The organism is Pseudoxanthomonas sp. F37 (assembly GCF_022965755.1).
GTDB lineage: Bacteria > Pseudomonadota > Gammaproteobacteria > Xanthomonadales > Xanthomonadaceae > Pseudoxanthomonas_A.
Genome location: NZ_CP095187.1, coordinates 1760868 through 2669143, shown reverse-complemented (window position 1 = coordinate 2669143; position 908276 = coordinate 1760868). Strand labels below are relative to the sequence as shown.

Genomic DNA, 908276 nt, shown 5'->3' with positions numbered 1-908276 from the left:
CGCCGATGCCCAGCAGCACGGCCGCGGCGGCGGCGATGCGCGGCAGCCGTCGCGGCGGCGTACGCGTGGCGGTGGCGCGCAGCGGCAGCGCGACGATGTTGTCGCGTGGCTCGCTGCCGGCGGGTTCTGGCGGCAGTCCGCGCACGGCGTCGCCGATCTCGGCGGCGACGCGGGCGATGGCCAGGTATTCGCGCAGGTGCACGGGCGAGGCCACCAGCCAGTCCATGAAGCGCTGCTGGTCGGCGGGCCCCAGCGCGCCTTCGCGTTGCAGCACGTGCCAGTACGCGGCTTCGCGGGTGGCGCTGGCGGCGGCGCCGGGCGGGAACATCGGCGAGGCCATCACGCCGCCCCCATCGCGCGCCGGCAGACGGCCAGGCCACGCACCACGTGTTTCTTCACCATGTGCGGCGACACGCCCAGGCGTTCGCCGATCTGCCGGTAGGTCAGGCCGTCGCGGTACTGCATGACGAGCACGGCGCGGGTGCGGGCCGGCAGGCTCGCCAGCAGGGCCTGCATGTGCTGGCGGCGCTGCGCGCGCTCGGTGGCGTCTTCCACGCCGTCGGCATGGGTGACCAGCGCGGCCAGCTGCTCCACGTCCTCCATCGGCACGGGGGTGCGCTGCCGCCGCGCGGCCTGTTCGCGCGCCAGGTTGAGTGCGACGGTGAACAGGTACGCCTCGGGATTGGCGATGCGTTCGCCCTGGCCCTGGTGCGCGCGCAGCAGGCGCAGGTAGGTTTCCTGCACCAGGTCCTCGGCTTCGTCGTTGGCGCCGCGGCGGGCGAAGAAGCCGCGCAGCGCCGGGGCCTGGTCGGTGAACACGCGGGTGAGCGCGCGGATCGCGTGTTCGGCCAAGGTCCTGTTCCGCCCCGTCGGAAAGGGCGGCAAGGTACGCGCTGGGGATGACGGCTGGGTGACACGCGTGCCTGCCCCGGTGATCGGCGCGGCGCGCGGGCGACGCGTCAGGACAGGGCGATCATCACCGCGCCGGTCGCCGCCAGCGCGAGCGAACATGCTGCGTCCACGACGCGCGCGCCGCCGCCGCGCACGCCACGGCAGATGCCGGCGGCCACGACCTGTGTGGTCGCCAGCATCGCCAGCAGGTGCACGACGACGGCGGTCAGCATCAACGCGAGCGATCCGGTGGCGCTGATGGCGCGGGCGGGTCCATCCGTCATGCACAGCGGCAGCAGCGCCGGCACCAGCATCAGGCCGCTGCCGTGTGCGGTGCCCATCAGGCAGGACCAGGCCGCGAGGCCCGCATGCGGTCGATGCGTGGCCTGGCGCCTGGCGGCGCGCGGATGCGCCACGAATCTGCATGCCGCCAGGGCCAGCAGGCCGCCGCCCGCCACGGCAAGCAGGTGCTGCTGCGGCAGTCTGATGCCCTGCATCACCACCACCACGACCAGCACCACCGACAGGGCGTGCCCGAGGGCGATCGGCAGCAGGGCGCGCCGCACGTCGCGTGCGTCGCCGGAGTGCGTGGCCCGGGCCGCGGCGAACAGCCAGCCGTTGGCCGGGTTCAGGCCATGCAGCGCGCCCGAGCCGATCACGGCGAGCCACGGCCACCAGGCCTCGGGCATCGGCATGACGGCCTGGCCTCAGGGCGTGCTCGCGCAGCATCCGCCGCACGCGACGGGCGCTGCCGCGTGGTAGCGGTCGTGATGGCGCACCCAGGCCATCGGGTAGTCCTGGGCGTCTTCGTTGCGGCCGTAGGGCGTCAGGTCGAGCAGCGCATAGGTGTGCATCATCGTCTCCACGCCGCGGCCGTAGCGCGAGTAGGTATGGAAGACCTGGCCGGCATCGTCGCGCACGAACACGCTGATGCCGGGGGCTTCCTCGTGCGGGAACGGCTGCCGCGTGTAGTTGTAGTCCACCGCGCCGCGCGACATCTCCTCCTGGCTGAAGTTGACGCCGAAGTCGTGGTTGAACGAGGTGCCATGCGAGGACACCCACGGGAAGGTCCAGCCCATGCGTTGGCGGAAGGCTTCGATGTCGGCCAGCGGCGCGCGCGAGACGGCGACCAGGGTGAGGTCGCGCTGGGCGAGGTGGACCCGCGCGCCGGCATGGTGGTCGGCCATGAAGGAGCAGCTCTTGCAGCCCTGCTCCCAGCCGGGCGCGAACATGAAGTGCTGCACCATCAGCTGGCGGCGGCCCTCGAACAGCTCCGCCAGCGTGCGCGTGCCCTGCGGCGTGTCGAAGGTGTAGGGCGTGTCCACCCGCACCCACGGCAGGGCGCGGCGCTCACGGGCGATCTGGTCGTGCAGGCGGGTGAGTTCCTTTTCGCGCGCGAGCAGGGCCAGGCGGGCGGCGCGCCATGCATCGCGGGAAACGAGGGTGGGGGCGTGGTGTGCATGCGTGTTCATGACAGGCTCCTGGTCGGGGGGATGGGGCGAACGCAGGCATGCGTCGCCCGTGCCGATGCCGTCGGGCACCGGAATGCAAGGATTCGGATGACGCGCGAAGCGGCGGGCGATCAGGCCGCGCGCGCGGGACGGCGCACGGCGCGCAGCAGACCGCTGCGGCCGCCGCCGCAATAGAACAGGTCGCCGCCGTCGGATTCCAGGCCGCTGACGTGCACGCCCGCCGGCAGTTCCAGCCGTTCGAGCACGCGACCATCGTCCGGGTCGATGCGGCGCAGGTCGCTGTCGTCGCCTTCCCACGTGCCATGCCACAGCTCACCGTCGGCCCAGCTGACGCCGGTGACGAAACGGTCGGATTCGATCGTGCGCAGCACCGCGCCGGTGGCCGGGTCGATCTGCACGATGCGGCGTTCGCGGTATTGGCCCACCCACAGGCTGCCGTCGGCCCAGGCCATGCCCGAATCGCAGCCCTGGCCCGGCGCGGGGATCGAGGCCAGCACGGCGCCGGTGGCGGGATCGATCTTGTCGATGCGCGCTTCGGCCAGCTGGTAGAGGTGGGTGCCGTCGAAGGCGGTGCCGGCGTCGGCCGGGCGCGACAGGCTGCGCGCGATCCGGCCGCTGTCCGGATCGACGGCGATCAGGCGCTCACCGGTGGCGGCCCAGACATGGTGGCCGTCGTAGGTGACACCGGCCACGCCTTCGCTGGTTTCGAAGGGGCCGTATTCGCGTGCGATCTCGGCACGGCTGACGGTGGGGGCGTTCGGCTGGCGGTCGTTCATGGCGGGCTCCGGGTGCGAGGGGACAGGAACCAATCTACGCACCCGGCGACGTGGCGGGGAGTAACAAGATGGTCGTGAATCCGCCCAGCGGTGGCGCGACCCACCGCTGCGCGCGGGCGCGGCCGATCGCGCGCACCTGGCCCGCCGCTTCCATCGCGGCGAGCGCGCGCTGCACCGAGCGCTGGCTGTCGCCGGTGGCCAATGCCAGCGCCGAGGTGGACCAGGCCATGCCATCGGCCAGCAGCCCGTGCAGTGCGCCCTGTTCGCCATCGACAGGCGGTGCGAGCACCACCACGCCGCGCGCGCCGTGCGGCGACAGCAGGAATCCGTGCGCGCTGGCGGTGAGGTCGGCGAACGGCGCGAGCAGGCGGCGCAGGCGTCCGATCTCCACGCGCAGGCGCGCGCGGTGCGTCTGGTCCGGCTGGCGTATGCGGAACACGCGCGCGATCAGGGTGTCGCGGTCGACATCGCCGGGCCAGTGGCTTGCCAGCGCGCGCAGCAGGGCGAACAGCACGGGGCGCCGGGCGAACGAGGCCATGCCCGTGGCATCGCGCACCGCATGGCGCACGGCATCGACCACCAGCGTGCCGGAAGCGAGCAGGGCTTCGACTTCGTCCAGCGTCACCGGCTGTTCGTGGCCGGCGTGCAGGATGCGCGCGGCAGGTCGTTGCAGGCTGGCTTCGACCTGTGCGATCTCGGCGGACAGGGCGGAAATGCCCGCCTGCGCGGCGGCGACCCGTGCGCGCTGCAGCGCCAGGCGCGCATCGCGCGTGCGCAGCGAGCGCAGCGCGATCTCGGCGGCGGCGAGCGCAGCCAGCGCATGGTGCGCGGCGGGGGCGTCGGTCAGATCGAGCGCACCCACGGCCGCGCGCGCGGCATCCAGACGACCGAGCAGCAGGTGCCGGCGCAGCGCGATCAACTGCGCGTGCCGGGCGTTGGCGCGGTCGCCGCGCGCTGCCAGCGCCTGTGCGGCGTCTTCCAGCCGCTGCGGCGCGGTGCCGAAGTCGCGCAGGGCCAGCGCCACTTCCGCTTCGGCCACCACGCAGCGGGCGCGCGCCAGCGGCTCGCGCGGACCGAAGCCGCGTGTGGCCCGGCGCAGCAGCTCGCGTGCGCGCGGATAGTCGCCGAGCTGGGCCATGGCGATGCCGCGCAGGGCCAGTGCGGGCGGGTCGTCCCGCCATCCCACGTGCTTGAGTGCGCCCAGTACGTCGCCCGCGGTCAGGGCGCGTCCGGCGGCGGCGATCAGGGAATCCATGCGCGCAGCGTAGCGCGTCGCCGAGGCGGCGGGGCCCGACCGTCCTCGTCACGCCCTGTCCAAGCCGCGTTAACGGCGCATCGCGGACACTCGCTGTCCACAATGCGCGCGGATACTGCCGCCACCATCACCGGAGCTCCTGCCATGGAAACCCACGAACTGCACCGCGGCCGCCTGATCGACCACATCCAGCTGGTCGTGCGCGACCTGCAGGCCAGCCGCACGTTCTACGCCGCGGTGTTCGATGTGCTCGGCATCCCCATGGCGGGCGAAGGCGACGATTACTTCTGGGCCGACGAACTGTTCGTCTCCACCGCCGACAGCGAAGCGGCGGACGGCAAGCTCACCGGGCGCCATCACATCGCCTTCCAGGCGCAGGACCGCGCCATGGTCGACCGCTTCCACGAAGTGGCCCTCGCGCACGGCGGCAAGGACAACGGCGCGCCGGGCCTGCGCCCTTACCACCCCGGGTACTACGGCGCGTTCGTGCTGGACCCGGACGGCAACAACATCGAGGCGGTGTACCACGGCGAGGCCAAGCGCAGTGCGGCGTCGGTGAAGGTGGAGTTCTGATGCTTGCCGATGCCTTCTCCCCGCGAGGCGGGGAGAAGGTGCCCGGAGGGCGGATGAGGGGCAAGCGCCGAACGCGGAAACACCATGGCGATGTTTCGTTCGCGCGGGTTCCGTTCGCCCCTCGCCCGCCTTCGGCGCGCGCTCCCCGCTGGCGCAGGGAGAGGGGAAGGACGCGCGCACTGCTTACAGGAACATCCCGCCCGATGCCTCGATGCGTTGCGCATTGACCCAGCGGTTGGCCGGCGACAGCAGCGAAGCGACCACGCCGCCGATGTCGTCCGGCACACCCACGCGGCCGAGGGCGGTCTGCGAGGCGATGAAGGCGTTGAGCGGGGCGTTGTCGCGCACGGCGCCGCCGCCGAAGTCGGTTTCGATGGCGCCGGGCGCGACGATGTTCACCGCGATGCCGCGCGCACCCAGCTCCTTGGCCTGGTAGCGCGTCAGCACTTCCATCGCGCCCTTCATCGCCGCATAGGCCGCGTAACCGGGCAGGGCGAAGCGGGCCAGGCCGGAGGAGATGTTGATGATGCGTCCGCCGTCGGCGATCAGCGGCAGCAGGGTCTGGCTCAGGAAGAACGGTCCCTTGAAGTGCACCTCGACCAGCGCATCGAACTGTTCGCGCGTGGTCTCGGCGAAACCGGCGTGCACGCCCATGCCGGCGTTGTTGACCAGATGGTCGAAGTGCTCGCGCTCCCACGCCGTGAGTTGCGCGCGCACGGCGCCGGCGAAGGCGTCGAAGGTGCCGCTGCGGGCGACATCCAGCGGCAGCGCCGCGGCCCGCCGGCCGAGGGCTTCGACCTCGGCGACGACGGCCGCGGCTTCGGCCTGCTGGCTGCGGTAGGTGATCAGCACGTCGTGGCCCTGGCGGGCGACGGCCAGCGCCATGTTGCGGCCCAGGCCGCGGCTGCCGCCGGTGATCAGGGTGAGGGGGGAAGGGGTCGGGGGCATGGCAGGTCTCCAGTCGGGGAAGGCGGTGGATTCACCGTGGAGGCACTGTATTGGCTGGGATTGGTGGGATAAATCGGCTTAGAATGATTGGATCGTTCGCAGATGACGAACAATAGCGGGAGCCGCCGTGAATCGTCTCGACGCCATGCAGGCCTTTGTCCGGGTGGCCGAGATGGCAAGCTTCACCCGCGCCGCCGACAGCCTGGGCCTGCCCAAGGCCAGCGTCTCCACCGCCGTGCAGCAGTTGGAAGCCTGGCTGGGCACGCAGCTGCTGCACCGGACCACGCGGCGCGTGCACCTGACCCAGGACGGGCAGGTCTTCTACGAGCGCAGCCTGGACCTGCTGGCGGACATGGACGAGGTGCAGCACCTGTTCGCGCGCTCGCCGCAGGCGTTGCGCGGGCGCCTGCGCGTGGACATGCCGGCGCGCTTCGCACGGCACTTCGTGCTGCCGCGTCTGCCGGCGTTCCTGCACGACCATCCGCAACTGGCGCTGGAACTGAGCTGCACCGACCGTCGCGTGGAGGTGGTGCGCGAAGGCTTCGACTGCGTGCTGCGCGTAGGCGCGCTGGCCGACACCGGCCTGATCGCGCGGCCGTTGGGGCACCTGCGCGTGGTGACCTGCGCCAGCCCGGACTACCTGCAGCGGCATGGCGTGCCGCGGTCGCCGGAGGACCTGCGCACGCATCGGCTGATCCACTACGCCAGCCAGTTCGGCGGCAAGCCCGACGGCTGGGAATACTGGGACGGCGCCGGCTACGCCAGCGTGCCGATGGAAGGCGCGCTGACGGTGAACAGTTCCGATGCGTACGAAGCGGCCTGCATCGCCGGACTGGGGCTGATCCAGGCGCCGGTCGCGGGCCTGCGCGCACTGGTGGAGCAGGGCCTGCTGGTGGAAGTGCTCCCGCAGTACTCCGCCGAACCGATGCCGGTGACGCTGCTGTATGCGCACCGCCGCCACGTGCCGCAGCGTGTGCAGGCGTTCATGGCGTGGCTGGCGGAGACGGTGCGTCCGTACCTGGACGCATGAGCTGGATACCAGGCGCGATCACACGGTCTGGCCGCCGTGCGCGTCGAATGGAGCGCTGCAACACGCGCCACGCCGTCCAGGCCAGACCGACGAAGATCAGGCCATCCAGGGCGAGCGCGGTGAGGTCGTTCATGGCGGCGATGTCAGCCGCGCATCGCGGGGTGTGGCATCGTGCTGGCGGGCGTAGCGCCGCGGGGGCAGGCCGGTATGGCGGTGGAAGGCCATGCTGAAGGTGCTCACCGAGCGGTAGCCCACGTGTTGGGCGGCTTCGGCCACGCTGGCGCGACCCTCGCGCAGCAGCTCGCGGGCGAGCGCCATCCGCCACGCGAGCAGATAGGCCATCGGGGCCACGCCCAGCGCGCGGCTGAAACGTTCGAAGTAGGCCGAGCGGGAGAGCGCGGCACGCGCGGCCAACTGGTCGACGGTCCATGCGTGCGCGGGCCGTGCATGCAGTTCGCGCAGCGAGGGCGCCAGGCGCGCATCGGCCAGCCCGCGCAGCAGGCCGGGCGGCGCGGACGCACCCGGCGTGGCGCGCAGGGACTCCACCAGCAGCAGATCCACCAGCCGCGACAGCACCACGGCGCGGCCCGGCCGGTCGTGGTCGGCTTCATCGCTCAACAGGGTCACCAGCTGCGACAGCCTGGGCACGCCGCGCACGTGCACCAGCGTGGGCAGCAGCGAGGCGAGCAGCGCGGGTTCCTGCGTCTCGAAGCGGAACCAGCCGCCCAGCAGCCGCACCTCGGGCGGACCTTCCTGCCGGCCGTGGCGGACCTCGCGGTCGGGCAACGGGTCGCGGACGGGATCGATGTGGGTGGGCAGGCGGGTCTGGCCATCCGAGAGCAGGAAGCCCGGGGTGGCCGGCAGCAGCACGAAATCGCCGGCCTCGAGGGTGATCGCCTCCTCGCCGTCAACCGCCAGCACGCACCGGCCTTGCTGGACGATGCAGAAGCTGGGCTCGCCGAACGTGGCATAGCGCACGGCCCAGCGGCCCGCGGCACTGATGCCCTTGGAAAACGCGGCGTGCGGCCGGAGCAGGCGGACGATGTCGGAGAGGGGGTCGGACATCCGGACGATCCGAGAAGAAGTATGGACATATCGCAATGGAGCGTCCGGTGATGCTCGCCTATCGTGGCCTCCCGATCAACAACCCTGAACCCCTGCCCATGAAGACCGTCCTCATCACCGGTTGCTCCTCCGGCTACGGCCTGGCGACCGCCCGCCACTTCCACGCCCAGGGCTGGCGCGTCATCGCCACGATGCGCACGCCGCGCGCCGACCTGCTGCCCAACGACGAACGCCTCAGCGTGCTGGCGCTGGACGTGACCCGCCCGGACAGCATCGCCGCCGCGCTCGATGCCGCCGGTCCGTTGGACGTGCTGGTCAACAACGCCGGGCTTGGCCTGTTCGGCGCGTTCGAGGCCACCCCGATGGCGACGGTGCGCGAGATCTTCGACACCAACACCTTCGGCACGATGGCGATGACGCAGGCGGTGATCCCGCAGTTCCGCGCACGCCGCGCCGGTACCGTGGTCAACGTCACCTCCAGCGCGACGCTGGCGCCGATGCCGCTGGTGGCGGCGTACACCGCCAGCAAGGCGGCGGTCGAAGGGTTCACGGCCTCGCTTGCGCACGAGCTGGGCGCCTTCGGCGTGGCGGTGCGCCTGGTCGAGCCCGGCTACGCGCCGACCACGCGGTTCGCGGCCAATGGCGAGCAGCGCATGCGCGGCCTGGTGCCCGAGGCGTATGCGCGCTATGCGCAGCAGGTGTTCGCCGGGTTCGCCGATGCCAGCGCCTTCACCCTGGAAACCGATGTCGCGCAGGCGGTCTGGGATGCGGTCCACGAAGCCGGCGGACAGCTGCGTTTCCCCGCCGGCGCGGATGCGGTGGCATTGGCCGCGTTGCGCTGAAAGAAGCCCCGCATCGGCGGGGCTTCTTCGTCATGCGTGGTGCCGCACTCAGGCGTCCACTTCGTCCTTGTACGCATCCACCGGGATGCAGGCGCACATGACGTTCTTGTCGCCGTAGACGTTGTCCACGCGCGCGACCGGCGGCCAGTACTTCTGCAGCTTCAGCGTGGCCAGCGGGAAAGCGGCCAGCTCGCGCGGGTAGGCGTGGGTCCACTCGCTGGCCATCACCATCGTGGCGGTGTGCGGCGCGTTCTTCAGCGGGTTGTCCTCGCGGTCCAGGCGGCCGTCCTCGACCGCGCGGATCTCCTCGCGGATCTCGATCATGGCGTCGATGAAGCGGTCCAGCTCGTGCAGCGATTCGCTTTCGGTCGGCTCGACCATCAGCGTGCCGGCCACCGGGAAGCTCAGCGTGGGCGCATGGAAGCCGAAGTCGATCAGGCGCTTGGCCACGTCCTCGGCGCTGATGCCGGTACGGTCCTTGAGCGGGCGCAGGTCGAGGATGCACTCGTGCGCCACCAGCCCGTTGCGGCCGGTGTAGAGCGTCTCGTAGTGCGGTTCCAGCCGCTTGGCGATGTAGTTGGCATTGAGCAGCGCCACCTGGGTGGCCCGGCGCAGGCCGCTGGCGCCCATCAGGGTGATGTACATCCAGCTGATCGGCAGGATGCTGGCGCTGCCGAAGCTGGCGGCGCTGACCATGCCCACGCCGCCCTCGCCACCGAAGGTCTTGGGCAGGTACGGGGCCAGGTGCGCCTTCACCGCGCACGGACCCACGCCGGGGCCGCCGCCGCCGTGCGGGATGCAGAAGGTCTTGTGCAGGTTGAGGTGGGAGACGTCCGAGCCCCACTTGCCCGGCTTGGCCACGCCGACCAGCGCGTTCATGTTGGCGCCGTCGGTGTACACCTGGCCGCCGTGCTGGTGGACGATGTCGCAGATGGCCACCACGTCTTCCTCGAACACGCCGTGCGTGGACGGGTAGGTGATCATGATCGCGGCCAGGCGCTCGCTGTACTTCTCGGCGGCGCGGCGGATATCCTCGACATCGACGTTGCCGTTGGCATCGCACTTGGTGACCACCACGGTCATGCCGCACATCTGCGCGCTGGCCGGGTTGGTGCCGTGCGCGGATTCGGGGATCAGGCAGATGTCGCGGTGGCCTTCGCCGCGCGCACGATGGTAGGCACGGATCGCCAGCAGGCCGGCGTATTCGCCCTGCGCGCCGGAGTTGGGCTGCAGGCTGACCGCGTCGTAGCCGGTGCACTCCACCAGCATGGCTTCCAGCTCGTCGATGAGCTGCCGGTAACCCTGGGCCTGGTCGGCCGGCGCCAGCGGATGCAGGTTGCCGAACTCCGGCCACGTCACCGGGATCATCTCGGCGGTGGCGTTGAGCTTCATGGTGCAGCTGCCCAGCGGGATCATGGTGCGATCCATCGCCAGGTCCTTGTCGGCCAGCGCGCGCATGTAGCGCAGCAGTTCGTGCTCGCTGTGGTGCGTATTGAACACCGGGTGGGTCAGGAAGCCGCTGGTGCGGCGCAGGGCCTGCGGGATCAGCGACGGCGCGCTGGCGTCCAGCGCGTCGACCGACGGCAGCGTGGCGCCTTCACCGGCGAACACGCCCCACAGCGTTTCGATGTCGGCGCGGGTGGTGGTTTCGTCCAGCGAGATGCACAGCGAGCCGTTGCCGCGCACGCGCAGGTTGAGGCGGGCGGCGTGGGCGCGGGCCAGGATGGCCTGGCGCGCTTCGCCCGGCTCGATGCACAGGGTGTCGAACGCGCTGGCATGCACGGCGGGGTAGCCCAGCGTGCGCAGGCCCTCGGCCAGGATGGCGGTCAGGCGGGCGACGCGGCCGGCGATGCGCTTCAGCCCGTCGGGGCCGTGGTAGACGGCGTACATGCTGGCCATCACCGCCAGCAGCACCTGCGCGGTGCAGATGTTGGAGGTGGCCTTCTCGCGGCGGATGTGCTGTTCGCGCGTCTGCAGCGTCAGGCGGTAGGCGGCCTTGCCTTCGGCATCGACCGACACGCCGATCAGGCGGCCGGGCATGCTGCGCTTGTAGGCGTCGCGGCAGGCCATGAAGGCCGCGTGCGGGCCGCCGAAACCGAACGGCACGCCGAAGCGCTGCGAATTGCCGATCACGATGTCGGCGCCCATCTCGCCCGGTGGCTTCAGCAGGGTCAGCGCCAGCAGGTCGGTGGCGACGACGAACAGCGCGTTGTGCGCGTGGACGGTCTGGGCATCCTTCGACCATTCCTCGACCCAGCCGCTGGAGGCGGGGTACTGCACCAGCACGCCGAAGTAGTCGCCGGCGGCGAGCTTCTGGTGGAAGGCCTCGGTGGAGCGCACCACATCGACGGTGATGCCCAGCGGTTCGGCGCGGGTGGCCAGCACTTCCAGGGTCTGCGGATGGGTGTCGCCGGCCACCAGGAAGGTGCTGGACTTCGACCTGGCCGAGCGCTTGGCCAGCGTCATCGCCTCGGCGGCGGCGGTGCCCTCGTCCAGCAGCGAGGCGTTGGCGATCTCCATGCCGGTCAGGTCGGCGACCATGGTCTGGAAGTTGATCAGCGCTTCCATGCGGCCCTGCGAGATCTCCGCCTGGTAGGGCGTGTAGGCCGTGTACCAGGCCGGGTTTTCCAGGATGTTGCGCAGGATGACCTTCGGCGTATGGGTGCCGTAGTAGCCCTGGCCTATGAAGCTGCGGAAGACCTGGTTGCGCGCGGCGACGGCGCGGATCTTCGCCAGCGCTTCTTCCTCGTTGATCGGGGCGGGCAGGGCCAGCGGCTGCGCGGACTTGATGCTGGCCGGCACGATGGCGTCGGTCATCGCGTCCAGCGAGTCGTGGCCGACGACGCGCAGCATGTGCGCGATCTCGGCGTCGTTGGGGCCGATGTGGCGTTCGAGGAACGCGCCGTGGTGCTCGAGCTCGCGCAGGGAGGGGGTGTTCGACATGGGAGGCATCCGGGAAGGGCAATGGAACCGGGCGCGCGGAAACCGCGCGTGGGATGCCCCTCTGTCCTTTTGCCTGAGAGTTTGGAAGCGCGCCGACGAGGAGGTCGCGTGCTTCGTGCCCCTTCGGCGCCGGCGCTGCCGCGAGGCGGCCGGTCTCTCCAGAGTGTCGTTGCAGTGGTGGTATCGGGCCTGAGCGATTACGGGCGTTTGCGCCTTCGGCAGCCGGTCGCGGGCGACGGGCTTCTCCCACCGGTGTTGCCGGCCCAGTATAGCTCGGGACAGCCCGGGGAGGGCCCGATGGCGGGGCCGTCGGCGGTTTCGGCGTACCATGTGCCGCCCGGCGCGGCCCGTTCATGGCAGGCCCGCCGCGCCCGTCCGGAGCGTCCCCCGCAATGAGTGCCCCCCACGCCATCTCCAACCGCCGCCTGGCCCTGCTGCTGGGCGGGCTGGCGATGTTCGGCCCGTTCTCCATCGACACCATCTTCCCGGCCTTCCCGGCCATGGGCGCGCAGCTGGGCGCGGACAAGGTGGCGATGCAGCAGACCATCAGCGCCTACCTGCTGACCTACGCACTGATGAGCCTGGTGCACGGGCCGCTGTCGGACACGTTCGGCCGCAGGCGGGTGATCCTGGGCGGGCTGTCGGTGTTCCTGCTGGCCTCGGTGGGCTGCGCGCTGGCCACCGACATGGGCACGCTGCTGCTGTTCCGTGCCCTGCAGGGCCTCTCCGCGGGCGTGGGCTTCATCGTCGGCCGCGCGGTGATCCGCGATGCGCGCCATGGCGACGATGCGCAGCGGCTGATGAGCCAGGTGTCGATGATCTTCGGCATCGCGCCGGCCATCGCACCCATCGTGGGCGGCTGGATCCTGGGCTGGAGCGCCTGGCCGACGATCTTCTGGTTCCTGGCCGCGTTCTCGCTGCTGTTGCTGGTCGCGGTGGCCGTATGGCTGCCGGAGACGCATCCGGCAGAGGCGCGCTTGAAGGTGTCGCCGCGGCACCTGCTGCGCGACTACGTGGGCATCGTGCGCAACCGGCGCTTCCTGCGCCTGGCGCTGGCCGGTTCGCTGAGCTTCGGCGGGCTGTTCCTGTACATCGCCTCGGCGCCCGCGTTCGTGATGGACCTGCTGCACCTGAACGAACAGCAGTTCGCCTGGCTGTTCCTGCCGACCATCGGCGGCATGGTGCTGGGCGCGTTCCTTTCGGGGCGCGCGGCGGGACGGGTGGAAGGGGCGCGCCTGGTGAAGATCGGCTATGCCTGCATGGCGCTGGCGATGGCGGCGAACGTGGGCTACACCGCCTGGGCGGGCGCAGACATCCGCGTGCCGTGGGCGGTGCTGCCGATGATGCTGGCCGCGCTGGGCGTGGCGCTGGTGTTCCCGATCCTGACCCTGGCCATCCTGGACATGTATCCGCGCCAGCGCGGCGCGGCGTCGTCGCTGCAGGCCTTCAGCAACCTGATGGTGAACGCGCTCATCGCCGGCCTGCTGTCGCCGCTGCTGAGCCACCACGGCCTGCATCTGGCGCTGGGCATGGCCGGCTTCGTGGCGGCCGGCTGGGCGATGTGGCAATGGGAGGCGCACGCCAGCCGCCGCCAGCCCGTCTGCCCCCGCGAACCCGCGGCGCTGCAACCCACCGATCAACTCTGACGTCCAGCGAGATTCCCATGTCCATCCAGTCCAAGGCCCGGCGCGAAGCGAAGAAGCGCAAGGCGACGAAGGAACGCAACCAGGCGCGCGCCAACGCACCGGCGATCGAGCCGCACGCCGAGCTGCGCAATCCGCAGGGCGACCTGCTGGCCGGCATCGTGCGCCAAGCGGGCGTGTGGGTGCTGGGCATGGACGGCCGCATCGCCGGCAGTTCCGACAGCGCGGCGGAAGTGCTGGCGATGATCAAGCAGGCCGCGGCCCTGCACGAGGCGCAGGGCAACCCGGTGCGCCTGGTGTACTCGGACGAACTGCGCGACACCGCCGTCATCGAGGCGGCGGCGCAGGGGCTGACGCTGGAGCAGTTCGAGCAGCAGATGGCCGAGCAGATGAAGGCGAACAAGCCGGAGCCTGCGCCGGACGTGAATTGACGCCGTACGCCTCTCTGTAGGAGCGACGTCAGTCGCGACCGCAGCCTGTCCGGGCTGGGAACAGGGGCGACTTGCAGCATGGCGGTCGTCCTGCGTGCTTCAGCCCTTCTCGATCACTCCCGCCGTGCGGTCGCGACTCACGCCGCTCCTACAACGGCGCCACGCCGCCATAGCTGCCAGCGAGAGTGTGGGCATCCACACCCAGCGCAGTTCCGACAGCAGCACCTCCACGCCGCGCGCGCTGAAGAAGCGGTTCGCGAACGGCGACACGTCGATCACCCGCCAGGGCGCGAAATGGCGGTTGTCGGACCAGGGCCAGAACAGCGCGACACCCAGGCCCCCGTCGGTCAGCATGTCCAGCAGCGGGTGGGAGGCGGCAGACAGGGCGACGAACGGTAGCGCGGTGAAGGGCGGTGATTTCAGTATCCGCGCGGAACACGCGGCCAGCAGACCGCACGCCAGCGCGAAGACCAGCGAATGGCTCGCTCCCCGGTGACCGAAGGCGTGCGCGTAGTCGATGCCCAGCTTGAACATGGCCACGTCCGCGTCCGGCAGCATCGCCGCCGCCATGCCGGCCAGCACCAGGCGCGGCGCGATGCGTGTCCGACCGAGGGCGACGCCGGCAGCGACGGGGATCAGGGCATGGGTGAAGATCGTGGGCATGGGCGAGGGCGGTGCGTGGATGGCGCACAGGGTCGGCCCGTCGCGTGTGGCCTCGATGAAGCCGGCATGGGGGCAAGAGAAAGGCCGGCGGGTGCCGGCCTTTCGCAGCCACCACCCAGGCGGTCTCAGCGTTCGCGCTGCGTCGTGCGCATCGGTGCCGTCGGGCGGTGCTCGCCGGTCGCTGGGCGAGTGGGTCGGGTGGATGCGGCCGCGTTTCCGGCGGCACGCGCGCCCTGGCCCTGGGCGATGGCGCCGGCCGTCCGCACCAAGGGCTGCGAGCCGTGCTCGCGGACCGGATCGGCGGCGATCCATTGCTTGATCCGGGGGAAGACCAGGTCGAGGCGGGAATAGTGGTCGCGGTTCTCGGCATTGGCGATGTTGCCCGTGTTGGCGCACGAGGCATCGCCGCCGTACAGGCCGCCGCGCAGCCGGTAGCTGCTGTCGGCATGGCGGGTGAACAGCCCGGAGCCGCTGCTGCCGCCTTCGGTGGTGCCCTCCAGCCAGCCGACCGTGAACTGTTCCGCGTAGCTGTCGGCGACGTGCTGCCCACGTGAGTACTTCTTCGCGTCGCCCGAAGGATGATGGATGGCGATCACGTCCGCATTCGGCGCCAGCGTGCTGGCGTCCCAGCCCGCGAACGTCGCACCGGCGGGCGCGGGGTTCTTCAGGCGCAGCAGGATGGCGTCGACATTGGCGTCGTAGAACATGATGTCCGCACCGCCGGCCAGCGCATTGTTCTTGCTGCCATTGGTCGACGAACAGGAGGTGCTCTCATAGCCCCAATAGGTGGTCAGGCTGGCGGCCACCTTGCTGCGGTCCTGCACGGGTACGTCGCCGCCGCCGCGGAAGCAGTGATCTGCCGTGTAGAACCAGGGAACTTGGGTGGCCGGGGTCGTATCGTTCAGCAGCGTACCCGTGCACATGTAGCTTCCCAGCACGTTGCCGTCGGTGTTGTAGATGTTGAACATCATGTGGGCCACGGCGTTCTTGGCCTCGACGTAGGCCGGCCCCAGCTGATTGACGCGGCAGACGGCGTTGATGTTGCAGCTGGCGGATTCGCCGACCTTTTCAACAATCTTGAAATTGTTGGCGCTGTTGGCGAGCAGGTGCGACACCTGGGGAGCCCGCACGCGCGCCTGCGCCGCAGTTACGTGGCCCGGGCGATAGATCTCGATGATCTGCGTGCCGCCATCGGTCGCCGGCGTCCAGTACATCCCGTCAGCGTCGGCGAACGCTTTCGCCTTGGCGGCAGTGAGCATGGCGACAATCCATTGCGGATCGTCACTGCCCGCGATGCGCAGCTCCACATGCGGATGCAGATCGCTCACCTGAAGACCCACGCGCAAGCCCAGTGCATCGGGCGAGCCGACCTGCAGGCGCGCGACAGCCCCACCGGACTTCAGCGCCACCCAGCGCAGCGCGGGCGTGGCGCGTTCAATGCCTTCGTGGGCGAGGGTGCGCCCGACGCCGATCTGCGTCGCCTTGATGCGCTGGCTGGCATTGTGGTTCTCCAGTTCCACCAGGCGCCGGATCGCCAGTTCCCGATAGCCCTGCCGAGTGACGTAGCGGGCCGGGAAAGAGGCCAGCTTCCACGTGGGGGCCACCTGGGCTGGTGTCCGGCTGGCCTCGCCGGCCACCTGGGTCGTCGCCGCGGTGGCGGCGACCGGCAAGGCCGCCAGCATCAAGAAAACCAGGCATACCGCGGGGTGAGTGGACTTCATGGACAAGACCTCCGTGTCGGGATGGCAACGGGCGGGCCGTCATCGGCCCGCCCGTGGGGGCTCAGGGCTTGGCGGGGGCCGCCGCAGCGACCGGCGCGGCCGCCGGCCAGCCGCAGGTCTGGCCTTCGTTCTGCTGCTTCAGCCAGTCCTGCAGCGGCGCGAAGTACTCCAGCACGGGGCCGGCATCCATCTTCTCGCCGCCGGTGAGTTCCTTCAGCGTGGCCTGCCACGGCTGGCTGGCACCCTTCTCGAGCATCGACCAGAACTTCTGGCCCGCCGCCTTGTTGCCGTAGAAGCTGCAGTTGTACAGCGGCCCCTTGTAGCCGGCCGCGTCGCACAGGCCCTTGTAGAACTGGAACTGCAGCACGTGCGAAAGGAAGTAGCGCGTGTACGGCGTATTGCCCGGCACGTGGTACTTCGCGCCCGGATCGAAGAAGTCCTCGCCGCGCGCGGTCGCCGGGGCCACGCCCTGGTACTTGGCCTTCAGCTCCCACCAGGCCTTGTTGTAGTCGGCGGGCTTGATCGAACCGTCGAACACGCCCCAGCGCCAGCGGTCGATCATCAGGCCGAACGGCATGAACGAGACCTTGGCCAGCGCCATGCGCATCTGCGCGTTGATCAGCGCCTCGTTGCTCTGCTGCTGTTCGCCGACCATGCCGATCGACTTCAGGTAGTCCGGCGTCATCGCCAGCACCATCGTGTCGCCGATGGCCTCGTGGAATCCATCGTGCGCGCCGGCCTGGAACAGCGGCGGCAGCTTGTTGTAGGCCAGGTAGTAATAGACGTGGCCCAGCTCGTGGTAGATGGTGGTGAAGTCTTCCTCGTTGGGCTTGATGCACATCTTGGTGCGCACGTCGCCGGCCATGTTCATGTCCCACGCACTCGCGTGGCAGACCACGTCGCGGTCCATCGGCTTGATGAACTGGGTCTTGGTCCAGTAGCTCTCCGGCAGCTTGGGCATGCCCAGGCTGGTGTAGAAGTCCTGGGCGCGCTCGGTCATCTGCTTGGCGACCTGCAGCTGCGCCTCGCGTTCGGCCTGGAACAGCGCGTCCGTGCCCGGGCCGGGGCCGGCCTTGGCCAGCGCCGCCTGATAGTCGGCCTGGTATTGCTTTTCCAGCGCGCCGGTGATGTCCAGGCTGCCGGCACCCTTGTACGGCTCCAGCATGTCCCACAGGTTGCCCCAGTCCTGCTGCCACATGTTGCCCATCAGGTGCGCGGGCAGCAGGCCGTTGACCTGGCCCTTCTCCACGCCGTAGGTGGCCTGCAGCTTGGTGCGCGTGTAGCAGTGCAGCTGTTCGTACAGCGGCTTGACCTGGCCCCACAGCCGGTCGGTCTCGGCGGCGATCTCGGCCGGCGTCATGTCGTAGCCGCTGCGCCACATCTCGCCGGCGTCGGCGAAGCCCATTTCCTTGGAGCCTTCGTTCACCAGCTCGACGAAGCGCGTGTAGTCCTTGCGCATCGGCTGGGCGATGGTGTGCCAGCCCTGCCACGCGTCCAGCTGCGCGTCGTAGTCGCGGCTGCTGCGCAGCACGTCTTCCAGCTCGCCCAGCTGGCGGCACTTCTTCGCCTCGCCTTCGCCGGTGCAGTAGGTGCCGGCACCGTAGGTGCCTTCCATCCGGGTGGCGATCTGGGTCAGCTCGGCCAGCTTGGCCGGGTCCTTCGGGGCCGGCATCGCCGTGGCCAGCTTCAGCAACTGGATGGCGCGTGCGGTCTCGGGCGACATCTGCTGGCCCTCGAACTTCTTGGCCTGTTCGATCCAGCTGTTGAGCTGGGTCAGGTAGCGCTCGTTGCCCTTGGCGGCCAGCAGCTGGCTGTCGTCGTTGATGTAGGTGCTGGACAGCCACTGCGCGGCGGTCATCTCCGGATACATCTTCTTGAACTCGTCGTTGACGCGCGCGACGAACTGGTCCGCCGTCTCGCCCTTCGGTGCGGCGGGAGCGGCGGCCGGATCGGTGGCCGGTTCGTCCTTCTTGCAGGCGGCAAGGGTGGCGAGGCCGGCGCCGATGGCGAGGGCGAGCAGGAGATGGCGATGCTTCACGGGACGTCCTTCGGGATGGCGGGCACGGGAACCCGAAGGGTAGTGAGACGGGAGAAAGGCGGCAAGTGCGGGGGCTTTTCCCCGTAGGAGCGCCCTTGGGCGCGATGCTTTTTCTACAGAGCCATCAACACGCCAGGAGCATCGCGCCCAAGGGCGCTCCTACAGGGAGCAGCTTCAGCGATGAGGCAGTCCGCGTTCCCTGAGAAACGCGCGGGCGTCGTCCGCGTCCTGTTCGAACCACGCCCGGGTGGAGCCCAGCCGGTAGGTGTACCCCCAGGCATCCATGTCGGCCATCAGGCGTGCACGTCCCACGCCCGGCAGCGCATCGGCCAGGATGATCTGCAGGCAGCAGGTGGCATCCTCTTCGATCACCGAGTCGGTGGCGTCGGTATGCACCTGCGCGCGCCGTTCGGCCGGCAGCACGATCAGGTGGCAGGCTTCGTGCAGCATCGAATGCACCGGCGTATCGCCGCGCACGTAGACGTTGTGGGCGATCACGCCGGCTTCCGGTTCGCCCCAGAAGCTGCCGGGGATCGGGGCGCCATCGTCGACGCGGTGCAGCTGCAGTCCATGGGACGCAAGCAGCGCATCGGCAGCGCCGGGCGGCAGGTCGCCTACCCGCAGCACGTCGGGCAGGGCGGCGTCGGCGTCGGCAGAGTCAGCCATCATGGGAAAACACCGGCAGGAGCGCCCCAAGGGCGCGATGCTTGTGCTTTCCACCCCGCATCGAAAAGCACCGCGCCCACGGGGCGCTCCCGCGAGCGGCCCGGTCCTGTCAGGGGTTGCCTTCCGGCAACGCGACGGAGATGTCCAGCACGTCGTGGTCGCCGTCCTTGATCAGGTCCACCTTGACCGCATCGACGTCGACGTTGACGTACTTCCTGATCACTTCCAGCAGTTCGCGGCGCAGCAGCGGCAGGTAGTCGGGGGCGCCGCGCGAACTGCGCTCCTGCGCGATGATGATCTGCAGGCGGTTCTTGGCGGTCTCGGCGGTGTTCTTCTTCGCCTTCAGGAAATCGAACAGGCCCATGCTCAACCTCCGAACAACTTGCTGAAGAAGCCCTTCTTCTCCAGGGTGGTGAAGCGCAGCGGGCGGTCCTCGCCCAGCAGGCGCGCGACGGTGTCGTCGTAGGCCTGGCCGGCCGGCGATTCCAGGTCGAGGATGACCGGCTCGCCCTTGTTGGAGGCGTTGAGCACGTCGCCGGATTCGGGGATCACGCCCAGGGTCTTCAGGCCCAGCACTTCTTCCACGTCCTTGATGCTGAGCATCTCGCCGCCTTCCACGCGCGCCGGGTTGTAGCGGGTGAGCAGCAGGTTGGCCTTCAGCGGCTCGCCGTTCTCGGCGCGGCGGGTCTTGGAATCCAGCAGGCCCAGGATGCGGTCGGAATCGCGCACCGAGGAGACTTCCGGATTGACCACCACGATGGCCTGGTCGGCGAAGTACATCGCCAGGAACGCGCCCTTCTCGATGCCGGCCGGCGAGTCGCAGACGACGAAGTCGAAGCCATCGTCGGAGAGGTCCTTCAGCACCTTCTCCACGCCTTCCTTCGTCAGCGCGTCCTTGTCGCGCGTCTGCGAGGCGGCCAGCACGTACAGCGTCTCGAAGCGCTTGTCCTTGATCAGGGCCTGCTTCAGCGTGGCCTCGCCCTGGGTGACGTTGACGAAGTCGTACACCACGCGGCGCTCGCAGCCCATGATGAGGTCGAGGTTGCGCAGGCCGACGTCGAAGTCGATGACCGCGACCTTCTTGCCGCGGCGGGCCAGGCCGCACGCGATGCTGGCGCTGGTGGTGGTCTTGCCCACGCCGCCCTTGCCGGACGTGACTACGATGATTTCAGCCAACGGTGTTCTCCTTGGTCGTTCTTATGTTCGGTCTGGCGCCGCGCGTCAGTCCTGCGCGGCGATCTTGAGTTGGTCCTGGTCCAGCCAGATCTGCACGGCCTTGCCGCGCAGTTCCTTGGGTACTTCCTCCATCACCTTGTAGTGGCCGGCGACGGCGACCAGTTCGGCGTGGAATTCACGGCAGAAGATGCGCGCGTCGGCATTGCCGCGCGCACCGGCGAGGGCGCGGCCGCGCAACGCGCCGTAAACGTGGATGGAACCGTCGGAAATGACCTCGGCGCCCGCGCCGACGGTGCTGAGCACGGTCAGGTCGCGGTTTTCGGCGTAGAGCTGCTGGCCGGAGCGCACGGGTGTCTTCTGGACGAGGCCGGGCCTGCTGTCTGTCGCCTTCGGCGCGGCGGGTGCCGGCGCCGCTTTTGCGGGAGCGGCTTCAGCCGCGACCGGGCGTGGCGCGGAAGCGGCCGGGGCCGACGCCCCCGCGACCGGTTCGTACTGGGCGCGGAACTTGGCCAGCAGCGGCAGGCCAAGCTGTTCGGAGAGGGTTTCGGTGTCGCGGGTGCCGTAGGCCAGTGCCACCGGGATGACCCCGGCGCCGCGCAGGCCGTCGATCAGCGCGCGCGCGGTGTCGGCATCGGGCAGGCGGCTCAGGCCGCCGAAATCCACGATCACGGCGGCACGACCGAACAGCTTGGGCGCGCGCTCGACCCGCTCGCGCATTTCGCGGATCAGCTGGTCGACGTCGAGGGTGCGGATGCGGAGGTTGGCGATGCCGACCTGGCCGATCTTCAGTTCGCCGGCCTGTTCGTAATCCATGGGGGCTCGCGTCACGCTCATGTACCGGTCGGCCGCTGGACGGTGTCGGCCTGCAGGCGGGTACGGGCCCAGGCGACGTCGGGCAGGGCGTCGCCGTAGGTGTCGCGCACCCAGGGGTAGCTGCACAGTTCCTTCATCAGCATGCTGGCGCGGACGTTCGCCTCGGCCATCACGTGCTGGCCCACTTCGCGGAAGCCGAAGCTGCCATGGAACAGCAGCGCCGGATCGGCGCCGTGGTCGAGGAACACCTCGCACGCCAGCTGCGGGTAGCGCAGTTCGGCATAGCTCTGCACGTCGGCGTAGAAGGCGCGGCCCACGCCACCGCCGCGACGGCGGCTGGCCACCACGATGCGGTCGATGTAGAAGAACTGCGGATAGCGCTCGCCGAACCAGGCGAAGTTGCTGCTGTCGTGGCCGGCCCCGGAGCCGAAGCCGACCAGGAAGCCGGCCAGGTTGCCGTCGCGCTCGGCGACGCGGAAGTATTCGGCGGTCTCGTAGAAGCGGCGGACCTTGGCCGAATCCAGCGGCAGGATCGCCAGTCCGGCATTGTTGTTGAGGGCTAGGACGGAATCCAGCTCGTGCTCGCGCACGTCGCGGATGACAATCGACATTACCTGACTCCGAACGGGTCTTGCAGGGCGGCACACGGCCAAGGCCGGATTATCGCATGCTGCCGCAGCAGCGGCGAGGCGCCGGGTGAGCCGGGGATGAACCCGGCCGCCGTGCGCGCCGGGCCCGGCATGACTTTAGTTGGGACATGGGCGTGGGCGATTCCGCCTAAGATGCCCGGATGTTGGGACGACTCAGCCACACCCGCCTGCTGCGTGCCGCCGGCCTCTATACCTGGGCCCTGGTGGGGATTCCCATCATCCTGAACGTGTGGGTACTGCCGCCTTCGAGCGGCACCGACGGGCAGGGCGTGAACCTGCCGATGACCGCGCTGAGCTACTTCACGTTCGGGTGCGTCTACTGGTTGGCGACCCGCGCGCTGGACGGCCGCCGGGACAGCCTGCCGGCCGCCTGGAACGTGCCGCTCGCCATGGTGCTGACCGCCACGGCCATCGGCGTGGGCTTCTACACCCAGACCGGCCTGGGCGCGGTGCTGCTGCTGATCATGGCCGGTGTGCTGCCCTGGCTGCTCGAACTGCGGTTCGCCGTGGCCTGGCTGCTGGCCGCCCATGTGCTGCTGGTGCCGTCGTTCATGGCGCGCGACGACTTCAACTTCTGGGAGGCCCTGTTCCAGTCGATGTTCTACGTGGGGTTTTCGGCCTTCGTGCTGATCACCACCTACGTTGCCCGCCAGCAGGCCCAGGCCCGCGAGGAGCAGCGCCGCCTCAATGCCGAGCTGCGGGCCACGCGCGTGCTGCTGGCCGAGAGCGCGCGCGTGAACGAACGCACGCGCATCTCCCGCGAGCTCCACGACCTGCTGGGCCACCACCTGACCGCGCTCAGCCTGAACCTGGAAGTGGCCGGCCACATGACCGAGGGCCGGGCGCAGGAACACGTGCGCCAGGCGCATACGCTGGCCCGGCTGCTGCTGATCGACGTGCGCGAAGCCGTCAGCCAGTTGCGCGACAGTGGTGCGATCGACCTGGGTGCGGCCCTGGTGCCGCTGGCCGAGAAGGTCCCCTCGCTCGCGATCCACATGGACATCGAGGAGCCGCTGACGCTGGAGGACCCGCACCGCGCCCACGTCCTGCTGCGCTGCACGCAGGAGATCATCACCAATACCGTGCGCCATGCCGGCGCGCGCAACCTGTGGCTGCACTGCCGCCGCGACGGTGCCGCGATACTCATCGATGCCCGCGACGACGGCGCCGGCAGCCCGCAGGTGGTGGCCGGCAACGGCCTGACCGGCATGCGCGAGCGCCTGGCCCAGTACGGTGGCGTGTTGCGCATCGAAACGCGGCCCGGCCAAGGCTTCTGCCTGCATGTCGTCCTGCCCGTCAGCGAGGCCCCGCCGGCCCTGGCCCCCCTTCCCGTGTCCCCCCCGCACCCACACCCGAGCTCAGCTCCGGAGGAACCCCGTGATCCGTGTCTGTCTGGTCGACGATCAAACCCTGGTGCGCCAGGGCATCCGCTCCCTGTTGGCGCTGGACGACGGCATCGAGGTGGTGGCCGAGGCCGCCGACGGCAAGCAGGCCGTCGACCTGGTGCCGCAGGTGAAGCCGGATGTCGTGCTGATGGACATGCGCATGCCGGTGATGTCCGGCCTGGAAGCCCTGCAGGCCCTGGCCCGGGCGGGGCAGCTGCCGCCGACCATCATCCTGACCACCTTCGACGACGACCAGCTGGTGCTGGCCGGCCTGAAGGCCGGCGCCAAGGGCTACCTGCTGAAGGATGTCTCGCTGGAGCTGCTGGTCGGCGCGATCCGCACCGTGGCCGATGGCGGCTCGCTGGTGCAGCCCGCCGTCACCCAGCGCCTGCTGTCGGGCCTGGAACACATGCGCAACGAATTCGTCAGCCTGGACCGTCCAGATCCGCTGACCGACCGCGAGACCGAGATCCTCCGGCTGATGGCCAGCGGCTTCTCCAACAAGGAGATCGCCAATTCGCTGGGGGTGGCCGAGGGCACCATCAAGAACCACGTGTCCAACATCCTCTCGAAGCTGGGCGTGCGCGACCGGACCCGGGCGGTGCTGAAGGCCTTCGAACTGCAGCTGGTCTGACGCCGGGAGGGTGGCCGGCCCCCGCGCGCCGTGCGCGACGCGGCCCGGGGGGGGGCATGCGGCGCAGCATGGGGCTTCGCGCACGCGCCTTCGGGCCGGGTTCCGCAACGGCATGCCGGCCGTGGCCCGAAAAGGGGCTCCATACGCCGCGGAATAGGGCGGCCAACCGGTGTCAGGTGGGCTGCGCGAAGCCCGGCAACCCTGCTAGGATGCGCGGTGCATTTTTTTCACGGCCGAGGCACCGGCCCCCGGAGACTCCTGAATGACCCGTTTGATCGAGTTCGTGATTGCGTTGGCGCTGGTCCTGGCGCTGTTTCTGGTGATCGGCCTGATCCTGCCGTCCTCGCGCGAATTGCAGGAAAGCGTCGAGACCAACCGCCGCATGACCATCGTGTTCGACACGCTGAACAACGTGCGCCGACTGAAGGACTGGAACCCGCTGGTCCCGAGCGCGGCCAACGAACTCAGCTACTCCGGCGGCGAAGACAATACCGGCGTCGGCGCCAAGGTCGACTTCAATTCGGCCAACCCGGCCTGGGGCCAGGGCAGCTGGGAGATCGTCGAGAGCGAGCGTCCCGCCCCGACCGGCGGCCCGGGCAAGATCGTCTACGCGATCACCGACAAGCGCATGGGCACCGACAAGCGCAGCACCTTCGCGCTGGAGCCCACGGGCAAGAACAACCGCAACGTGAAGGTCACCCAGACCTACCAGGTCACCTATGGCTGGAACCTGATCGGACGCTACGCCGGCATGTACGTCAGCCGCCACGTCGGCGACGCGGTCAAGGCGGGCCTGTCCAAGCTGACCAACATGCTGGCCACGGTGCCGAACTTCGACTACCGCACCGAAGGCAGCCCGCTGACCGACCTGAAGCTGGTCGAACTGCCCGCCGAAGACCTGCTGGTGGTGAACGCCGGCAACATCGACCGCACCAACGATGCCATCAAGGCCTCGATCAAGCAGAACCAGGAGTGGATCAAGCGCGTGATGGAGGCCAATGGCCTGGTGGCCGCCGGTCCGGTGCGCATCATCACCACCGACTACGGCACCGAGAAGTACGCCTTCGACGTCGCCCAGCCGGTCCGCAAGGGCACGGCCGCGCCCAAGGCCGACGCCGCCGCCGAGGGCGAAGCCGCCCCGGCCGCCGCACCGGCCCCGGTCGCCTCCACCGGCGAACTGAAGGTCACCATCCCGTCGGGCGCCCCGGTGGAGTACGTGCGCACCGAGCCGCGCAAGCTCGCCTTCGCCAGCTACACCGGCTACATGGCCGAACTGGACAACCAGCGCAACGCGCTGCGCGCCTGGGCGGTCACCGCCGGCCACGAAGTGGTCGACCGTCCGTTCGAGTCCTGGAAGTCCGGCGTCGACGGCGCCTTCGAGGGCGACGGCAAGTTCGACATCTACTGGGCGGTCAAGCAGTAACACCACCCGGGCCTGCATCTGCGATGACAGGTAGGCTTCCAACGCGCCGCTTCATGCGGCGCGTTGCGTTTACGGGCATCGGTTTTTCCGCGATGCCTTCCGCCCCTGGCAGGATGCCGGTCTCCCCGCGAGGTCCGCTGAATCCATGAACTACGACCGGCGTCAACGCAAACCCTCCTTCCTGGCCCTGTCCGGTGGCCTGCTGGCCGCCGCCGCGGTCGGGCTGTCGGCCTATGCGTCGCATGGCGTCGGCGATGGGCCGGCGCAGTCGAACCTGCAGACGGCGGCGTTGTTCGGCTTCGGGCATGGCCTGGCGCTGGCGGCGCTGGGCGCGGGCACCACACGCCGGATGGGCAAGGCCGCGCTGTCGCTGCTGTTGCTGGGCACGCTGCTGTTCGCAGGCAGCCTGGTCGCCGGGGCCATGGTGGGAACCAGCACGCGCCTGGCGCCGGCCGGCGGCATCATGCTGATGCTGGGCTGGGTGCTGTGGGCCGTGGACGCCATCCGCCGCTGACATGCCCCGGCACGCACGCGGCTTCGATACCGAACAGGCCTGGGACCATCTGAGCCGGCGCGACCGCAGGCTCGGCACGTGGATGAAGCGGATCGGCTACATCGAACCGCAACCGGGCTGGCGCAAGCCGTTCGACCCGGTGGATGCGCTGGCGCGTGCGATCCTCTACCAGCAACTCAGCGGCAAGGCGGCCGCGACCATCGTCGGGCGCGTGGAAGCGGCCGTGGGCAGCACGCGGCTGCACTTCGACACCCTGGGGCGCATCGATGATGCGGCCTTGCGGGCCTGCGGCGTTTCGGGCAACAAGACGCTTGCGTTGCGGGACCTGGCGGCGCGTGAGCAGCGGGGGGAGATCCCGACCCTCCGGCAGATGTCGCTGATGGGCGAGGACGACATCGTCGCCGCACTGGTGCCCATCCGCGGCATCGGCCGCTGGACGGTGGAAATGATGCTGATGTTCCGCCTGGGGCGCCCGGACGTGCTGCCGGTCGACGACCTGGGCGTGCGCAAGGGCGCGCAGTTCGTCGACCGGCAGGAGGTCATGCCCACGCCGAAGGAACTGCTGGCGCGCGGCGAGAAGTGGGGCCCTTACCGCACCTATGCGGCGCAGTACCTGTGGCGCATCGCCGACTTCGGCAGCGAAGCGAAGACGGCGACGAAGCGGTCGCAGGATTGAGGTGGCGTCAGGCGTCGCTGGACTTGGGCGCGAACAGCGGGTCATCGCTCAGCGAGCGCTTCGGCGCCGGTGGGTTGCGCTTCCACTCGCGAAGGAAACGGTGGTAGCGGAATGTCGCCGTCATCGCGCGGAAGTAGAAGATCGCGAACACCAAGCCCAGCACCAGTCCAGAGGGCATGCCTGTGTCAATCATGACCAGCACCTTCGACAGTACGAAGTACGCGAGCATGATGGTGGCGGCTGTGCGGCTGCGCTTGTAGATGCCGAAGGCGAGGCCGGCGATCAGGGCGACGTCGATGAAGTTCCAGGCGGCATCGGTGTTTCCCGCTGAATCGCCCGAGAGTGCGATCAGGGTGACGATCAGTGTCATGACGCAAGAGACGCATGCCGCCACCCAGCCATGCTTGATGGGATGCGAAATCTCCTCGGGGACGTCACGCTCCAACGGCAGGCGCGTTTCGGTGATCGCGGTCGCCGGGCTTTCGTAAGGGTTGGATGGGTTCATCAAGGTCCTTCCTGGCCATGGAGATGGAGCCAGTCACACGCCCCCGCGGTCGACGACAGTGCAGTGCAGAAAGCCCCAGGGCGAGCGTGTCCGCTCCACCCCTTCCCGTCAAGCGAGCGATGGCCGAGCGAAGCACCAATGCCACGGCTCGTACACGATGCCGTGCGGGTTGTCGCGCGGGTAGCTCATGACGAAGCCGAAATCGCCGGCGTGCCGGGTGAGCCAGGCGAAGGCGGTGGTGTGCTCGAAAGATGCCTCGGCCGGCGGCTCTCCCGGCGTGCCGATATCGAGGGCACGGCCGCCATGGTGCTCGCTGTAGCCGGGAGCGGCGTTGACCTTGAGGATCTCCTCCACACGCTGTCCGCGCGCGCGCTTGCGTTCGAAGATGCCGAGTTGGTAGTCGTGGCTGCGATAGCCGGAGATGGCTTCCAGCACCACGCCATCGCGTGCGGCGGCGGCGCGCATCGCCCACCATCCGCGCGCCGCGGAGCACGTCAGCCAGAGCGGGCGGCGGTAGCGGTCGCGTCCTGCGAAGGCGAGGGCGGCCGGTTCGGCCACCAGGGCCAGGCCGGTGCGTTCGGCGTAGGCGTAGGCATCCAGTCCCAGTGCGTGCAGGCGTTCCTGCAGGGCGTGCAGCGGCAGCGCACCCTGGGCATCGGCGTGGAACCCGCGGGTGGCCGATTCGAAACGGTCCAGGGCATCCCACGCTTCGTCCAGGCCGGGTTGGCGCGGCAGGCCGGTCACCAGCGGATGCACGCCGCGCGCGGACACCGCCGCCAGGTAGCGGCCATCGTGCTTGCGGCGCAGCACCGCGTACGCGCCTGCCAGCGCGCGGGCATCCGCGTTGCTGCGTGCGCGCAGCAGGTCGGCCGGCCACAGTTCGATACGCGACGTGTTGAGCAGGACCGACTTCAGGGGCAGGGCAGGCAGGCGGCGCATGTCCGCAGCTTAGCGGCGGGTCACCGGCGCCGCCAGTTCGCGCAGCCGGGCCAGCAGCTCGGCCGGGCGCTCGGGGCTGACCAGCACCAGGCTGCCGTCGCGCAGTGGCAGGGTCAGCACGCGCGTGCGATCGGTGACCAGGCAGAACGCCTTGCCGAGGTTGCGCAGGCGGAAATGCCCGGCCTTCAATCCGGGCAGGCTGAAGCCGTTGGTCTTCAGCGTGGGCGAAAGCTCCGTGTGCTCTTCCAGGCTCACCACGCGGGCCTTGTCCAGGTCGACCGCTTCGATGGCGAACCGCTTCGTGTAGAACGTGGCGCGGACCTGCAGCTCGCGGTTGTCCAGGACGATCGCGCGCCGTCGCATCGCCACGGCCAGCACCCCGCCGACCAGCAGGATGAAGGGCAGGGTCAGCCAGGCCGCAAGCGGCGGCGGGGTGTCCGATGGCAGTGTCAGCGCGGCGGTGGTGGCGCCGATGGCGAGCACCAGCGGCAACCACAGCCACCCGTTCGCGTGCGTCGGCAGCGGTGCGACCGGAAAGTCCTGCGGCTGCTGCATGGGAAGACTCCTTGCGGGGAGATCAGGCGGGCTTCTTGAAGAACAGCCGCACCGAGACCTCGTGTTCGATGAAGAGCGTGCTGACCAGTTCCCAGCCCTGTGCGCTCATCTTGTCCAGCTCCTGCTGGATGCGGTCGGTCAGCTTGCCCGCGAACATCCTGTAGGGGATTTCGACGACCTTGTGGTTCCATCGGTGGTTCATGGCGATTCCTTCTTGGGGTGGTCCGGCGCGGCGCCGGTCCTGGGAAGCCGTCCCGCCTTGCGCAGCGCATCGCGCAACACGTATTCGATCTGCGCATTGAGCGAGCGCAGTTCGTCGTCGGCCCAGCGCTGCGCCGCGGTCAGCACGTCGGCGCTGATGCGCAGCGGATAGGCCTTCCTGTCCTGCTTCTCGCTCACTGGCGCTTACCCCTGCGGCGCAACTGCAGCACCATCGAGACGATCAGCGCGTTGACCAGCACCACCATCGCGATCACGACGCCCTGCGCCAGGCGGTCGTCGCCCCCCGCCCAGTACACGGCCACGGCGCCGGCCTGGATGGCCAGGCCGATCAGCACCCAGTGCAGGGCCATGCCGCGCGAACGCGGGTCGCCTGCCCGGCTCACCCACGCGCCGATGAGCAGCGCGGGCAGGCCGGAGAGCGCGAGGACGAGCGGTGCGAGCGCGTGCATGGCCTGGCGCCTGTCAGTAGATCGAGCCGGTGTTGACGATCGGCTGGGTGCCGCGTTCGCCGCACAGCACCACCAGCAGGTTGCTGACCATCTGCGCCTTGCGCTCCTCGTCCAGCTTCACCACGTCGTTCTTCTGCAGCTCGGCCAGGGCCATCTCCACCATGCCCACCGCACCGGCGACGATGCGCGTGCGCGCGGCGATCACGGCATTGGCCTGCTGGCGCTGCAGCATGGCCTGGGCGATCTCGGGCGCATAGGCCAGGTGGCTGATGCGCGCTTCGATCACGTCCACGCCGGCCTTGCCCAGCCGCTCCGCGATCTGCTCCTGCAGATGCTGGGAAATTTCCTGCGGATGGCTGCGCAGCGCGATCTGGCCTTCCTCGTGCTGGTCGTACGGATAGCTGGAGGCCATCGCACGCAGTGCGGCTTCGGACTGGATGTGCACGAAGCTCTCGTAGTCGTCCACGTTGAACACGGCTTCGGCCGAATCCACCACCTGCCACACGATCACCGCGGCGATCTCGATGGGGCTGCCGTCCAGTTCGTTGACTTTCAACCGGCTGCTTTCGAAGTTGCGGATGCGCAGGGAGACCTTGCGCTTGCTGAAGAAGGGGTTGTTCCAGCGCAGGCCGTTGTCCTTCACCGTGCCCACGTACTTGCCGAACAGGCTGAGCACGGCGGACTGGTTGGGCTCCAGCTTGTACAGCCCGGCCATCAGGAACATGACAGCGAAGCCGAGCAGGGCGGCCCCTCCCATGGACAGGGGCTGCTTGTGGACGGCGCCATGGATGAACAGGGCGGCGATTCCCAGTGCCAGCACCAGCAGGCCCAGCAGGGCGGGAATTCCGGGCAGCGACGACTTGGCGTTCTCTTTCATGGTCTTGGTCTCGGGACGGGGTTACCGCAGCGACAGGCCGCTGCCCAGCGCGAGCAGGGCCACGGAGAGAAGAAGCAGGCCGCAGGTGATCCGGTGCGCGTGGGCGGGCCAGCGGCGCTGGATCTGCTTGATCACATGGAGCATGGTCGGTCCCCTTGGTTGGCTTGCATGTATCAGATATCAATTTGATATCAAATGTCAACGGCCCGTGCCACCTTCCGTCGGGCCGGCCGCTACACTGGCGCCCCCTTTCCTGGAAGTCGCCCATGGTCACGCTCGGTACGCCGCTGTCTCCCCACGCCTTCCGTGTCCTGCTGCTCGGGTCGGGCGAGCTGGGCAAGGAGGTGGCCATCGAGCTGCAGCGGCTGGGGGTGGAAGTGATCGCCGCCGACCGCTACGCCGACGCGCCGGCCATGCAGGTGGCGCATCGTGCGCACGTCCTGGACATGCTGGACCCGGCCGCGATCCGCGCGCTCATCGCGCAGGAACAGCCGCATCTGGTCGTGCCCGAGATCGAGGCGATCCATACCGAGACGCTGGTCGCGCTGGAAGCGGAGGGCGCGGCCCGGGTGATTCCGACGGCACGTGCCGCGCGCCTGACGATGGACCGTGAAGGCATCCGCCGGCTGGCCGCCGAAACGCTGGGCCTGCCCACCTCGCCGTACCGCTTCGTCGACACGCAAGCCGAATACCGCGAGGCGGTGCGTGCCATCGGCCTGCCGTGCGTGGTGAAACCGGTGATGTCCTCCTCCGGCAAGGGCCAGAGCACGCTGCGCAGCGAGTCCGACATCGATCCGGCGTGGGAGTACGCGCAGACCGGCGGCCGCGCCGGCGCCGGCCGCTGCATCGTGGAAGGCTTCATCGACTTCGATTACGAGATCACCCTGCTGACCGTGCGCCACGCCGGTGGCACCGCGTTCTGCGAACCCATCGGCCACTGGCAGAAGGACGGGGACTACCGCGAAAGCTGGCAGCCGCAGCCGATGTCGCCGCGCGCGCTGGAGCGGGCGCAGCGGATCGCCCGGGCGGTGACCGACGACCTGGGCGGCTGGGGGCTGTTTGGGGTGGAGCTGTTCGTGAAGGGCGACGAGGTGTGGTTCAGCGAGGTCTCGCCGCGTCCGCACGATACCGGCCTGGTCACGCTCGCCTCGCAGGAGCTGTCCGAGTTCGCGCTGCACGCGCGCGCCATCCTCGGCCTGCCTGTCCCGGTGATCCGCCAGAACGGCCCGTCGGCCTCATGCGCGATGCTGGCGCACGGCCATGGCGTGCCGGTGTTCGGCAACGTGGAAGGCGCGCTGGAGGAACCCGACACCGGCCTGCGCCTGTTCGGCAAGCCGCGCGTGGACGGCCACCGCCGTGTCGGCGTGACCCTGGCGCGGGGCGAGGACGTCGACATCGCCCGCTCCAAGGCCCGCGCCGCCGCCGCGGCGATCACCATCGAACTGAAGTGAGGCGCGCGCGATGAATGGCCATGGAGGTTATGCCGTGTTCTTCTTCCCGCAGGCACTGGAGGCGCTGGGCGAAGCGGTCAAGCCCTACCTTACCAGCCAGCCCGACGGGCCGCACATCTTCTGCCGGGAGATCGACACCGGCGGCGCCTTCACCGAAATGACCCTGGTGGGCAAGGACGCCGAAGGCCACGACGTGCAGGTGGAGCTGATGGTGCCCGGCAGCATGATCCGGATGATCGTCTCGGCGCAGAGCGAAGCCGTGTTCGGTTTCGGGCCGCGGGTCGTTCCCGCGCCCGCGTCGGCGCCTACAGCGTAAGGTCCACCCACACCAGGTGGTGGTCGCTGCCATCGGCGATGGCGGCGTCCGGATGGCTCTTCTTCGGCCAGAACACGCCGCTGCCCACGGGCGTCAGGCCCGTGGACGGCAGCACGTAGTCCAGCCGCAGGGCGCCGTTGCGGCGGCCGAAATCCCCGGTGACGTGTGCGGGTGCACCGCGGCGCTGCATGCCCTTGGCGGCGTAGGCGAGCGCGGTTTCCTCGCCGCCCTCGCTGCGTGGGGTGGCCAGGCGCAGCACGCGCGGATGTTCGAGCAGTTCGACGATGGCCTCGTGCTGGCCGTCGCCATCGGCGGGATCGTTGTTGAGGTCGCCGGCGATGACGAAGCGCGCATCGGCGGGCAGGCCCCCGCAGCGGCCCTGGTCGTCGCACAGCCAGGGCGCGTCGCCGGACGCGAGGTATTCGCGCCACAGCCGGATCTCGTCCGCATTGCGCAGTCCGTTGCGGTTTTCCGGGCCGTCGAACACCGGTGGCGTGGGATGGGAAACCAGGAAGTGCAGCGTGCCGCCGGGCGTGCGCACCGGTACGTCCCAGTGCGATTTGGACGACAGCCGCAGTTGCGTCCAGACGTGGTCGGCGTAGAACGGCTGTCCGGTGGTGGGGTCGACCGGATTGGTGGCGCCGGGCAGCGCGCTCCAGCGCAATAGCTGGAAGGTGCGTACGCCGGCCTCGTCTATCGGGAAGCGCGACAGCACCAGCATGCCGTACTGGCCCGGGTGCAGGCCGTAGCCCCAGGCGTCGTTGCCGCGCTCGCGGCCCTGGGCGCCGACGCTGCCGTTGCGGTCCAGGTCCAGCCCGCTGGGCACGCCGGTGTTCACCGGCGCCAGATAGCGGTACGGGTAGTGCAGCGGCTCGCCGCCACCGGGTTGGGCGACACCCAGGTAGCGCTCCTGGAACAGGTCGGCCGCGCGATGCGCCGGGTCGTAGTCGAATTCGTTCAGCAGCACCAGATCGGGCCGCACCTTCTGCAGCACGGCCGCAATCTTGCGCGCATGCGCATCCTCGCCCTGCAGCTGGCGGATCACGCCGCCGGCCTCGTCCGAATACAGTGATGTGTTGTAGGTGGCGACGCGCATCGGGGTCGCGAGCGCGGGCGCATCTCCACGCTGCGGGGACGTGCCGCTGCAGGCGGCCAGGGCGAGGATCATCGGGAACAGGGCGGCAGGGATTCGCATGCCGCCATGATGCCACGCGCGGATGACATCCCCGCGTTGGCGCCGCTTACCCGGCGCGGCGCCACTGGCGGCCGTCGAAGTGCTCGAGCGGCCGGAAGCGCCGCTTGTAGTCCATCTTGCGATGACCCTCGATCCAGTAGCCCAGATACAGGTGCGCGTAGCCGTCGCGTCGCGCCCATTCGATCTGGCGCAGGATGGCCAGCGTGCCCAGGCTGCGCGCCTCCTGTGCGGGATCGTAGAAGGTGTACACGGCCGACAGCGCGCCGGCGATCACGTCGGTCACGGCCACCGCCAGCAGCTCGCCGTCCTCGCGCAGTTCCACGAAGCGGCCACGCGACCAGCTGCCCACCAGGAACTGGTCGAACTCGATGGCGCCATGCTCGTCCATGCCGCCCAGCGGATGCCGCGCGGCCAGATAGCGCTGGTACAGCGCCAGGTGCTCCTCGTTCCGCAGCGCCGCGACGATGCGCGTTTCGACACGGGCGTTGCGCGCGGCGCAGCGCCGCTGGCTGCGGTCGGGCGCGAAGTCCGCCACCGGGATGCGCACCGCCACGCATGCGCGGCACTGCCGGCAGTGCGGGCGGTAGACGATGTCGCCCGAGCGGCGGAAGCCCCACGACAGCGCGTCGGGGTACAGCTGCGGCAGGCGGGGGTCGCGAGGATCCAGCACCAGGTCGCGCGCCACCCGGTCCGGCCAGTAGCCGCATGGATGCTCGCCGGTGTGGAACAGGCGCAGGTCGTCGATCGGCTGGGTGTTCTCGCCCATGGTCATGGCATCCAGCGTGCGGCGAGCGGCCAGAACGCGGCGCCCGCCAGCGTCCCCGCGATCGCGCCGGCCACGAGGTCGCGCGGCTCGTGCCGGTGCAGCGCCAGGCGCGACCACGCCACCGCGACGGCGAACAGCAGGGCCGCCAGCGTCCAGGCCGTACCGAGTTCGCCCAGCATCCACGCGGCGAACACCGCGAACGCCATGTGCAGCGACAGCTTGCACCAGCGTGCGGTGGCCATCGCCGCCAGGATCATCGCCGCCGACATCGCCAGGCCCAGCGCGAACACCGGCTGCGTGCCGCGCCATGCCAGCAGCGCCGCGCCGGCCGCCAGCGCCGCGAACAGGAAACGGTTCAGATGCCCGCGTTCGTGGCGTGCGCTGGCGTCCACGTGGGCCCAGCGGCCACGACGCACCTGCCAGGCCGAATAGCCCATGACGAGGACGGCGAACACCCCGAATCCCGCCGCCGACCACGCCGCGGCGGCGCGGTCCCCGCGCGCCAGGGCGATCGCCACCACCGCCAGCGGCAGCACCAGCATCGGATGGCCGAAGGTCGAAACGGCGCGGGCGAGGGCGTGGGACATGCCCGCAGCATACTGCGGCGCCCGCGTCGCGTGGGCCGCGACCGTCCGCCGGCTGAACGCGCACGCCCACGCGTCAACCCGGACCGCACGCGGGCGTTTTCCCTGCCAGTGGCGCAGTTGGCGCCGCGTCTCCAGGAGAACACGATGAACCGCAAGACCCTGCTTTTCGTGGCCGTGCTGGCCGCCCTCGGCGCCGGCTCCACGCTGGCCGCCACGCAGGCCGCAGATGCGCAGAAGCCGGCGCGCGCGAGCCTGGACAAGAACAATGACGGCGCGATCGACAAGGCCGAAGCCGCCGCGCATCCGCGCCTGGCCGAACGCTTCGCCGACCTGGACAGCAACGGCGACGGCAAGCTCAGCGCCGAGGAACGTCCGCACCGCCAGGGCATGCGCGGCCCCGGCCGGCATGGCGGCGGAGAACGCGGTGCGATGGCCTTCAGGAAGCTCGATGCCGACGGCGACGGCAAGGTCAGCCGTGCAGAGGCGGCAGCCGATCCGTCGTTCGCCGGGCGCTTCGACAGGCTGGACGCCAACAAGGACGGCGCGATCGACCGCCTCGACCGCGAATTGCGCGGCCAGCAGCGCCGCGACGCATGGTTCGCCAAGGCCGATGCCGACAAGGACGGCAAGCTGACCCGCGCCGAGATCGACCAGGCCCACGCCGCGCGCCGTGCCGAGGCCGGCCAGCGCATGCAGGCCCGCATGGACCAACGTTTCGCGACGGCGGATGCGAACAAGGATGGGCGCCTGTCGCGCGAGGAAGTGAAGGACGGCCGCCTGGCCAGCCGCTTCGACGCGCTCGACACCGACAAGGACGGTTCGCTGTCGAAGGATGAGCTGGCCGCGGGCAGGCCCGCCCGCCGCTGAGCGGAACGGCGTGCACCCGGCCATCCGGGTGCACGCGCCATCGGGCTTCAGAACGAAAGGCGGCCGGACATCACCAACCCGGCGATCACGCCCGCACTTGCGAGTCCGATCGCGATCACCAGCCCCCACACGCGCCAGAAGCGCTGGCGTTCGATTTGCCGCCGCGTGCCTTCCGGGTCGCGTTGGAGGTCACGGGCCTGACGCCGCCGCAGGATGCGCGGCAGCCAGATCGCACTGGCCCAGCAGATGCCGCCCATGTAGACCAGGGTCAGTCCCAGGTGAGGCATCCAGCCGCGCACCTGCGTCAGTGCCAGGATGCCGACGATGAAGCCGAGAATCAGCAGGGTGCAGAACGCGCCATAGAACACCAGGTCGCGCCGCTCGCGCGCGTCCAGCGGATCCTTCAACGGCTTGCGGATGCCGAACCACACCGCGCCGATGCCGACCAGCGTGCCGAACGCGGCCGCGCCCAGCGCGCCTCCCACCAGTTTGAGCAGGCCCTTGCCGGCTGCTGCGCCACCGGCGCCCAGTACCACCGCGCCCGCCGACGGTGGCGCCGCGATCGCGATCACGCCCAGGACGCCGCTGGCGAATGCCGCAGACGGCGCCGAAGCGCGCGCGAACTCGCCGAAGCGCACCATCAGTTCCTCGCGCACATACTGGCGTGCGCGCGAGAGCCGTTTGCGCACGGCGGCATCGGTGATGCCGAGCAGCGCGGCGACCTGCTGCGAGCGCTGGCCCTCGCGGTAGTACAGCAGCAGCACTTCGCGGCTGTCTTCCGGCAGGGCGGCGATCACTTCGCGCGCCGCGGCTTCCTGTTCGGTCTGCAGCAGCGTTTCCGCGGGCGTGGGCGCGGTGTCGGCGGCCAGCGTCAATACGATCTCGGCGGCCTCGCCGGTCATGGGGCGCCGCCGCTGGGCGCGCAGGTGGTCGCGGGCCAGGTTGCGGGTGATCTCGCGCAGCCACGGCAGGAAACTGTCGGGATTCTTCAGCGTCGCCAGTTGGCGCCAGCCTTTCAGGAAGGCCTCCTGGGCGATGTCTTCGCTGGCGTGTACGTCGCGGGTGATCGCCAGGGCGATGCCGGTGACGGCGTTCTGGCACAGCGCGACCACGCGGCCGTAGGCGGCCTGGTCGCCGCGCGCAGCGGCCGGCAATGCATCACGCAGGGAAAGTTCGATCGTCAAGGTATCCATCGGGTCTCCGCTCGTCCGGTTCGTGCAGGCACGACGACCGGCGGCGCCGAGTGTGACCCGGGCGGCGCGATGCGGGAACTAGAAGGCCAGGCGTCCGCTGCCCACCAGCGCGTACAGGATCGCCGCCAGGGCCAACACGCTGGTCAGCGCCACCGCCTTGCGGCCGATGATGTAGTCGTAGCCCCGCCGGCGCCGGGCGTTGGCGGGATGGGCCAGGATCGGGTCCATGATGCGGGGCAGGGTGACCAGGTACTGGTAGTTGATCACGCACATCCCCGCCACGGTGACGGCGAGGATCACCTGCCACCCCGGGGCCAGCACGGTCGCCAGCATCAGGCCGACCATCCAGGCCGCCCCCGTGCCGGCATTGAGCGCCATGAAGCGGCGTACCTGAAGGCGTTGCTGGGCGGTCTGGCAGAAGCGGGCCAGATACCACCAGGTGAAGGCATACCCGACCAGGCCGCCGATCACGCCGCCCACCGCACCGCCGAGAGCGGCGGGATGGTGGGTGACGTGTTCGAGGATGACGCCCAGCGAGCCGCCGGCCACCCCGCCGGTAACGCCGCCGGTGGTCAGGCCGCCCGTGCCCAGCTTGCCCAACAGCCCCGTGCCCAGCACGCCGGAGCCGATGACCGTCGCCGCGCTGGCCGCCGGCATGGCGCCGACCAGTCCACCCAGCACGACCATGGTGAAGGCCGCGGTCGGTGCCGAGGAACGCGCGAATCCGCCGAACCGCTGCAGCAACTCGTCGCGCACCAGGGCGCGCGCGCGCGACAGCCGCTTGCGCACGGCGGCATCGCTGAGGCCCAGCAGGTCGGCGACCTGCTGCGAACTCTGACCTTCGCGATAGAACAGCAGCAGCGCCTCGCGGCTGTCTTCCGGCAGGGACGAAATGATGTCGGCCGCCACCCCTTCCTCTTCCGTCCGCAGCAGGCGTTCGGCCGGCGTGGGGTCGGGATCGGCCGCCATGCCGATGGCGATCTCGGCCACTTCGCCCGACATCGGGCGCCCATGCTGCGCGCGCAGCCAGTCGCGGGCGAGGTTGCGGGTGATCTGGCGCAGCCACGGCAGGAAGCTGGCGGTGTTCTTCAGCCGGTCCAACTGCTGCCATGCCTTGAGGAAGGCCTCCTGCGCGATGTCTTCGCTGGCCTGCACATCGCGGGTGATCGCCAGCGCGATGGCGGTGACGGTGTTCTGGCAGGCCTGGACGATGCGGCCGTAGGCCTCCTGGCTGCCGCGCGTGGCGGCGGGCAGTTCGGTCTGCAGCATCAGGTCCAGGGCGAGGGCGTTCATGGCGTCAGGATCATCGGGTGGGCTGATGACCCTGACGGGCCGGGGCGACGGATGTGACCGGACACCGCGGCCAGGCGGTCAGCCGCCGGTGGCAGGCTGGATGCGGATGCGCTCTTCCTCCGGCGCTTCGTCGGCCGGCGCCGCCGGCGCCGGCTGCGTCTGCGGCGGCGAGGGGAGCGGAGCGGCAGGGGCAGGGGCAGGCACCGGGCGCCGCATCCACATGATGGCGGCGGCCAGCGCGATGAGCGCCAGCAGGACCAGGCGGATACGCCAGGCCCAGGAACGTTGCGGCACGGCGGGCGTGTCCTGTGCGCTGCGGAAGGTCAGCGTGGGTCCCTGGCCCGGGCGCGTGGTTTCCAGCAGGCCGGCCTGTCGCAGCAGTTCGCGCGCGCGCGGCTGGTCCTCGGCATGGCGCACCCAGACGGCGGGCTGCTGCTGTGCCTTCACCGGCTCGGTATAGCTGAACTGTCCGCTGCGCTTGCTCTGGTAGGAGCGCCCGTTGCTGATGTGCACGGGAATGCCCGCATCGGTCAGCAGCCTGGCCACGCCCTCGACGGTTTCGATGCGCTGGCTGGAGAAGACTTGCCGCATGCGGGAGGCCTCAGTCCTTCGCCGGCACGGCCGAGGCCGCTTCGGCGTCCGGCACCACCCGGATCAGGCCTTCCTGCGCCGAGCTGGCCACCAGCCGGCCCTGGCGGTCGAAGATCTGCCCGCGCGCCAGGCCGCGCGAACCGCTCGCGCTGGGGCTGTCGATCGAATACAGCAGCCAGTCGTCCGCACGGAACGGGCGGTGGAACCACAGCGCGTGGTCCAGCGAGGCCATCTGCACGTTGGGCTGGTAGTAGCTGATGCCGTGCGGATACGTGGCGGTGCCCAGCAGCTGGAAATCGGAGGCGTAGGCGAGCAGGGCACGGTGCAGCTCCGGCGAATCGCCCACCGGTTCGCTGAGGCGGAACCAGACCTGCTGGAACGGTGGGCGCTTGGGCGGGTTCAGTTCGTCGCGCGGATAGACGTGGCGGAACTCGAAGGGCCCGCGCCGCGACAGCCAGCGCTGCACTTTCGGCGGCAGCGTGCCCATGACCTCGGCGGGCACCGCCGGCGCCGGCGCGATGTCCTCGGGCTGGGGTACCTCCGGCATGGACAGCTGGTGCTCAGCGCCGCCTTCTTCGGCCTGGAAGGACGCGGCGCAGAAGAAGATCACCCGGCCGTGCTGGATGGCGGTGACGCGGCGCACGGAGAAGCTGCCGCCATCGCGCGTGCGGTCCACTTCGTAGACGATCGGCGCCTCGATGTTGCCGGCGCGCAGGAAGTAGGCGTGCAGCGAATGCGCGCGGCGTTCGCCGCTGCTGCCGTCCACCGTCGCCTGCGCCGCCGACAGCGCCTGGCCCAGCACCTGGCCGCCGAACACGTACTTGGTGCCGATGTCGCGGCTCTGGCCACGGAACAGGTTGTCTTCCAGCCGCTCCAGCGACAGCAGTTCGATCAGCTCGGAGACGACGGGTTCGGGTGCGGGCACGGCAGGGCCTGGGGTCTTGGCGGACGGCGATTATACCGGCCGCCCGTGCGTGGCCTGTCAGGGCATCAGCCTTTCCAGCGGGGTCGCACGCAGCACGGCCTCCCAGGGGAACAGCGGGCCCGGGTCCATCTTGCGCGGCACGCTGACGGTGGGGTCGTCGCTGGCGGGCTCGCGCGCGGTGTCCAGGTCCTCGTGGCCGGCGATGTGGCGCAATGCGGGCAACTCGCGCCGCAGCTGGTCCAGCAACGCGATCAGCGCACGGATCTGCGCATCGGTGTAGGGCTCTTCCATCTTCTGGCTGCCGCTGGCGAGCCAGTCGGGATAACGGCCGGTGTTCACCAGTTCGATCCCCACCGAACGCGGGTTGTAGCCGCGCACGTGGTGGGCCACGCGCTCCGGCCGCACGTAGACATGCACGCTGCCGTCCCGGTCGATGTAGTAGTGGCCACTGTTGCCGGTGCCGGACGCATGCAGGATGCGTTCGCCGTAGTGACGTGCCATCGCCAGGTCGGGCAGTTCGGTGCAGTGGATGACCACCAGGTCGATCTGCCCCAGGGGCCGCGCGTCCAGCCTGTCCTCGTAGGGCAGCGGATCGACGACAGGGGCGCGCGTGGGCGGTTCGGTGCTCATGCGCCGATGCTAGCAGGCGGGGGCGGCCCCCGGCCCGGTCCGGTAAACTGACGGTCTTCCTTTCCGTCCGGTTCCGCATGCCGCTCAACCCCGACTCCCCGCTGGCCAGGCTGATGGCCACCCTGCCGCGTGCCGGCAAGGTGGAATGGATCGGCCTGCGGCCGGCCCGCGACCAGGCCATGGTCGCCACCCGGACCGTCCAGGCCATCGCCGGCGCGGGCCTGGTCGGCGACCGCTACCAGGGCGGCAGCGGCAAGCGCGGCATCACCCTGATCCAGGCCGAGCACCTGCCGGCCATCGCCGCACTCGCGCAACGTCCCGACCTGGCACCGGCGCTGCTGCGCAGGAACGTGGTGGTCTCCGGCATTCCGCTGGTCGCGCTGAAGCAGCGACGCTTCCGTATCGGCACGGCGGTCTTCGAGGGTACCGAGGAGTGCGACCCCTGCTCGCGCATGGAAGACGCGCTGGGCCCGGGCGGCTACAACGCCATGCGCGGCCACGGCGGCCTGTGCGCCCGCATCGTCGAAGGCGGCACCTTCGGTCTGGGCGATGCGCTGGAGGCGTTGTGATGCGCGGCCACTGCATCCTGTCGCACGGTTTCGAGAGCGGTCCCGACGCCACCAAGGTCACCGCGCTGGCCGACGTGGCCGAACGCCTGGGCTGGACCCACGAACGGCCCGACTACACCGATCTCGACGCCCGCCGCGAGGTCAGTTCGCTGGGTGATGTGGTCGCCCGGCTCGATCGCCTGCGCACGCTGGCGCAGGCGGCCGCCGCGCGCGGCCCGGTGGTGCTGGCCGGTTCCAGCCTGGGTGCCTACATCGCCGGCCGCATCTCGCTGGAGGTGCCGGTGCGCGGCCTGTTCCTGATGGCGCCGCCGATCACGATGGGCCCGTTGCCGGAACTGGACGCCGCCACGGTGCCGGTTTCCATCATCCATGGATGGGATGACGAACTGATACCCGCGCAGGCCGTGACCGACTGGGCGCACGCGCGCCGTGCACGCTTGCTGCTGGTCGATGACGGGCATCGCCTCTCCAGCCACGTCGAGGCGTCGGCGGAGGCGTTCGGGCAGTTGCTCGCCGCACTCTGATTCCCCCTGCCGTCATTCCGGCGCAAGCCGGGCTTTCGACCGCCGAAGGGCGGGCCATCCGTGTCGATTCCGGTTCTGCCCCGGAATGTTGGCGCAGGGCAAGCTGGGTCCCAGCATCCGCTGGGACGACGATCCTGTTTATCGAGGTTCCACCGTGAAATTCTTCGTCTCCTGCGCCAAGGGCCTGGAATACCTGCTCGCCGACGAACTGCTCGCCCTCGGCGTGCCCAAGGCCACCGCCACCATCGCCGGCGTGAATGCCGATGGCGAGCGGGTGGACGCACAGCGGGCCGTGCTGTGGTCGCGCCTGGCCAGCCGCGTGCTGTGGCCGATCGCCGAGTTCGAGTGCCCCGACGAACAGGCCCTGTACGACGGCGTGATGGCGATCGCCTGGGAGCAGCACACCCGTCCCGAACTGACGCTGGCGGTGGATGCGCATGTCTCCGGCGAAGCGATCACCCATGCGCGCTTCGCCGCGCAGCGCGTGAAGGACGCCGTGGTCGACCGCCTGCGCCAGCAGGGGCTGGAGCGCCCGTCCGTGGACGTGGATCAGCCGGATGTGCGCATCAACCTGTCGCTGCGCAAGGGACGCGCGACGATCTCCATCGACCTGGGCGGTGGGCCGATGCATCGTCGCGGCTGGCGGCAGGCCCAGAACGAAGCGCCGTTGAAGGAAAACCTGGCAGCGGCCGTGCTGATGCGCGGGGGCTGGCCGGCGCTGTACCACGAGGGCGGTGCGCTGCTCGACCCGATGTGCGGCAGCGGCACGCTGCTGATCGAAGGCGCGCTGATGGCGGCCGACGTGGCGCCCGGCCTGCAGCGGCATGGCAATGCGCTGCCCACGCGCTGGCTCGGCTTCGACGTGGCGGCCTGGCGCACGCTGTTCGCCGATGCCGTGCAGCGCGAAGCGGAAGGGCGCAAGGCGCTGCGTCCGGTGTTCTTCGGCAGCGACGTCGACATCGGCGCGATCCGCGCCGCGCGCGACAACGCGGTGCTGGCGGGTCTGGCCGGCCAGGTGCAGTTCGAGACCCGCGATGTGGCGCAGTTGCCGCTGCGCGAAGAGGCGCGCGGGCTGGTGGTCTGCAATCCGCCCTACGACGAGCGCCTGGCCGCCGACGCCGACCTGTACCGTGCGCTCGGCGATGCGCTGCAACGTGCCGTGCCGCAATGGCGGGCGAGCCTGCTGTGCGGCAATGCCGAGCTCGGCCATGCCACGGGCCTGCGCGCCGCGAAGAAATACCAGCTGTTCAACGGCGCCATCGAGTGCGCGCTGATCGTCTGCGATCCGGTCGCCGTGCCCGCCCGCGAACCGCGCGAGGCCAGGCCGCTGTCCGACGGCGCGCAGATGGTCGCCAACCGCCTGCGCAAGAACCTGAAGAAGTTCAAGAACTGGCGCGCGCGCGAGGGCGTGACCTGCTACCGCGCCTACGATGCCGACCTGCCCGAGTACGCGGCGGCCATCGATGTCTACCAGGAGGAAGACGGGCAGGGCCGCCTCTTCCTCCATGTGCAGGAATACGCCGCCCCGGCGAGCATCCCCGAGCACGATGTGCGTCGCCGCTTCAGCGAACTGCTGGCCGCCACCCGCGAGGTGTTCGGCGTGCCGCAGGAACAGATCGCGGTGAAGGCGCGCGAGCGCGGCAAGGGCGGGTCCAAGTACGGGCGCATGCAGCAGCGGGACGAGTTCATCGTGGTGCGCGAGTCGGGCGCGCGGCTGCGGGTGAATCTGTTCGATTACCTGGACACCGGCCTGTTCCTCGACCACCGCCCGTTGCGCAGGCGCATGGCGCAGGAAGCGCGCGGCAAGCGCTTCCTCAACCTGTTCTGCTACACCGGCGTGGCCAGCGTGCAGGCGGCGGTGGCGGGCGCGGCCAGCACCACCAGCGTGGACCTGTCGGCGACCTACCTGCAGTGGTGCGCGGACAACCTGGCCGAGAACGGCCTGGGCGGCGCGAAGCACCGGCTGGTGCAGGCCGATGCGGTGCGCTGGCTGGAGGCCGAACAGGCCGAGTACGACCTGGTCTTCTGCGACCCGCCCACGTTCTCCAATTCCGCGCGCGCCGACGACTTCGATGTGCAGAAGGAACACGTCCGCCTGCTGCGTGCCGCCGTCGCCCGCCTGGCGCCGGGGGGCGTGCTGTATTTCAGCAACAACTTCCGCCGTTTCAAGCTGGACGAGGACGCCGTGGCCGGATTCGCGCGCTGCGAGGACATCAGCGCGGGCACCATCCCGCCGGATTTCGAACGCAACGCCCGCATCCACCGCGCGTGGCGGCTGATGCGGGCCTGAGTCGATCGATCAGCCCACGATCAGGACGAAGTCGCCGCGCTGGGACGCCATCGCCAGCGCCAGGGTGCGGCCGGTGGCGGCCAGATCGGCTGCGGACAACCGGGTCGAGGGCGGCTGGGCGCGGTACGCCGCGTCGTCGGGCAGGGTGTCGCGCACCACATAGCCCATCAGCACGTTGACCAGCTCGCCGAGGGCGTCCACCGCCAGTTCGTCGTCGCACTGTTCCGGCGGGAGCGAAAGCAGGGCGCAGGCCATGGCGTGCATGGTGGCGCGGCTGCATCCCACGCCGACCAGCAGCGCGTCCGACCCGGACGCGATGCGTACGTGCGCGGTGACTTCGCAGGCTTCGAGCGCGGCATCGTGGGCGATACCGGCGGCCTGGCACTGGCTGCCGACCAGACGCGGGAACAGGCGGTTGCACACGCGGATGGCGCTGGTCGCCACGTCGGCCAGGGGGTGGCCCGCGATGCCCAACGCCAGGGCGTGGTTGGCCTCGTCCAGGTCGCGGCGATGCGCGGCCAGCTCGGTTTCCAGCTGCCCGGCGGTCAGGATGCCCTGTTCGACCAGGATCTGGCCGAACAGCTTGCGGCCCTTCTTCTGCGCCGTGAGCAGCACGTCCAGCTGGCCTTCGCTCAGCCAGCCCATCTCCAGCGCGATGTCGCCGAAGCGCCGGTCTTCGGCGCGCTGGCGTTCGTTGATGCGGCGGGCCTGCGAGGCGTCGAGCATGCCGTGGTGGATGGCCAGCTCGCCGAGCAGGGGATTCGATGCGCGCTGCGCGTCGAGGGCGGCCAGGAGCTGCGCGGGGGTGATGGTGCCGCGTTCCAGCAGGAACTGGCCCAGGAATTTCGCTGCCATGTGGGATCGTCTCGTACGGAAGGTGGAGGGACGTGCGCGCCGGTCAGGCGACCGCTTCGTGCAGCACGCGGTCCATCACCTCAGGATCGATGGGCTTCTGCAGGTACGACCTGGCGCCCAGCTTCAGGCACTCCTCGATGTCGCTCTGGGCCCCCAGCGAGCTGAGGATCACCACGCGCGCACCGGGGTCCTGCGCCAGGATCCGGCCCAGCGCCTGCTTGCCGTCGCATTCGGGCATCACCAGGTCCATCAGCACCACGTCGGGCTTCAGCGCCTGGTACTGGCTGACGGCCTCGTGGCCGTTGCCGGCCTCGCCCACCACGTGGAAGCCGCAATCGTCGAGCTGGCGGGCCGCCAGCATGCGCAGGGCGCGCGAGTCATCGCAAAGCAGAACCGTCGGACGTGACGTCATTTCAAGGATCCCCCTGTGGATCATGTTGGCCGCGCGGCGGATGCGGCGCGGGGCGACATGTAGGCCGTATCGGCCGATCCGGGGAGTTCTTGAGCGGGCGGGCCTCAGTGCGCCGTGCCGGCCGCCAGCGCTTCCTCGACACGACTGAATGCCGAATGCGCACCGCCGCGCGAACCGCCCACGTCGGTGGCGAAGTAGACCACGCCCGTGCCCGCCTCGCGGTCGATCCACAGGCCAGAGCGCAGGCCGTAGGCATCGCCGGAATGACCGACGCGCGCGATGCGGTCGCCGAACGGGTCGTCGCCGCAGCCCGCCACAGGCGTGGCCAGGGTCTGCACGGCCAGGCCGTAACGGCAGAAGAAGGCCTGGTTCCTCCCGTCCCCGCTGTCTTCTTCATGCGTCACGCCGTTGCCGCCGTCGAAGGTCCACTGCGGCACCACCATGGCATCGACGCTGGCGGGCTGGAGCAGGCGCACACCGTCGACCTCGCCGTGGTTCAGCAGCAGGCGGCCGATCTTCGCCAGTCCGTTCGCGGAGATGCGCAGGCCACCCTGCGGCGAGAACAGCGCGCCGTTCTCCCCGGCCTTCCAGCGGGCGAGGTCGCAGTCGGCGCCCTCCTCGACGACCACGGCGCAGGCCGGCTTGCCGGCCCGGTTGTCGTCGCGCACCGGTGCGCGGTCGCGGTACAGCACCACGGCACGCGCCGCCGTGGCGGCATCGCAGCTCGCCCAGTTGTAGCAGGCATCCAGCTTCAGCGGTTCCAGCACCAGCCTGCGCATCAGCAGGTCGAAGCGTTCGCCGGTGGCGTTCTCCATCGCCATCGCCACCAGCGGGAAGTTGAGGTTGGTGTAGCGGAAGTGCGTGCCGGGTGCGTGCGCGTCGTCCCAGGCCTTGGGGTCGTCGAGTATCGTCTTCAGCGGCTCGCCCAACGGCGTGGCGTAGTAGCCGGCGGCATCGGTCAGGCTGGAGCGGTGCGACAGCAGCAGGCGCAGCGTGATCGGCGTGTCGGGGTGCCGGGGATGTCGCAAGGTCCAGCCCAGGTACGTGGAGACGTCGGCATCCAGGTCCAGCTGGCCGGCTTCGACCAGCCGCATCACGCCGATCGTGGTGACCAGCTTGGAGATGGAGGCGACCCGCACGGGATCGTCCGGGGTGACCTCGCGGCCGGTGGCGAGGTCCGCCATGCCTTCGGCACGGGTACTGACCACGCCGTTGCGGTCGAAGGCCACGCGCACCTGCGCGACGGGCCCGGCGGCGGGCGCCGTCGTGGACGCGATCAGGCAGGCGAGGAAAACCAGGATGCGGATGGAGCGCAGGGACATCGGCCACCACCTCGAGGGAACCGGCCCCGACTTTACTTCATCGTCGGCATCACGAACTCGGCGGCGTGCGTGTCCGGCCAGCGGGCGGTGACGGTCTTCAGACGCGTATAGAAGCGCACGCCGTCCGGGCCATGCACGTGCAGGGGGCCGAAGATCGAGCGCTTCCAGCCGCCGAAGCTGTGGAAGGCCATCGGCACCGGGATGGGCACGTTGATGCCCACCATGCCGGCCTGCACCCGATGCGCGAACTCGCGCGCCGCGCCGCCGTCGCGGGTGAACACGGCGGTGCCGTTGCCGTATTCGTGTTCGTTGACCAGGCGCAGCGCGCTGTCCAGGTCCGGCACGCGGACCACGCAGAGCACCGGGCCGAAGATCTCCTCGCGGTAGATCGTCATGTCGGGCGTTACCCGGTCGAACAGGCAACCGCCCAGGAAGAAGCCGTCGGGGTGACCCTCGACCACGTGGCCGCGGCCATCGACGACCAGGGCCGCGCCCTCGGCCACGCCGGCGTCGACGTAGCCGCGTACCTTGTCGCGGTGGGCGCCGGTGACCAGCGGGCCCATCTCCGGATCCTGGCAGCCGGGCCCGATCTTCAGCGCGGCGACTTTCGGCGCCAGCTTCGCCACCAGCGCATCGGCGGTGGCATCGCCCACGCAGACCGCCACGGAAATGGCCATGCACCGTTCGCCGGCCGACCCATAGCCGGCGCCCAGCAGCGCCGAGACCGCGCCGTCCAGATCGGCATCGGGCAGCACCACCATGTGGTTCTTCGCCCCGCCCAGCGCCTGCACGCGCTTGCCGTTGGCGCTGCCGCGCGCATAGATGTACTCGGCGATCGGGGTGGAGCCGACGAAGCTCAGCGCCTGCACGCGTGGCTCATCGAGCAAGGCGTCCACCGCCACCTTGTCGCCGTGGACGACGTTGAACACGCCATCCGGCAACCCGGCCTTTTTCAGCAGGCCGGCCATGAACAACGATGCGGACGGGTCGCGCTCGGACGGCTTCAATACGAAGGTGTTGCCGCAGGCCAGGGCCACCGGGAACATCCACAGCGGCACCATGGCGGGGAAGTTGAACGGGGTGATGCCGGCCACCACGCCCAGTGGCGCGTATTCGCTCCACGAATCGACATCGCGGCCGACGTTCATCGAATGCTCGCCCTTGAGCAGGTGCGGGATGCCGCAGGCGAACTCCACCACTTCCAGCCCGCGCGTGACTTCGCCGCGCGCGTCGGACAGCACCTTGCCGTGTTCGGCCGTGATGATCTTCGCCAGGTCGCCGGCGTGGGCCTCCAGCAGTTCCTTGAAGCGGAACATCACCCGTGCGCGATTCAGCGGCGTGGTCGCCGCCCACGCGGGAAAGGCGGCGGACGCGGCGTCCACCGCCTGCTTCACGTCATCGACCGAGGCCAACGGCACGCGGGTGGTGACGCGGCCGGTGGCGGGGTCGTAGACATCGCCGAAGCGGCCGCTGCCGCCTTCCACCCACTGTCCGTCGAAGAAATGGTGCAGCGGCTGGCTCATGCGATGTCTCCGATAGGGGCGTCCTGTAGGAGCGGGCCATGCCCGCGATGCTGTTGCTCGTGCCTCGAGACCCGAAGCATCGCGCCCATGGGGCGCTCCTACAGGGATTCTGGGGCGGCTTACGCCAGCGCTTCGCGCGCAGGCACGTAGGCGTAGCCCAGGTCGTCGGCGACGGCCTTGTAGGTCACCTTGCCGGCGTGCACGTTCAGGCCATTGAGCAGGTGTTCGTCGTCCAGCAGCGCCTGTTTCGCGCCCTTGTTCGCCAGTTGCACCGCGAAGGGCAGGGTGGCGTTGGTCAGGGCGAAGGTGGACGTGCGGGCGACGCCGCCGGGCATGTTCGCCACGCAGTAGTGGATGATGCCGTCGACTTCGTAGGTGGGGTTCTGGTGGGTGGTGGCCTTGGAGGTCTCGAAGCAGCCGCCCTGGTCGATCGCCACGTCCACCAGCACCGAGCCCGGGCGCATCAGCTTCAGCTGCTCGCGGGACACCAGCTTGGGAGCGGCCGCGCCCGGGATCAGCACCGCGCCGATCACCAGGTCGGTGTCGGGCAGGCGTTCCTCGATGGCGTCGCGCGTGGAGTAGATGGTGGTCAGCTGGTGGCCGTACAGCTCGTCCAGGTACTTCAGGCGGTCGAGCGAACGGTCCAGGATGGTGACGTGCGCGTTCATGCCCATGGCCATGCGCGCGGCGTTGATGCCCACCACGCCGCCGCCGATCACCAGCACTTCGGCCGGCTTCACGCCCGGCACGCCGCCCAGCAGCACGCCGGAACCGCCCTGCGCCTTCTCCAGCGCGTGCGCGCCGGCCTGGATCGACATGCGGCCGGCCACTTCCGACATCGGCGCGAGCAGCGGCAGGCCGCCCTTGCGGTCGGTGACGGTTTCGTAGGCGATGCAGGTGGCGCCGGAGGCGACCAGCGCCTTGGTCTGTTCCGGATCGGGCGCCAGGTGCAGGTAGGTGTAGAGCACCTGGCCGGGGCGCAGCATGGCGCACTCGTTCGGCTGCGGCTCCTTGACCTTGATGATCATGTCGGCGCGGGCAAAGATCTCCTCGGCCGTCTCGACGATCTGCGCGCCGGCCTTGATGTACTGCTCGTCGGTCAGGCCGATGGCCTTGCCGCCGTCGCGCTGGACGATGACCTGGTGGCCGTTCGAGACCAGCTCGCGCGCACCGGACGGCGTTAGGCCGATGCGGTATTCGTGGTTCTTTATTTCCTTGGGGACGCCAATCAGCATGTTGCTCTCCAGTAGCGGGAAGTGGCTTCGCGCGTGGGGAGCGCTGGGGCCGTTGGTCCGTAATTTTACGCGGTTGCCCGTATGGTGTCCGCCAGGACATCCACGATCCGGTCGATGTGGCCCTTTTCCACGATCAGCGGGGGCGACAGGGCGATGACGTCGCCGGTCACCCGGGTCAGCAGGTGGCCCTCGTGGAAGGCACGGGCGAACACGTCGTAGCCCCGGGTGCCGGGCGCGCCCGCGCGCGGCGCCATTTCGATGGCGCCGACCAGGCCGAAGTTGCGGATGTCGATCACGTTCGGCAGGCCCTTCAGCGCGTGCAGCGCCTCCTGCCAGTAGTCGCCCAGGCTGAGCGCCTTGTCGAAGAGGTTCTCCTCCTCGTAGGTATCCAGCGTGGCGAGCGCCGCGGCGCAGGCCAGCGGATGGCCGGAGTAGGTGTAGCCATGGAACATGTCGATGGCATTGTCCGGTCCGCCCATGAAGGCGTCGAACAGGCGGTCCGACACGAAGGTGGCCCCCATCGGCACGCAGCCGTTGGTGATGCCCTTGGCGGCGGTGATCATGTCGGGGGTGACGCCGAAGCGCTGCGCGCCGAAGGCGTGGCCGATGCGGCCGAAGCCGGTGATCACTTCGTCGAAGATCAGCAGGATGCCATGCCTGTCGCAGATCTCGCGCAGCCGCTGCAGGTAGCCCTGCGGCGGGATGACCACGCCGGCCGAACCGGAAATCGGCTCGACGATGACCGCGGCGATGGTGGAAGCGTCGTACAGCGCGATCTGCCGTTCCAGGTCCTCGGCCAGCTCGATGCCGTGCGCCGGCAGGCCCTTGGAGAACGCATTGCGCGCCACGTCCAGCGTGTGGCGGATGTGCGACACCGCCGGCAGGCCCGGGCCGAACCACTTGCGGTTGTTCGGCAGGCCGCCCACCGACATGCCGCCGAAGCCGACCCCGTGGTAGCCCTTCTCACGGCCGATGAAGCGCGTGCGCTGGCCTTCGCCGCGCACGCGGTGGTAGGCCAGCGCGATCTTCAGGGCGCTGTCCACCGCTTCCGAGCCGGAGTTGCTGAAGAACACCTTGTTGAGGTCGCCCGGCGCCAGCGCGGCCAGGCGCTCGGCCAGCTTGAACGGCAGCGGCGAGCTCATCGAGAAATTGGGGGCGAAATCCAGCGTGCCGACCTGCTGCCTCACCGCCTCGACGATGCGCGGCCGGGCGTGGCCGGCGTTGCAGCACCAGAGCCCGGCGGTGGCATCCAGCACCTGGTTGCCATCGACGTCGCGGTAGTACATGCCGGACGCGCTGGCCAGCAGGCGGGGCTTGGCCTTGAATTGCCTGTTGGCGGTGAACGGCATCCAGAAGTGGTCGAGCGAGGCCGGCGCCTCGAGGTTCTGGCGAGCGTAGTGGTCGGCCAGGGCGCGGGAAGAGGTGTCGTCGGCGCTCATCGCGGTTCCGGGGCAGGGGCGGATGGCCGCAGCTTAGCGCGTTGAAAAAACTTTACAACCGTGCCGAAGGTCGGATCTGCTGGCCTGCCCCCGCCTTCGCCCGTCTTCGTTCATCGGGTCGCTGGATTGTCGCGGAACGCCGGATTGACCGGCCGGTCCCGGGGTGTAAAGTATCCCGCAACACTTTCCGCTTTCCTGTCAGGGTGGTGATGGACATCGGCGCACGCCTGCAACTGGTCCGCAAATCCAAAGGCCTCAGCCAGCGCGAGCTGGCCAAGCGCGTGGGCGTCACCAACAGCACCATCTCGCTGATCGAGCAGAACAAGGTCAGCCCTTCGGTCAGTTCGCTGAAGAAGGTGCTGGACGGCATTCCCATCTCGCTGGCCGACTTCTTCACCCTGGACCTGGAAAAGGGCCTGCCCGACAGTCCCTTCTATGTCGCCGACGAGTTGCCGGACGTGGGCAGCAATGGCATCCACTATTTCCTGGTCGGCCAGCATCGTCCGCAGCGCCAGATGTGCATCCTGCGCGAGGTGATGCCGCCGGGCAGCGATACCGGCGACAGCATGCTGGCGCACGACGGCGAGGAGGGGGGCGTGGTGATCGCCGGCGAAGTGGAGGTCACGGTCGGCGAACAGGTGCGCGTGCTGAAGGCCGGCGAGGGCTACTACTTCGAAAGCCGCACGCCGCACCGCTTCCGCAACATGGGCGATGTGGACGCGGTGATCGTCAGCGCCAATACGCCGGCGACGTTCTGATCGTTTCGGCGCCTCTCCCGCAGGCAGGCGCCACCTTCTCCCGAGGGGGAAGGGAACACAACCTGGAGTTTCCATGAGCAATACCCGCACACAACAGGACTGGCAGGCGATGGCCGCCACGCTGTCGATCCGCACCCAGGCCTTCATCGACGGCAGGTACGTCGATGCCGCCTCGGGCAAGACCTTCGACTGTGTCAGCCCGATCGACGGCCGCGTGCTCGGGCGGGTGGCCGATGGGCAGGAAGAGGACATCAACCGCGCCGTGGCCGCGGCGCGCCGCAGTTTCGACGCCGGCGCCTGGTCCAACGCGCGGCCGACCCACCGCAAGAAAGTGATGCTGAAGCTCACCCAATTGATCGAGCAGCATGCAGACGAACTGGCGCTGCTGGAGTCGCTGGACATGGGCAAACCGGTCGGCGATGCGCGCAGCGTCGATCTGGCCGCGACCATCCGCTGCATGGGCTGGACCGCCGAGGCGCTGGACAAGGTCTACGGCGAGGTCGCCGCCACCGGGCAGGACGAACTGGGCCTGGTGACGCGCGAACCGCTGGGTGTCATCGGCGCCATCGTGCCGTGGAACTTCCCGCTGCTGATGGCCACGTGGAAGCTGGCCCCGGCGCTGGCGATGGGCAATTCCATCGTGCTGAAGCCGTCGGAAAAGTCGCCGCTGACCGCGATCCGCCTGGCCGAACTGGCGATCGAGGCCGGCATCCCGGCCGGCGTGCTGAACGTGGTGCCCGGCTTCGGCAAGACCGCGGGCGAGCCGCTGGCGCTGCACATGGACGTGGACGGCCTGGTGTTCACCGGTTCCACCGCGGTCGGCAAGCGCCTGCTGCAGTGCGCGGGCCTGTCGAACATGAAGCGCGCGTACATGGAATGCGGCGGCAAGAGTCCGAACATCGTGTTCGCCGATGCGCACGACCTGGAGGTGGCGGCGAAGGCCGCGGCCGGCGGCATCTTCTACAACCAGGGCGAAGTCTGCACCGCGGCTTCCCGCCTGCTGGTGGAGCGCTCGATCAAGGAGGAATTCGTCGCCCGCGTGGTCCAGGCCGGCAAGGCCATGCGCCCGCGCCACCCGCTGGACCCCGGCGCGCCGATGGGCGCGATGGTGGACGAAGGGCAGACGCGGCGGGTGCTGGACTACATCGAGAAGGGCAAGGCCGAGGGCGCGCGGCTGGCGCTGGGCGGGCAGCGCGCCGAGGTGGTCAGCGGCGGGTGCTACCTCGAGCCGACCGTGTTCGACGACGTCGCGCACGAACACACGATCAGCCGCGAGGAGATCTTCGGCCCGGTGCTGTCGGTGATCGCCTTCGACAGTGAAGAAGAAGCGCTGCGGATGGCCAACGACAGCGAGTACGGGCTGGCCGCTGGCGTGTGGACGCGCGACATCAGCCGCGCCCATCGCGTGGCGCGCAGGCTGCGTGCGGGCAGCGTGTGGGTGAACTACTGGGACGGCGGCGACATGACCGCGCCGTTCGGAGGCTACAAGCAGTCCGGCAACGGCCGGGACAAGTCGCTGCATGCCTTCGACAAGTACACCGAGATCAAGGCGACCTGGATCAACCTGGGGAGCTGATCGCCGTCTCTCCCTCCTGTCGCAGGTCCGCGCTGTTCCTTCTCCCCGCGAGGCGGGGAGAAGGTGCCCAACGGGCGGATGAGGGGCAGGCGCGGCAACGGGCCGGGCGCGCAGCGCTCGCATCTCCGTTCGCCCCTCACCCGCCCTCCGGCCCCCTCTCCCCGCAGGCGGGGAGAGGGAAGACCCACTGAGCACCGCCGCTTGTGGTTCTGCCAGAATCGCCCACGTCCCACCGACCGGCCCGTCCATGACCGCCACCGCCGTTGCCTCTTCGCCCGCCAATTCCCCCGGCCGCGTGCTGTTCGCCAGCCTGATCGGCACCACCATCGAGTTCTTCGATTTCTACATCTACGCCACGGCGGCGGTGATCGTCTTCCCCAAGCTGTTCTTCCCGCAGAGCGATCCCGCCACGGCCACGCTGCAGTCCTTCGCCACCTTCGCGCTGGCGTTCATCGCGCGGCCGGTCGGCTCGGCGCTGTTCGGCCATTTCGGCGACCGCATCGGCCGCAAGGCGACGCTGGTGGCGGCCCTGCTGACGATGGGCATTTCGACGGTCGTCATCGGCCTGCTGCCCACCTATGCGCAGGTCGGCGTGGCGGCGCCGGCGCTGCTGGCCCTGTGCCGCCTGGGGCAGGGCATCGGCCTGGGCGGGGAATGGGGCGGGGCCGTGCTGCTGGCCACCGAGAACGCACCGCCCGGCAGGCGCGCGTGGTACGGCATGTTCCCGCAACTGGGCGCGCCCCTGGGGTTCCTGTGCTCGACCGGCATCTTCCTGCTGCTGACCGGAATGATGACGGATGCGCAGTTCCTCGCGTGGGGCTGGCGCATCCCGTTCCTCGCCAGCGCGGCGCTGGTATTCGTCGGCCTGTGGGTGCGCCTGCGGATCACCGAGACACCGGACTTCCAGAAGGCGCTGGACCGGGACGAACGGGTCAGGCTGCCGATGCTGACCGCGGTGCGCGAGCACCCGTTCGCCCTGGTCACCGGCACCTTCGCCCTGGTGGCGACCTTCGTGCTGTTCTACCTGATGACGGTATTCGCGCTGAGCTGGGGCACCTCCAAGCTCGGCTACCCGCGCGAACACTTCCTGATGCTGCAGATGGTGGGCGTGCTGTTCTTCGCGCTGACCATCCCGCTGTCGGCGCTGTATGCCGACCGTTTCGGCCGTCGCAACGCGATGATCGTGGCGACGGTGCTGATCATCGGCTTCGGCTTCGTGTTCGCGCCGTTGCTGGAATCGGGCAGCGACCTGGGCGTGCTCGCCTTCCTGGCGCTGGGGCTGGGCGCGATGGGGCTGACCTACGGGCCGTGCGGCACGATCCTGGCGGAGATGTTCCCCACGGCGGTGCGCTACACCGGCGCGTCGCTGGCGTTCAACCTGGCGGGCATCCTGGGGGCGTCGCCGGCTCCTTACATCGCCACGCGCCTGGGAGAGCGTTACGGGCTGGCGTCGGTGGGCGGGTACCTGGCCGGTATGGCCACGCTCACCCTGCTCGCGCTGCTGGCGATGCCGCGCCGCAGGTAGCGGCGCTATCCGAACAGGCGCTTCACGGTACGGCTCAGCCAGCCGCCCTGCTGGTGTTCCCTGACGAAGTGGTTGAGGTGCCGCTTCACCGAATCGGCGTAGGCCTTGTCGTCGTTGCGGATGTGATTGAACAGCCAGCGCGACAGCATGCTGCGCAGGTCGTCCACGATATCCTCGCCCGCTTCGAAACGCAGCCGGTACTCCGATACGCGCTTGGTGAAGACCTCGTGCACGCGCTTGTGGGCGGCACTGAACGGGTAGCCCGCCTCCTCCATCAGTTCTTCCTCGAAGGCGAAGTGCGAGAGGGTGTAGTCGACCAGCTCGTCGATCACTTCGCCCACGGCGAAGCGTTCCATCGATTTCTGGGTGATGTGCAGATGGTTGATCATCTCCACGATGCGGCGGTGTTGGCCGTCGATGATGTCGATGCCCGTGTCCATGTCGTCCTGCCAGATCAGCAGTGTCATGTGCGTATCCCCTGCCGGCGGATGCCGGTATGCAGCGGGAATCTAGGTGCGCGCGGGCGTCGCGGCATTGATCGGAATCAATGCTGCGACATCCGGTCGCAGGGAGCGATGGGCCCTTGTAGGAGTCAACTGTGTCTAGGCCGTCGACGTAGCAGGCGCCCATGGCGCTTGATCGCGCGCCATGGCGTTGAGCATGGTCAGGTACTTGCGCATGCAGGCGGTCACTGCGAGCTTCTTGGGTTTACCTGCGGCTACCAGCCGCTGGTAGGTCTGCGCCAGGGGTGAGCGTGCCCGGATGGCGGCCCAGGTCGCCATGTAGAGCACGCGTCGCACATCGGCCCTTCCGCCTCCGATGCAGCGCTGACCACGCCAGCGTCCACTGTCGCGGTTGTAGGGCGCCAGACCGACCAGGGAGGCGATCTGCCGCCGGTCCAGCTGGCCCAGTTCCGGCAGGCGGGCGGCCAGGGTGGCACGCAGGATCGGGCCCAGTCCCGGCGCGGCGCCGATCTGGACGGGACAGCGTTCAAGGGCGCAGCGTAGTTGCTGCTCGACCTGGGCAATTCGCTGTTGCAGGCTGTCGATGACCGAGCGCAGGAAGGTCTGCACAGAGGCTTGGCGCACCTGCTGGATCCGTCGGCGATGATTGTCGCGCTCCTGCACCAGGGCCGTGCGCAGTTGCAACCACTCGCGCAGGTTCTGCATCGGAGCGGTCGCAGGGGGCGTGGTAGTGGCCGGCAGCATCTGCGCGGCCAGGGCCAGCACGCGGGCATCCAGGGCATCGGTCTTGGCCTTCAAGCCCAACGCTCTGGCCAGATCGCGTGGACGCCGGGCCGGCAAACGCACGGCCGCCACACCGGCCTGGTGCAGTCCATCCAACAGATCGCGTTCATAGCCGCCGCTGGCCTCGAAGGCAACCCGGCAGCCTTCCAGTTCCAGCAGCCAGCCGACCAGTCCGACTAGACCCTGAGCGGTGTTGGGAAACACGCGGTCCTGCTGGGCGGGCAGGACATGGACGACCAGTTCGTCCTTGGAGACATCGATGCCGACGTACGAATTCATGCGCACTCCGTAGTAGCCTAGGGGCGAGAGCACTCCCATCGATCCCTGGCTTGTACTGCGGACTGCCATCCGTGCAACTGTTCGGGCTTGAGATGGGAGTACGGAGTGCGGCGCCCCGGACTCCTACACGTGCTAACGCACAGCGACATATCGGGCTGCCGCACTCCGCTCTCACAACGCAATCTACCCAATCGATAGACACAAGCGACGTAAGTCGCGACCGGAGGCCTAGCGCGATCAGTACCCTTGGGGCGAGAGGGCCCCTGCCAGTGCCGGGTCGATGCTCGCCAGCATCGCGCTTCTCCCGGGCGCTTCATTTTTCCGGTCGCGACTCACGTCGCTCCTACGCAGAGCGGTTAGCCGCCCGACACCACCCGGTTCCGCCCACCGGCCTTGGCCAGATACAGGCGCCGGTCGGCTTCGCTCAACAGGTGGTTGAGCGTCTGTCCCGGGAAGCGCGTGCGGAACACGCCGATGCTGACGGTCATCCGCAGCTTCGGTCCGCCGACGTCGACCTCCAGCGCTTCGATCTGCGCGCGCAGCGATTCGAAGTAGTCCACCGACTCGCTTTCGCCCAGGTAGGGCACCAGCGCGCAGAACTCCTCGCCGCCGAAGCGCGCCACCAGGTCCTGCGTGCCCGCATGGCGGGCGATGGCCTGGGCGACGGCCTTCAGCGCCACGTCGCCGGCTTCGTGGCCGTAGGTGTCGTTGATGTGCTTGAAGTGGTCGATGTCGATGATGGCCGCCGTCACCGACTGCTGGCGTCCCAGGGTGTTGGGCAGCAGCGCGTGGCATTCGGCCAGGAAGTGCCGGCGGTTGGGCAGGCCGGTCAGGAAGTCGCGCGTGGCCAGGTCCTGCAGCGTGCCGATCAGTTCCAGCTGGTCGATGTTCTGCGAGACGCGGCAGAAGAATTCTTCGCGCGAGAACGGCTTGTGCAGGAAATCGTTGGCGCCGCTCTTCAGGAAGCGCGGCACCAGGCTGCCGTCGCTGGTGCCCGAGATGCCGATGATGGCCAGGTGGTCGCGGGCGTGGCGCGCGCGCAGGCGGCGGGTGAACTCGTGCCCCTTCATGCCGGGCATCTCCTGGTCGACGATGGCCAGGCGGATGTCGGGGTTGGCGTCCAGCATCGCCAGGCCCGCCTCGCCATCGGCCGCCTCGATCACCCGGAAGCCGTACATCGCCAGCAGCGCCGCCGCGTGCTGGCGGGCCGAGCGCGAATCGTCGACCACCAGCGCCGCGATGCGCCGGTTGCGCTCCAGCCGCTGCACCAGCCACACCAGGTAATCGATGCTGCCGGGCGTGTTCTTCAGCACATAGTCCACCACCTGCCGGCGCAGCACCTGTTCGCGCAGGCCGTCGTCGTAGACCCCGCTGACCACCACCGTCGGCAACTGGCGCGACAGGAAGAACTCCACCACCTCGTCGTGGCTGCCATCGGCCAGCACCAGGCTGGTGACCACCATGAACCAGTCCGGATGCCGTTCCAGCGCCGCGCGGGCCTCCGCCAGCGTCGCCGCGTAGACGACGGGCAGATTGAGCTTCTGCTCGATCGCCTCGCCGATCAGGCGTGCATGCGTGCGCGAGTTCTCCACCACCAGGATGCGCTGGGGCAGCGGGGATGGAGCGGCGGAAGCGGGCGAGGCGCGCAGGGGTGTCGGCATCGTCGTCGGTGTTACGGAGGTTCCATACGCCTCCTATCGGCCGGCCCGGGACGGACTTGAGAGCGCCGTCACGAAAACGACGGGTGCGGCCCCGGCGCCTACCAGAGCGCGTCGCGCAGCTTGTACCAGGCCATCGCGGCCACCAGCAGCGGCGTGCGCAGGGCGCGTCCACCGGGGAACGGGCGGTGGTCGATCCTGGCGAACAGGTCCAGCCGCTCGGACTGGCCGCGGATGGCCTGGGCCAGCGTGGTGCCCGCCAGGCCCGCGGCGATCAGGCCGTGGCCGGAGAAGCCCTGGGCGAAGTACAGGTTGGGCGCCAGCCGGCCCCAGTGGGGCGCCCGGTTGAGCGAGATGTCGATCATCCCGCCCCACAGGTATTCGATGCCGACATCGCGCAGCTGCGGGAACACGCGGTGCATACGCCGGGTCATCACCCCGCGCAGGTTGGGTGGGGGCAGGGTGGAATAGCTGGCACGGCCGCCGAACAGCAGGCGGTGGTCGCGGCCCAGGCGGAAGTAGTCCAGCGCCCAGTTGGTGTCGGCCACCGCCATGTCGTTGCGGATCAGGGCGCGTGCGCGTTCCCGGCCCAGCGGCGACGTGGCGGCGATGTAGGTGCCCACCGGCATCATCCGCGATTCCAGTTCCGGCGCGATGCCGCGCAACAGCGCGTTGCCGGCGAGGACGACGCTGTCGCAGACCACCTCGCCGCACGCGGTTTTCAGCACGGGGCGCGCGCCGCGCACCAGCCGGGTGACGCGCGAGCCCTCGAAGATGCGCGCGCCGGCCTCCAGCGCCGCGCGCCCCAGGCCCAGCGCGTAGGCCAGCGGATGCAGGTGGCCGCTGACCGGGTCGTACATCGCGCCGAGGTAGCGGTCGCTGGTCAGCTCGCCGCGCAGGCGGTCGCGGTCCCACCACTGCACGGGGTGGCCGTAACGGGTGTTGAACGCCTCGACCGCCTGTTCCACCTCGCGTTGCTGGCGCGGCTTGATCGGTACCGTGGCATGCCCGTCGCGCCAGTCGCAGTCGATCCCGTGCCGCCGGATGCGGCCGCGCATCCAGCGCAGGCCCTCCAGCGACAGGTCGAACATCTTCTTCGCGTCGTCGAAGCCGACCAGCGCCTCCAGCGTGGCCTCGCCGCAGCTGAAGCCCGCGATGGCCTGGCCCCCGTTGCGGCCCGACGCGCCCCAGCCGATGCGCTCGGCCTCCAGCACGACCACCCTGTAGCCGGCTTCGGCCAGTTCCAGCGCCGCCGACAGGCCGGTGTAGCCGGCGCCCAGGATGCACACGTCGGCCTCGATGCGGCCTTCCAGCACCGGCTGCGCCGGCAGCGGCGCGGTGCTGGCGGCGTACCAGCTGTCGGGGTAAACAGCGCCGGAAGACGAGGTCATGGGATTTTCCGACCGTCATTCCGGCGCACGCCGGAATCCATCGTGCTCTCGCCCTTGCGAGCATGCGGCAAATCAACATGGATGACCCGCCGTTCGGCGGTTGAAAGCGCGGCTTGCGCCGGAATGACGATGGAAGATGCGCGCGTCATCCCCATCACACCGACCGCAGGTACCACGCGTACTCCAGGTCGGTCACTTCGGTGTAGAAGCTGTGCATCTCCTTGAGCTTCTGCTGGCCGTAGATATGCTGGAACGGGGTGCCGAACTGCTCGCGGATGAACTCGCTGCCCATGAAGGCGGCGATGGCTTCGCGCCAGAACGGGGTACGGATCTCGGTCTGGTCGTAGGCGTTGCCGGTGATCGGCGGGCCGGGGTCGAAGCCCTGCTCGATGCCATGCAGCATGCCGGCCAGTACCGCCGCGGTGACCAGGTAGATGTTGGCGTCGGCACCGGCGATGCGGTGCTCGATGCGCGTATTGGCCTGGTCGCTGTGCGGAATGCGCATGGCGACGGTGCGGTTGTTGTAGCCCCACACGTCGTTGAGCGGCACGAAGGCGTTGAGCACGAAGCGCCGGTAACTGTTGGCATGCGGCGCGAACAGCAGCAGGCAGTCCTGGTCGCTGCGCTGCAGGCCGCCGATGGCGTGCTTCAGGGCATCGGCGGGTGCCGAGGGCGGCGAGGCGAAGATGTTGCGGCCATGGGCATCCAGCACGCTGGCATGGATGTGCATGCCGCTGCCGGCCTGCTGTGCGAACGGCTTGGCCATGAAGCTGGCCATCAGGCCCTGCTGTTGCGCCGCGGCCTTGATCGCGCGCTTCAGGTAGATGGCGTCGTCGCAGGCGAGCAGGGCGTCGTCGCGGTGCTTGAGGTTGATCTCGAACTGGCCCGGCGCGTACTCGGCCACCGCGGTATCGGCCGGGATGCGCTGGGCGCGGCATGCGGCGGCCACGGCGTCGGTGAAGCCGCGATAGTCGTTCAGGTCTTCCATGTAATAGACCTGCGTGCTGGTGTTGCGCTGCCCGGTCGCCGGATTGATCGACGTGCGCGGGCGGCCGGCATCGTCCATGCGCTGGTCGAACAGGTAGAACTCCAGTTCCACCGCCACCACCGGCTTCAGGCCGCGGGCGGCGTAGCGCCCCAGCACCCGCTTGAGCACTTCGCGCGGGTTGGCTTCGAACATGCCGCCCTGCGCGTCTTCCATGCTCAACAGCAGTTGCGCGGCGGGGCGCGGCGACCACGGCACCGGCCGCAGCGAGCCCGGCACGGGCCGGCAGATCCGGTCCTCGTCGCCGATGTCGTAGCCCAGTCCGGTTTCCTCCACGGTGTTGCCGGTGATGTCGGTGGCGATCAGCGACATCGGCAGGCACACGCCGTCGCGGTATACCTTGTCCAGCGCGTCGCGGGTGACGCGCTTGCCGCGCAGCAGCCCGTTCATGTCGGGCAGCAGCAGGTCGATCTGCTCGCAGTCGGGGAGCGACGCCAGCGTGGCGGCATCATCGGCGGGCAGGTGCGGGGCGGCGTCGTGATCGGGGCGCATGAGGGCGTTCCTGGAGGCTGCGGCGCAGCTTAGCAGAGCGGGCACGGCGTCAAGAATACTCAACGGCCGGCATCGCGGGGTGCGCGAAAACGCCCATAAACGGTGCTGCCTTGCACCATTTTCGCGCCAGGAATGTCATCTGGCGGCGTCGTGTTGTAAAAATAAAACGGCCGGGTTAACGTGCCGACAAGCCACTCCGGGCTGCCTGCATGACCCCGCTGCCGCGGGTCGGTCTGCCGACCGACCACAAGCAAATCGGTGCCCATCCCTTCCTCGCCGTCGGCGAGAAATACGTGCGCGCGGTGGTCGATGGGGCGGGCTGCCTGCCGCTGCTGGTGCCCACGCTGGACCCGGTGCTGCCGCTGCGCGAGGTGCTCGCCGGCCTGGATGGGCTGCTGCTGACCGGTGCCGTCAGCAACATCGAACCGCACCACTACAGCGACGAGTCCAGCTACGAGGGCAACCTGCTGGACCCGCGCCGCGATGCGACCAACCTGCCGCTGATCCCGCTCGCCATCGGGATGGGCGTGCCGGTGCTGGCGATCTGCCGCGGCTTCCAGGAGGTCAATGTCGCTTTCGGTGGCACGCTGCACCAGAAGGTGCACGAACAACCGGGTTTCATGGACCATCGCGAGAACCGGGACGATCCGCTCGACGTGCAGTACGGCCCCGCCCACGACATCGCGCTGGTGCCGGGCGGCCTGCTGGCCGGGCTGGCCGGCGACACGCGCGCCACCGTCAATTCGCTGCACGGCCAGGGCGTGCGACGCCTGGGCGAAGGACTGGTGGTGGAAGCGCAGGCGCCGGATGGACTGATCGAGGCGTACCGCCACGACGGCCCGGCCTTCATGCTCGCCTTGCAATGGCATCCGGAATGGAAGGTACGGGAGAACCCGTTCTACCTGGCGATCTTCCGTGCCTTCGGCGATGCCTGCCGGGCGCGTGCGGCGGGGAGGACATCATGAAGCGGCGGCATCCGCCGCCATGGGAGGGCGGACGCTGAGGCGTCCGTGCGGCCTCCTGCCCGGCGACGACACGCCGGCCTTCCCTTCCGAGAATCGTGTTCCCCATGAGCCAGAAACAAGCGCAACGAAAGAAGAAGGTCGACGCCGCCGAGCTTTCCGAAAGCTCCCTGCGGCGCTGGCTGAAGGAGCGCCGCATCACCGAGGTCGAGTGCCTGGTGCCGGACATCACCGGCAACGCGCGCGGCAAGATCATCCCGGCCGACAAGTTCAGCCACGACTACGGCACGCGCCTGCCGGAGGGCATCTTCGCCACCACGGTCACCGGCGATTACCCCGACGACTACTACGAACTGACCTCGCCCTCGGATTCGGACATGTTCCTGCGTCCCGACCCGGATACGGTGCGCATGGTGCCGTGGGCGGCCGACCCGACGGCGCAGGTGATCCACGACTGCTATACCAAGGACGGCAAGCCGCACGAGCTGGCGCCGCGCAACGTGCTGCGCCGCGTGCTGGCCGAGTACGAGAAGGAAGGCCTGCGGCCGGTGGTGGCGCCGGAACTGGAATTCTTCCTGGTGCAGAAGAACACCGACCCCGATTTCCCGCTGCTGCCGCCCGCCGGACGATCGGGCCGTCCGGAGACCGCGCGGCAGTCGTACTCGATCGATGCGGTCAACGAGTTCGACCCCATCCTCGACCTGATGTACGACTACTGCGAGGCGATGGAACTGGACGTGGACACGCTGATCCACGAGTCCGGCGCCGCGCAGCTGGAAGTCAATTTCACCCACGACGACGCCCTGTCGCGCGCCGACCAGGTGTTCCTGTTCAAGCGCACGATGCGCGAGGCGGCCATGCGGCATGGCGTCTACGCCACCTTCCTGGCCAAGCCGATGGAGAACGAGCCCGGCAGCGCCATGCACATCCACCAGAGCCTGCTGGACATGAAGTCGGGCCGCAACGTGTTCACCGGCAAGACCGAAGGCAGGGGCAGCAAGCTGTTCGGCCATTACCTGGCCGGCCTGCAGAAGTACGTGCCCATGGCCATGGCGTTCTTCGGCCCCAACGTCAACTCCTACCGCCGGCTCGCGCTGGGTCAGGTGGCCCCCATCAACGTGCAGTGGGGTTACGACAACCGCACCTGCGGCCTGCGCGTGCCGATGGATACGCCGGAGAACATGCGCGTGGAAAGCCGCTTCGCCGGGTCCGACGCCAATCCCTACCTGGCCATGGCCGGCACCTTGGCCTGCGGCCTGATGGGCATCCGCGAGCAGCTCAAGCCGACCGAGCCGCTGGCCAGCAGCGCCCAGGACATCGGTTTCGAGCTGCCGCGTTCGCTGGGCGAGGCGCTGGACGAACTGGAAGGCTGCAGGCCGCTGCACGACTTGATGGGGGCGCGCTTCGTGCGTGCGTACGTCTCGGTCAAGCGCAAGGAATACGAGACCTTCTTCCGCGTGATCAGTTCGTGGGAGCGGGAATTCCTGTTGTTGAACGTCTGACCTGGTTTCTGGCTGTAGGAGCGACGTGAGTCGCGACCGCACGCTCAACAGGTGCACCCCGGTCGCGACTCACGTCGCTCCTACAGAAAGCATTGCATTGGAGTTCACATGACCCGACTCGACACCCGCACCCTGCAGCAGCTCGACGCCGAGCACCACCTGCATCCGTTCAACGACAATGCCGCGCTGGCCAAGCGGGGCACGCGCATCCTGACCAGGGGCGAGGGTTGCTATGTCTGGGATGCCGACGGCAACCGGCTGCTCGATGCCTTCGCCGGCCTGTGGTGCGTCAACATCGGCTACGGCCGCAGGGAGCTGGGCGAGGTGGCGTCCAGGCAGATGACGCAGCTGGCCTACTACAACAGCTTTTTCCAGTGCACCACCGAGCCGACCATCGAACTGGCGGCCAAACTGGCCGAACTGGCGCCGGGCGACCTCAACCACTCCTTCTTCGTCAATTCCGGCTCCGAGGCCAACGACACCATCCTGCGCCTGGTGCGCCATTTCTGGGCGGTGCAGGACCAGCCGCAGAAGAACATCTTCATCGGCCGGCACGATGGCTACCACGGCACCACCATGGCCGGCGCCAGCCTGGGCGGCATGAAGGGCATGCACAAGCAGGGCGGCCTGCCGATCCCCGACATCCACCACATCGATCCGCCGTTCTGGTTCGCCGACGGCGGCGACCTGTCCGAGGACGAATACGGCCGGGTCGCGGCGCGCCGGCTGGAACAGAAGATCCTGGAACTGGGCCCGGAGCGCGTGGCCGCCTTCATCGGCGAGCCCATCATGGGCGCCATCGGCGTGTACATCCCGCCGATGACCTACTGGCCGGAGATCCAGCGCATCTGCCGCCAGTACGACGTGCTGCTGATCGCCGACGAGGTGATCTGCGGCTTCGGCCGTACCGGCGAATGGTTCGGGTCGCAGTATTTCGGTTTCCAGCCGGACGTCATGCCGGTGGCCAAGGGCATCACCTCCGGCTACATCCCGCTGGGTGCGGCCATGTTCAACGACCGCGTCTCGAAGGTGCTGAAGGAGCAGGGGGGCGAACTGGCGCACGGCGCCACGTACTCCGGGCACCCGGTGTGTGCGGCGGTCGCGCTGGAGAACATCCGCATCCTGCAGGAGGAGAAGATCGTCGAGCGCGCGAAGACCGAGGTCGCTCCCTACCTGGCCCAGCGCTGGGCCGAACTGGGCGAGCACCGGCTGGTGGGCCAGGCCCGCATCGCCGGCATGGTGGGCGCGCTGGAACTGGTGCCCGACAAGCGCAAGCGGGCGTTCTTCCCCGAGCGCGGCACGGTCGGTCCCCGTTGCCGCGACCACGCGCTGAAACACGGGCTGATCCTGCGCGCGACCTGGGATGCCATGCTGCTGTCGCCGCCGCTGATCATCAGCCGCGAACAGGTGGACGAGCTGTTCGACAAGACGTGGAAGGCGCTCGAAGACACAGCAGCGGACCTGGGGATGTAGGCGCGCGGAGAAGCGTGCGCTGCGTCACGTCGCCGCAGCCCGGGCGTATGATGTCCGCATCCCCCGATCCTGTTCCATGGAGACCCCGATGAAGCTCAAGACCCTCACCGTCATGCTGGCCGCCGCCGCCCTGGGCGCCTGTGGCGGCAAGGACGAAAAGGCCGCCGACAGCGCGCCGTCCAAGGCGCTCAACGTCTACAACTGGTCCGACTACATCGCCGAGGACACCATCCCCAACTTCGAGTCGGCCACCGGCGTGAAGGTGACCTACGACGTGTTCGACAGCGACGAGATGGTCGAGACCAAGCTGCTGGCCGGCAGCAGCGGCTACGACGTGGTGGTGCCGTCGCTGAGCTTCCTGGGACGGCAGATCCAGGCGGGCGTGTTCCTGCCGCTGGACAAGAGCAAGATCCCGAACCTGAAGAACCTCGACCCGGCCATGCTCAAGCGCATCGAGCAGCAGGACCCGGGCAACCGGTACGCGGTGCCGTACCTGTGGGGCACCAGCGGCATCGGCTACAACGTGGACAAGGTCAAGGCGGTCTTCGGCGACACCGCCGTCACCGGCAGCTGGGACGTGGTGTTCAAGCCGGAAAACGCGGCCAAGCTGAAGGACTGCGGCATCACCGTGCTGGACACGCCCTCGGAGCTCATCCCGATCGCGCTGAACTACCTGGGCGAGGACCCGCACAGTTTCGACCCGGCCGTGATCGACAAGGCCGCGGCGCTGCTGAAGTCGATCCGTCCCTACATCCGCAACTTCCATTCGTCCTCGTACATCAACGACCTGGCCAACGGCGATGTCTGCCTGGTGGTGGGCTGGTCCGGCGACATCATCCAGGCGCGCGACCGCGCCGCGGAGGCCGGCAACGGCGTCAACGTGGCGTATTCCATCCCGAAGGAAGGCGCGCCGCAGTGGTTCGACATGCTGGCCATCCCGAAGGACGCGAAGAACGTCGACAACGCCTACGCCTTCATCAACTACCTGCTCGACCCGGAGGTGGCGGCGGCCAACACCAACTACGTGACGTATCCCAACCCGGTGCCGGCATCCAAGCCGATGGTGGACAAGGCGATCGCCGAGGACCCGACGATCTACCCGCCGGCCGACGTCGACGCGAAGCTCTTCACCTTCGCGGTGCTGCCACCGGAAGTGGACAGGCAGTACACCCGGATCTGGACCGAGCTGAAGACCGGACGCTGAAAACCACGAGGGCGCGTGCCATGACGGACGCGCCCTCTGTCATCGTGCCGCCCCAGCGTGACGGGGCGGCACCGGGGAGAGGGGAGACGGGGAGCACGACGGCACGGAACCTGCCATTGCAACGACAGCACACCCGCGCCGGCCTGGTGGCGATGCGGGAACCACATCAAGCCGCCCTCGCGGGCCCAATGGAGAGAGATTGATGAAACTGCGCGTACTGGCAACCACCCTGGCCCTGTGTACCCTTGCGGCGTGCGGGAAATCGGGCAGCGAAGGCGATACCGGGGCACCTGCCGCGGGCGCTGCAAAGCAGGTCAACGTCTACAACTGGTCCGATTACATCGCCGAAGACACCATCCCCAACTTCGAGAAGCAGTCCGGCATCAAGGTCACCTACGACGTGTTCGACAGCAACGAGGTGCTGGAGACCAAGCTGCTGGCCGGCAGCAGCGGCTACGACGTGGTCGTGCCCACGATGAACTTCCTGGGCCGGCAGATCCAGGCGGGGGTGTTCCTGCCGCTGGACAAGAGCAAGATCCCCAATTACGCCAACCTGGACCCGGCCATCATGAAGCGCCTGGAGAACCAGGACCCGGGCAACCAGCATGCGATCCCCTACATGTGGGGCACCACCGGCATCGGCTACAACGTGGACAAGGTGAAGGCCGCATTCGGCAACACCGACATCGCCAGCAGCCTGGACATCGTGTTCAAGCCCGAGAACATCAGCAAGCTGAAGGATTGCGGCGTGACCTTCCTCGACACGCCGTCGGAGATCATCCCGATCGCCCTGAACTACCTGGGCGAGGATCCCAACAGCCAGGATCCGGCGGTGATCGACAAGGCGGCCGCGCTGCTGAAGACCATCCGTCCCTACATCACCAACTTCCATTCCTCGCAGTACATCGACGCCATGGCCAACGGCGACACCTGCCTGGTGGTGGGCTGGTCGGGCGACATCATCCAGGCGCGCGATCGCGCCGTGGAAGCCAAGAATGGCGTCAACATCGCCTATGCCATCCCGAAGGAGGGCGCGCCGCAATGGTTCGACATGCTGGCCATCCCGAAGGACGCCAAGCACGTGGACGAGGCCTACGCCTTCATCAACTACCTGCTGGATCCGCAGGTGATGGCCAACAACTCCAACTTCATCAGCTACCCCAACGCCATCCCCAGGGCGAAGGAACTGATGGACAAGTCCATCACCGAGGACCCGACCATCTACCCGACGCCCGAGGTGGAGGCCAAGCTGTTCACCTTCGCCATCATCCCGCCGGAAGTGGATCGCCAGTACACGCGCATCTGGACGGAGCTGAAGACGGGCAAGTAAGCGCCGCCGCCGGGGCCGATGGCCTCCGCCCCGGGTCCGGCGGATCCACGCGATACAACACGGCCGGCGCCCGCAGGGCGCCGGCGACCAGGGGAGTCCCATGGCGGCAGAACAGGGCAATGGCGCGGCACCGAACGGCAAGGCGAACGCGCAGGAGTACCTGCGCATCGTCGACGTGCGCAAGGAGTTCGACGGCTTCGTCGCCGTGGACGACACCAATCTGACCATCCGCAAGGGCGAGATCTTCGCCCTGCTGGGCGGCTCGGGCAGCGGCAAATCCACGTTGCTGCGCTGCCTGGCGGGTTTCGAGAAGCCGACGTCCGGCAAGATCTATCTGGATGGCCAGCTGCTCAACGACCTGCCGCCGTACGAGCGGCCGCTCAACATGATGTTCCAGTCGTATGCGCTGTTCCCGCACATGACGGTCGAGCAGAACATCGCCTTCGGCCTGAAGCAGGACGGGCTGTCGAAAGACGCCATCCGCAAGCGCGTGGAGGACATGCTGGCGCTGGTGCAACTGGGCAAGCTGGCCAAGCGCAAGCCGCACCAGCTGTCCGGCGGCCAGCAGCAGCGCGTGGCGCTGGCGCGGTCGCTGGCCAAGGGGCCCAAGCTGCTGCTGCTGGACGAGCCGATGGGGGCGCTGGACAAGAAACTGCGCTCGCAGATGCAGCTGGAGCTCGTCAGCATCATCGAGAAGTCCGGCGTGACCTGCGTGATGGTCACCCACGACCAGGAAGAGGCCATGACCATGGCCACCCGCATCGCGCTGATGGACCAGGGCTGGATCCGCCAGGTCGGCACGCCCGACGAGATCTACGAGCAACCCACCAGCCGCTTCGCCGCCGAGTTCATCGGCTCGGTCAACCTGATCGAGGGCGTGGTGGAGGAGGACGAGGCCGACTACGTCACCATCCGCTCGCCGCAGCTGCCGGACCCCATCTACATCGGCCATGGCATCTCCGGCTTCGAGGGACAGGAGGTGGGCTTCGCGGTGCGCCCGGAGAAGCTGGGCATCGGCAAGCAGGAGCCACCGCAGCCGCACAACAAGGCCAGGGGCGTGATCGAGGACATCGCCTACTTCGGCAGCCATTCGGTCTACCACGTGCGCCTGCCCAGCGGGTACAAGTTCATGGCCAACTTCGCCAACGTGCAGCGCTGGGCCAGCGAAGGCATGACGTGGAACGACGAGGTGTGGGTGTGGTGGGGCGACAACGACGGCGTGGTGCTCACCTCATGAACATCCTGCGCTCCCTCCGCAAACGCCTGCCCGGGCCCCGCTGGGGCGTGATCTCGGTGCCGTACGTGTGGCTGCTGCTGTTCTTCGCCATTCCGTTCCTGATCGTGCTGAAGATCTCCTTCGCCAAGCTGGCGATCGCGATGCCGCCGTATACCCCTATCCTGGAGTACATCGACGAGGCGCTGACGCTCAAGCTCAACCTGGGCAACTACGCGGCGCTGTTCACCGATTCGCAGTACATCCAGGCCTACCTCAGTTCCATCAAGATCGCGGCCATCTCGACCTTCCTCGCCCTGCTGGTCGCCTACCCGATCGCCTACGTCATCGCGCGGCTGCCGCCCTCCACGCGGAACATCGCGATGATGCTGGTGGTGCTGCCGTCGTGGACCTCGTTCCTGATCCGCGTCTACGCCTGGATCGGCATCCTCAAGAACAACGGCCTGCTCAACAACCTGCTGATGAAGATCGGCATCATCGACGAGCCGCTGCAGATCCTGTACACGCCCATGGCGGCGTATATCGGCATCGTCTACTGCTACCTGCCGTTCATGGTGCTGCCGCTGTACACCAACCTGGTGAAGCACGACCACCGCCTGCTGGAGGCCGCCTACGACCTGGGCGCCAAGCCGTGGAAGGCGTTCTTCACCATCACGCTGCCGCTGTCCAAGGCCGGCATCATCGCCGGCTGCATGCTGGTGATGATACCGGCGGTGGGCGAGTTCGTCATTCCCGAGCTGCTCGGCGGCCCGGACACGCTGATGATCGGGCGCGTGCTGTGGGGCGAGTTCTTCAACAACCGCGACTGGCCCGCGGCATCCGCGGTGGCCATCGTGATGCTGATCCTGCTGCTGATCCCGATCCTGATCTTCAACCGCGTGCAGCAGCGCGAGATGGAAGGGAGGCTGACATGAGCCGGATCGGACAGCGCGCCGTCAACTGGACGGTGCTGGGACTGGGATTCGCGTTCCTGTACGTGCCGGTCTTCATCCTGATGGTGTACTCCTTCAACGAGTCGCGCCTGGCCACGGTGTGGTCCGGCTTCTCGTTCAAGTGGTACGGCGAGCTGTTCCGCGACAAGCAGATGCTGGATGCGGCCTGGGTCAGCATCAAGGTCGCATTCTGGACCGCGACGGCCGCCGTGGTACTGGGCACGATGGCGGCCCTGGTGATGACGCGCATGCACAGGTTTCCGGGAAAGACGCTGTTCGGCGCGTTGATCACCGCCCCGCTGGTCATGCCGGAGGTGATCATCGGCCTGTCCATCCTGCTGATGTTCGTCTCGCTGGGGCAGCTGGTCGGTCTGCAGCCGCGCGGCATCCTGTCGATCTGGATCGCGCACGTGACCTTCACCCTCGCGTTCGTCACCGTGGTGGTCTCCTCGCGCCTGTCCGAGCTGGACAAGTCGCTGGAAGAGGCCGCGATGGACCTGGGGGCCAACCGGATCAAGGTGTTCTTCCTGATCACGCTGCCGATCATCGCGCCGGCGCTGGTGTCGGGCTGGCTGCTGGCGTTCACGCTGTCCCTGGACGATGTGGTGATTGCCAGCTTCGTCGCCGGGCCGAGTTCGACCACGTTGCCGATGAAGGTGTTCTCGTCGGTACGCCTGGGCCTGAGTCCGAAGATCAATGCGCTGGCCACGCTGATGATCCTGGTGGTGAGCGTGGCCGCCTTCATCGGCTGGTGGTTCATGGCCCGCGAGGAGAAGCGTCGCCAGCGCGACATGCAGCTGGCGCTGCAGGACAACGGGTGATGCGGCGGCGGCCTCGCACGCGCCGCCTCCCGATCCCCTTGTAGGAGCGCCCCATGGGCGCGATGCTCTTCGGTCGGGTGCGGGAAAAGCATCGCGCCCATGGGGCGCTCCTACAGAGCAACGACCCTCCGCTAACACCCGCCGTCCGAAGATGTCGGCCAGGCAAGAGAATCTCCCATGACCGTCGAAACCATCAATCCCGCGACCGGGCGGGTCGAATACCGCCACGAACTGATGACGGCCGCGCAGGTCGACGCCACGCTCGCCGCTTCGCAACGCGCGTTCCCCGCGTGGGCGGGCCTGGCGTTGGCCGAGCGCGGCAGGGTGCTGCGCGCCATCGGTGCCGAGCTGCGTCGTCGCCGGGACGACATCCAGCGCACCATGACCAGCGAAATGGGCAAGCTCCGGAAGGAGGCCCTGGCCGAGGTCGACAAGTGCGCGGGCGCCTGCGACTACTACGCCGACCATGCGGCGGACTACCTGCAGGACCGGCCCGTATCCACGGACGGCCAGCGCAGCTACGTGCGCTACGAGCCCATCGGCTGCGTGCTGGCGGTGATGCCGTGGAATTTCCCCATCTGGCAGGTCTTCCGCTTCCTGGCGCCGGCGTTCATGGCCGGCAACGTCGCCGTGCTCAAGCACGCGAGCAATGTGCCGCGCTGTGCCGACGCGATTGCGCAGGTGCTGGCGGCGGCAGGTCTGCCGGATGGCGTGTTCGGCGTGCTGCATGTCGACAACGAGCAGGCGGCGGAGGTGATCCGCGACCGGCGCGTGGCGGCGGTGACGCTGACCGGCAGCGAGCGGGCGGGCAAGTCCGTCGCGGCGAATGCCGGCGGCCAGCTGAAGAAGAGCGTGATGGAGCTGGGGGGCAGCGACGCCTTCATCGTGCTGGACGATGCCGACCTGGAGAAGACCGTCGCCGGTGCGGTGGCATCGCGCTTCGGCAATGCGGGCCAGACCTGCATCGCGGCCAAGCGTTTCATCGTGCAGGACGCCATCGCGGATGAATTCGTGAAGCGCTTCGTCCAGGCGGCTTCGAAGCTGCAGCTTGGCGATCCCCAGGACGAGGCCACCACGCTTGCGCCGATGGCACGACAGGACCTGCGCGACGAACTGCACCGGCAGGTGCAGGCCAGCGTGGCCAAGGGGGCCCGGGTGCTGCTGGGCGGCACGCCGGATGCGTCGTATGCGGGATATCCGGCCACGATCCTGGGCGAGGTCGCGCCCGGCATGCCGGCCTACGAGGAGGAACTGTTCGGGCCGGTCGCCAGCATCCTGCGCGTCGGCGACGATGCCGAAGCCGTCCGTGTCGCCAACGACACCTGCTTCGGCCTGGGCGGCAGCGTATGGACGCGGGACGCGGACCGCGGCGACCGGATCGCACGCCAGCTGCAGGTGGGGGCGGCCTTCGTCAACGCCATCGTGCGCAGCGACGTGCGGCTGCCGTTCGGCGGCACCAAGCGTTCCGGCTTCGGCCGCGAGTTGGCCGAGCACGGCATCCATGAGTTCATGAACATCAAGTCGGTCTATATCGCCTGATCGATACAACGATTGTCCGCTTCGATGGAACGGATGGTTACGTGCGCCGCCGTTCCTAAGCCGCCATGCCGGTGCCATCTTGTCGGCAGTTGAACTGGAGGCGCCATGAGCACCCTGACCGATACCACCCCCGCCCGCGTGATCCGTACCGTCCGCGGCCGGCCCACGTCCGACGGCGCGGGCGTCAAGCTGACGCGCGTGATCGGCGGCCCCGACCTGCCGGACCTGGACCCGTTCCTGCTGCTGGACGAGTTCGGCACGGACAAGGCGGAGGACTACATCGCCGGCTTTCCGGAACATCCCCACCGCGGCTTCGAGACCGTCACCTACATGCTCGACGGCCGCATGCGCCATCGCGACAACCACGGCAATGAAGGCCTGCTGACGCCGGGCGCCGTGCAGTGGATGACGGCCGGGCGCGGGCTGGTGCACTCGGAAATGCCGGAGCAGGAGTCCGGGCGCATGCGCGGGTTCCAGCTGTGGGTGAACCTGCCCGCGCGCGAGAAGATGACGGCGCCGAAATATCAGGAGTTCGCTCCGGATCGCATTCCTGTCGCCAGGCCGGCGGCAGGCGTGGAGGTGAAGGTGATCGCAGGCCGTGTCGGCGACGTGCAGGGGCCGATTTCGCAGCCTGCCACCGATCCGGTGTATCTCGACATCGCGCTCGATGCGGGCAAGGTGTGGGAGTACGCATTGCCGGCCGGGCACAACGCGTTCGCCTACGTGTTCGAAGGCGCGCTCACGGTGGGTGAGGGTGACCAAGCGCGACCGCTGGATACGCACGAAATGGGCGTGCTCGGTGGCGGCGAAGTGCTGCAGGTGCGTGCAGGCAGTCGTCCTGCGCGTGTGATCGTGGTGGCTGGCCGTCCGCTGCGCGAACCGGTGATGCGCCACGGCCCGTTCGTCATGAACACCCGGCAGGAACTGATGCAGGCCTTCGTGGATTTCCAGGAAGGCCGCTTCTGAAAGAGGTAACGGGCCGGGATGCCTTCCCGGCCCGCGCCATCAGTTGCCCGCGGAAAGCTGCGCGCTGGTGGCGCGCACGTCCAGCTGCTCGGTCAGTGCGATCAGCGTGCGCAGTTCTTCGGCCGATGCGGCATTGATCCAGACCTGCGCATAGCGATCGTTGTCGAGTTCGACCACGGTGATGCGGCGGGACTGCATGCCGGGCATGTCGCGCCCGCCCAGGTCCAGCCGGTACCAGTACACCTCCTCGCCGGAGAAGGTGCCTTCCTCTTCGCGCAGGTCGCGCGCCAGGCTGATCCTGGGATCGCGCGAGGTCAGCATCACGTTGAGCACCTGCCGCCCGTCGGCGGCGACCGCCTTGCAGGCGATGAAGGTGGTGTCCACGCGCTGTTCCCACTGCAGGCCCGCACTGGCGGGCAGGGTGGGGCAGGGCGGCGCCTCCTGCGACCACACGGAGGTGGAAGCCAGCAGGAGGCCGGCGGCGATCAAGGTCTTCATGCGGTGTCCCCTTGGTTGGTCGCCCGGAAGGCGTTCTGCGAGTCCTCCCAACACCGCGACGGGCCTGCGGCCCCGTTCCGTCCCTTGCTGCCCCCGGTGTCGGTTGCCGTTTTCCCCCGGCAATGGCCCGACCATAGCCCATGCTGCGCCGCAGAACAACGCTGCCCGGTCACGGAAAGGGCCGCGCGCGACGGGAAAAATGCGTTGCCCGGCAGGGCCGGGCAACGTGGGGGGCTTCAGGCGCGTTCCCGGCCCAGCCAGCCGTACAGCATGCCGCCGATCAGGCCGCCCAGCACCGGCGCCAGCCAGAACAGCCACAGCTGGCCGATGGCGGCGGGCCCGGCGAACAGCGCCACGGCGGTGGAGCGTGCCGGGTTCACGGACGTGTTGGTGACCGGGATGCTGATCAGGTGGATCAGGGTCAGGGCCAGGCCGATGGCGATGGGAGCGAAGCCCGCCGGCGCGCGCCCGTGGGTGGAACCCATGATGACGATCAGGAAGAACGCGGTGAGCACGACTTCGGTCAGGAAGGCGGCGGCGACCGAATAGCCGCCGGGCGACATCGCCCCGTACCCGTTGCTGGCGAACGCGCCGGCCGCGTTGGGATCCACCGCGAATGCCGGTTGCCCACTGGCGATCTGCCACAGGATGAAGCCGGCCGCGATGCCGCCGGCGACCTGCGCCACCACGTAGGGCAGCAGTTCTTTGGCGGAAAAACGGCCGCCGGCCCACAGGCCCACGCTGACCGCCGGGTTGAAGTGTCCGCCCGAAATGTGGCCGAACGCATAGGCGCCGGTCAGCACGGTCAGGCCGAACGCCAGCGCCACGCCCAGGAAGCCGATGCCCAGCGGATTGCCGTCACCGCCGAAATGCGCGGCCAGTACCGCGCTGCCGCAGCCGCCCAGGACCAGCCAGAACGTGCCCAGGAATTCCGCGGCGAGTTTCTTCGTCAGACTCATGCCAGCCCCCAATGCGTGCGTGCCCCGTCACATGACGGTGGGCGCACGATAGCGGAACGGGTACGGCACAGGTGTTTGCTTTGCGTTAGCGGCCCATGCTTCAAACGCCACTGAAGTAAAACTCACATTTCACTCGCCGGCACGGCTCAGCGCTCCGGCAACGGGATGAACTCGGTCTCGCCGGGCACCTGGCCGAAGCGGCCCTCCCGCCAGTCCTGCTTGGCCTGGTCGATCCGCTCCTGCGAACTGGACACGAAGTTCCACCACATGTGGCGCGGCGCATCCAAGGGCTCGCCGCCCATCAGCAGGCCCTTCACCGGCGTCTTCGCCCGCAGCACCGGCCGGCTGCCGCGGTCGAACACCACCAGATGCTTCTCAGGGACGTCGGCGCCATCGACCTGCGCGTCGCCTTCGAGCACGTACAACGCGCGTTCGGCATGGCCTGCATCGATCTCCAGTTCGGCATCGGGCTGCAGGTCCACCGCCACGTTGAAGGTGCCGCTGAAAACCTTCACCGGCGATTCCTCGCCGTAGGCGCGGCCGGCGATGATGCGCAGGCGCGCACCGGCGCGTTCGATCACCGGCAGCGTGGAAGCCGCGTGGTGGTGGAACTCGGGCGCGACCTCCTCGTACGACTTCGGCAGTGCCACCCAGGTCTGCATGCCATGCACGTCGTGCCGGCCGGTGCGCACGTCGGCCGGCGTGCGTTCGGAATGGGCGATGCCGCGGCCTGCGGTCATCCAGTTGACGTCGCCGGGCGCGATCACCTGTTCCGAGCCCAGCGTGTCCCGATGATGGATGGCGCCGCTCCACAGGAAGGTCACCGTCGCCAGGCCGATGTGCGGATGCGGACGCACATCGATGCCGCGCCCCGGCTCGAACACGGCCGGCCCCATGTGGTCGACGAACACGAACGGGCCCACGCTGCGGGCCTGCAGGCTGGGAACGGCACGGCGGACGTTGAAGCCGCCGCCCAGGTCGTGCACGCGCGGCGCGATGATCGTGGTCATGTCATGTCCTCGTTGGGTGGCCCGCAGCATGGCATGGGCCCATGCCCGGCCCGACGACGATACGGAAACGGTCCGTTGCGCGTCATCCCCCATCCGGGCAGGCAGGCCGGTCAGTCGCGACGCGAGGCCAGGCGGTCCGCCAGACGGGTGGGTTCGGGCAGGCGGTAGCCACGCAGCGTGCGCAGGACGGCGTCCAGCGCGCCCTGCATGGACACGCGATGGCCGGGCGAGACGAACAGTGGGTTGCAGCGCAGCTTGCTGCGCAGGGCCCAGCCGATCTGTTCGCCGCGGTGGAGCAGCGGGACATGCCCGCCGGCCTGGGCACCCAGCGGATCGTGCCGTCCGCACAGCACGCTCTTGGCCACGCCGATGCTGGGCAGGCCGGTGGCCACGCCGAAATGCGCGGCAATGCCCAGTCGTCGCGGATGTGCGATGCCATGGCCATCCACGAATACCAGGTCCGGCGCATGCGGCAGGCGCTGGAGCGCGGCGACCAGGGCCGGCAACTCGCGGAAGCTCAGCAGGCCCGGGACGTAGGGCATCGAGGTGGGCAGGCGCACTACCTCGGCCGCGACCGGTTGCAGCGTATCGGCGGCCAACAGCACCGCGGCGGCACGGGTGATGGCACCGGCGTCCTCGAAACCGACATCGAATCCGCCCAGCCAGCGGAGGGGTTGCGGCGCACCGTCGCGCAGCACCACCTCCGCCGCCAGGCGTTCCTGCACCCGGCGTGCATCGGCGGCACTGCCGTCCCAATCGCCGAACAGGCCACTCATGGCCGCGCTATGGCCCCGTACCGTTGCACGTCCAGCGACGCGCGGCCGTCGGCGGCGAAGCGGACGATGGAGATGCGGTCGTACTCGGTTTCGTCCATCGGCGCGGCGGTGCAGGCACACAGCGCCGCGACCAGGTCCGGCACGGTGTTGCTGTGGCCGACGACCAGCACCGTGCCCGACCGGTGCGCCTGTCGCCACTGGGCGGCGATCTCGGCCGCCGGACCGCGCGCGAAGTAGCCCTTGACCCCCAGGCCATGAAGCGCTGCCGACGGCTGCGCGGTCTGCTGGGTACGGCGGAACTCGGTGGCGTAGGCGGCCACCAGGGGCGCGTGGCGCAGGCGTTCGGCCAGCGCGGTGGCGCGCGCCCGTCCTGCGGCGGTCAGTCCCGGATCCTCCGGATCGTCGGTGGCCTTCTCGGCGTGGCGCACCACCACGAAGGTCAACGGCGGCGTTTCCGGCGGCAGCGCGGTGGCGCACGCGGCCAACAGCGGTACCAGCAGCAGGGCGAGGAGAAGATGGAACCGTCGCGGCATGCGCAGCAATCCTGGGGCAGGAGTGGGTGTCGAGCGTGCAATGCCGGTGGGGCCGGTGCAAGCGGCGTCGTCACGGGCGGGCCGCTACGATAGGGCCAGGTCCGTGAAGAAGGGGAGACCATGCGCAAGTGGCTGCGCCGGCTGGGCATTGCCGTGGTGCTGGTGGGAGTGGCGTCGGCGACGGCGTTGTACAGCTACGGACGCTTTGCCGAGGCCGCACGGGGGCCGGCCTCGCATGCGCTGCCGACCGCGGCCGATGCCACCGCGCTCGACCGGGCCGTGGAGCCCCTGTTGCGCGCGCATCCCGGGCGCAGCGGCATGGCGCTGCTGGCCGACAACCTGGATGCCTTCACCGTGCGCGCCGCCAGCGCACGCGCCGCGGGCCGCAGCCTGGACCTGCAGTACTACATCTGGAACCACGACTTCACCGGCAACCTGCTGGGCTACGAAGTGCTGCGCGCGGCCGACCGCGGCGTGCGTGTGCGACTGCTGCTGGACGACATGACCGCGCATGGCAAGGATTCGCACCTGGCGGCGCTGGATGCCCACCCCAACATCGAAGTGCGCCTGTTCAATCCCTCGCGCAGCCGCGCCGGCGTGCTGGGGCGGGCCAGCGAAATGCTGCTGCGCCCGGTGGCGATGAACCGCCGCATGCACAACAAGGCCTGGATCGCCGACGGACGGGTGGCGGTGGTGGGAGGGCGCAACGTGGGCGACGAGTATTTCGATGCCGCCGCGCAGACCAACTTCCTGGACCTCGACGCCGTGCTGGTGGGGCCGGCGGTGGCCCAGACCGCGACGATCTTCGACGATTTCTGGAACAGCGCATCGGTCATCCCGCTGGCGGCACTCACCACCGCCGGCAAGGAGGCGCTGCCGCGCCTGCGCAGGAACGGCGATGCCGGCTACCGGTCCACGCGCGCGGCGGACTACATCGCGCGCCTGCGGGCCTCGCCCGGCATCCGCGCGCTGGCCGGCGGCAATCGGCTGCACTGGCTCGACGAGGTCGGCGTGTATTCCGATCCCGCCTCCAAAGGCCAGGGTGATGGCCAGGGCCAGTGGCTCGTGCACCGGCTGGGACGGGCGATGGGCACGGCCCGCCGCGAACTGCGCATCATCTCGCCGTACTTCGTACCCGGGGAGGAGGGCACGCGCTGGCTGGTCCGCAAGCGCGCCGAAGGCGTGCGGGTCGGCGTGCTGACCAATTCGCTGGCCGCCAACGACGTGATGGCCGTGCACGGCGGCTATGCGCCGTACCGCGTGCCGTTGCTGGAGGGCGGGGTGGAACTGTTCGAACTGATGCCGCATGGCGACCGCGACAGCAGCCTGTTCGGGTCCAGCGGTGCCAGCCTGCACACCAAGGCGTTCGCGGTGGATGGCGAGCAGGGCTTCATCGGTTCGTTCAACCTGGACCCGCGTTCGGTCAACCTCAACACCGAGATGGGCATCCTGTTCCGCGATCCCGATGCCGCCGCCGCACTCGTGCGCAGCTACCGGGCGAAGATCGCGCCCGACAAGAGCTATCGCGTGCGCCTGCTCGACGGCGAACTGCGCTGGGACGACGCGTCCGTCGCGCCGCCGCGTACCTGGGACCGCGAGCCGGAGGCCAGCGCATGGCGCCGCTGGACCGCCCGCGCCGTGGGCTGGCTGCCGATCGAATCGCAGCTGTAGCGCTCAGGCCTCGCGAAGGTCGACGTTGCGCATCAGCTGCTCGAACACGCGGAAGACCTCGGGATCGATCTTCTGGTGCTGCTCGGCATGCAGGATGCGCATGGCCGTTTCGTGGCTGCGGGCTTCGGCATAGGTGCGGCGCGTGGTCATCGCATCGTAGCTGTCGGCCACGCGCAGCAGGCGCGCGCCCAGCGGGATGGCCTCGCCGGCCAGTCCGTCGGGATAGCCGCTGCCGTCCATGGCTTCGTGATGGTGGCGGATCAGCGTGGCGACTTCCGCGGCATGCGCGTGGCCGCTGGCCAGGAAGATGCGCTCGCCCAGTTCGCTGTGCGCGCGGATGGCCGGCCAGTCGTCGTCGGGCACCGTGCCCGGATGCAGCAGCACGCGGTCGGGCACGCCGATCTTGCCCACGTCGTGGAAGTGCGCCGCCAGCTCCAGCTGTTCCAGCTGGGCCGGCTCCAGGTCGAAGCACTGGCCCAGTGCCCGCGCGATGCGCCCGGTACGGTCGCAGTGCCCGCGCGTATAGGCGTCGCGCACCTCGATCGCCAAGGCCAGCGACTCCATCGAGCAGGCGATGTCGCCGAAGTCGGGGGAAGGATCGAAGCTCACGGCGCAGCGACCTGGGACGGGACGTGGGACAGGGTGGCGTAAAGACGGAAGGCGGGCAAGGCGGTCGTGGTCATGGGGACAGCGTCGCCAGCAGCGCCTTGGCGGCATTGAAGCGGTCCGGTGCGTCGGGCAGCGGCACCTTGATGCGCAGCTTGTCCGGCCCGTCCATGGCATACAGCCTGGGCTGCTTCTGGATCAGCTGGATCACCGCCATCGGGTCGATGTTGGGCTTGTTCTCGAACACGATGCGGCCGCCGTGTTCGCCCAGCTCGAGCTTGCGGATGCCCAGCGCGTTGGCCGCCAGCTTCAGTTCGGCCGTGGCGAACAGGTACTTCGCCGGATCCGGCAGCAGGCCGAAGCGGTCGATCATCTCCACCTGCAGGTCGCGCAGGTCTTCCTTTTCCGGCGCGCTGCTGATGCGCTTGTACAGCGTCAGGCGCGTGTGCACGTCGGGCAGGTAGTCCTCGGGGATCAGCGCGGGCACGTTGAGTTCGACTTCGGCGCCGCGCCGCTCCTGGCCCACGTCCACGTCGGGCAGGTGGCCGGCCCTGATCGAGCGCACCGCGCGCTCCAGCAGCTCGGTGTACAGGCTGAAGCCGACCTCGGCCATCTGCCCGCTCTGGTCCTCGCCCAGCAGTTCGCCGGCGCCGCGGATCTCCAGGTCGTGCGTGGCCAGGGTGAAGCCCGCGCCCAGTTCGTCCATCGAGGCGATCGCCTCCAGCCGGCGTTGCGCGTCGGTGGTGATGCTGCGCTTGTCCGGTACCACCAGGTAGGCGTAGCTGCGGTGGTGCGAACGACCCACGCGGCCGCGCAGCTGGTGCAGCTGCGCCAGGCCGAACTTGTCGGCGCGGTTCATGATGATGGTGTTGGCGTTGGGGATGTCGATGCCCGACTCGATGATGGTGGTGCACAGCAGCACGTTGAAACGCTGCTTCTGGAAATCCAGCATCACCTGTTCCAGCTCGCGTTCGGGCATCTGCCCGTGGGCCACGCCGATGCGCGCCTCCGGCACCAGTTCCTGCAGCTCGCGCTGCATGCGGCCGATGCTTTCGACGTCGTTGTGCAGGAAGTACACCTGGCCGCCACGCGCGAGTTCGCGCTGGAAGGCCTCCTTCAGCAACGCATCGTCCCAGGGCGTGACGAAGGTCTGCACGGCCATGCGGTTGGCCGGCGGCGTGGCGATGATGGACAGGTCGCGCAGGCCGGCCATGGCCATGTTGAGCGTGCGCGGAATGGGCGTGGCGGTCAGCGTCAGCAGGTGGACGTTGGCGCGCAGCGCCTTCAGCGCCTCCTTCTGGCGCACGCCGAAGCGTTGCTCCTCGTCCACGATCACCAGTCCCAGGTCCTTGAACTTCACGTCCGACTGCAGCAGGCGGTGGGTGCCGACGATGACGTCCAGCTTGCCCTCGGCCAGCTTCTCCAGTTCGGCCTTGATCTCCTTGGCGGTCTTGAAGCGGGACAGCACCTCGACCTTCAGCGGCCAGTCGGCGAAGCGGTCGCGGAAGTTGCGGTAGTGCTGTTCGGCCAGCAGCGTGGTCGGCACCAGCACGGCGACCTGCTTGCCGGCGCTGGCGGCGGCGAAGGCCGCGCGCACGGCGACTTCGGTCTTGCCGAAGCCCACGTCGCCGCAGACCACCCGGTCCATCGGCTGGCTGGACTGCAGGTCGCGCAGCACCGCCTCGATGGCCGCGCGCTGGTCGGGCGTCTCCTCGAACGGGAAACCGGCGGCGAACGGCTCGTACATCGGCCGGTCCACGTGCAGCGCCAGGCCCGCGCGCGCCTGGCGGCGCGCCTGGATCTCCAGCAGTTCCGCCGCCACGTCGCGGACCTTCTCGGCGGCCTTCTTCTTCGCCTTCGCCCAGGCCTCACCGCCGAGGGAATGCAGCGGGGCGGTTTCCGGCGAGGCGCCGGAATAGCGGCTGATCAGGTGCAGCTGTGCGACCGGCACGTACAGGCGGTCGCCCTTGGCGTACTCGATTTCCAGAAACTCGCCCGGCATGCCGCCCACGTCCATCGCGATCAGGCCGCGGTAACGGCCCACGCCATGGTCTTCGTGGACGATGGGCGCGCCCTCGGTCAGTTCGCCCAGGTCGCGGATGATCGCTTCCGGCTCGCGCCCCGTCCGCCTGCGCCGGTGCGCCTGGGTAGCGCGCTCGGGAAACAGCTGCCGCTCGGTGAGCACGGCGATGCGCGGGTCGTCGAGGGCGAAGCCGTCTTCCAGCGGCGCCACGGCGATGGCGAAGCGCTCGCGTCCGGTACGGAACGCGGTGAAGTCCGCCAGGACGTCGGGGACGAGCGCGGCGGCCTGCAGCACCTCCAGCAGCGCCTCGCGCCGGCCCGGCGAATCCGACGCGATCAGGACGCGCCCGGGGTAGTGGCCGAGGAACGACTTCAGCGCTTCGCCGGCGGGCGCATCCTTCGCCGCCACCGGCAGCGGCGGCAAGGGTTGGTCGCCCAGGGGCAGCGCATCGGCGTGGCGGCTGTGCTGCGGGCCGCATACCTCCACGCGCTGGCGCTGGTTGAGGCGCTCGCGCAGGCTGTCCGGCGACAGGTAGATCTCGTCCGGCGGCAGCAGCGGACGCTCGATGTCGTGGCGGCGCTGTTCGTAGCGGTTGCGCGTCTGCGCCCAGAACGCCTCCGCCGCTTCACCGAAGCCATCGCCCAGTACCGGCAGTGCGTCGGCGTGCAGGTAGTCGAACAGCGTGGAGGTGGTATCGAAGAACAGCGGCAGGTAGTACTCCACGCCCGCCGGCGCCAGGCCCGATTTCAGGTCCTGGTACAGCGCGCTGCGGCGCGTGTCCACGTCGAAGCGGTCGCGCAGCAGCGTCATCGCGCGTTCGACCGAGCGCTCGTCCAGCGGCACCTCGCGGCCCGGCAGCAGTTGCACCGCCTCCACCCGGTCCAGCGAACGCTGGCTGTCCGGGTCGAAGTGGCGGATCGAATCGATGGTGTCGTCCAGCAGTTCGATGCGCAAGGGCGCCTCGGCACCCATCGGGTAGACATCCAGCAGCCCGCCGCGCACGGCGAAGTCGCCCGGGTCCAGCACCTGCGGCACGTGCCGGTAGCTGGCGGCCTCCAGCCGGCGCTTCTCGGCGTCGAAGTCCAGCCGCTGTCCCATGCGGTAGTCGAAACTGCCGCCGGCGATGTGCCGCAGCGGCGAGAGGCGCTGCATCAGCGTCTGCACCGGCACCACCACGATGCCGCGCGCCAGCGTCGGCAGGCGGTGCAGGGCCGCAAGGCGCTGCGAGACGATGTCCGGATGGGGGCTGAACTGGTCGTAGGGCAAGGTTTCCCAATCCGGGAACGCCACCACGGGCAGGTCGCCGGCAGCGCCGAGCAGCGTGTGCAGGTCGGCTTCCAGCTGGTGCGCCTCGTGGTTGTCGCGGGCGACCACCAGCAGCGGGCCTTCGTGCACGCGGGCAGCCGAGGCGATCGACCACGCCAGCGCCGTGGGCGAGGCGGGTGCGCGCCACCAGGCGCGGGACTGGCTGCCGCGGGGCAGCGGGGGAACGGGAAGGGCGGGATTCTTCGAGTCGGCCATGGGTACACGGAACAACGGCAGCGCCGGACACCGTGGGGTGCCCAGCGCGAGGGGGTGCGCAGTGTACCAAGCGGGCCCGTACGGGCCGCTCACGCGCCGGAACGGATCATTCCGCTGTCAGCGGGTCGATCACCTGGGCGACCACGGAAATGCGGTCGACGGGAAAGCCGCCACGGCGCGCGTGTTCCAGCACGAGGTCCTCGTTCGGTGCGCGGTAGACGCAATAGATCCTGTCGTCGGTCACGTAGCTGTGCTCCCACTGGATCTTCGGCCCCAGATCGTCCAGCACGCGGCAGGAGGTCTGCGAGACGGATCTGAGCTCGGCGGGGGTCATCAGGCCGGCGCCCTGGATGTCGCGTTCGATCAGGTAACGGGGCATGGCGATCTCCCGGCACGGTGGCGGGGGCCACGTCCTCACCCGATGACACGCGGTGAGCGGCCGGCGCGGGCCGACCGCCGGTCGGCGGCGTCAGGGCTCTTCGTTGAGGTCCAGCACCACGCGGACCAGGCCCGAGCCGTCGCCCTCGCGCACGCGCTTGAAGCCCAGCGACTGCGCCAGCGCCAGCATCGGCAGGTTGGTGTCCAGCACGTCGCCGTACAGGCGGTCCAGCTTCTTCGAGCGGGCCCACTTGGCCAGCTTGCGCATCAGGTGGCGGCCCAGGCCCTGGCCGGCGATGAAGTGGCTCACCAGGATGGCGAACTCGGCATCGCGCGTGCGCGATACCAGCGCCGCGCGCGCCACCGCACCCACCAGCGCTTCGCCCGGGGGCAGCGGCTCGGCGGCGACCAGGGCGAACTCCGTATTGGGGTCCGGATGGGTCAGGCGCTGCGCCATCTCCGGCGACAGTTCCTTCAGCGCGTAGAGGAACCGGTGACGGATCTCTTCCGGCCCCAGCAGGCCGAAGGCGCCCTGGATGGGGCCGGCATCTTCCGGACGGATCGGGCGGATCAGCAGTTCGCGCCCACTGGGCAGGCGGAAATGTTCATGCCAGGGCGGCAGGCGTTTCGGCGCGGTCATGGGGTGATGCTCGCATGAAATCCGGAAGCGCGGCGAGGGCCGGGCCGTCGCCGGTTCAGCCGGCGTGGCGTTTGCCGCGCAGGCGCGAGAAGGCGGTGACGACGGCCACGATCACGGCGCCGGCCACGATGCCCACGCCGGCGTTGAACAGGTTGCCCCACAGCCAGCCGAGGTCGCCCTCGGCGTGGGGCTGGATGAGGTGGTGCAGCGCGGGGATGCTGTGGACCAGGATGCCGCCGCCCACCAGGAACATCGCCGCGGTGCCGGCGATGGAGAGGAATTTCATCAGGTAGGGCGCGCTGTACAGGATGCCCCGCCCGAAGGCCCGCTTGAAGCGCGCCCAGCCGTTCTCGCGCGCGTCGGCGGTCAGCGCCAGGCCGGCGTCGTCCAGCTTCACGATGCCGCCCACCAGGCCATACACGCCCACGGTCATGATGGCCGCGATGGCGACCAGGGTCATGACCTGCTCGATGAAGGTGCGCCCGCCCAGGGTGCCCAGCGAGATGACGATGATCTCCGCCGACAGGATGAAGTCGGTGCGGATGGCGCCGCGGATCTTGTCCTTCTCGAACGCCACCATGTCGACCTTGGCGTCCTGCACCGCGGCCAGCCGCTTGGCATGCTCCTGCTCGTCCTCGCCCTTGTGCAGGAACTTGTGGGCCAGCTTCTCCACGCCCTCGAAGCAGAGGAAAGCGCCGCCCAGCATCATCAGCGGGGTGACCAGCGGGACGCTGTAGCCGCGCCCGTGCAGCCAGGTCTCCAGCGCGCTGATGGCCAGTGCGGCCGGCACCAGGATGGCCTTGTTGACCATCGAGCCCTTGGCCACCGCCCACACCACCGGCAGTTCGCGGTCGGCCTTCACGCCGGTCACCTGCTGCGCGTTGAGCGCCAGGTCGTCGCCCAGTACGCCCGCGGTCTTCTTCGCGGCCACCTTGGTCATCACGGACACGTCGTCCAGCAGGGTGGCGATGTCGTCGATCAGGGCGAACAGGCTGGATCCGGCCATGGAAGAAAGGTCGTCGGCAAGGGGAAGGGAAATTCTCGCACAGCACCCCGGCGGCACCGTGTGACGCGGGGACCCGTCAGGCGGGTGGGCGCAGCCACTCCAGCCGGTGGCTGGCGCCTGCTTCGCCCAGGGCGGTGGCCAGCACCGGCAATACCGGCGCCAGGGCCTGGTCCAACTGCCAGGGAGGATTGAGCACCAGCATGCCGCTGCCGGTCAGGCGCAGGGGCGAGTCGTCGGGGCGCACCTGCAACTCCGCCACGAACGCCCCCCGGGACGGCAGCGCCGCCGCCTTGCGGAAGAAAGGCTGCAGGCTGCGCCGCTGCTTGATCGGATACCAGACCGCATAGGTCGCGGCCGGCCAGCGCTCGAGCGCATCCCGCAGCGCGGCAATGACCTGCGGGTATTCGGCGTCCTGTGCTTCGTAGGGCGGATCGATCAGCACCAGCCCGCGCGCGATGCGCTGCGTGCCGGCGCGCGGCGGCAGCAACGCCTTCATCGCACCGTAGCCGTCGCGGGCATGTACGGCCACGCGCGGGTCGTGGGCGAACAGGTCCTTCAACGCGGCGGCTTCCTCCGGCTGCAGCTCGCAGGCGGCCAGCCGGTCCTGTGCCCGCATCGCCTGCGCGACCAGCAACGGCGAGCCGGGGTAGGCCACCAGCGCGCCGACCGGGTTGTTCGCCTGCACCGCGCGCAGGTAGGACTCGGCCAGTTCCGGCAGGTGGGGCGCATCGAGCAGCCGGAAGACCCCTTCGTCCGCCTCGGAGGTCTTGCGGCTCTCCGCCCCGCCCAGCAGGTAGCGGCCGCGGCCGGCATGCGTGTCCAGCACGAAGAACGGCGCGTCCTTGCGCTTCAGCGCATCGACCAGGGCCAGCAGCACGATGTGCTTGAGGACGTCGGCGTGGTTGCCTGCATGGAAGGCGTGGCGGTAATTCATGGCGCGCAGCATATATGCTTGCGCCATGCCCCGCGTACTGATTGCCGAAGACGAAGCCGCCATCGCCGACGCCGTGCTGTACGCGCTGCGCAGCGAAGGCATCGAGGCGGACCACTGCCTGCTCGCACGCGACGTGGCGCCGCGCGTGCGCGCCGGCGGCGTGGACGTGGTGGTGCTGGACGTGGGCCTGCCCGACGGCAGCGGGTTCGACGTGTGCCGCCAGTTGCGCGGCTTCAGCGACGTGCCGGTGATCTTCCTCACCGCCCGCAACGACGAGATAGACCGCGTGCTGGGGCTGGAACTGGGCGCCGACGACTACGTCACCAAGCCCTTTTCCCCCCGCGAGCTGGTGGCCCGGGTGCGTGCGCGCCTGCGCCGTGCCGGGGCTGGCCCCGCGGCGTCCACCGACCCGTGGGTGGTACGCGGCGCCTTCGCCATCGACCGCGAAGGCCACCGCATCCGCTACCGGCAGCAGCTGCTGGACCTGACCCGCTACGAATACGCCGTGCTGGACGCGCTGCTGCAGCGCCCGGGCGCCATCCTCAGCCGCGCGCAGCTGATGGACCGCGGCTGGGACAGCGATGCCGACAGCGCCGACCGCACCGTCGACACCCACGTGAAGACCCTGCGCGCCAAGCTGCGCGCGGCCGGGGCCGACCCCGACCCGATCCGCACGCATCGCGGACTGGGCTACGCCGTCGAGGCCTGACGCATGCGCCTGGGGTTGAAGCTCGTGCTCGGCTTCTTCCTGATCGTCGGCATCGCCGCGTTCTTCGTCATGCGCGTGTTCGTCAACGAAGTGAAGCCAGGCGTGCGCCAGGCGATGGAATCCACCCTGGTGGACGCCGCCAACCTGCTGGCCGAACTGGCCGCCGACGATCTGAAGGACGGGCGCATCGCCGGGGGGGCGTTCGCCCGCCACGTCGCGCTGGCCCAGCAGCGCGACCCGAAGGCCTGGGTATGGCGCTTCCAGAAGCGCTCGGTGGATTACCGGGTGACGGTCACCGACGCGCGCGGCACGGTGGTGTTCGACTCGCAGGGGCGCGATGTCGGGCGCGACAATTCGCGCTGGAACGACGTCTACCGCACCCTGCGCGGCGAGTACGGCGCACGCTCCAGCCCGGAAACCCCCGGCGACAACGCGCATACCGTCATGCACGTGGCCGCGCCCATCTACGACCCGGGCGATCGGGGCACGCTGCTGGGCGTGCTGACGCTGTCGCAGCCCAACCGCAGCATCGAGCCCTTCATCGTCGCCAGCCAGCGCAGCATCCTGCTGCGCGGCGCCTGGCTGATCGGCATCTCGGCGCTGATCGGCGTGCTGATGACGTGGTGGCTGGTGCGCGGCATCGGCGGCCTGAACCGTTACGCCCAGGCGGTCAGCGCCGGCGAGCCGGTGCCGCCGCCGCGGCTGCGCGCCGACGAGATCGGCGACCTCGGGCGCGCGCTGGAGACCATGCGCCGCAAGCTGGCCGGCAAGGCCTACGTGGAGCAGTACGTGCAATCGCTGACCCACGAGATGAAATCGCCGCTGGCCGCGATCCGCGGGGCGGCCGAACTGCTGCAGGAGCCGCTGCCGGAGGCCGAGCGGCAGCGTTTCGCGCGGCACATCCAGGCGCAGGAGCAGCGCCTGACCGAAACCATCGACAAGTTGCTCGCGCTGGCGGAAGTGGAGCAGCACGGCTGGCTGCAGCGGCGCGAGCGCATCGATGCCGGCGCGCTGGTGGAGCAGGTGGTGCAGGCCGTCGACGCCGGGCTGACCCCGCATGGGGTGCGGATCCAGCGCGCGCCGCCCGCGGGTACGTGGGCCGTGGAGGGCGACGCCTTCCTGCTGCGCCGAGCCCTGGGCAATCTGCTGGACAACGCGCTCGCGTTCTCGCCGCCTGGCGGTACGGTGGAGCTGGGTGTCGAACACGCGGACGGGCAGGTGCGCTTCATCGTGCGCGACCGCGGTCCCGGGATTCCGGACTATGCGTACGAACGCGTATTCGAACGCTTCTATTCGCTGCCGCGCCCGCACAGCGGCCAGCGCAGCTCCGGCCTGGGGCTGCCGTTCGTGCGCGAGGTCATGCGCCTGCACGGCGGCGAGGCGACGCTGCGCAACCGGCCCGAGGGCGGTGCCGAAGCCGTGCTGTCCCTGCCGGCGGTGTAATGGCGGTGTGCTCTGCCTTCGGCACCCGCGCTTACGTGCTTCCGGGCGGTGTCCACGCAGGTGACGTCACCCCATCCGCATGACGGGACCCTGCTGTTCGCGTTGCGATTCCGCCGTCTCCCGTTGCTGGGCCAGTGATTGATCGAGCCTGTCGTTCTGCTCAAGACTCTCGCGCAGGGCGGGCGCGGGCGCCGACAGGTCGATGGTGGCGCGGAAGCGGGCCGCGGAGCTGTCGACCAGCGACAGGCGGTCGCCATGGATCTCCACACCGCCCAGACGATCCGGGCCATCGATCCACGCCTGCCTGCGGCCCTCCACCATGGCCTGAAGCACACGCTCGTCGCCGATATGCGCGGGCACCCGGTCGCGGATGCGGTCGAAGAGCGCGCGATCCTGGGCCGGCAGTTGCGCCAGCGCCTGCAGATGCTCGCCGGTGCGTTCGGCAGCCGGAGCCCGGCTGACGTAATGCGGCGATCGCGCGGCCGACCAATCGTGGCTGTGCATCTCGACGGAGCGGGCCAGCGCCTCCCGGCTGTCGATCGGTACATGTCGCTCGGGCACGTCGTAACCGGCGCGCTCGATGATGTCGATGCGGCCTTGGGCGCCCAGCCGCAGTTTCACGGCGTCCAGCCGCAGGCCTTCCTGTTCGGCTTTGCATGCCAGCGCGGCGGCAAGCTGGTCGCTGTGCGGACCGGGCGGGATGTCGTGGTCGAATTCCATCCGCTGGACCGCATCCCGGGCCAGCAGGAACTGGCGATGGCCGGGGTGCGAGGCATCCTGGAGACTGGCCGGGACTTGCAGGCCGGGCGCCGGCAAGGCGTCTTCACGCAACGACTGCCGCTCCGGACGCTCCGCCTTGGGCAACCAGGGTTCGATCTCCGGCTCGCCCCTGATCAGGCCGGTGGCGCGATCCTGCTCGAGGTTGATGCGGGACCAGTAGGTGTCGACTTTCAACTGATCGGTCTCTGTGTCGAAAGCATCCTTGCGGATTCGCATCGCCGTCGACTTGGCCGTCACCTCCCACACGTTTTGTGGCGTCCAGTGGCCCTCCTGACGGATCGCCAAGTCGATACGCCGATCCACCAACGGCTGCGGATCTGATCCTTGCCCTTTCGCAATTCCGTGGGCCGAGGTCTTGACCTCGAAGATCTCCCACCTGTCGGTACGCGGATTGATCGCGACCACGTCGTTGCCGTGTCCGGAGTTGTTCTGGATCGGGACGATGTCGCGATAGCCCTTCTGCGCCAGGTCGTGGACCATGATCGCTTCGCCGATCTCACCGACTTCATGGCGCTTGAGTTCGCCGAGTGCCCGGCCGCCGACCGAGGCGGTCAGCGCCTGGTCGAAGGACACGTTCCGGAAATCGTCGAGGTTCTGGCGCGCCAGGTAGCCCAGTTCGCGCGGACGCAGCGCGCCGCTTTGCAGCAGTTCGTCCAGGTGTCCGGTCTGGCGCAGGCCATCGACCAGATCGCTCAGCTGACCCTGGCTGCGGCGCACGCCGGCCAGGCCATCGAGCATCAGGTCGGCGCTGTCGGCCGCAAGGCCGCCCTTGGCCTGCGCGCGGCGGATATCGTCGCCGACCTCGGTGAGTGCCTGGATTCCTTCCCTGCTCAACCTGCGAGCCGGACCGGCCGTGTGCAGCGGCACGCCATCGTCCAGCACGTCCGCCACCTTGGCGACCTTGGCCAGCTTCGGCAGTTTGCTGACCGGCACCAGTGCGGCAAGGATCTCCACGCCGGCCGCGCCCTCGGCCTGGCCGATGTACTCGGGCGCCTTGCCCTCGCGCGTGGCACGCTCCAGGCCCTGCTTCCATTCGTCCCACGCCTGCTTCGCGGCGCGGCTGGCGTCGTCCACCGGTTTGCCGGGGTCGTCCCAGACCTCGGCCGCGTACATCCCGGCCGCGCCGACGATCATGTTGCGGAAATCGCGATCGCGCGAGAAGCGCAGGGTGAAGCTGGCCAGATCGACCGTGTCGCCCAGCACCTGCAGACCCTGGCCGGTCGCCCCCTTCAGTGCGCCGTAGTTTTCCTGTGCCTCCCCGGCGACCTCGCCGGCGACATGCCCTGCGGCCCGCTGCAGGTAGCGATTGTCCGGGTTGTCACGGACCTGTTCGGCCCAGCGCCGGGCCTGCGCCAGGCCGTCGCTGATCGAGACGTCGGTGCGTTCCAGCGCCCGCGAGCCCATGTTCCAGGCCTCGCTCGCCGCTTCGGTCAAACGTTCCCAGTTCCGCTCCAGCCGGGAATCGGTCAGGTGGTTGGCGTCCAGCGCCTGCGCCAGACGCTCGGCGTCCCGCAGCCCCAACTGCCGGCCGAGTGCCTGCAACATCGGCTCCAGCTGTTCGCGCCCGTCCGGTCGCGCCATCGCAGGCGAGCCGGCGAGGGTCCGCGCCAGCGACGGCGCATCCAGGCCATCGATGCTCTGGTGCTGCTGGATCAGCAACTGCGCCTGGAACGCCGTCAGGTCGACATGCCCCTGGGCATCCGTTGCGACCGCCAGGGCGGCCAGTCGGGTGGCGCGCGACGGGTTCGGGTTTGTCATGGCTGCGCTCCTTGCAGAATGGCGTACTGCGTTATCGGAAGTCCGGGTAGTCCCTGTGCAACTGGGCCTCGACCCGCACCGTCAACGGATGGGGCTCGGCGTCGGGCAAGTCCTTGATCACGGCCCAGGGGCCGTCGACCAGCAGGTGGCCGGCCTCGAAGGCCGGCAGGCCATCGCGCCGACGCAGGGCCTGCACGGCCAGCAGCTCGGCCGGAAACAGGCGGTCGATGTCGTAGTTGAACTCGTAGAACGTCCTGCCCGTGCTGGCCTTGGCGCGGCTGATGTGGAAGTCGGCCGCCGCCTGCATCGCAGACCGGAAGATGGACTCGTCTTCCGTGTGCCAGGCGTCCAGAAGCTGTTGGTAGGGCTCGATCAACGGTCTGCAGGGTCGGAAACTCGTGGTGAGATCGAAAGCTTGAGCGAACAGGTCGATCAGGAAAACATCATGAGTACTGTGGTTGATGCGACGAGTGGCCGGCGGCTGGTTGACGCGTTGATCCTTCTCAGCCATCTGTATGAAGCGTTCGACGCAGATTCGGCCCAGAGCCCACTCGGACAGCGTCAAAACACTTGCCGCCTTCATGCTGTCAGAAAACTCGCTGGGCCAATCTCCATCGCCCGGATATTGCTCACTGAACATGCCGCTTCGACGTAGATCCAAAGCGCGGAAAGCTACCGCCCAGCGAAGGAGTCGGGCCAGATCGGCCGTGCACTTCCGCTTGTAGGCATCACAAGCGGCTATGCCGTAATAGTGTCCCAGGTCGTCCACAGGGTTGCCTCGCATCCTGGCGGGGCGTTCTTCGGCCGCCATCCACTCCTGCAAATGACTGGAGTACCGTTCGGGCATGGCTTGGCTGGAAGGATAGGTCAGCCATTCCTGACATTCCTTGAGCGTCTTCTTCAGCGAGGGGTGGTAGGCAAAGTCCATTGCGTTGTCACATTCCTAGCAGTGGGCGGCAGCCCGCCGCAGTATGCCGAAGTCGTGCTGATGTTCAATCGACCACGCGGCGCTCCACAGGCGCAGGCACTACCGGAAATCCGGATAGTCCCTGTGCAGCTGGGCCTCGACGCGCACCGTCAACGGATGGGGCTCGGCGTCGGGCAAGTCCTTGATCACGGCCCAGGGACCGTCGACCAGCAGGTGGCCGGCCTCGAAGGCGGCCAGGCCATCGCGCCGACGCAGGGCCTGTACGGCCAGCAGTTCTGCAGGGAAAAGGCGGTCCAATGCCGTGTCGAACTCATAGAACGTCTTGCCCGTGCTGGGCTTGGCGCGGCTGACATGGAAGTCGGCCGCTGCCTGCATTGCAGACTGGAAGATCGACTCATCTTGAGTGCGCCATGCGTCCAGAAGCTGTTGATAGGGCGCGATCAGCGGCTTGCGGGGCTGGAAACTGGTGGCGATATCGAACGCCTGCGAGAAAAGTCCGACCAGGAACACGTCGTTGGTGTCGTGGTTGATCCGACGGGTGGCTGGGGGCTGGTTCACCCGCTCGTCCTTCTCGGCCATCTCGATGAAGCGCTGCGCGCAAATCCGGCTCAGGTTCCACTTGGAGAGCATCGTGGGGCCGGCTGCCTTCATGCTGTCCCAAAACTCGCTCGGCCAGTTTCCCAGATCGGGGCGGCGTTCACTGAACATGCCACGATGTCTCAGATCGAGAGCACGTAGCGCCACGGCCCAGTGCAGGAATTGCACCAGATCCTGGAGATCTTTTCGCCCATAGGCGGCGCAAGCGGCCATGCCGTAGTAATGAGCGAGATCGGCTACGGGGTTGCCCTGCATCCTGGCCGGACGCGTCGGTGCATCCAACCACGTTTGCAGATCAGCCGAATACTCGACCGGCCTCTCAGGGTTGCCCGGATAAGCCAGCCATTCCTGACATTCCTCAAGCGTCTTCTTCAGCGAGGGGTGGTAGGCAAAGTCCATTGCGGGGTGACGCTCCAGTCGGTGGGTCGCGTGGCAGCGGCGATCAGCCGAAGTATGCCAAGGTCGGGGCGGGGTTCAACCCAACGGGCGGAGCTCCGGGCGCGGGCGATGTCATCTGCGGTAGGGCGCGATCACAGGGGTGGCCACTTCACACAGCCTTCAAACAGGCCACCTGCCCGTTGCACACGGGCACTGGACGATGCACGGCGTATCCAACCGGGGCATCGACATGAAGTCATTGAAACTGCTGTTGCGTTTCCTCACCGTGGGCGGGCTGGTCCTGCTGCTGCTCATTCCGCTGCTGATGATCCGCGGCGTCATCCAGGACCGCGAACGCTACCGCGCGGTGGCGGAAGCACGCGTTTCCCAAAGCATGGCCGGGGCGCAGCAGGTCGTGGGGCCGCTGCGCGTCGTGCCCTGGCGCGAGGAGCGCCTGGTCAATGCGCTGAACGAGGACGGCAAGCCCGAAGTGCGTCGGGACGTGAAGGAGGGCTATCTGCTGCAGACCCCGGCGACCCTGACGGTGGACGGGCAGCTGCAGCCCGGGGAACGGCGCATCGGCCTGTACTCGGTGAACGTGTACGAGTGGAAGGCCGCGATGAAGGCGGGCTTCGCGCCGCTGCAGGTGCCGCAGGCCGACGGGCGCATCTACGGCCAGCCCTACGTGGTGGTCGGCATGGCGGACGTGCGCGGACTGGTCGGCACCCCTTCGCTGAAGGTCGATGGCGTGCCACGCACGCTGGCCGCCGGCACGGGCGCGATGGCCTCGCGGATGGAGGGCGTCCACGCGCTGCTGGACGCCCCGGGCGGCTCCTTGCCCGCCAGCAACCTGCGCCTGGAGATGGCGCTGGCGGGCACGCAGACCCTCGGCATCGCGCCCATCGCCGACAGCAACGACATCGCGGTCCGTTCGCCGTGGCGGCAGCCGCTGTTCGGTGGCCGGTTCCTGCCCAATGCGAAGACGCTGGACGAGCGCGGCTTCACCGCGCGCTGGCAGGTGTCGTCGCTGGCCAGCGCGGCGCAGAGCCAGCTGGAGTCGGCGTCCGGCAAGCTGACCCAGGCGCCTTCGCTGCGCGTCTCGCCGGAGGGCTTGGGTGAGGGGGCGGGCGGCGACACCGCCATCGACAGCGCAGTGGTCAGCCTGGCCGATACGGTCGACGTCTACACCCAGGTGGACCGGGCCAGCAAGTACGGCATCCTGTTCGTGGTGCTGACCTTCGTGGGGTTTGCCCTGTTCGAACTGATCAAGCGCCTGCCGATCCATCCGCTGCAGTACCTGCTGGTCGGCCTGGCGCTGGCGATCTTCTTCCTGCTGCTGCTCAGCCTGTCCGAGCACATCGCTTTCTGGCAGGCCTATCTGGTGTCCGCCGCCGCGTGCATCGGGCTGCAGTTCTTCTACCTGTCCGGCGTGCTGAAGAGCTGGCTGCGCGCGGCCGGCTTCGCGACCATGCTGACGGCCCTGTACGGCGTGCTGTACATCCTGCTGAAATCGGAGAACAACGCGCTGCTGATGGGCTCGCTGCTGCTGTTCGGTATCCTGGCGGCGATCATGTGGGTGACCCGCAAGGTGGACTGGTACGCGCTGGGCACCGAGTTGCGTTGAGGCGGCCATGAATCGGGTGCGCGTCTATCGTCGGGCGCAGCAGTTGCTGCCTGCCGCCATCCACACCGTCGGCCTGCACGGTGTGGCGATATCGACCGGGCAGCTGCGGTGCATGCTGTTCGGCCCGCTGTCGGGACGCGAGGCGCATGGCGCGGTGGCGCTGGAGCTGGCACGCCGTGCGGCCGACGCGATCCGGTACCAGGGCCTGGCCTATTTCGATGGGGCGACATGCTCGCGCGGCGCACTGTCCGGTGGCGCACCGTCGCACTACGAAGCCTGGCGGCGCCTGTCGTCGGACGGGCAGTGCGGAAACCCTGTCGACTGCGGCGAATGGATCGGCGTGGCGCGCGAGGGCGTCGCGCCGGGACGGTGGTGCACGGTGGAGGCGTCCTGGAGCGAGGGCGCCTACCTCACCCGGGAAGTGGGCCGGGATGCCTGGCTCGCGGTATTGCCGAGCGCACGCCTGGTCGTCTACGGCTGGCAGGATCGCGGATGACGCTCCTGCTGGCCGCCATGGTGGCGTTCGCTTTTCCGCTGGGCCTCATCGCGCGGGTGGCGGCCGTTGCCGGCTGCTTCTTGCGGCCGCCGCAGCCGCTCGTGCTGCCGGCAACGGCCCAGGGGCGTCGGGTGTCTCTGCAAGCGGCTTGCCGCGGGCGAGAGCGTGGCTCCCGCGATGATCCTGCCGCGGCTCCTGGCGCTTCTGGCCGCGGTCTGGGCGAGCATCGCGGTACGCGAGGGGATGCAACGGGTATCGGCTCGGAGCTGGGGACGCAGGCCGGTGGGACTAGCGCGCAACCGACGGAACCGGGCACGGACGCTGCCTCGCCGTGGCCGATGGCGTGCGCTAGAGTTCGCCGATGACCTCTGCGCACACCATCGGCCTCTTCCGCGGGCCGGAGATCACCCCTTGGCTGGAGGATGTCGCACGCCTGCGCGCCGCGGTGTTTCGCGATTGGCCCTACCTGTACGAGGGCGACCCAGGGTATGAGCGCGACTACCTCGCCGCCTATGCCGCTTCGTCCGAAAGCGTGTTCGTGCTGGCGATGGAGGACGGGCAGGTGATCGGCGCCTCCACCGGCCTGCCGCTGATGGACGATGCCGAAGCCTTCCGCCAGCCGTTCGTCGACGGCGCCATCGATCCGGAGGACGTCTTCTATTTCGGCGAATCGGTGCTGTTGCCGGCGTACCGCGGCTTCGGGATAGGCCATGCCTTCTTCGATCATCGCGAGGCGCATGCGCGCGCATTGGGACGCTTTGCGTGCGCGGCGTTCTGCGCCGTTGATCGCGCCGACGACGATCCACGCAGGCCGGCCGATCATCGTGGCAACGAGATGTTCTGGCGCAAGCGCGGCTACGAGCGGCGCCCCGGCATGACGATGCGTTTGTCGTGGCGCGAGGTCGGCCAGGGCGAAGTCGACCATGCGCTGACGTTCTGGCTGCGCCCGCTGGAGGTCGCGCGATGAAGGTCGCCGTGGCCAAGTATCCGATCCAGGCGCCCGTGGATTTCACTGCGTTCGCCCAGCGCCAGGCAGCCGTGCTGGGCCAGGCCGCCGCGCAGGGCGCGCGCATCGCCGTACTGCCCGAATACCTGTCGCTGGAACTGGCCGCCAGCTTCGACGACGCCACCCGGGCCGACCTGCACGCCTCCCTGGCCGCGCTCCAGCGTTATCGCGACGACTGGCTGGCGTTGTATGCGCGGCTGGCAGCGTCGCTGGACATGTACGTGGTGGCCGGTACCTTCCTGCTGGGGCAGGGTGATGGCCGCTATCGCAACCGCTGCGACGTGTTCACCCCGCATGGCAGCCACCTCTGGCAGGACAAGCTGCAGCTCACCGGATTCGAAAAGGACCTCGGCGTGATCGAGGGCGGCGATGCGCTGAAGGTGTTCGAGCTGGAGGGCGTGCGCGCCGGCGTGGCCGTCTGTTACGACAGCGAATTCCCGCTGCCCGTGCATGCGCAGGCCGAAGCCGGCGCGCGCCTGCTGCTGGTGCCCAGCTGCACCGACACCCAGGCCGGCGCGACCCGCGTGCGCGTGGGGTGCCTGGCGCGCGCGCTGGAGAACCGCATGTTCGTGGCGCAGTCGGTGACGGCGGGCGAAGCGCCGTGGAACCCGGCGCTCGACGTCAACACGGGCGAGGCCGCGATCTTCGCGCCGATGGACCGCGGCCTGCCCGCGGACGGGGTGGTGGCGCAAACGGTGGGCAACCAGGCCTGGGCGATCGCCGACCTGGACCTCGATGCGCTCGACCGCAGCCGGGCCGAGGCCCAGGTGGCCAATGATCGCGACTGGATGGGCCAGCTGAAGCCCGCCCTCGCACGCGCCAAGCTTCAGGCGTTGTAGCGGCGCCCTCGCGCGCGGCGATTTCCGGACACCCCCGCGCCCCGGTATTGCTCGTGCGCTGCCTGCGCGGTTTCCGGACGGCCTTGCCGCGCCGCTCGCCTTATCCCAGCAGGCTGACGCCGGGCACCAGCCAGATCGACAGCCCGGCCAGGGCCGAGCCGATGGCGGTCGCCGCCAGCACATCGCTGGGGTAGTGCAGGCCCAGCACCACCCGCGAGGCGGCCACGCACCCTGCGAACGGGATCAGCAGGGGCGCCAGCATGGGGTAGTGCGCCAGCGCCACCAGGGTGAAGGCCACCGCATGCAGCGTGTGTCCGGAGGGGAAGCTGAATTCGTCCAGTGGTGCGATCCAGGCGCGGATGCGCACGTCGGAGGCGAACGGGCGCGGCCGGCGCGTCCAGCGCTTCAGCGCCTTGTACAGCGTCAGTGCGATCACGCCGGTGGCGGCCAGGTGCGCGGACGCGGCCAGGCCCTCCAGCCCGTCCGCCACGATCAGCGCCGCCATCAGCACGTACCAGAACACGCCGTCGCCCAGCCGGCTGACGATGGCGAAGAAGTGGCGCACCCCGCGCCATTCGCCCCAGCGGTTGGCGCGCAGGCACCAGCCGGCGTCCCGGCCGATCAAGGCATTACGCGGCGGCGATGGACGCATGGTGGCTTCTCCGGGTCAGGGCGAGATCGGTCAGCAGGGCATCGAAATCGGCGGCCACCTGCTCGGGGCGCAGGGCGCCCATCGCGGCGACGGCGGCTGTCCCCATCGTGCGGCGCACGGCCGGGTCGGCGGCCAGTCGCAGGGCAGCGGCGATGAACGCCTCGTCGTCGTCCACCGCCGCGCCATGCACGCCATCGCGCAGATGCTCGCGTGCGGCGCCGTAGTTGAAGGCCACCGTCGGCACGCCGCTGGCCATCGCCTCCAGGGTGACGTTGCCGAAGGTTTCGCTGTGGCTGGAAAACAGGAACAGGTCGCCGCTGGCGAAGTGGCGCGCCAGCGCTTCGCCGCGCTGCACGCCGCAGAAGACGAAGTCCGGATGCGCCTGCGCCAGCCGTTCGCGCAGCGGGCCATCGCCCACCCACACGAACCTTGCCGTCGGCTGCTGCCGCCGGATCGCGTCGAAGGCCCGGATCGACAGGTCCAGGTTCTTCTCCGCCGCGATGCGGCCCACGTAGATCACCGCCAGGTCGTCCGGCCCCAGGCCCCACTGCGCGCGCAGCGCCTGGTCGCGGCGCGCCGGGCTGAAGTGCTGCGCGTCCACCGCGCGCGCCAGGCGCACCGCGTGATGGAAGCCCTGTGCCTGCAGGAAGTCCGCCAGTTCGCGCGTCGGCACCAGCGTGGCCTGCGCGCCATTGTGGAAGCGCCGCATCCAGCGCAGCGCGGTGTGCTGCAGGAAGCGCACGCCGTAGTCGCGCATGTACTCGTCGAAGCGCGTATGGAAGCCGGTGGCCACCGGGATGCCCAGGCGACGCGCCGCGCGCACGGCCGACCAACCCAAAGGGCCTTCCGTGGCCACGTAGACCGCATCCGGTGGGGATTCCTTCCACAGCGCGAGCAGGCGCCGGGTGGCCGGCAAGCCGAATTTCAGGCCGGGATAGCGCGGCAGGCTGGCCCCGCGCACCAGCAGCGTGTCATCGGCCGCCTCTGCGTCGACCGCCTGACGGGGCCGTACCAGCGAGACGGCGTGCCCGCGCTGGCGCAGGCCGGTTTCCAGCCCCTGCACGGTGAGGGCCACGCCGTTGACTTCCGGCGGGTACGTCTCGGTGACGATGGCAAAGCGCATGCGCAGCTCCACGTTTTGCGCATGCTGGGGGCGGCAGATGTAGTGGATGTGTCGGATCGGTGACCGTGCGATGACGGTGTGCGCCGGCACCGAATCCGGGCCGACGTTCGACGTATCGCGACGCGCTCAGGCGGGTGTGGCCGGACGATGGGCAGCCTTGCGCGTCGGCCGGCGGGGTCCGCCTGCCTTGCCTCGGGGTGATTGGGCAGTGGCCTGGCCCAGCAGGGCGCGGAACCGGGGGCATTCGAAATGGCTGGGGGCAGAGCAGGCGGCGGCGTGTTTGAGCCCGTCGCGCATGGCCGTCAGGCGAAGGATCATCGCGTCCAGTTCGCGCGCCTTGGTGCGCAGGGCGCGGCGATCGATGTCGGGCCGGCCATCGGCACCGAACATGGCCGCGATCTCGTCCAGCGAGAACCCCGCCGTCTGCCCCAACGCGATCAGCGCCAGGCGCTCCAGCACGCCAGGGTGGAAGGTGCGGCGCAGGCCGCGCCGACCGTCCGATGCGATCAGGCCCCTCTGCTCGTAGTAGCGCAGGGCCGACGCCGGCACGCCGGACCGCTTTGCGACCTCGCCTATGTCCATCGCGTCCCCGCTTGACTTGAAGTTGACTTGAAGTGGCATGGTGCGCGCAACGGTCGAACGGCGCAAGCCGGCGCCGGACCGATTCACGAGGACATCGACATGCATGCCTGGACTTCGACCCTGCTCATCGGCATTGGCGCCACGTTCACGATGGATGCGTGGGGCGTGCTGCGTCGACGCTTTTTCGGCGTGCCGGCCCCCGACTATGCCCTGGTCGGGCGTTGGCTGGGCCATATGCCGATGGGCCGGTTCCGCCACGACGCCATCGCCCGAAGTCCTGCCGTCCGTGGGGAGCGCGCGCTGGGGTGGTGCATGCACTACCTCACCGGCGTGCTTTTTGCCGCGGTACTCCCCATGGTCTGGGGCATCGCGTGGCTGCGTCATCCCACGCCGGGGCCTGCGCTGCTCGTCGGTGTGATCACCGTTGCCGCGCCCTTCCTGCTGATGCAGCCGGGCATGGGGGCCGGCATTGCGGCGTCCAGGACCGCGCGCCCGTCCATGGCGCGCGCCCACAGCCTGCTGAATCACCTCGTGTTCGGAGCGGGGCTCTACGTGTCGGCCCTGCTACTGCATTCGGTCCCTTCCTTCTGATCCACCCATCCCAAAGGAGTCTTCCATGCGCATTCCCGCCCGTTTCGCGCCGTTGCTGTTCGGTGCGCTGCTGTCCGCCATCATGGTGTCGCTGGTGTCGGCGTTCGTGCTGCTGGTGAACCAAGGTTTCCATGCCGGGTTCCTGGCGACCTGGGCGCGCAGTTGCGCCACCACCTGGCCGGTGGCGTTCGCCGCGGTCACCTTGCTGGCGCCCTGGGTCCGCCGGATCGTCGCCAGGCTGACAGCCTGACCCGCGCACGCCTGGGCGCGCTGCTCACGCCACGCGAGGTCCGCATGCGGCCCGCCATGGCCGCTTCCTCACCACGCAAACCCCTCTTTCCAATCCTCCGGCGGTAACCAGGTGGTCTGGTCCGGCGAAGGGGCATCGATCCGGCCCGCCGCGACGCTGCGCGCCACCTGCGGTTCGATGTCCGAGAAGCGGGCGGCGCGCGAGCCGATGCCGGCGCCGATCAGGTTGCTGTGGACGTCCATGGCGTTGGAGCGTCTGCCCTGCCGCTCCATCACGCCGTTGACCAGGTCAATCGCGCGAGCGTCGAGCGTATGGGCCACGACCGCACTGGCGAGCGTATGCCGGTAGGCATCCAGCGGTCCGTGCCGCCCACCCGGCAGCGGGCTCCGCAGGACATGGGTCCACGTGTACGTCAGGACGAACGTGGGATACGCCGCCAGGATCAGGCCGGCCAGCACGAGCCTGCGCAGCCACGCGCGCTTGCACGTCCCTGGCGTCGTGGGTGCCATCGGAGTCAGCCGTCCTGCGGTTCGACCACCACCGCCGTGCCATAGCACAGCACCTCGGTCAGGCCGGCCATCACGTCGGTGGCGTCGTAGCGCACGGCGATGATCGCATTGGCGCCCAGCTGGCGGGCATGATGGAGCATGTCCCGATAGGTCTGGTCGCGCGCCTGTTCGCACAGTTCGGTGTAGATGGTGATGTTGCCGCCGAAAAGCGCCTGCAGGCCGCCCAGGAAGTTGCCCACGATCGATCGCGACCGCACGGTGATGCCGCGCACCACGCCCAGGTTGCGGCGGATGCGGTAGCCGGGAAGTTCCAGCGCGGTCGTCACCATCGCCTCGTCCAGGGGGCGCATCCGGGCGCCGGACGATGCCGGGATGGCTGCGTGAGCGGGAGACGAGTTGTAGGGATCGGTCATGGTGCATCCGGCAGGTGGCGGGGGACAGCGACAGGAGAATCAGATCCAGACATCGTTGGGCGCGGTGTAGGCGCCGCCGGCGTCGCCGGTATTGATCACGCCGCGGGGCTCGACCAGCCTGATGCTGCATTCTTCGCGGGCGACCGGCCGGTGCTCGACGCCCCGCGGTACCACGTACATCTCGCCGGCGGCCAGCGGCACGGCGCCGTCCCGGAACTCGAGCGTCATTTCGCCCGACAGCACGATGAAGACTTCGTCGGTCTGCTCATGCGCATGCCACACGAACTCGCCCAGGATCTTGGCCAGTTTGAACTGGTAGTCGTTCATTTCGGCCACGACCCGGGGCGACCAGTGTTCCGAGAAGCCGCCCAGCTTGGCCTGCAGGTTGATGGCGGTATGCGGCATGGAGACTCCTGCGAAGAGGGGGACGGCCATGATGGCCGGCGGACGCGATGCCGCGCCCGTGCCGACGGTCATCGCCCTTTACGGCACGCGCCCGCCGCGCGCCGCGGAGAACAGCGCGTACCAGGCCTCGCGCGAGAGCTGCACCTCGTCCGCGGCGCAGCAGGCCGCCAGGCGCACCGGGTCGGTGGTGCCGACGATGGGTTGCAGGCCGGCGGGATGGCGCAGCAGCCAGGCCAGCTGGATCGCTTCGGGGGCCACGCCATGCGCTGCGGCCAGTTGCCGCAGCAAGGCCGAGGTCTGGCGGACCACCGGGTCGGCGAACTCGGACAGGGTGCCCAGCCTGCCGCCGGCCAATGGCGCCCAGGCCTGCAGGCGGATGTCGTGCAGGCGTGCATGGTCCAGCGTGCCGGCTGCGGAGGCGTAGGCATGGCCGGTGGTGTTGGCGACCACGCCGTCATCGATCAGCGGCAGGTGCAGCAGGCTTATTTCCACCTGGTTCGCCACCAGCGGCTGGCGCAGGTGGCGGCGCAGCAGGTCGATCTGGCCGGGCGTGTGGTTGCTGACGCCGAAGTGTCGCACCTTGCCGCTGGCATGCAGGGCGTCGAAGGCCCGTGCGACCTCTTCCGGTTCCACCAGCGCATCGGGACGATGCAGCAGCAGGACGTCCAGATGGTCCACGCCCAGGCGCGCCAGGCTGCCTTCGACCGAGGCCACGATATGCGCGTAACTGAAGTCGTAGCGCTGGGGGGCGCCGGGCGGATCGTCGGCGAAGCGGATGCCGCACTTCGACTGCAGGACCATCTTCGCGCGGAGCCCGGGCGAGGCGCGCAGCACCTGGCCGAACACCTGCTCGGATTTGCCGCGCGCATAGATGTCGGCGTGGTCGAACAGGGTGATGCCGTGGGCCAGCGCCGTTTCGATCAGCCGCTGCGCGTTGCGGCGTTCTTCCAGGGTGATCGGCGAGGCGTCCCAGGCCCGGCTCAGGTGCATGCAGCCATAGCCGATGCGGGACGTGCTGAGGCCATCGGCCAGGGGATACGTCTTCATCGGCGGCACGCGCAGGACGGAGCAGGCATCATGCCAGAGCGCTGCGGTGCATCAGGCCAGCGGCCGTTCGGCAGCGAGCATCTGCGCAAGGGCGTCGGCTTCCAACGGACGTGCGAGGTGGTAACCCTGCACGTCGTCCACCCCGAGCGCCTGCAACGCCGCCAGCTCGGAGGCCGTCTCCACGCCTTCGGCGACCACGCGCGACTGCGTCTGCCGTGCGAACTCGATCAGCGCCGCCGCCAGTGCGCGCCGCGGCGAATCCGTGTCGATATCGCGGGTCAGGCTGAGGTCGAGCTTGATGATGTCCGGGTGGATGGCCAGCACGTGGCGCATGCTGGCGTAGCCCGCGCCCGCATCGTCCACGGCCACGCGCACCCCGGCCTCGCGCAGCGGTACCAGGCGCTTGTTGAGCAGGCCGTAATCCTCCACCAGCGAGTGCTCGGTGATCTCCAGGACCACGCGGTGCGGGTCGAGGTCGTCGATATAGCCGTCGATACCGCCGCTGATGACCGTCTGCGGCGACACGTTGAGGGCCACGTAGAAGTCGCCCGGCATCCGGCGAAGGCCATCGAGCGCGGACAGGATGGCGTTGAGTTCCAGACGCACGCCCAGGCCGATCTCGCGCGCCTCCGCGAACCACACATCGGGCGTCCGCTGCGGTTCCAGCCCGAAGCGCGACAGGCATTCCACGCCGACGATGCGGCGTTGGCTGCTGCGGAGAATCGGCTGGTACACCATGTGTGGCTGGCCCAGCTCCAGCACCGAGGTGATACGGGCGACCTTCTTTTCGTGTTCGTGCACCGCATCGAGGTCGCCATCGATCTGGTAGGCCAGCAGATCGGCGAAGGCACGCATCATGTGCAGGTCGCGCTGGCCGAGCGACAGGTTGGAGGCCAGGCTGAAACAGCAGAAGGTGCCGTACACGCGGCCGTCGCGCAGTTGGATGGGCACGCTCAGGTGCGCGCCGATGGGCAGCGCCCGCGTCTCGGGAATGTCGTCCAGCACGGGGATCGCGCCGGTGTCGGGAATCAGCTGCGGGATCTGCCCCTCGACCACGCGCATGCAGTAACCCTCATCCAGCGGGCTCGAATCGCCGGGGCGGATGGGGGCGGGGTCCAGCCGGCTGGCGACGTGGCGGAACACCCGGTCGCGGCCGTTGAATTCGGAAACGAAGGCCACGTCCATGTCGAGGTGGCGGCGCACCGCATCCAGCATGCGGTCCACGTTGCGGCCGATGGCCGCGGCGCCGGGGCCGCCGTCCAGCCAGGCGTCGGACAGCAGCTCGTCGTGGATTCTTCGATCGATCACGGCTTCCTCCTGAAGGCATGCGTACGACGAAGTGCAACCGCCGTCGGGTCTGCCCCCGCCGCACCGGCGGACGGAGAGAATGGCGTGGGGCACAGGATGCAGGCCACGCCGCGGACCTCTTGGCAGGTCCGAGTGTACCGGCATGTCACATAAGTGGAAGTGCCGGTGGATCAGGCCACGAACGGCTTGAACGCCACGCCCAGCCCCTGCATGTCCTCCGGTTCGCCCACCAGGTCCGAGCGCAGCAGAGGGCGCGCGTCGATCCATTTCTTGCTGACCACCAGGTCCAGGCGGTCGCCGTTGGCGGTCAGGTCCAGGCGGGGAATGGCCTCGTTGTCGTGCGAGCGGTGCAGCAGCACGGCCAGGCGCAGCAGGGCGGCCTTGCGCCGGGCGCTGAGCAGCAGGCGGTCGGGCAGGGCGTCGAACGCGTTCTTGGGGACGCCGCGGCGATGCGTGCGCACCAGCGCCGACAGCACCTGCTGTTCCTGGCGGGAGAAGCCTTCGATGTCGGAGTGCTCCAGCAGATAGGCGCCGTGCACGTGGTACTGGCTGTGGGCGATGACCAGGCCGATCTCGTGCAGGCGCGCGGCCCAGCCGAGCATGCGCGCATCGTCGTCGTCCAGGCCCCAGTCCTGCTCCACCTGTTCGAACAGGCGCATCGCGGTGGCTTCCACCCGCGCGGCCTGGAACTCGTCGATGCCGTAGCGCTGCATCAGCGCCGCGGTGGACAGGTCGCGCGGATCGTTGTCGCTGCCGCGGCCCAGCATGTCGAACAGGATGCCTTCGCGCATCGCCGCCTTGCTGACCATCAGTCGCTGCAGCTCCAGCGCTTCGAACGCGGCCTCCAGCACCAGCACGCCGCCGGCGATGATCGGGCGGCGGTCGCTGGACAGGCCGGGCAGGTCGATGTCCTCGATGCGGTCGGCCTGCAGCAGCTTTTCGCGCACCTGCGGCAGGGCTTCGGCGGTGACCGCGCCCTTGGTGAGCTTCATGGCCGCGCAGATCTCGCCGATGGCCTTGTTGGTGCCCGACGAGCCGATGGCTTCCTGCCAGCCCAGGCTGCGGTACAGGCCGGCGAACTGCTGGAACTCGGCGCCGATCTCGGTGAGCGCTTCCTTCCAGCGCTTGCGCGAGAGCTTGCCGCCGGGGAAGAAGCGGCGCGTGCTGGCGATGCAGCCGGCCTGCAGGCTTTCGCGCTCCAGCGTCTCGAAGCCGCGGCCGATGATGAACTCGGTCGAGCCGCCGCCGATGTCGATGACCAGGCGGCGCTGGTTGGATTTCGGCGGCTGCGCGTGCGCCACGCCCAGGTAGATCAGGCGCGCCTCCTCGCGGCCGGATACCACTTCGATCGGCTTGCCCAGCGCGGCTTCGGCCGCGGCCAGGAAGTCCTGCGGCTCGCGCAGCTGGCGTACCGTATTGGTGGCCAGGGCGCGCACGCGGGCGGCGGGGATGTCGCGGATGCGCTGGCCGAAGCGGGACAGGCAGTCCAGCGCGCGTTGGCGGGCGGCGGCGGACAGGCCGCCCTTGCCGTCCAGGCCGTCGGCCATGCGCACGGTTTCGCGCAGGCGGTCGACCACGCGCAACTGTCCCAGCAGCGACCGCGCCACCACCATGTGGAAGCTGTTGGAGCCCAGATCGATCGCGGCCAGCAGGTCCCCGTCCTGGAGTGGAGGGGAGGTGGGGGAGGTCAGGGGCGCCATGCGCTCAGTTTAGCCAATGGCGTGGCGCAATGCTGCAGCGCGATGCGCGTCCGCGATGCATGCCTCGACAGGCCGCATCAGACTTTGGCCAGCAGCGTGCCCTGCGCCGAATGCGGCGGGTCGTCGCCGGGCACGAGCTTGACGTAGTGACCGTCGGCGTGCAGTTCCCAGGCGTTGCAGTTGTCGTCCAGGTAGTTCTGCAGGCCTTCCTTGAACACGCGCGCCGACAGGTCCTTGTCCAGGATGGGGAAGCAGGTCTCCACGCGGTGCAGCAGGTTGCGTTCCAGCCAGTCGGCGCTGGCGCAGTACAGTTCCGGCGCGCCGTCGTTGCCGAACCAGTAGAGCCGGCTGTGCTCGAGGAAGCGGCCCACGATGGAGCGCACCCGGATGTTGTCGGAGATGCCGGGCACGCCGGGGCGCAATGCACAGGCCCCGCGGACGATCAGGTCGATCTTCACCCCTGCCTGCGAGGCGGCGTACAGCGCGCGGATGATGCGCGGTTCGTTGATCGCGTTGATCTTGGCGATGATGCGCGCCGGCTTGCCCGCCTTCGCCAGTCTGGCCTCGCGTTCGATCTTCTTGATCAGGCCCGGATGCAGGGTGAAAGGCGACTGCAGCAGGCGCTTGAGCTTGGTGGTGGGCGCCAGTCCCGACAGCTGCTGGAACAGCAGGTGCACGTCGTTGCCGATGTCCGGGTCGGCGGTGATCAGGCCGATGTCGGTGTACGCGCGCGCGGTGCCGCTGTGGTAGTTGCCGGTGCCCAGGTGCACGTAGCGGCGCAGCTTGCGGCCTTCGCGGCGCACGATCAGCAGCATCTTGGCATGGGTCTTGTAGCCCACCACGCCGTAGACCACCTGCGCGCCGGCCTCCTGCAGGCGGTCGGCCACGCCCAGGTTGGCGTCCTCGTCGAAGCGCGCGCGCAGTTCCACCACCACGGTGACGTCCTTGCCGTTGCGCGCGGCCTGCACCAGCGCGTCGACGATGGCCGAATCCTTGCCGGTGCGGTAGAGGGTCTGCTTGATCGCCAGCACCTCCGGATCGACCGCGGCCTGCTTGATCAGCTCGTGCACCGGTGCGAACGAATCGAACGGGTGGTGCAGCAGCACGTCGCCGTCGGCGACCTTCTCGAAGATCGCGTCGCTGTCGCGCAGCGCGCGCGGGGTGAAGGCGGGGTACTTCAGTTCCGGGCGCTGCACCAGGTCGTACACCTGGATGACGCGGTTGAGGTTGACCGGTCCGTTGATCGGGTACACCGCGTTGTCGGGCAGGGCGAAGTTCTGCAGCAGCGTGCGCACGATGGGCTTGGGGCAGTCGTGCGCGATCTCCAGCCGCACGGCGGGCCGGTAGCCGCGCCCGACCAGCTCGTCGCGCAGCGCCAGCGCCAGGTTCTCCACCTCTTCCTCGTCGACCACGACCTCGGAGTTGCGGGTCACGCGGAACTGGTAGGAGCCCTTGACCTCCATGCCCGGGAACAGTTCGTCCACGAACACCGACAGCACCGAGGACAGCAGCACGAAATCGTTCTCGCCGCCGGACACGCGCTGGGGCAGGTGGATGATGCGCGGCAGCGAGCGCGGCGCGCGCACGATGGCCAGGTGGCCGGCGCGGCCGAACGCGTCCTTGCCCTTCAACACCACCACGATGTTGAGCGACTTGTTGAGGATCTTCGGGAACGGATGCGCCGGGTCCAGGCCCAGCGGCGAGAGCACCGGCATGATCTCGTTGCGGAAGTACGCGCGCAGCCAGCGGGTCTGGCGTGCGTTCCAGCTGTCGCGGCCGAACACCCGCACGCCGGCCTCGGCCAGCCCGGGGCGCAGCACCTCGTTCCAGCACTTGTACTGGGCGTCGACCAGCTCGGCGGCGCGGTCGTGGATCCTGTTGAGCACGGTGGCCGGGCTCATCCCGTCCGCGCCGGGCGGCAGGCCGAAATCCAGGGCGTGGCGCACCGTGGCCGCGCGGATCTCGAAGAACTCGTCCAGGTTGGTGCATGAGATGCACAGGAAGCGCAGCCGTTCCAGCAGCGGCACGGATGGATCCTGCGCCTGCGCCAGCACGCGGAAGTTGAAATCCAGCTGCGAGAGTTCGCGGTTGAGGTAGAGCGCCGGGTCCCGCAGCGCGTCGTCGGCGGCGGGGGCGGCGGGCGGCAGGTTGGGGGCGGCGTTCATGCGGTCTGATCCGTCAGGACGGGTAGGGAGGCATCCAGGCGCGGTTCCACGCGCTCGGGACCGAAATGCACGGAGAAGGTACTGCCCTGGCCCACTTCGCTTTCGATCTCCAGCCGGGCCTGGTGCAGGTTCAACACATGCTTGACGATGGACAGGCCCAGGCCAGTGCCACCGCTCTCGCGCGAGCGGCTGGTGGAGACGCGGTAGAAGCGCTCGGTGATGCGCGGCAGGTGCGAGGAAGGAATCCCGTAGCCGGTGTCGCGCACGCTGAGCACCGCGCCGTCGCCCTCGCGCGCGAAACGCACGGTGATGGTGCCGCCCACGGGCGTATAGCGCACGGCATTGCTCACCAGGTTGGAGAAGGCGCTGTGCAGCTCCTTGTTGGAGCCGGCCAGGTCCACGCCGGCCTCGTCCTGCACGACGATGGTGTGGCGGCGCTGGCTCAGCGCCTCGGCCTCGCGGCGCAGGGTGGCCAGCATCGGGGCCATGGCGACGTTCTCGTCGGGCAGGCTTTCCTGCGCCTCCAGGCGCGAGAGCGTCAGCAGGTCTTCGACCAGCTGGGTCATGCGCTGGGACTGCTTCTGCATTTCCGCCAGCATGGGCGCCCAGTCGGGATGCTCGCTGGGCTCCAGCATGTCCAGGTAACCGTGCACCACGGTCAGCGGTGTGCGCAGTTCGTGCGAGACGTTGGCGACGAAGTCGCGACGCATCTGTTCCAGCCGCAGCATCTTGCTGACGTCGCGGGCCACCAGCAGCCAGTACTGGTCCGAATAGGGGATCAGGCGCAGGTTCAGGCGCAGGTCGGGGTCCACCGGCGACGCCGCATCCAGCATCGGTTCGGCGTTGCGGCCCGCGGCCAGCCAGTGCGACATCGGCAGCGGCTGCAGGCGGTCGCCCACCGGTGCGCCGATGTCGGCGGGGTACTGCAGGCCCAGCAGGCTGCTGGCGGCCTTGTTGAACCACTGCACGCGCTGGCTGTTGCGTTCCACCACCACCACCGCGTCGGGCAGGGCGGCCGCCGCGGCGCGGTAGGCACGCAGCATGTCCAACAGGCGGCGCTTGCGCGTGCGCATTTCGGCCTGGCCGCGGAACAGCAGGCGGTCGAGTTCGTTCCAGACGCCCCGGCCCTGCGCCGGCTCCAGGCGCTGGCGTGCGGTCAGCCGCAGCAGCACCTTGCGCAGGCGCCAGTAGTGCCACGCCACCACGCCCAGCGCCGCCAGGGTCACGATGGGCCACACCTGGCCGACCAGCAAGCCCGCGACCACGGCCAGCGCCAGGATCAGCGCCAGCTGGCCGAGCGTCTTGAACCAGGCGGAACGGATGTCATGGGGCATGGGGGGATTGTAGGCAGATGTGTATGACAGCAGGGATGGGAACGCAGGCGCGCGCGACGGGCTTGGGGGTTCCAGATGGTCAGCCGGGCCGCCACGCCGCTGGCGCCGTCTTCCCCGTCGTCATCCCGGCGAAGGCCGGGGTCCCTGGGGCGCCTGGTTCGGCCTGCGGTCTTCCAGGGCAGGAGCAATGGCGCATGCAGAACGGGTCCCAGCCTTCGCCGGGACGATGGAAGCGAGGCGGCGGGTCTTCCTCACCTTCCCGCATCGATGTGAGAAGGTGCGCTCGCACCGGGTGCCCGGACGTGCCGGAACCTCACATCGAGGCCGAGAAGCGGTAGCCCGAGCCGCGCACGGTCTGCACCATGTTCTCCAGTCCGTGCGGTTCCAGCGTCTTGCGCAGGCGGCGGATGTGCACGTCCACGGTGCGCTCCTCCACGTACACGCTGCCGCCCCACACATGGTCCAGCAACTGGGTGCGCGAGTAGACGCGCTCGGGGTGGGTCATGAAGAAGTGCAGCAGGCGGTATTCGGTGGGGCCGATCGGCACCGGCGTGTCGCCGGCGAACACCCGGTGGGCGGCGCCGTCGATGCGCAGGCTGCCCACCGCCACGCTGCCGTCCTCGTCGTCGTCGCGCGAGCGGCGCATCACGGCACGGATGCGGGCCAGCAGTTCGCGGGCCGAGAAAGGCTTGACCACGTAGTCGTCTACGCCGGCCTCCAGCCCGCCGACCCGGTCGTTCTCTTCGCCGCGGGCGGTCAGCATGATGATGGGCACGTCCCGGGTCATGGCGTCCTTGCGCCAGCGCCGGGCCAGTTCCAGCCCACTGGTGCCGGGCAGCATCCAGTCCAGCAGGATCAGGTCCGGCACGCGGTCGGCGATGGCGTTCTGGGCCTCGCGGGCGTCGCCGGCATGGATCGGTTCGTATTCGCCCTTGCGCAGGGCGAACGCCACCATGTCGCGGATGGCGGGCTCGTCGTCGACGATCAGGATGTGCTTCTGCACGCAGGATCCGGGAGGCGAGGGGGACCGTGCCAGTAGACGACAATTTTATGACGTTTACATGACGGGCCGCCGGGCTGTCACACGGCAGGCCGGCAGGTGCTCAGCGCCGCTCCACGTCGGGGTCGCGGATGCCCTGGCGCCGCAACTCCAGCACCTCCGGCGTGATGGCGGCGATGCGGGCGTCGATCCGGGCGCGGGCGTAGAAGTCCAGGTCGTCCCGCTTCTTGAGGTTCTGCAGCTGGATCAGGGCCTGCTCGGGCCTTCCGTTCAGGTAGGCGGCCTCGGCGTAGGCCTCGCCGGCGCGGGCGATGTCGCCGGCCAGCTCGTTGGCGCGGGCGAACTGCTGCTGGAACACCGGATCGTCGCCTGCGCGCCCCATCAGCGGGCGCAGGACGGCCTGCGCCCGCTGGCCGGCCTGACGGCCGCCCTGCTCGTTCAGGACCCGGGCGTAGGTCAGGCTGACGGCCCGGTTTTCGGGGTGGCGCCGCATCAGTGCGTCGAAGCGGCGGTTGGCCGCCTGCGGGTCGCCCGTGCGCGACTCGGCTTCGCCCAGCGCCAGCCCTACCCACAGGTTGTCGGGGGTTTCATCGGCCAGGGCCCGCAGTTCCGCCAGTGCCGTGCGGGTGTCGCCTCCCTGGAGATGCGCGACGGCCACGCCGTAGCGCTGGGGGCCGGTCAATGGCCTGCCGGCCTGACGCCGCAGCGTTTCGTACTCGCGCACCGCGGCCGAGGGCGTGCTGGCGCTGAGTGCGCGCAGGCGCTCGCGGGCCCAGTCGAACTGTCCGGTCTCGCCGCGCTGGAAGACCTGCACGGGCAACGTCACCGGCACGGGCAGCAGCGGGTTGTCGCTGCGCGTCTCCGGCAGGGTGATGCCGGAGCGGTCGAAGCGCTCGACGCGCTCCCCGCCGGGCACGCTGGTGACGGTGGTGACCTGGGTGCCCCGCAGCTGGTCCGCGCGCTGGCGTGCCTCGCTGATGCGGGTGGTGGTCACCGGGTGGGTCTGCAGGTAATCGGGGACGGCCTCGCGCCCGCTGCCGCGCGCGACCCGGGTGGCCTGCTGCAGCTTGGCGAAGAAGCCGGCCATGGCGTCGATGTCGTAACCGGCGCGGGAAAGGGTACGGATGCCCACGCGGTCGGCCTCGGATTCGTTGGAGCGGGTGTAGTCGATCTGCCGCTGCTGCATCAGGCCCATCGCCGAGGCGATGGCCGCCTGCGAGGCATCGCCGCTGGAACTGCCGCCGGCGGCCTGGGCCAGGACGATGGCGCCCAGCATGCCCAGCAGGATCGGCACCTGGTCGCGCTGCGCGCGTTCCACGCCGCGCAGCACGTGTTGCTGGGTGACGTGCGCGATCTCGTGCGACAGGACGGCGGCCACTTCATCCTCGCGGTCGGCGGTCAGCACCAGGCCGGCATTCATGCCGATGTAGCCGCCCAGCGTGGCGAAGGCATTGATCTGCCGGTCGCGCATCATGAAGAAGGTGTACGCCTGCTGCGGGTTGTCGCTGTCGGCGCCCAGGCGGTTGCCCACGGTCTGCAGCCAATCGGTGACCAGCGGGTCTTCCAGCAGATAGCCGTAGTTGCGCAGCTCGCGCAGCATCATGCCGCCGTACTCGGCCTGGCGTGCCGGCGTGAGCAGCTCGCCGGCGGACGAGCCGATGTCGGGCAGCCGGCTGTCCTGCGACGCGGCCAGCGGGGCGGCAAGGGCCAGGGTCAGGGCGGTGGCGAGCAACAATGGGCGCAAATGGAGGCTCCGTGGCGGATAATGACGCCGTCATCAGGATGACCGGTCACCGATCCGGGCGAGTGAATACGTGGTTAACCGGGCCAGTACCGGTCCGCACTGTTTCATGTCGCCGGCTGGAAGCGGGCCCGGCCGGCCCGATATCGGTTGCGACCCCCCCACGTTCCTTTGGTTCCGGAGAACTCCCTTGAGCGACACCCCGCAAGGCGCCACCGCGCCGGAAGTCATCCTCTACAGCACGGCGATCTGTCCTTACTGCGTGGCCGCGAAGAACTTCCTGAAGAGCAAGGGCCGCGATTGGACCGAGGTGCGCATCGACCTGGACCCGGCCGAGCGCGAGAAGATGATCGCCAGGGCCAAGCGCACCAGCGTGCCGCAGATCTTCGTCGGCGATGTCCACGTGGGCGGCTACGACGACATGATCGCGCTGCACCGCGCCGGCAAGCTCGATGCGTTGCTGGCGGGAGAGGCCGCATGAGCGCCGGCGACGACAGCAACGACCGCGTCAAGGCGTTCACCGAGTTCCGCCAGCGCATGAACAAGCGCATCCTGGACGAACCCAACCAGGTCGTGCGCCGCTTCTTCGCCCTGGATACGCAGACCTACCAGGCAGGCGCGCTGGACGTGAAGACCAAGGAACTGCTGGGCCTGGTGGCATCGATGGTGCTTCGCTGCGACGACTGCATCAGCTACCACGTCGCCCAGTGCAAGGAGGCCGGCGTGACCCGCGAGGAGTTCTTCGAGACTTTCTCGGTGGGCCTGGTGGTGGGAGGTTCCATCGTCATCCCGCACCTTCGCAGGGCCGTGGATTTCCTCGACCAGCTGGAAGGCGGCGCCGCTGCCGCGCCCGTGGCCCACGACCACGGCTGAGCCGCTGGGCCCGGCGCCCGCGCCGGGCCCCCGACCATCGTCGATTTGGGGCGCCGACGGGCCCTCGGGCATAATGTCGGGTACAGACCTTCCCCTTCGCGCCCGCTCCGGCCCAGGCCCGCGCGCGCCCCTGTTCGGAAACCCCACTCAATGACCCAGACGATTACGGTCATCCGCGGCGACGGTATTGGCCCGGAGATCATGGATGCCACCCTGTACGTGCTCGACGCCCTCAAGGCCGGCCTGACCTATGAGGAGGCCGACGCCGGCATGGTCGCGCTGGAGAAGCACGGCGACCTGCTGCCGCAGGCCACGCTGGACTCCATCCGCAAGAACGGCGTGGCCCTGAAGAGTCCGCTGACCACGCCGGTGGGCGAGGGCTTCAGTTCGATCAACGTGGCCCTGCGCCGCCACTTCGACCTGTACGCCAACGTGCGTCCGGCCAAGTCGTTCCCGAACACCAAGTCGCGCTTCCCGACGGGCGTGGACCTGATCACCGTGCGCGAGAACACCGAGGGCGCCTACATCGGCGAAGGCCAGTCGGTTTCGGAAGACGGCGAGACCGCGCTGCTGACGCAGAAGATCACCCGCAAGGGTTCCGAGCGCATCGTGCGCTACGCCTTCGACCTGGCCCGCAAGACCGGCCGCAAGAAGGTCACCGTGGTGCACAAGGCCAACATCCTGAAGAGCACCTCCGGCCTGTTCCTGAAGGTGGCGCGCGAAGTGGCCGCACAGTACCCGGACATCCAGTGCAACGAGATGATCGTGGACAACACCTGCATGCAGCTGGTGATGCGTCCGGAGCAGTTCGACATCATCGTCACCACCAACCTGTTCGGCGACATCATCTCGGACCTGTGCGCGGGCCTGGTGGGCGGCCTGGGCCTGGCGCCGGGCGCCAACATCGGCACCGATGCGGCGATCTTCGAAGCCGTGCACGGTTCGGCTCCCGACATCGCGGGCAAGGGCGTCGCCAATCCGTGCGCGCTGCTGCTGGGCGCGGCCCAGATGCTGGACCACCTGGGCCAGCCCGAGAAGGCCGAGCGCCTGCGCGCGGCCATCATCGCCACGCTGGAAGCCAAGGATTCGCTGACCCCGGACCTGGGCGGCGAGGGCACCACCATGTCGTTCGCCAAGGCGATCGCCAGCCGCGTGTGATCGTGTTGCACGCGCACCTGCGCGCGTCGATGCGCGCAGGCGCGGTTTTGAGCCTCGGGCCGCCTGGGGTATCCTCGGTCGCATGTTCCTCATGACGCTTGCCGTCGCGCCCGATGGGATCGCTGGCGGTCATTGACTGGACCATCGTCGCCGCCTACCTGGCGGCGACACTGCTGGTAGGCGCCTGGGTGTCCCGCACGGCGGGACGTTCGCTGGACTCCTACTTCGTCGCCGACCGGTCGTTGCCCTGGTGGTGGCTGGGCACCTCGATGGCGGCCACCACGTTCGCCGCGGATACGCCGCTGGTCGTATCGGGCCTGGTGGCCAGGCATGGCGTCGCCGGCAACTGGTTGTGGTGGTCCTGGGCCATCTCCCACATCTCGGTCGCGGTCGTGTTCGCGGCGTTGTGGCGCCGTTCGCGCGTGCTGACGGATGCCGAACTGATCGAACTGCGCTACTGCGGACGCTCCGCGGCGTGGCTGCGCGGATTCAAGGCCGCATTCTTCGCCATCCTGATCAACGCCATCATCCTGGGATGGGTGGTCAGGGCGATGGTGAAGATCGCCGCGCCCTTCGTGGACTGGCGCGCTTGGCTGGGACCTGCGGCCATGGAGGCGTTCACCGCGTTCTGGCCCGACGCGCTGCTGGTCGGTTCGCCGGGCGATACGATCACGGTGCTGGTGCTTTTCTGCGTGATCGGTGCCTACTCCAGCCTGGGCGGCATCCGTGGCGTCATCCTGACCGACCTGTTGCAGTTCGCCATGGCCCTGGTCGGGGGCGTGGCCTTTGCGTTGATCGCTGTCGACCACGTGGGAGGGCTGCAGGGCCTGCAGGCGGGCCTTGCGCGGCACTACGACGTGGCAAGCCTGCTGGCCTTCGTGCCGGGACGCGATGCCGCCTGGCTGCCGGTGCAGGTGTTCCTCACCTACATCGCCGTGCAATGGTGGGCGCAGTACTACAGCGATGGCAGCGGCTATCTCGCCCAACGCGTGTTCACGGCACGCGACGAGCGCCACGCCACTGCGGGAACCTTGTGGTTCGCCGTCCTGAACTATGCGGTACGCACCTGGCCCTGGGTGCTGGTGGCGCTGGTCGCGCTGGTGGTGTTCCCCCTTGGCGTGAGTGGGGGTGGCGCGGATGCCGAGCTCGTGGCGGCAGACCGCGAGATGGCGTATCCGGTGCTGATGGCGCGTCTGCTTCCGGCCGGCCTGCTGGGCCTGCTGTTCGCATCGTTGCTGGCCGCGTTCATGAGCACCGTCGACACCCATCTCAACTGGGGAGCGAGCTATCTCACCCATGACCTCTATCGGCGCTTCGTCGCGCCCGATGCCAGCCAGTCGCGGCTGGTCTGGGTCAGCCGACTCTCGGTGATGCTGCTCACGGCGATGGGGGTCGTGGTGGCGTCGCGGATCGACAGCATCGAGCAGGCGTGGCGCCTTTTCATCGCACTGGGCGCAGGACTCGGTCTTCCCTCGATGCTGCGATGGTTCTGGTGGCGGGCGAATGCATGGACCGAGATCGCCGGCATCGTGGCGGCGGTGTCGTCCGCGCTGGTGCTGTACCCCTTGTTTCCCGATGCGCGCGACGAATACCTGTTGCTGGCCATCGTGGCGATCGCCACGGCCAGTGCCCTGCTGGCCACCTGGCTGACGCCGCCGGTCCCCGACGCGCATCTGGAAGCGTTCACGCGCCGCGTGCGTCCGCCGGGCTGGTGGCGCGACCTGCCGGGTGCGGCCCCCAGGCGAGCGATGGGCTGGCTGGGGATCGCCTGGTTGTCGGGCAATGCCGGGGTGTACGCGCTGTTGTTCGGCATCGGTGGTTTGCTGCTGGGGTCGCCTGTGCCGGGTGCGCTCCTGGTCCTCGGTGGTCTGGTCGGGCTGTGGGGCGCGTTCCGGGGCAGTGAAGCGTTCCGCATGGCGAGTGCGCCACGCTAGCCGGGCAGATCAGGGTTCCGGCGTCCCGTTTTTGTCGGCCTGTGTCCCACCCATGGGCTTTGACGCTAGGCTGGCGGCACGCACAATCCGCGGCCCCACGCAGAAGGCCCTGCCATGTCCGTACGTCCCAGTGCGCTTGCGCTGACTCCGCTGCTGCTGTTCCTGGCGCTGTTCTTCGGCGCCGGGCTGTACTACACGGCACAGGGCGAGGCGATGGGGTTCTACCAGTTGCGCGCGCCGGTGGCCATCCTGCCGGCCCTGGCGCTGGGGGTCTGGCTGGCGCGCAGGCGCGGCGTTCCCGCGCAGCAGACCCTGCTGCAGGGCATGGGCGACGGCAACGTCATGCTGATGTGCCTGATCTTCCTGCTGGCGGGGGCGTTCGCCACGGTGTCCAAGGCCATCGGTGCCGTCGATGCGGTGGTCGCGCTGGGCCTGGGCGCATTGCCGGCCGGCCTGATCCTGCCGGGCCTGTTCCTGGCGGCCGCGTTCGTGTCGCTGTCCATCGGTACGTCGATGGGGACGCTGGCGGCGGTGGTGCCGATCGCGCTGGGGGTGGCCGATGCCGCGGGCCTGGACCGCGTGCTGGTGACGTCGGCCGTGCTGGGCGGCGCGATGTTCGGCGATAACCTGTCCATCATTTCCGACACCACCATTGCGGCCACGCGCAGCCAGGGCGCGGAGATGCGCGACAAGTTCCGCGAGAACTTCCGGATCGCGCTGCCCGCCGCCATCGCCACGATCGTCCTGCTCGCCACCCTGGGCGACGCTGCGCCGGTGGAAGCCCCCGACGCCGCTTCGCCCTGGCTGGTGCTGCCCTACGTGGTGGTGCTGGGCCTGGCGCTGGCCGGCCTGGACGTGGTGCTGGTGCTGGGCATCGGCCTGGTCGTGTCCGGCGTGTTCGGCTTCGTGCTGGCGCAGGAGTACGACGTGGTCGCGTTCGCCGGCGACATCTACCTGGGGTTCGAAAGCATGGTGGAGATCACCCTGCTGTCCATCCTCATCGGCGGCCTGGCGGCGCTGATCAAGGCAACCGGCGGCCTGGCCTGGCTGGCGCAGGTCATCGCGGCGTTCGCGCGCGGCCATACCGGGCGCAGGTCGGGCGAGATCAGTATCGCGGCGCTGGCCGCGGGTTCGGATGCGCTCACCGCCAACAATACGGTCGCCATCCTGGTGACCGGCAGCCTGGCGAAGGACATCGCGCAGCGCCATGGCATCAGTCCGCGCCGTGCGGCCAGCGTGCTCGACATCTTCGCGTGCGTGGTGCAGGGCGTCCTGCCGTACGGCGCCCAGATCCTGCTGGCGGCGTCCCTGGCGGCCGTGTCGCCGCTCGCGTTGGCGGGCAGCGTGTACTACTGCTGGTTGCTGGCGCTGTCCGCGCTGGTCTTCATGGTGTGGCCCCGTCGCGCAGCCGCACCGCACTAGTGCCTGCCGATGGCCAGAAATGGAACGGGGCGCCATGGGCGCCCCGTCCTGTTGCGGCAATCCGCGCGCGCTCAGTCGCGCGATTGCAGCTTGGCCAGCAGGCGCAGGAACTCGATGTACAGCCACACCAGCGTGACCATCAGGCCGAACGCGCCGTACCACTCCATGTACTTCGGTGCGCCGGCTTCCACGCCAGACTCGATGAAATCGAAATCCAGCACCAGGTTCAGCGCCGCGATCACCACCACGAACAGGCTGAAGCCGATGCCGACCAGGCCGGATTCGTGGATCAGCGGGATGTCCTTGCCGAACAGGCGCAGGCCCATCGACACCAAGTAGACCAGGGCGATGCCGCCGGTCGCCGCCACCACGCCCAGCTTGAAGTTCTCGGTGGCGCGGATCAGGCCGCTGCGGTAGGCCGCCAGCAGGGCGCCCAGCGTGCCGAAGGTCAGCAGCACGGCCTGGAACACGATGCCGGGGTACTTCAGCTCGAACACGGCCGAGATCGCGCCCAGGAAGAAGCCTTCCACCAGTGCGTACAGCGGCGCGGTGATGGGCGACCAGGTTTTCTTGAACACCGTGACCAGGGCGAGGATGAAGCCGCCGATGGCGCCGCCCAGGGCGTAGACCGTGACCCCCGGCGCCACCATGGCGGTGCCGTCCGGGCCGGTGACCACCGACTGCGTCCAGGCGAAGGCGGCCGTCAGCACCGACAGCAGCAACAGGATGCCGGTCTTGTTCACGGTGCCGTTCAGCGTCATCGCCCCGGCGTCGCGCGAGACCACCGTCCCGCTGCCCAGATCGAGGAAGGTCGATTCCTTCAGTGCCGGATTGCCGCTGCGTATCATGGTGCCCTCATGTGGTTGCCGGACGTCTGTCCCCAGTGGATGAGCATAGCGTACGCCGTGGCCGGTCACGTTTCGTTTGACAGCCGGGCCGCAGGTTCCGACAATGTGCGGCCTCGTTGGCGTCCAGACGCCACGCCGGGACCCTCGTCGGGGTATAGCGCAGTCTGGTAGCGCATCTGCTTTGGGAGCAGAGGGTCGGGGGTTCGAATCCCTCTACCCCGACCAGTCTGATGTACTGCCCGGGTGTGTGTCGGCAGGGCGGGGATGCGACAATCCGGTCCGGGCGCCCGTAGCTCAACCGGATAGAGCACCGGCCTTCTAAGCCGGCGGTTACAGGTTCGAGTCCTGTCGGGCGCGCCACTTCCGGCGCAACCGGGAGGAAGCAGGTTTCAGTGGTGGCTGTAGCTCAGTTGGTTAGAGTACTGGATTGTGATTCCAGTTGTCGGGGGTTCGAGTCCCCTCAGCCACCCCACTGATGAACGGATCTCCGCGTCGCGGGGGTTCACAGAAAAAAGCGATGCGGTTACACTACGCGTCTGATGTTTCGGGGCCGTTAGCTCAGTTGGTAGAGCAGTTGACTCTTAATCAATAGGTCCAAGGTTCGAATCCTTGACGGCCCACCAATCCCGAAAACGCCTGGCTCGCGCCGGGCGTTTTTCTTTTCCGCCGGAACTCAGGCATGCGGGCGCGCTGCGGCGCGTTCGCGGGTCATGCCGGCTGTGGGGTATACGGTGGCGCGGTTCGAATCCTTGACGGCCCACCCATCCCGAAAACGCCCGGCTCGCGCCGGGCGTTTTTCTTTTCCGCCGGAACTCAGGGGTGCAGGCGCGCTGCGGCGCGTTCGCGGGTCATGCCGGCTGTGGGGTATACGGTGGCGCGGTTCGAATCCTTGACGGCCCACCCATCCCGAAAACGCCTGGCTCGCGCCGGGCGTTTTCTTTTCCGCCGGAACCCAGGGGTGCAGCCGCGCTGCGGCGCGTTCCGGGTCCTGGTGTCCGGGGGTAGGTCGGGGCGCGGTACAATCGCCGGGCCCTGCGAAAGTGGCGGAATTGGTAGACGCACTGGATTTAGGTTCCAGCGGGTAACCCCCGTGAGGGTTCGAGTCCCTCCTTTCGCACCACGCCCCCCTCCCGAACGCCGGATGGCATGGCCACGGCGCGCCTTGGCCGGCCGCCCCAGATCGCGGAGCGCCCGGATGTCCGCAAAGGGGCAGGGAGTGCCTGCATCGCGGTCCCAGCCGCCCTTGGGGGTGGTGGATACGGCCTGTGGCGAGGTCGGCAGCCGGTGCCCAGGCCCCTGAGGCCGCCCCATGCCCGTCCTGCTGGCAGCCCGCCGCGGAATCGGCGAAACTAGCAAGTTCCGTCGGGAGGGGCGCTGCGCCCTGGTCCCGGACGTCCCGGATTATCAACAGTGCCCCGGCCATGCCGTGGCCGCAGGAGTCAGTGAGTATGCAAGTTTCGGTCGAATCGGTCGGCAACCTCGAGCGCCGCATGAGCTTCAGCCTGCCGGCTGAGCGCCTGGACACCCATATCGGCGGCCGCCTGCGCGAACTGTCGCGCACCGCGCGCATCAAGGGGTTCCGCCCCGGCAAGGTGCCGGCCAAGGTCATCGAGCAGCGCTACGGCGACCAGGTGCGCGCCGAGGCCCTGGACGGCCTGCTGCGCGAGACCTTCAACAACGCCGTGCGCGAACAGGACCTGCAGCTGGCCGGCAACCCGCGCATCGAGAAGCAGGGCGAAGGCGAGCTGGATTTCGTGGCCACGTTCGAGGTGGTGCCGGACTTCGGCGATATCGATGTCGCCAAGCTCAATGTCGTCCGCCACACCGCGGAAGTGACCGACGCGGACATCGACCAGATGGTCGACAACCTGCGCATGCAGCGCCGCACCTTCCAGGTGGTCGAGCGCGGCGCCCAGGCGGGCGATCGGGTGGCGCTGGAGACCTGGTCGCAGGCGGGCGAAGAACGCATGCCGGCCGAGGGCATCGAGAAGGGCGCCACCCTGATCGGGTCGGGCGTGATGTTCGGCGAGATCGAGCAGGCGCTGGTGGGCCTGGCCAAGGGCGACGAGAAGACCGTGTCGGTGACGTTCCCGGCCGACTGGCGCGTGCCGCAGCTGGCGGGCAGGCAGGTCGAGGTGCACGTGAAGGTCACCGAGGTGGCCGAGTCGGTGGTGCCCGAGGTCGACCGCGACTTCATCCGCAGCTTCGGCGTGAAGAGCGGCGATGCCGAGCAGTTCCGTGCGGATATCCGCAGCAACCTGGAGCGCGAGCTCAAGGGCGCACTGATGACCCGCCTGCGCCGCGAAGTGGGCGAACAGCTGATCGCCGCCTACGCCCATGTCGAGATGCCGCCGCGCCTGGTCGAGAACGAGGCCCGCGTGATGGTCCAGCAGGCGGCCGAGCAGGCCCGCCGCCAGGGCCAGCAGGTGCAGATCCCCGACAACGCCCACGAAGGCTTCATGGACGCGGCCCGCAAGCGCGTCCTGGTGGGGCTGCTGGTGGGCGAGGTGGCCCGCCGCAACCAGCTGCGCCTGGACCCCAAGCGCCTGAACGAGACCCTGCGCCTGATCGCCTCGACCTACGAAGAGCCCGAGCAGGTCATTGAGTTGTACCGCAACGACCCCCAGTTGATGAACAGTCTGCAGGGCCGCGTGATGGAAGAGCAGGTGATCGACTGGATCGCCGAGCGCGCCCAGCACACCGAGCAGACGCTTTCCTTCCAGGAAGCCATCCGCAACTGAGCCGGGCGCCCGCCCGGGCAGGAGGTCCGGCTATCCTAGGCCGGACCTTTCCACGAACGACAGGCGCGAAAACCCATGAGTATTGAAACCAAAGCCCTCAACCTGGTGCCGATGGTGGTCGAGCAGACCAGCCGCGGCGAGCGCGCCTACGACATCTATTCCCGCCTGCTGAAGGAGCGCGTGATCTTCCTGGTCGGCGGCGTGGACGACCATGTGGCCAACGTCATCGTGGCGCAGATGCTGTTCCTCGAGGCGGAGAACCCGGAGAAGGACATCAGCCTGTACATCAACTCGCCCGGTGGCGTGGTGACGGCGGGCATGGCCATCTACGACACCATGCAGTACATCAAGCCGGACGTGAGCACCATCTGCGTCGGCCAGGCGGCCAGCATGGGCGCGCTGCTGCTGGCGGCAGGCGCCAAGGGCAAGCGTTATGCGCTGCCGAACTCGCGCGTGATGATCCATCAGCCGCTGGGTGGCTTCCAGGGCCAGGCCACGGACATCGACATCCATGCCCGCGAGATCCTGACGCTGCGCGCCAAGCTGAACGCCATCCTGTCCCACCACACCGGCCAGTCGCTGGAAACCATCGAGCGTGATACCGAGCGCGACAACTTCAAGAGCGCGGCCGATTCGCAGGCCTACGGCCTGGTCGACCAGGTGCTGGAGCGGCGCCCGGACGAGTCGATCCAGCCGGCCTGATCGCCCCGCATTGCCCGGTTTTCCGGCCCCAATCCCCCTGTTCACGGACCCGGCTGACAGGCCGGGGCCGTGTGCTATTCTCCGACCGAAAGCCCTCCAGGGCAGGTTGAGCGACCGAGTAATACCAGCATGAGCGAAGATCGTCAGGGCCGTTCCGGCGACAGCACCAAAATCCTGTACTGCTCGTTCTGCGGGAAGAGCCAGCACGAAGTCCGCAAGCTGATCGCGGGCCCCAGCGTGTTCATCTGCGATGAATGCGTGGAACTGTGCAACGACATCATCCGCGAAGAGCTGGAGGAGAAGGCGCAGTCGGCCCGCAGCCACCTGCCCAAGCCGCGCGAGATCCTCGAGGTCCTGGACCAGTACGTGATCGGCCAGAACCGCGCCAAGCGCACGCTGGCGGTCGCGGTGTACAACCACTACAAGCGCATCGAGAGCCGCAGCAAGAACGACGAGGTCGAACTGGCCAAGTCCAACATCCTGCTGGCCGGCCCTACCGGCTCGGGCAAGACGCTGCTGGCGGAGACGCTGGCGCGCCTGCTCAACGTGCCGTTCACCATCGCCGACGCCACCACGCTGACCGAAGCCGGCTACGTGGGCGAGGACGTGGAGAACATCATCCAGAAGCTGCTGCAGAAGTGCGACTACGACGTCGACAAGGCGCAGCAGGGCATCGTGTACATCGACGAGATCGACAAGATCTCGCGCAAGAGCGAGAACCCCTCGATCACCCGCGACGTATCCGGCGAAGGCGTCCAGCAGGCCCTGCTGAAGCTGATCGAAGGCACGGTGGCCAGCGTGCCCCCGCAGGGCGGCCGCAAGCACCCGCAGCAGGAATTCCTGCAGGTGGACACGAAGAACATCCTGTTCATCTGCGGTGGCGCGTTCGCCGGCCTGGACAAGATCATCCAGCAGCGCAGCACCGAGGCCAGTGGCATCGGCTTCGGCGCCAAGGTGAAGAGCGCCGAGCGCAAGACCGAAACCGGCAAGCTGCTGACCGACGTCGAGCCCGAAGACCTCATCAAGTTCGGCCTGATCCCCGAGTTCGTCGGCCGCCTGCCGGTGGTCGCCACGCTGGAGGAACTGGACGAGGCGGCCCTGGTGAAGATCCTCACCGAGCCCAAGAATGCCATCACCAAGCAGTTCAAGAAGCTGTTCGAGATGGAAGGCGTGGAGCTGGAGTTCCGTCCGGATGCGCTGTCGGCGATCGCCCGCAAGGCGCTGAAGCGCAAGACCGGCGCGCGCGGACTGCGCACCATCGTCGAGTCCGTCCTGCTGGATACCATGTACGAACTGCCGTCGCTGGAAAACGTCAGCAAGGTGGTGGTGGACGAGTCGGTGATCGAACACAAGTCCGAGCCCTACCTGATCTACCAGAACCCGCCCGCCCCGAAGGTGGCCGCGGCCGAGTGACCGGCCCCGCAGGCGGTTCTCCGACAGGCGCCCTCGTGGCGCCTGTTCATTTTCCGGGGCACGCCTGTAACAGGCTGGTTTTGCTGGGGTTTCCGTCGCGCTATTGCATCCCCGCGCCGATGGCCCCATAACGGCCCCATCGGCGCCCCGGCGCCCCTTGATTCCGCACTCTGCTGGAGCCCCCCATGCCCCGCCGTCCCCAGACTGAAATCCTCGACCTGCCGGTCCTGCCGCTACGCGATGTGGTGGTGTTCCCGCACATGGTCATCCCGCTGTTCGTCGGCCGGGACAAATCCATGCGCGCGCTGGAGCAGGCCATGGAAGCCGACAAGCGCATCATCCTGCTGGCGCAGAAATCCGCCGAGACCGACGACCCGGCTGCCGCCGACCTGTACACGGTCGGCACGTTGGCGCAGGTGCTGCAACTGCTCAAACTGCCCGACGGCACCATCAAGGTGCTGGTGGAGGGCACGGCGCGCATCGGCGTGTCCAACGTGGTCGAGCGCGATGGTTCGCTGTATGGACAGGGCGAGGAGATCGACTCCACCGACGCCCGCGAGCCGCGCGAGATCGAAGCCGTGGCGCGCTCGCTGATGGGCCTGTTCGAACAGTACGTCAAGACCAACCGCAAGCTGCCGCCGGAACTGCTGCAGACGCTGGCCGGCATCGACGAACCCAGCCGGCTGGCCGACACCATCGCCGCGCACCTCGGCGTGCGCCTGAGCGACAAGCAGCGCCTGCTGGAGACCGTCGAGGTCGGCGAGCGGCTGGAACTGCTGGTCGGCTTCGTAGACGGCGAGATCGACGTGCAGCAGCTGGAGAAGCGCATCCGCGGCCGGGTGAAGTCGCAGATGGAGAAGAGCCAGCGCGAGTACTACCTCAACGAACAGATGAAGGCCATCCAGAAGGAACTGGGCGAGCTGGACGAGGCGCCCAACGAACTGGAGGAACTCGCGCGCAAGATCGCCGCCGCCGGCATGCCCAAGCCCGTGGAAACGAAGGCGCGCAACGAACTGAACAAGCTCAAGCAGATGTCGCCGATGTCGGCCGAGGCGGCCGTGGTGCGCAACTACCTGGACTGGCTGCTGGGCGTGCCGTGGAACAAGCGCACCAAGGTGCGCAAGGACCTGAAGGTCGCGCAGGACACCCTGGACGCCGACCATTACGGGCTGGACAAGGTGAAGGAGCGCATCCTCGAATACCTGGCGGTGCAGTCGCGGGTGAAAAAGCTGCGCGGCCCCATCCTGTGCCTGGTCGGTCCGCCGGGCGTGGGCAAGACCTCGCTGGGACAGAGCATCGCCAAGGCCACCAACCGCAAGTTCGTGCGCATGTCGTTGGGCGGCGTGCGCGACGAGGCCGAAATCCGCGGCCACCGCCGCACCTACGTCGGCTCCATGCCGGGCCGCATCGTGCAGAACCTCAACAAGACCGGCAGCAGGAACCCGCTGTTCGTGCTGGACGAGATCGACAAGATGTCGATGGACTTCCGCGGCGATCCTTCCTCGGCATTGCTGGAAGTGCTGGATCCCGAGCAGAACAGCGCCTTCAACGACCACTACCTGGAAGTGGACCTGGACCTGTCCGAGGTGATGTTCGTGGCCACCTCGAACTCGCTGAACATCCCCGGTCCGCTGCTGGATCGCATGGAGGTCATCCGCATTCCGGGTTACACCGAGGACGAGAAGGTCAACATCGCGCAACGCTATCTGGTGCCCAAGCAGCTGAAGGCCAACGGCCTGAAATCCGACGAGCTGAAGATCGCCGAAGGCGCGATCCGCGATCTGGTCCGGTACTACACGCGCGAATCCGGCGTGCGCAACCTGGAGCGCGAGGTCGCCAAGATCTGCCGCAAGGTGGTGAAGGAAATCGCACTGGGCGGGGCCAAGGCGCTGGCCAGGAAGAAGGCGGCCAAAGCCGCCGCCATGCAGGTCACGTCCAAGAACCTGGAGAAGTACGCCGGCGTGCGCCGCTACGACTTCGGTCGTGCGGAGGAACAGAACGAGGTCGGCCTGGTCACCGGCCTGGCATGGACCGAGGTCGGCGGCGACCTGTTGCAGATCGAGGTGGCGCTGGTCCCCGGCAAGGGCGGCATGCTGCTGACCGGCCAGCTGGGCGATGTGATGAAGGAATCGGGTTCGGCCGCGCTGTCGGTGGTGCGCGCCCGCGCCACCAGCCTGGGCGTGGACGCCGAGTTCCTGCAGAAGCACGACGTGCACCTGCACGTGCCTGACGGCGCCACGCCCAAGGACGGCCCCAGCGCCGGCATCGCCATGGCGACCGCGCTGGTGTCCGCACTGACGAAGAACCCGGTGCGTGCCGATGTCGCCATGACCGGCGAGATCACCTTGCGCGGCCGCGTCACCGCGATCGGCGGCCTGAAGGAGAAGCTGCTGGCCGCGCTGCGCGGCGGCATCACCACCGTGATCATTCCGGACGAGAACAAGAAGGACCTGGCCGACATTCCCGCCAACGTCACCGAAGGAATGAAGATCGTGCCGGTGAAGTGGATCGACGAGGTGTTGGACCTCGCGCTCGAGCGGCCCCTGGCCCCCGTGCCGGCCGATGGCGGCGGTGGTGGACAGCGTGCCGTGCCGACCGCCGAAAAGGAAGGCGACAAGACCACGCAACCGCTTGGCGTGAAGCACTGACACGGGAACGGATGGATGCCGCAATCGCCCGGAAACCCGCGCCATTACTGGGTTTTCGGGTTGCGTGGCTTTTTTCGCACTGGTATAACGAACCACCTGCGCGCGCGGGGCGAGTCCACGTCGCGCGCGGAGACAAACGGTCGGACCCGCGAGGCAAGCCTTGCCCGAGGTGCCGGCCACTCATTCCGCGGGTGTACCGCAAAGGGAGTTACTCAATGAACAAAACCGAATTGATCGATGCCGTCGCCGACGAAGCCGAAGTGTCCAAGGCCGAAGCCGGCCGTGCCGTCGACGCCGTCATCTCCAGCATCACCAAGGCCCTCAAGAAGGGCGACAGCGTGACGCTGGTCGGCTTCGGCACCTTCCAGGTCCGCAAGCGCGCTGCGCGTACCGGCCGCAACCCGAAGACCGGCGACACCATCAAGATCAAGGCGTCCAAGAACCCCGCGTTCAAGGCTGGCAAAGCCCTGAAGGATGCCGTAAACTAATCGACTCGCTGCCGATGGCAGGGTGCTTGCACCCGGGTGCTTAGCTCAGCGGTAGAGCGTCTCCCTTACACGGAGAGGGTCGGGGGTTCGAAACCCTCAGCACCCACCACATCGGGGCGATGCAAGATCAAAAAAATTGTCGGATGGGCTGGCGCAAAGCGCTCGAATCGTCTTACAATGTTCGTCTCAACGCGGAGTGGTAGTTCAGTCGGTTAGAATGCTGGCCTGTCACGCCGGAGGTCGCGGGTTCGAGTCCCGTCCACTCCGCCACTTGGTCCCAAAAAGCCCGCGAAAGCGGGCTTTTTGCTGTCTGCCTGCGGGTTGGCAGGCAGCCCTGCGCGCCGGCCCCGTGCACGGAAAGCGCCCGCCGGGCGGCGAGACGCCGCCGCCCCGGCACGCTAAACTGCGCGGCTGAACGAATCCGGGTCCCGTGCTCACATGCTGCAGAAACTCCGCGACAAAACTTCCGGCTGGATCGCCAGCCTGATCCTGGGTCTGCTGATCATTCCGTTCGCCTTCGTCGGCGTGAACGAATACATGACCGGCGGCACGGCAAGCGACGTGGCCCTGGTCGAGGCGCCGCCCACCTGGTGGGAGTCCGCTCCGCAGTGGTGGCCGGTGTCCACGCTGTGGCAGCGCGAGGAAGTCACGCTGGACGAGTTCCGCACGGCATTCGAGCAGGCGCGGCAGCAGCAACGCCAGGCGCTGGGCGAGGCGTTCGATCCGCGCGAGTTCGAAAGCGTCGACAACAAGCGCAAGGTGCTGGAACAGCTGATCGACCAGAAGGTGCTGGCGCTGGGCGCCCAGCGCGCAGGCGTCGTGGTGGGCGATGCGGCCGTGCAGAAGATGATCATGAGCGAACCCGCCTTCCAGGTGGACGGCAAGTTCAGCCCCGAGCAGTACCACATGCTGCTGTCCTCGCAGGTGCCGGCGATCTCGCCGCTGCAGTTCCAGGAACAGCAGCGCGACCGCCTGCGCATGATGCTGGTGCCGCAGGCCATCGGCGAATCTGACTTCGTCACCGAAGGCGAGCAGGCGCGCATGTGGAAGGTGCTGGGCGAAACCCGCGATATCGGCATCGCCCTGCTGCCGCCGGTCGCCGAAGACGCCGCGCCGGTCACCGATGCCGAGATCAAGGCCTGGTACGACGGCCACAAGGACGACTTCAAGCAGGCCGAGCAGGTGTCGCTGGAATACCTGGAGATCAACGGCGCCACCTTGCCCGTTGCCGCGACCGCCGACGATGCCGCGCTGCGCAAGCGCTACGAGGCCGAGAAGTCGCGCTTCGTCTCGCCGGAACAGCGCGTGGTGGCCCACATCCTGATCGCCGCGGATGCGGGCGCCGATGCGGCCACGCTGAAGAAGGCGGAGGACAAGGCGGCGGCGCTGGCCAAGCAGGCGCGTGAAGGCGCCGACTTCGCCGCGCTGGCGCGCGCCAATTCCGAGGATCCGGGCTCCAAGGACCAGGGCGGCGAGCTGCCTCCGTTCGCGAAGGACGGGTCGATGGTCAAGCCGTTCGAGGACGCCGCCTTCGCCATGCAGGTGGGCGAGATCCGCGGGCCGGTGAAGAGCGATTTCGGCTACCACGTCCTGCAGCTGAAGCAGGTCACCGGTGGCACCGGCCGCAGTTTCGAGGAAGTGCGCGACGAACTGGCGGCCGAGGAGGCCAACGCCGAGCGTGAGCGCGCGTTCAACGACCTCGCTGGCCGCGTGGTCAACGAGACGCTGAAGAATCCGACCGCACTGGCGCCGGCCGCGCAGGCCACCGGCCTGCCGCTGCAGAAGGTCGGCCCGTTCTCGCGCAACGATCCGCAGGGCATCGCCACCGTGCCGGCGGTGCTGCGTGCCGCGTTCTCCGACACCCTGGTGCAGGACGGCACCGTCAGCGATCCGATCGAGATCGCGCCCAACCACAGCGTGGTCATCCGCGTGGCCCAGCACACGCCGGAACAGGCCCTGCCATTGGACAAGGCGCGCGACGCGGTGGTGCTGGCCATCCGCGCGGACCGGCGCGAGAAGGCGGCCCAGGCCGCGGCGGACGCCCTGGTCGCGCGCCTGCAGAAGGGCGAGTCGCTGGCGACCATCGCCGCCGCCGAAGGCCTGCGCTACAACGCATTGCCGGGGCTGCGCCGTGGCATGCCCATGCCGACCGCCGAAGCCAACGAGGCGATCTTCGCCGCCGGGCGCCCGGCGCAGGGCAAGATCGTCGCCGGCAAGGTCGCGCTGGGCAACGGTGCCTATGCCGTGTTCACCGTCGACAAGGTGGCCGAGGGCGACATCGCGCAGATGCCGGCCGAAGAACGCGAGAACATGCGGCAGCAGATGACCCAGCTCAACGGTGGCATTGCGACGCAGGCCTACGTCGATGCGTTGCGCAAGCGTTTCAAGGTGAAGGTGTTCGAAGAGCGCCTCTGAGTCGCCCCCTTCGTCACCGACCGGAATCCCGCCGCACGGCGGGATTTCCGTATCTGCGGGGAACTGCCGGTGGGCGGCGCTCAGCCCGCCCCGTCGTCCAGCTTGAGCACCATGCCCGGGCGGAGCACGGCGTCGGCCTTCAGGCCATTGAGGCGCAGCAGCTGCGCCGGAGGGATGCCGTAGCGGCGGCCGATGCTCCAGGCCGATTCGCCACGCTGGACCTCGTGCGTGCGCGCCGCCGCGGCAGGGGCCGGGGCGGGCGGCGAGGACGGCGCGGCGGCGGCATCGGGTGCGGCGACGCCTCCGGCCAGGGCCGGCTCCGTGCCGGCGCCTGTCGGCGCCAGCAGGCGTACCGGCTTGCCGCCGCGGCTGAAGCGGCCGGTCAGCGCCGGATTGAGTCGTGCGAGCAGCGCGGGGGACTGCTGCCGTTCGCGCGCCCAGGACGCGAGGGTGGCATCACCGGGCAGGTCGTGCGGTGCCAGTCGCGGCACGGGACGATCGAGCTGTCTGAGCCAGGCGTCGCGGTCGTCGGCCTGCTGGAAGATGCAGGCGAGCGCGTGCAGCTTCTCCACGTACGCATAGGTGACGCCGGACAGCCCCGGCAGTTCCGCCGGCCGGGCGTTGCGCGCATTCATGCCGGCGCGGCGCATCGACTGCAGCACGCGGTATTCGCCTGCGTTGTAGGCCATCACCGCCAGCCGCCAGTCGCCGCCGAACATGCCGTGCAGCGTTTTCAGGTAGCGCACCGCGGCCTGGGTGGAATCGACCGGCGACAGCCGCCCGTCGTACCCCTCGCGCATCGGCACCCCGTGGTTGCGTGCGGTGATGGCGATGAACTGCCACAGGCCCGCCGGTCCATTGGGATTGCGTGCGCCCGGCTTGTAGCCGCTCTCCACGAACGGGATCAACGCGAACTCCGTGGGCAGCTGCGCATCGCGCAGGGCATCGACCACGTAACCGAACAGGGGCAGCAGGTCGTCCTCGGCCCGTGCCAGCTGCCCGGGGGCATGGCCGAAGTGCTGCTTCCAGCGGCCGTTCGTCGCCTGGCTGTCGCATTCGGGATCGGCCAGGCCATCGCGGAAGCGCTGGTAGATGTCCAGCCCGCTGCGCTGGTGACCGACGGGAATGCCGGCGGCATCGGGCGCGGCAGCCGGTCCCGCCGGTGGCGCCTCCACCGTCTCCGGGGGTTCCGCCAGGGCCGCGGGCACCGACATGCCCCAGATCGATGCCAGCAGGGCCAGGCGCAGCACGTTGCGGCCGTTCATGCGCGGAAATCGTTCTTCCACTGCCGCAGCGTGGCGAACGTCTCCACCCGGTCGACCGGGGCCCGTCCCAGGCGATGGCCGACCGCGGTGACCAGGGCGTCCTCGTCCACCCGCAGGAAGGGGTTGGTCGCCGTTTCGCTGGCCAGCGTCACCGGCAGGGTGGGGCGCCCGGCGTGGCGCATGGTGCGGGCGTCCTCGATGCGCCGGCGCAGGGCCGGGTTGTGCGGATCCACGGTCGCGGCAAAGGCGGCGTTGGACAGGGTGTATTCGTGGCCGCAACAGACCAGCGACGTGGCCGGCAGGGCCGCCAGCCGGTCGAGCGAAGCGAGCATCTGTGCCGGCGTGCCTTCGAACAGGCGGCCACAGCCGAGGCTGAACAGGGTGTCCCCACAGAACAGATGGGGCGCGGCGTCCGGGCTGCCCCCGTGGAAGGCGATATGGCTGCGCGTATGCCCCGGCACCTCAAGCACGGACAGGCGCCAGTGCTTCACCTGCACCACATCGCCTTCGCCAACGCGGTCGGAGGCCTCGGGAATGCGGTCGTCGCGCGGGGCGAATACCGGCAGCGCGGGCCAGCGCGCACGCAGGGCGGCGATGCCGCCAGCGTGGTCGGCATGGTGGTGCGTCACCAAGACGGCGGCGGGCCACAGGCCGTTGCCGGTGGCGGCGAGCACGGGCGCGGCGTCGCCGGGATCGATCACCAGCGCGTCGCCTTCGTCGTCGACCAGCGCCCAGATGTAATTGTCCTCGAAGGCGGGCAGGGCGAGCAGGCGCATCGGCGGGCGGACTCCGGTCGGACGGACGCCCGGGGGCGGCGTCCTCTACAATCCGAACATGCCTGCCTTCGCGTTTGCCCGTCAACCCGATGCCCTGGCGTGGTTCGGGACGGGCCGCGGCGGACCGGTCCTGGCCTCCGAGCGGGCCCGGGTCAGCCAGGCGCTCACCAGCAGGACGCCGGGGCCGTGGCTGTGGGTCTGCCCGGACGGTGGGCAGCACGTGCCCGCCGAGGACATCCCCACCATGCGCGGCCTGTGGCTGCGCGCGAAGGCGGGGACACCGCGCCTGGCCGGGCAGGTACGTTGCGGCCTGCCGTTGCCGCTGCCGACCGAGGCGGTGGCCGTGATCGTGCTGCAGCACGTGCTGGATGCGGGCGACCCGCAGCCGCTGCTGCAGGAATGCGCCCGCGTGCTCGAGCCCGGTGGACGGCTGTGGCTGTTCGTACTGAACCCGTGGAGCCCGTATCGACTGCGCTGGCGGGGGACCGGCCTGACAGCCCGCGCGTTGAGCCAGTGGCACCTGCAACTGGCCGCAGCCGGCCTCACGGCGGCCGAACACGTCCTCCACTATGGCCCCGTCTGGCGTGGCGTCCCGCAGGCCCCGGGCCACGGCCCCGCGCCCCTGCGTGCGGCCCGCCTGCTCGGCGCGGAAAAGCGTGTGGCAGGTGTGATTCCCCCGGCCCCGGTGGCGCGCGCCTGGCGCGCCGCCCCGGCGGCCTGACCTTCTTCCACGAGGACACATGAAACACGTCAGCATCCATACCGATGGCTCCTGCCTGGGCAATCCCGGCCCCGGCGGCTGGGCCGCGCTGCTGCGCTACGGCGACAAGGAGCGTGAACTGGTCGGCGGCGAGGCGCAGACCACCAACAACCGCATGGAGCTGATGGCGGCCATCGCCGCACTGGAAGTGCTGACGGAGGGTTGCCGGGTGACGCTGCACATCGATTCGCAGTATGTGCGCCAGGGCATCACCGAATGGATGCCGGGCTGGGTGCGGCGCGGCTGGAGGACGGCGGGCGGCGATCCGGTGAAGAACCGCGACCTGTGGGAGCGCCTGCATGCCGCCACCGGCCGGCACAGGATCGAATGGAAGTGGGTCAAGGGCCATAACGGCGACCCGGACAACGAACGCGTCGATGTGCTGGCGCGCAACGCGGCCGTGCGTTTCCGCAACGGGGCGGTGGCATGACGGTCGCGGTGATGCCCGGCCAGATCGTCGCCGAGACGCCGCGCCTGAGCCTGCATGCCATGTCCGATCGCAACGACGAGGACGCGGCACTGATGCTTGCGCTGCTCAACGATCCGGCCTTCATCCGCCATATCGCCGACCGCGGCGTGCGCACGCTCGGGCAGGCGCGTGCCTATCTGCGCGAGGGCGCGCTGCGGAGCTATGCGGACCATGGCTTCGGCATGTACGCGGTACGTCGCAAGGACACCGGCGCACTGATAGGCAATTGCGGGCTGGTCCGGCGCGAGGGGCTGGACGGCCCCGACCTGGGCTACGCACTGTTGCCCATGCACACGGGCGAGGGCTTCGCCCACGAGGCCGCGCAGGCGGTCATCGCCGACGCCGCCACGCGGCTGCGGCTCACCTGCCTGCGCGCCATCGTCAATCCCGACAACGCCGCATCGATCGGGCTGTTGCAGAAGCTGGGATTCGAATTCGACAGAATGATCGTGTTGCCGCACGTCGAGCACGCGCTCGACCTGTTCCACCTGCCCCTGCCCAAGGAAGCCTCAGCCTGATGCGCCAGATCGTCCTCGACACCGAAACCACCGGCCTGGAATGGAAGAAGGGCAACCGCGTGGTCGAAATCGGCTGCGTGGAGCTGGTCGAGCGGCGGCCGACCGGTCGGACCTATCACCAGTACATCAATCCCCAGCGGGAATTCGAGCAGGGGGCGGCCGAAGTCACCGGCCTCAGCCTGGAGTTCCTGTCGGACAAGCCCGTGTTCGCGGCGATCGCCGACGAGTTCCTGGCCTTCATCGACGGCGCCGAGCTGGTGATCCACAACGCCGCCTTCGACGTGGGGTTCCTGGACTACGAACTTTCGCTGCTGGGCGAGGCCTACGGTCGCCTGGGCGACCGCGTGACGGTCGAGGATTCGCTGCTGCTGGCCAGGCAACGGTTCCCGGGGCAGCGCAACTCGCTGGACGCGCTGTGCAAGCGGTTGGGCGTGGACAACACCCACCGGCAACTGCACGGCGCGCTGCTCGACGCCCAACTGCTGTGCGATGTCTACCTGAACCTGACGGCCGGGCAGCGCGAGATCGGGTTCGGTGGCGCGGAGGAGGCGGCGCCGGGCGTCGCGGCGACGGTGGTTCGCCATTTCGACCCCGCGGTCGCGGGCGCCCGTCCGCGCGTGACCGTGTCGGCGGATGAGCTGGCCGCGCACGAGGCGCGTCTGGCGACCCTGCGCAAGAAGGCGGGGGGCCGCTGCCTGTGGGATGCGCCGGCGTTCGAGGCCGGCTGAACGGGGTCAGTGGCAGCGCACCAGGATGGCGGTGACGTTGTCCGAGCCGCCGCCGTCCAGCGCGGCGGCGATCAGGGTATCGACGCATTCCTGCGCGCTGCAGTCGTCGTGCTTCAGGGTGGCGGCGATGCTGGGGTCGTCGACTTCCTCGGTCAGGCCGTCGCTGCACAGCAGCAACTGCATGCCGGGGCGGAGTTCCCCGGTCATCGTCTCCACGTTGAGGTGGTTGGGATCGGTGACGCCCAGGGCCTGGGTGACGACGTTGCGGTGTGGGTGGGTGCGCGCCTGCTCGCTGGTCAGGGCGCCCTGGGCGATCAGTTCCTGCACATAGCTGTGGTCCTGGCTCAACTGCGCCAGTTGGCCCTCGCGCCACAGGTAGGCGCGGCTGTCGCCCACCCAGGCCACTTCGAAGCGGTTGCCCTGGATGCGCGCGGCCACCACGGTGGTGCCCATGGGCAGGGTGTCGTTGCGGCGGCGTGAGGTGCGGATGATCTCCTCGTCGGCTATCCGGATGGCCTGCGCCAGCGGCGTGCCGTCGCGGATCTCGCGCACGATGGTCTCGCGCGCCAGCGCGCTGGCCACTTCGCCGCAGGCGTGCCCGCCCATGCCGTCGGCCACCAGCCACAGGCCCAGCTCGCTGTCGCCGTAGTAGGTGTCCTCGTTCAGCTCGCGCCGGAGCCCCACGTGGGAGATGTGGCCGAATTCGATCATGGTGCCCTGTCTGTGCGGACGGCATTCGCCTATCCCGTGATACGCAATGATCCGGGCGGACAGGACATCGGGCAAGGCGCGCATGCCTATCGGCGCAGGCGGGAGTTCATCCATGTGCAGGGGAGGTGAGGCACGCGGGCGCGACAGGAGGCGCGGCTTGTCCGGACGCGGCCCGCCACGTATCATTCACGCCCCGGCAAGCGCCGGGCCACCGGAGAGGTGGCAGAGTGGTTGAATGTACCTGACTCGAAATCAGGCATACGTTAATAGCGTATCGAGGGTTCGAATCCCTCCCTCTCCGCCAGTTCAAGAAAGCCCCCGCAAGGGGGCTTTTGCGTTCCCGGCGCGCGGCGGCGCCTAGAATGTCCTCCCCAGCCGCGGAAGTCCCCCATGTCCGAGATCCTCGTCCCCGTCTCCTTCGGCGAACTGCTGGACAAGATCGCCATCCTGCAGATCAAGTCCGAGCGCATGAGCGACCCGGCCAAGCTGGCCCACGTCCGCGACGAGCTGGCCGCGCTGGAAAAGACCTGGCTGGCGCACCCGGTCGCCGGACACGACATCGCCGAGCTTCGCGCCAGGCTGAAGGCGGTCAACGAGCGGCTGTGGGCGATCGAGGACGAGGTGCGGCTGAAGGAGAAGGCGCAGGCCTTCGACGACGACTTCGTCCGCCTGGCACGCAGCGTCTACATCGAGAACGATGAGCGCGCACGCATCAAGAAGGCCATCAACCTGGCCCTGGGGTCTACCTACGTGGAAGAGAAGTCCTACCAGGACTACCAGGGCGCCGGCGCGTCCTGATCGCGGTGCCGCTCACCCCGCCAGATCCGCGCGGCGGCGCTCGAACGCGGCGATGGCGTCGTCCACGGTGATCAGCGCCATCACGCCGTCGTGCTCGATCTTGGTGCCCCACTTCAGCGCCGACGCCGGCCTGCCCTTGTAGCGGCGCGCGGCGTCGTCGTAGCGGTCCACGCAGTAGCGCACGGAAGAGTAGGGGCCGCTGCGGAGCGGGTTGCTGGCGGCATGCAGGCCCAGCACGGCGCTGCCCATGGCATTGGCGATGTGCATGGGCCCCGAGTCGGGCGTCATCACCAGGTCCGCGCGCGCCAGCAGGGCCGGCAGTTGCTTCAAGGTGTCCTTGCCCACCAGGTCAAGCACCGGCGCCTGCATGGCGCCGATGATCGCATCGGCGGTCTGGCGCTCCAGCTCGCTGCGTCCACCGCACAGCACGATGCGCCACCCGTGGGCGGCGGCATGGTCGGCCACCGCCGCATAGCGGTCGGCGTACCAGTTGCGGCGTTCGTGGCTGGAGCAGGGCGAGATGACCAGCGTGCGCATCGCGTCCGCCGGCCACTGCGCGCGGGCCCACGCATGCGCGTCGGCGGGAACGGGCAGGTCCCAGGTGACGCTGGTCTGCTTCAGGCCCAGTGGTTCGCAGAAGCTGCCGATCGCATCCAGTACGTGGATGCCGGGGCGGTCGGGGATGCGTTCGTTGATGACCAGGCCGTGCAGGTCCTTGGAGCGGCCGCGGTCGTAGCCGATGCGCCTGCGCGCACGGATGAAGGCCGACAGCAGGTTGGCGCGCAGGGCCACCTGCATCTGCAGCAGCGCATCGAAGCCGGCAGCGGGCAGCTCCGCCCGCAACGCCCGCATGCCCGCCAGGCCGGTCTTCTTGTCGTAGGTGTGGAAGGTGACGCCCTGCAGGCCCTCCAGCAGCTTGGAGCCGCCATTGTCGATCACCCAGTGCAGGCGCGCCTGGGGCCAGTGGCGCTGCAGCGTGCGCACCAGCGGTACCACGTGGGTGACGTCGCCCAGGGCGGACAGGCGGAGCAGGCAGAGCGATTGGGGAATCGTGGACAAGTGTTGTTAGACTCGCTGGATGGTCGGTTTTGACGCCTCGGAATCCCTGACGCCGTTCCGCGAAGGCAGCGGATACGGTGCGATTCTGTTCGACCGCAAACACCTGCGGCAAGCCGACCCCGACTGGTTCTCGCCGGAAAAGTGGGGCGAGCGCGCCCGGCCGGTCGACAGCGGGGGGCGCGGCGGCGCCTGGTTCATCGACGCGCCATCCAGCCAGTGCGTGCTGCGGCACTACCGGCGGGGCGGGCTGGCGGCCCGCTTCAGCCGCGACCGCTACCTGTGGCACGGCCCGGACAAGACCCGCAGTTTCGCCGAATTCCGGCTCACCCGCGCCCTGTTGGCGCGGGGATTGCCCGTGCCGCGCCCGGTCGCCGCGAGCTACGTGCGCGATGGCATGTTCTACCGTGCATCCATCCTGCTGGAACGGCTGATGGGGGTGCGCACGCTCGCCGACCTCGCCGTGAAAGCGCAGGCGCCGTGGGAAACCACCGGCCGCCTGGTGGCGCGCTTCCACCGCGCCGGCCTGGACCACGCGGACCTCAATGCCCACAACATCCTCTTCGACGGGAACGGCCAGGGCTGGCTGATCGACTTCGACCGGGGGCGCCTGCGCATTCCCGCCACGGCCTGGCGCGAACAGAACCTCGCCCGCCTGCGACGCTCGTTGCTCAAGCTGCGGGGCGATCGCAGCGCGGACGAGGTGGGTACGGATTTCGCCCACCTGCGCCGCGCCTACGACCATGCCTGGTCGCGGGGGTATTGAGGTGGGGTGGACGCTGCACTTCCATGGCGTGGGCAACGCCAGCGCGGTCGAGTTGGGCTCGGCGATGGCCACGCTCGAGCGCGGGGGCGCGCCCTGGTTGACGATCGACTGTGGTGGCGAAGGCCTGACCGCCTTCCAGGCCCGCTATGGCGACATGCCCATGGCGGTCTTCATCACCCATGTCCACCTTGACCATGTGGCGGGCATGGAGCGCCTGTTCGTGGCCAGCTATTTCGACCCCGCGCGCCGCGGCCAGGTGCGCCTGTACGTGCCGGCGCCGCTGGTGCCGCTGCTGCACCAGCGCATCGCCAGCTATCCCAACGTATTGGCCGAGGGCGGCGCGAACTTCTGGGATGCGTTCCAGCTGGTGCCGGTCGGCGAGGCCTTCTGGCACGACGGCCAGCGGGTGGAGGTCTTCCCGGTGCGGCATCACTGGCCCGACACGGCGTTCGGCCTGCGCCTGCACGGCAGCGTGGTATGGACGGGCGATACGCGGCCCATTCCGGAAATGCTGGCGCGCCATGCCGACGCCGGCGAGCTGATCGCGCACGACTGCGGCCTGCACGGCAATCCTTCGCACAGCGGCATCGACGACCTGGAACGTGAGTACCCGCCTGCGCTGCTGGCTCGCTGCGTGCTTTACCACTACGCCAGCGTCGAAGACGGCGAAGCCCTGCGGGCGCGCGGGCATCGGGTCGCGACACCCGGCGAGGGCATTGCGCTGCCGCCGCCGCGGCGGGTCGAGCTGCCGTGAACGGCACGCCTGCGCCGCACGACCTGCTGGGGCGTCCGCTGCACGACCTGCGCCTGTCGGTCATCGACGCCTGCAATTTCCGCTGCGGCTACTGCATGCCGGCGGACCGCGTGCCCGAAGACTACGGCACGGACGCCTCGCAACGTCTGTCCTTCGACGAGATCGAGACCCTGGTGCGCGCGTTCGTGCGACTGGGCGTGCGCAAACTCAGGCTTACGGGCGGTGAGCCCCTGCTGCGCAAGCGCCTGCCCGAACTGGTGCGCCGGCTGGCCGTCATTCCGGGCCTGGAGGACATCGCGCTGACCACCAACGGCGTGCTGCTCGCCCAGCAGGCGCAGGCCCTGCACGAGGCCGGCCTGCGGCGCATCACCGTCAGCCTGGATGCGCTGGATCCGGAGGTGTTCGCCGAGATGTCCGGAAGACGCGGCCGGGTCGGCGAGGTGCTGGCCGGCATCGACGCCGCGGTGGCGGCCGGCTTCAAGCGGTTGAAGATCAATGCCGTCGTCCAGCGCGGCGTCAACGAGAGCCAGGTGGTCCCGCTGGTGGAGCGCTTCCGTGGCACCGGGCATGTCGTGCGTTTCATCGAGTTCATGGACGTGGGCGACAGCAACGACTGGCGGCGGGAGCGCATGGTCCCTTCGGCCGTGCTGCGCGACCGCATCGCCGCGCGCTGGCCGCTGCATCCGGTGCAGGCGGACTACCGGGGCGAGGTGGCCGAACGCTACGGATTCGACGATGGCGGTGGCGAAGTCGGTTTCGTCAGTTCGGTCAGCACGCCGTTCTGCGGCGACTGCCATCGGGCGCGGGTGTCGGCGGATGGCCGCTTGTTCACCTGCCTGTTCGCCTCCGGCGGCACCGACCTGCGCGCGGTCCTGGCGCAGGGCGAAGAGGCCCTGGCCGCGCACGTGGCCGGCCTGTGGTCGGCGCGCGGCGACCGTTACAGCGAACTGCGCGGCCGACCGGAAGTGCGGGACCGGCGCCGTGTCGAGATGTATCTTATCGGCGGCTGATTCCCCCAAGGACCTGCATGCCCCGCACTGCACTGACCCATCTGGATGCCGCCGGCCGACCGGCGATGGTCGACGTTTCCGGCAAGGACGCCACTGCGCGCGAGGCGCGGGCGAGCTGCCGGGTACGCTTTCCCGACGAGGTGGCGCGGCAGTTGAAGCGCAGCGGCCTGCGCAGCGCCAAGGGCGGCATCGTCGACACGGCGATCATCGCCGGCACGATGGCGGTGAAGCGGACGCACGAACTGATCCCGTTCTGCCATCCGCTTCCCATCGACGGTTGCCGGCTGTCCATCGATTGGGACGGAGAGCGCGCGCTGCTGATCCAATGCCAGGTCCGCACCGTGCACCGCACCGGTGTGGAGATGGAAGCACTGACCGGCGCCACCGTGGCCGCGTTGACGGTGTACGACATGTGCAAGGCGCTGTCGCACGCCATCGTGCTGGGGCCGGCGAAGCTGGTGGGCAAGCGCGGCGGCAAGCGCGACGTGGGGGCGCCATGAGCGTCACCCTGACCCTGCTGTATTTCGCCAGCCTGCGCGAGCGCGCGGGGGTGCCCAGCGAATCGGTCAGCACCGAGGCGGTTGATCTGGCGGGACTCTATGACCAGATCCAGGCCCGTCACGGCATTGCCTGGCCGCGCGAACACCTGCGCGTGGCCGTCGATGGCGAGTTCGCGCGCTGGCAGGATCCGCTGCGGGCGGGCAGCGAAGTCGCCTTCATTCCCCCGGTGAGCGGAGGCTGAGCCGTGCAGCGCTTCTTCCTGTCGGCGGAACCGCTGGACGTCGCAAGGCTCGGCGCCGACCTGCGCGACCCGCGCGCGGGCGGCCATGCGACGTTCGAGGGCTGGGTCCGCGACCACCACGCCGGTCGCGCGGTCGATGGCCTGGACTATGAAGCCTATGGCGCGCTCGCCGCACGCGAAGGCGAACGGATCGTGACCGAGGCGATGGAGCGTTTCGATGTGCTGGCGGCCTGCTGTGCACACCGTGTCGGCGCCCTCGCGATCGGCGATCTGGCCGTGTGGGTGGGGGTGAGCGCAGCGCATCGTGGCGCCGCCTTCGATGCCTGCCGCTACATCATCGATGAAGTGAAGCAGCGCGTGCCTATCTGGAAGCGCGAGCACTACCGCGAAGGCGATGCGGACTGGCTGCATCCCGTGGCGGAAGGATCGTGAGCGTGGTGCGGGCGGTCGCGCCTGGCGTCGGCATCGTCCTTGCGTGCCTCGGCGCGTCCGCGACGCAGGCGGCCGAACTGATGGTGGGCAACAAGTCCGCGGACACAGTGTGGCGGCTGTCGCTGCGCGACGGACGCAAGACAGGCGAATACAGGACAGGCGAGGCGCCGCACGAAATTGCGGTGGCGCCCGACGGTCGCACGGCCGTGGTGACGAACTACGGAGGCTCGCAGTCTGGCAACACGGTATCGGTCCTGGACCTGGTAGGAGGCAAGCCGACACGCACTATCGACTTGGGGCAGCACAGCGCCCCGCATGGCATCCGCTTTCTCCCCGATGGTCGCCGGGTGCTGGTCACCACGGAAGCCACCGCCAGCCTTGTGGTGGTGGATGTCGCGTCGGGCGAAGTCGAGCGGACGCTCGATGTGGGCGCCGGCACCGGCCACATGGTGGCATTGTCGCCGGACGGACAGGTGGCCTACCTGACCAAGATCCAGACCGGCACGGTCAGCCGGATCGATCTGGCGACCGGTGCGCGCGTGGAGCGTCCCGCAGGCAAGGGCGCCGAAGGCGTCGCGGTGCGGCCGGACGGGGCCGAAGTCTGGGTAACCAACCGTGAGGACGGCACCCTGACTGTGCACGATCCACGCACGCTGGCCATCAAGCGCCGCATGAGCAGCAAGGGCTTTCCGATCCGCGTGACCTTCGCTGCCGACGGCGCGCTCGCCTTCGTCACCAATGCGCGGGCCGCGACGCTGGCCGTCTTCAATGCCCGCACCAAGGTGCCGATCGCCACCGTGCCGCTTTCGCGCGAGGACATGCGTTATCAGCCCACGATGCTCGGCAATGCGGCGCTTCCTATCGGGGTGGTGGTGGCGTCGGATCGCCCGCGCGCCTATGTGGCGATCAGTGGGGGCGATCGCATCGCCGTGGTCGACACACAGCGCTGGCAGGTCGTCGACTACTGGGTAACCGGCCGTGAACCCGACGCCTTGGCTATCATCCCCGACTGATCGTGTGCGCAGACGCGATGACAAGGCCGTGCTGGCGACAGGTACATCGCGCGGTGAAAGGCGCCGTCGCAACGGCAGGCATCAATGAACGGCCTGCGCCTGAAAAGGCGGTGGCCCCGCCGGCTGGCCTCGGCGCCCGCGTCGATCGATACCGTTGCTGCCTTCCGGCCCTGGCGGGGTTTTCGACCTAGCGTCGCGAGGGGCCGACGGGGCCACCATAGAAACGAAACCGCGCCGTAGCGCGGTTCGCCGTCATCCCGGCAGGCCGGGATGCTTCGAATCTGGCGGAGAGAGGGGGATCGAGTCAACCCGACCCTAAGTCCTTGATTCTCCTACAGGACGCAAACAAGGAATGTGTCCTGTTTTGTGTCCTGTAAGATTAACGGATCAAGCACGCGAGCGCTAGCTTGACTAGCGTGTATGTGGACTCATTGAGTCTCGCCGTGGGGAACGGCGACGAAAGCTCACTTCTTTGTCGAGACAAAGCTCGAAAGAGGCCTTGTTGGCTTTGCGGTGGAGGTAAAACCAGAGACTCTGGCTTTGCGTGCCGTGTCGAGCGCTTTCGTAGTAGCCAAACGCTGCGAAAAAGTTTCGTCTTTGGGCGTCAGGTTGAGCTTAAGTTTCTTCGGCAGCGTCTTGGTGATGACCTCGTTCACTTCAGAGCCGTCGCCGCTCACAAAGGTAATAGTAAAGCTTTCAATTTTCACGTCGGTTCCCATTGATCAGCTTCCCCTACGAGGTTGAGTTCTGGGATACTTCCTTTGCGATTCAGCGGCCTGGCTACTCTGTTCATCTTCAGAACGGTAAAGACACGTCGATTCGCGTAGCGGGGACTGCGAAATTCGCGGGCGCATGGTTGCGAAGAGTGTTTCAAGTTCGGAAGTTCACTGAGGGGACCGGGGATTCTGATAGAGACTACATCCGCGGGGAAAGCTCCCGATACGTCGATAACGTTCTTGAGCGAATGGCGGATAGTGGCACGCGATGGCTCAACGGAAAGCCCGCGGCTATTCGTGGTGAATACAAGCTGGAGCAGCTCGAAGCTTGCAAAAGGCTGGGAATCAGGTTTCCAGAAACGCTTGTCAGCAACGACCCCAATGAGGTGCGTGAGTTTGTCAAGAAGCAAGGTTGCGTCGTCGTCAAACCGTTGGATGTTTACACATGGAGGCATGAGGACGGCTCCCAACTGATGACATATGCCAACACCTTGTCTTCGGATCAATTTGAAGAAATGAGTGATGCTCAGATCCTTGCATGTCCGGCCATCTATCAACAGGCCATTGACAAGGTTGCGGATGTTCGCGCGGTGATTGTAGGAAAGCAAGTCTTCGCGTGTAAGATTGAGAGTCCTCATGAAGAGTGCATTGACTTTCGGCCCTTCCAAACCGACGGCACGCTCAAGTTCGAGTCGTTTTTTGATCCGCAGATGAATCGTGAATTGGAAAGGCTAGCGGAGCACTTCGAAATAACGATGGCGAGCAGCGACTTCTGCATTGATGCCAAAGGGGATCGGTATTTTCTTGATCTCAATCCTGGCGGTGCGTTTCTGTTTGTGGAGTTTCATGGGGGCGGCCCTATAGTTTCGCATGTAGCAGCCGCCCTAGCTGGAGAGGAAGATGCTGGAAGGTTCCCGGGTTTGGCCGAATACAATGCGTGGGCAACGCAAGAAAACAGGATATCGGGTGTATGAGTATGTTCGGTAGATCGGTGCAGATCTTCTTTTCTATAGGTCTTTTGTTGTTCTGTTCAGCGGCTTTCGGTGCTTCGGAGGATTACCGGGTTTCCAAGGCAAAGAGTCATGATGAAGCTGAGGCTTCCGCGTATGCTGAGCTTCTGAAAGAAGATCGACCGCTGTCATCTGAGAGTATTGAAAAATTCAAGCTTGCGTTGAGGACATACGGTTGGCCGACGGTGGCCAGTGTTGGTTTGGATACCGTGGATGCTATAGGTCGACTATTGCTAGATGCGGGCCTGGATCCTCTGTTTCAGGAAGACGTTCTGCGCGCGATGGATCCGCAAGTTAGCGTTGATATAGATCCCTACGCTTATGCGCGATTAGTTGACGAAATCCAGATTAAGAACCGAGAGAGTCAACGGTATGGGACGGTGATTCATCAAGATGTCGACGGCAAGGCGATTGTTCCTAGCATGCCCAAGAGCCTAAGCGGATTGAGGTTCTATCGAGACTTTTACGGGCTGGAGGACGCCAGTTCGCAGCTGCAGCGAGTTCAGCGCAGATTGGATGAGGGTCTATCTCTCGACGAGGCCAATCCTTTCCCGCGACTGTCAGTTGAGTTCGCAGGGTATCAGCTGGCAGAGCTTCGGCAGGAACTGGGGAGAATGATTGAGTCGGATCAGCGCACGCGGCACGCACTGATCGGTGCAAAAACCGATGCCGAGAAGGAGCAGCTCCGAGCTGCAGTAGAAAGGGCTGACGCCGACAACCTTTCCCGTCTCCACGAGATACTTGAGCAACACGGGTTCCCTGGCGTGGCTCAAGTCGGACGTGACGGTGTGTCAACCTTTTTCTTGCTGGTGCAGCACGCGAGTGACGTTGAGCTTCAGAGAAGGGCTCTGGATCTGGCCAAGCCGCTCATGGAAACTCGGCAACTCTCGCGCCAGCAGTTTGCGTTGCTGACCGATCGCGTGCTGCTCGCCGAGGGAAAGAAGCAACTGTATGGCACTCAGACAGACCGAGTGGATGGGAAGATCGTCTTGAAGCCGGTCGAGGACATTGCCCATCTGGATGCCAGACGCATGCAGATGGCGATGGGTCCGTCCGAGGAGTATCTCGATCTGATCCGTGCACGTTATCAGGACAAATAGCAGTAGCAAGACTTAGTTTGAATCGAAACGAGAGCGAAGTATCTGAGAAAGGGCGGCAGCGTGGGCACGCTTCTCGAGCTCGGCGCGAGCTGCCGTAACACGCTCCTCGACATTGAATATGGCCGGGCTTGACGCGGTGTCGGCCCGGATTTTATTGGCGTAGCTCAGAAGCGCGTCATAGCAATGTGCATACGCAGCCGAGGCAATGTCGGCGGGTGCGGCATTCGTCGCGCTATAGCGTTTGGCATATTCCTCGTAACACTTGAGGACCGGGCTTTCTAGGGAACCGTCATAAGACCCCTTCTCGGCCTGGCTAGCAAGGCACGGAGCGGTGCTCAGAAGCAGGCTCACGAGTCCCGCCACTCGAACGACTGAGAAATAGCGCTTCTTCATCAATGGAACTCCTGTGCTCATTGCCCACGAGCCTAAGCTAAAGGACGACTACATGCAGATAGTTATTTCTGAGCTAAGGCGCTGTTAGTTGCTGGCGGTTGGTCAGCCGAACATGCCAAGAATCACGAAGGGAACCGTAGGCAGCATGACGAGCGCTCCGACCAGCCCCATGAGGCCGCACGCCGTGATAGCCCAGATCTGGCAGATGTTGAAGTGGCCGGCACTCCGTTGTTGGGCTTGAGCCGCAGCGAAGGGATGGAGGCGCTCCGCGCGCTTCCGGAGGAGCCGTGAGAGCACGGGGCCGATGACGAGGCCGAACGGCCCCGTCAGAAGAACCGCAACGCAGAAGCACAGTGTGAAACGTGCCTGTGGGGTCATCACCGAAACGATGGGTGTAGGGGCGTAGTAGGTCATGGGCGGATCAGGGCCTGTGTGCCGTCCAGGTGCCCGACGCCTTCGAGAACCGGACGGGCTCGGTGAACGGCCGAACCTGGGACGTTCCGGCGATGTCCAGCACGATGGATCCGCCCACGTCGCAGACGACGCCGTCCGCCGTCTCTGATTGGCGGCAGCCGCTCAAGGCGAAGTCACGGTATTCCTGCACACGGACGGCGCTGCCCATCGCCCCTTCGAACTTTGCATTAATGGCTTGCTGGGCGTCGCTTTCAGAGGGCTGGTTGCTACCGCAGGCGGTCAAGCCGCAGGTCCTCGTCCGTGTCGATCTGCCAGCGCTCGCTGACCGTCCCGTCAGGAGCCCGTGTCCGATGTAGCGTGAGGTCCTTGAGGCCCTCGGTCTGCGTCAGTCTGGCGATCAGCTCATCGGCCTCTTTCTTCCCCAGTTTGTCCATCCGCCGATCCCTCAGCGTTGAGAAGGCTTGAGCATAGCGGGACGCCAACACCAGCGCGCGCAGCCGGGCCTCGGACAGGTCATTCGTGCGCAGGGTGCGCTTGAGCAGGCGACGGCCAATGAGGTGCTGGAGGTCGGCGGGAACCCGCTGACGAAACGACCAGAGCCCTGAAGAGGAACGAACCAGATGATGTGGAATGCGCATCGGGAGATGTGTCCCGATTTGTGTCCTGCACCCGGTCGGGACCAGAAACGAAAAACCCCTGACGAGTCAGGGGTTTGCGTAAACTGGCGGAGAGAGGGGGATTCGAACCCCCGAAGCGCGGTTTAGACGCTTACACACTTTCCAGGCGTGCTCCTTCAACCACTCGGACACCTCTCCGGGACCTGAACGCGGCTTGCGGCCGCTTTCAGGGGCGTGAATTCTAGCGCCCGCAGGGGGGCGCCACAAGCGAGACCGGCAAGCGGTCCCGGCGGGAGGACGGGCTTGCGCAGCGTGGCACAATGGCGGCATGTCCTATCTCGTCCTCGCCCGCAAGTGGCGTCCCAAGCGATTCGCCGAGCTGGTCGGCCAGGAACACGTGGTCCGCGCGCTCACCAATGCGCTGGACAGCGGCCGCGTCCACCATGCCTTCCTGTTCACGGGTACGCGTGGCGTGGGCAAGACCACCATCGCGCGCATCTTCGCCAAGTCGCTGAACTGCGAGAAGGGCACCAGCGCCGATCCCTGCGGCCAGTGCGCCGCCTGCCTGGACATCGATGCCGGCCGCTACATCGACCTGCTGGAGATCGACGCCGCCTCGAACACCGGCGTGGACGACGTGCGCGAGGTCATCGAGAACGCGCAGTACATGCCCTCGCGCGGCAAGTACAAGGTCTACCTGATCGACGAAGTGCACATGCTGTCGAAGGCGGCGTTCAACGCGCTGCTGAAGACCCTGGAAGAACCGCCGGAACACGTCAAGTTCCTGCTCGCCACCACCGACCCGCAGAAGCTGCCGGTCACCGTGCTGTCGCGCTGCCTGCAGTTCAACCTCAAGCGCCTGGACGAGGAGCAGATCCGCGGCCAGATGACGAAGATCCTGGGCGCGGAAGCCATCGAGGCCGATGCGACCGCCATCGCCCAGCTCGCCCGCGCCGCCGACGGCTCGCTGCGCGACGGCCTGTCGCTGCTCGACCAGGCCATCGCCTACGCCGGCGGTGCGCTGCGCGAGGAGGGCGTGCGCACCATGCTGGGCACGGTGGACCGTACCCAGGTCAGCGCCATGCTGGCGGCCCTGGTGCAGGGCGATGGCGAGGCCCTGCTGCAGGTGGTGGCGCGGCTGGCGGAGTTCTCGCCCGACTGGGCCGGCGTACTCGATGCGGTGGCCGAAGCGCTGCACCGCATCCAGGTGCGCCAGCTGGTGCCGTCGGCCAGCGTGGAGGCCGAAGGCGTCGACGTGGATGCCTTCGCCGGCCAACTGCGGCCCGAGGTGGTCCAGCTCTGGTACCAGATGGCGATCAACGGGCGTCGCGACCTGCACCTGGCGCCGAGTGGACGCGCCGGTTTCGAGATGAGCGTGCTGCGGATGCTCGCGTTCCGTCCGGCCCAGGCCGGCGAGATGCGTGGCGAAGCGCGCACGGCTTCCGCCAGCCCCGTGCCGGCATCCGCGCCAGTGGCGCCGGCGCCCAGCGCTTCGGCGCCCGTGCAGGCCAGGGTGGCCGTCGCGGCAGAGCCGGTCATGCCGCCGCAGCAGATGGCGCGCGAAGAGAGTCCCGTGCCTGCGCACGTCGCCGTCGATGACATGCCACCGTGGCCGCCCGCCGAGCCGGCGAGGGTTGGGCCCCCCACACCTGCGCCCGCACCCGCACCCGCAGCGTCGACCACGATGCCGGCCGGCATCGGCATCACCGACGCCGAAACCTGGCTGCATTTCGCCGGGACCTGCGGCCTGAAGGGCGTGGGCAAGCAACTGGTCGACAATGTGGCCTTCGCCGGTTACGCGGACGGGACGCTGACCCTGGCGCTGGACAGCGGCTTCGACTATCTCCGCTCCGAGCGCACCCTGGGCGAACTGCGCGATGCGATCGCCAGCCGCTATGGCGTGGCGCCGCGGCTGGCCTTCGCCGCCGCGGCCGAAGGCGAGACGCTCAAGCAGCGCAGCCACCGCCAGCGCGACGAGCAGCAGAACGTCGCCGAGGAAACCTTCATGAACCATCCGGACGTGCGGCAGCTGATGCAGCAGCATGGCGCCCGGCTCGTCCCGGATTCCATCCGACCTTACGAAGAGTGATCACGACATGCGTGGAAACATCGCCCAACTGATGCAGCAGGCGCAGAAGATGCAGGAGAACCTGCAGCGCGCCCAGGAAGAACTGGCCAAGCTGGAGGTCACCGGCAACGCCGGCGGCGGCATGGTCAGCGTGACGCTGACCGGCGCCAAGGAATGCCGCAAGGTCCGCCTCGACCCCTCGCTGCTGTCCGACGCCGAGATGCTGGAAGACCTGATTGCGGCGGCCTTCAACGATGCGTCCAACAAGGTCGACGCCGAATCCAAGGCGCGCATGGGCGCGGCCACGGCCGGCATGCCGATGCCGCCGGGCATGAAGCTGCCGTTCTGAGTGCGGTGACGGGCGGGCGAATGGCAGACCGCTGTGGCGGTTGCCCCGTTCGCCCCCTCGCATGGCCGCCCAGAATCACGCCCGTGTCCACACTCCTCGAACAATTGATCGAGTCGCTGCGCGTCCTGCCCGGTGTCGGGCAGAAGACCGCACAGCGCATGGCCTACCACCTGCTCGACCGCGAGCGGGAGGGCGGCAAGCGCCTGGCCGGCGTGCTGGCGGAGGCGCTGGACCATATCGGCCATTGCGCGCATTGCCGCGACTTCACCGAGAGCGAGGTCTGCGCGCTGTGCGCCAGCGGCAGCCGGGACCGCCATCAGCTGTGCGTGGTGGAGTCGCCATCGGACCGGCTGGCGATCGAACAGGCGACCGGTTACCGCGGCCTCTACTTCGTCCTGCACGGGCGGCTGTCGCCGCTGGACGGCATAGGTCCGCGCGAACTGGGGCTGGACGCACTGTCCGCACGCCTGGCCCAGGGCGAGGTGACCGAACTGATCATCGCCACCAATCCGACCGTCGAAGGCGAAGCGACCGCGCACTATCTGGCGCAACTCGCGCGCCAGCAGGGTGTGCGGCCGAGCAGGCTCGCCCACGGCGTGCCGTTGGGAGGCGAGCTGGAATACGTGGACCGCGGCACGCTGGCGCATGCGTTCGGCGGCCGCAGCGAAATGAACTGACCGCACCCGCACGAGGAAGCACCCCATGACCGACGACACCCTCTTCGCCCGGATCATCCGCCGCGAGATCCCCGCCACCATCGTCTACGAGGACGAGGAGGTGCTGGGCTTCAAGGACATCGCGCCGCAGGCGCCGGTGCACGTGCTCTTCATCCCCAAGAACGAGGCCATCCCCACCCTGGACGACCTGCGCCAGGACCAGGCGCACCTGATCGGCAAGCTGGCGCTGGCGGCGGCCGAGTACGCGCGCCGCGAAGGCTTCGCGCAGGACGGTTACCGCATCGTCATGAACTGCCGCGAGCATGCGGGCCAGACCGTGTTCCACATCCACCTGCACCTGCTGGCCGGCGCACCGCTGGGGCGCTTCGGGACGTCCGCCTGAGCGATGCGGGCCCATGAAAAAAGCCGCTCATCGAGCGGCTTTTCTCCATCTGCGCGGCTGCCCCGTCACCACCAGCCCCAGTAACCCCAGCGCGGTCCCCAGAACGGGTCGTAATACGGGTAGGGGCGCACTTCCACTTCACGCACTTCCGGCCACAGGTACACCACGTCGGCGGCGACGCGCGGCAACTGGTAGTCGTATTCGCCGATGCGTGCCGTTTCGTAGCCCTCGATCTTGCCGATGAAGGTCACCTCGCGGCCTTCGGCGAACACGGCCGGGTCGTAGAAGCCGGCCCGGCATGCGATGAAACGGCCGTCGGTGGCATCCGGTGCGGACGAAAGCGGCCGGCCCGTGGCGCCCAGCGGACGCGACACCAGTTGGAAGCAGGTCGCGTTCGGCCCCGGCGTGGTGCTGATGATCCGGCCGCCCCAGCGGACCGGCGCGCCCACCTGGGGCGTGGCCACCGCGTCGCGCGGATTGACCTGGGTGAAGCTGCCCTGCAGCGGCTTGGGGGCCGTTGCGCAGGCGGAAAGCAGCGCGGCGGCTGCGGCAAGGACAGCGAAGCGAAGGTTCATGGCCAGTCTCCAGCGGTTATGGGCGGTGCCGGCGCAGGTCTTCGATAAGAGCCCGCTGGTCCCCCTTGCTCGGAGCGTAGCGCGCAGCGGCGAAACGGCGGCTGAGCGAAAACAGCAGATTGGCGCCTTGTGGACGGCGCGCCGCCACGCGTCGCGCCCAGTCGCCGGCGGTTTCATGCGGTTCGCGGCCCAGACCCAGGCGGGCATAGCGGGCATCCAGGCGATGCCAGGCCCGCAGCAGCGGATCGCGCTCGCGTTCGCCCCGTGCCAGGAACCACGCCATCCAGGCCAGGGTCGCCACTGCGAACAGGCCGAACAGCAGCGCCAGTCCGCGGGACCCCAGCCCGTTGCCGCCCAACCGCTCCAGCAGGCGCGCCTGCCGCTGCGCATCGAAGCCCAGCACCAGGTCGTTCCAGCCGCGGCGCAGCCAGTCGCTGACGCTGCCGAAACCTTCCAGCGTCAGGCGGCCCGCGTCCACTCCCTCGCCGATGCGGTCGTCCAGCGTGTCGTAGATGCGCTCGGGTGCGACCGCCGCGGTCGGGTCCACGCGCACCCAGCCGCGTCCGGACAACCACACCTCGGCCCAGGCATGGGCGTCCATCTGCCGGACCACCCAGTAGCCGCCCAGGCGGTTGTACACCCCGCCCGTGTAGCCGGTGACCACGCGTGCCGGCACGCCCGCCCCGCGCATCAGCACGACGAAGGCGGAACTGAAATGTTCGCAATAGCCCTGCTTGCGGTCGAACAGGAACTCGTCGACCGCGTTGCGGCCGGGCAGCGGGGATTCCAGGGTGTAGGCGAACTCGGCGCGGATCCAGTCCAGGGCGCGCCGGACCAGCGCCGCATCGTCCGCGCCGGCTTCGCGCCGCCACTGGGCGGCCATGGCGCGCGTGCGCGGGTCGAATCCGTTGGGCAACTGCAGGGCCTGCTGGCGCAGCAGGTGCGGCAACGTGGCTTCGAAGCTTGCCGGCGTGGACGCGCGCATGCGCCACCGGGTCAGCGCGCTGAGCGGCGTGCGCACCGTCATGCCGTAGTCGTTGGCCAGGTGCGCGCCCTCCGGCGCTTCGACCGCCAGGTCGAGCGCGACCAACTGGCGGCGGTCGGTGGGCTCGACTTCGAGCTGGTAGTCCCATTGCCGCTGGCCGTGCTGCACGCGCGCAGGCGGCAGGCCGCGCAGCCACGGGGCCTGGGTCCAGGTGCGGCCGTCGTAGTTCCACATGACCGGGCCGCGCCAGTACATCTGCTCGGGTGGCGGTGTGGCGCCGAAGAACTGCGCGCGCAGGGCCGGATCTTCGTCCGCCATCAGGTCCAGCCAACCGCCGGGCGACATGTCCTCGCCCAGGCCCGGTTTGGACAGCGCCCGTTCGGGCACGCCCCACAGCGGGGTGGCGAAACGCGGGAACAACCAGAACGCCGCCAGCACCAGCGGCAAGCCGATCAGCACCAGCCGCCCCACCAGCGCCATGCGGGGCACCACGTCCGGTCCCGTGGCCACGCTGTGCGCCTCCACGTCGGCCAGCCGGTGCAGGGCGACCAGGGCGCTGCCGATGCCCAGTGCCCCCAGCGCCATGGTCAGGGGCCCCTGGTCGAGCAGGAATGCCGCGAAGGGCGCGAACAGGGCAAAGCCCACCAGGCTGCGGTGGTCGCGCAGGCTGCGGGTCTCGCCGGGCTTGATGGCCAGCATCGCGGCCAGCAGCGCACAGCCGGTGTCGCGACCGAAGCGGAACCCGGTGACCGACAGCACCGCCGCCAGCATCGCCAGCGCCAGCAGGATGCGCACGAATGCCGGAAGCGGCCGCCGCCAGGATGCAGCGGTCAGCACCAGTCCCGTCGCACCCAGGCCGAGGGCGAGCGTGGTCGGCAGTTGCACCAGCAGCGCCAGCAGGCACAGCGCGGCACTGGCCAGCGTCCACAGGCGGCTGTCGCGATCAGGAAGGATGGCGGCGTCAGCGTGCGGCATCGGCATGCGGCATCAGCGCGAGCGCGCGCAGGCAGAGATGACGGTGGGCAGGGCCCTGGGAGGGCCCCAGGGCCGGCTGGCCGGGCAGGGCGAGGCGGTAGCGGCGATCTGCCCGCTCGGCCTGTTCCACCCAGTGCGCGAGGCGCCGGATGCGCTGTTCGTAGGGCAGCGCGCCCAGCGCATCCCATGCGAGCAGCACCTCGATGCCTACCGGCTGCTCGTATTCGCGCACCAGCAGGGTGTCCCGGCGGGCCGATGGTTTCCACGCGATCGTGCGCGGCGCATCGCCGGGTCGATAGCCGCGCAGGTGGTGGACATCGTCGCCGGCCGGATCCAGGCGGGCATGCTGGCCGGTGCGCCCGCCTTCGGGCAGCGGCGGTCCCTGGACTTCGGGCGCCGGATACACCAGCAACGGCGACGGCCAGACCCAGGACCACGCGCGCGCCAGTCCCAGCGGCTGTGTGGTCGATACCCGCATCCGGCCGATGTCGTGCCAGCCGCGCTGGTGCGTATCCAGATACAACTCGGCCACCGCACTCCCTTCGGGCGGCAGCGGCGGCACGAACGTGCCGGCGCCCAGCGCATCCAGCCGCAGACCGTTCCGTCGGCGCGCATCGCGCGCGGACAGCGCCACGTGCACCCGCAGCCGCTCACCCGCGAACACCGGATCGGCCGACACGGCGTCCACGCGCAGACCGGACAGCTGCAGGTGGGCGAAGATCAGGCTGGCCATCGCCGTGGCGCCCAGCAGCAGGGCCAGCAGCAGGGCCGGATTGTTGTTGTAGTTCAGCGCGCCCAGCGCCATGGTGAAAACGAGGGCAGCGTAGAACAGCCCGAACCGCGTGGGCAGCACGTAGACCCGGCGACGGTCCAGGCGGACCGGCAGCACCTCCACCGCGCGTGGCCGCGCCCACTGGGCCAGCCACCGGGCCGCCGATGCCTGCATCGCCACCCTCAGTCCACCGGTACCGCGTGCAGGATGGCCTTGGCCAGCGTGGCGGCCGACGCCGCTTCCGCTTCCGGCACCAGGCGATGCGCGGCCACGGCCGCGAACAGGGCCTGCACATCGTCGGGCAGCACATGGCTGCGTCCCAGCAACAACGCATAGGCGCGCGCCGCGCGCAGCAGGGCGATGCCGGCGCGCGGCGACAGGCCGACCCGCACGCCCGGGTGCTGCCGGCTGCGCGACAGCAGGGCCTGCACGTAGTCGATCAGCGCATCGCTGGCGTGGACATCGTTCACCGCAGCGCGCAGCGCAAGCACGTCGTCGGCGGACAACAGCGGCAGGGCCTGTGCGATCAGCACGCGCCGATCGCTGCCCGCCAGCAGTTCGCGTTCGGATGCCGGGCTGGGGTAGCCCAGCGCCAGCCGCAGCAGGAAACGGTCCAGCTGCGAGTCGGGCAGGGGGTAGGTGCCCGACAGGTCCACCGGATTCTGCGTGGCGATCACGAAGAACGGCGCCGGCAGCGCATGGGTGGCGCCATCCAGGGTGACCTGGTGCTCGGCCATCGCTTCCAGCAGGGCGCTCTGGGTGCGGGGCGGGGCACGATTGATCTCATCCGCCAGCAGCACGTTGGTGAAGACCGGCCCGGGATGGAAAGTGAAGGCGCGCGCCTGCGCGTCGTACACCGACACGCCCAGCACGTCGGCCGGCAGCAGGTCCGAGGTGAACTGCACGCGCTGGAAGCCCAGGCCCAACGTGGCCGCCAGCGCGTGCGCCAGCGTGGTCTTGCCCAGTCCGGGCAGATCCTCGATCAGCAGATGGCCATCGGACAGCAGCGCGACGAACGCCAGACGCACTTCATGCGTCTTGCCCAGCACCAGCGCATTGACCTGGGCCTGCGCCCGCTTGAGGGCCTCGGCGAGACCTTCGGATAGCATAGGGCGGGTACTGGGAATGGCGGACATCGCGCTCTCGGTTCCGATCGTGGTCGGGAGAAGTGTAGCGAGATGGACGAAGAACAACGCGCGCGCCGAGGGTTCCTTGCCGTGTGGACAATCGTGACGGTGGTCAAGGTCGCGATCGCCGCGCGCCTGCCGTTGTTCGTCGACGAGGCGTTCTACTGGCAGGAGGGCCAGCACCTGGCGGCGGCGTATTCCGACCTGCCGGGGATGACCGCGTGGTTGACGCGGCTGGGCGTGGAGCTGGGCGGACATCATGTGCTCGCGGTGCGCGCGCCGTTCCTGCTGATCGCGGCGGTACTGCCCTGGCTGGTGGCGCGCAGCGCCGCGCACTGGTTCGGCGCCACCGTGGGCTGGCAGGCGGCGCTGCTGACCGTGTTGATGCCGTTGTCGGGCACGCTGGGCCTGCTGGCGCTGCCCGACGTGCCGATGGCGCTGGCGACCGTGCTGTGCGCCGATGCCGGTGCACGCATGTTGCGCGGCGTCGATGCGATGTCGGCCACCGAACTGGCGCTGGGCCTGGTGCTGGGTGCGCTGAGCCACTACCGTTTCGTCGGCGTGATCGGCGTGGGCCTGATCGCACTGCTGTGCCTGCCGCAGGGGCGCGGTGCGTTGCGCGATGCGCGGGTCTGGGTGGCCTTGGCGGCGGGCCTGCTGGCTTGGGCGCCCCTGCTGGCCTGGAACCTGGAATACGCCGATGCGGGCCTGCGCTTCCAGTTGCTCGACCGGCATCCGTGGCGCTTCCATGGCGATGGCGCGCGCTTCCTGCTGGTGCAGGCGGCGCTGGCCACGCCCCTGCTGTTCTGGGCGATGCTGGTGGTCAGCGTGCGCGGTATCCGCGGGGCGGGCGGCGGCGGGGGCGCCGGGCCGGAATGGCGCTATTTCGCGCTGCTGGGCGCGGTGTCCACCTTGGGTTTCTTCCTGCTGGGCTTTTTCGCCGACAACGAGCGCGTCAGTTTCCACTGGACGCTGCCGGGCTACCTGGCGTTGCTGCTCGTCGTGCCGCTGCAGTTGCGCGAATGGCCCCGCAAGTGGCGGCTGGCGACCTGGGGCCTGGCTGCCGCCGGCACGGTGCTGATGCTGGGCTATTACGTGGTGGTGTCGGTGCCGGGCCTGCGCCTGCAGGCGGCCGGCAGCAAGTACTACCCCGAGAATTTCGCCGGCTGGGACCGGCTGGCGGTGGAAGTGGAACGGGCGCGGGCGCGCATGCCGGAAGGAACCGCGCTGCTTGCCGACAGTTTCAAGACCGGCGCCGAGCTCGGTTTCGCGCTTGCGGATGCGCGCATCCCCGTGCTCGACCACCCGCTCAACCGCAAGCACGGCCGTGCCCCGCAACTGCAGCTGTGGGGCCTGCAGCACGAGGGCCGGGTGAATGCCCCCACCCTGCTGGTGGTAGGCGCGACGGACGTGAAGTTCAGCGCGCTGCTCGCCCGGTACCAGCAACTGTGTTCCGTGGTCGGCCCCTTGCCGCCGCCGCAGGCAGTGAACATCGACCATGGCGCGCGCCGCTTCCTGTTGTTCGCGCTGCCCGCTGCTCCCCAGGGCGATGCCTGCATTTCGCCGGTGGTGGCCCACATCGATGTGCCACAGGCCGGCGCCGGCGTGGCGCGCCGCTTCAGGGTGGGCGGCTGGGCGGTGAAGGACGGCGTGGGCGTGACCCGGGTGGAGGTACTGCTGGATGGCCGGGTGGTCGCCACTGCGACGGACTTCACCGACAACGCCTGGTTGCAGCGGTTCCTCAAGGACCGATCGCGCGACCCGCGCATGCCGCGCGTGCAGTTCGATGCGCAGGTGGACGCCAGCGGCCTGCCGGCCGGCCGCCACTGGCTGGGCCTGCGGGTGACCGGCGGCGACGGCAGCGTGGAGACGTGGGCCGAGCAGCCGGTGGTGCTGCGCTAGCGGATCAGGGCAGGTCGAAGCCTGCTTCGCGCAGCATCTTCGCCACCGCGATCAGGGGCAGGCCCACCAGGGCCGTCGGGTCGGAGGACTCGATGGCATCGAACAGCGCGATCCCCAGCCCCTCGGACTTGAAGCTGCCGGCGCAGTCGAACGGCTGCTCGGCATCCACGTAGCGTTCGATCTCGGCCGGGGCCAGCGTGCGGAAGCGCACGGTGGTGACGTCGGCCGCTTCCAGGGCGCGTCCGTCCCGAAGCATGCACACGGCGGTGTGGAAGCGGACCTGGCGACCGGACATGGCGCCCAACTGGGTGAGTGCGGCCTCGCGGTGGCCGGGTTTGCCCAGCGGCACGCCGTCCAGTTCGGCGGCCTGGTCCGAGCCGATGATCCACGTGCCGGGGTGCTGCGCGGCGATCGCCTCCGCCTTGGCGCGGGCCAGGCGTGCCGCCATGGCCGGGACGGCCTCACCGGGCAGGGGCGACTCGTCCACCTCGGGCCGCGCGATATGGAACGGCAGGCGCAGCCGTTCCAGCAGTTCGCGCCGGTAGCGGGAGGTGGAGGCGAGCATCAACGGCATGGGGGGGCACCGGCAGGACGGGCGGGGGAGTCTGCCCGCGGGCGCGGCGGGCGGCAAGCCAATCCTCCGCTGCCGGGGTGGTTTGACAGTTCCGGGTTTGATCCTTAACATTCAGCGGCTTATGTCCGCGAATACGCCCGAGCTGCTGGATGCGTGGCGCATGGTCGCGAACCGGCGCAGCTTCGAAGGCCGCCTGCCGTTGTCTGCCATGACGCGCCTGCAGGGCCTTCTGGCCGATACCGAAGGCGACGTGCGCTACACGGTGGAATTCGACCACGATGGGTTGCGGGTCCCGTACCTGGAACTGCACATCGAGGCCGGCCTGCCGTTGGTGTGCCAGCGCAGCCTGCAGCGTTTCGTGCTGCCGGTGGTGTTGACGCAGCGGTTGGGTCTGGTGCGCAGCGAGGACGAAGAGGCCGCGCTGCCGCCCGACTACGAGGCATTGCTGGTGCCGGAAGACGGCATGCTGCGCCCCGCCGACCTGGTGGAGGACGAACTGGTCCTCGCCGTGCCGGTGGTGGCGGTGGACCCGGCGTCCGACGCGGTGGAACGCGAGTGGGCGGCGGACGAAGAAGAGGTGGCGAAGACCAGCCCGTTCGCGGCGCTGGCTTCGCTGAAGAAGAACTAGCCGCTACGGCGGTCTGGCAACACGAACCGCAAGGTTCACCAACAGATACGAGAGCTGGAGCAATCCCATGGCTGTGCAGAAATCCCGCGTCACCCCGTCCCGTCGTGGCCAGCGTCGTTCGCACGACGCGCTGACCGCCAAGCAGCTGTCCACCGACCCGACCACGGGCGAGACGCACCTGCGTCACCACGTGACCGCCGACGGCTACTACCGTGGCAAGAAGGTCATCGCCACCAAGACCTCGGTGGTCGAGGAAGATTGATCCATGCGGCGCGTCCTCCCGTGGGCTGGGCGCGCTTTCCGCATGATCGATGACAACCTGGGCCCGCAGTCGGGCCGGCAATGGGAGCGTGCATGAGCGAGCCGGGCAACAAGGGGCGCATTTACGCGCGCATCGCCGGAACGGGCAGCTATCTGCCTGAAAAGGTGTTGACCAACGAGGACCTGTCCAAGCTGGTCGACACCAGCGACGAGTGGATACAGTCCCGTACCGGCATCCGCGAACGCCACATCGCCGCCGAAGGCGAAACCGCCGGCGATCTGGGCTACCAGGCCGCGCTGCGCGCGCTCGAAGCCGCGGGCGTGGACGCCTCCGAGATCGACCTGATCGTCGTCGGCACCACCACGCCCGACCTGATCTTCCCGTCCACCGCCTGCCTCATCCAGGCGCGCCTGGGTGCGGCCGGCTGTGCCGCCATGGACGTCAACGCCGCCTGCTCCGGCTTCATCTACGCGCTGAGCGTGGCGGAGAAGTTCATCCGTTGCGGCGATGCGAAGACCGCGCTGGTGATCGGCACCGAGACCCTCAGCCGCATCGTCGACTGGACCGAGCGCACCACCTGCGTGCTGTTCGGCGACGGCGCCGGCGCCGCGGTGCTCAAGGCCGACACGGAAACGGGCGTGCTCAGCACGCACCTGCACGCCGACGGCAGCAAGAAGGAACTGCTGTGGAACCCGGTGGGCGTGTCGGCCGGCTTCAACAAGGACGAGCCGAACAACGGCATCCGCATCCACATGAAGGGCAACGACGTCTTCAAGTACGCGGTGAAGGCGCTGGATGGCGTCGTCGACGAGACGCTCGAAGCCAACGGCCTGGACAAGCACGACCTGGACTGGCTGATCCCGCACCAGGCCAACCTGCGCATCATCGAAGCCACGGCCAGGCGCCTGGACATGTCGATGGACCAGGTGATCGTGACCGTCGACAAGCACGGCAACACGTCGTCCGGTTCGGTGCCGCTGGCGCTGGACACGGCCATCCGCTCCGGTCGCGTCGAACGCGGCCAGTTGCTGCTGCTGGAGGCCTTCGGCGGCGGCTTCACCTGGGGCTCGGTGCTGTTGCGCTACTGAGCCGCACGCACGCAGCCACGCCCGTTGGAAGGCGACGCTTCGCAGCGTCGCCTTTCGCGTTTCCAGCACCCGCATCGCGCGTCCGCATGGCGCCCGTCATGGCGTGCGACAGCGTGTCGCAGGCATGAACGCATACGCCCCGGTACAGACAATCCGGCAGGTTCGCCCGTATCATCGCGGCCTGTTTTCACGCAGGGTGTCCGAGTGACTTCCACGCATCTCGCTTTCGTGTTCCCGGGCCAGGGCTCGCAGTCCGTCGGCATGCTGGCCGAACTGTCCGAGCTGCATCCGATCGTGCGCGAGACGTTCGCCGAAGCCTCCGACGGTGCCGGCGTGGACCTGTGGGCGCTCTCGCAGGGCGGCCCCGAGGAAATGCTCAACCGCACCGAATACACCCAGCCTGCGCTGCTGGCCGCGGGCATCGCCGTGTGGCGTGCATGGCAGCAGCAGGGCGGCCCCGCGCCGGCGCTGCTGGCCGGGCACAGCCTGGGCGAGTACACCGCGCTGGTCGCCGCGGGTGCGCTGTCGCTGAAAGAGGGTGCGCATCTGGTGCGCCTGCGCGGCCAGTTGATGCAGGATGCCGCACCAACCGGCGTGGGCGCCATGGCGGCCGTGCTGGGTGCCGACGATGCGCTGGTGGCCGAGGTCTGTGCGCTGGCATCGGACAGCAAGGTGGTGGTGCCGGCCAACTACAACTCGCCCGGCCAGATCGTGATCGGTGGCGACAGCGAAGCGGTCGAGCGCGCCATCGCACTGCTCACCGAGCGCGGCATCCGCAAGGTGGTGAAACTGGCCGTCAGCGTGCCGTCGCATACGCCCCTGATGCGGGAAGCGGCGAACCGGCTGGCCGAAGTGATGGCGGGCCTGTCCTGGCAGGCGCCGTCGCTGCCGGTGGTGCAGAACGTCGATGCGAAGACGCATGCGGGCGTGGATGCGATCCGTGAGGCGCTGGTGCGCCAGCTGTACCTGCCGGTACGCTGGACCGAATGCGTGCAGGTGCTGGCGTCCCACGGTGCCACGCGTATCGCCGAATGCGGTCCCGGCAAGGTGCTCGCGGGGCTGGTCAAGCGCATCGACAAGGGCCTGGATGCGCGTGCCATCGGCGCCGTGGGCGACTTCGAGGGCGCGCTGGCCGAGTGGCGCGCCTGACCTTCGCCGTACCCGATCCCTTATCCTGATACGTCGCGTCCGCGCGGACCGTTCCGAGGACATCACATGAGCAAGCCCCTGCAGGGTGAAATCGCGCTGGTCACCGGCGCCAGCCGCGGCATCGGCGCCGCCATCGCCGACGAACTGGCGGCACAGGGCGCAACCGTCATCGGTACCGCGACCACGGCGTCGGGCGCGCAGGCCATCGGCGAACGCATGGCGGGCGTGGGCGGCCATGGCCGCCAGCTCGACGTGACCGACGCCGCCGCGGTGGATGCGCTGATCGACGCCATCGCCAAGGAGTTCGGCGCCATCTCCATCCTGGTCAACAACGCCGGCATCACCCGCGACAACCTGCTGATGCGCATGAAGGACGAGGACTGGCAGGCCATCCTCGACACCAACCTCACCAGCGTCTACCGCACGTCCAAGGCGGTGATGCGCGGCATGATGAAGGCGCGCAAGGGCCGCATCATCAACATCGCCTCGGTGATCGGCGTGACCGGCAACGCGGGCCAGGCGAACTACGCCGCGGCCAAGGCCGGCATCATCGCCTTCTCCAAGTCGCTGGCCAAGGAAATCGGCAGCCGCGGCGTGACCGTCAACGTGGTCGCCCCGGGCTTCATCGCCACCGACATGACCAAGGACCTGCCGGAAGAGACCAAGAAGGCGCTCGGCGAGCAGATCGCACTGGGCCGCCTGGGCGAACCTGCCGACATCGCCCACGCGGTGGCCTTCCTCGCGGGTCCGGCGGCCGGCTACATCACCGGCGAGACCCTGCACGTCAACGGCGGCATGTACATGCCGTAAGAATTAGCTGTAAGTGGTTGATTCGGGGGCGTTTGGCGATACCTGCCCGGCGTCCCCGGTTTCCACTACACTATCCCCGGTTTGCCTTCGCCCGGCGTCGGCAGAATCCAACAAGTCACCCATCTCCGTCTGGAGCGAATCCATGAGCAGCATCGAAGAACGCGTCAAGAAAATCGTCGTCGAACAACTCGGCGTGAAGGAAGAGGAAGTCACCACCAGCGCATCGTTCGTCGATGACCTCGGCGCCGACTCGCTGGACACCGTTGAACTGGTGATGGCGCTGGAAGAAGAGTTCGAGTGCGAGATTCCGGACGAGGAAGCCGAGAAGATCACTTCGGTGCAGCAGGCCATCGACTACGTCAAGGCGCACGTCAAGGCGTAAGTCCCGCGTCTGCAGCAAACCGTGTCGGGGCCGCGCATGCGGCCCCGCGCGTATCCGGCCCCCATGCGCCCGCGTAGGGCGCGGCCCAAGATCTACGAGGAATCCGATATGAGCCAGCGTCGTCGCGTCGTCATCACCGGCATGGGCCTGGTGTCCCCCCTGGGCAATGACATGGCCACCAGCTGGGACGGCATCGTCAACGGGCGATCCGGCCTGGGCCCCATCACCACCTTCGACACCGAGGGCTACAGCACGAAGATCGCGGGCGAGATCCGCGGTTTCGACCCGACCGCCTTCGTGCCGCCGAAGGACGTGAAGAAGATGGACTCCTTCATCCACTACGGCCTGGCCGCGTCGCTGATGGCGATGGAAGACGCCGGGCTGGAAGTGACCGAAGCCAATGCCGAGCGCGTCGGCGCCATCATCGGTGCCGGCATCGGCGGCATCCTCGGCATCGAGGAGACGGCGGTGAAGCTGCATGAGGGCGGCCCCCGCAAGATCTCCCCGTTCTACATTCCCAGCACCATCATCAACATGCTGCCCGGCCACCTGAGCATCATGAAGGGGCTGAAAGGCCCGGGTTATTCGGCGGTCTCGGCCTGCGCCACCTCCAATCACTCCATCGGCATCGCCATGCGCACCATCCAGTACGGCGACGCCGACGTGATGATCGCCGGCGGCGCCGAACGCGGCTCGTCGCCGACCTCGGTGGGCGGCTTCTGCGCGATGAAGGCCATGTCCACCCGCAACGACGATCCGGCCCGGGCCTCGCGCCCGTGGGACAAGGATCGCGACGGCTTCGTGCTGGGCGACGGCGCCGGCATTCTGGTGCTGGAGGAATACGAGTATGCGAAGGCGCGCGGCGCCCGCATCTACTGCGAGCTGGCGGGCTTCGGCGCCTCGCAGGACGCCTTCCACATGACCGCGCCCAGCGAGAACGGCGAAGGGCCGTCGCGCTGCATGCTGTCGGCGCTGAAGGACGCCGGCCTGAACGTCGACCAGGTGGAATATCTCAACGCGCACGGCACCTCCACGCCGCTGGGCGACCTGGCCGAAACGCTGGCCATGAAGCGCGCGCTGGGCGACCACGCGTACAGGATCATGGTCAGTTCCACCAAGTCGATGACCGGCCACCTGCTGGGCGCGGCGGGCGGCGCGGAAGCCATCTTCTCCGTGCTGGCCATCCACCACGGCATCATCCCGCCGACCATCAACCTGGACGAGCCGGGCGAAGGCTGCGACCTGGACTACGTGCCGCATACGGCGCGCGAGAAGAAGATCGATGTGGCGATGTCGAACGGCTTCGGCTTCGGCGGCACCAACGGCACGCTGGTGTTCAAGCGGATCTGATTCCACGGCGGACAAGAGATCGTCATCCCGGCGCAGGCCGGGATCCATCCTGATTTCGCTTCCTGTTCCCTGGACAAGCAAAGCAACCTGGGTTCCGGCTTTGGCCGGAACGACGATGGCATGATCGAAACCCGCGCACTTCCCGCCACCACCGACCTGCTGGCCCTGCATCGGCAGGACCCGCGGCGCTATCCCGTGCTGCTGGAATCGGTGGCGTCGGGCACCGCGCAGGGGCGCTGGGATTTCCTGCTGGTGGCCGATGGCACGGGGCTGCGGCTGGATGCCGACGGCATCACCCGCGATCTGGCGGGCGGGGTGGAGGCCGGTGATTTCCTCGCCGCGCTCGACCGTCACTGGCAGGCCCAGCGCACGCCGCGCGAGGAGCCGCGCTGGCCGTTCCGGGGCGGCTGGGCGTTGCTGCTGGCCTACGAACTGGCGCAGCAGGTCGAACCGGTCCTGCACCTGCCGCAGACCCCCGCCACCCAGCCGGTCGCGCTCGCCCTGCGCTGTCCCGCCGCCGTCCTGCGCGACCGGAGCACCGGCGATTGCGTGGTGGTGGCCGAGGCCGGGCAGGGCGACCTGATCGCACGCACGCTCGCCGACGTGGCGGCGTCGACGCAACAGCCGGACCTGCCCGCTTGGCAGCCGCCGGCCCGCATCGACGAAGACGCCCCCGACGCCTTCACCGGGGGCGTGCGGCGCATTCTCGATTACCTGTGCGCGGGCGACATCTTCCAGGTCAACCTGTCGCGCGCCTGGCAGGCGCGCTTCGACGCGCCGCTGGATCCGGCGGCGTTGTACGCGCGCCTGCGCACCGCCAATCCGGCGCCGTTCGCCGGCCTGTTCGCCACGCCGGACTGGACGGTGGTGAGCTCATCGCCCGAAAGGCTGGTCTCCGTGCGCGGCGAGGTGGTCGAAACCCGGCCCATCGCCGGCACGCGACCGCGTTTCGAAGGCGACGACGATGCCGCACGCATCCGCGAACTGGTCGGGCACCCCAAGGAACGCGCCGAACACGTCATGTTGATCGATCTGGAACGCAACGACCTGGGACGCGTGTGCGTGCCCGGCAGCGTGCAGGTGGACGAGTTGATGACGGTGGAGAGCTATGCGCACGTGCACCACATCGTCAGCAACGTGCGTGGCCACCTGCGTGCGGATGCCACGCCCGGCGAGGTGATCCGCGCCACCTTCCCCGGGGGGACCATCACCGGCTGCCCCAAGGTGCGCTGCATGCAGATCATCGCGGAACTGGAGCAGGTCCCGCGCGGCGCGTACACCGGCGCCTTCGGCTGGCTCAACCGCGACGGCGACCTGGACCTGAACATCCTGATCCGCAGCGCCGAGGTCGTGGCCGATGGTGCCGGCAGTGTGGCCCGTTTCCGTACCGGCGCCGGCATCGTCGCCGATTCGGTCCCGGACCGGGAACTGGACGAGACCCGTGCCAAGGCCCGCGGCTTGCTGAAGGCCCTGGACGCCTGATCGCTGATGCCTTCTCCCTGCGGGAGCGGGGAGAAAGTGCCGAAGGGCGGATGAGGGGCGACGGCGACGACGTGAGGCCCGTCCTCCGTGTCTTGCCGGGTGCACCTCTCGCCAAGATGCCTGCGGAGCTTTCCCGCACCGCGGCATCGCCCGACGTCGTCCCGTCCCCGCATCGATCTTCGGCTGCTGCAGGGGCGGGGGAGCGAACCGCTTTGGCGACCGCGCCTACAGCCTGAGACGGCGACCGGGTATCCTGCACGGCCTGCTTCAAGCACCGAGGACTACGTGGCGTCAGCTCTCAAGCGCGGTTGCCGCTTCATCGTCATCCTGTTCGCCCTGCTGCTGGCCGTGGCGGTGGGGGCCGGCCTGTGGTTGTGGCAGGGGCACCGCGGTTTCGCGGATGCGCCCATCGGCGGCGCGACGGCCGGTGCGACGGTGGAAGTGGCCTCCGGCGACGCCTTCCCCACCGTCCTGCGCAAGCTGCGCGAGAACGGGGTGTCGCATGGCACCGACCTGCAGTGGCGCCTGCTGGCGCGCCAGACCCATACCGCCAGCCAGCTGAAGGTCGGCGAGTACGCCCTGGAACCCACGCTGACCCCGCGCGAACTGCTGCAGCGCATGCGGGAAGGCCGCACGCTGCAGTACCGCTTCACCCTGGTGGAAGGCTGGAACATCCGCCAGGTCCGCGCAGCGCTGCGCAATGCCTCGCCGCTGCAGCAGAAGACCGCCGACCTGAGCGATGCCGAGCTGATGGCGGCGCTCGGCCATCCCGGCCAGCATCCGGAGGGGCGCTTTCTGCCGGAGACCTACGTCTATACACGCAGCGAGTCCGACCTGGACGTGCTCAAGCGCGCTTACGCCGCCATGGAAAAGGCCCTGGCCGCCGCCTGGGAAGCGCGTGCGCCCGGCATTCCGCTGCAGTCGGCCGAGGAGGCGCTGATCCTGGCCTCCATCATCGAAAAGGAAACCGGCATCGCCGAGGAACGTCCGGCCATCGCCGGGGTGTTCGCGCGCCGGCTGAAGATCGGCATGCCGCTGCAGACCGATCCCACCGTCATCTACGGCATCGGCAGCGGCTACGACGGCAATATCCGCCGCCGCGACCTGACCACCGACACGCCCTACAACACGTATACCCGCAAGGGCCTGACACCCACGCCCATCGCCATGCCGGGCGCGGACGCGCTGCGGGCGGCCGTGGATCCGGCCGACGGCGACGCGCTGTACTTCGTCGCGGTCGGCGATGGCAGTGGCCGGCACGTCTTTTCGGCCACGCTCGCCGAGCACAACGCCGCGGTCGCGCGCTACCTGGTCACCCGCCGCGAGACCCTGCGCAAGGCGGAAGCGCCATGAGCGAGGCCGTGCTGACCCAGCCGCGCCTGATCACGCTGGAAGGCGGCGAGGGGGCCGGCAAGACCAGCGCCATCGCGGCCATCCGCGACCGCCTGCAGGCGGCCGGCCACGAGGTGGTGCTGACGCGCGAACCCGGCGGCACGCCGCTGGCCGAGCGCATCCGCGAGCTGCTGCTCAATCCGCAGGACGAAGCGCTGGCGCCGGAGACCGAACTGCTGCTGATGTTCGCCTCGCGTGCGCAGCATGTGCGCGAAGTGGTGCGCCCTGCGCTGCGCCGCGGCGCGTTCGTCGTCAGCGACCGCTTCACCGACTCCAGCTATGCCTACCAGGGCGCCGGCCGCGGCCTGGACCCGGAGTGGATCGCCGCACTCGAGCGCCGCGCAGTGGGCGTGAAGCCGGGGCTGACCCTGCTGCTCGACCTGGACGTGCGTGAAGGCCGCGCGCGCACCGCCGGCCGCGACCTGTGGCCGGACCGCATCGAAAGCGAGCAGGACGATTTCTTCGAGCGGGTGCGCGCCGGGTTCCGCGCGCGCGCCGCTGCCGAGCCGCAACGGTTCCGCGTGATCGATGCCGCGCAACCGCCGGCCGGCGTTGCGGCCGCGGTGGAGGCGGCCATCGGCGCCTACCTGCGCACCCTCACCGACAGCGACCTGGCATGAGCGCCCGCGCCGCCACCTTCTCGCCCTGGCAGCAGCGTGCCTACGACCATGCGGTCGCGGCGCTGGAGGCCGGCCGCCTCGGCCACGGCCTGCTGGTCTGCGGCCCTGCGGGCCTGGGCAAGCGCGCGGTGGTGGACCGGCTGGCGCGCCGCGTGCTGGCGCAGCAGCGCGATGCGCGGGGCGAACCCGCGCCGAACGACCGCAGCGCGCACCTGATCGACGCCGGCACCCATCCCGACCTGCAGGTGGTGTCGTTCGCGCCCACCAAGGACGGCAGCAAGCTGCGCACCGAGATCGTCATCGACCAGGTGCGCGAGGTCGCCCAGAAACTGGCGTTGACGCCGCAGTACGGCCAGGCGCAGGTGGCGATCCTCGACCCCGCCGACGCCATCAACCGCGCGGCCTGCAACGCGTTGCTGAAGACCCTGGAAGAGCCGGCCCCGGGCCGCTACCTGTGGCTGATCAGCGCACAGCCCGCGCGCCTGCCGGCGACGATCCGCAGCCGCTGCCAGCGCATCGAGTTCCGGCTGCCGCCACAGGACGAGGCGCTGGCCTGGCTGCAGGCGCAGGGACATGCCGAGCGCGACGCGGCCCGGGCACTGGACGCCGCGCGCGGCCACCCCGGCCTGGCGGACGACTGGCTGCGCCACGACGGCCTGGCCCTGCGCGAAGCCGTCGCGCGCGACCTCAAGCGGCTGGAGCAGGGCGAGATCGGCGTGGTGGAGACCGCGCAGCGCTGGGCCAACGACGAACTGGCCGATGCGCGCCTGCGCCATGCCGCCGATCTTGCGCTGGAGCAGGCCGGCCGCGTCGGCTTGACCGATCCGGCGCGATTGAACAAGCTGGCCACCTGGTTCGACGCCGCCAATCGCACCCGCGACCTGTTGCGGACCACGGTGCGCGCCGACCTGGCCATGGTGGAACTGCTGCTGGCATGGGCCGGCAGCGACCGCGAACGCGCTGTCGGCGCGCGGCGCGGCTGACCGACACGCACGGAGACGGGGAATGAACGCAGCAGGTGGACGGCAGGGCATCCTGTCACTGGCAGTGAAGGACAAGGCCGCGCTGTACAACGCCTACATGCCGTTCGTGAAGGGCGGCGGCATCTTCGTGCCCACGCCCAAGCGCTACTTCCTCGGCGACGAAGTCTTCCTGCTGCTCACGCTGCCCGAGTCCAGCGACCGGCTGCCGGTGGCCGGCAAGGTGGTGTGGGTGACGCCTGCCGGCGCCCAGGGCAACCGCGCGGCCGGCATCGGCGTGCAGTTCGCCGAGACCAGCGAAGGCGAAGCCATCAAGAACCGCATCGAGACCATGCTGGCGGGCAGCCTCAGCGGCGAGAAGCCCACGCACACCATGTAAGGCGCGGCCGCGTCGCGCGCGGCCACTGGCTTTCACGCGGGCTTTCGTCCCGGCTGGCCAGCATGCAGGCCTCCTTCCCCGTGGCAGGCACTCCATGGCGCGCCCCATCTGGACCGGTACCCTCTCCTTCGGTCTGCTGAACATTCCCGTGTCGCTGATGTCCGGCGAGCGCAAGGTCGATATCAGCTTCCGCATGCTGGACTCGCGCGACAGGAAGCCCATCCGCTTCGAACGCGTGAACGCCGAGACCGGCGAGGAAGTCCCGTGGAAGGACATCGTCAAGGCGTTCGAGTACGACAAGGGCAGTTACGTGGTGGTGGAGAAGGAGGACATCGCTTCGGCCGCGCCGCAGACGCACGAATCGGTGGACGTGGAGGCCTTCGTCGACCGCGACGAAATAGGCATCCGTTTCTACGAGAAACCCTACATCCTGGTACCCGGCAAGAAGGCCGAGAAGGGCTATGTGCTGCTGCGCGACACCCTGGCCGGCACCGGCAAGGTGGGCGTGGCGCGGGTAGTGATCCGCACCCGCGAATACCTGTGCGCCGTGGTCCCGGAGGGCGATGCGCTGGTCCTGATGATGCTGCGCTATCCGCAGGAACTGGTGGAACCGGACGAGTACAAGCTGCCCACCGGCAAGGCATCGGATTACCGCATCACCGCCAAGGAGCGCGAGATGGCCGAGAGCCTGATCGGTTCCATGTCCGCCGCCTGGACCCCCGGGGACTACCACGACGAGTTCCGCAAGCGGCTGGAAGCCATCATCAAGAAGCGGATCAAGGCGCGCGGCGCCACCACGAAGATCGTCCCGGACGAGGCGGCCGAGCACGAGGACGCGGCCACCAACGTGGTCGACTTCATGGCGCTGCTGCAGAAAAGCCTGGACACCAAGAAACGCACGCCGGCCAGGAAGACCGCCGCGAAGAAGGCACCGGCGAAGAAGGCGGCACGCAAGGCGACGAAGGCGGCGAAGAAGGCCCCGGCCACGCGCGCGCGCAAGGCGGCGTCGCGCTGAGCGCATGGCGGGCGGGCGGCGCATCGTGCCGGTGGACGGCATCGGCACCGGCGCCGACGGCGCCGCGTGGCTCTACGTGCTGCCCTGCGCCTACGAGGACCACGCCAAGCTCGGCATTGCCGCCGACCCCATGGTGCGCATGCGCGCGTTCTCGCCGCGCTACTACGCCTTCTTCGACCTGGAGCGCGGCTGGCTGGCCCGATCCGGCAGCACGCGCGAGGCGCGCAGTTGGGAGACGCGGCTCAAGCGTGCCCTGCGCGCGCATGCCGCGCCCCCGCCGCTGACCGTGCCCGCGCGCGCTGCGGGGCGCACGGAATGGTTCCGTGGTGCGCAGGCACGACTGCAGGAGGCGCGCATGGCGTTGCACGACGAGGGCATCGCCGTCCATCCGTTGCGCGAATGGGTGGCGCAGCGCCTGCATGCCCAGCGCGACCTGCTGCAGTCGGGCGAATCGGCCGCCGTGGCGCAGTTCGGCCCGGTGGATGCCTGGCCGCCCGCGCATGCCGGTGCGCCGTGGCGCACGCTGCGCGATGCCCTGGATGCCTACGCGGCCCTGGAACTGCCGCTCGACGGTGCGGTATCGCCGGCATTGCAGGCCTGGCACGCGCGCAACAGCCTGTCGCCCCGCTGAAACGGCTCGCATGCGAACCTGGCCCTGCACGTCGTGTTGACGCCGCGCGCGCCATAACACCGGTGAGGAGCATGCATGAGCCTGCAGGAATACCGCCGCAAGCGCCGCTTCGACCGCACGCCCGAGCCGTCGGCCGAGGGGCACCGTGCGCGCAGCCAACGCCCCATTTTCGTGGTCCAGCTGCACCATGCCAGCCATCGCCACTACGACTTCCGCCTGCAGGTGGGCGACACGTTGAAGAGCTGGGCGGTGCCGAAGGGGCCCAGCTTCGATCCCGAGGTGAAACGGCTGGCCGCCGAAGTGGAGGACCACCCCCTGGACTACGCCGGCTTCGAGGGCGAGATACCGAAGGGCCAGTACGGCGGCGGCCATGTCGCCACGTTCGATCGCGGCCTGTGGACCACCGACGGCGACGCCGAGGCGCAGCTGGCCAAGGGACACCTGCGCTTCCGCATGTTCGGCCAGAAGCTCAAGGGGGGCTGGCACCTGGTGCGCACGCCCACGCCGGCGCGACAGCCGCAGTGGCTGTTGTTCAAGGAGCGCGATGCGTTCGCCGGTCCGCGCGAAGCCGACGACCTGCTGGACGACGTCACTCCGCCCCCCGGTGCGTCGGCTCCGCGCAGGCCCGGGCGGCCCGCGCGCAAGGCGGCGCGACCTGCGGCTGCGTCCGTCAGCTGGGCGCGTCGCGCGGCGCGGCTGGATCGTGCGCGCGCCACCTCGCACCGCCCGGCGTTCCGTGCGCCCCAGTTGGCGAAGCTGCAGCAGCAGGTCCCCACCGGTGACGACTGGCTGCACGAGGCCAAGTGGGACGGCTACCGCCTGATCGCCGAGATCCGGCGCGGGCGCGTCCGCCTGTGGTCGCGCAACGAGCGCGAGTGGACCGACAAGGCACCGGAGATCGTCGCCGCACTCGAAGCGCTCGGTCTGGGCGAGGCGGTGCTCGACGGCGAACTGGTCGCCGGCGCCGGCCGGCAGGAGGACTTCGGCCTGCTGCAGGCCACGCTGTCGGGCGAGAAGAACGCCACCCTGTCCTACGTCCTGTTCGACATCCTGCAGGTGGACGGCGTGGACCTGGCCGCCAGTCCGCAGTACCAGCGCAAGGCGCTGCTGGCCGAGATCATGAAGTCGCCGCCGGACCGCCTGGTGTACAGCTCGCACATCGTCGGGCGTGGCGAAGAGGCCCTGCAGATGGCGCTGGAGCGCGGGCTGGAGGGCATCATCTCCAAGCGCGCCGACGCGCCCTACCATGGGGGGCGCGGCGATGCCTGGCGCAAGATCAAGCAACGCGATGCCGAAGAGTTCGCCGTGGTCGGCTTCACCGCGCCGAAGGGTCGGCGCGCCGGGCTGGGCGCACTGCTGCTGGCCGCACCCGACGGCGCCCGCGGCTGGCGCTATGCCGGGCGCGTCGGCACCGGCATGAGCGATGCGCTGCTCGATTCCTTGTCCACGCAGCTGGCCAAGGGCGCGCGCGCGACGCCCACCGCCCGGGTGGACGTGGACGATCCCGAACTGCGCCGCGCGCGCTGGGTCGTGCCGCGCCTGGTCGCCGAGGTGTTCCATCATGGCCGCGGCAATCAGGGCCTGCTGCGCCAGCCCGCGCTGAAGACCATCCGCCGCGACAAGCGGCCGGCGGACCTGCGTGAAGCACGTCCCGCCGCCGGAGATGCCACCATGCCCGCCAAACGCACCCGCGCCGCCGACGCCAGGATCGAACTGACGCATCCCGAGCGCGTGGTCTTTCCGGACAGCGGCATCACCAAGCGGCAGGTGTTCGACTACTACCGTGCGATGGCGCGCTGGCTGCTGCCGGAGCTGGAAGGGCGCCCGCTGTCGGTGGTGCGATGCCCGCAGGGCGCAGGGCGGCCGTGCTTCTTCCAGAAGCACCACACGCCCGGCATGGATCGCGTGGAGGCGGTGCCGCTGGAAGAGGAGGGCGGCACGCGCGCGGATTACCTGGTGGTGCGCGATGAAGCCGGCCTGCTCGAACTGGTGCAGTTCAATGCGCTGGAATTCCATCCCTGGGGTGCGCGGGCCGACGCTCCGGACCTGGCCGACCGCATCGTGTTCGATCTCGACCCGGGCCCCGACGTGGCGTGGCAGCGCGTGGTGGAGGCCGCGCGCCTGGTGCGCAAGCGCCTGCGTGGCCTGGGGATGACCTCGTTCGTGCGCACGTCCGGCGGCAAGGGCCTGCATGTGGTGGTGCCGCTGAAGCCGGCCTGCCCCTGGCTGCAGGTGAAGGCGTTCGCGCACGCCTTCGCCGACGCGATGGCCGGCTCCGATCCGCTCGCCTACGTGGCCACCGCCACCAAGAAGTTCCGCAAGGGCAGGATCTTCATCGACTACCTGCGCAATGGACGCGGTGCCACCAGCGTGGCGTCGTTCTCGCTGCGGGCGCGCGAAGGCGCGCCGGTCGCCATGCCGCTGCGCTGGGAGGAACTGGGCCGCATCAAGGGCGGCGATGCCTATACGCTGACCAGCGCGCCGCGCCGCATGGGCCGGTTGCGCGCGCATCCGTGGGGCGACTATGGCCGGCGCAAGCAGGACCTGGCCTCGGTCAGCAAGGCGCTTTCCGCACTGGAGGAATCACCCGTGCCGGAAAAGCGGCGCCGCAAACCATCATGACCCGCGGCGCGCGCGCCTGAGGAAGCGGCTCGCCGCCTGTTCCCATTGCCGGGGGCCGCGCGCGTTCGCCGCCACGCGCTGCAGGCGGCCGTCTTCCCAGCCTTCGAACACGCGCGGGTCCACGTAGCAGCGCTCGCAGATGCGCGGGGTGTTGCCGAGGATGGCGGCGGTGGCGCGCAGGACCTCCATGCAGGCCTGCCGGCGGGCGCCTTCCGCCTCCGGCACGTCCATCGTCGCCAGTGTGCGGAAGGCGAACAGCGTGGCGCCCCAGGTACGGAAATCCTTCGCGGTGAACGGGCCGCCCAGCACGTCCTGCAGGTAGGCGTTGACGTCGCCGGAACCGATGCGCTGCACGGTGTCGCCATCGCGGTACTGGAACAGCGCCTGCCCGGGCAGTTGCCGGCAGCGGCGCACGAGCCGTACCAGGCGGGCATCGTCGACGCGCGCTTCCATCACCTTGCCACCCTTGCCGCGGAAGGCGAAGCGCACTTCGCTGTCCGCGATGAAGCGCGCATGCACGTTGCGCAGCGTGGTGATGCCATAGGAGCCGTTGGTCTTCTGGTAGCTGGCGTTGCCCACGCGCAACAGGGTCTGGCCCAGCAGGGCCACCACCAGCGCCACGACTTTCCCGCGCGGAAACCCCGGCAGCGCCAGGTCGGCGCGGACCCGGCGGCGCAGGCGGGGCAGGGCATCGGCGAAGGCGAGCAGGCGGTCGTACTTGCGTGCGCCGCGCTCGGCATGCCAGTGGCGATGGTAGCGGTACTGCTTGCGGCCGCGCGCATCGCGGCCGGTGGCCTGCAGATGGCCGTTGGCCTGCGCGCAGATCCACACATCGGTATAGGCCGGCGGGATGGCCAGGCGACGGATGCGCGCCAGCGTGGCCGGTGCGCGCACGCGGCGCCCGCGCGCATCCAGGTACACGAAGCCGCGCCCGCGCCGTTGCCGTCGCAGGCCCGGCATCGCGTCCGTGGTGTGCAGCAGGCCCGCCATCGCGCCTCAGAATTCGTCCACGTATTCCAGCACCAGGCCGTACTGGCCTGCGATGTCGGCGGCGGCCTCGCGTACTCGGTCGGCGTGCGGCGACAGCACTTCGATCTCCAGGGCGCGCACATCGCCGCCGCGGTCGTCCATCAGGCCGGCGGAACTGGAATCCTCATCGTCCATGTGCGGCATCAGGTCGGCCAGTTCCTCCGCCCGTTCCACGCCCTCCATGCCGTGCAGGTCGGCCAGAAGGGCATCGAATCCGGTGCGCGGCCCGGTGGCCCGCAGTCTGATCATGGTCATGGCGTTCCTCTGCGCGCGGCGCGTCTGTGTCCGCTGCGAACTTAGGCGTGGCGGGGTCACGCTTCCGTGAAACCGCCGCCGACGCGCCGGACGGTGTTCAGGCTGTGCGTACCGCCCGCCACCGCCACGTGGCCGCCGCGCATCGCGCTACCATCGGCGCCGGATTTCCATTCCTGCGGGGAACCAGGATGAAGAGGAGGCAAGGAATCGCAGCCGGCTGCAGCGGCGCCCTGCTGTGGCTGGCGTTGCTGTGCGTGCCGCTGTGGGCACAGGCGCAGGCGCTGCACAGCCTGCGCGTGTTGCCGCATGCGGGGGGCGACAGCTCGTTTTCGGGATGGCGGCACGAAGGGCCGGTGCCGCCCCAGCTGACCATCCCGCTGGAGCTAGGCGATGAGGTGTACGGCACGACCCTGCAATTGCAGCCCGCCAAGCCGGGTGCAACCTGGCGCGTACGCGTGCAGTACGAAACCAGTCTGGGCCTGAGCGCGGAAGGGCCGCACCTGGACCTGACCGGCTGGAAGCATTGCGTCTCCGACTGGGTAGCGGCGGAGGCGCGGGATGAGGTGTCGTTCGTGTTGCCCACGCCCCCGGCCGAGCAGCACGCGTGCTTCCCGCCCTACACGCAGGGTGAATTGGCGCAGGCGGTGCGCGCGCACACCGCGGCGCAGGGCGACCCGTCGCAGGCGGACGACTGGATTGCGCGCATCGGCCAGGGCGACGCGCTGGGCACGGTGGTGCCGTTCGTGGCGATCAGCACGGTGCGGGTGCGGGTGGAAGTGCTGCGGAAGGGTGGATGGGTGGTGGTATCGACGCTGGCGTTCCTGCCGCCGATGGGGTGTTGAGGCGTCATCCGGCGCGTTTTCCTTCGACCCCTGCTTCCGCACGAGGCGTCCGGCGGGGCGTGCAGCGCGGCCCGGGAACGCAGTTGGACATCGCGGACGCACGCAAGGACTGTGCGGCTATCCCGGGCGCGACTGCGAACGGGGTCAACAAACCGGTGGATTTTCCGTATTCCAGGCCATCAGGCCCGCGGATTCCATCTTCACGACTTGTCCACGTACTCCAACATAAGCTGAAGTGGACTTGCGGCTACCGCTGAAAAGGTCGCTATATTCCGGGGCCCCAAGACGAAGGAGGATTGGAAATGTTTACGACCACCAAGAAGAAACACCTGGCCATGGCGCGTGTGCTCGGCGTGGCGATCGTCGCTGGCGTGGGCCTTGCCGGCTGCGCCACTTACGACGACGAGTTCGCCACCATCAACTCGCGCCTGGACCAGCTCGACACCCGGGTGCAGGGCGCGGCGCAGAGTGCCGAGTCCGCCAACCAGTCCGCGCAGCAGGCCAACCAGCGCCTGGATCAGATGGAAAGCCGCGTCCGGCAGCTCGAAGAGGCGCCGCGCCGCGTGCCGCGCGGTTAATCGTTCCCGCACGCGTTGTGACGAACGGTTTGAACCCGGAACCCGGTGGCCCTTGCTGGCCACCGGATTCTTCTCTTTTTCCGCTTTTCGTTTCAAGGAACCGTCCCATCCGCACGTTCATGCATTCCTCGATCCGCAGCGCCTGTGGCGCACTGGTATTGGCGTTGGCGTTCACCAGCCCCGATGCGGCACGTGCCGAAGAAACCGGCGCAGGAACCGTAGCGTCCGTCGACCTGCTTCCGCCTGACCAGGAAGTGTCCGAGACGGTGATCGAGCTCGCCGGTTGGGTGGTCGCCAGCAAGGACAGCGAAGGTTATCCGTTCGCGGTCATGGACAAGGCGTCTGCGCAGATCCTGGTGTTCGGCGGCGATGGACGCCTTCGCGGAGCAGCACCCGGCCTCTTCGGCTCGGCCATCGGCGATCACACGGCCCCCGGCATCAGCGGCCTTGCGCTTCGCGAGATTCCGGGCCGCGACCGCACCACCCCTGCCGGCCGCTTCGTGGGCGGCTATGGCCCGTCCATCGACGCCGGTCGCGTGCTGTGGGTGGATTACGATTCCGCGGTCTCGATCCATCCGACGGCGACCGGCGTCCCGGCCGAGAGGCGCGTCGAGCGCCTTGCCTCGCCTTCGCCGGACGACAACCGCGTCACGCACGGCTGCATCAACGTCGCACCCGAGTTCTACGAGCAGGTCATCCGCCCGACGTTCGAGCGGGGCGGGGTGTTCTACATCCTGCCGGACAAGGACTCATTGGCGGAGACCTTCCCCGAGTTCGTGCGCAGTCGCGCCACTGCGCAAAGCAGCAAGGGACGACGCGCACGCTCCGCGCGCCGGTGAACGGCGCGTCGCCGCATCGCGTCTGGCCAGCGACGCGCCCGGGCGGCTGACACGCTCGCGGCTCAAGCCACCCGCCCCGGGTCGTCCGTGCGTCCGCCCACCTGATCCTGCCGTCGGGGCGCACAATGCGCTCCCTTCATTCGATCTGGATCACCCATGAACACCCAAGCCATCCTCAGCGCCGCCCTGCGGGAAGCGGGTTACGGGCCTGACGCCATCGGCTCGGCCTTGCCCAGGATCCTGCGCATTCTGGAAGCCGAGGACGTGCGCATCGAAATGGGGCGCCCGCTGTCGCGCAAGGAGCGCGAGTACGTGCGCCTGCAGCTCGAACTCGGACTGGGGGTATCCGAGATCGTCGCTGCCATGAAGAAATGAACCGCGGCGCGGCCTCGCGACCGCATCGCACTGAAGTGCCCGCAGGCTCGCTGGATGTCATCGACGCCGCACTCGGCGTGCGCGATACCGGGTTCGCCAACCCGGTCGGCCTGTCCCTGACGAACGCCGCCCACTGAGCAAGATGGGCGACAGGTCCGCGGCCTGCTGCCGCCAGGCCGTGGTCGTCTTCACGGGGCACCGCGACTGCAGTGGCTCCTGTGGACGGGCCGGGTCACGCAATCTGCGCGATGCCCGGCCAGTCCGGGTGGCGGTTCGAGGCATACCATTGCTGCGCGCGCGACAGCGCCTCGGGTTTGCTCAGGTCGGCCTGGGCGAAGACGAACCAGCGCACGTTCCCCGCGCGGCTCTGCTGCTCGTGCACCAGACGGTAGGCGTTCAGGCGCGAATCCATGTCGGGGTCCAGGCGGCCCCCGACGTATTCCACGCCTTGCGGTGAAATGACCAGCGAAATGCTGCTCATGGCCGCGCGGCCTGCACGCCCCCCTGCCACTGCATCACTACCACGCGCCGCGCCGGTGGCGCCGCACGCTTGTGCTGGACGGGGTGCCCGGACCAGAAATGGACCTCGTTGCGGACGTGCAGGCTCACCCGTGCGGTGACACGCTGCACGAAGGTGGCCTGGGCCACCACCCGCGACGGCTCCGTGGGCTCGCCGGGAATGGGCCAGCCTTCGTTCTCGGCGCATTGCACAGCGTGGTCCTGCAGCGCGTGGGTGGCGCCCGGGAACGGGGATTCGTTCGAGACGACGCGATGTCGCTTGATGTTCATGAGGCGGCTCCGGCAAATGTGCGGGCCGGCACAGGGCGGGCGCGGGAGGTAACCGGCATCGGAATCCCGCGTGCAGCCACGCTAGCACGTCGGCGCGCAGCGCTGGACACATTCGGACGGACGGGCCTCACACCGTGATAACACCGGAAGGCGCAGGTTGGTGGCGTTACGGTGCAATACCGTATCGGCTGCTCAGCCGCGCAACACCTCCTCCTACTCTCCGCATTGAGTTTGTGCCTGGCATCTTGCCCGGCCACGGCCTTGGCCGTCCGCTCGACCCGTAACGGGTCCACTCCGCAGGAAATTCCCATGCAAATGCAACAGAAAGAAGGCCTCGCCCAACAGAACCTGGTGGGCACGCTGAAGAACAACAAGTCCTTCTCCACTTTCGTCAACGCCATCGACAAGGCGGGCCTGACGGCCTCGCTGGACGGCACCGAGCAGTACACCCTGTTCGCGCCGACGGATGAAGCGTTCTCGGCCCTGCCGGCCGGCGCGCTGGATCGCCTGCTGCAACCCGCCAACAAGGACGAACTGGCGTCACTGGTCAACTATCACCTGGTCAGCGGCCGCAAGACCACGGCCGATGTCGGCAAATGGCAGTCGGCGCGTACGGTGCAAGGACAGGCCGCACCCGTGCAGGTGGCCGAAGGCAGGCTGAGCATCGGCGGCGCGCACGTCACCCGTCCGGACATCATGGCCCGCAATGGCGTGATCCACGGCATCGACAAGGTGAACATTCCGGAAGCCAAACCTCACTGAGGGGTGGTTGCAACGGAATGCCGGCGGCGGGGAGAAATCCCCGCCTTTTTGTTTTGCGCGCTGCGCCGTCGGCGGAGGAACAGGATCCTGGCCCGGCCTGCGCGGCCTGTCAGTGCGCCGCGCCGTCGGCATGCCGGCGCTGCAGGTAGGGCAGGGCGAACAGATGCAGCCCGGTGAACAACTGCAGGAACAACGGTGGCAGCGGCGCGTACGTCACCCAGGGCGGCGGCTCGCCCTGGGCGGCCGCGCGCCAGGCGAAGTTCAGCGCCACCGTCAGCGTGAACACGATGGAGAGCCCGCGGTGGCTCTGCCGGGACACGCGCGCCAGGCTCATGCCGTCTCCTTGCGCTGGCGTTCGATCATCTTCCAGCCGTTGCCGGACGGATCGCGGAAGCCGGCATCGACCTGGCCGTAGCGGCTGATGGGTTCCTGGATGAATTCCACGCCCTTCGCGCTCAGCGCCTGGTAAGCGGCACGACAGTCCTGCACCTGCAGCACCAGCGGCGGCATGGCGCCCTTGGCCACCAGCCCGTGCAGGGCCTCGGCGGTGGCGGCGTCGTGCACCGGTGGGCCGGGCCGGAACAGGCCCAGCTGCAGCGTCGGTTGTTGCGGGTGCTGCACCGTCAGCCAGCGATAGTCGCCGTTGCGCACATCCGCCTGGACGCGGAAGCCCAGCCGGTCCACGTAGAACGCCAGCGCCTCGTCCTGGTCGCGCACATAGATGCCTACTACTTCGATGCCTTCGCTCATGGAGCCTCCTCGGTCGGGGCAGCCACCTTAGTCGCGCCCGCCCGCCGGCGCTTCTCCAGAACTGCGCTCTTCAGGTCCGGACGCTCCACGGCGCGCACCACGCACTCGGGCATGCCGCCGCGAGCGTGCACGGCCTTGCGCGCGCGCAGGCGGCACTGGCCCGGGCTTTCGCCGGTGATGTCGCGGAAGATCCGGCCGAAGGTGCCGATGCTGCGCCAGCCGGTCTGCAGCGCGATGTCGATGACGGGCGCATCGGTGTCGCGCAGCAGCGCCGCGGCGCGTTCGATGCGCCGCGTCAGCAGGTAGCGGTGCGGCGGCAATCCGAAGGCCTGTCTGAAGGCGCGGGCGAAGTATGCCGGCGAAACCGCGCTGAGCTCGGCCAGCCGCGGGATGGGCCAGTCCTGGTCGGGAGCGGCATCCATGCGGTCCTTCGCGCGCAGCAGCCGGCGCAGCAGCTCGGGACGTGGGTTCACCGGGGAGGATGCTTTGCTTGTACGGGGCGGCCATTGTGCCGCGTCCGCGCCGCCGGCCGACGGGGCGATAATGGCGGAGCCCGCCGGCCGGGCATCGAGGGAGGTACTGCGCATGATCCGCCGCATGAGGTTTCTGCTGCTGTGGCTGCTGGCCGCCGCGATGCCGGCGGCCTGGGCGGCGCCGCCCGTGCCTGCCGCCCCGGACGGTGCGGGCGTGCGGGGGCCGCTGGCGCACCTGCCGGCGCTGAAGGGCGACTATTTCCCGCTGACGGACCGCGGCTCGGGGCGCGCGCACCACATCTTCGTGCGTTACCCCGAGGGCTATGACGCCGCCGCGCCGACGCGCTACCCGGTGGTGTACGTCCTGGACGGCGACAGCCTGTTTCCGCTGCTGGCGCCGACCCACCTGTTCCTCCACTACGACGAGCAATTGCCCGAGGCGATCATCGTGGGCATCGCCTATGGCGGCTTCGACCCGGCCATCAACCGGCGCAATACCGACTTCACCGCGCCGGGGCCGGACGCCACCCCGGAGCAGGGCGGGGCGCCGGGTTTCCTGGCCTTCCTGCGCGAGCAGCTGGTGCCCGAGGTGGAGCGCCGCTACGCCGCCGACCCTGCACGGCGCATCCTGCTGGGACAGTCGCGTGGCGGCTACTTCGTTTTGTGGTCGGCGCGCGAGGCGCCGGACCTGTTCTGGGGACGCATCGCCAGCAATCCGGCGCAGGGCCCGGCGCGGGGGCAGCTTTTCGCGCCGGCCCTGGCGCATGCGCGGCGGGACCTGCGGGTGGCGGTGGTCAGCGGCACCCGCGACACCGATGCGCGCCGGCAGGTCGCGCGCGAGTGGGCCAGTGCCTGGTCCGCGCGGCCCCAGGCGCCCTGGCAGGTGGCACTGATCGAGCTGGAAGGCGGCACGCACGCGGCCACCATCGGCGAGGCCTACCGGCGTGCGATGCGGTGGCTGTTCGAACCGGCCGGCCCGACACCGCACTGAAATCGGGGACCGTAACCGCGTTCACGCTTTGGCGCCGATCGTCGGACGGCCGGGTCTGGTGTAACACAACCGGCATGCACGGCCCTTACCCTGCGGTCATGGACACGTTGGCCGACATCCGGGCCGTACTGGCCGCCGCCGGGGAACGCATCGAACGCGGTGCGCTGCGCGAGGAGCCGCGCGTGTTCATGGACCGGCTGTGGCGACAGGTGTACGACACCGCCCCCGACGACCTGCAGCCCTACGTGTGGGCGCGGCTGGCGGATTTCTCCGCGCAACTGGGGCTGGTGGGCGAGCTGCCCGCGCATCGCAGCCCGGTACGCGCGCCGCCGGACGTGTTCGCGCGGCGCTGACCCGCGCCTAGCGTGCCGGCGGATCCCACAGGCGCTCGTCCACCGGGGTTTCGGAAAGGCCGCGCAGCAGCGTCATCACCATCTCGTTCTCGCTGACCCCGTTCTGCCGCGCCAGCTGCTTGAACACGTCTTCGCTCATGGTGGTCAACGGGATTAGATTGAAGCGCCAGCCGCCCGGCTCGCGCTCGAACTCGAAATCGATGGGCAGCTCGGTGGCGCCGATCTTCAGCCGCGCCGCCGCATGGTCGCCGCCCACCTGCACGGTGCCCAGTTCGCTGCGCTCCACGCCCTCGCGACCGATCCAGCCGCGGTCCACCGCGTGGGTGAACACCCGCCGTCCGTCCATCGCGCGCAGATCGGCGGCGGGCACGCGGGCGCGGATGATCAGCACCTGCAGGCGCTCGGTCATGGGCAGCGCTTCCAGCGCGGTGCGTGGCGCGGCCAGCGCCAGTTCGCGGTAGCGCGCGTACTCGCGCAGCGTGCCGGCGGTGACGTGGTCGGCGGCGCGCTCGCCCTGCCGGGCCAGCACGGCCGCCTTGTACGCCGCGAACGTGGCGCGCACGGCGGCTTCGTCGTCGGCCGCGCGCGCGAAAAGCGGGATGAGCAGCAGGCTCAGGATCAGCCAGCGGAGCATGGGAACATCCGGAACAGGGGGCGCCATGGTAGGCGATGTGCGACCGCAGGGCTCACCTTGGCCTCATCCGCACGGTCTCCGCGTTTTTTCGTGGCATGGAAGCACGTACCATGCACGGTGCATGAAAACCGAAATCCGACCCGCGCGGCTGTCCGAAGCCGCTGAACTGTCCGCGATGATGCGGCGCACCTTCCTGGCCGCCAACGGCCATTGCAGCACACCCGAGAACGTCGCGGCCTTCGTCGCGCAGGCCTATACGCCCGAACGGCAGGCGCAGGAGATCCGCGACCCGGACACGCTTACGCTGCTCGTCGAGCAGGACGGCGTATGGGCGGGCTTCGCGCAACTGCGCTGGGGCACGCTGCCGCCCACCGACGTGGGCCTGCAACCCACGGTGGAGCTGGCGCGCATCTACCTGGACGATGCCTTCCACGGACGCGGCATCGCAGCGGTGCTGGTCTCGCACCTGCTGGCCGCCGCGCGCCTGCGGGGCTCGCGCTCGGTGTGGCTGACGGTGTGGCAGGAATCGCCGCAGGCGATCCGTTTCTGGCGCAAGCACGGCTTCCAGATCGTCGGCCGGTCGATCTTCCACGTGGGCGACGACCCGAAGGAAGACTGGGTGATGGCGCAGGTGCTGCCGGAGGGCTGATCCGCGGCGCGGGGGTCGTCAGGACTCCGCGCGCCTGAGCTGCAGGGTGTAGTCGCCGGGCGGCAGGCCTTCGATGTGCAGGCGCAGGCTGACCGGACGAATGCAGGCGGGAACGGGGCGGCCGGGTTCGGTTTCCGCGACGTGTACGTTCACCGTCGCACTGAGCGTGGTGCCCTCGCGCGCGACCTGGAGGACGTCGATCGGGTCGAGGGACTCGCGCGAGGACAGCCAGATGTCCTGCTCAAAGGTCGTGCGCGAGCCTTCCACATGCGTGCGCAGGGCGGTGTCGGCCTCGCCGCCGCAGCCGCCCGTACGCTCATGGACTTCCAGCACGCCGGACAGCACGGCGGCATCCGGCGCGGTCGCGGCGGGCGCCGCCCCGAGTGCCAGGGCCAGCAGCAGGTCGGCGAAGGCCATGGTGCTCGCTTCCGGTCAGATCGTGGGCGTGCGCAACACGGGGTTGTCCCAGCCCGGGCGCGGCGCGAAGCGGTCGCCGTGGCGCGCCTGCAGCGCCTTGAGCTTTTCCAGCAGCGCGTCGGGACCGACCGCCTTGACGTGTTCGATCGGGCCGCCGCGGAACGGGGCGAAGCCGGTGCCGAAGATCACCCCGGCATCGAGCAGGTCGGCATCGGCGACCACGCCGTCGTGCAGGCAGGCGACCGCTTCGTTGAGCAGCGGCAGGATCAGCCGGTCTTCCAGGTCGTCCGGCGCCTTGTAGTCCGACGGCACCTGCGGTTTCACGGGCCTGCTGCCCTTGTCGGTTTGTTCCCACTTGTACAGGCCCTGGCCGTCCTTCTTGCCGCGCTTGCCGGGTTCCACCGTCGCCAGCGCCGCCGGCACCGTCAGGCCGAGGAAGGGCGACAGCTCCGCACCCACGCCCTGGGCCACGTCCAGGCCGACGGTATCGATCAGCTCGATCGGGCCCATCGGCATGCCGAACTTCACCGCGGCCTTGTCGATGACCGGGCCGGGGATGCCTTCGGCGTAGGCGGTGGCGGCTTCCAGCATGTACGGGAACAGCACGCGGTTGACCAGGAAGCCGGGCGTACCGGCGACCGGCACCGGGAACCTGTCCAGCGCCTTGCAGAACGCGGCCAGGCGCCTGACGTTGGCCTCGTCCAGTGCGTCGTGCTGCACGATCTCCACCAGCGGCATCAGGGCGACGGGATTGAAGTAGTGCAGGCCGGCGAACTGCGCCGGGCGCTGGATGTGCTCGCGCAGTTCGGTCAGCGGGATCGACGAGGTGTTGGTGGTCAGCAGCGCGTCGGCCTTCAGGCGCGGCTCGACGGTCTGGTAGAGCGCGCGCTTGGCTTCGGGGTTCTCGATGATCGCCTCGATCACCAGGTCGGCCTGCGGCACGCCATCGCCGCCCAGATCGCCCTTCAGGCGCGCGGCCACGGCCGGGCGCTTGCTCTCGTCCTTCACCTTCTTGGCGAACAGTTCCTGCGCCCGCGACAGGGCCCCGTCGATGAAGCGCTGCTCACGATCCTGCAGGGTGACGTTGAAGCCCTTGTAGGCCGACCACGCCGCGATGTCGCCGCCCATCACGCCGGCGCCGACGACGTGCACGTGGGCGATGCCGTGATCCTTCCCGCCCAGGCCCTTCAGGCGTTCGGTGAGGAAGAAGATGCGGATCAGGTTGCGCGCGGTCGGCGTGCCGGCCAGCTTCACCACCGCCCTGCGCTCGGCGTCCAGGCGGCCCTGGATGCCCTTGCCGCCGGCCGTCTTCCAGGCGTTGATCAGCGCATAGGGCGCGGGGTAGTGCGCCTTCGGCGCCTTGCGCGCGACCTGCTTGGTCATCTGCGGCGCGAGGATCTGGCGGGCGAGCCAGCTGTTGCTGATCCAGCCGGTGAAGCGCTGCTTGAACGGGCGCTGCGGGCGCGAGCCGATCAGCGCCACCGCGGCATCCACCAGCACCGCCGCTTCGGCGATCTTGTCGACCAGGCCCATGGCCTTGGCCGAACCGGCCGACAGCGTGCGGCCGGTGAGCATCATGTCCATCGCCTTCGGTGCGCCCACCAGGCGCGGCAGGCGGGCGCTGCCGCCCCAGCCGGGGAAGATGCCCAGCTTCACTTCGGGCAGGCCGATGCGGGTGGACGGGTCACTGCTGGCCACGCGGTAATCGCAGGCCAGCGAGATCTCGGTGCCGCCCCCCATGCAGAAGCCGTGGATCGCGGCCACGGTGGGGCAGGGCAGCTCGGCCAGCTTCTGGAACACGGCCTGGCCGCGGCGGATCGCGTCGTTGACGGTGCCCTTGCGGTCGAACGCCTGGAATTCCTTCAGGTCCGCGCCGGCGATGAAGCCGCTGGCCTTGGCCGAACGCAGCACCACGCCCTTGGGCGGATCGATGGACAGGCGTTCCAGGATGTCGGCCAGTTCGATCAGCACGTCCTGCGAGAACGCGTTGACGCTGGCGCCCTGGCGGTCGAAGGCCAGCACGACGATGCCGTCGGCACGCAGCTCGGTCTGCCAGTGACTGAATCGCAGCCCATCGAAGTTCGCGGCCATGCAGGGACCATCCGTTCACGTATGGATAAGGCCGCTATCATCCCGAGGTTGTTTCATCCCCGTCAAATCCACATATCAACGAGAACGTCGTCACGGGCGTGACCGGCGGCAGGGGGATGTTCCCGCTGCTCCGGTTAAATTCTTGATAGGGCAACGGTTTGGACAAGGCGTTGAACTTTCCCCGCTAGCGCGGTCACAGGGCACGGCCACCGCCGAGCCGACAGGAGTGCGGCCCGGCATGGCCGAAACAGATCCAACCCAGGAGCTGGACCTCGAGCTGGTCAGGCGCGTGCAACGCGGCGACAGCGCGGCCTTCGACCTGCTGGTGCGCAAGTACCAGCATCGCGTGGTGGCGCTGATCGGGCGTTACATCCATGACTGGAGCGAGTGCCAGGACGTGGCCCAGGAGACGTTCCTGCGCGCTTACCGCGCGCTGGGCAATTTCCGGGGCGATTCCCAGTTCTATACGTGGCTGCACCGCATCGCCGTGAACACCGCCAAGAACCACCTGGTCGCGCACAACCGCCGTCCGCCCACCGCGGACGTGGATGCCGCCGACGCCGAGCAGTACGACATCGGCGCCCGGCTGCGCGACACCGACACCCCCGAGCGCGAACTCATGCGCCAGGAGATGGAGGCCACGGTGATGAGGGCGGTGGACGGGCTGCCGGAAGAACTGCGCACCGCGATCACCCTGCGCGAAGTGGAAGGCCTCAGTTACGAGGAGATCGCGCAGAAGATGGATTGCCCGATCGGCACGGTGCGCTCGCGCATCTTCCGGGCGCGCGAGGCCATCGACGAACAACTGCGTCCCCTGCTGGACACCGACAGTGCAACCCGGGAGCGTGCCCGCTCATGACTGCCCGCAACGAGACACCCACCATCGACAAGCTCGACACCCACCATCGCCAGCAGCTGTCCGCCCTGATGGACGGCGAGTTGCTGGCCGACCAGGCCCGCTTCCTGCTGCGCCGCCTGCAGCACGACCACGACCTGGCCGGCTGCTGGGAGCGTTGGCAGCTGTGCGGCGACGTGCTGCGTGGCCACGCCCAGGCGCCGGCGCCGGCCGGATTCGCCGAGCGCGTGGCGCTGGCGATCGCCGGCGATGCGGCCGCGTCGAACGCAGCGCAGGCCGCACTGGCGGCCCCGGCCGCGCGTCCGCGCAACCTGCTGGCCCGCTGGGGCGGGGGAGCGCTGGCGGCTTCGGTGGCGCTGGTCGCCTTGTTCATGGCCCGCCAGCAATCGCCGCAGGACGTGCCGGTCAGCGACGGCGCCCAGGTCGCTTCCACGCAGGCCAGCGCGCCTGCGACGGCGCCCGCATCGCCGGCCGGTCCCGCGCCCGATGCCGAAGCCTACGCGGCGGCTGCAGTGGCCGTGGCCGCCGCAGCACCGCGCCGCCAGGACGCCACGCGCCGCAGTGCCACGCGCAGCCAGCAGGCAGCGCGCAGCGCCCAGCGCGTGGCACGTGCGGATGCGCCGGTGCGCGCGAACGGCAGCGTCGGCGCACAGGGCGCGCCGTCGGATGCGGTGGCGGCGCTGGCCGCAACCGCGATGCCAACGGCCAGCGATCCGTTCTCGCACCGCGCGCACGACGCCGTCGTCGCCCCGCGTCCCTGGCCGCGCTCCGCACTGCCGGGCTATCCGTCGGCCACGGGTGCGCTGACCACCGGATACAGCGCCGATGCGGCCGCGCGGACGTTCTATCCGTTCGAGCCGCGTCCCCAGTCCGTCCCGCCGGTGGCCGTGCCCGCCGACGCGCCACGCGAATGACATTCCGGCACCCGGCCGCACGCCGGGTGCCCCCACAAACCCCGTTTCCCTTTCTATCGAGGCATGCATTCGATGACTCCTCACGCCCGTAACGGCCTGCTGGCCGTGTTGATGCTGACCACGCCACTGGCCGCCTGTGCGCAGCAGGCCGAGGCGCCCGCGCCGGTGGCGGCCGCCGCGCCCGCGGTGGCGCAATCGGCCGCACCGCAACTGGTGACCGGCCTGCCGGACTTCACCCAGTTGGTGGAACAGGTGGGGCCGGGCGTCGTGAACGTGGAGGCCACCGTCGGGTCGCGCCGCAGCGCGCAGGCCAGCGATGAGGAAGCGGATATCCCCGAGATATTCCGGCGCATGCTGCCGCCCGGCTTCCAGATGCCCGGCCCGGGCCAGCAGGGGCCCCAGCGGCGCGGGACCTCGATGGGCTCGGGCTTCATCATTTCCGCCGATGGCTATGTGCTGACCAACCACCACGTGGTCGACGGTGCGGATGAGGTGAAGGTGACGCTGCCCGATCGCCGCGAGCTGACCGCCAAGGTGGTCGGCAGCGACCAGCAGTACGACGTGGCGCTGCTGAAAGTGGAGGCCAAGGGCCTGCCTACGGTGCGCATCGGCAATTCCGCCGCGCTCAAGCCCGGCCAGTGGGTGGTCGCCATCGGCTCGCCGCTGGGACTGGACCATTCGGTGACCGCGGGCATCGTCAGCGCCGTGGGCCGCAGTGCGTCGCCCGAGCAGCGCTACGTGCCCTTCATCCAGACCGACGTGGCGATCAACCAGGGCAATTCCGGCGGCCCGCTGCTCAATACCCGCGGTGAAGTGGTCGGCATCAACTCGCAGATCTTCTCGGTGTCCGGCGGCTACATGGGCATCAGCTTCGCCATCCCGATCGACCTGGCGATGGGCGCGGTGGAGCAGCTCAAGTCCACCGGTCGCGTGAGCCGCGGCCAGTTGGGCGTGCAGGTGGGCGCGGTCACGTCGGACGCGGTGAAGGGCTTCGGCCTTCCCGACAACCGCGGCGCGCTGGTCAACGACGTGGTCAGCGGCAGTCCGGCGGAGAAGGCCGGCATTGGCCCGGGCGATGTCATCCGGTCCGTGAACGGCCGGCCGATCAACGATTCAAGCGAACTTCCGCCCGTCATCGGCGCCATGGCGCCCGGCACCAAGGTGACGCTGGGGCTGCTGAGGGACGGGAAGTCGCGCGATGTCGCCGTCACCCTGAGCGAACTGGACGAAGGCGAGACCGCCGCGCGCGCCCTGCCGACCGCGCCCGATGCCCCCGCCGCGCCCACCGGGCGCAACGTGCTGGGCATCCAGACGCAGCCGCTGGACGCCGACAGCCGCAAGCGCCTGGGCCTGGAGTCCGGCGACGGCGTGCTGGTCAGCCGGGTGGAAAGTGCCGCCGCGCGCGAGGCCGGCCTGTCGCCGGGCATGGTCATCCTGCAGGTGGGGCGCAACAAGGTGAACAGCCCGGCGGCACTGGACCGCGAGCTGGCGGCCGCCAAGCCCGGCGACACCGTCATGTTGCTGGTGCGCAGCCGCGGGGTGACCCGCTTCGTGGCGGTGACGGTCGAAAAGGACTGACCCGCCCCGGCATCGGCGCATTGCCCCGCGCCAGCGAGGCGATGCCGCTGCGGCCCGGGCCCATCCCATCCACGGGTGAGACAGGCCGCGGCCCGGCCGTGCGATAATGTCGCGTTCTCCTGACGACGGCACAGGCCGCCGCCCCCATGTCCTCCGATTCCATGCGGAACATCCGCAACTTTTCCATCATCGCGCACGTCGACCACGGCAAGTCGACCCTGGCCGACCGCATCATCCAGCTCTGTGGCGGCCTCGAGGCCCGCGAGATGGAAGCGCAGGTGCTCGACTCCAATCCCATCGAGCGCGAGCGCGGCATCACCATCAAGGCCCAGTCCGTGTCCCTGCCTTACAAGGCCAAGGACGGGCAGGTGTACCAGCTCAACTTCATCGACACCCCCGGCCACGTCGACTTCAGCTACGAAGTCAGCCGCTCGCTGGCCGCCTGCGAAGGCGCGCTGCTGGTGGTCGATGCCGCCCAGGGCGTCGAAGCGCAGTCCGTCGCCAACTGCTATACCGCGGTGGAGCAGGGCCTGGAAGTGGTGCCGGTGCTCAACAAGATCGACCTGCCGACGGCCGACATCGAGCGCGCCAAGGCCGAGATCGAGGCCGTCATCGGCATCGACGCAGACGACGCCGTCGCCGTCAGCGCCAAGACCGGCCTCAATGTCGACCTGGTGCTGGAAGCGATCGTCCAGCGCATCCCGCCGCCGCAGCCGCGCGACACCGACAAGCTGCAGGCGCTGATCATCGACTCGTGGTTCGACAACTACCTGGGCGTGGTCTCGCTGGTGCGCGTGATGCAGGGCGAGATCGGCCCGAAGAGCAAGATCCTGGTGATGTCCACCGGCCGCACCCACGAGGTGGACAAGGTGGGCGTGTTCACCCCCAAGCGCAAGGAGCTGAAGAAGCTCGGCGCGGGCGAGGTGGGCTGGATCACCGCCTCGATCAAGGACGTGCACGGCGCGCCGGTCGGCGACACGCTGACCCTGGCCGGCGACCCGGCACCGGGCCCGCTGCCCGGCTTCCAGGAGATGCAGCCGCGCGTGTTCGCCGGCCTGTTCCCGGTCAACGCCGAGGACTACCCGGCGCTGCGCGAGGCCCTGGAGAAGCTGCGCCTGAACGACGCCGCGCTGCGGTTCGAACCTGAAAGCTCGGAAGCCATGGGCTTCGGCTTCCGCTGCGGCTTCCTGGGCATGCTGCACATGGAGATCGTGCAGGAGCGCCTGGAACGCGAGTACGACCTGGACCTGATCACCACGGCGCCGACCGTCGTGTATGAAGTCCTCAAGACCGATGGCACGGTACTTTCGCTGGACAACCCGGCCAAACTGCCGCAGTCCAACCTGATCGACGAGGTGCGCGAGCCCATCATCCGCGCGAACATCCTGACGCCGGAGGCCTACATCGGCGCCATCATCAAGCTGTGCGAGGAAAAGCGCGGCGTGCAGATCGGCATCCAGTACCTGGCCAGCCAGGTGCAGATCAGCTACGAGCTGCCGATGGCCGAGGTGGTGCTGGACTTCTTCGACAAGCTGAAGTCGGTCAGCCGCGGCTACGCGTCGCTGGACTATTCGTTCCTGCGCTTCCAGCCCGGTCCGTTCGTGCGCCTGGACACGCTGATCAATGGCGACAAGGTCGACGCGCTCAGCCTGATCGTGCACCGCAGCCACGCCGACCGGCGCGGCCGCGAGTTGTGCGAGAAGATGAAGGACCTCATCCCGCGGCAGATGTTCGACGTGGCCATCCAGGCCGCGGTGGGCTCGCAGATCATCGCGCGCAGCACCGTCAAGGCCATGCGCAAGAACGTGCTGGCCAAGTGCTATGGTGGCGACATCACCCGCAAGAAGAAGCTCCTCGAGAAGCAGAAAGAGGGCAAGAAGCGGATGAAGCAGGTGGGCCGCGTGGAGATTCCGCAGGAAGCCTTCCTGGCGGTGCTGCAGGTGGACAGCAAGTAATCCGGTGCAGGGACCGGCGGCGGCAGGGCCGTCGCCGGCCGGCACGTGCAATCCAAAGGACGCTCGATGAGTTTGATGACCTGGTTCGAAACGTTGCTGGTGGTGGCCACGCTGGGCAGCGGCGCGGTATGGCTGCTGGATGCCCTGTTCTTCGCCAAGCGCCGCAAGGCCAAAGGCGGGCTGCTGGACGAGGAACCGGTGCTGGTGGACTACTCGCGCGCCTTCTTCCCGGTGCTGGCGGTGGTGCTGGTGCTGCGCAGCTTCATCGCCGAGCCGTACAAGATCCCGTCCAGCTCGATGATGCCCAACCTGCTGATCGGCGACTTCATCCTGGTCAACAAGTTCTCCTACGGCCTGCGCCTGCCGATCACCAACCAGAAGTTCCTGGCCATCGGCGAGCCGGCGCGCGGCGACGTGGTGGTGTTCAAGCCGCCGCACGACCCCGAGAACAACTGGATCAAGCGGGTCATCGGCCTGCCCGGCGACAAGGTGGGCTTCCATGGCGACACCGTCTACCTGAACGGCCAGCCGCTGAAGTACGAGACCCTGGGCGAGTACGGCGGCCCCGACGGGCGGGCCGAAGCCTTCGGTGCCACCCTGCTGCGCGAGGACCTTCCCGGCCGCCCGCACACCATCCTGGAAAGCGTGGGCCTGCCCCCGCCCGGTGGCGGCGAGGGCGACTGGGTGGTCCCGCCGGGCCACTATTTCGTGATGGGCGACAACCGGGACAACAGCCTGGACGGGCGCTTCTGGGACTACCATTTCCTGCCGGAGCAGAACCTGCGGGGCAAGGCGTTCCTGGTCTGGCTGAACTGCCAGGGCTGGTTCTGCAAGAATGGCTTCGATGCCTCGCGCATCGGCAACGGCATCGAGTAAGCGGTCCGACATCCACGGGGCAAGCACGGGGGAAGCACGATGAAGCGAAACCAGAGTGGCATGACGTTGTTGGGATTCCTGCTGGTACTGGTGGTGGTGGGCTTTGCCGCCTTCATCGCCATGCGGCTGTTCCCGATGTACCAGGAGTTCTACGCGGTCAAATCCTCGCTCAAGGGCGTGGCGGCCGAACCCGGCGTGTCCGACATGGACCCGGCCAAGATCCAGGACCTGTTCTTCCGCCGGCTCTACATCAACTACTCCGAGAGCGTGAAGCCTTCCCACGTGAAGATCGAGCGCATGGACGGTGGCTGGAGGATGAGCGTCAGCTACGAAGTGCGTCGCCCCCTGGTGGGCAACCTGGACGTGGTCGGCAAGTTCGATGCGTCCGAGCCGCTGACGCGGCGCGCGCCGGAATAAGGAGTTGGCGGTTGACCGCATCGGCCATGCCTTCGTCGACCAGGGCCTGCTTGCGCAGGCCCTGACGCATCGCAGCGCGGGTGCGCCGCACAACGAGCGGTTGGAGTTCCTGGGCGACGGCGTGGTCAACCTGCTGATCGCCGAGGCCTTGTTCCAGCGCTGGCCCAAGGCGGACGAAGGTGCCCTGACCCGGGCGCGCGCCGAACTGGTCCGCGAGGCGTCGCTGGCCACCATCGCGCGCGCGCTGCAGTTGGGCGAGCGCCTGACCATGGGTCCGGGCGAAATGAAGTCCGGCGGCCACCGCCGCGATTCGATCCTGGCCGATGCGCTGGAAGCGGTGGTCGCGGCCATCTACCTGGACAGTGGCTATGAGGCCTGCCGGGCCGTGGTGCTGCCCTGGTTCGAGGCCTCGCTGGCGGCGCTGCCGGTGGGGCGGCCCGAGAAGGACGCCAAGACGCGGCTGCAGGAATGGCTGCAGGGGCGCCAGCGTCCCTTGCCCCTCTACGAACTGGTGCTGGAGAGCGGCGACGACCATGCCAAGCAGTTCCTGGCCCGGTGCACCACGCTGGATCCGCCGCTGACGGCGGATGGCGAAGGCACCTCCCGTCGCAACGCCGAGCAGGCCGCCGCGGCGGCCTTGCTCGAGAAACTCGACATTTCGAAATGAGTACCCCCCGGTGAGCGATTCCTCTTCCCACCGCAGCGGCAGCGTTGCCGTGATCGGCCGCCCCAACGTGGGCAAGTCCACCCTGACCAACGCCCTGGTGGGCGCCAAGGTCAGCATCACTTCCAACCGCCCGCAGACCACCCGCCACCGGCTGCTCGGCATCGCCACGTTCGCGGCCGGCAAGGACCGGCCGGCCGGGCAGATCGTGCTGGTGGACACGCCCGGGTTGCACAAGCAGCAGGGCAAGTTCTCGGCATCGGCGATGAGCCGGGTGATGAACCGGGCCGCGCGCGGTGCGCTGGAGGAGGTCGACGCCGCGCTGATGGTGGTCGAAGCCGGCCGTTGGGACGAAGAAGACACCCTGGCCTACAACGTATTGCGCGATGCCGGCATCCCGGTGGTGCTGGTGGTCAACAAGGTCGACCGGCTGAAGGACAAGGCCGCGCTGCTGCCGTTCCTGGCCCAGGTGGGCCAGGAGCGGGAATTCGCCGCGGTGCATCCGGTCTCCGCGCTCAAGCGCAATGGCCTGGAGGCCCTGGTCAAGGACGTGCTGGGCCTGCTGCCGGAAGCGCCGCCCGCGTTCGGCGAGGACGAGATCACCGACCGCAGCGAGCGCTTCCTCGCCGCCGAACTGGTGCGCGAGCAGTTGATGCGCCAGTTGGGGGCCGAGCTGCCTTACGCCACCACGGTCGAGATCGAACGCTTCACCACCGAGGATTCGCCGAAGGGCGAACTGGCCCGCATCGGCGCGGTGATCTGGGTGGAACGCGAAAGCCAGAAGGCCATCGTGATCGGCAAGGGCGGAGCGCGCCTGAAGGAGATCGGCAGCAAGTCGCGCCAGCAGATGGAGCACCTGTTCGGCCGCAAGGTCTTCCTGGAGACCTGGGTGCGGGTGCGCGAGGGCTGGTCGGACGACGAGACCGCGTTGAAGGCCTTCGGCTACGAATAGGGTGGCGCACCCCTGATGCGCATCACGGGCGAGACCGCCTTCGTCCTGCACGCGCGTCCCTGGCGCGAGACCAGCCTGCTGGTGGAAGTGCTGGGCAACGACCACGGGCGCATCGGCCTGGTCGCACGCGGGGTGCAGGGCCCGAAGCGGCATGTGCTGCGCGCCGCGCTGCAGCCGCTGCAGTGCATCCGGCTGGACGTCGACCTGCGCGGCGAGCTCGGCCGCCTGGTCGCGGCCGAGGCGCTGGATGCGGCGCCGCAGCCGGCCGGCGACGCCATGCTGGCGGCGTTCTACCTCAACGAACTGGTGCTGCGCCTGGCGCCACGGCACGATCCGCTTCCCGCACTGTTCGAGGCCTATGCGGACGCGCGCGAGGGCCTGCGGCAGCGCGAGGGCCTGGCGTGGACGCTGCGACGCTTCGAGCGCGACCTGCTGGAGGCGCTGGGCGTGGGCTTTGCGCTGGACCAGGACGCCGAAGGCTTTCCCATCGATCCCGCGGCACGCTACCGGCTGGATCCCGAGCAGGGGCCGCGCCGCCTGCTCAGCGACCGCGGACACGAAGAGCGCAGCCGGGCCGCGACCGGCCGGGCGTTGCTTGCGCTGGCCGGCGATGCACGACCGTCGGCGGAGGACCTGGCCAGCCTGCGCCTGCCGCTGCGCTCCGTGCTGGCGCACCACCTGGGCCCGCGCGGGCTGAAGTCGTGGGAGATGATCGGCGACCTGGGCCGGCTGAAGCGCGCGGGTCCGCCGGACGGGTAGGGCTCAGCGCACGGCTGTGAGCAGGCGCGCGCAGGCCATGGCGAACGCCTCGCGCAGGGCCGCATCCGCCGGCGCGGCATGCCAGCGCGAGGCGATGACCGCCAGGGCTGCCGCACCCGCGAAGCCGCAGCTGGCCTGCAGCCGGTGCAACTGGGCGCGCAGCGCGGCAGGGTCGCCGCGGTCGAAGGCCGCCAGGCAGGCGCTACGGGTGGTGGGCAGTTCGGACAGGAACAACTGCCGCACGCTGGCCACGTGCTCCGCATTCCCGGCCAGCGCCTTCAGCGCCGCCCGGTCATCCCAATCGGCAACGTCGTCGGGCCCACCGTCCGCGCCGCCGAGGGCAGCGCGCAGGGCGCGCACCAGCGCCTGCGCCGACAGGGGTTTGACCAGGACCTGCGCGAAACCCGCCTGCAGCAGCGCCTCGCGCATGGCGTCCGTGGCGTCGGCGGTATGCGCCAGCGCACATGCGGCGGCATCGGTCGCACGCAGGCGCTGCAGCAGCCAGGTGCCGCTGCCATCGGGCAGGTTGGCGTCGATCAGCCAAGCGTCGAAGGGGCCGCTCGCCGCCAGCGCCTGTGCGCAATCCTCCGCCACCTGGACCCGGGCCGGCAGTGCCGCCAGCGCCGCCGACAGGAAGGCCGCGCTGATGCGGTCGTCTTCCACCAGGAGGAGGGAGGGCATCGTGCCGGGGGCGGGGGACATGGGGGTTCATCCTGCGGATGGGGCCATTCTAGCGTCCGGGTGGCGTTGGACCGCCGTGCGACAATACCGCCCCTTTCGACTCACGCAGCCTGACGCCACGTGGCACGCACCCGCTCTCCCCGCATCGACAAGACCCCCTTCGAAGCCCTCATCACCGACCTAACCCATGACGGCCGCGGCGTCGCCCGCCGCGATGGCAAGGCGGTGTTCGTGTCGGGGGCGCTGCCGGGCGAGCGCGTGATGGCCGAGCAGACGGCGAAGAACCGCCATTTCGACGAGGCCAGGACGCTGGACGTGCTGGAGGCCTCGCCCGACCGCGTGGCGCCGCGCTGCCCGCATTTCGGCACCTGCGGCGGCTGCGTCCTGCAGCACATGGACGAGGCGCGGCAGATCGAAGCCAAGCAGCGCGTGCTGATGGAAAACCTGGAGCGCATCGGCCATGTGTCGCCGAAGGGCGTACTGCCGCCGCTGACCGGCGCCAGCTGGGGCTACCGCCGGAAGGGGCGTTTCTCGGTGCGTCGGGTCAACAAGAAGGACCGGACACTGGTGGGTTTCCGCGAGCAGGATCCGCGTTTCGTCGCCGACCTGTCCGAATGCCACACGGTCATTCCCCAGATCGGCGGCAAGGTGGCGCAGTTGGCCGCCCTGGTCGAAAGCCTGGACGCGCGCGAGCACATCCCGCAGATCGAATTCATCGCCGGCGACGCAGGTGCCGACTTCAGCGGCGTCGCCCTGGTGTTCCGCCACCTGCAGCCATTGAGCGAGGGCGACCGCGCCAGGCTGGTCGCCTTCGGCCAGGCCAGCGCCTTCGCCATCTTCCTGCAGCCGGGCGGCGTGGAAAGCGTCCACCCGCTGTGGCCCGAGGCGCCAGAGCTGGCGTTCGCGCTGGCGCCCTGGGACGTGTCCTTGGCGTTCCGGCCGCTGGATTTCATCCAGGTCAATGCCGCGCTGAACGAGAAGATGATCGCGCGCACGTTCGAGCTGCTGGATCCACGGCCGCAGGACCGCGTGCTGGACCTGTTCTGCGGCCTGGGCAACTTCACCCTGCCGATGGCGCGCCGGGTGGGCGAGGTCGTGGGCGTGGAAGGCGACGCCGGGCTGGTGGCACGCGCCCGCGAGAACGCGCAGCGCAACGGCCTGTCGAACGCGCAGTTCCATGCCGCCGACCTGACCCAGGACCAGCGCGGCACGCCGTGGATGCGTCAGGGCTTCGACAAGCTGCTGCTGGATCCGCCGCGCTCGGGCGCCATCGAGGTGCTGCAGCAGCTGCCGTTGAAACAGTTCGACCGCATCGTGTACGTCAGCTGCCACCCCGGCTCGCTGGCCCGCGATGCCGGGTATCTGGTCAACGAGCAGGGGTACGCGCTGGTGTCGGCGGGGGTGATGGACATGTTCCCGCATACGGCGCATGTGGAATCGATCGCTCTGTTTGAAAGGCCGTGATGTGTGAATGGTGATGGGTGATTCGCAAGCGCGGATCCTGCACTGTTCCAGGTCACGAAGTTCGTATTCCGTTCGCACCCATCACGAATCACATGGCACTCGAGATCGAACGCAAATTCCTCGTCGCCGGCGACGGCTGGCGCGCGGCCGCGCATGCGGTCGTACCCATGGCGCAGGGCTACATCAACGACATGGGCGCGATGGATCGCGGCGAGCAGAAGGCCTCGGTGCGGGTACGCATCCAGGGCGACGAAGCGTTCCTCAACCTGAAATCGCGCGAGCTGGGCCATACCCGCCAGGAATTCGACTACCGCATTCCGGTGGACGATGCGCGTGCGTTGCTGGCGCTGTGCGTGGGCGGGTTGGTGGACAAGCGCAGGCACTTGGTCCGGCACGCTGGCCACCTGTGGGAAGTGGATGAGTTCCTGGGCGACAACGCCGGCCTGGTGGTCGCCGAGATCGAACTGGACCATGCCGACGAACCCTTCGAACGTCCCGACTGGCTGGGCAGCGAAGTGACCGACGATCCGCGCTATTACAACCTGGCGCTGGCCAGCCACCCGTACACGCGGTGGGCGAGCGGCTGATCGCCCACCGCGGGGCCGCATCCGCGCGCGGGGCCGGCGCGTAGGAAGCGGCAAATCACTGCCACCCCGACCATGCGCCGCAAGTCCGACCTGCCCAGCAAGCCCTGCCGCACCTGCGGGCGCCCCTTCGTTTGGCGCCGCAAGTGGCACCGGGTCTGGGATGAGGTGGCGCATTGCTCGGAACGCTGTCGGCGCCAGCGGAGCCGCCGCAAGTGACGACACCCGAAGACCGGCGCAGGGCGCAGCCGGCCCATACGCTGCGCCTGATCCTCGGCGACCAGCTGGACCCGCAGCATCCCTGGTTCGCGCGGGTGGATCCCGGCGTCCTGCACGTGATGATGGAGATGCGGCAGGAAACCGACTACGTGCTGCACCACGCACAGAAGATCCTGGCGATCTTCGCGGCCATGCGTGCGTTCGCCGCCCGCCTGCGCGCGCAGGGTCACCGGGTCCGTTACCTCGCCATCGACCACCCCGGCAACCGCCAGCGGCTGACGGAGAACCTGGACGCGCTGCTGACGCTGCATGGCGCATCGAGGTTCGCCTACCAGCCGGCCGACGAGTGGCGACTGGACACGCAGCTGCGCGACTGGACGGCAACCCTCGCCATCGCGGTGGAACGCTCGGCGGACGCGCATTTCCTGGCCGCACGCGATGAAGCCGGCCGGCTGTTCGGCTTGCGCCGGCAGTGGCGCATGGAGACCTTCTACCGCCACATGCGGCGCCGGCATGGCGTGCTGCTCCAGCCCGACGGCACGCCGGCCGGCGGGCGCTGGAACTTCGACCACGACAACCGGGCCGCCTGGGCCGGCGCGCCACCCGCGCCGACGGACTGGCGCAGACCACACGATCACCGCGCCCTGTGGCGCACCATCGAAGCCGCAGGCGTGGCCAGCTTCGGTGCGCCGCAGACCGATGCGCTGCGCTGGCCGCTGGACCGCGACGAGGCGCTGGCCTGTCTGGACGCCTTCGTCGAACAGGCATTGCCCTGGTTCGGCCAGTACCAGGATGCGATGAGTACCCGGGCGCCGCGCCTGTTCCATTCGCTGCTCTCGTTCGCGCTGAATACGAAGATGCTGCGCCCGGCCGAGGTGATCGCACGCGCCGAAGCGGCATGGCGCGCGGGGCAGGCGCCGCTGCCGGCGGTGGAGGGCTTCATCCGCCAGATCCTGGGGTGGCGCGAATACGTCCGCGGCGTGTATTGGGCGAAGATGCCCGGCTATGCGGCGCTCAATCATTTCGGCCACGACACACCCTTGCCGGACTGGTTCTGGACCGGCCGCGTGCGCATGCGCTGCCTGGCCGATGCCGTCGGGCAGTCCTTGGCGCAGGCGCATGCGCACCACATCCAGCGGCTGATGGTGATCGGCAATTTCTCGTTGCTGGCCGGACTGGACCCGCAGGCGCTGCATCGCTGGTACCTGGGGGTGTACATCGATGCGCTGGAATGGGTGGAACTGCCCAACACGCTGGGAATGAGCCAGTTCGCCGATGGCGGACTGCTGGCCAGCAAGCCCTACGTCAGCGGCAGCGCCTACCTGCATCGCATGAGCGACTACTGCAGCGGTTGCCCGTACGACCGCCGTCTGCGCACCGGCACGAGCGCCTGTCCGTTCAATGCCCTGTACTGGGACTTCCTGGACCGGCATCGGGCCACCCTGCGCCGCAATCCCCGCATGGCGCTGGCCTACCGCCAGCTGGAGCGGATGGACGACGCCACGCGCCAGGCGCTGTCGATGCGGGCCCGGCAGGTCCGCGGCATGCTGGAGGAGCTCTGATGCCCGAGGCTGGGCCAGGCGCGTGAACGCCCGCGTCTGACGGCCGCACGGGCTTCTGCGACAATGCCGGCTCCGCGCCCTCCGGGCGCAGCCCACGAGACCCCCATCGCAATGCTCGTCATCGGCATCGCCGGCACCGAACTCACCCCGCAGGAACGCGACTGGCTGCAGCACGACGCCGTGGCCGGCGTCATCCTGTTCACCCGCAACTTCGCCTCGCGCAGCCAGGTGGCCGAGCTGTCGCAGGCCATCCGCGCCGCGGCACCGCGGCCGCAGCTGGTCTGCGTGGACCAGGAAGGCGGGCGCGTGCAGCGCTTCCGCGAAGGCTACAGCGACCTGCCGGCCCTGGAGGGGTTCGGCAAGCTGTATGCGCAGGACCCGACGCTGGCCCTGCAGCGCGCCGAAGAACACGCCTGGCTGATGGCCAGTGAAATCATCGCCAGCGGCGTGGACCTGAGCTTCGCCCCGGTCGTGGACCTGGCCCGCGGCAACCGCGCCATCGGCAACCGCGCGTTCGACGCCGATCCGCAGGTGGTCGCCGAATTCACCCGCGCCTACGTGCGCGGCATGCACAGCGCCGGCATGGCGGCCACGCTGAAGCATTTCCCGGGCCACGGCACGGTGCTGGAAGACACCCATTTCGACGATGCCGTCGACCCGCGCCCGCTCGAGGTGCTGCGTGCCGAGGACCTGGTGCCGTTCGTGGCGGGCATCGAGGCCAAGGCCGACGCGGTGATGATGGGGCACGTGAAATACCCCGCCGTCGCCCCGGAGCCGGCCGGCTATTCGCCGTTCTGGATCCAGAAGATCCTGCGCGAGGAGATGGGTTTCCGGGGCGTGGTGTTCTCCGACGACATCGGCATGGCCGCGGCGTTCTCCGCCGGCGGCGTGAAACAGCGCATCCACGACCACCTGGACGCCGGCTGCGATGTGGTGCTGGTCTGCTCGCCGAAGCTGGTCGAGGAGTCGCTGAGGGCGGTGGAAGGCCGCGCGTTGAACACCGCCGCCGTGCTGGGTGTGCTGGGGCGGGGCGCGCTGGGATGGGATGGGTTGATCGCCGACGCACGCTACGGCGCCACGCAGTCGCGCGTAATCGAAAGTCTGAAAGGAGTGGCTTGATGGAATCGCTGGGCAATCCGCGGCCTAAGCTGGCCGATGCGCTGGCCAACGCCGACCTGCTGGTCGACCGCGCGACGATCGACCGTACCATCGCGCAGATGGCCGCGCCCATCGCGCGCGACTACGCCGGCGAGGTGCCGGTCTATCTGACCATCATGCATGGTGCGCTGCCGTTCGCGGGCCAGCTGGCGCTGGAACTGGGCGCGCGCGGCCTGGACCTGGAGTTCGACTACCTGCACGCCACCCGCTACCGCGGCCAGACCAGCGGCGGCGAACTGGTGTGGAAGCACCGCCCGGCCACCGCGCTGTACGGCCGCCGCGTGCTGCTGGTGGACGACATCCTGGATGAAGGCCACACCCTGCTGGCGGTGAAGCAGTGGTGCCTGGAGCAGGGCGCCACCGACGTGCGGATCGCCGCGCTGACCACCAAGCAGCACCACCGCTGCGTGGAGGGCATCAGTGCCGATTACGTGGGCATGCAGGTCCCGGACCGCTATGTGTTCGGGTTCGGCATGGACTACCACGAGCAGGGCCGCAACCTGCCGGGCATCTATGCGCTGAAGGACTGAGCCATGGCCGACATCGCGCTTGCCGTCATCGGCGGCACCGGCGTCTACAGGCTCGCCGACCTGCAGGACGTGGAGACCCGGGTGCTGGACACGCGCTTCGGCGCACCCTCCGGACCGGTCCGCATCGGCACCATCGAAGGCCGGCGGGTGGCTTTCCTGGCCCGTCACGGCGAGGGGCATTCGGTGCCGCCGCACCAGGTCAACTACCGCGCCAACCTGCAGGTGCTGAAGGACATCGGTGCCACCCGGGTGCTGGCGCTCAACACCGTGGGCGGCATCACCGATGCCTACGGTCCGCGCGTACTGGCCTGTCCGGACCAGCTGATCGACTACACCTGGGGCCGCATCTCGACGATCTGCGAAGAACCGGGCAGTGAGGTCGTGCATGTCGACTTCGGCGATCCATACACGCATTTACTTCGCCGGCAGGTGCTGGCGGCGGCGCGCGCATGCGGCGTGGAACTGGTCGATGGCGGCTGTTATGGCGCCACCCAGGGACCACGGCTGGAGACGCGTGCGGAGATCCGCCGGATGCGGCGCGACGGCTGCGATCTGGTCGGCATGACCGGCATGCCGGAAGCGGGCCTGGCCCGCGAAATGGGCCTGGAATACGCATGTCTGGCCATCGTCGCCAACTGGGCGGCGGGCTGCGGGACGGACGAGGAGATCACCATGGAGGACGTGCTGGCGAACGTCGCGGCCGCCTCGGCCGGAATCCCCGCCCTGATCGCGGCGGTGGCGCACGGGTGATTGTCAACGCGCGCCAGCCTTTGCATACTCGGCCGGCGTGACCTCCGGTCACGTATTCCACCCGCATCCAGAAAAGGAAATACAAGCGCTATGCCGTACGGTACCGTGAAATGGTTCAACGATGCCAAGGGCTTCGGATTCATCGCGCCAGAAGATGGCAGCGCCGATGTCTTTGCGCACCACACCGCCATCAATGCCAAGGGCTTCCGCAGCCTGCAGGAAGGCCAGCGCGTCAGCTACGAGTTGACCCAGGGGCCCAAGGGCGCACAGGCGTCCAACATCACGCCCGCCGCCTGATCCTCGACGATTTTCTTGAACCCCGCTCCGGCGGGGTTTTTTATCGCCCGCACGTTCGGCGTCTGCAGTCCGCACGCGCGCCACGCAACCACCGGTCCCCTCCACGATGAAGCCCCTGCACATCGCCATCGTCGGCTACGGCACCGCCGGCCAGGCCGCCGCGTTGTTGCTGGCGCGCGACGGGCACCGGGTGGAGGTCTTCGAACGTGCGCCGGAACCGGGTCCGGTCGGTGCGGGATTCCTGCTGCAGCCGACCGGCCTGCAGGTCCTGTGGGAACTGGGCCTGTTGCCCGAGGTGCTGGCGCATGGCCGGCGGGTCAATCGCCTGTATGGCGAAACGCCGTGCGGTCGCGCGGTGATGGACATGCGGTACAGCGGCCTGGATGCGCGCCTGTTCGGCCTGGGCATGCAGCGCGGCGCCTTGTTCACGCTGCTGGCCGATGCGTGGGCGGGGCAGGGCGTGCTCCACCCCGGCCACGCGATCGACGCCATCAGCGACGACACGCGTCGCATCCGCGACCGGCATGGCCGCTGGTCCGGTCCGTTCGACCTGGTGGTCGCGGCGGACGGCTCGGCCTCGCGCCTGCGGGGCGCCACCGGCGCGGTGAAGCGCGAGGCGGTGTATCCCTGGGGCGCCTTGTGGCGGCTGGTGCCGCAAGGCGAGTGGGCATGGGGCGACGAGCTGCGGCAGCGCTACGTCGCCGCCCGCAAGATGATCGGCCTGTTGCCGGTGGGCACGCGGCCCGGCGACGACACGCCGCGCCTGAGCTTCTTCTGGAGCCTGCCCGTCGCCGACTTCGAGGGCTGGCGTGCGCGTGGAGTGCCGGCATGGCGCGACGAGATCGCCCGCTTGTGGCCCGAGGCGGACGCCCGCCTGGCCGATACGGTCGCCCCCGAGCAGTTGGCGCGCGCCAGCTACCGGGATGTCACCCTGCGCCGCTGGCATCGCGATCGTCTGGTCGTGCTGGGCGACGCCGCGCACGGCATGAGTCCGCAGCTGGGGCAGGGCGTCAACATGGCGCTGATGGATGCGATGGCCCTGCGCGACGCGTTGCGCCTGCAGGCCGATGTCGCGCCGGCCCTGCAGGCCTACCAGCGGCAGCGGCAGGCCCATGTCGGCGTCTACCAGTTCTGGAGCCGCTGGCTGACACCGATCTTCCAGTCCGATCTGGACTGGGTCGCACGTGCGCGCGACCTCGCTTTCCTGCCTGCGGGCCGCCTGCCCGGTGGGCGCGGCCACATGCTGCGGGTGCTCAGCGGCACCCAGCATGGTTTCCTCGGCACGCTGGCGTTGAAGCCGGAATTCATGCGCGCGCTCGACGGCCTCCGTGCTCCCGCCGCGGGAGCGAGGTGAGGCGCGCAGCGGGAAGCGCGCACCGTCGCCAGGTGGATCGGCGCGCGGGTGCCCGCCGCAGGGGCCGCAGAATTGCGCGAGAATCGGCCGGACGCGCAGCGGGAGCCGGTGATGGACGACCTACCTTCTTTCGAAACCCATCGGGTCGACAACCAGCCGCCTGCGTTCGAGCCGCGCGACCTGTGGGCGGACGACCTGGCGCTGCGCGAGGCGGTCGCGCGCGAGGGCGCTGCCGCCTTCACGCCACGACTGGCCGCGTACGGCGCGCTGGCCGGCGATGAACTCTATCGGCTCGGCTTCGATGCCAATCGCGACCGGCCGCGCCTGCGTACCCACGACCGCCATGGCCGGCGCATCGACACGGTCGAATTCCATCCCGCCTACCACCGCCTGATGGAGGCCGCCAAGGCGCACGGGGTGGCCGGCCTGTCCTGGCACGAACCCGGACCTGGCGCGCACATCGCGCGCGCTGCGCTGAGCTACCTGCATCACCAGGCCGAAGCCGGCACCAGTTGCCCCCTGACGATGACGCATGCCGCGGTGCCGGTGCTGCAGCGCGAGCCCTGCGTGGCGCGCTGGGCCGCGCAGGCCGCCGCACCGCACTACGACCCGCGCGACATCCCCATCGCCGGCAAGGCCGGCATCACCCTGGGCATGGGCATGACCGAGAAGCAGGGCGGGTCCGACGTGCGCGCCAACACCACCACGGCCACGCCACGCGGCGATGCCTACGCACTGGTCGGGCACAAATGGTTCTTCTCCGCGCCGATGTGCGACGGTTTCCTGGTGCTGGCGCAGGCGCCGGGCGGGCTGAGCTGCTTCCTGATGCCCAGGCGCCTGGACGATGGGGCCCTGAACGGGTTCCGGCTGATGCGGCTGAAGGACAAGCTGGGCGACTGGTCGAACGCCTCCAGCGAAGTCGAGTTCACCGGCGCGCATGCCTGGCGCATCGGCGAGGAAGGCCGCGGCGTGGCGACCATCATCGAGATGGTCATGCTGACGCGCCTGGACTGCATGCTGGGCTCGGCGGCGGAGATGCGCATGGCGCTGGCGCAGGCGCTGCATCACGCGCGCCATCGCTGCGCGTTCGGCAAGCCCTTGGCCGGGCATGTCCTGATGCGCAACGTGCTGGCCGACCTGGCGCTGGAGGCGGAGGCGGCGCTGGCGTTCTCGCTGCGCGTGGCGCGCGCGGTGGACGCGGCCGCGCATGATGCGGGCGAAGCGGCATTCGCCCGCATCGCCACCGCCGCCGGCAAGTACTGGATCTGCAAGCGTGCGCCGGCCTTCGTCAACGAGGCACAGGAATGCCTGGGCGGCGCGGGTTACGTGGAGGAGTCCGTCCTGCCGCGGCTGTACCGGCAGGCGCCGCTCAATTCGATCTGGGAAGGCAGTGGCAACATCCAGTGCCTGGATGTGCTGCGCGCGCTGGCGCGCGAGCCCGGCGTGCTCGAAGCGGTCGGCCGCGAACTGGCGTCCGCCGCGGGAACGGACGCGGCTTACGACGCCTTTGTCGAAGGCCTGCGCACGGAGTTGGCGTCCACCGGGGAGGCCGGTGCGCGCCGGCTGGTCGAGCGCCTGGCATTGGCACTGCAGGCCGCGGTGCTGCTGCGCGCGGGCAGCCCCGTGGCAAGGCTGTTCGCCCGCAGCCGGCTGGGCGGCGGGCATGGCCTGGCGTTCGGGACGCTGCCGGAAGACGCCGACGTGGAGCCCGTGCTCGCCCGGGCATGGTCCGCTTGAGGCGTTGGCTGCCCGCCCTGCTGGCCTGCATGGGCGTCACGGCGCAGGCGCAGGCGCCCGGCGCGCCGCCGCCTCCCTTGCTGCCCGCCGCCCGGCAAGCGGATGCGATCCATGTGTACAAGGCGCAGCGGCGCATGGATCTGCTGCGCGGCGGTCGGGTGATCGCCACGTACCGCATCGTGCTGGGCGGTACGCCGGTGGGGCACAAGCGCGAGCAGGGCGACGGACGTACGCCGGAGGGCGACTACCGCATCACCTACCGCAATGCGCGCAGCCGGTTCCACCTGTCGCTGCGCATTTCCTACCCCGACGAAGCCGACCGCAGGCAGGCGCTGGCTCGGGGCGTCGATCCCGGCGGCGACATCATGATCCACGGCGCCACGCCGCCCGGTTCGTGCGTCGACTGGACCGAAGGCTGCATCGCCGTGAGCAATGACCAGATGGAGGCGATCTGGCAACGCGTTCCGGTCGGAACGCCGATCCGCATCGCGCCCTGAGGCCGTTCAGCGCGGTGCGGAGCGGGAGGCGAGGGCGCGCGAGCCGGTGATGATCAGGCGGACCATTTCCGACAGCTGGTCGATCAGCTCGGGATCTTTCGCCCGCGGCAGGTCCATGGCGGTGGCGCCCATCGCGAACACCAGCCGGGTGATGGCCTTGGAGACGATCGCGGGCTCATGCAGCGGGGCGTTGTCGCGCGCGGCCAGCCGCACCAGGTCCAGGCACAGCTCCTCCTCGAAGAACTGCAGTTCGCGTTCCACCGCGTGCTTGAACGCGTCCGAGCCCACGTTGCCTTCCCGCAGCAGCACGTGGAGCAGCTTGTCGTCGGCGCGCAGCTGCTCGATGAAGGCCTCCACCGAACCGCGCACCACGCTGCGGTCGGTGCTGGCCGCGCGATGGCGGGCCTCGCCGATGATCTTGCGCAGCGAACGGCCCGCCAGGTCGATCAGGGCCACCGCCAGTTCGTCCATGTCGCGGAACTGGCGATAGAAGCTGTTCGGCGCGATGCCGGCTTCGCGGGCGACCTCGCGCAGGCTGAGCGTGGAAACGCTGCGATGGGGGCCGACCAGTTTCAGGGCGGCCGCCAGCAGGTCCTCGCGCGAGATCGAGGCCTTGCGGCCGGGGCCGTGGTCGTCGGGGGGCAGCGGTTGCAGGGATGAGGTCACGCGTGCGGGCCCGACATACGGAGTGGTAGGGCCATCATAGCCCCGTAAATTAATATACAAGTGTATACACATGCGTCTTCCCGCGGGTATAGTGGGGCCATGAATGCCCAGATCCGACCGCCGGCCCGCCGGCCCGGCCCCCTGAAACGCCTGATCCGGCCGCTGGTCAAGCCGGATGTGTTCGACTTCTGGGCCTCGCGCCTGCATCGCACCTGGACCTGGGAGCGCCCGCTGGCCCGGCTGGTGGCGCGCGAAGCCGCCTCGGCCGACGCCGTGACCCTGCTGTTCAAGCCCAACCGCCACTGGGCCGGCCACCGTGCCGGCCAGCATGTGAACCTGGGCGTCGAGATCGACGGCGTCCGCCTGATCCGCAGCTACAGCCTGACCGCGCCGCCGCGTGCGGACGGGTTGCTGCCGATCACCGTCAAGGCGATCGAAGGCGGCAGGGTGAGCCGTCACCTGTGCCATCACGCCCGCATGGGCGACATCGTCGACCTGGGCCAGGCGTTCGGTGAAATGACGCTGCCCGCGTCGCCGCGTGGCGGCTTCCTCCTACTGGCCGCCGGCAGCGGGATCACCCCGTTGATGGCGCTGGTGCGCGAACTGGCCGGTCAGGGCATGCCGGCCGACACGACGCTGCTGTACTGGGTGCGCCGGCGCGCGGAAGCCTGCTTCCTGGACGAACTGCGCGCGCTCGCCGCCGCCCATCCCGGCTTCCGGTTCCGCCTGCTGCTCACGCGCGAGGCCGCGCAGGCCGCGGACGAGGCCGAAGGCCGCATCGGCGACGCGCTGCTGGGTGCGCATGCCGGCGACCTGTCCGCACGGCAGGTGATGGCCTGCGGGCCGGGCGGGTTCGTCGAAACTGCGCGCAGCCTGTTGGCGCCGCGCGTGGCGGCGTTTCAGGCCGAAGCCTTTACCGCGCCGCCGGTGCGGGTGGTGGATGAAGGCGAAGTCGACATCCGCCTGCAACGCAGCGGACGCACCCTGCGCGTGCCGCGCGGCGAATCCCTGCTGGTGGCGCTGGAACAGCAGGGCCTGAAGCCGCCGTCCGGCTGCCGCATGGGCATCTGCAACACCTGCGCCTGCGGCAAGTCGTCCGGCAGCACGCGCCACCTGCCCAGCGGCGAACTCCTCCACGAACCCACCCAGGCGCTGAAGCTGTGCATCCACAGCGCCGCCACCGACCTCGAGCTGGATCTGTAATGGCCACCCCCGCGACTTCCCCCCGCAACCGCGCACTGAGCGCGGAAGAACTGGACCGCTTCGGCGCGGAACTGGACGCATTGCGCGCGCGCACGCTGGCGACCCTCGGCGCACGCGATGCGCGCTACATCCGCAATGTGGTGAAGGCGGTGCGCTACAGCAACCTGATCGGGCGCGCGCTGCTGTTCGCGGCGGCGATCGCCGGCGGCCTGTGGCTGGCCGACAGCGCGGTGGGCTGGCTGTTCTGGGTGCTGTGGGCGCTGGGCGCGCTGTCGCTGGGCCTGGGCAAGATCCTGGAGAACATGGAGCTGGGCCACAACGTCATCCACGGCCAGTACGACTGGCTGGGCGATCCGCAGCTCAACGGCAAGAGCTACGACTGGGACATCGTCGGCACCGCCGACAACTGGCGGTACACGCACAACTTCCGCCACCACACCTACACCAACGTGCGCGGGCTGGACGACGACATCGGCTACGGCCTGCTGCGCATCTTCCCCGAGCAGAAGTGGAAGCCCTTCTACCTGGCGCAGCCCGTCGTCGCGGTGGTGTTCGCGCTGCTGTTCCAGTGGGGCATCGCCATCCAGAACCTCAAGCTGGGCCGCTGGTGGCACGGCAAGATGTCCAGCCGCCAGTTGCGCGTCGCATCGGCGCCGGTGGTGCGCAAGATGGGCAGGCAGCTGGCCAAGGACTACGTGATCTACCCCGCGCTGGCCGGCCCGTTCTTCCTGCCCGTGCTGCTGGGCAACCTGGTGGCCAACGGCCTGCGCAACGTGTGGACGTACGTGATCATCTTCTGCGGGCACTTCACCGCCAACGCCGAGACGTTCCCGAAGGAATGCATCAAGAACGAATCGCGCGGGCACTGGTACCTGCGCCAGCTGCGCGGCTCGTCCAACCTGCGTGGCGGCTTCCTGATGAACGTGATGTCGGGCAACCTGAGCCACCAGATCGAACACCACTTCTTCCCGGACGTGCCGGCCAACCGCTACGCGGAAATGGCCAAGGAAGTGCGCGCCATCTGCGCGCGCTACGGCCAGCACTACAACACCGGCACGCTGCTCACCCAGTTCGGCCAGGTGTGCTGGCGGATCGTGCGGCACGCGTTCCCCAGCCGGCCGCCGAAGTTCGCCCCGCTGCGGCAGGCCGACGCCACCGCGTAAGGCGCGCGGGCGGGCGCGCCTAGCCGCCCGGCGACACCGCCCGTGCCGCGCGGGCGATGCTGCGCTTGAGCTGCCATTCGGCGAAGAACGAGGCCGCGATCAGGCCGGTGCCCAGCAGGCCCAGCCACTGGAACCACGGGTTTTCGAAGACCTCGTCGGCCAGGTCGTTGTCCTGCAGCTGCAGGCGCAGCAGCCTGAGTTCGGCGGCGAGCGCCTGCATGTCCGCGCGGTCCTGCCGAAGCGACCGTTCCGCCGTCAGCGCGATCCGGGCGATATGGGCCTGCCCGGCGCGTTCGGCGTTGTCTCGACGCTCCACGGTCACCACCAGGGCGCTGGTCAGCAGGATCAGCAGCGTGCCCAGGCCGCGCAGCAGCGGCGGCAACGGTTCGGGGATCATGCGCGGTCTCCGGCGGCCACACGGCATCCTAGACCAGGGCGCCAGCGGCCGTCACCGCCGCCGGCGGATCAGTCTAGGAACTGCAGGCGCGCCAGTTCCGCGTACAGGCCATCCTGGGCGAGCAGTTCCGCATGAGTGCCCCGGGCGACGATACGGCCGCGGTCCATCACCACGATGCGGTCCGCCTTCAGCACCGTGGCCAGACGGTGCGCGATGACCAGCGTCGTGCGCCCGGCCATCAGCCGTTCCAGGGCATGCTGCACGGCGCGCTCGCTCTGCGCATCCAGCGCGCTGGTCGCTTCGTCCAGCAGCAGGATGGGCGCGTCCTTCAGCAGGGCGCGGGCGATGGCGATGCGCTGCTGCTGGCCGCCGGACAGGCGCGCGCCGTGTTCGCCCAGTTGGCTTTCGAAGCCCCCGGGCAGTTCGCGGATGAAGTCGTCCGCTTCGGCCGCCTCGGCGGCCGCCTGCAGCTCGGCATCGGTGGCATCGAGCTTGCCGTAGCGGATGTTCTCGGCGGCGCTGGCGGCGAAGATGGTGGGCTGCTGCGGCACCAGTGCGATGTGCTCGCGCAGGTGGGCCGGATCGAGTTCGCGCAGGTCCACGCCGTCGACACGCACGCTGCCGGACTGCGCATCGTGGAAGCGCAGCAGCATGGAGAACACCGTGCTCTTGCCGGCGCCGGAAGGGCCGACCAGGGCCACCGTTTCGCCGGGGCGCACGCTCAGGTCGAAATCGTCCAGCGCGGGCAGGTCCGGACGCGAGGGGTAGTGGAACGAGACGTGGTCGAAGCGGATCTCGCCCTTGACCGGCGCCGGCAGCGCACGCGGCGTGGCCGGGGCGCGGATGGCCGGCGTCTCGTCCAGCAGCTCGGCGATGCGGCCCATGCCGCCGGCCGCGCGCTGCAGTTCGTTCCAGACCTCGGCCAGGGCACCGACCGAGCCGCCGCCGATCAGGGCGTACAGCACGAACTGGCCCAGCGTGCCCGCGCTCATGGTGCCGTCGATGACGTCGTGCGCGCCCGACCACAGCACCAGGGTGATGGCGCCGAAGATCAGGGTGATGGCGGCCGCCGTCACCCAGGCCTGGGCGCGGATGCGGCGGCGCGCGGTGTCCACGGCCGTGGCGATGGCGGCGCCGAAGCGGCTGCGCTCGTACGGTTCGCGCGCGTGCGCCTGCACGGTGCGGACGGCCCCCAGCGTTTCGCTGGCCAGCGTATTGGCATCGGCCACGCGATCCTGGCTGGCGCGCGAGGCCTTTTCCAGCCGGCGCGCACCCAGCACGATCGGCAGCACGGCCAGCGGAATGCCGACCAGCGCGAAGGCGGCCAGCCGCGGGCTGGTGACGAAGAGCATCGCCAGGCTGCCGATCACGGTGACGCTGCTGCGCAGCGCGACCGACATGCTGGTGGCCACCACGGTCCGCAGCAGTTCGCTGTCGGCGGACAGCCGCGACACCAGTTCGCCACTGCGGGTACGGTCATGGAACTCCGCGTCCAGCCCGATCAGGTGGCCATAGAGCCGGCCGCGCAGGTCGGCGACCACTTTTTCGCCCAGCAGCGATACGAAGTAGAAGCGCGCGGCGCTGGCCAGCGCCAGCACGACCGCCACCACGAACAGGAACAGGAACGCGCGGTTGATGTTGGCGCCGTCGGTGAACCCGTTGTCGATCATCTGCCGGAACGCGACGGGCAGGCTCAGGGTGGCCGCCGAGGCCAGCGCCAGGGCCAGCAGCCACGCGGTGAACAGTCCGCCATGCCGGCGCACGAACGGCCACAGCGCGCGCAGGGTGCCCAGCCTGGCCTTGGGCTTGGGGTCGGCAGCAGGGTCGGGGGGCGTGGCGTCGTCGTTCATCGGCATCCGCAATCGAAGGGGTTGTCGCAGCCGCCGCCGGATTCACGCCGTTGCGGATACCACGTGCACCCGGTTACGGGTGGCGTCACGCAGATGGCTTTTCAAGGCGTCCACGCGATCGGCCGGAAGTTCCAGTGCCAGCAGCGCGCCGTTCTCGTCGAACGATTCCTGCAGTTTGGTCGCCAGATGCGGCGCGAGGGCGGCATGCACCACCCCCAGGTCGTCGAACACACAGGCCAGCACCAGGCGCGTGGTGACCACGAGCGGCTGCCGTGGAGCGGTGCGCAGGCATTCGGCGGCAGCGCCGCCGTAGGCCCTCACCAGGCCGCCGGCGCCGAGCTTGATGCCGCCATACCAGCGGGTCACCACCACCATCACCCGGTCGTAGCCCTGGCCGTCGATCGCGGCCAGGATCGGACGCCCGGCCGTGCCGGCGGGCTCGCCGTCGTCGCTGGAACGGTACTCGCCACCGATCCGGTACGCCCAGCAGTTGTGGGTGGCATCGGGTACGGCGACCTCGCGCAGGAACGCCAGCGCATCGTCCGGCGTGGCAACCGGCGCGGCCTGGGCCAGGAAACGGCTGTGCTTCACCTCCAGCAGATGGGAGGTGCGCCCGGCAAGCGTGTCGGTCACGGCGTGCCCAGCAGGGGGCGCAGATCGTCCGGGACGCGCTGGAACGGGTGCGCCTGGACGAACAGCTGCAGGCTGCGCAGCGCATTGGCGCTGTCGCCCAGGTCGCGCCGCAGGCGGATGCGTTCCAGCCATTCGTCCGGCGGCAGCCGTGTGTCCTCGTCCACGGGCACCTGCAGGTCGGTGCGGCGCAGGGCGGTGCGGGCGGCACTGGGCTGGCTGCTGCCGGCGCTGGCGGCCGGCGGCGGCGGGGCGGGAGGCGAGGGCGGCGTTGCGGGGGCGGGCGCCGATGCGGCGTCCTGGGCGCGGGAGGGCGTCCCCCGGGTCTGGATGCGGCTGCCGGTCACGGTGATCGATTCCAGCGCGCGTGCGTCGGTGGCCCGGGTTTTTTCCTGCCGCGCCTCTTCGTAGCGGACCCGTTGTTCCTGCTGCTGTGCGGCCGTGCGTTCGCGCGACTGTGTCGCGGCGGCGGCCTCCTGCACCTGCGCGGCGTCGTCGGCGACGGCCGCGGCGGCGGCGGGTGCCGGCGAAGAAGGGGGCGACGGTGCGCCGGCGGCCTCGGCCGGGAAGGCCTGGGGTGCGGTGCGCGTCGTCCGCGGCGCTTCAGGTGCGGAAAGGCCGGGCACCGCGGGAATCAGCCCCAGCGGACCCCGCTTCGGTGCCGCCTCCTGGCGTGCGGCCGCTTCGGCATTCTTGCGTGCCGGGCCTGACGCCAAGGCGTCGGCCGGGGCCGGGGCGGCCGGCCGCAGCGCCGGGGCAGGTGCTTCCTGGGCGACGACGGGGGCGGCGCTGGCGGAGGCCGCATCAGTGTCGATCTGGGCCCGGTCCATCACCACGGCAGGCGCGCGGACGGGCGCCGCGGCCGGGACCTCGCTGGCCACCGGCACCTCATAGGCCGGGCGCAGTTGCCAGGCGACGCCGGCCGCAAGCAATACCGAGGCGGCCACGCCCAGGCCCAGGGGCCAGCGGCGACGCGGCGGCGGCACCTGCCCGCCCGAGGCGGGCGCCTCCTGCACGGCCGCACGGGCAGCCGCCAGGATGCGCGCGTCCAGCTCCGGCGATGGACCGCCATGCGGACCCAACCGGGACAAGGACTGCGCCAGCGCACGTTCTTCAGGCGTCAGGGGCGGGTGGGGCGTCTTCATTCGTTCAATCTCGTCCGCAACCGGTCCATCGCATAGCGCAACCGCGATTTCACGGTTTCCCGGCCCACGCCGGTGATTTCGCCGATCTCCTCCAGGGTCAGTTCCTGCTCCAGCCGCAGCAGCAGCACCTCGCGTTGCTCCGGCGGCAATTCGTCCATGGCCAGCTGCAGGTGCCGTCGCTGTTCGAACTGCGAAAGCTGGCGCTCCGGCGTATCCGGGTCCGGGACGCGTTCGGTGCGGGCCTCGGCGTCCTCGGGCGCCGGTGGCCGGTGCTTGAGTGCACGCCAATGGTCGTTGAGCCGATTGTGCGCGATCCGGTACAGCCAGGTCGCGAACGCGGCTTCCGGTTTCCAGCCCTGGCGCGCAGCGATGACGCGCTGCCAGGTGTCCTGGAAGAACTCGTCCGCCAGCGCGGCGTCGCGCAGGTGCCGCAGCAGGAACCGGTACAGCGGTCGACGGTGGCGTGCATAGAGCTGTTCGAAGGCCGACGCGTCGCCGGCGGCATAGGCCAGCATCAGGGTTTCGTCGGCGGGTTCGGCAAGGTCGTTCACCGACACCAGCGTAAGCGGTCCGCGCGTGCGCGTGAAGCTGGGGCACGCGGGAGCGGCGGGCCGGAGCCCCACCAGGGGCGGGCCGCAGGCCGGCCGTGCGGCAGACCGGGCGGGAGCAGGCGAGGGGCGCATGCGCTCTGGAACGGCCGGGAGGGGGCGCAGGGGTTGCTGTGGCCGTTTCCGTTCAGGACCCGGCTGGCGGTATGCTCGCCACGGGGGATATCCAGGAACACGTACCGTCTCTGTCGGGACACGGCCATGCCTACGCCATCGGTGAGCGCAGACAATCCGGTCAGCACGCCCGCGTCGCCCGCAGAGCGGATCGCGGCGATCCTGTGCGGCCTGCTGCCGCCGGGTGCGGAGCTGGCGGTGTGCTGGCGCGACTGGGCACTGGGCGGTGGCAGCGCCGCCTCGCCGGGCGCATCGGCCGCGCTGCGCCGACGTGCGGACCAGGCCCTGGCCGACGCGGCCGAGCATGACGATCCGGATCTGCGCGTGCACGCCTGGGACAACGCCGACGGCAACGCCCGCATGGCCCTGGCGATGGCCGGGTCCCGGACCGGACCGGCCGACCAGGAAGCGGCATGGCTCGCGCTGGCGTGCACCCTGCTCGAAACCACCCTGGACGCCTCGCGCGCGCAGGCGCGCATCGTGTCCCTGGAGAAGTCCAAGCGGCTGCAGCAGGCCCTCTACGAGATCGCCGACCTGGCCGGTGCCGACCTGGAGATGCCCGAGATGCTCCGCCGCATCCATGCGGTGGTGAACTCGCTGATGTACGCGGAGAACTGCTACATCGTCCTCTACGACGACCAGCGCCGGACGGTCCGGTTCCTGTACTTCGCCGACCAGCGCGATCCGTACGTCGCCGAGCCGGAACGCGAGTTCGGCGAAGAGGAAATGGCCAACAGCATGACGTTCGCGCTGCTGCGCCACGGTCAGCCCCTGCGTGGACCGTCGGCGGTGATCCGGCAGAAGCTGGGCGTGATTCGCGACCCCTCGCACGGGCCGGACAGCCTGGACTGGCTGGGCGTGCCCATGCGCCGCGACGACCGCGTCTGCGGCGCCATCGTCGTGCAGAGCTACGACGCGCCCGCCAGCTACGCCGACGAGGACCGCGCGCTGCTGGGCTACGTGGCCCAGCACATCCTGACCGCGCTGGACCGCAAGCATGCGCACGTGGAGCTGGAGCATCGCGTGGCGGTGCGCACGCACGAGCTGCAGCGCGCCAACCGCGAGCTGCAGGCCGAGATCATGGAGCGCAAGCGTGCCGAGAAGCTGCAGCGCGCGCTGTTCCGCATCACCGAGCTCGCCATCACCTCCGAGACCCTCGAACGCTTCTATGCCGACGTCCACACGGTGGTGGACGAACTGATCAATGCGCGGAACTTCTACATCGCCCTGGTCTCGGACGATGGCGAACAGCTCAACTTTCCGTACTCGATCGACGAGCGCGACCCGATGCGCAAGTCGCGGCGCATGACCAACGGCCTGACCGAGTACGTGATCGCCACGGGCCGGCCGCTGCTGGCCGACCGCCCGGTGATCGCCCAGCTGGCCGGGGAGGGCAAGCTGCAACAGCACGGCCCGCCCGCATACAGCTGGCTGGGCGTGCCGCTGTTCCGCGGCGAGGACGTGGTCGGCACGGTGGTGGTGCAGAGCTACACCGAAGAGGTGAAGTTCACCTCGCACGACCAGAACCTGCTGACCTTCGTGGCCCACCACATCGGCAACGGACTGGACCGGCAGCGCACCCATGAGCGCCTGCGCAGCGCGCATGCCGAGTTGGAACGCAGGGTGGACGAGCGCACCCGCGAACTGGCCGAAGCCAACCACCAGCTGCGCGCACAGATCGGCGAGCGCCTGCGCGCCGAGCAGCAGCTCACCTACCAGGCGACCCACGATGCGCTGACGGGGCTGCCGAACCGTCCGCACCTGCTGGACCGGCTGTCGGCCGCCATCGAGCGAGCGCGGCATGGCGACGGCCAGGCCTTCGCCGTGCTGTTCCTCGACCTGGACCGCTTCAAGCTGGTCAACGACAGCATGGGCCACGCCGCCGGCGACGAACTGCTGGTGGAGGTGGCGCGGCGCATCATCATGAGCGTGCGCGAGGACGATGTGGTCTCGCGGCTGGGCGGCGACGAATTCGCCCTGCTGGTGGAATACACCGAGGGCGTGGAGAACGTGCGCGAGTTCGCGCAGCGCCTGCTGAGCGTGCTGGGGCGGCCGATGTGGGTGGCCGGCCGCGAGCTGTTTCCCTCCGCCAGCCTGGGCATCGCCGTGTGGCACCCGCGCTATCGCAACGGCGAAGAGCTGCTGCGCGACGCCGATGCCGCGATGTACCGCGCCAAGGAACAGGGGCGCGACCGCTGCGCCCTGTTCGACGAAGCCATGCGCGAAGCGGCGATGCAGAGCCTGGACCTGGAAGCCGACCTGCGCCGCGCGATCAACCATCGCGATTTCCTGCCGTTCTACCAGCCCATCCGCCGCATGGACGACGGCCGGGTGATCGGCCACGAGGCGCTGCTGCGTTGGCAGCACGAGCGCCGCGGCCTGCTGCTGCCGGCCGAGTTCATCGGCCTGGGCGAGGACAGCGGCCTGATCGAACAGGTCGACTGGCTGCTGTACGAGCAGGTGGTGCGGCAGATCGCGCGGGGCGTGGACGGCTACATCTCGGTGAACGTGTCGCCGCGGCATTTCCGTTCGCCCGACTTCGGCGATCGCCTGCTGGCGATGTTCGAGGCCCATGGCGCCGATCCGGCCAGGTTGCGGCTGGAGATCACCGAAGTCGCGCTGCTGGACGACGCCCCGCGCACGCTGCGCATCCTGCGCACGCTGCGCCAGCACGGCATCCTGGCGCAGCTGGACGACTTCGGCACCGGCTTCTCGGCGCTGTCGTATCTGCACCGTTTCCCGATTTCCGTGCTGAAGATCGACCGCAGCTTCGTGTCGGGACTGGGGGCCGAAGCGCGGCCGGAGAGCCTGGCGCTGGTGCGCGCGATCCTGGCGCTGGCCGGCACGCTGGGCATCGAGACCATCGCCGAAGGCGTGGAAACCGAGGAGCAGCGCAGCGCGTTGATCGAGCTGGGCTGCCATCTGGGCCAGGGCTATCTGCTGGGACGGCCGACGGCGAACCTGGAGCAGGTCGGCGTGGTCGACACGGTGTAGGCCGGGCGGTGCGGGAGGGGCGGCGTCCGTGCCGCCCCCGGCGCGCGACTCATTCGCCCGCGATGGCGGGCGCATCGTCCGGCACCGCGACCAGCCGCCGTGCCTGGTCGACCAGGTCGACGAACTCCGCCTTCAGGCCGTGCGGGTCGCGGCCACGGGCCTGCCGTGCCGCGCGGGCCACGTCGCGCCAGTCCCAACCGTCGATGCGCCGGCCGCCCCGCAGCAGGTCGGCGTAGGCCGCCACCGCGCTGGCGAACCGGAAGGCGTCGCTGGGCTGCGTGGTCAGCGAGGTGCGTGCAATCGGGGTTTCGATCAGGCGGCTGCTGTCCTGCCCCGGCAGCTTGTAGCGCAGGCGCACGTGCGCGACTTCGTCGGTCGGGGTGCCGGCGGCCACCTGCCTGTCGCCATAGCGCAGCGCGGGCAGGCGGTCGGCGCCGCTGCCGGCCGGCGTGATTTCGTACAGCGCGGTGACTTCGTGGCCCGCGCCGATGTCGCCGGCATCGACCTTGTCGTTGGCGAAATCCTCGTTGGCCAGCACGCGGTTCTCGTAGCCGATCAGGCGATACTCGGACACCACCGCCGGGTTGAACTCCACCTGGATCTTCACGTCGCGGGCGATGGTCAGCAAGGTGGACTGCATCTCGTCCACCAGCACCTTGCGGCCTTCCTGCAGGGTGTCGATGTAGGCATGGTTGCCATCGCCGACATCGGCCAGCTTCTCGGCCAACGCGTCGTTGTAGTTGCCGGTGCCGAAGCCGAGCGTGGTCAGTGCGATGCCCGACCTGCGCTGGTCGGCCACCATCGTTTCCAGCGCATCCTGGCTGACGGTGCCGACGTTGAAGTCGCCATCGGTGGCCAGGATCACGCGGTTCACGCCGTCCTTGACGAAGGCCTGCTTCGCCATGGCATAGGCCAGCCGGATACCGTCGCCGCCGTTGGTGCTGCCGCCGGCCTGCAGGCGGTCCAGGGCGCCGAGGATCTCCCCGTGCCGGTCGCCCGGCGTGGGCGGCAGCACCAGTCCGGCCGAGCCGGCGTACACCACGATGCTCACGCGGTCCTGGCGGCGCAGCTGCGGCACCAGCTGGGCGAAGGACTGCTTCAGCAGCGGCAGCTTGTCCGGCGATTCCATCGAACCGGAGGTGTCCAGCAGGAACACCAGGTTGGCCGGCGGCAGCGTGGCCTTGGGCACGTCGTAGCCCTTGATGCCGACCATCAGCAGCTGGCGCCTGGCGTTCCAGGGCGCGGGTGCGAGTTCGGTGGTGACGTTGAACGGACGGCCGCGCTCGGTCGGCGCGGCATGGCCGTAGCGGAAGTAGTTGATGAATTCCTCCGCGCGCACCGCGTCCGACGGAGGACGCTGCCCTTCGCGCAGCATGCGCCGCACGTTGCTGTAGCTGCCGGTGTCCACATCGATGGAGAACGTGGAGACGGGTTGGTCCAGCGTGCGCCTGACCGGGTTGTCGTCGCGTTCGGCGTACTTCTCGGTGTTGGCCGGCGCGGCGGGCAGGGCCACGGGCGCGTGTGCGCTGCGGTATTCCATCGCCATCACCGGAGCCGGCGGTGCAGGCGGCGCATAGGCGTGCCGGGTGGGCAGGGCGGCCTTGGCCTGCTCGCGGTGCAGGCTGGTTCCGGTCACCACGATGCTGTCCAGCGTGGCCTGCTCGCTGCGTGCGGCCGCCGCGGCCTGTTGGGTGAGAGCGGCGTCGGCAGCGGCGGCCGTCGCCTCCGTTTCGGCCGGGTGCTGTGCGGTGGGGCTGGACTGGCAGGCGGCCAGCAGGGCGGCGGCCAGCAGGGTAACGGTCAGACGGTGCGACATGGCATGACTCCGTGTGTGGGACAGGGAGTCGAACGCACGGGGTCGGAGAACGGGGTTGAGCGGGTGGGCTTCGGGTCCGGCCCGCGCTCACGGGCGGGGGGCGCGTCAGTCGATGGCGCCCACATCCATGCCGTCGTAGGCATCCAGGCCGTGTTCCTCGGCGAAGCGGTACAGGGCCTGGTTGCGCTCGTGGAGGCTGTCCGGCGTGTGCACTTCGGTCTTTTCGACATGCAGCCACCACAGGTCCGGGTCCTTGCGGTCGTCCTTGTCCTCCAGGTACAGCGCGATGACGCGGTAGCCCTGCGCCTGCAGCAGCGGTACCACCGCCTCCAGCGCAGGCCGCGCGTGGTGGGTGAAGAAGTACCCCCAGACCAGCGGCTTGCGCAGGTCCCAGGAGGTTTCCCGGGCCATGTTGTCGAACATCTCGACCAGTTGTTCGCGGGTGATCATGTGGTGCTCCTGGTGTGGCGCGGACGTCCGGGCGGCCGCGCATTGAAGTGGGGTGCCGTGGACCGGCCCTAGGATTCGGCGCGCAGCTTCAGGCGGCCATCGCCCACCTGTGCGTCCACGCGCTCGCCGGGCTGCACCTGCGCCACTGAGCGCACCAGTGTTCCGTCTTCCTTGGTGATCAAGGCATAGCCGCGGGCCACGGTCGCCAGCGGGCTGACGGCTTCCAGTGAACGTGCCAGCGCGCGCAGGCGCAGGGCATCCCGTTGCAGCGTGCGCGCGACGGCGGCCTGGGGGCGGGGGGCGAGGGCCAACAGTCGCGCACGCAGTTGTTCCAGTCGACGCCGGGGTGCGTGGGCGCGAAGAACGGCCTCGGCATGGCGGAGCGCGGCCTGACGACGCGCCTGCTGGTCGCGCCACAGCGCATGCAGGCGACGCGCGGCGTCTGCCTGGCGACGCCGCAGCATCTCCAGGCGCGCCTGTGGCCGCAGCGCATTGAGGCGCAGCGCAGCGCGGTCGGCGCGTTGCATGGCGCTGCGCAGTCGGTGCGCCTGGGTGGTCGCGAGCCGGCGCTGCAGCACCCGCACGCGCGCCAGCAGGTCGCGCCGGTCCGGCACCAGCAGTTCGGCCGCCACGGAGGGCGTGGGTGCGCGCAGGTCGGCGGCGAAATCGGCCAGGGTGAAGTCGGTCTCATGGCCGACAGCGGAAACGACCGGCACGGGGGACGCGGCGATGGCGCGCGCCAGACGCTCGTCGTTGAACGCCCACAGGTCCTCCAGCGAGCCCCCGCCGCGTGCCACCAGCAGCACGTCGTAACGGCCACTGCGTGCCGCGCGCTGCAGCATGTCCACGATCTGCGCCGCCGCGGTGTCGCCCTGCACCTGCACGGGCAGCACGTCGACCTCCAGCAGCGGGAAGCGGCGCTGCAGCACGCTCAGCACGTCGCGCACGGCCGCGCCGGTGGGCGAGGTCAGCACGCCCAGACGCCGCACATGGGCGGGCAGGGCGCGCTTGCGCGCGTCGTCGAACAGGCCTTCGGCGGTGAGCCTGGCCCTCAATTCCTCGAACGCCCTGCGCAGCGCGCCTTCGCCGGCTTCTTCCAGGCTGTCGATCACCAGCTGGTAGTCGCCGCGTGCCTCATAGAGCGTCAACCGGCCGCGCGCGAGCACGCGCAGGCCCTCGCGCGGAGCGAACTTCAGCCACTGGCTCTTGGGCTTGAACATGGCGCAGCGCACCTGCGCGCGCGCGTCCTTCAGGGTGAAGTACAGGTGGCCCGAAGCGGGGCGGGTGACGTTGCCCAGTTCGCCCTCCACCCACACCAGCGGGAACGCGCCTTCCAGCAGGTCGCGGGCGAGCGTGTTCAGCTGGGTGGGCGTCAGGATGTCGCGGGCGGTGTCGGTCATACGGGAAGGATAAACGGTGGGGCCGGCGGGCGATGCGAAAGCCTGCGACACGCGGTCGCAGTCGGGTGGCCGCATTCCGTGATGGAATGCCGGGGTCCCGATGGCCGGAAACCTCCCCATGCCCTTGTCCCGCTGGTCGCGTGCCGTGTTGCCGATGCTGACCCTCGCGCTGTCGGCCTGTTCGCCCGCCGACGCGCCGGCCCCCGCTGTCGGCGCCACTCCACCCAAGGTGGAAGTCCTGCGCCTGCCGTCGCCCGCCCATGCCGCGCAGCCCGACCTGGTCGCCGCGCCGGACGGCGCGCTGCTGATGAGCTGGGTGGAGCCGATGGACGAAGGGGGGCATCGGCTGCGATTCAGCCGTCGTCCCGCGCAGTCCGGGGACTGGCAAGCGCCGCGAACGATCGCCCAGGGCACGAAGTGGTTCGTCAACTGGGCCGACACGCCGCATGTCCAGGCCTTGCCGGACGGCTCGCTGTGGGCGCACTGGCTGCGCAGCACCGGGCCCTCGCGCATGGACTACGGCATCGACCTGGTGCGTTCCGGCGACGGCGGGGCGACATGGAGCGCGCCGCAACTGGTGCATCCCGCCGGCACGCCGGGCGACCATGGTTTCGTCACCTTCTGGCCGCAGGCGCGCGACCGGTTGGGCATCGCCTGGCTGGACAGCCGGCAGAAGGCGGCCGGGGGCACCCATGCGCATCACGATGACGGCCATCACGGCGGTGGCGCCCCCATGATGCTGCGTGCCGCGATCTACGGCGCGGGGGAGAGGCAGGAATCCGAGTGGCCCCTGGACACCTCCACCTGCGACTGCTGCACCACCTCGTCCGCCGTGACCGAGCGCGGCGTCGTGGTGGTCTACCGGGGACGCAGCACCGACGAGATCCGCGATACGCGCATCGTCCGCTTCGATGGCGAACGCTGGACGGCTCCGCGCGACGTGCATGCGGACGGCTGGCGGATCGCGGGATGCCCGGTGAACGGGCCCGTGGTGGTCGCCGACGGCGCAACGGTCTGGGTCGCGTGGTACACGGAAGCCGAGGGCGCGCCGGAGCTGCGGGCAGCGCGCTCCACGGACGCCGGCGATACGTTCGCCGCGCCGGTGACGCTGGCGAAGGGCCCGCAGGTACTCGGTCGCCTGGGCCTGGCACGCGGCGGCGGCCAGCAGCTGGTGAGCTGGCTGGAACAGACGCCCGACGGGCGCCAGGCGCTGGTGCTGGGCCGTTACGACGACGCATGGCGGCAGACGCAGCACGTGCGCGTGGCCACCCTGTCCGCGCGTGGACGGGCCAGTGGAATCCCGCGGCTGCAATGGCACGACGAGGCCGCATGGCTGGTGTGGACCGATGTGTCCAGCGATGCGCCGGACCTGCACGGCGCACGCGTCCGGTGGCCGTGACGAGCCGGGTGCGACATTCCGTCGCATCTGACCTCGAGGGGCCTTAGTGCTTAGAATCCCGCGGTGATGCGTTCGCATGCCTTCCTCCGACCGATGCTGCAGCTGGCCCTGCTGGCCGCGCTGCTGATGGCGTTTGCGCCGTCCATCACGCGCTGGATGGCGAGCGAGGGGCCGCAGGTGCTGGCCGGCTGGACCGAGCTTTGCACCACCGAGGGCATCCAATGGGTCGACACGCGCGCCGAGTCGCCGGTCGGCAAGTCGCCATCGCCCGACGGCATGCCGATGGGCGCCGATTGCGCGTACTGCACGCTGGCGGCAGCGCTGCCCTTGCTGCTGCTGGCCCTCGCGTTGCTGTTCCCCCGTCCCGCCGCGGACGTCATCGCGAGCGTCGTGACGCTTCCACGCGCCAGGCGGCTGCGCCTGCGTGGTCTGGGCGGACAAGGGCCGCCCGTCCTGCTCTGAACCACAAGACCCCTGGTTGACCGTGCGGCCCGTGCGCCGCGTCCTTGTGCTTTGGAGTTTCCATGTCCCTGATGTCCCGGGCGACGCCGCGCGCGTCGTGCCTGTCCGTGGCCGTTGCCGCGGCCCTCTCGCTGGCGCTGTCCGCGCATGCCGCCGAACCCGTCGTGTTGCCTGATGGCGCGCGCGCCACCGAGCTCGACACCGTTGAAGTCAAAGGCCACAAGGCCGGCCCGGGACAGGCGGCCGGCACCGGCACCCGCCTGTCGCTGAGCGTCCTGCAGACGCCGGCGTCGGTCACCGTGATCGATCGCGACACATTGGATGCGCGCGGCGTGCGCACCACGCAGGAGGCGCTGGCAGGCATTCCGGGGCTGACCGTGGCATCGCCGCCCGGCAACGGCAATGCGGTGACCTACCGTGGCTTCTCCGGCAGCCAGATCACCCAACTGTTCAACGGCATCGACGTGCAGTACGCCAGCATCGCCGCGCGTCCGGTGGACGCGTGGCAGTACGAGCGGGTGGAAGCGATCGGCGGGCCCTCGAGTTTCCTGTATGGCGCCGGCGCGGTCGGCGGCACGATCAACTACCTCACCCGGCTGGCACGGCTGGATCGCGACGAAGCGGGCTTGCAGACCTCGTGGGGCTCGTTCCGCGACGGCACGCTGGCGATGGGAGCCAACGTGCGCGCGGGGGGCGACGACGCGCGCCAAGCGATCCGCGTGGATGCGAGCACGCGCGACGCCGAAAGCTGGGTCGATGGGCAGGCACGCGAAGCCTCGACGCTGGCGGCTTCGTGGCTGCAGCAGTGGGCGCCCACGCTGCGCCACACGCTGGCGGTCGAGTTCCAGCAGGAGGACAGTCATCGTCCCTACTGGGGCACGCCGGTGCGCCAGCCGGCGACCGGTCGCCTGTCGGTGCTGCCGCAGACGGTGGGGCGCAACTACAACGTCGCCGACGGCTACTACGGGCAGGACGTACGCTGGGTACGCTCGCTGCTGGAGTGGACGCCGGGCCAGCGCGACACCGTGCGCAACACGGTCTACCACTACGACGCGCTGCGCGACTACCGCAACGTCGAGAGCTATCGCCTGACGGCCGACAACCACGGCGTCATCCGCTCCGGCACGCTGTTGCAGCGGCACGACCAGCAGGTCTACGGCAACCGGCTGGAGTGGAGCCACGACGGAAAGCTGTTCGGGTTGCCGACGCAATGGGCGACCGGCCTGGATGTCAGCTACAACCGGCAGACGCGCTTCCCCTTGTCGCTGTCGGCCACGGTGGACACCGTGCCGCTCGATGCGGTGACGCCGGGCCGCTTCCTCGACGTGCCCGGCACCTCGATCGTCTACACGCCCGACCGCACCAACCGGTTGCACACGCAGGCGGTGTACCTGGAGAACCTGACCGAACTGACGCCGTCGCTGTCGCTGCTGAGCGGGCTGCGCCGCGACCGCATCGTGCTGGACGTGCTGAACCACCGCGCGGTCACGGCCACCAATCCCGCGCGCTTCGAACGCGAGTACACGCCCACCACGGGACGTGTCGCACTGAACTGGGCCATCACGCCGCAGGCGAGCGTGTATGCGCAGTACAGCACCGCGGCCGATCCGCCGGCGGGCATCCTCAGTACCGCCAACTTCGCCACGCTGCGCGACTTCGACCTGACCACGGGGCGGCAGGGCGAGATCGGCGCCAAGATCCAGTCACCGGATGCGCGCCACTTCGCCACGCTGGCCGCGTACCGCATCGTGCGCCGGAACCTCGCCATCGCCGATCCCGCCCATCCGGGGCAGACGCTGCCGGTGGGCCAGCAGTCCTCGCGGGGCGTCGAAGCGACGTTCGGCTGGCGCCCGCTGGACGCGCTGAAGGTGGAGGGCAACCTGGCCTGGGTGGATGCCACGCTCGATGATTTCTACGAGAACGTGGGCGGCGTGCCGGTGTCGCGTGCCGGCAATCGCCCCACCAACACGCCCTCGCGCGTGGGCAACCTGTGGGTGGACTACGCCTTCGGGCCGCGCTGGTCGGCGGGCCTGGATGTCCGCGGCGTCTCATCGCGCTACGCCAACGCCGCCAACACGCTGTCGACGGCCGGTTATGCCACGTGGGGTGCGCACCTGGGCTTCCAGTGGAACGGCAGCACCGAGCTGAGCGTGCGGGGCCGCAACCTGGGCGACCGCACCCACGTGGTGTACGCGCTGGGCAGCACGATGGTCTATCTCGGCGATCCGCGCAGCTGGGAAGTCGTGCTGCACAAGACCTTCTGACCGCATCGCCCGGGATTCCCATGGACACGGTCTTCTTCCTCTGCGTCGCCGGCTGGCTGATCGCGTGGGCCTGCGCGCTTGGCCTGTGCGCCCTGGGTGGCGCGGCCGCGCATGCACGTCCGCTGACGCTGTTCGACACCTTCTCATCCTCACCCGATACGGAAACCACGACATGAAACGTTCCCTCGCCAGCCTGATGTTCCTGCTGCTGTCGGCATGCCAGCCGTCTCCCCATGAAGCCCAGCAGCCGGCCCCGCCATCCGCCGCCGTGACCGTGGCCGGGCCGTGGCTGCGCGCAACGCCGCCGGGCGCACCGGTGGCGGGCGGCTTCCTCACTCTCCACAACGGCGCGTCGGCCGATGACCGCCTGCTGGCGGTCGAGAGCCATGCGGCACAGCGCGTGGAGATCCACGAGATGCGCGACGAGGGGGGCGTGGCCCGGATGCGCGAGCTGGTCGATGGCCTGCCGTTGCCCGCGGGCACCACCGCCGAACTGAAGCCGGGTGGCCACCACCTGATGTTCATCCAGCCCACGCGCGCGCTGCCGGCGGGCGGGCAGGTGGACGCGACGCTCGTGTTCGAGCGCGCGGGCCGCATGCCGGTCGTGTTCGAGGTCAGGCCGCTCGGTGCGGCCGGTGCCAGGCCGCATTACTGATGCCGGCGGCGGCTTCCAGCGGGATCGTCCTGCGAGCGAGCGCATGCGGCGATGACCACGACATGCGTGCAGGACGCGGCGCGCTATGGCGGGGGCGGCGATGCATCGATGCGGCTGGAAGAGGTGGGTCCGCGATCCTTCGGGCCGCCGCTATTCGTCGACCCAGCGACGCTCCGGCCCGGGACGCTTGGCCAGCTTGCGCTGCAGCGAGCGCCGGTGCATGCCCAGCAGGCGTGCGGCGGCGGAGATGTTGCCTTCGGTTTCGGCCAGCGCCTGCTGGATGTGCTCCCACTCCAGCCGGCTGAGCGGCGTCATGGTGTCGTCGGTGGCGCTGCCGTCTTCTCCGGCGGCGGGCGCTTCCAGGCCCAGCGCGCGCAGGATGGTCGGCACGGTGGCCGGCTTGGGCAGATAGTCGTCGGCGCCGCGCTTGATCGATTCCACGGCGGTGGCGACGCTGGCGTAGCCGGTGACCAGCAGGATCTGCATGTCCGCGCGCAGCGCGCGCAGCGGCTCGATCAGGGCCAGGCCCGAATCGCTGCCCAGCTTCAGGTCGACCAGGGCGAAGTCGGGCTGATATTCGCGCGCCCGCGCCAGCGCGCTGGCCGCATCCAGTGCGATTTCCGTCTCGATGCCCTTGCGCGCCAGGCTGCGCTGCAGCGTGCGCGCGTAGAGTTCGTCGTCGTCGACCAGCAGGCCTTTCATCGGATGCCTCGCATCAGGGAGATTCGTCGTTGCCCGCCACCGGCAGGCGGAACTGCACCTGCACGCCCTTCGGCGGCACGGCGCGCATGGTCATGCGTCCGCCCAGCCGCTCGATGGTGGCGTGCGACAGGGCCAGGCCCACGCCCATGCCCTCGGGCTTGCTGGTGCGGAAGAGTTGCTCGGACTGGAACGGCACCGATTCGTGGAAGCCGTTGCCGTAGTCGCGCACGGTGCCCACCAGTTCGTCGCCCTCGCAGCGCAGGTCCAGGTCCACCCGTTGCGATCCGGCCTGGCGGCTGGCATCGGCCGCGTTGTTCAGCAGGGCCTGCAGCAGGTGGCCGGTGGAAGCGTCGGTGGCCAGCCAGGGGGGCAATGCGCCGGTGCGCTGCAGTTCCACCGTCGGCCGGATCAGCTGCCAGCGCTGCACCACGTCGTCCAGGTCCACGCGCTGGTGCACGCCCATGTCGGCCGAGGCGGCCAGCGCGCGTACGCGGTCGCGGCACACGTCGATCAGCTGGCGCATCGTGCCGGCGTCGTCGCGGACGTCGGCGTCGCTTGCGTGCTCGCGGATGTCCTCGGTCAGCAGCGTCAGGGTGGCCAGGGGGGTGTTCAGTTCGTGCGCCACGGCGGCCGCGTGGGTGGCCAGCGCGACGATGCCCTCGTTGCGCGCGAAGCGCTCGCGCAGGCGCGCAAGTTCCCGTTCGCGCATCCGCAACGCGGCCACCAGGCGGGTGGAGAAGTACAGCACCACGCCGGCCGAGAGCACGAAGTTCACCGCCATGCCCCACAGGTGCACGTTGAACTGGCCGCCATGCAGGTGCGGCAGCGGACGACCGAACACGGCGGTCATGACGTAGCCCAGCAGGCAGGCCACGCCGGTGGCCAGCACCCAGCGCAGCGGCAGGGCCAGCGCCGAGACGGCGATCAGCAGCAGGAACATGGAGCTGAACGGATTGCCGATGCCGCCGCTCCAGGCCACCAGCCACGACAGCACCGCCACGTCCACCAGCATGTGGGCGAAGGCTTCCCCCGGGCGCTCCCCGCCGGGCCGGCGGCTGCGCCAGGTGGCGTACACGTTGAACGCCGCCAGCGCGCCGATGCCGGCCCACAGCGGCCAGCGGGGCAGGGCGATGCCCAGCGGCCCCAGCGCGACCAGCACCGTCACCGCCTGGCCCACGATCGCCACCCAGCGCAGGTTGCACAGCGTGCGCAGGAACGACGGCGTGGTGGTCAGCAGGGTATTGGGCATCGGTACATGCTAGTGCAAGCGCGCCCGCGCGGCCTGCGGCAGGGCGTCGCAGGCGGGCGGGGCGCCCACGGTACAATGCCGGCATGCACGACGCCGTCACCCGCCCCACGCCTCCCACCGACGCCGCGCCCTGGCCGCGCCGCATCACCCAGGCCGTCCAGATCGGCAATGCCACCGTCGGCGGCGGCCGCCCGGTGGTGGTGCAGTCGATGACCAACACCGACACCGCCGATATCGCCGGCAGCGTCAAGCAGGTGGCCGAACTCTGGCGCGCCGGCTCGGAAATGGTCCGCCTGACCGTCAACAACCCCGAATCGGCCGCCGCCATTCCGCGCATCCGCGAGAAGCTGGAGATGATGGGCATCTCGGTGCCCCTGATCGGCGACTTCCACTACAACGGCCATCAGCTGCTGGCGGGCGAGCCGGCCTGCGCGGAGGCGCTGGCCAAGTACCGCATCAATCCGGGCAATGTCGGCTTCGGCAAGAAGAAGGACACCCAGTTCGCCCAGTTGATCGAATTCGCCATCCGCTACGGCAAGCCGGTGCGGATCGGCGCCAACTGGGGCTCGCTGGACCAGGCCCTGGCCGCCCAGCTGATGGACGAGAACCATGCGCGCGAGGTGCCGTGGGACGCGGGCCGCGTGCTGCGCGAAGCGTTGATCCGCTCGGCGGTGGATTCGGCCGAACGCGCCGTCGAGATCGGCCTGCCGCGCGACCGCATCGTGCTGTCGGCCAAGGTCAGCGGCGTGCAGGAACTGATCGCCGTCTACCGCGACATGGCGTCGCGCACGGATTTCGCCCTGCACCTGGGCCTGACCGAGGCCGGCATCGGCAGCAAGGGCATCGTGGCCTCCAGCGCCGCGCTGGCGGTGCTGCTGCAGGAAGGCATCGGCGACACCATCCGCATCTCGCTGACGCCGGAGCCGGGCCAGTCGCGCACCCAGGAAGTCATCGTGGCGCAGGAACTGCTGCAGACCACCGGCCTGCGCGCGTTCACGCCCATGGTCACGGCCTGCCCCGGCTGCGGCCGCACCACCTCCGAGTTCTTCCAGGAACTGGCCAAGGTCGTGCAGGAGCACGTGCGCGGCCGCATGCCGGAGTGGAAGCTCACCCATCCCGGCGCCGAGAACATGACGCTGGCGGTGATGGGCTGCGTGGTGAACGGGCCGGGCGAATCGCGCCACGCCAACATCGGCATCTCGCTGCCGGGCACGGGCGAGGCGCCGGCGGCGCCGGTGTTCGTCGATGGCGAGAAGAAGGTCACCCTGCGCGGCGAGAACATCGCGCAGGAGTTCATCGCCCTGATCGACGGCTACGTCGAGGCCAAGTACGCGCGTGCTGCCGGCTGACACGCTGGCGAACGGGCGGCGCTTCATCGCCGGCCTGTTCCGCGAACACGGCCGGCGCCTGGTCCTGCTGTTCCTGTGCCTGTTGGCGCCGCTGTGGCTGTTCGTCGAGCTGGCCGACGAAATCCACGAGCTGGAAGACTTCTACTTCGACGATGCGTTGCTCTGGCAGGCGCATGCGCTTTCCGGCCCGACCCTGGACCGCTTCTTCGTGGTGGTGTCGGCGCTCGGTTACCAGTGGGGCGTGGTTCCGGCCGACATCGCACTGACGCTGGGCCTGCTGGCCGCGCGCCGCTGGCGCGAAGCGACGTTCGCCGGCGTCTCGCTGGGCGGGTCCGCCCTGCTGAACATGGCGGCCAAGCAGTTCTTCCAGCGCGACAGGCCGGCGCTCTGGGAGTCCATCGCGCCCGAGCACACCTTCAGTTTTCCCAGCGGCCACGCGATGGGCTCGGCGACGCTGGCGATGGTGGTGGTGCTGCTGTGCTGGCACACGCGCCTGCGCTGGCCGGCCGTCGTGCTGGCCGCGCTGTTCGCGCTGAGCGTCGGGGCCTCGCGCATCTACCTGGGCGTGCACTATCCCTCCGACATCCTCGGCGGCTGGGCGGCGGGCATCGCGTGGGTGTCCGGCGTCTACCTGGTGCTGTACCGCATCCGCGAACGGCCATGGCAGGTGCGGTGAGGCGTTCTGCTCTTCTGTCGGAGCGACGTAAGTCGCGACCGCATGAATTGAATATCGCGGATGCGTAGCTGATAGCGTCCTGTCCGCGTCGCCATGTTGCGTGAGCGAGGGGAGGTGGCGGCGGAGAGCGTGCGGTCGCGACTTACGTCGCTCCTGCAACGAGCCGGTTCTACGGCGCATACGCCCGCTCGCGTTCTTCCTGCAGGCGCTGGCGCAGGTACTGGTCGCGGGTGAGGCCGGCGGGAATCTTGGTGGCGGCCATCACCTCGGCGACCACCTGCGCTTCGCGCGCCTTGTAGGCCTGGAAGCGCGGGTCGTTGCGCTGTTGTTCGAGGAAGGCGGCCATGCGCCGGTCGGCATGGGCGCGATAGCGGTCGGCGATGGCCGCCACTTCCTCCGCCTGCCGCGCGGGGTCGTCCACGGTGGCCTTGACCAGCGCGGTGCGCAACAGTACGGCTTCGCCCGCGGACAGACCGCCCGCTGCTTCGTACTTGTCGATCTGGCGCGCCAGCGCATCGGCGCGTTCGCTCCGTTCCATCGCACCCAAGGTGGAAGCGCGCGCGAAGAAGTCTCTTGCATCGGCCTCGAAGCGCTGGCGCTCGAGGTGCTCCTGCGCCTGTGGCGTGGCTTGCAGGGAGGCCAGGGGCGAGGACACGGCGTCGGCCGCTTCAACCGATGATCGCGGCGCGACCGGCCTGCCCGGGTCGTCGCGCTTCCACCAGACGATGGCGGCGACGAGAACCACGCAGGGCACCAGCAGCGTCAGCCATTTCTTCATGCAGGACCTCCTCTGTGCCGGGACCGTCGAAGCACGACGGTCCCGGACCTGGACATCACCCCAGCAACTGGTCCACCAGCCAGTACAGCAGGTTGAACGGCTTGGCCTTGTCGGCCTTGTCGTCCTGCTCGCTGGCGTCCAGCACCTTGCCCTGGCCGTCGAGCACGCTGTCGATGAAGTGCTTCAGCTCCAGGTTCTGCGCCTGCACGTCGGCGTTCTTGAAGTCGACGATGGTGGTGCAGTGGCTTTCGTTGAGCGCACGATACTGCGGGAAGTAGCCGCCGACGTTGTCCAGCGCGTTCAGGCGCTCGCGCAGGCGTGCGGTGTCGATGTCCCAGCGCGCATGGATGCGGGCTTGCCTGGTCGCCTGGTCGGGTGCGTTGGCGATGTCGGGGTAGAAGCGCTCGTACGAATACGAGGAATAGTTGAGGTCCTTCCAGAAGTGCGTATGACCCAGGCGGTCGTTGGCGTACTTGCCGGACAGCGCGGGATACAGGCTGCCGAGTTCGTCCAGGTCGAACTGCGGCAGGCCGCTGGCGAGATAGGGCAGCGGGCCGTTCGGCTGGTCCAGCCCCCAGGCGCCGCGGATCAGGGCCATCAGCGGTTGCGAGGGATAGTCGACCGGGTTGCCGTTCTTCGGCGTGGGGAAGATCGGGCCCGAATCGTCGATCAGGAAACCGCGCGTGGGCGCCATGTCCCGGCGCAGCGGGTGGTAGCTGGTCAGGCTGCCGGCGCCGCCGGCGCTGCAGCCGGTGGACAGCATCTGGGTGGGCCGTGGCAGGTTGTCCTTCAGCCAGCTCACCACCGCGCGCACGTTGCGCACGCCGTTGTGGTGCCACACCAGCGGCGCGTTCTGACCGCTCGGGTCGTCGTAGACGGCCACGCGGTCGCCGCTGTAGATGTCGCCGGTGCAGTAGGGGATGTAGACCATGTTCCAGCCCTGCGTCTTCACCGCATCGAACGGACTGACGCGGGTGACGAAGGGGCTGACCAGGCTCGCGCCCGGGTTCAGCAGGCTCATGTAGTCGTCGGGAATGCCGTTGGGATTGCGGGCGCCGCGTACGCCGGTCTGGCCGGTGCAACTGGCATAGTCCCAGCAGGCGCCGCCGCCCTCCATGTAGACGATGGTGTTGCGCGTATCGGCCACCCGGTTGACGAAGAACTTGAACGGCGAGCCGTCGCCGCAGACCGCGCCGGTCGAGGGCGCCAGCTGGATGGTCTGCCAGGCGTCGTAACGGCCCGGCTGGAAGCCGTCGCTGAAGCCGGCCGGGTTGGACAGCAGCGGATAACTGCCGGTGCGCTGCGCGGCGGTGACCTTGTTGTCGGCCTTGGGCGGCGAGACCAGGTTCACCAGGGTCTGCCAGAAGCTGTAGTCGCCTTCCTCGGCCTTGAGGGGCGCGGCGATGGCGATGGCGAGCGCTGCGGTGGAGAGGGCATGCGGCAGGCGTGCGGGTCGTACGGGTGCAACCATGATCGGATCCTCCGGCGAGAGTCTGTGGACGTTCAACGGGATGGACTGCCTTGGCGTGCGGCACGCGTGGGGGCGGCGACCGTACAGCGGCGCATGGTGGTGCGTTCTTCGCGCCTGGGGATTAAGTCCGCGTGATGGCACCGGCTTTGGCTGCCCATGCCCCCGGAATTGGCCGCCATGCCCCCCTCGGAGCCACGCAAGGGCGGTCAGGTAAACGCGGCGATCCCGCGTCGCAGCACGCAGGGGGTGGTACAGGCGTGCGGTATCGCGCTCGGCAACGGATCGTTGCGGGCGCATGCCTTGCCGCCGGCCGGCCGCGGATCGAACATGCCCACGCCCGGCGTCGAAGGCGCCGTGGACTCCACGGGGAAGCAATGCAGGAACTGGTCGACCGTTACGGCGCGCTGCTGGTGTTCGCCAATGTGCTGGCGTTGTCGCTGGGCCTGCCCGTGCCCGCGATGCCCACCCTCATCCTGGTCGGTGCGGGGCTGGCCCTGCAACCGGAGGCGATGGGGCTGCCACTGCTGGGCGTGCTGGCGGTCTCGGTGGCCGCCAGCCTGATCGGCGACAGCGTCTGGTTCTACGCCGGCCGCCGCTATGGCAACCGCACGCTGCAGTCGCTGTGCCGGCTTTCGCTGTCGCGCGACACCTGCATGAAGCGCACCGAACGCTTCTACGGCCGCTTCGGCATCCGCGTCCTGTCGGTGGCGAAGTTCATTCCCGGCCTGTCCATGGTGTCCGTGCCGCTGGCCGGCGCCATGCAGGCGAGGCTGCCCCTGTTCCTGCGTTACGACGGCCTGGGCGCGGCCCTGTGGGCCGCGCTGGGGCTCGGATTGGGAGTCGTGTTCGCCCGCCAGGTGGAAACCGTCATCGACGCGCTGTCGCAGCTGGGCACCGGCGCGGGGGTGGTCATCGGGGTGCTGCTCACGGCTTACGTGGGCTGGCGCTGGTGGCGCCGGCGCACGCTGCTGAGGTCGCTGGAGGGGGCGCGGATCGATCCGCCCGAACTCGAAGCCCTGGTCCGGGCGGGCCGGCCGCCGGTGGTGTTCGACATCCGCGCCCCGGGTTTGCGCGACGTGGACCCGTACGTCATCCCGGGCGCGGTGTTCGCCGACGAGCGCCAGCTGGACGGGATCGTGGCCACGTATCCGCGCGAGGGCAAGATCGTCATCTACTGCGCCTGCCCGGACGAAGTATCGGCCGCCTGGATGGCGGCCAGGCTGCGCGAGGCCGGCTTCCGCGACGTGCTGCCGCTGCGGGGCGGCATCGATGCGTGGCGGGGCGCCGGCTACGGGGTGGAACGGATCGGCGGCTGAACCTTGCGCGGCGATCAGTGCTCGATGCACACCCGGTTGCGGCCTTCGCTCTTGGCGCGGTACAGGGCGGCGTCCGCCGCGGCCATCATCCGGCTGACGGTGTCGCGCTCGGGGGTCAGTGCGGCGATGCCGATGCTGACCGTGATCCGCTGGGGCTCGCCGCCGGGCCGGAACACCACCGTCTCCACCGCCTCGCGCAGGCGCTCGGCGAAGCCGTAGGCGGCCTCGGGCCCGCATTCGGGCAGCAGCACGGCGAATTCCTCGCCGCCGATGCGCGCCGCGGCGTCGTCGTTGCGCACGTGCCGGCGCACCAGCCCGGCGATCTGCTTCAGCACGTGGTCGCCGGAGATATGGCCGTAGCGGTCGTTGATGGGCTTGAACAGGTCCACGTCGATGATGCACATGGTCAGCGCGCGCTGGTGGCGCATGGCGCGCGCGATCTCCTTCTCCACCGTCTCGATGAAATGGCGGCGGTTGTACATCTCGGTCAGCGCGTCGTGGGTGGCGAGCTGGTAGATCTCTTCGTGGTACCGGGCTTCCACGCTGCTGTGGCTGATGAACTTCAGGATGCTCTCGCCCAGCGTCAGATGGTCGCCGTCGGCCAGCGCCGACTGCGCCACCGGCACGTCGTTCAGGCGGGTGGTGTTGGTGGCGCCGAGGTCGCGCACCCAGTAGGTGTCGCCATCGCGCCAGAGTTCGCAGTGCAGGCGCGAGACGCTGTTGTGCGGAATGTGCAGGTCGGCTTCCTGCGAACGGCCCACGCGCACCCGGGCGGTGTCGATGTCCGCGCGCCGGCCCAGGCCTTCGCCGTGGATCACCACCACGCAGGCCGAGCGCGGCGAGGCCGGACGCGGGCCGTCGCTCAGGATGGTCCGTTGCGTGGTGGGTGGATCGTGGGGGTCCCGGGACATGCGCGTGCGGCTGGCAGGTGCGGGCCCGAGTGTACCGGATCGGCCGGTCAACTCACGCTTCCGCTACCATGACCGGGCGCACCGGGGAACGTGGCATGACATCGCAGCCTTACGACGAACTCGCACCCACCGAGAGCCTGGCCACGCGCCTGCAGGATGCGCCGACGGCGGCCGACGGCACGCTGGCGCCCGGTGCGTGCCTGGGGCGCTACCGCATCGAGGGCCTGCTGGGCCGCGGTGGCATGGGCGAGGTGTACCGTGCCACGCAACTGGAACCGGTGCGCCGGGAGGTGGCCCTGAAGCTGATGCGCGCGCAGCGCCTGCAGGCCCGCCACCTGGCCTGGTTCGAAGTGGAACGGCAGGTGCTGGCGCAGATGCGCCATCCGGCCATCGCCCAGATCTACGATGCCGGCACCACCGCCGAAGGGTATCCGTTCTTCGCGATGGAGCTGATCGAGGGCAGCCCGATCACGCACTATTGCCGGGAGCAACGGCTGTCGCTGGACGAACGCGTGGCGTTGTTCATCCGCGTGTGCGAGGGCGTGCAGCACGCGCACCACAAGGGCGTGGTCCACCGCGACCTCAAGCCCGGCAACCTGCTGGTGGACACGCTCGATGGCCGGCCCGCGCCGAAGATCATCGATTTCGGCATCGCGATGGCCGCATCGCTGGCCGGCGACGCCGCACTGGAGCGTGCCGGCACGCCCGAGTACATGAGCCCCGAGCAGGCGCTCGGCGACGCCCGCCAGGTGGACACGCGCAGCGACGTGTACTCGCTGGGCGTGGTGTTGTGCGAACTGGTCAGCGGCGTGCGCCCCGAAGCCGTGGGCGAGACCTGGTCGGCGGAGACGCCGACCGCCGTCGCACCGTCCTCGCGGCTGGCGGCGCTGCCGGCCGAGCAGGCGCGCCAGGTGGCGCAGGAGCGCGGCCTGTCGCTGCCGCGCATGCGCGAGCGCCTGCGCGGCGATCTGGACTGGATCGTGCTGAAGGCCATGCAGCACGACCGCGACGCCCGCTACGGGTCCGTCGCGGCGCTGGCCGACGACCTGCAGCGCCATCTCGATGGCCGCGCGGTGGCCGCTGTTCCGCCGAGCCGTGCCTACGTGTGGCGCAAGTTCCTGCGCCGCCACCGCGCCGCGGCCGTCGCCGCGGGCGTTGCGCTGGCGGCGTTGCTGGGCGGTCTGGGCCTGTCCCTGTACGGCCTGCAGCAGGCGCGCACGCAACGCGCCCTGGCCGAGGCGCGCAGCGCGGAACTGGAGAAGGTGGCCGCCTTCCAGCAGTCGATGCTGGAGGGGATCGACATCGAGACCATGGGCGTGGGCCTGGCCGAGGGCCTGACGGCGCAGGTGGCCGAACGCGACCCGGCCGCCGCCGACGCGTTCGGCGCCACCCTGGCCAAGGCCAGCACCGGCGACCTGGCGCGCGACCTGGTGGACCGCCAACTGCTCGCCAACGCGGAAGCGGCCATCGCCCGCGATTTCGCCGACCAGCCCGACGTGGCCGTGGGCCTGCGCGAGTCGGTGGCGCGTGTCTACACCGCGATCGGTCTGTACGACAAGGCCGCAGAACAGTTCGGCCGGGTGGCCGAGTACCGCGCCGCGCACCTCGGCGACGGCGCACCGGAGACGCTGCGCGCGCGCAACGAGCAGGTGCAGGCGCTGCTGGAGGGGGCGCACATCGACCAGGCGGAGGCCGTGCTGGAGAAGGCGCTGCCGCGCGCATTCGCCCTGCCTGCCAACGACCGCGTGCGGGTGAAGCTGGAGCTCGCGCAGGCCCAGATGATCTCCGCCCGCGGTGACCGGCCACGTGCGAAAGGCGTCGTCGAGGCGGTCCGTGCCCGACTGCTCGAGGTCGCCGGCGCGCGGGACCCGGCCACCCTGGAGGCCACCAACAACCTGGCCGCCGTACAGCGCAACCTGGGCGAACTGCCGGAGGCACGCGCGAACATGGAGCAGGTGGTCGCCGGCCGCACCGCGGTGCTCGGCCCCGACCACGAGGAGACGCTGTCGGCGATGGGCAACCTGGCCGTGCTGCGCATCATGAACCGCGAGAAGGACGCCGCCATCGCCATGCAGCGCGACCTGACCGCGCGCTACGTGCGCAAGCTGGGCAGCGAGCATCCGGTCACGCTGCAGGCACGCAGCACGCTGGCGACCATGATGGTGGACGCGGGCGACGCAGGCGCCGCGCTGCCGCTGCTCAAGGAAGCGCTGGCCGCGCGCGAGCGCGTCCTGGGCCGCGACCATCCGCAGACCGTGCGCACGCGCCTGAACCTGGCCACGGCCTACGCCCGCCTGGAGGACTACGCGGCCGCGCTGCCGCTGGAGGAGCAGGTCATCACCGTGCGCAGCCGGCTGCAGGGCCCGTCGCATCCGGACACGCTGTCGATCCTGGTCAATCATGCCGGCACGCTGCTCAATGCGAAGCAGCCGGAGGCCGCGCTGCGCCTGCTTGCGGACGTGCAGCCGCTGGCGTTGAAGGTGTTGGGGGAAAGGCACCCGCAGGCGCAGATGACCATGGTGATCCGTGCCGAGGCCCTGCGCGTATCGGGACGCACGCGCGAGGCGCTGGACGAGTACCGCCGCCTGTTCGAACTGCGGCGCGGCGTGCTGGGCGAGACGCACGTGGAAACGCGTACCGCGGCATGGAACCTGATCGACACCAGCCGCGAACTGGGCCTGACCGCGCAGGCCGACGCGCTGCAGCGGCAGTACATCGCCCCCCTGCTGACGGCCGATCCGTCCACGCTGGCCGATGCGGACGCCGAATTCGTCAGGCGCTATCGGGAGGGCAGGCGGCCGGGCAAACAGGGCTGAGCGCCCGCCGCCTCATTCACCGGGCTTGGCCGCCGCGCTGGGCGCCTCGGACGCGGCACGGCGGGACAGCACCGCCTCGCGGTGCGCGATGTAGGCGTTCGCCCCGAAGATGATGCCGGCGCCGGCCAGCGTCCACGCGTCCAGCGTTTCGTCGAACAGCAGCCAGCCGAACAGCGCCACCACCGGCAGCTGCATGAAGCTGATCGGCGTCAGCGCCGAGACCTCGCCCAGCTTCAGCGCGCGCGTCCACAGCATGTGGCCGCCGGTGCCCAGCACGCCGGCGGCCACCCCCCACACCCAGGTGATGCCCTGCGGCCATTCCCACACGGCCAGCGCCGGCGACAGCGACATCGGTACCCACAGCAGGGTGGTGTAGATGACGATGCGGTCGGCCGGTTCGGTCTGCGAGAGCTGCTTGATCTGGATGGCCACCAGCGCGCTCATCACCGCCGCCAGCACGGCGATCATCGCGTCGGCGGTGAATTCCGCGGTGCCGGGCCGCACGATCACCAGCACGCCCACGAAACCCAGCACCACCGCGGTCCAGCGGCGCGCACGCACGCGTTCGTTGAGCATCGCGGCCGCGGCCAGGGTGACGAACAGCGGCGTGGAGTACGACAACGACACCGCCTGCGCCAGCGGCAGGTGGCCGATGGCCCAGAAGCCGGCCAGCATCGAGCAGATGCCGATCACGCAACGGAACAGGTAGCGCGGGAACTGGGTGGTCTTCAGGAACCCGGGGCCGTGCCGCAGGATGAGCGGCGCCGCGGCCAGCAGGCCGAAGAAGTTGCGGAAAAAGGCGATCTCGAACGTGTGCAGGGTGGCCGAGGCCAACCGGATCGCCACCACCATCAGGGCGAACAGCACCGTGCTGCCCAGCATCAGCACGGCGGCGCGGAAGTGGGCGGGAATGGCGGGCATGGCGTGGCGCTCGCGCTACCAGCGGGCGCCGATGATCTTCGGTTCCGGCTCGATGCCCACGCCGAAGCGCGCGTGCACGGAGTCGGCGATGCGCCGCGCCAACGCCAGCAGCGCGGCGCCGGAGGCCTGCCCGTGGTTGACCAGCACCAGCGCATGCGCGGCCGACACGCCGGCATCGCCGTCGCGGTGGCCTTTCCAGCCGCAGGCTTCGATCATCCACGCGGCGGACAGTTTGCGGTTGTGCGGGGCGTCGCCGCGGAATACCGGCAGCGTGGGATAGTCGACCAGCAACGCGTCGGCCTGCGCCTGCGAGACGATGGGGTTCTTGAAGAAGCTGCCGGCATTGCCCACCACGGCCGGATCCGGCAGCTTGCGCCGGCGGATCCGGATGACCGCCTCGGCCACCTCGCGCGCGGTCGGCGAGGCGATGCCCATCGCGCCGAGTTCCTCGCCGATGCCGGCGTAATCCAGGCGCAGGTGCGGCGTGCGCGGCAGCACGAACTCCACCGCCGTCACCAGGTAGCGGTCGGCCTGCTGCTTGAACACGCTGTCGCGGTAGGCGAACGCGCAGGCGCCGCGGTCCAGCCGCACCATCGCGCCCGTGGTGCGGTCCAGCGCTTCCACCACGGCGATGAACTCGCCCACTTCGGTGCCGTAGGCGCCGATGTTCTGGATGGGCGAGGCACCGGCGGTCCCGGGGATGAGGGCCAGGTTCTCCAGCCCGCACAGGCCCTGCTCCAGCGTCCACATCACCAGCGGGTGCCAGGCCACGCCGGCATCGGCGCGCACGCGCGCCTGCCCGCCATCGTCGGACAGCAGGCGCAGTCCGCGCGTGGCCATGGCGATCACCGCGCCCGGCGCATCGCCGGCGAACAGCAGGTTGCTGCCGCCGCCGATCACCAGGCTCTCGGCATCGGCGACCTGCGGCAGCGCCAGCACCTCGGCCAGCGCCGAGGCGTCGTCCACTTCGATCAGCCAGGGCGCCAGCGCCTGCACGCCGAAGGTGTTGCGGTCCCGCAGTGGCGCGTTGGCGGTGAGGCGGTAACCTGGGGTCATGCGGGCGCCACCGGCCCGCGGCTCGGCGCTTCGCGACGGCGGCGGATGGCCTCCACGCATTCGCGGATCAGCTCCGGCCCGCGGTACACCAGCCCGGTGTAGCACTGCACCAGCGACGCGCCGGCGGACATCTTCGCCACCGCGTCCGCGCCGGACAGGATGCCGCCCACGCCGATCAGCGGGATGCTGTCGGGCAGGCGCGTGCGCAGGCGGCGCAGGACCAGCGTGGCCTGGCCCATCAGGGGCGCGCCGGACAGGCCGCCGGTCTCCCGCGCCAGCGGATGGTCCTGCACGCTGAGGCGGGACACGGTGGTGTTGGTGGCGATGACGCCGTCCACCTGCATGTCGCCCAGCACGCGCGCGACGGCGTCGATGTCGCTGTCGGACAGGTCCGGCGCGATCTTCACCAGCATCGGCACGCGCTTGCCGTGCTGCGCCGCCAGGTCCTCCTGCGCATCGCGCAGGGTGCCGATCAGCTGGCGCAATGCCTGTTCTTCCTGCAGTTCGCGCAGGCCGGCGGTGTTGGGCGAGGAGATGTTGACGGTGACGTAGTCCGCCAGCGGGTAGACGCGTTCCAGGCAGTACAGGTAATCGGACGCGGCGCGCTCGTTGGCGGTGTCCTTGTTCTTGCCGATGTTGATGCCCAGCAGGCCGCGGTCGCGGCGCGCGGCTCCGACGTTGCGCACCAGCGCGTCGACGCCCTCGTTGTTGAAGCCGAGGCGGTTGATGACCGCCTGGTACTGCGGCAGGCGGAACATGCGCGGCTTCGGATTGCCCGGCTGCGGCCTGGGCGTGACCGTGCCGATCTCGACGAAACCGAAACCCAGCGCGAACAGCGCGTCGATGTGCGCGCCGTTCTTGTCCAGGCCGGCGGCCAGACCGACCGGGTTGGGGAAGGTCAGCCCCATCACCTTGGTGGGCATCGGCGTGATGGGGCGGGCCACCAGCGGCGTGGTGCCGGTGCGGTAAGCCAGGTCGAGGGCTTTCAGGCCCAGGCCGTGGGCGGTTTCGGCATCCAGGCCGAAGAGGAAGGGTCGGGCGAGGGGATACATGGCGGCGGGCGGGATCAGTTCAGCGTCGCCAGCCAGGCCAGGCCGCCCAGGAACATGAAGAGCACCACGATGCCCACGACCCACAGCAGCGCCGACAGCCAGCCCAGGATCAGCCCGCCGATGGCCAGTCCGTCGCCTTCCAGCGCGCCGCCGCTGCGGCGGATCTCCGCGCGCGCCATGTGCCCGGTGACGATCGCCACCAGCGTGCCCAGGACCGGCAACAGGGTCCAACCGAGGATGCCGGACACCAGGCTGGCGATGGCGAGACTGCTGGTGGTGCGTGCTGGGTTCATCAGGAGCTCCGTGCAGGGGTCAGGGAGGCGATGGCACTGGATCGGGCAGGCAAAAAAAACGCGCCTCCCGGTGAGGGAGGCGCGATTATCCCAGATGCTGGCCCGTTCAGGGCAGCCGGCATGCGGGCACGCCGGCCGCCGTGCGGGTCAGAGGTCGAACTTGATGCCCTGCGCCAGCGGCAGCGAGTCGGAGTAGTTGATGGTGTTGGTCTGCCGGCGCATGTAGACCTTCCATGCGTCCGAGCCGGATTCGCGGCCGCCGCCGGTTTCCTTCTCGCCGCCGAAGGCACCGCCGATCTCGGCGCCGCTGGTGCCGATGTTGACGTTGGCGATGCCGCAGTCGCTGCCGGCCGCCGACAGGAACTGCTCGGCCGCCTTCAGGTTCTGGGTGAAGATCGACGAGGACAGGCCCTGCGGCACGGCGTTCTGCATGTCGATGGCTTCGTCCAGTGTCGTGTACTTCATCACGTACAGGATGGGGGCGAAGGTCTCGTGCTGCACCACTTCGTCGGAGTTCTTCAGGCCGGTGACGATGGCCGGCAGGACGAAGTTGCCGGGGCGGTCGATCGCGGTGCCGCCGGTCTCGACGGTGCCCCCGCTGGCCTTGGCCTTGGCGATGGAGTCCAGGAACTGCTGCACGGCGGCCTGGCTGTTGAGCGGGCCCATCAGGTTGGCCGGGTCCAGCGGGTCGCCGATCTTGCCTTCCACCTGCTTGTACGCCTTGACCAGCGTGGACAGCACGGTGTCGTAGATGGATGCGTGCACGATCAGGCGGCGCGTGGTGGTGCAGCGCTGGCCGGCGGTGCCGACGGCGCCGAACACGATGCCGGGAATGGCCAGCTTCAGGTCGGCGGTTTCGTCCAGGATGATGGCGTTGTTGCCGCCCAGCTCCAGCAGGCTGCGGCCCATGCGGCGCGCGACGCGCTCGCCGACGGTGCGGCCGACCTGGGTGGAGCCGGTGAAGCTGATCAGCGGGATGCGCTTGTCGTCGACGAACTGCTGCGCCAGTTCCACGCCTGCGTCGTTGATCAGGAAGAAGATGTCCGGGAAGCCGCCGGCCTTCAGCGCGTCGTTGCAGATCTTCATGCTGGCGATCGCGGTGAGCGGCGTCTTGTTGGACGGTTTCCAGATGCAGATGTCGCCGCAGATCGCGGCCAGGAACGAGTTCCACGCCCACACCGCGACCGGGAAATTGAACGCGCTGATGATGCCGACCAGGCCCAGCGGGTGGTACTGCTCGTACATGCGGTGGCCGGGGCGCTCGGAATGCATGGTGTAGCCGTACAGCATGCGGCTCTGGCCCACGGCGAAGTCGGCGATGTCGATCATCTCCTGCACTTCGCCATCGCCCTCGGGCTTGCTCTTGCCCATCTCCAGCGCGACCAGCGAGCCCAGCGCGTCCTTGTGCCTGCGCAGCGCTTCGCCGCACAGGCGCACGGCCTCGCCCCGGCGCGGGGCCGGGGTGGTACGCCACACCTTGAAGGCGGCCTGGGCGCGGGCGACGACCTTCTCGTAGTCGGCCTGGCTGCTGGCATGGACCTCGGCGATCACCTCGTTGGTGGTGGGGTTGATCGACTGCAACAGGCCGGCGTCGGTGGTCGTGGACCACTCGCCGCTGCCGAGGTAGGTGCCGGAATTGGTGCTGGCAAGGCCGAGGGCCTTGAGAAGGTCTGCGGGCATGAAGTGCTCCAGGGATCGAATGCGGAGATGCGGCCGGGGCCGCATCGCGGGGGCATGATTCTACCAGAGCACGCGGGCCCGAACGCCTGGAAACCCTGTGTATTTCAATTGCTTACGTCGGCGTTGATTCGCTGTCGGCGTCTGTTCGGATTGCCGAGCCGGAGGTGGTGCTGTCGGCGATCTGCCGATGCGCGGCGCTGCCCGCAGGGCAGGGGATGGCGGCCCCGACACGATTCGAACGTGCGACCTGTCCCTTAGGAGGGGACCGCTCTATCCAGCTGAGCTACGGGGCCGAGCGGGTGCGATTCTCGCACGATCCACGCACGCGTTGAACGCCATGGCACTGTAATGCGACCCGCATCGGCCACCCACCGCATGGACCTGCAACGCGACGACCTGACCCATCCCGCCGTGATCGCCCTGCTGCGCGAGCATCTGCAATGGATGCACCGCACCTCGCCCCCGGAAAGCGTGCACGCGCTGGACGTGGATGCATTGCGCGGGCCCGGCCTGCGCTTCTGGACGTTGTGGGACGGCGCGGTGCTTGCGGGCTGCGGGGCGCTGCGCCTTCTGGAGGCCGGTCATGGCGAGGTCAAGTCGATGCGCACGGCGCAGACCCACCAGCGCCGGGGCGTGGCCTCCTGCATGCTGGACCACATCATGGACGACGCGCGCCGGCAGGGCTGTACGCGACTCAGCCTGGAGACCGGTTCGATGGCGTATTTCGCGCCGGCGCGTGCCCTGTATGCCCGCGCGGGCTTCACCGTGTGCGGGCCCTTCGGCGATTACGTGGACGATCCCAACAGCGTCTTCATGACCCGGACGCTGTAGGCGCGGGGCATTGGTTTCAGTTGTATCCATCTGAAATCATTGGCTTTGTTGCGTCGCAGCGCTTGACAGACCCCGGGGGTGCCGTGGTCTTCTTCGTGCATGCGCTCCCACGCCCACGCCACTGCGGATACGACGACGGCCCCGATGCCGGCGATGCCGCGTGCGCACGGCGGACGCAGCACCCCGATTACGACCATTACCACCCTGACTCGTCAGGTGCGGCTGGTCGTGTTCGCGTAATCCGCAACCCACGGCCCCGCACCCGGATCAGGATGCAGGGCCACCCCGATTCCTGATGCGTGCCGGGCCTCCTTACCGAGGTTCCTGACCCATGTCGTCCCGCAGCGCCGAAGTCGAACAGCCCAAACCCCGCACCGTCGTCCACAAGTTCGGCGGCACCTCCGTCGCCGACGCCGAACGCTACCGCCACGTGGCCAAGCTGCTGCTGGCGCGCGAGGAGGAGGTGCAGGTCACCGTCGTGTCGGCCATGAAGGGCGTCACCGACGCGCTGATCGAACTGTGCGAGCTGGCCGCCGCCAACCGTCCGGAATGGCACGAAAGCTGGCATGCGCTGCGCGCCCGTCATCGCGGTGCGGCGGTGGCGCTGCTGGGCGAGGCCGCCGGGCCGGTGATCGAGTGGGTGGACGAACGCTTCGGCAAGCTGGAGGAGATCCTCAATGCGCTGATCGTCATCGGCGGCCTGCCGGAACTGGTCCTGCAGCGCGTGCAGGGGCTGGGCGAGGTGTGCTCGGCGCGCCTGCTGGGCGAGTACCTGACGCTGCAGGGCGAGGACTGCGCCGTGCTGGATGCGCGCGAGGTGCTGCGCGTGGATCACGGCGAACTGGGCGTGGTGGTGGACTGGGAAGACAGCGCCCGGCGGCTGGCGGCGTGGCGGGAGGCGCACCCGCAGCGGCGCGTGGTGGCCACCGGCTTCGTCGCGCGCGACCGCGAGGGGCGCTTCACCACCCTGGGCCGCAACGGCAGCGACTATTCCGGCGCGATCTTCGCGGCGCTGTACGACGCGGCCGAACTGCACATCTGGACCGACGTCGACGGCGTGCTGTCCGCCGACCCGCGCGTGGTCCCCGAGGCGGTACAGCTGGGTGCGCTGAGCTACGACGAAGCCTGCGAGCTGGCGTACTTCGGCGCCAAGGTCGTGCACCCGCAGACCATGTCGCCGGCCATGGAGCGCGGATTGCCCATCATCATCCGCAACACCTTCCATCCGGAGCATCCGGGCACCCGCATCACCGCCGAGCGCGACGCGGTGGGCCCGGTGAAGGGCCTCACGCTCAGCGCCGACCTGGCCCTGCTCAACCTGGAGGGCACCGGCCTGATCGGCGTGCCCGGCACGGCCGAACGCGTGTTCGCGGCGCTGCGCAATGCCCATGTGTCGGTGGTGATGATCTCGCAGGGCTCGTCCGAGCATTCGATCTGCTGCGTGGTCAGGGCCAGCGAGGCCGGCAAGGGACAGGCGGCGTTGCTGGATGCCTTCGCCCACGAGCTGGACACGCGCCAGATCCAGCGCGTGCAGCGCCGCGACGGCGTCAGCGTGCTGGCCGCCGTCGGCGACGGCATGGCCGGCACGCCGGGCGTGTCGGCGCGCCTGTTCGGCGCGCTGGGGCGCGCGCAGGTGAACATCCTGGCGATCGCACAGGGCTCGTCCGAGCGCAACATCTCCGTGGCCATCGACAGCGCCGATGCCACCAAGGCGCTGCGCGCGGCGCATGCCGGCTTCTGGCTGTCGCCGCAGACCTTCGCCATCGGCGTGATCGGGCCGGGCAACGTCGGCGCTGCGCTGATCGAGCAACTGCGGGCCGCACAGCCGCAGCTGCTGGCCAAGGCCAACCTGGACCTGCGCCTGCGCGCCATCGCCTCCAGCACGCGCATGCTGCTGGAAGAGCGCAGCCTGGGCGACGACTGGCGCGCGCGTTTCGACGCCAGCGCGCAGGCCGCGGACCTGGACCGCTTCACCGAGCACCTGCTGTCGGCGCACATGCCGCACGCAGTGATCGTGGACTGCAGCGCCAGTCCGCTGGTGGCCGACCGTTACGCGGGATGGCTGGCCGCCGGCATCCACGTGGTGACGCCCAACAAGCAGGCCGGGGCCGGCCCGCTGGCGCGCTACCACGCCATCCGCGATGCTGCCTCCGGCAGCGGCGCGCGCTTCCGCTATGAAGCCACCGTCGGCGCCGGCCTGCCGGTGATCTCCACGCTGCGCGACCTGCTGGATACGGGCGATGCGGTGGTGTCGGTGGAGGGCATCTTCTCCGGCACGTTGGCGTGGCTGTTCAACAAGTTCGACGGCAGCGCGCCGTTCTCGCGGCTGGTCGCCGAGGCCCGTGGCCTGGGCTACACCGAACCGGACCCGCGCGACGACCTGTCCGGCACCGACGTGGCGCGCAAGCTGGTGATCCTGGCCCGCGAAGCCGGACGCGAACTGGCGCTGGAGGACGTGGACGTGGAGAGCCTGGTGCCCGCATCCCTGCGCCAGGCCAGCGTGGACGATTTCATGGCCCGGCTGCACGAGGTGGATGCCGGCTTCACCGACCGGCTGGCGAAGGCGCGCGCCGCCGGCAACGTGCTGCGCTACGTCGCCCGGCTCGATGCCGAAGGCCATGCCAGCGTGGGCCTGGTGGAACTGCCGGCCGCGCACCCGTTCGCCAACCTGCGCCTGACCGACAACATCGTGCAGTTCACCACGCGCCGATACTGCGACAATCCGCTGATCGTGCAGGGCCCGGGCGCCGGCCCGGAAGTCACCGCGGCCGGCGTGTTCGCCGACGTGCTGCGCGTGGCCGCGGGGCAGGGCGCGAAGCTGTGACGCATCCGGGAACTAACGACATGGAGTGGGCATGAGGCAGCAGGCAAGTGCGTTTTCGCCGGCATCGGTGGGCAACGTGGGCGTGGGGTTCGACATCCTGGGCCATGTGATCGAAGGCGTCGGCGACACCGTGACGGTGCGTCGCATCGATGCGCCGGAGGTGCGCATCACGGGCATCCACGGCGCCACCGTCGACCTGCCGCTGGATGCGCCGGGCAATACCGCCGGTGCGGCGCTGATCTCGCTGCGCGAAGCGCTGGCGTTGCCGTTCGGCTTCGCGGTGGAGATCGACAAGGGCATTCCCCTGGGCTCCGGCATGGGCGGCTCCGCCGCATCGTGCGTGGCGGCGCTGGTGGCCGCCAATGCCTTGCTGGACGCGCCCCTGACGCGCGAGCAGCTGTATCCGCACGCCCTGGTCGGCGAGGCCGTCGCCAGCGGCGGCAGGCATGGCGACAACCTGGGGCCGATGCTGCTGGGCGGCCTGGTGCTGTCCACGGCGGAGCGGCTGGTGCGCGTGCCCGTGCCGGAGCACTGGCACAGCGTGCTGGTGCACCCGGAGGCGATCCTGGAGACACGCCGTGCGCGCGCCGCATTGCAGGGCGCCTACGAACTGAAGGACTTCGTGGCGCAGAGCGCGAACCTAGCGCTGGTGCTTGCCGGCTGCCATGCCGGCGACGCCGGACTGGTGCGCGAAGGTCTGCGCGATGTGCTGGTCGAACCCCGACGCGCGCCGCTGATCGTCGGCTTCGGCGCGGCGAAACAGGCGGCACTGGACGCCGCTGCGATGGGGGCCAGCATCTCCGGCGCCGGTCCCAGCGTGTTCGCCTGGTTCGAATCGCGCAGCCAGGCCGAAGCGGCCGCGCCTGCCGTGCAGGCGGCGTTCGCGACGGCCGGTTTCGACAGCCAGGCCTGGGTGTCGCCGATCAACGCGACGGGCGCCGAACTGCTGTCGGCGACCTGATCTCCCAACCCGCGGCCGCTGCGCGCGCCGCCTTGCCACGACAGACCATGAACTTCATCTCGACCCGCAACACCGCGCCCGCCGCCACGCTCAGCCAGGCCATCGCCGCCGGACTGGCCCCCGATGGCGGGCTGTACGTGCCGGACGTGCTGCCCGCGCCGCGCGAGCTCGCCGCCGGGGCCGATATCGCCACCACCGCCGCCACGCTGCTGGCGCCGTTCTTCGCCGGCGATGCGCTGGAAGGCGAGCTGGCGGCGATCTGCCGCGAGGCATTCGATTTCCCGGCGCCGTTGCGCCCGCTGGGCACGCCGGACGATCACGTGCTGGAGTTGTTCCACGGGCCCACCGCCGCGTTCAAGGATTTCGGTGCGCGCTTCCTGGCCGCGAGCATGGCGCGCGTACGCCGACACGAGACCACGCCGCTGACGATCCTGGTGGCGACCTCCGGCGATACCGGCGCGGCCGTCGCCGCGGCATTCCACCGTCAGCCCGGCCTGCGCGTGATCGTGCTGTATCCGGATGGGCGCGTATCGCCGCGCCAGGCCCACCAGCTGGGCTGCTTCGGGGACAACATAACGGCGCTGCGCGTGGCGGGTTCGTTCGACGACTGCCAGGCGCTGGTGAAGCGCGCGCTGAACGACGCCGCGCTGCAGGCGCAGGCCCCGCTCAGTTCCGCCAACAGCATCAGCCTGGGCCGCCTGCTGCCGCAGATGAGCTACTACGCGCATGCGGCAGCGAGCCACCGCGCCGCCACCGGCCGGGCGCTGAATCTGGTCGTGCCCACGGGCAACCTGGGCAATGCGCTGGCCGCCATCCTCGCGCGCGCGCTGGGGGTGCCGCTGGGACGCATTGCGTTGGCCACCAACGCCAACCGGGTGCTGCCCGACTTCTTCGCCGGCGGCGCCTATGCGCCGGCGGCGAGCGTGGCGACGCTGGCCAATGCGATGGACGTGGGGGCGCCCAGCAACTTCGAACGCCTGCGCTGGCTGTACGCCGGCGATGACGTCGCGTTGCGCGCGGCCTTCACCGCGACCGAGGTCGACGATGCCGCCATCGGCGAGGTGATCGCGCGCCGCTACCGCGACCATGGCGAAGTGCACTGCCCGCATACCGCCACGGCGGTGAAGGTGCTGGAAGCGCTGCGTGCGCAGGGCGGGCAGGGCGACTGGGCGGTGGTCGCCACGGCGCACCCGGCCAAGTTCGAGGGCGTGGTGGAACCGCTGATCGGGCGCGCGGTGGAGGTGCCGCCCGCGCTGGCCGAGCTGCTGTCGCGTCCGGCGCATGCCGACCCGATCCCGGCCGATTACGACGCCTTGCGCGAGCGCGTGCTGCGGTAGTCGGGATCCATCTGGCACAAGGTCGGATGCTCCTGCGCTAAGCTCATCGGATGACGCGCCATTTCTTGCCCGCCCTCTTGCTGGCCACGCTGCTGTATGGGATCGCCCCGCCTGCCGCGCAGGCCCAGTCCGTGGTCTCGCCGCCCGATGTCCGCGCACTGAAGCCCGGCGAGTTCCTGTGGTACCCGCAGATCGCGCCGGAAGGTCCGGTGGTGCTGGTGGTCAGCCTGGACGAACAGCGCGCCTATGTGTACCGCAACGGCATCGCCATCGGCGTGTCGACGATCAGCTCGGGCAAAGCGGGCAAGGAAACCCCCACGGGCGTGTTCACCATCCTGCAGAAGAACAAGGACCACCGGTCCAACCTCTACAACGACGCCCCCATGCCGTACATGCAGCGGCTGACCTGGGACGGCATCGCCCTGCATGGCGGCCACCTGCCGGGATACCCGGCATCGCATGGCTGCGTGCGCCTGCCGCAGGCGTTCGCCGAGAAGCTGTTCGGCATCACCCGCTTCGGCGATTCGGTGGTGGTGGCCAATGCGAAGGCCTCGCCGGCCAGCGTCGTGCATCCGGCCGTGCTGGCGCCGGTCATCGCGGGCGGGCAGGCCGCCCACCCGTCATTGTCGGCCTACGAGGTGTACTGGAACGAGGCCGCCTCGCCGGCAGGCCCGGTCAGCATCCTGGTCAGCCTGTACGACCAGCGCGTGTCGGTCTTGCGCAACGGCGTGCTGATCGGCTCGGCGCCCCTGCAGAAGGTCCACGACTTCGCCCTCAACGGCACCGTGCTGCTGGTGATGACCACGGAAATGGAAGACATCCCCAGCCTGCTGGACCCGCGGCAGAAGGAGCACCGCTGGGTCGCCCACCGCGTACTGGGCGAGGCGGACACGCCCATGCCGTCCCTGCGCTCGCTGGCCGGTGCGTTCTGGATTCCGCAGGACTTCGCCCGCCGGCTGTACGCCATCCTGACCCCCGGCACCACCGTCCTGCTGTCGGACCTGCCGGGCGTGCGCGCAACGCCGGCCGAACAGCCGACGGTGCCGGTCTTGGAATCGGATGAAGCGGGCCCCACGTCGGCTTCACGCTGAGCGGTGTGGAGGGAACCCGGGCACGGCGCATCCATTCCCCCCGTTCCCGAGCCCCACTATGAAGCGTTGCCTGTCCGTCCTCCTGTTGAGCTGCACCCCGGCCGCCGTGGCCCTGGCGGCCGACGCGCCCGCGCGTGTCGGCCCCGGGCGCCTGGCCGAGGCCCTTCACCGGGCGGCACCGGGCGTGGATCGCGAGGTGCTGGCCATGGCCACGCACGCGATGGCCTGTACCCTGCGGCGCGGCGACGCCGACGTGCCCATGCGCCGGCTCAGCGTGATCGACTACAGCCGGCCTTCCACCCAGCCGCGGTTGTGGGTGTTCGACCTGGAAAAGGCCCGTCTGCTGTTCGAGGAGCGCGTCGCCCACGGCCGCAATACCGGCGAAAACCTGGCCACCCGGTTCTCCAATGCCACCGGCAGCTACATGTCCAGCCTGGGCGCCTTCGTCACCCAGGAGGCCTACCGCGGTTCCAACGGGTACTCGCTGCGCCTGCAGGGACTGGAGCCCGGCTTCAACGACAAGGCGCGCGAGCGCGCCATCGTCATCCACGGCGCCCCCTATGTCAGCGACGCGCTGGTGCGTTCGCAGGGCCGGCTGGGCCGCAGCCTGGGTTGCCCGGCCGTCAGCACGGCGGTGGCGCGGCCGCTGATCGACAGCATCCGCGGCGGTTCCTTCGTGTTCGCGTACTACCCCGACCCCGCCTGGCTGAAGCAGTCGCGCCTGTTGAGCGCCGATTGCGGCGGCGGCGTGGCCGCTCGCCCCGCATCGGCGGCGGCGGGCAGCTGAGGCGGATCAGGGCTTCAGCGGGATCCTGAGGTAGCGGCGTCCGTCCCGGTCCGGATCGGGCAGGCGGCCGGCGCGGATGTTCACCTGCAACGACGGCAGCAGCAGCACGGGTGCGGCCAGGGTGGCGTCGCGGGCCTCGCGCATGGCCACGAAGCTGGCTTCGTCCACGCCGCCGCCCACGTGGATGTTGCGCGTCTTCTCTTCGCCCACCGTGGTTTCCCACGCGAAATGGTCGCGGCCCGGCGCCTTGTAGTCGTGGCACAGGTACAGGCGCGTGGCGTCCGGCAGCGCCAGCAGCCTCTGGATCGAACGGTAGAGCGTGCGTGCGTCGCCGCCGGGGAAGTCCGCGCGTGCGGTGCCATAGTCGGGCATGAACAGCGTGTCGCCGACGAAGACCGCCTCGCCCATGCGGTACGACACGCAGGCCGGCGTGTGGCCGGGCGTGTGCATCACCTCCACCTGCAGCCCGCCCAGCGGGAGGGTGTCCCCGTCGCGGAAAAGGCGGTCGAACTCGCGGCCGTCGCCGCTGACATCGTCCAGCCCGAACACCGGCGCGAACGTGCGCTGCACCTCGGTGATGCGCGCGCCGATGCCGATCGGGGCACCGGTCTTTTCCTGCAGGTAGGGCGCTGCGCTGAGATGGTCGGCGTGCGCGTGCGTCTCCAGCACCCAGTCCACGGACAGTCCCTGCTCGGCGACGAAGCCGAGCAGGTCGTCCGCCGAGCGGTGCCACACGCGGCCGGCGCGGTGGTCGTAGTCCAGCACCGGGTCGATGATCGCGGCACGGCGCGTGGCCGGATCCCAGGCCACGTAACTGACCGTGTGGGTGGCCTGGTCGAACTGCGCATGCACCCGGGGCTGTGTCATGGCAGGGCTCCTGGCGGGTTGCGGCGGGCCATCATGGCAGCCCGCACGCATCCGGCCAAGCGTTCTCAGGACGCCCTGGCGGAGAACTCCTCGAACGCTTCCAGTGCATGCGCCGCATACATCAGCGACGGACCACCGCCCATGTAGACGGCGACGCCCAGCATGTCCTGGAATTCCTCGGGCGTGGCGCCCAGGCGCACCAGCGCCTTGGCATGGAAGCCCAGGCAGCCGTCGCAGCGCGCGGCCACGCCGATCGCCATGGCGATCAGCTCCTTGGTCTTCTCGTCGAGCGCGCCGGCGGCCATCGCGCCGCGCGCCATGGCGCCGAAGCCCTGCATCACCTCCGGCGCCGCCGTGCGGAAGGGGCCGAGGTGACGGTTGATGCGGGTGGTCAGTTCCTGATAGCGGTCTGCACTGGACATGGGAATACCTTGTGGTTGTCGGATCAGTCGTGTCGCACGATGGGCAGGCCGTGGCTCTGCCACGCACTCATGCCACCGGCCAGATTGAGGTAGGTGCGCGCGGAGTCGCCGGACAGGAGGGCCTGGGCCACGCGCGAGCGCAGGCCGCTCTGGCAGGCCAGGACCACCTCGCGCGTACCGGCGGGGAGGCGCGCATCCAGCAGCGCAGCGCCGCCGGCGCGCAGCTCGCCCAGCGGGATGTGGCAGGCGCCGTGCGCATGGCCGCGTGCGAACTCGCCCCGTTCGCGCACGTCGACCAGGGCGGCTCCGCGGTTGATGCACGCGACCGCCTCCTGCGGAGAAACCTGTGCCCCGCGGCGGCCGAACAGGGCCTTCAGCACGTCCAGCATCACGATCTCCGCGCGCGCTGCCGGGGCGCGGGCGCCGCCGCCGGTGCGCAGTAGATGCCGTGCAGCGTCAGCATGACCTGCGCGGCCGGCCCCGGCATCAGCGCGTAGAACACGTTCTGGGCCTCGCGGCGCGTCTGCACCAGGCCTTCTTCGCGCAGCACGGCCAGGTGCTGCGACAGCGCGGACTGGCTGAGGTCGAGCAGGGCATTGATGTCGCCCACCGAGCGCTCGCCCGCGGTCAGCAGGCAGAGTATCTGCAGCCGCTTTTCGTTGGCCAGGGCCTTGAGCAGTTGCGCCGCCTCGCCCGCATGCGCCTGCATGGCGGCGATGTCGAACGTGGACGTGGAGGGGCTGCGGGTCATGCGGGTTCCGGGGTCAGGGGATGGCCGGCATTGCGCCACGCCGTGAGCCCGCCGGCAAGCGAGCGCACGCGGGTAAAGCCCAGCGCCTGCAGGCTGTCGGCCGCCAACGCCGAGCGTCCGCCGGTGAGGCAGTAGAGCACCAGCGCGCGGTCGGGTACGGCCAGCGCTTGGCTGGCGGTGCAGGCCATCGCCGGATGCGCATGGATCTGGAATTCCAGCACGCCGCGCGGCAGGTTGACCGCGCCCGGCAGGTGGCCCTGCGCGTACTCGGCCGGTTCGCGCACATCGATCAGGATGCAGTCGCCCTGCGCGGCGAGCTGTCCGGGCGCGATCTCTTCGATGCGGCCGCGTGCCTCGGCCACCAGATCCTGGACGGTGCGTGCCATGGATGCCTCCAATACATTAGTTGACGCTAATATTAGTAGATGCTAATTTGTATTGCAAGCCGACCGGCACTCCCGCCGGGGGCGGCCATCGAACCTGGAGGGGAAGACATGGCACGCATCGTCGTACTGGGTGCAGGCATCGGTGGCATGAGCGCCGCCTACGAACTGCGCGGCACGCTCGGCCCGGGGCCGGACATCACCGTGATCGGGGAGGGCGACCGCTTCTCGTTCACGCCGTCCAACCCCTGGGTCGCCGTCGGCTGGCGCAAGCCATCGGATGTCGAAATGCCGGTCGCCCGCTACCTGGCGAAGAAGAACATCGCCTTCGAAGGCGCCGGGGCCGAGCGGGTCGAGCCCGCACACAACCGGGTGCGGCTGCGCGACGGGCGCAGCCTCGACTACGACTATCTGGTGATCGCGACGGGTCCGCGACTGGCGTTCGATGAAGTGCCGGGCCTGGGGCCCGAAGGCGGCTTTACCCAGTCCATCTGCACCACGCCGCACGCGACCACCGCGTGGCAGGCCTACCAGGCCTTCCTCGACAACCCGGGGCCGGTGGTCGTGGGTGCCGCGCCCATGGCCAGCTGTTTCGGCCCGGCGTACGAGTTCGCCATGATCCTGGACAGCGACCTGCGCAAGCGCCGGCTGCGCGACAGGGTGCCGATCACCTACGTAAGCCCGGAACCGTACGTCGGACACATGGGCCTGGGCGGTGTCGGCGATTCCAAGGGAATGATGGAATCGGAGTTCCGCCAGCGCCACATCCAGTGGATCGCCAACGCGAAGATCACCGCGGTGCGCGACGGCGAAATGGACGTGTCCGAAATGGACGAAGCCGGCCAGCCGAAGAAGATGCACACCCTGCCGTTCCGGTATTCGATGGTGCTGCCGGCCTTCACCGGCGTGCCGGCCGTGCGCCAGGGAGAAGGGCTGTGCAATCCGCGCGGCTTCATCCTGATCGACAAGCACCAGCGCAACCCGGCCTATCCCAACATCTTCTCGCTGGGCGTGTGCGTGGCCATTCCGCCGGTGGAAGCTACGCCGGTGCCGACGGGCGCGCCCAAGACCGGCTTCATGATCGAGTCCATGGTCACCGCCGTGGCGCACAACATCCAGGCCGAGCTGGAAGGCCGGCCCGCCACCGCCGAGGCGACCTGGAACGCGATCTGCCTGGCCGACATGGGCGACACCGGCGCCGCCTTCGTGGCGCTGCCGCAGATCCCGCCGCGCAACGTCACCTGGGCCAAGGTCGGCAAATGGGTGCACGTGGCCAAGATCGCGTTCGAGAAGTATTTCCTGATGAAGATGAAGTCCGGCAACACCGAACCGATCTACGAGAAATACGTGCTCAAGCTGCTCGGCATCATGCGCACCCGCTGATTCCTCCACCCAACTTCGCGGAGAACACCCTCATGAACATCGACCGTGCCGTCCTGGCCTTCGCCGGCGTGATGACCCTCGCCAGCCTGGCGCTGGCCCACTTCGTTTCGCCGCTGTGGCTGTGGTTCACCGTCTTCATCGGCGTGAACATGCTGCAGGCCAGCGTTACCGGCTTCTGTCCCGCCGCCATCATCTTCCGCAAGCTGGGCGTACGCGCCGGCTGCGCATTCAAGTAAGCGCGAGGCCTGCCGTGAGCCGCATCGTGATGTCGTCGCGCCCGCTGTTGCCGCTGTTGCTGATGGCCGCGCTTGCCGCCTGCGGGCGTGAACAGCCCGCCACGCCCCCCGAGCGCATCGAGGGACTGCAGACGTTTCAGGTGCAGGCCGCCGATGCGGCGGGCGGCCGTGCCTGGGAGGGCGTGGTGGAAGCCGTGCGACAGGCCACGCTGTCGGCGCAGACGAACGGGCGCGTGGTCGCCGTGGCGCGCGACGTCAACGACCGCGTGGCGGCAGGCGAGGTGCTGGTGCGGCTCAGTGCGGTGGAACAGCAATCCGGCGTGGACGCCGCGCGCGCCCAGTTGCGCGCGGCCGAAGCGTCCGCGACCGAGGCGGACGCCAACTACCGGCGCTACGCCAACCTGGCGAAGGACCAGTTCGTCTCCAGGGCCCAGCTGGACCAGGCGCGGATGGCGCGCGATTCGGCGGCCGCCGCGCGCGATGCTGCCCGCGCCCAACTGGCCAATGCCGGCCAGCAGACCGACTACACCACGGTGCGCGCGCCCTACGCGGGCATCGTGGCCACCCGCGATGTCGAGCCGGGCGAAAGCGTCGGCATCGGCCAGACCCTGATGACCGTGTTCGCGCCGGGCGCCCTGCGCATCGAAGTGGCGGTGCCGCAGTCGGAAGCCGATGCGATCCGGGCCAACCCCGCGGCCGTGGTCACGTTCGACGACGGCCGCCGGATCGACGCCGCCGACGTCACCGTGTTTCCGGCCGCGGACGCGTCCACCCATGCGGTGCGGGTCCGCGTGCAGCTGCCGGCGCTCGACGTGCCGCCGCAACCCGGGCTGACCGCGAAAGTGGCGTTCCCGGCCGTGAAGGGCGCGGCGTTCCCGCGCGTTCCCGCCAGCGCGCTGGTGCGCCGCGGCGAGGTGACGGCCGTGTACGTGCTCAGCGACGGGCGGCTGTCCTTGCGCCAGGTCAGGCTGGGTGATGCGGCGGGCGAGCAGGTGGACGTGATCTCGGGGCTGAAGCCCGGCGACAGGGTGGCCACCGATCCGGTCGCCGCGCAGCAGGCGCTGGTGGCGGCGCGCAAGGACGGCTGACATGGCATCGCTCCCGACTCCTCCGCGACTGGGCATCTCCGGCCGCCTGGCGCGCACGTTCCAGGCCAACCCGCTGACGCCGATCCTCGCGCTGCTCGGCCTGCTGCTGGGACTGGTGGCGGTGATGATCACCCCGCGCGAGGAAGAGCCGCAGATCGACGTCACCATGGCCAACGTCATCGTGCCGTTCCCGGGCGCGGACGCGCGCCAGGTCGAGCAGATGGTGACCTATCCGCTGGAACAGAAACTGTCCGAGATCGAGCAGATCAAGCACACCTACTCCATCAGCCGGCCAGGCATGGCGGTGCTGACGGTGGAGTTCGACGTGGGCGTCAAGCGCCAGCCCGCGCTGGTGCGGCTGTACGACAAGGTGTTCTCCAACCAGGACTGGATGCCGGCCAACCTGGGCGTGGGCCAGCCCATCATCAAGCCCAAGGGCATCGACGACGTGCCGGTGATGGCGCTGACCCTGTGGACGGACGATCCGCAGCGCGGCGCGCGCGACCTGGCCGAAGTGGCCCACACGCTGGAAACCGAGCTCAAGCGCATCCCCGGCACGCGCGACGTGTTCACCCTCGGCGCGCCGGAGCGTGCCGTCATGGTGCAACTGGATGCGGCGCGGCTGGCCAGCCATGGCCTGGCGGTGAACGATCTGTCTGCGGCCCTGCAGGCCGCCAACCTGGCGCGCCAGGCGGGCGAGCGCGTCGGTGCGGACGGCGTGGTACAGGTGACCTCCGGCCAGTTCCTGGCCGACCGCGCGGACGTGGCCGGCCTGGTGCTGGGCGTGGCCGGCGGACAGCCGGTGCGGCTGGAGGACGTGGCGACGGTCACCGATGCGACCGACGCGCCGTCGAGTTATGCGTGGCACGGGGCGCCCGCCAAACGCCCAGGGCCCTCCAGTGGCGTGGCGCCCGCGGTGACGCTGGCCATCGCCAAGAAGCCGGGCAGCAATGCGGCCGACATCACCTCCGCCGCCCTGGCGCGGGTGGAAGCCCTGCGTGGCAGCGTGATTCCCGACGGCATCCAGGTGGAGACCACGCGCGACTACGGCCTGACGGCCAGCGACAAGGCGCAGACGCTGATCAAGAAGCTGGTCTTCGCCACCGGATCGGTGGTGCTGCTGGTGCTGTTCGCGCTGGGCCGGCGCGAGGCCATCGTCATCGGCAGCGCCGTGGTGCTGACCCTGGCGGTGACGCTGTTCGCTTCGTGGGCCATGGGATTCACCCTCAACCGCGTCTCGCTGTTCGCGCTGATCTTCTCCATCGGCATCCTGGTGGACGATGCCATCGTGGTGGTCGAGAACATCCACCGGCACATGGCGCAGGGCGGCATGTCGCTGGCGCAGGCCATTCCGCCCGCGGTGGACGAAGTGGGCGGTCCGACCATCCTGGCCACCTTCACCGTGATCGCGGCGCTGATGCCCATGGCCTTCGTCACCGGCCTGATGGGGCCCTACATGCGGCCCATCCCCATTAACGCCTCGGTCGGCATGCTGCTGTCGCTGATGATCGCACTGGTGGTCACGCCGTGGCTGTCGCTGAAGCTGCTCAAGCGGCATGCGCCCGCGCATGCGGGCGGGGGCGCTGCCCACGGGCACGCGGAAGGCACCATGGCCGCGCGCCTGCATCGCCTGTTCGAACGGGTGATGACGCCGTTCCTGGATGCCGGCGCGGGAGCGCGGCGCCGGCGCCTGCTGTTCGTCGCCATGGCCGCGCTGGTGGCGCTGGCGGCCAGCCTGGCGGTGTTCAAGCTGGTGGTGCTGAAGATGCTGCCGTTCGACAACAAGTCCGAACTGCAGATCGTGGTCGACCTGCCCGAGGGCCGCACGCTGGAGGACACCAACGCGCTGCTGGCCGAACTGGCCGGCGTGCTGGACCGCACGCCGGAAGTCCTGCACTACCAGGGCTATGCCGGTACCGCGGCGCCGATCAACTTCAACGGGCTGGTGCGGCAGTACTACCTGCGCGAAGGCGCCAACGTGGGCGACCTGCAGGTGAACCTGGTGGACCGCCACGACCGCGACCGCAAGAGCCACGAGATCGCCGTCGCGTTGCGCCCGCAGGTGGACGCGATCGGCCGTCGCCACGGCGCGTCGGTCAAGGTGGTGGAAGTGCCGCCCGGGCCGCCCGTCCTGTCGCCGATCGTCGCCGAAGTGTACGGGCCCGACTACGCCCGTCAGCGGCAGGTGGCGCGGGCGCTCGAACAGCGCTTCCTGGCCACCGAGGGCATCGTCGACGTGGACACCAGCGTGGAAGCCGACGCACGCCGCGACCTGCTGGTGATCGACCGCGTGCGCGCGGCGCGCCTGGGGGTGCCGCAGTCGGCGATCGCCGAGACGATCGCCGCGGGCCTGTCGGGGCTGGACGCGACCCACGTGATCGATGGCGGCTCGAAGTACCCGCGTCCGATCCGCCTGCGCCTGCCGGTGGCCGACCAGGCCTCGCTCGACGGTCTGCTCGCGCTGCGGGTACGCGGCGGCAGCGGCCAGCTGGTGCCGTTGTCGGAACTGGTGCAGGTGCGGTCCACGTGGTGGGATGGCGCCATCCACCACAAGGACCTGCTGCCGGTGGTGTACGTGATGGGCGACGAGAGCGGCACGGTCGACAGCCCGCTGTACGGCATGTTCGACCTGGTCGGACAGGTGGCGGACAACGCCATCGACGGACAGCAGGTGGGACAGTCCTACATCCGCCAACCGCCCGAGACCACCGGCTTCGGCATCAAGTGGGACGGCGAGTGGCAGATCACCTACGAGACCTTCCGCGACATGGGCATCGCCTACGCGGCCGGCATGGTGCTGATCTACCTGCTGGTGGTGGCCTACTTCCGCAACTACGCGGTGCCGCTGGTGATCATGGCGCCCATTCCGTTGACCGTGATCGGCGTGATGCCGGGCCACGCCCTGCTGGGCGCGCAGTTCACCGCCACCAGCATGATCGGCATGATCGCGCTGGCGGGCATCATCGTGCGCAATTCGATCCTGCTGGTGGACTTCATCAACCATCTGGTCCAGCGCGGGCAGTCGCTGGAGTCGGCGGTCGTCGACGCCTGCGCGGTGCGCGCGCAGCCGATCGCGCTGACCGCACTGGCGGCCATGGCCGGTGCGTTCTTCATCCTCGACGACCCCATCTTCAACGGCCTGGCGATCTCGCTGATCTTCGGCATCCTGGTGTCCACGGTGTTGACGCTGGTGGTGATCCCATTGCTGTACTACGGCCTGAAGCATCGCGCCCACAAGGAATCCGACGCATGAGTCCATCCCATCTCCATCGCCTGCTGTGGGCGGCCTGCCTGGCGTGGGCCGTCACCGCATGTACCCCGGGCGCCGCCGGTGACGCGGGCCGGAACGTGGCGCAAGCCGGTCCGGGGCAGGGCGCCCGGGGGACAACACCGGTCGATCCCGACCTGGATCGCGCGAAGGCGGCCGCACAGGCCTTCAGCGGTCGCCTGCGTGGCCGCCTGCAGGCGGCGATGCAGGCCGGCGGCCCCACCGCGGCCGTCGAGGTCTGCCACGCCGAAGCGCCGGCCATCGCGGACGCGGTGATGGCCGAGCACGGCGTGCGCCTGGGCCGCGTCGCGCTGCCCGGGCGCAACCGCAACCCGGGCCAGGCCGCCGACGGCTGGCAACGGGCCACGCTGGAGGCCTTCCAGCAGGCCGTGCGGGCGGGTGCGCCTGCCGCGGAGCAGGTGTCGGTGGTCCGCCAGCGCCTGCCCGAGGGCGTCGCGCTGCGCCTGATGCGCGGCATCGCCACCGAGCCCGGCTGCCTGGCCTGCCATGGCACGCGGGTCGCCCCGGCCGTTCGCGCTGCCATCGCCGCGCATTATCCTGAGGATGCGGCCACCGGTTTCGCGGTGGGCGACCTGCGCGGCGGGCTGTGGGTCGAAGTGCCCGCCACCGCCGCCCACATCCCCCACGAGGCCACGCCATGAGCACCGACGCGCCGATCCGCATCACCCTTGAACAGGAAGAGGACTACAGCTTCCGCATCCGCTTCGACGACACCACCATCGCCGATCTGATGACCGACGAGCCCGAACCGCTGGGCAAGGGCGAGGGACCGAACCCGACGCGGCTGCTGGTGTCGGCCGTGGCCAACTGCCTGTCGGCCAGCCTGTTGTTCGCGCTGCGCAAGTTCAGGAACACACCCGGCAAGCTGGTGACCCACGCCACAGCGGAGCTGGTGCGCAACGAGCAGGGCAGGCTGCGCGTAGGCCACATCCACGCCGACATCCGGCTGGCCGAGGCCGGCACGGCGCATGCCTCGCTGGAACGCATCCTGGCCCAGTTCGAGAACTTCTGCGTGGTGACCGAGAGCGTGCGCCACGGCATCGACGTCTCCGTCAGCATCACCGACGCCGACGGCGTGCAGTTGCACGGCAAGGCGCGGACGGAGCAGGCCGAGTCCTGAGTTGCGGGTGGGGGTGGCTGCTCATGTGGGAGCGACGTGAGTCGCGAAGGGCCAGCGGGAACGCTTCATCGCGACTCACCTCGCTCCCACAGGGGCGCCGCAAGGCCGTGCAAGCCACGTGCCCCCGGATCGCCGCCGGCCATCGGGCGTGGCATCATCCGTTCTTCCGCAGTCGGTATCCGCACCCGTCCGTGATCGCGCCCATCAAGGGGAAGGCCACCTCGCTGGACATCGCCCACCTGGCGGGCGTGTCCCAGCCCACCGTCTCGCGCGCGCTGCGGGGCAGCCCCATGGTCAACGAGGAAACGCGCAAGCGCATCCTGGCCATCGCCGAGCAGCTGAACTACAAGGTCGACAAGAACGCCTCCAACCTGCGCCGCCAGCATTCGGGCACGCTGGCCCTGCTGTTCTTCGAGGACCCCACGCCGGACGAATCGGCCATCAATCCCTTCTTCCTGTCGATGCTGGGCAGCATCACCCGCGCCTGCGCGCTGCGCGGCTACGACCTGCTGATCTCGTTCCAGCAGCTGTCCAACGACTGGCAGGCCGACTACGAGGACAGCAAGAAGGCCGATGGCATCATCCTGCTGGGGTATGGCGACTACCTGGAATCGCGCGGCCGGCTGGAGAAACTGGTCGAGCAGGGCACCCACTTCGTGCGCTGGGGCGCCGTCCAGGCGGGCACGCCCGGGGTGTCGATCGGCTGCGACAACACCCAGGGCGGCCACGACATCACCGCCCACCTGGTCGCGCAGGGACGGCGGCGCATCGCTTTCCTGGGACATGCATCCAACCATTACCCCGAGTTCTTCGAGCGCTACCTGGGCCATCGCCAGGCGCTGGAAAACGCGGGCCTGGCCGCCGATCCCGCCCTGCAGGTCGATGCCATCACCACCGAGCAGTCCGGCCACGACGCGGCCACGGAACTGCTGGCCCGCGGTGCACCGTTCGATGCGATTTTCGCCGCCAGCGACCTGATCGCCGTCGGCGCCATGAAGGCGCTGCTGGAGCGAGGCCTGCGCGTGCCCGAGGATGTCGCCGTGGCCGGCTTCGACGACATCCCGCTGGCCAGCTTCGTCAACCCCGGCCTGTCCACCGTGCAGCAGGACACCAAGCGCGCGGGCGCGTTGCTGGTGGAAACATTGCTGGCGCTGATCAATGGCGAACCCGCCGAGAGCCAGACCATCCCGGTGAAACTGGCGCTGCGTGGGTCTACCGCCGTGAAGTGAGTGCGCCGTTGTAGGAGCGACGTCAGTCGCGACCGCGGCCCACACGCGTCAGGAAATCCAGATAACGCCAGCTTTCGGCACCTGCAGGTTATCGCGCGACCCTGCGCCGATGCGGACCCAAGGTGGGCGGTCGCGACTGACGTCGCTCCTGCAGTACAGAAGGCATTGACCTCAATCCGCCTTGGGTGCCTTGCGCGCCATCAGCTCGGCCAGGCGCGCGCGCGTGTCGGTGCGGGTGATCGGCGCGTCCAGCAGGAACACGCGCACGCCGTGCGCCGGCACCTCGGCCTGCAGGCGGTTGCGCACCCGTTGGGTCTTGCCGGTGAACGCATCGCGCCATGGGCCGGATTGCAGGTGCTCCGAAACCGACAGCTTCGCCGGGGCATCGGCCTTGTTCAGCAGCACCAGCGCGGTCTGGTTGACGACCCCGTGCTGCAGCACGCGGTAGAAGATCGCCTGGTCGCCCTTCAGCCGCACGTTGAGCTGCAGGCCGCGCTGCAGGGCCGGGGTTTCCCGGCGCAGCTGGGCGATGCGCCTGAGCGGGGCGAAGATCGGGCTCTGCGGCGCGGCGTCGATGCGGTCCTGCCCGAAGTAGTTGCGGTTGCCGGCATGCTCGGCACGGCCGCGCTCGAAGCCGATCTCCGAGCCGTAATAGATCACCGGGATGCCGCGCGCCGTGAACAGCCAGTTGTGCGCGTCGATGAAGCCCGCATCGCTGGCCTTCATGCGCGCCATGTCGTGGTTGTCGTAGAAGGTCATCAGCTCGTACGGATTGGCGTACGGGCCGTCTTCCAGGTAGAGCGCCTTGCCGATCTCCTCGTAGCCGGTGCCGGGCTTCTCGAACACCTCCGTCAGCTTTCCCTTCAACGGAAAGTCCAGCACGCTGTAGCTGCCGTTGCGGGCCCAGGTGTGGCTGGCGATGCTGGCGGCGTCGTAGTTGAAGTTTTCGCCGAACATGAAGAAGCCGGGTTTCTTCGCGCGGATGCGGTCGGCGAATTCCTTCCAGAACGCGTGCGGCATCCAGGCGATGGTATCCACGCGGAACGCGGCCGCGCCCTGGTCGATCCACTGCTCGTAGGCGCCGACCAGGTACTCCATCACCGCGGGATTGCGCTCGTTGAAGTCGGACAGCTGCGCCAGTCCGCCGCCGGTGTTGTAGAAGGCATGCATGGGCTCGCGGCGCGGGTCCAGGCGGTCGGGATCCAGGTTCTGGTGGTCGGCGATCAGCCGGCCGTCCTTGTCCCAGACCTTGCCGTACTGCGGCTGCATCTTCGGCATGGAATAGGCCGGCGAGCCGTGGTTGCCGACGATGTCCAGCACCACGTCGAGGCGCTGTTCCTTCATGGCGCGGGTGAAGCCGGCGAAATCCAGTCCCTCGCTGGGCAGGTGTTCGTCCAGCGTGTAGAAGTTGATGCCCCAGTAGCCGTGGTAGCCGGTCTTGCCGCGGTCGGTGAACATGCCTTCCCATTTCACCTCCTCGCCGCCGGTGAATGCTTCGTCGGGATTGTCGACGATCGGCGTGATCCATACCGAGGTGAAGCCGAGGTCGCGGATGTAGCCGGCGTTGTCCAGCACGCCCTTGAAGTCGCCGCCCAGGTAGCCGACGTTGTCGGTCTGGCCCGCCGGCGCGCCGGGGGTGGGGCGGTCGAAGGTGCGGTTCGCGCCGCCCTGTTCGCGATGGTCGTTGGATGGGTCGCCGTTGACGAAGCGGTCGGTCAGCACGAAGTACACGGCTTCCCGCGCGAAGGGCTCGGTGGTGCCGTAGAAGTCGTCCGCGGCCAGCGCGGCGAGCGGTGCGTAGAGCAGGGCGGCCAGGCTGGCGGCGAGCGGTCGGCGTGGGTGCTTCATCAATGGGCCTGCGAGGCGAGGGAGACGGGGGCGTGCGCAGGTTCGCGCACGCGGACCAGTGCCAGCGCCGCCAGCAGCAGGCTGGCGCCGCTGATGACCAGCGCGAAGACCGCCTGGTTGGCGAAGAACGCGCGCAGGGCCGGACCCAGCAGGGTGGCGGCGACGATCTGCGGTATCACGATGAACATGTTGAAGATGCCCATGTGGATGCCCATCTTCTCCGCCGGTACATGGCTGGACAGCAGGGCGTAAGGCATCGACAGGATGCTGGCCCACGCCACGCCCACCAGCGCGAACGAGCCGATCAGCCACGCCGGGTGCGGCACGAACCACATGGAAAGGAAGCCGACGCCGCCCAGCACCAGCGAGCCGGCATGCACCGCCTTGCGGTTGAGCGGGAAGCGCGCCGCATAGAAGCTCAGCAGCAGGGCGACCAGCATCGACGACAGCCCGTAGTAGCCCATGTAGGAGCCGACCAGGTCGGCCGCGTTCTGGAAGGCGGCATTGGCCGACTGGAAGGCCGCGGCCTGTGCGGGCACCGTCACGTCGAAGGCCGCGGGGTCCGGCGCGGGCGCCTTGAACACATGCTCGGTCAGGCCGGGCGTGGCCATGCTCCACATGGCGAAGAAGGCCAGCCAGCTGAAGAACTGCACCAGCCCCAGGCGGCGCATCTGCGCGGGCATGTGGATCACGTGATGGACGATCTCGCCGGCGAAGTTGCCGCGCCGCCGCTGCTCTTCGCGGAACCGCTCCAGGTCCTCGGGGGGATACTCGGGCGTGGTGAGGATGGTCACCAGGATGCTGGCCATGAACACGAACGCGCCGATGGCGAAGGCCACTTTCACCGAAGGCGGCACCACGCCGGGGCCTGCCTCGTTCGGAATGCCCAGCTGGGCGATGAACCAGGGCAGGTTGCTGGCCACCCAGGTGCCCACCCCGATGATCAGCGTCTGCAGCACGAAGCCGTACGAGCGCTGCTCTTCGGGCAGCTTGTCGGCCACCAGCGCACGGAAGGGTTCCATGCTGATGTTGATGCTGGCATCCAGCACCCACAGCAGGCCTGCCGCGATCCACAGCGTGGGCGAGTGCGGCATGAACACCAGGGCGATGGAGCTGAGGATGGCGCCGATGAGGAAGAACGGCCGCCGGCGCCCCAGGCGGGGGTGCCAGGTACGGTCGCTGAGATAACCGATGATCGGCTGCACCAGCAGTCCGGTCAGCGGCGCGGCGATCCACAGCAGCGGCAGCGCATCCTTCTCCGCGCCCAGCGTCTGGAAGATGCGCGACATGAAGCCGCCCTGCAGCGCGAAGCCGAACTGGATGCCGAGGAAGCCGAAGGACATGTTCCAGATCTGCCAGAAGGACAGGCGCGGCTTGGCGGTCATGCAGGAGTTCCTGGCGGAGCGTGGATGAAGGTACGCACGCGGAGGCACGGGCGTGGCGGCATCTTGCAGGCAAGCGCCTGCGTTTCCATGCTGCACCGCAAACAATGCGCACCGTGCGCCGCTTGTTGCCGATCGCGCTGGCCGAACGTCGCTGCATCCGCCAAAGCCTTGCCACGCCTGGATTTGGGCCGTTCCCGGCAGCGCCGGATGCCGGCGGCGGCGAAGCGCTCCCCGACTGACGCGTGCGATGCATGCATACGTATTCATGCGCGCCCATGACGCCTCGCCCTCACGCATGTCGGCGGGAAGTGGAATAGTGGCGCCCGCCGTGCGCACCGGAGGGGTGCGCCATGCATGCAGACCGGTGCCGCACAATGAAGAACAACAACTGGTGGCGCGGAGCGGTGATCTACCAGATCTACCCCCGCAGCTTCCTGGACACCAACGGGGATGGCGTGGGCGACCTGCCCGGCATCGTCGAGAAGCTGGACTACATCGCGGGACTGGGCGTGGACGCCATCTGGATCTCGCCCTTCTTCAAGTCGCCGATGGCCGATTTCGGCTACGACATCGCCGACTACCGCGACGTGGACCCCATGTTCGGCACGCTGGCCGACTTCGACGCCCTGCTGGCCAAGGCGCATGCGCTGGGCCTGAAGGTCATGATCGACCAGGTGCTGAGCCACTGTTCGGTGGAGCATGCCTGGTTCAAGGAAAGCCGCGAGAGCCGCGACAACCCCAAGGCCGATTGGTACGTGTGGGCCGACCCCAAGGACGACGGCACGCCGCCCAACAACTGGATGTCGCTGTTCGGCGGCGTGGCCTGGCGCTGGGAGCCGCGCCGCGAGCAGTACTACCTGCACAACTTCCTGGCCAGCCAGCCGGACCTGAACTTCCACAACCCGGCCGTGCAGGACGCCACGCTGGACAACGTGAAGTTCTGGCTGGACCGGGGCGTGGACGGCCTGCGCCTGGATGCGATCAACTTCTGCTTCCACGACGCGCAACTGCGCGACAACCCGCCCAAGCCGAAGGAAAAACGGGTGGGGCGCGGCTTCAGTCCCGACAATCCGTACGCGTACCAGTACCACTACTACAACAATACACAGCCGGAGAACATCGGCTTCCTGGAACGCCTGCGCGCGCTGCTGGACCGGTATCCGGACGCGGGGGCGCTGGGCGAAATCTCGTCGGAGGATTCGCTGGCCACCACCGCCGAGTACGTCACCGACCAGCGCCTGCACATGGGCTACAGCTTCGAGCTGCTGACCGACGACGGCACGGCCGCCTACATCCGCGCCACCGTCGAGCGCCTGGAAGCGGCGATGGTCGAAGGCTGGCCGTGCTGGGCCATCTCCAACCACGACGTGCAGCGGGCGGTGACGCGCTGGGGACACGGCGACGCCTCGCCGGCGCTGGCGGCGCAGCTGGTGGCGCTGGTGTGTTCGCTGCGCGGTTCGGTCTGCCTCTACCAGGGCGAAGAACTGGGCCTGCCCGAGGCCGACGTACCCTACGAAGCGCTGCAGGACCCGTACGGCAAGACCTTCTGGCCGAACTTCAAGGGCCGCGACGGCTGCCGCACGCCGATGCCGTGGCAGGAAGGCGAGCAGGCCGGCTTCAGCCAGGGCCAGCCCTGGCTGCCGATCCCGGCCGAACACCGCGCCATCAACGTGGCCGCGCAGGACGCCCGCCCCGATTCCATCCTCAACCAGGTGCGCCGCTTCCTGGCCTGGCGACGCAGCCAGCCCGCGCTGCGCGTGGGACACATCCGTTTCCTCGATGCGCCGGAACCGGTGCTGGCGTTCGTGCGCGAGACCGAGGGCGCGGCGATGCTGGTGGTGTTCAACCTTTCGCCGCAGACCGTCGCCTGGCACATGCCCGCCGGCCTGTCGCCGCATGCCGTGGACAGTCACGGCCTGCCGTCCGGCACCGTGCAGGATGGCACGCTGTCGCTTCCGGCCCGCGGCGTGTACTACGCCGTCATCGATCGCGTCGGAGTACAGTGAACATGGGCATCGGCGTGGTCCGGACAGGCATGGTGCTGCTGCTCACCCTCGCCTCGTGCGTGGCGCTGGCGCAGGACGGTGCGCCGGATTCGCCGCCCGCCCGGAAGGTGGTCGGCGAGGGCATCACCGGCACGTTGCTGCGGCATGCGCAGTTTCCCTCGCGCCATGTCGCGGCCAGGAACGTGGACGTATGGCTGCCGCCCGGCTACGACGAGGCGAAGGACACGCGCTACCCGGTGCTCTACATGCACGATGGCCAGAACGTGTTCGATCCGTCCACTTCGTACACCCGCGTCGACTGGGGCGTGGATGAGGCCATGACGCGTCTGATCGGCAACGGCCACGCGCGTGCGGCCATCGTCGTGGCGGTGTGGAACACGCCCAGGCGCCTGCAGGAGTACATGCCGCGCAAGGCCATCCAGGGCGAGAACTTCATCCCGACGCCGGGAGATCCGCCGTTCCCGACGGCCGAGATCGTCGCCGACGGCTACCTGGCCTTCCTGGCCACCGAACTGAAGCCGTTCATCGACGCGCAGTACCGCACGTTGAAGGGGCCGTCTGATACCTTCGTGATGGGGTCCAGCATGGGCGGGCTGATCTCCGCGTACGCGGTGATGGAGTTTCCCCAGGTGTTCGGCGGAGCAGGGTGCGTTTCCACGCATTGGCCGATCGCCGGTGGCATCGTCGCGGACTACGCGCTGGCGCACCTGCCCGCGCCCGGCCGCCACCGCTTCTATTTCGACTACGGCACCGAAGCCATCGACGCGCAGTACGCGCCGTACCAGCAGCGCGTCGATGCGGCGATGCGCGCGCGCGGATACCGGCCTGGCGTGGACATGGTGAGCCACCGTTACCTCGGCGCGACCCATAACGAGGCCGCGTGGCGCGATCGCATCGAGGTGCCGCTGATGTTCCTGCTGCGTCCCTGAATCCCCGGCGGCGCCCGCCGCGCCACTGCGCAGGTGAACGGTCTTCGCACTAGGCGGGGAAGGCGCACGCGTGCCTTCGCGCAGGGATGGATCGCGCATTACACGATGATGCGGAATATGCATGAATACGTATGCAGCGCGGTTTGTGCAGCTGCGTGCGCCACTACCATGGCCGCACGTTCCGGGGCAGCCGCTCCGGCGTGGCAGAGCCGGGCGATCGCATCGCGCGACGCACCCGGTTCATCGCATACAACGTCCTTGGAGAGGGGAACATGCAACTCAAGCGCAACCTGCTTAGCGCGGCGTTGGCGTCCGCCATCGCGCTGACCGCGACCGGCGTACAGGCCCAGACGGCCGAAGCCACCGCAGACCAGAACCAGCAAGCCGAGGCCACCGAGCTGGATACCGTGGTGGTGACCGGCATCCGTCGCGGCATCGAGAGCGCCATTTCGGTCAAGCGCGACTCCACCTCCATCGTCGAGGCGATTTCCGCCGAGGACATCGGCAAGCTGCCCGACGTCAGCATCGCCGAATCGCTGGCCCGCCTGCCGGGCCTGGCGGCCCAGCGCGTGGCCGGCCGCGCGCAGGTGATCAGCGTGCGCGGCCTGTCGCCCGACTTCTCCACCACGCTGCTGAACGGCCGCGAGATGGTCAGCACCGGCGACAACCGCAGCGTCGAGTTCGACCAGTATCCGTCCGAGCTGGTCAGCGGCGTGACCGTGTACAAGACGCCCGACGCCGGCCTCGTCGGCCAGGGCCTGTCCGGTACGGTCGACATGCAGACCGTGCGTCCGCTGAGCTTCGACGCGCCGGTCGGCGCGGTCGGCATCCGCGGCCAGCGCAACTCGCTCGGCAACGCCGCCGATGCGTCGGCCTACGGCGAACGCATCAACGCCAGCTACATCACCCAGAACGAAGCGCGCACCTTCGGTTTCTCGATCGGCTACTCGCACGCGACCACGCCGATCCAGGAGAACCAGGTGGGCCTGTACGAACCCTGGCAGGCCATCGGAGACAACTGGCGTCCCGGCGTGCCGGCAGGTACGTTCTACTCCGATGGCATCAAGGCACTGCGCCGCACCGGCGAGACCAAGCGCGACGGTGTGATGGCCACGCTGCAGTTCCGTCCTTCCAATGCCTGGACCAGCACGCTGGATCTGTTCCATTCGGAAGCGGAGCAGGTCAGCACCGCGAACCAGTTCGAAGTGCATATCGGCGACTACAACGGAGGCTACGGCCGCCTGGACGTCGACAACCCGGTCATCAATGGCAACAACACCTTCACCGGTGGCACGGCGAACAATGTGTATCCGCTCGTGCGCGGCATGTACAACTACCGCGAGGACGAGATCAACGCCTTCGGTTGGAACAACGAGTTCAACGTCGGCTCGGTGCGGCTGGTGGCCGACGTCAGCTGGTCGAGGACCAAGCGCGACGAGATCAGCCTGGAGAACAATACGCAGCGCCTGCCGGCGCCGCAGCTGGATTCGGTGGGGCTGCAGTTCCGCTCGGGCGGCTTCTCGCAGATCAACCCGGGGTTCGACTACTCCGATCCCTCCCAGCTCTTCCTCGCCAACACGATCTACGGTTCCGGCTACGGCAAGACCCCCAAGGTGGAGGATGAACTGACGGGCGTGAAGCTGGCGGCCTCGTTCCCGCTGCCGGAAGCGCTGGGCTGGTTCACCGATCTGGACGTCGGCCTGAACTATGCCGACCGCGAGAAGAAGAAGCGCCAGCCCGAAGGCAACATCAACGTGGGCGCGCAGGGCGTCACCTCCATCGCTTCGGACCTGCAGTACGGCCTGGTCGATCTGCGCTTCGCCGGCATCGGCTACATCCCCTCGTGGAACGTGCCGGCCGCCGTCGCCCGCTACATGACCTTCGATCCGGTGGACAACCTGTCCTACCTGATTCCCAAGGCGTGGGACGTCAACGAGAAGATCAGCACCGGCTTCGCGCGCGCCAACATCGACACCGAGTGGGGTTCGCTGCCGGTACGCGGCAATATCGGTGTGCAGATCCAGCACGTGGACCAGTCGTCGACGTCGCGTTACTGGGACAGCACCCAGCCGGCCGGCAGCAACGTGCAGCCGGTCGAGCGCGGCAAGACCTACACGGAAGTGTTGCCGAGCATGAACCTGGCGTTCTCGTTGCCGGCCGACCAGACCCTGCGCATCGGTCTGGCGGAACAGGTGGCGCGTCCGCGCGTGGACGAACTGCGTGCGTCGCTCGAATTCGGCGTGAACACGGCGACCGGCGAGCCCGGCGGCAGCGGCGGCAATCCGGAACTCGAGCCCTGGCGCGCCTACGCCTTCGACCTTTCCTACGAGAAATACTTCGGCACGAAGGCCTACGTGGCCGCCGCGTTCTTCTACAAGGACCTGCGCACCTACATCTACACCGAATCGCGCGACGGCTTCGATTTCAGCGACTTCCTGGTGGATTACGTGCCCGGCCCCGGCGAGCCGCCGACGCAGAGCACCGGTCGTTTCACCGCGCCCTACAACGGTAAGGGCGGCAAGATGCAGGGCATCGAGCTGACCGCTTCGTTGCCGCTGGACCTGTTCGCCGATGCGCTGGAAGGCTTCGGTGTGATCGCCAGCGCCAGCTTCAACGACAGCGACATCACCATCCCGCCGCCGCCGGGTTCGACCAACAGCGTCGGCAGCCAGAACATCACGCTGCCGGGCCTGTCGGAACGTACCTTCAACCTGACCGCGTACTACGAGCGCAACGGCTTCGAAGCGCGCGTCAGCCAGCGCAAGCGTTCGGACTTCATCGGTGAAATCGGCAACTTCGATGGCGACCGCACGCTGCGTTACGTGGTCGGCGAAGACGTCACCGATGCCCAGGTGAGCTACTCGTTCCCCGAGGGCCATGCGCTGAACGGTCTGAGCGTCCTGTTCCAGGTCAGCAACCTGACCGACGAGGCCTACCAGACCTACGCGGGCACGAAGGATCGTCCGCTCGAGTACGTCGAGTGGGGCCGCACCTACCTGCTGGGCGTCAACTACCGGTTCTGATCCACGCGTTCTGCCGTTCTCCCAGCCCGTCGGTCGCGTGCCGGCGGGCTTTTTCTTTGGAAGAGCGGAAAGGGTGGCGCAAAGAAAAAGGCCAGGCATTCGCCTGGCCTTTCGTGTTGGATGGTGGAGCCAGGGAGGATCGAACTCCCGACCTCGTCATTGCGAACGACGCGCTCTCCCAGCTGAGCTATGGTAATTATCCTTTATAATCAATAACATGCGTTCTGCCTGGGAAGTTGCTGGGGTGCTGTAAGTTTTGTGTAAGCCGGAGGGGCGGATGGGTTCGGCGAGAACGAGTGGGGGTAGGTGGGTGTCGAGGCCACCACATGGCCCGAGCCGCATTCTGGGGTGCATCCCATCCCCGCCATGGACGATGTCCCATTGGTGACCCGGTTCGCGCCAGGGCGCGAGGGCCGAGCGCCCAGTCGGTGTACCCATTGGGCGTAGAGTAGGGTTACCTCTAGGGGAGAGTAGCGATGCCTAATTTCAGCTGGATCACCGAGATCGACGAGTCGGCCTGGATGCCTGCGCTCTTGGGAAAGTCGACCGTCAACGTGGGCTTTCCGCAGCTGAGGCAGTTGTCGGACGTCCCGGCGGAGATGTCGTTGGATGACATGCTCCGAGCGTTCGACGCATGGTCATATCAGCAGGTGTACGAGTACCACCTGATGTTCCAGCCTGGGGAAAGCTGGCTGCTGACCCGCGAGCGACGGGCTTGACGGTGAAGCGGTGCAAGATTTGCCAGTCACCGGTCGCGAAACTGGTCAAGTGCCACATCTATCCCGACGCCTTCACTCGCCATATTGGCGGTGAGCATCGGCTGCTCGTTGGCATGGCAGTCCGGGACGGAACCCCTTGGGTATCGCACGCCGGCAACGGGATGTTCGACCCCGAAATAGCCTGTGGCGACTGCGAGTTGCGGTTCCACTGGGCTGACGATTACGCCATCGGCTTCTGGAGGCGCGTCCTTCACCTGGAAGGGGAGTTTGAGTTCCCCAACACGGAGGGGGGAACGATGCTGCCGATCTTCAAGGCAGACGGCGCACGGCTCCATGCGTTCGCGATGAACACACTGTATCGCGCCTACCTGAGTGATCGGTGGGAGTACAACCAGGTAGCCGATTCAGCGATTGCAGACCTGGTACATCCCACCCTGTTTGGTCGGGGCAGAACGCTTGACTCCGGACCTGCTGTTGCGCTGATCTTCACACGCGGCGAGCTCGGCGGCCTTGCCATGGCCCCTTGGTTGATGGGGGAGAGCAGCCAGCCCGTCTACCTGCTGCAAATGCCCCATCTCTCCTTGTACGTTGCAGCGAGCGAGAAGGGGCTTCCATCGGGCATCGGTGACATCGCGCTCAACGACACTGGGGCTGTTCAAGTTTACCGACGACGCAGGCCCGAACGATTTGAACTCGACAGGGCTGGAGAGGTGCTGCGCGTGACGAGCGAACGTGTCAGACGCATCATGGAGCGCCCCCGCAATCGAAAGGCGTCCTAGGGTCGAACGTGTCACCGGGTGCATCAGTTCGGCGGACGCATGGCGATGGCGCAGTCAGCGCAGCTGACTGCGAACCTGCTCGTACACGTCTTTGCCGCAGGCCTTGAACTCGGCGTCACAGTAGGTTCCTTCCAGCGTTCCTTGGCCGAGCAGGAGTGCCACGAACTGCAGGGGCGATCCTCGGTAAAAACGCAGGGTGTCGAAGACGCGGCGGTCGTGGTGCTCTATGACCTCCTGTTCACGTCGCGCCTGCGCTGCGGCTGCCGGTGCAGCCTTGAAGGAGGCATGGTTCAGGACTTCGTTCGCTCGACGGAAGCGCTGGTTGGTCGCGTCATCACGGATGAAAAGCTCGCGTAAGTCCTGCAGCGTGTTACCGCCAAACCACCGTGGAAGCCCCGAGCGTTCGACGAAGCTGCACCAGGTAGTGGCCCTGCGGTCGTGCCTCGCGCGCACCTCCTGGCCCGTCCTGAAGCGCTTGGCGGCGAAGTCGAACTCCAATGGGAACACGCCGTCGGGAAACTGCTCGCCCGGGTAGTCCGTCCACCCATCGCGAAAGGCAGTTGGGTCACTGAAACCATAGAGCCGCGCCCACGTGGTCGGATGTACGTCGCGGAATCGACGCTCCTGCAGCCCCGCTGCATGGGTCTGCAACGCGAAGCTAAGACCCTCGGCCGCCTCTACATAGGCAGTGGTGGAGCCGCAACCCCCACGTGCGAGCGCGCCGAACACTGTCAATACACCGTCGTGTTCGCGCCGCCACGCAAAGAAGCTGGCAGCATCTGCCGGCAACCGACGCATCAGCTTCTTGCTGATGAACTTGGCGTTGCCAAGAAGCTCGCGTTCCAGATGGGGTGGCGCTGTAAAACTGAAAAGGCCCACGTCTGGAGACCTGATGAGAGCCGAAAGGTCTGCCAGTGATGGTGTGGACCCGGAGGCGACGCCGGCGATCTGGCACGCCATGACAATGAGATTCTGATCGACGCCTGCCGCGGCTGCGTGTCGGCGGTCTTTCCATCGCGGGAGGACCTTGGGTTCCGGGATGCTGACAGTGACAGACCGATCCCGCTCCGGAGCGTCACTGAAGAAGGTAGGGAACCGGTGCCGGTTTGCCGTCTTACTATTACTAATACTTACTTCTTTAAGAGAGAAGTTATTGTTCTTGTGGAAAACGGAACCGGTTCCCAGGTCTGCGTCCGGGGTAACCAGCCAACGGGAACGAGCAGACAGCTCCCGGATCAGCGCGCGGAGCTTGGTGGTGTCCTTCCATGCCCTGAAGTTCCGGAACGGCATGACCCAGTGCAAAGGCCTATTAGCCCATTCCACGTCTGTCCGGGTATCGTCGGTTGACTGGCTATCCGAACCACTTGTCCCATCCTTCGGGGGCGTGGCGGAGTCAACCGGGACCGCGGAGCCTATGTTCGAGGATGAAGAAGGGCTCTGGCTGACGACATCATCACTGTCCTGGGCGAGCGCGCGAAGCTCCGTTAGTAGGGCCTCCAGTTCCGGGTCCACAGCTTCGCGCCGAGCCTGGCATTCGCAGTCGTCTTCGTCTTCCCGGCCCCAGGACTCACGACCCAGGAGGCTGAGATCCATGCCCTCAGGCGCCAAGCGCGTGCTGACCAATCGGACGCACTTTTCGCAGGCATTTCCCTCGGTGGCGGGCTGAACCGGGCTAATCATGCTTCTGTGGCGTCCTGGCTGCCGAGGCGGATGGACTCGAATTCCTTCTTCATCCGAGCGCACATGCGGGCAACTGCCGCGTTCCACGCTGCGCACTCTGCTTCCCAGCCAAGATGACGGTGGCTCCCCTGAGCAATGGCCCTGAGCTCGTGAACGCGATCGTCATTCCGCTTAGAAATGCGGCCGAGTCGGTGGTGGGACGGGAGGGTGCTGGGCTTACTCATTGGGGGATCCAGATTGTCTATGAGCTGTTCTCTCTTCGAGTTCAGGCGCAGCAGGTTGCCGCACGAGCCTTATTATAGAAAGGCAGCAGTTACGCTCACCGAGCAAGAGGCACTCGGTCTCGGGCGATTTAGGAGGGCCAGAGAGCGCTCACAGCGTAGCCACACTCGACAACGTGCCCCCATCCATCCGGGATGTGTATCAACGTCAGATCGGCTCTCCGTGCTTTGTGAGTGGTCTACGCGTTACATGGTTGAACGGACAAAGGGCGCACCGTCAAAGGGGGGGGGGTGATCCGTTCGGTCAGGCATTGGGGTTGACCCGTTCTGTTGGTCTGGATGACACTTCGCTGGTCGGGCCAGGTGGCTCTGACTTTCGAGACTGCCAGAGAAGCCAGTGCCCGTAAGGGGACGCATTATCGGCAGCAGGCTCATCGGCCGATGACAAGGCCGGCGATGTCCTCGCTTCATGGCCCCGGCAGCAATGCGCGGGGCCTTTGTCCTTCTGGACGTAGCTCAACGCTGCAGTGTTGGGCCCATCCGCCGCAGCGCCCCTGCTGTGCCAGTTCGATCTGCAACCTGGTCCGGGTATCGATTGGGATGCCCAGATTGCGCTGAGCTACGATACGGCCATGCCCGCCATCAGCTCCACATTCCCAGCGAACCTGTTGCTGCTCCACCGCGGCGAAGAGGAACTGCAGCGGCGCGCGGTGGGGCTGGCCGAGGCCAATCCCGATCTCTTGGATCACCTGGGGATTAGTGAGCGCGCGATGGACGTCATGGACATGCTGCGGAAGCACTACCAGGCTGACGACGACGAGCGTGCCATCAGCCATCTAGGGATTCGTGCATTCAACGGGTTCGCCACCTCGTGGAAGCTCGTGGCGTCGGGTTACTACCAGGCGGCCACCCTCATCCTGCGCGACGTCGTGGAGACCACTAACCTAGTCAATGCCTTCCATGTGGACCGCACCCTGGTAGAGAAGTGGCGCAAAGCCGACCGGCGAACCCTGAAGCGCGATTTCAGTCCAGCCGCCATCCGCAAGATCCTTGACGACGATGCCGGCTTGGGTAAGAGCCGGCGCGAAGCCATCTACATAAAATTCTCTACGTTGGCTGGCCACCCGACCCTTGATGGTTTCGCCATGCTGCGTCCGCTGGGTATGGACGCGCATATCGGTCCCTTTTCAGATCTCACAGCGTTGCGCGCGGTGCTGGAGGAAATGGGAATGCTCGCCCAACAAGCCGGCTTGGCGTTCTGCATCTGCCTAGATACATCCATAGAAGAGTGCAGCCAGGTCGCTGGTCACTTCATGATGGGCGCGATGGACTACTCCGGACGATATCTGGGTAAGCGCTACTCGACCGAGGAGCGAGAAGAAGTCCATCGACTTTTCTTCCGTTCGATCAGAGAGGCGCCCTGATGCGATGGGACCTGGGTGAGCTGCGTCGGCAGGTAGAGCGGCTGTTTGGCGAAGAGCAACTGAGGACGGTCAACCAGGCCTTGCGGACCATTGGGAATCGGCGCGAGTTCAGCCGATTCCACTACAACGAAGCCAGACTTCGTATGGAGGAGGTAGTAGAGGGGCGCGCCGATTTCGAACTGACGGCCGCGCTCCTGGGGGCGTTCGACACGGACGAACGGCAGTTTTCCACGTCGAGGTTTCAGGCCTATGCGCACACGGTAGCCTGTGTGCACAACATGCACTCGGTTGCAGACAACATGGTCCACTTCGCCTATTTCGCTCTGGGCGCCAACCTCAGGCCCGAGGCCCGTATCAGCAATGAGCGCGACATCACCTGGCCCAAGGTGAGCAAGAAGCTCGCTGCCGGACCGATTAAGCAAGGGCTTAGCGCCCTGCTAGACGACCCGGGCTTTACGTACCTGGCAGCGGTGAGCAACCACTCGAAGCATCGTTCGATCATCGAGGTGGGGTACTCAGTGAACTTCGGGTCAGAAGAGGTTGAACACGGGTTGCGCTTCAGCCCCTTTTCTTACGATGGAATTGCCTATCCGCCTACGTGGGTACGCCCCACCTTGGTCAACGAGTACCAGAGGCAGGAGGGGTTGATTCTGACCATCGGCAACGCGATCAACGACGAACTCCGCGCCCAGCATTGATTGCATTGCCGGTCGCCGCAACGAGCCAGGTCAATTGCCCGCTCAGATAGTGGAAAGTCTCGGTCGAATCACTTGACCATGAGTTGACGGAGCGGTGATGGTTGAGGTCGAGCGAGCGGTCCGTAGCGCCGGCTCGGTGCGAGATGTCCCGGGAAATCCAACGTGTGAAATATCTCTCACAGTGGATAGCGCATGGAAAACGCATGGAATCGTCAACCTAAAAGTCCGCTTCGGGAGCTGAGAACCAGGGAGTGAGCCTGCATGACCTTTGCCCCACGTGCCTGTGTAAGCTGAGGAGCATCTCGTTCGCCTGCTCGCGATAGACATTCTTCGTGCTTCCGGAACTCAGTCGAAGTCCTAGCCGATGCTGGCGGCCGAGCCTACTTCTGCGCTGAAACTTGTTCCTGGTAGGCCTATCTCCATACTTCGCCGTCCACGCCGGTTTACAGCCTGGATGCCTTGATGGCCAAAGAGTAGCTAGCTTCACTTCGCTGAGCGCGGTAGACACGCACTGGCGGGAGCCCTCTGCGCTCTCGCTCTTCGAGGACTGAGGCCAGCCACGGCCCGGTCTTTGGGTCGTCGTCGAAGCGCTGCCCGAGGATCACCCCCGTTAGCGACCTGGCGTCGAAGCGAATCGTCGTCCCCTTCAGCTCTCTGGACACATAGCGGCGCTCCGCTTCATACCGCCAGTCCCTCGCCTTACTCAGGATCGGTTCGATGCTGCGCCCTTGGTCCTCGGGCCACGTTAGCTCGGGAAGGTCATCGCGATACTTCACTCTCTGGGCGAGCGCAAGAACACCTGGGCATAGAGAATAGTCAAACTGCAAGCAAATCCCTCGGTGGGCCCTAGCATAGTGCGCCCACATGAGGTCGCTTCTGGGATTCTGACTGAAACAGCAGATGCCGAAGTCGTCGGCTTGATGAGTCCAAGTCGCCTGCATCAGGTCGGGAAGGGTTGCCGCATTGCTCTTCATGCGGGCCACGATTGTGTCGACCATCGTTCGGGCGGTTGAGCCTGCCATGCCTTGCGCGCGGACGTGCTTCTCGGCCAACTCGCGCATCCACTTCTCGCTTACCGAGGTGTCGGATGTCAGTTGCACCCTGGCACGGAATTCATTCGGGTCGTTGAACTGGCTGACTGGACTCAGGTAGAGCTCGCCCCGAACGACAAGGTCTTCAACCTTCCTCTGTTCGAGTTGGGGGTTGGGCGAGCGAGGATCCATGGGCAGATAGCGATATATGAAGCGACGGTTACGCTTGGCTTCTGGTTGCTCGTCACCGAAGTCTTCCTGCCGCAGGAGGAGCCTCCGTCGTTCACGGGGCCGAAGTTGCTGGAGTGCCCGCACCACTGCTTCCGTGTCTTGGCCGAGCCCATACTCTGGCCAGTCGTAGGTCGGGGGTTGGTACTTAGACATTGAAGTGCCTGCGATAGGTCTTTCCGCTCACTGGGGCCGGCTGGCACACAATCCAACCCCGACGCTGCTGAGACCATGACCGTCGTCCGGGCTGAAGGGGCGCATGACGCGGGTGAGCGACCTGATTGGTCCCGCGCTGGGCGACCCCAGCATCACTCGTCAAGGCTCTCACGTTCAAGCCAGAGGACGCCGCGGGGCAGGGTAGGAATCGTTCTACCGCTTCCTGCGCGGCTTCCAGGGGCGCACCTTGATCTCCGGGTAGTCGCTCTCACCACGGGCTCTCCGCTGGTCTGCTTCCTCCCGTCGTTGGCGCTCCCCCTCTGCCCAACTGATCTTGTTGTCGACCTCGCGTGTCGCCTGATCGCCCCACTTCCGCAGCCAGGAGTCGCCGTATCGTTTGGCCCCTTCCGGCGTGGCCACAAGACGGTTCTCCTGGTAGCCCTCGCTGTAACAGCGGGTCCTTATGCGGACACCCGGGTCATCCCGATAGAACTCCACCAAGGCATACCCACGGTAGACCAACCGGCCGCCGTTGCTCAGTGTTTGCCATTCCGGACCGTCCTTCATCGGCTCATCGTAGGGGGCGATTTCCCACCCGCTGAGACCGCCAGTCGAGTCGCAGTCGGTGAGACGGTCGGGTCAACAATGGTGAGCATGACGACCTACCTGACCCCGCCTGAAGCAAACGCCCTGGTCGATGCAATCGCGACCGGGCTTCCCTCGATGTACGCGACGGTGCAGCCGTCAGACCGTCAGGAAGCGTTTGCCGCGGAGGCCAACGCCATCCTCGACCTGGTGGCCCCGGAGCACCAGTTGGCCGTCTTCGAGAGGCTCGAAGCTCTGGTGCTTCGCACGGACGGGTTCTTGTACCCCTTGGCCGCGAACGACTGACGGCCGCGGCGGTATAGTTGGGCCGACCGTTTGACGGAGGCGTCCATGTGCTACTCAGCCATGATCCAGGCCGACTACGACAAGTTCTGCCGCCACCACGGCGCGATCATGAGTCTGGAAGACTTCGCCCTTAACGTCTGGGCGGCACCAGACCAACAGCGAAAGCGAAAGCAGCGCCGGCAGATGCCCAAGGCCATCGAAGACTGGTTCCTGCGTCCCCAGCGAGAGGGACTAGGCCAGGACATTGGGCAGGCCATTCGTGAAGCCCGCGCGCTGGAGATGGCCGAGCACGCTACCGACTTGGCCGCACAGCTGGAGCGGAAAGCGGTCAACGAAGCCAAGCTGGCGACCAAGCCCACCAAGACCGCAGCCGAGGAAGTGCGCAAGGCCGGCAACAAGATCACCCAGATCGAGCGCTGGATGGCCGACGCGGAACGGGTCCAGCTCCTGCCGCGCGACTACCGCTTCTTTCCCCAATGGTGGCTCCCCGTGATGGTCATGGAGCAGGGGCAGTTGGTAGTGAAGCCGATGCGCTATCAGCTTAGGAAGCCAGGTCTTCCTGCCGATTCCGACTGGATCGAGGGGAAGATTTTGCCCAACGGAAAGAAGACACAGCGGCGGCTCAGTGGCACCTACAACGCGCGCAGGGACAACCTGACGCGTTGGTGGATGGATCAGTTCGGACACAGGCATGGTGTCGTCCTGATCGACAGCTTCTTCGAGAACGTGTCGCTCCACAAAGCGGAAGGCCGGGAGCTCTCACCTGGTGAGCGTGACGTGGGGGTCGAGATCCAGTTCACGCCAGAGCCCCGCGAGCCCATGCTGATCGCCTGCATATGGGATCACTGGGCAGGGGCGGAAGAAGAGTCATTCGACTCTTTCGCATTCATCACGGATGACCCTCCACCGGAAGTGGCTGCTGCCGGCCACGACCGCATTCCTATTCGGCTAAAGGAGGAAAGCCTGCTGCCGTGGCTGACACCCCAAGGACGTTCCACGGACGAGCTGCAAGCACTTCTGGATAACCGACCAGCCGCTTACTACGGTCATGCCATCGCTCGCGCTGCCTGACCCGAGTGGAGCTTCAATTTCAGTCTCGGTTGGATGACGTGCGTCCTGGGAGTTATTGTGTCGCCAGGGGATGGTAGGGGAGAGCCAAGGTGGCGAGTGCCGTAGTTCACGAGTACATGCAGCGATTCACGAGTTCGCTGACTGATGCTGGCGCAGCGGAAGACGTGCGTCGCGTTGCGAATGTCATAGCGTCCCATCAAGACGAAATCGCTGTTACAGTCGCTGAGGGCGGACAAAGAGGTAGCCTGATTGCTCGCATCCTCGACAGCGAGTTCGATAGCGCCAGCGCCAATGTGCAAGAGACGGCGGCGCGCGGTCGCCAGACTGATGTGGCATGGACGAAGCTCCATGAGATTTCAGTCGGGCCATTCCGCGGCTTTCGCTGGCAGGTCACTGTTCCGCTGGCCAGCCGCTTCCTCCTGTTCTACGGTCCGAATGGATCTGGAAAGAGCAGTTTGTGCGAGGCGCTGGAGTACGCCCTGCTCGGCGAATGCCTAGAGGCTGAGGCACGTCGGCTGGACAACGCCTACTTCGAGAACATACACGCGGGCGCGTTCGTGGAACCCGAGGCGCGACACCTGCACCAAGGTCGGGCAGTGCCAATCTCCCCTGACCGAGAACGCTATTACTTCTGTTTCATCGAGAAAAATAGGATCGAAGGTTTCGCCAGAATGGCGGCCAGGCCCAGAGGGGGTGCTGCAGGCGCGATCGCTGCACTGTTCGGCATTGATCCATTGAATCGATACGTCCGTGCCTTCAGTGACGAGCTGGTGAGGCTTCCTCTGTCTGATGCAGAGACCACGATTCTCGCTGCACGAAAGGAGAGCGTTGCCGGGGCGACGCAGATCCTGGAGACCCACGAGGCGGACTATCGCCAGCTGGCGGAAGATGAACTAGCCCTCATCCCCCCGGGAGTTAAGATTGTCGGTGTCGTCGAGCTCGCCGAGCGTGTAGAGAGTCGGCTGGCTGAAATCGGCGACGAGATCTCGACGCCTATTGCGCCAAAGATGGGCGCCGTAGTGGGGAGTCTGAGAAGACAGAGGAAGCGTTGGGTTGACCAAGCACGGTTGCGAGATGAGCTCGACAACCGCATAGCAATGGACGCGAGTCAGGTAGCGTTCTCTGACCTCTACGATGCAGTGCTGAAGCTGCAGGAGGTGGATGCATCGCATTGTCCTGCGTGTAAGACGCCCATCGGGCAGGTTGCGCACAATCCCTTTGTCCATGCGCACGAGCAGTTGCAGAGGCTGGGCGCTGTATCAGAGCTCCAGCGTCAGCGGGCCACCGCCGAAGCCTTGGAGCAGGTTGAGCGCATCGCATTCGCCCAGCGCGCGTCTCAGTATGTACGCGAGGTCTATGGCGAAGAAGAGGCCGGACAGGTGTCGGACTTCGTGCTCAGCTTGACGCCGGATGCAACTCGGGAGCCAGGTTCATTTAACCTCTTGGTCGGCTACACCGCATGGTGGCGAAAGCTGCTCAGGGCTGAACGGATCTGCGTCGAACGCGACGAAAGTGCACGGCTTGCGGAGCAGGCCAGAGCCGATCTTCTTGCTGAGCAGGCTTCGCTCATCCAGATGGCGAAGAACATCGCTGCCCTAAGAGGTCGCCGGGCAACGCTTGACGCAGCGACTGCCGCTGCGCGAGCGCAAGTGGCCGCGTTCGACGCGGAGAACAGCGAGCTTCTTAGTCGCGTCGAGGCGGAGCAGGGGGCAAATGCGAGGGTGCGTCGAATCCGTGCAGCATACGCCGACTATGTTGCACGGCTTAAGACGTACCTTGCAGGTCTTCCTGGGCAGCTGGTCGCGAATCTAAACGCGGTGGCGATGGAACTTTACAATGCGTTCAATGAAGGGGGGCGACCAGAAGATGACCTGGTTGAGCTTCGTCTTCCAACGTCTCCCGAAGACAGGGTTCTAATCAAGACAGCGGGCTCACCGGCGTCCACCCGTGACGCACTGTTAGTTCTGAGCGAGGGGCACCTTCGGTGTCTGGGTCTGGCCATCCTCTTGGCCAAGAACCTGCAGCTCGAATTGCCTCTGATAGTTTTCGATGATGTAGTCAATGCAATCGACCACGACCATCGGGGTGCGATCAGGGCGGCGCTGTTCGATGCCAGGTTCGCCAGAAAGCAGTTCATCATCACCTCGCACAGTAACGAGTTCATCAAGGATCTCCAGAATCAGGCCACCTCAGACAAGTCGAAGCTGACGGTCATCAAACCACATAGCGGTGATTTCCAGCCGCGTCTGGTCGATGCCAATGTCTCGCGCCACTACGTTGAAAGGGCGCAGGCTTACTTGGAGCACCTGGATCATCGTTCCGCGCTCGCCCATGCCCGGCAGGCTCTTGAGTGCCAGCTGTCTCAGCTTTGGCGGGAAATGACCAGGGCGCGTATAGGCCAAATAACCCTGGACGTGCCAGGGCTTTCAGTAGAGCCAGAGCTGCAGCACTTCGCGGGCAAGCTCAACGCTCGATGGAAGGAACTTGTGGCCGCTGGAGGGGAATTGCATCGGCATGGGGCTACGCTCCAGCCGTTCACTGATGCGTTCGCCTCCGTTGTCGGGATTCAGCACGGAAGGCTGTGGTTCTATCTGAACAAGGGAGCGCACGATGCTGCGGAGCTCGATGACTTCGAGGCGCCATTGGTGAGGCGCATTGTCGATGGGCTTGCGGCGATGGAAGTTGCGTTGAGCTCGATGAACCTCAAGAAGCTCGTCGCCTCATAGACTTCCTGCACTTCCTGCACTTCCTGCCGGCATCCTCGCTCTGTCACGTAAGCTGTTTGAACACTTACAGATCGACGAGGTGCGCATGCAGCGAGAGGGAATCGAGGAAGGGGTATTGGCTACCATCTACCCAGGCGTGTCCACGCCGACGGGGGCCGCTCGGCGGTCCGTCGCTGTTTACATTGGGGAGCTAATACTGGATGCCTGGTGCGGCACCGAGACTGCACCGTCGTGTCGCCCGGAAGGGTGCCGCCCCGACATGGTTTCTGTGCACACCAAGCTGGCGGCAGATGATCGCACTGTGCTGATTTACGATGAGGGAAGGATGCTGTTTGTCAGCGAGCTCTCCGAGACCCTGCGGGCGTATGCCGTGCGGCTGTTGGAAACTCACCGCCGACGAAGGTTGTCTTCTCGTGGTAGGGCCACGAGCCCTCCTGAGGAGTAGGTGGCTCGGTGAGAGTGGTGCTGTAGGGATGCCAGGAGAAGGTGGGGCTAGTCCCGCTGCGCTGTCGGTGCAGATAGCGTGCCGACGGCCGCTGCCAGGTGCTCCGGAGCAAGGTGTGCGTATCTGAGTGTCATGGTCAAGTCGGCATGACCCAAGAGCTCTCGGACAGTGTTCAAGTCCACGCCGTTCATGACCAGGCGGCTGGCGAAGTGGTGGCGTAGGTCATGGAATCGTAAGTTTTCGATGCTGGCGGAAACCAGCAGTTTGTCCCACGAAGTCTTCAGGCCCCTGATGCCGAACACCGAGTCCGTGCCCTTGGTTAGGCCACGCCACCTGCTCAGGACGCATAGCGCTTCTTCGTTCAGTGGGACGTGACGCTGTCTGCCACTCTTGGCGTTCTCGCTGCGGACCGTCAGCATCCGGGCCTCAAAGTGAATGTCTGCCCAGTCCAGAGTTAGTAACTCCCCCTTGCGCAGGCCGGTGTTGATCGCGAGTAGAACGATCGGGCTCAGGTGATCCGTGTAGCACCCTTGCGGCAGGTCGGGTAGCAGTTCCTGGCGCCTTGCCGACCTCCAGGAGTTCGCGTTGGCGCGCGCTGTCGCTCTGAGCGAGTCTCGCTGGATCAGGGTGGCACGCAGTCGTGATTCTTCTGCCGCAGTGAGAAACCTGACGACGGTTCGGGGCTTTGAGGTCTTCAGTCGAGCGCTCGCGACCGGGTTGTTCTCTAGGAGTCGCCACTTCACGGCCTGCGTCAGTGCGGACCGCAGGGTGGCCAAGTTCCGCGATGCTGTGGCCTTGCTGATCGTCTGCGCTGCACCTGGTCTAACTTTGTCGCGCAGACGGCCTGCCCACCATTGTTCGATGGCGCGACCATCGATTTTGGCTAGAGGCATCAACATGAGCCCGGGGAACGCCTGTTCAATCCGCCGGAGAGAGTCGATAGCCGTTTTCAGTTCTGTCCTCGCCCACGGGGCGTAGTGCTCATCCAAGAAGGCTCGCAGGGTGATCGATGGCGCCTTTGGCCTACCGATGGCCGGTAGGCCCGTCTGGACAAAGTCAGCGACCACCTGGCGCGCTACGTCCCTAGCCTGATCGAGGGACAGGTGTTGAACGGACCCCAACGTACGACGCTTCCCGTGCGCCCAGGTGACGATCCAAGCCCGGTGCCCACTAGGCTGCACCCTGAGGAGTAGACCGCGCACCTGTGCATCCCTGAGCTCATAGGGACGATCCCGGGGGAGGCTGCTGGAGATGATTTTCTTTGTCAGTTGGACGCGCATCGAGGAGCGACTTCCGTAAGTTCCGTGTAAGTCGGAACATTAGGAAAGACTGCGCATCAATGTCTGGACGAGGACCATCCGCATCCGCGTGCAGGAGAGCGTAACTCCTTGAAACAAAAAGCCCCGCCGAAGCGGGGCTTTGAATATTGGTGGAGCCAGGGAGGATCGAACTCCCGACCTCGTCATTGCGAACGACGCGCTCTCCCAGCTGAGCTATGGCCCCACAAGAGCGGCGCCATTCTAGCCCGCGGCGGGCGCCTGTGCCAAGCCGGGGAGGCCCAGGATCGGGTCCAGCGCCGGTTGGAGTTCCGCGCGTCGCCAGCCCGCGAGGGAAGCGGGCCACTGGCCGGATTCCAGCAGCGCTTCCAGATGGCGTCGCGAAGCCAGCACCCCGTCGGGCAGGCCCAGGCCGGCGCTGCGGGTGGCCACGGCATCCTGCAGGCGCTTGAGCCGGGCCTTGTCGCCGTCGCTGGCGGCACGCGCCAGCGGCATCGCGGCCTCGTCGTCCACCGGCGTGGCGAGCGCCTGCCACACCGGGTCGGCCAGCTTGCGGGGCGCCTTGGGCTGGCCCTCGAACAGGCGCAGCAGGGCCGTCTTGTCCGCCGGCGGCGTGCGCGCCAGCGTCACGGCCAGTTCGTTGTCCAGGATCCAGCTGCGCGGCTTGTCGCTGGCGCGGGCCTGCGCTTCGCGCCAGCGCAGCAGGCGCACCAGCCGGCGTTGCGCCTCCGCATCGAGGAACTGCGCGCTGCGCATGCCCAGGTGCGGCCAGCGCTCGCCTTCGTCCTGGGCGGCGTTGTCGACGAAGCGCGCACAGTCCTCCTCCAGCCAGCCCAGCCGTCCCGAAGACGCCAGCGCCGTGCGCAAGGCGTCGTGCACGGCGAACAGGTAACGCACATCATCGGCGGCGTAATGCAGCTGCGACTCGCTGAGCGGCCGCCGCAGCCAGTCCGAGCGTGTCTCGCCCTTGGGCAGCACCACGCCGGTGATGCGCTCCACCAGCTTCTGGTAACCGATGCCCGCCGCCACGCCGGCCAGGGCCGCGGCGATCTGCGTGTCGAACAGGGGGTGGGCAGCGCATCACAGGCCACCTTGAACGCCACCAGATCCTCGCTGGCGCTGTGCATCACCTTGGTGATGGCGGGATCGGTCAGCCACGGCCGCAGGGCATCGGTCATACCGGGGGCCAGCGGGTCGACCAGCAGCACGTCGTCGTCCAGCGCGATCTGCACCAGCGCCAGCTGCGGCCAGAACGTGCGTTCGCGGACGAATTCGGTATCCAGGCCGATCCGCGTCGGCCGGCGCTGCAGGTGCGCGTCCAGCGCGGTGGGGGTGTCTATCCAGTGGGGCAACATGGTCTCCGCGTGATGCGTGGTTTGCTCAGTCAGGGGACAATAACCTAAGGTCCCGGCTCAGCCAGTATCGTCTGCCGGTATCGTCTGCCGGCATTCTCTCACGGGGGCCGGTCGCTCCCATCACGGAGGGTGTTTGCGCGCGATCCTTGCCGCCTTGTTGCTCACGCTGCCGTGGCTCGCCGCGTGCTCGCGCGATGCGACGGGTCCCGGCGATGCGCAGGGCGCGGCCGATGCCGTGCGCATGCCCAGCGTGACCGTCAGTGGCGACGACAGCGGCGTGGACGAGTTGAACTGGCGCCCGCCCGCCGTGGCCCTGACCGCCGAGGGGGTTGCCGATACGCATCGCCGCGCGGCAGAGGCCCTGTCCGACGGGCGCCTGTTCGATACCCCGGACGATGCCATCCCGCTCTACCTGGCCTTGTTGCGCCTGGACCCCACCGACGCCCGCGCCAGGCGCGGACTCGACCGCAGCCTCGACCGGTTGCTGGAGCAGGGGCGGCAGGTGCTGCGCCATGCCGAAGACCGCACCGAATCGTTGCGCCGTGCCCGCCAGATCGCGGCCGTGGCGCGCACGGTGGCGCCCGGCGATGCCGCGGTCGCGGCCTATCTGGCGCGGGTGGACGAAGCCGACCAGCTCACCCGGCTGAACGTGGCCAGCGAGCGCGCCCTGCGCGAAGGGCGCCTGGGCGAAGCGGGCGGCGGTGCGCTGGCCGGCTTCCGTGAGGTGCTGAAGTGGAAGCCGGGCCAGGCGCGCGCCATGCAGGGCGTGGCGGCGGTGGAGAGCGCGATGATCCGGCGCGCGGAAGAAGCCGCCCACGCCAGCGATTTCGCCACCGCCGGACGCTGGCTGGAGTACGCCGCGCAGGTCCGGGTGGATGCGCAGACCGTGGCCGATGCCCGCGTACGGGTGGAAGCCATCCGCCTGGCGCGCATCGTCGAACTGCGTGATGCCGGCGTGCGCGACCTGGCCACGCCGATGGGGCTGAAGGATGCGCGCGTCAGGCTGGCCGAGGTGCTGCGCATCGCCGAACCCGGCAACCGCGTGGCCGCCGATTTCCGCCAGCGCATCGACCTGGCGACCCACTACGGTCTGTTCCGTCCCGGCCAGGCGTTCACCGACGCGCTGCACAACGGCGGCCGCGGCCCCGAAATGGTGGTGGTACCGCACGGCGGCTTCCTGATGGGGGCGGGCGAGGACGAGGCCGATGCCGCCGATGCCGAGAAACCCGCCCACTACGTCCGCTTCGACCGCGGCTTCGCCATGGCGCGGCATCCGGTGACCGTGGGCGAGTTCCGGCGTTTCGTCGAGGCTACCCAGTACCGGCCGCGCGCCACCCGCCGCGGCCACTCCATCGTCTATGACGAACGCAGCGGCAATTTCGTGCGCCGCAGCGGGGTGGACTGGCGATCCGATTACGCGGGCCAGCCCGCCAGCGACGACATGCCGGTGCTGCACGTGAGCGTGTACGACGCCGAGGCCTATGCCGAGTGGCTGGCCGGCCAGACCGGCCACGGCTACCGGCTGCCCAGCGAGGCCGAATACGAGTACGCGCTGCGCGCCGGCCAGCAGGGACGCTATCCCTGGGGCAACGGCCAGCCGCCGCGCGGCGTGGCCAACCTGACCGGCGGCAACGACCGCTCGCCCAGTGGCCGTACCTGGAACAACGCTTTCGTGGGCTATGGCGACGGTTACTGGGGCCCCGCACCCGTCGGCCGTTTCCGCGCCAATGCCTTCGGCCTGAAGGACCTGGACGGCAACACCAGCGAATGGGTCGGCGACTGCTGGCACGCCAGCTACCGGCGCGCGCCGGCGGACGGGGCCGCGTGGTTCAACCCCGGCTGCCGGTCGCGGGTGGTGCGCGGCGGCTCCTGGGCCAGTTCGCCGGCGCAGGCACGCGCGGCATGGCGTTCGTCTTCGGATTCGGATATGACTAATGCGCGGGTGGGCTTCCGCGTCGTTCGCGGCATCTAGCCGCCAGGGAGAGGGTGATGAGGCAAGATCCTTACGGTCGCGCGCAGTACGGGCAGGGCGGCGGGCGTCGCGGCGGCGGACTGGGCAACCTGCGCTGGCTGATCCTGCTGGGCTTCCTGGTGTACGGCGGGTGCTATTACCTGAACAACCGCGTGGTCGATCCCTACACCGGCGAGAAGGTGCTGATCGACAACTCGATCGGCGTGGAAGAAGAGAAGGCGCTCGGCCTGCAGGCCTATGAGGAAATCCTGCAGCAGGAGCAGCCGGTCGATCCGAACTCGCAGATCGCCCAGCAGGTGCGCGCCATTGCGCAGCGGCTGATCGCCAGGGTGCCCGAGGTGGAGGCTGCCATTGCGGCGGAAAAAGGCACTCAGCCCAGCGGCAACTGGAAGTCCTTCGACTGGGATGTCAACGTCATCCAGTCCGACCAGGCCAACGCCTTCTGCCTGCCCGGCGGCAAGATGGCCGTCTATACCGGCCTGATCCCCGTGGCGCAGAACGCCGATGCCGTGGCCGTGGTGATGGGCCATGAGATCGCCCACGCCCTGCTGCGCCATGGCGCGCAGCGCATGTCGCAGCAGAAGCTCACCCAGATCGGCCAGATGGCCGGCGCGATGAGCGGCATGGATCCGCAACAACAGCAGATGGTGATGGCCGCGATGGGCTACGGCTACCTGCTGCCCTATGCGCGCGAACACGAGACCCAGGCCGATGAAGTGGGCCTGATGCTGGCCGCGGCCGCCTGCTTCGACCCGCAGGAAGCCGTGCCGCTGTGGCAGCGCATGAGCGAAGCCAGTGGCGGACAGGCGCCGCCGGAGTTCTCCTCCACCCACCCCAATCCCGGCACGCGCATCCAGAACCTCACCGCGCTGATGCCCAAGGCGATGGCCTACCGCGCGAAGTTCTGCCCGCAGGGGGCGGTGCAGTGAAGCCGCTGGCGGGCATCGTGCTGCTGGCGCTGGCGGTGGCCGCACCGGTGCAGGCGGCGGTCAAGGACGCGCAGCCACAGGGCTTCACCCTCGAGAATTCCGAATGGGTACCCGTCGCGCCGCAGGCCGCCTACGCGGCGCTGGTCAACGACGTCGGCCGCTGGTGGCCCGCCGACCACACCTGGTGGGGCGACGCGTCGAAGCTCTCCATCAGCGACAAGGCCGGTGGCTGCTTCTGCGAAATCAACGGCGCGCAGCAGGCCTGGCACATGACGGTCACCTTTACCGACCCCGGCAGGCTCATGCGCATGACCGGCGGCCTTGGGCCGTTGCAGGGCATGGGGCTGCAAGGTGCGCTGGAGTGGCGATTCGCCGAAGAGAACGGCGGCACCCGCATCACCCTGTGGTACCGCGCCGGCGGTTATACGCCTGACGATCTGGGCAAGTTCGCGCCCGTCGTGGACAAGGTGCAGGGCCTGCAGCTGGGCGGCCTGGCCGCCTTCCTGCGCAAGGGCCACGAGGGCGCCCCGCGCTGAGCCGGGCGCATCCGCCCATCCGGACGAAGACTGCAAGCGACCGCTTTGCCGGATGGAACACATCAGCGCTCGGATCGAGCGCTAGATCGGCGCGCCGGCCGAAAGCCCGCTCCGGTCGGTCATGCAAGAGAGGGGGGCGGGTGCTCAAGCGAATCGCGACGGTAGCCATGGTGCTGCCACTGGTACTGGCGCAAGCCTGGTTCATCTATGCCATCCAGCACGGTGCAGGCGATGCGTTCGCCGATACCTGGGCTGGCTTTGACGTCGTCCAGTCGGGCTACTCGCATTTCGTGTTTCGCACGATCAAGGGGTGGTGGTCCTTGCCCATGCTCTGTCTTTTGCTTGCGGCGGTCGCCGTGAAGAGCGGTCGGACGCGCCACGCAGCGCTCGCGCTGACTGTCAGCGTCCTCGGCATCGTTGCGTTGTCGGGGGCCGCTTACGCCCCGGGGTTGTTCATTTCCGTATGAGCGCCGTCGACGGACGGCGGATGGACCGGTTCCCTCGCTTCCATCGCCTCATCCAGCCGCTGCGGGTGGCCCGCCAGCGCATCGCGATATCCTGTTCGCCGGATGCCATGTCCAAGGAGTGCGCCCCATGTCCGGCATCATCCCCATGCAACCCGTCCGCCACCTGCCGCGGGCGATCGCGTTCTACGAAAAGCTGGGCTTCACGGTGGAGGATCGCCGTGATGACTGGGGCTGGGCCAGGCTGCGCTGGGGCGAATGCCAGGTGATGCTGGACCAGTCGATCAACGTGAACCCGGACGCGCCGCGTGGCGCCGTGCTGTACCTGTATCCGGACGACATCGACGCCTTCCATGCGCAGGCCCGCGCGAGCGGCCTGGACGTGCCCCACCTGGACACGACGTTCTACGGCATGCGCGAGTTCCGGATCGATGACCCGGACGGCAACCGCTTGTGGGTCGGGCAGGCGATCGCCGCCTGACCTCCGTGCGCGGAGGATCGCGTTGGAAGAGAGTGTGCCCATGCACGGGCATGCATCCCTTCCCCCATGGAACCCCGCCATGCCCCTGCAGCGCGATCGCCCTTATTCCGGAATGAACTTCCACGTCGACCTCGGCGAGGGCGATGGCCCCGACGCGGGGGTGGCCGAGGTGCTGTTTCCCGAAGCACGCCTGCAGGTCAACGAGTACCGCAATGGCAACGACAAGGTGCTGGAGGCGACGAAGCTTTCCACGCTGACCCACTACGACAACCTGGTGCTGCGGCGGGGCGTGACCGGTTCGCTGGCGTGGTATCGGTGGTGGGACCAGGCGCGCAACGGCGACGACGCGCGGCGCAATATCGCCATCACGCTGCTGGACGAGCAGGGCAACCCGGCAGTGCGCTGGCGTTTCCTGCGCGCGCGGCCGGCGGCGTACACGCCTTCGCCGATGGATGCGGCGGCGGGGGGCACGCTGTTCGAGACGCTGGAGATCGCGTTCGAACGCTTCGAGATGGAATGAGGCTCAGGCCGACGGAGGGCGGGGTTCGCGCAGGTATTCCAGCGCGCATCCGATGATCAGCCCGAGCAGGGAGCAGCCGGCGGCCATCGCCGCGGACGACGGCTGCTGGCCCCTCAGGTGGAACAGCCCCAGGCCGGCGCCGACCCCGAGCAGCAACGGGACGGTGAGGCGGGGCCTGGACCACAGGCCCCGAGCAGCGACGCGATCAGTTCCATGGCCGGCTCCCGAATCGATGCCGGGAGCATAGCGTGACCGTCAGAGCTTGCTGAACAGCGTCGCGGCCACCAGCAGGCCGAAACCGGCGACCACCAGCCAGAACGCATGCGGAGCCAGCACCGGCACGTAGCCGAACCTGGCGGCGATGCCACCGCCGCCCAGCAGCAGCGCGATCAGCCAGACACCGAAAGTGGGAGGAGTGAGTTTCATCGGGGAGTCTCTCGAGGGTTCGTGAAGAGATCGTCGTACGACCGGCAATCCGGTCAGAAGCTCATGAACAGGCCACCGTTCACCGGCAGGTTGGCGCCGGTGATGTAGCCGGCATCGTCTGCGGTGAGAAAGGCGACCGCGCGCGCGATGTCGTCCGGTTGGCCGATGCGGCCGACCGGGACCGAGGCGACGGTCCGTTCGCGCACTTCGGCCGGCATGGCCCGGGTCATCGGGGTCTCGACGTAACCGGGTGACACGCTGTTCACGGTTACGCCCTTGCGTGCCACCTCGCGGGCCAGCGACATCGAGAAGCCATGCAGGCCGGCCTTGGCCGCAGCGTAGTTCGCCTGGCCGAAGTTGCCGGTCTGGCCGCTCACCGAACTGATGTTGACGATGCGGCCGAACCCGCGCGCCTGCATGCCGTCCACGGCGTGCCGGCACAGGTTGAACACGCTGTCCAGGTTCACGCCGATCACCGCATCCCACTGCGCCTTGTCCATCTTGCGCAGGGTGGCGTCGCGGGTGATGCCGGCGTTGTTGACCAGGATGTCGAGTGCGCCGTGGCGGTGCTGGATGTCCTGCACGAACGCGGCGCAGGCGTCGAAGTCGGCCACGTCGACGGCGGCGGTCTGGATGTCCAGCGACGCGGTGCGGGCCCGGAACTGGTCCAGGCGCTCGGCAGAGGCGGGCAGGTCGGCGGCGATCACCTTGCGGCCTGCGTCGGCCAATGCCTGGCAGATGGCCAGCCCCAGGCCGCCCAGTCCTCCGGTCACCACGGCGATGCGTCGTGTCATGTGGAATTTCCGTACATCGGTCAAAAAAAGGCCCGCGCAACGAGGCGCGGGCCGGGTTTCACTACTGAGGCCTCAGCGGGCGCGCGTCTTGGGCGTCTCGCGCGGGGCGTCCTTCGGCTTGACCGTGGTGGGGCGGCCCATGCCACCGGTCAGGTTGCGCTGGAATTCCTGCCACAGCTCCATGTTGCGCTCGGTCAGCTGGTTCATCATGGTCCAGGGCGTCTGGCCCAGCAGATTGCCCATCTGGCTGCGGAACTGCTGCTGCTGCTCCATGAACAACTGCATGCTGCGCTCCAGGTAGTTGCCCATGAAGCCCTGCAGCGAGTCGCCATAGAAGCGGATGATCTGGCTGAGCAACTGCGTGGACAGGACCGGCTCGCCGTCCTGTTCCTGCTCGCTGATGATCTGCAACAGCACGGTGCGGGTCAGGTCGTCGCCGGTCTTGGCGTCGCGGACCTCGAAATCCTCGCCGTCCACGATCAGCTGGCGCACATCCTCGATGGTGATGTAGCTGGAGATCTCCGTGTCGTACAGACGACGGTTGGGATACTTCTTGATGATGCGGATCGCAGCCATTGAGTCTTCGCTCTAAACGCGTATTGCGGCAGCATGACGCAGCGCAACAGCCCTTGCAACAGCCCGGAGGGCAGGGTGTCCCTGTTCAGGGAAGCGGGAATGGGGAATAGGGAATGGGGAACAGGGATTCCCGGTCCCGCTTGTCCGTTCCTGCTTTTCCTCACCACCCCATATGGTGGCCGCCGTTGATGTCCAGGTTGGAGCCGGTGATCCAGCTGGCTTGTTCGTCCACCAGGAAGGCGACCGCGTAGGCGATCTCTTCGGGCCTGCCCAGGCGGCCGGTGGGAATGTCGGCGGCGATCTTGGCGCGGACTTCCTCCGGTACCGCCATCACCATGTCGGTGGCCACGTAGCCGGGCGAGACCGTGTTGACGGTGATGCCGAGCTTGGCGTTCTCGCGCGCGAGCGAAATGGTGAAGCCGTGCATGCCGGCCTTGGCCGCGGCGTAGTTGGCCTGGCCGTACTGGCCCTTCAGGCCGTTGATCGAACTGATCTGGATGATGCGGCCCCATTTGCGGTCGCGCATCCCTTCGATCACCGGCCGGGTGACGTTGAACACCGAGTTGAGGTTGGTGTTGATGACATCGCCCCACTGGGTGGCGGTCATCTTGTGGAAGGTGCCGTCGCGGGTGATGCCGGCATTGTTGATGAGGATCTCGACCGGGCCCAGCGTCTGTTCCACCTCCTTCACCATTGCCTGCGCCTCGTCGGGCGAGGTCACATCGCCCTTCACCAGCGCGATGTCGTAGCCCTCGGCCTTCATCTGCGCCTGCCACGCGCGCGCCTTTTCCTCGTTGCGGTAATTGGTGGCGACCTTGTGGCCCATGTCGGCCAGCTTCTTGCAGATGGCGGTACCGATACCTCCGGTGCCGCCGGTGACCAGGGCGACGCGCGATGTCATGTGGGGGATCTCCGTATACCGCCGCAAGCCGACGGTGGTCCGATTCTAGACAGCGCCCGCAACAGGATTGTTGTGCGCCGCAGCGAACGTTATGTGCGCCGCTTTGGGCAGCTGCTCGGGCCGGAAGCCCCGGGCCGCGGCCTGCATCGCCAGGGCCACCGTCGGCAGGCCGGCGAGCACGGCCGGCGCCTGTCCCAGCACCTGCCAGGCGGCGCGCAGGGCGGGCAGGGGGGCGGCATCGTCCAGTGGCAAGGCGGCCATCGACTTGGACAGCTTGTCGCCGTGGGCGTCGACGATCAGCGGCAGATGCAGGTAGCGCGGCGTGGGCAGGCCCAGTGCGCGCTGCAGCAGGATCTGGCGGGGGGTGGAGTCCAGCAGGTCGGCCCCGCGCACCACATCGGTGATGCCCTGTTCCGCGTCGTCCACGACCACCGCCAACTGGTAGGCCCAGAAACCATCCGCACGGCGCAGGACCACATCGCCGACGTCGCGGTCGACGGCCTGGGCGATGCGCCCCTGCAGGCCATCGATGAAGTCCACGGTGCTGCCTTCCGCCACGCGCAGCCGGATGGCGGGCAAGCGGGTGGGGTCGCGTGCGACGCAGCGGCGATGGATGCCGCCGACGGCCGCCAGTTCGCTGCGGCTGCAACGGCACTCGAACGCAGCGCCCGCAGCCAGCAGCCGCTCCAGCGCGCGTGCATACCGGTCATGGCGCCGGCTCTGCCAGACGACGGGCAGATCGGATTCCATGCCGAATGCGGCCAGGGTGGCCAATTGGGCCTGGGCGGCGCCCGCAACCTCGCGGGGCGGGTCCAGGTCCTCCACGCGCACCAGCCATTGGCCATCGTGGTGACGCGCAAGCAGCCAGCTGCCCAGGGCGGCCACCAGCGAGCCGAAATGCAGGCGGCCGGTGGGCGAGGGCGCGAAGCGTCCCCGGTAGCGGGGGTGGGGAAGCGTCTCGGTCATTCGTCGGAAGGAAAGGAAAGCTGAACCACGCAGTCAGACATCGGCTTGAATTCGCGTCGCCGCAACCGCAATTCTGCGGCGTCCACCTCTGTGCTTGCACGTCATTTCTGGAGCCCCACCGTGTTCACGCGTGTCGCCCTGTTCCTCGCCACCAACCTGGCCGTGCTGGTCCTGGCCGGTATCGTCATGTCGCTGCTGGGGGTCAACCCCAACCAGATGGGAGGGCTGCTGGTGTTCGCCGCCATCTTCGGCTTCGGCGGGTCGCTGATCTCGCTGTTGACCTCCAAGTGGATGGCCAAGCGTGCCACCGGCGCGCAGGTGATCGAGCAGCCGCGCAACGATGCCGAGCGCTGGCTGGTGGCTACCGTGCAGCGCCAGGCGCAGGCCGCCGGGATAGGCATGCCGGAAGTCGCCGTCTACGATGCGCCGGAGATCAATGCCTTCGCCACCGGCGCCAACCGCAACAACGCCCTGGTGGCGGTGTCGACCGGCCTGCTGCGTTCGATGAACCAGGACGAGGCCGAAGCCGTGCTCGGCCACGAGGTGGCGCACGTCGCCAATGGCGACATGGTGACCATGGCCCTGCTGCAGGGCGTGCTGAACACCTTCGTCATCGTGCTGGCCCGCGTGGTGGGCGGGGTGGTGGACAGCTTCCTGTCCGGTAACCGTGAGGGCGAGGGCCGCGGTTTCGGCTACTACATCATCGTCATGGTGCTGGAGGTGGTGTTCGGCCTGTTCGCCACGATGATCGCCATGTGGTTCTCGCGCCGCCGCGAATTCCGCGCCGACCATGGCGGCGCCTCGCTGGCGGGCCGGCAGAAGATGATCGCCGCGCTGGAGCGCCTGAAGCAGCAGCAGCGTCCCAGCACGCTGCCGGCCCAGGTGGAAGCGTTCGGCATCGCCGGCGGCATCGGCCAGGGCATGAAGAAGCTCTTCCTCAGCCACCCGCCGCTGGAGGACCGCATCGCTGCGCTGCGCGCGCAGCAGGCCACGGTCGCCTGAGTCGCGCACGGACCGCAGGAACGGAAAACCCGCCGGAAAGGCGGGTTTTTCGTTTGGCACCCCTTTGTAGGAGCGGGCCATGCCCGCGATGCTTTTGGGACCACCGACGAAGAGCATCGCGGGCATGGCCCGCTCCTACAGAGGCGGGGATGCTTTTGGGACCACCGAGCAGGAGCATCGCGGGCGTGGCCCGCTCCTACAGGGGCGGGGATGCTTTGGGGATCGCCGAGCAGGAGCATCGCGGGCGTGGCCCGCTCCTACAGAGGCTGGGGGGGTCAGCTGAAGTCGTAGTTCATCAGCGGTCCCGGCGCTGCCAGGAAGTTGCCTTCCACGTAATCCACGCTGGCGGTGAACAGGAAGGCCATCGTTGCCGCATCCTGCACATGCTCGGCCACGGTCAGGATGCCCAGGGCCTGCGCGCGCTCTGCGATCTCGCGGATCTTCTGCTGGTGTTCGGCATTGCGGCCCAGGTCCTCGCTGAAGACGCGGTCGATCTTGAGGAAGGTGGGCTGGAAGTGCGAGAGCAGCTGGAACGAATCCAGGCCCGCGCCGAAATGCTCCAGGCCCACGTGACAGCCCAGCTTGGCCGCGGCGGTCTGGAAGGCCTGCGCCTGGCGCAGGTGGGTGAACACCTTGGACTCCGGCGTCTGCAGCCACAGGCGGTCGCCGGGCACGTCGTGCGCGGCCAGTTGCCGGGCGATGAGGTCGAGCAGGCGGTTGTCGGCGAAGGACGCCGGGCTGACCTTGACCACCATGCGCGTGTCGTGGCCGTTGCGCTTGCGTTCGGCCAGCACCTCGATGGCGCGGTTCACCACCCAGCGGTCGATGGCGTCCAGCAGGCCGTTGTCCTCGGCGATGCCGATGAAGGACTGCGGCTGCACGATCTCGCCGTTGGACTCCAGCCGCAGCAGCGCCTCGTAGACTTCGCCGGGCTCGGCCTGCAGGCTGACCACGGGCTGGTAGTGCAGGCGGAAGCTGTCGTCCTGCAGCGCTTCGCGCAGGCGCTGGATCCAGTTCTGCACGCGCTCTTCTTCGGCGCGGTCCACCGCGCCCGGGTCGAAGATCTCGAAGCGGTTGCCGCCCAGGTTGGTGGCGGCCTGCAGGCAGTCGGTCGCGCGCGTCAGCACGGGGCCGACGCTGGCGATCTTCTCGCCGATCTGCACGCCGCCCAGGCTGGCGGTCACCGAGGCCGAGCGTTCGCCGACATTGAACACGTGCGAGGCGTAGGCCGCGCGCAGCTTCTCGGCCAGGGCCGCCGTGTGCGCATGGTTGCCGCGCAGCAGGACGGCGAAGGTGCGCTCGCCGAAGCGGGCCGCGATGCAGCTGTCGTCCAGCTTCTCGGACAGGCGCGCCGCCAGCGCGGCGGCCAGGTCGTCGGCCGAATCGATGCCGATGTCGGCCAGCAGCCGCTGGTAGTGGTCGGGTTCGACCAGCAGCAGGCCGTACTGGTCTTCGCCGCGCGCCACCGCGGCCACCGCCGTCTCCAGCTCGCGCAGGAAGGTGGGGCGGTTGAGCAGGCCGGTGACCATGTCGCGCTGGCGCAGGTCCTCCACTTCGCGGGCCAGTTCGGGATCGAATTCCTCGCGGCGGCGGAACACCACCTGCACGCAGGGTTCGCCCTCGTAAGTGGCGGTGGCGAATTCCAGCGTGGCCGGGAAACTGTCGCCATCCAGGCTGCGCGCTTCAAGTTCGAAGCGCGGCGGCGGCGGTTCGCCCTTGCTGAGCTTCTTCAGCAGGGCCTTGAAGTCGCCGACGTACTGCGGACCCACCAGGTCCAGCAGCGACAGGCCTTCCACATCCTCGAACGACTCGAAGCCGAACATCTCCAGGTAGGCGTCGTTGGCCCGGATGTGCATGCCTTCGTGGATGTAGGCGATGGGATCGCGCGAGGACGAGATCAGGGCGTCGCAGCGGCGCTCGGTCTCGCGCATCTGGCCTTCCAGGCGGCGCTGCGAACGGCGTGCGTCCAGATCCGCCCACTCCCGCCGCAGCACGGTCAGCACGTGGTCCGGCCGCCCGCGCAGGGCGACCGCGCGCGCACCGGCGGCCTGGTCGGCCAGCAGGTCGGCCTCGGTGATGGCATCGGCCAGCACGATGACGGGAATGTCCTTGCCGCTGGCGTCCACCTGGGCCAGCACCGTGGCCAGGGGAATGCCCTTGGCGGTGCGGGAGGCCAGCAGCAGGTCCATGGGCTGGGACGCCACCATCTGTCCCAGTTCGCCGGCGTCGAGTGGCCGCAGGGGGCGAACGGCAATGCCGCCGTTGCGCAGGGTGGACACGATGGCCTCGGCGTCTTCGGCGCTGTCGTCCACGAGGGTCAATCGAAGGGTGGTGTCTTTGCCGATCTGCATGCAGCGGGTCCGCCGGGGGTGCGGGTTTAATACACGAAGGGGCGCGAAGCGTCCAATGCAGGCGTCGCAGATGCGGCGGCGCGTCGCACCCTGCGGTCTAGAGCGGACGCTTGCCGGTGTCGCCGGGGAACTCGCGCACCAGTCGGGGCACGAGGTAGCCGGACAGCCGGGCGGCCAGGCCGGCGTGGAGCGCGCGCGCGCGCGCGTCGTCCACTTCGAAGTGGGCCACGCCGGCGACGCGGTCGAGCTGGTGCAGGTAGTACGGCAGCACGCCGGCCGCGAAGCCGCGTTCGCTCAGTGCGGCCAGGGCCTCCACGCTGTCGTTCACGCCCTTCAGCAGGACGGCCTGGTTGAGCAGCTGCGCGCCGGCCGCGCGCAGGCGCCCGAGCGCCGCGTCGACGGTGCCGTCGAACTCGTTGGCGTGGTTGGCATGGACCACCAGGGTCACCGGCCAGGGCAGGGCCGAAAGCCAGCCCAGCAGGCCATCATCGACACGCTCGGGCAACACGATGGGCAGGCGGCTGTGGATGCGCAGGCGACGCAGGTGGGGAACGTCCGCCAGCGCGGCGGTCAGTTCGGCCAGCTTGCCATTGGACAGCGACAGCGGATCGCCACCGGAAAGCAGCACTTCCTCGATCGAGCCATCCTGGCGGATGAGCTCGACCGCCTCGCGCCAGCCGTCGCGGGCGGCGGTTTCCTCCGCATAGGGAAAGTGGCGACGGAAGCAGTACCGGCAGTGGATCGCACAGCTGCCGGTGGCCACCAGCAGGGCGCGGCCACGATACTTCTGGATGACGCCGGGCGCGGTTTTCGCCGCGCCGTCGCCCACCGCATCCAGGCCGAAGCCCGGCATGGGGCGCATCTCCTCGTCCAGGGGCAGGACTTGGCGCAGCAAGGGGTCGCCCGGGTCGCCGTGGCGCATGCGGCTCACGAAGCCGCGCGGTACCCGCAGCGGGAACTGGGCCGCCGCTTCGTCCGACAGGCGCGGGGCCAGGCCGCCCAGCCCCAGCAGGTCCAGCAGCTCGCGCGGATCGCGCACGGCCTCCCGCAGGGCCTGCTGCCAGCGGACGGGCACGAGCGCGGCAGGCTGTCGGGGTTGGGGGGCTGCGGTTATCATATCGGGTCTGGAAACAAGCACCCGCCGGGTCCGGCGGGTTCCCCATTCTATCCGGCCGGCCGTGTTCCGCGGCGGGTTTGTCTTACCCCAAGGAGTTTATCCATGGCCAGTTACGGCATGAACGATGTCAAGAACGGGATGAAGATCCTCGTCAACAACGAGCCTTCCGTCATCACCGACACCGAGTACGTGAAGCCGGGCAAGGGCCAGGCGTTCACGCGCGTGAAGTACCGCCAGATCCGCACCGGCCGCGTGCAGGAAATCACCATGAAGAGCACCGACTCGGTCGAGGCGGCGGACGTGGTGGACACCGACATGCAGTACCTGTACTCCGACGGCGAGTACTGGCACTTCATGCAGCCGGAAACCTTCGAGCAGGTGCAGGCCGACAAGACCGGCATGGCCGGTGCCGAGAAGTGGCTCAAGGGCGAGGAGCAGTGCGTGGTCACGCTGTACAACGGCACCCCCATCCAGGTGACCCCGCCGAACTTCGTCGAACTGAAGATCGTCGAGACCGATCCGGGCGTGAAGGGCGACACCGCCGGTACCGGCGGCAAGCCGGCCACGCTGGAAACCGGCGCGGTCGTGCGCGTGCCGCTGTTCGTCGGCCAGGACGAAATCATCAAGGTCGATACGCGCTCGGGCGACTACGTCAGCCGCGTGAAGTGATGGAGCATCTTGCGCTGTATCTGGGCGTCTGGGCGGTGGGCGTGCTGCTCGCCGGCCTGGGCGTGATGCTGTGCTGGAATGCGACCCTGCCGCGGCTGTTCCCCAGCGTGCCGCGGCTGGGCTACGGGCGCGCCCTGGCCCTGATGCTGCTGTGCTGGCTGCTGTTCGGCGCCGGTGCCATCGGGCTGACCTACACGCTGGGATTCTGAGCCGAGGCCCCATGAGCGACCGCATCCCCGAAGCCTGCGATTTGTTGATCGAAGCCGGTTTCGTGGTACCGGTCGTGCCGCACGGGGTGGTGCTGGAACACCATGCGGTCGCCGTGACCGGCGGCCGCATCGTGGCGGTCCTGCCGGTGCCGGAGGCGCGTTCGCGCTTCGCGCCGCGCGAGACGGTGTCGCGCCCGGACGCGGCGCTCATCCCGGGCCTGGTGAACGCGCATACGCACAATCCGATGACGCTGCTGCGCGGCGTCGCCGACGACCTGCCGCTGAAGGTCTGGCTGCAGCAGCACATCTGGCCGATCGAGGCGGCCGTCATCGGCCCGGACTTCGTCGCCGACGGCATCACCTTGGCCATCGCCGAAATGCTCCGTGGCGGCACCACCTGCGTCAACGAGAACTACTTCTTCCCCGACGTGCAGGCGGCCACCTACAAGCGCCATGGCTTCCGCGCGCGCGTGGGCCTGCCGGTGATCGACTTCCCCACCGCGTGGGCGGCCTCGGACGACGAGTACTTCGACAAGGCCGACGAGGTCCACGACCAGTGGCGCGACGATGCGCTGATCGCGACCGCGTTCGCCCCGCATGCGCCGTATACCGTCAACGATGCCAACTTCGAACGCGTGCGCATGCTGGCCGACCAGCTGGACATCCCCGTGCACCTGCACCTGCACGAGACCGCGCAGGAAGTCGAACAGTCGCTGGAAAAACATGGCCAGCGCCCGATCGCCAGGCTGGACCGGCTGGGGCTGGTCAACGAACGGCTGATCGCCATCCACATGACCCAGCTGACCGAGGCCGAGATCCATCTTTGCGCCGAGCGTGGCGTCAGCGTGGTGCACTGCCCGGAGTCCAACCTCAAGCTCGCCTCCGGCTTCTGCCCGGCCTGCGCGCTGGAGCGGGCGGGCGTGAACCTGGCCGTCGGTACCGACGGCTGCGCCAGCAACAACGATCTGGACATGTTCAGCGAAACGCGCACCGCGGCCCTGCTGGCCAAGGCGGTGGCCCGGGATGCCGCGGCGCTGGACGCGTTCAGCGCCCTGCGTGCGGCCACCCTGGGCGGCGCGAAGGCGATCGGCTTCGACGACCGCGTGGGCTCCATCGAGCCGGGCAAGGAAGCCGACCTGGTGTGCGTGGACCTGTCCGCGCTGGAAACCCAGCCGCTGCATCACGTGGTGTCCCAGCTCATCTACGCCACCGGCCGGCAGCAGGTCAGCGATGTCTGGATCGCAGGCCGGGCCCGGCTGCGGCAGCGCGTGTTGGTGGATATCGACATCGACGGCGTGCTGTCGAACGCGCGCCAGTGGCGCGAGCGGATCGCCGGCATCCGGCTGTCCTGACGCCCCATCGCTTCCCCGCCGCCGGGCCCGCCCGGCACCGTGATGCCCCGATTCGCACGGTCGCATGCAGGGGCGGACGGCAACCGAACGGGCTGCGCTCTACAATGGCGGCATGACGACCACGACTTCGCCCATCGACGACAACTTCAGCCAGGCCGAACTGGACAAGTTCGGTGCCTTGGCCAACCGCTGGTGGGACCCTGATGGCCCGCAGAAGGCCCTGCATGCGCTGAACCCGGTGCGCCTGGGCTACGTGCGCGACCGGGTGCGCCTTGCTGGCGCCGCGGCGCTGGATGTCGGTTGCGGCGGCGGACTGCTGAGCGAGGCGCTGGCGCGCGAGGGCGCGCAGGTGACGGCGATCGACCTGGCGCCGGAACTGGTGAAGGTGGCGCGCCTGCACCGGCTGGAATCCGGCGTGCAGGTGGACTACCAGCTGCGTTCGGTGGAATCGCTGGCCGAGGAGCGGCCCGGCAGCTTCGACGTGGTCACCTGCATGGAAATGCTGGAGCACGTGCCCGATCCGGGCTCGATCATCCGTGCCTGCCATGCGCTGCTGAAGCCGGGCGGGCAGCTGTTCCTTTCCACGCTCAACCGTACGCCGGCCGCGTTCGCGCTGGCGATCGTCGGTGCGGAGTACATCGCCCGCCTGCTGCCGAAGGGCACGCATCACTACAAGGAATTCATCCGTCCGTCGGAGCTGGCCGCGTGGTTGCGCGATGCGGGCTTGCAGCTGCAGGACGTGTCCGGCCTGGCCTATGAGCCGTGGCGGCAGCGCGCACGGCTGAGTGCTCGCACCGACGTGAACTACCTGGCCTGCGCGGTGAAGCCGTGACGCTGGCCGGATTTCCGCGTGCCGCGCTGTTCGACCTGGACGGCACGCTGCTGGACAGTGCGCCGGACATGCTGGCCACCGCCAACCGGATGCGGGCCTCGCGCGGCGTCGCGCCGATGACGCTGGAGCTGTTGCGGCCGCACGTCTCCAAGGGGGCCCGCGCCATGCTGGCCGCGGCATTTCCGCAGATGGAGCAGGCGCCCCGCGAAGCGCTGGTGCCGGAGTTCCTGGCGATCTACCAGGAAGAACTGGGCCGGCACAGCGTGCTGTTCGACGGTGTGACCGCGATGCTGGCCGCGCTCGAAGCGGCGGGCAGCACCTGGGGCATCGTGACCAACAAGCCCGAGTACCTGGCGCGCGACATCCTGCCCCAGTTCGGCTGGGATACCCGCTGCGCGGTGCTGATCGGCGGCGACACGCTGGCCGAGAAGAAGCCGCATCCGTTGCCGCTGCAGATCGCCGCCGAACGCATCGGCCTGGCCATCGCCGACTGCGTCTACGTGGGCGACGACGAGCGCGACATCGTGGCCGCGCGCGCGGCCGGCATGGCCTCGATCGCCGCCCTGTGGGGATACCGGCAGGCCCACGAAGACCCCGCGCTGTGGCTGGCGGACATCATGGTGGAACGGCCCATGGCGCTGGCCGAGCCGAAAGCGTGGCCTGCCGTCCATCCGATGGTGGGGGCGACGTAAGTCGTGTGCGGTTGGCGGCGACGCCCGCCGGCAGCGCCCATCCGCATGTCCTGGAACATTCATCGCGACTGACCTCGCTCCCACGCCTTGCCGCTCGATGTCCCACTCCGCCGCCCTCGACAGCTTCCTGGACAAATGGCGCGCGCGCTGGCCCGAGTGGTCGGTGGGCGAGATCTTCGTTGCGCCGGAACGCCGCGACATTGCGGTGGCGTGGTTCGCGCTGCTGCAGGAATTCGATGACGCCCTGAACATCGCCGGCGATCCGCTGCCGGCGGATGCCAAGCTGGCGTGGTGGGGCGAGGAGCTGCGCGGCTGGGCGGCACGGCGTTCGCGCCATCCGCTCGGCCGCCGGCTGGAGCCGGTGCGGGCGGACTGGGCACGGCTGGCCGACGCGCTGCCGGTCCTGGCGGAGGGGCGTGCGCAGCCGGCCGATCGTGAGGCGGGGCTTTCCGCCCTGTCGCGCTATGGCGATGCCGTCATGGCCGTGGAAGCCGGCGTGCTGGGTGATGCGCCTGCCGCGCACGCCATCGTCGTGCAGACGCTGGCGATGCGACTGGCGGAGACGGGGACCGCCGCTGTCCCGGCTGACCACCTGCGGAGCGGGGACGACACGGCGGCGGTGCGGGCATGGGCCGCATCGCTGCTGGCGCAGTGGCCGCGGCACGAGGGCGCGCGCGAACGGCGCCTGGTGTCGGCCTATGCGCACGGGCGCCTGCGTCGCCTGGCCCAGCGTGGCGAACCGGCTGCCTTGCCGTCGCGCGCCGCCCTGCTGTTCACCGGCTGGCGGGCCGCACGCGGCGGCTGAAGGTCCCGCTTATCGTGCCGATAGGTTCGGAAGCGCGCTGTAACGGACTGTTTCATCGAGGGATTCGGGGCAGGGGGTACAATGCGCCGCATCCACTCCCCCGTGCATGACGATGGCTCCCTCGCTCCCCGCGGCACCCCGCGCCGATCTTCCCGATGTCGCCCACCAGCGCGTGCCGCTGGCGCGCCCCCTGGACTGGGTGGGCATGGAGAACATCGCATTGCCGGTCCGCATGCCGGACGGGCAGGGCGGGCAGCTGCAGGTGGCCGCCAGCATCGACCTGTCGGTGAACCTGGCCCATGCCGATGCGCGCGGCATCCACATGTCGCGCCTCTACCTGGAGCTGCAGGAAGGCCTGGCGCGCGAGTCGGTCACGCCCGCGGGCCTGCGCCACCTGCTGCAGACCAGCGTGGACTCGCAGGCCGGACTGGCCACGCAGGCACGGCTGCGCATCCGCTACGAGGCGCTGCTGCAGCGGAAGGCGCTGGAAAGCGACTACGCGGGCTGGAAGCGCTATCCGGTCGAGATCGAGGCCACGCTGGCCGATGGTCATCTTCTGCTGGCGCTGTCGTTCGCCGTCGAATATTCCAGTACCTGCCCGGCCTCGGCCGCGCTGTCGCGCCAGGCCAACGCCGAGCGCTTCGCCCAGGACTTCGCCGCGGCACATCCGCTGTCGGTCAATGTGGTGCACGACTGGCTCGCCTCCGAGCGCGGCCTGGCCGCCACCCCCCACGCCCAGCGCAGCCGGGCCAGTGTGCGCGTCGAGCTGAGGCCGCAGTTCGACGAATTGCCGCTGGTAGCGCTGGTGGACGCCATCGAAGCCGCGCTCGGCACGCCGGTGCAGACCGCGGTCAAGCGGGTGGACGAACAGGCCTTCGCGCGCCTCAACGCGGAAAACCTGATGTTCTGCGAAGACGCCGCCCGCCGCGTGGCGTCGGTCCTGGCCGGCGATCCACGCATCGCGCGGTACGACGCCACCGTGGCGCACTACGAAAGCCTGCATCCGCACGATGCGGTGGCCCGGGTCAGCGGCGCCAACGACTGACGCGCGACAGCCTCGGTGGGCGCGGCGCGGGTCGCGACCGCGCCTTCGGGAGCCGACAGCAAAGTGGACGATGAACGCGCCGCAGCGCGCCCCTTCGGTGAAACGGCGGGCGGTTACTTCCCGCGTTCGAGGACGAGCAGCGGGTCGATTCTTGTATCGAACCGCGCCCTCGGGAACCGACAGCGGCGTGGAGGATGAACGCGCCGCAGCGCGCCCCTTCGGTGAAGCGGCGGGCGGTTACTTCCCGCGTTCGAGGACGAGCAGTGGGTCGATTCTTGTATCGAACCAGTTCATCCCCCAGTGCAGGTGCGGCCCCGTCGCACGCCCCGTGGCGCCCACGGCCCCGATGCCCTGTCCGGGTTCGACGCGGTCGCCCACCTTCACGTCGATGCGCGACAGGTGCAGGAAGTTGGAACTGACGCCATGCCCGTGGTCGAGCAACACCGTGCCCCCCGTCAGGTAGAGGTCCGGCGCCGCGAAGGTCACCACGCCGCCCGCCGGCGCCTTCACCGGTGTCCCGGTGGGCGCGGCGATGTCCATGCCCGAGTGGCCCGCGCCGGGCTGGCCGTTGTAGACGCGCGCATTGCCGAAGCGGCCGCTGATGCGTCCCTGCAGGGGCCACTGGAAAGGCCGTGCGAAGTCGCTGCGATCGTCGTCGCGTTCGCGCGCGGCCGTGACCAGCGCCTGCTCCCGCTGGATGCGCGCGGCGATCTCCGGTGGTGGATTGACGGTCTTCGGTGGCACGCCGTCGACATGTTCGACCGGCCAGTCGCGCGGCGTCACCGCGATACTGACGGGTTCCACGCGGCCCGAGGGCAGGGTGACATCGACCTTCAGCGGGCCGGTCTCATCACGGCCCACGCCGAACGCGACGGTGCCGTAGCCAGTGGCACGCAGAAGACGTTCGCGATAGCGCACCTGGCTGCCCGGTGGCACCTTGCCGAACACCAGCGCGCCCTGCGGCACGCTGGCGGGAAACACGACACGCTCTTCCTGTGGAACCGGGGCTGCCGGCACCACGTCCTGCGCAACGACGAGCGGAACCCAGCCGGCACAGACAGCGGCGAACAGCGCCGCGGCGATCAACTTCAACGCGCGAACTCCAGGCGCTGGCCGTTGGGCGTGCCGACCAGATGCTGGCCGTTCCAGACCATGCGGCCATTGACCCAGGTGGCGCCCACGCGCGAGCGGAAGCTGCGCCCCTCGAACGGCGACCAGCCGACCTTGGACAGCACGTCCTCGCGCTTCACGGTGAACGGCTCGTCGTCGATCAGCACCAGGTCGGCGAAATAGCCTTCGCGCAGGTAGCCGCGCTCCTTCACGTCGAACAGCTGCGCCGGCGCATGGGCGAACTTCTGCACCACGCGGGCGACGTCCATGCGGCCTTCGTGCACCAGTTCCAGGGCGGCCACCAGCGCGTACTGCACCAGGGGCAGGCCCGATGGCGCCTGCACGTAGGGCTTTTCCTTCTCCTCCAGGGTGTGCGGCGCATGGTCGGTGGCCAGCACGTCCACCACGTCGTCCACCAAGGCCTTGATCAGCGCCTCGCGGTCGCCCGCATCCTTGATGGCGGGGTTGCACTTGATCAGGTTGCCCAGCGCGGCGTAGTCGGCACGGTCGAAGCGCAGGAAATGGATGCAGGTCTCGGCGGTGATCTGCTTGCACCTGCCGTCGGGCTGCACCAGCGGCCCTGGCGTGAACAGCGCCAGTTCGTCGGCCGTGGAGATGTGCAGCACGTGCAGGCGGGTGCCGTGCCTGCGCGCCAGCGACATCGCCAGGCGGGTGGATTTGATGCAGGCCTCGCGGCTGCGGATGTCCGGGTGGTGCTCGGCACTCAGCGCATCGCCGTACCTGGCCTGGAATGCGGCGAGGTTGGCGTCGATGGTCGGTGTGTCCTCGCAGTGGGTGATGATGGGCGTGGGCGCTTCGCGGAAGATCGCGTCCAGCGTGTCGGGGTTGTCCACCAGCATGTTGCCGGTCGACGCGCCCATGAACACCTTGATGCCCGGGGCGGTCTTCGGGTCCAGGGTGCGGATCGCGTCCAGGTTGTCGTTGCTGGCGCCCAGGTAGAAGCCGTAGTTGCCCCAGGCGCGCCCCTTGGCGCGCTGGTACTTGTCTTCCAGCGCGGCCGCGTCCAGCGTCGGCGGGCTGGTGTTGGGCATGTCCATGAACGTGGTCAGGCCGCCCGCCACCGCCGCGGCGGATTCGCTGGCCATGTCGCCCTTGTGCGGCATGCCCGGTTCGCGGAAATGCACCTGGTCGTCGATCATGCCGGGCAGCAGCCAGCGCCCGGCGGCATCGATCACCGTCTCGTCGCCCTGGGGCCGGATTTCGGCGGCGATGCGGGCGATGCGCCCGTTGTCGATGCGCAGGTCGCCTTCGGTGACGCGACCTTCGTTGACCAGACGGGCGTTGACGATGACGGTGGCGGGCATCAGTGGTGTCCTGAACAGGAATGGGAGGGGGAGGCGCCGTCCCGGGCGGGGACCGGGTCGTGGCCGCCGGGGTGCAGGGGATGGCAGCGGCCGATCCGTCGCAGGGCCAGCCAGCCGCCCCTGAACGGTCCGAACCGGCCGATCGCTTCCATCGCGTACTCCGAGCACGACGGGACGAACCGGCAGCGCGGCCCCAGCAGCGGGCTTATGAAGCGCTTGTAGCCCTTCAGCAGCAGGATGAGCAGGCGGGCGAGCATGTCCCGATGATACCGCGTCGGGTTGCCGCTGCCTCCCGGGTAGGCTATAAAAGCGCGCTTTCCCGATGCTCGGGAAGAACAAGGAAGCGTTGTTCGTGGCTGCGAAGAAACCTGCGAAGAAGGCCGCCAAGGCCGCCAAGAAGCCCGTTCAGGCCGTCGCCAAGAAGCCTGTCGCGAAGAAGGTTGCCGCCAAGAAGACGGCTGCCAAGCCGGCGGCCAAGAAGGCGGCGCCCAAGCCTGTCGCCAAGAAGGCCGTCGCCAAGAAGGCGGCACCGGCCAAGAAGCCGGTCGCCAAGCCGACGGTGAAGAAGGCCGCACCCGCCAAGAAGGCGGTCGCCAAGCCTGCCAAGCCCGCCGTCGCCAAGAAGCCAGCGCCGGCGCCCAAGGTGCCCGCCGCCAAGGCAGCGCCGGTGAAGGCACCGGCCAAGGCCACCACACCCGCTCCCAAGCCCGCACCGAAGCCAGCCGCCAAGCCGGCTCCGGCAAAGTCCGCCCCCACCGCGGCTGCGACCAAGACTCCCGTGCCTGTGCCCGCCCCCAAGGCGGCAGCCCAGGCCCCGGCGCCCGCCGCCAAGGTTCCGTCCCCCCCGAAGCCTGTGCCAGTCCCGAAACCGAATACCAAGACCGCCAAAGCCACCTCCACCGCCGAAGCCCCCGTGAGTCCCCGTCCTGCCGCCACCCGCCCGACCGGCAAGGTCGCGGTGGCCGTGGCCGCCCGGCCTGCGGCGCCGGTCGTGCGCGGCAAGGTGAAAGAAGTGCCTTACAAGACCGACGAAGCCACCGGCCGCCCCATCGTGCCGAACGGCTACAAGCCCTCCCCCGAAGAGGAGTACATGAGCCCGTTGCAGCTCGAGTACTTCCGTCAGCGCCTGCTGCAGTGGCGCGCCGACCTGGTGGAGGAATCCAAGCAGACCATCGAGAACCTCAAGGACGAAGTCCGCGATATCGGCGATGAAGCCGAGCGCGCGACCCGCGAAACCGAGAACTCGCTGGAACTGCGCACCCGCGACCGCTACCGCAAGCTGATCGGCAAGATCGACAGCACGCTCAAGCGCCTGGAAGGGGGCGATTACGGCTACTGCGTCGACACCGGCGAAGAGATCGGCCTGGATCGCCTGGAGGCGCGCCTGACCGCCGAGCGCACCATCGATGCCCAGGAGCGCTGGGAGCATCTGCAGAAGCAGCAGGGCGACTGAGTCCCGCGTCCAGCGCACGGAAAACCCCGCCAAGGCGGGGTTTTTCTTTTCCGGCACGGAGATTGCCGCCTACTGCAGTTCGCGCAGGTCCAGCCGCCGCAGCCGTGGCGCCTTCCATGCCGTCACCCCGGCGACGGAGAGGATGGCGAAGCCGCCCAGGATCACGGCCGGCACCAGTCCCAGCAGCTTGGCCATGGTGCCGGCATAGAACGCGCCGAGCTCGTTCGACGAACTGACGAAGATGCCGTTGATCGACGACACGCGGCCGCGCATCTCGTCGGGCGTGGACAGCTGCAGGATGGTCGAGCGCACCACCACCGACACGCCGTCGCACATGCCGTAGAACAGCAGGATGGCCGCCGACAGCCAGAAGCTGCGCGACAGGCCGAACGCGATGACCGCCAGCCCGAAGCCGGCCACCGCGAACAGCAGCACGCGGCCGGCGTGCTGCTGCAGCGGATGGCGCGCCAGCCACAGGCCCACGCACACCGAGCCTGCCGCCGGCATCGCACGCAGGATGCCCAGGCCCTCGGGGCCGTGGTGCAGGATGTCGTGGATGAACGCCGGCAGCATCGCCACCACGCCGCCCAGCAGCACCGAAAACATGTCCAGCGCCATCGCCCCCAGCATGATCTGGTTGTTCCATACGAAGCGCGCGCCCTGCGCGATGCTGGCGAAGACGGGCAGGCTGACCGCAGGCGGTCCCGGCTCCTCCACGCGCAGGCGGGCCAGCACGATGCCCGCGAGCAGCGCGAACACCACCGCCATGGCGTATGACAGCGTCTTGCCGCCGAACCCCACCAGCAGGCCGCCCAGGGCGGGGCCGGTCACCAGCGCGGCCTGGAAGATCACGCTGCCCAGGCCCGCGGCCCGCACGAAGTCCTCGCGCGGCAGCACCTTCGCGAACAGCGCGTTGTAGACCGGGCTGAGGAACGAGCGCGCCATGCCGGTCAGCGCGATGGCCGCGTAGATGGGCCACGTCCCCTGGAAGGGCAGCCCGCCGGCGGATACCGCCACCAGGATCAACGCCGTGGTCGCCAGCGCGGCGCAGGCGACCATGCCGATACGCCGCCGTGGCAGATGGTCGACCAGGTAACCGGCGAAGGGCGCCACGCAGAAGAACGGCAGCACCTCGGCCAGCCCCACCAGGCCCAGCGAGAACGGGTCGCGGGTCAGCTGGTAGATATGCCAGCCGACCGTGACGGCGACGATCTGGTACGACAGCAGGGCGCAGATGCGGTAGGCCAGCACCGCCGCATAGCCGCGGTTGCGCAGCAGCGAGAAGGCGGAACGGGAACCGGCTTCGCTCACTTCGCGCTGGCGGCCGTCTCGCGGATGAAGGCCAGCAGCGAGGCCAGGCCGTTGCTGCGGGTGGGCGAGAGATGTTTGGCCAGGCCGATGTCGGCGATGTAGTCGGGCGTGGTGTCCAGGATCTCCGCGGCGGAGCGGCCCGAATAGACGCGCAGCGCCAGGAAGATCAGCCCCGACACGATGGCCGAATCGCTGATGGCATGGAAGTCCAGCCGCGCCGCATCGCCCTCGGGCACGATCCACACCATCGACTGGCAGCCGAGCAGGCGATGCTCCTCGCGCTTCCATTCCTCCGGGAACGGCGGCAGCTTGCGGCCCAGGTCGATCAGGTACTGGTAGCGTTCGGACCAGTCGCCGAAGAAGGCGAACTCGTCCTTGATGGCCGCCTGCGCGTCGGCGGCGGTGGGTTCGAGCGGGAAGATCGTAGCGGTCACAGTAGAGTCTTGTAGGAGAGGCACCGGCCCCGGCCACGGAAGATCGGCGCGGATCGGCATTGTAGGAGGGCCTGGGACGCGACCGGATGAAATCGGCATCCGGGGCGTGACCGAAGCTGCGCCGGCGGCGGCCGGGTCAGGCCCGCTTCCAGCGCACGCCCTGCGGTGTGTCTTCCAGGAGTATGCCCTCGGCCGCCAGCTGGTCGCGGATGGCATCGGAACGGGCGAAGTCGCGGGACTTCTTCGCCGCCGTGCGCTCCTCGATCAGGGCCTGGATGCGGGCGTCGTCGTCGCCGGACGCGCCGCGACCGAACCATGCGGCGGGATCCTGCTGGAGCAGGCCCAGCACGCGGCCGGCGCCGAGGAGTTCACCCTTCAGGCGCTGTCTGTCCGTACCGGCGGCCGCCTTGCGCGCCTCGGCGGCGATGCGTGCGACTTCGGCCAGCGCCTGCGGGGTATTGAGGTCATCGTCCAGAGCATCCTCGATGACCTGCGGCGTCGCCGGCGCGGCATCCACATCGCCGAGATCGCGCAACGTCCCGTACAGCCGGTCCAGCGTGTTCTTCGACTGCTCCACCAGCGCTTCGGACCAGTCCAGCGGTTGCCGGTAGTGGGCCGACAGCAGCGCATAGCGCAGCGCTTCGGGCGGGCGCTGCTGCAGCAGGTCGTGGACCTTCTCGATGTTGCCCAGCGACTTGCTCATCTTGGCGCCGCCGAAGTTGAGCATGCCGTTGTGCACCCAGAAGCGGGCGAAGGTCTTGTGCGAGCCGTCGGCGTGCTTGTGCGCGCATTCGCTCTGCGCCACTTCGTTCTCGTGGTGCGGGAACTGCAGGTCCACGCCACCGGCATGGATGTCGATGGTCTCGCCCAGGTGGGCGGCGGCCATCGCCGAGCATTCGATGTGCCAGCCGGGGCGGCCGATGCCCCAGGGCGAGTCCCAGCCCGGCAGGTCCGGCGTGGACGGCTTCCACAGCACGAAGTCGCCCGGGTCGCGCTTGTACGGGGCCACCTCGACGCGGGCGCCGGCCAGCATCTCGTCCGGATCCCGGCGCGAGAGCTTGCCGTAGTCCGGGAAGCTCGCCACCGAGAACAGCACGTGGCCTTCGGCGGCATAGGCGTGGCCGCCGGCGATCAACTGCCCGATCATCGCGATGATGTGGGCGATGTGGTCGGTGGCGGCGGGCTCGATGTCGGGCGCGAACTCGCCGGTCACGCCCAGCCCGGCCATGTCCTGGCGGTAGGCCGCGGCGTAGCGGTCCGTGATGGCCGAGATCGGCACGCCCAGTTCCCTGGCGGCGGCGTTGATCTTGTCGTCCACGTCGGTGATGTTGCGTGCGTAGCGCAGCCCGCCGTAGCGCCGGCGCAGCAGCGCGGCCAGCACCCCGAACACCACCGGCCCGCGGGCATTGCCGATATGGACGTAGTTGTAGACGGTGGGGCCGCACACGTACATCGTGGGGACGGGGCCGAGCGGTTCGAAGTCCTCGACCCGACGGGTGAGGTTGTTGTGCAGGCGCAGGGTCATGGGGGCGGGGCAGGGGAAAGCCGGTCGATTCTACCTTCTGTACCGGGATCGGGGGTCGGTGCGGCATGACGGCGCCGATGTTCAGCCCCACTCAAGGCGCGGTCCCTACACTGTGACACCGGGATACCACTTTCAGGCCACATGCACCGCCTCCGCTCCGCCTTCGCCCTGTCCTGCCTGCTGCTCACCGTGCCCGCCATGGCGCAGGAGCGGGTGATCCCCGCGGAGAACGTCCGACTGGACTATGCGCAGGTGCTGAGCGTCGAGCCGGTGTACCAGACCCTGCGTGCCAGCCGCACCGAGCAACGCTGCGACGAGGTGCCTGCGCCCAAGCCGGAGCGGCCCGTGCAGGAAGAGAGTCGCTGGAACAAGGTGATCAGCTCGGTGCGGGGCTGGTTCGGTGGAGAGGACGAGGCGGATGCGCCCCCGGTGGCGCCCCCCGTGCCCACGGTGAAGGTGAACTGCAGGGTGGTCCCGGTCGAACGCGAGTTCCAGCGCCCCATCGCCTACGACGTGGACTACATCTACAAGGGCGTGAAGTACCGCTCACGCCTGGCGGAGGACCCGGGCAACCGCCTGCGCATCCGCATTTCGGTGGTGCCCTACGTGGCGCCGGTCCAGCCCACGGCCAGCGGGCCGTGATTCCGTGCACGGTTGCACACGTAACCGAATCCATCCTTGCGCTGCGCCGCAGCACATGCGAGCATTCGCGCCCATGAAGATGAACGCACACGCCCATGCCGACAGCGCGGCCCGCCAGGCCTCGGGCATGACCTCGCGTGCGCGTCGACCGGAATCCTGCATCTAGCTGGGTAGCCCGGACGTTTTCGCCTGTTCACCGGAACCCAGCCAGAGGCTGGGTTTTTTCGTTTCTGAAGCCCGTTTGCCACATTCCCGACACCAGGATGCCGTAATGAAGCACTTCTTGAACACGCAGGACTGGAGCCGCAGCGACCTCGACGCGCTGCTGACACAGGCCGCCCTCTACAAGCGGCACAAGCTGGGCGACGCGCTGAAGGGCAGGTCCATCGCGCTGGTGTTCTTCAATCCGTCCATGCGTACCCGCACCAGCTTCGAGCTGGGCGCCTTCCAACTGGGCGGCCACGCCGTGGTGCTGCAGCCGGGCAAGGACGCATGGCCCATCGAGTTCAACCTGGGCACGGTGATGGATGGCGACACCGAGGAGCACATCGCCGAGGTCGCGAAGGTGCTGGGCCGCTACGTGGACCTGATCGGCGTACGCGCGTTCCCCAAGTTCATCGACTGGGCCTACGACCGCCAGGACATCGTGCTGAAGTCCTTCGCCAAGTACTCGCCCGTGCCGGTGATCAACATGGAGACCATCACCCATCCCTGCCAGGAGCTGGCGCATGCGCTGGCCCTGCAGGAGCACTTCGGCACCCCGGACCTGCGCGGCAAGAAGTACGTCCTCACCTGGACCTACCACCCCAAGCCGCTGAACACCGCAGTGGCCAACTCCGCGCTGACCATCGCCACCCGCCTGGGCATGGACGTGACCCTGCTGTGCCCCACGCCGGACTACGTGCTGGATGAGCGCTACATGGGCTGGGCCGAGCAGAACGTGGCCGAAAGCGGCGGTTCGCTGCGCGTCAGCCACGACATCGAAAGCGCGTATCGCGGTGCCGACGTGGTCTACGCCAAGAGCTGGGGCGCGCTGCCGTTCTTCGGCAACTGGGAACCGGAGAAACCCATCCGCGACCAGTACAAGCACTTCATCGTCGACGAGGCCAAGATGGCCCTGACCAACAACGGTGTCTTCAGCCATTGCCTGCCGCTGCGCCGCAACGTGAAGGCCACCGACGGCGTGATGGATTCGCCGCAGTGCATCGCCATCGACGAGGCCGAGAACCGCCTGCACGTGCAGAAGGCCATCATGACCGCCTTGATGCAGCAATAAGAGCGAGGAGTAATTGGGGAGGAGTGAGGAGTGAGCGAACGCATCGCTCCCCACGTCCCCCGAATCTCTCACCCCGCCGCGTCTACTCACTCCTCTTCGCTCACTTCTCCTCCGATTCCATACGCCTCCATGAATAACTCCAAAGACATCGTCCTCGCCTTCTCCGGCGGCCTCGACACCAGCTTCTGCGTGCCTTACCTGAAGGAGCGCGGCTGGAACGTCCACACCGTGTTCGCCGACACCGGCGGCGTGGATGCCGACGAACGCGCCTACATCGAACAGCGCGCCGCCGACCTGGGCGTGGCCAGCCACGTCACCGTCGATGGCGGCCCGGCGATCTGGGAAGGCTTCGTCAAGCCGTTCGTGTGGGCGGGCGAGGGCTACCAGGGCCAGTATCCGTTGCTGGTGTCCGACCGCTACCTGATCGTGGATGCGGCGCTCAAGCGGGCCGCCGAGCTGGGCACCAATGCCATCGCGCACGGCTGCACCGGCATGGGCAACGACCAGGTGCGGTTCGACCTGGCCGTGAAGGCCAGCGGCGACTACCGCATCGTGGCGCCGATCCGCGAGATCCAGAAGGAACACACCCAGACCCGTGCCTACGAACAGGCCTACCTGGAAGAGCGCGGCTTCGGCGTGCGCGCCAAGCAGAAGAGCTACACCATCAACGAGAACCTGCTGGGCCTGACCATGTCCGGCGGCGAGATCGACACGTGGTCCGCCCCGGGCGAAGGCGCCCGCGGCTGGTGCGCGCCGCGGGCCGAGTGGCCGGTGGAACCGCTGCGGGTAACCGTGGGCTTCAGCAACGGCGAGGCGGTCAGCCTGGACGGGCAGCCCGTCGCCGGCGCCGCGCTGCTGGCGAAGCTGAACGCGCTGTTCGCCCCCTACGGCGTGGGCCGCGGCGTGTACACCGGCGACACCGTGATCGGCCTGAAGGGTCGCATCGTGTTCGAAGCACCGGGTCTGGTGTCGCTGCTCGCCGCGCACCGCGCGCTGGAAGAGGCCGTGCTGACCAAGCAGCAGAACCGCTTCAAGCCCGAGATCGCGCGCAAGTGGGTCGAGCTGGTGTACGAAGGCTTCTACCACGATCCGCTGAAGGCCGATCTGGAAGCCTTCCTGCAGTCCTCGCAGGCCACCGTCAACGGCGAGGTGGTGCTGGAGACCCGCGGCGGCCGCGTCGATGCGGTGGCGGTGAAATCCCCGCACATCCTCAACGCCAAGGGCGCGACCTACGCACAGTCGGCGGACTGGGGCGTCGAGGAGGCCGAGGGCTTCATCAAGCTGTTCGGCATGAGCTCGACCCTGTGGGCCGAGATCAACCGCTGAGTCTTCGGGAAAGCCCTGCCGTCATTCCAGCGCAAGCTGGAATCCAGTTTGATTCTGCTTCGGACGCTCCAGAAGCAAAAACAAGATGGATCCCGGCGTACGCCGGGATGACGTTCGAAACGACGACGGTCCACGGACACACACCATGCTGCAATCCGTTCTCCACCACCTCGAGAAGCTGGTGTCCTTCGACACCCGCAACCCGCCGCGCGACATCGGCACCGATGGGATCTTCGACTACCTGCGCACGCAGTTGCCGGACTTCACCCTTGAAGTGACCGACCACGGCGCCGGCGCGGTGTCGTTCTTCGCCGTGCGCGGACAGCCCAGGCGCGTGTTCAACGTGCACCTGGACACGGTGCCGTCCTCGCCGGCGTGGAGCGCCGATCCGCACGTCCTGCGCATCGAGGGCGACCGGGCCATCGGCCTGGGCGCCTGCGACATCAAGGGCGCCGCTGCGGCGCTGGTGGCCGCCGCGCAGGCGACCAAAGGCGACGCTGCGTTCCTGTTCACGACGGACGAGGAAGCCAACGATGCACGCTGTATCGCTGCCTTCCTGGCGCGCGACCATGGCTTCGGCGAAGCGATCATCGCCGAGCCCACACAGTGCCAGGCCGTACTGGCGCATCGCGGCATCAGTGCGGTCCGCATGGCGTTCAAGGGGCAGGCCGGCCACGCCTCCGCCGAGAATGCGCTCTCGCTCAGTGCGCTCCACAACGCGATGCGCTGGGGCACCTCGGCGCTGGATTTCGTGCAGGCCCAGCACCACCTGCGCTTCGGCGGTCTGACCGGCCTGCGCTTCAACATCGGTCGGGTCGAGGGCGGCATCAAGGCCAACATGATCGCGCCCAGCGCCGAGGTGCGCTTCGGTTTCCGCCCGCTGCCGTCGCAGGACCCGGCCGCGCTGCACGCCACGTTCCGTGGCCTGGCCCATGCCGAGGCGCTGGCCGAGTACGAGGAGACCTTCCGTGGCCCGTCGTTGCCTTCCGGCGATGTCGCCCGCGCGGAGGAGCGCCGGCTGGCCGCGCGCGACCTCGCCGACGAACTCGGCCTGCCGATCGGCAACGCGGTGGATTTCTGGACCGAGGCTTCGCTGTTCTCAGCCGCCGGACTGACCGCCTTCGTCTACGGCCCCGGCGACATCGCCCAGGCGCATACGGCGGACGAGTGGGTATCGCTGGAGCAGTTGCAGCGGTATGCCGACAGCGTCGTCCGCATCCTGTCTTGACCCGCGCACCCACCCGAACACGTACCCAGAACCGCACGATGGAATCGAACAAGCAAACCCGCCAGACCATCATCCGCCTGCTGTCCAGCATGGCCAGCGCGAAGGAGATCTCGCAGTACGTCAAGCGCTTCTCGCAGCTGGACGCCAAGCGCTTCGCGGTGGTGAAGGTCGGCGGTGCCGTGCTGCGCGACGACCTGGAGTCGCTGACCTCCTCGCTGACCTTCCTGCAGGAAGTCGGGCTGACGCCCATCGTGGTACATGGCGCGGGGCCGCAGCTGGACGAGGAAATGACCGCGGCCGGCATCGCCAAGCAGACCGTCAACGGCCTGCGCGTGACCACGCCCGAAGTGCTTGCCATCGTGCGCAAGGTGTTCCTGCAGCAGAACCTGGCCCTGGTAGAAGCGCTGCAGCAGGCCGGCGCGCGCGCGACCTCCATCGTGTCGGGCGTGTTCGAGGCCGAGTTCAGGGACCAGGCCACCTACGGGCTGGTCGGCGATGTCACCCGCATCAACCAGGCGCCGATCGAGGCCAGCCTGAAAGCCGGCTCCATTCCCGTCATCGCCAGCATGGGCGAGACCGTCGGCGGGCAGATCCTCAACATCAATGCCGACTTCGCCGCCAACGAACTGGTGCAGGTGCTGCAGCCGTACAAGATCATCTTCCTGACCGGCACCGGCGGCCTGCTGGATGCGGAGGGACGGGTGATCGATTCCATCAACCTGTCCACCGAGTACGACGAACTGATGGCGCAGCCGTGGATCAATGGCGGCATGCGGGTGAAGATCGAGCAGATCAAGGACCTGCTGGACCGCCTGCCGTTGACCTCGTCGGTCTCCATCACCAAGCCGGCGGAACTGGCCAAGGAGCTGTTCACCCACCGCGGCTCCGGCACGCTGGTGCGGCGTGGCGAGCGTGTGCTGCGCTTCGAGGGCGGCTGGGAGGGTGTGGACCTGGCGCGCCTGAAGACGTTGATCGAGTCCAGCTTCGGCCGCACGCTGGTGCAGGACTACTTCCAGCGCACCACGCCCTACCTCGTCTACATCAGCGAGAACTACCGCACCGCGCTGATCCTCACCCGGGAGGAGGGGTTCGCCTACCTGGACAAGTTCGCCGTGCTGGACGATGCGCAGGGCGAGGGCCTGGGGCGCGCGGTCTGGCACGTGATGCGCGAGGAGAATCCGCAGCTGTTCTGGCGCTCGCGCCACAACAACCAGGTGAACATCTTCTACTACGCCGAATCCGATGGCTGCTACAAGCAGGAGAAGTGGAAGGTGTTCTGGTACGGCATCGAGGATTTCGCCGACATCGAGCGCTGCGTGGCCCACTGCCGCACGCGCCAGCCGACCCTGAAGGACTGACCATGGCGATCGACGACCTGCCGCCCGCATGGCGTGAGGTGCCCACCCTGTCGGGGCGGCACGCGCAGCTGGAACCGATGGCGCCCGCGCATGTCGACGGCCTGCGTGCGGCCCTGGCCGGCGACGCGCTCGCCGCGCTGTGGTTCACCCAGGTGCCGACGGCGGCGCGTGTGGACGCGTATGTGGACGCGGCGCTGGCGGCGCAGGCGGACGGGCGCGTGCTGCCGTTCGTGGTGCGCGATGCGCAGGGCCGCATCGTCGGCAGCACCCGCTTCTACGGGATGGAGGCGGACGTGCCCAAGCTCAGCATCGGCTATACCTGGTACGCGCCCGACGTGCAGCGCACCGGCGTCAACACCGACACCAAGCGGCTGTTGCTCACCCATGCCTTCGAGACGCTGCACTGCATCAGCGTGGTGTTCGAAACCAGCTGGTTCAACCACCGCTCGCGTGCCGCCATCGCCCGCTTGGGCGCGAAGCAGGACGGCGTGCTCCGCAACCACAAGCGTCACACCGACGGCTCGCCACGCGATACCGTCGTCTTCTCGATCATCGATGGCGAATGGCCGGCGGTGAAACGCAACCTGCTGGCCAAGCTGGCCCGGCACGAACAGGATTCCCCATGAGTACCCCCAAGACCGTCGGCATCGTCGGCGCCCGCGGCCACACCGGCGCCGAGCTGATCCGCCTGATCGCCCGCCATCCGCGCCTTGAGCTGGCGTTCGTGTCCTCGCGCGAGCTCGACGGACAGAAGGTCGGCGACCACATTCCCGAGTTCGCCGGCGATCTGCGCTACCAGAACCTGAGCCATGAGCAGGTCGGCGGCAAGGGCGCCGATGCGGTGATCCTGGCGCTGCCCAACGGCAAGGCCGCCGGGCTGGTGGCGGCCATCGACGCGCAGGCGCCCGGCACCGTTATCGTGGACCTGTCGGCGGACTACCGGTTCGATCCGTACTGGTATTACGGCCTGCCGGAACTGACCCGACAGGACTATGCCGGCCAGACGCGGATCAGCAACCCCGGCTGCTACGCCACCGCCATGCAGTTGGCCATCGCACCCCTGCGGGACCGGCTGGCCGGCCCGCCGCAGTGCTTCGGCGTGTCCGGTTACTCCGGCGCGGGTACCACGCCATCGGACAAGAACAATACCGAGCTGCTGCGCGACAACCTGATGCCTTACGCGCTGACCGACCACATGCACGAGCGCGAGGTCAGCCGCCACCTGGGCGTGCCGGTGGAGTTCATGCCGCACGTGGCGCCGCACTTCCGCGGCATCACCATGACCGTGAACCTGTGGCTGCAGCAGGCGATGAAGATCGAGGACGTCCGCGCGCTTTACCGCGAACGCTATGCGGCCGAGCCGCTGGTCCGCATCCTGGACGAGGCGCCCTGGGTCAGCCGCATCGCCGGCCGGCACGGCGTGGAGATCGGCGGCTTCACCCTGGCGCCGGGCGGCAAGCGCCTGGTCGTGGTCGCCACCCTGGACAACCTGCTGAAAGGTGCGGCGACGCAGGCCATGCAGAACCTCAACCTGGCCTTCGGCTTCGAAGAACTCGAAGGCGTGCCCTTGTAGGAGCGCCCTCGGGCGCGATCATGGGTCGTACGAAAAGCATCGCGCCCGCGGGCGCTCCTACAGTCCTATGGAGATATCGATGACGAATCTGTTGTGGCAGAAGCCCGGCGTGGCGGTGGACGCGGAGATCCAGCGTTTCCTCGCCGGCGACGACGTGGTGCTGGACCGCGCGTTCTTCCTGCACGACATCCAGGCCAGCACCGCGCATGCCGAAGGCCTGCAACGCATCGGCATCCTCTCCGGCGACGAGCTGGCCGGGCTGAAGCGCGAACTGGCGATCCTCGCCGAGGATTTCCAGCGCGGCGACTTCGTGCTGGACGAGCGTTTCGAGGATGGCCACTCCGCCATCGAGGCGCGGCTGACCGAACGCCTCGGCGACGCCGGCCGCAAGATCCATACCGGCCGCAGCCGCAACGACCAGATCCTGGTAGCCACGCGCTTGTGGCTGAAGGAAAAGCTCGCCCGCGTGGCGGTGCTGTCGCGCGAGATCGCCAAGGTGGCGCTGGACCGTGCGCAGGCCGAACGCGACCTGCCCATTCCGGGCTACACCCATATCCAGCGGGCCGTGGTGTCGTCCGCCGGCATGTGGTGGGCAGGCTGGGCGGAGGCCTTCATCGACAACACCGTGCGCGCGCGCGACACGCTGAAGCTGGTGGATGCCAATCCGCTGGGCACCGCGGCCGGCTACGGCGTCAACCTCAAGCTGGACCGCGAACACACCACCGCAGCGCTTGGCTTCGCGCGCATGCAGGTCAGCCCCCTCTACGCGCAGCTCTCGCGCGGCAAGTTCGAACTGGCCGCGCTGGAAGCCCTGGGCGGCGCCACGCTGGACCTGCGCCGCATCGCCTGGGACCTGTCGCTGTTCACCAGCGCGGAGTTCGGCTTCGTCGCGCTGCCGGCGCAGTACACCACCGGCAGTTCGATCATGCCGAACAAGCGCAACCCGGACGTCATCGAGCTGATGCGCGCCACCCACGCCAGCGTGGCGGCGGCGCGCATGGAGATCGAGCAGCTGCTGTCGCTGCCGTCCGGGTACCACCGCGACCTGCAGGCCAGCAAGGGCGCGATCTTCCACGGCTTCGGCCGCGGATTGCCCGCGCTGGAACTGTTGCCGGCGCTGCTGGCGAACCTGGAATGGCGCCGGGACCGCCTGCGTGCGGCCATCGATTCGGGCATGTACGCCACCGATGTCGCCGTGGAAGCGGCGGTGGCGGGGGTTCCGTTCCGCGAGGCCTACAAGGCGGCCGCCGCGGCCGCCGACAGCGCGGGGCAGGGGCGCACGCCGGAAGGCAGCCTGGCCGCGCGGACATCGCCGGGCGCCGCGGCGGATCTGCGCCTGGACGCGCTGCTCGCGCGATGGGAGGCGCTGTGACGCGCTATCTGGTCATGGCGATGCGGCGCCCGTCGTTCGACGAGGCGGTCATCGCGCCGCACCTCGCGTTCCTCGACGATCTGCGCGCCGCGGGGCAGTTGGAAATGACCGGCGGTTTCAGCGACAGGTCGGGAGGCGCGTACGTGCTGGTGAACGTGGCCTCGGTGGAGGAAGCGCGGGCGATCGCGGCCCGTGATCCGCTGGCGCTGACCGGCACCTCCGACCTCACCGTGTACGAATGGAACACCCGCTGAGCCGACCCTGATGCCCGCCTCGTCGCCTACGTTCGCAGAACAGCCCTTGCCGGCCTGGCGCCGTGCCGTGCTCAAGGTCGGCAGCAGCCTGCTGGCGGCCGAGGGCGAGGGGCTCAGTCCGCGCCATGCGCTGAACCTGGCGCAGTTCGTGTCGTCCAGCATCGCAGCCGGGCGCGAGGTGGTGATCGTCTCGTCCGGGGCGGTGGCGGCGGGCCGCGGCCTGCTGCACCGCAAGCCGCAGGCCGGCGCCGCGATGGCCGAACGGCAGGCGCTGGCGGCGCTGGGACAGGCGCAGCTGATCGCCCTGTGGCAGCGCTTCTTCGATCGGCCGGTGGCGCAGGTGCTGCTGACCCACGACGACCTGCGCAACCGGCGTCGCTACCTCAACGCGCGCGCCACGCTGCAGGAACTGCTGGCGCTGGGCGCGTTGCCCGTGGTCAACGAGAACGACACCGTGTCCGTCGATGAGCTCAAGCTGGGCGACAACGACAACCTGGCCGCGGTCGTCGCCGCGCTGGTGGATGCCGACGCCTTGTTCATCGCCACCGACATCGACGGCTTCTATACCGCCAATCCGCGCACGCACGCCGACGCGCGCCCGATCATGGATGTCCAGGCGCTGACGCCCGAGTTCTTCGCCATGGCCGGCGGCGCCGGCAGCGGCGCCGGCACCGGCGGCATGCACACCAAGCTGGAAGCCGCGGCGAAGGCCGCCGCCGCGGGCATCGAGACCTTCCTGTTCAACGGCACGCGGGCGGGCACGCTGTCGGCGTTGTCGCGCGGAGCATTGCTTGGCACGCGTTTCCGGCCCGCGCAGAACCGCCTGGCCGCGCGCAAGTACTGGTTGCGCAACGTGCCGGTGGAGGCCGGTGCCATCGTGGTGGATGCCGGTGCGGCCAGCGCGATGGGGCAGAAGGGGGCGTCGCTGCTGCCGGGCGGCGTGATCACGGCGGAGGGCGACTTCCGCCGCGGCGACATGGTCGAACTGGCGCTGCGCGATGACGTCGGCCAACGGCGCATCGCACGCGGCGTCAGCCAGTATTCGGCGGTGGACATCCGCCGCATCGCGCGGCGCCATTCGCGCGAGATCGAAGGCATACTCGGTTATACCTATGGCGAGAACGTCGTGCATCGCGACGACCTGGTGCTGTTGTGATGCGTCGCCTTCCCGTATCGCACGCTTCCGTAGGAGCGCCCTTGGGCGCGATGCTTTTCGGTCCGAAGTCTTGAGTAAAGGCATCGCGCCCGAGGGCGCTCCTACAGAAGAATGGATCCCATGATCGACCGTGAGCAAGGAGACCCCATGACCGACATCAAGACGCTTGCGTTGCAATGCCGCGACGCGTCCGCCGCCATCGCGTCCCTGCCCACGGAAGCCAAGAACGCCCTGCTGCGCGCGATGGCGGACGCACTGGCGGCCGACGAAGCCGCGATCCTGGCCGCCAATGGGCGCGATCTCGAGGCAGCTTCGGCGAAAGGCATCGGGAGCGCCATGCTGGATCGCCTGCGCCTGGACACCGCGCGCCTGCAGGGCATCGCCGCTGCCGTGCGCGAGGTGGCGGAACTGCCGGACCCGGTCGGCCAGGTCACCCGCGCCTACGATCGCCCCAACGGCATCCACGTGCAGCGCGTGCGCGTGCCGCTGGGCGTGATCGCGATGATCTACGAGGCGCGCCCGAACGTGACGGCCGATGCCGCCGCACTGTGCCTGAAGGCCGGCAACGCGGTGATCCTGCGCGGCGGCTCGGAGGCGATCCATTCCAACACCGCCATCGCGGCATCGCTGAAGCGTGCGCTGCGCGATGCAGGACTGCCGGAGGCGGTACTGACGCTGGTCCAGGACCTGCGCCGGGAGACCATCCTGGAACTGATCCAGCTCAGCGACATCGTCGACCTGGTGATCCCGCGCGGCGGCGAGGGACTGATCCGCTTCGTGGCCGAGCACGCTCGCGTGCCGGTGATCAAGCATTACAAGGGGGTCTGCCACCAGTACGTGGATGCCGGCGCCGACGAGGACCTGGCGCTGGCGCTGCTGTTGGACGGCAAGGTTTCCCGGCCGTCGGCCTGCAACGCACTGGAGACCTTGCTGGTCCATCGCGACATCGCGCCGGGCTTCCTGCCGAAGGCGGCGGCCGCGCTGCGCGCGCGCGGCGTGGAACTGCGCGTGGACGAGGCGGGCAGGGCGTGGATACCGGATGCGGTGGCGGCGACCGAAGAGGACTTCGCCGCCGAATTCCTCGACCTGGTCCTCGCCATCGGCGTGGTCGACGACCTCGACGCCGCCATCGCGCACGTCCGCCGCCACACCTCGGACCATACCGAGGTGATCATCACCCGCGACCCGGCCCGTGCGGACGCGTTCGTGCATGCGCTGCGCTCGGCCGTGGTCATGGTGAATGCGTCCTCCCGCTTCTCGGACGGCGGCGAACTGGGGCTGGGCGCCGAAATCGGCATCTCGACCACCCGGCTGCATTCGTATGGCCCCATGGGCCTGGAGGCGCTGACCGTGGAGCGCTTCGTGGTGCGCGGCGAAGGACAGGTGCGCCACCCGGGATGGCTGGGGGCCGACCAGGGCGCAAAGTGACGCCGGGCGTCATGTTTTTGTGATGCGCGTTGCGCAATAAGGTTAAAGCTTCGTTATTCCGGGATGTGACGGGTGGCACGGTATTTGCTTCGAAGGGGCGCCCCCCTGTCGATGCGATCCCCCCATGTACGACGTCAAGACATCTCTCCCGCCGCCGGACACCTCGCCGCCCGAACCTGTCGCCGAGCCGTCCTGGCAGTCCGCGGGCGATGCGGCGCCCGCGCGCCGACGTTTCTATGTGCCCGTGCGGGTGAAGTACGTCCTCATCCTGCTCGTCTCGCTGGCCTGGGCCGCGATGTCGGTGAAGCTGTCCCAGCCCTGGTTGAACGAGCTGTCCAAGCCGCTGGGCTTCGGGCTGGCGCTGTTCGTGATCGCCTTCATCGCCTACGTGCCCGGCTTCATGAATGCCTTCCTGATCGGCTCCATCCTGTCCGACCGCCGCCCGGTGCTGCGCAGGTTCGACCGTCTGCCCGAGGTCTGCGTGCTGGTCGCCTGCTACAACGAGAGCGAGAACATCGCCGATACCCTGACCAGCCTGGCGCGCCAGGACTATCCGGGCGAGGTGGAAGTGGTGGTGATCGACGACGGTTCCACCGACGACAGCCTGGCCATCGCCCGTGCGATGTCCGCCCAGCTCGCTCGCCCAGGCCTGCGGATCCGTGTGCTGGCGCAGCCGAAGAATGGCGGCAAGTCCAAGGCGCTGAACCGCGGTCTGGCCGAAACGGGCCAGGCGCTGGTGGTGACCGTGGACGGCGATTCCTACCTGCGCGCCGACGCGCTGCGCAAGCTGGTGGAACGCTTCCTGTCCGATCCGCCCGGCACGGTGGCCGTCGCCGGCGCGGTGCTGGTGCGCAACTCGCGCGAGAACTGGCTGACCCGCAGCCAGGAGTGGGACTACTTCCACGGCATCGCCGCGGTCAAACGCATGCAGAGCATGTACCACGGCACGCTGGTGGCGCAGGGCGCGTTCTCGCTCTACACCCGCCAGGCGCTGGAAGGCGTGGGCGGCTGGCCCGAATGCGTCGGCGAGGACATCGTGGTGTCGTGGGCGCTGCTGGAAACCGGCGCGCGCATCGGCTACTGCGAGGAAGCCTGCCTGTTCACCAAGGTGCCCACCAAGGTGGGCCAGTTCGCCCGCCAGCGCCAGCGCTGGTCGCGTGGCCTGATGGAGGCCTTCGCGCGCCATGGCCGCCTGCTGATGAAGCCGCGCATGACCACGCTGTTCATCTGGTGGAACCTGCTGTTCCTGCCGCTGGACCTGGTGTACACGTTCGCCTTCATTCCCGGCATCGTGCTGGCCTTGTTCGGCTATTACTGGATCGCCGGCATCATGACCTTGCTGGTGCTGCCGCTGGCGGCGCTGTGGAACATCGTCATCTTCCGGGTGCAGTCGCGCATGTTCAAAAGCCAGGACCTGCGGGTCCGGCGGAACGTCTCCGGCTTCGTGTTCTACACGCTGGCCTACACCATGATCCTGCAGCCGGTGTGCGTGATGGGCTACGCCGCCGAATTGCTGCGCCTGCGCAAGACCTGGGGTACCAAGTGATGATGAAGCCATATCTCCTGACCGTTGCGCTGGGCCTGGCCGCCGCGGCGCCCGCTGCGCTGGCGCAGGCGGAAACCGACGGCGACAAGCAGGCCGTGCGCACCGACCTGTGGGTGGGCTCGGATGCGGACGGCAACCAGGCCCGCAAGCTGGCGCTGGGCTGGGACGTGGACCATCGCGACATCGAGCACTGGTGGGGCGTGAAGGTGGAGCGCGCGCGCTTTTCCGGACGCGGCTGGCACGACGACCAGGACCGCGTGTTCGTCGGCGGCGCGGGCGATGCCGGCAGCCAGTGGCAGTGGGACGGCGATGTGGGCACGAACGGGGACGACCTGATCGGCCGTGCGTCGATCCACAGCCGGGACGCCTACCGCAAGGAGTTCTTCATCGAACGCGACGTGCTGGAGACGCGCAATGGCGTCGCGCAGGGCTGGGTACAGACCTTCGCCGGTGCCGGCATCGATGTGCCGATGGGCGAGCGCTGGTCGGCCAGCGGCGTGGCCGGTCTGCAGGACTTCGGGGTGGGCGACAACCTGCGCACGCACCTGCGCGGCAACCTGGTGTTCGCAGCGGCGCCGGCGCAGGGTCTCAGCCTGCAGCTGCGCACGCGCTACTACCGCAACAGCGAACCGCGCGAGGCGGACTACTATTCGCCGCGCTGGTACGGCGAGGCGCTGGGCGTGGTGGGCTGGCGCCGGCATGTGGGCGGTTACCAGTACACGGCGCGCGCGGGCCTGGGCCGGCAGCGCAGCGCGGGCGACACGTCCAAGCGGGCGCGCATGCTGGAAGTGGGCGTGGAGACGCCGCGCTGGAAGGACGCTTGGCTGCGACTGGATGCCGGCTACACGGACACGCCGGTGCTGACGGATACGGGGACGGACAGCTATTCGTACCGGTACCTGCGGTTGCAGGCGTTCGTGGCGTTCTGATTGACCGCTCCCTCATCAGGCTTGCAGTGTCTGCGAAAAGCGGGCCGGTCCAGTGGACCGGCGGCAGCGACCGGCCGAGGCGTATCCCGGCCATGACGACCGAGTACCCGACAATGGCCTGGTAGCGGACGCCTGAGCCGTGCGCTGGAGCGCCCGGCGCGGCGTACCGCTTCCTGGGGCGTCCTAGTCGTCCTTGCGTTCGTCGCGAAGGTGGGTTCTCAGGATTTCCCGCAAGACCAGGATGGCCTCCGGCATCTCCTGGACGCTATGCCCGGACACGATCACCGACTCGCTCCGGGCCCCGGACAGATGAGCGCTCGCATAGGGCACCAGGCCGTCGCTCGATTGCTCCAGCGGGCCCTCCTGTGACTTGCGCGCGATGATGCTGTGAAAGGGGAGGGCGGGTGCCATGGGCAGTGTTGCCGTTGCCCGCATGAAGCGGGAGCCCTCTGCGAGCTCGTTCACGCCGTTGTCCGGTCGGTGGACCCCGAGCGACTTGATGGCCTGGCGGTCCATGCTTTCGGCCGGCAGAATGGCGTTGAAGCTCTCCATGAGATCCACGGGGAGCCGAATGAGCCGGCCGAACAGATTGCGCAGGCGGTGGTCGACGAAAGGAGTGCCGCGATGGGGCGCGGCGATGAAGACCGCGCGACTGACCGGCGGCAGGGGAGTCCATTGGACGTAGGTGCGCAGCGTGTCGTTGGCAAGCAGGCGCGCAGGATCGGGGGCTAGGTCGCCGATCAGACGGTCCAGAAGTAGATCGTCGCTGGATGACACCATCAGTCTGGAAATGACACCGCCCATGCTGTGTCCCACCAGCACGGCATGGTGGCTCGCCACATGGGTGCGGTCAGGGTCGAAGCGGGTGAAGGTCTCGTTGAGGGCGCTCTGTATGCGGGCCCGGCTGACCAGGATCGGGATGCGCGTGGGGTAGACGACTTGCCATATCTGGAAGTTCTCTCTCAGCGCAGGGTCTCCCATGACCTCATTGGCCACGTTGACCCATGCCTCCTGGCTGCTGGCCAACCCATGCACCAGGATCAGAACGCGGCGCGTGGGGTCGTAGGGCTCCAACATGATGACGCGGGGCCCATCCTGGCCTTCTACACCACGCCCCAGCAGTCCCGACATGCCGAGTTTCATGAGATCCGTCCGGGCCAGCCATAAACCATACGCGGCCGAAAAATTGCCGGCCAAGGGCAGTCCTTGGCCGGCCAACCGCACCTCCGGTTCCAGGCGCGCGTCCCGCAAGCTCAGCCTCATCCGTCGTGACGACCGTACCTCATCGGCGTCGCGGCCATCGAACTCCAGGACGACGGTGATGGGTTGGTAGTTGAGTTCCAGGTAGGGCGTGTCCGCATCCGCGTGTGGATCCGTCACGGTCACGAAATCGGCGCCGAAACCGTCACGCGTGTAGGTGTTGCGAAGTCCGTCAAAGGTCAGCTCGGACGCAGGGATGAGCTCGCTGGGAATGCGCTTGGCCGAGCCCGTGACCAGACTGATGGAGGCCCCCCGTCCCATGGAGATGGGCGTGCCGGGATCGGCTTCCTTCGCCAGCCGGTACGCCTCCAATGCGATTTCCTGTACCGCGCGGTTGTAGATGTTCCGCACGTCAATGGGACGCTGACGATACGCCCGGCGGTCGGAATGCTCATTCCCGTAAAGCAGGTAAAGGTAGGCGTTTCGTGCGCTCTCGATCAGGAGGTCCGTGCGATCCGCTCCGCACGCAGGGTCGGTAGCGGCGCAGCGCATGGACAGGGCACGGCCGAGATACACCTCGGACAATGCCGATTGCACCTGGTCGCCGATGACGCCTTCGAACTGATGAAGGCGGGAGGCGCAGGATTCCACATTCGCGCGGCACTCGTCCGAGGCGGAGCCGACGATGCTGAGGGTGGCATTTGTCTCGGATCCGTAGGCTGTCGAGGACGGCCTGGTGTCCCCGGCAGGCCCCTGCCCGGTGTGGCGCTTCACGGAGACGACCGCGCACCCCTGTGTCGCGACCACGACCAGGAGGGTCAGTGCGAGATGGAGCGGTCTGTTCATGCTGCCTGTCCGCTGCGGCCCATCTTGCGAAGCAACCAGGTCTCCACGTCGTCGACCAGGGTGAATGCGGCCGGCACCACCACCAGGCTCAGCACAGTGGATGTCAGCAGGCCGCCAATGACGGTGATGGCCATGGGTGCACGGAAGCTCGAGTCGGCCACGAAGCCAAGCGCAATCGGAAGCATGCCCGCACCCATGGCCAGCGTCGTCATGATCACGGGGCGCGCCCGCTTGTGGCAGGCATCGATCAGGGCTTCGTGTCTCGACAAGCCCAGCGTCTTCTCTGCGATGACGGCATAGTCGACCAGCAGGATGGAGTTCTTCACCGCAATGCCGATCAGCAGGATCAAACCGATCAGTACCGGAAGTGAGATGTCCGTCCCCGTCAGAAGAAGCGCACCGAACGCGCCGCCTGCAGCCAGCGGAACGGCGACCAGGATGGTCAAGGGTTGGCTGGCATGGTTGAACAGCAGCAACAGCACGCCATACACACAGAAGATGCCTGCGATCATGGCTACAACGAAGCCGGAGAACATTTCTTCGAAGATCTCCGCGTCGCCCGTGGCTTGCAGCTGCACACCCTCTGGCAGGTTCTGCAACGAGGGCAGCGCCTTGATCTGCTTGTCGACGTCACCCAGCGGCTGCCCGTTGAGGTCCACGGTGATGGTCACGTTGCGTTGGCGGTCGAAGCGCGCGATCTGCGAGGGACCACTTTCGGTGGTGACATCCGCAATGGCGGACAGCGGCACGCTTGCGCCCGCCGCGGTAGCGACGCGCAACTGGCCCAGCAGGCTGGGGTCGGACAGGGCGGACTCCTGCAGTTGGACACGGATGGGAACCTGGCGCTCCGGCAGATTGAGCTTGGCCAGGTACTGCTCGTAGTCGCCGCGCGTGGCCACGCGCGTCACCGCGGCGATTTCGGCTGTCGATACGCCGAGATCGGACGCTTTCGCCGCATCGGGCCGCACAATCAGTTCCGGACGCACCAGTGCAGCTGAGGAACTGACGGTGCCCAGGCCCGGCAACTGGCGGATCTCGCGCTCCACGTCGCGTGAGACTTCTGCGAGCCTGACGGGGTCGTCGCCTGCCAGCACCAGGGAGGTCGCCCGTCCCGGTTCGCCTCCTTGAAAGCTCAGGCGAACGCCCGGGAGGTCCGAGAGACGGTCCCGTACCTGGGCTTCCAGTTCGGCCTGAGAGCGGTCACGGTCGTCCTTCCAGCGGAGGGTCAATGTCGCCTTGCGAACCTCCGCCACAGATGCGCCGCCGGGGCCACCGCTGCTGCCGCCTGCGCCAGAGGTGATGAAAATGTGTTCGATTTCCGGGATGTCGGCGATCAGTGCGCGTGCGGTTTCCGCCGTCTTCTGAGTGGACTGCAGGGAGCTTCCCGGCGGCAGCTCCACCATCAGCGAGCTTTGGACGCCGTCGCTACCCGGGATGAAGGTCATCTTGATCAAGGGGATGATGGCCATGGAGGCCACGAACAGCCAGAAAGCCAGCCAGAGCGTGCGCCCGCGATGGCGCAGGGCGCGGTCGGCCCATCCCAGATACCAGGTCATGAGCCTGGAGTCGCCCTTGTGCTCAGGCATGGGCTTGAGCATGTAGGCGGCCATCATGGGAGTGACGAGGCGGGCAACCAGCAGGGAGAAGAGCACCGCGGCCGCCGCGGTCCAGCCAAATTCCTTGAAGAACTTTCCGGGGATCCCTGGCATGAACGCCACAGGGATGAAGACGGCGGCCAGCGTGCACGACGTGGCGATGACCGCCGTACCGATTTCGTCCGCTGCTTCCAGTGACGCTTCCAATGGGGTTTTTCCCATCCCGAGGTGGCGATCGATGTTCTCCACCTCGACGATCGCGTCATCCACCAGGATGCCCACGACCACGGCCAGCGCCAGGAGCGTGATCATGTTGAGGCTGAACCCGAACCAGTACATCACGGCAAACGTCGGGATAATGGACAAGGGCAGGGCGACGGCGGAGATGAACGTCGCGCGCCAGTCACGAAGAAACCAGAACACGACCACGACGGCGAGGAGCGCACCCTCGTACAGCATGTGCATGGAGGACTCGTAGGAGGCTTCGGCCTCGGGCGTGGTGGAGGCAACCTCCACGAAGCGCAAGCGCGGCATCTCTTTCTGGAGGGCGTCGATGCTTTCGCGCACCGCGTCGCCCACATCGACTTCGCTCGAGCCCAGGGTGCGCTGGACGGAGAAGCCGATCACGGGCGTGCCGTCGAGGGTGGTCAGCTGCGTGACTTCTGCGTGGCCGTCATGGACGCTGGCCAAGGTCGACAGGCGGACTTTGCGGCCATCGGGCACGAAGATCGGATAGTCGGTCAGGTCCGAAGCATCATCGACCGTGGCCAGGGTGCGTACTGCTTGCTCATTGCCGCCCACGGTGGTGCGGCCGCCGGGCTGTTCCTGCTGTATTTTCGCCAGTTGCTGGGACAGTTGTGCGGGACTGACGCCGAACCCCTGCAAGGCCTCGGGGCGAAGATCCACGCGGACCTCGCGATCCACGCCGCCCACGCGCTTGACCGCGCCGACGCCGGCGATGCCGAACAGACGCTTGTTGATCGCGTTGTCGATGAACCAGCTGAGCTCTTCATCGTTCCATCCATCCGCTGTCACGGCGTAGGTGATCATGTCGTCGCCGGCCACATTGACCAGCGAGACGATCGGCGCTTCGATTTCGCTGGGGAGGTCGACGCGAATCCGGTCCACCGCATCGCGCACCTCGTCCTTGGCGATGTTGCCATTCTTCCCCAGATCGAATGCGACCACGGTGGTGGATACGCCCTCATTGATGGTGGACGTCAGATCATCGATATCCGCAATGCTGGCAACGGCATCTTCGATCTTGCGGGTGACCTGGGTTTCGAGCGTGCTCGGGGTGGCGCCCGGCAGATTGACCGTCACGGTGACCGTGGGAACGGTCAGGTCGGGGAATTTGGAGATCGCGAGCTGGCGAAATGCATACAGTCCCGCGGCGGTCAGCAGGATGAAGGCCAGGACGGCCGGCAATGGCTTGCGGATGGACCACGCGGAAATGTTCATTCGCCAGCCTCGGCAGCCGGCGCCTGTCCGGCCTGCGCCACCACCCGCACCAGATCGCCATCGCCGAGGAAGCCCGCGCCTTGAGCCACCACCCGTTCGCCGGCATCGAGCCCCTTGAGGACTTCGACATCGGATCCAAAACTACCGCCCACCTCGATGTTGCGCTGGCGGCACCGGTTGTCCTGGTCGACCGTAAATACATAGGTGCGCCCGTCACGACGCACGACCGCCTCATCGGGGACCAGAAGGGCCTTGGATTGCGCCAAGGCGATGCGCCCCTGCGCAAACACGCCCGCGCGCAACGGGCCTGGTTCTGGGAGATCAGCAAAGATTGTGCCCGTCCGTGTCTCGGGGGTCAGTGACGGCGACACCCGGCGGATCGTGCCTTCGACGTCGCCGGTCGGGGACTGGACCCGAACGCGCGCGCCGGGGGTGACGCGCAGCAGATCGGCCTGGGGGAGTTCGGCGCGCCATTCCAGGCGGCCATCGCGGATGAGGCGGATGAGTTCCGTGCCGGCGGAGACCACCTGGCCTGGTTGCACGCTTCGGGCCGATACCACGCCGTCAACAGGCGCACGAACCACCGTGAAGTCTCGCTGGACCTGGGCGGCATCGAGGCTGGCCAGGGCGGTATTGACGCGGGCGTTGGCGTTGTTGCGGGAGGCCTCGGCCTCCTCTGCGTCCTGCAGCGACACCATCTTCTCGTCGGCCAGCTGGCGCATGCGCCGTGCTTTGCGCTGCGCCGTATCCAGATTGGTCCTGGCCTCGGCCAGCGAAGCCTGGGCCTGGGCCAACTGCGAGTCCATGGTGCGTGAGTCGACCCGCAACAGCACGTCTCCCTTGTTGACGGTACTGCCGACTTCAACCTCGACATAAGCCACGCGCAGGCCGGACAACTCCACCCCTACGGCGACTTCCTCCCATGCTGCCACGGCGCCAGAGGCGGCGACGTCACGGACGACGGTTCGCTCCTGAGGCGTGGCCATCGTCACCGTCAGACTGGCACTGGGTGCGGAGGTCTCCGTGTCGTGACACGCCGTCAGTGCCAGAGCACAGAGAAAGGGAAGGGCGCGCCGCAGTGCGTTGGTCATGAGGAATCAGCATCCTATCAGTAAGCTGACAAAATATCAGCATGCTGATAAGTTGCCGGAATGGTTGGAGAACAAGACATGAAGAAAGATCTGCCCAAGGCGCTCAAAGCCCTGAAGAACTCCAAGGCCCATCGGCTCGCCATGCTTCTTAAAGGCCTGCACATGGCGTTGACGGCGGGTATCGAGGAGCAACTGCGGGAGAGAGGCATTGAGATCACACGCCCACAGGCTCTCGCGCTACTGATGCTGGCCGACAATCCTGGGGCGTCGAACGCGGACCTGGCCCGCATGGCGGCTGTATCACCTCAGACCATGCACCAGATCCTCGTGCGGCTGGAGCGCGAAGGTTTGGTTGAGAGGAAGCCGCATCCTTACTTGGGGCGGGTTCTCACGACGGAAGTCTCCGAAAAGGGATTGGACCTTGTGGCGCGGGGTAGTGCGATCGCCCAAAGCGTTGTGGAGGGCGCCACATCGGGGCTGAGCGACCAGGAGCAGGACAAGCTCATCTCGTTGCTCGGGCGGTGCCTGGTATCCATGGGCGTGGAGCCTCAACCGGGAACAATGGACTGAGCGCCACCCACCCGTTCGAAGTCTCCCTCCGCATTCAGCTGGACAGGGGGATCGAGAAGCGGACACTAAGACCGCCTCCCAGACGGCGCGCCGCCGACACCTGGCCTCCATGCATTTCCACGGCGCGACGCGTGATGGCCAACCCCAGTCCCGACCCGGCGACGGACTCGCTACCGCCGGCGCGGGTGAAGGGATGGAAAATGGTTTCGAGCATCTCTTCGCTCACGCCCGGGCCGCGGTCCAGGATGCAGACGTCGAGCCACGTTCCGTCGGGCGCCACCACGGCGACAATTTCGACGTCTCCCTGTGGTGGGCTGAACTTCACCGCATTTCGAACAGCATTCTCGAAAGCGCGGTAGATCAGGTCCGCGTTGGCGGGCATGACGAAGCGGCCCGGAGCATCGATGGACACCGTGCGAGCCGATGCGCGGGCCTCGAAGGCTGCGTCTGCAGCCACCGCATGCAGCACCTCGATCACGTCAACCGACTCGCGGACCATGTTGGCTGTCAGATCCTCGATCCGGTGCAAGGTGAGTAGCTCTTCGATCAACGTATCGAGGCGCTCGCTCTCCCTGGTGATGCGATCGATCATGATTCCTGTCTGGGATGGGTCTTGCTCTAGCACGCCGATGGCGGCCTGAATCCTGCTGAGCGGGGATCGCAATTCGTGAGAAATGTCATGCAGCAGGATGCGACGCGACTCCTGAAGTTGTTGAAGTCGCGTCGCCATGCGGTCGAAGTCCTCGGCCAAGTCGACGATTTCGTCGCGACGACCACTCATGAGCGCGTGGACGCGGGTGTCCAGCCGCCCTTCCGCAGCACGGCGCAGCGCCCATTTCAGGCGTTCGAGAGGGCGCGACAGATACCAGGCCAATCCGGCGCTGGTCACGACGACAGCCAGGGTGATCGACAGCAAGGGTGCAAATGGAAGAAGCGGGACGATGCCGATGCGCAGGTGCTCGTTTGCGGGCGGGGGCGTGTGCCCACTGAGCCGGAGAATGATGTAAGCCCCGACGATCGAAAGCGCCCCGCTTATCAGCAGCGCAAGAAGGAGCTTCCAGAACAGGCGGCTCGGTATCCGTTCGAACATCAGTCCTCCAGGAGCTGATAGCCCAGCCCGCGGACACTTTTGATCCAGGGTTGTCCGTCGACCCGCACGCCCAACTTCTGCCGAATGCTGCTGATGTGCACATCGATGCGACGGTCGAAGCGGGTCAGCGGACGGTCGAACGCCTGCACCGAAATGTCGTGCCGGTTGACCAGTCGGCCGGAGTTGCGGACAAGGACCTCCAGGAGGCTGAATTCCGTGCCGGTCAGCTCGAGTGCCTCGCCGCGCCAGGTGGCGCTCCGGCTGCCAGGGAAGAGCGTCAGATCGCCGGCGTGCAATGGCTTGGGTGCCGATCCTGCGGTCGTCATCTGGATGCGTTCGGTGCGGCGGAGAATGGCGCGAATACGTGCCACCAGCTCCGCGGGCGTGCATGGTTTGGGGACATAATCGTCGGCGCCCATGTTCAGGCCGACAATGCGGTCGATGTCGTCGCCCCGGGCGGTAAGCATCAGGACAGGGACATTGCTTTTCTCGCGGATGCACCGCAGCGCATCGATGCCGGAGAGCTTGGGCATCATGATGTCGAGAACCACGAGCGCATAGTGGCCCGATATGGCCTCGGACACGCCTGCCTCGCCATCATGGGCCATGGTCGCCTCAAAGCCCTCTCTCAGTAAGTACTGAGATAGAAGCGAGGCGAGATCGGCATCGTCGTCGACGAGAAGCACCTTGGTCATGGTCAAAGTATCCGGGCAAACGCCTTCAGAAGCGCGCTCCAGGCAGCAATATTTACCTAATTTAACGCGAGGTTACGGCGACTGATGAAATCAAGTAACACTTTACTTTGCCCCTATGCCGCCCTCCGCACCGGAGCCCTCGATGGACGCCAAACGGTGAGACCGATGGGCGACAAGTCATGCAGCGTGCCTGTTCGCACGGCATGCGCCAACGCCAGCGGAAACCGTGGCGCGAAGCGACCTGGCGTCCTGAGCCGATTGAGGGCGTGTGGGCGTTGCTCGACCAGCGTGTTCTCAGAAGCCCCCGCCGAAGGAGAACTGCAGGCGTTCAAGCTTGTCGCCCTCTTCCTTGCGAACAGGAAAGGAATAGCTGATGGAGATGGGGCCCACGGGCGCGCGCCACAGCAACGCTATGCCCGTCGATGCCCTGAGTTCCTTGGAGTCGAACGACTTGTAGCCGTCGAACACGTTGCCTATATCCAGGAAGGCCGAGACTCGTGCGGCATTGCTGTCGAACAATTTGGGGAACAGCAGTTCGACAGATCCGATGGTCTTGAACGACCCGCCAAGTGGCTGACCATCCGGGTAGGAACTGGACACTTCCGATCGGGGGCCAAGGCTGTTGTCCTCGAAACCCCGGATCGAGCGGGTGCCGCCGGCATAGAAGTTCTCGAAGAATGGCAGGCCGCTGGCGACCAGGGTGCGCTCCAGGGTGGCGTCGGCCCCACAGACACCCCCTGGGCCGGAAGAACCGTCCGAGATGGTCTGGCCGGATACCTGGGGGTCGGAGCCGTTGGCGCGGCAGATGTAGCGCTTGATGTCAGCGCCGTAGCTGTCGCCGTAGCCCAGCTCTGCGCGCGTGAGCATGACCAGCCATGGTGCAAGCGGCCAGTACTTGGACAGGTCGTAGTTGATCTTGAAGTACTCGACCGTGGAACCGGGCAGGGCGATGTCGGCTGACACGCGCTGATACATGCCGCTGGTCGGCATGAAGTAGTCATTGCGCGTATCGCGCGCCCAACCGAGTTCGGAGCGCCACGCATGGAAGGTGCGCTGACCCACCGCGTCGATGTAGTCGATGATGGCTTGCGGCGTGTAGCTCTCATAGACCGTGACCTGCTTGCTGTCTATGCCGAGCGACATCGAAACGGAGTCGTTCTCGCTGATGGGAAGGCCGAACACGCTCTGGAACGCTGTATTGGTGGTGTTGTACTGAGCGGCGTTGTAATCGGAGTAGTCGATCTCGCTCCAGGTGGCCTGGTAGCCCAGCGCCAGCCCCTCGTCCGTGAAGTACGGATTGGTGTAGGAGAACGAATAGGCGTTCTGGTAGCTGTTACGCTTGGCCGAAACCGCAATCCGATTGCCGCTTCCTGTGAAGTTGTTCTGGGAGAGCTCGAAGGAGGTGGTCAGGCCGTCGGTCTGCGAGTATCCGAGGCCGAACATGAAGCTGCCCGAGGTGGTCTCCTTTACAGTGAAGACGACATCGACCTGATCGTCGGTGCCAGGAACGGGTGACGTCTCTGCATCGACAGTCTCGAAGAATCCCAGGCGGCGCAGGCGCACGCGCGAGCGGTCCACGGCGACCTGCGAGAACCAGCTGCCCTCGAACTGGCGCATCTCGCGGCGCATCACTTCGTCGGACGTGCGCGTGTTGCCCTTGAAGACGATCCGGCGCACGTTGACGCGCGGGCCCGGCACCACCTGCAGGTTGATGGCGACGGTGCGGTTCTCGCGGTCGATGGTCGGGATGGGGTTCACCTGCGCGAACGCGTGGCCGATGTTGCCCAGCGTGGCGGTGATGGAGTCGGACGTCATTTCCAGCAGGATGCGCGAGAACGTCTGCTCGGGCTTGACGATCACCAGCTTCTCGATCTCCTCCTTCGGCAGCACCGTGTCGCCGGTGACCTTCACGTCGGAGATCTTGTACTGCTCGCCTTCGCTGATGCCGGCGGTGATGAACATGTCGCGCTTGTCGGGACTGATCGATACCTGGGTGGAGTCGATGTTGAAGTCCACGTAGCCGCGGTCCAGGTACCAGGAGTTCAGGCGCTCCATGTCGCCGGACAGCTTCTCCTTGGAATACTGGTCGTCGCGACGGTACCAGGACAGCCAGCTGGTCTCCTTGGACTCCCAGTTCTCCAGCAGGTCCTCGGTCTCGAACTTCTCTGCGCCCACCACGTTGACGTGCCTGATCTTGGCCGCCTTGCCTTCCTCTACCTTGATGGCCACGTCGACACGGTTTCGGTCCAGCGGGCTGACGGTGGGCGTGATCTCGACGGTGTACTTGCCGCGATTGTTGTACTGGCGCACCAGCTCCTGCGTCACCCGGTCCAGGCTCAGCCGGTTGAACGTATCGCCCTCGGACAATCCTATGTCTTTCAATCCGATGAGCAGGTCCTCGGTCTTGATGTCCTTGTTTCCATCCAGCGTGAGCTTGTTGACCGCCGGACGCTCGGTGACCGTGACCACCAGGATGTCGCCTTGGCGATCGAGCCGGACGTCCTCGAAGAACCCCGTCTTGTACAGGGAGCGCAAAGACTCGGCGAGCCCCGAAGACGTCACCAGATCGCCGCGCTCGATGGGGAGATACGTCAGGACCGTGCCCATTGCGATGCGTTGAAGTCCCTCCACGCGGATGTCGGCGGCAACGAACGTTTCGGCGCGGGTGGCCGGTTGTTCCTGTGCTTCAAGCGGACTGTGGAACGCGGGGATGAGGAGGATGGGAAGCAGGGACTTGCGACGAACAGGAATCACTTGACGGGCTCCAGCGGCTGATCTGCATTCAGATAGCCTTCGCTGGGCCATCCGCCTCCGATGGCGCGATAGATGTCGATCGATGCGAGGTACGTGCTGCCGCGGCATTCGATCTCGTGGTCGCGACGTATGCACAGCTCGTAGTGGGCGTGTGCCAATGACTCGAGCGGAGCCCGGCCGCGGAGCACTTCGTCCTCGAGTTGCCTGATGGAACGCTCGCCGACCAGGACACATTCGCGGATAGCCGGAAGCGCATTGTTGTGGGCCCGCATGCGCCGGATGGCGCGCTCAACTTCGGTACGCGCGCCCAGTCGGGCACGGTCATAGTCAAGCGACGCGGCGCATACCGCCTCGCCATCAGGGGCGGACGTGCTTTGGGCCATCTGAAGAGCATGATTCAGCGCGATCAGGTCGGGCCGGCGGTTGATCATGTCCATAGGCGTGCCAATGGCAGGCTTGGGCGCCGGCACGTGAGGCAATCGGTCGAGAAGCACCCGGCCATAGGTGACATCAAAGGGTTCACTGAGGAATTCGGCAAGAGAAAGCAGCGCTTCGTCTCTGGCGGACGCCAACGACTCGTGCCTGGTGTGGAGTTGGTGCATCTGCGTGATGACGCCGGCCGGGGCCGACTTCACCGCTCCCCCGTCCGCCAGGCCGTCAATGAAGGCCTGGAGTTGCCCCATGCCACGGACAACATTTTGCATTCGCTCGGAAACTAGAAGGCAGGCCACATAGCAAGAAGCGAACGAAGCGATGATGGACAGGCGCTCGTTCTGGTAGAGCGCCATGCGCGCTATCCATGGATAGGCCGCGGTGTCATCACCGTCGTCCTGCGAGGCAGGACTGGGAAGTGCCGTCAATGAGCGACGCAATTGAAGATGTGACGTGGACAGTTGAATGGACTGTCGAATCAGGACATCGACAAGAGGAGGAAGATTGGGCAGCCCCATGAGGCTCCACCAGCTGGCCAGCGTGCCTTCGTCAGCGGGCTCCTGGTCGATGGCGCCGAGGTACCAGTGGGTTTCGTACTTGCTGAAGACGTGACGTCGGGCATCGTCATTGGCGCGTGAGGATCTCAACGCAGCGCCACGGGGGGTGAAGTGATCATCTGCAATCGCGTGCGCTGGCTTCTGGACCATGTTCTTGTAGTTTGTGGGGGTGGAGCAACGTCATAATCGCGGCCACCTTGTATCGGGCGGGCCAAAGGGCAGAGCGCCAGCGGAGCTGCTCGCTGGCGAGCATCGGCCACCCGCACTGCTGTGGGGACCGTCGACTGAGGCTTCCTGCACCACAGGGTGGGCTGCCATCGGGTGAAGGACTCACCTGATAGAAAGGGATCGGTAATGCCGGGATGCATTCGGCCTGCCCGGGTTGCGGACGTGGGCGCGACGCCGACGATCGTAGATCGCCCATTTGTTGCGAAAAGTTCGCTGGAGTTAAATTGTGTAAACTCCGGTGTGGGGTTTATGCACGGCTCATCGTTGGGCTACGCGCGCGGGGTTCATCCCCTTTTATCGCGGACGCTTGCACGAAGGCCGATTCAGGCGGGAGCATCCTGAGGTATCAGGCGATCGAACGTTGTCGCGATGAGGTGCCGGTTCGACGGATGTGCCGTTGCCTGCGGGTGTCGGCCAGTGGCCATTGCGGCTGGAGCAAGCGCCCGCCCCGTGCCCGCCAGTTCGACAATCAGCGCTTGCTTGACCGCATCCGTGAGTCGCACGAGGACAGCCGGGCACGCATCCGGTGATCCTGCACGCCGACCGGGGCCGCCGGTTCCGAAGTGGCGGCTCCCCGACACTCGGTGCAGCAAGGGCTGATGTGTTCGCATGCATCGAGTGGTTCCACAACCCCAGCATGCGGCGAAGAGTCGCCAGGCAGGACCAGAAGGTCTCGGCCTTCCTACAACCGTCCGTGATTTCGGGGTGGAACCCCCGTTCCCCGTCCAACGCTGCGGCCACGGACGTGAGTTGACCCGCCAGCGTTCTTCTCCTTCCCCCTCACCAGGGAGCAGGGCGCCGGCATCCGGTTGAGGCCGTACGGCCTCGGCCCGCCTTCTGCTCGGAACAGGGGGCAAGGGCCGGGCGCACAAAAAAAGGCCGGAAATCCTGAGATTTCCAGCCTTTTTGCACTTCTTTGTTGGTCGGGGAGACAGGATTCGAACCTGCGACCTCTACGTCCCGAACGTAGCGCTCTACCAGACTGAGCTACACCCCGACTGAGCGCGCCATTATAGTGAGCGGCCCCGGCCTGGGCAAGACCCGGGGCCGACTTTCCGCCGCGCCCGGGTCCGCTGCGCCGGAAGGCTGCGGCCGATGGCGCCGGACACGTAAAATGCGCTGTCTACGCATGCCGGAGTTGCCCGCTTGATCAAGCCCCGTACCCCGCCCGGAGTGATGGAACTGCTCCCGCGCGAGCAGATCGCCTTCCAGCGCATGCTGGACACCATCCGCCGGAACTACGAGCGCTTCGGCTTCCTGCCCGTGGAAACGCCGGTCTTCGAACTGTCCGAGACCCTGCTGACCAAGTCCGGCGGCGAGACCGAGCGCCAGGTCTACTTCGTCCAGTCCACCGGCGCACTGGCCAAGGAAGGCGAGGGCCTGCCCGAACTGGCGCTGCGTTTCGACCTGACCGTACCGCTGGCCCGCTACGTGGCCGAACACGAACACGAACTGACCTTCCCGTTCCGCCGCTACCAGATCCAGCGCGTCTACCGTGGCGAGCGCCAGCAGCGCGGCCGCTTCCGCGAGTTCTACCAGTGCGATATCGACGTGATCGGCAAGGACGCACTGAGCGTGCGCTTCGACGCCGAGATCCTGGCGGTGATCCACGCGGTGTTCAGCGACCTGGGCATCGGCGACTTCACCATCCAGCTGAACAACCGCAAGCTGATGCGCGGCTTCTTCGAGGCGCAGGGCGTCACCGACAGCGAACAGCAGGCGATGGTGCTGCGCGAAGTCGACAAGCTGGACAAGCGTGGCGCCGACTACGTGCGCCAGACGCTGACCGGCGAAGGCTTCGGCATGTCGGCCGGGGGCGTGGACCGCATCCTCGACTTCGTCGCCGTGCGCAGCACCGGCCATGCCGACGCGCTGGCGCGGCTGGACGCGTTGGGGCAGGGCAGCGACACCTTCAACCAGGGCATCGCCGAACTGCGCGAGGTGCTGGAACTGGTGAAGGCCTTGGGCGTGCCCGAGAGCGCGTACTGCCTGAACTTCTCCATCGCCCGCGGCCTGGATTACTACACCGGCACCGTCTACGAGACCCAGCTGGACGGCTACCCGCAGATCGGCTCGATCTGCTCGGGCGGCCGCTACGAAGACCTGGCCAGCCACTACACCAAGTCGAAGCTGCCGGGCGTGGGCATCTCCATCGGCCTGACCCGCCTGTTCTGGCAGCTGCGCGAAGCCGGCCTGATCGCCGGCAGCGACGAGAGCAGCGTGCAGGCCATGGTGGCCCTGATGGACGAGGGCCAGCTGGCCGAGTCGCTGGACATCGCCCGGCGCCTGCGCGCGGCCGGCATCAACACCGAAGTGCAGATGGAAGGCCGCAAGCTGGCCAAGCAGTTCCAGTACGCTTCGCGCGCCGGCATCCGCTTCGTCGTGCTGGCCGGTGAGGACGAGCGCGCACGCGGCGCGGTGACGGTGAAGGACCTGCTGCGCGAGCAGCAGTTCGAAGTGAAGCGCGAGGAACTGGCCAGCAGCCTGAAGGTGGAGCTGGAACAGGCCCGCGCATTGGCGGGGCGCTGAGATGAAGCCGATCCTGCTGGATGGCAAGTCGCTCACCCGCGACCGGCTGGTCGAGATCGCCTTCGGCGCCAGCGTCGAGCTGGACAAGGGCGCGCTGAAGGACGTCGCCCGCGCGGCCGACTTCCTGGCCGAACAGGTGCGTCGCGAAGAGCCGATCTACGGCGTGTCCACCGGCTTCGGCAGCAATGCCGACAAGCTGCTGGGCGCGCACCCGCTGCGCGACGAACTGCCGGGCGCGACGAAGTCCGGGCGTTCGCTGCACGAGGAACTCCAGTACAACCTGATCGTCACCCACGCCGTGTGCGTGGGCGAGCCGATGGCGCCGGAGATCGTCCGCGCCATGCTGGGCATCCGCATCAACACGCTGCTGAAGGGGCATTCCGGCATCCGCGTGGAAACGCTGCAGGCCCTTGCGGCCATGCTCAACGCCGGCATCGTGCCGGTGGTGCCGTCGCTGGGTTCGGTGGGCGCGTCCGGCGACCTGGCGCCGTTGTCGCACCTGGCCATCGTGCTGCTGGGCGGGGGCGAGGCCTTCCATGGAGGCGAGCGCATGTCCGGTGCCGAGGCGCTGGAGCGCGCCGGGCTGTCGCCGGTCTCGCTCTCGTACAAGGAAGGCCTGGCCCTGAACAACGGCACCGCGCAGATGCTGGCGATGGGCGTGCTGGCGACCTACCGGCTGGACCAGCTGCTGGATACGGCCGACCTGGCCGCCGCGATGACCCTCGATGCGTTCGCCGGCCGCCTGGGCGCCTTCGCGGAGGAAGTGCACGCCCTGCGCCCGCACCCGGGCCAGGTGCATGTGGCGGCGCGGCTGCGCGACCTGCTGGATGGATCGACGCTGGCCGACATTCCCTACCATCTGGTGCCACGCTTCCGCACTTGGCTGCCGGACAGCTGGGACACGCCGGAAGCGCAGGCGCTGCGCTTCGACATCGGCTGGGACTGGGTGCCCACCGGGCAGCGCCACGGCCGGGAAAAGTTCTACCAGCGCTTCATGCCGTTCCGCGGCGGCAAGAAGCACCAGCCGCAGGACAGCTACTCGCTGCGCTGCATCCCGCAGGTGCACGGCGCCGTGCGCGATGCGGTGGAGCAGGCCAAGCGCGTGCTGGAGATCGAACTCAACGCGGTCACCGACAACCCGCTGGTGTTCCCGGACCGCGAAGCCCGGCATGTCGAGGAGCAGGTGATTTCCGCCGGTCATTTCCACGGCATGCCGCTGGCGCTGGCGATGAGCTATGTGAAGGCGGCCATTCCCACCCTGGCGTCGATCTCCGAGCGCCGCCTCAACAAGCTGGTCGATCCGGCCACCAACGACGGGCTGCCGGCGTTCCTGATCGGCAACGAGGACGGCACCGAGTCGGGCCACATGATCGTGCAGTACACCGCCGCGGCCATCGTCAACGACCTGGCAAGCCGCGCGCATCCGGCCAGCGTGTTCTCGGTGCCGACCAGTGCGAACGCGGAAGACCATGTGTCGATGGGCGCCAACGAGGCGCGCCACGTGCTGGCCATGGTGCAGGACCTGGGCAAGGTGCTGGCGCTGGAGCTCTACACCGCCGCACAGGCGCTGGACCTGCGGCGCGACATGATCAATGCCGCGCGCGCACTGTCGGCCCGCACCGATGCCGAAGGACTGGCGACGAAGGTGGCGGGCGGTCCGCAGCCGGGCGCCGAAGGGCGCGACGTGTTCCTGGCCGAGGTCGATGCCCTGCGCGCCGCGCTGGCGGCCAGCGAAGCCTTCCATCCGGGACATGCCGTGGCTGCCGCGCATGCGGCGATCCGCGCGAAGATCCCCTTCCTCGACCGCGATCGCGCGCTGGATGGCGAAGTCGCCACCGCCGTGCGGTTGGTCGAATCGGGCGAGATCCTGGCCGCGGTCCGCAACCGCTGAGGCCTTCAAATCCGATGCGGGAGCGACGCGAGTCGCGATAGCTTCGACGCGCGCGACCTGCGTCGCTCCCGCATCCGCATCCCGCGCCTACAACGTCCGCACGCAGTCGCGCCCTTCGGCCTTGGCGGTGTAGAGCGCCTGGTCGGCCACCTGCAGCGCGGATTCCAGGCTGTCGCGGGCCTCCAGGTCCACGCAGTGCACGCCGATGCTTGCCGAGACCGCGATCTCCAGTTCGCCGCTGCGGCATGGCGCGGCCCGCAGCGCCTGGCGCAGTTCCTCGGCCACCACGCTGGCCTCGCCCAGGCCCATGCCGGGCAGGGCGGCGATGAATTCCTCGCCGCCGAAGCGCGCCAGCAACGCCCCGTGCGGGCGCAGCGTCTCGGCCAGCGTGTTCGACGTGCCGCGCAGGCAGTCGTCGCCGACCAGGTGGCCGTAGGTATCGTTGACGCGCTTGAAGTGGTCCAGGTCTATCATCAGCAGCGAGATGGGGCGCTGCGAATTCCGCGATTGCGACAGCAGGTGCTCGAACGCTTCGCGGAAATGGGTGCGGTTGTAAAGATCGGTCAGGCCGTCGAGGCGGCTGGATTCGCGCAGCCGGTGGTGCGCGCTTTCCAGTTCCGACATGGCCTGCCTGAGTTCGGCGGTGCGCGTGACCACCTGCTCTTCCAGTTGGTTCTTGGCCTGCCGCACGATGCGTTCGTTTTCGTTGCGCAGCGCGGCGTAGCGGTAGCCCAGCGCCACCGACAGCAGCAGCATCTCCAGCGCCGAGCCGATCTGCACGCCGTATTCGGTCAGGAAGGTCTTGGGCAGCAGGCCGAAGGCCAGCGCCACGAAGATGCCGGTGCCCAGCAGGAACATCGCCCACGCCAGCAGGAAGACCTTGGCCGGCCGGTAGCCGGTACGCACGACCATCAGCGTGATCACCGCGATCCAGACGATGCTGGGGAACACGGCGGCCGACGCGATCGGCGTGGCCACGTGGTAGGGCAACTGGGTGGCGGCGATGCCCAGCAGCACGAAGAACGCGATGATCGCCTTGCTGATGCGGTCGCCCAGCCGCCATCGCGTGTTGAGGTCGAGGAAGGTGCGCGAGAACTGCTGCATGCCGATCTGCGCCAGGCAGACCGACAGCGGCACCGACTTGTCCGCCAGCCAGGTGGAATGCGGCCAGAAGTATTCGAAGCCCAGCCCGTTGAGCGTGAACAGCACCAGCCCGAACGCGGTGATGTGGAACAGGTACCAGAAATAGCTGCCGTCGCGCAGCACCAGCCACAGCACCAGGTTGTAGAAGAACAGCGCCAGCAGAATGCCGTAGTAGATGCCGATGCCCAGCTGGCCGTCGCGCGACAGCTCGGCGAAGGCCGCAGGCGTGTACAGGAACAGCGGCACCTGCATCGAACTCTGGCTCTGCACCCTGACCAGCAGTTCGACCGGCTGGCCGCTGGGCAGGTCCAGCCAGAAGTTCGGATGCCGGTAGCGGATGCTGCGCTGCTCGAAGGGGAACGTGTCGCCGCCGGCATGGTGGACGGTGTGGCCATCGGGGTAGCGCGCGTACACGTCGATGCGGTCGCTCAGCGCGTACTGCTGCACCAGCAGCCAGCGCTGTTCGCGCGGATTGCCGTTGACGACGTCCACCCGGAACCAGAATGCGCCGGTCTGGAACCCGAACGAGGCATCGCCATCGGGCAGGGGCGCGAAACGGCCCTCGGCGTGCAGACGCCTGGCGTCCTGGACCGTGGCCGCGCCGCCGGCGTCATGCAGGTAGGTGGTCTGCGGTGCCAAGGGCAGGTAGCTGGCGTCGTGTGAGACGTGCGCCTGCGTCGCGCCCGCGGCGGCCAGCGGCCACAACGCCAGCACCAGGAACCACGGCGCCATTAGCCGGTGCCGGATGACGTCCTTCCATTCCCCCATGCCCATCCCCCCCGGGTGGCCGCTCCGGGCGCCGCGGCTGTCGCCCGCGGCGCCCTCCGGCGTCCTTGGCAGTGTACTCATCGTCCTTGCCCGCTCCAGCCCATCGTCGGTCCCCTGGCGTGCCCATGCCGGAAGTAACGGAAAGCGCGCCGCATTCCAGACAGTCCCCGGCTTGACGGTCGTTCTGCTCTTCGATTAATGTATTAACACGCTAATACATTGGTGCATGACCGTCGACATGAAGCGCCGCTCTCCCCAGGATGAAATCGCCGACAACGCCCCCCTCCAGGCCCTCGCCAGGGCCTTGGCGGCGCTTTCGGACGCGGGCGAGGTGCGGGCCTTCCTGGAAGATCTGTGCACGCCTGCCGAGCTGGAGGCCATGGCCGATCGCTGGCGCGTGGTGCCGCTCTTGTTGAAGGGTGTTCCCTACCGGGAAATCCACGACCTCACCCAGGTCAGCGTGACCACCATCGGCCGCGTCGCCCGTACCCTGGAGCGGGGCGCCGGCGGTTACGCCGCCGCCGTGCACCGCCAGCAGGCGGCGACGGCTTCCGCCTCCCACTGAGTCCGTCCATGAGTCCCTCCCTGACCCCCGCCACGCGCGAGCGTCTGCGCATCGCCATCCAGAAGAGCGGGCGGCTGGCCGAACCCGCCCGCACCCTGCTGGCCGCCTGCGGCCTGAGCTGGCGCGAGAGCCGCGACAAGCTGTTCTGCTACGGCGAATCCCTGCCGGTCGACCTGCTGCTGGTGCGCGACGACGACATTCCCGGCCTGATCGCCGACGGCGTGTGCGATTTCGGCATCGTCGGGCGCAACGAGCTGGACGAACAGGCCGGCGAGCGGGCCCTGATCGGGCTGCCGCAGGCCTATCGCGAACTGCGTCCGCTCGGCTTCGGCAGCTGCCGCCTGATGCTGGCCGTCCCCGAAAGCTGGGAATGGCAGGGGCCGCAGCAGCTGCAGGGCCTGCGCATCGCCACCAGCTATCCGTCGGTATTGCGGCAGTGGCTGCAGGCACGCGGGATCGAGGCGGCGGTCGTCGAGTTGTCGGGCTCGGTGGAGATCGCGCCGAAGCTGGGCACCGCGGACCTGATCTGCGATCTGGTTTCCAGCGGCGCCACGCTCGCCGCCAACCAGTTGAAGCCGGTGGAAACCCTGCTCGACAGCGAGGCGGTGCTGGCCGGACCGGCGCGCGAGTTCGACGACGCCCGCGCCGGCCTGGCCGACATGCTGCTGCGCCGCCTCGACGGCGTGCTGAAACTCAAGGACAGCAAGCTGCTGATGTTCCGTGCCGAGCGCGAGACCGTGCCGGCGCTGTCGCGCCTGCTGACCGACAGCGATGGCCTGGTCACGCTGCCGGGCGGCGAGGACGGACGCCTGTCGCTGCAGGCCATGTGCCACGGCGCCGTCACCTGGCAGCGGCTGGAGGAATTGCAGCGCGCCGGTGCGCAGGGCCTGATGGTCCTGTCGGTCGAGAGGTCGCTGGCATGAGTGCCTCGCCCGCACCGGTGTACGAGTGGAATGCGCTGGATGACGCCGCGCGCGATGCCCTGCTGGCGCGGCCGGTGCAGACGGTCGCCCAGCGCACGCGCGATGCCGTGGCCGGACTGTTGGCCGACGTGCAGGCGCGCGGCGACGTGGCGCTGCGCGAGGCCACCGCGCGCTTGGATGGCGTGGAGCTTGAAACCTTCGAGGTGAGCGAGCAGGAGTTCGCCGCGGCGCACGCCGCTGTGTCCGCCGAGCTGCGCCAGGCGATGCAGGACGCGGCGGAACGGATCGAAGCCTTCCATCGCGCCGGCATGGCGCAGCCGTACACCGTGGAAACCGCCCCCGGCGTGGTCTGCGAACGCATGATCCGGCCGATCCCGCGCGTGGGCCTGTACGTGCCCGCCGGCAGCGCGCCCTTGCCCTCCACGGCGCTGATGCTGGGCGTGCCGTCGCGCCTGGCCGGCTGCCGCGAAGTCGTGCTGTGCACGCCGCCGCGCCGGGACGGCACCGCCGACCCGGCGGTGCTGGTGGCCGCGCAGCTGACCGGGGTGCGCCGCGTGTTCAAGCTGGGCGGCGCGCAGGCGATCGCCGCGATGGCCTTCGGCACGGACAGCGTGCCCAAGTGCGACAAGCTGTTCGGGCCCGGCAACAGCTACGTGACCGAAGCCAAGCAGCAGGTCGCGCAGGCCGGTGCCGCCGCCATCGACATGCCGGCGGGCCCCTCGGAAGTGCTGGTGATCGCCGATGCCGGCGCGGACGCGGCCTTTGTGGCGGCGGACCTGCTGTCGCAGGCCGAGCATGGCCCGGATTCGCAGGTGCTGCTGTTGTCCGACGATGAGGGGCTGATCGAAGGCGTGCAGGACGCACTGGCCACGCAGCTTGCCGCACTCGACCGGGCCGACATCGCACGCCAGGCCTTGTCGGCGTCGCGCCTGGTCAAGGTCGCCACCCTGGACGACGCCTTCGCCATCAGCAACCGCTATGCACCGGAACACCTGATCGTCGCCCTGCGCGAACCGCGCGCATGGCTGGACAAGGTGGAGGCCGCCGGCTCGGTATTCCTCGGCGACTACACGCCGGAAGCACTGGGCGACTACTGCAGCGGCACCAATCACGTGCTGCCCACCAGCGGCGCGGCGCGGGCGTACAGCGGCGTCAGCGTCGCCAGTTTCCAGAATTTCGTCAGCGTGCAGTCGGCCAGCCGCGCCGGCATCGCGGCCATCGGTGGCTGTGCGCTGACCCTGGCACGCGCCGAAGGACTGGACGCCCACGCCAATGCCGTCGCGCTGCGCCTGCGCAAGGTGGCGGCATGAGCGCGCTGCTCGACCTCGTCCGGCCGGACCTGCGCGACTTCGCCGGCTACAAGTCCGCGCGCAGCGAGGCGCTGCGCGGCGATGTCTGGTTGAACGCCAACGAGTCCGCCTGGGCCAATCCGGCGGATGCGCAGGGCCACAGCCGCCGTTATCCCGATCCCCAGCCCCCCGCGTTGCGCGCACGGCTGGCGGACGTCTATGGCGTTGGGCCCGACCAGCTGCTGATCGGTCGCGGCAGCGACGAGGCCATCGACCTGCTGGTACGCGCGCTGTGCGTGCCCGGGCAGGACGCCATCGTGGTGACACCGCCGGTGTTCGGCATGTATGTGGTGTGCGCGCGCCTGCAGGGGGCACGCATCATCCAGGTGCCCCTGGTCGATGGCGACGCCGGCCTGGCCGCCGATCTCGACGCCATCGGCGAGGCGGCACTGGGGCAGGGCGCCAAGCTGGTGTTTTTGTGCTCGCCATCGAACCCGGCCGGCTCGGCCATCCCGCTGGACGGCATCGTGGCGCTGGCGGGCGCGCTGGAAGGCCGCGCGCTGGTGGTGGTGGACGAGGCCTATGGCGAATTCGCCGACGGCGCTTCGGCGACGACGCTGCTGGATGCGCATGCCAATGTCGTTGTCTTGCGCACGTTGTCCAAGGCCCATGCCCTGGCCGCCGCGCGCATCGGCGTGGTCATCGGTGATACGGAACTGATCGCCGTGCTGCAGCGCTGCCAGGCGCCGTATCCGGTGCCCACGCCCTGCGCCGAGCTGGCCCTGGCCGGGCTGTCCGACCCGGCGCTCGCCCAGACCCGCGAACGGGTGGCGGTGGTGCGCCGCGAGCGCGAACGTCTGCTGTACGCACTCGGCGGCCTGCCGGGCGTGCGTCGCGTCTATCCTTCCCAGGGCAATTACCTGCTGGTGCGCTTCGACGACCCCGGGCGCGCATTCCGCGCCCTGCTCTCGGCCGGCGTGGTGGTGCGCGACCAGCGCGCCGCGCCGCAGCTCGGCGATGCGCTGCGCATCACCATCGGATCGCCGGAACAGAACGACCGCGTGATCGCGGCCCTCGACGCAAGGGAGCAGGCCGCATGACGCCCATTCTCTTTATCGACCGCGACGGCACCCTGATCGAGGAACCGGACGATTTCCAGATCGATGCGTACGAGAAGCTGCGCTTCGTCGCCGGTGTCATCCCGGCGCTGCTGAAACTGCGCGATGCGGGCTACCAGTTCGTCATGGTCAGCAACCAGGACGGGCTGGGCAGCGAACAGTATCCGCGCGCTTCGTTCGAAGGCCCGCATGCGCTGATGATGCAGGTGTTCGAAAGCCAGGGCATCCGCTTCCGCGACGTGCTGATCGACGAAAGCTGGCCGCACGAGAACAGGCCCACGCGCAAGCCCGGCATCGGACTGGTCGTCCCGTATCTGCAGGACCGCAGCATCGACTGGGCGCGCTCGGCGATGGTGGGCGACCGGCCGACGGACAACCAGTTCGCCGACAACCTGAACATCCGCGCGTTCCAGCTGAAGACCCCGCAGTTCGGCGGCGAGTGGGACTGGGCCGGCATCGCGCACGAGCTGGCCGACGCCCCGCGCCGCGCGGTGGTGCAGCGGAACACCAAGGAAACGAAGATCCGCGTGGAGGTGGACCTTGACCGCATTGCCGAGCCGGTCGCCAAGACGGGATTGCCCTTCTTCGACCACATGCTGGAACAGATCGGCAAGCACGGTGGCTTCGCCCTGGACGTGCGCGCCGATGGCGACCTGCACATCGATGAGCACCACACCGTCGAGGACACCGGTCTGGCGTTGGGCCAGGCGCTGAAGGAAGCGCTGGGCGACAAGCGCGGCATCGGCCGCTATGGCTTCACGCTGCCGATGGACGAGACCCTGGCCAGCGCCGCGCTGGACTTCAGCGGGCGGCCGTACTTCGTCTTCGCGGGCCAGTTCCGGCGCGAGCGCGTCGGCGACCTGCCGACCGAACTGGTGCCGCACTTCTTCCGCTCGCTCTGCGATGCGTCCGGCCTGAACCTCAACCTGAAGGTGGAAGGCGACAACGACCACCACAAAGTCGAAGCCAGCTTCAAGGCCCTGGCGCGCGCGTTGCGCCAGGCGGTGAAGCGCGAGGGCGCCGAGCTGCCCAGCACCAAGGGGGCGCTGTGACGAAGGTCGTGCTGGTCGATGCCGGTGGCTCCAACATCGGCTCGGTACGCTACGCCCTGCAGCGCCTGGGCGTGGACGCGGAACTGACCGGCGACGCGGCGGCGATCCGCGCCGCCGACCGGGTGATCCTGCCCGGCGTGGGCGCCGCTGCCGTGTGCATGGCGCGGTTGCGGGACCTGGACCTGGTGGAGGTGCTGCGCACCCTGGACAGGCCGCTGCTGGGCGTCTGCGTCGGCGTGCAGCTGTTGTTCGCCCATTCCGAGGAGGAGGACACCCCCTGCCTGGGCCTGCTGCCGGGCAGCGTACGCAAGCTGCGGGCCGCCCCCGGCATCCGTGTGCCGCACATGGGCTGGAACACCCTGCAGCGGCGGCGCGGCGGCTCGCTGGTGGAGGGAATCGCAGACGGGGACCACGCCTATTTCGTCCACAGCTACGCCGCCGCCGTCGACGACGACTGCCTGTGCAGCAGCGAGCACGGCCAGCGCTTCGCCGCCGTCGTGCAGCGGGGCAACGTCGCGGGTGCGCAGTTCCATCCCGAGCGCTCCGGTGCCGTCGGCGCGCGGCTGCTGAAGAACTTCATCGAGTACGGACTGCAATGACAGGTTTCACCGTTTATCCCGCCATCGATGTGCGCGAGGGCCGCGTCGTCCGGCTGGCGCAGGGCGACTACGCCCGCGAGACGCGCTATGACGGCACGCCGCTGGAGGTCGCGCAGCGCTACGCTGCGCAGGGTGCCCGATGGTTGCACCTGGTCGACCTGGACGCGGCGCGCGCCGGCGGCTACACGCTTGCGCCGTTGCTGGACGACATCGCGCGCACGACCCCGCTGAAGGTGCAGACCGGCGGCGGTGTGCGCGGCCGCGACGATGTGGCGCGCATCCTCGACGCGGGGGCCGAACGTGTCGTCATCGGTTCGTTGTCGGTCCGCGACCCGGATGCGGTCGTGGCGTGGCTGACCGAGTTCGGCAGCGAGCGCATCACCGTGGCGCTGGACACGCGGCTGGACGATACCGGCGCCTGGCGTCTGCCCGTGCATGGCTGGACGGAGATGGCATCCGGGACACTGGACGACCTGGCCTTGCGTTACGCGGACGCAGGCCTGCGCCACCTGCTGTGCACCGACATCGCCCGCGACGGCATGCTGAGCGGCCCCAACCTGGGCCTGTACGCCCACCTGCGTGCCCGCGTGCCGGGGTTGGCCGTGCAGGCGTCCGGCGGCGTGAGCGCGGTGGCGGATGTCATGGGGGCGCGCGAAGCGGGGTGCGCCGGCATCGTGCTCGGGCGTGCGTTGCTCGAGGGCCGCTTCGCCTTGCCGCAGGCGCTGGCATGCTGAGCCGGCGCATCATTCCCTGCCTGGACGTGCGCGAAGGCCGGGTGGTCAAGGGCGTGAAGTTCCGCGACCACGTCGACATGGGCGATATCGCCGACCTCGCGCTGCGCTACCGCGACGAAGGGGCCGACGAACTGGTGTTCTACGACATCAGCGCCAGCCCGGAAGGACGTTCGGTGGACTACGCCTGGATCGAGCGCGTTTCGCGGCTGCTGGACATTCCGTTCTGCGTGGCGGGCGGCATCCGCGACGTGGAGACCGCCCGTCGCGTGCTGTACAGCGGGGCCGACAAGGTGTCGGTGAACACGCCCGCGCTGGAGCGTCCGGGCCTGATCGGCGAGCTGGCACGTGCCTTCGGCGTGCAGTGCGTGGTGGTCGGTGTGGATTCCATCCTGGAAGCCGACGGCGAATGGCGCGTGCGCCGCTATACCGGCGACCCGTCGAAGATGCAGGGTGCCGGACTGAGGACCCTGGACTGGGTCGTGCAGGCGCAGCGCCTGGGCGCGGGCGAGATCGTGTTGAACTGCATGGACCAGGACGGCGTGCGGCGCGGATACGACCTGGCGCAGCTGCGCGCGGTACGCGCCGTCTGCGAGGTGCCGCTGGTCGCCTCGGGCGGCGCGGGCGAGGTGGCGCATTTCGCCGACGTGTTCCTGCAGGCGGATGTGGATGGCGCGCTGGCGGCCAGCGTCTTCCACAGCGGGCACGTCCGCATTCCGGCACTGAAGCAGGCATTGGCGCAACAAGGCATCGAGGTGAGGCGTGGCCACTGACAACCGGCAACCGGCGTTGGACCCCTCCGGACTCGACTGGGACAAGGGCGAGGGCCTGCTGCCCGTCATCGTGCAGGACGCGGCGACGCTGCGGGTGCTGATGTTGGGCTACATGAACCGCGAAGCGCTGCAGGCCACGCTCGCCAGTGCGCGCGTGACCTTCTTCAGTCGCAGCAAGCAGCGGCTGTGGACCAAGGGCGAGAGTTCCGGCCACGTGCTGGAACTGGTGTCGGTCCAGGCCGACTGCGACGACGACACGCTGCTCGTCCTCGCGCGTCCGCACGGGCCCACCTGCCACCTGCAGCGTGCCAGCTGCTTCCCGTCGGCACCGTCCGCATTCCTGCCGGAGCTGGATGCCCTGGTTGCGCAGCGCGAGCGCGAACGCCCGGCGGACAGCTACACCACGCGGCTGTTCGAAGCCGGCGTACGCCGCATCGCGCAGAAGGTGGGCGAGGAGGGCGTGGAAACCGCCTTGGCCGCCGTCGCCCAGGACGAAACCGCACTGCTGGGCGAAAGCGCCGACCTGCTGTACCACCTGACCGTTCTGCTGCGCGCACGCGGCCTGTCGCTGGCCGATGCGGTCGGTGTGCTGCGGGAGCGCCACGCCCCCCGGTGACGCATCCCAGCGGATTGTAGGAGCGCCCTCGGGCGCGATGCTTTTTCGGCAACCGTAGCGAAGAGCATCGCGCCCGAGGGCGCTCCTACAAGGACATCGGCCCTGCGCCATAATCCGCCGGTCGCCCCCGCTGGAGTCGCCGTGCGTGCTTCGTTCATCGTCCTGCTGCTGGCCTGCCTGGCCGTCCCCGCCCATGCGCTGCCGCCGCCCTGCAGCGGGGGACAGGTGTACGAGGACCGCAACGGCAACGGGACCCGCGACGCGGGGGAGCCTGGCCTGCCGGGCATCAAGGTGTCCAACGGTGTCGAGATCGCGGTCACGGATGCGCAGGGCGAATACGGGCTGGATTACGTCGATGGCCGCACGCTCTTCATCATCAAGCCGGCGGGCTACGAGCTGGCAGTGCGGCCGGACGGCCTGCCGGCCCGCTGGCGCAACCTGCAGTACCACGCCGGGCCGAGGCTGAAATACGGCGGCATCCCGCAGCGCCAGCCCGATTGCACGCACTTCGGGCTGCGTCCACGGCCGGTGGCGAAGGACGGCACGCTCGAGGTGCTGCTGTTCGCCGACAGCCAGACATCTTCGGTGAAGGACGTCGACTACTACTGGCGGGACATCGTGCAGCCGCTGGTCGGGAAGCACGGGGCCGCGCTGGGCCTGACCCTGGGCGATGTGACCAGCGACGACCTGTCGCTGTACCCGCAGATCCTGCGCACGACGATGAGCCTGCAGGTGCCCTGGCTGTTCATCCCGGGCAACCATGATCTCGATTTCGATGCCGCCGGCGATGAGGATTCGCTGCGCACGTTCCGCCATCACCTGGGACCGGACACGTTCGCGTGGGAAGAAGAGGCCGCCACCTTCATCGGCCTGGATGACGTGGTCTACCAGCCCGGGGGCACGCCTGCGTACTTCGGCGGGCTGCGCGAGGACCAGTTCGCTTTCCTGCAGGCGTACCTGCCCACGGTCCGCAAGGACCGCCTGCTGGTGATCGGCGTGCACATCCCGTTCTACGAACCCGGCGCGCGCGGTTTCCGCGCCGCCGACCGGAAGCGCCTGTTCGCGTTGCTGGCGGACTTTCCGCACGTGCTGCTGCTCAGCGGGCACACCCACACCCAGCGGCACTGGTACCACGATGCTTCCACCGGCTGGCACGGCGAGAAGCCGCTGCACGAATACAATGTCGGCGCCGCCTGCGGCGCCTACTGGTCGGGCGTGAAGGACGCCGACGGCATTCCCGACACGACGATGGCCGACGGTACGCCCAATGGCTACGCGCGGTTGCGCGTGCGCGCGGGCGGCGGGTACGCGCTGTCGTGGCATCCGGCGCGCGGGGCGGACGACAGCGGCATCGGCCTGCACGCGCCGCGGGTACTGCGCAAGGGCGCGTATCCGGCGTGGGGCGTGTTCGCCAATGTCTACATGGGCGATGCGCAGACCCGTGTGGAATACCGTATCGACGGCGGCGAATGGAAACCGATGAAGCGCGTGGAGCAGCCGGATCCACGGCTGCTGGTGGAGAACATGCGCGACGACACGAGCGATGCCTTGCGTGGCTACGACCGCTCCCCGGAAGCCGAAGCGTCCCCGCACCTGTGGCGCGGCGCGCTGCCCACCGACCTGGCCGAAGGCGAGCATGCGGTCGAGGTGCGCGCCTTCGACCGCTGGCGCGGCGAACACTCGGCCCGCACGTCGTATCGCCTGCAGATGGCGGAGCCCTGATCATGGCCGCGACGGAACTTCCCATCGAACATTTCGTGGACGCTGCGGCGTGGGAACGCTGGCTGGAGCGACATCCGGGATCCACGGGCGTGTGGCTGAAGATCGCCAAGAAGGACTCGGGCGTCGCGTCGGTGAGCTACGCCGAGGCGCTGGACGTGGCGCTGTGCCATGGCTGGATCGACGGCCAGAAGAAGGGCTTCGACGCGCAGTGCTTCCTGCAGCGCTTCACGCCGCGCCGGGCGCGCAGCACGTGGTCCAAGATCAACGTGGCCAGGATCGAAGCCCTGGTCGCGGCCGGGCGGATGCGGCCGGCGGGCATGCGCGAGGTCGAGGCCGCCAGGGCCGATGGCCGGTGGGACGCGGCCTACGATGGCGCCGGATCGATGGAGGTGCCGGTGGAACTCGCCCGGGCGCTGGCGAAGAACCGCAAGGCCCGGGCCTTCTTCGACACGCTCGACAAGACCAACCGGTACGCGGTGTGCTGGCGCGTGCAGACGGCGGTGAAGCCGCAGACCCGGCAGGCCCGCGTGGAGAAGCTGGTTGCCATGCTCGCGCGCGGCGAGAAGATCCACGGGTCCTGAAACGGAAACGCCTCCCGGAGGAGGCGTCCTGGAACCTGGCGGGCGAGCGGGGGCTGGCGGGCGAGGTCCACGTAGCGGGCTGGCGAAGGCGGGCGGGCGACGTGGCGCGCAGTCTAGCCAGATCGCCCCGACCGTGCGGAAACGCGAATCGCTATCAGCGCGAAGCGCTGGCGCGCACGCTGAGCCAGGCACCCGTCAGCAGCAGGGCGATGGCGATCGCGTGGATCCCGTGCGCCTGCGCGCGGCCGGACGCCACCAGCAGCAGGGTCGACAGCAGCGGCGCGAGGTAGGACAGGCTGCCCAGCAGGGCGATGTCGCCGCGCTTGGTGCCGTGGTCCCACAGCCAGAACGCCGCGCCCACCGGACCGATGCCCATCACGACCAGGACCTGCCACTGGGTGGCGTCCGGCGCGACCGTGCGCTCGAACAGCAGGTGCGTCGCGGCGCCCAGCACCGAGACGCACGCGCAGGCCACGGTGATGGCGGCGGTGGGGACATCGGCGAAGCGGCGGTTGATCACCGAATACGCGGCCCAGATCACCGCGGCGCCCAGCGCGGCGAGGTAGCCCGGCACGTGCGCACTGTCGATCTGCAGGCCATGCCCGCGGGTCACCAGCAGCACCGCGGCCACCAGGCCCAGCAGCGTGCCCGCCCACTGCCCGGCACGCACCGTCACCCCGCCCACCAGGCCGGCGAACACCACGATCAGCAGCGGCCACAGGTAGTTGAGCAGGTTCGCCTCCACCGCCGGCGCGCGCTTGAGCGCGATGAAATAGAGCGCGTGGTAGCCGAACAGCGCCAGCGTGGACAGCGCCAGTGCCGCGCCGGGCTGGCGCAGCTCGTGCCAGCCCGCCGCGCCGCGTAGCGCCGCGCGCGCCAGGCCCAGCAGCGCCGCAATGCCGAAGCTGACCGCCAGCACCTGGAACGGCGGCAGGTTGCCGGTCGCGGTCGTCAGCACCGCCAGCGAAGCCCACAGCAGGATGGCGGCCAGCCCGGTCAGCGTGGCCGTGCGTTGCGACGCCATGGAGCGGACTCAGTCGGGCAGCGCGATGTCGGCGAACGATGCCACGCGCACATGCCCGTGCGCGGCCTCGCCTTCGCGGGGCCGCGGGTAATCGTCCAGCCGGTCGATCAGGCGCGTCTGCACCCCGGCCTCGCGCGCGGCATCCAGTTCTTCCACCACATCGGACAGGAACAGGATGGCGCTGGCGGGCACGCCGATGCGCCCGGCGATCATCCGGTAGCTGTCCGCCTCGCGCTTGCCGCCGACCTCGGTGTCGAACCAGCCGGAAAACAGCGGTGTCAGGTCGCCGGCATCGCTATGGCCGAAGAACAGCTTCTGTGCCGGCACCGAGCCGGACGAATACACGTACAGCGGGTAACCGCGCGCGTGCCAGTCGCGCAGCGCCGGCGCCGCGTCGGGATAGATGTGGGCGGTGAAGTCGGCATCGCGGTAGCCCGCCTCCCAGACCATGCCCTGCAGCGCCTTCAGCGCCGTGTGCTTGCGGTCCTGGTCGATCCAGCCCTGCAGCGTCTCCACGATGACGTCGTCGCTGCAGATGCTGCCGTGCTCGGTGGCCACCACGTCCAGCCAGCGGCGGACGTCCGGGTCGTCGCGATGGTCGCGCACAAAGCCGGGCAGGGCGCGTCGCGCGTAAGGGAACAGCACGTCCTTCACGAACGAGATGCTGCTGGTGGTGCCTTCGATGTCGGTCAGGATGGCGGAAACGGGCATGGCAAGGGGGCGGGGGGAAAGAGGGGGAGGGCTTCAGCCCTGACCGCTGGCTGTCCGTTTCATCCGCGAGTCGGGGCCAAACCCCGCCAGCGGATATCAGTGTCCTTCGGTCAGACCGTCGTAGCGCGGGAACTGCTGGGCGATGGTGGTGCCGGTGAAGTGGCCCACCCAGCCATCCGGCTCGGTGAAGAAGCGGATGGCGACGAAGCGCGGCTCCGGGCCCATGTCGAACCAGTGCAGCGCGCCGTCCGGCACGGCGATCAGGTCCTCCTGCACGCACTCGATCTCATAGACCCTGCCATCCACGTGCAGCGTGAACAGGCCCGAGCCCGCCACGAAGAAGCGCACCTCGTCTTCCTTGTGGTAGTGCTCGTCGAGGAACTTGGCGCGCATCGCCTCGCGCTGCGGGTGGTCCGGCGCGATGCTGACCACGTCGACGCTCTTGAAGCCGCGCTCGGCCACCAGGCGGTCGATGTCGGCGCGATAGGCGTCCATCACCTCTTCCGGCGAGGCGCCCGGTTCGACCGGCTTGTTCGCCTTCCAGCGCTCGAACGTCACCCCGATCTTCTTCAGCTCGGTGGCGATGAAGTCCGGATCGTAGCTGGCGAACTCCGGGGTGGACGGGTCGGATTCCTTGAAGATGCGCAGGCGGCTCATGGCGGTGGCGTGAGGCGGCGAGGGGGGCGTTAGAGTAGCAAACCCGGCCCGGACACCCGGTTGCGGAAAGGTAACGCGGGGATGACCGGCGGTCGTCAGCCGCGGCAGCCGAGCTTGCGCAGCTCCAGTTCGGCCGCGAACAGGAACTCGAAGGCTTCCAGGTGCCGGCGCGCCTCGGCCATGGTGCGGCCCCATGCGTACAGGCCGTGGCCGTCGATCAGGTAGCCCCACAGCGGCTGCCGGTCCAGCAGCGCGTCGACCTGGGCGGCCAGGGTCGGCATGTCCTGGGTGTTGGCGAACACCGGCACGTCGATGGCCATCTCGTGGGTGTGGTTGCCGTGGAAGGCCTTCAGCAGCTCGAAACCCTCCAGCCGGACATGGCCGGCGCCGGCGAACAGGCGCGAGGCCACCGTCTGCACCAGCGAGTGCGTGTGCAGCACGCAGCCGATCTCGGGGTAACGCCGGTAGAGCTGGGTGTGCAGCAGGGTTTCCGCCGAGGGGCGATGGTCGCTGCCGACGGCCTTGCCCTCGAAGTCCACCACCATGATGTCCGCCTCCACCAGCCGGCCCTTGTCGCGGCCGGAGACGGTGATGGCCGCATGCTCCTCGTCCAGCCGCTGCGAGAAATTGCTGCTGGTGGCCGGGGTCCAGCCCAGCTGCGACAGCTCGCGCACATTGGCAATGATGGACTGCGCGCGGTCGCGCAGCTGGTCGGCGTCGTAGGGCAGGGTGTTCATGGCGCGCATTCTAGCGGAACCCGTCCGCACGCCCGCAGGGTCCATTGATCCTGCGCAATGCCGGAGCCGGACGCGGGCGCGATACTGGCGACTCCTTCCCGCAGGTGCCCAGCCAGATGAGCCACGATGCCTCCCGCCGCCGTTTCCTGACCACCACCCTGACCGCCGCCGCCGTGGCCCCGCTGGCCTGGCATATGGGGCGCGCCGAGGCCGCCGCGCCTGCCGCCCTGCCCAAGCTGGATGCCAACAATCCGACCGCCAAGGCGCTGGCCTACACCGAGAACGCCGCCACCGCGAAGCACCCCAAGCACAAGGCCGGCGACCAGTGCGCCAACTGCAACTTCTTCAAGGCGGCGGCGGGCCAGGCCTATGGCCCGTGCACGCTGTTCCCCAAGAACTCGGTCGCCGCGAAGGGCTGGTGCAGCGCCTGGGCCAAGAAGCCCTGATACGTCCGGTTTGCGGAAAGCGAAAAGGCGCGGGTGACCGCGCCTTTTCCCTGTTCCACCCGCCGGCTCCGTTCAGCGCGGCGTGCGCAGGCGGCTGTGGCGGTAGCCGTACAGGAAATAGATCAGGAAGCCGACGGCGGTCCACACGCCCATCAGCATCCAGTTGTGCGCCGTCATCGCCGACAGCAGCGCCATGCAGCTCAGCACGCCCAGCGAGCAGACCAGCCAGGCCGCGGGAATGCGGAACGGACGCGGCAGGTCCGGCTGCGTGCGGCGCAGCACCAGCACGCCCACGCAGACCGAGGCGAAGGCGATCAGGGTGCCCATCGAGGTCAGTTCGCCCAGGATGTCCAAGGGGAACAGCGCCGCCAGCAGGGCGATGCCGACGCCGGTGATGACCGTGTTGATGTGCGGCGTGCGGTATTCCGGATGGATCTTGGTGAACACCGGCGGCAGCAGGCCGTCGCGGCCCATGATCATGAAGATGCGCGGCTGGCCGATGATCATCACCAGCACCACCGAGGACAGGCCGATCAGCGCGCCGATCTCCACCGTCACCCGCAGCCAGCCCAGTTCCGAATGCGCGGCCACCGCGGTGACCACCGGCTCGGCCGTGCCCAGCGCGGTGTAGGGCACCAGGCCGGTCATCACCGCGGCCATGGCGATGTAAAGCACCGTGCAGATGGCCAGCGAGGCCAGCATGCCGACCGGCAGGTCCTTCTGCGGGCGATGCGATTCCTGCGCCGCCACCGACACCGCCTCGAAGCCGATGTAGGCGAAGAACACCATCGCCGCACCGCGCAGCACGCCCTCCCAGCCGAACTTGCCCGGGCCCTCGTTGGCGGGAATGAACGGCTGCCAGTTGCCCGGGTCGACGTACTGCCAGCCGGCGACGATGACCAGCAGGATCAGCCCGGTCTTCAGCACCACCATGGCCATGTTCATGGCCGACGACTTGCGGATGCCCACGTAGCACAGCCAGGTCAGCAGCAGCACGATGACAGCGGCGGGCACGTTGGCGATGGCGCCGGTCGGCCGCAGTTGCGCGTCCAGCGGCGCGCTGACCAGCGCCTGCGGCAGGTAGATGTTGAAGTGTTCGAGCAGGCTGAGGAAGTAGCCGGTCCAGCTGACCGCCACCGCCGAGGCCGATACCCCGTACTCGAGGACGAGCATCCAGCCGATGAACCACGCGGTCAGTTCGCCCAGGGTCGCGTAGGTATAGGTGTAGGCGCTGCCGGAGACCGGCACCATCGCCGCGAATTCGGCATAGGCCAGTGCGCAGAACGTGCAGCAGATGGCGGCCAGCACGAACGACAGCATGATGGCGGGGCCGGCGTGGTTGGCCGCGGCCTGTCCGGTGATCACGAAGATGCCGCCGCCGATCACCGCGCCGATGCCCAGCGCGGTCAGGCCCCAGGGGCCGAGCGTGCGGCGCAGGCTGAGCCCTTCGGCTTCGGTATGGGCGGCGTGGGGGTGCTTGGTGGCCAGGAGCTGTCGGAGCATCGTGCGTGGTCTCGGGACGTTATCGAGGAGTACAACCAAAAAGGCCGGCGGTGTGCCCGCCGGCCTTGAAGACGATCAGGCGCGCTGCCTGAGTTTGCTGTTCCGGAAGCCGTAGGCGAAGTAGATCACCTGCCCCAGCACCGTCCAGCCCACGAAGATCTGCCAGTGCTCCATGAACGACTGCATGAACAGGAACAGGCAGGCCAGCACGCCCAGCGGGCAGATCAGCCAGAACATGGGCACGCGGAACGGGCGGGCGAGGTCGGGGCGGGTGAAGCGCAGCACCAGCACGCCGAGGCAGACGGTGGCGAACGCCAGCAGCGTGCCCATCGAGACCAGTTCGCCCAGCACGCTGAGTGGCATGAAGCCGGCCAGCAGGCAGGCCAGCACGCCGACGATGATCGTGCCGACGTAGGGCGTATGGAACTTCGGGTGCACCTTGCCGAACAGGCGCGGCAGCAGCCCGTCGCGGGACATCGAATAGAAGATGCGCGGCTGCGCCATCAGCATGACCAGGATCACCGACGACAGGCCGGCGATGGCGCCGATCTCCACCGCGGTCTTCAGCCAGCCGACGCTGGCGCCCGGATCGGCCTTGAGGACTTCTTCCAGTGCCGTGGCCACCGGCTTGGCGGTGCCCAGCAGGCTGTAGTGGGTCATGCCTGTCAGCACCGCGCAGACGGCGATGTAGATGACGGTGCAGATGGCCAGCGAACCCAGGATGCCCTTGGGCATGTCGCGCTGCGGATTCTTCGCTTCGCCGGCCGCGGTGGAAACCGCGTCGAAGCCGATGTAGGCGAAGAACACGATGGTCGCCGCGCGGAACACGCCGTCCATGCCGAACTGTCCGGGACCGGTGTTCTCGGGGATGAAGGGTGTCCAGTTGGCCGGGTCCACGTACTGCACGCCGAAGCCCAGGAAGGCCGCGATCACGACCACCTTGATCGCCACGATGATCGCGTTGACGAAGGCCGACTGGGTGATGCCGACGTAGCACAGGCCACTGACCGCCGCGACGATCAGCACGGCGGGCAGGTTGATGATGCCGTTGGTGGCGACGAAGCCGCCGTCGGTCCAGGTGATGGGCGCGGTGGCCAGCTGCTCGGGGAAGGGTACGCCCACCGTAGTGGTGAGGAAGCTCACCAGATAGCCCGACCAGCCCACCGCCACGGTGGACGATGCGAACAGGTATTCCAGTACCAGGCACCAGCCGATGAACCACGCCACCGCTTCGCCCAAGGTGGCGTAAGAGTAGGAGTACGCGCTGCCGGACACCGGCATCATCGAGGCGAACTCGGCGTAGCACAGGCCCGCCATGGCGCAGGCGAAGCCGGCCAGCACGAAGCTCAGCATGATCGCCGGGCCGGCATGGTTGGCCGCGGCCTGGCCGGTCAGCACGAAGATGCCCGCGCCGATCACCGCGCCCACGCCCAGCATGACCAGGTGCTTGGCCGTCAGCGTCCGTTTCAGGGTGGCTTCGCCGTCCAGGCTGCCTTCGAAGGGTTCACCGGCATCGACGTGGCCTGCCGGCGCGACCGGCTTGACCCTGAACAGAGCTTTGAGCATTCGCAGCGTCCCCTGAGATGACTGAGTGCCGGCGGAAGGCCCACCGAGCGGTGACAACGGTCATGGGGACGGTCCCCACGGAAGGCCGTACCTTGCCAAAGCGGGCGGGGGATCACAAGCGCGGGTGCAGCATGGCCGGCGATAATCGGCACCGCCCTCGCCACCGTCGAAAGGAAAAGCACGTCGTGTCAGCCGCTTATGCTTCGCTACGAGAACACCTGGCCGATTACCGCCGCCGCTGGCCCGACGAAGAAGAGGTCATCGCACATTTCCTGGCGCTGCTGGACGCGCCGGCCAATCCGTTCGTCCGCGAGCGGCTGGAAGGCCACCTGACCGGCGGTGCGTGGCTGGTCAGCGGCGATGGCCTGCGCATCCTCATGACCCATCACCGCAAGCTGGACCGCTGGCTGCAACTGGGCGGGCACGCCGATGGCGACACCGACATGGCCCGCGTCGCGCTGAAGGAAGCCCAGGAGGAGTCGGGCCTGTCCGACCTGGCCGTGGAGGGCGGCATCTTCGATCTGGACCGCCACTGGATACCCGAGCGCAAGGGGGTGCCGGGCCATTGGCACTACGACGTGCGCTACGTGGTGCGTGCAGGCGGCAGCGAAGACTACGTGGTCAGCGAGGAGTCGCTGGACCTGGCCTGGCGCGAGATCGCCCCGCTCGCCGACGAGCCGGACGCATCCCTCAGCCGCATGGCGCGCAAATGGCTGACGACCCGGTCCGCAAGCGAGGACGGACCTCTGTAGGCGCGCCCTCGGGCGCCATGCTTTGTAGGAGCGCCCTTGGGCGCGATGCTTTTTTCTGTGAGGTCTCAAAAGCATCGCGGGCATGGCCCGCTCCTACAGGCGTCCATGCGAGCGATCGCGGGAACGCAGGCACATCGTCCCGCTCAATACAGCACGCGCACCCGCAACGTGCCGGCGATGGCCGCCATCGCCTCGCGCAGGCTGGTGGTCTGTTCCTCGTCGGCGGTGACGTCGATGACCACGTAGCCGACCTTGGGGTCGGTGCGCAGGAACTGCCCGTCGATGTTGATGCCGCGGTCGCGGAAGATGTCGTTGATCTGCGACAGCACGCCCGGCACGTTGCGGTGGATGTGCAGGATGCGGCGGCTGCCGTCGTGGCCGGGCAGGGTGACCTCGGGGAAGTTCACCGCCGACAGCGTGCTGCCGTTGTCGCTGTAGCGCACCAGCTTGGCCGCCACCTCGATGCCGATGTTGTCCTGCGCTTCCAGGGTGGAGCCGCCGACGTGGGGCGTGAGGATGACGTTGTCCAGCCCGCGCAGCGGCGATTCGAACGATTCGGCATTGCCCTTGGGTTCGACCGGGAACACGTCCACCGCCGCGCCGCCCACCTGGCCCGACTTCAGCGCAGCGGCCAGCGCGTCGATATCGACCACCGTGCCGCGCGAGGCGTTGATCAGGTGCGCGCCGGGCTTCATGCCGGCGATCTGCGCCGCGCCGAACATGCCCTGGGTGGCCGGCGTTTCCGGCACGTGCAGGGTCACCACGTCGCTCTGCGCCAGCAGGTCGTCCAGGCCGATGGCCGGGCGCGCGTTCCCCAGCGAGAGCTTGGTCTCGATGTCGTGGAACAGCACGTGCATGCCCAGCGCCTCGGCCAGCACGCCCACCTGGGTGCCGATGTGGCCGTAGCCGATGATGCCCAGGGTCTTGCCGCGCACCTCGTGGCTGCCCGCGGCCGACTTGCTCCAGCCGCCGCGGTGGCACTGGGCGTTCTTCTGCGGAATGCCGCGCATCAGCATGATGGCCTGGGCGATGACCAGCTCGGCCACGCTGCGGGTGTTGGAATAGGGCGCGTTGAAGACCGGGATGCCGGCCAGCTCGGCGGCGTCCAGATCCACCTGGTTGGTGCCGATGCAGAAGCAGCCCACCGCGATGAGGCGGCGCGCATGGGCCAGCACCTCATCGCTCAGGTGCGTGCGCGAACGGATGCCGACGATGTGGGCCTCGGCGATGCGGCGCTTCAGCTCGTCTTCCGGCAGGGACTTCTCGTGGAACTCGATCTGCGTGTAGCCCGCCGCCCGGAATGTCTCCACCGCGGTCTGGCTGACCCCCTCCAGCAACAGTACGCGGATGTCCTGCTTCGGGTACGAGGTCTTCTTGTTCGACATTGCCGGAAGGTCGCAGCGGGGAATGGAAAGGGGTCGCCACTATGCCAGATGCGCGCCGTCCATGCTGCGGCGCGGAATGGAATGCTGGGTTGCCGGTTTTCCGGCTTGGTTGCCCATGAAACGACTCGCCGTCGGCTGGACGCCGCACGGCATCGCTGGCACCCTGAGCGCCCCCGAAAATCCACCCGTGCAATGAGCGATCCGCGCCTGCAAGCCCTGCTCGACGCCGCCCCCGCGCTGCGCCTGAAGACCGACCCTGCCGACCTGGAGCATTACGGCCGCGACTGGACCCGGCGCTGGACCCCCGCGCCGTTGGCCATCGCCTTGCCGGGCTCGGTGGAGGAGGTGCAGGCGGTGCTGCGCTGGGCGAACGCACAGGGCATCGCGGTGGTGCCTTCCGGCGGCCGCACCGGCCTGTCCGGTGGCGCCGTGGCGGCGAACGGCGAACTGGTGCTCAGCCTGGAACGCATGAACCAGGCGATCGATTTCAATGCGGTCGACCGCACCTTGACCGTGCAGGCCGGCATGCCGCTGGAGGCCGTGCACAATGCGGCGCGCGAGCAGGGCCTGGTCTACCCGGTGGATTTCGCCTCGCGGGGCTCGTGCGCCATCGGCGGCACCATCGCCACCAACGCGGGCGGCATCCGGGTGATCCGCTACGGCAACACGCGCGAGTGGATCGCCGGCCTGAAGGTGGTCACCGGCGCCGGCGACGTGCTGGAGCTCAACAAGGCGCTCATCAAGAACTCCAGCGGCTACGACCTGCGCCATCTGTTCATCGGGTCCGAGGGCACGCTGGGCGTGGTGGTGGAAGCCACCGTGCGCCTGACCGATCCGCCGCCGCCGACCAACGTCATGCTGCTGGCGCTGCCCTCGTTCGAGGTGCTGATGCAGGTCTTCGCCGCGTTCCGCGAGCGCCTGCAACTGGAGGCCTTCGAGTTCTTCACCGACCGCGCGCTGCACCACGTGCTGGCGCACGGTGCGCAGAAGCCCTTCGATCAGGCGCATCCGTACTATGTGGTCACCGAGTTCGCCATCGGCGACGAGGCGCAGGAAGCCGCCGCGATGGCCGCCTTCGAGGCCTGCATGGAGCAGGGCTGGGTCAGCGACGGCGTGATCAGCCAGTCCGATGCCCAGGCCGCGCAGCTGTGGCGACTGCGCGAAGGCATCACCGAAGCGCTGGCCCGCTACGTGCCCTACAAGAACGATGTGTCGGTGCGCATCTCGGCCATGCCGGCGTTCCTGGCCGAGACCCAGGCCCTGCTGGGGGAGGCGTATCCGCAGTTCGAGGTGGTGTGGTTCGGCCACATCGGCGACGGCAACCTGCACATCAACGTGCTGAAGCCCGATGGCATGGAGAACGCGGAGTTCGTCGCCCAGTGCGAGCAGGTCACCAAGCTGCTGGCGGCATCGCTGAAGCGCCACCAGGGCAGCATTTCGGCCGAACACGGCATCGGCCTGGTGAAGAAGGGCTATCTGGAGAGCACGCGCAGCGCCGAGGAGATCGCGGTGATGCGGGGCATCAAGCGGGTGCTGGATCCCAGCGGCCTGATGAATCCGGGCAAGCTGTTCGACAGCTGACACGCGTTCGCCACCCGCGACCCGGCCCCGATGCGGGCGATGCTCCCGCGAGCGGCCGGATTCAGGCGCTCGCCGGGCATTTGCGGGTAATCTTTGCGCTCCGCGCCGGTGACGGCGTTCCCCCCATGTGGAAACATCCATGTCCCGATTGATCCTGGCCGGCGTGCTGCTGGCGTTCTCCGTGCCGGCACTCGCCGGCAGCTTCGCCGGCTCGTCGGCAGGCGCTTCTTCGGCCGGTTCGTCGGCCTCGTCCGACAGCTCGTCTGGCGACGACAAGATCGTCGTGCAGGCGCGCGAGGATGCCGCCAGTTTCGTCGCCAGCAATGGCCGCATCCGCGGCGCCCAGTTGGAAGCCGCGCTGCGCCACCTGCGCGAAACGGACCAGGCCGCGCGCCGCGCCAGCGACATGCAGCTGGCGCAGGCCATCCTGGCCCGTTGATGCACCTGCGTCGGCCCCGGGGCCGGCGCATCGCCGCGCTCCTGCTGTGGGCGTGGCTGGGTCCGGTGGCGACGGCGACCGCGCTCGAGATCGATCCCACGCATCTGGCCACGGAAGACATCGCCGCGACGCAGGCGCTGGTGGACGATGTGCTGCCGCGTCTGCCGCAGGCATGGCGTGACGGCTTGCCCGCCGGGCTGGTCCTGGAATGGCGGGACGGCCTGCCCGCGCATGTCGCCGGCCGCCGGGTCGGCGACCGCATCCTGCTGCCGCGCCGCCTGCTGGAGGCGTGGCGGGCCCGCGATCCCGTGGCGACGGAAGACGAGCCGCGGCGCGCTGTCCGCCATGCGCTGGTGCACGAACTGGCCCACGCCTACGACCGTGCGCAGCGCAACGCCCTGTCCGGCGATGCGCGCCTGCGCGATCTGGCGGGATGGCAGCACAGTGTGTTCGCCCTCGCGGGGCGTCGTTCCCGCAACGACTTCGTCGGGCGTACGCCCGATCCGTACGAGCTGCGGCGTCCGTCCGAATACGTGGCGGTGAACCTGGAGCATTTCGTGCTCGACCCCACCTACGGGTGTCGGCGCCCGGCGCTGCATCGCCATTTCTCGGCCCACTTCGGCGTGCCGGTGCCGACGCAGGCCTGCGCGCCCGGACTGCCGTTCCTGGACGTGGATGCCGAGGCGGGCGAGGCCTCGTTGCTGGCGCTGGATCCCGCCCGCGTCTACGAGGTGGACTACCTGCTGGCCGAAGGCAACACCCAGGCGATGAGCCGCTGGGGACACAGCATGCTGCGGCTGGTGGTGTGCGCACCCGGACGCGTGCCGGGGCCCGGATGCAGGCTGGACCTGGCCCATCATCGCGTGCTGTCGTTCCGCGCCTTCGTCGGCGACGTGCAGATTTCCGGCTGGCGCGGGCTGACCGGCTCGTATCCCTCGCGCCTGTTCCTGCTGCCGCTGGACCAGGTGATCGAGGAGTACACCCGGGTCGAGCTGCGTGGCCTGCAGTCCATACCGTTGCGGCTGCAGAAGCACGAAATCGCATCGCTGCTGGAGCGCGCCGCGCAGCTGCACTGGAGCTACGACGGACGCTACTACTTCATCGGCAACAACTGCGCGGTGGAGACCTGGAAGCTGCTGCACGACGGCGTCCCCCGCCTCGCGGACGCCTCGTTGGCCAGCATCACGCCCACCGGGCTGCTGCGGAAGCTGGAGCGGGAAGGCATCGCCGATCGTCGTCCGCTCGCCGACGCGGATGAGGCCCGCCGCCTGGGGTACTACTTCGAACCGGCGAGTGCGCGCTACGAGGCCCTGTTCGCCGTCGCGCGGGAGGCGCTGGCGCTGCCGCAACGGGACGCCCGGGCGTGGCTGGCGCTGCCGCCAGGCGAGCGCGCGCGCTGGTTGCCACAGGCGGACCTGAAGGCGAGCGCGGCCCTGCTGGTGCTGGAGAATGCGGCGCAGCGCCGGCAGCAGCTCCTGCTGCGCGATGAACTCAAACGGCGCTACCTCGGGAACGACGTGCCCGACGGTGCGGCGGCTGCGCTGGAAGCGCTGAAGGCATGGCTGGGGGATACCGGCTTCGTCAGCCGGCCCGCCGAACTGGCGGGAGAGGGCTATGGATTGCCGCAATCCGCCGAGCGCGCGCGCATCGTCGCCGAAGCGCAGGCGAGGGTGGCGCGATTGCGCAGCCAAGACGCATCGCTGCGCCGGGACCTGGAACGCTGGCTTCCCGAGGACCAGCGCGAGGCCCTGCGCGGCATCGGGGCCAACCTGGAGACGATCGGCGCGCGCCTGCGGGCCCTTGCCGCAGGCGCGTCGTAGCGGTGTCAGTCGGCGCGGCCGCCGAATTCGCCCGTGGTCGTGTTGACCAGGATGCGCTCGCCGGTGGTGATGTACTCCGGCACCATGATTTCCAGGCCGGTGCTGAGCCTGGCCGGCTTCGGCCGCTTGGTGGCGGTACCGCCCTTCAGTTCCGGCGGCGTTTCCACCACTTCCAGGGTCACGTGCTGCGGAAGCTGCAGCGCGACCGGCAGTTCGTCGATCACCTGCACGTAGCAGCCGCTCAGGCCGTCGGTAATGTAACCGGCGTCGTCGCCGATGACGTTCGCGTCCAGCGTGTACGGCGTGTAGTCCTCATCGTCCAGGAACACGAACGCATCGCCATCCTTGTACGAATACGTGGCCTGGCGGCGCAGCAGTTCCACTTCGGTCAGGCTGTCGTCGGCGTCGAAGCTGGCGTCCAGCTTGTTGCCGCCCGGCACGCTGTACATGATGAAACGGAAGCGCACGTTGCCGCCGCGGCCCTGCGGCGAGCTGCGCTCGATGTCGCGGATCTGGTACACGCCGCCGTTGTGTTCGACGACGTTGCCCTTCTTGATCTCGAAAGCTTTCATGGTGATGACCGTGGACAGGGGAAGAAGAGGGTCGTAGGAGCGGGCCATGCCCGCGATGCTCTTCTGGCATCGCGGCGGAAAGCATCGCGGGCATGGCCCGCTCCTACGGGTTCATTTCGGTGCCAGACGCACCGCGCCATCCAGGCGGATGGTCTCGCCGTTGAGGTAGGCGTTGCCCAGGATGTAGGCGACCAGGTCGGCGAATTCTTCCGGCTTGCCCAGGCGGGACGGGAAGGGGATCGAGGCGCTGAGCGATTGCTGCACGGCCTCCGGCATGCCATCGACCATCGGCGTCCAGAAGATGCCCGGGGCCACCGTCATCACGCGGATGCCGAAGCGCGACAGTTCGCGCGCCATCGGCAGGGTCATGCCCACCACGCCGCCCTTCGATGCCGAATAGGCGGCCTGGCCGATCTGGCCTTCGTACGCGGCCACGCTGGCGGTGTTGACGATCACGCCACGCTCGCCGTCGCCGTTCGGCGCGTTGTGCTGCATGAGGTCGGCGGCGGCCTTGGCCACGTTGAAGCTGCCCACCAGGTTGACCATCACCGTGGTCTGGAACGTCGACAGCGGCATCGGCGCCTCCTTGCCCAGCACCCGGCCGGCGCCCAGGATGCCGGCGCAGTTGATCGCGGCATTCAGCCCGCCCAGGGCGTCCTTCGCCGCGGCGATGTTGGCGGCCACGCCGGCCTCATCGGTCACGTCGGTGCGGAAGTAACGGACGTTGGCCTGGCCGAGCTCGGCGACCGCCGCCGCGCCCTTGTCGTCGTTGACGTCGAACAGCGCGGCCTTGCCGCCGTGGGCGACGAGATGGCGGGCGACGGCCAGCCCCAGGCCGGAGACGCCGCCGGTGATGACGGCACGGGTATCGGAAAGCTGCATGCGGCGGACCTGCTGCGGAAAAGCCGGCATTTTACGCGATGGCGGAGGCGGCGGTGCCATGAACCAGGTGTAGGAGCGACGTGATTCGCGACCGCACACCAGGGCAGGCTGGGTGACGGGTCGGCGCGCTGCGCCTGCGAGGTGAAGCTTTGCAATCCACGGGAGAGGACGTGGGGAGTTCGAGGTCTCCGGTTGCGACTCACGTCGCTCCTACAGGGATCACGCCGTTCAGGCGTGCAGCGCCCGCTCCAGCGGGCTGTCGGCCAGCCGCCGCGCGAATTCGTCCGGCGACAGGCCGGGCGCGAACAGGAAGCCCTGGCCGACGGGGACGCCGAGATTCAGCAGGAACTGTCGCTGTGCCTCGGACTCGACGCCTTCGGCCACCAGTCCCAGTCCCAGGCTGCGGGCGATGGCCGAGACGGCCTGGCAGACGGCCACGTCCGAGCGGTTGTTGGGCACGCCCTCGGTGAACAGCGGGCTGAGCTTCAGGCCGTGGATGGGCAGGCGGCGCAGGTAGTTCAGCGCGCTGTAGCCCTCGCCGAAGTCGTCGATGGTCAGCATCACGCCCAACTGGCGCAGGTCGGCGAAGGTGCGCAGCGTGGCCGGGGCGTCCTCGATCAGCACCCGCTCGGTGAATTCCAGCTCCAGCGCCGCGCCGGGCAGGTCGAACTCGGTGAGGATCGCGCGCACGCGGTCGGCGAGGTCGTCGCCGGCGAACTGGCGGTACGACACGTTCACCGCCACCCGCACGATGCCCAGCCCCTGGTCGCGCCACGCCGCCACCTGGCGACAGGCTTCGCGCAGCACCCAGCTGCCGATGCGCACGATGTCGCCGGTCGTCTCCGCATGGCTGATGAACACGTCCGGCCGCAGTTCGCCCAACTGGTGGTTCTGCCAGCGGATCAGCGCCTCGCCGGCGATGATGCGGCCGTTGCGCAGGTCCACCTGGGGTTGGTAGACCAGCCGGAACTCCTCGTTGTCCACCGCCCGTCGCAGCTGGGTCTCGATCTGCAGGCGGTCCTGCTGGCGCTGCGCCAGTTCCTGGGTGAAGCTCTGCCAGCCGTTGCGCGCGCGATGCTTGCTGTCGTACATGGCGATGTCGGCGTTCTGGATCAGCTGCTGCGGGCGCAGGCCGTCGCGGGGCGAGACCGCCAGGCCGATGCTGGCGGTGATGGCGAACTCGTCCTTGCCGAAGCGGAATGCGTCGGCGAAGGCCCCCAGCACCGCGTGCGCCAGCTTTTCCGGCAGAAGGGGGTCCTCGCCGGCATCGCAGATCACCAGGAACTCGTCGCCGCCGAAGCGCGCGATCATGCCGTCGGTGCCCACCGCGCCGCGGATGCGGTCCGAGGCCTGCACCAGCAGTTCGTCGCCGGCGTTGTGCCCCAGCACGTCGTTGACCATCTTGAAGCGATCCAGGTCGATGTAGAGCACCGCCACCTGCGCGCGTTCGGGATCGGCCAGGCGCATCCCCAGTTCGGTCAGTACGGCGTCGCGGTTCATCAGCCCGGTCAGGGGATCGGTGCGCGCCTGGATGCGCAGCGTCTCCTCGGCCTGCTTGTCCTGCGAAATGTCCTGCATGGTGCCGGTGATGCGCGAGGCGCCCGGATCGCCGGGTTCGGCGTCGCCGATCACCCGGATCCAGAACGGATGTCCGTCGGCCTGGGTGCCCTGCAGTTCCAGGTCGAAGCCCTGGCCGCCGGCGGTGATCAGGTCCAGCGCGCCACGCAGGCGGCGGCGGTCGGATTCGCGCAGGCAGGACAGCACGTCGTCCAGCGTCACCAGCGGGCGCGCCGCGCCGAGGATGCGCTGGGCTTCGTCGGTCAGGTAGACACGGTCGCGGCCGATGTCCCATTCCCAGCCGCCGATGTGGGCCAGCGACTGGGCGCGGTCGAACAGCGCGCTGTCGCGCTTGAGTTCGGTGACGTCGCTGAACAGCGTGGTCACCTGCGACGGGCGGCTTTCGCCGGGAGCGAACTGCGGCACCGAAGTGGCGGTCAACCAGATCAGGTGCTTGCGTTCGCGGTGGTACATGCCCAGCAGCACGCTTTCCACCATCTGCCCGGTATCCAGCGCCCGCTGCGCGGGCAGCTCGTGGCGCTGCATCTCGCGCCCGTGCTCGTCGACGATGTGCCAGTGGTCCAGGGCCAGTTCCTGGCCGACGCGCTGGTCCTCGCGGATGCCGAAGATGCGCATGGCCGCGCCATTGCAATACTGCACCACCAGCTCGCGGTTGTTGACCACGATCCCTTTGTCGATGGTTTCCATCAGCTCGCGGTAGCGCATTTCCGCGAGCCGCCGGCTGCTGATGTCGCGCGCGACGGCGACGATGCTCTTGCGCCCGTCGAAGTTGATGTTGGCCGAATGCACTTCCACCGGGAACCGCGTGCCGTCGCCCCGCATGTTGGTGACTTCGATGACGTAGGTCTCGCCGCGGTTCAGTGTTTCCCACACCGGCACCAGGTGGTCGCGCGGCAGGTCCGGATTGAGTACGTTGATGTTGCGCCCGACGATCTCCTCGCGCGGCCGCTGGTAGGCCAGCATGCCGGCCTTGTTGAGGTCCAGCACCGTGCCGTCCTCGGCGATGATGCTGACCGGGTCGGGTACCGCGTCGAACAGGTTGCGGTAGCGCGAACGTTCGGTGTCGGCTTCGTACTGCTTGGCGAGCAGGGCATCGCGTGCCTGACGCAGGAGCAGGGCGGTGGCGTCATCGGGGCCGCGTTCGGCGGCAGCGCGCTCCAGCGCGGCGACGAGCGCCGGCAGGTCGAGACCTCCGCTGGCCGCGTCATGGTTCATGTGGCGGCCGCCAGCGCCTTGCCGACGCGACTGCCGGTCTCGCGGCCCAGCCGGGACGCCAGCCAGCGACCGGTGTCGGCCAGCAGGTCCAGGTCCACGCCGGTGCGCAGGCCCTGGCCGTGCAGCAGGTAGACCACGTCCTCCGTGGCGACGTTGCCGCTGGCGCCCTTCGCGTAGGGGCATCCGCCGGCGCCGGAGACCGCGGCATCGGCCACGCGCACGCCCGCGTCCAGGCAGGCCAGCAGGTTGGCCAGCGCCTGGCCGTAGGTGTCGTGGAAATGCACGGCCAGTGCCGGCAGGGGCACCTCGGATGCGACCGCCTTCAGCATCTCGGCCGCCTTGCGCGGGGTACCCACGCCGATGGTGTCGCCCAGCGAGATCTCATAGCAGCCCAGGGCATGCAGCTGTTTCGCCACGCGCACCACGTCGGCCAGCGGCACCTCGCCCTGGTAGGGGCAGCCGAGCACGGTGGAGACATAGCCGCGGACTTTCACGCCATCGGCGGCGGCGCGTGCCAGCACGGGGCGGAAACGCTCGATGGATTCGTCGATGGAGGCGTTGATGTTCTTCCGGTTGAAGGCTTCGGACGCGGCGGTGAACACCGCCACTTCCTCCACGCCCACGGCGCGTGCACGGTCGTAGCCTGTCTCGTTCGGCACCAGCACCGGGTACGCCGTGCCCGGCCGCCGCCGGATGGCCGAGAACACCTCGGCCGCATCGGCCAGCTGGGGCACCCATTTGGGACTGACGAAGCTGGTAGCCTCGATGGTCAGCAGGCCGGTACGCGACAGGCGGTCGATCAGCTCCACCTTGTCGGCGGTGGCCACCTGCACCTTCTCGTTCTGCAGGCCGTCGCGAGGCCCGACCTCGACAATGCGCACGAAGTCGTCGGCCGGCGGGAGGGCGGGTGCGTTCACGGGCGCTTTCCCGGCTTCGCGCGCCGCATGCGCAAGGTCTTCGAGGTGCCGTCGAAGGCGTCGAACAGGTCCGGATGTTCGCGCAGCAGCTCGCGCAGCTGCGCGGGGCCGCCTTCGAACAGGTAGGTACTGGCGTCCGCCTCGCGGGCCTTCAGGGTGCCCTGTTGGACCTGCTGCATGATGGTGACCGTGTCGAGCATCGCGACCTGCAGCGTATCGTCGCGGATGCGGTATTTCAGCAACGTGACGGCGCCCGCGGGCATGCCTTTGGGTATCGGCGGCGCGGCGGCCTGGCCGGTACCGAACAGGCCTTCCAGTTCCTTGAAGCCCAGGGCGAGGTAGCGTTCGCCGTCCACCTCGAAGCCCAGCGCGTCGAAGCCGGGCTCGTCCCGGCGATTGTCGTCGCGCAGGCGAACATGGCAGGCCGCGTCGACTTCGGCGTAATCGTCCTTGCCCAGCGGCACGCGATCCTGCGGGCTGTCGGGCAGGGGAATCCAGCGTCCGACCAGGGCCGGGTCGCAGGTCAGCGGGGCCGGGGCTTGTTCGAACATGACGCATCCGGTCAACAGGCCGGCCGCCAGCAGCACGACGATCCACGCACGCAGGGGCGCCATGGGGCCCTCACTCCAGCGCCACGAGGACGGCATCGGCTTCGACGAAGTCGCCGGCCGCCGCACGCACGTCGGCGATCACGCCATCGCGCGACGCCCTGACGGCCAGTTCCATTTTCATCGCTTCCATCACCAGCAGCTCCTGTCCGGCCACCACCTCATCGCCGGGCCGCGCCTTGACCAGCACCACGCGTCCCGGCATCGGTGCGACGATCTTCCCGCTACCCGACGCCTCGCCCACCTCCGCGCGCCGGTAGGCAGGCACCGTCTCCACCGCCGTGCGTTGTTCCCCGTCGTGCAGCGTCAGGCGGGTGCCGTGCCTGGACACACAGAATCGCCGCGCCTGTCCATGGATACGCAAACCGAGCAGGTCGCCGGTCAAGCGGGCGTCCTCCACATCGTGCATCCCGTCGCCCAGTTCGATGCGGTAGCGCCCGCCGTGGCCGTGCGCCAGCGCCGTCCATGTCTGCCCCTGGTGGGCGAAGGCGAGGGGGCGCGCTCCGGCATGGCCCAGCCGCCAGCCGTCGGCGATGGCCCAGGGCGAATCCGGTTCGCCGCTGCTCCGGGCGGCTACCCGGGCGTTGGCTTCTTGCCACAGCAGTTCTGCGGCCACCAGCGCGAGCTGCTGTGCCGGTGCCAGTGACGGGGTGGGCATGAACTCGTCCAGGTGGCGGTCGAGGTAGCCGGTGTCGATCCAGCCCCCGGCCACGGCCGGATGCCGCACCAGCCGTTCCAGGAACGCGATGTTGGACTTGGGGCCGGCGATGTCGCACCGCGCCAGGGCCTCGCGCAGGCGTGCGAGCGCCTGCATGCGGTCTGCGCCGTGGACGATCAGTTTGGCGATCATCGGGTCGTAGAAGATGGTGACCGTATCGCCTTCCACCACGCCGGCATCGATCCGCACGCCCGGCGACGCCTCGGGCAGCGCGAGGCGTTCCAGCCGGCCCGATCCGGGCAGGAAGCCGGCCTCCGGGTCTTCGGCGTAAAGGCGCACCTCGATCGCGTGGCCCTGCTGGCGGATGTCGTCCTGGGCAAGCGGCAGCGCTTGGCTGGCGGCCACGCGCAGCTGCCATTCCACCAGGTCCAGCCCGGTGACCAGCTCGGTGACCGGGTGCTCCACCTGCAGGCGGGTGTTGATCTCCATGAAATAGAACTGCCCGTCGGGATCGACGATGAACTCCACCGTGCCGGCATTGACGTAATCGATGGCCTGCGCGGCCTTCACCGCCGCCTCGCCCATCGCCGCACGCAGCGCGGGCGTCAGGAACGGCGAGGGCGACTCCTCCAGCACCTTCTGGTAGCGGCGCTGGGCCGAGCATTCGCGCTCGTTGAGGTGCAGCGTGTGGCCGTGCGCATCGGCGAACACCTGGATCTCGATGTGGCGCGGCGACGCCACGTAGCGCTCCAGCAGCACGCGGTCGCGGCCGAAGGCGTTGGCGGCCTCGCGCTGGCAACTTTCCAGCTGGGCGATGAAGTCCTCCAGCCGGTGCACCACGCGCATGCCCTTGCCGCCGCCGCCATGGGCGGCCTTGATCATCAGCGGGAAGCCGATGCGCGCGGCTTCGCGGGCCAGCGTGTTGGGCGACTGGTCCTCGCCGGTGTAGCCGGGGACGACGGGCACGCCCGCGGCGGCCATCAGTTCCTTGGCGCCGGCCTTGCTGCCCATCTTGCGCATCGACGCGCCCGAGGGCCCGATGAACACCAGGCCGGCGGCGGCGACGGCATCGGCGAAGTCGGCATTCTCCGACAGGAAGCCGTAGCCGGGATGGACGGCCTCCGCGCCGGCGTCCTTGGCCGCCGCGATGACGGCGTCGCCGCGCAGGTAGCTGTCCGCGGGCCGCGGCCCGCCGATCAGGTAGGCCTCGTCGGCCGCGCGTACGTGCTGGGCATCGGCGTCCGCTTCGGAGTAGACCGCGACGGTGCGGATGCCGAGTCGCCGGCAGGTGCGGATGACGCGGCAGGCGATCTCGCCGCGGTTGGCGATCAGGATTTTCGAGAACATCAGGCGTCGGTATCCGCGGGCAGGTGGCAGACGGCTTCGATGTTGTGGCCGTCCGGATCGATGGCGAAGGCGCCGTAATAGTGGCGGTGGTAATGCGGGCGCAGCCCGGGTGCGCCGTTGTCGCGTGCGCCCGCGGCCAGTGCCGCGGCATGGAACGCGTCGACCTGCGCGCGGCTGCCCGCCGTGAACGCGATGTGCGCACCGCGGCCAGGCTCGCCGTCGCCCTTGCCGACCCAGAAATGCGGGCGGCCGGGCGGCCCGAACCCGCAGCCCTCGTAACCGCCGGTCATGTCGCGCGTCACCTCCATGACCACGCCATGGCCCAGGGTGGCCAGCACGCGTTCGTAGAACGCGCGGCTGCGCGCGTAGTCGGCGACTTCGATGCCCAGGTGGTCGATCATCGTCTCAGTCCTTCGCCCAGTGGGGTGCGCGCTTGTCGAGGAAGGCGGACAGGCCTTCCTGTCCCTCCGGCGACACCCGCAGGCGCGCGATCAGGTCGGCGTTGTCGCGGTCGACGCGCTCGCGGTCGGCCGTGGCGGCAATGCGTGCGACCAGTCGCTTCGCGCCCGCCGCCGCCACGGGACCGGCCTTCAGCAGCAGCGCGATCTGGCGCTCGATGGCCTCGTCCAGGGCATCGGCCCCGACCACCGCGTGCAGCAGGCCGATCCGCAGCGCCGTGGCGGCATCGAAGATCTCCGCCGTGGCGAACCAGCGCCGCGCCTGGCGCGCGCCGATGGCCGCGACGACGTAGGGCGAGATCACCGCCGGCAACAGGCCCAACTTGCTTTCGGTCAGGCCGAACTTCGCCTCCGGCACGCCGATGGCGATGTCGCAGCAGGCCACCAGGCCCACGCCGCCACCGAAGGCCGGGCCCTGCACGCGGGCGATCGTGGGCTTGGGCAGTTCGTCCAGGGTGCGCATCAGGCGGGCGAGCGCCAGCGCATCCTGCCGGTTCTCCGCCTCGCTGGCCGACGCCATGCCGCGCATCCAGTTCAGGTCCGCACCGGCCGAGAACGACGTCCCGCTGCCTTCCAGCACCACCACGCGCACGGCCGGATCGCCGGCGAGCTGGTCCAGGGCGGCGGTCAGGGCCGAGATCAGGCCGGCGTCGAACGCGTTGTGGAGGGCGGGGCGGTCCAGCCGCAGGCGGGCCACCGCGCCGATGCGCTCCAGTACGAGAGGGTGTCCCTGCGGGGCTTCCGCCATTGCAGCCGTTCCTTGCGAAGTCGCCGAATGATACCGGCACGCTGCGTTGCAGCCTTCCTGCACTGCGGCGATGCTACAATGAGAATAGTTCGCATTTGAGAGTCCGGCGTGATCCTGACAGAACTGCCTTCGCGTATCCCCGCCATCGTCGACGCCGTGGAAGACCATGGGCCGCAGGACGCCATTGCCCGTCGCCTGCGCGAACTGGGCTTCGTCAACGGCGAGGAAGTGGAAGTGGTCGCGAAAGGCCCGCTGGGCGCCGAACCGCTGCTGGTGCAGGTGGGCTTCACCCGCTTCGCGCTGCGCCGCTCCGAAGCCGCGCGCATCCGCCTGCGCAACGGAGCCGCGGCATGAGCGCGGCCGAAGCCTCGACGTTGCGGCTGGCGCTGGTCGGCAATCCGAACTGCGGCAAGACGGCGCTGTTCAACCAGCTGACCGGCAGCCGCCAGAAGGTGGCCAACTACGCCGGCGTCACCGTCGAGCGCAAGGAAGGACGGCTGCACTCCACCTCGTCCGGCCGCCAGTACGCCGTGCTCGACCTGCCCGGTGCCTACAGCCTGCACGCGGCCAGCCTGGACGAGGCGGTCACCCGCGATGTCTGCCGCGGTTTCTATCCGGGCGAACCCGCGCCCGACGTGCTGGTCTGCGTGGTGGACGCCACCAACCTGCGCCTGCACCTGCGCTTCGCACTGGAAGTGCGCGAACTCGGCAAGCCGATGATCCTGGCGGTCAACATGATGGATGCCGCGCAGCGCCGCGGCATCGCCATCGACCTGGCCGCCCTGGAGCGCGAACTGGGCGTGCCGGTGGTCGAGACCGTCGCGGTGAAGCACAACGGTGCGCGTGCGCTCATCGAGCAGATCGATCGCACGGCCGCGCGCCCGCACGAACCCACCGCGTGCCTGGCCGAGGGCGCGGACCTGCACGCCGAGACGCGCCGGCTGTTGTCGCTGGCGGTGGCCATGCCCACGCGCACGGCGAAGATCGACGACGCACTGGACCGCTGGCTGCTGCATCCCGTGTTCGGCCTGCTGGCGCTGGCCGTGGTGATGTTCCTGATCTTCCAGGCCGTGTACGCCTGGGCCACGCCGCTGATGGACCTGATCGAGGCCGGCAGCGGCGCGGTGGGCGAGTGGGCCGGCGGCCTGCTGCCGGAGGGTCCGCTCAACAGCCTGCTGGTGGACGGCATCATCGCCGGCCTGGGGGGCGTGGTGGTGTTCCTCCCGCAGATCCTGATCCTGTTCGCCTTCATCCTGGCGCTGGAGGAAAGCGGCTACCTGCCGCGTGCGGCGTTCCTGCTGGACCGGATGATGGCCTCGGCCGGGCTGTCGGGCCGTTCGTTCATCCCGCTGCTGTCGAGCTTCGCCTGCGCCATCCCCGGCATCATGGCCACCCGCAGCATCCAGGACCCGCGCGACCGCCTGGCGACCATCCTGGTGGCGCCGCTGATGACCTGTTCGGCGCGGCTGCCGGTGTATGCGCTGCTGATCGGCGCCTTCATTCCGCAGAAGACGGTGTGGGGCGTGTTCAACCAACAGGGCCTGGTGCTGTTCGGCCTGTATGCCGCCGGCATCGCCAGTGCGCTGGTCGTCTCCTGGGTGATGAAGAAGTGGCGCCGGGACAAGAGCGAGCACGCCTTGCTGCTGGAACTGCCCTCCTACCGCATCCCGCATCCGCGCGACCTGCTGATCGGCCTGTGGGAGCGCGCGATGATCTTCCTCAAGCGCGTCGGCGGCATCATCCTGGCGCTGACCATCCTGTTGTGGTTCCTGCTGAATTTCCCGGCCCCGCCCGAGGGCGCGATCGGCCCGGCGATCGACTACAGTTTCGCCGGACGCATCGGCCACGCGATGGCGGTGTTCTTCGCGCCGCTGGGTTTCAACTGGCAGATCTGCATCGCGCTGATCCCGGGCCTGGCCGCGCGCGAGGTCGCGGTCTCCTCGCTGGCGACCATCTACGCACTGTCGGCCGCCGACGACGATGCGGCCATCCAGGCGCTGACTCCGGTGATCAGCGACGGCTGGTCGCTCGCCACCGCCCTGTCGCTGCTGGTGTGGTTCATCTACGCCCCCATGTGCATCTCCACGCTGGCCACGATCAAGCGCGAGACCAACTCGTGGAAGCAGATGGGCTTCGCCGCGTTCTACCTGTTCGCGTTGGCCTACCTCGCCTCGCTGGTGACCTACCAGGTCGCCAGCGCATTGGGCGCCGGCTGAGCCATGGACGCCTCGCTCGCCCTGCAGTACGCCATCATCGCCATCGCGGTGGTGGTAAGCGCGTGGGTGGTGCTGAAGAAGCAGTTCCCCGGCCCGCTGCGCAAGGCGCGGATCGCGCTGGCGCTGCCGCTGCTGCGCGAGGGCAGGGCGGAGTGGCAGCACGCCCTCGGCCGGTGGATCGCACCGGCCGGCAGCCTGGTGAACGGACGGATCGCCGGCAAGGACTGCGGCGGCTGCGATGGGTGTGGTTGAGCGGGCGGCTCAACCGTAACGGATCGCCAATCCCGCGATGCCGAGCCCCACGAATATCGTGAACGAGGCGACCGTCGTCCAGCGGTTGCCGGCCGCCGCCGCGATGCTGATCCGGTGGCGCTTGGCGTAGGCCCAGTCGCAGAGAGTCATGCCGATCGCGGCACCTGCCAGCGCGAGCAACCAAGGCGACGGCAGGTCGGGCGTGGGCCATGCACGCGCGAGCCAACTGGTGCCGATCGCAAACCGCAGCGCATCGAAGAACTGGCGGAAATGGAGCAGCGCGGCAGGTAGGACCAGCGCGAACGCCAGCGCCGGCAGTTGCGGCAGCCACCAAGCCACCACCAATCCGGCCACGGCCAGCCATGCCGGCATCAGCGCGATCCACGGCGAGTGCAGGGTTGCGGGCCGTTCGCGTAGCGCCCAGAGGGCACGCATCGCGTGCCAGATGCACAGCATGCCCGCCGCCGCGGCAAAGGTCAGGCCCGTCATGCGCTGCAGCCGTTCCGGCGCGAGTGCGCTCACCGCGCACAAGCCTGCGATGGCCAGCGTCGCGAACGCAGCCGTGAGCAGGACGGTGGCCCAGCGCCACGGCCCGGCATAGAACGGGTCGGCGATGCGTTCGAAGAAGGCTTGCTGTCGGCCGTCGAGGCCGGGCACGTCATCGCCATAGTCTGCCGTCAGCCGTCGCGACAGGCGCGCTGCGCGGAACGCGAATCCCGGCACGCAGGCCAAGACGAGCGCCAGCGGCCATCCGAAGGTGCGCTTCAGCTGCCGGATGGTCAGCGGCCGATCTTCGTCGAAGGCGTCGGTGTCCTCCGTGGACACCGCCTGCAACACCTGCTGGCGTCGTTCCACCCAGTCGGGCGGGGTGAAGCCAAAGAAGTCCGCGAGGACGGCCAGGGGCCCGGGCCGCACCTGCACCTCCTCATAGGCGATGCCCTCGAAGATCGCCTGGCCGACGCGTTGCTTCACTTCCAGGTCGTACAGGGCGGGATGGCGCTCAAGGTAATGGCGAAACGCGGAAGGCAGATCCCCTTCGGCATGGACGATCACCTCTTCGCGCAGCGCCGTCTCGTCGATTGGTGGCGCGACAGGCTGCGGCGGGAGGATGTCCGCATGTCCAATAGGTGATGCGGGCGACGACGCATCAGGTGCCGGTGCATGCAATGGGGCGGGTACAAAGCGCGTATCCGCGGCCGTCGCATCGAGGAGTTGTCCGGTCAGCAGCGCCAGCGCTTCCTGGTAAGCCTCGTGCAAGCGCTGGAACCCCGCCGGATCTTCGTCCGGACGCGTCGTCTTCAGCAGGCGCGCATAGGCTCGCTTGACGGCGCGTTCGTCCGCGTCCGCTGGCAGGCCAAGGAGGGTGAAGGCCCCGGTCATGGTTCCCCTCCGGAACAGCGTGCCACTGAGATCACGGCAATTAGCATCATCCAAACAGCCACGCCGAAGGACCAACCCAAGCTACCGCTGGACGAGGAGGAGGAAGGCCCCGTGTAGGGTTTCCGGATCGCTTCGGCATCCTCAAGCGTCATTTGTGCGTGTTGTTCCAGTGCGATGACGTAAGACTTGAGCCGGCTGCGTGCGGGACCCGCCGTATCCAGTCCCAGGAAGTGCAGAACCGCGGCCACGTGTCGCGGCGGCAGTGGCGGCTTCCGTAGCAGCGCTTCCACGATCTGGTAGGCATAGGTTTCACGCGCGCCGATGGAATAGAACGCCGGGTGCGCTTGCAGCCAACTTAGGATGTCGCGGCCGCTGGCCGTTCGTGAAAGGTCGAGAAGTGAAGCGACGAACATTTCCATGTCAAATGCGGCAGCAACCACAGGCGCAGGCCTGGGCGCGGTCGCGACGGGCGCGTTGATGCCCAAGCGCTTCGGCGATTCCCGTACGCTGCCCTCCAACTGGAGGAGACAGAATTGGTAGGCATGGTTGAGGCGCTGGAATCCTTCGGGATCATCGTCGGGCCTGTGGACTTTCAGCAGTCGGGCGTAGGCGCGCTTGATGGTGCGCTCGTCAGCGTTCTCGTCAATGTCAAGAAGGTCGTACGGCCAGTCGCTCACCCTTGGACCTCGATGCTGTCCAGCATCCGGGTGAAATCGCCCCGATGTTCGCGTATCTGCAGGGGGTCCTGACCATCCAGCACGGTGCGGAAGCGCACCAGCGCGTCCTGCAGGTCGCGGCGCGCCCAGAGCAGCTCTTCATACAGGCGCTCGGCACGCGCGATCACCAGGAGATTCTCCTGCTGGTCGCGGGGATGGACTTTCAGTTCCGACAGCGCGGCCAGGCGCTGACGTATCTCGTCCGGGGTCAGCACGCCAGGGTTCTGCTGCAGGACGACCTCATGGGTCTGACCGGTTGCCACGATGGTGGCTTCCACCTGCAGCAGCCCGTTAACGTCGTAGGTGAATCGGATGTCAACGGGGTTCTCGCGCGCGGCGCGCGCCGGGACCTTCACCGAGATGGTGCCCAGCTTGACGTTGTTCTCCACGCGCGGACTCTCGCCCTGGTAGATGTTGAACTCCACCTGCGTTTGCTGGTCGCGCATCGGCTGATAGCGCTCGACCCGGCTGACCGGCACGGTCGCGTTGCGATGGATGATCGGGGAGAACAGGCCGGTCGTGACTTGCCCATGCCCGTCGTCCTGCGCGGTGTCCACGCCGAGCGAGTGAGGACACACGTCGGTGAGGATGATCTCTTCCAGCGATTCGTCGCGCGCCTTCATGCCAGCCGCCACCGCGGCGCCCAGCGCGATCGCCTCGTCCGGGTTAATGTGCCGCAAGGGCAGGCGACCGAACATGCGGGAGACCAGTCGGGCGGTCAGCGGCATCCGCGATGCGCCGCCGACCAGAACGATGTCGTCCAACTGGCCCGGGGCCAGGCGAGCGTCGCGCATGGCGCGCTCGAGTGGCGCGCGCATGCGCTGCACCAGCGGCTCGCACAGGCGCGAGAATTCCGTCTCGTCGATCTGCCAGCGACGGGGCTCGCCGCCCAGCAGGAGCTCGACGCCGATAAGGTCGCCGGACGTGTTCGACAGTTCGCGCTTGGCAGACTCCAGTCGGCGCCTCAGCAGGGCATCTTCGCTGGCTGTCAGGCTTTTCGCTTCGATCTTGAGCTCGCGCAGGCACGCATCGCGCAGCGCTGACAGGAAATCCTCTCCGCCGAGGAAGTTGTCGCCGGCGCTGGCATGGACTTCCATCACGCCATCAAACATTTCCAGGATCGAGACATCGAAGGTGCCGCCGCCCAGATCGAAGACCAAGAAGCGTCCGCCGCCGTCGCGCTGCTGCAGGCCGTAGGCCATGGCGGCGGCGGTCGGCTCGTTGATGAGTCGCTCGACCTTGATGCCGGCCAGTTCCCCGGCGATACGGGTGGCCTTGCGCTGGGCGTCACCGAAGTACGCCGGCACACTGATCACGGCCTCGCTGACGGATGTGCCGAAATGGCTTTCCGCGTCGGCGACAAGCGCGCGCAGGACCAGGGCCGACAGTTCTTCCGGACGCAGTGCGTGCTTGCCGAGGCGGGTGACGCGATTGGTGCCCATCCAGCGCTTGAAGCTGGCCACGCTACGATCCGGATGGGTGATCAGCCGGTCCACCGCAGGCCGGCCCACGATCAGCGTGTCGTCCGCATCCACGCTGATCACGGAAGGCGTGAGCAGCTCGCCCAGTGCATTCGGTATCAGGACCGGACCATCCGGCCCGTGATAGCCAATCAACGAATGCGTGGTTCCCAGATCGATGCCGACGATCATCCAGCCCCCTGCTGGCGTCCTTGTCGAGGCCGAGTGTAGCCGGGCGGGGCGGTGGCGGGGAGGGCGTCAGTGCCGCGTACGCCGCCCTGCCGCCTTCCCGGTGGCGGGGTTCAGTTCGACCGACAGGACGAAGCTGCGGCGTTCGTGCGGCTGCATCGCGCCGACCCCGACCACCTGGCGGGTCACTTCCTCGCCGCGATCGTTGCGGATGGACAGCACCACGCTGTATTCCCACGCCGCGCCCTCCGCGGGCGGCTGCAGCGTGCCCTCGATGCGCAGCGGGGTGAGCGCAGGCGCCGCGTTGGCGCCCGCGCCGGGTTCGAAGCGCAGGTGATGGCGGCAGCCGGGGCAGACCGCCGCACTCTCCAGGATGGTCGCCTTGCAGTGCGGGCAGGTGCGGGTGGCGCCGGCGCTGCCGGGGCGGGGTTGGCTCATGCCGCCGTGCCAGGCTCCGTGCCGCCGCCCTTGCCGGCCTTGCCCGGTTCGTCCCAACCGAAGTCGGCCTGTCCCCGCATGCGCGAACCTGCGGCCACGGTCAGCGAGCCGGCCTTGACGTCGCCGACCAGCACGCCAGAGGCGAGCAGTTCCACGCGCGAAGCCGACTCGATGTTGCCCTCGAGCTCGCCGGCGATGATGACCTTCTTGGCGCGGACGCCGCCGTTGAGCTTGGCGCCGGTTTCGATGGTCAGGTCGCCCTGCACGTTGACATCGCCCTTGAACCGGCCGGCGATGCGGATGTGGCCCGTGCCCTCGATCTTGCCCTCGATGGTCAGGTCGGCGGCGATCAGCGATTCCTTCAGCGTTTCCTGCGGCACCCGCTCGGGCGCCCGGGTGCCGGGCGGGGCGGTGACCGTCGGCGAGAAGTCGGCCACGGCCGGAGCTTCACGCATGCCGGCGGGCGTGGGTTCGGAGGGGGGCGTGGCGGCCTCTTTCTTCGCGGGGCCTGGGTCTTTCCAGATGGACATGCAGGGGATGCTCCGGGTGGCAGGGACCCCGGACTATCGCCGCCCCTCGCTGCGCGCGCTGTGACCTGCGCAGCCGATTGATGGCGTGGCGCAGGTCAGGCAGGCGCGGTTCACCCTGGATTCGGGCTTGTGCACGCGGCAATCACAACGATGAAGAGGAGGGCCGCTGCCGGGCACGCCTGAGGCTACATCCGGAACACGCCGAACTTCGCCGGCTCGATCGGCGCGTTGAGCGAGGCCGAGATCCCCAGGCCCAGCACACGGCGGGTATCGGCGGGGTCGATGATGCCGTCGTCCCACAGCCGCGCGGTCGCATACCAGGGACTGCCCTGGGTCTCGTACTGCTCGCGGATGGGCGCCTTGAAGGCATCTTCCTCCTCCGCGCTCCAGGCCTTGCCGGCGGCCTCGATGCCGTCGCGCTTCACCGTGGCCAGCACGCTGGCGGCCTGTTCGCCGCCCATCACGCTGATGCGCGCATTCGGCCACATCCACAGGAAGCGCGCGCCGTAGGCACGGCCGCACATGGCGTAGTTGCCGGCGCCGAAGCTGCCGCCGATCACCACGGTGAACTTGGGCACGGACGAGCAGGCGACCGCGGTGACCATCTTGGCGCCGTCCTTGGCGATGCCGGCGTTCTCGTACTTGCGGCCGACCATGAAGCCGGTGATGTTCTGCAGGAACACCAGCGGGATGCCGCGCTGGTTGCACAACTCGATGAAGTGCGCGCCTTTGAGCGCGCTCTCGCCGAACAGGATGCCGTTGTTGGCGACGATGCCGACCGGATAGCCGTGCAGGTGGGCGAAGCCGGTCACCAGGGTCTTGCCGTAGCGCGCCTTGAATTCGTCCAGTTCGCTGCCGTCGGTGATGCGGGCGATCACCTCGCGGATGTCGAACGGCCGGCGGGTGTCCTTGGGCACGATGCCGTACAGCTCTTCGGCGGCGTACAGCGGTTCGCGCGCCTCGCGCAACGCGATGGGCACGGGTTTGCGGCGGTTGAGATGGCCGACGATGCCGCGCGCGATCTCCAGCGCATGGCGGTCGTCCTCGGCGAAGTGGTCGGCCACGCCGGACACCCCGGTGTGCACCTCTGCGCCGCCCAGTGCCTCGGCATCCACCACCTCGCCGGTGGCGGCCTTCACCAGCGGGGGGCCGCCCAGGAAGATCGTGCCCTGTTCCTTCACGATGACGCTTTCGTCGCACATCGCCGGCACGTAGGCCCCGCCGGCGGTGCAGCTGCCCATGACCACGGCGATCTGCGGGATGTTCTCCGCGCTGAGCCGTGCCTGGTTGTAGAAGATGCGGCCGAAATGCTCCCGGTCGGGAAAGACCTCGTCCTGCAGTGGCAGGAAGGCGCCGCCGGAGTCGACCAGATAGACGCAGGGCAGGCGGTTCTCGCGCGCGATCTCCTGCGCGCGCAGGTGCTTCTTCACCGTCATCGGAAAATAGGTGCCGCCCTTGACGGTGGCATCGTTGGCCACGACCACCACCTCGTTGCCCATCACGCGGCCGATGCCGCAGACCATGCCGGCCGCCGGTGCGGCCCCGTCGTACATGTCCTCGGCGGCGAGCGGGGCGATCTCCAGGAAGGGCGAACCGGGATCGAGCAGGGCGGTGATGCGGTCGCGGGCCAGCAGCTTGCCGCGCTCGGTATGCCGGTTGCGGGCCTTCTCGCCGCCGCCGTCGGCGGCACGCGCCAGCCGGCGGTCCAGTTCCTGCACCAGTACGCGATGGTAGGCCGCGTTGGCGGTGAAGTCGGGCGAGCGCGGATCGAGTTGCGAGACGATGGCAGGCATGCGGTACGGAACGGCAGGAAAGGCGGCATCAGACCATAAAGCCCGGCACGCGCCAAACCGCAGTGCAAAGAAAGGCCCGCTTGCGCGGGCCTTTTTCGATTCGCGCGAAGGCGAGCCGATTACTGCTTGACTTCTTCAGCCTTGGCGTCGGCCTTCTCGGCCACTTCGGCGGCCTTGTCGGCAGTGGCCTGGGCGGCGTCGGCGGTGGCCGAGGCAGCAGCGGCGGCGGCGTCGGTGGCGGCGGCTTCGGTCGCGGCAGCGGCGTCGGAGGCGGCGGCCGTGGCGGCAGCGGCAGCGTCGGCGGTGGCAGCGGCGGCAGCGTCGCCCGCGGCGGAAGCGGCGTCGCCGGCAGCCGAGGCGGCGTCACCGGCAGCGGCGGCGGCCTGGTCGGCGGCGGCAGCGGCGTCGGCAGCGGCGGCGTCGGTGTTCTCGCTCTTCGTGCAGGCGCTCAGTGCCAGGGCGGCGGCGACCAGCAGGACGGTGCTCTTGATCTTCATGGTGGATCCCCAAATCGGTAGTGTGGAAGATGGTGCCGGGAGCGGCGCCCGGATCCGATCGCGAACGGGCGCGATACGGAAGGGAACCGGTCCCGGATACAGAAAAAGCCGCCAGCGAACTGGCGGCTTTCTCAGTTTAACGCCAAATCAGGCAACCGCCAGCAGATTACTGCTTGGTGGCTTCCTTGGCAGCGTCGGTCGCGGCTTCGGCGGTGTCGGCAGCCTGGGCAGCGGCGTCGGCAGCAGCGTCGGCGGCTTCCGTCGTGGTGGCGGCAGCGGCGTCGGTCGCGGCGGTCGAAGCAGCGTCGGCGGCAGCGGCAGCGGCGTCGGCCGACTGCTGGGCGGCGTCGGCGGTCGCTTCGCCCGCGGTGGCGGCGGCGTCGGCGGCAGCCTGGGCTTCGGTCGCGGTCGCGGCGGCGTCAGCAGCGGCGTCGGCGGCCTGTTCCTGGTTCGAGCACGCAGCCAGGGCGAAACCCAGAGCCAGCGCGATCAGAGCCTTGTTCATGGTCATCGTAGAATTTCCTCGTCGTTAGTTAGGCAACGCGCAATTGCGCGCCTGCAACATGATGACAAGCCCATTACGCGTGTCAAGCGCCTGGCCGGTTATCTTTGTCAACCCGTTGTTAAACCTTATGGGCCGGGCGAATCACGGCCGATTCGCCCCCCACGATTGCGCAAGAACTCACACGATCTCGACCGCGACGGCCGTGGCTTCGCCGCCGCCGATGCACAGGGTGGCGATGCCACGCTTCAGGCCGCGGACACGCAGCGCGTTGACCAGGGTGACCACCAGGCGCGCGCCGGAGGCGCCGATCGGATGGCCCAGCGCACAGGCGCCGCCATTGACGTTGACCTTGGCGTGGGGGATGCCCAGCTCCTTGATCGGCGCCATGGCGACCACGGCGAAGGCCTCATTGACCTCGAACAGGTCCACCTGCTCCACGGTCCAGCCGACCTGCTTGAGCAGCTTGTCGATGGCCGCGACCGGGGCGGTGGTGAACCACTCCGGCGCCTGCGAGTAGGTGGCGTGGCCGACGATCCGGGCCAGCGGCCGGATGCCGCGCCGGGCGGCTTCCTCGGCGCTCAGCAGCACGGTGGCCGCCGCGCCGTCGGAGATGCTGGACGAACTGGCGGCGGTGACGCTGCCGTCCTTCTTGAAGGCGGGCTTGAGGGTGGGGATCTTGGCGACGTCGGACTTGCCCGGCTGTTCGTCCGTGGCCACCTCCACCTCACCCTTGCGGGTGGCCACCTTGACCGGGACGATCTCGTCGTTGAAGGCGCCCGATGCCTGCGCGGCCTGCGCGCGGGCGACCGATTCGATGGCGTAGGCGTCCTGCTCCTCGCGGGTGAAACCGAACTTGGCCACGGTGGCTTCGGCGAACACGCCCATGGCCTGGCCGTCGTAAGGGTTGGTCAGGCCGTCCCAGGCCATGTGGTCCACGGCCTGGAAGTTGCCGTAGCGGTTGCCGGTGCGCGAGTTGGGGAGCATGTGCGGGGCATTGCTCATGGACTCCATGCCACCGGCGACCACGATGCTGGCCGAACCGGCCTTGATCAGGTCATGGCCCAGCATGATCGCTTTCATGCCCGAGCCGCACACCTTGTTGATGGTGGTCGCACCGGCCGCATCGGGGATGCCGGCGGCGCGCGAAGCCTGGCGGGCGGGGGCCTGGCCCAGGTTGGCCGGCAGCACGCAGCCCATGATGACCTCGGACACGTCCGCGGCCGGGATGCCCGACTGCTCCAATGCCGCGGCGATGGCGGTGGCGCCCAGCGTCGGGGTGGGAACGCCGTTGAACTGGCCGAGGAACGAGCCTATGGCGGTGCGCTTGGCGGCGGCGATGACGATGTCGGACATGGGGGGTTCCCGCGTGGAGTGAGGCGACGATTATCCCGCTGCCGGCCGACGGCGGGCAAATCGGCCGTTGGTACAGGGCCGTGCCGGCGTATGCTGGTGCCGGGAGGGGAGCATGGCGGAACCACCATCGACAGACCCGGCGGCGCGTCCCTTCGTCGTGCCCTGCGCCGACCTGGATGCGGGTGCGCCCGGGCGCTGGCTGCGCGCGGGCTGGCGGGACATGCGTCGCGCGCCGGCATTGAGCCTGCTGTTCGGCGCGGTGATCGTGCTGGTCAGCGCCGGCATCTCGTGGCTGGCCTATGCGCTGGGGCGCTTCGCGCTGCTGGCGACCCTGCTGTCCGGCTTCGTGTTCGTGGCGCCCTTGATCTGCGTGGGCCTGTACTGCGTCAGCCGGGCGCTGGAACAGGGCCGCACGCCGCGCCTGCGCGATTCGTTCGTGCTGGCGCGCCGCGTGCTGGGGCAGGCGGGGGTATTCGCGCTGGGGCAGGGGGTGATCATCCTGCTGTGGTCGCGCGCCGGCATGATGGTGGGTGCGTTCTTCCCGTTCGACGGCGGGGATCCGGGCGCGTTCCGGGAGTTCCTCGCGCTGGGGTCTGCGGTCGGCGCGGTATTCGCCACGCTCACCTTCGCCGTCACCGCCTTCTCATTGCCGATGATCGCCGACCGCGACGTGGACATGGTGACGGCGGCCGTCTCCAGCGTGCATGCCGTCATGCGCAACAAGCGGGTGATGCTGGTGTGGGGCCTGCTGCTGGTGGTGCTGACGGCGGTGGGCTTCGCCACCGCGCTGCTGGGCCTGGGCGTGCTGATGCCCTGGCTGGCCTACGCCAGCTGGCATGGGTACCGGGAGACGCTGGATGCATCGGCGTGGCCGGCGCTGGAGTGAGCGGCGCGCGGGTCGGCGCGGGCGCTCGAGCCCGTCGTCGCCATGGATCTGCCGGAGGTGGGGCCAAGGCCCACCCGACGGCATGGCCGGGGCGGATCAGCCCCGGCCGTCGAACAGTTCCCGCCCGATCAGCATGCGGCGGATCTCGTTGGTGCCCGCACCGATGGCATAGAGCTTGGCATCGCGCAGCAGGCGGCCGGCCGGGTACTCGTTGATGTAACCGTTGCCGCCCAGCGACTGGATGGCTTCCAGCGTGACCTGTACGGCGGCTTCCGAGGCATGCAGCAGGCAGCCGGCGGCGGCCGCGCGCGAGCCCTGGCCTTGGTCGAAGCCGCGCGCCACCTGATAGGCGAAGGCGCGGCTGGACTGCAGCGCGGTGTACATGTCGGCCAGCTTGCCCTGCATCAGGCCGAAGGTGCCGATGGCCGCGTCGAACTGCTTGCGCTCGCGCACGTAGGGCAGGGTGATGTCCAGCGCCGCCTGCATCAGGCCGATGGGCCCGCCGCTCAGTACCAGGCGCTCGGTGTTCAGGCCGCTCATCAGCACGCGCACGCCCTGGTTGACCTCGCCCAGCACGTTCTCGGCGGGAATCTCGCAGTCCTCGAACACCAGTTCGCAGGTGTTGCTGCCGCGCATGCCCAGCTTGTCCAGCTTCTGCGCGGTGGAGAAGCCCTTCATGCCGCGCTCGACGATGAAGGCGGTCATGCACTTGCTGCCCGCATCCTTGCCGGCGGTGCGCATGTAGACCAGCAGCACGTCGGCTTCCGGCCCGTTGGTGATCCACATCTTGTTGCCGTTGGCGACCCACACGCCGTCACGGAGTTCGGCACGGCAGCTCATCGAACCGACCACGTCCGAACCCGCGCCCGGCTCGCTCATCGCCAGCGCGCCCTTCCACTGGCCGCTGCACAGCTTCGGCAGGTACTTCGCGCGCTGGGTGGCGTTGCCGTTGAGGTAGAGGTTGGAGACGCACAGGTTGGAGTGCGCGCCGTAGCTCAGGCCCACCGAGCCCGAGGCCCGCGAGATCTCCTCCATCGCCACCAGGTGGGCCAGGTAACCCATGCCGCTGCCGCCGAACTCGGGGTCCACGGTGATGCCCAGCAGGCCCAGTTCGCCCAGCTTGGGCCACAGGTCCTGCGGGAACGCATTGTCGTGGTCGATCTGCGCCGCACGCGGCGCGATCTCGGTCTGCGCGAACCGCTGCACGGCCTCGCGCAGCGCATCCAGTTCTTCGCCCAGCGGAAACCCGCTGACGGTATCCGGTCGCATTCGGTCCTCCCTCCTATTGCGGCCAATCCATGTTGTCGGTGGAACGTACTACGTCAATGCTCGCCGCGCAGATGCCCCATGAAGCGCGGCGCGGTGCGGCCCAGCGGCAGCTTGAGCTTGCCGATGGCGGTCATGCGCGCCTCGGCGATGCGGTCGGCGGCGTACTGCGGTGCGATGTTCTCCTTCTCCGCCAGGTCGAAGATCTTGCCGACCGTGTGGTAGATGGTGCGCATCATGCGCATGGCGCGCTCGCGGTTGTAGCCGTCGATCTCCAGCGACACGTTCATCACGCCGCCGGCGTTCACCGCGTAATCGGGCGCATACAGGATGCCGCGCTTGGCCGCTTCCACCCCGGTGACATGCGACATCTGGTTGTTGGCGGTGCCGCAGATCACCTTGGCTTTCAGGCGGGGCAGGGTCTGTTCGTTGATGGCGTATTCCAGCGCGCACGGGCTGAACACGTCCACGGGCAGGTCGTAGATCTCGTCGGGCTTGACCGCCTCGGCGCCGTATTCCTCCACCGCATGCTCGACCAGCGCGGGGTTGAGGTCGGTGACGAACAGCTTGGCGCCGCGTTCCTTCAGCAGCTTCACGTACTCCATGCCGATGTGGCCCAGGCCCTGCACGGCGAAGCTGTACTTGCCGATTTCCTCGTTGCCGAACTTGCGGTTCAAGGTGGCCATCAGGCCCTGCAGCGCGCCATAGGCGGTGAACGGCGCCGGGTCGCCGGAACCGCCGTGCACCTGGTGCACGCCCACCACGTATTCGGTCTCGCGGTAGACGTTCTCCATGTCGTTGACGTCGGTGCCCACGTCTTCGGCGGTGATGTAGCGACCACCCAGCGAATCCACGTAGCGGCCGAAGCTGCGGAACAGCACCTCGGTCTTGTCCACGGTGCTGTCGCCGATGATCACCGCCTTGCCGCCGCCCACGTTCAGGCCGGCCAGGGCGTTCTTGTAGGTCATCGTGCGGCTCAGCCGCAGCGCGTCGTTCAGCGCCAGCGCGCTGTCGGCATAGGGCCGCATGCGCACGCCGCCCAGCGCCGGGCCCAGCACCGTGCTGTGGATGGCGATGATGGCCTTCAGCCCGGCGTCCGGGTTGTGGCAGAAGACGACCTGTTCGTGGCCGGACGTGTCGAGCGTTTCGAAGATCATGGGGGGCTCCGGTGCGCGGGTGGGGCCGGCGCGGGCTTGCCTTCAGCGGCTAACGGGTTGTCAGAAAAGAAAAAAGCGACGTTTCCGGAACACGGCCGTGGTCGTCGCAGGGCGGCAGTTTAATGCAATCGGCGGTGGGTGCCATGACAAGGGCGGCATGGCGCTTCGCGCGCGCGGGCAGTTGTGGAAATAGAACGGTCGTGCTATTTCTGTCGGTATGACACCGCAAGCCGCCACCCACAAGGGCAATGCCACCCGCGAGATGATCCTGGCGCGGGCCTACGACATTGCCGCCCGGCACGGTCTGGAAGGGCTCTCCATCGGCGAACTGGCCACGGCCGCCGGCATGTCCAAGAGCGGCGTCTTCGCCCACTTCGGCTCGCGCGAGGATCTGCAGCTGACCGTGCTGGCGTGGACGGCCGACCGCTACGCCCGCGCCGTGATCGCCCCCGCCATCGGCCTGCCGCGCGGCCTGCCGCGCCTGCGCGCGATCATGGAAAACTGGTTCCGCTGGGTCTGCGACAACCCCGATGGCTGCGTCATCCTGGCCGCGGCCCACGAATACGACGCGCGCCCGGGCCTGCTGCACGACCGGGTCGTCGACTGGCTGCTGCAGCTGCGCCAGCAACTGGTGAAGGCGATCGGCATGTGCATCGACACCGGCGAACTTTCGCCGAAGACCGACCCCGTCCTGCTCGCGTTCGAACTGTTCGCCATCGCCCAGGGCCTTCATGACGCCCGGCTCTACGATGCCGGACAGGCCCCGCAGCTGGCCCGCCGTTCCCTGGACCGCCTGCTGGCGTCCTACGGCGCCCCTGCCGTCTCCCATCCCGCCTGAATACCCGAGGGTTACCGCCATGGCCGTTGTGACTGTCCGGCAAAATAGCACGACCGTTCGTAAATCGTGGGGGCTCGCGCTGCTGAGCGCACGCTTCGCCATCGGCAGTTGGGTCGCTCCGAGCAGCACGCTGACACGCGCGTTCCAGTTGTTCTGCACGCCCATGCCGGGTGCGCGCGCACGGGCCCGCCACAGCGACACGGGCGGCGCACGCCTCGGCGAAGTCGTTTTCGGCCGCGAACGCCTGGCGACCTACGCCTGGGGCGATCCGGCCCGCCAGCCGACCGTCCTGCTGGCGCATGGCTGGTCCAGCTTCGGCCTGCGCTTCCTACCATGGGTGGAGCCGCTGCGCCGGGCGGGCTATGCCGTGGTGACGTTCGACCAGCCCGCCCATGGCCGCAGCAGCGGCCGTCGCGCCACGCTGCCGATGTTCGCCGATGCGATCGCCCGCATGGGCGAACACATCGGGCCGCTGGCCGCCGTCGTCGGCCATTCGCTGGGCGGGGCGGGGACCGCCATCGCCATGGCGCGTGGGCTGCAGGCCGAACGCGTGATCCTGCTGGCACCTGCGGCCGATCCCTTCGACGCCGCCCGCCGCTTCGGCGGCATGGTCGGATTGGCGCAGTTCCTCAGCCGGCGGCTGTTCGACGAGTACCAGGAACTCACCGCCCATGACGTGGGCGACCTGCATGCCCACGCCACGGCGCCGCGCATCGGCCGCCCCGGCCTGATCGTGCACGACCTGGAGGACCCCGACGTGCCGTGGTGCGAAGGCGAGCGCTACGCGCGCTACTGGCCGCAGGCCACGCTGCTCAGCACCACCGGACTGGGGCACCATCGCGTGGCCATCGCGCCGGAAACCCTCGATACCGCCCTGCGTTTCCTGCGCGGCGACGCGGTCGGCCAGCGCGTGGTCTCCACGCGCGAGTTGCCGTTCGGGCTGTGCTGACCGGCTTTCCGCACGCTGCCGTACAGTGCGGCCACAGGGTCCATTGGTATGCAAAAGGTGAGGTGCTCACGCGCGAGCGGCTACAATCCCGCTTCTGAATTCGTACCGTGAGCGAGCACGCGTGAGCACACCCGCCAGCCAGTTTCCCGCCGCCCAGACCGACCGTACACCGCTGCGCTTCGTGACCGCGGCCAGCCTGTTCGACGGCCACGACGCCGCCATCAACATCATGCGGCGCCTGATCCAGGGCGAAGGCGCGGAGGTGATCCACCTGGGCCACAACCGCAGCGTCGAAGACGTGGTGCGCGCGGCCTTGCAGGAAGACGCCGATGGCATCGCGCTGTCCAGCTACCAGGGCGGCCATGTCGAATACTTCAAGTACATGGTCGACATGCTGAAGGAGCGCGGTGCCGGCCACGTGCGCGTGTTCGGCGGCGGCGGCGGCACCATCACCCCGGAAGAGATCGCCGAACTGCAGGCCTACGGCGTGGAGCGCATCTACCACCCCAACGACGGCATGAAGATGGGGCTGGTGGAGATGATCCAGGATGTGGTGGCGCGCGCGCAGCACGCGCGGGAATCGGGAATGGAGAATGGGGAATGGCGGCCTTCCGCCAAGCCCGATCTCCATGACGAGGCCGCCATCGGCCGCATGATGTCCGCCATCGAGGATGGCGTTTTCAATGAGCAGGAACTTGCCAGGCTGCGCAAGCAATGGGCCGCCGGCGGCTCCGATTCCCCATTCCCCACTCCCCATTCCCGCACGGGCGGAACGCCCGTCATCGGCATTACCGGCACCGGCGGCGCCGGCAAGTCGTCGGTCACCGACGAGTTGATGAACCGCTTCCTGTCGTGCTTCCCGCAGATGCGCATCGCGGTGATCTCGGTCGATCCCACCCGCCGCCGCACCGGCGGCGCGCTGCTGGGCGACCGCATCCGCATGAACGCGCTGCGCAGCGAACGCATCTACATGCGTTCGATGGCCACCCGCCGCCAGCACGTGGCCACCAATGCCGTGCTGAAGGACTGCATCGCGTTCCTGAAGTCGCTGGGCTTCGACCTGGTGATTGTGGAGACCGCCGGCATCGGCCAGAGCGATTCGGAGATCGTCGACCTGGTCGACTTCCCCATGTACGTGATGACCAGCGACTACGGCGCGGCCAGCCAGCTGGAGAAGATCGACATGATCGACTTCGCCGAGCTGATCGTGCTGAACAAGTACGACAAGCGCGGCGCCGAGGACGCCCTGCGCGACGTGCGCAAGCAGTGGAAGCGCAACCGCGTGGCCTTCCAGACCGCGGACGCCGACGTGCCGGTGTATCCCACCATCGCCAGCCAGTTCAACGACCCCGGCGTCAGCTGGATGTTCGCCAACCTGTGCCGCCTGCTGCGCGAGAAGCTGCAGCTGCCGGCCGAGAAGTGGACGCCCGCCATCGACACGGAGCTGAAGGAGCCGCGCGCCACCGTGCTGATCCCCGGCAGCCGCGTGCGCTACCTGGCCGAGATCGCCGAGCAGGGCCGCGGCATCAACCGCCGCATCGAGACCGAGGCCGAGACCGCCAGCCGCGCCCAGCATTACTGGAATGCGCTGAAGGATCTCCAGGATCCTTCGTTGCCGAAGGCGTTGGAGCTGTATCCCAGCGACGCTATTGTAGGTGCGCCCCAGGGGCGCGAGGCTCTTCCGTCGGATGCGCCGGAAAGCATCGCGGGCACGGCCCGCTCCTACGACGGGCCCGATCGCTCGCTGCTGACGCTGCGCCAGCGCTACAACGACGCCATCCAGTCGCTTTCGTCCGAAGCCCTGAAGCTGCTGCGCGAATGGCCGGCCCGCCACAAGGCGGTGACCGACCCGGTCAACGAGTACCAGGTGCGCGGCAAGACCATCCGCATCGACAACTACACCACCTCGCTCAGCCACCAGCAGATTCCCAAGATCGCGCCGCCGCCTTACCAGGGCTGGGGCGAACTGCTGACCTTCCTGCAGAAGGAGAACCTGCCGGGCAGCTATCCGTACACCGGCGGCGTGTACCCGTACCGCCGCACCGGCGAGGACCCCATTCGCATGTTCGCCGGCGAAGGCACGCCGGAGCGCACCAACCGGCGCTTCCATTACCTGAGCGTGGGCCAGCCGGCCGCGCGCCTGTCCACCGCCTTCGACAGCGTCACCCTGTACGGCGAGGACCCGGCGCCGCGTCCGGACATCTACGGCAAGATCGGCAACTCCGGCGTCAACATCCCCACGCTGGACGACATGAAGAAGCTGTACTCCGGCTTCGACCTGTGCGCGCCCACCACTTCGGTGTCGATGACCATCAACGGCCCGGCGCCGATCATCCTGGCGATGTTCATGAACACCGCCATCGACCAGCAGGTGGAGAAGTACCTCAGGGCCGACGACGCGCGCTGGGCCGAGGCGCAGAAGAAGATCGACGCCTTCTTCGAGGGCCGCGCGCGGCCGCGGTACCACGGCGAACTGCCGCCGACCAACAACGGCCTGGGCCTGGGCCTGCTGGGCATCACCGGCAACCAGCTGGTGGACGAACAGACCTACGCCCGCATCAAGGCCGAGACGCTGGCCACCGTGCGCGGCACCGTGCAGGCCGACATCCTGAAGGAAGACCAGGCGCAGAACACCTGCATCTTCAGCACCGAGTTCGCCCTGCGCATGATGGGCGACATCCAGCAGTACTTCGTCGACAACGGCGTGCGCAACTTCTACTCGGTGAGCATCAGCGGCTACCACATCGCCGAGGCTGGGGCGAACCCGATCAGCCAGCTCGCCTTCACCCTGTCCAACGGCTTCACCATCGTCGAGTACTACCTGGCGCGCGGCATGAAGATCGACGACTTCGCGCCCAACCTGTCGTTCTTCTTCAGCAACGGCATGGACCCGGAGTACACCGTCATCGGCCGCGTCGCCCGCCGCATCTGGGCAAGAGCGATGCGCGAGCGCTACGGCGCGAACGAGCGCAGCCAGATGATGAAGTACCACATCCAGACCTCCGGCCGTTCGCTGCACGCGCAGGAGATCCAGTTCAACGACATCCGCACCACGCTGCAGGCCCTGTACGCGCTGTTCGACAACTGCAACAGCCTGCACACCAACGCCTACGACGAGGCGATCACCACGCCGACCGAAGAAAGCGTGCGCCGCGCGGTGGCCATCCAGATGATCATCAACAAGGAGCTGGGGCTGAACTTCAACGAGAACCCCTGGCAGGGCAGCTTCGTGGTCGACCAGCTGACGGACATCGTGGAAGAGGCGGTCTACAAGGAGTTCGAAGCCATCAGCGAGCGCGGCGGCGTGCTGGGCGCGATGGACACCATGTACCAGCGCGGCAAGATCCAGGAAGAGTCGCTGTACTACGAGCACAAGAAGCACGACGGCAGCCTGCCGCTGGTGGGCGTGAACACCTTCCTGCCGCGCGAGCACGGCGGCGAGATCGCCACCGAGATCGAACTGATCCGCTCGACCGAAGAAGAGAAGGCCCAGCAGATCGCCAACGTGCGCGCCTGGCAGGCCTCGCGCAACGGGTTGGCGCCGGAAGGCGAGACCGACCACAGCCACGCCGCGGCAATGGAAGAGCACGCCGTGCCCGAAGTCCACGACGGCCACGGCCTGGCCTACCTGCAGCGCACCGCGCGCGAACGCCGCAACGTGTTCGAAGCCCTGGTCGAAGCGGTCAAGACCCACAGCCTGGGCCAGATCAGCCACGCGCTGTACGACGTGGGTGGCGAGTACCGGCGTAACATGTAAGCCGGTCCACGCAAAACCCCGCCTCGGCGGGGTTTTTCTTTCGGGGCCGCGAGGCAGGGCTGACGTGTCGCGCGCGGTCGCTTATAGTCCCCGGCCATCGGAGAGGCCACGGGGAGGCCGACATGGAACTCAGTCAGAAGAAGTACTCCCACCGGGTGCGTTACGTCTTCGGCGACGAACAGTTGGACTACCACGTGCAGGACAGCTCCGGCAGCCGGTCGTTCTCGGTGCCTTACTCGGCGATCAGCCGTGATCGGCAGACGCTGGTCGAGCGCAACCAGTGGCTGCGCAACGTGGGCCTGCTGTGGATCGTGCTCGGTATGGTGACGACGGGCCTGAGCCTGACCGGCGAGCAGGGGCTGAAGATCTCGTTCTGGATCTGGGTGGGCCTGGCGTGCTACGGCGCCTACCACCTGTTCTCCACGCGCTTCACCATTATTCCGACCGAGGCCGGCAACCTGCTGGTCATTGACGGCCCCGAAGGCCAGCGCATCCTCGACGAGATCACCTCCCGCCGCGCCAGCTACATGCGCAGCGAGTACGACTTCATGCCGGAGAACGATTCGCCCGAGCAGCACCGTAGCCGTTTCAAGTGGCTGCACCGCGAGGGCGTGCTGAGCGATGATGAACTCGCGCAGCGCCTCGCCGTCGTCGACGCGATGGACCCCGCGCGCGGCGTACCAGGCCCCGAGCCGGGCGCGCGGCTCAACTGAGGCACCGTGCGGCCCAAGAAAACCCCGCCTCGGCGGGGTTTTCTTGGCGGGTGACGGCGTCGGCTTCTTGTAGGCTGGGTCGCCAGACCCAGCATCCCGTGCGCGGAAACCTCCGGTGCTGGGTTTATCAACCCAGCCTACGCAGGCTACCGGGCAGCATCCGCAGTTCACCTGCCGCCCCGGCCCGCGTGCGACGGGTAGCGGAGCGTGATGAGTTCCCTCTCCCTGCGAAGCGAGGAGCTTCGTAGGCTGGGTTGATAAACCCAGCATCGGATACCCACGCGCCTGGGGCGCCCACGCTTACCTGTACGCCCCCGGTCCGCGCCAGATCAGCTCGCCGCGGCGATAGATGCGCATCACGTTGACCACGTCGCGGGCGTCGCCGATGGTGGCCAGGGCGGGGTCGTCGGGTTGCAGCAGGCGGCAGCCGCCGGAGCCGCGGGTGGCCACGATCTCCAGGGCGCAGACCATCAGTTCGCGGCGGCCGGGCAGCGGGAAGGAGACTTCCTTCATGCCCTGGGCGCGCCAGTCGGCGACTTTCAGTTCGTTGCGCAGGTCGTAGTAGATCTGGTGCCCGTCCACTTCCATGCTGGGGGTGGCGGCGTTGCCCTGTTGGTCGCCTCGGCGTTGGCCGGTGCCGACGGTCGGGCCGTAGTTTTCGGGGGCGGTGTCCTGGGCCAGCATGCCGGGCGGTTGGCCCCATTGGGCGGAGCGGCGCCAGGAGGGTGGGTTGGACGGGGGGCGGTTCTGGGGCGGGGCGATGGCCTGTTGGCTGGCCGGGGGCTGGGGCTGGGCCTCGTCGGGGGCGACGGGGTTTTCGGCTTCGGTGACGCGGGTGGTGTCGACGGGGGAGGTGACGGGAGTGGTCACCAGGGGCTTGAGGGGTTTGGGGCGTTCGCGGGGGGTCTTGGCGCCGGTGGGGGGCACAGGCGGCTGGGCGTCGTCCTGGGTGGTGTCGCCCAGGAAGTCCACCTTGACGCGGGCGCCGCCGCTGCTGCTGCTCTCGGTCTGGGCCAGTTCCAGCTTGGAGGAGTACAGCAGGGCCAGCACGAACAGCAGGTGCACCAGCAGGCTCACCAGCGAGGCGATGCTGCGCTCGTTCCGTCTGATGTGGAGGTCTTCCCTGTCCAGCGGGTGTTGCAAGGCCGCGCGCGTGCGGCTCGGCGCATCGGTCATGCGGGGGTGAGGGGTGCGGGGGGAGGGGACTTCATGGGGGAGGTGCGGGCGGCGTAGCAGAGACATTAGCGGGTGGGCGACGTCATGGCTATTGCAATCTGGGCTGTCGTTTAAGAGGCAGAGAAGATGGCGACGGATACGTCCGGTGTGGTCGATGTCCGGCGTGGACGGCGTTGGCCGAGCGGCCGTGGAAGGCTTCGCCCGCGCGTCCATGGCACCATGCGCGCCTCCCCTTGTTGCGAGACGACGCATGTTGCGCACGCTGTTCCTGCTGCTTTGCCTGGCCCCGCCCGTCGCCGTGGCCGCCACGCCCGTGTTCGACGTGCACGTCCACCTGCGTGATGGCGAAACCTCCCTGCGCGAATACCGCGACCAGGTCCGCTCCGCCGGGCTGGAGCTGTCCGGCATCGGCGCCATGTGGTTCGGCGGTCCCCACCAGGCCCGGCAGGGCGACCTGCCCAGGATGCGCGCCGGCAATGACAAGGTGATCGCCCTGGCCGCCGCCCACCCCGACGTACTGCCCATCGCCACCGTGCACCCCTACGACGGCGACGCCGCGCTGGCCGAACTGGCTCGCGTGGCCACCGCTGGCGTGAAGGTGCTGAAGATCCACGCCCACACCCAGGGCTTCGACGTGGCCGACCCGCGCGTGGAAGCCCTCGCGCGCCGTGCCGGCGAACTCGGCATCACCGTGCTGATGGACAACGCCAACATCCTGCCCGGCGACACCGAAAAACTGTTCAACCTGGTGGTGCGCGTGCCGAAGACGAAGTTCATCCTGGCCCACATCGGCGGCCTGAACTTCCGCTTCTGGAACATCCTGGCCCTGGCCCGCACCGCCGACGGTTTCGGCTTCGAGAACCTGTATTTCGACATCTCCGCCACCGTGCTGGTGGTGGCCGATTCGCCGGTGGAAGAAGAGTTCATCTGGACCCTGCGCAACGTCGGCCTGGACCACGTGCTGCTGGGCTCGGACTACCCGCAGATCGGCCTGGGCGCCACCGTGGAGGCGTTCGAGCGCCTGGACCTGACCGCCGAAGAGAAGGCGAAGATCCGCAGCGGCAATGCGCTGAGGTTGTTCGGGTGGTGACGCAGGTCGGGCCTGGGCCCGCCATGTTGATGTCTGGATGGCCGCTACCGCGTCACCGTTCGGTCGAAAGACAGCGGGCCAGGGCCCGCCCTACGAACATCGGGCATCACGCATCGCGTGCAAGGACGACAAAGCGCGGCGCTCCGGCGATATCACCATCGCCGTCGCGCAGTTCGGCTAACAGTGCCCTCGGTGTGCGACCGGCGATGGCGTGGAAGTCAGCGATCAGGTGGGCCTGGTCGTAGTAGCCGGCGTCGGCGGCGATGGCAGCCCAGTGGGCGTCGCCACGCGATTGCGCGGCGCGCACGGCGGACACGAAGCGCGTCAGGCGAGTGTAGGTCTTGGGGCTGAGGCCCAGCGTGTCGTGCAGCACGCGACGAAGATGGCGCTCGCTGACGCCCAGTTCGCGTGCGACATGGCCGACCGACGCGGACTGCAGACGTTCCAATGCGGCAGGCAGGAACGTCGGCGCGGCATGGCGCGTCGTGCGCCGCGCCGCACGCGCCGATACGGTGGCCTCCAGCAGCGCGCCGGCAGCCTGCATGTCGGCCGCCTGCGCCAGTTGCTCGCGCAGGCGATGGACGTCGGGCGTTCCCCACAAGGCTTCCAGCGGTACCGGCGTGCCTTGCAACTCGGTGGCGGAGAGGCCCAGCGCGGCGTCGTAGGTGCCGGGCCGCAGGCGCGCGAGCACAGCGCGCTGTCCGCCGCGGATGAACTTGCGCTGCACCCGCGTGCGCGGTCCCATCGCATGCACGTCGACGCCGCCGGGCAGGGTCGGGCCGAGGCGCACGACGATCTGCGCTTCCACCTGTGGCATGGCGACGCGCTGTCGGTCGCGCGGATACTCGCTCAGCGTCATCGCCATGATCGGCGCCAGGTCGGCCGTGGGCGCGAATACAGGGGAGCGGGCGAGGGCGGGGGACATGCGCTCATTGTGATCGCCTCGCCGGGCGCGCGGCAAACCGGGACGCGATGGCCGTTTTTTCCAATGCGCAGCACGCCATGCCGCCTATCGTGGGCCGCATGAACATACTGATCACCGGCGCGACCGGAAAAGTGGGAAGCAGGCTGGCCAAACGGCTGGTGCAGCAGGGATACGTCGTGCGTGCCGTGGTGCGCGATGCCGCGCGTGCAGCCGAATTGCCCGATCACGGCATCCGGCTTGTCATCGGCGACCTGATGCAGCCCGCGTCGCTGGCGGCGGCCGTGCAGGGGGTGGAGGCGGTGGTGCATTGTGCGGCGTTCTTCCGTGGCGCCACGCCGGAGCAGGCACACGCGGTGAACAACCTGGGCACGCACCATCTGGCGCGCGCCGCCCGCAATGCCGGGGTGGGGCGCTTCGTGTTCACCAGTACCGGGCTGGTCTATGGCCCGAACGGGGGTGTCCCTGCGCACGAGGACGATGCGTGCGCGCCGCCGGATGCTTACCCGCAAAGCAAGTTTGCCGCCGAGCGTATGCTGCGGGACATCGACGGCCTGGATGTGCGCATCCTGCGGTTGCCGTTCGTCTACGGCGATGGGGATCCGCATATCGCCGACGTGGTGCCGTTCATGCGCACCTTTCCGCCGGCGCAGCGCATGTCCATCGGCCACCATGCTGACGTGGCGCAGGCCGTGATGCGCCTGCTGGCAGTGGCGTCACCTGCGCATGCCGTCTACAACGTGGCCGATGACGAAGCGCCGGACCTCGCCACCCTGTTCGCCGCCGTCGGTCATCCGCCGCCCGACGGCAGTACGCCGGAACGCGCGCAGGCGTTCGCGGCGGTGATGGACACGCAGCGCATCCGCGAGGACCTGGGCTTCAAGCCCTTGTTCCCGAGGCTGGCCGACGCGGTGGCGGCCGGGCAGGCGTGATCAATCTTCGTCCTGCGCCTCGCGGCCCTGCTGGCGGATCAGCGCCAGCTCGCGCGCGTCGTTGATCGCATCGCGCACGCCATCGAGATCGACGCTGCGTTCGTTGGGGGTGAACTGGCCGGTCAGGGGGGTGTCCGGCAGCAGCATGCCGGCTTCGAACAGCTCCCACATCTCCTCGCCGTACCAGGTGTCGAGCAGTTCCGGCGCCCAGCGGCCGAGGGTGGCGGTGAGGTTGTTGACGTCGCGCAGCAGCATGCTGCGGGCGGCGTTGTTGCCGGCGGCGCTGACCACCTGCGGGAAGTCGATCACCACCGGGCCATCGGGGCCGACCAGCACGTTGTAAGCGGACAGGTCGCCGTGGATCAGGCCGCAGCACAGCATGCGCACCACCTGCCGCACGAGCACGGCGTGATACGCGCGGGCCTGTTCGGGTGTCAGTTCCACTTCGCCCAGGCGCGGGGCGGAGAAGCCCTCGGCGTCGGTGACCAGTTCCATCACCAGCACGCCGTGGAAGAAGCCATGAGGTTCCGGCACGCGCACGCCGGCTTCGCGCAGCTGGTACAGCGCGTCGACCTCGGCGTTCTTCCACTCGGCCTCCTGCTGCCTGCGGCCGTAGCGGCTGCTGGTGGCGATCGCGCGGGCCTCGCGGCTGCCGCGCGACTTGCGGCCTTCCTGGTACTGCGCGCGCTTCTGGAAGCTGCGCTGCGCCATGTCCTTGTAGACCTTCGCGCAACGCACGTCGTCGCCGGACCGCACCACGTAGACGGCCGCTTCCTTGCCGCTCTTGAGCGGGCGCAGGACCTCGTCGATGACGCCTTCGTCGATCAGCATCAGCAGGCTGGTAGGGGTCTTCACGAAGTCCTTGTGGGGTGCGGGCGCGCGGCCGAATCACGTGACGGCCGCGCAGTGTGCCCGAACGCGGCGTGGCGTGCAGGGGACGGCCGATGTCACGCGCAGGCGCCGACAGTGTCCCGCGTGGCCGGATGCCGACGCGTCGCCGATCACAACACCGGCCACCACATGAAGGCGATCGCCGCCGCACTGCCGGCGGCCGTGAGCAGGGCCAGCAGGCAGAGCAGGGCGCCCATGGCCACCTTCGCCCGCGCATGGCGCGAGCGTTCCGCCCGGAAGTACAGCGCCAGCACCGCCATCGGCACCACCCAGCTGCCGAAGCTGACCAGGATGAAGGGCGCGCCGGTGTAGTCGATCCTGATGCCCAGCGGAGTGAGCACCAGTCCGGCCAGCATGATGCCGATGCGCAGGAACCACACCCCGTTCACCAGCAGGTACGCGCGCAGCGCGTGGCGCCGATGCGCCGCGAAATCCCTGGCGCGCGCACTGCGCCAGGCCAGCAGCGCGAAGACCACGATCAGCAGGCCGTTCAACGAAATCGACAGGTTGCTGGCCGGGCCCAACTGCGAGCCGCGCACCCAGACCAGATAGAACCCCGTCAGCGTCACCACCAGCGCCACCGACAGGAACACCCGGCCGTTCCACCGGTGCAGCGTGGGCCAGCGTCGGCGCAGTGCGGGCACCAGCTGCCACGCCCCGGCGAAAGTCACCAGGCCGGCGAGCAGCGCGTGGCCGACGAACTGCAGGTTGCCCATCACATCGCCCGGCACGTAGCCGGTGACGTGCGGCTTGGCGTTCAGCGGCGCCAGCTCGCCGTCCAGCACCGGCCCGCCGAAGAACAGCACGATGAAGGCCACGAACGCCCATTGCCCCAAGGTGGCGGCGATGAACCAGGCGGCGGCGCCGCGGGACAGCAGGCGGGAGGGGAAGGGCAGGGAAGCGGGGGCAGGCATGGCGGGGCTCAGGTGGGAAAGACCCGCACGATGGAAGGCGAGGCCCGCCTGCGTCCTGCCGATTCGGAATTCGGCCAGCCGGATCGCCCGTGTCGATTCGGCATTCAGCGTCGCGCAGGGCATGACCGATGGCGCTTGGCAGCCCAGGCCGCGCCGTTGCACGCTTCGGCCGTCATCAGGAGGGCGCGATCATGCAGGATTGGCAGGCCATCACCACCGGCGCCGCCGTCACGGTGGCGGTGGCGTCGCTGCTGGTGCTGGTAGGGCAACGCACCCGGCGCGATGCCGAGATCGTGTTCGCGGTGGTCAGCGGTTCGATGGCGTTGTCGCTGATGTCGCCCTGGATGGAGGGCGCGCCCGCGTGGATGCGCTGGGCGGTCGCGATCGGCGGCAGTGCGACCTGCAACGGTTTCTGGCTGGTATCGCGGGCGCTGTTCCGTGGCGAGGGCGGGGTGTCCCGCGTGCACGTGCTGGTCGCCGGCGGCGTGGCGCTGCTGATCGCGGCCTACCGGGGCGGCACGCTGGGCGCGCATGGCGCCGTGTCGCCGTGGGTGGCGGGCGTGGACAGCCTGCTGACGCTGGCCAGTTCCACCCTGCTGGCACTGACCTTCCTGGAAGCGCTGCGCGGCCGCTGGTCGTCGCTGCCACGCGCCGAACGCCGTCTGCGCGTGGCCTTCATGCTGCTGTTCGCCACCTGCGTGCTGACCGCCACGCTGCTGGGGGCGCTGGCCGCCGCCTGGCCGTCGCTGGCCTCGGTGCGGGCCGGGGTGGTCCCGCTGTGCGCGATGGCGATGATCCTGTTCACCCATGCCGCGCTGTGGCATCGCCGCCGTGCCCCGGTGGCAACGGTCGCGTCGCAGCCCACAACGCGCGCGACGCCCGGTCCGCTCAGCGACGAGGATGCGCGGCTGGCGCGCGCCCTGCAGCGCCAGCTCGACGTGCTGCAGGTGTACCGCGAGCACGAACTGAAAGTCGCCGATCTCGCCCATCGCATCGGCACCGCCGAACACCGGCTCAGCCGCCTGATCACCCAGGGGCTGGGCGAAAGGAACTTCAACCAGCTGATCAACCGCCACCGCATCGCATATGCCTGCGCGCGGCTGGCCGCTGCGGACGACGCCGCCACCATCCTCGACATCAGCGGCGATGCCGGCTTCGCCTCGCTGGGCCCGTTCAACCGCGCATTCAAGGCCGCGATGGGGTGCACCCCCACGGCATACCGCACTGCGCACCGCGCCACTGCGCGCGCAGAACCGGAGTTGTCGTAGCGGGAACCGCCGGCGTGCGAGGCTGCGCTTTTCGCAGACTGGGCTGCCCAACCCAGCGCGCTTCGTCGATCGAGCGTGGCACCTGGGTTTGCAAGCCGACCTGCGTGTCGCAGGGATCCTGCGATCCCAAGGATCGCGCGATGCTGGGTTGATGGCGCCAACCCGGCCTACGCAAGCGACATCCCGCCTGCGCAAACGGCCCCGTTAGCCGCTGTCGCCGCGAATGCGCTGCACCCGCTGGCGGTAGGCGTGGACATTGTCGCCCTCGATGCCGGAGCGCTGGGTGCCGCGGATCTCGTCGATCTTGCGGTCCGAGCCGGTGACCGGCTGGGCGACGACGTCGGTCTCCCGCTCGAAGGCGTGCGACTTGTCGGTGTTGCGGTAATAGCGGTACAGCGCCCAGTACAGCGCGCTGGCGCCCGCGGGGCCCAGTGCCAGCAGCCATAGACCGTTGTCGTCGCTCATGCGCCCGCCCAGATGATCGCGAGGGCGATGCCCTCCAGGAATGTGCCCACCGTCAGCGCGGCCAGCAGCAGCTTCCAGTGCTGCACGGGCACGCTGCCCATGGTTTCGCCGGTGCGGCCGTTGACCGCGATGTAGTGCAGCAGGCCGCCGTTCTTGCCGGGCTGGTGGTAGGAGTACAGCCACACCGGCAGGTACATCGACACCCAGCGCGTGCCGTGCACGTCCAGGCGTTCCTGTTCCCAGCGCACGCCGCGGTCGTAGCGGCGCACCGAATCCTCCACCTGCGCGCGGGCGATGGACAGCAACTGGTCCTCCAGGCGCGGGCGCAGCTGTTCCACGTCGGTGTCGCGCTTCTCCGAGGTGAAGCCGGACAGGTAGGAGGCGTTCCATTTCACCGCGTTCTTGGTGTCGAACGGGAGGATGGTGTTGATGATGTTCTGGGTGTGGACGGACGTATCGAGGTTGCCGCGTTCGCGCGAGGATTCCAGCGGCAGGTCGTCCACGGTGAAGTCCACCTGCCGCTCGACCTGGTAGAGGTCGGCGTCGTAGTAGGTCTTCTTGTTCTTGTCCGTGCCGCGCGTGTAGCGGCGGATCAGGACCTCGCCCTTGCCCGACACTTCGGCGCTGGCGTTGCCGTCCACGATCATGTAGGGCAGGTACACGCCCACCACGTTCTCGGGCGTGAACTGTTCCTTGAACGCCTTCAGGGCGAACATCCGCCGCTTGTCGACGAACTGGCGGATGCGCGCGACCGCGTCGTCCTTCCTGATATGGAACGGCAGCACCGCATCGGGCACGGCGCCGTTGGCGATCTGCTCGTTCACGCCGAACACGTGCCGGCACCAGTGGCAGCGCGCGGTCATCGCGTTCTCGGTGTTGACCGTGACCTCGGCGCCGCAGCCGGTGCACTTGAAGGTCATCAGCAGCGCGGCATCGGCATCGATGTCGCGTGCGCCGGAGGCGATGACCGTGCCGCGCAGCTCGGCATGGCCGGTGCCGAAGCCGAAGGCTTCCTCCACGCGCGCGCCGTCCCACTCGTGGCGGCAGTACAGGCAGACCAGCAGGTCGCTGCCGATCTTGTGGCGGATGTCGGTGGCGCCGCACTTCGGGCAGTGGTTCTGCCCGTCGCGCAGTTCGGCCGCGGCCGTGTCGATGGCGACCGGATCGGGCGCCTGCAGCTCGTCGCGGATGGCGTCGGGCAAGGTGGCGGGATCGACCGGGAAGGTGCCGGGCAGCGGCGGCACCTCCTGCGGGGAGCCGGGCCCCGTGGGCGGGGCCGGCGGCAGCGGCGGGGGCGCCGGACGGTTCGGGTTGGACATGGACGGTGTGCGGATTACAGGCCCAGAGCCTTCGCCTTCAGCGCGTCGTAGTCGGCCTGGGTAATCAGGCCCAGGTCGAGCATCTGCTTGGCCTTCTGCAGCTTGGCCACCGGATCGTCCGCGGCCGGGGCGGCCGGCGTGGCCGGCTGCTGCAGCCCGCCCACGCCCATCATGCCGGAGGCCATGCCGATGCCCATCAGGCCGGCCGCGCCGCCGTTCTCGCCGGCGGACTGGATGCCCTGGGCCACGCTGGCCTGCAGGTTGGAATTGCCGCGCGAACCGGCCAGCGCGTCGGCGCGCTGCACGGTCTTCAGCAGTTCACGGGTATTGGCGTCGTACTCGATGGAGACGATGGCGGTCTTGACGATGGCCAGGCCGCGGTCGGACTTCCACTGGTAGCCCTGTTCCACCGCCGCCGACAGGCTCTGCGCGAAGCCCAGCGAATCCTGCTGCAGCTTGGTGATGCGGTTGCCCTTGGACGGATCGTTGGTGTACAGGCTGAAGGCCGGCGCCAGCGAGCCCACCACTTCGTTGAACAGCTGGCTGGCGGCGGCGTTGTCCAGATCGGTGAAGTCGAACACCTTGCCCGGCTGCAGGTAGCTGGCCGGCACGAAGTTCTTCACGAACAGGATGGGGTCGACGATCTTCAGCGTGTAGGTGCCGCGGGTGATCGCGCCCACCTGGGTGTTGAGGAAGCCGTCGTCCCAGTAGATCTCGGACTGGGTGCCGAAGCGGTTGTCCGGCAGTTCCTTCAGCGAGACGAAGAAGGCCGCCTGCTGCGAGCCCGGCTGGCCGCCGAACTTGAAGCGTTCCCAGCTCTGGGTGATGAAGGTGGAGACCAGGCCGTCGCCGGCGAAGATCGACCTGGAGTTGATGTCGTCCGAACGCCATTCGTAACCGCCCGGCTCGGCGACGAAGGCGGTGATGGCGCCATCCTGCATCAGCAGCAGGCCGTAGCCCTCCGGCACGACGATCTTCGAGCCGTTGCTGATGATGTTCGACGAGCCGCTGGTGTTGGAGCCACGGCCGGCATTGGTGCCCTGCGGTACCGCGGCGAACAGCGCCGCCGTCGGCGGCAGGCCCGCCGGGACCGTGTAGAAATCCTTCCACTGGTCGCCCAGCACGCCACCGACCGCACCCACCACCGCCTGTACAAGACCCATGACATCGCTCCGTGATTCGTGGCGGGAAAGAGTGCCCGCCGACCGTGACCGAGTATACAGAGCGGTATGCGGCGGTCATGGCGCAGAGGTCATGCGCGGGACCTGCCGGAAGTCACCTGCCGGCGCGCGTCAACGGGCCTGGCGGACAGGCCGCAGGTCCACCGGCGGTGGCGACGCCTTCGCTCCGATCACCTCCGCAGCCGGGCGCTTCCGGCTGAGCGCCTGTTGGACGTCGGCCGCCATGCCTCCGGGGCCTGCGCCGAACGGGTTGGGGGACGCGCGCCTCAGCCGCGGATGGCGGCCTGGATCTTCGCGATATCGATCCTGCCCATCGTCATCATGGCTTCGAACGCGCGCCTGGCGACGCTGCGGTCGGGATGGGCCATGGCGTCGGTCAGCACGCGCGGGGTGATCTGCCAGCTCAGGCCCCATTTGTCCTTGCACCAGCCACAGGCACTCTCGCGGCCGCCGTTGCCGACGATGGCGTTCCACAGGCGGTCGGTCTCCTCCTGGTCGTCGGTGGCGATCTGGAACGAAAACGCTTCGCTGTGGGTGAAGGCAGCGCCGCCGTTCAGGCCGATGCAGGGGATGCCGCAGACGGTGAACTCCACCGTCAGCACGTCGCCTTCCTTGCCGCTGGGATAGTCGGCCGGCGCGCGGTGCACGGCCTGCACCCGGCTGTCGGGGAAGGTGGCGGCGTAGAAGCGGGCGGCTTCTTCGGCGCTATGGTCGAACCACAGGCAGAGGGTGTTCTTCGGGGTCATGGAGCGCTCCAGGGTTGGGGAAGCGAGGGCAGATCATCGCGTCCGTGGGAAAGACAGGGTGAGGCGGGCGGCGGGCTCAGCCGTCGGCGAACGAGCCGGTGCGGACATCGCCCTGGCGTTCGTAGCGGCTGACGACCACGCCGGTCGGCGTGGCGCGCGTGCCGGCCAGGCGGAAGGCGGCCGCCTGCGCATCGTCGTTGAACAACCGCTTGCCGCGGCCCAGCACGATCGGATAGACCAGCAACCGCAATTCGTCGACGACATCGCGGGCCAGCAGCTGGTGCAGCAGCGCGCTGCTGCCCTGGGTCACCAGGTCGGGGCCGTCGCTGCGCTTGAGCGTGCGCAGCGCGTCGACCACCTCGCCGTCCAGCGCATGGCTGTGCGCCCACGCCAGGGTGTCCGGGCGATGCGTGGCGACGTGTTTCGTGGCCGCGTTGAAGGCATCGGCGATGGCGCCATGCGGGGCATCGCTGGCGACCTGCGGCCAGTAACCGGCGAAGATGTCGTAGGTGTGGCGTCCCAGGACCAGTGCGAAGGGACGGGTGAACAGGCCATCCATCGCTTCGCCGTCGCTGGCGTAGGGCCAGGCCCAACCGCCCAGGGCGAAGCCGCCGCTGCGGTCTTCGCCAGGGCCGCCGGGGGCCTGGATCACGCCATCAAGACTGATCATGACGGCGGCGATGAGCTTGCGCATGGGAGGTTTCCGTGCGGATCGGTGGGGTCCGCCCTGCATGAGCGACGAGCGGGGCAGGGCGGATTCGACACGGCGCGGAGTTGATCGCGATCAATGCCGGCCGGTCGTGGCGCGCGCATGCTGTGCCCATCATCGGAGGAGGGTGCGCAGATGAAGGCGAACGTAGGCGGTTTCGACAAATGGGCCCGCATCGTGGTGGGGGTGCTGCTGATCGGCTGGGTGCTCGCGGGCGGACCGGTCTGGGCGTGGGTCGGCGTGGTGCCGCTGGTCACCGGCCTGTTCAATTTCTGCCCGCTGTACCGGCTGCTGGGCGTCAACACCTGCAAGCGCTGACGGGGACGCTCCCACGCCGGCTTGTTAAGCTGCCTGCTGTCCATCCACAGGCAGCGCCATGCGCAGACGACATTTCCTCGGGACCGCGGCACTGGCGGCCACTTCCTTGATGCTGCCGTGGGGCGGCGGCGCCCAGGCGTTCGCGGCCGCGCCGCGCAGGCGCCTGCTGCCGCCGGCACTGAATCCCGGCGACACCGTCGGCCTGGTCAGCCCGTCGGCCGCCACCGACGAGCCGCTGGACCTGCAGCTGGCGCAGGAAGCGATGGAGGCCCTGGGCCTGAAGGTGAAGGTGGGGCCGCATCTGGGGGCGCGGCGCGGGCATCTGGCCGGCAGCGACGCCGAGCGCGCGGGCGACCTCAACGCCATGTTCGCCGACGGCGAGGTCAAGGCGATCGTCTGCGCACGCGGCGGCTCGGGTGCGGCGCGCCTGCTGTCATTGCTGGACTACGCGGCCATCCGCCGCCATCCGAAGATCCTGCTGGGGTATTCGGACATCACCGCGCTGCACAACGCGCTGCTGTCGCAGGCCGGGCTGGTCAGCTTCCACGGCCCCATCGGCATCGGCAGCTGGAACAGCTTCAATGCCGACCAGTTCCGTCGCGTGTTCTTCCAGCGCGAACAGATGGAATACCGCAACAGCACCGACAAGGGCGACGAACTGGTGCAACGCCGCAACCGCACCGTCACCATCACCGGCGGCAAGGCGCAGGGCGAACTGGTGGGTGGCAACCTGTCGGTGCTGGTGGCGCTGGCCGGCTCGCCGTACCTGCCGGATTTCCGCGGCAAGATCCTGTTCCTGGAGGACGTGTCCGAAGCGCCGTACCGCATCGACCGCATGCTCAGCACGCTGCGGCTGATGGGTGCGCTGGACCAGGTGGCCGGCGTGATCTTCGGCGAGTGCACCGAGTGCGACCCGGGCAACGGCTACGGCTCGCTGACGCTGCCGGAGATCTTCGACGACTACTTCAAGCCCCTGAAGATCCCTGCCTACCGGGGTGCGATGATCGGCCACATCCGCCAGCAGTTCATCGTGCCGGTCGGCGGCCGGGTGGAAATGGACGCCGACGCTGGCACGTTCCGGATGCTGGAGCCGGTGTTCGCCGGCTGACCCTGCCAGGCAGCGGCGCTAGACGGACTTCTTCCGCCAGGACAGCGTGGTGCCCAGGACCTCGATGGTGCCGCCGGCCTGGCGGAAGGCGTCCAGGTCCGCGGCGATGACATCGTGGGTCAGGGCGCCGCGATCGCCGGTGGGGCGGCGCGCGAAGGCGCGGCTCGCACCGCGGGAGGCATCGGTTGCGGGGGCGCCATCGGGCGCGGTCTTGCGGGGGCGGGCCATGGGGGCTCCTGTCAGTACAAGATGAGAGGGATGCCGCGTGAGGTGCGGTCGAGGTAGTCCTCGCGCACGTCGCGGCAGTAGGGGCCCGACATCACGAAGCGGCGGCAGGTGTCGGGGCGTGTGGCATAGATGGAGCAGTGCATGTGCGCGGCGTCGATGGCCACGCACCAGCCCTCCTCGTCGCGCGCCATCACGTGCAGCCCGGCGTCGGTATGCGTGGTCAGGTGCGCGGGAATGCGGTCTTCCGGCTGCAGTACCACGGTCAGGCGGCAGCACACCGCATCGCAGCGCGCGCACAGCGGGACCGCGGCTGCGGCAACGGCATTCATGCGGGCACCGGGGACCGGCGCGGCGAGGCGGCGCCAGCCGCGGGACGGGAAACGAGGGACAGCGGTGTGGCCGGCATGGGGCGCTCCCGGAAGGGCGTCTGCCCGGCGGGGCCTGACGCATGGAGGAAAGCGCAGCGGGCGAACGTTGTCGGCGGTCGGACGGGACGCAGAAAGTGAAGCCCGCCCATCCTACGCGCTTGTGACCCGCCTTGCCCGCCCAGGGCGCCCGGACCTGAACGTGCCGGTCAGACTCCGGCCCGGTTCGGCGGGAGGGAAGGGGCTACATCAGCAGGCAATCCATCCCGTCCAGCGCGATATGGACCAGCAGGCCGATGCCGAACCAGCGGGTCTTCTTCGGCACGGTCAGGCCGGCATACACCGCGATTGCGGGCCAGGCATGCAGCGGGTGGAAGCCGAGGCTGCAACGGCCGGGCGCATAGACCGGGTCGGCGAGCAGGTGGTCCAGGTCGATCACCCAGGCCGCGAGCATCCACAGCGCCGCGCGTTTCCAGTCCTTCGGCCAGAACAGCCGCGCCACCGCCAGCGGCACGATGACGTGCAGGACCAGGTGGAGGACGGGGCGGAACGGCAGATCGGGCATCGGCTCAGCGCCTGGCGGCCAGCCAGCGGTCCAGCTGGCTGGCGAACGCCTGGCGGTCGCGCGCGTTGAACGCGGCCGGGCCGCCGGTCTGCACGCCGGCGCCGCGCAGCTCGTCCATGAAGTTCCGCATCGACAGGCGCTCGGCGATGTTGTCCGGCGTGTAACGGTCGCCGCGCGGGTTGATCGCCTGGGCGCCGTTGGCCAGCACGCGCGCCGCCAGCGGGATGTCCTGGGTGACCACCAGGTCGCCGCTGCGCGCCCGCTCGGCGATGGCGTCGTCGGCCACGTCATAACCGCCCTGCACCTGCAGCGCGCGGATGAAGCGCGAGGGTGGGGTGCGCAACCACTGGTTGGCGACCAGGGTGACCTGCACCTGGGCGCGCTCGGCGGCGCGGAACAGGATGTCCTTCACCGGGCCCGGGCAGGCATCGGCATCCACCCAGACCTGCGGTGCCGTGGGGGTGCCCTCACTCATTCGGTGGCGGCGTCGGATCCGGTCGCATCGGGATTGGCGTCGGGACGGGCCGCATCGCGCTCGGCGCGCTTCTTGGCGTCCTTTTCGTCTTTCTTCTTTTTCTTGGCCAGTTCGCGCTGGCGTTTTTCGAAGGAGTAGTTGGGTTTTGCCATGGGCAGGGGGTATCCGGAAGTAAGGAGGAGACGGATCAGCTGGGCGGTCCGCAGGCGTACACGATAGCCCGCATTACCGCCGGGCGTGCGGGGACGGGGGCCAAACGCCTGTTTTCAAGGACTTCGCACCGCCGCGGGCACCTGCCAGGTCGCCGGAATGCGCGGGCCGGCGCACAGAAGGCAGGGGCGCCGGCGTTCGCGCCGCCCTTGCGGGCTGCTATACCATCGCTGCGCGGGCCGTCCCCGGGGGACGTGGACGGCCATGGCGTCCTTCGATGGGGTGATGAATGCGGCGAATGCTCTGCCTGTTGCTGGCGGCCCTGGTGCTGGCCGGCTGTTCGAAACGCGTCGTCCATGAGCCGCCGCCTCCGCCCGAGGAGATCCCGGCACCGCCGCCTCCAGCGCCACCACCACCACCACTTCCTCCACCGCCGCCGCCGCCGCCGCCGCCGCCGCCGTCTTCAAGCAGCCCGGCCGAAGCCGCTGCGCGCGCCGAGGCCGCGCGGCGGGCGGCAGCGGAAGCGGCAGCCCGCGCCCGGCAGGAACGCGCGGCGGACAGCGAGCGGCAGGCTGCCGAGCGGGCCGCGCGGGAACGCGAGGCCGCGCAGTCCGGCAGGCCGCCACGACAGGATTTCGTCGACGTCGACGTGTTCTACGCCACCAACCGCGCGCCCGCGGCGGCGTTCGCCAGCCTGCCGCCGGGCGACCGCTACACGGCCGCGCCGGCGCGCCAACTGGCCTACGGCACGGCACGCATCAGCATCCCGAAGTCGCACGTGGCGGGCGAGCTGGAATCGCCGCGCTGGTACCTGCTGGAATTCAAGGAGGATCCCAAGCAGCACATCATCCTGAAGGACGTGGCGCGGCTGGAGAAGTCGCCGTTCTTCGCCCGCCTGTACGAGCGCGTGGGCGCATCCCGCGGGCACAACGCCTTCGTCTTCATGCACGGCTACAACGTCAGCTTCCGCGATGCCGCCCGGCGCACGGCGCAGTTGGCGTACGACCTGCGTTTCGACGGCGCGCCGGTGTTCTACAGCTGGCCGTCGCAGGCGGCACTGGCGGGCTACTTCACCGACGAGCAGACGATCGCGCGCTCGGTACCCATGATCGAGGGCTTCCTGGCCGACATGGCCGACCGTTCCGGTGCGCAGAACCTTTACATCATCGGCCACAGCATGGGCACGCGCGGGCTGACCCAGGCCTTGCGCAACCTGGTGGCGAAGCGGCCCGACCTGCGCGGGCGCTTCCGCGGCATCATCCTGGCCGCACCGGACATCGATGCGCAGGTGTTCCGCACCGAACTCGCGCCCGCCCTGCAGCAGGCAAGCGGGCGCGTCACCCTCTACGCCTCGTCGGAGGACCTGGCGCTGAAGGCGTCCAAGCAGGTCAACCGCGGGCCGCGCGCCGGCGACACCAGCGAAGGCGTGGTGCTGGTGAGCGGCGTGGACACCATCGACGTCTCCGGCGTGGACCAGAGCATGCTGGCGCACTCCTACTTCATGGAGTCGGACAAGGTGATGGGCGACATCCGCGAGATGTTCCGCGCCAACCAGCCCGCGGCGCGGCGCAAGCCGCTGCAGTCGGTGAAGCTGGGGGCAGGCATGTTCTGGAAGATCATGCCGCCGCCATGATGCGGCGGCAGGCCTCGCAGGTCAGGGCAGCGTGTAGGTGACCGAGAGTTTGGCGGTCGCACCGCGGTCGATCCACACGTAGTGCGTCGCGGTGGGGTTGGCGGCGAAGCGCAACTTCAGCTGGGTGCGGCCGGTGCGGTCGATCGCCGCACGCCCGGCGGTGTCGAACACGGTGCTGGTCTGGTTGCCGCCGCTGAAGGCCGGCACCTGCGCACTGTGGGTCGTGGTCGTGGCGGCCGCCCAGTCCGCCGCTTCGATGGTGCATGTCCCCAGGTAGCCGCTGTGCACGTCGACCACCAGCGTGTTGCCGGCGGGATTGCTCCATGGGTCGCCGCTCGCGCTGCGATAGGCCACGGTCAGCGTGGCCGAGGTGACCACGGCGTTGTCCGGCAGCGACGAGGTATCGAAGGACAGCACCGTGCGATTGTGGTTGCCGTCGGTGCCGCGACCGATCGCCAGGCCGTAGTAGGCCTCCAACGTGCCCACGGCGGGGCTGCCGCCGCTCGCGCTGGCCTTCACGTAGCCGTCGTTGGCGTCCTGGTTGTTGAACACGACGGTGACCGGCGCGCCGCCGCCGGTGCCGCCGCTGACGCCCACGTTCACCGCGGCCGACGTGCCGGTGTTGCCGGCGAGGTCGAGCGCGCGCGCCTGCAGCACGTGCGCACCGTCGCTGGTGCCGCTGCTGTTCCAGGCCAGGCTGTAGGGCGCGCTGGCATCGCTGCCCAACAGGGCACCGTCCAGCAGGAAGTCCACGCGCGCCACGCCGATGTCGTCGCTGGCCGTGGCCGCCAGCGTCACCGTGCCGCTGACGGCGGCGCCATCGACGGGCGAGGTCAGGGCCACGGTCGGCGGCACGCCGTCCAGGTCGTCCAGGCCGAAGAAACGGGCGATGTGGTAGCTGGAGCAGATGTTCGCGTCCAGGATGTAGGCGCCCGCCGTGCCGCATTGCGTTTCGCCGGTGCCCGGATCGACGGGGGTGCCGTGGCCCATGCCGGTGATGACATAGGTCTCCACCCTGGCGTTGCCGGCCGCGTCCTTGTAGACCTTGTGCGGATAGCCGCTGACGGTGTCGGTGGCGTCGGCCACGGTGTCGATGCCGTGCACGTCGGCCCACTGGTCCAGGCTCTCGGCCAGGTTGGCCGGGCGCACCACGTAGTCGGCATCGCCATGCCAGATCGAGACGATCGGCCACGGCCCGGTCCAGCCGCTGGCGGCGCGTACCTTCGCGCCCCATTGCGCCGGCGTCAGGTCGCTGCCGGGATTCATGCAGCCGAAGGCCGCGGTCTGGGTGGTCGCGCAGCGGTAAGGGATGCCCGCCACGATCGCGCCGCCGGCGAACACGTCGGGGTAGGTGGCCAGCATCACCGAGGTCATCGCGCCGCCGGCGGACAGGCCGGTGACGTAGACGCGCGCGGGATCGATCGCGTGGTCGGCGATCATGCGGTCGACCATCTGCCTGATCGACAGCGGTTCGCCCTGGCCACGCGTGGTGTCGGCGGTCTCGAACCAGTTGAAGCAGCGGCTGCTGTTGTTGCCGGTCTGCTGCTCGGGCAGCAGCAGGGCGAAGCCGAAGCGGTTGGCCAGCAGTTCCCAGCCCGTCTCGGCGTCGTAGTTGGACGCGGACTGCGCGCAGCCATGCAGCGCCACCACCAGCGGCGCATCCGCCGGCAGGCCGGCGGGAACGTACTTGTGCATGCGCAGGTTGCCGGGATTGCTGCCGAAGCCGGTGACTTCGGTCAGCGCCAGCGCAGGGCCGCTGGCCAGCAGCAGGAGCAGGGAAGCGAGCACCAGGCCCGTGCCGTGCGCACGGGAACGCGGAGCGGAACCACACAACAGCGCAGCGATCGACATCGACGGCACCTCCGGTGTGAAGTGCCGGCAGTGGGCCACAAGCCCCCGCGCGGGGGCATTGGCCAAAGGGGAAAGCTGCAACGCACCATCGCGCAAGCGTGATGCCCGTCTTCGGGGCACGCAGGTGCGGGGCCGGACCTGGCCGGCGTGAAGGCCGGTCTGGATGCCGTCAGCGGCGCACGCCGGCCACGCCGTCCAATGCCCGTTCCGCCTTGAATCCGGCCTTCTCCAGCCGCTTCGCCACCTCGCCCGGCACGTCCCGCCCGCTGGTGAGCCTGTTGGGACTGCCGGTGTAGTGGAACAGCCTGCCGCCACGGCGCAGCACGCGCGCCAGCTGGTCGTAGAACGCCTGCGAATACAGTTCTCCGGCGATGCCGAAGCGCGGCGGATCGTGCAGCACGGCATCGATGGACGCATCGGCGACGGCGGCGATGGCGTGCGACACATCGGCCTGCGCCAGTTCCAGACGACCGCCGTGCTCGGGTGCGTCCGGGTCCGGCGACCACGGGTTGAGGCTCCGCAGCCACAGCACGTCCTCGTTCTTTTCGAACGAGCGGATACGTGCGGCACCGGCCGTCAGGCAGCAGGCGGCGAAGTATCCCAGGCCGCCGCAGGTATCCAGTACCGCCTTGCCGCGCGGTTCGACCAGCGCGACCTTGCGCCGCGCATCGTCCAGCGGCGATTCCTTCGAGGTCGGCAGCATCTTGATGCCGTCGATCTCGAACGTGGGCACGCCCCATCCGGTGGGCACCAGCTTGATCAGCGAGCCCGCATAGCGCGACACCGGCGCGAAGTCCTCGCCATCCCACCAGTACAGCGTCCGGTCCTTGAGCGTGCCTGGATACGGGTAGGCGATCCCGTGCCAGCGCCAGCCGTCTTGCTCCAGCAGCGCCTCGCCCTGGGTACGGCCGAGGTCGAGCGAGCCCGCCCAGTGCGCCTGGCCACGATCATGGGCGGCGAGCAAGGCGAGGGCGGTGTCGCGGGTCAGCAGGGGGCCGGTGTAGCGGGGCATAGAAGCGTCATGCGCAGCAAGCAGTTCCGCATTTTCGCCGCGATGGCCCGTGGAGGACAGTGCATCCGGCATCGCGGACCCCGCTGGTATAGTGCGGGCCCCTCGATCCGCACGCCGACGTCGCCATGAACCTGCCAGAGCGCTTCCATCCCATCGGTACCCCGGGCCAGCCGTGGGGCGCGGCAGAAAAGGCGCTGTGGCGCGCGCAGCAGCGCGTGCGGCGCCGGTACGTGGACGATGTCGGCATGGCGGTCGACGCATTGCGCGGGCGCTTCGACGTGCGGCAGTACGGCACGATCGACTATGGTCCCGGCGAAACCTATCCGCTGCACGCGGTCCGCAGCCGCGACTGGGACGATGCGCTGCCGCTGATGCTGGTCACCGGCGGCGTGCACGGGTACGAGACCAGTGGCGTGCATGGCGCGCTGCAGTTCCTCGAACAGCGCGCCGGCGACTATGCGGGCAGGGCCAACCTGCTGGTGGTGCCGTGCGTCAGTCCGTGGGGCTACGAGCGCATCCATCGCTGGAATGCCGATGCGCTGGACCCCAACCGTTCCTTCCGTGCCGGCAGTCCCGCGCAGGAGTCGGCGGCGCTGATGGCCCTGGTCGAGCCGCTCAGGGAGCGGGTGCTGATGCATATCGACCTGCATGAAACCACCGACAGCGACGAATCCGAGTTCCGCCCCGCGCTGGCCGCGCGCGACGGCAAGCCGTTCGAGCCGGGCGGGATCCCGGACGGGTTCTACCTGGTGGACGACAGCGAGCGCCGGCAGCCGGCGTTCCAGCGCGCGGTGATCGCCGCGGTGGCCGCCGTCACCCACATCGCGCCGGCCGACGCGCGGGGCCAGATCATCGGTTCGCCGGTGGTGGCCGAAGGCGTGATCGAGTATCCGGTCAGGTCGCTCGGCCTGTGCACCGGCATCACCGATGCGCGCTACACCACCATCACCGAGGTCTATCCGGACAGCCCGAAGGCCACGCCGCAGCAGTGCAACGATGCCCAGGTGGCCGCGGTGGTGGCGGCGATCGATTACGCCCTGGCGAACGCTTGAAGCGGGACCTTCGCGACCCCATCCTGACGGGTGAAGACCCGGGTCCGAGGGTGGCGTAAGCTGGACCCGCGACCCGGATCCGCGAGGAGACGACCATGGCAACCGGATGGGCCGGCGATGGCGCCGTGCAGGACCAGATCGATGCGACCGTCAAGGACGGCATCGAACGCGCGCGCCGCGCATTGCCCCAGGGCCCCAGCCTGACCCACTGCGAGGAATGCGGGAAGCCGATTCCCGCTGCGCGGCAGAAGGCCGTGCCCGGCGTACGGCTGTGCGTGGCCTGCCAGGAGGCGGCGGACGCGGAGGCCCAGGGCATCGCCACCTACAACCGCCGCGGCAGCAAGGACAGCCAGCTGCGCTGACCCGCTGGCGGTCACCCTGCGCACGACAGAAGCCCCGCATCGGCGGGGCTTCTGTCGTCATGCAGCGGGCCTGGATCAGCTGGCGCGCTTCAGCACCTGCTTGCGATCGCGCATGACGTTGTGGCACTCGCGCACGCTGGGCAGCAGCGCCTGCGCCTCGGCGCGCGCGGCGGCAGGGGTGTCGTCGTCGCCGATGGTCTCGTTGAAGGCCTTCAGCAGGCGGTCTTCGGATTCTTCCAGCTCGGCGACGTAGCCATAGGTGGTGTCGCCCAGCGCGGCGCGGACCTTGGCGTAGAACTGCTGCATGCTGCCCACCATCGTGCCGTGCTCGGCGGGCTCGCCACCGGCGGAGGCCACCACGGCGCTGAGGCGGGCCACGATGTCCTGTTTCACGCCCGCGATCCGCATGAACAGCGCGGACAGTTCGGCATCCTTCACCTTGCCGGCGGCTTCGGTGTAGAAGTCGTGCCCGTCGCGCGCGATCTCGATCAGATCGTTGAGGCTGTGCTGGATCTTCTTCTGCGTGTTCATGAGAACTCCTTTAGGGGAATGTGTTGGACAGGGTGTGGTGCCCTTGCAGGACACCGTGACGCACGCGGCATCAACACCGCGTGACCGTTCGCACGTGGCGTTCATCAACGTGCGCAGTGCGCGAAGCGCTTGTAAGGCCGATGTGAGCAGGCGTCGGTGGGCGCGCTCGATTCGTTCGCGTCGGGCATGGTCGACCGATGGCGCAATGCGCCCAGTCTGAGAAGAAGGGCGCATGCCGCGCCACGGCTGAAAAGATGATGGCGGATGGAAGGCAGGGTGGCCGATCGCGCCTTCGCGCCGCTGTGCAACCTCCACCGTCCGGCCTGTCGTGGCTTGCGCGGCTTGCGCATCGCGCCGATGATGCAGCCCATCGTCGCTGTCCCCACGCCGTTCGCGTCATGCCCGCCACCCCCGCGTCATCCCAGCAAGGCGATCTGTTCGGCGGCCCGCAGCCGGGCCGGCTGCACCGCCTGTTCTTCGCCCTGGTGCCTTCCGCCGGTGAGCGCGAGGCCCTCCGGCACCGCGCCGAAGACCTGCAGGCCGCCTTTCCGCAAGCGCGCTGGGTGCGCCCGGAGCGCTATCACCTGACCCTGCATTTCCTGGGCGAGAGCGAGGGGCCGCGCGAGGACCTGGTGACCGCTGCGCACGAGGCGATGCGCGACTGGCAACCCGAGCCGCTGGGCATCACCCTGGACCACCTGCTGTGCCTGGGCAATCCGAAGAACCCGGCCCTGACGCTGGCGGCGCTGCATCCCTCGCCGGCGGTGGTGGCGTTCTGGCGCGGGTTGCAGCAGCGGCTGCTGCGGGCCGGGTTCCGGCAGCCGCTGGGCCGCAGCTTCGTGCCGCACCTGACGCTGGCCTATGTCCCCCCGCGCACCGCGCCGGTGGACGTGCCGCCGGTGGTGCTGCATCCGCAGGCCGTGCACCTGTTGCAGGGCGTCGAGGGCGAGCCGGACTACCAGTGCCTGGGCGAATGGTCGCTGGCGGATTAGCCGGGCCCGCGGGCCGGTGCCGCGCCATGCCGGGCGTGACGGTGTAGCGCAACTATGTAATACAGGCTCGCCGCGGCGCGCGTTCGTCGGCCGGGCGCCGGATTGCTCCGCGTGCATGGCCGACGCGGGGTGCCGCGCCGCGTTCAGCTGGGCACCCGGAATCATCCGGCGGGCACCGAACGAGGAATCCGACATGAAAAGCTTGCCATTGCTGTGGGCGCTGCTGCTGTACGCGCTGTGCCTCCCGCTGTCCGCGCAGGACCGCAGTTACACCGAAGGGCCGGTGATGGAAGTCACCGCGGTCAAGGTCATGGACGGCCAGTTCGACAACTACATGGCGCACCTGCAAGGACAGTACAAACGTGTCATGGAGGCGCAGAAGGAAGCCGGCATCATCCTGGACTACGCGGTGTACTCCACGCAGGCGCGCCGGCCCGACGAGCCGGATCTCTACCTGACCGTCGTGTATCCGAACATGGCCGCCTTCGATGGCCTGCGCGACCGGTCCGAAGCGGTGTCCAGCAAGGTCACCGGGCAGAACACGACGCAGGCCAACACCGCCTACGCCGACCGCGGCAAGATGCGGCAGATCCTGGGCAGCAACCTGGTCCGTCAGTTGAAGCTGAAATAGGTCCCCGTGGGGCTGTGCCCCGGGAGGGGCACGGCCCCGTCGGGCAGGTCAGCGTTCGCCTGCGCGCAGCACGTCCAGCTTGGCCTGGTAGAGCCGCCGGGTGTCGCCCTGGCTCAGTTCGCGCGCCCGCGCCAGCGACCGGCCGGCACGCCGGCTGTCGCCCAGCAGGAAGTAGGCGCGTGCCAGGCCGAAGTGGAAGCGGTGCTCGCCATCGTGCAGCGCGATGGCCTGGCGGTAGTGGCGGACGGCGCGCTGCAGGTCGCCGTCGCGTTCGAAGCCGGTGGCCAGCAGGAAATGATGGAACGGGTCGCGCGCCTGCACCGCGTCCAGCCGGGCCTGCAGCGGCCGCACGGCATCCTGCTGGCCCGCACGCTGATGGAAGGCCACCAGGTTGAACAGCGCGCCGGGGTGGTCCGGATCGAGGGCGAGCGCTTGCCGGTACGCCTGTTGCGCGCGTGCGGGGTCGCCGTTGCGCAGATGCATCACCCCGGCGTTGCTCCAGCTGGTGGCATAGCCCGGGTCCAGCTGCAGGGCCATCCCGGCGTGGCGCAAGGCGTCCTGGACCGCGCCGTGCTCCAGCAGCTCGGCGGCGCGGTTGTTGTAGTAGTGGGCGACCAGGCGTTCATCGCCAATGGGTTGCGGCGGCCTGCGGGTGATGACCTCGTTCCATGCCACGTCGATGGTCAGCCTGCGCCCGCGGATGCGCACCCCGGCGTTCACGTGCTGCGTGCGGTAGAGCGTGTCCTGGTCCCGCCGCCAGGCCAGCGTTTCTTCGATCTGCTGGCCGTAGGCCTCCAGCCCGGCTTCGCGCGCCAGGGCCACGGTCAGCAGGGTGAAGCTCATGCAGTTGGCCTTGCGGGTGGCGTAGGCCTGCGCCACGGTATGGTTGGCGGCCGCGTCGTAGGTCATGCCCAGTCCCTGAGGGCTGAAAAGGAAGTCGACCATCCGCTCCAGCCGGGCATTCGGCAGCCGGGTGGGGTCGATGACCTGTTCGCGGAACTGCTGCTTCAGCGCCGCGGGGATCGCCAGCACGTCGGCGGGGGCGGGCGGTGGGGCGGGTTGGGCACGTGCCGCCAAGGCCCAGGACGCCAGCAGCAGGGCGCCAAGCCACTTCGTCCACATGGTCCACCTCCGGGTCCCGCACGGGGACGCGTCCGCGTGGCCCGAGTGTAGGCCCGAATCGCAGTGCGGCATGGCCGCCGGCCGGCGACGCATGGATGTCCTCGCCGTGAGGCGTGGTCGTGACGGGCTCGGCGTCGCAGGTGCGCCCACCATACGGAGGGAGGGGGGCGGCGGGTACGGGCGCGGTGACGCGGCGGAGGCGTGGGCGGTAGGATGCCGGCATGAGCGCCGAAGACCCCCTGATCGCCTGTCCGCACTGCGCCGCGATGAACCGGGTGCCGCTGGCGCGCCTGGCGGAGGCCCCCGCCTGTGGGCGCTGCCACCATCCGTTGTTCACCGGCATGCCGCTGGCGCTGGGCGAGGCGGATTTCGACCGCCACGCGCTGCGCGGCACCTTGCCGCTGCTGGTGGATTTCTGGGCGCCCTGGTGCGGCCCGTGCCTGCAGATGGCGCCGCACTTCCAGCGCGCCGCCGGGTTGCTGGAGCCCACGATGCGGCTGGCCAAGGTGGACACCGAGGCCAGCCCGGGACTGGGCAACCGGTTCGGCATCCGCAGCATCCCGACCATGGTGCTGTTGCAGGGCGGCCGCGAGATCGCGCGCCAGAGCGGCGCGATGCCGGCGGAGGCGATTGTGCGGTGGGCGCGGGGGCAGGTGGGGTGAGTGGATGCATCACTGGTGCCCCGCCACTAGGAGCACTCCCGCTTGAAACCGCCCGGTTCCGCCTTCGACCCCTCAAGGCGCACGACGACGGGCTCTACATCGCGCTCTACACAAACGCTGAGGTAATGCGGCACGTGGGTGATGCGCTGACACTTCCGGCGGCGCGCAGTGCCTTTGACAAGGTGCTGGCATTCACTCAGAGAACGGATGGCGGCTATCAGGCCTGGGTGGTCGTGGATCGTTCGACGGGCGAGGAATGGGGGCTGCTTGCACTGGTCGCGCGGGAGGGCGGCTCCGAGATCGGCGCGCTGATCTGGCCGCAGTACCACAATGCCGGTGTCGCGACCGAGATCATCCGCCGACTGATGGACTTCGCGTTCTCCGAGGGTGGGGTGGATACGGTGTTCACTCGCCATCGGACGGTGAATGGGGGCGCGGAAGGTCTGATGCGGAAGCTGGATTTCCGACGTATTCCCGCCGAGGGGAGTAAGGGCGGGGAAGTGCGCTGGGAGCGGACCCGTCGGCGCTGGCAACGCGCCGGCGGTATGCAAACGAGGGCGCCCAAGACTGCGCCATCCGAATGATCTGAAACAGGGGACGAGATGAAGAAGGGGAGTCTGGCCTGCGTGGGCACCGGCATGATGCTGGGCGCGCATATCGGGCCGCGTGCGCGCAGTCATATCGAAGAAGCCGACGTGGTGTTCGTGGCGGTGTCCGATCCACTGGTGGAGTTGTGGGTACAGGGCATGAACCGGGACGTGCGCAGTCTTCAGCCGTTCTATGCCGAGGGCAAGCCGCGGACCGAGACCTACCGCGAGATGGTAGCGGCCATGATGGAAGAGGTGCGGGCGGGACGTCGGGTCTGCGGCGCGTTCTACGGTCATCCGGGCGTGTTCGCCGTCGTGCCGCACCGGGCGGTGACCCAGGCGCGGGAGGAAGGGTACGAGGCGGTCATGGAGGCCGCGGTATCCGCCGAGGATTGCCTGTATGCGGACCTCGGGATCGATCCCGGTACCTATGGCTGCCAGCACTACGAGGCCAGCCAGTTCATGTTCTACCAGCGGCGGATCGACCCTTCGGCCTACCTTATCCTGTGGCAGATCGGGGTGGCGGGGGACAACAGTTTCGCCAAGCTCTCCACGGGCCCCAAAATTCGTGAAGTGCTGGTGGAACTGCTTTCAGAGCACTATCCCCCTGGGCATCCGCTAGTCATCTATGAAGCAGCAACCTTGCCCATTAGCCGGCCGCGGATAGTCAAATGCGGCCTGAAACAGCTTGTGGAGGTAACCCTTTCGCCGGCCAGCACCCTGGTAGTGGAGCCATCTCAGCCGATGACGCCCAATGATTTGGTGGTCAGTCGCCTCCAATCCCTCATGGGCCTTCCGTAGGATGGAGGGGTTGGAAAGCCAGGCAACCTAGTGGCAACGTCCGACAAAAGCCGGTAATGTCTTGTAACAGAAGGGGAAATGGTGGCGGGGGTGCTTCCTTTCCCCTTACGGGGGCCAGATGCCGGTTGTCGGAATCTGGGTTTGTGCTTGCGAATTTCATCTAGATTAGGGGATGCACGTGACGGACGTAGTCGGTTTTCTTGAGTCATTGGGAAGCAGGTCTCAGGACGTGTCTTCTGAGACCTACGCTGCTGAGGTCGCCGCTTTGCAGATCGATGAGGCGCAGCGTGAGGCCCTCACCTTGAGGGATGTCGCTATGCTCAGCGAAGCAATGGGGGGGCGAGCGGCAATGATGTGCATGATCTGGGCCCCAGATCAGGAGCCGGCGCGCGAGGACGAGAATTTGCCGGACGGTGATGAACAAGGGGAAGAAGAGTCCCCGCAGGAGTAATTTACTCCGCGGGCTCCTTCAGGAAGGTAGGAGTTCTTATGACGTTCTTTAGGCCGGCAGTTGCTCTTGTCTTCTTCTCTTTCGTATGCGCCAGCTTCGATGCTGGCGCGTCCGATTCGCTGACTCGCCTTCTTGAACAGGCGGAGACGGCCCGTAGCGCCGATCCGGCCAAGTTCCGGCGAATCCTGGAGAGGCTTAACGAGCAGGCTGGTTCTGCGACCGAGTCGGAAGGAGAACGCATCCAGTACTTGAACGCCTATTCGTATGCGTTCCAAGGAAAGCATGACCTGGCCATCGATACAGCCAAGAGGTTGTTTGATACATCCAAAGATCCGGACATGCGTTTTCGCGTGGGAGCGCTGATAGTGAACGCCTATGCTGTGAATAGGCAGTTCACCGAGGGCTTGAGGCAGCTTGAACAAACGCTCGGGGCCATCGATCAAGTCAAGTCGAAGGCACTGAGGCATCAGGGTCTGGGTGTTGCCGCACTGATCAATAGCCAGATCGGCCAGCATGAGGTTGCGCTCAAGTATGCGCTCAATATCCAGCGCGACAGCCCCGATGCTCGCACCCAATGCCTGGCAAAACAGGTGGAGCTCGAATCACTACAGTATCTTGGTCGGCTGAGCGCTGGGCAGAAGCAGATCGTCGATGGCGTCAACATGTGCGCTGCAAGCGGTGAGATGGCGGCAGCGAACCTGATCCGCATAACTCTGGCAAAGAAGATGGCTGCCAACGGCGACCGCTCCGGTGCGATCGCATTGCTGCAGAAATACCTGCCGGAGATGGAGCGGACGCGTTACCCGCGTCTCTTGGCGGAGGTAAAATCCACCCTTGCCGAACTGATGCTGGAGAACGGCAACGCAGCAGCAGCTGAGCGATATGCTCTTGATACCATCGCGCAGAGTGCGAGTCTCAATACGACTTTGCCTTTGGTAAAGGCGTATCGGGCCATCTACGAGATCGCGGATCGCCGTGGAGACTCGGATGCCGCGCTGGCGGCCTACCGGAACTACGCCGAAGCCGACAAGGCCTACCTCAACGAAGTAAAGGCCCGCGAGCTGGCCTACCAGATCGTGCGCCAGGAAACCCTGCAGAAGACCCAGCAGATCAACCTGCTGGACCAGCAGAACCAGGTGTTGCAGCTGCAGCGCAAGGTGGACCAGCAGGCGGCGCAGAACAACCGGCTGATCGTGATGCTGCTGATCGTGCTGGTGGCATCCATCGGCTACTGGGCGTTCAAGATCAAGCGCGTGCAGCTGTCGCTGAAGAAGATGGCCGAGACCGACGCGCTGACCGGCATCTGCAACCGCCACCACTTCACCATCCGCGCCGAGCGCGCGCTGGCCGAATGCGCCCGCAACGGCGAACAGGCCGCGCTGATCATGTACGACCTGGACCACTTCAAGAACATCAACGACCGCTTCGGCCACGGCACCGGCGACTGGGCGTTGAAGGAAGTGGCCGAGGCCAGCAAGGGCTTCTGCCGGCGCATCGACGTGCTGGGCCGCCTGGGCGGCGAGGAATTCGCCATCCTGATGTACGGCTGCGACCTGCGCGCCGCCGCCCGCGTGGCCGAAGACTGCCGCCTGCGCCTGGCCCAGCTCGACACCCGCGAAACCGGCCACGTGTTCGCCATCACCGGCAGCTTCGGCGTGACCTCCAGCGTGCAGTCCGGCTACAGCCTGGCAAAGCTGCTCTCCCATGCCGACAGGCAGCTCTACCGCGCCAAGCACCTGGGCCGCAACCGCGTGTGCGTGCACGAGAACGAACACGAGCACGAACCGGCGCGTGCCGCCAGCAACGTGCTGGAACTGCCGCAGCGGGAACGCAGCGAACACATCGGCGCCTGACACCCCGCCTCAGGGGGTGTCGATGGAGGCTTCCAGGCCCTCGTGTACCGCCAGCCGGTTGCGGCCCGCGCTCTTGGCCCGGTAAAGCGCGCGGTCGGCCGCTTCCATCCACGCACGCAGCCCCTCCTGCGGTGCCATGGCCTGTGCCAGGCCCAGGCTCACCGTGGGCCGCAGCCCCGGCGCGCTTTGCACGCGCAGCGCCTCCACGCCTTCGCGGATGCGCCGGGCGACCGTGGCAGCCGCCTCCACGTCCGTATGGCGCAGCACCACCGCGAACTCGTCGCCGCCCAGCCGGCCCGCGTCGTCCTGCCCGCGGATGCTGTGGCGTATCACTTCCGCCGTTGCGCGCAGCACGTCGTCGCCGGCCGCATGGCCGTGGCGGTCGTTGATCGCCTTGAAGTGGTCGATGTCGATCATCAGCAGCGTGGCCGGGTCGCCGGTCGCCGCGCACTGTTCCAGCAGCGCGGACGCGCGCTCCTGCCAGTGCCGCCGGCTGTCCAGGCCGGTCAGGGTGTCGCGCCGGCTCAGTTCGTCCAACTGGCGGTTCTGGCGCTTCACCTTGCGGACGAGCCGGTAGCTGGCCTGGCTGACCGCGATGGAGTGGATCAGCAGCATGGGCAGGCAGGCGATCATCACCGCCATGCTGGTGACCGGCCGCAGCTCGAAACCGGTGATCAGCCCGGCCGCCACGCCGCCGGCCAGCATCAGCGGCAGCGACCAGTACCAGAGCCTGTCGATGCCCGTGCTGATCTTGTCCACCGTGGCCAGGGTCACCAGCATGACGCTGGGCAGCAGGTTGAATGCCATCAGCGGTACCCACATCCCCGCCAGGATCGAATCCAGCAGCAGGTTGCGGATCTCGCCGCGGAAGGGCTCGCGGTGGCGCAGCGCAAGCCACAGCGCCAACTGCGGCCACAGCACGGTGGTGAACAGCAGGAAGCCCCAGTGGCCGGTGCCGGCCTGGTTCTCCAGCAGCACCATGCCGATGGGCAACGCCGCCAGGCCCATGCCCAGCATGCGCAGCCGGTGGATCCGGCGCGGCAGGCGTTGGGCGTGGCGCGCCGGATCGGCGCCGGGCGGCGGTGTATCGGAAGGCATTGGCGCGAAGAGTCCCCTTGCTCATGGCGGCCATCCCCGGCAGGCCGGGAGAAGCCGGAGTGTAGGTCAAAGCGTGACGGCAGGCACGTCGCGCAGGCCTGCCACCCCAGCGGCCGGTGCCGGTGATTCTTGAGTTCCGGGATAATCCCGGGCCCTCCCGTCACCGGCCCGTACATGTCGGACACCGCCCCCCCGTACCCGCAGCCCATGCACCGCGGCGCCGCCAGGCTGGCGGCGCGCTTGGCGATCCTCGGGGCGCTGCTGTTCCTGGGCGTGGCGGGCGGCCTGCAACTCGTACGCGATGACCTGGCATGGCAGCAGGCGACGCTCAGCCAATACCTGCTGGGTCCGTACGGCCTGCTGCTGCGGACCATGTACTGCCTGCTGGCCGTTGCGATCGTGGCGCTGGCGATGGGCCTGTACGTGCAGCTGGCGCCGCGGGCGCGCAGCGCTGCGCCGGTCCTCCTTCTGAGTACCGGTGCGCTCGCTCTGGCGGGCGTGGCCATCGGAGACTCATGGCTGCCGCAGGTGGCGCCGGACTTCCACCGGATGTTCCACCCTGTCTGCGCCATCACCGCCTTCCTGTGCGTGGTCAGCGGCATGGTGCTGCAGGCCTGGCGCTTCCGCCTGGATGCGGCATGGCGCCACCGCTTCCCGCTGGCCGCCACCTGGTCGGTCGCCTGCTTCGTGCTGCTGTGGGTGCATGCATTGTGGCCGCCGGCCGGGCATGGATGGGTGCAGAAACTGCTGGTCGCGCTGATCGTGTCGGCCATGCTGCTGGCCGGCGCCTGGCTCCACCGGGCCATCGGTCGTGCGGACGATGGAGTGGGGCGCTAAGCTTCGACGACACACCGGAGAACGACTTCATGATCCAGCGCTTCGACGTAGGCCCGCGGCTGTCGGAAATGGCCATCCACAATGGCGTGATCTACCTGGCCGGGCAGGTGGCCGAGGACGCCACCCAGGGCATCGCCGGCCAGACCCAGCAGGTGCTTGCCGAGATCGACGCGCTGCTGGCGCGCGCCGGCAGCGACAAGGCGAAGATCCTGCGCGCGGAGATCTTCCTGAAGGACCTGCAGGATTTCGAAGCGATGAACCGGGTGTGGGATGCGTGGGTCCCGGCAGGCCATGCGCCGCCGCGCGCGACCGTGCAGGCGCATCTGGCACGTCCTGGCTGGCTGATCGAGATCGTGGTGACTGCGGCGGCCTGAAGCCGACCTCGGCCCAGGTGGATGAGGCGCGCGCTCGTGCCGTGGCCGCGGGCCGACGCTATCCCCGTCGGGTCGACAAGCTGCAAGCCGCTGTCAGGGCGTGGCGCGAAGACCAGGCTGGAGAGGGCGCGCCGGACGCGCCTGAACGACGGTTCAGCGGCCTGAGGTGCAGCATGCACATCCGGCCGTAAACGTCTGTAATAAAACTGCTTTGAAACGCTAACCGGACTTCAACAACAGCTCGCGTATCGTGCGCCCCACGTTCCGCAGCCGCTGCGGCACGCACTTCCCGGGGTGCGCGCCGCAGCCCCTGCGGACGACCAGTCAGGCGTTGCGTTGCGCCAGCCAGTCGACCACGCCGAGCGCGGCCTGGCGGCCGCTGGCGAAGCACGCCGTCAGCAGGTAGCCGCCGGTGGGTGCTTCCCAGTCGAGCATCTCACCGGCGGCGAACACGCCTGGCAACTGCCGCAGCATCAGGCCCTGGTCCAGCGCTTCCATCGGTATGCCGCCCGCGCTGCTGATGGCTTCTGCGATGGGACGCGTGCGCTGCAGCCGGAACGGAAACCGCTTCAGTGTCGCGGCGATCTTCGCCGGATCGGCCATCGCGGCCTTGTCGAGCACTTCGTACAGCAGCGCCGCACGCACGCCACTGACCCCGGCTTCCCGGCGCAGGTGCTCGCTCAGGCTGCGGGAACCGCGCGGCTTGGCCAGCCGGCGCCGCAGATCGCTTTCCTCGCGCCCCGGCAACAGGTCCAGCACCAGCGTGGCATGGCCGTCGCGCGCGATCGCATCGCGCAGCATCGGCGACAGCGCGTAGACCAGGCTGCCTTCGATGCCGGTGGCGGTGATCACGCACTCGCCCTGGCGTTGGTGCGGTCTGCCCGCGTCGTCGTGCCAGTGCGCGGTGACCGGCTTCAAGGGCTCGCCCGCGAAGCGGCTGGCGAGGTGGTCGCTCCAGTCGATGTCAAAACCGCAATTGGAGGGTCGCAGCGGCGCGATGCCGATCTCGCGCGCCTGCAGGACGCCAACCCAGCGACCGTCCGAGCCCAGCTCCGGCCAGCTGCCGCCGCCCAGGGCCAGCACCACCGCGTCGCACCGCACGGGGGCCTCGCCCTGCGGGGTGGCGAAGCGCAATGCGCCGTCCGGATCCCAGCCCAGCCAGCGATGCAGCACGTGGAAGCGCACGCCCTGTTCGCGCAGGCGGCGTACCCAGCCGCGCAGCAGGGGCGCGGCCTTGAGATCGGTAGGGAAAACGCGCCCGGATGTGCCCACGAAGGTGTCCACGCCCAGCCCGCGCGCCCAGGCACGCAGCGCATCGGCGTCGAAGCGGCGCAGCCAGGTGGATACGTCAGGCGCACGTTCGCCGTAGCGCGCGACGAAGGCATCGAACGGGTCCGAGTGGGTCAGGTTCAGGCCGCCCTTGCCGGCGATCAGGAACTTGCGCCCCACCGAGCCCTTGGCGTCGTAGAGATCCACCTGCAGGCCTGCCGCGCGCAGGGTTTCGGCCGCCATCAGGCCCGCGGGGCCGCCCCCGATGACGGCGACGGTGGAGGTGGGGGCGGCGGTGTCGGACTGCGATCGGGGCATCGGCATAGTATGCCGCGCGCAGACAGGCGCCTTCGTCGGGCACACCGCCCATGCCAGGTGCGGTATCGTCGCGCGCAGATTCGAACGGGGACACCTGATGCATCCACTCGCGCCTGCGGCCGTGCGCCGCGCCCTGCTGCTGCTGTGCCTGGCCGCCCCGGCGGCCTTCGCCCGGCAGGCGCCGCCCCCGCCCGAACTGCAGGACCTCGATGCGTATGTCGAATCGGTCCGCAAGGCGTTCGACGTGCCCGGCATCGCAGTGGCGGTGGTGAAGGACGGCGAGGTGGTCCTGGCCAAGGGCTGGGGCGAGCGCGAGCTGGGCAGGCCGGCCAAGGTGGATGCGCACACCATGTTCGCCATCGCCTCCAACACCAAGGCGTTCACGTCGGCCTCGCTGTCGATGCTGGCCGACGAAGGCAAGCTCGATCTGGAGGATCGCGTCATCGACCACCTGCCATGGTTCCGCATGACCGATCCGTACGTCACCCGCGAGATGCGCATCCGCGACCTGCTGGTCCACCGCAGCGGGCTGGGACTGGGGGCGGGCGACCTGCTGTACTGGCCCACCACCACCTACAGCAACCGCGAAGTGGCCGAGCGCCTGCGCGATGTGCCGCTCAGCGGGGGCTTCCGCGAGCGCTACGCCTACGACAACATCCTCTACGGCGTGGCGCAGCTGGTGATCGAGCAGGCCAGCGGCCAGTCCTACGAGCAGTTCCTGCGCAGCCGCATCTTCCAGCCGCTGGGCATGCGCCAGACACGCTACAACAGCGATGCGCTGAAACCGGGCGACAACGTCGCCACCGGGCATGCCAAGGCGGACTTCAGCGCCCTGCAGCCGGCGCCGCGGATGACGTGGCGCAACGTCGCGGGCGCGGGCGGGATCTATTCCAGCGTCGAGGACATGGCCAAGTGGATGAACGCCCAACTTGCCGGTGGCCTCTATCGCGATGCGAAGGGGCGCGAGCAGGCCCTGTTCACGCCCGCCCGGCAGAAGGCGATGTGGTCGCTGGTCACGCCGATCCCGATTTCCGAACCCAAGGTGGAAGCGCTGAAGGCCGCGAAGCCGAACTTCCTGGGGTATGGCGAGGGTTGGATGGTCTCCGACTTCCAGGGCCGCAAGCTGGTCTGGCACACCGGCGGATGGCCGGGCATGGTCTCGCGCGTCACGCTGGTGCCGGAGCAGAAGCTGGGCGTGGTGGTGCTGACCAACCAGGAAGTCGGCGCCGCCTTCCACGCGATCACGCTGAAAGTGCTGGATGCGTATCTGGCCGACAGCGGCACCGACTGGCTGGCGGCCTACCAGGCGCAGGTCGCCCAGGCCAAGGGCGATGCCGACGCGCACTGGCAGAAGCTGCAGGCCGCGCGCGATGCCGCCTCCAAGCCGTCGCTGCCGTTGCCGGAATACGCCGGCACGCTGCGCGACCCCTGGTATGGCGATGTCGTGGTGGCGCAGGAAGGCGATGGCCTGGTCCTGCGCTTCAGCCGTACGCCCGAACTGGTGGGCGACCTGCAGCCGTGGCAGCACGACACCTTCGTGGTGCGCTGGCGCGAGCGCTGGCTCAATGCCGACGCCTTCCTGACCTTCTCGCTGAAACCGGATGGCGGCATCCGCGAAGCGCGGATGGAAGCGATCTCGCCGCTGACCGATTTCAGCTTCGACTTCCACGACCTGCGGCTGGCGCCGGTGGAGTAAGCCGAGGTCGGGATGGCAGAGGCGGGAGCGACGCCAGTCGCGATGAACGCACCGCCGGGCATGCGGCGTCCGGTCCGCCTTATCGCGTCCGGCAGGCCTTTTCCCTTGCCGGAAGCTCGCGACTCACGTCGCTCCCGCACTGGCCTTCGCTCCGGCGACGATATCGCCGCTCACTCGTGCGGCTTGACATCCAGCAGCTCCACGTCGAACACCAGCGACGCGCCGGGCGGGATCACGCCGCCCGCGCCATTGCTGCCGTAGCCCAGGTCGGCTGGAATCAGCAGCGTGCGCTTGCCGCCCACCTTCATGCCCGCCACGCCTTCGTCCCAACCGCGGATCACCTGGCCCGCGCCCAGCAGGAAGGTGAACGGCTGGCCGCGGTCGACCGAGCTGTCGAACTTCACGCCGTGCTTGTCGGGCGCGTTCTCGTCATACAGCCAGCCGGTGTAGTGCACGGTGACGTCGCTGCTGCTGGTGGCGACGGTGCCCGTGCCTGCGCGGGTATCCAGGCGCTGCAATTCGGCGACGCTGCCACCGGGCGGCGGGCCGGGGGGCGTACAGGCGGCGAGCAGGGTCAGCGAGAGGGCAAGCAACAGGGCGCGCATCGGACATCCGGACGGGAGGGGACGCGCAGCGTACCGCACGCCGGTGCGCCGCACGCTGACCGGCTAGACTGCCGCGATGGCGAAACTCTTCCTCAACCTGCGCAACGTACCGGCCGACGAGGCCGATGAAGTACGCGACCTGCTGCGGGCGAACGCGATCGATTTCTACGAGACCCAGCCGAGCCCCTGGGGCATCTCTTCAGGCGGGCTGTGGATCGAGGACACCGGCCAGCTGGCCCGCGCGAAGGCCCTGATGGCCGACTACCAGGCGCTGCGCCGCGACCGTGCGCGCTCCGAGCGCGCCACTGCCGAGCGGGAGGGGCGCGCCGAGACCTTCGCCGGCCTGCTGCGCGACCGGCCGCTGTACGTCGTCGGCGTGCTGGCGGCGATGCTCTTCATCGTCGCGGTGACGCTGGCCTTGCCCTGGCTGCTGCTCTGAAAGCCGGGCGTTGCTCGTCCCGCCGGATGGGCTGCGACAGCCTCAGAATATCGCGTGCAGGGCCTCGAGCATGCGCGACCAGCCCTGCTGCGTGCGGTCGGCGTAGTCCGCCCAGGCGCGTGGCAGCGTGTGGGTGAGCCGGAGCTCGCAGCCGGCGTCCGTCGGGGAAATCACGATATCCACGCGGCTGCCATCCTGGTCGGCCTCACCGGCGATGGTCCAGGTGAAGGACAGCCGATGCGGCCGCTCGATGATCAGATATTCGCCGACATGGTCGATGCGCTCGCCGTCGCGTTCGACGAGCATCGAGAAGCGGCCGCCGACCCGCGGGTCCACGTCCAGGCGCAGCAGCTTTTCCTCGCGTACGTCCGGACCGACCATCCATTGGCCCAGCAGGCGGGGCGTCAGCCAGGCGTCGAACACCCGTTCGGCGGACACGGCGAAGCCGCGGTGCACGGTCACCTCGACCGTGGCGGTGGCGGTGGCGGAAGACGTCGTCATGATGGGCTCTCGGTCGGAAAGGAAGGGCATGGCGTGTCCTCCTGCAGGACCGCATCGAGCGCGTCCAGGCGGGCGGTCCAGAACTGCGCGTAATGGCGCAGCCAGGCTTCGCCTTCGGCCAGCGCCTGCGGCTGCAGGTGGCACAGGTGGGTGCGGCCGCGGATCTGCCGCGTGACCAGGCCGGCGCGCTCGAGCACCTTGATGTGCTTGGAGGCCGCGGCCAGCGAGATGCGGAAGGGCGCCGCCAGCTCGCCGACGCTGCGCGGCTGCCCGCCCAGGCTGCGGAGCATGCGGCGGCGTGTGCCGTCGGCCAGTGCGTGGAAGAGGGCGTCCAGCCGGTCCGTGTCTTGTTCAACCATGCGGTTGAATATCCTGGCTGGGTCGATGACTGTCAACCACCTGGTTGAATGAAGGGCTGCCGGCCGACGGACGGTAAAATCGCGGCATGGTCACCAATATCGCCGCCTACCACTTCACGCCCATCGAAGCGCCCGCCGACTTCGCGGCCACCCTGCATGCGCGTGCCGGCGCACTGTCGCTGCGCGGCTCGGTGCTGGTGGCGGGCGAGGGGCTGAACCTGTTCCTGGCCGGCGACGCGGACGCGATCGAATCCTTCCTTGCCCCGCTGCGTGATGACGCGCGCTTCGCCGGCCTGCGGGTGAAGTACAGCACCAGTGGCCGGGTCCCGTTCGCGCGCCTGAAGGTCAAGGTGAAGCCGGAGATCATCAGCTTCCGCCGCCCCGGCACCACGCCCGAACGCGCGCGGGCGCCCGTCGTCGCCCCCGCCACGCTGGCCCGCTGGCTGGAACGGGGGCACGACGATGCCGGCCGTCGCGTGGTGATGCTGGATACCCGCAACCAGCAGGAGATCGCCTACGGCACCTTCGCCGGTGCGCTGACGCTGCCGATCGAGAAGTTCACCGACCTGCCGGCCGCGCTGGAGCCGCATCGCGATGCACTGAGGGACGCCACGGTGGTCAGTTTCTGCACCGGCGGCATCCGCTGCGAAAAGGCCGCGCTGTGGATGCAGGCCGACGGCATGGACAACGTGCTGCAGCTGGACGACGGCATCCTGGGCTACTTCGAACAGGTCGGCGGCTTCGGCTACGACGGCGCCTGTTTCGTGTTCGATGAGCGCGTGGCGCTGCGGCCGGACCTGACGCCGCTGGTGGACGGGGCCGCGGACGCCGCATGAGCGGCCTGGACGCCCTGCGCTTCGACAACCGCTTCGTCCGCGAACTGCCGGGAGACCCGGAACAGGGATCCCGGCGCCGCGAGGTTCGTGGCGCGTTGTGGTCGCCGGCCGACCCCACGCCGGTCCTCGCCCCGACGCTGCTGGCGCATTCGCGCGAAGTGGCGGCGCTGCTGGGGCTGGACGACGCCGATGTCGCGTCTCCCGCATTCGCACAGGTGTTCGGCGGCAACGCGCTGCTGTCCGGCATGCGGCCTTACGCCGGCAACTATGGCGGCCACCAGTTCGGCCATTGGGCCGGGCAACTCGGCGATGGCCGCGCCATCATGCTGGGCGAGGCGGTCAATGCGCGCGGCGAACGCTGGGAACTGCAGCTCAAAGGCGCAGGACCGACGCCGTACTCGCGCACGGCCGATGGACGCGCGGTGCTGCGCTCCTCGATCCGCGAGTTCCTGTGCAGCGAGGCCATGCACCATCTGGGCGTGCCCACCACGCGGGCCTTGAGCCTGGTCGGCACGGGCGAGCAGGTCGTGCGCGACATGTTCTACGACGGCCATCCGCAGCCCGAGCCGGGTGCGATCGTGTGCCGCGTGGCGCCGTCGTTCCTGCGCTTCGGCCATTACCAGTTGCCGGCCTCGCGCGGCGAAACGGAGCTGCTGCGCGCACTGGTGGACTTCACGATCCGGCGCGATTTTCCCCACCTGGCGGGGGAAGGCGAGTCGCTCTATGCGGCCTGGTTCGCCGAGGTCTGCGAACGCACGGCGGCGATGGTGGCGCACTGGATGCGCGTGGGCTTCGTGCATGGCGTGATGAACACCGACAACATGTCGGTGCTCGGCCTGACCATCGACTACGGCCCCTACGGCTGGATCGACAACTACGATCCGGACTGGACGCCGAACACGACCGACGCGCAGGGCCGTCGCTATCGCTTCGGCTGGCAGCCGCGGGTGGCGGGCTGGAACCTGAGCCGCTTCGCGCAGGCGCTGTCGCCCTTGTTGGACGGAGTGGAGGCCCTGCAGGAAGGGTTGCAGCGCTTCGCCGACGCCTACGCGCGGGCCGATCGCGACAACATCGCACGCAAGCTGGGCTTGGCCGAGTGCCGCGACGAAGATGTCGTGCGCATGGAAGTCCTCCTCGGCCTCCTGCAGGAAGGCGAGGTCGACATGACGCTGTTCTTCCGTGCGCTGATCGATGCGGATCCATCGGATGCCTCGCTGTCGGCCTTCGATGACGCCTTCTACGATCCGCCGAAGCGCGAGGCCGTCGCGCCGGCGCTGCGCGACTGGCTGGCCGCATACGCACGCCGCCGCGACGAGGACGCGCTCGATGCCGGCGCGCGCCGCGAGCGCATGCGCCTGGCCAATCCCCGCTACGTGCTGCGCAACTACCTGGCCCAGCAGGCCATCGAAGCCGCCGAAGCGGGCGACCTGTCCGGCGTCCATGAACTGCTGGACGTCATGCGCCGGCCGTACGACGACCAGCCGGGCCGCGAGCGCTATGCCGGGCGTCGCCCCGACTGGGCACGCGATCGCGCGGGTTGTTCGATGCTGTCGTGCAGCTCCTGAATCGCATCGTTTCCCTGTAGGAGTCAACTGTGTCTAGGCCGTCGACGTAGCAGGCGCCCATGGCGCTTGATCGCGCGCCATGGCGTTGAGCATGGTCAGGTACTTGCGCATGCAGGCGGTCACTGCGAGCTTCTTGGGTTTACCTGCGGCTACCAGCCGCTGGTAGGTCTGCGCCAGGGGTGAGCGTGCCCGGATGGCGGCCCAGGTCGCCATGTAGAGCACGCGTCGCACATCGGCCCTTCCGCCTCCGATGCAGCGCTGACCACGCCAGCGTCCACTGTCGCGGTTGTAGGGCGCCAGACCGACCAGGGAGGCGATCTGCCGCCGGTCCAGCTGGCCCAGTTCCGACAGGCGGGCGGCCAGGGTGGCACGCAGGATCGGGCCCAGTCCCGGCGCGGCGCCGATCTGGACGGGACAGCGTTCAAGGGCGCAGCGTAGTTGCTGCTCGACCTGGGCAATTCGCTGTTGCAGGCTGTCGATGACCGAGCGCAGGAAGGTCTGCACAGAGGCTTGGCGCACCTGCTGGATCCGTCGCCGATGATTGTCGCGCTCCTGCACCAGGGCCGTGCGCAGTTGCAACCACTCGCGCAGGTTCTGCATCGGAGCGGTCGCAGGGGGCGTGGTAGTGGCCGGCAGCATCTGCGCGGCCAGGGCCAGCACGCGGGCATCCAGGGCATCGGTCTTGGCCTTCAAGCCCAACGCTCTGGCCAGATCGCGTGGACGCCGGGCCGGCAAACGCACGGCCGCCACACCGGCCTGGTGCAGTCCATCCAACAGATCGCGTTCATAGCCGCCGCTGGCCTCGAAGGCAACCCGGCAGCCTTCCAGTTCCAGCAGCCAGCCGACCAGTCCGACTAGACCCTGAGCGGTGTTGGGAAACACGCGGTCCTGCTGGGCGGGCAGGACATGGACGACCAGTTCGTCCTTGGAGACATCGATGCCGACGTACGAATTCATGCGCACTCCGTAGTAGCCTAGGGGCGAGAGCACTCCCATCGATCCCTGGCTTGTACTGCGGACTGCCATCCGTGCAACTGTTCGGGCTTGAGATGGGAGTACGGAGTGCGGCGCCCCGGACTCCTACACGTGCTAACGCACAGCGACATATCGGGCTGCCGCACTCCGCTCTCACAACGCAATCTACCCAATCGATAGACACAAGCGACGTCAGTCGCGACCGCACGGCCCACACTCGCGGGAGCGGACACTTGGCACCGAGCCCTCGCGCCTGCAGCGGAGTCACACACGGCCGCTGCATCCGGTCGCGACTGACGTCGCTCCTACCGGGATGAGAGCCGCGGTAGCATGGCCCATCCCCACGGAGTAACGGCATGATCACCGTCCACCACCTCAACAACTCCCGTTCCCAGCGCGTGCTCTGGCTGCTCGAGGAACTGGGCCTGGACTACACCGTGGTGCGCTACCAGCGCGAACCGCAGACCCTGCTCGCGCCACCGGAGCTGAAGAAGATCCACCCGTTGGGCAAGTCGCCGGTGGTGGCCGATGGTGGATACATCCTGGCCGAATCCGCTGCCATCCTCGAATACCTCGTGGAGCGTTACGACGCCGCGCGCCGGTTCGCCCCGTCGCCCGGCACGGCCGAACACCTGCGGTACCGCTACTGGCTGCATTACGCCGAAGGCTCGGCGATGCCGCCGATGCTGCTGAGCCTGGTGTTCTCCCGCCTGAAGAAGGCGCCCATGCCGTTCTTCGCCCGTCCCATCGCGCGCGGCATCGCCGACAAGGCGATGCGGACCTTCGTCGGTCCGCAGGTGCAACTGCACCTGGGCTACATGGAAAGCGAACTGGGCAGGGCACCGTGGTTCGCGGGCGAGCAGTTCAGCGCGGCCGACATCCAGATGAGCTTCCCGATCGAAGCCGCGGCGGTACGCGCCGGACTGGGGGCCTATCCCAACTTGGCCGGCTTCCTGCAGCGCATCCACGCACGACCGGCCTATCAGCGTGCGCTCGAGCAGGGTGGGCCGTTCGACCTGCTGGGCTAGGCGGGATACAGCGTCCCGCCCCGCGGGGTGGAAGCGGGCCGTCCGCGTCCCCATGACGATCGCATCGTCATTGCCGGTGCCACCATGATCCCGTACTCGCTTCTCGACCTCGCGCCCGTCTGCGAGGGCAGCGACACCACCCAGGCGTTCGCGCACATGCGCGATCTCGCGCAGCATGCCGAGCGCTGGGGGTATACGCGCTACTGGCTGGCCGAACACCACAACATGCCGGGCATCGCCAGCGCGGCGACGGCGGTGCTGATCGGTCACGTGGCCGGCGCCACCTCCACGATCCGCGTGGGCGCCGGCGGCATCATGCTGCCGAATCATTCGCCGCTGCAGGTGGCCGAGCAGTTCGGCACGCTGGCGTCGCTGTATCCCGGACGCATCGACCTGGGCCTGGGCCGCGCGCCGGGCACCGACCAGGCCACGGTGCGTGCGTTGCGGCGCTATTTCGACAGTGCGGAGCAGTTCCCGCAGGACGTGCAGGAAGTACTGCGCTACTTCGAACCGGTGCAGGAAGGCCAGGCGGTGCGGGCCGTGCCGGGCGCGGGCCTCGACGTGCCGGTGTGGCTGTTGGGCTCCAGCCTGTTCGGCGCGCAGCTGGCCGCCGCGCTGGGACTGCCGTATGCGTTCGCCTCGCATTTCGCGCCCGATGCGATGGACCAGGCGTTGTTGCTGTACCACCGCGATTTCCGCCCGTCGAAGCGGTTGGACAAGCCCCACGCGATGCTGGCGCTGAACGTGGTGGCGGCCGAGACCGACGAAGAAGCCCGCCATCTGTTCACCACCCAGCAGCAGGCCTTCGTCAACCTGCGGCGTGGCCGTGCGGGCCTGGTGCCGCCGCCGATCGACGACATCGAAGCATTCTGGGAGCCGCACGAGAAGGCCGGCGTGGCCCAGGCCCTGGCCTGCGCCGTCGTCGGCAGCCGCGACACCGTGCGCAAGGGCATCGGCGAGTTCATCCAGCGCCATCGCCCGGACGAAGTGATGGTGACGGCCAACATCTTCGACCACGGCAAGCGCCTGCGCTCGTTCCAGATCGCTGCGGAGGTCATGGCGTAGCGTGCGCCGCGCACACGACCGGCGGCCGGGCCATCCTGGCGATCGCGCGCTCGGCGCCCGCTACATCGTGCCGCGCTGGACGAAGGGCACGCGCTGATAGAGCTTGCGTTCGCCGCCACGCGGGTCGTCCTGCATCCTGGGCGTGTCGTCGAACACCATCGTCTGGCGCTGCGGCAGGGTGTACGGCGCCCACGCCGGCAGGTCCGCATGGTTCGGGTCGCCGTGGCGGGCGAGGGCGATCAGGGCCTGGCTCATGCGCGAGGCCAGCGTGCGCGCCCGTGCGTCGTCGCCGGTCTTCGACCCTTCGGCCGTCACGTTGTCGAACACCAGCGGGATGTCGAGCGTATGGAAGGCGCGCAGGCGTCCGCCTTCGGCAGATGAGCGCCAGTCCAGCTGGTAGACCCAGGCGGGTGATCCCTGCTTCGCCCGTTCCTCCGCCTCGATGATGGCCCCGCGCCAGGACCGGCCCGCGGTGGTGGCCGCGAAGAACACCTCCGACGGCGTGTAGTCCGGATACAGCCGGCGGTACTCGGCGATCACCACGTCCGGCGACAGATCGACGTACTGCTGCTCGCGCAGCTTCTGCGGCAGCTGGTCCCAGGTCAGCACGAAGTTCGCTTCGTCGTGGCCGAGGAACGCGCGCGTCTCGTCGCGGGTGTTGCCGATGACCATCGGGATGCGTGCCGACTGCGCAGGGGCATCGGGGTAGAACGGATGCCGGGGCAGGGTGTGCGTGTCCAGCACGGGGCCGAAGTAGAGCGAGGTATTCTCCACGCGCGACGGATCGCGCACGCGCGTGGCCTCCAGCAGGCGCGCCATAGGCATTGCCAGCAGTGCGTCGGTATCGCGTGTGCCCAGGCCCAGTTCGGCCAGGAACAGCGCGGTGCGCTGCGCGGCCGCGCGCGGACCGGCCGCGGTGACCTGCTGGCCGCTCATCGTCATCGCCTTGTGGAACAGGCCATCGGCCGCGGGCATGGCCATCAGCGTGGCGATCTTGGCGCCGCCGCCGGACTGGCCGAACACGGTGACGTTGCCCGCATCGCCGCCGAACTCGTGCGCATGCTCGCGCACCCAGCGCAGGGCGTCGATCAGGTCCAGCTGGCCGACGTTGCCGGCCTCGCGCAGCCGCTCATCGTCGCTCTCGCCGAGATACAGGTAGCCGAACGCGTTGAGCCGGTGGTTGACGGTGACCACGACGACATCGCCCCGGCGGCACAGGTTCACCCCGTCGTACAGCGGGTGCGAGCCCGAGCCGTTGTTGTAGCCGCCGCCGTGGATGTAGAACAGGATGGGGCGCTTGCCGCCATCGCGCAGGGCCGGCGTGTACACGTTGAGGAACAGGCAGTCCTCGCTGACGGGCTGTCCGTCGGCATCGCCGCGCTGCGGTGCCGACGCGCCGAAGCCGGTGGCATCGCGCGTGCCGGTCCAGGCGGCTTCACGCAGGGCGCGCTGGAACCGCCGGCGGGCGGTATCGCCGCCGTAGGGCACGCCGCGGAAGACGTGGATGCCACGATCGACGAAGCCGGCGATGCGTCCGCTGCGGGTCGTTGCGGACGCAGTCCTGGCGGTCGCGGCGCGGCTGGGCAGTGCGGTCACCAGAGTGGCGAACACCGACGTGCCGAGCAATTGCGCGAGGAAGCGTCGCCGCGATGTTTCGTTGGATACGGTCATGGAAACCCTGGGATGACACCGGTTTCCACAGACTAGCAAAGGGGGGTGTGTCAGGAACGCCGCAGTGCGTCAGACCGCCATGCCCGCCGCGCGGCCCGAGGCCCAGGCCCACTGGAAGTTGTAACCGCCCAGCCAGCCGGTGACGTCCAGCACTTCGCCGACGAAGAACAGGCCTGGCACCTGCCTGGACATCATCGTGCTGCTGGACACGCCGTCGGTGTCCACGCCGCCCAGCGTGACTTCGGCGGTGCGGTAACCCTCGGTGCCGCTGGCGACCAGGGGCCAGTCGGCGAGCAGTTCGGCGGCCTGCTTCAGCTGCGGCGCGTTGAACTGCCTCATCGGCCGGTTGGGCAGCCAGACCTCGCACAGGCGCTGGGCGAAGCGGCGCGGCAACGCGTCGGACAGGACCGTCTTCAATTCGGCGTCGGGCCGCTGTTTCTGCTGGGCTTCCAGCCAGTCCCGCGCATCGCGGTCGGGCAGCAGGTCCAGCCGCAGATCGTCGCCCGGTTGCCAGTACGAGGAGATCTGCAGGATCGACGGCCCACTCACGCCCCGGTGGGTCAGCAGCATGAAGTTGCGGAAACGCGCCTTGCCGCATCGCGCTTCCACCGGGAACGACAGGCCGCTCAGGTCGGCCAGCCGCTGCTGGTGCTTGCCGCTCAGGGTCAACGGCACCAGGCCCGCGCGCGTGGGCAGCACGTCGTGGCCGAACTGGCGCGCCAGGTCGTAGCCGAAGCCGGTGGCGCCCATGCTGGGAATCGACAGGCCGCCGGTGGCGACCACCAGCGAGGGCGCTGCGAAGCGGCCCAGCGTGGTGTCCAGCCGGAACACGCCCTCGGCCTGCCCGACCTGGTGCACGCTGCAGCCTGTCTCGATGCGCACGCCGGCGGCCAGGCATTCGTCGACCAGCATCTTCACGATCAGCTTGGACGAGACATCGCAGAACAGCTGGCCGAGTTCCTTCTCGTGGTAGGCGATGCGGTGGCGCTCGACCAAGCCGATGAAATCGCCCGGCGTGTAGCGCGCCAGCGCCGACTTGCAGAAGTGCGGATTGGCCGACAGGAAGTTGGCCGGCGTGGTGCCGGTGTTGGTGAAGTTGCAGCGTCCGCCGCCCGACATCAGGATCTTCTTGCCGACCTTGTTGGCGTGCTCGACGACCAGCACGCGCAGGCCACGCTGGCCGGCCGTGAGTGCGGTCATCAGACCGGCCGCGCCGCCGCCGATCACCAGGACGTCGTGGGTGGGCGCCATGCGCTCAGGCGGCCCGGGCGAGCCCTGTCTGGCGGATCGCGGGAATGACGCTGACGACGCGATCGTCGGTCATCCACTGCATCTCGCCGTCCTGGATCATCACGTTGAAACGCATGCTGCGGACCATCAGCGCCGTCAGGGCCTCGACCGCCTCGGGCGCGATGTCGAGCACGGTCAGGTTGCGGTGGCGCGCCAGCAGCGCCGCGTTCCTGTCCCACCACAGATCGGCCGCGCGGCCGCCGTAGTTGACCACCACGACCTCGCGGGCACGCCCGCAGGCCTTGCGGATCCGCGATTCGTCCGGCTGGCCCAGGTCGATCCACTGTTCGATCAGGCCGGTGTAGTCCTTGCGCCAGAGGTCGGGTTCTTCCTCGTTGCTCAGGCCCTTGCCGAACTCCAGTCGGTCCCCGGCCAGCAGCGCAAAGGCGAGCAGCCGCACCATCAGCCTTTCATCGGTCTCGGAGGGGTGCTGGGCCAGGGTCAGGCTGTGGGCACCGTAGTAGTGGCGGTCCATGTCGCTGATCTGCAGCTCGGCTTTGACGACGGTGGACTTGAGGGCCATGGCGGGGGTCCTGCGAAAGGGGCGCCATCATACGCCGGGAGCGCGGGCGGGCCGGCCGCGGGCGGTTTTGCCGCAGGACGGGGAGACCCCTGTTCAGCTTCCAGGAGGCTGGGATTCGCTTTTACGCCAAAACCCCGGTAGAGTGCGCCCCACTGTGCTTGCCAGGGTCACCGTGAATCGTGAGCCTGATGCGGTAGATACATCTGCTACATCTTCCCGCTTTACCAACGCCTGCAAACCCAGTCCCGATCCGGTCCATGCCGGAATCGTGGTCCTTTCATCCATGTTTCAGGAGTTAGTAAAGATGTCTGAACGTCAGACCGGCACCGTCAAGTGGTTCAACGACGCCAAGGGCTTCGGCTTCATCACCCCGCAGAGCGGCCCCGACCTGTTCGTGCACTTCCGCTCGATCCAGGGCAATGGCTTCAAGTCGCTGAAGGAAGGCCAGGCGGTCTCCTTCGTCGCCGTGCAGGGCCAGAAGGGCATGCAGGCCGACCAGGTGCAGGCGCTGTAATCCAGCCCTGAACCCTTGGTTCAAGAAAACGCCGGTGCGCAAGCGCCGGCGTTTTTGTTTGCGGGCAGCCATTCGCAAGACCTGCAGGAGCGCCCCTTGGGCGCGATGCTTCTTTCCGGATCAGACAGGTAACCGCATCGCGCCCAGGGGGCGCTCCCACGCGCTGCGGCCTGGGTGTCAGAGCTTGCGCACGCGGAAGCTTCGGCCCTTGATCCTGCCGGCGTTGAGCCGCGCCAGCGCGGCGCCGGCCTTGTCGCGCGCCACGGCCACGTAGGTCCGGGTGGCGAAGACGTTGATCTTGCCGATCGCGGACGCGGGCAGGCCCGCATCGCCGGTCAGCGCGCCGAGCACGTCGCCGGGGCGCAGCTTGTCGGTCTTGCCGGCGTCGATGCGCAGCGTGGTCATCGTGGCCGGCGGCGCGGTGTTGGCCTTGGGCGCCGAAGGGACGTTGCGGTCCCACAACAGCGGTGCGCCCAGCCGTTCCTCGATCACCGCGGCGCGCGGCAATTCGCGCGGCGTGCACAGGCTGATCGCCAAGCCCCCGCGACCCGCGCGTCCGGTGCGGCCGATCCGGTGCACGTAGGTGTCCGCATCGCTGGGCATGTCGTAATTGACGACCAGCGCCAGGTCCTCGATGTCCAGTCCGCGCGCCGCCACGTCGCTGGCGACCAGCACGTTGCAGCTGCGGTTGGCGAAACGCACCAGCACCTCGTCGCGGTCGCGCTGTTCCATGTCGCCGTGCAGGGCCAGCGCGGAAAAGCCGAAGTGCTGCAACGAGCCGGCCACTTCGTCCACGTCCTTGCGCATGTTGCAGAACACCACGCACGATGCCACGCCGCGCTGCGCCAGCAGGCCGGCCAGCGCGGTCTGCTTGCGCTCCGGCTCCACGCGCACGAAGCGCTGCTCGATGGCCGCCTGCTCCTGCGGCGCGTCCACCGTGACCTCAAGCGGGTCGCGCAGGGTATTGCGGGCGATGTCGCGGATGGCGTCGGTGAAGGTGGCCGAGAACAGCAGGCTCTGGCGGTCCTTCGGCGTCTTGCCGGCGATCTCGCGGATCGGTTCCTCGAAGCCCATGTCCAGCATGCGGTCGGCCTCGTCCAGCACCAGCGTGCGCACGCCGCCCAGGTGCAGCACTTTCTTGCGCAGCAGTTCCTGGATGCGGCCCGGCGTGCCGACCACCACGTGCGGGTCGTGCGCTTCCAGCGAACGGATCTGCGGCTCCAGCGGCAGGCCGCCGCACAGCGTCAGCACCTTGAGGTTGGGCAGGCCCACCGCCAGCCTGCGCAGCTGCTGCGCCACCTGGTCGGCCAGTTCGCGCGTGGGGCACAGCACCAGCGCCTGCGTGCGCACGCTGGCCACGTCCAGCCGGTGCAACAGGCCCAGGCCGAACGCGGCGGTCTTGCCGCTGCCGGTGGGGGCCTGGGCGATGACGTCGCGCCCCTCCAGGATGGCGGGCAGGCTCTGCGCCTGGATGGGGGTCGGTTGCGTGTAGCCGAGGGCGTCGACGCCCTGCTGCAGGCCGGGCGCCAGCGGGAGATGTCTGAAATCGAGCATGCGGCATTTTCGCAGATCGGCGCGACCGCCGCCCGTGGCTTCACTGCAGGTCGGGGAACTCCTCGTCCGGCAGGGCGATGAAGGCCCAGAACGGCACGTCCGCCGCCGCCCACGCCTGCGAGGCTTCGTCCAGGATGTCGAGCAGGGTGTCGAAATCGGTTTCGTTGCGCTCGCGCAGCGCGTGGGCTTCCTCGAACAGCAGCACATAGCCGGGCGCGGGCAACCAGGACAGATCGCGCAGGCTGTCCGACAGGGCGTCCCAGTTACGTCCGGAGGTATCCGGGAAGTCCAGCACCGTGGCGATGCGCAGCAGCAGCGCCGCCTTGCCGTCGCAGCCGGACAGGTCGATGCGCCGCGCGAGCAGGCCGGCGTCGCGGCCGACGGCGGCCAACGGTCCCAGGTCGTCCTCGGTGACGAAGAACACGCCGGCGCGCGCGGGGTCGGCCAGGCCGGGGTCGAAGCCGGAATCGCTCATGGCGTGGCGTCCTGGCCGATCTCGAACCGGCGGAAGCTCTCGTAGTGGTCGTCGGTGTAGTAGTACTCGCGCGGCGGATCGCCGCCGGTGACGATGCGGCGCGCACCGCGATGCGCCAGCCCGGGCGTGTCCACCGTGTACTCGCGGTAGTAGCCGCGCCCCTGCCGCGGCAGGCGGCCTTCGCGGTTCTGGAACACGGCACCATCCTGCCGGTGCGGGTAGGGGCCCCCGCGCGCGATGAGCGCCAGCGTCGTGCGCGCCTCGGGCGGCAGGAAGGCGGGCAGGGCGCGGGTGGCCGGAGCGCTGGCCGGCGGCATGGGCACGTCCCCGGCAAGACCGCCGGGGCGTGTGTCCTCGACCGGCGGCAGCGAGAGTGTTTCCTTGATGCGTTGCGGATCGCCGGCCCGCGGCGCGTCGACGGCCGTCGCCGCATCGGGCGCGTCGTCGCGCTGCGACCACCACCAGGCGCCGGCACCGACCAGCAGCAGCGCCGCGAAAGCGATCAGGGGCAGACGCAGGCCAGCGGACTGGCGGCGGCGGGAACGTCGGCTCATGCGTGCCTCATTCGGTCAGGAAGCGGCCGCAGCCACGGTAGGTCCGGCCGCCGACGGTCAGGGTTGCCGACGCCGGGTAGGCGTTGTCGCTCATGCCGTCGTTGCAGGGTTCACGCTTGGTGGTCAGCGAAACGGCCAGGCCTTCGGCCGTGCTGCCGACGTAACCCTCTTCGGTCCTGCTCGCCTGCGCCACTTCGATCCGGCGTTCGCCGTAGTCCAGCTCGGCCAGCAGGCGCGGCGTTGCACCGGCACCGATCTCCACGGTCCAGCCGGGCTCGGTACCCAGGCCACGGAACACACTGCCACGCGCCCTGGCCGCGTCCCAGGGGGAGTCCTGGCTGGCCTGACGGCATTCGACGACGGTTCGGCCGGCGAGGGTCAGCGTCGCCTCATCCCCTTTATTCCAGAACGCGTTGCCGGCGGCGTCGGCATAGCGTGCGCCCGAGGCGGCAGGCGATTGCGCCAGGGTCAGGGTCTTTCCGTCGATCTCCAGCGAAATGTTGCGTGCCGTGTTGTCGACGCGCGCGCCGATGCGTTGGTCACCGCACTGCCACGGGATCGGCGCGGCGGCAGCGGCGTCGCTGGGGTTCTGCGCGGCCGGTCGCGGCGTGGATGTCCCTTCGGCAGGCGGCGGCGTGGTGACCGGGGACTGGCATGCCGCCAGTCCGAGCAGGCAGGCCATGGTCAGCAGGGGGCGTGGCATCGCGCAGGCTCCTCGGGTGGCGGTGGAGGCGGGCAGCTTAATGTCGTCACCTGTAATGAATCGTCAACGCGCCCTTGGTCAGCGCAGGGCGTCCCCCGAAGAGGGGGCCAGCGCAGTGCGCCGGGTTGACCGGGCCGCACGGACTGCGCACCCTGCATCGGACTTCGACGGAGCAGGGACATGGCGCAGACGCTGACGATCATCGGCAACTACATCTCGCCATACGTGCGCAAGGTGCTGGTCTGCCTGGAGTTGAAGGGCATTCCCTACCGCATCGATCCCATCGCGCCGTTCGTGGGCGACGAAGACTTCAGCAGGCTCAGCCCGCTGCGTCGCATCCCGGTGCTGATCGATGGCGAGCTGGTGCTCAACGATTCCACCGTCATCTGCGAATACCTGCAGGACCGCTTCCCCACGCCCCCGCTGTATCCCGCCGATCCGGTGGATCGCGCGAAGGCGCGCTGGCTGGAGGAATATGCCGACTCGTATCTCGGCGACGTGGTGATCTGGCGGATGTTCTTCCAGAAAGGCGTGCGCCGCTTCCTGTTCAACGAGGGCACGGACGAGGAAGTCGTGCGCAAGGCGCGCGAAGAGGAACTGCCGGTCGCGCTGGACTATCTGGAACCGCGATTGCCCGGGGACGGCTGGATCTTCGGCGAGTTGTCCGTTGCCGACATCAGCATCGCCAGCTTCTTCCGCAATGCGGCGTGGGTGAGGTACCAGGTCGATCCGCTGCGGTGGCCGCGGACAGCGGCCTTCGTGGAGCGCACGCTGGCCTTGCCGGCCTTCGCCAGGCTGGCCGCATTCGAGGACCGCACGCTGCGCACGCCGCTGCCGGACCAACGCGCCGTGCTTGCGCAGATGGGGGCGCCGCTTACCGAAACGACGTACGGCAATGCGCCACCGCGCTACGGGGTGATGCGGCTGGGGTGAAGCCGCATGCCTGTCGCGCCGCATGAAGCAGGTCCGCCTTTATGGCGCAGCATCCACCCGCATCACCGGATACAGCTGGTAGCGCTCGTCCCACGAGGGATGGCGGCGGTAGAAGAACTCCAGGCGTGCGGCAGGACTTTCCGCGAACGCCGTGTCTTCGCGCAGCCGACGGTCGAACTCGGCTTTCACCGCCGGGTCGCGCAGCATCTGGCGTGCGACGGCTTCGGCCACGTAGTCCTCCATGTACTCCTTGCGTTCGAAGGCGTTGTTGAAGCGGCCCCAGGCGAGCAACGAGTCCGCTGCCTTCGGCTCCAGCAATGCCATCACCAGGCGTGCCTTGGGCTGGGCGATGGGGACGAACAGCGCCCCTGCGGGCGTGGTGCGGGATTCGCGCGTCCAGTCGCCTTCCACGGTCAGGCGCTGGTGGGTTTCCACCGGGGCGCCGCCGAAACTGCTCCGGGTCGCACGGAACACCTCGGCGTCGCCGCGCCAGGGCTTGCCCAGCAGGCGGTACTCCACGCCATGCGTCTTCAGCACGGCCGCCACCCACGCGGCTTCAGCGGCGGGCACCAGGTAGCCCGCGCCCGGCGCCTGGACCACGATGCCCGGACGGATGTCGTCCTTCAGCGGCACCTTCCAGACCTGCGGCGTACTTTCGTCGTAACGCGTCATCAGGGCGCCGGACACCTCCGACTTGGTGCGCGTGTAGGCGTAGCCACGGAAGTCCACCGTGCGCGCCGCGGGTGCCGCAACGTAGGTCAGCGGTTCCTGCCGGCCGCCCAGGCCGGTGGCGGCGATGTCCGCCTGCCTGGCCATGGCCCGCCATGACGCGCCGTCGCGCGCGACCTGCTCCAGCACGGACACCACCGTGTTGCGGGTGATGCGCACGCGCACCGGATACTCCTTCCAGGAATGGGTTTCCACCAGCATCGCGATGCGGTTGCGCAGCAGGAAGTAGCCATGCGAGAAGCGCGGTGGCGGCACGCCATCCTCGAAGCCCGAGGTGGGATCGTCCTGCACCACGAAGGAAGGGTAGTAGGGCAGCGGCAGCGATCCCTGCCTGGCCAGATCGTCGATGACGCCGGTGCGCAACGCCAGGCCGGCCGTGCGCAGCCCGGCGTCGCCGGCATGCACCGGTTCGACCTGGATCGAGATGTCGTGCTCGAACTGCGCGCCATTGGTGGCGTGCAGGTCCACGGTCACCAGCGGATCCCAGCGCTGCACCAGCTGCAGCATCGCCTGCATCTCGGGCGTGTCGGCTTTCAGGTAGTCGCGGTTGAGGTTGTAGTTCTGCGCGGTGGTGCGCCAGCCCATTTCCTTCGGGCCGCGCTGGTTGGGACGGTTCCAAGCGCCGAACCGCTCGTGGCCGTCCACGTTGAACACAGGCACGAATACCCACACGAGCGTGTCGAGCGCACCGCTCGCCGCCTTGCCATCCAGCACTTCGCGCAGGGCGAGGAAACCCGCATCCTTGCCATCGATCTCGCCGGCATGGATGCCGCCCTGGACCAGCACCACCGGCAGGCCGCGCCGCTGCGCCTGCTCCGGCGTCAAGGCGCCGCTGGTGGAGGCGACCAGGGCCTTCATCGGGCGGCCTTCGGGCGTGGTCCCGAACGTGGTGCAGCGCACGGCCTTCGGATACTGGCGGGCGAAGGCGTCGCACAAGGCCACGACTTCCTCGTAGCGGCCTGTCTCGATGAAGCCCGACCGTTCCGACACCGTGGTCAGTGCGGACTGGGCATGCGTCAGGGGTGCCAGGGCCAGCAGCAGGGTGGCGCAGAGGGGTCGCAGCATCGGGAATTCCTGAACAGGGCAGGGGCGCATGATGCCGCGCAATCGCGGTCAGTCCCAGTCCCCGATCGCGCCATCGCCCGGGCGCCGGCGGTTCGACCCTGCGCGGGCGGATACGGTAACCTTCCGGGACTTTTTCGCCGGAAGATCGGATGAGCACGACCGCAGAAGCCAGCCAGGGCCGCATGCCCCGCCAGATCCCCTACATCATCGGCAACGAGGCCTGCGAGCGGTTCAGCTTCTACGGGATGCGCAACATCCTGGTGCCGTTCCTGATCAGCTCGGTGCTGCTGGCCTATCTGCCGGAAGCGGAGCGGGACGGCAAGGCGAAGGACATCTTCCACACGTTCGTGATCGGCGTTTATTTCTTCCCGCTGCTCGGCGGGTGGTTATCGGACCGGTTCTTCGGCAAGTACAACACGGTCCTGTGGCTGTCTCTGGTCTACTGCGCCGGTCATGCGTGCCTGGCGATATTCGAGGAGAACCGGACCGGTTTTTACACCGGACTGTTCCTCATCGCGCTGGGCTCGGGCGGCATCAAGCCCCTGGTGTCTGCATTCGTCGGGGACCAGTTCGACCAAAGCAACAAGGACAAGGCGAAGGTGGTCTACGACGCCTTCTATTGGACGATAAATTTCGGCTCGTTCTTTGCATCGCTCCTGATGCCTATCTTCCTCAGGAACCATGGGCCCAGCGTCGCATTCGGCATCCCCGGCATCCTGATGTTCTTGGCAACGGTGATCTTCTGGGCCGGGCGCAAGAAGTACGTCCATGTGCCGCCTTCGCCTCCCGACCCGGATTCGTTCCTCAATGTGGTGCGCAGCGCGCTCACCGGCCCGGCACCGGGGAAGGGCGCGGGGACGATGTTGGCTACGGCAGGTGTGGTACTGGCGGCCGCGTCGCTCGCGCTCATTCCCTCGATGGGATTCGTGAAGGCGGTACTGATCGGCTTGGGGGTCTTGATGGGCCTGGTTGGCGTAGGCGCCTCGATGCAGCTGGATCGCGCGCGTGCGCGCCATTCCGACGCCGCGATCGAGGGCGTGCGGTCCGTACTCAGGATCCTGATCGTGTTCGCGTTGGTGACACCGTTCTGGTCGCTGTTCGATCAGAAGGCATCCACTTGGGTGCTGCAGGGCCAGGCGATGCATATCCCACATGAAGCCTGGTGGTGGCCCAGCTGGCTGGTGGTAACGGCGGGCCAGATGCAGGCCTTGAATCCCATCATGGTGATGCTGTTGATTCCCTTCAACAATCTGGTGCTGTATCCGCTGCTCCGCAGGATGGGCTACGAGCCAACGGCGCTCCGGCGGATGGGCTTCGGCATTGCGTTCTCCGGCCTTGCCTGGATCGTGGCGGGTGTGATCCAGTTGTGGTTGGACGGTGGCGATCCTGTGACGCTGGCCTGGCAGATCCTGCCCTACCTGCTGCTGACCTTCGGCGAAGTACTGGTGTCGGCGACCGGCCTTGAGTTCGCCTACAGCCAGGCGCCGAGGGCCATGAAGGGCGTCATCATGAGTTTTTGGCTACTGTCGGTTTCGTACGGAAACCTATGGGTCTTGATGACCAATGCGGCTATCCGTAACGAGTCGGTGATCGGGCAGATCGCCAGCACTGGACTGAGCGAGAACGCATTCCTGATGTTCTTCTTCGCAGGGTTCGCTTTCGTGGCGGCACTGGCGTTCGCGCTGTACGCACGCACCTACCCGATGCAGGACAACTACCGCACCGCGGCCTGAGGACCACGCATGAGCGCGCCCATCACCCTGCTGCTGATCGCCGCCACCTGCGTGGTCAGCCTGGTCGCCTTCCGCACGCCGTCGCTGCTGATGCGGCTGATCCTGTGGCCACCGGCGATCGACCGCCACCGCCAGTACGACCGGCTGGTCACCTACGGCTTCATCCACGCCGATATCTGGCACCTGTTCTTCAACATGTTCACGCTGTTCTTCTTCGGCCGCCAGATCGAGGGCTGGATGGCGGTGCAGAAAGGGCCGTGGGTGTTCCCGCTGTTCTATTTCTCGGCGTTGGTGGTGTCCATCCTGCCCACGTACCTGAAGCACCAGAAGGATCCCAACTACCGCAGCCTGGGCGCCTCCGGTGCGGTGTCCGCGGTGCTGTTCGCCTTCATCCTGCTGGCGCCCTGGGCTAGGATCGGCGTGTTCTTCATCCCGATGCCGGCCATCGTCTTCGCCGTGCTGTACATCGCCTACAGCATCTGGATGGACAAGCGCGGCGGAGACAACATCAACCATGGCGCGCATCTGGCCGGCGCGGCTTACGGCGTGCTGTTCCTGGTGGTGATGGATGCCGGTGTGATCGGCCATTTCCTGGAAGAACTGTCGCGCCCTTCATTCGGTTAAGCGGTACTTGTGGTTTTGCTCACCTGCGCTGAAGGTGGGCCATGCTATCCCGGCGGCATGTCCCGTCCCAGGAGCAACGCATGGCAACGGCAGGCAAGACGGTCCGCAGTCCCCAGGGCAAGAAGGCCGCCAACAAGGCGGTGAAGAAGAGCGCTAACAAGGCCGTCCGCAAGACGGCCGCGAAGACCTCCAAGGGCACCCCGAAGGCGGCCGGTACCGCGGCCAGGAGAGCCATGAAGAAGGCGACGGCCCGCAAGGTCGCGAAGAAGACCGTCGCGAAGAAGACGGTGCCGAAGACCACCGCCCGGCGCGGCGACGCGCAGAAGGCCAGCGGCACGCGGATCGCCGCGAAGACCGCCCGCAAGGCGGTGAAGAAAGCCGCAGGCAGCGCCGCTGAGGCGTCGGCGACGAAAGCGAAGAAGAAGACCGCGAGCAGGGCCTCCACGACCACGAGCACGGGCACGACAGCGGTGCGCAAGCGCGCAGCGAAGAAGATCACGCCCGCGCGGGCGCTGGCGAATGCGCGCGCCTTGCTGGAACAGAAGCAGGAGCACGACCGCCAGCCCGCGCCCTGGCAGCAGTTGGACGACAGCGATCACGCGGCGGTGCCGGGTGCCGGCTTCGCATCACCGGAAGCGGCAGGCAAGGCGCTGGAACTGCACGCGGCCGAGAGCCGGATGAAGGCCATCCAGGGCAGCCTGGGGACGCAGGACCGGCGCAACCAGGGCAAGCGCGACCATCGTGGCGAATGAGGCGTCTGCCCGGCAGCGCGCAGGACGCCGATGGACCCTCCGGCAGGGCCACGGAGGGACGGGACTCCGGCGCGGCAGTCGCGCCCGAAGGCGGACCCCTGCGCCGCGCCGGAGCACCCGATTGAAAGAAGCCTCTTGCGGTCAGTCCATCAGCGAGTGCACGGCGTGCACGCTGCCGACTTCGGCACTGGAATAGGTGGACAGCAGGCGTTCGTACACGGCGTTGTTCAGGCGCTCGAATTCCCAGTCGCTGGTATGGCCGGTGACGGTGAGCTGGTACAGGCCTTCCAGCAGGGTGAAATCGCTGGCGCTGGCGACGTCGGGCAGTGCTTCGATCAGGCTCATGGCGGAACTCCCACGTGAAGTCTATGAGCCTGTCCACGCAGCAATCGTGCCAACGTGCATTCCGCCAAATCCATCACGTTTCAGGTCTGCGAAGCGTCCTTTCACAAGCATGAATGTGACGCGCCGCGTCAGTTTTGCCCGGTCCACCCTGGGCATTGGGTCACAATGCCCGTGAGTCCGCTGCCACGGAGATCCCATGACCCACGACCCGCTCACCCTGGATGTGCATCACGACCCCGACACCCGCCGCTTCCATACCCGGGTGGAAGGCCATGAGGCCGAACTGCTGTACTCGCTGCGTGACGGCCGGATGGTCATCGACCACACCGGCGTGCCCGATGCCATCGGTGGCCGGGGTGTCGCCGGCCTTCTGGTGAAGGCCGCGCTGGATCTGGCGCGCGCCCGGGGCTGGCCGGTGGTGCCGGCGTGCTCGTACTCCGCCGCCTACGTCCGGCGGCATCCCGAGTACGCCGATCTGGTCGAGGGCTGAACCCGCTGGAGGAGGCCGGTGGCGCGCCCTAGAATGACGGCCATCACACGCGGAAGGAGCCCGAAGTGTCCCCCAGCAAGTCCCCCCTCTCCTGCGGACCGCCTGCCTGGCCCTGTGGGTCGCCGCCTCCCTGGCGGCATGCAAGCGCGAATCCGCCCCCGCCGCGCCCTCGGCGCAGCCCCCCGCCGCATCGTCACCGGCGGCCGATGCGCCGGCCGCTCCGGTGGCGCTGAAGGACGTCATCGAAACGACCGACCGTTATGTGGTCGGCATCAGTTTTCCGGCATCGGCCAATCGCTACCCCGGCCTGGCGAAGGCTCTGTCCGATTACGCCGCCGCCGAGCGGGCCGAGTTGATGCAGGCGGTCGAGGCCTTCGGCAACGACAAGCCCAGCGCGCCGTACGAGTTGTCGCTGGCGTTCGAGCAGGTGGTGGATACGCCGCAGATCGTCGCGATCGCCGCCGACGGCAGCCGCTACACCGGCGGCGCGCATGGCCAGCCGCTGATCGCGAGGTTCGTGTGGCTGCCGCAGCAGGACGCACGCCTGACGTCGGCCGCGCTGGTGCCCGACGCCAAGGGGTGGCAGGCCATCAGCGACTACGTGCGCGAGCAGTTGCACACGGCCGTGGTGACGCGGGCGGACGAGGACGAACTGCCCGCGGCCGACCGGGCGGCGCTGATCAAGAGCACGTTCCGGATGATCGACGAAGGCACCCAGCCCGATGCCGGCAATTTCAGCGAGTTCGTGCCCGTGCTGGACGCGGCCGGCCGCATCGGCGCATTGCGCTTCGTGTTCCCGCCTTACCAGGTGGGCCCCTACGCGGATGGCACGCAGACCGTCGACGTGCCTGCCGCCGTCCTGCTGCCCCACATCGCGCCGGAGTACGCGGGGCTGTTCGCCCGCTGAGTCCGCCATGCCGCATGTCCGCTTCGAGCACAGGATGCGATCCCTGTTGGCCGAGGCGGATGTGCGGGTCGGTGGCGACCGGCCATGGGATTTCCAGGTCCGCGATCCCCGCGTGTACGCACGCGTGCTGGGTCAGGGTTCGCTGGGTCTGGGCGAGAGCTACATGGACGGATGGTGGGACGCCGAGGCGCTGGACGGCCTGCTGTCCCGCCTGCTCGATGCGCGCCTGGACGAGCGGGTGCACGGGGCCGGCGAACTCTTCGATGCGCTCCGCGCCCGCCTGACCAACCTGCAGTCGCGCCGTCGCAGCGGTGAGGTGGGACGGCGCCATTACGATCTGGGCAACGACCTGTACGCGGCCATGCTGGGTCGCCGCCTGGTGTACAGCTGCGCCTATTGGCCGAATGCGCAGGATCTGGATGCCGCGCAGGAAGCCAAGCTGGATCTGGTGTGCAGGAAGCTGCGGCTGGCCCCGGGCATGCGGGTGGTCGACGTGGGATGCGGTTGGGGCGAGGCCTTGAAGTTCGCCGCCGAACGTTACCGGATCAGCGGGGTCGGCGTGACCATTTCGGCCGAGCAGGCCGATTACGCGCGCCGCCTCTGCGCCGGGCTGCCCATCGAGATCCGCCTGCAGGACTACCGCGACCTGGACGAGCGGTTCGACGCCGCGTTCTCGCTGGGCATGTTCGAGCATGTGGGGGTGAAGAACTACGCCACGTTCTTCGACGTGATCCGCCGTTGCCTGCCCGCCGATGGTCTGTTCCTGCTGCACACCATCGGCACCAACCGCTCGGTGCAGCGGACCGATCCCTGGATCGCGCGCTACATCTTCCCCAACTCGATGCTGCCGTCGGCGGCGCAGATCACCCACGCGCTGGAGGGGCGGTTCGTCCTGGAGGACTGGCATGGTTTCGGCGCCGACTACGACCGCACGCTGCAGGCCTGGCGCACCAACGTGGAGGCCGCCTGGGACCGGCTGGACGCGCGCTACGATACGCGCTTCCGCCGCATGTGGCGGTTCTACCTGGGCGCGTCGATGGCCACCTTCCGCAGCCGTCGTTCGCAACTGTGGCAACTGGTGCTGTCGCCGCGCGGTGTGCGGGGTGGCTACGTCGCGCCGCGTTGAAGGGCCACAAACGCAGAGAGCAGGCCGGGGCCTGCTCTTCGTGCGTACCGCGCGGGCTGTCTGTCAGGCCGAGGGGGGCGAGGGCAGTTCGCGGGCGTTGAAGATGCGTTCGATGACCTCGGCCAGTTCGTCTTCCGAGAACGGCTTGGTCAGGTAGGCCTTGGCCCCCTGGCGCAGGCCCCACATGCGGTCGGTGTCCTGGTCCTTGGTGGTCACCAGGATCACCGGGATGTGCTTGGTGGTGGCCTCGCGGCTCAGCGTGCGGGTGGCCTGGAACCCGTTGAGGTTGGGCATCACCACGTCCATCAGCACCATGTCCGGCAGCTCGCGCTTGGCGACTTCCACGCCCGCGGCGCCGTCCTCGGCGGTGATGGATTCGTGCCCCAGTTTCTCGACGATGCGCTGGATGCCCAGCAACTGCGAGGGTGAATCGTCGACGATCAGAATCTTTGCCATGGAGTTCCCCAAGTTGTCCCCGGCGTCGATTGTAGAGCGTGTTCGGGACAAGACAAATGGCAAAGGCGGTCAGGCGGTGACGCCCGTCGTGCCGCGGCTGCCGTTCATCCCATTCGCACCAGCGTGCGACCGAAGGAGCCGCCGGCCAGCATGGTCCGGAATACCTCGGGCAGGCCCTCCAGCGTGGTTTCCCGGGTGCAGATGGTGTCCAGGTGCGCGGGCTTCCAGTCGCTGGCCAGCCGCTGCCACACCGTGTCGCGGATGTCGCGGGCGGTGCCGGCGGAGGCCACGCCCAGCAGGGATACCCCGCGGATGATGAAGGGCATCACGGTGGTCGGCAGGTCCGCGCTGGCGGCCAGTCCGGCGGTGGCCACGTTGCCGTAGGGGACGGTCTGCGCCAGCAGGCTGGCCAGCATGGGGCCACCGACGTTGTCCAGGCCGCCGCCGAAGCGGGCGGTTTCCATCGGGCGGGTGGTGGCCAGCGCATCGCGTGGCAGGACCTTGCGCGCGCCGAGGGAGGTCAGATAGCCGGCATTGTCCGGCTTGCCGCTGATGGCATGCACCTCGAACCCGGCCCTGCTGAAGATGTCCACCGCCAGCGACCCCACACCGCCCGTGGCCCCGGTGACCGCCAAGGGCCCCAGGTCCGGCGCCTGCCGGTTCTCGCACAGGCGGAACAGGGCCAGCGCGGCGGTGAAGCCGGCGGTGCCCAGGATCATGCTCTCGCGCAGCGTCAGGCCGGTGGGGAGCGGAATGACCCACCGGGCCTCCAGCCGCGCGTATTCCGCATACCCGCCATCGCGGGTCTCGCTGAGGCCACAGCCGGTGACGAGCACGGCATCGCCTTCCTTGAATGCCGGATCGGTGGAGGCCACCACATGCCCCGCCACGTCGATACCGCCCACCAGCGGGAACCGGCGCAGGATCTTGCCTTCGCCCGTGCCAGCCAGCGCGTCCTTGTAGTTGACCGACGAGTAGGCGGTCTTGATGACCACTTCGCCGGGATTCAACGCGTCCAGGGCGATGGATTCGATGCCGCTGCGGTAACCGGCCTCGTCGTTGTGGATGCGGAAGGCGGTGAAGGAGGGGAGTGTCATCGTCGTTGTGTCTCTATCGTCTCAAAGGATGTCCGGGTACCGGTCGCGCCACGTTGGGTTCGCATCCTCGATCAGTTGGATTTTCCATAGCCGTTTCCAAGCTTTCAGTGCCTTCTCGCGCAGGATCGCAGATTCCATCCGTGCGTGGACTTCATACCAGACCAAAGTATGGATGCCATAGCGTCGGGTGAAGCCATCGGCCTGATCGTGCTTGTGCTGCCAGATGCGTGCTGGGAGGTCGGACGTTACGCCGACATAGAGGGTGCCTCGTGGCTGGCTGGCCAGGATATAGACACAGGGAATCCGTTCCCGGGGCATGCAGGCTCTCCGTTGCCGGTCCTGGGTGTTGTCGGTGGACTATAGACCGAACCCCGTCATTCCAGCGCACGCTGGAATCCATTTCCCATGAGGGCCTGGATGCCGTCAGCCCCGTCATTCCAGCGCAAGCTGGAATCCATTGGCGGTGAGCGCCGCGATGGAGGCCGCAAGAGCAAGATGGGTCCCAGCGTTCGCTGGGACGACGGAGGGGAGTCCTGGCGTGATCCTCCCGACCCCGTCATTCCAGCGCAAGCTGGAATCCATTGGCCGTGAGCGCCGCGATGGAGGCTGCAAGAGCAAGATGGGTCCCAGCGTTCGCTGGGACGACGGAGGGGGTCCTGGCGTGTGATGTGCTCCGGCTCGTCATTCCAGCGCAAGCTGGAATCCATTGGCCGTGAGCGCCGTGATGGAGGCCGCAAGAGCAAGATGGGTCCCAGCGTTCGCTGGGACGACGGAGGGGAGTCCTGGCGTGTGATGTGCTCCGGCTCGTCATTCCAGCGCAAGCTGGAATCCATTTCCCATGAGGGCCCGGATGCCGCCAGGAGCTTATGGGTCCCAGCGTTGGCCGTGAGCGCCCTGATGGAGGCCGCAAGAGCAAGATGGGTCCCAGCGTTCGCTGGGACGACGGGGGGAGTCCTGGCGTGTGATCCGCTCCGGCCCGTCATTCCAGCGCAAGCTGGAATCCATGGGCCGTGAGCGCCGCGATGGAGGCCGCAAGAGCAAGATGGGTCCCAGCGTTCGCTGGGACGACGGAAGGAGTCCTAGTGTGTGATCCGCTCCGGCTCGTCATTCCAGCGCACGCTGGAATCCATTTCCCATGAGGGCCCGGATGCCGCCAGGAGCAGATGGGTCCCAGCGTTGGCCGTGAGCGCCCTGATGGAGGCCGCAAGAGCAAGATGGGTCCCAGCGTTCGCTGGGACGACGGGGTGGTCTCAGCGCAGCGACTTCCGCCGCTTCTCATCCATCCACTTGTCCGCCTGCGCCGGGGTATAGGCGCGCATCCAGGCGACCATGGCATCGAGGTCGTCGCCGTGCCACAGGTCGTTGCGCTGTTCCGGGTGCAGGAAGCGTTCCTCCACCATGCGGTCGATCATGCCCATCAGCGGCGCGTAGAACCCGTCCACATCCAGGAAGGCGCAGGGCTTGTCGCCGATGCCGAGCTGGCGCCAGGTCAGCATCTCGAACATCTCGTCCAGCGTGCCGAAACCGCCGGGCAGGGCGACGAAGGCGTCGGAGAGGTCGAACATGCGCTTCTTGCGCTCGTGCATGTTGGCGACCACTTCCAACCGGGTGACGCCCTTGTGCGCCACTTCCCAGCCGACCAACTGTTCGGGAATCACGCCCACCACCTCGCCGCCCGCGGCGAGCACGGCGTCCGCCACGATGCCCATCAGCCCGACGTTGCCGCCGCCGTAGACCAGGCGCAAGCCTTCCTTCGCGATGCGGTCGCCCAGGGCGATCGCGCGTTCGGTGTAGGCGGGCTTGCTGCCGGCGTTGGAGCCGCAGTAGACGCAGATGCTCTTCATGGCGGTGATGGGGACGCGTGAGGGGTGAAAAGCAGACGCCGGGCAGGTGCCCGGCGTCTGCGCCGTGATGGTGGGGTCCGTGCGGTGTTCGCTGTAGCGAATCACCCGTCACGCATCACCCATCACGGCCTCAGTTGGCCTTGTGGATGGAACGCTTGTGCACCGACATCGCGGCGTCGTGGATGGCTTCCGACAGGGTGGGGTGCGCATGGCAGATGCGGGCCAGGTCGTCGGCCGAGCCCTTGAACTCCATCGCGATCACGCCTTCGTGCACCAGTTCCGAGACGCCCACGCCCACGGCGTGCAGGCCCAGGATCAGGTCGGTTTCCTCGTGGGCGATCACCTTCACCAGGCCAGCCGGCTCGCCCATGGCCACCGCACGGGCGATGGCGGCGAACGGGAAGGTGCCCACCTTGTACGGCACGCCCTCGGCCTTGAGCTGCTGCTCGGTCTTGCCGACCCAGGCGATCTCCGGTTCGGTGTAGATGACCCACGGCACGGTGTCGAAATTGACGTGGCCCGGCAGGCCGGCGATCAGTTCCGCCACGGCGATGCCTTCCTCGAAGCCCTTGTGCGCCAGCATCGGGCCGCGCACGCAGTCGCCGACCGCCCACACGCCATCCACGCCGGTGTGGCAGTGGTCGTCGACTTCGATCTGCCCGCGCTCGGTCAGCTTCACGCCGGTGCCGTCCGCCAGCAGGCCCTTGCTGGCGGCCTTGCGGCCCACGGCGACCAGCAGCTTGTCCACCGTCAGCGTCTTCTCGCCTTCGGCGTCGCTGTAGGTGACCACGACTTCCTTCTTCTTGCCCTTGCCGGTGACTTCGGTCTTGCTGACCTTGGCGCCCAGGCGGATGTCCAGGCCCTGCTTCTTGAATTCCTTCGCCGCGACCTTGGCGATCTCGGTGTCGGCGGCGGCCAGGAACTCCGGCAGCGCTTCCAGGATCACGACCTCGGCGCCCAGGCGCTTCCACACGCTGCCCAGCTCCAGGCCGATCACGCCGGCGCCGATCACGGCCAGGCGCTTGGGCACTTCGGTGAAGTCCAGCGCGCCGACGTTGTCGACGATGGTCTCGCCGTCGAACTTGGCGAAAGGCAGTTCGATCGAATCCGAACCGGCGGCGATGACGACGTTGGTGCCCTTCAGCTCGACCTCGCTGCCGTCATGCTGCTTCACCTTGACGACATTGCCGGGCTGCAGCTGGCCGAAGCCGTAGTACGGGGTGATCTTGTTCGCCTTGAACAGCATCGCGATGCCGCCGGTGAACTGCTTCACGATCTTGTCCTTGCGGCCGACCATGGCGCCGACATCGATCTTCGCGTCCTTGAAGGTGATGCCGTGCTCGCCGAACAGGTGGCCCATGTTCCAGTACTGGCGCGAGGAATCCAGCAGCGCCTTGGAGGGCACGCAACCGACGCGCAGGCAGGTGCCGCCCAGCGCCGGCTTGCCGTCCTTGCCCAGCGCGGCGTCGATGCACGCGACCTTCATGCCCAGCTGCGCGGCGCGGATGGCGGCGTGGTAGCCGGCCGGGCCGGCACCGATGACGACGACGTCGAATTGTTCGCTCATTTCATTCGCTCACGTGATTAGTGATAAGTGATTCGTGATTCGAAAGGGTGGGGCGGTGAAACGCTGTTGCGAATCACCTGCCCCCAATCACCAATCACGGCTCTCACATGCCCAGCAGCATGCGGTGCGGATTCTCGAGCTGGTTCTTGATGTCCACCAGGAACAGCACCGCGTCCTTGCCGTCGATGATGCGGTGGTCGTAGGACAGCGCGATGTACATCATCGGCGCCGCGACCACCTGGCCGTTCTCGACGATGGCGCGCTCCTTGATGGCGTGCATGCCCAGGATGGCGCTCTGCGGCGGATTGACGATGGGCGTGGACATCAGCGAGCCGAAGGTGCCGCCGTTGGTGATGGTGAAGGTGCCGCCCTGCAGGTCCTCCAGGCCCAGCTTGCCGTCGCGCGCCTTCTTGGCGTACTCGGCGATGCCCTTCTCGATGTCGCCAAAGCCCATGCGCTCGACATTGCGCAGGACCGGCGTGACCAGGCCCTTGTCGGTGGACACGGCGATCGAGATGTCGGCGTAGCCGTGGTAGATGATGTCGTTGCCGTCGACCGAGGCGTTGACGACCGGATGGCGCTGCAGTGCGTTGGCGGCGGCCTTGGCGAAGAAGCTCATGAAGCCCAGCTTGATGCCGTTGGCCTTCACGAAGTCGTCCTGCAGCTCCTTGCGCATCTCCATGACCTTGGCCAGGTTGACCTCGTTGAACGAGGTCAGCATGGCGATGGAGTTCTTGGACTGCATCAGGCGCTCGGCGATGCGGGTGCGGATGCGGGTCATCGGCACGCGCTCCTCAGGACGCGCACCACCGGACACGCCGGCGGTCTTGCCGCTGGCGTAGTTGACCAGGTCTTCCTTGGTCACGGCGCCGCGGCGGCCGGTACCTTCCACGTTCGCCGGGTCGATGCCCTGGGTGATGGCGGTGAAGCGGGCGCCCGGGGGCAGCGCGTCGGCGCCGGCCGGCGCGGGCTTGGTGCTGGCCGGGGCAGCGGCGTCGGCCTTGGCGGCTTCGGCCTTGGGCTGCACTTCCTGGGCGCCGGCGGCCGGCTTCTTTTCCTCCGCGGCGGGGGCGGGGGCTGCGGCAGCCGCGCCTTCCTCGATGATCGCCAGCAGCTGCTGGCTGGTCACCGTGTCGCCTTCCTTGAACTTGATTTCCTTCAGCACGCCGTCGACGGGCGAGGGCACTTCCAGCACGACCTTGTCGGTTTCCAGGTCCATCAGGTTCTCGTCGCGCTTGACCGCGTCGCCCACCTTCTTGTGCCAGGCGGCGATGGTGGCGTCGGAGACGGACTCGGGAAGAACCGGAACTTTGACTTCAGTGGCCATGGGATGGGGCGTCCTGGTGGTGTTGTTGTTCGTTGGAAATGGGCGGGCTTATTCGGCGACGTGGTCGGCGCCGAGCTTGTTGACCAGCGCGTCGGCGACCAGCTTCAGCTGCTCCTCCACGTGCTCGGCGAAATGGCCGGCGGCGGGCGAGGGCGAGCGCGGGCGGCCCGCGTAGTGCAGCGTCTGCCTGTCGGCCAGGCAGGCCTGCAGGTGATGCTTGATCTGGTACCACGCGCCCTGGTTCTGCGGCTCTTCCTGGCACCAGACGACCTCGGTGGCCTTGCCGTAGCGCTTCAGTTCGGCGGTCAGTTGTTCGCGCGGGAACGGGTACAGCTGCTCGACGCGCAGGATGGCCACGTCGTCCTGGCCGCGCTTCTGCGCGTCCTCCAGCAGGTCGTAGTAGACCTTGCCGGAACACGCGATGACGCGCTTGACCTTCTTCGCATCGGCGGCCGCGTCCGGGATGAGGTGCTGGAACTCGCCGTTGGCCAGCTCGTCCAGCGTGGATACCGCCAGCTTGTGGCGCAGCAGCGACTTGGGCGTCATCACCACCAGCGGCTTGCGCGTGGTCATGCGCATCTGGCGGCGCAGCATGTGGTAGGCCTGGGCCGGCGTGGTGGGCACGCAGACCAGCATGTTCTCCAGCGCGCACAGCTGCAGGAAGCGCTCCAGGCGCGCCGAGCTGTGCTCGGGGCCCTGGCCCTCGTAGCCATGCGGCAGCAGCAGGGTCAGGCCGCTGATGCGACCCCACTTGGCCTCGCCGGCGGCGATGAACTGGTCGATCACCACCTGCGCGCCGTTGGCGAAATCGCCGAACTGCGCTTCCCAGATGCACAGGGTGTTGGGATCGGTGGTGGAGAAGCCGTACTCGAACGCCATCACCGCTTCCTCGCTGAGCAGCGAGTCGATGACGGTGGCCTGCTCGGGCTGCTCCACCAGCTGGCGCAGCGGCAGGTAGTAGCTGTCGGTCTTCTGGTCGTGCAGGATCGCGTGACGGTGGAAGAAGGTGCCGCGGCCGGCATCCTGGCCTACCAGGCGCAGGCCGTGGCCTTCGGCCAGCAGGGTGGCGTAGGCCAGGTTCTCGGCGAAGCCCCAGTCGCCCGGCAGTTCGCCGGCGGCCATCTTCACGCGGTCTTCGTAGATCTTGGCCACGCGCGGGTGCAGTACCACGCCGGCCGGGATGGTGGTGATGATGCTGGCCAGCGCATCCAGCGCCTTGCGCTTGACCTTGGTGTCGACCGGATCGCTGAGCTTGCCGGACACGTAGCGCGACCAGTCGATCGCCAGCTCGTCGCTCTTCTGCTTGGCCAGTTCGGTGGTGTAATCGCCCGAGTCGAGCTTGTTGCGGAACTCGTCGGCCAGCGCCTTGCCGCCGTCGGCGGGAATCACGCCCGCCTCTTCCAGCCTGGCAGCGTACATCTCGCGCGCGGTGGCGTGCTTGCGGATGGTCTGGTACATCACCGGCTGCGTCGCCGCCGGCTCATCGGCTTCGTTGTGGCCGTGGCGGCGGTAGCACACCAGGTCGATCACCACGTCCTTCTTGAACTGCTGGCGGAAGTCGTAGGCCAGCTGCGCCACGAAGACCACCGCTTCCGGATCGTCGCCATTCACGTGGAAGACCGGTGCGCCGACCATCTTGGCCACGTCGGTGCAGTACAGGGTGGAGCGCGCGTCTTCCTTGTTGCTGGTGGTGAAGCCGATCTGGTTGTTGATGACGATGTGCAGCGTGCCGCCCACGGCGAAGCCGCGCGCCTGCGACATCTGGAACAGTTCCATCACCACGCCCTGGCCGGCGAAGGCGGCATCGCCGTGCATGATGACCGGCAGCACGGCCTGGCGGGCGGTGTCGTTGCGGCGCTCCTGGCGCGAACGGGCGCTGCCGGCCACCACCGGGTCGACGATTTCCAGATGCGACGGATTGAAGGCCAGCGCCAGGTGCACCGGGCCGCCCGGGGTGGCGATGTCGGCCGAGAAACCCATGTGGTATTTCACGTCGCCGGCGTGCGCCAGCGTGTTGTCGTGCTCGAACTTGCCCTCGAACTCGTCGAACAGCTTGCGCGGGTTCTTGCCCAGCGTGTTGACCAGCACGTTCAGGCGGCCGCGGTGGGCCATGCCGATCACGATGTCCTTCACGCCGCCCTCGCCGGCGCGCCGGATGGTCGTGTCCAGCAGCGGGATGAGTGCGTCGCCGCCTTCCAGCGAAAAGCGCTTCTGGCCCACGTACTTGGTGTGCAGGTAGCGCTCCAGGCCCTCGGCGGCGGTCAGGCGCTCGAGGGTGCGGCGCTTGGCCTCGTCCGACAGGCCGAACTGGCCCCCGGCCGTTTCCAGGCGCTGGTACAGCCACTGGCGCTGCTCCACCTCGGGGATGTGCATGAATTCCACGCCGATCGGGCCGGTGTAGGTGGCCTTCAGGCGGGCCAGCAGGTCGCGCAGCTTCATGCGCGCATGGCCACCGACGTTGCCGGTGCTGAACTCGCTATCCAGATCGCGCTCGGAGAGGTTGTGGAAGGCCAGCTCCAGGTCCGGCGGGTTGACCGGCGGGGTCAGGCCCAGCGGGTCCAGTTGGGCGCCCAGGTGGCCGCGCGAGCGGTAGGCGGTGATCAGGCGGCCGATGTTGCGCTCGCGCTCGTCGCCGCCGCCGGCCACCACATGGCCGTTGTTGGCGGCCTGGCGGGCGGCGTCGGTGATCTGCTGGATGACCACCGAGTGGGGGACGTCACCGGCCTCGCGACCCTTGAAGCCGTCGAAGTACGCCTTCCACTTGGGCCCCACGCTGTCCGGGGCGACGAGGTACTGCTCGTACAGGTCTTCGACGTAGGAGGCGTTGCCGCCATTGAGTTGCGAGGATTGCGCGAACTGCTTCAGGAGATTGTCCACGATGGCGATGGCGTGCAGTGGGGTAGTCGAGGGGCGCTTGCGGTCCATGTCACGCAATGTCTCGGCGACATGGACGAAAACCCAGAAATTATACCCCCATGCCGGGAACGGGGCGTAACCGGATTGGACTAAAGGCGCAGGCTGCCGGCGCCGCGGGACCCGCCATCACAGGCCAAGCGCGCGGTATTCGGAGACCGGACGCGCGCGTTCCCACATCTGGGTGAACTCTTCGCGCAGCTGGCGTGCGCGCCCGGCGTGTTCCAGGCCGGCCTCGCCATCGAAGCGGTGGCCCAGCGGCCGGTAGTAGTAGCCGTGGTCGTCGTTGGCGACGAAGGCCGCGGCGTAGGGCAGGTCCACCGGATCCTGCACTTCGCGGAACGCGAACACGCTGGGCAGGCGCTGGGCCAGGCCGATCAGTGGCGCCAGTGCGTGCTGGGGTGCGGCTGCGTCCTGCAGCAGGACCTGGACCTGCACGCCGGTCCGGTGCGTGGCGAACCGGCGTAGCGCCCCCACCACCGGCGGGGCGTCCCACAGTCCGGGATCCAGGGCGCGGCTGTAGATCGACAGCGAGCGACGGGCCTGCACGATGACGGCCGTGGTGATGGCGACGGCTTCGGCCCGGTGGGCGATGGTGGCCGTGCCGCCCAGCACCCGGCGCATGCCCTGGTGCTCGATGCCGGCTTCGAGAAAGCGCTCGCCCTCGGGAAGGAAGCCCTGGCGGGCATAGAACCCTTCGGCCCCGACCTGGGCATGCAGGGATACGGCCGGCCAATGGCGTCGGCGGGCCTCGGCCAGCAGGGCCAGCAGCAGGGCCTGTCCCACGCCCCGGCCGCGCCAGGCCGACAGTACGGCCATGCGTCCGATCCGATGATCGGGGGTGAGCCTGGCGGTGCCGATGGCCTGCCCGCCGGCCTCGCGGGCGATCACGTGGTGGCACAGCGGGTCCAGCGCATCCCGTTCGAGGTCGCGCGGAACGCCCTGTTCCTCCACGAATACGGCCTCGCGGACCCGGCGGAGATCGTCCAGTGCGGCGGTGTAGTCGACCGCCTCGACGCGATAGTCCCCCGCGCTCATGACTGCGCGTCCCCGAGGTTCGGGTCGTCATCGTCGAGGGCGAGCTGGTAGTGGCCCTGCGCGGCCAGTGCCATGACGGCGTCGCGGCCGGCATCGCTGAGCGAGGCGTAGGCCTGGCCGTCGAGCGACTCGGCGGCTGCCAGCACGCGGGCGTCCTTCACCGGCATCACGTGGTCCACGCCACTGCAGAACAGCGTGGCCTGCGTGCGGCGGCGGCGCCAGGCGAACCGCGAGAAGGGGTGGCGGAGCAGGCGGGCGCCCTGCTGCAGGTCCCATTCCAGTTCGATGCGCGAGGGCGCGTCCGGGCCCGGCATCACGTCGCCGGACGCCCGGTAGGTGGTGATGAAGCGGCCGAACCAGTCGCCCAGCCGGTCCGGGTCGTTCATCCTCAGGGCATTCAGGGCTTCCACCGCGCGTTCCATCGCGCGCGCGTCGATCTCGTAGGGGTCCTGGGGCGTGCTGAGGTCCTCATCGTGGTAGCGCACGGCCTCGTCGGCGTCGGCGACCAGCGTGTCCAGGTAGTCGGCGATCAGTTCCGCCGACGACGGCGCGCGCATGCCCACCGAGAAGGTCAGGCACGGGTTCTCCGCCACGCCATGGTGCGGAACCAGCGGCGGCAGGTACAGCATGTCCCCCGGCGACAGCACCCATTCGTGGGTCGGTTCGAACCGCTGCAGCAGCTTGATCGCCACGTCCTCCTGGAAGGCCAGGTCCGGCGCCGGCCGCCCCAGCGCCACGCTGGCATCGATCATCCAGCGGCGCTCGCCCTGCGCCTGCAGCAGGAACACGTCGTAGTGGTCTACATGGGCGCCCACCGAGCCGCCGGTGGCCGCGAAGCTGATCATGATGTCGTCCACCCGCCAGCGCGGCAGGAAACGGAACTGCGCCAGCAGCGCGCGCACGTCGGGGTCCCATTTGTCCACGTCCTGCACCAGCAAGGTCCAGTCATGGTCGGGCAGGCCGGGGAAATCCTCTTCCTGGAACGGGCCGGTGCGCACGTCCCAGGCCCCGGTCGCACGATCCAGGCTGATCATCCGCGCCAGCACGCCCTCTTCGCAGGCCAGGCCGGCCAGGTCTTCCGGCTGCACGGGCGTTTCGAAGCCGGGGAAGGCATTGCGGATCAGCAGCGGCCGCTTGTGCCAGTAGTCGCGCAGGAAGCGCTCGGCCGGCATGCCCAGCGGATGTTCGCGCGTGGCGACGATCTCGAAGGGCAGGGCGGCGGTGCGGGACGGGTTCTTCTTCATGGTGTCGGATCCGCGCGAGTTCGCGCCGGGCATGGGAAAGGGAGGCCAGCGTGGCCGGACATGCCGCGCCCGGCATTGATGCGCATCAAGGCCGCGCGCCACCGGAGGCGGAGGGGGCGGCTTCCTCGGCCAGGCGCTTCTCCAGCCGCTGCGTGGCGCCCTGTGCGTAGCGGCGGCAGGCGGCGGCGTCCATCAGCGGCGCGGCGGCCTTCGGGCCGATCCGGTTCCACAGGCCGCTGGCCGAGGGGTGCGGGGTGACCAGGATGTCGCAGTCGAGCGCTGCCACCCGTGCGAGGGTGTCGCGGAATGCCGCCAGGTAGCCGGGATGGGCGGTGTCATCGCTGTAGCGGTACACATCGTCGGAGATCGCCGTCAGGCTGTCGGCATAGACCACCTGGCGACAGTCGCCGCCGTCGCAGGAGCGCCAGGTCCACGTGGTGCCGCCCGGCGTGTGCCCGGGCGAGGCGACCGCCTTCAGGGCCAGTGGGCCGACGCTCACCTCGCCGTCGTCGGCGAGCGTGACGACGCGGGCGACCGGCACGATGGGTTCGGCCACCTCGAACTGCGGATCGGTGCGGTCCGGCATGCCGCGCTTCAACGTGTCGACGGCGGGCGCGCGCGCGTACACCGGTGCACCCGTGGCCTTCTGCAGTTCGGCCAGGCTGCCGGCATGGTCGAAATGCTCGTGCGAGAACACGATGGCGCGCACGTCCTCCGGCCTGAAGCCGAGCGCGCGGATGTTGGCGAGGATCTGCGGGCCCGCCCGCGGCGTGGCGGCATCGACCAGGATGTGGCCCGCATCGGACGTCACCAGCAGTGCGCTGATGCCGCAGGTGCCGACGTACCAGGTGTTGCCGTATACCTTCAGGGGCGTTGCCGGGTCGTTCCAGCCCGCGTCGTCGGCGCAGCCCCCGGAGGCAGGGGCATCGGAGGCGAGGGCGGCGGATGAGAGGGCGAGGGCGATCACGCTGCCCGGCAGGGTGAAGCGAGGTTTCATGTGGCGATCTCGTCGTAGCCGCGGTTGACGAACTGCAGCAGGCACCAGCCGTGGCCCCATGGATCGGCCAGGCGGACGATGCGGCCCCAGTCCGTTTCGCGGATGTCGGTTTCCTGCGCAAAGCCGGCCTCGCAAGCACGGGCCAGGGCAGGTTCAAGCTGATCCACCACCACATCCAGGTGCAGCGGCGTCCAGTGGCGGGCGTAATCGCGGGTTGCGAGGGCGGTGGCGCGGGTGCCGGCCGCGTTCTGCAGCAGGTAGACCGGTGCCTGTGCACCCAGCAGTTCCACGCCGCCGTCGCCGAAACGGCGCCCGGCAGTGAGCCCGAAGGCGCGCGTATAAAGCGTCTCGGCAGCCGGCAGGTCGGGCACGTCGATGTTGATCAGCAGATGCATCGTCGTGCCCGCCTCCGCGCTCAGATCCCGCGCGCCAGATGCTCGGCCAGGCCGGTGTAGCTGCCCGGCGTCATGTCCCGCAGGCGCTGCTTGGCGTCCGCCGGCAGGTCCAGCGATTCGATGAAGGCGCGCATCGACTCGGCGGTGATGCCCTGGCCGCGCGTCAGCGCCTTCAGCTGCTCGTACGGGTTGGGCAGGCCGTGGCGGCGCATCACGGTCTGCACGGCCTCGGCCAGCACTTCCCATGCCGCGTCGAGGTCGGCATCCAGGCGCAGCGGGTTCACTTCCAGTTTGCCCAGGCCCTTGGCCAGCGAATCCAGTGCCACCTGGGTATGGCCGAACGCCGTGCCCAGCGCACGCAGCACGGTGGAGTCGGTCAGGTCGCGCTGCCACCGGCTGATCGGCAGCTTGGCGCTGAAGTGTTCGAACAGCGCATTGGCGATGCCGAAGTTGCCTTCCGCGTTCTCGAAGTCGATCGGGTTGACCTTGTGCGGCATGGTGGAACTGCCGACTTCGCCTTCCTTGAGCTTCTGCTTGAAGTAGCCCAGCGAGATGTAGCCCCAGATGTCGCGGGCCAGGTCGACCAGGATGGTGTTGGCGCGGCGCGCGGCGTCGCCGATTTCGGCGACGTTGTCGTGCGGCTCGATCTGCGTGGTGTACGGGTTGAACACCAGGCCCAGGCCTTCCACGAAGCGCTGCGCGAAGGCCGGCCAGTCGATGTCGGGGTAGCTGGCCAGATGGGCGTTGTAGTTGCCGACCGCACCGTTGATCTTGCCGGTCAGTTCCACCGCCGCGATCTGCGCGCGTTGGCGTTCCAGGCGGGCCACGACGTTGGCGATCTCCTTGCCCAGCGTGGTCGGCGAGGCGGTCTGCCCGTGCGTGCGCGACAGCATGGGTTGCGCGGCCTGCGCGTGGGCCAGCGCGCGCAGCGTGGACGCGATGCCGTCCAGCGAAGGCAGCAGCACGTCGCGGCGCGCCTGTTCCAGCATCAGGCCGTAGGACAGGTTGTTGATGTCCTCGCTGGTGCAGGCGAAGTGGACGAACTCCAGCGCGGGCGCGAGCTCGGCGTCGTCCTTCAGCTGCTCCTTGATGAAGTACTCCACCGCCTTGACGTCATGGTTGGTGGTGCGCTCGATCTGCTTGACGCGGGCGGCATGGGCCACGCTGAAACCCTCGGCCAGCGCGCGCAGGCGGGCCTTCGCGGCGTCGGAAAAGGCAGCCAGCTCGACGATGCCCGGCTCTGCGGCCAGCGCCAGCAACCATTCGATCTCCACCTTCACCCGGGCGCGGATCAGGCCGTACTCGGAGAAGATCGGGCGCAGCGCATCGACCTTGCCGGCGTAGCGGCCGTCGAGCGGGGAAAGGGCAAGCAGGGACGAATCCGACATGGGCGAGGCGGGGGGCTGGAAGGGAGCGTTCCATTTTACCCCGGGAAGGCGGCCCTCCGGCCTGGCGTATCCTGTCGCTCCGCCAGCCCCCGGCTTTGACCGGCGCGCAAGCCGTGAAGTCCTTCCAGGAGACGGTGATGACCAGCAAGAAGACGGCGGGCCGCACCCGCGTCGAGCACGACAGCATGGGCGAACTGCAGGTGCCCGCGGACGCCCTGTGGGGGGCGCAGACCCAGCGTGCGGTACAGAACTTCCCCATTTCCGGGCGGCCGATGCCGCGCGGCTTCATCCGCGCCCTGGGCCTGGTGAAGGCCGCGGCGGCGGAAGTCAACGCGGGGCTGGGCCTGCTGCCCAAGGGCATCGCCCGGGCCGTGCAGGCGGCGGCCCGGGAGGTCGCCGGCGGCGCGTACGACGCGCATTTCCCGATCGACGTCTATCAGACCGGGTCCGGCACCTCGTCCAACATGAACGCCAACGAGGTGATCGCCACCCTGGCCTCGCGCGCGGGCAAGGCGCAGGTGCACCCGAACGACCACGTCAACCTCGGCCAGAGTTCCAACGACGTCGTCCCCACGGCGATCCGCGTGGCCGCCCAGCTTGCCGCGGTCGAAGACCTGCTGCCGGCCATCAGGCACCTGCGCAAGACCATCGATGCACGGGGCCGGGCGCTGGGCAAGGTGGTGAAGACCGGCCGCACCCACCTGATGGATGCCATGCCGCTGACCTTCGGGCAGGAATTCTCGGCATGGTCGGCGCAGCTGGCGTCCGCGCAGGCGCGCATCGAGGACACGCTCAAGCGGGTGCGCCGGCTACCGCTGGGTGGCACCGCCATCGGCACCGGCATCAATGCCGATCCGCGCTTCGGCGCGCGCGTGGCGAAGGCGCTGTCCGCCGCCACCGGCACGCGCTTCGAAAGCGCCGCCAACAAGTTCGAGGGACTGGCTGCGCAGGACGATGCGGTGGAGCTGTCCGGCCAGCTCAGCGCGCTGGCCGTCGCGCTGACCAAGATCGCCAACGACCTGCGCTGGATGAACTCAGGGCCCCTGGCGGGGCTGGGTGAGGTCGAACTGCCCGCATTGCAGCCCGGCAGTTCCATCATGCCGGGCAAGGTGAACCCGGTGATCCCCGAAGCCACCGTGATGGTCTGCGCCCAGGTGATGGGCTACCACACCGCGGTGACGGTGGCGGGCCAGACCGGCAATTTCCAGCTCAACGTCACCCTGCCGCTGATCGCGCACAACCTGCTGGAGGCGATGCACCTGCTGTCGAACGTATCGCGGCTGCTGGCCGATGACTGCATCGCCGGCCTGCAGGTACGCCAGGCGCGGGTGAAGGAAGCACTGGACCGCAACCCGATCCTGGTCACCGCGCTCAACCCGGTGATCGGTTACGAAAAGGGGGCGGCCATCGCCAAACAGGCCTACCGGCAGAACCGACCGGTGCTGGAGGTGGCGCGCGAGGTCACTGGCCTGCCGGAGAAGACGCTCAGGCCGCTGCTGGACCCGGCCGTGCTGGCCAAGGGCGGCATCCATGGCAAGGCGGGCGGCGGAGGCGGGTGAATCCGCCTGCCGCAATGCCGCGGCAGGCGCTGTCCGAGCAGATCAGGGCTTGGCCGGTTCGGCCGCGGCGGCGTCGGCTTCCGCCGCCGCATTGGCTGCGTCGCCGTCGTCGCCCTTGACTGCCCGGCCGATGGCGCGGCCGATGTCCTTGCCGGCCTCGTGATTCTCGCTGTGGCTGGTGCGGCAGTCTTCCGCATCGCCTTCGTCCATCGAGGCGTAGGGCCGGAAGGCGGGCAGGGCGGCGGCCAGTTCCTGCTGCGCCTTGTACAGGCCCGGCAAGCGGTCGCAGATCTTCATCGCCTGGGCCTCGACCTTCTTGGCCTCGGCCTCGATCTGTTTGTCGATCTGGTCCGGATTGCCGCTGAAGATGCCCTTCACCGCAGCGCCCACCGCCTTGCCGGCGAGCTTGGCGCCTTCCTTGCCGGTGGCGATGCCCGCATCGGCAATGCCACCCAGTTCGCGGTGATAGGCGACCAGCAGCACCCGCTGCGCGTCGTTCACGGCCACCTTCTTGCCACCGACGATGAAGTCGCCCTTGGCCGAGATTTCGGCCTGCGGCTGACCGGTCGCGTCGAGCGTGAGGTTCTGGCCCCACAGCGCGCGCGAGACGGCGACGCCGTCCCCTTCCCCGGCGTCGGGTGCCTTGTCCTTGCCCGAGCAGGCCGACAGCAATACGAGGGACAGCGCCAAAGCGAGCGGTGCGAATCGGGTCATGGGGTTTCCTGCGGACTCAGTGATGTTTGGGGATATCGATTGCGCCGGTGACGCCTTCATGGTCCACGTCGCCGCTGCCGACCGAGCGGACGGTCAGCGCCCCGGCGACGTTGCGCGCTTCCACGCCGCCGGATCCGACCGAGCCGACCACCACATCGCCGGTGATGTCGCGCAGCTCCGCGCCGCCGGAACCGATCGAGTCTATCTCGACGCCGCCGCTGCGCGACAGGCTGAAGCTGCCCGAGCCGATGCTGCCGACGCGGGTGCGACCGCCCACGTTGTCGGCCTGCACGTCGCCCGAGCCTATCGAGATGACCTTGAGGCTGCCGACGCCGTGCAGGTCGATGTCGCCCGAGCCCACCGAGACGGCGGCCAGCCCGCGGATATCGCGGCCCACGGCGTGGCCCGAGCCCACGTCGGCGCTGAACACCGGCGCGCCCCTGACCTCGGCCTCGCCCGAGCCGACTTTCACCTGCACGGGCAGATGGTCCGGCAGGGTCGCCGTCAGGTTCATGTAGGCGTAGTTGCTGCCGAAGAAGATGCCGCTGAAGCCGCCTTCCTGGTACATGCGCACGATCAGCTTGTCGCCTGCGCGGCGCTGTTCGATCTTCAGGTGCGCCAACCGCTCGGCATGGCTGCTGCAGGCCCGTCCGCTGATCGCGGCGGGCGCACCCGCGCGCGATTCCACTGTCAGGTCGTGGGGGCCCACCTCGAACACCACGGCCTTGGCATCGCCGGTGTCCAGCACGAGCTGGCGGGGGGATTCGTGTTTGCAGTAGCGGTCGGAGGCCGACGCGGGCGCCGACAACGCCAGCGCTGCAATCAGGGAAGAAGCGATCAGGACGGTACGCATTCTGGGTCTCCGGGGGTGATCATGTCGAACGGCAAACGGGCGCCCACGCGTCGGGACGCGCGCACTATCGGTGCGCGAACTCCCGACGCATCTCGTTCTCGCAGTCCTCCACATCGTCCGCTTCCAGGGTGGCATACGGGCGGAACGCGGGGAGCGAGGCGGCCAGGCGCTGCTGGCGCTCCCGCAGCGCCGGCAGGCTCAGGCAGATCTGTCGCACGCCGGGTTCCACGGTCTCGCGGACGGTCTTCTCGATGCGCCGCTCCAGGCTGCCGGTCATCGCCCCCAGCATCAGGCGGAAGAGGCCGCGGTCCACCGCATCCAGCGCCGCCTGGGCACTGCGTTCGCCGATGTCGATGCCGGCCTTGGCGATACCGATGACCTCGCCACGGTAGAGCAGCAGTTCCTGTCGCTGGTGGCGGTCGATGGCGACCGGCTTGCCTTCGATGAGGAAATCGCCCTGCGGGGTGATCTCCGCAGGGGGCAACGTGCGATCCGCATGGGAGGAACGTGCGTCGGAATCGCCGAAGCGGAGATTGTCGCCCAGTTGCAGGTTGCCGGTGTCCAGTTCGCGACGGGCGGCGGCAAGCTCGGTACGGACTTCAGTGCGTGCATCGGCGAGGTCGGCGCTGACTTCGTTGTCGATGCGGCCATCTTTCGCGTGCGCCGGCTGCCCGGCCAAAGGAAGAAGGCCGGCCAGGAAGATCGTCATCAGCATGCGCGGGTTGCGCGTGGAGTGCATGGCGTGTCCTCTTCGTCGCGGGATCGATGTCGCTGGCGCTCACGCGCGGTGCGGAGCGCGGGTCAGGTGGAAAACCTCAGAAGGTCCAGTTGCCGTCGCCATTGGCATCGCCGCAGTCGTCCACGTCGGCCTGGTCCATCGTGGCGTAGGGCGCGAACTCGGGCAGGGCGGCGGAAAGCGCCTGCTGCGCGGACAACAGGCCGGGCAGGCGCGTGCACAGTTGCGCGACCATCGGCTGGATCTTGGCCTTGGTCTGCTCGCCGACCTGCTTGCCGATCTCGTCGCCGTCCTGGCCCGCCAGGACCCCCTTCAAGGCGGACGCGGCCGCATCGATGCCGACCCGCGCGCCCTCCATGCCGATGGCCATGCCGTCGCCCACCACACCCAGCAGTTCGCCGCGGTAGGCCAGCACCAGCGCTTTCTGTTCGGGCGTGGTCGCGACCGCCTTGCCTTCGATCAGCAGGTCACCGGCCGGCGTGATCTCGGCCTTGGGCAGGTGCTGCTTCTCGTTGCGGTTGAGCGAAATGTTCTCGCGCGCCAGACGGTCGCGGGCGGTGGCGATCTCTTCGCGGGCCTTGTCCATTTCCTGGCTGGCCTGGCCCAGTCCCTTGGCCGCTTCGTCCATCGCCTTGGCCACCACGCCGGTGGGTGCGGGGTTCTTGTCGGTCGGCTGGCACGCCGCCAGGGCGAGCATGCCGACCACGACCAGGGGGCGCATCCGTGAAAGACAGGTGTGCATGTGCGGCTCCTGAAAGGGGCGGGCCTGGGTCGGCCCGCCTGGAAAGGGCTGACGGGCGATTACTCGCTTTCGCGCCAGCGGCGCAGATGGATGGCGCCGACGATCAGGGCCACGCCGATGGCGGCGCCGATCCACAGGTCGGCGGAGGCGAACGCCTGCCAGCTGCGGGTCAGGTCGATGGCGTTGGCCAGTTCGTCCGGCGTGTTGATCTCGGTGTGCGGGTGGGCGGCGCCGCCCTGCAGGGTCGGGAACCATGCGCCCGGCACCACGCTCAGCAGGCCGCGGTAGACCACCGTGTACCAGACCAGGTCATGCCGGATGTTCAGGCCCGGCAGGATGTCGGTCATGCTGATGATCACGCAGGCCAACACCGGCACCAGCACCGCCCACAGGAACGGCTTGCTGCGCGCCCAGGCCGAGCAGAACATCAGCCAGCCGACCGCGGGCAGCGACCACATCATGTAGACGGGCAGGGAGCTGATCACGCCGCCGATCACGCGCAACGGATGGGAGTGGGTGAACATCGCGCCGCCGGCAGGCAGGCCGTTGACGGTGATGGTCAGGGCCGAGATCAGCCACATCGCCACGCCGATCAGGATGCCGATGCCGATGGCCAGCAGCGGTGCCAGGACCAGCGCCCAGGCGAGCTTGGACAGCACCATGTGGGTGTCGGAGACCGGCAGCGACTTCCAGAACAGGACGCTGCGGTCGCGGCGGTCGTCGTAGAGGGTGCCCAGGGCGTAGAAGAACACCACGAAGGCCAGCACCACGCAGGCCAGGATCACCCCGCCCAGCAGCATGCCGTCACCGATGCCGCCGACGATCTGGTGCGCCTTCTCGGGCGCATCGTCGATGACGAAGCCGCCGTCGCCCATCGACCGCCGCGCGGCGATGCTGCCGATCACGGCCAGGATCAGGTTGAGCACCAGGAAGATGCCGCCGGTGATGACCGGCGCCCACAGGAAGCCACCGCGGTTCTCCCAGAACTCGCGCTTGATCAGCCATTTGAACGCGCCCGGCTTGGAGGGCTTGCCCAACGTCGAGGTCACGGCGTTCATGCGTAGGTTCCTTTCATGATGGCGACGAACAGGTCGGCCAGGCCAGGGGTACGGGTTTCGCCCAGCGGGGCGAGTTGCGCCTGCGGCACACCGTCGAACAGCAGGACGGTCTTGCCGAAGGGCAGGGCGCGCTCGTCGATGGGCTTCAGGGCGCGGGCCTGCTCGACCGCCTCGCCGCTGACCAGCACTTCGGTGTAGCGCTCGGCCACTTCGTCCATCTGCGCGGTCAGCGCGATCCTGCCGTCGCGGATGAACATCACGTCGGTGAGGATGTGTTCGATCTCCTCGACCTGGTGGGTGGTGACGATGATGGTCTTCTGTTCGTCGAAATAGTCCTCCAGCAGGCGCTGGTAGAACTGCTTGCGGTACAGGATGTCCAGGCCCAGCGTAGGCTCGTCCAGCACCAGCAGCCTGGCGTCGATGGCCATCACCAGCGCCAGGTGCAGCTGCACGATCATGCCCTTGGACATCTCGCGCACGCGCAGGTTGGGCTTGAGCTGGGTATTGGCCAGGAAACGCTCGCACTTGGCGCGGTCGAAGCGCGGATGCACGCCGTCCACGAAGTCGATGGCTTCCTTGACCTTCATCCAGCGCGGCAGCACGGCCACGTCGGCGATGAAGCAGACATCCTTCATCAGCTCGTCGCGATCCTTGCGCGGATCCAGGCCCAGCACCTTCAGCTGGCCTTCGAACGGTATCAGGCCCAGGATGGCTTTCAGCGCGGTGGTCTTGCCCGCGCCGTTGGGACCGATCAGGCCGATGATCTTGCCGGCCTCGATCTGGAAGCTGGTGTCGTTCAGCGCAAGCTTGTTCTTGTAGGCCTTGCGCAGGCCGTGGGCCGACACCACGGCGTTGGCGATTGCGGCGTTCATCACTTGTTCCCCTTGGATTGCAGCAGATCTTCGATGGACAGGCCCAGGCGTTCGATGCGCTCGGCGACGGCCGGCCATTCTTCGGTCAGGAACCGCTCGCGCTCGCTGCCGCGCAGCTTGCGGGCCGCTTCGTCGGTGACGAACATGCCCAGGCCGCGGCGCTTCTCCACCAGGGCCTCGTCGGCCAGTTCCTGGTAGGCGCGCGATACGGTGATCGGATTCAGCTGGTACTCCGCCGCCACCTGGCGCACGGAGGGCAGGGCGTCGCCCGGCTTCAGGATCCCGTCCAGCATCATGGCGATCACGCGATCCTTCAGCTGGCGATAGATGGGAGCGCCGTCGCTCCATTGGATGGAGGTCATGGCTCAGCTCCTCGGACGCAGCGATTGGCCAAAGGAGAAGTAGGGCATGGCCAGCGAAGCCCGGGCCCGACGCTTGTGCTGCGGCGCCTGCGGGTTGCCGTCATCGCCTGCGACCTCGGCGGCATCGGATTCCAGCGCCTCGACCAGGGCGGCGGAATCCACCTCGGCCGTGCGGGCACCGGTGACGGTGGCCAGCCCCCCGATCGCCAGCAGCAGGCCGCCGACGGCCAGGCTGGGCAGTGTGTGGGTCAGTTTCTGGTTCATGGCATCCCCCCTGCGTTGGGTGAGTGGTGTTGTATTCAACTATAACACCGAAACACAGGGCGTCAACCGGGTGGCAAGGTTTTGTCACCCAACTGAAGGCATACTTGTCATGTTCGCACTAGTGGAGCGGGTCATGACGTACAAGTGGCTGAAATATATCTGTTTTGTTGCGCTTCTGGGCGCCGCTGCAACGGCCCTGGCGGCGGGTCTGCTGGATGTCAGCTACCGGCCCTTGTCCGGCAAGACGCCCGTGAACCTGAAGGAACGCTATGCCGGCCAGGTGCTGCTGGTGGTCAATACCGCCAGCAAATGCGGTTACACACCGCAGTACGAGGGCCTGGAGGCCCTGCACCAGCGGTACACGCCCAAGGGGTTCGCCGTACTCGGCTTTCCCTCCAACGACTTCAGGGGCCAGGAACCCGGCACCGAAAAGGAGATCCAGGAATTCTGCACGCTCACCTACGGCGTGAAGTTCCCCATGTTCGAGAAGGTCGCCGTGACCGGCGAAAACGCCACCCCGCTGTACAAGGCGCTGACGCAGGCGACCGGTACGGCGCCGGGATGGAATTTCCACAAGTACCTGATTTCGCGCGACGGGCGCGTGGTCGCCCAGTTCCCCAGCAAGACCCGGCCTGACGATCCGGCGCTGGTGGCCGCGATCGAGCGCGAGCTTGCGGCCCCGCGTGCGGCGCGCTGACGCTGCCGTGCGGGACGACAGGCATGCCACAATAGGCGTTTGGCGCCATCTTCCCGGCGCGGGCTCCAGGAGTGAAAGGATGAAGCGGTCGGTCCGCGGCGTAGCCGCGTTGTTGGGAATCTCGTTTTCGATGCTGGGAGGCAGCGTGGCTGCACAGGAAAAAACCGCGCTGGTGACCGAGCGCGACAAGGTCAGCTACGCCATCGGCGTGGACGTCGGCAACTCGCTGCAGCCCGTGGGTCCGTTCCTGGACACCGCCGCGTTCGAGCGGGCGATCATCAACACGTTCGCGGGCAAGCCCGCGCTGATTTCCGAACAGGAAGCGCAGGCCACCGACCAGTTGCTGCGGGTGAACCTGGCGGTGGCCGATGGCCAGCCCATTCCGGGCATGCCGCCGGGCAGCGCCCCGCCGCCGGTGGACAAGACCAAGGTGGGCCTGTTCCTGGGTACGTACGTGGTCGGTCCGTCGCTGATGCCGTTCAAGGACGAGATCGATCCGGCCGTGCTCGCCCAGGCCGTGCGCGCCGTGGCCGGAAAGACCGGTACGCCGCTGCTGACGGTGGAGCAGGCGCAGACGGAGATGAAGGCTTACATGACCAAGCGCCAGGCTGGCCTTGCCCAGCGCAACCGCGAGGAGGGTGCCAAGTTCCTTGCCGGCAACAAGGCCAAGCCGGGCGTGATCACCACGCCATCGGGCCTGCAGTACATGGTGCTGCGCCAGGGCAACGGCCAGCGGCCCATGCCCACCAGCCGCGTGCGCGTCAACTACGAAGGAAAGCTGCTGAACGGCGAGGTGTTCGACAGTTCCTACGCGCGTGGCGAGCCGGCCGAATTCCCGCTCAATGGCGTGATCGCCGGTTGGACCGAGGGCGTGTCGCTGATGCCGGTCGGGGCCAAGTACCGTTTCTGGATTCCGTCCAACCTGGCCTACGGCGAGGGTGGCGCGCCGGGCGGCAAGATCGGGCCCGATGCCACGCTGACGTTTGACGTGGAGTTGATGGGCATACTGCAATAGTCCTCTTTTTTAGTCGCGACGATCGGTCCAGGAGGCTGTTGCATGCGAGTTGCCATTTTCGGCACGGGTTACGTGGGTTTGGTGACGGGCACCTGCCTGGCGGAGGTCGGTCATGACGTGATCTGCGTCGATATCGACCCGGTCAAGGTGGACGGACTCAACCAGGGCATCGTGCCGATCTACGAGCCGGGCCTGTCGCCCATGGTCAAGGCCAACCATGCCGCCGGCCGCCTGCGTTTCACCACCGATGCCGCGTCGGCCATCGCGCATGGCGACGTGCTCTTCATCGCGGTGGGGACGCCACCCGACGAGGATGGCAGCGCCGATCTGCAATACGTGCTGGCGGTGGCGCAGACCATCGGCCGCCACATCGGGCGCCCGTGCACGGTGGTGAACAAGTCCACCGTGCCGGTGGGGACGGCCGACAAGGTGCGCGCCGCGATCGAGGGTGAACTGGCCGCGCGCGGCGTGGACGTCGCCTTCGACGTGGTGTCCAACCCCGAGTTCCTGAAGGAAGGCGATGCGGTCAACGACTGCATGCGTCCGGACCGCATCGTGATTGGTGCCCCGCACCCGCAGGCGGTGGAGCGGCTGCGGCGCCTGTACGCCCCGTTCAACCGCAACCACGAACGCATCGTGGTCATGGACGTGCGTTCGGCCGAACTGACCAAATACGCGGCCAACGCGATGCTGGCCACCAAGATCAGCTTCATGAACGAGATCGCCAACATCGCCGAGCGCGTGGGTGCGGACGTGGAGCACGTGCGCCAGGGCATCGGTTCCGACCCGCGCATCGGCTGGCACTTCATCTACCCGGGCGCCGGCTACGGCGGTTCCTGCTTCCCGAAGGATGTGCAGGCGCTGGCGCGCACCGCGCAGCAGCACGGCTATGCGCCCGAGCTGCTGCAGGCGGTGGAAGGCGTCAACGAACGCCAGAAGGGCCATCTTTTCGAACTGCTGCAGCGTCATTACGACCGGGGCGAGGACGAAGGCGTGCGCGGCAAGACCTTCGCGGTGTGGGGGCTGGCGTTCAAACCCAACACCGACGACATGCGCGAAGCGAGCAGCCGCCGGCTCCTGTCCGAGCTGTGGGAGGCCGGCGCACGCGTGCGCGCCTACGACCCCGAAGCCCACGAGGAGGCGTCCCGCATCTTCGGCGAACGCGACGATCTGGTGCTGTGTGCGGATGCGTACGCCGCGCTGGAGGGGGCGGACGCGCTGTTCGTGGTGACGGAATGGAAGCAGTTCCGCAGCCCGGATTTCGCCCGTATCCGCGATGCGCTGGGCGACGCGGTGATCTTCGACGGCCGCAACCTGTACGACCCGGTGGAGGTGGAGGCCGCGGGCATCGCCTACTACGGGATCGGGCGCGGGAGATCCGTGCATGCAGGCTGAGCCGGCACGCCAGGGCGATGCACTGGAACGCCGGCTGGTGGAGCTGGAAACCCGTCTTGCGTTCCAGGAGCATTCGCTCAACGAGCTCAGCGAAGCCCTGGCCGATGCGCGCGCCGAGAACCAGCGCACGGCGTTGTTGCTGCGCCACATGGTCGAAGAACTGGGCAAGGTACGTACTTCGCTGTTCGAGGACCCGGCCAGCGAGCCGCCGCCTCCCCATTATTGATACGCTGGCGGGACAGCACGTCCCCACGAACGACCCATGAGCGATTCCCTTCGAGACCAGTTGCTCGGCCTGGGCTTCAAGCCTGCGCCCAAGCCCGAACGCAAGCCCGACGCGCGCAAGCCCGACGCGCGCAGGCCCGACGCGCGCAGGCCCGGACCGCGGCCGCCCGGCAAGGGCGCTGCGCCGCCCGTGCGCACCGGCCAGGGGGCAAGCCCCGGCCACCGCAGGGACAGGCGCGCAAGCCGCGCTCGCAGGAAGAGATCGATCTGGCGAAGGCGTATGCCATCCGTGCCCAGCGCGAGAAGGAAGAGCGGATCGAAGCCGAGCGCGTGAAGCAGGAGCAGGCCCGCCTGCGTCGCGAGTCGAAGGCCAGGCTCGAGGCCTTCCTGAAGGACAAAGCGCTGAACGATGCCGAGGCTGACATCGCCCGGCATTTCCCCTACGGCGGCAAGATCAAGCGCATCTACGTCAACGCCGGGCAGCTGAAGGCCCTCAATGCCGGCGAACTGGGCGTGGTGCAGCAGAACGGACGCTACCTGCTGGTGACAGCCGCCGTGCTGGCCGAGGCCGAAACGATTTTCGCCGCGGCCGTGGCGCTGAAGGTCGACCCCAACGCATCCGCCGAGGAGGACCCCTACGCGGATCCGAAGTACCAGGTGCCCGACGACCTGGTGTGGTGACGCGGGCGGGCGAGGGCATGCGCCTGTGCCTGTTGCCGGGGCTCGATGGAACCGGTCGTCTGTATGCGCCGCTGATCCAGGCGCTTGGCGATGCGGTTGTCGTCGAGCCCTGGACTTACGACAGCGGCCATTTCGACAGCTATGCCGCGTTGGCCGATGCGTTCGGGCCCACGATGCGGCGCCATGCGGACATCGTGCTGGTGGCCGAGTCCTTCGCCGGACCACTGGCGGTCATGCTGGCGCACCGGCACCCTGAGCGGGTAAAGGCCGTCGTGCTGGCGGCCAGCTTCGTGCACCGCCCACTTCCGGCCAGCGCCATGTTGACCACCGTGCTCCAGCGGATGCCGGCAGTCGCGCCACCGATGTTCGCGTTGGAGCGCCTCCTGGCCGGCGAGGGTCTGTCGCCGGCACTGCGAGAGGAGCTTGCCCATGTCCTCGGCGCACTTCCGCTGGATGTGCTGCGGCGTCGCGCGCTGGCGGCCTTGCGTGTGGATGTGCGCGATGAACTGGCCGGGCTGCCCATGCCGCTGCTTTATCTCCAGGCACGTCACGACCGGCTGATCTGGCGGCGCGCGGGGCGGCAGGTCGCGCGTCTGGCGCGCAATGCCAGGCTGGAAGCCATCGCCGCACCGCACTTCCTGTTCCAGGTGGCGCCATTGGTCGCGGCCGACGCGATCCGACGTTTCCTGCGAGAGGTGGGGCGAGCTGACTGACCCCGTCAGGCGATCCGCGAGCGGGAGCCGACCGGCCGCACCAGCCATCGCCACACGATCATCGCCGCGATCAGCGCAATGGCCGACGAGGCCATGAAGGCAGTCTCGCCGCCGAAGCGCCACAGCTGTCCCGCCAGCAGTGCACCGCATACCCCGCCGACGCCTGAAGACAGTCCATAGAACACGCCCTGGCCATGGCCGTTGAGGCGACCCGGGAAGAACCGCACCAGCAACTGCATGGCGGCGGCGAAGAACGCGCCGAAGTTCAAGGCGTGGGTCAGCTGGGCCGCCACCATCACCGGCGTGTCGTCGGGAAACAACGCCGTCATCAGCCAACGGACGGATGCGCTGAGCAGGGCGAACATCAGCACGCGCGAAGCGTCCCAGCGGCGGAAGATCCGACTGGACAGGAAGAACACCGCGATCTCCGCCAGCACGCCGACGGTCCACAGCACGCCCTGCGTTCCCGTGCTGTAGCCATGTTCGGAAAGATAGATCGAGAAGAACGTGTAGAAGGGGCCGAACGACACCTGGGTCAGGAAGGCGGCGACGAAGAACGCGATGGCCTGCGGCTGGCGCAGGCGCGCGCGGAAGCCTTCGTCCGCCGTGGTCCGCTGGGCCTCCGGCTCGTGCGCGTACCGGTTGGCCAGGGCCGAACCCAGCACGGCCGCCAGCACCGGCAGCATCAGCCAGGGCAGGGCGCCCACGCCCAGCCGCCGTGCATCGATCAGCCAGCCGAACGAGGCCACCACCACGATGAAGCCGATCGATCCCCATACGCGGATCAGGCCGTAGCGATCGCTGCGCGCCGCCAGGTGCGACATCGTGATCGACTCGAACTGCGGCATTACCGCGTTGTAGGCGAAGCAGAACGCGGCCATCACCGCGAACAGCCCGCCATGGCCCCACGGCAGCAGGAACAGCGCGAAGCTGCCGACGGCCAGCGCGCAGCCCAGGTGCAGCCAGCGGATCGGGCGCGGCGAGCGGGCAGCCAGCGTCGTCCACAACGAGGGCGAGACGATGCGCGTGGCGTACCACAGGCTCATCAGCACGCTGATGGCGGTGACGCCCAGCCCGCGCGACTCCAGGTACAGGCTCCAGTAGGGCGTGAAGGCACCCAGCGCGGCGTAGTAGAAGAAGTAGAAACTGGACAGCCGCGCCGCGGGGTAGCCCGAGATGCCGGTGGTTGCGGTCATGGTGCCCGGTCCCCGGATGGCGCGGTGGGCGTCATCCGGATGGGGCAGCAGGGAAGGGGCGACGGCATGGCGGGAGGACCACGGAGAGGTGGCGCATTCTAGCCGGGCGCGCGCCGCCTCATTCCGGATCGTAGTCCAGGTTCGAGGCCAGCCAGCGCTCCACCTGCGCGGTCTCCACGCCCTTGCGCCTGGCATAGTCCGCGGCCTGTTCCTTCGACACCCGCCCGACCACGAAGTACTGGCTCTGCGGATGGCTGAAGTAATAGCCGGACACGGCGGCGGTGGGCAGCATGGCGAAGCTTTCCGTCAAGGACATGCCCGCATTCGCGGTGGCATCCAGCAGGCGGAACAGGGTGCCCTTCTCGCTGTGCTCCGGGCACGCCGGGTAGCCGGGCGCCGGGCGGATGCCGACGTACTTCTCCGCGATCAATGCTTCGTTGTCCAGCGTCTCATCGGCGGCGTAGCCCCAGAACTGAGTGCGCACGCGCTGGTGCAGGCGTTCGGCCAGGGCCTCGGCCAGGCGGTCGGCCAGGGCCTTGAGCAGGATGGCGTTGTAGTCGTCGTGGTCGGCTTCGAAGCGTGCCACGTGCGCGTCGATGCCGATGCCGGCGGTGACGGCGAAGGCGCCGATCCAGTCCTCGCGGCCGGAGTCCCTGGGCGCGATGAAATCGGCCAGGCAGAAATCGGGGCGGTCCGCGGGCTTGTCCACCTGCTGGCGCAGGAAATGCAGGCGCTCGGCGCGTCCGTCGACCGTGAGTTCGACATCGTCGCCCACGCTGTTCGCCGGCCACAGCCCGAACACGGCCTTCGCGGTCAGCCACTTGTCCGACACGATCCGGTCCAGCATCGCACGCGCATCGCGGTACAGCTCGCTGGCCTGGGTGCCGACCACCTCGTCGGTCAGGATGGCCGGGAACTTGCCCGCCAGTTCCCAGGCCTGGAAGAAGGGCGTCCAGTCGATGCACTCCACCAGTTCCGCCAGGGGATAGTCGTCGAACACATGCAGGCCGGGCTGGCGGGGCGCCGGCGGCGTGTAGTCGGCCCAGCCCCCGTCGAACTTCTGCCCGCGCGCCTTCTCCAGCGACACCAGGCGCTTGGCATCGCCGCGGTTCCTGTGGCGCTGGCGGATCTCGGCGTAGTCGGCGTCGTTGGCGGCGACGAAGGCAGCCCGCATGTCGCGCGAGATCAGCGACTGCGCCACGCCCACGGCGCGGGAGGCGTCCTTCACCCACACCGTGGGCGCCTGGTAGTGCGGGTCGATCTTCAGCGCGGTGTGCGCGCGCGAGGTGGTCGCGCCGCCGATCAGCAGCGGCGTGTCGAAGCCCTGGCGCTGCATCTCGCGGGCCACGTGGGTCATCTCTTCCAGCGACGGCGTGATCAGGCCGGACAGGCCGATCAGGTCGGCGTTTTCCGCGCGCGCGGTATCCAGGATCTTCTGCGTGGGCACCATCACGCCCAGGTCGACCACGTCGAAGTTGTTGCAGGCCAGCACCACGCCGACGATGTTCTTGCCGATGTCGTGCACGTCGCCCTTGACCGTGGCCATGACGATCTTGCCGTTGGACTTGCCGACATCGCCGGTACGCTGCTTCTCGGCTTCGATGAAGGGCAGCAGGTAGGCGACGGCCTTCTTCATCACGCGCGCGGATTTCACCACCTGCGGCAGGAACATCTTGCCGGCGCCGAACAGGTCGCCGACCACGTTCATGCCGTCCATCAGCGGACCTTCGATGACGTCCAGCGGACGCGCGGCCAGCAGGCGCGCCTGCTCGGTGTCCTCGTCCACGTAGGCGTCGATGCCGTGCACCAGCGCGTGCGCCAGGCGCTCGCGCACGGGCTTCTCGCGCCAGGCCAGGTTCTCGACCGGCGCCTCGCCCTTCCTGCCCTTGTAGCGGTCGGCGATCTCCAGCAACCGTTCGGTCGCGTCCTTGCGGCGGTTGAGGATCACGTCCTCGACCCGCTCGCGCAGCTCCGCGTCCAGGTCGTCGTAGACCGGCAGGCCGCCGGCGTTGACGATGCCCATGTCCATGCCGGCCTGGATGGCGTGGTACAGGAATACCGAATGGATGGCCGCGCGGACCGGTTCGTTGCCGCGGAACGAGAACGACACGTTCGAGACGCCGCCCGAGACATGGCAGTGCGGCAGCGTCCGCTTGATGATGCGCGTGGCCTCGATGAAGTCGACCGCGTAGTTGTCGTGCTCCTCGATGCCGGTGGCGACGGCGAAGATGTTGGGGTCGAAGATGATGTCTTCCGGCGGGAAGCCCACCTCTTCGGTCAGGATGCGGTAGGCGCGCGTGCAGATCTCGACCTTGCGCGCGCAGGTGTCCGCCTGGCCGGTCTCGTCGAAGGCCATGACCACGGCGGCCGCGCCGTAGCGCAGCACCTTGCGGGCGTGTTCGATGAAGGCTTCTTCGCCTTCCTTCAGCGAGATCGAATTGACCACGCCCTTGCCCTGCAGGCACTTCAGGCCGGCCTCGATCACGCTCCACTTGGAGGAGTCCACCATCACCGGGATGCGCGCGATGTCGGGCTCGGAGGCGATCAGGTTGAGGAAGCGGACCATGGCCTTTTCCGAATCGATCAGGCCCTCGTCCATGTTCACGTCGAGGATCTGCGCGCCGTTGGCCACCTGCTGGCGGGCGACTTCGACGGCTTCCTCGTACCGCTCTTCCTTCACCAGCTTGCGGAACTGCGCGCTGCCGGTGACGTTGGTGCGCTCACCCACGTTGACGAAAAGCAGGTCCGGCGTGATGACCAGCGGCTCCAGGCCCGAAAGCCGCGTAGGGCGTGCGGCCGCGGTCATGCGGCCTGCTCCAGGCGGGCGGGCAGGCGGCGCGGCGGCAGACCGGCCACGGCTTCGGCGATGGCCCTGATGTGGGCGGGCGTGGTGCCGCAGCAGCCGCCGACCAGGTTGAGCAGGCCGGACTGGGCGAACTCCTTCAGCGTGGCCGCCATTTCTTCCGGCGTCTCGTCGTACTCGCCGAAGGCGTTGGGCAGGCCGGCGTTGGGATGCGCGCTGACATAGGCATCGGCGACCGTGGCCAGCGTCTCCACGTGCTCGCGCAGGTCCTTGGCCCCCAGTGCGCAGTTCAGCCCCACCGACAGCGGGCGGCCGTGCGCCACGGACGTGTAGAACGCCTCGGCGGTCTGGCCGGACAGGGTGCGTCCGGACGCATCGGTGATGGTGCCGGAAATCATCACCGGCAGCCGCCCGCCGCGCGCCTCGAACACTTCCTCGATGGCGTATAGAGCCGCCTTCGCGTTCAGTGTGTCGAAGATCGTCTCGACCATCAGGGTGTCGGCGCCGCCGTCGATCAGGCCTTCGATGGCCTCGCGGTAGGTGCCGCGCAGTTCGTCGAAACTGGTGTTGCGGAACCCCGGGTCGTTGACGTCCGGGCTGATCGACGCGGTGCGGCTGGTCGGGCCCAGCACGCCGATGACGAAGCGCGGCTTGCCGGGGGTCCCGGCCTCGGCGGCGTCGCAGCATGCACGCGCGACCTGTGCGCCGGCCTTGTTCAGTTCGTACACCAGGTGTTCCAGGTGGTAGTCGGCCTGGCTGACCGAGGTGGCGTTAAAGGTGTTGGTTTCCACCAGATCCGCGCCGGCTTCGAGGTAGGCGCTGTGCACGCCGGCGATCACCTCCGGCCGGGTCAGCAGCAGCAGGTCGTTGTTCCCTTTCAGGTCGTGGTCGCAGCCGGGGCCATGCTCATGCGCATGGTGCGCATCGCAGCCGTTGGCGAAGCGTTCGCCGCGGTAGTCGGCTTCCTGCAGGCCGTGGCGCTGGATCATCGTGCCCATGGCGCCGTCGATGATGAGGATGCGCTCCTGGAGTGCCTGCAGCAGCAGTCCGGCGCGGTCGGGGTGCAACCAGGGGAGGGTCTTCATGGCTTCACCGCGGTCAAGGAAAGCACTTCGAAGTGGGGGGGACGGCGCTCGCGGGTGACGGTCTCGGCATTGGCGATCTCCAGCCCGGCCTTCTCGGCGAACTTGCGCAGTTCCTTCTCCGAAAAACCCAGGTTGACGTGGCCGTAGGCTTCCACGACCGCGCGGTGCTCGTGCCTGGCCAGGCTGCTGAGCAGCAGGCGGCCGCCCCGGCGCAGCACGCGCGCGGCTTCGGCCACGGCCTGGGCGGGCTTGGTGGAATAGGTCAGCGCATGCATCAGCACCACCAGGTCGAAGCTGGCGTCCTTGAATGGCAACGCATGCATGTCCCCTTCGCGAACTTCAACATTGGGGAAACGGCGCAGCCGCTCGCCGGCGGCCGCGACCACGCGGGCGCTGGTGTCGATGCAGATGTAGCGCTTGGCGTGCGGCGACAGCAGTTCGGCCAGCACGCCGTCGCCGGAGGCGATGTCCAGCACGTCGCCGGTCTCCAGCAAGGGCAGCGCGGTGCGCGCCAGCGCCTCCCAGGTGCGCCCCGGGGAGTAGTGGCGCTCCATGTCGCCGGCCACGCTGTCGGCCCAGTTCTGGTCCGCGGCGCGGTTGGCCAGCACGCCGGCCACGCGTTCGGCATCCTGGCGCAGCAGCGGGTCGTCGCTGCCGTCGCGCAGGCTGCGCCAGAGCTCGCGCTGGACCGTATCCAGGTTGTCCTCGTCGAAGCGGTAGTAGGCCGAGACCCCCGCGCGGCGGTCGCGCACCAGGCCGGCTTCCTTCAGTCTGGCCAGGTGGGTGGATACGCGCGGCTGCGCCAGCTGGGTGATGGCGGACAGCTCGGCCACGGTCAACTCCTCGCGGGCCAGCAGGGCCAGCAGGCGGACGCGGGTGGCGTCGGCGAACACCTTCAGCCGGGTCGACCAGGCTTCCAGATCCATAAATATCTTCCTATCGCGATATAGAGATATTTTGACGTTCCCCCCGGGGCCGGGTCAACCCACGGCATACGGCCACGCATGGTGGCGGGTTACAATTGGTATTCAATGTTTGTAGCCGAGGGGTAGTCGTGGATTTCGCGTTTAACGAAGAGCAGTTGATGATCCAGGATGTCGCGCGCCGGATCGCCCAGGAGAAGATCGGTCCCAGCGCCGAACATCACGACAGGACCGGCGAGTTCCCGCTCGAGAACATCCGCCTGCTCGGCGAGAACGGCCTGATGGGCATCGAAGTGCCGGCCGAATACGGCGGTGCGGGCATGGATCCGATCGCCTATGTGCTGGCCATGATCGAGATCGCTGCGGGCGATGCCGCGCACTCGACCATCATGTCGGTCAACAACTCGCTGTTCTGCAACGGCATTCTGACCTTCGGCAGCGAAGAACAGAAGCAGAAGTACGTGCGTGCCATCGCCGAAGGCAGCCAGATCGGCGCGTTCGCGCTGACCGAGCCGCAGTCGGGCTCCGACGCCACCGCGATGCGCTGCCGCGCCGTCGCGCAGGCCGACGGCAGCTTCGTGATCAACGGCAAGAAGAGCTGGATCACTTCCGGCCCGGTGGCCAGGTACATCGTGCTGTTCGCCATGAGCCAGCCCGACAAGGGCGCGCGCGGCATCACGGCCTTCCTGATCGACACCACCAGGCCGGGCTTCCACCGCGGCAAGACCGAGCCGAAGCTGGGTATCCGGGCGTCGGCGACCTGCGAGATCGAGTTCACCGACTACGTGGTGGGCCCGGAAGACGTGCTGGGCAAGGAAGGCGAGGGCTTCAAGATCGCCATGGGCGTGCTGGACGCCGGCCGCATCGGCATCGCCAGCCAGGCCATCGGCATCGCGCGCGCCGCCTACGAAGCCACCATCGCATACGTGAAGGAGCGCAAGGCCTTCGGTGCGCCGATCGGCACGTTCCAGATGACCCAGTCCAAGATCGCCGACATGAAGTGCAAGCTGGACGCCGCCACGCTGCTGACGCTGCGCGCGGCCTGGGTGAAGGGCCAGGGCCAGCGCTTCAGCAACGAAGCGGCCATCGCCAAGCTCACCGCCTCCGAAGCCGCCATGTGGATCACCCACCAGGCACTGCAGATCCATGGCGGCATGGGCTACTCGAAGGAAATGCCGATCGAGCGCTACTTCCGCGATGCCAAGATCACCGAGATCTATGAAGGCACCAGCGAGATCCAGCGCCTGGTGATCGCCCGCAACGAAACCGGCCTGCGCTGAGTCCAGCGCCGCTGCCGAAGAAGAGCGCCGCCGCAGGGCGGCGTTCTTCGTTCCGGGCCCCGGGCATGCGGGACCCCCCTCTTTGGTCATGGGACCTGGGGGCCGGCGGTCCGCTAGAGTGGCCTGATGCGGGGGTCCGTCCCCCGTTTCCCTCCTGGAGACCCCGATGCGCAAAACCCTGATCGTGTGTGCCCTCACCCTGGCGCTTGCCGCCTGCGACAAGGGCAATGCCCCGGCCGCTGGCGCGGCCGCCGATGCCGCCGCTCCGGTGGCGTCCGCCGCCGACATCGCCGCCGAGAGCAAGCGGTTGAACGAGTGGTTCGACAAGAAGTACGAGGAACAACTGAAGTTCAGCCCCATCCAGCTGACGTTCCAGGGCCGCAAGGACCTGTACGACCAGGTGGACGACATGTCCGAGCAGGGCCAGCGCGACCAGGTCGCCTGGCAGAAGGCCAGCGTCGAGGAAATGGAGAAGACCTTCGCCTACGCCAAGCTCGACGACGAGGCCAAGCTGTCCTACGACCTGTGGAAGCTGCAGTACGAGAACGCGCGAGACGGCCTGCCGTTCATGGTGGACGGCTACGCCTTCGACCAGATGAACGGCGCGCAGGGCTTCTGGCCCACGTTCCTGATCAGCTTCCACAAGGTGGAGGAGGAATCCGACTACACCGCCTACATCGCCCGCCTGAACGCCACCAGCCGCGCGTTCGACCAGTTGCTGGAACGTGCGCGTGCCTCGGCCGCGCAGGGGATCCGCCCGCCGAAGTTCGCCTACGAGGGCGTCATCGAACAGGCGACGAAGGTCATCACCGGCGCACCGTTCTCGGCCGGCAAGGACGCGGCGATCTGGGCCGACGCCCAGGCCAAGGCGGACGGCCTGGTGAAGGCGGGCAAGATCGACGCCGCCCGCGCCACCGCGCTGAAGGAAGAAGCGCGCAAGGCGCTGCTGGAGCAGTTCAAGCCGGCCTATGAGCGCCTGATCGCGTGGAGCGAGGAGGAACTGCCCAAGGCTGCGGTGAACGCCACGGGCGTGGGCAGCACCCATCCCAACGGCAAGGCGTACTACGAGTACCAGCTGCGGCAGATGACCACCACCGGCATGACGGCCGAGGAGATCCACGCGCTGGGCCTGAAGGAAGTCGAGCGCATCAAGGGCGAGATGACGGCGCTGAAGGACAAGGTGGGCTTCAAGGGCGACCTGGACGCCTTCTTCGCCTTCATCGACAGCGACAAGCAGTTCAAGTACCCCAACACCGATGCCGGCCGGCAGGCCTACATCGATGACGCCACCCGCGCCATCGACAACATCAAGAAGGTGCTGCCGGAGTACTTCGGCCTGTTGCCGAAGGCGGACCTGGTGGTGAAGCGCGTGGAGGCGTTCCGCGAACAGGACGGCGCCGCGCAGCACTACTACCCCGGCACGCCGGACGGTTCGCGCCCGGGCATCTACTACGCCCACCTGTCCGACATGAACGCCATGCCCAAGCCTGAGCTGGAGGTCATCGCCTACCACGAGGGCCTGCCGGGCCACCACATGCAGATCTCCATCGCGCAGGAGCTGACGGGCGTGCCGAAGTTCCGCACCCAGTACGGCGTCACCGCGTATGCCGAAGGCTGGGGCCTGTATGCGGAGTGGCTGGCGAAGGAAATGCCGGGCACCTACCAGGATCCGTACTCCGAATTCGGCCGTCTGAGCTCGGAGATGTGGCGCGCGATCCGCCTGGTGGTGGACACCGGCCTGCATGCCAAGGGCTGGACCGAAGCGCAGGCCGTCGAGTACTTCGACGCCAACAGCGCCGTGCCGCGCGCCGCAATCGAGTCGGAAGTCAAGCGCTACCTGATCATGCCGGGCCAGGCGACGGCCTACAAGGTCGGCATGATCAAGATCCAGGACCTGCGCAGGAAGGCCGAGGCCGAACTGGGCGACAAGTTCGACATCAAGGGCTTCCACGACACCGTGCTGGGCGGCGGCGCGCTGCCGCTGACGCTGCTGGAGCGTCGCGTGGACCAGTGGATCGCGAAGGAGAAGGCCAAGCAGGCCTGAGGCGTTCCGCGCGCAGCACCAGGAACCCCGGCTTCGGCCGGGGTTCCTGTTTCGGACGTCAGTGCGACTTGGTCAGCAGGTCGAGGTGCGCAGGCAGCCACGCATCGAAGGTCGCCGGCGCGCGGCCGGTCAGCGCGGCGAAATCATCCGTCACTGCAGCGAGATCGCCCGCGGCCGTGGCCACATCGAACGAAGTGAAGACCTGCGCCAACGCCGGCGGGAGGCCATGCGCGCGCAGTCCGTCGGCCAGTTGCTCCGCGGTGACGCCGACCACGGCCAGCGGCTTGCCCGTGACCGTTGCGACCTTTGCGGCTACCTCGGGCGCGGTCAGCGCCTGCGTGCCGGTCAGCGTGAGGATGCGGTTGCCGCTGCCGTCGGCGGCCAGCGCGACGGCAGCGGCATGGGCCAGGTCGTCGCGGGCGATGTAGGCCACGCCCCCTTCGCCGGCGGCGGTGACCCATTCGCCCGATGCCAGCGCCGACGGGAGCGCATACGCCAGGTTCTCGGCATACCAGGCGTTGCGCAGGAACGTCCAACCCAGGCCGGAGGCCGCCAGGGCCTGCTCGGTGCCGAGATGGTCGGGCGCAAAGGATACGTGCGAGGTGTCCGGCGTGGGCAGCGAGGTGTAGACGACGTGCTGCACGCCGGCGTCGGCCGCCGCCTGCACCGCGGCGCGGTGCTGCGCCAGGCGCTTGCCTGGCTCCAGCAGGGCATCGGTGCTGACCAGCAGCACACGGTCGGCGCCGCGGAACGCCTCGGCCAGCGTGCCGGGTTCATCGAAGTCCGCCGCCCGTACGGTCACGCCGCGGGCGGCGAGGTCGGCAAGCGCCTCGGGCTTGCGGCTGGTGGCGATGATGCGGGCCGGCGGGACCTGGAGGGTGTCCAGCAGATGGCGCACGACCGCGCGGCCGAGGTGGCCGGAAGCGCCGGTGACGAGCAGGGTGGGGACGGACATGGGAACTCCTTGGTTTGGTAATGGAAAGGACATTGGTTACCCTATGGTAGTAATGGCTTCCGCTCCCACAAGCAGGGCGTTGGAAGTAACCCGGTTACCGCGCGGTAACCAGCCCCGGAGCCCCCCATGACGCTGCACCGCCAATCCCTGATCCTCGTCGAGAACTGCCCGATCCGCGACGTGCTGGACCGCCTTGGCGATCGCTGGACCGTGCTCGTGCTGCACGAACTGGCGACCGGCACGCTGCGGTTCTCCGAGATCCGCAAGCGCGTGGCGGACATCTCGCCGCGCATGCTGGCGCAGACGCTGCGGCACCTGGAACAGGATGGCCTGGTCAGCCGTGCCGTGTTCCCGACGGTACCGCCGCGCGTCGACTACGCCCTGACCCCGCTGGGTGCATCGTTCTTCGAGCGGGTGGAGATGCTGGCCCAGTGGGCGGCCGACCACCACGACGAGGTCCGCGCCGCGCGCAAGGCCTACGTGGCGCCGGCTGCCAACGCACCCAAGTAGCGCATGAAAGGCCCCGGCATGGCCGGGGCTTTTTCGCTGCATCGACTGCCCGGCGGGTCAATGTCCGGGGGCGGGTTCGCCGTCCACGGTCGCGGCGACATTATCGGCATCCTTGCGGTCGTGCGCATGGTCGCGCGCCAGGTACAGGTAGAACGCCGGCAGCACGAACAGGGTGAACATCGTGCCGATGGTCATGCCTGAGGCGATCACCACGCCCATGGAGAAGCGCGAGGCGGCGCCCGGGCCGCTGGCGATCAACAGGGGGATCATCGCGAACACCAGGGCGGCGGTGGTCATCAGCACCGGGCGCAGGCGGATGGCTGCGGCCTGCTCGATGGCCTCGCGCTTGCTCAGGCCGCGCTCGATCTGCAGCTTGTTGGCGAACTCCACGATCAGGATGCCGTGCTTGGAGATCACGCCCACCAGCGTCACCAGGCCCACCTGGGTGTAGATGTTGATGCTCATGCCCGGGAACGCCTCGATCTGCATGAACCCCAGGATGCCGCTGAGCAGCGCCAGCACGTTGAGCGTCAGCAATGCGCCGCAGATGGCCATGGGGACCGTCAGCAGCATGATCAACGCATCGCGGAAGCTCTCGAACTGCGCCGACAGCACCAGGAAGATGACGATCAGCGCCAATGCCAGCGTCACCAGCATCGCCGCGCCCTCCTGCTTGAACTGGCGCGACTCGCCGGCGTAGTCCACCGAGTAACCCTGCGGCAATACTTCCTTCGCCGCCTGCTCGAGGATGGCCAGCGCCTCGCCCTTGCTCACGCCGGGGCGCGGGGCGAAGGTGATCGACACCGCGTTCAACTGCTGGAAGCGCTTGAGCGACTGCGGCTGCGCGCTTTCCTTCAGCGTCACGATGGTCGACAGCGGGATCAGCTCGCCGTCGCGGGTCCGGGTGTAGTAGTTCTCCAGGTCGCTGGCGTTGAGGCGGTCGCTGCGCTGCACCTGCGGGATCACCAGGTAGGAGCGGTTCTGCATGGCGAAGCGGTTGGTGTAGCCGCCGGACAGCATGGCCGCCATGTCGGCCGCCAGCGTGCGCATGTCGATGCCCAGGCTGGCCGCCTTGTCGCGGTCGATGTTGACCTCGATGCGCGGCTTGTCGATCTTCAGGTCCTTGTCCAGGAAGATGAAGCGCTTGCTCTCCATCGCCTTCATCAGGATCTGGTCGGCCAGTTCGGCCAGCTGGCTCAGCTCGCCCACGCCGCCGATGACGAACTCGCCGCCGCCGCCGTCGCCGCCGGCGCTCGGCAGCGAGGGGGGCACCAGCGCGAAGATGTTCAGGCCGCTGACCTGGCTCATCTTGGGCTGCAGTTCCTGTTGCAGCACGGCGTTGGTCGAACGGTCGCGCTCGCTCCAGGGCTTCAGCACGAAGCCGGCCATCGCCATCGGGCTGGCGCCACCGCCGCTGCCGCCGAAGCCGCCGTTGAACAGGAAGTAGTCCTGCACCTCCGGCACGCCCTTGGCGATCTGGGTGACCTCCTCGGTGTAGCGCTCCACGTAGTCCAGGGTGGAGTAGGGGTCGGCACTGGCGACCGAGAAGATGAAGCCCTCGTCCTCCAGCGGCGCGGGCTCCTTCGGGGCGGTGATGTACAGGAACACGCACGACACCAGCACCAGCAGGCCGAACACGCCGACCACGGACTTGGTTTCCAGGGTGCCGTGCAGGCGCCGCTGGTAGCCGGCGTTGAGCTTGTCGAAGCGCGCGTCCAGCCACTTCTCCAGCTTGCCCTTGCCGCCTTCGGTGTGGGGCTTGAGCAGCTTGGCGCACATCATCGGGCTGAGCGTCAGCGCGATCACGCCCGACAGCAGCACCGAGCCCGCAAGGGTGAAGGCGAATTCGGTGAACAGCACGCCGGTCAGGCCGCCCTGGAAGCCGATCGGCAGATAGACGGCCACCAGCGTGGTGGTCATGGCCACGACCGGCCAGGCCAGTTCGCGCGCGCCCTTGACCGCCGCCTCGTACGGCGACATGCCTTCCTCGATGTGCCGGTGGATGTTCTCCAGCACGATGATCGCGTCGTCCACCACGATGCCGATGGCCAGTACCATCGCCAGCAGGGTCAGCAGGTTGATGGTGAAGCCCATCAGCAGCATCAGGAACAGCGCACCCACCAGCGACAGCGGCACCGTCACCGCCGGGATCAGCACGCTGCGCAGCGAGCCCAGGAACAGGAAGATCACCACGATCACGATGACCACCGCTTCCACGATGGTGCTGACCACCTCGTCGATGGCGTCCTGGATCTGCTCGGTGCTGTCGTACGGGATGGTGGCCTTGATGCCTTCCGGCAGCTGCGGGATGATCTCGTTGTCCCACAGCGTGCGCACGTCCTTGATGACGTCCAGCGAGTTCGCGTCCGGGGCCACGAAGATGCCCATGAACGTGGCCGCCTCGCCGTTGATGCGGACCGAGGTGCCGTAGCTTTCCGAACCCAGCTGCACGTCGGCCACGTCGCCGAGCCGCACGATGGCGCCGTTCTGTTCGCGGATGATCAGCTGGCGGAACTCGTCGGCATTGCGCAGGTCGGTGCGGGCCGTCATGTCGATGGCGACCATCTGGCCCTTGGTGGAACCCACCGCCGCCAGCACGTTGTTGGACGACAGGGCGTTGGACACGTCGCTGGCCGTCACCTGCAGCGCCGTCATGCGGTCCGGCTTCAGCCAGACGCGCATGGCGAAGGTGCCCGCGCCCAGGATGTCGGCGCGCTGCACGCCCGAGACGGTGACCAGCTTGGGCTGGACCACGCGGGTCAGGTAGTCGGTGATCTGGTTGTTGTCCAGCGTCTCGCTGGCGAAGGACACGTACATGGCCGCGATCTGCTGGCCCTGCTGCAGGTCGATCACCGGATCTTCCGATTCCGGCGGCAGCTGGCCGCGCATCTTGTTGACCTTCGCGGCGATCTGGGTGAGCGCCTCGTTGGGGTCCTGGTCCAGCCGGATGTAGGCCTGGATCTGGCTGACGCCGGCCGAACTGGTCGAACTGAGGTACTCGATGCCCTCCGCGCTGGCGACTTCACGTTCCAGCGGCGTGGTGATGAAGCCCTGGATCAGGTCCGCGTCGGCGCCGTAGTACACGGTACTGATGTTGACCACGGCGTTGCGCAGCTCGGGGTACTGGCGCACGTTGAGTTCGGTGAACGAGCGCAGCCCGAACAGCAGGATGAACAGGCTGACGACGATCGCCAGCACCGGCTTGTTGATGAAGATGTCGGTGAATTTCATGCCGGCGCTCCGTCAGCGGTTCTCGGGCTTCGGCTGGGCCTCACTGACCGGCTGCACCTTGTTGTTCACCACCACCTCGGCGTCGTTGCGCAGCTTCAGCAGGCCGCTGGTGGCGACGCGCTCGCCGGGCTTGAGGCCTTCGGTGACGGCGATCAGGTCGCCGCGGGTGGCGCCGGTCTTCACGAAACGCTGGCGCACCACCAGCTTCTTGCCGGTCAGCGGCTTGCCCTGCATGTCGGTTTCGCCCTCGGCACGCTGCACTTCCTGGATCACGTACACCGCGTTGCCGTACGGATTGAAGCTGATGGCGGTCTGCGGCACCACCACCACCTTGCGGCTGTCGCCGGTGTCGAAACCGACGTGCGCGAACGCACCGGGGCGCAGGTTGTACTGCGGATTTTCCAGCGTGGCCTGGACCTTGAAGTTGCGCGTGGCCGGATCGACCTGCGGCTCGACGGCCGTGACCTTGCCCTCGAACACCTGTCCCGGCAGCGCGTCGACGGTGGCGCGGATGGTCGTGCCGGGCAGCACCTGGCCAACCTGGCGCTCGGGCAGGGTGAAATCCAGGTAGATCGGATCCAGCGCCTGCAGGCTCACGATGGGGTCGCCCGGGTTGATGAACTGTCCCAGGTTGACCTGGCGGATCCCCAGCACGCCGTCGAACGGCGCGCGGATGGTCTTCTGCGCGATCAGCGCCCGCTGGGCCTCCACCTGGGCCAGCGACGTGGCGGCCACGGTGGCGCGCTCCTCGGCCTCGGCCTGGGACACCAGCTTGTCGCGCGCGAGCGCCTGCCAGCGGTCGCGCTGCACCGCGGCCAGCTTGGCCGAGGCTTCCAGCGATTTCAGCACCGCCAGTTCATTGGCGGTGTTGAGCTGGGCCAGCACCGTGCCGGCCTTGACCGGCTTGCCCACGTCGATGGACAGGCTGCGCACCACGCCACCGGCCTCGGTGGTGACGTCGGTGCCGTTGATGGCCACGAACGTGCCCACGGCCTGCTGCGCATCGACCCATTCCTCCTCCTTGGCCGTCCAGTCGGTGACCGTGGAGGCGGGTTGGGGCATGTTGTCGAAGAAGTCGTTCATGCCCTTGCCCATGATGGCCTTGACGGCGAATACGCCGCCGAAGATCACCACCACGCCGACCAGCATCAGGATCATGCGCTTGGTCGTGGAGGGCTTTTTCCGTGCGTTGGGGTCTTTCCGTGTCATCGGGGAGGTCTTCGGCAGTCAGGGGAAGTCGTCAGGGCGACGAACGGGCGGGGGCCGGTTCGACAGCATGAAGCGCCGGATTATCACGATTTGAGACGCCGGCTAGAAGTGCGGATGGTTTACCCGGTCCACCGCGGTCTTCACGGGCCGCGCAACGCCGGCCATCCCCGCGGTCACGCAGAAGACGGGTCATCGAGGACAAGCGGGGCATCGCGATGCCCTCGATGCAAAAAAAGCCCCGGGCAGGACCGGGGCTTTCCACGACGGACAGGCCGGCGTCAGCGGGAGGCCGGCTTGCCCTGTTCCTCCAGGTATTCCTTCGAGGGCTCGTCCATCCTGTCGCCCAGCATGCGCCGGACCGACACGAAGAAGACCGGGATCAGCAGCAGGCCCAGGAACGTGGCGAAGATCATGCCGCCGATGACGCCGGTGCCGATGGCATGGCGGGCATTGGCGCCGGCGCCCGTGGAGATGGCCATCGGCAGCACGCCCATGATGAAGGCGAAGGACGTCATCAGGATCGGGCGGAAGCGCAGGTGCGCCGCCGATATCACCGCCTCGCGCAGGGTCTTGCCCTGCTTTCGCTCCATCACCGCGAACTCGACGATCAGGATCGCGTTCTTCGCCGCCAGGCCGATGATGGTGATCAGGCCGATCTTGAAGAACAGGTCGTTCGACAGCCCGCGCAGCATGGTGAACGCCAGTGCGCCCAGTGCGCCCAGCGGCACCACCAGCAGCACGGCCACCGGGATCGACCAGCTCTCGTACAGCGCCGCCAGGCAGAGGAACACCACCACGATGGACAGCACCATCAGCAGGGTGGCGCTGTTGCCGGCCAGGATCTCCTGGTACGACATGCCGCTCCAGTCGTAGCCGAAACCCTGTGGCAGCTGGTCGGTCACGATGTGCTCCATCGTGGTCATCGCCTGGCCCGACGAACTGCCCGGCGCCGCCGAACCGTTGATGTTCACCGCCGAGTAGCCGTTGTAGCGCGAGAGTGCCGGCGGCACCGAGGCCCACTCCGACTGCACCACGTTCGACAGCGGGATCATCGCGCGCCCGCCGCTGGCGTCGGTCTGCTGGCTGCTGGGGGTATAGATCCGGCCCAGCGATTCGGCACCCGTGCGGTAGGGCGCGTCGGCACGCATGTTCACGCGCTTGATGCGGCCTTCGTAGAAGAAGTCGTTGACGTACACCGGCGCCAGCATCAGCTGGATGCCGTTGTAGATGTCGCTGACCGACAGACCCATCGCCTGCGCCTGTACGCGGTCCACGTGCAGCTGCAGCTGGGGTGCGTTCTCCAGCGTGTTCGGTCGCACCGCCATCAGGCTCTTGTCCTGCGAGGCGGCGCCGAGCAGCTGGTTGCGCGCGGACATCAGGGCGTCCTGGCCCAGGCCGGCGCGGTCCTGCAGCCACATGTCGAAGCCGCCGAACTGGCCCAGGCCCTGGATCGTCGGCAGGTTCACCACGAAGATCTGCGCGCCCTTGATGCCGTAGAAGCGCTGGTTCGCCTGCTGGATGAATTCAGGCACGGTGATGTCGCGCTCGTCCCAGGGCTTCAGGCGGATGAAGGCCATGCCCACGTTCTCGCCGCGGCCCAGGAAGCTGAAGCCGGCCACTTCCATCACGCCGTCGAAGCCGTCCATCTGCTGCAGCGTGCCGCGGACCTGGTTGAAGACCTGCTTGGTCTTCTGCAGCGAGTTGCCCGGCGGCAGCTGGACGATGGCCAGGGCGTAGCCCTGGTCCTCTTCCGGCACGAAACTGCTCGGCAGGCGGGTGAACAGGAAGCCGGCCAGCACGGTCAGCAGCGCGAACACCACCATCCAGCGCGGCGCGTGCCTGATGGCTGCGCCGATGTGGCCCACGTAGGTCTTCTCGATCCTGCCGTAGTACTTCTCGAAGGCACGGAAGACGATGTTCTTCTTCTCGTGGCTGTCGTGCTCGTGCTGCTTCAGGAACGTCGCGCACAACGCCGGCGTGAAGCCCAGCGCCAGGAAGGCGGAAAACGCCATGGAAATGGCGATGGTCAGGGCGAACTGCTTGTAGATCTCGCCCGAGGCGCCGCCCTGCAGTGCGGACGGGATGAACACCGCCGCCAGCACCACGGTGATGGCGATCACCGCGCCGGTGATCTGGCCCATGGCCTTGATGGTGGCTTCGCGCGGCGGCAGCTTCTCCTCGGCCATGATGCGTTCGACGTTCTCGATCACCACGATCGCGTCGTCGACCACGATGCCGATGGCCAGCACCAGCGCGAACATCGTCAGCTGGTTGATGGTGAAGCCGATGACGCTCAGGCCCCAGAACGTGCCCAGCAGGGCGACCGGGATCACCAGGGTGGGGATGATGGTGGCGCGGAAGTTCTGCAGGAACACCAGCATCACCAGGAACACCAGGATGATCGCCTCGATCAGCGTCTTGACCACTTCCTCGATCGAGATCTTCACGAACGTCGTGGTGTCGTAGGGCGAGAACCAGGTGACGCCCTGCGGGAAGCTGGGCTGCAGCTCGTCCATCTTGGCGCGCACGGCCTCGGCCACGTTCAGCGCGTTGGCGCCCGGCAGCAGCTGGATGGCGAACGCGCCGACCGGCTTGCCGTTGAACTGGGTGTCGAAGCCGAAGTTCTGCGCCCCGAATTCCACCCGGGCGACGTCCTTCAGGCGGACCGTGGACCCGTCGCTGTTAGCGCGCAGGATGATCTGTTCGAACTGCTCGGGCGAGGTGAAACGGCCTTCCGCCGACACCGTCGCCGTGAAGGCCTGGCCTTCGGGCGCGGGATCGGAGCCGATCGAGCCGGCCGCGAACTGCACGTTCTGCGCGCGCACGGCGGTCAGCACTTCCGTGGCCGACAGGTTGTAGCCCTGCAGCTTGCCCGGATCCAGCCACAGGTTCATGGCGTACTCGGACCCGAAGTGCTGGGTGCTGCCGACGCCGGGCACGCGGGCGATCTGGTCCAGCACGCGCGAGGCGACGATGTCGTTCAGGCGGTTGCGGTCGATGCTCGGGTTATCCGATTGCAGGCCCACCACCATCAGGAAGCCGGCATTGGCCTTGGCCACCACCACGCCCTGGGCGGTCACCTCGCTGGGCAGTCGCGGCGTGGCCAGCGAGACCTTGTTCTGCACCTGCACCTGGGCGATGTCCGGGTCGGTGCCGGTCTGGAAGGTCAGGGTGATCGAGGCCTGTCCGGACGAACTGGAGGTGGAGCTGAAATACAGCAGGTTGTCGATGCCGGTCAGCTGCTGCTCGATCACCTGGGTGACCGAGCGTTCGGTGGTTTCGGCGCTGGCGCCCGGATAGGTCGCATTGACGACGACCTGGGGCGGTGCGATGGACGGATAGGACTCCACGCCTAGGTTGAGGATCGAGATCACGCCGGCCAGCGAGATCAGGATCGACACAACCCAGGCGAAGACCGGGTGGTTGATGAAGAACTTGGGCATGGGAAAGGGTCCTTACTCGGCCTTGCCTTGCGCGGGGGCCTGCTTGGCCTGCGCGGCCTTGGCGGCGGCGGCCTGTTCGGCGGTGATGCCCTTCGCGGGCGCGCCTTCCTTGACCTTCTGCAGGCCCTCGACGATGACCTGGTCGCCGGCGGCCAGGCCGTCGGTGACCAGCCAGTCGGCGCCCACGGCCTGTTGCGTGGTGACGTTCTTGCGCACCACGTTGCCGTCCTTGCCGACGACCATCGCGTAGGCACTGGCGGTGTCGCGCTGGATCGCCCCCTGCGGGACAAGGAACGCGCCCTTCTGCTCGCCCAGCGTCGCACGCAGGGTGACGAACGTGCCCGGCAGCAGCGTGCGGTCCGGGTTCGGCACGGTGGCGCGCAGCGACACGCTGCCCGTGGCGGGGTCGACCACCGTGTCGGAGAAGTCCAGCGTGCCGGTCTGGTCGATGGCCTGGCCATTCGGCAGCAGCACCTGCACGGTGCGCTGGCCGGCGCCGGCCAGTTCGACCTTGCCTTCACCCTGCGCCTGCCGGATGGCCTGCATCTCGCTGGAGCTCATCGAGAAATTGGCGTACAGCGGGTCGATCTGGTCGATCGTGGTGAGCAGGGTGGCATCGCCCTGGCCGACCAGCGCGCCCTCGGTGACCTGCTGCTTGCCGGCGCGGCCGGAGATCGGCGCGGTGACGCTGGCATAGCCCAGGTTGATGCGGGCGGTCTCCACGTTGGCGCGCGCCTGCTGTACGGCGGCAGCGGCGCTGCGTTCGGCGGCTTCGGCGTTGTCCAGGTCGGACTTGGAGACGAACTTCTGCGGCGCCAGCTGGCGGGCGCGGTCGGCGGCGACCTTGGCATTGGCGTAGGTGGCCTGCGCCGAGGCCAGGTTCGCCTGCGCCGCGCTGAGCGACGCCTGCAGCGGGGCCGGGTCGATCAGGAACAGCACCTGGCCTTCCTTCACGTCGCTGCCTTCCTGGTAGACGCGCTTCTGCACCACGCCGGCCACCCGGGCGCGCACGTCGGCACTGCGGTAGGGCGACAGACGGCCCACCAGGTCGCGCTGCAACGGCACGTCCTTGGGGGTGGCGGTCATCACCACCACTTCAGGGGGCGGCATCTGCTGTTGTTCCGGCTTGCTGCAGGCGGCGAGGGCCACAAGCAGGGCGCTGGCCAGGACGAGGGAACGGACGGGGGACGTCATGGGGAAGCTCCGTTTCTTTTTCTTGGAGACGTGGGGAGGGGATGCGGTGAGCGGATGCGCCGGCCGGGCGTGGGGAGCGGGGCGGCGGTATCGTGGTGTTCGTCGTAGGGCGCGAACGCGCGCAGGAAGGTATCCACGGCGAACGTGGACCAGCGCTGGCGCGCCTGACGGCTGGCGCGATGGGGCACGCCGAAGCGTTGGCGCTCGAAATCCATCCCGACGATCATGCTGAGCAGCAACTCCGCGGCGTAGTGCGGATCGTCATGCCTCAGCCATTCCTGGTCCATGGCGTGTTGCAGCCAGGCGGCGAGGCGCTGCACCAGAGTATCGCAGGCGTCGTGGTAGAGGTCGCGCGCCTCTTGAGGATATTGGTGCGCTTCTGCGGCCAGCAGCTGGCCGGCTGCGACCACCGACGGGTCGCACAGATGCCGCAGGTGTTCCTCGGCGAAGGCCAGCAGCGCTTCGCGCGGTTCCCCGGTGCCCGGCGACAACTGTGCGGTGGCGAGCTCCTGGTGTTCGGCGATCACGCTGCGCAGCAGTTCCTGCTTGCTGCCGAAGTGCGCATAGAGCGTCTGCTTCGAGCAGCCGGCACGCGCCGCCACCGCATCCATGCTGATGCGGAAGCCTTGCTCGGCCATGAGTTCGCGCACGGCCTGGTGGACGCGGCTGCGGCGTTGGTCAGGCGCGGATAGGGCGGGGGAGGCACGCATTCGGGCTGGACTATACCGTCCAGTTTAAAAATTTGACACCCTTGATTTCACGGTATTTCGGTGCGCAAAGCAGGCGCGCCAGCTTGTTAGCGCGGCGTGACGTCCCAGGCCGGGCCCCATGCGCCACCGCATGGTGTGGAGTGCCGGCGCAAGGAGGTTCCCAGCGGCCCTATCGCCAAACAAATCCGCGCAGCATTTGCAAGCCGTGCTCATGTGGCCGCGCAACAAGTCTTGTCATGGCGGTGGGGGATACAATGACCATTCGACTACCACTCGTTGAGCCACTCTCTGCATGAACGCTGTACGCAGCCCGAAGAAAGCCTCGAAAAAAACGCCCAAACCGGAAGCCTCCAAGGCCACCCAGACGGTGACCCCGAAGGCGACGCCCACCAGGAAGGTGGCCGCCCGACCGGTGCAGGCGGCGAAGGCCGCGAAGGGCAAGGCAGGGGTGGCGACGGGTGAGGCGTTCTCGCTGTCTCCCATCCTGGACGCGATCCGCAAGCGTGTGTCCGGCGCTGCCGGCCAGGCGGAGGCCCGGACCTTCGCCGAGGCGTTCTACATGCGCATGGAGGAGGACGAGTACCCCCACCATGGCGCCGAAGGCTGGGCCGCCATCGCCACCGACATGCTCGCGTTCGCGCGCACCCGCAAGCCGGGCACGGCGAACGTCCGGGTGTTCAACGCCACCCAGAAATCGCATGGCTGGGACTCGCCGCACACGGTGTTGCAGATCGTCAACGACGACATGCCCTTCCTGGTCGACTCGGTGAGCATGGCGCTGGCCGAGATGGGCGTGGGCGTACACGTGCTGGGGCATCCGCTGGTGCGCTTCACCCGCGACCGGGCCGGGAAGGTCACCGCCGTGGGCGAGGGCAGGCACGAGTCGCTGATGCTGCTCGAGATCGACCGCCTGCCGCCGGAGGAGATGGCGCAGGTGGAGAAGCGCATCCGCAGCGTGCTGGACGAAGTCCGTGCCATCGTGCGCGACTGGTCCGCCATGCGCGAGAAGATGCTGGCCCTGGCCGACGACATGGCCACCCGCCGCATGCCGGCCGATGACGAGGGCCGCCGCGAGGCGCAGGAATTCCTGCGCTGGACGGCCGCCGACCACTTCACCTTCTTCGGCTACCGCGAATACCGCGTGGAGAAGGGCACGGGGATCCTGGCGGCCGTCGAGGACAGCGGCCTGGGCCTGCTGCGCGAGGGCGACACCACGCCACCGCGCAACATCAAGACCCTGGCCGCGCACTACCTGCCGCAGGGCGGCTCGGTGGACGCGCTGATCCTCACCAAGACCAACCGCCGCTCCACCGTGCACCGTCCGGGCAACATGGACTACATCGGCGTGCTGGAATTCGACGCCAAGGGCAACCCGATCGCCGAGCAGCGTTTCATCGGCCTGTACACCTCCAGCGCCTACAACCGCCGCCCGTGGGAGATCCCGCTGGTGCGCGAGCGCCACGAATACGTGATGCAGAAGTCCGGGCTGTCGCCCAGCGGCCACAGCGGCAAGGCCCTGCGCCATATCCTGGAGACCCTCCCGCGCGAGGAACTGTTCCAGTCCAGCGACGAGGAGTTGTACCGCACGGCGATGGGCATCCTGGGCCTGCAGGAGCGCGTGCGCAGCAAGCTGTTCCTGCGCCGCGACCGGTACGGCCGCTTCTATTCGGCGCTGGTCTACATCCCGCGCGAGCGCTTCAACACCGACGTGCGCCTGCGCATCGAGTCGCTGCTGAAGGACGCCATGCGGGGCGAGTACGTCGACAGCAGCGTGCTGCTGGGCGAATCGCCGCTGGCGCAGCTGCACATCACCATCCGCCCGAAGGCCGGCGAGCAGGTCGAGGTGGACACCTCGGCGCTGGAAGGCGACATCGCCCACCTGCTGCGCAACTGGCAGGACGACCTGCGTGAAACCCTGATCGCCCGCCACGGCGAGTCCAAGGGCCTGCTGCTGGCCGGCGGCTACGGCCGTGCGCTGCCGGCGGGCTACATCGAAGTGGTGTCGCCGGAAGGCGCCGCGCGCGACGTCGAGCACCTGGCCGCGCTGACCGGCAAGGACGACCTGCGCCTGAGCCTGCACGAATCGCGCCGCAAGCGCCCGGGCCAGGGCCGCCTGCGCCTGAACCTGTACCGGCACGAAACCGACATCCCGCTGTCCGACGCGCTGCCGCTGATGGAGAACATGGGCCTGCGCGTGATCTCGGAGCACCCGTTCCGCCTGGAGACCGCGCAGGGTGCGCGCTACATCCAGGAGTTCGAAGTCGAGCCGGTCAACGGTGGGTTCGATGTCGAACGCCTGGCGCCGGCGTTCGAGGAGGCGTTCGCGCGCATCTGGCGCGGCGACGCGGAGAACGACGGCTTCAACAAGCTGGTGCTCGGCGCTGGCCTGGCCTGGCGCCAGGTGGCGCTGCTGCGCGGCTACTGCAAGTACCTGCTGCAGACCGGCGTGCCGTTCTCGCAGAGTTACGTAGAGGAGACGCTCAACCGCTATCCGCTGCTGGCCCGCCTGCTGGTGGAGCTGTTCGAGGCCCGTTTCGATCCCTCGACCGGCAGCGAGAGCAAGGCCCAGATCAAGGAAGGCCAGGACCGCTTCGCCGCGCAGCTGAAGGCGCTGGCTGGCGACGACGAAGCGGCCGCCAAGACGCTGGCGGCGCTGGTCGAGGCCCGCGGCGGCAAGCGCGAGCAGCAGATCGAAGCCGCGCACCGCGCGCTGCTGAAGCTGATGGACCGCGTGTCCAGCCTGGACGACGACCGCATCCTGCGCGGTTTCATGGGCGCCATCGAAGCCACGCTGCGCACCAGCTTCTACCAGCGCGGCAAGGACGGCCAGCCGGCCCACACCATCAGCTTCAAGTTCGATTCGGCCAAGGTCCCCGACCTGCCCAAGCCGCGCCCGTACCGCGAGATCTTCGTGTACGGCCCGCGCGTGGAGGGCGTGCACCTGCGCTTCGGCCCCGTCGCCCGCGGCGGCCTGCGCTGGTCCGACCGCCGCGAGGACTTCCGCACCGAAGTGCTGGGCCTGGTGAAGGCGCAGATGGTGAAGAACACCGTCATCGTGCCGGTCGGCGCCAAGGGCGGCTTCTTCGTCAAGCGCCCGCCGGTGGGCGGCGACCGCGACGCCGTGCTGGCCGAAGGCATCGCCTGCTACAAGCTGTTCATCCAGGGCCTGCTGGACATCACCGACAACATCGTCGGCAACAGGATCGTGCCGCCGGTGGACGTGGTACGCCACGACCAGGACGACCCCTACCTGGTGGTCGCCGCCGACAAGGGCACGGCCACGTTCTCCGACATCGCCAACGGCCTGGCCCTCGCGCACGGCTTCTGGATGGGCGATGCGTTCGCTTCCGGCGGTTCGGTGGGCTACGACCACAAGGGCATGGGCATCACCGCCCGCGGCGCCTGGGAATCGGTCAAGCGCCACTTCCGCGCGCTCGGCCGCGATTCGCAGACGCAGGATTTCACCTGCGTGGGCATCGGCGACATGTCCGGCGACGTATTCGGCAACGGCATGCTGCTGTCGGAACACATCCGCCTGGTCGCCGCGTTCGACCACCGCCACATCTTCCTGGACCCCAACCCGGACGCGGCCAGGTCGTTCAAGGAACGCGCGCGCATGTTCAGGGTGCCGCGCTCCAGTTGGGCCGACTACGACGCCGGGCTGATCTCCAAGGGCGGCGGCATCCATCCGCGCAGCGCCAAGTCCATCGACATCACCCCGGAAGTGCGCGCCGCGCTCGGCATCGCCGATGGCGTGAAGTCGATGACGCCCAATGAGTTGATGAGCGCCATCCTGAAGGCGCCGGTGGACCTGCTGTGGAACGGCGGCATCGGCACCTACGTCAAGGCCGCCAGCGAGACGCACGCCGACGTGGGCGACCGCGCCAACAACGGCCTGCGCGTGGACGGCCGCGACCTGCGCTGCAAGGTGGTGGGCGAGGGCGGCAACCTGGGCCTGACCCAGCTGGGCCGCATCGAGGCCGCCCAGCATGGCGTGCTGCTCAATACCGACTTCATCGACAACTCCGCCGGCGTGGACACCTCCGACCACGAGGTGAACATCAAGATCCTGCTCAACGGCGTGGTGCAGGCGAAGAAGCTGTCCATGGACGCCCGCAACAAACTGCTGGCCGACATGACCGGCGAGGTCGCCGACCTGGTGCTGTGGGACAACTACCGGCAGAACCAGGCCATCAGCCTGATGGAACGCATGAGCGTCTCGCGCCTGGGCTCCAAGCAGCACTTCATCCAGACCCTGGAGTCGCAGGGCCTGCTGGACCGCCAGATCGAGTTCCTGCCGTCCGACGCCGAACTGGCCGAGCGCAAGGCGCGCGGGCAGGGGCTGACGCGTCCGGAGCTGTCGGTGCTGCTGTCGTACTCCAAGCTGGTCGCATTCCAGCAGTTGCTGGAATCGGACATCCCGGAGGACCCGTACCTGTCAAAGGAGCTGCAGCGCTACTTTCCGCAGCCGCTGCAGAAGAAGTACGCCTCGGAGATGGAGAAGCACCGCCTGAAGCGCGAGATCATCGCCACCGCGGTCACCAACACCACCATCAACCGGATGGGCGCCACCTTCCTGCTGCGCATGCAGGAGGACACCGGCCGCTCGCCGGCGGAAGTCGCCAAGGCCTTCACCATCACCCGCGAGACCCTGGATGCGCGGGCGTTGTGGAACCAGATCGACGCGCTGGACGGCAAGGTGCCCGAGTCGGTGCAGATCGACGCGCTGCAGGTCATCTGGCAGGTGCAGCGCAATTTCACCCGCTGGCTGCTGACCCGCCAGGGCGCCATCCCGGCCATCGCCACCGCGGTGGAGCGCTACCACGACGGCTTCAACGAGATCCGGGCGGCCGACGGCGTGCTGCCGGATTCGCTGCGCCCGGCGTACAACGCCAGCCTGCAGGGCTGGAAGGACAAGGGCCTGCCGGCCGCGCTGGCCGGCCAGATCGCCGCACTGCCGTACCTGGAGCCGTCCTGCGACATCATCGAGCTGGCGCGCGCGCGCAAGCTCAAGCCGGTCGAGGTGTCCAAGGTCCACTACCGCCTGGGCGAGGCCCTGCACCTGCCCTGGCTGCAGGATCAGATCGAAGCCCTCAAGGTCGACGGCCGCTGGCATGCGGTGGCGCGTGGCGTGCTGCGCGACGAACTCGCCGCCCACCAGCGCACCCTGACCAACCAGGTGCTGTCGCTGCCGGGCGGCAATGCGGACGCCAGGGTCAGGGCCTGGCTGGGCCGCGACGACGCGGGCCTGCGCTTCACGCTGAACATGCTCAACGAGCTGGCGGCGCAGAAGACGCTGGACTACCCGACCGCGTCGGTGGCGGTGCAGCGACTCGGCCAGCTGGCGTCGCAGGCCTGAGTGCCGTCCAGCGGCGGTGAAACAAGGCGGCCTTCGGGCCGCCTTTTTCGTGGCCGCCCTCGCTGGCGGCCACCCCATGGGCCGATGCTGCGCGGCGTCAGAAGGCGCTGCCGGCGTTTTTTTCTGTACGCTGTGCAGGCCCGACGATGGAGCCACGGATGTCCACACCCCGCATCGCCTTCCTCGCCAGCCCCACGCCGGAAGCCCAGCAGGCATTGGTCTCGCTGCAGGCCGAGCATGGCGCGCATGCGCCCGATCAGGCCGACGTACTGTGCGCGCTGGGCGGCGACGGCTTCATGCTGCAGACGCTGCACCGGCATGGCGCGCTGGGCAGGCCGGTGTTCGGAATGAAGCTGGGTACCGTCGGTTTCCTGATGAACCAGTACCGGCCCGACGGGCTGGTCGAGCGCCTCGCCGCGGCCGAGCCCGCCAAGCTGCGTCCGCTGGAAATGATGGCGATGACCGAATCGGGCACATCGATCTCGTCGCTGGCGTACAACGAAGTATCGCTGCTGCGCCAGACCCGGCAGGCGGCGCATATCCGGATCGACCTCAACGGCGAGACCCGGCTGGACGAACTGATCTGCGATGGCGTGCTGACGGCAACGCCGGCCGGCAGCACCGCATACAACTTCTCCGCCCATGGGCCGATCCTCCCGCTGGGCTCCAACACCATCGCGCTGACGCCGATCGCCCCGTTCCGTCCGCGTCGCTGGCGCGGTGCCATCCTGAAGGCCGACACCGAAGTGCGTTTCCGCGTGCTGGACCCCTACAAGCGCCCGGTCAGCGCCACGGCCGATTCGCACGAGGTGCGCGACGTGGTGGAAGTGACCATCCGCGAATCGCGCGACCGCATGGTCACCCTGTTGTTCGACCGCGAGCACAACCTCGAAGAGCGCATCCTCAGCGAGCAGTTCATGACCTGAGTCGCAATGTCTCCAGGGACAGCGCGATTCCGCCGCACTGCGGCTTGCCGCCCCTGCATGCGCATGTTATCCAGCGCCGCGTAGCGGTTCGGTTCGCATCCACCCGGGGAGGGGTCCCGATGCAGTTGAAATGCACGCTGGCGATCTTCGCCTGTCTTTTCGCGGCCGATGCCGCGGCCTGCAACCTGTCCACCGGCACCGCGCCGTTCGCCGTCGCAGCCGGTCCCTCGGCGGAGGCGGGCGATGCCTTGCGCGCGCCGGCGCTCCAGATGGTCAGCCTGACGCGCGGCATCGATGGCCGCGCGTCCTGCGACGCCAGCGGCCTGCTGACGGTGAGCGTGGAGTGGCCGCGGGGCACGGACTACAAACTACGCGACCTGGGCTTCGAGTTCCGCGTGGTAGGTGGCGAGGACCGGTTGTCCATCTTCCCGAAGGCCCCGGTGACCGGTCGCGTGGACGGGCGGCGCAGCGAGTTCGTCTTCCTCTGGCAGGACGGGCCGCCCGCACAGCAGAGCGCCATCGACCTGGTGGTGGAAGTGCGCGCCGTCACGCCCGACAACCGGCGCGGCCCGCCGGCCCAGCTGCGCGTCACGGCCGCGCCGGGCAGTTAGCGTCTCACGCCGTGCGCGCGGATGACGGATACTGTGCGCATGGCCGACAACACCCCCCGCCTGCTTACCGTCGCCGTCACCTCGCGTGCGCTGTTCGACCTGGAAGAGAGCCACGCCCTGTACGAGCGCGAGGGCGTGCAGGCCTACAGCGACTACCAGCGCACGCACGAGGACGACGTGCTGGCGCCCGGCATCGCGTTCCCGGTGGTGCGCAAACTGCTGGCTCTCAATGCCGGGGCGCCGCCGGATACGCCGCGGGTCGAGGTGATCCTGCTGTCGCGCAACTCGGCCGACACCGGGCTGCGCATCTTCAATTCCATCCAGCATTACGGGCTGGGCATCGTGCGCGCCACGTTCACCGCCGGCGAACCCACCTGGCCCTACGTGAAACCGTTCGGTACCGACCTGTTCCTGTCGGCGAATCCGGAATCGGTGCGCCGCTCGCTGGAACACGGCATCGCGGCGGCGACCATCCTGCCCGCCAGCGCGCCGCAGCGGCAGCGCCACGAGCACCAGCTGCGCATCGCCTTCGACGGCGATGCGGTGATCTTCGGCGACGAGAGCGAACGCATCTCGCGCGAGCAGGGCGTGGAGGCGTTCGGCAAGCACGAGCAGGCGCGCGCGCGCGAGGCCCTGTCGGGCGGGCCTTTCCGCAACTTCCTGTCCGCCCTGCACCAGTTGCAGCAGGTGTTCCCGGCCGATGAACGCTCGCCGATACGCACGGCCCTGGTCACCGCGCGGTCCGCGCCGGCGCACGAGCGCGTGATCCGCACGCTGCGCGAGTGGGGCGTGCGGCTGGATGAGGCGTTGTTCCTCGGTGGCCGCCACAAGGGGCCGTTCCTGGAGGCCTTCGGCGCTGACATCTTCTTCGACGATTCCCAGCACAACATCGACAGCGCCCGCCAGCATGTGGCGGCGGGCCACGTACCCCACGGCGTCGCGAACCCGCGCCTCGACTGACCACGAGTGCGCAAGCGTCAAACGCGTCGCAACGCGCCAGTACGATGGACTGACGGCGTGTGTCGTGCGCGGCTTACCAGATGCGCGGCCGCGTCCGAGGTCGCCTCAGAGCGGCAGGCGGATGTCGGTGAGCCGCCAGCGCAGGCCCTGGCGGGTGAAGACGAACACCACGGGCTCTCCCTCGGCATCGCGGATGGTGGCCGTGAAGCGCGACGGCGATTCGTACCGGTGCGTGGCCTGCTTCAGCGGATCGGCCGGGACCGCAGGGGCGTAGGTATCGCCGCCCACCGTCTCGCCGACGGCGCGCTTCCAGGTCGCGCGGCCTTCCAGGATCGCGGCGATGCCCATCGGCGTGACCAGGGTGTCCACGCCGCGGCCGAGCAGGCTGTTGGCGATCGACAGGGCCGCGGCGCCGAACAGGTTGGATGCGACGTCGGCGCCCGCGCGACGGGCCAGCGCGTCCTCCACCTGCGCACGCAGGTTGACGCGCAACGCCGGGAAGTCCACGTGCTTCTGCAGCCGGCCCGTGTCCTGTTCGGCCAAGGCCGTGCGGATGCCATGGATGGCCAGGTACGGCCCCGCGGCGACGTAAGCGGCCACGCCGATGATCGCGGCGAGCAGCCATCCGATCAGGAGCGGCTTCTTCATGGGCGGGGCCTCAGGCTCAGAATTCCAGGTCCAGTGCGGCGCACAGGTAGTCGACGAATGGCCCCAGCGCCTTCAGGTCGCCCGCCACGGTCTGGCGCAGGCGCGGACCGGTCATGGTCGCATCGTCGAGGGCACGCCAGAACACGAAGTTGCGGTGTTTCAGGTCCTCGATGAACGCGAAGTCGGCAGGAAAGCCTCTCGGCGGACGCACCAGTTTCTCGCTTTCCTCGAACTCGAAGCGGCGCCGGAGCGCGGGAGCGTGCGCGGCCTTCTCCCAGTTGCCGGGATTGTCCAGGATGAACTGCCGCACACGGCGCTGGGTATCCGGTTCCGGATGCCACAGGCCGGCGCCCACGAAGCATTCGCTCGGCTGCAGGTGCAGGTAGAAGGAGGGCGCGGGCACCTGCTTGTGGCGCTCATGGAACAGGCGCGCGCCCTGCCAGGATTTGTACGGCGACTTGTCGTTGGAGAAACGCGCATCGCGATGGATGCGGAACAGCGAACCGCCGACTGTCCTGGGGTCGGAGCGGAAATGCAGGCTGACCGCGGCCAGGTCGGGCTGCAGGTCGGTCAGCAGGCGCAGGAAGGGCTGGCGTACGTGGTCTTCGTACTGTGTCCTGTGGGCGTTGAACCAGGTCTTGTCGTTGTGGCGGGCCAGTCCGCGCAGGAACTTGAAGCTGGCATCGGAAAAGTAGGTGGCCATGCGCCGATTGTAGTCAGGCCGGCGTCAAATGACCGACAAGACTGCCCTCGAGGCGCGCTACAGCCCCGCTTCCAGTGCGTGGCGCCACTGCTGCAGCTTGTCCAGCAGGGCCAGCCGCGCGGCGTCGGCGCCATGGACGTCGCGCAAGGCCGCCAGTTCGGCATCGAAGCTCTCGAAGCTGTATTCCGACAGGCTGCTGCCCGGCGCGAGGCGGGCGCGACGATAGGCGTCCCAGCGTTCGCGCTCGCCTGCCGACAGCGTGCCGGGCCAGTTGCGTGCCCGGTACCGGAACAGCAACTCCGGCAGGCGCGCATCGCGAAAGCCGAAATCGCGCTGGCCGAGCAGCGCGGGCGGCGTGCTGCGCACGTCGGTGAAGCGCCGCTTGTCCGCATCGCCCAGGAAGCCGTCGTACAACGAGCCATCGACATCCCCCGGGGCGCTGATGCGCTCGCCCGCGAACACCTGGCGCACCTTTTCCGCCAGGGCGGGGCCGGCCTGGCGCAGCGTCGCGGCGTGGCGCTCGCAGCGCGCCGGATCGATGCCCAGCCGGTCCATGTCCGCCGGTCGCAGGTGCGACCACGCCACCAGGGCAGGCGAACGGTTCAGGTGCACTTCCTTGAGCGGCACGCGCTGCTCGCCTTCCGGCAGGTCGGCCGCCGGGGTATACAGCCGGTCGGCGATGTCGGACGGCGCCATCGCCAGCAGCGGCGCCGGATCGCTGTCCAGGTCGAACACCACCACGCGATTGTCGATGCGCGGGTGGCGCGCCAGGGGCAGCACCGGCGCCGCGCACCGCCGGCTGGCGGGGTAACGCTGCGACACATGCAGCACCGGCAGCATGGCGGTGGTGTCCAGCAGGCGCGCGGCAAAGCGCTTGTCGCGCAGCTGCAGCGCGTAGTCCCACAGGCGCGGCTGCGCCTGGCGCATCAGCCGGGCCAGACCGATGGTGGCCAACACGTCCGACAGCGCTTCGTGCGCGTCGCCGTCGCGGACGTGGTTGGCCAGCGCCAGGTGTTCGAGCCTGAACGAGGTGGCGCCATCCTCCCGCCGGGGCCAGACGATCCCTTCGGGCCGCAGCGCATGCATCAGCCGCATCACGTCCAGCAGGTCCCAACGCGAGTTGCCGCCGCGCCATTCGCGTTCGTAGGGTTCGTGGAAGTTGCGGAACAGGCCATGACGGACGAATTCGTCGTCGAAGCGCAGGCTGTTGTAGCCGAGGGTGCAGGTCTCGGGGCGGCCCATCTCGTCGGCGATGCGCGCGAACGCCTCGGCTTCGTTCACGCCTTCGTGCAGCGCCCGCTGGGGGGTGATGCCGGTGATCAGGGTGGCGATGGGCGAGGGCAGCAGGTCGTCCGCCGGCTGCACGAAGAAGCTGAGCGGCTCTTCCACCACCTCCAGCGCCGGTGTGGTGCGCACCGCGGCGAACTGGGCGATGCGGCTGCGGCGCGGATCGGCGCCGAAGGTCTCCAGGTCGTAGAACAGGAAGCTTCCAGCCATCGCGGGCCTGCCTTCAATGCTGCGTTGCCAGGGGGCGAGGCGTCGCCGGACCGGCGAGCGCCGCGGAGAACGCGCGGCTGCCGACGGCGGTGATGCCCGTACTCATCCCGCGCTGTCTTCCAGCGGGGCCAGCGTGGCCACGACATCGGCGTCCACCGCGGCCCAGTCCAGCCCGTCCAGCGTATCGCGCCCGCGCGTGTGGCGGACCAGCAGGTCGCGCTGCAGTTCGCTGCGGTGCCGGGCGAGCGAGTACGGAATGCGCATGAAACTGACCATCGTGTAGTGGGGCACGAAGCGGCCGGGATGGCGCTGCTGCAGGGCCAGTTCCAGCTCGCGCTGCAGCAGGAAACCCCGGTCGTCCACCTTGTCGCGCATCTCGACGTAGTTCTCCAGCGCCATCTGCTGGATGGCCAGCGCATCGGGCTTGCGCTGGGTTTCGAACGCGGCGAAGGCGGTGGCCAGGTCGTCGTTGGCCTGCAGGTGGCGCGCCAGGGCCACGCAGTCCTCGAACGCACAGTTCATGCCCTGGCCGTGGAAGGGCACCATCGCGTGGGCCGCGTCCCCCAGCAGCACGGCCTGGCCGCCCAGGTGCCAGCGGTCCAGGTAGAGGGTGGCAAGCAGGCCGACGGGATTGGCCTCCCAGTCCTGTTCCAGTGCCGGGATCAGCGGAACGGCGTCGGGGAAGTCGCGCAGGAACAGCGCCTTCGCCTGAGCCCCGGTTCGCACGCTGGCGAAGCTGGGGTCGCCGTCGTTGGGCAGGAAGAGAGTGACGGTGAACGTGCGTTCGTCGTTGGGAAGGGCGATGCACATGTAGTGGCCGCGCGGCCAGATGTGCAGCGCATGGGGTTCCATGATGAACCCGCCATCGGCCGCGGGCGGAATCTCCAGTTCCTTGTAGGCGTGGTCGAGGAACTCGGTCCGCTCGCCCAGGTCCTCCCGCGCCTGCATCGCGGCGCGCAGCGACGAGCCCGCGCCATCGGCACCGACCAGGGCGGAGAAAGCGGACTCGATGCGGCGGCTGTCGCGGTCATCCACGAAGCGCGCGATGTGGGCATCGAAATCGACGCCTTCCAGCCGGTGGTGGAAATGCAGCCGGGCGCCGGCCTGTTCGGCCAGGTCCAGCAGGGTGATGTTCAGGTCGCCACGGTGGATGGACCAGATCACCTCGGAATCGTCGCGTCCATAGCGTTGCAGCTGCTGGCGGCCGTCCAGCGCGTGCACCATGCGTCCGCGCATCATCACCGCCTGGCGCATCACGGCGGTGTCGGCATCGGCCATGCGCAGCGCATGGCGGCCACGTTCGGCCAGGGCGAGGTTGATGGAGCGGCCGCCCTCGTAGCCCTTCACGCGCGGATCGCCGCGCTTCTCGTGCACGTCGACACGCCAGCCCGCACGCGCCATCAGCGTGGCCAGCAGCGCGCCGGCCAGGCCGGCCCCGATGATGGTGATGTGTCGCGGAACGTCAGCGCCCACGGTGTTGCCTCCGGGTCAGAACCCCCGCCACGTCTCGACCTCCTCGACGAAGCGATGGACATCCATGTAGCGGTTGTACAGCGGGGCAGGGGAAATGCGGATCACGTCCGGCTCGCGCCAGTCGCCGACCACGCCCACGGACATCAGGTAGTCGAACAGTTCGCGGCCGCGTTCGCGCCCGCCCGCGACGCGCAGCGACAACTGCGCGCCGCGTTGCGCCGGGTCGGCGGGCGTGACGATCTGCAGCACATCGGCCAGGCGCGCCTGGATCAGCGCCTCCAGCAGGCCGGTCAGCTTGAGCGACTTGGTGCGCACCGCCTCCATGCCCCCGGCCTTGTCGAACAGCTCCAGTGAAGCGCGAAGGGGGGCCAGCCCCAGGATCGGCGGATTGCTCAGCTGCCAGCCCTCGGCGCCCGGCGTGGGCACGAACTCGGGGCCCATGCGGAAACGGGTGTCCTTTTCATGACCCCACCAGCCCGCGAACCGCGGACGGTCGGTCTGGGCGTGCCGCGCATGCACGAAGCAGCCGGCGACGGCGCCCGGTCCGGCGTTGAGGTACTTGTAGTGGCACCACACCGCGAAATCCACACCGCTGTCGTGCAGCCGCAACGGCAGGTTGCCCACCGCGTGCGCAAGGTCCACGCCGACGACCGCGCCCTGCGCGTGGCCGAGCCGCGCGATTTCCGCCAGGTCGAACGCCTGGCCGGTGCGGTACTGGATGCCGGGCCACAGCACCAGCGCCAGGCGCGGGCCGTGCTCGGCGATGGCGCGCTCGATGGCGGCCATCGAAAGCGTGCCGTCCTGCAGGTCCGGCTCCACTTCGATCAGGTCCGTCGCCGGATCGAAGCCGTGGAAGCGGATCTGGGATTCCATCGCATGCCGGTCGGAGGGAAACGCGCCGGCCTCCATCAGGATCGCCGGCCGTTCGCGGGTGGGCCGGTAGAAGCTGACCATCATCAGGTGCAGGTTGGCGGTCAGCGTGTTCATCGCCACCACTTCCAGCGGCCGCGCGCCGACCAGTCGCGCGAGGGGCTCGCGTACCAGTTCGTGGTAGGTCATCCATTGCGCGGCGCCGGTGAAGTGGCCCTCGACGGCCTCGTTCGCCCATTTGTCCAGCACCTCGTTGACGTAGCCGCGGGCGCCCCTGGGCTGCAGGCCCAGCGAGTTGCCGCAGAAATAGACCTGGTCGTTGTGCTTGTGGCGCGGAATCAGGAAGTCGTTGCGGAGCGGCCGCAGCGGGTCGGCGGCGTCGAGCGCGATGATGTGGGTACGGGACAGCGGGTCGGTCATGGATGCATCGGTACGGAAAGGACGGGAATCGTAGGAGCGCCCCGTGGGCGCCATGGTTTGTGGACGGGGGGCGCGATGCCTGCAACAAGAGCATCGCGCCCGTGGGGCGCTCCTACAGACAGCGCCATCATAGGAACCTCGACGCCGGCAGGCCCAGCCATTCCAGGGCGGTACCGTGATAGAGGCGGGCCTGCTGGGCTTCATCCAGGCCGAGCGCGGCAATGCCGGCACCGGGTTCCTGTTCGCCCAGCGGGAACGGATAGTCGGTGCCCAGCATCACCCGCTCATGGCCGACGGTGTCCAGCAGGTAGCGCAGCGCGCGCGGATCGGCGACCCAGGAGTCGAAATACACGCGGCCCAGGTAGTCACGCGGGTTGCGGGGGTTGTCGGTGGCCACCAGGTCCGGGCGCATGTTGAAGCCGTGCTCGATGCGGCCGATCGTGTAGGGGAAGCTGCCGCCGCCGTGGGCGAAGCAGACCTTCAGTTCGGGCAGGCGCTCCAGTACGCCGCCGAAGATCAGGCAGCAGGCCGCGCGCGACTGTTCCGCTGGCATGCCGACCAGCCACGGCAGCCAGTACTTGGGCATCGACGCGGCCCCCATCATGTCCCAGGGGTGCACGAGGACGGCGGCGCCCAGCTCGCTGGCCGCCTGGAAGAACTCGAACAGTTCGGGCGCATCCAGGTTCCAGTCGTTGACGTGGCTGCCGATCTGCACGCCCTGCAGGCCCAGCTGGTCCATGCAGCGCTCCAGCTCCTGCACGGCCAGGCGCGGCGACTGCAGCGGCACCGTGCCGATGCCGGCATAGTGGCGCGGATAGTCGCGGCAGGCCGCCGCGGTGTGGTCGTTGAGGGCCTGGTGCAGCTCCAGCGCGTGGTGCGGCCTGGCCCAGTAGCTGAACATCACCGGCACGGTGCTGATGACCTGCACCTGCACGCCGAAGCGGGCGTAATCGGCGATGCGCTCCTCCGGGTCCCAGGTCTTGGGCCAGATCTCGCGGAAGAACCTGCCGTCCTTGTAGATGCGGTGGCGGCCGTCTTCGCCGTGATGGATCACCGGAAAGCGCACGTCCCCGTACTTGGCGGCCAGGTCGGGCCAGTCACGGGGCAGGAAGTGCGCATGGGTGTCGATCTTCAGCATCGTGGGATTGTAGGGGTTGCCCGCAGGGGATTCGCGCTGCAGTGCCGCGACACGCGCGCCGCCGGACGCCATCCGGCATCAGCGCTCCAGCGCATCGGAAACACGCTCGCAAGCGGCGATCAGGTCGTTGACCAGGCGACGGTCCACCTCCACGTGTCCCTCGTACTCGGCCAGGTTACGCAGATCGTGCGCCTTGGCCAGCACTCGCCAGACCTCAGGCCCCAGCCCCAGCGTGTGCGGCAGCACCTGGAAGACGATGTAGCGGTGCCGCGCGCGGAAACCTGCCCGGCGCAGGGCCGCCAGGCTCAATGCATGGGCGGCGTTGTAGGCCAGGTCGAACCGGCTCTCCAGCGACAGCGCGTCGTTATGTGCATCGGCCAGACGCGCCAGCCCGGAGCGCAGCAGGCCAGCGGTCTCGTTCCTGTCTGACGGTTCGGCGCTGAGCGGGCCGTCGTGATGGGCCAGCCGCTCAAGCGGGGAGGTCATCTTCGCTTCCGATCAGCCATTGCCGCGGTTGCTGCAGCACGCGGGTCACGAAGCTGTTGCCGGCATCGCGGCGGTTGCGCAGTTCGTCGCGCGTGTACACGGTGGGGTTGATCGGGCGACCCAGGCGTTTCGCCACCGGATGAAGCGCCAGCATCAACTCGCCGTAGGACAGCTCGTCGGCGATCACCATCAGGTCGATGTCGCTGCGCGCCGTGTCGTGTCCCTTGGCGACGGACCCGTACAGGAAGCTGGCCTGGATGCGGGACGCGAGCGGCGCAAGCGCTTCTCTCAGCGGCTCGGCCAAGCCGAACGTCTTGCGGACAATGGAAACCAGCTCGTCATGGATCGGCGCATCGGGGTTGGCCCGGTATCGCTTCTGGTTGCCTACATGCTCGACGGTCAGCAGTCCGCTGCCGGCGAGCCGGGCCAGCTCGCGCTGGACGGCGCCGCTGCCGGCGCCCGTGGCCTGGATCAGTTCGTTGACGGCATAGCTGCGCCCGGACTCGCCGAACAGACAGGCCAGGACGCGTTGCTGGGTGGTGGTGAACAGGGCCCCGGACAGACTGGCGGCGGCATACCGCGCCGCGGCCTCGCTGACCTTGCCGGGACGGACGGGATCGTTTATGCCCATATCGGGCACGATAATGCCCAGATTGGGCAAGCGCAAGCTCAGGTGATGTCGGCCTGCGAGTCCGCCTGCATCTCGTAACGGCTCGGCCGGGGGTTCAGGTGGCCGCACGCCTTGCAGGTGCGCAGGTCGTCGCTGCGGTAGAAGGCTTCGAACACGCGGAAGAAGTCCTGTTCGATGTCGTTGAGGTGGAAGTATTCCTCGTACACCTTGTGGTTGCAGCGCTCGCAGAACCACAGCAGGCCATCGTCCTCGTGCGGCAGGCGCCTGCGTTCGATCACCAGCCCGACCGAGCCCGGCATCCGCTGCGGCGAGTGCGGCACGCGCGGCGGCAGCAGGAAGATCTCCCCCGCCTTCAGCGGGATGTCGCGCGGGGCGCCGTCTTCCTGGATGCGCAGCACCATCTCGCCCTCCAGCTGGTAGAACCACTCCGGGCCCTCGTCGTAGTGGTAGTCGGTGCGTGCATTCGGGCCGCCCACTACCATCACGATGAAGTCTCCGTCGTAGATGCACTTGTTGCCGACCGGCGGCTTCAGCAGATGACGGTGTTCCTCGATCCAGGCCTGCAGGTTGAGCGGATTCGGCAGCATGTCAGCGGCGCTCCGGCACGTGCGCGACGCACTTCAGTTCGATGGAGATGGGCGTGGGCAGGGCGGTGATGCCCAGCGTGGTACGGCACGGGGCCACGGCGGCATCGGGGAAGTGGTCGGCCCAGACGCGGTTGTACCCGGGGAAGTCGCCCGCCATGTCGGTCAGGTACACCGTCACGTCCACCAGGCTCTCCCAGCGGGCGCCGCTGGCCTCCAGCACGGTACGCACATTGGCCAACACCGCGCGCGTCTGCGCCTCGATGCCGGCAGGGATGGCGTCGGTCGCCGGATCGCGCGGGCCGATGCCCGAGAGGAACAGCAGGTCGCCGACCCGCCGCGCATGCGGATAGCGGCCGACCGGCCTGGGCGCGGCGGAGGCCTGCACGCCTTCATTCATCGCGCTTGCCCTTCGGCGGCACCGAGGCCAGGGCGCGCTGGTAGGCCGGCTGCAGTTCGTCCTGCGCGGCCACGTCCATGCCCAGCTCGCGCACGCGCCCGTCGAACAGGCTGTAGACCCAGCCATGGACCGCCAGTGGCTGTCCGCGCGCCCACGCATCCTGCACGACGGTGGTCTGGCAGACGTTGAAGACCTGTTCGATCACGTTCAGCTCGCACAGGCGCGCGTGCCGCAGGGACTCGGTATCCACCTGCGAAAGCAGGTCCGCGTGCTTCATCGCCACATCGGCCACGTGGCGGAGCCAGTTGTCGGCCAGGCCCACGCGCAGGCCGGTCATGGCCGCATGCACGCCGCCGCAGCCGTAATGGCCGACCAGCAGGATGTGTTCGACCTTGAGGATGTCGACGGCGAACTGGATCACCGACAGCGCGTTGAGGTCGCCGTGCGACATCACGTTGGCGATGTTGCGATGGACGAAGACCTCGCCGGGGTCCAGCCCGAGGATCTGGTTGGCCGGCACGCGCGAATCGGAGCAGCCGATCCACAGGTAACGGGGGGACTGCTGCTGCGACAGCCGCTTGAAGAAGCCCGGGTCTTCCTGCTTGATGCGGTCGGCCCAGTCGCGGTTGTTCCGCAGCAGTTTCTCGAGTTCGGAAAGTTCGCTCATTCGGTGGGTTCTTCCTCAGCGCAATGCCACGCAGACGTTCTTGGGTTCGGTGAAGAAACGCATGGCTTCCATGCCGCCCTCGCGGCCCAGGCCGGACGCACCGGTGCCGCCGAACGGCGTACGCAGGTCGCGGGTCATCCAGGTGTTGATCCAGACGATGCCGGCGCGCAGCTGCGCGGCCAGGCGGTGGGCGCGGTCCAGGTCGCGCGTCCAGACGGTCGCCGCCAGTCCGTAATCGCCGGCATTGGCCAGCGACAGCGCGTGCGCCTCGTCCTCGAAGGACTGCAGCGTCACCACCGGGCCGAAGATCTCCTCGCGGTTGGTGGCGGCCTGCGGGCCCAGCCCTTCGATCACCGTGGGTGCGATGAACCAGCCGGGCCGGTCCAGCGCGTGCCCCCCGGTCAGCACGCGGCCGCCTTCGGCGCGGGCCCGGGCGATGCAGCCGAGCACCTTCTCGAAGTGCGCCTGCGACACCATCGCGCCCAGCCGGGTGGCCGGCTCGTGCAGCGGTCCGGCCTGGAGCGCGCGGGCGCGCTCGACCAGGGCTTGGCGGAATTCGTCATGGATCGCCTGCTGCACCAGCAGGCGCGAGCCGCACAGGCAGATCTGGCCCGCGTTCTGGAAGGCGGAGCGGAGCAGGGTGTCCAGGTGCGCCCGCCAGTCGCTGTTGGCGAACACCAGCGTGGCATTCTTGCCGCCCAGTTCCAGCGAGACCTTCTTCAGCTGCGGCCCGGCCAGTCCGGCGATGCGCCGGCCCACCGCGGTGCTGCCGGTGAACGACACCGCCTTGACGGCCGGATGCAGCACCAGCGGTTCGCCCACGGCCGGCCCGCTGCCATGCACGATGTTGAGCACGCCGCGCGGCAGGCCGATCTCCGCGGCCAGTTCGCCCAGCATCGTCGCGGTGGCGGGGGTGATCTCGGACGGCTTGGCCACCACGGTGTTGCCGGCGGCCAGCGCGGGCGCGATCTTCCAGGTGAACAGATAAAGCGGCAGGTTCCATGGCGATATCGCGGCCACCACGCCCAGCGGTGCGCGCAGCGTGTAATTGAGCCCGGCCTCGCCGTGGTGCGACTCGCTGGCGAACTGCGTGGCCGCATGCGCGAAGAAGCGCAGGTTGGCGACCGCCCGGGGAATCTCGATGTCGCGCGCCAGCGCCAGCGGCTTGCCGGCATCGCGCGACTCCGCGGCCGCGAAAGTGTCCAGGCGCGCTTCCAGGGCATCGGCTAGGCGCTCCAGCCAGCGCGCCCGGGTGTTGGGCGGCAGGGCGCCCCATGCCGGAAACGCGGTCTCCGCGGCCTCGATCGCCTGCAGCACGTCGCTTTCGCCGCCATCGGCGACCTCGGCATAGACCTCGGCCGACGCCGGCTCGAAGACGGGACGCCAGGCGCCTCCGGGGCGCGGTTCGCCATCGATGAAGTGGCTGTAGCGTTCCATGCCCACTAGCTTAACCCGGCTGGCAAGCCCCTTCCGGGCGGGGTCAGAGGGACTGCATGCGACCGCCATCGACGGCCAGGCTGACCCCGTTGACATAGCCTGCGGCCGGCGTGGCGAGGAAGGCGATCGCCGCCGCCACTTCATGGGCCTCCGCGAAGCGGCCTGCGGGCACCGTGGCCAGCATCGCCGCGCTGATGGCCGCTTCATCCTTGCCGGTGGCCTGCACGCGGTCGCGCAGGATCTGCTCCAGGCGCCGGGTGCGGGTGTAGCCGGGCAGTACGTTGTTGACGGTGATGCCGTAGGCCCCCAGTTCCTTCGATAGCGTCTTGGCCCAGCTGGCCACCGCGCCGCGGATCGTGTTGGAGACGCCCAGGTTGGCGATGGGTTCCTTCACCGAAGTGGAGACCACGTTGATGATGCGGCCCCAGCCGGCGGCTCTCATGCCGGGTACCGTCAACTGCGCAAGCAACTGGTTGGCCAGCAGGTGGCGGTGGAAGGCGGCCAGGTAGTCGTCGGCAGCGGCGTCGATGGCGCGTCCGCCGGGTGGGCCGCCGGTATTGTTGACGAGGATGTGGATCGGGCGGGCCCCGGCGAGTGCCGACACCGTCGCCTGCAGTGACGCGGCGTCGGCGACGTCGACGGCGATGCCGTCATGGTGCTGTTCGCCGGGGGTACGGGGCAGGGCAGCCATCACCTCCGCCAGGACGTCGGCGCGACGCGCCAGCAGCGTGACGCTGGCGCCCAGCAGCGCGAGTTCGTGAGCGGCGGCGCGGCCGATGCCTTCGGAGGCGCCGCAGACGAGGGCATGCCGGCCGGTGAGGTTCAGGTCCATGCGTCGTTCCTGGAAGAGCGAGGCGCTGAGTTTAGCCCTGTGGGAGCGAGGTGAGGCGCGACGCTTTCCCTTCGCGACCTACGTCGCGCCCACGCCGTCCTTGCGATGGGCCAGGCGCTCGCGCATGAGGTCGGCGACGGCCACGTTGTTCTCGCCACCCAGCTGCCGCAGTGCTGCCGCCGCACCTTCGACATTGGCGACCGGATGGTTCTGGCTGAGCTTGAACTTCAGCTCGACGCGGTCGACCGTGAAGCGGAAGCCGATGATCCCGCGCAACTGGCGGAAGTGATCGTCGCGGTCGTGCTCGAAGCGCCAGTCGTTGCCGACGCGGGCCTCGTTCGCCTGGCTCAGGCGATCCACGATGGATGCCAGCCGCGCGGGGTCCTCGGTACTCTCCAGCATGCCGTGCAGGTGGGCGACGGCGTAGTTCCAGGTCGGCACACGGGCCGCCTCTTCCTTGTCCACGTACCAGCCCGGCGACAGGTAGGCGTGCGGGCCATGCACGATCACCAGCGCGGGTCCCGCGTGGCGCGCCTGCGGGTTCGGCCGGGCCCAATGCCCTTCGATCATGATCCGGTCGCCGTCGCGCGCATACAGCACGGGCAGATGGCTGATGAAGGGCAGGCCGTCGGCCACGGTGACCAGCGTGACGAAGGCGTCGCGCGCGATCAGCCGGTCGAGTCGGGTCAGGTCGGTGTCGGCGAATGCGTGCGGCGTGTACATCGCCGGCTCACGCGCGCGCGCCGAGGGACTGCACCATCTTCGGCACCAGCGCGGCATCGTCGTCGCCGTGCGGCGGCTGCACGCCGGCCAGCGAGAAGCCGCGCGCCAGGGCGTCTTCCTCATCCAGGCCATCGAAGGCGACGAACTCGGCGTCGAACAATGCCGCGCGGGCGCTGTCCTCGCTGTCGTAGGGCAGGGTGTTGCCGTCGCTGTCCAGCACCTCGGCGGTACCGGCTTCCAGTACGCGCAGGCGCGCCCAGATCAGGGTGCGGCCGAGCGAGGCCAGGTACCAGTCCTCACGCAGGAACGGGGTCATGCGAAAGCCTCCGCCCACAGCGCCAGCAGGCCCGCCATCGCCAGCCCGAAGAAGATCACGCACAGCGAGATGCGCGCCGGCGTCGCCAGCCCGGACAGCGAGGTGTCCGGGATGCGGCGGTACTCGCCCGACAGCAGCCAGCGCAGGGCGACGGGCTTGAGGAACGCGCCCTCGCCCCACTGTACGCCCAGGGCGGCATGGCGGTCGCGTACGTGCACCAGCGTCAATGGCCAGAAGATGACGAAGGCGCAGAAGCCGGCGATGGCCACGCCGACGAAGCAGAGCGCGAAGAACAGGATCATCAGAACTCCGCGTTGCCGGGCGCGCGCGGGTAGGCGATGGCGTCGCGGATGTTGGACAGCCCGCAGACGTAGACCACCAGCCGCTCGAAGCCCAGGCCGAAGCCGGCGTGCGGCACGCCGCCGTAGCGGCGGAAGTCGCGGTACCACTGGTAATGCGCCGGATCCAGGCCGAACTGCGCCATGCGCGCATCCAGGACATCCAGGCGCTCCTCGCGCTGGCTGCCGCCGATGATCTCGCCGATGCCGGGCGCCAGCACGTCCATCGCGGCGACCGTCCGGCCGTCGTCGTTCAGGCGCATGTAGAAGGCCTTGATGTGCTCGGGGTAGTTCATCACCACCACCGGGCGGCCGACGTGTTCCTCGGTCAGCCAGCGCTCGTGCTCGGTCTGCAGGTCCAGGCCCCATTCGACCGGGAATTCGAACTTCCTGCCGGCCTTCTGCAGCAGGCCGATCGCGTCGCTGTAGTCGATCCGCTCGAACGGCGCGTTGATGAACGACTCCAGCCGGCTGATCGCGTCCTTCTGCACGCGCTCGGCGATGAAGGCCATGTCGTCCGCCCGTTCGGACAGCACCGTGCGGAACAGGTACTTCAGGAAGTCCTCGGCCAGGTCGGCGTCGGCGGTCAGGTCGGCGAACGCGATCTCCGGTTCGATCATCCAGAACTCGGCTAGGTGGCGCGTGGTGTTGCTGTTCTCCGCCCGGAAGGTCGGGCCGAACGTGTAGACCTTGCTGAGGCTGAGGCAGTAGGCCTCGACGTTCAGCTGGCCGGATACGGTCAGGAAGGTCTCCTTGCCGAAGAAGTCGCGCGAGAAGTCCACCTCGCCCTTGCCGTTGCGCGGCAGGTTGGCCAGGTCCAGGGTGGAGACGCGGAACATCTGCCCGGCGCCCTCGGCGTCGGAGGTGGTGATGATCGGCGTGCTGATCCAGTAGAAGCCGCGCTCATGGAAGAACCGGTGCACCGCCTGCGCCAGGCAGTGGCGGATGCGGGTGACGGCGCCGAACAGGTTGGTGCGCGGGCGCAGGTGGGCGAACTCGCGCAGGTACTCCAGCGAGTGCTGCTTGGGCTGCATGGGGTAGGTGAGGGGATCCTCGACCCAGCCGACCACCTCGATGGAAGCGGCCTGGATCTCGTAGCTCTGGCCCTGGCCCTGCGAGGCGACCAGGGTGCCGGTGGCCACCACCGCGCAGCCGGTGGTCAGGTGCTTCACCTCGGACTCGTAGTTGGGCAGCGTGGCGGGCGCGACCACCTGGATCGGCGCGAAGCACGACCCGTCGCTGACGTTGACGAAGGACAGGCCCGCCTTGGAATCGCGCCGCGTGCGCACCCAGCCGCGCACCGTGACCTCGCCGCCGGCCGGGAGCTTGCCCGCCAGCGCATGTTCGACGCTTACCACCGTCATGGCTTGAATCCTTCGGTAACAGACACATTTATGGAACGCGGAGTTTAGCAAGAGCCGCCCGGCCGACGGAGCGCCCGCGGCTATACTTCCCCGTGTCGCACAGGAGCTTGCCATGGCCATCACCCTCACCCCCGTCGCTCTCGAACGCGTGCAGCGCTTCGTTGCGCAGACGCCGGGCGCCCTGGGCCTGCGGTTCGGGGTGACCCGCACCGGCTGTTCCGGTTGGGGCCACGTGGCCGACCTGGCCCGCGACGAGCGCGCGGGCGACACCGTGTTCGAGTTCGGCGGGGTGAAGATCTACGTGGACGCCACCAGCCTGCCGCTGGTCGACGGAACGGAGATCGATTTCGCCAAACAGGGCCTGTCCGAGACCTTCACCTTCCGCAACCCCAACGCGGCGGCCGAGTGCGGCTGCGGTGAAAGCTTCACCACGACCGCTGCATAGCCTGCCCGGGGCGTCCCGTCGAGGGCGTGGATACATCCGCATATCAGTCACTTACGGAACCAGGGTGTCCCGTGGGTCGCCTCGACGGCTCGCCCTTGTAGCGGCAGACAGGGGGCACGGCCCGGGTTCGGGGCAGGGATGTCCCCATTGCCGGCGAGGATGCCCCCATCCGGGCGACCGGCCAACTTGCCCCGGCACGTGTCAGCACTGCACCGGCTGGCAGGCACTCGATGGCGAAGGCCCCTACCTGGGGGCCGTGCCCAATGGGTCGCGCGCGTGGCGGCTGAGTCGATACCGGCCGGGCGCATGAAGAGTCGCCGGCCGCCCCTCGTGCCGCTGGCTCCCAAGACGGTCGAGCTGTGCGGTCAGCGTCAATAGCGTGCGAGCCGCGGGGATTTCCTGTCTACGTATCGCATCCGCCCGCGCAAGCTTATGGGGACTCCACCGCGCTGGCCGAAGCCGCTCAGCGCGTGTGTCGGATCAGACGTGGGCGTAGGCGGTTTCAATCTCCTCGGCAAACTCGGCTGGAAGACTGCCTGTAGCAGAACGGACCATCATCGCAAGCAGCTCCTTCAGCGTCTGCTCCTTGCGTGTTTCCGGCGTAAAGAACGGTGCGAGAAGGCCTTGTCCCGCGACGACATGGGAGATGGCGATGGAGTGCGTGAAGAAGAGCAGGGAGACATCCCGCGTCCGAAGGAACCCTTTCTCGACGCCTTCTGACAGCAGCGGCGTCACCGCTTCCCGGAACGGGTCGATCAGCACGGTCTTCACCAGATCCTGGCGCTCGCCCGGCTGCAGCATTTCCTGAAGGATGAACAGGCCGTAATCCGGCAGATCCGCATTGAATCGGATGAAGCTGGCGTAGGTCCCGACAAGCCTCCGGGGATACGGCAGCGCCGCCGCCGCCAGCACTCCGATCTCGGCAAGGGGACCGCTCGCGCTCGATTGCAGCCGCTCCAGACAGGCCTGCCACAGCGCGGCCTTGGAGCCGAAGTGATAGTTGGCCAGCGCGATGTTGACGCCGGCCTGCTGCGCCAGATCGCGAATGTTCACGCCGTGATAGCCCCGTCGGGCAAAACACGGCAGCGCGTTCGCGAGGATGGTTTCACGCCCCGTCTCCTTTCCGAGCCGGGGCCTGCCGGCACGGGTTCGGCGCCCTGTCTGCGGCTTTGCCTTCTTTGGCTGGGGTGCACTCATGTTCGTTCCTGCCTCGATGCAGCGAATGTGGCCAAGAACCGTCGCAGAAACAAGCCTGCCGCCCCTCTTGGCATTTCGCTGACCGCTCGCCCGACCGCCCATTGAGGCCTATGGCTGAGGCCCGTAAGTGCGTCGTCACCCGCCCGTCCGATCAAATTAAACATCTGTTGCATTTATTTGCGTTCGGCGTAACGTAAGGCGTCCTTGGTCGCCTGGTGGAGGTGTTTGCAGGGCGGAAAGGCAAGCAGCGCGCGCGCCACCGGGGCCGGAGCAGAGCCTCGGCCCGGGCCCGCATCGTGGTCAAAATGAGGAGGAGGAGAAAGTGAGCATTACCAAGAAATTGGAGGGGCTGGACGTTCTTTTCAGAAAGGCGGCGCCCATCGAGAATTCGGCTTATCCCGGTCTTAACGAAAGCAGCTACATCCTGGAGAAGGGCAGTGTGCACCTGGACGGCGGCATGCCGCTGCGGTGCAACATTCGGGTCGATCAGGACGTGCCGGTGGCGATGCGCGATGGCGTGCGGCTTCGCGTGGACGTGTATCGCCCGACCGAGGAAGGGCAATATCCCGTCATCATGGGCTGGAGCCCTTATGGCAAGCGCGGCAGCGTCATCAACAATGGAGGCTTCGGACATCCGACCCGGATGGACGTTCCGCTGGAGTGGGAAGACGGACTCAACAAGTTCGAAGCGGCCAATCCCAGCTATTGGGTGGCCCATGGCTATGTCGTGCTGGCCCCGGACAGCCGCGGCATCTTCAATTCGGAAGGCGACGTTCATGCCTGGGGTCGCCAGGAACCGGAAGACGAATACGACCTGATCGAATGGGCGGGTTCCCAGCCCTGGTCGAACGGAAAGATCGGCCTCACGGGCAATTCGATGTTGGCCATGTCGCAATGGTTCGTGGCAGCCATGCGTCCGCCGCATCTGGCGGCGATCGCCCCCTGGGAAGGCGCCTCCGACATCTATCGCGATACGAGCTTCCGCGGCGGCATTCCCGAGCGGCTTTTCTCGAACGCCATCTTCAGTCGCCTGTGTGGCAACGGCTTGGTGGAGGACATTCCGGCCATGACCGACGCCCATCCTCTGCTTGACGCCTACTGGCAGACCAAGGTGGCGCCTCTGCAGGAGATCGATGTGCCTGCCTATGTGGTGGCCTCCTGGACCAACATCCTGCACACGGGAGGTACGTTCCGCGGATGGTCAAACATCGCCTCAAGGGAAAAATGGCTGCGCGTGCACAACACCCATGAGTGGACGGATTACTTCAACCCGGCCCATGTGGAGGACTTGCGCCGCTTCTTCGATCGCTATCTGAAGAATATCGACAATGGCTGGGAAGCGACCCCGCGCGTTCGTCTTTCCGTTTTCGACCCGGGCAACACGGATATCGTCAATCGCAGCGAGGCCGAATTCCCGCTGCAGCGCCAGGTGGTCAAGCCGCTCCATCTGGGCCTGGAGAACGGAACGCCGGTGCTGCGTTCGCAGCCGCAGGCCGGGAAAGCGAAAGTTTCCTACGACGTCGGCGAAAAGGAAGGCGCCAGCTTTTCGATCGTATTCGACGAATTGACGGAGTTGACCGGCTATTTCAACCTGAAGCTGTGGGTCGAGGCCGAGGGCAATGACGACATGGATCTGTTCGCCTTCGTGCGCAAGCGCGACCGCGACGGAAACATCCGCGGGTGCCCGGTGGTAACGGAACGTACCCATGTAGGCCCGAACGGTCGACTGCGGGTTTCGCTGCGCACGACGGACCCGGAGCTATCCACGGAACTCCAGCCCCACAGGCACTTCAACCAGCCGCTCACGTTGCAGCCCGGTGAGATCGTGCCGGTCGAGATCGGCTTCTGGCCCTACGGCATACGCTGGCAGCCGGGAGAAACGCTGGAACTCGTCATCACCGGGACCGACCTGCTGGTCCGCCCGGAATTCCCGCAGATTCCACCCATCCCCACGATCAACAAGGGGCGGCATGTGATCCACTTCGGCGGCGAATACGACTCCAGGCTGCTCGTGCCCTTCATTCCAGGCGCGTGATCGTCCGACAGGGCAAGGAGAGGAATCTCGGCCCGCCGGAATGAGATCCGGCGGGGTGCCCATCGCAAGCAGGCGGTGGAGCTTGCTGTGGCCCACGCGTTCCGCCGCGATGGCGGCGCAGGGGACAAGTGCCGCCGGACGGGAGTCGACCCAAGCAGCCTGAGGCGTTGGCCAAGTTGTGCCTTGCGCATCGAACGGAGTTGTCGCTCTGGCGGCGGCGGCGGCGTGCGCTGGGCTGTGGTGTTTCGCACGCACTCAACTTTCTGAAAACACAACGGAATATCGATGCGCCTGGGAGGGAGCATGAACATCCATTTTCGCAATCTTGCATGTCTGTGTGTCTGGGGGGTGCAGATCGTTGTCGCGGTTCCGGCCTTCGCGGAGGAGGCCATTCCGCCTGTAGCCACGGAGATGGCACGGGAAAACCTGCCGGAGGGGCCTTTGTCGGAGGTCGGGCAGAAGCTGCGTGACGCGGGCCTGGAAGTCGACGTCCAGTACGTCAATCTGTATGCCAACACGCCCGATTTTGGCTTCGTCGGCGGAGAGTGGTTGAACGCCGGCTTTCTCATATTCGACACGACCTATCGCGTGTCCGACAGTTGGAAACTGAAATGGCGCCAGACAATCAACGTGGCCGATCACAGCGCGGATACCTATCTGTTCTCGGTCGGCAGCTCGTTCTACGCCACCTATCCTTACGTCGATACGCGCACCGATCTGACCCGCCTGACGGTGCAGGGGGATTTTCTCGACGGCCGGCTCGAACTCGAGGCTGGGCGTATGAACATCTGGCCGGAGTTCCTCCGTTCTGAATACTGTGGAGGCCTGGGCTGTACTGCGCAGGTTCGTGCTCTTGTCCTGAATGCGCCGGGAAATTCCGCATCGCAGTGGGGCGCACGGATAGGCTACAACCTGTCGCCCCATCTTTCGCTGGGTGCCGTTCTGACGGAGGACAACGCCGAAAACTGGCGCACGGGTTCCGGCTGGGATTGGGAAAAAGGGGAATCCGATGGTTATTCCGCGGTGCTGCACCTTGCCCAACGCGAAGGGTTCAGGGAGGCAGACAAGCCTCTCAACTTTGAAATCGGCGCCTACCGTCGTTCAGCCGATTACGTGGATGCGCTCTACGATACCGGTTGGGGCAATCCGACCTTCGGGCCCGATCAGGTCGTGATAAGGCACGACGGGGGATCCAATGGCGTCTTTGCGCAGGGGCGGCAAGTAGTCTGGAGCCGGCCCGACGGCACACCGTTCCCGGAAAATGTGGCCGTGTACGGTGGCGCGTTCCATACCTTCGGAGACGGGCAGGCCTATCCCTGGGAGGCTTTCGCGGGCATTGAATACGAGGGCTTCTGGAGGGCCAATCCTGTCGCTTCCGTGGGGGCCACCGTTCACTATATCGGTCTGAGCCAGGAGCGGGCAGCTTACGAAACCAATGCGCGGCGTTTCCTGACGGGAACGACCGACGCCCAACCGCGCGACTCTTACCAGCTCGATGTGCATTCCCGGCTCGGGATCGGTGCAGGATTTCTCGAACTGGGCGCAGCCTATGTCATAGATCCGAACGCACCGCTCACCGCGGACTACTCAACCTCGCGCATGAAGGATGGCTGGACGTTCTATGTCGGGTTGGTCTTCGATATCGGCGCCGCCCTGAGCCTCTCCAGGCCGAAATTTCCTTAGGGCCTGATCGGACCGGGAATGAAACGATGATCTGCCGCCTGACGCTTCCGTGGTGGCGGCAGGCTTCGTCGTCGATGGCGCGGTCTGCGGGCTGGGATGGCCTGCGGTGCCGGCGGGTGCGGGAAGCCGGGGTTCATTACCCCGGGCCTGCCGGCTGCGCCGGGTTAGCCGGGTCATTCATCGTGGGGCCCTCCATGGGCTTGAATGCGGGTGTGCTTGAATTCCACGTAGAATCAATGCGATAGCGAATGGATGCCGCTACGGCGCGGGCTTCACCACCTCCGCAGGGGCTGGCTTGCCCCTAAGTGGTTGACCTGCCATACTTTCCTGCTCCCGGCGGCCAGCCAGGTCGCCGGGTCCTTGCCCCACCGCGTCCGTTGCTGACGTCCGGGGGGCTGTTCCGCCCGCGGGATACCCGTCGGGCCCACATCCGAAAGGTAAAAACGATGCGTCACTATGAAGTCGTGTTCCTGGTCCATCCGGACCAGAGCGAGCAGGTGCCGGCCATGATCGAGCGCTACAAGGCGCTGATCGAGGGCGGCAACGGCAAGATCCACCGTCTGGAAGACTGGGGCCGCCGCCAGCTGGCGTACCCGATCCAGAACCTGGTGAAGGCCCACTACGTGCTGCTCAACATCGAGGCCGACCAGGCCGTGCTGAGCGAGCTGGTGGAAAGCTTCCGTTTCAATGATGCGGTGCTGCGCAACCTGGTCATCAAGCGCGATGGCCCGGACACCGAGCAGTCCCTGATCATGAAGAACAAGGACGAGAAGGGCGACAAGCCCGAGCGTGGCGAGCGTCGTCGCCGTGACGACGAGGAAGGCGAGGCCGGCAACGCCGCTTCGACCGAATCCGACAACGCCGAAGCCGCCTGAGGAGGCCCCCCATGTCCAAGTTCTTCCGTCGCCGCAAGTTCTGCAAGTTCACCGCCGAAGGCGTGAAAGAGATCGACTACAAGGATCTCAACACCCTGCGCCAGTACCTGACCGAGAACGGCAAGATCGTGCCGAGCCGCGTCACCGGCACCAAGTCGCGTTACCAGCGCCAGCTGTCCACCGCGGTCAAGCGCGCCCGTTTCCTGGCGCTGATTCCGTACACGGACAACCACGACGTCTGAGGGCGAGGAGTGAGTGATGAGGGTGTTCTTCCTCACTTCTCACTCCTCTCCGCTCACTCCTGGCTTCAAATCCCGTCCATTCGGACAGCAACAGTTGCGGCCGCATTCCCGGCCGCTAACGAATCGGAGATACACGATGGAACTGATTCTTCTGCAGAAAGTCACCAACCTCGGCGTCCTGGGCGACAAGGTCAACGTGAAGCCCGGCTACGGCCGCAACTACCTGGTGCCGCAGGGCAAGGCCGTGCCGGCGACCGCCGCCAACGTGGCCGAGTTCGAAGCCAAGCGCGCCGAGTACGAAGCCAAGGCCAAGGCCGTGCATGACGAGGCCGAAGGCCGCGCCGCCAAGCTGGAAGGCGCCAGCGTGACCATCACCGCCAATGCCGCGACCGAAGGCAAGCTGTTCGGCTCGGTCGGCCCGCGCGACATCGCCGAGGCCTTCACCGCCGCCGGCCTGCCGCTGGAGAAGAGCGAGGTCATCATGGGCGAAGGCGCGCTGCGCAACATCGGCGAGTACGAGATCGTGGTGAAGCTGCACGCCGACGTGCAGACGACCGTGAAGGTCGTGGTGCAGGCCGAAGCCTGATCGATCCGCGCATCGCTGCATGATGCCGACAGACGGGCGCCGCAAGGCGCCCGTTCTGTTTGGCGTGCCGGCCGCGGTCTCAGCCGCTGAGATGCCCACCGGTTATCCACACACTTATCTGCAACACCCCAGGGCATGGACTGCCTACCATGTCCGGCCGTGCGGCCATCAGCCCGCATGCGCCGCAGGAGCACGTACCGCCCATGTCCGCACGCACCGGCTTCCGCCAGGATTCGCATGACGCCCGCATCGAGCAACTCCGCGTGCCGCCGCACTCCATCGAGGCGGAACAGGCGGTGCTCGGCGGCCTGATGCTGGCGCCGGAAGCCTACGACCGCATCAACGACAAGCTCACGGCCAACGATTTCTATCGCCGCGACCACCAGCTGATCTACCGCGCCATCGCGGAACTGGCCGAGAAGAACCGCCCGTTCGACGCGGTGACGCTGGGCGAATGGTTCGAGTCGCAGGGCCACATGGACCTGGTCGCCGGTGGCGCCTATCTGGTCGAACTGGCCAGCACCACGCCGTCCGCCGCCAACATCACCGCCTACGCCGAGATCGTCCGCGACAAGGCGGTGATGCGCCAGCTGATCGAGGTGGGCACCGAGATCGTCAACGACGCATTCCAGCCCGAGGGCAAGGAAAGCGACGAGATGCTGGCGATCGCCGAGCAGAAGGTGTTCGCCATCGCCGAACAGGGCGCGCGCGGCCGCACCGACTTCGTGGCGATGAACGATGCGCTGAAGGACGCCTTCGAGGTGCTGCGCGTGCGTTCGGAGAGCGGCGGCACCGTGACCGGCCTGCCGACGGGCTATACCGAGTTCGACATGATGACCGCCGGCCTGCAGCCCACCGACCTGGTGATCCTGGCCGCACGCCCGGCCATGGGCAAGACCACGTTCGCCCTGAACATCGCCGAGTACGCCGCCATCAAGTCGAAGAAGGCCGTGGCGGTGTTCTCGATGGAAATGTCGGCGGGCCAGCTGGCCATGCGCCTGATCTCCTCGGTCGGCCGCATCAACGCCACGCGCCTGCGCACCGGCCAGCTGGAAGACGAGGACTGGAGCCGCGTGACCAGTGCCATCCGCATCCTGAAGGACCAGGCCAAGGTCTTCATCGACGACACGCCAGGCCTGTCGCCCGACGTGCTGCGTTCCAAGGCGCGCCGGCTGAAGCGCGAGCACGACCTGGGCCTGATCGTCATCGACTACCTGCAGCTGATGTCGGTGCCCGGCAACAACGAGAACCGCGCCACCGAGATCTCCGAGATCTCGCGCTCGCTGAAAGGCCTGGCCAAGGAACTCAACGTGCCGGTGATCGCGCTGTCGCAGCTCAACCGCTCGCTGGAAACGCGCACCGACAAGCGCCCGGTGATGGCCGACCTGCGCGAATCGGGCGCCATCGAGCAGGACGCGGACATGATCGTCTTCATCTACCGCGACGACTACTACAACAAGGAAACCTCGCCGGACAAAGGCCTGGCCGAGATCATCATCGGCAAGCAGCGCTCGGGCCCCACGGGTTCGTGCAAACTGCGGTTCTTCGGCGAATACACGCGCTTCGACAATCTGAGCCACGACAGCATCGGCGCATTCGAGTAGGCCGCTGCCCGCAACGCGATGCGCGGGGCGTAGTACGCTGGGTGACACGCGCGCCCGCGCCCACCCAGGGGATGCCGAGGGCATGGAAGGGCGGCATCGGAGGGGCGCCGTGCGTGGCAGGCCAAGGACGCTGGCGGATGCGCCACGGTCGGGCGGCAACGGCGGGACATGACCGCCAACAAACTTGAGGCAGGTAACCGGGTGGCCAGTCGGTCGGGCGAAGGCATGGGGCGGTGGCAGGGCTGGCGGGCCGCGCTCGTCTGGCTGCTCTGGCTTGCGCTGGCGCAGACGGCGACCGCGCTGGAGGTCCGCCGCCAGCTGGCGCAGTTCCACCACACCGCATGGCGGGTCCAGGATGGCGCGCCGGGCCAGGTCACCGCCCTTGCGCAGACCACGGACGGCTATCTCTGGCTTGCCACGCAGATCGGGCTGTATCGCTTCGATGGCGTGCAGTTCGAGCGCTACGAGCCTCCGGCCGGCGACGCGCTGCCGGCCACCAGCGTCTCCGCCCTGCATGCCTCGCCCGATGGCGGATTGTGGGTGGGCTTCCGCTACGGTGCGGTTTCCCATATCGACGGGGCGCGACTGCGCCACTACGGCCAGGCACAGGGCCTGCCCAGCGGCACCGTCTTCCGCTTCGCCCGCGATGCGGATGGCCGCCTCTGGGCAGCCACGTTCACCGGGCTGGTCTATCTGCAGGGTGGGCGATGGCATGCGCTCGGCCCGCGCTGGCGCTACCCCGGCCGGCAGGCGCGGACCGTGTTCGTCGATGCCGAGGGCACGTTGTGGGTCGCCAGTGAGCAGGGCGTCGCCTTCCTGCCGCGTGGCGGCACGGCGTTCCAGCGCGTGCAGGCGCGCGTGGGCAGGATCAGCCAGTTCGGCCAGGGGCCGGATGGCGCCATCTGGATCGCGGAAGCCGATGGCGCGGTGCGTGCGCTGCCCGTGCCCGGAAGGCCGGCGCCCGCACAGACCTTGCCCCTGGCCTCGGCCGGGCTGCTGTTCGACCGCGATGGCGCGCTCTGGGCCACCACGCTGGGCGACGGGCTGTACCGGTGGACCGGCGAGGCGGCCTCGCCGTTCGAAGCCTACCGCCAGCGCGAGGGCCTGACCTCCGACTACGCACTGCCGCTGCTGGAGGACCGGGAGGGCACGCTCTGGATCGGCAGTAGCCGCGGCCTGGACCGCTTCCGCCATGCGAACGTGGTGCTGGCCCGCCTGCCCGATGGCGCCCACGATTTCGCCATCGTGGCGGAGGAGGGGCCCTCCGTACTCGTGGGCAGTCGCAACCGTCCCCTGCTGCGCGTGCAGGGCAGCCGCCAGGCATCCCTGCCGCTGGCCCCGCCCTTGACGGCGGCGTACCGCGACCAGACCGGCACGGTGTGGTTGGGCGGCCCCAAAGGGATCTGGACCCTGCGCGACGGTGCGCTCGCTTCCGTCGCCCCTCTGCCGGTGCAGCGCTATTCGGGCGTGCAGGCCATCACCCGCACCCCCGACGGCAGCGTGTGGGTCTCACTGAACACGCCGGGCCTGCACCGTCTGCAGGGCGGCCGCTGGACCCATCTGCGCGACCTGCCCGGCACGCGCGAGGGGTCGTCGCCCTTGACCCTGCTTGCCGGCGCCGACGGCCGCGTGTGGATGGGTTTTGCGCACAACCAGATCGCCTCGATGCGCGAAGGCAGGCTGACGGTATTCGGGCGGCCCCAGGGCCTGGATGTCGGCAACGTGAGCGCGTTGCGGCAGGGACGCGCCGGCCTGTGGATCGGAGGCGAGCGCGGGCTGGCGCGCATGCGCGGCGACCGTATCCAGACGCTGCGCGCGCACGCCGACAGTCCCCTGCGCGGCATATCCGGCATTGTGGAAACGGCGAACGGCGACCTGTGGCTCAACGGTGCGCGGGGCATCGTGAGGATTCCGGCCGCATCGCTCGAAGCGATGTTCGCCGGCAGCTCCGCCGCGGCCTACGATCTGTTCGATTTCCTCGACGGGCTGCCTGGCATTCCCGCGCAGTTCCGCCCCATACCGACCGCGTTGCAGGCCGGCGACGGCCGGCTCTGGTTCGCCACCACCAGTGGCGTGGTCACGATCGACCCGGACCGCATCCAGCGCAATCCGTTGCCGCCCCCCGTCAGCATCCGTTCGCTGTCCATCGATGGCCGCCCGCAGCCCCTGGACGCGGGTCCGCTGCGCCTCCCCGCCGGCACGCGCAACCTGCAGATCGGCTATGCCGCCCTGAGCCTGGCCATCCCGGAGCGGGTGCGCTTCCGCTACCGGCTGGAGGGCTACGAGCAGGACTGGCAGGAGGCCGGGACGCGCCGGGTGGCCTATTACACCAATCCCGGACCGGGGGACTACGTGTTCCGCGTGCTGGCCACCAACAACGACGGCGTCTGGAACGAGGTGGGGGCGGGCATCGCGTTCTCGATCGCACCACGCTACTACCAGACCCCCTGGTTTGCGGCCGTCTGCGCGACGGCGGCGGCCGCGCTGCTATGGGTCGCCTACCTGCTGCGCCTGCGGCGGGTGTCGCGGCAGATCCACGACCGCCTGCAGGAACGCCACCAGGAACGCGAGCGCATCGCCCGCGAGCTGCACGATACGCTGCTGCAGAGCGTGCAGGGGCTGATCCTGCGCTTCCATGCCGTCACCCGTTCGCTGGGCCCGGGCGCCCCCGCGCGCGATGCGCTGGATGCGGTGCTTGAGCGCGCCGACGATGTGATGGTGGAGGCGCGCGACCGGGTGCTCGACCTGCGCGCCACCGCTCGCGGTGGCGGCTGCCTCGCCGACATGTTCGCGAGGATGGCCGCCGACCTGGAGGCCGGTCCCGAGCTGTCCATCCGTCTGTCCGAGGAGGGAAACCGGGCGCCGATCGACCCCATCGTGCAGGACGAACTGCTGCAGATCGGACGCGAGGCGATGCTCAACGCCTGCCGCCACGCAGGGGCGCGCCATATCGGCATCGTCATCGTGCACAGCGCCACCGGCCTGGCGGTCGGCGTGCACGACGATGGCCGCGGCATCGATCCGGACGTGCTGGACCGCGGAGGCCGCGAAGGGCACTGGGGCCTGGCGGGCATGCGCGAACGCGCCGCGCGCCTCGGCGCCAGCCTGGACATCGCGTCCGCTCCCGGCGAGGGCACCCGCGTGGACGTGCACGTGCCGGCCGCCGTGGCGTATCGCCCGCGCACCGCCTGGTGGCGGCGCCGCGGTTAGGCCCTGCGCGGCGTATCCCTGCGGCCATTCCCGGCATCGCGTCGGCATCCGGCGCAGCGGCGCACGCACTCGCCGCTACAATCGCCGCATGCACGGATCCGATGCTTTCGAAGCCGCCGCTTCGTTCCGCCCTGAAGCCAGCGACCGTCCCACGCGCATCCGCGTGGACCTGGACGCGCTGAGCCACAATTTCCAGGCCCTGCAGGCGCAGGCGGGCGTACCCGTCATGGGCATCGTCAAGGCCAATGCGTACGGACATGGGTTGGTGCCGGTCGCGCTCCACCTGCAGGCGCGGGGCATCGGCCACCTCGGTGTGGCGCTGCTGGAGGAGGGCATCGCCTTGCGGCGCGCGGGCGTGACGGTGCCCATCCTGGTGCTGGGCGGTATCCATGCCCCGCAGGTCGGCCAGTTCCTGGCCTGCGACCTGGAAGTGACCGTGTCCTCGATCGCCAAGCTGCGACAGGTGGAACAGGCGGCGGCGTCGCTGGGGCGCAAGGCGGTGATCCACCTGAAGGTCGACACCGGCATGGAGCGCATCGGCGTGCACAGCGAGAATGCGGGGCCGTTCATCGAAGCGGCTGTCGCCTCCCGCTGGTGCACCGTGAAAGGCATCTATTCGCACCTGGCCTGCGCGGATGATCCAGCCTCGCCGATGACGCGCGAACAGCTGCACCGCTTCCTCGATGCGTGCGGGCATTTCGACCGCATCGGCGCCCCCATGCCGCTGCGCCACCTGGCCAATTCCGGCGGCGTGCTGCATTTCCCGGACACCTGCCTGGACATGGTCCGTCCGGGCATCGCGCTGTATGGCGTCATGCCGGATCCGGCCTCGCAGGCCACGGTGGCGTTGAAGCCGGCCTTGTCGCTGGTATCGCAGGTGGTGTACTTCAAGGTGGTGAAGGCCGGCCGGACGGTCAGCTACGGGGCCACCTGGACCGCGCCGGTGGACACGCGCGTCGCCACCGTGCCGATCGGGTATGGCGACGGCTACCCGCGTTCGCTCTCATCGCGCGGCGAAGTGCTGGTGCGCGGCCGGCGCCATCCGATCATCGGCCGGGTGTGCATGGACCAGTTCATGGTCGACCTGGGCCCCGGTGGAACCGCCTACAACGAGGACGAAGTGGTGCTGATCGGCGCGCAGGGCGGCGATGCGATCTCCTGCGAAGCGGTCGCCCTTGCCGCGGGCACCATTCCCTACGAGATCCTGACCGGCCTCAACGCGCGCATCCCCCGCCAATACGTCGGCGGTGCATCCGGCGGTGCGGCGGCTGCGTAGGCGGCACCGATCCCCGACGGTTCCGCGCATGCCCAACGCCCTTGTCTGGTTCCGCCACGATCTGCGCCTGGACGACAATCCCGCCTTGCGCGCGGCCTTGGACCAGGGCTTCACTCCCGTGCCCGTCTACGTGCACGCGCCGCAGGAAGAGGGCCAATGGAAGCCCGGTGCCGCTTCCCGGGCGTGGCTGCACCGGTCGCTGGCGGCGCTGGATGCGGACCTGCGGGCGCGCGGGTCGCGCCTGCTGCTGCGCGAGGGACCCAGCGCGTCCGCCCTGCAGGCCCTGGTGCAGCAGACCGGGGCGGCGGCGGTGTTCTGGAACCGCAAGTACGAACCGGCCACCCAGCCGCGCGACGCATCGCTGAAGAAGAGGCTGCGCGAGCAGGGCCTGCAGGTGGAAAGTTTCAATGGCGGGCTGCTGTTCGAACCCTGGGACCTCGCCACCGGGCAGGGCAATCCCTACCGAGTGTTCACGCCCTTCTGGCGTGCGGCGCTGTCGCAGTGGCGCGTGCCGGCGCCCTGGGACGCACCCGCACGGCTGCCGCCCGTCCAGGCCGGGCTGGACGGTGCTTCGCTGGACAGCTGGGGCCTGGCGCCCGCGCGCGGCTGGGATGCCGGCTTCTGGAAGGTCTGGACGCCGGGCGAGGCCGGCGCGCGCGAGGCACTGGAGGTCTTCGCCGACGGCGCGCTCCAGGGCTACCGCACCGACCGCGACCGTCCCGACCGCACGGGCACCTCCCGGCTTTCGCCGCACCTGCACTTCGGCGAAATCGCCCCCTGGCGCATCACGGCCGAACTGGAGCGCGCGCGCACGGCCGCCAACAGCGCCGACATGGACGGCTACCTGCGCGAACTGGGGTGGCGCGAGTTCGCCTACCACCTGCTGCACCACTTCCCGCAGACCACCACCCACGACCTCAACCCGCGCTTCGCGCATTTCGACTGGGCGAAGGTCGATCCCGCCGCCCTCCAGGCATGGCAGCGTGGCCGCACCGGCGTGCCCATCGTCGATGCCGGCCTGCGCGAGCTGTGGACCACCGGCTACATGCACAACCGGGTGCGCATGATCGTGGCCAGCTACCTGACCAAGCACCTGCGCTACCACTGGTTGCAGGGAGCGCGCTGGTTCTGGGACACGCTGGTGGATGCCGACCTGGCCAACAACACGCTGGGATGGCAATGGACCGCGGGCACCGGTGCCGACGCCGCGCCGTATTTCCGCGTGTTCAACCCGGTGACGCAGGCGGAGAAGTTCGACCCGCAGGGCACGTACATCGCGCGCTGGGTGCCCGAGCTGGCGGCCGTGCCGGTTCCGCTGCGCTTCGCGCCGTGGCAGAAGCCCGATGTGATGTCACGTGTCGCGCCCGATTACCCGCGCCGCCCGCTGGTCGACCTGGCGCAAGGACGCGAAAGCGCGCTGGCGGCCTACCGCAAGACGGGCGACTGAGCCGCGTTGACGCCTTTCGGCGCCGCATGCTTCACTCGACGCGGGAGAGGAGGGCAAGCATGGCCACGAAGAAGGCGCCGGCAAAGCCGCGTCGCGAGCCGATGTCGCGGGTGGACACCGCCTGGTTGCGGATGTGCCGCCCCACCAATCCGATGATGATCACCGGCGTGCTGATGTTCGACGAGCCGATGACGCTCGAGCGGCTTAAGCAGGTGGTGAAGAAGCGCTTCCTGGGCTACCCGCGCTTCCTGCAGAAGGCGGTCGACACGCCGGCGGGTGCGTCGTGGGTGACCGACCCCGACTTCGACCTCGACTGGCATGTACGTCTCTCCGCGCTGCCGGGCCGGCACGATCCCGCATCCGAGAAGAAGGCGCTGGAGCGCTTCACCAGCCAGATGGCGTCCACGCCCTTGGACAAGACCAAGCCGCTGTGGCAGTTCCACCTGATCGAGCGCTACGGCAAGGGCTCGGCGCTTGTCGCGCGCATCCACCACAGCTATGCCGACGGCATCGCGCTGGTGCAGGTGCTGCTGTCGCTGACCGATACCAGCCGCAAGCCGGATGCGGGCAAGGATTTGCGGTCGGCGTGGTTGAAGAAGGACGGGGCCGAGGTCGTGCGCCGGGTCGGCGCCATCGACCGCTACATGCAGATCGGCGGCAAGATGCTGGGCAAGGGCATGGAGATGATGCAGGACCCCACGCTGGCCACGATGCTGGCGAAGGAGGGCGGCGAGATCGGCCGCGAACTGCTGCACGCACTGTCCCTGTCCGACGACCCGCCCACGCTGCTGCGCGGCAAGCTGGGCGTCAGCAAGCGCGTGGCCTGGGCCGAACCGCTGGACCTGGAGGACGTGAAGGCGGTCGGCCGCGCCTGCGACTGCACCGTCAACGACGTGCTGATGGCGGCGGCCGCCGGCGCGCTGCGCAGTTACATGCTGGAGCGGGGCGAGCAGCTGGAAGGGGTGACCCTGCGCGCCACCGTGCCGGTGAACCTGCGCCCGCTGGAGCACGCGCGCAAGCTGGGCAACCACTTCGGCCTGGTGTTCCTGGACCTGCCGGTGGGCGAGGACAATCCGGTTCGCCGGCTGGAGCGCGTGGCCGACTGCATGCGCGACCTCAAGAATTCGCGGCAAGCCATTGTTGCATTTGGACTTCTTGCCGCCCTTGGCATGGCGCCTTCGGCCGTCCAGGGGGTGGCGCTGGAACTGTTCTCGCGCAAGGCCACCGCGGTGGCCACCAACGTGCCCGGCCCGCAGCAGCCGCTGTACATGGGCGGGTCCCGCCTGCGCGAGATGATGTTCTGGGTGCCGCAGACCGGCTCCATCGGCATCGGCGTGTCCATCCTCAGCTACAACGGGCGCGTGCATTTCGGCCTGATCGCCGACGCCAAGCTCATTCCCGATCCGGATGCCGTCATCCGGCGCTTCGGCCCGGAGTTCGACAAGCTGCTGTACCTGGCGCTGATGGGCGATTGGGAGCGGACGCTGGATGCGCCCGGGGCGCTCGCGCTGATGGCGTGATCCCCGACGCTACCTGAATGAACAGGGCTCAAATCGCGTGTTGTGAACATTTTGCTGGGTAGGCTTGCGGCCGTTCCGGTGCATTCCCCGCACCGCCCAGGAGGATGTATGAATGCGATGCTGAAGACCGGCGCCCTGGCGGCGCTCACCGTCACCCTGCTGGGTGGCTGTGCCAGCTATACCGGCCAGACCAACGACCCCAATGATCCCAACCGCACCCGCACCGGCGCCCTGATCGGCGCGGGCATCGGTGCCGTGGCCGGCCTGCTCAGCGGCAGCGATGCCACCGAGCGTCGCCAGCGCGCGCTAGTGGGCGCGGGCATCGGCGGGCTGGCAGGCGGTTCCATCGGCGCCTACCAGGACCGCCAGGAGGCCGAACTGCGCCGCCAGACGGCGGGCACGGGCATCGACGTCAGCCGCGATGGCGACGTCATCAAGCTCAACCTGCCGGACGGCGTCACCTTCGACTTCGGCAAGGCCGAGCTGAAGCCGCAGTTCTATCCGGCGCTCAACAACGTGGCCTCGACCCTGCGCGAGTACAACCAGACCATCGTGGAAGTCAGCGGCCACACCGACAGCATCGGCAGCGATGCGGTGAACCAGCGCCTGTCCGAACAGCGCGCCGCCTCGGTGGGCAACTACCTGATCGGCCAGGGCCTGCAGCGCGAGCGCTTCGAGATCGTCGGCATGGGCAAGCGCTATCCGGTCGCCAGCAACGACACCGACGCAGGCCGCGCACTCAACCGCCGGGTCGAGATCCGCGTACTGCCGGTACGTTCGTAAGCGTCAACCCTTGCAGTCCGGACGGGCCGCCTTGTGCGGCCCGTCTTCTTTTCCGGCACCGCAACGATGCACGGGCCCGGCAGGGCCTGGGAACGCCCGCCGGCAACGGTGCCTTCTTCAGCCTGTATCGGCCGCCGCTGTCAACCCGTTTCCCGCGCGGCCATCCGTTGCCACAATCCCGGTCCCACCCGGAGTATCGGGTTTTCCAGTACGGACGCAATGCAAGACCGCAATCCCCAGATCGCCCAGCACATCGCCGCCACCATCGCCGCCGAGATCGGCGCACAGACCGCACAGGCCAAGGCCGCCATCGCCCTGCTGGACGAAGGCGCCACCGTGCCCTTCATCGCCCGCTACCGCAAGGAAGTCACCGGCGGCCTGGACGACACCCAGCTGCGCAACCTCGAAACGCGCCTGACCTACCTGCGCGAACTGGAAGACCGCCGCGCCGCCGTGCTCGCCAGCATCGAGGAGCAGGGCAAGCTGACCGACGCACTGCGTGCCGAGATCGAAGGCGCCGACAGCAAGGCGCGCCTGGAAGACCTGTACCTGCCGTACAAGCCCAAGCGCCGCACGCGCGCGCAGATCGCGCGCGAAGCCGGCCTGGAGCCACTGGCCGACGGCCTGCTGGCCGATCCCACCCAGGTGCCGGAAACCGCCGCCGCCGCGTACATCGATGCCGAGAAGGGCGTGGCCGATGCCAAGGCAGCGCTGGACGGTGCACGCGCCATCCTGATGGAACGCTGGGGCGAGAACGCCGCGCTGGTCGGCGAACTGCGCCAGTGGATGAGCGAGGTCGGCGTGATCCGCGCCAAGGTCGCCGAAGGCAAGCAGAACGAAGGCGCCAAGTATCGCGACTATTTCGACCACGCCGAACCGCTGGCGAAGATTCCCTCGCACCGCCTGCTCGCGCTGTTCCGCGCGCGCCGCGAGGAGATCCTGCAGCTCGACCTCGACCCGGGCATGGAGGCTGAAGCCGGCCATCTCTTGGCCGAAGGCCGCGTCGCCCAGCATGCCGGCGTCTCCGCGCAGGGCCGCGCCGCCGACAAGTGGCTGCTGGATGCCTGCCGTCTGACCTGGCGCGCCAAGCTGCACATGCACCTGCTGCTGGACCTGTTCAACCAGGCCCGCGAAAAGGCCGAGGCCGAAGCCATCGCCGTGTTCGGCGACAACCTGAAGGACCTGCTGCTGGCCGCGCCCGCCGGGCCGAAGGCCGTGCTGGGCCTGGACCCGGGCCTGCGCACCGGCGTGAAGGTCGCCGTGGTCGACCGCACCGGCAAGCTGGTCGACACCGCCACCATCTATCCGCACGAACCCAAGCGCCAGTGGGACCCGTCCCTGCACGTGCTGCGTGCGCTGTGCGCCAAGCATGCGGTGGAGTTGATCGCCATCGGCAACGGCACCGCCAGCCGCGAGACCGACAAGCTGGCCGGCGAGCTGATCAAGCTCGCGCCGGAGCTGAAGATGCAGAAGATCGTGGTCAGCGAGGCCGGCGCCTCGGTGTACTCGGCCTCGGAATTCGCGGCCAAGGAGTTCCCCGACCTTGACGTGAGCCTCCGCGGCGCCGTCTCCATCGCCCGCCGCCTGCAGGATCCGCTGGCGGAGCTGGTGAAGATCGAACCCAAGGCCATCGGGGTGGGCCAGTACCAGCACGACGTGGACCAGTTCCGCCTGGCGCGCGCGCTGGATGCGCGCGTGGAGGACTGCGTGAACGCCGTGGGCGTGGACGTCAACACAGCATCCGCCGCATTGCTGACGCGCGTTTCCGGCCTCTCGTCCACCGTGGCCGAGAACATCGTGCGCTTCCGCGACGAACACGGCGCGTTCCGCACGCGCAAGGCGTTGCTGGGCGTGCCGCGCTTGGGCGAGAAGACCTTCGAGCAGTGTGCCGGGTTCCTGCGCATCGCCGACGGCGACGAACCGCTGGATGCCTCGTCCGTGCACCCGGAAGCCTATCCGGTGGTGGAGCGCATCCTGGCCGGCAGCGGCCGGCAGGTGAAGCAGATCGTCGGCGACACCGCCTTCCTGCGCAGCGTGAAGGCCGAGCGGTACACCGACGAGAAGTTCGGCGTGCCGACCATCCGCGACATCCTGAAGGAACTGGAGAAGCCCGGCCGCGATCCGCGTCCGGAGTTCAAGGCCGCGCGCTTCGCAGACGGCGTGGAGGACATCAAGGACCTGCGCGAGGGCATGATCCTGGAGGGCGTGGTCAGCAACGTGGCCGCCTTCGGTGCCTTCGTCGACATCGGCGTGCACCAGGACGGCCTGATCCACATCTCCGCGCTGTCCGACCGCTACGTGAAGGATCCGCGCGAGGTGGTGAAAGCCGGCGACATCGTCAAGGTGAAGGTGCTGGAGGTGGACGTGGCCCGCAAGCGCATCGCCCTGACGCGCCGCCTGGACGACGCGCCGGCACCGCAGGCTCCGCGCGATGCGCGGGCGCACGATCCGCGTCCGCCGCGCGGCCCCGACCGCGGCACCCCGCGCGACCAGCGCCGTGGTCCTGCACCGGCGAAGACCGGCGCGCCGCCGGCCGACAACGCGCTGGCGGCGGCGTTCGCCCGGGCGAAGGGCCAGGGCTGATCCGGCGCCGCGCTCAAGGAAACACGTAGGCGCAACGTGCGTCGCGATCGCACGGGAAGAGTAGCGCTGACGCGCTGCTTCGGGAACGCCCGCCCTCGGCAGGGCGTTCGCGGCTTGAGCCGCTCTCCCTCAGGGGCGCAGGCGATCAGCGGCTGGGAGCTGCAGTCGCCGTCGCGTAGGGCGCCAGGTAGCGGCCCAGACCGCCGGCGCGCAACTGCGTGGCGGCGGCATTCCAGTCGATGGGCCTGTCCGCCTTGAGCGCATCCAGCACCGCCACCACGGACAGCTCCACTTCCGGCAGGCCGCCCGCGCCCGGCGTGGTGCGGCGCTGCTCGATGGCCTCGAACAGCACCGCATTGGCCTCGGCGTAGGTCAGGGGCGGGGTGCTGCCGCGCGCCGTGCGCCACGCCGGCGTCTCCAGCACGGCGTTGACGTGGGAGAGGATCAGCCACGTCGCGCGGCCGATCAGTTTCAGGTTGCCCGGCTGCACGCTGGTCATCGTGTTGCCGACCACGCGCCCGCGCTTGGCCATCACCCCGGTGGAATGCGCGTTGATCAGCATCTTCAGGGCGATGGTCTGGTTGAGTTCGAACGCATCGCGCTGCGGCACCGTCACCGCGATCACCGGCACCGGCCGCGGCAGGGCGGCCACGTCGGCCAGCACCTCGCTGGCGACGGGACGCGAGGAGACGGACACCAGTACCGGGTCCGCACCGGCGGCGGCGAAGGCCTGCAGCCACCGGCGGTTGGCATCGGCGTGCGCTTCGTCGCCCAGCAGGATCAGCGCACCGGTGTCGCCGGCCTGCGGGCCGCTGCGCTGCATGTTCGCGTCGGAGAACGACAGGTCGTACAGCGCCTGCTGTTCGTCGCCGGCGTTGGACAGGCCGCGCAGCGCCGCTTCGCGCAGGTAGGGGTCGTCGATCCCGTCCTGGAAGGGCGGCAGGTACAGCGCCTTGTCCAGGCCATGGAACGGCCGGTGCAGCAACGCCTGCCAGGCCTGCGCGCCATCGGCGGCCGGCGTCCATACCTGGATCCACGAGCGGCGCTCGGCCGCGTCCACCGGGTCCAGCGGCCCTAGGCGGAAGGTCGGCGCGCGCTCGGTCACGTCGACGAACACCGGCATCAGCGCCCGCGTGGCCAGATAGGTGGCATGGCGGCCGGCGGCATAGCTGGCGGCCTCGCGGTCGGTCCACGCGGCCAGTCTCCCGGCGGCCCCGGCGGTGGTGCGCTGGATATCGGCGAAGCCGCGCAGGCGCTCGGCGATGCCGGCGTCGTTGAAGCCCAGCGCGGCCAGTTCGTCGGCGGTCAGCACCTCGCGCAGCAGGGCGCGGGTGGCGTCCTCCAGCACCACGCCCAGCACGTACAGGCTGGTGGTGGTGGCCTGCATGCGGGTGGAACCGGTGATCGCCTGCGGCCCGGTCGGCAGCGGGATCTTGGTGATGCGCGCATCGTCCAGCACGCGCCGGCTGCGCTCGAACGGGCGCAGCACCTGGTCGGGGTTGTTGTAGACGAACCACGTGCGGCGCACGTCCGCGCCGGCCTGGTCGGCCGCCGCCAGCGCGGTGCCGATCACCGCGGACGTCTCGCCGCCCTCGGTGACGGCGAACACCAGGTCCTGCGGCCGGATGCCGTTGTCCTGCAACTGCAGTCGGCCGATCTCGGGAATGTCCTCGAAGCCCTCCAGCGAGGCGATCAGCGCACGGTCGCCGCCGGTGATCTCGCCGCGCACGCGTTCGCCCAGGCCGGGGAAGCGCGCCTCGATCCTGGCCATCGCGGGCGAGGTCGCGGTGCGCTGCCAGAACGGGCGCCACAGCCCGCTTTCGATGGTCTCGGCCAGGCGCCCGGTGGAGCCGGTGCCGTAGAAGTACAGGCGGTGCCCGTCGCGCAGGGCGCGGGTGATGTCGCGGCTGGCGGCTTCCAGCGCCGCCAGGCGCGCGGGATCGTCCGCCACGCCCTGCAATGCCACCGAGATGTCCTCGTCCACCGCCAGCAGCGCGGCCAGCCCGTCGGCGGTATCGGCGGCGATGCGGGTGCTCAGGTCGAAGCTGCGCGGATGGCGCTGCTCGGTCAGCAGGCTGTGCAACTGGAACTGCTGCTTGTTCGCCACGAAATCGCGGGACTGCGCCGACGGCGTGACGCCCAGGCGGTTGGGCATGGGCTGCGCGCCCAAGGGCACTGCGGCACCGGCCATGACAAGGAAGGACATGCTGCGCATGATGCGTTTCGCCATACGGGACATCGGGTTCCCCACCAGACAACGGAAGAATGCGGCGCGTCCGGCAGTGCTGTCGCTTGCCCGACGCCGCGCACAGGCTGCTATCGTCATGACAACGATAGCAAACGGTCATGACACTATGCCCCGGTTTCCTGGTCCGCTGCATGCTGCACTGCGCCCGCTGGGCCTGGGGCTGCTGCTGTTGCTGGGTCTTGGCCTTGCGCAATCCGGCGCGGCCGCACCGGGCTGCGACTGCGCGGGCGTGGCGCCGAAGCTGGGCATCGAGGTGCTGCTGGAGCAGCGCCTGGACCTGCTGCGGGGCAGACGGGTGGGACTGGTGACCAATGCCACCGGCCTGGACAGCCAGCTGCGCAGCAATGTCGACCGCTTCGCCGGGCATCCGGGTTTCGCACTGGTCGCGCTGTTCGGGCCCGAACACGGCGTGCGCGGCGACGTGCAGGCCGGCGATCACGTCGCGTCCGCCCGCGATGCGGCCACCGGCCTGCCCGTGCACAGTCTCTACGGCGAGCACCGCGAACCGACACCGGCGATGCTCGAGGGCATCGACGTGCTGGTGTTCGACATTCAGGACGTGGGCACGCGCTTCTACACCTATCCGTACACGCTGGCCGGGGTGATGCGCGCGGCCAAGCGCGCCGGCATTCCCGTGGTGGTGGCCGACCGTCCCGATCCGCTGGGTGGCGTGCGGGTGGAAGGGCCGGTGCTGGACCCGGCGCTGGCCTCGTTCGTCGGCCAGTTCCCCATTCCCCTGCGCCACGGCATGACGCTGGGCGAGCTGGCCACGCTGTTCAACACCGCCTTCGGCATCGGCGCCGACCTGCACGTGGTGGCGATGCAGGGCTGGCGGCGGGGTGAGGAACCGCTGCGCGGCGCGCTGCCGTGGGTGCCGCCGTCGCCGAACATGCCCACGCCGGACACCGCCCTGGTCTATCCGGGCATGGGGCTGCTGGAAGGCACCAACGTCTCCGAGGGCCGCGGCACCACGCGCCCGTTCGAGACCCTGGGCGCACCCTGGGTGGATGCGCCGGCCCTGGCTGCGCGGCTCAATGCCATGCGCCTGCCGGGCGTACGCTTCCGGCCCACCTGGTTCACGCCGACGTTCTCCAAGCATGCGGGCAAGGCCTGCGCAGGCGTGCAGCTGCACGTGACCGACCGCCACGCCTTCCGCCCGGTGCGGACCGGCCTGGCCGTGCTGAAGGCCCTGCACGACCAGCACCCGCAGCACTTCGCCTTCCTGCCGGGCCAGCCGCCGTTCTTCGACCGGCTGGCCGGCGTGGACGATCTGCGCGCGGCGATCCAGCGCGGCGACAGCGTGGAGGCCATGGAAGCGCGTTGGCAGCCGGGGCTGTCGGCGTTCGAGGCGCTACGCAGGCAGCATCTGCTGTATCCCTGAGCTGGACCGGCAAAGGCGTGCGGCCGACGTCTATCGCGAGGTGCGTTACCGCCGGCGCGCGGCGCATCTGTAGGAGCGGGCCATGCCCGCGATGCTCTTCGGCGCCGGAACGGAGAGCATCGCGCCCATGGGGCGCTCCTACAGCGACCCGTGGGTTGTAGGAGCGCGCCGTGCCCGCGATGCTCTTCGGAGCCCGAACGGAAAGCATCGCGCCCATGGGGCGCTCCTACAGAAGCCCAGGGGTTGTAGGAGCGGGGACGCTTTGACGATAGTCCCTCGCGACTGAGGTCGCGCCCACGGCTTCATCAGGAGACCCGGGCGGGAACGGCGGGGTTACGTCGCGGCCGGTTTCCGTTTGCGCGATGCGCGCTTGGCGCGGGGCGGGGTGTCGGTGGCCGTGATCAGCGGCGCCGCGGCCTGCTGGAACTGCTCCAGCGACGACAGCGTGTCGGCGTAGGCGATGAAGTGCTGCAGGTAGCTTGGCGACACCGCGCGCATCAGGTGCAGGGCGCGGTGGACCAGCATGCCGGAGTTCAACGGGCCGGCGTCTTCGGGCACGTCGTGCAGGGAGGCACGCAGCTGGCTGTCGATGCGGACCCGGGACCAGGTGTCGCGTGCTTCGGTCAGCTGCGTAGGCGTGGCGGGCGGTGCATCAGGGCCTGGAACGTGGTCCGCGCGTGTCTGCAGCGCGGCGACCAGTTCGCGCAGGCCGGAGGTCGGCACGGTCGTGTGCCCGGATGCGGGTGCGGCGGACGGTCGTTGCGCCAGGGCCTTTGCGTACGCCCGCATCAACCCGGCCAGTCGCGCTTCCAGCAGGCGACGGGCTTCGCCCTCGTGCGCGCCCACCCGTGCGGCCAGCGCCTGCAGGATGTCGAAGCGCGCCGGGTCCGCACGGTCCGCGCCCTGCGCGCGCCAGGCCTGCAGCTGCGCCAGCGGCGGCAGGGCGTCACCGTCCATCGTCACCGCCGCGCTTGGCGGGGCGGGCAATGGGCGCGATCTCCACGCGGCGGTTGCGCGCGCGGCCGTCCTCGGTGGCGTTGGGACTGACCGGCTGCTCGGCGCCGAACGCGGCCGCGAACACCGACGAGGACGGCACGCCCTCGGCGATCAGGGTGCGGGTGACGGTGAGGGCGCGCTGCGCGGACAGGTCCCAGTTGTCGTCGAACTGGCGATTGCTGCCGCTGACCTGGCGGTCGTCGGTGAAGCCGCTGACCATCAGGATTTCCTCGCGCGTGCGCAGGTAGCCCGCCAGCGGCGCGGCCAGGCTTTTCAGCAGGTCGCGGCCCTCCGGCTGCAACTGATCGGAGTTCAGCGCGAACAGCACGTTGCCGCGGATGCCGATGCGGCCGTCCACCAGCGTCACCCGGCCCTCGGCCAGCGGCGCGGCCAGCGCGTCTTCCAGCGCCTTGCGCTGCCGGGCTTCGTGCTCGCGGCGGCGGGTTTCCTCGTCCAGGCGCTGGGCCAGCTGCGCCTGCACGGCAATCACGCCCACCAGCACCAGCACGAACGCGCCCAGCAGCACCGACATCAGGTCGCCGAAGCTGGCCCAGACGGGCGCGCCCAGATCGGCGTCGTCTCCGGTTTCCACGCTCATGCGGCGTCGGCCCCGGCCAGGCGCTGCAGGTCCACGGTGATCTGGCGCTGCGCGGACAGGCTGAGGTCGACCACTTCGCGCGCCTGCGCCACGTAGTAGGCCAGTTGCTCGTCGCTGCGCACCAGCGAGCGCTCCAGCGCACCCTCGATGGCCTGCAGGCGTTCGAGCAGCGCATCGTTGGTCTGGCCGAAGCGCGCCACCACGCTTTCCAGCGCATCGCCCAGGCCGGCGACTTCGGTGGCGCCGGCGGTGACCTGCGCGGCGACGTGTTCCAGCTTGCCGGTCTGGGCCTGCACGTGGTCGGTGAAGCGGGTGCCCACGCGCTCCAGCAGGTCGGCGGACGTCGCCACCAGCGCATCGATGGCGGTGCGCTGCTCGGTGGAGGCGTGGTTCACCGCATCGAGCAGGGTCTGCAGCGTGCCCATCATCTGGGTGCGTTCTTCCAGCAGCGCGGTGTCGCGCACCATGCTGTCGGACAGCTTCTGGCGCAGTTCGGCCACCACGTCGGCGGCGGCACGCGGGGCTTCCGAGGCGACCTGCACCAGCTGCGAAATCTCGGCGATGGTCTGCTGTGCGTGCGTCTGCGCCTGTGCGGTGATGTCGTTCGCGCTGCGGGCCAGGGCGTCGCAGATGTCCTGCTGCAGGCGCGCGGCTTCGGCGGCGGTGCGCTCCCAGTCGCCGCGCAGGGCGGTGCCCATGGCGGTCAGCTGTGCGGCCCAGGCGGCCAGGCGGGCTTCGTCCTGTTCGGCCAGCGTGCGCTGCAGTGACGCGTGCGAAGCGTCGACCGCTTCGACCAGCGCGGCGGCCTGCGCGCGGAGTTCGGCGCCGGCCGCCGCCAGGGCGTCGGCGTTGCGCGTGGCGATGCCGTCGGCGGAACTGGCCTGCTGGCTGAGCGCCTGCGTCCAGCCCTCCGCCAGCGTGGTCGCGGTGCGCTCGAGCTGGCCGGCGGCGGCGTCGAGCCAGGCCTGCGAGCGCTGGTCGAACCGGGCGGCCTGCTGATGGGTGTGTTCTTCCAGTCGTGCGACCAGTGCGTCGTGGGCGTCCTGCTGGCGGGCGAGGGCGCCCTCCCATGCGGCCGCCGCGGCCGTGGTCGCGGTGCCGAACCCGGCCGTCAACGCCTCCAACTGCTGCTGCACGGCGGTGGCGACGGACTGCTGCAGGGCGGCGGTTTCGCCCGCCAGTCCCGTCAGCGTGCGCTCCACCGCGGGTTGCAGGGCGGTGCCGACCGCCTGCGCGCTGGCTTCTACGCCCGCCTGCATGGCAGCGACCAGCGTGCTCGACAGCTGCGCCTGCGCCGCTTCGGTGCGGGCATGGAACGCCTCCTGGCGCGCGGCCTGCTGCGCGGCGGCGTCGGAGGTCTGCCGTTCGATGCCCGCCACCATGGCCTGCAGGCGTTCCACCAGGTCCGGCATCAGCGCGGCCTGCTGCTGCAGCAGGCGGAAGGATTCCTCCCGCTGGAACGCCTGCGAATGCACGTGCAGCGAGGTGGCGATAGCGTCGTCCAGCCCTTGCGCGACCAGCACGCGCTCGCGCCGCCTGAGTGCGGACAGCAGGCCGAGGATGGCCGAGGCGGCCACGCCCGCGATCGAGGTGCCGAAGGCGAAGCCCAGCCCCTTGACCGGCGCGGCCAGCGAGCCGCGGATCGCGTCGATGTCGGTGGCGCCTTCCAGCGCCAGGCCGGTGCCGCGCAGGGTCACCATCATGCCCAGCAGCGTGCCCAGCATGCCCAGCAGCACCAGCAGCCCGACCAGGTACGGGGTCAGCGCGGGCGCGGGCAGGGCGACGCGCTCGCCTTCCACGCGCAGGCGCACGGCCTGGCGCAGGCTGGGATGCAGCGGCGCCAGCCAGGCTTGCAGGCCGTTGCCCGCGGGCGAAGCGTCGCCCAGCGCCTGCGCGAGCGATGCGGTGGCCTGGCGGTAGCGATGCAGTTCCACCGCACCGGCCACGTAGCACGCGCCGATCACCAGGGTGACCACCACGCCCAGTGCGTGCGTGCCGACGTAGCCGGCGCCGATCCAGCCGACGATGGCCAGGCCGGCAAGGAAGAGGGCGGTGGAGAAGGGCTGTTTCATCAAGGGCATCCAGGCATTACGGGCTACGAAGCGCGGCGAGCAGCGCGTCGATGGGGTGGAAACGCAGGTCGAGTTCGGCCAGCAGGGCGTCCTGCAGGTCGCGGCGGAACAGCGCCCGCCAGGCGCTGCCGGGGGTGGTATCCGCGGCGGCGCGCAGGCGTTCGAAGTGCAGGCCGAGCAGGGTGGGGGTGTGGGCCAGCAGGGTCTGTTCGCGCGGGCTGAGGGTCATTTCCATCACGGCGTCGACCTCGGCCAGGCGAGCCAGGTCGCCGCCGCGCTGGGCCAGGGCATCGCGCAGGCGTCCGCGCAGGGGGCCGGTGGCGGTCAGCGTGGCGCGCTGGCGGTCCAGGCAGTGGCGGCGGTAGGGCGCGAAGTCGTCGCCGTCCGCGTCGGTGGGCGCGCCACGCAGGATGGCGTCCGTCAGCGAGGTGCGGGCCCGGGCGACGGCCTGGGCGTGCGCATCGGCGCCCGTCGCGGCGCCGGCATCGGGCGCAACGGCGCCATCGAGCGCCCGCGACAGCGAGACGGCACGGTTCCAGTCGATCCATTGGCCCAGCCGCTCGGACAGCACCGGGCCGGCATCGGGCAGGTCGGCCCCGCCCAGGCGGGCGAGGAGACGGACGAAGGCGGGGGCCGCCGTGGGCGTCCGGTACTGCACAGTGGTCACACAGAGGCTCAAAAGAGCGGGGATTTTACAGGAAGGGGGTGGGTGATGACCCCTAGCCGGGCGGTGGAGACGCAAAGGCCGGCCTCTGGAGGATCCGGCCTATGGGCTGAATGGGGGCGGCACTTTGAATCTGGGCCCAGATCTGAGGCTCGCACCTACGCCAGTGGGCACTATTGCGGCGGCGTCCCTGGCCGCAGATGGGCCGCTGGCCGCAAGCGCGGCGGGGTAGGCGTGGCAGTACGTATGAACAGTAGGTCGCCCCGCACGGTGCTAGCCATCGAGCAATGGCAAGTGTTTCAGGCCGAATATGAGCGACCCAGGGACACCGAGGGTGAGTCCTAATCGTGTTCGGGTCCCACCTCCGGCAGCCTAGGTGCGCCTCAGCACTCCTCCAGGCCACCCCGTTGCGAGGGCGGGGGCAGGTGTTGGGAAAGTGGGGCCGCCGGTGGTCTGCGGGCCCCCTCGGATTTTTTCTGGGTGAGAGGGTCACGCGCTTCGACCCTGTCGGCTCCTAAATTCCTGCATCCGCTTCTGTTTCTCTTGTTCCCACGAGATCGGCTCTTCGCGTGGTGGAATGAGTTGATGGAAGCCTGCGACAAAGTTCCGCACCATCCGCGCGACCAGTTCAGTCAATCGCTGTGCGCTTTCCACGTCCTCCGACAAGGCCTGCCCCAAGCGAACATTGTCGCCTGTATCTGCCAAGTATTTCTCGTCCACAATGCCGCCGTTGTGTTCGTACACGTGGCGCCTATGAAACATACGGACCACAAACTGTTGGTCGGACCCGGAAAGGCCCTCTAACAAATCGATACCAAATGCAGATGTGATAGCGACAGCAACTTTATCGAGCGAGTGATACGAAACCTCTAACGCAGAACGTCGTGCCGGAATAAGCGGTACGTGGCGAATCAATTGCTGGACGATCTGGCGAACAGTGCTGTCGAATGCGGAGACGGTGTCTCGGACACAATCAGAGGGCGCCGTCTGCCCGGAGTGAAGACGCTGCCTGATATCAGCAAGGCGCGTCCGTTCGAGCCACTCAACGTCATTGCGTGTTCCGCAACGTGCGCAATAACCCGTCGTGCCCAGGATATCGTTGGTGCCCCCGCACTCCTTGCATCGAAACTTGTTCTGCTGGGCCTCTTCCGCGAAAAAGTACGAAGGACGCTGATTGGGCCGAGAAACAGTCTCAGCCACTTCATCCATGTTGAGGGTATAAGTTCCCTCAACCTCCGAATCAATGGCTTCGGCGAAAAGGGCTACGTAAGCTTGGATGTATCTCATCTGGCCTTCGGTTATGCAAAAGTGCGAACCGAAGCGGTCGCCACAGTACGGGCATACGGCTACAACTCCTACGCCTCCATCTCTCCAGTAACGGCGGCACGTGGGGCATTGCCTACCGAACAAGCCCTCGCTATCGGATGGCATATACACTGGAAACGCATATGGATGCGGACGAGGCGGCATTGCGTCGCCGATGCCGCCGAAGGGCAGAAAGGCTATCGGATTGCCAGGAGGAATAGCCCAGACACCCCATAGCGCCGAAGGGACGGGCCTAGTCATGGAGAAGCCCAAGCTTTGGCGCATGCCTTGCTCGGTCCGTATTGTCTCAATGGTGACTACACCACCGGAGAGTCCAATTTCTCGGAATTCGTGGCCCGTCACGGTTCCTCCCATGCACCCTTGGTTGCCTTCGGTGTACTGGAGGCTCGCCTCATGAGTACCTAGCGGTACTACTTGATCTACACCTTCAGCAAGGATCTTAGAAAACACCCTAGGTATCTCCAAGATATCTAAGGTAGCAGGGGAGTCATGTCCTGTAAGGGGGGCACTGCTCTTTGGTCAGCGCCGCCGCCGAGCCTTTGTTCCGGAATGCGAGGTGTGCACTGGAGGTGTTCCGGGAGTGACTGCGAGATGGCTGAAGGGGGAAGCCCTGTTGGTCATGCGAGAACGGATCTCCGCCTCCCACCGCTGCCGACGTCCCCGCTTTCAGTAGCGGTCTGATCTGGAGTCCAGGTTCGCTTGACCCAACAACACGCAGGAACCGACGCGATCGGGCAAGAAAAAACCCCAACCGAGAACGGTTGGGGTTTCATTATTGGTGGAGGTGGGCGGAATTGAACCGCCGTCCGAAGGCACTCCATCCCCGGTACTACATGCTTATCCCGCCGTTAGGTCTCGTCCTGCAGCAGCACGGTGGGCCAAGCGCACCGCAGAACCAGCCTGTTTTGGGTTAACCGGGTGCTGACAGGCAACCACTCCCGGCGATTCCGTGATGATGACCTTACGCTGCGAGCACGGACACAAGCAGTTTCAGGGCTTAGGCCTTAAGCGGCCAGAGCGTAGTTGTCGTCGTTGGCAACTAGAGTTTTGCCGCTGGATTTACGAGGAAAGCTGCCCCCTCGGCATGCACCAGGAAACTTTGCAACCCCCGTCGAAGCCAGTGCACCCCCGGGAGTCAGAAACTTCCTGACAAGGAGCAGTGTAGGGGCGGGCACCCCGCTTCACAAGGCGCGGCGGAGCCGACGTTCAGCATCAGGGTTCAAGCCATCGTGGTTTCGAGCCAAGCCCCCTTGGCAAGGGGGCGAATTCGCGCGTCAGCGCGAATGGGGGATCGGCAGCGTGCGTCGGGGCCCAGGATTCGCAAGGCGAATCCTGGGGATTCCATCGCGTCGCGCGATGGAATCACGCATCCTTGTTGTGCTGGCGCATCACCCGCGACTTCTCGCGGGCCCAGTCGCGGTCCTTCTCGCTGGCGCGTTTGTCGTGGGTCTGCTTGCCCTTGGCCAGCGCCAGCTCGGCCTTCACCTTGTTGCCCTTCCAGTACAGCGACGTGGGCACCAGCGTGTAGCCATCGCGCTCGACCTTGCCGATCAGGCTGTCGATCTCGTTCCGGTGCAGCAGCAGCTTGCGCGTGCGGCGGTCGTCGGCCACCACGTGGGTGGAGGCCTGGATCAGCGGCGTGATCTGCGCGCCGAACAGGAACAGCTCGCCATGCCGGATCACCGCGTAGGCCTCGGTGATGTTGGCGCGGCCGGCGCGGATGGCCTTCAACTCCCAGCCCTGCAGGGCGATGCCGGCTTCGTATCGCTGCTCCAGGTGGTACTCGTGCCGGGCGCGCTTGTTCAGCGCGATCGTGCCCATTGCTTTATTCTTGTCGGGTTTCTTTGCCATCCGTCCTATTGTCGCCGAAGGCGGAACCCCACGCGAGCCACATGCATACGATCCGCCGCAGCGCCCTGGTCGAACACTCGGCCACCCGGATGTTCGACCTGGTCAACGACGTGGCGGCCTACCCGCGCCGCTTCGACTGGTGCAGCGCCGCCGAGCTGATCGAGCAGGCGGAGGCCAGGCTGGTGGCGCGCCTGGACCTGGGTCTGGGCTCGCTGCGCACCTGGTTCACCACCGAGAATGCGCTGGACCGGCCCCACCGGATCGACATGAACCTGGTCGACGGCCCGTTCCGCAAGCTGCACGGGCGCTGGGATTTCCATGCGCTGGACGAGTCGGCCTGCAAGGTGACCCTGACCCTGGAGTTCGAGCCTTCCAGCCGCCTGCTGGGCCCGGCGATGGCCCTGGGCTTCCAGGGATTGGCCGACCGGATGGTGGACGACTTCGTGCGCGCCGCCGACCGCGGGCAATGACGTGCGGGTGGAGGTGATCCGCGCCTGGCCCCACCGGTTCGAATCGGTGGTGCTGGACCTGCCCGAGGGCGCCACCGTCAGGGAGGCGCTGGCGGCAAGCGGTTTCGCCGATGCCGCACACCCGGCGGCGGCGATCCATGGCGTCATGGCCACGCCGGACACGGTATTGAACGAAAACGACCGCGTGGAAGTGCTGCGGCCGTTGCTGATCGATCCGAAGGAGGCGCGCCGACGGCGCGCGCTCAAGTAGGAGGGCCGCGCCTCAGCGGCGGCCGCCCTTCTTCTTTTCCTTGGCCAGGTTGGGGCCGAACTTGCGCACGTCGCGCGACAGCTGCAGGTCGGCCTCGGGGAAGTACTCGCCTTCCCAGCTGGCCAGCGTGTCGCCGTTGAACAGCAGGGTGAGGTTCTTGATCTCGGTGGTGCCGCGGCGATTGGTGCGGTTGCTGGCGGTGTAGTCCCAGCGGTCCGCATGGAACGGATCGGCGATGGACGGGCTGCCCAGCAACGACTGCACCTGCTGCTTGCTCTGGCCCACCTGCAGCTGGTCCACGGCCGTCTTCTCGATCAGGTTGCCCTGGTAGATCGGCTGCTTGTACAGGATGCCGCAGCCGGCGGTGGCGGAAGCGAGGACGGCAACCAGCAGGAATTTGCGCATTGGACAGGTACGGTGGGAAATCGGGCCGATGATACACTCCCCCGGACCGCCGCAACCGAGCTTCAGGCAGCTGGCGCTAAACCGAGAGTGAACGGAGACGCCATGGAATCGCAGGACCTTCGCAAAGTCGGCCTCAAGGTCACCCACCCCCGCATGCGCATCCTGGAGTTGCTGGAGCAGAAGAACTCCCAGCACCACCTGAGCGCGGAAGACATCTACCGGCAGCTGCTGGAGCACGGCGACGAGATCGGCTTGGCGACGGTCTATCGCGTGCTGACCCAGTTCGAGGCGGCCGGGCTGGTGCTCAAGCACAACTTCGAAGGCGGCCAGGCCGTCTACGAACTGGACCGCGGCGGCCACCACGACCACATGGTGGACGTGGACACCGGCAAGATCATCGAGTTCGAAAGCAGCGAGATCGAGAAGCTGCAGCGCGAGATCGCCGCCCGGCACGGCTACGAGCTGGAAGAACACTCGCTGGTGCTGTACGTGCGCAAGAAGCGCTGAAGCCAGGAAGCAGTAGGCAGGAACGAGAAGCGAGGAACGAGTGAAAGCGGGCGATGCCGCGCTTTCACTCGTTCCTCGTTCCTATTGACTCTTTCCTCGCCTCAACCCGCATTGGCCAGCAGCCGCTTCGCGGCGGCATGGGCTTCCTTGCTGACTTCCACGCCACCCAGCATGCGGGCCAGTTCCTCTTCCCGCTGCCTGGCGCCGAGTTTCTCGACCGCGCTCTGGGTTACCCCCTCCACCGGCGCCTTGCTGACGCGATAGTGCGCATGTCCCTGCGCCGCCACCTGGGGCAGGTGGGTGACGCACAGCACCTGGCGCTCGGCGCCCAGGGCGCGCAGTTTCTGGCCGACGATCTCGGCCACGGCGCCGCCGATGCCGGTATCCACCTCGTCGAACACCATGGTGGGCACCGCATCCAGCCCCAGCGCCGCCACTTCGATGGCCAGCGAGATGCGCGCCAACTCGCCGCCGGAGGCGACCTTGCGCAGCGCCCGTGGCGGCTGGCCGGCGTTGGCCGACACCAGGAACTCGACCCGTTCGGCCCCCGTGGGGTCGGGACGCTCGCCGTCCTGGGGCTCCAGCGCGATCTCGAAGCGTCCGCCGCCCATGCCCAGTTCGGCGATCAGGGCGGTGGTGGTATCGCCCAGGGCGCGGGCGGCCCGCTGGCGGGTGCGGCTGAGCGCGCCCGCCGCCTCGCGCCACTGCTGGCGGGCGGCGGCGATCTCGTCGCTGAGCTTCAGCAGGCGCTCGCCGGCGCCGCGCAGGCTGTCCAGTTCGGCGGCCAGCCGGTCGTGCTGCTCCTGCAGGCCCTCCAGCGGCACCCGGTGCTTGCGCGCCAAGTCGTGCACGCGGGCCAGCTTGCGCTCCAGGGCGTCGAACTGCAGGGGCTCGCCGTCCAGGTCGTCGCGCACCTGGCCCAGCAGGGAGAGGGCTTCCTCGATCTGGATGGCGGCGCCGTCGAGCAGGCCATCGACATCGCGCAGGCGCGGTTCGTGCTCGGCCTGGCGGGCGAGATCGGCCCGCACCTGCTGCAGTTGCCGGGTCAGCGACGGCGCATCGTCCCCGGCGAGCTGCCCCAGCGCGGCGTCGCAGGCCTGGATCAGGCCGGTGGCATGGGCCTGGCGGCGGTGGCTGGCGACCAGCTGTTCGAGCGCGGTGGGCGAAAGGTCTTCGCGCTGCAGCTCCGCCAGCTGGTGTTCCAGATAGTTGATGCGGTCGGAGACATCGCCCTGGCCCGACAGCTGCTCGCGCTCGTGCAGCAGGGCCGACCACGCGCGGGCCGCCTCGCGCACCCGGGCGCGCGAGGCGTCGTTGCGGGCGAACGCATCCAGCAGGTCGAGCTGGCTGTTGCGCGCCAGCAGGGACTGGTGCTCGTGCTGGCCATGGATTTCCACCAGCCGCCCGGCCAGGTCGGCCAGTTGCGACAGGGTGACGCTGCGCCCGTTGATCCAGGCGCGGGAGCCGCCGTCGGCACGGATCACGCGACGCAGCTGGCACTGGCCCTCGTCGTCCAGTTCGTTGTCCGCCAGCCAGGCCTGGGCGGGCGAGCCGGGGGGCGCGGCGAACTCGGCCGACAGTTCCGCGCGCTCGGCGCCATGCCGGACCACGCCGCTGTCGGCGCGCAGGCCCGACAGGAAACCCAGGGCATCGACGAGCAGCGACTTGCCGGCGCCGGTTTCACCCGAGATGACCGTCATGCCCTCGCCGAATTCCAGTTCGGCGGCGCGGACCACGGCGAAATCCTTGATGGCGAGATGTCTGAGCATGCGGCGGATTGTAAGCGGAGCAGGCGCAAGTTCTGAGACCGGACGGGCACGGCTTGCAAAGCCGCGGGCACGACGTTATCTAGCGGGCATGAACTCCCCGTCGCCCTCGCTGGACCCCCGTGCCCGCCAGTTGCTGCGCACGCTGATCTCGCGCTACATCCGCGACGGCGAACCGGTGGGGTCGCAGACCCTGGCCCGGCATGCCGGGCTGGAAGTCAGTCCGGCCACCATCCGCAACATCCTGGCGGAACTGGAGGAAGTGGGGCTGCTCAGTTCCCCGCACACCTCCGCCGGGCGCATTCCCACCGCCCAGGGTTACCGGGTGTTCGTCGACAGCCTGGTGCAGGTGAAGTCGCTGGGCGAAGGCGAGGTGGCGCGCCTGCGCGCCGAACTTCCCAGCGGCGCCGGAACGCAGGCCCTGCTGGGCAATGCGTCCGAGCTGCTGTCGGCCATGACCCATTTCGTGGGCGTGGTCAGCGTGCCGCGACGCGAGCAGTTCGCCTTCCGCTACATCGATTTCGTGCCGCTCGACGGACAACGGGTGATGGCCATCCTGGTGTTCGCCGACAACGACGTGCAGAACCGGGTCATCGAGACCCGCCGTCCGTACGAGCGCTCCGAACTGGAGCGCATCGCCAACTATCTCAACGCCCAGTTCGCCGGGCGCTCGCTGGCGGACATCCGCGCCAGCCTGCTGCGCGACCTGCGCCGGGCGCAGACCGAGATGGAGGGCCTGCTGGCCGAATCCATCGAACTGGCGGAGCAGGCGCTGACGCCGCCCAACGACGACGTGGTGCTGGCCGGGCAGACCCGGCTGATGGGCGTGCAGGAACTGGCCGACCTGGAGCGGTTGCGCGAGCTGTTCGAGGCCTTCGCGCGCAAGCGCGAGATCCTGCAGCTGCTGGAACGCACGATCCGCGCGCCGGGGGTGCGCATCTTCATCGGTGAGGACACCGGGCTGGCGCCGCACGACGGGGTGTCGGTGGTGACCGCGCCGTACATGGCGGCCGGGCAGGTGCTGGGCGTGCTGGGCGTCATCGGGCCCACGCGGATGGCGTACGACCGGGTCATCCCGGTGGTGCAGGCGGCCGCCGATGTGCTGGGCGCGGCCTTGAATCCCGACGCCCCGGCCCCATAGGTTCCCGGTTGGGCGGCAGGACCCGCCGCCAGGGAACCGAAATGAACGAACAGCACGAACACGATGCCACCCCGGGCCAGGCGCCCGAATCCCCCGACACCGACGCCGCCCTGCTGGCCGAGTTGGAAACCCTGCGCAACGAGCTGGACCAGCTGCGTGCGACGACCCTGCTGGAGCGCGCCGACCTGGAGAACCAGCGCAAGCGCGTGGCGCGCGACATCGAGCAGGCCCGCAAGTTCGCCAACGAGCGCCTGCTGGGCGACCTGCTGCCGGTGTTCGACAGCCTGGACGCCGGCCTGGCCGCCGCCGGCAGCGAGCCCAGTCCCCTGCGGGACGGGCTGGAGCTGACCTTCAAGCAACTGCTGAAGGTCGCCAGCGACAACGGCCTGAGCCTGCTCGATCCGGCCGGCGAGGCCTTCAACCCCGAGCATCACCAGGCCATCAGCCAGGCCGATGCGCCCGGTGCGGCACCGGGCAGCGTGGTGCAGGTGTTCCAGAAGGGCTACGTGCTCAACGGCCGCCTGCTGCGCCCGGCCCTGGTGGTGGTGGCCAAGCACGACTGAACGACAGGCCGGTGGCGCTTGAACGGCGTCATCGCACCCCTATATCGGGACCATCCACCCGGCCGATCGCCGGGTCCAACATCAGAATCTGCTAGGGAGCGAGATCCATCATGGGCAAGATCATCGGCATCGACCTGGGCACGACCAATTCGTGCGTGGCGATCATGGACGGCGGCAAGGCCCGCGTCATCGAGAACTCGGAAGGCGACCGCACCACGCCCTCCATCGTGGCCTACACGAAGGACGGTGAAGTGCTGGTCGGCGCCTCGGCCAAGCGCCAGGCCGTCACCAACCCCAAGAACACCTTCTATGCGGTGAAGCGCCTGATCGGCCGCAAGTTCACCGACGCCGAAGTGAAGAAGGACCTGGACCTGGTGCCCTACGGCATCATCGCGCACGACAATGGCGATGCCTGGGTGCAGACCAGCGACGGCAAGAAGATGGCACCGCAGGAAATCTCCGCGCGCGTGCTGGAAAAGATGAAGAAGACCGCCGAGGCCTTCCTGGGCGAGACGGTCACCGAGGCCGTCATCACCGTGCCGGCCTACTTCAACGACAGCCAGCGCCAGGCCACCAAGGACGCCGGCCGCATCGCCGGCCTGGACGTCAAGCGCATCATCAACGAACCGACCGCGGCCGCGCTGGCCTACGGCCTGGACAAGGGCGAGGGCAGCGCCGACCGCAAGATCGTCGTCTACGACCTGGGCGGCGGCACCTTCGACGTGTCGATCATCGAGATCGCCAACGTCGACGGCGAGAAGCAGTTCGAGGTGCTGGCGACCAACGGCGATACCTTCCTGGGCGGCGAGGACTTCGACAAGCGCGTCATCGACTACCTCGTCGAGGAGTTCCAGAAGGACCAGGGCATCGACCTGCGCAAGGACCCGCTGGCCCTGCAGCGCCTGAAGGACGCGGCCGAGCGCGCCAAGATCGAGCTGTCCAGCTCGCAGCAGACCGAAGTGAACCTGCCGTACGTCACCGCCGACGCCTCGGGCCCGAAGCACCTCAACATCAAGCTGACCCGCGCCAAGCTGGAAGCGCTGGTGGAAGACCTGGTGAAGAAGACCATCGAACCGTGCCGCATCGCGCTGAACGACGCCGGCCTGCGCGCCAGCGACATCGGCGAGGTGATCCTGGTCGGCGGCCAGACCCGCATGCCGAAGGTGCAGCAGGCGGTGGCCGAATTCTTCGGCAAGGAGCCGCGCAAGGACGTCAATCCCGACGAGGCCGTGGCGCTGGGCGCCGCCATCCAGGGCGGCGTGCTGGCCGGCGACGTCAAAGACGTGCTGCTGCTCGACGTGACCCCGCTGAGCCTGGGCATCGAGACCCTGGGTGGCGTGTTCACCAAGATCATCGAGAAGAACACCACCATCCCGACCAAGGCCTCGCAGACCTTCTCCACGGCCGAGGACAACCAGTCCGCGGTGACGGTGCACGTGCTGCAGGGCGAGCGCGAACAGGCCCGCTTCAACAAGTCGCTGGCCAAGTTCGACCTGGCGGGCATCGAGCCGGCGCCGCGCGGCATGCCGCAGGTGGAGGTGTCCTTCGACATCGACGCCAACGGCATCCTGCACGTGTCGGCCAAGGACAAGAAGACCAACAAGGAACAGAAGGTCGAGATCAAGGCCGGTTCGGGCCTGTCCGAAGACGAGATCAACCGGATGGTCGCCGATGCCGAGGCGCACCGCGAGGAAGACAAGAAGTTCCAGGAGCTGGTGCAGGCGCGCAACCACGCCGACGGCCTGATCCACGCCACCCGCAGCGCCATCACCGAGCACGGCAGCAAGGTGCCGGGCGACGTGATCGGCCGCGTCGAGTCGGCCATCGCGGATCTGGAAACCGCGATGAAGGGCGATGAGAAGGCGCAGATCGAAGCCAAGGCCAAGGCGCTGGAGGAAGCCGGACAGTCCCTGTATGCGGCGGCCGCGTCCAGCGAGCAGCCCGGCGCGGGCCCGGCGGGCGGTGGTTCGGCCCCGGCCGACGATGTCGTCGATGCCGAGTTCACCGAAGTCAAGGACGACAAGAAGCAGTGAATCGGGAATAGGGAGTAGGGAAGCGGGGGAGCGGATCTAGCCCGGCCCTCCTTTCCTGTTCCCCCTCCCGCTGCGAAGTGCTCGCACCGGTCAGTGTCGACCGTTCCCGATTCTCCATTCTCCATTCCCGCCCGATGAGCAAGCGCGATTACTACGAAGTCCTGGGCGTGGCCCGCGACGCCAGCGACGAAGACCTGAAGAAGGCCTACCGCCGCTGCGCCATGAAGCATCACCCCGACCGCAATCCCGGCGATGCCGCCGCCGAGGCGGCGTTCAAGGAGTGCAAGGAAGCCTACGAAGTGCTTTCGGACGGGGCCAAGCGCCGCGCCTACGATGCGCACGGCCATGCCGCGTTCGAGCATGGCATGGGCGGTGGCGGTCCCGGCGGGCCGGACATGGGCGACATCTTCGGGGACATCTTCGGCAACATCTTCGGCGGCGGGGGCGCACGCGCCGCTCGCCGTGGCGCCGATGTCGGCTACGTGATGGAGCTGGACCTGGAAGAGGCCGTGGCCGGCGTCGAGAAGCGCATCGAGATCCCCACCCTGGTGGCCTGCGACCCCTGCAAGGGCACCGGCTCTGCCGACGGACGCGTGGAGACCTGCGGCACCTGCGGCGGGCGCGGCAACGTGCGCATGCAGCGGGGCATCTTCGCCATGCAGCAGGCCTGCCCGGCCTGTGGCGGCCGCGGCCAGGTCATCAGGAATCCCTGCACCGAGTGCCACGGCGCCGGCCGCGTGGAGGAAGAGAAGGTCCTGTCGGTCAAGATCCCGGCCGGCGTGGACAACGGCGACCGCATCCGCCTGACCGGCGAAGGCGAGGCCGGCCCGCCCGGCACGCCGCCGGGCGACCTGTACGTGGAGGTGCGCGTGCGCGAGCACGACATCTTCCAGCGCGATGGCGACGACCTGCACTGCGAGGTGCCGATCCGCATCTCCCAGGCCGCGCTGGGCGACACCGTGCGCGTGCCGACGCTGAAGGGCGAGGCGGAAATCCGCATCCCGGCCGAAACGCAGACCGGCAAGCTGTTCCGCCTGCGCGGCAAGGGCGTGAAGTCCGTGCGCAGCCGCAGCGAAGGCGATCTGTACTGCCGCGTGGTGGTGGAGACGCCGGTCAACCTCACCCCGGAACAACGGGACCTGCTGGAGAAGTTCGAAGCCACCTTCATCGGTGAAGAGGCGCGCAAGCACTCGCCGAAGTCGGCCACGTTCCTGGATGGCGTGAAGGGTTTCTGGGACCGCATGACGTCCTGATGCGCCGCAGCGCGTTGCTTCTAGAATGGGGCTCCCTGGTGGAGCCCTTTTCGTGTCCGGACCCCTGATCGGCATCGTCGGCAGCGCAGGCGCCTATGGCCGCTGGCTGCAGCACTTCTTCCACCACCGGATGGGCCTGGAGGTGATCGGCCACGACCCGGCCGATCCGGCATCGGTCGACGAGGCCGAACTCGTGCGGCGGGCGGAGGTCCTGGTCTTCTCCGCGCCGATCCGCCATACCGGGGCGCTGATCGCCCGCTATGCCGGACTTGCCGCCGGGGCCGAGGCCGGCCGGCTGTGGCTGGATGTCACCTCGATCAAGGCCGCGCCGGTGGCGGCGATGCTGGCCTCGCGCGCCGAAGTGGTGGGCCTGCATCCGATGACCGCACCGCCCAAGGCGCCGACCCTGAAGGGCAGGGTACTGGTGGTCAGCGAGGCCAGGCTCGACACCTGGCGCCCATGGGTGGCGTCGCTGCTTGCCGCACTCGAGGCCGAGTGCGTGCAGGCCACACCCGAGCAGCACGATCGCGTGATGGCCCTGGTGCAGGCGATGGTACATGCCGCCCACCTGGCACAGGCGGGTGTGCTGCGCGGCGAGGCCATGCATGCCGGCCACCTGGCCGCGCTGATGCCGTTCCGTTCGGCCTCGTTCGAGATGGATGCGGCCATCATCGCGCGCATCCTCTCGCTCAACCCGGCGATCTACGAGGACATCCAGTTCGGCAATCCCCATGCCGCGGACGTGCTGCGGGCGCTGGGTCGGCAGATCCAGCGCATGGCGCAACTGGTGGGCGAGGGGACGGATGCGGCCCGCGCGGCGTTCCGGCGCGAGTTCCTGCACGACAACCGCGACGCCATCGGTCCGGGCATGCTGGCCCAGGGCAATTACAGCTACGAACGGATCGGCTACCTGCTGGCCGACCTCGCCGGCCGGGACGCGCTCAGCGTGCACCTGCCGGAGGATCGCCCCGGCTCGTTGCGGGCCCTGCTGCACGTGTTCGAACGGCATGGCATCAGTCTGTCCTCCATCCACTCCTCGCGCACCCCGGAGGGCGAGGTGCACTTCAGGATCGGATTCGATGCGGGCGTGGATGCGGCGGCGCTGGCGCGCGCCGCGGGCGAGATCGACGCCAGCGGACTGGGAAGGGTGCTGGCATGAACGTGGCGGCGCAATCCCGGTGCGTCATCGACGCCGTACTGACCGGCAAGGCCGTGCCTTTCACCCGGGCGGGCAGTGTCAGCGCCATCGCCAAGACCCCTGTGGCCGGGCCGCAGCGTGTCACCGTGCTGGGCATCGCCGACGACGAACAGGGCGACCTGCGTGTGCACGGCGGGCCCGACAAGGCCATCCATCACTATCCACGCGAGCATTATCGCCCCTGGCAGGACGATATCGGCCTTCACCCCCTGCTGGAGCAGGCCGGTGCGTTCGGAGAGAACATCACCACGTCCGGCATGCTCGAACACACCGTATGCCTGGGCGACCGCTACCGCATGGGCACGGCCCTGGTGGAGGTCTCGCAGTCGCGCCAGCCCTGCTGGAAGCTGTCCGACCGCTTCGCCGTGGCCGACATGGCGCGTCTCGTGCAGGACAGTGGCCGCACGGGCTGGTACTACCGTGTGATCGAGGAGGGTCATGTGCAGCAGGGCGATACGCTGGTGCTGGCCGACCGTCCCCATGCGGCCTGGCCGCTGTCCCGCCTGATCGGTCTGCTGTACCGGCGGGCCATCGACCCGGGCCTGCTGCATGAGGTATTGCAACTGCCCCTGGTGCCGTCGTGGCGCCTGCTGTTCCAGCGCCGCCTCGAACGCGGTGCGGTGGAGGACTGGGGCAAGCGCCTGACAGGCGTCGCGCCGGGACCCTGACGCGCACGCTCTTGTAAACACGTTTACTCGACAGCACCCCGCGGGCCGCCCTAGCATCACGGCCTCGATGCAGGGGATATGCATCATGTCCTTCATCCGCAAGGAGCGTGGGAGATGAATCGGGATCGCAAAGTGACGTCCCTGTCGTCGGTACGGCCACCGGCGTCCGCAGCCGGCGATGGCGGGTCCGGCGACGCCATCGCCCTGCTGACACGTATCGTGGCGGCACAGGGCGAGATTGCCGCCGCCGGGCCCGACCCCCAGGACGTGGTGGATGCCATCACCTCGCGCGCGCAGGCGCTGACCCGCTCGGCCGGGGCGGTGCTCGAGATCCGCGATGGCGCCCTGATGCGCTACTGGTCGGCCAGTGGCATCGCGCAGGGGCAGGTCGGTCTCACGTTGCCCGTCGAAGGCAGCCTGTCGGGGCGCTGCATCGAGGAGGCCCGCGTGCTGCGCTGCGACGACAGCGAGGACGACCCCCGCGTCAACCGCGAAGCCTGCCGCACGGTGGGCCTGCGTTCGATGCTGGTGGCGCCGTTGCGCTTCCGCGACCAGGTGGTCGGTGTGCTGAAAGTGTTGTCCGCCTCGCCCGCGGCCTACGACGACACCGATTGCAGGATGCTGGAACAATTGAGCACGCTGGTGGCCGCCAGCATGTACATGGCGATCGAACATGCGCAGATGCGCGCCACGCTCCAGGCCCGCCTGGGGCAGGGCGAGCGCGAGCGGCGGGATCTGAACGATGTCCGTCAGCGCCTGCTGCAGGTACTGGAACACGGGCAAATCGCGATCGCCCTGCAACCGATCGTCCGGCTGGCCGAGGGTGTCGTCGTCGGCCACGAAGCATTGGCGCGCTTTCCGCTGGAGTACGACCTGTCCACGGGTCGCTGGTTCGAGGATGCGGCGCGCGCAGGGCTCAGCGTCGAACTGGAGCTCGCCGCGGCCGCCGTCGCCCTGGCGCGGCTCGCATCGCTGCCGCCGGAGACGTTCCTTTCCATCAACGTGTCGCCGGAAACCGCGTGCAGCGACCGCTTGCGCCAGCTCATCGCCGGGCATGACCCCCGGCGGCTGGTGCTGGAGATCACCGAGCACACGCCGGTGGACGACTACGGACGCCTCAACCAGCGACTGTCGGCCTTGCAGCAGGAGGGCGTGTGCATCGCCGTGGACGATACCGGCGCGGGCTTCGCCAGCCTGCGCCATGTGCTGCGGCTGGCGCCTGACATCATCAAGCTGGACATCACTCTGGTGCGCGAAGTCGATCAGCGCCCGCGCATGCAGACGCTGATCGCCGCGCTGCTGACCTTCGCGCAAGGCACGGGCGCGGACCTCATCGCCGAGGGCGTGGAGACCGCGCGCCAGCTCGACACCCTCAAACGGCTCGGTGTGCCGCTGGGGCAGGGGTTCCATCTGGGTCATCCGCAGTCCGCCTGAACGCCGGGACTTCGCCACGCGTCACCCGGCCGTTACCATGGCCGTATGGACACGCCCCCGACCCGACTGTTGATACACGGTGCCTCCGGCCGGATGGGCCAGGCCTTGCTCCGCCTGGCCGCCGAACAGCCCGCATGCACGGTGGTCGCCGCCGTGACGCGCCGTGCGCCCGCGCAGCGCGTCGTCGATGGCGTGCCTCATTTCGGCGCCAGCGAGTTGGGCGGCGTTCCGGCCTTCGACGTGGCCATCGACTTCAGCCTGCCGGACGGCTTCGACACCATTCTGGCCCTGTGCGTGGACCGCGGGCGCCCGCTGGTGTCCGGCACCACGGGCATCGACGCGGCGCAGCAGGACGCGCTGGCCACTGCGGCAACGCGCATCCCGCTGGTCTGGGCCAGCAACTTCAGCCTGGGCGTGGCGGTGCTGGCCGAACTGGTGGAGCGCGCCGCGGCCGCGTTGCCGGGCTGGGACATCGATATCGTCGAATCGCACCACGTGCACAAGAAGGACGCGCCGTCGGGCACGGCACTGACCCTGGGCCGGGCGGCGGGCAGTGCGGGGCAGGCGGTGCGCTACGCCAGCCTGCGCGCCGGCGACATCGTGGGCGAGCATACGGTGCAGTTCACCGGGCTGGGCGAACGGATCGAGCTGACCCATCGCGCGACCCACCGCGATGTCTTCGCACGCGGTGCGCTGCATGTGGCCCGGTCGCTGGTGGGGCGCGCGCCCGGCGCCTACCGCGTGCGCGATCTGCTGGATTGATAGGTGCCCATGGGTCGCCTTTGCATTCGAAACCTGAATGCGCGGCGCCCGCATCCGGTGCGGACCTGCAGCGGAACGTAAAAAACGGTGGCGCTGAACAGGGGTTCCCCGTACAATTCCCGCTCGCCTGTTACCCATCGCCACGGACCGGATGAACGCCGCGTCCGCGGTTTCTTGCAGCCGCAAGCCGGTGGGACAGGGTTCCTCCACCCCAAGGCGAACCCCGTGACTCGACCCGCAATCCTCGTACTCGAAGACGGCACCGTATTCGAGGGCGAATCCGTAGGCGCAGACGGCCTTTCGGTCGGCGAAGTGGTGTTCAACACCGCGATGACCGGCTACCAGGAGGTCCTGACGGACCCGTCCTACGCCCGCCAGCTCGTCACCCTGACGTACCCCCATATCGGCAACACCGGTTGCACCGACCAGGACGATGAAGCGTCCCGGGTCTGGTGCGCCGGACTGATCGTGCGCGACGTGCCGCGCCGCCCCAGCAGCTGGCGCAACCAGCAGGCGCTGCCCGAATGGCTGCAGACCCGCGGCATCGTGGCCATCGCCGGCATCGATACGCGCAAGCTGACGCGCCTGCTGCGCGAGCGCGGCGCCCAGAACGGCGCGCTGATGGCCGGCGACGGCATCGACGTCGAGCGGGCGCTGGAAGCGGCGCGCAAGTTCCCCGGCCTGAAGGGCATGGACCTGGCCAAGGTCGTCACCACGGACAAGGCCTACCCGTGGCGCGACGGCCAGCTGGACCTGGACCGCAACGCCTTCGTGCAGGCCCCGGCGAAGCACAAGGTGGTGGCCTACGACTTCGGCGTGAAGCACAACATCCTGCGCATGCTGGCCGAACGTGGCTGCGACGTGACCGTGGTGCCGGCGCAGACCAGCGCCGCCGACGTGCTGGCGCTGCAGCCCGATGGCGTCTTCCTGTCCAATGGCCCCGGCGACCCGGAGCCGTGCGACTACGCGATCACCGCCATCCGCGAGTTCATCGCGAAGAAGGTCCCGACCTTCGGCATCTGCCTGGGCCACCAGCTGCTGGCGCTGGCCGCCGGTGCGCGGACCATGAAGATGGGCCACGGCCACCACGGCGCGAACCATCCGGTCCAGGACCTCGACACCGGCCGGGTGATGATCACCTCACAGAACCATGGTTTCGCCGTCGACGAGACCACGCTGCCGGCCAACGTGCGCGTCATCCACCGTTCGCTGTTCGACGGCACCAACCAGGGCATCGAACTGACCGACGCGCCCGCGTTCTCGTTCCAGGGCCATCCGGAAGCATCGCCGGGGCCGCATGATGTCGCACCGTTGTTCGACCGTTTTGTCGCCTGCATGGAGCAGGCACGGTCATCGTGAGGGGGATGGCTCCGTGCCATCGATTGTCCGCATCGGGTGGCGGGGGATGCCGCCCTATCCCAAGGAGTGGAAGGTGAAAATGATCGTCCGTCTGTTGTTGTTGCTTTTCCTGTTGCCGTTGCAGGGTTTTGCGCGTGAGGTGCCGATCCAGGATTTCTTCAAGGATCCGGAGTTCACTTCGATCAGTGTGTCGCCTGACGGCAAGCACATGGCCGTGACCGTGCCGCAGGCCGACCGTACGGTGCTCGCGGTGCTGCGCGTGTCCGACCAGGGCGTGGTGGGCAAGTGGGACTACGGCGAGAACCGCCATTTCCGTCAGGTCTACTGGGCCAACAACAACCGCCTGCTGTTCTTCGTGACGTTCAAGACCGGCCGGTTCGATTTCGAGACCGCGAAGGGCGACCTGTACGCGTCCAACATCGATGGCACCGGCCGCATCGACATCCCGAACGGCAACTACTACAGCGTCGTCGATCTCACCCCGGAAGACCCCGACACCATCCTGGTGGAGCGTTCGGTTGAGACCTCGTTCCTGTTCAAGCTGAACATCAACAACGGCCGGACCACGACGGTCGCCTCGGCGCCGGTGGAACAGGGCAGCTTCCTGGTGGACCACGACCGCAAGGTCCGCTTCGTCGCCGGCGCGATGAATGACGGACGCAACGTGACCTATCGCCGCGACGGCGACAAATGGACGCTGGTCCACGAGAGCGAGCGCAATGGCGCCACGTATTTCCCGCTGGGCTTCGACGCCGAGAACAAGCGCGTCTACATGGCCAAGGGCGAGCAGGGCAAGCCGGAGACCATCGTCCTGCTGGACCTGGATACGCGCGCGGAAACGCCCTTGTCCAGCAACGGCACGGTCAGCCCGTCAGGCTACCTGTGGAGCAGCGACGAGAAGACCCTGCTCGGCGTGTGGTACGAGGACGGCATCCCCTACTGGGACTGGGTGGCGCCCGAACATCCGGAAACCAAGGTCTATGCGGGCCTGGTGAAGGCCTTCCCCGGCAAGGCCGTGCGCTTCCTTCGTCCGTCGCAGGACGGGCGCTACTTCGCCATGCGGGTGTTCGCCGACACGATGCCCTCCGAGGCGTATCTGTTCGACCGGGAAACGGGCAAGGCCAAGTTCCTCGCGGCCAGCATGGACTGGATCAAGCCCGAAGAAATGTCGCCGATGAAGCCCATCGTGGTGAAGGCGCGGGATGGCCTGCCGCTGCATGGCTACATCACCATCCCGAAGAACAGCGATGGCAAGAACCTGCCGCTGATCATCAATCCGCACGGCGGCCCGCACGGCCCACGCGACGAGTGGGGCTTCAACCCCGAAGTCCAGCTGTTCGCCAACCGTGGCTATGCCGTCCTGCAGATCAACTATCGCGGGTCGGGTGGCTACGGCAATGCGTTCGAAGGCATGGGCTACCGCAAGTGGGGTACGACCATGCAGGATGACCTGACCGACTCGGTGAAGTGGGCGGTCGCACAGGGCATCGCCGACCCGGATCGCGTCTGCATCTACGGCGCCTCCTACGGCGGCTACGCGGCGCTGATGAGCGTGGTGCGCGAGCCGGACCTGTACCGCTGCACGGTCGGCTACGTGGGCGTCTACGACCTCGATGCGCAGCGCAGTGCGGACTTCATGGAGCACGAAAGCGGCCGGAACTACCTCAAGGACGTCTACCCGCCGACCGCCGCCGAGCGCATGGCGCAGTCGCCCGCCTATGGGGTGGAGCGCATCAAGGCGCCGATCCTGCTGGTCCATGGCGAGAAGGACGTGCGTGTACCGATCAAGAACATGCATTTCCTGATCTCGCAGCTGGCCAAGGCCGGCAAGAAGCCGGACGAGGTGATCGTGGAGAAGAAGGAAGCGCACGGATTCCGCGACCTGCAGAACAACGTGAACCTTTACACCAAGATGCTGGCGTTCTTCGACAAGTACATCGGGCCGGACGCGAAGACCGCCTCGGCCCCGTAACCCTGGAAGCAGTCCCCCATGCCCAAGCGCAACGACCTAAAAACCATCCTGATCATCGGTGCAGGCCCGATCGTCATCGGCCAGGCCTGCGAGTTCGATTATTCCGGCGCCCAGGCGTGCAAGGCGTTGCGCGAGGAGGGGTATCGGGTGGTGCTGGTCAACAGCAACCCCGCGACCATCATGACCGACCCGGAGATGGCGGACGCGGTCTACATCGAGCCGATCAACTGGCAGACGGTCGAGAAGATCATCGCCAAGGAAAAGCCCGATGCGCTGCTGCCCACCATGGGCGGGCAGACGGCATTGAACTGCGCGCTGGACCTGGCCGACAACGGGGTGCTGGACAAGTACGGCGTCGAACTGATCGGCGCCAAGCGCGAGGCCATCCGCATGGCCGAGGACCGCGAACTGTTCCGCGTGGCCATGCAGGAGATCGGGCTGGAATGCCCGAAGGCCGCGGTGGCCCACACGCTGGAGGAGGCGCTGGAGATCCAGACCCGCGTGGGTTATCCCACCATCATCCGTCCCAGCTTCACGCTGGGCGGCAGTGGCGGCGGCATCGCCTACAACCGCGAGGAACTGGTCGACATCGTCACCCGCGGCCTGGAGCTGTCGCCGACCACCGAAGTACTGGTGGAAGAGTCGGTGCTGGGCTGGAAGGAGTTCGAGATGGAAGTGGTCCGCGACACCGCGGACAACTGCATCATCGTCTGCTCCATCGAGAACCTCGACCCGATGGGCGTGCACACCGGCGACAGCATCACCGTCGCCCCGGCGCAGACGCTGACCGACAAGGAATACCAGCGCCTGCGCGATGCCTCCATCGCGGTACTGCGCAAGATCGGCGTGGATACCGGCGGTTCGAACGTGCAGTTCGGCATCAATGCGCAGACCGGCCGCGTGGTCGTCATCGAGATGAATCCGCGCGTGTCGCGTTCGTCCGCGCTGGCGTCCAAGGCGACCGGCTTCCCGATCGCCAAGGTCGCGGCCAAGCTGGCGGTGGGCTACACGCTGGATGAGCTGAAGAACGAGATCACCGGAGGGCTGACACCGGCCTCGTTCGAGCCGGCCATCGACTATGTGGTCACCAAGATCCCGCGCTTCGCCTTCGAGAAGTTCCCGCAGGCCGATGCCCGCCTGACCACCCAGATGAAGTCGGTGGGCGAGGTGATGGCGATGGGCCGCACCTTCCAGGAGTCGCTGCAGAAGGCCCTGCGCGGCCTGGAGACCGGCAAGGTCGGCCTGGACCCGACCGGCCTGGATCTGGCGAGCGAGGACGACCTGACCACGCTGCGTCGCGAACTGAAGGCACCGGGTCCGGAGCGCCTGTTCTACGTGGCCGATGCGTTCCGCGCCGGCATGACGGTGGAGCAGGTGCACGCGCTGTCGTTCATCGACCCCTGGTTCCTGGACCAGATGGAAGAGATCGTCGCCGCCGAGCAGCAGCTCGCCACCGATGGCCTGGGTTCGCTCGACAAGGCGCGCATGCGCCGCCTGAAGCGGATGGGCTTCTCCGATGCGCGCCTGGCCCAGCTGGCCGGCACCGACGAGGCCGCCGTGCGCGTGCTGCGCAAGGCGCTGGGCGTGAAGCCGGTGTACAAGCGCGTGGACTCCTGCGCGGCCGAATTCGCCACCAGCACCGCCTACCTCTACTCGACCTACGAGGACGAGTGCGAGGCGCAGCCGACCGGCCGCGACAAGATCATGATCCTCGGCGGCGGTCCCAACCGCATCGGCCAGGGCATCGAGTTCGACTACTGCTGCGTGCACGCGGCGCTGGCGCTGCGCGAGGACGGGTTCGAGACCATCATGGTCAACTGCAACCCGGAAACCGTCTCGACCGACTACGACACCTCCGACCGCCTGTACTTCGAGCCGCTGACGCTGGAAGACGTCCTGGAAATCGTCGAGCTGGAACAGCCCAGGGGCGTCATCGTGCAGTATGGCGGACAAACCCCGCTGAAGCTGGCGCGGGCGCTGGAAGCCAACGGCGTGCCGGTGATCGGCACCAGCCCCGACTCCATCGACCTGGCCGAGGACCGCGAGCGCTTCCAGCAGCTGGTCGATTCGTTGGGCCTGAAGCAGCCGCCGAACCGCATTGCGCGCAACGACCAGGAAGCGCTGCTGCTGGCGCGCGAGATCGGCTATCCGCTGGTCGTGCGCCCGTCCTACGTGCTGGGCGGCCGCGCGATGGAGATCGTCTACGGCGAATCCGACCTGGCGCGCTACGTGCGCGACGCCGTCAAGGTGTCCAACGACTCGCCGGTGCTGCTGGACCGCTTCCTGGACAACGCGGTGGAAGTGGATGTGGACATCATCGCCGACGCCGAAGGCAACGTCCTGATCGGCGGCGTGATGGAGCACATCGAGGAAGCCGGCGTGCATTCGGGCGACTCCTCGTGCTCGCTGCCGCCGTATTCGCTGTCGGCCAAGACCCAGGACGAGCTGCGTCGCCAGGTGGTCGAGCTGGCCAAGGCGCTGAAGGTCGTCGGCCTGATGAACACCCAGTTCGCCATCCAGGCCAGCGAAGACGGCAGCGACGACATCGTCTACCTGCTGGAAGTGAACCCGCGCGCCTCGCGCACGGTGCCGTTCGTGTCCAAGGCCACCGGCATGCCGCTGGCGAAGATCGCGGCGCGTTGCATGGCCGGCAAGACGCTGGCCGGGCAGGGCGCCACGAAGGAGATCGTGCCGGACTACTACTCGGTCAAGGAAGCGATCTTCCCGTTCGCCAAGTTCCAGGGCGTGGATCCGATCCTCGGGCCGGAGATGCGCTCCACCGGCGAGGTGATGGGCGTGGGCCGCAGCTTCGGCGCGGCGATGGCGCGCGCGCAGGAAGCCGGCGGCATCAAGGCGCCGCCGGTGGGGAAGGTGTTCATCTCGGTGCGCGATCCGGACAAGAAGCGCGTGCTGCCGGTGGCGCAGGACCTGGTCGGGCGCGGCTACACGATCGTGGCCACCGCCGGCACCGCGGCATGGCTGCGCGAGCGCGGCATCGCCTGCGAGCAGGTCAACAAGGTGCTGGAAGGCCGCCCGCACGTGGTGGACCTGATCAAGAACGGCGAAATCGTGTATATCGTCAACACCACGGAAGGGCGCCAGGCCATCGCCGACTCCTTCTCGATCCGGCGCGAGGCCCTGCAGCATCGCGTCACCTATTCAACCACCGTTGCCGGCGCCAAGGCGCTGGTGCATTCGCTGGAATACCGCGGCACGGGCCCGGTGCTGGCGTTGCAGGAACTGCACAAGGAGCTTCAAGGGTGAGAGCCCCATTGACCATGCACGGCGCGCAGCGCCTGCGCCAGGAACTGGACCTTCTGAAGACGGTCAAGCGCCCGGAGGTGATCACCGCCATCGCCGAGGCGCGCGCGCACGGCGACCTCAAGGAGAACGCCGAGTACCACGCCGCGCGCGAACAGCAGGGCTTCATCGAAGGCCGCATCAAGCAGCTGGAGAGCGAGCTCTCGCATTCGGAGATCATCGATGTCAGCAAACTCAACGCCGGCTCGCGCATCGTGTTCGGCGCCAAGGTGGTGCTGGCCGACGTGGATACGGACGAAGAGAAGCGCTACCAGATCGTCGGCGACCTGGAGGCAGACATCAAGCTGGGCCTGATCGCGATCTCCTCGCCGCTGGCCCGCGCCCTGATCGGCAAGCACGAAGGCGATTCGGTCACCATCGATGCGCCGGCCGGCCAGCGCGAGTACGAAATCGTCAGCGTTTCCTACGCCGACTGAATCGATGGCCCAGGCCACGCTGCTGCTGCCCGCGCGCACCCGCCTGGTCGGGCAGGCGCTCCCCGACGACGTGGCGAGGGCGCTCGGCCGCAGCGACCGCGGCGAAGCCGATGCCGGCGAACGCGCGCAGCTGCGGCGGCAGTTCCAGCTGGTGCCCGACCACTGGCCCATCGCGGCCCTGACCCGCCAGCGTGATGCGGGCGATGCGGCCGGTGCCCGCTGGCTGCGCGCCGACCCTGTGCGGGTGTCGCCGGACATGACCGGTGCGCGCATGCTTGCCCACGGCGAATCGCTTGGCCTGGCGGCCGAGGACGCCGCGCACCTGCTGCCCGCGCTCAAGCCCTTGTTCGGCGACGCCGGCATGCTGCTGGACGCGCCGCAGCCGGCGCGCTGGTACCTGCGCCTGCCGCTGGATGCGCAGCTTCCCGAGTTCGCGCCGGTGGACGACGTGCTGGGCGACGATCTGTTCGCGCACCTGCCGCATGGCGATGCCGGCCGCCGCTGGCGGGCCCTGCTCAGCGAGGCCCAGGTGTTGCTGCACAACCATCCCTGGAATGCGCAGCGGGTGTCGCAGGGCAAACCCCCGGTCAATTCGCTGTGGTTCTGGGGCGCGGGCGCGCTACCGGATTTCGTCCGCACCGGCTTCCGCCAGGTGAAGGGCAACGATGTCCTGCTGCAGGCGCTGGCACAGGCGGCAGGCGTGGACGCCAGCCATGCCGGCGGCGAGGGCGGCGTGGACGCGCTGATCGATCTGCGCCATCTGCGCAACCTCGACCTGCTGGGCCGCGACGCCCTGCATCCGCTGTTGGACGCCCTGAAGAAGGGCGAACTGGATGCGCTCACGCTCGACTTCGAGGACGGCGCCCTGTTCACGCTGCGCCGCGAGCAGCGCTGGCGCTTCTGGCGCAGGCCCTTGCCGCGCCTGGACGCCGGCCGGCCCGATCACGTGCCGGCATGACACCGGCGGCCCGGATCCGCCGACGCGAGGCGGGCGCCGCGGGGACATGGCCGGCCCATGTGCCCGTGCTGCTGCAACGCGTCTACGAGGCCCGCGGCGCCTGTTCGATCGAGCAGGCCCAGCCCCGACTGGCGCAGCTGCTGCCGCCGGACCTGCTGGGCGGCATGGACGCTGCGACCGGCCTGCTGGCCGATGCCATCGCCGCCCACCGCCATATCGTGATCGTCGGCGATTTCGACTGCGACGGCGCCACCGCGTGCGCCGTCGGCGTGCGTGGGCTGCGCCTGTTGGGCGCCAGACGTGTCACCCCGGCGGTGCCCAACCGGATGGTGCACGGCTACGGACTGTCGCCTTCGCTGGTGGAGGAACTGGACGCACTGGCACCCGAGTTGCTGGTCACCGTGGATCATGGGATCGCCTGTCATGCGGGCATCGCGGCGGCCAAGGCGCGCGGCTGGCAGGTCCTCGTCACGGATCACCATCTTCCCGGCGACGGGCTGCCGCCCGCCGATGCCATCGTCAATCCCAACCTGCGCGGCGACCCGTTCCCCAGCAAGGTGCTGGCGGGCGTGGGGGTGATGTTCTACGTGCTGCTCGCGCTGCGGCGCGCGCTGCGGGAGCGTGGTGCTTTCGATGGCCCCGAACCCGACCTTTCGTCCTTGCTGGATCTGGTCGCCGTGGGCACGGTGGCCGACCTCGTCCCGCTGGACGCCAACAACCGCGCCCTCGTCGGCGCAGGCCTGCGCCGCCTGCGCACCGGCCAGGGCTGCGCGGGCCTGCAGGCGCTGGTACGCGTGGCGGGGCGCGATCCGGCGCGGCTGACGGCCGCGGACATCGGCTTCGCCGTCGCCCCGCGCCTGAATGCCGCGGGCCGGCTGGAGGACATGGCGCTGGGAATCGCGTGCCTGCTGACCGACGACGCCACCCAGGCGGACGAGATGGCGCGCGTGCTCGACGGCATCAACGCCGAACGCCGCGGGGTGCAGCAGCAGATGGTGGACCAGGCCCAGGCCGCGCTGTGCCGCATCGATGCCGGCGCCGAGCTGCCGCTGGCACCGTGCCTGTTCGACGCCGAATGGCATCCCGGCGTGGTCGGGCTGGTGGCCTCCAAGATCAAGGAGCGCCTGCATCGTCCCGTGATCGCATTCGCGCCCGCCGAGCCGGGCAGCACGCTGTTGCGCGGCTCGGCGCGCTCCATTCCCGGCTTCCACATCCGCGACGCGCTGGCCGCCATCGATGCCGCGCGTCCGGGGTTGATCCAGCGCTTCGGGGGCCACGCGATGGCGGCGGGCCTGTCGCTGGACGAAAGCGCCCTGGCGGACTTCCGTGCCGCCTTCCACCAGCAGGCATCGAAGCTGCTGGACGAGGCGTTGTTGCAGGAAGTGCTGCTGAGCGATGGCGAACTCCGCGGCGGCGAACTGGATCGCGCCCATGCCGAAGCATTGCGCAGCGCCGGACCCTGGGGGCAGGGGTTCCCCGAGCCGGTGTTCGACGGGTGCTTCGATGTGCTGGACTGGCGCGTGATCGGCGAGAAGCATCTGAAATTCTCGCTGCGCCTGCCCGGCTATGCCCCGCTGCTGAACGCGATCCACTTCAATGGCTGGCAGGACCAGCCGCCACCGGTCCGCATCCATGCGGCCTATCAGCTGGAAACCGATGACTGGCAGAACCGCCGTGGCATCCAGTTGTTGATCCGTCACTGGCAGGCGGTGGAGTGACGCGTCAGCCGGCGGTGGCGGTCGGCTGGGCGTGCGCCGGCGGATGCGTGGCGGCCTGCCGCTTCAGACCGAACAGCGGGCGCAGCAGGCCGACGCGACGGATCACTTCATAGCCGGCGAAACATGCCGCGAAGGTGATCGCGACCAGCAGCAGGCCCTCCGCCACCGGAGGGATCGAGAGGGGCTTGAGGTGGTGGGCGACCACCACGGTGACCGTCTGGTGGAGGATGTAGACCGGAAACACCGCGGGTACCAGATAACGCAGCACGCGGCTGTCCCCGGGGTTCCAGCGCCGCGCGAAGCCCAGCACCGCGACGATGGCGCACCACTGGTCCAGGCCCCACACCAGCCGCATGGCCATCCTCAGCGCTTCCGGGGGCTGCGCAGCGTCGAAGCGGATGAAGTAGGCGAGCAGACCCGCCCAGGTGCCGAGCCAGAGCGCCAGCGCAGCCCAGCGCACGCGCGCCATGGCCTGCCAGATGCCCTCCTTCCGCGCGATCAGGAAACCCAGCAGGAACACGCTGAAGTACTGGGCATGGTTGTACCAGTCGTCCACCAGGGCGTGGGTCTGTTCGAAGCGGCCGACCAGCAGGACACGGGCCAGGCCCAGCAGCAGCGCCGGCCAGACCAGGATGCCGAGGCCGGCCAACGGCCGCTCCAGCGCGGCGCCCACGGCGGCCAGCACGGCCGGCATGCCCCGCGCCAGGATCCACAGCACCCCGGTGTAGCACCACAGGTAGGCCACGAACCACAGGTGGTTCCATGTCGGCACGTCGAGGCAACCGTCGGCATCGCAGAAGCCGTCGTAGCCGGTCAGGTAGCGGCCGTAGAAGGCCAGATAGCCGTCGTGGTAGCCGCCCGGGAGCTGCTCGACCACCTCGTAGTAGGACTGCGGCGGCACGATCACCAGCATGCCGAAGATGAGCGGCACCAGCAGGCGCCAGGAGCGGCTGGCGAAGAACCCCGGCCGGCGGCCGGCCGCATCGGGGCTGCGTCGTGCCCGTTCCAGCAGGAACGCGGTGGCGGCCCCCGATACCAGGAACAGCAGGGCCAGCCGCCAGGGCGAACTGAGCAGCATGAAGGGCTCCAGCGCATCGCTCGCCGCCGGGCTCTTCACGTGCCAGTCCCAGGTCACGTAGTACATGCCCACGTGGTACAGCACCAGCAGCCCGAAGGCGCAGACGCGGACCCAGTCCAGATCATGGCGGCGTTGCATGGGAGCTCCTCGTTCTCGGCGAAGGCCTCAGCGTGGCGGGTCCGCGCGCCCGGTCCCACCGCGAAGGGACATGTCGGGGCGGGCAGGGGCCCAACCGCAGGCTCGCAGGGACGAATCGCCGGGGGCGCACGAGCGCCGGGCGCTAGAATGCGCGCATGAGCGAACGCGCCGTGCTGTCCTACGAACGCTACCAACCCTGGAAACGCGTGATCGAGGCCGGCTTCTGGATCGTGGTGACCGGGGTCAACTGCGTCGCCAACAGCATCACCACGCTGATGGAACTGCGACGCGGCGATTCGTCCATCCAGGCCTGGGAGCCCGCGGTCTGGGAAACCAGCAGCGCGGTGATGTGGCTGCTGGTGGTGTTGCCGGCGATGGCCTGGTTCACCCGGCGCTATCCGTTCCAGTGGGGCGACTGGCGGCGCCAGCTCGTCCGCTATGCCGGGGCCAGCCTCGTCGTCTGCCTCGTGCACGTGGTGGGCATGGTGGGCCTGCGGATGCTGGCCTACCGGACCCAGGGCATGACCTACGACTTCGGGCCATGGCCGCGCGAACTGCTCTACGAATATCTGAAGGACATCCGCAGTTTCGCTTCCATCGTGCTGACGATGGAGGCCTACCGCCTGTTGCTGCGCCGTTGGCAGGGCGAGGCCAGCCTGCTGGCGGAGCCGGACGAAGGCCCTCCACTGGAGCCGGTGGAGCGGCCCGAACGCTTCCTGATCCGCAAACTGGGGCGCGAATTCCTGGTCGCGGCCAACGACATCGAATGGCTGCAGGCGGCAGGCAACTACGTCAACCTGCGGGTACGCGGCCATGACTATCCCTTGCGCAGCACCATCGCAGGCATCCAGTCGCGGCTGGACCCGCGCCGTTTCGCCCGCATCCATCGCAGCTACCTGGTGGCGCTCGACCACGTGGCCTCCATCGAGCCGCTGGATTCCGGCGACGCGCGCGTGCACCTGCGCGACGGCACCGTGCTGCCCTGCAGCCGGCGCTACCGCCAGGACCTGAGGACGCGCACCGGCGCCGAGCCGGGCTAGGTATCAGGCCGCCTGCATTGCGGCTTTCGGCAGGCGTTCGATGGCGTAACTCGCCATCAGGTCGATGTTGCCGCCACGCACCGCGCTCTCCGGTTCCTCCAGAACCCCGGCCGCGCTGGCGCCTTCGGGCAGGGTGCGGCCCCACAGGCCGGCCCACGCGTTGCGACGGTCCTTGGCGGCGTACAGCGCACGGTCGGCCAGGCGGATGGCGTACTCCCAGCTTTCACTGCCTTCCTCGAAGAACGGGAACGGCGCGAAGCCCAGCGAAACGGTGAGGTCCCAGGCCCGGCCGGGCGCCGGTTCGCGGGTGCCGCCCAGCCGCTCGTGCAGGCGCGCGGCGACCGTGCATGCCTGCGCCGCGTTCAGATCGGGGCATGCCATCAGGAATTCCTCACCGCCCCAGCGTGCGATCACGTCGCCAGGCCGGCACAGGGTGCGCAGCGCAGCGGCGATATCCACCAGCACGTCGTCGCCGGCGTGGTGGCCGAATCCGTCGTTGACCCGCTTGAAATGGTCGATGTCGATCAGGAACAGCACATGGCGGGTGCCCGGTGCCGCGCGTTGCGCCGACATCGCCTGCAGCGCGGTACCGGCCGCACGGCGGTTGCGCAGGCCGGTGAGGGGATCGGTGGCGCTGACGGCGCGCAGCTGCCGGTTCTTGCGCCGCTGCAGCAGGCCGAATCCCACGCCGGCCATCACCAGCAGGATCATCGCCGCGCCCCCGGCCCTGCGCAGCAGGCGGGCCTTGTCCTCGTTGAGGGCCTGGATCTGCGCCCGGTGCCGCATGGTCTGCAACTCGCGCTGCGCGGCCGCGTTCTCGCTGCGTGCCTGCAGCTCGGCCAGCAATGCGAGCCGTTGCTCCTTGAGCGCTTCCATTTCCAGCACATGCAGTCGCGTGCCGACCGCCAGCACCCCGTCGGCCTGTCCAAGCGCCGCATGCGCGGCCATCCAGGCGCGCAGCACCTCGCGTTGCTTCTGCGGCTGCGGCGTACCGTCCACTTTCGACCAGGCCCGACGCGCGGTCGCCAGGGCGGCCGCGGGTTCGCCCGCCAGGCGCTGCAGGTTCGACAGCTTGGCCAGCGAACCGGCCAGGCCCGGCATGTCCGCGCTCGCCTCCTGCGCCCGGATGACGGACGTGAGCACCTGCTGCGCCGGCCCCAGGCGCCCCTGCGTGATCCACACCCCCGCGCGCTCCGCGCGCAGGCGCTCCACCACGGCCAGCGCCTGCTTGCGGGTGGCCATGGCCTCGCCCTGGTCGATGACGTCCAGGGCCTCGGCCGTCCGGCCCAGCCGGACCAGATTGAGCGCATGGTTGTGCAGGATCGCCGGATCTTCCAGCCCGACGGACGCCGCGATGGCCACCGCTTTGCGGTGGAAGCCATCGGCCACGTCGGGCGAGTCCAGGTAGTCGGCGTGGATCAATCCGATGTTGCTGAGTGTGGTGGCCTGGAACAGGGCGGCCTCATCGGCGGGCAACCGCGTGGCCAGGTCCTGCACGCGCAGGTAGGCCGCTTCGGCGCGATGGATCTGGCCGGCGCCGTGGAAGACCGATCCCGCCTGCGAATGGGCACGGGCACGGAATGCGGCCGGCAGTTCGGGGTGCGCCAGGACAAGGCGTTCCATCCGGGCGCCGGCCTCCAGCGCACGCTTGCGGTCGCCGGACAGGCCGGCGGCGATGCCCAGGCAACTGAGCGCCTTCAGCTCGTCCTCGACGGTCAGGTCGGCCTCCCGCAACAGCGACTCGGCCAGCGCGGCCGCCACGGGGGGCGCATCGCGGCGCAGCTTCAGGCAGCGCGCCACCTGGCTGGCCCGCTCGGTGCCCGCCGGAACCGTGCCCAGCGCCCAGGGGGAGGCCAGGCCCAGCAGCAGGGCCAGGCCCAGCAGGCAGGGCGACATCCGGGCAGCGAAGGGGGGCGGCATGAGCGGTCGGCTCTCGGGCAGGGGCGCGCGCATGTCGATGCAACTTCCGTTCCATACCGGGGCAGGACGGGCACCGGCACGCCTCTGGTATCCTTGCCGGCCGATTCCTTTCCCCCGTCACAGCCCCATGATCGAGCTCAATCCCATCCGCCAGCGCATCGCCGACCTGCAGGACAGGCTGGCCTCGCTCCGGGGGTATCTTTGACTACGATGCCAAGCGCGAACGCCTGGAAGAAGTGAACCGCGAGCTGGAAAGCCCGGACATCTGGAACAACGCCGAATACGCGCAGCAGCTGGGCCGTGAACGCTCCCTGCTGGACAAGACGGTCAACGGCATCAGCGACATCGAGCAAGGCCTGGGCGGCGCTGGCGAACTGCTGGAACTGGCGGAAATGGAGAACGACGAGGACACCGCGCAGGCCGTGGTGGCCGATGTCGAACGCTATGCCGCGCACGTGGACAAGCTGGAGTTCCAGCGCATGTTCTCCGGCAAGATGGACAGCGCCAACGCGTTCGTCGACATCCAGGCCGGCGCCGGTGGCACCGAGGCGCAGGACTGGGCGGAAATCCTGTTGCGCATGTACCTGCGCTGGTGCGAATCGCGCGGCTGGAAGACCGAGCTGATGGAAGCCAGCGGCGGCGACGTGGCCGGCATCAAGTCCGCCACGCTGCGCGTGGAGGGCGACTTCGCCTACGGCTGGCTGAAGACCGAGACCGGCGTGCACCGCCTGGTGCGCAAGTCGCCGTTCGATTCGGACAACCGCCGCCATACCAGCTTCACCTCGGTGTTCGTCTCGCCTGAAGTCGACGACAACATCGACATCGAGATCAACCCGGCCGACCTGAAGACCGACGTGTACCGCTCGTCCGGCGCCGGCGGCCAGCACGTCAACAAGACCGAGTCGGCGGTGCGCATCACCCACGTGCCCACCGGCATTGTCGTCGCCTGCCAGACCGGCCGCAGCCAGCACCAGAACCGCGACAACGCCATGAAGATGCTGGCCGCCAAGCTGTACGAGCTGGAGATCCAGAAGCGCAACGCCGAGCGCGACGCGGTGGAAGCCACCAAGTCCGACATCGGCTGGGGCAGCCAGATCCGCAACTACGTGCTGGACCAGAGCCGCATCAAGGACCTGCGCACGGGCGTGGAGCGCTCGGACACCCAGAAGGTGCTGGACGGCGACCTGGACGAGTTCGTCGAGGCCAGCCTGAAATCCGGCCTGGAAGCCGGCGCCAAACGCATCGACGCCTGACCGGGCGACGCGTGAGCCTGTAGGAGCGGCCCATGGCCGCGATGCTCCTCCAGGCTGACGCGTCAAAGCATCGCGGCCATGGGCCGCTCCTACATTCCCCATTCCTCGAGTTCCCGCGACCGCCATGACCGACCAGATCAGCGCAACGCCTCCTGCCGACGAGAACAGCCTCATCGCCGAGCGCCGCGCCAAACTGACGGCCCTGCGCGGGCAGGGCATCGCGTTCCCCAACGACTTCCGCCGCGGCGACTACGCCGGCGACCTGCAGGCCCAGTACGGCGACGCCGAACTGTGGACGGTCGAGGCGCTGGAAGGCACGGGCCGGCACGTCAGGCTGGCCGGCCGCCTGATGGCCAAGCGGGTGATGGGCAAGGCCAGCTTCGTGCAGATCCAGGACGAATCCGGCCGCATCCAGCTGTTCCTGCAGGCCAACACGCTGGGCCAGGCTTACGATGCCTTCAAGGGCTGGGACATCGGCGACATCGTCGGCGTCGAGGGCAGCCTGACCCGGACCCGCACCGGGGAACTGTCGGTCAAGGCCGAGGCCTTGCGCCTGCTGACCAAGTCGCTGCGTCCGCTGCCGGACAAGTGGCACGGGCTGTCGGATGTGGAACAACGCTATCGCCAGCGCTATGTCGACCTGATCGTCACGCCGGAAGCGCGCGAGGTCTTCATCAAGCGCTCGCGCATCATCCGTGCCATCCGCGAGTGGCTCGATGCCCGGCGCTTCCTGGAAGTCGAGACGCCGATGATGCATTACATCCCCGGCGGCGCGGCGGCCAAGCCGTTCACCACGCACCACAACGCCCTGGACCTGGACCTGTACCTGCGCGTGGCGCCGGAGCTTTACCTGAAGCGTCTGGTCGTGGGCGGGCTGGAGCGCGTCTACGAGATCAACCGCAACTTCCGCAACGAAGGCGTCAGTACGCGGCACAACCCCGAGTTCACCATGCTGGAGCTGTACGAGGCCTATGCCACGTATGCCGAGATCATGGACCTGACCGAGGGCGTCATCCGCGACGTCGCCCACGAGGTGCTGGGCACGGGGCAGGTGACCTGGGATGGCCAGGACATCGACCTGGACCCCGCCTTCCGCCGCTGGCGCATGGACGAGGCCGTGCGCCACCACAATCCGGAGATCAGCGTCGCCGACTGCACGGACCGCGAGGCGCTGGTCCGCCACTGCGAGCGGCTGAGGATCCATGTGAAGCCCTCCTATGGCTGGGGCAAGCTGCTGCTGGAGATCTTCGAAAAGACGGTCGAGCACACCCTGATCCAGCCCACCTTCATCACCGCGCATCCGGTGGAGGTGTCGCCGCTGGCCCGCGCCAGCGATGCCGAACCGGGCTTCACGGACCGTTTCGAGCTGTTCATCAACGGCAAGGAGATCGCCAACGGCTTCTCCGAGCTCAACGACCCCGAGGACCAGGCTGCCCGGTTCATGGCCCAGGTGCAGGCCAAGGAAGGGGGCGACGACGAGGCCATGCACTTCGACGCCGACTACATCCGGGCGCTGGAGGTGGGGCTGCCCCCCACGGGTGGGCTGGGCATCGGCATCGACCGGCTGGTCATGCTGCTGACGGGCTCGGATTCGATCCGGGACGTGCTGCTGTTCCCCTACATGCGTCCGGAAGCCCAGGGGTGACCCCAGGCTACCGCGAGCGTCAAAAGAGTGACGCTACGGGGCAGAATGGGCACATGACGGCATGACGCGGAGGGACCACACTGGCCGGGACCCTGCCCCCCGGCAGCGTCTCCGGGGTGGACACGGCACCGGACATGCCGAAATATGTGACGAATATCGAAGTGCAAAGCCCTGAAACACCCTGGAGGCGGCTGGCACGCTTCCTGCGTGGAATTCCACGCAGGTCGGTCAATTCTTCGCCGCCCGCGCCGATAGAGATCAGGGGAGGGGGCCCCGCGATCAGCATCGGTTCCCTTCGTGGATGTCGGCCCCTGCCCGGGGCCGTGCCGCCGAACAGGACTGCCACCATGCTGGATGCGAGCGTCGCCACCGCCGGAGTATCCTTGCCCGACAGCCACGTCATGTGGCCACAAGGGGTGGGGCACGCATTGAACATCGTCATCGTCGACGATCAGACGTCCGCGCGTACCATGCTGCGCCATGTCATCGAGGACATCGCGTCCGAGCTGGCCGTTCACGATTTCGGCGATCCGCAGGCCGCTCTGGAGTGGTGCGAGAAGAACCGCACCGATCTGCTGCTGCTGGACTACCGCATGCCGGGCATGGACGGGCTGGAGTTCGCGCGCCGCTTCCGCCGGCTGCCCATGCACCGCGACATCGCCATCATCCTGATCACCGTGGTCGGCGACGAGCCTGTCCGCCAGGCCGCGCTCGAGGCGGGCGTCATCGATTTCCTGGTCAAGCCGGTGCGTCCCCGCGAGCTGCGTGCCCGCTGCCGCAATCTGCTCCAGCTGCGCCAGCAGTCCGAGAACGTCAAGCAGCGCGCCCTGTCGCTGGAGCAGCGCCTGCTGTCCAGCATGCACGAGGTGGAGGAGCGCGAGCGCGAAACCCTGTCGCGCCTGGCCCGCGCCATCGAATACCGTGACAGCGGCACCAGCGCCTACCTGGAGCGCATGGCCCACGTGGCGGGGTTGATCGCCGAGCAGCTGGGCCTGCCCGAGGACGAAGTGCGGACCATCGAGATGGCCGCGCCGCTGCACGACATGGGCAAGATCGCCATTCCCGATTCGGTGCTGATGAAGGCCGGCCCGCTGACCGCGGACGAGACCGATGTCATGCGCCGCCACCCGAAGATCGGGCACCAGCTGCTGTCCGGCAGCCAGAACCGTTTCATCCAGGCGGGCGCCGTGATCGCGCTGCGGCACCACGAGCGCTACGACGGCAGCGGCTATCCCGATGGCCTGGTGGGCGAGGAAATCCCGTTGGAAGCCAGGATCGTGGCGGTGGCGGACGTGTTCGACGCCCTCATTTCGCCCCGTCCGTACAAGAAGGCGTGGGACAAGGACGCGGCGCTGGCCTATCTGTATGCCCAGCGCGGCCGCCTGTTCGACCCCGCATGTGTCGACGCGCTGATCCGTGGGCGGGCGCGGCTGGACGACATCTGCGAACGCTACTCGACGGTGCAGAGCCGTCCAGGGATGGAGTGAGCCATGTCCAACGTCCTCACCTGGGTCAAATCCCGCCTTCAGCATCGCGGCGACAGCGAACACGGCCAGGCGCTGATCCGCGTCGCGCTGATTTCCATCATCCTGGTCTACGCCCTGCTGCCGTCCTCGCGCGCGGCGCTGCCGGCCGACGAATATTCCATCGTCCTGACCATCATCGTCTCGGGCCTGGTCAACGGCCTGGGCATCATCACCTGGCTGCTGCTGCAGCCGGGCAAGTCGCACGTGCGCCGCGGGCTGGGCATGATCGCCGACTATGGCCTGCTGGCCGCGGCGATGAACGGCATGGGCGAGCCGCTGTCGTGGGCCTATGTGGTGCTGATGTGGATCACCGTGGGCAACGGTCTGCGCTATGGCAACCGCTATCTGGTGGTCGCGGTCACCATGGCCAGCACGGCATTCGCCGCCGTGGTGTGGATGAACGACTACTGGCGCGCCAACGCCACCCTGGGCGTCGGCCTGGTGCTGGGCCTGATCGCCGTGCCCATGTACCTGTCGGGCCTGCTGCGCGACCTGACCCGCGCCACCGACGAGGCGCGCCGCGCCAACGAGGCCAAGAGCCGTTTCCTGGCCAACATGAGCCACGAGTTCCGCACGCCCCTGAACGGCCTGGCCGGCATGTCGGAACTGCTGGCCACCACCCGCCTGGACACCGAGCAGCGCGAATGCCTGTCCACCATCCAGGCGTCCACGCGCACCTTGCTGGGACTGGTGGAGGACGTGCTGGACATTTCCGCGATCGAGGCGGGCAAGGTCAAGCTGAACGTCGTCGAGTTCTCCCCGCGCGAACTGGTGGAGAGCATCGGCCTGATCCTGATGCCGCAGGCGCGCGGCAAGCAGGTGCGCTACGAAGGGCGGGTGGATGACGCCATTCCGGCCAAACTGCGCGGCGACGCCGGCCACCTGCGCCAGGTCCTGCTGAACCTGGCAGGCAATGCGGTCAAGTTCACCGACGAGGGCGAGGTGCACCTGACCGTGGCGCCCACCCTGGTGGACGGCCAGCATCTGCGCCTGCGCTTCACGGTCACCGACACCGGGATCGGCATCCCCGTAGCGTTGCGCGAGCGCCTGTTCGAGGCGTTCGAGCAGGCCGACGGCAGCTTGTCGCGCCGCTATGGCGGCACCGGGCTGGGGACGACCATCGCCAAAGGTCTCACCGAAGCGATGGGCGGCACCATCGGATTCGAGAGCAACGAGCATCGCGGCAGCTGCTTCTGGGTGGAACTGCCTTTCGACGTGGTGCCCGAGCGCGTCATCGTGCCCGCCGTGCAGGGCCACGCCGAATGGCTGCAGGAAGCGCCGGAGACGGGCAGCGCCGAGAACATCATCGCCTTCTCGGACCCGTTCCTGCGCCACCGCGCGCGGGTGCGCAGCATGCAGATCCTGGTGGCAGACGACCACGAGGCCAACCGCATGGTCGTGCAGCGCCTGTTGCAGAAGGCGGGGCACCGCATCACCTGCGTGAACGGTGGCGAGGAAGTGCTGGATGCGCTGGAATCCTCGTCCTACGACGCGGTCATCTGCGACCTGCACATGCCCGGGTTGAGCGGCCTGGACCTGCTCAAGCAGTTGCGCGTGATGGAGGCCGGCAGCGGCAGCCGCACGCCGGTGCTGATCCTGAGCGCCGACGTCACCCCCGAGGCGATCCAGCGGTGCGAGCAGGCCGGCGCGCGCGCGTTCCTCGCCAAGCCGGTGGTGGCGACCCGGCTGCTGGATGCGCTGGCCGATGTCGCCACGTCGGGGCGCGTGGCCGCGACGGCGGTTTCGGCCACGCCCGCGCGGCCGGAGGTGTCCGACGGCGTGCTCGACGTCAGCGTGCTGGACGAACTCACCGCACTGGGCATGGGGGAGGCGTTCGAGCGGGAATTCATCGAACAGTGCCTCAACGACGCCGATGGCTGCATCGGCGCCATGGCCCATGCGATGGAGCGGGGCGACGGCGAACACCTGCGCGAACATGCGCATGCATTGAAAGGCGTGGCCAGCAATCTGGGCCTGGTGAAGCTGGCGGCGGCCGCCGGCGAGATGATGGCCCTGGCCGACTGGCAGATCTCGCGCGAATGGCGTCACCGCCTGGCCGCGCTCAACTCCCACCTGAGCCATGGCCGCGCGGCGCTCGATGCGCGGCAGCGGGTACGCGGTGCGGCGGAGAAGGGCGGCGAAGGCTCCTCGTCCTGACCGTGCGTGGTTCCGTCATGCGGGCGGCGACCGCGCGAGGCGGCGGATGCGTCCGTTGCCACCGGCAAAAGCCGGGCCCGTGGCGAGTACGGTGTCCCGGACTCGCCCTTGAAGGCGCATGCGCGCGCTCCAACCCCTGATGCCCCTGTGGTCCCCTGTACTTGCGGCAGACGTGCGGGTGCCGGTCAGGCAGCGCGGATGGATCGCTTTTCCTGGGCGCGAACGATGCGCTCCATCATCTTCAATGACTTGTCGCCCAGCGTCAGGGCCGTGTCCACCCAGACTTCCGTGATGCCCATCAGTTCGTCGTAGCCGACCGGCTGCGCCAGGTTGCGGCAGGCATTCAGCGCCAGGTGCGCGTGGGGCGAACGGCGCTGCTTGTCGATGATCGACTGCACCGCGGCGGCACCCTGGCCCTTCGGCACCAGCACATCCACCACGCCCAGCTTGTACAGCTCGTCGCTGGTGTAGATGTTGCCGTCCAGGATGATCCGCTCGGCGACCTGGGGCGAAACGCGCTTGCACAGGAAGGAGTAGGCGCCCATGCCCGGGAACAGGCCGAACAGCACTTCCGGCAGGCCCATGTCCACGCCTTCTTCGGCCACGATGGTATGGCAGGACAGCGCGATTTCCAGGCCGCCGCCCAGCGCGTCGCCCTGGATCAGGGCAATGGTGCGCACGTCGCCGCCGAGGCCGGTGTTGAGATGATGCACCCCGTCGATGCAGCGTCGCGCATAGCTGAGCAGGCGGTCGCGGTTGTTCTCGCGGATCAGCTGCGAGAACAGTTCGAGGTCGCCGCCGAGGTTGAAGGCGTTGGCATCGGACGCCACGACCAGATGGCGCAGCTTGCCCGGCTGACGCTGGGATTCGCGCAGGGTGATCGAGTTCATGAAGCTCAGCACGTCATCGAGCATCTGGCTGCGGAAGCATGGACGCACGCCCGGGGCGGCGTCGGAGTGCATGTACATCCAGTGCGCATCACCGCTGGGTTCGGACTCCACGCGGATGGTCGGGAAGGAACGGGTGCGCTGCAGTTTTTCGACGTTGTTCATGGAGAGCTCCTTGGAGGGGTTTCTTGCCCGCGCGGCAGGGGAAAGCGGGTGACGGATTTATGTGACGCACGTGGCATCACGCGCCGATCCTACACCTGAACGAATAATTAAAATCCAGTGCACGGGCGTGCTTGCAGCAAGATGCCCGCGCCGGGGAGGCACCGGTCTCGATATTTGTGACGGACGTCTAGATTCAGCCCCTAAAGTCCTGAACCAAAAGAAAAAGGCCGGCACAGGGCCGGCCTTTCTGGCGAGGCTGAACAGGGGTCAGCCGGCCTTGGCGGGCTCGCGCAGTTCCTTGCGCAGGATCTTGCCCACGTTGGTCTTCGGCAGTTCGGTGCGGAATTCCACGTAGCGGGGCTGCTTGTAGCCGGTGAGGTTGTCGCGGCAGTACGCCTTGATCTGCTCGACGGTGAGCGAGGGGTCCTTCTTCACGATGAAGACCTTCACCGCTTCGCCCGACTTCTCGTCCGGCACGCCGACCGCCGCCACTTCCAGCACGCCGTCCAGGCCGGCGATCACGTCCTCCACCTCGTTCGGGTACACGTTGAACCCGGACACCAGGATCATGTCCTTCTTGCGGTCGACGATGTAGAAGAACCCATTCTCGTCCATCTTCGCCATGTCGCCGGTGTGCAGCCAGCCTTCGGCGTCCATGACCTTGGCCGTCTCCTCGGGACGCTGCCAGTAACCCTTCATGACCTGCGGGCCCTTGATGCACAGTTCGCCCACTTCGCCGAGCGCCACGATGTTGCCGTCGTCGTCCTTCAGGCACGCATCGGTGGACGGCACTGGCAGGCCGATCGCGCCGTTGTAGTCGTGCAGGTTCATCGGATTGATGCAGGCCGCGGGCGAGGTCTCGGTCAGGCCGTAGGCCTCCACGAGGGTCACCCCGGTGACCTTCTTCCACTTCTCGGCCACCGCACGCTGCACGGCCATGCCGCCGCCCAGGGTCATCTTGAGGTTGGAGAAATCCACCTCATCGAAGCCGGGCGTGTTGAGCAGCCCGTTGAACAGCGTGTTGACGCCGGTGATGGCGGTGAAGCGCGTGCCCTTCAGCTCCTTGACGAAGCCGGGCATGTCGCGTGGATTGGTGATCAGGTGGTTCAGGCCGCCCAGTTTCATGAAGACCAGGCAGTTCGCCGTCAGGGCGAAGATGTGGTACAGCGGCAAGGCGGTGATGATCACTTCGTTGCCGTAGTCCAGGCCGGTGCCGACCCACACGCCGGCCTGCTGCATGTTGGCCACCAGGTTGCGGTGCGTGAGCATCGCGCCCTTGGCCACGCCGGTAGTGCCGCCGGTGTACTGCAGGAAGGCGATGTCGCCGGAATCGATGTCGACGTCGGGCAGGGCATGCAACTGGCCCAGCGTCAGCGTGTCCTTGAAGCGCACCGCGCCCGGGATGTCGTAGTCGGGCACCATCTTCTTCACGTACTTCAGTACGAAGTTGACGATGGCTCCCTTGGGGAAACCCACCAGATCGCCCAGCGCCGTGGTGACGACCTGCCTGACCTGGGTGCCGGCGAGTGCCTCCTGCGCGGTCTTGCCGAAGTTGTCCACCACCAGCAGCACGCTGGCGCCGGAATCCACCAGCTGGTGCTTCAGCTCGCGCGGCGTGTACATGGGGTTGACGTTGACCACCGTCAGGCCCGCACGCAGCACGCCGAAGATGGCGATGGGGTACTGCAGGCAGTTGGGCATCATGATGGCGACACGGTCGCCCTTCTTGAGCTTCAGCTCGCCGAGCAGGTACGCCGCGAACTGGCGGCTGAGCGTGTCAATCTCGCCGTAGGTCAGGGTCTTGCCGAAGTTGCGGAACGCGGGGCGGTCGCGGTACTTGCTGATCGCCTCATCGAAGACGGACACGATGGAGCGGTACTGCTCCAGGTCCACTTCGTGGGGCACGCCTTGCGGGTAACTCTTGAACCACGGACGTTCCTGACTCATCGTTCTGCTCCCTCCCCAGGGTCTTCGGGCTGCGTTGCGGCGTACTGTGGGCCGGCGCTCGTGCCTGGCGCCTGTCGGGAGCATACCGTTCCGGATGGAAAAGGCGAAGGTTTCGATGGCGAGCACGGAAAAGAAGATGCGGGCCGCCGCGCTGGCATTGCTGCTGGGCTTGGCGGCGTGCGCACCGGTCGCGCCGGAGCAGAGGCTGCGGGAGCGGTTCGGCCAGATGCAGGCAGCGGTGGAAGCCGGGCAGGCCGGCGACTTCATGGAAGGCGTCAGTCCTGACTTCACCGGCGAGTCCGGGATGGATCGTGCGGCGCTGCACAATCTCCTGCGGGTGCGCATGCTGGCCGACCCGCACCTGGGCGTGACCACCGGGCCACTGGACGTGCGGGTGCAGGGCGACAATGCGACCATCGCGTTCGATGTGGTGCTGACCGCGGGCAGCGGGCGCCTGCTCCCGGATCGGGCACGTGCCTACCGGGTCACGACCGCGTGGCGAACGGAAGACGGCCAGTGGCGCGTCCATCATGCGCGCTGGAACGGGGCGCCTTGATCATCTGACCGGCGTGAGCTTCCCCGGCGACCACCGGTAGCGCAGTGTCCTGGCGATGCTGGGGCAGCAACGGGGATCGTTCGGGCCCGGCCACTTGGTCTGCAGTTGGATCACGCCCCCGCTGACGCTCATGCCTTCCACGCTGCCCAGCGCTTCCTGCGCTTCCCCCGAGGGCACATAGCGCGCACCCTGTCGTGCCAGTACCGCCACGCCGTGGCTCCAGTAAGTGGGGCCCAGCAGGGTCCACAGCACCACGATCTCGTGCTGCCCATCCCCATCCAGGTCCGCCGCCACCACATCGCCCGTCTCGTAACTCTCCTGCGGGTTGCCGCCTTGCGCCTGTTTGCCCGCGACGAACTGGTCGGCGATGTGCCGGGCCTGCTCCGCATCCGGCGGTGCCACCGCTGCCGAGGTGGCGGCCAGCACCAGGCAGAGACAGGCGGGAAGAAGGATCGCACTGCGGCTCCACGTGTCCATGACGGTTCCCCCATGACCTCCGGTACGTCGGTCTTCGCTCTGCACAACGCGGCCGGGCGACGGAACCGGCAACATGCACGCGCATCCGCCGCCGGCGACCGGGGCGATGGACGCCACCGCCCGCCGTGCGTCGGCGGGCGGGACACCCGTTCTCCCGCGTCAGGCGGCCTTGCGCGCGGCCAGCTGGCGCAGCACGTAATGCAGCAGGCCGCCGTGGCGGAAGTACTCCACTTCCTTCGGCGTCAACAGCAGCACCCTGGCCTGGAACTCGACCGTCGCCCCGCCGGCCTTGCGCGCGGTGACCGTGGCGACCTTGGCGGCGCCGTCCTGCAGGCCGGTGACATCGAACGTCTCCGACCCGTCCAGGCCCAGGGACTGCGCGTTCTGGCCTTCGACGAACTGCAGCGGCAACACCCCCATGCCGACCAGATTGGAGCGGTGGATGCGCTCGAAGCTTTCGGCGATCACCGCCTTCACGCCCAGCAGCTTGGTGCCCTTGGCCGCCCAGTCGCGCGATGAGCCCGTGCCGTACTCCTTGCCGGCGATGACCACCAGCGGCACGCCGTCGGCCTTGTACTTCATCGCGGCATCGTAGATCGGAAGTTTCTCGGGCGACCCGCCCCCGAAGTACAGCGTGTTGCCGCCTTCCTCGCCGCCGAACATCAGGTTCTTGATGCGGATGTTGGCGAAGGTGCCGCGCACCATCACGTCGTCGTTGCCGCGGCGGCTGCCGTAGCTGTTGAAGTCCACCGGCTGCACGCCGCGCGAGATCAGGAAGCGTCCGGCCGGCGAATCCTTCTTGATGTTGCCGGCGGGCGAGATGTGGTCGGTGGTGATGGAATCGCCGAACAGGCCCAGCACGCGCGCGCCGTGGATGTCGTCGATGCTGCCGACGGCCATCGACATGCCCTCGAAATACGGCGGGTTCTTGATGTATGTGGACGCTCCGTCCCACGCATACAGGTCGCCGTCGGGCGAGGCGATGGTGTTCCAGCGCGTGTCGCCCTTGAACACGTCAGCGTAGTTCTTGGCGAACATCTCCGGGCCGAGGGTGGAGGCGATGAAGTCGCCAATCTCCTTGTTGCCGGGCCAGATGTCCTTCAGGTACACCGGCTGGCCATCGCTGCCGGTACCCAGCGGTTCGGTCGTCAGGTCGATATCGGTGGTGCCGGCGATGGCGTAGGCGACGACCAGCGGCGGGCTGGCCAGGTAGTTCATCTTCACTTCGGGGTGCACGCGGCCCTCGAAGTTGCGGTTGCCCGACAGCACGGAGGCCACCACCAGGTCGTCGGCGGCGATCGCGGCCGACACATCGTCCGGCAGTGGGCCCGAATTGCCGATGCAGGTCGTGCAGCCGTAGCCGACCACATAGAAGCCGAGCTTCTCCAGATCGTCGAGTACGCCGGCCTTCTCCAGGTAGTCGGTGACCACGCGCGAACCCGGCCCCAGCGACGTCTTGACCCAGGGCTGCGCCTTCAGTCCCCTGGCCACGGCATTGCGGGCCAGCAGGCCGGCCCCCAGCATCACCGCCGGATTGGACGTATTGGTGCAGGACGTGATGGCCGCGATGACCACGTCGCCGTCCCGCAGCTTGGTCGCGCCGCTGTCGGGCGACGATTCATGCGCCGCCTCCTCGGCCCCGACGGCGGTACCGCCACCGCCCTCGTTCTTCAGCCGGTCTTCCTGCACCGCGTCGTTGCGCTTGCGGCGGGCATCGGCGAACGGCGCCAGGTTGTCGCGGAAGTTCTGCTTCACGTCCTGCAGCAGTACGCGGTCCTGCGGGCGCTTGGGGCCGGCGAGGGAGGGCTTCACGTCGCCCATGTCCAGGTGCAGCGTGGCGCTGTACTCGGCATGCGGGCTGTCCGGCGTGTGCCACAGGCCCTGCGCCTTGGCGTAGGCCTCGACCAGGGCGATCTGTTCTTCGCTGCGTCCGGACAGGCGCAGGTAGTTCAGCGACTCGCTGTCGATCGGGAAGATGCCGCAGGTGGCGCCATATTCAGGGGCCATGTTGCCGATGGTGGCGCGGTCGGCCAGCGGCAGGTGCTGCAGGCCGTCGCCGTAGAACTCGACGAACTTGCCCACCACCCCCAGCTTGCGCAGCATCTGGGTGACGGTCAGCACCAGGTCGGTGGCGGTGGCGCCTTCCGGCAGCCTGCCGGTCAGCTTGAAGCCGACCACCTGCGGGATGAGCATCGAGGAGGGCTGGCCCAGCATGGCCGCCTCGGCCTCGATGCCGCCCACGCCCCAGCCCAGTACGCCGATGCCGTTGATCATGGTGGTGTGGCTGTCGGTGCCGAAGACGGTGTCGGGATAGGCGATGGCCTGGCCGTCCTGCTCGCCCGTCATCACCACGCGGGCCAGGTTCTCCAGGTTCACCTGGTGGACGATGCCGGTATTCGGCGGCACCACCTTGAAATTGTCGAACGCCTTCTGGCCCCAGCGCAGGAACCCGTAGCGCTCGCGGTTGCGGTCGAATTCGATCTTGCCGTTGAGATCCAGCGCCTCGGGCTTGCCGAACACGTCCACCTGGATCGAGTGGTCGATGACCAGTTCGGATGGAATCAGCGGGTTGATCTGGTCCGGGCTGCCACCCAGCTTGACCACGGCATCGCGCATGGCGGCCAGGTCGACGACGCAGGGCACGCCGGTGAAGTCCTGCAGCACCACGCGCGCCGGCATGAAGGCGATCTCGGTGTCCGGCTCGCGGGTCGCCTCCCACTGGGCGACCGCCTGGATGTGCTCCGGCAGCACGCTCACGCCGTCCTCGCAGCGCAGCAGGTTCTCCAGCAGGATCTTCAGCGAGTAGGGCAGGCGGGCGAATCCGCCCTGCGGGTCCAGCCGCTCGGCCAGGGTCGGCAGGCTGTAATAGGCGTATGACGTGCCGTTGACGTCCAGGGTGCGGCGGGTGGCGAAGGAATCACTCATCACGGAGGCTCCTGTAGCGGTGGGGGAAGGGGCGCAGGAGCAGCATAAGCTTGGGTTCCTGTGCGTCTTGTCGAGGCTTGCCCGGATTATCCGCCAAGACTGAGACCGGGGTGACCCGACCAAAGCCGGAGGCGGGACCGGCGGTAACCGGGGTAGCGGGAGGATCTTCTGCGCTGGGGTATGCCAAAGGAAGTATGTATAATTCTTCCATACTCAAGAGGCCCACCGATGGAAGCCACCGTTGCAGAACGAGGACAGATCACCCTGCCCAAGGCCGTGCGCGATGCTCTGGGACTGACCAAGGGCAGCGTGCTGAAGGTCGAACTGGAGGGTAGCCGCATCGTGTTGCGGAAGAGCGTCGATGACGCGATCTCGCGCGTGCGCGGCAAGTTCGCCCTCGATGCAGACGCGGCCAAGGGCGCCGCCGGCGAATGATCGCCGTCGATGCCCCCGTGCTGATCGAGCTGCTGACCGACGGTCCGCGCGCGGACGCCGTCGAGGCCGGGCTGCGACAGAGCCTGGGCAGCGGGCGCGTGGTCGTCTGCGATGCCGCGCTGGCGCAGCTGTGCGCTTCCCTGCGCAACGGTGCGGACGCCTTGGCCGCCATCGAAGAAATGGGCGTCCATTTCAATCCCGTCGAGGCCAAATCCGCCGTGCGCGCGGGCGAGATGCAGCGCCGGCACCGGCAGCGTTCCGGGCAGCCGCGGCCGATCGCCGACTTCCTGGTGGGCGCGCACGCGCTGCTCCAGTGCGATGGCCTGATCACTTTCGACACCGCCTTCCACCGCGACTACTTCAAGGGCCTGAAACTGATCGTGCCCGCGAACGAATGAGCCTCACCCCCGTTTCCCCATTCCACCGCACCCCCGAACGACCGGAGCCACCCATGTTGGAAGCCTATCGCCACCACGTAGCCGAGCGCGCCGCGCTGGGCATCCCGCCGCTGCCGCTGTCGGCACAACAGACGGCCGAGGTCATCGAACTGCTGAAGAATCCGCCGGCAGGCGAAGAAGGCTTCCTGGTCGAGCTGATCACCCATCGCGTGCCCGCCGGCGTCGACGACGCCGCCAAGGTCAAGGCGTCCTACCTGGCCGCCGTGGCCTTCGGCACCGAGAAGACGCCGCTGATCACCCCGCAGCGCGCCACCGAACTGCTGGGCACCATGCTGGGCGGCTACAACATCCATCCGCTGATCGAGCTGCTGGACAACGCCGAACTGGGCGCCGCCGCGGCCGAAGGACTGAAGCACACACTGCTGATGTTCGACAGCTTCCACGACGTGCAGGAGAAGGCCGAGAAGGGCAACGCCCATGCCCAGGCCGTGCTGCGGAGCTGGGCGGACGCCGAATGGTTCACCAGCAAGCCGGAAGTGCCGCAGTCGCTCACCATCACCGTGTTCAAGGTGCCGGGCGAGACCAACACCGACGACCTGTCGCCCGCGCCGGATGCGACCACGCGCCCGGATATCCCGCTGCACGCGCTGGCGATGCTGAAGAACAAGCGCCCCGACGCGCCGTTCGTGCCGGAAGAAGACGGCAAGCGCGGTCCCGTCCAGGAAATCCTCTCGTTGAAGGAGAAGGGCCACCTGGTCGCCTATGTCGGTGACGTGGTGGGTACCGGTTCCTCGCGCAAGTCGGCGACCAACAGCGTGCTGTGGTTCACCGGCCAGGACATCCCGTTCATTCCGAACAAGCGCTACGGCGGGGTCTGCCTGGGTTCCAAGATCGCCCCGATCTTCTACAACACCATGGAGGATGCCGGCGCGCTGCCGATCGAACTCGACGTGTCGCAGATGAACCACGGCGACGTGGTCGAACTGCGTCCTTACGAGGGCAAGGCGCTGAAGGACGGGCAGGTGATCGCCGAGTTCCAGGTCAAGTCCGACGTGCTGTTCGACGAAGTGCGCGCCGGTGGCCGCATCCCGCTGATCATCGGCCGCGGCCTGACGGCGAAGGCCCGCGAAGCGCTGAAGCTGCCGGCGACGGACCTGTTCCGCCAGCCGCAGCAGCCGGCCGACAGCGGCAAGGGCTACTCGCTGGCGCAGAAGATGGTCGGCCGCGCGTGCGGGCTGCCGGAAGGCCAGGGCGTGCGCCCGGGCACCTACTGCGAGCCGAAGATGACCTCGGTGGGGTCGCAGGACACCACCGGCCCGATGACCCGCGACGAGCTGAAGGACCTGGCCTGCCTGGGCTTCTCGGCGGACCTGGTGATGCAGTCGTTCTGCCACACCGCGGCCTACCCGAAGCCGGTCGACGTGAAGACGCACCACACGTTGCCGGAATTCATTTCCACCCGCGGCGGCATCTCGCTGCGTCCGGGCGATGGCGTGATCCACAGCTGGCTCAACCGCATGCTGCTCCCCGACACCGTGGGCACCGGCGGCGACTCGCATACGCGCTTCCCGGTGGGCATCTCGTTCCCGGCCGGCTCGGGCCTGGTGGCGTTCGCCGCGGCCACCGGCGTGATGCCGCTGGACATGCCGGAATCGGTGCTGGTGCGCTTCAAGGGTGAAATGCAGCCCGGCGTCACCCTGCGCGACCTGGTCAACGCCATCCCGTACTATGCGATCAAGGCGGGCCTGCTGACGGTCGCCAAGCAGGGCAAGAAGAACATCTTCTCCGGCCGCATCCTCGAAATCGAAGGCCTGCCGGACCTGAAGGTGGAGCAGGCGTTCGAGCTGTCCGACGCCTCGGCCGAGCGTTCGGCCGCCGGCTGCACGGTGCGCCTGAACAAGGAACCGATCATCGAGTACCTCACCAGCAACATCACGCTGCTGAAGTGGATGATCGCCGAAGGCTATGCCGACGCGCGTTCGCTGGCACGTCGCATCAAGAAGATGGAAGAGTGGCTGGCCGACCCGCAGCTGCTCGAGCCGGATGCCGACGCCGAGTACGCCGCCGTCATCGAGATCGACCTGGCCCAGGTGCACGAGCCGCTGCTGGCCTGCCCGAACGACCCGGACGACGTGAAGACGCTGTCCGATGTCGCCGGCACCCCGATCGATGAAGTGTTCATCGGTTCGTGCATGACCAACATCGGCCACTTCCGCGCCGCGGCCAAGCTGCTGGAAGGCAAGCGCGACATCCCGACCCGGCTGTGGGTCGCGCCGCCGACCAAGATGGATGCGTCCGAACTGACCAAGGAAGGCCACTACGGCACCTTCGGCACCGCCGGTGCGCGCATGGAAATGCCCGGTTGCTCGCTGTGCATGGGCAACCAGGCGCAGGTGCGCGAAGGCGCCACGGTGTTCTCCACCTCGACCCGCAACTTCCCCAACCGGCTGGGCCGCAACTCCAACGTGTTCCTGGGTTCGGCGGAACTGGCGGCGATCTGCTCGCGCCTGGGCAGGATCCCGACCAAGGCCGAGTACATGGCCGACATCGGCGTGATCAACGAGAAGGGCACCGAGATCTACCGCTACATGAACTTCGACCAGATCGAGGAATACCAGGACGTGGCCAGGACGGTCGCCGCCTGATCGCCCGCAGGCAACGAAAAGGCCCGGCCATGCCGGGCCTTTTTCTTTGGGGCGGTGGCGGCTGCGTCAGGACAGCCAGTCGTCCACCGCTTCCAGCATCTGCCGGCGACTGAAGACGAAGTCCCACATGCTGCCGCCCAGTTGGCGCCAGAGCACGGCCGAGCGCACGGCGGCCAGCAGGATCGCACGGATCTCCGCCACCACCCCCGGCTGGCCGAGGTAGTGCGGGTTGCCCTGGACCATCACGCGCGGACGCAGGTGGCTGATGGTGTCGGCATACAGGCCGCCGAGCGCCGACAGCACGTCCGGATGCGTGCTGCCGTGCTGCTCGGCGCGCGGCGCGATCTCGGCCAGGCCGCGGGTGACGGCGTGCACGGTGTCTTCTTCGCGCACGAATCGCCGCTCCAGCTGCAACACCGCCATCGCCAGGCGGGGCAGGCCGTCATCCCGCGCTTCTTTTGCCAGGTAGCCGCGCAGGACCCGCAGCCCGGGGGCGATGTCGCCCAGGCGGCCGTACACCGCCAGCGGCGTGGCGGCTTCGATGCGGAACACGCTCTCCAGCGACGCCTGCACGGCCGAGGATTCGGATTGACCGGTCTCGGCGATGCGTCGCACCTGGTGGAGTGCCTGCGCCAGCCCGGCCAGGGCCAGCACACGGTCGGAATATCGGTTGCTCAAGCTGCTTGCTCCGCGAATCTGGTTTCCAGAGGGGCATCGGTACGCGCGATGACCGCGCCGCCCAGGCATTGGTCGCCGTCATACAGCACCAGCGACTGCCCCGGCGTGACGGCACGCTGCGGCGTGGTGAACTCGACCATGACGCTCCCATCCTCCCGTACCTGTACCTGGCAGGGCTCGTCCGGCTGGCGATAGCGCGTCTGCGCGGTGCAGGTGAAGCGGCCGGCGGGCGGACTGCCCGAGACCCAGTGCGCCGCTTCCGTCCACAGCCGCGTGGACATCAGGTAGGGGCTGTGCGTGTCCTGGTCCACGTACAGCACATTGTGGGCCACGTCCTTGCCCACGACATACCACGGCGCCTGCGCACGGCCACGCACCCCACCGATCTGCAGGCCTTCGCGCTGGCCCAGGGTGAAATAGAACACGCCCGGGTGCTCGCCGACCACCTGGCCGTGCGGGTCGCGCATCTCGCCGCGACGCGCGGGCAGGTAGCGCCCGAGGAATTCGCGGAAATCGCGCTCGCCGATGAAGCAGATGCCGGTGGAATCCTTCTTGTCGTGCGTGGGCAACCCCGCCTCGCGCGCGATCCGGCGCAGGTCCGGCTTCTGCAGTTCGCCAATGGGGAACAGCGTGGCCGACAGCTGGGCCTGGCCCAACTGGTGGAGGAAATAGCTCTGGTCCTTGCCGCGGTCCACGCCGCGCAGCAACCGCCAGCGACCGCCCGTTTCGTCCACGCGCGCGTAGTGGCCGGTGGCGATCTTCTCGGCCCCCAGCTCGCGGGCGGCATCCAGGAAATGCTTGAACTTCACTTCCCGGTTGCACAGCACGTCCGGGTTCGGGGTGCGGCCGGCGGCGTATTCGGCCAGGAAATGTTCGAACACGCCCTGCCAGTACTCGGCCGAGAAGTCGCGGAAATGGAACGGGATGCCCAGCCGGCCGCAGACCGCCACGGCGTCGCGGCGGTCGTCCTCGGCACGGCACTCGCCGGTGCCGTCGTCGGCCCAGTTCTGCATGAAGAGCCCGGCCACGGCCTCGCCCTGCTGCACCAGGCGCAGCGCGGCGACGGACGAATCCACGCCACCGGACACCCCCACGATGACCCGCGGAGCGCTCATGCGATGTGCTGCAGCGTGGACAGCGGCGAGCGGCGGCCGGCCAGGTAGTCCTGTACGACCCGCCATACCAGCGGGCTGCGATGGCGGTCGGCCTGCGCCTGCAGCTCCGCCGGCGTCAGCCACACGGCCCGGACGATGCCGTCGTCCAGCGGACGTTCCGGCAGGTGCCGCACGGGATCGGCGGAGAAGGCGAAGCGCAGGTAATGGCGCCCGGTCTCGGCCTTCCACTGGTAGGCACCGATGAAGGCGGTGGGCGCCACCTCCCAGCCGGTCTCCTCGAGGGTTTCGCGACGGGCGGCGTCCAGCAGGCTCTCATCCGGTTCCAGGTGGCCGGCCGGCTGGTTGAACACCAGCCGGCCCTGAGCGTGCTCTTCCACCATCAGCAGCCGGCCGTCGCGGACCACCACGGTGGCCACGGTGACGTCAGGCTGCCAGAACCGGCCCTCGCGATAGCTCACTTACAGGTCGTCCTGGTCGCCGGAGAGTTCGATCTCCTGGTTGTCGGCCGTCTCGGCCGCGATGTCCATCGCCGCTTCCAGCGCCGCCGCATCCACGCTGTCGGGCAGCTTGATGACGAAGTACAGCACGTCGCCGGCGATCTCCCAGCTGCCCAGCTTCTTCGTACGGCTGTCCGCCAGCAGCGCCAGCGCCTGCTTGCCGTCGATGCCGTCGGCCGCAATGCGGCCGGCGGGCGAGAACACTTCGCGGATGCTCAGGCCGCTGATCTGCTCGGTGCCGCCCGACACGAACACCAGCTGGGTACGGTTTTCCTTGTCGTACGAATAGGTGGCCTTGTAGTCGCCGTCGGCATCGATCTCGTACTGGATGCCGCGTGCCTTCAGCCGGGCCTCGACCGACGCATCGGCGGCGGCGGCGGGCGCCGCGATGGCGGCGGCGGTGCACAGCAGGGCGGTAACGGGCAGGCGGGACAGCGTCGGGGTCATGGTCGGCTCGGGGTGGGTTGAATGACGCATTGTGGCCGGGGTCACGCATGGCGTCCATGCGGGCGATGGCGGCCAGCGCCTATAATCGGCACATGCCCCGCAAGAACGAAAACGAACGCGACCACGGCCTGATGGTGGAGACCAGCCGGCCCGAGGTCGCGCCGCCGCCCCTCTACCAGGTGCTCCTGCTCAACGACGATTACACTCCGATGGATTTCGTGGTGACCGTGCTGCAGCAGTTCTTCGCCATGGACCTGGAGAAGGCCACCCAGGTGATGCTGCACGTGCATACGCGCGGTCGCGGGGTGTGCGGGGTGTACACCCGCGAAGTGGCCGAGTCCAAGGTGGCCCAGGTCAACGAGTTTTCCCGTATGAACCAGCATCCCTTGCTGTGCACGATGGAGAAGTCCTGAGGGATGCCGGCACGGGGCAGGCCGGACCGGCTTGAACGGTGTGGGGGCGCCACCGCAGGACGCAAGGTAACGATCCCTGAACACTGAAATCCGGTAGGCTGATGGAAAACCGCCCGCCCGGCCGCATATTGTCGGCATAGGCCCCGGAGGCAACCATGTTCAGCAAAGACCTCGAGCAGACCATCGGCCAGTGCTACAAGCGCGCCCGTGAAGCTCGGCACGAATTCATGACCGTCGAGCACCTGCTGCTCGCACTGTTGGAGAACCCCTCGGCACAGGCCGTCCTGAAGGCGACCGGTGCCGACGCCAACCGCCTGCGCGCGGACCTGGAGCAGGCCATCGAGGCCTCGGTCTCGCGCCTGGCCGAGGACGATGGCCGCGATACCCAGCCGACGCTGGGCTTCCAGCGCGTGCTGCAGCGTGCCGTCTACCATGTGCAGTCTTCGGGCAAGAAGGAGGTCACCGGCGCCAACGTGCTGGTGGCGATCTTCGGCGAGAAGGATTCGCACGCCGTGTACTTCCTCAACCAGCAGGACGTGACCCGGCTGGACATCGTCAACTACCTGTCCCACGGCATCGCCAAACAGGGCGAAGAAAACGAAGCCTCGGGCCATCCTGAAGGCGAGGGCAAGGCCGAGGGCGGCGAAGGCGAGGGCAAGGGCGACGCCCTGACCGAATTCGCCAGCAACCTCAACGAGCTGGCCCGCCAGGGCAGGATCGACCCGCTGGTCGGCCGCGGCGACGAGATCGAGCGGACCATCCAGGTGCTGTGCCGGCGCCGCAAGAACAACCCCCTGTACGTGGGCGAAGCCGGCGTGGGCAAGACCGCGCTGGCCGAGGGCCTGGCCAAGCGCATCGTCGAGGGCGAGGTGCCCGAGGTGCTGCTGGATGCCGTCATCTATTCGCTGGACCTGGGCGCGCTGGTGGCGGGCACCAAGTACCGCGGCGACTTCGAAAAACGCCTGAAGAGCGTACTGGCCTCGATCAAGAAGATCCCGGGCGCCATCCTGTTCGTCGACGAAATCCACACCATCATCGGCGCCGGTTCGGCCAGCGGAGGCACGATGGATGCCTCCAACCTGATCAAGCCCGCGCTCGCCTCGGGCGAACTGCGCTGCATCGGCTCGACCACGTTCCAGGAATATCGCGGCATCTTCGAGAAGGACCGCGCGCTGGCCCGGCGCTTCCAGAAGATCGACATCGTCGAGCCCACGGTGGGCGAGACCTACCAGATACTGCAGGGCCTGAAGCCCAAGTACGAGGCGCACCATGGCGTGACCTACGCCGACGATGCGCTGCAGGCCGCCGTCGACCTGTCGGTCAAGCACATCGGCGACCGCCTGCTGCCGGACAAGGCCATCGACGTCATCGACGAGGCCGGTGCCCGCCAGCGCCTGCTGCCGCAGGAGACGCGCAAGGAGCTGATCGACGTCGAGGAGATCGAGACCATCGTCGCCAAGATGGCGCGCATCCCCGCCAAGCAGGTGTCCTCCTCCGACAAGGACGTGCTGCAGCATCTGGAGCGCAACCTGAAGATGGTGATCTTCGGCCAGGACCCGGCCATCGAGACGCTCGCCTCGGCCATCAAGCTGGCGCGCAGCGGGCTGGGCAACCCGGACAAGCCGATCGGCAATTTCCTGTTCGCCGGTCCCACCGGCGTGGGCAAGACCGAGGTGACCAAGCAGCTGGCGCTGCAGCTGGGCATCGAACTGGTCCGCTTCGACATGTCCGAGTACATGGAGCCGCATTCGGTCAGCCGCCTGATCGGCGCGCCCCCGGGTTACGTGGGCTTCGACCAGGGCGGCCTGCTGACCGAGAAGATCGTCAAGACGCCGCACTGCGTGCTGCTGCTGGACGAGGTGGAGAAGGCGCACCCGGACATCTTCAACATCCTGCTGCAGGTCATGGACCGCGGGGTGCTGACGGATACCAACGGCCGCGAGGCGAACTTCAAGAACGTCATCCTGGTGATGACCACCAACGCGGGCGCAGCGCAGGCCTCGCGGCGGACGATCGGTTTCATGCAGCAGGACCATTCCACCGACGCGATGGAAGTGATCCGCCGCAGCTTCACCCCCGAGTTCCGCAACCGCCTGGACGCCATCGTGCAGTTCCAGGGCCTGGGCTTCGACCACATCCTGCGCGTGGTGGACAAGTTCATCATCGAGCTGGAGATGCTGCTGCAGGAGAAGCATGTCAGCCTGTCGGCCACGCCGGCGGCGCGCGACTGGCTGGCCCAGCACGGCTTCGATCCGCTGATGGGCGCGCGCCCGATGACGCGCCTGATCCAGGACAAGGTGAAGCGGCCGCTCGCCGACGAACTGCTGTTCGGCAAGCTGGTCGGGGGCGGGCGGGTCAGCATCGACGTGCGCGACGGCGAACTGGTGGTCGATGCGCAGGCCGAACCGGAGCGCCTGTTGCCGGCGACGGTGTAGGTCACTGCCGGGATCGATTGCAGGCAAGAAGAAAAGGCGGCCCGCGGGCCGCCTTTTCAGTATCGGTTCCAGCGGACCGATCCCCGCTTCAACGCCGCGCGCGTTGCTTGCGCTTGGCGAACTCTTCGGCGGAAATCGTTTCGACGACGCTGACGTCGCAGGTCGAGGTTTTCGTGCGCACCTTGGTGCCGGCGGGGCACAGCCGGTCGGCCTGGCCGTCGGCGCTGATCTGGATGGTCGGGGTCATCGCCACCGAATCGCAGCTGCGGGCGAAACCGAGGCGGTAATGCGATTGTCCGTCGCGGAGGAAGATCTGGCTGCCGCCGCCGGCACGGATGATCTCTTGGCCGCTTCCCAGTTCGACACAATCGGCGACGGGTTCGCCGGCCACGGCGAAGAAGGGAGAGAGGCCCAGAGCCAGCAGGGCGGTCATGGAGAGATGGCGAGGTTTCATGGCAGTCTTGGATGGAGGCAGCCCGTATCGGCCGGTGTCCATCCTAGGGATCACGCTTGCGACATGAGCCTGCCCAAAGTCGCCATGACCACCGGCCCAATGACGAAGGTCATTGATGGCCGAGCGCCCAAACAAAGAAAGCGGCCCATGGCCGCCTTCCGATCGGTCGCTTGAAGAAGCCTATTTCATGCGATAGGTGATACGACCCTTGGTGAGGTCGTAGGGGGTCATTTCGACCTTCACCTTGTCGCCGGTCAGGATGCGGATGTAGTTCTTGCGCATGCGGCCGGAAATGTGGGCGATGATCTCGTGCCCGTTCTCCAGCTTGACCCGGAACATGGTGTTGGGCAGCGTCTCGGCGACGGTGCCTTCGAATTCAATGGAGTCGTCTTTCGACATGTAAGCCTGTGCTGTGCCGCGAGGGATGGCGGGTGCCATGAAGCCCGGTATTGTACGCCCCGCGCGGCCCAGGTGCAAAAATTCCGTTATGGCACCGATGGTTGCGCCAGTTCGGCCGCCGGCATGCGTCCGAACCGCAGGGTCCACGGGCCTGCCGGCGCCGGCAGGTCCACCAGGCGTGCCACCTCTGCCAGGAAGCGGCTTCGCGGCATCCGGACGGCCCCCAGGGAGAGCAGATGATCGTTTTCCACCTGGGCATCGATCAGGGGCCAGCCCCAGGCGTGCAGCCGGGCAGCCAGCGCGGCCAGCGCGACCTTGGAGCCGCCCGACCGGCCGCTGAACATGCTCTCGCCGAAGAACATGCGCCCGACCGCCACGCCGTAGATGCCCCCCACCAGGTCCCCGCCCTCGAACACTTCGACCGAATGGGCGTGCCCGTGACGATGCAGGTCGATGTAGGCCTGGCGCATGCCCGAGGTGATCCAGGTGCCGTGCTGGCGGGGCCGCGGCGCCCTGGCGCAGGCGGTGATCACCTGCTCGAACGCGGTGTCCGCCCGGATCTCCCATGGGCTGTGCCGGAGGGTGCGCCGGAAGCGGGAAGACAGCCATACCTTGTCGGTGGCGAACACCATGCGCGGATCGGGCGACCACCACAGCGGCGGCTGGCCGGGCGAAAACCACGGGAAGATCCCGTGGCGATAGGCATTCAACAGGCGCGGCAGGGACAGATCGCCGCCGATCGCGAGCAGGCCGTCGGGCTCCTGCATGGCGCTGTCCGCCGGCGGGAAGGGCGCGTGGGGCTCGGAGGACAGGACGAACGGTCGCTGGCGCATCGGGTGATCCTGGGCTCGGGACGCGCGCTCAGGCACGGTCCTGCTGTTTGAACGGCGAGTGCGACTGCAGCGTACGCGCATACCGGCGTACCGCCTGGCCTTCCTCGTCGCACCAGTGCGCCAGTGCGCCGGCGAACGCCGGGTCGGCGATCCAGTGCCGCGAGCGTACCCAGGCCGGCAGGAAGCCGCGTGCGATCTTGTGCTCGCCCTGTGCCCCGGGCTCGAACCGGGCCAGACCCTCGCGAAGACAATAGTCGATGCCCTGGTAATAGCAGGTCTCGAAATGCAGTCCCGGCAGGGATGCCTCGGCCCCCCAGTAGCGGCCGTACAACGTGTCCCGCCCGCGCAGGCACAGCGCCCCCGCGACGGTGCGGCCCTGGTGGTCGGCCAGGAACATCACCAACTGCCGCGGCATCGTCTGCGCCAGATGGTGCAGGAACGCCAGCGTCAGCGCAGGCGAATTGCCGTAGTCCTGGAACGTGCGCAGGTAGAAGCCGAACATGGCCTCCAGGTCGGCCGCGGTCGCTTCGTCGCCGTGCACCGTGCGGACGACGACGCCGGCCCGCTGGACCTTCGCGCGCTCCTGGCGGATGTTCTTGCGGTGCTTGTGGTCGAAATCGGCCAGGAAGCCGTCGAAGTCGCGCCAGTGCCCCGGATTCCGCCAGTGGTACTGCACGTCGATCCGCGGCAGCCAGTCCGAAGCGAACGCATCGTCCTCGTCTTCCGCATGGAAGTTGACGTGCGCGGACGACAATCCCAGGCGCAGCACCTCATCGCGCACCGCCGCCAGCAGTGCCTTGCGGTGCGCGGCGTCCTGCGCCAGCAGGCGCGGCCCGGTGACCGGCGAGTAGGGCACGGCACAGAGCCATTTGGGATAGTAGTCCAGCCCATGCCGGGCGAAGGCGTGCGCCCAGGCATGGTCGAAGACGAATTCGCCGTGCGAATTGTCCTTCAGGTAGCCCGGGGCGGCGGCAACCAGCGCGTTTCCCTGCCACAGCGTCGGGTGATGCGGCGTCCAGCCCCAGTCCCGGCGCAGGCATCCCTGCGACTCGAGGCCGCGCAGGAAGGCGTGGGCCACGAAGGGATTGCGCCCATCGTGCAGGGCGTCCCAGTCGCGCGCGGACACCTCGGCCAGGGACGGAAGGAAGCGGGTGCGGTACATCGTGGGCGATGCTAAGGGCGCAGGTCCAGCACGTCGATGGTCGGTGGATTGAACAGACGCATCGGCAGACCGATCTCCCCCGTGCCGACCGTGGTGTACACGCGGACGCGGCCGCGCGGTGTGCGCAGGAACTGCTCGCCCCGATCGAAGCCGTACTGGCTGGGAATCACGCGCCGGTACAGCCAGGGAATGCGGATCTGTCCGCCGTGCGTGTGGCCTGCCAGGACCAGGGCCACGCGGGCAGGGTCCAGCGCGATGGCACTGTCCGGATTGTGCGCCAGCACGAGGATGGGGCCAGGGGCCTGACGAGCCGCAAGGAAGCCCGGATCGTCCTTGCCCGCCCAGCGGTCGCCCAACCCGGCAACGCTGAAGCCGCCCAGGGCCACCGTGCGCCCTTCGACGACCTGCACGCCGTGCGTGGCCAGCGCGCCACGCAGCTCCGCATCGATGTCGGGGCCGGGCGCCTGCTGGTCATGGTTGCCCAGCACCGCGTACGTGGGCAGGCGCAGCGCCGCGAGCGGCGCGAACAGGCGTTGCAGCGACTGCCCGTCGGCTCCGTAGGTGAAGTCGCCGGCGATCACCACGCCGTCGGCCTGCAACGTGTTGATGCGGTCCACCAGTCGTTGCAGGTAGGCGCTGCCCTTGTAGACGCCCAGATGGATGTCGCTGACCAGCACCAGCCGTGCCTGTGCGCCGGTGCCCGTCAGCACCGTTTCCTGCACCCGGATGCGTTGGGGCTCGACGAAGCGCGCCCACCCGAAAAGCAGGCAACCGGCCAACAGCAGGGCGATCAGCCAGCGGCCACGGCGCTCGCGCAGCCGCCACCCCAGCCAGGCCATGAACGGCACGACCAGCCAGCTCCCGTGGAACAGGCACTGTTTGATCAGCAGCGTGTCCATCCGTGGAAGGCGTCGTGGCCCGGCTCAGCCGTCCTTGTCCAGGAAGCGCTCCGCATCCAGCGCCGCCATGCAGCCGAAACCGGCCGAGGTGATGGCCTGCCGGTAGTGCTGGTCGGTGACGTCGCCGGCCGCGAACACGCCCGGGATGGTGGTGGCGGTGGCGTTGCCCTCGATGCCGGACCGGATCTTCAGGTAGCCGTTGCTCATGTCGAGCTGGCCCTCGAACAGGCCGGTGTTCGGCGTGTGGCCGATGGCCACGAAGAAGCCGTGCACGTCGATGTCGCGCGTGCTGCCGTCCTGCACCGACTTCACCCGGATACCGGTGACGCCGGCGTCGTTGCCCAGCACCTCATCGACGGTGTGGTGCCACACCGGTTCGATCTTGCCGGCCTGGATCTTGGCGAACAGCTTGTCCTGCATGATCTTCTCGGCCCGCAGCGTGTCGCGGCGATGCACCAGGTAGACCTTGCGGGCGATGTTGGACAGGTACAGCGCCTCTTCGACGGCCGTGTTGCCGCCGCCGATCACCGCCACGTCCTGGTCGCGGTAGAAGAAGCCGTCGCAGGTCGCGCAGGCGGACACGCCACGGCCCTTGAAGGCTTCTTCGGAAGGCAGGCCCAGGTACTTGGCCGTGGCGCCGGTGGCGATGATCAGCGCATCGGCGGTGTATTCGCCGCTGTCGCCGATCAGCTTGAACGGACGCTTGGACAGGTCGGCGGTATGGATATGGTCGAAGATCACTTCGGTCTCGAAGCGTTCGGCATGCGCCTGCATCCGCGCCATCAGGTCCGGGCCCATCAGGCCATGCGCGTCGCCCGGCCAGTTGTCCACTTCGGTGGTGGTCATCAACTGGCCGCCCTGCTGCAGGCCGGTGACCACGACGGGCTTGAGGTTGGCCCGGGCCGCGTAGACGGCGGCGGTCCAACCGGCGGGGCCGGAGCCCAGGATCAACAGGCGGCAGTGCTTGGAAGTGCTCATGTATACTCGCGAAAGGGGTGATCGGGCAGGCAACGACGCGTGGGCGCATCATCCGCAGGCACATAGAGTGGCGGGGCGTATCCGGCGAATCAAGGCACGCTGCTGGAATGCGGCGATGCAGCCGGGGCCACGCCGGGACCGATCGAAGACGCTGCGCGACCGCGCGGCGTTTTTGCTATGCGGGCTGTTCCAGGAAGCGAAGGGACAGCTGTTGCGGCGCGGACGATTCGTTTACTATCAATCACTAACAGAAATTTCCTAAGGTCTGGTCCAAAGGTGGCGAAGCAGCTTCCGGACAACGGCAAATCCAAGGGCGGCAACGCCGCCGCGCGCAGGCAGGCCTCACCGCCCAACCCGCGCAGGCAGCGCCTGTGGCGCGACCTGGCGCTGATCGCCATCGCGCCGCTGCTGCTGTATCTGCTGGCCAGCCTCTTCACGTTTTCGCCCCAGGACCCCAGCTGGTCGCAGTCGGGCAGCCTGACGGCGCCGGTCCACAACATGGGCGGCCTGGCCGGCGCTTACCTTGCCGACATGCTGTTGTGGCTGTTCGGCTATGTCGCCTTCCTGCTGCCGCTGATCCTGGGCGCGGTGGCCTGGATCGCGCTGTTCGGCATGGACACCGACGGCGATGGCGAAGCCGACCTCGGGCCGGCGCTGCGCCTGATCGGCATGGTGGGGTTCCTGATCTCCGCGACCGGCCTGCTGCACCTGCGCGGCGTGCCGGCCGAACATTTTTCGGCCGGTGCCGGCGGCATCCTCGGCACGCTGGTCGGCAAGTCGCTGTTGAAACTGTTCGGCGGCCTGGGCGGCAACCTGTTCCTGCTGGTGCTGTTCCTGACCTCGGTGACGCTGGCGACCGGGCTGTCGTGGTTCGCCGTGATGGAGCGCATCGGCAAGTACGTGCTGATGCTGCCCGACCTGTTCCGCCGCGGCAGCCAGCAGGCCAACGAGTGGCAGCAGACCCGCGCCCTGCGCGAGGAGCGCGAGACCGTCCGCAAGACCGATGCCATCGCCCGGGCCAAACGCGAACCGGTCAAGATCGAGCCGCCCGCCCCGGCGGTCGTCGAGAAGAGCGAACGCGCCAAGCGCGAGCAGCAGATCCCGCTGTTCCACGGCACCGGGGGCGACGAATCCGGCCTACCGCCGCTGTCGCTGCTGGACGACCCCAAGCCGCAGACCAAGGGCTACTCCGAGGAGACCCTGGAAACGTTGTCGCGCCAGATCGAGTTCAAGCTCAAGGACTTCCGCATCGACGCACAGGTGGTGGGCGCCTATCCGGGCCCGGTGATCACCCGCTTCGAAATGGAACCCGCGCCGGGCGTGAAGGTCAGCCAGATCAGCTCGCTGGACAAGGACATCGCCCGCGGGCTGTCGGTGAAGTCGGTGCGCGTGGTGGACGTGATCCCCGGCAAGTCCGTCATCGGCCTGGAGATTCCCAATACCAGCCGCGAGATGATCTTCCTCTCCGAACTGCTGCGTTCCAAGGAATACGACAAGTCCGGCAGCGTGCTGACGCTGGCGCTGGGCAAGGACATCGCCGGCCGGCCCACCGTGGCCGACCTGGCGCGCATGCCGCACCTGCTGGTCGCCGGCACCACCGGCTCGGGCAAGTCGGTGGCGGTCAACGCGATGGTGCTGAGCCTGCTGTACAAGGCTTCGCCGAAAGACCTGCGCATGCTGATGATCGACCCGAAGATGCTGGAACTCAGCGTCTACCAGGGCATCCCGCACCTGCTGGCGCCGGTGGTCACCGACATGAAGGAGGCCGCCAACGGCCTGCGCTGGTGCGTGGCCGAGATGGAACGCCGCTACAAGCTGATGAGCGCGGTGGGCGTGCGCAACCTGGCCGGCTTCAACAAGAAGGTCAAGGATGCGATGGACGCGGGCCAGCCCTTGATGGACCCGCTGTTCAAGCCCAATCCCGACCTAGCCGAGGCGCCGCGTCCGCTGGAGCCGATGCCGTTCATCGTCATCTTCATCGACGAATTCGCCGACATGATGATGATCGTCGGCAAGAAGGTCGAAGAACTGATCGCCCGCCTGGCGCAGAAGGCGCGCGCCGCCGGCATCCACCTGATCCTGGCCACGCAGCGTCCGTCCGTCGACGTCATCACCGGCCTGATCAAGGCCAATATCCCCACCCGCATCGCCTTCCAGGTCAGCTCCAAGATCGACTCGCGCACCATCCTGGACCAGTCCGGCGCGGAAACGCTGCTCGGCCACGGCGACATGCTGTACCTGCCGCCGGGCACCGCGATGCCGGAGCGCATCCACGGCGCCTTCGTCAGCGACGAGGAAGTGCACCGCGTGGTGGAGCACCTCAAGGCCAGCGGCAGCGCCGACTACATCGAAGGTGTGCTGGAGGAAGTGCAGACCATGGGCGACGGCATCGTCGTCGGCCCGACCGGCCTGCCGGAATCCGGCGGCGGTGGCGGCGACGAGTCCGATCCGCTCTACGACGAGGCGGTGAAGATCGTCACCGAGAGCCGCCGCGCCTCCATCTCCGGCGTCCAGCGCCGCCTGAAGATCGGCTACAACCGGGCGGCACGCCTGATCGAAGCCATGGAAGCCGCGGGCGTGGTCAGTCCGCCGGAACACAACGGCGACCGCCAGGTGCTGGCACCGCCCCCGCCGCGCTGATCCCGGGACCATCGCCTGCAGGAAGGGTGCAATGGGCCGGGTCCACACCTGTAGGAGCGCCCCATGGGCGCGATGCTTTTCCCTCGGCCCCCGCGCAGAAGCACCCCGCCCATAAGACGCGCCCACCCAGAAAGATGGCCCTGTTCAGTTTCGGTCGGCCACACTCCGCACCACGTCCCCCAACCCGGAACGCACCATGCTCCGCACCGCACGCTACACGCTCCTCGCCACCGCCCTGTTCGCGACCACCGCGCTCGCCGGCGCGCGCGATGAACTGAAGACCTTCACGACCGGCCTGAAAGGCCTGGACGGCCAGTTCACCCAGAAGGTCTACGACGGCGGCGGCAAGCTCAAGGAAACGTCGAACGGCCGCGTGGCGCTGTCCGCGCCACGCCTGTTCCGCTGGGAGTACAACAAGCCGTACGAGCAGCTGATCGTCGCCGACGGCAAGCAGGTGTGGGTGTACGACCCCGACCTGCAACAGGCGACCGTGCGCGAGCAGGGCATCGAAGAAGAGAACAGCCCGTTGGCGGCGCTGATCGATCCGGGCAGGCTCGACCAGCAGTTCAAGGTGACCGAGGCGGCCGGGCAGGGCGGCATGCAGTGGCTGACCCTCACGCCGAAGAACGAAGGCGAGGCCAGTTTCCAGACCGCCCGGCTGGCGTTCGCCAACGGCACGCTGGTCAGCATGGAAGTGAAGGATGCGGTGGGTCAGCGCACCGAGATCCGCTTCTCCGGCTGGAAGCGGAACCCTGCCTTTGCGGCGGGCACGTTCAAGTACGCGCCGGCGAAGGGCGTGGACGTGGTCGGCGGCCCGTAAGCCACCCCCGGTTCACCTCAGTGCGTGCACGTCTGCACCTCGATGCTGACGTGATTGAGCGAACCCAGGTCCCGGAGCCGCTGGCGATAGTCCGCCAGCGGCCTGGGCTGGTGGGTGACCAGCGAGATGATGGCGGCGTGATGGCCCGGGCCCACGCGCCACAGGTGCAGGTCGGCGATGGCGTCGCCGTCGTGTTCCAGCCGTTCGCGGATCGCGTGTTCCAGACTTTGCGGCGCCGAAGCATCCAGTAGCACGGCGCCCGTGTCGCGCATCAGACCGATCGACCAGCGAGCGATCACCACGGCGCCCACCAGGCCCATCAGCGGATCCATCCAGACCCAACCCAGGCTGCGGCCAAGCAGGAGCGCCACGACCGCAAGCACGGAGGTCAGCGCATCCGCAAGCACGTGCAGGTAGGCCGAGCGCAGGTTGTGGTCGGCGTGCACGTGCCCGTCGTGATGGTGGCCGTGACCATCGTGCCCGTGCCCGTGCCCGTGGTCGTGATGCCCATGTCCGTGATGCGCATGGTCATGGCCCAGCAGCCAGGCACTGATCAGGTTCACCGCCAGACCGACCACCGCCACGGCGATCGCTTCGTCGAATGCGATCCGGACCGGCGATGCCAGGCGCAGCACCGACTCCACCCCGATGCCCAGCGCCACCATCATCAGGATCAGCGCGCTGGAGAACCCCGCCAGGTCCCCGACCTTGCCGGTGCCGAAGCTGAAGCGGCGGTTGCCGCGATGCCGATGCGCGAACCAGTAGGCCAGCCCGGCGATGGACAGCGCACCGGCGTGGGTGGCCATGTGCCAGCCATCGGCGAGCAGCGCCATCGAACCGGTCCACCAGCCCGCAACGATCTCCAGGACCATCATCGCCGACGTCAGGCCGACCACGGTCCAGGTACGCCGCGCGTTCCTCTCATGGTCGTGCCCGAGGAAGTCGTGGGGATGCTGGAAGGCGTGCAGCGTTTCGTGATGGCTCATGGCGCGGGGAGGGCAGCGTAAGTGCGGCGATTCTAGCGCCCGCCGGACCGGGCCGACCCCGCTACAATGGGGCGTGGCCCGATCGAAAACGCCCCTGGAACCGTCCACCGACCTGTTGAGCGTCGACAACCAGACGCTGCGCCCGCTCGCCGAACGGATGCGCCCGTGCACGCTGGACGACATGGTGGGCCAGCGCCGGCTGCTGGCGCCGGGCAGTGCGCTGCGCCGCGCCGTCGAGAGCGGCCGCGTCCACTCCATGATCCTGTGGGGCCCGCCCGGCTGCGGCAAGACCACGCTGTCGCTGCTGCTGGCGCGCTATGCCGACGCCGAGTTCAAGGCGATCTCCGCCGTGCTGTCCGGGCTGCCGGAGGTGCGGCAGGTGCTGGCCGAAGCCGCACAGCGCTTCGCCAGCGGGCGGCGCACGGTGTTGTTCGTGGACGAGGTGCACCGCTTCAACAAGGCGCAGCAGGACGCGTTCCTGCCGCACATCGAACGCGGCACCATCATCTTCGTCGGCGCGACCACCGAGAACCCCTCGTTCGAACTGAATTCCGCCCTGCTGTCGCGCTGCCGCGTGCACGTGATGGAAGCCGTCTCGCCCGACGACATCCGCCATGCATTGCAGGCCGCGCTGGACGATGCCGAGCACGGGCTGGGCGCATTGGGCCTGCAGGTCGAGGAAGCCGCGCTGCTGGAGATCGCCACCGCGGCGGACGGCGACGTGCGGCGCGCGCTCACCCTGCTGGAGATCGCCGCCGAACTGGCGGCCGACGAAGGCGGGCGCATCACGCCGCAGACGCTGGTGCAGGTGCTGGCCGACCGCACGCGCCGCTTCGACAAGGGCGGCGAGCAGTTCTACGACCAGATCTCCGCGCTCCACAAGTCGGTGCGCAGCTCCAATCCCGATGGCGCGGTGTACTGGCTTGCGCGCATGCTGGATGGCGGCTGCGACCCTTCCTACCTGGCGCGACGGATGACGCGCATGGCCGTGGAGGACATCGGCCTGGCCGACCCGCGCGCCCTGCAGATGGCCATCGATGCCTGGGATACCTACGAGCGCCTCGGCAGTCCGGAAGGCGACCTGGCCCTGGCGCAGCTGGTGATCTACCTGGCCAGCACCGCCAAGTCCAATGCCGGCTACATGGCCTTCAATGCAGCCAAGGCCGACGTGCGCGAGCACGGCACGCAGGAAGTGCCCATGCACCTGCGCAACGCGCCAACCAAGCTGATGAAGTCGCTGGGCTACGGCACCGGCTACCAGTACGACCACGATGCCGAGGGCGGCATCGCGCTGGACCAGACCGCGTTCCCGGACGCGATGGGCGAGCGCGTGTACTACCGGCCGGTCGAACGCGGGCTGGAGATCAAGCTGAAGGAAAAACTCGACCGCCTGCGTGAAGCCCGCCAGCGGGCGCGCCGCACGCCCGGGCGCGAAGACTGAGCGGACAGGAGCGCGACGCATGCCGGTACAGGCCTGGATGTGGTGGCAACAGCTGGGGCTGGTGATGGCCGGTGGCGCGCTGGGCGCGGCCGCGCGCTTCTGGCTGGGCGGGGTGCTGATGCGGCACCTCGGCAGCGGGTTTCCCTGGGGCACGTTCGCCGTGAACATGATCGGTTCGTTCGCGGCCGGCTTCCTGGCGATCTGGCTGGAATCGCGCGGCCCATCGGCGCTGTACTGGCGCGCGTTCCTGATGGTGGGCGTGCTGGGCGCACTGACCACGTACTCCGCCCTGATGGTGGAATGCCTGCTGTTCGCGCGCAGCGACCGGCAGGGCCTGGTACCGGCGTACCTGGCCGTCACCCTGGTGGGCGGCCTGGCGCTGGTCTGGCTGGGCGCACGCCTGGCCGGCCTGCTGCGCGGCTCCACCTGGTAGCGGCCAAACGTCCACGCCGGACGCGTCCGGCCACCTCCAACGCGCTGATGACAGCCCCGGTCCGCCTGCGGACGAGCGGCGCGTGCCCGAACGGAAATTTAACGCCAGAGGCGGGCAGGCCTAACGATTCCCGTGCAAACGTGACCCGCGTCGCTCTTTAGGGGCTTCCCCTGGGCTCCGGATCGACCACAAGGAGAATCAACATGTGCATTCGCAAGACACTGATCGCATCGGCGGTACTGCTGGCACTCGGTACGACGGGACAGGCACTCGCGCAACAGACCAACAACGAGAGCGGACTGGGTGACGACATCCTGGTCAATCTCGCTGTGGACATGAGCAACAACAGCACCAACACGGACAACAGCGACAACAGCGACAACTCGGACAACTCCGACAATTCCGATCACAGCGACAACAGCTCCCACGACGGCGACAACCGCGACAACCGGGGACGCGCCAATGCGGAAGGGTTCGGCTCGACCGCCGCCAACAACGGCAGCACGGCCACGTCCACCTTCTCCAACTCCTTCAACCACAGCAAGGCGGTCGCCGAAACCAAGCTCATGGGCTCGGTGTCGGGCGTCACCGTGCACGACATAGGCAACGTCGCGCAGAACTGGGGCGACGCCAATGGCGGCAGCGGTGGCAAGGGCGGCGCCGGCTACGGCGGCAAGGGATACGGCGGAAGCGCGGCCGGCGGCACCGGCTATGGCGGCGACGGCGGTGATGGCGGCAACGGTGGCAGCGGCGGCAGTGGCGGTGATGCCAACAACGGCAGCGCGACCGCGGGCGACTCGTCCAACGGCAGCGCCACCATCGGCGATGCGACGGCCGGCAACGGCGGACGCGGCGGCAACGCCAACGACACCGGCGGCGCCAATGGCGGCGACGGCCAGGGATGGGGCGCCGACGGCAACGCGACGGCCGGCGACGGTCGTGGCCGCGGCGGCGATGCCGGCGGCTGGGGCGGCGACGGCGGCGGCGCCAGTGGTGCCTCCGGCGGCGATGCCGGCAGCATGAGCGGCCACACCGGTTCCATCGCCGGTGCCTCCGGCGGCGACGCCGGTGCGGGCAGCGGCAACGTGCGCGAGCGCGGCAATGGCGACGGCACCAGCGGCGACGGCACGGCAACCGGCGGCGCCGGGACCTCGGGCGATGCCACCGCCACCGGTGGCGCCAGCACGGCGACCGCGGGTGCGGGTACCTCCGGCGACGGCACGGGTACCGGCGGCGACGGCTCCGGCACCGGCGGCGCAGGCTCCGGCACGGGTGGCGATGCCACCGCGACCGGTGGTGCGGGCAGTGGCTGGGGCGGGGCCGGCGGCAGCGTGACGGCGACCGCAGGCAACGGCGGCGATGGCGGCGATGCCAGCAACGGCGATGCCACCAACGGCGGCGCCTCGTCCAGCGCCAGCAATGGCGACGCCACGGCCGGCAACGGCGCCAGCGGCGCGGTGGGTGCGACCGGTGGTGCGGGCGGCGTCGGCAACGGCGGCGACGGCAACGGCGGTGACGGCAACGGTGGCGTGGGCAACGGCGCGACCGGCGGTGCCGGCGGTGCCGGCGGTTCCGTCGCGGTGGATGCGGGCGCGTTCGACATGTCCAACAACATGACGAGCGTCGGGCAGTCGGCGGCCGGCATCATGGTGGCCGCGCAGAACAGCGGCATGGCCTCGCTGATCCAGCAGGGCATCACCGTCCAAGCCAACCTGACCGTAGGCCCATAAGCGATCCGCAGGCGTCCCGGCCAGCAGGGCCGGGACGCTCCGTGCGGACGCCAGGCGCCCCGCTTCGCGGCGGGGCGCCTCGAGGCCGCGCGGTGGACGCATGGCAAGGGAGACTGACCATGCATACGCACCAACAGGCCGGGTTGCGCATGGCAACCTGGGGACTGCTTGTCCTGGCGTTCGGCGCTTCGGCCGCAGACGGCCCCCCTGCCGGCGCCGGAGGGACGCCCGTTCCCTTCTTCGAAACCCCGGTTCCGGAGGTTCCCGTGGTGGCGGTCAGCGAACTGGGCCACGCCATCGCGGTGGACCGGCTGTCCAGCCTGCGGGGCGGCGACAGCAGCCAGACCGAGAACCTCATCGATGTCGATGGTTCGGTGGACGACAACACGGCGCACCACATCACCAGCGGCAGCAACAGCATCGCCGATGGCGCGTTCACCAACGCCAGCGGCATCAACACGGTCATCCAGAATTCCGGCAGCAACGTGCTGATCCAGAACGCGATGATCGTGACCGTCGACTTCGCCGGCGGCCCGCAATGAAACGCCGCGTCCGCTCCTGGCGATGGCCTGCCTACGCGGCATTGGCCTGCGCGTTCGCCGGACTGGGCGGCGCGTCGGCCGCCACCAGCGACGTGCGCGTCCCCGGCGGCGCCTACAACGTGCGCCTGACCAGCCTGAAGGAAGCACGTTTCAAGACCACGCTGCCGCAGCAGTACGACTTCAGCTGCGGCTCGGCGGCCACGGCCACGCTGCTGACCCACCAGTACGGACATCCGGTCAGCGAAGTGGACGTGTTCGTGCAGATGTACAACAACGGCGACCAGGCGCGCATCCGCAAGGAAGGCTTCTCGCTGCTGGACATGCGCCGCTACCTGCGATCGAAAGGCTACGAGGCCGACGGCTTCGAGCTGCCGCTGGACAAGCTGCAGCAGGAGAACGTCCCGGCCATCGTGCTGCTCAACGACCGCGGCTACCGCCACTTCGTCGTGGTGAAGGGGCTGCGCGAAGGCCGCGTGCTGCTGGGCGATCCGGCGCGCGGCACGCGTGCGATGCCGCGCTCGCGCTTCGAGGCGCTGTGGGACAACCGGGTGATGTTCGTGGTGCACAACCAGCGCCAACGCGCCCGCTTCAACCAGGCCCGCGACTGGCAGACCGCTCCCCCGGCGCCGCTCGACATGGGAATCCAGCGCGATGGCCTGCGCAACGTCACCGTGCCCCGGCGCGGCCCTGGAGATATCTGACATGGACGCAAGAGCACACCCGGGCCTGCGCCTGGCGCTGCTGCTGGCGGTACTGCTGGTTCCTTCCGGCGCGCGCGGGCAGGGCGGCGAACTGGGCGCCGAATGGCGGCCGGTGGATCCGGCGCGTCTGGCGCAGATGCGCGGCGGCTTCCAGATGCCCTCGGGCATGATGCTGTCCTTCGGCATCGAGCGCGTGGTCTTCCTCAATGGCGAACTGACCGCGCGCATCGCCGTGCGGATTCCCGACGTGGCGCGCATCACGCCCGAACAGGCACAGGCCCTGGCCGACTTCAACCGCGGCATGGTGGTGCAGATCGGCGAGGGCAACCGCTTCGATCCGGCCCAGGGCGCCGGCGGGCTGGTCATCCAGAACACCCTGGACGACCAGGACATCCGCACGCTCACCCGCATCGAGGTGGGCACGGACACGCTGGGCGCCTACCAGAACCTCAATGCCAATGGCGCACTGACGGATGCGCTGATCCGCACGCCGGGCGGCCCCTGATCGCGCACGCCGTCCTCCACGTACACGAAGGGGAACACCATGAAAGGGACGTCTCTGATCGAAGTGGCACCGCTGGCGCTTGCCGTGGGCCTGAGCGTGCAGGCCGGACAGGCCAGGGCGCAGGCGCCGGTCGATCCCGCTCCCCCCGTACCGCCGATCCCCCTGCAGCCGTACGAGATCACCGCCGACGCGCGCCTGGACGCGCTGCAGCGCCAACTCAACGAACAGACCCAGCGCCTGCAGCAGATGCGCGAGGCGATGCTGGCGCAGGAGCAGCAGATCTTCAGCCTGCAGAATGCGTTGAACGAGGAGATCCTGGCCAATGCGCGCGCACGCGGTGCGCCCGCACCGGTCATCGTGCCGTCGCTGAACCAGGGGCCGACCTTCCGCGACACGCCCGCGCCCACGCCCGAGCCTACCTACATCGTGGTCGGTCCCGCACCGCAACCGGCGTCCGCCGCCGTCGCACCGGTGGCATCCGCTCCCCAAGGCGCGCAGGTCGCGCAGGCCGGTGCGCCTGCGCAGCGGCAGGCGGAGGGCACGCAGGCGCCGCAGCGCGTGGGGCAAGCGCCCGAGAGCGACACGCGTCCGCCGGAAGTGGCGCAGATCTTCGACCAGCCCGGCGTACTGACGCCCAAGAACAAGCTGGTGCTGGAGCCGGCCCTGCAGTACGGCTACTCGGCCAACGACCGCGTCGCGCTGGTGGGCTACACCATCATCCCGGCCATCCTGATCGGCCTGATCGACGTGCGCCAGGTCAAGACCACCACGGCCGTGGCCACGCTGACCGGCCGCTATGGCGTGAGCCGGCGCATGGAGGTGGAAGCCAAGCTGCCGTACGTCTACATCCACAGCGACACCGTCAGCCGCGAGATCTTCACCGGCTCGGCGCAGGACCGCGTGTTCAACGCGCGCGGCAGCGGCATGGGCGACGTGGAGGTGACCGGCCGCTACCAGCTCAACCGCGGCGGCCCGGACAAGCCGTTCTACATCGCCTGGCTGCGTTACAAGAGCAGGACAGGACAGGACCTGTTCGACGTGACCACCGATTGCGTGACCCGCTGCGTGGCCAACACCACCGGTACCGGCCTGCCGCTGGACCTGCCGACAGGCAGCGGCTTCAATGCACTGCAGCCCGGCCTGACCTGGCTCTATCCCTCCGACCCGGTGGTGTTCTTCGGCAGCTTCAGCTACCTGCACAACTTCAAGCGCAGCAACGTCTCGCGCCGGGTGCTGGGCGGGCAGACCGAGTTCCTGGGCGACATCAAGGCCGGCGACATCATCGGCTTCAACCTGGGCATGGGCCTGGCGTTGAACGAGAAGGCCGCCATCAGCATCGGTTACGACCAGAGCATCGTCGGCAAGACCAAGCAGGACGGGCGGGAAGTCGCCGGTGCGGTGCGCACCACGCTGGGCACGCTGCTGCTGGGCGGCACGTACCGCTTCAGCGACCGCATGTCGTTGAATGTCGCTCTGGGCGTGGGCGTCACCCGCGATACGCCGGACCTGACGCTCACCGCGCGCGTTCCGATCAACTTCTGAGCGTGCGCGCCCCGCCGGATCAGGCGGGCCGGCCCTGCCACCACAACCAAAGGGCCGCCGCCAGCATCAGCCACTCGGTCACCGCCAGGGCGAGCGTGATGGGCTCCACCGGCCACCAGCGGAGCAGGGCGACGCTGCGGTACAGCACGATGGGCAGGTAGAGCGCCATCGCCAGCACCAGGCCCGTGCGCATCTGCTGGGTCCAGGCGAACCACGCGAACAGGAAGGCCAGGCCCAGCTGCAGGCCGCCGTAGAGGGTCAGGTATTCGGTCTGGCCGGAGCGCGTGAGCGATGCGTAGCCCACGGCCGCGGCGGTGCGCGCGGGCGCCAGGGTGCACCACGCGGCCAGCAGCAGGTAGATCGCCGCGTTGAGGTAAAGATAAGCGATGGCCATGGCGCCACTCCTGCAAGGGAATGGCAGGGTTCTCGCATGGCAGGGGGTGATGGCGCGGTGAACGCGCGGAGAAATCCGATGCCGGAATGCGCAGTGCGCCGATGCCACTCGCGGTGGGACGCGCGCGATCCTGCGCGCCCGTCCGAGAGGAACCCGCCATGTCCCGCTCCCGCACACCTGCAGGACGCCTGCTGCTGGCCGGCCTGCTGATCGCACTGGGCTCGTCCACCTGGGGTAGCGATCCCGTCTACAAGTGCCGCGACCTCGCAGGCCAGGCGCACTACCAGGCCAGCCCATGCCCGGCCACGCAGCACACCGAATGGAGGCGCGAATATCCGGCCGCGACACAGGCGCAGACGGACGCGCACCCCATCGCGCCCCGGACGGCGGCGACCCCGCACGCCACCGGCAACCGGCGCGCGGCAAGCAGGCCACGCCGCAGCGCGTCGGCGCAGGGCGCGGTGATCTCGCTGTATCGCGACCCCGCCGCCTGCGAACGCGCGCGGCAGGCCCGCGACAGGGCGCACGCGCGGCTGGGGTTGCGACGGGACTTCGCCACCAGCCGTCGCCTGGACGACCGCGTCCACGACGCCTGCCGCTGAGCGTCGCCCGCGCCCGGATCAGACCGTGCGGGAGAACCGGGGCGCGTCGGCGGCGGGCGCGGCCGGCAGGTAGCGGTCGAAGCACATCGCGATCACGCGCAGCAGCAGGCGCCCCTTGGCCGTGGCCTGGAAACCCACCCGCGTGAAGGTCAGCAGACCGTCGTCGGCCAGCGCCTGCAGGCGGGGCAGGGCGTCGGCGAAGTAGTCCGCGAAGTCGATGCCGTAGCGCCGTCCCACGCGGGCGTAATCCAGCCGCCCGTGGCACATCAGTTCCTGGATGACCTCCGCGCGCAGCACGTCGTCGCGGTCCAGCGGCATCCCGCGCCAGACCGGCAGGCGGCCGTCGTCGATGGCGCGTTCCCAGCTGGCGATGTCGCGCGGGTTCTGGCTGAAGCTGTCGCCGATGTGGCTGATGGCGCTCACGCCGAAGCCGATCAGGTCGCTGTCGGCGTGGGTGGTGTAGCCCATGAAGTTGCGGTGCAGGTCGCCGCGTGCCTGCGCGCGCGCCAGCTCGTCGTCCGGCAGCGCGAAATGGTCCATGCCGATGTACACGTAGCCGGCCGCGCCCAGCCGCTCGATCGCGCACTGCAGCAGCGCCAGCTTGTCCTCCGCGCTGGGCAGGTCTTCCAGCGCGATGCGTTGCTGGGGCTTGAACAGCTGCGGCAGGTGCGCGTAGCTGTACACGGCGATGCGGTCCGGGCGGGCCTGCACCACGATGTCCAGCGTGCGCTCGAAGCCCGCGCGGGTCTGCCTGGGCAGGCCGTAGATCAGATCGATGTTGACCGACCGCATGCCGTGCTCGCGGCACGCGGCCACGATGGCCAGCGTGTCCTCCACGCTCTGCTCGCGGTTGACCGCCTTCTGCACCTTCGGGTCGAAATCCTGCACGCCCAGGCTGGCCCGGTTGAAGCCCACCTTCGCGAGTTCGCCGATGTCGTCGGGGCTGACGAAGCGCGGGTCCAGCTCGATGGAAAAATCCATCGCCTCGCGCGGGGCGAAGCTGAACTGGCTGCGCAGCTCGGCCACGCAGTCCGCGATCTGGGCCGGGGTAAGGAAATTCGGCGTGCCGCCGCCGAAATGCAGCTGCACCACCGGACGGCCGCTGTCGAACAGCGGCGCCATCCGCGCGATCTCGCGGTACAGATAGTCCAGGTAGATCTCGCCGCGCGCCTTATCGCGTGTGATCACCCGGTTGCAGCCACAGTAGAAGCAGGGGCTGGTGCAGAAAGGGATGTGCACGTACAGCGACAGCGGGCGCGCATGTTCCTGCTGGTTGCTGGCCCGCGCATGTTCGCGCAGTTGCTGTGCACCGAAGTCCCCGCTGAACTGCGGCGCGGTCGGATAGGACGTGTAGCGGGGGCCCGGCGTGTCGTAGCGCCGCAGCAGGTCCGCATCGAACAGGGGGGAAGGGGAGACTTTGCCCATGCCGCACAGGCTAGGGCGCGGCCCCCTCCGGCGCATTGATCGGGATCAATTCCGCGCCGGTTCCCCGCGCCCGCGCTGGGGAGCATCGGGAATCTCCGGCAGCATTTCCAGCGCCACCGGCGTGGTGCGCAGCATCGGGTGGAAGCGCGCCGGGTGCAGCAGCCGGTGCGCCTTCAGCACACGGCGGCCGGCCGCCACCAGCGCCAACAGGCCCAGCGTGGCCGCGAAGAAGCCCGGCAGCGCCGAAGCGCCCCAGTGCTGCATCAGCACACCGGCGGCGGCGGGTCCGATCGCCGCGCCCACGCCATTGAGCAGCAGCAGCGCACTGCATCCGGCCAGCAGCTGCCCGGGCGGCAGCCGGTCCAGCAGGTGCGCGACCGCCAGCGGATACAGCGCGAAGGCCAGGCCGCCGAACAGGAAGAACAGGCCATGCGCACCGCCCTGCATCGCGCTGTCCAAACGCAACGCCACCAGCGCGGTGACGGCGGCCAGTGCGGCCACGACCGCCAGCGTGCTGCGCCGATCGCCGCGGTCGGACAGCCGCCCGATCGGCCACTGCAAGGCGGCCCCACCCAGGATGGTGGCGGCCATGAAACTGCCGATGCCGGCGCGGTCCAGCCCCAGCGAGGCGGCGTATACCGCTCCCATGCCCCAGAAGGCGCCCAGCGCCATGCCCGCCAGCAGCGCAGCGGCCGCCGCACTGGGCGCCGCGCGACAGACCTGCAGCACATGCGCGCGCGGCGCCACCGCCAGCGGAGGCGGCGACAGCCGGGTGGCGCTGACCGGCAGGATGGCCAGTGCGAACAGGATGGCCACCACGCTGAACAGCACCGGACTGCGCGGCGGCTGCAGGTCCAGCATCAACTGGCCCGCCGCCAGCGCGAGCAGCGTCACCACCATGTAGACGGCGAACACGCGGCTGCGGTGCGCCGGGGCGGCCTGCGCGTTCAGCCAGCTCTCGATCACCGTGCACAGCCCCACCAGCGCCATGCCGGTGACCACCCGCAGCGCCATCCAGCCTGCCGGTTCCACCCACAGCGGGTAGACCAGGACCGCCGCGGCCGCCAGCGCCGCATGGAAGGCGAATGCGCGGATGTGGCCCACCCGGCGGATCAGCGGTGGCGCGGTGAACGTGCCCAGGAAGAAGCCCACGAAGTAGCCCGACATCACCAGGCCCGTGGTGCGCTCGCCCCAGCCTTCCGCCTGGCTGCGCACGGCCAGCAGCGTGCCCAGCAGTCCGTTGCCGCCCAGCAGCAGGGCGACGCTCGCCAGCAAGGCGGTGAGTGGAAGCATGATGCGCAGCACGTCGTGGATCCTGTTCTTCGATGACGCCACCCATGCTAGCAACCCCCGGCTGAGCATCCGGTTCACGCGTCGCGCACGGTTCGCGCGCGCATCAACCGTGTGCGGCACGCGCTATCCTGCGTGCGTCCCGTGACCGGCATGCAGCAGGCGGTGTCCAAGATGAGCGAGCGCAAGGTTCCCGGCATCGAAGCGTACGACGGCGCGGCAGGAGGGTGGGGCGCCTTGGCCGCGGTCGCGCGCGCGGTGAAAGGCCAGATGGCGGTCGGTCGCGAAACCGCGGCCCTGCGACGGGTCAACCAGCCCACCGGTTTCGACTGCCCGGGCTGCGCGTGGCCGGATCCGCAGCACACCTCGTCGTTCGAGTTCTGCGAGAACGGCGCCAAGGCGGTGTCGTGGGAGGCCACCGGCAAGCGCGCCACGCCGGAGTTCTTCGCCGGGCACACCCTGGCCGAACTGTGGCAATGGAGCGACCACGCGCTGGAGGACGAGGGCCGCCTGACGCATCCGATGGCCTACGACGCGGCGTCGGACTGCTACGTCCCCACCGGCTGGGACGACGCCTTCGCGCGCATCGGCCAGGCCCTGCGCGCCTTGCCGCACCCGGACATGGCCGAGTTCTACACCTCCGGCCGCACCTCCAACGAGGCCGCCTTCCTGTACCAGCTGATGGTGCGCGAATACGGCACCAACAATTTTCCCGACTGTTCCAACCTGTGCCACGAGGCCACCAGCGTGGGCCTGCCGGCGTCCATCGGCGTGGGCAAGGGCACGGTGACGCTGGATGATTTCGCGCTGTGCGATGCGCTTTTCAGCTTCGGCCACAATCCCGGCACCAACCACCCGCGCATGCTCTCCACGCTGCGCGAGGTATCGAAGCGGGGCGTGCCCATCGTGGCGGTGAATCCGCTGCGCGAACGGGGGCTGCAGCGCTTCACCTCGCCGCAGCACCCGGGCGAGATGCTGACCAACACCGCCACGCCGATCGCGCAGACCTATTACCAGGTGAAGATCGGCGGCGACCTGGCGCTGCTGAAAGGCATGATGAAGTGGCTGCTGGAGGCCGACGCGGCGGACCTGGCCGCCGGCGGCACCGGCGTGCTGGACCACGCCTTCATCGCCGCGCACACCGAAGGCCTGGAGGCGCTTCGCGACGATCTGGCGCGCACGTCGTGGGACGAGGTGGTGGCGCAGTCGGGCCTGTCCCGCGACGACATCGACGCGGCCGCGCGGCTGTATGCGCGGGCCGAGCGGGTGATCATCTGCTACGGCATGGGCATGACCCAGCACCGCCGCGGCACGCAGAACGTGCAGCAGATGGCCAACCTGTTGCTGCTGCGGGGGAACATCGGCAAGCCCGGCGCCGGCATCGCGCCCATCCGCGGGCACTCCAACGTGCAGGGCGACCGCACGGTGGGCATCACGGAAAAACCCACGCAGGCGCTGGTGGATGCCATCAGGCGGCGTTACGGCTTCGAGTTCCCGCTCACCCATGGCCACGATGCGGTGGAAGCCGTGCGCGCCATCCGCGACGGGCGTTCGCGCGCACTCGTCTGCATGGGCGGCAACCTGGCCGTGGCCATGCCGGACCCGGACACCACCCTCCCGGCGATGCGCAACCTGGACCTGGCCGTGCATATCGCCACCAAGCTGAACCGCTCGCACCTGATCCCCGCCAGACAGGCCTTCCTGCTGCCGTGCCTGGGCCGCACCGAACGCGATGTGCAGGCCAGCGGCCTGCAGTCGGTGACGGTGGAGGATTCGATGTCGATGGTGCACGCCTCGCAGGGCGGACTGCCGCCGGCCTCGGAGCATCTTCTGTCCGAACCCGCCATCGTCGCCGGCATCGCCAAGGCCACGCTGCCGCAGACCCGGGTGGACTGGGATGGCCTGGTCGGCGATTACGACCGCATCCGCGACGATATCGAAGCGGTGTTCCCCATCTTCAAGGATTTCAACCGGCGCGTGCGCACGCCGGGCGGGTTCCGGCTGTACATCGGCGCATCGGAGCGCGACTGGGGCGCGATGGGCAAGGCGCGTTTCCTGGTGGCGCCGGGGCTGGGCGAAGACGCGGTCGGCGCGGGGGACGCGTTGCTGACGCTGACCACCGTGCGTTCGCACGATCAGTACAACACCACCATCTACGGCTTCGACGACCGCTACCGGGGCGTCAGCGGGCGGCGCGACGTGGTGTTCCTCAACCGCGACGACATGCGGGCCCGTGGCCTGCAATCGGGCGACCGCATCGAAGTGGAATCGCGCGTCGGCACTGCCGGCGTGCGCCGGCTCGCGGGCTTCATCGCGGTGGAATACGACCTGCCGCGCGGCTCGGCGGCGATGTACTACCCCGAAGGCAACCGGCTGGTGCCATTGGACAGCCACGATCCGCAATCGGGCACGCCGGCCTACAAGTCGATCCCGGTAACGGTGAGGAAGCTGGATGATCCGGCCGCCCATGCCGGCTGATCGCGTCGACGGCGTGGCCTGGCGCGAGGTCATCGATGTCGCCGGTGGCGTGCCGGCCGTGCGCCGGGACCGGTTGGCCGAGGAGGTTCCACTGGCGATCCACTGCAACGGCGAGCCGTTGGCGGTGATGATGGTGTCGCCGTGCGACCTGGTGGATTTCGCGCACGGCTTCGCGCTGAGCGAACTGGGGCTGGGGCCGGACGATCTTGTTTCGGTGACCGCTCAGGCGTTGCTGGAGGGCATCCAGTTGGATCTGCGCACACGTGACCCATTGCCTGCACGCACGGTGGAGCCGCAACGCTGGCTGCCGGGACGCAGTGGCTGCGGCATCTGCGGCCATCGTCATCTGGAGGACGTGGTCAGGCAGCCAGGGGCCGTGGGGCAGGGGAGCGTCATCGCCTCCGCTGCGCTGGAGACGGCGCTGCGCCAGATCGAGCAGCGGCAGCCCTTGAATGCAGCCACCGGCGCGATCCACGCGGCGGCATGGGCGAGGGCGGACGGCACCCTGGTCCTGGTCCGCGAGGATGTCGGGCGCCACAACGCACTGGACAAGCTGATCGGCGCGATGCTGCGCGAAGGCCTCGATCCGGCATCGGGCTTCGCCCTGGTCACCAGCCGCGCGAGTTACGAGATGGTGGCCAAGGCCGCAACGGCAGGCATCCCGCTGCTGGCGGCGATGTCGGCGCCCACGGCATTGGCGATGGACCTGGCGGCGGGATGCGGAATGACGCTGGTGGGGTTCCTGCGCGCACGCCGACATGTGGTTTACAGCCATGCTCACCGGCTGGGGGCAGGTTGACGCTATACCCCTCGCAGCCGTGCGACCATGACCGGTACGCGTGCGGGAAGCAGGGCACCTGCGCTGCCGCCTTCAACAAGATCTGCACGCGGAACTGCTCATCGGTCTCTCCGGCACAAGGAACCGCCATGCACAGGCTCTCCCGCATCCTTGGCTCGATCCTGGCATGTGCGGTTCTTCTGGTGAGCGCGCCCACCTTGCACGCCACCGGGTCGGACTGGAGTGCACGCTACGACCGCCTGGTCGAGGCGGACGCCCGGTCCAAAGGCGCCAGCACGCAAGCCCGCGCCGCAATGATCACCGCACACTACGCCGCGCTTTTCCCGCCTCTGTCCGCCGATCGGCTGCATACGCTTTCTGCTCAGGATGCCGCGCTGGGATTCCGGGCGGCCAACATGGCGCACTTCTACAGCCTGGACGAGCATCATTTGGCCCAGATGCGGGCGTACTTCGAGCGCTTGAGTCAGCTGGGCGCGGTGAGTGCGTCCCAATTGCAAGAGATGGCAGGCGCCTACATCGCCTCCCGACACTGGCAGCAAGCCCGTGCATTGCGGGAGGCATTTCCCGCGGCCACGATGGCGTCGGTTCCCTCGGTGCACGATACCGTGCAAGGCCAGATCGCCGCTCCCGCCAGCGTGCTCTCGATAGGGCCGACGGCAGGCGCCGTGACGCGCGTAGCGGAGGACATCACCCGAGGCCCCGTGATCGTCGCCATCTCGCACCCGCTCTGTCATTTCTCGCGCGCGGCATATTCATCGCTGGCATCGGACCCGGCGCTCGCTCCTGTCAAAGCCCATGTCCGCTGGATCGCTCCCGTGGATCGCGACCTGAATCTCGACGTCCTCCAGCGCTGGAACGCGGAACACCCCGATGCGGTGATGACGATCGCCTACTCACGCTCGCAATGGCCGCAATTGGAGAACTGGGGCACGCCAACGTTCTATTTCCTCAAGGACGGCAAGCTGCTGCGGACGGTGGAAGGGTGGCCGGAAGCAGGGCGCAAGCAGGAATTGCTTGAGGCAGCACGTGCCATCGGCCTGTGACGGCCCGCCGCCTTGCGGGGCCCTCCCGCGGCAGCTGCCGCCACCCGCCCGAACCGAGTGCGACGATCCGGGCGCTGTCGGCACGGATCGTCGCACTGGCCCAGATCCGCCGCAGGTTCGGCTATCGACGCCTGCATGACCTGCTGCGTCCGGAGTACCCAGACCTGGACCTTCAATATCGGGCTTTATCAGTGATCATCAAGGGGAGCAGGCCACATGACGAACGGATCACTGTGCGAGAGGGCTTCAGAGCCAAACACCTCTCAACTGAATACCCATGCTGGCCATGTCGCCGTGTCGCGAATCCCCCGGCGTCATCATGCAGCCTGCAGGTGGATAGCCTGGGTCAACGCTGCCTCGATGGCCCGCTCTGCGATCTCTGGCGCGATGCGCACTCCCTCAGCGCGTATGACTTCGAACCGCGTCACCCCGAGGAACCCGAAGAACGCGCGGAGATAGGTTTCATGATGCTCGGCCGAAGCGGCGGGAGAATCCGGGCCGTAGAAGCCACCCCTTGCGGACGCCACGACCACCCGCTTTTCGCCAAGTAGCCCGCGCACACCCTCGGGACCGTAAGAGAAGGTCTTGCCGGGCACGGCAATGGCATCCAACCAGGTCTTCAGTTGCGTCGGAATGCTGAAGTTGTACATGGGCGCTCCAATCACGATGACGTCCGCACCAAGCACTTGGTCCAGCGCTTCGGTCAGCGCGCTCGCCTCCGACGCTGCATGCGTTGCGCCATCGACAGCGTGCGTGGCCGCAATGACCTGCGGAGAGATCTGGGGCAGGGGATCGGTTGCGAGATCCCTATAGATCACGGGGCTTTGAGGAGAAATTTCCTTAAGTCGGGATACGACTGCTTTCGATATCTTGCGGCTGACGGACAGCTCGCCTTGGATACTGGAATCAATGTGGAGGATATTCATGACCATGCCTTCGCTTGGGGGAGGGTGCTGCTGCGTTCGTGGGAATTCCTGCAGCGTGCGCATCAAGCTAAGGGCGTATAGTTGCTACAACAAGAAGGATCATTTCTCAGACTACGTATGCCAGACCATACTACCCAAGGGTGCCCAAACGATGATCACGTAGCCCAGCTCAATGACAACATCAGGGGCGCGATAGCCATATTCGGCGGAAAGTGGAAGCTCGAGATCCTTTGGGTCCTCAGCCAAGGCACGCAGCGCTTCAATGCCTTGAGGCGCGCGATCCCTGGCGTGACACAGCACATGCTGACCGTCCAGCTGCGAGAGCTGGAAAGGGATGGCCTGGTTCACCGCACCATCTATCCCGAGGTCCCTCCGCGTGTCGAGTACGGGATTACCGAAGAAGCGCGCCGACTTCGGCCGGTGTTCATTGCCATCTTCGAATGGATGAATGGCCGCGGCTGATCTTTCATTGCAGGCCTCGTGTGGCACGATGCTGGATGCTTTCGGCCTGTTCCGATGCGAAACTCGATTGCATCGGTCATCTGCAGCTAGCCTACTTGTGCCCCATCGATCAAGCGGACGTCGTCGCGATGATGGGACGTCCTACCTGGCCAGGTCGCGGTCCCGCTCCAAGGACGAGTTTTCAATGGAATAGGCCGGAAGCGGACAGCGTCGGGGTAGGGGCATGACAGCATGCGATCCCATGCGGCCATTCGCCTGAGTGCGCCCCGCCGCCAACTCCCATCAAGCTTATGGGGTATTGACAGGTAACCGTCGGAGGAAGAGGCTCAACGTACGCGAGGGGGCGCGGCATACCATCCAAGTGCCGGATTGGCGGGTACCTCCATGAGCACGCGCGCGCTTGCTGACACCAACGAGGAAGTCACCCGAATAGCCGGCGGCCAGGCTCCGCCTCTCGCAGAGCGAGTATTCCAGGGCCAGACCCGGATCACGGGAATCTGGACACACGGAGCCTACTCCGTCGACGTGGCTCCGATGGAGCAGCATATCGTTGCCGCGATCCATGGGGGCAGCGGGGTGTCCGCCTCCAGAATCGATGGCGTCAGAAGCCAAGCTACGATACGCGGCGGCACCTACACCATCTTGCCACGAGGCCACTACGGCCCGTGGGAGATCACGGGAGGTCAGACCGTGTCCAACGTCTTCCTCGGACACGGCCGCCTCTTGGGCTTCGCGGAGCAGTTGGCGGAAGGTCGATCATTTGAATTGTTGGACCAGGTGCAGGGCGACAATCCGCGACTGTTCGCCATCATGGATCTTCTGCGCCACGAGGCAGCCGCTCCGGGGCCTTACGGCGAGCTTTACGTCGAGCAGGCGTTGGATCTTCTGTGCTTCGAGTTGCTCCGGACCCACTCCACCCTGTGTGCCCGCTCTACTCAGCGCCAGCACGGCCTCGCCGCCTGGCAGGTCAAGAGGGTTCTGGCCTACATGCGCGAACACCAAGGCATGGAGGTTACCCTCCAGGAGCTCGCCGACATTGTGCACATGAGCAGGTACCATTTTTGCGCAGCGTTTCGTAATGCGACAGGGTTGACGCCGTTTGGCTACCTGACCCGTTTACGCATGGAGACTGCCTATGACCTGTTGCGCAATAGTCCGCTGACAATTGCCGACATAGCCCTAGCCGTTGGCTATGGCAATGCGGCGGCTTTCTCGACTGCCTTCAGGCGCTATTGCGGACTTTCACCGCGACAGTATCGGTCCAGGAACTATCACTAGCGCCTCGCCAGCTCCGCTGGGTCTGGCTGCCTCTAGCATGTTGGTCACGGCCAGCATCTGTTACGAGGTGGATTGCGCGAAGCCTTGCACTTTTTTGGGGTCGCCTACTGGACGTCTACAACCACCTTTCCCTGGGCATCTCCCGACTCGAGGAACTGATACGCCTCTTCGACGGCGCTCAAGCCGAACACGTGAGGATCAAGCCGAATAGTGAGTTTGCCCTCGTTGGCCAGACGCTCGGCCTGCTTCATGATGTAGCCATGATGAGCCCGGTCACGGCCCGTTATGAGAGGAAGCAGAGTGAATACACCGGAGTAGGTGGCCGCGCGAAAGGAGAGGGGGGCGAGAGAGTGCGTACCCCAACCCAAGGCACTCACCACGTGCCCGTGGTAGCGGCGCGCTGCCCGGAAGGAGTCGTCCAACGTCGTGCCGCCGACGGTATCGAAGATGATGTCGAAACCTTCGCCACCGGTGTGTTGTGCCACATAGTCATCGACCGCCTGTGCGCGATAATCGATGAAGGTCGCGCCCAGACTTTCAATGTAGTCCCGTTGGGTGTCATTGCCGGTCGCGAACACTTGCGCACCGAATGCGTGGGCAATCTGGACGGCCACGTGTCCCACACCCCCCGCGCCGCCATGTATCAAGACACGCTGCCCGGATTTCACCCCCGCACGGTCGACGAGCCCTTCCCACGCGGTGATGAAGACCAGGGGGATTGCGGCGGCCTCGCGGGCCGAGAAGGAACTGGGCGCGTTTGCCAGAAGGGCGGCGTCAACGATGGCGAACTGGGCCAGCGCGCCCTGTACCCCGCCCACCCCTCCGGTCATGCCAAACACGGTGTCGCCGAGGGCGAAGGTGGTCACGTCCTCGGCGATCGCCTCGACCGTGCCGGCCAGATCGATCCCCAGGACCGCGGGCAGGGGGTGTTGCGCGTGTGACGCCTTTCCCGCGCGAATCTTTGTGTCCAGCGGATTCAGGCCCGCGGCTGCCACGCGTACCTTGACGTGGCCTGGGCTCAGCTCGGGAATGGGCACATCGGTGAGCTGCAAGGGTTCGCCACCATTGACCAGCAGGGCGGCTTTCATCGTGATGGGGGAGAAATGCGCTTTCATTGGCGTGATCCGTAGTTGAGGAACAGAGGGGAGAGTACTGGCGCATTTTTGTTTGGGTAGACTTAGAATCTAATGCTGCACATGCAAATTTGAATGAGTCATGGACTGGAGCGATGTTCAGATCTTCTTGGCGGTCGCGCGCACAGGCTCGTTAGGCGGTGCTGCACGCCAGTTGGGCATCACGCAGCCGACCGCAGGTCGGCGGGTGACGGCCCTGGAACAGGCCACGCAGACGCGACTGTTCCAGCGCTCCCATCGGGGTCTGGTACTGACGGAGGAAGGGCTCAGGGTGCTGGCGGCAGCCGAGGCGATGGAGGCGCAAGCCCTGGCGTTCCAGCGTCATCTGCTGGGTGACCCGCATTCGATCACGGGATTGCTGCGCATTACCTCGTCTGACTGGTTTGGCTCCCATGTGATCGCCCCTGCGGCGGCCGCCTTTTGCCTTCTTCATCCGGGGGTCGAGGTTGAGCTGCTGACGGACAGTCGACTCTATGACCTGACACGGCGTGAGGCGGATCTGGCCTTCCGACTGACCCCATTTACAGGCGGCGACATCGTGTCCCGGCGCTTCGTGCAACTCGACTATGGCCTCTTCAGCGCTGTGTCCGGGGACTTTCCGGAACCTCGTCTCATCACGATGGATGCGGCCTTCGAGGATCTGCCCGATGTGCGATGGCTGGTCCAGCATGTGCCGGAGGCGAAGATAGTCTTCAGAAGCAATAGCCGGGAAATCCAGGCGCGAGCATGTCAGCAGGGGGTCGGCATGGCCGTCCTGCCCTTGGCTCTGGCCAATAGGTTTCCTGGTCTTCGACGTATCAGCGTGCAAGAAGAACCGCCTGCACGAACCATCTGGCTCGGCTATCACCAGGACCTTCGTGAGCTGCCGCGACTTCGCTCTCTGATCAGTCATTTGGAGGCTGAGGTTCCGGGCCTGCTGGCAGGTGCGGCAGCTCCTCCTGTTGTCGCGAGCTGAGGGAGCTACCGCGGCCCCATCGGCCGGAGGCCAACCTTCCCGTCGGCCCGCATTCGACGAGACAACGACCCGCGTGGGTAACCGAGACAGAACAGCCCCAGGCCGCCATGGGTGAGCCAGTCCGCCGGAGGTCATGGCAGCAACAACACCTTGCCGGTGGTGCGTCTGGCCTCGAGCTGTGCCAGCGCTTCACCCGCATCATCCAGCGCATAGATCTTGCCGACGTGGACGTGGAGCCTCCCGTCGATCATCCATTGAAACAGCTGCTTGCTTCGCTGCTGCAGCAATTCCCATGTGCGGATGTGGTCCAAGAACACGGCATAGCCGATCTTCACACTGCGGGGTAACGCCACCAGATCGATGTGCCGGAGCCCATCCAAGGCCGTACCGTACCAACACAGCGTCCCGCCGTTCTTCAGACTGGCCAGCGAGTCAGCAAAGGTTTCGGCACCGGAACCGTCAAAAACTACGTCGACGCCTCGACCCTCGGTCAACTCCAGCACTCTCTTCGCAAAGCTTCCGGTGTTGTCGACGATGATGTCGCCAGCACCTGAAGCTTTCGCCACGGCTACCTTTCCCGGACTGGAGACCCGGCCAATGACCCTTCCTCCACGAATGCGTACGATCTGAGTTAGCAGCGTGCCGACGCCGCCTGCAGCGGCATGAATGAGCGCGATGTCACCTGGTTGAACTGGATAGAATTCCGTTGCGAAGTGACTGGCGGTCAGGCCCTGCATCATGATCGATGCCGCCTCTTGATCGCTGACACCCTCGGGAATGGGGACCAGCGCATCTTCCGGGGCGCATACCCAATCTGCATAGCTGCCCGGCACGAACGCCCAGGCAACCCGCTGTCCGAGACTGACACGCGTTACGCCCTGACCCAGAGCGCGCACTACGCCCGCGCCCTCGACTCCCAGCGTCTTCGGATTAGGGATTTCCCTCAGGAATCTTCCTTCACGAACACCGATGTCCATGAAGTTCACGCCCGCTGCCTTGACTTCAACCGCGACCTCACCCGGCCCCGGGCGACAATGGGGACCCTCACGAAGCACCAGCGCTTCGTTGCCGCCGTCCCGCATCATCATGATGGATCTCATGGACGGCCCCCTAGTGCCAGGAACCGCCACGTGCCAAGGCGGCTATGAGGGCATGCAAGTCCCTTGCGTCGTCAAAGGTGGGCGCGTTACTCGTGCCCCTGAAGCAATCATTCGCAATGCGCGCGTATTGAATGGCGACGTTCTGAGCAGGTGCTCCGACGGCCGCGTGCATATCGTGTTCGGGCGGGATGTCCATATCCTCCAGTGGTGCCCCGTTCCTTGCGCCCTGAAGCCTGGTGCCTCCAATACCGACGTAGCCGACGGGGCTTGTCAGAAGCAGATCACCCTCGGTGCCATTCACCTCGACATGGAAGTTCGTCCCTTGACACAAACCTCCTCTGAAGTGGCTCATGAGGGCCGTACCATCGCTCAAACGAGCCGATAGCAGGATCTGGTCAGGGACGGAGAGGGGAACATTACGCCCCGAGTTGCTCAACCTGATCGTGTGACGCGAGTTGCTCAACGTACAGACGTGATCAACAACGCGCTGACCCAACGCATCCAACAGCCCGTCGAGTGAGTGAGCGAACGGAACCTGCAACATGCCGGCACCATTGTCAGGATCCAATGTGTACTCGAAGCCGTCACTCATCTCATGGCCCCACACGATGCCGGAGCCGATCATCGTCGCGGACAGGACACGACCCACAAACCCTTCGGAAATCAGAGTTCTCATCGTTCTGAAGGCGGGCGCCGAACGCGTCTGGAGTCCAATGAAGTTCGAAACCCCGGCTTCCCTTGCTAGGTCACGCAATGCCTCTGCTTCTGCAAGATTGACCCCAAGAGGCCACTCCGAGAAGACTTTCTTGCCTGCATCGATGGCTTTGCTAATGGCATCACGGTGCCGCGTCACTTTGACGGTGACGACTACCATGTCCACCTCTGGATCATTGACCAGATCATGCGTGGAGAAATGGTAGCTAGGGATATCAAACTTCTCCGCCGCTGCTTTGGCAACATCCTCCTGGTGATGAGCGAGGGCCTGCAGCTTGAACTGAGGCAGTGCCTTTAGGGCAGGGATGTGTGCCGAGGATGCCCAGCCCTGATCAGGATGAACTCCAATGATCCCGATACGTATCGGATCGAAGGTCATGACGCTAACTCCTTATGAGGGTTTCAAGGATGGTTCTGCGAAGCTCGAGCGACGAAATCTGCCACCCGTCTCCGTGGTCTTCCCAGCGCTCGTGATAGTGGCCATAGCCGTGTATTGAGGAGGGCTCACCTCGACGCGCTTCCGGATACACGATGTAGTCTTCCATCGACCAGATGACCGACGCTGCGGAGGGCGACTCAAACGAGAATTCCTCGTTATGTACTTGGTGAATGGAACGCGCGCCAGCTAGAAAGCGCTGTGCGGATTCCGAGAACTCAGCTCCGCTCCGAAAGCTGACCAATGCGCTTCCTTCGACATCGAAAACCGAGATCTTCGCTTCCTGTGCGAACAACGCTTCAAAGCCACGCCAATTCTTGGTATCAAGAAATCGACAGTACTTGGCCTTCGCTGCACGGATGCCATTACGATCTTCCAGTTCCATAGCGCACCTCGCTAGCGATGCTCATCGTTGTATGGGTGTCGTGGCTCTACGGCTATCCGTAAGGGGCGCAGGGAGAAGACGTCTTTGCCACAATCTCACCAACGTCCCTGATAGCAGTAATGCGATGGCCACATTGCTGAAAACGAAGATGGGAAGAGCCACTTTCGGACCGATACCGTCGGGTGCTCGAAGTGCCATTTGCAATGCAGCGACGGAAATGGCAGTAGCCCCAAAGCTGTAGCCCCAGTAGCTGGCGCCGAATGGCTGCTGTAGCACCCAGGGCAGGAGACGGAGGGCGAAAAGGAGCTGGAGCAGCCCGTAACCCCAAAGGCCAGAGACGATGAAGTCCTCAGGGACGGGCGCGTTGGCCAGGTAGGCAACGGCAGCGACCACGGGCGGGGCCGTTTGAATGCCCAGGGTCGGGCGCAGACCGGGTGGCAATGGCGAAGCCATCCACAGCCGGAAGAGCAATACGGATTCGATCGCCAGCCAACTCAGGACGCCCATACCCAGGAACAGCTTTCCCCAATCGGTAAGCCCCAGGACGCCCGCTACGATCGAGCTAATGAGATTGGCCGCTACTGCGGGCAGATAGAGGACCGGAGTGACCGACTCCAAACTGATGCCCCCGCGCCAGAGGCCCGCAGCACGCCACGTCACAAAGGCGAGCTGGCCGGCCGTTCCCATGACCCAAAGCATGAGTGCCGCCGTGGGCAGGTAGGGAAAGATCACCAACCCCATCAGCGTGGTAGTGGCGGGTACCAACGAGACGAAACAGCACTGGATAGGGTGACTGATCTCGGCCAACGCTTCTTCGGCATCCAACAGCCATTTCATCCCGTACAGGATGACGAGCAGCGCCCAAACCATGGCGCCGAACGCCATCAATGTTTCGGCGATAGCGGCAGGCAATCCCCAAAGCCGGGTGGCGGCCCGCCACGCACTGCCCAGCCCCACCAGACCTAGAACGATGCCGAAGAAGGAAGCCGGGATGATAGGTGGCGACATGACCCATTTGCTCAGAGATCACGCGTGGCACGATCAAACAGGTTGAGGCGGTGAAGGCGGGCACGGGAGTGCTCCCAGAGTTCTCTGGCATTCAGCGGATCCAACGCGTAGTGCGCCACGCCGGTTAGCTCATCCGTGCGTGACGCCACTTCCATCGCCTCCTGACAGTCCTCGAAATAGCGACCACCCACCTCTTTCAGGAGGGGTGACGCTGCAAGGAGAACCGACGTCGCAGCACCTTGCTCGACGGTCTTTCGCCGGTGAGCGGGTGTGCGCAAGCCGCCTGTGTGACGCTGTAGCGCTGTGGCGATCGCGCCCGGATGGACCGCGTTGGCGAAGATGCCGCGCTCCCGTCCCCACCGGCGCGTCACTTCGACAGCAAGCAGCGAGCAGGCGGTTTTGGACTGCCCGTAAGCCAGAATCGGATCGTAGGGCCGGAACTTGAAATCCGGATCCTGAAGGATAACCGGACTGAATTGATGCGCGCTCGAGCTCAGGCAGACGACGCGAGCGCCACCTGCCTGCGTGAGTGCAGGCAACAGTCCCAAGGTCAGAGCAAAGTGGCCGAAGTAGTTGACCGCGAATTGGGCCTCCATGTCGTCCGCATTGCGCTCTAGTGCCGGAAACGCCATCACGCCCGCATTGTTCACCAGCACGTTCAGTGGGCCCGTCCAGCGGCTCACGAGATCCAAGATGCTGCGCAGGTCGGCGAGGTCCAGCCGCTCGATGTGGAAGGAGCCGGGGCTTCGGACGACAGACAATGTGTCCACCACGTCTTGGATACGGCTGGGATCGCGGACGGCCAGGACGACGTCAGCACCTGCCTGGTGCAAAGCCCGCACGGTCTCTGCGCCGATCCCCGACGAGGCGCCGGTTACGAGAATACGCTGTCCGTTGAGATCCACGCCCTCAAGTACATCGTGGGTGGTGGACGTAAAGCCCAGTCTGGAGACATCGGTGGTCATGGAGGGCTCCGCGACGGAGTAGGGCAGCGCAGCATCTTGGTTCTGAACTGGCCGCGCTTCGATGGGGCGAGTATAGGGAGCGCGCTATTCGTCGCGCATTGCGGTCTTTTGCGCCCTTGCGGGTGGCTTTCGCGCCATTGCGATCATGTATTCGACGGGCCGTTTCGTCATTGACGCGTCGTGTCTTCTCGGTAGCTTCACGGCGTTGCACACTGACATCTGGGCATGCAAGGCTCCCTATGGCGAACGCTCGGTTAAGTAGCTCCTTAGATGAAGTCACTCGCATCTCGGCGAGTGTCCCCAATGTCTTGGCCGAGATCCTCCAAGGCGAAACCCGGGTTACGGGCCGGTGGCAGCACGGTGCCTTCGAGGCATATGTACCTCCGATGCATGAGCATGTGCTCTCCGCGACTTACGAAGGCAGCGGCTGGGCGACCTCTAGCATCGAGGGCAAGACCACGCGCGCGCAGGCCAGAGCCGGGACCATCACCTTCTTGCCCCGAGGCTTCGATGGCACCTACCGATGCACGGCCAATACGACCTCCAACATCTACCTGGGTCACGACCGACTGCAGGGCTGCGCGGATCATCTCGCTGAGGGGCGCTCGTTTGATCTTATGGATCGCATCCATTATCCCGATGAGCGTGCCTTCGCGATCATGCGCATGATTGCGGACGAGGCTGATCAGCCAGGCTTGCATTCACGCCTGTTTCTCGAGCAAGCCGTGGACCTGCTGTGTATACAGTTGCTCAGGGCGCATACCTCGCTCTCCAGACCCTTACAGAATCGCCAACATGGACTCGCCCCATGGCAAGTCAAGCGTGTCACGCAGTACATGCGGGACAACCTGACACGGGATCTGACTCTACAAGAACTCGCCAACATCCTTGGTATGAGCCGTTTTCATTTTTGCACGGCTTTCAGGAAGGCCACGGGTGCCGCACCTCATGCGCATCTCACCCGCATGCGCATGGAAATGGCTTGTAGCCTCATACGGGGAACCGAGCTTCTGATTGGAGACGTCGCAGCTGCTGTGGGCTACGGTTCTATCGCCTCCTTCTCTACAGCCTTCCACAGATTCACTGGGCTCTCCCCACGGGCGTACAAAAATTTGCGCCGGAACTAGTTTTGTAATTGCCATTATTCACGGCGACACATTTGTAGTGCCCTGCCTGGCAGGTCGGCTTTAGTGCGATTGTGGTCGGATTCTTCGCGATTGCGATCTTGAGTCGGCGATACCAAAAACGATCTTGACGGACGACGCGCCCGGGCGTGTCCTAGCACCGTCGAAGATGTAACCGGCTAATGCGCCTTCGACCGGGTTTCTCGCCGCCCTGATGGATGGCGATCCGATGCCTTGCCTCGCCGACTCTCCGCATCTCCCTGGTGCCTTCGCTCGTCCCCCTGGAGCTCGCCATGCAGCCAACTTCCCCCCCTCCCCAAGGCACTGTCGATCTTCGGCGCCGATCTCTCATCGTGACCAGCGGCATCGTCGCGGTCGGCCTGCAGCTTCCGCTCATTGGCTGCAGCCGCCAACCGACGGCGACGAGCGAAGCACCCCCCACACCCACAGAACACTGGAGTAAAGCCATGGGCACCTTCACCACCAAAGATGGCACGAACCTCTACTACAAAGACTGGGGCAAGGGCCCCATCATCACTTTCAGCCATGGATGGCCGCTGTCGTCGGACAGCTGGGAAGCCCACATGTTCTTCTTTGCTTCACAAGGCTTCCGCTGCATCGCGCACGATCGCAGAGGCCATGGCCGCTCCAGCCAGCCTTCGGATGGCAATGACATGGACACGTACTCCGATGACCTGGCGCAGCTGATGGAGCACTTGAACGTCACTGAAGCCACGATGATCGGCTTCTCGACCGGCGGGGGCGAGGTCGCTCGCTATATCGGTAGGCACGGAACCAAGCGCGTTAAGAAGGCCGTATTGATCTCCGCGATTCCCCCGCTGATGCTCAAGACACCGGCCAACCCGAACGGAACGCCGATTGAGGTGTTCGATGGCTTGCGCAAAGCGTTCCTGGCCGACCGTTCCCAGTTCTTCCGCGATGTCCCCTCTGGCCCCTTCTACGGCTTCAACCTCCCCGGCGCGAAGCCCCAACAGAGTCTGATCGACTTCTGGTGGCTCCAGGGCATGATGGGTGGTTACAAGAACACCTATGAGTGTATCAAGGTGTTCTCGGAGACCGATCTGACCGAAGACCTTAAGAAGTTCGATGTACCGACGCTTCTGGTGCATGGATCCAAAGACCAGGTCGTGCCGATCGTCGCGGCCGCTGAGGCAGCAGCCAAGCTCGTCAAGGACAACAAGCTGCTGGTCTATGAAGGTGCGCCTCATGGCTTGGTCGATACCTATCGTGATCGGCTCCTTGCCGACGTCATGACCTTCATCCGCGGCTGACCCTGTCAGTCGCACGTCCTCGAGAACCCCCCATGAACACCCATCACCGACTGCCACGCCACCTTGCGTGTGCCTGCCAGATCCTGCTTCTGATCGCCGCTGTGCTCGCTCCCGGACTGTCGCTGGCCCAGGAAAGTCCTGTCATCAAGATCAATGCCGAAGCAGAGAGGGCGGAGATCAAAGTGACCCCGTTGAGGGGCAACGTGTACCTCCTGGAAGGCTCAGGGGGCAACATCGGCGCGCTGGCAGGACAAGACGCCAAGTTTCTGGTGGACGCAGGCATTTCCGTTTCCAAGGACAAGCTGACCCGTGCATTACAAGGCTTAGGCCCAGGAAGGATCAGTCATGTCGTCAACACCCATTGGCATTGGGACCACGCCGACGGCAACCCGTGGCTGCCCGGGAACGAGGTCGTGGTCGTCGCCCACCCCAACACCGCGCGTTACCTGGCTCAAACCGAGCGGGTGGACGACTGGAACTACACGTTCAAACCACTCGCCGCATCCGGCCAACCGAAGGATCTTGTCGATCATCACAAGTCGTACAAGCTGGGTGGCGAGGGCATCGAGGTGGTGGCGCTGCCGCCCTCCCACACCGATGGCGACCTGTACATCTACTTCAAGAAGGCGGATGTTCTTTTCCTAGGCGACACGTTCTGGAATGGGGTGTACCCCTTCATCGACAATCAGCATGGCGGCAGCATCGACGGGATGATCCGTGCCGTGGATATCGGACTCAAGGTCGCCGGACCCAACACGATCATCGTTCCGGGCCACGGACCGGCGGGCAACAAGCAGGATCTGGTGGCCTTCAGGTCAATGCTACAGACCATTCGTGACAACGTCTCCGCACTGAAGGCGTCGGGCAAGAGTGAGAAAGACGCGATCGCCGCAAAACCCACTGCCGCTTACGACGCCAAGTGGGGCAACTTCGTCATCAACCCGGATTTCTTCGTGCATCTGGTCTATAGCGGACTTTGAGCTAGGGATGCTGTTTGGCGACCAGTGAGGTTGCTGTGGCAGGCAGCCTCCATCGCTCGATGTCTTAAGGATGGAGATCGGCATGGACGTAGCGGAAACAGGTTCCGAACCGGTGACCGCGTTCGTACTCGCCGGCGGTGGAAGTCTTGGCGCCGTCGAAGTGGGCATGCTGCTGGCCCTCATGGAGTGGGGTGAGCGGCCGGTGTTTCTGGTGGGAGCCTCGGCCGGTGCCATCAACGCGGTGCTGTTCGCCGCGCAGCCCACCCTGGACGGCGCTCTTCGGATGGCATCGATCTGGCAGGGCGTACGTCGTCGCGACGTATTTCCGGTGAAGCTCAGTGGCGTGGTCTCCGGCATCTTCGGGGGTAGCGGCCATTTGGTCAGTTCCGAAGGATTGCGCCATCTACTGGGACGGCATTTGCCTTATTCACGCCTGGAGGACGCTTTGCTCCCGGTTCACGTGGTTGCGACCGATGTATTGTCCGGACGTGAAGTGGTTCTCTCCCGAGGTAGCGCGATCAATTCGGTGCTCGCGAGCACCGCAATCCCAGGCGTGTTCTCACCAGTGATGATCGATGGACATCTCCTTGTGGACGGCGGCCTATCCAACAACACCCCCATTTCTGTTGCGGTCGCCAAGGGTGCCAAACGCGTGATCGTCCTGCCGACCGGATTCGCGTGTGCGAGGAGGGCGGGCGCGGAAGGCGTGGTGCCCAGAGCCATGCATGCCATCAGCATGTTGATTGCATCGCAACTCTTACGTGATGCCGAGCATTGGCACAACAGCCACATCGAGCTGAGGATCGTACCGAGCATCTGTCCATTGAGAACATCGCCGTACGATTTCACCGAAACAAGCGAACTGATCAGCCGGGCTCACGTGTCCACACAGGCTTGGCTGGAGCGCGGTGGGCTGGAAGTTGCAGAGATACCCAAGCAGCTCGGTCTCCACCACCATTTTTCATCTGCCTCGCACTGAGTCAGCAACGCGCGCACGATCCCGATTCAGTCGAGGCATCCCCACACACTGAGGTCTAGAACCATGCCTTTCGTCAACATAAAACTGGTAGATGGCGTTTTTACACCCGACCAGAAGCATGACATGGCCTGTCAGATCACCGACGTCATGGTGCGATGTGAAGGATCCGAAGCTTTCCGCGAGGTTGTCTGGGTGCTTATTGAAGAACTTCACACCGACGGCTGGCACATCGGGGGACGACCCTTCGAAGGACCCAAATCGCTGATGGAGACGCTGCAACGGTCGAAGCACTTGTTCGAGATGATCGACGGCCACCCCTCCACGCGCCCCGAGTTTGCGGCCAAGATGCCGCCCAAGAAGGCGGACTGATCGAAGCCTGACACACTGCCGTCCATGAGGTGATTTATGTCTGCTCAGAATCCCGTCCTGAATATCGATATTCCGGTTGTGCTCTCCCACGTAAAGAGCGTCTTCAGTGTCGCGGCTCTCTCATTCGAAGGGGACTTGCCTGCCTGCCTGTTCCACCTTGGCCTGATCATGGATGACATCTCCGCCTGGAAGGCAAAGTCGTCGGTGATCGTTGTATTCCATACCAACGCCGGTCACGTGACCCTGGCGGATAAGATCTACAACGCTGATCGGAACATCAGCACCGGCAATCCGTACAAGGGGCTGGTCCAGGAGCTGATGGCCCGCGGCGTGGCCGTCGAGCTGTGCGGGGCAACAGCCCTGGCCCATGGCTGGGGCAACGGTGACATCTTGCCGGGCATCAAGATAAATACCGATGCCATGGCGCGAACGACCCAGCTCGTGCAGAAAGGCTATGTCAAGATTTCCGAGTACTGAGTAACGGGCTCACTGACTGCATCCAACCAGGGTCTGCCGTAATCGCGCGGGATTCTGCAGCCGCATGCTGCAGAATCCCGTTCGTGTCTACTATGCTGAGAATTCCTTGCAAAGCGGAACTCTTGAGAAAGGTGTCTCCGATGCTTCCGCAACGAAGTAGCTATCCGCTCGAAAGATGACCGCGGGAGAGCAGGGGATAAAGGATCGTTATCGAGGGTATCGCCCGTGATGTGCGTTGCCGCCTATCGCAAGAATGCGTTGAGCAGGGGCGGCCATCTATTTCTGTTCTTATCGTGAACTTTTAAGCGCCATGTAAAACCCGCCTCGGATGCGCGTAGCTTGCTTTCCTCCCCGAGCGACGGGGAAGGCGTCCGTCTCATGCGTCGTTGAGATTCTGTTCACGACTGATACACACCATGCCGCGCGAAGTGATTTACCATGACGTCCGTGTCGGCCCCCTCACTACTACTGCGCTTGTTTCTGATCGCTATGCTCGCCCTTAACGGCGCGTGGTCGGCGTATGCGTCCGTGAGTATGGGATCTGCTACCGCCGGGCAGGCAAGTCAGGAGCCCAGTGTCGTGAGCGATGAGGATTGTGCCGCGCATCACAACCCATCCCATCACGCCGATGCGCCTTCAATTGAGAAGGCTAAAAAAGCCGGACATGGCGACCATGCCGGTCCTGATTGCTGCAAGTCTTCGGCGTGCCGATGCGCGTGCGTGCATGCCTGTGCCAGTGCGTTGCCCGCGCACATGTATGTCTCGGTGCAATTGGCGTTGGGACTGCACGTCATGCCCCTGCCATTGGGGCATGCTGCGCCCGCCTTGCCCCATTTGATCCGACCACCGATCGGCTAAGTCTCCTTTGGCGCCGCAACGGCGCTGTGGGTGTGGCCTGTGCGCTCGTCTAGGCCGGCCACCCGCTCTGTACCACCGCACGCCGGTGGCAACACGATGCTAGGAGCATTTTCATGTCGCATGATGATTTTCGTGGCCCGCCGGGCGGGCCACTGCTGCCTTCGCGGCGGCGATTTGTCCAAGGCTTGGCCTTGGGAGGCGCAGTGGCAGGCTTGGGGCTCTGGCCCAAGTCCGGCTGGGCACTGAAGGGCCCAGGACAGCCCAACGTGCTGTCAGGCACGGAGTTCGACCTGACCATCGGCGAGACACCGATGAACTTCACCGGCAAGACGCGCACGGCTATCACCGTCAACGGATCCGTTCCCGCGCCATTGCTGCGATGGAAGGAGGGCACCACCGTCAACCTGCGCGTGGCCAACGCACTGCCCGCCAACTCGATCCATGGTTCGGATACCTCAATCCATTGGCACGGGATCCTGCTGCCAGCCAACATGGACGGGGTCCCGGGGCTCAGTTTTGATGGCATCGGCCGTGGCGAGACCTATCACTACAAGTTCACCCTGCACCAGGGTGGCACTTACTGGTACCACAGCCACTCCGGCTTTCAGGAGCAAGCTGGCCTTTATGGCCCGTTGGTGATCGACCCGCTGGAGCCGGAGCCCTTCAGTTTCGACCGCGATTACGTCGTGATGCTCAGCGACTGGACGGATCTGGATCCAGCAGCCTTATTTGATCGGCTGAAGAAGATGCCGGGCCACGACAATTACTACAAGCGCACGGTGGGTGACTTCGCGCGTGATGTCAGGCGCAACGGGCTGTCGGCCACGCTGGAAGATCGCAAGATGTGGGGTGTGATGCGCATGACGCCTACGGATCTTTCCGACGTCAATGCGAACACCTACACGTACCTGATGAACGGCACGACCTCGCTGGGCAACTGGACCGGGTTGTTTCGCAGTGGCGAGAAGGTGCGCCTGCGCTTCATCAATGGCTCTGCAATGACGTACTTCGATGTGCGTATTCCAGGCCTGAAGATGACCGTAGTGGCCGCAGATGGCTTGTACGTTCACCCCGTGACCGTCGATGAATTTCGCATCGCGGTCGCAGAGACCTTCGATGTGATCGTTGAGCCGTCCGGGCAAGATGCGTTCACGATCTTTGCACAGGATTCGGGACGTACCGGCTATGTCAGCGGGACCCTGGCGGTGCGCGAGGGCTTGCGTGCGCCCGTCCCCTCCGTGGATCCCAGACCCTTGTTGACCATGGCTGACATGGGCATGGATCACGGATCGATGGACATGTCCGGCAGCAGCAAGGGCATGGAAGGCGGTTGCGGGGCGGCGATGGGCATGCCAGGCATGAGCCCACCGACGAGCACCCCAGACGGTGGAGCCCATGCCGGCCATGCCATGCCGGCCACAGGCGATGGCGCTATGGCGGGCATGCAGCACGGCGGCATGCAATCCCATCCTGCCAGCGAAACCAACAACCCGCTGCTCGACAATCAGGCCATGAGCGTGAGCTCGCGCCTGGATGACCCGGGCAATGGGCTGCGCAACAACGGGCGCCAGGTCCTGAGCTATTCCATGCTCAAGAGCACATTCGAGGACCCCGACGGTCGTGATCCCGGTCGTGAGATCGAACTTCATCTGACCGGCCACATGGAGAAGTTCTCCTGGGGCTTCAACGGCCAGAAATTCTCCGATGTCGAGCCACTACGCCTGAACTATGGCGAGCGTATGCGCATCGTCCTGGTCAACGACACGATGATGACCCATCCCATTCATCTGCATGGCATGTGGAGTGACGTGGAGGACGACAACGGCAATTTCATGGTGCGCAAACATACCGTTGATATGCCGCCTGGCAGCCGAAGGACGTATCGCGTGCGCGCAGATGCCCTGGGCAGTTGGGCATTCCATTGCCATCTGCTCTATCACATGGAAGCCGGAATGATGCGCACGGTGAGGGTCGACGAATGAAGATCAATAATCGCCACGCTGCCACGGCATTACTGACGCTGGCTATCACGCTGGCCCTGTCCAATGCGGCCATCGCCCAAACCATGCAGCACGGCACCATGCCGATGGAGCAGAGCGGGCAAAGTCAGGATCATTCGGCGCACCAAGTCCCCGCAGCAAAGCCAGCGCCCCCAAAGAAGCCGGTAACTCCTGCCAAGAAGCCCGAGGCAGAGATGGACCATGCGGCGATGGGGCATGCCATGCCGAGCACACCGCCGGCGATGCAGGGGATGGACCACAGCCAGATGGGCCACGCTGCGCCAGCCAGCACGAACGATGCCGCCCAACCTGCGATGCAGGGGATGGATCACAGCCAAATGGATCAGCCTGCGCCGAAGACCGGCGCCGATGCCGCGCCTGAGCCTGCGATGCAGTCGATGGAAGGCATGGATCACAGCCAGATGGGGCATGCCTCGCCGGCGCCGACCCAGCCACGCACGCCTATTCCCGAGGTGACAGACGCTGATCGCAAGGCGGCCATCGCACCTGATCATGCACACCCGGTGCACGACAATGGCATCAAGAGCTATGTGCTGTTCAATCGTCTGGAGACCTGGGATGCCGACCCCGGCACGGGTTTGGGGTGGGAAGGGCAGGCCTGGATAGGCACGGATCTGGATCGCATCTGGTTGCGCAGCGAGGGGGAACGATCGGACGGTCAAACCGAGTCGGCCGACCTGGAAGTGCTCTACGGTCGCAGCGTCTCCACCTGGTGGGATGTGGTGGCCGGTGTGCGCCACGATTTCAAGCCGGGCGCCTCGCAGAACTTTGCTGCCATTGGCGTGCAGGGACTGGCCCCGATGAAGTTCGAGATGTCCGCAACGGCCTACCTGGGCGAGGGCGGTCAGACGGCGGCCAATGTGGAAGCCGAGTACGAACTGCTGTTGACCAACCGATGGATCCTGCAGCCCTTGGTCGAAGTCACGGCCTACGGCAAGAACGATCCATTGCGTGGTATCGGCTCGGGATTGAGCACCGCCGAGGCCGGACTACGGCTGCGCTACGAATTCACTCGCAGGTTCGCGCCTTACATCGGCGTGGTCTACGAGCGCGCCTTCGGCAATACAGCGGATATGCGGCGCGAGCACGCCGAGTCCTTTGAAGACACGCGCCTTGTCATCGGCCTTCGCACTTGGTTCTGAGGGGAGACAGACGATGAAATCCAACAAGAAGATATGGGTATGGCTCGGTGCCAGTGCGGCCCTGGTTGCGGTGGTCGCCACCGCCACGGTATCGCTTGGCGTGTACAACGTTGCGGCCGATGATCCACACAGCCGTGCGGTGTACGCGTTGTTGGAAACCGCGCGTGAGCGTTCCATCTCGGTGCGCGCGGCCAAGCTGCAGGTGCCTGCCAATTTGAACGACCCTGAGCGTATCCGCCAAGGGGCGGGCAACTACAACGCCATGTGCGTGGCCTGCCATCTCTCACCGGAGGCTGCCGCCACAGAATTGAGCAAGGGTTTGTACCCCGCGCCGCCGAATCTGAGCAAGCAACCGATCGCACCGGCTGAAGCGTTCTGGGTCATCAAGCACGGTATCAAGGCCAGTGGCATGCCGGCCTGGGGTGGCAGCATGGACGATGAGTTCATCTGGAACATGGCCGCGTTTCTGCAGGAGCTGCCCAAGTTGGACAAGACCGGCTATCAGGTCTTGGTGGCAAGCAGTGATGGTCACTCGCACGGTGGCGGTGAGACTGACGGGCACTCTGATGGTGAGGAGGCCGGCGGAGATCATCATGGCGGTGACGAAGGCGCTGCCGTGGGTGATGACCATAGTCAGGGTCACGAGTCCGGTGGAATGGACATGAGTCAAAGCACGGAAAGCACCACGCACGAGCATGCCGCGGCGCCAGCCAAGCAACCGACCCAGACCAAGTCCGACAGCGATCACAGCGAGCACGCCTCTATGCCCACCAAGCCCGCCGAAGCGGCGCCGAAAGCCGACGACGGCCACGACCACCAGCACTGACTTTTTCATGGAGCAGACCAGCTCCACGCCCGGGCGCCACGGCGCCTGGGCACCTTTTGAGGATTCTTGATGAATACGCAACGCAGCTGTCTCTTGCTTTTGGCCACAGCCCTGTCCGTGTCCGCATGCGCACGCCCGTCCGAGTCTGTCACCCCGGTAGGTGCGACCGCAGCCTCGGCAGAGGTTCAACTAGGTGTGCCGCCCCCGCAAGCGCTGCCGTTGGTCAAGGTGCACAAAAGTGCGACGTGCGGGTGCTGCCAGCTGTGGGTCGAGCATTTGGAAAAAGCCGGCTTCACGGTCGAAGTCCATAACAGCGAGGATCTCAATCCCATCAAGGCGAAGTTGGGCGTGCCCTACGGTCGCGGCTCGTGCCACACCGCGGAGATCGACGGTTACATCGTCGAGGGTCACGTGCCGGTGCAGGACATTTTCCGTCTGCTGCGCGAGCGGCCGCAGGGCCGCGGACTTGTATTGCCCGGCATGCCAGCGGGTTCACCGGGCATGGAAATGCCCGATGGGCGCGTGCAGCCCTACACCGTTGAACTGGTGCTCCCCGATGGCACCACGCAACCCTACGTTCTGCATGGCCGCCGCGGCTGAGTCTTGCCGCGATCCTTGTTCTCAACCGAGACCGATCCATGTCGCCACATTCCCATCATGAAGCCGGTGAAGCACCGTCGCAGAATGTCAGCGGTGAGGGCACGCAGGTGCGCGACCCCGTTTGCGGCATGCAGGTCTGGCCATCGCGAACACCGTTCGACGCTGTGCATGGCGGGAAGAAGTACCACTTCTGCTCAGCCAAATGCCGCGAGCGCTTCATCGCCACGCCGGCACGCTACACCCAGACCCCTGCCGAAGAGAGCGCCCCCTCTGTGGCCTCTGTCGAGCCGGCGACGGGTCCAGCCACGATCTATACCTGTCCGATGCACCCGCAGATTCGCCAGCTAGGCCCCGGCACGTGTCCGATCTGCGGCATGGCGCTTGAACCGGAGATGCCCTCACTGGAGGAGGACGATAATCCTGAGTTGCGCGATTTCACCCGACGTTTCTGGTGGACGTTACCATTGACCGTAATAGTCCTGGTCCTGGCGATGCTGGGCCATCGGCTGCCTGGACTGTCCACTCAGGCGCGCACGTGGATCGAACTGGTCCTGAGTGCACCGGTGGTGCTGTGGGCCGGATGGCCCTTCTTCCAGCGCTGCGTGCAATCCATCATCAATCGCAGTCCCAACATGTGGACGCTGATCGGCATCGGCGTGGCCGCCGCATTCGGCTACAGCGTGGTCGCGACCGTGGCGCCGGGTCTGTTTCCAGATTCCTTTCGCGAACACGGCCGGGTAGGGGTGTATTTCGAGGCAGCAGCGGTCATCGTCTCGCTCACCCTGCTGGGCCAACTGCTGGAGTTGCGAGCCCGCTCCAAAACTTCGGCTGCCATCAAGTCGCTGCTCGGGTTGGCGCCCAAGACCGCCCGTCGTCTAAAGCCTGATGGTGAAGAAGAAGACATTGCACTTGATCACGTGCACGTGGGCGACCTGCTGCGCGTGCGTCCGGGCGAGAAAGTACCGGTCGACGGCGAGGTGATTGAAGGGCGCACCAGCGTGGATGAGTCCATGCTCACCGGCGAGCCGATTCCGGTGGAGAAGACCGTTGGCGATCATGTCATCGGTGCGACGTTGAACGGCACGGGCGCGCTGGTGATCCGCGCTGACAAGGTGGGGTCCGGGACTGTTCTGGCGCAGATCGTGCAGTTGGTGGCACAAGCCCAACGCTCGCGCGCACCGATGCAGCGCATGGCCGACCAAGTGGCCTACTGGTTTGTCCTGGCAGTGCTGGCCACGGCGGTGCTGACCTTCTTCGGCTGGGGATTGCTGGGTCCTGAGCCTTCCTGGACCTATGCGGTCCTCAATGCGGTGTCAGTTCTGATCATCGCCTGTCCCTGTGCACTGGGCTTGGCCACGCCGATGTCGATCATGGTCGCCACCGGACGCGCTGCCCAGGTCGGCGTGCTGTTCCGCGACGCACAAGCCATTGAGCAGTTGCGCCTGATCGATACCTTGATTGTGGACAAGACGGGCACGTTGACCGAAGGGCGACCCGCCTTTCGCGACACCCTGTCCCATGCCGGCTTCAATGCCGATGAGATCCTCCGTCTGGCCGGCAGCCTAGAGCAGGGCAGCGAGCATCCCTTGGCCGAAGCGATCGTGGCCGAGGCCAAGCGCCGGGGTCTGAGCCTTCCGGCGGCAGAGGACTTCGATTCACTGACCGGGCAGGGCGTGCGCGGACGGGTGGCCGAATACGTTGTCGTGCTGGGTAACCAGAGCCTGATGGCCTCGGTGGGCGCTGACACTGCGCCCCTGCACAACAGCGTCGAACGCCTGCGCAACGAAGGGGCCAGCGTGGTGTTCCTGGCGGTGGATGGCCGCCTGGCCGGCGCCATTGCCGTGGCTGATCCGATCAAGGCCACCACGTTGCCCGCCTTGAACCTGCTACGGGCCGATGGCCTGCATGTGGTGATGGCGTCCGGCGATGCGCAAGCCACGGCCGAGGCAGTTGGACGCACATTGGGCATCGATGATGTGCGCGGCGGCGTCAAACCCCAAGGCAAGGCCGAGTTGGTCCAACACCTAAAGGCTCAAGGTCGTCGCGTGGCTATGGCCGGTGATGGCATCAATGATGCGCCGGCCTTGGCCGCCGCCGATGTCGGCATTGCAATGGGCACCGGCACGGATGTGGCCATGTCCAGCGCTCAAGTGACCTTGGTCAAGGGCGATCTGACGCGCATCGTCCAGGCGCGCGCCATCTCCGCATCGACCGTCGCCAACATGAAACAGAATCTGGGCTTTGCCTTTGTCTACAACGCCATTGGCGTGCCCATCGCGGCGGGTTTGCTATACCCCAGCTTCGGTCTGTTGCTCAGCCCGATGATGGCCGCCCTGGCCATGAGTCTGAGCTCGGTCTCGGTCGTGACCAATGCACTGCGTTTGTCCGGCGGCTCGGTTGCGGCCGCCTCCCACCCTGACCGCGCCGTTGAGCCTGCGCGCGGCCATTCCTGTCACTGATGGCTCACATCCCTCAAGGAGTACTGCAATGAAGCGTTATGCCTCCCTCTCGATGATGTCCCTGTTCCTGGTGGCCGGTGCCGCCTTTGCCGGTGGCCAGGCCACCACGCCCACCACCGACCATGGCCAGCACAAGCCGATGGATCACAAGAAGCAGGAGCACGGCCAACACAAGCCGGCCGCCGATGCCGACTTCACCAAGCTGGACGTCAACAAGAACGGTGCCCTGTCCAAGGAAGAGCTGGCCAAGCACAAGCTGGCAGCGCACTTCGGCATGCTCGACACCAACAAGGACGGCAAGCTGAGCTCGCAGGAATTTGCTGCCGGCAGGGGCATGTAAATGGTGTGACCGGGGGCCGTGCCAACGGTCCCCGGGTTCGGCCGCTGCGCCATTCCCACGGAGATCGCTATGTCCTCTTCGCACGATACGCACGAAAGCGCCAACGCACGACCCTCGCCAACTGCGGGGCAGCATGCCTCGCACGGATCTGCCAATCAGGCACATCAGGGCCATCAGGGCCATCAGGGCCATCAGGGCCATCAGGGCCATCAGGGCCATCAGGGCCATCAGGGCCATCAGGGCCATCAGGGCCATCAGGGCCATCAGGGCCACTATGGCCGACTGTTGTTGATGATGGCCCTGTCCTTTGTCGCCATGTACGCGCTCATGTACGCCATGGTGGACCAGTGGGCTAACGTCTATAACAACATCAATCAGTTCTATATGGCGGGCCTGATGGCTGCGCCCATGCTGCTGATCGAGCTATGGCTCATGTCCAGCATGTACCCGGACCGTCGACGCAACCTGGTTCTTGCCGGCTTGACGGTGGCCTTCATGCTCTTCTGCTGGTGGGGCATTCGCACCCAAGCCGCTGTCACGGATCGGCAATTCATCCGCTCGATGATCCCCCATCATGCCGGCGCCATCCTGATGTGCGAGGAGAACCGTCTGCAGGATCCCGAGCTGACCAAGCTCTGCCAGGACATCATCGCCTCACAGACGCAGGAAATAGCCCAGATGAAACAATTACTGTCCGAGCGTTCCCGCTAGCGCTATGCCGGCACAGAGGTCTTCTGGCCTGGCCGGGTCTGAGCGTCTATGACACGGTGGATGAGCCGCGCGGCCACACGCGCGGTTGCCTGATCCGGATCCAGGGGCGGGCACAGCTCGGCCACATCCATTAGCCGAACCTTGCCCGAGGCCACCACCAGATCCAGCAGACACTCGACAACTTCCAAGCTGATACCGCGGGGGTTGGGCGCACTGACCCCGGGCGCGATCGATTGCGGTAGCACGTCCAGGCATAGGGTCAGATAGATGACATCCACCGCTTCACACCACCGCACCAACAGGTCGGCTTGTGTGTGCCAGTTCCAAGCGCACAACGCGTCATCGGTGATGTAGCGGGTGCCTTCGCGCTCGGCCGTAGCGAACAGGGAAGGCGTATTACTCGAGCGGCTGATGCCAATGCAGTGGTAGTGCAGCGGGTAGCCGCTACTGCGGGCATGCTCCAGCGCTTGCAAGAATGGCGTGCCCGAGCTCGCGTAGCCCTGGTTACGCAGGTCAAAGTGCGCATCGAAGTTGAAGATGCCGATCCGCGCCTGTGAGGCACCCAGATGGGCTCGAAGCGCCGCGTAGCTGGCGTAACCGATCTCGTGACCACCACCCAACCCCACCACCCAATGCCCCTGGTCCAGCAATTGCTGGGCCCGCTGGGAATACAAGGCTTGGGCCGACTCAAGCTTCTGATCCACACACCGGATATCGCCCGCATCGTAGAGCGGGCCCGCGTGGCGCACCGGCAGGTTGGACATGGCCTTGCGCAGCGCATCCGGACCCTGTGCCGCTCCGGTACGTCCTGCGTTGCGTCGGATACCTTCATCACAGGCAAACCCGAGCAGGGCGATGCCGGCCGGGCCAAGCGCTGGATCCAGCCTCACCTCCTGATGCCAGCGCCGGGTATCAGCGGCCGCCGGCATGTCCACGCATCCCTGCCAAACCGAATTCACGCGCGCAGATCCTGCAGGGGCCAATCCAGGAACGGCTTCAGGCCATCGTGTTCGATGAACGTCTCGATGGCGTGCATCTCCGGGGCCAAGTAGCGGTCTTCATCGTAGCGGGGCACGAGCGCGCGAACTTGCGCATGTACCGCCTCCAGTGCTTGGGAAGACTGCAGTGGCCGCCGGAACTCTACGCCCTGGCAGGCCGCGAGTAGTTCAATGGCCACGATGCGTCGCACGTTGTCGGTCACATCGCGTGACTTGCGTGCGGCGAAGGTGGCCATGCTGACGTGATCTTCCTGGTTGGCCGAGGTGGGTAGGGAGTCGACACTGGCAGGGTGAGAGAGTGTTTTGTTCTCACTTGCCAGGGCTGCCGCAGTCACATGCGCGATCATGAAACCGGAGTTGACGCCGGGGTTGGCTACCAGGAAGGCGGGTAGCCCAGAGAGCGTGGAATCAATCAGCAAGGCAATGCGTCGCTCGGACAAGGCGCCGATCTCGGACACCGCCATGGTCAATTGATCGGCGGCGAAGGCCACCGGCTCGGCGTGGAAGTTGCCGCCTGAAATCACCTCGCCGGTATCGGTGAACACCAACGGATTGTCTGAGACGGCGTTGGCCTCGGTCAGCAGCACATGAGCAGCGTGCTGCATCACATCGCGCACCGCACCCATCACCTGCGGCTGGCACCGCAAGCTGTAGGGATCCTGCACGCGGGTGTCATCGTGCAGATGCGACTGGCGGATGGCGCTGCCAGCCAGCAATCGCTGGTAGTGCGCAGCCACAGCGATCTGGCCCGGTTGGCCACGCACGGCGTGGATCCTCGCATCGAAGGGCGCATCCGAACCGCAGGCAGCGTCCACGCTCATCGCGCCAGCCAACACAGCGGCAGCGTATACCTGTTCGGCGGCAAACAGCGCCATCAGCGCGATGCCGGTGGAGACCTGGGTGCCGTTGAGCAGCGCCAACCCTTCCTTGGCCGCAAGCCGAATGGGCGCAATACCTGCTCGCTCCAACGCCTGGCCGGCATGCATCAGTTGCCCATCGACGCGAACCTGACCTTCGCCCATCGCGGCCAGCGTCAGATGAGCCAATGGCGCCAGATCCCCCGACGCGCCCACAGAACCTTGAGCGGGGATACACGGCCAAATGTTGGCGTTGTAAATCGCGATCAAGGTGGTGAGCGTTTCCTCGCGGACGCCGGAGTAGCCTCGCGCCAGGGAGGCGATCTTGGTGGCGAAGATCACGCGCACACACGCATCATCCAGCAGTGTGCCCATGCCCACGGCATGTGAACGGACCAGGTTGGTCTGCAACTGTTCCAGTTGCTCGCGGGGGATGTGCACTTTTGCCAGCTTGCCAAAGCCTGTATTGATGCCATAGGCCGGTTCGCCCGCCGCCACGATGGCTTGGACGGTGTGCGAAGAGGCACGCACGACATCCCAGCAGGTCGCATCCAGCGCGATGGGCTCAGCACGTTTGGCGATGCGCCTCAGCTGGGCCAATGTCAGTTGGCCAGGTACCAGGGTCAACATGTGGCTTACTCCAGGATGGCCGGCAGGTTCAACGCGTGCTCGCGAGCACACGCCAATGCCAACTCGTACCCGGCATCGGCATGACGCATCACACCGGTGGCCGGATCATTCCACAGCACGCGTGCCAGCCGACGATCCGCCTGCTCGGTGCCATCGCAGACGATGACCACCCCCGAATGTTGCGAAAAGCCCATGCCCACACCACCGCCGTGATGCAGACTTACCCAGGTGGCACCGCCGCTGGTGGCCAGCATCGCGTTGAGCAATGGCCAATCCGACACCGCATCAGACCCATCGCGCATGGCTTCGGTTTCGCGGTTGGGGCTGGCGACCGAGCCGCAGTCCAGATGATCGCGCCCGATCACGATGGGCGCTTTAAGCTCGCCGGTACGCACCATCTCATTGAATGCGAGAGCGGCTTTTTGGCGCTCGCCCAGGCCCAGCCAGCAGATGCGTGCCGGCAGGCCCTGGAACGCGATGCGCTCGCGCGCCTGATCCAACCACTGGTGCAGATGCACGTTATCGGGAAACAGTTCTTTGACCTTGGCATCGGTCTTGTAGATGTCCTCCGGATCACCACTGAGCGCCACCCAGCGGAAGGGGCCCATGCCACGGCAGAACAACGGTCGAATGCAGGCTGGGACAAAGCCGGGGAAGGCGAACGCGTTGTCCACGCCCTGATCCAGGGCGACCTGTCGGATGTTGTTCCCATAGTCGATCGTGGGCACCCCCATGGCGTGGAAATCAAGCATCGCGCGTACGTGCGTAGCGCAGGAGGCAGCGGCGGCTTGGCTGAGTGCTTGTCGCTGGCTATCGCTCCCGGCTCTGGCCTGCTCCCACTCAGGCACGGTCCACCCAGCAGGCAGATAGCCGTTGATCAAATCGTGCGCCGAGGTCTGATCGGTCACCGCGTGGGGGCGAGAACCGCCACTGCGCGCTCGGTCGACGAACTGGGGCAACAGATCGGCGGCATTGCCCAGCAAGCCCACCGAAACCGGTGTGGGACTACGCTCGATGATCTGCAGCGCCTCATCGATGGAGTAGGCCTTGTAATCGACATACCGGGTGCGGATGCGGAAGTCGATGCGTGACTCCTGGCATTCGATGACGATACTGCTAGCCCCGGCCAACGTGGCAGCCAGGGCTTGCGCCCCACCCATGCCGCCCAGACCCGCAGTGAGGATCCACTTGCCGGTCCAGTCGCCACCGTAGTACTGACGTCCCAGTTCGACGAAGGTCTCATACGTGCCTTGGACAATGCCTTGGCTACCGATATAGATCCAGCTGCCCGCCGTCATCTGGCCGTACATCATCAAGCCCTTCTTATCGAGCTCGTTGAAGTGTTCCCATGTGGCCCAATGCGGCACCAGATTGGAATTGGCGATCAGTACGCGGGGCGCATCCGGATGCGTGCGAAATACGCCAACGGGTTTGCCGGACTGAACCAGCAAGGACTCATCGTCCTCCAGCGACTGCAGTGTGGCCAGGATGCGGTCGAAGCTTTTCCAGTCGCGCGCGGCGCGGCCGATGCCGCCATAGACCACCAGATCTTCCGGGCGCTCGGCCACATCCGGATCCAAGTTATTCTGGATCATGCGGAAGGCCGCTTCGGTCAACCAACTCTTGCAATGCAGTTGGGTGCCGATCGGTGCGCGAATGGTGCGCGGCATGAGAGCAGAGCGTTCCAAGGTGTCCATCAAGTCCTCAAGGAGTCAGGGGGGCGCCCACCTGAAAGGTGCCCACAAAGCGATAGCGGGATGCCGGGTGGATCAATCGCACGAAGCTGGCAACTTGGCCGCGGGACCATGTGCGGCGGGTGAGCACGAGCAGAGGATCACCCTCGTTGATCTTCAGTTGCGCCGCCAGACGCTTGCTGGCGGTCTCGGCTTCGATCACGTGTTCGGCGCGCTCTAACGGCGCAACACGCATCAAGTACTGATGCGGGATCTCGGTATGGAAGTCGATGTCAAGATAGTCCGGCGCCACACTGGGATGCACGAACCGGTCCTCCAACTGCACTGGCTTGTCATCGCTGTGGTGAAGAAGCCGGCTATGGAACAGTTCAGAACCACTGGCCAGGCCGAACTGCGTTGTCACGGTGGAGCGCGCTTCGACGGTTTCGCAGATCAGCACCTGCACTGAATGCGTTTGCCCGCGCGACTGGATCTCCTCACGGATATTGCGCACCTCGAACATCGCCGATTCGGCTTTGGGGCCGGCCACAAACGTCCCGACGCCTTGCACTCGGCTCAACACGCCCGCATCGGTCAGCTCGCGCAGCGCCCGGTTCACCGTCATGCGCGACAAGCCAAATTTGGCAGTTAGCTCGTTCTCACTGGGTACGCGACTGCGCGCAGGCCAGTCGCCATTGGTGATGTGACGCAGGATGTAATGCTTGAGCTTCTGATAGTGCGGCTTGGGTTCGTCCATGGCCCGAGCATTACATGTCTATACAACCAATCCAACCACTTTCGATGCTGTGCTGCACAAGTTGTTGACACTAAGAATTTCCCCGTGCTATTGCTGTGGTATAGACAACCTGTCTGGACCGCCACACGCTTATGCCGTCGCTCCGCGTGCTCCTGCGTATGTTCTTGATCCTCGTGCTCTGCGCGGATGGGACCCTGAGCGCGCAGGCCACCACGCGCATGGCCGTGCGGCACATTCCCCCACCTGGCAGCGTGGCCGGCTCCCACACCGTCCACGGCGTGCGGGCCGGGGAGGGCGTACGCAGCAACGAACGCGTCAAGATTAGTAACGATTGCAACAAAAATTTCGGCGGCAAGCAGGCCGGCCAGGGTGATCAAAGCGATCACCGTTGTGACTGTAGTACCACCTCGTGCGATTGCAGTTGTGTCCTGACGTTCTTTGCTGGTCGCGTACCGGTCATCTTTGCCGCCCAGCACGCGCTCAATAGCACCCACTTGCCTACGCCTGATCTGCCGCCGCTGCGACGACAGGTGTCCCGGCTGTTCCGACCTCCCATCGGCTAATGCTGCTTAGTCGCCATTGACTGGCGACGTCTACGCACGCCCTGATGTCGCATAGGCCCCCACGTCTGGGGCACCAGGGTCATACGCATGCATTGCCCTTCGGGGGAGAGAGAACCCATGTACTTCAAGCGCAATCCTTTGGCGGTATCCGTCGGCGCCCTTCTGTGTGCCGGTTTTTCCACCGTGGCCCTGGCCCAAGAAACTGAACAGGCCGCCGCGAGCGAGTCGGCCAGAACCCTGGATACGGTCCAGGTCACCGGCAGCCATATCAAGCGCCTGCAGATTTCCGGCGTCGGCCCGGTCAGCGTGGTCGACGCAGAGGCCATCGAACGTTCCGGTGCGACCTCGGTAGAAACCCTGTTGCAGCGTCTGCCTGCCTCGGCAGGCTTTGCGGGCAGCCAGAGCAATGCCTACTGGGCCGAGAATGGTTACGGCACCACGCAAGTCAATCTGCGCGGGTTGGGCATCAATCGTACGTTGGTACTGCTCAACGGCCGTCGCGTGGTCAATGGCGGCACCGGTGCGAACAGCTCGGTGGACCTGAACATCATTCCGGTGGCGCTGATCGAGCGCATCGAAGTACTCAAGGACGGCGCCTCGGCGATCTACGGCGCCGATGCGGTAGCGGGTGTGGTGAACATCATCACCAAGAAGGGCTACGACGGCGCAGAAGCAGCCGTGCGTTACGGTCAAACGTTTGAAAGCGATGGTGAGGAGAAGTCTTTCGATTTCGCCTGGGGTGTGAGCTCTGACCGTGGCTCGTTGATGGCGGGCATCAACTACTCCGAAAGTGGCGCGGTCAACATGGCCTCCCGCGCACCGTGTGGGTTGGGTGAGGTCGACGGACGACTGGAGTGCGTGGGAAGTTCGGCGACGATTGGCGGGCGGGCATTGCTGGCCGATGGCTCGCGCGTGAACTTCAACCAGGATCCCAACGGAGACGGCGACTTCTACGAGCCGTACTCGGCGGCCAAGCACAACTACAACGGCAATCCGTATCTCAACGCCGTCAATCCGATCAAGCGCCTGAGCTTCAGTCTGTTCGGCGATAGCTCGCTGAACGAGACCACGCGGGTCTTTACCGAGCTGATGTTCACCAATCGCCAATCCGATCAGCTGGCGACACCCGGTAGCCTGGGCGTCTATCGCCCGATCAACATCGCAGCCGATCATCCAACCAACCCCACCGGTCAGGATCTGCTCCTACAACGCCGTCGACTGGAAGAAGCAGGCGCGCGTGAGTTTTTCCAGGAAACCAACACGTTCCGCGTGGTGGCCGGTATCGAAGGGCAGCTGGGCATGAACTGGGACTGGTCGGCTGCGTTGAATTGGGGCCGCAACACCGGTGTGGATGGTTCGACCAACGTGGCCAATCTGGATCGCGTGGACGATACGCTCAACACCGCGCTGTGCAGCAACACGCCCGGTGCGGCCATCCCCTGTGGCGACTATCTTGGCTACGGCGACCTCACCCCGGAAGTCCTCAACTACATTCTGTTTAATACGCGTGACCATGGGGGCAATGACCAGAAGAGCTTTACCGCCAACATCAGCGGCCAGCTGTTTGAGATGCCAGCCGGTTGGGTCGGTTTTGCTTCAGGTATCGAGGTGCGCAAGGAGCGCGGCTGGCGCGATCCCGATCCGCTAACGGTGCTGGGCATCGCCAATACCAATCAGCAAGATCCCATCGCTGGCGAGTACACGGCCAAGGAAGCCTTCGCTGAGTTCGCGGTTCCGCTGTTGCAGGACAGTGTCATCGCCGAGAGCCTGACGCTCAATGCAGCGGTGCGGTACTCCGATTACGACCTGTTCGGCGAGGACGTGAACTACAAGGTGGGGCTGGACTGGCAGATCGTGCCTTCCCTGAAAGTGCGCGCCAACTACGCCACGGCCTTCCGCATTCCCAACATCCCCGAACTATTCGGCGGTGTTGCAGAGGGCAACCTCACCACCACTGACCCGTGCAGCGGCTGGAGCAGCCTGCCGGCTGACTCGGTGGTGCGACAGAACTGCCAGGCTTATGGCGTGCCGGCCGGGTACATGCAGCCGGGTAACACCATCCTCACCACTTCAGGCGGCAATCCCGACCTGGAGCCGGAAGATGCCAAATCCCTGACTGTGGGCGCGGTCTGGACCCCGAACTTCTTGCCGGGGCTGACGCTGACGGTGGACTACTTCAACATCAAGATCGACAACGCGATCCAGCGCATTGACGGCTCGACCAAGTTGTCTATCTGCTACAACACCCCGGGCCTGGCGCATCCGTTCTGCGGCAACGACAACTTCACTCGCAATCCGATCACCGGCGAGGTGGATTTCCTGTCGTCCCAGCCGGTCAATGCCGCCAATGAACGTGTTCGAGGCATCGATCTGGGTGGTTTGTACGAGTTCGCGGTCGCCGGGTTTGATTCGACTTTGAGCGTGGATGTGTCGTACCTGGACCAGTACGACGTGCGTCCGTTCCCGGGTGCGGAGGTGATCGAGTACGCCGGCAAGATCACCGGCGGCCGGGGCAGCTTCACTCACTGGCGTGCGCTGACCTCGCTGACGATGGAACGGGAGGCATGGTCAGGTTCCTACAGCCTGCAGTACATCGGTAAGGCCGATGACATCAATGCCAGCCCCGGCGACATTGGTGACCACGCCCCCAGCGTGACGTACCACAATGTCCAGCTCAAGTACGCACCGAGCAAGGCATTTGATGTCTCCTTCGGCATCGACAACCTGTACGACAAGAAAGCTCCGTTCATCCAGAGCTACACCGACGCCAATACCGACACGATGACGTATGACCTGCTGGGTCGTCGTTGGTATGCCCGCGTGGGTTACCACTGGTAAGGCTTGCTTGGCCTGCTCCCGTCCTTGCGGCGGGAGCAGGCATTGTCTTCTTGTCGAACGAGATCACTATGAAATCGGCTTTTTGGGCGCGTAAGGCCCACAAATGGATTGGCCTGATCATCGGCGTGCAAGCGCTGCTGTGGATGATCAGCGGTGTGTACATGACGGTGATCTCCCTGGACGTCATCCATGGCGATCACCTGGCGCACGCGCATCAGCAGCCACTGGTTGCCCCTACGCACCTATCGGGGGAGGAATTGCAGCGCCGCTATCCAGGCATGACGCAACTCAAGCTCAAGCGGCTGCTGGAGCGGGACGTGTATGAGATCCATGCCCAAGACAAGATCTACCTGCTCGATGCCACGACCGGGCAGGTGCTTTCGCCCGGGGATCAGCAAATGGCGATCGCCTTGGCCAAGGCCGTGTACCAAGGGCAGGCGCCAGTGGCCCGGGTCGAGTGGGTGACCCAAGCCCCACAGGAGGTAGCCACCCGACCGGTCCCGATGTGGGCCGTGCACTATGCCGATGCCGGGGAAACCACCCTGTATTTCTCGCCCTATAGCGGCGAGTTGCTGGCGCGCCGACACAGCCTGTGGCGCTGGTTCGATTTTCTGTGGATGTTCCACATCATGGATTACGAAGCGCGCTCGGACGTCAACAACACCTTGTTGCGCGTGGCTTCGGCGTTGGGACTGGTGTTCGTGCTCAGCGGTGCCTGGCTGCTGTTCTACAGCTTTCGCAGGAGGAACGCGGCATGACGCCCTGGATGAGAACCCTACATAAGTGGGTCGGTTTGATCATCGGCCTGCAATTGCTGTTGTGGATGGCCAGCGGCGTGATGATGAGTTGGTTGGATCACGATCAGGTACAGGGTCATCAGTTTCAGGCCCACGCCCACGACTCGCATGCTTGGCCCGCCAATGCCCGTTCACCGGCCAGCTTCCTCGGAGGCAAGAAGAAGATCAGCCGCGTGAGTTCGGGCTGGTTGCTGGATACCCCGGTGTATCAGCTGGCCGATGCACAAGGCATCACCTTGGCCGATGCTGTGTCCGGTCAACCCATTGCTCTGGACGCGAGTTGGGCTACACGCCTGGCGCAAGCTTCTTATACCGGTCCGGGCACCCTGAAGTCGCCCCGCCTCTTGGAATGGACTGGCGAGGTGCGTGACCACGAAGGGCGCCTATGGCGGGTGGATACTGACGATGCCCAGGACACCACGGTGTACCTGTCCGCCCAAACCGGCGAGGTGCTTTATCACCGCAACAAGACCTGGCGCCTGTTCGATGTGTTCTGGATGCTCCACATCATGGACTACACCGGGCGCAAGAACTTCAACAACCCTATGGTCGTCACCGCCGCTATCGGCGGCTTGTGGCTGGCATTGACCGGTATCTGGCTACTGTTTGCGAGCTTCCACTGGAGTGAGTTCGTGCCGCGCCGCTGGCGTCCGGCCCGTGAGGTATCTGTGTTCGGGCCAGATGGAACTCGCCTGCGTACGGTGCGCGCGGCCGCCGGTGACAACGTGTACGTATCCCTGGCGCGCGAAGGTGTGCAACTGCCGTCCAACTGTGGAGGAGGGCAGAGCTGTGGCTTGTGCGAGGTGCGATTCCGTGGCGTAGCACCCAAACCTACCGCCGCCGATCGCGCTCACCTGGGCGCCAGCAAGGTGAAGATGGGGTATCGCCTGGCCTGCAATCTGACGGTGGCCGAGGATACCGATGTCGAAGTGGCGGGCGGGGCGAGTCTATGGACCGAGTATGCCGCCACTGTCGAGCAGGTCACGGCAGTGACCCCGTTCCTGCGCGAGATCGTGCTCAAGCCCGACGAGCCTGCTGGTCCGGAGTACCAACCCGGCGCCTATCTGCAGGTGCATGTGCCCGAATACGACGTCCCGGTGGCCAAGCTCATGCGGCCGGAGGATCACCACCAGGACTGGGCCGGCGTGGAGTTGCCCGAAAAGCTGGTCAATCGCGAACCTGTACGCCGGGCGTATTCGCTGGCCTTGCCCGTCGATCAGGCCCAAGGGCGCCTGACCCTGCTGGCCCGCTTCAGCCCGGGGCGATCTGACAAGAAACGGTATCCACCGGGCCGGGGCTCGACCTACCTGTACACACTGGCGCCGGGTGACCGGGTCTACTTCAGCGGCCCGTTTGGCGACTTCGCGCTCAAGCCGCATGGACGTGAGAAGGTCTTCATCGGCGGCGGGGCCGGCATGGCGCCGCTGCGGGCAATGATTCGCACGCTGCTGGCGGCCCAGGGCGGCGAACGGATTCACTTCTGGTATGGCGCACGCAGCCTGAAGGAAGCGCCTTACATCGAAGAAATGGAGCAGCTCGCGCATCAGTACCCCAACTTCAGCTGGCACCTTGTGCTCTCGGATGAGGCACAGAACGACGATGCCTTGCTGCGCGGGCTGGTCCATGAGGTGGCCCACGATCGTCTGCTGAAGGCCCACCAAGCGTTGGCTGACTGTGAGTTCTACCTTTGCGGGCCGCCAGCCATGCTCAAGGCCACGCGGGAACTGCTGGCCAGGTTGGGAGTGCCGGAGAGCCAGGTCGCCTACGACGATTTCAAGATCTGAGCCAACCCCTGCCTGCCGGCCTAGTAGGCCGGTCGGGCAGGGCGTACCGGAAATCCTTCCTGCGCCCGTCCCAGTCAGTGGGCTGGATGAATACATATCCCATGTCTTGGCACTGGAGAGCAGGATCCACATCTTCGTGTACCCGACAGCGCCACGCTGTTGCGCACCGATGCCCAAGGACAGGCCAGCTTCAAGGTCGCCACTCCGATCGGGCCTCGCTGAGTTTTGAGATTTCAGACCACGCCGGGCACTGATGAGTAGATGGCGGCACTCTTCCCTTTGACGCCAGTCATGACTTCTTCCATGACCGGCGTCTTTTTGTGCGCGTAGCGTGTGTTGGTCTAGGACACCGGTGGTGTCGCAATCCCTGCCTTGCGCAGCCCTCGGCGGCGTACCAGATAGAACGCGGCTGGAATCACCAGCATTGAAAGCACGGGTGCGGTGATCATGCCGCCGAGCATAGGCGCAGCGATGCGCCGCATGACCTCCGAGCCGGCGCCTGCTCCAATGAACAAGGGAAACAGGCCTGCCAGGATGACGGCCACGGTCATGGCCTTGGGTCGCACGCGCTGTACCGCACCCTCATAGATCGCCTCGTGCAATGTCGCCAGATCCGCTGGGGCGCCGGCGGCCAGACGCTGCTCCCAGGCATGACGCAGGTACAGCAGCATGATGACGCCGAACTCGGCGGCCACGCCGCCCAAGGCGATGAAGCCGATCATGCTGGCGACGGAGATGGCGTGGCCCAATCCCCAGATCAACCAGAAACCGCCTACCAAGGCCAGCGGCAGGCTGAGCAGGATGATCGACACGTCGCTGAGCCGACGAAATACCATCCAGATCACCAGGAAAATGATGGCCAGCGCAGCAGGCACCACCCATTGCAGGCGCGCCAGCGCACGCTGCAGGTACTCGTACTGCCCGGACCAGGCGATGCCATACCCGGCGGGCAGGGTGACGCTCTCTTCAACGGCGGCTTGAAGGTCGGTAACCACCGAACCCAGGTCACGATCTGTCACATCGACGTAGATGTAACCCACCAGGCGGCCGTTATCGCTCTTGAGCATGGGCGGCCCGGGACTTAATGAAATCTCGGCGACCTGGCTCAGGGTCAACTGGACCCCACCGGCGGCGATCAGCGGCAGGTCCTGCAAGGCTTGCAGCGAGTCACGCTGCGCGCGCGGATAGCGCACAAGGATCGGATAGCGTTCCCGCCCTTCGATCGTTTCGCCGATCGCATCGCCGCCGATGACTGCAGCGATGATCAGCTGCAGCTGGGCTTGGGTGAACCCATAGCGCGCGGCAATCTCCGGTCGCAGACGAATATCGACGTAGCGTCCGCCGGTGACCCGCTCAGCCAGTGCCGAGCTCACGCCGGGCACCGTCTTGGCCACTTGCTCGATCTGTTGGCTCAGGCGCTCGATCTGCTCCACATCCGGACCCGACACCTTGATGCCAATCGGGCTCTTTATGCCAGTGGCCAGCATGTCGATCCGATTGCGGATCGGCGGCACCCACAGATTGGTCAAGCCGGGAATCTTCACTGCTGCGTCCAGTTCCTGCCGCAGCTTTTGTGGCGTCATTCCAGCGCGCCACTGATCACGCGGCTTGAAGGTCACGGTCGTCTCGAACATCTCGATCGGCGCCGGGTCGGTTGCACTCTCGGCACGACCGGCCTTGCCAAAGACGTGATCCACTTCGGGCACGGTCTTGATCATGCGTCCTGAGAGCTGGAGCAGCTGACGTGCTTTGTCGGCCGACAGGCCGGGCAGGGCGGTAGGCATGTACAGCAGGCTGCCTTCGTCCAAGGGCGGCATGAACTCACTGCCCAGGCGATTGAATGGGATCAGCGTGAGCACCAGCAGCAGCCCGCCCAGACCCAGGGTGATCCCTGGGTGCCTGAGCACCCACAGCAGGATAGGCCGATAGCCAGCGATGAGGATGCGGTTGATCGGATTGTGCTGCTCAGGGCGAATGCGTCCGCGGATCAGATAGCCCATCAGCACCGGAATCAGCGTCACCGATAGCCCTGCAGCCGCGGCCATGGCGTAGGTTTTGGTGTACGCCAATGGCGAGAACAGGCGTCCTTCCTGGGCCTGGAGGGCGAAGACCGGAACGAAGGACAGGGTAATGACCAGCAAGCTGGCAAACAGGGCGGGGCCTACCTCGGCCGCAGATCGGGCCATCAACTGCCAATGCTCCTCGCCCACCGGTTCTCGCCCATGCTCCTCACGCCAATGCTCCAGATGCTTGTGGGCGTTCTCGATCATCACCACGGCCGCATCGACCATCGCACCGATCGCAATGGCGATGCCACCCAAGGAGAGCAGGTTGGCCGAGATACCTTGCGCATGCATCACAATGAAGGCGGCCAAGATGCCTAACGGCAACGTGATGACGGCCACCAGCGCCGAGCGCAGATGCCACAGGAACAGCAGGCATACCAAGGCCACCACCAGGAACTCCTCGCCCAGCTTGTGGGTGAGGTTGCGTACGGCATCTTGGATCAGTTCGGAGCGATCATAGACCGGCACCACCTCAACCCCTTCGGGCAAGCTGACCTGCAGCTCCTTCAGCCGCGCCTTGACGTTCTTGATGGCGCCCAGCGCATCTTTACCCGTTCGCAGCACAATGACGCCGCCGGCGACCTCGCCCTGACCATCAAGCTCGGCGATGCCGCGACGAAACGTTGGACCGCGACTGATCGTGGCCACCTCACCAAGCAGGACCGGCAGGCCATCAGTGGCGGCTACGGGCACCTGTTCAAAGGCTTCCTGAGTACGCAAATAGCCCTCGCTGCGCACCATCAGCTCGGCCTCACCCTGTTCGATGACCGAGCCCCCGGTGGCGCCGTTGGCCGCGTCCACCGCCTCGATCAACTGGGCAATGGTCAGCCCACGTGCGGCCAAGGCCTGAGGATCGGGCTGGATCTGCCATGCCCGTACCGCACCGCCGACACTGGCCACCTCGGCCACATCGGGCACCGTCTTGAGCTCGTAGCGCAAAAACCAGTCCTGCAGGGCACGCAGCTGTCCCACATCGCGTTCCCCGGTGCGATCGACCAGAGCGTACTGGTAGATCCAACCCAGACCCGTAGCATCCGGGCCGAGGGCCGGATTCACGTTGGTCGGGAGTCGATCGCGCACCTGGCTCAGATACTCCAGCACGCGCGAGCGCGCCCAGTAGAGATCGGTGTCGTCATCAAACAGGATGTAGACGAAGGAATCGCCGAAGAAGGAGAAGCCACGTACCGCTTTGACACCGGGCACGGACAACATCGTGGTCGCCAGTGGGTAGGTCACCTGATCCTCGATGATGCGCGGGGTTTGCCCTGCCCACTGCGTTCGAATGATGACCTGGGTATCGGAGAGGTCGGGCAGGGCATCGAGCGGGGTGTTCTTGACCGACCAGATGCCCACCACGGCCAATAGGACAGCTGCGACCAATACCAGGGCACGATTGGCGATACAGGCATGGATGAGGCGGGCGATCATGGCGTGCCCTCCATCGCATGGGGCATCACTTCGCTGGCCTGGCAATCGCTGGCGGCGTCCGGACCAAACTGGGGCACCAGCTGCATATCCATAAACGGTGACTTGCCGGGCTTGTCGAAATGCTTATCCGGCACCATCGGGTCATACCAGTACTGCACCGGGCAGCGCGGTGACTTGGTAGCAGGCACCACATGCGATCCCTGCGTTGGCGTTGGCAGTGTGGGCGTGGACGAAGTGCCAGCGGGCACATCGTGGACGGCGTCATGCCGCTCGTGCGGGCCCGATGTGCTGACAGGTGTTTCGGGTTGCGCGGTACCCAGTCGCTCCAATGCGCCGGAGAGGCTGGCTTCGGAGTCCAGCAAGAACTGACCAGAAACCACCACACGCTCACCGCCGCTCAAGCCAGCAATCACCTGCGTGCGGCCTTGCACGCTGCGTCCGATCTTCACCTGCACCGGGCGGAAGCTGCCGTCCGAATCCTGCACGATGACCCGGCTGTCGCGTCCGGTGGCGATCAGCGCCTCGGTGGGAATGAGCGGCAAAGCCTGCTCGTTGTCGGCCTGTACCAGCACCTCGGCAAACATGCCCGGCACCAGTTTGCGTTTCTCATTGCGCAATACGATGCGGGCGCGCTGCGTCCGACTGGTCATGTCGACCTGCGGAAGCAAGGCTTGGATGTGTCCGGTAAAGCGCTCAGCCGGCCACGCACTAACCGTCGCCTGCACCGGCGTTCCTGGCTGCAAGGTGCCCAAGGCCGCCTGCGGTACCGAGGCCTCCAGCCAGATTGTGTCCAGTCCATTGATCTTGAACAGCGGCGTGCCCGGCATCACCGTCAGTCCTTCACGCGCCAGAATTTCCGTCACCACACCGCCTTGCGCGGCGCCGAGCACCACACCGCCTGTGGCCGAGGCACCTGCAGGAACGCCCAGCGACTGCAATCGTCGGTGTGCGGCGCCCTGCAGCTCACGCGCAGCCGCTGACTGGGCCTGACCGAGCGCACGTGCCTCGGCGATGGCCGCGTTCCATGCCGGGGCCTGCACGGTGGCCAGGGCCTGGCCACGACGAACCTCGCTGAACGGCGCCTTGATCTGAACCCGGGTCACCAGACCTTCCATGCGGGCACTGACCACCGTTTCCCGGGTCAGGTCCCACGTCAGCGTGCCGGGCACGCGCACCGTGGCACCCAGCGTTTGGACGGTGACTTCTTCAGTACGGATGCCAACGTTCTGTTGCAGGCGTGGGTCGATCTGACTCGCACCTGCCATGGCCTCGTCGGCGTACTTGGGGATCAGTTCCATATCCATGAACGGAGATTTGCCTGGCTTGTCGAAGCGCTGCTCCGGCGCCATGGGGTCATACCAGTACAGAACCTTGCGAGCGGCCTGCGCGCCGTTGCCGGGGGTGACCTCGGCGGTGTCTGAAGTCCGCCCGAGCCAAACGTAACCGCCCACAAAGCCAACCGCTAAAAGACCCAGGGCCATGGCGGCCCGCATTAGACGCGTCTTGATGGGCTTCATGGCGTGTTCTCCTCATGGGGCAGCAGATAGGCCAGTGCCGCCCAGGCACGGCCCTGTTCGCCCATCAGGCGGGCGTTCTCCAATTGCAGCTCGATCTCATCGCGACGAGCTTCCAGCCACGGCTGCAACTCGGCACCTGCGCCGTAGGCCGCCAGGGCCGTATGCGCGCGATCACGCGCCAAAGGCAGGCTCTGGGTGCGCTGACGCTCCAGCTGTCCGGTCAGGCCACGCCATAGCGCCAAGGCGCGCTGCACCGCCTCGGCCTGCACACGTCGGGCCTCGTCGCGCTCGGCGGCCACGGCCTCCAGCTCGGCCCGTCGCGCCGCGATGCCGCGGGCCTGGCGGTTCTTCTGAAACAGCGGCAGCCCCACGCCTACCTCGACCATGAGCATGTCGCTGCGCCGCATGCCATCGGGCGCGCGCTCGCGCCGACCGTAGGTCAGTTCCACGCTCCAATCCGGGCGCGTATCGGCCACGGCCGCATCCACCTTAGCTTGCGCCACCGCTTGGCGTGCCTCCCAACCCAGCAATGGCGCGTGTTGGTCCAGCTGGGACAGCAACTGCTCCGGGCTGAGCGGCAAGGTGGAGAAATCCGGCACCGCATCGCTGGCCAGGACGAGTTCGGGTGACAGTCCCAGCCACCTGGCGAGTCCGGCCTGGGCTGCGGCCTGCTCGGCCCGGGCTTGCTCCAGCCGATTGTCCAGCTGGAGCAAGGCGGCTTGGGCGGCAAGCACATCACTGGCGCCGGCCGTACCTCCAGCCAACCGCGCACGCGCGGTGCGCTCGGCCACGTGGGCAGGCTCGCGCAGCGCTTGCAAGGCGGCTACGGCTTGCTGCGAACTCCACAGCTCGATCCAGGCCTGCGCAGCAGCTTGGGCCACCATCTGTTGCTCCGCCCGCGACAGTGACTTCGCCTGCGCCAGCGTTGCCTGCGCCAGCGCCTGCTCGGCACGACGTTTCGCACGTGCGGGAAACTCCTGCATCAACCCGATCTGCTGGGTGGTCATCTCATCAGCCCGCAGGCTGAAGGCATCGGGTCCGCTGACGGGCCAGTTCGCCAGCCCCACGAGCAGACGCGGGTCGGGCAGCGCGCCGGCACGTTCGGCCTCTTCGGTGCCTGCGTCAATCTGCGATTGACGCGCGATCAGCGTGGGGGCGATCGCCACTGCCCGCTGCTGCGCTTGGGCATAGCTGATCGGCGCTGGCGGGCTCGCCGCTACCACTTGACCACTCATTGCCAAGGCAAGCACGACCCCGCACACCATCCTGCGCTTTGCGCGCAGCATGAAACACATCTCCATAAGACCTCCGGACAAACGACAACGAACGCGCTGCAACGCATGCAGCACGCGAACGGATTCGTCGAGGAGATGGCTTAGATCAGCAGGCTACAGAAGCGCTGCAAGGGAGGCGGATCGGACACGCAGGGGGGATGTCACGATAGAACTGCGCTTGCACCGGCGGCAGCAAGGCATGCACCAAGGCAAAGGTTGCCAGCGCGGGCTGATGAGGGACTTGCGGTGCCTTCACATCGGCCGGGGCGATGTGATCTCGCTGGCAATGTTGATCGCACAACGCGGGGGCATCGGGGTCCGGTGCGGACATTTCTTCGCAACCGACCATCAGCGTGGATTGCCCGGCTTCTACCGATTCCAAGGGACAGGCGTAGGCCGCCAGCGCCAACTGCTGAAGCATCAGCGCCCAAAGCCCCAGCCACGCCAAGCGGGCACGGGGGCGTCGACGCCGCAATCGCGTCAGCAGCTTCACCACCACGACTCCTGCGGGCCCGCAGCAACAGCTGCGAGCACAAAGGGCGCCAGGGCAGGGCAGGGCATACCTCTCATGCTGCCAGTCTAGACCTCTCAGGCCCGGAACACATTGATCAGGATCAAGTGGCCTCGCTCCCAATAAAGGAGCTTCAGCGGTGGCAGCCACCGCAACAGGATGCGGCAGGAGTGGGCGGGGCATCGCTCGCTTGGGGGAGCACCGCGGCGACCACATACCCTTGCCCTTGGATGGCCTCCACGGCCTGCTCCACGGCAAGGGCGCCCTCGATACTGACCACACCGCTGCCCAGATCGACCTGCACCTGCGCATCGGGGTCAAGCGCCTGGATGGCACGGGTGACCGTCTGAACACAGTGCCCACAGGTCATGCCTTCCACAACGAGATTCATGGGACAACTCCTTCGATAACGCCGGCCACTCGCCGACAGTGTCACGGTGAGGCTTGCCACGGTGGGAAGGTCAATCCGGAGCTGACCCGATGTACCCACCGACGTACGATGTTGACCTTCCCATCATGGGAAGGACCACGCTATCTCCTGGTTTCTTTCGGTCACTCACCATGGACATAGCTATCACCCCATCGCCGCCGATGCCTCATGACACCCATCGCTTCGGCATTGCTGGCATGACCTGCGCCTCGTGCGTTGGTAGGGTCGAGCGCAGCCTGCGAGCCGTTACGGGGGTGCAGAATGCTTCGGTCAATCTGGCTACTGAAGTTGCCGAGGTCGCCGCACCCGCGGGGACGCTGCCCACCTTGATCGCGGCGGTGAGGCAGGCCGGCTATGAGGTCCCCAGCCAGGAACGGGATTTGATCATCGAAGGAATGACCTGCGCCTCGTGTGTAGCCCGCGTGGAGCGTGCGCTGCGCGCCGTGCCTGGGGTGATCGATGTGGCGGTCAACCTGGCCACCGAGCGCGCACGTGTTCGCTCCACGCTCCCGCTCGATGTCGCGGCGCTGGTTGCTGCAGTCAGCGCCGCAGGTTATCGCGCGACCGAGCCGCCGGCCGCTGAAGGCGGTACCCACGCATCTACGGGCCGTCCAGGAGTCGGTGGTGACACCCTCAAACTGCTGATGGCGGCCGCGCTTTCTCTACCGCTGGTTGTGCCTATGTTGGGATGGGTCGCAGGCCAGCACTGGATGTTGCCCGGTTGGCTGCAGTTCGTGCTCGCCACGCCCGTACAGTTCTGGATCGGCGCGCGGTTCTACCGTGCCGGATGGCATGCCTTGCGCGCCGGCACCGGCAACATGGACCTGCTGGTGGCCTTGGGAACGAGCGCAGGTTACGGACTGAGTGTCTACCACTTGCTCAACGGCGCCGATCATCACGGACAAGCCGCACTGTACTTCGAGACCTCGGCCGTCATCATCACCCTGATCCTGCTTGGCAAATGGCTTGAGGCTCGCGCCAAGCGGCAGACCACGCAGGCGATTCGTGCCTTGCAGGCGCTGCGACCGGCCACCGCTCGTGTGCATAAGGACGGACAAGAGCGCGAAGTCCCCATTCACGAAGTTGCCGTCTCGGACATTGTCAGTGTGCGGCCGGGCGAGCGCATCGCCATGGACGGCGTGATCGTGGAGGGGCGGACACACGTGGATGAGTCCCTCATCACAGGCGAATCCATGCCGGTCGCACGCGGGGAAGGCGATCGCGTTACTGGCGGAGCCATCAACGGTGAAGGCCGCATCCTGGTACGCACGCTGGCAATCGGCGCCGAGACCGCGTTGTCCCGGATCATTCGTCTAGTAGAGGATGCGCAGGCCAAGAAGGCGCCCATCCAGCGGACGGTGGATCGGGTAAGCGCCATCTTCGTGCCGGTGGTGATCGCGCTGGCCTTGCTCACGCTGCTGGGGTGGGGTATCGGCACTGGCGACTGGAACCAAGCGATTCTGAGCGCGGTGGCCGTACTGGTCATTGCGTGCCCCTGTGCACTGGGCTTGGCAACACCGACGGCCATCATGGCCGGCACCGGGGTGGCCGCTCGGGCTGGCATTCTGGTCAAGGATGCCGAAGCATTGGAAGTGGCCCGCACCGTGCAGGTAATCGCGTTCGACAAGACCGGCACCCTGACGCAGGGACGCCCGGTGCTGGCTGAAGAAATCGCCACGCGCGGGCACGCCCACGACCTGTTGCCGCTTACCGCGGCCTTGCAGCAAGGCAGTGAACACCCCTTGGCCAAGGCGGTACTGAGCGCGGTGGGCCAGCGCGTGATTCCGCTCGCCCGCGACGTACAGGCGGTCCCCGGTCGTGGAATGACGGGCACGGTGGAGGGTAGAGCCCTGTTGTTGGGCAGCACACGGATGATGCTGGAGCACGGCGTTGCGCTGACTGCCCTGCAGAGCCGGGCCGAACTGCTCAGCCAGACCGGACATACTGTGTCCTGGCTGGCTGAGCGGGGAGGCGATCAACCACAGCTGCTTGGCATTCTGGCCTTCCAGGACCCGCCACGTCCGGGGGCGGCCTCGGCGGTTGAGCACCTGCACGCGCTCGGTCTGCGCACGGTCATGATCTCCGGAGACAACCCGGGCGCGGCGGCCTCTGTGGCCAAGGCGATCGGTATCCAGGAGGTGCGCGCTAACGTGCTGCCCGAGCAGAAAGCTGCCCTGGTGGCCGAACTGGCCCAGACTGCGCCGGTGGCCATGGTCGGCGATGGCGTCAACGATGCGCCTGCGCTGGCGGCCGCCACTCTCGGCGTCGCCATGGGTACGGGAACGGATGTGGCCATGCATGCGGCCGGGATTACCCCAAGCTCAGCCCATAGACAATTTCGCATAATGCCTATTATGTAAAACCGGATTGGGGGTGGTGGGCGCGGCAGTCAGGGGGATGTTGTGCTCGTAGTCGGTTAGGTCTGTAACGGCCGCTACAAACTGAGCACGCTCCGACGAGTGGCGATGTTCATTCATTTACCTGTATCCGCCCCAGGCATACGCTGAGCTGATGCAGGTGAAGGCTTGCTCCTCGGGGGGCTGCACACCGCGATTGTCCACTTGGGCTTCATTATTGGAGTCTTCGATGCGCTCAGCTAACCTCACCCCTGCCTCAGAAGCCATCCGGGCCTTAGTCGGAGTCGCTCCCCCGGTCCTACCGTTGCGCATGCGTGGAGGGACGCGGATCACCGGGCGATGGGCCAATCCTGCCTACGAAGGCTACGTCCCACCGATGAGCCAACATGTCTTGGCGGCCACGTTCGCCGGCACAGGTGTCGCGCACGCGTGCATTGATGGCAAGCGCACCACAGCCCCAGCCCAGAAGGGCGGAATCACGCTCGCACCCTTGGGGCACGACGGCGACTGGACCATAACGCAGCCAATCCTTGTCTCCAATGTCTACCTGAGCAATGAGCATCTTATGGACTGTGCGGAGCAGATTGTCGAGGGCAAGTCATTTGAGCTGCTGGATCGTGTTCATACCACCGACCACCATCTGTTTGCCATCTTGGCAATGATAAGCAACGAGGTTGAAAAGCCCACTAATCACTCCTCGTTGTTCATGGATAGGCTCACCGATCTGCTTTGCTTTCAGCTTATTCGTAACCACTCCACACTTGGCGACGTGATCCGGGGCCCCCAGCGAGGACTGGCAGCGTGGCAGGTCAGGAAGGTGACCGCGTACATGCGGGCCAATATATCGGCCGACCTAACACTTAAGGAAATCGCGGATACTGTCGGGCTGAGCAGGTATCATTTCTGTACGGCATTTCGTGTTGCGACTGGCAGCAGCCCTCACGAGCACCTGGTGCGCATGAGAATGCAGGTTGCCGCAGAGCTTCTCGCAAACTCGAAGGATTCGATCGCGAATATTGGTGCGGCCGTGGGCTACAGAACTCCCTCCGCGTTCTCTTCTGTTTTCTCGCGCGTAATCGGCGTCACGCCAAGCACGTTCCGGCGGAAGTTATGAGAGCCTGTACAGTGTATTAGGCGATTGAGCCGACGAGCTGAGCGCATCACGACTCATGGCTTTCTGCGTCTGCCCAAGCTTCAGATTCGCACGCCAGCTCAAGATTTCGCGGCCCCGAGATCATCGTTCTCTTCTATCTCGAGATGGAGGATTCTGATGACTTCAGCTATTGCGGCATCTTGCTCGTGCACATTGTGGGAGGACTCGATAACAAGGTTGGATGCCGCGCCGGGCAGAATCGCGCTTTCTAGGGGTACCACGCCGTCGCCAGGAGGGGAACTGCCAGCCTTGTGTCCTGCGATCGTGTGAAACGGTGTGCAGTCGGAAACCTGCAGTTCGCGGGCAGCGGCCATGACTGGCTGATCGCTTCGGAGCGTGGTGATGCTGTTGATGTTTCCTTCGAGGAAGTGGTGTTTCAGAGCTGCAGGAACGGCACCTTCATTCTTGATCGCTACCCGCCGCAGCGCAGCTAGCTCCGGGCTTCGTCGCCCTATCAGGCGATCGGCTACACGTCCTATGAACGACCCTGCGGTAGGGCTTCCTTGGTGAGGTGATGCCAAGAATATTCCGCGCTTGACGCCCGGATACGGTGCCAGACGAAACATTCCCTCGAGCGCGCGAATGTCTTCAGTATTACCCGACAATGCCGAAACGGGCGCGTTGAAGGCTGCCTTCCAAACCTTATCGTGCGATTGGACCATGAGTAGTCGAGAGATTGCCCCGCCCATGCTGTGCCCCAGCAGGACGATATTTCTCCTTGCAGGCGCGATTCCTTGCGGATCGAGCGTTTCCCATGCTTTGTCCAGATAGCGCTCTACCCTATGTCGCCCTACAAGAATCGGCTCATTCGTCTCGTAGACCACCTGCCAGATCTGATAGTTGGCGCGTAGCTCCGAGTCCGCCCAGATCGCGTTTGACAAGCGTGCCCAGGTGACTGGACTGCTCCCGAGGCCATGGACCATCACCAAGGTGCGCTTGTTGGGGTCGTAGTCTTCAAGCAGGTATACCCCTGCGCGACGGCCCATTTCTCGGCCACCGAGCAGATTCCAGACTGACAGCCGACGAATTGGGGAATGGCCGAGAGCCGCTGCATAGAACGCAGAGCTGTCTTCAGCCAAGGGCCAAAAGTTGTAGCCCGTGTAGACGCCCTTTGTTCGCACCGCATGAGCTAGTACGAGGCGCGGAACTGCACCCTCCGTTGATGGCTCAAGCCAAGCGGTCGCTGACCGGGCAACCCCTGAGGGGGGCAAAAGCGAGCAAACGGGTCGGCCACTGCACCGTTGAGACAAAAGAACAACGGGAACGCCGAAGCCAGGTCTTGTCTTTCTCGCCCCCCAGTACATGTGCATGGGGACCTGATCGGATGTAATGATGCGAAACTTGATAGCCAGGTTGGGGGATGCGTCTCTTAGAATGACCTCCACCGTCGTCCCGCCCACCGTCGCCATGCCCTGTTGCCACTGCGGGTGCTCCTGCACCGCCGCATTCAACCACGCCTTTGTGCACACCGTCGCTTCAGTGGAAGCCTGAAGCGCCAAAGTTCGCGGGCTACTTGCCATCGCGTCGAACGCTGTCACGGCGCAGGACATGTATGTGTTAAGCCGAGAGCGTCTTCCCTGACCGCGGCTCGCCACACTTGCGGCCTGGTTATCGCTAACTAACCCCTCTTCTGCCCTGCCCACATCCGCGTCATGCAAAGTGGAACAGCCACTCAGAAGGCAGAGAAGCCCGACAAGTCTCCAGCGATAGATCATCCCAGATACCATCGCTAACGCTTCCCCATATGCTCAAACGGCAAGGCGCATGGGCTCGGATGTTTCCTGGTCGAACAAGCCGTGAGCTTCTGATCGAGATAGGGAGACCACTTCTGCCAAGATTGAGAGTGCGATCTCATGTGGCGTCTTGGCCTCAATTGCAATTCCCGCCGGTGATCGCAGACGAGAGAGCGATAGGCGACTGACGCCATGGGCCTGTAGCGCCTGAGCGCGCGCCTCACGTTTACTGCGACTACCTAGTACGCCAACACAGAAGGCGGAGCTTGGCAAGGCCTGCTCAAGCGCCAGCACGTCCAGATGCAGGTCGTGTGTAAGGCAGTAGACCGCGGTGAACTCATCGATCTTGAGCGAGCCCAGGCCTTCATACAGGGAGCCGGCGAGATAGGTCGACACGCTTACCTGGTGGGGCAGCTCCGCAGGCCCATGATGTCGCCACAGCACGACCTCCATCCCCATGTGACTGGCTAGCATGGCGGTGGCCAGCGTGACCGGATCACCGCCTATGAGGACGAGCCTAGTAGGCGGTGTGTATCGACACCGGTAGCCGATGCTGGCCGGCCAGTCTTCGCCTACCACGACCATCTCACCGGTACGAAGATTGGTACTGACCTCTAAGGCGTAGCGCCCGGCCCTGGCGGCGGCAAGGCATGAAAGCCACTGACTTCCTGCTTCGACGCACCTGACAAATACCTCGATCCTCCCACCGCATGTGAGCTGGATGTCGATATGCGGACTTCCCTCCCCATACACCAGCATCCGGGGTAAGCGATCGTTCAAGCACTGTCTTGCTTCTTCGGCCACCGCCGCTTCGATGCAGCCCCCCGAGACGTAACCGTAGACTTCGCCTCGCGCGGTGATCAGCATCTCGGAACCCATCCGCCGTGGCGAAGAACCCACTACCTTTACGACAGTGGCCAGGGCAAAGGGCTCCTGGTCTGCGGCGCAGCGCAGCATGATGGGCACGATGTCATCGACCAAGCCATAGACAGGCCACGACGGCCATGCCTGATTGGACGTTGTCATACATGTACTCAAGCGTGATGGAGCAGGTTCTCGATGCGAATGGGCAGGTTCCGTATACGTTGCCCCGTCGCGTGATAGATCGCGTTCCCGATCGCGGGCGCGACCCCGACCAAAGCAATCTCACCCAACCCTTTCACGCCGAGCGGATTGACGTAAGGATCCTCCTCGTCCACGAAGATCACCTGCATATCGCCAATATCCAAGTTGACGGGCATGAGGTAGTCAGCCATGTGGGCATTGATGGGGCGCCCATCTCGGCGATCCAGCACTGTAGCTTCCATGATCGCCATGCCAATGCCACCGACCATCCCGCCCACGCATTGGCTGGTCGCCAGGCGCGGGTTGATGATTCTGCCAGCGCCGTACGCGCCCACCATCCTGCGGATGTGCATGGTGTAGACGTCAGGGTCGATGCCGATTTCCACGAATACCGCGCCGAAGGCGTGCATCGAGTACTTCGATGCGTCTTCACTGCGCCCGCCCGTACCGTCGGCGCTCAATCCCGACGGAGCAATCCGCGCAAGCTGCTCGTAGGTAAGGCCATCGCTCTTGTCATGTTGCCTCAACGCGCCCTCACCCCAATACAAAGACTCTGGACTGGCTCCCCGAAAGGGCGAGCCTTCAGCGGAGGTGGCTACCTTGATCAGCTCGGCCTGAAGTGCCCGGCAGGCGCTTTGAACGCCTGAGCCAACCGAGGCCATGGTCATAGAGCCGCCATGTGGCGGCGTGGGCGGGAAGTCTGACTGGCCAAGCCTAAAGCGAACTGCGTGCATCGGGACGCCGAGGGTCTCAGCTGCGACCTGCGTGATGGAGGTATAAGTACCCGGCCCCATGTCACTGGCGGCTGCTTCCACGTCAAACCTGCCCGCCGAGGTGATGCGAGCGCGGGCATTCGCCGGAATGAACCAGACCGGATAGGTACCCGATGCCATGCCCCAGCCAATCAATGTCCGACCGTCTTTCATCGATCCAGGCTTGGGAGCACGGCGCGACCAGCCAAATCGTTTTCCGCCCTCTTCGTAACACTGCAGCAACGACCGGCTGGAAAACGGCTTCCCATTGCCTTCGTCGATCTTGGGCTCGTTTCTCCGCCTCAGTTCGACGGGATCCATATCGAGTTTGTAGGCAAGCTCGTCAAGCGCCGTTTCAAGCGCAAAGATCCCGCTGGCCTCTCCAGGGCCTCTCATGTAGGTCGGCGTGGACGTATCGCAGGGCTGCAGTCGGTAGTCGACCTTGAGATTTGGGCAGGAGTACATGTAATTGGTGGCACCCACCAACGCCTCGGCGAACTGCTCATAGCGGCTGGTCTCTCCCACGCCCTGATGCTCGAGGTGTGTGAGTCGGCCGTCGCGAGTTGCACTGACCCGTACGTGTTGGAGCGTTAGCGGACGATGTCCGGTCGTATAGAAGGTTTGCTTGCGCGAGAGCGTGACTTTCACCGGACGTCCCGTCACCTTGGCTGCCAGGGCCGCCAGGGTGACGTGTGGCCATGTGCGCAGGCTTGTACCGAACGCACCGCCAATGAAAGGACTGTTGACCTGCACATTGGCAGGCTCTATCCCGAAAATCGCCGCAATCTCAGCCTGTTCGTTAACCACGAACTGACTCTTGCTCCAGAGGGTGAGCTTATCGCCCTCCCATGCCGCCAGCGTGGCGTGCAGCTCAATCGGCGTGTGGTTTTCGCGGGCGATGTCGTAGTCTTCCTCGACGGTCACGATGTCGGGAACGACCGCTGCCATATCACCTCGATGTTTCGCGGCCTCCTCTCCCATTGCCGTCGGCGCGACCTTGGGGAGGGATGGATCACGTAGATCCACAATGGGTTGCCGCCGCTCGTAACGCACGTTCAACGCGTTCGCCGCTCGCTCGGCATTATCCAGAGAGTCTGCGACGACCACTGCGATGGGTTGCCCGTAGAAGCGGACGTCTGCATCCTGAAGCACGTGCAGGCGCTCGCCGACCGCAGGGTCGATGAAGGCCTTATGAGGCTTGTAGGCCAACTTCGGGGCATTCATGTGGCTGATGACCGCCACCACACCAGGCAGGGACTGAGCCGCGGCAGAGTCGATACTCTGTATCCGGCCTAGACCGACCGTTGAGGGCACTACCACGCCATACAACTGACCTGGCAAGTGAAAATCGCCGGCGTACTGGGCGCGTCCTGTGACCTTGTCACGGCCATCGACCCGCTTCTCACTCTTTCCAATCAGCGCGCTCATGCTGCCACCTCATTCGCCATTTCAAGGGCCCGCGTAACGGTCCGCGCCAGGAGTGGAATCTTATAGCCGTTGTGATGTAGCGCCTTTGCGCCAGCCGTCGCTGCCTCGCCGGCCCTCTCAAAAAGCTCCCGAGAGGGCTGCTCGCCGACGAGCAACTTCTCCACATCGCGCATCCGCCAAGGTCGGGTTCCCACACCTCCGCAGGCCAAACGTGCGTCACGAACAATGCCGCCTTCGACATGGAGGGCGGTCGCTGCGGCGACCAATGCAAACTCGTATGAGGCCCTGTCACGAACCTTCAGGTAGCGGGCGCGTTGTGCATGCGGTCCTAAAGGCACCCGAACCTCCACGATCAACTCGCCAGGAGCCAGCGTATGTTCTAGGTGGGGGGTGTTACCCGGCAGCCGGAAGAGCTCTTCGACAGGGAAGCTTCGGCGACCGGAGGGACCCTGGACATGGAGTGTGGCATCCATTGCGATCAGGGCAACGGCGACGTCCGAAGGGTGCGTGGCCGCGCAATGCTCGCTCGTCCCCAGAACGGCGTGTCCCGCGTTGAGACCTTCCTGGGCGGCACAGCCAGATCCGGGCTGGCGCTTGTTGCAGCCGACGTCGCGCATGCGGAAATAGGGACAGCGCACCCGCTGCAACAGATTTCCACCGATCGACGCCATGTTTCTCAGTTGAGGAGAGGCGCCCTCAGTCAGGGACTCCGACAGTAGGGGCTGGTGCCGTCTGACCTCCGGGCTCGCGGCCATGTCAGACATCCGGACAAGCCCGCCGATGACCAGTTCTTCCTTTTCTTTGCGAACGTAGTCGAGAGGAAGCGAGTTTATGTCGACGAGCGCACGTGGCGTCTCGACCTCCTCGCGCATAAGGTCGAACAGGGTCGTGCCGCCGGCAATGTAGCGGCCGCCCTCGCCCGCTAGCTTGATCGCTTCATCTACGCTCTTCGCTCGTGACAGGGTGAACTGAATCATGATTGCCCCCTCCGAGCGACCTCTACCACCGCCGCGCTGATGCCCGAGTAGGCACCGCATCGACAGATGTTACCGCTCATCCAGTACTTCGCCTCGTAATCGGAGTTCGCGTGTCCCTCCTTGATGCACGCCACACCGGACATAATCTGACCTGCGGTGCAATACCCGCACTGGAAGCCCTCATGATCGATAAAGGCCTGCTGCAGCGGGTGGAGTTGGTCTCCGACAGCAAGCCCTTCAATCGTGGTCACCTCTGCCCCGTCATAGAGAACGGCAGGAGCGAGGCACGAGACAATCCGTCGGCCATTCACCAACACGGTGCACGCACCACAAGCCCCCTGATTGCACCCCTTCTTGGTGCCGGTGAGCTGCAGGGACTCCCGTAGCAAGTCCAGGAGGGACTGGCGGTTGTCCACCTGCATGGCGTGGCGCTCACCGTTCACGGTGAGCGTCAGTGGTGTAAGCCGGACGCTACTGCGCGGATCACTTTTTGCTGGTGCGGCCGCGAGGGACGGCAACGGGATTAGCGTTGCACCCGCCACGGTGCTTCCCGCAATCAGGAAGTCCCGGCGGGACTCGTCGTCGGGAGTACCCTGGAGCGGGTCGTCTTGAGGACTGCCAGGAACCATCGGGGGGATCTGACTCATGTGCGGCCTCTCGATTGAATCGATGGGTAGCGACGTCAGTAGGTGAGCCCGGGAAGGCCTAATCTTGGCTGCGCCGTTCCTCCCTAGTTAGACCCCTCCCGAAAGGCAGTCAATGTCGCCAATGGCGCTAGGGCGACCTCTTCGCAAGATCACGACAGGCACCGCAACCAGCCGAAACTCTCGACCGAGTAATCCGCATTACCAAACACCGCTTCTTCCCTTCGGCATGAGGTTGGGATCAACCAAAGTCCTTGTAGGCTGAGATGTCTTATCGCCACGCCTCACGAGCTCCATCATTTCATCGCACCAAAAAGTGGTCTTTGCGATGAACTGGGACTCACACCAATATCAACCCGCCGCCCTGGCCTGGAAGGACACCCTGACGCCCGTGCGACTAGGCGTTATGTTCGGACTGATAGCGGCTGCCATCTGGGGCGCATTTATTGCCGTCTCGAACCTGGGCATTGAGACCGGCCTGCTACCGGCGGACATGACCTTCCTCAGGTTCTCGGCAGCGGCACTGGTCCTGCTTCCCTTCCTGCTCACCCGGCAGCCAGCAACACTTGCAGGGGTCGGTTGGCCTCGTGCGGCCATACTCGCGGTGTTTGCCGGCCCGCTGTACGTACTCGCCACCGGACAACGTTACCTGTACGCCCCACTGGCTCACGGCGCCGTGATTCAACTCGGCGTGATTACCATGGCGGGCACGCTAATCGCCGCGTTCTGGTTCGCTGACAGGCTAACGGCAAGAAGAGTTTCTGGCCTGCTTACCCTGCTGGTGGGACTTGTCGCTGTGGCCGGCCCGAGTCTCTTGGTGGCGGGCTCTGGAACGTGGCGGGGAGATGCCCTCTTTGCTCTGGCGGGCCTAATGTTTGCGGTGTACGCCGCGCTGGTGAGGCATTGGAAGTTGAACGCCTTCTCAGCGACCATCGCCATGGTGATGATCTCTGCGACGGTATATGCCCCCATCTATATCGCCGGCGGCGGCCTTCATAGACGGGCTTCCGCGGACATAAGCGACCTAGTGATCCAGGCGCTGGTTCAGGGCGTCTTGTCAGGTGTCGTGTCGCTGTACGCCTTCTCCCGTGCCATCGAGCTGCTTGGGGCTGCACGCGCCGCGCTCTTCCCCGCCTTGGCACCCGCGTTAGCCATGCTCATGGGGATTCCTCTGCTCGGGGAGTGGCCCACTATGTGGCAATGGATAGGGCTGGCCATCGCGACATTTGGGTTGGTCTGGGCCGCGACGCAGCAGCCAAAGCAACATGCCCGGTGACAAGGTCCTAACTACGGAATCCGTTGGTGCGATGGCTGTTGTCGCAGAACGGCTTGTTTGCAGAGCCTCCACACCGACAAAGCCGGGCAGTCCGAACCCGATCCACGGTTCTGCCGGTGCCCGTGCAGACCTCGAGATTCCCTGTAACGTGCAGGGGGCCGTTGAGCTCGGGCTCGATGAACAAGCGGCCACCCCGAACCGCGAGCGGATCCGAGGTTCTCGAATCGGGTTCTCCGCTAGCCCGGAAGTTGATGGTGTTGTGACTCCCGTCACAGAAGGGCTTGTTGGCAGAGGCACCACATCTGCATAGGGTTAGCCGCATCCCTACCGGCACTTGGTCTATCCAAGTTTCGGCCCGGAGCGCCAAGGGCCCGTTCTCGTTCACGCGAAGAATGTTCACCGGAGGCGCCTGCTCGTTCTGCCCTCCATCATGACGCTGGTATCGAATCGCGCCCGAAGGACACATGTGGGCCACGGTCACGAGTTCTTCCGTACTGGCCGCGGAGGGATTGATCCAAGGACCTACCACGTTGGCCATAAACACGCTTGGCAAACCCGTTACGCAAAATCTCGCATGGATACATCGTTCTCCGGAGTATATGAGATCGATTTCAGGCCCCGGTATCCGTTCGTAGCCGTCGGACATTGGAATGGGCTGAGGTGGACCACCAGAAGTAGGCGCCACAGACGAATGATGACTCACCTCGGAGGCGGGCGCAGAGTCAGAGCGCGCCTCTGCAGCTAGCGGAGGCACTACTCGCTGAATGCCCTCAGCAATGGCGCCATGCTCGGAAATGCTGAGTATGTGTGCTTTGAGCCTCGTCGCCAAGTGAGCTACGCCATCTCGCGTAGCAGCAAGTACATCGTCTTGGCCTGCGGCGTTCTGTCCGAGTCTATCGCAGCGTCCCGCGATTTCATCTAGCCGTTCTGCAAGGATTCCAACGCTCGTTACGTCTCCAAGCAGCGCAGCTGAGGATCGAATTGTGGCAAAGCTGACACCTGCCGTGATCCCTGGGCACTCCAGGTTAGCGGGCAGCTGCGCGAGGCGTGAGGCGACGGGCGACAGGAACTTCATCAGATCAATGCTGGTTCGGACAAGCATCGCCTGGGTAGATCGGCCAACGCCGCTATATGCCAAGGACAGGCACCTCAGGCAGTGGTTGTACAGGGCGTTCCCCAAGTCAATCAAGCTGGATGCAGGCTCGCAGTTCACCCAAATCTTGCCCTCGGGCGTGGGTGGGATACGCATCACTGGATTCTCAGCTGCCGCGTAAGCTGGCCGAAAGTCATCGCGGGTCGCTAGTAGGCTTTCATACTCCTGTTGAATTGCGATGAAGCGCTGATAGTGAGACCGCTCCTCCGACGCCGCAGCGCCCTCACCTTGGCGCACGATTGCATCGACGGCCTGCTGAGCCGTGGTCAAGCACCTGACGACCCTAAAGCCGGGCAAGCGACCAGTCGCCTCATCAAGCTGATGCTCGGGATTGCCTGAGAAGAGCGCCTTCTCCCCTAGCTTTTCGGTCAGGGATGTCATTCCTAGGGTGATGATGGCGTACAGCTGACCTACCGTTACGTAGTCGGTGCCCACTGTCATTAGCCGATTCATGTTGGTCAAGCGGCGGTAGGTCTGTGCAGGCTCGAAGCCCGGGCCGTCCGCGACCTCATGGTCTTCAGGCCTTTCAAGGAAGATGAAGTGCTGCAGCGTACTGGGATTGAAGGGTGTCAGCTTCACTACCACACCGGCAGGATGGTAGCCAGGCGCAATGGGGAAGTTCTGGTGAGCAAGGTGTGCTGGAGCACCTATAGCCGAGAGGATGTTGCACACCATGGCCAAGTGCCCCATCTCTTCAATGGCCACACCGAGAATCTCTTGGCGCCAGCGCAGGACGATGGGAAGATCGTCGCTGGCCAGTCCATCGTCGGCCCCCCGCTTGAGGCTGAAGGCTGCGTACAGATAGCAGCACATCAGGTGGTGCTCGATCTCTGCAGCCTCAGCCAGCAGGGCCCACAGCTGCTCTCGTGAGGTCGGTATGGATGACATGGTCAAGATGACGCTCCCGATTTCGATTGATGTGCCTTTCAGAACATTACATCGGGCTTGTCCGACTCAGCTAAAAAAGGACTTGGGACCATGGGGATCGCTCTTGGAGCGAAAGTCTTCAGCTCTTCCACGGCCGTATCCACTTCTACTGAAAACGATGCTTCCTGGGCCTCTCCGCTACAATTCTTGAGCGGACCGAACCGCAATCAAGCGCACAAAATCGCAAGTTCGCAACATCTCAGGGTGTATGAGATTCCGGGAAACCGGTCTGCTCCTTCAGGCTCGCCACGCTCACACAAGTCGCCCTACCCTCGATAACGATCCCTAATGACTCGTCCGGCTCGGTAATGGATCAGATGCTTGTGCGGGAGGCCAGCATGGTTCGAACACGATGAATCCGCCACCCACGGCACGCCCCGGCTTGCAGCCACGGCGGCATACGCGGGAAAAGCAGCGAAGCAAGCTCCGCTCTACGGTGCAGAATCCCCTATCCGGACCGGCCCTCTGGGCGCCTCTCCGCACGCGCCAGGCTCCAATGTGGACGACCTGCCCGGCATCGACCGCAGCCGCAGCACGGCTCCTTGCTCCATTTTCGCGCCAAGCAGCCGAATGAGGCCGCGGACCGTTCCTCCCCGGACCGCACTCGGACGCACCCCAGCTTGACGCCCGTGAATAGCTGTGTATATTAACTATGCACACCAAATTCCAAGGACCGCATGCCCGCCGAACTCCTGCTTTCCCCGCACTCGGCCACGCCCATGTATGCCCAGATCGTGGAGCAGGTCGTCGCCAAGGTGATGACAGGGGAGTGGAAGGCCGGCGATGCCCTGCCCTCCATCCGCGAACTCGCCGGCAACAGCCAGGTCAGCGTGATCACGGTCAAGCGCGCCTACCTGGAACTGGAACGCGCGGGCGTGATCGTGACGCGGCAGGGCAAGGGTTCTTTCGTGGCCGACACGCTGGACGCCACCCACGCGCTGGCCACCGAAGAGTTCCGGCTGCAGCTGAAGGGGCTGCTGGATGCGGCCAGGAAGCTGGCACTCAGCCCTCGCGAAATCCTGGATCGGGTCGAACAGGCACTGTCCGACCCGCCGCACACCGCGCAACCGCCCACCGTCACCCCTGAAAGGAAGCCGAAATGAGTTCCGCCCTCGCCTTGAAAGGCGTGCACAAGCAGTACGACGGGTTCGCCCTGCGCGACATCCAACTGGAACTGCCGGCCGGCCAGGTCATGGGCCTGGTCGGCGTGAACGGCGCGGGCAAGTCCACCCTGCTGCGCCTGCTGATGGGGCTCATCCGCGCCGACGGTGGCGAGGTCGAGGTGCTCGGGCAGCGGCTGCCGCAGGCACAGGTCGCGGTGAAACGGGACATCGGCTATGCGTCGGACGACATGCGCCTGTACCCCGGCCAGACGCTGCGCTGGCACATGGATTTCATCCGCGGCATCTATCCCGGCTGGGATGAAGCCTATGCACAGGACCTGCTCGCGCGCTTCGAGCTGCGGCCGCAGCAGAAGCTGGGCGGGTTCTCCCACGGACAGCGCGTGAAAGCGCTGCTGCTGCTGGTCTTCGCCCGTCATCCGCGCCTGTTGCTGCTGGACGAACCGACCACGGGGCTGGATCCGGTCGCGCGCGGCGAGGTACTGGAGGCCCTGGCCGACGTGCTGCGCGACGAGCGACGTTCGGTGCTGTTCTCCTCGCACAACACCGCCGACATCGAACAGATCGCCGATACCATCACCTTCATCCACGATGGCGGCATCGTCGCCTCGCGCGACAAGGAGTCGTTCCTGGACAGCTGGCGGCGGATCCTGTGCCAGGGCGAGTGGACCGAAGGCCTGCGGCACCTGCCGGGCATGGTCTCCGCGCGCAACAGCGCGCCGCTGATCGAGCTGAAGACCCGCGCATTCGACGGCGCCACCCTGCCCGCGCTCCAGGCGCTGGGTCTTGCGGTGCAGTCGGTCGAACCGATGCCGCTGGAAGACATCTTCGTCACCACCGTCCGCGGAGGGAACAACGCATGAACTGGCTCGCATCCGATGGCGCGATGGTCCGCAAGCTGATCCTCAAGGACTGGCAGGTCTACCAGAAGCAACTCGCCGGCTTCCTGGGCGGCATGCTGCTGGCGCTGGGCCTGGTGGGCATGGGCACGCCGCTGCTAGCGTCGGCCGGTGCCTTGCTGCTGCTGGTGCTGCTGCTGGTGGTCGGTTCTTATGCCATTCAGTCTTCGGTGATGGCCGAGCGCAAGGAGCAGACGCAGCCCTTCGTCATGAGCCTGCCGGTCACGCCGATGGACGTGTTCTGGGGCAAATTGCTGGCCAACCTGACGATCTTCCTGGTGCCGTTCCTGTTGGTCTGCGGCGGCCTGCTTGCGTTGGTGCTGGGCACGCCGCGCGCCGACGGCACGGTGCCGTGGCTGGTGGTGGTCGGATTGTTCATGCTGGCCAACTTCTGCGTGTCGCTGTGCGTGGTGATCGCGGTGGATTCCGAAGGCTGGAACGTGTTCGCGATGCTGGCACTGATGACGCTGATCGGACCTTTCCTCTTCTGGGTCAGCACCATGCACGGCATCCGCGAACACCTGCAGGGCGACGCCATCATCTGGAGTCCGCAGGCACTGGCCCTGATCGGGGGCGAACTCGCCGTGATCGTGATCGCCATCCTTGCGGCCGGCTGGGTGCACGCGCGCAAGCGCTCCTTCCTCTAGGGCGGGCGACGACGTGGAAGGCGGTGATCGCGTCCACTATCTGGACAACCTCCGCGCCGTGGCCATGCTGGCCGGTGTGGTCTTCCACGCGGCGCTCGCGTACAGCCCGGTGATGCGGCCGATCTGGCCCGCCGCGGATGCGGGCGGGTCGCCGATCGTCGATGCGGCGGCGTGGTTCATGCACCTGTTCCGCATGCCGTTGTTCTTCGTGGTCGCGGGTTTCTTCGCGGCCTTGCTGGTGGCGCGCCGCGGCCTGGGCGGCCTGTTCCGCAATCGCTGTGCGCGCGTGCTGCTGCCGTTGCTGCTGTTCCTGCCCCTGGTCACGGCCAGCATGTACTGGCTGACCAGGCGCGCCGCCGCCACGGTACTGCATCCATCGCCGGTACTGGCCTGGCTGCGCGCCCATATCGATCAGCACGGCACGATGCCGTTCGCGCCTGGCTGGGCGCACCTGTGGTTCCTGTTCTACCTGATGCTGTTCACGGTGCTGGTCTGGGTGGCGTCCGCGCTTGAACTGCGGCGCGTCGGCGACAGGATCGCGGCGCTGCCTGCGGTCGCGCTGCCGGCTGTACTGCCGTTGTCGCTGGTGCTGCCACTGGCCTGGGCCGGCACCCCCTGGCCTGCGCCGGACGGCCTGCTCCCTTCGTTGTGGGCGCTGGTGTTCTTCGGGGTGTATTTCGCGCTGGGCTACCGCATGTTCCAGAGCACCGACCTGCTTGATCGCCTGCGCCCGTGGTCGCCCTGGCTGCTGGGTGGCGCGGTGCTGGCGTATGCGACGCTGTTCGGGTCCAGCGGCGGCTTTACCGCCACTGCCCGGCCATCGCTTCTGCGGCACGCGCTGCTGGAAGCGTATGCGGGGTGCTGGATGACGCTTTGGTGCCTGCTTGCCGCAAGGCGATGGCTGGGCGGGCGAAGCGCGACCATGCGCTGGCTCGCCGATGCCTCGTACTGGGTCTACCTGGTGCACCTGCCGGTCCTGTTCGCCATCCAGTACCGGCTACTGGACGTGCCGCTGCACTGGATCGCGAAGTTCGCACTCGCCACCGCGTCCACGCTTGCGGTTTCGTTCGCCAGCTATCAGGTCCTGGTGCGGCATACGGTGCTCGGCAGGCTGCTCGACGGGAACGTGCCCGGCCCCGGGCGCCTCGGACGTCGCACCACGCCCTCCCCCATCGCCGGATCAGCACGTGGACACGACGGAGACTGAGGCATGAAGCGCTGGATGAGGCGGCTGGTCCGCGCGGGCGCGGCGTGCCTGGCGCTGCTGTGTCTGGCGTTGCTGGCGGTGTACCTGGTGCCGGTGCATCCGACCGTGCAGCCCCTTCGACCGCGTGCGGATACGCAGTACTGGCGCATGCCGGGCGGCTACCGCATCGCCTATACGAAACTGGCGCCGCCGGCGGGTGCCGCCCGCACCATGCCGGTGGTGTTCCTGCATGGCGGACCGGGCGGTTACGTGCATTCGTCGGTCATCGAGGCACTGCGGCCGTTGGCCGAAGCCGGGCATGCGGTCTACCTCTACGACCAGCACGGCTCCGGTCTTTCTGACCGTCTCGTCCGCCCCAAGGACAGCGGGTTCAATGACCAGATCGGCGACCTGCACGACATCATCGTCCATCATCTCGGCGCGTCGCGCGTGGCACTGATCGGACATTCGCACGGCGCCCGGGTCGCGGCGTACTACGCCGCCCGGCATCCGGACACGGTCACGCACCTGGTGTTGAGTTCACCCGGCAACCTGGAGCCCGCGCAATACGACGAGCAGGGACGCTCCGTGCCGGCGTCGAGGTTTCCCATCCCCGCGGCAATGGATTTCCGTCCGCCGGATGCGGCGCAGTACCGGGCCGATACGGCCTTGTCGGCGATGCCACCCAAGGTGATCCTGGCCCAGGCCATCGCCATGGCGCTCGACGTCAAGACCGTATCGGATGCCGAAGCGGATGCCGCGTTGAACACGCTGGCGGCACGCTTCACCCGCAACATGGTCTGCGATCCGCGCAAGGTGCAGCCTGAAGAAGGAGGCGCGGGTCTGTACGTGCGTACCGGCGCGAACTGGTTCGGGAATGTCGCCGATCCCCGCCCCGACATGCGCCGCTTCCCCGGCAAGGTGCTGGTGCTCCAGGGGCAGTGCGATTTCGTGCCCTATGCCGAAGCCTACGAGTATGTGGACCTGTTCCCCGACGCGCGGTACCGGTTCGTGGCCGGTGCCGGACACATCCTGTGGTGGGAACGGCCGACGGTCTATGCACAGGCCATCAAGGCGTTCATCACCGAAGGCGCCACGGATCCGTAGCGCTGAAGCGATGCGGACCGGCCCTAGTTCCCTGCCCGGTGCATGAATCGCCCCCGCCTCAGCGGAACTCGAACAGCTCGTGCCGCAACCGGTCTTCCGCCACGCCGGTTTCCCGCATCAGCTGACGCACCTGCTGCAGCAGGCCCTGGGGGCCGCAGAAGCTGATCTGCACCTCCGCCGCGCCCGCCTGCTCGACCACTTGCGCGAACCGCCGGCGAAACGCCATGGAGGCCGGTCCCGTGGCGACGTCGACCAGTTCCACGCCCCGCGCACGCGCCATCGCCGCCAGGTCCACGGCCTCGGGAAGCTCGCGGCCCGGCGTGAAGAAGTGGAAGAAGGTCACGCCGTCCAGCCCGGTCGCGTCGGCATCGCGTAGCCATGCGATGAACGGCGTCACCCCCACGCCGCCGGCGATCCATATTTCCTGCCGCCCGCTCGGCCTGCGCTCGAACCGGCCGAACGGCGCGTAGACCTGCGCCACCATCCCGGGCCTGGCGTCCCTCACCAGCCGCTCCGTGTAATCGCCCAGCGAACGCACCATGAAGGCGATGCCTCCCTCGGCGTCCTCCGCGCTGGCAATGGTGAAAGGATGCGGCTCGCGCAGGCCTTCCTGCTCGAAGGACACGAACGCGAACTGCCCCGGAAGGAAAGGAATGCGCCGGCCCTCCGGCACAAGCTGCAGATGGACGGCGCTGCCGTTGGCCGACACCGAGCGCAGGCGGTACCGCGCATGCCGCGAGAACAGGGGATACAGCAGCAGCTTGTAGGCCGCCCCCACCACCCCCAGCGACGACAACACGGCCAGCCAGGCGCCCGCCGGGCTGGCCAGCACGATGGGCGACTTGAAGCTGGCCCAATGCGCGATGACGATCAGGAACAGGGGACCGGACAGCTTGTGCCACCACCGCCAGCTCCGGTACGGGATCTTGCGGTTCAGCGCCAACAGCACGATGAGCATCAGCGACACGAAGCTGAGCTGCCGGACGAGCCGCGTCACCGGGGGTGGCAGCGGCAGGATGGCGGCTGTCTCCCACCCGGGCGCGCCCGCCTTGAAGACCAGATGGATCGAGGCGAACACCAGCGCCCACACGCCCAGCCACTTGTGCGTCTCGTAGACGCGGTCCAGACCACCGAACAGCGACTCGACCACCTTCCAGCGTGCGCCCAGGACGGCCGCAAGGGCCATCAGCGACACGGCGGCGACACCCGAGCCCAGGCTGAGCATGCCCGTGGTCGGCCAGGTGCTGCCGGGAACCGCCCAGGCCGTCAGCGCGAAGCTGACCAGCACCACGGGAATCACCAGGGAACGCGAACCCAGGCGCATGACAGCTCCGTCCAATCGAAAAGCCGGATCGATTGTCAGCGCCAGCCGCGCCGGCGCGCGTTGATCCGGATCAATTCTGCGGCCTCCGTTCACCTGCTGGCCAGTGGCGCTTCCTTCCGTGGGGCAGCCTGTGTCGGCAGCGGCACCGCCGACTCCACGGCGTGTTCACCCCGGGTGGGGTCTTCTCTGCGGCCTATGGGCGCAGGGCGAACGATGAAGAACACGGGCATTGCCGCCGGATGCGCAGACCGGCCGGCACCGCAGGCGCGTGCGGACACGCGGCGTGCCTGAAGGCCCTTCCATCGTCATCCTGAAGGAGGCCGCCGCCAAGTTCAGCGGACAGACCGTGCGTGAGGTCGCGGGGAACAGCCGCATGGACATCGCCCGGATGGTGGGCCGGCGGGTCGTGTCGGTGCGTAGCTGGGGCAAGCACTTCCTGCTGGAGTTCCGCGGTTTCAGTCTGCGCGTGCACATGCTGATGTTCGGTTCGTACTGCATCGACAGCCGCAAGCAGGCACCACCGCGACTGGCGCTGACGTTCGACAACGGCTCTCTGGTGTTCTACGCCTCCTCGATCAGGTTCATCGAAACGCCCCTGGACGAGGTCTACGACTGGCGCGTGGACGTGATGAACCCCGCCTGGGATCCCGCACTGGCGCGCAGCAAGCTGAAGGCGCGGCCGGAGCGGCTTGCATGCGACGCCCTGTTGGACCAGGACGTGTTCGCCGGCGTGGGCAACATCATCAAGAACGAAGTCCTGTTCCGCATTGGCGTGCATCCGGCCAGCCAGGTGGGCGCCCTGCCCCCGCGTGCGCTCACCGCGCTCATCGCCCAGGCACGCGCCTACAGCTTCGACTTCCTGGAATGGAAGCGCCGGTACGTGCTGCGCAAGCACTGGTTGATACACACCCGGCGCACCTGCCCGACCTGCAACGGAACGGTGGTCAAGGAATATCTGGGCACCACGCAGCGCAGGAACTTCTTCTGCCCGCGCTGCCAGCCGCTCCATACGCTTGGCGCAGGCTGAGCCGCCGTCGCGTTGCGCTATCGGGGCACGCCCTCTTCCGCATCCGGATAGTCGCGTTCGGGGTCCGGTTGGTTGTCGCGCGGATCGTCGGGCTGGTCATGCTCTTTCCAGCGCGCCTTGTCGTTGCGGAAGCGGTCGGGCGTGTTGGGCTTGCCACGGTCGCTGTGTTCGTTGGGGCGATGTTCGGGTGTCTGCGTCATCCGGGCAGCCTCGCTTGCGGGGCTGCCATTGCAGGCGTGCGCGCGTTAGCGGGGCGTGACCGCGCCGCATCGTCATTCACCGCATGCTCACTCCCCTCCGACCCAGAATCGGACATGGAGGTGGACATGAACCACATCGACGACACCACGGACGCACCCGAAGGGAAGATGGCACGCCGCACGGCGATCCTGCGATTCCTGCTGCGCTATCGCAAGGCCGGCGTATTCCAGGGACTCACGTTGAATGGCGCCCTGTCCGAGGGCGGGCCGGACGAGGAAGGAAGTCCCGAGCGGTTCGCCGACGATCTGGAAGCCCTGGGCCCGACCTTCGTCAAACTCGGGCAGATGCTGTCCACGCGGCCGGACCTGGTACCGCCGGCCTATGCCGCGGCCCTGGAACGCATGCAGGAAAAGGTCACGCCGGTGCCGTTCGAGGCGATCCGGGAGCAGATCGAGGACGCCATCGGCGTGCGCATCGGGCGTGCCTTCGCCAGCTTCGACGAAGTGCCCATCGGCTGTGCGTCGCTGGCCCAGGTGCATCGTGCGACGCTGCGCGACGGTCGCGACGTCGCGGTGAAGGTCCAGCGCCCGGGCGTGGCCGCGCAGCTGATGGGCGACCTGGACCTGTTGCGGGGCATCGCCGATGCCGCCGATCGACTGACCCGCGTGGGACGGCACGTACGCTTTTCGGAGTGGCTGGACGAATTCGGGCGCTCGCTCATGGCCGAGCTCGACTATGTGGCCGAAGCCGAGAACCTGGAGCGCTTTCGCCAGCACCTCACCCCGTTCCGCCTGCTCTGGGTCCCTGCCCCGCTCTGGGACTATACCGGCCGCCGCGTGCTGACGATGGAGTTGGCGACAGGGCGGCGCGTGGACGGGATTTCCGGGCTGCGCCGCACCGAGCAGGACATGACGCCCGTGGCGGAAGACCTGCTGCGCGGCTATCTCGACCAGGTGTTCGTGCATGGCGAGATCCACGCCGATCCGCACCCGGGCAACCTGAGGGTGACCGACGACGGCCGTCTGGCCATCTTCGACCTGGGCATGGTGGCGAACGTGCCGCCGCGCCAGCGCGACCGGCTGCTGAAGCTGCTGTTCGCCGCCGTGGACGGACGCGGCGAGCAGGTCGCCGAGGAATGCATCGCGCTGGGCATCCGCCTGGAGGACTACGACGAGCCGCGCTATCTGCGCGAGGTGGGACAGCTGATCTCGCGCTACGGCGCGCACCAGTCCTCGATGTCCGAAGGCGTGGTGGTCCTGGAGCTGGTCCGCATCGCCATGCAGTGCGGCCTGCGGCCGCCGCCCGAACTCAGCCTGCTGGGCAAGACCCTGCTCAACCTGGACGCGGTATGCCAGGCGCTGGCGCCGGAGCTGGACACCCGGCGCGTGGTCGAGGACCAGCTGCAGCACGTCATGCGCGCGCGCCTGCGCAAATCGCTGTCGTCGCCCAACCTGGCCAGCGAGATGATGGAAGTCCAGGCGCTGCTGCGCGACGGCCCGCGCAAGCTGTCGGACATCCTGTCGCTGGTCGCCGAAAACCGCTTCCAGATGCGCCTCACCGGGCTGGAGGACTCGCGCCTGATGGAGAACCTGCAGAAGATCGCCAACCGGATATCGGTGGGCGTCATCACCGCCGCGCTGATCCTGGCGTCGGCCATGATGATGCGGGTGCCCACCTCGCACACGCTGTGGGGATATCCCACGGTCGCGCTGATCCTGTTCCTGCTGGGCGTCGCCCTGGGTACCAGCATCGTGGTCAGTGCGATGCTCAGCGACCACCGTGCGCGCTCGCGCGAGGAACACGGGCCCCGCTGAGCATGCGCGTGCGCACGCCGCGTAGGCGCGTTCTTCACGCGGGTGCAGGCAGGATCACCGCAGGACCGCCGGAGTGAAGGCCATGCCGAGCCGCCTGTCGGGACGCAGGGTGATGATCGTGGAGGACGAATACCTGCTGGCCTCCGCCCTGCAGGATGTCATCGAGCGGCTGGGCGCCGACGTCCTCGGGCCCTTCGCCCGCGTGCAACAGGCCATGCAGACGCTCGAAGCCGGCGACCTGCCCGATGTCGGGCTGCTGGACGTCAACCTGGGCTCGGAATATTCCTTTCCGCTCGCCGATGCGCTGGCGGCGCGTGGCATCCCCACCGTGCTGATCACCGGCTACGACACGACCACCCTGCCCGAGGGCTATCGTTCGCTGTCCTATCTGCGCAAGCCCTTCGACGTGGCATCGATCACGGCCGCGCTGGATCGCCTCGCGCTGGGCGATGACGACAGGCCGCACTGAAGGCATCGGTTGCGGCGACGGTCCGCGCCTCAGATGAACTGGAAACCGGCCGCCATCGCGACCGAGAAAGCGCCGGCGGTCGACAGCCAGCGGATCCGCGTGCGCGCACCTGCGCTGGCCAGGTAGGTGACCAGCGCCAGCAGCGCTGCGAAAGCCAGACTGCCCAGCAGCACCGGAGGCAGACCGGACGACACCCCTGTGCCCGCTCAGTCGTCGAGATGACGGCGCACCGCCGCCACGGACGTGCCGACGGCCTCGACGACCGATCGCAGGCGTTCCGGGGTGACGCCCAGCGCCTGGGACCAGTAGCGGAGCTCGTGGTCTTCGTTGAGGTTGATGCGATCCCGGTCGGGTGAACCGGTGTTGTTCGGATCGTCGCTCATGACGGCCTCCGGCGTGGCGGACCCGGACATGGTGGCACCGTCCCATGTCGTCCCGATGTGATGCCGGCGCGGACAAGCTCTTCATCCTCTTGGCCCCACAGTGGACACGCGGCACTCCACCGCAGCGGCGTATCGAGGATGAACCCCCGATGATCGACGCCCGCGAAGGAGCAGCCACCGCCGCACTCCGCTCCATCCCGCTTGGCTGGTGATGGAACTTCCCCGCCCGCGTTGCCCGCCACCGGGCGCGCACCGCATCCCTTCCAGGAGCACGACATGAGAATCACGATCCCCCGCGTTGCGGCGACCCTCGCCCTCGCTCTGGCGGTATCGGCCTGCAACGAGCGACGCGATGCGTCGGGCGACGTGGCAGCCGACGACGTGCCTGCCGTGGATCCCACCGGCAGGCCGGCCGCTGTGGACGGCAGCACGGACAGCACCGTGGCGGCGACCGGCCAGGACGCCACGGCCGGCGCGTCGGCCGTGGCCTCGGCGCCCGCAGAACGCGCAGCCTTGGGCGTCCTCAATGCGATCAACGATCACGAGATCGCGGCAGGCGAACAGGCATTGGCCAAGCAGGTGGAAGGCGAGATGGCCGACTACGCACGGATGATGATCGACCAGCATTCCGAGAACCGCCGCCAGACCGCCGCGCTCGGCGCGGATGCGGCAGCGGAGAAGGCGCAGGCCCAGCAGCAGAAGGGCCAGGCCGAACTGGCCAGACTGGACGCCACGACCGGCGATGCGTATGCGCAGGCCTATGTCGCCGCCATGGTGAAAGGCCACACCGACGCACTGGCCACCCTCGACGGCGCGTTGATGCCGGCGGCGACGACGCCCGCCGTGCGCGACCACCTGACCCGCACGCGCGAACACGTCGCCGCACACCTGGAACAAGCCAAGGCACTGGCGCCGGCGCGCTGAGGCGGCGCCTGCACCACGGTCCGCCATGCGCGAACGACCACGCGCACGCGTCCGCCGCACTCCCGCGACCCTGCAAGGAGACCCACATGCCCATCCCCGATTACCCCAGGCCACCGTTCCCGCCGCAACAGCAATCCTTTCCCGGCAAGACCGGGAAGATGGAGCCGCGACCCGACCATGGCGAGGACAGCTATGTCGGACACGGGCTGCTTGCAGGAAAGCGGGCGCTGATCACCGGCGGCGACAGCGGCATCGGCGCGGCCGTGGCCATCGCGTATGCGCGTGAGGGCGCCGACGTGGCGATCGCCCACCTGCCTTCGGAGGAAGCCGATGCCGCGCGGATCGCGCAGCTGGTCGAAGCGGCAGGCCGCAAGGCGGCCACGCTGGCCTGCGACATCAGCGATCCGGCCCAGGCCGAACGGCTGGTCAGGGACGCCGTGGACGCCCTGGGGGGACTGGACGTGCTGGTCAACAACGCGGCCTACCAGAAGTACTACGAGCGCTTCGAGGACATCACGCTGGAGGAGTGGGAGAAGACGTTCGCCACCAACGTGCATGCCGTCTTCAACCTGGTGCGCCTGGCGCTGCCCCACCTGCGACCCGGTGCCGCCATCATCAACACCGCATCGGTGCAGTCCAAGAAGCCCAGCCCGAACATCCTGCCCTACGCCGCCACCAAGGGGGCCATCGCCAACCTGACCATCGGGCTGGCAGGCACCCTGGCCGACAAGGGAATCCGGGTGAACGCGGTTCTTCCCGGACCGATCTGGACGCCCTTCATTCCCGCGGGCATGTCGGAAGAGGAGGTCACCGGATTCGGCGGACACGTCCCCATGGGTCGGCCCGGCCAGCCCGCGGAACTGGCATCGGCCTACGTGATGCTCGCGGCCGATACGGCCAGCTACACCTCCGGCACGCTGCTCACCGTCTCCGGCGGCGCCGTCACCGTGTGAAACACGGGCGCCTACGCGTCCGTGGCAAGCGGCACCTCCAGTGTGCAGCGCACGCCGTCGGCCGCCAGGCGGTAGGACGTGCGCGCCCGCAGCTGGTGCGGCAAGGCGCGTTCGATCAGCTCCCGCCCGTAGCCGCCCGCCGCTGCCGCCGCGGCGGTGTCAACGGCCACGCCCTCCTCCACCCAGTGCACGCGCAGCACGTTCGCCTCTTCCGGCCAGGCGGTCAACGTCCAATGGATCGACAGGCGCCCCGCCGGTGTGGACAGGGCACCGTACTTGACCGCGTTGGTCGCCAGCTCGTGCAGCGCGAGCGCGAAGATCTGCAGGCTGGACGAGCGCAGGCGGATGCCGGACGGGCCCTGCAGGTCCACCTGCCCGTCCGATACGCCATGGGCCTGCAGTTCTTCGCGCAACAGCTCGTCGAAGCTGGCACGGTCGCCTTCGGGCAGGCGCGACAGCAGTCCGTGCACACGGGCAATCGCGGCCAGGCGATCCATGTACGCCGTCTCGAACTGTTCCAGTGAGGCGCAGCCGCGCAGGGTCCTCAACGCGACCGACTGGACCACCGCCATCAGGTTGCGGGTGCGATGCTGCAGCTCGGCCATCATGACGTGCATGCGGTCGGACGCCTCGCGCTCGGCGGTGGCGTCGTGACCGATGCCGCCGATGCGCACGATCTCGCCTGCGTCGTCGCGCAACGGGAACTTGGTATTGCGCATCCACCGCATGCTGCCATCGCCTCCCCGCCTGATCCGGTATTCGGTGGTGACGCGCTCGCCGGCCTTGACCCGCTGCAACGCGGCATGCACCGTGTGACGGTCTTCCGGCACGATCAGCGCCAGCCAGCCATCCAGTCCCGGCTGCTCCAGCATGCGGCGGTGGTCCAGCCCGTAGATGCGGTCGAACGCCGGGCTCAGGTACTCCAGGCGCAAGGTGCGGGCATCGCGTATCCACAGCACGTCCGATGACGCATCGCCGAACTGGCGGAACCGGGCTTCGCTTTCGCGCAGCCGCCGCTCGGCCGCCAGCGCCTCGGTGATGTCCTCCATCACGCCGATCATGCGGGTCGCCTGGCCTGCCTCGTCGTAGTAGAAGAAGCCCCTCGCCGCGCACATGCGCACGCTGCCATCGGGCAGCATGCACCGGAAACGGTGCGCATAGTCCGCGCCGCTGTCGCGGGCGGCCTGCAGCACCTGGACCGCTTCGTCGCGGTCGTCCGGATGCACACGTGCCAGCCATGCCTCGAAGCTCGGGATCACTTCTCCCGGCCGGTAACCCTGGATGCGGAAGTGCTCGTCGGACCAGGCCACCTGGCCCGTCCGGATGTTCCAGTCCCAACTGGCAAGACCACCGGCCTTCAGGGCGAGCCTGAGTCGCTCCTCGCTCGCGTGGGCGGCGTTGTCCATGGTGTGGGCTCCCATGCGTCAGGCGGTCACGGCCGCGGATGCGCCGCTCGTTTCCGCAACCGCGCGCGAGGCGGGAGTATTCCTTCAGCAACGTCTGCAAGACGTGAAGCGGCCATGCAGAGCGCGGTTGCATGATGCGAATCGGCGCTGGCGCAAAACATCCCTACTTGCGCAAGCGAATCGTTCACTGTGGCGTCATGGCATGCAGAGGGCGCTGCATCCTTGCGATCCGCGGAATGGCCGGTTGCAAGTGCAGTTGCAGGTGCGTGCGCCGGCGCAAGGACCGGCCGTTCCTGAAGCAACGCGGCCTTTACATTCCACTCCACACCGGTATCACGCGCCTGTCGCTAGATTGGCCGCATGGACTCCGGCACAGGCGATCGAACTCCCCCGCATCCACGCAACGACTGGGCGCTGTTCCTCGATGTGGACGGCACCCTGACGATGCATGCGCCCCGTCCGGAACAGGTGGTACTGGACGCGCGCGTCACGCCCTTGCTGCAACGGCTGCGCACGAAGCTGGACGGCGCCGTCGCCCTGGTGACCGGACGGAGCCTGCAGGCACTCGATGCGCTCCTGCACCCGTGGGTGACACCGGCTGCGGCGGGGCTGCACGGGCTGCAGTGCCGCCCCGAGCCGACCGGCGTGGCCGCGCCGATGGTGCCGGCGGCATGGATCGCAGAAGCGGTGGAGATTGCCGGGCGCCACGCTAACGCCGTGGTCGAAGCGCATGGCCCCTGCCTGTATCTGCACTGGCGCGCCGCCCCGGGCGCCGCGGACGCGATGACGGCATTCGCGCACCGGCTGGCGGCGGCCGTACCCACCCATCGGCTCCACCCGGGTGCGCACGGCATCGAGATCCGTCCCCAGGGCATGGACAAGGGCAAGGCCATCCTTGCCTTCATGGCCCGGCCGCCGTTCTCGGGACGCATCCCCGTTTTCGCGGGCGACGATCCGGCCGACGAGCCGGGCTTCGAGGCCGTCAATGCGCTGGGAGGCATCAGCGTCCGTGTCGGCGCGCCCAGGCCCAGCGCCGCGCGCTACGCGCTGCGGGATGCGCACGCGGTCCTGGCGTGGCTCACCGCGGGCGGCAGAGAGCATCCCGAGGAGAAAGCGCGTGAGTAGATTGTTCGTCGTATCCAATCGGGTGGCCTACCCCGGCGCCGTGCATGCGGGCGGGCTGGCCGTGGCCTTGCACGGCGTGCTGCGGCAGCGGCGCGGCGTGTGGTTCGGCTGGAGCGGCGGCTTCGGTGAGGCGCCGCCCCGCGTGCAGATCGGCGACGGCATACGCTTCTGCCTGCTGGACGTGCCGCAGCATGAGTTCGAAGGGTACTACCACGGCTTCGCCAACCGGGCCCTGTGGCCGCTGCTGCACTACCGCGTGGACCTGATCCATTTCGACCGCGGAGAGTATGCGCGCTACCTCGCCGTGAACGACCGCTTCGCCGACGCGCTGGCACGCGAACTGCGGGGCGACGACGAAGTATGGATCCACGACTACCACCTGATTCCGCTCGCCCGTGCGCTGCGTGCGCGCGGCGTCCGCCAGCGCCTGGGCTTCTTCCTCCACATTCCCCTGCCGTCCTGGGACGTGCTGTGCATGCTGCCGGACCACCGGGACGTCTTTTCCGCGCTGGCCTGCTACGACCTGGTGGGCGTGCAGACCGAGGCGGACGCGGAGAACCTGCGGCAGTATTTCGCGCATATGGGCGTGGATGCCGGGTCCTGCGAGGTGGCGGCCTTCCCCATCGGCATCGATGTCGACCAGGTGGCGCGTTCGGCCGTATCGGTCCGTGGGCGGGAAGCGGTGACCGCACTGCGGCAGAGCCTGAGCGATCGCCGGCTCGCCATCGGCGTGGACCGGCTGGACTACTCCAAGGGCCTGCCGGAGCGCTTCCACGCGTTCGGGCGCTATCTGGACCAGCATCCGCACACACCCGACAACCTCACCTACCTGCAGATCGCGCCACCCAGCCGCGAGGACGTGCCGGAGTACCGCGCGTTGCGCGAGGAACTGGAACGCGTCGCCGGCCACATCAACGGCCGGCACGCCCGGCCCGACTGGACGCCGTTGCGCTACGTCAACCAGTGCTATCCCCACGACGTGCTGGCGGGGTTCTATCGCACGGCGGACATCGGACTGGTCACGCCGCTGCGCGACGGCATGAACCTGGTCGCCAAGGAATACGTGGCCGCGCAGGACCCGGCCGATCCCGGCGTGCTGGTGCTGTCCCGCTTCGCCGGCGCGGCGCATGCGTTGCCGGAAGCCCTGCTGGTCAATCCCCACGACACCGAGGAAATGGCCGACGCGATCGCGCTGGCGCGGCGCATGCCCCTGGGCGAACGCCGCGCACGCTGGTCGGCCATGCTCGACACCCTGCGTCGCAACGACATCACGGCGTGGGCACGCGATTTCCTGGGCCATCTGCAGCGCAAGGCGGGACCGTCCGCGCCGCCGGCCGCCGACCTGCCACCGGCCAGGCACCGCAGCGAAGGCGTGGCCTCGTGAGGATCGCGCAGATCTCCCCCTTGTTCGAATCGGTGCCGCCTAAGCTGTACGGCGGCACCGAACGCGTGGTGTCGTACCTGACCGAAGCGCTGGTCGCGCGTGGCCACCACGTCACCCTGTTCGCCAGCGGCGACTCCGTCACCGCGGCCGACCTCACCAGCTTCCGCGACATCGCGCTCAGGCTGGACCCTGCACCGCTCAAGTCCCCGGTGGCCGCGCACCTGTCCATGCTGCACGGCATCCGCGAGCGTGCCGACGAGTTCGACGTGCTGCATTTCCACATCGATCTGCTGCCCCTGCCGATCTTCGAGCAACTCGCCTCCAAGTGCGTGTTCACCCTGCACGGGCGCCAGGACAAACAGGACCTCCCGCAGGCCTACCGTCGCTGGTCGCGCTATCCGCTGGTGTCCATTTCCGACCACCAGCGCCTGCCGCTGCCGTGGGCCAACTGGTGGCAGACCATCCCGCATGGCATGCCGACGTCGTTGCTGATGCCACCGCCCCGCCCGCGCGGCGACTACCTGGCCTTCCTGGGCCGGCTGTCGCCGGAAAAGCGGCCGGACCGCGCCATCGAGATCGCGCGGCGGGCGGGCCTGCCCTTGCGTATCGCCGCCAAGGTGGACACGGCCGATCGCCGTTATTTCCACGAGACGATCGAACCCCTGTTGGCCGGTGGCGGCGTCGAATTCGTCGGCGAGATCGACGATGCGGGCAAGCCGGAGTTCCTAGGCAACGCCGCGGCGTTGCTGTTCCCCATCGATTGGCCGGAGCCGTTCGGACTGGTGATGATCGAATCGATGGCGTGCGGCACGCCGGTGATCGCCTGGCGCGAAGGGTCGGTGCCCGAGGTGGTCGACGACGGCCGCACCGGCTTCATCGTCGACAGCATCCAGGCCGGCGTGGAGGCCGTCGCACGCTGCCGCGAACTGGACCGCCACGCGGTCCGCCGCCGTTTCGAGCAGCGCTTCGATGCCCGCCGCATGGCGGCGGACTACGAGTCCCTTTACGTCCGCATGGTGGAGGGCGCGCCCCATCGCATGAAAGCCTGACCATGGAGAACAGCGACAGCGCACCCCTGACCCGTTATGTCCTCAAGGACGGCGACAGTTTCCTGGTGGCCAACAGCCTGGGCGACATCGTCGCGCCCGCCGAAGGCTTCTTCGTGCACGACACCCGCATCGTGTCCCGCTACGAGTTCCTCCTGGGCGAGCAGCAACCGGCCCTGCTCAGTTCCGCGGTCACCCAGGACAATGTGTTGTTCGTCGCCCATCTGACCAACCGCGCCCTGTCGGCGATGGACGAGATGGGCGCTCCGGAAGGGCTGATCCACATCACCCGCAGCCGCTTCCTGTGCCGCGAGCGCATGTACGAACGCATCACCTGCATGAACTACGGCGACCGGACGACCCGGCTGCCCCTGCGCTTCCGGCTGGATGCCGACTTCGTCGACATGTTCGAGGTGCGCGGCAGCCGGCGGCCGGCGCGTGGGCGCCTGCTGGGGCCGGAGAGCAGCGAGTGGGGTTATGCGTTCCGTTACGAGGGACTGGATGGCGTGGCCAGGTCGTCATCGGTGCTGTTCTCGCGGCCGCCCGCGCAGCCTGTCCCGGGCTGCGTGGAGTTCGTGCTCACGCTGGCGCCGGGAGGCTCGGAGGAGTTGTATGCCGAGATCGGCGTCCTGCAGGAGGCCACGCCCTCCCGGCAGCGCTATCGCGACGAGGCATCGCATGCCCGGCGGCACATGCGACGGCGGCAACGACGGGGCGCACGCGTGTCCAGCAGCGGACCGCTGTTCGACCAGTGGATGCGCCGCTCGCGCTCGGACCTGGCGCTGCTGACCAGCGAACTGGAGACCGGTCCCTACCCGTATGCGGGCATTCCGTGGTTCTCCACGCCTTTCGGTCGCGACGCCGTGATCACCGCCATGCAGACGCTGTGGCTGGACCCGGGGCTGGCCAAGGGCGTGCTCACCTTCCTGGCCAGGCACCAGGCCAAGGAGGAATCGCCGTTCCTGGACGCCGCCCCCGGCAAGATCATGCACGAGACCCGGCGCGGCGAAATGTCGGCCATGAAGGAGTTGCCCTTCGGGCTTTACTACGGTGGCGTGGACACCACGCCGCTGTTCATCGCCCTGGCCGGGGCCTATCTGAAGCGGACGGCCGACATCGAGACCGTGCAGTCCCTGTGGCCGGCGCTGCTGGCCGCCGTGCAATGGATCGAACGGGTCTGCGACGCCGATCCCAACGGCCTGCTGGTCTATGCGCGCGCCAGCGACCGCGGCCTGGCCAACCAGGGCTGGAAGGACAGCGGCGACTCGGTGTTCCATGCCGACGGCCGATTGGCGGAAGGGCCGATCGCGCTGGTCGAGGTCCAGGGGTATGCCTACGCCGCCCTGCGCACCATGGCCGAGCTGGGCCAACGCTGGGACCCGCCCGCGGCCGCGCACTGGGCACGCCGCGCGCAGGCGTTGCGCGCCACCATCGAGCGGCGCTTCTGGATGGAGAGTGCCGCCTACTACGGCCTGGCCCTGGATGGCGAAGGCGCGCTGTGCGCGGTCAGGACCAGCAACGCAGGCCATCTGCTGCAGTTTGGCGTGGCCGAGCCGGCACGTGCGCTGGCGGTGGCCGAGCAGCTGATGTCGCCGGCGTTCTTCACCGGCTGGGGCATCCGCACCGTCGCCAGGGGCGAGGCGCGCTTCAACCCCATTTCCTACCACAACGGCTCGGTCTGGCCCCACGATTCCGCCCTGTGCGCCAGCGGGCTGGCCAGCACGGGCGTGCGCGGCGCGGCCACGCGGCTGCTGCGCGGCGCGTTCGAGGCCGCGGTGCACTTCGACATGCGCATGCCGGAGTTGTTCTGCGGCTTCGCGCGTACGCAGGGCGCGCCGCCGGTCGCCTATCCCGTGGCCTGCCTGCCGCAGGCGTGGGCGGCGGGCTCGGCGTTCATGCTGCTGCAGGCGTGCCTGGGCATCCAGGTGGATGGCGACGGAAGGACCATCCACGTGCAGCGCGCGGAACTGCCGTTCGGCATCCAGGATGTCACCATCCACGATCTCGCCGTGGGCGACCAGCGCATCGACCTGGCCTTCCGCAGCACCGGCAGCCGCGTGGCCGCCTTCATCGAAGGCGATCCGGATGGCCGCGTGTCCCTGCAGGTCCGTGGCTGAGGACGCGGCTCACACCAGCGCGATGCCGGCGGCCTGCAGGCGCTGCACCAGGGCCAGCAGCAGGGCCGCGCGGATGCGGGTCACCTGGCGAGGGCCCTCCACATAGGCGGACACGCCGATCCACAGCTTGTTGTCCCTCACCTCCTCCACCTGCACCTGGGGCGCGGGAGACGGCTTGATCTCGCCCTGTTCGCGCACGACCGCCCGCACCAGGCCGACGACCTGGGCGATGTCCGCCACCGCCGGCACCGGCAGGACCACCTTCACCAGGCCGTCGCCGGCGGTGAACGTGCGGTTGCGGACGACCTTGGTGATCAGCTCCGAGTTCGGGACCAGCACGGTGGTGCGGTCGGCCAGCGAAATCTCGGTGGCGCGGACGTTGATGCGGCGGACATCGCCTTCCGCGTCGCCCACCACCACCCAGTCGCCCACCTTCACCGGACGCTCCACCAGCAGGATCAGCCCGGAGATGAAGTTCTGCACGATGGCCTGCAGCCCGAAGCCGATGCCGACCGTCAGCGCGCTCACCACCCAGGTGATGCGATTGGCTTCCACGCCCAGTGCCGCCAGCGCCATGCCGATGCCCACCACGACGCCCGCATAGCGCGCCAGGGTGGTCAGCGACGCCCGCACGCCCGCATCCAGGCGTGTCGTCGGCAGCAGGCGGCGGCAAAGCCACTGCGCCAGCATGCGCGAGGCCGCGACCGCCAATGCCAGTACCACCATGGCGCGCAGTACCTGCAGGGGGCTGAAGCTCAGGTTGCCGATGCGCAGGTTGCCGCCGGCGTCGAACATGCGGCCCAGCAGGTCGGACGGGCCCAGCCCGTAAGGCGCGCTGATGAGCATCAGGGCCACGCAGGCCAGGCCCAGCATCGCCGCACCGCTCACCAGCACGATGGCCTGCTGCAGGCGCCGCGTGCCCACGCCGGTCCTGCGCGATGCACGCAGCAGCGCTTCGCGGCGGCCGGCGAGGAAGTCGGCGCCATCGTGGACGGTCCGCCAGGTCAGGAACGTCCACCCCAGCACCAGCAGCGTCCACACGATCTGCTTGGTCAGGAAGGCGGCCCATGCCATGTAGCCGGCCAACAGGCTGGCGACCACCACCACCAGCAGCAGCCAGCCCAGCATCACGCCGCCGGACACCGCGTGCGCCAGGCGGCGCCGGACCGGCGTGTGCAACCCGGCGCGCCGCACGATGCCGGGCGCGCGGGACAGTACGAATGCGATCGCCACGCCCATCGCACAGGCGGTGGCTGCGTGGACCAGGCCGACGGCGGCCACGGGAGGGGCTGCCATGAGGGCCAGGTTGCGGTCCAGCAGCGCCACCAGCAGCAGCGATAGCGCAAGGACGAGGGGCGCGGCCGCCATGCCCGCACGCCCGCCCTGCAGTCCCACCGTCAGGCGCGCGATCCCTCGACCGGTCGCGATGACCACGGCCACCAGCGTGACGACGGCCACCAGGGCCCGGGCCGTACCGCGCAGCGGCAGCGGCAGCGGAGCCGTCCACACGAGGGCCTGGAGGAACAGCGACGCCGCCAGCCACGCCAACCCTCCCAGCACCAGCACGCCCGCCGCGGCCGGCAGCGACAAGGCCAGGGGATGTCCGCGCCATTCTTTCTCGAGGTGGCGCTCCCACGCGGGCAGCGCCCACGCGCGTACTGCGATCAGGCCGCACGCCAAGACAAGCGCCATCGCCGCCAGCAGCCATCCCTGCCCCGCCAGGGAGAGCCACGCGTCGCGCCATGAGCGGGCGACCGGAGCGAAGGCGTCTTCCGCCAGACGGTAGCCGTTGGCCAGATCTCCCCAGAGCAGGCGGTCCGAGCCGCGCGGGGCGAGCTGCGCGGCTGTTTCAACCTTCCAGTCCATGGGAACCGCGGACACCTGGAGGGAAAGAGGATGCCGCGGCCCACAGGGCACGACGCTCAGGCAGGCCGGGCATGGTGGAGTTGTAGCGCAGGCCATGCGAACACGGTGTCAACGCGCCCGCACTAGTGTCGCGCGGCAACACCCTCAAGCAGTTCCTGCGAAGCGCGCGGCGCCCCGCATTGGGCGAAGTTTCCCAACGACACGATGCCCACCAGGCGCTTGTCGCGGTTGACCACGGGCATGCGACGCAGCTCCAGGTCGGCCATGTTGAGGGCGACCTCCTCCACGTCATCGTCGTCATAGCAGTATTTGACTTCGCCGGACATCACCTGCCGGACCCGGGCCTCGGCACCCAATCCCTGCGCCACCGCGCGGACCGCGATGTCGCGGTCGGTCAGGAATCCCACCAGCCGATCGTCCTCGCCGACCGGCAGGCTTCCCACGTCCTGTTCCGCCATCACCCTGGCGGCATGCGCCAGGGTGTCGTCGGGCGCGACCAGGCGCACGTTGCCACTCATCATCTCGCCGACTTTCATCTCGTCTCCTCATGTTGTGAGCGCGGTACCGGAGCTTGCGCGCGGGCCCATCAACAGCATGCGAAGCGGACGTTGCGAGGATGTTGGCCCGCACGCGCCGCGCGCCGGTCGACGCACGCATGCCACAGGCAACCGCTAGACCCGCGGCGGATCGCGTTCGCGATCGAAATGCCGACGCTGCGCAAGCGCTTCCAGGAATGCACGCACCGCCTGTCCGTTCGATCGCTCCGCCACCAGCAGGCCCGGATCTTCCCCGGCCCGCGGGATGCCCGCCTCATCGAGCAACGCAGCGCTGTCGCCGATCACCAGCAAGGGCTTGCAGTGCCTGTACTGATCGCGCAGGAATTCGATGGCCCGCCCGTCCGGCGCAAGGGAAGCCGACACTCCCGCGGGCACCACCACACCGTCGAACAGGGCACCGGGCTGGTTCTCCAGCGAGGCGTCCGCGTCCAGCGTCACGGCGGACGCGCCCCCGACTGCGCCGATCCGCGGGCCGACCAGACGCGCGGTGACGCCCGCTTCCAGCAACGCGTGCTGGATGGCACCGACCTGCTCGCCATCCACGCCGGGCGCCACCAGTACGGCGACCTTGAGGTGGGCGTCCTGCATCGTGCCTGGATACGCGGTCTGCGACAGGGTGGCCGATACCGTGACTTCCGGCGCGGCGGTCGCGCCGACCTCCAGGCGCGGCAATGGCCCGGGCATGTCCATGCCCAGCCCGTCCGCCACCGCGCGGGCGAGCGTGGGCGATACGTTCGCCAGCAGCGCCACCACGCGCCGCCGGACGGCGGGCACGGTGACCTTGCTCAGTTCGAAGCGGAACGCCGCGGCGATGTGGCGCTGCTCCACCGGCGTCTGGCTTTCGTAGAACAGGCTGGCCTGCGCGTAGTGCTCGGCGAACCGTTCCGGCTTGGCGCGCAGCTCTTCCCCGGCGACCGGTTCCGGCACCGGGACGAAACCTGCGGCACCGGCCTGGAACGGACAACCGCCGCCCAGCGAGTTCGGCTCGTACGCCACGCGGCCACGCGGGATGGCCCGGCGGTGCAGGCCGTCGCGCTGGTTGTTGTGCACCTGCGCCAGCGGCGCGTTGATCGGGATTTCGTGGAAATTGGGGCCGCCCAGCCGGCTGAGCTGGGTGTCGACATAGGAATGGATGCGTCCGGCCAGCAAGGGATCGTTGGTGAAATCGATGCCCGGTATGACGTGCGCGGTGCAGAAGGCGACCTGTTCGGTCTCGCTGAAGAAGTTGTCCGGGTTGCGGTCCAGCACCAGCCGACCGACGGTGACGATGGGAACCAGCTCCTCCGGGACGATCTTGGTGGCATCCAGCACATCGAACGAGAACCGTTCGGCATCGGCATCGGAGAACACCTGCAGGCCCAGTTCCCATGCCGGACAGGCGCCCGCCTCGATCGCCTCCCACAGGTCGCGCCGATGGAAATCCGGATCGGCGCCGCTGATCTTCAACGCCTCGTCCCAGGTGAGCGAATGCACGCCGGCCACCGGCGTCCAGTGGAACTTCACCAGTGCGCTTTCGCCGGCCGCGTTGACCAGCCGGAAGGTGTGCACGCCGAAGCCCTGCATCATCCGGTAGCTGCGCGGAATGGCGCGGTCGGACATCAGCCACACCAGCATGTGCGCCGACTCGGGCATCAGCGACACGAAGTCCCAGAACGTGTCGTGCGCCGATGCCGCCTGCGGCATCGCATGATGCGGCTCGGGCTTCACCGCATGCACCAGGTCCGGGAACTTCATCGCGTCCTGGATGAAGAACACCGGCATGTTGTTCCCCACCAGGTCCCAGTTGCCCTCTTCGGTATAGAACTTGACCGCGAAGCCGCGCACGTCGCGGGCGGTGTCCTTGCTGCCGCGCTCGCCGGCCACCGTCGAGAAGCGGACGAAGACCGGGGTGCGCTTGCCCGCTGCCTGGAACGGCGCCGCACGGGTGAGCCTGGAGAGATCTTCGTAGGCTTCGAAATAGCCGTGCGCGCCGGAGCCGCGCGCATGCACCACCCGTTCCGGAATGCGCTCGTGGTCGAAGTGGGTGATCTTCTCGCGGAGGATGAAATCCTTGAGCAGGGCCGGCCCGCGCAGTCCCGCCTTCAGCGAGTCCTGGTTGCTGGCCACCGGCACGCCCTGGTTGGTGGTCAGGCGGCGTCCGCTGGAATCCACGCGCGCGTGCTCCAGCGGCACCGTGGTGGCGTCGGTCCCCTCGTGCGCAGGCGCGCCGGCCTTGGCGTTGGCGACATCCTCCGACAGGGTGCTGGCGCATGTCGTGGCCGACGGCGGGGCCACGTGCGTGCCTTCGACGGGGCTGCCGGCGCTGTCGTATTCCGCAGCCTTGTCTTCGTTGCGCGCGCGGGCCGCGGCAAGCTGTTGCAGTTCCGCCGCCCTGCGCGCGCCGGCATCGTCCGCGATGACGGGAGGATCGCCCGCCGGTGCGCTGTCGGTGTTGCGCGCAGCGGCGATCGCCGCGCTGCGTTCTGCCTGGTCGCGTGATGCCGGCATGTCGTGTCCTCCCGGGGAAAGATCCGACGGTAGGCCCGGCGACATGATCAGCATGTCAATCCGCTGCGCGCGGCATCCGGCGACATTGTCATCACCGCCGCTCTGGAACCCTGCACCCACTCTTCAGAGGAGCACGGCCATGACACGAGACACTTCCGACCGGGATATGAATCGCGACCCCATCAGCGGCACGCCCGGATCGCATCCGGTAGGCGTGGGCGTGGGAGGCACGGTCGGCGGCGTCGCCGCGGGCGCGTTGGCCGGCACCCTGTTCGGACCGATCGGTACGCTGGTGGGCGCCGCGGCCGGCGCCATCGCCGGCGCGGCAGCGGGCAAGGGAATCGCCGAGCGCCTGGGCCCCACGGCAGAAACCGAATACTGGCGCACCACGGCGCCGACCCGACCGTACTACGACAGCACCCGCGATTTCGACAGGGACTATGCCAGTGCCTATCGGATGGGCGTCCTGGGCCGCGAGCGTGAGCCCGGCAGGCGCTGGGAGGACACCGAACCGCTGCTGGCGGAGCGGTGGAATGAGGAGCGCGGCGATTCGCGTCTGTCGTGGGACGAGGCGCGGCCGGCCTCGCAGGATGCATGGGAACGCGCCAGCCGCACCTACGATGCCTACGCCTGGAACGACGAGCACTACGCGCGCGAGTTCGAGAACGCGCCGTTCCGGTCCGGCGACGACAGCTACGACGACTACCGTCCGGCCTACCGGTACGGCACGTATGCGCGCGGACTGTATGCCGACCGCGCGTGGGACGACGGACTCGCGGACGAACTGGCGCGCGACTGGGACCGGTTCAGGGGAACCTCGCGCCTGGGCTGGGACCGCGCCCGACCTGCGGTGGCCGCGGCATTCCGGCTGGACAGGACACGTCCGCATTGAGGGGCGCCTTCCAGCGAGGACACGACATGGCAGACCCGCCCGGATCTGAGGCGCGGATGCGCCCCTGTCATCCCGCCTCGCCGAGGCGGCCCCAGGAGGTACGGAATGAAAGCGCCCGTCACGTTGCTCGTGCTGCTCGGCCTGCTGGCAGGCTGCGACCGGCGCGACGACCCTGAAGTCTCCCGTGAGAGCCAGGAAGTGATCCATCCTCCCGGTGACGCCGTCGGCAACGCGAGCGGGACCCTGTCGCCGCAGCATCCACCGGAGTCCACGTTGGAGCCGACCACGCCCGCCGTCGTGCCGCCGCGCTGCGAAGGCCTGACCGGCGGACAACTCGCCCGGTGCATCCAGGAAGATGCCGGCGAAGCGCCCGAGCCGGCGTCACCCGAGCCGCAGGATGGCACGCGCTAGCAGTGCGGGGCACCATGGAATGAGGGGCCGGCGGCGTCCACCTCCCGGCACGCCCCTCGCGCGCACGCGGCGGACAGCCTAGCCCGTGCGGTTCTGCCGGTACCAGGCCACCGCCCCCAGCAGCCCCAGTTGTCCGTGTTCCACCCGCCACACCGGCACGCGCTCCAACTGCTCGGTCATCACGCCCTTGTTGAGATAGCGCTGCAGGAAGTGCCCATCGTGCAGGAACTGTGGGATATGCGCGGTCACGCCGCCGGCCAGGTAGACCACGCGCGCGCCGAAGATGATGGCCAGATCGCCGACCACGCTGCCCAGCCAGCCGCAGAAGGTTTCCAGTGTTTCCCGGGCCAGCGCGTCCGATGCCGCCGCGGCCACCAGCGCACCGGCATCGGCATGCACGGGCGTGGCGCCGCGCAGTTCGCAAAGACAGCGGTACAGGTTCATCAGGCCCGGCCCGGACAGGACGTGTTCGTTGTGCAGGTACGGGCGATTCCTCAACAGCAGTCGCACGATGTCCAGTTCCAGCGCATTGCCGGCCGCCAGCGACGCCTGCCCGACTTCCGTCGGCAATACCCGCGGCGGCTGGCCCTCGATCCACACCGCGGCGCCCAGCCCGGTGCCCGGACCGATCACCAGCGCCGGCGATGAGGCGCCCGATACGACGGTCGGCGTCAGCGGCGACAGCGTATCGGGCGACAGCGTGGGCACGGCATTGGCCACGGCTTCGAAATCGTTGATCAGCTGCACCCACGCCAGCCCCGCGCCCGCGCGCGTCTGTTCCACCGACACCGGCCACGGCAGGTTGGAATTGATCAGCCGGTCGCCTTCCAGCACGCCGGCGATGGCCACCACCGCGCCCAGGCAGGGCGCACCGGCGGCGTAATCCCGCAGGATCGAGGCCAGGTCCGGGTGCTCGGCGCAGGCGTAGCGGCGGTAGTCGTGGATCGCGTTGCCGCCGTCGGCGTCGATCCAGCCCAGCCGCGCATAGGTACCGCCGACATCGGCCACGATGATGCGGGTGGACACCGGGGCATCCTGGGAGGAATCCGTGCGATCGCCTGTCGGCACCCTGCCCCTCATTGCCGTGCCTGCCATGCGAATACCACGCCGCCCAATGCCTGAAGTACGCGCCAAGGATAACGTGTCGTCGCCTGCTCCGGGCACCGCCCGGTGCGGGGCGCGGCGCGACTCACCCTGCGTAAACGCAGGCTCGCGTGCCATGGCGTATCATGCCGGGCATGTCCCGGTTCGTCCCCCTGCTCCGTGCCCTGCTCTGCCTGGTGCTGCTGCTCAACGGCACGGCGTATGCGCATGCCGCCACGCGCATGGCGATGGGCGGCATGGCGGCGATGGAACCGGCGAACGACGACGCGCCGCCGTGCCACGAGGGCACGGACATGGCCATGCAGATGGACGAAGCAGGCCCCCCGCCCGCCGGCCACCCCGACGGCGATGCGGGCCTGCCCGATTGCTGCAAGGCCGGCAGCTGCGACGGATTCTGCACCCAGCACGCACCCGCGCTGGCGTGGCCGGCGTCGTTGCCCGTGACCGGGTATCTGCAGGCGGAGGCACCGGCCTACCTCGCCGCGGCCCACGCCTCGGCGCGTCTTTCGCACCGGCACCGACCTCCCATCCTGGCGGCCTGAGGCCGCAGACCGGATGCGCATCCGCGCGCCGGTTCCATCACTCGACGGACGGCGCCCGCCGCGCGGGCGGCCGTGCGTCCTGACCGACAGGATGCGTTTGCATGAAACACGATGAACCCACCGCGGGACGCCTGGGCGCGTTCCGTCCCACACGCCGCCGGTTCGTCACCGGACTGGCCAGCGGCGGCGCCGCGCTCGGCCTGGGGCTGGCGCGCCTGCCCGCCACCGCCGGCACGCCTGCGCGCCGCGGCGGCGCCGCGCAGATGGCCGGCACCACGTTCGCCCTCAGCATCGGTGCGATGCCGGTCGACATCACCGGCCGCCGCCGGCCCGCGATCACCGTCAACGACAGCCTGCCCGCGCCCACCCTGCGCTGGCGCGAAGGCGACACGGTCACCGTGCGCGTCAGCAACCGCCTGCGCGACATGACCTCCATCCATTGGCACGGCATCCTGCTGCCGTCGAACATGGATGGCGTGCCAGGCCTGAGCTTCAACGGCATCGGCCCGGGCGAAACCTTCCAGTACCGGTTCCAGCTGAAGCAGTCGGGCACCTACTGGTACCACAGCCATTCGCTGTTCCAGGAACAGGCCGGCCTGTACGGCGCCCTGATCGTGGACCCGCGCGACCCGCCGCCGTACCACCATGACCGCGAGCACGTGGTGCTGCTGTCGGACTGGACCGACCTGGATCCGGCGGCACTGTACCGGCGCATGAAGAAAATGCCGGAGCACGACAACTACTACCAGCGCACGCTGGTGGATTTCGTGCGCGACGCGCGCCGCGACGGGCTGAAGGAGACCCTCGAGGACCGCGGCATGTGGGGGCGCATGCGGATGACGCCCACCGACATCTCCGACATCAATGCCCACACCTACACCTACCTGGTGAACGGCGCCTCGCCGGACGGCAACTGGACGGGGTTGTTCAAGCCCGGCGAGAAGGTGTTGCTGCGCTTCATCAACGGCAGCGCGATGACCTACTTCGACGTGCGCATCCCGGGACTGAAGATGACCGTCGTGGCCGCCGACGGCCAGTACATCCACCCGGTCAGCGTGGACGAGTTCCGCATCGCGGTGGCCGAAACCTTCGACGTGATCGTCGAACCCGCGGGCCAGGAAGCCTTCACGATCTTCGCGCAGGACATGGGCCGCACCGGCTATGCCTGCGGCACCCTGGCCGTGCGCGACGGACTGCAGGCGCCGGTCCCGCCGCGCGATCCGCGCCCGCTGCTGACCATGGCCGACATGGGCCACGACATGGGCGGCCATGGCGCGCACAAGGGCATGGAAGGCGGCTGCGGCGCCATGATGGGCGAAGGAGGCTGCGGCGCGAACATGGGCGCCATGGACCACAGCGCGCACGGCGCGACATCCGGCGCACCGGACCATCCCGCCAGCGAGACCGGCAACCCGCTGGTGGACATGCAGTCGTCGGCCAGCGAACCCAAACTCGACGACCCCGGCATCGGCCTGCGCGACAACGGTCGCCAGGTGCTGACCTACGGCGCCATGCGCAGCCTGTTCGACGATCCGGACGGACGCGAACCGGGGCGCAGCGTGGAACTGCACCTGACCGGTCACATGGAGAAGTTCGCCTGGTCCTTCGACGGCATCCCGTTCGCCAGCGCGGAACCGCTGAAGCTGAAGTACGGCGAGCGCATGCGCATCGTGCTGGTCAACGACACCATGATGCAGCACCCCATCCACCTGCATGGCGTGTGGAGCGACCTGGAGGACGCGGACGGCGGCTTCCATCTGCGCAAGCACACCATCGACATGCCGCCGGGCACGCGCCGCAGCTACCGCGTGCGCGCCGACGCGCTGGGGCGCTGGGCCTTCCACTGCCACCTGCTGTACCACATGGAAGCCGGCATGATGCGGGAAGTGAGGATCGAGGCATGAACCTCTTCTCTCCCGCCCCGCTCCGCCTCGCCGCGGTCCTCGCCGCCATGCTCGCTGCCGCTGCGTCCGCCAACGCCCAGCATCACGACCATTCGGCGCATGCGACGCAGGCGCAGGACGCGCCGAAGCAGGAAGACCCTGCGCATCACGACCACGCCGCCATGTCCAAGGCGGCGCCCACGGCAACACCCACTGCGCCGCGCGAACCCGTCCCGGCCGTCACGGCGGACGACCTGGCGGCGGCCTTCCCCGTCATCGACCACCATGCGATGCAGCACGCCCCCGCGTTCAACAGCAAGGTGACCTTCAACCGGCTCGAAGCCTGGGACGCCGACGAAGGGACCGGCCAGGCCTGGGAAGGCGTGGCGTGGTTCGGCACGGACAACGACCGCCTGTGGCTGCGCAGCGAGGGCGAGCGCGTCGGCGGCCATACCGAAAGCGCCGACCTGGAAGTGCTGTACGGCCGCAGCGTGTCGCCCTGGTGGGACGTGGTGGCCGGCGTGAAGCACGACTTCAAGCCTGGCCACGCACGCGACTGGGCCGCGTTCGGCGTGCAGGGCATGGCGCCCTACCGCTTCGAGGTGTCGGCGACCGCCTACATCGGCGAAGGGGGACAGGTCGCCGCCAACGTCGAGGCCGAGTACACGCTGCGCATCACCAACCGCCTGATCCTGCAGCCGCTGGTCGAAGTGGACCTGGCCGCGAAAGACGACCCGGAGTACGGCACCGCCCGCGGATTCACCGGCATCGAGACCGGCCTGCGCCTGCGCTACGAGGTGACGCGCCGTTTCGCCCCGTACCTGGGCGTGGTGCATGAGCGCGCACTCGGCGATACCGCCGACCTGCGCCGCGCCGAGGGCGAACCCGCGCGCGACACCCGCGTCGTCGCGGGCGTCCGCATCTGGTTCTGAAGGAGGACGCCATGGAAACCGTCATTCCCCTGCCCCGCCTGCTCCTGCCGTTGCTCGTCATCGCCCTGGCCGCCTGCTCGCAGGCGGTGCCGGCGCCCGTGGAAAGCGCACAGGCAGCGATGGCCGGGCCTGCGCCAGACGCGCAGGCCGACACCGCCGCGGCGCGGATCACCGTCCATCGCGATGCCTACTGCGGCTGCTGCCACCTGTGGGTCGAACACCTGCGCGCCGCAGGTTTCGATGTGGAAGACCGCGTGGAGGACGCCATGAGCCCGGTCAAGGACCGGCTGGGCATCGCACCCCAGCATGCGTCCTGCCACACCGCCGAAGTGGACGGCTACGTGATCGAAGGCCATGTGCCGGCCGACGACATCCGCCGCCTGCTGCGCGAGAAGCCGCCCATCCGCGGCCTGGTCCTTCCCGGCATGCCGATGGGTTCCCCCGGGATGGAGGTGGAAGGCGTCGATGCGCCTGCCTACACCGTGCTTGCATTGAACCGCGATGGCAGCACCACGCCCTACGCGGAGCATTCGCCGTGATCCGGAAAGGGCGGCACGGATGCCGCCCGACCCCTTGACTCTGGAGCGTACTCCAGGGTGCAGACTGCAGGTACTTCGAGGAGTCCCCGCATGAACATCGGACAATTGTCCCGCCGCACCGGTGTCCCCATCGACACCGTGCGCTATTACGAAAAGCAGCGTCTGCTGCCCCCGCCCACCCGCAGCGCCAGCGGCTACCGGCATTACCAGGCCGATGACGTGCTGCGGCTGAACTTCATCCGGCGCGCCAAGGTGCTGGGTTTCACCCTGGACGAGATCCGCGACCTGCTGGCGCTGAGCAGCGCACGCGATGGCGACATGGCCGCCATCCGCGCCGCCGCGGCCGACAAGCTGGCCGACGTGGAGCGGCGCCTGGCCGAACTGACCCGCATGCGCGACGGCCTGCGCACGCTGGTCGAGGCCTGTCCCGGCCACGGCGCGCTGGACCAGTGCCCCATCGTCGGCGCACTGGGAGGCGAGGCATGAACCACACCCCCCACTCCCCCGCCGACCGGCCTGCGCCGCCCGCCGCGACGCACGCGTGCTGCGGCGGGCACCGCGACGCGCCCAAGGCCGAGGACGGCCGCGTCCTCGATCCGGTCTGCGGCATGCGGGTCGATCCCGCCACCACCCCGCATCACGCCGGACATGCGGGCCAGACCTATCACTTCTGTTCGGCCGGCTGCCGCACCAAGTTCGTCGCCGACCCGGCGCGCTACCTGCAGCCTTCCCCGCAGGCCGCCGCTCCGCCGGCGCCGCCCGGCACGCAGTACACCTGCCCGATGCACCCGGAGATCGTTCAGGACGGCCCGGGCACGTGTCCGCTGTGCGGCATGGCGCTGGAGCCGATGCTGCCTTCGCTGGAGGAAGAAGAGAATCCGGAGCTGACCGACTTCCGTCGGCGCTTCTGGTGGACGCTGCCCTTCAGCGCGGTCACGCTGCTGCTGGCCATGGGCGGCATGTACCTGGATGTCGTTCCGCCTGCCGTGCGCACCTGGCTGGAGTTCGCCTTCAGCACGCCGGTCGTATTGTGGGCCGCCTGGCCGTTCTTCCAGCGCTGGGCGCAGTCCATCCGCCACCGCAGCCCCAACATGTGGACGCTGATCGGCACTGGCGTGGGCGCGGCCTACGGTTACAGCGTGGTGGCCGTACTGGCGCCGCAGCTGTTCCCCCCTCGTTCCGCGAACACGGCCATGTCGGGGTGTACTTCGAAGCGGCCGCGGTGATCGTCTCGCTGACCCTGCTGGGGCAGTTGCTGGAACTCAAGGCGCGCTCGCAGACCTCCGCCGCCATCCGCGCCCTGCTGGGCCTGGCACCGAAGACGGCGCGGCGCCTGCGCGAGGATGGCGAGGAAGAGGATGTGGAACTGTCGCACGTGCATGTGGGCGACCGGTTGCGCGTGCGGCCCGGCGAGAAGGTGCCGGTCGATGGCGTGGTGGTGGAAGGCCGCAGCCACGTGGACGAGTCCATGCTGACCGGCGAACCCATGCCGGTCCCGCGCGCGCCCGGCGACCCTGTCATCGGGGCCACGCTCAACGGAGCGGGCAGCCTGGTGATCCGGGCCGAGAAGCTGGGCAGCGACAGCGTGCTGGCGCAGATCGTGCAGCTGGTGGCACAGGCGCAGCGCACGCGCGCGCCCATGCAGCGGCTGGCGGACCGGGTGTCGTTCTGGTTCGTGCTGGCCGTGCTGGGCGCGGCACTGGCGACCCTGCTGGGCTGGGGCCTGTTCGGGCCGGAACCCTCATGGACCCATGCCGTGCTCAATGCCGTGTCCGTGCTGATCATCGCCTGCCCCTGCGCACTGGGGCTGGCCACGCCGATGTCGGTGATGGTGGCCAGTGGTCGCGCCGCGCAGGCCGGCGTGCTGTTCCGCGACGCGGAGGCGATCGAGACCCTGCGCAAGGTGGACACGCTGATCGTCGACAAGACCGGCACCCTGACCGAAGGCCGGCCGGTCTTCAGCGGGGTGCAGGCCCTGGCGCCGTTCGATGAGGACGCGGTGCTGCGCCTGGCCGCCAGCCTGGATGCGGGCAGCGAACATCCACTCGCGCAGGCCGTCGTGCAGGAAGCGCGCCGTCGCGGGCTGACGCTCTCGCCCGCGCAGGATTTCGAATCCGGCAGCGGGATCGGCGTGCGCGGCCGTGTCGACGGCCACCGGCTGGCGTTCGGCAATGCCGTGCTGATGCAGGAGGAACGGGTCCCGGTGCAGGCGCTGGAGGCGCATGCCGGCCGCGCCCGCGAGGAAGGCGGCAGCGTGATGTTCCTTGCGGTCGATGGCGCGCCCGCCGGCAGCATCACCGTGGCCGATCCGGTGAAGGCCAGCACGCCGGAGGCGCTGCGCGCGCTGCGGGCGGGCGGGCTGCGCATCGTGATGGCCACCGGCGACAGCCAGCGGACCGCGCATGCGGTCGCCGCGCGCCTTGGCATCGACGAGGTCCACGGCGACGTGCGCCCGGCCGACAAGGCGGCCCTGGTGGCGCGCCTGAAGCAGGCCGGGCATCGGGTGGCCATGGCCGGCGACGGCATCAACGATGCCCCGGCCCTGGCCGCGGCCGATGTCGGCATCGCCATGGGCACCGGCACCGACGTGGCCATGTCCAGCGCGCAGGTGACGCTGGTGAAGGGCGACCTGCGCGGCATCGCGCGGGCCAAGGCGCTGTCCGAGGCCACCGTGCGCAACATGCGGCAGAACCTGGTGTTCGCCTTCGTCTACAACGCGCTGGGCGTGCCGGTGGCGGCGGGCCTGCTGGGCCTGTTCGGCGGCCCGCTGCTGTCGCCCATGCTGGCGGCGCTGGCCATGAGCCTGAGCTCCGCCTCGGTGGTCGGCAACGCGCTGCGCCTGCGGCATGCGGCGATCACCGGCGGCTGAAACGCATGCGGCCGCCCGAGGGCGGCCGCACGTCGATGCGCGGGGCGCTTACTTCACCTTGGCGTAGGTCGCCTTGAAGGCCACACCGCTCATGATGCCGCCTGCGTGGCACTCGTAGTTGGTCGCGCTGCGGAACTCGTTCTTCTTGAAGTAGCTGACGATGTCGATGACCGCATTGGCGCCGCGGTCCTTCGCACCTTCCTGCAGCGCCTTCAGCGCCGACAGCGCCACCCAGCGGCAGGACTCGGCGTCGGACTTGCCCACGCCATTGGTCTTCTTGTTGGTCACGTCCTCGCCGAAGCGGGACACCACCGCAGGCGTCTTCTGGCCGGCCAGGTAGAAGCGCACGCTGCCGTCGAGGCCTGCGGCCTTGGCTTCGGGCGAATCCAGCAGTTCCTGCAAGGGCAGTTCCAGGCGCGTGTCGGCGGCGAAGGCGGTCGGGGCGGCCAGCATCAGGCAGGTCAAACCGGTGGTCAGAAGTCGTTTCAAGGTCTAGCTCCTTGGGAAATGGCGGTCGGGCCGCAGTGGGAAAAAGATTACCAGGCGGGAAGTGGGCGGCGTGCAGGGACTCGGGACTGCCCATGTGGCCTGCCTGCCGGGTCACTGGATGGGCGGCACATCCTCTTCGGGGCCGATTTCGATCCTGTTCGGCTGGTCGGCGAACTGCACCCTGAAGTCGCCGCGGCGCAGCCATGCCGCGGTGTCGGCCGCCAGCGCATCGCTGATCTTGCGCAACGACGAGCAGCCACCGCGGAACAGCGTCATTGTCTGACGGTATGGCTGGTACTGGCCTATCAGCTTGCCGTCCTGGAACAGGTCGGCGCGGATCATCGCCCACTTGGGACCGGAGAAGCCGCCACCGTCGGCGCTGCGCATGTTCATGATGCGGATGCGCAGGGTACAGCCGGGCAGGCTATCCAGATCCTGATCGGTCAGTTCCACCCGTCCCTGCGAATACTGGACCAGATGCGCAGGCAGGTCCGCGGTCCAGTCGCAATCCTTCATGAACTCGGGATAGCCCGCATACCCCTCGCGCAACGCTATCGTCGGGCTGGTGCGGATGACGTCGTCGGCAAGCGCCGGCAGTGCCAGCACGCCCAGCCACGCCGCCAGCGACAAGCCGAGCACATGCCGGCTCACGGCGTGACCGCCGGCGTGGCCTCGGCGGCATCGGGCTGGTGGAACACCGGGGAGTTGTGGATGTCGTTGGCCAGGTTGCGGATCCAGCGGTTGTAGTTGCCGTGGATCTCGGGCGTGCCCCGCTTGATCTCGTAGTTCATCTCCCTGCTGGAGACGTACTCGATCTTGAAGCCGTTGGCGTCGTAACGCACGGCCACCACCACCTCATGCGTGCGCGGCGCGTAACGCAGCGTGACCCGGCCGGGTTCGCTGTCCGCGACCGTCCAGCCACGGGACTTGCCGGCATGGATGATGGCCGCCTTGATGCGCGCCGCACTCGGCGCAATGCCGTTGGTGGACTCCACCCGCTCGTATGCCGGCACCACCATCGGATCCTGCTTGCCCGCCATCGCCGGCAGGCCGGCGGCTGACAACATGAGCGCCAACAGCAACGAAACAGAACGCTTCTTCATCTATCCCCCTGTGAATGTGGAACGTCAGTCTTTCCAGCGTTTCAAGATGATCGACGTATTGATGCCGCCGAAGGCGAAATTGTTGTTCATCACGTAGTCGGTCTGCAGTTCGCGACCTTCGCCGGTGATGTAGTCCAGGTCGGCGCAGCGCGGATCGCGCTCCTCCAGGTTCAGCGTGGGGGCGAACCAGCCCTCGCGCATCATCTCCAGGGTGATCCAGGATTCGTAGGCGCCGCAGGCGCCCAGCGTGTGGCCGACGTAGCTCTTCAGCGAACTGATCGGCATGCGATGGCCGAACACCGAGGCGGTGGCCGTGGTCTCGGCGATGTCGCCGTGGTCGGTCGCCGTGCCGTGCGCGTTGACGTAGCCGATCGCATCGGGCGGCAGACCCGCGTCTTCCAGTGCCAGCCGCATCGCCTGCGCCATCGTGTCGGCGCTGGGCTGGGTGACGTGCTGGCCGTCGCTGTTGGTGCCGTAGCCGACGATCTCGCCCAGGATGGTCGCACCGCGCGCAAGCGCATGCTCCAGGTCTTCCAGCACCAGCGTGCAGGCGCCCTCGCCCAGCACCAGGCCATCGCGGTTGGCGTCGAACGGGCGCGGCGTGCTGTCCGGTTCGTGGTTGCGCACGCTGGTGGCGAACAGGGTGTCGAACACGGCCGCGGCCGTGGCATCCAGCTGCTCGGCGCCGCCGGCGATCATGGCCACCTGCTTGCCGCTGCGGATCGCCTCGAAGGCCGAGCCCACGCCCTGGCTGCCCGAGGTGCAGGCGCTGGACGTGGTGTAGACGCGCCCGGTCAGGCCGAAGAACACACCGATGTTCACCGGCGCGGTATGGCTCATCATCTTCAGGTAGGTGGTGGCGTTGATGCCTTCGGTGGTGTGCTCGTTGAGCATGCGGCCGAAGTCGCCGATGGCCTCATGGCTGCCCGCCGAGGAGCCGTAGGACACGCCCACCCGCCCGCTCTTCAGCACCGGGTGCCCCAGCAGGCCGGCCTGTTGCAGCGCCAGCTCGGTGGCGCGCACGGCCATGATGGCCACCCGGCCCATGCTGCGCGTGGTCTTGCGGTTGTAGTGCGCAGGCAGTTCGAACGGCTCGGCCGGTGCCGCCAGGCGTGTATTCAGGCCTTCGTAACGGTCCCAGTCCGGCATGTGCCGTACGGCGTTGCGGCACTCGCGCAGGCGCAGGTGCACGCTGGCCCAGTCGTGCCCCAGCGGGCTGATCGCGCCCGCGCCGGTGACCACCACGCGCCTTTCGATGCGGCTCATCCGACCAGCCCCCCGTTGACCGAGATCACCTGGCGGGTGACGTACGAGGCCTGCGGCGACATCAGGAACGCCACCACGGCGGCGACTTCCTCCGGCCTGCCCACGCGCTTCATCGGTATCATCTTCAGGGCCTCGTCCACCACCTCGCCGCTGACCATCTCGGTGTCGATCAGGCCGGGCGCGACGCAGTTGACCGTGATGCCGCGGCTGGCCAGTTCCAGCGCCAGCGCCTTGCTGGCGCCGATGATGCCCGCCTTGGCCGCGCTGTAGTTGACCTGCCCGCGGTTGCCCACCAGGCCGGACACCGACGACAGCGTGACGATGCGGCCCGGCTTGCGCCGGCGCACCATCGGCATGATCAACGGATTGAGGACGTTGTAGAACCCGTCCAGGTTGGTGTGCAGCACGGCGTCCCAGTCCTCCCCGCTCATGGCCGGAAACGCGGTGTCGCGCGCGATGCCCGCATTGCAGACCACGCCGTGGTAGGCGCCGTGTTCGGCCACGTCGGCCTCCAGCGCCTGCGCGGCGGCGGCACGGTCGGCCACGTCGAAGGCCAGTACCCGGGCGTCGCGCCCGAGCGCGCGCGCCTGCGCGGCGACGGCTTCGGCCTCGTCCACGCGGCTGCGGCAATGCACGACCAGATCGAAGCCATCCTGCGCCAGCGCCAGCGCGATGGCGCGCCCGATGCCCCGGCTCCCCCCGGTAACCAGGACCGTTGTCTCTCCCCTCATTGCGGCGTGCTCTCCAGATAAGCCATGGCGTCCGGCGGTTCGAACACCGAAACGTTGGCGGTTGCCAGTTCGTCGCCGTCTCCCAGGATGCGGCAACGGAACATTCCCAGCCCATTGTCGCCCAGCAGCTCGCGCGTCGCCTCCACCCGCAGCAATGCGCCCGCGACGAACCACGACACCCGGCTCTCGTAGCGGCGCGTGCCCAGCAGGAAACCGATCGACGGCTCGCGACCCGCGCTGCGCGCGCGGCACCCGGCCCACGCGGCGATCGCCTGGGCCATGTATTCCACGCCCACCCAGGCCGGAACGCCTTCGGCATGGCTGAACGGCCCGTCGTGCGGCACGCGCAGTTCGACCGCCACGCTGTCCCCGTCCCAAGCCACCAGCCGGTCGACCAGGCGCATGGTGCCGCGGTGCGGCACCACCCGTTCGATGTCGTACAGATCGTGCATCACCCCTCCCCGAACACCAGCACGGCGTTGCTGCCGCCGAACGCGAACGACTGGCTGAGCACATGGCGCAGCGGCCGTGCGGCGGTGGCGCCGGGCGGCACGAAGGCCAGCGCCGGCAACGCCGGGTCCGGCTCGCCATCCCACCAGTGCGGCGGCAGCCGGTGGCGGGGATTGTCGACCATCGCCAGCCAGCACAGGCCGGCCTCGACCGCGCCGGCCGCGCCCAGCGTATGGCCCGTCAACGGTTTGGTGGAACTCACCGGCACGTGGGTACCCAGCGCCGTGCTGACCGCGCGGCTTTCCATCGCATCGTTCTGCGGCGTGGCGGTGCCGTGCAGGTTCACGTAGTCGATGTCGGCCGGCGTCAGGCCTGCGCGCGCCAGCGCGTGGCCGATCGCGGCGATGGCGCCATGGCCTTCCGGTTCCGGCGCGGATACGTGGTGGGCATCGGAGGTTTCGCCCCAGCCCGCCAGCCGCACCGGTCCCGGTTCGCGCGTCATCAGGAACAGCGCGGCGCCCTCGCCGATGTTGATGCCGCGGCGGTGCGCCGAGAACGGATTGCAGCGCTCGCCGGCCACCGATTCCAGCGCCATGAAGCCGCGCACGGTGAACTGGCACAGCGAATCCGCGCCGCCGGTGATGACCGCATCCACCGTCCCGGTGCGCAGCAGCCGGGCCGCCGACGCCATCGCCTTGGCGCTGGACGAGCAGGCGGTGGAAATCGTCCAGGCGGGGCCGCGCGCGCCGGATTCGGCGGCGAGGAATCGCGAGGGCGCGCCGATCTCCTGCTGCACGTAGTGGAAGCCTTCCGGCCAGCGGCCCTGCCGGCGCCACTGCGACATCGCCTGTTCCGCTTCGCCGATCCCCGAGGTGCTGGTGCCCACCACCACCGCCACCCGCGACGGACCGTGGCGTTCGATGGCCTGCCGGACCTGCCCCTGGATCTGCAGGTAGGCCGCGCGCAGCAGCGCGTTGTTGCGTCCCTGCAAGGGCACGAGGTGGTGATCCAGCGAGGGCAACGGACCGGACACGCTGCCCAACGCCAGACGGTGACCCGGCACCAGCGTCTTGTTCATCGCCACGCCCGCGGGGGCCTGGTCGCGGAACAACGCTTCGCGCACGGCCGCGGCGTCGTGGCCCAGCGCACACACCAGGCCAAGATCGTTCAGGAAGATGGCATCGCCTTTCACGGACTGGGCGCTCCACCGGCCACCGATTCGATGGTCAGATCATAGCCATCGGCGTGGTTGCGCACGCGCAACGTCGTCGCGCCCGTGCGTTCGCGCACCAGCCATGCACGACCGTCCCGCCGCAGCTCGCGCACCTCGCCTGCCTCGTGCAGTTCCCACCCGGCAGGCAATGCCGCGCGCACGGCGTCGGCGGGCCACAGGCTGAACTGCACATCGTCGAGCACGCGCTCGCTGCGCACGGCCTCGGGCAGCCAGGCGGCACGCTGCTCCACCAGCTGGCTGCCGTCCCATTGCAGGCGCACGCCGGTGCGCCCCATGGCCTGCACCGCCAGGCGCACCTGGGCCGCGTCGACCTCGAGCAGCGCATCCAGTTCGCGCACCTGCGTACCGAAGCGGAACACCAGCCGCTGTTGCGTGGCCAGTTCATGGCCCAGCGAGGCCGGCGCCAGCCGCAACGCCGGCAGTTCGACCGCGGGCGCGACCGGGCGTGTTGCGCAGGCGGCCAGCAGGCAGCTGGCCAACAGCAGGGCGATCAGCCGGTGCACAGCTGCTCCAGCACCTGCAGGCGACGCTGGGTATCGGCGACGTAGGGATTCTTCCTGTCCCATGCGTAACCGGCGAGGATCGAACAGATCATGCGGCGGATGTCCGGCTGCGGATCGGGATGGAAGATGATCCGCTGGAAGCCGCCGGCGTACCACGATTCCACGAAGCGACGGAACGTCTGCACGCCACCGCGCAATGGCGCGGCGAAGTCGGCTTCCCAGTCCACCGTCTCGCCGGCGTAGCGGCGGCGCAGGCATTCGCTGGCCAGCTGCGCCGACTTGAACGCGATGGTGACGCCCGAGGAGAACACGGGGTCGAGGAACTCGCCCGCATTGCCGAGCAGCGCATAGCCCGGCCCCCACAGCGAGGACACGTTGGCCGAATACCCGGTGATCTGCCGCACCGGCAGCACGGCCCATTCCGCGTTCTTCAACAGGCGCGTGAGGTTGGGATCTTCGCCGACGATGGCCTGCAGGCGCTCCAGCTCGGTGCCCAGGTAGCGGTCGAGGAATGCCGTTTCCGCCACCACGCCCAGCGAGCAGCAGCCATTGGAGAACGGGATGGTCCAGTACCACACGTCCACATGCTCGGGATGCGTGGTGATCAGGATCTTGTTGCGGTCGAAGCCGGCATCGTGCGGGATGTGGTCGCGCACGTGGGTGAAGATGGCGCCGCGCACCGGGAAGTCGGAAGGCGACTCCAGCTTCAGCAGGCGCGGCAGCAGGCGCCCGAAGCCGCTGGCGTCCAGCATGAAATCCGCTTCGATGGCGTACTCCTCGCCTTCCGGCGAACGCACGGTCACCCGCGGCGTCTGGCCCGGCTCGGCGGCCAGCACTTCATGGCGGTAACGCACTTCCGCGCCCATGCGCTCGGCGCCCTTGGCCAGCACATGGTCGAAATCGGCGCGCTGCACCTGGTAGGTGGTACCCCAGCCCGGCGAGAACTTGTCGCGGAAATCGAATTCGGTGGTGCGTTGGCCGCGCACGAACGCGGCGCCGTTCTTGTACTGGAAGCCGGCTTCCACCACGTCCTGCAGCAGGCCGGCCGCCTGGATGTACTCCATGCTCTGCGGCAGCAGGCTCTCGCCGATGGAGAAGCGCGGAAACTGCTCGCGCTCGACGATCAGGACCTTGCGGCCCTGCTGGCGCAGCATCGCCGCGGCCACGGAACCGGCCGGGCCGGCGCCGATGATCAGGATGTCGGTGCGTTCCGTTTTCATTCGCAGATGTGTCCATGCAGGGAAGGATCGTCCGGCGCCGGCCGGAACAGGGGCGACAGCAGCCAGACCAGGCCGATGCCGAACAGCAGGGTCAGGCCGAAGGCGCGCAGCGCGGGCGTCGCCGACAGGCCCAGCAGGCCGAACGAGAGCCAGGTGCTCGCGGCACCCACGCACACCGCCAGCCACGCGCTGGCATCGCCGCGGTGCTCGACCAGGAAGATGCCGTAGTCGATGCCCATGCCCAGCAGCAGCATCAGCGCCAGCACGTTGAACAGCTGCAACGGCTGGCCCAGCCAGCCCAGCAGCGCGACGGTCAGCAGGCCGGCCAGCAGGGTCGGCGTGAGGACGCGCCAGGCTTGCGTGCGATAGCGGATGGCCAGCACGACGAACACGACCGCCACGCCGGCCAGCAGCAACCAGGACATCATGTGGCGGTAGTGCGCCAGCAGGCGTGAGATGTCGGCGGTGCGGTCCACCCAGCGCACGCCGTCCAGCCCGTGGGCCTGGGCGGCGAAGAGCGCCAGCGCGTCGGGCCGCGACAGATCGTTGACCATCACCACCGAGGCCACGCCCTGCCCTACCTGGCCCAGCCACAGATGACGCACGGGCAGCGACGCCGGCGACGCCAGGAAGGCCTCCATGTCCAGCGCCGAAGCAGCGAATTCGCCCCGCGCCAGCGGCTCGCCGGTGGCGCTCGACAGGCGCGCCAGCACCTGCGCTTCCACCCGCGAGGTCAGTGCGGCGTCTTCGCCCTGCCGGCGCTGCGATGGCAGCCAGTCGCTCAGGGCGCGATGGCCGCCGACGGACCCGTCGGCCTCGAGTGCGCGCAACCGCGCGACCAGCCGTTCCTCGCGCTGCAGGACCTGTTCGGCATCGCGGCCCTGCACCAGGAAGAACTGTGCCGGACTGGGCATGCCCAACAGGCGGCCCACCTCGCGTTGCTGGGCGATCAACTCAGCGGGCGACGATTGCAGGCTGCGCAGGTCGTCGTTCCCCTGCACGCGCATCAGTCCCGGGACGGCGACCAGCAGCACCACGACGGCAAGCGCAATGCCGCCGCGGCGCGTCGCCAGCCGTGGCCAGCGCGCCAGCGTGCCGCCCAGCCAGCGCGAGAAGCCCGTCGTGCGCACCTGTCCGCCATCGAGCCAAGGGAACAGGAAGATCACCGTCAGGAAGGCCGCCGACAGGCCCACCACCGAGAACAGCGCCATCTGGCGCAGCCCGGGGAATGGCGCCAGCCCCAGCGCCAGGTAGGCGAGTGCGCTGGTCAGCAGCGCCAGCCACAGGCCCGGCAACAGCTGCCGCAGCAGCGACCACCGGCGCGCCGCCGCCACGCCCTGGCGCGAGGCGAACCAGTGGATGCCGTAGTCCTCCGCCACGCCGACCAGGCTGGCCCCGAAGATCAGCGTCAGCAGGTGGATCTTGCCGAACACCAGCACGGTGGCGGTCAGGGCGACCGCGCAGCCGACCAGCAGCGAAAGCGCGACCAGCAACAGCGGGCGGAACGAGCGGAACGCCAGCCACACCAGCAGCAGCACGGCGGCCAGCGAGCCCCAGCCGATGGTGTTCACCTCGCCACTGGCCTGGACCGCGGCGGACTCGGCATGCAGGGGCACGCCGGCCTTCAGGACGCGCAGTCCCGGCGCGGCGGCGGTGGCCTGGGCGGAAGCGGCATCCAGCACGTCCTGCAGCCGGCGTTCGCCATCCAGCTTGAACGCGGAGTCGCGCAGGGCGAAGCGCAGCACCGCCCAATGGCGCCCGTCGGCCTGCAGCAGGCCGTCGGCATCCAGCGCCATGCCCGCGGCGGCGGCCTGGGCCTGCCACCAGTGCGGCCACAGGCCGAGGGGATCGTCGCGCCACCCGGTCAGCCGCGGCGCGCCCATGGGGCCGTACAGCGCGGCGAGCGCCGATTCGGCCAGCGCATCGGTGGGGGTCTGCTCCAGTTGGCGGCGCTGCGCTTCCGTCAGCAGGCGGTCGCGATACGGCGCCAACGCGTCGCGCGCCTGGGCGAACCAGTCTTCGGTCGAGCGCTCGGCCACCAGCAGGCCCGCGCCCTCGCCGGCCGACGCCTGCACCGCGGCCTGGAACGCGCTGCGGGCGCGCAAGGCCGCTTGCGCGTCGGCGGCGCCCAGCATCACCACCACATCGCGGGCACTGTTGCCGGCGATCCGCTGGGTGGCGTCGGCGACCGCGGGATCGCCGGCATCCGTCGGCAACAGCGCCAGGATGTCGCTGTCGATGCGTGGCGCCTGCCAGAAGCGCACGTGATGCCAGGCCACGGCCACGAGCACCAGCAGCCACGCCAACGCCAGCCAGCGCCAGCCGCGCAGCCTGCCCTCCGTCGCCGGTGATGCGTGCGGCTCAGTCAAACCGGGCGGCCTCATCGCGCGTCAACGTGGCCGGCGCCTCGCTCATGGCCTTGAAATGCAGGCGGGTGACGTCGCCATTGGCTTCGCGCAACTCCACTTCGCGCACGTAGCGGTCGCCCGCCAGGCGCACCGACGTGAATGCCTGCGCCAGCTGGCGCGAGCGGGGCGACAGCGTCATCCGCCAGCCCTTGCCGTCGGCGGCCTCTTCCTTCACCTCGAAGGCGGCGGTGAGCGCCTTCGTATCGCCGCTCATCAGCGCGAACATCATGGCATTGACGTTGCGCAGGCCCGGCTGCTGGCGCCCGTCCACCTCCACGCGGCGACTGCCGTCGCGTTGGCGGCTCAGGATGCGGTCCTGGGTGATGACGGTCTCGGAAGGGAACGGCACCAGCGTGGTCCACAGCACGCCCTTGTCGCGTGCCAGCAGGAAGCGCCCGCTGGAGCGCAGCGGATTCCTGAAGCCGGCCACCTGCTTCTCCTGGCTGAATTCGCCGCGCAGCAGCGGCACCTGCGCCACCTGCGCGCGCACCCGGGCCAGCGGCTCCGCCGCCGCGGCCGGTGCAGGCGGAACGGCCCATGCGACGGCCAGCGCGAGGGTGATCAGCAGGTCACGGATGGACTTCATGGCGCAGGGACTCCCAAACGCTCCCAGAGCACGGGCGGACACAGGTACAGCATCTCGCCTGAAGCGGCGTCGACCGCCACCTGGATCGTGTGCGCGCGCGTCAGCACCTGGCCGCTGGCGGCGTCGCGGATCGCGTAGTCCATCCTCAAGCGGTTCTCCCATTCGCTGATACGCGCCGCCACGATCACGGGCTGCGCGTACCGCAGCGGCCGGATGTACTTCACCCGCGTATCGACGATCGGCCACATGTAACCGGACGCATGCATCTGCGGGTAGTCGTAGTCCAAGCGCTGCAGCAGCGCGCAGCGGGCGATCTCCAGGTACTTGAAGTAGTGCCCGTGCCAGACCACCTGCATGGCGTCGCAGTCGTGGAAGGCCGGGCTCAAGGCGACCTCGATGGCCAGGCCGTCGCGCTGCTCAGCCTGCATACACGGGCCAGCGTTCGTCTCGGATGTCGGCCAGCAGCCGGCGCAGGTCGCCGTCCAGCGCACGATCCTCCTCGACCAGGGCGATGCGCGCCTGCAGGTCGGCGTACATGGCCGCCGGACCCTCGCCCAGGGTGGACGGCAGGCCCACGCGCTGGCGCAGGGCCAAGGCCTGGCGCGCGGCGATCAGCATGCCGGCGACCACCTGTTCGGTCAGCTCGATCACCCGCAGGCAGTCGCGCGCGGCGATGGTGCCCATGCTGACCTTGTCCTGGTTGTGGCATTCGGTGGAACGCGAGAACACCGACGCCGGCATGGTCAGCTTCAGCGCCTCCGCCGTCCACGCCGACACGCTGATCTGCAGCGCCTTCAGGCCATGGTTGATGGCCGCGCGCGGCCCGGTGGCGCCGGACAGGTTGGCGGGAAGGCCATGGTTGTAGCGGGCATCGACGATCAGCGCCAGCTGGCGGTCCAGCAGGTCGGCCACGTTGGCCACCGTGTTCTTCAGCGAATCCATCGCGAAGGCGATGTGGCCGCCGTAGAAGTGGCCGCCATGCAGGATCTGTTCGCGCTCCGGGTCGATCAGCGGATTGTCGTTGGCGCTGTTGAGTTCGGTCTCGATCAACTGGCGCAGGAACGGCAGCGCGTCCTCCAGCACGCCGATCACATGCGGGGCGCAGCGCAGCGAGTACCGGTCCTGCAGGCGCTGCTCGTTGCGCGGCGGGCGGTCGCTGTGCAGGTCCTCGCGCAGGCGCTGGGCCACGCGCGACTGGCCGGGATGCGGCTTGGCGGCGAACAGCACCGCATCAAAATGATGGGCATTGCCGTTGCTGGCCAGCACGTTGAACGCCGTCAGCCGGGTGGCCAGGCGCGACAGGTACTCCGCACGGTGGAACGCCAGACAGGCCAGCGCGGTCATCACCGCGGTGCCATTCATGATGGCCAGGCCCTCCTTGGGGCGCAGCGTCAGCGGCGCCATGCCGATCTCGGACAGCGCCTCGCACGCGGGGCGCCGTCGGCCGCCGTGCAGGACCTCGCGTTCGCCGCACAGCACGGCCGCCACGTACGACAGCGGGGTCAGGTCGCCGCTGGCGCCGACCGAGCCTTCGGCCGGAATCAGCGGCAGCACGTCGTGGCGCAGCAGGGTTTCCAGCCCTTCCAGCAGCGGCAGGCTGACGCCGGACATGCCGCGCACCAGCGACGCCAGGCGCGCGGCGAGCACGGCGCGGGTCTCGGCCTCGTCCAGGAAGCGTCCCAGGCCGCAGCCGTGGTACGTGTACAGGTGGTGCGGCAGTTCCGCCACCAGCGCCGGCGGGATGTTGACCGTGCACGAATCGCCGTAGCCGGTGGTCACGCCATAGATGACGCCCTCCTCCTCCAGCAACCGGCCGAGGAAGTCCGCGCCGCGCGCGATGCGTGCGCGGAAACCGGGATCCACCGACAGCACGGCGGGCACCTGCCGGCGCGACAGCGCCACCACGTCCTCGATGCGCAGCGGTGCGTCGCCGAAGACCGGCGCTGGGGATTCACTCATTGCGGGCGTCATGCGTTACCTGATCCCAGAAAGGGTAGAAGTTGAACCAGTCGTAAGGCGACAGTCGGACCTGCCGTTCCAGCCACGCCGCGAACTGCGCAGCGTAGCCGGCCAGGGCGGCGTCGCGCGAGCCGCGCGGCAGTTCGATGCGTTCGGCGAAGGCGTCCATGCGCACGCTGTAGCCATCGCCCTCGTGCATGCAGGCCATGGTGAACACCGGGCATTTCAGTGCGGCGCCCAGGACATAGGCCCCGATGGGAAACGGCGCCGGGTGGCCCAGGAACGGCGCGGTCACCGTGCGGCCGCCGCGCAGCGGCACGCGGTCGCCGGCGATGGCGACGAACTCGCCACGGGCCACGCGCTCGGCCAGCCTCACCGCATCGGCCGGCCCCAGGTCGGTGACCTGCAGCAGTTCGACGCGGGTGGTCGCGTCCAGGCGGCGCATCATGCGGTTGAAGCGCTCGGCATGCGCCGTATGCACCAGCGCGGTCAGGCGCAACCCGGGCACCTGCTCGGCCATCACCTGGCACAGCTCCAGGCAGCCCAGGTGTCCGGTGACGATCAATCCGCCCTGCCCCGACCTGACCCGGGCCAGCACGCCCTCGCGGTGCATGCGCACGCGGCCGACCGGGTAGCGGTGGCCCAGCGCCAGGATCTTGTCCAGCAGCGTCTCGGCGAACATGGCGAAGTGGTGCAGGCTGTGCCGCATGCCGGGCGCTTGCGCCGGCACCCCCATGTGCGCATGGGCGCGCCGTAGGTACTGCAGCGACGCGCGGCGCGCGGTGCCGTTGAGCAGCCAGTGGACCAGGACCACCGGATACACGCAGAGACGGAAGGGCCAGCGCCCCAGCCAGCGATGCACCGCGCACAGCAGCAGGATGCCGCCGACCGAGGTGGATTCGCCGATCTCGGCCCAGTGCTGGCCGCGACCGCTCACGACGCCACCGCCGCACGCCGTACCAGCAGTCGCGGCAGACGGCGCAGCATGCCGAAGAACAGGCGCGCATGCATGCGGCTGATGCGGGCGTTGTCGCGCCAGACGTCGAAGTGGGAAACCCCGTCCAGCGGGTACGTCACGCGCGTGGGCAGGTTGCGGACCACGACGCCGCGCCAGAACAGCCGCACCAGCACCTCCACGTCGAAATCCATGCGCAGGCCGATGGTCTCTTCGTCCATGAGCCGCAGCACCGGCGGCAGCGGGTACACCCGGAAGCCGCACATCGAATCGCGGATCGCGAACGACAGGGTGTTGATCCATACCCAGACATGGGTGAGATAGCGGCCGTACAGCCTGCCCTTGGGCACGCTGGCGTCGTAGAGCGGAACGCCGCAGACGATATCGCCAGGATGCGCGCGGGCCAGCGCGAGGAACTTCGGGATGTCGGCCGGGTCGTGCTGTCCGTCCGCATCGATCTGCAGCACATGCGAGTAGCCCTCGCCGCCCGCCTGCCGGAACCCGGCCAGCACCGCGCCGCCCTTGCCCCGGTTCGCCGGCAATCGCAGCAGCCGCACGCGCGGTGCATGCAGGGCCGCCAGCCGGTCCAGTTCGCGCGCGCAGGGCGCGCCCGAACCATCGTCCACCAGCAGGCATGGCACGTCGGCGGCCAGCACGCCCTCCACCATCGTGGCGATGGCGTGCTCGTGATCGAACACGGGGATCACCACCAGCGGATTGAAACCGGGCGGGGCCGGCGCCTGTTCACTGGCCATCGTCGAACACCACCCGCCCGCTGGCGTGCGGACCATGCACGGACGCATAGCGGAACAGCAGCGTGCAGCGCTCGGCCTGCCATTCCAGCTCCAGATGGATCGTGTCGCCCGGACGCGCCACGCGCTGGAATTTCAGCGCCTCCATGCGCAGGAAGCGCGAAGGGATGACGAACGCCTCGCGCGCAAGCTGCACCGCCCAGTCCAGCTGCGCCACGCCGGGCAGGATCGCGGCCTGGGGGAAGTGCCCGTCGAACACGGCCAGCGACGCGTCCAGCGGCAGTTCGATCCGCGCCTGGGTCGGCGTGCGCAGCGTCCAGGCCGCCGGCGGGCGCTCGGGGCGGAACAGGGCGGTCAGCGCCGCTTCGGTCACCTTGCCCTGCGCGTTCACCGGCAACGCGGACACGAAGCGCCACCGGCGCGGACGCGTCACCGCATCCTGGCTGGTGGCCAGATGCCGTGACAATGCCTGCGACAGGGCGCGGCGCGCGGCTGCGTCGTCGGGTACGGGCAGGCCGCCGCCCATCGCGACCACGGCCGCCAACGTACTGCGGCTGCCGCCCAGCAACAGCACCCGCGCGTCCCCGACCGCGGGGTGCGCCCGGATCTGCCGTTCCAGCGCATCCAGCGACACGCGTCGCTCCTCCACCTTCACGATGCGATCGGCGCGACCCAGCAGACGGAACCCACCGCAGCCGTCCGCTTCCGCGCGGTCCTGGCTGCGCCACCACCCGGCCTCGGCGAGGTGCGGCGAATGGACTTCAAGCAGGCCTTCGCGCACGCGCCAGTCCACGCCAGGCAGCGGCACCCACGCCGGCTGTTCTTCCTGCCAGCGCCGCCAGGCGATGCCGCCGGTCTCGCTGCTGCCCAGGATCTCCGTCGGCGCCACGCCAAGCAGGCCCAACGCGTCATGCGCCGCTTCCGCGGGCAACGCGCCCCCTGAAGAAAACACCGCGCGCAGCCGGCCATGCAGCGCCGCCCAGTCCAGTTGCGCCGGCAGGCGCTTGAGATGGGCCGGACTGGCCACCAGCACCGTGTCCCGCCCCTCCATCGCCGCCAACAGGTCTTCCGGGAAGAAGGCGCGCGGGACGATCGCGCGGCCCGCACACAGGGGCCACAGCACGCGGAACAGCAGGCCGTAGATATGCTGGTGGGAGACGGTGCCGTGGACGGTCGCACCCGCCAGCCCGGCGCCGAACGCCGATTCGAGCGCGTGCACCTCGGCATCGAGCTGCCGCAGCCGCTTCTCGATCGCGACCGGTTCGCCCGTGCTGCCCGAAGTGAAAACGACCAGCCGCACCGATTCGGCATGGAGCGGTTGCAGCGGGTCCGCGGACGCGACATCGGCGGGCGCGCGCAGCGTGGCCTGCGGCCACTGGCCCGCGAATCCGTCCACCCGTCCGTGCAGGCGCGCCTGCGTCCCGGCCAGCGCATCGCCGGGCAACACCACGGTCTTGCCGGCATGCCAAGCGCCATACAGCGCCGCGGCGAAGCATGCCGCGTCCTCGAAGTGGAGCGCCCACGCGCGCGCCGGCGACGCGGCGAATGCGGTACGCCACCGCAGCACCTGGTGATGGAAGTGCGCATGGTCGCGCGAATCCTGGCCCGCCGCCGTGAACGCACGACCCGGCGCAGGCTGCACCGCCACCACGGCCAGACCGCGCCACTCAGCCATGCCGGTGCCCCGCCCTGACGCGCTGCCGCACCACCCACTCCACGCTGAACAGCAGGCCGATCAGCCCGTAGGCGATCAGGCCGTTGTACAGGGCCCATGCGCGGTCGGACATCCACAGCGCCGTCACCAGCGCCAGCGCGCCGTTCAGCACGAAGAAGCCGCACCACACCTGGGTGACCCGGCGCGTGTACGCCACGCCGGAGGGCGGCAGGTCGGGTTCGCTCAGCCGGGCGATGCGCTCCACCGCCGTCGGAGGGAACGCCAGGCTGGCCGCGAACACGACCAGCAGCACCGCATTGATCAGCGCCGGATACAGCTTCAACGGCAGCGCCTGGTTGAACACCGTCGCAAGCGCCGCCAGCACCGCCGCACCGGCGGCCGCGACCAGCCACACCGCCTGGCGGGTCGCCAGGGCGCGCAGCAACGCCAGCGCCAGCAGCAGCACCGCCAGCCAGCGCGGCTCGAACCGTCCCATGGCCCAGTACACCACCAGCGGGTACGCCACCGACAACGCCACGAACATGGCCGCGCCTATCCTGGACACGGGAAGCGCCCTGGGCTCAGGCGGCTTGGTCGCGGATCAGGCCGTACAGCACGTCCACGATGTCCTGCACCGTGCGTACCGCCTTGAACGCATCCGGCTGCAGGCTGCGCCCCAGCAAGGGCTTGAGCTGCACGATCAGGTCCACCGCATCGATGCTGTCGATGTCCAGGTCGTCGTAGAGCCGCGCCTCGGGCGTGATGCGCGCAGGCTCGATCTCGAAGCTGTCATGCAGGATCGCGGCGATCCGTTCGAAAAGTTCGTTCTTGGTCATCTTGCCAGTCCTGCCAGTCGCCGCTCAGGCCTTGCCCTGCGAGGCGACGAAATCCGCCAATGCGCGTACGCTGGCGAAATGCCGGCGCGTCTCCTGCGAATCCGCGGAAAGTGCCACCCCGTAGCGCTTCTGCAGCGCCAGGCCCAGTTCCAGGGCATCGATGGAGTCCAGGCCCAGCCCTTCTACGAAGAGCGGCGCGCCGGTATCGATGTCGTCCGGGGAAATGTCCTCCAGCGACAGCGAAGAAATGATCAATTCCTTGATCTCGTGCTCAAGTGCCTGCACGCGATGGATCTCCCGCAAAATAGTTGGCCAGATGTTCCGTGAGCCGCCGGGCTGCCAGCGCCTCTCCCCCCGCCGACGGATCCCCCCCTCCGTTCCGTTCAGGAACGGGGCGATCGGCAGGTCTTCCTGAACATCGATCACCATATGGAACCGCGTCGGCGGCACACGATACCACTTATCCCCTTTCCCCAGCGTCGGCGGCGAGCAGCGGATGCGCACCGGCGTGATGTCCAGTGCACCGCGCACCGCGATGTTGGCCGCGCCGCGCTGCAGGCGCAGCGGCTGGCCCGGCGTGGTCCGCGTACCCTCGGGAAAGATCACCAGCGCACCTCCTGCGCGCACGGCGGCGATGCAGTCTTCCACCAGCCCGGCACCGTCGTCGTTGGACACGTAACCTGCGGCCCGGACCGGCCCCCGCATGAACGGATTGCGCGCCACCGCCGACTTGACCACGCAGTCCGCGTTGGGCAGCAGCGATACCAGCAGGACCACGTCGATCAGGGTGGGGTGGTTGGCCAGCACCAGCAGGCCCTCGCGTGCCAGCCGCTCGCGGCCGCGGATCTCGTAGGTCATCACCCCCAGCCGCCGCATCAGTTCCACGTGCGCGGCGAAGCTGCGCTGCACGATCCGCCGCGCCCAGCGGCGGCGGCGCTCCGGGTCGCGCACCAGCCACAGCAGGGGCGGCAGCACGCAGAGGCCCAGGAACAGGCCTCCCAGCCCGAAGGCCAGGAAACTCAGCCCGGTCCCCGCGACCCGCCATGCATGGTGGATGCGCTCACGCATTCCGCCGCCAATGCCACGCGGTGCCGTCGCCCCGCCATTGCAGGGAAGGCTCGCCCGACAGCAGGAAGCGCAGGACATCCAGTGCGTGGGGCAATGCCGTGGGGTCGTCATCGCCTGCGCCATCACCCTCCCATCCCAGGGTGATGGCCTCCCCCTCCCCGTCCGCCGGCCCCACGCGCCAGCACCATGCGAATCCTGCGTCGGGCTCGTCGGCGAAATCGGCGTACACGGCCGGCAAGGGTGCGTCGTAGACCACCAGCAGCACTTCCGGCGCGCCATCGGCCAGCAACGCGGCAGCCTCGATGCAGGCCGTCTCGACCGTCGACTTGCCCCCGGCCAGCGCCACGTAGTTGCCACGGTCCCGCCGCAGGATCGAATAAAGCGCCGCGATCGCGTTGTGCACCGACAGGCCGAAGGTGGTGGGCGATGGCGGCTCATCGGCGGCAAGCGCTTCCAGCAGTTCCATCGAACGCGCCACGTCGCCATGCCGAGAGGCGAACACCAGCGGCATCCCGGTCTCCTCGGCCTGCTGGCACCAGCAGGCGGTCTGGATGGCCATCCGCCCCAGTCGCTCGATGCGCCGCCGTTGCATGGCGGGGACCTCCGGCAACGCCGGCGTATCCGACCCGCTGGGCACCCAGGGCGCCTTCGCCCATGCGCGCCATGCGTCGTGGTCCACCAGACCCGGCGCCCATGCGGCCCACTGCTTGACTGAAAGCCCGATCATCCCGCGCGCACCGCTCCGTCGATATTCCGTGCGCGCTATTTCACCCGCATGCCCGGTTGTTCGCCAGTCGTAAAAATTTTCGTAACGGATGCTTGCGCATCGGAAAGAGGCTGGCTATTATTTCGCTCCTGCCAGCACGTGGGGCCATAGCTCAGCTGGGAGAGCGCCTGCATGGCATGCAGGAGGTCGGCGGTTCGATCCCGCCTGGCTCCACCAACTTCCGGACAATAGGCCGTCCGGAAAGAAACCTGGCAACACTTTCGTGTGTCCCCATCGTCTAGAGGCCTAGGACATTACCCTTTCACGGTAGCGACCGGGGTTCGAATCCCCGTGGGGACGCCACTTATCTTGAAGGCCCGGGAAACCGGGCCTTTTTTTTGCCTCGCACGTTCGTAACCCCGCTTTCGCAGGCATTTACAAGACTCTCACCACCGCCGGCGTAGAACCGGCGACAGCCCATGCCGGTCCCGCGACCGCGCAAGCCATTACCTGGTGTGGTCGAAGCTGTCGCCCCTCCCTGCCGGAGCTGCCGTCATGACGCACGATGCCCTCGCCGACGAACTCGTCTCGCAGCTGCCGCTCCATCGCGACACGCGATGGACGGCCGGATCGCTGGGGCTGGACGAGGCCGCCTTCGACGCGGTCGCGCAGCGCTTGCTGGAACTGGAAACGCTGGGCGCCATCGACGTGATGAACATGAGCCGCGACGCCGGCAACGGCCTGCGCCGGCTCAACGCCATCCGCTTCGTGCGCGTGGCCTGAGGTGCGGACAGCGCGCGGAATCAGGCGACGTCGCGCACGCGTCCGGCCGGATGCAGGGTGGCCACGCCATGGCCCTGCTCGGCCAGGTATTCGAGCCATTTGCCGAGAAAGGTATTCATCCGCATGCGGTGGCTGATGACTTCGGCCGGCGGCGGATACAGGCCGATGACATCCTGCCAGCGACGGCCCACGTAGCAGTGCGTGGCTTCGGCCTGGTGCGCGTCGCGATAGAGCCGCACGAACGCCGAGGGGTCGGGTTCGCCGGTGAGCGGGTCGCACAGGTCGTAGGTCAGCCTCAGTTCCACGGTATAGCGGTGCGTCTCGATCACGTCCAGGCGCAGGTCCAGCCCGTCTCCGACACGGGACAGGTAGCTGCCCACCTGCAGGTGCTCGGGCGCGAACAGGCGTGAGAGCCGCGCATGGTTCTCCGCATACAGCGCCATCAGCCAGCCGAAACGGCTGAGCCGGGGGATGCGTGCGGTGCGTGCGAGGGCCTGGGACATGACCCGATGCTACACGCGGAATTCCCTGCGCGGCAGCATTGACGTGCACCATCGTGCGGCCTAAGTTAAGGGTCTGCCGCCCGTGGATTTCCGGGCCGCCTCCTCCGCCCCCACTCAGTACATCTCGCGCTGCAGGCCCAGCGTGGAGAGCACCTTGCTCGAGATTTCCTCGATGGACTTGTTGGTGGTGCTCAACGTGGGCAGGCGCTCGACCTGGAACATCGCCTCCGCCGCCGCGACCTCGCGCCGGCAGGTTTCCAGTTTCGCGTAGGTCGAATTGGGCCTGCGCTCCTGGCGGATCTGCTGCAGGCGCTCCGGATCGATGGTCAGCGCGAACAGCTTGCGCCGGTAGGGCCGCAGCCGGGCCGGCAGCCGATCGGTCTCCAGGTCGCCATCGGTCAAGGGATAGTTGGCCGCCCGCACGCCGTAGTGCAGGGCCAGGTAGACACAGGTGGGCGTCTTGCCCGCGCGCGACACGGCCACCAGGATCACGTCGGCCTCGTCGTAACTCACCGCCATGCCGTCGTCGTGGGTCAGCGCGAAGTTCATCGCGTTGATGCGGCGATGGTAGGTTTCGAAGTCGACCAGGCCATGCGCCTGGCCCACGCGCGACTGGCGCTGCTCGCCCAGTTCGCGTTCCAGCGGCTCGATGAAGGGCGCAAACACGTCCAGCACCAGCGCACCGCTCTCGGCGATCAGGGCGCTCAGGCTCGGGTCCACGCAGGAACTCACCACGATCGGGCGCGCGCCCAGCCGTTCGCCGGTGCGGCGGATGCGGTCCGCGGCATCCCGGGCCTTCTCTTCGTCATCCACGAAGGACAGCCGGTCGGTCTGGAACCGCATTCCCGCGAACTGGGTCAGCAGGCTGTGGCCGATGGTCTCGGCCGTGATACCGGTGCCATCGGACACGTAGAAGACCGGACGCAGTTCAGACATCGGCATCTTTCCCCTGCTTCACCATGAAAACCCCCGTCGGATCAAGCTTGTCTGCAATTGGTATGCACTGCATCATATCGCTTCTTCCCCCCAGACACGGCCCCACGCCGGCGGTCCACGGCGCGGTGCGGTCCATTCCGGAGCAATGCGCTTGAACGAGAACATCCTGTGGCTGCACGAGCTGCGCCTGGCCGACCTGGCCCGCGTGGGCGGCAAGAACTCCTCGCTGGGCGAAATGATCGGGCACCTGGCCAACCTGGGCGTATCGGTACCGGGCGGCTATGCGACCACGGCCGAGGCGTTCAAGGCCTTCATCGCCCACAACGACCTGTCCAAGCGCATCTTCGACAGGCTGGCCACGCTGGACGTGGAGGACGTGCCCGCCCTGACCGCGGCGGGCAAGGAAATCCGCGGCTGGGTGATCGACGCGCCCCTGCAGCCCGACCTGGATGCCGACATCCGCACCGCCTACGCGAAGCTCTGCGCCGAGAATGGCGGCGGTGACGTGGCCGTGGCCGTACGCTCGTCGGCCACGGCGGAGGACCTGCCCGACGCCAGCTTCGCCGGCCAGCAGGAAACCTTCCTCAACGTCACCGGTGCCGACGACGTCGTGCACAAGGTCAAGGAAGTCTTCGCCAGCCTCTACAACGACCGCGCCATCGCCTACCGGGTGCACCACGGGTTCAAGCACGAGGACGTGTTCCTGTCCGCCGGCGTACAGCTGATGGTGCGCTCGGGCGTGGGCGCCTCCGGCGTGCTGTTCACGCTGGACACCGAATCCGGCTTCCGCGACGTGGTGTTCGTCACCTCCAGCTTCGGCCTGGGCGAAATGGTCGTGCAGGGCGCGGTGAACCCGGACGAGTTCTATGTCTACAAGCCCACCCTGAAGCAGGGCAAGCCGGCCATCCTGCGCCGCTCGCTGGGCAGCAAGGCGATCCGCATGGTGTACTCGGATGTCCCCGGCGAGCGCGTGCGCACCGAGGACACGCCGGCGCAGCTGCGCAACACGTTCTCGATCACCGATGCCGATGTGCACGAACTGGCCAAGCAGGCCCTGGTCATCGAACAGCACTATGGCCGCCCGATGGACATCGAGTGGGCGAAGGATGGCGTGACCGGCCGGCTGTTCATCGTGCAGGCGCGTCCGGAGACGGTGAAATCGCGCGCCAAGGCCACCCAGATCGAGCGCTACGCGCTGGAGAAGCGGGGCCAGGTGGTCGCCGAAGGGCGCGCCATCGGTCAGAAGATCGGCAGTGGCGTGGCCCGCGTCGTGCGCTCGCTGGAGGACATGAACCGCGTGCAGCCGGGCGACGTGCTGGTGGCCGACATGACCGACCCCGACTGGGAACCGGTGATGAAGCGCGCCAGTGCGATCGTCACCAACCGTGGCGGCCGTACCTGCCATGCCGCCATCATCGCGCGCGAGCTGGGCGTGCCCGCCGTGGTCGGCACCGGCAATGCGCTGGACCACATCACCGACGGCACCGAAGTGACCGTGAGCTGCGCCGAAGGCGATACCGGCTTCATCTATGCCGGCGCCCTGCCCTTCGAGCGCACCACCACCGACCTGGCCGCCATGCCGGCGGCGCCGCTGAAGATCATGATGAACGTGGCCAACCCCGAGCGCGCGTTCGACTTCGGCCAGTTGCCCAATGCCGGCATCGGCCTGGCGCGCCTGGAAATGATCATCGCCAGCCACATCGGAGTGCATCCGCTGGCCCTGCTGGAGTACGACCGCCAGGAGCCGGACGTGCGCCGGAAGATCGATGCCAAGACCGCGGGCTACGCCGATCCGGTGAGCTTCTATGTGGACCGCCTGGCCGAAGGCATCGCCACGATCACCGCTTCGGTCGCACCGAATCCCGTCATCGTGCGCCTGTCGGACTTCAAGTCCAATGAGTACGCCAACCTGATCGGCGGCAGCCGCTACGAGCCGCACGAAGAGAACCCGATGATCGGCTTCCGCGGCGCCAGCCGTTACGTCGATCCGTCGTTCGAACCCGCCTTCGCGCTGGAATGCCAGGCCGTGCGCCGCGTGCGCGACCAGATGGGGCTGGACAACCTGTGGGTGATGATCCCGTTCGTGCGCACGCTGGAGGAAGGCCGCAAGGTCATCGACGTGCTGGCCAAACACGGCCTGCGCCAGGGCGATGGCGCTACGGATGAAAAGCCGGGCCTGAAGATCATCATGATGTGCGAAGTGCCGTCGAACGCGCTGCTGGCCGAGGAATTCCTCGACATCTTCGACGGTTTCTCGATCGGCTCCAACGACCTGACCCAGCTGACCCTGGGCCTGGACCGCGATTCCTCGATCGTCGCCAACCTCTTCGACGAGCGCAATCCCGCCGTCAAGAAGATGCTGTCGATGGCCATCAAGGCCGCGCGCGCCAAGGGCAAGTACATCGGCATCTGCGGCCAGGGCCCCAGCGACCACCCGGACCTGGCGGAATGGCTGATGGCCGAGGGCATCGAATCGGTGTCGCTCAATCCCGACACGGTGGTCGACACCTGGCTGCGCTTGGCAAAGACCAAGGCCGGCTGACGTCGCCCGCAACCGCCTTCACCCGAAGGCGGTTACCATCGCCGCATGCCATTGCACGCCCCCGACGGGGCGTGCTTCATTTCCGGAAGCCCGATGTCCAGCCCTGCCAATACCCCGCCCGTCCTCCCCGACATCCCCACCCAACCGGCCGCCTTCATGCAGGAACTGCGCGGCATCGACTGGCTGCAGTTGCTGGAGACCTGGGGCCTGAAGCTGCTGGCCGCCGTCGTCATCTTCCTGGCGGGCATGTGGCTGGCCAAGCGCCTGAGCACGGGCCTGGAACGCATGCTGGGACGTACCCACGCGGACGCCACGCTGGGCGGTTTCCTGCGCCGCGCCAGCTACGCCGCTATGATGGTGCTGGTGATCATCACCGCGCTCACCTCGCTGGGCGTGAACCCCACCTCGATGCTGGCCGTGCTGGGCGCCGCCGGCCTGGCCGTGGGCCTGGCCCTGAAGGACTCGCTGTCCAACATCGCCTCGGGCGTGATGCTGATCGTGCTGCGCCCGTTCCGCGACGGCGACTACGTGCAGGCGGCGGGGCTGGAAGGCATCATCGAAGAGGTCCGCATCTTCCAGACCCGGATGCGCACGCTCGACAACCGCCTGATCGTGCTGCCCAACAGCCTGATCACCACCGCACCCATCATCAACTTCACCGCCAAGCCGCACCGCCGCATCGACATCCCCGTGGGCGTGGGCTACGAGGACGACCTCAAGCAGGCCAAGGCCGTCCTGCTGAAACTGGCGAACGACCACCCGCGGGTGCTGGATGAGCCGGCGCCCAGCGTGATCGTCAGCAAGCTGAGCGAAAGCAGTGTCGACCTGATCCTGCTGGCCTGGACGAAGACCCCGGATTTCGGTGAGACCAGGAGCGATCTCACCGAAGCCGTGCGTACCGAAATCATCGGCAACGGCCTGAACATCCCGTACCCGCAGCGCGACCTGCACGTGTACCACCACAACGGCGACGGCACGCCGCTGACCGACATCATCACCCGGGGCGTCGCCGACGACGGCGACGTGGCCACGCCGGCCACCTAGCGTGCGCTGCGCGCACGACGCGCGATGAGGGCTGCACAGGACAGGACGTGCGCATGGCGCACGCTACCTCACTCGCCGGCGAGCGCCGCCATGTGCCTGCGATAGTGGCGCAGCTCTTCGATGGAATCGCGCACGTCGCTCAAGGCCGTGTGGCTGGCCTGCTTGCGCACGCCTTCCAGCACCGGCGGCGCCCAGCGGCGGGCCAGTTCCTTGAGGGTGCTGACATCCAGGTTGCGGTAGTGGAAGTACTTCTCCAGCCGGGGCATCAGCCGGTGCAGGAAACGGCGGTCCTGGCAGATCGAGTTGCCGCACATCGGCGAGGCGCCCGACGGTACCCACTCGGCAAGGAAGGCGACCGTCTGCGCCTCGGCCTGGCCCAGCGTCACCCCGCTCTCCACCACCCGCTTCCACAGGCCGGACCTGCCGTGCTGGTTGCGGTTCCAGTCGTCCATGGCCTCCAGCACCGCCACCGGATGCGCAATGGCGAATTCGGGGCCTTCGGCCAGGATGTTCAGGCGCGAATCGGTCACCACCGTGGCGATCTCGAGGATGGAGTCGCGGTCCGTGTCCAGGCCGGTCATTTCCAGGTCGATCCAGATCAGGCGGTCGGTATGCGAGTTGTGCGAGGCCATGCAGCGGTCCGTGACGGAAGAAGAGCCCGGGAATCCACGCCGGGAATGCGGACGAACCGCATCGTGTCATCATAACGCAGACCTTCCCCGCGACCGGCCCATGACTCCTTCCACCGACCACGCCGTGCTGACTGCGATGCTGGCCCCGGCGTTCTTCCTGACGGCGACCGCCTCGCTGCTGCTTTCCGCCAACAACCGCCTGGCGCGCATCATCGACCGTGCCCGCACGCTGTTGCGCGAACTGGGCGAGGTCGAGGAGGACGCCGACCGCACGCTGCTGGAAGGCCGCATCGCGTTGCAGCGCCAGCGCAGCCTGATCATCCTGCGCGCGGGACAGCTGTTGTACGGCGCCATCAGCTGCTTCGTGGGCACCAGCCTGGCCGTGGCGGTGGACACCTTTACCGGCCACCGGCTGGGCTCGGTGCCCACCTGGCTGGCCGCGGTGGGCGTTGTCGCGATGCTTGCGGCCAGCCTGCTGCTGGCGCGCGAATCCACGTTGGCGGTCACCGCCATCAACGAAGAGATGGACCACCGCAAGGTGAAGCGGAAGACGCCCGCCCCGCTGGCCTAGACCGGCGGCCGCCCGCGCTTGGCGCGGAAATAGTTGGTCAGCCGGCGCCCGGCCTCTTCGCCCAGCACGCCCGCCACCACGTCGATGCGGTGGTTGTGCCGGGGGTCGGCGATCAGGTCGAACACGCTGCCGCAGGCGCCCGTCTTCGGATCGGAGGCGCCGTACACCACCCGCGCGACGCGCGCGTGCACCAGCGCCATCGCGCACATGGCGCAGGGCTCCAGCGTCACGTAGAGGGTGCAGCCCACCAGGCGATGGTTGCCCAGCGCCCGCCCCGCCTCGCGCAGCGCCACGATCTCGGCGTGGGCCGTGGGGTCGTGGTCGGCAATGTTGCGGTTCCATCCCTCGCCCAGCACCTGACCGTCGGCGCCGACCAGGACGGCCCCCACCGGGATCTCGTCGAATTCGCGCTCGGCCCGGTCCGCCAGCGCGAAGGCGTGGCGCATCCAGTGCTCGTCGTCGAGACCGGCCATCACTCCCACTCGATGGTGGCCGGCGGCTTGCCCGAGATGTCGTAGACCACGCGCGAGATGCCGCGCAGTTCGTTGATGATGCGGTTGGACACGGTGCCGAGGAACTCGTACGGCAAGTGCGCCCAGTGCGCCGTCATGAAGTCGATGGTCTCGACCGCACGCAGCGCGATGACCCATTCGTAAGCGCGCGCGTCGCCGACCACGCCCACCGACTTCACCGGCAGGAAGACGGCGAAGGCCTGCGAGGTCCTGTCGTACAGGTCGGCCTTGCGCAGTTCGTCGATGAAGATCGCATCGGCCCTGGCCAGCAGCTCGGCGTACTCGGGCTTCACTTCGCCCAGGATGCGCACGCCCAGGCCCGGGCCCGGGAACGGATGGCGGTAGACCATCGTGCGCGGCAGGCCGAGTTCGACGCCGAGGCGGCGCACTTCGTCCTTGAACAGCTCGCGCAGCGGCTCCACCAGGCCCAGCTTCATGTGCTCGGGCAGGCCGCCGACGTTGTGGTGGCTCTTGATGACGTGCGCCTTGCCGGTCTTGCTGCCGGCGGACTCGATGACGTCCGGGTAGATGGTGCCCTGCGCCAGCCACCGGGCGTTCTTCAGCTTGTTCGATTCTTCCTCGAAGATCTCGACGAACAGGTTGCCGATGATCTTGCGCTTGGCTTCCGGGTCGGCGACCCCTGCCAGCGCCTTGAAGTAGCGGTCGGCGGCGTTGACGCGCACGACCTTCACGCCCATGTGCTCGGCGAACATCGCCATCACCTGGTCGCCCTCCTGCCAGCGCAGCAGGCCGGTATCGACGAACACGCAGGTCAGCTGGTCGCCGATGGCCTTGTGCAGCAGCGCGGCGACCACCGACGAATCCACGCCGCCGGACAGGCCCAGGATCACCTCGTCCGAACCCACCTGCTCACGCACGCGGGCGATCTGGTCCTCGATGATGTTGGCGGCCGTCCACAGCGTCTGGCAGCCGCAGATCTCGGCGACGAAACGGCGCAGCAGCGTCTGGCCCTGCTTGGTGTGCGTCACTTCGGGATGGAACTGCACGCCGTACCAGCGCTTTTCCTCCAGCGCCATCGCCGCGACCGGAATGCGGTCGGTGGTGGCGGTGATCGTCCAGCCCGGCGGCGCCTGGGCGACATGGTCGCCATGGCTCATCCACACATCGATGCGCGGCTCGCCCTGGTGGTCGCTCAGGCCGCCGAGCAGCGCATCGTGTGCGACCAGCTGCACTTCGGCGTGGCCGAACTCGCGCGCATCCGCCGCTTCCGTCGCCCCGCCCAGCTGCGCGGCCAGGGTCTGCATGCCGTAGCAGATGCCCAGGATCGGCAGGCCGCTGTCGAACACCTGCTGCGGTGCCGCGGGTGCGCCGTGCTGGGTCGTGGATTCCGGGCCGCCGGACAGGATGATGCCCTTGGCGCCGAACTTCGCGATCTCCTCGGGATCGTGGTCCCAGGCCCAGATTTCGCAGTAGACGCCGATCTCGCGGATGCGGCGGGCGATCAGCTGCGTGTACTGCGCGCCGAAATCGAGGATGAGGATCTTGTCGGTGTGGATGTTGGTCATGGAGCCAGAAACGAGTGGGGAGGAACGAGGAACGAGGATCGAGCAAGGGCGAAACGGCGGATAGAGAAAGAGGAACTCGGACACTCGTTCCTCGTTCCTCTCAACTCGTTCCTTGTCTTTATCCCATCCGATAATTCGGTGGTTCCTTGGTGATCTGCACGTCGTGCACGTGGCTCTCGCGCTGGCCGGCGCCGGTGATCACCACGAACTTGGGCCTGGCGCGCATCTCCTCGATGGTCGCGCAGCCCACGTAGCCCATCGTGGCGCGCAGGCCGCCGACGAGCTGGTGGATGATGCCGCCGACAGAACCGCGGTAAGGCACGCGGCCCTCGATGCCTTCCGGCACCAGCTTGTCGGCGTCGCTGGCGTCCTGAAAGTAACGGTCCTTGGACCCCTTCTCCATCGCGCCCAGGCTGCCCATGCCGCGGTAGCTCTTGTAGCTGCGGCCCTGGAACAGTTCGACTTCGCCCGGCGCTTCCTCGGTGCCCGCGAACAGGCCGCCGATCATCACCGTCGAGGCCCCCGCGGCGATCGCCTTGCCGATGTCGCCCGAGTAGCGGATGCCGCCGTCGGCGATCAACGGAATGCGGTCCTGCAGGGCTTCGGCCACCATGTCGATGGCGGTGATCTGCGGCACGCCCACGCCAGCCACCATGCGGGTGGTGCAGATCGAGCCCGGGCCCACGCCGACCTTCACCGCGTCGGCGCCGGCATCCATCAGCGCCAGCGCGGCATCGCCGGTGACGATGTTGCCGCCGATCACCTGGATCTGCGGGAAGCGCTTCTTGACCCAGGCCACGCGGTCCAGCACGCCCTGCGAATGGCCGTGCGCGGTGTCGACGATGATCACGTCCACACCGGCGGCTACCAGCGCTTCGACGCGCTGGTCGGTATCGCCGCCCACGCCGACGGCCGCGCCCACGACCAGGCGGCTGGCGCTGTCCTTGGCGGCGTTGGGGTTGTCGGTCTTCTTCTGGATGTCCTTGACGGTGATCAGGCCGCGCAGGTCGAAGGCGTCGTTCACCACCAGCACCTTCTCGATGCGGTGCTTGTGCAGCAGTTGCAGCACTTCGTCGTCGCTGGCGCCTTCCTTCACCGTGACCAGGCGATCCTTCTTGGTCATGATGTGGCGCACCGGGTCGTCGAGCTTCTTCTCGAAGCGCATGTCGCGGCTGGTGACGATGCCGACCAGCTGGCCGCCGTCGACCACCGGTACGCCGGAGATGTTGCGTGCACGGGTGAGCTTGAGCACTTCGGCGATGGTGGTTTCGGGCCCGACGGTGAAGGGCTCCTTGATCACGCCGGCCTCGAACTTCTTGACCTTGGCCACTTCGGCGGCCTGCTGTTCGACGGTCAGGTTCTTGTGCAGGATGCCGATGCCGCCCAACTGGGCCATGGCGATGGCCAGGCGCGCTTCGGTGACGGTATCCATGGCGGCCGAAACGATCGGCAGCTTCAGCCGCAGGTCGCGCGTGAGGCGCGTCTCCAGGCTGACATCCTTGGGCAGGACCGTGGAATGGGCGGGGACGAGGGAAACGTCGTCGTACGTCAGTGCTTCAGCCTGGATGCGCAGCATCGGCGGGCCCGGGAGAGTTGGGGAAGCGCGGCATTATACCCTGATCGACGGGGCTTCCGGAGTCCGCCGCTGGCGGAACGCTGCTTTCCCCGTGGGCGCGGCGTCAGTCGCGATGAAGCGCCCGGACAGCCGCATCGCGGCCGGCGTCGCTCCCACCACGCCCCCGGACGCGCTTCAAAGGCCCGCTTCGGCCGCTTCCAGGGTGTTCTGCATCAGCGTGGCGACGGTCATCGGACCTACGCCGCCCGGGACCGGGGTGATCCAGCTGGCCCGCTCCGCCGCCGCATCGAAACCGACGTCGCCCACCAGGCGGCCGTCGTCCAGCCGGTTGATGCCGACATCGATCACCACCGCGCCCGGTTTGACCCATTCGCCGGGAATCAGGCCCGGTTTGCCCGCCGCGACCACCAGGATGTCGGCATCGCCGACGCGGGCCTGCAGCACCTCGCGGGGGGTGAACTTGTGGCAGCTGGTCACGGTGCACCCGGCGATCAGCAGTTCCAGCGCCATCGGGCGGCCCACATGGTTGCTGACGCCCACGATGGTGGCGTTGCGGCCGCGGACCGGCTGGTCGGTATAGCCCAGCAGCGTGGTGATACCGCGCGGCGTGCAGGGACGCAGGCCGAACTGGCGCAGGGCCAGGTGGCCGACGTTGGCCGGATGGAACCCGTCCACGTCCTTGCGCGGGTCGATGCGCTCGATCAGGCGGCTGGCGTCGGGAATGCCCGGCAGCGGCAGCTGGATGAGGATGCCGTGGATCTTCGGATCGGCATTCAGCTGGTCGATCAGGGCCAGCAGCTGCGCCTCGGATGTGCCGGCGGGCAGGTCGTGGTCGAAGGCCTCGATGCCGACCTTCTCCGCGGCCCGGCGCTTGTTGCGCACGTAGACGGCCGAGGCCGGGTCGCCGCCCACCAGCACCACCGCCAGCCCGGGCCGCGCCATGCCCGCCGCCACCCGCGCGTCCACCCGGACCTTCAGTTCGTCCAGCAGGTTCTCGGCGATGCGGCGGCCGTCCAGGATTCGGGCAGTCATGGGGAAGCGCGGTGTAGAGTCGGCGCCTATTGTCCCCGATTCCCCCACCCCAACGCGACCCGCCAGCCCCATGACCGACACCGACGCCCTGGAAGCCGCCGCCTTCCGCCGCCTGCTCAAGCATCTCAACCAGGAGCGCACCGATGTGCAGAACATCGACCTGATGATCCTGGCCGGCTTCTGCCGCAACTGCCTGGCCGACTGGTACCTCCAGGCCGCCCACGAAGCCGGCATGCCGATGGACAAGGAACAGGCGCGCGAACGCATCTACGGCATGCCCTTCGCCGAGTGGAAGACGCGCCACCAGCGCGAAGCCAGCCCGGAACAGCTGGCCGCGTTCAAGGCGGCACAGGAGCGGCATGGCTAGGCCTCAGCGGATGCTGGCGTGGATGGCCGGCGCCGCCTTCGCCGCCTATGTCGCCCTGTGCGCGCTGCTGTACCTGCAGCAGCGCCGATTGATCTACTACCCGCAATTCACCCGGGTGGACGCCGCGCAGACGGACTTCGCCCTGGCGCGGCAGGAGGTGGTCCTGCGCGGCTGGGTCGTCAATCCCGGCCGCCGGGACGCCGTGCTGTACTTCGGCGGCAATGCCGAGTCGGTCGAGGAAAGCCGGGAGTCGTTCATGCGCGCCCTGCCCTCGCACACGGTGTATCTGGTCGCGTACCGCGGTTATGGGGCCAGCGATGGCGAACCGACCGAGGCCGACCTGCTGGCCGACGCCCTGGCCCTGCACGACGACATCGCCAAACTGCATCCCGGCGGCCGGATCGCCGTGGTCGGTCGCAGCCTGGGCAGTGGCGTGGCGACCTGGGTCGCTGCCCAACGCAAGGTGTCCGCCCTGGTGCTGGTGACCCCGTTCGACAGCCTGGCGGCGGTCGCCCAGGCGCATTACCCGGTCTTCCCGGTCCGGCTGCTGCTTCATGACCGGTACGACTCGGCCGCACGCCTGCCGCGTCATCAGGGGAGGCTGCTGGTCCTGCGCGCGGGCCAGGACCGTGTGGTGCCGCCCGTGCACACCGACCGGCTGCTCCAGGCGCTCGGGCGGCCGGCGCAGGTGATGGATTTCCCCACGGCCGGCCATGACGACCTGTCGCTCGACCCCGCCTACTGGTCGGCCATCGGCGATTTCCTGGCGACCGGCGCCGACTGAGCGCGCCGGCTATTCCTCTTCTTCGCCGATGATCCCGGCGGCTTCCTCGTTGAGCGCCTTCGCTTCGCGCTTGGGCTTGGTGAACGGCGTGGGCGTGGGCTTGGCGTGTTTCGCGTTGCCGTACAGCGCCGGGATGCCGGAACGCAGGTCGCCGCCGGCGATCTCCAGTTCCAGCCGTTCGGCATCGCGTCGGCGGATTTCCAGGGCGATGGTCTCCGCATCCTCGCGCGAAGCGCCCACGCTCATCAATGCCGCCTTGCCGAACTCCACCGCGGACTCGAACGTCTCGCGGATCTGATAGTCGACGCCGGCGCCGATCAGCGCGAGCGAATGCTCGCGGTCGAAGGAGCGCACCAGCACCTGCGCCTGCGGGAACTCGTGCCTGACCAGTTCGACGATGCGGTTGGCCGCGTCCTTGTCGTCGATGCAGATCGCGATGGACTGGGCGGTCTGCGCACCGCAGGCCCGCAGTACGTCCAGCCGGGTGCCGTCGCCGTAGTAGATCTTGAAACCGAACTCTTCCGCGCTGCGGATCATCTCGATGTCGGTGTCGATGATGGTCACGTCCACGTCGCGGGCCAGCAGCGACTGGCTCATCACCTGGCCGAAGCGGCCGAAGCCGATGATCAGTACGCTGCCGCTGAGTCCATTGGCCTCCTCGATGCCCTCCATCGACGGTGCATCCGGGTGGGTGAAGCGGCGCAGCAGCAGCACGAACAGCGGCGTCAGCGCCATCGACAGCACCACGATGGCGGTGAGGTTGGCATTGACGGTGGCGTCGATGATGCCGGCCGCCGCGGCTGCCGCGAACAGCACGAAGGCGAACTCGCCGCCCTGCGCCATCAGCACCGCACGGTCCAGCGCTTCGGCATGCGGGCTGCGCGTCACCCGCGCCACCGCGTAGATGCACGCCGCCTTGACCACCATCATCGCCAGCACGGCGCCGACGATCAGCGGCCAGTTGCTGGCCACCACGCCCAGGTCCAGCGCCATGCCCACGCCGAGGAAGAACAGGCCCAGCAGGATGCCGCGGAACGGTTCGATGTCGGCTTCGATCTGGTGGCGGAAGGTCGATTCCGACAACAGCACGCCCGCCAGGAACGCGCCCATCGCCATCGACAACCCACCCAGCTGCATCAGCAGCGCGGCACCCAGCACGACCAGCAATGCCGCCGCCGTCATGACTTCCCGCGCCTTCGCCGCCGCCAGCACCCGGAACAGGGGGTTGAGCAGCCAGATACCCGCGGCCACCAGGCCGGCCAGCGAAGCCACCCCGACGCCGATCGCCAGCCAGCGCGAGCCTTCCTCGGGCTGCACCACCTGCGGCGACATGAACGCCACCAGCACCAGCAACGGCACGATCAACAGGTCTTCGAACAGCAGGATCGAGACCACCTTCTGCCCGTGCGGCAGGGCCACGTCGCCGCGCTCGGCCAGCAGCTGCATTACCACGGCCGTGGAGGTCAGCACGAAACCCATGCCCCCGATGAAGGAAACGGCCAGGGGATAGCCGAAGGCCAGGCCCACGCCGGTCAGCAACACCGTGCACACCGTGATCTGCAGCGCACCCAGGCCGAAGATCTGCCTGCGCAGGCTCCACAGGTGGCTGGGCCGCATCTCCAGGCCGATGACGAACAGGAACATCACCACGCCCAGCTCGGCAACGTGCAGGATGGACTGCGGGTCGTTGAACCATTCCAGTCCGAACGGACCGATCGCCAGGCCGGCCGCCAGATAGCCCAGCACCGAACCCAGACCCAGGCGCCGGAAGATCGGCACCGTCACCACCGCCGCGCCCAGCAGGGCGACGACGCTCACCAGCTGGCTGGCACCGGATTCTGCACTCATGCCGCGAGTCTACCGGATGTCGCCGGACGCGATTGTCTCAGCCGTGCTGCGTTGACGAGGCGCGATGTCGGCTTCGACGATCGCGGGCAACCACGCAGCACGCGCGGGACCGGCTATCCGGCGCGACAGAACGCGGCGTAGTCGATGTAGCCGGGGAAAGGCCGGCCGACTGCGCATACCGGGCAGTCCGGATCATGGCGCAGGCGGGTCTCGCGGAAGCGCATGGACAGCGCATCGAACTGCAGCAGCCGCCCCGCCAACGATTCACCGATGCCGAGCAGCAGCTTGACGACCTCGGTGGCCTGCAGCAGGCCGATCACGCCCGGCAGCACGCCCAGCACGCCGGCTTCGGCACAGTTCGGCGCGAACTCCGGCGGCGGCGGCTCCGGGAACAGGCAGCGATAGCAGGGCAGTCCACCGCGGTGACGACCCGCATCGAAGACGCTCACCTGCCCTTCGAACCGCTGTACCGCGCCATACACCAACGGGATGCCCAGCTTCACGCAGGCATCGTTGAGCAGGTAGCGGACCGGGAAGTTGTCCGCCCCGTCCAGCACCACGTCCACGCCCTCCAGCAGGGACTCGATGTTGTCGGAGGTCACGCGCGCCTGCACTGCCTCCACCCGCGTCCGCGGATTGAGGGCCCCGAGCGTGGCCTGTGCCGAGGCCACCTTGGGTTGGCCGATGCGCGCTTCGGTGTGCAGGATCTGCCGCTGCAGGTTGCTGCGATCCACCACGTCGTCATCGGCGATGCGCAGATGGCCCACCCCGGCGGCGGCCAGGTAGAACGCCGCCGGCGATCCCAGACCGCCCGCACCGATCATCAGTACCCGCGCACCCTCCAGTCGCCGTTGCCCTTCCACGCCGACTTCCGCAAGCAGCAGATGTCGCGAGTAACGCTCGTTGAAATCCATGCTGTCGGCGGGCAGTTCCAGGCGCACGGTCGGCCGCCCTTCCTCCTGCCAGCGCCGCGTGCCGCCGGCCACGGACGCCAACCGCGTGTAACCGGCCGCTTCGAGCGCACGCGCCGCCTCCATCGAACGCCCGCCCATCTGGCAGATCAGCACGATGGGCGTCGCACGGTCGGCAACATGGCGTTCCGGTTCGGCCAGCAACTGCGCCTTGGCGATGCCGCGCGCACCGGCCGCCTGCCCACCGGCACGTTCGTGATCCTCACGCACGTCGATGAAGACCGCACCTTCGGCCAGCCACAGGGCGACCTCGTCAGGGGAAATGTCTCGGATCGTCATGCAGGGATTATCACGCACGGGACGCACGATGGCGGCACACCGCCTGGAACGCGGTGTCGCCTCAGTACGGGATGACGTCGACGACGTCGCCTTCGGCATAGTCGTGCGCGCCTTCGGGCAGCACGATCAGCGCATTGCTGTCGGCCGCGGCACGCAAGTGGTGGGAGGCATCGGCGGCATTGGGCAGCACGCGCAGGCCACCGTGGCCATCGGGCATCAGCTGGCCACGCAGGAACTCGAGCCGCGCATGTCCCTTGCGCCAGCCGGCGCCAAGACGCGCCTGCCAGGCGGGTCGCGGGTCGTCGCGCCCCTGCAGACCATCCAGCAGCACGCGCCCGAGCGTGAGGAACGTGGCCAGGGTCGACACCGGGTTGCCTGGCAGGCAGAGGAACAGCGCCCGATCCCACTGGCCGAACAGCACCGGCATGCCCGGTTTCATGCGCACCTTCCAGAATGCGATGCGGCCGTGGGCGCCAAGCAGGCCGGGGAGATGGTCCTTCTGCCCCGCCGACACGCCGCCGCTGGTGATGACCACATCGAATGCCGAAGCGGCGTCGGCCAGCATGGCCTGCATGCGCTCGGGTTCGTCGGGCAGCGTGGGCCACGCGGTGGGCTCCAGGCCCTCGGCGCGCAGCAGGCCCATCAGCAGGTCGCGATTGCTGTTGTAGACCTGCCCGGGCAGCAGCGGCATGCCCGGTTCCACCAGTTCGTCGCCGGTGGTGAACACCGCGACCGTAGGACGCCGCGCTACCGGCAGCGTCGCCAGGCCCAGGGCCGCGACCAGTCCGATCCGCGCGGGGGTCAGCACCTGGCCCTTGCGCATCACCTCGGTGCCGGCCGCCACGTCCTCGCCGATGCGACGCACGTCCGCGCCGGGCTGCAGGCCTGCCGGCACTTCGATGCCGCCATCGTCCTCGCGGATGTCTTCACGGATGGCGACCGTGTCGGTGCCCTCGGGCAAGGGCGCGCCCGTGGTGATGCGGACGCATTCGCCGGGACCCACGCGCAGCCCCTGGGCCACGCCCGCGTACTGCTGGCCCACCAGCCGCAGGCGTGTCGGGCCCTCGGCCGCCAGGCTGGCATGTGCGAACGCGACGCCGTCCATCCGGCTGTTGTCGAACGACGGCAGATCGATGGCGGCATGCAGCGCCTGCGCCAGCACGCGGCCGCCGGCGCGGTTGAATGCGAGGGTCTCGGCACCCAGACCACGCGACCACGCCGCATCCCGGATCAGCGCGATGGCGTGGTCGAGGGCGATGCGGGTGGGGTATGCGCTCACTTGCGCTTGACGTGCCGGATCAGGCGGCGCTTCTTGGCGATCTGCTTCTCGGTCAGCACGTTCTTCTTGCCTTCGTAGGGGTTGGCGCCTTCGCGGAAGATGAAGCGTACCGGCGTGCCGACCAGCTTGAAGCGCTTGCGGAAGAAGTTCTCCAGGTAGCGCTTGTACGATTCCGGCAGCACCTTCAGGCGGGTGCCGTGCACGATGAAGGTCGGCGGATTGGCGCCGCCCGGATGCACGTAACGCAGCTTGGAGACGTGGCCGCGGATGCTCGGCGGCGGGTTGGTTTCGTACGCGATCTCCAGCGCCTTGTTGACTTCGCTGGTGCCGAACTCCCTGGTCGCCGAGGCGTGCGCGCGATGGATCGCCTTGAACAGTTCGCGCAGCCCGGAGCCATGCAGCGCGGAAATGCGCACCGCTTCGGCCCACTCGACGAATCCGAGCTTGCGCGCGAGCAGGGCTTCGGCCTGCTCGCGCTGGTAGGCGGTCAGGCCGTCCCACTTGTTGATCGCCACCACCAGCGCACGGCCGGCGTCCAGCACGGCACCCAGCACGCTCGCATCCTGGTCGGTGACGCCTTCGGTGGCATCCAGCAGCAGCACGGCGACCTGGCACTGCTCGATGGCCTGCAGCGTCTTGACCACGCTGAACTTCTCGACCGCTTCTTCCACCTTGCCCTTGCGGCGCAGGCCGGCGGTGTCGATCAGGCGGTACTGGCGGCCATCGCGTTCCATGTCCACCGCGATGGAATCGCGCGTGGTGCCCGGCACTTCGGAGGCGATCATGCGTTCTTCGCCGAGCAGGCGGTTCACCAGCGTGGACTTGCCCACGTTGGGACGGCCGACGAAGGCGACGCGCATGCGGGCGGGATCCTCGTCCAGTGCCTCGCTCGCGCCCTCTTCCGGCAGGCGCGCGTGCACGTCGGACAACAGGTCGTCGATGCCCTGGCGATGCGAGGCCGAGATGGTGGTGACGTCCGCGAACCCGTAGCGGGCGAAGTCCGCGAGCGCGGTGGATTCGTTGATGCCGTCGATCTTGTTGATCACCAGCAGGGTCGGCCGTGCCGTCTTGCGCAGCCACGCAAGGATCTCATCGTCCAGCGCGGAGGGCCCTTCGCGCCCGTCCACGATGAACAGCACCAGGTCCGCCTCTTCCGCGGCCGCGCGTGCCTGGCGCGCGGTGGCCCCTGCCAGACCCTCCTCCTCGCCGGCGATGCCGCCCGTATCGACCACCAGGAAGGGGGCATCGGCATCCAGGCGGCAGACGCCGTAGTTGCGGTCGCGGGTGACGCCGGGCTGGTCGTGCACCAGGGCATCACGACTGCGGGTCAGCGCATTGAACAGGGTGGACTTGCCGACGTTGGGGCGGCCCACCAGGGCGACGAGGGGCAACATGCAGGGGGCAACCGAAGGATGGGAAGGTCGCCGGATGCGCGCCGCTGCGCACGTGGCAGGGCCGCTCCGGTCTCTGAACGGGCCGCCATGGTATCGGAATACGCCCCCGTCCGCGAAAAAGGGCCGCATGGCGGCCCTTCCGGAATGCAGGCGCGGGAGCGGCAGGCCGCTCCCGCCACGGACTCACTTGAAGCCGAATGCGGTCAGCCCGCCTTCCACGTCCTGCACCACCAGGATGCCGTCGGCCACGACCGGCTTGCCGCGCACGGCCTTGCCACCGATGCGCGCGCGCCCCACCACCTCGCCGTTGTCCGTCTTCATCCAGTGCAGGTAGCCGTCGTAGTCGCCCACCACCGCATAGTCGCCATGCACGGTAGGCGCGGTCAGCGAGCGGCGCGCGAGCGTCGTGTTGGACCACAGCGCGCCGCCGCTGTACTTGTCCAGCGCCCACACGGTACCCGCCGGGTCCGACACCAGCACCGCGCCACTGGTCACCGCCAGGCCGCCCGCGCCGCCGTTGTCGCGCGTCCACAGGGGACGCCCGGACGGGCCTTCGATGGCCACGGTCTCCTTCTTGAAGCTGGTGGCGTACACCGTCGTGCTTTCCAGTACCGGCGCGCCATCGACATCGGCCATGCGCTCCAGTTCGCTGCGGCCTTCCGGGCTGCCGACCGTCTGTGTCCACACCTCGCGACCGTCGTTGGCGGACAGCGCGGTCAGGGTCCCGTCGTCGCTGCCGACGAACAGCACGCCCGGACCGATCACCACCGGCGCATTGCCGCGCACGGTCAGGCTGGGCAGTTCGTTGGTCCAGAACCAGCGGCGCTCGCCGGTGTCGTTGCTGAACGCGGTGACGCGGCCATCGTTGCTGCGCACGAAGACGTTCTGGGGGCCCACCGCCGGCGCGGCGATGACCTCGTTGGGTACCTTGGCCTGCCATTTCTCCGTGCCGGTGGCCGCATCCAGGGCCACCACGTGGCCATCCAGCGTGCCCACCACCACCAGGCCCTGGCCTGCGCCGGGGCCACCGGAGAAGCGCAGGTCGGACTTGTACTGCCAGACCTGCTTGCCCGTCTGCAGGTCGAAGGCGCGCACCCCGCCCTCGACCGCCGCCGCGTAGACGCGGCCGCCATCGATGACGGGCGCCTGCTGCAGGCCCAGCCGACCCTCGCCCTCGCCGGCGTTGGCGCTCCACAGTTTCGCCACCGACACCGTCGGCGTGATGTCGACCAGTTCGGCGGGTTCGCTCGGCTTCTCATCCGCCTTCTTTCCGCCGAACCAGCCCTTGATCGTGCTGCAGCCGCCCAGGGCGCCCACCAGCAAGGCCGCCATCAGCACACGCGATGCCACAGGATGCGCGCGCGTCATGCCGCACCCCCGGTCTTGGGCGGCGTGCCACCGGCATGGATGAGTTTCAGTTCGACCAGCCGGCGCTGCGGGGACACCGCATCCAGCGTGGTGAGCGCACGCGTGTAGGCCTCCTGGGCCTCTTTCGCCTTGCCCGTGGCAAGCAGCGCGTCGCCGCGCACCTCAAGGCTGGACGCATCGTCGGCCGCGTCGAGCAGTTTCAGGGCTTCGTCGTGCTTGCCGGCATCGATCAGCAGGCGCGCCACGCGCAGATTGACCAGCGGACGCATCGTCTCGTCCGGCGTCAGGCCACGCAACGTGGCGATGGCGGCGTCGCGCTCGCCCGCCTGCACCTGCGCCTTGGCCAGCTGCAGGCCGGCGGTATCCGCATACAGCGTGTCGTTCTTCGACAGCGCATCCACGGCGGCCTTCGCCTGCTTCAGGTCGCCCTTGGCCAGACCCTCGACGGCCGCCTGGTATTCCTGGTAGGCCTGTTCCTTCTTGCCGGCCTGGTCCTTCTGCAACCACTGCCAGCCGAGGATCACCGCCAGACCCAGGGCCACGCCGCCCAGCAGGCCGGCACCGTTGTTCCTCAGCCAGCTGCGGACACGTTCGCTTTGTTCGTGCTCGTCGAGCAGATCGTCAATCGCCATGCGCTCTCTTGCCCCGTCTCGGCAGGGTCTTGGTCTAGGTGGACAGACCCGCGCGCGGGTCAGTCACCGACCGGCGCTAGGGAACCCTCAGAGGATACCGTAAAGCGCGCAACGTTCGCGCGCTGGTACGGCGCCAGGTCCACCGTACTACCCGATTGCTGAACCTCGACCGCCGTCGCATCGCCCAGTTTGATGCGGCCGACTTCGCCGGCCGCATAGCGGCGCTCGTCGCCCGCGCGCAACAGCGCATGCTCGACCTTGCGGCCGTCGGGCCCATCGACCTCCACCCAGCTGTCGCCCTTGAACGACAACGACAGCCAGGGCGCCGTCGCCCGCGGCACCGGCGCCATCGATGCCACGTAAGGCGCTGCAGGCGTGCGGCCGGAGGGACGCGCCGCAGGCGCACCGCCGCTTGCGGGCACCGACGCATCGGGCAGCACATCGAGCGAGGCCGTGGCAGCCTCGGGGCTCGGGTCGGCCGTGGAGCGCAACGCCATCCATACCGGCGTGGCGATCACCAGCGTCAGCACCACGTAGACCGCGCGGCGCTTGAAGCTCTCGAAGACGTACTGCAGCCGCGGCGTATGACTATGGCTGACCAGCACGGCAGGAGGCGCCACGACCGCCTCCGATTGCGCAAGGAACGGCTCCACGTCCAGCTTGAGCAGGCGCCCATAGCTGCGCAGTTGTCCGCGGACGAACACGGCGCCGCCGGACTGGTCCCACTGCCCGGCCTCGAGCGCCTGCAGCACCCTGACCGGCATCTTCAGCCGCTGGCTGACGTCCTGCAACGACAGGCCGGACTGCTCACGCGCCGACCGCAGCGCCTCACCGCACCCCTGCGGCGGCGACATGCCCCCACCTACCGAATCCATCATGACCCTGCATTTCCCCCGTTTGTGACGTCCCGCGCGTCAGGGAACTCCGCCCGAATGCGCTGAACATATCGACTGGCAGCGGCCTTGTCGCCGAGTCTTTCCTCGATTTGTGATGCGAGTTTCAACACCGCAAGCGACGCCGGCGCCGATGCCAGCCTCCGCTCGATGAAGGCGCGCGCCGGCAGGTACTGCTGCCGGCGGAACTCCAGTTCGGCCATCGCGCCCAATGCGGTGGCATTGGACGGGTCGCGCGACAACGCTTGCCGCAGGTCGCGCTCGGCCCGCTCCTCCTGGCCCGTGGCCAGGGCGCAGTTGCCGGCGTTGGCCTGCGCCACTTCCGGCGTGCCGTAGCCAGGTGCCCGTATCGCCCGGTCGAACCAGACCAGCGACTCGGCCGGAAAGCCGTTGGCGCACAGCCAGGTGCCGTAGTTGTTCTGCATCGCGCCCTGATCCGGTGCCAGCTCCGCCGCCCGACGGTAGTGCTGCCCGGCCTGCTCGGCCTGTCCCCGGCGATCGGCGAGGACGGCCAGCAGGGTCAGCGCGTCCGCGGAATCCGGTGCCAGCTTCAGGGCGGCGCGGGCCTCCTTCTCCGCCGTATCCAGATCGCCCGCCTGCAGGCGCTGTACCGAGCGCGACACCATCATCTGCACGGATTGGCGCCGCTTCACCTCGGGGCTGTCCTTGACGGAATAGTCCTGCGCGATCTGCTCGCCGTCCTTGCGCTCCATCTTGGGGCGGACGAAGGTCAAACGGCTGCAGGCGGTGGCCAGCAGGAGGGGGATGAGCAACAGGCAGAGCGCCTTATGCCGCATCGTCGATGCCCTGTTCCTGCAACTGCCGGCGGAACTCGGCCTGGCGGCGGGTGCGGTCCATCACCTGCCCCTTCAACTGCCCGCAGGCGGCATCGATGTCGTCGCCCCGGGTGCGCCGGACCATCGTCAGCACCTGCGCATCGAGCAGCAGCTTCTGGAAGGCGCGGATGTCTTCTTCCGGCGCCCGCTCGTAGCGCGTGCCGGGGAATGGATTGAACGGGATCAGATTGACCTTGCCGGCGTCCTTGAGCTGCGCGGCGTTGCTGAACTTGCGCATCAGCTGCGCCAGCTGGCGCGCGTGCTCCGGCTGATCGTTGACGCCCTTCATCAGCGTGTATTCGAAGGTCACCGAATCGCGCTTCTTGTTCGCACGCAGGTAGCGCACGCACGAGGCCATCAGCTCGGCGATGGGGTACTTCCTGTTGAGCGGCACCAGCTGTTCGCGCAGCGCATCGTTGGGCGCGTGCAGCGAGACGGCCAGCGACACGTCGGTCTCGGTGGACAGGCGATCGATCATCGGCACCAGGCCGGAGGTCGACAGCGTCACGCGCTTGCTGGCCAGGCCGTAGCCCAGATCGTCGCGCATGATGTTCATCGCGCGCACGACGTTGTCGAAATTCAGCAGCGGCTCGCCCATGCCCATCATCACCACGTTGGTGAGGCGACGGTTCTGCGCGGGCACGTTGCCCAGGTGGCGCGCGGTCACCCAGACCTGGCCGATGATCTCGGCGGTGGTCAGGTTGCGGTTGAAGCCCTGCGTCGCGGTGGAGCAGAACGTGCAGTTCAGCCCGCACCCGACCTGCGAGGACACGCACAGCGTGCCCCGGCTACGGTCGGGGATGTAGACGGTTTCGACGGCGTTCTTGCCATCCACGCCCATGCCGAGCAGCCACTTGTGGGTGCCGTCGGCGGAGGGCTTGTCGAACACCACCTGCGGCACGACGATCTCCGCATGCTCCTGCAGCTTGGCGCGCAGGGTCTTGCCCAGATCGGTCATCTGGTCGAAGTCGGTGACGTAGCGGTGATGGATCCACTTCATCACCTGGTGCGCGCGGAACTTCTGTTCGCCCAGCGTGCCGACGAAGAACCGCTCCAGCCCTTCGCGGTCCAGGTCCATCAGGTTCTGCTTCGCAGACACGGGCGCACCGAGGGCCACGGACGGAGCGTCCGTGGCCAGCTTCAACTCGATCGGCGGCAGGTCGTGGCTGCTCATCACGCCATCATTCAGCGCGAGAACACTTCGGTGGCGGCGAAGAAATACGCGATCTCGGTGTTCGCGTTCTCGACCGAATCCGAACCATGCGCCGCGTTGGCGTCGATGGAATCGGCGAAGTCGGCGCGGATGGTGCCGGGCGCGGCGTCCTTCGGATTGGTGGCGCCGAGGATCTCGCGGTGCTTCAGCACCGCGTTCTCGCCTTCCAGCACCTGGATGGCGACCGGGCCGGAGATCATGAATTCGACCAGCGCGTTGAAGAACGGACGCTCGCGGTGCACGGCATAGAAGCCTTCGGCTTCACGACGCGAGAGATGCTTCATCTTCGAGGCGACGATCTTCAGGCCGTTCTTTTCGAAACGGGCATAGATTTCGCCGATGACGTTCTTGGCGACGGCATCGGGCTTGACGATCGACAGGGTGCGCTCCAGCGCCATGGGGATTTTCTCCGTTGGGCGGGCCACTGAAGACCCGAGGTTAACATGAAAAACCCGCGACGAAACGCGGGCTTAGACCAGAAAGCGTAGCGAGATTCTAAAGCATCCGGCGCCGCAGTGCAGCAGGACTCCGGAGAATGCTGCTTTGCAGCATGACAGCGTCCCCGAGCCGGCGGAGAATGAGTCAAACAAGCGTTTGATTCAGTCCCGGAGGAACCATGGGCAACACCACGCATTTCTCCACCAAGGAGCGCATCCTGGGGGCGGCCGAAGAGTTGTTCGCCCAGCACGGCTTCGCCGGCACCTCGCTGCGCCAGGTCACCAGCCGGGCGGACGTGAACATCGCCGCCGTCAACTACCACTTCGGCAGCAAGGAAAACCTGGTCAACGAGGTGTTCCGCCGCCGCATGGACGACATGACCGCCGCCCGCCTGTCCCTGCTGGAGAAAGCGCTGGTCGAACGTCCCGGGCAGTTGGAACCCATCCTGGCCGCCTTCGTCGAGCCTGCCCTGGCCCTGGCCCAGGACCGCCAGGGGGGCGGCGCCTTCGTCCGGGTCATCGCCCGCGCCTACGCCGAGAAGAACGACGGGCTGCGCAAGTTCCTGTCCGACCACTACGGCCACGTGCTGCGCGAGTTCGGCAAGGCCATCGCGGGCTGCGTGCCGGGCCTGAGCAAGGAGGCGCTGTACTGGCGGCTGGACTTCTTCTCGGGCGCACTGACCTACGCCATGGCCGATTTCGGCCTGATCAAGCGCCCACCGGGCGTCACGGAAGCGGCGCACCGTGAGCGTGCCGCCCGTGAACTGATCCGCTTCGCCGAGGCCGGCCTGCGCGCCGACCATGTCTGAAACCCCTGCAATCCAAGGAAATTCCATGTCCAATCCATTGCTTGTACGCAAGGCGGCCGTGCTGGGCGCCGGTGTGATGGGCGCGCAGATCGCCGCGCACCTGACCAACGCCGGCGTCGACACGGTGCTGTTCGACCTGCCCGCCAAAGAGGGGCATCCGGATGGCATCGTGCACAAGGCCATCGCCAACCTGGCCAAACTCAGCCCTGCCCCGCTGGCCAGCAAGTCGCTGGCCGAGGCGATCACGCCGGCCAATTACGAGACAGGGCTGGAGCACCTGAAGGGCTGCGACCTGATCATCGAGGCCATCGCCGAACGGATGGACTGGAAGCAGGACCTGTACCGGAAGATCGCCCCCTTCGTCGCCCCGCATGCCGTGCTGGCCAGCAATACCTCTGGCTTGGGAATCAACAAGTTGGCCGAAGTTCTTCCAGAAGAACTTCGGCACCGCTTCTCCGGTGTGCACTTCTTCAACCCGCCGCGCTACATGCATCTGGCCGAGCTGATTCCCGCCCGGTCCACCGATGCCTCGGTGCTTGAGGGTCTGGAGACCTTCCTGACCACCACGCTTGGCAAGGGCGTGGTGTACGCCAAGGACACGCCCAACTTCATCGGCAACCGCATCGGCGTGTTCTCGATCCTGGCCACGGCCCACCACACGGGGGAATTCAAGCTCGGCTTCGACGAGGTGGATGCCATCACCGGGCCGTTGATCGGCCGCCCGAAGTCCGCCACCTACCGCACCTCCGACGTCGTCGGCCTGGACACCATGGCCCATGTCATCAAGACCATGGCCGACACCCTGCCGGACGATCCGTGGCATGCCTACTTCAAGTCGCCGAAGTGGCTGGAAGCGCTGATCGCCAAGGGCGCACTGGGCCAGAAGACCGGCGCGGGCATCTTCCGCAAGGTCGGCAAGGACATCGTGGTGCTCGACCTGGAGAAGCAGGACTATCGCGCCTCCGACCGCACCGCGGCGCCGGAGGTGGTGGAGATCCTGAAGATCAGGAACCCGGCCGAGAAATTCGCCAGGTTGCGCGAGAGCCAGCATCCGCAGGCCCGGTTCCTGTGGGCGGTGTTCCGCGACCTCTTCCACTACAGCGCCTATCACCTGGCCGACATCGCCGAGACCGCGCGCGACGTCGACCTGGCCATCCGCTGGGGCTACGGCTGGTCGCTGGGCCCGTTCGAGACCTGGCAGGCGGCCGGCTGGAAGCAGGTGGCGCAGTGGATCGCCGACGACATCGTGGCCGGCAAGGCCATGAGCAGCGCGCCGCTGCCGAACTGGGTGTTCGACGGCCGCGAGGGCGTGCACGGCGCCGAGGGCAGCTACAGCCCGGCCAAGAACGCCAAGCTGCCGCGCTCGAGTCTGCCGGTGTACCAGCGCCAGCGCTTCCCGGATCCGCTGCTGGGTGAGGCATTTGCGCAGGGCGCGACCGTGTTCGAGAACGACGGCGTCCGTCTGTGGACCGACGGCGACGGGATCGGCGTGGTCAGCTTCAAGACCAAGATGCACACGGTCTCCGACGCCGTGCTGGACGGCCTGCAGGAAGCCATCGCCATCGCCGAACGCAGGTTCAAGGGCCTGGTGATCTGGCAGCCGAAGGAACCCTTCTCCGCGGGCGCCGATCTGGCGGGCGCGCTGGGTGCGCTGCAGGCCGGCAAGATCGCCGAGTTCGAGGCGATGGTGGCCAACTTCCAGGCCACCAGCCAGCGCATCAAGTACGCGCTGGTGCCCGTCGTGGCCGCCGTGCGCGGCCTTGCCCTGGGCGGTGGCTGCGAGTTCCAGATGCACAGCGCGCGCACCATCGCGCATCTGGAAAGCTACATCGGCCTGGTCGAAGCGGGCGTGGGCCTGCTGCCGGCCGGCGGTGGCCTGAAGGAAATCGCGGTACGCGCCTCGCAGGCGGCGGGCCCGGGCGGCGACGTGTTCGCCGAGCTGAAGAAGACCTTCGAAACGGTCGCGATGGCCAAGGTCTCCGCCTCCGCGGTCGAGGCCCGGGAACTGGGCCTGATGCGCGCGGGCGACAAGGTGGCCTTCAATGCCAATGAACTGCTGTACATCGCCAAGCAGGAAGCCCTGGCGCTGGCCGAGACGGGCTACCGCCCCCCTGCCCGCACGCCGCATCCAGGTGGCCGGCGATGTCGGCATCGCCACCTTCAAGATGATGCTGGTGAACATGCTGGAAGGCCGCTTCATCAGCCCGTACGACTACGAGATCGCAGTGCGCATCGCCACCGTGTTGTGCGGCGGCGAGGTGGATCGGGGATCGGTGGTCGACGAGGAATGGCTGCTGAAGCTGGAGCGCCAGCACTTCGTCGAACTGGCGCAGCAGGAAAAAACCCAGGCCCGCATCGCGCACATGCTGAAGACCGGCAAGCCGTTGCGGAACTGAGAATCGGGAGTGGGGAATCGGGAATGGACGCCGTCAACTCCCGACGCCTCTCTCCCTCCCTAATTTTCTGCCGGGAAACAGGAATGCCGCAGATCGCGCGAATCCGTCTTCACGATTCCCGACTCTCCATTCCCCATTCCCGGCTTTCGGAGAAAGCCAAGTGAGCAAACAAATCCAAGACGCCTACATCGTCGCCGCCACCCGCACGCCGGTCGGCAAGGCGCCCAAGGGCGTGTTCCGCAACACCCGTCCGGACGACATGCTGGCGCACGTACTGAAGTCGGTCGTGGCGCAGGCGCCGGGCATCGACGTCAACCGCATCGACGACGCCATCATCGGCTGCGCGATGCCCGAAGCCGAGCAAGGCATGAACGTGGCGCGCATCGGCCTGCTGCTGGCGGGCCTGCCGAACACCATCGCCGCGCAGACCATCAACCGCTTCTGCTCGTCCGGCCTGCAGGCGGTGGCGATGGCGGCGGACCAGATCCGCCTGGGCCATGCCGACCTGATGCTCGCCGGCGGCACCGAGAGCATGAGCATGGTGCCGATGATGGGCAACAAGATCGCCATGGCGCCCAGCGTGTTCGACAACGACCACGTGGCCATCGCCTACGGCATGGGCATCACCGCCGAGAAGGTCGCCGAGGAATGGAAGATTTCGCGCGAGGACCAGGACGCCTTCGCCGTGGCTTCGCACCAGAAGGCCCTGGCGGCGCAGGCCGCGGGCGAATTCCGTGACGAGATCAGCCCCTACGAGGTCGTCTCGCGCCAGCCCGACCTGGCCGGCAACACCGTGCGCCTGAAGAAGCTGCTGGTGGAGCAGGATGAGGGGCCGCGCGCGGACACCTCCCTGGAAGGCCTGGCCAAGCTGCGCACCGTGTTCCGCAACCCGCAGTTCGGCGGCACCGTGACCGCGGGCACCTCCTCGCAGATGAGCGACGGCGCGGCCGGCGTGCTGCTGGCCTCGGAGCAGGCGATCAAGGACTACGGCCTGACCCCGTTGGCGCGCTTCGTCAGCTTCTCGGTGGCCGGCGTGCGGCCGGAAGTGATGGGCATCGGCCCGATCGCGGCCATCCCGAAGGCCCTGAAGCAGGCCGGCCTGACCAAGGATCAGCTGGATTGGATCGAGCTCAACGAAGCCTTCGCCGCACAGGCCCTGGCGGTGATCCGCGACAGCGACCTGGACCCGTCGAAGATCAATCCGCTGGGCGGCGCCATCGCGCTCGGCCATCCGCTGGGCGCCACCGGCGCCATCCGTACCGCGACGATCGTGCACGGCATGCGTCGCCGGCAGAAGAAGTACGGCATGGTGACCATGTGCATCGGCACCGGCATGGGCGCGGCGGGCATCTTCGAATCGCTCTGAGGACACTACGCACCGTCCACGACATGGCGCCGCGAGGCGCCATGTTCGTTCCGAAGACCGGAACTCAGGCCAGGCGTGCGCCGTCCGGGACGGGACGCTCGACGGTGGTCACCACCACGCCGGCATCGGTATGGAACCCGGTCAGCAGGAACTCGGATACGAACGGACCGACCTGCTTGGGCGGAAAGTTGATGACGCCGACGATCTGCCGGCCCACCAGATCGTCCGCGCCGTAGAGCGCGTGGATCTGCGCGCTGGTCTTCTTGACGCCATGCGGACCGAAATCCACCCATACCTTCCATGCGGGCTTGCGCGCTTCCGGGAAGGCCTCCACGCGCACGACGGTGCCGGCGCACAGGTGCACCTTTTCGAAATCCGCCCAGCCGATCGCACCGCTCTCCACGCTCATCCTCCGCTCGCCCGTTCCCGCCAATCCTTCCAGGCGTCCCTGGATTCGGCCCACCAGTAACTCAACTGGGCCCCCAGGAACCCCGCCGGCTTCAGCGCGGACACCAGGCCGTAATCCGCGAATTCCTTCCACCGGCCGTCTCCCTGCGCAATCGCCGCCGCCAGCACTTCCCCGGCGAACGTCGTGGGGGCCACGCCATGCCCACCGAAGGCCTGCGCCAGCCACAATCCGGGTTCGACCTGGCCGATCTGCGGCATCTGGTGCCGCGCGTAGCTCATCAGGCCCGACCACGCGTAGTCGATGCCGATGCCTTCGAGCTGCGGAAACACCTTCAACATGTCCCGGTAGAGCAGGCGTCGCACCGCGGCGGGCGAACGGTCGAGCACGGAGATCCGTCCGCCCCAGAGGATGCGCGTATCGGGTAGCGGCCGGTAATAGTCGAAGGCGAAACGCGTGTCGTAGACGGCTGCGCCGGTCGCCAGCACCTCGGACAAGCGCGCGCCCAGGGGCGCGGTCACCATCACGTAGGTGGCGATGGGCAGTACCGCCGCGTCGACGCGTGCGCGCAGGCCGGCCAGATAGCCGCCGCATGCGAGCACGACCTGCGGCGCTTCGACCTCGCCTTCCGGCGTACGCACCCGCCACGAAGCCCCGTTGCGTTCCAGCGACACCGCCGGCGATGCCGCATGCACCGCCACGCCCGCGTCGGCCACAACCCGCGCCAGTCCCGTCGCGTAGTTCAGCGGATGGAAATGGAAACCCTGCGGCTCGAACAGACCGTCGTGGTAGCGGGTTGAGTTGACCTGGGTGCGCAACCGATCGCGCGACCACCAGGCCCAATGGGTGTCGTAGTGTTCCGCCAGCAGCGCCTGGCGCTCGCGCAGCACCGCAGCGTCCTTGAACCAGTTCGCCCAGATGACGCCCTGCTCCGTCGGTTCGCAGTCGATCCGGTAGCGCGCGATCCGCTCGCGGATCAGCTCGACCGCCTGCAGCGTGCCGCCGTACAACGCCTTCGCGCGCGCGACGCCCACCTCCCGCAGCAGCGCGCCCTCGCCGCGCGAAAAGCCGCCGAAGACGAATCCCCCGTTGCGCCCGGACGCGCCAAAACCGGGCGCCCTCGCCTCCAGGACGACGACCTCGCGCGTACCGCGCTCGGCCAGGCCCAGGGCCGTGTTCAGGCCGGCGAAACCACCGCCGATGACGCAGACGGCGGCTTCCCGACGCCCCCGGAGGGGTTCGTGCGGCAAGGACGGCGCAGCCGTCGCCAGATAGTAGCTGGAAGCAGGTTCTGACATCGCGGACGGGATTATGGGGCCTTGTTGCCGCCCGCGAGCGTACCCGCGCAAGGTCTACTGCAGGTCCCGTACGCCCAGTTCGCTCAGCGCGTCCTGCATGGTGTCGCGCGCCGCATCGCTGAGCTTCTCGTGGTCCAGCGCGTAACGGATGGTGGCTTCGATCAGGCCGATATGGGTGCCGCAATCGAAGCGCGTGCCCTGGAAGCGGTAGGCGTGCACGGGCTTTTCGCGCAGCAGTTGGGCGATGCCGTCGGTCAACTGGATTTCGCCGCCCGCGCCGGGCGTGGTGTTCTCCAGCAACTCGAAAATGCGTCCGTCCAGGACGTAGCGCCCGACCACGGCGAGGGTGCTGGGCGCATCCTCGGGCTTCGGCTTTTCGACGATGGCACCGATCCTGCCTTCGCGCCCGTTGAAGGACTCTGTCGCCACGATGCCGTAGCTGCCGGTCTGTTCCGGCGATACGTCCTGCACGGCGATCATGCTCGCGCCGGAACGTTCAGCGGCATCCGCCATCTGCTTCAGCGCACCGGGTCCCCGGTTCCAGATCAGGTCGTCGGGCAGCAGCACGGCGAACGGCTCATCGCCGACGATGGGTTTGGCGCAAAGGACGGCATGGCCCAGCCCCAGCGCTTCGGCCTGGGTCACGAACACGGCCCGCACGTGTGGCGGAAGCACGTTGCGCACCAGGTCCAGCTGCTCGGTCTTGCCGGCCCGCTCGAGCTTCTGCTCCAGCTCGTAGGCCTTGTCGAAGTAGTCCGCCACCGCATGCTTGTAACGGTTGGTGACGAAGATCAGCGTGTCGCAGCCTGCCTCGACCGCTTCGTCGACGGCGTACTGGATCAGCGGCCGGTCGATGATCGGCAGCATTTCCTTGGGGACGGTCTTGGTTGCGGGCAGGAAGCGGGTGCCGAGTCCCGCCACGGGGAACACGGCCTTGCGGATGCGGGCGGAAGTCATCGGGTTCTGCGGGCGTCTCGACCAGGGAAGACCACGATGTTAGCCGATGCTTCGTTCTGATCGTTTGACATCGGCGTGAATTCCGGCACGGCGATCCTCAACACCTCGGCCAGCTCGGTGGTGTCGTAGCGGGCGTGCGCGGCGCGCAGGCGCTGCAGGGCCAGATCGATGAACTCGCTCGAAACCTCGCGCGCGATCGCCTTCATGATCTTGGAGTGCGACGTCGGCTGATAGCGCTCGTCGGCGTGGAAAAGCGTCTCATGCAGCTTTTCGCCGGGCCGCAGGCCTGTGTAGACGATGGCGATGTCCCGTCCCGGTTGCTTGCCGGCCAGGCGGATCATCTGCTCGGCCAGCAGCCGGATCGGCACCGGATCGCCCATGTCCAGCGTATAGATGGAGGCGTGCGCCGCGCCGGAGGCGGCCTGCAGGATCAGCTGGCACGCCTCCGGGATGGTCATGAAATACCGGGTGACGTCGGGATCGGTCACGGTGACCGGTCCGCCCTTGCGGATCTGTTCGCGGAACAGCGGCACCACGCTTCCCGCCGAGTCCAGGACGTTGCCGAACCGCACGGTGACGTAGCGGGTGCCGGAGCGGGCGTCGTCGAGCGACTGGCACGCCATCTCGGCCAGGCGCTTGGTGGCCCCCAGCACGTTGACCGGATCCACCGCCTTGTCCGTCGAGATCAGCACGAAGGTCGCCACGCCGGCGTCGCGGCAGGCGCGTGCCACCGCCTCGGTCGCCAGCACGTTGTTGCCCACGGCCTCGCGCAGATGGCTTTCCAGCAACGGCACCTGCTTGTAGGCGGCGGCATGGAATACCGCATCGGGCTCGGCGATCGCCAAGGCATGGGCGATGACGGCGGGATCGCCGCAATTGCCCAGCACCGGCAGCACCTCGAGGTCGGGGAAGGCGCGCCGCAGGTCGCCCTGGATGGTGATCAGCGCCAGTTCGTCGATCTCGACCAGCGCTATCCGCTGGGCACCATGCCGTGCGCACTGCCGGCAGAGCTCGGATCCGATCGATCCGCCCGCGCCCGTCACCATGACGGTGCGCCCGCCCAGCCAGCCGCGTATGAGCTTCCAGTCCGGCGTCACAGATTTGCGACCCAGCAGGTCTTCGATCGCGACCTCCTTGAGATCGCCGGGCATGGACTGCCCTTCCAGCACGTTGATCAGTTTGGGCACCATGCGGAACGGCAATCCGGTGCTCTCGCAGATCGCCACCACGCGCTGCATGGCCGGCGCGTCCAGCGAAGGCATGGCGATGACGAGCATGCGCGCCGCGGTTTCGCGCGCGACGGCAGCGGCGTTCTCCAGCCCGCCGAGAACGGGCACGCCCTGCAGCTTCGAACCATGCAGCCGGGTGGCGTCATCGAGGAATGCGATCGGGTAGTAGACGCCCGTGCGGCGCAGCTCGCGCACCAGCGCTTCGCCGGCACGCCCGGCGCCCAGAATCAGCACGCGCGAGGCGGTCTCGTTGACACGTTGAGCCTGACTGTCCTTCCAGGCGCGATAGACCAGGCGAGGCAAGCCAAGCAGCCCGACGAGCGCGAACGGATAGAACCCGAGCACCACGCGCGGCGTGGAACCGAAGCGATTGTAGAAGAACAGACCCAGCAGTATGCCCAGGAAGCCCAGCGCACATGCCTTCACGATGTTCCACAGATCCGGCAGGCTCGCAAAGCGCCACAGCCCCCGGTACAGCCCCATCCACCAGAACACCGTGCCCTGCGCCACCAGAACGATGGCGATTTCGTTGGACCACAGGGGGAAGTCCGGCGAATGGGCCAGCATGGCGTAACGCAACCGGTGCAGGATCTGCCAGCAGATCCACACCATGCCCAGATCATGGGCCGCGACGAGGACGCGTGGCATCACACCGCTCAATCGATCCCGCCATGATTCCATCAGCTCCATCTCCAGGTGCCTGCTAGCCGCGCCGTCCTCGGCGCAATGAAAACCACAGCGCCCCACCCACACCGTAAGCGACGGCCGCCGTAGCCAGCGCCACCCCGAGCGACGCATGGGACATCGCGTATGTTAACAGTAATGTAACGCCGCCAAACGCCATGTAAATCACGGTTACGGCGGTGTGCCCATACCGCCGTGCACTCCGCTGGTAGAGATGACTGACATGAGGGGTCCACCATGACTCGCCCCTCAGCATGCGCTCCAGCAAGGTGAAGCCGGCGTCGACGAGGAAGGCCGTGAGGGGAAGCAACAGCACCGGCCACCTCGCAGGCGGCGAGGCCAGAGCCGCAGCCGCGAACAGACCGGCCAGCGCGAATCCCAGTGCCCCGCTACCGACGTCTCCCAGGAATATGCGCGCCTTGGGGAAGTTGAACGGAAGAAAGCCCAGGCACCCCGCCAGCACGGCCAGGGCCAGCCAATGCCAGCCGTCCGTCAACAGGGCGGCGAAGGCCAGTGCCGCCACAGCGGCCTGGCTGGCCGCCAGCCCGTTGATGCCGTCCATGAAATTCCACACATTGACCAGCACCATCGCCATGCCGAACGCCAGCAAGGCCAGCCCTGCCTGGCCGCCCTGGCACCACGCGCCAGCCGCCAAGGCGACGGCCGCGACGCCATGGACGCCCAATCGCAGCCACGGGGACAGGGGGCGATGGTCGTCCCACCAGCCGATACCGGCCACGATCAGGAATCCGGGCAGAAATCCCGCCCACAGCGCGCCTGCAGGGGGACGCAGGGCCAGGAACGCACCGGCCGCCAGCACCACCGCCACGATGGCGATACCGCCCCCGCGCGGCGTGGCGACGCTGTGGCTGCGCCGTTCGCCGGGCTGGTCCAGCAGATTGCCGCGCAAGGCGTAGCGACGCGCCAGCCAGGTCGCCACAGCGGCGGCCGCGGTCAGCAGCCCCAGCCAGACGAATGCATGAGGCATCAGACCACCGCGTAGTTCAGCAGCGGCTTGATCGTGCCCCACTCCTTGCAACTCGGGCATTGCCAGTGATGCGTGCGCGCTCCGAATCCGCAACGCGTGCACCGGTAGCTGGGATTGCGCACCAGCAACTGGTCGGTGATGTGCTTCAGATCGTGCAGGGTTGCCGCGGGATCGGCGCCTTCGGCCAGCGTGAGGTCGATCAGCGCGGCTTCGCCTCTTACCGACGGCCGATCCTTGAGCTGCCGGGCCAGATAGGCCCGGGCGGCGGCGACACCCTCCTGGCGTTCCACCAGGCGGGTCAGCGCCAGCACGGGCGCGATGCCCCGGTAGTGCTCGCACATTTCGGACAGGAAGGCGCGCGCGCCCGACAGGTCGCCCACCTGGTCGTACCCCGCCAGCAGGCTGGGCAGCACCTCGGGCAGGTAATCGGGATCGTGGCGGGCCGCGCGTTCGAATGCGCGGATCGCCGCTTCCGGATTGCCCGCATCGGATTCGATCCGGCCCTCGATGATGCCGGCACGGACACTGCCGGCGTCGGCCTGGTAAGCGCGCGCCACCGCCGCGCGCGCAGCTTCGATGTTGTTGGCGGTGCGCTGGCGTTCGGCCAGCTCGCACTCGAACTGGGCGACCAGCTTGCCCATGGGCTCGCCGGTGACTTCCTCATAACGCAGCGCGTTGTCGATCGCCTTTTCCCAGTCGCGCTCGGCCTGGTAGATGCCGATGAGATGCTTCAGTGCCTGCGGGGCACGCTGGTCGATGCGCGCCAGGTCCGAGAACACGGTTTCGGCGCGGTCCAGCAGACCCGAACGCATGTAGTCCTCGCCCAACGCCAGCAAGGCCTGCACGCGCTGGGCGTCGCTCAGGTCCGCCCGCTGCACCAGTCCCTGGTGCAGGCGGATGGCGCGGTCCACCTCACCGCGCCTGCGGAACAGGTGGCCCAGCGCGACCTGCGTCTCGAAAGTTTCCTTGTCGAGCTCGGCGATGTGCAGGAAAAGTTCGATCGCCTTGTCGGGCTGCTCGTTGAGCAGGTAGTTCAGGCCGCGGAAGTAGGTACTCGACAGCCGGCTGACCTGGGTGTCCCCATGGCGCTGTCCACCGCGCCGGCCGATGATCCAGCCGCTGAGCGCAGCCAATGGAAGAAAGAGGAAGAACCAGAACCACTCGGTGAGGAAGGCCATGGTCAGACGCCGGCATCTTGGGTCGGCGCCGCGGCGCGCGTGGCCCTGCGCAGTTTGGCGTACAGGGGCCAGACCAGCGTGGCCAGCACGATCAGCCCACCGACCACCACGCCCAGCAGCAGGGACAGCATGATGCCCACGCCGGACGAGGTCTGGAATTCGGTGAACAGCAGCTTGAGGGTGATCGGCTGCGTATTGAGCACGCCGATGATGAGTCCGTAGGCCAGGAACAGCAGTGCGACGACCAGGCGGAACATGTTCATCAGGCGACTCCTTGCGGGACGGCGCCTAGCTTAGCGGAGTCGGCGTGGAACGACACGCGCCCCGCAGGCGTTATTCCCCGGCTTCTTCGATGGGCGTGACGTCGCTGACGCGCTCGCGCAGCTCCTTGCCCGGCTTGAAATGGGGAACGTGCTTGGCGGGCAATGCGACCGATTCGCCGGTCTTGGGATTGCGGCCCATGCGCGGCGGACGGTAGTGCAGCGAAAAACTGCCGAATCCGCGAATCTCGATGCGATCGCCCTGGGCAAGCGCGCCGCCCATCATTTCCAGCAATGCCTTGACGGCCAGGTCCACGTCCTCGGCCTTGAGGTGCGGCTGGCGGCGGCTGAGGATCTCGATGAGTTCGGATTTGGTCATCGCGTCTGGCGTTCGGGCGGATGTACCCCGCGCCGGCCCGGAACAATCCGGGCCGGCGGGGACGTTACTGCGGATGGAACTTCAAGCGTCCTGCCGGTTACTCGGACTTGCCGCCGTCCAGCTGCGCACGCAGCAGCGCGCCCAGGCTGGTGGTGCCGGCAGCGGCCTCGGCGGCCGACTTGTTGTACTCGGCCAGCGCCTCGGCGGTTTCGGCTTCGTCCTTGGCCTTGATCGACAGCTGCAGCGTGCGGCCCTTGCGGTCCATGCCGATGAACTTGGCTTCCACCTTGTCGCCGACCTTCAGATGCTGGCTGGCATCGTCCACGCGGTCGTGGCTGATGTCGCGCGCCATCACGTAGCCCTCGATGCCGTCGGCCAGCTCGACCGTGGCGCCCTTGGCGTCCACTTCCTTCACCGTGCCTTCGACCTTCGAACCCTTCGGGTGCGCGGCCATGTACTGGCCGAACGGGTCCTGCTCCAGCTGCTTCACGCCCAGGCTGATGCGCTCGCGTTCCGGATCCACGGCCAGCACCACGGCTTCCAGCGTGTCGCCCTTCTTGAAGTTGCGCACGATGTCTTCGCCGGTGGTGTTCCAGCTGATGTCGGACAGGTGGATCAGGCCGTCGATGCCGCCGTCCAGGCCGATGAAGATGCCGAAGTCGGTGATCGACTTGATCTGGCCGGACACCTTGTCGTTCTTCTTGTGGGTGGCCGCGAAGGTCTCCCACGGGTTGGCGGCGACCTGCTTCATGCCCAGCGAGATGCGGCGACGCTCTTCGTCCACGTCCAGCACCATCACTTCGACCTCGTCACCGACCTGCACGACCTTGGACGGGTTGACGTTCTTGTTGGTCCAGTCCATCTCGGACACGTGCACCAGGCCTTCGACGCCCGGCTCGATCTCGACGAACGCGCCGTAATCGGTGACGTTGGAGACCTTGCCGAACACGCGGCTGTTGGCCGGGTAGCGGCGGGCGATGTTGTCCCACGGATCCTCGCCCAGCTGCTTCAGGCCCAGCGAGACGCGGTTGCGCTCACGGTCGTACTTCAGCACGCGGACATCCAGCTCCTGGCCGACTTCCACGACTTCGGACGGGTGACGCACGCGCTTCCACGCCATGTCGGTGATGTGCAGCAGGCCGTCGATGCCGCCCAGGTCGACGAACGCGCCGTAGTCGGTGAGGTTCTTGACCACGCCCTTCAGCACCACGCCTTCCTGCAGCTTGTCCATCAACTGCTCGCGCTCTTCCGAATGCTCGCTCTCGACCACCGCGCGGCGGGAGACGACCACATTGTTGCGCTTGCGGTCCAGCTTGATGAGCTTGAACTCCAGCTCCTTGCCTTCCAGGTAGCCCGGGTCGCGCACCGGGCGCACGTCGACCAGCGAGCCCGGCAGGAACGCGCGGACGTCCTTGATGTCGACGGTGAAACCACCCTTGACCTTGCCGCTGATGCGGCCGGTGATGGTTTCGTTCTTCTCCAGCGCCTGCTCCAGCTCGTCCCACACCATGGCGCGCTTGGCCTTCTCGCGCGAGAGGACGGTTTCGCCGAAGCCGTTCTCGATCGAGTCGAGGGCCACCTTCACTTCGTCGCCCACGCCCACGTCGATTTCGCCGGCGTCGTTCCGGAACTGTTCGATCGGCACGATGCCTTCGGACTTCAGGCCGGCATTGATCACCACCACGTCGTTGCGGACTTCCACGACGACGCCGGTGACGATCGCGCCCGGCTTCAGCTTGGCCAGTTGGGTCTGGCTCTGTTCAAACAGTTCGGCAAATGATTCGGTCATTGAAAAATACTCGGTTGATGACACAGACCGGCGCGCGCGAGGGCGCCACGGTCCACCCGTTGTCGGCCTGCGCGGGATTGCGTGTGGCCGTGAGTGTTGTGGTTGGAAAAACCGCGCGGAGGATTCCGCACGGAGCCATCCGCTGCGCGGGAACTAGCCCGCGCGCACCGGCACCAGGGCCAGCACGCGTTCGACGACCGCCTCGATGCCGAGGCCGGTGGTGTCGATGAGGACGGCGTCGTCGGCCGGCCGCAGGGGCGCCACCGTGCGCTGGGCGTCACGGGCATCGCGGGCGAGAATCTCGCGCAGCAGACCGTCGATTGTGACGGAAACCCCTTTGTCTTTCAACTGCTTATACCGCCTTTCGGCACGTTCCTCGGCACTGGCGGTCAGAAACACCTTGTAGGGCGCATCCGGGAAGATGACCGTCCCCATGTCCCGCCCGTCTGCCACCAGCCCCGGCGCCTGGCGGAACGCCCGCTGCCGCTCCTTCAGGGCGGCACGCACCTCCGGGATGGCCGCGATGGCCGAGGCCAAGGCCCCGGTCGTTTCCAGACGAAGCTCGTCGGTGGCATCAAGATCGTCGACGATCACGCGCAAACCGGCCTCGGTCTCGCGAAAGCCGACCCGCGTGTCGAAGGCGCAGCGGACCAGGGCGGCCGGGTCCGACACGTCCAGATCGGCCCAGCTGGCCGCCACCCCCACCGCCCGGTACAGGGCCCCCGAATCCAGGTAGTGCCAGCCCAGCCGTGAGGCGACGATCCGACTGACGGTACCCTTGCCTGCGCCGGACGGGCCATCGATGGTCAGGACGGGAGCAAGGTCGGACATGCGCGTTTCCACGGTGATCGGATGCGCCATTATGCCGCCCGACGGGCCGGCACCGGCCCGTGCCGGTCGCCGGATTGCCTTGCATGGCATGCAACCGCTTGATCCGGCTATGGAAACCCCGCTAGAATAGCGGGCTTCGCTTCACTCCATACATTCACGCCGAGGTTTCAACTCATGAAGGTCCTGTCCTCCCTGAAGTCGGCGAAGGCCCGTCACCGCGACTGCAAGGTGGTCCGCCGCCGCGGCAAGGTCTTCGTGATCTGCAAGTCCAACCCCCGTTTCAAGGCGCGCCAGCGCTGAGAACGGTATTGCCGGCCCTGGCCGGCGATGCGCAGAAAGCCGCCGCAAGGCGGCTTTTCTGTTTTTTGCGCGCTCTTCGCCCGGGAAGGCGGCGGCGCGGCGGCGCGCCAGCCTCCGGCCATCGCCATTCCTTGCGGCGCGGCGGTTTTTTGTATCCGGCCTTTTGCTATAAAAGGCGGGTCACCTAGGGGAACTCCACATGAGCCGTTGCGTCCTTGCCCTGCCTTTGATCGCCCTGCTGGGCCTGTCCGGCCCCGCACTGGCCGATACCCTGCTGATCGAGCGCGCGCAGGAAACGCCTGCCGCGGCCCCCGTGCGCGGCCAGACCGCGGCCGACGTGGAGGCCCGCTTCGGCGCCCCGCAGCAGAAGCTGGAACCGCGCGGCGGCCAGAAGCGCCAGTGGCCGGTGATCCAGCGCTGGGTATACCCGGGTTTCACCGTATACTTCGAAAAGAGCCGCGTCATCGACGTGGTGATGAACAAGGCCAGCGCCGAGGAAATCGGCCCCAAGCCCCCCATCCGCTGACACCGCGCGGCGCGGCCGCGCCCTTGATGCCATGACCGATGCCTTTCGTTTCCCCGCGGAGTGGGAACCCCAATCCGCGGTCCTGATCGCGTGGCCGCACGCCGATACCGACTGGGCCGAGCGCCTGGCCGACGTGGAAGAGACCTACGTCGCCCTGGTCGCCGCCATCACCCGTTTCCAGCCGGTCGTGATCTGCGTGGCCGACGATGACCTGCAGACCTATGCCGAAGCCCGACTGCGATCCGCGCGGGTGGACATGGACCAGGTGCGCTTCGTGCCGGCGGAGTACGACGACACCTGGCTGCGCGACTCCGGCCCCGTCACGCTGCGCGACGGACAGCGCTTCAAGCTGCTGGACTTCCGCTTCACCGGCTGGGGCGGCAAGTACGAGGCCAGCCGCGACGACCGCCTGGTCGGCGAGTTGTCCGGCATGCAGCTGTTTCACAACTATTTCGTGCAAAGCATTGATTTTGCGCTGGAAGGTGGCGCCATCGAAACCGACGGCGCCGGCACCCTGCTGACCACCTGGCAATGCCTGCACGAGCGTCATCCCGACGCGAGCCGCGAGGAACTGACGGCAAGACTGGCCGGCTGGTTGAAGCAACAGCGGGTGTTGTGGCTGGACCACGGCTACCTGGAAGGCGACGACACCGACGCCCACATCGACACCCTCGCCCGCTTCGCCCCCGGCGATGCCATCGTCTACCAGGCGTGCGACGACGCCGCGGATGCGCACTACGCCGAACTGCAGGCCATGGCCGCCGACATCGCCGCACTGCGCACGGCCGATGGCCGCCCGTACCGCGCATTCCCGCTGCCCTGGGCGCAGCCGGTGATCGACGAGGGGCGCCGCCTGGCCGCCTCGTACGCGAACTACCTGATCATCAACGGCGCCGTGCTGATGCCGGCCTACGGCGATCCCGCCGACGATCAGGCCGCTGCCGTGCTCGCGCAGGCATACCCGGACCGCGAGATCGTGCAGGTGCCCTGCCGCGCCCTGATCTGGCAGAACGGCAGCCTGCACTGCATCACCATGCAGCTGCCGGCCGGCCTGCTGGGCTGAAGGCCAGCAACGGGCGAAGAGGAACGGGTGAGCGCCAGGCTCGGCGCATCGCCACGGGTTCGCCGCTCCCGGTTCCTGGTCCAACGCCCCGGCCCACCATGACTTCCGTTGGGCGCGGATTGAACGTTTCGTTCACACCCTGCATCGCCTGATCGCCGATAACGGCCGTTTCCCCAGAAGGAGACGGCCGTGTACACACGACGCAGGTTCCTCGGCAGCGCTGTCATCGCCACCGCCGGCATTGGCCTGGCGGCCTGCCGCGATGCCGCCCAGGCACAACCCGCCACCGCTGGCACGCCGGGCGCCAGCGTTCCGCTGAACATGCGTGCCATCCCCTCGACCGGAGAGAAGATCCCGGTGATCGGCATGGGCACCTCGGGCAGCTTCGAAGTGGGCCAGAGCGCCGCCGAACGGGATCCGCTGCGCGAAGTGCTGAAGCGCTTCTTCGCCGCCGGCGCCACCGTGATCGATACCGCCCCCACCTACAGCGTGGCCGAGGACGTCATGGGCGCCCTGCTCGCTGAGCAACATCTCACCGGCAAGGCCTGGCTTGCGACCAAGCTGTCGGGCGTGACCGGCCGCGAAGAAGGATTGACCCAGTTTTCCGACACCCTGCGCCGGCTCGGGACCGACAAGGTGGCGCTGCTGCAGGTCCACAATCTGGGCGACCTGAAGACCCAGATGGCGGTCGCGCGCGAACTGAAGGCGCAGGGCAAGGTGAAGTATGTCGGCGTGACGCATTACCTCGAGCGCGCGCAGGAACAACTCGCCGACGTCGTCCAGGCGGAGAAGCCGGACTTCCTGCAGATCAACTATTCGGTCGCCAGCCGGGGGGCCGAGAAGCGCGTGCTGCCGCTGGCACGGGAACTGGGCGTGGCCGTGCTGATCAACCGCGCCTTCGAGGACGGCAGGCTGTTCGCGCAGGTCAAGGACAAGCCCCTGCCGCCGGCACTCGCCGAAGCCGGCGTGACGTCGTGGGCGCAGGCGTTCCTGAAGTTTGCGCTCAGCCACCCGGCGGTGACCGCGGTGATCCCGGCAACCGGCAAACCCGACCGGCAGACCGACAACCTCAAGGCGGGCGTCGGGCCGAACCTGACCTCCGCCCAGCGCGATGCGCTGATCGCCACCCTCGCCTGAGCCTTCCATGCCCTACATCCCCGGACCCGCCCCCCGCGGGGCGCTGACACGCCTGCTGCCCCGCCTGTTCAACGTCGCGCCCCACGAGGCACCTGCGGTGGGCGCAGGGCTGCTGATGTTCTTCCTGCTGTTCGCCGGCTACTTCATGCTGCGGCCGATACGGGAAACGATGGGCGTCACCGGGGGCGTGGACAACCTGCAATGGCTGTTCACCGGCACCTTCGTGGCCACGCTGATCGTGCTGCCGGTGTTCGGCTGGATCGCATCGAAGGTGCCGCGCCGGCGGATCCTGCCCTGGGTGTTCGGCGCGGTCGTCGCCACCCTGCTGGCGTTCGGCCTTGCCCTGCTGGCGAAGCCGGACGATGTCTGGCTGGCGCGCGGCTTCTACATCTGGGTGTCGGTGATCAACCTGCTGCTGATATCCCTGGCGTGGAGCGTACTGGCCGACGTCCTGGCCAGCAGCGAGGCCAAGCGCCTGTTCGCGCTGATCGCCAGCGGCGCCAGTCTTGGCGGGCTGGCGGGCCCGCTGCTGACCACGCTGCTGGTCGGCCAGCTTGGGCACGGCGGCCTGATGCTGTTGTCCTCGTTGCTGATGGGCGCCAGCGGCGTCACCGCCGTATGGCTCCACCAGTGGCGCGACCGGCATCCGTCGCCCCAGGGCGTCGGCACGGCCGAGCAGCGGCGCGCTGCGCTGGGCGGGAATCCGTTCGCGGGCGCCACCGAGGTATTCAAGTCGCCGTATCTGGCGGGAATCGCGCTGTTCGTCCTGCTGCTGGCCACGGTCACGACCTTCCTCTACTTCGAGCAGGCCAGGCTGGTGGAGCAGCTGTTCCCGGACAAGGCGCAGCAGACCCGCGTGTTCGGCACCATCGACACGGTGGTGCAGGCGCTGGCCATCCTCAGCCAGCTGTTCATCACCGGCCGTATCGCCCAGCGGCTGGGCGTGGGCGTGCTGCTGGTCGCGGTGCCGCTGGTGATGGCGGCGGGTTTCCTGTGGCTGGCGCTGGCGCCGGTGTTCGGCGTGTTCGTGGTGGTGATGGTCGCGCGCCGGGCCGGCGAGTACGCCTTCGTCCGTCCCGGCCGCGAGATGCTCTACACGGTGGTCGCGCCGGACCAGAAGTACAAGGCGAAGAACTTCATCGACACGGTGGTGTACCGCGGCGGCGATGCGCTCAGCGGCTGGGTCAAGCGCGCGCTGGACGTGCTGGCCGAACACCCCGCCATGGCCATGCTGATCGGCACCGGCGTGGCCCTGGCGTGGGCGGCCACCGGCGTGGCGCTGGGACGCCAGCAGCGCCGCCGGGACGAGGCGGCGGCTTCGTGAGGAAGGTGGCACGGCGCGTTCACGCCGCGTGCGCCTGCGCCCGGGACGGACGCGGTACCATTCGCCCCCTCGCCGCCCCTGCCCGAATGCGCCCACGATGAACCGCACCACCCTGCCTGTCGCCCTGATCCAGGAGAAGAACCACGGCGACGCCGACGCCAACCTGTCCGTGATCGAGGCGCGCGTGGCCGAGGCCGCCAAGCAGGGGGCCCGGCTGGTGCTGTTGCAGGAACTGCACAACGGCGCCTACTTCTGCCAGCACGAATCGGTGCAGGAATTCGACCTGGCCGAACCCATCCCCGGCCCCAGCACCCAGCGCCTGGGCAGGCTGGCGAAGCAGCATGGCGTGGTGCTGGTGTCGTCGCTGTTCGAGCGCCGCGCCGCCGGCCTGTACCACAACACCGCCGTGGTCTACGAAAAGGACGGCAGCATCGCGGGCAAGTACCGCAAGATGCACATCCCGGACGACCCGGGCTTCTACGAGAAGTTCTATTTCACGCCGGGCGACATGGGCTTTACCCCCATCGACACCTCGGTCGGCCGTCTGGGCGTGCTGGTGTGCTGGGACCAGTGGTACCCCGAAGCCGCGCGCCTGATGGCGCTGGCCGGTGCGGACCTGCTGCTGTATCCCACGGCGATCGGCTGGGACCCGGATGACGAGCAGGCCGAAAAGAACCGACAGCGCGATGCGTGGGTATTGAGCCACCGCGGCCATGCCGTCGCCAACGGCCTGCCGGTACTGAGCTGCAACCGGGTCGGCCATGAGCCTTCGCCGCTGGGCGCATCGGGCATCCAGTTCTGGGGCAACAGCCACGTGCTGGGTCCGCAGGGCGAGTTCATCGCCGAAGCCGGTGGCGAAGAAACCCTCCTGATGGCCGATGTCGACCTGCAGCGCAGCGAGCATGTGCGCCGGATCTGGCCGTTCCTGCGCGATCGCCGCATCGACGCGTACGGCGACCTGCTCAAGCGCTACATCGACTGAGGCCCAAGCGTGCCGTTGATCGTCCGTGATGCCACGCCGGCCGACGTGCCGGCCATCGCCGCCCTCTACGCCGACGAAGTCCGCCATCACGTCAATACCTACGAGTACGACGTGCCGGACCAGGCCGAAATGGCGCGCCGCATGCAGGGCGTGCTCCACGCCGGCTATCCGTACCTGGTGGCCGAGCTCGACGGAGACTTCGCCGGCTACGCCTACGCCAGCAGTTACCGGGCGCGCGCAGGCTATCGCAAGACGGTGGAGAACTCGGTCTACGTGCTGCCCGGCCGGCAGGGCCAGGGCATCGGCGCGGCGCTGATGCAGGCGCTGATCGACGCCTGCCAGGCACGCGGCTATCGCCAGATGATCGCGGTGATCGGCGAACCCACCAATACCGCCTCCATCCGCCTGCACGAGAAATTCGGCTTCACGCTGGTGGGCGTCTTCCGCGGCATCGCCTGGAAGCACGACCGCTGGCTGGACACCGTGCAGATGCAGCGCACCCTCGGCGCCGGCACCACCGCGCCCCCGCAAGACGAATGACACGATGACCGAATCCAATACCGTGCCCGCCGATCCGCTGCACGGACAACCCCACGAGATCGTCGAGCGCGACGGCGTGCGCTACACGCTGCTGGGCACCGCGCACGTCTCCCGCGCCAGCGTGGATGCCGTGCGTGCGACCGTGGCCAGCGGCGACTACGACAGCGTCGCGGTCGAGCTGGACCCCGGCCGCCTGCAGTCGCTGACCGATCCGGACACGCTGGCGCGGCTGGACCTGGTGAAAGTGATCCGCGAAGGCAAGACGCACCTGTTCGCCGCCAACCTGGCGCTGGCCGCCTACCAGCGACGGCTGGCCGAACAACTGGGCGTCGAGCCCGGCGAGGAACTCAAGGCCGGCGCGCTGGATGCCCAGGCGCGCGGCCTGCCCGTGCACCTGATCGACCGCGAGGTCGGCCTGACCTTCAAGCGCGCCCTGCAGTCGCTGGGCTGGTGGCAGCGCACCAAGGTCGGCGCCGGCATCCTGGCCAGCATGTTCGGCGATGAGGAGGTCGGCGACGACGAGATCGAAAAGCTCAAGCAGGGCGACATGCTGGAATCCAGCTTCGGCGAGTTCGCCGCCGAAAGCCCGCAGCTGTACCAGGCCATCATCGCCGAGCGCGACCAGTACATGGCCTCGGCGCTGCGCCAGGTCGCGGCCGGCGTGCCGGCCGGCGCCGCGTCCCCCTACCGCGTCCTGGCGGTCGTGGGTGCCGGCCACCTGCCTGGCCTGGCCCGCCACCTCCGGGACGATGCCGGGGATCCGGGCGAACTGCGGCGCTCGCTGGAAGTCGTGAAGCCCAAGTCGCGCGTGCCGTGGATGGAGCTGGTGATCGGCGCGTTCCTGATAGGCGGCTTCGCCTGGGGCTTCTGGCAGGGCGGCGTGGACGTCGGTTCGGACCTGCTGCTGCAGTGGGTACTGGCGACCGGCGTGCTGGGCGCCATCGGCTGCGCGATCGCCGGCGGGCATCCGCTCAGCATCCTCGCGGCCTTCATTTCCTCGCCGCTCACGCCGCTGCATCCCGCACTGGCCTCGGGCACGGTCAGCGCCTTCGTCGAGGCGACGCTGCGCAAACCCACCTACGCGGACTTCATGGCCCTGCGCGACGACGTGCAGACGTTGAAGGGCTGGTGGAAGAACCGGGTGGCGCGGATCCTGCTCAATTTCTTCCTCACCAGCCTGGGCACCGCCATCGGCGTGTGGACAGGCGGGTTGAGGATGCTGGGCAAGCTGGTCGGCTGAGCCAGGCTCCCGGAGAACAGAAAAGAGCCGGGCATTGCCCGGCTCTTTTCGTCAGCTCCCTCAGTCGACGTGCAGCGCGGTCACGCTGGCCTTCGACGGGATGTCCCCGCGCCGCATGCGGGCCCGCGCGATCGCCCGGGCGGTGCCGCTGCGCAGATCGTCCAGGATGGCGTAGATGGTCGGCAGGAACAGCAGGCTGACCACCGTGGAGAACGCCAGGCCACCGGCGATGGCCCGCGCCATCGGCGCGTAGGCCGGGCCGTCGCCCGCCATCTGCGTATTGGCCATCGCGATGGGGATCATCGCCAGGATCGCCGTGCCCATCGTCATCAGGATGGGGCGCAGGCGCTCGCGGCTGCCCTCCACCAGCGCATCGGTGCGCGACAGGCCGCGCCGTCGCAGGTTGTTGATGTGCTCCACCATCACGATGCCGTTGTTCACCACCACGCCCATCAGCACCAGGATGCCGATGAAGGACATGATGCCGAAGGTGGTACCGGTCAGCGCGAACAGCCAGAACACGCCGAACACCGAGAACAGCACGCCGCTCATGATCGCCGCCGGGAACAGCAGCGACTCGAACACCGCCGCCATCACGATGTAGATCATCACCAGCGCGATCAGCAGGTTGAACATCATCTGCGCACTGGCTTCATCCTCTTCCTCGAATGCGCCGCCGTCGAAGGAGTAGCTGTAGCCGGCCGGGAACGACACGCCCTTCAGCGTCTCCTCCAGCGCCTTGCGCGCCTCCGGCACCGTGGCCTTCTCGGCCAGGTTGGCCTGCACGGACAGCGTGGTCTGCCGGTTGGTGCGCTGGATCTGGGTGGCCGACGGCTGCACGCCCACGTCCACCAGGGCCAGCAACGGCACCGTGCGGCCATCCGGCGCGCGCACCATGAAGCCGGACAGGTCGTCGGTGCCGTAGTCCTCCGCACCCGCGAAGCGGACCCAGACCGGCACTTCCGTCTCGCCGCGGCGGAACTCCCGCAGCGGAGCGCCGCGCAAGGCCAGGCTGACGAAGCGCGCGACCTCCTGTGCACTGAAACCGAACGCCGCCGCACGTTCGCGGTCCACGCGCACGTTGAGCTCGCTGTTCTGGTCGCCCACGTCCACGCGCACGTCCCGCAGCTCCTTCCGCTTGGCCAGGATCGGAATCAGGTCGTCGGCGATCTCGGACAGGGTCTGGGTGGAATCGCCGATCAGCTGGAAGGACACGCCCTGCCCCGGCTGGCCGCCGCCGCCCTGGCCGCCGCCCTCGCCGTTGATGCCGATGTTGGCGCGCGCCGACTTCGGCAGGTCCTTCCGCAACTGCTCGATGATCGGCTTGGTCTCGCTGGCCTTGTCGGTATCGAACTTGACCTGGGTACCGCCCCAGCCCTGTTCGCTGAAGTACGAATAGACCTGCGTGACCCGGTACTTCTCGCGGTTGGCCTGCAGGAACTGCTCGACCTTGAGGATCTCGGCCGACATCTGTTCCTTGGTGTAGGCGCCCTTCCACTGGTAGTACAGCTCGGCTTCGCCGCCGCTGTCGCCGCCGAACATGTCGAACTTGGTGAACTTGATGGGCACGAAGCTGACCACCACGATCAGCAGGATGCCCAGCACGCTCCAGCCGCGGTGCTCCAGCGTCCAGCGCAGCAGGCCGGCGTAGCGCTTCTGCATGCGCGGGATGATGCCGGTCTCGGTGCGCACCAGCGGGGGCGTCTTCAGCCGCGCCGAGATCATCGGGATCAGACTCACCGCGACCAGCCACGAGGCCAGCAGCGACACGGAGATGGTGATGGCGATCTGGCCCAGGTAGATGCTGAGGAAGTTGCGCTCGCCGAACAGGTTGGGCACGAACACGATGCAGTGGCACAGCGTGCCGGCCGACAGTGCGATGGCGACGTGGCGGGTGCCGACGATGGAGGCCCACACCGGGTTGTCCGGATACTTCTCGCGCTCCTGGTAGATGCTTTCCACCACCACCACGGCGTTGTCCACCAGCATGCCGATGGCCAGCAGCAGGCCCATCATCGACAGGATGTTCAGCGTCACCCCGGCGAAGTACATGAAACCCAGCGTCATCACGAAGCAGATCGGGATGGCCAGCGTCACCATCGACACCGACGGCCAGTGGCGCAGGAAGAACCACAGCACGACGATCGACAGCACCAGGCCGATCAGGCCGGCTTCGGCCAGTTCCAGCAGCGAGGAGGTGACGTTCTCGCCCTGGTTCTCGATCACCTTGACCTGCACGTCGCTGAGCTGCGGCTGCGCGCGGATCGCTTCCACTTCCGCCAGCGCCTTGCTCGACACGTCCACCAGGTTGGCGTTGCGTTCCTTGAAGATGTCCAGGCCCACGGCCGGCTGGCCGTCCAGGCGTCGCCCGTAATCCATGCGGGCCGGCTTCAGGCGTACGTCGGCGATGTCGCCCAGGCGCACGTTGCCGGTGCCGACCACCAGGTCGCGCAGCTCCTGCAGGTCGGTCAGCTCGCCCACCGGCTGCACGCGCAGGCGCTGCGGGCCGTCGCTGATCACGCCGGCGGAGATGGAGAAGTTCACCGCCTGCAGGCGCTGGGTCAGGTCGTTGAGGCTCAGGTTGTGCGCGGTCAGGCGGTCCTGGTTGATCGCGATCTCCACCTCGTTCGGCGGCGCGCCCGATACGTCCACGCGCGCCACGCCGGGGATGCGCTCGATGCGGCGCTTGAACTCGCGCTCGATCATGTCGTACCCGCCGGTCAGGTCGGTCTTGCTGGCCAGGCGCACCCGCAGCACCGGCTGGTCGGTGGTGGAGAACTTGAAGACGAAGTAGCGCTGCAGGTCCTCCGGCAGGTCGTCGCGGATGGCATCCAGCCGCTCGCGCGCCTCCGAGGCCGCGATGGCGACATCGCGGTCCCAGTTGGAGAACTGGATGAAGATCTGCGCGCCTTCGGCCTTGGCGTTGGACTCCATCCGCTTGATGCCGGCCATCGTCGAGAGCGCTTCCTCGGCCGGGCGCAGCACCGTGCGCTCGACCTCCTCGGGGGTGGAGCCGGTGTACGGCAAGGACACGAAGATGAAGGGCGGCGAGACCTCGGGAAACGCCTCCAGCGGCAGACGGATCGCCGCGATCAGGCCGATGACGAACAGCGAGATGAAGAACATCACCGCCGTCACCGGCCGCTTGATGCTGAACTCCGCGACGCTCATGCGGGTTCGCCCTCCCCTTCGGCCGGCATCGCCGCCGCCTTGCGGGCACGGCGACCGCGTTCCAGGTAGTAGTCGTCGGCACGACGGTCCAGCAGGTCGTACACCACCGGTATCACCAGCAGGGTCAGCAGCGTGGAGACCAGCAGGCCGCCGATCACGGTGATGGCCATCGGCGAGCGCACTTCCGCACCCGGGCTGCCGAACAGCGGCGCGGTGGCCAGCGGCAGGAAGCCGAACAGCGTGCAAAGCGTGGTCATGATGATGGGCCGCAGGCGCGAACGCGCGCCCTCCACCAATGCCTCGCGCTTGGCCACGCCGGCCTCGCGCAGCTGGTTGACCTTGTCGATCAGGATGATGGCGTTCTTGGTGACCAGGCCCACCAGCAGGATCAGGCCGATGAACACCACCACCGACACCGGCGAGCGGGTCAGGAACAGCGCCGCCACCGCGCCCACCAGCGCCAGCGGGATGGTGAACAGGATCACGAACGGGTGCAGCAGCGACTCGAACTGCGAGGCCATCACCAGGTACACCAGGAACACCGCCAGGCCGAAGGCGAACAGCAGCGAGTTGACCGATTCGGCCAGTTCTTCGCCCTGGCCGCCGATGTGCATGCCGACGCCGGCGCCGAGCGGATGCTCGGCGACCATCTGCTGCACTTCCTGCACCGCGCTGCCCAGGTCGATGTCGCGCAGGTTGGCCGACACGATGGCCACGCGCACCTGGTCGGCGCGGTGGATCTCGCTGGGACCGGTGGTGGCCACCACATCGGCGACCGCCGACAGCGTGACCGGCCGGGCACTGCCCGGATTGACGATCAACTGGCGGATGCTTTCCACCGAGGCGCGGTCGCCCTCCTGCGCGCGCACCAGCACGTCGATCTTGCGGTCGCGGAAGCTGTAGCGCGTGGCCACCTCGCCACGCACCTTCTTCACCACCACGTCGGCGATCTGGCGCGTCGTCAGGCCCAGCGCACCGGCGCGTTCCTGGTCGAAGCGGATCTGGATCTCGGGGAAGCCCTGCTCCACGGTCGACTTGACGTCGGCGTAGTGCGGGTTGGTGCGCAGCAGCGCCGCCAGCCTCTGGCCCGCCTTCTCGATGCTGGCCAGGTCCTGGCCGCGCAGCTCGACTTCCAGCGGGGTGGAGAAGCTGAAGAGCTCCGGACGGCTGAAATCGACCTGCGCGCCCGGATGCTGTTTCATGCTGGCACGCAGCGCGTCGGTTTCGCGGGCCTCCAGGGCCTCGCTGCCGCCGTTGGCCATCACCACCGTCAGCTTGCCGATGTTCTCGCCGCTCTCGGTGGGATTGGCGTCCAGCCGCGTGCCGCTGCCGCTTACGCCATACAGCGCATGGATGCCCTCGTCCTTGGCGTGCTGGTTCTGCAGTTCACGCACCAGGGCGTCGGTCTTGGCCAGCGGCGTACCGGGCGGCAGCTTCACCGTCATCTCGAAGCGGTCCTGCGCCAGCTGCGGGATCAGGTCCGCGCCCAGCAGCGGCACCATCGCCAGTGAAGCGACGAACGCCGCGGCGGCGAAACCCAGCACCAGCCAGGGGCGCTGCAGCGACGCCGGCAGCAATCGCATGTAGCCGGCTTCGGCGCGGTGGTAGGGCGCCATGGTCAGGTCGGACGCCTTGCGCATGACCGGGCCCACCACGGCCACCACGCCACGCCACGCCCGCACGACCAGCCAGGCGGCGCCGAAGAACCCCCAGCGGAAGATCGCACCGACACCGCGCCCCGTGGCCGCCACCGGCTTCTGCCAGCGCGAAGCCGGCTTCCACTGCGGGTGCGGGGCTTCCTCGGGGAACGCCAGCGGCGGACGGCCCTTCAGCGAGCTCAGCATCGGGATGAGCGTCATCGACACGATCAGCGAAATGCCGATGGCGATGGCCACCGTCAGTGCCTGGTCGCGGAACAGCTGGCCGGCGATGCCCTGCACGAACACCAGCGGCAGGAACACCGCGATGGTCGTCAGCGTCGACGCCACCACCGCCATGCTCACTTCGCGCGTGCCGACCATGGCCGCTTCCAGGATGCCCAGGCCGCGCTCGCGCGCCTTGGCGATGCTTTCCAGCACCACGATGGAGTCGTCCACCACCAGGCCGGTGGCCAGTGCCAGGCCGCCCAGCGACATGACGTTCAGGCTCAGGCCCAGCTCGCCCATGAAGAAGAACGTGGTGACGATGGAAACCGGCAGCGACAGGCTGATGACGAAGGTGCTCCAGCCATCGCGCAGGAACAGGAAGATGATCAGGATGGCCAGCAGGCCGCCGATCACGGCGTCCTTCTTGACGTCGGCGATCGCGTGCTCGATGAACAGCGACTGGTCGTCGATGATGGTCACCTCGACATCCGGCGGCACCTGCTGCTTCAGCTGCTCCAGCCGGGCCTTCAGCGCCTCGGCGGTGGACACGGTGTTGGCATCGCCTTCCTTGTAGATGGCCAGTTCGACGGCCTCTTTTCCGGCCAGGCGGATGATGGCCTCGCGCTCCTTGAAGCCCTGGCGCACCTCGGCCACATCCTTCAGGCGCACCGGCATGCCGCCGGCCACCACCCCGCTGCCACCGGAGGAAGCGCTCTGCACGGACGCGGCCGCGGCCATCGCCTCGGCCGAGCCGGTGGTGGCGGCGATGGCCGCCATCTGCGCCGCCGCCGACGCCGCGGCGTTGTCGCCGCCGCCCTGCGTGGTGACCAGCATCTCGCGGATCTCGTTGACGCTGGCGAACTGGTTGACCGTGCGCACCAGGTAGCGCTGCGAGCCCTCTTCCAGGCGGCCGCCGGAGATGTTGATGTTCTCCTGCTGCAGGCGCTGGATGATGGTGTCGATGGGCAGGTTGAGCTGCGCCAGCTTCTGCTGGTCGATGTCGACCTGGATTTCGTCTTCCAGGCCACCGCCGACCTTCACCGCCGCCACGCCGCTGACCGGCTCCAGCTTCTTCTTCAGGTCGTCATCGGCGTAACGGCGCAGTTCGGTCAGCAGGCGGATCGCGTCGGCGTCGCTCTTCGGCTCCTGCTTGTTGGACAGCACCAGGCGCAGGATCGGCTCGGTGGACGGGTTGAAGCGCAGCAGCACCGGGGCCTTGGCCTCCAGCGGCAACGACAGCACTTCCATCTTGTCGCGCACTTCCAGGCTGGCCTGGTCCATGTCCGTGCCCCAGGCGAACTCCAGGACCACGTCGCTCTGGCCGGTGCGCGAGACCGACTTCAGCTTGCGCAGGTTCTTGACCACGCCGACGGCCTCTTCCACCGGCTCGCTGATCAGGGTTTCGATTTCCGACGGCGCGGCCCCGGTGTACTCGGTGCGCACGGTCAGCGTGGGGTAGCTCAGGTCGGGCAGCAGGTTGACCTTCAGCGAGCCCAGCGCGATCACGCCGAACAGGAACATCGTGATCCAGAACATCGCGACGGTGACGCGACGCCGCGTGGAGAACTCGACCAGGCCGCCGCCCAGCGTGTCGTCGCCGGCTGCGCGGGGCGGGTGCTCGCCGGGTGCGTGGCCGGGCGCGCTCATTGCTTGGTTCCGGCGGTCTTGGCGGCATCGGCCTTGGCGGCCACCTTGGCGGGCTCGGCGCCGATCACCTGCACGGCGCTGCCGTCGCGCAGGGCCACCTTGCCGGCGGTCACGACCTGTTCGCCGGCCTTCAGGCCCTCACGCACCTCGATCCATTCGCCATCCACGTAACCCATCTTCACCGGCACGCGCACGGCCTTGCCGTCGCGCACCACGAACACCGCCGGGTCGCCATCGTCCAGCAGCGCCACGCGCGGCACCACCAGGGCATCGGCACGCTGGTCGTAGTCGATCCGGATGCGGCTGAACATGCCCGGCTGCAGCACGCCGTCGCTGGCGAAGGAGCACACCACGCGGAAGGTGCCGCTGCCGGCATCCACCACCGGCGCGATGCGGTCCACCGTGCCCTGGAAGGTCTTGCCCGGCAACGCGTCCACGGTCATCAGGACCGGCAGGCCGGCCTTCAGCGTGGCCAGTTCGCGCTCGGGCACGTCCAGCGTCGCCTCCAGGCGCGACTGGTCCACGATGCGGATGATCGGCGTGTTGATCTGCACGAAATTGCCGACCTTGATGGAACGCGACGCGATCACGCCGGAGATCGGCGCGGTGACCGTCGTGTAGGACAGCTCCAGCGCGGCGGCGCGGTAGACGGCACGCGCGTTCTCCAGGTCGTACTTGATCTGGTCCACGTCGTTGGCGCTGATCATCTGCTGCTCGACCAGCTGCTGCGCGCGCCGGTAGTTGTTCTCCAGCTTGCGCATCTGCGCCTCGGCCTGGGCCACCTGCAGGCGCAGACGGTCCGGGTCCAGCCGGACCAGGGCCTGGCCGGCGCGCACCACCTGACCCTCCTCTACCAGCACGGCCAGCGCCACGCCGGAGGTCTTGGCGATCACCTGCGATTCGCCCAGCGCTTCCAGCGGCGCCGTATTGCTGTAGCTGGCCGCGACCGCGCGACGGGCCACCTTGGCCACTTCGACGGGAACGGCGTCGGGTTCCTTGGGAGCCTCGCCGTTCTTGGCCTGGGCCTCGGGCGTCGGGCCGCCGCCTTTGCAGGCGGACAGCACCAGCAGGCCACACAACACGGGGACCAGTGCCAGCTGCAGGTAGGAACGGCCGGAGGGGGGCGGGGTCGGGACATGGGACGGTACCGTGGTGGTGTTGTGGTGGTGTTGTATGAAGGTATATCACCCCTGAATGACTTCCATGCGCCGAAGGTCATGGTGACTAGCGTCCTGAGCAGGCACGGGGCATCCGTGGTCTTCGATGCACGACACGGGCCGCGGGTTGCTCCGCCTTCGATGCGCGGGGACGACATACCGGTCTTCCAACGCGACGGTGCGGCGGGGCAGGCAACCGTCCGACGGCTCGCGCACTGGTGCGCCTGCCTGCGCACCGGGGAGGCGCGCCTGTGCGCGACATTCGGTCGCAGGCTATACTTGCGTTCAGCCAAGCGCCGCGGTGGTACGTGGCGCGCGCAACCTGAGAGTTTCCCGAGAATGATGCGACCGCTGCCGCTCGCCGCTTGCCTTGCCTTGGCCGCCCTTCCGCTGGCCGCCCTGACCGCCCAACAGGAAACCCCGGCCGCGCCCGCCCCGGTCGAAGCCGCGGCCCCTGCCGCCGCCCCCACCGCCGCCCCGGCGCCGCTGGTCGGCAACCCGGAGACCGGCCGTACCCTCACCTACACCTGCCTGGGCTGCCATGGCATCGAGGGCTACAAGAACGCCTATCCCAGCTTCAAGGTGCCGAAGATCGGCGGGCAGTCGGCCGATTACCTGGCCAACGCGCTGACCGAGTACCGCAACGGCAACCGCAAGCACCCCACCATGCAGGCCCAGGCGCAGAGCTTCTCCGAGCAGGACATCGCCGACATCGCCGCCTTCCTTTCCACCGTCAAGTAAGCCCACCATGCCCAACGCCAAGCACGCTCAGCGTCTAGCCATCGTCCTGTTCGCTGCCCTCGCCCTGGTGGCCTGCTCGAAGGAGAACACCGAAGCCGCGGCCCAGGATCCGGGCCACGCCAGTGGCGAGCACGGCTCCAGTTCGTCGGCCGGCCTGCCGAAGGGTCATATCGCCAAGGGCGAGGAACTGGCCAAGGCCAAGGGCCAGGCTACCGGCCAGAGCTGCGTGGACTGCCACGGCGCCGAGGGCAATGCGCCCATCGACGATACCTACCCCAAGCTGGGCGGCCAGTACGCCGACTATCTGGCGCACGCGCTGCAGGCCTATCGCGGCGGCGACCGCCAGCACGCACTGATGGGCCCGCAGGCTGCCAGCCTGAGCGACCAGGACATCGCCGACCTGGCCGCCTATTTCGGTTCGCGGCCGTCGCAGCTGCGCGACCTGCACAACGTCAACAAGTAAGGACTTCCCTCGTCGGGAACACCGGAACGGAGCCGCAAGGCTCCGTTTCCGTATGCGGGAACGTGAGGCTGGCGTGGGAGCGACGTCGGTCGCGATGAAGCGTCCCGATCTCCATCGCGACGGAATTCGCCCCCCGCCACACCCGACGGACTCCCGGATCTTCTCAGCTGTCGGTCGGGATAGGCGTGCGCTTGACCGGGATGTCGGGCGGCGGACGCGCCTTCGGCGGCTCGGGGAACAGGCTGCCCAGGCCGCAGCCGCCGCCCAGCTGCAGCACCGAGATCGTGCACTTCAGTTTCATGTTCGTGCCGGGGATGGGGATCTCCATCTCGCGCACATTGCGCCTCACCCACTCGGCCAGCAGCGATTCGCTGGGCACCCAGTACTTGTCGAAGCTGGTCGGCTCGTAGTCGTACGGCGGTCGCTGCAGCCAGGTGCCCGCCTCTGCCAACTGCTCCCGGGTCCACTGGTCGTTCTGTCCGCCCGGCGCGCCGCGCGGTGGCTCGGATCCATCCGCCACGCCGGGAACCCGCAGGCTGCCGTCGGCGTTGTACAGGCCCGGCCTGTCGCGTCCGTCCGCCGCACTGTCGCCCGCCACGTTGCGCCGCGCATTGCCCCATTCGTCGGTGCGTGCGGGGGTGTCCCAGCCGCCGGCGCGCGCCGCCGGCGCGGCAGGGGATGCGCTGGCGGACGCTGCAGGCGCCGTGCCGCGAGGGGCGGAAGAAGGCGAGGTTCCCGCCGGTGCCCGCGCCCGCGCCAGCGCGGGCGCGGCCGCTTCGACAGCGGCGGGCGCCGTGGGCGCGGGGCTGGTGGCCGGCCGGGGCGCCGGTTCCTGGATCTGCGTCTGGCGAACGCTGCGCTCGCGCGCCGCGACATCGCGCGGCGCGACCTCGGCCGCACGGGGCTGGAGGTCGCGCACCTCCGGCGCCTGCAGCGGCGCCGGGACTTCGCGCTCCCGCACGCGGGCTTCCCGCGTGGCCACCGCCGGCACGTCGGCACGCGCGGGAAGTTCGCGACGGACCACTGCCGGGGCCGTCACCGGCGCCGGGATCTCGCGCGTCGGCACCCCCGGTTCGCGCAGGGACGGCAGCGCCACCTCGGGCAGGCGGGCGGTGGCCGGCGGCAGTACGAAGGCCTGCGTCGGCTCCGGCACGTCCGTGACCTGCAACGGCTGTGGGGCCAGTTCGGGCACGGGGACGTTGCGCGGTGGCATCGGCGGCACGTCCATCGCCAACGCCGCCGGGGCGACCGCCCCGGCTTCGGGCATCGCCGCGGGCGGCAAGGGCGGCTGCGGCGCGGGTGCCGATGCCGCGGAGCTGGGCGATGCAGGCTGCCCCGCATCGGGCTGGCCGGCCTGTGCCCCGCCTCCCGGCTCCGCAGGGTTGCCATCGCCGATCATCTGCAGCCGTACGCGACTGCTGTCGCCCGGCTCGGCCGGCGGCGGCGGTATCTGCACCAGCGCCACCCACAGCAGGAACAGGAAGAACAGCAGGTGCAACAGGCTGCTGCTGAAGCCGGCCAGCCAGCGCATCCAGCGCTCTTCGCGCGGCGGCGGTCCCCACCCCTGGTAGAACAGCGAGCGGAAAGCGCGCCAGCGCCCCGGCGCGAACGGCGCCGCATCGGCCCTGCGCGGCGACGCGCGCGCGGCCAGTGTCGCCACCATCGCATCGGCACGCTCACGGGTGATGCGGCCCAGCCGTTCGGGCAGCGCGCGCAACCACAGGCCCCAACCGAACGGGAGGCCGGTCTGGCGTTCGACGATGGGGGCCGCCTTGCGCGGCAGCAGGTAGGTGATGACGTCGGTGGCGTTCGTCACCGGCGCTGGCGTCCGTCAGGCGGCGTTGCCGCGGGGGATGTACGGCGCGGCGCCGGTCCCGTGGTCGGTGGCGTCGCGCACCGCGGTCACCCCCGGCACGCGTGCCATCAGGGTCTTCTCGATGCCCTGCTTGAGGGTGACGTCGGCCATGCCGCACCCATGGCAGCCGCCACCGAAGCGCAGCCACACCACGCCATCGCCGCCCACTTCCTCCACCGCCACGCGCCCCTTGTGGGACGCCAGCTGCGGATTGATCTCGTTGTCGATCACCCAGCGCACCCGCTCGACCAGCGAGGCGGTGTCGCCGGGCGCTTCGCCCTTGATGCGCGGCGCCTTGATGGTGAGTTGCGTGCTTGCGCCCTTCATCACGTAATCGATCTCGGCGCCATCCAGCCAGTGCACGCTGGCAGCGTCGACATACAGCGTGAAGCCGTCGCAATCGACCGCCCATTCATCGCCTGCCAGGTCGCGCGGCTCGGAGAACTCCAGCCGTGCGTCGGCCTGTGCGGTGCCGGGATGGACGGCGCTCAGGCGCACGCCCAGCCCGGGCAGCGCCTCGCGTTCGATGAGCTTGCGAAAATGCGCCTGCGCGCTGTCGGAAATCTGGATCATGCGGGTATTCTAGCCCCCTGCCCGACAGCCATTCACCTTCACAGGCCCGTCGTCGGTCTTCATTCAGACTGGCCGCCCAGGAGACGCGCGATGTCCGATCTGATCCCCCTCGCCCAAGCGCACTGCGTGCCGCTGCGTGGCAGCGAGCACCGCCTGCCGCCCGCGCGCATCGCCGAACTGCTCCCCCAGGTGCCAGGCTGGGAACTGGTGGAGGACGGACACGCGCTGTCGCGCACCTTTGCCTTCGGCAACTACTACGAAACCATGGCGTTCGTGAACGCGCTGGCTTTCGTCGCCCATGCGGAAGACCACCATCCGGACCTGGGCGTGCACTACAACCGCGCCGTCGTGCGCTACTCCACGCACGACGTGGGCGGCCTGAGCGAGAACGACTTCATCTGCGCGGCCAAGGCCAGCGCCCTGTTGGGAGAACGCTGATGCACCCACGTCCGACCCGCGCGCCGCTGACCGCGGCGCTGATGCTGGCAGTGTCGCTTGCAGCCTGCACGAAGAAGCAGGAGGAGGCAGCCGCGCCCGCGATCCCTCCCACCGAACTGGCCGCCATCGACACCCCGCCGCCGGCCTATCCGGCGGAAGCCGAATGCGACAGCGAGGGCGGCACCACGGTGCTGCGCGTGACCATCGACAAGGACGGCGTGCCCGCCCAGGTGGCGCAGGCGCAGAGCAGCGGCCATGCCGCGCTGGACAAGGCGGCGCTGGAAGCCGTGCGTGCCTGGACGTTCCGCGCCGCCACCCGCAACGGCCGGCCGGTCACCCACACGATCACCGTGCCGGTGACCTTCCCCCCGTACTGGAAAAGCCGACCCGTTGCTTCGCCCAGGGCGGCTGACACTCAGCCCAGCCGGTCCAGCGCCTCGGCCAGGTCCTCGGACAGCGGGGCCGTCAGCAGGTACGGCGTACGCCCCCCGTCCAGCGCGAACTGCAGCGAGGCGGCGTGCAGGAACAGGCGCTTCAGCCCCACCTGTTCGCGCAGGCGCTTGTTGACGGCCGGGTCGCCGTACTTGTCGTCGCCGGCCACGGGATGGCCGATGTGCTGGGCATGCACGCGGATCTGGTGGGTGCGGCCGGTTTCGATGCGGACTTCGCAATAGGAATGCCCGCCCCGCCGCTCCAGCACGCGGAAGTGGCTCAGCGACGGCTTGCCATCGCGGTGCACCTGCACGTGCCGTTCCCCGCCCTGGCGCAAGCCGATGTGCAGCGGCGCATCCACGCTCATCACGCCATCGGGCATGCGCCCTACCAGCAGCGTCAGGTAGCGCTTCTCGATCCCGCGCGTGCCCTCTTCGCTGTCCTCGCGCAGCAGCGCCTGCAGTTCCGACAGCGCCGAGCGCTTCTTGGCCATCACCAGCAGGCCGGAGGTGTCGCGGTCCAGCCGGTGGACCAGTTCCAGGGACTGGTGCGGCCGCAGCGCGCGCATCGTTTCGATGGCGCCATGGCTGATGCCGCTTCCGCCATGGCTGGCCACCCCGGTCGGCTTGTTGATGACCAGCAGACGTTCGTCCTCGAAGACGATGGCCGCCTCCATGCGCTTCAGGAAGCCGGCCGGCGGCGCCGCCCTGTCGCCCGTTTCGCCGGGATTGACGGGCGGGATGCGGACCTCGTCGCCCCCTTCCAGCTTCCGCTCCGCCTTGGCCCGGCCGCCGTTCACCCGCACCTGGCCGCTGCGCACCAGCTTGTAGACCAGGCTGCGCGGGGCCCCTTTCAACTGGCCCAGCAGGAAGTTGTCCAACCGCTGCCCGGCCCGGTCTTCCGGCACCGTGACGGTGCGCACGGCGGTCTTGGGCTGGGCGGCCGGCTTGTCCGAGGGGGGGCTAGGGGTCATGAACGGTAATCTGTTAAACTCGGGGGGCGAGATAAGGGTTTGATTTCGCTGGGAGTTGCAGTTGGGCCAGAAGCCCGTCTCCCCGCGATTCCGGCAAGTGCGCGGCCACCGCCCCAGGGGCGGCCATGTTAGCGGCTGATCGGCAGGCCCGGATACCGCCGGGTGCGTGACGGCACCTGATGCTGAACATGTCCCGCGCGGCGCCACCTCACCAGGGAAGCTGCCGCCGGCCCCGCAACACCTATTAGAAACAAAAGCGCTCCCGCGGCCTGCCGTGGTGTCGTAGCGCTGGAAACCCGACCCGCCCCGCTGCGCCTGCGCAAGGGGCGGTGCAACGTTCCAGAGGCGAAACCCCATGGCGTTCCGCGCGGTAGCAGCGCGCGAGGAACGCACAATGAAACGCATGTTGATCAACGCCACGCAGGCCGAAGAGCTGCGCGTGGCCATCGTTGACGGTCAGACCCTGTACGACATCGATATCGAACAGCCGTCCAAGGAACAGAAGAAGTCCAACATCTACAAGGGCCGCATCACCCGGCTCGAGCCCTCCCTGGAAGCCGCCTTCGTCGACTACGGCGCCGACCGCCATGGCTTCCTGCCGCTAAAGGAAATCTCCCGCGACTACTTCCAGGCCGGCGTCGACCACAACAAGGCCGGCATCCGCGAACTGCTGAAGGAAGGCCAGGAAGTCGTCGTCCAGGTGGACAAGGACGAACGCGGCAACAAGGGCGCGGCCCTGACCACGTTCATCTCGCTGGCCGGCCGCTACATGGTGCTGATGCCCAACTCGCCCACCGCCGGTGGGGTGTCGCGCCGCATCGAGGGCGACGACCGGGCCGAGCTGAAGAAGGCCATGGACGCCCTGCAGATCCCGGACGACATGGGCGTGATCATCCGTACCGCCGGTGTCGGCCGTGACGCCGAAGAGCTGCAGTGGGACCTGGATTACCTGCTGAGCGTATGGAAGGCCATCGCCGAAGCGGCGCTGACCAAGCCGGCCCCGTTCCTGATCTACCAGGAAAGCCGCCTGATCGTGCGCGCCCTGCGCGACTACCTGCGCAGCGACGTGGGCGAGATCCTGGTCGACACCGACGAGCTGTACGAGACCGCCCGCGAGTTCATGCAGCAGGTCATGCCGCACAACCTGCGCAAGCTGAAGGCGTACAAGGACGACATCCCGCTGTTCAACCGCTTCCAGATCGAATCGCAGATCGAAGGCGCCTACGAACGCAATGTCCGCCTGCCTTCCGGCGGCTCCATCGTGGTCGACCAGACCGAGGCGCTGACCGCCATCGACGTCAACTCGGCGCGCGCCACCAAGGGTGGCGACATCGAGGAAACCGCGTTCCACACCAACCTGGAAGCGGCCGAGGAAGTGGCCCGCCAGCTGCGCCTGCGCGACCTGGGCGGCCTGGTGGTGATCGACTTCATCGACATGTCCTCCAACAAGCACCAGCGCGAAGTCGAGAACCGCCTGCAGAACGCGCTGAAGTACGACCGCGCGCGCGTGCAGATCGGCCGCATCTCGCGCTTCGGCCTGCTGGAAATGAGCCGCCAGCGCCTGCGCCCGAGCCTGGGCGAGTCCAGCCAGATCGTCTGCCCGCGCTGCGAAGGCCATGGCCGCATGCGCAGCGTCGAGTCGCTGTCGCTGTCCATCATCCGCGTGGCCGAAGAGCACGCGATGAAGGACAACACCGGGCAGGTGCTGATCCAGGCGCCGCTGGAGATCGCCAACTTCCTGCTCAACGAGAAGCGCGGCGCCCTGCGCGAGATCGAGCAGCGCCACGATGCCCCCATCATCATCGTCGCCGACGAAGCGCTGCACACCCCGCATTACGAAGTCACCCGCATCCGCCAGAACGAACTGGGCGAAGAGACCAGCAAGCCCAGCTACCAGCGCGGCACGCCGCGCAAGCTGCCGGTGCATGCGCTGACCAAGGCGCAGCTGAACATCCCGGCCGCCCCGGCGGTGACCCACGTCAAGCACACCCAGCCTGCCCCGGTGCGCGAAGAACGCGAAGCGCCGGCACCGGCGCCCGCACCGGCCCCGGTGGCGCCGCCGGTCGCCATCGCGGCGCCCGCCTCCGGCGGCGTGGTCGGCTTCTTCAAGCGTCTGTTCGGCGGAGGCGAACCCGCGGCGCCGGCCCCGCAGGCGCGTCCGCAGCAGGACAACCGCCAGCGCAACGATCGCAACGGCAACGGCCGTCGCGACAACCGCGACAACCGCGGCCAGCAGAACCCGGGCCGCGGCGGCAAGCAGGACAACAGCCGCCGCGACGAGCGCAACAAGGGCCAGAACGCCCCGGCCGGCAATGCGCCGCAGCAGAAGCCGCGCGGCGAGCAGCCGCAGGGCCAGAAGCAGCCGAAGCCGCAGAACGCCCAGGGCAACGCGCAGCAGCCGCCCAAGCCCCCCGCCAGCCGCAGGGCCAGCAGGGCGGCAAGCAGCAGGCCCAGGAAGGCCGTCAGCAGGGCGCACGCTCAACGCCGCAGGACACCGCAGCCAAGCCGGCCGTGCCGGCCGCCACCGAGGCAGCGACGGCATCCGCCGCCGTGCTGGCTACCGGGCAGGACATCGCGCGCACCACGCCCGCCGCTGCGCCGACGCCCGTCCCGGGCGCCGATGTGCCGGTGATCGACACGGACGCGACGCAGGTCGTCGCGGTCGAAAGCGACGCCGCACCGTCTGCCGAGGCCGGCGAGGCCGGTGAAGGCGGCCGTCGCCGCCGTGGCCGCCGCGGTGGCCGCCGCCGCCGCCGTGGCAGTGGTGAAGCCGGTGCCACGGGCGAGGACGGCATGCTGGTCGACGACCTGGGCAGCGAGGATGGCGCGCCGGTCGCCGATCGTTCGCAGCCGGAGTTCGATTTCGAGGACGACGAACCGGCGCTCGCCGCACCGCGTCCGCCGAAGGCCCCCTCCGCTCCCGCCGTCGCGGCAGCCGTGGTCGCTGCGCCGCAGCCCGAGACCGTGGCCGCCGCCGAGGAGACGCCCGCCGTCGTGCCCGCCCCGGCCGTCGTGGTGGAAGCCGCGGCCGTGGAGGTCATCGCGGACGTGAAAGCCGAGGCCGCGCGCGTGCAGCCCGAAGTGACCGCCACGGTGCAACACGAAGCACCGACGGCCGCAGCCATCGTCGAAACGGTCAGGGCCGAGATCGCGGCCGAGCCCACTCCGAGGGCCGTCAAAGCACCCGAGGCGCCTGTTTCGGTCGCCACCACGGCCAGCACCGCCGACGCGGCGGAGACGCCGGTTCCGGCGACGCATCGTGCCGAACCGGTGCAGATCGACCTGGTGGATGCCGTGAACGAAGCCGCGGCCGAAGCCGAGTCGCCGGTCGAAGCCGTCACGCCGCCGCCTCCGGCCGCGCCGAAGCCGGTCAGCGAACCGGCTACCGGCTCGCTGTTCTTCGTCGCCGATGCGGACACGCCGCCCTCCATCACGCGCAGCCTGTTCGAACCCGCCGTCACGCCGGTCAAGCCCGTCGACGAGGCGGCCGGCGACAAGCAGGACGACGACACCACCGAAGAACGCAGCGCCTGACGCACTGCGCCTCTTCCTGTGGATGGAAGACACACTGGCCGCGCAAGCGGCCAGTGTCGTTTCAGGGGGCAGCTGCCGACTCAGACACTTGATCGGACCGTGGTCGCGGCGAACACTGGGCCGCTTGCGCCTGCGGTGACCACCGCGGCTCGCACGGGACATGGATTCCAGCGTCCGCTGGAACGACGGCATGGAAGGCGCAATCGTCGCCGTCGTCCCAGCGAAAGCTGGGACCCATCTTGCTCTTGCGGCGACCGTCCCGGCTCTCACAGGACATGGATTCCAGCGTTCGCTGGAATGACGGGATGTGGAACGCGCACCGCCCCCCGCCGTCGTCCCAGCGAAAGCTGGGACCCATCTTGCTCTTGCGGTAACCGTCCCGGCTCGCACAGAACATGGATTCCAGCGTCCGCTGGAATAACGGGATGTGGAACGCGTATCGATCCCTGCCGTCGTCCCAGCGAACGCTGGGACCCATCTTCGCTCTTGCGGTGACCGTCCCGGCTCGCACACAAAATGGATTCCAGCGTTCGCTGGAATGACGGCATGGAAGGCGCATCGCCCCCCCGCCGTCGTCCCAGCGAACGCTGGGACCCATCTTGCTCTTGCGGTGACCGTCCCGGCCCTTACAGAACATGGATTCCAGCGTTCGCTGGAACGACGGGATGCGGAACGTGCACCGACCCGCGCGCAGACCGCTACAGCGAGCGCGTCGGGTCCGTCAGTCCCCACTGCGCGGCCAGCCGCGCCAGGGCGATGTTGTCCTGCACGCCGGTCTTCTCGAACAATCGCGTCTTGTGCGTGTTCACCGTCTTGGCGCTCAGGTTGAGCCGCCGCGCGATCTCTTCCTGGCGCAGGCCCTGGGTCAGCAGCATGGCCACTTCCAGCTCGCGCGGCGACAGCGCGTCGAACGGCGACGCATCGCCGCCCACCGTATGCAACGCCAGGTTCTGCGCCACGTTGCTGCCCAGGTAACGCTTGCCGCGCGACACCTCGCGCACCGCGCGGATCAGCTCGGCCGCGTCGCCGGCCTTGCCCAGATAGCCGGACGCCCCGGCCTCCAGCAGGCGCTTGGGCAGAGGCCCGTCCTCCAGCACCGACACGATGATCACCCGCACGCCCAGATCGGCACGCACGATGCGCTCGGTCACCTCCAGGCCGCTGTAGCCCGGCAGGTGCAGGTCGCACAGCACCACGTCGGGCTTCAGCTGGCGCACCAGCGGCAATGCCGCTTCGCCGGTCTCCGCCTCGCCCACCACTTCGATGTCTGCGTCGCTGCCCAGGATCAGGCGCATGCCGGTGCGCACCAGGGCGTGGTCGTCGATCAGGAAAACGCGGATGGTCATGGACACGGATGCCTTGGGGGAACGGGTCGAGCGTAGAGGGGCCATCCGTCGCCGCGCAATTAACATTATTGTAGCGACGCCCCCCACTCCATGCGTGTAGGCGGGTCGAGGACGCGCGGCGGCTGCGGCATACTCGGGTTTTCCGAGGGGATTCCACCATGACCGATATCCGGCGCCGCCTGCGCGCAGCGTTGTTCCTGTCGATGTTCGCCAGCCTGCCGGCATGGGCCGATGATGTGTCCGGCCGCTGGCTCACCCAGGTCACCGCCGTGAGCGCCAGCAGCGACACCGCCGCGCGCGGCGATGCCATCGGCCGGCGCCTGGATGCGCTGGGCATCGCGTGGAAGCGCGAGGACTTCCAGCAGGACGGCCAGTCCGGAACCAACCTGGTGGCCGACCTGGGCGGGCCGGCGGAAGCGCCCCTGCTGCTGATCGGTGCGCACTACGACCGGGTCGATGTGGGCCATGGCGCCACCGACAACGCGTCCGGCGTCTCGGCCGTGCTGGAACTGGCACAGGCGCTGAAAGCCAGGCCGCTGGCGCGCCATCGCGTGCAGATCGCGTTCTGGGACCTGGAAGAAAAGGGGCTGCTGGGTTCGCGCGCGTGGGTGGCGACGGCGGGGCGCGAACAGCCCGCGCTGTACGTCAACTTCGACGTGTTCGGCTGGGGCGACACCTTGTGGATGATGACGCCCGCCACCGATGGCGCGCTGGTCGACGCCCTGCGCACGGCCAGCGGGCGCGAGGCGCTCGGCTTTCGGCCCGGCGACCAGTACCCGCCCACCGACCACCTGGCCTTCCTCAAGGCGGGCTGGCCGGCGGTGTCGTTCTCACTGGTGGGCGGTGAGGAGATCGATCCTGTCCTGGCCGTCTTCGACGGGGGCAAGCCGGCGCAGCTGCCAAAGGTGATGCAGGTGATCCACAGCGGGCGGGACACCACGGCCGAAGTCGACGGCGCCCGCGTGGATGATGCCCTGCGCGTGATCGAACAGGGCCTGCGCGCATGGGATGCCCGGCACGGCCACTGAACCTGTGCACGGGATACGCGAACGGGCCCTTGCGGGCCCGTCCGTGCAGGGGGGCGAGAACACGCCTGGCTCTCCGGGCGGCGACGGTGTCGGACTCGCGGTCCACCGCCAGGCGCAGCAAGGAACAGGGGGTGTCCGGTACGCTGCGTTCGGTTCTCTCGTGGTGCCCTGGGTGTCAGCCTTGCGGCTCGGAAGCAGGGTTTGCGCAGGCGACGGAGGGGGTGGATCCGCCGGCCCGACCACTGGCGGACGTTGTACGCCGGGCGTTGCGAAGGCCATGTGTAGGCCGTTCAGTCGCACTGCACATTTCTCACGCCGGTTGCACATGGCTTAACCCCGGGGAAAGGCATGTCGGCGCGCATGCGTCCGCATCACGGGGCGATCCGTAGGTTGTGCCAAGGCAGCAACCCGTCTCCGCCCCATGATGACCTTCGATCTGTTCCACGCCCCCGCCCAGGATGGCCTGTACGCGCTGTCCATCAACGAATCGCCGCCCCTGCATTTCGCCAGCCGGGGCGCGGCGCTGCGCTACGCCGTGAAGCTGGCCAACCAGCGCCAGCAACAGGGCCTGGACTACGCCATCAATATCGAGGGCGGCGATGGGCGCTGGCGGCTGTTCGAAGGGTGGCGGCTCTGCGCGTGAGACGCGGTCCGTCACCGCCCTGAAGTCGCCTGCCCACCGCGCCGCGCAGGCCCCCGGCATGGCAGGCTGTGCGCCCGCCTCCGGAGACGCCCGCATGCCATCTTCCCCCGAAGCCACCGCCCGCTTCCGCGACCTGCACCGCCAGGGCCTGTTGCGCCTGGCCAACGCCTGGGACGCCGGCACGGCCCGGCTGATCGAACAGCGTGGCGCGGCGGCCGTCGCCACCACCAGCGCCGGCCTGGCGTGGGCACAGGGTTATGCCGATGGTGATCGGCTCGATCCGGACGTCCTGCTGCAGGCGGTCGCGCGCATCGCCCGCGTCATCCGCGTCCCGCTGACCGTGGATGTGGAGGGCGGCTACTCCGACGACCCCGACACCGTCGCTGCGCTGGTGTCGCGCGTCGTGCAGGCCGGCGCGGCCGGGATCAACCTGGAGGATGGCGCCGGCGCACCCGCGCTGCTGGCCGCCAAGATCCGCGCGATCCGTGCCTCCTGCGCCGCGCAGGGGACGGATGTCTTCATCAACGCGCGCACGGACGTGTATCTGCGCGGACTCGCAGCGGAAGAACGGCGGGTAGACGAAACCCTCGCCCGCGCCACCCTGTACCGGCAGGCCGGTGCGGACGGGCTGTTCGTGCCCGGACTGGTCGACGTGGACGCCATCCGGGCCGTCGCCGCTGCCTGCGGATTGCCGCTCAACGTGATGCTGCGTCCGGCGCTGCAGGACCTGGCGGCCCTGCAAGCCCTCGGCGTGCGCCGCGTCAGCGCGGGCTCGGCCCTGGCCGAATCCATGTACGGACGCCTGTCCGCGCAGGTGGACGAGTTCCTGCACGCCGGCACCACCTCGCTGCCCGACCCGCAGGCGATGGGCTACGGCGCCATCAACGCCCTGTTCGGCTGATACCGCGCGGCCTGCGGGCAGGTAGGAAATTTCCTACACCCCATCGGGGCGACGCCCGACTGTGGGCCGCGACAGCGTGCGCGACCATGCGCCTGTCCCCGGCAGCACGCCCTGCGCAGGCCACGAACGGCCGCTCTGCAATGGAAACGGGCGCTGCCTTGAGCAAGCAGCACTGCCGGAGCCGGGGACTCCCCCTTTCAGACCCGACCGCCTCTGGTCGGGTTTTCTTTTGCGCGGCGCCGCGTCTCAGCGCCCGCCCGGGCCCAGCCACAGTTCCGGCGCCTGGACCAGGCCGAACAGCAGCAGCGCGGTCGCCGCGATCAGCATCCAGGCCATGCTGCGCATCAGCAGGTTGCGCATGGGGTGGGTCTCCTGTCCCGAATCCGCTTCGACTATCGCCGCCACGCGGCGACGCGTCAAACGTAAATGCATTAAGCCGCGACCGCCGTCTGCGTTTCCGCATTTACCTCATCGGAATCCGCCTGTGCCGCGGCCAGGAATTCGCGCCCCCATCGCGAAAGATCGTGATGGCGCACGATGTCGTACAGCCTGCGCTGGCGGTCCTCACGCTCCCGCGGCGTCATCGCCAGCGCCTGGTTGAGGCTGCGCACCAGGTCGGCCGGGTCGTGCGGATTGGTCAGCACCGCGCCCTTCAGTTCCGCGGCGGCACCGGCGAACTCCGACAGCACCAGCACGCCGTCGCCCTCGTTGAGGCCCTGCACCGCGACGAACTCCTTCGCCACCAGGTTCAGACCGTCGCGCAGCGGCGTGATCCACATGACATCGGCCGCGGCGTAGTGCGCCACCACGCTGGCGAACGGCAGCACGCGCGAGAAGAAGCGCACCGGCGTCCAGTCCAGCCGCGACAGGCGGCCGTTGATGCGGCCCACTGCCTGTTCGATCTGCTGCTGCAACGGGCGGTAGACGGTCATCTCCTTGGCCGCCGGCACGCATACCATCACCAGCGTCACCCGGCCCTGCAGTTCGGGCGAGCCATCCAGCAGGCGCTCGAAGGCATGCAGCTTCTGCAGGATGCCCTTGGTGTAGTCCAGCCGCTCGATCGACAGCACCAGCTTGCGCCGACCGATCTCGCCGCGGATGCGGGCGATGTCCGTGGCCACCTCCTCGCTCTCCAGGCAGGTACGGATGCGGCCCACGTCGGTGCCGATGGGATGCGCGCCGATGCGCACGGTGCGGCCGTCGATGCGCAGTGCGGTGGCCATGTCCTCCACGCCCACGGCGCAGCCGAAGGTCAGAAAGCGCGGCGCGCACGAGGCGCGCCGGGTCACTTCCACCGGGAACGTGCTGCGCACCGCGTCGGTGAAGTTCTCCGCGTGGCGCGGGATGTGGAAGCCCACGTAGTCGCAGGCCAGCAGGCTGCCCAGGATCTCGCGGCGCCACGGCAGGATGGCGAAGATGTCCGCCGAGGGAAACTGCGTGTGGTGGAAGAAGGCGATCTTCACGTCCGGCCGCAGTTCGCGCAGCACCGAGGGCACCATCCACAGGTTGTAGTCGTGCAGCCATACCGTGGCGCCCGGCGCGGCTTCCGCCGCGGCGGCTTCGGCGAAGCGGCGGTTGACGCGCTTGAACAGCGCCCAGTCGTCCTCGCTGAAGCGCGCGCGCTCCCAGAAGCTGTTGATCACCGGCCAGAACGCTTCCTTGGAGAAGCGCTTGTAGAACACGTCCACCTCGTGCCGGGTCAGCGGCACGTGGGTCGCGGTCAGGCCCGGGTACTGCTCGGCATCCACCGCTGCGCGCGGCTCCACCGGCGGGGCCTTGGGGTCTTCCACCGTCCATGCCACCCATGAGCCGGGCCGGCCATCGGCGAAGAAGCTGAGCAGGCTGGGGATGATGCCGTTGGGCGAGCTGTGCGGCCTGCGCACGCGCTGGCCGTCGACGATGTGTTCCTCGTACGGCAGGCGGTGGTAGACCATCACCAGCTCCGCCTTGCCCGCCGGCTGCGCGGGCGGCGCATACGCGTCGGCTTCGATCAGCGCGAAATGCGCCATCGCCTGCAGGATGCCGCCGCAGCCCGGCGCGTCCGCATGCAGCACGTGGTCCATGTCCGCGGTGGCGGCGACCAGCGCCGGCTCGGAAGCGCCCACGCACACGCCGGGGAATCCTTCGCCGTACATCGACAGGTCGTTGAGCGTGTCGCCGGCCACCAGCACGCGTTCGCGCGCCAGGTCCAGCGCATCCACCAGCGCCGCCAGCGTGCTGCCCTTCTGGGTGTCGCGCGGCAGGATGTCCAGGTAGCGGTCGGCCGAATACAGCACCTCGCAGCCCAGCGACGCGGCCACGGCCTCCACCTCGGCCTGGATGGTCGACAGCTGTTCGGGATGGCAGTAGTACGAGCAGCGGCGTTCCTGCGGCACTTCCTGGCGCACCAGCATCGGGAAGCGGCGCATCGCTTCGGCCACCACGTGCTCGCCCGGCCAGCGCGCCTCGATCCGCGACTGCAGGGGTTGGATGGGCTGCATGTCGGCGGTGCGCAGCACGGTGGCGCCCACATCGCAGATCACGTAGTCGGGCGTGGGCAGGCCGGGGTCGGCCAGCAGCGGCAGGATCGCTTCGCGCCCGCGCCCGGTCACCCACGCCAGCTTCACGTCCGGATGCGCATCGACCAGGTGGTACAGGCGCTTGCGCGCATCCGGGTCGCCGGCCAGGAAGGTGCCGTCCAGGTCGGTGGCAAGAAGCAGGGGTTGGGCGGGTTGTTTCAACAAGCTCATGCAGGTGCACTCCAGGATGGGGAGATGCCGCGCACAAGGCACGACGCGAACGCGTCCACGGACGCAGGCGGGGAGTCATCGCATCGGAGGGCGCTGCAAGGCAGGCGCAGGAAGAGGATTGCCGCGTGCGGAACACGCTGCGCGCAAGCGCGCTACAGATGCGCGTCCATCCCCGGATGTGGACGCAGGCATCGACTGATGCGATGCAGCATTGTAGGCCGCATCGTCGTTGCAAAGGTCAACGCGATGTTAAGAATGTTAAATCGCCATCGTGGTGCGCGCGCTGCGCCGCTGGTGCGCATGCGCAGCGCACGCAGGGAACGACGCCTGCGTCGCCGGTATCGGCGGCGCCACTCGCTGTCCGATGCGGGCGTCGCGACGCCAGGATCAACGGGATTCGACGATGCGAAGAATCTTGCCGCTGGTGTTGATGGTGAAGACGAGGGTCTTGCCATCGCGGAAGTAGGTCCAGTTCTCGCCTTCGCGGGCGCCGTATTCGTTTTCCAGTGGCGTGACGAGGTCGGGCTTGCCGGCGATCTCGACGAGTCTGCCGATGCTGTCGCCGCTGCTGACCACGCGGTTGCCGAAGGCGTAGGTGTCGGCAAGGGCGGTGCCGGTGGCCAGCATCAATGCCAGGAAGACTGCGGTCTTGCGCATGGGATTCCCCTTTCCGTTGGGTGAGCCGAGTGTAGACCAGGACAACCGGCGTTACAGCGACAGGATTCTCGTCAATGCCACGGCGGCCACGGCGGAGGCCAGCCACACCGCCACGCGCTTGATGAGGGCGCTGTTCAATCCGCCCTGCCCCGCTTCGCGCGACGGGTTGAAGCCCACCACCAGCACGTGCATGGGCAGCGCGATGACCAGCAGGAATGCGAACACCCAGTTCAAGGTCTCCTCGCCCAGGCGCGGCCAGACCAGTGGCATCACGATGCCGGCGAAGAGGCCGGCGATGGCGGCGGTGATGGGGGTGGGGGTGAGTTTCATGCGGGTTATCCGGGCAAATCGTGCCGCAGTCTATCCGGCGTGTCGGCTACGTGGCGGAGACACGGACTGGCAAAAGGTTTAGACCGTACCCGGGTAAGCGAAGCACACCCGGGGAGATGCGTCGAGGGAGCTCGAAAGCTAAGGCCCCGGGTGTAGCCACTGGTCTCATCCGGGCTACGCTCCGACGGAGACGGACTCAGCCGGCCATACATGCCAAGCCATCCACGCGAGGGACCAACAGGCAGTACCGCGTATTGGAGGCAACCTCACTCAGCTCGGTCGACGTCCGAAAGAGCCAGGTCAATGTTGAAATTGTCAAAACGACAAAAGCAATCATCGACCAACCACTTAAAATATCTACCTGTAGATCGAGAAGAACCATTCCTACTGAGAATAAGAAGACCGCAGGCATCATCGAATTTATGTACTTCAGGCGCGTAACTATAGAAGCCAAGTATCTCCTGCCGTTGCTGTCGACTTGGCCGCACGACAAATACAGCGACCAGACACTGTTATGCCCAGGCAGGTATTCATGATCTATGCACCGATCGATTCCCCGCTCAATGCTTGACCCAAGGTTCTCAATGAAAAGCCCAAGGGCCGTCGCAACAGCTAGAACTCCAGCCATGAACCACAACGTCTGCTTCAAATAGAAACTATTGATATCTGGATTGGCATTGCAGGCAATGACCACGTAGGGCACCACTGCCAATAGACCAGGCATAACCACCGCCGCAAGCGGCCGAAAAACTTCGCTTTTGAATGCTGAGAAGGGATCCATCGCGACATCTCCATTGCCTCAAACAGTCATTGCCGAGTTGGCGGAGAGAGTGGGATTCGAACCCACGGAAGGTTTGACCCTTCGCCGGTTTTCAAGACCGGTGCCTTAAACCGCTCGGCCATCTCTCCGTTGTCTGGAACTGCCCGCGACCCCGTCGCGGTGCGTCGCCGCCCTGCCCCGGCGGCGCGCCCGGCCCCTTGCAGGCCGTGGCGCATTTTCGCACGAACCCCGCCGCCGTGGCTTACGAGGCCTTCTTCACCTTGGCGGCCTTGGTGTTGTCGATGGCCATCGCGATGGCCTTGGCCTTCTCCTCCGAACACTTGCCACCGCAATCCAGCCGCGACGACTCGATCTGCTGCGGCAGGTGCTCGGCCAGGAAATCGATGAACACCCGCACCGCCGGCAGCATGCCCCGGCGCGAGGCGAACACCGCATGGCAGATGCCCTGCGGCAGGCTCCATTCCGGCAGCACCACCTCCAGCTCGCCCTTGCGCACCGCCTCCGCGCACACCGTCTCCGGCAACAGCGTGATGCCGTAACCGTCCTTCGCCATCGACTGCAGCAGCGGGAAGTCGAAGCCGGCCAGGCGCGGATTCAACTCGATCCGGCGCACCTCGCCGTCGGGACCGTGCAGCTCCCAGCGCTGGCGCGCCTCGTCCTCGCTGATGCTCAGGGTGACGTGCTCGGCCAGGTCTTCCGGCATCTTCGGGCGGCCGGCGCGGTTGAGGTACTTGGGGCTGGCGACCAGCAACTCCTGGATCTGGCCGAAGCTGCGCATCACCAGGCTGCCGTCGTCGTCCAGCTTGGCGCGCACGCGCAGGGCCACGTCGTAACCCTCGTTGATGATGTCCACGCGGCGGTTGTTGACGTGCAACTGCAGCCGCACCTTCGGGTACTTGTCCAGGAACGCCGGCAGGATCTTGGGCAACTGCATCTGCGCCACCGCCACCGGCACGCTGACGCGCACCACGCCACGCGGTTCCGCGCTCAGGCGGTCGACCACCTCGCGGGCGGCCTGGGCCTCGGCCAGCATCGTCTGCGCATGGCGGTGCACGCTCATGCCCACGTCGGTCACCGCGAAGCGGCGCGTGGAGCGCTGCAGCAGGCGCACGCCCAGATCGGTCTCCAGTTGGCTGATTCGCCGGCTCAGGCGGGACTTGGGGATGCCCAGGGCGCGCTCGGCCGCGGCGAACCCGCCGTGGTCCACCACCATGGCGAAGTAATACAGGTCATTGAGGTCGTGCTGCATGAATTAAGCCCACCTTTAGAACAATCAGTGACGTTTAAACACGTTTATCCTACAAATGCAACGACCTACAGTGTTCTCCAACGCGGCTGGGCCGCATCCCGACCGGAGAACCACCATGAAACTATTGCATATCGACAGCAGCGCCCTGGCCGCCAACTCGGTCAGCCGGCAACTGACCGCCGCCATCGTAGCCCGTTGGCAGGACGCCGTGCCCGGCCTGGAGGTCACCTACCGCGACCTGGACGCCGACCCGCTGCCCCACCTGACCAACGCCGTACTGGGTGGGGGCGATGCCGCCGCCGCACAAGCCGGCGAGGCGGCGATGCAGCAGTTCCTGGCCGCCGACGTCATCGTGGTGGGCGTGCCGCGCTACAACTTCGGCGTGCCGTCCACGCTGAAGGCCTGGATCGACCGGATTGCCGTTGCGGGCCGCACCTTCAAGTACACCGAGAACGGCCCCGTCGGCCTGGCCGGCGGCAAGCGGGTCATCGTGGCCGAGGCCAGCGGCGGCGAGTACGCCGGCACCGCGATCGACTTCGTCGCCCCGTACCTGAAGCAGGTGTTCGGCTTCCTGGGCATCACCGACGTGGCATTCGTCCGCGCCGAGCGCGTGGCCTATTCGCCGCAGCACAAGGCCGAGGCCATCGACGCGGCACTGGCGAGCATCCCGACGCCGCTGCGGCAGGCGGCCTGAGCGGGTTGCGGGACGGGGCCGGTATGCTGCCGGCTTCCGCCCCCGCGCCCCGACGATGCCCGCGAAGAAATCTCCGCCTGGTTCCATCGAACCGGCACAGGCACTCGCCCTGCTGAAGAACGCCTCCAGCCCTGCCCATCGCGCCGGGCTGGCGCGTTATGACATCCCCGACACCCACGCCCTCGGCGTCCCCATGCGCGAGATCCAGGCGCTGGGCAAACGCATCGGTCGCCAGCCTGCACTGGCACCGCCGCTGTGGGACAGCGGCATCTACGAAGCGCGCCTGCTGGTGGCTTTCGTCGCCGACCCCGGCCAGCTCACTACCGCCCAGATGGACCGCTGGTGCCGCCAGTTCGACAACTGGGCGGTCTGCGACACCCTGTGCCTGCACCTGTTCGACCGCAGCCCGCATGCGTGGGGGCGGATCGATGCGTGGGCGCGCAGGCGCGGCGAGTTCGAGAAGCGCGCGGCGTTCGCGCTGCTGGCCGGATTGGCGGTGCATGACCGCCACACGCCCGATGCCCCCTTCCTCGCCGGACTGGCCCACGTGGACGCAGCCGCCGGCGACGCACGCAATTTCGTCAGCAAGGGGGTGAGCTGGGCGCTGCGGGCCATCGGCCATCGCAACGCCACGCTACATGCGGAAGCGATCACCCATGCCAGCGCATTGGCGGCGTCGGACAACCCGACGCGACGCTGGGTGGGTAAGGATGCGCTGCGCGACCTGGGCCGCGCGACCGTGCGCGCCAAGGTGGCGAAGTCGGACAAAGGACGCGCGCAGAAGAACGTCTAGGAGTGCGCCGATCCTGCGCATCCTCTCCCCCTGGGGGTTGGAAGGACACCGATACGCGAAGCTGTGGCTGCCTCTCCCTCTCCCTGCGAAGCGGGGAGAAGGACCCAGCAACCTCCCGCTCGCGGGGAGAAGGGATCAAAGCTTCAGGCGATCCGCTCGGCCCCGCCCATGTACGGCCGCAGCACCTCGGGCACGGTGATGGAGCCGTCGGCGTTCTGGTAGTTCTCCATCACCGCGATCAGCGCACGGCCTACCGCGGTGCCGGAGCCGTTGAGCGTGTGCACCGGCTCGGGCTTGCCGGTGGCCGGGTTGCGCCAGCGCGCCTGCATGCGGCGGGCCTGGAAATCCTCGCAGTTGGAGCAGGAGGAAATCTCGCGATAGGTGTCCTGCGACGGCAGCCAGACTTCCAGGTCGAAGGTCTTGGCCGCGCCGAAGCCCATGTCGCCGGTGCACAGCAGCATGCGGCGGTACGGCAGGCCCAGCTTTTCCAGCACGGTTTCGGCCGCACGGGTCATGCGCTCCTGCTCGTCGTAGCTGTCCGACGGGCGGGTGACGGAGACCAGCTCCACCTTCTCGAACTGGTGCTGGCGGATCATGCCGCGCACGTCGCGGCCGCCGCTGCCGGCTTCGGAGCGGAAGCACATCGAATGCGCGGTCATGCGCAACGGCAGGCGCGCCTCGTCCAGGATCTCGTCGCGGACGATGTTCGTCAGCGGCACTTCCGAGGTCGGGATCAGATAGCGCTTGTGTTCGCCCAGTTGGGTGGCGAACAGGTCTTCCTCGAACTTGGGCAGCTGGCCGGTGCCGCGCATCGAGTCGGCGTTGACGATCACCGGCACGCTGGTTTCTTCGTAACCGTGTTCGTGGGTGTGCAGGTCCAGCATGAACTGCGCCAGCGCGCGGTGCAGGCGGGCCAGCTGGCCGCGCAGCACGGTGAAGCGCGCGCCGGACAGCTTGGCGGCGGTGTCGGCATCCAGCCAGCCGTGGCGGGCGCCCAGTTCCACATGGTCCTTCACCGGGAAGTCGAACGCGCGCGGCGTGCCCCAGCGGTGCTGCTCGACGTTGCCGGCCTCGTCGCTGCCGACCGGCACGCTGGCATGCGGCAGGTTGGGAATGCCCAGGGCGATGGCCTCGATCTCGGCGCGGATTTCGTCCAGCTTCACTTCCGAGGCCTTCAGCTCGTCGCCGAAGCCGGCCACTTCCGCCATCAGCGCGGACACGTCCTCGCCCCTGGCCTTGGCCTGGCCGATGGCCTTGGAACGGGTGTTGCGCAGGTTCTGCAGCTCCTCGGTGCGCTTCTGGAGCTGCTTGCGCGAGGCTTCCAGCTCGCCGATGCGGGACACGTCCAGGTCGAAACCGCGGGTTTCCTTGAGGCGCCGGGCGAGTTCGGCGGGCTGGGTGCGGAGCAGGACGGGATCGAGCATGGAAACAGCGGGCTGGCGTGGGAAGCCGGCATTATCGCCCATCTGCGACCGCCTGCCCGCGCGGTTAACCCCGGCTGTGCAAGAATCGGCGCGACTTCACCGGTGACTCCCATGTCGGCCCCGCAACCGCACGAACCCCATTTCACCCTCCGTCTGCCCCGCACCGCCCTGCGCAACGCCGCCATCGCCTTCGGCGCGGGCCTGCTGCTGTTCCTGATCGTGTGGTGGGCCGGCCGCGACGACGGCTTCTACACCGCCCAACCCACCCTGCCCGGCAAGGCCGCGCCGGTCGAGGCGCTGCCCGAGCCGCTGTCCACCGGCGACGGTGCCAGCGGCATGGAAGAGCCGGCGCCGCGCGCCTCCAGCGACGAGCGCCCGCAACTGGTGGAGGAAAAGCCGATGCCCACGCCGGTACCGGAAGCCACCGCTCCCACCCCGCCGGAAGCCACGGCCCCCCTCGCCCCCGGCGTGACCCTGGCGCCCGGCGATGTGCCGGTGCCGATCCCCGGCCAGACCCCCGCGCCGGAGTATCCGCCGGCCGCCATGCGCAGCGGCGACCAGGGCACGGTGCTGGTGCGCGTGGAAGTGGGCGCCGACGGCGTGCCGGTATCGGTGGAGGTGGCCCAGCGCAGCGGCTCGCGCGACCTGGACCGCGCCGCGGTGGACGCTGTGCGCCAGTGGCGCTTCCAGCCGGCGCAGCGCGACGGCCAGGCCGTGGCGGGCGCGGTGACGGTGCCGATCGATTTCAAGATGCGGTGACAATGCGGACGACCCGCAGGTCACCGCATCTTGACCTCGCGCATGCGTTGCTGAACCCCCGGTTTCGCTAGCTGAACTTACGCCTGCCCGAAACACTGCGACATCACGCATCGCAAACATCGCCGCACCAAGACTCGGCCCCGTTCCAACGCGCAACCCACAACGCGAAACGGAGGTTCACATGTCGATGCCCACGAACAACGAATACCGCACCGCGGACACCGTGGAAGACACCACGGTGGAACCGCGTCGTTCCACCTCGCCCGTGTTGCTGATGCTGCTGGCATTCGCGGTGGCGGCCGCGGCACTGGTCTGGTGGACGCAGTCGCGCCGGGCGACCGAAGCGCCCGTGGCCGCCCTACCGGCACCGGTGATGGATGATGCGGCCCAGCCCGCGAACGAGCGCGCCGCGGCCGCCCCTGAAAGCAAGCGCGCAGAGCGCACGGCCGCGACCCGCCCTGCGCCGATCAGCCGCGACGCCCGGCCGATGGCCGGCAATGCCGAGCCCAAGTACCCGGCCGCGATGCTGCGAGCCGGTGTCGGTGGCACGGTGGTGGTGCTGGCCGAGGTCGATGCCCAGGGCACCCCGATCGACGTGCGCGTGGTCGAGCGCAGCGGCGAACGCGATCTGGACCGCGCTGCGGTGAACGCCGTGCGCCAGTGGCGCTTCGAGCCGGCCATGCGCAACGGCAAGGCCATCGCCACCAGCGTGAAGGTGCCGGTGGACTTCAAGCCCATCTGAGCGCCGCATCGCGCCCGATACGGAGCTGACGAGGAAAGGAAGGGGGACGCGGGCAGGCGTCCCCCTTTTTTGCGCGGCCACTGCGGCGGTTGTGGCAGCGACCCACGTCGCGAAGCGGTGCTGCGGCCGGTCACTGCGACTTGCGTCGCTCCCACATCACCGTCCCAGCCCTCACGCCTTCCGCAACCCGAACCCCGCGCCCGTCGCCAGGCCGTCGTAATCCGGAAACGAGGTGGCCACATTGGCCACGTCGCCGATGCGCACCCCACCGGAGGACAGCTGGCCGGCGATGGAGAACGCCATGGCGATGCGGTGGTCGCCATGGCTCTCCACTTCACCGCCCTGCAGTGCGCCCGGGAAGATCGTGGCGCCGTCCGGCGTCTCGTCCACGCGCAGGCCCAGCGCGCGCAGGCCGTTGGCCATGCTGGCCAGGCGGTCGGATTCCTTCACCCGCAGTTCCGCCGCGCCCCGCACGACGGTGGGGCCGTCCGCGGCCGCGGCCGCCACGAACAGCGCCGGGAACTCATCGATCATGTCCGGCACCAGCGCTTCCGGCACCTCGATGCCACGCAGCGGCGCATGGCGCACCACCAGATCGGCCACCGGTTCGCCGCCGTGCTCGCTGGCATTCTCTTCGGTGATGTCCGCGCCCATCAGGCGCAGCGCCTGCAGCAGGCCGGTGCGACGGGGATTCAGGCCGACCGCGCGCAGGCGCAGTTCGGACCCGGGAATGATGCTGGCGGCGACCAGGAAGAACGCGGCCGAGGAGAAATCCGCGGGCACGGCGATGTCCGTGGCCTTCAAGCGCTGCCCGCCGCGCAGGCGCGCAAACCCGGGCGAAAACGCGATATCCACGCCGAACGCCTTCAGCATGCGCTCGGTGTAGTCGCGGGTGGGGTGCGGCTCGCGCACCACGGTCTCGCCTTCGGCATACAGGCCGGCCAGCAGGACGGCGGACTTCACCTGCGCACTGGCGACTTCCAGCGTGTAGTCGATGCCCGTCAACCGCTGGCCCCCGTGGATGCGCAGCGGCGGCAGGCCGCCTTCCCCGGTGTCGATGCGCGCGCCCATCATGGCCAGCGGCCCGGTGACGCGGCGCATGGGGCGCCTGGACAGCGACGCGTCGCCGATCAGCACGCTGTCGAACCGCTGCGCGGCCAGCAGGCCGGCCAGCAGGCGCATGCCGGTGCCGGCATTGCCGCAGTCCAGCGGGCCCTGCGCGGCCTTCAGGCCATCGACGCCCACGCCATGCACGATGCGGCGCGAAGGAGACGGGGTTTCGATCCGCACGCCCAGCCGCGAGAAGATCGCGGCGGTGGCGCGGGTGTCCTCGCCTTCCAGGAAGCCGTCGATGGTCGAGGCGCCATCGGCCAGCGCGGCGAACATCACCGCGCGGTGCGACACCGACTTGTCGCCGGGGATGTCCAAGGTGCCGCTCAGCGCGCGGCCGGCAGAGGCGATCCAGTCTTGTGTGTTCATCGGGAATGGGGAATAGGGAATGGGGAATCGGAGCGCGGAGGACTGGGTGAGGGACGGAGCCGGATGGAGCGATCGCTTGAACCATTCCCCATTCCCGACTCCCCTCTCCCGGCCTAAGGCACCGCAACCGGGTACGATCCCAGCACCTTGATCTGCGCCGAATGCTGTTTCAGTTCGGCCAGCGCCTGCTTCATCGCCTCGTCGTCGACATGGCCGGCCAGGTCGATGAAGAAGCCGTACTCCCACTTGGCGTGGTGCGAGGGGCGCGATTCGATGCGGTTCATGCTGATGCCGTGGCGTGCGAACGGGCTGAGCACGTCGAACAGCGCGCCGGGCTTGTCGTGGATGAAGACCAGCACCGAGGTGCGGTCGTGGCCGGACGGCGGGAAGATGCTGCGGCCGATCACCAGGAAGCGCGTGGTGTTGTCCTTGTCGTCCTGGATAGGGCTCATGACGACCTTCTTCAGGCCATACACGTGGGCGGCGCTCTCGCCGCCGATGGCGGCGGCGTCGTCGCTGCCGCGGGCCCGGCGCGCGCCTTCGGCATTGCTCGACACCGGCACTTTCTCCACCTTCGGCAGGTTGGCGCGCAGCCAGCCTGCGGTCTGCGCGAAGGACTGCGGGTGCGCGTAGATGCGCTCGATCTCGTCGATGCGGCCGGTGCGCGACATGAGGAACTGGTGCACGCGCAGTTCCACCTCGCCGCAGATCTTCAGATCCGAGGTCAGGAACATGTCCAGGGTGATCTGGATGGTGCCCTGCCCCGAGTTCTCCACCGGCACCACGCCGAAATCGGCGTTGCCGCTGGCCACTTCCTGGAACACCTCTTCGATGCTGGCCAGCGGAAGACCGTGCGCCGAACGACCGAAATGCTTGAGGACCGCCTGCTGGCTGAAGGTGCCCTCCGGCCCCAGGTAACCGATCTTCAGCGGCTCCTGCTGCGCCAGGCAGGCGGACATGATCTCGCGGAAGACATGCACCAGCACCTCGTCGCTGAGCGGGCCTTCGTTGCGGTCCACCACCATGCGCAGCACCTGCGCCTCGCGCTCGGGCCGGTAGTAGTCCACGGCGGCGGCCAGCTTGCCCTTGGCCTTGCCGACCTGGTGGGCGAAGCGCGCGCGCTCGGCGATCAGCGCCTGGATCTGGCGGTCGATGCCGTCGATCTTGGCGCGCACGTCGGAGAGGGCCGGAGCGGGCGTCGCTTCGGCCTTCTTGCCGGTAGCGGGCTTCTTGCTGGGTTTGCTGGGCTTGGAGGCCATGGGTTTTCCGTAGTTCGGTCGCTTCCCCGTGGGAGCGACGCAAGTCGCGAAGATCTGCCGGTGACGCCTCATCGCGACGTGCGTCGCTCCCGCATCGGGCAATGCAGCGGGTTCATCCGTTGCGTTGCTGGAAATCGCACATGAAGTCGACCAGCGCCTGCGCGCCTTCCACCGGCAGCGCGTTGTACAGCGAGGCACGGATGCCGCCGACCGCCTTGTGCCCTTTCAGCGCCAGCAGTCCGGCCGCCTTGGATTCGGCCACGAAGCGCGAGGTCAGGGTCTCATCGGGCAGGAAGAACGGGATGTTCATCCGCGAGCGGACCGCCGGCACCACCTCGTTGCGGTAGAAGCCGCCGGAGGCATCGATGGCCCCGTAGACGAGCGAGGACTTCAGCGCGTTGCGGCGCGCGAACTCCTCGACGCCGCCCTCGGCGAGCATCCACTTGAACACCAGGCCGGCCAGGTACCAGTTCCAGGTCGGCGGCGTGTTGAGCATGGAGTCGCGGGCCGCATGCGAGCGGTAATCGAAGATGTCGGCGCGCGGCTGGCCGCTGCGTTCGAACAGGTCCTTGCGGATGATCACCACCGCCACCCCCACCGGGCCCAGGTTCTTCTGCGCCCCGGCATAGATCACGCCGTACTTCGACACGTCCAGCGGCTCGGAGGCGATGGACGAACTGAAATCGGCGAACAGCGGCACCTCGCCCACGTCCGGCGTATGGCGGAACTCCACGCCGTGGATGGTCTCGTTGGCGGTGATGTGCACATAGGCCGCACCGGGCGTGAGCTGCCAGCTGGCCCGCGGCGGGATGTCGTGGAAACCGCCCGGTTCGCCGTCGGCGGCGATGTTGACCGTGCAGTAGGGCTTGGCCTGCTTGATCGCGGTCTTGCCCCAGTGGCCGGTGACCACGTAGTCCACCACCTGGCCGGGCGCGGCGAAGTTCATCGCCAGCAGGGCCTGGTGGGTGGTGGCGCCGCCGGACAGGAACAGCACGGCGTAGTCGTCGGAGATGCCGACCAGCCTGCGCAGGTCGGCTTCGGCCTCGGCGGCCACGGCGATGAAGTCCTGGCTGCGGTGGCTGATTTCCACGATGGACGCGCCGATGCCGTTCCAGTCGAGCATCTCGGCCTGCGCCTGCCGCAGGACCGATTCGGGCAGGGTGGCGGGACCGGCACTGAAGTTGAACGCGCGCGTCATGGGGCACCTGAACAGGAGGACCCGTAGTATGCCGCAGCGCATCAGTTGCAGGGGCAACGAAGCGCAAGCCGGGGGCGAATCGCGCACGTCGCGCATCCTGCCGCCATCCCGCGACGTATAGAGTCGGTACAAGGCGATTGCACGGGAATTTTTCCGCGCGAGTATCGTCCAACCATGACCCCCCGCTTCACGGAGATGTCCATGTCCCTGCGCGACGTCCTGCGGATCCCCGCCTCCCAGGTCACCGACGAGTCGGTCTACCGGCACCGCCGCCGCCTGCTCCAGGCGTTCGCCGCCGCGCCGACCCTGGCGCTGGCCGGCTGTGCCGAAGCCGAACCCCCGCCCCCGCCGAAGGTCGCGCTGACGCCGGAGCAGGCCCGCTCCGGCTTCCGGACCGCCGAGACGCTGACCCGCTACCAGGACGTCACCAGCTACAACAACTTCTACGAGTTCGGCACGGGCAAGGCCGATCCCTCGAACGCGCGCAAGACCCTGAAGACCTCGCCGTGGTCGGTCCTGGTGGGCGGGGAATGCGCCAGGCCCGGCAGGATCGCACTGGAGGACCTCGTCAAGGGCCTGGCGCCGCAGGAGCGCATTTACCGGCTGCGCTGCGTGGAGGGCTGGTCGATGGTGATCCCCTGGCTGGGCGTTCCGCTGGGCGAGGTGCTGAAGAAGTTCCAGCCCACCTCGAAGGCCAAGTACGTGGCCTTCACCACGCTGGCCGATCCGGTGCAGATGCCGGGCGTGCGCTACCGGGCCATCAACTGGCCCTACCGCGAGGGCCTGCGCATCGACGAAGCCATGCATCCGCTCACCCTGCTCGCCACCGGGCTGTACGGCAAACCGTTGCCCCAGCAGAACGGCGCGCCGCTGCGGCTGGTGGTGCCCTGGAAGTACGGCTTCAAGAGCATCAAGTCGATCGTGGAGATCAAGTTCGTCGAACGCATGCCCGAGACGGCCTGGCATGACCTGCAGCCCTCGGAATACGGGTTCTTCTCCAACGTCAATCCGGAGGTGGACCATCCCCGCTGGAGCCAGAAAACCGAGCGGCGCATCGCCGGCACCCAGAGCAAGCTGTTCGCCGAGCGCATCCCCACGCGCATGTTCAACGGTTATGCGGACCAGGTCGCCTCGATGTATGCCGGGCTGGATCTGAAGAAATGGTACTGACCTGACCATGCGCAAGGCCTCCGCCGGCCTGGTCGCCGCCAAGACCCTGGTCCACGCGCTGGTCCTGACCCCGCTCGCCCTCCTCGCATGGCAATTCCACGACGTATGGCGCAATGGCAGCGACGCACTGGGTGCCGATCCGGTGGCCGAGATCGAGCACCGCACCGGCCTGTGGGCGCTCCGCCTGCTGATGGTGGCGCTGGCGATCACGCCCCTGCGCCAGCTGACCGGCCAACCGGTGCTGCTGCGCTTCCGCCGGATGATGGGCCTGTACGCCTTCTTCTACGCCAGCCTGCACCTGGCGGCCTACCTGGCGCTGGACCTGCGCGGCTACTGGACCCAGATCTTCGAAGAGATCGTCAAGCGTCCCTACATCACCGTCGGCTTCACCGCGTGGCTGCTGCTGGTGCCGCTGGCGATCACCTCCACCCAGGGCTGGATGCGGCGCCTCGGCCGGCGCTGGGGCCAGCTGCACAAGCTGGTCTACGCCATCGGCGTACTGGCGGTGCTGCATTTCTGGTGGCTGGTGAAATCCGACATCCGCGAGCCACTGCTGTATGCGGGCATCCTGTCCGCACTGCTGGGCTGGCGCCTGTGGAAATCGCTCAGCCGGCGCCGAACAGCAGCAGCGCGCTGAGCGCGGCGGCCATCAGCACGGCCGCGAGCAGCAACCACGGCCAACGCCGTACCGAGGCTCTGGCCACCGGCGGGGCCTCGCCCTCGGCGGGCGCCTGGGCGGCATCGTCAGGCGTTGCCGATTCCTCCGCCCGCGCACTGGGGGCCCAGGGCACCTCGAGCACGAACCGGTGCTGGGCATCGAACACCACCTGGTCGCCCGCGGCCAGCAGCGCATCGCGCACCGCCATGCCATTGACGCGGGTACCCTCGGCCGATCCCAGATCGCGCAGCAACACGCGGTCGCCGCGCAGTTCGAGCCGGGCATGGCGCTCGGCGAAGGCAGGATCATCGATGCGGATGTCCGCCTCGCGTGCACGGCCGACGATGCGCGGGTGCTCCAGCGACACGCTCCTGCCGTGGTACTTGCCGCCCAGGCCGCGCAGCACCACCCGGGCGTCGCCCTGGCCGGCGTCGCTGTCGCGCAACTCCGCCGCCGACTGGAACCCCGACTGCAGCAGCAGCTCCACGCCTTCCACATACACCGCATCGCCCGGCCGCAGCACGGCCATCCGCTTCACCGGACGGCCATTGATGTGCACCCCGCGCATGCCGTTGGCCACCTGCAGCCACAGGCCACGCCGGTCCACGCAGATCTGCGCCAGCAACGCACCCTGCAGCGCGTCGCCCACGCCGATGGTGCCGGCGGCCTCGCGCACGATGCGGTGGACGCCGGTGGTGAGCGGCCGGTCGGGCGCGGGGCGGTTGGTGAAGTGAAGTCTGAGGTTCTGCACGCGACGGGAGCCTATCAGGTTGCCGCCCGGCCGCGATAGCCGGCTTGGCATCGCACGGCGTGGCCGCGCAGAATAGTCCTACGCCACAGGAGGCAAGGCATGGCCAGCATCGACATCCAGCATCCGCATTCCAAGACGCCCGCGCAGGCGCGGAAGGCCATCGAAGGCGTGGCGAAGAAGCTCTCCGAGCGCTTCGACATGGACTACGACTGGGACGGCGACACGCTGAACTTCAGTCGATCGGGCGTGGAAGGCCGGATTGCGCTGCTGACGGACACGCTGCGCGTCACCGCCACCCTGGGTTTCCTGCTCTCGGCGATGAAAGGCCCGATCGAGGCGGAGATCCGCCGGGTGCTGAGCGAGAAGTTCGACTGAGGTCATTCGCGGAACGGATCCGGGTCCGCCGCGAACAACCGGCGGGAGACCGCACGCTCGGCGCGTTCGATATCGCGCACGAAGGCCTTGCCGTCGCCCAGTGCGGCGAAGGCGGCGAACCCGCGTTCAAGGAAGCCCTGCAGCTCGCCCAGGCCCGTGGCCCGGGCCGGCCCGCGCGACAGCTTCAGCAAGGTGGCCACGCCCGGCGTCTTCACCGCCCGCGCCAGGCCCACGCCGACCTCGGCGATCAGGTCGATCTGGTGCCGGCGCAGGCGGCGCAGGCCCACTTCGCGATACGCCTGGCCGTACAGCTCGGCGTCCAGCTTGCGCCGGTGGGGCGCCAGCCGCTGCAGTGCCTCGGCCATCCGCATGTCCAGGGTGTGCGTCAGCACCCCCAGCTCGATGCCATGGGCCACGGTTTCCAGCACGGCGAACGGCAGCAGGCGCTGCATCATCGGCATGACCTTGGCCACGTTGGCGTCGCGCCCGCTGAAGTCGTGGTCGCCGTAGACATCGGTGAGGAAGAACATGGCCGCGGCACGGCGGGTGGGGTCGGCCAGGAAGTGCGCGAAGCTGGTCTCCAGCCTGGCCGCCTGCCAGCGCCTGACCTCGGGCAGCCAGCGCAGGCGGTTGCGCGGCTCGCGCGCGGGGTCGTGCGCCGCCTGGTGCCAGGCCAGGCGCCTGCCCACGCGTGCGATCAGCGGATTTGCTCGGGCCATGGAGACCATGATCCGGACGGCGGGCGACCACCGCAACCCGGCAGCCGGTCGGCTACACTCGGGCAGCAAGGTCACGGCGGGTAGTACATGCTTTCGATCCACAGCGCACGGCGGCGGGGCCGCAACGGCAAGATCGGCCTGGCGATCGCCGGCGGCGGTCCCATCGGCGGCATGTACGAACTGGGTGCGCTGCGCGCGCTCGACGAGGCTCTGGACGGCCTGGACCTGACCCGCATGGACTGTTACGTGGGCGTCAGTTCCGGCGCCTTCCTGGCGGCTGGCCTGGCCAACCGCATGTCCACGGCCGAGATGTGCCGCATCTTCATCACCGGCACCAGCGATGATGCGGAGTTCCGGCCGGACACCTTCCTGCGCCCGAACGTGGGCGAATACCTGCGCCGCGCGGCCAGCCTGCCGGGGCTGTATGCCGACTGGATGTCGCGCCTGCTGCGCAGCCCGCGCCGCGCCACGCGCTGGTCGGACCTGTTCCTGCGCTTCGGCGGCCTGGTGCCCACCGGGATCTTCGACAACCAGGAGGTGGAACGCTTCCTGCGCGACATCTTCACCCGGCGCGGCCGCAGCAACGATTTCCGCACGCTGGAGGCGGACCTGTTCGTGGTGGCGGTGGACCTGGACAGCGGCGAGGCCGTGCGCTTCGGCGAGCCGGGCTGGGACGAGGTCCCGATTTCGCGCGCGGTGCAGGCCAGTTCCGCCCTGCCCGGCCTGTATCCGCCGGTGGAGATCGGCGGCCGCCACTTCCTTGATGGCGCGCTGCGCCGCACGATGCATGCCAGCACCGTGCTGGACCGCGGCATCGACCTGATGATCGGCATCAATCCCCTGGTGCCGTTCGATGCCAACCAGGCCACCCCCCGGGCCGACCAGGCCGAACAGGTCGGCCTGGCCAGCGGCGGCCTGCCCGCGGTGCTTTCGCAGACGCTGCGCACCCTGCTGCAGTCGCGCATGCAGATCGGCATGGAGAAGTACCCGCTGCGGTATCCGGACATCGACCAGCTGGTGTTCGAGCCCAACTCGGACGACAGCGAACTGTTCTTCACCAACCTCTTCAGCTTCTCCTCCCGCCACCGGGTCTGCCAGCTGGCCTACCGCAACACGCTGGCCGACCTGCGCAAGCGGGCCACCACCCTCAAGCCGATGCTGGCCGCGCACGGCATCCGCTACAACGAAGACATCGTCCATGACCGCAACCGGTCCATCCTGGCGGGCCTGGACATGGCGCCGCGCATGACCGAGACCACGGCCCGCCTGCGTCGCGCCCTGGACGATGTGGACCAGCTGGTGTCCCGCCACCGCGCGGCACGTCATTCCTGATGCGCCTGCGGTCGCGACTGCCGCTGGTGTGAAAACTCTAGACGCGGCGCTGATTCTGGCCCGCAATCCCTACACCACCACGACGGAACGCCATGGCCACGCTGAAGAAATCCGCACGCAAGAAGACCGCTTCCGCTTCCAGCAACGAAACCCTGCAGGCCCAGGCCGAGCAGTTGTCCAAGCGCCTTGGCGAGTCCGCGCAGCAGGTCTGGCTGGCCGGGGTGGGCGCCTTCGGACGCGCACAGGCCGAAGGCACCAAACTGTTCGAGACCCTGGTCAAGGAGGGCCTGTCGCTGGAACAGACCACGCGCAAGGCGGCCGGCGGAAAGGCCCAGGCCATGCGCGATGCGATGGAAACCACCGTGGGCCAGGCGCGCGAACGTGCGTCCGACACCTGGGACCGGCTGGAGAAGGTGTTCGAGGAGCGCGTGCACCGCGCACTGCGGCGCCTCGAGGTACCCAGCCGTGAGGACCTTTCGGCGCTGATCGACCGCGTGGATGCGCTGAATGCCGAACTGCGCAAGCTGGGCGGCGTGCCCGCCGCGAAGCCGGCACGGGCGCGCAAGACCGCCGCCAAAAAACCGGCGCCGGCAGCGAAGAAGACGCCCTCCAAGCGTGCATCGCGCAGGAAGGCCGCACCATAAGGTTGCACAGGCTTTTTCGTGCGCTTTCCTGAACATTTTTTTGTTGCGCGGCACCATCGAATGGCGTAACAATCATTCCAGCCCGCCAGTCCATCGAAGTTCGTTTGCTCCCCTCCCCTTACGGCTTCGGACTGGCGGGCTTCTTCGTTCCGTCACGCCACGCGCGGCGGGCGCCACAGACAGTCGCAGGCATGGCCCGGTAGAATTGCCGGTCAAATAACAACAACGCCCCGCGACGCATGTCCATCTGGTTCCTTGGCCTGGCCGTCACTCTGGTGAGTGGCGCGGCCGCCACCGCCTATTTCTGGCTGCTCCGCCGCCCCCGCGATGAGATGTCCTACGGCCTGCATGCGTTGTCGGGACTGCGCTGGCGCGAATTCTCGAAACTGGTCCTGGCCGCGATGGCGCGCCGGGGACTGGTCGAAGCCAGTCCCGATCCGCAGGACAGCCGCGAGCCGCAGTCCACCTTCCTGCTCGCCCGTGGCGACGAACGCTGGCTGCTCTCGTGCAAGCATGGTTCGGCCTACCGGATCGCCGCCGCACCGGTCCAGGAACTTGCCGCCAGCATCCGTCTGGGCGCGGCCCATGGCGGCATCCTGGCCACCGAAGGCAATGTGGAGAAGGAAGGCCGCGATGCCGCCCAGGGCAACACCATCGAACTGCTGGACGGCCCGCGTCTGTGGCCGGAAGTGGTGGACCTGATCGAACCCGGCCTGCGCGAGCAGGTGGTCGCCTACGCTGCCGCGCGCGCCAAGCGCCATATCGGCATCGCCTGGTTCGGCGCGCTGGCCGTGGGCGCCATGGCCATGGCCGCTTGGCCCAACACCCCCGCGCCGGCGCGCCCGGCTCCCGGAGCCGCCTCGCCCGCCGCGTCCGGCGCCACGACCCCCGCACCGGTACCGGCACAGCCCGCCGCCTTCCGCGAGCCCACCGAGGAAGAACTGGAAATCCAGATGCGCGAGGTGCTCAAGGCGCTGGCCAGGACCCCCGGCATCACGCGCGGCGTGTGGCAGACCAAACTGACCCTCAGCGTGGACCTTGCGGCCGGCGGGCAGGACGCATGGCCGCGGATCTGCAGCGAGCTCGAGCGCTACCCTGCGCTGCGTACGAGCCGTGTGCAGCTCAATCCGCCCCCCGGCAGCGGCGAACCGGTGCGCTGGCGGCAGTGCAAGACCCTGTGAAGCGGCTGCGGCGTTCCGTCGCTGGGCCTGGCCCGCGCACAACGGGATGATCGCGCCATCCCAATGCCGCATTTCGACGCATGAGCGACGTTCCCGACCCCACGCCCTATGAGCGCATCGGCGGCGAAGCCGGCCTGCGCCGCATGACCCAGCGCATGTACGCGCTGATGGATACCCTGCCGGAGGCCGCCGCCGTACGCGCGCAGCATCCGCCGTCGCTGGAAGGCAGCGAACAGAAGCTGTTCGAATTCCTCAGCGGCTGGCTGGGCGGCCCACCCCTGTTCACCCGCAAGCACGGCGCACCGATGCTGCGCGCACGCCACCTGCCGTTCCGGATCGGCATGGAAGAAGCCAGCGGCTGGCTGGCCTGCTTCCACGGCGCGATGACCGAGACGGTCGAAGACGCCGACCTGCGCGATTTCCTGTGGTCGCGCATCGAGCCGCTGGCGCTGCACATGCGCAACCTGCAGGCGGTGCCGCTGCGGTGGGCCGACCCACAGGACGCGTAAAGCGGAGCTTGCTCCGCTGCGATGGAAAGGGCGGGATTGCGGGGCCGGGCAAGCTCGGCTCCGCGCGGGCCCCTACCAGTGCACGCCCCGCATCAGCGCCGCGAACGCGATCTGCTCCTGGCTGGGCGATTCGTCCTTCAGCGCCTTGCGGTCGCCCCTGGCGGCGGCCGAATCGGGGAACAGTTCGAAGGCGGTGTTCATCACCACCTCGTAGGCTTTCGGCGCCACCGCATTGACCAGCGCGGCGAAGATGCCCAGGCGGGTGGCGATGCGGCTGGGCTTTTCGATGATCGCCTTCACCAGCAGATCGGCCGCTTCTTCCGGCGACAGCGTGGGCACGCTGTCGTACATCTTGGTGGGCGCGATCATCGGCGTCTTCACCAGCGGCATGTTGACGGTGGTGAAGCTGATGCCCTTGCCCGACAACTCGCCCTGCGCGCAGCGGCTGAACGCGTCCAGCGCCGCCTTCGACGCCACGTAGGCCGAAAAGCGCGGCGAGTTGGCCAGCACGCCGATCGAACTGATGTTGATGATGTGCCCCTTGCGGCGCTCGGTCATCTTCGGCAGGAAGCCCATGATCAGCCGCAGACTGCCGAAGTAGTTCAGCTGCATCGTGCGTTCGAAATCGTGGAAGCGGTCGTAGCTCAATTCGATGGAGCGACGGATCGAGCGGCCGGCATTGTTGATCAGGATGTCGACGTGGCCATGTTCGTCCAGCACCGTCTTCACCAGCCGGTCGCAGTCGGCCATGTCGGCCAGGTCCGCGGTATAGGCGAACACCTTGCCGCCGGCCTTCTTCATTTCGTCGCGGGCCTTGAACAGTTCCTCCTGGCCGCGCGCCACGATGACCGTGGTGGCGCCCGCCTCGGCCACGCGCTGTGCGGTGGACAGTCCGATGCCGGAAGAACCGCCGGTGATCACCACCACCTTGTTGCGCACCTTGCCCTTCAACGAGCGGTCGATGAACAGGTCCGGATCCAGGTGGCGCTCCCAGTAGTCCCACAGGCGCCACGCATAGTCGTCCAGGCGCGGCACCGCGATGCCGCTGCCCTTCAGCGCACGCTCGGTCTCGCGGCTGTCGAAGCGCGTGGGATAGGTGATGAACTTCAGCACTTCCCTGGGGATCTTGAAGTCGCGCAGCAGCATGCCGACGAAGCGTTTCACCGGCGGCAGGTTGCCCACCGCCATGCGGATGCTGCCCGGCACGAAGGCGAACATGCGCGCGTCGATGCGCATGGTCATCTCCGGCGCATGGCCGGCGCGGCAGAAGGTGTTGAGCACTTCGCCCACCCGCATCGGTTCGGGGTCGGTCAGGTGGAAGGTATGCCCGTCCAGCTTCGGCTTGTGCGCGATGTGGTCCATCGCGTCGGCGACGAAATCCACCGGCACGATGTTGATCCTTCCGCCTTCTATGCCGAGCACCGGCACCCACTGCGGCAGCAGTTCGCGCAGCTTCTTGATGAGGGTGAAGAAGTAGTACGGCCCGTCGATCTTGTCGATCTCGCCCGTCTTCGAGTGGCCGACCACCATGCCCGGGCGGTAGATGCGCCACTTGATCCGCTTCTCCCTGCGCACCAGGCCCTCGGACTCGTGCTTGGTGCGCAGGTAGGGATCGTCCAGGCCCTCGGCCTCCTCGAACATGTCCTCGCGGAAGATGCCCGGATACAGGCCAGCGGCGGCGATGGAACTGGTGTGATGGAAGCAGCCGGCCTTCAGCGCGGCCGCCAGGTCCAGCGCATGCTGGGTGCCATCGATGTTGGCGACCTGCTGGGCCTCCCGGGTGGCGGTGAGGTCGTAGATGGCGGCCAGGTGGAAGAAGTGCTTCACCTTGCCGGTCAGCGTGCGCAGCTGGGCGGGCGTCAGGCCGCACCGGGGCCTGGTCATGTCGCCATGCACCACGGTCACGCGCTTCATGTCCCAGCCGGCGTTCTTCGCGATGGCGTCGAACTTCTTCTGCGAGTCCTTGCGGACCAGCACATAGACCGTCCCGCTGCGCTTGAGGAGGTTGCCGACCAGATAGCGACCGATGAAGCCGGTGGCGCCCGTGACGAAATAGCTCATGACAGCCCCATTCCTCAAGTTGTGTGGGCCGGCCCCTCCGACCGCCCTGCGCCGTAACTTGCCAGAGCCACCCGGTTTCGACAATCCCGTCACGGATTGACCGCCTGCACCACCCGTGGTGTGATGGCCTCGATCACTGGGAGGGATCATCCATGGCCGATCTGAAGACCGCATTCGAACAAGCCTCCAGGGACATCCAGACGCTGTCCGAGCGTCCGGACAACGACACCCTGCTGCGGCTCTACGGGCTGTACAAGCAGGGCTCGGAGGGGGATGTGAAAGGAGACAAGCCGGGCTTCTTCGACTTCGTCGGCACCGCCAAGTACGAAGCCTGGGCCAAGCTCAAGGGTACCGCGCCCGAAGACGCCCAGAAGAAGTACGTGGACCTGGTGAAGAAACTGCTCGCCTAGTGGCACGCGATACCCGCCAGCGCATCCTCGACGCCGCCCTGGCGATGTTCAACTCACAGGGCGAGCCGCACGTCACGACCAACCACATCGCCGACGAGCTGGAGATCAGCCCGGGCAACCTGTACTACCATTTCCGCAACAAGGACGACATCATCGAGCAGCTCTTCGCGCGGTACGAGGAGCGCATGGACGGGGCGCTGACGCCCCCCGGCGACCGCCTGCCCGGGCTGGAGGACATCTGGCTGCAACTGCACCTGGTGTTCGAGTGCATCTGGGACTACCGCTTCCTGTACCGCGACCTGGTCGAGATCCTCAGCCGCAACCGCCGCCTGCGCATGCGCTTCGCGCGCATCCTGCGGCGCGCCGACGACAGCGCGCATGCGGTGATGCGCGGCATGGGCCATGCCGGGGTGATGCGCGCGTCGGCGGCGGAGCTGGCCGCCACGGCCACCAACATCCTGGTGGTATCCACCTTCTGGCTGAACTACGCCTCCACGCGCGGCGAGAAGGACGAACAGGCCGCGATCCGCCAGGGCATCGTGCAGGTGATGATGCTGGTGGCCCCCTTCCTGCGCGACGCGGAACGGGTACACCTGAACACGCTGACCCAGGCGTATACCGAGTAGGCGCGCATCCGCCTTCCGGCGGCCCCGCTCAGGCGGCTGCCAGCGCATTCCCCAACCGTGACGATGCCGCGCGCAGTTCGGGCAGCAGGCCGCGGTCGTCGACGATCTGGAAGTCCGGGCCGATCAGGGCCATCAGCGCCAGCAGGGCATCCACGGATTCCGCACCCAGCTCCAGCATGCAGTGCCGCTCGTCGCCGGCTTCCAGGATCCCGCACCACGGCGGCACGCGCGTGGCCTGCTCGGCGACGGAGCCGGGCAGCCGCAGCCGCACCTGGTAGCGCGTGAAAGGTTGCGTGATCGACTTGGCCACGTAGTCCGCCACGTCGCCCGGGAACGCGCGTGGCGGGAACTGGGTGCCGGTGTCGTGCAGCGCCTGCACGCGGTCCACCCGGAACGTCCGCCAGTCCTCGCGCTTGAGGTCCCACGCCACCAGGTACCAGCGACTGCCCGTATGCACCAGCCGCAGGGGTTCGATCAGGCGCTCGCTGGCACGCTGGTTGCGGTCGCGGTACTGCATCCGCAGCCGGAAACCGTCGCGGCACGCCGCCGCGATGCGCAGCAGTGCGTCGACATCCGAGGTGGGCGCCCCGCCCGCCAGCGACAGCGTCACCGAATACAGGGCGCTGGCACGCTTGCGCAGGCGGGCGGGCAACCATTGATCCAGCTTGGACAGCAGCCGCAGCGACGTATCCTCCATCCGGCCGACGCTGGCGGCGGCGGTCCGCAGGGCCACCGCGACGGCCACGGCCTCGTCGTCCTCCAGCAGCACCGGCGGCATGGCGCTGCCCGAGCCCAGCCTGTAGCCGCCGCCCAGGCCGGGCGAGGCATCGATGGGATAGCCGAGTTCCCGCAGCCGTTCCACGTCGCGGCGCAGCGTACGGCGGTCGATGTCCAGCCGCTGGCTCAGTTCCGCGCCGGTCCAGTGACGGCGCGACTGCAACAGCGACAACAGGCGGAGCAGACGGTTGGAGGTGCTGAGCATGGGCCCAGTATGGCGCTAATCGAGGACTGATCCTGTCCTCGATAGGCGACGGACGGCAGTGCATGCGCCGTGGGCAGGCAGCGGGGCGATCCAGACCTGCCGCGGCGGCGCCCGCCGTCGCCCGGGCATCACCTCGGCCAGTACGTTCCGGCAACCCTGGCCTGCCTCGAGCAGGCGCAATCGCAGACGAGGCGAGGTACCGATCCCCCGCTCGCACCGACGCGACAGCGGCGGTTTCTGCGAACCGGCGGTTATCCGGCACCTGCGACGGAAACGCCCCGGCGGGCCGGGGCGTTGGAGGTCCGTCGGCCGCGCGGGATCAGGCGCGACGCGTGCGACGGGCCGCAGGCTTGCGCGCGGCGGGCTTGCGGGCCGTCTTGGCGCGCGCGGGCGCGGGCTTGCGGGTGCGCGACGTCTTGCGGACGGGCTTCTTCTTCAGGCCCAGCTTCACCAGCACCGGTTCCAGCCGCGCTTCCACATCGGCGCTGAACTGGCCCACGCGGGCTTCGCCCTGCTCACGGACATCCGCCAGGCGGCCCAGCACATCGCGCTGCGCGGTGCTGGCGAACGTCGCGGCCTGCTGGCGGGCGGCGTCGATCCGCTGGCCCGCCTCCGCGACGGCGCCCAACGCTTCGCGACGGGCCACCGCGACCAGGCCAAGGCCAGCGAGCCAGACATGGCGCAGGGTGGGTTCGGGGGTCTTGCGGGGGGTCTTCTTGGCAGCCATAGCGGGCATCCACATGCCGGCCCCGATGGCCGGCTTCCATGAGGCGATGCTGTCCGGCCTGCGTCGAGCATTCACACTATTGGCCGCTCCGCTCACACATTCCGTAGGGGTTGCCTGCCGACCTCGTTCACGGCCATGCTCGCCCCATCCTGGGAGGGACGACAGATGGCAGCCAGATTCTCGAAATGGGCCCCGTTTCCGCACGACGCCAAGGCCTACGCCTATGCGGGCGACGCGCTTAAGAAGGCATGGCCGGCCCTGCACGCCGGCGACCAGGAGCCCTACCCCGACGAGAAGCGCGCAAAAGCCCTGATCGCGGCGGCGGGCAATGCCGCCAAGGGCATGGCCGCCGACGATCTGGCGCAGCGCCTGCAGGACGCCTGGCGCGCCTTCCACCGTGGCGAGTTCCAGACGGCGTACCAGGCCGGCGAGGCGCTGGGGCCGCTGGGTGCGTCGGTGGCGGTGAAGGCACTCGGCATCCACGCCACGTACCTGGTGGACGACGAAGCCGAGCAGCTCAAGCGCTTCGAACATGCGGCCCAGCTGGCCGAGGCGGCGGTCAAGGCGCTGCCGGACGAAGCCAACAGCCACTACCGCCATGCCTTCGCCCTGGGCCGCTACAGCCAGGGCATCAGCATCGCCAAGGCGCTCAAGCAGGGCATCGCCGGCAAGGTAAGGACCTCGCTGGACGCCACCCTCGAACGGGCCCCCAAACACGCCGAGGCGCACACTGCACTCGCGCTCTACCATGCGGAGATCATCGGCAAGATCGGCGCGATGATCGGCGGCCTGACCTACGGCGCCAAGGCGGGCGAAGCCGAGTCGCATATCAAGACCGCGCTGAAGCTGACACCGGATTCGCCCATCGCCCATATCGAGTACGCCAACGTGATGCTGCTCCTGCATGGCGACAAGAAGGAGGACGCCGCGGCGGCGGCTTTCGAGAAGGCCGGCAAGCTGAAGCCGCACGACGCCATGGAAGCGCTGGATGCTGCCCACGCGAATGCGCAGATCGAATAGCAACGCCACCGTCGCGCTTGCGTCGGTCTTGCTGGCCGCAAGTGCGACGGTGGCGGCACAGGTCCTCGCGCCCGCAAGCCCTGCCCCATCCCCGCCGGTGCAGGCGACGGATACGCTGCTGGACGCCCTGACCTGCCGGACCTCAGCCGGCGACATCGCCGGCCTGCTGGCCAGGCTGCAGCGCGAACGGCCCAGCGAATTCATCCAGACAGAGCGCCAGTACGGTACGCCGAAGATGGATCTCTACCGGCTCGACACCCCGGTGGACGCCTGGGGCAACGAAGGCGATGCCGTCGTGATCACCGACAACCGCGTGCTGCTGCTCGTGGACGCCCCCATCGATACCGCCAGCACGCGCCTCGAGCAATCGCTGGTGGACAGTCGCGATGCGCCGCTGTCCGGCGCGCTGGATGATCTTCATGCGCTGGTGGTCTACGCCGGCGAGCATCCCGGCATGCAGCAGCGCACGCTGATCGGATGCGAATACCGCATGCCCGGACTCTCGCTGCTCACCCATCCGGACGACGCCTGGCGCACGCCGACGCCGTAAGGGATGCGCGCGCAGCGCGCACGACGCTCCCCTCCTCCCGCCCAGGCAACACGCGCTCCCTGTCGCAACCCGGCGCGGGGTGCCCTGGCGTGCCCGTGGGCCGGCCTTAACGGCACGCCCCGGGCCATCTTTAGGGCCGATGTCGCGTTTCCGATGCTTGCCGCAACCCCTTGCGCTGCAGGGGTTGCGGGGGCCTAGCACATTTTTTTGCAGCCGCCCTAAAGGTTCTTTTGGGAGCGCCGTTATTCATTTCGCAACATGAAGACGACTAGCCCAACAAAACAAACCGGCAGCGTCTTTTCCCTTCAACGCCGTGAATCCAAATAAGAGGAGACGAACATGGCACAGGTAATCAACACCAATACGATGTCGCTCAACGCTCAGCGCAACCTGAGCACCAGCGGCGCCTCTCTGGCCACCACCATCCAGCGCCTTTCGTCCGGCCTGCGCATCAACAGCGCGAAGGACGACGCCGCCGGCCTGGCCATCTCCGAACGCTTCAGCACCCAGATCCGCGGCCTGGACGTGGCCGTGCGCAACGCCAACGACGGCATCTCGCTGGCCCAGGTCGCCGAAGGCTCGCTGACCGAAATCGGCAACAACCTGCAGCGCATCCGCGAACTGGCGGTGCAGTCCTCCAACGCCAGCAACTCCGCCTCCGACCGCGCCGCGCTGAACGCCGAAGTCAAGCAGCTGACCTCCGAAATCGACCGCGTGGCCAAGCAGGCCGACTTCAACGGCACCAAGCTGTTGGACGGTTCCTTCACCAGCCAGCTGTTCCAGGTGGGCGCCAATGCCGGCCAGGCCATCGCCATCGACAAGGTGGTCGACGCCCGCGCCATGACCCTGGGCGGTTCGCAGTTCGACAGCGGCACGCTGGCCATCACGGCCGCGGCCTCCGCCACCGCCGACATCACCATCACCGGCCTGACCCTGACCGACAGCGCGGGCAACGCCGTCGCCTTCGACGACCTGACCGTGAAGAGCCAGGGCTCGGTCGCGGCCACCAACGAAGCCGCCGCCAAGGCACTGGCCGCCCATATCAACGGCAAGCTGGGCGAAACCGGCATCTACGCCAATGTCGACGCCGCCGGCACCGGTCTGGAACTGACCTCGGTCAAGACCAGCGTGGACGCCAACGGCGACTTCGCGGCCTTCGGCGTCGCCATCACCGGCGGCACGTACACCGCCACGGCAGCCGCCACCAGCGAGGTGCCGAAGTTCGTGTCCGACCTGGACATCTCGAATTTCGCGGGCGCCCAGCAGGCGCTGGAGATCGTCGACAAGGCGCTGACGGCCGTCAACGGCGCGCGCGCCGACCTGGGCGCCATCCAGAACCGCTTCACCTCGGTGGTCGCCAACCTGCAGACCAGCTCGGAAAACCTGGCCGCCTCGCGCAGCCGCATCCGCGACACCGACTTCGCCAAGGAAACCGCCGAACTGACCCGCACCCAGATCCTGCAGCAGGCCGGCACGGCCATGCTGGCCCAGGCCAACCAGGTGCCGCAGAACGTGATGAGCTTGCTGCAACGCTGAACCAGGTATCCCCGGCGGCACGGCGGGGATCGTTGGAAAACTTTTCCCCCGTGCAGAAAACGCCTAAGGAGTAGAACTCATGGCACAGGTCATCAATACCAACACCATCTCGCTGAACGCGCAGCGCAATCTGAGCAGCAGCGGGGCTTCACTGGCCACCACCATCCAGCGCCTGTCCTCGGGCCTGCGCATCAACAGCGCCAAGGACGACGCCGCCGGTCTGGCCATCTCCGAACGCTTCAGCACCCAGATCCGCGGCCTGGACGTGGCCGTGCGCAACGCCAACGACGGCATCTCGCTGGCCCAGGTCGCCGAAGGCTCGCTGACCGAGATCGGCAACAACCTGCAGCGCATCCGCGAGCTGTCGGTGCAGTCGGCCAACGCCACCAACTCCTCTTCCGACCGCGCCGCGCTGAACGCCGAAGTCAAGCAGCTGACCTCCGAAATCGACCGCGTCGCCAAGCAGGCCGACTTCAACGGCACCAAGCTGCTGGACGGCTCGTTCACCAGCCAGCTGTTCCAGGTCGGCGCCAACGCCAGCCAGGCCATCGCCATCGACAAGGTCGTCGATGCGCAGGCGGCTGCGCTGGGCAACGTCACCTTCGCCAACGTCTATGAGGGCACGGCACTGGGCACCGACGCCGCGGCCGCCGACACGACCTTCTCGCAGCTGCAGCTGACGGTGACCGACGCCGACGGCAACGCCAGCACGGTCGACATCGGCGCGTTCGAGGTCAAGTCGGGCCAGTCCATCACCCAGGGCGCCGCGGCCGCGATCAACGCCAAGCTGGGCGAAACCGGCGTCTATGCCGAAGTGGATGCCGGCGTGATCAGCCTGACCTCGGTCAAGGCCGACCAGACCTTCGCCATCGCGTTCGGCGGCCCGGCCGTGACCGGCGCCACTGTGGCCACGGCGGCCAACCTGGGCCTGACCGAGACCAGCACCGACGGCGGCGATCTGACCGGCGCTACCGCCAGCTTCGCCCAGGACCTGGACATCACCAGCTTCGCCGGTGCGCAGAAGGCCCTGGAAATCGTCGACGCGGCGCTGACGGCCGTGAACGGTGCCCGCGCCGACCTGGGTGCGGTGCAGAACCGCTTCACCTCGGTGGTCGCCAACCTGCAGACCAGCTCGGAAAACCTGGCCGCCTCGCGCAGCCGCATCCGCGACACCGACTTCGCCAAGGAAACCGCCGAACTGACCCGCACCCAGATCCTGCAGCAGGCCGGCACGGCCATGCTGGCCCAGGCCAACCAGGTGCCGCAGAACGTGCTGTCCCTGCTCCGCTAAGCGGGTGATCGACCGGGGCGGACGCCACAACCGCCGTCCGCTCCGGTTCCGCCGTCTCCCTACCGTTACAACGCCTACAGGAAACTTCCATGGCACAGGTCATCAACACCAACACCATCTCGCTGAACGCGCAGCGCAATCTGAGCAGCAGCGGGGCTTCACTGGCCACCACCATCCAGCGCCTGTCCTCGGGCCTGCGCATCAACAGCGCCAAGGACGACGCCGCCGGTCTGGCCATCTCCGAACGCTTCAGCACCCAGATCCGCGGCCTGGACGTGGCCGTGCGCAACGCCAACGACGGCATCTCGCTGGCCCAGGTCGCCGAAGGCTCGCTGACCGAGATCGGCAACAACCTGCAGCGCATCCGCGAGCTGTCGGTGCAGTCGGCCAACGCCACCAACTCCTCTTCCGACCGCGCCGCGCTGAACGCCGAAGTCAAGCAGCTGACCTCCGAAATCGACCGCGTCGCCAAGCAGGCCGACTTCAACGGCACCAAGCTGCTGGACGGCTCGTTCACCAGCCAGCTGTTCCAGGTCGGCGCCAACGCCAGCCAGGCCATCGCCATCGACAAGGTCGTCGATGCGCAGGCCAACGCCCTGGGCGGCGCGATGTTCGCCACCGCCACGTTCACCACGGCCACCCCGGCCGACGGCACCACCGACCTGAAGATCGAAGGCCTGCAGCTGACCAATGCCGACGGCACCGCGGTCACGATCGACACCGTCGAAGTGGCTGCCCAGGGTACTGCCAACGCCACGCGTGACGCCGCCGCCACCGCACTGGTCAGTGCGATCAACGCCAAGATCGGCGAGACCGGCGTGCTGGCCGAACTGGGCACCAACGGCGCGGTCAACCTGACCTCGGTCAAGGACAGCGTGGATTCGGATGGCGACTTCCTCGGCATCGCCGTGGAGACCGGCACCTGGACCGGCGGCACCGCCCCGGCCGACGTGGTGGCCAGCACCGTCGCAACGACCAAGCAGTACGCCAGCAACCTGGACATCTCGACCTTCAAGGGTGCGCAGCAGGCCCTGGAAATCGTCGACAAGGCGCTGACGGCCGTGAACGGCGCCCGCGCCGACCTGGGTGCGGTGCAGAACCGCTTCACCTCGGTGGTCGCCAACCTGCAGACCAGCTCGGAAAACCTGGCCGCCTCGCGCAGCCGCATCCGCGACACCGACTTCGCCAAGGAAACCGCCGAACTGACCCGCACCCAGATCCTGCAGCAGGCCGGCACGGCCATGCTGGCCCAGGCCAACCAGGTGCCGCAGAACGTGCTGTCCCTGCTGCGCTGACGCGCGGCCCGCAACACCGCAGTTCCTCCTAGTTCTCTGTCGTCCACGGACGGATTCGTCTCCCTCCGTTTGGCAGTACCCCAACCCCCGCCGGCCACGGCGGGGGTCTTTTTTGAGGAACGAGTGGGGAGGAGTCAGGAGTGAGTGGAAGCAGGAGCAGGGGCGGTGCGGCATGGCAGGCCCCGCCTTTACTCACTCCTCACTCCTCCACACTCACTCCTCCCCACTCGTTCCTCGCCCCACTGGCACAAACCCTGCATCAGCCCGCAGGCCTGCATTTCTCACCAGCACGCCGGACCCACGGCGGCGGTGGGAGACGGAGAAATGCGGGCTAAAGAACGGTTCCCGCGGGCCGTTATTGGTACTGCACGGGCGGGTCCCATCCGTCATCGGATGGTGGCCCGCCCGGCCTCCCCTTTTGCGGAAAGGGCCAGACAGGAGACAGGACGATGGCGGATTACTCACTGGGTTACGGCGGCATCGGTTCGGGGCTGGACATCACCGGCATGGTCGAACAGCTGGTGGCGGCCGACCGCAAGCCCGCCGACAACCGCCTGAACCGCATCGAGAGCCAGGCCAAGTTCAAGCTCTCCGCCATCGGCACGGTCAGCTCCGCCTTCAGTACGCTGGATACGGCGCTGAAGGCCCTGAAGTCCCCGACCGCCTTCGACGTGCGCACGGTCAAGTCCGGCACCGACACGGTGCTGGGGGCCACCGTCGCCAGCGGCACGCCCACCGGCATCTACAACGTGGAGGTGGTCGAACTGGCCACCGCCAACAAATGGATCACCAACACGCCGGTCACGGCCAGCCAGACCTTTGGCGCCGGCCAATTGACGCTGACCGTCGGCGGCGAGTCGCTGGCCATCGACATCGCCGAGGGCGCCACCCTGCAGGACGTGCGCAGCGCCATCAACGACGCCGCGCGCAGCAAGGGCGTGCAGGCCAGCGTACTGACCTCCAACGACGGCCAGTACCTGTCGGTGTCGGCGGACAAGACCGGCGCGGCCAACGGCATCACGCTCACCTTCGCCTCCGGTGGCAGCGACCTGCAGTCGCTCGCCGCCAGCCTGCAGGAACGCGTGCCGGCCGCCGATGCCGAGGTGGTGATCGACGGCCTGACCGTCACCGCCAGCACCAACAAGATCACCGAAGCCGTGCCCGGCCTGACCCTGGACCTGAAGGCCAAGGGCACCAGCACGGTCACCGTGTCCACCGACACCGCCGCCGCCAGCAAGCTGATCCAGGATTTCGTGACGGCGTACAACACCGCCATCAACGCGATCAACACCAGCACCAAGTACAACGCCGAGAGCGACGAACCTTCGGCACTGACCGGCGATGCGCAGATGCGCAGCGCATCGGGCCAGCTGCGCAGCCTGATGGGCGACCTGCTGGGGGGGCTCGCCGCGCAGGGGCTGGACGCCAAGACGCTGGGCCTGCAGACCAAGGGCTATCCCACGTCCGACGGCACCCTGGTGTTCGACAGCAGCAAGTTCACCGCCGCACTGACCGCGGATCCGGAGAAGATCCGCACCGCCTTCACCGGCGACACCGCCTTCGCCGGCCGCCTGCAGGCGGCCGTGGGCAGCTACATCGGCAGCGACGGCGCGTTCACCCAGCGCACGAACGGACTGAACGCCCAGATCAAGGACGTCGCCAGCCAGCGCACCGCCCTGGACGCGCGCATGGAAGCGGTGGGCAACCGCTACAAGGCGCAGTTCGTCGCGCTGGACAGCATGATCGCGCAGATGAATACCACCAGCAGCGCTCTCGCTCAGCAGCTCGCCTCCCTCACCGCCCAGACCGGATAAGACCGCCGGGCCCGCACCCACGCCCATCGCGTGCCGCAGGCCCCAGGAGAAATGGAATGTCACTTCAATCGTACGCCGCGCAGTACCGCAACACCGGCCTCAGCAGCGCGGTGATGGAGGCCGATCCGCACCGTCTGGTCGCCCTGCTGCTGGCCGGCGCCTGCGAGCGCCTGCGCCTGGCCGAAGCCTGCGTGGCGCGCGGCGACCTGGCGCGCAAGGGCAAGGCGATCGGCGAGGTCAGCGCGATCATCGGCCACCTCAACGGCTCGCTGGATCACGAAGCCGGCGGCGACATCGCCGGCAGCCTGTCGGCCCTGTACGACTACGTGCAGACCCGGCTGATCGAGGCCAACCTGCACAACGATGCGTCCGCCCTGCGCGAATCGCTGGACCTGCTGGGCGAAATCGAAGCGGCGTGGAACGCGATCCCGCCCGAACAACGCCACGTGCCGGCGATGGCCGCCGCGCGATGAGCGCCGCGCCGGCCCTCGACGACCTGTTCGCCCAGCTCGACGCCATGCGGCGTGCCCTGCACGCGGGTGAACTGGAGGACGTCGAGCGCCTGCTCAACCGCCACGACCACGACGTGCGCGCCTTCCTGCACGCCGATGGCGGCCGCGCCGCCGGCGGCGACGCCCTGGCATCGCTGCTGCGCGCGCAACTTGAACTGCAGAAGACCATGCAGGATGCGCGCGAGCAGGCCCGCATCCGCATGCATGCCAGCCAGCGCGCCGACCGCGCGGCGCGCGCCTATCTGTCCGTCGTGGAGGGGTGAACCATGACCACACCGACCGTCCTGGTGGAACATCCGGCCGAACATGTCCTGTTCGATGGCGCACTCACCTGCGACGTGGTCCTGCCGGCGCGCGTCGAAGCCGGCGCGCGCGTGCTGATGCAGGCGACCTCCGAAGCACTGCTCAAGGGACTGGCCGTGGCCGAAGACATGCGCGGCGACGACCCTGAAGAACGCAAGGAAGCCACGCCCACCCAGCAGCGCATCGAGGCCAAGCTCGACCTGGTGCTGTCGCTGCTGGGACGCCTCGCACGCCGCCACGAAGGTGCCCCGCCGCCCACGGCGATGCGCTGGTCGCACCGCGGAATACGGCTGGATGCGGCCTCGCCGACGGCCTGCGTCGAGGGCGCGCCCGGCGTGGTGCTCGTGCAGCCGGCCGCCTGGCTGAGCGACCAGATCGAATTGCCGGTGGTCGTACTGGCCCAGGTGGAGGGCTCGCAGGGCCTGCACCATCTGTGGCTGCAGTTCGATGCCCTGAACGCCGGCCTGGCCGAGGCGATGGACCGCCATCTGTTCCGCCTGCACCGCCGCCAGATCGCGGAAGCCCGGCAGTCGCAGTCGACCCGCCCGTAACGCCGTTCCGCGCCTCGCGGCCCCACGTCCATCGCAACGCGATGGCCCGTCACGGCACCTGGCGGCGGTAATCGCATTCTGGGCAGCGCCCAGGACCGGTCAACTGTGACTGGCGTCGTGGTTTCACACCTCCGTCGCGATTCTGAATTGGCGTGGCCCCGGCCCGCCGCTATCGTGACATCACCTTACGACGCGACAGCAGCTGAATCCTCCCGTGCGTGTACTCATCGTCGACGACCATACCCTGGTCCGCGCCGGCATCGGCCGGTTGCTGCAGGCCTTGCCTGACGTCGATGTGGTGGCCGAGGCCTGCAACGGCCAGCAGGCACTGGACATGGCGGCGATCCATCGCCCCGACCTGATCCTGCTGGACCTGTCCCTGCCCGACCGCAGTGGCCTGGACCTGCTGCCGCTGCTGCGCGAGTCGCTGCCGCAGACGCGGGTGGTGATCATGTCCATGCACAACGACCCCACCCAGGTCCGCGTGGCCCTGGACCGCGGCTGCGCGGGCTTCGTCGTGAAGGAAGCCGCCCCGATGGAGCTTGAGCTGGCCCTGCGTGCCGCCGCCGCCGGACAGGTGTTCCTCAGCCCGCAGGTGTCGTCCAAGATGCTGGCGCCCATGCTCAACTCGCAGCGTCCCACGGGCGTGGCGGCGCTGTCGCCGCGCCAGCGCGAGATCCTGCGCCAGCTGGGCAGTGGCATGAGCAGCAAGGAAATCGCCGCGCAGTTGGGCATCAGCGTCAAGACGGTGGAAACCCATCGCGCCCGGATGATGGAATCGCTGGGCTGCCGCCGCGCCAACGACCTGCTGTTGCTGGCCGCGCGCCACCAGAACGAACTGGCCTGAGCCTTGCAGGTACACCCGGGCGACGCCCTCTCCGTGACGGAATTCCGTGTTCGCAGCGCCCCTCTCGGCGCCTTCCTCCGACATTGAACCGACGCTGTAGGGAAAACCCTGACAGCGGGTCGGGCGTGCCCGCATCACAACCAGAAACGCCCTGATTTTTTTTCCGTCACCCGCCCCGCAAAGTGTCAACACGATGTGAAGCCGACCACGGCACGCCATCGAATCGGGGACACGGGAATGAAGACGGGACTTTCCACCCAGCTCGGGCAACAGCTCCACCTGACGCCGCAACTGCTGCAGTCGATCCGGCTGCTGCAGCTGGACGGCCTGCAGCTGGAGCTGGAAGTGCGTCGCGCGCTGGACCTCAATCCACTGCTGGAGGTGGAAGAAGCGCAGGACGCCGCACAGGACGGGGAAATCGAGGCACTGCCCGCGCAGGACGTCGCCGCCAGCGAAGTCGCCGCGTTCGACGAGCTGCCCGAGTCCAACCTGTGGGACGTGCCGGGCGCCAGCTGGCAGGACGGCGACGACGACCGCATGCAACGCGTGGCCGCCGGCGAATCCAGCGACCCGCACGTGCGCGTGCTCGACCGCCTGGCGCTGGAGCTCGACGAGCGCGCGCTGGACGTGGTCGCGTTCTGGCTGGAGAACACCAACGAAGCCGGCTATCTGGAACAGGCGCCCGAGACCCTGGCGCTGCTGGCATCGGCCCGCTTCGACCTGGCCACCGGTGCCGTGCTGGCGCTGCGCGATCGCCTGCTGCGCGGCGAGTTCCCCGGTCTGGCCGCCGCCGATGTGCGCGAGTGCCTGCTGGTGCAGCTGGACTGCCTGCATGGCCGCGTGCCGGCACGTCATGTCGCCCGCCGCATCGTCACCGACGGCCTGGCGTTGCTGGCCGCGCACGAATACGACGCCCTCGCCCGCCTGCTGGACCTGGACATCGAGCAGGTGATGGAGGGCGTGCGCCTGGTGCTGTCGCTGGATGCGCGCCCCGGCGCGTCGCTGGCCCCGGCGCCGACCGGCTACATCGTGCCCGACGTGGTGGCGTGGCATGCCGACTGCGCCTGGCGCGTGGCGCTGAATCCGGCCACCACCCCGCGCGTGCGGGTCAACGCCCTGCAGGAGCACGCGCTGGAGCAGGCCGGCCCGTCCGAGGGCGCCGGCAAGCTGCGCGAACTGCTGCAGGAAGCGCGCTGGCTGACCCGCGGCCTGTCGATCCGCTACGACACCCTGCTGCGCACCGCGCGCGCCATCGTCGAACGCCAGGCCGGTTTCCTGGCCCAGGGCGAGGAGGCCATGGCCCCGCTGACGCTGAAGGAGATCGCCGACGCCATCGGCATGCACGAATCGACCGTCTCGCGCATCACCACCGGCAAGTACATGCAGACCCCGCGCGGCACCTTCGAGCTGAAGCACTTCTTCGCCGTGCGCCTGGAAGGCGCCAACGTGTCCGGCCCGGCCGTGCGCGCGATGGTGCGCCGCCTGATCGATTCCGAGCCGGCCGGCAAGCCGCTGGCCGACGAGGCCATCGCCGGCCTGCTGGCCCGCCAGGGCATCCATATCGCCCGCAGAACTGTGGCGAAGTACCGGGAACAGCTGGATATCGCTCCCGCCCGGGAACGCCGACGCGCTACCGTATCGGTCTTGGCCAAGGCCGGATAACGGAGCACGAACGCAATGAGCAAGATCACCGTACTGCTGGTGGACGACCACGAAGGCTTCATCAACGCCGCCCTGCGCCATCTGCGCAAGGTGGAGTGGCTGGAGATCGTGGGCCGCGCCAGCAACGGCCTGGAAGCCATCGAACGCTCCGAGACCCTGCGTCCGGACGTGGTGCTGATGGACCTGGCCATGCCGGAGATGGGCGGCCTGCAGGCCACCCGCCTGATCAAGACCCAGGACGCTCCGCCGTTCATCGTGATCGCCAGCCATTTCGACGACGCCGAGCACCGCGAACACGCGATGCGCGCCGGCGCCGACGATTTCGTCAGCAAGCTTGCCTACATCCAGGAAGTCTTGCCCATCCTCGAGAAGTTCAAAGACCGCCGCCATGAGTGAATCCCGCATCCTCGTCATCGACGCCGACGCCCCGCGTGCCGAACGCCTGGCCGGCCTGCTCGAATTCATGGACCTGACACCCCGCTGGGTCGCCAGCGCCGGTGACGTGGATGTCCGCCGCCAGCGTCCGCACGACTGGCTGGCGGTGGTGGTCGGCACCGTGGACGACCCGAAGGCCACCGACGCCTTCTTCGCCTGGCTGGGCAAGGCCCAGCTGCCGCCTCCTGTGCTGCTGCTGGAAGGCGATACCGCGGCCTTTGCCGCGGCGCACGGCCTGCACGAAGCCGGTGTGTGGACACTGGAAAGCCCGATCCGCCATGCCCAGCTGGAAGCCTGCCTGCGCCGCGCCAGCCTCAAGCGCCTGGATACCGAACACCAGGCCCAGCAGGTGACCACCAGCGGCCCCACCGGCAGCAGCCCCGCGGTCACCCGCCTGCGCCGCATGATCGAGCAGGTCGCCAGCTTCGACACCACCGTGCTGGTGCTGGGCGAATCCGGCACCGGCAAGGAAGTGGTGGCCCGCGCCATCCACGACCAGTCGCCGCGCCGCGACGGACCGTTCGTGGCCATCAACTGCGGCGCCATCCCGCCCGACCTGCTGGAAAGCGAACTGTTCGGCCATGAAAAAGGCGCGTTCACCGGTGCGCTGAGCGCGCGCAAGGGCCGCTTCGAGATGGCCGAAGGCGGCACCCTGCTGCTGGACGAGATCGGCGACATGAGCCTGCCGATGCAGGTCAAGCTGCTGCGTGTGCTGCAGGAGCGCAGCTTCGAGCGCGTGGGCGGCAACCAGACCATCCGCTGCAACGTGCGGGTGATCGCCGCCACCCATCGCAACCTGGAAGCGCGCATCGCCGACGGGTATTTCCGCGAGGACCTGTTCTACCGCCTGAACGTGTTCCCCATCGAAATGCCGGCGCTGCGCGAGCGCGCCGACGACCTGCCCGACCTGGTGATGACCATCGCCGCGCAGCTGTCCCGCACCGGTCGCGGCGAAGTGCGCTTCGCCAACGAGACGCTGCAGGCCCTGCGCCTGTACTCCTGGCCGGGCAATGTGCGCGAGCTGACCAACCTGGTGGAGCGCCTGGCGGTGCTGCATCCGGGCGGCCTGGTGCGCGTGGCCGACCTGCCCAAGCGCTACCAGCCCGAAAACCCGGCTGCCGTGGCCGCCGAAGCGCCCGCCGTGCCCGCGCAGCCCACCGCTGCCGCGCCTGCCATGGCGACCGCGGTCACCCCGACCACCATCGCCGCCGCGGCCGTGGTGCCGGCCGACCGCCTGCCGGAAGCCGGCATCGACCTGCGCGAACACATCGCCCAGATCGAGCTCAACCTGATCCGCGATGCATTGGACCGCGCCGGCGGCGTGGTCGCGCACGCGGCCCAGCTGCTGGGCCTGCGCCGCACCACGCTGGTGGAAAAGCTGCGCAAGTACGGTGTCGAGCGCGAAGACGTGGCCCTGGCGACGGAAAACTGACTGGCGGCGGGGCGCGGTTCCGGCACGGGTCTTGCAACTGACCTCGCAAGACATCCCGACGACCGAAGCATCCGCCCATGTCCGACGTCACCTCCATCCTCTCGCAGATCCGCAGCTACCAGCACCAGATGGGGACGCGTGCGCTGGAGCCCAATCCGGGCGCCTTCGTTCCCAACCGGGTCGGCCTGGAGCAGCCGGGCGTCAAGGCGCCCAGTTTCGGCGAGACGCTGCAGAACGCGCTGGAAGGCGTGAACAGCGCGCAGAAGAACGCCGGCGCGCTGGCCCAGGCCTTCGAACTGGGCGACCCGCGCGCGGACCTGGCACGGGTGATGGTGGCGGCGCAGCAGTCGCAGGTCGCCTTCCGCGCCACCGTCGAAGTGCGCAACCGCCTGGTGCAGGCCTACCAGGACGTGATGAACATGCCGCTGTAACGCGGCCCCACCTTCTCACCTAGAACCGAACCCTCACCATGGCCCTCACGCTGTCCAAGGAAGCCCTGAAGGAATCGCTGACCGCCGACAAGGCCGGTGCGGCGCTGACCAAGATCCAGGACGCGCGCGTGTTCAGGCAGATGGGCACGCTGCTGCTGATCGCCGGCGCGGTGGCCGTGGGCATGATGGTGTTCTTCTGGTCGCAGAAGCCGGCCTACACCCCGCTGTACACCGGCCTGGACGCCAAGGCCACCGCCGAAGCCACCGACATGCTGCGCGCGGCGCAGATCCCGTTCCAGCTGGACCAGGCCACCGGCGCCATCTCCGTGCCGGAAGAGAACCTGCACGATGCCCGCCTGAAGCTGGCCGGCGCCGGCCTGGCCGAGAGCGGCCGCCTGGGCTTCGAGATGATGGAGCGCGATCCGGGCTTCGGCGTCAGCCAGTTCGTCGAGAACGCGCGCTACCAGCACGCGCTGGAAACCGAACTGGTGCGCACCATCACCACCCTGCGCCCGGTACGCGACGCGCGCGTGCACCTGGCCATCCCCAAGCCCAGCGCCTTCACCCGCCAGCGCGAAGTCGCCAGCGCGTCGGTCGTGCTGGACCTGCGCTCCGGCGCCATGCTGGAACGCAACCAGGTGGATGCCATCGTGCACCTGGTGTCCTCGTCCATCCCCGACCTGGCCCCCGAACGCGTCACCGTGGTCGACCAGAGCGGCCGCATGCTGACCATCAGCGACCCGAACAGCGAGGCCGCCCTCAATGCCGCCCAGTTCGAGCGCGTGCGCAAGCTGGAGACCTCCTTCAACGAGCGCATCCGCGAACTGCTGGAGCCGCTGACCGGTCCCGGCCGCGTGAATGCCGAAGTCGCCGTGGACATGGATTTCTCCGTCACCGAGGAAGCCCGCGAAACCTTCGCCAACGATCCGGCCAAGATCCGCAGCGAACAGGTCAGCCAGAACACCGTGGCCGGCACCGGCCCCGAAGGCGTGCCCGGCGCCACCAGCAACACGCCCCCCGGCCCGAACGCCGCGGCCGCGCCCAACCCCGCCGCCCCGGTGGAAACCAGCAGCAGCGCCACCCGCAACTTCGAGATGGACCGCACCCTGCAGCACACCCGCCAGCCGGCCGGCCGCGTGCGCCGCGTCACCGCGGCCGTGCTGGTCGACCACGTGCCGCGCACGGGCGAGAACGGCAAGGTGGTGATGACCGCGCTGGATGCCGCCACCCTGGCGCGCATCGAAGCGCTGGTGAAGGAAGCCGTGGGCTTCGACGCCGCGCGTGGCGACTCGGTGTCGGTGATGAACGCCCCGTTCGTGCGCGAGACCGACAAGCCCGAAGCCGTTCCCTTCTGGGAAAGCCCCTGGCTGCACAACGCGCTGCTGCGCGACATCGCGCGCTACGGCCTGGGCGCGCTGGTGGTGATCGCGCTGCTGTTCGGGGTACTGCGCCCGGCGATGCGCCAGATCATCCATCCGGCCGGCAGGCCCAAGGCGCAGGCCGACGAGGACGGCGTGGACGTCAGCGTGGTGGACGCCGATGGCGATGAGGGCGGCGTGGTCGCCACGCTGTCGCACGAGCCCGCGCCCCCGCTGCGCGCCCTGCCCTCCGACGCCTACGAGGACCGGCTGCGGCAGGCGCGCGAGGCGGTGAAGGCCGACTCCAAGCAGGTGGCGCAGGTGGTCAAGGACTGGGTGGCCAGCGATGAGTAACGCGCGCGACAACGCACTGACCGGCGTCCAGCGCGCCGCCGTGCTGCTGCTCTCGCTGGGCGAGGAGGACGCCGCCGAAGTCCTCAAGCACATGAACGCCAAGGAGGTGCAGAAGCTCGGCATCGCCATGGCCACCATTTCCGGCGTGAGCCGCGAGCAGGTCATGCAGGTGATATCCACCTTCGGCGAGGCGCTGGACAAGCAGACCTCGCTGGGCATGGGCGCCGACGACTACGTGCGCAAGGTGCTGGTGCAGGCGCTGGGCGAAGACAAGGCCGGCAGCCTGATCGACCGCATCCTGCTGGGGCGCAACACCACCGGCCTGGACACGCTGAAGTGGATGGATCCGCGCGCCATCGCCGACCTGGTCCGCAACGAACATCCGCAGATCATCGCCATCGTGCTGGCCCACCTGGACAGCGACCAGGCCGCGGAGACGCTGAAGCTGCTGGCCGAGCGCACGCGCACCGACGTGCTGCTGCGCATCGCCACGCTGGACGGCATTCCGCCCAACGCGCTGAACGAGCTCAACGAGATCATGGAGCGCCAGTTCGCCGGCAACCAGAACCTGAAGGCCTCCAGCATCGGCGGCGTGAAGGTGGCGGCCAACATCCTCAACTTCATGGACTCCGGCCAGGACCAGGTGATCCTGGGCAGCATCACCCAGGTCGACGCCGACCTGGGCGCGCGCATCCAGGACCTGATGTTCGTGTTCGACAACCTCGCCGACCTGGGCGACCGCGAACTGCAGGCGCTGCTGCGCGAAGTGCCGAACGACCGCCTGGGCCTGGCCCTGCGCGGCGCCGACGCCAAGGTGAGGGAGAAGATCACCCGCAACATGTCCCAGCGCGCGGCGCAGATCCTGCTGGAGGACATGGAAGCCCGCGGCCCGGTGCGCCTGTCCGATGTTGAAGGCGCGCAGAAGGAAATCCTGGCCATCGTCCGCCGCCTGGCCGACCAGGGCGTCATCTCGCTGATGGCCAGCGCCGAGGAAATGGTATGACCGCGGCCCCGCCGATGCGCTGGATGCCCGCTCCGCTGGACGTGGTGGTGTCGGCGGCGGCGCCCGAGGAGCAGGTGCCGCCCCCGGTGCCGCCCACGCTGGAAGAGATCCAGGCCATCCAGGACGCCGCCTACCGCGAAGGCCTGGAACGGGGCCACGCCGAAGGCCATGCCGAGGGCTTCGCCCAGGGACAGGCCGAAGTCCGCCGACTCGCCGCGCAGATGGAAGGCATCCTGGACAATTTCTCGCGGCCCCTGGACCGGCTGGAAAACGAAGTGGTCGCCGCGCTGTCCGAACTCGCCGTGCGCATCGCCGGCGCCCTGGTCGGCCGCGCCTACCGGAGCGACCCGGTGCTGCTGCAGGAACTGGCCACCACCGCGCTGGATGCCGTCGGCGGTGCGCAGCGCGAAGTCGAACTGCGCCTGCATCCGGACGACATCGCCGCCCTGACGCCCGTGCTGGCCATGACCGCGCACACCCGCCTGACCGCCGACACCAGCCTCACCCGGGGCGACCTGCGCGTGCATGCCGAGAGCGTGCGCATCGACGGCACCCTGGAAGCGCGTCTGCGCGGCGCGCTGGAAACCGTGCTCAACCGGAGCGCACGCGCATGAGCGCGCAGCCGCTGGAATGGTTGACCGCCCGCGACCTGCGCCTGGCCACGCGGCTGTCGCAGATCAATCCCGAACTGGGCGGTCGCGGCCTGATCCGCGAAGGCATCCTGCGCCGCGCCGTGGGCCTGACCCTGGAAGCGATCGGCTGCGAGGCGCCCATGGGCGCCACCTGCAAGGTGGAAGTGGTCGATGGCGGCTGGGTCGATGCCGAAGTCGTCGGCTTCGCCGGCGAACGTACCTACCTGATGCCCAGCGCCGAGCTGCACGGCCTGCTGCCGAATGCGCGCGTGGTGCCCTCGCGCCGCCGTGGCGGCGTGGAAGTCGGCGAAGGCCTGCTGGGACGCGTGATCGACAGCGACGGCGTGCCGCTGGACGGACGCGGCCCCATCCGGGCCGAGGGCAGCGTCAGCCTGGCCGGCGTGGCGATCAACCCGCTCTCGCGCGAACCCATCACCCAGCCGCTGGATGTCGGCGTGCGCGCGATCAACGCACTGCTGCCCATCGGCCGCGGCCAGCGCGTGGGCCTGTTCGCCGGTTCGGGCGTGGGCAAGTCGACGCTGCTGGGCATGATGACCCGCTACACCGCCGCCGACGTCATCGTCGTCGGCCTGATCGGCGAACGCGGCCGCGAAGTACGCGATTTCGTCGAGACCACGCTGGGCCCGTCCGGGCTGGCGCGCGCCGTCGTCGTCGCCAGTCCCGCCGACCGGCCGCCACTGGCGCGCCTACAGGGGGCGTACCGCGCCACCGCCATCGCCGAGTGGTTCCGCGACCAGGGCCTGAACGTCCTGCTGCTGATGGATTCGCTGACCCGCTTCGCCCAAGCGCAGCGCGAGATCGGCCTGTCGGTGGGCGAGCCGCCGACCACGCGCGGCTATCCGCCATCGGTGTTCGCGCGCCTGCCGGCGCTGGTCGAACGGGCCGGCAATGGCGCCAAGGGGCGCGGTTCCATCACCGCCTTCTACACTGTGCTGACCGAAGGCGACGATCCGCAGGACCCCATCGCCGATGCCGCGCGCGCCATCCTGGACGGCCACATCCTGCTCTCGCGCCGCGTGGCCGACAGCGGCCTGTATCCGGCCATCGACGTGGAATCGTCGGTCAGCCGCGTGGTCACCGAGATCGCCGACGAAACCTGGCGCGACCGCATCCGCAAGCTCAAGCGCCTGCTGTCGGCCTATACCAGCAACCGCGACCTGATCGCCATCGGCGCCTACCAGCGCGGCAACGATCCGACCGTGGACGAAGCGCTGGAACGCTGGCCGGAGATCGTCGAGTTCCTCGGCCAGGACGTGGCGCGCGCCGCCGACCTGCCCAGCAGCCGCGCCGCCCTGGAAGCCCTGATCCAACGCAACGCCGCCGCCGGCATCCCCGTGCCGCCCGGCCTGTCGTAACGCAAGGAACCTCTCATGATCCAGTCCCGCCGAATCGACCCCCTGCTGCGCCGCGCGCAGGAACACGAGGATTCCGTCGCCCGCGACCTGGCCGAGCGCCAGCGCACCCTGGCCCAGCACGAATCCAGGCTGGAAGAATTGCGCCAGTACGCCGAGGACTACGCCAACAGCCAGATGGCGGCCACCAGCCCGGCGCAGTTGGCGAACCGCCGCGCCTTCCTCGAGCGCATCGACCAGGCCCTCAAGCAGCAGTTGCAGAACGTCGACCGCAGCCGCGCCAGCGTCGACATCGAACGCGACCGCCTGCTGCTGGCCAGCCGCGACAAGCAGGTGCTGGAACAGCTGGCCGCCAGCTATCGCGTGCAGGAGCGGCAGATCGTGGACCGGCGCGACCAGCGCGAAATGGACGACCTGGGCGCGCGCCGCGCGCGCCTGGCCGCCGCCGCACGGGAAAGCGAGGACGCCTGATGCCCGCGCCGACCTCCCCCCTGTCGTTCGCCCCCCCGGCGTCCGCGCCCGCGACGACGCCGGGCAACCCCACGATGTCCGGCGACGATGGCGCGACGACGAAGAAGCCCGCGTTCGACGAGATGGTTCGCCGCCCCGCCAGGCGCGACGACGCATCGCACGCGCAGACCTCGCGCGCCGGCGAGGCGAAGGACCGTGTCGCGCAGCGTCCGGACGGGGCCGCCGGCCGCCAGGACCACGCTGCGCCCGCATCCCCCACGAAGGACACCTCCGAGGATGCGCTCGCCGCGCTCACCGCGCCCACCGTGCCGCCGATCCTGATGGAACTGGCGTCGATCCAGACACCGCCTCCCGCAGATGCGACAGCGACAGCGACGGCAGCGGTGCCGGCCGATCCACTGGGCAACCCCCTGCTCGCGGGCGCCGCGCCCATGGCCAGCACGCCCGTTCCCGCCGATGCCCTGCTGGCCGGCGCCCGTGCGGTGATGCCGGCTGCACTGCCGGCCACGCCCACGGCCGACGTGGCCGTCGGCATCCCGCCCGACACCGCGGCCGACAGCACAACACCCGTGCCTGCCGGCACCGCGACGACGTCGCAGCCGCCCGCTTCTGCGGCGACCGATGCCAAGGCGCCGCTGCAGAACCTGCTGTCCTTCGCCGCGCACCTGGCCACGGGCCAGGTGGCCGCGGCCGTGCCCGATGCGATCAACCTGGGCCGCGACCTTGTCGATGCCTTCCGCAGCGAGGAGGGCGATGCACCCGCGCCGGCCGGCAACCTGCTGGCCGGCGTCGGCGCCTCGAACGCACCGCTCGGCCTGTCGCGCACCGAAACCGTCAACGCGATGGAAGCGCCCAGTGCCGACCTGCAGGGCGGCCACTTCGACGACGACATCGGCGATGCCGTGCGCTGGATGGCCGACCAGAAGATCGGCCATGCGCACATCAAGGTGACCCCGAACGACCTGGGCACGGTGGAGGTCCGCCTGCGCCTGGAAGGCGACCGCGTGCACGCCGACTTCACCAGCGCCCAGGCCGAGGTGCGCCAGGCGCTGGAAAACAGCCTGCCCCGCCTGCGCGACATGCTGGGCCAGCACGGCTTCCAGCTCGCCCATGCCGACGTCGGCCAGCAGCATGCGCCACCGTCGCAGGGTGGCGCCTCGCCACACGGCGACACCCCCGCCGATACCGAAGCCGCCGCCGAAACGCCCCGCACCGTCCGCATGACCATGCGCGGGCTGGTGGACGCCTACGCCTGACCGACCTGACCTCTCCTGTGGGAGCGACGCAAGTCGCGACCGCACGTCATGGCGGTCCTGAAAGATCGTTCACACAGGGATGGCCGCGTGGTCCGGCGCTCATGGCACCGAGTTTCCGCGGTCGCGACTCACGTCGCTCCTGCAGAAAGCACGTCCGTCAAAACCCCGTCGAACGCCCGCCCCCATCGCGGCACGCCGCTTGCATCCCCTGGACCGACCCCTCAGGAGATCCAGCGCCGTGGCAGCCGCCGACAAGACCGCAAGCAAATCCAAGGCCGACAAGGGCGACAAGCCCAAGGGCGGCAAGTCGCTGCTGACCATCGGCCTGGTGGCCCTGGTCGCGGCCGGCGCCGCCGGCGGTGGCGCGTGGTACTTCGCCAGCCACGCAGGCAAGGACGTGAAACCCGATGCCCCCAAGGCCAAGAGCCCCGGCGAAGTCCCCGCCCCGGCGCAGTACTTCGCGCTGGAACCACCCTTCGTCGTCAACCTGGTGGGCGAGACCGGCGGCGCCCGCTACCTGCAGGTCGAAGTGCAGCTGATGACCCGCGACCCGGAAGCGCTGAAGGCCATCGAACTGCATGCGCCCGCCATCCGCGCACGCCTGCTGATGCTGTTCGCCCAGCAGGACGCCGCCAGCCTGATGTCCCGCGAGGGCAAGGAACGCCTGCAGAACGCCGCCCTGGGCGAAGTGAAGGCCCTGCTGGTGGCCGAGACCGGCAAGCCCTCCGCCGACTCGCTGCTGTTCACCAGCTTCGTGATGCAGTGACGGACGCCCGCCGCCATGATGACCAGTGACCTGCTGTCGCAAGACGAGATCGATGCCCTGCTCAACGGCGTGGACTCCGGTGCGATCGAGACCGAGGAGCCGCCGCACGATCCCGCGGTCGCGCGCACCTACGATTTCGCCAGCCAGGACCGCATCGTGCGCGGCCGGCTGCCGACGCTGGAGATGATCAACGAGCGCTTCGTGCGCACCTGGCGGATCGGCCTGTTCAACCTGCTGCGCCGCTCGGCCGAACTGTCGGTGCGGGGCATCGAGACCGTCAAGTTCAGCGAATACCTGCACTCGCTGTACGTGCCCACCAACCTCAACCTGATCAAGTTCAAGCCGCTGCGCGGCGTGGGCCTGATCGTGTTCGAACCGAAGCTGGTGTTCACCATGGTGGACAACTTCTTCGGCGGCGACGGCCGCTATCCGGCCAAGATCGAAGGGCGCGAGTTCACCGCCACCGAGATGCGGGTGATCCAGCTGCTGCTCAAGCAGACCTTCGCCGACCTGGTCGACGCATGGGCGCCGGTGATGCCGGTGGATTTCGAATACATCACCAGCGAGGTCAATCCGCATTTCGCCAACATCGTCAGCCCCCGCGAATACGTGGTGGTCAGCCGCTTCCACGTGGAGCTGGACGGCGGTGGCGGCGACCTGCACGTCACCCTGCCCTATTCCATGCTGGAACCGATCCGCGAACTGCTGGACGCCGGCATCCAGTCCGACCGCGTGCACGACGACGACAGCTTCCGCGTCACCCTGCACGAACAGCTGCGCGGCGCCGAGGTCACCGTCTCCAGCGTGCTGGCGCACAGGCAGCTCAGCCTGCGCCAGCTCACCGGCCTGAAGGTCGGCGACATCCTGCCGATCGACCTGCCGAAGGTGGTGCCGGTCTGCGTCGAACAGGTGCCGGTGTTCACCGGCGAGTTCGGCATTTCCAACGGCGTGAACGCCGTGAAGATCACCGCCAAGCATCCTCCCGGTGGCCACCACGCCGCCGCCGCGCCACGCCACGCCCTGACTCCCGTCGCCTTCCAGGAGGCCACTCAATGATCCCCGAGACCGAAGACAGCCTTGCCACCCTCGACGAACCCTCGTCCGGGCCGCACGCCGCCGAACCCGACATGAGCCTGGACGTCATCCTCGACGTGCCGGTGACGCTGTCGCTGGAAGTGGGCCGCACCCGCATGCCCATCCGCAACCTGCTGCAGCTCAACCAGGGCTCGGTGGTGGAACTGGAGCGCGGCGCCGGCGAACCGCTGGATGTGTTCGTCAACGGCACGCTGATCGCGCATGGCGAGGTGGTGGTGGTGAACGACCGCTTCGGCGTGCGCCTGACCGACGTGGTCAGCCCCAGCGAACGCATCCGCCGCCTGCGCTGAGTCCCTGCCCATGCACATCCCCGCCCTGCTCGCCGCCGCCGCGGCACCGGCCCAGAAGATCGGCCAGCATGCGCCCTCCACGCCGGGCATCGGCGGTGCGCTGTTCGGCCTGCTGCTGGTGCTGGGCCTGATCCTGGGCCTGGCCTGGCTGCTCAAGCGCATGCCCGGTGCGGGCCTGGGCATCCGCCCCAGCGAGCAGCTGCGGGTGGTGTCCCTGCTGTCGGTCGGCGCCAAGGAACGCGTGATGGTGATCGAGGTGGGCAAGCAACAGTTGCTGATCGGTGTGACCGCCGGCGGCATCACCGCGCTGCACACGCTGCCCGAACCGCTGGTGGTCGCGCCCGCGCCGGCCCTGCCCAACTTCGCCGAACTGCTGGCCAAGCGCCTGCGCAAAGAGTCCTGAGATGCGTCGCCTGATCCTTTCCCTGCTCTGCCTGCTGTGGCTTGCCGCGCCGATGCTGGCGCTGGCGCAGACCGCGCCGGCCACCGCCCAGGCCGCACCCGCCGCCACGCCCGCCGCGCCTGCAGCCCCGTCCGCCCCCACCCTGCCGACCCTGCCCAAGGTCAACGTGGGCCAGGTCGGCGACAACACCGTCAGCCTGCCGTTGCAGACGCTGCTGCTGATGACGGCCATCACGCTGATCCCGTCCGCGCTGCTGGCGATGACGGCGTTCACCCGCATCATCATCGTGCTGGGCCTGTTGCGGCAGGCACTGGGCACGGGCCAGACGCCGTCCAACCAGGTGCTGGTGGGCCTGGCGCTGTTCCTGACCATGCTGGTGATGATGCCCGTGGGCGAAAAGGCGTGGGCGCAGGGCATGGCGCCGTACCTCAACGGCCAGATCGATTTCGCCACCGCCTGGACGATGACCACCGGCCCGCTGCGCGATTTCATGCTGGCCCAGGTGCGCGAAACCGACCTGATGACCTTCGCCGGCCTGGCCGGCCACGGCAGCTACGCCAGCCCGGCGGACGTGCCCTTCCCCATCGTGGTGGCCTCGTTCATCACCAGCGAACTGAAGACCGCCTTCGAGATCGGCTTCCTGATCTTCATCCCGTTCGTGATCATCGACCTGGTGGTGGCCAGCGTGCTGATGTCGATGGGCATGATGATGCTCTCGCCCATGCTGGTATCGGCCCCCTTCAAGATCCTGCTGTTCGTGCTGGTCGACGGCTGGGTGCTGATCGTCGGTTCGCTGGCGGCCAGCTTCAATTGAGAGCGGGGAGTGAGTGGAGAGGAGTGAGGAGTGAGCGAACGCCACCTCCGATTGCCCCCCTTTCTCCTGCGCTGCTGTTGCTTCTCCTCACTCCTCACTCCTCTCCACTCACTCCTCTAGTCCCATGAGTCCCGAAACCGCCCTTACCGAACTGCGCGACGGCCTGGAGATCGCCCTCTGGGTCGCAGGCCCGCTGCTGCTGGTCGTACTGATCGTCGGCGTGGTGGTCGGCGTGATCCAGGCCGCCACCCAGCTCAACGAGCCCACCATCGCCTTCGTGGCCAAGGCCATCGCACTGACCGCGGCCCTGTTCGCCACCGGCAGCTACCTGCTGGGCGTGCTGGTGGAGTACACGACGACGCTGTTCCAGCGCTTGCCGCATTTGATCGGGTGAAGGGAGGAGTGCGTGGAGAGGAGTGAGGAGTGAGCGAAAGCCCCTCGGACATGCCCCATCCCGCTCCTGCCCCTACTCACACCTCACTCCTCTCCACTCACTTCTCGCTCCATGGACACAGCCACCCAGATGGTGATCGACGGCCAGCAGGCCTTCGGGATGATCAATGCCATCCTGTGGACCATGCTGCGCACCGGTGCGCTGCTGATGGCCGCGCCGCTGATCGGGACGCGCGCGGTGTCGGTGCGCGTGCGGGTGATCATCGCCGGTGCGCTGGCGATGGCACTGGCGCCGCTGCTGCCGGGCACGCCGGACCGGATCGCCTTCGACGCCAGCACCGTGCTCAACGTGGCGCGTGAACTTGCCGTCGGCGCCAGCATGGGCTTCATGCTGCGGCTGGCCTTCGAAGCCGGCGCGATGGCGGGCGAACTGATCTCCCAGGGCACCGGCCTGGCGTTCGCGCAGATGTCCGATCCACTGCGCGGCGTGAACTCGGGCGTCGTCGGCCAGTGGTTCTACCTGGCGTTCGGCCTGCTGTTCTTCACCGCCAATGGCCATCTGGCGCTGGTTTCCCTGCTGGTGGACAGCTACCGGTCGCTGCCCATCGGTACAGCGCTGCCCGACGTGCAGCAGATGCTGGAGGTCGCCCCGATGCTGTTCGGCCATGTCCTGCGCGCGGCGGTCGGGCTGGCCCTGCCGGTGATGGTGGCGATGCTGGCGGTGAACCTGGCCTTCGGCGTGCTGGGACGCGCCGCGCCCGCGCTCAACCCGATCCAGCTGGGCCTGCCCACGGCCCTGCTGCTGGGCCTGTTCCTGCTGGCGCTGCTGGCCGGCGAACTGGGGCCGCCGGTACAACGGGTTTTCGATCTGTCGTTTGATGCAGCGCGGCAACTCACCCTGTGACGAAAGTACGGTTACTCTTGCAAGGCGTGGTTACGCTACATTTCACGTATCCAAGTGCGCGCTTCACAGGGGGCCTGCGGCACGGGTTCCACTAAATGCATGAATTTGTGCAGAATGTCGTAGAGGGAACCACCACATACGCCGGCGCACGGAAGGGACACAGGTCCAGACCGATGCAGGGGGAGGTCCGTCCCCGCGATCAGGAGAGCGCACGTGAACCACAGTCCGACCCATAAACGACGCACCAGCCAGGAAACCCGGGAAGCCGTGCTGGCCGCCGCCCGCCGTCTGTTCTTCACCAAGGGGTTCGACCAGACCACGCTGATGGACCTGGGCGAAGAGACCGGTCTGAGCGCGCGTGGGGTCATCCTGCATTTCGAGACCAAGGCCGACATCATCGCCACCCTGCTGATCCGCGATTACACCGCGCGGCGGGCGCCGATGGTGGAACGTCCCCAGGGATCGACCCATGCCCAGCGCATCCTCGACTTCTATTTCTGGATGGCCCGCGAGGACGCGGCCAACTTCATCGCGTTCCCCGCGTTGTGGAGCGTGTCGGCGCGGTGGTCTCCCGCCGTCGAGGCGGAAATGAATGCCGCGCTGCGGCGCATGCGCGAACCCGTGCGCCAGGAACTGAGCCGCGGCATGGCCGCCGGCGAGTTCCGCGGCGTGGATATCCAGCATGCGGACGACATGATCTGGCAGAGCTACCAGCACGGTCTGCGCGCCGTGTCGGTCAATGGCGGCATGCCGGCGATGGCGGTCCCGCAGGTGTTCAAGACGCTGGAAGCGCTGTCGGCCTGAGGCCGCTAAGCAAGAGGCAGTACGCGCAAGCACAAACGGAAACGGCCTCCATCGGGAGGCCGTTCTGCATTCCGGCGGCGGTAAGACTCAGTCGCGTCCGTTGCCTTTTCCGTTGCCCTTGCCGCTGTTGCCTTTGCTGCTGTTGCCGGGACCCTTGCCGCTGTTGCCCTGGCCATGGCCCGCAGGATGCGGCTTGGCCGAACCCGCCTGGGCAGGCTTGCCCCCGCTCTTGCCCTGGCCCGGGCCGTGCTTGGACCAGTCCACGCTGACACGCTGGTCGATCCGGATGGGGTAACCCCAGCGGTCGTACGTGCCCACGGCGCCATTCTTCAGCGCATGGAATTCGCGCGAGCCGGGCTTGATGCCCATCTGCTTGGCCAGGTTGCCCCAGCCCACGCCGGGATTGCGCTCGTAGCGGTGCACCACGTCCAGGCAGGGGATCCCGAGTGCGCGCGCGATGGCGCAGGCGAAGTACACGTCGGCCGGCGCCCAGCCGCGGCGATCCAGCAGGTCCAGCACCAGCGAGCGCGGCGCGCCGTAGTAGCCGGTCATTTCCGAAACGAAGGGATCGCGGTAGCGGCGCCCGTAGTCGTTGATTTCGCCCAGACGCGTATCCACCCAGACATCGCCGGTGCGGATGTTGTAACCCACGGTCTGCGCCTGCAGCGGCATCGACGACGCGACCGCCCAGCCCAGCGACGCGACCATGACAGCGGTTTTCATTGCTTTCATGTCCTTCCTCCTCGAACGTGTGGGCGCAGTCTTCGCAGGCCCGGCTGAACAGGCAGTGACATCGTAGTCCGAAGCTCAGCCGCAGGCGGAACCACCGCCCGCGCATGCCTTGCCAAGCGTGATCATCGTCACTCCCCACTCCGGCCAAGCGCCTACACTGCGCGGCGCAGCCCTTTCCTCTCACTTGTCCATTGAGCCGCGAGAACCCCGAACCCCATCGCCCGCATCCGGCCCTTTCCATGAAGCCGAAACGCCGAGACTTCCGCCTGGACATCATCGTCCTGCTGGGCTCCACCGCGGCGGCGACCATCGCCTCCTTCGGTGTGTACCGGCTGTGGGCCGGCGAGTGGACCCGGGCGTGGTTCGACCTGGCTGTCGTGGCCGCGGTGACGGCACCGGTGATCCATGCCTGGCGCGGGGGCGACAGCCTGCGCGCCGGCAACGTGCTGGCGGCGCTCAACTCGGCGGCCAGCTTCGGCGCCTGCCTGCTGCTGGGACATACCGCGCTCACCTGGACCTACCTGGTGCTGCTGACCAACTTCTTCATCGCGCACCGCTGGACGGCGGTGGTCTGCAACGCCCTGCTGATCGTGGGCATGCAACTGATCCCCGGCTTCTTCCACGATGGCGTGCATGCCGCATCGGTGTTCGTAAGCGCCAGCCTGATCACCGTGTTCTCGCTGATCTTCGCCGCCCGCACGCAGGACGACCGCGTGCAGCTGGAACGCCTTGCCGCGATGGATGCGCTGACCGGCGTGCCGAACCGGCGCAGCATGGAACGCGTCCTGGCCGATGCGGTGGCGCGCTTCCAGCGCGGCGAACGCCGCTTCGGCCTGGTCGTGCTGGACCTGGACCATTTCAAGGACGTCAACGACCAGTACGGGCATGCGGCCGGTGATGCGGCCATCGCCGACCTCGCCTCGATCCTGCGCTTCGAGATGCGGCGCAACGACCAGGTGTTCCGCTTCGGCGGGGAGGAATTCGTGGCCCTGCTGGAACTGGACAGCACGGAAGACCTGGAAGCGGCGACAGAGCGCCTGCGCAAGGCCGTCCGCGGCTCGCTGCGCGGCCCGGGCGGCCGCATCACCATCTCGCTGGGCGCGGCGATGTTGCGCGAACAGGAAAAGACCTGGCACGACTGGTTCTCGCGCGCGGACGCCGCGCTCTACCGCGCAAAGTCGGCCGGCCGCGACAGCTACGTGATCGCGGACGACCTGTTCTAGGGGCGAGGAACGAGTGATGAGGAACGAGTGATGAGGAGTGAGGAGTGAGGAGTGAGCGATGCCCTCCTCTTCTCCCGCCTTCTCTCACTTCTCACTCCTCTCCACTCACTCCTCGCTCCCATGCCACCACCGGTACAGCACCGGCAGCACCAGCAAGGTCAGCAGCGTGGACGACACGATGCCGCCGATCACCACGGTGGCCAGCGGGCGCTGCACTTCCGAACCCGCGCCCACGTTGAGCGCCATCGGCAGGAAGCCCAGCGAGGCCACCAGCGCCGTCATCAGCACCGGACGCAAGCGCCCCAGCGCACCGTCGACGACGGCCGTGTCCAGACCCACGCCCTGCTCGCGCAGCTTGCGGATGAAGGCGATCATCACCAGGCCGTTGAGCACTGCCACGCCCGAGAGCGCGATGAAGCCCACGCCCGCCGAGATCGACATGGGGATGCCGCGCAACGCCAGCGCCACCACGCCGCCGGTCAGTGCCAGCGGCACGCCGGTGAAGACGATGGCGGCATCCCGCCACGAGCCGAACGCCCAGAACAGCAACGCGAAGATGATGGCCAGGGTGACCGGCACCACGATGCCAAGCCGTTCGCCGGCGGAGATGAGCTGCTCGAACGTGCCGCCATAGTCCACCCAATAGCCGGTGGGCACCTCGACGTCGGCCTGGATGCGCTGCTGCAGCTCGGCGACGAATCCGCCCAGATCGCGACCGCGCACATTGGCCGTCACCACGACGCGGCGCTTGCCGTTCTCCCGGTTCACCTGGTTCGGGCCCAACGTGGTCGCGATCGTGGCGACCTCGCGCAAGGGCACCGTTGCGGGCGCGCCGGAATCCCAGCCCGGCGTGCGGGTGGACTCGTCCAGGTTGCCGCCGCGCCCCAGCGGAATCGGCAGGTCATGCAGTGCAGCCGGGTCCTGACGCAACGCTTCCGGCAGGCGCACGACGATGTCGAAGCGCCGGTCGCCTTCGAACAGCTGTCCGGCCACCTCGCCACCGACCGCGGTGGCGACGGTGTGCTGCACGTCGCCGGGATTCAGGCCATAGCGGATCAGCGCCTGGCGGTCCGGCGTGATGGTCAGCAGCGGCAGGCCCGTGGCCTGCTCCAGCCGCACGTCGGCGGCGCCGTCCACCGCCTTCGCCACCGCCTCCACCTGTTCGCCGACCCTGACCAGCGTGTCCAGGTCGTCGCCGTAGACCTTGATCGCCACATCCGCGCGCACGCCGGAGATCAGCTCGTTCATGCGCATCTGGATGGGCTGGGTGAACTCGTAGTTGTTGCCGGGGATGTCCTTCACCGCGGCCTCGATCTGTGCCACCAGCGCCGCCTTGGTCTTGCGCGGATCGGGCCATGCGTCCCGGGGCTTGAGCATGATGAAGGTGTCGGCGACCGAAGGCGGCATGGGATCGGTCGCCACTTCGGCGGTGCCGAGCTTGCCGAACACGCGGTGCACCTCGGGGAACTGCTTGATCCGCGCCTCCAGCGTGGATTGCATGTGCACGGCCTGGTCCAGGCTGGTGCCGGGAATGCGCAGGGCGTGCATCGCGATGTCGCCCTCGTCCAGGCTGGGCACGAACTCCGAGCCCAGGCGCGTGGCCAGCAGCCCGCACAGCACCACCGTCGCCAACGCGCCGGCGACCACCGGCGCGCGCCGGCGCAGGGCCCAGGCCAGGGCCGGCGCGTACGCGCGACGCGCCCCCCGCATCAGGCGCGTGTCCTTCTCCTGCACCTTGCCGCGCAGGAACAGGGCGATGGCGGCGGGCACGAACGTCAGCGACAGCACCATCGCGCCGGTCAGGGCCAACACCACCGTGATCGCCATCGGGTGGAACATCTTTCCCTCCACGCCGGTGAGCGCGAAGATCGGCAGGTAGACCGCGGTGATGATGCCCAGGCCGAACAGGCTGGGGCGGATGACCTCCGCCGTCGCCGTCGCCGTCGCGTCCAGGCGCTCCTCCTGGGTCAGCGCGCGTCCCAGCGCGTGCTGCAGTTCGCCGAAGCGTCGCAGGCAGTTCTCGATGATGATGACGGCGCCGTCCACGATCAGGCCGAAGTCCAGCGCGCCCAGACTCATCAGGTTGCCGGACACGCCGCCACGGACCATGCCGGTCAGCGTGAACAGCATCGCCAGCGGGATCACCGCGGCGGTGATGAGCGCGGCGCGCACGTTGCCCAGCAACAGGAACAGCACCGCGATGACCAGCAGCGCGCCTTCCACCAGGTTCTTCGCCACCGTGCCGATGGTGCGGTCGACCAGCGAGGTGCGGTCGTACACCGGCACCGCGCGCACGCCGGTGGGCAGGCTGCGGTTGGCCTCGGCCAGACGCGCCGCCGTCGCCTGCGCGACCTCGCGGCTGTTGGCGCCGATCAGCATGAAGGTGGTGCCCAGCACGACTTCGCGGCCGTCCATCGTCGCCGCGCCCGTACGCAGTTCCGGTCCCTCGCCCACCTGCGCCACGTCGCGCACGCGGATCGGCACGCCGTCGCGCCGGTCCAGCACGATGTCGCGGATGCCCTCCAGGCCGGCCACCTGCCCGGGCGCGCGCACGAGGAACTGCTGGCCGTTGCGCTCGATGTAACCCGCGCCGACGTTCTGGTTGTTGCTCGCCACCGCGGTGACCACGTCGTGCAGGGTGAAGCCCAGCGCGACCAGCCGTGCCGGATCCGGGGTGATGTGGATCTGGCGCGCGAAGCCGCCGATGGTGTTCACCTCGGTCACGCCCGGCACGTTGCGCAGCTGCGGGCGCACCACCCAGTCCTGCAACGTGCGCAGGTCGGTGGCGGTGTACGGCGAGCCGTCCACTTTGCGCGCATTGTCCTGCGCCTCCACGGTGTACATGAAGATCTCGCCCATGCCCGTGGCGATGGGGCCCATTTCCGGTTCCAGTCCGTCCGGCAGCTGCGACTTCACCTGCTGCAGGCGCTCGGCGACCTGCTGGCGCGCGAAGTACAGGTCGGTGCCGTCCTTGAACACCACGGTCACCTGCGACAGGCCGTAGCGCGAGATCGATCGCGTGTAGTCCAGTCCGGGTAGGCCCGCCAGCACCGTCTCGATCGGGAAGGTCACCCGTTGTTCGGCTTCCAGTGGCGAGTAACCGTCCACCTGCGTATTGACCTGCACCTGCACGTTGGTGATGTCGGGCGTGACGTCGATCGGCAGCCGGCTGAAACTCCAGCTGCCGACGGCGATCAGCGCGACCGTCAGCGCCAGCATCAGCCAGCGGTGCGCGATGGCCAGGCGCAGGATGCGTTCCAGCATCCCCCGCGGCTCGAAAGGCGTCGGCTCAATGGTCATGCGAGGCCCCCGATTTCTCGATGTCGGCCTTCACCAGGTAGCTCTGCTCCACCACCACCTGGTCGCCGGCCTCGAGGCCGGACAGCACCTCCACGCGCGCGGCATCGCGCTTGCCCAGTTCGAGCGGGCGTACTTCATACGTGTCGCCGACGCGTACGAATACCACGTCCCAATCGCGGAACGTCTGCAGGGCCGCCACCGGCACCACCAGCGCGGCCGGCTGCTGTTGCACCGTGATCCGTGCCTTCACCGCCGAGCCCGGCCGCCACAGGCCATCGGCATTCGCCAGCGTGGCGCGCGCCACCGTGCTCTGGCTGGCGGTCGCGGTGCCGGGCAGCACGCGCTCCAGCGTGGTCCGGGCGGTGGCGCCATCGCTCAGGCGCGTCACCGTCACCGGCACGCCGGGCACGATGTGCTGGGCGTCCGCACCGAAGATGTGCAGGTCCACCCACAGCGACGACAGGTCGGCGACTTCGAACAACGTGGCGCCCTCGCCCGCCACGCCGCCCACCGTGGCGTTGCGCGCCAGCACCACGCCGGATATCGGCGTGGTGACCGGGTACGTGGTCAGGCTGAGATTGCTTTCCACCACCGCCAGCGACTGCCCGGCCCGCACGCGGTCGCCGACATTCACGGCGAGGCGGCGGATGGGTCCCGGGAAGCGCGCGGCGATGTTGGCCACGCGGCCCTCCACCGGCGTCAACAGACCCTGCACCTCGTGCTCGTCGGCGATCACCCCGGCCTGTGCGGGCGCGACGCGGATGCCCGAGTCCTGGGCGATCTTCGCGGCGATGGTGGTGCGGCCTTCGTAGCTTTCGTAGGCCCAGCGCAGCGGTTTGCCTTCCACCGTCGCGACCACCTCGACATCGAAGGAGTGCGGTTCGCCGACCACGCTCTTCGCCAACAGGCTGCCATCGGCCTGCGGCACGAGCGCGTGCGTCTCGCGCACGCCGCCCAGGCGGACCAGGCGGACTTCGACCGTGCCCGCGGTCGCCGGCAGCGGCTTGCCGTCGCGGTAGAGCCAGGCCTGCCAGGTGGGCGGCGTGCCGCTCTCGGCGATGGCGAGTTCGACGGTGACGCCGTCCTGGGTGAGCAAGCGGCCGCCGTGTGCACCGCGCGCGGCCTGTTCCGCGCCGTGGCCGTCGCCTTCATGGCCGTGGCCGTTTCCGGCGTGGTCGCCCTTGCCGCCACAGGCGGCCAGCAGCAGGGCAAGCGCGAGCGCGCTCATCAGGGGTCGCAGGGTCATGGGGTCGTTCCTTCCGTCGGGGCGGCGGGGGCGGCGACGAACGCCTGCCCGGTGAGCCGCTGGATTTCGATCAGGGCCGCCTGCGCGTCGAGCGCGGCGTCCAGTTGCTGGCGACGGGTCGCCGTGGTCTCGGATTGCAGCTGCGCCCATTCGAGGTAGCTGATGGCGCCGGCGCGGTACGCGCGCTCGGCCGCCTGCTCGGCACGCAGCAGGCGCGGCAGCACGTCGGTGCGCATGCGCTGCACATCCAGCTGCGCCACCCGGTAACGGCCGTGCGCGTCGGCCAGGGTCGAGTACAGCGCGATGTCGCGCGATTCGCGTTCGATCTCCAGCGCCGCCAGGTCGGCCTCGGCGGACCGGATCTCTGGCGCGGCACGGCGCGCACCGCCCAGCGGCAACGACACGCCGCCGACCAGCGCCAGGTCGCCGCTGTCCTGCAGGCGGCGCACGCCTATCTGCCAGTCCAGGTCCGGTGTCGCCGCGGTCCGCGCCAGGCGCACGCGCGCCTCTCGCACACGACGTTCGTCGGCGAACCGGGCCAGTTCCGGCGTGCCGTCCAGCAGCGCCGCCAGCTCCGCGGCGCCTGCGATGTCGGGCAATGCCAGCGGATCGGCCGGCGCGATGTCGAACCGCGGCGCGCGTTCGCCCCACAGCGCGGCCAGGTGCTGGCGGGCCGCGCTGTGCTGCTGCTCGGCGCGGGCGAGGGCCAGTTCGGCGCGTGCCAGGGCCGCCTGCGCGGTGAGCACCACCGACTCGGGCGATGCGCCCGCCTGCAGGCGCTGGCGCGCGGCGGCGACGGTGCGCCGGCGCTGGGCGATGTCCTGCTCGGCGATCGTCTTCTGTGCACGGGCCGAGGCGATGGCGAGGTACCGGCGGGCGACATCGGCCAGCAGGTCCAGCCGCTGCGTCTCGCGTTGCAGGGCCAGCGCGTCGATGCGGGCCTGGGCCAGCGTGCGGCGCGCATCCAGCTTGCCGCCGCGCTCAAGCACACCGGCCAGGGTCAGGGTGGTCTCGGCCTGGCGGAAGGCGCGCGCCTGCCCGCTGCCCAGGGCGTTCTCGATGTCCAGCCCCGCGCGCAGGGCCGGCCGCATCGAGGCGGCGTCGTGTTCCGCCTGCAACGCGCCGCGGCGGGCGTCGATCAGGCGCAGGTCGGGATGGGCGCCGGCGACGCGGGCGATGGCGTCGTCGAGGGTGAGGATGTCAGGTGAAACAGCGGGCGATGGCGCCTGCGCGTGCGCGCACGGCGCGATCGCGAAGGCGGCCCATGCCGCCAGTCGCAACCACATGGGGAGTCTCCGGGAAGTCGGTGATGGAGCGCCGGGCGACGGGATGCCGGCCCGGCTCTGGCATCACGCGCCGATCGGAGGACGCAGCAGCGAAGCCGGCCGCGAAGGCGGCAGGGGAACGGTGCCGGCGAGCGGCACCGCCGACGCCGGCGGCATGCCGGGCAGCGCGAGCGGTGCCGGCACGATGGCAGTCAGGTGGCCACAGCAATGGCTGGCATGCATCAGCGCATGCAGCAGGTCGCCCTCGCCGGTCTCGCCATCGGCATGCTCGTGTGCGGAGGCCCCATCGCCGTGTTCGGAGACGGCATGCAGATGCTCGCCGCCGCTGCCCGACTCGTGCAGGTCGCCCAGCGAGGCCAGCACCGGATTGGCCAGCACCGCCAGCACCAGCAGCGCCAGCGCGGGCAGGCGCAGCAGCAGGCAGCGGGGTTGGCGGAGGGCGCGGAGCAGCATGCCCACATGCTAGCCGTGCGAGCCGCCGTTAGACAATTCCACGTCGCCGCGCGCGCGCCGACTGGAACGGGACTTGCAACAAGCGTCCCGACCCCGTCGGAAACACGCCATGTCTGAGCAGGACGAACGCGGCGAACGCACAGAGCTCCCCACCGAAAAACGACGCCGCGAAGCCCGCGAACAGGGCAACATCCCGCGCTCGCGCGAGCTGGCGACGGCGGCGGTGTTCGGTGCGGGCGTGCTGGCGGTCATCGCGATGGGCCCGTCCCTGGCCCGCAGCGCGCTGGGCTGGATGAAGATCGCCCTGACGCCGGATGCGGCGCTGATGCGCCAGCCGGACCAGTTGTTCGGCCATGTGGGGCTGCTGCTGCTCAAGCTGCTGGCCGTGATCGCCCCGGTGGCCGGCATCTGCGTGCTGGCCGGCCTGGTGGCGCCGGTGGCGATGAGCGGCCTGCAGTTCTCGCAGAAGGCGCTGATGCCCGATTTCAAGCGCCTCAGCCCCGCCGCCGGCCTCAAGCGCCTGTACGGCGCGGAAAGCGTCGCCGAACTGCTGAAGTCGCTGCTGCGCGTGGCGTTGATCGGCGGCGCGGCGGCGATCTGCCTGAAGCTGGGGCTCAACCCCCTGCGCGAGCTGCTGACCATGCCGCTGGAGCAGGCCGTGCGCAGCGGGCTGAAGTTCACCAGCACCCTGCTGCTGGCCACCACCGGCGGGCTGATCCTGCTGGCCGCCATCGACGCGCCCTACCAGAAGTGGAACTGGCTGCGGAAGCTGAAGATGACGCGCCAGGAACTGCGCGAGGAAATGAAGGAAAGCGAGGGCAGCCCGGAAGTGAAGGGCCGCATCCGGCAGATGCAGCACCAGCTGTCGCAGCGTCGCATGATGGAAGAGGTCCCCAGCGCCGACGTGGTGGTGGTGAACCCCACCCACTACGCGGTGGCGCTGAAATACCAGGCCGGCCAGATGGGCGCCCCCACCGTGGTGGCCAAGGGCGTGGACGAACTGGCCCTGCGCATCCGCGAAGTGGCCGATGCCCACCGCATCGCCATCGTCTCCGCGCCGCCGCTGGCACGCGCCTTGTATCGGGAAGGGCAGCTTGGCCGGGAGATCCCCGTGAGACTGTACGCCGCCGTCGCCCAGATCCTGTCCTACGTGTACCAGCTGCGCGCCTGGCGCGTGGGCGAAGCCCCGCATCCGGACATGCCCGCCGTGGACGTGGATGAGCATGGAGGCAAGGCATGAGCGCGCAACCGGCCGCCGGCGGCGTGCGCTGGATGGACATGCTGAAGAACGGCCTGGGCGCGCCGCTGGTGGTGCTGGCGCTGCTGGCCATGATCGTGGTGCCGCTGGCGCCGCCGGTCCTGGACGCGCTGTTCAGCTTCAACATCGCCATCTCGCTGGTGGTGCTGCTGGCGGTGATCTACGTGAAGCGGCCGCTGGACTTCACCATCTTCCCCATCATCCTGCTGATGACCACGATGCTGCGCCTGGCGCTGAACGTGGCCTCCACCCGCGTGATCCTGCTCAACGGCCAGAACGGCCACGACGCGGCCGGCAAGGTCATCGCGGCCTTCGGCGAGTTCGTGGTGGGCGGCAACTACGCGGTCGGCATCGTGGTGTTCGCCATCCTGACCATCATCAACTTCGTGGTGATCACCAAGGGCGCGGGCCGCATTTCCGAAGTGTCGGCGCGCTTCATCCTGGACGCGATGCCGGGCAAGCAGATGGCCATCGACGCCGACCTCAACGCCGGCATCCTGACCCGCGAGGAAGCCAAGGCGCGCCGCGAGGAAGTCCGTGAGGAAGCCGACTTCTACGGTGCGATGGACGGCGCCAACAAGTTCATCCGCGGCGACGCCATCGCCGGCATCCTGATCCTGTTCATCAATCTGGTCGGCGGCTTCGCCGTGGGCATGGCCCAGCACGGCATGCCGGCGGCCGAGGCCGCGTCCACCTACACCCTGCTGTCCATCGGCGACGGCCTGGTGGCGCAGCTGCCGGCCCTGCTGGTGTCGTCGGCGGTGGCCATGCTGGTCACCCGCGCCTCGCGTTCGCAGGACATGGGTCAGGCGGTCATGGGCCAGGCCTTCGGCCAGCACAAGGCGCTGGCGGTGGCCGCGGGCGTGCTGGGCCTGGTCGGTCTGGTGCCGGGCATGCCCAACGTCGCCTTTTTGACGCTGGCCGCCATCCTGGGCTACCTGGCCTGGAAGATGTGGAAGCGCACGCAGGAGGGGCCCGAAGCCGCGACCGGCGATGTCGCCGCCCTGCCCGCCCCCGGCGCACCGGACCGCAACGCCGAACTGACCTGGGACGAACTGCGCCCGGTCGATCCGCTGGGCCTGGAAGTGGGCTACCGGCTGATCCCGCTGGTGGACAAGAACCAGGGCGGCGAGCTGATGTCGCGCATCAAGGCGGTGCGCCGCAAGCTGACCCAGGACCTGGGATTCCTCATACCGCCGGTGCACATCCGCGACAACCTGGAGCTGCCCTCCAACGGCTACCGCCTGCTGGTGCACGGCGTCCCCGTGGCCACGGCCGAGATCCACCCGGACCGCGAACTGGCCCTGGACCCCGGCGGCGCCTTCGGCGCCATCGACGGCATCCCCGGCAAGGACCCGGCCTTCGGCCTGGATGCGGTGTGGATCCAGTCCCACCAGAAGGCCACCGCCGAATCGCTGGGCTATACCGTGGTCGATCCGGCCACGGTGATGGCCACCCACCTCTCGCACCTGGTGCGCGAACACGCACCGGAACTGCTGGGCCACGAAGAGGTGCAGCAGCTGCTCTCGCAGCTGGGGCGCAGCGCACCCAAGCTGGTCGAGGACCTCACGCCCAAGGCCCTGCCGCTGGCCACCGTGGTGCGCGTGCTGCAGAACCTGCTGGTCGAGCGCGTACCGATCCGCCAGCTGCGCCGCATCGTGGAGTCGCTGGTCGAGTTCGCGCCGCAGAACAGCGACCCGGCCGCGCTCACCGCCGCCGTGCGCACCTCGCTGGGCCGCTTCATCGTGCAGGAGATCTCCGGCATGGCGCCGGAGCTGCCCGTCTACACCTTGGCGCCGAATCTGGAACGCGTCTTGCAGGACAGCACCCAGGGAACCGGCGCGGCGCTGGAACCGGGACTGGCCGAACGCCTGCACCAGAGCCTGGCCGACGTGGTGACCAAGCAGGAGGCCCGCAGCGAGCCTGCGGTGGTGCTGGTACCGGGTTCGGTCCGCGCCGCCCTCGCCCGCCTGGTCCGCCACAGCGTCCCCTCGCTGTCGGTGCTGGCCTACAGCGAGGTGCCCGAGGACAAGCGGTTGAAGCTGGTGGGGACGATCAGCTGAGGCCGGGAATGGGGAATAGGAAGTGGGGAATCGACAAAGCGATGACCCGCCTCAGGAGGACTCGATGAGAACGAAAAAATCTGGCGACACGCACCGACGAATGCCCTGCAGCACAACGATTCCCCATTCCCGATTCCCTACTCCCGGCACCCAGCCATGAAAATCAAACGCTTCGTCGCTCCCGACATGCGCACCGCCTTCGCCATGGTCCGCCAGGAACACGGCCCGGATGCGGTGATCCTGTCCAATCGCGTCACCGAGGACGGTGTGGAGATCGTCGCCGCCAGCAACTACGACGAAGCGCTGGTGAAGCACACGCTGGAAGCGATGCGCCCGTCCGCCGCGGCCGCTCCGCTGCATCCGCTGCTCGACCCGGCGGCGCCGAACCGCAACAGGAACACGAACGCCGACGCGGACACCGACGCGAACGCCTCGGCGCCCGCGCCTGGCGCGCCCGCCCTGTCGCCCGCCGAAGCCGCCGCCCACTACTTCGCGCGCCGCCAGAACGTGCCGGCACCCGCCACCCCGGCACCGGCCCGCGCCGACACCGCGCTCGCCACGCCACGCATGCCGCCGGCCGCTGTGGCCGCTGCGCCGGTCGCCGCCGCCAACGAAGCGCCGCCCCGCTTCGCGCCCAGCCAGCCGGCACGCGAGATCGCCCCGCAGCTGATCGAACCCGGCTCCTTCGCCGCCAAGCTGGCCGCCTGCCTGCCCGCAGCGCCCGCCAACGAACCGGCGCCGGCCTTCGCCCCCTTGAACGATGCCGTCACCCAGCCCGTCGTCGCCCCGCGTGCGCGCACCGCCGCGCGCGCGGACATCGACGACACGCTGGACCTGGACGCGCTGCTGCCCTCGATCGCGCCGCCTCTGGCCCTGCCCGAGCCCGTGTCCGCGCCCAAGGTCGCCAGCCTGCCCGGCACACGCCTGCCCGCGGCGGACGCCGTCCCCGCGCCGGCCGCCGTCACCGTGCCCACGCTGACCGTGGTGGCCGACAACGCCGCCGATGCGCGCGAGAGCGACGCGCAGCTGGTGCAGATGCGCGGCGAGCTGGCCGCGATGCGCGAAATGATCGAACGCGAGATGCACCGCCTCACCGACGAGCGCCTGCGCGGCTCGCCGGTGCGCATGCAGGCGATGGAACTGATGGAGGATTACGGCTTCGACGCCGGCATCACCCGCGACATCGCCCTGCAGATCCCGGCCGACACCGAAGCCCACCGCGGCCGCGGCCTGATGCTGGGCCTGCTGTCGAAGAAGCTGCCCGTCACCGAGGCCGATCCGCTGGAAACCGGCGGCGTGATTGCCCTGGTCGGCCCGACCGGCGCCGGCAAGACCACCACCATCGCCAAGCTGGCCGCCTGCTTCGCCCAACGCCACAACCCGCGCGATGTGGCCCTGGTCACCACCGACACGGTGCGCGTCGGCGGCCGCGAGCAGTTGCACGGCTACGGCCGCCAGCTGGGCATCGCCGTGCACGAGGCCGACAGCGCACAGGGCCTGGCCCTGGTGCTGGAGCGCCTGCGCGACTACAAGCTGGTGCTGATCGACACCGCCGGCCTGGGCCAGCGCGACCGCAACCTGGTGGGCCAGCTCAACTGGTTGCGTGCGTCCGGACAGGTGCAGACCCTGCTCTGCCTGCCGGCCAACTCCCATTTCGCCGACCTGGACGAAGTCGTCCGCCGCTTCAGCACGGTCCAGCCGCAGGGCGTGGTGCTGACCAAGCTGGACGAAACCGGCCGCCTGGGCAGCGCGCTGTCGGTGGTCGTGGACCACCAGTTGCCGATGGCCTGGGTGACCGACGGCCAGCGTGTGCCCGACGACCTCCACCGCGCCAACAGCGCCCACCTCGTGCTGCGGCTGGACCAGCTGCGCCGCGAAGCCGACGAACCCTGCTCGACCGAGGCCACCCATGTCGCCTGATCCCCTGCTGCAGACCAATCCCCGCAGCACGCCGCCTCTCCCCGGGGCCTTCCATCCCGTGCGCGTCATCGCCGTGACCGGCGGCAAGGGCGGCGTGGGCAAGACCAACGTGTCCGTGAACCTGGCGGTCTCGCTGGCCGAGATGGGCAAGCGCACGCTGCTGATGGACGCCGACCTGGGCCTGGCCAACGTGGACGTGCTGCTGGGCCTGTCGCCCAAGTTCACCCTCGCCGACCTGGTCGCCGGTCGCTGCCAACTGGAAGACGTCCTGCTGGAGGGCCCCGAGGGCCTGATGGTGGTGCCGGCCTCGTCGGGTTTCCGCCACATGGCCGAACTGACGCCGGCCGAACACGTGGGCCTGGTCAACGTGTTCTCCGAACTGCAGCGCGCACTCGACGTGATGGTGGTCGACACCGCCGCCGGCATCACCGACAGCGTGCTGACCTTCTGCCAGGCCGCGCAGGACACCGTGGTGGTGGTCTGCGACGAGCCGGCCTCGATCACCGACGCCTACGCCCTGATCAAGGTGCTGGCGCGCGAGCGCGGGCTGGACCGCGTGCACGTGATCGCCAACATGGTGCGCGACCCCAACGAAGGCCGGAAGCTGTACGAAAAGCTCGCCCGCGTCTGCGAGCGCTTCCTCGGCGACGTGGCCCTGCATTACCTGGGCGCCGTGCCGCAGGACGACTGGCTGCGGCGCGCCGTGCAGCGCCAGCAGGCCGTGGTCAAGGCCTACCCGGGCAGCCCGTCGGCGCGCGCCATCGCCGAAATCGCACGCACCACCGCCCGCTGGCAGCCCCCGGTCGGCGCCCGCGGCAACGTGGAATTCTTCGTGGAACGCCTGATCCAGCGCGGGGTGGCCGCATGAACACCGCCGCCGCCCAGTACCGCGCGGTCCAGCGCACCGCCGCCAACGACGTCATCGCCCAGCATGCCGACCTGGTGCGCCGCATCGCCCACCATCTGGCCGCCCGCCTGCCGGCCAGCGTGGAAATCGACGACCTGATCCAGGCCGGCATGATCGGCCTGCTGGAAGCCTCGCGCAGCTACGACGCCGAACAGGGGGCTTCGTTCGAGACCTATGCGTCCATCCGCATCCGCGGCTCGATGATCGACGAGATCCGCCGGGGCGACTGGGTGCCGCGGTCGGTGCATCGCCGCGCCCGCCAGGCCGCCGCCACCGTGCGCGAGATCGAACAGCGCACCGGCCGCGCCGCCATCGCCACCGAAGTGGCCAGCGCCATGGAGATGCCGCTGCCCGAATACCTGCGCCTGATGGAAGACGCCGCGCGCGGGCAGGTGCTGAGCCTGGAATCGCACATCGACGACCATGGCGAGCCCAATACCACCCGTACCGGCGGTCCGTCGCCCCAGCAGCACCTGGAGCGCAGCGAGTTCCGCCAGCAACTGGTCAAGGCCATCGGCCAGCTGCCCGAGCGCGAGCAACTGGTGCTGTCGATGTACTACGAGCAGGAACTGAACCTGAAGGAGATCGGTGCCGTGCTCGGCGTCAGCGAGTCGCGCGTCTGCCAGATCCATGGCCAGGCGATGGTGCGCCTGCGCGGCCGCCTGCAGGTGTTCGAGAAGGCGGACGCGGGGCTCGACGACGAACCATGACCCGGTAGGAGCGCCCTGGGGCGCGATGCTCTTGCTTGCGCGGATCGGAAAGCACGCGCCCCAGGGCGCTCCTACAAGGCATGCAACCCCCTAAACATTTCCCGGCCCCGGCCGATACCGCCACCAGACCCACCGTCCACGCAACACCGGAGCACCCGTGACCAACAAGAACATGCGCATCCTGATCGTGGACGATTTCTCCACCATGCGCCGCATCATCAAGAACCTGCTCAACGACCTGGGCTATACGAATACCGCCGAGGCCGATGACGGCAGCACCGCGCTGACCGCGCTGGCGCAGGGCAGCTTCGACTTCGTGGTCACCGACTGGAACATGCCGGGCATGACCGGCATCGAGCTGCTGAAGGCCATCCGCGCCGACGAGCGCTTCAAGACCCTGCCGGTGCTGATGGTCACCGCCGAAGCCAAGCGCGAGCAGATCATCGAAGCCGCGCAGAACGGCGTGAACGGCTACATCATCAAGCCGTTCACCGCGCAGACGCTGGAAGAGAAGCTGGGCAAGATCTTCGAGCGTCTGGGAGCGGCCGCCTGATGAATGCCGTCGCCGATGTCGGTGCCGCCCGGGCGGCCCTGGTGGAGAAGCTGCAGCACGCGCTCGATGCCCTGGAGCAGGGCGACGAGGCGGGCTGGCGCCAGGAACTGGACGCCATCGCCGCCTGGCGCACCCAGCCCATGATGCAGGGCCTGGGACGGCTGGCGCGCGAACTGGCGCAGACCCTGGGCGAACTGCCCCCCACCGACGCGGGCGAGCTCGACGATGCCTGCGCCCGCCTGGACCACGTGGTGGAGATGACCGAGCAGGCCAGCCACAAGACCCTGGACCTGGCCGAACAGTGCCGCGGCTATGCCACCCAGCTGAAGGGCACCGAACTCTCGCCCGCACAGGCGGCCCTGGTGGACAGCATCGGCAAGGGCCTGTCGGAGATGGCGCTGGCGCAGAGCTATCAGGACCTCACCGGCCAGATCATCCGCCGCGTGGCCGGCATCGTGCGGCGCGTGCACGAAGGCTTCGGCGCGCTGGGGCTGCCGCCACCGGAAAAGAACGGTGGCAAGGGTTCAGAACTCGCCGGTCCGGCCGTTGCTGGTCTTGACCGCAACGCGTTCTCGCAGGACGACGCCGACGACCTGCTGTCCGGCCTGGGCCTGTAGCCCGGCGGGCGCGCGACGCGGCACCGGAGACCCGCCATGACCGATTCCACCGCCCGCCGCCCCCGCCACCCCGTCCTCCTGCTGTTCGTGGGCGTGCTGCTGGTCTGCGATGTCATCGCAGGCCGCGCCCTGCGCCGCCGCCATGCGCACGCGATGCGCCCGCTCGACTCCTCCCGCTGATCGCCCGTACCGGTACCCGCCCCGCCCATGTCCGCCGTCACCCCTGAAATCGCCGCCGACTTCCTGATCGAAGCGCAGGAGATCCTCGACCGGCTGGGCGAACAGCTGGTCACGCTGGAACAGGACCCGTCCGACAGCCAGCAGCTCAACGCGGTGTTCCGCGGCTTCCACACGCTCAAGGGCGGCGCGGGCTTCCTGGGCATCCAGGCCATGGTCAACCTGTGCCATGCGGCCGAAGAGACCCTGGGCCTGGTGCGCGCCGGCCAGGCGACGCTGGAGCCGCAGCATTTCGATGCCGCCCAGCAGTCGCTGGACTGGCTGCAGCAGATGCTCGACGCCGTCGGCGCCGGCGAAGACCCGCCGCATGCGCCGCAGATGCTGATCGATCAGTTCGACGTGCAGGGCCATGCCGCACCCGTGCCGAAACCGGCCACGGCGTCCGTGCCGGGCGCCGCCGCCCCGCCTGCCGATGACCTGATCTCGGACGACGAGTTCGAGGCACTGCTGGACCAGCTGCACGGCGACGGCGTGCCGACCGCGGTGGCGGCCCCCTCGCCCGCACCGGCGCCCCGTCCGCAACCCGCGCCCAGGCCTGCACCCCCGCCTCCCGGCAAGCCGGCCGGCAAGGCCGGTGGCGAAACCGAACAGACCATCCGCGTGGACACCAAGCGGCTGGATGCCATCGTCAACCTGGTCGGCGAGCTGGTGCTGTCGCGCAACCGCCTGAAGACACTGCGCGCGCGCATCCGCGACGAGGAGCTGGACCGCGCCGTCAGCGGCCTGGACATCGCCACCGCGCGCCTGCAGACCGCAGTCATGCGCACGCGCATGCAGCCGGTCGGCAAGGTGTTCTCGCGTTTCCCCAAGGTGGCGCGCGATGTCGCCCGCCAGCTGCAGAAGGAAGTCGACCTGGAACTGGTCGGTGCCGATACCGAACTGGACCGCAACCTGGTGGAAGCCTTGGCCGACCCGCTGGTGCACCTGGTGCGCAACGCGATCGACCACGGTGTCGAAGTGCCCAGCCTGCGCGAGGCCTGCAGCAAGCCGCGTGCCGGCCACGTGCGCCTGTCGGCGCAGCAGGAAGGCGATTTCGTCACCATCGAGATCCGCGACGATGGCGCCGGCATCGACCCCGAGCGGCTGCGCGCCAAGGCGCTGGAGAAGGGCCTGATCGATCCCGAGGCCGCCGCACGCCTGTCCCACGACGAATGCCTGCAGCTGATCTTCCTGCCCGGCTTCTCCACCAAGGCCGAGGTCACCGACATCTCGGGCCGGGGCGTCGGCATGGACGTGGTGCAGTCGCGCATCCGCGAACTCAGCGGGCAGATCACCATCCACTCCGACGTGGGCCGCGGCAGCCGCTTCGTCATCCGCGTGCCGCTGACGCTGGCCATCCTGCCCACCCTGCTGGTGCAGGCCGGCGACCCGGTCTACGCCCTGCCGCTGGCGCGCGTGATGGAAGTGCTGCACGCACCGTCCGAAAGCCTGCGCTGGTTCGATGGCCAGGCCGTACTCGACCGCCAGAGCCATACCCTGCCGCTGGTCGACCTGCGCCAGTGGTTGCGCGTGGACCCGGTGATGGCGCCCCTGCTGACCATCGTGGTGCTGCAGATGGGCGAACAGCGCTTCGGCCTGATCGTGGACCAGGTGCGCGGCCGCGAGGAAGTGGTCATCAAGCCGCTGCCGCGCGCCGTGCGCGGCCTGCCCGGCTACGCCGGCGCCACCCTGATCGGCGACGGCCGCATGGCGCTGATCCTGGACGTGGACGGCCTGCGCGCGACGGCGTGACGAATCTGGCCGCCGTTTCCCTGTAGGAGCGCCCTCGGGCGCGATGCTCTTGTGTCGCAGGGACAAAAGCATCGCGCCCGAGGGCGCTCCTACAGATGGGGTGGGCCGGGAGTGATCGCGGTCGCGACTCACCCCGCTCCTGCAAGTGGCACACCTCAAGTCCCCCTGCATCGGGCCGATAGATCAGCACATGGACATCTTCAGCCTCATCGGACTCCTGCTGGCACTGGTCGCGCTGGTCGGTGGCAGCATCCTCAAGGGCGCGGGCCTGTCGTCGCTGTGGTCGTCGGCGGCCTTCGTCATCGTGATCCTGGGCACCGTCGCCGCGATCCTGGTGCATACGCCGCCGCCGGTGTTCAAGCGCGCCCTGTCCATCGCCCGCTGGGTGATCCGCCCGCCGGGCAACGACGGCGAGGCGCTGATCGCCGAGATCGTGGACTGGAGCAACATCGCCCGCAAGCAGGGCCTGCTGGGCCTGGAGCCGCTGGTCGGCCAGCAGGACGACCCGTTCCTGAAGAAGGGCCTGCAGATGCTGGTGGACGGCGTGGAGCCGGAAGCGATCCGGCACATGATGGAGATCGATCTCAACGGCCAGGAGCACCAGGACCTGGCGGCCGCCAAGGTGTTCGAGGCCATGGGCGTGTATGCCCCCACGCTGGGCATCATCGGCGCGGTGTTCGGCCTGATCGCGGTGATGAAGAACCTGGCCGACCCCAGCAAGCTGGGCCACGGCATCGCGGCGGCGTTCACCGCGACCATCTACGGCATCGCCTCGGCCAACCTGTTCTTCCTGCCCATCGCCAGCAAGCTGAAAAGCGTGATCGGCGGACGCAGCCGCGAACAGGAGATGATCATCGAGGGCCTGATCGCCATCGCGCAGGGCGAGAACCCGCGCAACATCGAGGCCAAGCTGGCCGGCTTCCTGCACTGAGCCGGAGCGACCATGGCGCGGCGGCACAAGCACGAGGAGCACACCAACCACGAAGCGTGGGCGATCCCCTACGCCGACCTGATGACCCTGCTGCTCGCCTTCTTCGTGGTGATGTACGCCATCTCCACCGTCAACGAGGGCAAGTACCGGGTGATGGCCGACGCGCTGACCGCGGCCTTCGGCGGCGCGCCGCGCACGATCAATCCGGTGCAGGTGGGCAACCACCAGTTGCAGGGCGCGGACTTCGACCGCCCCTCGCCCATCAAGTCCGGGGCCAAGCAGGGGCCGTCCGCGCCCTCGCCCTCGCCCAACGTCACCCTGCTGGCGGCGATGGCCTCGCAGATGAACATGTCGCTGGACGCCAAGGGCCTGCAGAACGCGCAGGGCGAGCTCAAGCGCATCGCCGACGACCTGGAGCGCGCACTGGCGCCGCTGATCGACGAGAAGCTGGTCACCATCAAGCGTTCCACGCTGTGGCTGGAGGTGCAGATCAACAGCGACATCCTGTTTGCCACCGGATCGGCCACGCTGGATCCCAAGGCCCAGGAAACCGTCGGCAAGCTGGCCACGGTGCTGGCCGGAGTGCCCAACTCGGTGCGGGTGGAGGGTTATACCGACGACCGCCCGATCCGGACCGCGCAGTTCCCCTCCAACTGGGAACTGTCGTCCGCGCGCGCCGCCAGCGTGGTGCACCTGTTCGTCCGCGACGGAATCCCGCCGGAGCGGCTGGCCATGATCGGCTACGGCGAGTTCAGGCCCATCGCCGACAACGCCAGCGATGAGGGCCGCAACGCCAACCGCCGCGTGCTGCTGATCATCCTGGCCAGCCCGGGCGGTCCGGCACCGGAATTGCATGTGGGGGGAGAAGCCGTCGCTCCGCCGTCAGTGATCTCGCTGCCGCCGCTGCCGGCCCATGCCGCGACGTCCATGCCCGGAGCGCCGCCGGCGCCCCAGGTCCATGAAGGAGTCCAGTGATGCGCGTGTGGGCAATCGCCAACCAGAAGGGAGGCGTCGGAAAGACCACCACTACCCTTGCCCTCGGGCGCGGCCTGGCCATGCGCGGCCAGCGCGTGCTGCTGGTCGACCTGGACCCGCATGCCTCGCTGACGCGTGCCTTCGGCGTAGCCACCGACCCGCAGCCGGCCGGCGTGCTGGACCTGTTCGACGAACAGCCGCCCGCGCTGGCCACCCTGGCGCGCGCCACCGAGATCGAGAACCTGTCCTTCATCGCCGCGCAGACGCCGCTGGCCACGCTGGAGCGCCGCAGCGCCACCCAGCCCGGCCTGGGCCTGGCGCTGTCCAATGCGCTGGCGCGCGGCGGCAACGCCTGGGACTTCGTGCTGTTCGACTGTCCTCCCACGCTGGGCCTGCTGATGGTCAATGCGCTGGCCGCGGCGGACCACGTCATCATCCCGACGCAGACCGAGCCGCTGGCCCTGCACGGACTGAAAGGCATGTGCCGCACCGCCGACATGATCCAGCGCTCGCGCCACCGCGTGCTGCCGGTGTCGATCCTGCCCACGCTGCACGACAGGCGCACGCGCACCGGCGCCGACACGCTGAAGGCGATGCAGGACGAATACGGCGAGCGCGTCTGGAACGACGCCATCCCCAACGACACCCGCATCTGCAGCGTCGAGGCGCTGACACGCTCCAGCCCCGGCGCGCAGTATCCGGGCCGTGGCCTGTCCGCCTACCGGCGCGCGCTGGACTGGCTGCTGCTGACCGAGGCGCGCGACACGGAGCAGGCCGCATGAACACCCCGGCCGCCCTCGACGACTACCTGCTCGACCTGCTCGGCGATGCGGCCGCACCGGCGGCCACCCCGGCGGCGGCCCACATCGTGGCAGTCCCGACGGTCGCTGCCGCTGCGCCGGATTCCGCCGCCGTGGTCGCCCCTCCCGTTGCCGAAACCGCGCCGTCCGCGCCGGTCTTGGCCGTGGCGCCGATGCGTGCCGGCAGCGAAGCCGGGCTGATCAGCGATGAGGAGTTCGAGGCCCTGCTGGACCAGTTGCATGGCGACGGCGCGCCGACCTCCGTCGTGGCTGCGCCCGTCGCCGAGCCGGCACAGCCGGCTCCTGCCACCGCGGCCCCCGTCCTGGCGGTCGCGCCTGCGCGCCCCGGGGCGGCGGCGGATGTGATCGGCGACGACGAATTCGAAGCCCTGCTCGACCAACTGCATGGCGGTGCCGCACCCACCTCGCGCGTGGCGACGCCCCCCGTGCCACCGGACGTCCCGGCCGCACGCGCACCGACGGTCGCGCCCGCGGCGCCACGCGCGCTCGCGCCCCTGCCCGCCACGCCGTACCTGCTGGCCACCGCCCCCGATACCGGCGAGCGTCGCCGCGCCACCGAGCGCAAGACGCGCTGGCTGCGCCTGCGCTGCGACCAGCAGCACTACGCACTGGAACTGCTCAAGGTGCAGGAGGTGGTGCGCCCCGCCACCCTGCTGCCGCTGCGCGGCGCCGCACCGCACATGCTGGGCGTAATGAACCTGCGCGGCCAGGTGGTGCCGGTGATCGATCTGGGCCTGTACCTGGGCCGCCGCGCCGTCGACGTCGACGCCACCACCCGCATCGTGGTGCTGGAGGAGCATGGCGAGATCCTGGGCCTGCGCGTGACCGCGGTGGAGGACGTCGCCAACCTCACCGACCAGCAGATCGAGTCACCCGACAACGCCCGCGTCGGCCGCATGTCCAATCCACTGTTCCGCGGCGTGGCCAGGCTCAACGAGTGCGCGGTGATCCTGCTGGATGCCTCGCGGATACTGGCGTGAGGCGAGGAACGAGTGGTTAGGAACGAGGAACGAGGGGTGGTGAGAGCTGGAACCCACCGCTTTCACTCGTTCCTCGTTCCTCATCACTCGTTCCTGCATTTCCCCACACCCGTCACACATTCACTTCCGCCCCTCAAGACCGGCCGCGCCGCGCCGATACCCCACTAGAGCCGCCCTTCCGGAGACACGATGAGCGCTGTGCCCCTGGGTGACGACCTCGGTATCGAGGCCGCCACCGACCTCAAGCAGCACCTGGCCCCGCATGTCGCGCAGCCGGGACCGCTGGCGCTGGATGCCGGCACCGTGCAGCGCGTGCATACCGCCAGCCTGCAGGTGCTGTGCAGCTTCGTGCGCCAGCGCGAGCAGGCCGGTCTGGCGACCGATTTCAGCGCGGTCAGCCAGAGCTTCCGCGACGCCGCGCGCCTGCTGGGCCTGGCGCCGCAGCTGGGCCTGGCCAACGACAACGAACACAACACGCAACAAGTGGAGAACGCCGCATGAGCGCACGCATTCTGGTAGTGGACGATTCGGCCTCGATGCGACAGATGGTCGCCTTCGCCCTCAGCTCGGCGGGTTTCTCGGTGGATGAAGCCGAAGACGGCCAGGTGGCGCTGGGGCGTGCGCAGGGGCAGAAGTTCAATGCCGTGGTCACCGACGTCAACATGCCCAACATGGACGGCATCTCGCTGATCCGGGCGCTGCGCGGCCTGCCGGACTACAAGTTCACGCCCATGCTGATGCTGACCACCGAGTCGGCCGCCGACAAGAAGGCCGAGGGCAAGGCCGCCGGCGCCACCGGCTGGCTGGTCAAGCCGTTCAACCCGGAACAACTGGTCGCCACCGTCCAGAAAGTCCTGGGCTGATCCTCCTCCTTCCCGTTCCCGCCTCCCTTACGACCGCACCAGGGCATCGTCGCCATGAACATGGACATGCAGCGCTTCCACGCCACGTTCTTCGAAGAAAGCCGTGAAGGGCTGGAGGCGATGGAAGCCGGGCTGCTGTCGCTGGAACAGGGCAGCCGCGACGGCGACCTGATCAATTCGATCTTCCGCGCGGCCCACTCGATCAAGGGCGGCTCGGCGACGTTCGGCTTCGATGCCATCGCCGGCCTGACCCATGTGCTGGAGACGCTGCTGGACGAACTGCGCGCCGGCCAGCGCGCCGTCAGTCCGCCCGCCGTCGATGCCATGCTGGCCTCGGTCGACGTGCTGCGCGCCCTGCTGGCCGAAGCCGAACACGGCACGCCGGCCGATCCCGCCGCCGTGCAGGCCATCAAGGACCGCCTCAACGCGGTGCTGTCCGGCCAGGCAGCGCCCGCCGCTTCGCCGGCCGCCGCGACCGCGAAGACCGACGACACGCCGGAAGGCTGGAAGATCGGCTTCACGCCCGCGCCGTCGCTGTTCATGAGCGGCAACGATCCGCTGCGCATCCTGCGCGAACTGGAGCACCTGGGCCCGCTGGAAATCGCCTGCCGCATGGAGCGCCTGCCCGGCTTCGAGCAGATCGATCCGCTGGAAGCCTACTTGGCCTGGGACTTGGGCCTGATCGGCAAGGTGCCGCGCAGCGCGGTGGACGACGTGTTCGCCTGGGTGGTCGACGACTGCGAGCTGGACATCCAGCCGATGCAGCGCCATGCGGTGCCGGTCGAAGCCGTCGCCGTGGCCGCGCAGCCGGTGGCCGCCGTCGCCGCCAGCGGTGCGCAGGCGCCCGCCACGGCCGCCGCGCCGGCAGCCAACGATGCCGCCGAAACCTCCATCCGCGTCAGCGTCGACAAGATCGACGGCCTGATCAACCTGGTCGGCGAGCTGGTCATCACCCAGGCCATGCTGAAACAGGTGTCCGGCCTGCTGGACCAGGCCCAGTGCGAACGCCTGTTCGCCGGCCTGGACCTGCTGGAACGCAACACCCGCGACCTGCAGGAAGCCGTCATCGGCGTGCGCATGCTGCCGGTGGACGCCGTGTTCCGCCGCTTCCCGCGCCTGGTCCGCGACCTGTCCGCGCGCCTGGGCAAGCAGGTGCGCCTGCGCACCATCGGCGAGGGCACCGAGCTGGACAAGGGCCTGATCGAACGCATCGCCGATCCGCTGGTGCACCTGGTCCGCAACTCGATCGACCATGGCCTGGAAATGCCCGACGTGCGCGCGCAGGCCGGCAAGGACGAGACCGGCACCATCACCCTGGCGGCCTCGCACCAGGGCGGCCACATCGTCATCGAAGTCAGCGACGATGGCCGCGGCCTGAATCGCGAACGCATCCTGGCCAAGGCCGCCGAACGCGGCCTGGCCGTGCCCGAGAACCCCACCGATGCGCAGGTCTGGGACCTGATCTTCCAGCCCGGCTTCTCCACCGCCGAAGCGGTCACCGACCTGTCCGGTCGCGGCGTGGGCATGGACGTGGTCCGCCGCAACATCCAGGCGCTGGGCGGCGAAGTGCAGCTGGAGAGCACCGCCGGCCACGGCACCCGCGTGGTGATCCGCCTGCCGCTGACGCTGGCCATCCTGGATGGCATGGCGGTGTCGGTCGGCGATGAAACCCTGATCCTGCCGCTGACCTACGTGCTGGAGGCCCTGCAGCCGCAGGACCAGGACGTGCGCACGGTGGCCGGCGACGGCCGCGTGCTGCGCGTGCGCGGCGAGTACCTGCCCATGGTGGCGCTGAACGAGTACTACCGCTACGGCGCGGCGCGCAGCGACGACCCGCTGGTGGTGGTGGTGGAAGCCGACGGCCAGAAACTGGCGCTGGAAGTGGACGAACTGATCGGCCAGCAGCAGGTCGTGGTGAAGAACCTCGAGAACAACTACCGCCGCATCGACGGCATTTCCGGCGCCACCATCCTGGGCGACGGGCGCGTGGCGCTCATCGTCGACGTGGGTGGCCTGGTCCGCGCCCGCCGGATGCAGCAGGCGGCCTGACCCTCCCTCCGCATGTCCGCCCTGGAGCGCCCTCCCCGCGGATGGCGCCCGGCCGGGCACGCCCCTATCCTGCAGGTAAACGCATGAAGTACGTCATTTCCAGCCTCGCCCTTTCCCTGCTTGCCGTGCACGCGGGCGCCCGCGCCGAGGACGGCGCGGCCAAGGCCGCCGCCTGGCCGCCGAAGATCACCTTCGCCGGCGGCACCGAGCTGAGCCTGGGCGGCAACCTGCAGTACGACGCGGCCACGTTCTCGGGCCAAGGCTATGCCGGCGCCGCGATGGAGGACGACGATGCCTGGCGCCGCCAGGAGATCGGCCTGACCCTGCGCCGCAAGGGCGTGTACGACTTCGGCGCGACCTTCGACTTCCAGGCCAAGACCTGGAGCGACGTGGCCCTGCGCCTGGAAACCAAGGCCCTGTTCGGTCGCGATGCCGGCAAGCTGCGCATCGGCCAGATGAAGCTGCCGCTGGGCTTCGAAGGCAACACCGGCACGCGCCATGTCTCCATGATGGAACCGTCGCTGCCCACGCAGGCCTTCTACCAGGGACGTCGCAGCGGCATCGACTGGGCGTTCGAACGCGAGCGCTACATCGCCAACGTCGGCTATTTCTTCGAGTCCGACCTGCAGGGCAACAACAAGGGCGACACCGCGGCGTTCCGCCTGGCGTGGACGCCGCGCAAGGCAGCGGGCGACGTGCTGCACCTGGGCATCGCCGCGGCGCAGGAGCGCCCCGACAGCGAAGTCAACGGCCTGGGCGTGACCGTGCATCCCAGCGTTCGCTGGCGCGCCAAGCCCGAAGCCACGCTCACGCCCTACCGCTTCGTGGACAGCGGCACGCTCAGCCGCGTGGACCGCATCGACCGCACCGGACTGGAGGCCTTGTGGATCCGCGGGCCCTGGTCGTTGCAGGGCGAATACCTGCGGCAGAAGACCACGCGCGAGCTGGGCCTGCCGTCCTACTCGGCCGATGGCGGCTATGTGCTCGCCAGCTGGCTGGTGACCGGCGAATCGCGCGGCTACGGTGGGGGCAACGTCAGCAATCCCAAGCCGAAGGGCAAGTACGGGGCGGTGGAACTGCTGGCCCGCTACAGCCGCATCGACCTGGACAGCGACGGCATTGCCGGTGGGCGCGAACACAACTGGACGCTGGGCGCCAACTGGTACATCACGCCCTACCTGAAGTTCCAGGCCAACTACGTGAAGGCCGATGCCACGCGCGGCGCACTGTCCGCCGACCCGTCCGCATTCCAGCTGCGCGCACAGATGCATTTCTGACCATGCATTCCGCATCGCCCGCGCAGCCGGCAACGGTCTGCGCGGGTACGCGATCGACCGTTGGGTAAACACGCTTACCTTTCCGCCCGGCGGTCGTAAAGAAGCGTCACGTTCCGCCGTTACTCCGGAACAGATATCGCACCAAGGGCATGGACCGCCACTGCTTCCGGGTCATGCACCAGCTCCACCCACTGAACTCCATCGAGACCGCCTTCATGTTCAAGCACCTCAAGATCGGCAAGCGCCTGGCCATCGGCTTCGCCGTGCTCGTCCTGCTCATCGTCGCCACCGGGGCGTTCTCCGCACAGCGGATGGGCGTGGCCCAGGACGTGGTGCTCGACATCACGAAGAAGGAAGTACCGGCCATCCGCGATCTCGGGCGCATGGCCACGATGCTGGCCGAGTACCGCGTCAGCGAGCGCGGCCTTGTCGCCAGCTACGAGGACCCGGAAAAGGTCGCCGAGTACACCGAGGAGCTGATCGCGGGCGGCAAGGCCTTCGACGAGCTGTCCAAGGCGTATGGACGCGGCCTTTCCGACCAACAGGACCGGGCCCTGCACCAGGAGATGATGGCAAGATCCGCGCTGTACTTCGAGAACAGCCGCCGCCTGATCGAGTCGGTCAAGGTCGGCGATCTGACGCCTGCCAGTGGTGCCGCCGACTTGCGCCAGGCCACCGCCGATGCCGTCGCGCGGATGCTGGATGCGAAAATGAAGGTGCTGGACAACGCTGTGGCTGCGCAGGAGGCTGGCTACAGCACCAACATCAAGGCCATCGGGCTGCTGGTGGTGGTGGCGATGCTGCTGGCCATCGCAGCTGCGGTCCTCATCACGCGCTCGATCGTGCGGCCGATGACCGACGTCATGAGCGTCGCCGACGCGGTGGCGCGGGGTCAGCTGGATCGCCAGATCACGGTCGATGACCGCAGCGAGCTCGGCGACCTGCTCAGCTCCATGCAGCGCATGCAGACACAGGTTAAGTCGGTCATCGCGGCCCAGAGCGAAATGGCGCAGCGCCACGATGTCGGCGAAATCAGCTACCGCATGGACGACAGCGCGTTCCCCGGCGAGTACGGCCGCATGGTGCGCGACACCAACGCGCTGGTCGCCTCGCACATCGCGGTGAAGCTGCGCCTGGTGGAAGTGATGCAGCGCTACGCGATCGGCGACCTGTCCATCGACATGGATCGCCTGCCCGGCGAGAAGGCCAAGCTGACGCAGGCCATGGACGTGACCAAGGCCAACCTGTCGGCCATCAACGTCGAGATCAAACGGCTGGCGGCCGCAGCCGCGTCCGGCGACTTCAGCCAGCGCGGCGACGTGGACAAGTACCAGTACGATTTCCGCGACATGATCGGTGGCCTGAACCAGCTGATGGAGACCACCGACGGCAACCTGGCCGAAGTCTCGGAACTGCTGCAGGCCATCGCCCGCGGCGACCTGACCGCGCGCATGGAAGGCGACTTCCATGGCGTGTTCGCCCGCATGCGCGACGATGCCAACGCCACGGTCAGCCAGCTGACCGAGATCGTCGGCGGCATCCAGATGGCTGCGCAGAGCATCAACACGGCCGCTGGCGAGATCGCCGCCGGCAACGGCGACCTGTCGCGCCGTACCGAGCAGCAGGCCGCCAACCTGGAAGAAACCGCCGCCTCCATGGAGGAACTGACCTCCACCGTGCGCCAGAACGCGGAAAGCGCCCGCCAGGCCAACCAGCTGGCCCAGGGCGCCGCAGGCGTCGCCTCCCAGGGCGGCGAGGTGGTCGGCAAGGTGGTCACCACGATGACCGACATCGAACAGTCGTCCAGGAAGATCGCCGAGATCATCTCGGTCATCGACGGCATCGCCTTCCAGACCAACATCCTGGCGCTCAATGCGGCGGTGGAAGCCGCCCGTGCCGGCGAGCAGGGCCGCGGCTTCGCGGTGGTGGCCTCGGAAGTGCGTACCCTCGCCCAGCGCTCGGCCAACGCCGCCAAGGAGATCAAGGACCTGATCGAGACCTCGGTGAACAAGGTGGCCGATGGCTCGGCGCTGGTGCACCAGGCCGGCGCCACCATGGGCGAGATCGTGGCCAGCGTGCAGCGCGTGACCGACATCATGGCCGAGATCTCGGCTGCCTCGCAGGAGCAGTCGGCCGGCATCGAACAGGTCAACCAGACCATCACCCAGATGGACGAAGCCACCCAGCAGAATGCCGCGCTGGTGGAGGAAGCCACCGCTGCCGCACGCAGCATGGAAGAGCAGGCGCAGACGCTGACCGAGTCCGTTGCCGTGTTCAAGCTGCAGGCCACGGTGAGTGCCCCCCTCCGGCGCGTCATCGCCGAGCCGGCCGCACCGAAGACGACCGTGCCCAAGGCCGTGGTCCGCAAGCCCGCCGCGCGCAAGCCCGAGCCGGCTCTCGCCGACGGGGATTGGCAGGAGTTCTGAGCCGACAAGCCTCCGTCGGCAGCAAGCAAACGGCCCGGACTTCCGGGCCGTTTTTCGTCCCACTGGCGCCGCTGCCCGACAGGGCGGCCCCTACCGCTCGTCGGGCAAGTAAGTTCATGTACTTAATCGCGGTGGTGTGACGCCGATATCGCTTTCGATACCCCAGCCCAGCCCCCGACCTCATGAACCGACTCTCGCGCCTTTCGCTCGGCAGTAAGCTCTCGCTCCAGGTCACCGTCGCCGTCGCCGTCGTCCTGCTCCTGCTGGCCTTCGTGGTCCAGCGCCAGTCCAGCCGCGCCATCCAGGACCGCGCGCTGGCCGACCTGGACGTCGCCGCGCAGGTGATGCTGGAGTCCGTCTCCCTGTACGACCGCACCCTCACCGAAGGGACCCAGCGCATGGCGGACAGCTTCCGCGCGTCATTGCCGCAGGGCGATGTGTCCGTAGACCCCGCACGCACGACGCTGATCGGCGAAACGGACGTTCCCGAGCTCCGGTTCGGCGATCATGTCGTCAACCTCGATTTCTCCGGCGTGGACCGCTTCACCGAAGCGACCGAGGTGGTCGCCACGCTGTTCGTGCGCAAGGACGACGAGTTCATCCGCGCCACCACCTCGCTGCGCAACAGCGAAAACGAGCGCGTCATCGGCACGGCCCTGGACCACAAGCACCCGGCCTATGCGCTCATCCTGGAGGACAAGCCGTACACGGGCCGCGCACGCCTGTTCGGCCGCGACTACATGACCCACTATGAGCCGCTGACCGATGCCGAAGGCAGGACCGTCGGCATCCTGTTCGTGGGCCAGGACTACGGCGACGGCCTGGCCGCGCTGAAGGACCAGCTGCGCAATACGCATCTGGGCGAAGCGGGCTATTTCTTCGTCGTCGACCTCGCCGAAGGCGACCGCCACGGCATGCTCGCCGCGCACCCGGCCAGCCAGGAGTCGCCCTACACCGCCGTGGTCGGTGCCGGCTCGCAACCTGCGATGAAAGGCCTGCTCGAACAGGAGCATGGGCATGCGGTGCTCGACATCGCGCCCAAGGCAGGCCAGACCGCCGAACCTGCCCTCGTTGCCGTCAAGCGCTTCGCCCCATGGAAGTGGGCGCTGGTGGCCGTGGAGCCGCGCTCCACGGTGCTGGCTTCCAGCCATGCATTGACGGTCAGCATCCTCGCGCTGTCTTCGCTCGCCCTCCTGGTCATCGCCGGCCTGACATGGATCGGCGTGCGCAGGGGGGTGTCGCATCCCCTGCGTGCCGCCGTCGGCATCGCCGAACACGTGGCGGCGGGCAAGCTGGATGGCAGGATCGACACCCACCGCCACGACGAGATCGGCCAGCTGCTGTCGGCCATGCAGCGCGTGCAGACGCAGGTCGTGTCGGTCATCGGCGCACAGACCGAGATGACACGGCAGCACGACGAAGGCACGATCAGCTACCGCATCGACGACAGCGCGTTCCCTGGCGAGTACGGAACCATGGTGCGTGCGACCAACGCACTGGTCGCCTCGCACATCGCGGTCAAGCTGCGCCTGGTGGAGGTGATGCAGCGCTACGCCGTCGGCGACCTGTCCATCGACATGGACCGCCTGCCCGGCGAAAAGGCCGTGCTCACGCAGACGATGGATGCCACCAAAGCCAGCCTTTCCGCGATCAACGGCGAGATCAAGCGCCTGGCGATGGCGGCCTCCTCGGGCGACTTCAGCCAGCGCGGCGACGTGGACAGGTACCAGTACGATTTCCGCGACATGATCGACGGCCTGAACCAGCTGATGGAAACCACCGACGGCAACCTGGCCGAAGTCTCGGAACTGCTGCAGGCCATCGCCCGCGGCGATCTGACCGCACGCATGGAAGGCGACTTCCATGGCGTATTCGCCCGCATGCGCGACGACGCCAACGCCACGGTCAGCCAGCTGACCGACATCGTCGGCCGCATCCAGGATGCCTCCACCAGCATCAATACCGCCGCCGGCGAAATCGCTTCCGGCAACAGCGACCTGTCGCGCCGTACCGAGCAGCAGGCCGCCAACCTGGAAGAAACCGCCGCCTCCATGGAGGAACTGACCTCCACCGTGCGCCAGAACGCGGAAAGCGCCCGCCAGGCCAACCAGCTGGCCCAGGGCGCCGCAGGCGTCGCTTCCCAGGGCGGCGAAGTGGTCGGCAAGGTGGTCACCACGATGACCGACATCGAACAGTCGTCCAAGAAGATCGCCGAGATCATCTCGGTCATCGACGGCATCGCCTTCCAGACCAACATCCTGGCGCTGAACGCGGCGGTGGAAGCCGCGCGTGCCGGCGAGCAGGGCCGCGGCTTCGCGGTGGTGGCTTCCGAGGTACGCACGCTGGCCCAGCGCAGCGCCAACGCCGCCAAGGAGATCAAGGACCTGATCGAAACCTCGGTGAACAAGGTGGCCGATGGTTCGGCGCTGGTGCACCAGGCCGGCGCCACCATGGGCGAGATCGTGGCCAGCGTGCAGCGCGTGACCGACATCATGGCCGAGATCTCCGCTGCCTCACAGGAGCAGTCGGCCGGCATCGAGCAGGTCAACCAGACCATCGTGCAGATGGACGAGACCACCCAGCAGAACGCCGCGCTGGTGGAAGAAGCCACCGCCGCCGCACGCAGCATGGAAGAGCAGGCGCAGGCGCTGGCCGAGTCGGTGGCGGTGTTCAAGCTGGAGGCCACGATGAGTGCCCCGGTGCGCAAGCCTGCCGCCGCCGCGATTGCCCCGCGTGCCGTGTTCACGCCCAAGGTCGTGGTCCGCAAGCCGGTCGCACGCAAGCCGGAACCGGCCCTCGCCGAGGGCGACTGGCAGGCGTCCTGAGCCCTGCGGTTGCGACATGCAGTCCACGCACGGCCCGGTCGATCCGGGCCGTGCGCGTTCGATGCCTCCGTCCCGACCGGGCCGCTGACGCCTCCGTCCCGACCGGACCGCGACCCCGTGGGGTGCGACGACCGGGGCGGAACACCTGCGCCGATGGGCGGCAGACGTAACCTTTTCCACCATCGCGACGAAGTCTTCCTGTGAGAGCGGCCGGCACGGTGCCCGCCCTCCATCCCGCCAACAGGAGACGTCCCATGTCGATCCGCCGCTCGTCCGCCGTACCCGCCCTTGCCCTGGCCGCCGCTCTCGGTTCGGTCCTGGCCGCAGGCTCCGCCCCCGCGTCCGCCGCCGAGAAGGGCGCCGCCAAGGAACGCTGCTTCGGCATTGCCATGGCGGGCAAGAACGACTGCGCCGCAGGCCCCGGAACCACCTGTGCCGGAACGTCCAAGAGCGACCACCAGGCCAATGCGTGGAAGTACGTGCCCGCCGGCACCTGCACCAAGACCGCTTCCAAGACCTCGCCCACCGGCTTCGGCCAGCTGGCCGAGTTCAAGCCCAAGCCCGCCAAGGCCGGCTGATCGGCCCGCAGCCGTGCACGTTCGCTGCCACGCCCCGGGTACCGGTTGCGGGACGGCCGATGCCTGCCTGCCCGCGCAGGCCGGCATCGGGTTCAAGCCGGTGCACTTCGCGGACCTGATGAGCGATGCGCACCCACCTGCCTTCATCGAGGTGCATGCGGAAAACTACATGGGTGCGGGCGGCGCGCCGCACCACATGCTGTCGACGCTGCGCGAGCGCCTGCCGCTCTCCCTGCACGGGGTCGGTCTGTCCCTGGGCGGCGCAGGCCCGCTCGACCCCGCCCACCTCGCCCGCCTGGAGACGCTGGTCGCGCGCTACCGTCCGGCGGTGTTCTCCGAGCATCTTGCGTGGTCGACCCATAACGGCCGCTTCTTCAACGACCTGCTGCCGCTGCGCTACGACGCGGCCAGCCTGGCGCGCGTGTGCCGGCACATCGACCAGGTGCAGGAACGGTTGGGGCTGCGCCTGCTGCTGGAGAACCCCAGCACCTATCTCGAGTTCGCCCACGGCACGTACAGCGAGCCCGAGTTCATCGCGGCCATCGTCCAGCGCACCGGCTGCGCCCTGTTGCTGGACGTGAACAACGTTCATGTCTCGTGCCACAACCATCGCCGCGATCCCCAGGCCTACCTGGAGGCGATGCCGTTGCACGCCGTGCACGAGATCCATCTGGCCGGCCATGCCCGGGATGGGGGCATCCACGGCGAGCCCCTGCTGATCGACGACCATGGCGCGCCGGTGGACGAGGCCGTCTGGGCGCTGTTCCGCCAGGTGCTGGCGCGGACCGGGCCGGTGCCGACCCTGATCGAATGGGATACCCACGTTCCGCCCTATGCGCGGCTGCGCGAACAGGCCACCCGGGCGCAGGTCTCGATCGACGCGGCGGCATGCGCGAAGGCCGCGGCATGAGCGCACACGACAGCGTCTACAACACCCTCGCGACGGCGCTGCGGGCGCCCGCCCGGCCGGTGGCCGGCGAAGACTTCGCGCAGGGCGGCGACGATGCCCAACGGCGCCTGGCCGTGCATCGCAACACCTTCATCGTGAGCCTGGTCGATGCGCTGGCCGACGCGTTCCCGGTCAGCCAGGCGCTCGTGGGCGAGCCCTTTTTCCGCGCGATGGCACGTGAGCGCGTGCTGGCCGATCCCCCCGTTCGCCCATGCTCATCGACTACGCCCTGGGCCTGCCGGACTTCATCGCCGCATTCGCGCCGGCCGCCAGCGTTCCCTATCTGGCGGACGTGGCGCAGATCGAAGCCCGGCGGATCCAGGCCTACCACGCCGCCGATGCGGCGCCCCTTCCGCACGCGGCCTACCACGCGCTGCTGGCGGATCCATCGCGGTTTCATCGCACGCGTGTGGTGCTGCATCCCGCGTGCACGTGGTTCCGTTCGCAGCATGCCGCGTGCACGCTCTGGCAGGCGCACCAAGGCCTGGCCCATCCGTCCGCCGCGGCGCTGGAGGACGTGGATGCCACGCGCGCCGAGGACACGCTGGTCGCGCGGCCCGGCTTGGAGGTCGCGGTGGAGCGCCTGCCACCCGGCGCGCTGGAACTGCTGGATGCCCTGCGCGATGGCCTCACGCTGGGACGTGCGTTCCAGCGGGCGCGGCTGGCGGTTCCCCTGCTGGACGACGGCGCGCTGTTCGCCGTCCTGGTGACGCACGGCCTTGTCGTGGCGCTCGACCCTCTTCCGGAGCCCTGATGTGAACAGTCGGACCACACCGATCCCTACGCCTTCCCGCCCCTCCACGCCTCTGCCGATACGGTACGCGAACCGCATGACGGCATGTTTCGGGCGCATCCCGCACGATCTGGTCGCCGTGCTGGCCCGCGTGTCCGTGGCGATGACCTTCTGGCAGTCGGGACAGACCAAGATCGAAGGCTTGGTGGTCGATCCCCTCCGCGGCGCGTTCGAACTGGGCATTCCACGCCTGTCGGACAACGCACTGGAACTCTTCCGCAGCGAGTACGCGCTGCCCCTGCTTGCGCCCGAGTTCGCCGCGCGCATGGCGGCCGTGGCCGAACACGTGTTCCCCGTCCTGCTGCTGGCCGGGCTTGCCAGCCGGCTCTCGGCGCTGGCGCTGCTGGTCATGACGCTGGTCATCCAGGTGTTCGTCTACCCCGACGCCTTTCCGACCCATGGCCTGTGGGCGGTGGCATTGCTGTACCTGATGGCGCGCGGGCCCGGCACGATCTCGCTGGATGCCTTGCTGGCGCGCGTCGGCACGCAGGGCCGGTGACTTGGCAGCCACGCAGGGGCACCGCATGATGGCCACTCTCCTTCCCTTTCCCGTGCCGGACGCAGCCGCGGACATGCCCCTGCATCGCGAGCAGGTACCCGATGGACTCTCCGGCGCGCCCCCGGGCGATGACGATGCATGGGGTGCCTGGATGGCGCGCGCGCAGTCCGGCGACACCGTGGCCTACCACGCATTGCTCAGCGCCATCGTTCCCTACCTGCGCGCCATCGCCCGCCGCTACCTGGGCGCGCGCGAAGATGCCGAGGACGCGGTGCAGGACATCCTGCTGATCGTTCACGGCGTCCGTCACACCTACGAGCCGGGTCGTCCGTTCAAGCCCTGGCTGGGTACCATCGCCACGCGTCGCTGCATCGATGTGCTGCGCCGGCGCGCGCGACGGATCGAACACGAAGTCCTCACCGACGAACCGCTCGACCGCGTGGACGATGCGAACGCGGGCCCGGAGGAGGCCGCCGCCCGCCGGCAGGCGGCGCGCGAGGTGCGCGCGGCCGTGGCACAGCTTTCGCCCCGCCAGCAGCAGGCCATCGAACTGGTGCACCTGAAGGACATGTCGTTGAACGAAGCCTCGGCCGAGAGCCGCCAGAGCGTGAGCGCCTTGAAGGTCGCCTGCCACCGGGCGCTGAAATCGCTCCAGCATGTGCTGGGCAAAGGGGAAGACCGTGACTGAGACCCGCCACCTGATCGATCAGCTGGCCGCGCGCGCCGAACCGGTGCGCCCGCTGACCTCGCCGCTGCGCAGGACGCTGGCCTGGTCGGCGCTGGCGGCGGTCATGATCGGCATGATCGTATGGGTCTACGGCGTGCGCGCCGGCCTGGCCGCGGAGCTGTCCAGACCGCCGGTGCTGGTCGAATGGATCGCCAGCGTCCTGACCGGACTGACGGCCGCATACGCGGTGTTCCAGATCAGCGTGCCGGGACGCTCGCTGCGATGGATGTGGTTGCCGTTGCCCCCCCTGCTGTTGTGGCTCGGCGGCCTGGGCTGGGGCTGTCTGCACGACCGTGCGCGCCTGGGCGCGGACGCCTTCCTGGTGGAACTCGTCAGTTCCGAATGCACGGTGGCGATCACCATGACCAGCATCCCGCTGGGCCTGCTGATGCTGGTCATGGTGCGCCATGCAGGGGTCGTCCGCCCCGCGCAGACGGCGATGCTGGTGGCCCTGAGCGCCGCGGCCCTGTCGGCCGCCGGCGTGAGCCTCTACCACGGCGGCGAGACCGCGCTGATGGTACTGCTCTGGCACATGGGCGCCGTGGTCGTGCTGTCGCTGGCCTGCCTGCTGCTCGGCCGTCCGCTGTTCTCCTGGATCGGCTACGCCAAGCGTTGAAACGGCGCCACCGGAGGGGCGTCGTGCCGTCGCTAAAGATCATGCGACGCACGCCGATACAGCCTGTGACGCCTTCCGCCGGGCCTGCTGCCCCATCGCCGACCGTATGACCGAGCCCACCGACTCCCCCCTGGCCGAGCCGATCCGGTACGAGGACGAGGAGAAGTACCTGGTGCGCAATGGACATGAGATCCGGCGCATCCTGCAGGCGCTGATCGAGCGACGCGCCCTGGTGAGCGGCTGCGCGATGCCGCGCAACCACACCTTTCCGACCTCCATCGTCGAAGTCCTGGACGATGAAGACGCCGTCCTGATCGACGGCAGCGCCAGCGAGGCCATCAATCGCAGCATCGAGGACGCCAGCCACGTCACCTGCGTCTCCCGGCTGGACCGCATCCACGTGCAGTTCCGCCTGCAGGGGCTGGTACGCCTGCGCCACGAAGGACAGGTCGCCTTCCGCGCCGACCTGCCCGAGACCCTGCTGCGCCTGCAGCGGCGCGAGTACTACCGGCTGCAGGTCCCGGTGACCCAACCGCTGGAGTGCGCCATTCCCCAGCACCACCCCGATGGCGAAACCACCTATGAGCGCTACCGCGTGCTCGACATCAGCGGCGGCGGCATCGCCCTGGCGGTCCAGGCGGAAAACCCCACGCTGCGGCCGTACCGCGAATTCCCGGACTGCCTGCTGCACCTGCCCGACAGCGGCCCCCTGAGCGTGCGCCTGATGGTGAAGAGCCTGCACAGCCAGCTCAACCAGAACGGCACCGAAAGCTGGCGCGCCGGCTGCCAGTTCACCGACCTGCCGCGCGGGGCCGATGCGCTGATCCAGCGCTACATCTTCCGCCTGGAACGCCAGCGCAGCGCCCGCGAACGTGGCGCTGCGTGATCCGCGTCGGGTTTCGCGCCGCCGCCCTCCGTATCGCACGTCTTCGCACTCAACCTGGCCGCACGCCCGCCGATATACGGCGTAACACTCCTGCAACACGGGCGTGACCGCCGCCAGCGGTCTCCCTGCCTGCAGGCGTTACCGCCGTATCGCTCAACCTGCACGAGGCCGCCATGTCATCCGCTCTTCCCCGCTCATCTTCCCGCAGCATCGCCACGCGGGTGATGTACGGCATCGCCCTGGTCGCGCTGCTGGCATTCGGCGTGGCTGCCGCGGCCAGCTACCTGCGCAGCAGCCAGGCCCTGTTGACGGGCGCGCGCGCCACCATGGAGGGGCTGGCCAGCCTGGAGGCACAGCGCATTTCCGGCGAACTCGGGCGCGCCTTCGACGGCAACCAGGCCCTGGCGCACGCGCTGCTGGCCCAGCGCGCCGGCGACGGCGTCAGCCGCGCCGCCGCCAGTGCCGTCATCAGGCGCCAGCTGGAGGCGCACCCCGAATGGGTGGGCGTCGGAACCCTGTGGGAACCCGACGCCTTCGACGGCCAGGATGCGCAGCACCTATCGAGCGAGGGCCACGACGACACGGGCCGCTTCATGAGCTATTGGGCCTGGAGCGACGGTGCGCCGCTGCTGGAAGCCCTGCGCGATTACGAGGTGCCCGGCGCGGGCGACTGGTACCTGCGTCCGCGCGAACTCAAGCGCGAGGTCGTCGCCGAGCCCTACGTCTACAAGATCGCCGGCAAGGACGTGCTGATGACCACGCTGTCCACGCCCATCCTGGACGGCGACCGATACGTCGGTGTGATGACCGTGGACTTCGCCCTGCAATCGCTGCAGGAACGCATTGCCAGGCTCACCCCGATGGAGGCCGGCTTCGTCCGCCTGTTGACCCCCGCGGGCGTGGTGATCGCCGATCACGACAAGGCATCGCTGGGCAAGCCGTTCGCCGATCCCGGGGCGGCCGCGCTGCTGAAGCAGATCGCGGCCGACAAGCCGGTATTCCGCGAGGTGCCGGACGCCTCGGGCGAGGCGATGGTCGAGGCTTACGTGCCGCTGCGGATCGGCACGGCGGCGGAGCGGTTCGCCCTGGGCGTGGTGGTGCCGCGCGCGGTGCTGATGCGTGAAGCCCGCGCCGTGCTGTGGACCGTGGTGGCCGTGGGCGCGCTGGGCGCGGCGCTGCTGTGCGGCGCGGTGTTCTGGCTGCTGCGTCGCCAGGTCAGCGTTCCGCTGGCGGGCGCGGTGCGCGTGGCCGACGACATCGCCGCCGGCAAGCTGGACAGCGAGATCGGCGTGGGCCGCGACGACGAGGTCGGCACGCTGATGAAGGCTCTGCGCAGCATGCAGGCCACCCTGCGCGAGCGCATCGAGCGCGACCAGGTCGTCGCGCGCGAAAGCCTGCGCATCCGCACCGCGCTGGAGGAAGTGACCACCAACGTCATGATCGCCGACGCCGACCGCACCATCGTCTACGCCAACCGGCCGCTGATGAAGATGCTGACCGACGCCGAACAGGACCTGCGGCGCGACCTGCCGGCCTTCGACGTGCGCACCCTGGTGGGCAACAGCATCGACGTCTTCCACAAGAAGCCCGAGCACCAGTCGCGCATCCTGTCGCAGTTGCAGGGCACGCATCGCGCGCAGATCCACGTGGGCGGCCGCGTCATGCAGCTGATCATCAACCCGGTGACGGACGGCGACGGCCAGCGCATCGGCTACGTGGTGGAATGGGCCGACCGCACCGCCGAGGTGATGGTCGAGCAGGAGGTCACCCGCATCGTCCAGGCCGCGGCACAGGGCGACCTGAGCGGCCGCATCGCCGAAACCGGCAAGCAGGGTTTCCTGCTGGCGCTGTCGCAGCAGCTCAATGGCCTGCTGGCGACGATCGCCGGCAGCGTGGACGCGGTCTCGGGCGTGCTGCAATCGCTGTCTCGCGGCGATCTGACCGCACGCATGGAAGGCGACTTCCATGGCGTATTCGCCCGCATGCGCGACGACGCCAACGCCACGGTCAGCCAGCTGACCGACATCGTCGGCCGCATCCAGGACGCCTCCACCAGCATCAATACCGCCGCCGGCGAAATCGCTTCCGGCAACAGCGACCTGTCGCGCCGTACCGAGCAGCAGGCCGCCAACCTGGAAGAAACCGCCGCCTCCATGGAGGAACTGACCTCCACCGTGCGCCAGAACGCGGAAAGCGCCCGCCAGGCCAACCAGCTGGCCCAGGGCGCCGCAGGCGTCGCTTCCCAGGGCGGCGAAGTGGTCGGCAAGGTGGTCACCACGATGACCGACATCGAACAGTCGTCCAGGAAGATCGCCGAGATCATCTCGGTCATCGACGGCATCGCCTTCCAGACCAACATCCTGGCGCTCAATGCGGCGGTGGAAGCCGCCCGTGCCGGCGAGCAGGGCCGCGGCTTCGCGGTGGTGGCCTCGGAAGTGCGTACCCTCGCCCAGCGCTCGGCCAACGCCGCCAAGGAGATCAAGGGCCTGATCGAGACCTCGGTGGACAAGGTGGCCGACGGCTCGGCGCTGGTGCACCAGGCCGGCGCCACCATGGGCGAGATCGTGGCCAGCGTGCAGCGCGTGACCGACATCATGGCCGAGATCTCGGCCGCCTCGCAGGAGCAGTCGGCCGGCATCGAGCAGGTCAACCAGACCATCACCCAGATGGACGAAGCCACCCAGCAGAATGCCGCGCTGGTGGAGGAAGCCACCGCCGCCGCACGCAGCATGGAAGAGCAGGCCCAGGCGCTGAGCCAGGCCGTGGCCACCTTCCGGCTGGGCGAGCATGGACACGTGGCCCGGCTGGTGCAGGAGCGCGTGACCCGCATCACCTCGGCGGCATCGCCGCGCGCCCTGTCCGAAGCCCGTCCCTACTGACCCTAAAGAAACCCCGCCCGGGGCCGATCTAGGCCTAGACCGGTTCCGCCCCGGGAACCCCTGCCCCATTCCGGCTGCCACAGGAGCCCGACCAATGAGCGACAAGAAGACACAGGCCGCAGCGAGCGCGGACGAGTTCCTCAGCTTCACCCTGGGAGAAGAGCACTACGGCGTTGACATCCTGAAAGTCCAGGAAATCCGCGGCTACGACTCGGTCACCCGCCTGCCCGACGCCCCCGACTACATCAAGGGCGTCATCAACCTGCGCGGCACCATCGTGCCGGTCATCGACCTGCGCCTGAAGCTGCGCCTGAAGGAGGCCCGCTACGACGCCTTCACCGTGATGATCGTGCTGAACGTGGAGGACCGCGTGGTCGGCATCGTGGTGGACAGCGTGTCCGACGTGATCGCGCTCAATGCCGAACAGATCCGGCCCACGCCCGAATTCGGCGCCAGCGTCGACACCCGCTTCATTTCGGGCATCGGCACCGTGGACGACCGCATGCTGATCCTGCTGGATATCGAAACGCTGATCGACAGCGCCGATTTCGGCCAGCCGCTGCCGGAGCAGGTCGCGGCCTGACGCCCGCCCTGCGATCAGCGTGCCCCGGGACCGCCGGCCGCAAGGCCCGCGGTCCCTTCGTTTTGCGCGCGCCGCCCGGCAGGCCCATCCGCCTTTCGTCGAAGAAGCGCCGGATGCCCTGAAATTCCGCCGACACAGGCCGATATCGATCGGGAGGGCCATCGGCTCCCGCATCCCGAACGCCCACGTACCGCGCCCGTCGCCAGAGATCTCCGCATGAACGTCAATGCCCGCCTCGCCCACTCCCTGTCCCACCTCCCCCTCAAGCGCAAGTTCCTGATCCAGACGGCACTGGTCGCCCTGGGCACCATCGCGCTGGCCGTCGTCGCCGCACGCATGCAGTACCTGGACCTGACCGGCACGCGGCAGGAAGGACTGAAAGCCCAGACCGAGATGGCGCTGGGCGTGATCGAGGGCTACGCCGACCAAGTCAAGCGCGGCGAGCTGGACGAGGACCAGGCCAAGGCGCGCGCGCTGGCCACGCTGTCCACCATGCAGGCCAACAAGGGCGTGGACTACTTCTTCGTGACCGACGAAGTCCCGACCATGCTGATGCACCCCACCCGCCCCGACCTGATCGGCAAGCCGCTGGACGATGTACTGAGCCCGGACGGCAAGCGCATCTTCCCCGAGTTCGTCCGCGCGGCGCAGGCCGGCGGCGGCCACGTCGACTACAGCTGGGCCAAGGCCGGCGAAGAGGACCCCGTGCCGAAGACCTCGTATGCCGTGCTGTACCAGCCCTGGGGCTGGGTGATCGGCACCGGCGTCTACGTCGACGACACCCAGGCCCAGGCGCTGCAGTTCACCTTCATCATGACCATCGCCGGCGGCCTGCTGGTGCTGCTGAGCATGGCGATCGGCTGGGTGATCGGCCAGTCGGTGCTGGAACCGGTCTCGCGCGCGCTGGCCGCCATCAAGGGCGTTTCCCGCGGCGACCTGAGCGTGCGCACCGGCCACCATGGACGGGATGAGGTCGGCCAGATGCTGAAGGCCACCGACGAGATGGTGCACATGCTGGAGCGCTTCTCTCATGAAACGCGCGACATGATCCGCCTGCACGCCGCCGAGGACATCAGCCATCGCATGCCGGAGGATTTCCCGGGCGTGTATGGCGAACTGGCCGGCGGCATCAACACCATGATGTTCGAACACCTGGATGCCTTCCGCGATGCGATCGGCATCCTGGAGCGCTACGCCAGCGGCGACCTGAGCCAGGACGCCCGCCGCCTGCCGGGTACGCGCGCCTTCCTGCATGAAGCCATGGATGCGGCCAAGACCAGCCTGCTGGCGATCAACGGCGAGATCAGGCGCCTGGCCGCCGCCGCCGCCGCCGGCGACTTCACCGCCCGCGGCGACGAGGCCGGCTTCCGCCACGATTTCCTGCACATGGTGCAGGGCCTCAACGCGATGATGGCCACCAGCGACCGCAATCTGGCCGAACTGTCCGCCCTGCTGCGCGCCATCGCCGACGGCGACCTGACCGCGCGCATGGAAGGCGACTTCCATGGCGTGTTCGCCCGCATGCGCGACGACGCCAACGCCACCGTCAGCCAGTTGACCGACATCGTCGGCCGCATCCAGGACGCCTCCACCAGCATCAATACCGCCGCCGGCGAGATCGCCAGCGGCAACAGCGACCTGTCGCGCCGTACCGAGCAGCAGGCCGCCAACCTGGAAGAAACCGCCGCCTCCATGGAGGAACTGACCTCCACCGTGCGCCAGAACGCGGAAAGCGCCCGCCAGGCCAACCAGCTGGCCCAGGGCGCCGCAGGCGTCGCTTCCCAGGGCGGCGAAGTGGTCGGCAAGGTGGTCACCACGATGACCGACATCGAACAGTCGTCCAAGAAGATCGCCGAGATCATCTCGGTCATCGACGGCATCGCCTTCCAGACCAACATCCTGGCGCTGAACGCGGCGGTGGAAGCCGCGCGTGCCGGCGAGCAGGGCCGCGGCTTCGCGGTGGTGGCTTCCGAGGTACGCACGCTGGCCCAGCGCAGCGCCAACGCCGCCAAGGAGATCAAGGACCTGATCGAAACCTCGGTGAACAAGGTGGCCGATGGTTCGGCGCTGGTGCACCAGGCCGGCGCCACCATGGGCGAGATCGTGGCCAGCGTGCAGCGCGTGACCGACATCATGGCCGAGATCTCCGCTGCCTCACAGGAGCAGTCGGCCGGCATCGAGCAGGTCAACCAGACCATCGTGCAGATGGACGAGACCACCCAGCAGAACGCCGCGCTGGTGGAAGAAGCCACCGCCGCCGCACGCAGCATGGAAGAGCAGGCGCAGGCGCTGGCCGAGTCGGTGGCGGTGTTCAAGCTGGAGGCCCGGGCCAGGACCGGCGCTCATGCGCGGCCGACGACGCCTGCGCCACGGCCGGCCAAGGCGTCGCCCGCACCGGCTGCCAGCGTGCGCAAGCCAGCCGCGCGCAAGCCCGAACCCGCCTTCGCCGAGGGCGACTGGCAGGAGTTCTGAGGCGACGGGCGCGGCGACGCGCCCCTGCCGTGACCGCATTCAAGTAATCCGGACCCTGGTCGATAAGTGACCAGAAACCCCACCAGCCCTGGCATCCGATGACCGTCGCACTCCCCACCCACGACGACGCGTGCTGTCGGACGCCCCCGCACCACAAGGATCCCGCATGCTAGGACGCACGCTGACCTCGCTGGCGCCCGGACACGACGCACGGGCGGCGACGGCGCCCTCGCAGGACAGTCTCTGGCAGGTGCTGGAGCAGTCCGTCGATGCCGCCTTCGTCGTCGATGCCCGGCATCGCGTGGTGCTGTTCAATCCGGCCGCGGAAGCCCTGTGGGGATGTCGCCGGGAGGACGTGCATGGCCTGCCGTTCACGCGCCTGCTGGCCGCCCCCCAGACCGCCGCCTCGCCCGAAGCGACCCTGGCGGCGCTGACCGGCAGCCACCGCGATGCCACATTGCGGCGCCCGGATGGCAGCGAGATCGCCTGTTCGGTCTCGATGTCCAGGATGGAAGTGGGCGCGCACGCCTTCCACACCGCCTTCGTCCGCGATACCAGCGAACAGCAGCGCCAGCTGGCGCGGCTGCGCCAGCTGTCCATCGTGGTGGACAGCAGCGACAACGCGATCTTCATCAGCTCGGCCGACCGCGAGGTCGTCTACGTCAACAGCGGCTTCACCCGCATGCTGGGCTACCGGCTGGAGGAACTGCGGGGCATCCGGCCCGCCCAGTTGCTGTCCGGTCCGCACACCGACCCGTCGCTGGACCAGAGGATCAACCACGCCATTTCCGCCGGCGAGGGCCTGCAGACCGAGGTGCTGCTGTACACCAAGTCCGGCCGGCCGCTGTGGCTGTCCGCGGCGATCAACCCCGTGCACGACGAGGACGGCGCGCTGCTGGGCCTGGTCAGCGTGCTGAGCGACATCACCCGCACCAAGATGCACCAGGTGCTGCACAACAAGGTGCTGGACGCACTGGTGCACGAGTGGGCCGTGACCGACGTGATGACCCTGATCTGCCGCGAGGTGGAGCACATCGCGCCCGAGCTGACCGTCTCCATCATCACCGTGGACAGCGAGGGGTTGATGCGTACGCTCGCCTCACCCAGCCTGCCCGAAGCCTGGGCGCGCAAGGTCGACGGCATGGCCATCGGCCCGCGCGCCGGCGTCTGCGGCGCCGCCGCCTGGCGCGGTCGCGCGGTGCTGGTCAAGGACATCGCCAGCGACCCGCTGTGCGCGAACACGCGCCACCTCACCTCCCCGCTGGGCCTGCGCGCCTGCTGGACCCATCCCATCAAGTCCAGCAGCGGCCGCGTCCTCGGCACCCTGTCCTTCTACTACCGCGAGAACCGCGGCCCCGACGAACTGCACGAACGGCTGGCCGACACCTGCCTGCACCTGTGCTCGTTGACCCTGGAGCGCGAACAGACCAACGAACGCGTCCACCAGCTGGCCTTCTACGACACGCTGACCGGGCTGCCCAACCGCATCATGTTTAGCGCCAAGGCCGAACAGGCCCTGGCCAACGTCGCCCAGGCGAACGGCACGGCCGCCGTGCTGTTCATCGACCTGGACCGCTTCAAGCGGGTGAACGATGCGCAGGGCCATGCGGCCGGCGACGGCCTGCTGCGCGACGTGGCCGCGCGCCTGAGCGAGGAACTGGGCGGCATCAACATCGTCGGCCGCCAGGCCGGCGACGAATTCGTGGCGGTGCTGCCGATGTGCAGCGCCGAGCAGGCGGGCAGCGTGGCCGAGCGCCTGCTGGGCGCGATCTCCACGCCCACCGCCGCCGGCCTGATGACCCTGCACCCCAGCGCCAGCATCGGCGTGGCGATGTTCCCCGACGATGGTCGCGACATCGACCTGCTGGTCCGCCACGCGGACATGGCCATGTACCGCGCCAAGAGCGACGGCGGCGGCGGCTTCCGCTTCTTCAGCGTGGACATGAACCGCCTGGCGCAGGAACGCGTCTCGCTGGAAACCGCGCTGCGCGATGCCCTGCGCCTGGACCAGCTGCAGCTGCAGTACCAGCCGCAGGTCGGCGGCGGGGACCAGCGGCAGCTGTACGGCGTGGAAGCCCTGTTGCGCTGGCACCACGCCGACCTGGGGGTCATCCCGCCCTCGCGCTTCGTGCCGGTGGCCGAGGAATGCGGCCTGATCGCCGAACTCAGCCTGTGGGTGCTGCGCCAGGCCTGCAAGCAGATGGCCGACTGGCGCCACCGCGGCATCGACATTCCGCGCGTATCGGTGAACATCTCCGCGATCAATTTCCGCGAACCCGCGCTGTCGCTGCAGATCGCCGGCCTGCTGGACGAACACGGCCTGTCGCCGGACGACCTGACGCTGGAGATCACCGAAAGCGTCATGCTGGACCCGGACCCGGACGTGCTGGAGAACATCGAAGCCATCTACGTGCTGGGCGTGCGCCTGTCGCTGGACGACTTCGGCACCGGCTACTCCAGCCTGAGCCATCTGCACCGCCTTCCGATCAGCGAGCTGAAGCTGGACCAGAGCTTCGTGCGCGACATCGACACCAGCGCCATCGCGCGCACGCTGACCTCCTCGGTGCTGCGCATCGGCGAAAGCCTGGGCATGAAGGTCGTCGCCGAGGGCGTGGAAACCGAGTCGCAGCACCGCTTCCTGACCGAACAGCGGTTCCCGGTGCTGCAGGGCTACCTGTTCTCGCCGCCCCTGCTGCCCGCCCCGCTCGAGCACTGGCTGGCCGAGCACCGCTATACCGCCGCGGTCGAGGCCGAAACCGGACCCGTGCGGGTGTCCTGAACCCGCAGGCGGACGGCGAAGTGTGACCGACCGCCCATTCGGATGCATGCAGGCATTTACTTGACCCCGTCACCTCAAGTTTGGGCGCGGCTAGCCGATTTCAGGCAGTGACCCGTTACCCCTTCCTGCAAACCCGGAGCCACTGGAATGAAAATCGCATCCGCCCTGACCCTGTCCATCGCCGTCGTCGGTGCCGCCCTGTTGCTGCCCGCCTCGCCGGCCAGCAGCCAGTCGCAGGTCGACAACGCCATCCCGGCGGACATGGCCACCCGTTTCACCGGCAAGGCCGGGACCGTCTGCGGCAAGGTGGGCAAGGCCCGTTTCGCCGAGAACGCCGAAGGCACGCCGACCTTCCTGTACATGGGCGGCAACTTCCCGCGCCACACCTTCACCGCGCGCATCCCGGGCGATGCCCGCGCCAAGTTCAAGCCGGCCCCGGAAGAGCTGGAAGGCAAGGACGTCTGCGTGATCGGCACCATCGAGCGCGACAGCTCGCGCGCCGAGATCGTGGTGAATTCGCCGTCCAACCTGAAGCTGGCCACGATCCGCTGAGGCGCTCCACCGGCAGGGCGCGCAGGCGCCCTGCCAGGCCCAGGACACACCCGAGAGCGGCGCGGCGCGCGCCCCGGTAAAGGAACAACACTCCCATGCAGCGGATCAAGAACCTCAAACTGACGACGAAGATGATGCTGGCCTTCGGCGTCGTGCTGGCCCTGATGCTGGTCCAGGGCATCGCCGCCTTCGTCGGCCTGAACTCGTTGAACAACGCCACCACGGACGTCACCGGCAACGTGCTGCCCAGCGTGAAGGCCGCCGGCAACCTGCAGAGCCTGATGGGCGAATACCGCACCACCTCGTACCGCCAGCACGTGCGCGCCAGCGACGCCGTCAAGGCCGAGGCCAAGGCACTGGCCGCGCAGACGGAAAAGAAGATCGAAAAGGCCATCAAGGACTATGTCCCGCTGATCGCCAGCCCGGAAGAGAAGAAGGCCTACGACGCCTTCGTCAGGGAATGGAAGGCGGCCCAGCAGTCCTATGCCGAAGTGCAGGAGATGGTGGACCTGGGCCTGCCCGACGACGCCGTGGACGCCTTCATCGGCAGCACGCGCGACCAGCACCGCAAGGCGCTCGCGGCCATCGCCGCGCTGATCGACATCGTCGACCGGCAGGCCAGGACGGCCAGCGCCAACGCCGACAGCACCTATACCGCCTCCAGCACGTTGATGGTGGTCATGCTGCTGGTCGGCATCGTGGGCGGCCTGACGCTGGCCTGGTTCTTCGCGCGCGCCATCGCCAACGCCGTCGGCGACGCCGTTCGCGTGGCCAACGACGTGTCCGCCGGCAAGCTGGACGGCAAGATCGACACCAGCCGCCAGGACGAAGTGGGCCAGCTGCTGTCGGCCATGCAGCGCATGCAGACCCAGCTGCAGTCGGTCATGGCCGCGCAGAGCGAGATGGCCGCGCGCCATGACGAAGGCCAGATCAGCTACCGCATGGACGACAGCGCGTTCCCCGGCGACTACGGCCGCATGGTGCGCGACACCAACGCGCTGGTGGGCTCGCACCTGCAGGCCATCGGCGATGCGCTGAAGATCATGCAGCGCTACTCGATCGGCGACCTGAGCCTGGACATGCCCAAGCTGCCGGGCGAGAAGGCCAACCTGACCGAGACGATGGACGCCACCAAGGCCAACCTGTCGGCCATCAACGGCGAGATCAAGCGCCTGGCGATGGCGGCCTCCTCGGGCGACTTCAGCCAGCGCGGCGACGTGGACAGGTACCAGTACGATTTCCGCGACATGATCGACGGCCTGAACCAGCTGATGGAGACCACCGACGGCAACCTGGCCGAAGTCTCGGAACTGCTGCAGGCCATCGCCCGCGGCGACCTGACCGCGCGCATGGAAGGCGACTTCCACGGCGTGTTCGCCCGCATGCGCGACGACGCCAACGCCACAGTCAGCCAGCTGACCGACATCGTCGGCCGCATCCAGGACGCCTCCACTTCCATCAACACCGCCGCCGGCGAAATCGCCAGCGGCAACAGCGACCTGTCGCGCCGTACCGAGCAGCAGGCCGCCAACCTGGAAGAAACCGCCGCCTCCATGGAGGAACTGACCTCCACCGTGCGCCAGAACGCGGAAAGCGCCCGCCAGGCCAACCAGCTGGCCATCGGCGCGGCCGGCGTCGCCTCCCAGGGCGGCGAAGTGGTCGGCAAGGTGGTCACGACGATGCGCGATATCGAGCAGTCGTCCAAGAAGATCGCCGACATCATCTCGGTCATCGACGGCATCGCCTTCCAGACCAACATCCTGGCGCTGAACGCGGCGGTGGAAGCCGCCCGTGCCGGCGAACAGGGCCGCGGCTTCGCGGTGGTGGCTTCCGAGGTGCGCACGCTGGCCCAACGCAGCGCCAACGCCGCCAAGGAGATCAAGGGCCTGATCGAGACCTCGGTGGACAAGGTGGCCGACGGTTCGGCGCTGGTGAACCAGGCCGGCGCCACCATGGGCGAGATCGTGGCCAGCGTGCAGCGCGTGACCGACATCATGGCCGAGATCTCCGCTGCCTCGCAGGAGCAGTCGGCCGGCATCGAGCAGGTCAACCAGACCATCACCCAGATGGACGAAACCACCCAGCAGAATGCCGCGCTGGTGGAAGAAGCCTCGGCCGCTGCCCGTTCCATGGAGGAGCAGGCCCAGGCCCTGAGCGAATCGGTCTCGGTGTTCAAACTGCATGCGCACGCCGCCCCCACGGCGGCCGCCAGGCAGCCTGCCCGTCCCGCAGCCGCCGCGCCGGCCAAGCCCACCGCGCGACCCGCCGCCCCGGCGGCCCTGGAGCCCGCGCTGGCCGAAGGCGACGACTGGCAGGAGTTCTGAGGCACGCCGTTTGCATTGCCTGATCCATCACCGGTGTCCCGCCCCCCGACGGGGCACCGGTGGCGGAAGTCCGCCAGCATCCCGTCCCTTCGAGCCCCCCATGTCCGTCAGCACCCGCTCTCCGGCCCAGGCCACCGCCACGATCCGACGGACCCCCGCCCCTTCTGCCATCCGTGACGACGTTGCCGCATCGGGCACGCGCGACTTCGAGTTCGACGACCGCGACTTCCGCCGCGTCGCCGACCTGATCCGGCAACGCGCCGGCATCGCGCTGGCCGACGGCAAGCGCGACATGGTCTACGGCCGCCTTTCCCGCCGCCTGCGCGCGCTGGGGCTGCGCAGCTTCAAGGACTACCTGGACCAGCTGGAGCGCGACGGCGGCGACGAGTGGCAGGCCTTCACCAACGCCCTGACCACCAACCTGACCTCGTTCTTCCGCGAGCCCCACCATTTCGAGCGCCTGCGCGAAGAACTGGCCAAACGCCGCGACGACGGTCCGTTGAAGATCTGGTCCTGCGCCGCCTCCACCGGCGAGGAACCGTATTCCATCGCCATCACCGCCTGCGAGGCCTATGGCACGATGACGCCGCCGGTGCGCATCCTGGCCACCGACGTGGACACGCAGGTGCTGGCGACCGGCGAGCGCGGCGTCTATCCCATCGAACGCATCGCCGGCCTGGACGATGCGGTGAAACGCCGTTACTTCCAGCGCGGCAGCGGCCCCAACGAGGGCAAGTGCCGCGTGCATCCGGCCCTGCGCCAGCTGATCGAGTTCAGGCCGCTGAACCTGCTGGCGCCGCGGTACGAGGTATCCGGCCCGTTCGTGGCGATGTTCTGCCGCAACGTGATGATCTACTTCGACAAGCCCACCCAGCGCGGCATCCTGGCGCGCCTGGTCCCGCACCTGGCCGACGACGGCATGCTCTACACCGGGCACTCCGAGAACTACCTGCACGCGGCCGACATCATCCAGCCCTGCGGGCGCACGCTGTACCGGCGCGCCGGGGCCGCGGCATGAGCGCCGCCGCTGCCGCCTTCGCCGATGGCCGCGTGATGCGGTACCACGATGCCCGCTTCAAGACCGAAGCGGCCAAGCTGTTGCCCACCCAGTACCTGGTGGTCGACAGCGACACGGCGCTGGTCACCGTGCTGGGTTCGTGCGTGGCCGCGTGCATCCGCGACCCGCTGCTGAAACTGGGCGGCATGAACCATTTCCTGCTGCCCGACGGCAACGTCGGCGACGGCGCGCCGGCGCGCTACGGCAGCTACGCGATGGAACTGCTGATCAACGACCTGCTCAAGCGCGGTGCGTCACGCAATCGCCTGGAGGCCAAGGTGTTCGGCGGCGCCAACGTGCTGAAGGGGTTCACCAGCAATCCGGTGGGCACGCGCAACGCCGAGTTCGTCCGCCGCTACCTGGATGCGGAGCGCATCCCGGTGGTGGCGGAAGACCTGCGCGGCATCCATCCGCGCAAGGTCTGGTACTTCCCGCAGACCGGGCGCGCCGTCGTGCAGCGCCTGCCGCATGCGCACGATGCCGAAGTGCTGGCCGCCGAGTCCGCCGCCCGCGCCCACCTGTCCAAGGCGCCGGTCACCGGGGGCGTGGAGCTGTTCTGATGAGTACGACCCCTTGCCGCGTGCTGATCGTCGACGACTCGGCGGTGGTGCGCCAGATCCTGACCGAGATCCTGTCGCGCGACCCCGCCATCGAGGTCGTCGGTTCCGCCGCCGACCCGCTGCTGGCGCGCGACAAGATCAAGCGCCTGAACCCGGACGTGATGACGCTGGACGTGGAAATGCCGCGCATGGACGGCCTGGCCTTCCTGGAGAACGTCATGCGCCTGCGGCCGATGCCGGTGGTGATGATCTCCTCGCTGACCGAGCGCGGCGCCGACACGACCCTGCAGGCGCTGGCGCTGGGCGCGGTGGACTTCGTCTCCAAGCCCAAGCTGGACGTCGCCAGTGGCCTGCAGGCCTACGCCGAGGAGATCATCGCCAAGGTCAAGACCGCGGCCAGGGCGCGCGTGCGCCCGCTGGCCCGGCCAAGCGCGCCGCGCACCGGGCTGGATACGACGATGCCGGCACCGCCCGCCCTGCGCTTCCGCACCACCGACCGCCTGATCGCCATCGGCGCCTCCGCCGGCGGCACCGAGGCCCTGCGCGTGGTGCTGGAGCAGATGCCGGCCGACGCGCCCGCCATCGTCCTGACCCAGCACATCCCGGCCGGCTTCAGCCGCGCCTTCGCCGAGCGTCTGGACCGGCATTCGGCCATGGCCGTGCGCGAGGCCACCGATGGCGAAGCCATCCTGCCCGGCCACGCCTACCTGCCGCCCGGCGGCCAGCACATGCGCGTCATCCGCGACGGCGCCCGCTGGCGCTGCCGCATCGACGACGGCCCGGCGGTGAACCGCCACAAGCCGGCCGTGGACGTGCTGTTCCGCTCCGTCGCCCAGAGCGCGGGCGGCAATGCGGTCGGCGCCATCCTCACCGGCATGGGCGACGACGGCGCCCGCGGCCTGCTGGAGATGAGCCAGGCCGGCGCCCCCACCCTGGTGCAGGACGAAGCCACCAGCGTGGTCTGGGGCATGCCCGGCGCCGCCATGCGGCTGGGCGCGGCCAAGGAAACCGTGCCCCTGGAACGCATCGCCCAGCGGCTGCTGGACCTGGCGGCGGCGATCGCCTGAGCCTCCGGAATCTCACTGCGGGCCTGCTGTGGGAGCGACGTGAGTCGCGACCGCACGCCTGCCACCGTCGTGGCCCGAGACACAGGCAGGACGCGGTGACGGTCAGCCGCGCCCCTCCGGCAACGCCAGCCGTTGTTTCCCTGCCGCGGTCGCGACTCACGTCGCTCCTGCAGGGGCAGCAACACCGGTCACAGATCGCACGCCATCGCAAAACCACGCGATTTCCCGCCTAAAGAGCCGATCCCCACGGCCGATACTCATCAGTGAGCTTCATCAGAGAGCACCCATGTACTCGCGCATCCTGGTTCGTCTGGCGGCACCCCTCATCCTGACCCTGCTGTTCCCGCTGTCGGTCGGTCTCGACTGGCCCAATGCCCTGCAGTGGGCCCTGTTGACGTCGTTGACCCTGGCCTGGCTGATCTTCGCCTGGCTGTCGGCGGTCAACTCCCACCAGATCTCGCCGGAGCATGCCAGCGTCGTGCGCGAGCAGGATGCGCTGCTGACCGATCTGCGCCGCTTCGTCAACAACGAGATCGAAGGCTCGCGCCACGAGATCGACCGCGCCCGCGAACTGATCCGCGAGGCCGTCGGCAGCCTGGGCGGCAGCTTCGACGCGATGAACCGCAAGTCGCGCGAACAGAGCGCCGCCATCGCCCGCATCATCGACCGCAACGGCGACGGCGACCGCGCCGGCGTGGACGTGGCGCGTTTCGCCCAGAACGCCAGCCAGCGCATGGAGCAGCTGGTGGAGGCGCTGGAGCAGGTGGCCGGCCAGAGCGGCACCACCGTGCACCACATCGACGACATGGCCCAGCACCTGGACGGCATCTTCTCGTTGCTGGAGGACGTGAAGTCGATCGCCGACCAGACCAACCTGCTGGCGCTGAACGCCGCCATCGAAGCGGCCCGTGCCGGCGAGGCCGGCCGCGGCTTCGCGGTGGTAGCCGACGAGGTGCGCAACCTGTCCGAGCGTTCCACCGCCTTCAACGAACAGATCCGCAAGCTGGCCCACAGCTCGAAGGAATCCATCGCCAAGGTGCGCGACACCGTGTCCCACATGGCCTCGCGCGACCTGGACCGCTCCCGCGAGGCGCGCGCCGAAGCCGCCGGCATGCTCAGCCAGGTGGCGGCCATCAATGCCTCGCTGGGCGACGGCATGCGCGAAGTCTCGATGTGCGGCCACGCCATCGATGCCAGCGTGGCCGACGCGGTCCGCTCGCTGCAGTTCGAGGACATCGCCACCCAGTCGCTGGGCAGCGCGGTGACGCACCTGGAGCGCCTGGCCACCATCAACAAGGAAGCCGTCGCCCTGCAGGAACTGCTGCACCGCTCCGGCGGCGCGACCGACAACGAGCTGCTCAGCGCCCTGCGCCTGATCGGCAACCGCCTGCGCGACCAGCGCACGGAATGGGAGCGGCCGCCGCACAAGCCGGTCGCGCAGCAGAACATGGGCGCCGGCACGGTGGAGCTGTTCTGAGCCTGTCGTCCATGCCCGGCTGACACCGCCACGGGGCGATCGCGATGCGATCGCCCCGTGGCGTTTGTGCGGTCCGCAACGCGCTCGGCCGCGATGCGCGGCTGGCATACTTCGGGGACCGCCCACCGCACCGGCCGACGCCCATGCCGTCTCCTTCCGCGCTGCTGCTCCAGCTGTTCCGCCTGCAGGAGGAGGAACGCGCGCGGGTGGGGCGGGCCCTGCACAACCAGGTGGGACAGGCCCTGTCGGCCATCCGCATGGGCGCGCACCTGGTGCAGTCGGAGGACGACGCCGAGCTGCGTGCGGAGGACCTGCACGAGATCATCCGGGCCAGCGACGAGACGGTGGCGATCCTGCGCGACCTGCACGCCCGCCTGCACCCGCCCCAGTTGGACGCCATCGGCCTGGACGCGGCGCTGCGCGCCGAGGTGGAGCGCCACTTCGCGCCGGGCACGCTGGCGGTTTCGCTGCCGCCGCTGCCGCGCGCGCCGCAGGCGGACCTGGCCCTGGTGGCCTTCCGCATCGGCCAGGCCCTGCTGCGGCAGGCGGCCACGCGCGCGGGCAGCCGCGCGCAGGTGGCGCTGGCGGACGAGGGCGAGGGCTTCGTGCTGACCGCCCGCGACATCCCGGGCGAGCTGCCCGATGGCGCGTTGTGGCGGGCGCTGGCCGTCGCCGCCGGGGGCCGGCTCGACGACGAGGGGGGCGGTCGCTGGCGACTTCGCCTACCCTATGGGTCCGCACCCGCGACGTCCCCCGACCCCGCTTGAACACCGAGTACGCCCACCTGCCCCGCCTGCCCCGCCTGGGTGCCGGCGAACCCGACCTGCAGCGGATGGTCGACGCCGCCAACGCGGGCGGGACGCCGCTGATGCTGCTGTACCTGGACATCGACCACTTCCGCTCGATCAACGAGAACATGGGCGTGGAAGTCGGCGACGAGGCGCTGGCCATCCTCAGCGACCGCCTGCAGCAGGCGCTGGGCCCGGAGGCGCGCGCCTGGCGGCATGGCAGCGACGAATTCATCGTGGCCGTGCCGCGCCTGCCCGGCACGTTGCCGCCCGAGCGCTTCGGCGATGCGCTGCGCGAGCAGATCGAGCTGCCGATGACGGTGCTGCCCTACACGCTGTTCCTGACCGGCACGCTGGGCATCGCCCTGTGTCCGGAACACGCGGACACGGCGTCGGGCCTGTTGCTGTGCGCCGAAAGCGCGATGGAACAGGCCAAGCACGAGGGCATGAACCTGGTGCGCCTTTACCGCCGCGGCGCCGCCATCACCGCGCGCAGCGACAGCATCATCGCCCGCCAGATCGTCAACGCCATCCAGCACAACGAACTGCGCCTGTTCTACCAGCCGCAGATCAACGCGCACGACGGCCGCGTGGTGGGCATGGAGACGCTGCTGCGCTGGTACTCGCCCGCACTGGGCCTGCTGGTGCCCGAGCGCTTCATGCACGTGGCCGAAAAACTGGGCGTGATCGTGCAGATCGGCGACTGGGTGTTGCGCAACGCCTTCAAGCAGGCGCGCATCTGGCGCGACTGGGGCTTCGACGACTTCGAGATCGCGGTCAACGTCTCGACGCTGCAGCTGCTGCGGCCCAGCTTCGTGGCCGAGGTGCTGGAGGCGATGCAGGAAGCCGGCATACCGCCGCAGATGGTGGTGCTGGAGGTGCGCCAGAACGCCCTGGCCAAGGACATGAACCTGGTCCACCGCACCCTGGCGCAGCTGCACCGCGAGGGCGTGCGGCTGACCCTGGACGACTTCGGCATGGGCGATTCCAACCTGGATTCGCTGGTCCGCTTCTCGGTGGACAAGATCAAGATAGACCGCAACTTCGTGAAGGGCGTGCCGTCGGGCAACCGCGAGGTGGCCATCACCTGCGCCATCATCGCCATGGGCCACCAGTTGGGCATGAAGGTCATCGCCCACGGCGTGGAAACCGACACGCAGCTGGGCTTCCTGCGCCGCAACCAGTGCGACATGTTCCAGGGCCACCTGTTCGGCGAACCCATGTCGGCCGAGGACGCGGGCGCCGTGTTGCGCCGCCGCTACCTGCGCGCGGACGCGTTCGCGGCCACCAAGCCCGACCGCACCCTGCTGCTGCTCGACGACGAGGAGAACATCCTGCGCTCGCTGGTGCGCCTGTTCCGCCGCGACGGCTACCGCATCCTCGCCGCCAGCAACGTCACCGACGCGTTCGAACTGCTGGCCACCAACGACGTGCAGGTCATCCTGTCCGACCAGCGCATGTCGGACATGAGCGGCACCGAGTTCCTCGGCCGCGTGCGCATGCTGTACCCGGACACCGTGCGCCTGGTGCTGTCGGGCTACACCGACCTGGCCACGGTCACCGAGGCGATCAACCGCGGCGAGATCTACCGCTTCCTCACCAAGCCATGGAACGACGACGACCTGCGCGAGCACATCCGCCAGGCCTTCACCGCCTATGAGAACCAGCCCCACCACCGCGCGCATGCCTGAGGCGGCGCCGTGGTGGCTGTACCTGCTGGAGTGCCGCAACGGCGCGTTCTACGCCGGCATCACCAATCGCCTGGAGGCGCGCTATGCCGCGCATCTTGCGGGGACCGGCGCGAAGTACACGCGGGCCAATCCGCCGGTGCGCGTCGTGGCCAGCCGCGCCTATCCCGACCGCAGCGCGGCGTCACGGGCGGAAGCACAGCTCAAGCGGTTGCCCAAGGCGAAGAAGCTGGCGTTCTTCGGCTAGTTTCACCGTCATTCCGGCGAACGCCGGAATCCACCTTGGTCCTGCATCGCTTTCGCTCCGCGAAAAACATCGAGATGGGTCTCCGCGTTCGCTGGGACGACGAAGGACTATCCGTGCGTGGGGCTCACGCCGCGTCGGCGGCCGGCTGGCGGATCGGCAGCATGATGCGGAAGCAGGCGCCCGCGCCGGGGATGTTGCGCGCCTCGATGCGGCCGTTGTGCTTCTTCACGATGCCGTAGGAGATCGACAGCCCCAGCCCGGTACCGCTGCCCACCGGCTTGGTGGTGAAGAACGGATCGAAGATGCGCTGGAGGATCTCCTCGGGGATGCCGTGGCCGCTGTCCTGGATCTCGATCCAGACCTCCTCGCCTTCCACGCCCGTGCTGACGGTGATGGTGCCGCGCTCGTCGATGGCATGGCTGGCGTTGAGCAGGATGTTCATGAACACCTGGTTCAATTCGGATGGCCGGCACTGCACCAGCGGCAGCTTGCCGTAATGCCTTTCCAGCGTGACCTTGTACTTCAGCTCGTTCCAGACGATGTTGATGGTGGAATCCAGTCCGGCGTGCAGGTCGGCGGATTTCCAGCTGTCGTCGCGGCCGGAGTAGGAGAAGTCCTTGAGGTTGCGCACGATCGCGGTGACCCGCTCGATGCCCTCGCGCGATTCCGACATCAGCTGCGGCAGGTCGCCGGTGATGAAGTCGATGTCGTAGCGCGCCCGCATCTCCTCGATCTCGGGCAGCATCGCCTTCGGGTCCGGCAGGCGCAGCGCGCGCTCGTAGACCTCGATCAGCGAGAACAGGCTGTGCAGGTATTCCTGCAGCGAGCCCAGGTTGGAGTGCACGTAGCCGATGGGGTTGTTGATCTCGTGCGCGACGCCGGCCGCGAGCTGGCCGATGGAGGCCATCTTCTCCGACTGCACCAGCTGTTCCTGCGCACCGGCCAGACGCACCAAGGTCTGGCGCAGCTGCGCGTGGCGGCGCTGCAGTTCCTGCTGGCGCGCGTGCGCCTCGCTGACGTCGTGGAAGACCACCAGGCAGTGTCCGCCGCCGGGATTGTCGTGGAAATAGGCGCGCACCTGCAGCACCAGGCCGTCGTCCAGGCTCAGGTCGCCGTTCCAGCGGCCGGTGGCGCGTGCCGTAGCGATCGCATCGGCCGGCAACAGCCGGGCGAGCGCTGCCAGCGCATCGTGCTCGTCGTTCACCAGCGCCAGGGCGGCGGCATTCGCGTGCAGGGGGCGTGCATCGCCGCGACACAGCAGGTATCCGTCGTCCATCAGTTCGGCCAGCGCCTTGAGATCGGCGAAGGTCGGGATGTCTCCCGCCGCACAGGCATGGGGGAATGGATTCGGGGAGGGGGCGGTGGCCACGGACGCATCGGACGGCGGCGACGGGGCGCCAGTATCCGGCGCACCCGTGGCAGCGGCAAGGGGCGAGGTCGCAGTTTGCGGATCGGGCACCGGGCTCAGGCGACCGCGAGCGGGCGCGGGGCGGACAGCGTGGACGTCTGTCCCTGTGCATCGTAGGCGCCGCTGCTTTCGGCGCGGCCGAGATGGCGCAGGGCCCAGTTCACTTCCCGTCGGCGGCGCGCCAGCAGGATGCCGTTGGCATGGTTCATTTCGGCCAGCTCGGCCAGGCGCCCCTGCAGTTCATCGGGGAAACCGTAGCCCGCGGCGGCCGCTTCCAGTGCGCGCAGCGCGTCCAGCTTTTCCTGGGTGCAGCGCACCAGGCCTTCCACGTCGTGCTCGACGATGGCGCGACGCTCCTCTTCCAGGGCCGCGGACAGTCGCTGGAGGGGGTGTGCGTCATCGTGGTCAGGCGCCGAGCTGGTCTTCCAGGCCGAGCATGCCGTCGGCGATGGCTTCGGCGTTGATCGTGTACGTGCCGGCCTGCAGCGCTTCGCGCACGGCCTGCACGCGGGCGTGGTCGATGGCCGGGGCGGTGGACAACTCGCGCTGCATCGCCTGCAGGCTGGTGGCCTCACCGGTCAGGCGCAGGCTGTCGCCGCCGGCGCTGGCTTCCACCGGCCGCGAACGCTCGGCACCCGCCGGCGCGACACGGCCGCCTACGGGGCCCGTGGTGCGTACGGCGGCAGGGGGAGTGCCTTCGATTTTCTGGCTCATGTTGGTTCACCTGTAACAGGGTTCATCGAGGTTATCGGCCGCGGCCACGCCAACTTTAGTGACGGATTCCACAATTCCGCAGAAGGCCGGATGGTCGCCGGTTCTTCCACCCGGCGTCGGTATCGCCCCCCCGACGGACAACTTGAGGGGCGGTTCGGACGTTCTTTCATCGGCTGACCCAGACGTCGCCGCCCGGCCCCACCACGCCCTGCACCACGCGCCGGGAGGAGAGGTTTTCCACGGTCACCCGTTCGTTCTCGCCGGCATCGCCCAGCGCCTTGCCGACCACGCGCACTTCCACTCCGCCGCGGCGGGACACCAGGGCGACGTTGTCGCCCCGGCGGATCAGGCGCTGCGCCACCAGGTCGGTCGCCGACAGCACGGCGCCGGCCGACAATGTGCGACGGGCTACGCGGCCGACGGCCTGGGCGGGATCGGCCAGGGCCGCCCCGACGATGCGCGACGCGTCGCGGGTTTCCGGAATGAAGGCATCGGCGGTGATCGTTTCGCCCGGCGCCATGCCGCGGCTCAACACCAGCACCGTCTGGCTGCGACGCACGCGCACCGGCACGAACAGCCGCCAGCCGTCGGGGCAGCCGACTTCCACGCTGCTGCTGCCCTGCACGCGCGCGATCAGCGCCTGGCTGCAGCGCGGCAGGCGCAGTGCGGGGTCCAGCGTCGCCTCGGCGTCGGCGCCGGCCGGCAGCGCGCCAATGGCGGCGGCGCGGATCGATTCGACCGGCTGGAAGTCCGCGGCCATGACGGCGCATGCGGTCAGGCCGCCGATCAGGGCGGTGGTCAGGCGCAGCAGCATGGGCGGGCTCCGTCGGTTCATCGGCGGAGGGGCTGCAAGGGGTGTGCCAGAACGGCGGACCGAAGCGAGGCCTGCGGCGCGGGTTTTCCGGCACGGAAGCATGGCGCCGCTGGCCGCGGGGGCCTTACTTTCTTTGCTTGTGCAAAGAAAGTAAGCAAAGAAAGCACACCCCGGCGGTCCGCCCGCCGCACGCGGCGGGTGCGCAGTCCCGGCGGGAATTTTCGGACGGGGCCTCCTGCCCCGGCCGAAAACGGCGCACATCCTTGTGCGCCGCCCCTGCGGGGTTTTGCCCGCCGCGACTGCCGGACCTAAGGGGCCCCGGGAGCGAAAGCAAACGCGTCCGCGCCCGCGATCTGCATGTGCTGTTGCTCCTGCCTTGGGGCCCCATCTAGGCACGGCGAGCGGGCCGGGTAAAACCCGCAGGGCGCCGTCATGGATGACGGCGTTTCCGTATGGCACAGGGATGTGCCATACGGAAATTCCCGGCCCGCCCGCGGACCCGGAGCGCGCAGCGCGCAGGGCGTGCCGCCTGGGGTGTGTTTCTTTGCTTCTTTCTTTGCACAAGCAAAGAAAGAAGGCCCCCGCGGCCAGCGGCGCCATCTTCAAGGCGTGTAGGACTCGTCCCGCAAGGCCATCGAACCAACGTCATCGTGGGTATCGTGACAACAAAGGAAAGGCACGGGCTCCGCTGCTCCTCACCCCAACCCCGCCCCCCAGAAACAGGGGCTTTGATCGGCGCCATTCCTCCGGCTCAAGTGCCCCACCCCCCGGCCGATATGCTGGACATGACCCAGGACCTGCTCAACCGCATCGACCAGCGTACCCGCCTGGCCGGCCACAACCGCCTCGCCCTGCTGCTGTTCCGCCTGGGCGGCCGTCAGCTTTTTGGCGTCAACGTCTTCAAGGTGCAGGAAGTCCTGCGCCGGCCCAGCCTGTTCCAGCTGCCGGGGCTGCCCAGCGAATTCGTCGGCGTGGCCGATGTGCGCGGGCGCTCGGTGCCGGTGCTGGACCTGGGCCTGAGCATCCGCCACCCCGAGCGCGACCCCAACCCCGAGAACGCCCCCAACTACCTGGTGGTCACCGAGTTCAACCGGTCCGTGCAGGGCTTCCTGGTCAGCGGCGTGGAGCGCATCGTCAACATCGCGGTGGAAGACATCCATCCCCCGCCGGAACTGGGCGCGGAGAACAGCTACCTCACCGCGGTGACGCGCTTCCAGGGCGAGCTGATCCAGGTGATCGACGTGGAAAGCGTACTGGCCGACATCTGCCAGTCGCGCATGGACGCCACGCTGGCGCCGGAGATGGCGCTGCCCGCCGACGCGCCGCCGATGCAGGTGCTGGTGGTGGACGATTCCCGCGTGGCGCGCTCGCAGATCCGCAGCGTGCTGGAGCAGTTGGGCGTCACCGCCACCCTGCTTTCCGACGGCCGCCAGGCGCTGGACCACCTCTTGCAGGTGCATGCGGCCGGCGAGAATCCCGCCGAGCGCTACGCCATGGTCATCTCCGACATCGAAATGCCGGCCATGGACGGCTACACCCTGACGACGGAAATCCGGCGCCACCCGGGCCTGGCCGGCCTGTACGTGCTGCTGCACACCTCGCTGTCGGGCGTGTTCAACAACGCCATGGTCGAACGCGTGGGCGCCAACGCCTTCGTGGCCAAGTACAGCCCGCACGAGCTGGCCGAGCACGTGCTGTTCCGGCTGAACCAGGTGGCCGCGGCGCAGATGGCCGCCTGATCGTCGTCCCAGCGAAAGCTGGGACCCATGTGCTCTTCCCCTAGAAGAGAGAAGGGGTAAAGGGCAGGATCAAGATGGATCCCGGCGTTCGCCGGGATGACGGCCCGGGGATCCCCATCCCTGCTTGGGCGGATGCTCGCCCGGTTCTGGCACACGCCTTGCACCACCCCCGGCAACGGTCTGCCGGAGCGGTGCCATGTCCAATCCCATCTCCAACTATCTGGGCGTCCACGCCGCGGCGCTGCCGCTGCGTGAGCAGCGCATGCAGCTGATCGCCAGCAACCTGTCGAACGCGGACACGCCCCACTTCAAGGCCCGGGATCTCGATTTCCAGGCCGCCCTGGAGCAGGCCGCCGCCAAGGCTTCGCCCCTGCAGACCACCCACGAGCAGCACCTCACCCTGCTCGATGCCGGCCCGCGCGTGTTCGAGCGCGCCGGCGTGCAGCCCAGCCTGGACGGCAACACCGTCGATGCCGACACCGAGCGCGCCGCCTACGGCCGGGCCGCCCTGGAATACCGCGCCTCGCTGAGCTTCATCGAATCCAAGGTGCGCACCATGCTCACCGCCATCACAGGCCAGTAAGGGGACGCGCCATGAGCAACCTGCCCATCTTCGACGTCGCCGGCTCCGCGCTGCAGGCGCAGTCCGTACGCCTGAACACCATCGCCAGCAACCTGTCCAACGCCGATTCCATCGCCTCCTCGCCCGAGGCGGTCTACAAACCGATCGAACCGATCTTCCAGGCGCGCCCGCTCGACGCGGACGGCTCGCTGACCTCGGTACAGGTGAAGGAAATCACCCAGAGCCAGGCGCCACCGATCAAACGTTACGAGCCCGGCCACCCGATGGCCGATGGCGACGGTTACGTCTACGCGCCGGATGTCGATCCGGTCGCGCAGATGGTCAACCTGATCTCTGCTTCGCGCGGCTACCAGGCCGGCGTGGAAGTGCTGAACACCGCCAAGGAACTGGCGCTGGCCACCCTGACCATGGGCCGCTGACGGCCTGCCACCGAGCGAACACGCACATGACCACCGTCAACGGCGACCCCTTCGCCGCCATCAACACCAGCACCACCGGCGCGGCGACCACGGCAAAGAAGGCCGACACACTGGGACAGGCCGACTTCATGCGGCTGATGACCGAGCAGCTGGCCAACCAGGACCCGCTCAAGCCGCTGTCCAACAGCGAGTTCGTCGCCCAGCTGGCGCAGTTCTCCACCGTGCAGGGCATCAGCGACCTCAACGGCACGGTCAACGGGTTCACGGCCGCGCTGACCGGCGACCAGGTGCTGAAGGGCGCCTCGCTGGTGGGCCATTCGGTGGTGGTGCCTTCGGAATCCGTCGCGTTGCCCGCCACCGGCGACACCAGCGGCCTGGTGATGTCCCCTGGCGCAGGCAAGGTGACCTTCGAGATCACCGACGCCAGCGGCGTGGTGGTGGACACGATCGAAGTGGAAGCCGGCGCCAAGGGCGAAACCGCGTTCTCCTGGGATGGCATCAAGGCCAACGGCGAGCGCGCGCCGGAAGGCACGTACTCGATCAAGGCCACCCATACGGCCACCGACGGCACGGCCACCGCACTGAACACCTACGTCGACGCCACGGTCGACAGCGTGACCATCGGCTCCGATGGCCTGTATCTCAACCTGCCCGGCCTGGGCACCGCACCGCTCGACTACGTGCTGCGCATCGGCAAGTCGGCGTCCTGACCTCCGCTCCCACCGCATAACGCAAGGAGTCTTCCATGGCATTCAACAGCTCGCTGTCCGGCATGAGGGCGGCCAACGCCGACCTCAACGTCACCTCGCACAACATCGCCAACGTCAACACCACCGGCTTCAAGGAGTCGCGCGCGGAGTTCGCCGAAGTGTTCTCGTCCACCGGCTACGGACTGCTGCGCAACGGCATCGGCGCCGGCGTGCGCCTGACCAACGTGGCCCAGCAGTTCTCGCAGGGCGACATCAACCAGACCGGGCGCTACCTGGACATGGCGGTGGACAAGGAAGGCTTCTTCACCGTCAGCAACAACGGCACCAACGTCTACACCCGCGCGGGCAACTTCCAGCGCGACCCCAACGGCTACGTCACCACGCCGGAGGGCTACCGCCTGCAGGTGTTTCCGCCGCGCGCCGACGGCATCGGCTTCGATACCGGCAACATGATCGACCTGCGCCTGCTGACCACCGACAGCCCGCCCTCGCCCACCACGCGCGTCGAGCTGGGCGTCACCCTGCCGGGCAACGCCGCGCAGCCGACCATCGCGCCGTTCTCGCCGACCGACAGCGCCAGCTACAACGAAACCACCTCGGTCACCGTGTACGACTCGCTGGGCGTGGCTCACCAGCAGACGGTCTACTACGTGAAGACGCCCAACCCGAACGAGTGGCAGATGCATACGTACGTGGACGGGACGTCGATGGGCGCACCGACCACGGTGCAGTTCGACAACAACGGCACGCTGACCGCACCGACCAACGGCCTGGTGACCCTGTCCCCGTTCACGCCCAGCACCGGCGCCGGCGTCCTGAACATGACGCTGGACATCAGCGGCACCACCCAGTACGGCGAGCAATTCGCCAAGCGCATCCAGAACCAGGACGGCTACGCCACCGGCAAGCTCAACGAGTTCAGCGTGTCCGAGACCGGCGTGGTCTACGCGCGCTATTCCAACGGCGAAGACCAGGCGCTGGGCCAGGTCGCGCTGGCGAACTTCAGCAACCCGCAGGGCCTGGTCTCGCAGGGCAACAACACCTGGACGCACAGCTACGCCTCCGGCGAACCGCGCATCGGCGCGCCGGGCACGTCGGACTTCGGCCAGGTGGCCTCCGGCGCACTGGAAGCCTCGACGGTCGACCTGACCGAGCAACTGGTCAACATGATCGTGGCGCAGCGCAACTTCCAGGCGAATTCGCAGGCCCTGTCCACGCAGGACCAGATCACCCAGGCGGTGATCAACATCAGGTGAGGCGAGGAGTGAGCGGAGAGGAGTGAGGAGTGAGTGGAACCCCCCGCACTCGCTGACGCACTCCCCCGCCTTTCCTCACTTCTCACTCCTCTCCACTCCGGACTCACCTTATGGACAAAGCCCTCTACGTCGCCATGACCGGCGCCCGCGCTTCGCTGCAGGCGCAGGGCACCGTATCGCACAACCTGGCCAACGTGGACACCAAGGGATTCAAGGCCGCACTGGCCGGCACCGAGGCGTTCAGGATCCAGGGCCAGGGCTTTCCCTCGCGCGTGGATGCGGTGCTGATCGATCCCGGCTTCGACGGGCGTACCGGCTCGCAGATGGTCACCGGCCGTTCGCTGGACATTTCGCTGCAGCCGAACCGCTGGCTGGCCGTGCAGGCCGCCGATGGCGGCACGGCCTACACGCGCAACGGCGAGCTGAGCGTCACCCCGAACGGCCAGCTGGTCACCGCCGGTGGCCGTGCGGTACTGGACGACAACGGCAACCCCATCGCGGTGCCGCCGGCACAGTCGATCGATGTCGGCGCCGACGGTACGGTGTCGATCATCCCGCAGGGCGAGGGCCCGCAGACCATGGCCGTGGTCGGCCGCATGCGCATCGTGGAAGCGGCGCAGTCGCAGCTGGCGCGCGGCGGCGACGGCCTGATGCGCCCGTCCGATCCGCAGGCACCGGCGCTGGCGCCGGCCACGGGCAACAGTCTGACGGTCGGTGTGCTGGAAGGCAGCAACGTGGACGCGGCCGGTGCGCTGGTGCAGATGATCCAGTTGCAGCGGCAGTTCGAGATGCAGGTGAAGGTGATCCGCAGCGGCGACGAGATGGCGCAGTCGTCGAACCAGTTGCTGCGGTTGGGTGGTTGACGCTTCGTTCTGGGCCCTCTCCCCGCGCTGGAAGGCGCTCTCACTGCGAGAGAGGGGTTGGGATGAGGGCCAGCGAAGTCAGCGCACGCTGAAAACCGACTGACCCTATCCGCGATTCACCGAAAACGCGTACGCGCGATGAACCTGTTGCGTGCATCTTCCGGTGCGGGTCTGCTTGATGTCACGCATGGCGCCGCTCGCCGCGGGGGCATTCTTTCTTTGCTTGTGCAAAGAAAGAATCAAAGAAACACACCCCAGGCGGCACGCCCTGCGCTTCGCTCCGGGTCCGCGAGCGGGCCGGGAATTTCCGTAAGGCACGTCCCTGTGCCATACGGAAACGCCGTCATCCATGACGGCGCCCTTCGGGTTTTACCCGGCCCACTCGCCGTGCCTCATGGGGACCCCGAACAGCCAAGGCAACGGCGTGCACGCCGGATCTGTCCGTGCGGGCTTTTGGGGCCCCTTAGGTCCGGCAGTCCCGGCGGGTAAAACCCGCAGGGCGGCGCACAAGGATGTGCGCCGTTTTCGGCCGGGGCAGGAGGCCCCGTCCGAAAATTCCCGCCGGGACTGCGCACCCGCCGCGCAGCGGCGGGCGGACCGCCGGGGGGTGTTTCTTTTGCCTACTTTTCTTTGCACAAGCAAAGAAAAGTAGGGCCCCCGCGGCGAGCGGCACCATGTCCAAGAAGCCCGGATGCCTCCGGCCCCGCCGCCAACATCCCGGCACCTGGCGCATCCCCACGTGACAACGGTCCCATTGCCGCCCCGGCGCCCGCGCCGGACTTACGACGCCCGTTTCGGCACAGGACTTGCCTGAGAGGAGGCGAGGAACCGCACCACGCGGCTCCGCCCTTCCACCCGCGAGGAACCCCGCCATGAACCAGGCCCTCTGGGTCGCCAAGACCGGACTGGATGCGCAACAGACGCGCATGTCCGTGGTCTCCAACAACCTGGCCAACACCAACACCACCGGGTTCAAGCGCGACCGCGCCAGCTTCGAAGACCTGCTGTACCAGCAGGTGCGCCAGCCCGGCGGCTCCACCTCCTCCCAGACCCAGCTGCCCTCCGGCCTGCAGCTCGGCACCGGCGTGCGCGTCGTGTCGACCTCCAAGGACTTCCAGCAGGGCAACCCGCAGCAGACCGGCCGCTCGCTGGACGTGATGGTCAACGGCCGCGGCTTTTTCGAAGTGCTGCTGCCGGACGGCTCGCCGGCCTACACCCGCGACGGCTCGTTCCAGATCAACGCACAGGGCGAGCTGGTCACCAACAGCGGCTATCCCGTGCAGCCGGGCATCCAGGTGCCCGAGGGCGCGCAGTCGATGACCATCGGCGCCGACGGCACTGTCAGCGTGACCATGGCCGGCCAGGCCCAGGCGCTGGAGATCGGTTCGCTGACGCTGACCGACTTCGTCAATCCGTCCGGCCTGCAGGCCAAGGGCGAAAACCTCTATGTCGAGACCACCGCGTCCGGCCCCGCCCAGAACGGCACGCCTGGTCTCAACGGCCTGGGCAGCCTGGTGCAGGGCTCGCTGGAAGGCTCCAACGTCAACGTGGTGGAAGAGCTGGTCAGCATGATCGAGACCCAGCGCGCCTACGAAATGAACGCCAAGGCCATCTCCACCACCGACTCGATGCTCGGTTACCTCAACAACAACGTCTGATCCGCCCGACGCCCTCCCCGAGGCCCGCCATGAAGCGCACCACGTCCGCCACCTCCCTCGCCTGCGCCCTGCTCCTGCTGCCCGGCTGCGCGCGCTACTACGGCGACGTGCGCCCCTACGCGCCGATGCAGCCCATCCAGCCGGTGGTCGCCGTGCAGGCACCCGCCACCGCCGGCTCCATCTACCGCGCCGGCCCGGGCCTGAACCTGTACGCCGACCGCCGCGCGCGCGACGTCGGCGACCTGCTGACCATCAACCTGGTGGAAAACACGGCCGCGCA

At 68.3% G+C, this 908276-nt stretch carries 847 protein-coding genes, 15 tRNA genes, 2 other RNA genes, 16 pseudogenes and 1 riboswitch (2 of these 881 cut by a window edge); of the genes and pseudogenes, 477 read left to right on the top strand and 403 right to left on the bottom strand.

Features of this window, described 5'->3' with window-relative positions; all coding sequences use genetic code 11:
- The 6 genes from MUU77_RS12540 to MUU77_RS12515 all read right to left on the bottom strand — a co-directional run.
- Positions 1-340, bottom strand: the start of a protein-coding gene (locus MUU77_RS12540) for a FecR domain-containing protein (protein ID WP_245087377.1). It extends 686 nt beyond the left edge of the window; 340 of the gene's 1026 nt are visible here — the first part of the coding sequence; it begins with the start codon at positions 338-340; its stop codon lies beyond the left edge, outside the window.
- Positions 340-852 (bottom strand): sigma-70 family RNA polymerase sigma factor, encoded by a 513-nt coding sequence (locus tag MUU77_RS12535; protein ID WP_245087375.1) that lies wholly within the window; start codon positions 850-852, stop codon positions 340-342. The genes MUU77_RS12540 and MUU77_RS12535 overlap by 1 nt, the downstream gene beginning before the upstream one ends.
- A gap of 107 nt (positions 853-959) precedes the next feature.
- Entirely contained in the window at positions 960-1586 is a 627-nt protein-coding gene (locus MUU77_RS12530; RefSeq protein ID WP_245087372.1) for a hypothetical protein, read from the bottom strand.
- Between the two features lie 12 nt (positions 1587-1598).
- Entirely contained in the window at positions 1599-2363 is a 765-nt protein-coding gene (locus tag MUU77_RS12525) for a thioredoxin family protein (protein ID WP_245087369.1), read from the bottom strand.
- Between the two features lie 110 nt (positions 2364-2473).
- Entirely contained in the window at positions 2474-3139 is a 666-nt protein-coding gene (locus MUU77_RS12520) for a PQQ-binding-like beta-propeller repeat protein (RefSeq protein ID WP_245087366.1), read from the bottom strand.
- A gap of 34 nt (positions 3140-3173) precedes the next feature.
- Positions 3174-4394 (bottom strand): helix-turn-helix domain-containing protein, encoded by a 1221-nt coding sequence (locus MUU77_RS12515; RefSeq protein WP_245087363.1) that lies wholly within the window; start codon positions 4392-4394, stop codon positions 3174-3176.
- Positions 4395-4538: 144 nt separating this feature from the next.
- Here MUU77_RS12515 and MUU77_RS12510 point away from each other — a divergent pair, with 144 nt between their 5' ends.
- A complete protein-coding gene (locus tag MUU77_RS12510; protein WP_245087360.1) occupies positions 4539-4967 on the top strand; it encodes a VOC family protein in 429 nt (142 codons plus the stop codon).
- Positions 4968-5150: 183 nt separating this feature from the next.
- Here the strand turns inward: MUU77_RS12510 and MUU77_RS12505 are convergent, their stop codons facing one another.
- On the bottom strand, positions 5151-5915 hold the full coding sequence (locus MUU77_RS12505) for an SDR family oxidoreductase (protein ID WP_245087356.1): 765 nt from the start codon (positions 5913-5915) through the stop codon (positions 5151-5153).
- 127 nt (positions 5916-6042) lie between these two features.
- Here MUU77_RS12505 and MUU77_RS12500 point away from each other — a divergent pair, with 127 nt between their 5' ends.
- On the top strand, positions 6043-6945 hold the full coding sequence (locus MUU77_RS12500; protein WP_245087353.1) for a LysR family transcriptional regulator: 903 nt from the start codon (positions 6043-6045) through the stop codon (positions 6943-6945).
- A gap of 129 nt (positions 6946-7074) precedes the next feature.
- Here MUU77_RS12500 and MUU77_RS12495 read toward each other — a convergent pair whose 3' ends face one another.
- Complete coding sequence (locus MUU77_RS12495) at positions 7075-8010, bottom strand: AraC family transcriptional regulator (protein WP_245087350.1); 936 nt, start codon at positions 8008-8010, stop codon at positions 7075-7077.
- A gap of 98 nt (positions 8011-8108) precedes the next feature.
- On the opposite strand from MUU77_RS12495, the gene MUU77_RS12490 reads away from it, so the two are divergent.
- A complete protein-coding gene (locus MUU77_RS12490; RefSeq protein WP_245087348.1) occupies positions 8109-8852 on the top strand; it encodes an SDR family oxidoreductase in 744 nt (247 codons plus the stop codon).
- A 48-nt stretch (positions 8853-8900) separates the two neighbouring features.
- Here the strand turns inward: MUU77_RS12490 and gcvP are convergent, their stop codons facing one another.
- Positions 8901-11804: an aminomethyl-transferring glycine dehydrogenase gene (gcvP, locus tag MUU77_RS12485; protein WP_245087345.1), complete on the bottom strand. Its 2904-nt coding sequence runs from the start codon at positions 11802-11804 to the stop codon at positions 8901-8903.
- A 42-nt stretch (positions 11805-11846) separates the two neighbouring features.
- A riboswitch (glycine riboswitch) is annotated at positions 11847-11967 on the bottom strand.
- Between the two features lie 220 nt (positions 11968-12187).
- On the opposite strand from gcvP, the gene MUU77_RS12480 reads away from it, so the two are divergent.
- A complete protein-coding gene (locus MUU77_RS12480; RefSeq protein WP_245087342.1) occupies positions 12188-13441 on the top strand; it encodes a multidrug effflux MFS transporter in 1254 nt (417 codons plus the stop codon).
- 17 nt (positions 13442-13458) lie between these two features.
- The gene (locus MUU77_RS12475) at positions 13459-13869 is read left to right on the top strand and encodes a hypothetical protein (protein WP_245087339.1); all 411 of its coding nucleotides are present in this window, start codon (positions 13459-13461) and stop codon (positions 13867-13869) included.
- A 99-nt stretch (positions 13870-13968) separates the two neighbouring features.
- Here MUU77_RS12475 and MUU77_RS12470 read toward each other — a convergent pair whose 3' ends face one another.
- From MUU77_RS12470 to MUU77_RS12435, 8 genes are all read right to left on the bottom strand, one after another.
- Positions 13969-14532, bottom strand: coding sequence for a metal-dependent hydrolase (locus tag MUU77_RS12470; protein ID WP_245087336.1), 564 nt, complete (start codon positions 14530-14532; stop codon positions 13969-13971).
- Positions 14533-14657: 125 nt separating this feature from the next.
- Positions 14658-16253: a serine protease gene (locus MUU77_RS12465; RefSeq protein ID WP_245087334.1), complete on the bottom strand. Its 1596-nt coding sequence runs from the start codon at positions 16251-16253 to the stop codon at positions 14658-14660.
- A gap of 61 nt (positions 16254-16314) precedes the next feature.
- Positions 16315-18291, bottom strand: coding sequence for a M2 family metallopeptidase (locus MUU77_RS12460; RefSeq protein ID WP_245087331.1), 1977 nt, complete (start codon positions 18289-18291; stop codon positions 16315-16317).
- Positions 18292-18465: 174 nt separating this feature from the next.
- Complete coding sequence (locus MUU77_RS12455; RefSeq protein ID WP_245094433.1) at positions 18466-18957, bottom strand: hypothetical protein; 492 nt, start codon at positions 18955-18957, stop codon at positions 18466-18468.
- 109 nt (positions 18958-19066) lie between these two features.
- The gene (minE, locus tag MUU77_RS12450) at positions 19067-19321 is read right to left on the bottom strand and encodes a cell division topological specificity factor MinE (RefSeq protein WP_245087327.1); all 255 of its coding nucleotides are present in this window, start codon (positions 19319-19321) and stop codon (positions 19067-19069) included.
- Between the two features lie 2 nt (positions 19322-19323).
- Complete coding sequence (minD, locus tag MUU77_RS12445) at positions 19324-20133, bottom strand: septum site-determining protein MinD (protein WP_245087324.1); 810 nt, start codon at positions 20131-20133, stop codon at positions 19324-19326.
- Positions 20134-20178: 45 nt separating this feature from the next.
- Complete coding sequence (minC, locus tag MUU77_RS12440) at positions 20179-20967, bottom strand: septum site-determining protein MinC (RefSeq protein ID WP_245087321.1); 789 nt, start codon at positions 20965-20967, stop codon at positions 20179-20181.
- Complete coding sequence (locus MUU77_RS12435) at positions 20964-21557, bottom strand: GNAT family N-acetyltransferase (protein WP_245087318.1); 594 nt, start codon at positions 21555-21557, stop codon at positions 20964-20966. The genes minC and MUU77_RS12435 overlap by 4 nt, the downstream gene beginning before the upstream one ends.
- Before the next feature lie 179 nt (positions 21558-21736).
- Here MUU77_RS12435 and MUU77_RS12430 point away from each other — a divergent pair.
- From MUU77_RS12430 to MUU77_RS12410, 5 genes and pseudogenes are all read left to right on the top strand, one after another.
- Positions 21737-22891: pseudogene (locus tag MUU77_RS12430) on the top strand (histidine kinase); the annotation flags it as partial.
- An 82-nt stretch (positions 22892-22973) separates the two neighbouring features.
- On the top strand, positions 22974-23615 hold the full coding sequence (locus MUU77_RS12425) for a response regulator transcription factor (protein WP_245087315.1): 642 nt from the start codon (positions 22974-22976) through the stop codon (positions 23613-23615).
- A gap of 262 nt (positions 23616-23877) precedes the next feature.
- Positions 23878-25038, top strand: a complete 1161-nt coding sequence (locus MUU77_RS12420) for a polyketide cyclase (RefSeq protein ID WP_245087312.1) — start codon at positions 23878-23880, stop codon at positions 25036-25038.
- A gap of 145 nt (positions 25039-25183) precedes the next feature.
- Entirely contained in the window at positions 25184-25552 is a 369-nt protein-coding gene (locus MUU77_RS12415; protein ID WP_245087309.1) for a DUF423 domain-containing protein, read from the top strand.
- A gap of 1 nt (position 25553) precedes the next feature.
- Positions 25554-26228, top strand: coding sequence for a DNA-3-methyladenine glycosylase (locus MUU77_RS12410; RefSeq protein WP_245087305.1), 675 nt, complete (start codon positions 25554-25556; stop codon positions 26226-26228).
- A gap of 7 nt (positions 26229-26235) precedes the next feature.
- Here MUU77_RS12410 and MUU77_RS12405 read toward each other — a convergent pair whose 3' ends face one another.
- The 8 genes from MUU77_RS12405 to MUU77_RS18510 form a co-directional block, all read right to left on the bottom strand.
- A complete protein-coding gene (locus MUU77_RS12405) occupies positions 26236-26733 on the bottom strand; it encodes a hypothetical protein (protein WP_245087302.1) in 498 nt (165 codons plus the stop codon).
- A 108-nt stretch (positions 26734-26841) separates the two neighbouring features.
- Positions 26842-27672, bottom strand: coding sequence for a M15 family metallopeptidase (locus MUU77_RS12400; protein WP_245087299.1), 831 nt, complete (start codon positions 27670-27672; stop codon positions 26842-26844).
- A gap of 9 nt (positions 27673-27681) precedes the next feature.
- On the bottom strand, positions 27682-28227 hold the full coding sequence (locus MUU77_RS12395; RefSeq protein ID WP_245087296.1) for a PH domain-containing protein: 546 nt from the start codon (positions 28225-28227) through the stop codon (positions 27682-27684).
- A gap of 22 nt (positions 28228-28249) precedes the next feature.
- Entirely contained in the window at positions 28250-28429 is a 180-nt protein-coding gene (locus MUU77_RS12390; protein ID WP_245087293.1) for a DUF4177 domain-containing protein, read from the bottom strand.
- Positions 28426-28626 (bottom strand): Arc family DNA binding domain-containing protein, encoded by a 201-nt coding sequence (locus MUU77_RS12385; RefSeq protein WP_245087291.1) that lies wholly within the window; start codon positions 28624-28626, stop codon positions 28426-28428. Before MUU77_RS12385 ends, MUU77_RS12390 begins: the two co-directional genes overlap by 4 nt.
- Positions 28623-28898, bottom strand: coding sequence for a hypothetical protein (locus MUU77_RS12380; RefSeq protein ID WP_245087288.1), 276 nt, complete (start codon positions 28896-28898; stop codon positions 28623-28625). Before MUU77_RS12380 ends, MUU77_RS12385 begins: the two co-directional genes overlap by 4 nt.
- Before the next feature lie 13 nt (positions 28899-28911).
- Complete coding sequence (locus tag MUU77_RS12375) at positions 28912-29775, bottom strand: SPFH domain-containing protein (RefSeq protein WP_245087285.1); 864 nt, start codon at positions 29773-29775, stop codon at positions 28912-28914.
- Between the two features lie 21 nt (positions 29776-29796).
- Entirely contained in the window at positions 29797-29919 is a 123-nt protein-coding gene (locus tag MUU77_RS18510; RefSeq protein WP_256452052.1) for a hypothetical protein, read from the bottom strand.
- Positions 29920-30041: 122 nt separating this feature from the next.
- Between MUU77_RS18510 and purT the strand changes: the two genes are divergently transcribed.
- On the top strand, positions 30042-31226 hold the full coding sequence (purT, locus tag MUU77_RS12370) for a formate-dependent phosphoribosylglycinamide formyltransferase (RefSeq protein WP_245087282.1): 1185 nt from the start codon (positions 30042-30044) through the stop codon (positions 31224-31226).
- 10 nt (positions 31227-31236) lie between these two features.
- Positions 31237-31542 (top strand): hypothetical protein, encoded by a 306-nt coding sequence (locus tag MUU77_RS12365; RefSeq protein ID WP_245087279.1) that lies wholly within the window; start codon positions 31237-31239, stop codon positions 31540-31542.
- Here MUU77_RS12365 and MUU77_RS12360 read toward each other — a convergent pair.
- From MUU77_RS12360 to MUU77_RS12350, 3 genes are read right to left on the bottom strand one after another with little or no spacing between them, the layout of a single operon-like run.
- Positions 31532-32737, bottom strand: a complete 1206-nt coding sequence (locus tag MUU77_RS12360; RefSeq protein ID WP_245087276.1) for an endonuclease/exonuclease/phosphatase family protein — start codon at positions 32735-32737, stop codon at positions 31532-31534. The genes MUU77_RS12365 and MUU77_RS12360 overlap by 11 nt on opposite strands.
- Before the next feature lie 46 nt (positions 32738-32783).
- Positions 32784-33509 carry an arginyltransferase gene (locus MUU77_RS12355; protein ID WP_245087273.1) on the bottom strand — a complete coding sequence of 242 codons (726 nt, stop codon included), beginning with the start codon at positions 33507-33509 and terminating at the stop codon, positions 32784-32786.
- Positions 33506-34090: a hypothetical protein gene (locus tag MUU77_RS12350; protein WP_245087270.1), complete on the bottom strand. Its 585-nt coding sequence runs from the start codon at positions 34088-34090 to the stop codon at positions 33506-33508. Before MUU77_RS12350 ends, MUU77_RS12355 begins: the two co-directional genes overlap by 4 nt.
- A 144-nt stretch (positions 34091-34234) precedes the next feature.
- Here MUU77_RS12350 and MUU77_RS12345 point away from each other — a divergent pair.
- Positions 34235-34747: pseudogene (locus MUU77_RS12345) on the top strand (calcium-binding protein); the annotation flags it as partial.
- A gap of 33 nt (positions 34748-34780) precedes the next feature.
- Positions 34781-34957, top strand: coding sequence for a hypothetical protein (locus MUU77_RS18570; protein WP_345779079.1), 177 nt, complete (start codon positions 34781-34783; stop codon positions 34955-34957).
- A 47-nt stretch (positions 34958-35004) separates the two neighbouring features.
- Here the strand turns inward: MUU77_RS18570 and MUU77_RS18565 are convergent, their stop codons facing one another.
- The 5 genes from MUU77_RS18565 to MUU77_RS12320 form a co-directional block, all read right to left on the bottom strand.
- Positions 35005-36150, bottom strand: a complete 1146-nt coding sequence (locus MUU77_RS18565) for an RNA polymerase sigma factor (RefSeq protein WP_345779053.1) — start codon at positions 36148-36150, stop codon at positions 35005-35007.
- A 78-nt stretch (positions 36151-36228) separates the two neighbouring features.
- Entirely contained in the window at positions 36229-37443 is a 1215-nt protein-coding gene (locus MUU77_RS12335; RefSeq protein WP_245087264.1) for a sigma-70 family RNA polymerase sigma factor, read from the bottom strand.
- A gap of 78 nt (positions 37444-37521) precedes the next feature.
- Complete coding sequence (locus MUU77_RS12330; RefSeq protein WP_245087261.1) at positions 37522-38034, bottom strand: DUF2007 domain-containing protein; 513 nt, start codon at positions 38032-38034, stop codon at positions 37522-37524.
- Positions 38035-38044: 10 nt separating this feature from the next.
- Positions 38045-38959: an acyl-CoA thioesterase II gene (gene tesB / locus MUU77_RS12325; RefSeq protein ID WP_245087258.1), complete on the bottom strand. Its 915-nt coding sequence runs from the start codon at positions 38957-38959 to the stop codon at positions 38045-38047.
- Positions 38960-39016: 57 nt separating this feature from the next.
- On the bottom strand, positions 39017-39589 hold the full coding sequence (locus MUU77_RS12320) for an N-acetylmuramoyl-L-alanine amidase (RefSeq protein WP_245087255.1): 573 nt from the start codon (positions 39587-39589) through the stop codon (positions 39017-39019).
- 77 nt (positions 39590-39666) lie between these two features.
- On the opposite strand from MUU77_RS12320, the gene MUU77_RS12315 reads away from it, so the two are divergent.
- From MUU77_RS12315 to rlmKL, 3 genes are all read left to right on the top strand, one after another.
- Positions 39667-40158, top strand: coding sequence for an MOSC domain-containing protein (locus MUU77_RS12315; RefSeq protein ID WP_245087252.1), 492 nt, complete (start codon positions 39667-39669; stop codon positions 40156-40158).
- A complete protein-coding gene (locus MUU77_RS12310; RefSeq protein WP_245087249.1) occupies positions 40155-40682 on the top strand; it encodes a YqiA/YcfP family alpha/beta fold hydrolase in 528 nt (175 codons plus the stop codon). The genes MUU77_RS12315 and MUU77_RS12310 overlap by 4 nt, the downstream gene beginning before the upstream one ends.
- A 154-nt stretch (positions 40683-40836) precedes the next feature.
- A complete protein-coding gene (gene rlmKL, locus MUU77_RS12305; RefSeq protein WP_245087246.1) occupies positions 40837-42972 on the top strand; it encodes a bifunctional 23S rRNA (guanine(2069)-N(7))-methyltransferase RlmK/23S rRNA (guanine(2445)-N(2))-methyltransferase RlmL in 2136 nt (711 codons plus the stop codon).
- Between the two features lie 9 nt (positions 42973-42981).
- On the opposite strand, the gene MUU77_RS12300 is transcribed toward rlmKL, so the two are convergent.
- The 6 genes from MUU77_RS12300 to MUU77_RS12275 form a co-directional block, all read right to left on the bottom strand.
- On the bottom strand, positions 42982-43827 hold the full coding sequence (locus MUU77_RS12300) for a chemotaxis protein CheX (RefSeq protein WP_245087244.1): 846 nt from the start codon (positions 43825-43827) through the stop codon (positions 42982-42984).
- A gap of 43 nt (positions 43828-43870) precedes the next feature.
- Entirely contained in the window at positions 43871-44239 is a 369-nt protein-coding gene (locus MUU77_RS12295) for a response regulator (protein ID WP_245087241.1), read from the bottom strand.
- 104 nt (positions 44240-44343) lie between these two features.
- The gene (locus MUU77_RS12290; RefSeq protein WP_245087238.1) at positions 44344-45561 is read right to left on the bottom strand and encodes a serine hydrolase domain-containing protein; all 1218 of its coding nucleotides are present in this window, start codon (positions 45559-45561) and stop codon (positions 44344-44346) included.
- A gap of 32 nt (positions 45562-45593) precedes the next feature.
- Complete coding sequence (locus tag MUU77_RS12285; RefSeq protein WP_245087235.1) at positions 45594-47084, bottom strand: CoA-acylating methylmalonate-semialdehyde dehydrogenase; 1491 nt, start codon at positions 47082-47084, stop codon at positions 45594-45596.
- A 119-nt stretch (positions 47085-47203) separates the two neighbouring features.
- The gene (ald, locus tag MUU77_RS12280) at positions 47204-48319 is read right to left on the bottom strand and encodes an alanine dehydrogenase (RefSeq protein WP_245087232.1); all 1116 of its coding nucleotides are present in this window, start codon (positions 48317-48319) and stop codon (positions 47204-47206) included.
- Positions 48320-48384: 65 nt separating this feature from the next.
- Positions 48385-49758, bottom strand: a complete 1374-nt coding sequence (locus tag MUU77_RS12275) for an aspartate aminotransferase family protein (RefSeq protein WP_245087230.1) — start codon at positions 49756-49758, stop codon at positions 48385-48387.
- Between the two features lie 209 nt (positions 49759-49967).
- On the opposite strand from MUU77_RS12275, the gene MUU77_RS12270 reads away from it, so the two are divergent.
- The 3 genes from MUU77_RS12270 (at position 49968) to MUU77_RS12260 (ending at position 53617) form a co-directional block, all read left to right on the top strand.
- Positions 49968-50516 carry a cupin domain-containing protein gene (locus MUU77_RS12270; RefSeq protein WP_245087227.1) on the top strand — a complete coding sequence of 183 codons (549 nt, stop codon included), beginning with the start codon at positions 49968-49970 and terminating at the stop codon, positions 50514-50516.
- A gap of 73 nt (positions 50517-50589) precedes the next feature.
- Positions 50590-52092 carry an aldehyde dehydrogenase gene (locus MUU77_RS12265; protein WP_245087224.1) on the top strand — a complete coding sequence of 501 codons (1503 nt, stop codon included), beginning with the start codon at positions 50590-50592 and terminating at the stop codon, positions 52090-52092.
- A gap of 247 nt (positions 52093-52339) precedes the next feature.
- Positions 52340-53617 (top strand): MFS transporter, encoded by a 1278-nt coding sequence (locus tag MUU77_RS12260; RefSeq protein ID WP_245087220.1) that lies wholly within the window; start codon positions 52340-52342, stop codon positions 53615-53617.
- 5 nt (positions 53618-53622) lie between these two features.
- On the opposite strand, the gene MUU77_RS12255 is transcribed toward MUU77_RS12260, so the two are convergent.
- The 5 genes from MUU77_RS12255 to MUU77_RS12235 all read right to left on the bottom strand — a co-directional run bounded on the left by MUU77_RS12255 (position 53623) and on the right by MUU77_RS12235 (position 59729).
- Entirely contained in the window at positions 53623-54084 is a 462-nt protein-coding gene (locus tag MUU77_RS12255) for a bacteriohemerythrin (RefSeq protein ID WP_162110701.1), read from the bottom strand.
- A gap of 135 nt (positions 54085-54219) precedes the next feature.
- Complete coding sequence (locus tag MUU77_RS12250; RefSeq protein WP_245087217.1) at positions 54220-55143, bottom strand: transposase; 924 nt, start codon at positions 55141-55143, stop codon at positions 54220-54222.
- Between the two features lie 356 nt (positions 55144-55499).
- Complete coding sequence (locus MUU77_RS12245; RefSeq protein ID WP_245087214.1) at positions 55500-56804, bottom strand: diguanylate cyclase; 1305 nt, start codon at positions 56802-56804, stop codon at positions 55500-55502.
- Between the two features lie 98 nt (positions 56805-56902).
- Positions 56903-58192 (bottom strand): FAD-binding oxidoreductase, encoded by a 1290-nt coding sequence (locus MUU77_RS12240; protein WP_245087211.1) that lies wholly within the window; start codon positions 58190-58192, stop codon positions 56903-56905.
- 154 nt (positions 58193-58346) lie between these two features.
- Positions 58347-59729, bottom strand: coding sequence for a glutamine synthetase family protein (locus MUU77_RS12235; RefSeq protein WP_245087208.1), 1383 nt, complete (start codon positions 59727-59729; stop codon positions 58347-58349).
- A 209-nt stretch (positions 59730-59938) separates the two neighbouring features.
- Between MUU77_RS12235 and MUU77_RS12230 the strand changes: the two genes are divergently transcribed.
- The 10 genes from MUU77_RS12230 (at position 59939) to MUU77_RS12185 (ending at position 71692) form a co-directional block, all read left to right on the top strand.
- The gene (locus MUU77_RS12230; RefSeq protein ID WP_245087206.1) at positions 59939-60694 is read left to right on the top strand and encodes a gamma-glutamyl-gamma-aminobutyrate hydrolase family protein; all 756 of its coding nucleotides are present in this window, start codon (positions 59939-59941) and stop codon (positions 60692-60694) included.
- Positions 60695-60798: 104 nt separating this feature from the next.
- Positions 60799-62193, top strand: a complete 1395-nt coding sequence (locus MUU77_RS12225; RefSeq protein WP_245087203.1) for a glutamine synthetase family protein — start codon at positions 60799-60801, stop codon at positions 62191-62193.
- A gap of 108 nt (positions 62194-62301) precedes the next feature.
- The gene (locus MUU77_RS12220) at positions 62302-63666 is read left to right on the top strand and encodes an aspartate aminotransferase family protein (RefSeq protein ID WP_245087200.1); all 1365 of its coding nucleotides are present in this window, start codon (positions 62302-62304) and stop codon (positions 63664-63666) included.
- 88 nt (positions 63667-63754) lie between these two features.
- The gene (locus MUU77_RS12215) at positions 63755-64870 is read left to right on the top strand and encodes a polyamine ABC transporter substrate-binding protein (protein WP_245087197.1); all 1116 of its coding nucleotides are present in this window, start codon (positions 63755-63757) and stop codon (positions 64868-64870) included.
- Between the two features lie 202 nt (positions 64871-65072).
- The gene (locus tag MUU77_RS12210; protein WP_245087194.1) at positions 65073-66200 is read left to right on the top strand and encodes a polyamine ABC transporter substrate-binding protein; all 1128 of its coding nucleotides are present in this window, start codon (positions 65073-65075) and stop codon (positions 66198-66200) included.
- A 100-nt stretch (positions 66201-66300) separates the two neighbouring features.
- Positions 66301-67437, top strand: coding sequence for a polyamine ABC transporter ATP-binding protein (gene potA, locus MUU77_RS12205; RefSeq protein WP_245087191.1), 1137 nt, complete (start codon positions 66301-66303; stop codon positions 67435-67437).
- On the top strand, positions 67434-68348 hold the full coding sequence (locus tag MUU77_RS12200) for an ABC transporter permease subunit (RefSeq protein WP_245087189.1): 915 nt from the start codon (positions 67434-67436) through the stop codon (positions 68346-68348). The genes potA and MUU77_RS12200 overlap by 4 nt, the downstream gene beginning before the upstream one ends.
- Positions 68345-69187 (top strand): ABC transporter permease subunit, encoded by an 843-nt coding sequence (locus tag MUU77_RS12195; RefSeq protein WP_245087186.1) that lies wholly within the window; start codon positions 68345-68347, stop codon positions 69185-69187. The genes MUU77_RS12200 and MUU77_RS12195 overlap by 4 nt, the downstream gene beginning before the upstream one ends.
- A gap of 177 nt (positions 69188-69364) precedes the next feature.
- Entirely contained in the window at positions 69365-70726 is a 1362-nt protein-coding gene (locus MUU77_RS12190; RefSeq protein WP_245087183.1) for an NAD-dependent succinate-semialdehyde dehydrogenase, read from the top strand.
- Between the two features lie 105 nt (positions 70727-70831).
- Complete coding sequence (locus tag MUU77_RS12185) at positions 70832-71692, top strand: pirin family protein (protein ID WP_245087181.1); 861 nt, start codon at positions 70832-70834, stop codon at positions 71690-71692.
- Between the two features lie 39 nt (positions 71693-71731).
- On the opposite strand, the gene MUU77_RS12180 is transcribed toward MUU77_RS12185, so the two are convergent.
- The 5 genes from MUU77_RS12180 to MUU77_RS12160 form a co-directional block, all read right to left on the bottom strand.
- Entirely contained in the window at positions 71732-72190 is a 459-nt protein-coding gene (locus tag MUU77_RS12180) for a hypothetical protein (protein ID WP_245087178.1), read from the bottom strand.
- Positions 72191-72426: 236 nt separating this feature from the next.
- Complete coding sequence (gene aqpZ, locus MUU77_RS12175) at positions 72427-73149, bottom strand: aquaporin Z (RefSeq protein ID WP_245087175.1); 723 nt, start codon at positions 73147-73149, stop codon at positions 72427-72429.
- A gap of 146 nt (positions 73150-73295) precedes the next feature.
- The gene (locus MUU77_RS12170; RefSeq protein WP_245087172.1) at positions 73296-74159 is read right to left on the bottom strand and encodes a pirin family protein; all 864 of its coding nucleotides are present in this window, start codon (positions 74157-74159) and stop codon (positions 73296-73298) included.
- A gap of 110 nt (positions 74160-74269) precedes the next feature.
- Complete coding sequence (gene nfi / locus MUU77_RS12165) at positions 74270-74935, bottom strand: deoxyribonuclease V (RefSeq protein WP_245087169.1); 666 nt, start codon at positions 74933-74935, stop codon at positions 74270-74272.
- A complete protein-coding gene (locus MUU77_RS12160; RefSeq protein ID WP_245087166.1) occupies positions 74932-75468 on the bottom strand; it encodes a histidine phosphatase family protein in 537 nt (178 codons plus the stop codon). Before MUU77_RS12160 ends, nfi begins: the two co-directional genes overlap by 4 nt.
- A 120-nt stretch (positions 75469-75588) precedes the next feature.
- Here MUU77_RS12160 and MUU77_RS12155 point away from each other — a divergent pair, with 120 nt between their 5' ends.
- Positions 75589-77139 (top strand): phospholipase D family protein, encoded by a 1551-nt coding sequence (locus tag MUU77_RS12155; protein WP_245087163.1) that lies wholly within the window; start codon positions 75589-75591, stop codon positions 77137-77139.
- 3 nt (positions 77140-77142) lie between these two features.
- Here the strand turns inward: MUU77_RS12155 and MUU77_RS12150 are convergent, their stop codons facing one another.
- From MUU77_RS12150 to rlmJ, 6 genes are all read right to left on the bottom strand, one after another.
- Complete coding sequence (locus MUU77_RS12150; protein ID WP_245087160.1) at positions 77143-77748, bottom strand: HD domain-containing phosphohydrolase; 606 nt, start codon at positions 77746-77748, stop codon at positions 77143-77145.
- 70 nt (positions 77749-77818) lie between these two features.
- Positions 77819-81289: a transcription-repair coupling factor gene (mfd, locus tag MUU77_RS12145; protein ID WP_245087157.1), complete on the bottom strand. Its 3471-nt coding sequence runs from the start codon at positions 81287-81289 to the stop codon at positions 77819-77821.
- Positions 81290-81395: 106 nt separating this feature from the next.
- On the bottom strand, positions 81396-81668 hold the full coding sequence (locus MUU77_RS12140; RefSeq protein WP_245087154.1) for a DUF4242 domain-containing protein: 273 nt from the start codon (positions 81666-81668) through the stop codon (positions 81396-81398).
- 90 nt (positions 81669-81758) lie between these two features.
- A complete protein-coding gene (locus tag MUU77_RS12135) occupies positions 81759-82307 on the bottom strand; it encodes a GNAT family N-acetyltransferase (protein WP_245087151.1) in 549 nt (182 codons plus the stop codon).
- A gap of 55 nt (positions 82308-82362) precedes the next feature.
- Positions 82363-83313: a DUF808 domain-containing protein gene (locus tag MUU77_RS12130; RefSeq protein ID WP_245087148.1), complete on the bottom strand. Its 951-nt coding sequence runs from the start codon at positions 83311-83313 to the stop codon at positions 82363-82365.
- A gap of 76 nt (positions 83314-83389) precedes the next feature.
- Positions 83390-84247: a 23S rRNA (adenine(2030)-N(6))-methyltransferase RlmJ gene (gene rlmJ / locus MUU77_RS12125; protein WP_245087145.1), complete on the bottom strand. Its 858-nt coding sequence runs from the start codon at positions 84245-84247 to the stop codon at positions 83390-83392.
- Between rlmJ and creB the strand changes: the two genes are divergently transcribed.
- Together creB and creC are read left to right on the top strand one after the other, a co-directional pair.
- Positions 84246-84956, top strand: coding sequence for a two-component system response regulator CreB (gene creB / locus MUU77_RS12120; RefSeq protein WP_245087142.1), 711 nt, complete (start codon positions 84246-84248; stop codon positions 84954-84956). The genes rlmJ and creB overlap by 2 nt on opposite strands.
- Before the next feature lie 3 nt (positions 84957-84959).
- Entirely contained in the window at positions 84960-86399 is a 1440-nt protein-coding gene (creC, locus tag MUU77_RS12115) for a two-component system sensor histidine kinase CreC (RefSeq protein WP_245087139.1), read from the top strand.
- Positions 86400-86465: 66 nt separating this feature from the next.
- On the opposite strand, the gene MUU77_RS12110 is transcribed toward creC, so the two are convergent.
- The 3 genes from MUU77_RS12110 to MUU77_RS12100 form a co-directional block, all read right to left on the bottom strand.
- The gene (locus tag MUU77_RS12110) at positions 86466-88937 is read right to left on the bottom strand and encodes an XVIPCD domain-containing protein (RefSeq protein ID WP_245087136.1); all 2472 of its coding nucleotides are present in this window, start codon (positions 88935-88937) and stop codon (positions 86466-86468) included.
- Between the two features lie 31 nt (positions 88938-88968).
- Complete coding sequence (locus MUU77_RS12105) at positions 88969-89865, bottom strand: hypothetical protein (protein ID WP_245087133.1); 897 nt, start codon at positions 89863-89865, stop codon at positions 88969-88971.
- A 99-nt stretch (positions 89866-89964) separates the two neighbouring features.
- Positions 89965-90861, bottom strand: coding sequence for a hypothetical protein (locus tag MUU77_RS12100; protein WP_245087130.1), 897 nt, complete (start codon positions 90859-90861; stop codon positions 89965-89967).
- 229 nt (positions 90862-91090) lie between these two features.
- Here MUU77_RS12100 and creD point away from each other — a divergent pair, with 229 nt between their 5' ends.
- The 4 genes from creD (at position 91091) to MUU77_RS12080 (ending at position 94805) form a co-directional block, all read left to right on the top strand.
- Positions 91091-92464 carry a cell envelope integrity protein CreD gene (gene creD / locus MUU77_RS12095; protein WP_245087127.1) on the top strand — a complete coding sequence of 458 codons (1374 nt, stop codon included), beginning with the start codon at positions 91091-91093 and terminating at the stop codon, positions 92462-92464.
- A gap of 7 nt (positions 92465-92471) precedes the next feature.
- Positions 92472-92960 (top strand): hypothetical protein, encoded by a 489-nt coding sequence (locus MUU77_RS12090; protein ID WP_245087124.1) that lies wholly within the window; start codon positions 92472-92474, stop codon positions 92958-92960.
- A 361-nt stretch (positions 92961-93321) separates the two neighbouring features.
- A complete protein-coding gene (locus MUU77_RS12085) occupies positions 93322-93927 on the top strand; it encodes a GNAT family N-acetyltransferase (RefSeq protein WP_245087121.1) in 606 nt (201 codons plus the stop codon).
- The gene (locus MUU77_RS12080; protein ID WP_245087119.1) at positions 93924-94805 is read left to right on the top strand and encodes a carbon-nitrogen hydrolase family protein; all 882 of its coding nucleotides are present in this window, start codon (positions 93924-93926) and stop codon (positions 94803-94805) included. Before MUU77_RS12085 ends, MUU77_RS12080 begins: the two co-directional genes overlap by 4 nt.
- 100 nt (positions 94806-94905) lie before the next feature.
- Here the strand turns inward: MUU77_RS12080 and MUU77_RS12075 are convergent, their stop codons facing one another.
- The 3 genes from MUU77_RS12075 to MUU77_RS12065 all read right to left on the bottom strand — a co-directional run bounded on the left by MUU77_RS12075 (position 94906) and on the right by MUU77_RS12065 (position 97267).
- The gene (locus MUU77_RS12075) at positions 94906-95457 is read right to left on the bottom strand and encodes a phosphatase PAP2 family protein (protein WP_245087116.1); all 552 of its coding nucleotides are present in this window, start codon (positions 95455-95457) and stop codon (positions 94906-94908) included.
- Positions 95435-96580 carry a glycosyltransferase family 1 protein gene (locus MUU77_RS12070; protein WP_245087113.1) on the bottom strand — a complete coding sequence of 382 codons (1146 nt, stop codon included), beginning with the start codon at positions 96578-96580 and terminating at the stop codon, positions 95435-95437. The genes MUU77_RS12075 and MUU77_RS12070 overlap by 23 nt, the downstream gene beginning before the upstream one ends.
- A gap of 126 nt (positions 96581-96706) precedes the next feature.
- Positions 96707-97267 carry a helix-turn-helix domain-containing protein gene (locus MUU77_RS12065; protein ID WP_256452051.1) on the bottom strand — a complete coding sequence of 187 codons (561 nt, stop codon included), beginning with the start codon at positions 97265-97267 and terminating at the stop codon, positions 96707-96709.
- Here MUU77_RS12065 and MUU77_RS12060 point away from each other — a divergent pair.
- Both MUU77_RS12060 and MUU77_RS12055 read left to right on the top strand, forming a co-directional pair.
- A complete protein-coding gene (locus MUU77_RS12060; protein ID WP_245087110.1) occupies positions 97262-97753 on the top strand; it encodes a DUF2938 domain-containing protein in 492 nt (163 codons plus the stop codon). The two genes, MUU77_RS12065 and MUU77_RS12060, sit on opposite strands and share 6 nt — an antisense overlap.
- A 25-nt stretch (positions 97754-97778) precedes the next feature.
- Positions 97779-98003: a DUF2798 domain-containing protein gene (locus tag MUU77_RS12055; protein WP_245087107.1), complete on the top strand. Its 225-nt coding sequence runs from the start codon at positions 97779-97781 to the stop codon at positions 98001-98003.
- Positions 98004-98071: 68 nt separating this feature from the next.
- Here MUU77_RS12055 and MUU77_RS12050 read toward each other — a convergent pair whose 3' ends face one another.
- The 10 genes from MUU77_RS12050 to MUU77_RS12005 all read right to left on the bottom strand — a co-directional run bounded on the left by MUU77_RS12050 (position 98072) and on the right by MUU77_RS12005 (position 109628).
- Positions 98072-98512 carry a hypothetical protein gene (locus MUU77_RS12050; RefSeq protein ID WP_245087104.1) on the bottom strand — a complete coding sequence of 147 codons (441 nt, stop codon included), beginning with the start codon at positions 98510-98512 and terminating at the stop codon, positions 98072-98074.
- A gap of 5 nt (positions 98513-98517) precedes the next feature.
- A complete protein-coding gene (locus MUU77_RS12045; protein WP_245094427.1) occupies positions 98518-98862 on the bottom strand; it encodes a YbjQ family protein in 345 nt (114 codons plus the stop codon).
- A 102-nt stretch (positions 98863-98964) separates the two neighbouring features.
- Positions 98965-99330, bottom strand: a complete 366-nt coding sequence (locus MUU77_RS12040) for a cupin domain-containing protein (protein ID WP_245087101.1) — start codon at positions 99328-99330, stop codon at positions 98965-98967.
- Between the two features lie 78 nt (positions 99331-99408).
- Positions 99409-100377, bottom strand: coding sequence for an aldo/keto reductase (locus MUU77_RS12035; RefSeq protein WP_245087098.1), 969 nt, complete (start codon positions 100375-100377; stop codon positions 99409-99411).
- A gap of 51 nt (positions 100378-100428) precedes the next feature.
- Positions 100429-101685: an EAL domain-containing protein gene (locus MUU77_RS12030; RefSeq protein WP_245087095.1), complete on the bottom strand. Its 1257-nt coding sequence runs from the start codon at positions 101683-101685 to the stop codon at positions 100429-100431.
- A gap of 170 nt (positions 101686-101855) precedes the next feature.
- On the bottom strand, positions 101856-103385 hold the full coding sequence (ppx, locus tag MUU77_RS12025; RefSeq protein ID WP_345779052.1) for an exopolyphosphatase: 1530 nt from the start codon (positions 103383-103385) through the stop codon (positions 101856-101858).
- Positions 103386-103462: 77 nt separating this feature from the next.
- Positions 103463-105550 carry a polyphosphate kinase 1 gene (gene ppk1 / locus MUU77_RS12020; protein WP_245087093.1) on the bottom strand — a complete coding sequence of 696 codons (2088 nt, stop codon included), beginning with the start codon at positions 105548-105550 and terminating at the stop codon, positions 103463-103465.
- Positions 105547-106884 carry a phosphate regulon sensor histidine kinase PhoR gene (gene phoR / locus MUU77_RS12015; protein WP_245087091.1) on the bottom strand — a complete coding sequence of 446 codons (1338 nt, stop codon included), beginning with the start codon at positions 106882-106884 and terminating at the stop codon, positions 105547-105549. Before phoR ends, ppk1 begins: the two co-directional genes overlap by 4 nt.
- Positions 106885-107197: 313 nt before the next feature.
- Positions 107198-107887, bottom strand: a complete 690-nt coding sequence (gene phoB / locus MUU77_RS12010; protein ID WP_245087089.1) for a phosphate regulon transcriptional regulator PhoB — start codon at positions 107885-107887, stop codon at positions 107198-107200.
- 100 nt (positions 107888-107987) lie between these two features.
- On the bottom strand, positions 107988-109628 hold the full coding sequence (locus MUU77_RS12005) for a M48 family metalloprotease (RefSeq protein ID WP_245087086.1): 1641 nt from the start codon (positions 109626-109628) through the stop codon (positions 107988-107990).
- Between the two features lie 187 nt (positions 109629-109815).
- Between MUU77_RS12005 and grxC the strand changes: the two genes are divergently transcribed.
- The 5 genes from grxC (at position 109816) to MUU77_RS11980 (ending at position 115012) form a co-directional block, all read left to right on the top strand.
- Positions 109816-110106, top strand: a complete 291-nt coding sequence (grxC, locus tag MUU77_RS12000) for a glutaredoxin 3 (protein ID WP_245087084.1) — start codon at positions 109816-109818, stop codon at positions 110104-110106.
- Entirely contained in the window at positions 110103-110498 is a 396-nt protein-coding gene (locus MUU77_RS11995) for a carboxymuconolactone decarboxylase family protein (RefSeq protein ID WP_245087082.1), read from the top strand. The genes grxC and MUU77_RS11995 overlap by 4 nt, the downstream gene beginning before the upstream one ends.
- 150 nt (positions 110499-110648) lie before the next feature.
- Positions 110649-111656, top strand: a complete 1008-nt coding sequence (locus MUU77_RS11990; RefSeq protein WP_245087080.1) for an isocitrate dehydrogenase — start codon at positions 110649-110651, stop codon at positions 111654-111656.
- A 113-nt stretch (positions 111657-111769) separates the two neighbouring features.
- Positions 111770-113590: a sodium:solute symporter family protein gene (locus tag MUU77_RS11985; RefSeq protein WP_245087078.1), complete on the top strand. Its 1821-nt coding sequence runs from the start codon at positions 111770-111772 to the stop codon at positions 113588-113590.
- Positions 113591-113704: 114 nt separating this feature from the next.
- Entirely contained in the window at positions 113705-115012 is a 1308-nt protein-coding gene (locus MUU77_RS11980) for a Na+/H+ antiporter NhaC family protein (RefSeq protein ID WP_245087076.1), read from the top strand.
- 71 nt (positions 115013-115083) lie between these two features.
- Here the strand turns inward: MUU77_RS11980 and MUU77_RS11975 are convergent, their stop codons facing one another.
- Complete coding sequence (locus MUU77_RS11975) at positions 115084-115860, bottom strand: Bax inhibitor-1/YccA family protein (RefSeq protein ID WP_305852513.1); 777 nt, start codon at positions 115858-115860, stop codon at positions 115084-115086.
- A gap of 148 nt (positions 115861-116008) precedes the next feature.
- Here MUU77_RS11975 and MUU77_RS11970 point away from each other — a divergent pair.
- The 13 genes from MUU77_RS11970 to MUU77_RS11910 all read left to right on the top strand — a co-directional run bounded on the left by MUU77_RS11970 (position 116009) and on the right by MUU77_RS11910 (position 126267).
- A tRNA-Pro gene (locus MUU77_RS11970) sits at positions 116009-116085 on the top strand.
- Positions 116086-116143: 58 nt separating this feature from the next.
- Positions 116144-116220, top strand: a tRNA-Arg gene (locus MUU77_RS11965).
- A 35-nt stretch (positions 116221-116255) separates the two neighbouring features.
- Positions 116256-116332, top strand: a tRNA-His gene (locus MUU77_RS11960).
- A 75-nt stretch (positions 116333-116407) separates the two neighbouring features.
- Positions 116408-116483: transfer RNA gene (locus MUU77_RS11955), tRNA-Lys, on the top strand.
- Between the two features lie 411 nt (positions 116484-116894).
- Positions 116895-116980 (top strand) — tRNA-Leu (locus tag MUU77_RS11950).
- 328 nt (positions 116981-117308) lie between these two features.
- On the top strand, positions 117309-118601 hold the full coding sequence (tig, locus tag MUU77_RS11945; RefSeq protein ID WP_245087074.1) for a trigger factor: 1293 nt from the start codon (positions 117309-117311) through the stop codon (positions 118599-118601).
- Positions 118602-118676: 75 nt separating this feature from the next.
- Positions 118677-119303, top strand: coding sequence for an ATP-dependent Clp endopeptidase proteolytic subunit ClpP (gene clpP, locus MUU77_RS11940; protein ID WP_162111267.1), 627 nt, complete (start codon positions 118677-118679; stop codon positions 119301-119303).
- A 129-nt stretch (positions 119304-119432) separates the two neighbouring features.
- A complete protein-coding gene (gene clpX / locus MUU77_RS11935; protein WP_245087072.1) occupies positions 119433-120716 on the top strand; it encodes an ATP-dependent Clp protease ATP-binding subunit ClpX in 1284 nt (427 codons plus the stop codon).
- 185 nt (positions 120717-120901) lie between these two features.
- A complete protein-coding gene (gene lon, locus MUU77_RS11930; RefSeq protein WP_245087070.1) occupies positions 120902-123364 on the top strand; it encodes an endopeptidase La in 2463 nt (820 codons plus the stop codon).
- Between the two features lie 215 nt (positions 123365-123579).
- Complete coding sequence (locus MUU77_RS11925) at positions 123580-123852, top strand: HU family DNA-binding protein (protein ID WP_055941990.1); 273 nt, start codon at positions 123580-123582, stop codon at positions 123850-123852.
- Between the two features lie 34 nt (positions 123853-123886).
- A tRNA-Val gene (locus tag MUU77_RS11920) sits at positions 123887-123961 on the top strand.
- Positions 123962-124045: 84 nt separating this feature from the next.
- Positions 124046-124122: transfer RNA gene (locus tag MUU77_RS11915), tRNA-Asp, on the top strand.
- A 168-nt stretch (positions 124123-124290) separates the two neighbouring features.
- A complete protein-coding gene (locus MUU77_RS11910; protein WP_245087068.1) occupies positions 124291-126267 on the top strand; it encodes a SurA N-terminal domain-containing protein in 1977 nt (658 codons plus the stop codon).
- 80 nt (positions 126268-126347) lie between these two features.
- Here the strand turns inward: MUU77_RS11910 and MUU77_RS11905 are convergent, their stop codons facing one another.
- A complete protein-coding gene (locus MUU77_RS11905) occupies positions 126348-127532 on the bottom strand; it encodes a lytic transglycosylase domain-containing protein (RefSeq protein ID WP_245087066.1) in 1185 nt (394 codons plus the stop codon).
- Complete coding sequence (gene gloB / locus MUU77_RS11900) at positions 127529-128308, bottom strand: hydroxyacylglutathione hydrolase (RefSeq protein WP_245087064.1); 780 nt, start codon at positions 128306-128308, stop codon at positions 127529-127531. Before gloB ends, MUU77_RS11905 begins: the two co-directional genes overlap by 4 nt.
- Before the next feature lie 58 nt (positions 128309-128366).
- Between gloB and MUU77_RS11895 the strand changes: the two genes are divergently transcribed.
- The 4 genes from MUU77_RS11895 to dnaQ are packed head-to-tail and all read left to right on the top strand — an operon-like array spanning position 128367 to position 130783.
- Positions 128367-129029 carry a methyltransferase domain-containing protein gene (locus MUU77_RS11895; RefSeq protein ID WP_245087062.1) on the top strand — a complete coding sequence of 221 codons (663 nt, stop codon included), beginning with the start codon at positions 128367-128369 and terminating at the stop codon, positions 129027-129029.
- Positions 129030-129048: 19 nt separating this feature from the next.
- Positions 129049-129498 carry a ribonuclease HI gene (gene rnhA, locus MUU77_RS11890; protein WP_245087060.1) on the top strand — a complete coding sequence of 150 codons (450 nt, stop codon included), beginning with the start codon at positions 129049-129051 and terminating at the stop codon, positions 129496-129498.
- A complete protein-coding gene (locus MUU77_RS11885; protein ID WP_245087058.1) occupies positions 129495-130055 on the top strand; it encodes a GNAT family N-acetyltransferase in 561 nt (186 codons plus the stop codon). The genes rnhA and MUU77_RS11885 overlap by 4 nt, the downstream gene beginning before the upstream one ends.
- Positions 130055-130783 carry a DNA polymerase III subunit epsilon gene (gene dnaQ, locus MUU77_RS11880; protein ID WP_245087056.1) on the top strand — a complete coding sequence of 243 codons (729 nt, stop codon included), beginning with the start codon at positions 130055-130057 and terminating at the stop codon, positions 130781-130783. The genes MUU77_RS11885 and dnaQ overlap by 1 nt, the downstream gene beginning before the upstream one ends.
- 6 nt (positions 130784-130789) lie before the next feature.
- Here dnaQ and MUU77_RS11875 read toward each other — a convergent pair whose 3' ends face one another.
- Positions 130790-131494, bottom strand: coding sequence for a PP2C family serine/threonine-protein phosphatase (locus MUU77_RS11875; RefSeq protein WP_055942014.1), 705 nt, complete (start codon positions 131492-131494; stop codon positions 130790-130792).
- A 213-nt stretch (positions 131495-131707) separates the two neighbouring features.
- Here MUU77_RS11875 and MUU77_RS11870 point away from each other — a divergent pair.
- Together MUU77_RS11870 and MUU77_RS11865 are read left to right on the top strand one after the other, a co-directional pair.
- A tRNA-Ser gene (locus MUU77_RS11870) sits at positions 131708-131798 on the top strand.
- An 86-nt stretch (positions 131799-131884) separates the two neighbouring features.
- Entirely contained in the window at positions 131885-132292 is a 408-nt protein-coding gene (locus MUU77_RS11865) for a DUF6165 family protein (protein WP_245087054.1), read from the top strand.
- Positions 132293-132304: 12 nt separating this feature from the next.
- Here the strand turns inward: MUU77_RS11865 and MUU77_RS11860 are convergent, their stop codons facing one another.
- Complete coding sequence (locus MUU77_RS11860) at positions 132305-133351, bottom strand: glycosyltransferase family 9 protein (RefSeq protein ID WP_245087052.1); 1047 nt, start codon at positions 133349-133351, stop codon at positions 132305-132307.
- Positions 133352-133370: 19 nt separating this feature from the next.
- On the opposite strand from MUU77_RS11860, the gene MUU77_RS11855 reads away from it, so the two are divergent.
- The 7 genes from MUU77_RS11855 to MUU77_RS11825 are packed head-to-tail and all read left to right on the top strand — an operon-like array spanning position 133371 to position 138065.
- The gene (locus MUU77_RS11855) at positions 133371-134114 is read left to right on the top strand and encodes a 3-deoxy-D-manno-octulosonic acid kinase (RefSeq protein ID WP_245087050.1); all 744 of its coding nucleotides are present in this window, start codon (positions 133371-133373) and stop codon (positions 134112-134114) included.
- Positions 134092-134868 (top strand): MBL fold metallo-hydrolase, encoded by a 777-nt coding sequence (locus MUU77_RS11850; RefSeq protein ID WP_245087048.1) that lies wholly within the window; start codon positions 134092-134094, stop codon positions 134866-134868. The genes MUU77_RS11855 and MUU77_RS11850 overlap by 23 nt, the downstream gene beginning before the upstream one ends.
- Positions 134865-135878, top strand: a complete 1014-nt coding sequence (gene moaA, locus MUU77_RS11845) for a GTP 3',8-cyclase MoaA (RefSeq protein WP_245087046.1) — start codon at positions 134865-134867, stop codon at positions 135876-135878. The genes MUU77_RS11850 and moaA overlap by 4 nt, the downstream gene beginning before the upstream one ends.
- 17 nt (positions 135879-135895) lie before the next feature.
- Positions 135896-136378: a cyclic pyranopterin monophosphate synthase MoaC gene (gene moaC, locus MUU77_RS11840; RefSeq protein ID WP_245087044.1), complete on the top strand. Its 483-nt coding sequence runs from the start codon at positions 135896-135898 to the stop codon at positions 136376-136378.
- The gene (gene moaD, locus MUU77_RS11835; protein ID WP_245087042.1) at positions 136375-136620 is read left to right on the top strand and encodes a molybdopterin converting factor subunit 1; all 246 of its coding nucleotides are present in this window, start codon (positions 136375-136377) and stop codon (positions 136618-136620) included. The genes moaC and moaD overlap by 4 nt, the downstream gene beginning before the upstream one ends.
- Positions 136621-136623: 3 nt before the next feature.
- Positions 136624-137052, top strand: a complete 429-nt coding sequence (locus tag MUU77_RS11830; protein WP_245087040.1) for a molybdenum cofactor biosynthesis protein MoaE — start codon at positions 136624-136626, stop codon at positions 137050-137052.
- Entirely contained in the window at positions 137049-138065 is a 1017-nt protein-coding gene (locus tag MUU77_RS11825) for a beta-propeller fold lactonase family protein (protein ID WP_245087038.1), read from the top strand. Before MUU77_RS11830 ends, MUU77_RS11825 begins: the two co-directional genes overlap by 4 nt.
- Before the next feature lie 119 nt (positions 138066-138184).
- Here the strand turns inward: MUU77_RS11825 and ffs are convergent.
- Together ffs and MUU77_RS11815 are read right to left on the bottom strand one after the other, a co-directional pair.
- Positions 138185-138275, bottom strand: an RNA gene (gene ffs, locus MUU77_RS11820) — signal recognition particle sRNA small type.
- A 254-nt stretch (positions 138276-138529) separates the two neighbouring features.
- Positions 138530-138784, bottom strand: coding sequence for a dolichyl-diphosphooligosaccharide--protein glycosyltransferase subunit 2 (locus tag MUU77_RS11815; protein WP_245087037.1), 255 nt, complete (start codon positions 138782-138784; stop codon positions 138530-138532).
- A gap of 245 nt (positions 138785-139029) precedes the next feature.
- Between MUU77_RS11815 and MUU77_RS11810 the strand changes: the two genes are divergently transcribed.
- A complete protein-coding gene (locus MUU77_RS11810; RefSeq protein ID WP_245087035.1) occupies positions 139030-139755 on the top strand; it encodes a hypothetical protein in 726 nt (241 codons plus the stop codon).
- Positions 139752-140891, top strand: coding sequence for a DUF6624 domain-containing protein (locus MUU77_RS11805; protein WP_245087033.1), 1140 nt, complete (start codon positions 139752-139754; stop codon positions 140889-140891). The genes MUU77_RS11810 and MUU77_RS11805 overlap by 4 nt, the downstream gene beginning before the upstream one ends.
- Positions 140892-140903: 12 nt before the next feature.
- Here the strand turns inward: MUU77_RS11805 and MUU77_RS11800 are convergent, their stop codons facing one another.
- The 5 genes and pseudogenes from MUU77_RS11800 to MUU77_RS11780 all read right to left on the bottom strand — a co-directional run bounded on the left by MUU77_RS11800 (position 140904) and on the right by MUU77_RS11780 (position 142513).
- Positions 140904-141284 carry a hypothetical protein gene (locus MUU77_RS11800; protein ID WP_245087031.1) on the bottom strand — a complete coding sequence of 127 codons (381 nt, stop codon included), beginning with the start codon at positions 141282-141284 and terminating at the stop codon, positions 140904-140906.
- A gap of 102 nt (positions 141285-141386) precedes the next feature.
- Entirely contained in the window at positions 141387-141698 is a 312-nt protein-coding gene (locus MUU77_RS11795; RefSeq protein WP_245087029.1) for a hypothetical protein, read from the bottom strand.
- Positions 141699-141705: 7 nt separating this feature from the next.
- Positions 141706-141981, bottom strand: coding sequence for a hypothetical protein (locus MUU77_RS11790; RefSeq protein WP_245087027.1), 276 nt, complete (start codon positions 141979-141981; stop codon positions 141706-141708).
- Positions 141974-142336 (bottom strand): annotated as a pseudogene (locus MUU77_RS11785) (DUF6538 domain-containing protein); the annotation flags it as partial. The gene MUU77_RS11790 and the pseudogene MUU77_RS11785, both read right to left, overlap by 8 nt.
- A gap of 84 nt (positions 142337-142420) precedes the next feature.
- A tRNA-Ser gene (locus MUU77_RS11780) sits at positions 142421-142513 on the bottom strand.
- A gap of 130 nt (positions 142514-142643) precedes the next feature.
- Here MUU77_RS11780 and dnaX point away from each other — a divergent pair.
- The 4 genes from dnaX to MUU77_RS11760 all read left to right on the top strand — a co-directional run bounded on the left by dnaX (position 142644) and on the right by MUU77_RS11760 (position 145791).
- Positions 142644-144404 (top strand): DNA polymerase III subunit gamma/tau, encoded by a 1761-nt coding sequence (dnaX, locus tag MUU77_RS11775; protein ID WP_245087023.1) that lies wholly within the window; start codon positions 142644-142646, stop codon positions 144402-144404.
- Positions 144405-144411: 7 nt separating this feature from the next.
- A complete protein-coding gene (locus tag MUU77_RS11770; RefSeq protein WP_245087021.1) occupies positions 144412-144732 on the top strand; it encodes a YbaB/EbfC family nucleoid-associated protein in 321 nt (106 codons plus the stop codon).
- 83 nt (positions 144733-144815) lie between these two features.
- Complete coding sequence (recR, locus tag MUU77_RS11765) at positions 144816-145409, top strand: recombination mediator RecR (RefSeq protein ID WP_245087019.1); 594 nt, start codon at positions 144816-144818, stop codon at positions 145407-145409.
- Positions 145410-145434: 25 nt separating this feature from the next.
- The gene (locus MUU77_RS11760; RefSeq protein WP_245087017.1) at positions 145435-145791 is read left to right on the top strand and encodes a histidine triad nucleotide-binding protein; all 357 of its coding nucleotides are present in this window, start codon (positions 145435-145437) and stop codon (positions 145789-145791) included.
- 65 nt (positions 145792-145856) lie between these two features.
- On the opposite strand, the gene MUU77_RS11755 is transcribed toward MUU77_RS11760, so the two are convergent.
- Genes MUU77_RS11755 through MUU77_RS11740 form a run of 4 tightly spaced genes read right to left on the bottom strand, consistent with a single transcriptional unit; the run spans position 145857 to position 150207 of the window.
- Complete coding sequence (locus MUU77_RS11755; RefSeq protein ID WP_245087015.1) at positions 145857-146366, bottom strand: Slp family lipoprotein; 510 nt, start codon at positions 146364-146366, stop codon at positions 145857-145859.
- A 16-nt stretch (positions 146367-146382) separates the two neighbouring features.
- Positions 146383-148326, bottom strand: a complete 1944-nt coding sequence (locus MUU77_RS11750; RefSeq protein ID WP_245087013.1) for a DUF3488 and transglutaminase-like domain-containing protein — start codon at positions 148324-148326, stop codon at positions 146383-146385.
- Positions 148313-149272, bottom strand: a complete 960-nt coding sequence (locus tag MUU77_RS11745; protein ID WP_245087011.1) for a DUF58 domain-containing protein — start codon at positions 149270-149272, stop codon at positions 148313-148315. Before MUU77_RS11745 ends, MUU77_RS11750 begins: the two co-directional genes overlap by 14 nt.
- A gap of 8 nt (positions 149273-149280) precedes the next feature.
- Positions 149281-150207, bottom strand: a complete 927-nt coding sequence (locus MUU77_RS11740) for an AAA family ATPase (protein WP_245087009.1) — start codon at positions 150205-150207, stop codon at positions 149281-149283.
- 69 nt (positions 150208-150276) lie between these two features.
- Here MUU77_RS11740 and MUU77_RS11735 point away from each other — a divergent pair, with 69 nt between their 5' ends.
- Entirely contained in the window at positions 150277-152127 is a 1851-nt protein-coding gene (locus MUU77_RS11735) for a glycosyltransferase family 39 protein (RefSeq protein WP_245087007.1), read from the top strand.
- A 4-nt stretch (positions 152128-152131) separates the two neighbouring features.
- Here MUU77_RS11735 and MUU77_RS11730 read toward each other — a convergent pair whose 3' ends face one another.
- On the bottom strand, positions 152132-152701 hold the full coding sequence (locus tag MUU77_RS11730) for a Maf family nucleotide pyrophosphatase (RefSeq protein ID WP_245087006.1): 570 nt from the start codon (positions 152699-152701) through the stop codon (positions 152132-152134).
- 121 nt (positions 152702-152822) lie between these two features.
- Between MUU77_RS11730 and MUU77_RS11725 the strand changes: the two genes are divergently transcribed.
- The 15 genes from MUU77_RS11725 to ligD all read left to right on the top strand — a co-directional run bounded on the left by MUU77_RS11725 (position 152823) and on the right by ligD (position 167491).
- On the top strand, positions 152823-153329 hold the full coding sequence (locus MUU77_RS11725) for a YceD family protein (protein WP_245087004.1): 507 nt from the start codon (positions 152823-152825) through the stop codon (positions 153327-153329).
- A gap of 67 nt (positions 153330-153396) precedes the next feature.
- Positions 153397-153591: a 50S ribosomal protein L32 gene (rpmF, locus tag MUU77_RS11720; protein WP_245087002.1), complete on the top strand. Its 195-nt coding sequence runs from the start codon at positions 153397-153399 to the stop codon at positions 153589-153591.
- A gap of 92 nt (positions 153592-153683) precedes the next feature.
- Positions 153684-154679 (top strand): beta-ketoacyl-ACP synthase III, encoded by a 996-nt coding sequence (locus MUU77_RS11715; RefSeq protein ID WP_245087000.1) that lies wholly within the window; start codon positions 153684-153686, stop codon positions 154677-154679.
- Positions 154680-154883: 204 nt separating this feature from the next.
- Complete coding sequence (gene fabD, locus MUU77_RS11710) at positions 154884-155828, top strand: ACP S-malonyltransferase (RefSeq protein ID WP_245086998.1); 945 nt, start codon at positions 154884-154886, stop codon at positions 155826-155828.
- 66 nt (positions 155829-155894) lie between these two features.
- Positions 155895-156638 (top strand): 3-oxoacyl-ACP reductase FabG, encoded by a 744-nt coding sequence (gene fabG, locus MUU77_RS11705; RefSeq protein ID WP_245086996.1) that lies wholly within the window; start codon positions 155895-155897, stop codon positions 156636-156638.
- Positions 156639-156780: 142 nt separating this feature from the next.
- Positions 156781-157020 (top strand): acyl carrier protein, encoded by a 240-nt coding sequence (gene acpP / locus MUU77_RS11700; RefSeq protein WP_014161144.1) that lies wholly within the window; start codon positions 156781-156783, stop codon positions 157018-157020.
- Positions 157021-157128: 108 nt separating this feature from the next.
- On the top strand, positions 157129-158370 hold the full coding sequence (gene fabF / locus MUU77_RS11695; protein ID WP_245086994.1) for a beta-ketoacyl-ACP synthase II: 1242 nt from the start codon (positions 157129-157131) through the stop codon (positions 158368-158370).
- A 120-nt stretch (positions 158371-158490) separates the two neighbouring features.
- Positions 158491-159852 (top strand): aminodeoxychorismate synthase component I, encoded by a 1362-nt coding sequence (locus MUU77_RS11690; RefSeq protein ID WP_245086992.1) that lies wholly within the window; start codon positions 158491-158493, stop codon positions 159850-159852.
- A 285-nt stretch (positions 159853-160137) separates the two neighbouring features.
- Positions 160138-161205 (top strand): endolytic transglycosylase MltG, encoded by a 1068-nt coding sequence (gene mltG / locus MUU77_RS11685; protein WP_245086990.1) that lies wholly within the window; start codon positions 160138-160140, stop codon positions 161203-161205.
- Entirely contained in the window at positions 161202-161864 is a 663-nt protein-coding gene (gene tmk, locus MUU77_RS11680; RefSeq protein WP_245086988.1) for a dTMP kinase, read from the top strand. Before mltG ends, tmk begins: the two co-directional genes overlap by 4 nt.
- Entirely contained in the window at positions 161861-162847 is a 987-nt protein-coding gene (locus MUU77_RS11675; protein WP_245086986.1) for a DNA polymerase III subunit delta', read from the top strand. Before tmk ends, MUU77_RS11675 begins: the two co-directional genes overlap by 4 nt.
- Positions 162848-162869: 22 nt before the next feature.
- Positions 162870-163223: a PilZ domain-containing protein gene (locus tag MUU77_RS11670; protein WP_162110216.1), complete on the top strand. Its 354-nt coding sequence runs from the start codon at positions 162870-162872 to the stop codon at positions 163221-163223.
- 94 nt (positions 163224-163317) lie between these two features.
- Positions 163318-164238, top strand: coding sequence for a Ku protein (locus MUU77_RS11665; RefSeq protein ID WP_245086984.1), 921 nt, complete (start codon positions 163318-163320; stop codon positions 164236-164238).
- Between the two features lie 4 nt (positions 164239-164242).
- Positions 164243-164869 carry a GIY-YIG nuclease family protein gene (locus tag MUU77_RS11660; protein WP_245086982.1) on the top strand — a complete coding sequence of 209 codons (627 nt, stop codon included), beginning with the start codon at positions 164243-164245 and terminating at the stop codon, positions 164867-164869.
- 75 nt (positions 164870-164944) lie between these two features.
- A complete protein-coding gene (ligD, locus tag MUU77_RS11655) occupies positions 164945-167491 on the top strand; it encodes a DNA ligase D (protein WP_245086980.1) in 2547 nt (848 codons plus the stop codon).
- Here ligD and MUU77_RS11650 read toward each other — a convergent pair.
- Both MUU77_RS11650 and MUU77_RS11645 read right to left on the bottom strand, forming a co-directional pair.
- A complete protein-coding gene (locus MUU77_RS11650) occupies positions 167486-168481 on the bottom strand; it encodes a DNA topoisomerase IB (protein ID WP_245086978.1) in 996 nt (331 codons plus the stop codon). The genes ligD and MUU77_RS11650 overlap by 6 nt on opposite strands.
- 6 nt (positions 168482-168487) lie before the next feature.
- On the bottom strand, positions 168488-168775 hold the full coding sequence (locus MUU77_RS11645) for a hypothetical protein (RefSeq protein WP_245086976.1): 288 nt from the start codon (positions 168773-168775) through the stop codon (positions 168488-168490).
- A gap of 188 nt (positions 168776-168963) precedes the next feature.
- Between MUU77_RS11645 and MUU77_RS11640 the strand changes: the two genes are divergently transcribed.
- From MUU77_RS11640 to MUU77_RS11620, 5 genes are all read left to right on the top strand, one after another.
- Positions 168964-169617: a hypothetical protein gene (locus MUU77_RS11640; protein ID WP_245086974.1), complete on the top strand. Its 654-nt coding sequence runs from the start codon at positions 168964-168966 to the stop codon at positions 169615-169617.
- 302 nt (positions 169618-169919) lie between these two features.
- Positions 169920-170195 (top strand): hypothetical protein, encoded by a 276-nt coding sequence (locus tag MUU77_RS11635; protein WP_245086972.1) that lies wholly within the window; start codon positions 169920-169922, stop codon positions 170193-170195.
- A gap of 158 nt (positions 170196-170353) precedes the next feature.
- The gene (locus MUU77_RS11630; protein ID WP_245094419.1) at positions 170354-171034 is read left to right on the top strand and encodes a hypothetical protein; all 681 of its coding nucleotides are present in this window, start codon (positions 170354-170356) and stop codon (positions 171032-171034) included.
- 156 nt (positions 171035-171190) lie between these two features.
- Positions 171191-171409 carry a polyprenyl synthetase gene (locus MUU77_RS11625; RefSeq protein WP_245086969.1) on the top strand — a complete coding sequence of 73 codons (219 nt, stop codon included), beginning with the start codon at positions 171191-171193 and terminating at the stop codon, positions 171407-171409.
- Positions 171406-171546, top strand: coding sequence for a hypothetical protein (locus MUU77_RS11620; protein ID WP_245086968.1), 141 nt, complete (start codon positions 171406-171408; stop codon positions 171544-171546). The genes MUU77_RS11625 and MUU77_RS11620 overlap by 4 nt, the downstream gene beginning before the upstream one ends.
- Positions 171547-171641: 95 nt before the next feature.
- Here the strand turns inward: MUU77_RS11620 and MUU77_RS11615 are convergent, their stop codons facing one another.
- Both MUU77_RS11615 and MUU77_RS11610 read right to left on the bottom strand, forming a co-directional pair.
- Positions 171642-171890 (bottom strand): hypothetical protein, encoded by a 249-nt coding sequence (locus tag MUU77_RS11615; protein WP_245086966.1) that lies wholly within the window; start codon positions 171888-171890, stop codon positions 171642-171644.
- A complete protein-coding gene (locus MUU77_RS11610) occupies positions 171887-172198 on the bottom strand; it encodes a hypothetical protein (RefSeq protein WP_245086964.1) in 312 nt (103 codons plus the stop codon). Before MUU77_RS11610 ends, MUU77_RS11615 begins: the two co-directional genes overlap by 4 nt.
- A gap of 315 nt (positions 172199-172513) precedes the next feature.
- Here MUU77_RS11610 and MUU77_RS11605 point away from each other — a divergent pair, with 315 nt between their 5' ends.
- Entirely contained in the window at positions 172514-172960 is a 447-nt protein-coding gene (locus MUU77_RS11605; RefSeq protein WP_245086962.1) for a fasciclin domain-containing protein, read from the top strand.
- A gap of 109 nt (positions 172961-173069) precedes the next feature.
- Here the strand turns inward: MUU77_RS11605 and MUU77_RS11600 are convergent, their stop codons facing one another.
- Genes MUU77_RS11600 through MUU77_RS11590 form a run of 3 tightly spaced genes read right to left on the bottom strand, consistent with a single transcriptional unit; the run spans position 173070 to position 174183 of the window.
- Positions 173070-173294: a hypothetical protein gene (locus tag MUU77_RS11600; RefSeq protein ID WP_245086960.1), complete on the bottom strand. Its 225-nt coding sequence runs from the start codon at positions 173292-173294 to the stop codon at positions 173070-173072.
- Positions 173291-173710, bottom strand: coding sequence for a VOC family protein (locus tag MUU77_RS11595; RefSeq protein WP_245086958.1), 420 nt, complete (start codon positions 173708-173710; stop codon positions 173291-173293). The genes MUU77_RS11600 and MUU77_RS11595 overlap by 4 nt, the downstream gene beginning before the upstream one ends.
- Positions 173707-174183, bottom strand: coding sequence for a helix-turn-helix transcriptional regulator (locus MUU77_RS11590; protein WP_245086956.1), 477 nt, complete (start codon positions 174181-174183; stop codon positions 173707-173709). Before MUU77_RS11590 ends, MUU77_RS11595 begins: the two co-directional genes overlap by 4 nt.
- A gap of 124 nt (positions 174184-174307) precedes the next feature.
- Between MUU77_RS11590 and MUU77_RS11585 the strand changes: the two genes are divergently transcribed.
- Both MUU77_RS11585 and MUU77_RS11580 read left to right on the top strand, forming a co-directional pair.
- Positions 174308-175174, top strand: a complete 867-nt coding sequence (locus MUU77_RS11585) for an alpha/beta hydrolase-fold protein (protein WP_245086954.1) — start codon at positions 174308-174310, stop codon at positions 175172-175174.
- 98 nt (positions 175175-175272) lie between these two features.
- Entirely contained in the window at positions 175273-175527 is a 255-nt protein-coding gene (locus MUU77_RS11580; protein ID WP_245086952.1) for a hypothetical protein, read from the top strand.
- 7 nt (positions 175528-175534) lie between these two features.
- Here MUU77_RS11580 and MUU77_RS11575 read toward each other — a convergent pair whose 3' ends face one another.
- The gene (locus tag MUU77_RS11575) at positions 175535-176161 is read right to left on the bottom strand and encodes a hypothetical protein (RefSeq protein WP_245086950.1); all 627 of its coding nucleotides are present in this window, start codon (positions 176159-176161) and stop codon (positions 175535-175537) included.
- A 121-nt stretch (positions 176162-176282) separates the two neighbouring features.
- On the opposite strand from MUU77_RS11575, the gene MUU77_RS11570 reads away from it, so the two are divergent.
- Entirely contained in the window at positions 176283-176810 is a 528-nt protein-coding gene (locus MUU77_RS11570) for a GNAT family N-acetyltransferase (RefSeq protein WP_245086948.1), read from the top strand.
- Positions 176811-176828: 18 nt separating this feature from the next.
- Here the strand turns inward: MUU77_RS11570 and MUU77_RS11565 are convergent, their stop codons facing one another.
- Both MUU77_RS11565 and MUU77_RS11560 read right to left on the bottom strand, forming a co-directional pair.
- Positions 176829-177227 (bottom strand): hypothetical protein, encoded by a 399-nt coding sequence (locus tag MUU77_RS11565; protein WP_245086946.1) that lies wholly within the window; start codon positions 177225-177227, stop codon positions 176829-176831.
- A 15-nt stretch (positions 177228-177242) separates the two neighbouring features.
- Positions 177243-179318: a 3-hydroxyacyl-CoA dehydrogenase NAD-binding domain-containing protein gene (locus tag MUU77_RS11560; RefSeq protein ID WP_245086944.1), complete on the bottom strand. Its 2076-nt coding sequence runs from the start codon at positions 179316-179318 to the stop codon at positions 177243-177245.
- 238 nt (positions 179319-179556) lie between these two features.
- Between MUU77_RS11560 and rpoE the strand changes: the two genes are divergently transcribed.
- The 9 genes from rpoE to recO all read left to right on the top strand — a co-directional run bounded on the left by rpoE (position 179557) and on the right by recO (position 188289).
- Complete coding sequence (gene rpoE, locus MUU77_RS11555) at positions 179557-180177, top strand: RNA polymerase sigma factor RpoE (protein WP_245086942.1); 621 nt, start codon at positions 179557-179559, stop codon at positions 180175-180177.
- Entirely contained in the window at positions 180174-181088 is a 915-nt protein-coding gene (locus MUU77_RS11550) for a sigma-E factor negative regulatory protein (protein ID WP_245086939.1), read from the top strand. The genes rpoE and MUU77_RS11550 overlap by 4 nt, the downstream gene beginning before the upstream one ends.
- Before the next feature lie 72 nt (positions 181089-181160).
- Positions 181161-182666: a DegQ family serine endoprotease gene (locus tag MUU77_RS11545; RefSeq protein WP_245086938.1), complete on the top strand. Its 1506-nt coding sequence runs from the start codon at positions 181161-181163 to the stop codon at positions 182664-182666.
- Positions 182667-182812: 146 nt separating this feature from the next.
- Entirely contained in the window at positions 182813-184621 is a 1809-nt protein-coding gene (lepA, locus tag MUU77_RS11540; protein ID WP_245086936.1) for a translation elongation factor 4, read from the top strand.
- Positions 184622-184696: 75 nt separating this feature from the next.
- Positions 184697-185497, top strand: coding sequence for a signal peptidase I (gene lepB / locus MUU77_RS11535; protein WP_245086934.1), 801 nt, complete (start codon positions 184697-184699; stop codon positions 185495-185497).
- Positions 185498-185536: 39 nt separating this feature from the next.
- Positions 185537-185914: a DUF4845 domain-containing protein gene (locus MUU77_RS11530; protein WP_245086932.1), complete on the top strand. Its 378-nt coding sequence runs from the start codon at positions 185537-185539 to the stop codon at positions 185912-185914.
- 4 nt (positions 185915-185918) lie between these two features.
- Positions 185919-186581 (top strand): ribonuclease III, encoded by a 663-nt coding sequence (rnc, locus tag MUU77_RS11525; RefSeq protein WP_245086930.1) that lies wholly within the window; start codon positions 185919-185921, stop codon positions 186579-186581.
- A 10-nt stretch (positions 186582-186591) separates the two neighbouring features.
- On the top strand, positions 186592-187530 hold the full coding sequence (era, locus tag MUU77_RS11520; RefSeq protein WP_245086928.1) for a GTPase Era: 939 nt from the start codon (positions 186592-186594) through the stop codon (positions 187528-187530).
- A 15-nt stretch (positions 187531-187545) separates the two neighbouring features.
- Positions 187546-188289, top strand: coding sequence for a DNA repair protein RecO (recO, locus tag MUU77_RS11515; protein ID WP_245086927.1), 744 nt, complete (start codon positions 187546-187548; stop codon positions 188287-188289).
- 3 nt (positions 188290-188292) lie between these two features.
- Here recO and MUU77_RS11510 read toward each other — a convergent pair whose 3' ends face one another.
- Positions 188293-188991: a response regulator gene (locus MUU77_RS11510; RefSeq protein WP_245086925.1), complete on the bottom strand. Its 699-nt coding sequence runs from the start codon at positions 188989-188991 to the stop codon at positions 188293-188295.
- Between the two features lie 99 nt (positions 188992-189090).
- Here MUU77_RS11510 and rlmD point away from each other — a divergent pair, with 99 nt between their 5' ends.
- The 11 genes from rlmD (at position 189091) to MUU77_RS11455 (ending at position 199122) form a co-directional block, all read left to right on the top strand.
- Positions 189091-190434, top strand: a complete 1344-nt coding sequence (rlmD, locus tag MUU77_RS11505; protein WP_245086923.1) for a 23S rRNA (uracil(1939)-C(5))-methyltransferase RlmD — start codon at positions 189091-189093, stop codon at positions 190432-190434.
- Between the two features lie 92 nt (positions 190435-190526).
- On the top strand, positions 190527-191021 hold the full coding sequence (locus tag MUU77_RS11500) for a CYTH domain-containing protein (RefSeq protein WP_245086921.1): 495 nt from the start codon (positions 190527-190529) through the stop codon (positions 191019-191021).
- 72 nt (positions 191022-191093) lie between these two features.
- Positions 191094-191237, top strand: coding sequence for a DUF2256 domain-containing protein (locus tag MUU77_RS11495; RefSeq protein ID WP_245086919.1), 144 nt, complete (start codon positions 191094-191096; stop codon positions 191235-191237).
- Positions 191234-192799: a cryptochrome/photolyase family protein gene (locus MUU77_RS11490; RefSeq protein ID WP_245086917.1), complete on the top strand. Its 1566-nt coding sequence runs from the start codon at positions 191234-191236 to the stop codon at positions 192797-192799. Before MUU77_RS11495 ends, MUU77_RS11490 begins: the two co-directional genes overlap by 4 nt.
- A gap of 111 nt (positions 192800-192910) precedes the next feature.
- Complete coding sequence (gene nagZ / locus MUU77_RS11485) at positions 192911-193918, top strand: beta-N-acetylhexosaminidase (RefSeq protein WP_245086915.1); 1008 nt, start codon at positions 192911-192913, stop codon at positions 193916-193918.
- On the top strand, positions 193918-194487 hold the full coding sequence (locus tag MUU77_RS11480; RefSeq protein ID WP_245086913.1) for a hypoxanthine-guanine phosphoribosyltransferase: 570 nt from the start codon (positions 193918-193920) through the stop codon (positions 194485-194487). Before nagZ ends, MUU77_RS11480 begins: the two co-directional genes overlap by 1 nt.
- Positions 194488-194490: 3 nt before the next feature.
- Entirely contained in the window at positions 194491-195237 is a 747-nt protein-coding gene (locus tag MUU77_RS11475; protein ID WP_245086911.1) for an S-methyl-5'-thioinosine phosphorylase, read from the top strand.
- Between the two features lie 90 nt (positions 195238-195327).
- Positions 195328-195534, top strand: coding sequence for a cold-shock protein (locus MUU77_RS11470; RefSeq protein WP_162110185.1), 207 nt, complete (start codon positions 195328-195330; stop codon positions 195532-195534).
- A 106-nt stretch (positions 195535-195640) separates the two neighbouring features.
- Positions 195641-196888 (top strand): NAD(P)/FAD-dependent oxidoreductase, encoded by a 1248-nt coding sequence (locus MUU77_RS11465; protein WP_245086909.1) that lies wholly within the window; start codon positions 195641-195643, stop codon positions 196886-196888.
- A gap of 111 nt (positions 196889-196999) precedes the next feature.
- Entirely contained in the window at positions 197000-198625 is a 1626-nt protein-coding gene (locus tag MUU77_RS11460) for an acyl-CoA dehydrogenase family protein (protein ID WP_245086907.1), read from the top strand.
- The gene (locus MUU77_RS11455) at positions 198622-199122 is read left to right on the top strand and encodes a L,D-transpeptidase family protein (RefSeq protein ID WP_245086905.1); all 501 of its coding nucleotides are present in this window, start codon (positions 198622-198624) and stop codon (positions 199120-199122) included. Before MUU77_RS11460 ends, MUU77_RS11455 begins: the two co-directional genes overlap by 4 nt.
- A 6-nt stretch (positions 199123-199128) precedes the next feature.
- On the opposite strand, the gene fabR is transcribed toward MUU77_RS11455, so the two are convergent.
- A complete protein-coding gene (gene fabR, locus MUU77_RS11450) occupies positions 199129-199776 on the bottom strand; it encodes an HTH-type transcriptional repressor FabR (RefSeq protein WP_245094416.1) in 648 nt (215 codons plus the stop codon).
- 111 nt (positions 199777-199887) lie between these two features.
- On the opposite strand from fabR, the gene MUU77_RS11445 reads away from it, so the two are divergent.
- Together MUU77_RS11445 and MUU77_RS11440 are read left to right on the top strand one after the other, a co-directional pair.
- Complete coding sequence (locus MUU77_RS11445; protein WP_245086903.1) at positions 199888-200991, top strand: ferredoxin reductase; 1104 nt, start codon at positions 199888-199890, stop codon at positions 200989-200991.
- Positions 200991-202154 carry an acyl-CoA desaturase gene (locus tag MUU77_RS11440; protein WP_245086901.1) on the top strand — a complete coding sequence of 388 codons (1164 nt, stop codon included), beginning with the start codon at positions 200991-200993 and terminating at the stop codon, positions 202152-202154. Before MUU77_RS11445 ends, MUU77_RS11440 begins: the two co-directional genes overlap by 1 nt.
- Before the next feature lie 19 nt (positions 202155-202173).
- Here MUU77_RS11440 and MUU77_RS11435 read toward each other — a convergent pair whose 3' ends face one another.
- From MUU77_RS11435 to MUU77_RS11415, 5 genes are all read right to left on the bottom strand, one after another.
- The gene (locus MUU77_RS11435; RefSeq protein WP_245086899.1) at positions 202174-202551 is read right to left on the bottom strand and encodes a hypothetical protein; all 378 of its coding nucleotides are present in this window, start codon (positions 202549-202551) and stop codon (positions 202174-202176) included.
- A 68-nt stretch (positions 202552-202619) separates the two neighbouring features.
- On the bottom strand, positions 202620-204401 hold the full coding sequence (locus MUU77_RS11430; RefSeq protein ID WP_245086897.1) for an ABC transporter transmembrane domain-containing protein: 1782 nt from the start codon (positions 204399-204401) through the stop codon (positions 202620-202622).
- A gap of 42 nt (positions 204402-204443) precedes the next feature.
- Positions 204444-205034, bottom strand: a complete 591-nt coding sequence (locus MUU77_RS11425; protein WP_245086895.1) for a YigZ family protein — start codon at positions 205032-205034, stop codon at positions 204444-204446.
- Positions 205031-206176: a hypothetical protein gene (locus MUU77_RS11420; protein WP_245086893.1), complete on the bottom strand. Its 1146-nt coding sequence runs from the start codon at positions 206174-206176 to the stop codon at positions 205031-205033. The genes MUU77_RS11425 and MUU77_RS11420 overlap by 4 nt, the downstream gene beginning before the upstream one ends.
- Positions 206173-206727, bottom strand: coding sequence for an RNA polymerase sigma factor (locus MUU77_RS11415; protein WP_245086891.1), 555 nt, complete (start codon positions 206725-206727; stop codon positions 206173-206175). The genes MUU77_RS11420 and MUU77_RS11415 overlap by 4 nt, the downstream gene beginning before the upstream one ends.
- Before the next feature lie 258 nt (positions 206728-206985).
- On the opposite strand from MUU77_RS11415, the gene MUU77_RS11410 reads away from it, so the two are divergent.
- Entirely contained in the window at positions 206986-209892 is a 2907-nt protein-coding gene (locus MUU77_RS11410; protein WP_245086889.1) for an EAL domain-containing protein, read from the top strand.
- Between the two features lie 49 nt (positions 209893-209941).
- Here the strand turns inward: MUU77_RS11410 and MUU77_RS11405 are convergent, their stop codons facing one another.
- From MUU77_RS11405 to xseA, 3 genes are all read right to left on the bottom strand, one after another.
- Entirely contained in the window at positions 209942-211708 is a 1767-nt protein-coding gene (locus MUU77_RS11405; RefSeq protein WP_245086887.1) for a VWA domain-containing protein, read from the bottom strand.
- Positions 211709-211813: 105 nt separating this feature from the next.
- Positions 211814-212158: a ribonuclease E inhibitor RraB gene (locus tag MUU77_RS11400; RefSeq protein ID WP_245086885.1), complete on the bottom strand. Its 345-nt coding sequence runs from the start codon at positions 212156-212158 to the stop codon at positions 211814-211816.
- Positions 212159-212226: 68 nt separating this feature from the next.
- Positions 212227-213558: an exodeoxyribonuclease VII large subunit gene (gene xseA / locus MUU77_RS11395; RefSeq protein WP_245086882.1), complete on the bottom strand. Its 1332-nt coding sequence runs from the start codon at positions 213556-213558 to the stop codon at positions 212227-212229.
- A gap of 118 nt (positions 213559-213676) precedes the next feature.
- Between xseA and MUU77_RS11390 the strand changes: the two genes are divergently transcribed.
- From MUU77_RS11390 to MUU77_RS11370, 5 genes are all read left to right on the top strand, one after another.
- Positions 213677-214957 (top strand): sialidase family protein, encoded by a 1281-nt coding sequence (locus tag MUU77_RS11390; protein ID WP_245086880.1) that lies wholly within the window; start codon positions 213677-213679, stop codon positions 214955-214957.
- A 66-nt stretch (positions 214958-215023) separates the two neighbouring features.
- Positions 215024-215419: a DUF2946 family protein gene (locus tag MUU77_RS11385; protein ID WP_245086878.1), complete on the top strand. Its 396-nt coding sequence runs from the start codon at positions 215024-215026 to the stop codon at positions 215417-215419.
- A 62-nt stretch (positions 215420-215481) separates the two neighbouring features.
- Entirely contained in the window at positions 215482-217683 is a 2202-nt protein-coding gene (locus MUU77_RS11380; protein WP_245086876.1) for a TonB-dependent receptor, read from the top strand.
- Positions 217684-217703: 20 nt separating this feature from the next.
- On the top strand, positions 217704-217859 hold the full coding sequence (locus MUU77_RS11375) for a hypothetical protein (RefSeq protein ID WP_245086874.1): 156 nt from the start codon (positions 217704-217706) through the stop codon (positions 217857-217859).
- Complete coding sequence (locus tag MUU77_RS11370) at positions 217856-218338, top strand: copper chaperone PCu(A)C (RefSeq protein WP_245086872.1); 483 nt, start codon at positions 217856-217858, stop codon at positions 218336-218338. Before MUU77_RS11375 ends, MUU77_RS11370 begins: the two co-directional genes overlap by 4 nt.
- Positions 218339-218488: 150 nt before the next feature.
- On the opposite strand, the gene MUU77_RS11365 is transcribed toward MUU77_RS11370, so the two are convergent.
- Together MUU77_RS11365 and MUU77_RS11360 are read right to left on the bottom strand one after the other, a co-directional pair.
- Complete coding sequence (locus tag MUU77_RS11365; RefSeq protein WP_245086870.1) at positions 218489-219040, bottom strand: response regulator transcription factor; 552 nt, start codon at positions 219038-219040, stop codon at positions 218489-218491.
- A 13-nt stretch (positions 219041-219053) separates the two neighbouring features.
- A complete protein-coding gene (locus MUU77_RS11360) occupies positions 219054-220277 on the bottom strand; it encodes an ATP-binding protein (RefSeq protein ID WP_245094413.1) in 1224 nt (407 codons plus the stop codon).
- A 95-nt stretch (positions 220278-220372) separates the two neighbouring features.
- On the opposite strand from MUU77_RS11360, the gene ispG reads away from it, so the two are divergent.
- Positions 220373-221638: a flavodoxin-dependent (E)-4-hydroxy-3-methylbut-2-enyl-diphosphate synthase gene (gene ispG, locus MUU77_RS11355; protein ID WP_245086868.1), complete on the top strand. Its 1266-nt coding sequence runs from the start codon at positions 220373-220375 to the stop codon at positions 221636-221638.
- Positions 221639-221642: 4 nt separating this feature from the next.
- Positions 221643-222314: a phosphatase PAP2 family protein gene (locus MUU77_RS11350; protein ID WP_305852539.1), complete on the top strand. Its 672-nt coding sequence runs from the start codon at positions 221643-221645 to the stop codon at positions 222312-222314.
- A gap of 169 nt (positions 222315-222483) precedes the next feature.
- Here the strand turns inward: MUU77_RS11350 and MUU77_RS11345 are convergent, their stop codons facing one another.
- Both MUU77_RS11345 and MUU77_RS11340 read right to left on the bottom strand, forming a co-directional pair.
- Complete coding sequence (locus tag MUU77_RS11345) at positions 222484-223092, bottom strand: hypothetical protein (protein ID WP_245086866.1); 609 nt, start codon at positions 223090-223092, stop codon at positions 222484-222486.
- Between the two features lie 55 nt (positions 223093-223147).
- On the bottom strand, positions 223148-224563 hold the full coding sequence (locus tag MUU77_RS11340) for a pectinacetylesterase family protein (RefSeq protein WP_245086864.1): 1416 nt from the start codon (positions 224561-224563) through the stop codon (positions 223148-223150).
- Between the two features lie 374 nt (positions 224564-224937).
- Between MUU77_RS11340 and MUU77_RS11335 the strand changes: the two genes are divergently transcribed.
- Complete coding sequence (locus MUU77_RS11335; protein ID WP_245086862.1) at positions 224938-225879, top strand: DedA family protein/thiosulfate sulfurtransferase GlpE; 942 nt, start codon at positions 224938-224940, stop codon at positions 225877-225879.
- A gap of 14 nt (positions 225880-225893) precedes the next feature.
- Here MUU77_RS11335 and MUU77_RS11330 read toward each other — a convergent pair whose 3' ends face one another.
- Positions 225894-226790: a GGDEF domain-containing protein gene (locus MUU77_RS11330; protein WP_245086860.1), complete on the bottom strand. Its 897-nt coding sequence runs from the start codon at positions 226788-226790 to the stop codon at positions 225894-225896.
- A gap of 95 nt (positions 226791-226885) precedes the next feature.
- On the opposite strand from MUU77_RS11330, the gene MUU77_RS11325 reads away from it, so the two are divergent.
- Positions 226886-229606, top strand: a complete 2721-nt coding sequence (locus MUU77_RS11325) for a serine/threonine-protein kinase (protein ID WP_245086858.1) — start codon at positions 226886-226888, stop codon at positions 229604-229606.
- A 12-nt stretch (positions 229607-229618) separates the two neighbouring features.
- Here MUU77_RS11325 and MUU77_RS11320 read toward each other — a convergent pair whose 3' ends face one another.
- The 6 genes from MUU77_RS11320 to MUU77_RS11295 form a co-directional block, all read right to left on the bottom strand.
- Entirely contained in the window at positions 229619-230527 is a 909-nt protein-coding gene (locus MUU77_RS11320) for a DMT family transporter (protein WP_245086856.1), read from the bottom strand.
- A gap of 15 nt (positions 230528-230542) precedes the next feature.
- The gene (gene murB, locus MUU77_RS11315) at positions 230543-231583 is read right to left on the bottom strand and encodes a UDP-N-acetylmuramate dehydrogenase (RefSeq protein WP_245086854.1); all 1041 of its coding nucleotides are present in this window, start codon (positions 231581-231583) and stop codon (positions 230543-230545) included.
- The gene (locus tag MUU77_RS11310; RefSeq protein WP_245086852.1) at positions 231580-232635 is read right to left on the bottom strand and encodes a quinone-dependent dihydroorotate dehydrogenase; all 1056 of its coding nucleotides are present in this window, start codon (positions 232633-232635) and stop codon (positions 231580-231582) included. The genes murB and MUU77_RS11310 overlap by 4 nt, the downstream gene beginning before the upstream one ends.
- 14 nt (positions 232636-232649) lie before the next feature.
- A complete protein-coding gene (locus tag MUU77_RS11305) occupies positions 232650-232928 on the bottom strand; it encodes a DUF4190 domain-containing protein (RefSeq protein WP_187572249.1) in 279 nt (92 codons plus the stop codon).
- Between the two features lie 147 nt (positions 232929-233075).
- On the bottom strand, positions 233076-234608 hold the full coding sequence (locus MUU77_RS11300; protein WP_245086850.1) for an aldehyde dehydrogenase family protein: 1533 nt from the start codon (positions 234606-234608) through the stop codon (positions 233076-233078).
- A gap of 216 nt (positions 234609-234824) precedes the next feature.
- A tRNA-Arg gene (locus MUU77_RS11295) sits at positions 234825-234901 on the bottom strand.
- A gap of 82 nt (positions 234902-234983) precedes the next feature.
- On the opposite strand from MUU77_RS11295, the gene MUU77_RS11290 reads away from it, so the two are divergent.
- The 6 genes from MUU77_RS11290 (at position 234984) to MUU77_RS11265 (ending at position 242439) form a co-directional block, all read left to right on the top strand.
- Positions 234984-235439, top strand: a complete 456-nt coding sequence (locus tag MUU77_RS11290) for a GNAT family N-acetyltransferase (RefSeq protein ID WP_245086848.1) — start codon at positions 234984-234986, stop codon at positions 235437-235439.
- Between the two features lie 331 nt (positions 235440-235770).
- Positions 235771-238263, top strand: a complete 2493-nt coding sequence (gene thrA, locus MUU77_RS11285; RefSeq protein WP_245086846.1) for a bifunctional aspartate kinase/homoserine dehydrogenase I — start codon at positions 235771-235773, stop codon at positions 238261-238263.
- 31 nt (positions 238264-238294) lie between these two features.
- Positions 238295-239224 (top strand): homoserine kinase, encoded by a 930-nt coding sequence (locus MUU77_RS11280; protein WP_245086844.1) that lies wholly within the window; start codon positions 238295-238297, stop codon positions 239222-239224.
- A gap of 47 nt (positions 239225-239271) precedes the next feature.
- Entirely contained in the window at positions 239272-240561 is a 1290-nt protein-coding gene (gene thrC, locus MUU77_RS11275; RefSeq protein WP_245086842.1) for a threonine synthase, read from the top strand.
- A 101-nt stretch (positions 240562-240662) separates the two neighbouring features.
- Positions 240663-241652 carry a L,D-transpeptidase gene (locus MUU77_RS11270; RefSeq protein WP_245094410.1) on the top strand — a complete coding sequence of 330 codons (990 nt, stop codon included), beginning with the start codon at positions 240663-240665 and terminating at the stop codon, positions 241650-241652.
- A gap of 106 nt (positions 241653-241758) precedes the next feature.
- The gene (locus MUU77_RS11265; RefSeq protein ID WP_345779078.1) at positions 241759-242439 is read left to right on the top strand and encodes a murein L,D-transpeptidase catalytic domain family protein; all 681 of its coding nucleotides are present in this window, start codon (positions 241759-241761) and stop codon (positions 242437-242439) included.
- Between the two features lie 6 nt (positions 242440-242445).
- Here the strand turns inward: MUU77_RS11265 and MUU77_RS11260 are convergent, their stop codons facing one another.
- The 5 genes from MUU77_RS11260 to MUU77_RS11240 all read right to left on the bottom strand — a co-directional run bounded on the left by MUU77_RS11260 (position 242446) and on the right by MUU77_RS11240 (position 244865).
- Complete coding sequence (locus tag MUU77_RS11260) at positions 242446-243306, bottom strand: MBL fold metallo-hydrolase (protein ID WP_245086840.1); 861 nt, start codon at positions 243304-243306, stop codon at positions 242446-242448.
- Between the two features lie 65 nt (positions 243307-243371).
- Positions 243372-243728 carry a carboxymuconolactone decarboxylase family protein gene (locus MUU77_RS11255; RefSeq protein WP_245086837.1) on the bottom strand — a complete coding sequence of 119 codons (357 nt, stop codon included), beginning with the start codon at positions 243726-243728 and terminating at the stop codon, positions 243372-243374.
- A gap of 23 nt (positions 243729-243751) precedes the next feature.
- A complete protein-coding gene (locus MUU77_RS11250; RefSeq protein WP_245086834.1) occupies positions 243752-244117 on the bottom strand; it encodes a rhodanese-like domain-containing protein in 366 nt (121 codons plus the stop codon).
- Positions 244117-244479, bottom strand: coding sequence for a metalloregulator ArsR/SmtB family transcription factor (locus tag MUU77_RS11245; RefSeq protein ID WP_245086831.1), 363 nt, complete (start codon positions 244477-244479; stop codon positions 244117-244119). The genes MUU77_RS11250 and MUU77_RS11245 overlap by 1 nt, the downstream gene beginning before the upstream one ends.
- Complete coding sequence (locus MUU77_RS11240; RefSeq protein WP_245086828.1) at positions 244476-244865, bottom strand: rhodanese-like domain-containing protein; 390 nt, start codon at positions 244863-244865, stop codon at positions 244476-244478. Before MUU77_RS11240 ends, MUU77_RS11245 begins: the two co-directional genes overlap by 4 nt.
- Positions 244866-244973: 108 nt before the next feature.
- On the opposite strand from MUU77_RS11240, the gene MUU77_RS11235 reads away from it, so the two are divergent.
- From MUU77_RS11235 to MUU77_RS11205, 7 genes are all read left to right on the top strand, one after another.
- Entirely contained in the window at positions 244974-246245 is a 1272-nt protein-coding gene (locus MUU77_RS11235; RefSeq protein ID WP_245086825.1) for an FAD-dependent oxidoreductase, read from the top strand.
- Positions 246246-246277: 32 nt separating this feature from the next.
- Complete coding sequence (locus MUU77_RS11230; protein WP_245086822.1) at positions 246278-246481, top strand: DUF2892 domain-containing protein; 204 nt, start codon at positions 246278-246280, stop codon at positions 246479-246481.
- A gap of 14 nt (positions 246482-246495) precedes the next feature.
- Complete coding sequence (locus MUU77_RS11225; RefSeq protein WP_245086819.1) at positions 246496-247569, top strand: efflux RND transporter periplasmic adaptor subunit; 1074 nt, start codon at positions 246496-246498, stop codon at positions 247567-247569.
- A 1-nt stretch (position 247570) separates the two neighbouring features.
- Entirely contained in the window at positions 247571-250822 is a 3252-nt protein-coding gene (locus tag MUU77_RS11220; protein WP_245086816.1) for an efflux RND transporter permease subunit, read from the top strand.
- Complete coding sequence (locus tag MUU77_RS11215; RefSeq protein WP_245086813.1) at positions 250819-251499, top strand: DUF3365 domain-containing protein; 681 nt, start codon at positions 250819-250821, stop codon at positions 251497-251499. The genes MUU77_RS11220 and MUU77_RS11215 overlap by 4 nt, the downstream gene beginning before the upstream one ends.
- Positions 251496-251978, top strand: coding sequence for an OsmC family protein (locus tag MUU77_RS11210; RefSeq protein WP_245086810.1), 483 nt, complete (start codon positions 251496-251498; stop codon positions 251976-251978). Before MUU77_RS11215 ends, MUU77_RS11210 begins: the two co-directional genes overlap by 4 nt.
- A 194-nt stretch (positions 251979-252172) precedes the next feature.
- Positions 252173-253207, top strand: a complete 1035-nt coding sequence (locus tag MUU77_RS11205) for a LacI family DNA-binding transcriptional regulator (RefSeq protein WP_245094406.1) — start codon at positions 252173-252175, stop codon at positions 253205-253207.
- A 171-nt stretch (positions 253208-253378) separates the two neighbouring features.
- Here the strand turns inward: MUU77_RS11205 and MUU77_RS11200 are convergent, their stop codons facing one another.
- Positions 253379-255055, bottom strand: a complete 1677-nt coding sequence (locus MUU77_RS11200; RefSeq protein WP_245086807.1) for an alpha-amylase family glycosyl hydrolase — start codon at positions 255053-255055, stop codon at positions 253379-253381.
- Positions 255055-256440, bottom strand: a complete 1386-nt coding sequence (locus MUU77_RS11195; RefSeq protein WP_245086804.1) for an MFS transporter — start codon at positions 256438-256440, stop codon at positions 255055-255057. The genes MUU77_RS11200 and MUU77_RS11195 overlap by 1 nt, the downstream gene beginning before the upstream one ends.
- Positions 256441-256460: 20 nt before the next feature.
- Between MUU77_RS11195 and MUU77_RS11190 the strand changes: the two genes are divergently transcribed.
- The 6 genes from MUU77_RS11190 to MUU77_RS11165 all read left to right on the top strand — a co-directional run bounded on the left by MUU77_RS11190 (position 256461) and on the right by MUU77_RS11165 (position 263896).
- Positions 256461-256679, top strand: a complete 219-nt coding sequence (locus MUU77_RS11190; RefSeq protein ID WP_245086801.1) for a hypothetical protein — start codon at positions 256461-256463, stop codon at positions 256677-256679.
- A gap of 135 nt (positions 256680-256814) precedes the next feature.
- Positions 256815-258446, top strand: a complete 1632-nt coding sequence (locus MUU77_RS11185; RefSeq protein WP_245086798.1) for an alpha-glucosidase family protein — start codon at positions 256815-256817, stop codon at positions 258444-258446.
- Positions 258447-258448: 2 nt separating this feature from the next.
- Positions 258449-259375, top strand: a complete 927-nt coding sequence (locus MUU77_RS11180) for an alpha/beta hydrolase-fold protein (RefSeq protein ID WP_245094403.1) — start codon at positions 258449-258451, stop codon at positions 259373-259375.
- Positions 259376-259647: 272 nt separating this feature from the next.
- Complete coding sequence (locus tag MUU77_RS11175) at positions 259648-262398, top strand: TonB-dependent receptor (RefSeq protein ID WP_245086795.1); 2751 nt, start codon at positions 259648-259650, stop codon at positions 262396-262398.
- Positions 262399-262874: 476 nt separating this feature from the next.
- On the top strand, positions 262875-263117 hold the full coding sequence (locus MUU77_RS11170) for a hypothetical protein (RefSeq protein WP_245086792.1): 243 nt from the start codon (positions 262875-262877) through the stop codon (positions 263115-263117).
- Complete coding sequence (locus MUU77_RS11165) at positions 263114-263896, top strand: hypothetical protein (RefSeq protein ID WP_245086789.1); 783 nt, start codon at positions 263114-263116, stop codon at positions 263894-263896. The genes MUU77_RS11170 and MUU77_RS11165 overlap by 4 nt, the downstream gene beginning before the upstream one ends.
- 54 nt (positions 263897-263950) lie before the next feature.
- On the opposite strand, the gene MUU77_RS11160 is transcribed toward MUU77_RS11165, so the two are convergent.
- Positions 263951-265489: a hypothetical protein gene (locus MUU77_RS11160; RefSeq protein ID WP_245086786.1), complete on the bottom strand. Its 1539-nt coding sequence runs from the start codon at positions 265487-265489 to the stop codon at positions 263951-263953.
- 940 nt (positions 265490-266429) lie between these two features.
- Between MUU77_RS11160 and MUU77_RS11155 the strand changes: the two genes are divergently transcribed.
- Positions 266430-267221, top strand: a complete 792-nt coding sequence (locus MUU77_RS11155) for a hypothetical protein (protein ID WP_245086783.1) — start codon at positions 266430-266432, stop codon at positions 267219-267221.
- Complete coding sequence (locus tag MUU77_RS11150; RefSeq protein ID WP_245086781.1) at positions 267221-267919, top strand: hypothetical protein; 699 nt, start codon at positions 267221-267223, stop codon at positions 267917-267919. Before MUU77_RS11155 ends, MUU77_RS11150 begins: the two co-directional genes overlap by 1 nt.
- A gap of 443 nt (positions 267920-268362) precedes the next feature.
- Here the strand turns inward: MUU77_RS11150 and MUU77_RS11145 are convergent, their stop codons facing one another.
- The gene (locus MUU77_RS11145; RefSeq protein ID WP_245086778.1) at positions 268363-269334 is read right to left on the bottom strand and encodes a DUF2971 domain-containing protein; all 972 of its coding nucleotides are present in this window, start codon (positions 269332-269334) and stop codon (positions 268363-268365) included.
- 213 nt (positions 269335-269547) lie between these two features.
- On the bottom strand, positions 269548-269901 hold the full coding sequence (locus MUU77_RS11140) for a hypothetical protein (protein WP_245086775.1): 354 nt from the start codon (positions 269899-269901) through the stop codon (positions 269548-269550).
- An 87-nt stretch (positions 269902-269988) separates the two neighbouring features.
- Here MUU77_RS11140 and MUU77_RS11135 point away from each other — a divergent pair, with 87 nt between their 5' ends.
- The 3 genes from MUU77_RS11135 (at position 269989) to MUU77_RS11125 (ending at position 274022) form a co-directional block, all read left to right on the top strand.
- Positions 269989-270225, top strand: coding sequence for a hypothetical protein (locus MUU77_RS11135; protein ID WP_245086772.1), 237 nt, complete (start codon positions 269989-269991; stop codon positions 270223-270225).
- A gap of 60 nt (positions 270226-270285) precedes the next feature.
- Positions 270286-271296 (top strand): SOS response-associated peptidase family protein, encoded by a 1011-nt coding sequence (locus tag MUU77_RS11130; protein WP_245086769.1) that lies wholly within the window; start codon positions 270286-270288, stop codon positions 271294-271296.
- A gap of 116 nt (positions 271297-271412) precedes the next feature.
- A complete protein-coding gene (locus MUU77_RS11125) occupies positions 271413-274022 on the top strand; it encodes an AAA family ATPase (protein WP_245086766.1) in 2610 nt (869 codons plus the stop codon).
- A 492-nt stretch (positions 274023-274514) separates the two neighbouring features.
- Here the strand turns inward: MUU77_RS11125 and MUU77_RS11120 are convergent, their stop codons facing one another.
- The 3 genes and pseudogenes from MUU77_RS11120 to rnd all read right to left on the bottom strand — a co-directional run bounded on the left by MUU77_RS11120 (position 274515) and on the right by rnd (position 277096).
- A complete protein-coding gene (locus MUU77_RS11120; protein WP_245086763.1) occupies positions 274515-275456 on the bottom strand; it encodes a site-specific integrase in 942 nt (313 codons plus the stop codon).
- A gap of 438 nt (positions 275457-275894) precedes the next feature.
- Positions 275895-275970 (bottom strand) — tRNA-Ala (locus MUU77_RS11115).
- Positions 275971-275987: 17 nt separating this feature from the next.
- Positions 275988-277096: pseudogene (rnd, locus tag MUU77_RS18505) on the bottom strand (ribonuclease D).
- A 244-nt stretch (positions 277097-277340) separates the two neighbouring features.
- Here rnd and MUU77_RS11100 point away from each other — a divergent pair.
- The 6 genes from MUU77_RS11100 to MUU77_RS11075 all read left to right on the top strand — a co-directional run bounded on the left by MUU77_RS11100 (position 277341) and on the right by MUU77_RS11075 (position 282001).
- On the top strand, positions 277341-279071 hold the full coding sequence (locus MUU77_RS11100; protein WP_245094398.1) for a formylglycine-generating enzyme family protein: 1731 nt from the start codon (positions 277341-277343) through the stop codon (positions 279069-279071).
- 17 nt (positions 279072-279088) lie between these two features.
- Positions 279089-280000, top strand: a complete 912-nt coding sequence (locus MUU77_RS11095; RefSeq protein WP_245086760.1) for a M48 family metallopeptidase — start codon at positions 279089-279091, stop codon at positions 279998-280000.
- Positions 279997-280536 (top strand): SRPBCC domain-containing protein, encoded by a 540-nt coding sequence (locus tag MUU77_RS11090; RefSeq protein WP_245086757.1) that lies wholly within the window; start codon positions 279997-279999, stop codon positions 280534-280536. Before MUU77_RS11095 ends, MUU77_RS11090 begins: the two co-directional genes overlap by 4 nt.
- Positions 280537-280703: 167 nt before the next feature.
- Positions 280704-281003 carry a hypothetical protein gene (locus MUU77_RS11085; protein ID WP_245086754.1) on the top strand — a complete coding sequence of 100 codons (300 nt, stop codon included), beginning with the start codon at positions 280704-280706 and terminating at the stop codon, positions 281001-281003.
- Positions 281004-281130: 127 nt separating this feature from the next.
- A complete protein-coding gene (locus MUU77_RS11080) occupies positions 281131-281481 on the top strand; it encodes a VOC family protein (RefSeq protein ID WP_245086752.1) in 351 nt (116 codons plus the stop codon).
- A gap of 79 nt (positions 281482-281560) precedes the next feature.
- Positions 281561-282001 (top strand): phage tail protein, encoded by a 441-nt coding sequence (locus MUU77_RS11075; RefSeq protein WP_245086749.1) that lies wholly within the window; start codon positions 281561-281563, stop codon positions 281999-282001.
- Between the two features lie 3 nt (positions 282002-282004).
- Here MUU77_RS11075 and MUU77_RS11070 read toward each other — a convergent pair whose 3' ends face one another.
- The 6 genes from MUU77_RS11070 to gluQRS all read right to left on the bottom strand — a co-directional run bounded on the left by MUU77_RS11070 (position 282005) and on the right by gluQRS (position 285664).
- Entirely contained in the window at positions 282005-282157 is a 153-nt protein-coding gene (locus tag MUU77_RS11070) for a hypothetical protein (protein ID WP_245086746.1), read from the bottom strand.
- A gap of 99 nt (positions 282158-282256) precedes the next feature.
- The gene (locus MUU77_RS11065; RefSeq protein WP_245086744.1) at positions 282257-282427 is read right to left on the bottom strand and encodes a hypothetical protein; all 171 of its coding nucleotides are present in this window, start codon (positions 282425-282427) and stop codon (positions 282257-282259) included.
- A gap of 53 nt (positions 282428-282480) precedes the next feature.
- On the bottom strand, positions 282481-283221 hold the full coding sequence (gene phbB, locus MUU77_RS11060) for an acetoacetyl-CoA reductase (protein WP_245086741.1): 741 nt from the start codon (positions 283219-283221) through the stop codon (positions 282481-282483).
- 72 nt (positions 283222-283293) lie between these two features.
- Positions 283294-283797: a polyhydroxyalkanoate synthesis repressor PhaR gene (gene phaR / locus MUU77_RS11055; protein ID WP_162108933.1), complete on the bottom strand. Its 504-nt coding sequence runs from the start codon at positions 283795-283797 to the stop codon at positions 283294-283296.
- A gap of 160 nt (positions 283798-283957) precedes the next feature.
- On the bottom strand, positions 283958-284698 hold the full coding sequence (locus tag MUU77_RS11050) for a beta-ketoacyl-ACP reductase (protein ID WP_245086738.1): 741 nt from the start codon (positions 284696-284698) through the stop codon (positions 283958-283960).
- A gap of 45 nt (positions 284699-284743) precedes the next feature.
- Positions 284744-285664: a tRNA glutamyl-Q(34) synthetase GluQRS gene (gene gluQRS, locus MUU77_RS11045; RefSeq protein ID WP_245086735.1), complete on the bottom strand. Its 921-nt coding sequence runs from the start codon at positions 285662-285664 to the stop codon at positions 284744-284746.
- A gap of 120 nt (positions 285665-285784) precedes the next feature.
- Here gluQRS and htpX point away from each other — a divergent pair, with 120 nt between their 5' ends.
- Positions 285785-286666: a protease HtpX gene (gene htpX, locus MUU77_RS11040; RefSeq protein WP_245086732.1), complete on the top strand. Its 882-nt coding sequence runs from the start codon at positions 285785-285787 to the stop codon at positions 286664-286666.
- A 275-nt stretch (positions 286667-286941) separates the two neighbouring features.
- On the opposite strand, the gene MUU77_RS11035 is transcribed toward htpX, so the two are convergent.
- Positions 286942-289017 carry a bifunctional diguanylate cyclase/phosphodiesterase gene (locus MUU77_RS11035; RefSeq protein WP_245086729.1) on the bottom strand — a complete coding sequence of 692 codons (2076 nt, stop codon included), beginning with the start codon at positions 289015-289017 and terminating at the stop codon, positions 286942-286944.
- A gap of 97 nt (positions 289018-289114) precedes the next feature.
- Positions 289115-290134 carry an EF-P beta-lysylation protein EpmB gene (epmB, locus tag MUU77_RS11030; protein WP_245086726.1) on the bottom strand — a complete coding sequence of 340 codons (1020 nt, stop codon included), beginning with the start codon at positions 290132-290134 and terminating at the stop codon, positions 289115-289117.
- 102 nt (positions 290135-290236) lie between these two features.
- On the opposite strand from epmB, the gene efp reads away from it, so the two are divergent.
- The 7 genes from efp to folE2 all read left to right on the top strand — a co-directional run bounded on the left by efp (position 290237) and on the right by folE2 (position 295738).
- Positions 290237-290803: an elongation factor P gene (gene efp, locus MUU77_RS11025; RefSeq protein WP_245086723.1), complete on the top strand. Its 567-nt coding sequence runs from the start codon at positions 290237-290239 to the stop codon at positions 290801-290803.
- A complete protein-coding gene (locus MUU77_RS11020) occupies positions 290803-291012 on the top strand; it encodes a hypothetical protein (RefSeq protein WP_185895857.1) in 210 nt (69 codons plus the stop codon). The genes efp and MUU77_RS11020 overlap by 1 nt, the downstream gene beginning before the upstream one ends.
- Positions 291013-291023: 11 nt before the next feature.
- Positions 291024-292364, top strand: a complete 1341-nt coding sequence (locus tag MUU77_RS11015; RefSeq protein WP_245086720.1) for a TRZ/ATZ family hydrolase — start codon at positions 291024-291026, stop codon at positions 292362-292364.
- Positions 292365-292476: 112 nt separating this feature from the next.
- Positions 292477-293196 (top strand): bifunctional 2-polyprenyl-6-hydroxyphenol methylase/3-demethylubiquinol 3-O-methyltransferase UbiG, encoded by a 720-nt coding sequence (gene ubiG, locus MUU77_RS11010; protein ID WP_245086717.1) that lies wholly within the window; start codon positions 292477-292479, stop codon positions 293194-293196.
- Entirely contained in the window at positions 293193-293888 is a 696-nt protein-coding gene (locus MUU77_RS11005; protein ID WP_245086714.1) for a phosphoglycolate phosphatase, read from the top strand. Before ubiG ends, MUU77_RS11005 begins: the two co-directional genes overlap by 4 nt.
- Before the next feature lie 97 nt (positions 293889-293985).
- Positions 293986-294693, top strand: coding sequence for a phytoene/squalene synthase family protein (locus MUU77_RS11000; protein WP_245086711.1), 708 nt, complete (start codon positions 293986-293988; stop codon positions 294691-294693).
- A 106-nt stretch (positions 294694-294799) separates the two neighbouring features.
- Complete coding sequence (gene folE2 / locus MUU77_RS10995; RefSeq protein ID WP_245086708.1) at positions 294800-295738, top strand: GTP cyclohydrolase FolE2; 939 nt, start codon at positions 294800-294802, stop codon at positions 295736-295738.
- Positions 295739-295975: 237 nt separating this feature from the next.
- Here the strand turns inward: folE2 and MUU77_RS10990 are convergent, their stop codons facing one another.
- The 3 genes from MUU77_RS10990 to yidD all read right to left on the bottom strand — a co-directional run bounded on the left by MUU77_RS10990 (position 295976) and on the right by yidD (position 298430).
- Positions 295976-296758 carry a M23 family metallopeptidase gene (locus MUU77_RS10990; protein ID WP_245094395.1) on the bottom strand — a complete coding sequence of 261 codons (783 nt, stop codon included), beginning with the start codon at positions 296756-296758 and terminating at the stop codon, positions 295976-295978.
- 68 nt (positions 296759-296826) lie between these two features.
- Positions 296827-298173, bottom strand: coding sequence for a dihydroorotase (locus MUU77_RS10985; RefSeq protein ID WP_245086706.1), 1347 nt, complete (start codon positions 298171-298173; stop codon positions 296827-296829).
- A complete protein-coding gene (gene yidD / locus MUU77_RS10980; RefSeq protein ID WP_245086703.1) occupies positions 298173-298430 on the bottom strand; it encodes a membrane protein insertion efficiency factor YidD in 258 nt (85 codons plus the stop codon). The genes MUU77_RS10985 and yidD overlap by 1 nt, the downstream gene beginning before the upstream one ends.
- Before the next feature lie 95 nt (positions 298431-298525).
- On the opposite strand from yidD, the gene dksA reads away from it, so the two are divergent.
- Positions 298526-299626 carry an RNA polymerase-binding protein DksA gene (gene dksA, locus MUU77_RS10975; RefSeq protein ID WP_245086699.1) on the top strand — a complete coding sequence of 367 codons (1101 nt, stop codon included), beginning with the start codon at positions 298526-298528 and terminating at the stop codon, positions 299624-299626.
- 69 nt (positions 299627-299695) lie between these two features.
- On the opposite strand, the gene MUU77_RS10970 is transcribed toward dksA, so the two are convergent.
- The 3 genes from MUU77_RS10970 to cysS form a co-directional block, all read right to left on the bottom strand.
- A complete protein-coding gene (locus MUU77_RS10970) occupies positions 299696-300937 on the bottom strand; it encodes an MFS transporter (RefSeq protein ID WP_245086696.1) in 1242 nt (413 codons plus the stop codon).
- Positions 300934-301371, bottom strand: coding sequence for a SufE family protein (locus MUU77_RS10965; protein ID WP_245086693.1), 438 nt, complete (start codon positions 301369-301371; stop codon positions 300934-300936). The genes MUU77_RS10970 and MUU77_RS10965 overlap by 4 nt, the downstream gene beginning before the upstream one ends.
- 136 nt (positions 301372-301507) lie before the next feature.
- A complete protein-coding gene (gene cysS, locus MUU77_RS10960; protein WP_245086690.1) occupies positions 301508-302896 on the bottom strand; it encodes a cysteine--tRNA ligase in 1389 nt (462 codons plus the stop codon).
- Positions 302897-303094: 198 nt separating this feature from the next.
- Between cysS and MUU77_RS10955 the strand changes: the two genes are divergently transcribed.
- The 13 genes from MUU77_RS10955 (at position 303095) to MUU77_RS10895 (ending at position 316984) form a co-directional block, all read left to right on the top strand.
- Positions 303095-303538, top strand: coding sequence for a hypothetical protein (locus tag MUU77_RS10955; RefSeq protein ID WP_245094392.1), 444 nt, complete (start codon positions 303095-303097; stop codon positions 303536-303538).
- Positions 303539-303809: 271 nt separating this feature from the next.
- Entirely contained in the window at positions 303810-304814 is a 1005-nt protein-coding gene (locus MUU77_RS10950; RefSeq protein ID WP_245086687.1) for an N-acetylornithine carbamoyltransferase, read from the top strand.
- Positions 304815-304943: 129 nt separating this feature from the next.
- Positions 304944-306140: an argininosuccinate synthase gene (locus MUU77_RS10945; RefSeq protein WP_245086684.1), complete on the top strand. Its 1197-nt coding sequence runs from the start codon at positions 304944-304946 to the stop codon at positions 306138-306140.
- A 145-nt stretch (positions 306141-306285) separates the two neighbouring features.
- Complete coding sequence (locus MUU77_RS10940; protein WP_245086681.1) at positions 306286-307368, top strand: acetylornithine deacetylase; 1083 nt, start codon at positions 306286-306288, stop codon at positions 307366-307368.
- Positions 307369-307406: 38 nt separating this feature from the next.
- Entirely contained in the window at positions 307407-308726 is a 1320-nt protein-coding gene (locus tag MUU77_RS10935; protein ID WP_245086678.1) for an acetylglutamate kinase, read from the top strand.
- A 2-nt stretch (positions 308727-308728) separates the two neighbouring features.
- Positions 308729-309352, top strand: a complete 624-nt coding sequence (locus MUU77_RS10930) for a GNAT family protein (protein WP_245086675.1) — start codon at positions 308729-308731, stop codon at positions 309350-309352.
- Positions 309349-310299: an N-acetyl-gamma-glutamyl-phosphate reductase gene (argC, locus tag MUU77_RS10925; protein WP_245086673.1), complete on the top strand. Its 951-nt coding sequence runs from the start codon at positions 309349-309351 to the stop codon at positions 310297-310299. The genes MUU77_RS10930 and argC overlap by 4 nt, the downstream gene beginning before the upstream one ends.
- A gap of 79 nt (positions 310300-310378) precedes the next feature.
- The gene (argH, locus tag MUU77_RS10920) at positions 310379-311671 is read left to right on the top strand and encodes an argininosuccinate lyase (RefSeq protein ID WP_245086670.1); all 1293 of its coding nucleotides are present in this window, start codon (positions 310379-310381) and stop codon (positions 311669-311671) included.
- A complete protein-coding gene (locus tag MUU77_RS10915) occupies positions 311656-311925 on the top strand; it encodes a YciI family protein (protein WP_245086667.1) in 270 nt (89 codons plus the stop codon). The genes argH and MUU77_RS10915 overlap by 16 nt, the downstream gene beginning before the upstream one ends.
- A gap of 10 nt (positions 311926-311935) precedes the next feature.
- Positions 311936-313081 carry a glutamate 5-kinase gene (proB, locus tag MUU77_RS10910; protein ID WP_245086663.1) on the top strand — a complete coding sequence of 382 codons (1146 nt, stop codon included), beginning with the start codon at positions 311936-311938 and terminating at the stop codon, positions 313079-313081.
- A gap of 147 nt (positions 313082-313228) precedes the next feature.
- Complete coding sequence (locus tag MUU77_RS10905) at positions 313229-314509, top strand: glutamate-5-semialdehyde dehydrogenase (protein WP_245086660.1); 1281 nt, start codon at positions 313229-313231, stop codon at positions 314507-314509.
- Between the two features lie 124 nt (positions 314510-314633).
- Positions 314634-316055, top strand: coding sequence for a glycosyltransferase (locus MUU77_RS10900; protein WP_245086657.1), 1422 nt, complete (start codon positions 314634-314636; stop codon positions 316053-316055).
- Between the two features lie 2 nt (positions 316056-316057).
- The gene (locus tag MUU77_RS10895) at positions 316058-316984 is read left to right on the top strand and encodes a hypothetical protein (protein ID WP_245086654.1); all 927 of its coding nucleotides are present in this window, start codon (positions 316058-316060) and stop codon (positions 316982-316984) included.
- A 183-nt stretch (positions 316985-317167) separates the two neighbouring features.
- On the opposite strand, the gene MUU77_RS10890 is transcribed toward MUU77_RS10895, so the two are convergent.
- Genes MUU77_RS10890 through MUU77_RS10880 form a run of 3 tightly spaced genes read right to left on the bottom strand, consistent with a single transcriptional unit; the run spans position 317168 to position 323177 of the window.
- Entirely contained in the window at positions 317168-319030 is a 1863-nt protein-coding gene (locus MUU77_RS10890; protein WP_245086651.1) for an alpha/beta fold hydrolase, read from the bottom strand.
- Complete coding sequence (locus MUU77_RS10885) at positions 319027-322086, bottom strand: efflux RND transporter permease subunit (protein ID WP_245086648.1); 3060 nt, start codon at positions 322084-322086, stop codon at positions 319027-319029. The genes MUU77_RS10890 and MUU77_RS10885 overlap by 4 nt, the downstream gene beginning before the upstream one ends.
- A complete protein-coding gene (locus tag MUU77_RS10880) occupies positions 322083-323177 on the bottom strand; it encodes an efflux RND transporter periplasmic adaptor subunit (protein ID WP_245086645.1) in 1095 nt (364 codons plus the stop codon). The genes MUU77_RS10885 and MUU77_RS10880 overlap by 4 nt, the downstream gene beginning before the upstream one ends.
- Before the next feature lie 78 nt (positions 323178-323255).
- On the opposite strand from MUU77_RS10880, the gene MUU77_RS10875 reads away from it, so the two are divergent.
- Positions 323256-323747 (top strand): MarR family transcriptional regulator, encoded by a 492-nt coding sequence (locus tag MUU77_RS10875; RefSeq protein WP_245086642.1) that lies wholly within the window; start codon positions 323256-323258, stop codon positions 323745-323747.
- A 34-nt stretch (positions 323748-323781) separates the two neighbouring features.
- Here MUU77_RS10875 and MUU77_RS10870 read toward each other — a convergent pair whose 3' ends face one another.
- From MUU77_RS10870 to MUU77_RS10855, 4 genes are all read right to left on the bottom strand, one after another.
- A complete protein-coding gene (locus tag MUU77_RS10870) occupies positions 323782-324837 on the bottom strand; it encodes a HAMP domain-containing sensor histidine kinase (RefSeq protein WP_245086639.1) in 1056 nt (351 codons plus the stop codon).
- Positions 324837-325532 (bottom strand): response regulator transcription factor, encoded by a 696-nt coding sequence (locus MUU77_RS10865; protein ID WP_245086636.1) that lies wholly within the window; start codon positions 325530-325532, stop codon positions 324837-324839. The genes MUU77_RS10870 and MUU77_RS10865 overlap by 1 nt, the downstream gene beginning before the upstream one ends.
- Positions 325533-325826: 294 nt before the next feature.
- Positions 325827-328253 carry an outer membrane protein assembly factor BamA gene (gene bamA / locus MUU77_RS10860; RefSeq protein WP_345779077.1) on the bottom strand — a complete coding sequence of 809 codons (2427 nt, stop codon included), beginning with the start codon at positions 328251-328253 and terminating at the stop codon, positions 325827-325829.
- A gap of 29 nt (positions 328254-328282) precedes the next feature.
- Positions 328283-329425 carry a hypothetical protein gene (locus MUU77_RS10855; protein ID WP_245086630.1) on the bottom strand — a complete coding sequence of 381 codons (1143 nt, stop codon included), beginning with the start codon at positions 329423-329425 and terminating at the stop codon, positions 328283-328285.
- Between the two features lie 407 nt (positions 329426-329832).
- Here MUU77_RS10855 and MUU77_RS10850 point away from each other — a divergent pair.
- A pseudogene (locus MUU77_RS10850) lies at positions 329833-330257 on the top strand (hypothetical protein); the annotation flags it as partial.
- Positions 330258-330423: 166 nt separating this feature from the next.
- On the opposite strand, the gene MUU77_RS10845 reads toward MUU77_RS10850, so the two are convergent.
- Positions 330424-330500: transfer RNA gene (locus tag MUU77_RS10845), tRNA-Pro, on the bottom strand.
- Between the two features lie 149 nt (positions 330501-330649).
- Between MUU77_RS10845 and hisS the strand changes: the two genes are divergently transcribed.
- Together hisS and MUU77_RS10835 are read left to right on the top strand one after the other, a co-directional pair.
- On the top strand, positions 330650-332032 hold the full coding sequence (hisS, locus tag MUU77_RS10840; RefSeq protein WP_245086627.1) for a histidine--tRNA ligase: 1383 nt from the start codon (positions 330650-330652) through the stop codon (positions 332030-332032).
- Between the two features lies 1 nt (position 332033).
- A complete protein-coding gene (locus tag MUU77_RS10835; RefSeq protein WP_245086625.1) occupies positions 332034-333923 on the top strand; it encodes an aromatic amino acid ammonia-lyase in 1890 nt (629 codons plus the stop codon).
- Between the two features lie 87 nt (positions 333924-334010).
- Here the strand turns inward: MUU77_RS10835 and MUU77_RS10830 are convergent, their stop codons facing one another.
- Complete coding sequence (locus MUU77_RS10830) at positions 334011-335915, bottom strand: diguanylate cyclase (RefSeq protein WP_245086622.1); 1905 nt, start codon at positions 335913-335915, stop codon at positions 334011-334013.
- Positions 335916-336072: 157 nt separating this feature from the next.
- Here MUU77_RS10830 and MUU77_RS10825 point away from each other — a divergent pair, with 157 nt between their 5' ends.
- The 11 genes from MUU77_RS10825 (at position 336073) to MUU77_RS10775 (ending at position 345803) form a co-directional block, all read left to right on the top strand.
- On the top strand, positions 336073-336399 hold the full coding sequence (locus MUU77_RS10825) for a YerC/YecD family TrpR-related protein (RefSeq protein ID WP_245094389.1): 327 nt from the start codon (positions 336073-336075) through the stop codon (positions 336397-336399).
- 8 nt (positions 336400-336407) lie between these two features.
- Complete coding sequence (hisG, locus tag MUU77_RS10820) at positions 336408-337322, top strand: ATP phosphoribosyltransferase (protein ID WP_245086619.1); 915 nt, start codon at positions 336408-336410, stop codon at positions 337320-337322.
- Positions 337319-338632 carry a histidinol dehydrogenase gene (gene hisD, locus MUU77_RS10815; protein ID WP_245086616.1) on the top strand — a complete coding sequence of 438 codons (1314 nt, stop codon included), beginning with the start codon at positions 337319-337321 and terminating at the stop codon, positions 338630-338632. Before hisG ends, hisD begins: the two co-directional genes overlap by 4 nt.
- Positions 338629-339711: a histidinol-phosphate transaminase gene (gene hisC, locus MUU77_RS10810; RefSeq protein WP_245086613.1), complete on the top strand. Its 1083-nt coding sequence runs from the start codon at positions 338629-338631 to the stop codon at positions 339709-339711. Before hisD ends, hisC begins: the two co-directional genes overlap by 4 nt.
- Positions 339708-340781 (top strand): bifunctional histidinol-phosphatase/imidazoleglycerol-phosphate dehydratase HisB, encoded by a 1074-nt coding sequence (hisB, locus tag MUU77_RS10805; RefSeq protein WP_245086610.1) that lies wholly within the window; start codon positions 339708-339710, stop codon positions 340779-340781. Before hisC ends, hisB begins: the two co-directional genes overlap by 4 nt.
- The gene (gene hisH / locus MUU77_RS10800; protein ID WP_245086608.1) at positions 340778-341380 is read left to right on the top strand and encodes an imidazole glycerol phosphate synthase subunit HisH; all 603 of its coding nucleotides are present in this window, start codon (positions 340778-340780) and stop codon (positions 341378-341380) included. Before hisB ends, hisH begins: the two co-directional genes overlap by 4 nt.
- Positions 341377-342114: a 1-(5-phosphoribosyl)-5-[(5-phosphoribosylamino)methylideneamino]imidazole-4-carboxamide isomerase gene (hisA, locus tag MUU77_RS10795; protein WP_245086605.1), complete on the top strand. Its 738-nt coding sequence runs from the start codon at positions 341377-341379 to the stop codon at positions 342112-342114. The genes hisH and hisA overlap by 4 nt, the downstream gene beginning before the upstream one ends.
- Complete coding sequence (hisF, locus tag MUU77_RS10790) at positions 342108-342884, top strand: imidazole glycerol phosphate synthase subunit HisF (RefSeq protein ID WP_245086603.1); 777 nt, start codon at positions 342108-342110, stop codon at positions 342882-342884. Before hisA ends, hisF begins: the two co-directional genes overlap by 7 nt.
- The gene (gene hisIE, locus MUU77_RS10785; protein WP_245086600.1) at positions 342874-343500 is read left to right on the top strand and encodes a bifunctional phosphoribosyl-AMP cyclohydrolase/phosphoribosyl-ATP diphosphatase HisIE; all 627 of its coding nucleotides are present in this window, start codon (positions 342874-342876) and stop codon (positions 343498-343500) included. The genes hisF and hisIE overlap by 11 nt, the downstream gene beginning before the upstream one ends.
- 141 nt (positions 343501-343641) lie before the next feature.
- Complete coding sequence (locus tag MUU77_RS10780) at positions 343642-345222, top strand: calcineurin-like phosphoesterase family protein (protein WP_245086598.1); 1581 nt, start codon at positions 343642-343644, stop codon at positions 345220-345222.
- 2 nt (positions 345223-345224) lie between these two features.
- Positions 345225-345803: a YdeI/OmpD-associated family protein gene (locus MUU77_RS10775; protein ID WP_245086595.1), complete on the top strand. Its 579-nt coding sequence runs from the start codon at positions 345225-345227 to the stop codon at positions 345801-345803.
- 154 nt (positions 345804-345957) lie between these two features.
- Here MUU77_RS10775 and MUU77_RS10770 read toward each other — a convergent pair whose 3' ends face one another.
- From MUU77_RS10770 to MUU77_RS10755, 4 genes are all read right to left on the bottom strand, one after another.
- Positions 345958-346827: an EamA family transporter gene (locus tag MUU77_RS10770; protein WP_245086592.1), complete on the bottom strand. Its 870-nt coding sequence runs from the start codon at positions 346825-346827 to the stop codon at positions 345958-345960.
- A gap of 9 nt (positions 346828-346836) precedes the next feature.
- The gene (mtnC, locus tag MUU77_RS10765; RefSeq protein ID WP_245086589.1) at positions 346837-347538 is read right to left on the bottom strand and encodes an acireductone synthase; all 702 of its coding nucleotides are present in this window, start codon (positions 347536-347538) and stop codon (positions 346837-346839) included.
- A 96-nt stretch (positions 347539-347634) separates the two neighbouring features.
- Entirely contained in the window at positions 347635-348195 is a 561-nt protein-coding gene (locus tag MUU77_RS10760; RefSeq protein WP_245086586.1) for an acireductone dioxygenase, read from the bottom strand.
- Between the two features lie 95 nt (positions 348196-348290).
- Positions 348291-348932 carry a methylthioribulose 1-phosphate dehydratase gene (locus tag MUU77_RS10755; protein WP_245086583.1) on the bottom strand — a complete coding sequence of 214 codons (642 nt, stop codon included), beginning with the start codon at positions 348930-348932 and terminating at the stop codon, positions 348291-348293.
- Positions 348933-349048: 116 nt separating this feature from the next.
- On the opposite strand from MUU77_RS10755, the gene MUU77_RS10750 reads away from it, so the two are divergent.
- On the top strand, positions 349049-349378 hold the full coding sequence (locus MUU77_RS10750; protein WP_245086580.1) for a high-potential iron-sulfur protein: 330 nt from the start codon (positions 349049-349051) through the stop codon (positions 349376-349378).
- A gap of 72 nt (positions 349379-349450) precedes the next feature.
- On the opposite strand, the gene MUU77_RS10745 is transcribed toward MUU77_RS10750, so the two are convergent.
- Positions 349451-350881 (bottom strand): amino acid permease, encoded by a 1431-nt coding sequence (locus MUU77_RS10745; protein WP_245086577.1) that lies wholly within the window; start codon positions 350879-350881, stop codon positions 349451-349453.
- A gap of 75 nt (positions 350882-350956) precedes the next feature.
- Positions 350957-352447 (bottom strand): amino acid permease, encoded by a 1491-nt coding sequence (locus tag MUU77_RS10740; protein ID WP_245086574.1) that lies wholly within the window; start codon positions 352445-352447, stop codon positions 350957-350959.
- A 185-nt stretch (positions 352448-352632) separates the two neighbouring features.
- Here MUU77_RS10740 and MUU77_RS10735 point away from each other — a divergent pair, with 185 nt between their 5' ends.
- Positions 352633-353199, top strand: a complete 567-nt coding sequence (locus tag MUU77_RS10735) for an NUDIX hydrolase (RefSeq protein ID WP_245086572.1) — start codon at positions 352633-352635, stop codon at positions 353197-353199.
- A gap of 143 nt (positions 353200-353342) precedes the next feature.
- Here MUU77_RS10735 and serA read toward each other — a convergent pair whose 3' ends face one another.
- Positions 353343-354584 (bottom strand): phosphoglycerate dehydrogenase, encoded by a 1242-nt coding sequence (gene serA / locus MUU77_RS10730; RefSeq protein WP_245086569.1) that lies wholly within the window; start codon positions 354582-354584, stop codon positions 353343-353345.
- A gap of 192 nt (positions 354585-354776) precedes the next feature.
- Between serA and MUU77_RS10725 the strand changes: the two genes are divergently transcribed.
- From MUU77_RS10725 to MUU77_RS10715, 3 genes are all read left to right on the top strand, one after another.
- Positions 354777-356165 carry an FAD-binding oxidoreductase gene (locus MUU77_RS10725; RefSeq protein ID WP_245086566.1) on the top strand — a complete coding sequence of 463 codons (1389 nt, stop codon included), beginning with the start codon at positions 354777-354779 and terminating at the stop codon, positions 356163-356165.
- A gap of 139 nt (positions 356166-356304) precedes the next feature.
- Complete coding sequence (locus MUU77_RS10720) at positions 356305-356604, top strand: DUF2388 domain-containing protein (RefSeq protein ID WP_245086563.1); 300 nt, start codon at positions 356305-356307, stop codon at positions 356602-356604.
- Entirely contained in the window at positions 356604-358424 is a 1821-nt protein-coding gene (locus MUU77_RS10715) for a DUF4105 domain-containing protein (RefSeq protein WP_245086560.1), read from the top strand. The genes MUU77_RS10720 and MUU77_RS10715 overlap by 1 nt, the downstream gene beginning before the upstream one ends.
- 5 nt (positions 358425-358429) lie before the next feature.
- Here MUU77_RS10715 and yeiP read toward each other — a convergent pair whose 3' ends face one another.
- The 8 genes from yeiP to MUU77_RS10675 all read right to left on the bottom strand — a co-directional run bounded on the left by yeiP (position 358430) and on the right by MUU77_RS10675 (position 367407).
- On the bottom strand, positions 358430-358996 hold the full coding sequence (gene yeiP, locus MUU77_RS10710) for an elongation factor P-like protein YeiP (protein WP_245094387.1): 567 nt from the start codon (positions 358994-358996) through the stop codon (positions 358430-358432).
- 111 nt (positions 358997-359107) lie between these two features.
- On the bottom strand, positions 359108-359878 hold the full coding sequence (locus MUU77_RS10705; protein ID WP_245086556.1) for an SDR family NAD(P)-dependent oxidoreductase: 771 nt from the start codon (positions 359876-359878) through the stop codon (positions 359108-359110).
- Between the two features lie 228 nt (positions 359879-360106).
- Positions 360107-362671 (bottom strand): EAL domain-containing protein, encoded by a 2565-nt coding sequence (locus tag MUU77_RS10700; RefSeq protein WP_245086553.1) that lies wholly within the window; start codon positions 362669-362671, stop codon positions 360107-360109.
- Positions 362668-363588, bottom strand: coding sequence for a hydroxymethylglutaryl-CoA lyase (locus MUU77_RS10695; protein WP_245086550.1), 921 nt, complete (start codon positions 363586-363588; stop codon positions 362668-362670). Before MUU77_RS10695 ends, MUU77_RS10700 begins: the two co-directional genes overlap by 4 nt.
- On the bottom strand, positions 363585-364202 hold the full coding sequence (locus tag MUU77_RS10690) for a hypothetical protein (RefSeq protein WP_245086547.1): 618 nt from the start codon (positions 364200-364202) through the stop codon (positions 363585-363587). The genes MUU77_RS10695 and MUU77_RS10690 overlap by 4 nt, the downstream gene beginning before the upstream one ends.
- Positions 364203-364209: 7 nt before the next feature.
- A complete protein-coding gene (locus MUU77_RS10685) occupies positions 364210-366201 on the bottom strand; it encodes an acetyl/propionyl/methylcrotonyl-CoA carboxylase subunit alpha (protein WP_245086544.1) in 1992 nt (663 codons plus the stop codon).
- Complete coding sequence (locus tag MUU77_RS10680) at positions 366201-366602, bottom strand: VOC family protein (protein WP_245086541.1); 402 nt, start codon at positions 366600-366602, stop codon at positions 366201-366203. The genes MUU77_RS10685 and MUU77_RS10680 overlap by 1 nt, the downstream gene beginning before the upstream one ends.
- 4 nt (positions 366603-366606) lie before the next feature.
- A complete protein-coding gene (locus tag MUU77_RS10675; protein ID WP_245086538.1) occupies positions 366607-367407 on the bottom strand; it encodes an enoyl-CoA hydratase-related protein in 801 nt (266 codons plus the stop codon).
- 108 nt (positions 367408-367515) lie between these two features.
- Here MUU77_RS10675 and MUU77_RS10670 point away from each other — a divergent pair, with 108 nt between their 5' ends.
- Genes MUU77_RS10670 through MUU77_RS10660 form a run of 3 tightly spaced genes read left to right on the top strand, consistent with a single transcriptional unit; the run spans position 367516 to position 369875 of the window.
- Positions 367516-367761 (top strand): FeoA family protein, encoded by a 246-nt coding sequence (locus MUU77_RS10670; protein WP_245086535.1) that lies wholly within the window; start codon positions 367516-367518, stop codon positions 367759-367761.
- Positions 367758-369623, top strand: coding sequence for a ferrous iron transporter B (locus MUU77_RS10665; RefSeq protein WP_245086534.1), 1866 nt, complete (start codon positions 367758-367760; stop codon positions 369621-369623). The genes MUU77_RS10670 and MUU77_RS10665 overlap by 4 nt, the downstream gene beginning before the upstream one ends.
- 3 nt (positions 369624-369626) lie before the next feature.
- Complete coding sequence (locus MUU77_RS10660; protein WP_245086531.1) at positions 369627-369875, top strand: DUF6587 family protein; 249 nt, start codon at positions 369627-369629, stop codon at positions 369873-369875.
- Between the two features lie 9 nt (positions 369876-369884).
- On the opposite strand, the gene MUU77_RS10655 is transcribed toward MUU77_RS10660, so the two are convergent.
- The 9 genes from MUU77_RS10655 to MUU77_RS10615 all read right to left on the bottom strand — a co-directional run bounded on the left by MUU77_RS10655 (position 369885) and on the right by MUU77_RS10615 (position 378736).
- Complete coding sequence (locus tag MUU77_RS10655) at positions 369885-371255, bottom strand: J domain-containing protein (RefSeq protein ID WP_245086528.1); 1371 nt, start codon at positions 371253-371255, stop codon at positions 369885-369887.
- Positions 371252-371932 (bottom strand): DnaJ domain-containing protein, encoded by a 681-nt coding sequence (locus MUU77_RS10650; protein ID WP_245086524.1) that lies wholly within the window; start codon positions 371930-371932, stop codon positions 371252-371254. Before MUU77_RS10650 ends, MUU77_RS10655 begins: the two co-directional genes overlap by 4 nt.
- Positions 371929-373623 (bottom strand): molecular chaperone HscC, encoded by a 1695-nt coding sequence (locus MUU77_RS10645; protein WP_245086521.1) that lies wholly within the window; start codon positions 373621-373623, stop codon positions 371929-371931. The genes MUU77_RS10650 and MUU77_RS10645 overlap by 4 nt, the downstream gene beginning before the upstream one ends.
- 66 nt (positions 373624-373689) lie before the next feature.
- Positions 373690-374058, bottom strand: a complete 369-nt coding sequence (locus MUU77_RS10640) for a hypothetical protein (RefSeq protein ID WP_245086518.1) — start codon at positions 374056-374058, stop codon at positions 373690-373692.
- Entirely contained in the window at positions 374055-374588 is a 534-nt protein-coding gene (locus MUU77_RS10635; protein WP_245086515.1) for a polymer-forming cytoskeletal protein, read from the bottom strand. The genes MUU77_RS10640 and MUU77_RS10635 overlap by 4 nt, the downstream gene beginning before the upstream one ends.
- Positions 374589-374773: 185 nt before the next feature.
- On the bottom strand, positions 374774-376381 hold the full coding sequence (locus MUU77_RS10630; RefSeq protein ID WP_245086512.1) for a carboxyl transferase domain-containing protein: 1608 nt from the start codon (positions 376379-376381) through the stop codon (positions 374774-374776).
- A 119-nt stretch (positions 376382-376500) separates the two neighbouring features.
- Positions 376501-376878, bottom strand: coding sequence for a hypothetical protein (locus MUU77_RS10625; protein ID WP_245086509.1), 378 nt, complete (start codon positions 376876-376878; stop codon positions 376501-376503).
- A 166-nt stretch (positions 376879-377044) separates the two neighbouring features.
- Positions 377045-377389, bottom strand: coding sequence for a hypothetical protein (locus MUU77_RS10620; RefSeq protein WP_245086505.1), 345 nt, complete (start codon positions 377387-377389; stop codon positions 377045-377047).
- Positions 377390-377560: 171 nt separating this feature from the next.
- Positions 377561-378736, bottom strand: coding sequence for a thiolase family protein (locus MUU77_RS10615; RefSeq protein ID WP_245086502.1), 1176 nt, complete (start codon positions 378734-378736; stop codon positions 377561-377563).
- A gap of 112 nt (positions 378737-378848) precedes the next feature.
- Here MUU77_RS10615 and MUU77_RS10610 point away from each other — a divergent pair, with 112 nt between their 5' ends.
- Positions 378849-379622 (top strand): DUF2189 domain-containing protein, encoded by a 774-nt coding sequence (locus tag MUU77_RS10610; protein ID WP_245086499.1) that lies wholly within the window; start codon positions 378849-378851, stop codon positions 379620-379622.
- 96 nt (positions 379623-379718) lie between these two features.
- On the opposite strand, the gene MUU77_RS10605 is transcribed toward MUU77_RS10610, so the two are convergent.
- Positions 379719-380891, bottom strand: a complete 1173-nt coding sequence (locus tag MUU77_RS10605; protein WP_245086496.1) for an isovaleryl-CoA dehydrogenase — start codon at positions 380889-380891, stop codon at positions 379719-379721.
- A gap of 53 nt (positions 380892-380944) precedes the next feature.
- Positions 380945-382045 carry a Glu/Leu/Phe/Val dehydrogenase dimerization domain-containing protein gene (locus MUU77_RS10600; protein WP_245086493.1) on the bottom strand — a complete coding sequence of 367 codons (1101 nt, stop codon included), beginning with the start codon at positions 382043-382045 and terminating at the stop codon, positions 380945-380947.
- A 217-nt stretch (positions 382046-382262) separates the two neighbouring features.
- Here MUU77_RS10600 and MUU77_RS10595 point away from each other — a divergent pair, with 217 nt between their 5' ends.
- The 4 genes from MUU77_RS10595 to MUU77_RS10580 all read left to right on the top strand — a co-directional run bounded on the left by MUU77_RS10595 (position 382263) and on the right by MUU77_RS10580 (position 388302).
- Positions 382263-382883 (top strand): TetR/AcrR family transcriptional regulator, encoded by a 621-nt coding sequence (locus MUU77_RS10595; protein ID WP_245086490.1) that lies wholly within the window; start codon positions 382263-382265, stop codon positions 382881-382883.
- Positions 382884-382902: 19 nt separating this feature from the next.
- Positions 382903-383832 (top strand): alpha/beta hydrolase, encoded by a 930-nt coding sequence (locus tag MUU77_RS10590; protein ID WP_245086487.1) that lies wholly within the window; start codon positions 382903-382905, stop codon positions 383830-383832.
- 121 nt (positions 383833-383953) lie between these two features.
- Positions 383954-387589, top strand: coding sequence for a methylmalonyl-CoA mutase family protein (locus MUU77_RS10585; protein WP_245086484.1), 3636 nt, complete (start codon positions 383954-383956; stop codon positions 387587-387589).
- Between the two features lie 122 nt (positions 387590-387711).
- On the top strand, positions 387712-388302 hold the full coding sequence (locus MUU77_RS10580; RefSeq protein WP_245086481.1) for a hypothetical protein: 591 nt from the start codon (positions 387712-387714) through the stop codon (positions 388300-388302).
- A gap of 300 nt (positions 388303-388602) precedes the next feature.
- Here MUU77_RS10580 and MUU77_RS10575 read toward each other — a convergent pair whose 3' ends face one another.
- Entirely contained in the window at positions 388603-389478 is an 876-nt protein-coding gene (locus MUU77_RS10575) for a type II toxin-antitoxin system RelE/ParE family toxin (protein WP_245086478.1), read from the bottom strand.
- Between the two features lie 250 nt (positions 389479-389728).
- Between MUU77_RS10575 and MUU77_RS10570 the strand changes: the two genes are divergently transcribed.
- Entirely contained in the window at positions 389729-390568 is an 840-nt protein-coding gene (locus MUU77_RS10570; RefSeq protein ID WP_245086476.1) for an amidohydrolase family protein, read from the top strand.
- Between the two features lie 106 nt (positions 390569-390674).
- On the opposite strand, the gene MUU77_RS10565 is transcribed toward MUU77_RS10570, so the two are convergent.
- Positions 390675-391493 (bottom strand): helix-turn-helix domain-containing protein, encoded by an 819-nt coding sequence (locus MUU77_RS10565; RefSeq protein ID WP_245086473.1) that lies wholly within the window; start codon positions 391491-391493, stop codon positions 390675-390677.
- A gap of 98 nt (positions 391494-391591) precedes the next feature.
- On the opposite strand from MUU77_RS10565, the gene MUU77_RS10560 reads away from it, so the two are divergent.
- A complete protein-coding gene (locus MUU77_RS10560) occupies positions 391592-392422 on the top strand; it encodes an NAD-dependent epimerase/dehydratase family protein (protein WP_245086470.1) in 831 nt (276 codons plus the stop codon).
- On the opposite strand, the gene MUU77_RS10555 is transcribed toward MUU77_RS10560, so the two are convergent.
- Entirely contained in the window at positions 392423-393277 is an 855-nt protein-coding gene (locus tag MUU77_RS10555) for a PA4780 family RIO1-like protein kinase (protein WP_245086467.1), read from the bottom strand.
- A 146-nt stretch (positions 393278-393423) separates the two neighbouring features.
- The gene (locus MUU77_RS10550; protein WP_245086464.1) at positions 393424-394227 is read right to left on the bottom strand and encodes a DUF2306 domain-containing protein; all 804 of its coding nucleotides are present in this window, start codon (positions 394225-394227) and stop codon (positions 393424-393426) included.
- 191 nt (positions 394228-394418) lie between these two features.
- On the opposite strand from MUU77_RS10550, the gene MUU77_RS10545 reads away from it, so the two are divergent.
- Entirely contained in the window at positions 394419-395495 is a 1077-nt protein-coding gene (locus MUU77_RS10545; protein ID WP_245086462.1) for an AraC family transcriptional regulator, read from the top strand.
- A gap of 204 nt (positions 395496-395699) precedes the next feature.
- Here MUU77_RS10545 and MUU77_RS10540 read toward each other — a convergent pair whose 3' ends face one another.
- From MUU77_RS10540 to MUU77_RS10520, 5 genes are all read right to left on the bottom strand, one after another.
- Positions 395700-395960 (bottom strand): hypothetical protein, encoded by a 261-nt coding sequence (locus tag MUU77_RS10540; RefSeq protein WP_245086459.1) that lies wholly within the window; start codon positions 395958-395960, stop codon positions 395700-395702.
- Entirely contained in the window at positions 395957-397279 is a 1323-nt protein-coding gene (locus MUU77_RS10535; protein WP_245086456.1) for a TFIIB-type zinc ribbon-containing protein, read from the bottom strand. Before MUU77_RS10535 ends, MUU77_RS10540 begins: the two co-directional genes overlap by 4 nt.
- 14 nt (positions 397280-397293) lie before the next feature.
- A complete protein-coding gene (locus tag MUU77_RS10530) occupies positions 397294-398442 on the bottom strand; it encodes an SPFH domain-containing protein (RefSeq protein WP_245086453.1) in 1149 nt (382 codons plus the stop codon).
- Between the two features lie 284 nt (positions 398443-398726).
- Positions 398727-399206, bottom strand: coding sequence for a VOC family protein (locus MUU77_RS10525; protein WP_245086451.1), 480 nt, complete (start codon positions 399204-399206; stop codon positions 398727-398729).
- 76 nt (positions 399207-399282) lie between these two features.
- On the bottom strand, positions 399283-399900 hold the full coding sequence (locus tag MUU77_RS10520; RefSeq protein WP_245086449.1) for a dihydrofolate reductase family protein: 618 nt from the start codon (positions 399898-399900) through the stop codon (positions 399283-399285).
- Between the two features lie 150 nt (positions 399901-400050).
- Here MUU77_RS10520 and MUU77_RS10515 point away from each other — a divergent pair, with 150 nt between their 5' ends.
- Together MUU77_RS10515 and MUU77_RS10510 are read left to right on the top strand one after the other, a co-directional pair.
- Positions 400051-400233, top strand: a complete 183-nt coding sequence (locus MUU77_RS10515; protein WP_245086446.1) for a DUF2892 domain-containing protein — start codon at positions 400051-400053, stop codon at positions 400231-400233.
- Positions 400234-400342: 109 nt separating this feature from the next.
- Positions 400343-401341, top strand: a complete 999-nt coding sequence (locus MUU77_RS10510; protein WP_245086443.1) for an LD-carboxypeptidase — start codon at positions 400343-400345, stop codon at positions 401339-401341.
- An 18-nt stretch (positions 401342-401359) separates the two neighbouring features.
- Here MUU77_RS10510 and MUU77_RS10505 read toward each other — a convergent pair whose 3' ends face one another.
- The 5 genes from MUU77_RS10505 to MUU77_RS10485 form a co-directional block, all read right to left on the bottom strand.
- Complete coding sequence (locus MUU77_RS10505) at positions 401360-401569, bottom strand: hypothetical protein (RefSeq protein ID WP_245086439.1); 210 nt, start codon at positions 401567-401569, stop codon at positions 401360-401362.
- An 11-nt stretch (positions 401570-401580) separates the two neighbouring features.
- A complete protein-coding gene (locus tag MUU77_RS10500; RefSeq protein WP_245086437.1) occupies positions 401581-401898 on the bottom strand; it encodes a YkgJ family cysteine cluster protein in 318 nt (105 codons plus the stop codon).
- A gap of 280 nt (positions 401899-402178) precedes the next feature.
- Positions 402179-402490 (bottom strand): DUF6122 family protein, encoded by a 312-nt coding sequence (locus MUU77_RS10495; protein ID WP_345779076.1) that lies wholly within the window; start codon positions 402488-402490, stop codon positions 402179-402181.
- Between the two features lie 13 nt (positions 402491-402503).
- Positions 402504-402974 carry a YaiI/YqxD family protein gene (locus tag MUU77_RS10490; RefSeq protein ID WP_245086431.1) on the bottom strand — a complete coding sequence of 157 codons (471 nt, stop codon included), beginning with the start codon at positions 402972-402974 and terminating at the stop codon, positions 402504-402506.
- Entirely contained in the window at positions 402971-403126 is a 156-nt protein-coding gene (locus MUU77_RS10485; protein WP_245086428.1) for a hypothetical protein, read from the bottom strand. The genes MUU77_RS10490 and MUU77_RS10485 overlap by 4 nt, the downstream gene beginning before the upstream one ends.
- Positions 403127-403422: 296 nt before the next feature.
- Between MUU77_RS10485 and MUU77_RS10480 the strand changes: the two genes are divergently transcribed.
- Positions 403423-404757 (top strand): alpha/beta hydrolase, encoded by a 1335-nt coding sequence (locus MUU77_RS10480; protein WP_245086425.1) that lies wholly within the window; start codon positions 403423-403425, stop codon positions 404755-404757.
- Positions 404758-404778: 21 nt separating this feature from the next.
- Here the strand turns inward: MUU77_RS10480 and MUU77_RS10475 are convergent, their stop codons facing one another.
- Together MUU77_RS10475 and MUU77_RS10470 are read right to left on the bottom strand one after the other, a co-directional pair.
- The gene (locus MUU77_RS10475; protein ID WP_245086422.1) at positions 404779-406608 is read right to left on the bottom strand and encodes a PHB depolymerase family esterase; all 1830 of its coding nucleotides are present in this window, start codon (positions 406606-406608) and stop codon (positions 404779-404781) included.
- A 169-nt stretch (positions 406609-406777) separates the two neighbouring features.
- On the bottom strand, positions 406778-407620 hold the full coding sequence (locus tag MUU77_RS10470; protein ID WP_245086419.1) for an SAM-dependent methyltransferase: 843 nt from the start codon (positions 407618-407620) through the stop codon (positions 406778-406780).
- Between the two features lie 125 nt (positions 407621-407745).
- Here MUU77_RS10470 and MUU77_RS10465 point away from each other — a divergent pair, with 125 nt between their 5' ends.
- Both MUU77_RS10465 and MUU77_RS10460 read left to right on the top strand, forming a co-directional pair.
- The gene (locus MUU77_RS10465) at positions 407746-408672 is read left to right on the top strand and encodes a M14 family metallocarboxypeptidase (RefSeq protein ID WP_245086416.1); all 927 of its coding nucleotides are present in this window, start codon (positions 407746-407748) and stop codon (positions 408670-408672) included.
- Between the two features lie 95 nt (positions 408673-408767).
- Positions 408768-409034, top strand: a complete 267-nt coding sequence (locus MUU77_RS10460; protein ID WP_245086413.1) for a DksA/TraR family C4-type zinc finger protein — start codon at positions 408768-408770, stop codon at positions 409032-409034.
- A gap of 75 nt (positions 409035-409109) precedes the next feature.
- Here the strand turns inward: MUU77_RS10460 and MUU77_RS10455 are convergent, their stop codons facing one another.
- Both MUU77_RS10455 and MUU77_RS10450 read right to left on the bottom strand, forming a co-directional pair.
- Complete coding sequence (locus MUU77_RS10455; protein WP_245086410.1) at positions 409110-409565, bottom strand: PA2169 family four-helix-bundle protein; 456 nt, start codon at positions 409563-409565, stop codon at positions 409110-409112.
- Between the two features lie 104 nt (positions 409566-409669).
- Positions 409670-409936 carry a hypothetical protein gene (locus tag MUU77_RS10450; RefSeq protein WP_245086407.1) on the bottom strand — a complete coding sequence of 89 codons (267 nt, stop codon included), beginning with the start codon at positions 409934-409936 and terminating at the stop codon, positions 409670-409672.
- Positions 409937-409963: 27 nt separating this feature from the next.
- Between MUU77_RS10450 and thpR the strand changes: the two genes are divergently transcribed.
- Together thpR and MUU77_RS10440 are read left to right on the top strand one after the other, a co-directional pair.
- A complete protein-coding gene (gene thpR / locus MUU77_RS10445; RefSeq protein WP_245086404.1) occupies positions 409964-410557 on the top strand; it encodes an RNA 2',3'-cyclic phosphodiesterase in 594 nt (197 codons plus the stop codon).
- 193 nt (positions 410558-410750) lie between these two features.
- Positions 410751-411188, top strand: coding sequence for a hypothetical protein (locus MUU77_RS10440; RefSeq protein WP_245086401.1), 438 nt, complete (start codon positions 410751-410753; stop codon positions 411186-411188).
- A gap of 48 nt (positions 411189-411236) precedes the next feature.
- Here MUU77_RS10440 and MUU77_RS10435 read toward each other — a convergent pair whose 3' ends face one another.
- Positions 411237-412310: a tetratricopeptide repeat protein gene (locus MUU77_RS10435; protein ID WP_245086398.1), complete on the bottom strand. Its 1074-nt coding sequence runs from the start codon at positions 412308-412310 to the stop codon at positions 411237-411239.
- A gap of 221 nt (positions 412311-412531) precedes the next feature.
- On the opposite strand from MUU77_RS10435, the gene trxC reads away from it, so the two are divergent.
- The 5 genes from trxC (at position 412532) to MUU77_RS10410 (ending at position 416664) form a co-directional block, all read left to right on the top strand.
- Entirely contained in the window at positions 412532-412972 is a 441-nt protein-coding gene (gene trxC / locus MUU77_RS10430) for a thioredoxin TrxC (RefSeq protein WP_245086395.1), read from the top strand.
- Positions 412948-413556, top strand: coding sequence for a GNAT family N-acetyltransferase (locus MUU77_RS10425; protein ID WP_245086392.1), 609 nt, complete (start codon positions 412948-412950; stop codon positions 413554-413556). The genes trxC and MUU77_RS10425 overlap by 25 nt, the downstream gene beginning before the upstream one ends.
- An 18-nt stretch (positions 413557-413574) precedes the next feature.
- A complete protein-coding gene (locus MUU77_RS10420; RefSeq protein ID WP_245086389.1) occupies positions 413575-414360 on the top strand; it encodes an SAM-dependent methyltransferase in 786 nt (261 codons plus the stop codon).
- A gap of 229 nt (positions 414361-414589) precedes the next feature.
- Positions 414590-414811, top strand: coding sequence for a hypothetical protein (locus tag MUU77_RS10415; protein ID WP_245086386.1), 222 nt, complete (start codon positions 414590-414592; stop codon positions 414809-414811).
- A 38-nt stretch (positions 414812-414849) separates the two neighbouring features.
- On the top strand, positions 414850-416664 hold the full coding sequence (locus tag MUU77_RS10410) for a GGDEF domain-containing protein (protein ID WP_245086383.1): 1815 nt from the start codon (positions 414850-414852) through the stop codon (positions 416662-416664).
- Positions 416665-416673: 9 nt separating this feature from the next.
- Here the strand turns inward: MUU77_RS10410 and MUU77_RS10405 are convergent, their stop codons facing one another.
- Positions 416674-417762 carry a diguanylate cyclase gene (locus tag MUU77_RS10405; protein WP_245086380.1) on the bottom strand — a complete coding sequence of 363 codons (1089 nt, stop codon included), beginning with the start codon at positions 417760-417762 and terminating at the stop codon, positions 416674-416676.
- 174 nt (positions 417763-417936) lie between these two features.
- Here MUU77_RS10405 and MUU77_RS10400 point away from each other — a divergent pair, with 174 nt between their 5' ends.
- Complete coding sequence (locus tag MUU77_RS10400; protein WP_245086377.1) at positions 417937-418599, top strand: DUF998 domain-containing protein; 663 nt, start codon at positions 417937-417939, stop codon at positions 418597-418599.
- A 29-nt stretch (positions 418600-418628) separates the two neighbouring features.
- On the top strand, positions 418629-418973 hold the full coding sequence (locus tag MUU77_RS10395) for a RidA family protein (RefSeq protein ID WP_245086374.1): 345 nt from the start codon (positions 418629-418631) through the stop codon (positions 418971-418973).
- 324 nt (positions 418974-419297) lie between these two features.
- Here MUU77_RS10395 and MUU77_RS10390 read toward each other — a convergent pair whose 3' ends face one another.
- Positions 419298-420560 (bottom strand): TIGR03862 family flavoprotein, encoded by a 1263-nt coding sequence (locus MUU77_RS10390; protein WP_245086371.1) that lies wholly within the window; start codon positions 420558-420560, stop codon positions 419298-419300.
- 97 nt (positions 420561-420657) lie between these two features.
- Here MUU77_RS10390 and MUU77_RS10385 point away from each other — a divergent pair, with 97 nt between their 5' ends.
- A complete protein-coding gene (locus MUU77_RS10385; RefSeq protein ID WP_245086368.1) occupies positions 420658-422256 on the top strand; it encodes a serine hydrolase in 1599 nt (532 codons plus the stop codon).
- A gap of 170 nt (positions 422257-422426) precedes the next feature.
- On the opposite strand, the gene MUU77_RS10380 is transcribed toward MUU77_RS10385, so the two are convergent.
- Positions 422427-422861 (bottom strand): FKBP-type peptidyl-prolyl cis-trans isomerase, encoded by a 435-nt coding sequence (locus tag MUU77_RS10380; RefSeq protein WP_245086365.1) that lies wholly within the window; start codon positions 422859-422861, stop codon positions 422427-422429.
- Positions 422862-422937: 76 nt separating this feature from the next.
- On the opposite strand from MUU77_RS10380, the gene MUU77_RS10375 reads away from it, so the two are divergent.
- The gene (locus MUU77_RS10375) at positions 422938-423300 is read left to right on the top strand and encodes a DUF6164 family protein (RefSeq protein ID WP_245086363.1); all 363 of its coding nucleotides are present in this window, start codon (positions 422938-422940) and stop codon (positions 423298-423300) included.
- A 42-nt stretch (positions 423301-423342) separates the two neighbouring features.
- Here MUU77_RS10375 and MUU77_RS10370 read toward each other — a convergent pair whose 3' ends face one another.
- Together MUU77_RS10370 and MUU77_RS10365 are read right to left on the bottom strand one after the other, a co-directional pair.
- On the bottom strand, positions 423343-423801 hold the full coding sequence (locus tag MUU77_RS10370; RefSeq protein WP_245086360.1) for an SRPBCC domain-containing protein: 459 nt from the start codon (positions 423799-423801) through the stop codon (positions 423343-423345).
- Entirely contained in the window at positions 423798-424160 is a 363-nt protein-coding gene (locus tag MUU77_RS10365; protein WP_245086357.1) for a metalloregulator ArsR/SmtB family transcription factor, read from the bottom strand. Before MUU77_RS10365 ends, MUU77_RS10370 begins: the two co-directional genes overlap by 4 nt.
- A gap of 86 nt (positions 424161-424246) precedes the next feature.
- Between MUU77_RS10365 and MUU77_RS10360 the strand changes: the two genes are divergently transcribed.
- Both MUU77_RS10360 and MUU77_RS10355 read left to right on the top strand, forming a co-directional pair.
- Positions 424247-424996, top strand: a complete 750-nt coding sequence (locus MUU77_RS10360) for a sulfurtransferase (RefSeq protein WP_245086354.1) — start codon at positions 424247-424249, stop codon at positions 424994-424996.
- A complete protein-coding gene (locus MUU77_RS10355) occupies positions 424993-426561 on the top strand; it encodes a protein adenylyltransferase SelO (protein WP_245086351.1) in 1569 nt (522 codons plus the stop codon). Before MUU77_RS10360 ends, MUU77_RS10355 begins: the two co-directional genes overlap by 4 nt.
- A 33-nt stretch (positions 426562-426594) precedes the next feature.
- On the opposite strand, the gene MUU77_RS10350 is transcribed toward MUU77_RS10355, so the two are convergent.
- A complete protein-coding gene (locus MUU77_RS10350) occupies positions 426595-427518 on the bottom strand; it encodes a transposase (protein WP_245086348.1) in 924 nt (307 codons plus the stop codon).
- A 374-nt stretch (positions 427519-427892) separates the two neighbouring features.
- Here MUU77_RS10350 and MUU77_RS10345 point away from each other — a divergent pair, with 374 nt between their 5' ends.
- Both MUU77_RS10345 and MUU77_RS10340 read left to right on the top strand, forming a co-directional pair.
- Complete coding sequence (locus MUU77_RS10345) at positions 427893-428564, top strand: glutathione S-transferase (protein WP_245086346.1); 672 nt, start codon at positions 427893-427895, stop codon at positions 428562-428564.
- A gap of 84 nt (positions 428565-428648) precedes the next feature.
- Positions 428649-429629: an LLM class flavin-dependent oxidoreductase gene (locus MUU77_RS10340; RefSeq protein WP_245086343.1), complete on the top strand. Its 981-nt coding sequence runs from the start codon at positions 428649-428651 to the stop codon at positions 429627-429629.
- 60 nt (positions 429630-429689) lie between these two features.
- On the opposite strand, the gene MUU77_RS10335 is transcribed toward MUU77_RS10340, so the two are convergent.
- The 3 genes from MUU77_RS10335 to MUU77_RS10325 form a co-directional block, all read right to left on the bottom strand.
- On the bottom strand, positions 429690-431300 hold the full coding sequence (locus MUU77_RS10335; RefSeq protein ID WP_245086340.1) for a carboxylesterase/lipase family protein: 1611 nt from the start codon (positions 431298-431300) through the stop codon (positions 429690-429692).
- A 69-nt stretch (positions 431301-431369) separates the two neighbouring features.
- Complete coding sequence (locus tag MUU77_RS10330; RefSeq protein WP_245086337.1) at positions 431370-432551, bottom strand: NAD(P)/FAD-dependent oxidoreductase; 1182 nt, start codon at positions 432549-432551, stop codon at positions 431370-431372.
- 4 nt (positions 432552-432555) lie between these two features.
- On the bottom strand, positions 432556-433113 hold the full coding sequence (locus tag MUU77_RS10325) for a YaeQ family protein (protein ID WP_245086335.1): 558 nt from the start codon (positions 433111-433113) through the stop codon (positions 432556-432558).
- A gap of 304 nt (positions 433114-433417) precedes the next feature.
- On the opposite strand from MUU77_RS10325, the gene MUU77_RS10320 reads away from it, so the two are divergent.
- Positions 433418-433627, top strand: a complete 210-nt coding sequence (locus MUU77_RS10320) for a cold-shock protein (protein WP_245086332.1) — start codon at positions 433418-433420, stop codon at positions 433625-433627.
- Positions 433628-433804: 177 nt separating this feature from the next.
- On the opposite strand, the gene dbpA is transcribed toward MUU77_RS10320, so the two are convergent.
- The 4 genes from dbpA to MUU77_RS10300 are packed head-to-tail and all read right to left on the bottom strand — an operon-like array spanning position 433805 to position 436913.
- Positions 433805-435181: an ATP-dependent RNA helicase DbpA gene (gene dbpA / locus MUU77_RS10315; RefSeq protein WP_245086328.1), complete on the bottom strand. Its 1377-nt coding sequence runs from the start codon at positions 435179-435181 to the stop codon at positions 433805-433807.
- A 40-nt stretch (positions 435182-435221) separates the two neighbouring features.
- Complete coding sequence (locus tag MUU77_RS10310; protein ID WP_245086326.1) at positions 435222-435656, bottom strand: barstar family protein; 435 nt, start codon at positions 435654-435656, stop codon at positions 435222-435224.
- On the bottom strand, positions 435653-436210 hold the full coding sequence (locus tag MUU77_RS10305) for a ribonuclease domain-containing protein (RefSeq protein ID WP_245086324.1): 558 nt from the start codon (positions 436208-436210) through the stop codon (positions 435653-435655). The genes MUU77_RS10310 and MUU77_RS10305 overlap by 4 nt, the downstream gene beginning before the upstream one ends.
- A 7-nt stretch (positions 436211-436217) precedes the next feature.
- A complete protein-coding gene (locus MUU77_RS10300; RefSeq protein WP_245086322.1) occupies positions 436218-436913 on the bottom strand; it encodes an MliC family protein in 696 nt (231 codons plus the stop codon).
- Positions 436914-437093: 180 nt separating this feature from the next.
- Here MUU77_RS10300 and MUU77_RS10295 point away from each other — a divergent pair, with 180 nt between their 5' ends.
- Positions 437094-437846 (top strand): glutathione S-transferase family protein, encoded by a 753-nt coding sequence (locus MUU77_RS10295; protein WP_245086319.1) that lies wholly within the window; start codon positions 437094-437096, stop codon positions 437844-437846.
- A 39-nt stretch (positions 437847-437885) separates the two neighbouring features.
- Here MUU77_RS10295 and MUU77_RS10290 read toward each other — a convergent pair whose 3' ends face one another.
- A complete protein-coding gene (locus tag MUU77_RS10290; RefSeq protein WP_245086316.1) occupies positions 437886-439640 on the bottom strand; it encodes a M14 family metallopeptidase in 1755 nt (584 codons plus the stop codon).
- A gap of 149 nt (positions 439641-439789) precedes the next feature.
- Here MUU77_RS10290 and MUU77_RS10285 point away from each other — a divergent pair, with 149 nt between their 5' ends.
- The 3 genes from MUU77_RS10285 (at position 439790) to MUU77_RS10275 (ending at position 442749) form a co-directional block, all read left to right on the top strand.
- Positions 439790-441373 carry an oligopeptide:H+ symporter gene (locus MUU77_RS10285; RefSeq protein ID WP_245086313.1) on the top strand — a complete coding sequence of 528 codons (1584 nt, stop codon included), beginning with the start codon at positions 439790-439792 and terminating at the stop codon, positions 441371-441373.
- Between the two features lie 9 nt (positions 441374-441382).
- Entirely contained in the window at positions 441383-441997 is a 615-nt protein-coding gene (locus MUU77_RS10280; protein WP_245086310.1) for a rhomboid family intramembrane serine protease, read from the top strand.
- A gap of 80 nt (positions 441998-442077) precedes the next feature.
- Entirely contained in the window at positions 442078-442749 is a 672-nt protein-coding gene (locus MUU77_RS10275) for a hypothetical protein (protein WP_245086307.1), read from the top strand.
- Between the two features lie 141 nt (positions 442750-442890).
- Here the strand turns inward: MUU77_RS10275 and MUU77_RS10270 are convergent, their stop codons facing one another.
- A complete protein-coding gene (locus MUU77_RS10270; protein WP_245086304.1) occupies positions 442891-443094 on the bottom strand; it encodes a hypothetical protein in 204 nt (67 codons plus the stop codon).
- 196 nt (positions 443095-443290) lie between these two features.
- Between MUU77_RS10270 and MUU77_RS10265 the strand changes: the two genes are divergently transcribed.
- The 3 genes from MUU77_RS10265 to cfa all read left to right on the top strand — a co-directional run bounded on the left by MUU77_RS10265 (position 443291) and on the right by cfa (position 445617).
- Positions 443291-443584: a GNAT family N-acetyltransferase gene (locus tag MUU77_RS10265; protein ID WP_245086301.1), complete on the top strand. Its 294-nt coding sequence runs from the start codon at positions 443291-443293 to the stop codon at positions 443582-443584.
- Positions 443585-443675: 91 nt separating this feature from the next.
- The gene (locus MUU77_RS10260; RefSeq protein ID WP_245094384.1) at positions 443676-444491 is read left to right on the top strand and encodes a DUF3298 and DUF4163 domain-containing protein; all 816 of its coding nucleotides are present in this window, start codon (positions 443676-443678) and stop codon (positions 444489-444491) included.
- Positions 444492-444498: 7 nt separating this feature from the next.
- A complete protein-coding gene (gene cfa / locus MUU77_RS10255; RefSeq protein WP_245086298.1) occupies positions 444499-445617 on the top strand; it encodes a cyclopropane fatty acyl phospholipid synthase in 1119 nt (372 codons plus the stop codon).
- 63 nt (positions 445618-445680) lie between these two features.
- Here cfa and pilH read toward each other — a convergent pair whose 3' ends face one another.
- From pilH to purB, 12 genes and pseudogenes are all read right to left on the bottom strand, one after another.
- Positions 445681-446073 (bottom strand): twitching motility response regulator PilH, encoded by a 393-nt coding sequence (gene pilH / locus MUU77_RS10250; RefSeq protein ID WP_093297747.1) that lies wholly within the window; start codon positions 446071-446073, stop codon positions 445681-445683.
- 104 nt (positions 446074-446177) lie between these two features.
- Positions 446178-447170 carry a YhdH/YhfP family quinone oxidoreductase gene (locus MUU77_RS10245; RefSeq protein WP_245086295.1) on the bottom strand — a complete coding sequence of 331 codons (993 nt, stop codon included), beginning with the start codon at positions 447168-447170 and terminating at the stop codon, positions 446178-446180.
- A gap of 21 nt (positions 447171-447191) precedes the next feature.
- Positions 447192-447488 (bottom strand): GIY-YIG nuclease family protein, encoded by a 297-nt coding sequence (locus MUU77_RS10240; RefSeq protein ID WP_245086292.1) that lies wholly within the window; start codon positions 447486-447488, stop codon positions 447192-447194.
- Positions 447489-448420: 932 nt separating this feature from the next.
- Positions 448421-449014 carry a TIGR00730 family Rossman fold protein gene (locus MUU77_RS10235; RefSeq protein ID WP_245086289.1) on the bottom strand — a complete coding sequence of 198 codons (594 nt, stop codon included), beginning with the start codon at positions 449012-449014 and terminating at the stop codon, positions 448421-448423.
- Positions 449015-449144: 130 nt separating this feature from the next.
- The gene (gene lpdA / locus MUU77_RS10230; RefSeq protein ID WP_245086286.1) at positions 449145-450581 is read right to left on the bottom strand and encodes a dihydrolipoyl dehydrogenase; all 1437 of its coding nucleotides are present in this window, start codon (positions 450579-450581) and stop codon (positions 449145-449147) included.
- 103 nt (positions 450582-450684) lie between these two features.
- Positions 450685-451908, bottom strand: a complete 1224-nt coding sequence (sucB, locus tag MUU77_RS10225) for a dihydrolipoyllysine-residue succinyltransferase (RefSeq protein WP_245086283.1) — start codon at positions 451906-451908, stop codon at positions 450685-450687.
- Between the two features lie 48 nt (positions 451909-451956).
- Entirely contained in the window at positions 451957-454785 is a 2829-nt protein-coding gene (locus MUU77_RS10220) for a 2-oxoglutarate dehydrogenase E1 component (protein ID WP_345779075.1), read from the bottom strand.
- Between the two features lie 165 nt (positions 454786-454950).
- On the bottom strand, positions 454951-455859 hold the full coding sequence (locus MUU77_RS10215; RefSeq protein WP_245086277.1) for a GNAT family N-acetyltransferase: 909 nt from the start codon (positions 455857-455859) through the stop codon (positions 454951-454953).
- Between the two features lie 8 nt (positions 455860-455867).
- Positions 455868-457103, bottom strand: a pseudogene (locus tag MUU77_RS10210) (cupin domain-containing protein); the annotation flags it as partial.
- A gap of 85 nt (positions 457104-457188) precedes the next feature.
- Positions 457189-458100 (bottom strand): subclass B3 metallo-beta-lactamase, encoded by a 912-nt coding sequence (bla, locus tag MUU77_RS10205; protein WP_245086274.1) that lies wholly within the window; start codon positions 458098-458100, stop codon positions 457189-457191.
- A complete protein-coding gene (locus MUU77_RS10200; protein WP_245086271.1) occupies positions 458097-458495 on the bottom strand; it encodes a VOC family protein in 399 nt (132 codons plus the stop codon). Before MUU77_RS10200 ends, bla begins: the two co-directional genes overlap by 4 nt.
- A 20-nt stretch (positions 458496-458515) precedes the next feature.
- Complete coding sequence (gene purB, locus MUU77_RS10195; protein WP_245086268.1) at positions 458516-459883, bottom strand: adenylosuccinate lyase; 1368 nt, start codon at positions 459881-459883, stop codon at positions 458516-458518.
- A gap of 137 nt (positions 459884-460020) precedes the next feature.
- Between purB and MUU77_RS10190 the strand changes: the two genes are divergently transcribed.
- On the top strand, positions 460021-461442 hold the full coding sequence (locus MUU77_RS10190; RefSeq protein ID WP_245086265.1) for a class II fumarate hydratase: 1422 nt from the start codon (positions 460021-460023) through the stop codon (positions 461440-461442).
- 42 nt (positions 461443-461484) lie between these two features.
- Here MUU77_RS10190 and MUU77_RS10185 read toward each other — a convergent pair whose 3' ends face one another.
- The 8 genes from MUU77_RS10185 to MUU77_RS10150 all read right to left on the bottom strand — a co-directional run bounded on the left by MUU77_RS10185 (position 461485) and on the right by MUU77_RS10150 (position 467043).
- Positions 461485-462156: a YggN family protein gene (locus MUU77_RS10185; protein WP_245086262.1), complete on the bottom strand. Its 672-nt coding sequence runs from the start codon at positions 462154-462156 to the stop codon at positions 461485-461487.
- 16 nt (positions 462157-462172) lie between these two features.
- On the bottom strand, positions 462173-463009 hold the full coding sequence (locus tag MUU77_RS10180; protein ID WP_245086259.1) for a hypothetical protein: 837 nt from the start codon (positions 463007-463009) through the stop codon (positions 462173-462175).
- Between the two features lie 64 nt (positions 463010-463073).
- Complete coding sequence (locus tag MUU77_RS10175) at positions 463074-463748, bottom strand: hypothetical protein (RefSeq protein ID WP_245086256.1); 675 nt, start codon at positions 463746-463748, stop codon at positions 463074-463076.
- 76 nt (positions 463749-463824) lie between these two features.
- Entirely contained in the window at positions 463825-464487 is a 663-nt protein-coding gene (locus MUU77_RS10170; protein WP_245086253.1) for a YggN family protein, read from the bottom strand.
- Positions 464488-464546: 59 nt separating this feature from the next.
- On the bottom strand, positions 464547-465545 hold the full coding sequence (locus MUU77_RS10165) for an ABC transporter permease (RefSeq protein WP_245086250.1): 999 nt from the start codon (positions 465543-465545) through the stop codon (positions 464547-464549).
- The gene (locus MUU77_RS10160; protein ID WP_245086248.1) at positions 465542-466417 is read right to left on the bottom strand and encodes an ABC transporter ATP-binding protein; all 876 of its coding nucleotides are present in this window, start codon (positions 466415-466417) and stop codon (positions 465542-465544) included. Before MUU77_RS10160 ends, MUU77_RS10165 begins: the two co-directional genes overlap by 4 nt.
- Positions 466417-466779, bottom strand: a complete 363-nt coding sequence (locus MUU77_RS10155; RefSeq protein WP_245086245.1) for a GntR family transcriptional regulator — start codon at positions 466777-466779, stop codon at positions 466417-466419. The genes MUU77_RS10160 and MUU77_RS10155 overlap by 1 nt, the downstream gene beginning before the upstream one ends.
- 3 nt (positions 466780-466782) lie before the next feature.
- A complete protein-coding gene (locus tag MUU77_RS10150) occupies positions 466783-467043 on the bottom strand; it encodes a hypothetical protein (protein ID WP_245086242.1) in 261 nt (86 codons plus the stop codon).
- Positions 467044-467176: 133 nt separating this feature from the next.
- Here MUU77_RS10150 and MUU77_RS10145 point away from each other — a divergent pair, with 133 nt between their 5' ends.
- The 6 genes and pseudogenes from MUU77_RS10145 to MUU77_RS10120 all read left to right on the top strand — a co-directional run bounded on the left by MUU77_RS10145 (position 467177) and on the right by MUU77_RS10120 (position 471769).
- On the top strand, positions 467177-467740 hold the full coding sequence (locus MUU77_RS10145; RefSeq protein ID WP_245086239.1) for a glutathione peroxidase: 564 nt from the start codon (positions 467177-467179) through the stop codon (positions 467738-467740).
- A 79-nt stretch (positions 467741-467819) separates the two neighbouring features.
- The gene (locus tag MUU77_RS10140) at positions 467820-468755 is read left to right on the top strand and encodes an FKBP-type peptidyl-prolyl cis-trans isomerase (protein ID WP_245086236.1); all 936 of its coding nucleotides are present in this window, start codon (positions 467820-467822) and stop codon (positions 468753-468755) included.
- A 42-nt stretch (positions 468756-468797) separates the two neighbouring features.
- Positions 468798-470150 carry a UDP-glucose/GDP-mannose dehydrogenase family protein gene (locus tag MUU77_RS10135; RefSeq protein WP_245086233.1) on the top strand — a complete coding sequence of 451 codons (1353 nt, stop codon included), beginning with the start codon at positions 468798-468800 and terminating at the stop codon, positions 470148-470150.
- Positions 470140-470376, top strand: a complete 237-nt coding sequence (locus tag MUU77_RS10130) for a SlyX family protein (protein WP_245086230.1) — start codon at positions 470140-470142, stop codon at positions 470374-470376. The genes MUU77_RS10135 and MUU77_RS10130 overlap by 11 nt, the downstream gene beginning before the upstream one ends.
- A 36-nt stretch (positions 470377-470412) precedes the next feature.
- A pseudogene (locus MUU77_RS10125) lies at positions 470413-471056 on the top strand (DUF2058 family protein).
- Positions 471057-471073: 17 nt separating this feature from the next.
- A complete protein-coding gene (locus MUU77_RS10120) occupies positions 471074-471769 on the top strand; it encodes an alpha/beta fold hydrolase (RefSeq protein ID WP_245086227.1) in 696 nt (231 codons plus the stop codon).
- A gap of 5 nt (positions 471770-471774) precedes the next feature.
- Here the strand turns inward: MUU77_RS10120 and MUU77_RS10115 are convergent, their stop codons facing one another.
- The 4 genes from MUU77_RS10115 to MUU77_RS10100 all read right to left on the bottom strand — a co-directional run bounded on the left by MUU77_RS10115 (position 471775) and on the right by MUU77_RS10100 (position 477779).
- Positions 471775-472965 carry an MFS transporter gene (locus tag MUU77_RS10115; protein ID WP_245086224.1) on the bottom strand — a complete coding sequence of 397 codons (1191 nt, stop codon included), beginning with the start codon at positions 472963-472965 and terminating at the stop codon, positions 471775-471777.
- Between the two features lie 118 nt (positions 472966-473083).
- Positions 473084-475771: a methionine synthase gene (metH, locus tag MUU77_RS10110; protein WP_245086221.1), complete on the bottom strand. Its 2688-nt coding sequence runs from the start codon at positions 475769-475771 to the stop codon at positions 473084-473086.
- Entirely contained in the window at positions 475768-476853 is a 1086-nt protein-coding gene (locus MUU77_RS10105) for a homocysteine S-methyltransferase family protein (RefSeq protein WP_245086218.1), read from the bottom strand. The genes metH and MUU77_RS10105 overlap by 4 nt, the downstream gene beginning before the upstream one ends.
- Positions 476850-477779, bottom strand: coding sequence for a metalloregulator ArsR/SmtB family transcription factor (locus tag MUU77_RS10100; protein WP_245086215.1), 930 nt, complete (start codon positions 477777-477779; stop codon positions 476850-476852). Before MUU77_RS10100 ends, MUU77_RS10105 begins: the two co-directional genes overlap by 4 nt.
- Before the next feature lie 128 nt (positions 477780-477907).
- Here MUU77_RS10100 and MUU77_RS10095 point away from each other — a divergent pair, with 128 nt between their 5' ends.
- Both MUU77_RS10095 and MUU77_RS10090 read left to right on the top strand, forming a co-directional pair.
- Positions 477908-479056 carry an acyl-CoA dehydrogenase family protein gene (locus MUU77_RS10095; protein ID WP_245086212.1) on the top strand — a complete coding sequence of 383 codons (1149 nt, stop codon included), beginning with the start codon at positions 477908-477910 and terminating at the stop codon, positions 479054-479056.
- 166 nt (positions 479057-479222) lie between these two features.
- Positions 479223-481100, top strand: coding sequence for a DUF885 domain-containing protein (locus tag MUU77_RS10090; protein ID WP_245086209.1), 1878 nt, complete (start codon positions 479223-479225; stop codon positions 481098-481100).
- Positions 481101-481158: 58 nt separating this feature from the next.
- Here MUU77_RS10090 and MUU77_RS10085 read toward each other — a convergent pair whose 3' ends face one another.
- Positions 481159-482055 carry an SDR family oxidoreductase gene (locus tag MUU77_RS10085; protein ID WP_245086206.1) on the bottom strand — a complete coding sequence of 299 codons (897 nt, stop codon included), beginning with the start codon at positions 482053-482055 and terminating at the stop codon, positions 481159-481161.
- Positions 482056-482181: 126 nt separating this feature from the next.
- Here MUU77_RS10085 and MUU77_RS10080 point away from each other — a divergent pair, with 126 nt between their 5' ends.
- Positions 482182-482565: a helix-turn-helix domain-containing protein gene (locus MUU77_RS10080; RefSeq protein WP_245086203.1), complete on the top strand. Its 384-nt coding sequence runs from the start codon at positions 482182-482184 to the stop codon at positions 482563-482565.
- A 57-nt stretch (positions 482566-482622) separates the two neighbouring features.
- Here MUU77_RS10080 and MUU77_RS10075 read toward each other — a convergent pair whose 3' ends face one another.
- The 5 genes and pseudogenes from MUU77_RS10075 to MUU77_RS10055 all read right to left on the bottom strand — a co-directional run.
- Positions 482623-485796, bottom strand: coding sequence for an efflux RND transporter permease subunit (locus MUU77_RS10075; protein ID WP_245086199.1), 3174 nt, complete (start codon positions 485794-485796; stop codon positions 482623-482625).
- A gap of 12 nt (positions 485797-485808) precedes the next feature.
- Entirely contained in the window at positions 485809-487005 is a 1197-nt protein-coding gene (locus MUU77_RS10070) for an efflux RND transporter periplasmic adaptor subunit (RefSeq protein WP_245086196.1), read from the bottom strand.
- A 278-nt stretch (positions 487006-487283) separates the two neighbouring features.
- Complete coding sequence (locus MUU77_RS10065) at positions 487284-490448, bottom strand: efflux RND transporter permease subunit (RefSeq protein ID WP_245086193.1); 3165 nt, start codon at positions 490446-490448, stop codon at positions 487284-487286.
- A gap of 12 nt (positions 490449-490460) precedes the next feature.
- A complete protein-coding gene (locus MUU77_RS10060; protein WP_245086190.1) occupies positions 490461-491642 on the bottom strand; it encodes an efflux RND transporter periplasmic adaptor subunit in 1182 nt (393 codons plus the stop codon).
- A 107-nt stretch (positions 491643-491749) separates the two neighbouring features.
- Positions 491750-492352, bottom strand: a pseudogene (locus MUU77_RS10055) (TetR/AcrR family transcriptional regulator); the annotation flags it as partial.
- A 412-nt stretch (positions 492353-492764) separates the two neighbouring features.
- Between MUU77_RS10055 and MUU77_RS10050 the strand changes: the two are divergent.
- The 4 genes from MUU77_RS10050 to MUU77_RS10035 all read left to right on the top strand — a co-directional run bounded on the left by MUU77_RS10050 (position 492765) and on the right by MUU77_RS10035 (position 500208).
- Complete coding sequence (locus tag MUU77_RS10050) at positions 492765-497711, top strand: NAD-glutamate dehydrogenase domain-containing protein (RefSeq protein WP_345779074.1); 4947 nt, start codon at positions 492765-492767, stop codon at positions 497709-497711.
- 158 nt (positions 497712-497869) lie between these two features.
- Entirely contained in the window at positions 497870-498637 is a 768-nt protein-coding gene (locus MUU77_RS10045; RefSeq protein WP_245086181.1) for an NAD kinase, read from the top strand.
- Between the two features lie 119 nt (positions 498638-498756).
- A complete protein-coding gene (locus tag MUU77_RS10040; protein WP_245086178.1) occupies positions 498757-499248 on the top strand; it encodes a hypothetical protein in 492 nt (163 codons plus the stop codon).
- A gap of 39 nt (positions 499249-499287) precedes the next feature.
- Positions 499288-500208, top strand: coding sequence for a 5'-nucleotidase (locus MUU77_RS10035; protein ID WP_245086175.1), 921 nt, complete (start codon positions 499288-499290; stop codon positions 500206-500208).
- 105 nt (positions 500209-500313) lie between these two features.
- Here MUU77_RS10035 and MUU77_RS10030 read toward each other — a convergent pair whose 3' ends face one another.
- From MUU77_RS10030 to asnS, 17 genes are all read right to left on the bottom strand, one after another.
- Entirely contained in the window at positions 500314-500856 is a 543-nt protein-coding gene (locus tag MUU77_RS10030; protein WP_245086172.1) for a DUF2939 domain-containing protein, read from the bottom strand.
- 16 nt (positions 500857-500872) lie between these two features.
- Positions 500873-501559 (bottom strand): DUF2461 domain-containing protein, encoded by a 687-nt coding sequence (locus MUU77_RS10025; RefSeq protein ID WP_245086169.1) that lies wholly within the window; start codon positions 501557-501559, stop codon positions 500873-500875.
- Positions 501560-501616: 57 nt separating this feature from the next.
- The gene (sbcB, locus tag MUU77_RS10020) at positions 501617-503056 is read right to left on the bottom strand and encodes an exodeoxyribonuclease I (RefSeq protein WP_245086166.1); all 1440 of its coding nucleotides are present in this window, start codon (positions 503054-503056) and stop codon (positions 501617-501619) included.
- A 102-nt stretch (positions 503057-503158) separates the two neighbouring features.
- On the bottom strand, positions 503159-504529 hold the full coding sequence (locus MUU77_RS10015; RefSeq protein WP_245086162.1) for an NAD(P)/FAD-dependent oxidoreductase: 1371 nt from the start codon (positions 504527-504529) through the stop codon (positions 503159-503161).
- Positions 504530-504544: 15 nt separating this feature from the next.
- Positions 504545-505819 carry a kynureninase gene (gene kynU / locus MUU77_RS10010; RefSeq protein ID WP_245086159.1) on the bottom strand — a complete coding sequence of 425 codons (1275 nt, stop codon included), beginning with the start codon at positions 505817-505819 and terminating at the stop codon, positions 504545-504547.
- 127 nt (positions 505820-505946) lie between these two features.
- On the bottom strand, positions 505947-506957 hold the full coding sequence (locus MUU77_RS10005; protein ID WP_245086156.1) for an amidohydrolase family protein: 1011 nt from the start codon (positions 506955-506957) through the stop codon (positions 505947-505949).
- Positions 506958-507035: 78 nt separating this feature from the next.
- Positions 507036-507443, bottom strand: coding sequence for a hypothetical protein (locus MUU77_RS10000; RefSeq protein WP_245086153.1), 408 nt, complete (start codon positions 507441-507443; stop codon positions 507036-507038).
- Positions 507427-508104 carry a nucleotidyltransferase domain-containing protein gene (locus MUU77_RS09995; protein ID WP_245086150.1) on the bottom strand — a complete coding sequence of 226 codons (678 nt, stop codon included), beginning with the start codon at positions 508102-508104 and terminating at the stop codon, positions 507427-507429. The genes MUU77_RS10000 and MUU77_RS09995 overlap by 17 nt, the downstream gene beginning before the upstream one ends.
- A gap of 8 nt (positions 508105-508112) precedes the next feature.
- Positions 508113-508661, bottom strand: coding sequence for a 3-hydroxyanthranilate 3,4-dioxygenase (locus MUU77_RS09990; protein ID WP_245086147.1), 549 nt, complete (start codon positions 508659-508661; stop codon positions 508113-508115).
- Between the two features lies 1 nt (position 508662).
- Positions 508663-509058, bottom strand: coding sequence for a RidA family protein (locus tag MUU77_RS09985; RefSeq protein WP_245086144.1), 396 nt, complete (start codon positions 509056-509058; stop codon positions 508663-508665).
- Entirely contained in the window at positions 509051-509725 is a 675-nt protein-coding gene (can, locus tag MUU77_RS09980) for a carbonate dehydratase (RefSeq protein ID WP_245086141.1), read from the bottom strand. The genes MUU77_RS09985 and can overlap by 8 nt, the downstream gene beginning before the upstream one ends.
- A gap of 15 nt (positions 509726-509740) precedes the next feature.
- Positions 509741-511162, bottom strand: a complete 1422-nt coding sequence (locus tag MUU77_RS09975; RefSeq protein WP_245086138.1) for an aldehyde dehydrogenase — start codon at positions 511160-511162, stop codon at positions 509741-509743.
- A 43-nt stretch (positions 511163-511205) separates the two neighbouring features.
- Positions 511206-511994: an SDR family oxidoreductase gene (locus tag MUU77_RS09970; protein WP_245086135.1), complete on the bottom strand. Its 789-nt coding sequence runs from the start codon at positions 511992-511994 to the stop codon at positions 511206-511208.
- 78 nt (positions 511995-512072) lie between these two features.
- On the bottom strand, positions 512073-512717 hold the full coding sequence (locus tag MUU77_RS09965) for an FMN-binding negative transcriptional regulator (RefSeq protein ID WP_245086131.1): 645 nt from the start codon (positions 512715-512717) through the stop codon (positions 512073-512075).
- A 7-nt stretch (positions 512718-512724) separates the two neighbouring features.
- Positions 512725-513033, bottom strand: a complete 309-nt coding sequence (locus MUU77_RS09960; protein WP_245086128.1) for a hypothetical protein — start codon at positions 513031-513033, stop codon at positions 512725-512727.
- Positions 513030-513335, bottom strand: coding sequence for a hypothetical protein (locus MUU77_RS09955; protein ID WP_245086125.1), 306 nt, complete (start codon positions 513333-513335; stop codon positions 513030-513032). Before MUU77_RS09955 ends, MUU77_RS09960 begins: the two co-directional genes overlap by 4 nt.
- Positions 513335-514735, bottom strand: coding sequence for an asparagine--tRNA ligase (gene asnS / locus MUU77_RS09950; RefSeq protein ID WP_245086122.1), 1401 nt, complete (start codon positions 514733-514735; stop codon positions 513335-513337). The genes MUU77_RS09955 and asnS overlap by 1 nt, the downstream gene beginning before the upstream one ends.
- 112 nt (positions 514736-514847) lie before the next feature.
- Between asnS and MUU77_RS09945 the strand changes: the two genes are divergently transcribed.
- The gene (locus tag MUU77_RS09945; RefSeq protein WP_245086119.1) at positions 514848-515180 is read left to right on the top strand and encodes an iron-sulfur cluster assembly accessory protein; all 333 of its coding nucleotides are present in this window, start codon (positions 514848-514850) and stop codon (positions 515178-515180) included.
- A 480-nt stretch (positions 515181-515660) separates the two neighbouring features.
- On the opposite strand, the gene MUU77_RS09940 is transcribed toward MUU77_RS09945, so the two are convergent.
- Positions 515661-516377 carry a TetR/AcrR family transcriptional regulator gene (locus tag MUU77_RS09940; RefSeq protein ID WP_245086116.1) on the bottom strand — a complete coding sequence of 239 codons (717 nt, stop codon included), beginning with the start codon at positions 516375-516377 and terminating at the stop codon, positions 515661-515663.
- A 322-nt stretch (positions 516378-516699) separates the two neighbouring features.
- Here MUU77_RS09940 and MUU77_RS09935 point away from each other — a divergent pair, with 322 nt between their 5' ends.
- From MUU77_RS09935 to MUU77_RS09880, 12 genes and pseudogenes are all read left to right on the top strand, one after another.
- Entirely contained in the window at positions 516700-518412 is a 1713-nt protein-coding gene (locus tag MUU77_RS09935; RefSeq protein WP_245086113.1) for a CocE/NonD family hydrolase, read from the top strand.
- Between the two features lie 303 nt (positions 518413-518715).
- Positions 518716-520095, top strand: coding sequence for a carbohydrate porin (locus MUU77_RS09930; protein ID WP_245086110.1), 1380 nt, complete (start codon positions 518716-518718; stop codon positions 520093-520095).
- A gap of 446 nt (positions 520096-520541) precedes the next feature.
- Positions 520542-520970, top strand: coding sequence for a 30S ribosomal protein S6 (rpsF, locus tag MUU77_RS09925; RefSeq protein ID WP_245086108.1), 429 nt, complete (start codon positions 520542-520544; stop codon positions 520968-520970).
- Between the two features lie 11 nt (positions 520971-520981).
- Complete coding sequence (gene rpsR / locus MUU77_RS09920) at positions 520982-521212, top strand: 30S ribosomal protein S18 (RefSeq protein WP_055942998.1); 231 nt, start codon at positions 520982-520984, stop codon at positions 521210-521212.
- Between the two features lie 136 nt (positions 521213-521348).
- On the top strand, positions 521349-521798 hold the full coding sequence (rplI, locus tag MUU77_RS09915) for a 50S ribosomal protein L9 (RefSeq protein WP_245086105.1): 450 nt from the start codon (positions 521349-521351) through the stop codon (positions 521796-521798).
- A gap of 203 nt (positions 521799-522001) precedes the next feature.
- A complete protein-coding gene (locus tag MUU77_RS09910) occupies positions 522002-523402 on the top strand; it encodes a replicative DNA helicase (protein WP_245086102.1) in 1401 nt (466 codons plus the stop codon).
- Positions 523403-523570: 168 nt separating this feature from the next.
- Positions 523571-526612: a sensor histidine kinase gene (locus tag MUU77_RS09905; RefSeq protein WP_245086099.1), complete on the top strand. Its 3042-nt coding sequence runs from the start codon at positions 523571-523573 to the stop codon at positions 526610-526612.
- 88 nt (positions 526613-526700) lie between these two features.
- The gene (alr, locus tag MUU77_RS09900; RefSeq protein WP_245086096.1) at positions 526701-527888 is read left to right on the top strand and encodes an alanine racemase; all 1188 of its coding nucleotides are present in this window, start codon (positions 526701-526703) and stop codon (positions 527886-527888) included.
- A 28-nt stretch (positions 527889-527916) separates the two neighbouring features.
- A complete protein-coding gene (locus MUU77_RS09895) occupies positions 527917-529335 on the top strand; it encodes a deoxyribodipyrimidine photo-lyase (RefSeq protein ID WP_245086094.1) in 1419 nt (472 codons plus the stop codon).
- 59 nt (positions 529336-529394) lie between these two features.
- A complete protein-coding gene (locus MUU77_RS09890) occupies positions 529395-530855 on the top strand; it encodes a wax ester/triacylglycerol synthase family O-acyltransferase (protein ID WP_245086092.1) in 1461 nt (486 codons plus the stop codon).
- Between the two features lie 210 nt (positions 530856-531065).
- A pseudogene (locus tag MUU77_RS09885) lies at positions 531066-531638 on the top strand (OmpA family protein); the annotation flags it as partial.
- 219 nt (positions 531639-531857) lie between these two features.
- A complete protein-coding gene (locus MUU77_RS09880; RefSeq protein ID WP_245086087.1) occupies positions 531858-534221 on the top strand; it encodes a Tex family protein in 2364 nt (787 codons plus the stop codon).
- A 145-nt stretch (positions 534222-534366) separates the two neighbouring features.
- Here MUU77_RS09880 and MUU77_RS09875 read toward each other — a convergent pair whose 3' ends face one another.
- Complete coding sequence (locus tag MUU77_RS09875) at positions 534367-536427, bottom strand: hypothetical protein (protein WP_245086084.1); 2061 nt, start codon at positions 536425-536427, stop codon at positions 534367-534369.
- 148 nt (positions 536428-536575) lie between these two features.
- On the opposite strand from MUU77_RS09875, the gene MUU77_RS09870 reads away from it, so the two are divergent.
- A complete protein-coding gene (locus MUU77_RS09870) occupies positions 536576-537850 on the top strand; it encodes a DUF1343 domain-containing protein (RefSeq protein ID WP_245086081.1) in 1275 nt (424 codons plus the stop codon).
- A gap of 333 nt (positions 537851-538183) precedes the next feature.
- On the opposite strand, the gene MUU77_RS09865 is transcribed toward MUU77_RS09870, so the two are convergent.
- The 7 genes from MUU77_RS09865 to smpB form a co-directional block, all read right to left on the bottom strand.
- Complete coding sequence (locus tag MUU77_RS09865) at positions 538184-538807, bottom strand: DUF2894 domain-containing protein (RefSeq protein ID WP_245086078.1); 624 nt, start codon at positions 538805-538807, stop codon at positions 538184-538186.
- Positions 538797-539444 carry an OmpA family protein gene (locus MUU77_RS09860; RefSeq protein ID WP_245086075.1) on the bottom strand — a complete coding sequence of 216 codons (648 nt, stop codon included), beginning with the start codon at positions 539442-539444 and terminating at the stop codon, positions 538797-538799. Before MUU77_RS09860 ends, MUU77_RS09865 begins: the two co-directional genes overlap by 11 nt.
- The gene (locus MUU77_RS09855) at positions 539441-541516 is read right to left on the bottom strand and encodes a DUF802 domain-containing protein (RefSeq protein WP_245086073.1); all 2076 of its coding nucleotides are present in this window, start codon (positions 541514-541516) and stop codon (positions 539441-539443) included. Before MUU77_RS09855 ends, MUU77_RS09860 begins: the two co-directional genes overlap by 4 nt.
- Positions 541517-541532: 16 nt before the next feature.
- Complete coding sequence (locus tag MUU77_RS09850; protein WP_245086070.1) at positions 541533-542183, bottom strand: DUF3348 family protein; 651 nt, start codon at positions 542181-542183, stop codon at positions 541533-541535.
- Between the two features lie 486 nt (positions 542184-542669).
- Positions 542670-543467: a hypothetical protein gene (locus tag MUU77_RS09845; RefSeq protein ID WP_245086067.1), complete on the bottom strand. Its 798-nt coding sequence runs from the start codon at positions 543465-543467 to the stop codon at positions 542670-542672.
- Positions 543468-544282: 815 nt separating this feature from the next.
- Positions 544283-544636: a transfer-messenger RNA gene (gene ssrA, locus MUU77_RS09840) on the bottom strand.
- A 232-nt stretch (positions 544637-544868) separates the two neighbouring features.
- The gene (gene smpB, locus MUU77_RS09835) at positions 544869-545357 is read right to left on the bottom strand and encodes an SsrA-binding protein SmpB (protein WP_245086064.1); all 489 of its coding nucleotides are present in this window, start codon (positions 545355-545357) and stop codon (positions 544869-544871) included.
- 41 nt (positions 545358-545398) lie between these two features.
- Between smpB and MUU77_RS09830 the strand changes: the two genes are divergently transcribed.
- Both MUU77_RS09830 and MUU77_RS09825 read left to right on the top strand, forming a co-directional pair.
- Positions 545399-545827 (top strand): type II toxin-antitoxin system RatA family toxin, encoded by a 429-nt coding sequence (locus MUU77_RS09830; protein ID WP_245086061.1) that lies wholly within the window; start codon positions 545399-545401, stop codon positions 545825-545827.
- A gap of 1 nt (position 545828) precedes the next feature.
- The gene (locus MUU77_RS09825; protein WP_245086058.1) at positions 545829-546077 is read left to right on the top strand and encodes an RnfH family protein; all 249 of its coding nucleotides are present in this window, start codon (positions 545829-545831) and stop codon (positions 546075-546077) included.
- A gap of 12 nt (positions 546078-546089) precedes the next feature.
- Here MUU77_RS09825 and bamE read toward each other — a convergent pair whose 3' ends face one another.
- Positions 546090-546482 (bottom strand): outer membrane protein assembly factor BamE, encoded by a 393-nt coding sequence (gene bamE, locus MUU77_RS09820; RefSeq protein WP_245086055.1) that lies wholly within the window; start codon positions 546480-546482, stop codon positions 546090-546092.
- A 102-nt stretch (positions 546483-546584) separates the two neighbouring features.
- Between bamE and fur the strand changes: the two genes are divergently transcribed.
- Positions 546585-546989 (top strand): ferric iron uptake transcriptional regulator, encoded by a 405-nt coding sequence (gene fur / locus MUU77_RS09815; RefSeq protein WP_245086052.1) that lies wholly within the window; start codon positions 546585-546587, stop codon positions 546987-546989.
- A gap of 101 nt (positions 546990-547090) precedes the next feature.
- On the opposite strand, the gene recN is transcribed toward fur, so the two are convergent.
- The gene (recN, locus tag MUU77_RS09810; protein ID WP_245086048.1) at positions 547091-548758 is read right to left on the bottom strand and encodes a DNA repair protein RecN; all 1668 of its coding nucleotides are present in this window, start codon (positions 548756-548758) and stop codon (positions 547091-547093) included.
- A gap of 88 nt (positions 548759-548846) precedes the next feature.
- On the opposite strand from recN, the gene hrcA reads away from it, so the two are divergent.
- From hrcA to recJ, 14 genes are all read left to right on the top strand, one after another.
- Complete coding sequence (hrcA, locus tag MUU77_RS09805; protein ID WP_245086045.1) at positions 548847-549896, top strand: heat-inducible transcriptional repressor HrcA; 1050 nt, start codon at positions 548847-548849, stop codon at positions 549894-549896.
- Between the two features lie 41 nt (positions 549897-549937).
- A complete protein-coding gene (grpE, locus tag MUU77_RS09800; protein ID WP_245086042.1) occupies positions 549938-550459 on the top strand; it encodes a nucleotide exchange factor GrpE in 522 nt (173 codons plus the stop codon).
- Between the two features lie 110 nt (positions 550460-550569).
- Positions 550570-552492, top strand: coding sequence for a molecular chaperone DnaK (dnaK, locus tag MUU77_RS09795; RefSeq protein ID WP_245086039.1), 1923 nt, complete (start codon positions 550570-550572; stop codon positions 552490-552492).
- Positions 552493-552626: 134 nt separating this feature from the next.
- The gene (gene dnaJ / locus MUU77_RS09790) at positions 552627-553745 is read left to right on the top strand and encodes a molecular chaperone DnaJ (protein ID WP_245086036.1); all 1119 of its coding nucleotides are present in this window, start codon (positions 552627-552629) and stop codon (positions 553743-553745) included.
- A gap of 52 nt (positions 553746-553797) precedes the next feature.
- Positions 553798-554904 (top strand): prephenate dehydrogenase, encoded by a 1107-nt coding sequence (locus MUU77_RS09785; protein ID WP_245086033.1) that lies wholly within the window; start codon positions 553798-553800, stop codon positions 554902-554904.
- On the top strand, positions 554901-555611 hold the full coding sequence (locus MUU77_RS09780; protein WP_245086030.1) for an MOSC domain-containing protein: 711 nt from the start codon (positions 554901-554903) through the stop codon (positions 555609-555611). The genes MUU77_RS09785 and MUU77_RS09780 overlap by 4 nt, the downstream gene beginning before the upstream one ends.
- A gap of 114 nt (positions 555612-555725) precedes the next feature.
- Positions 555726-557045, top strand: coding sequence for an EAL domain-containing protein (locus MUU77_RS09775; protein WP_245086027.1), 1320 nt, complete (start codon positions 555726-555728; stop codon positions 557043-557045).
- Between the two features lie 45 nt (positions 557046-557090).
- Entirely contained in the window at positions 557091-557807 is a 717-nt protein-coding gene (gene dapB / locus MUU77_RS09770; RefSeq protein ID WP_245086024.1) for a 4-hydroxy-tetrahydrodipicolinate reductase, read from the top strand.
- 225 nt (positions 557808-558032) lie between these two features.
- A complete protein-coding gene (carA, locus tag MUU77_RS09765) occupies positions 558033-559166 on the top strand; it encodes a glutamine-hydrolyzing carbamoyl-phosphate synthase small subunit (RefSeq protein WP_245086021.1) in 1134 nt (377 codons plus the stop codon).
- A gap of 79 nt (positions 559167-559245) precedes the next feature.
- Complete coding sequence (locus tag MUU77_RS09760; protein ID WP_245094381.1) at positions 559246-561138, top strand: S9 family peptidase; 1893 nt, start codon at positions 559246-559248, stop codon at positions 561136-561138.
- A gap of 18 nt (positions 561139-561156) precedes the next feature.
- Entirely contained in the window at positions 561157-564402 is a 3246-nt protein-coding gene (carB, locus tag MUU77_RS09755) for a carbamoyl-phosphate synthase large subunit (protein WP_245086018.1), read from the top strand.
- Between the two features lie 8 nt (positions 564403-564410).
- Positions 564411-564875, top strand: coding sequence for a transcription elongation factor GreA (gene greA / locus MUU77_RS09750; RefSeq protein ID WP_245094378.1), 465 nt, complete (start codon positions 564411-564413; stop codon positions 564873-564875).
- A 4-nt stretch (positions 564876-564879) separates the two neighbouring features.
- Complete coding sequence (locus MUU77_RS09745) at positions 564880-565833, top strand: phosphoglycerate mutase (RefSeq protein ID WP_245086015.1); 954 nt, start codon at positions 564880-564882, stop codon at positions 565831-565833.
- Positions 565830-567551 carry a single-stranded-DNA-specific exonuclease RecJ gene (recJ, locus tag MUU77_RS09740; protein ID WP_245086012.1) on the top strand — a complete coding sequence of 574 codons (1722 nt, stop codon included), beginning with the start codon at positions 565830-565832 and terminating at the stop codon, positions 567549-567551. The genes MUU77_RS09745 and recJ overlap by 4 nt, the downstream gene beginning before the upstream one ends.
- Positions 567552-567555: 4 nt before the next feature.
- Here recJ and MUU77_RS09735 read toward each other — a convergent pair whose 3' ends face one another.
- On the bottom strand, positions 567556-568767 hold the full coding sequence (locus MUU77_RS09735; protein ID WP_245086009.1) for an acyltransferase family protein: 1212 nt from the start codon (positions 568765-568767) through the stop codon (positions 567556-567558).
- 155 nt (positions 568768-568922) lie between these two features.
- Here MUU77_RS09735 and MUU77_RS09730 point away from each other — a divergent pair, with 155 nt between their 5' ends.
- On the top strand, positions 568923-569807 hold the full coding sequence (locus MUU77_RS09730; RefSeq protein ID WP_245086006.1) for a LytTR family DNA-binding domain-containing protein: 885 nt from the start codon (positions 568923-568925) through the stop codon (positions 569805-569807).
- 3 nt (positions 569808-569810) lie between these two features.
- On the opposite strand, the gene MUU77_RS09725 is transcribed toward MUU77_RS09730, so the two are convergent.
- Positions 569811-571727 (bottom strand): GGDEF domain-containing protein, encoded by a 1917-nt coding sequence (locus tag MUU77_RS09725; RefSeq protein WP_245086002.1) that lies wholly within the window; start codon positions 571725-571727, stop codon positions 569811-569813.
- Between the two features lie 31 nt (positions 571728-571758).
- Between MUU77_RS09725 and MUU77_RS09720 the strand changes: the two genes are divergently transcribed.
- The 5 genes from MUU77_RS09720 (at position 571759) to MUU77_RS09700 (ending at position 578308) form a co-directional block, all read left to right on the top strand.
- Complete coding sequence (locus tag MUU77_RS09720) at positions 571759-571932, top strand: hypothetical protein (protein WP_245094706.1); 174 nt, start codon at positions 571759-571761, stop codon at positions 571930-571932.
- A protein-coding gene (gene prfB, locus MUU77_RS09715; protein WP_245085999.1) for a peptide chain release factor 2 occupies positions 571855-572980 on the top strand; the annotation gives its coding sequence in 2 pieces (ribosomal slippage) (positions 571855-571929 and positions 571931-572980; 1125 coding nt in all). Before MUU77_RS09720 ends, prfB begins: the two co-directional genes overlap by 78 nt.
- Before the next feature lie 124 nt (positions 572981-573104).
- On the top strand, positions 573105-574625 hold the full coding sequence (gene lysS / locus MUU77_RS09710; protein ID WP_245085996.1) for a lysine--tRNA ligase: 1521 nt from the start codon (positions 573105-573107) through the stop codon (positions 574623-574625).
- A gap of 347 nt (positions 574626-574972) precedes the next feature.
- On the top strand, positions 574973-576112 hold the full coding sequence (locus MUU77_RS09705; protein ID WP_245085993.1) for a two-component system response regulator: 1140 nt from the start codon (positions 574973-574975) through the stop codon (positions 576110-576112).
- Between the two features lie 3 nt (positions 576113-576115).
- Positions 576116-578308 (top strand): ATP-binding protein, encoded by a 2193-nt coding sequence (locus MUU77_RS09700; RefSeq protein WP_245085990.1) that lies wholly within the window; start codon positions 576116-576118, stop codon positions 578306-578308.
- 185 nt (positions 578309-578493) lie between these two features.
- On the opposite strand, the gene MUU77_RS09695 is transcribed toward MUU77_RS09700, so the two are convergent.
- Positions 578494-579360 carry a crotonase/enoyl-CoA hydratase family protein gene (locus MUU77_RS09695; protein WP_245085987.1) on the bottom strand — a complete coding sequence of 289 codons (867 nt, stop codon included), beginning with the start codon at positions 579358-579360 and terminating at the stop codon, positions 578494-578496.
- Between the two features lie 267 nt (positions 579361-579627).
- Positions 579628-581307, bottom strand: coding sequence for a long-chain fatty acid--CoA ligase (locus MUU77_RS09690; RefSeq protein ID WP_245085985.1), 1680 nt, complete (start codon positions 581305-581307; stop codon positions 579628-579630).
- Positions 581308-581422: 115 nt separating this feature from the next.
- Between MUU77_RS09690 and MUU77_RS09685 the strand changes: the two genes are divergently transcribed.
- Complete coding sequence (locus MUU77_RS09685; RefSeq protein ID WP_245085983.1) at positions 581423-581863, top strand: nuclear transport factor 2 family protein; 441 nt, start codon at positions 581423-581425, stop codon at positions 581861-581863.
- Here MUU77_RS09685 and MUU77_RS09680 read toward each other — a convergent pair whose 3' ends face one another.
- On the bottom strand, positions 581864-582340 hold the full coding sequence (locus MUU77_RS09680) for a hypothetical protein (RefSeq protein WP_245085981.1): 477 nt from the start codon (positions 582338-582340) through the stop codon (positions 581864-581866). It abuts the gene before it with no gap.
- Positions 582341-582499: 159 nt separating this feature from the next.
- The gene (acnA, locus tag MUU77_RS09675) at positions 582500-585265 is read right to left on the bottom strand and encodes an aconitate hydratase AcnA (RefSeq protein ID WP_245085979.1); all 2766 of its coding nucleotides are present in this window, start codon (positions 585263-585265) and stop codon (positions 582500-582502) included.
- A gap of 228 nt (positions 585266-585493) precedes the next feature.
- On the opposite strand from acnA, the gene MUU77_RS09670 reads away from it, so the two are divergent.
- From MUU77_RS09670 to acnB, 3 genes are read left to right on the top strand one after another with little or no spacing between them, the layout of a single operon-like run.
- Positions 585494-585700 carry an AbrB/MazE/SpoVT family DNA-binding domain-containing protein gene (locus MUU77_RS09670; RefSeq protein ID WP_245085977.1) on the top strand — a complete coding sequence of 69 codons (207 nt, stop codon included), beginning with the start codon at positions 585494-585496 and terminating at the stop codon, positions 585698-585700.
- A complete protein-coding gene (locus tag MUU77_RS09665) occupies positions 585697-586098 on the top strand; it encodes a type II toxin-antitoxin system VapC family toxin (protein WP_245085975.1) in 402 nt (133 codons plus the stop codon). Before MUU77_RS09670 ends, MUU77_RS09665 begins: the two co-directional genes overlap by 4 nt.
- A 53-nt stretch (positions 586099-586151) precedes the next feature.
- Entirely contained in the window at positions 586152-588743 is a 2592-nt protein-coding gene (gene acnB / locus MUU77_RS09660; RefSeq protein WP_245085973.1) for a bifunctional aconitate hydratase 2/2-methylisocitrate dehydratase, read from the top strand.
- Between the two features lie 66 nt (positions 588744-588809).
- Here acnB and hflD read toward each other — a convergent pair whose 3' ends face one another.
- Genes hflD through MUU77_RS09640 form a run of 4 tightly spaced genes read right to left on the bottom strand, consistent with a single transcriptional unit; the run spans position 588810 to position 591480 of the window.
- Complete coding sequence (hflD, locus tag MUU77_RS09655; RefSeq protein WP_245085971.1) at positions 588810-589421, bottom strand: high frequency lysogenization protein HflD; 612 nt, start codon at positions 589419-589421, stop codon at positions 588810-588812.
- The gene (gene mnmA, locus MUU77_RS09650; RefSeq protein ID WP_245085969.1) at positions 589418-590536 is read right to left on the bottom strand and encodes a tRNA 2-thiouridine(34) synthase MnmA; all 1119 of its coding nucleotides are present in this window, start codon (positions 590534-590536) and stop codon (positions 589418-589420) included. Before mnmA ends, hflD begins: the two co-directional genes overlap by 4 nt.
- On the bottom strand, positions 590533-590994 hold the full coding sequence (locus MUU77_RS09645) for an NUDIX hydrolase (RefSeq protein WP_245085967.1): 462 nt from the start codon (positions 590992-590994) through the stop codon (positions 590533-590535). The genes mnmA and MUU77_RS09645 overlap by 4 nt, the downstream gene beginning before the upstream one ends.
- Positions 590995-591480 (bottom strand): hypothetical protein, encoded by a 486-nt coding sequence (locus MUU77_RS09640; RefSeq protein WP_245085965.1) that lies wholly within the window; start codon positions 591478-591480, stop codon positions 590995-590997.
- A 92-nt stretch (positions 591481-591572) separates the two neighbouring features.
- On the opposite strand from MUU77_RS09640, the gene clpS reads away from it, so the two are divergent.
- Both clpS and clpA read left to right on the top strand, forming a co-directional pair.
- Positions 591573-591893 (top strand): ATP-dependent Clp protease adapter ClpS, encoded by a 321-nt coding sequence (clpS, locus tag MUU77_RS09635; RefSeq protein WP_185896076.1) that lies wholly within the window; start codon positions 591573-591575, stop codon positions 591891-591893.
- 155 nt (positions 591894-592048) lie between these two features.
- Positions 592049-594328 carry an ATP-dependent Clp protease ATP-binding subunit ClpA gene (gene clpA / locus MUU77_RS09630; RefSeq protein WP_245085963.1) on the top strand — a complete coding sequence of 760 codons (2280 nt, stop codon included), beginning with the start codon at positions 592049-592051 and terminating at the stop codon, positions 594326-594328.
- 88 nt (positions 594329-594416) lie between these two features.
- Here the strand turns inward: clpA and MUU77_RS09625 are convergent, their stop codons facing one another.
- The 6 genes from MUU77_RS09625 to trxB form a co-directional block, all read right to left on the bottom strand.
- Positions 594417-594761 carry a hypothetical protein gene (locus MUU77_RS09625; protein ID WP_245085961.1) on the bottom strand — a complete coding sequence of 115 codons (345 nt, stop codon included), beginning with the start codon at positions 594759-594761 and terminating at the stop codon, positions 594417-594419.
- A gap of 201 nt (positions 594762-594962) precedes the next feature.
- Positions 594963-595181 carry a translation initiation factor IF-1 gene (infA, locus tag MUU77_RS09620; RefSeq protein ID WP_055943174.1) on the bottom strand — a complete coding sequence of 73 codons (219 nt, stop codon included), beginning with the start codon at positions 595179-595181 and terminating at the stop codon, positions 594963-594965.
- Between the two features lie 86 nt (positions 595182-595267).
- Positions 595268-596014, bottom strand: a complete 747-nt coding sequence (gene aat, locus MUU77_RS09615) for a leucyl/phenylalanyl-tRNA--protein transferase (protein WP_245085959.1) — start codon at positions 596012-596014, stop codon at positions 595268-595270.
- Between the two features lie 28 nt (positions 596015-596042).
- Complete coding sequence (locus MUU77_RS09610; protein ID WP_245085957.1) at positions 596043-597176, bottom strand: GNAT family N-acetyltransferase; 1134 nt, start codon at positions 597174-597176, stop codon at positions 596043-596045.
- Positions 597177-597187: 11 nt separating this feature from the next.
- Entirely contained in the window at positions 597188-598075 is an 888-nt protein-coding gene (locus MUU77_RS09605; RefSeq protein WP_245085955.1) for a metallophosphoesterase, read from the bottom strand.
- Positions 598076-598099: 24 nt separating this feature from the next.
- Positions 598100-599053 (bottom strand): thioredoxin-disulfide reductase, encoded by a 954-nt coding sequence (gene trxB / locus MUU77_RS09600; RefSeq protein WP_162109334.1) that lies wholly within the window; start codon positions 599051-599053, stop codon positions 598100-598102.
- Between the two features lie 276 nt (positions 599054-599329).
- Between trxB and MUU77_RS09595 the strand changes: the two genes are divergently transcribed.
- Together MUU77_RS09595 and lolA are read left to right on the top strand one after the other, a co-directional pair.
- On the top strand, positions 599330-601693 hold the full coding sequence (locus MUU77_RS09595; RefSeq protein WP_245085953.1) for a DNA translocase FtsK: 2364 nt from the start codon (positions 599330-599332) through the stop codon (positions 601691-601693).
- A gap of 196 nt (positions 601694-601889) precedes the next feature.
- On the top strand, positions 601890-602513 hold the full coding sequence (gene lolA, locus MUU77_RS09590; RefSeq protein WP_245085951.1) for an outer membrane lipoprotein chaperone LolA: 624 nt from the start codon (positions 601890-601892) through the stop codon (positions 602511-602513).
- Positions 602514-602530: 17 nt separating this feature from the next.
- Here the strand turns inward: lolA and dmeF are convergent, their stop codons facing one another.
- Positions 602531-603499 (bottom strand): CDF family Co(II)/Ni(II) efflux transporter DmeF, encoded by a 969-nt coding sequence (dmeF, locus tag MUU77_RS09585; RefSeq protein ID WP_245085949.1) that lies wholly within the window; start codon positions 603497-603499, stop codon positions 602531-602533.
- Between the two features lie 73 nt (positions 603500-603572).
- Between dmeF and MUU77_RS09580 the strand changes: the two genes are divergently transcribed.
- The 7 genes from MUU77_RS09580 (at position 603573) to MUU77_RS09545 (ending at position 610393) form a co-directional block, all read left to right on the top strand.
- Positions 603573-604940: a replication-associated recombination protein A gene (locus MUU77_RS09580; RefSeq protein ID WP_245085947.1), complete on the top strand. Its 1368-nt coding sequence runs from the start codon at positions 603573-603575 to the stop codon at positions 604938-604940.
- A 19-nt stretch (positions 604941-604959) separates the two neighbouring features.
- On the top strand, positions 604960-605373 hold the full coding sequence (crcB, locus tag MUU77_RS09575) for a fluoride efflux transporter CrcB (protein ID WP_245085946.1): 414 nt from the start codon (positions 604960-604962) through the stop codon (positions 605371-605373).
- Between the two features lie 203 nt (positions 605374-605576).
- Positions 605577-607103, top strand: a complete 1527-nt coding sequence (locus MUU77_RS18500; RefSeq protein WP_256452048.1) for a hypothetical protein — start codon at positions 605577-605579, stop codon at positions 607101-607103.
- 119 nt (positions 607104-607222) lie between these two features.
- Positions 607223-607645: a hypothetical protein gene (locus MUU77_RS09560; RefSeq protein WP_245085940.1), complete on the top strand. Its 423-nt coding sequence runs from the start codon at positions 607223-607225 to the stop codon at positions 607643-607645.
- Entirely contained in the window at positions 607642-608346 is a 705-nt protein-coding gene (locus MUU77_RS09555) for a C39 family peptidase (RefSeq protein ID WP_245085938.1), read from the top strand. The genes MUU77_RS09560 and MUU77_RS09555 overlap by 4 nt, the downstream gene beginning before the upstream one ends.
- 1 nt (position 608347) lies before the next feature.
- A complete protein-coding gene (locus tag MUU77_RS09550; RefSeq protein WP_245085936.1) occupies positions 608348-608851 on the top strand; it encodes a hypothetical protein in 504 nt (167 codons plus the stop codon).
- Positions 608852-608890: 39 nt separating this feature from the next.
- Entirely contained in the window at positions 608891-610393 is a 1503-nt protein-coding gene (locus tag MUU77_RS09545) for a transporter (RefSeq protein ID WP_245085934.1), read from the top strand.
- Positions 610394-610412: 19 nt separating this feature from the next.
- On the opposite strand, the gene MUU77_RS09540 is transcribed toward MUU77_RS09545, so the two are convergent.
- Complete coding sequence (locus tag MUU77_RS09540) at positions 610413-610787, bottom strand: DUF4345 domain-containing protein (protein WP_245085932.1); 375 nt, start codon at positions 610785-610787, stop codon at positions 610413-610415.
- Positions 610788-610945: 158 nt separating this feature from the next.
- Between MUU77_RS09540 and MUU77_RS09535 the strand changes: the two genes are divergently transcribed.
- Positions 610946-611389, top strand: coding sequence for a hypothetical protein (locus MUU77_RS09535; RefSeq protein ID WP_245085930.1), 444 nt, complete (start codon positions 610946-610948; stop codon positions 611387-611389).
- 18 nt (positions 611390-611407) lie between these two features.
- On the opposite strand, the gene hemN is transcribed toward MUU77_RS09535, so the two are convergent.
- Positions 611408-612814 (bottom strand): oxygen-independent coproporphyrinogen III oxidase, encoded by a 1407-nt coding sequence (gene hemN / locus MUU77_RS09530; protein WP_245085928.1) that lies wholly within the window; start codon positions 612812-612814, stop codon positions 611408-611410.
- 45 nt (positions 612815-612859) lie between these two features.
- Entirely contained in the window at positions 612860-614107 is a 1248-nt protein-coding gene (locus tag MUU77_RS09525; protein WP_245094375.1) for an MFS transporter, read from the bottom strand.
- Between the two features lie 132 nt (positions 614108-614239).
- Between MUU77_RS09525 and MUU77_RS09520 the strand changes: the two genes are divergently transcribed.
- The 4 genes and pseudogenes from MUU77_RS09520 to MUU77_RS09505 form a co-directional block, all read left to right on the top strand.
- Positions 614240-616582, top strand: a complete 2343-nt coding sequence (locus tag MUU77_RS09520; protein WP_345779051.1) for an FdhF/YdeP family oxidoreductase — start codon at positions 614240-614242, stop codon at positions 616580-616582.
- Entirely contained in the window at positions 616572-617381 is an 810-nt protein-coding gene (gene fdhD, locus MUU77_RS09515; protein ID WP_245085926.1) for a formate dehydrogenase accessory sulfurtransferase FdhD, read from the top strand. Before MUU77_RS09520 ends, fdhD begins: the two co-directional genes overlap by 11 nt.
- A gap of 128 nt (positions 617382-617509) precedes the next feature.
- Positions 617510-618424 carry a hypothetical protein gene (locus MUU77_RS09510; RefSeq protein WP_245085924.1) on the top strand — a complete coding sequence of 305 codons (915 nt, stop codon included), beginning with the start codon at positions 617510-617512 and terminating at the stop codon, positions 618422-618424.
- Between the two features lie 2 nt (positions 618425-618426).
- Positions 618427-618594: pseudogene (locus MUU77_RS09505) on the top strand (IS3 family transposase); the annotation flags it as partial.
- A 147-nt stretch (positions 618595-618741) separates the two neighbouring features.
- On the opposite strand, the gene MUU77_RS09500 reads toward MUU77_RS09505, so the two are convergent.
- Entirely contained in the window at positions 618742-619413 is a 672-nt protein-coding gene (locus MUU77_RS09500; RefSeq protein WP_345779050.1) for an NAD(P)H-dependent oxidoreductase, read from the bottom strand.
- Positions 619414-619467: 54 nt separating this feature from the next.
- Between MUU77_RS09500 and MUU77_RS09495 the strand changes: the two genes are divergently transcribed.
- Together MUU77_RS09495 and MUU77_RS09490 are read left to right on the top strand one after the other, a co-directional pair.
- Complete coding sequence (locus MUU77_RS09495) at positions 619468-619812, top strand: helix-turn-helix domain-containing protein (protein WP_245085922.1); 345 nt, start codon at positions 619468-619470, stop codon at positions 619810-619812.
- A 384-nt stretch (positions 619813-620196) separates the two neighbouring features.
- The gene (locus tag MUU77_RS09490) at positions 620197-621090 is read left to right on the top strand and encodes an AraC family transcriptional regulator (RefSeq protein WP_245085920.1); all 894 of its coding nucleotides are present in this window, start codon (positions 620197-620199) and stop codon (positions 621088-621090) included.
- A 104-nt stretch (positions 621091-621194) separates the two neighbouring features.
- On the opposite strand, the gene MUU77_RS09485 is transcribed toward MUU77_RS09490, so the two are convergent.
- Positions 621195-622205: a zinc-dependent alcohol dehydrogenase family protein gene (locus tag MUU77_RS09485; RefSeq protein ID WP_245085918.1), complete on the bottom strand. Its 1011-nt coding sequence runs from the start codon at positions 622203-622205 to the stop codon at positions 621195-621197.
- Positions 622206-622305: 100 nt separating this feature from the next.
- Here MUU77_RS09485 and MUU77_RS09480 point away from each other — a divergent pair, with 100 nt between their 5' ends.
- Positions 622306-623178: a LysR family transcriptional regulator gene (locus MUU77_RS09480; protein ID WP_245085916.1), complete on the top strand. Its 873-nt coding sequence runs from the start codon at positions 622306-622308 to the stop codon at positions 623176-623178.
- Between the two features lie 131 nt (positions 623179-623309).
- On the opposite strand, the gene MUU77_RS09475 is transcribed toward MUU77_RS09480, so the two are convergent.
- Genes MUU77_RS09475 through MUU77_RS09455 form a run of 5 tightly spaced genes read right to left on the bottom strand, consistent with a single transcriptional unit; the run spans position 623310 to position 627786 of the window.
- Positions 623310-624278 carry a quinone oxidoreductase gene (locus tag MUU77_RS09475; RefSeq protein WP_245085914.1) on the bottom strand — a complete coding sequence of 323 codons (969 nt, stop codon included), beginning with the start codon at positions 624276-624278 and terminating at the stop codon, positions 623310-623312.
- Positions 624279-624288: 10 nt separating this feature from the next.
- Entirely contained in the window at positions 624289-625371 is a 1083-nt protein-coding gene (locus MUU77_RS09470) for a Gfo/Idh/MocA family oxidoreductase (protein ID WP_245085912.1), read from the bottom strand.
- 4 nt (positions 625372-625375) lie between these two features.
- Complete coding sequence (locus tag MUU77_RS09465; RefSeq protein ID WP_245085910.1) at positions 625376-625813, bottom strand: nuclear transport factor 2 family protein; 438 nt, start codon at positions 625811-625813, stop codon at positions 625376-625378.
- 21 nt (positions 625814-625834) lie between these two features.
- The gene (gene tehA / locus MUU77_RS09460; RefSeq protein WP_245085908.1) at positions 625835-626821 is read right to left on the bottom strand and encodes a dicarboxylate transporter/tellurite-resistance protein TehA; all 987 of its coding nucleotides are present in this window, start codon (positions 626819-626821) and stop codon (positions 625835-625837) included.
- A gap of 11 nt (positions 626822-626832) precedes the next feature.
- The gene (locus tag MUU77_RS09455) at positions 626833-627786 is read right to left on the bottom strand and encodes an SDR family NAD(P)-dependent oxidoreductase (RefSeq protein WP_245085906.1); all 954 of its coding nucleotides are present in this window, start codon (positions 627784-627786) and stop codon (positions 626833-626835) included.
- Between the two features lie 308 nt (positions 627787-628094).
- On the opposite strand from MUU77_RS09455, the gene MUU77_RS09450 reads away from it, so the two are divergent.
- The 14 genes from MUU77_RS09450 (at position 628095) to MUU77_RS09385 (ending at position 641964) form a co-directional block, all read left to right on the top strand.
- Positions 628095-628913 (top strand): AraC family transcriptional regulator, encoded by an 819-nt coding sequence (locus tag MUU77_RS09450; protein ID WP_245085904.1) that lies wholly within the window; start codon positions 628095-628097, stop codon positions 628911-628913.
- A gap of 290 nt (positions 628914-629203) precedes the next feature.
- Positions 629204-630202 carry an alpha/beta hydrolase gene (locus MUU77_RS09445; RefSeq protein WP_245085902.1) on the top strand — a complete coding sequence of 333 codons (999 nt, stop codon included), beginning with the start codon at positions 629204-629206 and terminating at the stop codon, positions 630200-630202.
- Positions 630203-630234: 32 nt separating this feature from the next.
- Entirely contained in the window at positions 630235-631182 is a 948-nt protein-coding gene (locus MUU77_RS09440) for an MBL fold metallo-hydrolase (protein WP_245085900.1), read from the top strand.
- A gap of 70 nt (positions 631183-631252) precedes the next feature.
- Positions 631253-632161, top strand: a complete 909-nt coding sequence (locus MUU77_RS09435) for a patatin-like phospholipase family protein (protein ID WP_245085898.1) — start codon at positions 631253-631255, stop codon at positions 632159-632161.
- Positions 632162-632224: 63 nt separating this feature from the next.
- Complete coding sequence (locus MUU77_RS09430) at positions 632225-632530, top strand: tautomerase family protein (protein ID WP_245085896.1); 306 nt, start codon at positions 632225-632227, stop codon at positions 632528-632530.
- Between the two features lie 36 nt (positions 632531-632566).
- On the top strand, positions 632567-633007 hold the full coding sequence (locus tag MUU77_RS09425; RefSeq protein ID WP_245085894.1) for a DsrE family protein: 441 nt from the start codon (positions 632567-632569) through the stop codon (positions 633005-633007).
- Positions 633008-633445: 438 nt separating this feature from the next.
- The gene (locus MUU77_RS09420; RefSeq protein ID WP_245085892.1) at positions 633446-633865 is read left to right on the top strand and encodes a CopL family metal-binding regulatory protein; all 420 of its coding nucleotides are present in this window, start codon (positions 633446-633448) and stop codon (positions 633863-633865) included.
- Between the two features lie 113 nt (positions 633866-633978).
- Positions 633979-635847 (top strand): copper resistance system multicopper oxidase, encoded by a 1869-nt coding sequence (locus MUU77_RS09415; RefSeq protein WP_245085890.1) that lies wholly within the window; start codon positions 633979-633981, stop codon positions 635845-635847.
- Complete coding sequence (locus MUU77_RS09410) at positions 635844-637028, top strand: copper resistance protein B (protein ID WP_245085888.1); 1185 nt, start codon at positions 635844-635846, stop codon at positions 637026-637028. Before MUU77_RS09415 ends, MUU77_RS09410 begins: the two co-directional genes overlap by 4 nt.
- 13 nt (positions 637029-637041) lie before the next feature.
- Complete coding sequence (locus MUU77_RS09405) at positions 637042-637854, top strand: cytochrome c (protein WP_245085886.1); 813 nt, start codon at positions 637042-637044, stop codon at positions 637852-637854.
- Between the two features lie 69 nt (positions 637855-637923).
- Complete coding sequence (locus MUU77_RS09400) at positions 637924-638454, top strand: DUF411 domain-containing protein (protein WP_245085884.1); 531 nt, start codon at positions 637924-637926, stop codon at positions 638452-638454.
- Positions 638455-638582: 128 nt separating this feature from the next.
- Positions 638583-640913 carry a heavy metal translocating P-type ATPase gene (locus MUU77_RS09395; RefSeq protein ID WP_245094366.1) on the top strand — a complete coding sequence of 777 codons (2331 nt, stop codon included), beginning with the start codon at positions 638583-638585 and terminating at the stop codon, positions 640911-640913.
- Between the two features lie 28 nt (positions 640914-640941).
- Positions 640942-641253 (top strand): hypothetical protein, encoded by a 312-nt coding sequence (locus MUU77_RS09390; RefSeq protein ID WP_245085882.1) that lies wholly within the window; start codon positions 640942-640944, stop codon positions 641251-641253.
- A gap of 69 nt (positions 641254-641322) precedes the next feature.
- Positions 641323-641964: a DUF305 domain-containing protein gene (locus MUU77_RS09385; RefSeq protein WP_245085880.1), complete on the top strand. Its 642-nt coding sequence runs from the start codon at positions 641323-641325 to the stop codon at positions 641962-641964.
- 2 nt (positions 641965-641966) lie between these two features.
- On the opposite strand, the gene hutG is transcribed toward MUU77_RS09385, so the two are convergent.
- Genes hutG through hutC form a run of 4 tightly spaced genes read right to left on the bottom strand, consistent with a single transcriptional unit; the run spans position 641967 to position 646879 of the window.
- The gene (gene hutG / locus MUU77_RS09380) at positions 641967-642923 is read right to left on the bottom strand and encodes a formimidoylglutamase (protein WP_245085878.1); all 957 of its coding nucleotides are present in this window, start codon (positions 642921-642923) and stop codon (positions 641967-641969) included.
- Positions 642920-644449, bottom strand: a complete 1530-nt coding sequence (hutH, locus tag MUU77_RS09375) for a histidine ammonia-lyase (protein WP_245085876.1) — start codon at positions 644447-644449, stop codon at positions 642920-642922. The genes hutG and hutH overlap by 4 nt, the downstream gene beginning before the upstream one ends.
- Positions 644450-644454: 5 nt before the next feature.
- A complete protein-coding gene (hutU, locus tag MUU77_RS09370; RefSeq protein ID WP_245085874.1) occupies positions 644455-646146 on the bottom strand; it encodes a urocanate hydratase in 1692 nt (563 codons plus the stop codon).
- Positions 646147-646153: 7 nt separating this feature from the next.
- Positions 646154-646879, bottom strand: a complete 726-nt coding sequence (gene hutC / locus MUU77_RS09365; RefSeq protein ID WP_245085872.1) for a histidine utilization repressor — start codon at positions 646877-646879, stop codon at positions 646154-646156.
- Between the two features lie 680 nt (positions 646880-647559).
- On the opposite strand from hutC, the gene MUU77_RS09360 reads away from it, so the two are divergent.
- The 3 genes from MUU77_RS09360 to MUU77_RS09350 are packed head-to-tail and all read left to right on the top strand — an operon-like array spanning position 647560 to position 652861.
- Positions 647560-650280, top strand: coding sequence for a TonB-dependent receptor (locus tag MUU77_RS09360; RefSeq protein WP_245085870.1), 2721 nt, complete (start codon positions 647560-647562; stop codon positions 650278-650280).
- 50 nt (positions 650281-650330) lie between these two features.
- A complete protein-coding gene (locus tag MUU77_RS09355; protein WP_245085868.1) occupies positions 650331-651038 on the top strand; it encodes a PepSY domain-containing protein in 708 nt (235 codons plus the stop codon).
- Positions 651035-652861 (top strand): PepSY domain-containing protein, encoded by a 1827-nt coding sequence (locus MUU77_RS09350; protein WP_245085866.1) that lies wholly within the window; start codon positions 651035-651037, stop codon positions 652859-652861. Before MUU77_RS09355 ends, MUU77_RS09350 begins: the two co-directional genes overlap by 4 nt.
- 341 nt (positions 652862-653202) lie before the next feature.
- Here the strand turns inward: MUU77_RS09350 and MUU77_RS09345 are convergent, their stop codons facing one another.
- From MUU77_RS09345 to MUU77_RS09320, 5 genes are all read right to left on the bottom strand, one after another.
- Positions 653203-656355: a CusA/CzcA family heavy metal efflux RND transporter gene (locus MUU77_RS09345; RefSeq protein WP_245085864.1), complete on the bottom strand. Its 3153-nt coding sequence runs from the start codon at positions 656353-656355 to the stop codon at positions 653203-653205.
- Positions 656352-657872: an efflux RND transporter periplasmic adaptor subunit gene (locus MUU77_RS18560; RefSeq protein ID WP_345779049.1), complete on the bottom strand. Its 1521-nt coding sequence runs from the start codon at positions 657870-657872 to the stop codon at positions 656352-656354. The genes MUU77_RS09345 and MUU77_RS18560 overlap by 4 nt, the downstream gene beginning before the upstream one ends.
- Positions 657869-659158, bottom strand: a complete 1290-nt coding sequence (locus MUU77_RS09330) for a TolC family protein (protein ID WP_280640372.1) — start codon at positions 659156-659158, stop codon at positions 657869-657871. The genes MUU77_RS18560 and MUU77_RS09330 overlap by 4 nt, the downstream gene beginning before the upstream one ends.
- A 94-nt stretch (positions 659159-659252) precedes the next feature.
- A complete protein-coding gene (locus tag MUU77_RS09325) occupies positions 659253-659639 on the bottom strand; it encodes a hypothetical protein (RefSeq protein ID WP_245085860.1) in 387 nt (128 codons plus the stop codon).
- A 151-nt stretch (positions 659640-659790) separates the two neighbouring features.
- Positions 659791-660048 carry a cation transporter gene (locus MUU77_RS09320; protein ID WP_245085858.1) on the bottom strand — a complete coding sequence of 86 codons (258 nt, stop codon included), beginning with the start codon at positions 660046-660048 and terminating at the stop codon, positions 659791-659793.
- A gap of 200 nt (positions 660049-660248) precedes the next feature.
- On the opposite strand from MUU77_RS09320, the gene MUU77_RS09315 reads away from it, so the two are divergent.
- Together MUU77_RS09315 and MUU77_RS09310 are read left to right on the top strand one after the other, a co-directional pair.
- Positions 660249-662447, top strand: a complete 2199-nt coding sequence (locus MUU77_RS09315; protein ID WP_245085856.1) for a heavy metal translocating P-type ATPase — start codon at positions 660249-660251, stop codon at positions 662445-662447.
- Between the two features lie 373 nt (positions 662448-662820).
- Complete coding sequence (locus tag MUU77_RS09310; protein WP_245085854.1) at positions 662821-663558, top strand: AraC family transcriptional regulator; 738 nt, start codon at positions 662821-662823, stop codon at positions 663556-663558.
- A 98-nt stretch (positions 663559-663656) separates the two neighbouring features.
- On the opposite strand, the gene MUU77_RS09305 is transcribed toward MUU77_RS09310, so the two are convergent.
- The 5 genes from MUU77_RS09305 to MUU77_RS09285 all read right to left on the bottom strand — a co-directional run bounded on the left by MUU77_RS09305 (position 663657) and on the right by MUU77_RS09285 (position 670199).
- Positions 663657-664676: an alpha/beta hydrolase gene (locus MUU77_RS09305; RefSeq protein WP_245085852.1), complete on the bottom strand. Its 1020-nt coding sequence runs from the start codon at positions 664674-664676 to the stop codon at positions 663657-663659.
- Between the two features lie 669 nt (positions 664677-665345).
- Positions 665346-666356: an XdhC family protein gene (locus MUU77_RS09300; protein WP_245085850.1), complete on the bottom strand. Its 1011-nt coding sequence runs from the start codon at positions 666354-666356 to the stop codon at positions 665346-665348.
- Positions 666357-666364: 8 nt separating this feature from the next.
- Positions 666365-668575 (bottom strand): xanthine dehydrogenase family protein molybdopterin-binding subunit, encoded by a 2211-nt coding sequence (locus tag MUU77_RS09295; protein ID WP_245085848.1) that lies wholly within the window; start codon positions 668573-668575, stop codon positions 666365-666367.
- A complete protein-coding gene (locus tag MUU77_RS09290; RefSeq protein ID WP_245085846.1) occupies positions 668572-669552 on the bottom strand; it encodes a xanthine dehydrogenase family protein subunit M in 981 nt (326 codons plus the stop codon). Before MUU77_RS09290 ends, MUU77_RS09295 begins: the two co-directional genes overlap by 4 nt.
- The gene (locus tag MUU77_RS09285) at positions 669549-670199 is read right to left on the bottom strand and encodes a 2Fe-2S iron-sulfur cluster-binding protein (protein WP_345779048.1); all 651 of its coding nucleotides are present in this window, start codon (positions 670197-670199) and stop codon (positions 669549-669551) included. The genes MUU77_RS09290 and MUU77_RS09285 overlap by 4 nt, the downstream gene beginning before the upstream one ends.
- Positions 670200-670602: 403 nt before the next feature.
- Here MUU77_RS09285 and MUU77_RS09280 point away from each other — a divergent pair, with 403 nt between their 5' ends.
- On the top strand, positions 670603-671472 hold the full coding sequence (locus tag MUU77_RS09280; protein WP_245085844.1) for a DMT family transporter: 870 nt from the start codon (positions 670603-670605) through the stop codon (positions 671470-671472).
- Between the two features lie 7 nt (positions 671473-671479).
- On the opposite strand, the gene MUU77_RS09275 is transcribed toward MUU77_RS09280, so the two are convergent.
- Complete coding sequence (locus MUU77_RS09275) at positions 671480-673513, bottom strand: ferritin-like domain-containing protein (protein ID WP_245094363.1); 2034 nt, start codon at positions 673511-673513, stop codon at positions 671480-671482.
- 716 nt (positions 673514-674229) lie between these two features.
- Between MUU77_RS09275 and MUU77_RS09270 the strand changes: the two genes are divergently transcribed.
- The 5 genes from MUU77_RS09270 to MUU77_RS09250 are packed head-to-tail and all read left to right on the top strand — an operon-like array spanning position 674230 to position 678512.
- The gene (locus MUU77_RS09270; RefSeq protein WP_245085842.1) at positions 674230-674655 is read left to right on the top strand and encodes a GntR family transcriptional regulator; all 426 of its coding nucleotides are present in this window, start codon (positions 674230-674232) and stop codon (positions 674653-674655) included.
- Positions 674652-675536 (top strand): ABC transporter ATP-binding protein, encoded by an 885-nt coding sequence (locus MUU77_RS09265; RefSeq protein ID WP_245085840.1) that lies wholly within the window; start codon positions 674652-674654, stop codon positions 675534-675536. The genes MUU77_RS09270 and MUU77_RS09265 overlap by 4 nt, the downstream gene beginning before the upstream one ends.
- Positions 675533-676219, top strand: coding sequence for an ABC-2 transporter permease (locus tag MUU77_RS09260; RefSeq protein WP_245085838.1), 687 nt, complete (start codon positions 675533-675535; stop codon positions 676217-676219). Before MUU77_RS09265 ends, MUU77_RS09260 begins: the two co-directional genes overlap by 4 nt.
- A gap of 13 nt (positions 676220-676232) precedes the next feature.
- On the top strand, positions 676233-677426 hold the full coding sequence (locus MUU77_RS09255) for an acyltransferase family protein (protein WP_245085836.1): 1194 nt from the start codon (positions 676233-676235) through the stop codon (positions 677424-677426).
- A gap of 3 nt (positions 677427-677429) precedes the next feature.
- Positions 677430-678512, top strand: coding sequence for an alpha/beta fold hydrolase (locus MUU77_RS09250; protein WP_245085834.1), 1083 nt, complete (start codon positions 677430-677432; stop codon positions 678510-678512).
- A gap of 58 nt (positions 678513-678570) precedes the next feature.
- Here the strand turns inward: MUU77_RS09250 and MUU77_RS09245 are convergent, their stop codons facing one another.
- A complete protein-coding gene (locus MUU77_RS09245) occupies positions 678571-679836 on the bottom strand; it encodes a ferredoxin reductase family protein (RefSeq protein WP_245085832.1) in 1266 nt (421 codons plus the stop codon).
- Positions 679837-680119: 283 nt separating this feature from the next.
- Here MUU77_RS09245 and MUU77_RS09240 point away from each other — a divergent pair, with 283 nt between their 5' ends.
- Positions 680120-680863: a DNA-formamidopyrimidine glycosylase family protein gene (locus tag MUU77_RS09240; protein ID WP_245085830.1), complete on the top strand. Its 744-nt coding sequence runs from the start codon at positions 680120-680122 to the stop codon at positions 680861-680863.
- A 17-nt stretch (positions 680864-680880) separates the two neighbouring features.
- Here the strand turns inward: MUU77_RS09240 and MUU77_RS09235 are convergent, their stop codons facing one another.
- Positions 680881-681063, bottom strand: coding sequence for a hypothetical protein (locus MUU77_RS09235; RefSeq protein ID WP_245085828.1), 183 nt, complete (start codon positions 681061-681063; stop codon positions 680881-680883).
- A gap of 126 nt (positions 681064-681189) precedes the next feature.
- Between MUU77_RS09235 and MUU77_RS09230 the strand changes: the two genes are divergently transcribed.
- Positions 681190-682878 carry an AarF/UbiB family protein gene (locus MUU77_RS09230; RefSeq protein ID WP_245085826.1) on the top strand — a complete coding sequence of 563 codons (1689 nt, stop codon included), beginning with the start codon at positions 681190-681192 and terminating at the stop codon, positions 682876-682878.
- Positions 682879-682960: 82 nt separating this feature from the next.
- Positions 682961-683347 carry a response regulator gene (locus MUU77_RS09225; protein ID WP_245094075.1) on the top strand — a complete coding sequence of 129 codons (387 nt, stop codon included), beginning with the start codon at positions 682961-682963 and terminating at the stop codon, positions 683345-683347.
- Positions 683348-683376: 29 nt separating this feature from the next.
- Here MUU77_RS09225 and MUU77_RS09220 read toward each other — a convergent pair whose 3' ends face one another.
- Together MUU77_RS09220 and MUU77_RS09215 are read right to left on the bottom strand one after the other, a co-directional pair.
- Positions 683377-683541 (bottom strand): hypothetical protein, encoded by a 165-nt coding sequence (locus tag MUU77_RS09220; RefSeq protein WP_245094073.1) that lies wholly within the window; start codon positions 683539-683541, stop codon positions 683377-683379.
- 12 nt (positions 683542-683553) lie between these two features.
- The gene (locus tag MUU77_RS09215) at positions 683554-683730 is read right to left on the bottom strand and encodes a DUF3606 domain-containing protein (RefSeq protein ID WP_245094071.1); all 177 of its coding nucleotides are present in this window, start codon (positions 683728-683730) and stop codon (positions 683554-683556) included.
- Between the two features lie 276 nt (positions 683731-684006).
- On the opposite strand from MUU77_RS09215, the gene MUU77_RS09210 reads away from it, so the two are divergent.
- Entirely contained in the window at positions 684007-684654 is a 648-nt protein-coding gene (locus MUU77_RS09210; protein ID WP_245094069.1) for a DUF4142 domain-containing protein, read from the top strand.
- Between the two features lie 86 nt (positions 684655-684740).
- Entirely contained in the window at positions 684741-685607 is an 867-nt protein-coding gene (locus MUU77_RS09205) for an SDR family oxidoreductase (RefSeq protein ID WP_245094067.1), read from the top strand.
- An 11-nt stretch (positions 685608-685618) separates the two neighbouring features.
- Here MUU77_RS09205 and MUU77_RS09200 read toward each other — a convergent pair whose 3' ends face one another.
- A complete protein-coding gene (locus tag MUU77_RS09200; RefSeq protein WP_245094065.1) occupies positions 685619-687013 on the bottom strand; it encodes a PAS domain-containing protein in 1395 nt (464 codons plus the stop codon).
- 360 nt (positions 687014-687373) lie between these two features.
- On the opposite strand from MUU77_RS09200, the gene otsB reads away from it, so the two are divergent.
- The 4 genes and pseudogenes from otsB (at position 687374) to MUU77_RS09180 (ending at position 692685) form a co-directional block, all read left to right on the top strand.
- The gene (otsB, locus tag MUU77_RS09195) at positions 687374-688138 is read left to right on the top strand and encodes a trehalose-phosphatase (RefSeq protein ID WP_245094062.1); all 765 of its coding nucleotides are present in this window, start codon (positions 687374-687376) and stop codon (positions 688136-688138) included.
- Positions 688131-689432: pseudogene (locus MUU77_RS09190) on the top strand (trehalose-6-phosphate synthase); the annotation flags it as partial. The gene otsB and the pseudogene MUU77_RS09190, both read left to right, overlap by 8 nt.
- An 86-nt stretch (positions 689433-689518) precedes the next feature.
- A complete protein-coding gene (locus MUU77_RS09185; protein WP_245094060.1) occupies positions 689519-690571 on the top strand; it encodes a glycosyltransferase family 4 protein in 1053 nt (350 codons plus the stop codon).
- Between the two features lie 2 nt (positions 690572-690573).
- The gene (locus tag MUU77_RS09180; protein ID WP_245094058.1) at positions 690574-692685 is read left to right on the top strand and encodes an amylo-alpha-1,6-glucosidase; all 2112 of its coding nucleotides are present in this window, start codon (positions 690574-690576) and stop codon (positions 692683-692685) included.
- Between the two features lie 9 nt (positions 692686-692694).
- Here MUU77_RS09180 and MUU77_RS09175 read toward each other — a convergent pair whose 3' ends face one another.
- The 3 genes from MUU77_RS09175 to MUU77_RS09165 form a co-directional block, all read right to left on the bottom strand.
- Positions 692695-694551, bottom strand: a complete 1857-nt coding sequence (locus MUU77_RS09175; protein WP_245094056.1) for a mechanosensitive ion channel domain-containing protein — start codon at positions 694549-694551, stop codon at positions 692695-692697.
- A gap of 122 nt (positions 694552-694673) precedes the next feature.
- Entirely contained in the window at positions 694674-695087 is a 414-nt protein-coding gene (locus tag MUU77_RS09170) for a CBS domain-containing protein (protein WP_245094054.1), read from the bottom strand.
- A gap of 135 nt (positions 695088-695222) precedes the next feature.
- Positions 695223-697595 (bottom strand): catalase, encoded by a 2373-nt coding sequence (locus tag MUU77_RS09165; RefSeq protein ID WP_245094051.1) that lies wholly within the window; start codon positions 697593-697595, stop codon positions 695223-695225.
- Between the two features lie 139 nt (positions 697596-697734).
- On the opposite strand from MUU77_RS09165, the gene MUU77_RS09160 reads away from it, so the two are divergent.
- Together MUU77_RS09160 and MUU77_RS09155 are read left to right on the top strand one after the other, a co-directional pair.
- The gene (locus tag MUU77_RS09160) at positions 697735-698487 is read left to right on the top strand and encodes a hypothetical protein (RefSeq protein WP_245094048.1); all 753 of its coding nucleotides are present in this window, start codon (positions 697735-697737) and stop codon (positions 698485-698487) included.
- 105 nt (positions 698488-698592) lie between these two features.
- Positions 698593-698898 carry a hypothetical protein gene (locus tag MUU77_RS09155; RefSeq protein WP_245094045.1) on the top strand — a complete coding sequence of 102 codons (306 nt, stop codon included), beginning with the start codon at positions 698593-698595 and terminating at the stop codon, positions 698896-698898.
- Between the two features lie 78 nt (positions 698899-698976).
- On the opposite strand, the gene MUU77_RS09150 is transcribed toward MUU77_RS09155, so the two are convergent.
- The gene (locus MUU77_RS09150; protein WP_245094042.1) at positions 698977-699978 is read right to left on the bottom strand and encodes a glucokinase; all 1002 of its coding nucleotides are present in this window, start codon (positions 699976-699978) and stop codon (positions 698977-698979) included.
- 158 nt (positions 699979-700136) lie between these two features.
- Here MUU77_RS09150 and MUU77_RS09145 point away from each other — a divergent pair, with 158 nt between their 5' ends.
- The 6 genes and pseudogenes from MUU77_RS09145 to MUU77_RS09120 all read left to right on the top strand — a co-directional run bounded on the left by MUU77_RS09145 (position 700137) and on the right by MUU77_RS09120 (position 706767).
- On the top strand, positions 700137-700544 hold the full coding sequence (locus MUU77_RS09145; protein WP_245094029.1) for a CopL family metal-binding regulatory protein: 408 nt from the start codon (positions 700137-700139) through the stop codon (positions 700542-700544).
- A 101-nt stretch (positions 700545-700645) separates the two neighbouring features.
- A complete protein-coding gene (locus tag MUU77_RS09140; RefSeq protein ID WP_245094027.1) occupies positions 700646-702448 on the top strand; it encodes a copper resistance system multicopper oxidase in 1803 nt (600 codons plus the stop codon).
- Positions 702445-703359: a copper resistance protein B gene (locus MUU77_RS09135; protein ID WP_245094024.1), complete on the top strand. Its 915-nt coding sequence runs from the start codon at positions 702445-702447 to the stop codon at positions 703357-703359. The genes MUU77_RS09140 and MUU77_RS09135 overlap by 4 nt, the downstream gene beginning before the upstream one ends.
- An 11-nt stretch (positions 703360-703370) precedes the next feature.
- Positions 703371-703898 (top strand): DUF411 domain-containing protein, encoded by a 528-nt coding sequence (locus MUU77_RS09130; protein ID WP_245094021.1) that lies wholly within the window; start codon positions 703371-703373, stop codon positions 703896-703898.
- A gap of 90 nt (positions 703899-703988) precedes the next feature.
- On the top strand, positions 703989-704384 hold the full coding sequence (locus tag MUU77_RS09125; RefSeq protein WP_245094019.1) for a heavy metal-responsive transcriptional regulator: 396 nt from the start codon (positions 703989-703991) through the stop codon (positions 704382-704384).
- A gap of 122 nt (positions 704385-704506) precedes the next feature.
- Positions 704507-706767: pseudogene (locus tag MUU77_RS09120) on the top strand (heavy metal translocating P-type ATPase).
- A 48-nt stretch (positions 706768-706815) separates the two neighbouring features.
- On the opposite strand, the gene MUU77_RS09115 reads toward MUU77_RS09120, so the two are convergent.
- The 21 genes and pseudogenes from MUU77_RS09115 to MUU77_RS09015 form a co-directional block, all read right to left on the bottom strand.
- The gene (locus MUU77_RS09115) at positions 706816-707256 is read right to left on the bottom strand and encodes an excinuclease ATPase subunit (RefSeq protein WP_245094017.1); all 441 of its coding nucleotides are present in this window, start codon (positions 707254-707256) and stop codon (positions 706816-706818) included.
- Between the two features lie 111 nt (positions 707257-707367).
- Positions 707368-707907 (bottom strand): hypothetical protein, encoded by a 540-nt coding sequence (locus tag MUU77_RS09110; protein WP_245094015.1) that lies wholly within the window; start codon positions 707905-707907, stop codon positions 707368-707370.
- On the bottom strand, positions 707904-708359 hold the full coding sequence (locus MUU77_RS09105; protein ID WP_245094013.1) for a hypothetical protein: 456 nt from the start codon (positions 708357-708359) through the stop codon (positions 707904-707906). The genes MUU77_RS09110 and MUU77_RS09105 overlap by 4 nt, the downstream gene beginning before the upstream one ends.
- A 24-nt stretch (positions 708360-708383) precedes the next feature.
- Positions 708384-709625, bottom strand: a complete 1242-nt coding sequence (locus MUU77_RS09100) for a beta-ketoacyl-ACP synthase (protein WP_245094011.1) — start codon at positions 709623-709625, stop codon at positions 708384-708386.
- Positions 709622-710356 (bottom strand): 3-oxoacyl-ACP reductase FabG, encoded by a 735-nt coding sequence (fabG, locus tag MUU77_RS09095; protein WP_245094009.1) that lies wholly within the window; start codon positions 710354-710356, stop codon positions 709622-709624. The genes MUU77_RS09100 and fabG (MUU77_RS09095) overlap by 4 nt, the downstream gene beginning before the upstream one ends.
- On the bottom strand, positions 710353-710808 hold the full coding sequence (locus MUU77_RS09090) for a hypothetical protein (RefSeq protein ID WP_245094007.1): 456 nt from the start codon (positions 710806-710808) through the stop codon (positions 710353-710355). The genes fabG (MUU77_RS09095) and MUU77_RS09090 overlap by 4 nt, the downstream gene beginning before the upstream one ends.
- Entirely contained in the window at positions 710808-711998 is a 1191-nt protein-coding gene (locus MUU77_RS09085; protein ID WP_245094005.1) for a beta-ketoacyl-ACP synthase, read from the bottom strand. The genes MUU77_RS09090 and MUU77_RS09085 overlap by 1 nt, the downstream gene beginning before the upstream one ends.
- Positions 711995-712543 (bottom strand): DUF3261 domain-containing protein, encoded by a 549-nt coding sequence (locus MUU77_RS09080; RefSeq protein WP_245094003.1) that lies wholly within the window; start codon positions 712541-712543, stop codon positions 711995-711997. The genes MUU77_RS09085 and MUU77_RS09080 overlap by 4 nt, the downstream gene beginning before the upstream one ends.
- Positions 712531-713763, bottom strand: coding sequence for an NAD(P)/FAD-dependent oxidoreductase (locus MUU77_RS09075; protein ID WP_245094001.1), 1233 nt, complete (start codon positions 713761-713763; stop codon positions 712531-712533). Before MUU77_RS09075 ends, MUU77_RS09080 begins: the two co-directional genes overlap by 13 nt.
- Positions 713760-716132, bottom strand: a complete 2373-nt coding sequence (locus MUU77_RS09070; RefSeq protein WP_245093999.1) for a hypothetical protein — start codon at positions 716130-716132, stop codon at positions 713760-713762. The genes MUU77_RS09075 and MUU77_RS09070 overlap by 4 nt, the downstream gene beginning before the upstream one ends.
- Entirely contained in the window at positions 716125-716757 is a 633-nt protein-coding gene (locus tag MUU77_RS09065) for an outer membrane lipoprotein carrier protein LolA (RefSeq protein ID WP_245093997.1), read from the bottom strand. The genes MUU77_RS09070 and MUU77_RS09065 overlap by 8 nt, the downstream gene beginning before the upstream one ends.
- Positions 716754-717185: an acyl-CoA thioesterase gene (locus tag MUU77_RS09060; protein ID WP_245093995.1), complete on the bottom strand. Its 432-nt coding sequence runs from the start codon at positions 717183-717185 to the stop codon at positions 716754-716756. The genes MUU77_RS09065 and MUU77_RS09060 overlap by 4 nt, the downstream gene beginning before the upstream one ends.
- Entirely contained in the window at positions 717175-718716 is a 1542-nt protein-coding gene (locus MUU77_RS09055) for an aromatic amino acid ammonia-lyase (protein ID WP_245093993.1), read from the bottom strand. Before MUU77_RS09055 ends, MUU77_RS09060 begins: the two co-directional genes overlap by 11 nt.
- Positions 718709-719653: an acyltransferase gene (locus MUU77_RS09050; protein ID WP_245093980.1), complete on the bottom strand. Its 945-nt coding sequence runs from the start codon at positions 719651-719653 to the stop codon at positions 718709-718711. The genes MUU77_RS09055 and MUU77_RS09050 overlap by 8 nt, the downstream gene beginning before the upstream one ends.
- The gene (locus MUU77_RS09045; protein WP_245093978.1) at positions 719650-720426 is read right to left on the bottom strand and encodes a glycosyltransferase family 2 protein; all 777 of its coding nucleotides are present in this window, start codon (positions 720424-720426) and stop codon (positions 719650-719652) included. Before MUU77_RS09045 ends, MUU77_RS09050 begins: the two co-directional genes overlap by 4 nt.
- Positions 720416-722098, bottom strand: a complete 1683-nt coding sequence (locus MUU77_RS09040) for an AMP-binding protein (protein ID WP_245093976.1) — start codon at positions 722096-722098, stop codon at positions 720416-720418. Before MUU77_RS09040 ends, MUU77_RS09045 begins: the two co-directional genes overlap by 11 nt.
- Positions 722091-722621, bottom strand: a complete 531-nt coding sequence (locus MUU77_RS09035) for a hypothetical protein (protein WP_245093974.1) — start codon at positions 722619-722621, stop codon at positions 722091-722093. The genes MUU77_RS09040 and MUU77_RS09035 overlap by 8 nt, the downstream gene beginning before the upstream one ends.
- A 37-nt stretch (positions 722622-722658) precedes the next feature.
- On the bottom strand, positions 722659-722913 hold the full coding sequence (locus MUU77_RS09030) for an acyl carrier protein (RefSeq protein WP_245093972.1): 255 nt from the start codon (positions 722911-722913) through the stop codon (positions 722659-722661).
- 24 nt (positions 722914-722937) lie between these two features.
- Complete coding sequence (locus MUU77_RS09025; protein WP_162109714.1) at positions 722938-723198, bottom strand: phosphopantetheine-binding protein; 261 nt, start codon at positions 723196-723198, stop codon at positions 722938-722940.
- A gap of 270 nt (positions 723199-723468) precedes the next feature.
- Positions 723469-723771 (bottom strand): annotated as a pseudogene (locus MUU77_RS09020) (lysophospholipid acyltransferase family protein); the annotation flags it as partial.
- A gap of 202 nt (positions 723772-723973) precedes the next feature.
- Positions 723974-724708, bottom strand: a complete 735-nt coding sequence (locus MUU77_RS09015; protein ID WP_245093970.1) for a beta-ketoacyl synthase chain length factor — start codon at positions 724706-724708, stop codon at positions 723974-723976.
- Between the two features lie 140 nt (positions 724709-724848).
- On the opposite strand from MUU77_RS09015, the gene MUU77_RS09010 reads away from it, so the two are divergent.
- From MUU77_RS09010 to MUU77_RS09000, 3 genes are all read left to right on the top strand, one after another.
- Positions 724849-724924: transfer RNA gene (locus MUU77_RS09010), tRNA-Ala, on the top strand.
- Between the two features lie 50 nt (positions 724925-724974).
- Positions 724975-725050, top strand: a tRNA-Glu gene (locus MUU77_RS09005).
- Positions 725051-725242: 192 nt separating this feature from the next.
- Positions 725243-725470, top strand: coding sequence for a hypothetical protein (locus tag MUU77_RS09000; protein WP_245093968.1), 228 nt, complete (start codon positions 725243-725245; stop codon positions 725468-725470).
- Between the two features lie 20 nt (positions 725471-725490).
- Here the strand turns inward: MUU77_RS09000 and MUU77_RS08995 are convergent, their stop codons facing one another.
- The gene (locus MUU77_RS08995; RefSeq protein ID WP_245093966.1) at positions 725491-725973 is read right to left on the bottom strand and encodes a DUF1249 domain-containing protein; all 483 of its coding nucleotides are present in this window, start codon (positions 725971-725973) and stop codon (positions 725491-725493) included.
- Positions 725974-726087: 114 nt separating this feature from the next.
- Positions 726088-726909, bottom strand: coding sequence for a pyruvate, water dikinase regulatory protein (locus MUU77_RS08990; RefSeq protein ID WP_245093964.1), 822 nt, complete (start codon positions 726907-726909; stop codon positions 726088-726090).
- Positions 726910-727060: 151 nt separating this feature from the next.
- Between MUU77_RS08990 and ppsA the strand changes: the two genes are divergently transcribed.
- Both ppsA and MUU77_RS08980 read left to right on the top strand, forming a co-directional pair.
- Positions 727061-729451 (top strand): phosphoenolpyruvate synthase, encoded by a 2391-nt coding sequence (ppsA, locus tag MUU77_RS08985; protein ID WP_245093962.1) that lies wholly within the window; start codon positions 727061-727063, stop codon positions 729449-729451.
- A gap of 93 nt (positions 729452-729544) precedes the next feature.
- The gene (locus MUU77_RS08980; RefSeq protein WP_245093960.1) at positions 729545-730495 is read left to right on the top strand and encodes a mechanosensitive ion channel domain-containing protein; all 951 of its coding nucleotides are present in this window, start codon (positions 729545-729547) and stop codon (positions 730493-730495) included.
- A gap of 68 nt (positions 730496-730563) precedes the next feature.
- Here MUU77_RS08980 and orn read toward each other — a convergent pair whose 3' ends face one another.
- On the bottom strand, positions 730564-731127 hold the full coding sequence (gene orn, locus MUU77_RS08975) for an oligoribonuclease (RefSeq protein WP_245093958.1): 564 nt from the start codon (positions 731125-731127) through the stop codon (positions 730564-730566).
- A 100-nt stretch (positions 731128-731227) separates the two neighbouring features.
- On the opposite strand from orn, the gene MUU77_RS08970 reads away from it, so the two are divergent.
- Complete coding sequence (locus MUU77_RS08970) at positions 731228-731698, top strand: DUF2721 domain-containing protein (RefSeq protein ID WP_245093956.1); 471 nt, start codon at positions 731228-731230, stop codon at positions 731696-731698.
- Here the strand turns inward: MUU77_RS08970 and tadA are convergent.
- The 4 genes from tadA to folD form a co-directional block, all read right to left on the bottom strand.
- Entirely contained in the window at positions 731695-732171 is a 477-nt protein-coding gene (gene tadA / locus MUU77_RS08965; RefSeq protein WP_245093954.1) for a tRNA adenosine(34) deaminase TadA, read from the bottom strand. The genes MUU77_RS08970 and tadA overlap by 4 nt on opposite strands.
- Positions 732171-733736 (bottom strand): glutamine-hydrolyzing GMP synthase, encoded by a 1566-nt coding sequence (guaA, locus tag MUU77_RS08960; protein WP_245093952.1) that lies wholly within the window; start codon positions 733734-733736, stop codon positions 732171-732173. The genes tadA and guaA overlap by 1 nt, the downstream gene beginning before the upstream one ends.
- 118 nt (positions 733737-733854) lie before the next feature.
- Positions 733855-735312 (bottom strand): IMP dehydrogenase, encoded by a 1458-nt coding sequence (gene guaB / locus MUU77_RS08955; protein WP_245093950.1) that lies wholly within the window; start codon positions 735310-735312, stop codon positions 733855-733857.
- Between the two features lie 174 nt (positions 735313-735486).
- Entirely contained in the window at positions 735487-736344 is an 858-nt protein-coding gene (folD, locus tag MUU77_RS08950; protein ID WP_245093948.1) for a bifunctional methylenetetrahydrofolate dehydrogenase/methenyltetrahydrofolate cyclohydrolase FolD, read from the bottom strand.
- Positions 736345-736414: 70 nt separating this feature from the next.
- Between folD and MUU77_RS08945 the strand changes: the two genes are divergently transcribed.
- Positions 736415-736711, top strand: coding sequence for a DUF1244 domain-containing protein (locus MUU77_RS08945; protein WP_245093946.1), 297 nt, complete (start codon positions 736415-736417; stop codon positions 736709-736711).
- Positions 736704-737495, top strand: coding sequence for an alpha/beta fold hydrolase (locus MUU77_RS08940; RefSeq protein ID WP_245093944.1), 792 nt, complete (start codon positions 736704-736706; stop codon positions 737493-737495). Before MUU77_RS08945 ends, MUU77_RS08940 begins: the two co-directional genes overlap by 8 nt.
- Before the next feature lie 9 nt (positions 737496-737504).
- Here the strand turns inward: MUU77_RS08940 and MUU77_RS08935 are convergent, their stop codons facing one another.
- The 10 genes from MUU77_RS08935 to ndk all read right to left on the bottom strand — a co-directional run bounded on the left by MUU77_RS08935 (position 737505) and on the right by ndk (position 748606).
- Positions 737505-739343, bottom strand: a complete 1839-nt coding sequence (locus MUU77_RS08935; RefSeq protein WP_245093942.1) for a monovalent cation:proton antiporter-2 (CPA2) family protein — start codon at positions 739341-739343, stop codon at positions 737505-737507.
- A 113-nt stretch (positions 739344-739456) separates the two neighbouring features.
- Complete coding sequence (moeB, locus tag MUU77_RS08930; protein ID WP_245093940.1) at positions 739457-740593, bottom strand: molybdopterin-synthase adenylyltransferase MoeB; 1137 nt, start codon at positions 740591-740593, stop codon at positions 739457-739459.
- Between the two features lie 61 nt (positions 740594-740654).
- A complete protein-coding gene (gene glp, locus MUU77_RS08925) occupies positions 740655-741872 on the bottom strand; it encodes a gephyrin-like molybdotransferase Glp (RefSeq protein ID WP_245093938.1) in 1218 nt (405 codons plus the stop codon).
- The gene (gene der / locus MUU77_RS08920; protein ID WP_245093928.1) at positions 741869-743266 is read right to left on the bottom strand and encodes a ribosome biogenesis GTPase Der; all 1398 of its coding nucleotides are present in this window, start codon (positions 743264-743266) and stop codon (positions 741869-741871) included. The genes glp and der overlap by 4 nt, the downstream gene beginning before the upstream one ends.
- A gap of 183 nt (positions 743267-743449) precedes the next feature.
- Positions 743450-744634, bottom strand: coding sequence for an outer membrane protein assembly factor BamB (gene bamB, locus MUU77_RS08915; protein ID WP_245093926.1), 1185 nt, complete (start codon positions 744632-744634; stop codon positions 743450-743452).
- On the bottom strand, positions 744631-745266 hold the full coding sequence (locus tag MUU77_RS08910) for a tetratricopeptide repeat protein (protein WP_245093924.1): 636 nt from the start codon (positions 745264-745266) through the stop codon (positions 744631-744633). Before MUU77_RS08910 ends, bamB begins: the two co-directional genes overlap by 4 nt.
- 59 nt (positions 745267-745325) lie before the next feature.
- Positions 745326-746120 carry a helix-turn-helix domain-containing protein gene (locus MUU77_RS08905; protein ID WP_245093922.1) on the bottom strand — a complete coding sequence of 265 codons (795 nt, stop codon included), beginning with the start codon at positions 746118-746120 and terminating at the stop codon, positions 745326-745328.
- 20 nt (positions 746121-746140) lie between these two features.
- Entirely contained in the window at positions 746141-746932 is a 792-nt protein-coding gene (gene pilW / locus MUU77_RS08900; protein WP_245093920.1) for a type IV pilus biogenesis/stability protein PilW, read from the bottom strand.
- A gap of 13 nt (positions 746933-746945) precedes the next feature.
- On the bottom strand, positions 746946-748073 hold the full coding sequence (gene rlmN / locus MUU77_RS08895; RefSeq protein ID WP_245094360.1) for a 23S rRNA (adenine(2503)-C(2))-methyltransferase RlmN: 1128 nt from the start codon (positions 748071-748073) through the stop codon (positions 746946-746948).
- Between the two features lie 107 nt (positions 748074-748180).
- On the bottom strand, positions 748181-748606 hold the full coding sequence (gene ndk / locus MUU77_RS08890) for a nucleoside-diphosphate kinase (RefSeq protein ID WP_162110370.1): 426 nt from the start codon (positions 748604-748606) through the stop codon (positions 748181-748183).
- A gap of 218 nt (positions 748607-748824) precedes the next feature.
- Here ndk and MUU77_RS08885 point away from each other — a divergent pair, with 218 nt between their 5' ends.
- The 3 genes and pseudogenes from MUU77_RS08885 to MUU77_RS08875 all read left to right on the top strand — a co-directional run bounded on the left by MUU77_RS08885 (position 748825) and on the right by MUU77_RS08875 (position 753216).
- Positions 748825-749454: a TetR family transcriptional regulator gene (locus tag MUU77_RS08885; RefSeq protein ID WP_245093918.1), complete on the top strand. Its 630-nt coding sequence runs from the start codon at positions 748825-748827 to the stop codon at positions 749452-749454.
- A 25-nt stretch (positions 749455-749479) separates the two neighbouring features.
- Positions 749480-751850: pseudogene (locus MUU77_RS08880) on the top strand (3-hydroxyacyl-CoA dehydrogenase/enoyl-CoA hydratase family protein).
- Positions 751851-752010: 160 nt separating this feature from the next.
- A complete protein-coding gene (locus tag MUU77_RS08875; protein WP_245093916.1) occupies positions 752011-753216 on the top strand; it encodes an acetyl-CoA C-acyltransferase in 1206 nt (401 codons plus the stop codon).
- 64 nt (positions 753217-753280) lie between these two features.
- On the opposite strand, the gene MUU77_RS08870 is transcribed toward MUU77_RS08875, so the two are convergent.
- The 10 genes from MUU77_RS08870 to cmk form a co-directional block, all read right to left on the bottom strand.
- Positions 753281-753625, bottom strand: a complete 345-nt coding sequence (locus tag MUU77_RS08870) for a tRNA-binding protein (RefSeq protein ID WP_245093914.1) — start codon at positions 753623-753625, stop codon at positions 753281-753283.
- Entirely contained in the window at positions 753622-754920 is a 1299-nt protein-coding gene (locus tag MUU77_RS08865) for an FAD-binding oxidoreductase (RefSeq protein ID WP_245093912.1), read from the bottom strand. The genes MUU77_RS08870 and MUU77_RS08865 overlap by 4 nt, the downstream gene beginning before the upstream one ends.
- 54 nt (positions 754921-754974) lie before the next feature.
- Positions 754975-755877 carry a UTP--glucose-1-phosphate uridylyltransferase GalU gene (galU, locus tag MUU77_RS08860; protein WP_245093910.1) on the bottom strand — a complete coding sequence of 301 codons (903 nt, stop codon included), beginning with the start codon at positions 755875-755877 and terminating at the stop codon, positions 754975-754977.
- Positions 755874-757787, bottom strand: coding sequence for a nucleoside-diphosphate sugar epimerase/dehydratase (locus tag MUU77_RS08855; RefSeq protein ID WP_245094358.1), 1914 nt, complete (start codon positions 757785-757787; stop codon positions 755874-755876). Before MUU77_RS08855 ends, galU begins: the two co-directional genes overlap by 4 nt.
- A 22-nt stretch (positions 757788-757809) precedes the next feature.
- Positions 757810-758778, bottom strand: coding sequence for a lipopolysaccharide biosynthesis protein (locus tag MUU77_RS08850; RefSeq protein ID WP_245093908.1), 969 nt, complete (start codon positions 758776-758778; stop codon positions 757810-757812).
- Positions 758778-759956, bottom strand: a complete 1179-nt coding sequence (lapB, locus tag MUU77_RS08845; RefSeq protein ID WP_245093905.1) for a lipopolysaccharide assembly protein LapB — start codon at positions 759954-759956, stop codon at positions 758778-758780. The genes MUU77_RS08850 and lapB overlap by 1 nt, the downstream gene beginning before the upstream one ends.
- Positions 759957-759958: 2 nt before the next feature.
- Positions 759959-760219 carry a lipopolysaccharide assembly protein LapA domain-containing protein gene (locus MUU77_RS08840; RefSeq protein ID WP_245093902.1) on the bottom strand — a complete coding sequence of 87 codons (261 nt, stop codon included), beginning with the start codon at positions 760217-760219 and terminating at the stop codon, positions 759959-759961.
- Between the two features lie 70 nt (positions 760220-760289).
- Positions 760290-760595 carry an integration host factor subunit beta gene (locus tag MUU77_RS08835; protein ID WP_142124760.1) on the bottom strand — a complete coding sequence of 102 codons (306 nt, stop codon included), beginning with the start codon at positions 760593-760595 and terminating at the stop codon, positions 760290-760292.
- A gap of 97 nt (positions 760596-760692) precedes the next feature.
- Positions 760693-762384, bottom strand: a complete 1692-nt coding sequence (rpsA, locus tag MUU77_RS08830; protein WP_245093900.1) for a 30S ribosomal protein S1 — start codon at positions 762382-762384, stop codon at positions 760693-760695.
- A 153-nt stretch (positions 762385-762537) separates the two neighbouring features.
- Positions 762538-763215, bottom strand: coding sequence for a (d)CMP kinase (gene cmk, locus MUU77_RS08825; protein WP_245094355.1), 678 nt, complete (start codon positions 763213-763215; stop codon positions 762538-762540).
- 174 nt (positions 763216-763389) lie between these two features.
- Between cmk and ykgO the strand changes: the two genes are divergently transcribed.
- From ykgO to MUU77_RS08785, 8 genes are all read left to right on the top strand, one after another.
- Positions 763390-763515 carry a type B 50S ribosomal protein L36 gene (gene ykgO, locus MUU77_RS08820; RefSeq protein ID WP_010342887.1) on the top strand — a complete coding sequence of 42 codons (126 nt, stop codon included), beginning with the start codon at positions 763390-763392 and terminating at the stop codon, positions 763513-763515.
- Positions 763516-763714: 199 nt separating this feature from the next.
- Positions 763715-764041 (top strand): hypothetical protein, encoded by a 327-nt coding sequence (locus MUU77_RS08815; RefSeq protein WP_245093897.1) that lies wholly within the window; start codon positions 763715-763717, stop codon positions 764039-764041.
- Between the two features lie 31 nt (positions 764042-764072).
- Positions 764073-765104, top strand: coding sequence for an agmatine deiminase family protein (locus MUU77_RS08810; protein ID WP_245093895.1), 1032 nt, complete (start codon positions 764073-764075; stop codon positions 765102-765104).
- Positions 765105-765293: 189 nt separating this feature from the next.
- The gene (locus tag MUU77_RS08805) at positions 765294-766241 is read left to right on the top strand and encodes an aldo/keto reductase (RefSeq protein ID WP_245093893.1); all 948 of its coding nucleotides are present in this window, start codon (positions 765294-765296) and stop codon (positions 766239-766241) included.
- A 7-nt stretch (positions 766242-766248) separates the two neighbouring features.
- On the top strand, positions 766249-767565 hold the full coding sequence (locus MUU77_RS08800) for an MFS transporter (RefSeq protein WP_245093891.1): 1317 nt from the start codon (positions 766249-766251) through the stop codon (positions 767563-767565).
- Positions 767566-767662: 97 nt separating this feature from the next.
- Positions 767663-768547, top strand: coding sequence for a carbon-nitrogen hydrolase (locus MUU77_RS08795; RefSeq protein WP_245093889.1), 885 nt, complete (start codon positions 767663-767665; stop codon positions 768545-768547).
- Positions 768548-768556: 9 nt separating this feature from the next.
- Positions 768557-769087, top strand: coding sequence for a GNAT family N-acetyltransferase (locus MUU77_RS08790; RefSeq protein ID WP_245093887.1), 531 nt, complete (start codon positions 768557-768559; stop codon positions 769085-769087).
- 4 nt (positions 769088-769091) lie between these two features.
- A complete protein-coding gene (locus MUU77_RS08785) occupies positions 769092-770327 on the top strand; it encodes a TraB/GumN family protein (protein ID WP_245093885.1) in 1236 nt (411 codons plus the stop codon).
- Positions 770328-770387: 60 nt separating this feature from the next.
- Here the strand turns inward: MUU77_RS08785 and MUU77_RS08780 are convergent, their stop codons facing one another.
- From MUU77_RS08780 to MUU77_RS08770, 3 genes are read right to left on the bottom strand one after another with little or no spacing between them, the layout of a single operon-like run.
- Positions 770388-773498 (bottom strand): efflux RND transporter permease subunit, encoded by a 3111-nt coding sequence (locus MUU77_RS08780; protein ID WP_245093883.1) that lies wholly within the window; start codon positions 773496-773498, stop codon positions 770388-770390.
- Positions 773495-776950 (bottom strand): efflux RND transporter permease subunit, encoded by a 3456-nt coding sequence (locus MUU77_RS08775; RefSeq protein WP_345779073.1) that lies wholly within the window; start codon positions 776948-776950, stop codon positions 773495-773497. Before MUU77_RS08775 ends, MUU77_RS08780 begins: the two co-directional genes overlap by 4 nt.
- 56 nt (positions 776951-777006) lie before the next feature.
- Complete coding sequence (locus MUU77_RS08770) at positions 777007-778092, bottom strand: efflux RND transporter periplasmic adaptor subunit (protein WP_245093879.1); 1086 nt, start codon at positions 778090-778092, stop codon at positions 777007-777009.
- A 417-nt stretch (positions 778093-778509) separates the two neighbouring features.
- Here MUU77_RS08770 and MUU77_RS08765 point away from each other — a divergent pair, with 417 nt between their 5' ends.
- Both MUU77_RS08765 and MUU77_RS08760 read left to right on the top strand, forming a co-directional pair.
- Positions 778510-778908, top strand: coding sequence for a cytochrome c (locus MUU77_RS08765; RefSeq protein WP_245094353.1), 399 nt, complete (start codon positions 778510-778512; stop codon positions 778906-778908).
- Positions 778909-778915: 7 nt separating this feature from the next.
- A complete protein-coding gene (locus MUU77_RS08760; protein ID WP_245093877.1) occupies positions 778916-779371 on the top strand; it encodes a c-type cytochrome in 456 nt (151 codons plus the stop codon).
- A gap of 163 nt (positions 779372-779534) precedes the next feature.
- Here MUU77_RS08760 and MUU77_RS08755 read toward each other — a convergent pair whose 3' ends face one another.
- Complete coding sequence (locus MUU77_RS08755) at positions 779535-781187, bottom strand: hypothetical protein (RefSeq protein ID WP_245093873.1); 1653 nt, start codon at positions 781185-781187, stop codon at positions 779535-779537.
- Positions 781188-781202: 15 nt separating this feature from the next.
- Positions 781203-781799 (bottom strand): NfuA family Fe-S biogenesis protein, encoded by a 597-nt coding sequence (locus MUU77_RS08750; RefSeq protein ID WP_162110943.1) that lies wholly within the window; start codon positions 781797-781799, stop codon positions 781203-781205.
- A 90-nt stretch (positions 781800-781889) separates the two neighbouring features.
- On the opposite strand from MUU77_RS08750, the gene MUU77_RS08745 reads away from it, so the two are divergent.
- Together MUU77_RS08745 and MUU77_RS08740 are read left to right on the top strand one after the other, a co-directional pair.
- Positions 781890-782237 carry a 4a-hydroxytetrahydrobiopterin dehydratase gene (locus tag MUU77_RS08745; RefSeq protein ID WP_245093871.1) on the top strand — a complete coding sequence of 116 codons (348 nt, stop codon included), beginning with the start codon at positions 781890-781892 and terminating at the stop codon, positions 782235-782237.
- Positions 782237-782608 (top strand): annotated as a pseudogene (locus MUU77_RS08740) (energy transducer TonB); the annotation flags it as partial. The gene MUU77_RS08745 and the pseudogene MUU77_RS08740, both read left to right, overlap by 1 nt.
- A 44-nt stretch (positions 782609-782652) precedes the next feature.
- On the opposite strand, the gene MUU77_RS08735 reads toward MUU77_RS08740, so the two are convergent.
- Positions 782653-783642, bottom strand: coding sequence for an RluA family pseudouridine synthase (locus MUU77_RS08735; protein WP_245093869.1), 990 nt, complete (start codon positions 783640-783642; stop codon positions 782653-782655).
- 394 nt (positions 783643-784036) lie between these two features.
- Here MUU77_RS08735 and rne point away from each other — a divergent pair, with 394 nt between their 5' ends.
- Together rne and MUU77_RS08725 are read left to right on the top strand one after the other, a co-directional pair.
- Positions 784037-786274 carry a ribonuclease E gene (gene rne / locus MUU77_RS08730; RefSeq protein WP_245093867.1) on the top strand — a complete coding sequence of 746 codons (2238 nt, stop codon included), beginning with the start codon at positions 784037-784039 and terminating at the stop codon, positions 786272-786274.
- Positions 786271-787176, top strand: a complete 906-nt coding sequence (locus MUU77_RS08725) for a hypothetical protein (protein ID WP_245093865.1) — start codon at positions 786271-786273, stop codon at positions 787174-787176. The genes rne and MUU77_RS08725 overlap by 4 nt, the downstream gene beginning before the upstream one ends.
- Before the next feature lie 698 nt (positions 787177-787874).
- Here MUU77_RS08725 and MUU77_RS08720 read toward each other — a convergent pair.
- Positions 787875-788522 carry a response regulator gene (locus tag MUU77_RS08720; protein ID WP_245093863.1) on the bottom strand — a complete coding sequence of 216 codons (648 nt, stop codon included), beginning with the start codon at positions 788520-788522 and terminating at the stop codon, positions 787875-787877.
- Positions 788523-788680: 158 nt separating this feature from the next.
- Between MUU77_RS08720 and MUU77_RS08715 the strand changes: the two genes are divergently transcribed.
- The 3 genes from MUU77_RS08715 to MUU77_RS08705 all read left to right on the top strand — a co-directional run bounded on the left by MUU77_RS08715 (position 788681) and on the right by MUU77_RS08705 (position 791094).
- Positions 788681-789550, top strand: a complete 870-nt coding sequence (locus MUU77_RS08715; protein ID WP_245093861.1) for a M28 family metallopeptidase — start codon at positions 788681-788683, stop codon at positions 789548-789550.
- 421 nt (positions 789551-789971) lie between these two features.
- A complete protein-coding gene (locus MUU77_RS08710) occupies positions 789972-790193 on the top strand; it encodes a hypothetical protein (protein ID WP_245093859.1) in 222 nt (73 codons plus the stop codon).
- 94 nt (positions 790194-790287) lie between these two features.
- Complete coding sequence (locus MUU77_RS08705; RefSeq protein ID WP_245093857.1) at positions 790288-791094, top strand: isocitrate lyase/phosphoenolpyruvate mutase family protein; 807 nt, start codon at positions 790288-790290, stop codon at positions 791092-791094.
- A 431-nt stretch (positions 791095-791525) separates the two neighbouring features.
- Here MUU77_RS08705 and ggpS read toward each other — a convergent pair whose 3' ends face one another.
- From ggpS to MUU77_RS08675, 6 genes are all read right to left on the bottom strand, one after another.
- Positions 791526-793823, bottom strand: coding sequence for a glucosylglycerol-phosphate synthase (gene ggpS / locus MUU77_RS08700; protein ID WP_245093855.1), 2298 nt, complete (start codon positions 793821-793823; stop codon positions 791526-791528).
- A gap of 387 nt (positions 793824-794210) precedes the next feature.
- Entirely contained in the window at positions 794211-794480 is a 270-nt protein-coding gene (locus tag MUU77_RS08695) for a hypothetical protein (protein ID WP_245093853.1), read from the bottom strand.
- 51 nt (positions 794481-794531) lie between these two features.
- Positions 794532-794810 carry a hypothetical protein gene (locus MUU77_RS08690; RefSeq protein WP_245093851.1) on the bottom strand — a complete coding sequence of 93 codons (279 nt, stop codon included), beginning with the start codon at positions 794808-794810 and terminating at the stop codon, positions 794532-794534.
- A 196-nt stretch (positions 794811-795006) separates the two neighbouring features.
- Positions 795007-795591, bottom strand: a complete 585-nt coding sequence (locus tag MUU77_RS08685; RefSeq protein ID WP_245093849.1) for a hypothetical protein — start codon at positions 795589-795591, stop codon at positions 795007-795009.
- A 38-nt stretch (positions 795592-795629) separates the two neighbouring features.
- Positions 795630-795719: transfer RNA gene (locus MUU77_RS08680), tRNA-Ser, on the bottom strand.
- A 113-nt stretch (positions 795720-795832) separates the two neighbouring features.
- Entirely contained in the window at positions 795833-796840 is a 1008-nt protein-coding gene (locus tag MUU77_RS08675) for a LysR family transcriptional regulator (protein ID WP_245093847.1), read from the bottom strand.
- Positions 796841-796955: 115 nt separating this feature from the next.
- On the opposite strand from MUU77_RS08675, the gene MUU77_RS08670 reads away from it, so the two are divergent.
- A complete protein-coding gene (locus tag MUU77_RS08670; RefSeq protein ID WP_245093845.1) occupies positions 796956-797534 on the top strand; it encodes an NAD(P)H-dependent oxidoreductase in 579 nt (192 codons plus the stop codon).
- Between the two features lie 55 nt (positions 797535-797589).
- Positions 797590-798327 (top strand): DNA alkylation repair protein, encoded by a 738-nt coding sequence (locus MUU77_RS08665; protein WP_245093834.1) that lies wholly within the window; start codon positions 797590-797592, stop codon positions 798325-798327.
- Positions 798328-798470: 143 nt separating this feature from the next.
- On the opposite strand, the gene serS is transcribed toward MUU77_RS08665, so the two are convergent.
- The gene (serS, locus tag MUU77_RS08660) at positions 798471-799751 is read right to left on the bottom strand and encodes a serine--tRNA ligase (RefSeq protein ID WP_245093822.1); all 1281 of its coding nucleotides are present in this window, start codon (positions 799749-799751) and stop codon (positions 798471-798473) included.
- A gap of 111 nt (positions 799752-799862) precedes the next feature.
- Here serS and MUU77_RS08655 point away from each other — a divergent pair, with 111 nt between their 5' ends.
- Positions 799863-800510 (top strand): energy transducer TonB, encoded by a 648-nt coding sequence (locus tag MUU77_RS08655; RefSeq protein ID WP_245093820.1) that lies wholly within the window; start codon positions 799863-799865, stop codon positions 800508-800510.
- A gap of 181 nt (positions 800511-800691) precedes the next feature.
- Positions 800692-801252: an energy transducer TonB gene (locus MUU77_RS08650; RefSeq protein WP_245093818.1), complete on the top strand. Its 561-nt coding sequence runs from the start codon at positions 800692-800694 to the stop codon at positions 801250-801252.
- A gap of 171 nt (positions 801253-801423) precedes the next feature.
- On the opposite strand, the gene aroA is transcribed toward MUU77_RS08650, so the two are convergent.
- The 3 genes from aroA to serC all read right to left on the bottom strand — a co-directional run bounded on the left by aroA (position 801424) and on the right by serC (position 805188).
- The gene (gene aroA, locus MUU77_RS08645) at positions 801424-802731 is read right to left on the bottom strand and encodes a 3-phosphoshikimate 1-carboxyvinyltransferase (RefSeq protein ID WP_245093816.1); all 1308 of its coding nucleotides are present in this window, start codon (positions 802729-802731) and stop codon (positions 801424-801426) included.
- Between the two features lie 113 nt (positions 802732-802844).
- A complete protein-coding gene (gene pheA, locus MUU77_RS08640) occupies positions 802845-803990 on the bottom strand; it encodes a prephenate dehydratase (RefSeq protein WP_245093814.1) in 1146 nt (381 codons plus the stop codon).
- A 112-nt stretch (positions 803991-804102) separates the two neighbouring features.
- Positions 804103-805188 carry a phosphoserine transaminase gene (serC, locus tag MUU77_RS08635; protein ID WP_245093812.1) on the bottom strand — a complete coding sequence of 362 codons (1086 nt, stop codon included), beginning with the start codon at positions 805186-805188 and terminating at the stop codon, positions 804103-804105.
- A gap of 201 nt (positions 805189-805389) precedes the next feature.
- On the opposite strand from serC, the gene msrP reads away from it, so the two are divergent.
- Positions 805390-806358, top strand: a complete 969-nt coding sequence (gene msrP / locus MUU77_RS08630; RefSeq protein WP_245093810.1) for a protein-methionine-sulfoxide reductase catalytic subunit MsrP — start codon at positions 805390-805392, stop codon at positions 806356-806358.
- A gap of 7 nt (positions 806359-806365) precedes the next feature.
- Positions 806366-806995 (top strand): protein-methionine-sulfoxide reductase heme-binding subunit MsrQ, encoded by a 630-nt coding sequence (gene msrQ, locus MUU77_RS08625; RefSeq protein ID WP_245093808.1) that lies wholly within the window; start codon positions 806366-806368, stop codon positions 806993-806995.
- On the opposite strand, the gene MUU77_RS08620 is transcribed toward msrQ, so the two are convergent.
- Entirely contained in the window at positions 806964-807767 is an 804-nt protein-coding gene (locus tag MUU77_RS08620; RefSeq protein WP_245093806.1) for an FHA domain-containing protein, read from the bottom strand. The genes msrQ and MUU77_RS08620 overlap by 32 nt on opposite strands.
- 99 nt (positions 807768-807866) lie before the next feature.
- Between MUU77_RS08620 and MUU77_RS08615 the strand changes: the two genes are divergently transcribed.
- Positions 807867-808142 carry a polyhydroxyalkanoic acid system family protein gene (locus MUU77_RS08615; RefSeq protein WP_245093804.1) on the top strand — a complete coding sequence of 92 codons (276 nt, stop codon included), beginning with the start codon at positions 807867-807869 and terminating at the stop codon, positions 808140-808142.
- 2 nt (positions 808143-808144) lie between these two features.
- Here MUU77_RS08615 and MUU77_RS08610 read toward each other — a convergent pair whose 3' ends face one another.
- Positions 808145-808861 carry a hypothetical protein gene (locus MUU77_RS08610; RefSeq protein WP_245093802.1) on the bottom strand — a complete coding sequence of 239 codons (717 nt, stop codon included), beginning with the start codon at positions 808859-808861 and terminating at the stop codon, positions 808145-808147.
- A gap of 87 nt (positions 808862-808948) precedes the next feature.
- Here MUU77_RS08610 and MUU77_RS08605 point away from each other — a divergent pair, with 87 nt between their 5' ends.
- The 4 genes from MUU77_RS08605 to MUU77_RS08590 all read left to right on the top strand — a co-directional run bounded on the left by MUU77_RS08605 (position 808949) and on the right by MUU77_RS08590 (position 812527).
- Positions 808949-810193, top strand: coding sequence for a patatin-like phospholipase family protein (locus tag MUU77_RS08605; RefSeq protein WP_245093800.1), 1245 nt, complete (start codon positions 808949-808951; stop codon positions 810191-810193).
- Positions 810194-810285: 92 nt separating this feature from the next.
- On the top strand, positions 810286-810837 hold the full coding sequence (locus tag MUU77_RS08600; RefSeq protein WP_245093798.1) for a phasin family protein: 552 nt from the start codon (positions 810286-810288) through the stop codon (positions 810835-810837).
- 239 nt (positions 810838-811076) lie between these two features.
- Entirely contained in the window at positions 811077-812018 is a 942-nt protein-coding gene (locus MUU77_RS08595) for a restriction endonuclease (protein ID WP_245093796.1), read from the top strand.
- Positions 812019-812098: 80 nt separating this feature from the next.
- On the top strand, positions 812099-812527 hold the full coding sequence (locus tag MUU77_RS08590) for a group II truncated hemoglobin (RefSeq protein ID WP_245093794.1): 429 nt from the start codon (positions 812099-812101) through the stop codon (positions 812525-812527).
- 72 nt (positions 812528-812599) lie between these two features.
- Here the strand turns inward: MUU77_RS08590 and MUU77_RS08585 are convergent, their stop codons facing one another.
- Positions 812600-814588, bottom strand: a complete 1989-nt coding sequence (locus MUU77_RS08585) for an SDR family oxidoreductase (protein ID WP_245093792.1) — start codon at positions 814586-814588, stop codon at positions 812600-812602.
- Positions 814589-814740: 152 nt separating this feature from the next.
- Between MUU77_RS08585 and MUU77_RS08580 the strand changes: the two genes are divergently transcribed.
- Positions 814741-814998 (top strand): acyl-CoA-binding protein, encoded by a 258-nt coding sequence (locus tag MUU77_RS08580; protein WP_245093790.1) that lies wholly within the window; start codon positions 814741-814743, stop codon positions 814996-814998.
- Positions 814998-815624: a TetR/AcrR family transcriptional regulator gene (locus MUU77_RS08575; RefSeq protein WP_245093788.1), complete on the top strand. Its 627-nt coding sequence runs from the start codon at positions 814998-815000 to the stop codon at positions 815622-815624. The genes MUU77_RS08580 and MUU77_RS08575 overlap by 1 nt, the downstream gene beginning before the upstream one ends.
- Positions 815625-815652: 28 nt before the next feature.
- Here the strand turns inward: MUU77_RS08575 and MUU77_RS08570 are convergent, their stop codons facing one another.
- On the bottom strand, positions 815653-816606 hold the full coding sequence (locus MUU77_RS08570; protein ID WP_245093786.1) for a YafY family protein: 954 nt from the start codon (positions 816604-816606) through the stop codon (positions 815653-815655).
- Positions 816607-816925: 319 nt separating this feature from the next.
- Entirely contained in the window at positions 816926-817333 is a 408-nt protein-coding gene (locus MUU77_RS08565; RefSeq protein WP_245093784.1) for a hypothetical protein, read from the bottom strand.
- Between the two features lie 165 nt (positions 817334-817498).
- On the opposite strand from MUU77_RS08565, the gene MUU77_RS08560 reads away from it, so the two are divergent.
- The 28 genes from MUU77_RS08560 to MUU77_RS08425 all read left to right on the top strand — a co-directional run bounded on the left by MUU77_RS08560 (position 817499) and on the right by MUU77_RS08425 (position 842928).
- Positions 817499-818353: a hypothetical protein gene (locus tag MUU77_RS08560; protein WP_245093782.1), complete on the top strand. Its 855-nt coding sequence runs from the start codon at positions 817499-817501 to the stop codon at positions 818351-818353.
- On the top strand, positions 818337-818903 hold the full coding sequence (locus MUU77_RS08555; protein ID WP_245093780.1) for a hypothetical protein: 567 nt from the start codon (positions 818337-818339) through the stop codon (positions 818901-818903). The genes MUU77_RS08560 and MUU77_RS08555 overlap by 17 nt, the downstream gene beginning before the upstream one ends.
- A 339-nt stretch (positions 818904-819242) precedes the next feature.
- Positions 819243-820439 (top strand): flagellin, encoded by a 1197-nt coding sequence (locus tag MUU77_RS08550; RefSeq protein ID WP_245093778.1) that lies wholly within the window; start codon positions 819243-819245, stop codon positions 820437-820439.
- Between the two features lie 79 nt (positions 820440-820518).
- Complete coding sequence (locus MUU77_RS08545) at positions 820519-821730, top strand: flagellin (RefSeq protein WP_245093776.1); 1212 nt, start codon at positions 820519-820521, stop codon at positions 821728-821730.
- Positions 821731-821819: 89 nt separating this feature from the next.
- Positions 821820-823025: a flagellin gene (locus tag MUU77_RS08540; RefSeq protein ID WP_245093774.1), complete on the top strand. Its 1206-nt coding sequence runs from the start codon at positions 821820-821822 to the stop codon at positions 823023-823025.
- 449 nt (positions 823026-823474) lie between these two features.
- Positions 823475-824839, top strand: a complete 1365-nt coding sequence (gene fliD / locus MUU77_RS08535) for a flagellar filament capping protein FliD (RefSeq protein WP_245093772.1) — start codon at positions 823475-823477, stop codon at positions 824837-824839.
- Between the two features lie 56 nt (positions 824840-824895).
- A complete protein-coding gene (gene fliS, locus MUU77_RS08530; protein WP_245093770.1) occupies positions 824896-825312 on the top strand; it encodes a flagellar export chaperone FliS in 417 nt (138 codons plus the stop codon).
- A complete protein-coding gene (locus MUU77_RS08525; RefSeq protein ID WP_245093768.1) occupies positions 825309-825614 on the top strand; it encodes a hypothetical protein in 306 nt (101 codons plus the stop codon). The genes fliS and MUU77_RS08525 overlap by 4 nt, the downstream gene beginning before the upstream one ends.
- Before the next feature lie 3 nt (positions 825615-825617).
- On the top strand, positions 825618-826205 hold the full coding sequence (locus tag MUU77_RS08520; protein ID WP_245093766.1) for a PilZ domain-containing protein: 588 nt from the start codon (positions 825618-825620) through the stop codon (positions 826203-826205).
- A gap of 214 nt (positions 826206-826419) precedes the next feature.
- Positions 826420-827052 (top strand): response regulator transcription factor, encoded by a 633-nt coding sequence (locus MUU77_RS08515; RefSeq protein ID WP_245093757.1) that lies wholly within the window; start codon positions 826420-826422, stop codon positions 827050-827052.
- 237 nt (positions 827053-827289) lie between these two features.
- Entirely contained in the window at positions 827290-828714 is a 1425-nt protein-coding gene (gene rpoN / locus MUU77_RS08510) for an RNA polymerase factor sigma-54 (RefSeq protein WP_245093755.1), read from the top strand.
- Positions 828715-828729: 15 nt separating this feature from the next.
- Positions 828730-829110 carry a response regulator transcription factor gene (locus MUU77_RS08505; protein WP_245093753.1) on the top strand — a complete coding sequence of 127 codons (381 nt, stop codon included), beginning with the start codon at positions 828730-828732 and terminating at the stop codon, positions 829108-829110.
- Positions 829103-830581 carry a sigma-54 dependent transcriptional regulator gene (locus tag MUU77_RS08500; RefSeq protein WP_245093751.1) on the top strand — a complete coding sequence of 493 codons (1479 nt, stop codon included), beginning with the start codon at positions 829103-829105 and terminating at the stop codon, positions 830579-830581. Before MUU77_RS08505 ends, MUU77_RS08500 begins: the two co-directional genes overlap by 8 nt.
- 77 nt (positions 830582-830658) lie before the next feature.
- Entirely contained in the window at positions 830659-831012 is a 354-nt protein-coding gene (gene fliE, locus MUU77_RS08495) for a flagellar hook-basal body complex protein FliE (RefSeq protein WP_245093749.1), read from the top strand.
- A gap of 38 nt (positions 831013-831050) precedes the next feature.
- A complete protein-coding gene (fliF, locus tag MUU77_RS08490; protein WP_245093747.1) occupies positions 831051-832724 on the top strand; it encodes a flagellar basal-body MS-ring/collar protein FliF in 1674 nt (557 codons plus the stop codon).
- A gap of 16 nt (positions 832725-832740) precedes the next feature.
- Complete coding sequence (gene fliG / locus MUU77_RS08485) at positions 832741-833727, top strand: flagellar motor switch protein FliG (protein WP_245094350.1); 987 nt, start codon at positions 832741-832743, stop codon at positions 833725-833727.
- Positions 833728-833750: 23 nt separating this feature from the next.
- On the top strand, positions 833751-834341 hold the full coding sequence (locus tag MUU77_RS08480) for a FliH/SctL family protein (RefSeq protein ID WP_245094347.1): 591 nt from the start codon (positions 833751-833753) through the stop codon (positions 834339-834341).
- A complete protein-coding gene (fliI, locus tag MUU77_RS08475) occupies positions 834338-835735 on the top strand; it encodes a flagellar protein export ATPase FliI (RefSeq protein ID WP_245093745.1) in 1398 nt (465 codons plus the stop codon). The genes MUU77_RS08480 and fliI overlap by 4 nt, the downstream gene beginning before the upstream one ends.
- Positions 835736-835750: 15 nt before the next feature.
- Positions 835751-836203: a flagellar export protein FliJ gene (gene fliJ / locus MUU77_RS08470; protein WP_162111039.1), complete on the top strand. Its 453-nt coding sequence runs from the start codon at positions 835751-835753 to the stop codon at positions 836201-836203.
- A complete protein-coding gene (locus tag MUU77_RS18555) occupies positions 836203-837459 on the top strand; it encodes a flagellar hook-length control protein FliK (protein WP_345779066.1) in 1257 nt (418 codons plus the stop codon). Before fliJ ends, MUU77_RS18555 begins: the two co-directional genes overlap by 1 nt.
- 208 nt (positions 837460-837667) lie before the next feature.
- Entirely contained in the window at positions 837668-838225 is a 558-nt protein-coding gene (locus MUU77_RS08460) for a flagellar basal body-associated FliL family protein (RefSeq protein WP_245094345.1), read from the top strand.
- A gap of 15 nt (positions 838226-838240) precedes the next feature.
- Positions 838241-839281, top strand: coding sequence for a flagellar motor switch protein FliM (fliM, locus tag MUU77_RS08455; RefSeq protein ID WP_245093743.1), 1041 nt, complete (start codon positions 838241-838243; stop codon positions 839279-839281).
- A complete protein-coding gene (gene fliN, locus MUU77_RS08450; RefSeq protein WP_345779065.1) occupies positions 839278-839610 on the top strand; it encodes a flagellar motor switch protein FliN in 333 nt (110 codons plus the stop codon). Before fliM ends, fliN begins: the two co-directional genes overlap by 4 nt.
- 16 nt (positions 839611-839626) lie before the next feature.
- On the top strand, positions 839627-840013 hold the full coding sequence (gene fliO, locus MUU77_RS08445) for a flagellar biosynthetic protein FliO (RefSeq protein ID WP_245094341.1): 387 nt from the start codon (positions 839627-839629) through the stop codon (positions 840011-840013).
- A gap of 1 nt (position 840014) precedes the next feature.
- A complete protein-coding gene (gene fliP / locus MUU77_RS08440; RefSeq protein ID WP_245093741.1) occupies positions 840015-840827 on the top strand; it encodes a flagellar type III secretion system pore protein FliP in 813 nt (270 codons plus the stop codon).
- Positions 840828-840951: 124 nt separating this feature from the next.
- Positions 840952-841221, top strand: coding sequence for a flagellar biosynthetic protein FliQ (locus MUU77_RS08435; RefSeq protein ID WP_245093739.1), 270 nt, complete (start codon positions 840952-840954; stop codon positions 841219-841221).
- Positions 841222-841332: 111 nt separating this feature from the next.
- Complete coding sequence (fliR, locus tag MUU77_RS08430) at positions 841333-842124, top strand: flagellar biosynthetic protein FliR (RefSeq protein WP_245093737.1); 792 nt, start codon at positions 841333-841335, stop codon at positions 842122-842124.
- A gap of 213 nt (positions 842125-842337) precedes the next feature.
- A complete protein-coding gene (locus MUU77_RS08425) occupies positions 842338-842928 on the top strand; it encodes a TetR/AcrR family transcriptional regulator (RefSeq protein ID WP_245093735.1) in 591 nt (196 codons plus the stop codon).
- Positions 842929-843015: 87 nt separating this feature from the next.
- Here the strand turns inward: MUU77_RS08425 and MUU77_RS08420 are convergent, their stop codons facing one another.
- Positions 843016-843660, bottom strand: coding sequence for a hypothetical protein (locus MUU77_RS08420; RefSeq protein WP_245093733.1), 645 nt, complete (start codon positions 843658-843660; stop codon positions 843016-843018).
- Between the two features lie 239 nt (positions 843661-843899).
- Here MUU77_RS08420 and MUU77_RS08415 point away from each other — a divergent pair, with 239 nt between their 5' ends.
- Positions 843900-844883 (top strand): GGDEF domain-containing protein, encoded by a 984-nt coding sequence (locus MUU77_RS08415; protein WP_245093731.1) that lies wholly within the window; start codon positions 843900-843902, stop codon positions 844881-844883.
- A 105-nt stretch (positions 844884-844988) separates the two neighbouring features.
- Here the strand turns inward: MUU77_RS08415 and MUU77_RS08410 are convergent, their stop codons facing one another.
- The 4 genes from MUU77_RS08410 to MUU77_RS08395 form a co-directional block, all read right to left on the bottom strand.
- Positions 844989-848147, bottom strand: coding sequence for a CusA/CzcA family heavy metal efflux RND transporter (locus MUU77_RS08410; RefSeq protein ID WP_245094339.1), 3159 nt, complete (start codon positions 848145-848147; stop codon positions 844989-844991).
- Positions 848148-848172: 25 nt separating this feature from the next.
- Positions 848173-849429, bottom strand: a complete 1257-nt coding sequence (locus MUU77_RS08405) for an efflux RND transporter periplasmic adaptor subunit (RefSeq protein ID WP_245093729.1) — start codon at positions 849427-849429, stop codon at positions 848173-848175.
- Positions 849426-850715, bottom strand: a complete 1290-nt coding sequence (locus MUU77_RS08400) for a TolC family protein (protein WP_245093727.1) — start codon at positions 850713-850715, stop codon at positions 849426-849428. Before MUU77_RS08400 ends, MUU77_RS08405 begins: the two co-directional genes overlap by 4 nt.
- A gap of 63 nt (positions 850716-850778) precedes the next feature.
- On the bottom strand, positions 850779-851168 hold the full coding sequence (locus MUU77_RS08395; RefSeq protein ID WP_245093725.1) for a hypothetical protein: 390 nt from the start codon (positions 851166-851168) through the stop codon (positions 850779-850781).
- A 109-nt stretch (positions 851169-851277) separates the two neighbouring features.
- On the opposite strand from MUU77_RS08395, the gene flhB reads away from it, so the two are divergent.
- From flhB to MUU77_RS08190, 39 genes and pseudogenes are all read left to right on the top strand, one after another.
- Entirely contained in the window at positions 851278-852408 is a 1131-nt protein-coding gene (gene flhB, locus MUU77_RS08390; RefSeq protein WP_245093723.1) for a flagellar biosynthesis protein FlhB, read from the top strand.
- Positions 852405-854489, top strand: coding sequence for a flagellar biosynthesis protein FlhA (gene flhA / locus MUU77_RS08385; RefSeq protein ID WP_245093720.1), 2085 nt, complete (start codon positions 852405-852407; stop codon positions 854487-854489). The genes flhB and flhA overlap by 4 nt, the downstream gene beginning before the upstream one ends.
- Before the next feature lie 156 nt (positions 854490-854645).
- Entirely contained in the window at positions 854646-856409 is a 1764-nt protein-coding gene (flhF, locus tag MUU77_RS08380; protein ID WP_245093718.1) for a flagellar biosynthesis protein FlhF, read from the top strand.
- Between the two features lie 55 nt (positions 856410-856464).
- A pseudogene (locus MUU77_RS08375) lies at positions 856465-857277 on the top strand (MinD/ParA family protein); the annotation flags it as partial.
- Complete coding sequence (locus MUU77_RS08370) at positions 857274-858026, top strand: RNA polymerase sigma factor FliA (RefSeq protein ID WP_245093714.1); 753 nt, start codon at positions 857274-857276, stop codon at positions 858024-858026. The pseudogene MUU77_RS08375 and the gene MUU77_RS08370, both read left to right, overlap by 4 nt.
- A gap of 172 nt (positions 858027-858198) precedes the next feature.
- Entirely contained in the window at positions 858199-858579 is a 381-nt protein-coding gene (gene cheY / locus MUU77_RS08365; protein ID WP_245094336.1) for a chemotaxis response regulator CheY, read from the top strand.
- A complete protein-coding gene (locus MUU77_RS08360) occupies positions 858579-859196 on the top strand; it encodes a protein phosphatase CheZ (RefSeq protein ID WP_245093712.1) in 618 nt (205 codons plus the stop codon). Before cheY ends, MUU77_RS08360 begins: the two co-directional genes overlap by 1 nt.
- A 36-nt stretch (positions 859197-859232) precedes the next feature.
- The gene (locus MUU77_RS08355; RefSeq protein ID WP_245093710.1) at positions 859233-859376 is read left to right on the top strand and encodes a hypothetical protein; all 144 of its coding nucleotides are present in this window, start codon (positions 859233-859235) and stop codon (positions 859374-859376) included.
- Between the two features lie 27 nt (positions 859377-859403).
- A complete protein-coding gene (locus MUU77_RS08350) occupies positions 859404-861164 on the top strand; it encodes a chemotaxis protein CheA (RefSeq protein ID WP_245093708.1) in 1761 nt (586 codons plus the stop codon).
- 190 nt (positions 861165-861354) lie between these two features.
- On the top strand, positions 861355-862095 hold the full coding sequence (locus tag MUU77_RS08345; protein ID WP_245093706.1) for a flagellar motor protein: 741 nt from the start codon (positions 861355-861357) through the stop codon (positions 862093-862095).
- Between the two features lie 12 nt (positions 862096-862107).
- Complete coding sequence (motD, locus tag MUU77_RS08340) at positions 862108-863070, top strand: flagellar motor protein MotD (RefSeq protein ID WP_343230085.1); 963 nt, start codon at positions 862108-862110, stop codon at positions 863068-863070.
- Entirely contained in the window at positions 863070-863852 is a 783-nt protein-coding gene (locus tag MUU77_RS08335) for a ParA family protein (protein WP_245093704.1), read from the top strand. Before motD ends, MUU77_RS08335 begins: the two co-directional genes overlap by 1 nt.
- Positions 863849-864871 carry a chemotaxis protein CheW gene (locus MUU77_RS08330; protein WP_245093702.1) on the top strand — a complete coding sequence of 341 codons (1023 nt, stop codon included), beginning with the start codon at positions 863849-863851 and terminating at the stop codon, positions 864869-864871. Before MUU77_RS08335 ends, MUU77_RS08330 begins: the two co-directional genes overlap by 4 nt.
- A 189-nt stretch (positions 864872-865060) precedes the next feature.
- On the top strand, positions 865061-865372 hold the full coding sequence (locus tag MUU77_RS08325) for an STAS domain-containing protein (RefSeq protein ID WP_245093700.1): 312 nt from the start codon (positions 865061-865063) through the stop codon (positions 865370-865372).
- Positions 865369-865734, top strand: coding sequence for a response regulator (locus MUU77_RS08320; protein WP_055944462.1), 366 nt, complete (start codon positions 865369-865371; stop codon positions 865732-865734). Before MUU77_RS08325 ends, MUU77_RS08320 begins: the two co-directional genes overlap by 4 nt.
- A gap of 54 nt (positions 865735-865788) precedes the next feature.
- Positions 865789-867783 (top strand): chemotaxis protein CheA, encoded by a 1995-nt coding sequence (locus MUU77_RS08315; RefSeq protein ID WP_245093698.1) that lies wholly within the window; start codon positions 865789-865791, stop codon positions 867781-867783.
- Between the two features lie 83 nt (positions 867784-867866).
- Positions 867867-869060 carry a porin gene (locus tag MUU77_RS08310; RefSeq protein ID WP_245093696.1) on the top strand — a complete coding sequence of 398 codons (1194 nt, stop codon included), beginning with the start codon at positions 867867-867869 and terminating at the stop codon, positions 869058-869060.
- A gap of 173 nt (positions 869061-869233) precedes the next feature.
- Positions 869234-871486 (top strand): methyl-accepting chemotaxis protein, encoded by a 2253-nt coding sequence (locus tag MUU77_RS08305; protein WP_245093690.1) that lies wholly within the window; start codon positions 869234-869236, stop codon positions 871484-871486.
- A gap of 182 nt (positions 871487-871668) precedes the next feature.
- Entirely contained in the window at positions 871669-874311 is a 2643-nt protein-coding gene (locus MUU77_RS18530) for a Cache 3/Cache 2 fusion domain-containing protein (protein ID WP_305852537.1), read from the top strand.
- Positions 874312-874565: 254 nt separating this feature from the next.
- Complete coding sequence (locus tag MUU77_RS08290) at positions 874566-874889, top strand: DUF2282 domain-containing protein (protein WP_245093687.1); 324 nt, start codon at positions 874566-874568, stop codon at positions 874887-874889.
- Positions 874890-874902: 13 nt separating this feature from the next.
- Complete coding sequence (locus MUU77_RS08285) at positions 874903-875799, top strand: DUF692 domain-containing protein (RefSeq protein ID WP_245093685.1); 897 nt, start codon at positions 874903-874905, stop codon at positions 875797-875799.
- A gap of 250 nt (positions 875800-876049) precedes the next feature.
- Positions 876050-876592 (top strand): hypothetical protein, encoded by a 543-nt coding sequence (locus tag MUU77_RS08280; RefSeq protein ID WP_245093684.1) that lies wholly within the window; start codon positions 876050-876052, stop codon positions 876590-876592.
- A 76-nt stretch (positions 876593-876668) separates the two neighbouring features.
- Positions 876669-877130 (top strand): DoxX family protein, encoded by a 462-nt coding sequence (locus MUU77_RS08275; RefSeq protein ID WP_245093682.1) that lies wholly within the window; start codon positions 876669-876671, stop codon positions 877128-877130.
- Positions 877131-877203: 73 nt separating this feature from the next.
- A complete protein-coding gene (locus MUU77_RS08270; RefSeq protein ID WP_245093679.1) occupies positions 877204-877818 on the top strand; it encodes a sigma-70 family RNA polymerase sigma factor in 615 nt (204 codons plus the stop codon).
- Positions 877811-878473 carry a DUF1109 domain-containing protein gene (locus tag MUU77_RS08265; RefSeq protein WP_245093677.1) on the top strand — a complete coding sequence of 221 codons (663 nt, stop codon included), beginning with the start codon at positions 877811-877813 and terminating at the stop codon, positions 878471-878473. The genes MUU77_RS08270 and MUU77_RS08265 overlap by 8 nt, the downstream gene beginning before the upstream one ends.
- Before the next feature lie 106 nt (positions 878474-878579).
- Positions 878580-879359: a flagellar brake protein gene (locus tag MUU77_RS08260; RefSeq protein ID WP_245093675.1), complete on the top strand. Its 780-nt coding sequence runs from the start codon at positions 878580-878582 to the stop codon at positions 879357-879359.
- A gap of 173 nt (positions 879360-879532) precedes the next feature.
- Positions 879533-882238 carry a methyl-accepting chemotaxis protein gene (locus MUU77_RS08255; protein ID WP_280640366.1) on the top strand — a complete coding sequence of 902 codons (2706 nt, stop codon included), beginning with the start codon at positions 879533-879535 and terminating at the stop codon, positions 882236-882238.
- A gap of 94 nt (positions 882239-882332) precedes the next feature.
- Positions 882333-882821 carry a chemotaxis protein CheW gene (locus MUU77_RS08250; protein WP_245093673.1) on the top strand — a complete coding sequence of 163 codons (489 nt, stop codon included), beginning with the start codon at positions 882333-882335 and terminating at the stop codon, positions 882819-882821.
- Between the two features lie 216 nt (positions 882822-883037).
- The gene (locus MUU77_RS08245) at positions 883038-885293 is read left to right on the top strand and encodes a methyl-accepting chemotaxis protein (RefSeq protein ID WP_245093671.1); all 2256 of its coding nucleotides are present in this window, start codon (positions 883038-883040) and stop codon (positions 885291-885293) included.
- A 166-nt stretch (positions 885294-885459) separates the two neighbouring features.
- Positions 885460-888072, top strand: coding sequence for an EAL domain-containing protein (locus MUU77_RS08240; protein WP_245093669.1), 2613 nt, complete (start codon positions 885460-885462; stop codon positions 888070-888072).
- 147 nt (positions 888073-888219) lie between these two features.
- Positions 888220-888624 (top strand): hypothetical protein, encoded by a 405-nt coding sequence (locus tag MUU77_RS08235; protein ID WP_245093667.1) that lies wholly within the window; start codon positions 888220-888222, stop codon positions 888622-888624.
- A gap of 95 nt (positions 888625-888719) precedes the next feature.
- Positions 888720-890948, top strand: a complete 2229-nt coding sequence (locus MUU77_RS08225) for a methyl-accepting chemotaxis protein (protein ID WP_280640365.1) — start codon at positions 888720-888722, stop codon at positions 890946-890948.
- A 100-nt stretch (positions 890949-891048) separates the two neighbouring features.
- Positions 891049-891966 carry a CheR family methyltransferase gene (locus MUU77_RS08220; RefSeq protein ID WP_245093665.1) on the top strand — a complete coding sequence of 306 codons (918 nt, stop codon included), beginning with the start codon at positions 891049-891051 and terminating at the stop codon, positions 891964-891966.
- Complete coding sequence (cheD, locus tag MUU77_RS08215; RefSeq protein ID WP_245093663.1) at positions 891963-892565, top strand: chemoreceptor glutamine deamidase CheD; 603 nt, start codon at positions 891963-891965, stop codon at positions 892563-892565. The genes MUU77_RS08220 and cheD overlap by 4 nt, the downstream gene beginning before the upstream one ends.
- Entirely contained in the window at positions 892562-893632 is a 1071-nt protein-coding gene (locus MUU77_RS08210) for a chemotaxis response regulator protein-glutamate methylesterase (protein ID WP_245094325.1), read from the top strand. The genes cheD and MUU77_RS08210 overlap by 4 nt, the downstream gene beginning before the upstream one ends.
- A 286-nt stretch (positions 893633-893918) precedes the next feature.
- The gene (locus tag MUU77_RS08205; RefSeq protein ID WP_245093661.1) at positions 893919-895109 is read left to right on the top strand and encodes a methyl-accepting chemotaxis protein; all 1191 of its coding nucleotides are present in this window, start codon (positions 893919-893921) and stop codon (positions 895107-895109) included.
- 143 nt (positions 895110-895252) lie between these two features.
- Positions 895253-895876, top strand: a complete 624-nt coding sequence (locus MUU77_RS08200; RefSeq protein ID WP_245093659.1) for a histidine kinase — start codon at positions 895253-895255, stop codon at positions 895874-895876.
- A gap of 65 nt (positions 895877-895941) precedes the next feature.
- Complete coding sequence (locus MUU77_RS08195) at positions 895942-897588, top strand: EAL domain-containing protein (RefSeq protein WP_245094323.1); 1647 nt, start codon at positions 895942-895944, stop codon at positions 897586-897588.
- Positions 897581-897832 carry a GIY-YIG nuclease family protein gene (locus tag MUU77_RS08190; RefSeq protein ID WP_245093657.1) on the top strand — a complete coding sequence of 84 codons (252 nt, stop codon included), beginning with the start codon at positions 897581-897583 and terminating at the stop codon, positions 897830-897832. The genes MUU77_RS08195 and MUU77_RS08190 overlap by 8 nt, the downstream gene beginning before the upstream one ends.
- Positions 897833-897956: 124 nt before the next feature.
- Here the strand turns inward: MUU77_RS08190 and MUU77_RS08185 are convergent, their stop codons facing one another.
- The 4 genes from MUU77_RS08185 to flgA form a co-directional block, all read right to left on the bottom strand.
- Positions 897957-899108: an ATP-binding protein gene (locus MUU77_RS08185; protein WP_245094320.1), complete on the bottom strand. Its 1152-nt coding sequence runs from the start codon at positions 899106-899108 to the stop codon at positions 897957-897959.
- A 188-nt stretch (positions 899109-899296) separates the two neighbouring features.
- Positions 899297-899617 carry a flagellar protein FlgN gene (locus MUU77_RS08180; RefSeq protein ID WP_245094317.1) on the bottom strand — a complete coding sequence of 107 codons (321 nt, stop codon included), beginning with the start codon at positions 899615-899617 and terminating at the stop codon, positions 899297-899299.
- 28 nt (positions 899618-899645) lie between these two features.
- A complete protein-coding gene (gene flgM / locus MUU77_RS08175) occupies positions 899646-899954 on the bottom strand; it encodes a flagellar biosynthesis anti-sigma factor FlgM (protein WP_245093655.1) in 309 nt (102 codons plus the stop codon).
- 166 nt (positions 899955-900120) lie between these two features.
- A complete protein-coding gene (flgA, locus tag MUU77_RS08170) occupies positions 900121-900768 on the bottom strand; it encodes a flagellar basal body P-ring formation chaperone FlgA (RefSeq protein WP_245093653.1) in 648 nt (215 codons plus the stop codon).
- 785 nt (positions 900769-901553) lie between these two features.
- On the opposite strand from flgA, the gene MUU77_RS08165 reads away from it, so the two are divergent.
- The 8 genes from MUU77_RS08165 to flgH all read left to right on the top strand — a co-directional run.
- Positions 901554-902507, top strand: coding sequence for a chemotaxis protein (locus MUU77_RS08165; RefSeq protein ID WP_245093651.1), 954 nt, complete (start codon positions 901554-901556; stop codon positions 902505-902507).
- A 196-nt stretch (positions 902508-902703) separates the two neighbouring features.
- Positions 902704-903090: a flagellar basal body rod protein FlgB gene (gene flgB, locus MUU77_RS08160; RefSeq protein ID WP_245093649.1), complete on the top strand. Its 387-nt coding sequence runs from the start codon at positions 902704-902706 to the stop codon at positions 903088-903090.
- Between the two features lie 11 nt (positions 903091-903101).
- Complete coding sequence (gene flgC / locus MUU77_RS08155) at positions 903102-903509, top strand: flagellar basal body rod protein FlgC (RefSeq protein WP_245093647.1); 408 nt, start codon at positions 903102-903104, stop codon at positions 903507-903509.
- A gap of 26 nt (positions 903510-903535) precedes the next feature.
- Positions 903536-904219 (top strand): flagellar hook capping FlgD N-terminal domain-containing protein, encoded by a 684-nt coding sequence (locus tag MUU77_RS08150; protein ID WP_245093645.1) that lies wholly within the window; start codon positions 903536-903538, stop codon positions 904217-904219.
- A gap of 35 nt (positions 904220-904254) precedes the next feature.
- Positions 904255-905475, top strand: coding sequence for a flagellar hook protein FlgE (flgE, locus tag MUU77_RS08145; RefSeq protein WP_245093643.1), 1221 nt, complete (start codon positions 904255-904257; stop codon positions 905473-905475).
- Positions 905476-905585: 110 nt separating this feature from the next.
- The gene (locus MUU77_RS08140; RefSeq protein ID WP_245093641.1) at positions 905586-906338 is read left to right on the top strand and encodes a flagellar basal body rod protein FlgF; all 753 of its coding nucleotides are present in this window, start codon (positions 905586-905588) and stop codon (positions 906336-906338) included.
- Positions 906339-907210: 872 nt separating this feature from the next.
- Positions 907211-907996 (top strand): flagellar basal-body rod protein FlgG, encoded by a 786-nt coding sequence (flgG, locus tag MUU77_RS08135; protein WP_245093639.1) that lies wholly within the window; start codon positions 907211-907213, stop codon positions 907994-907996.
- A gap of 29 nt (positions 907997-908025) precedes the next feature.
- A protein-coding gene (flgH, locus tag MUU77_RS08130; protein ID WP_245093637.1) for a flagellar basal body L-ring protein FlgH crosses the window boundary here: on the top strand, positions 908026-908276 show its beginning. It continues 436 nt past the right edge of the window; only the first 251 of its 687 coding nucleotides appear in the window; its start codon is at positions 908026-908028; its stop codon lies beyond the right edge, outside the window.

What these genes read in the sequence shown, in the direction of transcription:
- proB (WP_245086663.1), top strand. Translation starts at nt 311,936, where the DNA reads ATGCCCGCCTCGTCGCCTACGTTCGCAGAACAGCCCTTGCCGGCCTGG.
- MUU77_RS11255 (WP_245086837.1), bottom strand. Translation starts at nt 243,728, where the DNA reads ATGTCCAGTGCAGACCGCTATCAGGAACTGACCACCCGCATCAACCGT.
- MUU77_RS08275 (WP_245093682.1), top strand. Translation starts at nt 876,669, where the DNA reads ATGACGGCATGTTTCGGGCGCATCCCGCACGATCTGGTCGCCGTGCTG.
- gloB (WP_245087064.1), bottom strand. Translation starts at nt 128,308, where the DNA reads ATGCGCCTGCTCGCCCTGCCCGCCTTCGAGGACAATTACATCTGGGCG.
- MUU77_RS11905 (WP_245087066.1), bottom strand. Translation starts at nt 127,532, where the DNA reads ATGAACGGCCGCAACGTGCTGCGCCTGGCCCTGCTGGCATCGATCTGG.
- MUU77_RS11140 (WP_245086775.1), bottom strand. Translation starts at nt 269,901, where the DNA reads ATGAAGGACGGTCCGGAATGGCAAACACTGAGCAACGGCGGCCGGTTG.
- tehA (WP_245085908.1), bottom strand. Translation starts at nt 626,821, where the DNA reads ATGTCGCCACCTATCATCCCGGCTTCCTTCTTCGGCATCGTTCTAGGT.
- MUU77_RS09860 (WP_245086075.1), bottom strand. Translation starts at nt 539,444, where the DNA reads ATGAGCGTGGAAACCGGAGACGACGCCGATCTGGGCGCGCCCGTCTGG.
- MUU77_RS11445 (WP_245086903.1), top strand. Translation starts at nt 199,888, where the DNA reads ATGAATGCCCAGATCCGACCGCCGGCCCGCCGGCCCGGCCCCCTGAAA.
- argH (WP_245086670.1), top strand. Translation starts at nt 310,379, where the DNA reads ATGACGAATCTGTTGTGGCAGAAGCCCGGCGTGGCGGTGGACGCGGAG.
- MUU77_RS12330 (WP_245087261.1), bottom strand. Translation starts at nt 38,034, where the DNA reads ATGCGGCAAGTCTTCTCCAGCCAGCGCATCGAAACCGTCGAGGGCGTG.
- MUU77_RS09490 (WP_245085920.1), top strand. Translation starts at nt 620,197, where the DNA reads ATGAGCACGCGCGCGCTTGCTGACACCAACGAGGAAGTCACCCGAATA.
- MUU77_RS10360 (WP_245086354.1), top strand. Translation starts at nt 424,247, where the DNA reads ATGGTCACCAATATCGCCGCCTACCACTTCACGCCCATCGAAGCGCCC.
- MUU77_RS11400 (WP_245086885.1), bottom strand. Translation starts at nt 212,158, where the DNA reads ATGATCACCCGCGAACAACTGGTCGAGATGTTCGACAACATGGCCCGG.
- MUU77_RS08885 (WP_245093918.1), top strand. Translation starts at nt 748,825, where the DNA reads ATGGGCAACACCACGCATTTCTCCACCAAGGAGCGCATCCTGGGGGCG.
- MUU77_RS08980 (WP_245093960.1), top strand. Translation starts at nt 729,545, where the DNA reads ATGTCCAGCCCTGCCAATACCCCGCCCGTCCTCCCCGACATCCCCACC.
- MUU77_RS11565 (WP_245086946.1), bottom strand. Translation starts at nt 177,227, where the DNA reads ATGGCCTTCGCCGACCTGCTGCTGGCCCTGGCACTCGGGGCGGCGCCC.
- MUU77_RS09955 (WP_245086125.1), bottom strand. Translation starts at nt 513,335, where the DNA reads ATGATCCTGTTCTTCGCGCTCTGCTTCGTCGGCGTGGCCATCGCCGGC.
- bla (WP_245086274.1), bottom strand. Translation starts at nt 458,100, where the DNA reads ATGAAACCTCGCTTCACCCTGCCGGGCAGCGTGATCGCCCTCGCCCTC.
- ppx (WP_345779052.1), bottom strand. Translation starts at nt 103,385, where the DNA reads ATGGCGCCCCTGACCTCCCCCACCTCCCCTCCACTCCAGGACGGGGAC.
- MUU77_RS09670 (WP_245085977.1), top strand. Translation starts at nt 585,494, where the DNA reads ATGGAAGCCACCGTTGCAGAACGAGGACAGATCACCCTGCCCAAGGCC.
- MUU77_RS08165 (WP_245093651.1), top strand. Translation starts at nt 901,554, where the DNA reads ATGACCCAGGACCTGCTCAACCGCATCGACCAGCGTACCCGCCTGGCC.
- MUU77_RS09500 (WP_345779050.1), bottom strand. Translation starts at nt 619,413, where the DNA reads ATGCGCACGCTGCAGGAATTCCCACGAACGCAGCAGCACCCTCCCCCA.
- carB (WP_245086018.1), top strand. Translation starts at nt 561,157, where the DNA reads ATGCCCAAGCGCAACGACCTAAAAACCATCCTGATCATCGGTGCAGGC.
- fabG (WP_245086996.1), top strand. Translation starts at nt 155,895, where the DNA reads ATGAGCAAGCCCCTGCAGGGTGAAATCGCGCTGGTCACCGGCGCCAGC.
- MUU77_RS10835 (WP_245086625.1), top strand. Translation starts at nt 332,034, where the DNA reads ATGAAGCCGATCCTGCTGGATGGCAAGTCGCTCACCCGCGACCGGCTG.
- MUU77_RS10615 (WP_245086502.1), bottom strand. Translation starts at nt 378,736, where the DNA reads ATGTCCGACATCGTCATCGCCGCCGCCAAGCGCACCGCCATAGGCTCG.
- MUU77_RS09985 (WP_245086144.1), bottom strand. Translation starts at nt 509,058, where the DNA reads ATGAATGAAGGCGTGCAGGCCTCCGCCGCGCCCAGGCCGGTCGGCCGC.
- MUU77_RS11975 (WP_305852513.1), bottom strand. Translation starts at nt 115,860, where the DNA reads ATGATACGCAGCGGCAATCCGGCACTGAAGGAATCGACCTTCCTCGAT.
- grpE (WP_245086042.1), top strand. Translation starts at nt 549,938, where the DNA reads ATGAACGAACAGCACGAACACGATGCCACCCCGGGCCAGGCGCCCGAA.
- tig (WP_245087074.1), top strand. Translation starts at nt 117,309, where the DNA reads ATGCAAGTTTCGGTCGAATCGGTCGGCAACCTCGAGCGCCGCATGAGC.
- MUU77_RS11135 (WP_245086772.1), top strand. Translation starts at nt 269,989, where the DNA reads ATGACGACCTACCTGACCCCGCCTGAAGCAAACGCCCTGGTCGATGCA.
- MUU77_RS09440 (WP_245085900.1), top strand. Translation starts at nt 630,235, where the DNA reads ATGAACACCCATCACCGACTGCCACGCCACCTTGCGTGTGCCTGCCAG.
- can (WP_245086141.1), bottom strand. Translation starts at nt 509,725, where the DNA reads ATGAGCGAACTTTCCGAACTCGAGAAACTGCTGCGGAACAACCGCGAC.
- MUU77_RS10290 (WP_245086316.1), bottom strand. Translation starts at nt 439,640, where the DNA reads ATGCTGCGACCCCTCTGCGCCACCCTGCTGCTGGCCCTGGCACCCCTG.
- MUU77_RS12405 (WP_245087302.1), bottom strand. Translation starts at nt 26,733, where the DNA reads ATGAACCCATCCAACCCTTACGAAAGCCCGGCGACCGCGATCACCGAA.
- MUU77_RS09945 (WP_245086119.1), top strand. Translation starts at nt 514,848, where the DNA reads ATGGCCATCACCCTCACCCCCGTCGCTCTCGAACGCGTGCAGCGCTTC.
- MUU77_RS08990 (WP_245093964.1), bottom strand. Translation starts at nt 726,909, where the DNA reads ATGTCTGAACTGCGTCCGGTCTTCTACGTGTCCGATGGCACCGGTATC.
- lpdA (WP_245086286.1), bottom strand. Translation starts at nt 450,581, where the DNA reads ATGAGCGAACAATTCGACGTCGTCGTCATCGGTGCCGGCCCGGCCGGC.
- mnmA (WP_245085969.1), bottom strand. Translation starts at nt 590,536, where the DNA reads ATGAGCGCTCCGCGGGTCATCGTGGGGGTGTCCGGTGGCGTGGATTCG.
- MUU77_RS09165 (WP_245094051.1), bottom strand. Translation starts at nt 697,595, where the DNA reads ATGCCGGCATCACGCGACCAGGCAGAACGCAGCGCGGCGATCGCCGCT.
- MUU77_RS09880 (WP_245086087.1), top strand. Translation starts at nt 531,858, where the DNA reads ATGCAAGACCGCAATCCCCAGATCGCCCAGCACATCGCCGCCACCATC.
- MUU77_RS11300 (WP_245086850.1), bottom strand. Translation starts at nt 234,608, where the DNA reads ATGCCCGCAGACCTTCTCAAGGCCCTCGGCCTTGCCAGCACCAATTCC.
- MUU77_RS11610 (WP_245086964.1), bottom strand. Translation starts at nt 172,198, where the DNA reads ATGAACATCAAGCGACATCGCGTCGTCTCGAACGAATCCCCGTTCCCG.
- MUU77_RS08810 (WP_245093895.1), top strand. Translation starts at nt 764,073, where the DNA reads ATGACCGATGCCTTTCGTTTCCCCGCGGAGTGGGAACCCCAATCCGCG.
- MUU77_RS10500 (WP_245086437.1), bottom strand. Translation starts at nt 401,898, where the DNA reads ATGAATGCCGTTGCCGCAGCCGCGGTCCCGCTGTGCGCGCGCTGCGAT.
- MUU77_RS10880 (WP_245086645.1), bottom strand. Translation starts at nt 323,177, where the DNA reads ATGACCAACGCACTGCGGCGCGCCCTTCCCTTTCTCTGTGCTCTGGCA.
- MUU77_RS10930 (WP_245086675.1), top strand. Translation starts at nt 308,729, where the DNA reads ATGGCGATCGACGACCTGCCGCCCGCATGGCGTGAGGTGCCCACCCTG.
- rnhA (WP_245087060.1), top strand. Translation starts at nt 129,049, where the DNA reads ATGAAACACGTCAGCATCCATACCGATGGCTCCTGCCTGGGCAATCCC.
- MUU77_RS08800 (WP_245093891.1), top strand. Translation starts at nt 766,249, where the DNA reads ATGCCCTACATCCCCGGACCCGCCCCCCGCGGGGCGCTGACACGCCTG.
- MUU77_RS08325 (WP_245093700.1), top strand. Translation starts at nt 865,061, where the DNA reads ATGAGCGCTGTGCCCCTGGGTGACGACCTCGGTATCGAGGCCGCCACC.
- MUU77_RS09895 (WP_245086094.1), top strand. Translation starts at nt 527,917, where the DNA reads ATGCCCAACGCCCTTGTCTGGTTCCGCCACGATCTGCGCCTGGACGAC.
- MUU77_RS09990 (WP_245086147.1), bottom strand. Translation starts at nt 508,661, where the DNA reads ATGCTGCCGAATCCGCTCAACCTGCAGGCCTGGATCGAGGAACACCGT.
- moeB (WP_245093940.1), bottom strand. Translation starts at nt 740,593, where the DNA reads ATGACGATCCGAGACATTTCCCCTGACGAGGTCGCCCTGTGGCTGGCC.
- MUU77_RS08335 (WP_245093704.1), top strand. Translation starts at nt 863,070, where the DNA reads ATGCGCGTGTGGGCAATCGCCAACCAGAAGGGAGGCGTCGGAAAGACC.
- MUU77_RS11530 (WP_245086932.1), top strand. Translation starts at nt 185,537, where the DNA reads ATGAAGCGAAACCAGAGTGGCATGACGTTGTTGGGATTCCTGCTGGTA.
- MUU77_RS09525 (WP_245094375.1), bottom strand. Translation starts at nt 614,107, where the DNA reads ATGCTTCCACTCACCGCCTTGCTGGCGAGCGTCGCCCTGCTGCTGGGC.
- MUU77_RS10075 (WP_245086199.1), bottom strand. Translation starts at nt 485,796, where the DNA reads ATGAAATTCACCGACATCTTCATCAACAAGCCGGTGCTGGCGATCGTC.
- MUU77_RS10600 (WP_245086493.1), bottom strand. Translation starts at nt 382,045, where the DNA reads ATGATCTTCGAAACGCTCGACACGTCCGGCCACGAACAGGTCGTCTTC.
- tadA (WP_245093954.1), bottom strand. Translation starts at nt 732,171, where the DNA reads ATGGCCGGTCTCGACGACGAGCACTGGATGCGCCACGCCTTCGCGCTG.
- MUU77_RS08835 (WP_142124760.1), bottom strand. Translation starts at nt 760,595, where the DNA reads ATGACCAAATCCGAACTCATCGAGATCCTCAGCCGCCGCCAGCCGCAC.
- MUU77_RS08945 (WP_245093946.1), top strand. Translation starts at nt 736,415, where the DNA reads ATGACCGACACCGACGCCCTGGAAGCCGCCGCCTTCCGCCGCCTGCTC.
- MUU77_RS10420 (WP_245086389.1), top strand. Translation starts at nt 413,575, where the DNA reads ATGAAGAAGGGGAGTCTGGCCTGCGTGGGCACCGGCATGATGCTGGGC.
- MUU77_RS09180 (WP_245094058.1), top strand. Translation starts at nt 690,574, where the DNA reads ATGGAGAACAGCGACAGCGCACCCCTGACCCGTTATGTCCTCAAGGAC.
- MUU77_RS12185 (WP_245087181.1), top strand. Translation starts at nt 70,832, where the DNA reads ATGAGCACCCTGACCGATACCACCCCCGCCCGCGTGATCCGTACCGTC.
- MUU77_RS08605 (WP_245093800.1), top strand. Translation starts at nt 808,949, where the DNA reads ATGCTTTCGATCCACAGCGCACGGCGGCGGGGCCGCAACGGCAAGATC.
- MUU77_RS08540 (WP_245093774.1), top strand. Translation starts at nt 821,820, where the DNA reads ATGGCACAGGTCATCAACACCAACACCATCTCGCTGAACGCGCAGCGC.
- hisG (WP_245086619.1), top strand. Translation starts at nt 336,408, where the DNA reads ATGAGTCCCTCCCTGACCCCCGCCACGCGCGAGCGTCTGCGCATCGCC.
- cheY (WP_245094336.1), top strand. Translation starts at nt 858,199, where the DNA reads ATGCGCATCCTGATCGTGGACGATTTCTCCACCATGCGCCGCATCATC.
- MUU77_RS10660 (WP_245086531.1), top strand. Translation starts at nt 369,627, where the DNA reads ATGGACGCCTCGCTCGCCCTGCAGTACGCCATCATCGCCATCGCGGTG.
- MUU77_RS10635 (WP_245086515.1), bottom strand. Translation starts at nt 374,588, where the DNA reads ATGTCCATCTGGAAAGACCCAGGCCCCGCGAAGAAAGAGGCCGCCACG.
- MUU77_RS10515 (WP_245086446.1), top strand. Translation starts at nt 400,051, where the DNA reads ATGAAGGCGAACGTAGGCGGTTTCGACAAATGGGCCCGCATCGTGGTG.
- MUU77_RS11750 (WP_245087013.1), bottom strand. Translation starts at nt 148,326, where the DNA reads ATGCCGCACGCTGACGCCGCCATCCTTCCTGATCGCGACAGCCGCCTG.
- MUU77_RS11125 (WP_245086766.1), top strand. Translation starts at nt 271,413, where the DNA reads ATGCAGCGATTCACGAGTTCGCTGACTGATGCTGGCGCAGCGGAAGAC.
- MUU77_RS09540 (WP_245085932.1), bottom strand. Translation starts at nt 610,787, where the DNA reads ATGGCCATCGCTTATCTTTACCTCAACGCGGCGATCTACCTGCTGCTG.
- folE2 (WP_245086708.1), top strand. Translation starts at nt 294,800, where the DNA reads ATGACGATGGCTCCCTCGCTCCCCGCGGCACCCCGCGCCGATCTTCCC.
- clpX (WP_245087072.1), top strand. Translation starts at nt 119,433, where the DNA reads ATGAGCGAAGATCGTCAGGGCCGTTCCGGCGACAGCACCAAAATCCTG.
- yidD (WP_245086703.1), bottom strand. Translation starts at nt 298,430, where the DNA reads ATGCTCGCCCGCCTGCTCATCCTGCTGCTGAAGGGCTACAAGCGCTTC.
- MUU77_RS08415 (WP_245093731.1), top strand. Translation starts at nt 843,900, where the DNA reads ATGAAGCCGAAACGCCGAGACTTCCGCCTGGACATCATCGTCCTGCTG.
- bamB (WP_245093926.1), bottom strand. Translation starts at nt 744,634, where the DNA reads ATGACGCGCGCGCATCCTGTGGCATCGCGTGTGCTGATGGCGGCCTTG.
- MUU77_RS11435 (WP_245086899.1), bottom strand. Translation starts at nt 202,551, where the DNA reads ATGATCCCCGAACCGTTGCCGCCGCTGCTGCGCGGCCTGGGCACGCTG.
- MUU77_RS10715 (WP_245086560.1), top strand. Translation starts at nt 356,604, where the DNA reads ATGCACCTGCGTCGGCCCCGGGGCCGGCGCATCGCCGCGCTCCTGCTG.
- MUU77_RS10395 (WP_245086374.1), top strand. Translation starts at nt 418,629, where the DNA reads ATGATCCAGCGCTTCGACGTAGGCCCGCGGCTGTCGGAAATGGCCATC.
- MUU77_RS09775 (WP_245086027.1), top strand. Translation starts at nt 555,726, where the DNA reads ATGAATCGGGATCGCAAAGTGACGTCCCTGTCGTCGGTACGGCCACCG.
- MUU77_RS09690 (WP_245085985.1), bottom strand. Translation starts at nt 581,307, where the DNA reads ATGAGTCAGGAACGTCCGTGGTTCAAGAGTTACCCGCAAGGCGTGCCC.
- MUU77_RS08745 (WP_245093871.1), top strand. Translation starts at nt 781,890, where the DNA reads ATGTCCGATCTGATCCCCCTCGCCCAAGCGCACTGCGTGCCGCTGCGT.
- MUU77_RS18560 (WP_345779049.1), bottom strand. Translation starts at nt 657,872, where the DNA reads ATGAAGCCCATCAAGACGCGTCTAATGCGGGCCGCCATGGCCCTGGGT.
- MUU77_RS18565 (WP_345779053.1), bottom strand. Translation starts at nt 36,150, where the DNA reads ATGGATACCTTGACGATCGAACTTTCCCTGCGTGATGCATTGCCGGCC.
- MUU77_RS08585 (WP_245093792.1), bottom strand. Translation starts at nt 814,588, where the DNA reads ATGAGCTATTTCGTCACGGGCGCCACCGGCTTCATCGGTCGCTATCTG.
- MUU77_RS11585 (WP_245086954.1), top strand. Translation starts at nt 174,308, where the DNA reads ATGAGGTTTCTGCTGCTGTGGCTGCTGGCCGCCGCGATGCCGGCGGCC.
- MUU77_RS11180 (WP_245094403.1), top strand. Translation starts at nt 258,449, where the DNA reads ATGGGCATCGGCGTGGTCCGGACAGGCATGGTGCTGCTGCTCACCCTC.
- MUU77_RS10955 (WP_245094392.1), top strand. Translation starts at nt 303,095, where the DNA reads ATGGCGCAGGAGCGGGTGATCCCCGCGGAGAACGTCCGACTGGACTAT.
- MUU77_RS12395 (WP_245087296.1), bottom strand. Translation starts at nt 28,227, where the DNA reads ATGCAGCAGCCGCAGGACTTTCCGGTCGCACCGCTGCCGACGCACGCG.
- MUU77_RS09560 (WP_245085940.1), top strand. Translation starts at nt 607,223, where the DNA reads ATGCATACGCACCAACAGGCCGGGTTGCGCATGGCAACCTGGGGACTG.
- MUU77_RS09295 (WP_245085848.1), bottom strand. Translation starts at nt 668,575, where the DNA reads ATGAGCGCGCTGATTGGAAAGAGTGAGAAGCGGGTCGATGGCCGTGAC.
- murB (WP_245086854.1), bottom strand. Translation starts at nt 231,583, where the DNA reads ATGACCCCAGGTTACCGCCTCACCGCCAACGCGCCACTGCGGGACCGC.
- MUU77_RS10570 (WP_245086476.1), top strand. Translation starts at nt 389,729, where the DNA reads ATGTTGCGCACGCTGTTCCTGCTGCTTTGCCTGGCCCCGCCCGTCGCC.
- MUU77_RS09105 (WP_245094013.1), bottom strand. Translation starts at nt 708,359, where the DNA reads ATGAAGAAGCGTTCTGTTTCGTTGCTGTTGGCGCTCATGTTGTCAGCC.
- MUU77_RS10150 (WP_245086242.1), bottom strand. Translation starts at nt 467,043, where the DNA reads ATGAACCAGAAACTGACCCACACACTGCCCAGCCTGGCCGTCGGCGGC.
- MUU77_RS08550 (WP_245093778.1), top strand. Translation starts at nt 819,243, where the DNA reads ATGGCACAGGTAATCAACACCAATACGATGTCGCTCAACGCTCAGCGC.
- fliE (WP_245093749.1), top strand. Translation starts at nt 830,659, where the DNA reads ATGTCCGACGTCACCTCCATCCTCTCGCAGATCCGCAGCTACCAGCAC.
- MUU77_RS11235 (WP_245086825.1), top strand. Translation starts at nt 244,974, where the DNA reads ATGGCACGCATCGTCGTACTGGGTGCAGGCATCGGTGGCATGAGCGCC.
- MUU77_RS09485 (WP_245085918.1), bottom strand. Translation starts at nt 622,205, where the DNA reads ATGAAAGCGCATTTCTCCCCCATCACGATGAAAGCCGCCCTGCTGGTC.
- MUU77_RS08305 (WP_245093690.1), top strand. Translation starts at nt 869,234, where the DNA reads ATGCACCAGCTCCACCCACTGAACTCCATCGAGACCGCCTTCATGTTC.
- MUU77_RS09705 (WP_245085993.1), top strand. Translation starts at nt 574,973, where the DNA reads ATGCTGGATGCGAGCGTCGCCACCGCCGGAGTATCCTTGCCCGACAGC.
- MUU77_RS11550 (WP_245086939.1), top strand. Translation starts at nt 180,174, where the DNA reads ATGACTGCCCGCAACGAGACACCCACCATCGACAAGCTCGACACCCAC.
- MUU77_RS10895 (WP_245086654.1), top strand. Translation starts at nt 316,058, where the DNA reads ATGAAGCCATATCTCCTGACCGTTGCGCTGGGCCTGGCCGCCGCGGCG.
- MUU77_RS12240 (WP_245087211.1), bottom strand. Translation starts at nt 58,192, where the DNA reads ATGACCTCGTCTTCCGGCGCTGTTTACCCCGACAGCTGGTACGCCGCC.
- MUU77_RS10100 (WP_245086215.1), bottom strand. Translation starts at nt 477,779, where the DNA reads ATGGATCTGGAAGCCTGGTCGACCCGGCTGAAGGTGTTCGCCGACGCC.
- aroA (WP_245093816.1), bottom strand. Translation starts at nt 802,731, where the DNA reads ATGAACACACAAGACTGGATCGCCTCTGCCGGCCGCGCGCTGAGCGGC.
- MUU77_RS09975 (WP_245086138.1), bottom strand. Translation starts at nt 511,162, where the DNA reads ATGGAACGCTACAGCCACTTCATCGATGGCGAACCGCGCCCCGGAGGC.
- MUU77_RS11430 (WP_245086897.1), bottom strand. Translation starts at nt 204,401, where the DNA reads ATGAACGACGACGCCACGCCCCCCGACCCTGCTGCCGACCCCAAGCCC.
- creD (WP_245087127.1), top strand. Translation starts at nt 91,091, where the DNA reads ATGAAGTCATTGAAACTGCTGTTGCGTTTCCTCACCGTGGGCGGGCTG.
- MUU77_RS12100 (WP_245087130.1), bottom strand. Translation starts at nt 90,861, where the DNA reads ATGGACTTTGCCTACCACCCCTCGCTGAAGAAGACGCTTGAGGAATGT.
- clpA (WP_245085963.1), top strand. Translation starts at nt 592,049, where the DNA reads ATGTTCAGCAAAGACCTCGAGCAGACCATCGGCCAGTGCTACAAGCGC.
- MUU77_RS12270 (WP_245087227.1), top strand. Translation starts at nt 49,968, where the DNA reads ATGGACATCGGCGCACGCCTGCAACTGGTCCGCAAATCCAAAGGCCTC.
- MUU77_RS09890 (WP_245086092.1), top strand. Translation starts at nt 529,395, where the DNA reads ATGGCCACGAAGAAGGCGCCGGCAAAGCCGCGTCGCGAGCCGATGTCG.
- MUU77_RS11195 (WP_245086804.1), bottom strand. Translation starts at nt 256,440, where the DNA reads ATGACCGCCAAGCCGCGCCTGTCCTTCTGGCAGATCTGGAACATGTCC.
- dnaK (WP_245086039.1), top strand. Translation starts at nt 550,570, where the DNA reads ATGGGCAAGATCATCGGCATCGACCTGGGCACGACCAATTCGTGCGTG.
- MUU77_RS08555 (WP_245093780.1), top strand. Translation starts at nt 818,337, where the DNA reads ATGCGCAGATCGAATAGCAACGCCACCGTCGCGCTTGCGTCGGTCTTG.
- metH (WP_245086221.1), bottom strand. Translation starts at nt 475,771, where the DNA reads ATGACCGCGGCCGCACGCCCTACGCGGCTTTCGGGCCTGGAGCCGCTG.
- fliS (WP_245093770.1), top strand. Translation starts at nt 824,896, where the DNA reads ATGTCACTTCAATCGTACGCCGCGCAGTACCGCAACACCGGCCTCAGC.
- infA (WP_055943174.1), bottom strand. Translation starts at nt 595,181, where the DNA reads ATGTCGAAAGACGACTCCATTGAATTCGAAGGCACCGTCGCCGAGACG.
- MUU77_RS10060 (WP_245086190.1), bottom strand. Translation starts at nt 491,642, where the DNA reads ATGACGTCCCCCGTCCGTTCCCTCGTCCTGGCCAGCGCCCTGCTTGTG.
- MUU77_RS09725 (WP_245086002.1), bottom strand. Translation starts at nt 571,727, where the DNA reads ATGCCGCCCCCCTTCGCTGCCCGGATGTCGCCCTGCCTGCTGGGCCTG.
- MUU77_RS09535 (WP_245085930.1), top strand. Translation starts at nt 610,946, where the DNA reads ATGTCCCGCTCCCGCACACCTGCAGGACGCCTGCTGCTGGCCGGCCTG.
- MUU77_RS10120 (WP_245086227.1), top strand. Translation starts at nt 471,074, where the DNA reads ATGCGCCTGTGCCTGTTGCCGGGGCTCGATGGAACCGGTCGTCTGTAT.
- cheD (WP_245093663.1), top strand. Translation starts at nt 891,963, where the DNA reads ATGAGCGCCGCCGCTGCCGCCTTCGCCGATGGCCGCGTGATGCGGTAC.
- MUU77_RS10705 (WP_245086556.1), bottom strand. Translation starts at nt 359,878, where the DNA reads ATGCAGCTTTCCGATACCCGTGCCGTCATCACCGGCGGCGTCTCCGGC.
- MUU77_RS09640 (WP_245085965.1), bottom strand. Translation starts at nt 591,480, where the DNA reads ATGACCCCGACGCTGTCCCGCCTGCCCGTTACCGCCCTGCTGTGCACC.
- hisF (WP_245086603.1), top strand. Translation starts at nt 342,108, where the DNA reads ATGCTGAGCCGGCGCATCATTCCCTGCCTGGACGTGCGCGAAGGCCGG.
- MUU77_RS12070 (WP_245087113.1), bottom strand. Translation starts at nt 96,580, where the DNA reads ATGCGCTTTGCCATCGTCACCGAGACGTACCCGCCGGAAGTCAACGGC.
- MUU77_RS10890 (WP_245086651.1), bottom strand. Translation starts at nt 319,030, where the DNA reads ATGAACAGACCGCTCCATCTCGCACTGACCCTCCTGGTCGTGGTCGCG.
- MUU77_RS12285 (WP_245087235.1), bottom strand. Translation starts at nt 47,084, where the DNA reads ATGAGCCAGCCGCTGCACCATTTCTTCGACGGACAGTGGGTGGAAGGC.
- dnaX (WP_245087023.1), top strand. Translation starts at nt 142,644, where the DNA reads ATGTCCTATCTCGTCCTCGCCCGCAAGTGGCGTCCCAAGCGATTCGCC.
- hisA (WP_245086605.1), top strand. Translation starts at nt 341,377, where the DNA reads ATGACAGGTTTCACCGTTTATCCCGCCATCGATGTGCGCGAGGGCCGC.
- MUU77_RS10380 (WP_245086365.1), bottom strand. Translation starts at nt 422,861, where the DNA reads ATGCGCGCCCTGTTGCTTGCCCTCTCGCTGACCCTGCTCGCCGCCTGT.
- trxC (WP_245086395.1), top strand. Translation starts at nt 412,532, where the DNA reads ATGAGCGCCGAAGACCCCCTGATCGCCTGTCCGCACTGCGCCGCGATG.
- MUU77_RS11185 (WP_245086798.1), top strand. Translation starts at nt 256,815, where the DNA reads ATGAAGAACAACAACTGGTGGCGCGGAGCGGTGATCTACCAGATCTAC.
- MUU77_RS09385 (WP_245085880.1), top strand. Translation starts at nt 641,323, where the DNA reads ATGTCCTCTTCGCACGATACGCACGAAAGCGCCAACGCACGACCCTCG.
- phbB (WP_245086741.1), bottom strand. Translation starts at nt 283,221, where the DNA reads ATGACACGACGCATCGCCGTGGTGACCGGAGGACTGGGCGGCCTGGGG.
- MUU77_RS12480 (WP_245087342.1), top strand. Translation starts at nt 12,188, where the DNA reads ATGAGTGCCCCCCACGCCATCTCCAACCGCCGCCTGGCCCTGCTGCTG.
- MUU77_RS10155 (WP_245086245.1), bottom strand. Translation starts at nt 466,779, where the DNA reads ATGACCTCCATCCAATGGAGCGACGGCGCTCCCATCTATCGCCAGCTG.
- MUU77_RS10135 (WP_245086233.1), top strand. Translation starts at nt 468,798, where the DNA reads ATGCGAGTTGCCATTTTCGGCACGGGTTACGTGGGTTTGGTGACGGGC.
- rlmJ (WP_245087145.1), bottom strand. Translation starts at nt 84,247, where the DNA reads ATGAATTACCGCCACGCCTTCCATGCAGGCAACCACGCCGACGTCCTC.
- MUU77_RS10320 (WP_245086332.1), top strand. Translation starts at nt 433,418, where the DNA reads ATGTCTGAACGTCAGACCGGCACCGTCAAGTGGTTCAACGACGCCAAG.
- MUU77_RS09250 (WP_245085834.1), top strand. Translation starts at nt 677,430, where the DNA reads ATGAAGCGCTGGATGAGGCGGCTGGTCCGCGCGGGCGCGGCGTGCCTG.
- MUU77_RS10265 (WP_245086301.1), top strand. Translation starts at nt 443,291, where the DNA reads ATGACCCACGACCCGCTCACCCTGGATGTGCATCACGACCCCGACACC.
- MUU77_RS09625 (WP_245085961.1), bottom strand. Translation starts at nt 594,761, where the DNA reads ATGACCGCCCTGCTGGCTCTGGGCCTCTCTCCCTTCTTCGCCGTGGCC.
- MUU77_RS10625 (WP_245086509.1), bottom strand. Translation starts at nt 376,878, where the DNA reads ATGAAGATCAAGAGCACCGTCCTGCTGGTCGCCGCCGCCCTGGCACTG.
- thrA (WP_245086846.1), top strand. Translation starts at nt 235,771, where the DNA reads ATGTCGTCCCGCAGCGCCGAAGTCGAACAGCCCAAACCCCGCACCGTC.
- rne (WP_245093867.1), top strand. Translation starts at nt 784,037, where the DNA reads ATGAAACGCATGTTGATCAACGCCACGCAGGCCGAAGAGCTGCGCGTG.
- dbpA (WP_245086328.1), bottom strand. Translation starts at nt 435,181, where the DNA reads ATGCTCGATTTCAGACATCTCCCGCTGGCGCCCGGCCTGCAGCAGGGC.
- MUU77_RS11755 (WP_245087015.1), bottom strand. Translation starts at nt 146,366, where the DNA reads ATGAACCTTCGCTTCGCTGTCCTTGCCGCAGCCGCCGCGCTGCTTTCC.
- MUU77_RS11460 (WP_245086907.1), top strand. Translation starts at nt 197,000, where the DNA reads ATGGACGACCTACCTTCTTTCGAAACCCATCGGGTCGACAACCAGCCG.
- MUU77_RS10675 (WP_245086538.1), bottom strand. Translation starts at nt 367,407, where the DNA reads ATGGCGGAAGCCCCGCAGGGACACCCTCTCGTACTGGAGCGCATCGGC.
- MUU77_RS10690 (WP_245086547.1), bottom strand. Translation starts at nt 364,202, where the DNA reads ATGGCGCCCCTGCGTGCGTGGATCGTCGTGCTGCTGGCGGCCGGCCTG.
- thrC (WP_245086842.1), top strand. Translation starts at nt 239,272, where the DNA reads ATGAACTTCATCTCGACCCGCAACACCGCGCCCGCCGCCACGCTCAGC.
- MUU77_RS12390 (WP_245087293.1), bottom strand. Translation starts at nt 28,429, where the DNA reads ATGAACCACCGATGGAACCACAAGGTCGTCGAAATCCCCTACAGGATG.
- MUU77_RS10825 (WP_245094389.1), top strand. Translation starts at nt 336,073, where the DNA reads ATGAAGCGCCGCTCTCCCCAGGATGAAATCGCCGACAACGCCCCCCTC.
- hisD (WP_245086616.1), top strand. Translation starts at nt 337,319, where the DNA reads ATGAGTGCCTCGCCCGCACCGGTGTACGAGTGGAATGCGCTGGATGAC.
- MUU77_RS09745 (WP_245086015.1), top strand. Translation starts at nt 564,880, where the DNA reads ATGGCCCAGGCCACGCTGCTGCTGCCCGCGCGCACCCGCCTGGTCGGG.
- MUU77_RS10045 (WP_245086181.1), top strand. Translation starts at nt 497,870, where the DNA reads ATGTCCACACCCCGCATCGCCTTCCTCGCCAGCCCCACGCCGGAAGCC.
- MUU77_RS11150 (WP_245086781.1), top strand. Translation starts at nt 267,221, where the DNA reads ATGCGATGGGACCTGGGTGAGCTGCGTCGGCAGGTAGAGCGGCTGTTT.
- MUU77_RS11385 (WP_245086878.1), top strand. Translation starts at nt 215,024, where the DNA reads ATGCGTTCGCATGCCTTCCTCCGACCGATGCTGCAGCTGGCCCTGCTG.
- MUU77_RS11595 (WP_245086958.1), bottom strand. Translation starts at nt 173,710, where the DNA reads ATGAGCGAAGGCATCGAAGTAGTAGGCATCTATGTGCGCGACCAGGAC.
- MUU77_RS08420 (WP_245093733.1), bottom strand. Translation starts at nt 843,660, where the DNA reads ATGAAAGCAATGAAAACCGCTGTCATGGTCGCGTCGCTGGGCTGGGCG.
- motD (WP_343230085.1), top strand. Translation starts at nt 862,108, where the DNA reads ATGGCGCGGCGGCACAAGCACGAGGAGCACACCAACCACGAAGCGTGG.
- MUU77_RS09200 (WP_245094065.1), bottom strand. Translation starts at nt 687,013, where the DNA reads ATGGACAACGCCGCCCACGCGAGCGAGGAGCGACTCAGGCTCGCCCTG.
- MUU77_RS08690 (WP_245093851.1), bottom strand. Translation starts at nt 794,810, where the DNA reads ATGAAACTCACCCCCACCCCCATCACCGCCGCCATCGCCGGCCTCTTC.
- MUU77_RS09605 (WP_245085955.1), bottom strand. Translation starts at nt 598,075, where the DNA reads ATGGACACGCTGCTGATCAAACAGTGCCTGTTCCACGGGAGCTGGCTG.
- trxB (WP_162109334.1), bottom strand. Translation starts at nt 599,053, where the DNA reads ATGAGCACTTCCAAGCACTGCCGCCTGTTGATCCTGGGCTCCGGCCCC.
- dapB (WP_245086024.1), top strand. Translation starts at nt 557,091, where the DNA reads ATGGACACGCCCCCGACCCGACTGTTGATACACGGTGCCTCCGGCCGG.
- MUU77_RS08655 (WP_245093820.1), top strand. Translation starts at nt 799,863, where the DNA reads ATGTCGGCCCCGCAACCGCACGAACCCCATTTCACCCTCCGTCTGCCC.
- MUU77_RS12110 (WP_245087136.1), bottom strand. Translation starts at nt 88,937, where the DNA reads ATGACAAACCCGAACCCGTCGCGCGCCACCCGACTGGCCGCCCTGGCG.
- MUU77_RS08205 (WP_245093661.1), top strand. Translation starts at nt 893,919, where the DNA reads ATGTACTCGCGCATCCTGGTTCGTCTGGCGGCACCCCTCATCCTGACC.
- MUU77_RS10340 (WP_245086343.1), top strand. Translation starts at nt 428,649, where the DNA reads ATGATCCCGTACTCGCTTCTCGACCTCGCGCCCGTCTGCGAGGGCAGC.
- MUU77_RS11575 (WP_245086950.1), bottom strand. Translation starts at nt 176,161, where the DNA reads ATGCTCCGCTGGCTGATCCTGAGCCTGCTGCTCATCCCGCTTTTCGCG.
- efp (WP_245086723.1), top strand. Translation starts at nt 290,237, where the DNA reads ATGGCCAGTTACGGCATGAACGATGTCAAGAACGGGATGAAGATCCTC.
- MUU77_RS12510 (WP_245087360.1), top strand. Translation starts at nt 4,539, where the DNA reads ATGGAAACCCACGAACTGCACCGCGGCCGCCTGATCGACCACATCCAG.
- MUU77_RS11600 (WP_245086960.1), bottom strand. Translation starts at nt 173,294, where the DNA reads ATGAGCCTGGCGCGCGTGTCCCGGCAGAGCCACCGCGGGCTCTCCATC.
- MUU77_RS11370 (WP_245086872.1), top strand. Translation starts at nt 217,856, where the DNA reads ATGAAACGTTCCCTCGCCAGCCTGATGTTCCTGCTGCTGTCGGCATGC.
- guaB (WP_245093950.1), bottom strand. Translation starts at nt 735,312, where the DNA reads ATGCTGCGCATCCAGGCTGAAGCACTGACGTACGACGACGTTTCCCTC.
- MUU77_RS11795 (WP_245087029.1), bottom strand. Translation starts at nt 141,698, where the DNA reads ATGACCTACTACGCCCCTACACCCATCGTTTCGGTGATGACCCCACAG.
- tmk (WP_245086988.1), top strand. Translation starts at nt 161,202, where the DNA reads ATGAGCGAGGCCGTGCTGACCCAGCCGCGCCTGATCACGCTGGAAGGC.
- MUU77_RS08435 (WP_245093739.1), top strand. Translation starts at nt 840,952, where the DNA reads ATGAGTCCCGAAACCGCCCTTACCGAACTGCGCGACGGCCTGGAGATC.
- MUU77_RS10000 (WP_245086153.1), bottom strand. Translation starts at nt 507,443, where the DNA reads ATGACCTCCCCGCTTGAGCGGCTGGCCCATCACGACGGCCCGCTCAGC.
- MUU77_RS12475 (WP_245087339.1), top strand. Translation starts at nt 13,459, where the DNA reads ATGTCCATCCAGTCCAAGGCCCGGCGCGAAGCGAAGAAGCGCAAGGCG.
- MUU77_RS08940 (WP_245093944.1), top strand. Translation starts at nt 736,704, where the DNA reads ATGGCTAGGCCTCAGCGGATGCTGGCGTGGATGGCCGGCGCCGCCTTC.
- flgC (WP_245093647.1), top strand. Translation starts at nt 903,102, where the DNA reads ATGAGCAACCTGCCCATCTTCGACGTCGCCGGCTCCGCGCTGCAGGCG.
- MUU77_RS12530 (WP_245087372.1), bottom strand. Translation starts at nt 1,586, where the DNA reads ATGCCGATGCCCGAGGCCTGGTGGCCGTGGCTCGCCGTGATCGGCTCG.
- aqpZ (WP_245087175.1), bottom strand. Translation starts at nt 73,149, where the DNA reads ATGAGTCTGACGAAGAAACTCGCCGCGGAATTCCTGGGCACGTTCTGG.
- MUU77_RS10605 (WP_245086496.1), bottom strand. Translation starts at nt 380,891, where the DNA reads ATGCGACCGGATACCGTCAGCGGGTTTCCGCTGGGCGAAGAACTGGAT.
- MUU77_RS09035 (WP_245093974.1), bottom strand. Translation starts at nt 722,621, where the DNA reads ATGTTCGTGGCGTTGTCGGTGGCGTACCCGCTGGTGGTGTACTGGGCC.
- MUU77_RS10935 (WP_245086678.1), top strand. Translation starts at nt 307,407, where the DNA reads ATGGAATCGAACAAGCAAACCCGCCAGACCATCATCCGCCTGCTGTCC.
- MUU77_RS10655 (WP_245086528.1), bottom strand. Translation starts at nt 371,255, where the DNA reads ATGACCGGGGCCTTCACCCTCCTTGGCCTGCCAGCGGACGCGGACGAA.
- MUU77_RS12040 (WP_245087101.1), bottom strand. Translation starts at nt 99,330, where the DNA reads ATGCCGCATACCGCCATCAACCTGCAGGCCAAGCTGGGCGGCTTCTCG.
- MUU77_RS09680 (WP_245085981.1), bottom strand. Translation starts at nt 582,340, where the DNA reads ATGGACACGTGGAGCCGCAGTGCGATCCTTCTTCCCGCCTGTCTCTGC.
- MUU77_RS10385 (WP_245086368.1), top strand. Translation starts at nt 420,658, where the DNA reads ATGCATCCACTCGCGCCTGCGGCCGTGCGCCGCGCCCTGCTGCTGCTG.
- MUU77_RS08220 (WP_245093665.1), top strand. Translation starts at nt 891,049, where the DNA reads ATGTCCGTCAGCACCCGCTCTCCGGCCCAGGCCACCGCCACGATCCGA.
- MUU77_RS09015 (WP_245093970.1), bottom strand. Translation starts at nt 724,708, where the DNA reads ATGATCGGGCTTTCAGTCAAGCAGTGGGCCGCATGGGCGCCGGGTCTG.
- fur (WP_245086052.1), top strand. Translation starts at nt 546,585, where the DNA reads ATGGAATCGCAGGACCTTCGCAAAGTCGGCCTCAAGGTCACCCACCCC.
- MUU77_RS10485 (WP_245086428.1), bottom strand. Translation starts at nt 403,126, where the DNA reads ATGGCAAAACCCAACTACTCCTTCGAAAAACGCCAGCGCGAACTGGCC.
- crcB (WP_245085946.1), top strand. Translation starts at nt 604,960, where the DNA reads ATGCCGGTACAGGCCTGGATGTGGTGGCAACAGCTGGGGCTGGTGATG.
- MUU77_RS11380 (WP_245086876.1), top strand. Translation starts at nt 215,482, where the DNA reads ATGTCCCTGATGTCCCGGGCGACGCCGCGCGCGTCGTGCCTGTCCGTG.
- MUU77_RS11740 (WP_245087009.1), bottom strand. Translation starts at nt 150,207, where the DNA reads ATGCTATCCGAAGGTCTCGCCGAGGCCCTCAAGCGGGCGCAGGCCCAG.
- MUU77_RS11290 (WP_245086848.1), top strand. Translation starts at nt 234,984, where the DNA reads ATGGACCTGCAACGCGACGACCTGACCCATCCCGCCGTGATCGCCCTG.
- MUU77_RS09910 (WP_245086102.1), top strand. Translation starts at nt 522,002, where the DNA reads ATGTCCGCACGCACCGGCTTCCGCCAGGATTCGCATGACGCCCGCATC.
- MUU77_RS09280 (WP_245085844.1), top strand. Translation starts at nt 670,603, where the DNA reads ATGTTCGGACTGATAGCGGCTGCCATCTGGGGCGCATTTATTGCCGTC.
- MUU77_RS09510 (WP_245085924.1), top strand. Translation starts at nt 617,510, where the DNA reads ATGCACAGGCTCTCCCGCATCCTTGGCTCGATCCTGGCATGTGCGGTT.
- MUU77_RS10535 (WP_245086456.1), bottom strand. Translation starts at nt 397,279, where the DNA reads ATGTCCAACCCGAACCGTCCGGCGCCCCCGCCGCTGCCGCCGGCCCCG.
- folD (WP_245093948.1), bottom strand. Translation starts at nt 736,344, where the DNA reads ATGACTGCCCGAATCCTGGACGGCCGCCGCATCGCCGAGAACCTGCTG.
- MUU77_RS11995 (WP_245087082.1), top strand. Translation starts at nt 110,103, where the DNA reads ATGAGCGCCGGCGACGACAGCAACGACCGCGTCAAGGCGTTCACCGAG.
- rpsF (WP_245086108.1), top strand. Translation starts at nt 520,542, where the DNA reads ATGCGTCACTATGAAGTCGTGTTCCTGGTCCATCCGGACCAGAGCGAG.
- MUU77_RS10330 (WP_245086337.1), bottom strand. Translation starts at nt 432,551, where the DNA reads ATGGCGCCCACCCACGACGTCCTGGTGATCGGCGGCGGCGCGGCCGGT.
- MUU77_RS09140 (WP_245094027.1), top strand. Translation starts at nt 700,646, where the DNA reads ATGAAACACGATGAACCCACCGCGGGACGCCTGGGCGCGTTCCGTCCC.
- MUU77_RS12140 (WP_245087154.1), bottom strand. Translation starts at nt 81,668, where the DNA reads ATGCCCCGTTACCTGATCGAACGCGACATCCAGGGCGCCGGCCTGATG.
- MUU77_RS09550 (WP_245085936.1), top strand. Translation starts at nt 608,348, where the DNA reads ATGGACGCAAGAGCACACCCGGGCCTGCGCCTGGCGCTGCTGCTGGCG.
- MUU77_RS09870 (WP_245086081.1), top strand. Translation starts at nt 536,576, where the DNA reads ATGCCCCGGTTTCCTGGTCCGCTGCATGCTGCACTGCGCCCGCTGGGC.
- MUU77_RS10575 (WP_245086478.1), bottom strand. Translation starts at nt 389,478, where the DNA reads ATGACCGATGCGCCGAGCCGCACGCGCGCGGCCTTGCAACACCCGCTG.
- MUU77_RS10170 (WP_245086253.1), bottom strand. Translation starts at nt 464,487, where the DNA reads ATGCACACCTGTCTTTCACGGATGCGCCCCCTGGTCGTGGTCGGCATG.
- MUU77_RS11640 (WP_245086974.1), top strand. Translation starts at nt 168,964, where the DNA reads ATGAAGAGGAGGCAAGGAATCGCAGCCGGCTGCAGCGGCGCCCTGCTG.
- gcvP (WP_245087345.1), bottom strand. Translation starts at nt 11,804, where the DNA reads ATGCCTCCCATGTCGAACACCCCCTCCCTGCGCGAGCTCGAGCACCAC.
- dnaQ (WP_245087056.1), top strand. Translation starts at nt 130,055, where the DNA reads ATGCGCCAGATCGTCCTCGACACCGAAACCACCGGCCTGGAATGGAAG.
- MUU77_RS08500 (WP_245093751.1), top strand. Translation starts at nt 829,103, where the DNA reads ATGAGTGAATCCCGCATCCTCGTCATCGACGCCGACGCCCCGCGTGCC.
- MUU77_RS09225 (WP_245094075.1), top strand. Translation starts at nt 682,961, where the DNA reads ATGCCGAGCCGCCTGTCGGGACGCAGGGTGATGATCGTGGAGGACGAA.
- MUU77_RS09155 (WP_245094045.1), top strand. Translation starts at nt 698,593, where the DNA reads ATGAAAGCGCCCGTCACGTTGCTCGTGCTGCTCGGCCTGCTGGCAGGC.
- MUU77_RS11345 (WP_245086866.1), bottom strand. Translation starts at nt 223,092, where the DNA reads ATGAAGAAATGGCTGACGCTGCTGGTGCCCTGCGTGGTTCTCGTCGCC.
- MUU77_RS08705 (WP_245093857.1), top strand. Translation starts at nt 790,288, where the DNA reads ATGCCATCTTCCCCCGAAGCCACCGCCCGCTTCCGCGACCTGCACCGC.
- MUU77_RS09075 (WP_245094001.1), bottom strand. Translation starts at nt 713,763, where the DNA reads ATGAAAACGGAACGCACCGACATCCTGATCATCGGCGCCGGCCCGGCC.
- creC (WP_245087139.1), top strand. Translation starts at nt 84,960, where the DNA reads ATGCGCCTGGGGTTGAAGCTCGTGCTCGGCTTCTTCCTGATCGTCGGC.
- mtnC (WP_245086589.1), bottom strand. Translation starts at nt 347,538, where the DNA reads ATGCCCGTTTCCGCCATCCTGACCGACATCGAAGGCACCACCAGCAGC.
- MUU77_RS09160 (WP_245094048.1), top strand. Translation starts at nt 697,735, where the DNA reads ATGACACGAGACACTTCCGACCGGGATATGAATCGCGACCCCATCAGC.
- acnB (WP_245085973.1), top strand. Translation starts at nt 586,152, where the DNA reads ATGTTGGAAGCCTATCGCCACCACGTAGCCGAGCGCGCCGCGCTGGGC.
- MUU77_RS11230 (WP_245086822.1), top strand. Translation starts at nt 246,278, where the DNA reads ATGAACATCGACCGTGCCGTCCTGGCCTTCGCCGGCGTGATGACCCTC.
- MUU77_RS10160 (WP_245086248.1), bottom strand. Translation starts at nt 466,417, where the DNA reads ATGAACGCCGCAATCGCCAACGCCGTGGTGTCGGCCCACGGCCTGCGC.
- hisB (WP_245086610.1), top strand. Translation starts at nt 339,708, where the DNA reads ATGACGCCCATTCTCTTTATCGACCGCGACGGCACCCTGATCGAGGAA.
- MUU77_RS10475 (WP_245086422.1), bottom strand. Translation starts at nt 406,608, where the DNA reads ATGTCGATCGCTGCGCTGTTGTGTGGTTCCGCTCCGCGTTCCCGTGCG.
- MUU77_RS08505 (WP_245093753.1), top strand. Translation starts at nt 828,730, where the DNA reads ATGAGCAAGATCACCGTACTGCTGGTGGACGACCACGAAGGCTTCATC.
- cysS (WP_245086690.1), bottom strand. Translation starts at nt 302,896, where the DNA reads ATGACCCTGCGCCTGCACAACAACCTCACCCGTCGGGTCGAGGACTTC.
- MUU77_RS10350 (WP_245086348.1), bottom strand. Translation starts at nt 427,518, where the DNA reads ATGAATTCGTACGTCGGCATCGATGTCTCCAAGGACGAACTGGTCGTC.
- MUU77_RS09360 (WP_245085870.1), top strand. Translation starts at nt 647,560, where the DNA reads ATGTACTTCAAGCGCAATCCTTTGGCGGTATCCGTCGGCGCCCTTCTG.
- MUU77_RS12195 (WP_245087186.1), top strand. Translation starts at nt 68,345, where the DNA reads ATGAGCCGGATCGGACAGCGCGCCGTCAACTGGACGGTGCTGGGACTG.
- MUU77_RS09310 (WP_245085854.1), top strand. Translation starts at nt 662,821, where the DNA reads ATGAGCCAACATGTCTTGGCGGCCACGTTCGCCGGCACAGGTGTCGCG.
- MUU77_RS10005 (WP_245086156.1), bottom strand. Translation starts at nt 506,957, where the DNA reads ATGCTGAAGATCGACACCCATGCGCACTTCCTGCCCCGTGACTGGCCC.
- MUU77_RS18500 (WP_256452048.1), top strand. Translation starts at nt 605,577, where the DNA reads ATGTGCATTCGCAAGACACTGATCGCATCGGCGGTACTGCTGGCACTC.
- acnA (WP_245085979.1), bottom strand. Translation starts at nt 585,265, where the DNA reads ATGAGTGATTCCTTCGCCACCCGCCGCACCCTGGACGTCAACGGCACG.
- MUU77_RS11320 (WP_245086856.1), bottom strand. Translation starts at nt 230,527, where the DNA reads ATGCCCGCCATTCCCGCCCACTTCCGCGCCGCCGTGCTGATGCTGGGC.
- MUU77_RS12215 (WP_245087197.1), top strand. Translation starts at nt 63,755, where the DNA reads ATGAAGCTCAAGACCCTCACCGTCATGCTGGCCGCCGCCGCCCTGGGC.
- MUU77_RS11980 (WP_245087076.1), top strand. Translation starts at nt 113,705, where the DNA reads ATGTCCGTACGTCCCAGTGCGCTTGCGCTGACTCCGCTGCTGCTGTTC.
- galU (WP_245093910.1), bottom strand. Translation starts at nt 755,877, where the DNA reads ATGACTTCCGCCCGCATCCGCAAGGCCGTGTTCCCCGTGGCGGGACTC.
- serC (WP_245093812.1), bottom strand. Translation starts at nt 805,188, where the DNA reads ATGACGCGCGCGTTCAACTTCAGTGCCGGTCCCGCCACCCTGCCCGAA.
- MUU77_RS11470 (WP_162110185.1), top strand. Translation starts at nt 195,328, where the DNA reads ATGCCGTACGGTACCGTGAAATGGTTCAACGATGCCAAGGGCTTCGGA.
- MUU77_RS08995 (WP_245093966.1), bottom strand. Translation starts at nt 725,973, where the DNA reads ATGTCCCAGGCCCTCGCACGCACCGCACGCATCCCCCGGCTCAGCCGT.
- MUU77_RS10905 (WP_245086660.1), top strand. Translation starts at nt 313,229, where the DNA reads ATGACCGACATCAAGACGCTTGCGTTGCAATGCCGCGACGCGTCCGCC.
- MUU77_RS10200 (WP_245086271.1), bottom strand. Translation starts at nt 458,495, where the DNA reads ATGCATCTGCTGATCAACATCGACGTGCCCGACCTGCCGGCTGCCGAG.
- fliJ (WP_162111039.1), top strand. Translation starts at nt 835,751, where the DNA reads ATGATCCAGTCCCGCCGAATCGACCCCCTGCTGCGCCGCGCGCAGGAA.
- sucB (WP_245086283.1), bottom strand. Translation starts at nt 451,908, where the DNA reads ATGGCCACTGAAGTCAAAGTTCCGGTTCTTCCCGAGTCCGTCTCCGAC.
- MUU77_RS10435 (WP_245086398.1), bottom strand. Translation starts at nt 412,310, where the DNA reads ATGTGGACGAAGTGGCTTGGCGCCCTGCTGCTGGCGTCCTGGGCCTTG.
- MUU77_RS18530 (WP_305852537.1), top strand. Translation starts at nt 871,669, where the DNA reads ATGAACCGACTCTCGCGCCTTTCGCTCGGCAGTAAGCTCTCGCTCCAG.
- MUU77_RS08685 (WP_245093849.1), bottom strand. Translation starts at nt 795,591, where the DNA reads ATGGATCCCTTCTCAGCATTCAAAAGCGAAGTTTTTCGGCCGCTTGCG.
- MUU77_RS08395 (WP_245093725.1), bottom strand. Translation starts at nt 851,168, where the DNA reads ATGCTGCTCCGCGCCCTCCGCCAACCCCGCTGCCTGCTGCTGCGCCTG.
- MUU77_RS09060 (WP_245093995.1), bottom strand. Translation starts at nt 717,185, where the DNA reads ATGCAGGCTGAGCAGCGCGACGGCCTGGCCATCGAGGTCGCCTTGAGC.
- MUU77_RS08140 (WP_245093641.1), top strand. Translation starts at nt 905,586, where the DNA reads ATGGACAAAGCCCTCTACGTCGCCATGACCGGCGCCCGCGCTTCGCTG.
- MUU77_RS09205 (WP_245094067.1), top strand. Translation starts at nt 684,741, where the DNA reads ATGCCCATCCCCGATTACCCCAGGCCACCGTTCCCGCCGCAACAGCAA.
- MUU77_RS10450 (WP_245086407.1), bottom strand. Translation starts at nt 409,936, where the DNA reads ATGGGCTGCATCATCGGCGCGATGCGCAAGCCGCGCAAGCCACGACAG.
- MUU77_RS08410 (WP_245094339.1), bottom strand. Translation starts at nt 848,147, where the DNA reads ATGCTGGAACGCATCCTGCGCCTGGCCATCGCGCACCGCTGGCTGATG.
- MUU77_RS08780 (WP_245093883.1), bottom strand. Translation starts at nt 773,498, where the DNA reads ATGAGCGTCGCGGAGTTCAGCATCAAGCGGCCGGTGACGGCGGTGATG.
- MUU77_RS10035 (WP_245086175.1), top strand. Translation starts at nt 499,288, where the DNA reads ATGGCCGACAACACCCCCCGCCTGCTTACCGTCGCCGTCACCTCGCGT.
- MUU77_RS09235 (WP_245085828.1), bottom strand. Translation starts at nt 681,063, where the DNA reads ATGACGCAGACACCCGAACATCGCCCCAACGAACACAGCGACCGTGGC.
- MUU77_RS09495 (WP_245085922.1), top strand. Translation starts at nt 619,468, where the DNA reads ATGCCAGACCATACTACCCAAGGGTGCCCAAACGATGATCACGTAGCC.
- MUU77_RS09555 (WP_245085938.1), top strand. Translation starts at nt 607,642, where the DNA reads ATGAAACGCCGCGTCCGCTCCTGGCGATGGCCTGCCTACGCGGCATTG.
- MUU77_RS08195 (WP_245094323.1), top strand. Translation starts at nt 895,942, where the DNA reads ATGGTCGACGCCGCCAACGCGGGCGGGACGCCGCTGATGCTGCTGTAC.
- MUU77_RS08590 (WP_245093794.1), top strand. Translation starts at nt 812,099, where the DNA reads ATGAGCGACGTTCCCGACCCCACGCCCTATGAGCGCATCGGCGGCGAA.
- MUU77_RS09720 (WP_245094706.1), top strand. Translation starts at nt 571,759, where the DNA reads ATGTCGATGCAACTTCCGTTCCATACCGGGGCAGGACGGGCACCGGCA.
- flgG (WP_245093639.1), top strand. Translation starts at nt 907,211, where the DNA reads ATGAACCAGGCCCTCTGGGTCGCCAAGACCGGACTGGATGCGCAACAG.
- MUU77_RS11305 (WP_187572249.1), bottom strand. Translation starts at nt 232,928, where the DNA reads ATGAACCCAGCACGCACCACCAGCAGTCTCGCCATCGCCAGCCTGGTG.
- MUU77_RS08795 (WP_245093889.1), top strand. Translation starts at nt 767,663, where the DNA reads ATGAACCGCACCACCCTGCCTGTCGCCCTGATCCAGGAGAAGAACCAC.
- MUU77_RS12320 (WP_245087255.1), bottom strand. Translation starts at nt 39,589, where the DNA reads ATGAGCACCGAACCGCCCACGCGCGCCCCTGTCGTCGATCCGCTGCCC.
- MUU77_RS09465 (WP_245085910.1), bottom strand. Translation starts at nt 625,813, where the DNA reads ATGGAACTGGAAGATCGTAATGGCATCCGTGCAGCGAAGGCCAAGTAC.
- otsB (WP_245094062.1), top strand. Translation starts at nt 687,374, where the DNA reads ATGGACTCCGGCACAGGCGATCGAACTCCCCCGCATCCACGCAACGAC.
- MUU77_RS11500 (WP_245086921.1), top strand. Translation starts at nt 190,527, where the DNA reads ATGGCACTCGAGATCGAACGCAAATTCCTCGTCGCCGGCGACGGCTGG.
- MUU77_RS12490 (WP_245087348.1), top strand. Translation starts at nt 8,109, where the DNA reads ATGAAGACCGTCCTCATCACCGGTTGCTCCTCCGGCTACGGCCTGGCG.
- rpsA (WP_245093900.1), bottom strand. Translation starts at nt 762,384, where the DNA reads ATGACCGAATCATTTGCCGAACTGTTTGAACAGAGCCAGACCCAACTG.
- MUU77_RS08695 (WP_245093853.1), bottom strand. Translation starts at nt 794,480, where the DNA reads ATGCGCAAGACCGCAGTCTTCCTGGCATTGATGCTGGCCACCGGCACC.
- MUU77_RS08315 (WP_245093698.1), top strand. Translation starts at nt 865,789, where the DNA reads ATGAACATGGACATGCAGCGCTTCCACGCCACGTTCTTCGAAGAAAGC.
- recO (WP_245086927.1), top strand. Translation starts at nt 187,546, where the DNA reads ATGCGCATCACGGGCGAGACCGCCTTCGTCCTGCACGCGCGTCCCTGG.
- flgB (WP_245093649.1), top strand. Translation starts at nt 902,704, where the DNA reads ATGTCCAATCCCATCTCCAACTATCTGGGCGTCCACGCCGCGGCGCTG.
- MUU77_RS09425 (WP_245085894.1), top strand. Translation starts at nt 632,567, where the DNA reads ATGTCTGCTCAGAATCCCGTCCTGAATATCGATATTCCGGTTGTGCTC.
- MUU77_RS11340 (WP_245086864.1), bottom strand. Translation starts at nt 224,563, where the DNA reads ATGGTTGCACCCGTACGACCCGCACGCCTGCCGCATGCCCTCTCCACC.
- MUU77_RS09320 (WP_245085858.1), bottom strand. Translation starts at nt 660,048, where the DNA reads ATGAATCTCGTTGTGGAAGGCATGACCTGTGGGCACTGTGTTCAGACG.
- MUU77_RS12505 (WP_245087356.1), bottom strand. Translation starts at nt 5,915, where the DNA reads ATGCCCCCGACCCCTTCCCCCCTCACCCTGATCACCGGCGGCAGCCGC.
- MUU77_RS11050 (WP_245086738.1), bottom strand. Translation starts at nt 284,698, where the DNA reads ATGACATCGCGCGTCGCCCTGGTCACCGGCGGCACCGGAGGTATCGGT.
- MUU77_RS10400 (WP_245086377.1), top strand. Translation starts at nt 417,937, where the DNA reads ATGTCGGACACCGCCCCCCCGTACCCGCAGCCCATGCACCGCGGCGCC.
- MUU77_RS10240 (WP_245086292.1), bottom strand. Translation starts at nt 447,488, where the DNA reads ATGCCCCGGGAACGGATTCCCTGTGTCTATATCCTGGCCAGCCAGCCA.
- MUU77_RS08545 (WP_245093776.1), top strand. Translation starts at nt 820,519, where the DNA reads ATGGCACAGGTCATCAATACCAACACCATCTCGCTGAACGCGCAGCGC.
- MUU77_RS10940 (WP_245086681.1), top strand. Translation starts at nt 306,286, where the DNA reads ATGCTGCAATCCGTTCTCCACCACCTCGAGAAGCTGGTGTCCTTCGAC.
- MUU77_RS10030 (WP_245086172.1), bottom strand. Translation starts at nt 500,856, where the DNA reads ATGAAGAAGCCGCTCCTGATCGGATGGCTGCTCGCCGCGATCATCGGC.
- MUU77_RS08400 (WP_245093727.1), bottom strand. Translation starts at nt 850,715, where the DNA reads ATGTGGTTGCGACTGGCGGCATGGGCCGCCTTCGCGATCGCGCCGTGC.
- minC (WP_245087321.1), bottom strand. Translation starts at nt 20,967, where the DNA reads ATGAGCGTGACGCGAGCCCCCATGGATTACGAACAGGCCGGCGAACTG.
- MUU77_RS12515 (WP_245087363.1), bottom strand. Translation starts at nt 4,394, where the DNA reads ATGGATTCCCTGATCGCCGCCGCCGGACGCGCCCTGACCGCGGGCGAC.
- MUU77_RS10375 (WP_245086363.1), top strand. Translation starts at nt 422,938, where the DNA reads ATGGCGAAACTCTTCCTCAACCTGCGCAACGTACCGGCCGACGAGGCC.
- phoR (WP_245087091.1), bottom strand. Translation starts at nt 106,884, where the DNA reads ATGCCCCATGACATCCGTTCCGCCTGGTTCAAGACGCTCGGCCAGCTG.
- MUU77_RS09410 (WP_245085888.1), top strand. Translation starts at nt 635,844, where the DNA reads ATGAAGATCAATAATCGCCACGCTGCCACGGCATTACTGACGCTGGCT.
- MUU77_RS10275 (WP_245086307.1), top strand. Translation starts at nt 442,078, where the DNA reads ATGGCAACGGCAGGCAAGACGGTCCGCAGTCCCCAGGGCAAGAAGGCC.
- epmB (WP_245086726.1), bottom strand. Translation starts at nt 290,134, where the DNA reads ATGATAACCGCAGCCCCCCAACCCCGACAGCCTGCCGCGCTCGTGCCC.
- MUU77_RS10180 (WP_245086259.1), bottom strand. Translation starts at nt 463,009, where the DNA reads ATGCGTACCGTCCTGATCGCTTCTTCCCTGATTGCAGCGCTGGCGTTG.
- MUU77_RS12520 (WP_245087366.1), bottom strand. Translation starts at nt 3,139, where the DNA reads ATGAACGACCGCCAGCCGAACGCCCCCACCGTCAGCCGTGCCGAGATC.
- MUU77_RS11925 (WP_055941990.1), top strand. Translation starts at nt 123,580, where the DNA reads ATGAACAAAACCGAATTGATCGATGCCGTCGCCGACGAAGCCGAAGTG.
- msrP (WP_245093810.1), top strand. Translation starts at nt 805,390, where the DNA reads ATGTCCCTGCGCGACGTCCTGCGGATCCCCGCCTCCCAGGTCACCGAC.
- MUU77_RS10390 (WP_245086371.1), bottom strand. Translation starts at nt 420,560, where the DNA reads ATGCCCCGATCGCAGTCCGACACCGCCGCCCCCACCTCCACCGTCGCC.
- MUU77_RS12495 (WP_245087350.1), bottom strand. Translation starts at nt 8,010, where the DNA reads ATGTCCGACCCCCTCTCCGACATCGTCCGCCTGCTCCGGCCGCACGCC.
- MUU77_RS11240 (WP_245086828.1), bottom strand. Translation starts at nt 244,865, where the DNA reads ATGGCACGCACCGTCCAGGATCTGGTGGCCGAGGCACGCGGCCGCATC.
- flgM (WP_245093655.1), bottom strand. Translation starts at nt 899,954, where the DNA reads ATGAGCCAGAAAATCGAAGGCACTCCCCCTGCCGCCGTACGCACCACG.
- MUU77_RS08200 (WP_245093659.1), top strand. Translation starts at nt 895,253, where the DNA reads ATGCCGTCTCCTTCCGCGCTGCTGCTCCAGCTGTTCCGCCTGCAGGAG.
- MUU77_RS10950 (WP_245086687.1), top strand. Translation starts at nt 303,810, where the DNA reads ATGAAGCACTTCTTGAACACGCAGGACTGGAGCCGCAGCGACCTCGAC.
- MUU77_RS11715 (WP_245087000.1), top strand. Translation starts at nt 153,684, where the DNA reads ATGAGCGAGCCGGGCAACAAGGGGCGCATTTACGCGCGCATCGCCGGA.
- argC (WP_245086673.1), top strand. Translation starts at nt 309,349, where the DNA reads ATGAGTACCCCCAAGACCGTCGGCATCGTCGGCGCCCGCGGCCACACC.
- MUU77_RS11210 (WP_245086810.1), top strand. Translation starts at nt 251,496, where the DNA reads ATGAGCACCGACGCGCCGATCCGCATCACCCTTGAACAGGAAGAGGAC.
- MUU77_RS08310 (WP_245093696.1), top strand. Translation starts at nt 867,867, where the DNA reads ATGAAGTACGTCATTTCCAGCCTCGCCCTTTCCCTGCTTGCCGTGCAC.
- MUU77_RS12160 (WP_245087166.1), bottom strand. Translation starts at nt 75,468, where the DNA reads ATGCCGCGACGGTTCCATCTTCTCCTCGCCCTGCTGCTGGTACCGCTG.
- MUU77_RS12230 (WP_245087206.1), top strand. Translation starts at nt 59,939, where the DNA reads ATGACCCCGCTGCCGCGGGTCGGTCTGCCGACCGACCACAAGCAAATC.
- MUU77_RS10085 (WP_245086206.1), bottom strand. Translation starts at nt 482,055, where the DNA reads ATGTCCGTCCCCACCCTGCTCGTCACCGGCGCTTCCGGCCACCTCGGC.
- MUU77_RS11390 (WP_245086880.1), top strand. Translation starts at nt 213,677, where the DNA reads ATGCCCTTGTCCCGCTGGTCGCGTGCCGTGTTGCCGATGCTGACCCTC.
- MUU77_RS11075 (WP_245086749.1), top strand. Translation starts at nt 281,561, where the DNA reads ATGCCCCTGCAGCGCGATCGCCCTTATTCCGGAATGAACTTCCACGTC.
- MUU77_RS11815 (WP_245087037.1), bottom strand. Translation starts at nt 138,784, where the DNA reads ATGGGAACCGACGTGAAAATTGAAAGCTTTACTATTACCTTTGTGAGC.
- MUU77_RS18570 (WP_345779079.1), top strand. Translation starts at nt 34,781, where the DNA reads ATGCAGGCCCGCATGGACCAACGTTTCGCGACGGCGGATGCGAACAAG.
- fliD (WP_245093772.1), top strand. Translation starts at nt 823,475, where the DNA reads ATGGCGGATTACTCACTGGGTTACGGCGGCATCGGTTCGGGGCTGGAC.
- MUU77_RS09130 (WP_245094021.1), top strand. Translation starts at nt 703,371, where the DNA reads ATGGAAACCGTCATTCCCCTGCCCCGCCTGCTCCTGCCGTTGCTCGTC.
- cmk (WP_245094355.1), bottom strand. Translation starts at nt 763,215, where the DNA reads ATGTCCGACCTTGCTCCCGTCCTGACCATCGATGGCCCGTCCGGCGCA.
- MUU77_RS08865 (WP_245093912.1), bottom strand. Translation starts at nt 754,920, where the DNA reads ATGTCAGAACCTGCTTCCAGCTACTATCTGGCGACGGCTGCGCCGTCC.
- MUU77_RS09855 (WP_245086073.1), bottom strand. Translation starts at nt 541,516, where the DNA reads ATGAAACAGCCCTTCTCCACCGCCCTCTTCCTTGCCGGCCTGGCCATC.
- MUU77_RS08185 (WP_245094320.1), bottom strand. Translation starts at nt 899,108, where the DNA reads ATGGACGACGGATACCTGCTGTGTCGCGGCGATGCACGCCCCCTGCAC.
- MUU77_RS08760 (WP_245093877.1), top strand. Translation starts at nt 778,916, where the DNA reads ATGCCCAACGCCAAGCACGCTCAGCGTCTAGCCATCGTCCTGTTCGCT.
- MUU77_RS11615 (WP_245086966.1), bottom strand. Translation starts at nt 171,890, where the DNA reads ATGAGCAGCATTTCGCTGGTCATTTCACCGCAAGGCGTGGAATACGTC.
- MUU77_RS10565 (WP_245086473.1), bottom strand. Translation starts at nt 391,493, where the DNA reads ATGTCCCCCGCCCTCGCCCGCTCCCCTGTATTCGCGCCCACGGCCGAC.
- flhF (WP_245093718.1), top strand. Translation starts at nt 854,646, where the DNA reads ATGAAAATCAAACGCTTCGTCGCTCCCGACATGCGCACCGCCTTCGCC.
- MUU77_RS08235 (WP_245093667.1), top strand. Translation starts at nt 888,220, where the DNA reads ATGAAAATCGCATCCGCCCTGACCCTGTCCATCGCCGTCGTCGGTGCC.
- MUU77_RS10025 (WP_245086169.1), bottom strand. Translation starts at nt 501,559, where the DNA reads ATGGCCACCTACTTTTCCGATGCCAGCTTCAAGTTCCTGCGCGGACTG.
- MUU77_RS11480 (WP_245086913.1), top strand. Translation starts at nt 193,918, where the DNA reads ATGGAATCGCTGGGCAATCCGCGGCCTAAGCTGGCCGATGCGCTGGCC.
- MUU77_RS08190 (WP_245093657.1), top strand. Translation starts at nt 897,581, where the DNA reads ATGCCTGAGGCGGCGCCGTGGTGGCTGTACCTGCTGGAGTGCCGCAAC.
- MUU77_RS08355 (WP_245093710.1), top strand. Translation starts at nt 859,233, where the DNA reads ATGACCGATTCCACCGCCCGCCGCCCCCGCCACCCCGTCCTCCTGCTG.
- MUU77_RS12135 (WP_245087151.1), bottom strand. Translation starts at nt 82,307, where the DNA reads ATGACCGCGCCGAAACGCCTGCCGCCCTGGCATGAACATTTCCGCCTG.
- MUU77_RS11580 (WP_245086952.1), top strand. Translation starts at nt 175,273, where the DNA reads ATGGACACGTTGGCCGACATCCGGGCCGTACTGGCCGCCGCCGGGGAA.
- MUU77_RS11495 (WP_245086919.1), top strand. Translation starts at nt 191,094, where the DNA reads ATGCGCCGCAAGTCCGACCTGCCCAGCAAGCCCTGCCGCACCTGCGGG.
- rpsR (WP_055942998.1), top strand. Translation starts at nt 520,982, where the DNA reads ATGTCCAAGTTCTTCCGTCGCCGCAAGTTCTGCAAGTTCACCGCCGAA.
- MUU77_RS11800 (WP_245087031.1), bottom strand. Translation starts at nt 141,284, where the DNA reads ATGAAGAAGCGCTATTTCTCAGTCGTTCGAGTGGCGGGACTCGTGAGC.
- smpB (WP_245086064.1), bottom strand. Translation starts at nt 545,357, where the DNA reads ATGGCAAAGAAACCCGACAAGAATAAAGCAATGGGCACGATCGCGCTG.
- nfi (WP_245087169.1), bottom strand. Translation starts at nt 74,935, where the DNA reads ATGAGTGGCCTGTTCGGCGATTGGGACGGCAGTGCCGCCGATGCACGC.
- MUU77_RS08525 (WP_245093768.1), top strand. Translation starts at nt 825,309, where the DNA reads ATGAGCGCCGCGCCGGCCCTCGACGACCTGTTCGCCCAGCTCGACGCC.
- moaC (WP_245087044.1), top strand. Translation starts at nt 135,896, where the DNA reads ATGCCCCGCACTGCACTGACCCATCTGGATGCCGCCGGCCGACCGGCG.
- bamE (WP_245086055.1), bottom strand. Translation starts at nt 546,482, where the DNA reads ATGCGCAAATTCCTGCTGGTTGCCGTCCTCGCTTCCGCCACCGCCGGC.
- MUU77_RS10455 (WP_245086410.1), bottom strand. Translation starts at nt 409,565, where the DNA reads ATGAACACGCAGAAGAAGATCCAGCACAGCCTCAACGATCTGATCGAG.
- dmeF (WP_245085949.1), bottom strand. Translation starts at nt 603,499, where the DNA reads ATGAGCCATCACGAAACGCTGCACGCCTTCCAGCATCCCCACGACTTC.
- MUU77_RS09330 (WP_280640372.1), bottom strand. Translation starts at nt 659,158, where the DNA reads ATGCTGCGCGCAAAGCGCAGGATGGTGTGCGGGGTCGTGCTTGCCTTG.
- MUU77_RS08250 (WP_245093673.1), top strand. Translation starts at nt 882,333, where the DNA reads ATGAGCGACAAGAAGACACAGGCCGCAGCGAGCGCGGACGAGTTCCTC.
- MUU77_RS09150 (WP_245094042.1), bottom strand. Translation starts at nt 699,978, where the DNA reads ATGAGGGGCAGGGTGCCGACAGGCGATCGCACGGATTCCTCCCAGGAT.
- MUU77_RS10040 (WP_245086178.1), top strand. Translation starts at nt 498,757, where the DNA reads ATGCAGTTGAAATGCACGCTGGCGATCTTCGCCTGTCTTTTCGCGGCC.
- MUU77_RS10525 (WP_245086451.1), bottom strand. Translation starts at nt 399,206, where the DNA reads ATGACCCCGAAGAACACCCTCTGCCTGTGGTTCGACCATAGCGCCGAA.
- MUU77_RS11440 (WP_245086901.1), top strand. Translation starts at nt 200,991, where the DNA reads ATGGCCACCCCCGCGACTTCCCCCCGCAACCGCGCACTGAGCGCGGAA.
- MUU77_RS09420 (WP_245085892.1), top strand. Translation starts at nt 633,446, where the DNA reads ATGACGTCCGTGTCGGCCCCCTCACTACTACTGCGCTTGTTTCTGATC.
- MUU77_RS10510 (WP_245086443.1), top strand. Translation starts at nt 400,343, where the DNA reads ATGCTGCCGTGGGGCGGCGGCGCCCAGGCGTTCGCGGCCGCGCCGCGC.
- MUU77_RS08970 (WP_245093956.1), top strand. Translation starts at nt 731,228, where the DNA reads ATGACTCCTTCCACCGACCACGCCGTGCTGACTGCGATGCTGGCCCCG.
- MUU77_RS09230 (WP_245085826.1), top strand. Translation starts at nt 681,190, where the DNA reads ATGAACCACATCGACGACACCACGGACGCACCCGAAGGGAAGATGGCA.
- orn (WP_245093958.1), bottom strand. Translation starts at nt 731,127, where the DNA reads ATGGCCTCGCACAACTCGCATACCGACCGCCTGATCTGGATCGACCTG.
- fliI (WP_245093745.1), top strand. Translation starts at nt 834,338, where the DNA reads ATGAGCGCGCAGCCGCTGGAATGGTTGACCGCCCGCGACCTGCGCCTG.
- MUU77_RS09960 (WP_245086128.1), bottom strand. Translation starts at nt 513,033, where the DNA reads ATGACCCCGTTCCTGCGTGAGGACTGGTACCTGGCCTCGCTCGGCCGC.
- MUU77_RS11085 (WP_245086754.1), top strand. Translation starts at nt 280,704, where the DNA reads ATGGTGCTGCCACTGGTACTGGCGCAAGCCTGGTTCATCTATGCCATC.
- MUU77_RS10645 (WP_245086521.1), bottom strand. Translation starts at nt 373,623, where the DNA reads ATGATCGTCGGCATCGATCTGGGAACCACGCATTCGTTGATTGGCTAT.
- MUU77_RS11510 (WP_245086925.1), bottom strand. Translation starts at nt 188,991, where the DNA reads ATGTCCCCCGCCCCCGGCACGATGCCCTCCCTCCTCCTGGTGGAAGAC.
- MUU77_RS09845 (WP_245086067.1), bottom strand. Translation starts at nt 543,467, where the DNA reads ATGAGATACATCCAAGCTTACGTAGCCCTTTTCGCCGAAGCCATTGAT.
- MUU77_RS09270 (WP_245085842.1), top strand. Translation starts at nt 674,230, where the DNA reads ATGCCCGCCGAACTCCTGCTTTCCCCGCACTCGGCCACGCCCATGTAT.
- hutU (WP_245085874.1), bottom strand. Translation starts at nt 646,146, where the DNA reads ATGGACACCTTGGAACGCTCTGCTCTCATGCCGCGCACCATTCGCGCA.
- MUU77_RS12435 (WP_245087318.1), bottom strand. Translation starts at nt 21,557, where the DNA reads ATGTCGATTGTCATCCGCGACGTGCGCGAGCACGAGCTGGATTCCGTC.
- MUU77_RS11015 (WP_245086720.1), top strand. Translation starts at nt 291,024, where the DNA reads ATGAGCGACCGCATCCCCGAAGCCTGCGATTTGTTGATCGAAGCCGGT.
- MUU77_RS08615 (WP_245093804.1), top strand. Translation starts at nt 807,867, where the DNA reads ATGGCCAGCATCGACATCCAGCATCCGCATTCCAAGACGCCCGCGCAG.
- MUU77_RS12265 (WP_245087224.1), top strand. Translation starts at nt 50,590, where the DNA reads ATGAGCAATACCCGCACACAACAGGACTGGCAGGCGATGGCCGCCACG.
- MUU77_RS10145 (WP_245086239.1), top strand. Translation starts at nt 467,177, where the DNA reads ATGACGTACAAGTGGCTGAAATATATCTGTTTTGTTGCGCTTCTGGGC.
- MUU77_RS12050 (WP_245087104.1), bottom strand. Translation starts at nt 98,512, where the DNA reads ATGGCACCCACGACGCCAGGGACGTGCAAGCGCGCGTGGCTGCGCAGG.
- MUU77_RS08910 (WP_245093924.1), bottom strand. Translation starts at nt 745,266, where the DNA reads ATGGCGATTGACGATCTGCTCGACGAGCACGAACAAAGCGAACGTGTC.
- MUU77_RS12350 (WP_245087270.1), bottom strand. Translation starts at nt 34,090, where the DNA reads ATGTCCCACGCCCTCGCCCGCGCCGTTTCGACCTTCGGCCATCCGATG.
- hrcA (WP_245086045.1), top strand. Translation starts at nt 548,847, where the DNA reads ATGAACTCCCCGTCGCCCTCGCTGGACCCCCGTGCCCGCCAGTTGCTG.
- MUU77_RS09415 (WP_245085890.1), top strand. Translation starts at nt 633,979, where the DNA reads ATGTCGCATGATGATTTTCGTGGCCCGCCGGGCGGGCCACTGCTGCCT.
- MUU77_RS10410 (WP_245086383.1), top strand. Translation starts at nt 414,850, where the DNA reads ATGACGTTCTTTAGGCCGGCAGTTGCTCTTGTCTTCTTCTCTTTCGTA.
- MUU77_RS11335 (WP_245086862.1), top strand. Translation starts at nt 224,938, where the DNA reads ATGCAGGAACTGGTCGACCGTTACGGCGCGCTGCTGGTGTTCGCCAAT.
- MUU77_RS08715 (WP_245093861.1), top strand. Translation starts at nt 788,681, where the DNA reads ATGACCGATATCCGGCGCCGCCTGCGCGCAGCGTTGTTCCTGTCGATG.
- MUU77_RS11365 (WP_245086870.1), bottom strand. Translation starts at nt 219,040, where the DNA reads ATGAAAGGCCTGCTGGTCGACGACGACGAACTCTACGCGCGCACGCTG.
- MUU77_RS10065 (WP_245086193.1), bottom strand. Translation starts at nt 490,448, where the DNA reads ATGCCCAAGTTCTTCATCAACCACCCGGTCTTCGCCTGGGTTGTGTCG.
- MUU77_RS12470 (WP_245087336.1), bottom strand. Translation starts at nt 14,532, where the DNA reads ATGCCCACGATCTTCACCCATGCCCTGATCCCCGTCGCTGCCGGCGTC.
- MUU77_RS12410 (WP_245087305.1), top strand. Translation starts at nt 25,554, where the DNA reads ATGCCCCGGCACGCACGCGGCTTCGATACCGAACAGGCCTGGGACCAT.
- MUU77_RS09090 (WP_245094007.1), bottom strand. Translation starts at nt 710,808, where the DNA reads ATGCACGATCTGTACGACATCGAACGGGTGGTGCCGCACCGCGGCACC.
- MUU77_RS08360 (WP_245093712.1), top strand. Translation starts at nt 858,579, where the DNA reads ATGAATGCCGTCGCCGATGTCGGTGCCGCCCGGGCGGCCCTGGTGGAG.
- MUU77_RS12525 (WP_245087369.1), bottom strand. Translation starts at nt 2,363, where the DNA reads ATGAACACGCATGCACACCACGCCCCCACCCTCGTTTCCCGCGATGCA.
- MUU77_RS10700 (WP_245086553.1), bottom strand. Translation starts at nt 362,671, where the DNA reads ATGAACCATGACGCGGCCAGCGGAGGTCTCGACCTGCCGGCGCTCGTC.
- pilH (WP_093297747.1), bottom strand. Translation starts at nt 446,073, where the DNA reads ATGGCAAAGATTCTGATCGTCGACGATTCACCCTCGCAGTTGCTGGGC.
- MUU77_RS10505 (WP_245086439.1), bottom strand. Translation starts at nt 401,569, where the DNA reads ATGGCCCGCCCCCGCAAGACCGCGCCCGATGGCGCCCCCGCAACCGAT.
- MUU77_RS10530 (WP_245086453.1), bottom strand. Translation starts at nt 398,442, where the DNA reads ATGGGTCTTGTACAGGCGGTGGTGGGTGCGGTCGGTGGCGTGCTGGGC.
- MUU77_RS11570 (WP_245086948.1), top strand. Translation starts at nt 176,283, where the DNA reads ATGAAAACCGAAATCCGACCCGCGCGGCTGTCCGAAGCCGCTGAACTG.
- MUU77_RS11130 (WP_245086769.1), top strand. Translation starts at nt 270,286, where the DNA reads ATGATCCAGGCCGACTACGACAAGTTCTGCCGCCACCACGGCGCGATC.
- MUU77_RS09470 (WP_245085912.1), bottom strand. Translation starts at nt 625,371, where the DNA reads ATGACCTTCGATCCGATACGTATCGGGATCATTGGAGTTCATCCTGAT.
- MUU77_RS11000 (WP_245086711.1), top strand. Translation starts at nt 293,986, where the DNA reads ATGTCCCACTCCGCCGCCCTCGACAGCTTCCTGGACAAATGGCGCGCG.
- MUU77_RS08255 (WP_280640366.1), top strand. Translation starts at nt 879,533, where the DNA reads ATGTCATCCGCTCTTCCCCGCTCATCTTCCCGCAGCATCGCCACGCGG.
- MUU77_RS08750 (WP_162110943.1), bottom strand. Translation starts at nt 781,799, where the DNA reads ATGATCCAGATTTCCGACAGCGCGCAGGCGCATTTTCGCAAGCTCATC.
- MUU77_RS11605 (WP_245086962.1), top strand. Translation starts at nt 172,514, where the DNA reads ATGCAACAGAAAGAAGGCCTCGCCCAACAGAACCTGGTGGGCACGCTG.
- MUU77_RS11645 (WP_245086976.1), bottom strand. Translation starts at nt 168,775, where the DNA reads ATGACCATGATCAGACTGCGGGCCACCGGGCCGCGCACCGGATTCGAT.
- MUU77_RS12045 (WP_245094427.1), bottom strand. Translation starts at nt 98,862, where the DNA reads ATGCGCCCCCTGGACGAGGCGATGGTGACGACCGCGCTGGAACTTCCC.
- aat (WP_245085959.1), bottom strand. Translation starts at nt 596,014, where the DNA reads ATGCGCCAGCGACCGTTCGTCCTGTCCTCCGAGCCCCACGCGCCCTTC.
- MUU77_RS10775 (WP_245086595.1), top strand. Translation starts at nt 345,225, where the DNA reads ATGGCCGCGACGGAACTTCCCATCGAACATTTCGTGGACGCTGCGGCG.
- MUU77_RS09145 (WP_245094029.1), top strand. Translation starts at nt 700,137, where the DNA reads ATGTCCCGGTTCGTCCCCCTGCTCCGTGCCCTGCTCTGCCTGGTGCTG.
- MUU77_RS10665 (WP_245086534.1), top strand. Translation starts at nt 367,758, where the DNA reads ATGAGCGCGGCCGAAGCCTCGACGTTGCGGCTGGCGCTGGTCGGCAAT.
- MUU77_RS09445 (WP_245085902.1), top strand. Translation starts at nt 629,204, where the DNA reads ATGCAGCCAACTTCCCCCCCTCCCCAAGGCACTGTCGATCTTCGGCGC.
- MUU77_RS11160 (WP_245086786.1), bottom strand. Translation starts at nt 265,489, where the DNA reads ATGGATCTCAGCCTCCTGGGTCGTGAGTCCTGGGGCCGGGAAGACGAA.
- serS (WP_245093822.1), bottom strand. Translation starts at nt 799,751, where the DNA reads ATGCTCGATCCCGTCCTGCTCCGCACCCAGCCCGCCGAACTCGCCCGG.
- serA (WP_245086569.1), bottom strand. Translation starts at nt 354,584, where the DNA reads ATGTCGAACAAGAAGACCTCGTACCCGAAGCAGGACATCCGCGTACTG.
- lepB (WP_245086934.1), top strand. Translation starts at nt 184,697, where the DNA reads ATGACCTGGTTCGAAACGTTGCTGGTGGTGGCCACGCTGGGCAGCGGC.
- MUU77_RS12465 (WP_245087334.1), bottom strand. Translation starts at nt 16,253, where the DNA reads ATGAAGTCCACTCACCCCGCGGTATGCCTGGTTTTCTTGATGCTGGCG.
- MUU77_RS12355 (WP_245087273.1), bottom strand. Translation starts at nt 33,509, where the DNA reads ATGACCATGGGCGAGAACACCCAGCCGATCGACGACCTGCGCCTGTTC.
- MUU77_RS09170 (WP_245094054.1), bottom strand. Translation starts at nt 695,087, where the DNA reads ATGAAAGTCGGCGAGATGATGAGTGGCAACGTGCGCCTGGTCGCGCCC.
- MUU77_RS11410 (WP_245086889.1), top strand. Translation starts at nt 206,986, where the DNA reads ATGCCTACGCCATCGGTGAGCGCAGACAATCCGGTCAGCACGCCCGCG.
- MUU77_RS09210 (WP_245094069.1), top strand. Translation starts at nt 684,007, where the DNA reads ATGAGAATCACGATCCCCCGCGTTGCGGCGACCCTCGCCCTCGCTCTG.
- purB (WP_245086268.1), bottom strand. Translation starts at nt 459,883, where the DNA reads ATGTCGGATTCGTCCCTGCTTGCCCTTTCCCCGCTCGACGGCCGCTAC.
- MUU77_RS11770 (WP_245087021.1), top strand. Translation starts at nt 144,412, where the DNA reads ATGCGTGGAAACATCGCCCAACTGATGCAGCAGGCGCAGAAGATGCAG.
- MUU77_RS12295 (WP_245087241.1), bottom strand. Translation starts at nt 44,239, where the DNA reads ATGACGTCACGTCCGACGGTTCTGCTTTGCGATGACTCGCGCGCCCTG.
- MUU77_RS11035 (WP_245086729.1), bottom strand. Translation starts at nt 289,017, where the DNA reads ATGCAGATCGGCAAAGACACCACCCTTCGATTGACCCTCGTGGACGAC.
- MUU77_RS08710 (WP_245093859.1), top strand. Translation starts at nt 789,972, where the DNA reads ATGATGACCTTCGATCTGTTCCACGCCCCCGCCCAGGATGGCCTGTAC.
- creB (WP_245087142.1), top strand. Translation starts at nt 84,246, where the DNA reads ATGGCGCGCAGCATATATGCTTGCGCCATGCCCCGCGTACTGATTGCC.
- MUU77_RS08720 (WP_245093863.1), bottom strand. Translation starts at nt 788,522, where the DNA reads ATGACCATCCGCGTTTTCCTGATCGACGACCACGCCCTGGTGCGCACC.
- rlmN (WP_245094360.1), bottom strand. Translation starts at nt 748,073, where the DNA reads ATGGACCTGGACCGCGAAGGGCTGGAGCGGTTCTTCGTCGGCACGCTG.
- MUU77_RS08855 (WP_245094358.1), bottom strand. Translation starts at nt 757,787, where the DNA reads ATGGAATCATGGCGGGATCGATTGAGCGGTGTGATGCCACGCGTCCTC.
- MUU77_RS11170 (WP_245086792.1), top strand. Translation starts at nt 262,875, where the DNA reads ATGCCTAATTTCAGCTGGATCACCGAGATCGACGAGTCGGCCTGGATG.
- MUU77_RS12415 (WP_245087309.1), top strand. Translation starts at nt 25,184, where the DNA reads ATGAACTACGACCGGCGTCAACGCAAACCCTCCTTCCTGGCCCTGTCC.
- MUU77_RS12400 (WP_245087299.1), bottom strand. Translation starts at nt 27,672, where the DNA reads ATGCGCCGCCTGCCTGCCCTGCCCCTGAAGTCGGTCCTGCTCAACACG.
- MUU77_RS11325 (WP_245086858.1), top strand. Translation starts at nt 226,886, where the DNA reads ATGACATCGCAGCCTTACGACGAACTCGCACCCACCGAGAGCCTGGCC.
- MUU77_RS09970 (WP_245086135.1), bottom strand. Translation starts at nt 511,994, where the DNA reads ATGGACCTGAACCTCACCGGCCGGCATGCCCTCGTCTGCGGCGCCTCC.
- MUU77_RS08675 (WP_245093847.1), bottom strand. Translation starts at nt 796,840, where the DNA reads ATGCAGCACGACCTCAATGACCTGTATTACTTCGCCATGGTGGTGGAC.
- MUU77_RS10115 (WP_245086224.1), bottom strand. Translation starts at nt 472,965, where the DNA reads ATGACCGCAACCACCGGCATCTCGGGCTACCCCGCGGCGCGGCTGTCC.
- MUU77_RS10480 (WP_245086425.1), top strand. Translation starts at nt 403,423, where the DNA reads ATGCTCTGCCTGTTGCTGGCGGCCCTGGTGCTGGCCGGCTGTTCGAAA.
- MUU77_RS12365 (WP_245087279.1), top strand. Translation starts at nt 31,237, where the DNA reads ATGAATGGCCATGGAGGTTATGCCGTGTTCTTCTTCCCGCAGGCACTG.
- rpmF (WP_245087002.1), top strand. Translation starts at nt 153,397, where the DNA reads ATGGCTGTGCAGAAATCCCGCGTCACCCCGTCCCGTCGTGGCCAGCGT.
- MUU77_RS10685 (WP_245086544.1), bottom strand. Translation starts at nt 366,201, where the DNA reads ATGTTCTCGAAAATCCTGATCGCCAACCGCGGCGAGATCGCCTGCCGC.
- MUU77_RS10345 (WP_245086346.1), top strand. Translation starts at nt 427,893, where the DNA reads ATGATCACCGTCCACCACCTCAACAACTCCCGTTCCCAGCGCGTGCTC.
- MUU77_RS09125 (WP_245094019.1), top strand. Translation starts at nt 703,989, where the DNA reads ATGAACATCGGACAATTGTCCCGCCGCACCGGTGTCCCCATCGACACC.
- MUU77_RS11730 (WP_245087006.1), bottom strand. Translation starts at nt 152,701, where the DNA reads ATGCCGTTGATGCTCGCCTCCACCTCCCGCTACCGGCGCGAACTGCTG.
- rpoE (WP_245086942.1), top strand. Translation starts at nt 179,557, where the DNA reads ATGGCCGAAACAGATCCAACCCAGGAGCTGGACCTCGAGCTGGTCAGG.
- MUU77_RS12105 (WP_245087133.1), bottom strand. Translation starts at nt 89,865, where the DNA reads ATGGACTTTGCCTACCACCCCTCGCTGAAGAAGACGCTCAAGGAATGT.
- MUU77_RS09260 (WP_245085838.1), top strand. Translation starts at nt 675,533, where the DNA reads ATGAACTGGCTCGCATCCGATGGCGCGATGGTCCGCAAGCTGATCCTC.
- MUU77_RS12155 (WP_245087163.1), top strand. Translation starts at nt 75,589, where the DNA reads ATGCGCAAGTGGCTGCGCCGGCTGGGCATTGCCGTGGTGCTGGTGGGA.
- MUU77_RS10870 (WP_245086639.1), bottom strand. Translation starts at nt 324,837, where the DNA reads ATGTTCGAACGGATACCGAGCCGCCTGTTCTGGAAGCTCCTTCTTGCG.
- MUU77_RS09780 (WP_245086030.1), top strand. Translation starts at nt 554,901, where the DNA reads ATGAACGTGGCGGCGCAATCCCGGTGCGTCATCGACGCCGTACTGACC.
- MUU77_RS08520 (WP_245093766.1), top strand. Translation starts at nt 825,618, where the DNA reads ATGACCACACCGACCGTCCTGGTGGAACATCCGGCCGAACATGTCCTG.
- MUU77_RS12455 (WP_245094433.1), bottom strand. Translation starts at nt 18,957, where the DNA reads ATGGCTGACTCTGCCGACGCCGACGCCGCCCTGCCCGACGTGCTGCGG.
- MUU77_RS12225 (WP_245087203.1), top strand. Translation starts at nt 60,799, where the DNA reads ATGAGCCAGAAACAAGCGCAACGAAAGAAGAAGGTCGACGCCGCCGAG.
- MUU77_RS08270 (WP_245093679.1), top strand. Translation starts at nt 877,204, where the DNA reads ATGCCCCTGCATCGCGAGCAGGTACCCGATGGACTCTCCGGCGCGCCC.
- MUU77_RS10310 (WP_245086326.1), bottom strand. Translation starts at nt 435,656, where the DNA reads ATGAGCGATTCCGGCTTCGACCCCGGCCTGGCCGACCCCGCGCGCGCC.
- hemN (WP_245085928.1), bottom strand. Translation starts at nt 612,814, where the DNA reads ATGGGCAAAGTCTCCCCTTCCCCCCTGTTCGATGCGGACCTGCTGCGG.
- MUU77_RS12080 (WP_245087119.1), top strand. Translation starts at nt 93,924, where the DNA reads ATGAAGGTCGCCGTGGCCAAGTATCCGATCCAGGCGCCCGTGGATTTC.
- MUU77_RS09700 (WP_245085990.1), top strand. Translation starts at nt 576,116, where the DNA reads ATGTCCAACGTCCTCACCTGGGTCAAATCCCGCCTTCAGCATCGCGGC.
- MUU77_RS09045 (WP_245093978.1), bottom strand. Translation starts at nt 720,426, where the DNA reads ATGGCCAGTGAACAGGCGCCGGCCCCGCCCGGTTTCAATCCGCTGGTG.
- gluQRS (WP_245086735.1), bottom strand. Translation starts at nt 285,664, where the DNA reads ATGACCGAGACGCTTCCCCACCCCCGCTACCGGGGACGCTTCGCGCCC.
- thpR (WP_245086404.1), top strand. Translation starts at nt 409,964, where the DNA reads ATGCCCGCCACCCCCGCGTCATCCCAGCAAGGCGATCTGTTCGGCGGC.
- MUU77_RS10355 (WP_245086351.1), top strand. Translation starts at nt 424,993, where the DNA reads ATGAGCGGCCTGGACGCCCTGCGCTTCGACAACCGCTTCGTCCGCGAA.
- MUU77_RS10640 (WP_245086518.1), bottom strand. Translation starts at nt 374,058, where the DNA reads ATGAGCCAACCCCGCCCCGGCAGCGCCGGCGCCACCCGCACCTGCCCG.
- MUU77_RS08240 (WP_245093669.1), top strand. Translation starts at nt 885,460, where the DNA reads ATGCTAGGACGCACGCTGACCTCGCTGGCGCCCGGACACGACGCACGG.
- MUU77_RS09730 (WP_245086006.1), top strand. Translation starts at nt 568,923, where the DNA reads ATGAGCGAACGCGCCGTGCTGTCCTACGAACGCTACCAACCCTGGAAA.
- MUU77_RS08735 (WP_245093869.1), bottom strand. Translation starts at nt 783,642, where the DNA reads ATGACCCCTAGCCCCCCCTCGGACAAGCCGGCCGCCCAGCCCAAGACC.
- MUU77_RS10070 (WP_245086196.1), bottom strand. Translation starts at nt 487,005, where the DNA reads ATGACACGGAAAGACCCCAACGCACGGAAAAAGCCCTCCACGACCAAG.
- rplI (WP_245086105.1), top strand. Translation starts at nt 521,349, where the DNA reads ATGGAACTGATTCTTCTGCAGAAAGTCACCAACCTCGGCGTCCTGGGC.
- MUU77_RS11675 (WP_245086986.1), top strand. Translation starts at nt 161,861, where the DNA reads ATGAGCGCCCGCGCCGCCACCTTCTCGCCCTGGCAGCAGCGTGCCTAC.
- MUU77_RS11260 (WP_245086840.1), bottom strand. Translation starts at nt 243,306, where the DNA reads ATGACACAGCCCCGGGTGCATGCGCAGTTCGACCAGGCCACCCACACG.
- MUU77_RS10245 (WP_245086295.1), bottom strand. Translation starts at nt 447,170, where the DNA reads ATGACACTCCCCTCCTTCACCGCCTTCCGCATCCACAACGACGAGGCC.
- MUU77_RS10405 (WP_245086380.1), bottom strand. Translation starts at nt 417,762, where the DNA reads ATGCCTTCCGATACACCGCCGCCCGGCGCCGATCCGGCGCGCCACGCC.
- MUU77_RS18510 (WP_256452052.1), bottom strand. Translation starts at nt 29,919, where the DNA reads ATGCTCCATGTGATCAAGCAGATCCAGCGCCGCTGGCCCGCCCACGCG.
- MUU77_RS08580 (WP_245093790.1), top strand. Translation starts at nt 814,741, where the DNA reads ATGGCCGATCTGAAGACCGCATTCGAACAAGCCTCCAGGGACATCCAG.
- ubiG (WP_245086717.1), top strand. Translation starts at nt 292,477, where the DNA reads ATGACGACCACGACTTCGCCCATCGACGACAACTTCAGCCAGGCCGAA.
- MUU77_RS09245 (WP_245085832.1), bottom strand. Translation starts at nt 679,836, where the DNA reads ATGCGCCTGGGTTCGCGTTCCCTGGTGATTCCCGTGGTGCTGGTCAGC.
- MUU77_RS09830 (WP_245086061.1), top strand. Translation starts at nt 545,399, where the DNA reads ATGCATACGATCCGCCGCAGCGCCCTGGTCGAACACTCGGCCACCCGG.
- der (WP_245093928.1), bottom strand. Translation starts at nt 743,266, where the DNA reads ATGTTGCCCCTCGTCGCCCTGGTGGGCCGCCCCAACGTCGGCAAGTCC.
- MUU77_RS10620 (WP_245086505.1), bottom strand. Translation starts at nt 377,389, where the DNA reads ATGACCATGAACAAGGCTCTGATCGCGCTGGCTCTGGGTTTCGCCCTG.
- flgA (WP_245093653.1), bottom strand. Translation starts at nt 900,768, where the DNA reads ATGCTGCTGCGCCTGACCACCGCCCTGATCGGCGGCCTGACCGCATGC.
- MUU77_RS10520 (WP_245086449.1), bottom strand. Translation starts at nt 399,900, where the DNA reads ATGCGCAAGCTCATCGCCGCCGTCATGATCAGTCTTGATGGCGTGATC.
- MUU77_RS09345 (WP_245085864.1), bottom strand. Translation starts at nt 656,355, where the DNA reads ATGATCGCCCGCCTCATCCATGCCTGTATCGCCAATCGTGCCCTGGTA.
- xseA (WP_245086882.1), bottom strand. Translation starts at nt 213,558, where the DNA reads ATGACCGACACCGCCCGCGACATCCTGACGCCCACCCAGCTGAACACG.
- purT (WP_245087282.1), top strand. Translation starts at nt 30,042, where the DNA reads ATGGTCACGCTCGGTACGCCGCTGTCTCCCCACGCCTTCCGTGTCCTG.
- MUU77_RS12375 (WP_245087285.1), bottom strand. Translation starts at nt 29,775, where the DNA reads ATGAAAGAGAACGCCAAGTCGTCGCTGCCCGGAATTCCCGCCCTGCTG.
- MUU77_RS10460 (WP_245086413.1), top strand. Translation starts at nt 408,768, where the DNA reads ATGGCAACCGGATGGGCCGGCGATGGCGCCGTGCAGGACCAGATCGAT.
- MUU77_RS10610 (WP_245086499.1), top strand. Translation starts at nt 378,849, where the DNA reads ATGGCGGAACCACCATCGACAGACCCGGCGGCGCGTCCCTTCGTCGTG.
- MUU77_RS08935 (WP_245093942.1), bottom strand. Translation starts at nt 739,343, where the DNA reads ATGAGTGCAGAATCCGGTGCCAGCCAGCTGGTGAGCGTCGTCGCCCTG.
- MUU77_RS10105 (WP_245086218.1), bottom strand. Translation starts at nt 476,853, where the DNA reads ATGAAGACCCTCCCCTGGTTGCACCCCGACCGCGCCGGACTGCTGCTG.
- MUU77_RS10365 (WP_245086357.1), bottom strand. Translation starts at nt 424,160, where the DNA reads ATGGTTGAACAAGACACGGACCGGCTGGACGCCCTCTTCCACGCACTG.
- MUU77_RS10285 (WP_245086313.1), top strand. Translation starts at nt 439,790, where the DNA reads ATGAGCACGACCGCAGAAGCCAGCCAGGGCCGCATGCCCCGCCAGATC.
- rpoN (WP_245093755.1), top strand. Translation starts at nt 827,290, where the DNA reads ATGAAGACGGGACTTTCCACCCAGCTCGGGCAACAGCTCCACCTGACG.
- MUU77_RS09275 (WP_245094363.1), bottom strand. Translation starts at nt 673,513, where the DNA reads ATGTCATCCATACCGACCTCACGAGAGCAGCTGTGGGCCCTGCTGGCT.
- MUU77_RS09735 (WP_245086009.1), bottom strand. Translation starts at nt 568,767, where the DNA reads ATGCAACGCCGCCATGATCTGGACTGGGTCCGCGTCTGCGCCTTCGGG.
- MUU77_RS08650 (WP_245093818.1), top strand. Translation starts at nt 800,692, where the DNA reads ATGTCGATGCCCACGAACAACGAATACCGCACCGCGGACACCGTGGAA.
- MUU77_RS09865 (WP_245086078.1), bottom strand. Translation starts at nt 538,807, where the DNA reads ATGGACGGTGACGCCCTGCCGCCGCTGGCGCAGCTGCAGGCCTGGCGC.
- MUU77_RS10680 (WP_245086541.1), bottom strand. Translation starts at nt 366,602, where the DNA reads ATGATCGACCACCTGGGCATCGAAGTCGCCGACTACGCGCGCAGCCGC.
- MUU77_RS12065 (WP_256452051.1), bottom strand. Translation starts at nt 97,267, where the DNA reads ATGCATGTCGATGTCCTCGTGAATCGGTCCGGCGCCGGCTTGCGCCGT.
- MUU77_RS11810 (WP_245087035.1), top strand. Translation starts at nt 139,030, where the DNA reads ATGGCGGATAGTGGCACGCGATGGCTCAACGGAAAGCCCGCGGCTATT.
- MUU77_RS11895 (WP_245087062.1), top strand. Translation starts at nt 128,367, where the DNA reads ATGCCTGCCTTCGCGTTTGCCCGTCAACCCGATGCCCTGGCGTGGTTC.
- MUU77_RS09055 (WP_245093993.1), bottom strand. Translation starts at nt 718,716, where the DNA reads ATGAGTGAATCCCCAGCGCCGGTCTTCGGCGACGCACCGCTGCGCATC.
- MUU77_RS09695 (WP_245085987.1), bottom strand. Translation starts at nt 579,360, where the DNA reads ATGAACAACGTCGAAAAACTGCAGCGCACCCGTTCCTTCCCGACCATC.
- MUU77_RS11910 (WP_245087068.1), top strand. Translation starts at nt 124,291, where the DNA reads ATGCTGCAGAAACTCCGCGACAAAACTTCCGGCTGGATCGCCAGCCTG.
- MUU77_RS12255 (WP_162110701.1), bottom strand. Translation starts at nt 54,084, where the DNA reads ATGACACTGCTGATCTGGCAGGACGACATGGACACGGGCATCGACATC.
- fliP (WP_245093741.1), top strand. Translation starts at nt 840,015, where the DNA reads ATGCGTCGCCTGATCCTTTCCCTGCTCTGCCTGCTGTGGCTTGCCGCG.
- MUU77_RS11475 (WP_245086911.1), top strand. Translation starts at nt 194,491, where the DNA reads ATGGCCGACATCGCGCTTGCCGTCATCGGCGGCACCGGCGTCTACAGG.
- MUU77_RS11855 (WP_245087050.1), top strand. Translation starts at nt 133,371, where the DNA reads ATGGTCGGTTTTGACGCCTCGGAATCCCTGACGCCGTTCCGCGAAGGC.
- MUU77_RS09905 (WP_245086099.1), top strand. Translation starts at nt 523,571, where the DNA reads ATGACCGCCAACAAACTTGAGGCAGGTAACCGGGTGGCCAGTCGGTCG.
- MUU77_RS11100 (WP_245094398.1), top strand. Translation starts at nt 277,341, where the DNA reads ATGCCCAGCGTGACCGTCAGTGGCGACGACAGCGGCGTGGACGAGTTG.
- MUU77_RS11670 (WP_162110216.1), top strand. Translation starts at nt 162,870, where the DNA reads ATGAACGCAGCAGGTGGACGGCAGGGCATCCTGTCACTGGCAGTGAAG.
- MUU77_RS09285 (WP_345779048.1), bottom strand. Translation starts at nt 670,199, where the DNA reads ATGAGTCAGATCCCCCCGATGGTTCCTGGCAGTCCTCAAGACGACCCG.
- fdhD (WP_245085926.1), top strand. Translation starts at nt 616,572, where the DNA reads ATGCCGGCTGATCGCGTCGACGGCGTGGCCTGGCGCGAGGTCATCGAT.
- MUU77_RS12260 (WP_245087220.1), top strand. Translation starts at nt 52,340, where the DNA reads ATGACCGCCACCGCCGTTGCCTCTTCGCCCGCCAATTCCCCCGGCCGC.
- MUU77_RS12315 (WP_245087252.1), top strand. Translation starts at nt 39,667, where the DNA reads ATGCCGCTCAACCCCGACTCCCCGCTGGCCAGGCTGATGGCCACCCTG.
- MUU77_RS10540 (WP_245086459.1), bottom strand. Translation starts at nt 395,960, where the DNA reads ATGAGCGACGACAACGGTCTATGGCTGCTGGCACTGGGCCCCGCGGGC.
- MUU77_RS11220 (WP_245086816.1), top strand. Translation starts at nt 247,571, where the DNA reads ATGGCATCGCTCCCGACTCCTCCGCGACTGGGCATCTCCGGCCGCCTG.
- MUU77_RS11990 (WP_245087080.1), top strand. Translation starts at nt 110,649, where the DNA reads ATGACCCAGACGATTACGGTCATCCGCGGCGACGGTATTGGCCCGGAG.
- clpP (WP_162111267.1), top strand. Translation starts at nt 118,677, where the DNA reads ATGAGTATTGAAACCAAAGCCCTCAACCTGGTGCCGATGGTGGTCGAG.
- MUU77_RS09100 (WP_245094011.1), bottom strand. Translation starts at nt 709,625, where the DNA reads ATGAGCCGCATCGAAAGGCGCGTGGTGGTCACCGGCGCGGGCGCGATC.
- MUU77_RS08595 (WP_245093796.1), top strand. Translation starts at nt 811,077, where the DNA reads ATGTCCATCTGGTTCCTTGGCCTGGCCGTCACTCTGGTGAGTGGCGCG.
- MUU77_RS10370 (WP_245086360.1), bottom strand. Translation starts at nt 423,801, where the DNA reads ATGACGACGTCTTCCGCCACCGCCACCGCCACGGTCGAGGTGACCGTG.
- fliM (WP_245093743.1), top strand. Translation starts at nt 838,241, where the DNA reads ATGATGACCAGTGACCTGCTGTCGCAAGACGAGATCGATGCCCTGCTC.
- MUU77_RS18555 (WP_345779066.1), top strand. Translation starts at nt 836,203, where the DNA reads ATGCCCGCGCCGACCTCCCCCCTGTCGTTCGCCCCCCCGGCGTCCGCG.
- alr (WP_245086096.1), top strand. Translation starts at nt 526,701, where the DNA reads ATGCACGGATCCGATGCTTTCGAAGCCGCCGCTTCGTTCCGCCCTGAA.
- MUU77_RS11690 (WP_245086992.1), top strand. Translation starts at nt 158,491, where the DNA reads ATGATCGAAACCCGCGCACTTCCCGCCACCACCGACCTGCTGGCCCTG.
- MUU77_RS09065 (WP_245093997.1), bottom strand. Translation starts at nt 716,757, where the DNA reads ATGAAGTCCATCCGTGACCTGCTGATCACCCTCGCGCTGGCCGTCGCA.
- MUU77_RS11620 (WP_245086968.1), top strand. Translation starts at nt 171,406, where the DNA reads ATGAACCGCGGCGCGGCCTCGCGACCGCATCGCACTGAAGTGCCCGCA.
- MUU77_RS10545 (WP_245086462.1), top strand. Translation starts at nt 394,419, where the DNA reads ATGCAGGATTGGCAGGCCATCACCACCGGCGCCGCCGTCACGGTGGCG.
- MUU77_RS10165 (WP_245086250.1), bottom strand. Translation starts at nt 465,545, where the DNA reads ATGAACGCCGTGACCTCGACGTTGGGCAAGCCCTCCAAGCCGGGCGCG.
- MUU77_RS08245 (WP_245093671.1), top strand. Translation starts at nt 883,038, where the DNA reads ATGAACGTCAATGCCCGCCTCGCCCACTCCCTGTCCCACCTCCCCCTC.
- MUU77_RS09475 (WP_245085914.1), bottom strand. Translation starts at nt 624,278, where the DNA reads ATGAGATCCATCATGATGATGCGGGACGGCGGCAACGAAGCGCTGGTG.
- MUU77_RS11250 (WP_245086834.1), bottom strand. Translation starts at nt 244,117, where the DNA reads ATGCTGGACGTGCTGAAGGCCCTGTTCGGCCGCCGCGGGGCACAGGTT.
- MUU77_RS08870 (WP_245093914.1), bottom strand. Translation starts at nt 753,625, where the DNA reads ATGAGCGTGGAGAGCGGTGCGATCGGCTGGGCGGATTTCGAAAAGGTG.
- MUU77_RS11850 (WP_245087048.1), top strand. Translation starts at nt 134,092, where the DNA reads ATGCCTGGTCGCGGGGGTATTGAGGTGGGGTGGACGCTGCACTTCCAT.
- hutC (WP_245085872.1), bottom strand. Translation starts at nt 646,879, where the DNA reads ATGGACGAACCCAAGCCGCACTATCAGAAGCTCAAGCATTACATCCTG.
- yeiP (WP_245094387.1), bottom strand. Translation starts at nt 358,996, where the DNA reads ATGAAAGCTTTCGAGATCAAGAAGGGCAACGTCGTCGAACACAACGGC.
- MUU77_RS08765 (WP_245094353.1), top strand. Translation starts at nt 778,510, where the DNA reads ATGCGACCGCTGCCGCTCGCCGCTTGCCTTGCCTTGGCCGCCCTTCCG.
- MUU77_RS11735 (WP_245087007.1), top strand. Translation starts at nt 150,277, where the DNA reads ATGGACGAAGAACAACGCGCGCGCCGAGGGTTCCTTGCCGTGTGGACA.
- MUU77_RS11760 (WP_245087017.1), top strand. Translation starts at nt 145,435, where the DNA reads ATGACCGACGACACCCTCTTCGCCCGGATCATCCGCCGCGAGATCCCC.
- MUU77_RS12130 (WP_245087148.1), bottom strand. Translation starts at nt 83,313, where the DNA reads ATGGCCGGATCCAGCCTGTTCGCCCTGATCGACGACATCGCCACCCTG.
- MUU77_RS12210 (WP_245087194.1), top strand. Translation starts at nt 65,073, where the DNA reads ATGAAACTGCGCGTACTGGCAACCACCCTGGCCCTGTGTACCCTTGCG.
- MUU77_RS08785 (WP_245093885.1), top strand. Translation starts at nt 769,092, where the DNA reads ATGACCGAATCCAATACCGTGCCCGCCGATCCGCTGCACGGACAACCC.
- MUU77_RS10630 (WP_245086512.1), bottom strand. Translation starts at nt 376,381, where the DNA reads ATGCCTGCCATCGTCTCGCAACTCGATCCGCGCTCGCCCGACTTCACC.
- MUU77_RS12035 (WP_245087098.1), bottom strand. Translation starts at nt 100,377, where the DNA reads ATGAAGACGTATCCCCTGGCCGATGGCCTCAGCACGTCCCGCATCGGC.
- MUU77_RS12060 (WP_245087110.1), top strand. Translation starts at nt 97,262, where the DNA reads ATGCATGCCTGGACTTCGACCCTGCTCATCGGCATTGGCGCCACGTTC.
- MUU77_RS11330 (WP_245086860.1), bottom strand. Translation starts at nt 226,790, where the DNA reads ATGTCCCGGGACCCCCACGATCCACCCACCACGCAACGGACCATCCTG.
- MUU77_RS10185 (WP_245086262.1), bottom strand. Translation starts at nt 462,156, where the DNA reads ATGACCCGATTCGCACCGCTCGCTTTGGCGCTGTCCCTCGTATTGCTG.
- ald (WP_245087232.1), bottom strand. Translation starts at nt 48,319, where the DNA reads ATGCTGATTGGCGTCCCCAAGGAAATAAAGAACCACGAATACCGCATC.
- ndk (WP_162110370.1), bottom strand. Translation starts at nt 748,606, where the DNA reads ATGGCGCTGGAGCGCACCCTGTCGATCGTCAAGCCCGATGCCGTCGCC.
- MUU77_RS10300 (WP_245086322.1), bottom strand. Translation starts at nt 436,913, where the DNA reads ATGCCACGCCCCCTGCTGACCATGGCCTGCCTGCTCGGACTGGCGGCA.
- MUU77_RS10550 (WP_245086464.1), bottom strand. Translation starts at nt 394,227, where the DNA reads ATGCCTGCCCCCGCTTCCCTGCCCTTCCCCTCCCGCCTGCTGTCCCGC.
- MUU77_RS08280 (WP_245093684.1), top strand. Translation starts at nt 876,050, where the DNA reads ATGCTCATCGACTACGCCCTGGGCCTGCCGGACTTCATCGCCGCATTC.
- MUU77_RS10745 (WP_245086577.1), bottom strand. Translation starts at nt 350,881, where the DNA reads ATGCTCCGACAGCTCCTGGCCACCAAGCACCCCCACGCCGCCCATACC.
- MUU77_RS11215 (WP_245086813.1), top strand. Translation starts at nt 250,819, where the DNA reads ATGAGTCCATCCCATCTCCATCGCCTGCTGTGGGCGGCCTGCCTGGCG.
- MUU77_RS10985 (WP_245086706.1), bottom strand. Translation starts at nt 298,173, where the DNA reads ATGCCCGCCACCGTCATCGTCAACGCCCGTCTGGTCAACGAAGGTCGC.
- clpS (WP_185896076.1), top strand. Translation starts at nt 591,573, where the DNA reads ATGCCCCGCAAGAACGAAAACGAACGCGACCACGGCCTGATGGTGGAG.
- MUU77_RS11080 (WP_245086752.1), top strand. Translation starts at nt 281,131, where the DNA reads ATGTCCGGCATCATCCCCATGCAACCCGTCCGCCACCTGCCGCGGGCG.
- MUU77_RS11650 (WP_245086978.1), bottom strand. Translation starts at nt 168,481, where the DNA reads ATGGCGGGCCTGCTGCACACCACGGACGCGATGCCGGGCCTGCGACGG.
- MUU77_RS08150 (WP_245093645.1), top strand. Translation starts at nt 903,536, where the DNA reads ATGACCACCGTCAACGGCGACCCCTTCGCCGCCATCAACACCAGCACC.
- MUU77_RS09610 (WP_245085957.1), bottom strand. Translation starts at nt 597,176, where the DNA reads ATGTACCGCACCCGCTTCCTTCCGTCCCTGGCCGAGGTGTCCGCGCGC.
- MUU77_RS12360 (WP_245087276.1), bottom strand. Translation starts at nt 32,737, where the DNA reads ATGCGAATCCCTGCCGCCCTGTTCCCGATGATCCTCGCCCTGGCCGCC.
- MUU77_RS11985 (WP_245087078.1), top strand. Translation starts at nt 111,770, where the DNA reads ATGGGATCGCTGGCGGTCATTGACTGGACCATCGTCGCCGCCTACCTG.
- MUU77_RS09315 (WP_245085856.1), top strand. Translation starts at nt 660,249, where the DNA reads ATGCCTCATGACACCCATCGCTTCGGCATTGCTGGCATGACCTGCGCC.
- ligD (WP_245086980.1), top strand. Translation starts at nt 164,945, where the DNA reads ATGAGCCTGCAGGAATACCGCCGCAAGCGCCGCTTCGACCGCACGCCC.
- MUU77_RS09455 (WP_245085906.1), bottom strand. Translation starts at nt 627,786, where the DNA reads ATGACCACCGATGTCTCCAGACTGGGCTTTACGTCCACCACCCACGAT.
- ykgO (WP_010342887.1), top strand. Translation starts at nt 763,390, where the DNA reads ATGAAGGTCCTGTCCTCCCTGAAGTCGGCGAAGGCCCGTCACCGCGAC.
- MUU77_RS08345 (WP_245093706.1), top strand. Translation starts at nt 861,355, where the DNA reads ATGGACATCTTCAGCCTCATCGGACTCCTGCTGGCACTGGTCGCGCTG.
- MUU77_RS10560 (WP_245086470.1), top strand. Translation starts at nt 391,592, where the DNA reads ATGAACATACTGATCACCGGCGCGACCGGAAAAGTGGGAAGCAGGCTG.
- MUU77_RS12220 (WP_245087200.1), top strand. Translation starts at nt 62,302, where the DNA reads ATGACCCGACTCGACACCCGCACCCTGCAGCAGCTCGACGCCGAGCAC.
- MUU77_RS09760 (WP_245094381.1), top strand. Translation starts at nt 559,246, where the DNA reads ATGATCGTCCGTCTGTTGTTGTTGCTTTTCCTGTTGCCGTTGCAGGGT.
- flgE (WP_245093643.1), top strand. Translation starts at nt 904,255, where the DNA reads ATGGCATTCAACAGCTCGCTGTCCGGCATGAGGGCGGCCAACGCCGAC.
- MUU77_RS09395 (WP_245094366.1), top strand. Translation starts at nt 638,583, where the DNA reads ATGCAGGTCTGGCCATCGCGAACACCGTTCGACGCTGTGCATGGCGGG.
- MUU77_RS08330 (WP_245093702.1), top strand. Translation starts at nt 863,849, where the DNA reads ATGAACACCCCGGCCGCCCTCGACGACTACCTGCTCGACCTGCTCGGC.
- MUU77_RS11805 (WP_245087033.1), top strand. Translation starts at nt 139,752, where the DNA reads ATGAGTATGTTCGGTAGATCGGTGCAGATCTTCTTTTCTATAGGTCTT.
- MUU77_RS10490 (WP_245086431.1), bottom strand. Translation starts at nt 402,974, where the DNA reads ATGAGTGAGGGCACCCCCACGGCACCGCAGGTCTGGGTGGATGCCGAT.
- MUU77_RS12275 (WP_245087230.1), bottom strand. Translation starts at nt 49,758, where the DNA reads ATGAGCGCCGACGACACCTCTTCCCGCGCCCTGGCCGACCACTACGCT.
- MUU77_RS08370 (WP_245093714.1), top strand. Translation starts at nt 857,274, where the DNA reads ATGAACACCGCCGCCGCCCAGTACCGCGCGGTCCAGCGCACCGCCGCC.
- MUU77_RS09435 (WP_245085898.1), top strand. Translation starts at nt 631,253, where the DNA reads ATGGAGATCGGCATGGACGTAGCGGAAACAGGTTCCGAACCGGTGACC.
- MUU77_RS11745 (WP_245087011.1), bottom strand. Translation starts at nt 149,272, where the DNA reads ATGCAGGCATCGGCGGCCCGGTGGCTGGCCCAGTGGGCGCGGCCACGC.
- MUU77_RS08560 (WP_245093782.1), top strand. Translation starts at nt 817,499, where the DNA reads ATGGCAGCCAGATTCTCGAAATGGGCCCCGTTTCCGCACGACGCCAAG.
- lepA (WP_245086936.1), top strand. Translation starts at nt 182,813, where the DNA reads ATGTCCTCCGATTCCATGCGGAACATCCGCAACTTTTCCATCATCGCG.
- MUU77_RS08600 (WP_245093798.1), top strand. Translation starts at nt 810,286, where the DNA reads ATGGCCACGCTGAAGAAATCCGCACGCAAGAAGACCGCTTCCGCTTCC.
- MUU77_RS09290 (WP_245085846.1), bottom strand. Translation starts at nt 669,552, where the DNA reads ATGATTCAGTTCACCCTGTCACGAGCGAAGAGCGTAGATGAAGCGATC.
- MUU77_RS10470 (WP_245086419.1), bottom strand. Translation starts at nt 407,620, where the DNA reads ATGCCCCGCTACACCGGCCCCCTGCTGACCCGCGACACCGCCCTCGCC.
- MUU77_RS10140 (WP_245086236.1), top strand. Translation starts at nt 467,820, where the DNA reads ATGAAGCGGTCGGTCCGCGGCGTAGCCGCGTTGTTGGGAATCTCGTTT.
- MUU77_RS12420 (WP_245087312.1), top strand. Translation starts at nt 23,878, where the DNA reads ATGACCCGTTTGATCGAGTTCGTGATTGCGTTGGCGCTGGTCCTGGCG.
- MUU77_RS09940 (WP_245086116.1), bottom strand. Translation starts at nt 516,377, where the DNA reads ATGAGTGCACCCCAGCCAAAGAAGGCAAAGCCGCAGACAGGGCGCCGA.
- lon (WP_245087070.1), top strand. Translation starts at nt 120,902, where the DNA reads ATGCCCCGCCGTCCCCAGACTGAAATCCTCGACCTGCCGGTCCTGCCG.
- hisC (WP_245086613.1), top strand. Translation starts at nt 338,629, where the DNA reads ATGAGCGCGCTGCTCGACCTCGTCCGGCCGGACCTGCGCGACTTCGCC.
- MUU77_RS10305 (WP_245086324.1), bottom strand. Translation starts at nt 436,210, where the DNA reads ATGAGCCGACGTTCCCGCCGCCGCCAGTCCGCTGGCCTGCGTCTGCCC.
- MUU77_RS12180 (WP_245087178.1), bottom strand. Translation starts at nt 72,190, where the DNA reads ATGAAGACCTTGATCGCCGCCGGCCTCCTGCTGGCTTCCACCTCCGTG.
- fliR (WP_245093737.1), top strand. Translation starts at nt 841,333, where the DNA reads ATGGACACAGCCACCCAGATGGTGATCGACGGCCAGCAGGCCTTCGGG.
- MUU77_RS10720 (WP_245086563.1), top strand. Translation starts at nt 356,305, where the DNA reads ATGTCCCGATTGATCCTGGCCGGCGTGCTGCTGGCGTTCTCCGTGCCG.
- MUU77_RS11065 (WP_245086744.1), bottom strand. Translation starts at nt 282,427, where the DNA reads ATGAAACTCACTCCTCCCACTTTCGGTGTCTGGCTGATCGCGCTGCTG.
- MUU77_RS09930 (WP_245086110.1), top strand. Translation starts at nt 518,716, where the DNA reads ATGAACATCCATTTTCGCAATCTTGCATGTCTGTGTGTCTGGGGGGTG.
- MUU77_RS12235 (WP_245087208.1), bottom strand. Translation starts at nt 59,729, where the DNA reads ATGCGCCCCGATCACGACGCCGCCCCGCACCTGCCCGCCGATGATGCC.
- MUU77_RS11145 (WP_245086778.1), bottom strand. Translation starts at nt 269,334, where the DNA reads ATGTCTAAGTACCAACCCCCGACCTACGACTGGCCAGAGTATGGGCTC.
- MUU77_RS10865 (WP_245086636.1), bottom strand. Translation starts at nt 325,532, where the DNA reads ATGACCAAGGTGCTTCTCGTCGACGACGATGCCGATCTCGCCTCGCTT.
- MUU77_RS09875 (WP_245086084.1), bottom strand. Translation starts at nt 536,427, where the DNA reads ATGTCCTTCCTTGTCATGGCCGGTGCCGCAGTGCCCTTGGGCGCGCAG.
- MUU77_RS10080 (WP_245086203.1), top strand. Translation starts at nt 482,182, where the DNA reads ATGACGCTGCACCGCCAATCCCTGATCCTCGTCGAGAACTGCCCGATC.
- MUU77_RS11310 (WP_245086852.1), bottom strand. Translation starts at nt 232,635, where the DNA reads ATGTATCCCCTCGCCCGACCCTTCCTCTTCGGCCTGGATGCCGAAACC.
- fabG (WP_245094009.1), bottom strand. Translation starts at nt 710,356, where the DNA reads ATGAGGGGAGAGACAACGGTCCTGGTTACCGGGGGGAGCCGGGGCATC.
- MUU77_RS12085 (WP_245087121.1), top strand. Translation starts at nt 93,322, where the DNA reads ATGACCTCTGCGCACACCATCGGCCTCTTCCGCGGGCCGGAGATCACC.
- asnS (WP_245086122.1), bottom strand. Translation starts at nt 514,735, where the DNA reads ATGACGGTGGTAAGCGTCGAACATGCGCTGGCGGGCAAGCTCCCGGCC.
- MUU77_RS08350 (WP_245093708.1), top strand. Translation starts at nt 859,404, where the DNA reads ATGTCCGCCGTCACCCCTGAAATCGCCGCCGACTTCCTGATCGAAGCG.
- MUU77_RS11420 (WP_245086893.1), bottom strand. Translation starts at nt 206,176, where the DNA reads ATGAAGACGCCCCACCCGCCCCTGACGCCTGAAGAACGTGCGCTGGCG.
- MUU77_RS09040 (WP_245093976.1), bottom strand. Translation starts at nt 722,098, where the DNA reads ATGGCTGAGTGGCGCGGTCTGGCCGTGGTGGCGGTGCAGCCTGCGCCG.
- MUU77_RS08405 (WP_245093729.1), bottom strand. Translation starts at nt 849,429, where the DNA reads ATGACCCTGCGACCCCTGATGAGCGCGCTCGCGCTTGCCCTGCTGCTG.
- MUU77_RS09300 (WP_245085850.1), bottom strand. Translation starts at nt 666,356, where the DNA reads ATGACAACGTCCAATCAGGCATGGCCGTCGTGGCCTGTCTATGGCTTG.
- MUU77_RS09175 (WP_245094056.1), bottom strand. Translation starts at nt 694,551, where the DNA reads ATGGACTGGAAGGTTGAAACAGCCGCGCAGCTCGCCCCGCGCGGCTCG.
- MUU77_RS09405 (WP_245085886.1), top strand. Translation starts at nt 637,042, where the DNA reads ATGAAATCCAACAAGAAGATATGGGTATGGCTCGGTGCCAGTGCGGCC.
- MUU77_RS10590 (WP_245086487.1), top strand. Translation starts at nt 382,903, where the DNA reads ATGGCCGTTGTGACTGTCCGGCAAAATAGCACGACCGTTCGTAAATCG.
- MUU77_RS10725 (WP_245086566.1), top strand. Translation starts at nt 354,777, where the DNA reads ATGAGCGATCCGCGCCTGCAAGCCCTGCTCGACGCCGCCCCCGCGCTG.
- MUU77_RS12055 (WP_245087107.1), top strand. Translation starts at nt 97,779, where the DNA reads ATGCGCATTCCCGCCCGTTTCGCGCCGTTGCTGTTCGGTGCGCTGCTG.
- MUU77_RS12250 (WP_245087217.1), bottom strand. Translation starts at nt 55,143, where the DNA reads ATGAATTCGTACGTCGGCATCGATGTCTCCAAGGACGAACTGGTCGTC.
- MUU77_RS08665 (WP_245093834.1), top strand. Translation starts at nt 797,590, where the DNA reads ATGCCCGCGAAGAAATCTCCGCCTGGTTCCATCGAACCGGCACAGGCA.
- MUU77_RS10770 (WP_245086592.1), bottom strand. Translation starts at nt 346,827, where the DNA reads ATGGCGTCGCAACGCACGGCCACGCTGACCGGGCTGGCCGCCATCCTG.
- MUU77_RS10755 (WP_245086583.1), bottom strand. Translation starts at nt 348,932, where the DNA reads ATGAACACCCTGCCCTACGACGCCGACCAGCTGCGCGACCGCGCGCAG.
- MUU77_RS12075 (WP_245087116.1), bottom strand. Translation starts at nt 95,457, where the DNA reads ATGCGTCCATCGCCGCCGCGTAATGCCTTGATCGGCCGGGACGCCGGC.
- MUU77_RS10915 (WP_245086667.1), top strand. Translation starts at nt 311,656, where the DNA reads ATGGGAGGCGCTGTGACGCGCTATCTGGTCATGGCGATGCGGCGCCCG.
- MUU77_RS11635 (WP_245086972.1), top strand. Translation starts at nt 169,920, where the DNA reads ATGTTTACGACCACCAAGAAGAAACACCTGGCCATGGCGCGTGTGCTC.
- MUU77_RS09430 (WP_245085896.1), top strand. Translation starts at nt 632,225, where the DNA reads ATGCCTTTCGTCAACATAAAACTGGTAGATGGCGTTTTTACACCCGAC.
- MUU77_RS12090 (WP_245087124.1), top strand. Translation starts at nt 92,472, where the DNA reads ATGAATCGGGTGCGCGTCTATCGTCGGGCGCAGCAGTTGCTGCCTGCC.
- phaR (WP_162108933.1), bottom strand. Translation starts at nt 283,797, where the DNA reads ATGGCTGCGATCCGCATCATCAAGAAGTATCCCAACCGTCGTCTGTAC.
- MUU77_RS11280 (WP_245086844.1), top strand. Translation starts at nt 238,295, where the DNA reads ATGAGGCAGCAGGCAAGTGCGTTTTCGCCGGCATCGGTGGGCAACGTG.
- MUU77_RS10740 (WP_245086574.1), bottom strand. Translation starts at nt 352,447, where the DNA reads ATGCTCAAAGCTCTGTTCAGGGTCAAGCCGGTCGCGCCGGCAGGCCAC.
- MUU77_RS09350 (WP_245085866.1), top strand. Translation starts at nt 651,035, where the DNA reads ATGACGCCCTGGATGAGAACCCTACATAAGTGGGTCGGTTTGATCATC.
- MUU77_RS11875 (WP_055942014.1), bottom strand. Translation starts at nt 131,494, where the DNA reads ATGATCGAATTCGGCCACATCTCCCACGTGGGGCTCCGGCGCGAGCTG.
- MUU77_RS11155 (WP_245086783.1), top strand. Translation starts at nt 266,430, where the DNA reads ATGCCCGCCATCAGCTCCACATTCCCAGCGAACCTGTTGCTGCTCCAC.
- flhB (WP_245093723.1), top strand. Translation starts at nt 851,278, where the DNA reads ATGTCTGAGCAGGACGAACGCGGCGAACGCACAGAGCTCCCCACCGAA.
- MUU77_RS12170 (WP_245087172.1), bottom strand. Translation starts at nt 74,159, where the DNA reads ATGACCACGATCATCGCGCCGCGCGTGCACGACCTGGGCGGCGGCTTC.
- MUU77_RS11885 (WP_245087058.1), top strand. Translation starts at nt 129,495, where the DNA reads ATGACGGTCGCGGTGATGCCCGGCCAGATCGTCGCCGAGACGCCGCGC.
- recJ (WP_245086012.1), top strand. Translation starts at nt 565,830, where the DNA reads ATGACACCGGCGGCCCGGATCCGCCGACGCGAGGCGGGCGCCGCGGGG.
- MUU77_RS08610 (WP_245093802.1), bottom strand. Translation starts at nt 808,861, where the DNA reads ATGGCCCGAGCAAATCCGCTGATCGCACGCGTGGGCAGGCGCCTGGCC.
- hutH (WP_245085876.1), bottom strand. Translation starts at nt 644,449, where the DNA reads ATGTTGACCCTGGTACCTGGCCAACTGACATTGGCCCAGCTGAGGCGC.
- MUU77_RS11375 (WP_245086874.1), top strand. Translation starts at nt 217,704, where the DNA reads ATGGACACGGTCTTCTTCCTCTGCGTCGCCGGCTGGCTGATCGCGTGG.
- lapB (WP_245093905.1), bottom strand. Translation starts at nt 759,956, where the DNA reads ATGGCCTTCCTCACCGAGTGGTTCTGGTTCTTCCTCTTTCTTCCATTG.
- MUU77_RS11465 (WP_245086909.1), top strand. Translation starts at nt 195,641, where the DNA reads ATGAAGCCCCTGCACATCGCCATCGTCGGCTACGGCACCGCCGGCCAG.
- MUU77_RS11405 (WP_245086887.1), bottom strand. Translation starts at nt 211,708, where the DNA reads ATGTCGCACCGTCTGACCGTTACCCTGCTGGCCGCCGCCCTGCTGGCC.
- MUU77_RS11725 (WP_245087004.1), top strand. Translation starts at nt 152,823, where the DNA reads ATGTCCGCGAATACGCCCGAGCTGCTGGATGCGTGGCGCATGGTCGCG.
- MUU77_RS10270 (WP_245086304.1), bottom strand. Translation starts at nt 443,094, where the DNA reads ATGAGCCTGATCGAAGCACTGCCCGACGTCGCCAGCGCCAGCGATTTC.
- MUU77_RS11865 (WP_245087054.1), top strand. Translation starts at nt 131,885, where the DNA reads ATGTCCGAGATCCTCGTCCCCGTCTCCTTCGGCGAACTGCTGGACAAG.
- guaA (WP_245093952.1), bottom strand. Translation starts at nt 733,736, where the DNA reads ATGACCAACATCCACACCGACAAGATCCTCATCCTCGATTTCGGCGCG.
- MUU77_RS10465 (WP_245086416.1), top strand. Translation starts at nt 407,746, where the DNA reads ATGAACCTGCCAGAGCGCTTCCATCCCATCGGTACCCCGGGCCAGCCG.
- MUU77_RS11625 (WP_245086969.1), top strand. Translation starts at nt 171,191, where the DNA reads ATGAACACCCAAGCCATCCTCAGCGCCGCCCTGCGGGAAGCGGGTTAC.
- MUU77_RS08260 (WP_245093675.1), top strand. Translation starts at nt 878,580, where the DNA reads ATGACCGAGCCCACCGACTCCCCCCTGGCCGAGCCGATCCGGTACGAG.
- fliN (WP_345779065.1), top strand. Translation starts at nt 839,278, where the DNA reads ATGATCCCCGAGACCGAAGACAGCCTTGCCACCCTCGACGAACCCTCG.
- MUU77_RS10215 (WP_245086277.1), bottom strand. Translation starts at nt 455,859, where the DNA reads ATGAGCGCGGGGGACTATCGCGTCGAGGCGGTCGACTACACCGCCGCA.
- MUU77_RS09685 (WP_245085983.1), top strand. Translation starts at nt 581,423, where the DNA reads ATGGCGAGCACGGAAAAGAAGATGCGGGCCGCCGCGCTGGCATTGCTG.
- potA (WP_245087191.1), top strand. Translation starts at nt 66,301, where the DNA reads ATGGCGGCAGAACAGGGCAATGGCGCGGCACCGAACGGCAAGGCGAAC.
- MUU77_RS12200 (WP_245087189.1), top strand. Translation starts at nt 67,434, where the DNA reads ATGAACATCCTGCGCTCCCTCCGCAAACGCCTGCCCGGGCCCCGCTGG.
- MUU77_RS09480 (WP_245085916.1), top strand. Translation starts at nt 622,306, where the DNA reads ATGGACTGGAGCGATGTTCAGATCTTCTTGGCGGTCGCGCGCACAGGC.
- MUU77_RS10235 (WP_245086289.1), bottom strand. Translation starts at nt 449,014, where the DNA reads ATGAAGAGCATCTGCGTCTACTGCGGCTCCAACGCCGGCAGCAAGCCC.
- MUU77_RS12190 (WP_245087183.1), top strand. Translation starts at nt 69,365, where the DNA reads ATGACCGTCGAAACCATCAATCCCGCGACCGGGCGGGTCGAATACCGC.
- MUU77_RS10335 (WP_245086340.1), bottom strand. Translation starts at nt 431,300, where the DNA reads ATGACCGTATCCAACGAAACATCGCGGCGACGCTTCCTCGCGCAATTG.
- MUU77_RS10440 (WP_245086401.1), top strand. Translation starts at nt 410,751, where the DNA reads ATGAAAAGCTTGCCATTGCTGTGGGCGCTGCTGCTGTACGCGCTGTGC.
- MUU77_RS10280 (WP_245086310.1), top strand. Translation starts at nt 441,383, where the DNA reads ATGAGCGCGCCCATCACCCTGCTGCTGATCGCCGCCACCTGCGTGGTC.
- MUU77_RS08905 (WP_245093922.1), bottom strand. Translation starts at nt 746,120, where the DNA reads ATGTCGCCGCCGCAGGGGTGCGGTGAGGCGCTGCGGTCGGCGCGTGAG.
- MUU77_RS08850 (WP_245093908.1), bottom strand. Translation starts at nt 758,778, where the DNA reads ATGCCTCATGCATTCGTCTGGCTGGGGCTGCTGACCGCGGCCGCCGCT.
- MUU77_RS10580 (WP_245086481.1), top strand. Translation starts at nt 387,712, where the DNA reads ATGGAACTCAGTCAGAAGAAGTACTCCCACCGGGTGCGTTACGTCTTC.
- MUU77_RS10175 (WP_245086256.1), bottom strand. Translation starts at nt 463,748, where the DNA reads ATGCACTCCACGCGCAACCCGCGCATGCTGATGACGATCTTCCTGGCC.
- ispG (WP_245086868.1), top strand. Translation starts at nt 220,373, where the DNA reads ATGCACGACGCCGTCACCCGCCCCACGCCTCCCACCGACGCCGCGCCC.
- fabF (WP_245086994.1), top strand. Translation starts at nt 157,129, where the DNA reads ATGAGCCAGCGTCGTCGCGTCGTCATCACCGGCATGGGCCTGGTGTCC.
- MUU77_RS08290 (WP_245093687.1), top strand. Translation starts at nt 874,566, where the DNA reads ATGTCGATCCGCCGCTCGTCCGCCGTACCCGCCCTTGCCCTGGCCGCC.
- MUU77_RS10750 (WP_245086580.1), top strand. Translation starts at nt 349,049, where the DNA reads ATGAGCCACGATGCCTCCCGCCGCCGTTTCCTGACCACCACCCTGACC.
- MUU77_RS11560 (WP_245086944.1), bottom strand. Translation starts at nt 179,318, where the DNA reads ATGGCCGCGAACTTCGATGGGCTGCGATTCAGTCACTGGCAGACCGAG.
- MUU77_RS10190 (WP_245086265.1), top strand. Translation starts at nt 460,021, where the DNA reads ATGACCAGCAAGAAGACGGCGGGCCGCACCCGCGTCGAGCACGACAGC.
- lolA (WP_245085951.1), top strand. Translation starts at nt 601,890, where the DNA reads ATGCTCCGCACCGCACGCTACACGCTCCTCGCCACCGCCCTGTTCGCG.
- pheA (WP_245093814.1), bottom strand. Translation starts at nt 803,990, where the DNA reads ATGGCCTCCAAGCCCAGCAAACCCAGCAAGAAGCCCGCTACCGGCAAG.
- MUU77_RS08570 (WP_245093786.1), bottom strand. Translation starts at nt 816,606, where the DNA reads ATGCTCAGCACCTCCAACCGTCTGCTCCGCCTGTTGTCGCTGTTGCAG.
- MUU77_RS09215 (WP_245094071.1), bottom strand. Translation starts at nt 683,730, where the DNA reads ATGAGCGACGATCCGAACAACACCGGTTCACCCGACCGGGATCGCATC.
- MUU77_RS09030 (WP_245093972.1), bottom strand. Translation starts at nt 722,913, where the DNA reads ATGACCAAGAACGAACTTTTCGAACGGATCGCCGCGATCCTGCATGAC.
- MUU77_RS08815 (WP_245093897.1), top strand. Translation starts at nt 763,715, where the DNA reads ATGAGCCGTTGCGTCCTTGCCCTGCCTTTGATCGCCCTGCTGGGCCTG.
- MUU77_RS11545 (WP_245086938.1), top strand. Translation starts at nt 181,161, where the DNA reads ATGACTCCTCACGCCCGTAACGGCCTGCTGGCCGTGTTGATGCTGACC.
- recN (WP_245086048.1), bottom strand. Translation starts at nt 548,758, where the DNA reads ATGCTCAGACATCTCGCCATCAAGGATTTCGCCGTGGTCCGCGCCGCC.
- MUU77_RS11095 (WP_245086760.1), top strand. Translation starts at nt 279,089, where the DNA reads ATGAGGCAAGATCCTTACGGTCGCGCGCAGTACGGGCAGGGCGGCGGG.
- MUU77_RS08320 (WP_055944462.1), top strand. Translation starts at nt 865,369, where the DNA reads ATGAGCGCACGCATTCTGGTAGTGGACGATTCGGCCTCGATGCGACAG.
- MUU77_RS10900 (WP_245086657.1), top strand. Translation starts at nt 314,634, where the DNA reads ATGTACGACGTCAAGACATCTCTCCCGCCGCCGGACACCTCGCCGCCC.
- kynU (WP_245086159.1), bottom strand. Translation starts at nt 505,819, where the DNA reads ATGACCGACCCGCTGTCCCGTACCCACATCATCGCGCTCGACGCCGCC.
- MUU77_RS11020 (WP_185895857.1), top strand. Translation starts at nt 290,803, where the DNA reads ATGGAGCATCTTGCGCTGTATCTGGGCGTCTGGGCGGTGGGCGTGCTG.
- MUU77_RS09545 (WP_245085934.1), top strand. Translation starts at nt 608,891, where the DNA reads ATGAAAGGGACGTCTCTGATCGAAGTGGCACCGCTGGCGCTTGCCGTG.
- nagZ (WP_245086915.1), top strand. Translation starts at nt 192,911, where the DNA reads ATGCTCGTCATCGGCATCGCCGGCACCGAACTCACCCCGCAGGAACGC.
- MUU77_RS12290 (WP_245087238.1), bottom strand. Translation starts at nt 45,561, where the DNA reads ATGTCCCTGCGCTCCATCCGCATCCTGGTTTTCCTCGCCTGCCTGATC.
- MUU77_RS09965 (WP_245086131.1), bottom strand. Translation starts at nt 512,717, where the DNA reads ATGTACACGCCGCACGCATTCGCCGACACCGACCTGACCCGACTCGAC.
- MUU77_RS08565 (WP_245093784.1), bottom strand. Translation starts at nt 817,333, where the DNA reads ATGGCTGCCAAGAAGACCCCCCGCAAGACCCCCGAACCCACCCTGCGC.
- MUU77_RS10945 (WP_245086684.1), top strand. Translation starts at nt 304,944, where the DNA reads ATGAATAACTCCAAAGACATCGTCCTCGCCTTCTCCGGCGGCCTCGAC.
- MUU77_RS12245 (WP_245087214.1), bottom strand. Translation starts at nt 56,804, where the DNA reads ATGCCGACACCCCTGCGCGCCTCGCCCGCTTCCGCCGCTCCATCCCCG.
- cfa (WP_245086298.1), top strand. Translation starts at nt 444,499, where the DNA reads ATGCCGCATGTCCGCTTCGAGCACAGGATGCGATCCCTGTTGGCCGAG.
- MUU77_RS11175 (WP_245086795.1), top strand. Translation starts at nt 259,648, where the DNA reads ATGCAACTCAAGCGCAACCTGCTTAGCGCGGCGTTGGCGTCCGCCATC.
- MUU77_RS09265 (WP_245085840.1), top strand. Translation starts at nt 674,652, where the DNA reads ATGAGTTCCGCCCTCGCCTTGAAAGGCGTGCACAAGCAGTACGACGGG.
- MUU77_RS10830 (WP_245086622.1), bottom strand. Translation starts at nt 335,915, where the DNA reads ATGAGTACACTGCCAAGGACGCCGGAGGGCGCCGCGGGCGACAGCCGC.
- MUU77_RS11245 (WP_245086831.1), bottom strand. Translation starts at nt 244,479, where the DNA reads ATGACCCGCAGCCCCTCCACGTCCACGTTCGACATCGCCGCCATGCAG.
- MUU77_RS09390 (WP_245085882.1), top strand. Translation starts at nt 640,942, where the DNA reads ATGAAGCGTTATGCCTCCCTCTCGATGATGTCCCTGTTCCTGGTGGCC.
- MUU77_RS08225 (WP_280640365.1), top strand. Translation starts at nt 888,720, where the DNA reads ATGCAGCGGATCAAGAACCTCAAACTGACGACGAAGATGATGCTGGCC.
- MUU77_RS09000 (WP_245093968.1), top strand. Translation starts at nt 725,243, where the DNA reads ATGACGCACGATGCCCTCGCCGACGAACTCGTCTCGCAGCTGCCGCTC.
- MUU77_RS10855 (WP_245086630.1), bottom strand. Translation starts at nt 329,425, where the DNA reads ATGGTCCAGAAGCCAGCGCACGCGATTGCAGATGATCACTTCACCCCC.
- flhA (WP_245093720.1), top strand. Translation starts at nt 852,405, where the DNA reads ATGAGCGCGCAACCGGCCGCCGGCGGCGTGCGCTGGATGGACATGCTG.
- MUU77_RS09400 (WP_245085884.1), top strand. Translation starts at nt 637,924, where the DNA reads ATGAATACGCAACGCAGCTGTCTCTTGCTTTTGGCCACAGCCCTGTCC.
- acpP (WP_014161144.1), top strand. Translation starts at nt 156,781, where the DNA reads ATGAGCAGCATCGAAGAACGCGTCAAGAAAATCGTCGTCGAACAACTC.
- MUU77_RS08670 (WP_245093845.1), top strand. Translation starts at nt 796,956, where the DNA reads ATGAAACTATTGCATATCGACAGCAGCGCCCTGGCCGCCAACTCGGTC.
- MUU77_RS10885 (WP_245086648.1), bottom strand. Translation starts at nt 322,086, where the DNA reads ATGAACATTTCCGCGTGGTCCATCCGCAAGCCATTGCCGGCCGTCCTG.
- MUU77_RS08840 (WP_245093902.1), bottom strand. Translation starts at nt 760,219, where the DNA reads ATGAACATGTTCCGCCTGGTCGTCGCACTGCTGTTCCTGGCCTACGGA.
- MUU77_RS12300 (WP_245087244.1), bottom strand. Translation starts at nt 43,827, where the DNA reads ATGGCAGCGAAATTCCTGGGCCAGTTCCTGCTGGAACGCGGCACCATC.
- MUU77_RS10595 (WP_245086490.1), top strand. Translation starts at nt 382,263, where the DNA reads ATGACACCGCAAGCCGCCACCCACAAGGGCAATGCCACCCGCGAGATG.
- MUU77_RS12380 (WP_245087288.1), bottom strand. Translation starts at nt 28,898, where the DNA reads ATGCACGCGCTCGCACCGCTCGTCCTCGCGCTCTCCGGCCTGCCCGCG.
- ppk1 (WP_245087093.1), bottom strand. Translation starts at nt 105,550, where the DNA reads ATGAACGCCGCCCCCAACCTGCCGCCCGCCGCCCCCGCCGCCGACGAC.
- MUU77_RS11660 (WP_245086982.1), top strand. Translation starts at nt 164,243, where the DNA reads ATGGCGGGCGGGCGGCGCATCGTGCCGGTGGACGGCATCGGCACCGGC.
- MUU77_RS11665 (WP_245086984.1), top strand. Translation starts at nt 163,318, where the DNA reads ATGGCGCGCCCCATCTGGACCGGTACCCTCTCCTTCGGTCTGCTGAAC.
- MUU77_RS09135 (WP_245094024.1), top strand. Translation starts at nt 702,445, where the DNA reads ATGAACCTCTTCTCTCCCGCCCCGCTCCGCCTCGCCGCGGTCCTCGCC.
- MUU77_RS12335 (WP_245087264.1), bottom strand. Translation starts at nt 37,443, where the DNA reads ATGAACGCCCTCGCCCTGGACCTGATGCTGCAGACCGAACTGCCCGCC.
- MUU77_RS10760 (WP_245086586.1), bottom strand. Translation starts at nt 348,195, where the DNA reads ATGAGCCGCCTGCGCATCTTCAAGGAATCCGACCCGTCCACCCCGGAG.
- MUU77_RS09665 (WP_245085975.1), top strand. Translation starts at nt 585,697, where the DNA reads ATGATCGCCGTCGATGCCCCCGTGCTGATCGAGCTGCTGACCGACGGT.
- moaD (WP_245087042.1), top strand. Translation starts at nt 136,375, where the DNA reads ATGAGCGTCACCCTGACCCTGCTGTATTTCGCCAGCCTGCGCGAGCGC.
- msrQ (WP_245093808.1), top strand. Translation starts at nt 806,366, where the DNA reads ATGCGCAAGGCCTCCGCCGGCCTGGTCGCCGCCAAGACCCTGGTCCAC.
- sbcB (WP_245086166.1), bottom strand. Translation starts at nt 503,056, where the DNA reads ATGGCTGGAAGCTTCCTGTTCTACGACCTGGAGACCTTCGGCGCCGAT.
- ggpS (WP_245093855.1), bottom strand. Translation starts at nt 793,823, where the DNA reads ATGAGCTTGTTGAAACAACCCGCCCAACCCCTGCTTCTTGCCACCGAC.
- minE (WP_245087327.1), bottom strand. Translation starts at nt 19,321, where the DNA reads ATGGGCCTGTTCGATTTCCTGAAGGCGAAGAAGAACACCGCCGAGACC.
- lysS (WP_245085996.1), top strand. Translation starts at nt 573,105, where the DNA reads ATGACCGACCAGATCAGCGCAACGCCTCCTGCCGACGAGAACAGCCTC.
- fliF (WP_245093747.1), top strand. Translation starts at nt 831,051, where the DNA reads ATGGCCCTCACGCTGTCCAAGGAAGCCCTGAAGGAATCGCTGACCGCC.
- dnaJ (WP_245086036.1), top strand. Translation starts at nt 552,627, where the DNA reads ATGAGCAAGCGCGATTACTACGAAGTCCTGGGCGTGGCCCGCGACGCC.
- MUU77_RS08480 (WP_245094347.1), top strand. Translation starts at nt 833,751, where the DNA reads ATGCCCGCTCCGCTGGACGTGGTGGTGTCGGCGGCGGCGCCCGAGGAG.
- MUU77_RS11200 (WP_245086807.1), bottom strand. Translation starts at nt 255,055, where the DNA reads ATGAAGCACCCACGCCGACCGCTCGCCGCCAGCCTGGCCGCCCTGCTC.
- MUU77_RS10130 (WP_245086230.1), top strand. Translation starts at nt 470,140, where the DNA reads ATGCAGGCTGAGCCGGCACGCCAGGGCGATGCACTGGAACGCCGGCTG.
- MUU77_RS10090 (WP_245086209.1), top strand. Translation starts at nt 479,223, where the DNA reads ATGCGCAAAACCCTGATCGTGTGTGCCCTCACCCTGGCGCTTGCCGCC.
- MUU77_RS10295 (WP_245086319.1), top strand. Translation starts at nt 437,094, where the DNA reads ATGGCGCAGACGCTGACGATCATCGGCAACTACATCTCGCCATACGTG.
- MUU77_RS10325 (WP_245086335.1), bottom strand. Translation starts at nt 433,113, where the DNA reads ATGGCCCTCAAGTCCACCGTCGTCAAAGCCGAGCTGCAGATCAGCGAC.
- mfd (WP_245087157.1), bottom strand. Translation starts at nt 81,289, where the DNA reads ATGGCCGACTCGAAGAATCCCGCCCTTCCCGTTCCCCCGCTGCCCCGC.
- MUU77_RS10875 (WP_245086642.1), top strand. Translation starts at nt 323,256, where the DNA reads ATGAAGAAAGATCTGCCCAAGGCGCTCAAAGCCCTGAAGAACTCCAAG.